The sequence below is a fragment of the Serratia marcescens genome (assembly GCF_029846115.1).
Classification (GTDB): domain Bacteria; phylum Pseudomonadota; class Gammaproteobacteria; order Enterobacterales; family Enterobacteriaceae; genus Serratia; species Serratia marcescens_L.
Genome location: NZ_JARVZZ010000001.1, coordinates 2,975,126 through 3,886,072, shown reverse-complemented (window position 1 = coordinate 3,886,072; position 910,947 = coordinate 2,975,126). Strand labels below are relative to the sequence as shown.

The following is a 910,947-nucleotide window of genomic DNA, read 5'->3' as shown; positions in this document are numbered from 1 at the left end:
AGGCACGGCGCGCGTTTCTCGACGGCGGTTATTATCAGCCGCTGCAGCAGCAGGTGGCCGAGTGGCTGGATTTGGCGCTGGCGGCCGATGCAGGCGCGTTGTTGGATATAGGCTGTGGGGAAGGGTATTACACCGCCGCCGTGGCCGCACGGCTGGCGCAGGCACGCAATATGGCAGTCTATGGGCTGGACGTCGCCAAGGTAGCGATCCGCTACGCCGCCAAACGTTATCCTGCGGTCTCGTTCTGCGTCGCCTCCAGCCACCGTCTGCCGTTCGCCGATGGGGCGCTGGATGCAGTCTTGCGCATTTATGCGCCTTGCAAGGCGCAGGAGCTGGCGCGGGTGGTGAAGCCGGGTGGCGTAGTGGTGACGGTCTCGCCGGGCCCGCGTCATCTGTACCAGTTGAAAGAACAGGTCTACCAGCAGGTGCAGCTGCATGCCGAACAGGACGAGCAGTTCGCCGGATTTGAGTGTGAGCGTAAAGAGGCGTTAGCCTACACGATGACCCTGCCGGGCGCGCAGGCTGCCAACCTGCTGCAGATGACGCCGTTCGCCTGGCGCGCTACGCCGGAGGTGCAACAGGGGTTGGCGGATGGCGCCGAGTTCGTGTGCGAAACGGATTTCGTGTTGGCGCTGTACCGACGCCGCGCTTAACGGGCGCACTGAGCCCAGAAACAAAAAAACCTGCCGCGGCAGGTTTTTTTGCAGAGCGAGCGCCTCAGGCCAGGTAGCCGAGATGCTCCAGCAGAATGTTGAAGCCGATACCTATCAGCACCACGCCGCCGAGGATCTCGGCGCGTTTGCCCAGCAGCGGGCCGATAAAGCGGCCAATCATCATGCCCAGCGTCGCCATGATCATGGTGGCACAGCCGATGGCCATGGCGGTATGCACGATATTGACCTGCAGGAAGGCCAGACCGACGCCGATAGCCATGGCGTCGAGGCTGGTGGCGATAGCGGTGGCCACCAAGATCCAGAAGCCGTGGCGTTTGACCTTCTCTTCCTCATCGGGCCTGTTGCGCACCCCTTCGACGATCATGCGCATGCCGAGAATGAACAGCAGGGAAAAGGCGACCCAGTGGTCCCATTCCATGATGTATTGGCTGGCGAACAGACCGATGGCCCAACCGATGAGCGGGGTGATCGCTTCAACCACGCCGAAGATCAGGCCGGTACGGATCGCTTCGCGGAAACGGGGTTGATGCAGGCTGGCACCTTTGCCGATCGAAGCGGCGAAAGCATCCATGGACATGCCGAAAGCGAGAATGAGTGTAGCTGAAAGGTTCATGTGAAATAGCCTCGGCCGGGTGGCTCCATATACACGTAACCCACCCCCAACCTAACGACGGAGTTACGTGTCTATGGTCTCGCCAACCTTACCTGGCTGCCCGCACCACGTTTCATACGGCGAAACGAGTATGTTGATACGGGCGTTTCTGGCATTTTATTCTCCAGAAACCGGCTACTCCCCAATGACGGCGCAACCATACCATATTATTTCTGCCACCGACAACTTTATTCTGGAGTTATGTTCGCTCTTAATTGAGACTCGTTTTCATTAATCCAAGTTGATATGGGAATATAATGTAGACGTGGGTAACAATGTTGCAGAAATAATAGTCAGAAAGGAAATGGCGCTGCCGATTAATTATCCACAAGCAGCGCAAGGTTTGAGCGAAAGTAAAATGATTTTTTCTTTATTTATTGATTATAAATGAAAAAGTGGTAAATCCTCTCCAGGTCGTCCAGGTGAGTCACCTGAACCAACAGCCGGCGCTGTTCCAGGTCGACGGCCAGAATGCCATCCTCCGATAAATTCATGGCTTTAATACGGTTATATTCGACAAACACATTGGCGAAGAAAAATCCGTGTGTTTTAAACACCATCTTGGGCGTGCGAATATAAGAAACATAGATAGCGAGCAGCGCCAAAGAAATAAGCAGATAGGTGGTTAATACCGCACCACTGTCGGTGACATTGCGGTAAATCAGAATGACGATCAGGCCGACGAAAATCAGGCTGTCGAGGCGGTTACGGCGTTTGAGCGGCACTTTGAGCCGCGTTTTGCCTTTCAGCAGATCCATGCCGAATTCGTCGTACAGCGAATACAGCAACAGCAGGGCGATAAACAGCATCAGTACGGCGTCGGTCAGTGACATCTCTTGCTCCACACATAAAAAAGCCGGGGGTTGCCCCCCGGCCGTTTCGAACGATTACAGGCCCAGCAGGCCAATCCAATAGCCAAAGATACCGATGACGAAGAAGCCGATGATGATCCACAGCGCATTGACTTTTTTACGCAGCAGCCACATACAGGCGAAGGTCAGCAGCAACGGCACCAGGCCCGGCATCAGCTGGTCGAGGATGGTCTGCACCGTGGTGACGTTGGTATGCCCGGTCTGGTCGGTGATCTTGGACACCACCAGCGGGATATTCACGTGCGTCCACTTGTTGACCAACGCGCCCATGACAAACAGGCCGAGAATGGACGCCCCTTCCGTCAATTTCTGCAGGAAGCCGCCGCCCATGTCGTTGACGATATCCACCCCTTTACGGTAACCGTAGGCCACGCCGTAGTAGCGGGTCAACAGGCGCACCAGGTTGAACAGCACGAAGAACAGGATCGGCCCGAGCAGGCTGCCGCTCATGGCGATGCCGGCGCCGAGCGCGGCGAATACCGGCCGCACGGTGCCCCAGAAGATCGGGTCACCGACGCCCGCCAAAGGCCCCATCAGACCGACCTTGATGCCGTTGATCGCGCCGTCGTCGATCGGCGCGCCGTTGGCGCGTTGCTCTTCCATCGCCATGGTTACGCCGAGCACCGGCGCCGCCACGTAAGGGTGGGTGTTGAAGAACTCGAGGTGGCGCTTGATCGCCTGTTTGCGATCGTCATTGTTTTCCGGATACAGGCGACGGATCACCGGGACCATCGAGAAGCAAAAACCCAGCGCCTGCATGCGCTCGAAGTTCCACGAACCCTGGAACAGGTTCGAGCGCAGGAATACGCCGCGAATATCGGCCGGCGTGAGTTTCTTTTGAGCAGTTGTATCAACCATTTCTCTCACCTATTCCTAGTCGAGTTCGTTATCGAGATCGTTCGCATTAGCCGGGCCGGCCTGGACAACCTGAGACTTGTTGTATTTCGGGCTAAGCTGGATGTACAGCACGGCCATCACCACGCCGATGACGCCGAGCGCCACCAGGTTGAAGTTGGTGAAGGCGGCGGTCACGAAACCCAGGTAGAAGAACGGCATCAGGTAGCCGGCACGCATCATGTTAATCACCATCGCGTAACCGACCACCACGATCATGCCGCCGGCGATGTTCAGGCCGCTGGTGACCACTTCCGGGATCGAGTTGAGCAGGGCGTGTACCCCGGCGGTGCCAACCGAGATGGCGACGATGACCGCCGGGATGGCGATGCGCATCGCCTGCAGCAGCAGGGCGCCGATGTGGATCCAGGTGATGGCGCGCAGGCTGCCGCGCTCCGCCGCGCTGTCCGCCGCGTGCTGGAAGGCCACGGTGAGGGTACGCACGATGATGGTCAACACCTGGCCGGCCGCCGCCAGCGGAATGGCCAGGGCGATACCGGCGCCGACGCTTTGCCCGCCGGCGATGACCAGAATGGTCGAGATGATGGACGCCAGGGCGGCATCCGGCGCGACTGCCGCACCGATGTTCATCCAGCCCAGGGCGATCATTTCCAGCGTACCGCCGATAATGATGCCGGTTTTCATATCGCCGAGAATGAAGCCGATCAGGGTACAGGCGACCAGCGGACGGTGGAATTGGAACTCGTCGAGGACGGAACCCATCCCGGCGATACAGGCAACGATAAATATCAGCACAATCTGAAGAGTGGTGATCTCCATTGCACTTCTCCTATGACCAAAAAAGCTCTGAGTAAAATAATCAGCGGCTGGCGCCACTAATTGAGTTTGTTAATCAGGTCCATCATTTTGAGCCGGCTGTCGGACGAGACCTTACGCACCTCCAGCTCGATACCGCGATCGTTCAGTTTCTTAAACGCTTCGATATCTTTTTCATCGACGGAAACGGCGTTGTTCACCTGGGTTTTCCCCTGACGGAACGCCATGCCGCCGATATTGACGGATTGAATATCCACGCCGCCTTCCACCAGGCGCAAGACGTCGGTCGGGTTGGTAAACAGCAGCATCACGCGGTCGTTGGCATATTTCGGGTTGTTCCACACGCGGATGGCCTTCGCCACGTCCACCACGTGAGCGGTGACGCCCGGCGGGGCGACCTGGGTCAGCAGGGTTTTGCGCACATGGTCGGCGGCGACTTCATCGCTGACGACGATAATGCGGCTGACGTTGGTCTCTTTGGTCCAGCGGGTGGCGACCTGGCCGTGAATCAAACGGTCATCGATGCGCGCCAGGCCGATTTTCATGTGGTCGTTCGGCCCCAGCGGCGCCTGAGGGGCAGCGGCTTTGGCGACGGGTGCTGCGGGTTTTGCGGGTTCTTCCTGCGGTTTTTTCAGCGCCTTCACGCCTTCTCGGCCGGTTTCCAACGCCAGCGCCACCAGTTCATCGAAAGCGGGGTTATCGTCCCGCGCCATGAAGGTTTCCACCAGCATCGGGATGTTGACCCCGGTGACGACCTCATAGTTTTCTTTGTCGACCGCAATGCGGCTGGCGGCGTTGAACGGGCTGCCGCCCCAGGTATCCACCAGAAACAGCACGCCGCCGCTGGTATCCAACCCACTGATTTTTTCGTTGTACTTGACGATTAACGTTTCGGCATTCTCACCGGGAACGAAGTCTATAAAGGCGACGTTGTCCTGCTCGCCCAATAGCATCTCCGCCGTTTTCAGCAGTTGTTCCGCTGCAGCCCCGTGTGTGCCGATGATAATAGCTATTGCCACTCGCTACCTCCTCGTTGAACTCCAGACGCGGTTTGTGTCGTTTCTCCGCGCCGTCTTGGCAGTCACTTCCGCGGTTCAGATACATTATGGTAGAAAAAAAGAAACGCACGCCTAACATTTCTCACGCAGTTTCAAGTGCCTGTGCGTGATGCTTCACGAACGCGAGATTTATTTTAGTGAGTGAAAAAATATTTTTTGTGACGCTGCTCTGCTATTGAATGCTCGGAGAAATCTTAGCTGTCGCAGACGATATGTCGTAGCGCCATGCTAAACCGCCGTTGAAAAAGGCGCTTTGTCCCCCAGAAAAATCCTGATACAGTAATTTCTTCTTTCATCACTAAGGAGTGAAGGGCCTCAGCCCTCCCTATGGACTGTCACCGAAGTTACTGTTTTTCCAGGTTTCATCCGCCACCTGCTGGCGTTGCATATGCTGTTCGGCCCTTCGGCCATCTCCCGGTAACCCCATTCCGTCACTTTGCTAGTGTCGACTGCGCCCACGCAGCGGCGGCATCGTCACGTCTGCGCGGCGTGCGCGCATTCCCACTTTTCGCTGGAGTCTGATATGGAATTTTTAATGGACCCCTCTATTTGGGCGGGGTTGCTTACGCTGGTGGTGCTGGAAATCGTGCTGGGCATCGACAACCTGGTGTTCATTGCCATTCTGGCCGACAAACTGCCGCCGAAGCAGCGCGATAAGGCGCGCATCATTGGCCTGTCGCTGGCATTGCTGATGCGTTTGGGCCTGCTGTCTGTTATCTCCTGGATGGTGACCCTGACCACGCCGCTGTTCAGCGTCGGCGATTTCAGCTTCTCCGGCCGCGATTTGATCCTGCTGTTCGGTGGGGTGTTCCTGCTGTTCAAGGCCACCATGGAGCTGCATGAACGACTGGAAGGGCAGACGCACCAGGACGGCGCCAATCGCGGTTACGCCAAGTTCTGGGCGGTGGTGGTGCAGATCGTGATCCTTGACGCCGTGTTCTCGCTCGATGCGGTGATTACCGCCGTGGGTATGGTGAACGATCTGCCGGTGATGATGGCGGCGGTGGTGATCGCGATGGCGGTGATGCTGTTGGCGTCGAAGCCGTTGACCAACTTCGTCAACGCGCATCCGACCATCGTGGTGCTGTGCCTGAGCTTCCTGTTGATGATCGGTTTGAGCCTGATCGCCGAAGGCTTCGGCTTGCACATTCCTAAAGGCTATCTGTACGCCGCGATCGGCTTCTCGATCCTGATTGAATTGTTCAACCAGATCGCGCGCCGCAACTTCATCAAGCATCAAGCGCGCCGCCCGATGCGCGAGCGCACTGCGGAAGCGATCATGCGCCTGATGGGGCAGCAACGTGCGCAGCAGACGGACGATGAGGTCGCCTTGCCAAGGGACGAAACCTTCGCGGCGGAAGAGCGTTATATGATCAGCGGCGTGTTGACACTGGCCTCGCGCTCATTGCGCAGCGTGATGACACCGCGCACCGACATCTCCTGGGTCGACTGCGAGCGCTCCCGAGAGGAGGTGCGCGCACAGCTGCTGGATACGCCGCACAGCCTGTTCCCGGTGTGTCGCGACTCGGTGGATGAGATCGTCGGCGTGGTACGCGCCAAGGATCTGCTGGTGGCGCTGGAGCAAGGGGAGGATATCGCCGAGTTCGCCGCCCGTACGCCGCCGATCGTGGTGCCGGAAACCATGGACGTCATCAAGCTGCTGGCGGTGCTGCGCCGCGCCAAAGGACGTTTGGTGGTGGTCACCAACGAGTTCGGCGTCGTGCAGGGGCTGGTGACGCCGCTGGACGTGCTGGAAGCGATTGCCGGTGAGTTCCCGGACGAGGATGAAACGCCGGACATCGTGGCGGAAGGCGACGGCTGGCTGGTGAAGGGCGGAACCGATCTGCACTCGCTGGAACAGGCGCTGGCCTGCGATGACCTGGTCAGCCCCACCGCCGATTACGCTACCCTGGCGGGGCTGCTGTTGGCTCACTATGGCCAGATGCCGGTGGTGGGGGACACCATCGAACTGAACCACCTGCGTTTCGATATCGTCGATGTCTCCGACTATCGCATCGAGTTGGTGCGTGTCACCCGCGTCGTCTTCGACGAACCGACGCATTCGTAACCCTCCCGCCGGGGGCTCAGGCCTCCGGCGGATCCTCTTCCGCTTTCCTGACGCGCGATTCGTACTGCTGCAACCACAGCGGGAAAACGTGGATCGGCATCGGCTTGGCGAAATAATACCCCTGCAGGGCATTGACCTCGCGTGCGCGCAGATAGTCGGCCTGTTCCTCCGTTTCCACCCCCTCTGCCACCAGTTTCAGCTTCAGCCGCTGCGCCAGCGTAATGATGGTGTCGGTCACCGTGGCGTTGACCGCGTCGGTGCCGATGGCGGCGGTAAACCCGCGATCGATCTTCAACACGTCCGGGCTGAGGTTTTTCAGGTAGCTCAGCGAGCTGTGGCCGGTGCCGAAATCGTCAATGGCCAGCATGATCCCCATGTCTTTCAGCGTGCGAATCTGGTCATACTGGATCGCCGACAGCGCGGTGCGTTCGGTCAGCTCCAGCATCAGCGAGGGCATCGGGTGCGCCGGCAGCCAAATCTGGCGGATATCGTCGATGATGTTGAGCGTTTTAAAATGCTCGGCGGCGACGTTAATGCTGATGTAGAACGACGGTCGTGGCGGGAACAGCTGCAGATTTTCCGCCACGGTGTTCATCAAATAGCGGGTGAGCGGAATGATGAGGTCATGCTGCTCGGCCAACGGAATAAACACGTCAGGCGAGATCCATCCTTGTCGCTTCTTTTTCCAACGCAGCAGCATCTCGACGCCGGCGCAGCGCCCGGTGTCGCTGTGGATGATCGGCTGGCAGTAGACGCGGAACTCGCGATGAGTGATGGCATGGCCGATGTGGTAAGACAGGCTCATGCGGTTGGCGGTGAGCAGATAGACCACATAGGCCGCCAACAGACTGATCAGCAGCGCCAGCGGAATATGGCGCGGCAGTGCGGAAAGTGCCAGCATGCCGATCTGCGGGCCGAACAGAGAAATCGAGAACGGATACAGCGCAGAGCCGGCGGTGTAGCGCAGATCGTTGGTCAGGGTGTCACGGCTCAGGATTTCGCGTCGGCCGTATTCCAGGCTGCTGTCGGCTACGTTCAGCACCACGCGCTGAACGTAAGGCTCCTGCGGCTCGAGTAAAAAGTTGGACAGCAGCTCGATATTGAATACGTGCAGCACGCCGCTGGTGTTATCGCGGGGGGATGGCGTCCACATCACCAGCGTGGGCAGACCTTTGCTGACCGCCAGCGAGGGGCGCAGCGCCAGCCTGGCGTCGCTGTTGACGAAGGTGGGCATCACCGCGGCCAACTGATAATGACGGGCGCCAAATAGGCTGGAGCAGTAAATAATGCCGTTTTTTACCAGCAGCATGGCGCGCAACGCCTGATTTTGCGCGGCGCGAAAGCGCAGGGTCGATGAGACGTTCTCGCAGGGTTGGTCCAGCATGTCCATGCTGCGTTCCGCCTGCAGCTGCGCCGGCGTCAGCAACTGGTTGAGCTTGCCGACGGTTCGGGTGGCCAATGTCTGTTGGCTCAGCTCGATGCTTTTGACCTCTTGATAGTAACGGGTATACAGCGATACCAACAGAATAGCCGCGCCCACCGCTCCGGCCAGCAGCCAACGGTAGTAACGATATCGGGACGCGGCGAGGTGGGTCATCAACATCCGGTAAATCCTTGTTCGGTAATCCAGCTCCGAGTCACAGTCAGGCCATAGCTCCTTAAGTTGCGCTCGGCTAATTCTAGCCTGAGGTTATACAAGATTGATGGTAACTCAGTAAATTATTTCAGTTTGGTAAAACAGAAGGCCAATTTGCAGGTTAACCGTCGGATCGATGAGAAAAATGCAGGATATTTTCTGGTGACATTGTCACTAAAGAGGGGCAATGAATTGATTATCCATAAAAAACCCCGCCGGGCGGCGGGGTTGTCTGTCAGTCGCATTGCACCTTGATTGCCAGGCCACCGCGTGACGTTTCCCGGTACTTGGCGTTCATGTCTTTGCCGGTTTCGTACATGGTCTCGATCACCTTATCCAGCGAAACGCGCGGTTCGCTGGTGCGGCGCAGCGCCATGCGGGCGGCGTTGATCGCCTTGACCGAGGCGATGGCGTTGCGCTCGATGCACGGCACCTGTACCTGGCCCGCGACCGGGTCGCAGGTCAGCCCCAGGTTGTGTTCCATGCCGATTTCCGCCGCCACGCATACCTGCTCAGGGCTGCCGCCCAGCAGTTCGGCCAGGCCGGCTGCCGCCATGGAGCAGGCCACGCCGACTTCGCCCTGACAGCCGACTTCGGCGCCGGAAATGGAAGCGTTCATCTTGTACAACGCGCCGATGGCGCCTGCCGCCATAAAGTAACGGATGTAGATATCCGGGCTAACGGACTCGATGAAGTGATCGTAGTAAGCCAGCACCGCAGGGACGATGCCGCAGGCGCCGTTGGTCGGTGCGGTGACCACGCGGCCACCGGCGGCGTTCTCTTCGTTAACCGCCAGCGCGAACATGTTGACCCAGTCGATCACGTTCATCGGATCGTTGGACAGTTTGTCCGACGCCACCAGCATGCGGCGCAACGCGGAGGCACGGCGCGGTACGCGCAGCGGCCCCGGGAGCACGCCTTCGGTGTTCAGACCGCGATCGATACAGGCGCGCATGGTTTGCCAGACGTTGCCGAAGTAGGTCTCGATCTCTTGCTTGCTGTGCAGCGCCAGTTCGTTCTGCATCACCATGCCGGACAGCGACAGCCCGGTCTCGCGGCAGTGATCGAGCATTTCGCGCGCGGAGTTGAACGGATAGGGCATTTGCAGCTCTTGCTCGGCGTCCTTACCGAAGTTCTCCTCGTCGACGATAAAACCGCCGCCGATAGAGTAATAGGTCTTGCTGTACACTTCTTTATCGCCGGCGAAGGCGTGGATCTGCATGCCGTTTTCGTGCAGCGGCAGGTTGTCGCTGCGGAAGACCATGCCGCCGTCGCGTGGGAAATCGACTTCATGCAGGCCGTTGGCCAGCATCAGGCGTTGACGTTGTTCTACATCGCGAATAAAACCCGGAATGCTATCGATATCGACGGTGTCCGGCATGTTGCCGGCCAGGCCGAGAATGATGGCGATATCGGTATGGTGACCTTTACCGGTCAATGAGAGTGAGCCGTAAACGTCTACGGCAACACGCGTGATAGAAGGCATCAGGCCTTTATTTACCAGATCGTCGACAAACTGTTTGCCGGCTTTCATCGGTCCAACCGTATGAGAGCTGGACGGGCCGATGCCGATCTTAAACATGTCGAAAACGCTAATCACGCTAAAACTCCTTAAAGAGACGTATTGTTATGGCTGCAGCGGTTAAAAACCGCGCAGGGAACAGCGATATTGTAAAAGGGCCGTGCGGGTTCGGCTGCCTTTTTCGCATGAAATTAAATAATCCGTGGTGTCGCTTTTTTTACTGATTACCCGGGGCGAACCCTTAAGCGGGGTATCCGCTTTCGCCCAAGCTCCATTAACGGTAATCGCGCCAGCCTTCCGTGCTGAACGCCGCCGGCTTAATCCCTGTTTCTACAGTGGTTTATCTCGGACGGTGGTATTTTACAGGTATTTCGTAAGGTTTAAGAGAGGGTTTACAGTTTTTTTAAAACCATTCAACCGGAACGGTAGTTGAAAAAGCGATCAAATGAAGTGATTTCGATCGCTTTACCTGCAGTGGACGCCGACGGCCATGCCAGATTGCGAGTCAGATCACGCAATACGGGTTAAATACTGACCTGCTGCGCCAGGCGGCGAATGATGGCGGCGGTCAGCCCCCAGATAAATTGGCTGTGATACCAGGAGAGGTAAATGCGGTGCGTATGGCCGGCGCGATGAATATCCAGCGGGTAGTAACGCGACAGGGTCAGCGCTTCCCGCAGGGGCATCTCGAACACGTCCGCCACTTCGCCCTCATTGGCGTGGAACTGCACGTCCGGCGAGATGAGGCCGACGATTGGCGTGACCTGAAATCCGGTGCTGCTGTCGAGCGGCGCCATTTGGCCGAGGACGGTCACCGCGTGCGGCGGTATCGCCACTTCTTCCTGCGCTTCTCGCAGCGCCGTGACGATCGCCGATCCGTCTTCGGCATCGGTTTTACCGCCGGGGAAGGCCACCTGGCCGGCATGTTTGCGCAGCGAGTCGGCGCGCCGGGTCAACAGCAGCGTCGGCTCGGCGCGGCAGACGATTGGGATCAGCACCGCCGCCGGGCGCACATTGTGCGAGATCTGCGCCGCCTGCGGCAGCTGCAGTTGAAAACGGCTGATAAAGGCGTGCAGTGAGGCCGGTGAGTTCGATGGGATCACGACAGGGCATACTCCCCAAGCTGCGGCAAAATACGACCAACCTTGTCGAAGGTTTCCTGGTATTCCGCCTGCTCCTGGCTGTCCGCCACGATGCCACCGCCGGCGGAGCAGTGGATGCGGCCGTTTTCGGTGACGAGCGTGCGGATGGTGATATTGGTGTCCATCGTGCCGCAGGCGCTCAGGTAACCGATGCTGCCGCAATAGGCATTGCGGCGCTGCGGCTCCAGCTCTTCGATGATTTCCATCGCTCGCACCTTGGGCGCGCCGGTGATCGACCCACCGGGGAAGCAGGCGCGCAGCAGTTCGGCCGCCGAGGTATGCGCCGGCAGGGTCGCGGTGATGGTGCTCACCAGGTGATGTACGGCGGGAAACGGTTCCACGGCAAACAGTTCCGGCACTCGTACGCTGCCAGGTTGGGCGACGCGGCCGATATCGTTGCGCAGCAGATCGACGATCATCAGGTTTTCAGCGCGATCCTTGGGTGAATCGGCCAAACGGCGAGCCTGCGCGGCGTCCTGTTCCGTGTCCGCCAGCCGCGGCAGCGTGCCCTTAATCGGGCGGGTTTGGATACGCTGCTGCTCCAGCCAGAGGAAGCGCTCGGGAGAGACGCTCAGTACGCTGTTGTGCGGCAGGCGCAGGAAGGCCGAGAACGGCGCGCGGTTGCAGGCGCTCAATCGACAGAACGCCTCCCATTCATCTCCCTGATAGTTGGCGGAGAACCGTTGCGCCAGATTAATTTGGTAACAGTCGCCGCTGCGCATGTAGCGCTGAATACGTTGGAACTTCTCGCCGTATTGCCGCCGGCTCATATTGGCGCGCCAGCCGCTCAGCAGCGTGAAAGGGCGTTCCGTCGGCGCGGTTTGGCTATTGAGCCAACGCCAGCGCTGTTCTACGTCGCCATAGCTGATCAGCGTCAGGGTCTGCAAATGGTGGTCGGCGATCGCTGCCCAGTCATAAATGCCGACCGCCATGTCCGGCAAAGCGAGGTCGGCTTCGGCCAACTGCGGCAAGGTTTCCACCCGGCGCCCGAGATCGTAGCCGAACAGCCCCAGGGCACCGCCCTGAAACGGCAGATCCGGGTTAAACGCCGGCTGCCAGCCTTGCGCCGCCAATTGTTGCTGCAGCAGGGAGAACGGATCTTCCTGCGACTGAATAGTGACGCCGTCACTTTCGATTTTCGTGCTGGCACCCTGAGTGGTGAGCGTAACGCGCGGCTGCGCGACCAGGATGTCGAAGCGGTTATGCGAATGGTCGGCGAAGCCCGAATGCAGCAGCATCGCCCACGGGTGGGCTGAAAGCGGGGCGAAGAGCTTCATCAGGGCACCGCGGCTGTAGGGCAAAGATTTTATGTTTGGGGCGGTTACGCTCATGAACGTCAATAAACCTGGCTGTGAGGACGGCGATAGATATCTGGCAGCTAGTGTGCCATAGACGGTCACGTCATGCATGTTTTGCCATGCGCGACATGAAGCACAGTTCACATAAACGGCAGTTCAATAAACCTGAAATAAGGCATTTTTTGCGCCATTGATTATACTTCGATATGTTAAAAATTTAACGTCAAATGCACTGGAAGCCTATTTATCGAGGGCGCAAGACCCGAGAGATATAAAAAAGATTCGTTGATTTCATAAATTTATTATTTCTGCTTGTTATTAGATGCGGGAGCGGCGTGGCGTTGCCTGATTTTAACCAGCGTCGCCGCCCTTTGGAATTAATGGATTAATTACTCAGCGCTTTTCTGGCGCTGGTTTGAAAAAGAAAGCCAAGTTCGGCCCCATTGCCACTGCGGCAATTTAGAGGTTTCACGCCTATTTCAAGCGTGCGCCGAACCGAATGGGTCTTTTAGAAAAATAAAATTATTATTTTGTTACATTATCATTGAAGAGCTGCCTATGTCGTTAATGCTGAGCGTGATCGTCCCGATGCACAATGCGGGGGAGTTATTGGAGCCTTTCCTGGCTTCGCTGCTGGCCCAGCGCGAGCAACGGTTGGAGGTGATCATCGTCAACGATGGTTCCACCGATGGTTCGGGGGAAATAGCGCACCGTTACGCGGCGGTGCATCCGCATATTCGTGTGATCGATCAGGCTAACGCCGGCGTTTCTAACGCGCGTAATGCCGGGCTCGCCGTTGCCCGGGGTAAATACGTGGCGTTTCCCGATGCCGACGATTTGCTGGCGCCGGACATGTATTCTACGCTGCTGGAACAGGCGGAGCACCACCAATTAGACGTAATGCAATGTAATGGCGAGCGCTATTTCACCAGCCAAGACGAATTGCAGCCGATTTTTCCACAGGGTCGCTTACAGACCACCGACGTTATCACCGGCGTACAGTGGTTTGAACGTGCGCTGAAATCGCGAAAGTTTATTCACGTTGTATGGCTGGCAATATATCGCCTTGACTTTATTCGCCAGCATCGGCTTTATTTCGAGCCGGGGTTACATCATCAGGATATTCCCTGGACGACGGAAGTCATGTTTAATGCCCAACGGGTCAAATATTTAAGTACGCCGCTGTACCGCCAACGGGTACACGACAAATCGATCAGCAACCGTCGTCGCACCGGCCAGGCGAACGTAGATTATCAACGCCACTATATGAAAATCGTCGAAATGTTGGAGCGGCTCAACCGGCGCTATGCGGGCACTGTCGCCATTCGCCCGGCTTTCCATTGGCAAATCACCCGCGAAGCGCTGGGCATTTGCCACAGCATTCGTCGTGAACCGGATCCGGCTGCCCAGAGTCAAATCACCGAAGAGTTCTATCAGCGCGGCATCGACAGAGCGATGTTCGCTAATGCGCGCGGCCTGAAACAGGGGTGGCATGTCATGCTGTGGCGGCATCGGCTGAAGCAGTGGCGCAGCGAAAGCGGCTGTTCGCAACCGGTCTGAGGCACAAGACGTTGGGATCCGCCGCGTTAGCGCGTATACTCCTTCTCCCTTTTGCCGGAGAGAACGACACATGCATGCAGGTATGCCATTACTGAGTCACGCGGAGCAGCAGGAAGCGGCGGATCGTATCCATCAACTGATGGAGCAGGGCATGAGCAGCGGTGAAGCCATTGCTCGCGTTGCGCAGGAAATTCGCGAGAAGCATCAGGGCGCTCAGGTTGCGGTACTGTTCGATGAGGATGATGAAGACGAGCAGCATGAGGCCGCACCGGAGGCGTCGCGGGATGACGATGCTGAAGATGACGAAGACTATTGACGTTATCGGGGCCGCGTAAGCGGCCCCGTGAGTATCAGCCGTTGACCGCCACGGCGGCGGCGGCTTGTTTTGCTTGCTCCACCGCCTGTTCCGTCGTGCTCGCCGTCGCCAGTGCTACGCCCAGGCGACGCTGCCCGGCGATCTCCGGTTTGCCGAACAGGCGCAGCTGGTTGTGCCCGCGCAGCGCGTTTTCCAGGCCGCTGAAGCGCACATCGCTGCTGGTAAGCTGTGGCAGGATCACCGCCGAAGCGGAAGGGCCGAACTGGCGGATGGCGCCAATCGGCAACCCGAGAAAGGCGCGAACGTGCAGAGCGAACTCGGACAGATCCTGTGAGATCAACGTGACCATGCCGGTATCGTGCGGGCGCGGTGACACCTCGCTGAAGATCACTTCGTCGCCACAGACGAACAGCTCCACGCCGAACAGGCCGAAACCGCCCAGGGCTTTCACCACCTTCTCCGCGATAGCCTGAGCACGGCTCAACGCCGCGGCTGACATGCGCTGCGGCTGCCAGGATTCGCGGTAGTCCCCATCCTCCTGACGATGGCCGATCGGCTCGCAGAAATGCACGCCGTCCACGGCGCTGATGGTCAGCAACGTAATTTCAAAATCGAATCTTACCAGCCCTTCGACGATCACCCGACCGCCGCCGGCGCGGCCGCCCTGTTGGGCGTAATCCCAGGCGCTTTGCAGCTGCTCAGGCGTGCGGATCAGGCTTTGTCCTTTGCCGGAAGAACTCATCACCGGTTTGACGATGCACGGGTAGCCGATGTGCTCGACCGCCTGCCGGAAAGTCGCCTCGCTGTCGGCAAAGCGGTAGCTGGAGGTGGGCAGGCCAAGTTCTTCCGCCGCCAGACGGCGGATGCCTTCACGGTTCATGGTCAGGCGCGTGGCTTCGGCGCAGGGCACTACGCGGTGACCCTGGCGTTCAAGTTCGACCAGCATGGCGGTAGCGATCGCTTCGATTTCGGGAACGATATAGTCCGGCCGCTCTTGTTCGATAACGGCTTTCAGCGCGTCTCCGTCCAGCATATTGATGACGTGGCTGCGGTGCGCCACATGCATGGCGGGGGCGTCGGGGTAGCGATCGACGGCGATCACTTCCAGGCCGAGGCGCTGGCATTCAATGGCGACTTCTTTACCCAGCTCCCCGGAGCCGAGCAACATAACGCGGGTGGCGGAAGGGCGCAGGGCGGTTCCAATCGTTAACATAGTTTCGTACCTGGATCGGTGAAAGTAAGCGGATTGATGATCGGCGGGCAGTATATACGAAAACGATTGCGTGCACAGCCGCCGCGCCAAGTTTGTTGCTAACTTACTGTTTTTATGACAAGCAGAAATATTTGCCCTGTATGGACGATTGTGCGTTAATAAGCGACGGCGAAAGAAGGCCTACATATAGCAAGGTTTTCGCGTCTCGTGCCGTCAAGGCAGGTTTATCAAGTAAAGGAAACACAAATGAGCAAGATCACCGGTCACGTAAAATGGTTCAACGAAAGCAAAGGCTTCGGCTTCATCACGCCTGCCGACGGTTCTAAAGACGTTTTCGTTCATTTTTCCGCTATCGTTAGCGATGGTTTCAAGACCCTGGCTGAAGGCCAGCAGGTTGAGTTCTCCATCCAGGACAGCCAACGTGGCCCTGCCGCCGCCAACGTCGTTGCTATTTAACGACTGAGCCGCCGAGAAACCCGCCGCCGGCGGGTTTTTTTATGCTCGCACCCCGTAACGCCGCCCATCTCTGTTATCATTTAGCGCTGATTCGGCGCCAACCTGCGGGCGCGCCGCCATTCCATTCGTCATATAAGAGTTATCGCCGTGAGCACAGTTTCTTTTTCTTCCCTGCCGCTGCCAGCCGAACAGTTGGCCAACCTCAACGAACTGGGGTACGCCAAAATGACGCCGGTACAGGCCGCCGCGTTGCCCGCCATCCTGCAAGGGAGAGACGTGCGCGCAAAGGCGAAAACCGGCAGCGGTAAAACGGCGGCATTCGGCATTGGTCTGCTGAATAATATCGTCGTCGCTCAGGTCGCCACGCAGGCGCTGGTGCTCTGTCCCACCCGTGAGTTGGCCGATCAGGTGAGCAAAGAGCTGCGTCGCCTGGCGCGTTTCACGCAAAACATCAAAATCCTGACGCTGTGCGGCGGTCAACCGATGGGGCCACAGCTCGATTCGCTGGTGCACGCGCCACACATCGTGGTGGGGACACCGGGACGCATTCAGGAGCATCTGCGCAAGAAAACGCTGCTGCTGGACGAGCTGAAGGTGCTGGTGCTGGATGAGGCCGACCGCATGCTGGACATGGGCTTCGCTGACGACATCGACGATGTGATCAGCTATACGCCGCCGCAGCGTCAGACGCTGCTGTTTTCCGCCACCTACCCGACAGGCATCGAACGCATCAGCGATCGCGTTCAGCGCCAGCCGTTGAGCGTCGAAGTGGACGATGACGAAGCGCAGACCGCCATCGAACAACGCTTCTATGAAACCACGCGCGATCAGCGCCCGGCGCTGCTGGTGTCGGCCATTCGTTATCATCAACCCGCGTCCTGCGTAGTGTTCTGCAATACCAAACGCGATTGTCAAACGGTGCTTGAGGCCCTGGAGGCCCGCGGCATCAGCGCACTGGCGCTGCATGGCGATCTGGAGCAGCGCGATCGCGACCAGGTGTTGGTGCGCTTCGCCAACCGCAGTTGCCGGGTGCTGGTGGCGACCGATGTCGCCGCTCGCGGGCTGGACATCAAAGAACTGGAGCTGGTGGTTAACTACGAACTGGCGTTCGATCCCGAAGTGCATGTGCACCGTATCGGTCGTACCGGGCGCGCCGGCATGAGCGGGCTGGCGATCAGCCTGTGCACGCCGCAGGAAATGGCGCGGGCGCATGCGATTGAAGACTACCTGCAGATGGCCGTCGATTGGGCACCGGTGTCCGAGCTGAGCGGGGCGGCCAACGGCTCGCTGGAGGCGGAGATGGTAACGCTGTGCATCGACGGCGGCCGCAAGGCGAAGATCCGCCCCGGCGATATCCTTGGTGCGCTGACCGGCGATGCCGGGCTGACGGCGGCGGAAGTGGGCAAGATCGACATGTTCCCGGTGCACGCCTACGTCGCGATCCGTAAAGCCAGCGCGCGCAAGGCGCTGCAACAGCTGCAACAGGGCAAAATCAAAGGCAAGAGCTGCAAGGTGCGGCTGCTGAAATAAGCCGAAGGCGGGCGGCGGTTTGCCTTCCCGCCACTATCTATTTATACTGTATATATTTACAGTAATTTGAGTATTTGAGGACGCACGCATGGCGGTTGAAGTTAAATATGTGGTGGTGAGAAACGGTGAGGAAAAAATGACTTTCGCGAGCAAGAAAGAAGCCGACGCCTACGACAAAATGCTGGATTTGGCGGATAACCTCGGAGAGTGGCTGCAACAGGCGCCGCTGAACCTGGACGACGAACAGCGCGAAGGGCTGAGTTTCTTCCTGGCAGAGAATAAGGATGCGCTGGGTCTGATTCTGCGCGGCGCATCGCCGGCGGAAACCGCTAAAAAACCGGCGGAAAACAAAGCCAAAAAAACGGTCTCTAACTCAAAAGAGGGATCTGCGTCAGAAAAGCAAGCGGCATAATGACTTATGTTGCGGTGTTGTGATGAAAAAGGATCTAAAATGAGCCGTGAAATAACTTTCTTCAGCCGCTTTGAGCAAGACATTCTGGCCGGGCGTAAAACCATCACCATTCGGGATGCCAGTGAATCGCACTTCGAACCGGGCGAGGTATTGCGCGTAAGCCGCAATGAAGACGGCGTATTTTTCTGCTTTATCGAAGTGCTGTCGGTAACGCCGGTGCGTCTGGATGCGCTGACCGAACGCCACGCACAGCAGGAGAACATGTCGCTCGGCGAACTGAAGCAGGTGATCAAGGAAATCTATCCGGGCTTGGATGCGCTGTTTGTCATCGAGTTTGTCAAACGGTAAACCCGTTGCCGAAACCCTGTTGTGAGCCAGGGATGGGCGCCCGGATAGCGCTAATCACAACGGGAGGAGAGATGAAAAAAACGGGTTTGGCTATCGCCTTGTTGGCCATGATGGGAGCATCGACTGCGGTGTGGGCGCAGGATCAAGAGCAACGCACCGCCAAGGTGGGGCAGTGTGCCGGTCTGCAGCCGGCGGATATTGCCGCCCAGGTCAAGCGTGATTTCTTGCAGAACCGCATTACGCGCTGGGAGGCGGACAAAAAACTGCTGGGCACCGCTACCCCGATCGCCTGGGTCAGCCCGGATGCCATCACCGGCAAGGATCAGGTATGGCAGGTGCCGCTGACGGTGCGTGGCACCAAAGTGGATAAAACCTACAATGTGACGCTCAACTGCAACACGGGCGAGATCGCCTACAGCGCGCCGCAGTAATCGTTTTCCGCAATAAAAAGCCCGCCTGGCGGCGGGCTTGATGCATCAAGACGCGGTCAGTCGCTAAACGGTATCACCAACTCACCCGGTTTCACTTCCAATCCCTTCGCCAGTTTTTTCGCCAGCGCTTCGGTTTTGCTGTTGTCAGGATTCAGCACATAAGCCGGCTTTTGGTCGAAATAAGACTTCAGCGACTGGTTCAGATATGGCGTCAGCGCTTTCATCACCGTCTGCATTTTTTCCGGCTGCACGCTGTAATCGGTCAGTTCCATGTCTTTCAGGTAAATGGCGCCCTGTGCACGGTCGTACACCGGCTGCGCTTTCAGCGTCAGTTTCAGATCCGCCGCCTGCGGGCCGAGAATCGACGTGATGTTGACCTTGGCGTCGCCGGAAAGGGTGACTTTACCCGGCTCGCTGCGGCCGATCTGGCTTTGCAGCTGCGTCAGCACGATGTTGGCGTCCACCAGGCCGGGCACGCCGATCTGCTTCTGATAGTCGTTGTGCTTTTGCAGGTAATCATTCACTTCCTGCTCGCTCAGAGTGTACTGGGTCAGTTGATTGCAACCGGCCAATACGCCGGCGAACAGCAGGGCGGCTGCGCCCATCAGGATCTTCTTCATTAATGCCTCATTGCGACTGCTGGCGAAAAGTGCTGCAGATAATTGATTAATCATTATAAACGTTCCACCTGTGCGTGAAAACGGCAGAAGGCGATGTGCTGAGGATAGTGCGCGCAAAAGCGGGCGACACCTATCGGATAACGCCGAAAGCGTCAGCGCCGCAATCGCAGCGCCAAGAGCACCACGCCGGCCAGGCAGGCCGCGCTCCCCAACAGCGGGAACAGCGGAATGCCCCACAGCCGCAGCGACGAATGCATCAGATAAGGCGCCAGCCCCAGGGCAAAAGCGGCGGTGACGATGGCGATAGCCAGGGTGACGGCGGCGCGTTCCAGCGCTTTGCTCAACTGGCCAAGATTACTGACGTTGATATCGGCATTGAGCTGCCCGCGTTTTAGGCGGCGAACCAATAGCCGCAGGGTTTGCGGCAGCTCTTCTCCGGCGTCGAGCGCTTCCCCGCCTAAGGCCAATAACCGCTGGCGCACGGCAGCGGGGGCATAGCGTTGCAGCACCGTGTGTTGCAGCATCGGTTTGAGCGTGGCGACGATGTCGAAGGCCGGATCCAATCGGTGCAGCACGCCGTCGGCGGTGATTAACGCCTTGAACAGCAACACCAGATCGGGCGGCAGCGCCAGCTGGTGTTCACGTGCCATCACCAGCAGATCGGTCAGGGCCTTGCCCAACGTCAGGGTGGCAGCGGCCTGTTTGTCGAGAAAGTTTTGCGCCGCCAGCTCCAGATCCATCAGATCCAGCGGTTCGCTGTCCGACCAGGCGATCAGCGTGTTGACGATACCTTCGGACTGACGATCGGCGATGGCCTGCAGCAGCAGGAGCAACTGATTGCGTCGCCGCTCGGACAGCTGGCCCACCATGCCGAAGTCGATAAAGCCGACGCGGTCATCGCTCAGCGCCATGACGTTGCCGGGATGTGGGTCGGCGTGATACAGCCGATGTTCCAGCACCATGCTCATAAAGGCGCGGGCGCCGCGTTGCGCCAGCAGCGGTCCGTCAAAGCCCGCTGCCGCCAGCTGCTGAGGGTTTTCCGGCGCGGTGCCGGGCAAGTATTCCTGCACTAGCAGGCGTGGGGAAGACCATTGCCAATAGATTTTCGGCACGACGACGTCAGGTTGACGCGCAAACATCCCGGCGACGCGGTCGCAGTTATGCCCTTCGTGGGTCAAATCCAGTTCATGATTGAGCGCCGTCGCCAGCGCTCTGACCATCTGCCGCGGCCGATAGCGCGCCAGCGCGGGGCTCTGCTGCTCCACGGTTTCCGCCAGCGAGGCCAGCAGCCGCAGATCGGCGTGGATGGTTTTCGCCAGGCCGGGCCGCAGCACTTTGACCACGACCTGTTCGCCGCTGCGCAGGCGTGCGCGGTAGATTTGCGCCATCGACGCCGCCGCCAGCGGCGTACGATCGAATTCTGCGAACAGTCGCTCGGGCTCGCCGCCCAGGTCGGCAACGATCTGCGGCGCCAGCGTTTCCCATGGCAACACCGCTGCCTGGCTGTGCAGGCGATCCAGTTCGTCGGTCCAGGCCGGATCCAGCAGGTCGGAACGCGTGGCCAGGATCTGACCGAATTTGACGAAGGTAGGGCCCAGCGCCTCGAGCGCTTCGCGCAGCCGCTCAGGCAGGGTTTGTGCGTCCTGTTGGGCGGATTCAGCGCGGGCGCCGCGCAGCAAAGCCCCCAAGCCCAGCAGACGCAGAACGTCTTGCAGGCCATAACGAATCAGAACGGAGGTAATTTCCTTCAGCCGCGCCCGATCGCGAGCGGTGGCGAGCACCATTTTCAACATCAGTACGCCATATCCTTATTTGTCATTCTTGAACGTTATTGTTCCATATCCAGCAGCAACGGCACCTCGCTGCGCTGTGCCATGCGGTTGCGGTAGGCCTCCACGTTATCCGGCAGCGCAACGCCGGCGACGATCGACAATGAGCGCAGCAGCGGGAACAGGTGGATATCGTCCTCGGACAGTTCGCCGTTCACCGCGTCGGCGGAGGCGATCAGCGGCGACAGCGTTTGCAGGTCGGCTTCCAGTTCGGCGATCAGATCGGCACTGTTGGCGAGATGCTCGGCAAAATCGCCGATAGACGCCTGCTTTTTATCGATAAAGTAACGGCGGGCGCTGTCGGTGGCAAACTCTTCGAAATCGGCATGCGCAATACGCGGCAACAGCAATTTTGCGCTGTAACCGCCGACCCGCTGCAGCCACTCGGCAATGGCCGGGTTGATGCGGCCGGTCAGCACCGGCTTGCCGTCAAGGTTGTCGACATAGTGCACGATATCCAGGCTTTCCGGCACCGCATCGCCGTTGTCTTTGACCAGGATAGGCACCATTTTTTGGCCGATCAGGTTGAACGGGGTCGCCTCATCGTCGTTGAGCAATGTGACCAGGCGAATCGGCAGACGTTTCAGGCCAAAAATCATGCGGGCTTTAACGCAGAATGGGCAATGATCGTAAATGAACAGTTTCATGCTTGCTCCGGGTTGTCAGGTTTTAACAGCAATAGTTACCACAGCTTATCGAGGCTGTCTTGACGTGCGTGTGTTGGATGGTGCGTTATTGCGATATTGCCCGCGCGCCGGCGCGGGCTAGGGGGCGTTATTTCTTGGCCGGTACTGAGTTGAGCACATCGATCAGGTGATTGCGAGCTTCTTCGAGGTCGATTCTGTCACGTTCGTTGGTGGCGGTGACGACCTGCAGCTGTTTGATAATATCGTTTTTCAGGCCGGCGTCGCTGGCGAGGATATGGGCCAGTGCCTTTTCCACCAGGGTGGAACGCGCATAAATCATACGCAAGTTCAGTATCATATGTTCGAGTAGTTGCGGTAATTTTGCTTCTTCGCTCATGCCGACGGGCTCCTGTGGGTGTTTTTACTAACAGGATAGCAGCTGTTGCCGATTCGGCCGGATTTCTATGGCGTTAACCGCCGGGAAGCAGCATCGACGCACTGCGCCGCGGGCTGAACTGCCAGTACAGCGCCAGCAACGTAGCGAAGCCCACTGCCCCCAGCAGCAACCAGGGTAGCTCCGGCATGTTCATCGTCCGCCCGGTATCGTACATCCAACCGCCGCCGGTATAACCCAACGCGCCGCCCAGCGCCAGACCCAGGCGACTAAAGCCCATATAGCTGCCGCGCGCACGTGGATCGGCCAGCGAAGCGCTCAGCGTTTCGCGCGCCGGTTCGGCGATGATCGATCCCAGATAGAAGCAACAGATCAGCGTGAACACGCCCTGCAAACTGGTGGCGAGACCGATCGGCAGCAGGCTGAGCGTCATCAGCAACAGGCCCGCCATCAGGCGCTGCTCAAGCCGGAAGTGTTTTTCTCCCCAACGCGCCAACGGATAGAGCAGCGACAACGACAGCGCCGCTTCAATCGCATACATCCATTTCACCGCCGCCGGTGAACCGGCGATTTCGTTGACCACGATCGGCATCATCAGCATCACCTGTACCGCTAACATGTAATAACCGGTCAGCGTCAGGACATAGGTGAGGAAGCGGCGATCGCGCAGGACCCGCAACATGCCTTCCTTCATCGGTATGCGCACGGTAGAGATGCGGTAAGCCGGCAGTAGCCAGGCGTTCCAGCCGGCGGCCAGCACGAAGATCGCCGCCCCAACCCAGCAGACAAAGTGGAAATCGTACTGCAGTAGCCAACTGCCGATCAGCGCGCCGATTACCGCTCCGGCGCTATCCTGCATCATCAGCAGCGAGAAAAAACGGCCGCGTTCGTGCGGGCGGGTCAGCTTGATCACCAAAGCGGTGCGCGGCGGATCGAATAACGTGCCGCCGAGTGCGGACAGGGCACAAGAGAACCACAGGATCCAGGGTTCATCGGCCATCGCCATGGTGGCGAAACCGGCGGCGCGCAGCAACATGCCGGTGACGATCATCGGCTTGGCGCCGAAGCGATCGGCGATGGCGCCGCCAAAGATGCCGAGCCCTTGTTGCAACAGCTGGCGCAAACCCAGCGCGATGCCGACGATCAGCGCCGCCCATCCTAATTGATCGACAAAGCGGATCGAAATAAGCGGAAAAACGACAAAGAAGCCTAAAACCACCAGCAGGTTATCGAGCAACAGAAAATATTTACCCAAGCTGCGCGCTTGCGACACCAGAGACATGCTTCACCATGAGCAATCAAGAAAGAAGGAGAGACAGCCGTTCCATTCTCTACCCAATTCCCGTACGGCGACAGGGGCGGCATAGATAATATTTTTTTATCGTCAAGGTGTTACCTAAGCAGCAAAATTGGCGGAAAAACGCCGTAAAACGCGTATTCGGCGATTTACTGAGCGGCCGGTATTTTACCTCGGGGGCGGGCTACGGTTATATTGAATGCAGGGAAGTGCAGTTCTGCGGTGCTATTGGCAAAATAAAACCATGGCAAAAGATCGGCACAGGATAATGATCCGCTCGGCTTCCTAATAAATACTTCTTATCGAACCGTTTTGACTGCGGGGGAAATGATGTTCGGCTATCGCTCTGCATCGCCAAAAGTACGTCTTACTACCGACCGGATGGTGGTCCGTTTAGTGCATGAACGGGATGCCTATCGCCTGGCGGACTATTATGCCGAGAACCGGACCTTTCTCAAACCCTGGGAGCCGGTGCGCGACGAAAGCCATTGTTATCCTTCCGGCTGGCAGGCGCGCCTGGGCATGATCACCGAAATGCAAAAGCAGGGCAGCGCCTACTATTTTATTCTGCTCGATCCGGAAGAACAGGAAGTGCGCGGCGTGGCGAACTTCAGCAACGTGCTGCGCGGTTCGTTTCATGCCTGTTTCCTCGGCTATTCGCTGGGGGAGAAATGGCAGGGGCAAGGGCTGATGTTCGAAGCCCTGCAGTCCGCCATGCGCTATATGCTACGCCAACAGCGCATGCACCGCATCATGGCCAACTATATGCCGCACAACCAGCGCAGCGGCGCACTGCTGACGCGTCTGGGATTCGAACGCGAAGGTTACGCCAAGGATTACCTGCTGATCGACGGCCAGTGGCAAGACCACGTTTTGACGGCATACACCAATAAAGAGTGGCTACCCCCACGTTGAGGCCAAACGATGAAATATGAATTGAACGCCAGAGAGGCGCGGGTCATCGGCTGCCTGTTGGAAAAACAGGTCACGACCCCGGACCAATACCCACTTTCGCTTAACGCCATTACCCTGGCATGCAATCAAAAAACCAACCGCGAGCCGGTGATGGATCTGAGCGAAAGCGAGGTGCAGCAACTGCTCGATCTGTTGCTGCGCAAACATTTCCTGCGCACCCTCAGCGGGTTTGGCAACCGGGTGGTGAAGTACGAACAGCGGTTTTGCAACTCCGAGTTCGGCCAACTGAAACTCTCGCCCGCCGAACTGGCGGTGATCGCCACCTTATTGCTGCGCGGCGCGCAAACGCCGGGCGAGCTGCGCACCCGCACCAACCGGATGCACGAGTTCAACGATGTCAGCGAGGTCGAACAGGTGCTGCAGCAGCTCGCCACGCGCGAAGATGGCCCGTTCGTGGTGCGCCTGGCGCGTGAACCGGGCAAGCGTGAAAGCCGGTTCATGCATCTGTTCAGCGGCCAGATTGATGAAGCGCCGCCGGCGGCGTTCGAATCTGAGGACGACGGCGAACTGAGCGCCAGGGTTAGCGCATTGGAAAGCGAAGTGGCGGAGCTGAAACGGCAGTTGCAACACTTGTTGGTGAGGGATGCGAATGACTAAATTGCGTGTGGGCGTGGTGGGATTGGGCAGTATTGCGCAGAAGGCTTACCTGCCAATACTCGGCCAGGCGGCGGATTGGACGCTGGTGGGCGGTTTTTCGCCCAATCAGCAAAAAGCGCAACCGCTGTGCGACAGCTATCGCATGGCCTGTTTCTCCCGTCTGGACAGCCTGGCCGAACAGTGTGACGCGGTCTTTGTTCACAGCAGCACCGCCAGCCATTTCTCGGTAATCGGCGAGCTGCTGAACCGCGGCGTGCACGTTTACGTCGATAAACCGCTGGCGGAAACGCTGGAGCAGGGCGAGCAGTTGCTTGAGTTGGCCGAGCGGCGAGGCAAAACGCTGATGGTGGGGTTCAACCGCCGTTTCGCGCCGCTTTACCGGCAGCTCAAACAGCAAATGAATCAGCCGGCCTCCATTCGCATGGATAAACATCGGGCGGACAGCGTCGGCCCGCACGATCTGCGTTTTACCCTGTTGGATGATTACCTGCACGTGGTGGACACTGCGCTGTGGCTGGCGGGCGGAAGCGAACAACTGCTGAGCGGCAGCTTGTGCGCCAACGCCGCAGGCGAAATGCTGTACGCCGAGCACCACTTCGCCTGCGGGGGCACGCAGGTGACGACCAGCATGCATCGCCGCGGCGGCAGCCAGCGCGAAAGCGTGCTGGCGGTGACCGACGGCGCGCTGTATCAGTTGACCGATATGCGCCACTGGCTGCGTGAAGATGCGCAGGGCGAGTTGGAACAGCCGGTGCCGGGCTGGCAAAGCACGCTGGTGCAACGCGGCTTCGACGGTGCGGTGCGGCATTTCCTTAATGCCGTTGCCAATCAGAGCGCGCCGGAAACCGGCGGCGAACAGGCGCTGCTTGCCCAGCGGGTGGTCGAGCGTCTGCTGCGGGATAACTCTATGTAACATATGGCGGTAGCTATTCTTTTCCGGATGCGTAAACTGAGCCGATTGTTTCACTGACGCCTGCTGTTGCAGGCGTTGATATTTACGGTACCTATCAGACAACCACATGAACCTACTCAAATCCTTGGCTGCCGTCAGCTCGATGACGATGTTTTCGCGGGTGTTGGGCTTTGCCCGTGATGCGATCGTCGCGCGCGTGTTCGGGGCCGGCATGGCAACGGACGCCTTTTTCGTGGCGTTCAAACTCCCTAATCTGTTACGCCGTATCTTTGCCGAAGGGGCATTTTCGCAGGCCTTCGTGCCGATCCTGGCCGAGTACAAGAGCCAACAGGGTGAAGAGGCGACGCGCACCTTTATCGCCTATGTCTCCGGGCTGTTGACGCTGGTGCTGGCGGTGGTGACGGTGCTGGGCATGCTGGCCGCGCCCTGGGTGATTTACATTACTGCGCCGGGCTTTACCGATACGCCCGACAAGTTTGCTCTGACGTCGGCGCTGCTGCGCATCACATTCCCCTATATTCTGTTGATCTCACTGGCGTCACTGGTGGGGGCGATCCTCAATACCTGGAACCGCTTCTCGATTCCGGCCTTTGCGCCCACGTTGCTTAACGTCAGCATGATCGGCTTCGCGCTGTTTGCCGCCCCGTATTTCCACCCGCCGGTGCTGGCGTTGGCCTGGGCGGTGGTGGTGGGCGGCGTGCTGCAGCTGGGGTATCAGCTGCCGCACCTGCGCAAGATAGGCATGCTGGTATTGCCGCGCCTCAAGCTGGGCGATGCCGGGGTTTGGCGCGTGATGCGCCAGATGGGGCCGGCGATCCTCGGGGTGTCGGTCAGCCAAATCTCGCTGATCATCAACACCATTTTCGCTTCGTTCCTGGTGTCCGGCTCGGTGTCTTGGATGTACTACGCCGACCGCCTGATGGAGTTTCCTTCCGGCGTGCTGGGCGTGGCCTTGGGCACCATCCTGCTGCCGTCGCTGGCCAAAAGCTTCTCGAGCGGCAACCACGACGAGTATTCGCGCCTGATGGATTGGGGGCTGCGCCTGTGCTTCTTGCTGGCGTTGCCGAGCGCCATTGCGCTGGGCATTTTGGCCAAGCCGTTGACCGTTTCGCTGTTCCAGTACGGCAAGTTCAGCGCCTTTGACGCGGCGATGACGCAACGCGCGCTGGTGGCTTACTCGGTAGGGCTGATGGGGCTGATCGTGGTTAAAGTGCTGGCGCCGGGCTTCTATTCACGGCAGGACATCAAAACGCCGGTCAAGATCGCCATCATCACGCTGATCATGACGCAGGTGATGAACCTGGCGTTTATTGGTCCGCTGAAGCATGCCGGCCTGGCGCTGTCGATCGGTTTGGCGGCCTGCCTGAACGCCGCGCTGCTGTATTGGCAGCTGCGCAAGCAGAAGATCTTCCAGCCACAGCCGGGTTGGGCGTTGTTCCTCACCAAGCTGGTGATCGCCGTGCTGGTGATGTCGGCAGTGTTGATTGGCGCGATGTGGCTGATGCCGGCCTGGGATCAGGGCAATATGCTGGAACGTTTGCTGCGCTTGGCGGCGGTGGTCGTGGCCGGTGTGGTGGCGTACTTTGGCGTGCTGGCCGGGTTGGGCTTCCGCCCGCGCGATTTTGCGCGCCGCGTCGCCTGAGCCGAAGGCAAGAACAAAAAAAGGTCGCCTGGGCGACCTTTTTACTTTCTGCGCGGTGCGGCTTACATACGTTCGACGGTTTCGATGCCCAGCGTATCCAGACCGGTTTTCAGCGTTTTCGAGGTCAGCAGCGCCAGCTTCAGGCGGCTCTGACGCGCTTCTTCGCTGTCGGCGTTCAGGATCTGGCAGTGCTCGTAGAAACCGGAGAACAAGCCGGCCAGATCGTACAGGTAGCTGCACATGACGTGAGGTGTGCCTTCACGCGCGACGGTGGTGAGCACCTCTTCGAACTGCAGCAGGCGGGTGGCCAGCGCAATTTCACGCTCTTCGGTCAGCGTCAGCGGCAGCGTCAGGCTGCTTTCGTCGATCCCGGCGCGTTTGAATACCGATGCCACACGGGTATAGGCGTATTGCATGTAAGGCGCGGTATTGCCTTCGAAGGCCAACATGTTATCCCAGTCGAAAACATAGTCGGTGGTGCGGCTTTTCGACAGATCGGCGTATTTCACCGCGCCGATGCCGACCACGCGGGCCACGGTCTTCATTTCGTCTTGCGGCATGTCCGGGTTTTTGCCGGCGATCAGCTGTTCGGCGCGTTCGATGGCCTCATCCAGCAGATCGGAGAGCTTCACCGTACCTCCCGAGCGGGTTTTGAACGGCTTACCGTCTTTGCCCAGCATCATGCCGAACATGTGGTGTTCCAGCGAGACGGACTCCGGCACGTAACCGGCCTTGCGCACGATGGTCCAGGCCTGCATCAGGTGCTGATGCTGACGGGAGTCGATGTAATACAGGACGCGATTGGCACCCAGGGTTTCGTAGCGATACTTGGCGCAGGCGATGTCGGTGGTGGTGTAGAGGTAGCCGCCATCCTTTTTCTGGATGATGACGCCCATCGGGTCGCCGTCCTTGTTCTTGTATTCGTCGAGGAACACCACGGTGGCGCCTTCGCTTTCCACCGCCAGCCCCTTGGTTTTCAGATCGGCGACGATGCCCGGCAGCATCGCGTTATACAGGCTTTCGCCCATCACGTCGTCTTCGGTCAGCGTGACGTTCAGGCGGTTATAGGTCAGCTGGTTTTGCGCCATGGTGATATCGACCAGCTTACGCCACATTTTCAGGCAGTACTGATCGCCGCCCTGCAGCTTCACGACGTACGCGCGCGCGCGCTCGGCGAACTCGGCGTCTTCGTCGTAATGTTTCTTGGCTTCGCGGTAAAACTGCTCGAGATCGGACAGGCCCATATCGCTGGCGTTTTCGTTCTGCATTTTTTCCAGGTAGGCAATCAGCATGCCGAACTGGGTGCCCCAGTCGCCGACGTGGTTGGCGCGGATCACTTTATGGCCCAGAAACGCCTGGGTACGCGCCGCGGCGTCGCCGATGATGGTGGAGCGCAGGTGGCCGACGTGCATCTCTTTCGCCACGTTCGGCGCGGAGTAGTCGATAACGATGGTTTGCGGCTCAACCGGCGCAATGCCCAGCTTCGGTGCGTTCAGCACCTGATCGGCCTGGCGGGCGACCCAGTCGCTGTTCAGGAAAATGTTGATAAAGCCGGGACCGGCGATTTCCACTTTGCCGGCGACGTCGCCGAGATCCAGCAGTTGCACCACTTTTTCCGCCAACTGACGGGGCGGCATGCCCAGCTTTTTGGCGACGGACATCACGCCGTTGGCCTGGTAATCACCAAACTGCGCCTTGGCGGAAGGGCGGACCTGCGCTTCGCAATCGGCTGGCGCGCCAGCGGCGATCAGCGCCTGGCTGACTTTATCTGAAAGAAGAACCTGAATATTCACCGGGTTACCTTAATGACGAACGAGGGGCTGAAGCCAGCCCCTGCGGGATTCAACGGTGGCGGGCGCGATGGGCGGCCTCCACAAAACAGCCTGCAATTGTAACCGATCTGACGGAGCCCGTCAGCAGTTGGCGCGGCCGCTGCGATGAAACAGTTGTCGGAGGCGGCGCGTTGATTACCGGAAAGTGAACGCAGAATGGCCTGAACAGAATGTACGAAGGGGAGAGTGGCGAAACTAGCGCTTTTTATTGCGGCGACCGGCATCCAGCGTGTTGGTGCGGCGTGATTTGAAATGACGGTAGATGGCGTATACGGCGATAATTATCAACACCAAGGATATCGTCAGCAATAACATAATGATCATCTCGAATTGAAATTTCCTCCAAAGTAGCCGAGTTGTCTTGATGAATCAATTGCCCGGGGCTAAATTAAGATAATCCTTAGTTTTTCATTAATTATTGAATTTTATTATCTTTGTTTACAATGGGTTGATTGTTTCCTTTTTGTGACTTTGATAAGTGAGTAAAGTGTGATTAAGTGAAAAGATTCAATCGGTTTAACCCGTGAATCGCGAATGGTTTTGTGCAAAATAACTTAAATCATAGCGTCATGAAAAAAAGGTATAATGGCATGCGAAAAATCTTATTTTTTATTTTTTCGTTGATTTAATAAGCTGTCATCTTAATAAAAATCTGGTTTTTTATTCTGCCTGTCCGCAACCAAAAATCATTCTGAACGGCCGCCGAAAAACCTCGCAACGGTGGCGAGCGCTGCCGCCAGCGTGTAAATTACGGCGTTTAACTTTGCGCTCCGTTGTTTTGAGGTTTCTATGACCACTCCCTTGCAGGCCATTGCCGAGCTTGACGATCTGAAGCTCGACCTGCCGCGTTTTGAGCAGGCGTTGCATCAATTTGCCGCCAAATTACGGCTTGATCTGGCCGCGTTTAGCGCCGATCACATCTCCCTGCGCTGTCACCAGAATGCCACCGCCGAACGCTGGCGCCAGGGGCTGATGCAGTGCGGGACACTGCTGTCCGAATCGATGATCAACGGGCGACCTATCTGTCTGTTCGATTTGTCTCAGCCGCTGGCCGTAGGGCCGTGGCGGATAGACTGCATCGAATTGCCGTATCCCGGGGAGAAGCGCTATCCGCACGAAGGTTGGGAACACGTTGAATTAGTGCTCAGTGGCGATCCGCAGACGCTGCACGCCCGGGCGTTGAGCCACCTCGCCGATGAAGCGTTGCTGGCACCGGGGATCAAGCTGAAGCAAAGCTCGCCAAAGGGCGAGGGCGAACGGCTGCCGAACCCGACGCTGGCCATCACCGACGGAACGGTGACGATCAAGTTTCATCCTTATTCCATTCGAGACATCGTCGCCAGCGAACAAGGTTAGCCACGCAGTGCCGCACAGGCTCGCGCCATGCGATCGAGCGCTTCATCGAGCAGGGCCCATCGGCAACCAAAGTTAAGCCGCACAAAGCGCCGATCGCCAAAGTCCAAACCGGCGCTTAGCCCAACGCCCGCACGTTCGAAGAACTGATGCGGGTTATCTACCGGCAACGCGCTGCAGTCTATCCAGGCCAGGTAGGTGGCCTCGATAGGCAGCAACGTCAATCCCGGCATGGCGTTGATACGCTCTGCCAGCCGATCGCGATTGGCGCGCAGGTAAATCAGCTGCTCATCCAGCCAGGGTTGCCCGTATTGATAAGCCGCCTGCGCCGCCACCAGCGCCAACAGATTGACCTCCGGCACGATACCGCTGCGCGCGCGTTTCAGCCTTTGTCGCAGCGCTTCGTTGGGGACGATCGCCATTGACGCGCCCAGTCCGGCGAGATTAAACGTCTTTGACGGGGACATCAGCGTCACGCTGCGTTGGGCTGCATCGTCATTCAGGGTGGCGAAAGGGATATGCCGCACGCCGGGTTCAAGCAGCAGCTCGCAGTGGATTTCATCGGAACAGACGATTAAATCGTGCTCGCGAGCGAACTGATGGTGCTGTAACAGTTCGTCCCGGCGATAAACGGTGCCACCGGGGTTCTGCGGGTTGCACAGCAACAGGAGTTTCTCGCTGCCGTTGAGCCGATCAGGCATCGAGGAAAAATCCAGCCCCCAACGTTGGTCGGCCACCGTTAGCGGCACCGCAAGGTGTTCACGCCCGGCGAATTTGGCCGCCTTGCGAAACGGCGGATAAATGAGCGAGGGGGCCAGCGTGCTCTGATGTTCTTCGGTGCAGGCACGCACGCACAGGTTCAGGCCGCACACCAGGCCAGGCAGGAAAATGATCCATTCAGGCTTGATGTGCCAGCCGTAGCGCTCTACCATGCGGCGGGTAAAAACCTCAATAAGATCAGGGGATGGGTGGCTGTAGCCGAATACGCCGTGTGCTACGCGGCGCTGCAAGGCTTCTATCACCGCCGGCGGTGAGGTGAAATCGCTGTCGGCGACCCAAAGCGGGATGATGTCGCTGCCGCGATATTTATCCCACTTAACGCTGTCACTGTGACTGCGGTCTACCCATTGATCAAAATTGAATGCCATAGTTACAACCCTGAGCCGGTTTATGCCTATGCATGAGCCTACGTGAGAAATGAAGAAATGAACAATTGCCGCCGTATGTTGGCCGTTATCTGGGGGTGACAATGATAAAACTGGAAGTTTGTTGCTTTAGCGTCGACTGTGCGCTGACGGCCGAACGGGCAGGCGCCGATCGCATCGAGTTGTGCGCCAGCCAGAGCGAGGGGGGATTGACGCCGAGCTATGGCACGCTGCGTCTGGCGCGCGAGCGGGTTGCGATCCCGGTGCATCCGATTGTTCGTCCTCGCGGTGGCGATTTCTGCTACGGCGCGGTGGATTTCGAGGTGATCAAACAGGATCTCCGCCAGATCCGCGAGATGGGGTTCCCCGGCGTAGTCGTCGGCATGCTGGACGAAGAAGGGCATATCGATCTGCCGCGCATGCGTGAAGTGATGACGCTGTGCGAAGGCATGGCGGTGACGTTCCATCGCGCGTTCGACATGTGCCAGAATCCGATGGTAGCGTTGGAGCAACTGACCGAGCTGGGCGTGGCGCGCATTCTGACCTCCGGTCAACAGCAGAGCGCTGAACTGGGCCTGCCGTTGCTGCGCGATTTGCGCCAGGCCAGTCAGGGCCCGGTGATCATGGCGGGTGCCGGCGTGCGCCTCAGTAATCTGCACAAGTTTGTCGATATCGGCCTGCATGAACTGCACAGCTCTTCCGGCCATCTGGTGCCGTCGACCATGCGTTATCGCAAGGCGGGCGTCACCATGTGCTCCGATAACGAGTTTGACGAATTTAGCCATTATTGCGTGGATGGCGAAATGGTGGAGGCGATGAAAAACGCGCTGGCCTTGGTTGATCCCCTGGCGCAAAGCGCATAAACACGCAGCTAACCGCGTTTGACAACCGGTTTCCGGGCCGTAAGACCCCTTTGCGTGTCACTGAGCCCTCGGCGATCACGCAAGTACCAGGCCCCGGCGTTTTGCCGGGGCTTTTTTTATTTCGCTGGTGATTATTGCAGTGCATCAGGCGAGAGGTTGAAGACTTCGCCCGGGGTAATGCCGCAGCTTAAAATGCGCACCGTATTATTGCCATTGCCGGGATTGACCAGAATATCGTGGATAGTGCGATTGTTGTTCATAACAAAACGTGCGTAGTAGAGGTTGCCGATGCGTATCCAGGGAATAGCCTCATTGCTCTCGACAGTGTCAGTATAGTTATCGTTGAACGAGCGAGCCCAAATGCCAGTCGATGCTTGCGCGGTAGATTGATCGCCGATAGAGGATGCGATCGCCCAGAATGTCCTCAGTCCCATGCTCCGATGAATACGTTGACCCAAACCTTTGTAAGCCGGGTTGTCGCCAGTGGCCGTCAGAAGATTCCTGTCTACCGCCAGTTTCCCATCAATAAACCAGCCTGTAGGCTGATTGTCAGCACCGGTGGCGATCAGATTGCTGTTGGCTAAATAATTTAGCGGAGCCGCATGTAGTTGATAGCTACGTTGCGCAATGCTCAGTGTACCTCTGAGAATGTTGTAACCAGCGTCATTGTTCAGGCTGCCGTTTGTCCACATTGGCATGACGGTGTTGCTGAATGAGAGTTGATACCCAGCGTTCGCTTCGAAGCGAATAGCCTGAGGAGAGAGTGAGCCCTTCGGTCCATTGGCGGTAGCGAAGTTAACATTGCTGATTTGCACCGGGGTGATATTTGATTGGCCAGTAGTTTTTCTTAATACCAGGAACCCCCCAACGGCATCACCATAGTCATTAATATAAGAACCGTTGGCGATTTGAATATTGGCGGAGGAATCCGAGTCGATATCAATTCCGGTTCCATTTCTGTCTGCCATGAAATTGCTTAGGCTGAGACCGCCTAAATAGGAGGTTCCTTGCGTTGTGGTTTTGATAAAGGTCTTCTTGCCATAAGAGAACACATTCACCATAAACGTATTGTCGTGGCGATCGAGATTGAAAGCACAAGAACCGGCCACGGCGATAGAAGCAGAAACCGCATTTTCTGTCGGACGCACGACGTTGGCATTGACGTGAACATTGGTAAATCTGTTGATGTCCCTGCTTTCATAAATCCTGTAGTCGCAGCGGACTGCCCAACCGTAGATATTCTCAAAGTTGTTGGCTTCTCCTCGAGCTTCAACAAAGTCATAGGCGCCTACATAACGGCAGTTGGCTACTGACAGAGCGCCGGCTGCAGTAATGGTGGCACCGTATTGAACAAATGCCTCCGGCTGGGTGGCAGTATATTTTTGATCCGGATAGAGGAACGACCAACCATCAAAGACAACGTTCTTATCGCAGGCGAAACAAACCGTACCTGCCGGCTTTTTGATGATGAAACCGCTATCGTCCGAAAGGCCAGCTCGATTAGGACCATTGCTTGTTAGGCTTGCGGGGCCTTGAGCGATGCCGCAGCGAGTTCCTTTCACCGTAATGCCGCTAGCGACGCTGATGGGTTGAGCACTGGTCAGTAGGTATTGAGCGTTTTCAGAAGCATAGACCACTTTATTTTTTAGACTTGCGACATAGTTTAATGTGGCGCTGATTGCTGCGTCAGAGGCGAACGTACCATTGGGATCGGCGCCGAAGTGATCGAAGGTAAGCTTATTGTCCAGCCGTTTCCAGCGGGCACCACCCGCCGTAACCACTACGGTACCGTTATTGTCCGTACTGGTTGTATCCGTTTTCTCATAATAGAATTCGCCGCCACCGGCGAAACGTCCGGGGGTGTGAGAAACTAGAAAGACGATCTGATCGTCTGTAGCGGGTGTCAGATTACGCAATTCACTGATGTTACGCACACTAATCATATTGCTCATGATATCTCTCCTGTTAGTTGGCAACATGATTCTCAATCAGACTGGACGTTTGAAAAAGCCGATGAGGTTTACTCAGCAGTGATACATCATCAAGGTCAGGCCGCGGTATTTGGATCACGAATTGGGTCAGTACCTTGTAAAGACGCTGTCCCAGTTCATACGCTGTTTCTCGGTCAGCCCCTCATCTCTTCTTGCGCTCGTCATGCCCTGCTGATAACTTTGTGAGTTAAAATCTTTTAAATATCATAATATTAAATGATTTTTTGGTATGTATTGTCACGGTGAATGATTTGCGTTCTGCCGCTCATCACCGCGTCTGTATTTTTACCTGTTCATCGCCGGCCATATGGCTGGAACATCACAGCATCAATTGAGGAGAGCCGTCGGCGCAGCCGCAGGGCACGTTGATGGCGGACTAAACAAGGAGATAACGATAATGACCCGAACGGCACACTGTTTGACCGCGGCGCTTTTACTGACGTTGGCCCTGACCGGCTGCCAGACCGCCAAGCGGCCCGTTTCTACATTAAGTAAGCCGCCCAGCGCAGAGGACATTGCGGAACAAGACAAACGGCAGCGTGAGGCCGAGCGTATACAGCAGTGCCAGCGTGAGTTGGATGCCATGCGCGGCATGGATAACGAAAAATACCAAAAATTCAAACGTGAATTCGATACCTTGATGGGCGGCGCAGCGCAGTATGCCGGGGTACGCCAACGGGTCAACACGGGCACGCAGGAAACCGTCGACGCTCTATATCGTTATCGCACCAGCCGCCTCTGCGCAGACATCAGTTCTGCCATGATGACCGGCCTGGCTGAGCGCGGAGAACGCGCCCAATGACCCCCCGTGCGAGAAAGGCCTTACTGAGCCTGATGATACCGCTGGCGTTTGCGCCAGCGGTGGCCGTGGCGGATGACGATGTGCCGGCATTATTGCAGTTTGCCGAGCGTTACCAGCGGCAGGACGCACTGGCGGCGGATACCGTGGTGACCCCATCCCAAGAAACCCAAAAGCCGGCGTCCCGGCCGGTTCAAACTCGTGAAACGAGCCCGCAGAGAAAGCAACTGGCGCAGTTGCAAAAGACGCTGCGCGAGAAAGAGGCTCGATTGGAGCAACAGCAAACCGCTATTCAATCACTGCAGCAGGAGCTGACCGCGTTGCGGGTTGCGTCGTCCCTGGCCGCTGCCGATAAACCGGCACCGGCGCCTGATTTGAGCGCGTTGAGCGACTTCGCCAGCGGCGTTCGGCAGGCGCTAAACCTGACCCCGCAGGAGCGCAAGGCTCAGGCGCAGATCGCCGAAGCGCAGGCGGCGTTAGCGCGGCAAAAGCAGCAAACCGAGGAGCGCGATCGGCGTATTGCCTTGCTGGAACAACGGCTGGCGGCGTTGCCTGAACAGACGGATAGCGCTTGGCAGGAGAAACTGGCGGCGGCCCAGACCGCCAACGATAAAGCGCGCCAGCGTTATGAGCAGGGAAAAAAAACAGCCGCCGCTGAGCTGGAACAGCAGAAGGCCGAGGCTGCCAGGCTGACGGGCGAACTGCAGCAGCAGCTGGCGCAGCTGCAAAAGGAGCAGGAGGGCCAACGGCAGCAGTGTGGGCAGCAAGAGAAAAGCCTGAAGGCCGCGCTGGCGCGGCAAAAGGCCGAAGCTGCCAAGGCGATGGGCGAGCTTCAACAGCAGCTGGCGCAGCGGCAGAAAGAGCAGGATGACCAACGCCAACAGGCCGAGCGGCAAGAGAAAAACCTGAAGATTGCGCTGGAACAGCAAAAGGCCGAAGCCGCCAAGATGATGGGCGAGCTTCAGCAGCAGCTGGCGCAGCGGCAGAAAGAGCAGGATGACCAACGCCAACAGGCCGAGCGGCAAGAGAACAACCTGAAGATTGCGCTGGAACAGCAAAAGGCTGAAGCCGCCAAGGCGACGGGCGAACTTCAGCAACAGCTGGCGCAGTTACAGGAAAAAAACAAGACGCAAACCGAGCAGGCGAAGGCATTGGAGCAGCGACTGGCAATGGCGATGGCGGAAAGCGATAAATCAACACTGCAACTGGCGAAAACGACGGAGCAGGCGAAAAAAACTGCAACGGAGCTGGTGGACGCCAATCAAGCGCAGCAAGCTTTGCAAGACGAGCTGAGCGGGCTGAGATCGCGGGCCAAATGGCTGCCGGATGCGCAGGTGCTCAAGAAAAAGCCGGAGCAGCAGAGCTATGCTGCCGGTGTTGCTTTGGGGCGCGATATTCAAACAATGCTGGCGGAGCGTAAAAATTGGGGCATCAATCCCGATAAAACCGTGCTGCTGGCGGGCGTGATCGATACCTTTAACGGCCATTACCAGTTGAGCGATGCACAGTTGACCCGCGCGCTGGCGGAGTCGGAAAAAGCGGTGAACGATGCCAGAAACCAGGTGGCAAAGACGCAGACCGGCAAGGGCGAGGCGTTCGTCGCCGAGTTTAAAAAGAAGAAGGGCACGCAGAAGTCGCCTGCCGGTTTTTGGTATCGCATCGATTATGCGGGTGATGAAGCCATTAAGGAAAACGCGCGGGTAGACATCGTGGTGAAAGAGAGTTTAACCGACGGCAGCGTGATTCAGGATATGGATCGCAGTGGGAAGGTGATGTCACAGCCGCTCTCCGCCTATCCGCCGTTGTTCCGCGAGGCGATCGGCCATCTGAAAAACCACGGTTCGCTGACGATGGTGGTGCCGCCGGCGTTGGCGTACGGTGAAACGGGCTATGCGCCGCAGATCCCGCCGAATGCGACAATGGTGTATGAGCTGCGGATTGTCGATGTCAGTAACGGGTAAGGTCGGGCCGGCGCAGGCCGGCCCGAATTAGCGAGCGCTAGGGTTTTCTGGCGGTAAGCACGGCGCGCAGCGGCGCCGGATAGCCTTCGATCGTTTTGCTGCGATCGTTCGGATCAAGGAATTCGGCCAGCGACTCGCTGGTCATCCAGTCGGTGCGGCGCTGCTCGTCGAGGCTGGTGACGCACAGGTCGGCGATTTTCACGTCGACGAAGCCGCACTTCTCCAGCCAGCATTTCAGCGCCTCGGCGGAAGGGATGAAATACACGTTGCGCATCTGCGCATAACGATCGCCCGGCACCAGCACCTGGTGGCGATCGCCTTCCACCACCAGCGTTTCCAACACCAGTTCACCTTCAGCCACCAGCTGATTTTTCAGCTGATACAGATGATCGAGCGGCGAGCGGCGGTGATATAGCACTCCCATCGAGAACACGGTGTCGAACGCTGCCAACTCCGGCAATTGCTCGATGCCGAGCGGCAGCAGGTGGGCACGCTGATCGCCGCCCAACAGTTTGCGCACGGCTTCAAATTGGCACAGGAACAGTTGCATCGGATCGATGCCGACGGCGAAGTGTGCGCCGGCGCCGATCATGCGCCACAGGTGATAACCGCTGCCGCAGCCGACGTCGAGAATGGTGCGGCCGGCCAACGGAGAAATGTGTGGCAGCACGCGATCCCACTTCCAGTCGGAATGCCATTCGGTATCGATATCAATGCCATACAGCGAGAACGGCCCTTTACGCCACGGCATCAGGGTGCGCAGCATTTTCTCGATGCCTTCAAGCTGGCCCGGCGACAGGTCCGGTTCCATCTCGGCGCGCACGCCGTGCAGCAGCTCGAGACGGGTGGGAGTCAGCGTCGGCAAATGCTCGACCGAGTTGAACCACTGTTTGAATTTACCGTGCAGCGATTCGCGTTGCCAGGCGCTCAACTGTGCAGGCAGGGTGTCCAGCCAATGGCTGAGGGGGCTTTTGGCGATGCGCTGGTAGAAATCACCGAACTCGATCATTGCGCATCCCCCGCTTTCAGGGCGATCAGCGAACCGAAGTTGAAGCATTGGAACCACACTTCGGCATGCTCGAACCCGGCTTGATGCAGACGTGTCTTGTGCGCTTCCACCGAGTCGGTGAGCATCACGTTTTCCAGCATGCTGCGTTTTTGGCTGATCTCCAACTCGCTGTACCCGTTGGCGCGTTTGAAATCGTGATGCATGTTGAACAGCAGCTCGCCGACTTCGGCGTCTTCAAAGCTGAATTTCTCCGACAGCACCAGCGCGCCGCCCGGACGCAGGCCGCGATAGATTTTCTCCAGCAGGCGCAGGCGATCGGCCGGTTCGAGGAACTGCAGCGTAAAGTTCAGCACCACCATCGAGGCGTTCTCGATGTCGATATCGCGAATGTCGGCTTCGATGACGTCAACCGGCGTCTCGGCGCGGAAGGCATCGATATGGCGGCGGCAACGTTCCACCATCGCCGGCGAATTGTCGACGGCGACGATATTGCAGCCGGGCACCTTGATATTCCGCCGCATCGACAGCGTCGCCGCGCCCAGCGAGCAGCCCAGGTCATACACCCGGCTGTCGGGTTGCACAAAGCGTTCGGCCAGCATGCCGATCATCGAGATGATGTTGGAATAGCCGGGAACGGAGCGTTGGATCATGTCGGGGAACACTTCGGCGACGCGTTCGTCGAAGGTCCAGTCGCCCAATTTGGCGATGGGGGCGGAGAAAAGGGTATCGCGGTTTGGCATAGCGGCAAATCAGTTCAGAATTCGAAGCTGCGTAGTCTAACAGAAAAGCGCAAAAAAGCGGAGCGGAAGCAGGCGGCGCGGCCGCCTGATGATAAAAACGGGATCAATGCAGGCTGAAAATCAGATCCCAAGGCAGATAGAAGATATTTGCCAGAACCATCAACAACAAAGAGATATAGGTCGCGGCCATGCCTGAACGGCGCCAGCGAACCTCGCGGTTGCGCAAACCATAGTAATGCACCAGTCGCCCGGCCATCAGCATCAGGCCGCAAAGGTGAATCATCCAGATTTCCGCGCCGTTCATTTCCATGATCACCAGCAATACGGCAGCGATAGGAATGTATTCAACGGCGTTGCCATGCACGCGGATGGCAGTCTGCAATTCGTAAAAACCGCCGTCACCGTAGGCTACGCGGTACTGCATCCTTAATCTGACGACGTCATAAGAGAGTTTGATCAACAACAATGCGCCGAGCACCACATAAAGCGCGCTTACCATTTTTAACTCCGTTCCCTAACCAAAACTGGCAGCCAGCATCATAGCCGTCATTGTATTCACTGTCGCGGGGAAATATTTGATGTTATTGGTCAGATTAATAGGTCAAAACAGTGCATCTTGCTCTGGCCAGTCAGGTGGCGCAGGCAAATCGGGGATCGCCAGGCGCAGCTGCTGCCAAATTTTTTGCGCCTGTTGGGGCGAATCGCCGTTGTCCGGCGTATGAATAAACAGATAGGGCTGATGCTGTTGCTGCCACAGCGGCAGTTTTTGCTGCCAGGCGTCGAACCAGCGCAGGTTATCGGCCAGCTGGTCGCCGCCGATAAAGCGCACCAGCGGTTGGCCGGCGGTGACCAGAGCGTGTACCGGCAGCTTCGGTTTTTTCTGCTGGGCATCGCGTACGGCGGCGGTGTTGGGGGCGGCGTGATGCACCGGGCGGCTGTCGAGGATCACCCGATTGATGCCGCGCTGATGCAACCCTTGATTCAGCGCACGCTCTGCCTCGCCCTTGGCGAAAAACGCCGGATGACGCACTTCTACGCCGTAGGTGAATTCCTTCGGCAGGTTTTCGAAAAACTGCCACATGCGCGGCAGCTCGTCTGGGCCGAAGGCGGCGGGCAGCTGCAGCCACAGTTGGCCGATGCGCTGATGCACCGGGCTCAGGCAGTGGTAAAACGCCTGCAGTTCGGCGGCACAGTTGCGCAGGGCGGCCTTGTGGCTGATGTCCGACGGGAATTTGAAGCAGAAGCGAAAATCGTCACAGGTCATGTCGCGCCAGCGTTGCACGATTTCCAGCTTCGGTAGCGCGTAGAAGGTGGTGTTGCCTTCCACGCAGTTGAAGTAGCGGCTGTAATCCGCCAAGTCACGCAGCCCGATACGGTTCCAGGCTGAATGTTGCCACTGTGGCAGTCCGATGTAGAGCACGGCGTCGTCTTCCTTTACTTATCCTTGGCTTATCAGGCTACAACTTAACGTTACCGGTCGAGCGCGGCAAGAATTTCGCCGGTGTCGCGCACCCGCGCCAAACGCGGAAAGATGTGTTCGAACGCGAAACGATGCATTTCCGCGTTCTGTGCGCTGCAGACGTCCTCGGCGATCACCAGCTCATAGCCGTGTTCCCAGGCGGCGCGGGCGGTGGATTCCACGCCGATATTGGTGGAGATGCCGCCCAGCACCACGGATTTGATGCCGCGGCGGCGCAGCTGTAAATCCAGATCGGTGCCGTAGAAGGCGCCCCATTGGCGCTTGGTCACCCGAATATCGCTGTCATTGACCGCCAGCGGTGCGGGGAACTCCCACCAACTGGCCGGCAAGCCGCCGGCGGGCGCGGGAGCCGGTTTGTCCACCGGCTGTTTCAGCGCTTCGGCGAAGGAGTCGGACCAGCCGACGCGCACCAGCAGCACCGGCGCGCCCAGCAGGCGAAAACGGGCGGCCAGCAGGGCGGCGTTCGCCACCACCTGGTCGGCGCTGTGCGGGCCGCCGGCGTAGGGCAGAATGCCGTTTTGCAAATCGATCAGCACCAGAGCGGTGGTTTGGGCGTCAAGTTTCAGCATGGATTTCATCTCGTTGCGAAGTGGATAAAAACTGTTCGGTTCGCCAGGCGAGCAGCGTACGGCGCAAAACCGGGGGAGAATCAGGCTACGTGAAAAAACTGTCGCAGGTTAATGGGAAATTTGTTAACCGATGTGTTGATTCGAGCAAAAACGTGCCATTTAGTGCAGTAACAATGCTGTGTTCGCACTTATCGGGCGGATGAATTTCCTTTATAATGACTCCCTTTTTTCAACACTCTTTAATCCAACGACCTATGCCGATTTATGAATATGCATGTGGTGCTTGCAACCATCGGTTAGAGAAATTGCAAAAATTTTCCGATGCGCCGCTGGCAGACTGCCCGGCGTGTGGGCAGCCCGCGTTGACCAAGTTGATCTCGTCCTCCGGTTTCCAGCTTAAGGGCACCGGCTGGTATGCGACGGATTTTAAACCGGGTAACAAGTAGAATTTATCAGATAACAGCCGCGCGACAGGGGCACAGTAGCCCGGCGCGGCATCGGCTGTGTAAAAGGATAGCGTATGCGTACTGAATATTGCGGGCAGTTGAATCTGTCCCACGTGGGCCAGGAAGTCACTCTGTGTGGTTGGGTCAATCGTCGTCGCGATCTCGGCGGCCTGATCTTTATTGATATGCGCGACCGCGAAGGCATCGTGCAGGTGTTCTTCGATCCGGACCAGAAAGTGGCGTTCGACAAGGCCTACGACCTGCGCAATGAGTTCTGCATCCAGATCGTCGGCACCGTGCGTGCGCGTCCGGACAGCCAGATCAATAAAGATATGGCCACCGGCGAAGTGGAAGTATTCGCCCACGCGCTGGAAATCATCAACCGCTCCGAGCCGCTGCCGCTGGACTCCAACCAGGTCAACAGCGAAGAAGCGCGCCTGAAATACCGCTACCTGGATCTGCGTCGCCCGGAAATGGCCGAGCGTCTGAAGACCCGCGCCAAAATCACCAGCTTCGTGCGCCGCTTTATGGACAGCCACGGCTTCCTCGATATCGAAACGCCGATGCTGACCAAGGCGACGCCGGAAGGTGCCCGCGATTACCTGGTGCCGAGCCGCGTGCACAAGGGCAAATTCTACGCGCTGCCGCAGTCCCCGCAGCTGTTCAAACAGCTGCTGATGATGTCCGGCTTCGATCGTTACTACCAGATCGTCAAATGCTTCCGTGACGAAGACCTGCGTGCGGACCGTCAGCCTGAATTCACCCAGATCGACGTCGAAACCTCTTTCATGACCGCCGATCAGGTACGTGAAGTGATGGAGAAGCTGGCGCGCGAGCTGTGGCTGGACGTGAAGGGCGTGGATCTGGGCGATTTCCCGGTCATGACCTTCGCCGAAGCGATGCGTCGCTTTGGCTCCGATAAGCCGGACCTGCGTAACCCGCTGGAGCTGGTGGACGTGGCTGACCTGGTCAAGGACGTCGAGTTTAAGGTGTTCTCCGGCCCGGCCAACGACGCCAAAGGCCGCGTGGCGGCGATCCGCGTACCGGGCGGCGCACAGCTGACCCGCAAGCAGATCGACGAGTACGGCGCTTTCGTCAACATCTACGGCGCCAAAGGCCTGGCGTGGCTGAAGGTCAACGACCGTGCCGCCGGCATGGAAGGCGTGCAGAGCCCGATCGCCAAATTCCTCAGCGCGGACGTGCTGGAAAGCATCCTGACGCGCACCGATGCGCAGACCGGCGATATCCTGTTCTTTGGCGCTGACAGCTTCAAGATTGTCACCGATGCGATGGGCGCGCTGCGTCTGAAGCTGGGGCGCGATCTGGCGCTGACGCAACTCGACAGCTGGGCACCGCTGTGGGTGGTTGACTTCCCGATGTTCGAAGAAGACGAAGAGGGTGGCCTGGCGGCCATGCACCACCCTTTCACCTCGCCGCGCGACATGAGCCCGGAAGAGCTGGCGGCAGCGCCGGTCAACGCCATCGCCAATGCCTATGACATGGTGATCAACGGTTACGAAGTGGGCGGCGGTTCGGTGCGTATTCACCGCAGCGAAATGCAGCAGACGGTATTCAGCATTCTGGGCATTAACGAACACGAACAGCGCGAGAAGTTCGGCTTCCTGCTGGACGCGTTGAAGTACGGTACGCCGCCGCACGCCGGCCTGGCTTTCGGCCTGGATCGTCTGGTGATGCTGCTGACCGGCACCGACAACATCCGCGACGTCATCGCCTTCCCGAAAACCACCGCGGCGGCCTGTCTGATGACCGACGCACCGAGCTTCGCCAACCCGGCGTCGCTGCAGGAGCTGGCGATCAGCGTGGTAAAGAAAGCCGGTGCGGAACAAGAGAGCGAGTGATGAGTTACAAGCGCCCTGAATCTATCCTGGTAGTGATTTACGCGAAATCCAGTGGTCGGGTGCTGATGTTACAGCGGCGCGACGATACCGAGTTCTGGCAGTCGGTCACCGGCAGCCTGGAACAGGATGAGTCGCCGCCGCATGCCGCGCAGCGTGAAGTCATGGAAGAAGTCGGTATCGATATCGAAGCAGAGCACCTGCCGTTGTTCGATTGCCAGCGCTGCGTGGAGTTTGAACTCTTTGTCCATTTGCGACATCGCTATGCGCCGGGAACCACGCGCAATAAAGAGCACTGGTTCTGTCTGGCGTTGCCCGAGGAGCGCGATCCGGTGATTACCGAGCATCACGCTTACCAATGGCTTGAGGCGGCCGAGGCCGTGAAGTTGACCAAGTCATGGAGCAATCAGCAGGCGATTGAAGAGTTCGTGATCAATTCAGTCCAGTAGTTTTTTTCGGAGATTTTTTTATGGCAGGTCATAGTAAGTGGGCCAACACAAAGCACCGTAAAGCGGCGCAGGACGCCAAGCGCGGTAAAATTTTCACCAAGATTATTCGTGAGCTGGTCACGGCCGCCAAGCTGGGCGGCGGCGATCCGGATTCCAACCCGCGTCTGCGCGCGGCGATGGACAAGGCGCTGTCGAACAACATGACGCGCGACACCATGAACCGTGCGATCGCGCGCGGGGTGGGCGGCGATGATGATACCAACATGGAAACCATCATCTATGAAGGTTACGGCCCTGGTGGCACCGCCGTCATGATCGAATGCCTGAGCGACAACCGCAACCGCACCGTGGCGGAAGTGCGCCACGCCTTCACCAAATGCGGCGGCAACCTCGGCACCGACGGTTCCGTGGCTTACCTGTTCACCAAGAAAGGCGTGATCACCTACGCACCGGGCCTGGATGAAGACACCGTGATGGAAGCGGCGCTGGAAGCCGGTGCGGAAGACATCGTGACCTATGACGATGGCGCCATCGACGTGTTCACCGCCTGGGAAAGTCTGGGCGCGGTGAAAGACGCGCTGACCGCGGCGGGTTTCGAAGCCGAAGCGGCGGAAGTATCGATGATCCCATCGACCAAGGCTGACATGGATGCGGAAACCGCGCCTAAGCTGTTGCGCCTGATCGATATGCTGGAAGACTGCGACGACGTGCAGGAAGTTTACCATAACGGTGAAATCTCCGACGAAGTGGCGGCGACGCTGTAATCCGGTAAAACGGGCGCCGCCGTTCGGCGGCGCCGTGCATGCAAGGTGGATGTAGATATGGCGATCATACTCGGTATCGATCCCGGCTCACGCGTCACCGGCTATGGCCTTATCCGTCAGCAGGGGCGTCAGTTGAGCTATATCGCCAGCGGCTGCATCCGCACGGTGGTGGACGACATGCCGACGCGGCTGAAGCTGATTTACGCCGGCGTCAGTGAGATCATCACCCAGTTTCAGCCCGACTTCTTCGCCATCGAACAGGTGTTTATGGCCAAGAACCCGGATTCGGCGCTCAAGCTCGGTCAGGCGCGCGGCGTCGCGATCGTGGCGGCGGTGAATCAGAATCTGGAAGTGTTCGAGTATGCGGCGCGGCAGGTCAAACAGACCGTGGTCGGCACCGGCGCGGCCGAAAAGGCGCAGGTACAGCACATGGTGCGCTCGCTGCTCAAACTCTCGGCCAACCCGCAGGCGGACGCCGCCGATGCCCTGGCCATCGCCATCACCCACTGCCACCTCAGCCAGAACGTGCTGCGGATGAGCGAAGGGCGGCTGAACCTGGCGCGCGGGCGTTTGCGCTGACGCAAAGCGATGATTGCTCAGGCTGGATATTCATCCAGCCTTTTTTATGTTATAAGCTTTACCAGCAACGGCATGGCAGGGCGCCATGCCCGGTCATTCTGCAGGAGGGTAAATGATAGGTCGTCTCAGAGGAAATATTCTGGAAAAGCAGCCGCCGCTGGTGTTACTGGAGGCGAACGGCGTGGGCTATGAGGTACACATGCCGATGACCTGCTTTTACGAGCTGCCGGAACTGGGGCAAGAGGCCATCGTGTTTACCCACTTCGTGGTGCGTGAAGACGCGCAGCTGCTGTACGGTTTCAACGACAAGCAGGAGCGTGCGCTGTTCCGCGAGCTGATCAAGGTCAACGGCGTCGGGCCAAAACTGGCGCTGGCGATCCTGTCCGGCATGTCCGCGCAGCAGTTCGTCAGCGCGGTGGAGCGTGAAGAGATCACTGCACTGGTCAAGCTGCCGGGCGTAGGCAAGAAAACTGCCGAGCGCCTGGTGGTGGAGATGAAAGACCGCTTCAAAGGGCTGAACGGCGACCTGTTCAACAGCAGCAGCGAGATCAGTCTGCCGTCCGCCGCCGCCAAAGCGCCTGAAGCGGACGCCGAAGCCGAAGCTGTTTCGGCGCTGGTGGCGTTGGGCTATAAGCCGCAGGAAGCCAGCCGCATGATCAGCAAAATTGCCAAACCGGGCGCCGACTGCGAGACGCTGATCCGCGACGCGCTGCGCGCTGCTTTGTAAGGCCGCTAAGAGGTAGATAATGATTGAAGCCGATCGTCTGATCTCCGCCGAACCGATCAACGAGGAAGAAGTCCTCGATCGCGCCATTCGTCCCAAGCTGTTGACCGAATACGTTGGCCAGCCGCACGTACGCGAGCAGATGGAGATCTTCATCCAGGCGGCCAAGCAGCGCGGCGACGCGCTCGACCATCTGCTGATCTTCGGCCCGCCGGGCCTGGGGAAAACCACCCTGGCCAACATCGTGGCCAACGAAATGGGCGTGAATCTGCGCACCACCTCCGGCCCGGTGCTGGAGAAGGCGGGCGATTTGGCGGCGATGCTGACCAACCTTGAACCGCACGACGTGTTGTTCATTGACGAAATCCACCGTTTGTCACCGGTGGTGGAAGAAGTGCTGTATCCGGCGATGGAAGACTATCAGCTGGATATCATGATCGGCGAAGGGCCGGCGGCGCGTTCGATTAAGCTCGATCTGCCGCCGTTTACCTTGGTGGGCGCTACCACCCGCGCCGGCTCGCTGACCTCGCCGCTGCGCGATCGCTTCGGCATTGTTCAGCGGCTGGAGTTTTATCAGGTGGCGGATCTGCAGCACATCGTCTCGCGCAGTGCCGGCTGTCTGGGGCTGGAGCTGTCCGACGAGGGTGCCCATGAAGTGGCCCGCCGCGCGCGGGGGACGCCGCGTATCGCTAACCGCCTGTTGCGCCGGGTGCGCGACTTTGCCGAGGTGCGCGCCAACGGCGTGATCAGCGGTTCGGTGGCGGCGCAGGCGCTCGATATGCTCAACGTCGATGCCGAAGGTTTCGACTATATGGATCGCAAGCTGCTGTTAGCGATTATCGACAAGTTTACCGGCGGCCCGGTCGGACTGGACAACCTGGCGGCGGCGATCGGCGAAGAGCGTGAGACTATCGAAGACGTGATTGAGCCGTTCCTGATCCAGCAGGGCTTTATCCAGCGAACGCCGCGCGGCCGTCTGGCGACGCAGCATGCCTACCGGCATTTCGGACTCGAGCGAGAAGGGTAAGGCTTCAATCCGCCATAAAAAGGGCCGCATATGCGGCCCTTGTCATATCCCGGCGTTAATTAAGCCTGCTGTTTTTTGAACAGGCTCAGCACGAACAGCACGGCGGCGCAGAGCACCACCGAAGGGCCGGCCGGCGTATCGTAAAACGCCGAGAAGGCCAGGCCGCCGGTGACGGCTACCATGCCGAGCAGCACTGCGACGCCGGCCATTTGTTCCGGCGTGCGCGCGAAGCGGCGAGCGGTGGCTGCCGGAATGATCAGCAGCGAGGTGATGATCAGCGCGCCGACGAATTTCATCGCCAGACCGATGGTCAACGCGGTAACCAGCATCAACACGGTGCGTGCGCGCACCAGGTTAACGCCGTCGACGTGCGCCAGCTCCGGGCTGATGGTCATCGACAGCAGATCGCGCCACTGCCACCACAGCACCAGCAGCACCACGGCGACGCCGCCGGCGATCATCACGATATCGCTCAGCGTGACCGACAGCAGATCGCCGAACAGGTAGGCCATCAGATCGACCCGCACGTTAGACATCAACGCCACCACTACCAGGCCCAGCGACAGGGCGCTGTGGGCCAGAATGCCGAGCAGGGTATCCACTGAAAGCTGCGGGCGGCGTTCCAGCCACACCAGGGCCAGGGCCAGCAGCAGCGTAATGGCGATCACCGCATAGAAGGGATTGATGTCCAGCAGCAGGCCAAAGGCGACGCCGAGCAACGAGGCATGCGCCAGGGTATCGCCAAAGTAGGACATGCGGCGCCAGACTACGAAGGAACCCAGTGGCCCGGCGGCGCCAGCCAACAACACGCCGGCCAGCCAGCCGGGAAGTAACAGTTCAATCATGCTTCGCGGCTCCCGGTTTTCTTCAAAACAATTCTTCCCTGCAGGTCGTGGCGGTGGTTGTGATGGTGGCGATACACCGCCAGTTGCTCTGCGCCGCGGTTGCCGAACATGGCGATAAATTCGGGATGCATCGATACCACCTCCGGTGCCCCGGAGCAGCAGATGTGCTGATTGAGGCACAAGACCTCGTCGGTTTTCGCCATCACCAGATGCAGATCGTGCGACACCATCAGCACGGCGCAGCCCAGCTCTTTACGCAGCTGATCGATGAGATCGTACAGCGCCAGCTGGCCGTTGACGTCCACTCCCTGCGTGGGTTCGTCCAGCACCAGCAACTGCGGTTTGTTCAGCAGCGCTCGTGCCAGCAGCACGCGTTGGTTTTCGCCCCCGGAGAGCTTTTGCATCGGCTGGTCGAGCAGGTGGGCGGCGTGCACGCGCTTGAGCGCCGGCAGAATGTCGGCTTTCTTTACGCCGGGCTTGAGACGCATAAAGCGGTTGACGGTCAGCGGCAGGGTGGCGTCGAGGTGCAGCTTTTGCGGCACGTAGCCAATGCGCAGACCGGGCTCACGCTCCAGCGTGCCGGCAGTCGGTTTGACCAATCCCAGCACCACGCGCACCAGCGTAGACTTGCCCGCGCCGTTCGGGCCCAGCAGCGTGAGAATACGGCCGGGTTGCAGGCTGAGGGAAATGTTCGACAGCACCTTGCGGCTGCCGAAGGCGACGGAGATATTTTTTAGCGTTATCAGTGTAGACATCTCGAGATTACAGGTTGCAGAACGAAGCGAATGTTATAATATCACGCCTTGTTGATGAAAACGATGGGATTACTGATGATGGCAACGAAAAATAAATGGTTGCAGCGCACGCTGTTGGCCAGCGCACTGTTGATGGCCGGCCCGCTGAGCAGCGCTTCCGCTGCGGTGGTGACCTCGATTCGTCCGTTAGGCTTTATCGCATCGGCGATCGCCGACGGCGTGACGCCGACCGAGGTGTTGCTGCCGGACGGCGCTTCGCCGCACGATTTTGCGCTGCGTCCTTCCGATATTCAGCGTTTGCGCTCTGCGGACCTGGTGCTGTGGGTCGGGCCGGACATGGAAGCGTTCCTGAACAAGGCGCTGGTGCCGATCTCGGCAACCCGCAAGCTGGCCATCAGCGAACTGCCTGCGGTGAAGCCGTTGCTGATGAAAGGCGAAGATGACGACGATCATGAACATGCAGGCGAAGCGCATAACCATGCCGATGACGATCATGGGCATCATCACGGCGAGTACAATATGCACGTTTGGCTGTCGCCGGAGATAGCAAAAGTGACCGCGATCGCGATTCACGACAGATTGTTGGAACTTATGCCGCAAAATAAGGACAAATTAGACGCAAACCTGCGCCAGTTCGAGAATCTGCTGACGCAAACTGACAAAAATGTTGGTAACATGCTTACGCCTGTGCAAGGTAAGGGTTATTTTGTTTTTCATGATGCTTACGGCTACTTTGAGAAACACTACGGTTTGAGTCCGCTGGGCCATTTCACCGTCAATCCCGAAATTCAGCCTGGAGCACAGCGCCTACACCAAATTCGAACACAGTTGGTTGAGCAGAAAGCGGTATGCGTTTTTGCTGAGCCACAATTCAGGCCGGCCGTAATCAATGCCGTTGCCAAGGGTACCAAAGTGCGTTCCGGAACGCTGGACCCGCTGGGCATCGGCATCGCGCTGGGGAAGGACAGCTATGGGAAATTCCTGACTCAGCTGTCAAACCAGTACGTGAGCTGCCTGAAGTAAAGCTTATGAGGATAATATCGAGTGCAGCAGATAGTCCGAACTATCGCTCTGGCGTATAACAACCTGCCACGGCCCCACCGCGTCATGCTGGGGTCGCTGACAGTCGTCACATTGGCCGTCGCTGTTTGGCGGCCTTTTGTTTACCACCCAGAACACAATCCCATCGCCAAGAGCGTCGAGTTAGAATCCAGCCAGATGCGGTCATTGCTCCCCGAAGCCAGTGAGCCGATTGATGCCGACCAACCCACCCCTGATGACGAAATCCCGCAGGATGAGCTGGATCAGAAAGATGCCGGCGACGATGGCGTGCATGAATATGTGGTTTCCACCGGCGACACCCTCGGCAGCATTCTGACGCAGTACGGCATTGATATGTCGGATGTCACCTTGCTGGCTTCGCAAAACCGCGATCTGCGTAATCTGAAGATCGGCCAACAGCTGTCGTGGACCGTCAATGATGCGGGCGATCTGCAGCAGTTGACCTGGGAAGTTTCTCGCCGCGAAACCCGCACCTATGACCGCGTCGGCAATAGCTTCAAAGAGTCGAAAGAGGCACAGCAGGGTGAATGGCGCAACAACGTGATCAGCGGCCGGGTCAACGGCAGTTTCGTCAGCAGCGCCGGCGACGCCGGGCTGAGCCGAAACGAAATCAATGCGGTGATCAAGGCGCTGCAGTGGCAGCTCGATTTCCGCAAGCTGCGCAAAGGCGACCAGTTCTCCGTACTGATGTCGCGCGAACATTTCGACGGTAAGAAATCGCAAAGCCAGCTGCTGGGCGTGCGTCTGCGCACCGGCGGCAAAGATTACTATGCGATCCGCGCCGAAGACGGCAAATTCTACGATCGTCAGGGCTCTGGCCTGGCGCGTGGCTTCATGCGTTTCCCGACCATGAAACAGTTCCGCATCTCCTCCAACTTCAACCCGCGCCGCGTGAACCCGGTGACCGGCCGCGTGGCGCCGCACAAGGGCGTCGATTTCGCCATGCCTGTCGGCACGCCGGTGCTGGCGGTCGGCGACGGTGAGGTGGTGATCGCCAAGCGCAGCGGCGCGGCGGGCAACTATGTGGCGATCCGCCACGGTCGCCAGTACACCACACGTTATATGCACCTGAAAAAACTGCTGGTGAAACCGGGCCAGAAGGTGAAACGCGGCGATCGCATTGCGCTCTCCGGCAACACCGGCCGTTCCACCGGGCCACACCTGCACTTTGAACTGTGGACCGGCCAACAGGCGGTGAACCCGCTGACGGCCAAGCTGCCGCGTTCCGAAGGGTTGGGCGGCAAAGACCGCAGCGATTATCTGGCACAGGTGAAGGAAGTGGTTCCTCAACTGCAGTTGGATTAACGTCCCCCTTTTTCCGGCGCTCCGGCGCCGTTAATTTCATCGGCCTGATTGCGGGCCGATGCTGTTTTATCTGGGTGGTTCGCGGTTGTTAATTGCAAAATCGGTGATGGCAATTATGATTAGCCGAATCGCTAAGCGAAGAGCATGTGCATGCAAAACGAGAAGAAATCGAACGTAGAGTTCATTCCGCAGTTTCAAAAAGCCTTTTTATATCCGCGCTACTGGGGCGTGTGGTTGGGAACCGGCCTGATGGCCGGCATTTCGCTGGTGCCTGCGCGCCTGCGCGATCCGGTGCTGGGTGCGGTCGGCAAACTGGCCGGCAAGCTGGCGAAGGGCGCGCGACGTCGTGCCCGCATCAATTTGCTGTATTGCCTGCCGGAGCTGCCGGAAAGCGAACGCGAGCACATCATCGACCAGATGTTCGCCTGCGCGCCGCAGTCGATGGTGCTGATGGCGGAACTGGCCTGCACCAAGCCCGAGAAAGTGCTCAAGCGCGTGCGTTGGCACGGTGAAGAGGTGTTGGACAAGATCCGGGCGGAAGGGCGCAACGTGATTTTCCTGGTGCCTCACGGCTGGGCTGTCGATGTGCCAGCGATGTTGATGGCCGCGCGCGGCCAACCGATGGCCGCGATGTTCCACAATCAGCGCAATCAGCTGATCGACTACCTGTGGAACGCCGTACGTCGTAAATTCGGCGGCCGCATGCACGCGCGCAACGACGGTATCAAACCGTTTATCAGTTCGGTGCGGCAGGGGTATTGGGGCTACTATCTGCCCGATCAGGATCACGGCGCCGAGCACAGCGAGTTCGTCGATTTCTTCGCGACCTATAAGGCGACGCTGCCGGCGGTAGGTCGGTTGATGAAGGTGTGTCGTGCGGCGATCGTGCCTTTGTTCCCGGTGTACGACGGCAAAACCAGCATGCTGGATATTTATATTCGCGAGCCGATGGACGATCTGGCCGAAGCCGACGATCCGCGCATTGCCCGCCGCATGAACGAAGAGGTGGAAAATCTGGTGGGCCCGAACCCGGAACAGTACACCTGGATCCTCAAACTGCTGAAGACGCGTAAAGAGGGGGAGATTGAACCTTACTCGCGCGACGATCTGTATCGTTAATCCTGTCTAACGCTAACGCCGGCTGGGCCACAACCCGGCCGGCGTCTCTTCAGATGTGCACCATACAGCCGCGAGCCCGCAGGATGTCGACGACTTTAGGCGTGCGGGTGAAATCATTCCAGCGCAGGTCCAGCTTGCGCAGGCGGCTCAGTTCGCCGAGGCTTTCCGGCAGGTCGCTCAGGAGGTTGGCGCGCAGATCCAGACTTCTCAGCGTCGTCAGCTCACCGATATTTTCTGGCAGGCGCGTTAGCTGATTGAAACGCAGGTTCAGCTCGCTCAACCGCGGCAACCGACAGAAGGTCTGCGGCAGCTCGGCGATGGCATTGTTAGCCGCGTCGAGTATCTCCAGCTCACCGAGCTGAGCCATTTCCGCCGGCAGCGAGGTCAGGGCATTTTTCATGATATGCAGTTCGCGTAGCGCGCGCAGTTGCCCGATTTCGATGGGCAGGCTGCTGATGCGGTTGTTGTATAAACGCAGCTCCTGCAATGCCGCAAGCCCCGGTATTGCCTGTGGCAAAACGGTTAAATGGTTGTCGGTCGCGTTGAGGTAAACCAACTGCTGCAGCTGCGCCAGCGAGCGCGGCAGCTCGCTAAAGCCGTTATCGCTCAGATAGAGGTATTTCAGCCGATGCAGCTGCCCCAGTTCTTCGGGGAGTTCGCTTGCGCGATTGTGGCCAAAGTCGAACATCTCGAGCTGTTGCAACTGGCCAATCTCCGGCGGCAGGTGGCCGAGCTGATTGCAGGAGATATTCAGCACCCGCAGATTTCGGTGCCGGAAGATCGAGGCGGGGAAGACCGTCAGCTGATTGTTGTACAGGCTAATCTTGCGCAGCGCATGGCCGGCTAACGGCGACTCGTCGAGCTGCGTCAGGCCGTGGCCGTCGAGATCGAGCTCATCACCGCTCGCTGCGGGATTGTGTTGGTGGAGCATGGCGTTCTCCGTCGTTTATGGCGGTGTCAGGGCAAAAAAAATGCCGGCCTGCGAGAGCCGGCCGGCATTTCGTCTGCGGCGTGAATTACTCGACGCGCAGGATACGGCTGGTATTGGTGGTGCCGACGGTTTCCATCACGTCGCCCTGGGTGACGATCACCAGATCGCCGGAGACCAGGAAGCCTTTGTCGCGCAGGCGATTGACGGCTTCATTGGCGGCGATCACGCCGTCTTTGTGGCTGTCGAAATACACCGGCGTCACGCCGCGATACAGCGCGGTCAGGTTCAGCGTGTGCTCATGGCGCGACATGGCGAAGATCGGCAGGCCGGAGCTGATGCGCGACATCATCAGCGCGGTGCGGCCGGATTCGGTCATGGCGATCAGTGCGGTAACGCCTTTCAGGTGGTTGGCGGCATACATCGAAGACATGGCGATCGCCTCTTCGATGTTGTCGAATTGCACGTCCAGACGGTGTTTGGAAACGTTGATGCTTGGGATTTTCTCGGCGCCCAGACAAACACGCGCCATCGCCGCCACGGTTTCCGCCGGGTATTGGCCGGCGGCGGTTTCCGCCGACAGCATAACGGCGTCGGTGCCGTCCAGCACGGCGTTGGCCACGTCCATGACTTCGGCGCGGGTCGGCATCGGGTTGGTGATCATCGACTCCATCATCTGGGTCGCGGTGATCACCGCGCGGTTCAGGGTGCGGGCGCGGCGGATCAGTTTCTTCTGAATGCCGACCAGTTCCGGATCGCCGATTTCGACGCCGAGGTCGCCACGAGCAACCATCACCACGTCGGAGGCCAGAATAATGTCGTCCATCGCTTCGTCGCTGCAGACTGCTTCGGCGCGCTCAACCTTGGACACGATCTTGGCGTTGCAGCCGGCGTCGCGCGCCAGGCGGCGAGCATAGTTCAGGTCTTCACCGGTACGCGGGAAGGAGACCGCCAGGTAGTCGACGCCAATCTTGGCGGCGGTCACGATGTCTGCCTTGTCTTTCTCGGTCAGCGCTTCGGCCGACAGGCCGCCGCCGAGCTTGTTGATGCCCTTGTTGTTGGACAGCGGGCCGCCGACGGTGACTTCGGTAAACACTTTCATGCCCTGAACTTCGAGCACTTTCAACTGAACGCGGCCGTCGTCGAGCAGCAGGACATCGCCCGGCACCACGTCGGCAGGCAGGCCTTTGTAGTCGATACCGACTTTTTCTTTATCGCCTTCGCCTTTTGACAGGTTGGCGTCCAGCAGGAATTTATCGCCCACGTTGAGGAAGATTTTGCCTTCCTTGAAGGTGGAAACGCGGATTTTCGGCCCTTGCAGATCGCCGAGGATAGCGACGTGACGTCCCAGCTTGGCGGCGATTTCGCGCACTTTGTCAGCGCGAGCCTGGTGATCTTCCGGGCTGCCGTGGGAGAAGTTAAGCCGAACTACGTTGGCGCCGGCGGCAATGATCTTTTCCAGATTATTGTCGCGGTCTGTAGCCGGACCCAGGGTGGTAACGATTTTGGTTCTTCTGAGCCGTCTGGACATGTATTACTCCGTTGACTGGTGAAGCAAATATTGGTGTTGCGATAACGTCGGATAACGAAACCAGGCGTGAAATGTAATTTTACAACACTGATATTTCACCCGGGTTACCCGCATGAGCATATTAACAGGGTACAGCCTCTGATGCCGTCATTCAAATGTCTGTTGAACGGCGATTTTTTTCTTCGTCAGGTCACGAGTCAAAACTGTTGGGAATGACCACCCCTTTATCAAAGCGCGATTCTTTGAGCGCTTCTTTGACCCGCTTCAAGTTATCTCTGAATTTAGCCCCTCGGCGCAAGGTAAATCCGGTGGCGAGCACGTCAATGAGCGTTAATTGCGCGATCCGCGACACCATCGGCATGTAAACGTCGGTGTCTTCGGGCACGTCGAGCAGCAAAGCGAGAGTCGCCGCTTGGGCGAGCGGGGTGTCGCGGGAGGTGATAGCCAGTACCGTGGCGTCGTTTTCTCGCGCCAGGTGGGCCATCTCCACCAGATTTTTGGTGCGGCCGGTGTGTGAGATCAACACCACCACGTCGCCTTCGCCGGAGTTCATGCAGCTCATGCGCTGCATGACGATGTCATCGAAGTAGACCACCGGGATATTGAAGCGGAAAAATTTGTTCATCGCGTCGTGCGCCACCGCCGCGGAGGCGCCGAGGCCGAAGAAAGAGATCTTTTTTGCCTGGGTGAGCAGGTCAACCGCACGATTGATTGCGGCAATATCCAAATTTGCCTTTACTGTATCCAGGCTGGCCATGACCGATTCGAAGATCTTGCTGGTATAGGAATCGACGCTGTCGTCTTCCTCTACGTTACGGTTTACGTAGGGCGTGCCGTTAGCCAGGCTTTGGGCGAGATGCAGTTTGAAGTCGGGAAAGCCTTTGGTATCAAGGCGGCGGCAAAAACGGTTGACGGTGGGTTCGCTGACGTCTGCCATGCGGGCCAGCGTGGCAATGCTGGAGTGAATGGCGGTCTGTGGGGAGGCCAGGATCACCTCGGCGACTTTCCTTTCAGATTTGCTCAGGCGTTCCAGATGGCTCTGGATTTTGTCCAGCGTATTCATATAACGAGAGTCACTCATGGTTTTATCCCTGTGGCTTTCAAGCAACAGCGTCGAATTTCGCCCGTGTTCGCCGTGCAAGCTGACGCCAAACGAGCGGCTGTAACCTGGAATCGATAGGGTATGTCGATTTCAAACAAAGGAGAAATCAATGCCGGTTTAGTGAAAATATACTACGTGCTGGTAACCGTTGGCAGTCTCGACAGGGCGTATGCAGGCTTTTTTCACCAGAATATGACCTGTGTCTAACTTTCATAATGGTAACAGAGCGTCAAAAAAGACGAAAAGTTACAGTTTTGCCCGCTGTGAGGGCGCTGGCGCGCATTGGCGCTACCACTGGAATCTTGAGGTCTTTTTCCTGCTTTTGCACCGGGTTTGCTGGCCGTAGTCAAACAGAGTACATTAGTAATGTAAGAAAATTACAAATATCCTGCAACGAGGAGATGAACATGGCGGTAACCTCTACAGCCCAGGCGTGTGACCTGGTTATTTTCGGCGCGAAAGGTGATTTGGCGCGCCGTAAGCTGCTGCCTTCCCTGTACCAGTTAGAGAAAGCCGGACACATCCACCCGGATACGCGGATCATCGGCGTTGGCCGCGCGGAGTGGGATAAAAAAGCTTATACCGAAGTGGTCAAGGAAGCGCTTGGCACCTTCATGAAGGAAAAACTGGATGACGAACTCTGGGCCACGCTGAGCGCGCGCCTGGACTTCTGCAACCTGGACGTCAACGACAGCAAGAACTTTACCAAACTGGGTAAAATGCTGGATCAGAAACACCGCACCACCATCAACTACTTCGCCATGCCGCCAAGCACTTTCGGCGCCATCTGCAAAGGGTTGGGCGAAGCCAAGCTGAACCATGAGCCGGCACGCGTGGTGATGGAAAAACCGCTGGGCACCGATCTGGCGTCTTCCCGCGTGATCAACGATCAGGTGGCGGAGTACTTCAACGAATCCCAGGTTTACCGTATCGACCACTATCTCGGCAAAGAGACGGTGCTGAACCTGTTGGCGCTGCGTTTCGCCAACTCGCTGTTCGCCTCCAACTGGGATAACCGCACCATCGATTCGGTGCAGATCACCGTGGCGGAAGAGGTGGGCATCGAAGGACGCTGGGGTTACTTCGACCAGGCCGGCCAGATGCGTGACATGATCCAGAACCACCTGCTGCAGATCCTGACCATGATCGCCATGTCGCCGCCGGCGGATCTGACCACCGACCGTATCCGCGACGAGAAGGTGAAGGTACTGCGTTCGCTGCGCCGTATCAATCAGACCAATGTACGGGAAACCACCGTGCGCGGTCAGTACACCGCCGGTTTCGTCCAGGGCAAGAAAGTGCCGGGTTATCTGGAAGAGGAAGGGGCGAACAAGAGCAGCAGCACCGAAACTTTCGTCTCCATCCGCGTGGATATCGACAACTGGCAGTGGGCCGGGGTGCCGTTCTACCTGCGTACCGGTAAACGCCTGCCGACCAAATGCTCGGAAGTGGTGGTGTACTTCAAAAACCCGCCGCTTAACCTGTTCAGCGATTCTTACCAGCAGCTGCCGCAGAACAAGCTGACCATCCGCCTGCAGCCGGACGAAGGCATCGAAATTCAGGTGCTGAACAAGGTGCCGGGGCTGGATCACAAGCACCGTCTGCAGACCACCAAGCTGGACCTGAGCTTCTCGGAAACCTTCAACCAGGAGCACGTGGCGGACGCCTACGAGCGCCTGCTGCTGGAGACCATGCGCGGCATTCAGGCGCTGTTCGTGCGCCGCGATGAAGTGGAAGAAGCCTGGAAGTGGGTCGACTCCATCATGGACGCATGGAAAGCCGACAACGAGGCACCGAAGCCTTATCAGGCGGGCACCTGGGGGCCGGTGGCCTCGGTGGCGATGATCACCCGCGACGGCCGTTCCTGGAACGAGTTCGAGTAATGCGCAATGCCGGCAGCCTGTCTGCCGGCTTTTTTTTGCCTGCGATCTGCGCGTGGGCCACATCACTTACGGTACGGCCGGACGTCCGCGCATTTGCGCGGAGCCCTGTGGCAGGGGCGTGCCATTGTTAACCGCGAGTAATGGAGAAATAACGATGAAAAACTGGAAAACCAGCGCCAAGCAGATCCTGACGGCGGGACCGGTGGTGCCTGTTATCGTGATCAACAAGCTGGAGCAGGCGGTGCCGCTGGCGAAAGCGCTGGTTGCCGGCGGCGTGCGGGTATTGGAGGTGACGCTGCGCACCGCCTGCGGGCTGGAGGCTATCCGCGCTATCGCCAAAGAGGTGCCGGAGGCCATTATCGGCGCCGGTACGGTGATCAATCCGCAGCAGCTGCGGGAGGTGACCGAGGCGGGGGCGCAGTTCGCCATCAGCCCGGGGCTGACCGAAGCCTTGCTGCAGGCGGCGACGGCGGGGCCAATCCCGCTGATCCCGGGCATCAGCACCGTTTCGGAGCTGATGCAGGGTATGGATCACGGCCTGCGCGAATTCAAATTCTTCCCGGCGGAAGCCAACGGCGGCGTGAAGGCACTGCAAGCGATCGGCGGCCCGTTCCCGCAGGTGCGTTTTTGCCCGACCGGCGGCATTACGCCGAACAACTACCGCGACTATCTGGCGCTGAAAAGCGTGCTTTGTATCGGCGGTTCCTGGCTGGTGCCGGCGGATGCGCTCGAAAGCGGCGACTATGCGCGCATCACTGAACTGGCGCGCAGCGCCGTCAGCGGCGCCGCGTTGTAACCCGCGCCGCGCCTGATGTTGGCGCTTATTTGCGCACCCGCGAATATCGCAAGGCTCAACGCTTCGTTGAGCCTTTTTTGATTTTTATCGTGATTAACTTTCTTATTTTTAACCCATTTTTTTCCGCTTTTTATGAAAACGGCAGTTTGCTTTCTTATTTTGGCTGTGGTAAAAATATCTCAGTCAAAAATTTTACTTTTATGAGGATATTGGGCAAATCGCACGGTGTGCGGCTGATAATAGAGAACTATTATGATGACTATTAACGGAACTACCCTCAGAACCTCTACGTGCCAACTCTTCCTGTCTGCGATCCTTGCCAGTGAGCATCACTGGTGCAGCGAGCTATAGCGTCTTTCTCCCTTAACCGGTGCGGGTGGCGGGCTTAGGCCTTCACGCTACCGTTCAGCCGGGCAAACATTCTTTTTGCGTTTGGGTCAGTTTATCCCCAGGGATCTCTGCGTCTTGCGCGCCGCACTGCGGCCGTTCGACGAGATAAATCGGGATAAATATGCCTTGGCGCGCGTTATTCGCCGTTTGGGAGAAAAATTATGATTTATTGGATCTTTTTAGGCTTGGCCATCATGACCGAAATCATCGGCACCTTGTCGATGAAATACGCCAGCGTCAATGGCGGCATGATCGGGCACATCGTGATGTACGTGATGATCACCGCGTCTTATGTGTTGCTGTCGGTGGCGGTAAAACGCGTGGCGCTGGGCGTAGCTTATGCGCTGTGGGAAGGCATCGGCATTCTGTTCATTACCCTGTTCAGCGTGCTGTGGTTCGACGAGCCGATCTCGGCGCTGAAGGTGCTGGGCCTGGCGACGCTGATCGCCGGCATCATGCTGGTGAAATCCGGCACCCGCAAAGAGCGAAAACAGGTCAGCCCGCGAGGTGACAACCATGCAACAGTTTGAGTTGTACCACATTGGGTTCCTGGGACTGGCGATCGTGCTGGAAATTATCGCCAACATCTTCCTGAAGATGTCGGACGGCTTCCGTAAAGTTTGGCTGGGGCTGTTGTCGCTGCTGTCGGTGCTCGGCGCGTTCAGCGCCCTGGCACAGGCGGTGAAGGGCATCGATCTGTCGATCGCTTATGCACTGTGGGGCGGTTTCGGTATCGCCGCCACCATCGCCGCAGGCTGGATCATGTTCGGCCAGCGGCTGAACGCCAAAGGCTGGATTGGCCTGGCGCTGCTGCTGACGGGGATGGTGATCCTCAAACTGTCCTGATAGCGGGCAATAAAAAACCGCAGGCGTCGCCGTCTGCGGTTTTTTTTCGTCTGCGCTCAGGCTTACAGCGCGGCGATGATTTTGATTTCCACCTTGTACTTCGGATTCATCAACTGCGCCTGCACGGTGCAGCGCACCGGCGCGCTGCCGGCGACCACCCAGGCGTCCCAGGCGGCGTTCATCGCGGCGAAGTCGGCGCTGTTGGCCAGGAAAATGGTGGCATCCAGAATACGGCTTTTATCCGAACCGACACGCGCCAGCAGGACGTCGATGGCGGCGAGGGCGTTGGCGGTCTGCGCGGTCGCGTCGTCATCCAGGTTTTCCGGCACGCTGGTGTAGTAAACGGTCTCGTTGTGCACTACGGCTTCGGACCAGCGCTGATCGGGATCAATTCTTTCGATATTCATTTGCTTATCTCCATATCATAGTCGCGCTAAGGGTAGCACAGCCGACGATGAAAAAGCGCGGCGATAAAGTGGGTGGTAGCCGGGCGGCAGGCTTGGCATAATCACCGCTGAATGACACCGGCAGAGAGACAGCGTGACAGACGATTTTGCAACAGACGGCGCCTTGGCGCAGGCTATCAAGGGATTCAAACCGCGTGAGCCGCAACGGCAGATGGCGCAAGCCGTCACCGAGGCGATCAATTTCAAGCAGGAGCTGGTGGTGGAAGCCGGTACCGGCACCGGCAAAACCTTCGCTTATCTGGCGCCGGCGCTGCGCGCCGATCGCAAAGTGATCATCTCTACCGGTTCGAAAGCGCTGCAAGATCAGCTGTATGCGCGCGATCTGCCCACCGTCGCCAAGGCGTTGAAGTACAAAGGCAAGCTGGCGCTGCTGAAGGGGCGCTCCAACTATTTGTGTCTCGAGCGGCTGGAGCAGCAGTCGATGGCCGGCGGGGAGCTGGCGGGGCAGACGCTGATCGATCTGGTGCAGCTGCGCAAGTGGTCGTCGCAGACCAAAGAGGGCGATATCAGCACCTGCAGCGAAGTGGCGGAAGACAGCTTCGTCTGGCCATTGGTGACCAGCACCAATGACAACTGCCTGGGCAGCGACTGCCCGCTGTATCAGGATTGCTTCGTGGTCAAGGCGCGCCGCCGTGCGATGGATGCGGATGTGGTGGTGGTGAACCATCACCTGTTCCTGGCAGATATGGTGGTGAAAGAGGGTGGTTTCGCTGAGTTGATCCCGGAAGCCGAGGTGATGATTTTCGACGAGGCGCACCAAATCCCCGACATCGCCAGCCAGTATTTCGGCCAGCAGCTCACCAGCCGCCAACTGTTGGATCTGGCGAAGGACATCACCATCGCCTACCGCACCGAGGTGCGCGACTCCGCTCAACTGCAAAAAAGCGCCGACCGTCTCAGCCTGAGTACGCAAGATTTTCGCCTGAACCTGGGGGAACCGGGTTTTCGCGGCAATCTGCGTGACGTGCTCGGCGAACCCAACGTGCAGCGCGCTCTGTTGCTGCTCGATGATGCGCTGGAGCTGTGTTATGACGTGATGAAGCTGTCGCTGGGGCGTTCGGCGCTGTTGGATGCCGCCTTTGAGCGCGCCACGCTGTACCGCGCGCGGCTCAAACGGCTGAAGGCGGTGACGGAGCCGGGCTACAGCTATTGGTATGAATGCAACTCGCGTCACTTCGTGCTGGCGCTGACGCCGCTGACGGTGGCCGATCGGTTCCGCGAAATGCTGGACGACAAGCCGGGCAGTTGGATCTTTACCTCGGCCACGCTGTCGGTCAACGATCAGTTGGGCCACTTCACCGAACGGCTGGGGCTGACCAAGGCCAAAACGCTGCTGTTGCCGAGCCCGTTCGACTATGCCAAACAGGCGTTGCTGTGTGTGCCGCGCTTTTTGCCTTCGCCGAACCAGCGCGGCGGGGCGCGCCAGCTGGCGCGCATGCTGCGGCCATTAATCGAAGCCAACAACGGCCGCTGCTTCTTCTTATGCACCTCACACCAGATGATGCGAGAGTTGGCGGAAGAGTTCCGCGCCACGATGACGCTGCCGGTGCTATTGCAAGGGGAAACCAGCAAAGGGCAGCTGCTCGCGCAGTTCGTCGCCGCCGGTAACGCGCTGCTGGTGGCGACCAGCAGCTTCTGGGAAGGGGTGGACGTGCGCGGCGATGCGCTGTCCTGCGTCATCATCGATAAACTGCCGTTTACGTCACCGGACGATCCGTTGCTGAAGGCGCGCATTGAAGATTGCCGCCTGCGCGGCGGCGATCCGTTCAATGATGTGCAGTTGCCGGATGCGGTCATCACCCTGAAACAGGGCGTCGGCCGCTTGATCCGCGATACCGACGACCGCGGCGTGTTGGTGATTTGCGATAATCGTCTGGTGATGCGGCCTTACGGCGAGGTGTTCCTCAATAGCCTGCCGCCCACGCCGCGCACCCGCGATCTGAAGCAGGCCATCGCCTTCCTGCAGGCCGCCGATACGTCGGCCACGTGAAAGATGAAGGGCTTACGGGGCTGTGCTACAATGCGCGCCCTGTATGAAAAACCCAGTTTTATTCCCGCCAGAGGTTGGCATGTCCACGCGAATTTTAGCGATCGATACCGCGACGGAAGCCTGTTCCGTCGCCGTCTGGAATCAAGGCGAAATCCACGCCCTGTTTGAGCTGTGCCCACGCGAGCATACGCAACGTATTTTACCTATGGTGCAGCAGGTGCTGGCGGAATCCGGTCTGGCGCTCAACCAGCTCGATGCGCTGGCCTTCGGTCGCGGCCCCGGCAGCTTTACCGGGGTGCGCATCGGCATCGGCATCGCTCAGGGCCTGGCGCTGGGCGCCGATCTGCCGATGATTGGCGTTTCCACGCTGCGAACCATGGCGCAGGGCGCTTGGCGCGTCAGCGGTGCAGAGCGCGTGCTGGCGGCGATCGATGCGCGCATGGGCGAGGTCTACTGGGGGCAGTTCGAACGCCAGGTGGACGGCAACTGGTTGGAAAGCGAAGGCGAGGCGGTGCTGTCGCCGGCGCAGGCGCTGGAGCGTGCGCAGCGCCTGCAGGGCGAATGGGCCCACGTCGGCACCGGCTGGCAAACCTATCCCGATCTGGTCAAGGGTTCTACGCTGAGCGTGCGTGACGGGCAGATGCTGTTGCCGCAAGCGCAAGACATGCTGCCGCTGGCGCTGCACGCCTGGCAACAGGGGTTGGCAGTGGCGGTAGAAAACGCTGAGCCGACCTATTTGCGCAATGAAGTCACCTGGAAAAAACTGCCGGGCCGCGAGTAAGCGCGGCGTATTGTGCTGTTGTTGATGCCGGGCGATGAAAGCCTGCAACTTGAACGATGAAACGCGGTCAAAGTTACAGGCATTTCAGGAGATTGCGACCATGTTAATCCGCACTGCAAGTAAAAAGCTGTCGCTGCTGGCCGTCGCCTGCGGCACGCTGGTTCTGTCCGGGTGCGTCACCGTACCTGATGCGATCAAGGGGTCAAGCCCCTCACCGGTGACTCAGCTTTCCTCGGTACAAAATGCGCCCAACCTGTTTACCGGCGCGGAAGCCCGCTTCGGCGGCACCGTGGTGAACGTCGCCAACGAGCAAGGGCGCACGGTGCTGGAGATTGCGGCGGTGCCGCTCGACAGCGGTGCGCGGCCGATATTGGGCGAGCCGTCGCGCGGCCGCTTGCTGGCCACGGTGAACGGCTTCCTCGAACCGGTCGATTTTAAAGGCCAGTTGGTGACCGTCGTCGGCCCCATTACCGGCCTGAAAGAAGGGCGGATCGGCATGACGCCGTATCGTTTCGTAACGATGAACGTGACCGGTTTCAAACGTTGGCATCTGGTGCAGCAGGTAGTGATGCCGCCGGCGCCGATGGGGCCCTGGGGCTGGCGCGGTGGCCCGTGGGGACCCGGTTGGGGCGCAGGCTATGGTTGGTACAACGCCGGCCCGGCACAGGTGCAAACCATCGTAACCGAGTAACATACGCTTGATGTGAACAAATTTGACAGGGCGGCTCAGGCCGCCCTTTTGCTTTTTTGGATAAGGAATATCCGACAATTAGTGACGTACATCGCAACCTGAATAATGTTTAAAACCCGAACTGGTCCGCTGAGTTAAAATATTGTTATGGTTAGGCTGCGAGTTTGAGGGCTGCGATGATAATTAGTAATGATTTCAGGAGTAATACCTTGGATAAGGTCTGGTTAAAACGGTATCCGGCAGATGTGCCCGCAGAGATTGATGCCGATCGCTATTCGTCGTTGATCGAAATGTTTGAGCATGCCGTGCAGCGCTATGCCGATCAGCCCGCCTTTATCAACATGGGCGAGGTGATGACCTTCCGCAAACTGGAAGAACGCAGCCGGGCTTTCGCGGCTTACCTGCAAAATGAACTGGGCCTGAAGAAGGGCGACCGCGTCGCGCTGATGATGCCTAACCTGTTGCAATACCCTATCGCCCTGTTCGGCATTCTGCGCGCCGGTATGGTGGTGGTCAACGTCAACCCGCTGTACACCCCGCGCGAGCTGGAGCACCAGTTGAACGACAGCGGCGCCAGCGCCATCGTCATCGTCTCCAACTTTGCCCATACGTTGGAAAAAGTGGTGTTCAACACCCAGGTCAAGCACGTGATCCTGACGCGCATGGGCGATCAGCTTTCTGCCGCCAAAGGCACGCTGGTCAACTTCGTGGTCAAGTACGTTAAGCGCCTGGTACCGAAATACAACCTACCGGATGCCATTTCATTCCGCAGCGCGCTGCAGCGCGGCCGGCGCCTGCAATATGTAAAACCGGACATCATTAATGCCGATTTAGCCTTCCTGCAATACACCGGCGGTACCACCGGCGTGGCGAAGGGCGCGATGCTGACGCACCGCAACATGCAGGCCAACCTCGAGCAGGCCAAGGCCGCCTATTCGCCGCTGTTCCGCGAAGGGCAGGAACTGGTGGTGACGGCGTTGCCGCTGTACCACATTTTTGCGCTGACGGTGAACTGCCTGCTGTTTATCGATCTGGGCGGGCGCAATTTGTTGATCACCAACCCGCGCGATATTCCAGGGCTGGTGAAGGAACTGGGCAAATACCCGTTCACCGCCATGAGCGGGGTGAATACGTTGTTCAACGCATTGCTGAACAACGAAGAGTTCCACAAACTCGATTTTTCTACGCTGCGTTTCTCGGTCGGCGGCGGCATGTCGGTGCAAAAAGCGGTGGCCGAGAAGTGGGAGAAAACCACCGGCAAACACCTGCTGGAAGGCTATGGCCTGACGGAGTGCGCGCCGCTGGTGGCCGGTAACCCTTACGATCTGAAACACTACAGCGGCAGTATCGGTTTGCCGGTGCCGTCGACGGACATTCGGCTGGTGGACGACAACGGTCACGATGTGCCGCCGGGCGAACCGGGCGAACTGTGGGTCAAAGGGCCGCAAGTTATGTTAGGCTATTGGCAGCGCCCGGACGCTACCGACGAAGTGCTGAAAGACGGCTGGCTGGCGACCGGTGATGTGGTGACCGTAGACGAGCAGGGGTTTGTGCGCATCGTCGACCGTAAGAAAGACATGATCCTGGTCTCCGGTTTCAACGTTTACCCGAACGAAATCGAGGACGTGGTCAGCCAGCATCCGAAAGTGCTGGAATGTGCGGCGATCGGCGTGCCCAGCGAGGCCTCCGGCGAAACGGTGAAGATCTGCGTGGTGAAGAAAGACGCCTCGCTGACCAAGGAAGAGCTGTTGACCCATTGCCGCCGCCACCTGACCGGGTATAAAGTGCCTAAAATTGTTGAGTTCCGCGATGAACTGCCGAAGTCGAACGTCGGCAAGATTTTGCGGCGAGAACTGCGCGATGAGCTAAAAACACCGAAGCCGGCCGATGCCGCCTAGGTCTGGCTTTCGCGCCTGACTATCAACAACGCCGGTGAATGCCGGCGTTGTTGTGTTTGAATCCTACAAGAGAATGATGTTTTGAATTATCAGTTGATCACTACCGATGCCGGATTGCAGCAAGTCTGCGAGCAGGCGAGAAAGCATGCTCAGATTGCGCTGGACACCGAGTTTGTCAGAACGCGCACCTACTATCCGCAGCTGGGCCTGATCCAGCTCTACGACGGTGAACAACTCTCCCTCATCGATCCTCTGCCGATCAAGGAATGGCAGCCGTTTGTCGACTTGCTGGCCGACACCGCCGTGGTGAAGTTCCTGCATGCCGGCAGTGAAGATCTCGAAGTGTTTCTCAACGCCTTTAAAACGCTGCCGACGCCGATGGTCGATACTCAGATCCTGGCGGCCTTTATCGGCCGGCCGCTCTCCTGTGGCTTCGCGACGCTGGTGGCGGAGTACATGAAGGTTGAGCTGGACAAGAGCGAGTCGCGCACCGACTGGCTGGCGCGTCCGCTGACCGAAAGGCAGTGCGTGTACGCGGCCGCCGACGTGTTCTATCTGCTGCCGATGGCCAAACAGCTGGTGCAGGAGACCGAAGAGGCCGGTTGGACCGCGGCAGCCAATAACGAGTGCCTGCTGCTGTGCCAGCGCCGTAGCGAGACGCTGGCGCCGGAATTGGCCTACCGCGAAATCAACAACGCGTGGCAGCTGCGCCCGCGTCAGCTCGGTTGTCTGCAGAAGTTGGCGGAATGGCGGCTGCGCCAGGCGCGCGAGCGCGATCTGGCGGTGAACTTCGTGGTGCGTGAGGAAAACCTGTGGCAGGTGGCGCGCTATATGCCGTCTTCGCTGGGAGAACTGGATTTGCTTGGTCTGAGCGGGCCGGAGATCCGTTATCACGGTAAAACGCTGTTGGCGCTGGTGGCGGAAGCCGAAGCGCTGGAGGAATCCGAGTTGCCGGCGCCGCTGGCCAACCTTATCGATCAGCCGGGTTACAAGAAGGTGTTCAAAGACATCAAGGCGGCGATCGCTACCGTCAGTGAGCAAAGTGGGTTGAGTAGCGAGCTGCTGGCATCCCGTCGCCAAATTAACCAATTGCTGAACTGGCATTGGAAACTGAAGGACGGCGAAAATCGCCCTGAATTAATCAGTGGCTGGCGCGGCGATTTATTAATGGCACCGTTGCAGGACATCCTGAAAGATTATTAATCGCTGATTATCACCAGGGCAGGGTAGGGAAACTCTGCTCGGGTGAATATAGGCAGGAAATAATGCGTTGAAGGTAAATCTGGCCAGAATTTACTTTAAACGAGGCGGCGGCAAAGTTAATTGGGAATAGTCCCAAAGGAAAAAATGGCTTTTTTGCTGCCGATAAAGCTTAATAACTGGATGCACATACAGTTACCCCCTGCATAAAATATACAGGGGGTAATTAATGCGTCGCAATCATTTAGCTGCTTCTTCCGATTCCGGTAATGTCACGTTAAGTTCAAGTACCGAAATGTCGTCCCCTTTCTGCTCGAACTGCACGTGCAGCATTTCAGGATCGATCTGAATGTATTTGCAAATAACCGCCAGAATATCGCGTTTCAGATCAGGCAGATACGGGGGCTCACTGTCCCCGCGACGACGCTCTGCGACGATAATCTGCAGCCGTTCCTTGGCTATATTGGCTGTCTGTTTTTTGCGGGACAGAAAGAAGTCTAATAAGGCCATGGTTTATCCCCCAAAAAGGCGTTTCAGGAAACCCTTCTTCTCTTCTTCAATGAAGCGGAATGGGCGTTCTTCCCCCAACAAGCGGCAAACGGTATCGTCGTACGCCTTACCGGCGTCTGACTCGGCATCCAGAATGACAGGCTCACCCTGGTTGGAAGCGCGCAGCACGGACTGGTCTTCCGGAATCACACCCACCAGTGGAATACGCAGGATTTCCAGCACGTCTTCCATGCTCAGCATGTCGCCACGGCTGACGCGGCCCGGGTTGTAACGGGTCAGCAGCAGGTGTTCCTTGATTGGCGATTCACCTTTCTCGGCGCGGCGTGACTTGGAGGAGAGGATGCCCAGGATACGGTCGGAGTCGCGTACCGAAGACACTTCCGGGTTGGTGGTGATGATAGCTTCGTCGGCGAAATACAGCGCCATCAGCGCACCGGTTTCGATACCGGCCGGTGAATCGCACACCACGAAGTCAAAATCCATCTCGCCGAGATCGTTGAGAATTTTTTCAACGCCTTCGCGGGTCAACGCGTCTTTGTCGCGCGTCTGCGAAGCAGGCAGGATATAGAGGTTTTCAGTGCGTTTGTCTTTGATCAACGCCTGATTCAGCGTGGCATCGCCCTGAATCACGTTCACGAAATCATACACTACCCGACGTTCGCAGCCCATGATCAGGTCAAGATTACGCAGACCGATATCGAAATCGATCACGACGGTTTTCTTGCCTTTCTGGGCCAGGCCGGTAGCGATGGCCGCGCTCGAAGTGGTCTTGCCAACGCCCCCTTTACCCGATGTAACAACAATAATGCGTGCCATGAAATGGATTCCTTGTCAAAAGGGCTTAATTTAAAGGTTGTATGGTTAAAGCGTTATCCAACAGGCTGAGTCGTACGGCCTGCCCGACGTAATCGGACGGGATTTGGTCGCTCAACCAGTACTGCCCTGCGATAGAGACTAGCTCAGCCGCCAGGTGGGTGCAAAAAATCTGACATTGCGTGTCGCCTGACGCGCCTGCCAGTGCGCGACCGCGCATCATGCCGTAGACATGAATATTGCCGTCGGCAATCAATTCGGCGCCGGCGCTGACGCTGCTGGTCACGATAAGATCGCAGTTGCGGGCGTAAATCTGTTGGCCGGAACGGACAGGCGTACTGATGATGCGCGTTTTGGCGGGGGCGTTATCCGCCACCACGGGCGCAGGCGCAGGCTCCGGCGTCGCCATTTTCTGGCCTTTGCCTTCGCTCAGCAGCGGCAGCCCGGCACGGGCTATCGCGCGCTTTTGACGCTCATCTCTGCAACCGCTGATACCCACAACGCGCAGACCTGCTGCCGCGACAGCCTGTTGAAGTTCTTTCCAGTTCGCATCGCCTTCCAGCGTTGCGACGTTGATAACAACAGGGGCGTTTTTCAGAAAAGCGGGCGCTTGCTCAACTTTTTCCTGTAACGCCTGACGTATTACCTCGGGCTGCGAATTATGCAAATGAACAACCGATAGGGTAAAACTGCTGCCTTTTAGCTCAATTGGCGATTGTGACATCTATCCTGACTCAGTCTCAGCAACTTTAAATCCCCGGAATACCACTCGGGGTGCGATATTCCGATGTACTATAAGCATGTTATAGTCAGAGTTATATCCAGGCAAGACGCTCCCTCAATTAAATAGAGTTAAAAAAATGCTTTGTGTGATCTATAGAAGCCCGAAACGCGATCAAACTTATCTTTATGTCGAAAAAAAAGACGATTTCTCTCGTGTGCCGGAAGCGCTGATGAAAAGTTTCGGCGTGCCGCAATTCGCCATGATGCTTTCGCTCGATGAGCGCAAGAAATTGGCCTCGGCGGATATCGAAAAGGTGAAGCAGGCGTTGAAAGATGAAGGCTATTACCTGCAGTTCCCGCCGCCGGTCGAAAACCTGCTCAATCAGCATCTGGCCGGCGACAAGGCCTGAGACAGTCGCCACGGCCAGGGGAGGCGCGATGACACGTTCGGCGAGAAGAACCGTATTGGCCGCTTGGCTGGCGCTGGGCGGAGTGCTGATGCCGGGCTCACCGCAGGCGGCACAGGAGACGACGCTGGCGGCGAGCGGCCGGGATCCGGCGCAGTTCCCGGCGTATGTCGAGCAACTCAAGCGCCGGGCTCGGGAGCAGGGCATCAGCCAGAGCACCCTTGGCCGCGCTTTTGCGCAAATCCATTTCGTTGATCGGGTGATCAAGGCCGATCGGAATCAGCCGGAGCAAAAGGTCACCCTGGATGACTACCTGAGGCGTGTGATATCGCCCGCCAAGGTGCGCCAAGGGCGCGAGCTGTACCGGCAGCGCCAGGCGCAATGGACGCGCGCCAGCGAGCGCTACCGGGTGCCAGGGCGCTATATCATCGCGCTATGGGGCATGGAGAGCGCCTACGGCAAGATCCAGGGGCGGGAAGACGTGGTGTCTGCGCTGGCGACGCTGGCGTTTGAAGGACGCCGCGAGGCCTTTTTCAGCCAGGAACTGATGGCGGCGTTGCAGATAGTTGAGCAGGGGCACGTCGGCGATACGCCGCTGAAAGGCTCCTGGGCCGGCGCGATGGGGCAGTGCCAGTTTATGCCGAGCTCCTTCTTGCGCTACGCGGCGGACGGCGACGGTGACGGGCGCATCGATATCTGGAACAACATTGATGATGTCTTCGCGTCTACGGCCAGTTATTTGTCCAAAGAAGGCTGGCAGCCCGGCATCGGCTGGGGGCGCGAGGTCAAACTGCCCGCCGGTTTCAATCGGGCCGAGTTGGGCTTGAAAGACGCGCAGGCGCGCAGCGTCAACGCCTGGCAGCAACGCGGGGTGCGTCGTGCGGATGGCCGTGCGTTGCCGCATGCCGTTCAGCGTGGTTGGATCATTGCGCCGGATGATCTGCAGGGGCGGACGTTCCTGGTCTATGATAATTTTCGCACCCTCATGCATTGGAATCGCTCTTACTATTTCGCCCTCGCCGTGGGTATGATGGCGGACGCTATCGGGCATTGATCCGGCACACCAATAATCGGCTTGGCGCGCCAAGCCTCTACAGTTTGGGAGAAGCGGTATGTATCAACATAGAGACTGGCAGGGTTCGCTGCTCGATTTCCCGGTGAACAAGGTGGTCTGCGTCGGCAGCAACTACGCCGATCACATCAAGGAAATGGGCAGTGCGGTTTCCGTCGAGCCGGTGGTGTTCATCAAACCGGAAACGGCGCTGTGCGATATTCGCCAGCCGGTGGCCATCCCCAAAGAGTTCGGCTCGGTGCACCATGAGGTGGAGCTGGCGGTGCTGATCGGCACGCCGTTGAAACAGGCCAACGAAGACCGCGTTGCACGGGCGATCGCCGGCTACGGCGTGGCGCTCGATCTGACGCTGCGCGATCTGCAGGCGGGCTTTAAAAAAGCCGGTCAGCCGTGGGAAAAGGCCAAGGCTTTCGACGGTTCCTGCCCGATGTCGGGGTTTATCCCGGTGGCGGAATTCGGCGATCCGCAAAACGCCGAGCTGTCGTTGACCGTCAACGATCAACTGCGTCAGCAGGGCAATACGCGTGACATGATCACGCCGATCCTGCCGCTTATCAGCTACATGAGCCGTTTCTTCACGCTGCGCGCCGGCGACATCATCCTGACCGGCACGCCGCAGGGCGTGGGCCCGATGACCTCCGGCGACATGCTGAAAATCAGTCTGAACGGCAAAACGCTCAGCACCCGCGTGATCTGATCTCTCTTGCCGCCGGCGCCGTCGGCGGCAAAGCTTGCATCTTGTGGCTAAAATGTCTATATAGTCCCCCCTCGAACCTGTGCGCAGGTGACTTATCCATTTACCGAAACCGGACGCTAACATGTCACAACTCGCTTTTTGGCAACAGAAAACGCTGGCGGAAATGTCAGAACAAGAGTGGGAATCGCTGTGCGACGGGTGCGGGCAATGCTGTTTGAATAAGCTGATCGACGAAGATACCGACGAGATTTATTTTACCAACGTAGCCTGCAACCAGCTCAACATCAAATCCTGCCAATGCCGTAACTATGAGCGGCGCTTCGAGCTGGAAGAGGACTGCATCAAACTGACGCGCGAGAACCTCACCACCTTCGATTGGTTGCCGCCGACCTGCGCCTATCGCCTGATCGGTGAAGGCAAACCGCTGTTCCCCTGGCACCCGCTGCTGAGTGGCTCCAAGGCGGCGATGCACGGCGAGCGCATCACGGTGCGGCATATCGCGGTGCGCGAGAGCGAAGTGGTGGACTGGCAGGACCATATCCTCAACAAGCCGGAATGGGCTAGGTAAGCATCTGAATTAGAATGGCAAGTCTGTCACTTAAAAGATGCTTGGGGCATCTGTGGGGCATTGCTCTTAAAGTTTGCGTTTAAAATGCTCAGTTGATCCTGGTTATTGTCGCTCATCCACTTGCCATACACTGTGTAAAGCATCTGTGCTGACGAGTGGCCCATTTGCGCCGCGATGAAGTTTGGATTCACTCCGGCGCTCAATGCCCAGCATGCGTATGTGTGTCTCGACTCATACGCCTTGCGGTGTCGTATCCCCGCTCTCTTTAAAATGAAGTTCCAGGTAGAACCAAAAGAGCCTGGCCCATACCAATCTCCTCCTTTTCCATTCCTCGCCGTCAGTCTGGGAACAAACACAAAAGTGCATTCATCAATACGGGTTCTGCCAAACTCGCGCAGATGGACACTAACCTTGTGCTGCTTCCCAAGTCTGGTGTATTCCATTTGGCTTTTGAGTGCTTGTATCGCTGCATCAGTAAGGTTTATTGTCCTAATGCTGCTGTCTGTTTTTGGCGGAGTGAAATGGCCTTTCATCGCGATGTTCCGGCTTATCGTGATTGTCCAATTTTTTGTGTCGATATCCTCCCATGCAAGCGCGCTGATCTCGCCATGCCTCATCCCTGTATTAACGGCGAGCACCCACAAATTTCTTATCTGCTCTGAGGGAACAGCTTCGAGCAGCCTACGGTACTCATCGCGTGTAAGAGGATCTGGCTCAGACTTGCTTTTGCGCAGCGGCTCCACCCCAGCAAATGGCGACTTTTCAACATAACCGTTTCTGGCTGCAAACTCGAAGAGACCTGAAAGACATGCCATATAAACGTTTACCGTCCTAGCCGTCCGCCCCTTCTTCGCACATCGCGTCTTCTGGTATTTTCCGCAGATTTGATGACCAGTGAGCAATTCCTTCCTTGTAGTTAAAATGTCCTCGTGTGTTATTGACGAAATAAGCCGCTCTGGCCCCAATATCTCAGTGGCAACCTTAATATTGGAGGTATAGCGGTTTATAGCGTTTAAGCTGATCTCCATGCGTTTCAGCTCCAGCCACCGCTTGGCAACCTCGCCCAGAGTTATACCAGGAGCGACGAAACCAAATTTAGCTAGGTTGTTTGACTGCGGGAACTGTGCGGCATAGTTAAAGGAGCCAGTCTTTATTGCATAGCAGACTGAGGAGCGAAGCTCCCCGGCTAGCTTTCTGTTCTTTGCTGTGTCAGGGACGCCTAGGTTTTCTCTTACCCGCCTCCCTCGATAGATGAACCACAAACGCAGAGAGCCTCCGTGGCTCTCTACTCCAGTTGGATAGGTTGACATAACGAATCCTCGTTAGTTGATAGGGAAGGGCATTTAAGCAGAAATTCTGCGGCGTTTCGCGGGGCTTTGTCTCTCTACCCAATTATCAACCTCGATTCGGTTGTACATGATTGTGCTGTTCGGTGCCGGATTCATGTCTGCGGATACATGCCGATATTCACGGCCCTCCATCCAAGATGTACGCCTGGCATGTTGGATCATGTGCGTTGTCATACCGGTAAGCGTTATCAATATATCTTCAGAAACCCACTTGTTGGGCGTAAGGTTGATCACTTCGCTCATAGTCATCTCTCTGTAAAACGCCCATTCAGCATGCCGATCGTGTAGTTGAATCGCGGCAAAGAAATGCCGAGCAGTTCGACCTGTGCGAAATGCTTCATGATGATAGGGCGGGATAGGGTGTCGAAAGGGGTTTTCGGGTGTTGCTTAATTGCGGCGTGGAGTTCGTCGTTACAGCGTTTTGCTACTGATCTGAGTGCGTTTTGCTGAACGCTGCCGGCAGCAATTGCAGGCTGTTTACTGGGCATTGATTCCCCCAATGATCCCAGCCTGGCGCATCGCCCCGGCTGAATAGTTCGATTCGTGACACGTCGCCGTAGAGCAGCTCAAGGCGCCGGCGGACTTCCCAGGGTTTCGCGCTGTGCTCGCCGAGGCAGCTGAACACAACCTGTTTTACTGATGCGCTGGCGCGCTCGATGCCCTGGCCGCGAACGGCGATCAACACGTCTTCGGAATTGGCGCGAGTGTAATTTCCGCCGTTCATCCGGGTTTCGGCGTTGATCATGTCGAGCAGGTCGGTGAAGTCGAAGATGGTTTGCTGCAGCAGCGCCTTATTAAACCGAATTTCGGCCTGCTGGTTGAGCTTCACCCAGGTGAAAGCCTTCATCGTTCTGACGCTGAATCCCCAAGCCTCTGCCAGCTCAATCGCTTCCTGGCTATGGTTTCCGGTGTACCACATCGCGAGCACGCTATCTGGCGCAGCAACAGCCCATACCGGCAGGCGCTTCAGGTCTGCCATGCTCATCGTGCTGTAGTGATTGCCGGCGGCGCCATTGCTGATTATGTTGCCGTAACTCCAGGGCGGATCTGCATAGATGAGTTGATAGGTCATTGAGCGTTACCCCAGCAGCGTGCGGCCGCGTTGACGCAAAACTCTATGCGGACGTTAACCCAGACAACATCCACCGCCCGCGCTGCATTGATCGCTTGGCGCCACAGCTCTGCAGCATCTGCAAAATGCGCGCGACGCTCTGCCTCGGCCGCCTGATGGGCCAAAGATTTGTATTTGAATGACATGGTTACTCCGGTATCAGTAGGCGCGCTGGTGGGTTACAGGGGTGATCAGCTGGTTGAATTGCTGGACAAGCAGAATCATTCTCACTACTTCCGGCGGTTCACTGCGGATATAGCTGTCTGTAATTTTACCTGGCGTAGTCGGCGGTCTTGCCCTGGCGTATGTGATGTAGCTTGGGTCGATAGAGACAACCTTGAAGGCTTTTTTCCCTTCGGCAAATTTGCTTTTTGAAACGACCAGAGGGGAGCGTTGGATCGCGCTACGCAATGACTTTATGTGATTCTCGGTAATTTCTGGGAACTTGGATTTCAGCAAATCGAAATGGCCTGCTGCTGTGTAGCAGCCCCCGTCTTCGATGAGGAATTGCAGCATCTCATAATTGGTCATGTCAGATCCTTATCTGGTTGTTGTAGCGCTCGTGGGACATAACCTCCCATGAGTTGCCGTTATCTTTTGACAGCAATCGCCAGCAGCGGGCCACTGGCAGCGTTAAATGCTTATGTTGGTATGTCCGGTTGGGTTTCTTTTTGCCCTCCCTGTAGGCGCATAGAACCCCCTCAGCTTTGGCGCTGATTCGTTGCGGAATTCGTGGTTTCATTTTTACCGGTGGGTTATTTGGTAATTGGCGCCCAGCAAGCAGAGCGGATGCCAGAGCGGCGGACTTTCTCGACGGCTTTTTCTTTTTCCAGCTTGATCAGGCGCTGGCGGATGGCTTTCCCGGTCATGCCATTGTAGCCGGCACAGCGGAGGAGGCTTGCGACAGAATCCGGCGTAGAACCGGCGATGCTGAGCCGAGAGATGATTTCGTTATCGTCGGGTATCGTGATCATTCCCACCCTCCGGCGCTGCTGGCAGCATTGCGGCGTAGATGTTGCCGAAGTTAACGCAGAAAGTTTCGTCGGCATTGAATGACACGTCGTCACAGTTCATTGCGGCGGCGATCATGTCTTCGGTTGGCTCTGCTGGTACCAACTTGTAACCGCTACTTACAGGTTGAGCCAGCATTGCGGCGCGGCAGGCGTTCCAGCCCCCACGGAATGAGTTGGCATATCCCTGGTTGACGGCCTCCTCTTGTTCGTCTTCAGTGATTAGCTCCGGCACTGCTGGCGCTGGCGGGGCGGTGTAAATGGCGGTGTCATCTTCAGGTGCGCCGTTATGCCAAACCATACCTTTGCGGCCTGATACGGTGGTGTAGAACCCAGCCGGCTGCGCCTCCCGGTTAGCTGCTCGCAACATGTCGATCAGCTTGCGGATTGTTGCGCCTGTGCCGCCAACTTCATCCAGTTTGCAGAGCAATTCAAAGCCTGCATCCTGATCATCGCCAACAGCCTCTACATGCACCGCGGCTTCATAAATGTCCTGTATCTGCTCAGTCGTTAGTGTCATGCATCCCCCATTCAAAAATGCTTTGCGCTGAAACTACGGCACAGTAGCCACATCGAATAACACGTTGCGCAGGTTACACGCCGCTTTGTCGGTGTAGTTACCATCGTCCCGCTGTCCTCATCACCGTCCAGCGCCAGCCCGCACAGAGTGGCGTAGTCGCCTTGCCCATCAACGGCAGGTAAATGCGTAATGACGTTTTCTTCCCAGTCGCCTTCCGCTGTTTTAATCGTGATTAGCTCAGTCATCCTACTCATCCCCCTCTACGGTGAAGGTGAAGCCAGCGGCCAGGATTGCTTTCTTGTCTTCTGCAAGGCGGGCGTCCCACGCTATTTTCCTGTGCTCGAAAGCGGCCTGCCGTTCGGCGCGCTCCCACTCGTGTGGTAGCATCTCACCCAGTAACCGCACCGGCGTAGACAGCTTGGCTTCCAGTGATTTTGCATAATCGCTGATTCCTTTCGCCGTCCAGCCTCCGGCGATCATCTCTGGCGTTATTCCTTCGAGAATGCGTTCCATCTCTTCGGCGCGCTTAATAATCAGCGCTAGCGGGCCCGTCACCTGCGTTGCTTTCAGCTCATCGATAGCCATCATGATCGACTCGTTGTCGGGATTGCAGCCCAACTCGTTGCCGATTTCCTTGAACACCTGGGAGGCGTCTACCCGTATGGATTCCAGCTCTGCGATGCGCTTATCCTTCGCCTCCAGTTTGGCCTCGGCTTCCTTAAGTGCAGCCGCCACTTCACGCCAGCTTTCTCTGCACGCTTCAAGCATGTCCCAATCGGGATTGAAGTTTGCCAATTGCGCCAGCTGCTCCTTGAGGAACGCATTGCTTTTCTTTGACGCTTCCAGCTCTGCCAGCAGGGCGGAGACGTAATCTTGCGAGTAGAGGGGCTCAACAATAGGGTCTTGTGACGGGTCACGAACGCTAACTATCTTGCCGCCTTCTTGCGTTACATACCGGCTCCCCAGCCCATACGCCTTGGCCTTCTCCAACGTAGAGAAAGTGGTGTTGGCGTTGATGGTTTTATCAGGCTCGCCATTCATATTCCGAAATCGCAGTGAATATGCCACCGGCTTGCTCAGTTCGCTCAGCTTATTGTCCATCTGCATCTCCGGAACTCGTGTTGAATTGAGCGGTGTAGAACAGACAAACATTGCAGCAGCCACGATAATCCCAGCTTCCAGTTTCACGGCATACCCACCTGTCGGCAGTCCAGCTTTCACGGATGCTACCGTCGGAATATTTATCTGGCACCAGCGTCCAGGTGCGAACGATGCCGAAGAAGTTGATTACCTCAACTACTGCGCCGACTCCGCGCTCATCGCCAAACTTGACGATTTTCAGCTTGCTCATAATGCTTTCTCCTGGGCCTCTGCCCGCTCAAACCAAAAAACAACCGGAGTGTCTTTCACTTCAACTAGACCGAAGCGCTCAGCTGTGCGGAAGTTGACGCTATACGCCCGCGCTCTTTCCGCCTGTGCTGCTATCTGCTCGCGGAACGTTTCGAGGCTGTATGTTGTTTTGAACAGATTGCACGGCGCACAAGCCGGGTTGAGGTTCTCTATGCAGTCGCGGTTTTCGTGCCAGACCTTTCCGGTGGCCTTCAGTTTGAATAAGCCTTTAGCCGCTGCCGCCATGTCCTGCTCAGACTCACGCATTACCGGTTCGACGTGGTCAGCGTGCCAGCCTTTTTCTGGCAGTACGCAACCGCAGTACGCGCACCGGCCGCCGAACTTCTCCCGCAATTCTGCGCGCTGCGCTTTAGTCAGCTTTGCCACGCTCCGCCTCCCTAGCGCTGTCACCCGATTTGACGAAGATGATCCAGTGCGTTTTGTCGCTTTTCCCGGTGCGCTGCCAGATAGCCGGCTTCTCGTCTGTGAGGGCGATGATTTGGCTAACTGGTATCTGGGTTTCGTTCCATTTGAAGATCAGCACGCCGTGTGGCCGCAGCACGCGGAAAGCTTCGGCGAACCCAGCACGCAGCTCATCGCGCCATGTTTCGCGGTCGAGCTTCCCGTACTTTTTGCCCTGCCAGCCGTTGGGGCCGACGCGCTCCAGGTGCGGCGGATCGAACACGACGACAGGAAAACTACCGTCTGCAAACGGTAGCGCTGTGAAGTCGGCGATCAGGTCAGGGGAGATAACCAGTTTCCGACCATCGCACAGGGTGTGGCTCTCGCTCCGCTTGTCGCTGAATACAGCGCGATCGTCTTCTTTGTCGAACCAGAACATGCGGGAGCCGCAGCACATGTCGAGAATGCTTTTGCCTTCGAGGCTCAGTTCATTTGCTGGCATCACGCACCTCCACGCGACGAAACTCGATAACCCACACCCAGGGATTGGCGCTCCAGCTTTCTTCGCCGTAGATGGATGCCCACAGCGTCGGGAAATGGTCTGCCGGATTAACCGCAAAGTCAGGAACACCACCACCACGGCCGTAGCAACAACCTTCAGCTTTTGCATCGTCGTGGCTGATATCGTTCAGGCGCTCAACGCGCACTGCGGTGATTTCCAGCGTGATTCTGCTGGCCCAGCGCGGCATGTGGATAGAGGGAACCCATGAACCTTCGTATTGCACGTTCCAGGTGTGGGGCTTCCAATCAGCGATATCAGGGATAGACCATAGTCCATAGTTCCCGGCTTTCTGCTCGCAACTAGCGCGGTAAATTCTGGCCGCTTCCGGGCCGCCGCCTTTGACCAGATTTTCATTCCAGTCGATGGCGCAGCCGTCCTCGTTACCGAGAGTCGCGAACGTCTCGCGCACCCACAGCCGATCGCCTACATGGCCGAATGGGCAGGTTTTAAAGCAGTTGGCAAAATTTCTTACCGTGTCGCGGTATGTTGAGCCAATGCCGTATGCGGCACCCTTCCAGTTAAACCCTGTCCGCTCACTTAGTGTTGGTTGCGGATTGATAACCCGCCGCGTCTGGGTCTTGCGGCCGTCGAGAATGGCGCGAACCATTTCTGAGTTGAAAATCACTGGGCGCTCTTTCATTTGGCCTCCGGGTAGCAGATGTCATCGAAGTAGTTCTCTGCCACGCGCATGTTGAAATGGTCGAGGTTCATTTCTTTAACCTGCAATTTCACGCTAACAATGCCAGTGCATCGGTTTACGTAATCACGGTTTTCCTGGTCTTCAGCCATCCATTCCTGAAGCTCTTTCGTTCTGATCTGCAAGCAGCGCATGGCGCAATCCATATCGGAAAAGTGCTCAGCTTCAGTGATGCAGGTAACGACGTAATACGTGGTCACCTTAGGGCCATCTTCCCGCCGCTTCTGCTCTCTTTCGATATCGTTTTTCAGGTCTACCAGCTGGTGGTCGTTAAGCTTTTCTATGTCGCGCTCTTTCATTTGGCCTCCCGCAGCTCGGTGGCGAATGCGCGAACCATTTTTGAGATAGCCTCACGACTGGAAATCTCATCGTAGAAAAACGCACCCCTCATAATTTGTTCGATTTCCGCGTCGAGTTTGTCAGCCAGCTTCTCAACCCCCTGCGCCTGGATAGCTGCAAGTGCTGCGTCAGTGGCCGGGGTTTCGTCATCGACGGTGTCGCATCGCATAAGCAAATAACCCTCGTTTACTGGCCTGATGGTGTTGCGTATTCCAGCAATGAAATATGCCTGACACTCACCAACCACATCCTTCAGCGCCTGATTCTCCACAGCCAGCGCATCGCGCTCAGCCTCCAACGCGCTCACTACCTGCTGGTGGTCTTCAAACCGAACAAATTCACCGTGTTCAGTTTCTCTGGCGAACGGCTCAAAGCGAGCCGCATGCATGATGTAGTCAGGGTTAAAACGCTTGATGGTTGTCATGCTTCTTCTCCCAGCACCCAGCGGAGCGCCTGAGCGTAATCACCGCTCGCACCTTCCAGGGCTTTCGTTATTTCTTTTCGTGACTTCAGGCGGGGTTTGGCATCGCCGATCACCTGGCGCTGCCGGCGTGCCTTTTCGTGGCCTTTGGTGCCGGCGGTTGCCGCTTCAACCTCTTTCACTTTTTCGCGCTGTTCGTCGGGTGTGAGGTTCGCCAGCTGGCGCGCCTGTGTAACGGTAATGTCGCCAGATTCAACCGCATCTTTAACGGCCTGAGTGGCATCGAGTAGGGCGAGTGTGGCGCGGATCGTCTGCACACCGACGCCAAACATCAGCGCTAAATCTTTTTCGTCGTGGCCCCGCGTAAGCGCATCAGCCATTTTTTTAGCTCGTCCAAGCGGCGTGTCTGCCTGAAAGATTTCATTTGCACTAATCATCACCTCAGCAACGCTAAACGGCGATCCGCGTCTGACCACTGCTGGCACCAGAAGAGGTTTTTTGCCTTCTTCCAGCAGGCGTTTATTGGCTTCGAGGGTGTTTTTAACCCGCTGGCGACCTTCAACGACGCAGGAGCGGCCTGTCTCTGGGTCTTTCCAGATAACGATCGGCTCAATCACCCCCAACTTCATGATGCTAAGCACCGTTGGTTCATGGAGAGGCAGATGGATGCGTTCGTCGTAAAGCGGGTGCGCTTTATCGGATACCAGGTGCAGATTTTCCGGCTCGAACATCAGCACGTTGGTTTTACCGCTGGCGCCGTAGGCTTCAGTAGAGTTCTTGGCCATGCATCAACTCCAGACCGCGCCGGTGGTGAGCAGGCACAGGGTAAAAATGAGAAGGTAGAAGAGGTGTTTTCCGTGGTGGCGCTTAGTGGCGAAATCGCCCCCGGTCAGGTCGTACTTGTGCTGTATGCGGGCGTTGAGGCTTACCATGTTGGCCTCCGCTGTTGGGTGTACAGGCGGCGCTGCAGTGTTCTTATGTTCTGACGGACGACGTACACCGGCGCGCAGGTATCGGAGCAGACGAGGATTCTCACGGCCTTATATCTGCCGTCTTCATAGCGCTGAATGCTCACGGCCTGTTTTGCTACGTCGCGCGTCTGGCCGCAGTGCTCACAGCGTTGGGTGGTGGTTTGCATAACATGTCCTCTCAATGAAATTCACATGGGCAAAGGCGCTGCCTGAGTTGATGCACGCGCTCGGTTTCCCTACGGTTCCAGCACACTGGAGCAGGGCAGCGCCTTTGCTGATGTGAAAAAAAGAGCCCCGGCGAGCGGGGCAAAGGATGTGACAAGGGAACTGAGCAGGCTTGTGATTTCTCACGCACCTGGTGGCGCATCGAACCGGGGATTTATACTGTGTAGATATAAATTAGGAACCGAAACGATACGCCACCAGATAGGTGAGACGCCGGCGTTAACCGGCGATATAAACGCAGCCCGCTATGGTTACGGCCCACAGGCAAAGGCCAACAGCGACGCTGTAAACCAGCGCCTTCCATCCGTTTAAACTCATGATTGCCTCAGTGCGCCCCGTAGGGCGCGGTGGGTGTTAACTCATCACTGTTTTTCTGCATCAATCATTCGCAGATAACATTCGATATTTGCCTTTGCTGCCACAGTCCCTTTTAATGAGCTAATCACTGCGTTTTTGTCTTTAATGTCTATTTGTTCGGCTCTCATAAGAGCCTCTATTGCTTCGAGCCTTAAAACATCTCGGCCAGGGTTTTTACACATGCTCTTAGTTTCTCCAATGTGCTCAACCCTTCAAGTTTGGTTGCGTTCATGACTTCAAGACGCTCAGATGGGTTTAGGCAGCCATTCCAAATATCGTTTGCGATTTCAAGCTTGCCCGCCTCGTATCCGAAGGTGGCGTTTTCGGCTCTAATTTTTTCCGCTGCGTTGATTATGTCGATCATCGTGTAACCCTCTGCTGTTAGTCGGCCATCTGACGAGCAAACCAGCGTTGCGCGCCTGCTGCGGTTTTAAAATCCCGGCTTTTGGTGAACGTCATCGCGGTAAACGTGCCGTTTCCGTTGGGGAAAACGCCGGTCTTCACTGTTTCGTTGTTGCCCATGTCGTGGGTAGTGTTCATCGCTAATCCTCAGTGGTTTTATACATGCCGCCCCACACTGGCAGCGGCAGGGTAAAAGCACTCCGTAACCGTTACATTTTCCAGCCCTCCAGTTGTCTGCCTGTTCACGTTGCTGGGTCAGGCTCCCGCGCTTATGTCCCCTTGCACCCGTCATAGCCGAAGCTGATAAGAGCAAGCGGGGTTAAAAGTCTTTCTCCCTAAAGAACGTCTCCGGTCGATCCCTCTCGGGGCCGGGGAGTGATTTCATCGCTCACCCCTGGGCGTCTTACTTGTGTGGCTTCCTGCCGGTGACGTTGTTGCTGTCGATGGAATTGATAATAGCTATGAGTATTATCAATAGCAATACGTATTAAGAATGGATTAATAGCAATTGCTATAATCATCTGTTTTGAAAGTAAATTTAGTTGGTAAAAATTTGCGCTAAGGGGCTTGGATAAGGTCTGTTGTGTGATTTCTGGTAGGGATTAAGGCTTTGCAAATTCTTGAGAAAGGATTAAAGTTTGAAAATAACTGTATATATAAACAGTATTTTAGAGTGTCACTTTTACACCCGGGGTTTCATATGATCGAGATGTTAGTGCGTCGTGCGGCGGGAGTGTACGAAAAAGAAACCCTGCCAGAGCAGGGTTTGGGGGATTACATTCTGAAGTCGCGTAGCAGTAGAACTACAACGCCGATCAATGATTCCGGCGCTAGTTCAATCAGTGGAACCCTGGCATCGTCAACGGATAAGTATCCATGCGACCCGCCATCAACAAAGCGATAAGCTGAAACTGAGTTGTTCACTTTTGCGACGACTAAATCACCAGAACCCGGTGTAGAGTCTGCGTCAACAATAACAATGGAACCGGCAGGCGCTTCAGCACATCCGCTATTTCTTTTTAGAATAAAGGCTTTCCAAGATGGAGATGCTTTTCCTTTTGGAGAAATGACAAAATCGTCAGTAACCCCATTTTCATCCCATACTGGGATCTGACTGTATCGCTCTAGCCGAGGGGTAATGGGCGGAGTATCCCCCTCCATCTCGCCAACGCCATTAGCCAGCCAATCAACATTCACACCCAGGGCATTAGCAATATCGACGAGACGCCCCGAAGTTTTTGCCTTTCCTTTAGTTAATCGCCAGATGGTTGGCTGCGCAACGCCTGACGCCTCAGCAAGAGCTGCTTGGGTCATGTTGTTGCGTTTGGCCATCGCCATGTTAAGGCGTTCTGCAAGTGTCGTTTTCATGCCAGCAAATTTATAGCCAAGCGTATTAAGCGTCAAATTCGTATTGCTATTGCAAGTGGTAATACGCATTGCTATTATCAACCTTGAATAATACGTTTAAGGATTAAAAGATGAACAAAGCTATTCAAAAAGCTGTAAGCATCGTCGGTAGCCAGCAAAAGCTCGCCTCATTGTGTGGGGTTGCCCAACCGACAGTTTGGCGCTGGCTGCATGGTGGCGGCATTGACGCCCTTTACGTTAAGCGAATCGAAAACGCTACAGGCGGAAAGGTTAAGGCCGTAGAGATTCGTCCAGACCTGTCGGATCTGATTACAACAAACTGATTTTTAACAAGGAAGATTATTACAGATGCAAACCGCAACAACACGCAACGAAGCTCAGGCGATTCAGAGCGACATCATGAGCCGCATTGCAGCTATCGGGGTGACAAGCCTGGCCGGCGCGATCGGTGTTGATAAATCGCAGGTGAGCCGCTGGCAGAGCAAAGGGGGGCTGGTGGAGAAGGCGAGCCTGCTGCTGGCCGCTACCGGCTTCAAGCGTTCGGAAACCATGCTGACGTTCAGGGGCGAGGAAACCGCAGAACTGGCGCGCGGGTTAATGGCGATGCTGGAGCACATCCGGGAACCAAAGACGGAGTAGAAGGGGATTATGGCTTCGGAATCAGGGAAGAAAAAAGCCGAACAGTTGCAGCTGTGCGGCCATCACTTTTCTAAAACCTAACCTGAGAGGTCGATTCATTATGGCAAACGTAGCGATCGGTGGCAACAGCCCGAAAATGACGAGCCGTGAAATTGCCGAGCTGACTGGCAAGCAGCACGGCCACGTCATGCGCGACATCGAAATCATGCTGGAACAGCTGGGCGAAGGCCTGGATGGGTATATCCAGATTTGGAGACACCCCCAGAACGGCCAGCAATACCGGGAATACGCACTCGACAGAGAGCACACCGAATGTTTGGTGACCGGATACAGCGCCAGCCTGCGCATGAGGGTGATCAAGCGCCTGCACGAACTGGAAGAGCAAAACTCTCTAGTACCGCAGACGCTGCCTGAAGCGCTGCGCCTGGCTGCTGATATGGCGGAACAGAAGGCAGTGCTGGAGCAAAAGGTTCAAGCCGACGCACCGAAGGTGGCATTTGTCGATCACTACGTAGATGCATCGGGTTCAAAAAGCCTGCGCGCCACGGCCAAGGTTTTGAACATGCCGGAGAAAGCGATGATTGACGCGCTGATCCGCGACAAGGTTCTATTCCGCCAGTCCGGGAATCTCCTTCCCCACGCTCTACGCCAGCGCGACGGGCTATTCACCGTCAAAACTGGCACGTCTGATTTTGGCCACGCCTTCACGCAAACCAGGGTAACACCACGCGGCATTCAGTGGATCGCGGAACGTTACGCCTCAGAGCTGATGGCGAGCTAACCATGATCCAATACGTTCCCGTTGATAGGACATATCTCGATGACCACGGCAACCCCGTGAAGGTCATCCTCTGGGATCGTGTTGAGCGTCAGGTGATTTTTATGAGAGAGGGTTACCCGCATGAATGCATGCAACCTCTTGAAAGATTTAAAGAGAAATTTAAGCGAGTGGACATATGAGCGCCTTAATGCAGCTTCTTGATCGGCCCATAGCTTACCAGCCGTCTTTCGTCGGTCTGGGGGTTGGGGTGACCGGCGCCGTTCTGCTATCGCAGTTGGTTTACTGGCATAACCGAATGGATGCCGGCTGGTTCTACAAAACCCAGAAAGAGATCCGCGATGAAACAGGCCTTACGCGTGAGGAGCAGGAAACGGCACGCCGTCGCCTTATCTCCGCTGGGGTGCTTGAAGAGGATCGCCGTGGTGTACCAGCAAAGCTCTATTTTCGGGTTAAAGCCGATGCTCTTGAGTTGCTTCTTCTGAAGAAAATCAAAGAGAAAACCCAGAATGCGGGAAACCCTCATTCCAGCATGCGGGAATCCCGCATTCAAGAGTGCGGTAATGCCGCAGACAAGAATGCGGAAAACCCTCAGACAAGTTTGCGGGAAAGCAGCGCGCCAGATTGCGGGAATCCCGCAGACATTCATACAGGAGATTACACAGAGATTACTTCAGAGATTACAGCAGAGAAAAAACCTGTACGTCCGCCGGCTGCGCCGACAGACCAACCGCAAGAAGAATCTTTGAAAATCGATTACGACGAAGTGCTGCGGATATTCCGCACCACGCTGCCAGAACTGCCAGACGTCCTGAAGATGACCGACGGGCGCCGCAAGGCACTGCGCAAGCTCTGGAAGGACTACGAGATGAACATGGAGCGCTGGGGCGCTTACCTGCGGTACATCTCGAAGAAATGCCGCTGGATGTTGGAAGACCGCCCAGACACGAACAGCGGCAAGACCTGGCGCAAAAAGGACTTCGACTACCTGATCACTGAGAAATGCTACCTGAAGGTCAAGGAAGAGCGGGCTGATGACCTCCCGAAAGTACAACGCCAGGATAGCGCGGCTCGCGAAGAGGCCTATGTCCGCCTGGTATCCCAGCGCCAGCAGCCACGGAACGAGGTGGAGAAGCTTGCGAAGGAGATGGCCGGATCCCTTGGTCGCATGACCGATTATGACGCCCGCCGAGCCTGGACGGGGATTTGGGCTCAGGCAGTAGCCAAGGCCAGTGAGAACGATTTAGCGAGGATTGCCTGATGAGAGCGATAGTCAAAGCAGCGGTACAGCGTGATCTGGGTATTGCCCTGATCCCGGTTGACGAAAAGCTGGCGTTTCACATGACGGGCCGCGTGATGGTTTCCACGCTGCCGAAAGAGTTCAAGGACGTGCCTGAAGGCATCCTACCGGCGGTGGAGCATGAGATCGCCAACGACCCACGGTTACAGGGTTTCTTCGCCCATGAGCGCGTCACAAACTCCTGTGGCGGGGTTAACGCTATTGAAGCCTGGGCGACGCAGTTCACGAAATGCCAGTACAGCAAACATGACCTGCCGGAGGCAATTCTGGACACAGAGCGCGTAGGCAATTCGGCCGTTCGCATCTGCCCCGGTTGCTACAAAAAAAGCCTGGGTGTATCGCCGAAGCTGGAAAAAATCGCAGCCCGCAATACAGCTCGCTGGGTGGTGGCGACGGCAAAACACCGCCTGAAGTCTGAGGGACAGCTGACAATCCCTGAGCTGATGCTGTGGGCCATGCTGTCCGGCGTATTCGACCTGATCCCCGATGAAGTCGCCCGCACAGTAACCGACTTGCCAGAACCAAAGGTAATCTCAGGCACACGCAAGGAGTCCGAAATGGACTGCACGCCGGCGGCCACTGCGATTATTTCCAAGCAGGCGGCTAAGTGTTTCACCGTAGACCCAGCACCACAAAAGGCTTTCATGCTGCGTCCGAAGCTCACCCGCGTAGAGGACAGCAAATATACCCGATGGGTTAAGACTCGACCCTGCTGCGGTTGCGGCGCCCGAGCTGATGACCCTCATCACATTATCGGCCACGGCCTGGGCGGAATGGGAACCAAGCCCAGCGACTACCTGACAATCCCGCTGTGTCGTACCTGTCACCGCAAACTGCATGACGACCCAGCGGCGTGGGAAGCGGAACATGGTAGCCAAACTGACTTGCTGGCGCAGTTCCTGGATTTCTCCTTTGGCATCGGGGCTATCGCATGAAGACGTACCAGATAACACCAATCCCTAAACCACGCATGACACAAAAAGACCGGTGGGCCAAGCGCCCGCCAGTTCTCCGCTACCGGGCATTCTGCGACGAGGTCAAATTGAATCGAATCTCGCTGCCTGAGAGCGGCTATCACGTGACGTTTGTTTTACCCATGCCAGATGGCTGGAGCAAGAATAAACGCGCTGAGATGGCCGGAAAACCACATCAGCAGAAGCCAGATGCAGACAACTTACTAAAAGCCCTGATGGACGCAATTTACTCTGAAGATTGTGCCGTTTGGGATGTCCGCGTAACCAAACGCTGGGGTAATGCCGGCGAGATAATCATCAAGGAAATTATATGAGAGATATCCAGTTGGTCTTAGAGCGTTGGGGGCAGTGGGCGAAAGACAACAGCGGCGTGGACTACTCTCCGATCGCTGCTGGTTTCAAGGGGCTTCTACCAAACACGAGCAAGAGTAAGCCTTCATGCTGCGATAATGACGGCCTGATTGTTGACGGCGCCGTGGGGAGATTGAAGAAGGTGCGCGACGAAAGAGAGCTCGGAGTAATCATGCTTCACTACCGATACGGGGTATCAAAGTCGGAGATAGCCCGTAGATGGAAGGTTTCAGAAGGGAACATAAGGCAAAAGCTGATGATGGCGGAAAGCTTTATAGAAGGCTGTTTAGCTATGACCGGGGCGACGCTTGAGATGGACGCCTGGACGAGCAGATCAGAAATTTCGGCTGTCGCGTAAATTTCCGCTTTTCGTTACGAATTTTACTGGCTATTGTGATAAGAGTGGTTACGCAGTGACGTAGCTTATAGACTTTTAAAAAACCTCGCTTCGGCGGGGTTTTCTTGTTTTCAGCCCCAGCCAACATCCGACACACACCTGGCACACCCCGTATCGCCAAATCGTTTACGGCTGGTGGCTGAACCCTATTAGCCGTGGCGTAGACTGCGGCTTTTGTATGCCCTCGGTATGGAGAGGACAATTACAGCAATGAGGAGTAACGATGTCCGATCCATTAACTGCGACTGGCACCACTGCGCTGGTGTCGGCCACGATTGCGGCGCCTGCAGTTGGCATTGATTACGGGGTTATCTTTGGCGCGTTCATCGGTGCGATGTTCTACGTCACCCAAGCCAAAGACATTCCGCGAATCAGACAGGCTTTCTCGTTCGTTGTCTCATTTGGCACTGGCGTACTCGGCGCGAGTGTTGCCGGCGCCAAACTTTCGGCATGGCTGAATTACAACGACACCCCGCTAGAGCCGTTAGGTGCGCTGATCATCTCTGCTGTCGCGGTCAAGCTGCTTACCTTCGTCAGTGAGAAGATGGAGGATCCGACATCGCTGTTTTCCAGATTCCGGGGAGGCGCGAATGGCAAGTAACGATATCTCTGTGATGTGGTTAAACCTCATTCACACAGTAACTACTAGTGATCCACTTGTTGTGCTGAATGTGTTGCTGTGCTCGGCGATTGTCTGCCGCCTGGCATGCTTCAGAAAAACAGGTTACCGGCACCGGGCATGGATAGCCTGGCTGGCATGGTTGGTTATCTGCGCCTATTCATGGATCCCGTTTCGCTTCATTGCTCAGCAGTACCAGGAAACACACTGGGGCGTAATCGCGGCGAATCTCATCATCTGCATCGCGCTGTACCGGGTTAAGGGGAACATCGCGAAACTGCTACACCCCTTGAGGCCACAATGACACAAAACGAATTTCAACGGGCGGCTGGTATTAGCGCCGGGTTAGCTGCGCGCTGGTATCCACATCTGAACGCCACCTTTGCTGAGTTCTCAATCGAGAAGCCAGCGGCACAGGCAATGTTTATTGCTCAGGTTGGGCATGAATCAGCGGGCTTTACCCGCACAGCAGAGAGCCTGAACTACACGCCACAGGGATTGATTTCAACCTTTGGGAAACGCATCACTACATATCAGGCTGACATGCTTGGGCGTACAACGGCACACCTGGCAAACCAGCCGGCGATTGCAAACCTGGTATACGCCGATCGCCTGGGGAATAAATCACGCGGTGATGGCTGGAAATATCGTGGGCGTGGGCTGATTCAGGTTACCGGCCAGGACAACTACCGAGCGTGCGGTATGGCGCTGAAACTCGACCTAGTTGGCAATCCTCAACTGCTGGAGAGCGACGGTAACGCGATGCGTTCTGCCGGCTGGTTCTGGAAATCTCGTGATTGTGGCCGCAACGCCAACGATATCGAATGGGTAACCCAACGTATCAATGGTGGCATCAACGGATTATCTGATCGCCAGGCACGGTACGACATGGCGCGTAAGGTGCTGCTATGAATTGGTTCCCATTGCCAAATAGGAAAGCAATGCTGGTGGCAGTAGCTCTCGGATTGCTCGCATGGCTGGCCGTCAGCAACTGGGGCTACCGAAAAGAGCTGCGGCTGACCGACCAGAGGCTTTCAACAGAGCAGTTGAAAAACAGCAAGCAGGCGGGGTTGATAGCTACGCTGCAGGCACAGGATGAAGTAAACCGCGCGCTGGTGGCATCACAACAGCAGCATGAACAGCAGCTACGCCAGCAGTACGACATCTTGCAGAGGAATTTCCGTGAAGCGATTAAAGATAATCCCTGCGCTGCTGAGCGTATGCCTGATGCTGTCGTTGAGCTCCTGCAGCAAAACTCCACCTCCGGCGCCAGAGCAGTTAATAAGCCTACCCCCTGAAACAGTGTTCACGCCATGCCAGCAGCCAGAGTTGCAGGGCAATACGTGGGGCGACGCAGTGAGCTACACGCTGACGCTGCAAACAGCCCTATCAATCTGCGCCGGCCAGGTGGCCACGCTGAACCAATGGCGAATATCGGTATTACACGATGAATAAGTTCGGTCGAAATCCATCCCCGCCGACTGGAATGGTTAAACCGCCACCGACTTCGGCACCACCATCGCCAATACCAAGGAAAGAACCAAGAGATGAGCATTATTGGTTTCTTGATATGGAGAGGCTGGATTCTATTGGAGAATGAATTCCCCCGACAAGGAATAAGACGGTGAAGCCCTGCAGGAGGTGATCACGTCTTGACAGCCGGAAAGACGGAAGTGGCGATGCAACGCCGAGAGGTGTGGCTGATGCTGCGGTTATTTCTGGATGGGGAAATGGTATTGGATGAGATGGAAGATGGCTCGCGTTAAAGGTGTTAGTAGCACGAAAAATGCCGCCGCTGCCTGATAAAACTCGGGTGATAAGCTCATATTTAATTCCTCCTATGAATGATTGATTCGCTCAGTTGCTGCGAGGGTAGCTAATCAGGCGTGGCCAGATGGTTGTGCTGATTATCTATTGTGTCGGCGATTAGAAATCCAGCTCATCGATGGCCCTATAGTCAGGGTTTACCTGTTGTGAGGCGCTCTGACTATAGTGAGTCGCAATTGCTTACATACAGCTGGAGGCTGGCGTATCATCCTCTGAACCAGGAGGATTTCATGTCATACAATCTCGGCAATTTACCAAAAGAAGAAATGGACAAGGTGAACGTAGACCTTGCGGCCTCTGGCGTGGCGTACAAAGAGCGCATGAATATGCCGATCGTACCGGCGCAGGTGGAGGCGGAGCAGCCTGAGCACCTTCGTGAACTTTTCCGCGAGCGTCTGCAGCACTACCGCAGCCAGAGCCACAAATTCCCAGGGCCAAACGACCTGCGATACCAGCAGATGGCGGAGGCCAACGGCAAGAAATGACTTAACCCGCTACGGCGGGTTTTTTATTGGGAGAAAATCATGGCTAAAACAGCACAGGATGAGAGCCATGAGAGGCGCCCATACCCACCGTTAAGGTTTATCGAAGACCATCAGCTGACGCCTTACATCGGCCTAGTTCCTGCGAACGAGGTGCAGGAGTGGATGCAGCGCCAAATCATCGACGATACCGGCAATCTGTTTAACCCAGACCACGGACACCTTGCAGACGCCGACCTGCGCTTCATGTGGGCATCGTCAGCGTTTGAGAAGAAAGGGCGCCATGTGCTCGGCCAAGCTGAAGAGGTGGCGATGCGAGCTGGCGGCTGGCAGAAGGCCAGAATGGAACAGCAGATGTGTGAGTGGTTCGGCGAGGTGCCGAAATTCATCATCACGCTTGCTGCCGACTACTGCTCACAGTGTTCTGATGCTGAGTTTTGCGCCCTGGTCGAGCATGAGCTTTACCACATCTCGCAGGCAACAGACGATTTCGGCGCACCAAAATTCAACAAGGAAGGCCAGCCGGTGCTGAAGCTGCGCGGTCACGATGTTGAAGAGTTTGTTGGCGTAGTTCGCCGGTATGGCGCCAGCGTGGAAGTTCAGGAACTGGTTGATGCGGCCAACAGGCCTGCGGAGGTGGCACAACTAAACATTGCCAGGGCGTGCGGTAACTGCATGTTGAGGCTGGCGTAAATATTGGACTGTATTGGACGGATGGTGATTTATGGCTGCATTAAAACCAGATGTAAAAGCCTTCATCATTCAGTCGCTTGCGTGCTTTGACACTCCTACGTTGGTCGTGGAGTCCGTCCAAAAAGAATTTGGGCTAAAAATCACGCGTCAGCAGGTTGAATCTCACGATCCGACAAAGGTTAGCGGCAAGTCGCTGGCTAAAAAGTGGGTAGACCTGTTCTACACGACGCGGGAGAGATTCAAGACAGAAATTTCAGACATTCCGATCGCCAACAAGGCCTACCGGCTGCGCGTTCTTGACCGTATGGCGACGCGCACTGAAACCATGAAGAACTACGCATTGGCCGCTCAGATCGTCGAGCAGGCCGCGAAAGAGTGCGGCGATGCGTATACGAATCGACAGAAGGTAGAGCACACAGGTAAAGACGGCGGCCCCATCGAGTCGGCCACGTTGACGAAAGAAGAATACAAGCAGGCTCGGCGGGAGATGTTGGAGGATGACGACTGTTGAGCAGCGGAATTATGCCCGCAAGATAGAGTGTGAAGAGGATGGGATGTATTTCTCCCGCTACTTCTTCAAGCAGAGAACCGGCGGCAAGATGATCGTCGCACCACATCACAAGGTGATCCAGGAGACGCTGGATCGCGTGATCGATGGCGAGATTCAGCGCCTGATTATTAACGTCCCTCCAGGCTATACAAAAACAGAACTGGCGACCATCAATATGATGGGGAGAGGACTGGCGCTAAATAGGCGTGCCAGGTTCATGCATCTGTCGTATTCGCACAACCTTGCTCTTCTTAACTCATCTACAGCGCGAGGAATAATAAAGTCTCGTACTTATCAATCCATGTGGCCTATGGAGCTTCGCGATGATGCTGATAGCAAGGCGATGTGGTGGAATGAGTTTGGCGGCGGCGTGTATGCGTCATCAGCAGCAGGCCAGGTAACCGGATTTCGAGCCGGGCACATGGAGCCAGGCTGGCAAGGCGCTCTGGTTATAGATGACCCAGTAAAACCTGACGACGCTTACTCTGAGATCGTCCGCGATGGCGTAAATAACCGCTTTAACGAGACAATAAAATCACGACTGGCGATCGAGACGACGCCGATGATTGTGATTATGCAGCGCATCCACTACCACGATCTGAGCGGTTATCTTCTGCGCGGAGGTAGTGGTGAGAAATGGCATCATCTGAACTTGCCGGTGATTATCGACAACAGTCAGTCATACGCTGCGCAGTATCCAGAAAATACCCACGCTATACCGATTGACCACGGATTGCCTGATGGTTGGCTGTGGCCATTCAAACACAACGAATCGCATCGAACATCTCTGTTTTCTCATCGCCGAACTGCGGAAGCTCAGTACATGCAGAAACCTCGCCGCTTCAATGCTGAGGGGGCGCTGTGGAACGAGCAGATGATAAGCGCTGCTCATGAACTACAAATCAAGCATGACAAGGTTCGCACAGTCGTGGCGATTGACCCACAAGCAACCAACAGCGATGAGAGTGATGAAACAGGGATAGTTGCTGCGAGTTCCTATGGCGCTGGAGACAAAAAGCAATTCTCAGTTGATGGGGATTACAGCGGTAAATATTCCCCAGCAGGATGGGCTAAAAAAGCTATATGGGCGTATGAACATCATCAGGCAGATGCGATCGTCATAGAGACAAACCAGGGTGGTGACATGGCGGAGGAGACTCTACGCAATGCAGGATTTAAAGGGCGCATTATTCGAGTTCACGCCAGTAAGGGGAAGTATGCCCGAGCGGAACCAATATCAGCCCTGTACGAGCAAGGCAGGGTGTTGAATCAGGGAAATCTCTACGTGCTGGAAAATCAGCTGATGGAGTACATACCGACCACTGCCAAAAAGTCACCAGACCGCCTTGATGCCATGGTTTATGCGCTGACTGAAATTAACGGCTCTCAACCGAGAGGGATGATGCTCCCTAAGCGGCTACAGTAAACCACTCCAAACGGAAACCACATGAACAAAAATCTCCAACTGGCCGTCAACCACGCGTTGAACGACGCCAGGATTGAGCGTGCTCGTATGGCGATGCTTGGGCCATCTATGGGCCTGGATAATAAACGCGGCTCCGCCTGGTGCGAATACGGCTTTCCTGAGCAGATCACTTACGACAATCTTTATTCACTGTATCGCCGCGGTGGTATTGCACATGGCGCTGTGGAAAAGCTGGTGAGCAAATGCTGGCAGACCAACCCGGAGATCATCGAGGGTGATAAGGCTGACGAGAAGCGCGCGGAAACTGCCTGGGAGAAAAAACTCAAACCGGTATTCACGAACCGGTTATGGCGCGCTTTTGCAGAAGCTGACCGCCGACGGCTTGTCGGGCGTTACTCTGGCATTTTGCTGCATATCAAAGACAGCGGAAAATGGCACGATTCAGTAACTAGAGGTAAGACGTTAGAGAAAGTTACGATCGCATGGGCAGGAGCGATAAAGGTTGCCGAGTGGGAGGAGAGCATAAACTCTGAAAACTACGGCAAACCAAAAATGTGGCAGTACGTTGAGACGCTAGCTAATGGAGCATCGCGTCGTGTGAGGGTTCATCCTGACCGTGTTTTCATCCTCGGAGATTACTCCCCTGACGCCATCGGGTTCCTTGAGCCAGCATACAATGCATTCGTCAGTCTGGAGAAGGTAGAGGGCGGTTCCGGTGAGTCATTCTTGAAGAACGCAGCGCGGCAGTTGGCGCTTAGCTTCGACAAAGATATCGACTTCGGCAGTCTGGCATCTATGTATGGCGTCAGCGTTGATGAATTGCAGGACAAGTTCAACGAAGCCGCGCGCGAGATGAACCGCGGCAACGATGTGCTGATGAGCCTACAGGGTGCAGCTGTTACCTCCCTTGTTTCCCCTGTGTCTGATCCAAGCCCAACCTATAGCGTGAACCTGCAAACGGCTTCTGCCGGCGTTGATATTCCTTCGCGGATACTGGTAGGCAACCAGCAGGCTGAGCGCTCAAGCACCGAAGATCAGAAGTACATGAACGGACGCTGCCAGAGTCGCCGCGGTGATCTATCGTTCGAAATTGAAGACTTCTGCGACAAGCTGATCGACCTGAGAATTATCGATTCTGTCGGCCAGAAAACGGTCATCTGGGACGACCTCAATCAACAGACGCGCGCAGAGCGCCTGGCGGACTCCAAGGCCATGGCAGAAGTGAACAAGGCTATGGTTGAAAGCGGTGACACGGCGCCATTCAGCGGTGAGGAAATTCGCACTGCTGCAGGATTTGAAACTGAAGGCGGAGATCCGCTCGGAGAGGCAGGGGATGACGACGAAACCTAAGCCTCCAATCCTGCCGAGCAACATCAAAGATCCCACAGGAGTTGATAAGTTAGAGCGTGGTGCCATGCGTGAGTTTGCAAAGCGCATGAAGCTGATAACGAAAGGCTATATCGACATCCTCAACCGCATCCCCGCCGAACCCGTCGTAAACGAGCGCTACACCTTCCGTCTTGATCAGGGGCTTCTGTCGATGCTGCTTCAGAACGGTGAAGCGCTGGTGGACGAAATTCTGCTGGAGGGCGGGGAGTTCAATCTGTGGTTCTTTGGCCGCTATGTGTCTGTTGCTTACCAGCGAGGAACGGCGCAGGAGTATTACAACCTCTCCCAGCAATCCTCCGCTTACGCCGCCGGCCAGCAGGATGTTCCCAACATCTTGTTGAGTGATCCCTATCAGCTGCGGCTGATTCTGGTCAGAGCGCGTGAATTCGAAGAGATGAAAGGACTCAGCGCTCAGGTTAAGAGCGATATGGCGCGAATTCTGACTGATGGCATTGCCAGGGGGCTCAATCCGCGTGACGTAGCCAAAAACCTCAACGAGCAAACCGGCATTGAAACCCGGCGCGCGAATCGCATCGCCAGGACGGAAATCACTACCGCACTGAGGCGCGCGCGCTGGGATGAAGCTCAGGATGCGCAAGACCGCTACGGCATCAAAACAAAGTTGCTTCACATCTCTGCGTTAAGTCCTACCACCCGAGCAACACACGCCGCCAGGCATGCTCACCTATACACGCAGGATGAGGTGAGGGAGTGGTACACGAAGAATGGCAACGCCATCAACTGCAAATGCTCGCAGCTTTCCGTGCTGGTGGATGACAAGGGGAACCCTCTCACTCCTTCGGTTATCGACAAGGCCAAGCAGACGTTCAACGACATGAAGGAGAGAGGCTACAAATGGGCAGAGGGTTAATCCATGAAAGTTCAAGTTAACGTCACAACGAAGGTCAACAGCCAGGCAATTCGCCGGGAGTCATACAACGGCCGCGAGCATCTTGTTTTGCCGAGCTACACACTACCGGCAAACGTGGTCATGAATGATGGGCTGTATACGGCCAGCGAAATCGATGCTCACTATCAAGGGCTTGAAGGCACGCTAGCGCCTCTGGGGCATCCTCAGCTAAATGGCGCATTCATCTCTGCCTTTTCGCCGGAGGGCATCAACCAGGGCCATATCGGCGCCTGGAATCGCAATGTGAAGAAATCGGGCAACCGGATCTACCTGGAGAAGTGGGTTGATACCCAGATCGCCAACCAGAGCGAGGGCGGCAGGGAGCTTATCTCCCGCGTAGAAGCCATTGAGCGCGGTGAAGATGTTCCACCTATTCACACCAGCGTTGCGGTGTTTCTCGACCAGCTTGAGCCAAATGAGCAACAGAAGGCCACAGGTGCCAAGTGGGTGGCGAAGATTCACGTCATGGATCATGACGCAATCTTGCTGCATGAAGTGGGCGCAGCGACACCTGAGCAGGGTGTTGGTCTGATGGTTAACGCTGACCTTGCTACGCCGTTAAAGGCCAACTCTGGCGCGCTGATTGGCGAATCCTACCGGGATCGTGAGCAACGCCTAGACCGCGCTGCAAAAGATAAATTTGCTCCCGGTGAAAATGAATATGCCTGGGTGGCAGACTTCACCGACTCACAGGTGGTGATTATCCGCAACGGCGGCGCTGCCCAGGTTTATGGCTACACATCGGAGGGCGGAAAAATCACCTTTGATGAAACCGGAACGCCGGTTGCGCGCCAGGAATCCTGGGTGACGGTCGTCGCCAACAAAGTTAAATCCCTTTTCAATCCGCAGGGGCAACCTGCAACCAACCACCAAACGGAGGGCGACATGCCTTTAACCACTGAAGAGAAACAAGAGCTGATCACCGAAATCGGCAAAGGCCTGGCCGCCAACTTCGCCGAGGCGCTCAAGCCTATCACCGATAAAGTTGATGCGCTGCAGGCCAACCATAACCAACTGGCCGAAACCTTGACCGCCAACTCCCGCGCAGAAGAGAAAACTAAGCGTGAAGCGGTGGCGAAAGTTCACGGCGAAATCGTGGCAAACGCGCTGCAAGGCGAAGCGCTGGAAGCGATGTTTAAAACGCTGGGCGAATCGGCGCCGCTGGCAGGTAACTCAGGCCAGCATCAGCAAGAATCCGGCGCACCCGCCGCAGATGCATACTTCAAATAAGGGGGCTATCCAATGCCACGTTATCGTCGCGTAAACATCGACGGAAAGTCGCTGTATAAGACCGAAACCCGCACCACTGCCGCGGCACTTTTGCCAGGCACTGCTGCCGTCATCAACGCCAGCGATGAATTCGCTCAGGCTACCGCGCTAAAGGGCCGAATCTACATTATCGACGTTGCCTACCATCAAGGGCTGAAAATCACCGAGGCGGTTCCTGCTGGCGACTCTGCTGTAGGCAACTACGTGGAAGAAGGCCGTGAATTTGCGCTGCTCTGCGTACCTGGTACCTACAAGAAAGACAGCCCGATCAAGCTTGGCTCTAACGGCCAATTCACCCTGGCAACTGCTGATACTGACTCAGTGATCGGTTACAGCCAGGACGAAGCTACCATCGCCGCCGGCGCTACCGATTTCATCCGCGTGCGTATGCGCGTTGGCACTGTCGCCGCTGGCGCTTAAAAGAAGGATAAAAGCACATGTATTTCTCCAAAGAGACATTGGCTGCAAACAGCCGCCTCGGCGGTCACTGGAATGAGCTGTGGGCGAACCGAAACATCTGGAACGCCCAGCATAATGCAATGCTCGCCGCAAACCGTGCGCATATGACGCCTGAAATGCTGGCATGTAATGCGGTAGGTGGGTTCGCTCGCGAATTCTGGGCTGAAATCGATAACCAGATCCTGCAGCTGCGCGACCAGGAAGACGGTATGGAAATCATCAATGATTTGATGGGTGTCCAGACTATTCTTTCTGTTGGTAAAACTGCAAAACTCTATAACGTTGTTGGTGATATTGCTGATGATGTCTCAGTAAGCATTGACGGCCAAGCGCCGTTCTCATTCGATCACACTGAGTACGATAGCGACGGTGACCCGATCCCTGTATTCACTGCAGGTTATGGGGTTAACTGGCGTCACGCTGCCGGTCTTAATTCCGTGGGTGTTGATCTGGTTCTGGATTCTCAGTCTGCTAAGTTGCGTAAAGTCAATAAGCGCCGGGTGGCCTATTACCTTGGCGGCGATGAAAAAATTCAGGTTCAGGGCCACCCGGCTCAAGGCCTGAAGAACCACCGCAACAGCAAAAAGCTCAATCTGGGAGCCGGTGCCGGCGGCGCTAACATCGATCTGACCGCCGCGACGATGACTCAGTTGTTCGAGTTCTTCGGTAAGGGGGATTTCGGTACGTTGGCTCGCGTTAACAAAGTTTCGCAGTACGACGTGATGTGGGTATCCCCGGAAATTTGGGCTAACCTGGCGCAGCCATACGTGGTCAACGGTGTAGTGAGCGGCAATGTATTGCAAGCGGTAATGCCATTTGCACCGGTGAAAGAAATTCGCCAGACGTTCGCGCTGAAAGGCAACGAGTTCATCGCATACGTTCGCCGCAAAGATGTGATTTCCCCTCTTGTTGGCATGGCTCAGGGCGTTATTCCTTTGCCACGCCCACTACCGAACGTTAACTACAACTTCCAGATCATGTCTGCTGAAGGTCTGCAAATCACTGCGGACGATCAGGGGCTATCCGGCGTTGTCTACGGCGCCAATCTGGCATAAGGGGGAAACATGGCTAAATACGAAGTTATTCGCCCCTGGAATGGCGTAGAGATCGGGGATGTGTTGGAACTGGAAAACCTTCACCCAGCGCTGAAATCTAACGTTCGGTTGATGCGTGGCGCGGCCGGCGGTGAACTGACTCCGGCCACCCCGGATGCCGGCAACGAAACCAAGTCGCGCAAGGATGCTATCAAGGCGCGGCTAACTGATCTGGGGATTGAGTTCAAAGGCAACCTCGGCGAAGAAAAGCTCGCTGAACTGTTGCCGGAAGGCGAGCTCGAAAATCTGTTCCCTGCTGAATAACAGCCGCCGCCAAGGCGGTTTTTTTATGCCCCGTTTCGGCGGGGCTTCTTCTTACAGGAATCAGCCATGGTGACTAAAGAAAAGGCCAAGGAATATCTGGAGTCACAGGGTATCACCTTGCCTGATTTCGTCCTTGATGCGCTGGTGGAGCAGGTGAACAGCATTCAGGAATGTCTGGATGCGAATTACCCAGCATCAACAGCGTTACTCATCCAACTCTATCTTCTCGGGCTCATGGGATTAGGCCAGGGCGATAAATACATCAGCTCTCAAACGGCGCCAAGCGGGGCATCGCGTTCGTTTCGGTATCAGTCATTTAGCGATCGCTGGAAAGGGGCGCTGAATCTGCTGCGCGGGTTGGATAAAAAAGGGTGCGCTACAGGCCTGATTCCACCTGACCCAACAAACAAGGCTTTTGCCGGTGTCTGGATCGGCAAGGGCGGCTGCATGTGCGGTGGTGGTTGATGGCATGGATACCTGTCGCCGAACGGTTACCAAAGCCTTTTGAACGCGTCTGGGTGAAGACTGACACGGCCAGGCAAACCACGGGATTCGTTAACGACCGCGGTGAGTGGAAATTTAATTGCCCGAAAATCGCGGCAGAACGGCCTGCGGTGATTAGCTGGAGAGAGTGACATGTCATCATTAGCCAACTGGTCATACACGGCTGAGGCCACGATATGGCGCAATCTCGGCAATAGCGAAGCGGGCGATCCCCTTGGCTGGGCTCCGCCTGAAATTTTCATGTGCGATTACCAGGGCGGACTCTCGGCGAAGCTGAATAACATCGGTTCGGAAATAACCGTTAAAAACACTGTGTGGACTGAATTCACCGAAGCCAAGAAAGGCGACTATCTGCTTATCGGCGGGTCTACCATGGTAGACCCGATCGCCGCGGGTGCCGATGAGGTGGTACAGGTGATCCGCTATGCCGACACGTTTGACCGCCTGGCAGAGGATATAGCCATTCTGACGGGAGCATAGCGATGGGCGTAAAGATAAAAGGTATCAAAGGGGCCCAGCGGCGCCTTGATGCCGTGGTTGAGGATGTCAGGACGAGAAAGGCGATCAGGGCTATCAAATCGGCCGTGATGATAATCGCTAATGAAGCAGCGCTGATAACCCCGGTTAACATCGGTAACCTGATAAATTCGCAGTATCAGGAGACAATGATCAACGGTACGCGGATTACTGGCCGTATCGGTTACTCAGCGAATTATGCGGTTTATGTACATAACGCCAGTGGCATCATGAAGGGGCTCCCGCGGCCAAACAACCGTGGCAATTACTGGGATCCTGCTGGTGAACCTAAATTCCTCACCAAGGCTGCAGAGAAAACCCGCCGGCAGGTGGACGAGATAATCAGGAAGGAGATGATGCTGTGACGCCTCCAATGTATCTCCGCCTACGAAATCTTTTCGAGAGTGCAGGCCTAACCGCGGGACTCACCATCCAAACGCTGATGTGGAACGACACGGGTAAGTTATCCGACGCCTTCATCGTGTTCCGGCCTGGCGGTGGTTCAGATATTCAATACGACCGCGGCGGAGATTTCTTCGTAATGGTCGATGTTGTCGGGGCCAAAGGGAAGAACGCAGAAGCAGATGCCGCGGCGAACAAAATCGCCGGCTACATCAGCAGCCAACAGAGCGCTGATAGCTGTGTTGGCGCCATGCGTCTGCTCGGAGGCTCTCCAACGCCAATCCCATCAGCAGAGGGGCGATTAATCTACCGACTTTTAGTCTGCTGCACCTACGGCGAATAACGCACATATCTATCCATCAGGCTGCCTCTGGGCGGCCTTTTTTATTTGAAGAGGTAACACATGCAAGGTTGTGCAAATGATACAGGCAAGCTGATCGGTAAAGTCGCGGTGCTGCGTATGGCTTTCGGCTGTGCTGACACGCTGCCGGCACTGAGTGACTGGAAGCGCCTCGGTGCGCTGACCACCAAGGGCTTCGACTTTTCGCCAAACTCCGTGACGTCTGAAGCGGACGACGCGAAAGGGCTGGTGGAGAACCTGGTAACCAACATGGATTTCACCATTTCCGGTGAAGGTGAATTCCGCCGTAAAGACAAAACCACCGAGATCGGCGCCCTCAACATCTCCAAGTACATTTTCGATGAAGTGCAGGCTGGCCGGCAGCCGTCGATCTGGGTGCGATTCGATTTCGTCGGCGAAGATTCCGGCACCTATATCATGGGCTACTTCAACACCACGTCGTGGTCTGGTGATTTTGGTACGAGCGACATCTCCACTTTCTCTGGCGAGTGGAAAGTTGCTGATGCCGATACCGTGGTGTTTGAAGTCGCTGCGGATGTACCGGTTACCGGTGTGACAGTGGCGCCAGCAACAGCAAGCATTGCTGTAGGGGCTACTCAACAGCTTACCGCCACCGTGGCGCCGGCTGATGCAAGCGACAAAACCGGCACCTGGTCATCCTCGGCAACCGGTAAGGCCACCGTCAATCAGTCAGGTCTCGTTACTGGCGTTTCTGCCGGCGCGGCCACAATCACGTTTACCACCAACGATGGCGCTAAAACTTCAACCAGCGCGATCACCGTCACCGCATAGCAAATGGTCGGGAAACCGACCGTTGATCTGAAAAAGACTAGCCCTGCACATGCGGGGCTTTTTTGTACCTGAAATTCATCGCGCACCGCACGCGCAGTAATCAAACCAAGAACCTTTCAGGATGACCCTTGAGGAACCGGCTGGCTGTCGGAGCCTTCTTGGGGCCGTTTCCTGTGCGACAAGGTTCATCACTAAAAGGTAATCCGAATGAACTTTCCAACGGTATCTGTAAATGGTGTATCGGTACGAGTCGATGAGGAAGGGCGCTATAGCCTCAATGATCTTCACGCAGCAGCTGTTGCCAGCGGGGAGGCTACTGAATCACAACGGCCGAGCGTATTTCTCAGAAGCGCTCAGATAAAACGCTTTGTAAAAGCCCTTCATGCCAAAGCACTAAAAAGTGCTTTGGAACAAATTCAACCACTTAAGGTTGTTAAAGGTGGTGATGAGCCTGGTGTGTGGGGTGTTGAATTACTGGCCATTCGTTATGCGGCGTGGATTAAGCCAGAGTTTGAAATCGAAGTGTATGAGATTTTCAGAGCAATTGTTCGCCATGGTATTAGCGCCATGAACCGCCTGAATAAAATCGACCATATTATCAATACCGAAACCAAAGCGATCAGCCAGTGCGCCAGCAAAATGGCGAAGTGGGGTGTCGGCGGTCGAAAGCGCCTTCTTCACACTGCCCGAGAGCGTGTTGCTGATGAAGTGCAGATGTACCTTCCTGGCTTTTGACTGAAGATTGGCAGGGATGCCATCGTTTTGAGGTTTAAATGACACCAATAACTGAATTAGGCGAGATGGTCATCACCGATGCCGATCGCGATTACTTCCTGCGACCTTCGTTCGCAAACATGACCCGCATAGGCTCGCCAGCGGAGATTGTAGAGCGTTTTGCTGAACTCCATACAAGTGAGGCGCCACGGTTACTTGAAGCTGCTACTGAGGCATACGGTGGAGTTCCTGGGTGGTTGCTGGCATACATCAATGCACCGTCATTCAGTAGCTCTGCAATATTCGCCGGGATGATCGTCATGCAGGCATGCTGTGATGATGACCTTAGCGAGCTGGTGGGAGAGTTGCGGCCAAGTAAGCGAGGTAAGAGAGCTTTCGTGTTTCGCCGCGGCAAGATGCCGGCGAGCGATATCATCGTAATCGGCCAATCGCTGATAACCCACGGCATCATCGGTAAGGCAAAGATACGCAAACTGCAGCGACACGAGTCGAACAGCTACGTGAACGAGTTCAACGCCTTCGAGTACATCAGCGCAGCGCGAAACCACTTCAACATGCCTCGCGCCGAAGCAGAGCGCCTTTCTATGACCGAGTTTCAGTTGCTGCTGGCGGACAAGTACCCGGAACAGAAAGGCTTCACGCGAGAAGAGTACGATCAGGTTATGGACGAAGACGAGAAGCGCTGGCAAGCGATGATGGTAAAATCAGCGATGAGATAACCGAAAATCTGCGCAAAACTAGGGTAGATGTGTGACATGTCACAACACAAAGTTTGTTGGAGTCACGCTTGACCGTAGGATCAACATAACTTAATCTTCAAGCACAACAAAAAAATCTGTTGAAGTTTTCTACTTAGGGCTTGGTGAAGGATGGATTCGCTAAGCTCTTTTTGCACCCCAACGAAGCGGATAAGGAGGAGCTATGTTTGGTTTCTCGTTCAAAGGACGGTCGCACAAAAACGAGTCTGTCGACAGACTTGCAAGCATTCTTATCGATAACCGGGATAGGCTGACCATCGATCGCGATGGAGTTATCAGCATCAACCTGGATAACGAAAAAGTTCGCAAGGAGATGAAGCGTCAACTTCAACACCTAGCGCAAGTAGAACCTGTAAAAGTCAGGTAATCGATGGGAACACTGTTGTTATCAGCCATTCTTGTTAGTGGCTACATCTTCGCAGTAACGTCAGTATCCTCAAGATATAAGTTTAAGCGCTCCGACGGTTGGGGCGCTTACTTTTATGTAGCAACGTGGGGTACTGGCTTTTGCATCTTAAGTTGGGTTATTTGCTCGATCATGGGTTTTGTTGGACTGATCGACTTTATGGCCCAGGTCGCAGGGTTAAACAAAGATAATGCAAAATTGTTAATCCCTCTTTCTGCCGATGCTGTCGCTACGGGCAAAAGCTTGAAGATTGCGATGTGGATCGTCGGAACGGTCATACTTGCTACCTTGTGTGGATTGATAAACAAGATATGGCACGCATGCGGAGACCATAAGTTTAAAGCGCTTGCTAAGGCCGCGAGAAACCACCCTTTAGAAACATTGGCGATCGAGGCATCTGCCACTTTGGCTCCTGTCATCTTTACGCTTAAGTCCAAAAAGTTTTATGTTGGATGGGTAATTCGTCCACCACTAGAGCATGGGAAAATCGAGCACATGGCCTTCATCCCTCTTCTCAGTGGATACAGGGATAAGGATACCTTGAAGATTATCGTAACCACTAACTACGATACCCATTATGAGAGCATAGGGCTTTTGGGGAATATAACTGATGTTGAGGGGCCGCCTAGAATTAACAGCCATTTGACTCTTAACGACTTCAGGGTAGTTTGTCCTGTGTCAGAAATCGAGAACCTTTCATTCTTTGACTTCCAGACTTATAACCAATTTAAGATGCAGGAAGAAAGGGATGAGAAGAGGCAGCGTAGATCTAGGCAGCGAATCATTAGGGATAGAAGCTAACGTCAGCATAGAACCCACCCAAGAGGTGGGTTTTTGCTTTCTGCGGGTGCTATAGTGCTCAATCATCCTTAACAATGGTGATTGCTATGAAATGGATATCCGTAGACGAAAGGCTTCCTCAAACCACCGGCCAGTTTGATCTGGTTCTTGTTGCTACTGACAAGGGAATTGGCTTTGCCACCTACGATGGACTCAGAGAGTTCAGTAGAGTTACTGTGACGGGCAATAAACAGTATTCAAGCCTAAAAGTAACCCACTGGATGCCTCTACCTGATGCTCCTGCTGAGTAAAGATAAGCCCGCTTAGCTGCGGGTTTTTTTCGTTGCCACCGCCGACACCTCTGCTACCATGTAACGACTTGTTACTTGTCTATGGGAAAGGGATGTGAAGGCAGAAAGGGTTGCTGACTTATCTGATGGTAAGACGCTATTTTGGCTAGATCACCTGTGCTTAACTTGCGTGCCTAGCCAAAGAGGGAACTGGCATGTATGTAGCTTTAAGCGAGAAGAATCCCGGTGGGACGATACAATCGCCTTGCTTAAGGGGAATGAAGTTCAATTCTCTGTAAAGCTAGGAAATGGCAGTTATGGTAAGGCGCACTGTGTTTCTCTAAATGGCACTTTCATCTTCAGTATTCATGGCGTTCCAGACAATCGCATGAAAGGACTTATCGTCATGAACAGTTCACATAAAGAACTATTTAGGGTCGAGACATCTTGTCACCTGATAAGTGCTGCCATATCTGAGTTCGGCCAATACATCGCACTTTCGTTTGCCATGGGTAAAGATAAAACTGACCCGTACTCTAGGCGGTTAGAGGTCATTGATCTAAGTACTGGTGAGGTAAAAATGTCGGTGGTGAAAAGCGACAAAATATACTATTCCAGCCTTGACGTTCTCGAGCCTAATGGTGATGTTTTTGCAACGTACAAAGGAAAATCCGTGCTGGTAGATGTCAAATAGAGGACAGTATGAAAAAGTCTTTATTTTTAATTATGTTACTTGCTTCTCCGTTAGTTTTTTCTGCTGAGTATAGAATTTCAATACCTACAGATTCCAAGGCTGTGTATACAGTGTTAGGTAAGGGTGAGCGTGATGGCCTGAAAACCATTATTACTAAACGAGAGGGTAGTTCCGGGGTGTCATACTCTGAGCGTGCTTACGACTGCGTTAATCGCACAGTAAAGTACCTGGGTGATGGCGAGACCCTAGAGCAAATGAAGTTATCCCGCGCTGACCCGAATATGAGCGATATTGTTCCCCAATCAATCGCTGATTATGTAGGTAATGAAGCCTGCAAGTAAAATATTAACCATTAGAAAATAAACCCCGTTCAACCGGGGTTTTTTTATGCCCGGAGATCAGTAAATGGCGGAGCAGGACGGTGGGAGCTTGGTTTACCAAGTTGATATTGAAACTGCAAAGATGGTCACAGGTAGCCGTCAAGCAGCTGTCGTGTTAGGGGAGATGGAAAAACAAGCCAATCGTTCATCTAAAGCCGTTGATGGACTGACATCCTCTGCCGATAGTGCTGGTAGGTCTATGTCTGGGTTTAAATCAGTGTTGAGCGGTGTTGCAAGCGCAATATCAGTTGCTTTGATTATCGATTACGGCAAGGCTTTTTTGACAGTCGCCGATAACATTACGCAACTTCAGTCTCGGATCCTCAGGCTATCAACTGATGCCGCAACAGCAATGTCTACGTTTGAAACGTTGACGGCCATAGCATCGACTACTGGCGCTAGCCTCAGGGATACGGCCAAGCTGTGGGAGGCAATGACCTCCGCGCTAAAAGGGACTGGAGCAACCAACACCCAAATACTTGCATTAACCGATACGCTTCAGAAAATAGGGCGAGTTGGCGGCTCTTCGACAGAAGAGATGGCAAATGCATTAAGACAATTCGGCCAGTCTATTTCCTCCGGCACAGTAAGAGCCGAAGAATTTAACTCCATCCTTGAACAAATGCCTGAACTTGCTAGGCAGATTGGCGCAGGGATGGGACTATCAATGGGGCAGTTGCGACAAGCAATGCTCGAGGGGAAGTTGAGTGCTCAGGATGCACTTAATGCAATCATGAAGCAGTCATCGGCAGTTAACGATGAATTCTCGAAGCTCCCAAGGACGATGGATCAGGCGAGCAACTCCCTTACGATTTCCCTTCAAAATCTAATTGGGAAAATGAACGAAGCTATGGGCGCTAGCGCAACCATGGTGAAGGTTATTGACTCTATTAGCGCAGCAATAGATAGGCTAAGTGGCAAAACTGAGACGGCATCACAGAAGATTGCAGATCTCACGTCAACTGGCGAAATGTATGCACGTAGAGCAAGAACGTGGTCATGGCTTGGACTTGATGGCTGGTCAGAACAAAATCAGGCTTTAGCAGCTCTCAGCAACAAAGCAGCCACGCTGATCGGCGATATGAATTCGGTGGCAAAAGCTTCAGAAAACGCAGCTAATGGAACGATTAATTTCAATAACTCAGGCACTGCAAACCCTAAGCAAGATGCATTGGTGAAGCGTTCTCAGCGTCGCATAGAACTATCGAAACTAGAAGGGGAAGCAAGAGCCAGGCTACAGGCAGTGTATGACGCTGAAGATGCTGGTATATCTAAGAATGATCCGCGAGTGAAGAAACTCCAAGATCAGTATGCCGAGATAGAGCGGAATACCAAAGCCCAGAAAGAAAGCAATGCGGAGGGTAAAAAATCAGCCAACCAGGCGGAAAGCGTTGCTCAGAAGCTGGCAAACCTGAAGCAGCAGTCAGAGCTTGCTGCGGACTCAACAAGTGAGCTTAGCCGAGAGCAGGCGATCCTGACCGCACAGCAATCACTGGGGAAAGGAGCTACACAGGCTCAGATCGCTGAGGCTGGTGCTTACGCTGCCAAAAGGTGGGACACGGCCAACGCTATCAAGGCGCAGGCGGCCGCAGAGAAGCTACTCCCAGAAGCCAAAGAAAACTCCAGCTACGCGCAGGATGTGAAGGATTTAAACACGGCGTTGGCGGCTAAGAAAATCAGCCAGGAGCAGTACAACACTACGGCTGAGCAACTGGAGCAGCAGCATCAGGTTAACTTGGCAAAAATCCGGTCGGAGGCGGTGGTAAGCCCTAAACAGCAAGCCGCCGGCATGGTTGACCCAGTGCAGCAGCTTGCCAACGAGAATGCGCAGAAGTTGGCGCTTATCCAACAGTTCGAAACTGAGAAGGGTGTGATTACCCAGCGCGGCCTTGAGTTGATGAGGGCGGCGAATACTCAGTACGAACAACAGCGGATCGCGGCACAGTGGGAGATATTCCGCAATCAAAACGCAGGCAATGAGGCGCTAGCTGCGTCATTTGATGCATTCGCCGGCAACGCGTCCAATGCCTTCACTGGCATTATCACCGGCAGCATGAGTGCGGAAGAGGCAGCGCGCTCGCTTGGTTCAACCGTCCTTAATAGTCTGGTGAATGCCTTCGTGCAGATGGGGGTTGATTGGGTTAAATCGGCAGTTATGGGCTCAACAGCGCAAACATCAGCTATTGCCGCCACCACGGCCGCGCAAGTTGCGGGAACGGCGACGACGACAGCAGCGAGCACAACTGCTGCTGCTGCAACCACAACAGCCTGGACGCCGGCGGCTATCGTTGCCTCTATCGGTTCATTCGGTGGTGCCGCAGCGATTGGTATCGGCGCAGTTGTTGCGGCTATGGCGTTGTCTAGCAGCCTGGCAGGGAAGCGTAAGAATGGCGGCCCTGTAAGGTCGGGCAGCATGTACCAAGTTGGCGAGGGCGGTCTACCTGAAATTTACCAAGCCAGCACCGGTAAGCAGTACATGATCCCCGGTGACAACGGTAAGGTGATCAGCAACAAGGACATGCAAGGCGGTGGTGGTATCAACGTGAATGTCAGTATCAACAACACCAACGGTTCATATGTAGATCACCAGGTAAGCAGTGATGGCAATGGCGGTGTATCGATGGAGATATTTATCGCTGACATGGACAACGGCGGCCCGATGAGCCAAGCCATAAGTCGAAATCATCAGGCCCCTCGTAGGGCAACCCAATAACCCGCTACGGCGGGTTTTTTATTACCGGGAGAAAACCGTGGCAATACCTTATCCCGACTGGCTATCACTTCCCCAGAAGGCCAACAAGAGCCGCACGATTGATGCCGGATTTCGCACCGATCAGCCGGCAGTGGGCGCGCCTATCTTTCAGCGCCTGACAGATGACCTCAAAACTACCTGGTCGCTGACGTGGATTTTCACGCTGCAAGAGGATCGGGCATTCGAACAGTGGTATCGCAGCCCTCGTTACCTTGATAACGGCAATCAGTGGTTCACGATGCTGTGCAACCTGGGGGGCTCTGGCCTGCAACTGCAGGAACTGCATTTCGCGGCGCCACCGGTTCAAACGAGCATCAACGGCAACACTACGACGTGGACAGCGAGCGTAATCACCCGGAAGGTCTTCAACCCGGATGATGAGTTCTCAGACGTCATTGTTGAGCTGCCGCCGTATCAGTGGGGGATCATTGATGAAGTGGTTAACCGCGACATGCCGGAGTATTGAATGCCTACCTTACGAGAATTTCAGTCACAGCGGCCCAACCGGATCATCTACGACACGATGACGTTTAGTCATTCGGCGTTTGGCGCTATCCGGCTGGTGGCTAACCAGATATACCCAAAGACGTTCGCCGGCCAGGTTTTTTCACCGTGTCGAATGGAGGTCGCAGAGAGCCAGCAGAGCAGCACTCCGGTGATCAACTCTACGGCTAAGTTTGGGCGCCTGGCTCAGGACTTTAAACAGCAACTGAAGCAGTGGCGCGCGCACTCACGCATAACGCCGATCTCTGCCACATATCAGCGTTTCGATGCGGCGGACATGAATACGCCTCTGAAGTCGTGGACGCTCTATGTGAAGGACGCATCAATGGATGAGAGCGATGTTACTTGCTCCCTAACGCTACAGAATCCACTAAACAACAACATCGCATTCCTCTACAACACCACCGACTTCCCAGGACTTGCCAATGCATAAACCTGACTTTATCTGCGCCATGGAGGGCAGGCCATGGCGGGATCGGGCGTGCTCATTTGATGCGGCTGATTGCTGGGGATTGGTTGTTTTGTATTACCGGCATGTGCTCGGCATAGAGATACACCAGACGCCGGATTACGAAACCGGCAGCGACTTCCTGACGTGTTTTACCGGTGATGTTGTGTTCTGGAGTCAGGTCGAGAAAGCGTCCGCCAGTAGCATTTTTATCGCGTATTACGGCGCTCAGCCAGTCCACGTCGGGTTGGTCATAGATGGGCAGGCATTCCATAGCCGAGGCGAAGCCGGGTATGTGCGTTTTGACAAGCTGCGGACGATGGAGCGAGTTTTCACAAAATTGGAGTTTTACGACTATGCCGTTGATCGAAGTTCAGCGTGTGCCGGGGTTGCCGAAAGAACGTCATAATCTTCCCGTCGGCAGCATGTTCTATCCCTGGCTAAAATCGGCCAACCTTCACTGTGATGTTGAAATTTTGCGTAACGGCGTGAAGCTGCAGCCAGATGATGAGTTAAATTTTCCTCTCAGCGATGGCGACGTGATCAACGTGTTCGATCAGCCGAAAAGCGGCACGCTTGGAACAATCCTCAACCCTTTAGAGCACTTTAACCCGATAAAATTTACTCAAAAAATTCTTTCCTCTCTCATCGGGCAACCAAGTGCCAGCGTCGCAGCAGGAAGTAATGCTAAAACGTCACCAAACAACAGTCTGAAAGGACAAACCAACATCGCTCGCAATGGCGAGGCAAAGCCTGACAACTACGGCCAGGTGCGTGCGTTCCCTGATCTGATTCAGGAGTCGATGTTCGAGTACGAAAACAACATCAAGAAAGTAACCGAGTGGATGAATTTCGGGCTTGGCCGATATGACGTCACGTCTGTTCGGTACTCGGAGTCTAACCTCGGCGCGCTGGCCGGCGCCTCTTACCGTATCTACCAGCCAGGCGAGAACATCCCGCTGATCAATGAGGGGTTTGCTTTCGACGACATCGACGGGCAGGAGCTTCCTGGGCCGAACGAGAGCGGTGATTTTCCTGCAGAAACGGCGACGACAACCACCGATATGGTTTCGGGTGAGTTCATAGCAGGTCAGGCACTCGTCAAAATTAAGCAAAACAGCGACTTTGATTACTTCTATGACCTGCCTAAGCCCCACTCGGTGTCGTTCGTTGTCAATGTCACATACAACACAGTATCAGGGCCGGTAACACGGGATATAACGGTATTCGCCGATCTCTTCAACGCTACGACAACCGACGATGGCGCCCCAGTGAATCCGCAGTATTTTTACGAGTTCACGTTTGTAAATCTGAGCGGCAACGACATCAGCCAGATACCCGATGACGCGGTGATCAACACGTCGATATTCACGCTTAACGACAATGAACCGTTGGTAATCGGCCCGTCGTTTTCCCCCGTTGAAGGGACTCAACTTTGGGTTCACTTGCAGGCGCAGTTAGGGCATGGCGATTATGCCCGCACCAATGTCACCTTCTACAAGGTCGATGATGATAACAACCAGATCCCAGGCACGTTAGAGAGCTACAACGTCGGGCTAAACAATGATGATGAGAACGCCGATACAAAATATCAGACGTTTAAATTCACCCCTGCAGCGGGCAATGGTCGTTATGCTATTTCTTTCATCCGATCGAATAACAGCAATGACCATTCAATTCTCAAGGTTGAAGCCGTTCACATCGTCAGGACACGCACCAACGTAGCTTACCCAAATGACACGCTTGTAACCGTCACTGTCACAGCAACGGAGAGGGCAACCAGCGCGCGGGAGCGCAAATATAACGCTCTAATCACTCGTCACGTAATCAGCTACAACCTGGCTACGCAGACAGTCGATTACACAGAAAGGCCTTCACGTTCGTTTGCAGACGCTGTATTGCACACCTGGCTAAAGATGGGCGGACAGTCGGAGTCAAGCATCGACATATACGAGCTTTATTCTATCGCGGCATCGCTTCCTGATCCGCGCCTGGGCTACTTCGATTACACCTTCGATGATGAGGATATCTCGCTGGGTTCCAGGGTGCAGACGATCTGTGATGCAGCTACTGTCACCGCGTTTTGGGATGGTGGGGTGCTGTCATTCACTCGCGATGAACGGAAACCAAGCGCAACGACGGTATTCAACCGCGCCAATATGAAAGCAGAGGATTACAGCCTTTCCTACGACATGACGCTACCCGGTGGTTTTGATGGGGTAGAGGTCAAATATCGCAACCCGGTCACGAATAAACAGGCATTCATCCGCTACCGGATCGTCGGCAACACGATTGAAGAGGGGGAGCCAGTAAAGGCGAAGAAATTCGACATGCTGTTTATCCGCAATTCTTTCCAGGCACGGGATCGGGCATTGAAAGAAGTTCGCCGGCTGCTTTATTCACGTCAAACCATGGCTATTCGCGCGCTGGCCGATGGTGAATGGGTGAACGTCGGGCAGATGGTGCAGGTAGCCGATATCTACGACGCTAACCAGCAGGATGGTTATATCGTAGCGCGCAACGGTAACAACTTTGACACAAGCGAACGTATCGAATGGGCTGGGGATATGTTTGTCGTTATCACTGATGCAAGTGGCACTCCAACGGCGCGCGTTCAGGCATTCCCACGCAGCGATACTACATTCGGTTTTACCGCTGCAGTGCCAGCAATAAACCTCAACATATTTGACGGCTACAACGTCCAATCGCCGTCTCGTTACGTCATCGCCTCTCAGGTGGAGATGGATGCAACGAAATGGACGATAACAGAAAAGAAACCGAATGGCGACGGGACAACTTCGTTAACCATGTCTGAATACAACGATGAAATGTATAATTACGAGGTAACTGAATAAATGGCTACCACACCAACTACAAATCCAATCCCTAGTGAATCGGTACAAGATTTTAAATTCAACGCCGGAAAAGTAGACCAGATAGTAAATTCAAATGCTAACACTTATGTTGATAGGTTTGGAATTGAAAGATATACATGGGCAGGGGCATTAGCAAATATTGCTCCGCTCGGCCATCCTTGGACTGAGTCTGAAGCAAATGCAGCTATTGCATCTGGTGAGATTCCACTTGATGCATTTTATTTTGTATGGTCTGACAATGTAAATAGTATCGCTGATGTTTGGCAGAATGTTGGAGGAGTGCCAACAAAAACAGGGAAAAGTTATCCAAGCACCGAATTTGTTAAAGAGGTTAATGATGTTGCCGAGAGTGCAATGTCAGGTGTTGATGAATTCAATATTTTACGAATGTATTACACGCTAAAAGGTAGTGAAAAATTCCCATTTTATTTAGGTAACGGTACTGATGGTGCATTAGCGATAGACAAAGATCGCGGGTTATGGCTTGCCGGGCTACAGGCCGCAATTCAAGACTATGTCAATCAGTTAATTCCTAGGGCTGTTGGTGCGTATTACAAGGGATTAACCCATGTAATTACAGACATCACTGGTAAAAAAGCGCTGCAATGCTTTGATGCTGATAACGGTGTGTACTTTGCAGGATTAAGCGAGTCACTACAGGCGCACGTCAGCCAGTTAATCCCACGCGGCCACGCCGTTAAGTATCGTGATACCGCACATGTATTTACAGATGAGACTGGCAAGGCAGGTTTTGGGAGAATCAACAAGAAGGGGGAATGGTTTATTCCTGGGGTTGATGGCCCCTTGCAGGATGCGATAGGCAAAACAAGTGCAACTATTGAGATGGTAAATGGTAAACCGGCTTTGTACTGGAAAGGTACAAAGGTATGGGATGATTACTATGCTACTAGTGCCAGGCCAATATCAGAAAGCGCAGCACTATTCACGTATGAAAAGGAAGACGGCACCAATGGTTCAGGTTTGCTGTTCATCCCAAGCATTCGTGAAATTCCAGTAACTGCTGCATTTATTCTTTGCTACATCTGTTTAGGGCAAAGCCTCGGTGCAGCATTTGACAAGCCAGGCCAAAATATTCGCGTTGTCGGCGCTGACCCATTGCTACGCGGTCGCTGTTTGTCTCCGTCAGGCCGCGCTGACGGGAACAGCGCGCCAGTTAACCAGGCCGATTTAGACCGTATCACGGACATGGGCTACAACATTGACCGGCAAGGACACAACATCCCGCTCGCAAACGGCCTGATGTATGAAATGCGTGATGCAGGCATGAATCTGCCGACGATTATTAATGCGCCATGTAATGCTGGCGGCCAGCCGCTATCAGGTATTTCTAAGGGAACGTTCGCCTACACGAAGAGCCTGGCAATGTTGTCACGCATTACTGAGCTGTCACTGTCAATCGGTAAGCCTCTCCGCAACGACTTCATCTTGTTTGAGCACGGTGAGACCGATAACGACAACGGAAATTGCCCAACGCCGGGTAGCTATCTGTCATTGCTTGGCCCGTATTTTAATGACTGCCTCACGGACTTCAACGGCATCACTGGCGCCACAACCGGCCCAATTATCGTGATTGACCAGGTTGGCAGCCGCATCAATACAAAAGCCAACGATGTTGATGACGAGGGTAACCCCATTGGCGATCCGATCGTGGTGCAGCCGTATTCTGTTACCGCAACAGATCAACTCACATATGTGCGTCAGCATAGCAACTCTATTATGTGTGGCACGAAATACTGGCTCAACTGGCTATACAATGATGGTTCCCTTTCTCACTTGAACCAATATGGCAAAGTGTTGCAGGGCGAAGCTATTGAAAAAGTAGTTTATTGGCATCTTTATGACCCTGCTAAAAAGGGAACATGGAAGGGAACACGGGTGCAGAGTATCGCTGTCAACGGCAACTTGATTGACGTTAAGTATTACGTTCCGTTCCCGCCCCTGGTCATCGACACCGATTTCCTTGGCGACTGCGCTGGGAAAGGGTACTCCCTGGAAGCCGGGAGCGCTTCGGTAGTGTCGGTAGCGGTTGTCGGCGGTGATACTGTCCGTCTAACGCTCGACCAGGCGCCAGCGACCACAGACCACGTGCTAATCGGGTTCACAAACACGACACAGGCGAATAACGGAAACACCTACCCGCTGGTATGTGTACACGACTCGTCGCCTTGGGTATCACGTTATATAACGAAAAACAGTAATCCGGTTCCGCTCTATAACTGGGCAACCCTCGATCGCATTCCATTAACTGGGGAGTTTTAACATGGCAACAGGCATTAATACCGGCGTAGCATTCAACACTAGCCGCTGGTCACCGATTGATCTGAGTGGGCTTATTCTGAATGCGACGACGCTTTTTAATACTCATAAAGCCCGTGTTCTTGCCGATGGCGGTATTATCCCCGACGAAGCGGGATGCCTTGCGCGTTTCAAATTGCTGGTTGATAACGGCATGTATGAAAATGTCGCCGTTTCATTAACGCCTAGATTTGGCCTAAAGCTGGCCGGTGATGGTGTTTCTGTACAGAAAATTTATAACCTCTCCGGCCCGGATTTTATCAGCGTATCTCAATCTGGTAGCTGGCTGCCGCAATGGAATTCGGCAACTGGCTCTGTTCGCGTGCAGGTGAATTCGTCGGCGGCAGGCTATCTCCAGTCTGCCAGTAATATCACGGTTCAGGTTGGCAATTCATACGTTGTCAGTTGTGTGGGTAAAGACACTGATCCGACTGACGCGGTTGGTCTGACGTTGGGGGCAGTGATTGGTAATTTGCCGATGGCCTATTGCCGTATCCAAAAAACACCGACTCAGGATGAGGCGTATCGCTATGGAACACGCGATAGCGCGTATACGAGTCCCAGCAGCGCCGGCGGCGCGGTCAGTGCCGTTAAAACTCCGTACATCGATTATCAGCCGTCTGCTGCATTTTTCGATGTCAGCGCGGGTGTTGTGACGCCGTTCGACAACGGCCGCATTGGGACACCGGCAACGGCGACAACCGGCGCGCTTTATGCGATGCGTTCTGCTACGCCAGTGGTCATCGGAAACCCGGCATTCACAGGTTCTGTGATGCAAAACTGTGATGGCTCGTTCCGAGATTTCACAATTCTGAGCTCTGCTCAATCCGCTGATGCGCTGATTTTGTCTCGCATCGCGTAACACGTGCCGGGAGGGAACCCGACTATTTGTAAAGCGTGGCAAAGTCGAATGCGAGTGCTGCATCAACGGCTTTGCCCTCTGTTTCGAATGGCGTTTCTGATACGAGCGGCCAGCGGCTCTTGTGCCACACATAAAGCCAGTGCTGGCCTTCCTCGTCTTCGCGTATCGCGAACATCGGTGGGCTGTTTTGCTGTGGCTCTGGGTATCTGTCGTTTTCGTTGAGAATGAAGATCTGCCGGCCGGCTAGGGTGATGCTGCCCATTTGACTGCTCCACTGGTTGGTGTGCAGTAATGGTAGCCTATGGAAGGGGAGTGTTGAATTTATGGGGCATGTATGGGGCAAAAAATTACCGCAAAACGATACAACTACCTGCTAAGTAGTGGCTCGACTTGCGGTAATGCTTTGTCAATAACCGTGATTCCTTGCTACTTCCAATCAATTTCCGCTTTTACGGCTGCCTATCCTCAACAAGCCGGACTGGGCCAGATAAAGGCGGGCGCCTGCAGGGCAAGACGGGTTCTAATGCAAGAGGGCGGCGTGTTCAGACACGCCGCCCTCTGCGTTATTGAGCTAACGATTTTAATCATTAGTGCACGAATGGCGTTGATACTTGGTGCCGGATAGAGGGAAATTCCAACAATTTATTTAAGGATGGTAAGGGGGGCGTGATGGGGGCTAGGAGAAAAAAGCCCCTGCAAAGATGAGGGGCAAGACACACAACAACACCAGGGAAATCGGTAGTACTTACTTTGCCGATACTATAAGGATTTTATGGGTAAACTTCACCAAAATATTGTGCTCTGAATGTGACAAAGGTGCCGTCGTTCATGAGTAACGGTAATTTATTGATGCCTGAAGGTTGGGAGGGCAGTGCCGGCGCAGCCTGTTTTTACCCGCCGGCACCGCAGAAGTTTAATGTTATGTAAATTACGCGCTTAACCGAGCCGGGATGCTTCTTTTTAAACGACAAGTTGGGTAATTTGGCCGCTCTCCCGCAAGTTCGAGAGTATAACAATGAAAATGATCCGTCTGTTTGCCGTGGCTGGAGCGCTGATCGTGCTCGTTTACTTCCTTACACATACCTGAGAAGGCTTTATCTCGGAATGTGACAGCAATACCTAAAAAAAACGGCGCCGGAAGGCGCCGTTCCTTGTTTGTCTGCCGATCAGCGGCCGAACAGATCGCGGCGTCGTGGGCGAACAAATTGTGCGATCAGCACAATCAGCGCCACCAGCAGATAGGCACCGAAGATGCCGACCAGCCACTGTGGCATTTCCAGCGTCAGGAATTGCCATTGGCGCACGGAGCAGTCGCCGGAAGCGTGGAACACTGCAGGCAGCCATTTGTCCAGCGGCAGCCACGAAGGGAAGCTGACGAAGAAGTCACAGGTATTGAACGGCGAAGGATGCAACTGGATCATGGTGTGCTTCCACGCCAGCTGTACGCCTTCCCAGGCGCTGTAGATCCACAGCAAGATCGCCACATAGCGCAGCGGGGTTTTCGGCGCGATGGCGCCCACCAGCGAGGCACCGAGGATGCCGAACAGCGCGCAACGCTCATAAATGCACATCACGCACGGCTGTAGCAGCATAACGTGCTGGAAATAGAGCGCGACCAGTTCCAACACCAACGCTGTCAGGGCCATCAGCAGCCAGGCGCCGCGTCCTTGTGAACAGCGGTTAAAGAATTGCAACATATCTAGATTCTTCCATGCAGTAAGCAATTGAACCGGCAGTGTAAACCAATTCACCCTCGCTGCCAGCCACCTGGGCCGGATTCAGCGTAAAAATAGTCGGTTCACCCTGCCGGCGCCGTCTCAGTGGCCGACGGCGTCGATGGGCGGCAGCGTCAGCCAATGCCACTGCGTCAACAGCTCGGTCGCCGGCTCCAGGGTGAGCTGGACGCACAGCAGGCCAACTACCGTCAGCACCACCGTATAAGGCAGGGCCATCCACACCATGCGTCCATACGACAGACGTACCAGCGGCGCCAATGCCGACGTCAGCAGGAACAGAAACGCCGCCTGGCCGTTAGGGGTGGCGACCGAAGGCAGGTTAGTGCCGGTATTGATGGCGACCGCCAGCAGCTCGAACTGCTTCAGCCCGATAGCGCCGGTTTCCAGCGCGGTGCGCGCCTCGTTGATGTAAACCGTACCGACGAACACGTTGTCGGAAACCGACGACAGCAGGCCGTTGAACAGGTAGAACAGCGAAAGCTGAGAAGCGGGGTCGGCGCGCAGCACAAACTGGATCACCGGGCTGAACAGGTGCTGTTCGATGATCACCGCGACCACGGTGAAAAATACCGTCAGCAGGGCGGTGAACGGCAGAGCTTCCTGGAACGCTTTGCCGATGGCGTGCTCGTCGTTCACGCCGCACAGGGAGGTGGCGAGGACGATGACCGACAGGCCGATCAGCCCCACTTCTGCCAGGTGGAAGGCCAGCGCCAGCACCAGCCAAACGCCGATCAGCGCCTGCATCACCAGTTTGAGCCGTTCTTGCTTGCTACGGCCTGCGGTGGCCTTGCGGTCATACTCTTTCAGCACGTCGCGCACCGCTCCCGGCAATTGCGCGCCGTAGCCAAACAGGCGAAAACGTTCTACCAGCCAACAAACCAGCAGGCCACACACCAACACCGGCAGCGTGACCGGCGCCATACGCAGGAAGAAATCGATAAAGCCCCAGCCTGCGTTTTTGGCGATGATCAGGTTTTGCGGCTCGCCCACCATGGTCATGACCCCGCCGAGCGCGGTGCCGACGCCGGCGTGCATCAGCAGGCTGCGCAGAAAGGCACGGAATTGCTCCAGTGTCTGTTTACGCTCTTCACCGGCGAAATTGCTGTCATCGCCGATGTCGCCATCGGGGCGATTTGAGGTCACGTTGTGATAGATGGAATAAAAGCCGGTGGCCACGCTGATCACTACCGCCACGACCGTCAGCGCATCGAGGAAGGCGGAAAGGAAGGCGGCGGCCAGGCAGAACGCCAGCGACAGCAGCGTTTTCGAACGGATATTGAGCAGCAGCTTGGTGAACACGAACAGCAGCAGCTGCTTCATAAAGTAGATGCCGGCCACCATAAAGATCAGCAGCAGTAACACTTCCAGATTATGTTCGATTTCCTGCGAAACTTGCGCCGGGCTGGTCATGCCGATGGCCACGGCTTCCAGCGCCAGCAGGCCGCCCGGCAGCAGCGGGTAGCATTTCAAAGCCATCGCCAGGGTAAAGATGAACTCGACCACCAGCAGCCAACCCGCGATAAACGGGCTGGCGAAAAAGAACACCAGGGGGTTGATCGCCAGAAAAATGAGAATGGTCAGTTTGTACCAGTCGGGAGATTGCCCCAGAAAATTTTTGAGCAGGGCGCTGCGCAGGGTTGTTTCCATTGTCCTTTATGCATCCTTAAATCAGTCGTAGCACGTACCCTAACAATGCGGCGGGGGCGTGCGCAACCTGAGCTTGTTTTACGGTAGGAAAATTCCTCCGACCGGTATTTTTGCTCGTTTTTTGCCACGTTATGCACACTTTCGTTTATTGTTTTTCGCTCACGCTATGTCATGTCAGCACGATCTGGTATGATGAGCTGATTACTTTTACTGATTTTATCGTCGCAACGGAACGTCAAACACATGGTCATAAAGGCGCAGAGTCCTGCCGGTTTCGCGGAAGAGTACATTATTGAGAGTATTTGGAATAATCGCTTCCCCCCTGGCTCTATTTTGCCCGCGGAGCGTGAGCTTTCGGAGTTGATTGGCGTCACGCGCACCACGTTACGTGAAGTGTTGCAACGTCTGGCCCGCGATGGCTGGTTGACCATTCAACATGGCAAACCGACCAAAGTGAACAATTTCTGGGAAACGTCCGGCCTCAATATTCTTGAGACCGTAGCCCGTCTCGATCACAAAAGCGTCCCGCAGTTGATCGATAACCTGTTGTCCGTGCGCACCAATATCGCGTCGATCTTTATTCGCGCCGCGGTGCGCAATCATCCGGAACAGGCCCAGGAAGTGCTGGCGAAGGCCGCCGAGGTAGAAGATCAGGCGGATGCTTTCAACCTGCTCGATTATGAGATCTTCCGCGGCCTGGCGTTCGCTTCCGGCAACCCGATCTACGGCCTGATTTTCAACGGTCTGAAAGGGCTGTACACCCGCGTGGGCCGTTACTACTTCTCTAACCCGGAAGCGCGCAAGCTGGCGCTGACCTTCTACAGTAAGCTGTCCACGCTGTGCCATGAGAAGCTGTACGACCAGGTGATGGATACCGTGCGCAACTACGGTAAAGACAGCGGGGCGATTTGGCAGAGCATGCAGGGCACTATGCCAAGCGATCTGACCGAAGCGCGCCGCTGATCGCGTGTAATGAATAAGAAAGGGCGCCATGCGGCGCCCTTTTTCGTTGTGGCAGTTACAGCGGCGTCGGCCGCGGCGGGCAACGGTCGAGCAACTCCACGCTGCCGTCTTCGTTTTGCTGCTCGAGGATCACGTCGAAGCCCCACAGGCGATGCAGGTGCTTCAACACGTCGCGGCGGCTCTTGTCCAGCGGCGCGCGCTCCTGCGGGATATAGCGCAACGTCAGCGAGCGGTCGCCGCGCAGATCCACGTTCCAGATCTGAATATTCGGCTCATGGTTGCTCAGGTTGTATTGTGCCGACAGTTCCTGGCGGATTGCCCGGTAACCGGCTTCGTTATGGATCGCGGCAATCTCCAGATAGTTGTTGCGATCGTCGTCCAGCACGGTGAACAACCGGAAATCGCGCATCACTTTGGGCGACAGGAACTGGCTGATAAAGCTCTCGTCCTTGAAATCGCGCATGGCGAAGTGCAAGGTGTCCAGCCAGTCTTTGCCGGCGATGTCCGGGAACCAGTAGCGGTCTTCTTCGGTCGGCGATTGGCAGATGCGCTTGATGTCCTGGAACATGGCGAAGCCCAGCGCATAAGGGTTGATGCCGTTATAGTACGGGCTGTTGTATGGCGGCTGATACACCACGTTGGTGTGACTGTGCAAAAACTCCAGCATAAACCGCTCGGTCACGCGGCCCTCGTCGTACAAATGGTTGAGGATGGTGTAGTGCCAGAAGGTGGCCCAACCCTCGTTCATCACCTGAGTCTGTTTTTGCGGGTAGAAATACTGGCTGACTTTGCGCACGATGCGCAGCACCTCACGCTGCCAGGGTTCCAGCAACGGCGCATTCTTCTCGATAAAATAGAGGATATTTTCCTGCGGTTCGCTTGGATAGCGACGCGCCTGCTCCGGCGACTCTTCGCGCTCGACGCGCGGCAAGGTCTTCCATAGCGTGTTCACTTGGCTTTGCAGATACTCTTCGCGGCTTTTCTGGCGCGCTTTCTCTTCCACCAGTGAGATCTTCTGCGGGCGTTTGTACCTGTCGACCCCATAGCTCATCAGCGCGTGGCAGGAGTCCAGCAACCGCTCCACTTCATCGACGCCGTAGCGTTCTTCGCACTGGCTGATGTAGTGGCGGGCGAACAGCAGATAATCGACGATGGAGCTGGCGTCGGTCCAGCTGCGGAACAGGTAGTTATTCTTGAAGAACGAGTTGTGGCCATAGCAGGCGTGCGCCATCACCAGCGCCTGCATGGTGATGGTGTTCTCCTCCATCAGGTAGGCAATGCAGGGATTGGAGTTGATGACGATTTCATACGCCAGCCCTTGCTGGCCCTGTTTGTAGCGCTGTTCGGTTTCGATGAACTTCTTACCGAAGGACCAATGGGTATAGTTGATCGGCATGCCGACGCTCGAATAGGCGTCCATCATCTGCTCGGAGGTGATCACCTCGATCTGATGGGGGTAGGTGTCGAGCCGGTAATGCTTGGCGACGCGGTCGATCTGCTCCAAATACACCTGCAGCAGTTCGAACGTCCAGTCCGGTCCATCGCTCAGACGTTTATCATCCTTAACCTTTTCATGTGTTGAAGTAGTCATCAGCGCACCCTCATTATTCACGGGTCTTGCTCGAACGGCAGACCCTGTAACAAGCATAGTTCAAGTCATAATTAACCATTGCAAATCAGTGAAATAAAAATGCCGGCACGCAAAGGAGCAAACGGCGGTCAATTCGACGCCCGTCCCGGCAGAGGGCGGCACAGCACCGCGCGTCTTCTCCGAGTATAGCCCTGCGGCAAGGGCGTGCAACACATGCCTGTTGTACGACAGGGATTGAAAATTGTTATGTTATATTGTAACTTTTAATTTTCTCAATAACAGACAAGGAGCGCATTTTGGCGAGGCATTTGGGTAAAGTGGCGGTGGCGCTGGCCGCGTTGTTTATCAGCGGGCAGGCTTTTGCCCACGGGCATCATTCACATGGCAAACCACTTACGGAAGTGGAAAAAAAGGCCGAGGCGGGCGTGTTCGACGATAAAGACGTCAAAGATCGCAACCTGGCGGATTGGGAGGGCGTGTGGCAATCCGTGTACCCTTACCTGCTCAATGGGGAGCTCGACCCGGTGTTCAAGAAGAAAGCGGCGCAGGATAAGAGCAAGACCTTCGCAGAAGTGAAGGCGTATTACCGCAAAGGGTACGCCACCGATGTGGATACCATCGGCATTGAAAACGGCGTCATGGAGTTTCACCGCGGCGACCAATCCAGCGCTTGTCAGTATAAGTACGCCGGGCATAAGATCCTGACGTATGTCTCTGGTAAGAAGGGCGTGCGTTATCTGTTCGAATGCCAGGATGCCGGCAGCCTGGCGCCGAAATTCGTGCAGTTCAGCGATCACATTATCGGCCCGCGCAAATCGGCGCATTTCCATATCTTTATGGGCAACACGTCGCAGGAAGCGTTGCTGAAAGAAATGGATAACTGGCCGACTTACTACCCATTCCAACTGCAGACCAAAGAAGTCGTGGACGAGATGCTGCATCATTGATGCCGCTCCCTCCCGTCCACCACAAGCCCGCTTATGTGGGCTTGTGCTCAGTCAAACGCTCTGATTTGCAGGTAATCATCCGTCACTGCCATTTCAAATAGCGTTTCATCCGCCAACAGGGTCGCACGCATTCGTTCCCGGGCTTGCCGGTAGCGTTCATCCAACTGAATATCACCGGCGTTTTCCCATGCGGCTCGGCTTGGCCACTGCGCATAGCCGATAAACTTCCCGCTCATATCTCGATGCAGGCGCGAGCCAAGGCTGCCGCGCTGCAGATAGATCCCTTGGGTCAACTCAAGCCAGGCCAGGCGAAAGGCGTGTTCGTGTCCGGTTTTGACTGAGAACTGGTAGATGGCGATGAACATAAAGGGTTCTCCAGAAAAGCGACAATATGAACTTTAGGATCGGCTTCTGGCTTCAACGTTCATATCGTGCTGCAGCGTTCAACTTAAACGGGCGGGGCTCAGGGCTCGGCTGTTTTAATCCAGTAGTGAAAATAAGGTTAACGGCAGCTGAAATTTTGCGCGATTTTTCTGCTGCGGAGGGAGGAGGCTCTCTTTGTTTGTTATGTTGGTATTTTTTATTTTGTTGGGTTTTTATTCTGTCTATATGATGGCTGGTATTTTTATATTCTGTTAAATCAATGTTGCTTATTACGCCTTTTTTGAGTGCTATCATTGATAGCGTTGCTATCAATTCAGTGGCGGTATGACGCCATAATCCCCTCTAAACCGCATCTTATCGCTATTTTCGGGCGACTATTGCAAATGTACGCCCCATCGACGATAAATTAATTGTGAATATTGTCACGTTTGATGACGAAGTTGTTGGACGGATTTTTTCACTGAGTTAATTTCCTGTGAGCAGAAGATTATGCTTTGTGAAGCCTTGGGCTGGAGTCAGTGATGCGAGTGGTAATTTTAGGTAGTGGAGTGGTGGGCGTAGCCAGTGCCTGGTATTTGGCGAAGGCGGGGCATGAGGTGACGGTGATCGATCGTCAGCCAGGTCCTGCATTGGAAACCAGCGCGGCGAACGCCGGGCAGATTTCACCGGGTTATGCCGCACCCTGGGCGGCACCGGGCGTGCCGCTGAAGGCCATCAAGTGGATGTTCCAGCGCCATGCGCCGTTAGCGATCCGCCTCGACGGCAGCAGCTTCCAGTTGAACTGGATGTGGCAGATGCTGAAAAACTGCAACACCGAACACTACATGACCAACAAAGGCCGCATGGTGCGCTTGGCGGAATACAGCCGCGATTGTATCAAGGCGCTGCGTCAGGAAACCGGCATCCAGTACGAAGGTCGCCAGGGCGGCACGCTGCAGCTGTTTCGCACCCAACAACAGTTCGAAAACGCAGCGAAAGACATTGCGGTATTGGAAGATGCCGGTGTGCCTTACAAACTGCTGGAGGCCAGCCAGCTCGGCAGCGTCGAGCCGGCGCTGGCGCAGGTGGCGCACAAGCTGACCGGTGGCCTGCAGCTGCCGAATGACGAAACCGGCGATTGCCAGCTGTTTACGCAACAGTTGGCGAAGATGGCAGAGCAGGCGGGCGTAACCTTCCTGTTCAACCGCAGCGTCGATCGTCTGCTGGTGGAAGGCGACAAGATCGCTGGCGTGCAGTGTGGCGAGGACGTGTTCAAGGCCGACAGCTATGTGGTGGCGTTCGGCTCGTATTCCACGGCGCTGCTACGCGGCCTGGTGTCCATTCCGGTTTACCCGCTGAAAGGCTATTCGTTGACCATACCTATCACCGACGAAGCGGCGGCGCCGTTCTCTACGGTATTGGATGAGACGTATAAAATCGCCATCACGCGCTTCGACCAGCGTATTCGCGTTGGCGGCATGGCGGAGATCGTCGGTTTCAATACGCAGCTGGAGCAAAAACGGCGCGAAACGCTGGAGATGGTGGTGCGCGATCTCTACCCGAACGGTGGCAGAGTGGAAGAGGCGACGTTCTGGACCGGCCTGCGGCCGATGACGCCGGACGGCACGCCAATTGTCGGCCGCACTTCGCTGAAGAATCTGTATCTCAATACCGGGCATGGCACGTTGGGCTGGACGATGGCCTGCGGTTCCGGGCAGTTGTTGTCCGATCTGATGTCCGGCATTACGCCGGCGATCCCTTCCGATGATCTGGCGGTGGCGCGTTACAGCGCCGGGTTTCGCCAGCAACACGCGGTTCCGCTGAACGACGTGCATCCCGCACGTTAATCGTCGACGCTGTCATAGACTTTACCGGCCACGCGCAGGCGCGCGTGGCCGCTGTACGCTGCCCCAAGGAGAAGCGATGCCCCGTCCCATAACCGCCACGATGCATCTCGGCGCGATTGAAAATAACCTGCAGGTGGTGCGCCGTTTCGCCGCCGGCGCCAAAGTCTGGGCGGTGGTCAAGGCCAACGCCTATGGCCACGGCATCAAACACGTTTGGCGCAGCATGGCGCAAACCGACGGCTTCGCCATGCTGGATCTGGCCGAAGCGGTGCTGTTGCGCGAGTCGGGTTGGCAAGGGCCGATTCTACTGCTGGAGGGTTTTTTCCAGCCGCAGGATCTGGCGTTGCTCGACCGTTATCGCCTGACGACGGCGGTGCACAGCGACTGGCAACTGGCGGCGATCGCCGACGCCACGCTGAACGCGCCGCTCAATGTCTATCTGAAAGTGAACAGCGGCATGAATCGGTTAGGGTTCGCACCCGATCGGCTGCATGAGGTGTGGCGCAGGGCGCAGGCGGTTGCCAATATCGGCGAGCTTACGCTGATGAGCCATTTCGCCACCGCCGACGGCCCGGAAGGCGTGACCCAGCAGATGGCCACTATCGAGGCGGCGGCAGCCGATATACCGTTGCCGCGCTGCCTGGCCAACTCGGCCGCCACGCTGTGGCACCCTTCGACCCACGGTAGCTGGGTCCGCCCTGGGATCATTCTGTATGGCGCTTCGCCGAGCGGTTGCTGGGAGGATGTTGCGACGACGGGGCTGCAGCCGGCGATGACGCTGAGCAGCGAGATCATTGGCATTCAGCAGCTGAAGTCTGGCGATCGCGTGGGGTACGGCGGCCGTTACAGCGCCGCCGGCGCGCAGCGCATCGGCGTGGTGGCCTGCGGTTACGCCGACGGCTATCCGCGTCATGCGCCGACCGGTACGCCGGTATGGGTTGACGGCGTGCTGACGCGCACCCTGGGAACGGTATCGATGGATATGCTGGCGGTGGATCTGACGCCCTGTCCGCAAGTCGACCTGGGCGCCGAAGTGGAGCTGTGGGGGAAACGCCTGCCGGTGGACGAGGTGGCCACGGCGGCAGGAACGTTAGGCTATGAGCTGCTGTCAGCGTTAGCGGCGCGGGTGCCGGTCGCCATTGAAGCCTGAGCCGCGGCTCAGGCGACTTTTTTTATCTGCCCTTTAATCTGCTTGCTGAGCCGCCGCGCGTGCAGCGCCAGCAGGCAGCCTGCCAGCATCACCAGCGCCAGCGACAGCTTCGGTTGCAGCGGCAACGCCATTGCCACCAGACCCAACGCGGCACCGCCCGCCATCTGCACGAAACCGACCAGCGCGGACGCGACGCCGGCCTCATTGGAGTACGGTTCCAACGCGTAACTGGTAGCCGGGCCCATCACGAACGCCAACCCGGCGCAGGCGCTGGCGACCGGCAGCATATACGCCAGCCAGTGCGCTTGCGCCGCCGCGGGCAGCAGCATGACGCCCAGCAGCAGGCCCAAACAGCCCAGCCCCATCAACATGCCGCCGGTCGCCAGGCAAACCGGACGGCCGACCTTGTGGATGATGCGGTTGGCGAAGAAGCTGACCAGCATGATCCAGAAACCGTTGGCGCCGAACACCAGCGAGAATTGCAGCGGAGTCAGGCCGGCGGTGCCCATCAGCACGTTCGGTGCCAGAGAAACGTAGGTCAGCGCCATGCCCATCGCCCCAGAGTTCACCACTGCAAAGGAGAGAAAACGGCGTTCGCTGAGGATGCGCGCGTATTGGCGCACCGGCAGCCCCTTGACCGGCACGGTGTCGGCAGGGCGGGTTTCCGGCAGGCGCAGCGCGATGAGCACCAACACCAGCAGCGCGTAGCCGACCAGGAACCAGAAGGGGGCACGCCAGCCGAAGGCTTCGGCGAGCAGGCCGCCGAGCAGCGGCGCCAGCGCCGGGATGATGTTCAGCGTGCCGTTGAGAAAGCCGAAAGCGCGGGCGGCGTCGTCGCCGTTCAGGCGATCGCGCACGCCGCTGAAGGCGACGACGGCGGTGCAGCAAACCGCCACGCCTTGCAGCAGACGCGAAGCGATGAAAACCGTTGGACTGGTGGCCAGCGCCGCCATCGCGGCGCCGATCATGTAGAGGATAATGCCGGCCAGCGCCACCGGCTTGCGGCCATAGTTATCCACCAGCGGGCCGGCGATAACCTGGCCGAGGCCGAGCACCAGAATAAACAGCGATATGGTGGATTGGATCAGCGCTTCGCTGCTGCCCAAACCGACGGCAATGGCGGGAATGGTCGGCAGATAAAGATCTATGCCTAATGGGCCGAGCAGCACCAGGCTGAGAAGCATAAACAGAAACTTTTGCATAACAGGAAAGGCACGTCCGAGTGACAAAGAGGGCTAGAGTAGAGACTCTGGCGGCAAATGAAAAGGGGCAAAGCGGGTCAGCGCTGCGCCCCTTGGCGGTAATAGAGCGCCGAGACGGTATCGGCCACATAACGGGCCTGGTGGCGAGCATCATCCAGCGCCCGATGCGGCATACCTTCGAACGGGCGGGCCTTTTTCGGGTTAAAGCCGTGGAGTTCCGCCAGCGTGATCACCGTGCGCACGTCCTGGGTATCCCAGAATTTCCACGGGCAGGGCATTTCCAACTGCTGGAAGGCGTGTTCGAGGATCGCGCAGTCGAACTCTTTGCCGTTGCCCCAGACTTTCACCGTGTCAGTGCTGTTCATATGGATGAAGCGGCTAAGGCTGCTCAGCACGCGCTTCAGGCTCTCGGTGCCGCCGAAGGCCTGTTTGCGCGCTTCATCGGACTGTTTCGCCCACCAGGCGACCGTGTCCAGGCTGATGGTACGGCCCGGTTGGTCTTTCTGGCAGCTGACGGCGGCTTCGAATTCGGCGCCCAGTTCCCCGGTTCGGGGATCGAAAAACACCGCCGCAACCACCAGAATGACGGCGCTGGGTTTTATATCCAGGGTTTCAATGTCTAACATCAGATGGTGCATCGGCGTTTCCGGTGGTGGGCGTAGTGGCTTAATGTTACTACAGAACGTGCGCCGATGCGGTCGATGCGCGCATGAAATCCTTTTAAAGCGCCTCATTCAGGTTATGATGCTCGGGATACTCTTGTCAGGTTGGTCGCTATCGGTGAGAACGCTTATCTTTATTCTGTGCATGGTCGGCTACTTGCTGTTGCTGGGCTACCTTAGCATGTTCGTCACGGACAAGATCTGTGAGAAGGCGGGTAACTACACTAAAATATGCCGCATCGTAGACATTTCCGAACCTCATATCCCTTAATAGCCCTCTGTTTATCCCAGATAGTCGGTGGTAATCAGCGGCGTCAGGATGGCCGCCAGCGCCGTGAGCGCCCCCCATTGCCGCCAGCCCAGCCGCGCCAGCCAGTCATGCCGCTGCGGCGGCGTGGCCAGTTGCCCGACGGCCACGGCGCCGGTAAGCAGCAGCGTCAGTATCAGCAGCACCAGGCCGCGGCTCACCAGCGTGAACTCGACATGCAGCACATTGGCGTAATACAGGCGCATCAGAATAAAATAGCTCAGCAAGATCCAGGCGAAAACGACGTTCTTCTTGAGCACCTGTTGCAGCATCAGCGCGAGGAACAGGCTGTGAAACAGCGACAGTAGCGGAGCCTCGATCGGATGCCGTACGCAGACGTTGTAGACCGCCATGTAAATGTTGAAAACCAGCAGGATATAGATCACATAAATATACCAGCCGTAGATGATTTTGAGCTTTTTCGGGTTCGGCGGCAGGGAGAGTGCGTCCGGTTTCATTAATGCCTCCTGATGATGCCATGCAAACGCTGTGGTTGAAGACGGCGCGGCGACATCGTAATTTAAAATCCACAGGGTATATATCACCCGCGCGCTAAATGACAATTAAACGCAGGATCGGCTTTATTTCCGCGTTAGCCTGGAACTCTTTTGCGCTCGCGGGGTCGATTGGCGTGCGAGCGCCTGGCGGTTTCTGCACCATAATGAAAAACGTAATGTATTGATATGAAAGATTATAAAAACTCTTCAGGCACAAAAATTCTGCTGCTGTTCAGCCTGGCATTTTACACGCTGTTGCCACCGTTACTGACGACGGCCGTGTTCAACCGTTTCAATCTTAATCCGTTCGCTATCGTTAAATTTTTTCACTTTAACCCGTTTTTGGCCGATCGGGGCATACCCGGTTATCAGACTTTCTTTTATTTGCTGATGCTATGGTTGGGGTTGAATGTTTTGCTCTGGCTGCTGGTGTGGGGAGCGGGGAGAGGGTATCAGCGCTGGCGAGCGCCGCGCGGCTGATATTTTCCCAAAGGAGAGAAGTTGCGTAGGGAAATGACTTTACATTCAATAATGAGACGTATTATCATTCGCGGCACCGGTGAGGGGAAAAGGGTTGTCTCCTTCTGTGCCCCCCGATCCGGTACGACATTGCTCACATTGCTTCCAATTTTCATGCCAGCCTTGCGCTGGCTTTTTTTATCCCACGCCAAAAACCCTGACGTCGGTGGTCAGTCTCTTTTCATTAGCATGACTGTTTAAAAACCCAAGCCCGCCGCGAGGTCTGTTGGGGGGATTAGAACAGCGAAAACAGCAACACGACCGGCAGACTCAGCGGCCAGGTTAACCCGATGGTCAGTGCGCTGATACAGCGAATTTTGACGGTGTCCCGGCTAACCAGGTAGGTGAAAACCATTGAAACTAACAGACCAATAAAATAACAGTATTGCGTTGCAACCCACAGCGACGACATGAAACCCGATCCCAGTTGTATTTTTACGCGCGAATTCTAGGAGCTTGGCGGGTGATAATCAATGACCAAAGGCCGTTTATTCATACCTTTATCCATAAGAATGCATAATTTATTTCTATAAAGAACGTAGGGTTATTAACGGCTTTCCGGTTATTACAAAAAGAAATCAACAACATAGTTACCGGTAACATTTTGCGTCGGGCAAGCCCTCTCTTTGGGTGGGCTGCGCCAGGTCAGAAAAAGTCGACGAGGGATGCAGAAAGGGGATAGGACTATTATCCGTAAATATTATTGATGTATCTGTGGGCGGAAAGGTTAAGGCGAGATGGCGTCAGATTTCGCTTTCATTGGCGCTTTGGGGGCCGGTTTTAGCGCATCGTCCCGATGCGCTGCTTGCCAGTCGGGGAGGGGTATTTATTGCCGCCGCAGGTTTAATGAATGTTAAGACCGTAGACGAACAGCCACGAAAACAGCAGCGCCAGCAGGCATGCCATAAAAACGATGGAGATCATTTCCTTCACAACTTCATTCCTTTTCCCGGTGAGCTAAATTTACTTCTCTTTGTTTTTGCGCGAAATTTTAGATCGGTATGGGTAAAAATCCTAGTTTTAATCCCTTTTTTTCTCTGGCCTTACGGCGTAAGCCGCTTCGATAACGCCGTGGCGACGCCGGAGAATCGGGGCGGTTAACCCGTCGTAGCTATTGCTGAACGCCATGGGGCTGACTATATAAAATGGGGACTGCGTGGCGTCGAAGGCAGCCAGGCACGTTCCTTAATCGGGGCTGTTCATCTGCCTGCGGTGCTTTACTATGAGGTGAAGGAGTCGGCAATGAGCACAAAACCCACTATCGTGCTGGTACACGGATTCTGGGGCGGCGCGGCGCACTGGAGTAAGGTCATCCTCGAGTTGTCGCGCAGGGGATATACGGCGATTCATGCGGTGGAAATGCCGTTGACATCGCTGGCTGAGGATGCTGAGCGCACGCGCAAGATGGTCGCACAGCAAGCGGGACCGGTATTGTTGGTGGGGCACTCTTACGGTGGTGCCGTGATCACGGCAATGGGCAACCAGCCTAACGTGGTCGGTCTGGTCTACATCGCCGCCTTTGCGCCGGATGTCGGCGAAAGCCCCGGCGGCATTACGCAAGCGCATCCTCCTGCGGCAGTCGCGAATCTGGCGCCGGACAGCGACGGCTATCTGTGGATCAAAGCCGACAAGTTTCACGAGAGTTTTTGCCAGGATCTTACCCCCGACGAGGCGCTGGTGATGGCGGTGGCGCAGAAGGCCCCGCAGGCCGATACCTTCGGTAACACCATCGGCGAACCGGCATGGAAACATAAACCGTCATGGTATCAACTTTCCAGCGACGATCGCATGATAGCGCCGGAGAATCAGCGGCGAATGGCGCAGCGGCTGCAGGCCAAGAAAATCATGGTGCTGAATGCCAGCCATGCCTCGCTGGTTTCCCATGCCGATGAGGTGGCGGGTTTGATTGACGAAGCGGCCGGTTTGAAATAAAGCAGGGGCAGGAAGGTTTGCCGGACTAAAGGGGGGCATTCTGCGACAGATTATCCCTTCGCTGCCTATTACGGCGGACTAAAGAGCCGGCATAATAGGAGCGCATTAGGGATAAGCGCTGATATCGCTATCGATATTAATGATTAACAGCATCATTAACACCACGAGGGCAGCAATAAGGGCGGCAATAGTCTGCCTTACGCATATCGCCTTAGCGCCCGTTAACGCCGATCATTTCTATTGCCGCACGATGCAACCGCTGAAAATAATCGTCGGGCTGTTTTTCTATCTCCTGGATAAGGCTGGCGAGCAGGTTCTGTTTGGTTATCGGCTTGTTGGCGGTCAGTACCAGCAGCACGTTTTTGCCGAGCAGGCAGCATATTTGCTTATGGTATTCATCAACATCGTGCTTGTTGAGGCCATAGAGGGTGTAGTCGATCATGATGTCTAACCTGCTGACAGGTAAATGCCCGCCGCAGCGGGCTGAGAAGCCATAGAAAAATAAAGTGAGGCAAATTTCGCTTAGGAAGAGACTTAAGCGATGGAGTAACGATAACTGAATGGGAATATTCCTATCAAGCCGTGTGGGCGTAGCGGCGAATGTTTAGGAATAACCTCAGAAGAACAAATAATAGAGAGGACCGTTCTGGGGAATCTGACTTATTATTTGTGTTGCTATTGTTTAAAAATCAAACATACGTGATGTAAATATATAATGCGAAAAAGAAACAGCCGGAAAACGGCGTTTTCCGGCTGTGGTGACATTTACGCGATGTTATTCACACGGTCTGCTTGCGGAACAGTTCGCGGAATACCGGATAGATATCGTCCGGTTCGCGGATATGCTGCATGGCGAAGTTGTCGAATTTCGCCTGCAGATCCTCGTATTCACGCCACAGCGTTTGGTGAGCGCGGCGAGTGATTTCTATGTAGCTGTAATAACGTACCATCGGTAAGATCTTCTTCGCCAACAGCTCATGACACAGCGGTGAATCGTCGGCCCAGTTGTCGCCGTCCGACGCTTGCGCGGCGTAGATATTCCATTGCGCCGGGTCATAACGCTCTTCGACCACGTCATTCATTAACTTCAGCGCGCTGGAGACGATGGTGCCGCCGGTTTCCTGCGAATAGAAGAACTCCTGTTCGTCCACCTCTTTCGCTTGGGTGTGATGGCGAATATAGACTACCTCAACGTTTTTGTAGGTTCGGCTCAGGAACAAATAGAGCAGAATGTAAAAACGCTTGGCCATGTCTTTGGTCGCCTGGTCCATCGAGCCGGACACGTCCATCAGGCAGAACATCACCGCCTGGCTGGAGGGCTCCGGCCGGCGCTCATAGTTTTTGTAGCGCAGGTCGAAGGTATCGATAAAGGGTACGCTTTCGATTTTTTTGCGCAGTTCGGCAATTTCCTTGCGCAGCCGCTCCTCTTCCAGCAATTGCACGGGTTCGGTGTTTTCCAACTGGGTCAGCGCATCTTCCAGCTCGTGCAATGCACGTCTTTTACCGGCGGTCATGGCGGTACGCCGCGCCAGCGAATTCTGCAGCGAACGCACGACGCTGATGTTGGCCGGCACGCCGTTGGCGGTATAGCCGGCGCGGTGGGTTTTGAACTCGGTCAACTGCTTGTATTGGTTCTTTTTCAGGTTGGGCAGGGCGAGATCCTCGAACAACAGATCGAGGTATTCGTCTTTGGAGATCTGGAAGACGAATTCATCCTGGCCTTCACCGTCCTGGCTGGCGTTGCCCTGGCCACCTCCACCGCCTGCGCCGCCCTGAGGCCGCTCAACGCGATCGTTCTGCACGAAGTGGTCATTGCCTGGGTGAACGCGATGGCGAGTGCCGCCGCGCCCCTGATGAAACATCGGTTCGTTGATATCGTCAGTGGGGATGGAGACCGACTCCCCGCTGTCCACGTCGGTGACCGAACGCTTGTTAATGGCTTCGGCAATCGACTGTTTGATTTGCGACTTATAACGGCGCAAGAAGCGCTGGCGGTTCACCATGCTCTTGTTTTTGCCGTTCAGCCGTCGGTCAATGAAATAGGCCATACTTCCCCCAAACGACGTTGCCAACTCTTCATGTCCCGGCCGCGGCAGCGCAATAAGCCAGCCCCTCCGTGGGCTTCGCTGCAACGTCCATGACTGTGGACATGGCCCTGATAATGCCGCTTACCTGAGGCGTTATGAGGATTTTCTTACCCGCAGATACCATTCACACAGCAGGCGCACCTGCTTGCGGGTATAGCCTTTCTCCATCATGCGGTCGACGAAATCGTCGTGTTTTTTCTGCTCGTCCGTCGACGTTTTGGCGTTAAACGAGATGACCGGCAACAGCTCTTCGGTATTGGAGAACATTTTCTTCTCGATCACGGTACGCAGCTTCTCGTAGCTGGTCCAGTTCGGATTGCGGCCGTTGTTGTTGGCGCGGGCACGCAGCACGAAGTTCACGATTTCGTTACGGAAATCTTTCGGGTTGCTGATACCGGCCGGTTTTTCAATTTTCTCCAGTTCGGCGTTCAAAGACTCGCGGTCGAACAACTGACCGGTGTCGGGATCGCGATATTCCTGATCCTGGATCCAGAAGTCCGCGTAGGTCACGTAACGGTCAAAAATGTTCTGTCCGTATTCCGAGTAGGATTCCAGATAGGCGGTCTGGATCTCTTTGCCGATAAACTCGGCGTATTTCGGGATCAGATAGCCTTTCAGGTGTTCCAGGTATTTCTCAGCCAAATCCTGCGGGAACTGTTCGCGTTCGATCTGCTGCTCCAGCACATAGAACAGGTGTACCGGGTTGGCCGCCACCTCGGCGTGATCGAAGTTGAATACCCGCGAGAGGATTTTAAAGGCGAAACGGGTGGAGAGGCCGTTCATGCCTTCGTCAACCCCGGCGTAGTCGCGGTACTCCTGATAGGACTTGGCTTTCGGATCGGTATCCTTAAGGCTTTCGCCGTCATACACGCGCATTTTCGAGTAAATGCTCGAGTTTTCCGGCTCTTTCAACCGCGACAGCACGCTAAACCGCGCCAGCGTTTCAAGGGTGCCCGGCGCGCAGGGCGCATGGGTCAGTTCGCTGTGATCCAGCAGCTTGTCGTAAATCTTGATCTCTTCTGATACGCGCAGGCAGTAAGGCACCTTGACGATGTACACGCGGTCGAGGAACGCTTCGTTGTTCTTGTTGTTACGGAAGGTCACCCACTCGGATTCGTTGGAGTGCGCCAGAATAATGCCGCTGAACGGCAGGGCGGAGATGCCTTCGGTGCCGTTGTAGTTGCCTTCCTGGGTCGCGGTCAGCAGCGGATGCAGCACCTTGATCGGCGCTTTGAACATCTCGACGAACTCCATAATCCCCTGGTTGGCGCGGCACAGGGCGCCGGAGTAGCCGTAGGCGTCCGGATCGTTCTGCGCGTGGTTTTCCAGTTTGCGGATATCCACTTTACCGACCAGCGCCGAGATGTCCTGGTTGTTCTCATCGCCTGGTTCGGTTTTGGCGATGGCGATCTGCTCCAGGATGGAAGGGCGCACTTTCACGACTTTAAACTTGGTGATGTCGCCGCCGAACTCATGCAGGCGCTTCGCCGCCCACGGCGACATGATGGTGCCGAGATAGCGACTCGGGATGTTGAACTCTTTCTCCAGGATCGAGGCATCTTCCTGCGGGTTGAACAGGCACAGCGGATGATCGTTGACCGGGCTGCGTTCGCCGTTGGCGCTGAGGGTGTAGATGGGCACGCGCTGCATCAACGCCTTGAGACGTTCCGCCAGCGAGGATTTACCGCCGCCCACCGGGCCCAGCAGGTACAAGATCTGTTTCTTCTCTTCCAGGCCCTGCGCGGCGTGTTTCAGGTAAGAGACGATCTGTTCGATGGCCTCTTCCATGCCGTAGAATTCTTCGAAGGCCGGATAGCGTGCGATCACGCGGTTTGAGAACAGGCGCGACAGGCGTGACTCTAGCGCAGTGTCGACCATCACAGGTTCACCGATAGCCATCAGCAGACGTTCGGCCGCGTTGGCATAGGCACTGCGATCTTGCCGGCAAATGGTAAGAAATTCCTGCAGTGTGAACTCTTCGTCCTTGGCAGCTTCGTAGCGCTGGCGATAGTGGTCAAATATGTTCATGATGCCCGTCCTTTCGTTATTAGCACAGGTTAAAGAGAGCGTGTGATAGTGTTCTGGCCCCCGGAAGATGAGAATACGCCTGAGTACAGCAACCCGTATGCCAACTTGGTGCGCTTATTATCGCGAGTTGCGCTGTATGCCACTGGGCCCAGGATAAATTCGCCTTCTGATTTAAGCTTAGTTTGCTTGCCGGAAAATTTCCTGCCGCAGAAAAAGCTTTTTTTAAGTCATATCAATGACTCAGTTATTACTGTGTAAGCCAAATGCCTTGTCGGGCGCGGCCTGCGGGATGAAACGTCATCGTTCCGCCATGATTAATTCATAATTCCGCTATAAGTTATTCGATCTTGGTCGTTTTCTATTGTAAAGATTAGGCGCGCAACTAAATTTTCACATAAACTATTGCGGCTATTAACCCTGTAATTTATGGAAAAAGAACCAGTGAAGATTTCAAAACTCAAAACGCTAGCAATTATCGCTTCCGCAATGGTTTGTGCGCAAAGTGCTCAGGCGGGAACCTGGTCACTTGGCGCTGCCGCGCTGGTTAGCCCGGACGCGTATCGCGGTTATCAGGACCGCGTTTATCCGGTGCCCGTCATCGACTATGAAGGTGACGACTTCTACTTCCGTACTCTGACCGCCGGTTACTACCTGTGGAAAGATCAAGAAAACCAGCTGAGCATCATGGGTTACTACACGCCATGGGGCTACCGTCCGGGCGACAGCGACGACGACCGCATGAAGCGCCTCGACAAGCGTCGCGGCACGCTGATGGCCGGCCTGGCCTATTCGCACAACGCCCAGTGGGGCACTATCCGTACCACTTTCACCGGCGACACGCTGAACAACAGCAACGGGCTGGTGGGCGATGTGGCTTATCTGTACAAGTTTGATCTGGACGCGCTGACGCTGGTCCCGGGCGTGGGCGTGATGTGGAACAGCAAGAACCAGAACAAATATTACTACGGCGTCAGCGCCAATGAATCGCGCCGCAGCGGCCTGGACAGCTACACCCCAGGTGATAGCTGGGCACCGTATCTTGAGCTGAGCGCCAATTACCAGATCAACAAAAGCTGGAACGCCTTCTTCGTCGGCCGCTATGTGAAGTTGTCGGATGAAGTGAAAGACAGCCCGATGGTGGATAAATCCTACACCGGTTTGTTGATGACGGGTGTGAGCTACACCTTCTAATCACGCATTGCACGATTATCGTGCGTGACGTGCATCAAAAAGGGGCGCTGGCGCCCCTTTTGCACATCTGCAGTGCGCTTTCGCGCACGGCTCCTCAGGCCTTCTTACGGCTGCGGAAGGTCACACCCAAACGGGCAGGTTGCTCGCCGGCGGCGACCAGCGGTTTGCTGACGCGCCCAGTCTCGATGCAGACCATGGTCTTGTAACCGTCGTTCGGCATATCCCCCATGCTGCAGGAAAGCTCCACGCCGGGGTTCCACGCGATGACGTCGCTCATATGATGGTGGTGAACCTCGATGGTGCGTGCGAGCGCCGAATCGCGGATCTGGCTAAAGGCTTCCGGGCGGGTATAGACGCGGTCAGTTTGGCCTATGAAGGTCACTTCGCCCGCCTGGCGCGCCTCTGCGCCGCCCGCCACCTTGTCGATATAAGGCTCGCCCAGGCCCGCCACGCTGACCCGATCGATATCGCCGACCTGGAAGTAGCTGTGCAGCGCCGCCGTGGCCTGATAATCGCCGTGCGATTCCAGTTCGATCTCGCACTCCGCACCCAGCTTGAAGCGGGCAATCAGCGTGAAGGCGTGCGGCCACAGTTTGCGGGTCTGCTCATTGTCTTTCAGCGTAAAGGTCAGGATGACGCCGTTGTCATCTTCATCGTGCGCCGTCAGGCTCCAGGGTTGGTTGCGGGCAAAACCGTGGGAGGGTTGCGCCACCGGGCCGAACCACGGCCAGCAGATTGGCACGCCGCCGCGGATGGCCTTGCCTTTGGCGAAGGGGGTATTGCTGCTGAGCCAAATCACCGGTTGCTCACCGCTGGGCTGCCAGGCCAGCAGATGGGCACCTTGCAGCGCGACGGCCGCGCGCACTTTCGGGTGCGACACCACAACCACGCCCAGCTCATCGAGTTGACGCTGGCTGATGTAAGGCGAAATCTGTTCGGAAACGGGCAGGGTGAAAATTTTCTCGTTCATTTCATGACCTATTGTTTGCCGGAGATACAAATAAAAAAGGGCGACAAAAATGTCGCCCCCATTATCAGCTTAACATCATGCCATTACTTGGAGATGTGAGCGATCAGATCCAGAACCTTGTTGGAATAACCGGTTTCGTTGTCGTACCAGGAAACCAGTTTCACGAAGTTGTCGTTCAGTGCGATACCGGCTTTGGCATCGAACACGGAAGTCAGCACTTCGCCGTTGAAATCGGTGGACACCACGTCGTCTTCAACGTAGCCCAGAACGCCTTTCATAGAACCTTCAGCGGCATCTTTGATGGCTTTCTTGATTTCTTCGTAGGTCGCCGCTTTTTCCAGACGCACGGTCAGGTCAACAACGGATACGTTTGGCGTCGGTACGCGGAACGCCATACCGGTCAGTTTGCCTTTCAGCTCTGGCAGAACAACGCCAACCGCTTTCGCTGCGCCGGTAGAAGAAGGGATGATGTTCTGGGATGCGCCGCGGCCGCCGCGCCAGTCTTTGTGGGACGGGCCATCAACGGTTTTCTGCGTGGCGGTGGTCGCGTGAACGGTGGTCATCAGGCCTTCAACGATACCGAAGTTGTCGTTGATGACTTTAGCCAGTGGCGCCAGGCAGTTGGTGGTGCAAGAGGCGTTGGACACGATGTCCTGGCCGGCATATTTATCAAAGTTGGCGCCACGCACGAACATTGGGGTCGCATCTTTGGATGGGCCAGTCAGAACGACTTTTTTAGCGCCAGCGGTGATGTGTTTACGTGCGGTTTCGTCGGTCAGGAAGATACCGGTCGCTTCAGCAACCACGTCAACACCCACTTCGTTCCACTTCAGGTTAGCCGGGTCTTTCTCTGCGGTAACACGGATGGTTTTGCCGTTAACAACCAGATGGCCGTCTTTAACTTCTACCGTACCGTTGAAACGGCCATGAGTAGAGTCATACTTCAGCATGTAGGCCATGTACTCCGCGTCCAACAGGTCGTTGATTGCAACGATCTCGATGTCAGAACGCTCTTGAGCAGCACGGAAAACAATGCGACCGATACGGCCAAAACCGTTGATACCTACTTTGATAGTCATATATTCCACCAGCTATTTGTTAGTGAATAAAAGGTTGGTTGTAAAATTACAAAAACCTTACCCAGCGTCAAGCGGAATCGTGTCAATTCTTGCGGCAAGTCAAACCGGAAGGGTGGTTTTGCACGCTTATTGCACAGTCCATTTGCGCTCGGCCTCATCCGTTATATGGGGACAAGCCGCCAAGTATAAAGTCAGCATACGCAAGATGTGTGATCGCTATCACATATCATCGTGACGTGGCCTTTATGGGCTACAGTTTAGGCCAAAAATCCCTGCAGCGGTGTTAATTTTTTGTTATTATTAATCATTGTTTTCGTTGACATTATCCACATTCAGAGATAAGCACAAATGGCTAAAGAGACAACCCCCGGTCATCCGGTCACGGAACTGAATGAAATCCAACGTTATGTGACGCAACAGCGCGGTACCGAAGCGCCGTTCAGCGGCAAATTGCTGCACAACAAACGCGAAGGCGTGTACCATTGCCTGTGCTGTAACCAGCCGCTGTTCTACTCCGAAACCAAATACGATTCCGGCTGCGGCTGGCCGAGCTTTTATGAGCCGGTTTCCGCCGATGCAATCCGTTATCTTGATGATAATTCACATAATATGCATCGTATTGAAATCCGCTGCGGCCACTGCGATGCGCACCTGGGGCATGTTTTCCCCGATGGCCCGCAGCCGACCGGCGACCGCTATTGTGTCAACTCCGCCTCGCTGAGTTTCACCGATGGCGAAAATGGCGACCAAACGGCCGGCTAAGTGGTAATTTAACCAACAAAATCGATTCAGCTAATTATTCATCCGTAAGCGAGAAGGGCTCTGATGGACGTGAAAGATCTGATTGCGGCGATGACGCCCGAGATATACCAGCGTTTGGTACAGGCGGTTGAGCTGGGCAAATGGCCGGACGGCGTGGCGCTGACGCCGGAGCAGAAAGAAAACAGCCTGCAGGCGGTGATGCTGTGGCAGTCGATGAACAACGTCGATCCGCAGCACATGAGCATCGGCACCGACGGGCAAATCGTGATGAAGAGCAAGCAAGAGCTGAAACAGCAGTTCGTTGCCGAGCCGCTGGCCAAACTCAAACCGCAGTAAGGCTGCCCTAAAGCGGGGCGATGCCGCCATCGCCCCGTCGATTTACCGTTTTTCGCCCTTAATCCCCAGCGATTCCGCCAGTTGCTGCGCCAGCCGGTTGTTGTCGTCTGCGCCGTACTCCCAGAACATCGCCCCTCCCAATCCCTGGTTTTTGATGTACTCGGCTTTGAGAGCCACCGAACGCGGGTTCTCGTAGGAGATAGCGAACAGCGATTTGCCTTCGGCAGATTGCAGCGTCAGGTAAGGCACCTTGGCGTCGTCATCCCAGTGCTCGCGAAAACGATGCTGCGGATCGTTGAGCAATTTGCTGACGATATCGTGGTATTTCACGTAAGTGTCTTTGCTGAGATCCAGCCCCAGCGCGTTGAACAGGGCGGTTTCTCGCATGCTGAAGTCAGGCTGCGTCACCGGATGCTTGGCGGCATTCGGTTTGTCCCAGTCGATGCCCGCCTCGGTCGCCCGTTTCGGTACCCGGCCGTAAAAACCGATACCCAGGTTCATCTGTGCTGGTTTCAGTCCGGCAGCCAGATAATTCTTTACCACGAAATCGGCGCTGTAGCGGTCGGCGGCCGCCACGGTTGGCCAACGCTTTGAATCGTACAGGTTGGCATTGAAGTACTGTGTGCCGTAAGCCATGTCGTAAGTCATCAGATTGATGTAGTCGAGGTAAGGGGCAATGCTTTTCACATCGACCCATTCTTGCGGGCTTTTGACGTTGGCCCCGACGGCGATGGTTAACAGCTTGCCTTGCCCCAGCGCTTGGTGAAGCTCTTTCAGTAGCAGGGTGAAGTTGTCGCGATCCGCCGGTTGGCTTTCCACCAGCCCCCAGGCGCCGTTCACCGGATATTCCCAGTCCAGATCGATGCCATCCAGCCGATACTTCGCGATCACCTGCAGCGCGGAGCGAATGAATATTGCCCGGTTTTCCTCGGTAGCGGCGGCGGCGGAGAAGCCCCGTGCGCCCCAGCCGCCGACCGACAGCAGTACTTTCAGCTCGGGGTTCTGTTTGCGCAGCTCCGGCAGCCGTTGCAGATCGGCCGTGACTTTCGGCGACAGGTAGATCTGGTGGCGGCGAGCGGGGTCTTTCAGCGCCGCGTTGGTTTCGTCTTTCTCGCCGTTGTAGATCAGGCCGAACGAATAGTTGAGGTGGGTGATTTGCGTGACGTCCAGTTTGTCGATGTCGCCACCGGGGCCGGCGGTGACGTCTCCGCCGCCGTTGAAGTAGCCGACGGAGAGATAAGCCGCCTGGGCCGTGCCTGCGCCGGCCATAGCCAACTGCACCGCCGCCAGCAATGGCAGCAGTTTTCGGGTTATTTTCATGTCTGTCTCCTTGGGTCGGCAAGGCCGACCGTACCGCCATAGGCGGTTACAATAAAGCCGGGCTCAGCGGGCCCCGGATGCGTATAACCGATTGACGCCAAAAGCGTCGCAGCCATAACAGCAAAAGCGCCTGCTGGTCACAAGCCGTTGGGGAAGAAGAAGGGCGGTATTGTGAGCGGCGTCGATATTTTCGCCGCCGCGCAGAGAGGGCGCCGGTGGCGCCCTGGAGGATTTAGTTGGCGAGAAATTGTGACAGGGTAACCAGTTGCGCACCGGCGCGCGCCATGTCCTGCAGCGCCCGCTCGCTGTCGCCTGGCTGCAGATTCACGCCGCGGCAGCCGTCGACGAGCACCTGCGTTGGATAGCCGGCAGCCAGCGCATCCAGCACGCTGAACTTCACGCAGTAGTCAGTCGCCAGGCCCATGATTGCCAGCCGCCGGACGCCCTGCGATTGCAGCCAGCCGTGCAGCTCGGTCTGCGCACGGTGGCCGTTATCGAAGAACGCGCTGTAGCTGTCGATGTCCGTCTCCTGCCCTTTGCGAAAAACGGCATTGATGTGTTGCCGCTGCAACTGGGGGTGAAAATCGGCGCCGTGGCTCCCTTGCACGCAGTGTACCGGCCACCATACCTGCGGCAGGCCTTCCAGCTCGCCGAGGGTACCGACCTGCGCATGAGAGTTCACCGCAAAGCTGCGGTGATTGGCGGGATGCCAGTCCTGGCTGGCCACGATCGGCTCGCCACGCGCCAAACAGGCGGCGATCGCCTGATTGGCAACCGGGATGACGGCGTCGCCCGCCGTGACCGCCAGCGCGCCGCCGGGGCAGAAATCGTTTTGCAGATCGATCAACAACAGGGCCGTTTTCATCGCCGCTCCAGAGTTCAGTAGGTTAACCGTTGATGCTCAGTTCGCCGCGCAGATCTTGCTGCATCAGGGCGCGGATTTGTTCCGGCGTCAGCGGCTGGCTCAGCAGGTAGTGCAGCTTGGTCAGGGCGGCTTCCACCGTCATGTCGAAACCGCTGATCACCCCGGCGTGCGCCAATGCGTTGCCGGTGGCGTAGCCTTCCATATTGACGCGCCCGGAGATGCACTGCGTCAGGTTGACCACCACGATGCCGCGTTCGGAGGCCGCACGCAACTCGTCGATCAACTCGGCTTTCTGCGGCGCATTACCGACGCCGTAGGAGCGCAGGATCAGCGCCTTGACCGGCTGCAGCAGGAAGTTACGCACCACCGCGCCGGAAATGCCCGGATAGATGGTGACCACGCCGATCGGCTGCGGCGTGATGTCGTGCACACGCAGCGCGCCGTTGCAAGCCGGGCTGTCGATGCCGTGCTGGCGGCGAATGTGGATGCCGGCTTCCAGCAGCGGCGGCAGATTCGGGGAGGCGAAGGCGTCGAAACCGTCGGCGTGCGCTTTGGTGGTGCGGTTGCCGCGGAATAGTTTGTTGTTGAAAAACAGGCTGACTTCGTTCATCGGATGGTTGGCCGCCAGATACAGCGCGTTGAGCAGGTTGGTCTGGCCATCGGAGCGCAGCTCAGCCAGCGGAATCTGCGAGCCTGTGACGATCACCGGTTTGGCCAGGTTTTCCAGCATGAAGGAAAGCGCTGACGCGGTGAACGCCATGGTGTCGGTGCCGTGCAGGATCACGAAGCCGTCGTAGCGATCGTAGTTCTGCTTGATGTCGTCGGCGATGTGCTGCCAGTCTTCCGGCGTCATGTCCGAAGAGTCAATCAGTGGCGCGTATTCGTGAATGGTGAAATCCGGCATTTCCGGGCGGTGGAATTCGGGCATCAGCGCCAGCTGGCGCTGCAGGTGGCCAGAAACCGGGATATAGCCGTGATCGGAACGCTGCATGCCGATGGTGCCGCCGGTGTAGGCGACGTAAATGGATTTCTTTTGCATGGTCATGATTTTAACAAAGATAAGATGGGCTGAATTATAGGGGCATAGCGGCAGAAAAAAAGCCCGGCGATGGCCGGGCTGCAGAATTATTTGTTAGCGGACTTCTCCGCAGGTCAGACAGATAGCATAACGGTTCTGCGGATCGTTCAGGTTATTGAACAAGCCCGGCTGCTCTTTCACCGCGTTGGCGACCGAAGCCAGCGGGGCGGGCAACATGGCCTGAATTGCCGCCGGCAACATGGCGTGAATGGACACGCCGAACTGGCTGAGCACCATATCGCTCAGGCTTGGGGTATCGACGAACCAGTCGAGCTGCCACTGCTGCAGCTTCGCCAGCTCGGCGGCTTTCTTCACCGCGTCGTCGAAATCGCCCAATTGATCGACCAGGCCGTTGGCCTTGGCGTCGCTGCCGAGCCAGACGTGGCCCTGGGCGATTTGGTCAACCTGTTGCGGGGTCATCTTGCGCGATTTGGCAACCAGATCGAGGAAGTTCTTATACCCGTTTTCGATATTCAGCTGCATCATCTGCGAGAACTCCTGCGGCAACGCCTTGGTGACCGCAATATCGGCCAGCGGCGAAGTCGCCACGCCGTCGGTGTGCACGCCCAGCGTATCCAGGGTTTTCTCGTAGGTATTGATGATGCCGAAAATGCCGATGGAACCGGTCAGGGTGCTCGGGCTGGCGATGATGTAGTCGGCCGGCGTTGAAACCCAGTAGCCGCCCGATGCGGCCATGCCGCCCATCGAGACCACCACCGGTTTGCCGGCGGCGCGCACGGCGGCCAGTTCGGCGCGGATCACTTCGGATGCGCTGACGCTGCCGCCCGGGCTGTTGACGCGGAACACCACGGCTTTGATGGCGGGATCCAGACGTGCCTGACGCAGCTTGGCGGCGGTGGTATCCCCCCCGACGTTACCCGGCGTCTGCGGGCCGTCCATGATGGCGCCGTTGGCGAAGACGACGGCGATCTTGCCGCCCTGGTTGGCGTCCGGCTTCGGCTGATAGTCGTAGATGCTGATGGCGTTGAAATCGTTCGCCTGTTTGTCCCAGCCGAAGGTCTTGACCAGCTGATTTTCGATCGCGGTGCGCGACGCCAGTTCGTCCACCAGCTTATTGTCCAGCGCATAGCGAGCGGTGTCGCCACCGGCCGCCTGCAGGCCGCTCAGTACGCCGGCGGCGCCCGGGAACAGCTGCTGCGGTGTCAGTTGGCGGTTGGCCGCGACGGTCTCCAGGTAGTTCTGCCACAGACCGCCGATCCAACGGCTGTCCGCTTCGCGTGCCGCCGGGGACATATCGTCGCGGATCAGCGGTTCGACCGCCGATTTATAGGTGCCGACGCGGAAGATATTGGTGGTGACCTTGAGCATGTCCAGCAACGACTTGTAGTACAGGTTGTTGGTGGCGAAACCGTGCAGATCGACCGCGCCCTGTGGCGACAGGTAGACCTTGTTGGCGTAGCTGGCCAGATAGTATTGCGTCTGGTTGTAGCTGTCGCCGATGGCGAAGATCGGTTTGCCGCTGTCGCGGAACTCGCGCAGCGCTTTGCCGATGTAGCGCAGCGACGGCTGATCGGCGCCGGCGAAGTCATTCAGCTGCAACACCATGCCGGTAATGTTTTTGTCGTCTTTGGCCTTGCGGATGCTGTCCACCACGTCGAACAGCGAGTTTTCCTGCAGACGGCTGCTGGAGGCACCCAACAGCTCGCGGCCCCATTGCCGCACCCGGTTGTTTACCGAAGGCTGATCGACCACCACGCCGCTTAAATCGACCAGCAGCGCACCGCGCGCCGGGGCCGTCGAGGTGGAGGAACTTTGGAAGGACAGATAGATGCCGACCCCAACCAGGATCAGCAAGACCAGGAACAGGTTAAGGATCAGTTCCCTGATAAAATTCAGCAGACGCCATGTCCACCGGAAAATGCCGGCAATAATTTGCCACAATGTGCGCATGTGCTCTCCAACAAGAGTCGAGAATGTTCCGCTATCCTAATGAGCGGCCGGGTAAATGTCAGCTTTAAATCGTGGCACTCAGACGCTATCGCCGAGGCTGTAACTCGTCGTTTAGCTATGTTAACGTGGCCGGAATGAAAATTGTTATCAGGAGTTTACGATGGATGCTCTGGATCTTTTATTGAATCGCCGCTCGGCTTCGCGCCTGGCGGAACCGGCGCCGGCGGGGGAAGTACGCCAAAATATCATCAACGCGGGCCTGCGTGCGCCCGATCACGGCGCGCTGCAGCCGTGGCGTTTCGTGATGATCGAAAATCAGGGTCTTGAGCGCTTCAGCCAGCTGCTGCAGGCGGCGGCGAAGCAGGATCAACTGGACGAAGCGGCGATCGAAAAGGCCACTAAGGCGCCGTTCCGCGCACCGCTGATCATTACCGTCATCGCGCACTGCACTGAAGAAACCAAGGTGCCGCGCTGGGAGCAGGTGGTTTCTGCCGGCTGCGCGGTACAGGCAATGCAAATGGCGGCGTTGGCGCAGGGCTTTAACGGCATCTGGCGTACCGGCGCCTGGACCGAGCATGCGCTGGTGCGTGAAGCCTTCGGCTGCCGCGAGCAGGACGAGATCGTCGGCTTCCTTTATCTGGGGACGCCGCAGCTGAAGGCCGCCACCAAGGTGACGCCGCCGGACAGCACGCCTTTCGTCAGCTATTTCTAAGTTTTTTCCAATGGGGCGCGGCGAAAATGCGCCAAACCCCGCAGAATTGCATGGTTTCTGAGCAGGCCGCTCGCTTATCGGCGGCCCGCTCTTATCAATCCCCTCGGCAAGCGCTACCCTATGTTATCTTGAGTGCCGTTACCGAAGGGAGTGGACTATGACATCGCCAGCGATCCGTTTAACCCAGTACAGCCATGGCGCTGGCTGCGGCTGCAAAATCTCACCGAAAGTTCTCGAAACCATCTTGCACAGCGAGCGGGAAAAGTTTGTCGATCCGCGCCTGCTGGTCGGCAATGAAACCCGCGACGACGCGGCGGTGTACGACATCGGCAACGGCGTCGGCATCATCAGCACCACCGACTTCTTCATGCCGATCGTCGACGATCCGTTCGATTTCGGCCGCATTGCGGCCGCCAACGCCATCAGCGACGTGTACGCCATGGGCGGTAAACCGATCATGGCGATCGCCATTCTCGGCTGGCCGATCGCCAAACTGCCGCCGGAAGTGGCGCAGCAGGTGATCGACGGTGGTCGTTTCGCCTGCCAGCAGGCGGGGATCGCGCTGGCCGGCGGCCATTCCATCGATGCGCCGGAACCTATTTTTGGCCTGGCGGTCACCGGCGTGGTCAATACCGAGCGGGTGAAGAAAAACAGCGCCGCGCAGGCCGGGGCGAAACTCTATCTGACCAAGCCGCTGGGCATCGGCGTGCTGACGACCGCCGAGAAGCAAAGCAAGCTGCGCCCTGAGCATCAGGGCCTGGCGACGGAAGTGATGTGCCGCCTGAACAAGCCGGGCGCCGACTTTGCCGAGGTGGCGGGCGTCACGGCGATGACCGATATCACCGGCTTTGGCCTGCTGGGCCACCTGAGCGAGGTGTGCCAGGGCTCCGGTCTGCAGGCGACGGTCTGGTTCGATTGGGTGCCGAAGCTGCCGGACGTCGAGGCGTATATTGCCGCAGGCTGTGTGCCGGGCGGCACCGGGCGCAACTTTGACAGCTATGGCCATCTGGTAGGCGAGATGAGCGATTTGCAGCGCCAGCTGCTGTGCGATCCGCAAACCTCCGGCGGCTTGCTGTTGGCGGTAATGCCTGAGTCGGAGGCGCAGGTGCTGGCGATTGCCGGGCAGCACGGTATCACGCTCAACGCCATCGGGGAGCTGCATGTGGCATCGGCCGGTAAGCCGCTGATCGAGGTCGTGTAGTGTCCAACATGCAAGGAAGGCCGGACAGCGACGATTACCCACGCATTTTCCTGCAGGACGTGCCGCTGATTGACGTGCGCGCGCCGATCGAGTTTCAACAGGGCGCCTTCGCCCAGGCGTTGAACCTGCCGCTGATGGTCGACAGCGAACGCCAGGCGGTCGGCACCTGCTATAAGCAGCATGGGCAGCAAGCGGCGATCGCGCTCGGCCACAGCCTGGTGAACGGCAAGCTGCGCGAACAGCGCACCGCCGCCTGGCTGGCGGCCTGCGCAGAGCGGCCCGAAGGCTATATTTACTGCTTCCGCGGCGGGCTGCGCTCGCAGCTGGTGCAGCAATGGCTGCATGAGGCCGGCGTGGATTACCCGCGTATCATTGGCGGTTATAAGGCACTGCGCCATTATCTGCTCGGTGTACTAACGCAAAGCGCGGCATTGCCGATGGCCCTCGTGGGCGGCAATACCGGCAGCGGCAAGACGCTGCTGGTCAACGAACTGGCCGACGGCGTCGATCTGGAAGGCGCAGCGCGCCATCGCGGTTCATCTTTTGGCCGAACGCTGGCGGGACAGAGCTCGCAGATAGATTTTGAGAATCGTCTGGCTGTGTTATTGCTGAAAAAACAGCATGGTGGCAGCCGCCGTTGGGTGCTGGAAGACGAAGGGCGGATCATCGGTAGCAACAATCTGCCGTTGCCGTTGTTCAACGGCATGCAACAGGCGCCGGTGGCGGTGATCGACGATCCGTTCGATATTCGCCTGGCACGCCTGCAGGCCGAATATATCGACGGTATGCGCGAACAGTTCGAACAGGCCTATGGCGTGGAAGAAGGCTGGCGGCAGTACGACGACTATTTGCATCACGGCCTGTTCGCCATCCGCCGCCGTTTGGGCCTGGAGCGCTTCCAGCAGCTGACGCAGCGGTTGGAGGCGGCGCTGCGGGCGCAGCGCCTCAGCGGCCAGGGCGACGCGCACCGCGAATGGTTGGCGCCCCTGTTGCAGCAGTACTACGATCCGATGTATTGCTATCAGTTGGAAAAGAAAGCCCAACGGATCGTCTTCCGTGGAAACTATGCAGAAGTAAGAGAATTCTTGATGACGTTCAGCCAGAAAAACGGTGATTAATGCGACTGTTCATAGCCGAGAAACCGAGTTTGGCGCGCGCCATTGCCGACGTCTTGCCCAAGCCGCATCGCCGCGGCGACGGCTATATCGCCTGTGGCAACAACGACGTGGTGACCTGGTGCGTCGGCCACCTGTTGGAGCAGGCTCAGCCTGACGCCTATGACAGCCGCTATGCGCGCTGGTCGTTGGCAGATCTGCCGATCATCCCCGAAAAATGGCGCTTGCAGCCGCGGCCTTCGGTCAGCAAACAGCTCAACGCCATTAAAAAGCTGCTGCTCGAAGCCGATGAAGTGGTTCACGCCGGTGACCCGGATCGCGAAGGGCAACTGCTGGTGGATGAGGTGCTGGACTACCTGGATTTGACGGCGGAGAAGCGCCAGAACGTGCGCCGCTGTCTGATCAACGATCTCAACCCGCAGGCGGTGGAGCGTGCGGTCGAGCGCCTGCGCGACAACCGGGACTTTATCCCGTTGTGCGTGTCCGCGCTGGCGCGTTCGCGCGCCGACTGGCTGTACGGCATCAATATGACCCGTGCCTATACGCTGCTGGGCCGCAACGCCGGTTACGACGGCGTGCTGTCGGTGGGCAGGGTGCAGACGCCGGTGCTCGGATTGGTGGTGCGTCGCGACGAAGAGATCGAAAACTTCGTGCCAAAAGACTTCTTTGAGGTCAAGGCACACATCGTCACGCCGAAAGAAGAACGCTTTGTGGCGCTATGGCAACCCAGCGACTCCTGCGAACCTTATCAGGATGAAGAAGGGCGTTTGCTGCACCGGCCGTTGGCGGAGCACGTGGTCAAGCGCATCGAGGGCCAGCCGGCCCTGGTCACGTCTTATAACGATAAACGGGAGTCAGATACCGCGCCGCTGCCGTTTTCGCTCTCCACGCTGCAAATCGAAGCGGCCCGGCGTTATAACCTCAGCGCCCAACAGGTGTTGGACGTTTGCCAGCGGCTGTACGAAACCCACAAATTGATTACCTATCCGCGTTCCGACTGTCGCTATCTGCCGGAAGAGCATTTTGCCGGCCGCCACGCGGTGCTGAACGCCATCAGTGTGCACCAGCCTGAACTGTACCCGCAGCCGGTGATCGACAGCGATCGCCGCAACCGCTGCTGGGACGATAAAAAGGTCGATGCGCACCATGCCATCATCCCCACCGCCCGCGCCGGCAAGATTAATCTGACGCAGGATGAACGGAACGTGTATGGGCTGGTGGCGCGCCAGTACCTGATGCAGTTTTGTCCGGATGCGGTGTTCCGCAAATGCGTGATCGAGCTGGATATCGCCGGCGGCAAATTCATCGCCAAGGCGCGTTTCCTGGCGGAGGCCGGTTGGCGTACGCTGCTGGGCAGCAAGGAACGCGACGAGGAAAATGAAGGCGCACCGTTGCCGGTGGTAGCTAAGGACGATGAGTTGCTGTGTGAGCGCGGTGAAGTGGTGGAGCGCCAGACGCAGCCCCCGCGGCCGTTTACTGACGCCAGCCTGTTGTCGGCCATGACCGGCATCGCGCGGTTCGTACAAGATAAAGCGTTAAAGAAAATCCTGCGAGCGACCGATGGTTTAGGAACGGAAGCGACGCGAGCGGGGATCATCGAATTGCTGTTCAAACGGGCGTTTCTGTACAAGAAGGGACGCTATATTCACTCCAGCGAAACCGGGCGCGCGTTGATTCACTCGCTGCCGGATCTAGCTGCGCGCCCTGATATGACGGCCAACTGGGAAGCCACGCTGACGCAAATCAGCGAGAAATCCTGCCGCTATCAGGATTTTATGCAGCCGTTGGTCGGCACGCTGCAAGAGCTGATTTATCAGGCCAAGCAGAGCCGGGCGAGCATGGCGTTTCGTGGATTGCCGCCGCCGCCTTCCAGCGGAGGCAAAAAACGCAGGAAAAGCGCCGGCAAGGCGCAGGAGAAGAGTGAATGAAGCGTGGACTCAGTGGGGTATTGGCTGCCGCTGCCTTGATGTTTTCCAGCCTGGCAGCCGCCAATCGCGGCGATGTGGACGTGGTGTTACCGGTTTCGCCGGAGATTTGGGGCACGGCCAAAAGCGGCGTCAACCCGCCGCCGGCGCAGCCCTGCAACCGCTGTTGCGTCTACCAGAATCAAAACTATTCCGAGGGCGCGGTGCTTAAAGTGGAAGGGGAAGTGCTGCAGTGCGTGCGTGAGCCTAACACCATCGGCACCAACCCCTTGATTTGGGTGCGATTGAAGAAGTGACGATGTAACCTATCGCCGCGCTTAGCGCGCATCGCCTTGCGCGGCGATATAGTCCGCCAGCAGTGGAACGTCGGCGGGCGCCAGGGCGTATTCCTGCGCCTGTTGCGGCGTGACCCAGACCAGGGCCGAGTGACAATGCAGCTGCAATTCACCGGAGAACTCCGCGACTCGCCAGGCGTGCAGCCGGATGATGCGTTCGCCTTGCTGCCACTGATTGCTGCCCACATAGTCGCCGATACGGACGCAGATCCCCAACTCCTCATCCAACTCACGCGCCAGCGCTTCTGGCTGGCTTTCGCCGGCTTCAACTTTGCCGCCGGGAAACTCCCACAGACCGGCTTGATCGCTGCCTGCGCCGCGCTGAGCCAGCAAAATGCGGCCATTTTGTTCCAGAATAGCGGCTACCACGTCGATAATTTTCATTGGCTTCACAGAGTAAAACCCCGGCGAGCGCCGGGGTGATGGGGTTACAGCGTAAATTCCGCCCAGACCGGCGCATGGTCGGAAGGTTTCTCCATACCGCGGGTTTGGTAATCGATGCCAGTGGCGACGCAGCGCGAAGCCAGCGGGGTGCTGGCCAGCAGCAGATCGATACGCAGGCCGCGGTTGTCGTCGAACCCTTTGGAACGGTAGTCGAACCACGAGAATTCGTCGTTGCGCCCCGGGTTGGCGTGGCGATAGGTGTCCACCAGGCCCCAGTTCAGCAGGCGGTCCATCCATTCGCGCTCTTCCGGCAGGAAGGAACACTTGCCGGTGCGCAGCCAGCGTTTACGGCTGTCTTCGCCGATGCCAATGTCATAATCGCTCGGGCTGATGTTCATGTCCCCCATGATCAACACTGGGGATTCTGCCGACAGTTGTTGCTCCAGGTAGTTTTGCAGATCCTGATAAAAGCGCGTTTTAGCCGGGAATTTGATCGGATGGTCGCGGCTTTCACCTTGTGGGAAGTAGCCGTTGATCACCGTCAGCGTGCCCTGTGGCGTAGCCAGATCGGCCATGATGATGCGACGCTGCGCGTCTTCTTCATCGGTCGGGAAACCGCGGCGCACGGCCAGAGGCTCCGCTTTGGTCAGCAGCGCAACGCCGTAATGGCCTTTTTGCCCGTGATAGAACACGTGATAGCCGTGCTGGCTGACTTCTTCCAGCGGGAACATGTCGTCGTGAACTTTAGTTTCCTGCAGACCGATCACGTCGGGCTGGTGCTGTTCGATAATTGCCGCCAGCTGATGCGGACGCGCGCGCAGTCCATTGATATTAAAAGAGACAAACTTCATGAGCGGTGCCGTTTTCACGAGAAAAATGTGCTGTGATAGTAGCAGAGTTTGGCGGGGAATGTAACGCAGACAGCGGAGGGACCGCTGACTGCGCAGCGGGTTTATTTCGCCCAGCGGTCGTAATTTTTAGGTTGATAGTCGTCAAACTGTTGCAGCAGCGTTTGTGCCGATTCACTGATGTGCAGGGTACCGAGATAGTCGTGGCGCATAAAGCCCTGATCGGCGACGTGCTCGAGGAACTGGCTCAGCGGGCGGTAGAATCCGTTGACGTTCAGCAGGCCGACCGGTTTGTTGTGATAGCCGATCTGCCCCCAGGTCCAGATTTCAAACAGCTCTTCCAGCGTGCCGATGCCGCCGGGCAGGGCGATAAAACTGTCCGCCAGCGTCGCCATACGGGCTTTACGCGTATGCATGTCTGGCACCACTTCCAATTCAGTCAGGCCGCGATGCGCCGTTTCCGCTTCAACCAGGCGCTCGGGGATAATGCCGACAGCTTCACCGCCCGCTGCCAACACCGCGTCCGCCACGATCCCCATCAATCCTTTTTTGCCGCCGCCGTAGATTAAACGGCGCCCCTGTGCGGCCAGCAGCTGCCCCAGTTGACGAGCCTGCTCGGCATAAGCGGGATTGACGCCTTCGCTGGCGCCACAAAAAACGCAAATATTGTTTCGCATCCACCTGTTCCTTACTGCACTAAAGAAGCCAGTGGTATAGCGAATTGTCGGCCGGAGTTCAAGTTACGGCTGGGAGTGAGGAAATAAAACATCGAGGTGAAAGCGGGGAATAAGGGGAGATAAATTGAGTTTTATTGATACGAGAGCATTAGGGATGCGATGTGTTTTAAGGATGTACTTTAAGTCGGTTTGGGATTTTCTATAAAGAGAGGGTGGTGGGGGAAGGATGATTCGTCGCTGTGCGACTCACCCAGCGGGCCGCGCTGAAGCGCGTGGTCTCACTGCGTGAGACTCGAACCTTGTCGAAGCTTCTCATCCTCCCCAGTGCGGAGCAATATGGATGCGATGTACTTTAAGTCGGTTTGGGATTTTCTATAAAGAGAGGGTGGTGGGGGAAGGATGATTCGTCGCTGTGCGACTCACCCTGCGGGCCGCGCTGAAGCGCGTTGTCTCACTGCGTGAGACTCGAACCTTGTCGAAGCTTCTCATCCTCCCCAGTGCGGAGCAATATGGATGCGATGTGCTTTAAGTCGGTTTGGGATTTTCTATAAAGAGATGGTGGTGGGGGAAGGATTCGAACCTTCGAAGTCTGTGACGGCAGATTTACAGTCTGCTCCCTTTGGCCGCTCGGGAACCCCACCATGGTATTCATGGATTTACTGATTTTTTAAGGAATGGGCTAAATTCCTGTTGTGTGCTTCTAAGGATTACCGCGCTAAAGCGCGTTGTCTCGCTGCGCTCGGCTCGAACCTTGTCAAAGCTTCTCATCCTCCCCTCGGCGTTAAATGATATTTCAGCTTTCGCTTCAAGTTCATCAACAAAGAGAAGATGGTGGTGGGGGAAGGATTCGAACCTTCGAAGTCAGTGACGGCAGATTTACAGTCTGCTCCCTTTGGCCGCTCGGGAACCCCACCATATATATGGCTATTTAACTGGCCTTGCTTGCGAGAGCGCTGTCTCGGTAAGCGGGGCGCATCATACCAAATGAAGCGGATGTGTAAAGCATTGAAATGAAGAAAATGAATCGTTTGCCGTTTTTTTATTCTTGGCGGTGCATCCCTGAACGAAATGCACCGATTTATTGAGCGATTACAGAATAACGGTGCGGTTGCCGTAGACGAAGACGCGCTGCGCCAGCACCTGATACAGCGCGCGGCTGAGCACATTTTTCTCCACGTCGCGGCCGGCGCGCATCATATCCTCGGCGGAATAGGTGTGATCGACATGGATCACGTCCTGCATGATGATCGGGCCTTCGTCGAGATTGTCGTTAACGTAGTGGGCGGTGGCGCCGATGATTTTTACCCCGCGCTCGTAGGCCTGGTGATAAGGGCGCGCGCCGATAAACGCCGGCAGGAACGAATGGTGAATGTTGATCACCTGATTCGGATAATGTTGCACGAAGGCCGGGGTCAGCACGCGCATATATTTGGCCAGCACTACGTAATCCGGCTGATATTGATCGATCTTGGCCGTCATTTCGCGGTCATGCTGTTCACGCGTCAAGCCTTCGTGGCTCACCAGATGGAAAGGAATATCGAAACGCTCCACCAGCGATTGCAGCGTGTCGTGGTTGCCGATCACGGCGGCGATTTCAACGTCGAGGCCGCCATAGGCGCTTTTCATCAACAGATCGCCCAGGCAGTGGGCCTCTTTGGTGACCAGCACCACGATGCGACGGCGCCCGGTGCTGTGCAGCTCACGCAACGAACCTTCCGGCAGCGCGCTGTCCAGATCGGCCAGCAGCGTGTTGTCGTTGAAAATGCCTTCCAGCTCGGTGCGCATGAAGAAACGCCCGGTGCGGTGATCGACGAACTCATTATTCTGAACGATATTGAGTTCGTGCTTGTAACAGATGTTGGTGATCTTGGCGATCAGCCCTTTGGCGTCCGGGCAGATGGTGCGTAACACTTTTCGTTGTACATTTTGGTGTGGCATGGGTTTGAGGATCCTGTCTGATACTGAACGGCCTGTCTTCGCAGGCGTAAACGTGAAGCGCCGGCCGGCTAGCGCCCGCAGCACTTCTTGTATTTTTTCCCTGAGCCACAGGGACAAATCGCATTTCTGCCGGGCTGGGGTTTGGTGCCGTCGATATAATACCAACGTTGATCGCGACGAAGGAAGCGCGAGCGCTCATGCATCGCCTGCGGTTCGCCGCTTTCGCCATCGATAAAGCGGGCGATGAATTCGACGAAGCCTTCATCCGGCTCATGACCGGCTTTCTCTTCCACGATCGTCAGGCCCAGCCATTCGGTATTTTTAAAGCTGTCGACGATTGCATTGCGCCACGCTTCGGCGCCGCAGTCGGGGTGCCAGGTGGCGATCAGATAGTCGACGTTATGATTTACGTAGGCGGTGAAGCGTGAACGCATCAGCTGGCCGGGCGTCGGCGCCGGCTGATTGCCGCTGATAAAGGGGGCGCAGCACGCGTTATACGCCAGTCCGCTGCCGCATGGGCATGATTCGGGCAAAATAACTCCTGAGAACACGAGGCAGAAAATGAATTTAGCGCATATGTTACCTAACAATATTCGTCAGTGACAATCTACCCTGAAAGCAGTGAATACCTTTCACCGAGAGGATGGCGCTATGCGGCAAATCAAGATCGGACTGGCGCTGGGGGCGGGATCGGCCAAAGGCTGGGCGCACATCGGCGTGATCAATGCGTTAAAGAAACTGGGAATTGAGGTCGATATCGTTGCTGGCTGCTCTGTCGGCGCGTTGGTGGGCGCGGCGTTCGCCAGCCATCGCCTGCCGGCGATGGAGCAGTGGGTGCGGTCGTTCAGCTATTGGGACGTGATTCGTCTGATGGATTTTTCCTGGCAGCGCGGTGGCCTGTTGCGCGGAGAACGGGTGTTTAACGCTGTCGGACAGCTGTTGAAGATCAATGATATCGCCGAGTGCGCGTTGAAGTTCGGCGCCGTGACGACCAATCTCAGCACCGGGCGCGAGCTGTGGCTGACCGAAGGCGATATTCATCAGGCGATACGCGCTTCCTGCAGCATGCCTGGCCTGTTGGCGCCGGTATGGGCCGACGGCTATTGGCTGGTGGATGGCGCGGTGGTCAATCCGGTGCCGGTGTCGCTCTGCCGCGCTATGGGCGCCGATATCGTCATCGCGGTCGATCTGCAGCATGACGCGCACCTGATGCAGCAGGATCTGTTCTCGATACGCATTGAGGAAGAAAACCCGGACGATGCGCCTGCCGCCACCTGGCGCGGGCGTTTGCGGGAGCGCATCGGCAGAATGCGGCAGCGCAAACCGGCGACGGCGCCGACGGCGATGGAGATCATGGGTACCTCGATTCAAATGCTGGAAAATCGCCTGAAGCGCAACCGCATGGCGAGCGATCCGCCGGATGTGTTGATCCAACCTTTTTGCCCGCAAATCTCGACGCTGGATTTCCACCGTGCCGATGAAGCGATCGAGGCAGGGTTACTGGCGGTGGAAAAACAACTGGATCGGTTGTTGCCGTTGATAAAAAATAGATAATTCTCGGTTCTCGGTTGGCAATGCGTGGTCAGTCTGTTTCAGACGAGCATAAGTGACCTTTTTGAGCCACTATTACACTATGGAAAGGGACGAGGCTCGGCTGATGGCATTACCACTTACTCACAAGCGCATCTTGATCGTTGAGGACGAACAGGTTTTTCGTTCAGTGCTGGTCGGTTATTTGGCCTCGCTGGGTGCTGAAACCGGCGAGGCGACCAACGGTTTACAGGCGTTGAGTGCCGTCGACGACTTCAAGCCGGATCTCATCCTGTGCGATCTCGCGATGCCGGAAATGGGCGGTATCGAATTCGTTGAACACCTGCGTTTGCAGGGGATACAGATCCCGGTGCTGGTGATCTCGGCCACCGACAAAATGGCTGACATCGCCAAGGTGTTGCGCTTGGGCGTGCAGGATGTGCTGCTCAAGCCGCTGACCGATCTCAATCGCCTGCGTGAAGCGGTGCTGGCGTGCTTATACCCCAATATGTTCACCTCCCAGGCGATTGAAGAGGTTGAGCTGTTTCAGGATTGGGATGCGCTGAGCAAAAACCCTTCCGAAGCCGTCAAACTGCTTAAACAACTGCAACCGCCGGTACAGCAGACCATTGCGCATTGCCGGATCAACTATCGGCAGTTAACCACCGGTGAAAATCCCGGCCTGGTGCTGGATATTGCCGCGTTGTCAGAAAAAGACCTGGCATTCTATTGCCTGGACGTCACGCGCGCCGGCGATAATGGCGTATTGGCGGCATTGCTGTTGCGCGCATTATTTAATGGCTTGCTGCAAGACCATCTGGCTAATCAACAGCATCGCCTGCCGCAAATGTCGGCATTGTTAAAGCAGGTTAATCAATTATTGCGGCAGGGGAAATTAGACGGCCAATTCCCGCTGCTGTTGGGATATTATCATGCTGAAAATAAGAACCTGATTCTGGTTTCCGCCGGGCTGCATGCCAACGTCAATACCGGTGACAATCAAATCCAGCTGAGCAACGGCGTGCCACTGGGGACGCTGGGGGCTACCTACATGAATCAGATCAGCCAGCGCTGTACCGCCTGGCAGTGTCAGGTATGGGGTAGCGGTGGCCGCTTGCGACTGATGCTCAGCGCTGAATAACAGGCAGCGATCGGCGAGATCTTAAGCTATTCACTTATCTGCAATTAAACCGTTTATTTATTCTCCGGATTATCCGAACGGGTAATAGTCCTAAATGTTTTCTATTTGTGTTCCGGCTAATGCTCGGCGCGTATAAGCTGGTATACTCCGAAGGTTTTTTTATATCGAGCCCAAGCTCATAAAATGAGCGCTTTAGCTTTAAGAGAGGAAATAATGCCTGCTGTAAATCGCAAAGTCAGAAAAGCCGTGATCCCGGTTGCAGGCTTGGGTACGCGGATGTTGCCGGCCACCAAAGCCATTCCGAAAGAAATGCTGCCGCTGGTTGATAAACCGCTGATCCAATACGTCGTCAATGAGTGCATTGCGGCGGGGATTAACGAGATTGTGCTGGTCACTCACTCCTCCAAGAACTCGATCGAAAACCATTTTGATACCAGTTTCGAACTCGAAGCGATGCTGGAAAAACGCGTCAAGCGCCAATTGCTGGATGAAGTGCAGTCGATCTGCCCGAAAGGCGTTACCGTGATGCAAGTCCGCCAGGGTAATGCCAAAGGCCTGGGGCACGCTATCATGTGTGCCTACCCGATGGTGGGCGACGAGCCGGTCGCGGTGGTGCTTCCGGACGTGATCCTCGACGAATACAGCGCCGATCCGAAAAAAGACAACCTCCACGACATGTTGCAGCGCTTCGAAGCCACCGGCGTCAGCCAGATCATGGTTGAACCCGTGCCACATAAAGATGTCGGAAACTACGGCGTAGCCGACTGTAAGGGCGTTGCTTTGCAACCCGGCGAAAGCGCGCCGATGGTCAGCGTGGTCGAGAAACCGTCGCCGGATAAAGCCCCTTCCAACCTGGCGATTGTCGGTCGTTACGTGTTGTCCGCCGATATTTGGCCGCTATTGGCCAAAACGCCTCCTGGCGCCGGCGATGAAATTCAGCTGACTGACAGCATCGAAATGCTGATGCAGCAGGAAACGGTGGAAGCGTATCACCTGAAAGGCGTGAGCCATGACTGCGGTAACAAACTGGGGTACATGCAGGCTTTTGTGGAGTACAGCATGCGTCATGCCAGCTTGGGCAAAGAATTTTCTCAGTGGCTGCAACAGGTTGTTGCCGCTGACAAGAAGTAATTTGATCTTTCGTCTTAATTTGAAAAACTAGGATTTTCACATGAAAGTAACAGTTTTTGGTATTGGTTATGTGGGGCTGGTACAGGCCGCCGTGCTGGCTGAAGTTGGCCATGACGTTATGTGCATTGATGTTGATGAGCGAAAAGTCGAAAACCTGAAAAAAGGGAATATCCCGATTTTTGAACCGGGCCTGACGCCGCTGGTACAGCAAAACTATGAGGCTGGGCGCCTGCATTTCACCACCGATGCCAAAGCGGGTGTGGCGCACGGGAATATCCAGTTTATCGCCGTCGGCACGCCGCCGGATGAGGACGGTTCCGCCGATCTTAAATATGTCACCGCGGTGGCGCGCACCATCGCTGAGCACATGACCGATCGCAAAGTGGTGATCGACAAATCTACTGTGCCGGTCGGTACGGCTGACAAGGTGCGTCAGGTGATGGCGGAAACGCTGGCGAAACGCGGCAGCAACGTGGCGTTCGACGTGGTGTCCAACCCGGAATTCCTGAAGGAGGGCGCTGCGGTGGCTGACTGCATGCGCCCCGAGCGCATCGTGATCGGTACCGATAATAAAGAGGTAATCGAACCGATTCGCGAACTGTACGAGCCGTTTAACCGCAATCACGATCGTATGATCATGATGGATATCCGCAGCGCGGAGCTGACCAAATATGCCGCCAACTGCATGCTGGCGACCAAAATCAGCTTTATGAACGAAATGTCCAACCTGGCGGAAATGCTGGGCGCGGACATCGAGAAAGTGCGCCAGGGCATCGGTTCCGATTCACGTATCGGTTATCACTTCATCTATCCTGGCTGCGGCTACGGTGGTTCTTGCTTCCCGAAAGATGTCCAGGCCTTGATCCGCACGGCGGAGCAGATCGGTTACCAACCGAAGCTGTTGCAGGCGGTAGAGCAGGTCAACTATCAACAGAAAGACAAGCTGAGCAGCTTTATCAAAGACTATTTCGGCAGCGATTTGAAGGGCAAAACCTTCGCGCTGTGGGGGCTGGCGTTTAAGCCGAATACCGATGACATGCGTGAAGCGTCCAGCCGCGTGCTGATGGAACATCTGTGGGCTGCCGGCGCCACCGTTCAAGCCTACGATCCGGAAGCGATGAACGAAGTTCAGCGCATCTATGGCCAGCGTGACGATCTGAAGCTGATGGGGACCAAAGAGGCTGCGTTGCATGGCGCCGATGCTCTGGTGATCTGCACCGAATGGCAGAATTTCCGCGCGCCGGACTTCGACGTGATCAAGAGTGCGTTGAAACAGCCGGTGATCTTCGATGGACGTAACCTGTACGATCCGGAGCGTTTGGCGAATCGTGGCTTTACCTACTATGCGATTGGCCGCGGTGCCTCGATTAAACCGGTTATTTAAGGAGTGGGCATGAAATTCCTGGTTACAGGCGCCGCAGGGTTTATTGGTTATCACGTTGCAGAGCGTTTGTTGACCGCCGGGCATCAGGTTGTCGGCATCGATAACCTGAATGACTATTATGACGTGGGCCTGAAAATGGCCCGTCTGGACAGGCTGGCGGATAAGCCGGGATTCCGCTTCATCAAGCTGGATTTGGCCGATCGTGAAGGTATGGCGGCATTGTTCGCCGAGCATCAGTTCCAACGAGTCATTCATTTGGGTGCACAAGCCGGCGTGCGATATTCGCTGGTTAACCCGTTGGCTTATGCGGACGCCAATCTGATCGGCCATTTGAACGTTCTGGAAGGCTGCCGTCATAATAAGGTCGAGCATTTACTTTACGCTTCCTCCAGCTCTGTTTATGGCCTCAATCGTAAGCTGCCGTTTGCTACCGAAGATTCTGTCGACCACCCTGTGTCACTGTATGCGGCCACCAAAAAAGCCAATGAGCTGATGTCACACAGCTATTCGCATTTATACGGTCTCCCGACGACGGGGCTACGCTTCTTTACCGTATATGGTCCTTGGGGGCGTCCGGATATGGCGCTGTTCAAGTTTACCAAGGCCATATTGGCGGGGGAGAGTATCGATGTATATAACCACGGTGAAATGCACCGCGACTTTACTTACATCGATGATATCACCGAGGCGATTGTGCGGCTGCAGGCGGTTATTCCGCAGGCTGATCCGTCATGGACCGTTGAACAGGGATCGCCGGCGACCAGTTCCGCGCCGTATCATGTTTATAATATCGGCAATAACACCCCCGTTAAACTGATGGAATATATCACGGCGTTGGAGCAGGCTTTGGGGGTAACTGCCCGCAAGAATATGCTGCCGATGCAACCTGGCGACGTGATGGATACCAGCGCGGATACCGCAGAGCTTTATCGTGACATTGGTTTTAAGCCGGAAACCAGCGTTGAAGAGGGTGTGAAGCGCTTTGTTGATTGGTATAAGGCATTCTACCGGGTTCAATAATTGAACGAGGTATATGCGATAAAGGGGCCTTAGGGCCCTTTTTTTCGCTGGAACTTCATGCAAGGAGGAAAATGCGAATTAGGATATTTACTAAAAGGAAAGGGATGAGGCGGAGCACGGCTATAAGCTTTAAAATGAAAAGGCCCCCCGTAGGGAGCCTTTCAGATACGGGCTGAATCGCTATTACAGCAGGAAATCATCCAGAGATTTACCTTGCTCTTCGATAGCTTTCTTAATCACCGCAGGAGTACGGCCTTGGCCGGTCCAGGTTTTCAGCTCGCCGTTTTCGTCTTTATATTGGTATTTAGCAGGACGTGCTGCACGTTTTGCTTTACCGGCAGCCTTGTTGGCAGCCATGGTTTGCAGCAGTTCATTCGGATCGATACCGTCAGCAATCAGCATTTCGCGGTATTGCTGCAGTTTACGGGTGCGTTCTTCGATTTCTGCTTGAGCCTGGCTGTCTTCTTCGCGACGTTCGTTCACAACAACTTCCAGTTTCTCGAGCATTTCTTCCAGCGTTTCCAGTGTGCATTCTCTTGCCTGGGCGCGCAGAGTACGGATGTTGTTCAAAATCTTTAATGCTTCGCTCATTGTCCTAGTCTCAAATTATATTGGTGGGGGGCGTCTCGATAATAATAGAGTGCTATTTTCTTTTCTGCAATAGCCAAATTGACTTGAATACTCAAATTTACCTTTTAAAAAACCGTTAATCGGATCTGTCCGACTAATATAGGAAGGGCTGTTAACTATTACCCTCGCTGCACTTAAGTCAAAATTTCAGCAGGCATGCTTTAAAAGGCGCGCGTCGCAAGGCTTTCATCGATAAGTTATCGACGTAATTTATATCAATATTACAATGGGTTCTGTGGGCTTAATCACGTCATGGCAAGGCAGACATTGTAAACAATAGGGGTATATAGGTAAAGATTGCGTCAGTAAACGTCGGGGACAGCGAAGGTGATTAAATGCCCTGTGTTGGCCCCGTGTATAATAGACTAGCGCACCGCTGCGGCTGCGGCACCTGCCGCGGTGAAAGGGTGACTATGCATTAATGGGCAAATGATCGCGGTTAACCATTAGCAAGAATTAATAGTGATGACAGGCATACATTATCCTGTAAATAGCTGTAAAAAGAACGGGCCGACAGAACGATATGTTTCGCTTGAAAGCGCATTATTACCGCGAACGCAATATTCGTTCGCTTTGGGCTGAGCCGGGGGGCGGCTTATGGTACACTTGCCGTCCTAATCAACATTTGAATATTTCTTATACCATCGGAGTTGCGGGGCCATGGCTCAACTTTATTTTTATTACTCTGCGATGAATGCCGGCAAGTCCACCGCGTTGCTACAGTCTTCATATAACTATCAAGAACGTGGTATGCGCACGCTGGTGTTCACCGCGGAGATCGATCACCGTTTTGGCGTGGGTAAAGTCAGCTCGCGCATCGGTTTATCCTCGCAGGCCCAGCTCTATAACAACGACTCGATGCTATACGCCATGATTCAGCAAGAGCATCAACAGCAGCCGGTGCATTGTGTGCTGCTGGATGAAAGCCAGTTCCTGACCAAGGCGCAGGTTGAGCAATTGTGCGATGTGGTGGACCAACTGGACATTCCCGTATTGTGCTACGGCCTGCGTACCGATTTTCTCGGTGAGTTGTTCATCGGCAGCCAATATTTGCTGGCCTGGGCCGATAAGCTGGTGGAATTGAAAACCATCTGTCACTGTGGGCGCAAAGCCAATATGGTGTTGCGGTTGGACGAGAATGGCAAAGCGATGCATGCCGGTGAGCAGGTGGTGATTGGCGGTAACGAGAGCTATGTCTCTGTCTGCCGCAAACATTATAAAGAGGCGATTCACTCCCTGGAGTAGGGGAGAAAACGCCGCCAAAGCCCGCTGGGGCGTTTTGGCGGCATGAGTCGAAATGCAGCGCCGCAGGCGCAATAAAAAACCCGCCGTTTGGCGGGTTTTTTTATCGGTTCACGGAACCGTTATTTCTTGGGCTTCTTTACCGCGGCTTTGGCGGCAGCCGGAGCCGCCGCTTCCTCTTCGACCGCTTCGCTGAATTCGCGGCCGTAGAAGGTATCCAGCATGATTTGCTTCAGCTCGGCAATCAGCGGATAGCGCGGGTTGGCGCCGGTGCATTGGTCGTCGAACGCGTCTTCCGACAGCTTGTCGACTTTCGCCAGGAAGTCCGCTTCCTGCACACCCGCCTCACGGATGGAGGTTGGGATGCCCAACTCGGTTTTCAGCTCGTCCAGCCAGGCCAGCAGTTTCTCAATCTTCTGCGCAGTGCGGTCGCCCGGTGCGCTCAGGCCGAGGTGGTCGGCGATTTCAGCGTAGCGGCGGCGCGCCTGAGGGCGGTCGTACTGGCTGAAGGCCGTCTGCTTGGTCGGATTGTCGTTCGCGTTGTAGCGAATGACGTTGGAAATCAGCATCGCGTTGGCCAGGCCATGCGGAATGTGGAACTCCGAACCCAGCTTGTGCGCCATGGAGTGACAAACCCCGAGGAAGGCGTTGGCGAAAGCGATACCGGCAATGGTGGCGGCGTTGTGCACGCGTTCGCGGGCAACCGGATTTTTCGCGCCTTCTTTATAGCTGGCCGGCAGATACTCTTTCAACAGTTTCAGCGCCTGCAGCGCCTGGCCGTCGGAGTATTCGTTCGCCAGCACCGAGACGTAGGCTTCCAGCGCGTGGGTGACCGCATCCAGACCGCCGAAGGCGCACAGGGATTTCGGCATGTTCATCACCAGGTTGGCATCAACAATTGCCATGTCCGGGGTCAGCGCATAGTCGGCCAGCGGGTATTTCTGTCCGGTGGTGTCGTCGGTTACGACGGCAAACGGCGTGACTTCCGAACCGGTGCCTGACGTGGTGGTGATGGCGATCATTTTCGCTTTCACGCCCATTTTCGGGAACTTGTAGATACGCTTGCGGATGTCCATGAAGCGCAGCGCCAGATCCTCGAAGTGGGTTTCAGGATGTTCGTACAGCACCCACATGATTTTCGCGGCGTCCATCGGCGAGCCGCCGCCCAGCGCGATGATGACGTCCGGTTTGAAGGAGTTCATCTGCTCTGCGCCCTTGCGCACGATGCTCAGCGTCGGGTCGGCTTCCACTTCGAAGAACACTTCGGTTTCGATGCCGTGAGACTTCAGAACCTTGGTGATCTGGTCGGCATAGCCGTTGTTGAACAGGAAACGGTCGGTCACGATGAAGGCGCGTTTCGCCCCGTCGGTCGCCACTTCTTCCAGCGCGATAGGCAGCGAGCCCCGGCGGAAGTAGATCGATTTCGGAAGTTTATGCCACAACATGTTTTCTGCTCGCTTCGCTACAGTTTTCTTGTTGATCAGGTGTTTAGGTCCGACGTTTTCAGAGATGGAGTTACCACCCCAGGAGCCGCAACCCAGCGTCAGCGAAGGCGCGAGTTTGAAGTTATACAGGTCGCCGATACCGCCCTGAGACGCCGGGGTGTTGATCAGGATGCGAGCCGTTTTCATTTTATCGCCGAAGTAGGCGATGCGAGCCGTTTGGTTGTCCTGGTCGGTATACAGGCAGGAGGTGTGGCCGATACCGCCCATGGCGACCAGTTTTTCAGCTTTGGCGACGGCGTCTTCGAAGTCTTTGGCACGGTACATCGCCAGGGTAGGCGACAGTTTTTCATGGGCGAAAGGTTCGGACTCGTCGACCAGCTTCACTTCGCCGATCAGCACTTTGGTGTTGGCCGGCACTTTGATGCCTGCCATCTCGGCGATTTTCGGTGCGGATTGGCCGACGATGGCCGCGTTCAGGCCGCCGTTTTTCAGGATGATGTCCTGAACCGCTTTCAGTTCTTTACCCTGCAGCAGATAGCCGCCGTGGGAAGCGAAGCGTTCGCGTACCGCATCATAAATAGAGTCGACGACGATAACCGACTGTTCGGAAGCGCAGATAACGCCGCTGTCGAAGGTTTTGGACATCAGGATAGAGGCGACCACGCGCTTGATGTCTGCGGTTTCGTCTACCACCACTGGCGTATTACCGGCACCGACGCCGATGGCCGGCTTGCCGGAGCTGTAGGCAGCCTTCACCATGCCCGGGCCACCGGTGGCCAGGATCAGGTTGATGTCCGGGTGGTGCATCAGCTGGTTGGACAGCTCGACGGTCGGTTGGTCGATCCAACCGATGATGTCTTTCGGCGCGCCGGCGGCGATAGCGGCCTGCAGCACGATATCGGCGGCTTTATTGGTGGCATTCTTCGCACGCGGGTGCGGCGAGAAGATGATGCCGTTACGGGTTTTCAGGCTGATCAGCGCTTTGAAGATCGCGGTAGAAGTTGGGTTGGTGGTAGGAACGATACCGCAAATCAGGCCGATAGGTTCGGCGATGGTGATGGTACCGAAGGTGTCATCTTCAGACAGGATGCCACAGGTTTTTTCATCTTTATAGGCGTTGTAGATGTACTCGGAAGCGAAGTGGTTTTTGATCACTTTGTCTTCGATGATACCCATTCCGGATTCTTCCACGGCCATTTTGGCCAACGGGATACGGGCATCAGCAGCGGCGAGGGCGGCAGCGCGGAAGATTTTATCCACCTGCTCTTGAGTGAAGTTGGCATATTCGCGCTGGGCTTTTTTGACACGTGCGACAAGCTCGTTCAGTTCAGCGACATTCGTTACAGCCATAATGCTCTCCTGATAATGTTAAACTCTTTCAGTAAATAAGCCGTGCGAGCCACTAGTATAGTCGTAACGGGGATAAACGGTGATTCGAATACCGGGGCTTTCCCGCGTTATTTCTGCGCATGCTGCTGATTTGCTTAAAGAGCTTCACCCTACGCCAACCGGAGGGGCAGGCAGTGAGGAGAAAGGAACCGGCGATGCTGCTGCCGATTTTGTTCTACTCCCTGACTACGACTAAGAGCTTACCTACTGTTGGGTAGTTGATTTGTGATCTAAATCATGAAAACTGCAAGCTGACACCTTTCAGCTCGCTGGTGTTGGGAATCATTCTCGATAACTGTGAGCAAAGACTCTTTTTTCAACATAAAAAATCAAAAGGCCACACATCACTTTAACAAAGGACATTTGTTTTGTTGCATAACCTGCTGACAGTCAAAAATGCTGCTCTGGCCGGATGGATTACCCGCGGCAATTCCATTACATTAGCGCGCATAGGCAGCACACCTTTTATAGCACTTAACGCGGAGCCATCTGTGGGCCAATCTCTGTTGGATCTTTCCGGCTTTATCAAGTTCTTTGTCGGTCTGTTTGCGCTGGTCAACCCGGTGGGCATCTTGCCGGTGTTTATCAGCATGACCAGCTACCAGGCGGAAGCGGGGCGCAACAAAACCAACCTGACCGCCAACCTGTCGGTCGCCATCATTCTGTGGACGTCGCTATTTCTGGGCGAAGGGATCTTGCGGATGTTCGGCATCTCTATCGATTCGTTCCGCATCGCCGGCGGTATTTTGGTGGTGACCATCGCCATGTCGATGATCAGCGGCAAGCTGGGGGAAGACAAACAGAACAAACAGGAGAAATCGGAGAGCGCGATCCGCGAAAGCATCGGCGTGGTGCCGTTAGCGCTGCCGCTGATGGCGGGGCCGGGGGCGATCAGTTCTACCATCGTGTGGAGTTCACGTTATCACAACTGGCAAAGCCTGCTCGGCTTTACGGTGGCTATCGCCTTGTTCGCCTTTTGCTGCTGGCTGTTGTTCCGCGCCGCGCCGCTGTTGGTGCGTTTGCTTGGGCAGACCGGCATCAACGTGATCACCCGAATCATGGGCCTGTTGCTGATGGCGCTCGGGATCGAGTTTATCGTTACCGGCATTAAGGCGATATTCCCCGGCCTGTTGTAATACTCTTTGTTTAGCCGCGCACCTTTCGCGTTAGCGCGGCTAAAATTAATTTTAAAGTTTAAATTATTTATTGGTTCGCATTATTATAGTGCAGAGGATGAATAAAATTTATGCGGTTGCACTCTTATGTTGCATAAATCTCATGTTGCTGTGCAAAAAAAACGCTAAGCGTTATTTCAATCACTTTTCCTCCCCCATTTCCGCGCATTTTGTCCCCGTTCAACGGTAAAGCTGTTGTTAAATTAATCACATCATTCTGTGGGGCTTGTCTCACTTTCATCCAGGTGTTATTAGTGATTAACCGACTATAGGCAGGTGTTTGTTCTTTGAATGGCTGGATTGTTAACTGAATGTTTCTTTGTGCGGCGATGAGATTGCGCCGAGGGTTTCAAACGAAATGATTTCTGTTTTTTTATCTTTAAAATCAAAGTGATGATTTTGCTTTTCTGTGGCCCCGACCTCGGGGGACGGATCGGGCTTCGTGCGATAAAAGAGAATTGCTTAACATTTTCGTAAAATTTATTGGCTATGGAATTTGGCTTCTGCTAATTTCCGAGCAACTTTCCCGTGGTCAATTAACTGAAATGCGCCATAAAAACGGGAATGATTTTTGCTGGTATCCGTTTATTTAGAATTCTTATAAACACTTCACAAACTTCGATAAGCGGTGCTTGTCGGTGAAAAGGAGCCTCGATTATGCAGCAAACCCTGAAGCGTACTTCTTTGACCTTGTTGATTAGCGGCGCGTTGGGCGCCGGCGCCGTAAATAGCAGTTTGGCGGCAGAGGTTCCGGCCGGCGTCCAATTGGCGCAGCAGCAAAATATTGTGATCAACAACGGCAGTGAAGTGGCTTCATTGGATCCGCATAAGGTCGAGGGCGTACCGGAAAGCAATATCATTCTTAACCTGCTGGAAGGGCTGGTGAGTACCGACGCCAACGGGCATGTGGTGCCGGCGGCGGCGGCGAGCTGGGAAAACCAGAATTATCAGCAATGGACCTTCCACCTGCGTCCCGGCGCGGTGTGGAGCGACGGCAGCCCTGTGACCGCGCAAGATTTCGTCTACAGCTGGCAGCGTCTGGCCGATCCGAAAATCGCCTCGCCCTATGCCAGCTACCTGCAATACACCAAAGTTGAAAATATCGACGACATCCTGACCGGTAAGAAGCCTCCGCAGACCCTCGGCGTCAAGGCGCTGGACGACCAGACGCTGCAGGTGACGCTGAGCGAGCCGGTGCCGTATTTCATCAGCATGCTGAGCCACACGTCGCTCAAACCGGTCAAACGGGCGGTGGTGGAGAAATTCGGCGACAAATGGACGCTGCCCGCCAACTACGTCGGCAACGGCGCTTACCGCCTGAAAGAGTGGGTGGTGAACGAGCGCATCGTGCTGGAGCGCAGCCCAAGCTATTGGAACAACAAGCAGACGGTGATCAATCAGGCGACCTTCCTGCCGATTACCTCGGAAGTCAGCGACGTTAACCGCTTCCGCAGCGGCGAGATCGACATCACCAACAGCGCCATTCCGCCGTATCTGTACGTCAAGATGAAGCGTGAAATGCCTGAACAGCTGCACGTGAACCCTTATCTGTGCACCTTCTATTACGAGCTCAATAACAAACAGGCGCCGTTCACCGATCCGCGCGTGCGTACGGCGGTGAAGATGACGCTGGATCGCGACATCATCGCCAACAAGATCATGGGCCAGGGGCAGATCCCGGCCTACAGCTTCACGCCGACCTTCACGGAAGGCGCCAACTTCACGCAGCCGGCGTGGGCCGGCTGGAGCCAGGAACAGCGCAACGCCGAAGCCAGGAAGCTGCTGGCGGAAGCGGGCTACAGCGATGCCAAGCCGCTGAAATTCTCGCTGCTGTACAACACCTCCGATCAAAACAAACAGCAGGCGATCGCCGCCGCGTCGATGTGGAAGAAGAACCTGGGTGCCGAGGTCACGTTGCGCAACCAGGAATGGAAAACGTCGCTGGAGAGCCGCCATCAGGGGCAATACGACGTGGCGCGTGCCACCTGGTGCGGGGATTACAACGAGCCCAGCGCGTTCCTGAACCTGGTCCTGTCCAACAGCAGCATCAATACCGTGTTCTATAAGAGCCCTGCGTTCGACGCCATCATGGCCGCCACGCTGAAGGCGCCGGATGAGGCCGCGCGCGCCGCTCTTTATCTGCAGGCGGAAGCGCAGCTGGACAAAGACTCCGCGTTGGTCCCGGTTTATTACCGCGTCAGCGCGCGGTTGATCAAGCCGACGGTGGGCGGGTTCACCGGCAAAGATCCGCTGGACTATACCGACGTTAAAAATCTTTACATTATCAAGCAGTAAAGGGGTATTCCTCACGCCGAGGCGCTGGGGAATATAGGGAAGGCCGGCCGCCGCATTCGTTCCGCGGCGGCGGGAAAACAGAGTCCGCTTACGGGCAACGCAGGTTCCACGAAGAGCCTGTGATAATAAAAAACTGGAGTCGATAAGTATGACCAACATCACGAAGAAAACGCTCATTGCCGCCGGCGTTATCGCCGCGCTGGGTATCACAGCAACCACCAGCGCTTTCGCCGCTGACGTCCCGGCGGGCGTGCAGCTGGCCGACAAGCAAGAAATCGTCAAAAACAACGGTTCCGAAGTGCAGTCGCTGGATCCGCACAAAATCGAGGGCGTGCCGGAAAACAACGTCACGCGCGATCTGATGGAAGGCCTGGCGAACAACAGCCCGGACGGTTCCATCGTGCCGGGCGTCGCGGAAAGCTGGGATAACAAGGATTTCAAAGTCTGGACCTTCCACCTGCGTAAAGACGCAAAATGGTCCAACGGCAAGCCGGTGACGGCGCAAGATTTCGTCTACAGCTGGCAGCGCGTGGTGGATCCGAAAACCGCGTCGCCTTACGCCAGCTACCTGCAGTATGCCCATGTGGAAAACGTCGATGACATCATCGCCGGTAAAAAAGACAAGTCGACGCTGGGCGTGAAGGCCATCGACGACCACACCTTCCAGGTGACCCTGAGCGAGCCGGTGCCTTATCTGGTTGAAATGACCCCGCACTACGCCATGAAGCCGGTTTACAAAGACGCGGTGGAGAAGTTTGGCGAGAAGTGGACGCTGCCGGCCAACTACGTCAGCAACGGCGCCTACAAACTGAAAGACTGGATTGTCAACGAGCGCATCGTACTGGAACGCAACCCGGAATATTGGGATAACGCCAAAACCATCATCAATAAAGTGACGTTCCTGCCTATTTCGTCGGAAGTGACCGACGTCAACCGCTACCGCACCGGTGAAATCGACATGACTTACAACAACATGCCGATCGAACTGTTCCAGAAGCTGAAAAAAGAGATCCCGAAAGAGGTGCATGTTGATCCTTACCTGTGCACCTATTACTACGAAATCAACAACCAGAAGGCGCCGTTCACCGATGCGCGCGTGCGTGAAGCGCTGAAGCTGGGCATGGACCGCGACATCATCGTCAACAAGGTGAAAAACCAGGGCGATCTGCCGGCCTACAGCTTTACGCCGCCATACACCGACGGCGCCAAGCTGACCCCGCCGGAGTGGTTTGGCTGGACGCAGGAAAAACGCAACGAAGTGGCGAAGAAACTGCTGGCGGAAGCCGGCTATGGCCCGGGTAAACCGCTGACCTTCTCCCTGCTGTACAACACTTCAGACCTGCACAAGAAGCTGGCGATCGCCGCCGCCTCCATCTGGAAGAAAAACCTGGGCGTGGACGTGAAGCTGGTGAACCAGGAGTGGAAAACCTTCCTGGATACCCGCCATCAGGGTACCTATGACGTGGCGCGCGCCGGCTGGTGCGCCGACTACAACGAGCCGAGCTCGTTCCTGAACATGATGCTGTCCGACAGCAGCAGTAACACCCCGCACTATAAGAGCGCCGAGTTCGACAAGCTGATGGCCAACGTGTTGACCGCGAAGAGCAAAGACGAGCGCGCCGATCTGTATCAGAAAGCGGAAGTTCAGCTGGATAAAGATTCCGCCATCGTTCCGCTGTATTACTACGTGAACGCCCGTTTGGTGAAACCTTACGTCGGTGGCTACACCGGCAAAGACCCGCTTGATAACGTGTACGACAAAAACCTGTACATCATCAAGCATTGATACGGTAAGAGCCGGCGGCGTAGGCCGCCGGCCCATGTTGAGAATAATAAGCCGTCATCAGGCTGTCGCACAGGGTTAGGGCAATGCTTAAATTTATACTTCGTCGCTTGTTGGAAGCGATCCCGACACTATTTATCCTTATCACCATCTCATTCTTCATGATGCGCCTGGCGCCCGGCAGTCCATTTACCGGGGAACGCGCATTGCCGCCGGAAGTTATGGCGAATATCGAAGCCAAATATCATTTGAACGACCCGATCTGGAAACAGTATGGTCATTATCTGGCGCAGCTTGCGCAGGGAGACTTCGGCCCGTCCTTTAAATACAAGGACTATTCGGTGAACGATCTGGTCGCCAGCTCTTTCCCGGTTTCCGCCAAACTCGGCCTGGCCGCGTTTCTGCTGGCGGTGGTGCTGGGGGTGAGCGCCGGCGTGATCGCCGCGCTGAATCAGAACACCAAATGGGACTACACGGTGATGGGGTTTGCCATGACCGGGGTGGTGATACCCAGTTTCGTGGTGGCGCCGCTGCTGGTGCTGATCTTCGCCATCACGCTGAAATGGCTGCCGGGCGGCGGCTGGAACGGCGGCGCGCCTAAGTTCATCATCCTGCCGATGGTGGCGCTGTCGCTGGCCTATATCGCCAGCATCGCCCGTATTACGCGTGGTTCGATGATTGAAGTGCTGCACTCCAACTTCATCCGCACCGCGCGCGCCAAAGGCTTGCCGATGCGTCGCATCATTTTCCGCCACGCGCTGAAGCCGGCGCTGCTGCCGGTGCTGTCCTACATGGGGCCGGCGTTCGTCGGTATCATCACCGGTTCGATGGTGATCGAAACCATCTACGGTCTGCCGGGGATCGGCCAGCTGTTCGTTAACGGCGCGCTGAACCGCGACTACTCCCTGGTGTTGAGCCTGACCATTCTGGTGGGCGCTCTGACCATTCTGTTCAACGCAATCGTCGATGTGCTGTATGCGGTCATCGATCCGAAAATCCGTTATTAATCTGGAGCACGCGAATGATGTTGACTAAAAAGAACAGCGAAGCTCTGGAACACTTCAGCGAGAAGCTGGAAGTGGAAGGACGCAGCCTGTGGCAAGACGCGCGCCGGCGCTTTATGCACAACCGTGCGGCGGTCAGCAGCCTGTTCATTCTGGTGTTGATCACGCTGTTTGTGGTGCTGGCGCCGATGCTGTCGCAGTTTGCCTACGACGATACCGACTGGGCGATGATGTCCGCCGCCCCAAGCCTGGAATCGGGGCACTATTTCGGTACCGACTCCTCCGGGCGCGATCTGCTGGTGCGCGTGGCGATCGGCGGGCGCATCTCGCTGATGGTCGGCGTGGCGGCGGCGCTGGTGGCGGTGGTGGTCGGCACGCTGTACGGCGCGATGTCCGGCTATCTGGGCGGCAAGATCGACTCGGTGATGATGCGTCTGCTGGAGATCCTCAACTCCTTCCCGTTCATGTTCTTCGTGATCCTGCTGGTGACCTTCTTCGGCCAGAATATCCTGTTGATCTTCGTGGCGATCGGCATGGTGTCGTGGCTGGATATGGCGCGTATCGTGCGCGGCCAAACCCTCGGTCTCAAGCGTAAGGAGTTCATCGAGGCCGCGCTGGTGTGCGGCGTCTCCACGCGCAATATCGTGCTGCGGCATATCGTGCCGAACGTGCTCGGCGTGGTGGTGGTGTACGCGTCGCTGCTGGTGCCGAGCATGATCCTGTTCGAATCCTTCCTCAGCTTCCTGGGGTTGGGCACGCAGGAGCCGCTCAGCAGCTGGGGCGCATTGCTCAGCGACGGCGCCAACTCAATGGAAGTTTCACCGTGGTTACTGCTGTTCCCGGCGGGTTTCCTGGTTGTCACTCTGTTCTGTTTCAACTTTATCGGCGATGGCCTGCGTGACGCCCTCGACCCGAAAGATCGTTAAGGAGTGCAATCATGAGCACCATTGAACATCCTCAACTGCAAACCGGCGCCGGGGTCAAAACGTCGCCGCTGCTGGACGTGAAAGACCTGCGCGTCACGTTCTCCACCCCGGACGGCGACGTGACGGCGGTGAACGATCTGAACTTCGACCTGCGCGCCGGCGAAACGCTGGGCATCGTCGGTGAATCCGGTTCCGGTAAATCGCAGACCGCGTTCGCTCTGATGGGGCTGCTGGCCAGCAATGGCCGCATCGGCGGCTCGGCCAAATTCAACGGCCGCGAAATCCTCAATCTGCCGGAAAATCAGCTCAACAAGCTGCGGGCCGAAGAGATCTCGATGATCTTCCAGGACCCGATGACCTCGCTCAACCCTTATATGCGCGTTGGCGAACAGCTGATGGAGGTGCTGATGCTGCATAAGAAAATGAGCAAAAGCGAAGCCTTCGAAGAGTCGGTACGCATGCTCGATGCGGTGAAAATGCCGGAAGCGCGCAAGCGCATGCGCATGTATCCGCACGAGTTTTCCGGCGGCATGCGCCAGCGCGTGATGATCGCCATGGCGCTGCTGTGCCGGCCGAAGCTGCTGATCGCCGACGAGCCGACCACCGCGCTGGACGTGACCGTCCAGGCGCAGATCATGACGCTGCTCAATGAGCTGAAGCGTGAGTTCAACACCGCTATCATCATGATCACCCACGACCTGGGCGTGGTGGCCGGCATCTGCAACAAGGTGCTGGTGATGTACGCCGGCCGCACCATGGAATACGGCAGCGCGCGCGAGGTGTTCTACCAGCCGAGCCATCCGTACTCTATCGGTCTGTTAAACGCGGTGCCACGTCTCGACGCCGAAGGCGAAGCGTTGCTGACCATTCCCGGCAATCCGCCGAACCTGCTGCGGTTGCCGAAAGGTTGCCCGTTCCAGCCGCGCTGCCCGTACGCCATGGAGCAGTGCGCGAGCGCTCCGCCGTTGGAGCAATTTGGGGAAGGGCGCCTGCGCGCCTGCTTTAAACCGGTGGAGGCGTTGGTATGACAGCGGTAACCGACAAGAAAGTGCTGCTCGAAGTGGCCGATCTGAAAGTGCACTTCGACATTCATGACGATAAACAGTGGTTCTGGCAGCCGCCGAAAACCCTGAAAGCGGTCGATGGCGTCACGCTGCGGCTGTTCGAGGGGGAAACCCTGGGCGTGGTCGGCGAATCCGGCTGCGGCAAATCCACCTTCGCGCGCGCCATCATCGGCCTGGTGAAGGCCACCAGCGGGCGCGTCGCCTGGCTGGGGAAAGATTTGCTGGGCATGAGCGACGCCGACTGGCGGAAAACCCGCAGTGATATCCAGATGATCTTCCAGGATCCTCTGGCGTCGCTCAACCCGCGCATGACCATCGGCGAGATCATCGCCGAGCCGCTGCGCACCTACTACCCGAAAATGCCGCGTCAGGAAGTGAAGGACAAGGTCAAGGCGATGATGCTGAAGGTCGGCCTGCTGCCTAACCTGATCAACCGCTACCCGCATGAGTTCTCCGGCGGCCAGTGCCAGCGTATCGGCATCGCGCGCGCGCTGATCCTCGAGCCGAAGCTGGTAATCTGCGACGAGCCGGTCTCCGCGCTGGACGTGTCGATTCAGGCGCAGGTGGTGAACCTGTTGCAGCAGCTGCAGCGCGAAATGGGCCTGTCACTGATCTTTATCGCCCACGACTTGGCGGTGGTGAAGCACATTTCCGATCGCGTGCTGGTGATGTACCTGGGCCATGCGGTGGAGCTGGGCACCTATGACGAGGTGTACCACAATCCGCAGCACCCTTACACCAAAGCGCTGATGTCGGCGGTGCCGATCCCGGATCCGGACAAGGAGAAGGAAAAGCAGATCCAGCTGTTGGAAGGGGAGCTGCCTTCGCCGATCAACCCGCCGACCGGCTGCGTGTTCCGCACCCGTTGCCCAATCGCCGGGCCGGAGTGCGCCAAGACGCGCCCGCTGCTGGAGGGCAGTTTCCGCCACGCAGTGTCCTGCCTGAAGGTCGATCCGCTGTAATCCGCCGCTAGCCGGCAACAAAAAGCCCCGCTGGATGAGCGGGGCTTTTTTTATCCGATATGCTATCGGCGAATCACTCTTTCCACAGAATATGGCACAGCTTGTGGTCTTTCTCGCGGCAGATCAGCACGCGGGCGAACACGTCGTTGATCGGCTCGCCGTCGCTGTCCGCCAGACCGATCACCACCTCGGCGAAGAAGTCCGGGTTCAGGTCGTAATCCACGTGCTCGCGCCAGTCTTCGGAGGGATCGTACAGTTCGGCGCCGCCGCGCTCTTCAAACTGCAGATTGAACAGCAGAATATCCGCCGGATCCAGATTGTCGCCGGCCAATTCGAGGAAAATGTCGTAGGCCTGTTCCAGCGTTTCGTCTTCGGTAAGGCGGTTATTCAAATCCATAAAAAAATCCTGATAACAAATGATTTGGCGCTATTAAAGCACGCTCGCCGCGGCTTTTACAGCAGCGGGCTGAAAAAGTAGAACAGGCGCTCGACCAGGCGATGCCAGAACGGCCGCTTCAGCCACTCTTTGGCGTTCAGCAGCTGGGAACGGGCGATGTAATCTTCCTGCACGCAGGCCAAATCGCTGCCGAAGCCGTCATCATCGATCACCAGCGTGATCTCGAAATTCAGCCACAGGCTGCGCATATCCAGATTGACGGTGCCGACCAGGCTGAGCTGGCCGTCCACCAGCACGCTCTTGGTGTGCAGCAGTCCGCCTTCGAACTGATAGATCTTGACGCCGGCCTCCAGCAGCTCGGAGAAGAACGCGCGGCTGGCCCAGCGCACCATCATCGAATCGTTGTCGCGCGGCACGATGATGCTGACCTCGACGCCGCGCAGGGCGGCGGTGCAGATGGCGTGCAGCAGATCGTCGCTCGGCACGAAGTACGGCGTGGTCATGATCAGCTGCTCGCGCGCGGAATAAACCGCGGTCAGCAGCGCTTGGTGGATCATTTCCTCGGGGAAACCGGGGCCGGAGGCGATCACCTGAATGGTATGGCCGCTCTCCTGTTCGAACGGCATGATGTTGACGTCCGGCGGCGGCGGCAGAATGCGCTTGCCGGTTTCAATCTCCCAGTCGCAGGCATAGACGATGCCCATGGTGGTGGCCACCGGGCCTTCCATGCGCGCCATCAGGTCGATCCACTGGCCGACGCCCGCATCCTGCTTGAAGTAGCGCGGATCGACCATGTTCATGCTGCCGGTATAGGCGATGTAGTTGTCGATCAGCACCACTTTGCGGTGCTGGCGCAGGTCCATGCGGCGCAGGAACACGCGCAACAGGTTGACCTTCAGCGCTTCGACCACTTCGATGCCGGCGTTGCGCATCATCGCCGGGTAGGGGCTGCGGAAAAATTGCAGGCTGCCGGCGGAGTCGAGCATCAGGCGGCAGTGTACGCCGCGCCGGGCGGCGGCCATCAGCGATTCGGCCACCTGATCGACCAGGCCGCCGGGCTGCCAGATATAGAACACCATTTCAATGTTGTGGCGCGCCAGCTCGATGTCACGGATCAGCGCTTTCAGCGTGTCGTCGGTGGTGGTGAGCAGCTGCAGCTGGTTGCCCTTGACGCCGTCGATGCCCTGGCGGCGGTTGCAAAGCTGGAACAGCGGTTCGGCGACCTCACTGTACTCGGTGGCGAAGATGCGGCGGCTCTCTTTCAGCTCCTTCAGCCAACGGGCGGTCGACGGCCACATGGCCTTGGCGCGCTCGGCCCGGCGTTTGCCCAGATGCAGCTCGCCGAACGATAAATAGGCCACGATGCCGAACAGCGGCAGAATGTAGATAACCAGCAGCCAGGCCATTGCTGAGGGAACCGCACGGCGTTTCATCAAAATGCGCATCGTCACGCCGGCGATCAGCAGCCAGTAGCCGAACACCATGAGCCAACTGATTACGGTATAAAATGTTGTCATAAAGGCGAAAAATCCCGTTCGCAAACCACCAATGATGAGTGTACGCACAGATCGGGCAAGGCGAAACCTTTTATCGGCGCTTATGTTACATAAATATGATGAAGTTAAGGCACTTGCTGAAAATGAAAGGGCGGTTTTTTCCCGCACGGCGCCCGCTGTGCCGCCGATAACTGCGGCTTGGATCACGGGCGGAAAGGGCTATAATGCCCGCGGTTGGCATTAGACGAACGAGTGACGGAATTATGAGACGCAGTAGAAATGAAGTGGGTCGCTGGCGCATGTTGCGGCAGAGCCAACGCCGCCGGCATCGCTGGCTGGAACGCCAGTCGTGCAGCAATCGCCATATTATCCGGGTGCGCCGCCGCCTGGACGATCAGCATCGGCGCGCGCTGCTGTTTGCGGTATCCTGCGAGTGGTAAAACGAAAACAGTCCCGTGAGGGACTGTTTTGTTATGGCGCCTGGGTTATTTGCCCAGATAGGCGTTGAGCATCCAGACCTGTTTTTCCTGCTCTTTGATGTAATCGCTCATCAGCGACGCGGTGCCTTCGTCACCGGCATCTGCCGCGACCGCGAGCAGCTCACGCTGCTGTTGCAGCAAGACTGAATACCCTTCCAACAGGCCGCGCAGCGTGCCTTTATCATCGGTCACGTTGGTGTGTTCCTTGATGTCGGCGGTTTTCAGATAGTCGCTGAAAGCGTGGCGCGGCTGCGAGCCCAGCGTCAGAATACGTTCCGCCAGCTCATCCACCTTGGTCAGCAGATCGTTATATGTCTCTTCGAATTTCGCGTGCAGTTCAAAGAACTGCGGGCCGGTAATATTCCAGTGATAGCCGCGCACATTCATATACAGCACCTGATAGTTCGCCAACAGCGCATTCAGCGCCTCGGCGAGTTTTGCCGATTGTTTACTGTCGAGGCCGATATGGGTTTTCGCTGCTTTCTTTGCCGTTGCCATAATAATCTTCTCCTGATTATTTGTTCCGATAGTAGACAGAATCAATTTCCATAGCTGTTACAGTAACCGGATTTATCGCAGGGTTAAACACGATAACAGGCATTATTGCCATCGCTCAAACCGATGACGATAAATCCGTCGAGCAAATTGCCGAATCAGTTTACGCAGGTTCCGCAGGCGAAAAAAGCCGCTTTTATCGGTTACTTGCGCAGCGCCAGTTTTACCGCGCCGGCGCCCAGCGCCATTAACAGCGCGGCGGCGATCAGCACCGTAATAAAGGCGCGATCAAAGGCCAAGCGCGCCAGCTGTGTCAGCTGCTGCGCGCGATCGGCCGCCAGCCCGGCCGCCAGCCGCAAAGCTTCGTCGATGCTGTCGTAGGCCAAATCGCTGACCGGCAACTCCGCCGGCAGCGCCAGGCTGTGGCTGTAAACCGCGGTCATCAACCCGCCGAGCAACGTCACGCCCAGCACGCCGCCCAGCTCGTAGGAGACGTCTTCGATAGATGCCGCCATGCCGGATTTCTCTTCCGGCGCGTTCAGCATGATGGCGGTGGAGGCGGCGGTGATCACGCCGCCGAGGCCAAAGCCCACCAGCGCCAGGCTGACCAATTGCGGCGCCATGCCGCTCTGGTACCACGCGGCAAGACCGGCGATGCCGAGGGTAGTCAGGACAAAGCCGCCGAGGATGATGCTGCGTTCGCCGTAGCGCGGCAACAGCAGGCCGGCTACGGGCCCCGCCAGCGCCGAGGCCAGCGGGATCGGCAAAATAAACAGCGCCGCCTGCAGCGGGCTGAGGCCGAGCACCAGCTGCAGGCGTTGGCTGAGCACCAGCTCGACGCCGATCAGCGCCACCATCGACAGCAACGCCACGCCGATGCCGCCCGCGAACAACCGGTTGCGGAACAGGGAGAAATCGATCATCGGGTGGGCGCTGCGCTGCTGACGACGCACGAACAGCACCAGGAACAACACGCCGATCGTGGCCGCCACGAGGAGGGCGATCGCATCAGGCGTCGGCTTGCTCAGCTCCTTCAGCGCATAGATAGCGCCGACCAGGCCAATCATGATCTGCACCGAGCCGACGATGTCCGAAGGGCGCGGGTTATCGCCACCGCAGCGCGGGATCAGTTTCCACGCCAGCGGCCAGACCAGCAGCACGACCGGCACATTGATCAGGAACACTGAACCCCACCAGAAATACTCCAGCAGCAGGCCGCCGACCACCGGGCCGATGGCCGCGCCGCCGGAGGCCACCGAGGCCCAGATGCCGATCGCCAGCGCGCGCTCGCGTTCGTCGGTAAAGACGTGGCGCACGATGGACAACGTGGCGGGCATCATCATCGCCGCGCCAACGGCGAGGAACACCCGGGCGGCGATCAGCCACTCGGCGGTGGGCGAGAACGCGGCGCACAGCGACGCGACGGCAAACACCGGTAGCCCGGCGAGAAACAGCCGTTTATGGCCGATGCGATCGCTCAGCATGCCGGCACCGGGCAGCAGGCCGGCCACCACCAGCGGATAGGCGTTGACGATCCAGAGTTTTTGCGAGGCGCTGGCGTCCAGCGCCTGGGTTAAGCGCGGCAGGGCGGTATATAACACCGTCATATCGATGACGATCAGGAACAGGGCGCTGGCGACCATCGTCAGGATCAACCAGCGGTTCTTGGCGTACATAATTCATATCCAGTTAACGTGGGCGGCGCGGAGGCGCCGCCATTCGGGTAAGCCACCGGCGACGCCGGGTGGTATACTGATGATAATATATATCCATACGTTCGTATTGAAAAGAAGGGTTTCTTAATGGGACGTCAACGCAGCATCGATCGCGACAAGGTTTTGGACACCGCCGAAGAGATCGTCGCCACCCAGGGTGCCGCCGGCTTGACCATCGACGCTGTCGCCAAAGCGATGGGGATCTCCAAGGGCGGGGTGCAGTATTGCTTCGGCAGCAAAGACGCGCTTATCGATGCCATGTTCGATCGCTGGGGCAGTGCCTACGAGGCGCTGTTCGCCGCTATCGCCGGCGACGATCCTTCGCCGCAGACCGCCGTGCGGGCGCATATGCTGGCCACCCACAGTTCGGATCAGACCGCCAGCGCCAAGGCCGCCGGGCTGATGGCGACGCTGATCCAAACGCCGGAGCATCTGGCGAGTACGCGCGAATGGTATCGCAGCCGCATCGCCGGTTTGGATTTGACGACGGAAGAAGGCAAGCGCGCGCGCCTGGCGTTTCTCGCCACCGAAGGCGCCTTTATGCTGCGTTACTTTGGTTTGATGGATATCAGCCAGGCGGAATGGGAAACGATGTTTACCGATATGCAGGCGTTGATTTTAACTGAGGGTGCCTATCGCACTGATAGCTAGCAAAGCCCGCAGTGAAAGGCGTATGTTTATCGAACAAGATATTCCCTCGAAGAACTTTTAAGCCAGCCACTCCGTGCTGGCTTTTTTTTTTGCAGGCAAGCGCCCAGGCAGGGCCCCCTGGAGCCAGGGGGCGGGGGGGTTATTTACGGGCGTCCAACAGCGCTTGGGCGTTTTCTGCGGTAACGACGGTCCACGGAATGTAGTAATGCTTCTGCGTGCCACCCTCCCATTTCAGATCCTTGGCGTACTGCTTCCAGATGTCCGACTGTGGTTGATAGCTTTCACCTTTCACGGCGCGCAGCGCGACGTCAATGGAACCCTGCATCTGGCCTTTGGCATCTTGCAGAATAGAGACCATTTCACCGGCCTGTACCGCATGAATCGCGTCGGAAACGCCGTCAACGCCGGCAATTGCGAAGTCCTTCACATTCAGGCCGGCGCCTTTAATTGCCTCGATAGCGCCCAGCGCCATCTCGTCGTTTTGGCCAATCACGCCGTTGATTTTACCCCGGTGTTTCTGCAGCCAGTTTTCCATCAACGGCTGCGCTTCCGCGCGTGACCAGTTGGCCGTTTTGCGCTCAAGTACCGTGACCTGGCCGGCGCCGCACTCGGCAATCGCTTTATCGTTACCCTTGCCGCGCTGGATCTCGCCGCTGCCGCCTTTCGGGCCTTCGATAATCACTACGTTCACCTTCTGGTTCTTGCAGTCGAGTTTGTCCAGTACGGCTTTGGCTTCCAGATACCCCCCCAACTCGTCATTAGACACCACTTCAGACGTCATCGCGTCCGTGTTCAGGCGCGCGTTGGTGACCACCACCGGGATTTTGGCTTCGTTGGCATTAGTGACGATATCGATATTGGCTTCAAAATCCATAGGGTTGACGATAATGGCATCGGCGCGCGTTTGGATAGCGGTGGCGGCCTGATCGTTTTGCACCGATGCATCATAACGCCCATCGTAGAACGTCAGCACGGCTTCGCCGCTTTTCACCGCCGGGTGTTCCTTCCCGAACCTTTCCATCAATTGCACGAACTCGGCTTTGTTGCCGTACATCAATACCGCGATTTTAACCGGGGCGGCCTGAGCTGCCGACAGGCTGCCCAGCATCAGGGCAGAGGCAAACAACGCTATCTTGGTCTTATTCATGGTTTTCTCCTGGTAGAGTTGGGTCTGATGTTATTAATCGCGCTGTTGCTTACGCGAGGGGTCGAGCAATACGGCAAGGACGATCAATGCGCCTTTGATAATTTGTTGGTAATACGATTGCACGCCGAGCAGATCGAGGCCGTTATTCATCACCCCGATAATCAGCACGCCGAAGAAGGTGCCGACCAGCGTACCGACGCCGCCGGCCATGCTGGTGCCGCCGATCACTACCGCCGCGATGGCGTCCAGCTCATACCCTGCGCCGGCGTTGGTCTGCGCCGAACCGGTGCGCGCCGTGAGGATCAGGCCGGCGATACCGGCCAGCGCGCCGCACAGCGTATACACCAGTATTTTGATGCGGGTCACGTTAATCCCCGAGGTGCGCGCGCTTTTCGGGTTGCCGCCGACGGCGTAGATGTAGCGCCCGAAGAGGGTTTTATTCAGCACGAGCCAGGCGAGGGCGAACAGCACGATGAAGATGATGACGGGCACAGGAACGCCGCCGACATAGCCATTGCCTAACCAGCGGAAATCGCTGTTCAATTGCGATACCGGATTGCCGTTGGTGGTCAACATGGTTAAACCGCGCGCCGCGGAGAGCATGCCCATGGTGACGATAAACGGCTGCAGCCGGTAGCGCGCCAACACGGTGCCGTTCACCAGGCCGCAAACGATGCCGATACCCAGCGCCACAATCAGCGGCGCCATGACGGCGGTCGCGGTGTCGCCGATAGCCAATCCGCTGTTGTTGGTGGCGAAGCGGGCGGCGACGATCCCGCTTAAGGCCAGCACCGAGCCCACGGAGAGATCGACACCGGCCGTAATGATGACAAAGGTCATGCCGATGGCCAGAATGCCGTTGATCGAGACTTGGCGCAGGACGATCAGGGTGTTTTCATTGCTGAGAAAATAGTTGCTGCTCCAGGCCCCCTGAGCGACCTGATATTCGCCAATCAGCGCCACGATCAGGCACAGTGCGAAAAAGGCGATGATAATGCCGTATTTGTGCATACGGCGCTTATTGCGGGTGAAAAATGAAATTCCTGGTGATAAGGAGTGGGCGCTGCTCATTTTTTTTCTCTCTCTGTTAAACCGCAAGTTTCATCAGTGCTGCCTGGGTCGCATCGGCTGCCGAAAGCTCGCCGGCCAACTGCCCGTCACGAAACACCAATATGCGATCGCTCATGCCGATAATTTCCGAAAGCTCGGAGGAAACCATAATGATCCCTTTGTTTTGCAGGGCGAACTCCGACATAAATCGATAGATCTCTTTCTTGGCCCCGACGTCGATACCGCGCGTCGGCTCGTCGAGCAGCAAAACCTCCGGATCCAGCAGCGCCCAACGGCCCAGCACGACCTTTTGCTGGTTGCCGCCGCTCAGGTTGCCCACGGGCTGTTCGCCATCGTGGGTTTTAACGTTGAAGCGCTGGATCATGTCGCGGGTTCGCGCCTGCTCCCGTTTCTCGCTGACAAACCCCATCCGGCTGATGGTGGCAAAAGAGGCGATATTGATGTTTTCACTGACGGAGCGGCACAGCACCAGACCGGTTTCCTTGCGATCTTCCGTCACGTAGGCAATACCGCTGTCGATGGCCTTGCGCGGAGAATGGCGGTTCAGCGTCTTGTCGCCCACGCGGATCGTGCCGCTGTCGGCATGCTGAACGCCGAAGATAAGATCGAGAAACTCGCTGCGGCCCGATCCCACCAGCCCATAGATGCCCAGGATCTCACCGTGCTTCAGTTGCAGGCTGATATCTTTTATCTTGCTGCGCCAACACAGGTTGTTGATCTCCAGCAAGATCTCTTCGCCGGGCTGATTGAATTTGGCGAACTCGCTGTCGTACTCGCCGCCAATAATGTGTTCGATCAGCTGTTCACGGGTAATGTCGGCGATATAACCTTCATGGATATAGGCGCCGTCGCGGAAGATGGTGTAGCTGTCCGCGATTTGGAATATCTCTGACAAACGGTGGGAGACATAGATAATGCCTTTACCTTTCGCCGCCAGTTGCTGAAGCGTCTGAAAGATTTTTTGCGCATCCTCTTCGCCAATCGCCGAGGTGGGTTCATCCATGATGATGATGTCGGCATTGGCATGCGACAGCGCCTTGGCGATCTCGACCAGCTGCTGCTCGGCGACGCTCAGGTTGCGCATTTTTTCTCGGGCGTCGATCTTGAAATCAAGTTCTTTGAGCAGGCGGGTCGTGCGCTGGTTGAGCGTTGTGAAGTCGACGAATCCCAGGCGTCGCGGCTCACGGCCCAGCCAAATGTTTTCGGCCACCGTCAAATCCGGGATCGCGCTCAGTTCCTGCTGCACGATGGCGATGCCGGCATTGAGGGCTTCCCGAGGATGATGAAATTCGCAGCGTTCGCCATTGATAAAAATGTCGCCGCCATCGGGTTGAATAAAGCCCATCAGAATGCTGAGAAAGGTGGATTTACCCGCGCCGTTGCCGCCGCACAGGGCATGAATGGATCCACGCCGCAGGCAAAACTCCGCATTCTTCAGCGCCACGACCGGGCCAAAGGCTTTCCTGACGCCGCTGACCTCCAGCAGATAGGCGGGCGCTGGCGTATGGGGATCTCGCGTCACAGTTGCACCTCCGGGTAGGTCTGCTGCAAGCGTTGCAGGTAACGTTGATAAAGCGTTTCGTATTGCGCCTGTCTGTCGGCGTTTGGCCGTGTGCGCGTGGCTTCATCCAGCGCAACGAAGCGTTGGCACAGTTCGGCCAGCAGCGCGCCGGCGTTCCGGCGCGGATCGTCGGCCAACATCGTCGCCCACATCGCCTGAACGGCGCCGCCCAGCGCGGCGGTCTCTTTGGCTTTCAGACAGACCACCGGGCACCCCATTACGTCCGCGACGATGTGTCGCCAGGCGGTGCTGCGGGCGCCGCCGCCGGTGAGGCGGATCTCGCGTGCTTCGATGCCCTGACGGCGAAACAGCTCGATGCCGTAGCGCAGGCCGTAGGTGGCGCTTTCGACCACCGCCAGGCAGAGATTGGCGCGGGTAAAGTTGTCGCTATCGAGGTTATGCAGGCTGGCGCGCGCGTGGGGCAATGGTGGAACGCGTTCGCCGTTGAAGAACGGCAGCATCTCAACACCGCCTGCGCCGGGCGAAGCCTGCGCCAATAAACCGTTAAAGCCGGCAAGGTCTTCGTCCAGCAGCGTTTGTACCGCAGTGGTGGCCGAGGTGACATTCATGGTGCAAATCAATGGCAGCCACCCGTTGGTGCTGGAGCAGAAGCCGGCAATCATGTCCGATTCCGCCGTGACGGGGGCGGCGGACCAGGCGAATAGCGTGCCGGAGGTGCCCAGGCTCAGGGTGAGGGTGCCGGCCTCGATGTTGCCGGAACCGATGGCCGCCATCATGTTGTCGCCGCCGCCGGTCGAGACCCGAACTGCCGGGCCGAGGCCGAGCTTCTCCGCGGCAGCGGGGCGCACCGTGCCGATGCAGCAGTCCGCGCTTTTGAGCGGCGGCAGGGCATGCCACAGGCGGCCGCTGTCGTCGATGAGATCGACGGCGGTTTTGCTCCAACGACGGGTGCGCACATCGAACAACCCGGTGCCGGAAGCGTCGCCATACTCCGCTACGCGCTCCCCGGTCAGCCAGAAGTTCAAGTAGTCATGGGGCAACAACACGGTATGCAGTTGTGCCCACAACGCCGGATGGTGCGTCTTGAACCAAAGGATTTTTGACGCGGTATAACCGGTGGCGATCCGCAGGCCGAGTGTTTCCAGCGAGCCGTTGGCCCCGCCGAGCTGTTGCAGGAGCCGTTCGTTTTCCTCTGCGGTTTCGGTATCGCACCACAGCTTGACGCTGTGCAGCACGTTGCCGTCTGCGTCCAGCGGCACAAACCCATGTTGTTGGCCAGAGACCCCCAGAGCATGAATCTCCCGTGCATCAACGCCGGCGTTAGTCACGGCTTGGCGAAAAGCGATGACTAACGCCTCTATCCACCAGTCGGCCTCTTGTTCGCGCCGGCCATTGGCTTGGCTGATGAGGCGGTGAGGGGCATTGCCCTCACCGAGGATCACGCCCTGTGCGCTGTCGACAATCACGACTTTCGTGCCTTGCGTACCGCAGTCTATGCCAGCATAGAGCGCCATAGGATCACTCCATTTCCAGCATGATTTTGATGTCTGAGGCATGTCCCGCCGCCGCGCGCTCGAAGGCGGCTACGCTGTCGGAGAACTTGTAGGTTTGGCTTATCAACGGCTGGACGCGCAACTTGCCGCTGCTCAACAGCCGCAGCGTGCGCGGGTACATGTTGGCGTAGCGGAAAATGGTCTTGAAGGTGATTTCCTTGGCCTGTGCGGCGACGATATCCAGCGGCGCAGCATCTATCGGCATGCCGACCAGCACGGCGGTCGCCCCTGGCGCCGCATGTTCGGCCAGCGTTGCAATAGCCGGTTTTGCGCCGCTGCATTCAAACACGACATCGGCGCCATTGCCGCTGGTGAGCGCGGCCACTTTCCCCGCCAGGTCGCCGGTTTTGATATTGATGGCGTGCAGCCCCTCGTAACTGGCCGCCACGGCGAGTTTTTCGTCGAACAGATCGCAAATAATGACGTCCGAGCAGCCGCCCGCCAGCGCCGCGAGGGCGGTGACCACGCCGATCGGCCCGGCGCCGATCACCAGCGCGATATCGCCGGGTTTGATCCCGGCTTTGGTGGCCGCTTGCATGCCGATAGCTAAGGGTTCCACCATGGCGCCTTCAGCGAAACTGACGTTGTCCGGCAATTTGAACGTGAAGGCGGCAGGGTGGATGACGGTTTCGCGCAGGCAGCCGTGCACCGGCGGCGTTGCCCAGAAGCGAACGGCCGGGTCAAGGTTGTAAATACCGGCGCGCGTCTGCGCCGAGTTGAGATCGGGAATGCCGGGCTCCATGCAAACGCGATCGCCGATGCTGAGGTGAGTGACGTTTTTACCTGTCGCGAGCACCACCCCGGAGGCCTCATGGCCGAGTACCATCGGAGCATTGACCACGAACGGGCCAATGCGTCCATGCTGATAATAGTGAACATCACTGCCGCAGATGCCCACGGAATGAATTTTTATCTGCACATCATCGGGCCCCAGCGTTTCGGCAAGCTGGACGTCCTCGATAGCGATTTCCCCCGCTTTGGCCAACACTAATGCTTTCATATTGCCTCCTGGTGAATCATTTTTATGGTAACGGTATCATTTCAATGCGGCGATAGTGAGCTAAAGCGGGTGGTTAAACTGTGATCGATGTTGGAATTACTCGACGGGAGTTAATTTTGCTGGTGGGTTGTTATTCAATATAGGGATGAAGATCACAAAACCGGCGGGGCAATGACGGTTTTAATATCAGCATGCTGATATCGATACCGTTACTTTGCAGGGGAAGTGATGAAAAAACAACAAGGTGCCATAGCCGCTACGCTGGAATATTTGCGCGAGGCGGACATTGTTTTGACCGAAGAAGAACAGCAACGTATTGAAATTGCGACATTTGGCCTGGCTGACTATCCCGTCTCAGGGCTGCAGCTGCTGACCTATGTCAACTCACCTCGGTATTGTGCGAAAGAGTTGGTGCTGTTTCCGGGGCAAACCTGCCCGGAACATTTGCATCCTCCTTTCGCCGGCACGCCCGGCAAGCAAGAGACGTTCCGCTGCCGCTGGGGCGAGGTGTTTCTGTTTGTCGATGATGAAAACCTGACGCTTAATGACGCCGGCGGCGAACCGGTATGCCGGGTGCCAGAGGGGGCGGAGCCTTGGTATACCTGCAATCGCTATATCCTCCTGCGGCCTGGCGAACAATACACCATCGCGCCCAATACCCGGCACTGGTTTCAGGCTGGAAAGCGCGGGGCGGTGGTGTCCGAGTTCTCTTCCGAGAGCCGTGATGAGTTGGATATCTTTACCGATCCCCGGATTAACCGCCTGGCAGGCGTAAACCATTAGCGCCACGATGAAAGTTCTGTCATGATGTTGTTAATGGTACAAAATGATACTCTAAGCTAAGGAGCTGCATTTGGCAGTGGGTCGAGGACGGAAAGCGACGCTGGCTAGCGTGGCCGCACAGGCAAACGTCAGTAAAATCACCGCGTCGCGGGCATTTTCACAGCCGGACAAGGTTCATCCGGAAACGCTGCGCCGCATTCGGGAGACCGCTGCCGAACTCGGTTATGTGGTCAATGCCGCGGCGCGTAACCTGCGTGCGAAAAGCAGCAGAACCATCGGCATCGTCAACCCTGATATGGCCAACCCGTTCTTTGGCGGCCTGACACGCTTGATGACGCTTGAAGCGCAAAAAATGGGGTATGACACCCTGGTGTTCGACTCCTATGAGTCTCAGGAAAGCGAAGACAGAATCATCGACAAACTGATTGGCTACAACGTCGATGCGATCATTCTCTCGGTTATTTCCAACGATCATCTGTACCAGCCTTCCTATCTAAAACGGTTGGAAACATTGAATATCCCGGTGGTACTGATCGATCGGGAGCTGGATAATCGCCACTGCAGCGGGGTGTACATCGATAACCTGGACTGCGGCCTCCAGGCGGGGCGCTGGCTGCTGGAACAGAAAGCGCAGCGGGTGGTGGTGGTATCCGGGCCGGAGAACTCCAACGTGGCACGGGACAGGGTCACAGGGCTGCAGGCGGCACTGCAAGGGAAAGTGGCGTCGCTTGAAGTGCTGTATGCCGATTTCTTTATGGATGTCGCCTGGCAAGAGACGAGCCGATGGCTGGCCAATAACCGCGCGCCGGACTTTTTCGTCGGCTGCAATAACCAGATCTCTCTGGGCATTATCAAGGCCTGCATTGAACATCGGCTGCCGTTGATGCAGGACGTAGCGCTGTTCAGCATCGATGAGGTTTCGCATGCCGAGATCTACGGTTTTCATTTCCCCTGCGTGTCGCACGATTTGCAAGAGATCGCCTGGCAAGCGTTGAATCTGGCGATTCGTCGTATTGCCGACCCCGAGATCAAACCGGGCAAGGTGGTGGTGCGGGGAAAACTCGTCGCGTAACGGCGCCGCCGTTCGCCTTATCCGTCATTTTTCAGCGCGTTGCACTATTTTTGGCTCATTCCGCCCGGCGGGACGGATGAGCAGCCACAAACCGCTTCCTGCCGTCGCCGCGCCTAGCAGCATGGGCCAGGAAAGGGGTTCATTGAACATTAACCCCGCCCAGCAGAAGGTGACGAAGGGACTGAGAAACAGCAGGCTCGTCACGCGCAGCGCAGAAGTGAGCCGTAGACACAACCAGTACAGGCCGTAACCGGCCAGCGTCGCCAGTAGCGCGGTCCAAAGCACGCCGCACACAAACCCCGTCGTTACCGTTGGCAGCAGCGGGCCTTCATTGCCGGCCAGCGCGGCGAAAGCCAGCGCGGAAACCGCGCTTTGTATCCCCAGCGTGGCCGGCAAACTCATTACGTGCGCCCGCGGCAGCCGTTCCTGCCACAGCGTTGCCAGCGCGAGCGATAGCATCCCCGCCAGCGGCAACAGGTAACTCCACAATGGGGCGTCTCCCCATGAGATGGCGCTGCCGGTCGCCAGCGTTACCCCGCTAACCCCCAAGGTTAAACCGGACCAAACGCGACCATCGGGCAGGCGGCGTTGCAACAACATGCTCAGCAGTGCCGTGCCGAGAGGGAGCAAATCGGCGATGAGTGCGGCCAACCCGGCCGGCACGCCATATTCGATGCCTTTGCTGACGCCGGTCAGGTAACCGGTCATGGCGAGCAACCCAATCCCGGCGTGAACAGCTATCGTCAGCGGAGATGCGCGCCTGATGGCGCTCAGACTAAACGGCAGCAACGCGAACGTGACCACCACGCAGCGCCAAAACGCCACCAGCAACACCGGCGCGTAATCGGCGGCGAAGCGAATGCCGACGAAGCCGGAGCTCCAGGCCACGATCAGCAGGACCTCGGCCACAGCCAGCCAGAGGGCGGCTTTGCCGTGATGTTTGCCGCAGTGGGAAGAGGGGCGAAATGATGGCAGGGACATGATGGTCACCTCCTTTCCGCCCGATGGTAGTGTGTGGCTATAGTTTAATAAATCGAATAATTTTCGTTCCGTTGTTTAATGGAGTTAAATCATGCGACCGACATTGGATATCGATCTCTTGCGCACTTTTCATGCCATTGCACGTTTGGGGCAATTCCGCGCGGCGGCGGCATTTGTCAATCGCAGCCCCGCCGCCGTGAGCGTGCATATCCAGCGCCTGGAACAGGTGGTGGGCGGGCGCCTGCTGGAGCGTGACAATCAGTCCGTGGTGCTGACGCCGCTGGGAAGCAAGCTGCTGGCCTCGACGCTCGGGCTGCTGAGCGCTCATGACGATATTCTGCGGGAACTGCAGGGCGCGCCGCTAAGCGGCCATATCAAATTGGGATTGCCTGATGAGTACGCCTCTCATGTGATACGTCATATTTTGCCGCGGTTTGCCGACAGTTTTCCCGCGGTGGAGTTGGAGGTCTCTACCGCTGCCAGTCAGGCGCTGGTGGACCAAATTGGTCGTAATCGGCTGCATCTCGCGCTGGTGGTTCAACCCTCGGGGAGACACTGTCAGACACCGGTCGCGGTGACAGTACCCGTGTGGGCCGGAGGCCGTTCGCTGGCGCTGCAGGCTAACCGGCCGCTGCCGCTGGCGTTGCATGCCGCCGACTGCCCTTATCGCGAAGCGATGCTCGAGGCGTTGACGTCGGCGGGGCGACAATGGCGGGTCATTTTAAGCAGTCCCTCGGCCAGCGTGGTGGCCGCTTGCGTAGAGGCGGGGCTAGCCGTCACGTTGCTCGATCGGGCACGACTCTCTGGTGCGATGCGGATACTCGAAGCGTTGCCACCGGTCGCGCCGTATGAGGTGCAACTGCTGCGATCTGTCGCCGCCGACGGCGAGCCCGCGACGGCGATGCTGGAGAAAGTCATCGGCGAGTATTTTCAGGGCGGTGAACACATCGTGCAGTAAACGCGGCCAAACCTATGTGGGCCGCTTCACATCCTGCAGCCCAAACAGCGTAGCCGCATTGCGAGCCAAAATAGCGTTCACGTCTTCCTCCGGCAAACCCGCGCGCCGGATGTAGTCCAGCGTGGTTTGAAACAGTTCGCCCGGTTGGAACGGGAAATCGGTGCCGAACAGCAGTTTCTTAATGGACGTCGCCTGGCAAGAGACGAGCCGTTGGCTGGCCAATAACCGCGTCCCGGACTTTTTCGTTGTCTGCAATAACCAGATCTCCCTGGGCATCATCAAGGCCTGTATCGAACATCGGCTGCCGTTGATGCAGGACGTGTCGCTGTTCAGCATCGATGAGGTTTCGCATGCCGAGATCTACGGTTTTCATTTCCCCTGCGTGTCACACGATTTGCAAGAGATCGCGTGGTAAGCGTTGAATCTGGCGATCCGCCGTATTGCCGATCCCGAGATCAAGCCGGGCAAGGTGGTGTTGCGGGGAAAACTCGCCGCGTAACGGCATCTCTCTGCTTTTGTATGGGGGATAAAAGGAGCAGAAGGAGGCGTTACATCCAATAGGCCGGTATGTTCGGTGGGCAATAGAACAACACTCCCGCTATTGATGCAGGGTTCATTCGTTCATAGAGTTATATGGCTGTATATAAATACAGTAACTCTGTGAGGATAATATGATGAATACCTGCCCTGATATCGCTACGTTACGAAACACTCTTCCTGGCGCAGTCGGCGAATTGATCGCCGTGACCGCATACTACGGCGATTGGAATGCCGGCAATCGTCAACCCATCGGCGGCGGTATCTTCGTCGCCAAAGCACAATCGACACCGATGGATGATGGCGGGATGTTCATCCGCCCCAACGCTGCTTGGTTGTGGGTGCGCGTCTTGGACGTTGCCGGCACGGTGTCGCCTTATATGTTCGGCGCGAAAGGTGACGGTATTTCAGAGGATGCCGCTGCCATTCAAGCCGCTCACGATTATGCCAGTTCGCAGGCTGTATCCAGCGGTTCACGCGTATTGAAAAACGGGAATCTGCAGTTCGGGAGCGGGCAATTTAAATGTACAGAAACGCTGAAGCTGGATTTGAAAACCGTCGATTACGATTTCTCCGGCGCCTTGCTGGATTTTAGCGCCATGACACAGGGCAACGCCACCGACCGTAAAGTCGCGATTCAATGGCAAAACAACGCCGGTTATACCCAGGGCAATCTCAGCGTGAAAAATTTGCGTATGATTGGCCCTGGCGCCAATTCATTTGTCGATGGCATGACGTTTTCTACTTCGCTCTCGGCTAGCTATGGCCGCAATTCGCTGACCTTTATCGGCGGTGGGATCGAAGGTTTTGCCTATGGCATAACCGGCACTACCGATTTCTACTTCCTGCGTATGTATGGCTTTAGTTTCAATCACTGCGACATTTGCTATTACTTCCCCGACAATACTTCCAATTCCGGTGAAGAGATGAATTTCCACAGCTGTATTTTCGCTCAGAGCAATTGCGGTGTGAAACTACAGGGGGGCTACAGCTATTTCTTAAACTGTTCCTTTGATTACATTTACGGTAAGAACGGGCCGCAAGCCTCCTCCAGCCATGTCGGAAAGTATATGCATATCGAGGGTGGGCAACATATTTTCCGCGATTGTCACGTTGAAGGCTATGGCCCACAAAATTACATCCTGAACATTCCGGATGCTAAACGGTGCAAGGTCAACATTATCGGCGGTCTGTTTACCTTCAAAGCCGGCGGTAGCCCAACGGCCTATCCGACAACCTCTAACCCATTCTATGTGGGTGATTTGGCGCGAGTGGTATTTGATAAAGTCAATATCGGTCAGATGCAACAAGGTGGTGACACCAACGTCAGTGGTTGGATTGATGGCACGGGTTCTGTCTCTTTGCGTAATACGCAATTGCCTATCGCCTGGCCTTATCTGTTAACTCAGGTGCGAACCGATACCGCTGTACAGGACAATTGGCTGGATGGCACGACGTATAGCAACGGTAGCGACAAATGGACTGAGGAAGTTTGGGTTCTGCCGCCGGGAGGCGTTAATACGGTACGCAAATCTCGCTACGGGTGGGGTACGACTAACAGCACCAATTTCAGCCTTATCCGCCAGGCCGATTTCGTTTCATTGGGGCGCAACGCGGCGGCTGGTAATGGTGTGTTCCAGGCGGTGCTGGGAACCGTCAGCCTGAAAGGCTATGGCAGCGTTATTCACCATGTTCGCGCCAACACTTACGCGGGTGATGGGCAACGCTGCCAGGTCAAAATCCTATGGGCGAAACTGCGCGAATATGGTCCGCAACAAGACGTTGAACCCCAAATTCTCAAGCAGCAAACCGGTCACGTTTACACCTATCAATTTAGCGGCAATGAATCTGATCTGAAGAGCGTTATCATCCCAGGCCAAATGCAGGGCTATCCTACGCAGCCTCCCGCCTTCGAGCGAGCGCCAGACTGGGCTACGCACGCTTTCTTGCTTATTGACGTCACCGAAATGAAAAGCAACTTTGACCTGCGCATTACGGATGTTTACCTGCGACAGGTCTGACGCAGTTTCCCAACATTGACCGGTTCACGACATGTCGCACATCCCGTTATTACGAGGGGGGTGCGACATTGAGGACGCAGCGTTTTGCGCGGCTGTCGCTGGCCTGCGTGAAGCGCAACGTGAAAGAACCGCATAAAACCCACTTGGGCTAGCCGAAATCCGGGGCCGGAATGGGGTCTCCTGCCTGTTACTGAATGAGGACGGATCTTCAGTCAGCGCCCAGCCCAAACAGCGCAGCCGCATTGCGATCCAAAATGGCGTTCACATCTTCCTCCGGCAAACCCGCGCGCCGGATGTAGTCCACCGTGGTTTGAAACAGTTCGCCCGGTTGGAACGGGAAATCGGTGCCGAACAGCAGCCGCTCAGTGCCGAAAGTCGCTGCCGCCGCTTGCAACGCGGGCACCTGATCGTGGCCTACCGTGTCGTACCACATGCGCAGGGCGGCGCGGCTTGGGGGTTCCGGCGTATTCGGCGCCTCCCACGCGACGGTTTGGTCGAGGCGTTCCAGCGTCATCGGTAGCAGGCCGCCCAGATGCGGCACAATGATTTTCATCTCCGGAAAGCGTTGGGGGATGCCATTGAGGATAAAGTGCATGGCGGCGACCGTGTCTTCGATCGGCGCGCCGATCGACCAGGTCAAGGCGTAATCGGCGATGAGCGGCGAGTGCGCGCCGCGGCCGGCGGGATGAATGGCCAACACGCTGTGGCGGCGATTGAGTTCCTGATAGAGCGGCTCAAACAGCGGGTTGGCGATAGACAGCCCGAGCACTGAGGTGGTGATGCAGGCGCCCAGCATATTGAGCTGGGTAAGGGCCCTTTCAAGCTCGCGTAACGCAGCGTCGATATGCGGCAGCGGCAAGGAAGCGATAGCCCGAAAGCGGGTGGGATAACGCGCTACCAGTTCCGCATATTCATCATTGATCCGGCGCGCGGCATCAACGGCCGCCTGTTCGTCTTCCAGATGCGGCGACAGCGGCGTCGCCGACAGGATTTGCATGTCGATGCCGGCGCTGTCCAGCAGGGCGAAGCGCGCGTTGAGTTCACGCTCGCTGCGGCCGGCGCCCAATTGCCGATAGGCGGCGACTTCGTGCACGCCATGCGCTTGCAAAAGATCCAGATACTCTGTGCTCCACAGGTGAGCGTGTACGTCGAGTCGCATCGGTCGATCTCCGGAGTTCGCGGCGATGCCGCGGGTTCAGGAGAGTATAGGCGGGCGACGCGGCAGCCCCTGGCGGGAGGGCATTTTTTCTACCGACGGGTTAGGATGAGAGCACGCATTGATCCGGGAACGGCGCGCGGACGGGCGTTCCCGGTATTGGGCGGGCTGGAGATCAGAACACCTGTTTGAACGGTTTCACCGTCACGTCGGCGTAGACGCCGGCGGCGATATAAGGATCCTGCTGCGCCCAGGCCTGAGCTTCCGCCAGCGACTCGAATTCGGCGATCACCGTCGAACCGGTAAAGCCGGCCGCGCCGGGATCGTTGCTGTCGATGGCCGGGTTAGGGCCGGCGACCACCAGGCGGCCGGCGTCGCGCAGCGCCTGCAGGCGCGCCAGGTGTGCCGGGCGCACCGCCAGACGGTTTTCCAGCGAGTGGGGGACGTCTTGCGCGTAGATCAGATAAAGCATGTTTCACCTTTAAAATCATGGCTATAAAACGGTGCTACCAAGGTAGCGCAAAAGGCGCGGCAGGGGAACGGTGCGCGGCGAATTTCCCGGCTGATTGGCGCTTATGCCTTGAAGCCGCTACTTTTTATTCGTATAGTGCGGCGCGCTTAAACTGATATGCCATTGAGGTGAGGATATGACGGAACTGGTAAGGGAAAAACTCGATTTGCCGGCGGGCAAAAGTAAACTGCTGCTGCACTCTTGCTGCGCGCCCTGTTCCGGCGAGGTGATGGAAGCGATCCAGGCCTCCGGGATCGAGTACGCCATTTTCTTCTATAACCCCAACATTCACCCACAAAAAGAGTATCTGCTGCGCAAGGAAGAGAACATCCGTTTCGCCGAGCAGCACGGGGTGCCGATCATTGATGCCGATTATGACACCGACAACTGGTTCGCCCGCGCCAAGGGGATGGAGAATGAACCGGAGCGCGGCATTCGTTGCACCATGTGTTTTGACATGCGTTTCGAGCGCACGGCGCTGTATGCGCATGAGCACGGTTACGACACTATCTCCAGCTCGCTGGGCATTTCGCGCTGGAAGAACATGCAGCAGATCACCGACTGCGGCATCCGGGCGGCGGAAAAATATCCCGATCTGGTGTACTGGGATTACAACTGGCGCAAGAAGGGCGGTTCGTCGCGCATGATAGAGATCAGCAAACGCGAACGTTTCTATCAGCAGGAATACTGCGGCTGCGTCTATTCGTTGCGCGACACCAACCTGCACCGCAAGGCGCAAGGTCGGCCGCTTATTAAGCTGGGCGTGCTTTACTATGGCGATGAAGAATAACGCTTAATCACCGCAATCAACCCGCTACGGCGGGTTTTTTATTTTTTGACGCCCGGCCAAACGTTAATCAAGCGTGTCGTCCTGGCGATAAAAAAGCAACGGCCAGGTTAATATCCTTATGAGTTTGCTGGTTTTAGCCGCGCATACTGACGATTAAAGCGATAGTTTGCCTTTCGTTATTGAATATGATTGCTATTTGCATTTAAACTTGGCGAACCAGAGGAAACAGAATCATTATGCCGCTAAAAAAGATGTTCCTTAATCGCCGTATATCCGTGCCTTTCGTCTTGTCCGTAGGCCTGCACAGCGCCCTGGTGGCGGGATTGCTTTACGCTTCGGTAAAAGAAGTGGTGGAGTTGCCGAAGCCAGAGGACGCGCCGATCAGCGTCATGATGGTCAACACCGCCGCGATGGCCGAACCGCCGCCACCGGCGCCGGCCGAGCCGGAGCCGCCACAGGTCGAACCTGAGCCGGAGCCAGAACCGGAACCTATCGTGGAGCCGCCGCCGAAGGCGATCGTGAAGCCGGAGCCGGTCAAGCCGAAACCGAAACCTAAGCCGAAGCCAAAGGTCGAAAAACAGGTTAAACCGGAGCCGAAGAAGGTTGAGCCGCGCGAGCCTTCGCCGTTCAACAATGATTCGCCGGCCAAACCGATCGATAAAGCGCCGGTGAAACAGGCGCCTGCCGCGCCGGTGCAGGGCAACTCGCGCGAGGTCGGGCCAAGGCCGATCAGCCGCGCCAATCCGCTCTATCCGCCGCGGGCCCAGGCTTTGCAGATCGAAGGCAACGTGCGGGTACAGTTCGATATCGACAGCGATGGGCGCGTCAGCAACGTGCGTATCTTGTCGGCCGAACCGCGCAACATGTTTGAGCGTGAAGTGAAGCAGGCGATGCGTAAATGGCGCTATGAGGCCAAAGAAGCGAAAGATCGTACCGTCACTATCCGCTTCAAGCTGAACGGCACGACCGAATTGAACTGAGTTTGGTCTCCACCAAAAAAAAAGGGTCGCCTCGGCGACCCTTTTTGCATTTGCGGCGTAGCGTCAGTTTATTCTTCGAAGCCGACACGGAAATTCATTTTGCCCTCAGGCAGCGCGCGCGAGTTGCCTTCCGCATCGACCGCCACATAGGTGAACACCGCTTCGGTCGCCCGGTAGCGCTGGCCGATCGGGGCGGAGGAGACTTTCTTGACCCACACTTCGATATTGATGGTGATCGAGCTGCGCCCGGTACGGATGCAGTGCGCATAGCAGCAAACCACATCGCCTACCGCCACCGGTTTCAGGAAGGTCATGCCGTCCACGCGCACGGTCACCACGCGCCCTTCGGCGATCTCTTTTGCCTGGATGGCGCCGCCGATATCCATTTGCGACATCAGCCAGCCGCCGAAGATATCACCGTTGGCATTGGTATCGGCCGGCATCGCCAGCGTGCGCAGCACCAGCTCGCCGCTGGGTAAAGGTCGTTGTTGTGTCATAGCAGTCTGCTTTTAAAAGGAGGGAATAACATCATACTGCCCGCGGCAAGCGCCGCAGGCATTAACAATTTTGTAACTATTTTTTCTGTTCTTCCGGCATGTGCCGGTAAATATAGATACCGCTGAGGAGGGTGAAGACCAATGTCAGTACCGTCAGGCCAAAGACTTTGAAATTGACCCAGACGCTTTGCGGCAGCCAGAAGGCGACATAGATGTTCGCCAGGCCGCAGGCCAGGAAGAAGACCGCCCAGGCGAGGTTGAGGTTGCTCCACACGTTGTCCGGCAGCGTCAGCTCTTTGCCCAGCATGCGCTGGACCAGCGGTTTTTTGAGCACCCACTGACTGATCAGCAGCGCCAGCGCGAACAGCGCGTAAATCACCGTGACCTTCCATTTGATGAACAAATCGTTGTGGAACACCAGCGTCAGGGTGCCGAACACCAGCACCATCAGGAAGGTGATCAGCGTCATCTTCTCGACCTTGCGGTATTTCACCCAGGTGAACACCAGTGCCAGCGCGGTGGCGACAATTAACGCGCCGGAAGCGACGTAAATGTCGTACAGCTTGTAAAAAGCGAAAAAGACAATTAACGGGAGGAAATCAAGAAACTGCTTCATAAATCAATCCATCATCTGTTCATCGGCCGACTATACCGGATTCGGCGAGCTCTGTGTACCGCCGGGCGTTGCCGATTATCGGCGTTTGGCCGGCGGATTTCTGCCGCGAAAGCAGGAATTTGCATAAACTTACGCGAGAAAGCGCGGGCGCATTGCCAGCGCGGGCCGCAGGCCGCATAGTAAGTATCATAATAACCAGATAATTTACCGCGGAAAACAGCATGCAGTGGAAATCTCTCCAGGCCCTAACGCCGGGTTTGACGCATTTATTGGGCTATCAACGCAGCTGGCTCAAGCCGGATATTCGCGCCGGCCTTTCCGTCGCCGCCGTCGCCTTGCCGGTGGCCATCGCCTACGCCGAACTGGCCGGGGTCAGCCCGGTGGTGGGGCTCTATTCCTGTATTTTTCCGATGGTGGCCTATGCGCTGTTCGGCTCGTCGCGCCAGCTGATCGTCGGGCCCGACGCCGCCACCTGTGCGGTGATCGCCGCGGTGGTGACGCCGCTGGCGGCGGGCAATATGGAGCGCCATTGGCAACTGACCATCATGATGACCGCGATGATGGGCGGCTGGTGCCTGCTGGCCAGCCGGTTCAAGCTGGGGGCGCTGGCGGATCTGCTGTCGAGGCCGATCCTCAGCGGGCTGCTGAACGGGGTGGCGATCACCATTATCGTCGATCAGATCGGCAAGGTGTTGGGATTCACGGTGCGCCCGGCGCAGCTGATCGAGCGCATCTACGCGCTGCCCGGTAACCTGCTGCACAGCGACTGGCTGACGATGGCGGTGTCGTTGTTGACGCTGGTGACGCTGCTCGGATTTAAAAAATGGCGGCCTAACTGGCCGGCGCCGCTGTTCGCCATCGTGCTGGCGGCGTTCGTGACCTGGGCCGGCGGTCTGCAGCAGCATGGCGTGGTGACGGTGGGCGGTTTCAGCGGCGTGTTGCCGATCGTCCAGTGGCCGGACTTCCAGCCCGGTTTGCTGCGCGACATGGTGATCCCGGCGCTCAACCTGGCGGTGGTGAGCTTTGTCAGCATGATGCTCACCGCCCGCAGCTTCGCCGCCAAGAACGGTTATGAGGTGAACGCCGACGCCGAGTTTCGTGCGCTGGGGCTGGTGAATATCGTCTCCGCGCTGTCGCAAGGTTTCGCCATCAGCGGTGCGGATTCGCGCACTGCGGTGAATGACGCCAACGGCGGCAAGAGCCAGCTGGTGTCGGTCATCGCCGCCGCAGTAATCGCCTTCGTCTTGCTGTTCCTGATGGCGCCGCTGCAGTTTATCCCGGTGGCAGGATTGGGCGTGGTGCTGATGTATGCGGCCTGGTCGCTGCTGGACATCCGTGGCATCTGGATCTTGCGCCGCCGCAACGCGCAGGCGTTCCGCCTGGCGCTGTTTACCTTCCTCAGCGTGCTTCTGGTGGGGGTGATCAGCGGCATCGGGCTGGCGGTGTTGCTGGGGCTGATGCAATTTCTGCGCACCGTCTTCCGGCCGACGGAACAGCTGCTGGGCGTCAACGACGAAGGCATGATCCATTCCATGGGCAACAACAATGGGGTGAAGGCGGTGCCTGGCGTCATGATGTACCGCTTCAATTCGCCGCTGACCTATTTCAACGTGGCGTACTTCAAACGCCGTATTCTCAATTTGGTCGACGGCACGCCGTTCCAGCCGCGCTGGGTGGTGGTGGATGCGGTAGCCAGTTTTACCCATGCCGATATCAGCGTGCTGGCGGCCATCGACGAACTGAAACGTGACTTGTTACAGCGTAACGTTAAGCTGGTGCTGGCGGGGCGCCGCACCGAGCTGACGCGCTGGTTCCGTATTAACCGCTTAGGACGCGACAAAGAGCTGATTTTGGTGCCGGACCTGTATCTGGCGCTGAAGCTGATTCAGAGTAAGGAGCAGGCGGAAGCCGCCACGGCGGGGTAAACAAAAAAGGGGCGCGCCGAAGCGTGCCCCTTGGGTTTTGGTTGCGTCGGCGTTAGCCGCGCAACAGCATGTACAGGCGGAACAGGTAGATCAGCAGCAGGGCAGATACCAGGTTGCTCAACGCGGTCAACACCACGCTGGCGACGTTCGGCGTCAGCACCGACAGATGGCTCACCAAAAACAGCACCAGCAGTTTGGCCGCCAGCCACAGCATCATCGCCGGCACAAGCACGCGCGCATTGGCGAAGGCCAATTTGCTGCTCAGCTTGAGCGAAGCGAACACGCCTTTTTTGTCGACGGAGGCGATCACCGGCGCCAGCGCGAAGGCGATAGCCATCAGCACGCCCGGCACCACAAACAGCGTCAGGCCGAGCTGGATCAGCAGGGTGCAGATAAACAGCAGCAGCAACAGACGCGGCAGATCGGGCGCCGAGGCGCCGAGCGCGCGCAGGGCGCTGGTGCGTTCACCTTGCGACACCAGACGGATCAGCGTCAGCATCCCGCCGACCAGCAGCACGTTGCCGACCAGCGCGGAGAAGGTGGCGGCCGCCGACACTTTCAGCAACACCATCTGCTGTTCCGGCGTCATCTGCTGGATCACTTCCTGAATGCCCATACCGGTAGACGAAGCGAAATCGCTGGTGGTGGCAGCGAGCGTCGCCAACTGTTCGGCATCGGGGCTGAAGGCCTGATTCAGCAGCACGGAGATAAACGCCGTCAACAGCGCCAGCATCAGGATGCTGGCCAGTTGGTTGCGTAAAAAGTTAAAACTGTCACGGTACAAAGTGTTGGCCGTGATAGGCATGCAGACTCCTTGGCGTCGGGAAAACAGAGATAAATCAGTGGGTGATTGTACCCTGTTCCACGCCGCTGTGGCACCCCGCGAATTGCACTACGCCTATTTCTTCAACGATCGTCGTCTCAGGCAGCGAGAGCGGCAGGGGCACCGGCAAGGGCGGCAGGCCGTAGCGTTCGCGAGCGCGATCGCAGGCTTCGTTGCGCAGGCCGTTTTCACCGGACTGATCGAACTCCCGGCACGGGCTGGGCCGATTGAGGTAGATCGAGCAGGACACGGCTTTGCCAATCTCGCCATCCAGCGCGTTGCAGCGGGGGGACTTGCTGTTGGTCCCCTGCATGCAGCGCAGGAACGGGGTTAAAGGCTCCGTCAGGGAAAGGGGGACGATGCCGCCGCCGTCTTCGGCTTCGGCCCAATAGAATGACACTCGAAAATAACCGCAGCATGCGCCGCAGCTGACACAGGGATTAAGGATTTCGCTCATCTTGATTGCCCACCGACTCCTCACGGCACCAACCAAAACCAACACGGAAAATGAAATTACCTCAGCCGCATTTTTCTCCGCAACCGAAATTTGAACATGTAGATAATTTGCAACAAAATCGATTTTTTGATGCAGATCAATCCTTGATTTATTAGGCGGTTAGGTAACCTTGTTTTTAGTAGGATTTTAAATTTTTACACATAAGATGTGATCTCGATGGGATCACAAATACCCGAAAGTAGGTATATTCCCCCTCGAGCGATTAACCACACAAATGGAATGGATAATGAAAAAGACAACTCTGATGGTATTGGCGACGATGATGGCGCCTATGTTGGCAAGTGCGCATCAGGCCGGTGATTTCCTGTTCCGCGCGGGAACTGCGACGGTGCGTCCAAATGCAGGTTCGGACAACGTGTTGGGGTTGGGGTCGCTGGATGCGAAAAACAACACCCAGCTCGGTCTGACCTTCGGTTACATGGTGACGGACAACATCGGCGTTGAGTTGTTGGCCGCAACGCCATTCCGCCATAAGGTTACGCTGGGCGGCACCGATCTGGCGACCGTTCACCAATTGCCGCCTACGCTGATGGCGCAATACTACTTCGGCGACAAGCAGGACAAACTGCGTCCTTACCTGGGCGTCGGCGTTAACTACACCACCTTCTTCGACGAGAAGTTCAACGATTACGGCAAAAGCGCCGGGTTGAGCGACCTCGATCTGAAAGACTCTTGGGGTGTGGCGGCGCAGGCTGGCCTGGATTACAACCTGGATGAGCACTGGATGCTGAACATGTCGGTGTGGTGGATGAACATCGAAACCAAAACTCGCTTCAACGATGCGAATGGCGGGCACCACAGCTTCGATACGCGTCTGGATCCGTGGGTGTTCATGTTCGGGGCGGGTTATCGCTTCTGATGAAGGCCGCAATCAGGGAGGCGTTGCGCCTCCCTGTGTCGGTATTATTTAATCTGCATTACGTTTTCAACCGATTTCACACCGGCCACGCCGCGTGTGACCTGCACCGCACGGTTAGCGTCATCGCTGGACGTCACGAAGCCGCTCAGCTGCACGCGACCTTTAAAGGTTTCCACGCTGATCTCGCGTGACTTGATGTTTTTATCCGCCAGCAGTGCCGATTTCACTTTGGTAGTGACCACCGTGTCATCGATATAACCGCCCGTTCCCTCAGATTTTGCCGTCGGCGCACAAGCGCTCACCGCGACCGCCACAACGGCTGCCATGCACAAGGCCGAAAGGGTTTTAAACAGCTTCATAAATTACTCTCCATGCAATGTTATGGTTGAAATTCGCTACGGTTTATCGCCGCAGCGAGCGCATTCCCCAAATCAAACGAAGAAATGCATAGCGAACAACGTTCATTGTGAGACAAGACCTGGGTTTGTTCAAATTTTTGCTGTAAATAAATGGAACAAACTTTGAGGGGAAACAAGCTGTTAAAGCGAGCGCCGGCAGGGCGCTCGCTAAAGAGGATCACGCCCGGGTGGCGCGCTTCATATTGCTGACGAAGGCCGCCAGCCTGGTCAGCATCTCCGCCGGGTTGGCATGGTGCTGTTCGATGATTTTGACGATTGCCGAGCCGGAGATCGCGCCGGCGGCCCCGGCCTGCAGCGCGGCCTTCACCTGCTCGGGTTCGGAGATGCCGAAGCCCTGCAGCGGCGGCGCGGCGTGATACTCGCGCAGCTTGTTCACCAGGTGATGCAACGGCAGCTGCGCCCGGCTTTCGGTGCCGGTCACCCCGGCGCGCGACAGCAGGTAGGTGTAGCCGCGGCCGTGCGACGCGATTTCACGCAGCAGATCGTCATCGGCGTTCGGCGGGCAGATGAAGATCGGTGCGATACCGTGGCGCGCGGCGGCGGCGCGGAACGGCGCAGACTCTTCAAACGGCACGTCGGCGACCAGCACTGAATCCACGCCCACTTCGGCGCAGCGTTGGTAAAACGCATCGATGCCTTTATGGAACACCAGGTTGGCGTACATCAGCAGGCCGATGGGAATGGTCGGGTGCTTCTGGCGGATGGCCGCCAGCATCTCGAAGCACTGGGTCGGCGTGACGCCGGCGGCGAAGGCGCGCAGCGTCGCGCTTTGGATGGTTGGGCCGTCCGCCAGCGGATCGGAGAAGGGGATACCCAGCTCCAGCGCATCCGCGCCGGCTTCGATCAGGGTGTCGATAATCTGCAGCGACAGCGCCGGATTAGGATCGCCTAGCGTCACGAACGGGACGAAGGCGCCTTCCTTGCTGCTTTCCAGACGCGTGAACAGTTGCTGATAACGTTCCATCAGATTTCTCCCCGTGCTTTCAAAATGTCGTGAACGGTAAATATGTCTTTGTCGCCGCGGCCGGACAGGTTGACCACCAGGATCTGCTCTTTCTGCGGCGTTTCACGGATCATTTTCAGCGCGTGCGCCAGGGCGTGCGAGGATTCCAGCGCCGGGATGATGCCTTCATGGCGCGACAGCGCCTTGAACGCTTCCAGCGCTTCGTCGTCGGTGATCGACACGTATTCGGCGCGGCCGGTGCTGTTCAGGTAGGCGTGCTGCGGCCCGACGGACGGGAAGTCCAGCCCGGCGGAAATTGAATAGGATTCTTCAATCTGGCCTTCGGCGGTCTGCATCATCGGCGCTTTCATGCCGAAGTAGATGCCGACGTGGCCGTGCTTCAGCGGCGCGCCGTGCTGGCCGGTTTCGATGCCCAGGCCGGCGGGTTCCACGCCGATAAGCCCAACGTCAGCGTCATCGATAAAGTCGGCGAACATGCCGATGGCGTTGGAGCCGCCGCCGACGCAGGCGATGACCGCATCCGGCAGGCGGCCTTCGCGCTCCAGCATCTGCGCTTTGGTTTCTTCGCCGATCATGCGCTGGAATTCACGCACGATGGTGGGATACGGGTGCGGGCCGGCGGCGGTACCGAGCATATAGTGGGCGGTTTCATAGCTGCCGGACCAGTCGCGCAACGCTTCGTTGCAGGCGTCTTTCAGGGTGGCGGAGCCGCTGTGCACCGGGATCACTTCCGCGCCCATCAGCCGCATGCGGAATACGTTCGGCGACTGGCGCTCAACGTCTTTGGCGCCCATATAGATGCGGCACTTCAGGCCGAGCAGCGCGCAGGCCAGCGCCGACGCGACGCCGTGCTGGCCGGCGCCGGTTTCCGCGATGATCTCGGTTTTGCCCATGCGCTTGGCCAGCAACGCCTGGCCCAGCACCTGGTTGGTCTTGTGCGCGCCGCCGTGCAGCAGATCTTCGCGCTTCAGGTAGAGCTTGGTGTTGCTGCCGGCGGTGAGGTTTTTGCACAGCGTCAGCGCCGTCGGGCGGCCTGCGTAGTTCTTCAACAGATCGATAAATTCAGCCTGAAATGCCGGATCGCGCTGAGCGCTGACAAAGGCTTCTTCCAGTTGTTTCAGGGCCGGCATCAGAATTTGCGGCACATACTGGCCACCAAATTCGCCGAAGTAGGGGTTAAGCAGCGTCATGAGAGTTCCCGTTATTATCCGTTATTAATATAGAGCCGTATTCAGTAGGCGCGCAGGGTCTGGAAGACCGAGGCCAGGCGCGCGGGATCTTTGATGCCCGGTTCGCTTTCCACGCCGGAGTTGAAGTCCAGCCCGGCGCAGCCGAGCTTGGCCGCTTCGACGCAGTTGTCGGCGCGCAGGCCGCCCGCCAGCATCACGTTAGTCAGATCTTCGTCTTGCAACACCGACCAGTCGAAGCGTTGGCCGGTGCCGCCGGCACCGTTGTCGAGCAGATAACGGTCAACATGCTGCAGATCGCGCGCCGGCACCCGATCTTTCACGCTCAGCGCCTTCCAGATACGGCAGTCGGCCGGCAAGCGGGCGCGCAGGGCGCTGATATAGGCCTGGTCTTCCGCGCCGTGCAATTGCACCGCATGCAGCCCGAGGCGCTCAACGGTCAACGCCACGGTATCGACCTGGGCGTCGCAGAACACGCCGACGTATTTCAGCGGCGCGCCGGAGATCACTTCGCGGGCGCGGGTGATGTCCACATAGCGCGGCGAACGGCCGACGAAAATCAGCCCGCCGTAGATGGCGCCGGCCTGATAGGCGGCGGCGGCGTCTTGCGGACGGGTCAGACCGCACACTTTGTTGTCGCCCAGGACCACGCGGCGCACGGCGGCGCGCAGATCGGGTTCCGACATCAGCGCGCTGCCGATCAGGAAGCCGTTGGCGTAATGGCTCAGCTCGCGGATCTGCCCGTAGTTGTTGATGCCTGACTCGCTGATCACCGTCACGCCATGCGGCACGCGCGGCGCCAGCTGACGGGTGCGGTTCAGATCGATGCTCAAATCGCGCAGATCGCGGTTGTTGATGCCGACCACGCGCGCTTCCAGCGCGATCGCGCGCTGCAGCTCTTCTTCACTGATCACTTCGGTCAGTACGCCCATATTCAGGCTGTGGGCCACCGCGGCCAGTTGGCGGTACTGCTCGTCGGTCAACACCGACAGCATCAGCAGGATGGCATCGGCCTGATAGTAGCGCGCCAGGTAAATCTGATAGGGATCGATGATAAAGTCTTTGCACAACACCGGTTGGCTGACGGTTTTACTGACCAGCGGCAGGAAATCGAAGCTGCCCTGAAAGTATTTCTCGTCGGTCAGCACCGAGATCGCCGAAGCGAAATCTTTATACACCGTGGCGATTTCTACCGGATCAAAGTTCTCGCGAATCAGTCCCTTGGAAGGCGAGGCCTTCTTGCATTCGAGAATGAAAGCCGTCCGGGTGCCCTGCAGCGCGTGATAGAAGCTGCGTTCGCTCGGCGCGATGTCATTCTGAAAGCTGGCCAGGGGCTGTTGCTGTTGTCGCGCCGCGATCCATTGCGCTTTGTCGCGGACAATCTTGTGTAGCACGGTTTCCTGCATCATTTATCCTCTTGCCGCCAGTGCGATGACACGCTCATAGGCCTGCCCGCTGTTGATCATATCCAGTGCCTGCCGCGCATTTTGGCGCAGGTCTTCATGTCCGAATAACTTCAGAAGCAACGCGACGTTGGCCGCGACCGCCGCAGCGTGCGCCGGCTCGCCTTTACCTTGTAACAGCCGCGCCAAAATGTCACGGTTTTCTTCCGGCGTGCCGCCCAGCAAGGCTTCCAGCGGATAGGTTTCCAATCCGAAGGACTGCGGCGTGAGCTGGTAGCTGCTGATTTCGCCGTTGTTCAATTCCGCTACGTGCGTCGGGGCGTGGATCGCCACCTCGTCCATGCCGCCGCCGTGAACCACCGCCGCACGTTGATAACCCAGCACGCGCAGGGTTTCGGCAATCGGCAGCACCAGTTCCGGGCTGTAAACGCCGATCAGCGCCAGTGGCGGGCGCGCCGGGTTGATCAGCGGACCCAGCACGTTGAACAGCGTGCGGGTTTTCAGCTGCTGGCGCACCGGCATGGCGTGACGAAAACCGGTGTGGTACTGCGGTGCGAACAGAAAGCACACGCCGAGATCGTCCAGCGCCTTGCGCGCTTCTTCCGCCGGCAGATCCAGGCGGATACCGAACGCCGCCAGCAGATCCGACGAGCCGGAACGGCTGGAGACGCTGCGGTTGCCGTGTTTGGCGATCTTCGCACCGCAGGCCGCCGCCACAAAGGCGCTGGCGGTGGAAATATTGATGCTGTTGGTGCCGTCGCCGCCGGTGCCGACGATATCGGCGAACGGGTAGTCAGGGCGCGGGAACGGCTGAGCATCTTCCAACAGCGCTTTGGCGGCGCCGGCGATCTCTTCCGGGCGCTCGCCACGGACTTTCATGCTGATCAACGCCGCTGCCAGTTGGCTCGGCTCCAGTTCGCCGCGCACGATGGCGCTGAACAGCTGTTGGCTTTCCTGCTGGCTCATCGACTCGGCGCGGTACAGTTTCTCAAGAATAGGTTGCATCGTCGTGTTCCTTATATTACTTCGCCAGCGCCCAGGCGAGGGTCTGCTCAAGCAGGCGTGCGCCGTGGGTGGTCAGAATCGATTCCGGATGGAACTGGAAGCCGCACACGCGGCGTTGGTCGTCGCGCACCGCCATCACCATCTCGCCGAAACGGGCGTTAACGGTGAGATCGGCCGGAATATTGCTGCCGACCAGCGAGTGGTAGCGCGCCACCGGCAGCGGGTTGGCCATGCCGGCGAACATGCCTTCGCCATCGTGAACGATCGCCGAGGCTTTGCCGTGCAGGATCTCGCCCGCCTGGCCGACCTGGCCGCCGTAGGCTTCGACGATCGCCTGGTGGCCGAGGCAGATGCCGATGATCGGCAGCCGGCCGCGCAGGCGCTGCAGCAGCTCCGGCATGCAGCCCGCTTCGGACGGCGTGCCGGGGCCGGGCGACAGCATCAGCACCGGCTGGGCCATGTGTTCCAAGCGTTCGATGATCACCTCGGCGGCGATCTGGTTACGGTAAATCACCACCTGGTGGCCGCTGGCGCGCAGCTGATCGACCAGGTTATAGGTAAAGGAGTCGACGTTGTCGAGCAGCAGGATATCGGCCATCAGAACACCTCCTTGGCATGGTGCGCAGTGGCGATGGCACGCAGCACGGCACGGGCTTTGTTGCGGGTTTCGTCGGCTTCCGCCTGCGGGACGGAATCCAGCACCACGCCGGCACCGGCCTGCACGGTGGCGATGCCGTCTTCAACGTAGGCGGAACGAATGACGATGCAGGTATCGAGATCGCCGGTGGCGGTGAAATAGCCTACTGCGCCGCCGTAGCTGCCGCGGCGCGCGCCTTCGGAGGCGGCGATTAGCTGCATAGCCCGCACTTTCGGCGCGCCGCTCAGAGTGCCCATGTTCATGCAGGCCTGGTAGGCGTGCAGCACGTCGAGATCGGCACGCAGCGTGCCCACCACCCGGGAAACCAGGTGCATGACGAACGAATAGCGGTCCACCTTGGTCAGATCGGCCACGTAGCGGCTGCCGGCCTGGCAGATGCGTGCCAGATCGTTGCGTGCCAGATCGACCAGCATCAGGTGCTCGGCCAGCTCTTTGTGATCGGTGCGCATTTCCAGCTCGATGCGGCTGTCGAGATCCAGATCCAGCGAACCGTCGGCACGGCGACCGCGCGGGCGAGTGCCGGCGATCGGGTAGATTTCGATTTGGCGATTGCCCGCGTCGTATTTCAGCGCGCTCTCCGGCGAAGCGCCGAACAGAGTGAAGTCATCATCCTGCATGAAGAACATGTACGGGCTGGGGTTGTTGTCTTTCAAGGTCTGGTAGGCCGCCAGCGGCGCCGGACACGGCAGGGAGAAGCGGCGCGACGGCACCACCTGGAAAATCTCGCCCTGGCGGATCGCGTCCTGCAGCCCGCTGACCACCGCGCCGTACTCTTCGTCGCTCTGGTTGCAGCTCAGCTGCATGTTTTCCAGCGTTTGGTGCGGGATCGGCTGTGGGGTTTGTTGCAATTCGGCCTGAAGTTGTTCCAGACGTTGCTGCAAACGCTGCGCTTCACTCGCTTGTTCACTGAAGACGCTGGCCTGCAGACGGGCCGTACCGCGTTGGTGATCAAGCACCAGCAGGGTTTCTGCCAGATAGAAGCAGAAGTCCGGGCAGCGTTGATCCTGGCGCAGCGCCGGCAGGTCTTCGAAACCGGCGACCAAATCGTAGGCGAACAGGCCGCCCAGCATCACGGCTTCGCGCTCGTCCGCCGGGGAGTCCACCAGGGTCAGCAGCGTGCGCAGTGCGTCGAACACCGACAGTGAACGCAGGCGGGCGTCTTCGTCCTGCACCGCGTCGATCGCCGGGAAGGTCAGCTCGCGGCCGTTGGGGCGTGCCTGATTGCGCACCTCAGGCGGCAGCGCTTCGTCCAGCAGCGGCAGCAGCGCCGCGCCGTTGGCGCTCAGCGCCTGCACGCTGACGGTGTGGCCCAGTGCGGTAATGCGCAGCGCGCTGTCGATCACCAGCAGGCTCTGCAGATTCTGTTTGCTGTTGATTTCCGCCGATTCCAGCAGCAGAGTGGCCGGACGGGCGCCGCACAGCTGGTGGAAAATGGTGGTGGGGTCGCCCCGGTAGCTGGCTTGCGCCTTCAGCAATGTCAGTTGTGGTTTGGTGTTCATCATCGGTGGTTCCAGTGAATTCTGTCCATAAAAAAGCCCGCATCAGGTGCGGGCTCAGGAAATCTGCATTGTCAGATGACAGCTATGCGCGATTACACCGCCCGCAAGAGGGAGGTACGCCACCAACCGTGAAGAGAAATGTAGTTGTTCATTTGCAGACTCTCTCTGTTAACGCTCATCCGACACGGCCGTTGCCGTGAACTTGTGTACTAGTTAACTGGTTCGCGAAGGCAAAGTCAACCCTCTTTTTGCACAATGTTTTAGCGGTCAGCGTGAATTCTATTCATCATCCACCTGGCGCCTGTGGCCAGGACAGAATAGATTTCCGTCCGGCCGCCGATAACGGGTATGATAGGAAACCAAGCCATTGCCGGATAGCCGTTTTGACAGACAGTAACTCCCCATCTACCGCTTTTACTCTGTACGATCTCCACAGCCACACGACCGCCTCCGACGGCTATCTGACGCCGACGCAGCTGGTGCTGCGGGCGGTCGAGATGCGCGTGGGCGTGCTGGCGATCACCGATCACGACACCACCGCAGGCTTGGCCGAGGCCGCCGCCGCCATTGCGGAGCAGGCGTTGCCGCTGCGGTTGGTCAACGGGGTGGAAATCTCGACGCTGTGGGAAAATCATGAAATTCATATCGTTGGCTTGGGCATGGACGTCGCGCACCCGGCGCTGGTGGCGCTATTGGCGGAACAAACCGAACGTCGCAATCGGCGGGCGCAGGAGATCGGCGTGCGCCTGGGTAAAGCGCGCATTCCCGACGCCTATGTCGGCGCCCAGCGGCTGGCGGGCGACGGCGCGGTAACCCGCGGCCATTTCGCCCGTTACCTGGTGGAGATTGGCGTAGCGGACAACATGGCGCAGGTGTTCAAGAAATACCTGGCCAAAGGCAAAACCGGCTACGTGCCGCCGCAGTGGTGTACAATAGAACAAGCCATTGATGCGATTCATCAATCGGGCGGCCAGGCGGTGGTAGCGCATCCCGGCCGTTACGATCTGACCGCGAAGTGGTTGAAACGTTTGCTGGCGCATTTCGCCGAACACGGCGGCGACGCCATGGAAGTGGCGCAGTGTCAGCAGGCACCGCATGAGCGCTCGCAATTGGCGAAATACGCCCAGGACTATCGCCTGTTGGCCTCGCAAGGTTCTGATTTTCATCAGCCTTGTTCGTGGATCGAACTGGGGCGCAAGCTGTGGCTACCGGGCGGCGTCGAGCCGGTGTGGCGCGATTGGTCGCAGCCGGGCCAGGCGGTCTGATTTTACGCGCGTGGCAACGCGCGCGAGCATCATTTAGGAGCAAGTCATGAGTCAGCTTTTTTATATTCACCCGGACAACCCGCAGCCGCGTTTGATTAACCAGGCGGTCGAGGTGCTACGCAAGGGCGGGGTGATCGTTTATCCCACCGATTCCGGCTATGCGCTGGGTTGCATGCTGGAAGAGAAGGCGGCGATGGAGCGCATTTGCCGTATCCGTCAGTTGGACGGCAGCCACAATTTTACCCTGATGTGCCGCGATCTGTCCGAGTTGTCGACCTATGCGCACGTCGATAATACGGCGTTCCGCCTGATCAAAAACAATACGCCGGGCAACTACACCTTCATTCTGAAAGCGACCAAAGAAGTGCCGCGCCGCCTGATGAATGAAAAGCGAAAAACCATTGGCCTGCGCGTGCCGTCGAACCCGATCGCATTGGCGCTGCTGGAGGTGCTGAACGAGCCGATGATGTCCACCACCCTGATGCTGCCGGGCAATGATTTTGCCGAATCCGATCCGGAAGAGATCAACGATCACCTGGGCAAGGTGGTCGATCTGGTGATCCACGGCGGCTTCCTCGGCCAACAGCCGACTACGGTTATCGATCTGACCGAATCCTCGCCGGAAGTGGTGCGCGAAGGGGCGGGCGACGCGGCGCCTTTCCGCTGATGTCAAAGGTTGCCACCTTGCCCATTGTCTGAAAATCGGCTGAAGCGACGCTATTTCGCGTGAAAGCCGCTATTCTTGATTACTTCAGAATTGATAATGGGCAGGATGCGCAGCAATGATTAAACAGGTTTCTTTTTTAGCGGCCTTATTATTTTCCTCAATGGCAAATGCGGGGTTTTATTCGGGCAGCGGTTTGCTGGCCGAATCCGGTGGTTACGTAAAAAATAAAAGCGGTGAAGCCACCGTGGCCGAAGCGCTGAATGGCGGCATGTTCATGGGATACGTTGCCGGCGTATTCGATACCTATTCCATGCAGGGCAATCGCAATATCTGCCCGGCGGCCGGGATGAGCATCGGCGTAGCCGCCGACGCGGTGATGCAGTATTTGAACGAGCACCCTGAACAACTGCATTATTCCGCACCGTCGGTGATCATGCTGGCGTTAAGCGCCGCCTATCCCTGCGTGCGCCATTAAGTTCCCATTCCAATTAGTGCGCATTTTTTCATAAGGTGCGCTCGGGGCGCTTTCCGCACGAACTTCAATAGATCAATGCCTGCTGCGCTGTCACCTTATCCCCGTCGGTATTTCCCGAACGGGTCGGGGAGAGACGCGCAGGAGGTAATATGACCGCATTTCACAGTGCCAACATGATGCTCGACTATCAGGATATCGGCTCAGGGCCACTCACGCTGGTGTTGCTGCCCGGCTGGTGCGAACCGAAAACGGTATTCGAACCGTTTATCGCCTTGGCGGCCGAACGCTATCGGGTGATCAGCATCGACTGGCGTGGCCACGGCCTGTCGTCAAAAGCGGCGGAGATGTCGCTGGCGGCGGACGATTTGCTGGAAGATGTGCGTCAGCTACTGACGGCGCTGCGTTTGGATAACGTGGTCACCCTGTCGGTGGCGCACGCCAGCTGGCTGGCGGTGGCGTTGGCCGAAGCGTTGCCGCAGCGGGTGCGGGGCATGGTGTTTCTCGACTGGATCATGACGCAGCCGGAACCGGCGTTCTTTACGGCGGTGAGCCGCATGCAGCAGCCGCAGCAGTGGCTGGCGGCGCGCGATGCCTTGTTCGACTTCTGGCAGGGCGGCATCCGCCACGATCGGGTCAAACGCCATTTGGAGGTCGAGATGGCGCAGGAGGATTACCGGCTCTGGCGTGCCGCCGGCGTGGCCATCGAACAGGCCTACCGGCAATTCGGCTCGCCGCTGCAACGCCTGGCGGGCATGAGCGCGCCGCCGCCGTGCCGACATATCTACTCGTTGGATCGCCGCGACGACTATCTGCGGCAGCAGCAGGCATTTGCCGCCGAGCAGCCGTTTTTCTCCGTGGTGCGCCTAGGAGAGGCTCGCACTCACCTCGGCATTCTGGAACGGCCTGACGCGGTGCTGTGGGCGGTGGAGGATTTTTTGGCGCCGTGAACGCCGTCTGAAGGGGGCCACCGCCGATAAAGTGGGTTTCAACACCTTAGAAAGCCTGTATAATACGCGGTTCGATCCTGATAAACGTATTATGACCGTTGTGGCGCTTGGCCGCGGCGGTATCCCCCCGACGCCTGTGAAGGCGACATTAGAGGTTGCTCAATGAGCGAAAAGTTACAGAAAGTTTTAGCGCGCGCCGGGCATGGCTCGCGTCGTGAAATCGAAACCATGATTGAAGCCGGGCGCGTCAGCGTCGACGGCAAGGTCGCCAAGCTGGGCGATCGCGTTGAAGTGACGCCGGCGATGAAAATTCGTCTGGACGGTCATGTCCTGTCGATCAAAGAATCCGAAGAGGTGGTTTGCCGGGTGCTGGCTTACTACAAACCGGAAGGCGAGCTGTGTACCCGCAGCGATCCTGAAGGCCGCCCGACGGTGTTCGATCGTCTGCCGAAGCTGCGCGGTTCACGCTGGGTGGCGGTAGGGCGCCTGGACGTCAACACCTCCGGTCTGCTGCTGTTCACCACTGATGGCGAACTGGCCAACCGTCTGATGCACCCGAGCCGTGAAGTGGAACGCGAGTACGCGGTACGCGTGTTTGGCCAGGTTGACGATGCGAAAGTGAAGCAGCTGAGCAAGGGCGTGCAGCTGGAAGACGGCCCGGCAGCCTTCCGCACCATTAGCTTCCAGGGCGGGGAAGGCCTCAACCAGTGGTACAACGTGACCCTGACCGAAGGCCGCAACCGTGAAGTACGTCGCCTGTGGGAAGCGGTGGGCGTGCAAGTGAGCCGCCTGATCCGCGTGCGCTACGGTGACATCGATCTGCCGAAAGGCCTGCCGCGCGGAGGCTGGGCCGAACTGGATCTGCCGGCGATCAACTACCTGCGCGAGCTGGTGGAACTGAAACCGGAAACGGTCAGCAAAATGCCGGTGGAGCGTGAGCGCCGCCGCGTGAAGGCCAACCAGATCCGCCGTGCGGTCAAGCGACACTCACAGGTGGCCGGCAGCGGCCGCCGCAGTGCGCCAGGCAGCAAGCCGGGTAAACCGGGCAAGCCAAGCAAACGCAGCTAATCTCTCATTCTGGCCCCGTTCGGGGCCAGAACTTTGTGTTACCAATCGATCCCCTGTTGTGCCTTCACGCCTGCATCGAACGCGTGTTTCACCGGCCGCATCTCCGTGACCGTATCCGCCAGTTCCAGCAGATCGCGATGGCAACCGCGCCCGGTCAGGATCACCGTTTGGTGCGCAGGGCGCCGCAGGAGCGCTTCCTTCAGCTCTTCCAGTTCCAGATAGCCGTAGGTCAGCATGTAGGTCACTTCGTCCAGCAGCACCAGATCCAGGCTGCTGTCGGCCAGCATGCGCTTGCCGTGCTGCCAGACCGCTTGGCAGGCGGCGGTATCGCCGGCCTTGTTCTGCGTCTCCCAGGTGAAGCCGGTGGCCATCACCTGAAATTCAACGCCATGTTGCTGCAGCAGATTTTTTTCGCCATTGGGCCACTCGCCCTTGATGAACTGGATCACCCCGGCGCGCATGCCGTGGCCAACCGCCCGGGTGACGGTGCCGAAGGCAGCGGTGGTTTTACCCTTGCCGTTGCCGGTAAACACCAGCAGCAGGCCGCGCGTGTCCTGCGCCGCGGCGATGCGGGCATCGACCTGTTCTTTCAGGCGCTGCTGACGCTGTTGATGACGATCTTCCGCCATGAAACGCTCCTTATTATTCGGCCGCGCCGGGTTTACGGTTCGGCTGCGCGTCGAAGCTCATGCCGGTTTTCCGGCGGCTGTCTTCGCCCATCAGATACAGGTACAGCGGCATGATATCGGCGGGGGTCTTCAGCTTGTTCTTGTCTTCGTGCGGGAAGGCGGATGCGCGCATTTTGGTGCGGGTGCCGCCAGGATTGATGCAGTTCACCCGCAGATTACGGTTTTTATACTCGTCGGCCAACACCTGCATCATGCCTTCGGTGGCGAATTTCGACACCGCATAGGCACCCCAGTCTGCGCGGCCGGTGCGCCCGACGCTGGAACTGGTGAACACCAGCGAACCGGCGTGGGATTTCAGCAGCAGCGGCAGCAGCGCCTGAGTCAGCATAAAGGTAGCGTTGACGTTAACCTGCATCACCTCTTGCCACATGGTCATCGACAGGTCGGCCATCGGCGCGATGTCGCCGAGCAGGCCGGCGTTGTGCAGCACGCCGTCAAGGCGGGGGATCTGGCGCGCCAGATCGTCGGCTATCTGCCGGCATTGCTCCTGAGTGGCGTGCAGTAAGTCCAGCGTCACTACCCGGGCCGGGGCGCCGCCCTGGACCGCGATCTCTTGTTGTACCGCCAGCAGTTTGCTCTCGGTGCGCCCCAGCAGCACCAACTGGGCACCGAAGCGCGCGTAGGTCAGCGCCGCTTCGCGGCCGATGCCGTCGCCGGCGCCGGTGACCAAAATAATACGTTGTTCGAGCAGATCTTGTTTGGGTTGGTAATGCACGATAAATCCTCGCCTGGGTGGCTGTTCTCCCGCAGATATCGGGGAGCAAGGGTGAAACGCGCGGCCGGGGCGGGAGCGAAGGCTCGACCGTATGCGGGCCGCGCAGCGAATCCGTCTCATCATATTGATGAATAATGGGTGTTATATGCCTTAATCCGCGGGCATTTTCAATGCGTAGCAGGCTGAAATGGCATTCTTTTGTAACAAAAGCGCGGCAGCGGCGCCTTGGTTCGACCGTAAATCGTCCCCATAGTGATGCTCTGTACGCAATGAATTTTCATTTAGCCGCGACAGCAGCCGCTGCGGTTGGCTAAAATGGAAATAAGCATACTAACAACCTGTAAATAAAGGCGGAATCTGTGGAGTTTATATCTGTTTATGGCCTGTTTCTGGCCAAGGTCGCCACGGTGGTGCTCGCCATCGCCGCGTTGGCCATCCTGGCGGTCAGTTTGGGGCAACGCAAGAGCCGCCAGAAAGGGGAGCTGCAGCTGACCGATCTCGGCGAACAGTATCGTGAGATGCAACGCGATATGCGCCTGGCGCGCATGGATGCCGCCGAACAGAAGGTTTGGCTGAAACAGTTCAAGAAGCAGACCAAATCGGATGACAAATTGAAGAAACAGCGCGCCAAGTCCGGCGCGGTGGAAGTGGCCAAGCCGTGTCTGTATGTGCTGGATTTCAAAGGCAGCATGGACGCGCACGAGGTAACCTCACTGCGCGAAGAAATCTCGGCGGTGTTGGCGGTGGCGTCGGCGCAGGATGAAGTCCTGCTGCGTCTGGAAAGCCCTGGCGGAGTGGTGCACGGCTACGGCCTGGCGGCTTCGCAGCTGGAGCGCCTGCGCAAAGGCGGCATTCGCCTGACGGTAGCGGTGGATAAAGTGGCGGCCAGCGGCGGCTACATGATGGCCTGCGTCGCGGATCGCATCGTGGCGGCGCCGTTCGCCATCATCGGCTCCATCGGCGTGGTGGCGCAGATCCCGAACTTCCACCGCCTGCTGAAAAAGAATGACATCGACGTAGAGTTGCACACCGCCGGGCAGTTCAAACGCACGCTGACGCTGTTCGGTGAAAACACCGAACAGGGGCGCGAGAAGTTCCGCGAAGATCTGAACGAAACCCACGAGCTGTTCAAGCGCTTTGTGCATGAGCAGCGCCCGTCGCTGGATATCGACAGCGTCGCCACCGGTGAACACTGGTTCGGTTCACAGGCGAAAGAGAAGGGCTTGATCGACGCCATCGGCACCAGCGATGACTTGCTGATCGCCGAGCTGGATAACCATGAAGTGATCGCCGTGCGCTATACGCGCCGCAAACGCTTGATGGATCGCTTCACCGGCAGCGCGGCGGAAAGCGTCGATCGCTTGCTGTTGCGCTGGTGGCAGCGTGGAGAAAAGCCGCTGCTGTAACGGCGGCGATAGCGTGAATCAACGGGGGCCAGGTGCCCCCGTTTTCTTTTCTCAATCGACCAGGTGGTATTTTTCCGAAAGCAGATGGGCCAAATGTTTAAACATATTAAATACCGCGGTGGTTTTGGCGGTGGGCAATCCGTCGGCATCCAAAAAGTATTCGCCGCGGAAAACTAAAACGCCGCTTTTTTGTTCAACATCAGTGGCGATCATGCCGTGCAGATAATCTTCGTGTTGGCGGATGATGTTATTTGCTTCCGCCAGCAGGGCCTCGCGGCCGATAGGGGCAGTATTCGTGTGCATTTATTAGACTCCAAACTAAAAACTCTGCGCATATTCTAACGCCGGTTCGCTTTTATCCGCAAACCGACTAAGGTTTATTTGCCGTCTGGATGGCCACGGGCGGCCGCCGGTTGGCGAAATCGGTCTTTCCGTGCTAATTAGGTTGCGTGACGCTTTTTATCAGGTACAGTGTGGGATTTTGCGGCGTCGGGTGGAAGGTTTTGTTTACGCCATGAATAAAACTCACACAGCCATACTTCTGGGGCATGAGTGAATAGCAGGCAGGATCAACAACTTGCGTTCAGGTTGAGCAGTTGGGCAACCAAAAGAAAAAAATCTGTTGATCTCTTGCCAGACTGCCGCAATATAAAAAAAGAGACACGAATTGCCGCGGCACGGCGAGATAAAAGACTTCTTTTTAGAAGAAATAAATTAGGTAAAGGTAAATATGGGTAAAGCTCTCGTAATAGTTGAGTCCCCGGCAAAAGCCAAAACTATTAATAAATATTTAGGAAGTGACTACGTGGTGAAGTCCAGCGTCGGTCATATCCGTGATTTGCCGACCAGTGGCTCAGCCAGCAAAAAGAGCGCTGACTCAACCGAAGACAAAGCCAAGAAAAAAGTTAAAAAAGATGAGAAGGCGGCGCTGGTAAATCGCATGGGCGTCGACCCTTACCACGGCTGGAAAGCGCATTATGAAATCCTGCCGGGTAAAGAAAAAGTGGTCGCCGAGTTAAAATCGTTGGCGGAAAACGCCGACCACATTTATCTCGCAACCGACCTTGACCGCGAAGGGGAAGCCATCGCCTGGCACCTACGGGAAGTGATCGGTGGGGATGACAAACGCTTTAGCCGCGTGGTGTTTAACGAAATCACCAAAAACGCGATCCAACAGGCGTTCAAACAGCCGGGCGAGCTGAACATTGACCGCGTCAACGCGCAGCAGGCGCGCCGGTTCATGGACCGCGTGGTGGGCTATATGGTCTCGCCGCTGCTGTGGAAGAAAATCGCCCGCGGCCTGTCCGCTGGCCGCGTGCAGTCGGTGGCGGTGCGCCTGGTGGTTGAGCGCGAGCGCGACATCAAGGCCTTCGTGCCGGAAGAGTACTGGGAGCTGCATGCCGATCTGCTGGCGAAGGGTGAAACCGCGCTGCAGATGGAAGTGACCCACGCGCACGACAAACCGTTCAAGCCGGTCAATCGCGAGCAGACTCACGCCGCGGTCAAGCTGCTGGAAAAAGCCCGCTACACGGTGCTGGATCGCGAAGACAAACCGACCAGCAGCAAACCGGGCGCGCCTTTCATTACCTCCACGCTGCAACAGGCCGCCAGCACCCGCCTGAGCTTCGGCGTGAAGAAAACCATGATGATGGCGCAACGGCTGTATGAAGCCGGCCACATCACCTATATGCGTACCGATTCCACCAACCTGAGCCAGGATGCGCTCAACATGGTGCGTGGCTACATCGGCGACAACTTCGGCGACAAATACCTGCCGAAGGCACCGAATCAGTACAGCAGCAAAGAGAATTCGCAGGAAGCGCACGAAGCGATCCGACCTTCGGACGTGAACGTGCTCGCCGAGCAGTTGAAAGACATGGAAGCGGACGCGCAGAAGCTGTATCAGCTGATCTGGCGCCAGTTCGTCGCCTGCCAGATGACGCCGGCGCAATACGATTCCACCACGCTGACGGTGAAAGCCGGCGATTATCAGCTGCGCGCCAAGGGCCGTACGCTGCGCTTTGACGGCTGGACCAAGGTGATGCCGGCGTTGCGCAAGGGCGATGAAGATCGCACCCTGCCATACGTCGAAATCGGCAGCGAGCTGGATCTGCAGAAACTGATCCCGAGCCAGCACTTCACCAAGCCGCCGGCGCGCTACAGCGAAGCCTCACTGGTGAAAGAGCTGGAAAAACGCGGCATCGGCCGCCCGTCCACCTACGCCTCCATCATCTCGACCATTCAGGATCGCGGTTATGTGCGGGTGGAAAGCCGCCGCTTCTATGCCGAGAAAATGGGCGAAATCGTCACCGATCGCCTGGAAGAAAACTTCCGCGAGCTGATGAACTATGACTTCACAGCGCGCATGGAAGACGGTCTCGATGAGGTCGCCAACAACCAGGCCGAGTGGAAAGCGGTGCTGGACGAGTTCTTCGTCGACTTCAGCGAGCAGCTGGAAACGGCGGAGAAGGATCCGGAAGAAGGCGGCATGCGGCCTAACCAAATGGTGATGACCAGCATCGACTGCCCGACCTGTGGCCGCAAGATGGGTATCCGTACTGCCAGCACCGGCGTGTTCCTCGGCTGTTCCGGCTACGCGCTGCCGCCGAAGGAGCGCTGCAAAACCACCATCAACCTGGTGCCGGAAGCGGAAGTGCTCAACATCCTCGAAGGCGACGACGCGGAAACCAACGCGCTGCGCGCCCGCCGCCGCTGCCAGAAATGCGGTACGGCGATGGACAGCTATCTGATCGATAACCAGCGCAAACTGCACGTTTGCGGTAACAACCCGGCGTGCGACGGCTATGAGATTGAAGAGGGCGAGTTCCGCCTGAAAGGCTACGATGGCCCGGTGGTGGAGTGCGACAAGTGCGGCTCGGAAATGCACCTGAAAATGGGGCGCTTCGGCAAGTACATGGGTTGCACCAACGAGAACTGCAAAAACACCCGCAAGATCCTGCGCAACGGCGATGTCGCACCGCCGAAGGAAGATCCGGTGCCGTTGCCGGAGCTGCCGTGCGAGAAGTCCGACGCCTATTTCGTGCTGCGTGACGGTGCTGCCGGCGTGTTCCTGGCGGCCAACACCTTCCCTAAATCGCGCGAGACCCGTGCGCCGCTGGTGGAAGAGCTGGCTCGCTTCAAGGATCGCCTGCCGGAGAAGCTGCGCTATCTGGCCGATGCGCCGGTGGCGGATGCCGAAGGCAATAAAACGCTGGTGCGTTTCAGCCGTAAAACCAAACAGCAGTATGTCTCCTCTGAAAAAGACGGCAAGGCGACCGGTTGGTCTGCGTTTTACGTGGACGGCAAGTGGGTCGAAGGCAAGAAGTAAGGCCGCAGCCCTGCCTGCAAGATGAAAAACCAGCCCTGGCGGCTGGTTTTTTATTGGTGAAAAGCGGCAAACGGATCTATCCTTTGCTGTTTTTATCCCTCCGCTACCGTCGTTTCACGTTGATACCAATGCAAAATAATCGTTATCATAGTGTGACGCGGATCTATACTTGAAGCTGCAACGTGGTATAGTGGTTATATAAAAAGTTTTTTTATTATTAAAGCTTATTAACAACGGCGCTTTCTTCACCATCAGGGTAGAACACGGTGTTTATGGCTTGTGAGTTTCAGCATACCGGGGCGACACCGATATACCTGGCTGCGGGTAAGCCGCAGTGTTTAACCTAGGATGGTATAAGATATGAAATTGCAGCAGCTTCGTTACATTGTGGAAGTGGTTAACCACAACCTGAATGTCTCCTCGACGGCAGAAGGGCTCTATACCTCGCAACCCGGCATCAGTAAACAGGTGCGTATGCTCGAAGATGAGCTGGGCATCCAGATTTTCGCCCGCAGCGGCAAACACCTGACCCAGGTCACCCCGGCCGGCCAGGAAATCATTCGCATTGCGCGTGAAGTGTTGTCCAAAGTGGACGCCATCAAAGCCGTTGCCGGTGAACACACCTACCCGGACAAAGGCTCGCTGTACGTCGCCACCACGCATACGCAGGCTCGCTACGCCTTGCCCAACGTGATCAAGGGCTTTATCGAGCGTTACCCGCGTGTCTCGCTGCACATGCATCAGGGCTCGCCGACGCAGATCGCCGAAGCGGTCTCCAAGGGCACCGCCGATTTCGCCATCGCCACTGAAGCGCTGCATCTGTATGACGATCTCATCATGCTGCCGTGCTACCACTGGAACCGTGCGGTGGTAGTGAAGCCCGATCATCCTTTGGCGGGCAAAAGCAGCATCAGCATTGAAGAGCTGGCAGCTTATCCGATCGTCACTTACACCTTCGGCTTTACCGGCCGCTCGGAGCTGGACACCGCCTTCAATCGCGCCGGCCTCACGCCTCGCATCGTCTTTACCGCTACCGACGCCGACGTGATCAAAACCTACGTGCGTTTGGGATTGGGGGTGGGGGTGATCGCCAGCATGGCGGTGGATCCGGTGCAGGATCCGGATCTGGTGACGGTGGATGCGCGCGATATATTCACCTACAGCACCACCAAGATCGGTTTCCGCCGCAGCACCTTCCTGCGTAGCTACATGTACGACTTCATTCAGCGCTTCGCGCCGCACCTGACGCGCGACGTGGTCGACAGCGCGGTGGCGCTGCGCTCCAACGAAGAAATCGAGGCGATGTTCAAGGACATCAAGCTGCCGATTAAGTAACCGTTGACGATATCAAGTCAATCCCGGTTAGGTGCCTGCCTAACCGGTTTTTTTTGCCCGGAAATCCGTGCCATCTTGTTTCTCAGGATCATCCTGAAAAGTCGCTGCCCTCTTTTCAACCCGTTAGCGTCTGAGTAGAGTGCAAACGTTCGGATCATTGAATAGGGAAATTCAACGTTATGCAGATATGCAGACTTAACTACAACGATGCCTCTCCAGACCGCCGCGTGCTGAAACTCCACGTCTACGGGGTGGGGACGTTTCCGGTGTTTTCAGGCAAGCCGAGTATGCTAAATCGTCCTGATTGCTCTTTCAGAGACAAAGGGGCGCTACCCCCGGGGCAGTATTGGATTGTTGATCGCCCTCATGGGAGTATACGAAACCAGCTGGAATCATTAGGTAAAGACATATGGCATGGAACAAACCATTCTACGTGGCTTGGTTTGTTCAGTTTCCAAACGCTTACCGATAATTTGTGGATTAATGGACAAGATCGAGGCGGCTTTCGCATTCATCCATTGAGACCTAATGGCGAAGGAGAATCATGGGGTTGCATTACCTTCTACCATATTGCTGATTTTAATCGATTTCGACACGCACTCGTCCAACGTAGAAAATTCAAAATCCCCGGCTCACGTGTAGGTATCATGTCCTATGGTAGGGTAGATGTTACGGGTTCAACTAACTACGAGGCTTGCGATGTTTAAGAATTTGATGCTGTTTGCAACTTGTTTCATAGCGTCGTTTTTTATTCTTAACAAAATCCCGGTGCTTAAAAATCTGGTTGATATTACTGTAAATCAGGTTGGTGACTGGATGAATGCCGCTAACATAGCGAAAAGTGATGGAGAGTTTGATCCAGCGTTTCTCCCCGTGGTGATAACCTATATGTTGCTCGCGACATTTATTTTAATGGCCGTCGTCAAACGCTTAGTGCGTAAACCCCGCTAAAGCCGCGGGATTTTCCCTGCCAAAACGCCGCCTCGTTGCGGCGTTTTTGTTGGCGCATTGCCTAACCCCTTGGCGGCGCTCGTACTTCCTTCCTGCTGATTGTTCCCGCCTATCGTTGTGATCAAATCGTGTTGTTATCAAAACGTTAACTTATCTTTGTGGTATCTTTAAACAAGACCTCACTGATTACCCTGTTTTAGTCACAATAAGAAATGGAGGAGCTATGTCGTCCGATCTTCGTGAAACGAGTCTGGATAAGCTGGTTGCGCTGAATAGCGAGTATTACTACTACAGCCTGCCGCTGGCGGCGAAGCAGCTGGGTGATATCGACCGGTTGCCGAAATCAATGAAAGTGCTGTTGGAAAACCTGCTGCGCCATGTGGATGGCGACACCGTGCAGGTTGACGACCTCAAGGCCATCGTCGCCTGGCTGCAAACCGGCCATGCTGATCGTGAGATCGCCTACCGTCCGGCGCGCGTGCTGATGCAGGATTTTACCGGCGTTCCAGCGGTGGTGGATCTGGCGGCGATGCGCGAAGCGGTACGGCGGCTGGGCGGCAACGTCGACCAGGTGAACCCGCTGTCGCCGGTGGATCTGGTGATTGACCACTCGGTTACCGTTGATGAATTTGGCGATGACAACGCCTTTGAAGACAACGTACGTATCGAAATGCAGCGCAACCACGAGCGCTACACCTTTCTGCGCTGGGGGCAGAAAGCCTTCAACCGCTTCCGCGTGGTGCCACCGGGCACCGGCATCTGTCACCAGGTTAACCTCGAATACCTTGGCCAAACGGTCTGGCACAGCGACGAAAGCGGCCGCCGTGTGGCTTATCCCGATACCCTGGTGGGCACCGATTCCCACACCACCATGATCAACGGTCTCGGCATCCTCGGCTGGGGCGTCGGCGGCATCGAAGCGGAAGCGGCGATGCTGGGCCAGCCGGTGTCGATGCTGATCCCGGACGTGGTCGGCTTCAAGCTGACCGGCAAGCTCCGCGAGGGGATTACCGCCACCGACCTGGTGCTGACCGTTACCCAAATGCTGCGCAAGCACGGCGTTGTCGGCAAGTTCGTCGAGTTTTACGGCGATGGGCTGGCCGATCTGCCGCTGGCGGACCGGGCAACCATCGCCAACATGTCGCCGGAGTTCGGCGCCACCTGTGGTTTCTTCCCGGTGGATGACGTTACGCTCGGCTATATGAAGCTTAGCGGCCGCAGCGCCGAACAAATCGCGCTGGTGGAAGCCTACGCCAAAGCGCAGGGCATGTGGCGTAACCCGGGTGATGAACCGGTCTTCACCAGCTCGCTGGCGCTGGACATGTCGACGGTGGAAGCCAGCCTCGCCGGGCCGAAACGCCCGCAGGATCGCGTTGCGCTGCCGAATGTGCCACAGGCGTTCAAGGCCGCCACCGAGCTGGACATCGGGGGGCACAAGGCCAATACCGACAGCAAAACCTTTACGCTGGACGGGCAGCAGCACGAACTGCGCGACGGCGCGGTGGTGATCGCGGCGATCACCTCCTGCACCAACACCTCCAACCCGAGTGTGATGATGGCGGCTGGCCTGCTGGCGAAAAACGCCGTCAAGAAAGGGCTGCGCAGCAAGCCCTGGGTAAAAACCTCGCTGGCGCCGGGATCCAAAGTGGTGACCGACTACTTCGATAGCGCCAAACTCACCGCCTATCTGGAAGAGCTGGGGTTCAACCTGGTGGGGTATGGCTGTACCACCTGCATCGGTAACTCCGGCCCGCTGCCGGACCCGATCGAGCAGGCGATCAAAGAGGGCGATCTGACCGTGGGCGCCGTGCTGTCGGGTAACCGCAACTTCGAAGGGCGCATCCACCCGCTGGTGAAAACCAACTGGTTGGCCTCGCCGCCGCTGGTGGTGGCTTATGCGCTGGCGGGCAGCATGAAGACTGACCTGACTAAAGAGCCGCTGGGCGAGGGCAACGACGGTCAGCCGGTCTATTTGAAGGACATCTGGCCGAGCAGCCAGGACATCGCTCGGGCGGTGGAAGAAGTGCGCACCGAGATGTTCCACAAGGAATACGGCGAAGTGTTCGACGGCGACGCCAACTGGCAGGCGATCCAGGTGACCGGTTCGGCAACCTATCAGTGGCAGGAGGATTCTACCTATATCCGCCATCCGCCGTTCTTCAGCACCATGAAGGTGAAGCCGGACCCGGTGCAGGACATCAAAGACGCGCGTATTCTGGCGATTCTGGCCGATTCGGTGACCACCGACCACATCTCGCCGGCGGGTAACATCAAGCGCGACAGCCCGGCGGGGCGTTACCTGAGCGAGCACGGCGTGGCGCCGCAGGATTTCAACTCCTACGGCTCGCGCCGCGGCAACCACGAAGTGATGATGCGCGGCACCTTCGCCAATATCCGCATCCGCAACGAAATGGTGCCGGGCGTGGAAGGCGGCTATACCCGCCATATCCCGTCGCAGCAGCAGCTGTCTATCTACGACGCCGCCATGCAGTATCAGCAGGAAAAGGTGCCGCTGGCGGTGATCGCCGGTAAAGAGTATGGTTCCGGCTCCAGCCGCGACTGGGCGGCGAAAGGGCCGCGCCTGCTGGGCGTGCGGGTGGTGATTGCCGAGTCCTTCGAGCGTATCCACCGCTCCAACCTGATCGGCATGGGGATTTTGCCGCTGGAGTTCCCGCAAGGGGTGACGCGCAAAACCCTGGGGCTGACCGGGGATGAGCAGATCAGCGTCGGCGGCCTGCAGCAGCTGCAGCCGGGCCAGACGGTGCCGGTGCACATCACCTATGCCGACGGGCGCAAGGAAGTGATCGACACCCGTTGCCGTATCGATACCGGCAATGAGCTGACCTACTACGAAAACGACGGCATCCTGCACTATGTGATCAGGAAAATGCTGTAATTAAGCAATAAAAAGGGCGCCGCAAGGCGCCCTGATTGTTTCCGCGGCGGCGATCACTTCTGGTCGAGCAAATGGCCCATTTTGGCGGCCTTGGTCGCCAGGTAGTGCTCGTTCTTCGGGTTGCGGCCGACGATCAGCGGCACGCGCTCGCTGATGTTGATGCCGGCTTCGGTCAGGATCTCGACCTTTTTCGGGTTGTTGGTCAGCAAACGCACCGCGTCGACGCCCAGCAGTTTGAACATGTCGGCGCACAGGGTGAAGTCGCGCTCGTCGGCGGCGAAGCCGAGCTGGTGGTTGGCTTCCACGGTGTCTGCGCCCTTATCCTGCAGGGCATAGGCGCGGATCTTGTTCAACAGGCCGATATTGCGGCCCTCCTGGCGATGATAAAGCAGGATGCCGCGGCCTTCTTCGGCGATTTGCTCCAGCGCGGCTTCCAGTTGAAAACCGCAGTCGCAGCGCAGGCTGAACAGGGCATCGCCGGTCAGACATTCGGAATGCACGCGCGCGAGCACCGGCGCTTCGCCGGAAATATCACCGAATACCAGCGCCAGATGGTCATGCCCGGTCGCCAGTTCTTCGAATCCGACCATCAGGAAATCGCCCCAAGGTGTCGGCAGTTTAGCCTCTGCCACCCGTTTAAGCTGCATGTCACTCTCCACAAAAGCGTACGATCCAATCATTGTCGCGCATCCTAAGTCCGGTTCGGTAAATTGACCAAGACTAAAACGTGCTACGCCGATCTCTATTTCGTTAATTATCGGCTATTTTGCCACAACTTCTTGCCGGGCGGTGCTCAGCAAACCAGCAGATGGCGTTTTCCGGCCGCCTATTATTGCGATAGGTTGCCTATCTGTTTAATTTTTCGCGTGTTATCAAGATTACACTCTTGTTACACTGCAGCCTGATTCACGCAGAGGAAAACAGGAATGTATGAGATAGCAAAACGTACGGCGGGCGGCGCGCTGCTGTTGCTGTTGATGCCGCTGGTCGTCTGGGCATCCGGCTGGCACTGGCAGCCCGGCGGCAATGAGCCGCTGCTCAAAGCGCTGTACTGGGTGACCGAAACCGTGACCTCGCCGTGGGGCATTCTGACCAGCGCTATCCTCTGCGGTTGGTTTTTGTGGTGCCTGCGCTTTCGGCTGAAAGCGGCCATCGGTCTGGCGCTCCTGCTTTTCGCCGCGCTGGTGATCGGGCAGGGGGTCAAGTCGTTAATCAAGGATCGGGTGCAGGAACCGCGGCCGTTTGTGGTATGGCTGGAACAAACCCACGGCGTGGACGGCAAATACTTCTATTCGCTGCATCGCAAAGAGCGCAGTGCGCTGGTGCGCGAGCAACTGCAGGATCAGACGCTGGTGCCGAACTGGCTGCGCAAGCACTGGCAGTTTGAAACCGGCTTCGCTTTCCCATCGGGGCACACCATGTTCGCCGCCACCTGGGCGCTGTTGGGCGTAGGGCTGCTGTGGCCGCGCCGCCATTATAAAACCGTCGCGTTGCTGATGGTGTGGGCGACCGGCGTGATGGGCAGCCGCCTGCTGTTGGGCATGCACTGGCCGCGCGATCTGGCGATGGCTACGCTGATCAGCTGGCTGCTGGTGGTGGTCACCTGCTGGTTGGCGCAGCGCTGGTTCGGCCCGCTGACGCCGCCGCCGCAAGAGCAGCAGGAAATCGCGGCACGCAAGCCGGAGATATGATCGCTATGTGACTATGTCACAAAAAGGCGGCGTCGGATTGGCGCCGCATTAACCGCTTACATTTTCCCGCCATTGCAATCCGCCCGGTCGCCCCCATATCCTTATAAATTCGACGTTTTGAGAAGCTTTCTCATCAATTTGTTCGCTAAGGCCGTTTACTGCCGAATATGCCAGCAGATATGTGGTTTTATCGTGCCGCAGGGTTTCCCTGCCGCAACGGGAAATGCTAACTTAAGGGTTAGGGACGCCACGTTTTGGCATCGTTCATCCGATTCACTCGGCATCGCGGGAAAGAATGTGAAATATTTGCTGATTTTTTTGTTGGTTCTGGTGATCTTCGTGATTTCCGTCACCTTGGGTGCGCATAACGATCAGGTGGTCAATTTTAACTATCTGGTTGCGCAGGGCGATTATCGCGTATCGACCCTGTTGGCCACGCTGTTTGGCGCCGGTTTCGTTCTCGGTTGGATCATTTGCGGTCTGTTCTATCTGCGCACGCGCATTGCGCTGGGCCGCGCCGAGCGCAAGATCAAAAGGCTGGAGCTGCAGCTTGAGCAGCCCGCTGAACCGGCGGCTCAGCCCGTTGTCAGCAAGGAATAATCCTCTATGTTAGAACTGCTGTTTCTGTTGCTGCCCGTGGCTGCCGCGTACGGTTGGTACATGGGGCGCAGAAGCGCTCAGCAGGATAAACAGCAAGAAGCCAACCGCCTGTCGCGCGAATACGTGGCAGGGGTGAACTTTCTGCTTTCCAACCAGCAGGACAAGGCGGTCGATCTGTTCCTCGACATGTTGAAAGAGGACAGCAACACCGTAGAAGCCCACCTGACGCTGGGTAACCTGTTCCGTTCGCGCGGTGAAGTCGACCGAGCCATCCGCATCCATCAGGCCTTGATGGAAAGCGCCTCCCTGACCTTCGAACAGCGCCTGCTGGCGGTACAGCAGTTGGGCCGCGACTATATGGCGGCCGGGCTGTACGATCGCGCGGAAGACATGTTCAGCCAGTTGACTGACGAAGCGGATTTTCGCGTATCGGCGCTGCAGCAACTGCTGGTGATCCATCAGGCCACCAGCGATTGGCAAAAAGCGATCGACGTGGCGGAAAAATTGGTCAAGCTGGGTAAAGAGAAACAACGCGTCGAAATCGCACACTTCTATTGTGAACTGGCGCTGCAGGCGATGGGCAGCGACGATCTCGATCGGGCGATGAGCCTGCTCAAGCGGGCGGACGCAGCCGATAAACAGTGTGCGCGCGTATCCATCATGTTCGGGCGCATCTACATGGCGCAAAACGACTACGCCAAAGCGGCAGAGTCGCTGCAACGCGTACTGAGCCAGGATAAAGAGTTGGTCAGCGAAACGCTGCCGATGCTGCAGGAATGCTACACGCATCTGCCGGAACAACAGCACAACTGGGCTGAATTCCTGAAGCGCTGCGTGGAGGAGAATACCGGCGCCACCGCCGATCTGATGCTGGCCGAGATCATCGAGCAGCACGAAGGGCGCGACGTGGTACAGGTCTATATCAACCGCCAGCTGCAACGCCATCCGACCATGCGGGTGTTTTACCGGCTGATGGATTATCACCTGGCGGACGCGGAAGACGGCCGGGCGAAAGAGAGCCTGCTGCTGTTGCGCGATATGGTCGGCGAGCAAATTCGCACCAAACCGCGTTACCGCTGTCACAAATGCGGCTTCACCGCGCACTCGCTCTATTGGCATTGCCCGTCGTGCCGCGCCTGGTCATCGGTCAAACCGATCCGTGGTCTGGACGGCCAATAACGCGGCGGCGCGACAAAACAAAACGGGGCGATTTATCGCCCCGTTTTTTATGTTCGTCTGTTCGTCGCTTACTTTTTCTTGCCGCCTTTGGCGCCGGTTTTCAACAGCTGGCGGAGTTTCTTCAGCTCTTTCTGGCTCAGCGGCTGTTCAATTTCTTCTTCGGTGCTTTGATTGTCGATCTCGCCGTGGTGCAGCTCATCCGCCTTTTTGGCCGGTTTTTCTGCTTTGGTGGCGGGCGCGCTGAAGCTGCTTTCCAGTCGCTGGCACACTTCCACGCTCAACGAAAATTCGTTTTCAGCGGCGGCGGCGCGGATTTTTTCCTTGAGTTCCAGAGGAATTTTAATGGTAAGTGTCGATATCTCGCTCATTTTGAAAGCCTTTCTGCAGGAAGATGCCTTCAAGCTAAGCCACTGGCGATCGGGTGTCTAGTGTGTAATAAAAATTTAATTTTTCTGTAACAAATGAGGGCGAGGCAAACGCGGGTTTTTTAGGCGAGAAACAGAGGCAGGGCCCGAGCGTGCGGGCCCTGTACCGGAAACATTATTTGTAGATGATCGCGGTGCCGCTCAGCATGTTGTTACCACCGGCGGAGATGATGCGGTAGCTACTGGCGCCCTGAGCGTCGGCTTTAGCGGCCAGCTTTTTCTCCAGGCTGCTGAGGGTGGTCGCGTGGCCTGCGGAAACGATGCCGGTGGCGGTCAGGTTATCGGCTTGCTGGCTGTTGATCGGTTCAGCGGCGAAAGTGGCGAAAGAGGTCAGTGCGATAGCGGCAGCGGTTGCAAAATATTTGATGGTTTTCATAGGTGACTCCAGTCTGTTTATTTAGGAAGGAAGCCATTCGCTTCCGATGGGTTGAATAATAAAGCATCTACGCCGATTGAAAATCTGATAATGCTGAGCAAATCATTCAAAATATTTGATTAATGATTTACGCATCTTTACGGCGTTTTACGCTGCGTGGTTTATCGCTGACGCGCTTTCGTTGACGCGCCATGACAAAGGTGAGAGGTAACATGACGGAGCGCCGATGTGCGCTGCGGCTGGGATTTCTGGCCCCCGACAGGTAGAATGCGGCGGTCAGTTTCGCGGGTGAGTCCCTGATTATGTCTATTTTACAGAAGGTAGAAGAAATGAAGTCTGAAAATAACGCTAATAACAATGACTTAAAATCATCTCCACTCGTTGTGGCGTTAGATTACGCCGATAAGAACGCTGCGCTGGCGTTCGCCGACCGTATCGATCCGCAAGACTGCCGGCTGAAAGTGGGCAAAGAAATGTTCACGCTGTTTGGGCCGCAACTGGTGCGCGATCTGCATGGGCGCGGCTTCGACGTGTTTCTCGACCTGAAATTTCACGATATTCCCAATACCACCGCGCATGCGGTCGCGGCGGCGGCCGAGCTGGGCGTTTGGATGGTCAACGTCCACGCCAGCGGCGGCGCGCGCATGATGACCGCCGCTAAAGAAGCGCTGGCGTCATTCGGGGCGGATGCGCCGCTGCTGATCGCCGTAACCGTGCTCACCAGCATGGAAGCGGAAGACCTGCGCGGCATCGGCATTGAGGCCAGCCCGGCGGAACACGCCGAGCGGCTGGCGCGCCTGACCCGCGACTGTGGGCTGGACGGCGTGGTGTGTTCGGCACACGAAGCGCAGCGGCTGAAAGCGGCCTGCGGGCAGGCTTTCCAACTGGTTACGCCGGGGATCCGCCCAGAAGGCAGCGCGGCGGGCGATCAGCGCCGTATCATGACGCCGGTGCAGGCGCAGGCCGCCGGCGTGGACTATATGGTGATTGGGCGTCCGATCACCCAATCTGCCGATCCGGCCGCGACGCTGCGCGCGATCCGCGCCTCTTTGGCCTGAGGAACCGCCGATGAATGACGACAACAGCCGCCTGGTGTATTCCACGGACACCGGCCGTATCAAACAGGAAGAGGCTAAACCACAACGCGCCAAGGGCGACGGCATCGTGCGCATCCAGCGTCAGACCAGTGGCCGCAAGGGGAAGGGCGTATGCCTGATCGCCGGCGTCGATCTGGATGATGCTGCGCTCGACAAACTGGCGGCAGAGCTGAAAAAGAAATGCGGCTGCGGCGGTTCGGTGAAAGACGGGGTCATCGAGATCCAGGGCGATAAACGCGATCTGCTCAAGCAGCTGCTGGAAGCCAAAGGCATGAAGGTCAAACTGGCGGGTGGATGAGGTGAATCGCCATGCCGCGGTGCAATGCCGTGGCATGGCTTGAGGTTGTTGCTGCCGGGGGTTAGCCCGTTAACGGCAAAAGAACCATAGACTTAAAGTAAAACAGACCTGAAATCATCGTTATTCTGGTTAATACGTCAAAGCGCCGAAACGCTTTTGCCAGCCTGTCGGCTGAGGTCTCTCGGTCAGGTTATTTGCCAACCTGGTGACCGATGATGCCCCCTACCGCAGCCCCACCCAGCGTGCCCAACGCGCTGCCGTCTGTCAGCACTGCGCCGCCGACTGCACCGGCGCCGGCACCGATAGCGGTGTTGCGATCGCGTTTGGACATGTTGGAACAAGCACTGAGTGAAAACGCCAGAGTCAGTGCCAGAGCCGCGGTGGCGAAACGTTTATTGATAATCATCATAATGACTTCTCCTTAGCATTGGCTATATGGAAGTGCCCTATAAGTATAGGCGTTAACCATAAATCAGGCCTGCTGTTGATTCCCATACAGTATCGATATAAAAAATGGCATTTTTTGTTAACGGCCGAATAATTAGCAAGTTACGGCCCAAAAGTCGCCAAAACTGAGTATAGGTTTCTCGGGAGGGATAAACAGGTAAATAGTCTTAAAATCCTGCGGTGCAAGGGGAAAGACGCGCGGTGTAGCCCGCGCGGTGCGGTGGTGGTCTGCGCTATTCGTTGACCAACTCCACCTGAACGCCCTGGCGTTTCAGCTGATGCTGATACTCCAGCGCCAGACGCGAATCGGTGATCACCCGGCTGATCTGGCCCGGCTGCGCCAGCGGATTGGGCTGGATCTGGCCGAATTTGCTGGAGTCCGTCAGCACGATATTCTCCACGCCCTTGGCCAGCACCGCGCTGACCACGTCGGCGCGCATCATGTCGCGGCCGGTAAAGCCGGTTTCGGCCTGAAAGCCGTCAATGCCGATAAACGCCTTGTTGAAATGCACCTGCTGAATGCACAGCCGTGTAAGCGGGCCGACCACGGTCTCGCTTTTCTTCTGGTACATGCCGCCCAGCACAATCACATCACAATCGGTTTCTTTGAGCAGGTTGGCGATGTAGTGGCTGACGGTGATCAGCGTAATGCGCTTGCGTTCGGCGATGTAGCGCGCCAACAGGGCGTTGGCGCTGCCGCTCTCGATAAATATCGTCTCGCCGTCGTTGACCTGCGCGGCGGCGTATTGCGCCAGCCGTTGCTTGAGAGTGAAATTGGACATCATGCGGGCGTCGACGTCATCGCTTTCCAGCGCCACGGCGGAGCCATGTACCCGCTTCAGATAACTGCGCTTTTCCAGCAGGTTGAGATCCTGCCGGATGGTGACTTCCGAGACGCCCGAGGCACGCGCCAGCTCATTGACGCTGATCCGCCGGCGATCGTTAACCAACTGCAATATGGTCTGTTGTCGTAAATTCATATCGGCCTGATGATGCGGCCGCCAAGGCGCGGCCGCTAAGAGTCAAAGGTTTAAAGAGTATGTTCTGTGCGCGCAATAATATCATCCTGCGCTTCAGGGGATAATGCGGTAAAGAAGGCGGAATAGCCAGCTACGCGAACCACTAAATCACGATATTGGTCAGGGTGTTGCTTCGCCGCCAGCAGCGTTTCGCGCGACACGATGTTGTACTGCACATGCCAGCCGCGGTAGCTCTCGAAGAAGGTGCGCAACATCAGCATCAGCTTTTCCCGATCGCGCGGGTTGTCCAGCGTCGTCGGGTTCAGCTTTTGATTGAGCAGCACGCCGCCGAGGATCGCCTCGGTCGGCAACTTGGCGAGCGAATTGAACACCGCCGTCGGCCCCAGGTGATCGGTGCCGGACGCCGGGCTGGCGCCTTCCGCCAATGGCGCATGCGCCTTACGGCCATCCGGGGTGGCCAGGGTGGCAGCGCCGAAGGGCACGTTGGCCGAGATCGACGACGTGCCGGCGTAATAGCCGCCGCCGATCGGCCCGCGGCCGAAGCGGGTGTTGCGATATTGCTTCAGTTCCTCAATGTAGGTTTGGTAGGCGCGCACCAGAAGTCGATCGACGTCGTCCACGTCGTTGCCGTATTTGGGCGCGGCGTTGAGCAGCCGCTGGCGCAGCTGTTCGCCATCTAACCCGGCGAAGTCGTCGGCCAGCGCCGCCGCCAGCTGCTGCTGGCCGATTGTCCCTTGCTCGAACACCAGTTTGCGCACCGCCGCCAGGCTGTTGCCGAGGTTGGCGATGCCGACCTGCAGGCCGGAAACCCAGTCGTACTTGGCGCCGCCTTGCTTGATGCTTTTGCCGCGTTCGATGCAGTCATCCACCAGCGCGGAGCAGAGGATATCGTGGGCGTTCTCCTCCAGCACGCTGTCCACCACGCATTCGATCTCAATTGACTTGCGCGTGTAGTAACGGATTTGCCGATCCCATGCGGCCATTACCTGCTCGAAATCGGCGAAGTTTCCTTTGGACAGCGCCTGTTCCTGCGGCAGGAAAATCTGCCCGGAGGTGGCGTCGCGCCCCTGTTCCAGCGCCGCCAGCAGCACGCGGGCGAAGTTGATGAAGCTCATGCCGGTGCAGCGATAGCCCCACTTGCCGCCGACGGCGGTCTCTATGCAGCCGATGGCGGCATAGTCGTAGGCGTCCTGCGGCTCAACCCCCAGCTTGATGAACTCGGGAATGACGATTTCGTCGTTGTTGAACGCCGGCATGCCGAAGCCGCAGCGGATCACCTGCACGCAGGCGTCGAGGAAATCGGCGCTCATTCCGGCGTGGTAACGCACGCTGAGGTTGGGTTGGGTGGAGCGCAGGCGGCCGCAGGATTCGAGAATGGCGTAGGACAGCGGGTTGACCGCGTCGCACGGCCTGCTGTCGATCAGTTTTTGGCCGCCGATGGTGACGTTCTGGTACAGCGGGCTGCCGGCGGAGGCCTTGGAGTGTGAGCCGGAGCGGATCTTGTTGACCTCCAGCAGCTTCAGCCAGCAGCTGTGCAGCAGCTCGATGGCGTCTTCCCGCGCCAGGTTTTGCTCCAGCTCGACGTCGCGCCGATACCAGGGATAGAGATATTGGTCGAGGCGGCCGAAGGAAACCGAATGGCCGTTGGATTCGATCTGTAACGTCAGCTGGATGAAATAGCACAGCTGTAGCGCCTGCCAGAAGGTGTGCGGCGGGCGATGGGCGATCAGGTCGCAGTTGTCTGCGATAGCCAGCAGCTCGGTGCGCCGCCAGTCGCGGGGTTCGCGTTGCGCCATGTCGCGCGCCAGGCGAGCGAAGCGCAGGATGTGCTCGCTCAGCGCCGCCAGTACGATGTCGATGGCGTTGAGAAACTGCGCTTTGTGCAGATCTTCCCATTCGGTCAGGTGCAGGCGGCTGCGGCGCGCGTTCACCTTTTCACGCAGGCCGTCGAGGCCAAGCGCCAGCAGTAGCGGGAAGTTGACCGCCAGGTGGGCGTCGCCGGAGGTCATGTTGCCCTCGGCTTTGATGATGCCGGTGGCGAGCAGCGCCTTTTGTTCGTCGGTAAACATGCCGTAGCAGCGATCCTGCACCGTTTGGCCGCGCCACCAGGGGCAAAGACGGTGCAAAATCGCTTTGTTCTCTTCGCTGACCGAGAAGCCGGCGCCCGGCCGGTCGGCCAACTGGTCTATCTCATTTTCTATCCAGCCGACGGTGTATTCGGGGAAGATTGGCGCGGCGCGCAGCTCGCTGGCCTGGTTGCCGACGATCAGCTCATCGTTGGCGATCCAGATGCTGCGCTTCGCCAGGTGGTTGGACAGTGCCAGCGCACGGCGCACCGGCAGCGGCCGATCCTGATGCTGTTGATAGGCTTCGGTATAGTGCTGTGCGCGTTCGGTGCACACCGGCGGTTTGACGATGTGGATCAGCGCATTCTTATGCGCCTGAATACGGGCGCTGAGGGTGGTCAAATCCAATGTGGTCATGGCGTTATCCTCGCAAAATGGCGGTCAGGCCTTTGGCGCCAGCGTACGCTTCGGCGAAGGCCAGCAGATCGGGCGCGTCCAGCGGCGTGCTGGCGGCGCAGTAGGGCTCGCCGAGCAGGTGATACTTGTTGATGCCCAGCGTGTGGTATGGCAGAAAATGGATCTCCGATACGCCGATCTCGTCGGCGGCGAAGTCGACAATCGCGCGGACAGCGTGGCGATCGGCGTTGAAATCGGGGATCAGCGGCACGCGCACGGTCATTGGCACGCCGTGTGCCGCCAGCCGGCGGAAATTGTTCATCACCCGGCGGGCGGAGCCGCCGGTCCAGGTTTTGAAACGCGCTTCATCGGTGTGTTTGAGATCGGCCAACAGCAGATCCAGCCAGGGCAACGAAGGGGCGATGTAGCGCCAGGGAACGTGCAGACAGGATTCGACGGCGGTGTGGATGCCGGCTTCCCGGCCGCGCCGCAGCAGCTCCGCCGCGACTTCCGGCTGCATAAAGGGCTCGCCGCCGGACAGCGTTAAACCGCCGCCGCTGCGCAGGTAGAAAGGCTTATCCCGCATCACCTCGGCCATGATATCGTCGGGGTTGACCGCGCTGCCGCACAGGCTGAGCGCGCCGGTCGGGCAGGCGGCGGCCAGCGCCGCGTAGTCGTCTGCGCTGATGACGTCGCGCCGCAGCGTCAATGCTCCCTCGTCACGCCACAGACCTTGCGGGCAGCGCTCGGTGCACAGCGTACAGCCGCTCAGGCACAGGCGCTCGTCAAACAGCAGATCTGCGTGGCGCGAGCGGCTTTCCGGGTTCTGACACCAGCGGCAGCTCAGCGGGCACCCTTTTAGAAAGACCACGCTGCGGATGCCGGGGCCATCATGGGTCGAGTAGCGCTGCAGATTGAAGTACATTAGTCACCCGTTTGACGTTGCTGAATCTTTCGCCATTAAAGATGTTTCGAATGAAAGTTGAATTGATTTTGATCAAAAGTTAGCGGGGTTTTTGCCCTATGATGATCAGAGTTTGAATCCGCCCACACAACATGACACAGGAGTCCGTGATGGAGCTTTATCTCGATACCGCCGATGTGACTGCGGTAAAACGCTTGGCGCGCATTCTGCCGCTGCACGGCGTCACCACCAACCCGAGCATCGTGGCGAAAGAAGGCAAGCCGATCTGGGAAGTGCTGCCCGCGCTGCGTGACGCCCTCGGCGGCACCGGCAAGCTGTTCGCGCAGGTGATGGCGACCGATGCCGAGCGCATGGTGGCGGAGGCGGCGCTGCTCAGCCAGCGCGTACCGGGGCTGGTGGTCAAGATCCCGGCGACCGCCGAAGGGCTGGCGGCGATCAAGAAGCTTAAAACGATGTCCATCCCGACGCTGGGCACGGCGGTATACGGCGCCGGGCAGGGGCTGCTGGCGGCCTTGGCCGGGGCGGAATATGTGGCGCCTTACGTTAATCGGGTAGACGCGCAGGGCGGCGACGGTATCGAAATGGTGCACGAGCTGCAGCAGTTGCTGAGCCTGCATGCGCCGTCGGCGCAGGTGCTGGCCGCCAGCTTCAAAACGCCGCGTCAGGCGCTGGAATGCCTGCTGGCGGGCTGCCAGGCCATCACGCTGCCGGTGGATGTGGCGGAGCAGTTCCTTGGCGCGCCGGCGGTGCAGGCTGCGGTCGAGAAGTTCGAGCAGGATTGGCAGGGGGCTTTCGGCTCCACGCTGCTGGGTTAAAGCCTGGCCAGTAAAAAGGGCGCCGCGGCGCCCTTGCTGGATGATCGAAACGCTAGCTGCGGCCGGTTTCTTCCCTAAGCGCGGCGCTGACCTCATGCGCCGTTGGGTGTTCGGCACGCAGCGCCCGACGGATCGCGAAGAAGGCGGCGATCAGCATGGTTACCGCCACCAGCATAAAGAACCCGCACAGCGCGGCGTTGATTTGGTTGCTGAACACGATGGTTTCCATGTCTTTCAGCGACTTGGCCGGCGCAATGATCGTGCCTTGCTCGATGCCGGTGGAGAATTTCTTCGCCTGCGCCAGGAAGCCGATGCTCGGTTTCTCGTGGAAGATTTTCTGCCAGCCGGCGGTCATGGAAGTCACGAACAGCCAGGCGGTCGGCAGGATCGTAACCCAGGCGTAACGCTGTTTTTTCATCTTGAACAGCACCACGGTGCCGAGGATCAGCGCCATCGACGCCAGCATCTGGTTGCCGATGCCGAACAGCGGCCACAGGGTATTGATGCCGCCGAGCGGATCGACCACGCCCTGATACACGAAGAAGCCCCAGCCGGCCACGGCCACCGTGGTACCCGCCAGATTGCCGAACCACGAACGGTTGTTGGCCAGCTGCGGCACCGCCACGCCCACCAGATCCTGCACCATAAAGCGGCAGGCGCGGGTGCCGGCGTCGACGGCGGTCAGGATGAACAGCGCTTCGAACAGAATGGCGAAGTGGTACCAGAAGGCCATCATCGCCCGGCTGTTGAAGACCTCGCTGATGATGTGCGCCATGCCCACGGCGAATGTCGGGGCGCCGCCGGCGCGCGACAGGATGGAGTTCTCACCTACCTCTTTGGCTATCAGCGCCAGCGTTTCCGGCGTGACGATAAAGCCCCAACTATTGATGACCTGCGAAGCATTTTCCACCGTGGTGCCGATCAGCGCCGCCGGGGAGTTCATGGCGAAGTAAACGCCCGGATCCAACACCGAGGCGCAGATCAACGCCATGATGGCGACGAAAGACTCCATCAGCATGGCGCCGTAACCGATAAAGCGAATGTGGCTTTCACGTTCCACCAGCTTGGGCGTGGTGCCGCTGGAGACCAGCGCGTGGAAGCCGGAAATGGCGCCGCAGGCGATGGTGATGAACAGGAACGGGAACAGGGCGCCAGCGAACACCGGGCCGCTGCCGTCGATGAAGCGCGAGACCGCCGGCATTTTCATCTCCGGCATGGCGAAGACGATGCCGATGGCCAGGCCGATGATGACGCCGATTTTCATAAAGGTGGAAAGGTAGTCGCGCGGCGCCAGCAGCAGCCACACCGGCAGCACCGAAGCGACGAAGCCGTATATCACCAGCACCCAGGTCAGGGTGGTGCCGTGCAACGTGAAGAACGGCCCCCAGTAGGGATCTTGCGCCACGTTGCCGCCGTAAATGATCGCCAGCAGCATCAGCACGAAGCCAATCACCGAAATTTCAGCGATCTTGCCCGGCCGGATAAAGCGCATGTAGATGCCCATGAACAGGGCGATCGGGATGGTGGCGGCGATGGTGAACAGTCCCCACGGGCTGTCGGCCAAGGCTTTTACCACCACCAGCGCCAGCGCCGACAGAATGATGATCATCACCCCCAGCGCGCCAAGCATGGTGATTACCCCGGCGAATGCGCCCAGTTCTTGCTTGGCCATTTCCCCCAGCGAACGCCCGTCGCGGCGCGTGGAGATGAACAGCACCAGGAAATCCTGCACCGCGCCGGCCAGCATGACGCCGACCAGGATCCAGATGGTCCCCGGCAGGAAGCCCATCTGCGCGGCCAGAATCGGCCCCACCAGCGGCCCGGCGCCGGCGATGGCGGCGAAGTGGTGGCCGAACAGCACCCATTTGTTGGTGGGCACGTAGTCCAGGCCGTCGTTGTGGCGTTCTGCCGGGGTCAGACGGCGGTCGTCCAGTTCAAAGACCTTGTCGGCAATGAACCGGCTGTAGAAGCGGTAGGCGATGCTGTAGCAGGCGACGGCGGCGACCACCAGCCAGACGGCGTTGACGTGTTCGCCGCGGCTGAGCGCCAGCATGGCGAAGGCGAAGGCGCCGACCAACGCCACCAGCAGCCAGATAAGTCCTGACCTGATGTTTTTCATGAAACAACTCCTTGGCGTACAGAGGTAAAAATCGACGTTGTTATTAGGAATGACGTTTTAACAGTAGAAGTTTTGCCGCCGAACCGCGGCAGGTCGGATGAGAAATGTGAAGCAGGTGGGGTTTTAGTGTAAAAACAACGTGATGAAACCGCGTTGGCGCAGGCTGTCGCCCACGCAATCCCCGGCAGTTATTCATTCTGCATTTTCACGCTGCGTACAGCGAATCATCGTCGTTTTTTATCTGGGTACGGTGTCTGGCGGATTATTATTTTATCTGTCGAGGCGTGCCGAAATAAAATCATCCATGCCGTGTTATACCTTTATTTTCACCCGCAGGTTTAATCATTCATCAAATAAATAATAAATCTACGAAAGGAATTTAATTATGATAAATAAAATCATCGAAGGGTATTTACCGCAGCTTACGGCCATTCGGCACGATATTCATCAACACCCTGAATTGGGTTTCGAAGAGTTTCGCACAAGCGATCTGGTGGCGGATTATCTGAGTTCGTGGGGCTATGAGGTGCACCGCGGATTGGCGGGAACCGGCGTGGTGGGCACGCTGCGGGTGGGTGACGGCGTTAAACGCCTCGGACTGCGCGCCGATATGGACGCCTTGCCGATCGAGGAGAACAACGGCAAGCCCTGGAGCAGCAGCGTGGCCAACCGCATGCACGCCTGCGGCCATGATGGTCACACCACCATGTTGCTCGGTGCCGCCCGTTACCTGGCGCAAACGCGCAACTTCAACGGCACGCTGCACCTGATTTTCCAACCGGCGGAAGAGATGCTGAACGGCGGTGCGCGCATGGTGGAACAGGGGCTGTTCGAGCGCTTCCCCTGCGACGCCATCTTTGCCATGCACAACATGCCGGGGATGCCGCTCGGCGAGTTCTTCTTCCAGCACGGCCCGTTTATGGCCTCGATGGATCAGTTCAACGTCCGGGTGCAGGGGCGCGGCGGCCACGGTGCCATCCCGCAGCTGACGGTCGATCCGGTGCTGGTGGCTTCGCATATCACCGTCGCGCTGCAGAGCATCGTTTCGCGCAATATCGATCCGCTGGAGGCGGCGGTGATCACCGTCGGTAGCATCAAGGCCGGTGAGGCGGCCAACGTGATCCCGGACAGCGCGGAGATGAAGCTCAGCGTGCGCTCGCTGGATCGCCAGGCGCGCGCCACTTTGCTGGCGCGCATTCCGGCGCTGATCGAGGCACAGGCGGCAAGCTTCGGTGCGCACGCGGTGGTGGAACACGTTAACGGCACGCCGGTGCTGGTCAACGACGAAGCGATGACCCGTTTCGCCCACTGCGTGGCGGAACAGCAGTTCGGCGCCGCGCGCGCGCACTACGGCGCCCGGCCGCTGATGGGCAGTGAAGATTTCGCCTTCATGCTCGATGCGCATCCGCAGGGCGGCTACCTGATCATCGGCAACGGCGATGGCGAAGGCAGCTGCATGGTGCATAACCCGGGATATGACTTTAACGACGGCTGCCTGGCGACCGGCAGCCAGTATTGGGGAACGTTGGCGGAAGCGTATTTGAAATAAACTCGAAAATAATAACAGGGAAGGTAATGATGAGTGAAAATACGGCTGAAACTCAGGCGGAAATAATATCGGCCCCGAGAGCCGGTGGCAAAAAGGTTATATTCGCCGCCTCCTTCGGCAATGCGCTGGAGTTTTTCGATTTCGGTATTTATAACTTCTTCGTTATTTACATCAGCGTATTGTTCTTTCCGCCGTCCAGCGATCCGCATCTGGCGTTGCTGTTGGCGTTTGCCACGTTCGGCGTCAGCTTCTTCATGCGGCCGCTGGGCGGCATTCTGATTGGCGCCTATGCCGATCGCCATGGCCGCAAGCCGGCGATGATCCTGACGATTTCCTTGATGAGCCTGGGCACGGCGATGATCGGCTTTGCGCCGACCTACGCCAGCGCCGGCTATTGGGGAACCGTCACGCTGGTGGCGGCGCGCCTGATCCAGGGCGTGGCGGCGGGCGGCGAGGTGGGGGCATCGATGTCGTTGCTGGTGGAGTCGGCGCCGCCCAACCGGCGCGGCTTCTATTCCAGCTGGTCGCTGGCGACGCAGGGCATCGCCACCGTGGTTGGCGGCGTGACCGCGCTGGCGCTCAGCGCGGCTTTGCCGGTGCTTTCCGGCGAGCCGAACGCCATGGCCGAGTGGGGATGGCGGATTCCTTTCTTTATCGGCGTGGCGCTGGCGCCGCTCGGTTGCTGGCTACGTCTCGGGTTGGAAAGCGATCGGCCATCGGTGTCGCGGGCTCACGAGCCGCCTGTGCAGTTGCGTAAGCACTCGCGGGCGGTTGTGCTCGGCGTGATGTTGACCATCGGCGCCACCGTCGCCACTTACATCTCGATGTATTATCTCGGCACCTACGCGGTGAAATACTTGGGGATGGTGCAGGCCTACGGCTATGCCGCAATGCTGCTGGCGGGGCTCGTCACCTTCGTCGGCAGTCTGCTGGTCGGGCACTGGTGCGATCGTTACGGCCGTTTGCCGCTGATCCGTGGTTCGCGGATTGCGATTCTGATTGTGGCCCTGCCGGCATTTTGGTGGCTGAGCGCGATGCCGCACCCGGCGGTGCTGCTGCTGATTGTCGCGGTGCTGGTCGGGTTGACCACGCTCGGGTCGGTACCGACCATGCTGATGATTTCGGAGCTGTTCCCGCAGCGCATTCGCGCGCTGGGGTTTGCCTTGGTCTACAGCCTGGGGGTGGCGATCTTCGGCGGCTTCGCCCAGTACATTGCCTCCCAGTCGATCGCGCTGAGCGGCTCGCTGCTGGCGCCCGCCGTCTATCTGATGCTGGCGACGCTGGCTTCATTGGCGGTGCTGCCCTTGCTGCGTGAAACCGGCGGCGAGCCGCTGCGCTAGCCGAAAAAAAACGCCGGCGGTTTTCACCGTCGGCGTTTTGCGTTGCTGCCGTTTCAGGCTGGCGTTCAGGCCGCCGGACGGGCGATCACGCTGCGGGTTTCCATGCGCACTTCGGCGATGGTGACCTGCAAGGTGTCGCTCTGGCGGTAAACCACTTCACCCTTGATCTGCACGGTGCCGGTTTCCTGGCTGCACTGCATCTCGTCGCGCACCGCGTGAATAAACGGTGCCGGGATGAAGGCGACCGCACCGTTGTCCAGCAGGCGCACGCGCAGGCCGCCGCGGGTCACGTCGATGATCTCGGCGTTGAAGCGGGTGTCAGTACCTGCCTTGTCCTGCAGGAAACGGGCGTACAGCCAGTCGCCGACGTCGCGTTCCGCCATGCGGTTCAGGCGGCGGCGTTCCGCCAGCTGCACCGTGACGTCATCCTGCGGTTTTTCTGCCGGCTGCTGGTTGATGATCGCCTTCAGCAGACGATGGTTGACCATATCGCCGTATTTACGGATCGGCGATGTCCAGGTGGCGTAAGCCTCCAGCCCCAGACCGAAGTGTGGCCCCGGCGTAGTGCTGATCTCCGCGAAGGTCTGGAAGCGGCGGATGCGGCTGTCGAGGAACTGGGTCGGCTGCGCGTCCAAGTGGCGGCGCAGTTCGCAGAAACCGTCGAGGGTCAGCAACTTGTCGGCTTCGGCTTCCACGCCGTTGGCCTGCAATACGGTGACCGCTTGCTCGACCAGCGCAGGATCGAAACCGGTGTGCACGTTGTACACGCCGAAGCCCAGGCGATCGCGCAGCACGATGGCGGCGCAGACGTTGGCGGCGATCATGCACTCTTCAACGATGCGGTTGGCGCTGCGGCGCTGCTCGGTAACAATCTCCAGCACGTCGCCTTTTTCACCCAGCACGAAGCGGTAGTCCGGGCGATCTTTGAACACCAGCGCATGCTGATGGCGCCAGGCGTTGCGCGCGTCGCAAACGCGTTTCAGCAGGGTGATTTGTTGCGCGATGGCATCGCTCGGCGGCTGCCAGCCGGCAATGCCTTCCAGCCAGTCGGAGACTTCGTCGTACACCAGCTTGGCTTTGGATTCGATCTCGGCGGCGAAGAACTGAATATCGTCGCCCAGCGCGCCGTCGGCGGCGATGGTTACGCGGCAAGCCAGCACCTGTCGGCGCTCGTTAGGGCGCAGCGAGCACAGGTTGTCCGACAGATCGCGCGGCAGCATCGGGATGTTGAAGCCCGGCAGGTAGTTAGTGAAGGCGCGCACGCGGGCGATATCGTCCAGCTTGCTGCCTTGCTCGACGTAGGCGGTCGGATCGGCGATGGCGATAGTCAACTGCAGCGAACCGTCACCGTTGTCGGTCACATACAGCGCATCGTCCATGTCTTCGGTGCTGGCGCTGTCGATGGTGACGAATTCGAGCGCGGTCAGGTCTTCACGCACCAGCCCAGCGGCCGGCTCGCTGAGAGCCTGCATCTCCGGCGCCTCTTTCTCCAGGTTGTGACGTGCGAGCGTCACCCACCACGGGGCGAAATGGTCTTCACCTTCAGTGATAAAGTGAGTCAGATCGGCGTTGAAGCCGCGATCGCCTTTCAGCGGATGACGGCGCATTTCCGCCACCGCCCAGTCACCGGCCTGGAAGTTGTGGGTCAATTCACGCACCGGGCGGCACGGAATCGCATCTTTCAGCAACGGATGATCGGGCACGATGGACAGACGGTCGTCGCGCTTTTGCACGCGGCCGACAAAGCGCGACAGAAACGGCTCGACCAGGGTTTCCGGCTCGGCGATTTCGCGCTCTTTCTCGGTGTGAAGGGTGGCGATAATGCGATCCCCGTGCATGACTTTCTTCATGTACGGCGGCGGAATGAAGTAACTTTTTTGACCGTCTACTTCAAGAAAGCCAAAGCCTTTCTCAGTCCCTTTCACGACGCCTTCAACGCGCGGGGTCTGAGAGTGAAGTTGCTGTTTAAGCTGCGCCAGCAGCGGGTTATCTTGAAACATATCGTCCAGTGAATGGGTTGTGAGTGGCAAGATTTGCGGCTGACAGTTTTACGCGAATCACCCGCTGCGAGCAAGCCTAACGTCACGGAACCCCGCGTTGCCGCGCGATTTTGCGCAAGAATGGTCAATCGGAGTGCTATCGAGGGAAAACCCCGGCGCGAAGGCCGGGGTGAGGGGCGGGAGACTATCAATCCTGCAGCGGCGTTGGCTGCAGGATTTCAATCCAGTAATCGTCCGGATCGCGAATGAACGCCACGTAGTTCATGCGGCCTTCATGCAGGCGCTTTTGGAAGGTGACGCCGAGGCGCTCAAACCGCTCGCAGGCGGCGCGCACGTCTGGCACCGTGACGCACAGGTGGCCAAAGCCGCGCGGCTCTCCGTTGCCGTTGTGGTAGTGGAAATCGGCCTGATTTTCGGTGCCGTGGTTATGGGTCAGCTCGAGAATGCCCGGCTGGCTCAGCGCCCAGCGTTTGCGCTCGTCGTCGTCCAGCGGGATCTGTTCACGCGGGCTGCGCGTCAGGTAGCAGATGGTAAACGCGGCTTCTTCGAACGTTTCCAGATAGACCGGGGTAAAGCCCAGCACGCGGGTGTAGAAATCCAGCGCTTTGGTCAGATCCTTCACGCGGATCATGGTGTGGTTGAACACGTAACCGTCGGTTACCGCGTCCGGTTGGGCCGCCACGCCGGGCAGCGTCAGTAGATCATTCAGTGGCATCAGAGATCCTCCTCAGGGTGTCAGCAGACTGTAGGTGAAATCGATGCTAATCTAAAGTGATTGTTTTTAACTAAAACACTAACTAAAAGTGAATGATAGATGAAGCTGAGCCAGCTGAAGTTTTTCTGCACCGTGGTGGAGCACAAAACCATCGCCGCGGCCGCGCGCGAGCTGCACTGCGTGCCTTCCAACGTCACGCTGCGTCTGCGCGAACTGGAGGAGTCGCTGGGCGGCGAGCTGTTTTTCCGCGACAAGAACCGGCTGTACGTCAATCCCAAAGGGCGGCTGTTCTATCAGCAGGCGCGCGACATTGTGGCGCAGGCGGAGCGCAGCAAGCAGCTGTTCGCCGGCGAGCATCAGCATGGGCTGCTGAACCTCGGGGCGCTGGATTTCTCGCTGGTCAGCCATTTGCCGGCGCGCATTGCCCGGCTGCGCCGTTTACAGCCTCATCTGCACATCAACGTGCTGAGCCGCGACTCGCTGGTGCTGGAACGCATGCTGATCGACAGCGATCTTGACCTGGCGATCACCGACGGCCCGATTGAACATCCGCTGCTGGCCAGCCAACAGGCATTCGATGAACGGCTGGTATTGCTGATGCCGGCCGATGCCGGGGAACCCGACGCCGCGACGCTGGCACCGCTGGAGTTTTACACCTTCAGTCGCGAATGTTCGTTTCGCCTGAAGGTGGATCACTGGTTGGCCTCGCGCGGGCTGAAACCGCGCATGACGCTGGAAATGGAGTCTTATGCCGCGATGGCGGCCTGCGTGCAGGCCGGTTGTGGCGTCGCCTGCGTCCCCGGTTCGTTGCTGCCGCTGATCTTGCCGGCACCGGGGCTGAAGGTGGTGGAAATGGGCGAGGAGGGGGTGAGCGACCTGTATTTCGTCTGGCGACGGCATCAGCTGTCGGACGAGCTGCAGACCATTCTGGCGATATTGGCGCGCCCGGCGTGAACCGGGCGCGCGTTTTCAGGCGATGCGCAGTGAAGGTTGCTGTTCGCTGCGGCGAATCACTACCGGGATCGATTTCGAGGTCGGGGTACCGGTACCGTCGCCGAAGCTGGCCAGCGGTACCAGCGGGTTGGTTTCCGGGTAGTAGGCCGCCAGGTTGCCACGCGGAATGTCGTAACTCACCAGCTTGAACCCATCCACTTTGCGCACCACGCCGTCGTTCCACAGGGTTTCTATCTCTACCCGTTCGCCATCCTGCAGGCCCAGCGCCGCCAGATCCTCCGGATGGATGAACAACACTTCACGCTGACCGTAAACGCCGCGGTAGCGGTCATCCAGACCATAGATGGTGGTGTTGTATTGATCGTGTGAGCGCAGCGTTTGCAGGGTGAACGGCGCTTTCTCGCTGCCCAGCTGCGGGAACAGGGTGGTCGGCAGCGCGGCGGCGCTGAACTCTGCCTTGCCGCTCGGCGTGGCGAAGCGCAGTTCGGCGGCGGCATTGCCGAGGTAGAAACCGCCGGGTTGGTCGCAGCGCCGGTTGAAATCTTCGAAGCCGGGAATGGTGGCGGCGATGTGATCGCGGATCAGCGAATAGTCGTCGGCCAATTCCAGCCAATCCAACTGTTGGGTACCCAGCACCGCGTCGGCGATGCCGCAGACGATCGCCGTCTCCGAACGTTGGGTCTCCGCCAGCGGCTTGCCGATGCCTTCCGAGGCGTGCACCATGCTGAACGAATCCTCGACCGTAATGTACTGCGAGCCGCTGGCCTGCATGTCCAGTTCGGTGCGGCCGAGCGTCGGCAGGATCAGCGCATCTTTGCCGGTCACCAGGTGGCTGCGGTTAAGCTTGGTGCTGATATGCACCGTCAAATCGCAGTTGCGCAGGGCGCGGGCGGTGCGCTCGGTGTCCGGCGCCGCGGCGGCCAGGTTGCCGCCCAGCGCGATCAGCACTTTCACTTCGCCGCGCAGCATCGCTTCGATCGCTTCCACCGTGTTGTGGCCCAGCGCGCGGTTGGCGGTGAAGTTAAAGTGGCGTTCCAGGCTGTCGAGCAGCGCTTTGGGCGACTTCTCGTCGATCCCCATGGTGCGGTTACCCTGGACGTTGCTGTGGCCGCGTACCGGGCACAGGCCGGCGCCCGGTTTGCCCAACTGCCCGAACAGCAGCTGCAGGTTAGTGATTTCACGCACCGTCGCAATAGAGTGTTTATGCTGCGTCACGCCCATCGCCCAGGTGCAGATCACCCGTTCGGCGCCCTGATAGGTGGCCGCCGCCTGGCGCAGCTGCGCCTCGCTCAGGCCCGACTGCGCAGTAATGGTCTGCCACTCGGTGGCGTCTACCTGCGCCAGGTAAGCCTCTACGCCGACGCTGTGCCGTTCGATAAACGCCAGGTCGAACAGGGCGGGCTCGCCGGCGGCCAGGCGCTGACGGTGGGTTTCCAGCAGGGCTTTCACCATGCCGCGCACCGCCGCCATATCGCCGCCCAGATTCGGTTGGTAATAGGAAGAGCTGATCGGCGAGGATTTTGGCGTCAGCATCTGCACCGGATCCTGCGGATCGGCGAACCTTTCCAGCCCGCGCTCGCGCAGGGTGTTGAAGCTGACGATGCGCGCGCCGCGTCGAGCGGCGTTTTTCAGACTGTGCAGCATGCGCGGGTGGTTGGTGCCGGGGTTTTGACCGAACACGAAGATGGCATCGGCCTTTTCGAAGTCATCGATGCGGATGGTGCCTTTGCCGACGCCGATGCTCTGTTTCAGCCCAACGCCGCTCGCCTCGTGACACATGTTGGAGCAGTCGGGGAAGTTGCTGGTGCCGAGCATGCGGCCGAACAGCTGATAAAGATACGACGCTTCGTTGCTGGCGCGGCCCGAGGTATACAGCTCGATCTGGTTCGGGTTGTCCATGCCGTTGATGTGTTTGGCGATCAGCGCCAGCGCATCCGGCCAATGGATGGGTTCATAGTGGTCGGTTTCGGCGTTGTAACGCATCGGGTGGGTGAGGCGCCCCTGATACTCGAGGAAATAGTCGCTCTGCTGCTGCAGGGTGCTGACGCTGTGGGCGGCGAAGAACTCCGGTTCCACGGCACTGCGCGTCGCTTCCCAACTGACCGCTTTGGCGCCGTTTTCGCAGAAGCTGAAGGTGCTGTGGTTGTCGTCGCCCCAGGCGCAACCGGGGCAGTCGAAGCCGCGAGCCTTGTTGACGCGCATCAGGTTGCGCATGTTTTTTAGCGTTTGTTTACTGTCGAGGACAAAGCGGGTGGTGGCTTCAAGCGAACCCCAGCCGCCCGCCGGGCCGGTATAAGGCTTGATTGACGGTTTGAATTTCATGGTGACACTTCGCAGGTGGTTGTAGCTAAAAAGTAAACGCTTTTTTATGCGTCTTGCGTATTTATGTCACAAGTTTAGGGGCGCTGCGGGCTGGCGTCTAATCGAATGGGGCAATGGCGGCATAGAGCGCATCTATCGCCGGCGAGCGGTGCCGTAAACAAATGGTTGCATAAAGACACCCGCTGCAAAAGAGTAATGGTTTCGTCTGAAAGTGAATTAATGCAGTCTATCTCGTGGATTATATTGGCATTTTATTCAGCCTGCGGGCCTGAGGAACACAGCGTGAAGCGTTCAGTATCAGTGGTAATCGGCGGCATATTGCTGCCTTTAGCGGCGCAGGCGGTGGAAACGACGCCCAATTTTCCTACCATGACCCCGCCGGCGATAGACGCCGCCTCTTACGTTTTGATGGATTACACCACCGGCCAGGTGTTGGCCGCCGGCAATGCCGACGAACGGCGCAACCCGGCCAGCCTGACTAAACTCATGACCGGGTTGGTGATCGACCACGCGCTCGACCAGCACAAGATTGGCCTCGACGATGTCGTCACCGTGGGGAAAGACGCCTGGGCGCAGGGCAACCCGGTGTTCAAAGGATCTTCGTTGATGTTCCTGAAGCCAGGTGACAGGGTCACGGTGCGCGATCTCAGCCGCGGTATCATCATCGATTCCGGTAACGACGCCTGCGTAGCGATGGCGGATTATGTGGCGGGCAGCCAGGCCAACTTCGTCAAGCTGATGAACGAGAAGAGCGCGCAGCTGGGCCTGCAGAACACCCATTTCGAAACGGTACACGGGCTGGATGCGCCGGGGCAGTTCACCACCGCCGGCGATCTGGCGGTGATTGCGCGCGCCATCATCATGAGTGAACCGGCGGAATACCATATGTACAGCGAGAAGTCGTTGACCTGGAATGGTATCACGCAGCAGAACCGCAATGGCCTGCTGTGGGATAAGACGCTGCACGTCGATGGGCTGAAAACCGGGCACACCGCCTCGGCCGGCTTCAACATCATCGCCTCCGCCACCGAAGGGGATCGCCGCCTGATCGCCGTGGTGATGGGCGGCAAAAGTGCCAAAGGGCGTGAGGAGCAGGCGCGTAAGCTGTTGACTTGGGGGCTGCGCGACTTTACCACCGTACACCTGTTCAGCGCCGGCCAGAGCCTGGGGGAAGAGCCGGTCTGGTACGGCGAGGATCACCGGTTACCGGTCGGTAGCGCGCAAGAGCAGGCGCTTAGCCTGCCGAAAAACGAAGCGGACAAGCTGAAGGCGCAGTACGTGATCAATGCCGCGCGGCTGGAAGCGCCGATTGGCAAAGGGCAGACCGTTGGCGAGATCCGCATCAGCGACAATGGCCAGGTGGTGAAAACCCTGCCGCTGGTGGCGCTGCAGGCGGTGCCGCAGGGCGGCGTGTTCTCGCGCCTGGTGGATTACGTGAAGCTGAAGCTCTGACTCGCCGGGCGGGCGACGGCGCCCGGTGGTATACTGGTGCGAATGCCGATCATTGAGCCGCGCTATGGATATTAAACAACTGATTTATTTGTGTAATTTAGAACGAGAACGCCACTTCGGCCGGGCGGCGGAGGCCAGCTTTGTCAGCCAGCCGACGCTATCCATGCGATTGAAAAATCTGGAAAAAGAGCTGGGCGTATCGCTGATTAACCGCGGCAACCATTTCGGCGGTTTTACCGCCGAAGGCGAGCGGGTGCTGGCGTGGGCGCGTGAGATCGTCTCGGTTTACCAAGGGCTGAAGCTGGAGGTGGAGTCGCTCAAGCACGGCTTGCACGGCACGCTGCGCCTTGGCGTGGTGCCGCAGTGCAGTATTTCGGTATCGGAAATGCTCAAGGCGGTCAGCGAGCGTTACCCGCATCTCGATTACCGGCTGGCGGTGCTGAGCGCCGATCAGCTGCTGGAGGCGCTGACGGCGCATACCGTCGACATCGGCATCGGCTTTTTCGAGCTGTCGACCTTAAAGGAGCTGCATTTCCAATCGCAACCGCTGGTGGAAACCGGCGTCGAGCTGGTATTTCATCCGCAACACTTCCCGAAGCTGGTGGGCGATACGCCAATGCCGCTGGAAGCGGTGGCCGCTTTGCCGCTGTGCCTCGCCGAGCCGACGCGTTATTTTCGCCGCTATCTCGATCAACACTTCCGCGACGCCGGGTTGACGCTGCACACACGGCTGGAGACCGCCTCGATCTTCCAACTGCTGGAGGGGGTTTTCGTCGGCCTGGGCTGTGGGCTGTTCCCGCGCGGCCAGCTGCAATCGCCGCTGATGCCGGCGTTGCAGCGCCGTCCGGTAGCTATCGGCGCCATGCCGCGGCATGCAGCGGTAGTGGTCGATATGGCGGAGCGCGCCACGCCGTTGGCGCAAAAATTCTTTGACGCCGCCAGCGAGTGGCTGCGTCGGCGAAATGAATAGAGACGTTTAAGTTTACCCGATGTTTCCGCAATGATTATGGCCCCGCGGGGCCATAATCATTCGTTGTCTAACGGTCGACGGAATAAGGTTAATTGCTGATGGTAATGGTCGGATCCCAATAGAAATAACCCAGTAATTTTTGATCGCCGCCGTTTGGCCGATAATAAAGGCCAAATTGGATGCAATAATTTTCCGTGCCGGTATTGCTGATGTCCGCCTGTATGAACCAATAGGTTTGGTTGGTGAAGGTGACGGGGAACACGGTATTTTGCGCCGGCATCATCGAACTGCGGGTGTACATTTTGAAGGTCGGGTTGGAAAAGACCTGGGTACCGCTGCCGAACTGCGGCAGCCCGTAGATCAGCACACTGGCGTCGAAATTGGCGGATTCTGAGGTGCCAGTCCAGCGAATGACGTCGCCGACATTGGCTTTAAAGTTCAGGTCTGCCGTGCCGGAGCCGCCGATCACCTGATCGGAGGTGACGACCATATAGGCGTATTGATGGCCAATACCTGTTGGGTTGCCGGAGTCCTGACTGGGGTTGTTATTCTCGAATGCTTCTATCAGGGCATCGGTATCGATGACGACAATCACGTTAACGATACTGTTGCTGGATTTAAGTTCTTGCTCAGACATACGGTTACCTCACAATATTTTTTGCTGTGATGGAAAATAAAAAATAATGGGGTTGACGGCGAACGTTTATTTTTTGTGAATATTTTAAATGGGCAATCACAACGTCGCTATCGGCTTAATCATAGAAACTAAATAGCAAGGCGACCACTGTTGAAAAGTTAGAGGTGTTAATGTGTTTTCCTATTAATTAGCAGGGTTAAAACCTTGTTTTACTGCTTCTGCGATGAGAATGGTTACATAATTGAGCGATGGCGCAATCTGCCTATTGCGTTGTTTGCAGACATAATTTTGACGATCCGTTATTTTCGCGGGTGGCAGAATAAAATGAATCATAATTCTAATAAATTTTGATTTTTCGGATTTTTAGTTTACGGGTTCATCTTTTGGTGAAGTTTTTAGCCAAAATAGAAGAGGGTGAGTTAACGGCGAAGTTAACCGTTAACTCAGTGAGAGGTTACAGCGCCGGCAGTGTCGGTTCCGCATCGCCCAACGTTTGGCGCAGGCGATTTTCCCAGGCGTAGAGTGCAGCGGTAAGGATCACTTCCAGCGCCTGCGCCTGATTCAGGCCGCTGTTGAACAACGGCTGCACGCTCTGCGGGGTAAATTTCTCCGGTGCGCGCGTCAGCTCAGCGGCGGTGTGGATCACCGCGCGTTTGACGGCATCCTTGGTCAATGCCAGCCCCTGAGCCAGCCCGGTGAACAGCGCCTGGGCCAGCTCGTCGTCCTGTAGCTCTTGCGCCACCGTAGCCGCGCAGTAGCGGCTGCCGTTGATGCGCGAGACCACCAGGGTCGCCAGTGCTTTCAGGCGGCTCGATAACCCATACCCTTCGGCATTGATGCCGTTGAACACCCCGTTGCGCTCGCGCAGTGCGGCGGCATCGTGCGCCAGCAGCAGATAGTAAGATTCGGCGCGCGCCTGCGGGTGGCTCTGATCCAGCACGTCAAGCTGTTCGGCGGCGGCGGCTTCCGTGTCGATTGTCGGCAGACGCGCAGTCCAGCTCAACTCTTCGGCACTGAAAGCGACGCCATCGGCGTCTTCGACGTTCGGGAAACCGGGCACCACCACCGCCGGTCGGCCGGCCAACGCCGCGATGCCCGCCACCACGCGCGCTTGGTAGCTGACAAAACCGATGATTTGCGAAAAGGTGACGATATCCGCTGGGCTCAGCCCGACGTCGACAAGCTGTTGCAGCGCCTTGCGGCAAATCAGCGTGGGTTGGCTGGCAAGCTGGCGGGCATATTGGGTGATCTGGGCGAGACGGATATTGCTTTCCCGGGAGGCGTCCGGGCTGTGCAGCGGGGCGAGGCGGGCGGCGTAGTGGCTACAGAGGGACTGCACGCCCGTTACCTGAGCGACGGTCAGCGCGGTGCTGAGACGATCGTAGGGTGACAATGTCACGTATCGTGACAGCGACACCTGGTCGGGAAACAGGGCGTGGTAACCGGCCAGCGAGGCGTTAAATACCCCGGCGCGGACGCCGAGCGCGCTGTTTAACGCTTCATCGGCGAAGGCGCCCAGCCCCAGCAGAAAACGATCGCGCAGGGTAGCCGCCTGCGGCTCCAGCGGGGCATCGCCACGCACGCTGCTTTGGGTTTCGTGATACCACTGGGCGTTATGTTGTCGACGGAGTCGTTCCATAGGGTCAATCCTTAATCATGATCAACAGCCACCGCTGCGTGCGGCAACGGCGGCTGGACAAAGAGGCAACATGCCCGCAGGCGGGGCGAAAGGCGGATTTAGCGCAGCTCATCGCAGTACAGCGCGTGGCCGTAAACAGAGAAACCGGCGGCCAGCGTGAGCAGAAACTGCGTGAGGCGGCGATGGCGAAGGCTGTTCATCAGTGCGATATCCTGTCGTATGAGAGGCTCAACGTAGGGGATATCCTCACCGATCGCCCAGGCGAGATAAAATAATGTTACGGACTAATCAATAACTGAAAGGAATAAAATATAAGGATATATAACAAGAATGTAATTTGTATGTGCGCTTTCTTGCTAAACGGCAGGCGTGTACGGCAATAAAAAACCCGCCGCAGCGGGTTTGTTGCAGGCCAGGGCGTGGATCAAAAACGGCCGCCGTCGCGTCGCCAGGCGTCGGCGGTCAGCGCCTCACCGAAGTGGCTGGCGATAAGGCGCTTGGTCAATTCGTGCAGCGGCGCCGCCAATACCTCGGCGGTGCTGCCGCGTTCGACGATTTCCCCTTCGTGCATCACCAGCACCTGGTCGCTGATATGCTTCATCATGCCGAGGTGCTGAGTGACGTAGATATAGGAAATACCGTGTTTTTCCTGCAGCTCCAGCATCAGGTTGATGATTTGCGAGCGCATTGACATGTCCAGCGAGGCCAGCGCCTCATCGGCGACGATCACCTTCGGCTGCAGGATCAGCGCACGCGCCAGCGCGACGCGCTGTTTTTGCCCGGAAGCCAGCATGTGCGGATAGTAGTAGGCGTGATCCGGCAGCATGCCGACCTGACGCAGCGTCTGGTTGATGCGCTGTTCGCGCTCGGCGGGCTCCAGACTGGTGTTTAGCCGCAGCGGCGCGTCCAACAGTTGGCCGATGCGCTGGCGTGGGTTGAGCGAGGTGCTCGGATCCTGAAAAATCATGCGAATGCGCTGGCTGCGATAGCGATAATCGCCGAATTCCAGCGGATGATCGTCGATCAGCAGTTCGCCGGCGGTCGGTTCCACCATGCCGGAGAGCATCTTCGCCAGCGTGGATTTGCCGGAGCCGTTCTCGCCGATCACTGCCAGCGTCTGGCCTTCGCGCAGGGTAAAGCTGACCGACTTCACCGCCTCGACGTGCTGGCGGCGGAACAGCCCGGTGCGGTAGCGGTAGGTTTTGCTCAGGTTGCGCACTTCCAACAGCGTTTCCATGTTATTGCTCCTCCATGTTCAGCGGGAAGTGGCAGGCGAAGAAGTGGTTTTTGACCGGGCGCAGGCGCGGCGTTTCGATGCACTTCTTCTGCGCGTAAGGGCAGCGCGGCCCCAGGCGGCAACCGATCGGCAGGTGTTCCAACGAAGGAATGGCGCCCGGCAGCGTGTTCAACCGGCTCTTGTGCGGCAGCGAGCGGCCGAAGTCCGGCATGGCGCGGATCAGCGCCTGGGTGTAAGGGTGGTGCGGCGCCGCCAGCAGCTCTTCGCACTGGGCGCTTTCCACCGTTTGCCCGCAGTACAGCACGTTCACCCGGTCGGCCCATTTGCTCATCATCTGCAAATCGTGGCTGATCAGCAGGATGGTGGTGTTGTTGTTCTGATTGAGGCGCGCCAGCAGGCGGAAAATCTGCGCCTGGGTGGTCGGCTCCATGGCGTTGGTTGGTTCATCGGCGATCAGCAGGCGCGGTTGGTTGGCCAGCGCGATGGCGATCATCACCTTCTGGCACTCGCCCTCGGTCAACTCGTACGGGAAGCTGCCCATGATGTCGTCGTGATCCTTGATACCGACGCGGTGCAGCAGTTCGATGGCGCGGCGTTTGCGCCAGTTGAAGCGCTGCCACCAGCGGCCCTTGTAGGTCCAGCCCGGGATCGCCTGCGCCAGCTGGCGGCCGATGCTCTCGGAAGGATCGAGACAGGACTGCGGCTCCTGGAAAATCATCGAAACGTTGTGGCCCACCAGCCTGCGCCGCTCGCGCGGGCTCAGTTGCAGCAGATCGATGTCGTCGAAGCGGAAACGGTCGGCGGTGACGCGCCAGTTGTCTTTGGTTACGCCGCAGATGGCTTTGGCGATCAGGCTCTTGCCGGAGCCCGATTCGCCCACCAGGCCGCGCACCTCGCCCTCGGTCAGCGTCATGCTGACGCGATCGACCGCCTTGACCGGCCCTTCGGCGGTCATAAATTCAATCGTCAGATTGCGGATATCGAGTAACGGCATTATTCCACCCCGGCATTGATTGCGCGGCGCATACCGTCGCCTAACAGGTTAACCAGCAGCACGCTGACGAGGATGGCCGCGCCGGGCAGCATCACCGTCCAGGGTGCGACGTACACCAGCTCGAGCGAATCGCCGAGCATCGCTCCCCATTCCGGCGAAGGCAGCTGCGCGCCGAGATCGAGAAAGCCGAGCGCGGCGATGTCCAAAATGGCCATCGACAGCGCGCGGGTGAACTCGGTCACCAGCACTGCGGCGATGTTCGGCATGACGGCGTACCACAGGATCTGCAGCGTGGAAGCGCCATCGAGCCGCGCCGCCACCACGTACTCTTTCTCCAGCTCGTCGTGCACCGCGCTGTAGATGGTGCGGACCATGCGCGGCAGCAAGGCGAGCCACACTGCCAGCATGGCGTGTTCAAGTTTGGGGCCGATAAACGCCACCACCACGATCGCCAGCAGCAGCGACGGAATGGACAGCAGGGTATCGAGGATGTGGTTGAGCACCGCCGAACGCAGCCCGTGAGTGACGCCGGCGAACACGCCGAGGATCACCCCGCAGAACGCTGCGGCCAGCGTCACCGCCAGCGCCGAGCCGAAGGTGGCGGCAGTGCCGGTCAACAGGCGGCTGAGGATGTCGCGCCCGAGATCGTCGGTGCCGAGAAAGAACGACACGTTGCCGTAGCGCGACCAGGACGGCGGCAGCAGCTGATAACCGAGGAACTGCTGATCCAGCGCGTAGGGCGCCAGCAGGCTGCCGAACAGCGACAGCAGCAGCAGGGCGATCACGCCGTAAAAACCGATCATCGCCAGCGCGTCGCCGTAGAAAATCCGCCAGGTGTAGCGCAGCGGGCTCGGCATCTTTTTCTCGCGGTATACGTTATCGAAGGGCATACCATTCCTTATGTTTCAGCGGGTTGGTTGCCGCACCCAGAATGTCGGCCAGGACGTTAATGGTAATCACCAGCGTGCCGACCACCATGACGCCGGCGGAGATCGCCGCATAATCCTGCTGGCGAATGGCGTTGATCAGCCACCGGCCGAGGCCCGGCCAGCTGAACACCACTTCGGTGATCATCGCCAGCGTGAGCATGGTGGAGAACTGCAGCCCCAGTTTGGGCACGATCGGCGGCAGCGCATTGTGCAACACGTGGCGGCGAATGATGGTGAAGCGCGACAGGCCGCGGGTGGCGGCGGCCTTGATGTAGTTTTGGCTCAGCACGTCGTCGGTGCTGATGCGCATCAGGCGCACCACTTCGGTGGTGGGCGCCACCGCCAGCGCGGCGATCGGCAGGATCATGTGGCGCAGGGCGCTGCCGATCATTTCGGCGCGGTATGGCGAGTCCGACAGCCAGGCGTCAATCAGCGCGAAACCGGTGATCGGCTTCACCTGATACAGCAGGTCGAAACGGCCGGAAACCGGCAGCCAGCCCAGGTGTAGCGAGAAGAACAGCATCAGCAGCAGCGCCAGCCAGAACACCGGCATCGAAAAGCCCAATAGCGCGAAGGTGCTGATGGCGGTGTCCTGCCATTTGCCGCGCAGCACGCCGGCGATGATGCCCAGCGGAATGCCGATAAACAGCGCCAGAGCAAAGGCCAGCAGGCACAGTTCCATGGTGGCCGGGAACACTTCGCGCAGCTGTTCGCTGATCGCCTGGCCGTTGATGCTGGAGACGCCGAAGTCCCAGTGCAGCAGGCTGACAAAGTAGAACTGATAGGCGTCCAGCAGGGCGGCGCCGTTCAGCGGCGCACGCGGCGTGAAATAGCTCAGGCTGAAGCTGACCAGCGTCAGGAAGAACAGCGTGATCAGCAGCAGCAGAATGCGGCGCAGGGTAAAGATAATCACTTATTCACCTCCGGCGCGGATTCACGGTACACCCCGGCGAACGAGGCGTTGCCGAACGGGCTCAGCACCAATCCCTTGATGTCGTAGCGGTAGGCCTGCAGCCGCAGGGAAGAGGCCAGCGGCAGCACCGGCAGTTGCTGCTCGAGGATCTTCTGCGCCTTGCGGTAGCTGTCGATGCGTTGAGATAGCTGCTGCGACAACAGTGCGTTCTGCAGCACCTCGTCGAAGCCCGGGTCACACCAGTGAGCATAGTTGGTTTGCGAACGGATTGCCGCGCAGCTCAGCAGCGGCCGGAAGAAGCTGTCCGGGTCGTTGCTGTCGGTGGCCCAGCCGGTCAGGGTCAGATCGTGGTTCATCTCCATCAGGCGCGCCTCCTGGAAGCGGCCCTCTACCGGAACGATGGTGACGTTGATGCCCACCTGGCCGAGATCGGCCTGGATCAGCTCGGCGGTCTTCAGCGGGCTCGGGTTGTAAGACTGCGAGGCGGTCGGCACCCACAGCTTCAGGTTCAGATGGCCGACGCCGGCCTGCCGCAGCATCTCGCGCGATTTGGCCGGATCGTACTCGGTGACGTGCGCGTCGTTGTCATAGGCCCAGGAGGCGCGCGGCAAGATCGAGGCGGCGGTTTCCGCCGTGCCGTAATAGATCGACTGCATCAACCGCTGGTTGTTGATCGCCAGAGAGATCGCCTGGCGCACGTTGAGGTTGTCGAGCGGCGGTTTGCGGGTGTTGAACGCCAGATAGGCGATGTTCATCCCCGGGCGCAGCGTCAGGCGCAGGCGCGGATCGTCGCGCAGGATAGACAGCTGGCTCGCCGCCGGATAGGCCAGCACGTCGCACTCGCCGGTCAGCAGCTTGGAGAGGCGACCGGTGCCGCCGGCGCCCAGATCGATCACCACCTGCGGCATGCGCGGCAGGCCTTTCCAGTAGGCGGCGTTGCGCGCCAGGCGAATATATTGCCCCGAGCGGTATTCGTTGAGCAGGAACGGGCCGCTGCCGACCGGCTCTCGGTCAATCAGCTCCTGATGGCCTTCGCGCGTCAGCGTGTCGGCGTATTCGGCGGACAGCACCGGCGCGTAATGCGTTGCCAGATGCCACAGGAACGAGGCGTCCGGCGACTGCAGGCGAATCTCCACCGTGTAGTCGTCGAGCTTTCTCACGCTCTGCACCGAATCGCCGAACTGCAGGCTGTCGAAATAGGGGTATTCGCCGCCGTTGACGTCGTGATACGGGTGTTTTTGGTCAAATACGCGCGCGAAGCTGAACACCACGTCGTCGGCGTTCATCTTGCGGGTGGGGGTGAACCAGGCGGTGGTCTGGAACGGCACGTCCTTGCGCAGATGGAAGCGGTAGGTGGCGCCGTTGTCCAACACTTCCCAGCTTTGCGCCAGCTCGGGGATCAGCCGGTAGGTGTAGGGGTCGACGTCCAGCAGGCGATCGTACAGCTGGGCGGCCAGGGTATCCACCGTCAGGCCGCTGCTGGCCATTTGCGGGTTGAAGGTATTCAGTATGCCGCTGACGCAATAGACAAAGCCGCTCTGGCGAATGTCCGGCAGCGGCGCCGCGGCGGGCGCGGGCGGTGTGGTTGCGGCCAGGGCGGAACCGGTAAAGCACAACGACACTATCCAAAGGGGTAAACCACGCATAGAGGCTCATGGGTTAATCAGCAATAGCGTTAGTGTATCGCACTCTGACCGACAGCCCAATCCATTGAACAAAATCGCTGAGTTTTCTGCGACTTGATTAATCAGGTCGCCCAACGGCGTGAAAAAAATTTTATTTGATATGTTATAACATAACAAAATCATGTTACCGTTCCTCGGCAAAGTCACAATAACGCAAGGGGATGTATGAACGAAGTTGCACTTCCACCACGTCGTTCGCTGCCGGACGCTCAGGCATGGCGCGGCGAAATGAGTGATGTCGGGCTCGATTGGGTCGGGATGCAAGGGATCGCACTGCCGCTGGAGTTGGCCGGCAAGCCACTGATGGCCAAAGTCGACGCCGGCATCAACCTGCGCGCCGAAGCGGCGGGCGAACGCGGCATTCACATGTCGCGGCTGTATCTGGCGCTGGACGAATTGACGCAGGGCGAGCTGACGCCGCAGCGCATCGGCCGAACGCTGCAAGCCTTTCTGGATTCGCAGCCGGAACACAGCGATCGCGCCAGCCTGGCGATCAGCGGCGAGCTGCTGCTGTCGCGCCCGGCTTTGCTGTCGCCGCAGCGCGGCTGGAAGGCTTACCCGCTGCGCATCGAGGCGACCCTGACGAACACGCTGACGCTGGCGTTGACCGTCGGCGTACCTTACTCCTCTACCTGCCCGAGTTCGGCGGCGCTCAGCCGTCAGTTGGCGCAGCAACAGTTTCAGTTTGATTTCGAACAGGCGGCGGAGCGGGTCAGCCAACGCCAGGTGAGCGAGTGGCTGTTGGAGCAGGGAATGCCGGCCACCCCTCACAGCCAGCGCAGCTGGGCCTGGGTCACCGTGACGCCCGAGAATGAACGGGCGTTCGAACCGGTGAAATTGATCGACCGCATCGAACACGCGCTGGGCACGCCGGTACAAACGCTGGTGAAACGCCGCGACGAGCAGGCCTTCGCGCTGGCCAACGGACAGAACCTGATGTTTTGCGAAGACGCGGCGCGCCGTCTGTATCGCATGCTGCGCAGCCAGTGCGATTATCGCGCCTTTTCACTGCGCGTCGAGCATCAGGAGAGCCTGCATGCCCACAATGCGGTGGCGGAGCTGAGCTGGCGGGGAGAAAATCATGCTGCGTAAAAATCCCAGCGGCCATCTGCCGCAGGTCTCGCCGCTGGCCTACATCGACCCCACCGCCATTATTTGCGGCCGGGTGATCGTCGAAGATTTCGTCTACGTCGGCCCTTATGCGGTGATCCGCGCCGACGAATTGAACGCCGCCGGCGACATGGAGCCGATTGTCATCGGCTCGCACTCCAATATTCAGGACGGCGTGGTGATCCACTCCAAGAGCGGGGCGGCGGTCACCATTGGCCGTTACAGTTCGATCGCCCATCGCGCCATCGTCCACGGCCCGTGTCGCATCGACGATCGGGTGTTTATCGGTTTCAACAGCGTGCTGTTCAACTGCCACATCCAGTCCGGCTGCGTGGTGCGTTACAACGCGGTGGTGGACGGCGTGACGCTGCCGGAAAATCGCTATATCCCCTCGACCGAGCGCGTAGGGCCGGACAGCGACCTGTCGCGCTATTCCCAGGTCGATCGCGGCGCGCTGCAGTTTTCGGAAGAAGTGGCCGCCACCAACGTCGAACTGGTGCGCGGTTACCAGGCATTACGCAATGAATTTTAATGAGGCTCCCATGAAACAACTTCCCGTGACCGTGCTTTCCGGCTTTCTCGGCGCCGGCAAAACCACGGTGCTGAACCACATCCTGAACAACCGGCAGGGCATGCGCGTGGCGGTGATCGTCAACGACATGAGCGAAGTCAACATCGACGCCGCATTGGTTGAAAATGCAGTGCATCTCGATCGCCAGGAAGAGAAGCTGGTTGAGATGAGCAACGGCTGCATTTGCTGCACGCTGCGCGAAGACCTGCTGGTTTCGGTGCGTGAACTGGCGCAGGACGGGCGTTTCGATTACCTGCTGATCGAATCGAGCGGCATCTCCGAGCCGCTGCCGGTGGCGGAAACCTTTACCTTTGAGGACGAAAAGGGCGAAAGCCTGTCGCAGTTCGCCCGGCTGGATACCCTGGTGACGGTGGTCGACGGGGTGAATTTCATCCAGCAGTACCAGCAGGCACAAAGCCTGCAGGAGGCCGGCCAAAGCCTGGGCGAGGACGATCTGCGCAGCGTGGCGGATCTATTGATTGAGCAAATTGAATTCTGCGACGTGATCCTGGTCAGCAAGACCGATCTGTTGACGCCAGCTCAGCAGGGCGAAGTGATGGCGCTGCTGGCCAGCCTGAACCCCGATGCCCGCATAGTGCCGATCGCGCCGGGCAAACTGCCGCTGGAAGCGGTGCTGAATACCGGCAGCTTCAGCTTTGAAAAGGCGCAGCAGGCGCCCGGCTGGCTGAAAGAGCTGCGCGGCGAACACGTGCCGGAAACGGAAAACTACGGCATCAGCAGCTTCGTCTATCAGGCGCGGCGGCCGTTTGCGCCGGACAAATTTTACCGCGTGATTAACGGCGACTGGGGCGGCGGTAAGCTGCTGCGCTCGAAAGGCTTTTTCTGGCTGGCGACGCGGCCGCGGCAGGCCGGGCAGTGGAGCCAGGCCGGCGGCATCGCCCATTACGGTCTCGCGGGCACCTTTTGGCGCGCTATCCCGCAAGACAATTGGCCGCAGGATCCCGAAGCGCGGGCGCATATTCAGGAAAAATGGGTAGAGCCGTTCGGCGACATGCGACAGGAGCTGGTGTTTATCGGCCAGCATCTGCAGCAGGCGACGATCGCACGTTTGCTGGACGACTGCCTACTGAGCGACGATGAAATGGCCGCCGGCGTGGACTATTGGCTGGACATGGCAGACCCGTTCCCTGAGTGGTAATTGCGCAATCTTCGTGTGGAAATGAGAAAAATTCTCAACAAAGTGCTTTACAGACGATACTGATAACTATTATCATCGCCTGGCAGTTCACGGAAGGCCACAGTTTGCGGCTCTGATGTGGAAGGCACGACATTGCTCACATTGCTTCCAGTGTTTTTTAAGCCAGCTCGGGTGCTGGCTTTTTTTTTTGCCTGTCTAAGACCGGAAATCTCGCTTGGCGAGCCGCCATGATCCACTTCTCTTCTCTTTGCGCCGCGTAACCTGGACGATCTCGACAGAAGTTCGGGGTTTCATGCATTCACAGTCACGTGACGGAATTTCATACTTCTTCTCATCGACGCGCTGGCTGCGTTTGGCCGGTCACTGTTAACCGTGAGGAGAATGCCTGTGATTACCCAACAAACCCCCATCAAGTCAGGATTTGGGCCCAAAACGACCGCCGACGAGGTGCTCGCAGGCCTGGATCTGTCAGGCTCGCAGGCCATCGTCACCGGTGGTCATTCAGGTCTCGGTCTGGAGACGACGCTGGCGCTGGCCGGTGCCGGCGCACGTGTCATCGTTGCTTGCCGGGCACCGGCGGCAGCCAAAGAGGTGTTAGGACAGAGCGCCGGCGTCGAGATCGCCGAACTCGATCTCGCCGATTTGAACAGCGTGCGCCGCTTCGCCGCTGACTTTTCCGCATCGAGCCTACGGGCGGATATTGTCATCAACAACGCCGGAGTGATGGCATGCCTGGAGGCGCGGGTGGGGCAAGGTTGGGAAAGACAGTTCGCCACCAACCACCTCGGCCACTATGCGCTGACCAACTTGCTGTGGCCGGCCATTGCCGATGGAGGGCGGGTGGTCACCGTCTCCTCCGCCGGGCATCACCATTCGGCGATCCGTTGGGAAGATGTGCAGTTCGAACGCGGTTACGACAAGTGGCTGGCGTACGGTCAGTCGAAGACGGCGAATGCCCTGTTCGCCGTCAGGTTGGATCTTCTGGGCCGCTCGCGGGGGATCCGCGCATTTAGCCTTCACCCTGGCAGTATCGCCACGCCGCTGCAGCGGCACATATCGAGAGCAGAGATGATAGCCCTGGGCTGGATGGACGAAGACGGCAATCCGGCCGATCCCGACGCTCTTAAAACGCCTCAGCAGGGGGCCGCTACTCAGGTGTGGGCCGCCACTTCACCGCAATTGCAAGGTTTGGGGGGCCTTTACTGTGAGGATGGCGATATTGCCGGCATCGCCGCGCACGACAGCCAGGCGCTGGTCGGCGTGAAGGAATACGCGATCGACCCGGAACAGGCGCAGCGTTTGTGGGCGCTTTCGGCATCGCTGACCGGCATTGATGCTTTCGCCTGACCAGGCCGCTAATCGGATAAGGGGGCGATCATGATGTCGATGATGAAAGAAAAAAACTTGGCGATATCCAGCATGTTTTTCATGCTGGGGCTGTGTTTCGGTAGTTTGAGCTCAAGGATGGCGACGATCAAAGGAGGGCTTGCGTTGTCTGACGGCGTATTCGGCAGCGTACTGTTCGCCATGTCGGCCGGGGTGGTCTTGTCTCTGCCGATATCGGGATGGGCGATCGCCAAACTTGGCAGCAGGGTGGTCGGCGTCGCGGCCATTCTGATCAACGCCATGCTTTTGCTTCTGGTGCCCTTCGCCGCGACGGTCCCTCAACTGGCGGCATTGCTGTTTTTCTCCGGGTTCGCTTATAGCGCGGTCAATGTCTCGAACAATATGCAGGCCAGCATCGCCGAGGCGGTCAGCGGTAAAACCAGGTTGCCCTTTTTTCACGGCATATGGGGCGTGGCCGGGTTTGTCGGCGCAGGGATCGGGGCATTAATGATCGGCCGGGATGTCGCCTTGCCGCTGCACTTTGTGGGAATAGCGGCGGTGGCGTTGATATCCGCCTTGCTGTGCCGGCGTGCGTTGTTCGACAAACCGGAGCTGGAACAGACCGGGCGTGCTTTTGCCATTCCTGACCGATCGTTGTTCAACTATGGCCTGATCGTTTTCTGCTCGATGGCTTGTGAGGGCATCATGTACGACTGGAGCGTCGTTTATTTTCAGGATGTCGTCTCGGTCGATCGAAAATACATCGGACTGGGTTTTACGGTATTTATGGCTGCCATGACCATCGGCCGGCTCATGTTGAACCGGTTCGTTGATCGGATAGGAGTGAGAAGAACGTTGCAGTGGGGCGGGATGCTGGCGTTCATCGGCATGACGCTAACGACCTGGTTACCGGGGTTGGTGACATCGATAATCGGTTTTTTCCTGGTCGGCCTGGGCATTTGCGCCATAATTCCGCTGGTTGCGGGGGCGGCTGCAAGGTCTTCTTCCATGGCACCAAGCGCCGCCATCGCGGCGGTGCTGACCATCGGCTTTCTGGGCACGCTGATCGGGCCGCCGTTAATCGGGTTCTTATCCGAAACTTTCGGTCTGCGTTATGCCTTTCTGGTCTGCGTCGCGTTGTCGCTCGGCGTCATTTACCGGGCAGAAAAAATACCGCAGTGATCTTGCAAGAAGGTGATTCATCGGCGGGACATCCCCGCGCAGTGAAGTGACCGTCGGGAAAGACCGACATCTCCAGGCGGCCGTTCTCAGGCCACATCTCTCAACCTGGGGTTAATAGCTGACGGCCGGGAAAGACCGGCACCCCATCTTCACGTTGTTATTCCTCGTCCGCTTCGCCGTTTTGCAGCAGCGCATGCTTTTTCAGCATACCGCGCAGCTGGTGATAGGTGAGCCCCAGCAGCTGCGCCGCCTTGCGCTGATTGAACCGCCCCTGCTGCAGCGCCGCTTCGATTAATGCCTTCTCCTGCTCCAACTGCCAGTGTTTCAAATCCAGCGGCAGCGGCGGTAACGCGCCGGCGTCTTCAGGAACGGGCGCGACCGGCGCGGCCTCGCGTGGCGCAAACGGGTTGATGACGATCTCATCCAGCGGGCTGTCGCTGTCGCCGTGGCGATAGACGGAACGCTCCACCACGTTTTTCAGTTCACGCACGTTGCCCGGCCAGCCATACTCGAGCAACGTTTGCCTGGCGCGCTCGGTAAAGCCGGGAAACAGCGGCAGCGCCAGCTCGCGGCACATTTGAATGGCGAAATGCTCGGCCAACAGCATGATATCGGGCCGCCGTTGGCGCAGCGGCGGCAGTTGCACCACGTCGAACGCCAGCCGATCCAGCAGATCGGCGCGGAATTTGCCCGCCGCCGCCAGCGCCGGCAGATCGTCGTTGGTGGCGCACACCAGGCGAACATCCACCCGCAGTGGCTGACTGCCGCCCACGCGCTCCAACTGGCCGTATTCGATCACCCGCAGCAATTTCTCCTGCACCAGCATCGGCGCGGTCGCCAGCTCATCGAGGAACAGCGTACCGCCGTCGGCGCGCTCGAAACGCCCCAGATGGCGCTTTTGGGCGCCGGTAAAGGCGCCGGCCTCGTGGCCGAACAGTTCGGAGTCCAGCAGGTTTTCATTCAGCGCCGCGCAGTTAAGCGAGATGAACGGCCCTTGCCAGCGGTTGGAGAGGTAGTGCAGACGGTGCGCGATCAGCTCCTTGCCGGTGCCGCGCTCGCCGATCACCAGCACCGGCTTGTTCAGCTTGGCGACCTGGGAGACTTGCTCCAAGACTTCGACAAAGGCGTTTGCCTCGCCCAACAAATTCTCTGGCTGCTCGTTCATGATGAAATTCGCCAATGTTTGGTTAAAATAATCACTCTACAGCAAGCATGCAGAGAGTCAAAAAATAATATTTGTTATTTTTCAGTAAGATAAAAGTTGGCACGGGTTTTGATTATATCTTTGGGCAAGCTGTACGACTTAACGCGGCGCTTCAGACGCCATCAGAACCAAGAGGAAGTGAATTATGGGTATTTTTTCTCGTTTTGCCGACATCGTGAACGCCAACATCAACACCCTGCTGGACAAGGCGGAAGATCCGCAGAAGCTGGTGCGCTTGATGATCCAAGAGATGGAAGACACGCTGGTTGAAGTTCGCTCTACGTCGGCGCGCGCGCTGGCGGAGAAAAAGCAGCTGCTGCGTCGCATCGAGCAGGGTGAAAACCAGGTAAGTGACTGGCAGGAAAAAGCCGAACTGGCGCTGCGCAAAGATAAAGAAGACTTGGCCCGTGCGGCGCTGATCGAAAAACAAAAGGTGGCCGATCTGATCGCCACGCTGACGCAGGAAGTGGCGACCGTGGAAGAAACGCTGGCGCGCATGAAGAGCGAAATCGGCGAGCTGGAAAACAAGCTGACCGAAACCCGCGCGCGGCAGCAGGCGCTGGCGCTGCGTCATCAGGCCGCGTCTTCTTCCCGTGACGTGCGCCGCCAGCTCGACAGCGGCAAGCTGGATGAGGCGATGGCGCGTTTCGAACAGTTCGAGCGCCGTATCGACCACATGGAAGCCGAAGCGGAAAGCATCAGCATCGGTAAAAAGAAGTCGCTGGACCAAGAGTTTGCCGAGCTGAAGGCCGACGACGCCATCAGTGAGCAACTGGCGGCGCTGAAGGCTAAGATGAACCGCTCCGAGTAAGGCGAACCGCGGCCACACGCGGAGGTGGCCGCCAATTCAGGACCCGATAAGAAGGAATAACAATGAGTGCTTTATTACTTGCCATTCCGCTGACAATTTTCGTGCTGTTTGTCGCGCCGATTTGGCTTTGGCTGCATTACAGCAATCGGCAACAGACCGGCATCCAGCTGAGTCAGCAAGAAATGCAGCGCCTGGCGCAGCTGGCGGAAGACGCCAAACGCATGCGTGAACGCATTCAGGCGCTGGAAGAGATCCTCGATGCGGAACACCCGAACTGGAGACAGTCCTGATGAGCACGACGCTGGGCAGTAAAAAGCTTTATCGCGTTCCCGAAGAAGGCATGGTGAAAGGTGTCTGCGCCGGTTTGGCCCACTATTTCGACGTGCCGGTGCGACTGATCCGCGTGATGGTGGTGCTGTCGCTGTTCTTCGGGCTGTTCTTCTTCACGCTGGTGGCCTATATCGCGCTGGTGTTCGTGTTGGACGAAGCGCCGGCCAGCCGCTTCGAAGGCGAGCATCAGAAGACGCCGCGCCAGCTGCTCGATCAGCTGGAGTATGAGCTGGGCAGCGGCGAGCAGCAGCTGCGTCAGGTCGAGCGCTACGTGACGTCCGATACCTTCGGCGTACAGAGCCGTTTCCGCAAGCTGTAACCCTTCTTGCGAGACCCGGCCTGCGCAGGCCGGGCATCTTCGCCGCCGTAATCCCGTGAATGTAACCTTAATCGTCTTGTGCCGGAGGGCATTGTCATGAATAAAATCGATGTTGCGAACACCGCCAGAACGGGTGGATTTAAACGAGGAGCGGCGGCAATGTTGAAGACATTGGCTAAAGTCATCATCATAGCGTTATTGAATTATGGCCCGGCGGGCGCCGCCGGCTGGCTGTTGAAGACCGTCGGCCGCAAACCGGTGCGCTTCGTGCTGGCGCTGGTGCTGGAACCGTTGTTCCGTAAAGGCCTGAACAAGGCATTCGGGCGTTACGTCAAGGAGAGCAATGAAACGACTGCAAAATGAGTTAACCTCGCTGGTCAACCGCGGAATGGATCGCCATCTGCGCCTGGCGGTGACCGGCCTGAGCCGCAGCGGCAAAACCGCCTTTATCACCGCCTTCGTCAACCAACTGCTGCATGTGCACAGCGGCGCGCGTATGCCGCTGTTTTCACCGGTGCGCGAAGAGCGCCTGCTGGGCGTCAAACGCATCCCGCAGCGCGATCTCGGCATCCAGCGTTTCACCTATGACGAAGGGCTGGCGCAGTTGTACGGCACGCCGCCGGCCTGGCCGACGCCGACGCGCGGCGTCAGCGAAATCCGTCTGGCGCTGCGTTACCGTTCCAATGACTCGCTGCTGCGCCATTTCAAAGACACCTCCACGCTGTACCTGGAGATCGTCGATTATCCCGGTGAATGGTTGCTGGATCTGCCGATGCTCGAGCAGGATTACCTGGCCTGGTCGCGCCAGATGACCGGGCTGCTGCAGGGCGAACGCGCCGAATGGGCCAAGCCCTGGCTTGAGCTGTGCAAGGCCTGCGATCCGCTGGCCCCGGCCGATGAAAACCGCCTGGCGGCGATCGCCCAGGCTTACACCGATTATCTGCTGCGCTGTAAAAGCGAAGGGCTGCACTTCATTCAGCCGGGGCGTTTCGTGCTGCCGGGCGATATGGCCGGCGCGCCGGCGCTGCAGTTTTTCCCGTGGCCCGACGTGGCCACGATCGGCGAATCGAAGCTGGCGCAGGCCGACAAACACAGCAACATCGGCATGTTGCGCGCTCGCTTCAACTACTACTGCCAGTCGATCGTCAAAAACTTCTACAAAGAACATTTCGTCCGTTTCGATCGGCAAATCGTGCTGGTCGACTGCCTGCAGCCGCTCAACAGCGGCCCGCAGGCATTCAACGACATGCGTCTGGCGCTGACCCAGCTGATGCAGAGCTTCCATTACGGCAAACGCACGCTGTTTCGCCGCTTGTTTTCGCCGACCATCGACAAACTGATGTTCGCCGCCACCAAGGCGGACCATATCACCGCCGATCAGCACGCCAATCTGGTGTCCTTGCTGCAACAGCTGGTACAGGAGGCGTGGCAAAACGCGGCGTTCGAGGGCATCAGCATGGATTGCGTCGGCCTGGCCTCGGTGCAGGCGACCGAGAGCGGCATCGTCGATCATCAGGGGCAACGCATTCCGGCGTTGAAGGGCAACCGCCTGAGCGACGGCGCACCGCTGACGGTGTTCCCCGGCGAAGTGCCCGCCCGCCTGCCGGGGCCGGCGTTCTGGCAGAGCCAGGGGTTCCACTTCGATGAGTTTCGTCCGCGCGCCATGAGCGTGGACAGCCCGTTGCCGCACATCCGTCTGGATGCGGTGATGGAGTTTTTACTGGGAGACAAATTGCGATGAGCGAGCCGATCAAACCGCGTATCGATTTTGACGAACCGCTGCAACCGCCGCAGGAACCGGCGTTGCGCGCCGGCGTCGCTTTCGATGCCGAGCAGGCGGAAAGCTTTTTCCCGGCGGCGCCGGAGCTGCAGCAGGAAGAGGAAGAAGGGCGCGCCGAAGGCATCATCAACGCCGCGCTGAAACCTAAACGCAGCCTGTGGCGCAAAATGGTCACCGCCGGCCTGGCGCTGTTCGGCGTCAGCGTGGTGGCGCAGGGCGTGCAGTGGGTGCATACCGCCTGGGTGCAGCAGGACTGGATCGCCATGGGCGGCGGCGTGGCCGGCGGCCTGATCGTGTTCGCCGGCGTCGGTTCGGTGGTCACCGAGTGGCGGCGTTTGTATCGGTTGCGCCAGCGCGCAGAAGAGCGCGACGTGGCGCGCGAGCTGTTGCACAGCCACGGGCTGGGGCAAGGGCGCGAATTCTGCGAGAAGCTGGCGCGCCAGGCCGGGCTGGATCAGGGGCATCCTGCGCTGCAGCGTTGGCAGGCCTCGTTGCATGAAACGCAAAACGATCGTGAAGTGGTGGAGCTGTACGCCAAACTGGTGCAGCCGGTGCTCGACAACCAGGCGCGGCGCGAAATCAGCCGCTCCGCCGCCGAATCGACGCTGATGATCGCCGTCAGCCCGTTGGCGCTGGTGGATATGGCGTTCATCGCCTGGCGCAACATCCGTTTGATCAACCGCATCGCCGCGCTGTACGGCATTGAACTGGGCTACTTCAGCCGCATTCGTCTGTTCCGACTGGTGCTGTTGAACATCGCTTTCGCCGGCGCCTCCGAGCTGGTGCGCGAAGTGGGCATGGACTGGATGTCGCAGGATCTGGCGGCGCGGCTGTCGGCGCGCGCGGCGCAGGGCATCGGCGCCGGGTTGTTGACCGCGAGGCTGGGCATCAAGGCGATGGAACTGTGCCGCCCGCTGCCGTGGCTGGAAGGGGAAAAACCGAAGCTTGGCGATTTCCGCAGCCAGCTGATCGGCCAGTTGAAAGACACGCTGAAAAAGAGCGACGGCAAGGCCAAATAACCCCCACGACGGCGCTATCAGGGCGCCGTTTTCTCAACGGCGCCAACGCCGGACGTAATCGAGACTTGACGAAAGTCGATCCCCCTGTGAGTGCGTGATAAATCTCTGCAAAATTAATTCTGGTTGTGATAACTCTCTGTTTGTAGGCTAAAATGACGCCGATGCTGTTATCCGCTTGCGTTTAAAATCAGCAACCACGGCAATAAATCGGAGTTCTGTCAACTTTTGCTGACAGACTGCTTCTACCGCCCGGTGCGAGGGAGTATCATCATCGTCAACGATCCCCGCACCTGCAGAGATAAGGCCAACACTGATGCGTTTGGAAGTATTTTGCGAAGACCGCCTCGGTCTCACTCGAGAATTACTCGATCTTTTGGTATCGCGCAGCATTGACTTGCGTGGCATCGAAATCGATCCCATCGGCCGCATTTACCTCAATTTCTCCCAGCTGGATTTCGATACTTTCCGCGCGCTGATGGCGGAGATCCGCCGCATCGCCGGCGTGACCGATGTGCGCACCGTCAGCTTTATGCCTTCCGAACGCGAGCATCGCGCGCTGCGTGCGCTGCTGGAATCGATGCCGGAACCGGTGTTCTCTATCGATATGAAGGGCAAGGTCGAGCTGGCCAACCCGGCGGCGCAGGCGCTGTTCAGCCTGAACGAAGACAAGATCCGCAACCAGACCGCCGGGGCGCTGATCGGCGGCTATAACTTCAGCCGCTGGCTGGAGAGCGAGCATACGGCGCCGCATTCCGAGCGGGTGGTGATCCGCAGCCAGGACTTCCTGATGGACATCACGCCTATCTACCTGGAAGACGAACAGCAGCAGCCGGCCGCGGTCGGCGCGGTGGTGATGCTGAAGTCCACCGCGCGCATGGGCCGCCAGCTGCAAAATTTGTCGGTGAACGACGATACCGAATTCGACCACATCGTCGCGGTGAGCGCCAAGATGCGTCACGTGCTGGAGCAGGCGCGCAAGTTGGCGATGCTCGATGCGCCGCTGCTGATCGTCGGCGATACCGGTACCGGCAAGGATATTCTGGCCCGCGCCTGCCATTTGCGCAGCCCGCGCGGCAAACAGCCGTTCCTGGCGCTGAACTGCGCCGCACTGCCGGATGACGTGGTGGAGAGCGAACTGTTCGGCCATGCGCCGGGCGCTTATCCCAACGCGCTGGAAGGCAAAAAGGGCTTCTTCGAGCAGGCCAACGGCGGCTCGGTGCTGCTGGATGAGATCGGTGAAATGTCGCCGCGCATGCAGACCAAACTGCTGCGTTTCCTCAACGACGGCACCTTCCGACGCGTTGGCGAAGAGCATGAGGTGCACGTCGACGTGCGCGTGATCTGCGCTACCCAGAAAAACCTCACCGAGCTGGTGCAGCGCGGCGAATTCCGCGAAGATCTCTATTATCGCCTCAACGTGCTGACCATCACCATCCCGCCATTGCGCGAGCGTCCGCAGGACATCATGCCGCTGACCGAGCTGTTCGTGGCGCGCTTCGCCGATGAACAGGGCGTGGCGCGGCCCAAGCTGGCGAACGATCTGGGCGGCTTCCTCAGCAAATATGGCTGGCCGGGCAACGTACGCCAACTGAAAAACGCCATCTACCGCGCGTTGACGCAAACCGAAGGCTACGAGCTGCGGCCGCAGGATATCGTATTGCCGGAGTTCGAGGTGGAGATGTCATTGGGCGACGAGGTGCTGGACGGCTCGCTGGACGACATCAGCAAGCGTTTCGAGCGCTCGGTGCTGACGCGCCTGTATCGCACCTATCCCAGCACCCGCAAGCTGGCGAAGCGACTGGGCGTTTCCCATACCGCCATCGCCAACAAGCTGCGCGAGTATGGCCTGAGCAGCCGTAAAGGCGGCGCTGAGGGCGAGGAATAAGAAAGGCGCCGTGCGGCGCCTTTAATGGGTATCCAAAGCCGGCGAACGCCGGCTTTGTTATTTCAGCGCAGCCAGCGCCGCGTCGTAGTCCGGCTCGGTGGTGATTTCGTTCACCAGCTCGCTGTACAGCACGTTATCCTGGCCATCCAGCACCACGACCGCACGCGCGGTCAGGCCTGCCAACGGGCCTTCGGCGATTTCGACGCCGTACGCCTGCTTGAATTCGGTGCCGCGCAGGGTGGACAGGGTAACCACGTTGCTCAGGCCTTCCGCGCCGCAGAAGCGAGACTGCGCGAACGGCAGATCGGCGGAGATGCACAGCACCACGGTGTTATCCAGGCCGCTGGCCAGCTGGTTGAATTTACGCACCGAAGTCGCGCAGACGCCGGTATCGATGCTAGGGAAGATGTTCAGGACTTTGCGTTTACCCGCGAAGCTGCTCAGCGCCACGTCTGACAGGTCTTTGGCAACCAGTGAGAAGGCCTTGGCCTGTTCGCCCTGCTGTGGCAGCTTGCCCGCTACGCTGACCGGATTGCCTTGAAAATGTACTGTCTGAGTCATTGCTAGATTCCTTTTACAGGTGTTTATACAAAGGGTATGAACCTGATGAAACGGTGCGCCGGTAACGGCATTTAACATCAGGTTCACACCCTGGCGCCAGTTTATGACAACCGGGGCGGATTGGATATCAAAGTTTGCTAAATAGTTGTATATATTAGGCTGTTCTATAAAACATCACCGGCGCATCAGCCTGGCTGAATGCGCAGTTTTCGCTCAGGAGCCGTTATGAGAGACATGCGTTTTTACCCGGAAGCCTGGCCGCTGCATACCGCCTTCGTGATTGCGCGCGGCAGCCGCACCGAAGCCCGGGTGGTGGTGGTCGAAATCGAACAGCAGGACGTGCGCGGCATCGGTGAATGCACGCCGTACCCGCGCTACGACGAGAGCGAGGAATCGGTGATGGCACAGCTGGCAGAGATGGCGCCGGCGATCGCACAAGGCATGACCCGCGAACAGCTGCGGGTGCAGATGCCGGCGGGCGCCGCCCGCAACGCACTGGATTCGGCGCTGTGGGATCTGGAGTGCCGCCTGCACGGGCAGAGCCTGTGGCAGCGCAGCGGCGTGACGGCCCCGGCGCATATCCGTATGGCGCAGACCGTCAGCATCGGCACGCCGGAAGCGATGGCCTTCGCCGCGCGTGAACTGGAGCAGCAGGGCGCCACGCTGCTGAAGATCAAACTCGACGATCACTATATCAGCGAACGATTGGTGGCGATCCGCGCTGCGGTGCCGCAGGCGACGCTGATTGTCGACGCCAATGAGTCCTGGCAGGCAGAAGGGCTGGCGGCGCGCTGTCAGTTGCTGGCCGATCTTGGCGTGGCGATGCTGGAGCAGCCGCTGCCGGCCGGTGACGACGCCGCGCTGGAGCACTTTATTCATCCGCTGCCGATCTGCGCCGATGAGAGCTGCCACACCCGCGCCGATCTGCCGCGGTTGGCACAGCGCTATCAGATGGTCAATATCAAACTGGACAAAACCGGCGGCTTGACCGAGGCGTTGGCGCTGGCGCAGGCCGCGCGCGAACAAGGGTTCGCTATCATGCTTGGCTGCATGTTGTGCACGTCGCGGGCGATATCCGCCGCCTTGCCGCTGGCGCCGGCGGCCCGCTTCGTCGATCTGGACGGCCCAACCTGGCTGGCGCGGGACGTCGAACCGGGCCTGGCGTTCGAATGCGGGGCGATCGTCGATATCGCCCCGTAGGGATTAATTCGGGTAGGTCAGCAGCTCGGTCATCGCGTCGATGTAGCGCTCGCTGGCGGCATCGGCGGAGATCGGCGGGAATTCGGCGGTGATGCACGGCAGCGACAGATCCGCGCACCAGCTGCCGAACGAACCGGGCGTTTCATAACCGACGCTGGTCACCAGCGGCAGCTCGAACTTATGCGCCAGCCAAACGCCGAGTCGCGAGCTGGCGGGATCTTCGATGCAGGCCAGCGGCTCATGGAACGACACCACCCAGTGCGGCTTCAGGCGATGGATCAGGTGACACAGCGCCTGAGTTTCCGGTTCGGAACCGGGGCGCCCGCCGGTGGAAAGCTTGACGTCGCGCACCGGCGCCGCGCTGTTCCAGCGGTAGACGGTATCGCCGGAGCGCCAGTTGGCGGCCGGGAAGTTGCGGTTCAGATCGACGCCGTTGGCATTGGCGCGCAGCCCCAGCTGGCAGCCGTCGGGGTTGACCGCCAGCACCACGTGGTGACGCAGTTGCTCGGGCGCAATGCTGCGCAGCGCGCAGGACAGGGTCACGATGGCGGCGCTCTCATCGCCGTGGGTGCCGGCGATGATAAGCCCAGTCTCCGGGCCGCTGACCGCCGCCGGGAAATAGAGCAGCGGCGCGCCCAGCAGCGAGCTGCCGTAATTCTCTCCTGCGACGGCCAACTGGCCACGTTCACTGCGCGGTCGATGTTCGGTCATGGTGTTGTCCCTGAGTAAAAGGCCGAGAGTCATTGTCATTTTATTCAGTGTATTACGCTTTGAGGCATCTTTCCCATCGCAATTGTGCGGCGTTTGCGCGATCTGTGACGCGGCGGCGGCGAAAACGCCAATTAAACCGCACCTGGCCTGACGCTGTTGTTATACTAACGGCAGTGCTAAGCCAATCACCCGCAAGAGGATTTAACATGCCAGTAGCCAGAATCATCGCCAGCTATAGCGAAAATGAAAATGATACCATCACGCTGCTGTGCGGCGTGGACGCTGAAAACCAGATCCGCCAGGGGGAGTGGTTCGGCGTGGTGAAAAACGACGACGGGCGCGGGGACGAATCGAACTATCCGTTCACCCTGCATATCGATTACCAGAAAGATGTCTTCTACCTTGATTACGGCTACGACGACGCCGACGCGCGTCAGCTGCAAAAAACCGATATTTCGGCCCGTCCGCTGGCTGAGAAAGGCTTTTTCACCGTGTTCGATGAAGAAGAGGGCGAAGAGTTCAGCTACCGCATCGACAGCATCCACCTGTACGACTGACGGTCGCTGCTGCAAACACCGCCCGTGCCGCCCTGCGCCGCACGGGTTTTTTTATCGCCTGAATCGCACTTTTGGCAACTTCTCGGCCGTGAGCGCTAGGCCGGACGGATCTTGTGCTATATGATAAAAAATTCAGATGGTTAACGGGGGAACATCATAATGACGGGAAGAAAAATGCAACGGGGTTTTCGTTTGGCGCTTTGCGCGGCGGCGATCGGCGCCTGTATGAGCAGCGCCATGGCGGCGCAGGTTCCCCCGGGCACCGCGCTGGCGGCCAAACAGGAAATCGTGCGCCACATTAAAGACGAACCGGCCTCGCTCGATCCGATCAAAGCGGTTGGCCTGCCGGAGGCCCAGCTGGCGCGCGATCTGTTCGAAGGGCTGGTCAATCAGGACGCCAACGGGAAAGTGATCCCCGGCGTCGCCACACGCTGGCAGACCAGCGACAACCAGACTTACATTTTCCATCTGCGCAAAGACGCGCGATGGTCAAACGGTGACCCTGTCACGGCGAAGGATTTCGTCTACAGCTGGCAGCGGCTGGTAGAGCCGAAAAATCTGTCGCCGTTCGCCTGGTTCGCACAGCTGGCGGGGATCCAGAACGCCGAACAGATCATCAGCGGCAAATTGCCGGCCGATCGCCTGGGCGTGTCGGCGCCGGACGACTACACGCTTAAAGTGCAGTTGGACAAACCGGTGCCTTACTTCGTCAGCCTGACGGCTAACTTCAGTCTGTTCCCGGTGAATAAGGCGGTGGTGGAAAAATACGGCAACGACTGGACCAAGGTCGGCAATCTGGTGGGCAACGGCGCGTTCAAACTGCAGGAGCGGGTGGTGAACGAGAAGCTGGTGCTGACGCCTAACGATCATTACTGGGATCATGCGCATACCGTGCTGACCAAAGTGACCTTCGTGCCGATCAACCAGGAATCCAACGCCACCAAGCGTTACCTGGCGGGTGACATCGACATCACCGAATCCTTCCCGAAAAACATGTATCAGAAGCTGCTGAAAGACATTCCGGGGCAGGTGTACACGCCGGACCAGCTCGGCACCTATTACTACGCGTTCAACACCCAGCGCGCGCCGACCAACGACGTGCGGGTGCGCCAGGCCTTGTCCTACGCCATCGATCGCAAGATTATCGCGGAAAAAGTGTTGGGCACCGGCGAAAAACCGGCCTATCACTTCACGCCCGACGTGACCGCCGGGTTCAAACCGGAGGCGAGTTTGCTGCAACAGCAATCGCAGGCGGAACTGGACGCGCAGGCCAAGGCGTTACTGCAGGCGGCCGGCTACGGCCCGAACAACCCGCTGAAGCTGACGCTGCTGTATAACACCTCGGAAAGCCACCAGAAGATCGCCATCGCCGTGGCCTCGATGTGGAAGAAGAAGCTCGGCATTGACGTCAAGCTGCAAAACCAGGAGTGGAAAACCTATATCGATAGCCGCAACACCGGCAATTTCGACGTGATCCGCGCCTCCTGGGTGGGTGACTATAACGAAGCGTCGACCTTCCTGTCGCTGCTGACCTCCACCCACAGCGGCAACATCGCCAAGTTCAAGAATGCGGACTACGACAAGCTGCTGGCGCAGGCGGGGCGGGAAACCAATCCCGCGGCGGTGACCGCCGATTACAACAAGATGGAGCAGATCATTGCCGATCAGGCGCCGATCGCGCCGATTTACCAGTACACCAACGGCCGCCTGATCAAACCGTGGGTAAAAGGCTACCCGATCACCAATCCGGAAGACGTGGCCTATAGCCAAACGATGTATATTATCAAACACTGATTGGGCTTATTTTCCGCCCCCGCGTAATGCGGGGGCTTTATTTTTTCGACGGTGCAACGAAGAGGGTAATTAATTTCACCACGCGATAAACCCCGTTTAATAATAAACAGGGTTGCCATCATCACATTATTTTTCGCTATTTCAGAGAGTGGTTACGCTTAGAGACAGTCCCGCATGGCATCCACTACCACCCGGCCGCTCATGTCGGTTTGGGTGATGCGATAGCTGGTGGGATAAGAGCGGCGAGTGCTGAAACGATCGTGGACGGAGACCTTGCCAATCTGCAGGCCGGCGGCGTTTTTCACCACAAACTCACTGATCTCTTCCTGGCCCTGGTTTTGCAAATGGATATTGCTGATTTTTTCCAGCGTGTCACTGGCGTTTATTTTTAAATGGTCGCGTAACATAACTACCTCCTCGTAGTGAGAAAAGTATATGCCCCTAAAATTTGCGCTGAAACAGCTTTGTGTTGATTTATTATTATCATTTCGAATTAAAATTGATAGCAATATGTTAAGTCATAATAATAACGGCATTGCCAGCGCTTTATCGGCGATATTGTCTGATTTATCGGCAAGGGTTTATTTCATTGCCGTTATTATTAGTCTGCATTAATGGGGAAAAGCGCCCGCCTGGCCGCCGGGGCGGGAAATACGCAGGCGACGTTGTGCCCGCAGCCGGGAACGATCGTTAACCGATGCGGCTTCTCCGGCGCCAGATAACGCCGATCGTAGTCGGCGTAGGCCAGGGCGCGTTGTAAACGGTAGGGGCCCTGCAGCTGGGCGGTGCAGGATTTGTCGAGTATTCGATAGTAGGCGCCCGGCGCGGTACCGGTATCCTCGGCGGCGGCCAGATAGGTGATATCGGCCGCCACATAGCGCAGGCGGGCCGCGTTTGCGGTGCGCTGCAGGTGAGCGGGAAGCGCTTCCAGCCCGTATTTCCATCGGTTGGCCTGTGGGCACTGGCCGGCGTTCACCGTTTGCCAGCGGAATCGACACGTTTTTTCACTGCTGCAGCGCTCCCCGTTGGTTGGCTGGGGGCGCAGATTATCAAAGTAGAGCCAGCTGCCGGGGTCGGCTACCACATAGCGCAGACGCACTCCGCCTGGCGGATGGGCAAAGCCGACATAATGCTGCACGAACTGGGCGCCGGCGGAAAAACCGGCCACGGTTATCGACTGCAGCGACGGCCAGCGCCGTTTCAGGTCGGCCAGCAGGCTATCCATGGCGTTGAACGAGCCGGTTTTGCCGTCATTATCCAAACCGCCTGCGATCCAGGAGCCGCAGCGCCACAGAGCGTCGCCGTCTTGCGGCTGGGGGAGACCGGCGGAATGGCAGTGGGCGGCGAGTTTTTCCGGCACCGGGAACAGCGGGGCGACCAGCAAGCCGTTGTCTCCCGCTCCCTGCGCGGCGTCGATCGCCGCTTGCAACGACTTGGCGGCGTCGCGTGGATGCCCGTGCATCACCACCAGTGCGGTGCGTGGCTGGGGGGATTGAGCGTGAGCGACAAAATAAGGCAGTGAACCCGCCGCCGTCGGCGCGTGATAGGGCGTGGCGAGACGCTCCAACAGCGGCTCTGCACGAACCGATTGGCTCAACAACAACAGAGCGGCCATTGCGATGCAGCGCAGGCGGCGCATCCTCGTCAGGTCTGGCGCAGCGCAGTGCGCATTTGTTTCAGAACCTCCCGGCATCGTTGTTCCTCACGCGCTCGTTGATAGTAGCGATAAAAGGCGCGTTCCGAGCTGAGGTTACCCGCGCGTGCCAGTTGCCTGAAGGTCAGATATGTCAGGCTGAGCATAATGATAATAAATAATAAGCCAGGGAACAGCAGCTGCCAGCCGTTGGTTATGCCTGCATTAGGCAGATAGCTGAGTGAATAGGGCGTAATCAATACCCCTAACTGCTGGAGTCCCCATTGAGTCAAAGCGGGGAACAGCACCAGCAGCGTAACGAACACCAAATACAGCAAAAAGTAGCGGCAGGAAAGCAGGAAACGCTTGAAAGCGTTATTGGCGCTCGGCCGCAAAACGAAGCCTGCGGACGTGGCGCGCAAGATTTGCTGGCGGCCACCGGTGAAGCGATAGCGTTCCAGCGCCGCTACGCTGTCCGGTAACGCCAACAGCAGCTGCAGCGCAACAAGGCCGGCGCTGCTGTTGCCGATATAGTCGCGAAAGCGCAACAGGCGTATGGGAGCGCTTTGGGGCTTCTCGACGGATTCGAGCAGGTTTAGCAGCTTATCGTGGTTTTCCCGCCGAATGCGAAAAGGGGTTTTGACGACGGCGATAAACAGCGTAATGACGGTCGGTAAGACGATTTTCAAGATATCTGCGGCGCTGATTTGTAACATGCGAGTCTCCTCTCGGGCTGTCTTGCGTTCCTTGCGGCAGAAGTATAGACCACGCTTATAGGACAATGTGAAAACTGGCGTTACAGCTTGGCCTTTGATCTCCAAGGCGTTAACGCTAGACTCAGCAACATAAGCAAGACTGAGGGGATAAATGAATGGATGTGATTGAGGGGAGCGAGCTGCAGGTCGCCGATGCGGTTTACGCTTATCAGCTGGACGGTAAGGGGGGCGTAACGCCGATCGGGCAGGATGACAAGATCACCTGCGACGCGCCGTGCTGGCTGCATCTCGATTATGCGCACCCGGCCAGCGCTGAATGGCTGAGTACCACGCCGCTGCTGCCGGACTCCGTGCGCGAAGCGCTCTCCGGCGAAAGCTCACGGCCGCGAGTCAGCCGCCAGGGCGAAGGTACGATGATCACCCTGCGCAGCATCAACTTCAACGCCAACTCACGGCCGGACCAGCTGGTCACCATCCGCGTATACATCACCGATAAACTGATTATTTCCACGCGGCACCGCAAGGTGTATTCCATCGATCAGGTGGTGAACGATCTGCAAAGCGGCGCCGGGCCGACCAACAGCGGCAGCTGGTTGGTGGAGATTTCCGATGCGTTGACCGATCACACCAGCGAATTTATCGAGGATCTGCACGACAAGATTATCGATCTGGAGGACGCCTTGCTGGAGCAGCAGGTGCCGGAGCGCGGCCAGCTGGCGTTGATCCGTAAACAGCTGATCGTGTTGCGCCGTTACATGGCGCCGCAGCGTGACGTCTTCGCACGGTTGGCCAGCGACCGCCTGCCGTGGATGAGCGATGACGATCGCCGCCGCATGCAGGACATCGCCGACCGTCTGGGGCGGGGATTAGACGATCTGGACGGCAGCATCGCGCGCACCGCCATCTTGTCCGACGAAATCACCACGGTGATGGCCGACGCGATGAACCGCCGCACTTACACCATGTCATTGTTGGCGATGGTATTTCTGCCGACCACCTTTCTGACCGGGTTGTTCGGGGTCAACCTTGGTGGTATTCCGGGCGGCGGTAATCCCCTCGGATTTGCGGCATTTTGCCTGATGCTGGTCGGGTTGGTGCTTGGCGTCGCCTGGTGGTTGAAGCGCAGCCGCTGGCTGTAGGCAAAAATGACGAAAACCCGGTTAACATTGAGCAATATCAACATTTAGCTGGGGGAAATGGGGCATGATCTCTCTCGCAGGTGAATGCAACGTCAAGCGATGGGCGTTGCGCTCCATAATTGTCTTACTTTCTTATTTTTGAATTACTGCATAGCACATTTGATTCGTACAATGCCGGTTTAATCACCGGCATTTTTTTATTCGGCTTCCACACTTCTTCAGGCTGCGCTTTCATCCCAGAAGCTGGCTTCAATCTTGTGCCCATCCAAATCCCGAACAAAGCAGCCGTAGTAAGCCTCACCGTAGTGCGGCCGCGAACCGGGCGCGCCTTCATCGACGGCGCCGGCCAGCAGCGCCTGACGATGGAATTCATCCACCTGTTGCTTGCTGGTGGCGAAAAAACCGACGTGCGTACCGTTGCCGGGCGAGGCCGGGCGGCCGTCGATCGGCACCTGCAGCCAAAACTCCGGGTAATCGCGGCCGTAACCGATGGCGCCGGGATGTTCCAACACGCGTCGGCAACCCAAGGCGGCCAGCGCACGATCGTAAAAGGCCGCGGCGGCCTCGAAATCGTTGGAGCCTAGCGAGACGTGGGACAGGCAGGGGGTAATATTCATTGCGCGCTCTCCAAGTGACTGTATAAATAAACAGTATAGGGTAAAAACGGCACCGCCCAGTAAATTTTGCGCAAACTGTGAACAGGATCGAGATCGTCGAGAAAGGGAAATGTCGCCGCTCGCAGGATGGCAAGCGGCGAGGGGGCTTATTTGATTTCCAGCACGTTCAACCGCTCCGGCGCAGGCAGCGCGTCGTCCGAGTCTTCCGGCTGCCAGCCGACCGGCTGCATCGGGATGTCTTCACGATCGAAGGCCAAATCGCCGCCGTCCACCACGGCGCTACCGTGGTGAATGCCTTTGAAATCGAACAGGTTGATATCGCTCAGGTGCGAAGGCACCACGTTTTGCATGGCGCTGAACATGGTTTCCAACCGGCCTGGGTAACGCTTGTCCCAGTCGCGCAGCATGTCGCCGATCACCTGGCGCTGCAGATTAGGCTGCGAGCCGCACAGGTTGCACGGAATGATCGGGAAGGCTTTGGCGATCGAGAAACGCTCGATGTCTTTCTCGCGGCAATAGGCCAGCGGACGAATGACTACGTGCTTGCCGTCGTCGCTCATCAGCTTGGGTGGCATGCCTTTCATCTTGCCGCCGTAGAACATGTTGAGGAACAGCGTCTGCAAAATGTCGTCGCGGTGGTGGCCCAGCGCGATCTTGGTGGCGCCCAGTTCGGTGGCGGTGCGGTACAGAATGCCGCGGCGCAGGCGCGAGCACAGTGAACAGGTGGTTTTGCCTTCCGGGATCTTGTCTTTGACGATGCTGTAGGTGTTCTCTTCGACGATCTTGTACTCTACCCCCAGGCTTTCCAGGTAGGCGGGCAGAATATGCTCCGGGAAGCCGGGCTGTTTCTGATCGAGATTGACCGCGATCAGCGAGAAGTTGATCGGCGCACTCTGCTGCAGGTTGCGCAGGATCTCCAGCATCGTGTAGCTGTCTTTACCGCCGGACAGGCAGACCATGATGCGGTCGCCTTCTTCAATCATATTGAAATCGGCGATCGCTTCACCTACGTTGCGGCGCAGGCGCTTTTGCAATTTGTTCAGGTTGTACTGCTCTTTTTGGCTAACGGATTGCTTTTCTGACATTTAAATCGTGCTCATTCTCAATGGGGGGCACTAGGGGCATGGCGTTGTAGACCGCGAGTTTACCATTCAACCGGTCGATTTTGATCATTATTCATCATCCTGCCGCCACGCGCCCGACGCGAGGCCTGTATGGTACGGATTGCGCGCAGGAATGCCAGCAGGTTTTATTGCTGCGGCTTACGCCGACGGTAAAAGAACAGGGCGCGAATTGCTCGCGCCCTGATGGCGTTACTCTGCGGCGGATTTTTCTGCCTTGCCGGCCAGCAGGCTGAGGAAGTCGTATTTCTCCTTCAGCTCTTTCTCGGCGGCCTGATACAGCGCGCTGGCCACCTCCGGCTGCTGCGAGTTCAGGCGGCGGAAACGCTGTTCTTTCAGCAGCGTTTCCGACAGGTTGCTGTTTGGCGGCCGTGAATCCAGCGCCAATGCGGCCTTGCCCTCGGCGCTGCGGCGCGGATCGAAGCGGTACAGCGGCCAGAAGCCGGTGGCGGTCAGCTGTTTCATCTGATCGTGACTGAGCGCCAGATCGTAGCCGTGCTCTTCGCACGGGCTGTAGGCGATGATCAGCGACGGGCCCGGATAGGCTTCGGCCTCCTGAATCGCTTTCACCGTTTGGTTAAGCTGCGCCCCCAGCGAGATCTGCGCGACGTAGACATGGCCGTACATCATCATGCTGACGCCCAAATCCTTGCGTGCCTTGCGCTTGCCGTGTTCACCGAACTTGGTCACCGCGCCGAGCGGCGTGGCCTTCGACTGCTGGCCGCCGGTGTTGGAGTAGCACTGGGTGTCGAGCACCAGCACGTTGACGTTCTCCGTCAGGCTGAGCACGTGATCCAAACCGCCGAAGCCGATGTCGTAGGCCCAGCCGTCCCCGCCGATCAGCCAGATGGATTTATCCACCAGGTAGTCGGCGTCGGCCGCCAGCTGGCGTGCGTCTTCGCCTTCGAGACTTGCCAGCAGCGCGCGTAGTTCGGCGATCTGCTTACGGCGCGGCTCCGGCGCCACATCTTCCATCTGCAGGGCATTGACCAACTGCTCCGGCAGCTGCGGTGCCAGCGAATTCAGCAGGCGCAGCACCCGCGCGCGATGTTGATCGACCGTCAGGCGGAAGCCCAGGCCAAATTCGGCGTTGTCTTCGAACAGCGAGTTGGCCCACGCCGGGCCGCGCCCTTCGGCGTTGGTGGTGTACGGCGTGGTCGGCAGATTGCCGCCGTAGATCGACGAACAGCCGGTGGCGTTGGCGATCAGCAAGCGGTCGCCATAGAGCTGGGTCAACAGCTTGATGTACGGCGTTTCACCGCAGCCGGAGCAGGCACCGGAGTACTCGAACAGCGGCGTGATCAGCTGCGAGGTGCGAATATCGATGCGCTCCAGCTGCGTCGGATCGATTTCCGGCAGCTGCAGGAAGAAGTCGTAGTTGTCTTTCTCCGCCGTCAGATTATCGAGGCGGGAAGCCATGTTGATGGCCTTGATCTCCGGGTTCTGGCGATCTTTCGCCGGGCAGACCTCGACGCACAGGTTACAGCCGGTGCAATCTTCCGGCGCTACCTGCAGCACGTATTTCTGGCCGCGCATATCGCGCGCTTTGACATCCAGTGACTGCAGGGAGGCGGGGGCGTGCTCCATCTCCGCCGGCTGAACTACCTTGGCGCGAATGGCGGAGTGCGGGCAGGCGGCGACGCAGTGGTTGCACTGGGTGCACAGGTCGGGCTGCCAGATCGGGATCTCTTCGGCGATGTTGCGCTTTTCCCATTGGGTGGTGCCCACCGGCCAGGTGCCGTCCGGCGGGAAGGCGGAAACCGGCAACGCATCGCCCAGCCCGGCCAGCATCGCGGCGGTAACGGTTTTGACGAAGTCCGGCGCGGCGTCCGAGACCACCGGCGGGCGCATCGGGCTGCTGGCGTCGATCGGCTGCAGCGGGATCTCGGTCAGCGCGGCCCGGGTGGCGCCCAGCGCCTGCCAGTTGCGTTCGACGATCTCCTGGCCCTTGCTGCTGTAGCTGCGGGCGATGGCGTCCTGCAGCTGTTGCAGCGCCACGTCGCTCGGCAGGATCTGCGTCAGGTGGAAAAACGCCATCTGCATGACGGTGTTGATACGCGCGCCGAGCCGGCATTCGCGCGCCAGCTTGGCGGCGTTGATGATATAGAAACGCGCCTGGCGTTGGTGCAACAGCGCCTGAACCTCCTGCGGCAGGCTTGACCAGACCTCGTCGGCGCCGTAAGGGGTATTGAGCAGGAAGGTGCCGCCGGGCTTCAGGCGTTCGACCATTTGGTACTTATCGATAAACTGCAGCTGGTGGCAGCCGACGAAGTCCGCGCGGCTGACCAGGTAAGCCGAATTGATCGGCTGCTCGCTGACGCGCAGGTGCGACACCGTCAGGCCGCCGGCCTTTTTGGAGTCGTAGACGAAATAGCCCTGGGCATACAGCGGCGTGGCGTTGCCGATGATCTTGATGTTGTTCTTGGTGGCCGAGACCGAGCCGTCGCTGCCCAAACCGTAGAAAAGCGCTTCCAGCGAGGCGCGCTGCGGCAGGATTTCGTCGCTCAGCGGCAGCGAAAGCCCGGTGACATCATCGAAGATGCCGACGGTAAAGCGCGGGCGCGGCTGCGGCTGGGCCAGCTCACGGAACACCGCCAGCGCGCAGTCGGGGCCGAACTCTTTCGACGACAGGCCGTAACGGCCGCCGATCACCCGCGGCAGCGTGGCGCGTTCACCCCGGCTGTAGGCTTCCGCCAGCGCGGTCATCACGTCCAGATACAACGGCTCGGCCAGCGCGCCCGGTTCTTTGGTGCGATCGAGCACCGCGACGCTGCGCACGCTGTCCGGCAGGGCGTCGAGCAGGTATTTGGCGGAGAACGGCCGGAACAGCCGGACTTTCAGCACGCCGACTTTCTCGCCGCGGGTCAGCAGGGTGTCGATCACCTCTTCGCAGGTGCCGGCGGCGGAACCCATCACCACCACCACGCGTTCGGCCTGCGGATGGCCGTAATAGTCGAACGGCCGATAGTGGCGGCCGGTGAGGGCGGCGAAGGCCGCCATGGCGTCGATCAGGTGCTGGCCGGTGGCGTCATACCACGGGTTGGTGGCTTCACGCGACTGGAAATAAGTGTCCGGGTTGGCGGAAGTGCCGCGCACCACCGGATGATCCGGCGACAGCGCCCGGCTGCGGTGAGCGTCGATCGCCGCCTGCGGCAACATTTGCCGCAGCGTATCGTCGCTGAGCGGCACGATCTTGTTGATCTCGTGCGAGGTGCGGAAGCCGTCGAAGAAATGGATAAACGGCACGCGCGCGTTGAGGGTGGCGGTCTGCGAGATCAGCGCGAAGTCCTGCGCTTCCTGCACGCTGCCGGCGCACAGCATGGCGCAGCCGGTCTGGCGTACCGCCATCACGTCAGAATGGTCGCCGAAGATAGACAGCGCGTGCGTGGCCACGGTGCGCGCGGCGACGTGCAGCACGAACGGCGTCAGCTCGCCGGCCAGTTTGTACAGCGTCGGGATCATCAGCAGCAGACCCTGCGATGACGTGAACGAGGTCGACAGCGCGCCGGTTTGCAAGGCGCCGTGCACGGTGGCGATCGCGCCGCCTTCCGACTGCATTTCCACCACCCGCGGGATGTCGCCCCAGATGTTTTGCCGGCCATCGCCGGACCAGGCGTCCGCCTGCTCCGCCATGGTAGAACTTGGCGTGATAGGGTAGATGGCAATCACTTCGTTGGTGCGGTAGGCCACGGAAGCGACTGCGTTATTACCATCTGTAGTTATCATCGACATTACCTTTTCATTGCTCACAAAGCCGCGAAAGCGCACTTCCGCAGTAATGGGAAAAAGTCTAACAGAGGGTTTGAACGTGGCTTTATCGTGTTTGTGTGGCGGGTGATAAATCGCCAAGGGCGTATTTCCTCGCCGATTGGGGACCGGCGGCAATAAATTGTTTTCACCGTTTAAAGACAATTTATTTCCGGCGCGTCATAATTGCGGATCAGCAAACTGACAGAAGAAAACCATGAGCGCATTTATGTATTTGACGATGGCGATAGTCGCGGAAGTGATCGCCACCACCATGTTGAAAGCCTCCGAGGGCTTTACCCGCCTGTGGCCGTCGCTGCTGGTGGTGCTGGGCTACGGCGTGGCATTTTGGGGGCTGTCGATGGTGGTCAAGAGCATGCCGCTGGGCATCGTGTATGCGATTTGGTCGGGCATGGGGATTGTGCTGGTATCGATCGCCGCGGTATTCGTTTATCAGCAAAAATTGGATTGGCCGGCGATCGTCGGCATGGGATTAATTATTGCCGGCGTGCTGGTGATTAATTTACTGTCCAAAGCCTCGGTACACTGAGTGTTATTTTAATGTAAAAAAAGGCCGGCGTGACAGTAAGTCGCGCCGGTTGAAGAATTCAGCCATCATTCACTGAAAATAGTGGAATGCTAATTACTTAGCGCCGCCAGCATAGACGTAAATATCCTTCTCTCCGGTAGCAAAAAATGCGCCGTCTTACTCAAAGCACGCGAAGATAATGAATACCGATATCGCGAGAGAAACTTCCTCATCGGCAGCGGTGACGTTATCACTTTCTGCGTGCGGCAGGGGCCTGGCAGCGGGTGGCGCCGTCACGTTTGGCACCGCGCGCCGGTGCGGAAATATTCTGCAAACAAAATAAATGTTCGGCCGGTGCAAAAAAATGACAAATAATGGCTGGAATATATTTTCATTATTTATATATCGAGCTAGATTAAACAAGTTTGCATCAAAGATAGCGAAACGTGTCCGCCAAGTGACGCGCGTTATCAGCAATGGCGATTTTACACAGCGCAGTTCCGGGTTCAGGAGTGGGATAATGACGACATCAAAATGGCTGCTTGCCAGCGCCGTGCTGCTTTTAGCCGCGTGCAGCAGCAATAACGAAGAGCCAGTACAGCAGGGCAACAGTGCCAGAATCAATACGTTGCAGACCAGCGCCGGTTGCGCGGCGGTCGGCGGCGTCACCACCATCGCGCACAACCTGAACGGTGAAGCGCTGCGCATGTGCCAGATGCCGAACGGCAAGCAGTGCGAAGAACGCACGCTGGGCCTGGGCAGCTGCGCCGGGTAAGCCCGCGGCGCCAGGCCTGGCGTGCAGGATCAATACACCCAATCGCGCAGGGTATAGATAAGCGTGTGGCCGCTGCCGTTGAGCGTCAGTTGCTGGGCGTTTAGCGTTACTTCGGCGCCGTTTTCCAGCACGGTGCCGATCACCCGATCCCAGCGGTTGCGCTGTTCATCAGGGCACAGCCTGCGGGTCGTGGCCAGCGGTTTCACCGTCAGCACGCCGTCGCGTAATTGCCCCTGGCCGAAGAAGCGGTTGCACATCGCGCCGGAGACATGCAGGCTCTCGCCGAACTCCAGATTGAGCAGGCCGCCGCCCGCCGGTGACATCGCCGTTTCGCCATCCACGCTTTGCAACACGAAGTTGTGATGCAACAGATCGCCTGGCGTGACGGCCGTGTGTGGTTTCATGCTGCACCCCGCTAAGGCCAGCGCCGCAAGGGCGGCTACCGTGGTTTTTCTCATCGCGCGCTCTCAAATAAACAGGGCGCCGCAAGGGCGCCCCGAGGTTACGCTCAGGCGTTCAACTGGTTCGGGCAGGTTTCGCCGCGATCCAACTGGCTGATGTTCTGCAGCGTGGTTTGCGAAATGCTGGTCAGCGCCTCTTCGGTCAGGAAAGCCTGATGGCCGGTAAACAGCACGTTGTGGCAGGCCGAGAGGCGGCGGAACACGTCATCCTGAATCACGTCGTTCGACTTGTCTTCGAAGAACAGATCGCGTTCATTCTCGTAAACGTCCATCCCCAGCGCGCCGATTTTCTGCTGTTTCAGCGCATCGATGGCGGCGGTGGAGTCGATCAGCGCGCCGCGGCTGGTGTTGATCACCATCACGCCGTTTTTCATCATCGCGAAGGCGTCGGCATTCAGCAGATGGTGGTTTTCCGGCGTCAGCGGGCAATGCAGGGTGATCACGTCGGACTGCGCGTACAGCGTTTTCAGATCGACATATTCCGCGCCCAGTTCCAGCGCCTGTTCGCTCGGGAACGGATCGTAGGCCAGCAGCTTCATGCCGAAGCCTTTCAGAATGCGCATCGTCGCCACGCCGATTTTACCGGTGCCGATCACGCCGGCGGTGCGGTTGTGCATGTTAAAGCCGATCAGCCCTTCCAGCGAGAAGTTGGCGTCGCGCGTGCGTTGATAGGCGCGGTGAATACGGCGGTTCAGGCACATCATCATGCCTACCGCGTGTTCTGCCACAGCTTCCGGCGAGTAGGCCGGCACGCGCACCACCTTGATGCCCAGTTCTTGGGCGGCGTCCAGATCGACGTTATTAAAACCGGCGCAGCGCAAGGCGAGAATTTCGACGCCCAGCGCCGCCAGTTCTTCGAGCACTTCACGGCTGCCGTCGTCGTTGACGAAGAGGCACACCGCCTTGCAACCGGCGGCCGTTTTGGCGGTTTTTTTACTGAGTAAAAAGTCGAAGAATTCCAGCTCATAGCCAAACTGCTGATTCACCAGTTCGAGATATTTACGGTCATACTGTTTGGTACTGTATATCGCCAATTTCATCGTGGTTTCTCCACCGTGATTTTGTGATCAATTTAACAGATTTTAGTAAATTCGACAATTGGTTAGCAGTTTGTCCAGTGCGGGGTTTGTTCGATCAGACAGCGGAATGAAACCGGCCCGCATTGGGCCGGTTCACGCGATGTTAGCGAGCGATTTCCGTGTAATGATGCTCATCGTAGTCATGGGTCAAATACCCGTTGACGGCATCGTTAAAGGCGATCCAATGCGGTGTTTTCTGGTGCGCCGCAAGCGACGCCTTATCGTCCCAGTTTTCAATCAGCGCATAGCTGTTTTCATCGTTCTGGCATTGCCAAAGCTGATAAAAAGAGCAGCCGGTTTCTTTATTGGATTCCTGCACCATGGTGTTGAGCAGGCTGAGAAACGCGGGTCGCTTGGCCGGGTTGACCTGAAAAAAGACGTTAAGCGTGATCATGGTTTATTTCCTCGGTCGGGAATGAAACTGGATATCTCCAGGGGGCAGCATTGTGCTGACAGCGAGGATTTTACGGGCTTGATGACTGACTAAAAGTGAAATAAAGTTCGTGAGTTATTCACTTTTGGTGAAGGCTTGATATGTTTAAACGTGCCCAGTTAGCCACCTTTTGCATGGTGGTGGAGTCGGAGAGTCTGACGGCAGCGGCGGAGAGGCTGTTTTGCGTGCCCTCTAACGTGACCAAGAAATTAAAAGAGTTGGAAACGGCGTGTGGCGTTACGCTATTTGATCGTGAGCGCAATCGGTTGTCGCTTACGCCGGAAGGCCGAGCGCTTTACCATAAGGCCAAGCGCTTTTTGGCTATCGAAGAGCGGGCGCGAGCGCAGCTTGAACAGGATCCGGTGCAGGGTGAACTGAAGCTTGGCGCGCTGGATATCGCCTTGAGCCATCATCTGCCGCAAAAGTTGGCGCATTACCGTGCGCAGAACCGCCGTGTTCAGTTGAGTGTGGTGCAGGGCTATTCGCTGGATCTGGAGTTTCAATTGCAAAAAGGGACGCTGGACGTGGTGTTTTCTGATGGGCCGATAGAACATCCGCAGTTGCAGAGCCGGCGTGCTTTTCAGGAGCGTTTGGTCTTCATTGGCGGGGCGTATCAGCCAGCGTTGTTGGCAAAAAGCGATCTCTATGTTTATTCGCGGCAATGCCACTATCGCCATCTGGTGGATGCCTGGTTGCAGAAGCAGCAAATCATCCCCGCCGCGCTGCTGGAGGTGGAATGCTACGACGTGATATTCGCCTGCGTCACCGCGGGGTTGGGGTATGCGTTTGTCCCTGAAAGCCTGGCGCGACAGCGAGAGGTTGCGTATATCGAGTGCGGGAATGAAATGCGCAGCGATATTTATGCTATCTGGCGTAAAGCGAGCGACAGCCACATAGTACAGGCTTTTATTGAGGCCGTGATTTGAAATTAGCGGCAAAAAAATCCCCACGGGGGTGTGGGGAATGGCTTCTCTAGTACACAGTTAGCTAGCAGCTGAACTTTTATTAGAATGGTTGCAAGACTATTAATCATCAACGGTAACGACAATAACAAAAGTCTGAAAACTGTCCTATTTATGTGATGTATATGTAACGAAAATCTACAACCCGCACACGTTTGCGCCAAAAAGGTGCAAATCGCTTCTGCGACCGCACTCAGCTTCACCCTATGTCAAATTCGTGCCATCATTATTGTCAATTCAGGCATAGACTTAATGGATGCCTAACTCAGGAACGAAGCAATCATTTAATGACCAGGCGATTGAAAGTATTCATAGGGACGGTGGCGGGCTGCGCAATTCTGGTGCTGGCGTTGTGGCAAACTTTGCCGCGCTGGCTGCCGGGGGTGTTATCGCATTGGTTGCCGGCGGGGAGCCGCCTGGAGTTGCAGGGTAAATTGCATTGGCATCAGGGCGGCCTGGCGCTGGCGGGGGCGCGTTTCACCGCGCAAGATTGCCTGCTGGCCAACGTCGGGCCGACGCGGCTGGCTTACCGCCAGGGCCGTTGGCAGCTGTCGAGCGATAAGGTCAGCGTCGATAGCGCCTGTTTGCCAAAACTGCCGAGCGGCGACGCCAACAGCGCGCCGCTGGCGCTCGATCAATTGCAGCGGCAACTGCCGTCGCTGGATCTCACCATTAATGATCTGACGCTCATTCCCTGGCAGCGCTATGCCGGCAAGCTGCAGCTTTCCTCCGGCCCTGACGGGCAACGCCTGCATTATCGGGGGCCGAATCTCAGCGCCGAGGCACAGCTGGATGAAAAACAGCAGCTGACGTTGCAGAGCCTGAGCGTCGTCCCACCCAACAGCGCGCAACCGCTGCACCTCGCCGGCAAGATAACTCTTCCGCTGGATTTGGCCAGCCTGCCGACGCAGGGCGCGCTGCAGGGGGAAATGCAGACCGCCTATCTGGAAAAACCGGTATTGCTGGACATGCGCTGGCAACAGCAGCAGGGCGTGTTGACGGTAAGCGAAAAAGGCGACGATCGGCCGCTGGCGGTGTTGCCGTGGGAAGTGACCCCGCAGCGGGTCAGCATCAAGCAGGGCGAGTGGCGTTGGCCATACAGCGGGCAGCCGTTGAACGGCGGCCTGAACATCGCGCTGCACGACTGGAGCAAAGGGTGGGATGAAACGGAGATCAGCGCGCGGCTGAACGTGATCACCGCCGGCCACAACGGCAAGGGCAATGCGGTGCTCACCCTCGGGCCGGGCAAGGTAGGGTTGACCGACAGCGATCTGCGCTTCCAACTGACCGGCCAGGCCAATCTGGCCGACTTCTCCACCACCGCGTCAATCCCGGGCGTGATCGGCGGCAGCATTCTTAATCCGACGCTGGTGCTTCAGCCAGGTTCGCTGCTCCGTCTGTGGGGCAAGGTGACGCCGGAAATGACGCTGGAAGAGGCGCGTTTGCCGCTGGCGGGCGTGAAGGTGACCGCCGCCGGCATCACCGGCCGCCTGCAGGCGATTTTGAGCGCCAGCGACAGTTATTGGGGGCGCTTCAAGCTGCACCTGGACGGCCAGGCGCAGGATTTCTGGCCGGACAAGGGCGACTGGCAGTGGCGTTACTGGGGCAACGGCCGGTTGCCGCCGCTGCAGGCTGCCTGGGACGTCGCCGGCAGCGGGCGCTGGCAGGACAGCGAGCTGGTGCTCGACAAGCTCTCCACCGGCTTCGACAAGTTGAAGTACGGTCTGGTGACGGTCGCCGCGCCGCGCCTGAGCCTCAACCAACCGCTGCGCTGGCAGCGTGATGAACAAAGCCCGCAGCTCAACGGCGAACTCCAGCTGGCGGCGGATAAGGTCAGCTTCAGCGACGGCGGCCATCTACCGGCGCCGGTGCTGGCGCTGCAGCTGAGCGGCCGTTCGCCGGACAGTTTCCAGCTGCAGGGCAAACTGCAGGCGCAGCAGATCGGGCCGATCGCGCTGCGCGGCCGCTGGGACGGCGAACGCCTGCGCGGCGAAGCCTGGTGGCCGAAACAGTCGCTGAAGGTCTTCCAGCCGCTGCTGGCACCGGATCTCAATCTCACGCTGCGCGACGGCGAGTTTTACGCGCAGTCGGCGTTTTCCGCTGCCCGTGAACAAGGCTTCGAGGCCGGCGGCCACTGGGTGGTGAAAAACGGCGGCATGTGGCTGAAGGACGGCGAGATGAGCGGCCTGGACTTCATCCTGTCGTACCGGTTCAAGCAGCATCAGTGGCTGCTGGGTGCCAAACAGCCGGTGTCGCTGCGCATCAAGTCTTTCAGCAACCTGTTCGAGATGCAGAACATTTCCGCCGATCTGCAGGGCACCTATCCTTATAGCGAAAGGCAGCCGCTGACGTTGAGCAACGTCGGCGTGGACATGCTCAACGGGCATATCAGCCTGTCGGCGCTGCGGTTGCCGCAGCATGACGCTGCGGTGCTGAAACTGGACAAGGTCGATCTCAGCGCGCTGTTCACCGCCCTGAAACCGAAGCAGTTCGCCATGTCCGGCCGCGTCGACGGCGAGCTGCCGCTGTTCCTGAACCACCCCAAGTGGCTGGTGCAAAACGGCTGGATCGCCAATGCCGGCACGTTGACGCTGCGGCTGGACAAAGACATGGCCGACGCCATCGGCAGCAACAACCTGGCGACCGGCGCGGCGATCGACTGGCTGCGCTATATGGAAATCAACCGTTCGCACGCCCGGGTCGACCTCGACAACCTGGGTGAGCTGACGCTGAGCGCGCGCATCGACGGTATCAACCCGCAGAAGAGCGCCAAGCGTGAGGTGATCCTGAACTATCGCCATCAGGAAAACGTGTTTCAGCTGTGGCGCAGTTTGCGCTTCGGCGACAATTTACAGGAGTGGCTGGAGCAGGCCCTCTCACAACCTGGGGAGCAACAATGAAAATCATGAGTGTGTCGGCGCTGGCAGCGGTGCTGTGCGTTTCGCTGCTGAGCGGCTGCGTGCCGCGCATCGAGGTGGCGACGCCGAAGGATCCGATCACCATCAATATGAACGTCAAGATCGAGCATGAAATTCATATCAAGGTGGATAAGGACGTCGAAAACCTGCTGAAAACCCAAAGCGGTCTGTTCTAGGAGCCGACATGAAAAAACGTTATTTGTGGCTGGCCGGCGCCGCCTGGTTGTTCAGCAGCGTGGCGATGGCGCTGACGCTGGATGAGGCGAAGCAGCAAGGGCGGGTGGGCGAAACCCTGAGCGGCTACATCGCGCCGGTGAAGCAGGACGCGGAAACGCTGGCGCTGGTGAAGCGCATCAACGCCGGCCGCACCGAGAAGTATCAGGAAGTGGCGGACGGCAACCATATCGCCGTCGACGAAGTGGCGCGCATGGCCGGGCAGAAGCTGGTGACGCGCGCGCAGAGCGGCGAGTATGTGCGCGGCATCAACGGCCAGTGGCTGAAGAAATAAAAAAAGCGCGCCGTCTGGCGCGCCAAAAGATACGGATAGATGATTATTATGGGGGTAGTGCAGGTTTGACAGGACTTGCCTCTTGTCCGGCAGGGGCTTGGCGCCCCTGCGCAGAGTCTTAGGCAGCAACCACCTGAGACAGGGCCGCTTTCGCGTCTTCCTGTGCTTTGGTCGCCACTTCCGGACCGTAGGCGATACCTTCCGCGAAGACGAACTCCACGTCGGTGATGCCGATGAAGCCCAGGAACAGACGCAGGTAAGGTTCTACCAGGTCGGTCGGGGTGCCTTTATGGATGCCGCCGCGGCTGGTCAGGATCACGGCGCGTTTGTTTTTAACCAGGCCTTCCGGACCGTTTTCGGTATAACGGAAGGTCACGCCGGCGCGGGCAACCAGGTCGAAATAGTTTTTCAGCTGGGTCGGGATGTTGAAGTTGTACATCGGTGCGGCAATCACGATGACGTCATTGGCCTGCAGCTCGGCGATCAGCTCGTCCGACAGGGCCAGCGCTTCTTGTTGACGTGGAGTCAACGGCGCATCGGAAGGACGCAGCGCGCCGACCAGTTCACCGTCCAGCACCGGAATTGGCTGCGCGGCCAGATCGCGCACGGTGATGGTGTCGCCGCTGTGGGCGTTGCTCCATTGCTCTACGAAGAAATCGGCCAGTTGGTTAGACTGAGAGTAGGTCGCCAGGATGCTTGATTTCAGAACCAATACGTTGCTCATCGATAATTCCTTACGTTGTGACAGTGACATCAGGACTCAGCGTCCCTTGCATGAACTACATGCTATTCACATTCCCCCCACAGTGATAGCGCAATATTTCGAGACCTTCGTTCGATTTTATTGAATGACATGGCGACGCTTTACTCGCGGAAGTAGGGGGAGAAAGCCGTTTGTGGTAGGCTGTGCGGCTAAAGCAAAAAAATCGCTAAAAAAACACCAAACCGTTGCCAAGCCTGGCCTTGGCGGCGAAGAAACAAGGAACACCGAACGTGAAATCTCCGCTCGAGGCACTGCCGGCCCAACTGGGTGAGCTGATGCTCCGCGATCAACAACGCCTGCGTCGTCGCCTGCAGGGCGCACGAAAAATCAAAAATCCCGATGCTCAGCTGGCGGTTGCCGCCGAAGTAGAAAGCGACATCGCGGCGGCGCGGCAAAAAGTGCAGGCGCGCGCCGCGTCTTGCCCGCGTATTACCTATCCGGAAAGCCTGCCGGTCAGCCAAAAAAAGCAGGACATTTTAAACGCCATTCGCGATCACCAGGTGGTGATCGTCGCCGGGGAGACCGGCTCGGGGAAAACCACCCAGCTGCCGAAGATCTGCCTGGAACTGGGGCGCGGGGTGAAAGGGCTGATCGGCCATACCCAACCGCGCCGCCTGGCGGCGCGCACCGTCGCCAACCGCATCGCCGACGAGCTGGAAACCCCGCTCGGCGGCAGCGTCGGCTACAAGGTGCGCTTCAACGATCAGGTGGGAGAAAATACCCTGGTCAAGCTGATGACCGACGGTATCTTGCTGGCCGAAATTCAGCAGGACCGCCTGCTGATGCAGTACGACACGCTGATCATCGATGAAGCGCACGAGCGCAGCCTCAACATCGACTTTATTCTCGGCTACCTGCGTGAACTGTTGCCGAAGCGCCCGGATCTCAAGGTGATCATCACCTCGGCGACCATCGATCCGCAGCGCTTCTCGCGCCATTTCAACAATGCGCCAATCATCGAGGTTTCCGGCCGCACTTACCCGGTAGAGGTGCGCTACCGCCCGGTGGTCGACGACGGCGACGATACCGATCGCGACCAGCTGCAGGCGATTTTCGATGCGGTGGACGAGCTTGGGCGCGAAGGACCGGGCGACATTCTGATCTTCATGAGCGGCGAGCGCGAGATCCGCGATACCGCCGACGCCCTGAACCGCCTCAATCTGCCGCACACCGAAGTGCTGCCGCTGTATGCGCGCCTGTCGAACAGCGAGCAGAACCGGGTGTTCCAGTCGCACCACGGCCGGCGCATCGTGCTGGCCACCAACGTGGCGGAAACCTCGCTGACGGTGCCGGGCATCAAGTACGTTATCGATCCGGGCACCGCGCGCATCAGCCGCTACAGCTTCCGCACCAAGGTGCAGCGCCTGCCGATCGAACCGGTGTCGCAGGCCTCCGCCAACCAGCGTAAAGGGCGCTGCGGCCGCGTGTCGGAAGGGGTGTGCATCCGTCTGTACTCCGAGCAGGATTTCCTCTCGCGGCCGGCGTTTACCGATCCTGAAATTCTGCGCACCAACCTGGCGTCGGTTATTTTGCAGATGACCTCGCTGGGACTGGGCGATATCGCCGCGTTTCCGTTCGTCGAGGCGCCGGACAAGCGCAACATTCAGGATGGCGTGCGCCTGCTGGAAGAGCTGGGGGCGATCACCACCGCCGACAACGGCCATTACCAGCTGACGCCGCAGGGCCGCCAGCTGGCGCAGTTGCCGATCGACCCGCGTCTGGCGCGCATGGTGCTGGAAGCGCAGAAGAGCGGCAGCGTGCGTGAAGTGATGATCATCACCGCCGCGCTGTCGATTCAGGATCCGCGTGAGCGCCCGATGGACAAGCAGCAAGCCTCGGATGAGAAACACCGCCGCTTCGCCGACAAAGACTCGGACTTCCTGGCGTTCGTCAACCTGTGGGATTATCTGCAGGAGCAGCAAAAGGCGAACTCTTCCAGCCAGTTCCGCCGGCTGTGCCGCAACGATTTCCTCAACTACCTGCGCGTGCGTGAGTGGCAGGATATCTATACCCAGCTGCGCCAGGTGGTGAAAGAGCTGGGGCTGCCGATCAACAGCACGCCTTCCGACTACCGCAGCGTACACACCGCGCTGCTGACCGGTTTGCTGTCGCATATCGGCCAGAAGGATGCGGACAAACAGGAATTTACCGGCGCGCGCAACGCCCGTTTCTCCATCTTCCCCGGCTCTGGCCTGTTCAAGAAGCCGCCGAAGTGGACCATGGTGGCCGAACTGGTGGAAACCAGCCGCCTGTGGGGGCGCATCGCCGCACGTATCGAACCGGAATGGATCGAGCCGCTGGCTCAGCACCTGGTGAAACACAGCTACAGCGAGCCGCACTGGTCGAAGTCGCAGGGGGCGGTGATGGCCAGCGAAAAGGTCACGCTGTTCGGTCTGCCGATCGTCGCGGCGCGCCAGGTCAACTACGGCGCCATCGATCCGCTGCTGTGCCGCGAGCTGTTTATCCGCCATGCGCTGGTGGAGGGCGACTGGCAGACGCGCCACGCCTTCTTCCGCGAAAACCAAAAGCTGCGCGCCGAAGTGGAAGAGCTGGAGCATAAATCGCGCCGCCGCGACATTCTGGTGGACGACGAAACGCTGTTCGGCTTCTACGATCGCCGCATCCCCAACGACGTGGTTTCTGGCCGTCATTTCGACAGCTGGTGGAAGAGCGCCGCCAAACAGCAGCCAGACCTGCTGAACTTCGAAAAAGAGATGCTGATCAAAGACGGCGCCAACAAGATCAGCGCGCTCGACTACCCGAACTTCTGGCATCAGGGCAACCTCAAGCTGCGGCTGAGCTACCAGTTCGAACCGGGCACCGACGCCGACGGCGTGACGGTGCACATTCCGCTGCCGATCCTCAACCAGGTGGAGGAGCAGGGCTTCGAATGGCAGATCCCCGGCATCCGCCGCGAGCTGGTGATTGCGCTGATCAAGTCGCTGCCGAAGCCGGTGCGCCGCAACTTCGTGCCGGCGCCGAACTACGCCGAAGCGTTCCTTGGCCGCGTAACGGCGCTGGAATTGCCGCTGCTGGACGCGCTGGAGCGCGAGCTGCGACGCATGACCGGCGTGACCGTGTCACGTGATGACTGGCAGTGGGATCAGGTGCCCGATCACCTGAAGATGACCTTCCGCGTAGTGGGCGAGAAAAACCAGACGCTGCGCGAAGGCAAAGACCTGGCGGCCTTGCGCCTGCAGCTGAAAGAGAAGGTGCAGGAGACGCTGTCGGCGGTGGCCGACGACGGGCTGGAGCAGAGCAACCTGCATGTCTGGAGCTTTGGCCAATTGCCGGCGTTTTACGAGCAGAAGCGCGGTGGCTATTCGATGAAGGCGTACCCGGCGCTGGTGGATGAAAAGGACAGCGTGGCGATCCGGCTGTTCGACAGCGAAAGCGAGCAGCAACAGGCGATGTGGCAGGGCACTCGCCGCCTGCTGTTGCTGAATATTCCTTCGCCGATCAAATACCTGCATGAAAAGCTGCCGAACAAGGCCAAGCTGGGGCTCTATTTCAACCCGTACGGCAAGGTGCTGGAGCTGATCGACGACTGCATTTCGTGTGGCATCGATAAGCTGATCGCCGAACACGGCGGCCCGGTCTGGCAAGAGGAAGGCTTTGCCCGCCTGCAGGAGCAGATCCGCGCCGAGCTGAACGACACGGTCGTCGAGGTGGCCAAGCAGGTTGAGCAGATCCTGACGGCGGTCTTCAACATCAACAAAAGACTGAAAGGCCGGGTGGACATGTCGTTGGCGCTGGCGCTGTCGGATATCAAGACCCAGCTCGGCGGGCTGGTTTACCGCGGCTTCGTGACCGGCAACGGCTGGAAACGCCTGCCGGACACGTTGCGTTACCTGCAGGCGATCGAGCGCCGGTTGGAAAAACTGGCTATCGATCCGCACCGCGATCGCGCGCAGATGCTGCGGGTGGAGCAGGTGCAGCAGGCCTGGCAGCAGTGGCTGAACAAGCTGCCGCCGAAGCGACAGCAGGAGGAAGAGGTGAAAGCGGTGCGCTGGATGATCGAAGAGCTGCGCGTCAGCCTGTTCGCGCAGCAGCTGGGCACGCCTTACCCGATCTCCGACAAGCGCATTTTGCAAACTATCGAGCAGCTTTCGGGTTAAGCTCGGGCGCACCGGCCGGCAAGCGGCCGGCGCACCACAGGCTCAACAGGCCGCACAGCAGCAGCGTGGCGGCCAAATCCTGCCCGCGCGCCGCGATCGTCAGCCCCAGGCCGATCAGCAGATAGTACAACAGCCCGAATAACGCGCCGGCGGTGCCGAGTTGCTGCCGGTAGCGGCTCAGCGCCTGGCTCAGCACATTCGGAATAGCCAACCCGAACGCCAGCATCACCAGCGCGCAGGGAAGCAGCATCCACAGGCTGTGTTGCCACCAGAACAATGCCACGCCGCTGGCCACCGCCAGCAACCCGCCCAGCAGGATCTGACGTTTGGCGCTGACGCTGCGCGCCAGCAGGTGGCGGTTCAACAGCGCCCCCGCCATGCTGCCTAAAGCCAGCATCACCCCCGAGTAGCCAAACTGCTGGCTGCTCAACCCCAGCCTTTCGAACATGAACGGCGCCAGGCTGAAGTAGCTGAACACCATGATATTGAAGCTGGCGACCAGCAGCGCCGAACACCAGATGTGCCGATCGCGCAGCATCGTCATCAGGGCAATACCCGGTGCGGCGGCCGTTGCGGTTTGCCGCTGCCGCGTTTCCGGCAATGTGCCGTAGCTCCACAGCAGCAGCGCCAGCGCCCAGACCGCCTGCGCGGTGAAAATCGCCGCGCTGCCGCCCCAGGCGACCAGCGCGCCGCCGGCAAACATTCCCAGCAGCGGGCTGACGGAGAGCGCGACGCCGACCAGCGCGAACATGCGCCCCAGCGCCGGGCCTTGATAGACATCACGCAGCATGGTTTGCGTGACGATTGAGCCGACCGCTGCGCCGAAGGCGATCAGCGCACGGGCGGCCAGCAACAGCGTGAAACTGCCGCTCAGTAGGGCGATGCCGGCGCCGGCGAGATAAAGCGCCAGGCCGGCCAGCATCGCCGGACGGCGGCCGAATCGATCGCAGAAGGCTCCCCAAAAGGCGACGCCGAGAGCGAAGGCGAAGAAATAGATGGATAACGTCTGCCCGGCCTGCGCGGCGCTGATGCCGAAATCGCTGCGGATGGCGGTGAGCGCCGGGCTGTACAGCGTTTCCAGGATCTGCGGCGTCATGATGGCGGTGACGAGCAGCGGTAAAGATAAGCGTTGCATGATGCACATTCTCCCTAAAAGTTAATGCGGCCAGTATAGGGAGCGGCGCTTTGTGCGATTACAATCATTAGGACAAAAAATAACAGATATAGGACAATTTGATGGCGCTGATTCAACAGCATCACCCGTTCGACCCGGATCGGCTGCCGGCCCCGGTGCTCGGCATTGCGGCTGAACTGGCGGAGCACGACTCCGGGCTGCATTGGCATCAGCGTTCGCAGCTGCTGTATGCGCCGCAGGGGTGCATGACGGTCACGCTGGCGCAGCAGTGGTTGATTCTGCCGCCGACGCGCAGCGTCTGGATACCGGGCGGCATTGCGCATCGGGTGCAACTGCGCGGCCGCGTCGCGTATCGCTCGCTGTATTTCGATCCGGCGCTGACGGCCGCCATGCCGCCACAGGCTGCGGCGCTGGCGGTGAACCCGCTGTTGGCGGCGATCGTCGAGCGCATAGCGCACTGGCCGCTGGACTATGCGTTGGCGCAGCCCCAGGCGCGCGATTTGCTGGCGGTGCTGATCAATGAGCTGAGCGAGGCGCAGCGCGAGAATACCCAGCTGCGGCTGCCGCAGGATAGGCGTCTTGCCGCCTGGCTGGCGACGCTGCCGGAGCGTGACGAATTGCCGGGGTTGGCGGCGTTGGCGCAGTGCTTGAATCTGCACGCCAAAACGTTGACGCGGCTGTTTGTGCGGGAAACCGGCCTGAGCTATCAGCAGTGGTGCCAGCAGTGGCGGCTGATGCGCGCGATCGAACTGCTGGCGACGTTGCCGTCGGTTAGCGCGGTGGCGCAGCGGTTGGGGTTTTCCAGCGACAGCGCATTTATCGCTTTTTTCCGCCAGTTCACCGGCACCACGCCACGGCGCTATATGCAAGGGGGCCGATAAAGCACAACGGCGCATAATGCGCCGTTGAGAGGGTTATTTGCCTGCCGCCAGGGCGTCCAGCGCTTCGCGGATGCCGGGCACCGCCAGGGCGCGGTTATCGGCGCGGTAGCGATCTTTCGCCGCCGGCGCCGAACTTTGGATGGCGATCAATTGCCAGCCGTCGGCGGTTTTCAACAGCAGCGGTGAGCCGCTGTCGCCGGGCAGGGTATCACATTGGTGCGACAGTACGCCTTGCTGGGCCCAGCCGGTGACCTTGCAGTTTTGGTGGCTGTAGAGGTCATCCAGGTGGTCTTCCGGGTAACCCGCCTGAGTTATCAGCCGTTTGGCCTGTTTCAGGGCCTGGGTCAGCGCCTTGCTGTCGCCTTGCCACAGCGGCAACGGTGCGATCGGCAGCGGCTTTTTGTCTTTCAGACGGATCAGCGCAAAGTCATAAGCGGCCGCGGCGGGCGGGACGATCCAGCCATCACCGTCCGGCTTCAGCTTATTGCCCAGCTTGCTGTCGACCAGGGTCTCGATATTGCCGGTTTGATACTGCCAGGATTTATCGCCTGCCACGAAGCGCAGAGCGATGGCTTTATCCAGTTGTCCGGGCGGCGCCAGCACGCAGTGGCCGGCGGTCAACGCCAAGTGCGGGGAGATCAGCGTGGCGGTACACAGATTGCCGCTGGCGGTTTCGACCTGGCCGATGGCCTGCCACGGCTGGGCGGCGGTATCCGTGACCTTGATTCGTTCATCTTTGCCGAAAAACAGACGCGTTTGCTCGGCCTTGGACGGGCCGTCGGCGCGTGCCGCCTGAGCAGCGATGAGCGGGAGTGAGCACAGCAACAGTAAAACGGATATGCGCATAGATCTCTTGCCTGACAAATACGGATCATCCATAAACACACTGAATGCTAACTATAGACTGATTTAGCAGCCATGTGGATGGGCAATAATTGATTTTTCAATAATTTCCCGCCGTCAACGCGGCGGGCTACAGGTAAAAAAAGACGGCGATCAGTCCGCAAAGGATCAGGGCGGTCAGAACGATCTCAAACAGGTAGCGGCGCAGCATCAATGAGAATCCCCCGATGAAAAAACACCCGGCGAACCGGGTGTCGTAAACGTCAAGCCTGAAGCGGTGAGGGGACCCTCACGTCATTATGCTTTTTTGTGGCTGGCTTTTTTGTGGTGCTTTTTTGCCGCCTGGGCTTTTTGAGCCGGGGCTTTCTTAACGGCTTTTTTGTGATGCTTTTTGGCCGCCTGAGCTTTCTGAACCGGAGCTTTCTTGCCGTGGTGTTTCACCTGAGCTTTAGCCGGCGCAGCGGTGGCGGTGGTTGCGGTAGCCGCAGGTGCGGTGGTGGCCGCCTCGGCAGCGAAAGCCACGGAAGACAGACCCATTGCAGCGGCAACAACCAGAGCTAATACTTTTTTCATCGCAGAATCCTCAACATGACTTTTTGGGTATCAACCCCACTGCGGGGCCGTTGAGATGATAGTAGGCAAACGGCGCCCGGCTTTCCGTGAGTGATTGGTTTCGGCTTGTAACCTAATGTACAGGGCGGCGGCGGCAAGGGGGATTGCTGCTATAATGACCGCCAGGCGCGATAAAAGGGATTTAAAATGAACGAGATAACGATTCGTTGTGGTGTGACCGAACAGGGCGAGGTGCCGCTGGCCTATGAGGACTGGGGCGATGAGGCGCACCCGCCGCTGCTGCTCATCATGGGCATCGGCGCGCAGCTGTTGCTGTGGCCTGACGACTTCTGCCGCGCACTGGTGGCCAAGGGGTTTCGGGTGATCCGTTATGACAACCGCGATGTTGGCCTTTCCGGCAAAACGCAGGCGCAACGCACGCAGCCGTTGTGGCTGCTGATGCTGCGCGCCCAGCTCGGTTGGCAAACGCCGGTGCCTTATACCCTGGCGGACATGGCGGCGGACGCGGCGCATCTGCTCGATCACTTGCGCATCCCGCGGGCTCACGTACTGGGTGCTTCGATGGGGGGGATGATCGCCCAGGTGTTGGCCGCCGAATACCCGCAGCGCGTCTCCTCGTTATGCATCTTGTTCTCCAGCACCAATCAGCCGCTGTTGCCGCCGCCGGCACCTTCGCTGCTGTGGCTGTTGGTGCGCCGACCGGCGGCCGATTTGACGCTGCAGCAGCGCCACGAGGGGATGAAAACCTTCCTGCGCGCGCTCGGTACCCGATTTTACCCGCCGGAGGAGGCGGAACTGGATGCGTTGGTGCATCGGCTGTTGAAGCGGGGCGTGGATCCGGAAGGCATGCAGCGGCAACTTTCCGCGTTGCTCGGCAGCGGCGATCTGCGTCGCTACAGCCGGCGTATTGCCGCGCCGACGCTGGTCATTCACGGCGATCGCGATCGGCTGGTACGTAAGGCGGGGGGAGTCGCGATCGCCCGCACGGTCGTCAACGCCAAATTGCATATTATGCCGGGCATGGGGCATGACCTGCCTGCTCCGTTGAGGCCGCAGCTGGCGGCGATGGTCGCCCGTCATGCGCTGGGATGAGAGATCGGGTCGCCGGCGTCTTTCACTATTTTAGTTACAACATACTAATGGTGAGTGACTACCCGACACTCTGCGGCCAAGACGATATCGGCACAGAACGTGCGTTATGAAGCATTATCCGGTCTTACAGGCGGGAAAAGGGCGCGGCAGAGCCGCGCCAGGGGAGATTACAGGTAACGGTTTTCCAAATGCTGACGGAAGTAGCGTGGGTTGAGCGCTTCGCCGGTCGCGTTGGCGATCAGCGTCTCGGTCGGGAAACGGCTGCCGTGGCGCCAGATGTTGTGCTGCAACCAGTGGAACAGCGGCTGCAGGTTGCCGGCGGCGATATCCTCGTTCAGCGAAGGCAACGCCTGACGCACGCTGTGGAACAGCTGCGCGGCGTACATCGCGCCGAGCGTATACGTCGGGAAGTAGCCGAAAGCGCCGTCGGTCCAGTGAATATCCTGCATGCAGCCGTTGCGGTAATTGCCGATGGTGTCGAGGCCGAGGTAAGCATGCATCTTCTCATTCCACAGCGCCGGAATGTCTTCCACTTCGACCTCGCCTTCGATCAGCGCTTTTTCAATCTCGTAGCGCAGGATGACGTGGGCAGGATAGCTCACCTCGTCGGCGTCGACGCGGATCAGGCCCGGTTTAACGCGCTGGTTGAGGCGAATGAAGTTGGCTTCTTCCAGCGCCGGCTGTTCACCAAACTGCGCAGTGACCAGCGGGCGCAAGATTTTCAGGAATTCATTGCCGCGTGCCAGCTGCATTTCGAACAGCAGGCTCTGCGATTCGTGGATGGCGGTGGAGCGGGCCAGGGCGACCGGCTGGCCGAGCAGATCGCGCGGCAGATTCTGCTCGTAGCGGGCGTGGCCGGTCTCGTGCACGATGCCGAGCAGCGCGGTCAAAAACTCTTTCTCGTTGTAGCGCGTGGTGATGCGCACATCTTCCGGCACGCCGCCGCAGAATGGGTGGGCGCTGACGTCGACGCGGCCGTTGTCGAAGTTGAAACCGAGCAGCTTCATCACGCTGAGGCTCAGCTGGCGCTGGGTGTCCACATTGAACGGCCCCTGAGGCGTCTGGCAAGCTTCATTGGCCTGTTTGGCCACCACGCGCTGCAGCAGATCCGGCAGCCAGGTTTTCAGATCGCCGAAGATGCGGTCGAGATCGCTGCTGCGCATGCCCGGTTCATACAGGTTGAGCAGGGCGTCGTAACGGCTGGTGCCGGCCGCCTGTGCGCGGATCTGCGCTTCTTCCCGACTCAGCTTGACCACCTCGCGCAGGTTCTCGGCGAAGCCGTCCCAGTCGTTGGCCGGGCGCTGGGCGCGCCAGGCGTGTTCGCAGCGCGCGCCGGCGAGCGACTTGGCTTCGACCAGCGACGCCGGCAACAGCACGGCGTCTTCATATTGGCGGCGCATTTCGCGCAGGTTGGCGCGATCGAGTTCGTCCAGCGTCTCTTGCTGCGCGCGATCCAACAGCGCGCCGGTGCTTTGTGCCGTTAAAATCTGGTGCTGCAGCACGCTCAGCTCGGCCAACGCTTCGGAGCGCGCCTTGCTGCCGCCCGGCGGCATCATGGTTTGCATGTCCCAACCGGCGATGGCGGACAGGTGGCCGAAACGCGACAGCCGGCTGAACAGGGCGCGCAGGTGATCGTAAGCAGACGTGTTGGAATGTGCAGATGTCATTATTATTCGGCTCCAATGAGAAGGTCCGGCGGCATTACGCCAGATCGGCTTTTAAACTGAATGTCGGCTTCACCGGCCAGCAGAAACGGAAGCTGGCGCCGCCGAGCGAACTGCCTTCGACGAACACCTGTCCCTGGTAGGCGACGGCGATGGAATGGACGATGGCCAGCCCCAACCCGCAGCCGCCGGTAGCGCGATCGCGGCTGGGGTCGAGACGGACGAAAGGTTCAAACACCCGTTCGCGTTCTTCCGGCGGAATACCCGGCCCGTCATCCTCGACCTGCAAGCAGGCGAGGTCGCCGTCAAACCACAGGCCAACGCGCAGGCGCTGTTCGGAATAGCGCAGCGCGTTGTTGACCAGGTTGTCGAGCACGCGCTCCATCAGGCGCAGATCGACGCCGCCAAAGTCGCCGACGTGCGGGATATCGAGCTGGATGTCGCGTTCCTGATGAATAAGACGGATATCATCGACCTTGTCCTCGAGCCACTTTGGCAGATCGATGGGTTCAATGTTTAACGCAACCTGCGGACGGTCCAGACGGGCATAGGTCAGCAGCTCGTCGATCAGTGACTCCAACTGGCCAATATCGCGGTTCAGCGCCTGCTGCTCGCTTTCAGACAGGTTATCGCTCATTTCGAGCCGGTAACGCAGGCGCACCAGCGGCGTGCGCAGTTCGTGCGCGATGCCGTCGATCAGCTGTTTCTTGCTGGCGATCAGGGTGTTGACGTTGTCGGCCATCTGGTTGAACGCCACGCCGAGCCGGCTCAGGCTGGAGGTGGGATCGAAGTGGGTGCGTTCATCCAGATGCCCGGCGCCGAGCCGCTGGGCGGCGTTTTCCAGCTTGAGCAGGTCTTGCCAGTGCGGCCGCATCCACAGAAACACCGGCAGCGCCAGCGACATGCCGATAAACACCAGCAACACCAGATCCAGCAGGCGCATCTGGTGCAGATAGAACAGATAAGGAATGGGACCGACCACCAACACGTAGTGGCTGCGCGGAATGCGCTGCATAAAGGTGTACTGATCGTCGAGGGCGATGATTTCCCCCAGCCGCAGCCGTTTTTTCAAATCCTCGCTCAGCTCCTGTTTGCCGAGCGGTTCGATATGCAGCTTGAACGACAGGTTGAGATCCAGCGTGGCGATGGTCTTGTTCCAGTCTTTCAGCGGGATTTCGCGCAGCTCGCTGCGCATCAGGTACAGCGAACTTTTCATCAGATCGTCCATCGACTGGCGGCCGGCGCGCTCGGCGGTCACCTTGTACACCAGGCCGACCAGCATCGCCATCACCAGAAAACAGACGAACAGCAGCAGGAAGAACTGGACGAAAAGTTTTCTCATTGTTGCACCGATGCCCAGGCGTTAGGGGCGAACAGATAGCCTTTATTGCGCACGGTCTTGATGCGGAACGGCTCCAGCGCGTTGTCGTACAGCTTGCGACGCAGGCGGGAGATCGCCACGTCGATGCTGCGGTCCATGCCGTCATAGCTCACGCCGCGCAGGTTTTGCAGCAGCGCCTCGCGATCCATGATCTGCCCGGCGTGGGTCGCCAGCTCCCACAGCAGATCGAAATCCGAGGTGGACAGCGTGACAGTTTCTTCGCCCAGCGTGACCTGCCGGTTGACCGGATCGATGCACAATAGCCCGAAATGCAGCGCGTTGTGCTGGGTGAGCGGCTGAACCGACTCTTCTTTCGGCTGTTGGCTGTGTTGGCGCAGGTGTAAACGCAGGCGTGCCAGCAACACCGCCGGCGGCGTGGTTTTCAGGATATAGTCGTTGGCGCCCATCTCCAGCGACAGGATATGGTTCATGTCGCTGTCGAGCGAGGTGAGCAGCACGATCGGGCCGGGGAAGGTGGGGCGCAGATCGCGGCACAGCGTCATGCCGTCTTTGCCGGGCAGCATGATGTCCAGCAGCACCAAATCGGGTTGCTCGCGCTCGATGCGCGCTTGCGCGCTGTCGCCGCGCGGCTCGATCAGCACCTCGATGTCGTGTTTGCCCAGATAGGCGGCGATCAGCTTGCCGACTTCAGGATCGTCTTCCACAAAAACAATTTTATGCATATGCCCGTGTTTTAATAATAAAAGCGGATTTCAGCATAGCGCGGCCCGCAGGGATGCGCCATGCGGATCTTTGCCTCAGCGCAGCGGCCGCCCGCCGTCGACGCCGTGGGTGCGGCCGGTCACGTAGCGGCTCTCCAGCAGGTAGTTCACCAGATTCACCACTTCGCTCTCGCCCGGCGCGACCTTCATCAGCGACTTCGCCAGCGCCTGCTGGCGATAGGCTTCATCGTCGCCCGCATTGAAGATGATCAGCGCCGGCGCAATGGCGTTGACCTTGACCTCCGGCGCCAGCTTGCGGGCAAACGATCGGGTCATATTGTCCAGCGCGGCCTTGCTGGCGGCGTAGGCGATGTGTTTGTCGCTGCCTTTTTCCACCACGTAGTCGGTCAGATGGATGATATCGGCGCCGGCCTGGCCCTGGCCGGTCAGGCAGGATTCGAGCAGCTGATTGAGCAAATAGGGCGTGTAGACGTGAATTTGCAGCATCGCCGCCATCACCTGCTCCGGCGGGACCTCCGGCGACTCGGCCTGCCAGGCGCTGGCGTTATGGATCATCGCGCGCAGTTTGGGGGCCACCTGCCGCACCTGGTCGGCGAAACGGTAGATGCCTTCGTGCGTGGAAAAGTCGCCCTGAATGCAGCAGGCGCCCAAGGCTTTCAACTCGGCCATCGCCGGATATTCGCTGCGGTAGGCGATGATGACGGGAACGCCGCGTTCGAGAAACGCTCTGGCGAGCGCCAGCCCGATGCGCCGCGCGCCGCCGGTAATCAGCACCGGGGCAGAGTTGGGGTGTTCCATTGATTAAAGCTCCTGGACAGACTGGCAAACAATAGGGGAATTATGCCATCATACGGCGGAAAGTCGTTAAAGCTTCGCATGATTATCCATTTCTGGATGTAAGATCCCCAATGCATTTCAGGTTGCCGTCCGGCGGCGGCTTGAAAGACCACGGGTTAACACTGGCCATGAGAGGAATAAGGGGATGAACAGCAATCACCTTGCATCCATCGCGCGCAGTGAGAAAATCTGTTTCGACTACATGGATTTTCTGTCCGCATCGTGCAGGAAGCACTGGCGCTTTGTTGATGCTATTTATGGTGTGATGCCGATCTTCGGCATGGTGTTGAAATCGCGCGTGACCACGTCACAAACGCGCAAAGAGCAGTTGAAAGAGCTGGCGCTGCAGGTAGTGTCGACGCAGGTCAGCGATGAAACCAATATCGTGCGCCTGATTGACCTGGCGCAGCAGCAGGGCCTGACGGTGTTTGATATTCAGCTGCCCTATGCGCTGGAAGCGCAACAGCTGGCGGCCATTCAGAAAGAGTGCGCGGAAGGCATCGCGATTGCCCTGGTGGGTGAGCGTATGACCGTCACCATTCCCTCTAAAAGCTGACCGGGAATCAACCCGGCCGCCCGTTCATGGTTAGGCAATTGACCTCGCGCGATAGCCTAACCATGAACGTGATATTCCGCGCCGCGTAGCGCTCGGCCTCTAAAGCCGGGTCCCGGCATTGGGGCCGGAGCGCAGGGTATAAATACTGTCTATATGAATCAGCACCGCGTATTTCGGCGGCTTCATTCCATTTTTTTCTGCAAATGCCAGCGCATCGTCAAACGGCTTGCCCGCCAGGAACAGTTCCGGGGTGCCGACGAAGCGGTAACCGTCCAGCGCCTCGCGATCGATGACCACGACGGCCATTTTCGATCCTTCCCTGATATTTTGCAGCGTCTGGCCACCGGTATTTTCGTTGTAAATCAGCGTACGGTCATCATAGAGGCGCAGAGAACGCTTGGGGCCGATATCGGGCACGCCGCTCGGGCTGCTGGTTGCCTGCACAGGCAGCTGTTTGGCCAGCATTTTCTTCATGTCGTCATTCAATTCATTCATTGGCAGATTGTCCCTCAGGTCGTGGTGTCGTTGTTAATGCACGGTGGCGGAATGGTTTGCCGAGGGTGCGCAGACGCTGGTTTCCGGCAGCCGGTGCTCGCGCAGCACCTGCAGCGTCTCTATTCGGAAACGCAGCAGGTGCCGTTCGGCGACCTGCTGCATCTGTTCGCACAGCGAGGTATCGTCCATCACCTGCTCGATGGCGAGCCGGGCCTGATGCACGTGCGGCTCAACGCCGCGCAGGGGCTTTTGCCGCAGGCGCAGATGGGTCATGTTGTTGAACGTGACGATCAGCGCGGCAAGGGCAGACTCGAAAATATTCAGTGCTTCAAATCTGGCGGCATAGTCCGCATTCAGCCAGGGTTTCTCGGCGAGGATCGCCTGAGCGACATCCAGCGCCTGCTGATAGTGCGTCATTGCCAGGCGATCGCGCCGCTGATTGAATTCCGTGTTGCCCTCGGCGATCAACGCTTCCCAGGCGGCAAACAAGGGTAATGCGTGCAGCAGTTTCTCAGCCATGAAATGCCTTCCATTTTCAGCCAGTCTTCATCCGCCACCTGACGCTTTTCGCCAGGGGCACTCGCGTCTTACCGTTAATACTTAGATGATAATGATAATTAATTGCATTTAAGATCGCAAGCGTGGAAATTGACCGATCAACAGCGGGGAGAGAGGTAAAAAGTGGAAAGAGGGGAAGCGAAATGCGGCTGACGGGCAGCCGCATTGGCAGGCGATGTTAGTGCAGCATAAACCAGCCGGCAGGCAGCGTGGCCACCAGCAGCAAGAAGATGCTGCTCTTTTCCAGGCGGTTGAGCAGATTGATATCCCGATGGCCGCGACGGGCATACATGAACACCAATAGCCCTGGCGCATACAGCAGCACTGACATCAGCAGGTGCATCAGCCCGGACGCGTACAACAGCCACAAACCATAGACGCAGGCACCGGTCGCGGCGAAGATCAGGCGCTTGTCGCGGCGGCGATAAGCCACCTTGAACAGAAACGCGCCGACCAGGAAGTAAGGCACCAGGATCATTTCTGAAGCGATGGTCAACAGCGAGTTGTAGTTGCTGCCGGTCAGCCAGATCAGCACCAGCGCCAGCTGCACCGCGATGTTGGTCAGCCACAGCGAAGAGGACGGGGCGTGATGGCGGTTCTGCTTGCCGAACACGCGCGGAAACGCGCCGTGCTGCGCGGCCAGCAGCGGCACTTCCGCCGCCATGATGGTCCAGCTCAGGTAGGCGCCGCACACGGAAATGATCAGGCCGGCGGCAATGATCACGTCCCCCCACGGGCCGATCAGTTCCACCATCAGTACCGCCATCGACGGGTTGCGCATGTCGGCCAGTTCGCTGCGCGGCACCACGCCCAGCGACAGCAGCGTGACCATCAGATACACCGCCAGCGCCGACAGCACCGCCAGCATGGTGGCGCGGCCTACGTCTTTCTTATTGCGGGCGCGGGCGGAAACTACCACGGCGCCTTCCACGCCGATAAACACCCACAGGGTGATCAGCATGGTGTCCTTGACCTGTTCCCACACCGGCTTGCCGAGGGCGATACCTTTGAAATCCAGCGTGAATACGTCCATTTTAAAGGCGATCGCCGCCAGAACGGCGAACATTCCCAATGGAAGCAGCTTGGCGAGGGTGGCCGCCAGATTGATGCTGGCGGCAGTTTGCACGCCGCGCAGCACCAGCGCATGCACGATCCACAGCAGGGCGGATTCGGCGATCAGCGCCTGCCAGGTATTGCCGTCACCGAGAATAACGTTGCCGCCGCGATCGGTGAAAATACTCAGCGCCGCGAACACGATCACCAGATACGAGACGTTGGCGATCACGGCGCACAGCCAGTAACCCCAGGCGGAGCAGAAGCCCATCAGCTCGCCGAACCCTTCTTTGGCGTAGGTGAAGATGCCACCGTCCAGATCCGGACGCAAACGCGTAAGCAACAGCATGGCGAACGCCAAAAACAGAATGCCGACGCCAGTGATCCCCCAACCCAGCAGCAGCGCGGCGGGGCTGGCGACCTGCGCCATGTTTTGCGGCAGACTGAACACGCCGGCGCCCAGCATTGAGCTGAGCACCAAAGCGGTTAGCGCGGTAAGACCGAGTTTTTTTTCCAATGACGGATCCTGAAAGCAGAATAAACAACTGGAAGGGAACTGCTTGGCGGCAACAATGTATTAACAACCACTGCGCGAATAGACAATAGCCCTAAAAATTGGCGCAAATTCTACGGAGGGATGCTTAGAGATGCAATGATTGAATATGCGGAATTTACAAAAAACTATTCAACGAGTGGTGAAAAGAATGGCAATAAAAACGGGCAGCTCAAGGGCTGCCCGATGGTAAACCGAAAAGCGGGTTTTATTTGAACAGATCGGCGCTGACGGTCAGGTTGCCGCCGCTCTTGTTCTGCCATTGGCGAGTGACGTGATAGTACTTGGCGCCTTTCTCGGCCGCGCGTTTCGCCACTTCGGTGGACACGTCGGTCATACTGTTGAAGTGGCCGGTGAAGGTGACGGAATCGAACGGCACCATCTGCGCGGCGGTCACGTTGTTCACTTCCTGGATTTTGGTGCCGTTAGGCAGCGTGACGGTATAGCGCTGGCCGGTAGAGGACTGGGTTTCGAAGAAACGGCCCACTTCGCGGCTTGGCGAACCGGAAGACGCGACGCCAGGAATTTCGACTTTTGCTGCAGCGGCACCGCCGGCGGCCAGTGCGGCGCGGCCGGCGTCAGAATCGGCCGGAATGGCATCCGGGCTCTGCACGCGGCGTTTTGGCGCATCGGCCTTATAGATGTAGGCGGTAACGAACTGGTTGCCGCCGGAGTTGGCGTCAACCTGGCGCACGATGAAGAACGAGGCCGCGCCTTTTTTCTTCGCTTCTTTGGAGATGGCGTCGTTGATGTCCGGCTGGCTGCGGTAGAAACCGCTGACGCTCACGGTATCGTAAGGCTCCAGCAGATAGGCTTCCTCTTTAGGCAGTTCGTTCACGCCGTTAAATACGCGGTATTTTGGTGTTTTGCTCACTTCTGGCGCATCTTTATGATAAAGGTCTGCGGTGACGCGCCAGTTGCCGCCGTTGTTGCTGTTGTTGCTGTCCTGGATATAGAAGGAATCGGCACCCAGTTTGTCTGCACGGCGGGATACGGCGTCGACGGCTTCATTGATGGCATTGAAGCGGCCGGTAATCGTGATGCGATCAAACGGCTTCAGCGCCGCTGCTTTCTCAGGAGTTAACTCTTGCGCCGCATGAGCAGACAGCGCGGTGAGTGATAACAAGGCTGACGCGATGATCGTGGTCTTCAGCTTCATAAAAAATCCTTTCGCCTAGCGCATTAACGTTTATAACGTACTGAACTGTTTAAGTGTAATTCAGCCGTCGATTATTACATGTAATTCTGAAAACTGTCTCAGCATTTTATGTTATCCCGTGCGACAAATCGCCGACGGTGACACGGGTCGCACGGATGGCGCCATCGTCATAAGTTTCCATAATAAAGGCTCTGGTGTCATTAATGTTAATTATTCACAAAATGATAACTTTTATGCTTCTTCGCCGCGCGTGGCCATAAATCGTTACGCCGGGCGTAAACCTCTTGTCACGCAGAATATGCTGTTCTGTATGGATTTTTTCACGGTAAATTGCGATTTGTCATATCACGCGCGGCATTTTTATGTAAAAACAGAGCTGAATGCGTAAGCAATTATGGATCATCGACCTTATTTTCAGTAGGTTATAGTTGGCGTCTGAAATCAGTGTGGGCAAGTTAACCCCTCGCTCGCCGGCGGCGTCATGCTATGGGCAGGAAAATAATAAACATCATCCAAGACAGGTGAGAAGGGAACATTATGCGTATTGGTGTACCAAGAGAGCGGTTGGCCAATGAAGCCCGGGTCGCAGCCACGCCGAAAACGGTGGAACAACTGCTGAAGCTGGGTTTTACCGTCGCGATTGAACGCGGGGCGGGCAAACTGGCCAGTTTTGAGGACGTCGCCTACGAAGCCGCAGGCGCGGCACTGGTCGACGAAAGCGAAGTGTGGCAGTCGGATTTGATCCTGAAAGTCAATGCGCCGCAAGACGACGAGATCGCCTTGATGCGCGAAGGCAGCACGCTGGTCAGCTTTATCTGGCCGGCGCAAAACCCCGAATTGATGGCCAAGCTGGCGGCGCGCAACGTCACCGCGCTGGCGATGGACTCGGTGCCGCGCATCTCGCGCGCCCAGTCGATGGATGCGCTGAGCTCGATGGCCAACATCGCCGGCTACCGCGCGATCGTCGAAGCGGCGCATGAGTTCGGCCGTTTCTTCACCGGCCAGATCACTGCCGCCGGCAAAGTGCCGCCGGCCAAGGTGATGATTATCGGGGCCGGCGTGGCCGGCCTGGCGGCGATCGGCGCGGCGGGCAGCCTCGGTGCCATCGTGCGCGCCTTCGATACCCGCCCGGAAGTGAAAGAGCAGGTGCAGAGCATGGGCGCGGAATTCCTCGAGCTGGATTTTGAAGAGGAAGCGGGCAGCGGCGACGGTTACGCCAAAGTGATGTCTGAAGCCTTTATCAAGGCCGAGATGGCGCTGTTCGCCGCGCAGGCGGCGGAGGTGGATATCATCGTCACCACCGCGCTGATCCCGGGTAAACCGGCGCCGAAACTGATCACCAAAGAGATGGTGGCATCGATGAAACCGGGCAGCGTGATCGTCGATCTGGCGGCGCAAACCGGCGGCAACTGCGAACTGACGGTGGCCGACACCATTAGCGTGACCGACAACGGCGTGAAAATCATCGGCTATACCGACCTGCCGAGCCGCTTGCCGACCCAATCTTCGCAGCTTTACGGCACCAACCTGGTCAACCTGCTGAAGCTGCTGTCGAAAGAGAAAAACGGCGAGATCGACATTGATTTCGACGATACGGTAATCCGCGGCGTTACCGTGGTGCGCAGCGGTGAAATCACCTGGCCGGCGCCGCCGATCCAGGTCTCCGCCCAGCCGAAAGCGGCGCCCGCCGCCGCACCGGTCGCCAAACCTGAAGCCAAACCGACCTCGCCGTGGCTGAAGTACGGCCTGATGGCCCTGGCGATCCTGCTGTTCGGCTGGCTGGCGGATGCGGCGCCGAAAGAGTTCCTGTCGCACTTTACCGTGTTCGCGCTGGCCTGCGTGGTCGGTTACTACGTGGTCTGGAACGTCAGCCATGCGCTGCATACCCCGTTGATGTCGGTCACCAATGCGATCTCAGGGATTATCGTGGTCGGTGCGCTGTTGCAGATCGGCCATGGTGGCTGGGTGAGTTTCCTCTCCTTTATCGCCGTGCTGATCGCCAGCATCAATATTTTCGGTGGGTTCACCGTCACTCAGCGCATGCTGAAGATGTTCCGCAAGAACTAAGGGGTAACAAATGTCTGGAGGATTGGTTACAGCTGCATACATTGTTGCCGCTATTTTGTTTATTTTCAGCCTGGCGGGCCTGTCGCGCCATGAAACGTCGAAGCAGGGCAACCTGTTCGGCGTCGCCGGTATGGCGATCGCGCTGATCGCCACCATTCTGGGGCCGGATTCCGGCAACGTCGGCTGGATCATCATCGCCATGATCATCGGCGGCTCGATCGGCGTCTATCTGGCCAAGAAGGTCGAGATGACCGAAATGCCGGAACTGGTGGCGGTGCTGCACAGCTTCGTTGGCCTGGCCGCGGTGCTGGTCGGCTTCAACAGCTACCTGGATCACGGCGCACCGATGGAGCCGGTGATGGCGAATATCCATCTGACCGAAGTGTTCCTCGGCATCTTTATCGGTGCGGTGACCTTCACCGGCTCGATCGTCGCCTTCGGCAAGCTGCGCGGCATCATCTCTTCCAAGCCGCTGATGCTGCCGAACCGCCACAAGCTGAATTTGGCGGCGCTGGTGATCTCGTTCCTGCTGCTGGTGGCGTTCGTGCGTACCGACAGCGTGGGCTGGCAGGTGGTGACGCTGCTGCTGATGACGGCGATCGCACTGGCGTTCGGCTGGCATCTGGTGGCCTCGATCGGCGGCGCGGACATGCCGGTGGTGGTGTCGATGCTCAACTCCTATTCGGGGTGGGCGGCGGCCGCGGCGGGCTTCATGCTGAGCAACGATCTGCTGATCGTCACCGGCGCGCTGGTGGGCTCTTCGGGTGCGATCCTGTCTTACATCATGTGCAAGGCGATGAACCGCTCGTTTATCAGCGTGATCGCCGGCGGTTTCGGCAGTGACGGTTCGTCCACCGGCGACGCCGAAGAGATGGGCGAATACCGTGAAACCACGGCGGAAGAGGTGGCCGAGCAGCTGAAGAACTCCACCTCGGTGATCATCACCCCGGGTTACGGCATGGCGGTGGCGCAGGCGCAATATCCGGTGGCGGAAATCACCGAGAAACTGCGGGCGCGCGGCGTGAAGGTGCGCTTCGGCATTCACCCGGTCGCGGGGCGTTTGCCGGGCCACATGAACGTGCTGCTGGCGGAGGCGAAGGTGCCGTACGACGTGGTGCTGGAGATGGATGAAATCAACGAAGATTTCCCGGATACCGACACCGTGCTGGTGATTGGCGCCAACGACACGGTGAACCCGGCGGCGCTGGAAGATCCGCGCAGCCCGATCGCCGGCATGCCGGTATTGGAAGTGTGGAAGGCGCAGAACGTGATCGCGTTTAAACGCTCGATGAACACCGGCTACGCCGGCGTGCAGAACCCGCTGTTCTTCAAGGAGAACACCCAGATGCTGTTCGGCGACGCCAAAGACAGCGTGGAAGCGATTCTGCGGGCATTGCAGAAGTAGTTGAGCAACCAAAAAAACGGGCCGCTTATTAGCGGCCCGTTTTTTTATGCGCGAGGGTTAATCTTCGTCGTCGTGCTCATCGTCTTCATCCGCCTCGATCGGGCAGTTGAAGTTCTCCGGCTTAATCACCAGCAGATCGCATTTCAGATGGTCGATCACATGTTCCGCGGTGTTGCCGATAAAGGCCGCCGAAATGCCGGTGCGGCCCAGGGTGCCCAGAACCACCACGCCGGCCTGCAGGTGTTCGGCCAGATCGGGGATCACCTCTTCCGGCAGGCCTTTTTCCACGTGGGTGAACTCTTCCTTAATGCAGAATTTCTGCCGCAGCGCCTTCATGGCGATCAGATGCTGGCCGCGGATGGCGTCGTTGTAGACGCTCGGATCGAAATCGGGTAGCTCGATGGCGATGTTGATCGGGGTGACAGGATAGGCGCCAACCAGGTGAACCTCGGTCTGGTTGACGTTTTCCGCCAGTTCGACGGTTTCTTGCACCAGTTTGATATTGAGCGGGTCGTGATAGGGTTCTTCGCTGGCCAGATTGACCGCCACCAGCGCTTTTCCGCCTTCCGGCCAGGGCTGGTCTTTTACCATCCACACCGGGCAAGGGCATTTGCGCAGCAGGTGCCAGTCGGTGGGGGTGAAGATCACCGATTCCAGCCGATCGTGCTGGTGCGCCATTTTCAGCAGCAGGTCATGCTGGCCTGAAAGCACTTCCTGAATGATGGCTTCGAAGGGGCGGTTATGCCAGACCACTTTGATTTCGATCGGCACGCCGTCGTTGAGATAGAAGCGGCACTGCTCGTTGATCCAGGCGGCGCGTTGGCTGATCACACCTTGCCGCATCGCCGTTCTTTCGTCCGGGGAGAGCAGGGTCGTCATTTCGTAAGAGAAGTCATAAATGGGCAGGAAGGCTTTGATGCGCCCGCCGTTCCGTTTCACCAGGTACACGGCGCGGCGCAATGCCGGCTGATCGTCCTGATTGGGGTCAATAGCCACCAGAAGATTCTGATACTTCGCCATAGGGCCTCCTTACAGCTGAAATCAACAGTCTGTTAATTTACAGAGTAACCCAACATTGAAAAACAGAACAACAACAGAAGCGTGCCGGATCAACAATTTCGGTGAAATGTTGATCCGGCAGGGGAATCAGGCGTTGACGGTCACGTTGATGCGTGGCGTACCGGCCAGCACCGACAGGGCGTCGGCGTTTTCGATGGTGATGTATTTGCCTTTCACGCTGAGGATTTCGCTTTTCTGGAAGCGGCCCAGCAGGCGGCTGATGGTTTCCACCGTCAGGCCGAGGTAGTTGCCGATGTCGCCGCGGGTCATGGTCAACCGGAACTCGCGCGGCGAGAAGCCACGCTCCGCAAAGCGGCGCGACAGGTTGTAAACGAACGCCGCCAGGCGCTCTTCGGCGTTTTTCTTCGACAGCAGCAGGATCATGTCCTGGTCGCCTTTGATCTCGCCGCTCATCAGCCGCATGATCTGCTGACGCAGATTAGGCATTTTGCCGGACAGGTCATCGAGGGTTTCGAACGGGATCTCGCACACCATCGAGGTTTCCAGCGCCTGAGCGAAGCTCGGGTGCTTCAGGCCGCCGATGGCGTCGAAGCCCACCAGATCGCCCGCCAGGTGGAAGCCAGTGATCTGCTCGTCGCCTTGCTCGGTGATGGTGTAGCTTTTGATGGTCCCGGAACGGATCGCGTACAGCGACTTCAGCTCGTCGCCGGCCTTGAACAGGGTCTGGCCTTTCTGGATGGGCTTTTTCCTCTCGATAATGTTGTCGAGCTGGTCCAGCTCGTGGGCATTAAGGGTGAAAGGAATGCACAGCTGGCTGATGCTGCAGTCCTGGCAATGGATCGCACAACCACCAGACTGGATACGACGAATCACGCGTTTTTCCGGGATCATAGATTACGCTCATTCAATAATTGATATGAGTCAATTTTAACATCTTTTGCTGCAGCTGATAAGGGTGGCATTAGCATGAATAGGGGTATTGTGTGCGAATTTTGCGCACACATGCCGCCGATTATTCTGTATCGGACTGAAGTTATGAGTATTATTTGTGACTTATGCGTTTTATTCACACAGGTTATTGATAGTGCCAAAGCGGGCACGAGCGCGGCGTAGAGCAACGTGCTTTATTAAGCAGCGCCAAACAATGGCGCTGGATGAGCTCATCGCCGCGGCTACAGCAAACTTTTCGGTAGGTAACCTTCGTGCTGCAGCAGCCACTGCTTGCGCTGTACGCCGCCGGCATAGCCGGTCAGCGCGCCCTGCGAACCGATCACCCGGTGGCAGGGCACCACGATGCTGATCGGATTTGAACCGTTGGCCATGCCGACTGCGCGCGAGGCGGTCGGACGACCGATGCGTTGCGCCAGTTGGCCGTAGGTCAGGATCTCGCCGCAGGGGATTTGGCGCAGCTGTTGCCACACGGTGCGTTGGAACTCGGTGCCGGCGGTCATCACCGGCAACCGATCGATAATGCCCAGTTCACCGGCGAAATAGCGTTGCATCGCGTCGGTCAGCCCGCTGGGATCGCGCTGCTCGCGCAGGGTGAAGCGATCGGCGCGGTAGTGGGTATTCAGCAGCTTCATCAGGCGCGCTTCGTGATCGGTCCAGTCAATCGCCCGCAGGCGCCCCTGTTCATCGGCAATCAGCACCAGTTCTCCCACCGGCGTGGCGGTACGATCAATCAAAAAAGTCTGCATCTGGATCACTCCTCGGTTTGGTGTGGCGATTATCGCATGAAAGCGGGGGAAGCGATGGCGGATTTCGGACATGCTGATGGGCAACCGCAGGGCTGCCCTAATAGCCGGCTCAGGGTAAGCCGGGGAGTCATTGCACGTTAAATTTATAAAATAAATTTATAAGTCACCAAGGCAAGTTGTGTCTTGTTTATTATTTCATCAGACATTAACGCTTTGGCGTCACTTATAGCTGATGGTCACGCGCTTTAAATGGGGATCGTTATTTACTATTTCGCTAGTGACGGCAGAGACTAATTCTTTTGGCATCGCTTTTAACGAAGAGGAAATATACCCGTTCTGATATTCCGTCACTTTACCGAAGCAGTTGGAGATAAGCTGTTCATCCTGATGTGTGATGGTGCAGGCCGGGGTGGTAATGGCGCCGGTGAAGCGCACGACACCGGAGGAGACCGGGCTGCCGGAAAGCGGTTTTGCTTGCAGAGCGAAGGGCAGAATGACCAATGCGCTTAATACAGCTAAGTAATGGTTCATACGCTGTTCCTCTTAGAGTGAAAAATACTGCCAATTAAAAAACAAGCACGCTTGTTTTCATCAAATAAGCTATTTCGCCTGGCGAAATAAAAACGAATGGGCAAAATTCCTACTGCCTGCATCCAATGAATTTGATAATAGGGAGGTAGGGTGAGCAAAACCATGATTTGGATCATAGTGAAGAGCGGTTAATGGTTTTCGGCGCGGGCAGGGTAAAAGGCTGTGATCGCTCTCTCAGGAAAGCAGGGCATGGCGGGATGTTTTCGCCCCCGTGGTGCGGCCGCAGAAACCGGGGGCGAGAGCGGGCTTACAGCATGCCGCTGCTGCCACAGATGCGGATCTTTTCCGCCACCACTTCTTTCATCGCCAGCTTGCCGGGGACGATGTATTTGCGCGGGTCGTTGGCATCCGGGTGCTGTGAAAAGTAGCTTTTCACCGCATCGGCGAAGGCGATTTTCAATTCGGTGGCGACGTTGACCTTGCAGACGCCGAGCGAGATCGCGCGCTTGACCATTGCTTCCGGAATGCCGGAGGCACCGTGCAGCACCAGGGGCACGTCCACCTGTTCGCGGATCAGCGCCAGGCGCTCGAAGTCCAGCTTCGGCTCGCCGTGATACAGGCCGTGGGCGGAACCGATCGCCACCGCCAGCGAATCGATGCCGGTGGCGGCGACGAACTCGCGTGCCGCCACCGGGTCGGTATAGAAGCTGTCCGCCGTATCGACGATCAGATCGTCTTCCTGCCCGCCCAGGCGGCCCAGTTCTGCCTCCACGCTGGCGCCATAGCGGTGGCACAGGGCCACTGCGGCGGCCACCTTGGCGATATTCTGCTCGAACGGCAGATGGGAACCGTCGATCATCACCGAGCGGATGCCGCTTTTCACCTTGTGCTCGATGTCGTCCAGCGCTTCGTGATGATCCAGATGCAGCGCCAGCGGCAGATCGTAGCGGTGCGCGGCCGATTGGCAAATGCCGATCAGGTAGTCGGTTCCGGCGTAGCTGAAGGTGCCGGGCGTGCCGGCCATGATCACTGGTGAGCGCAGCTCGGCGGCGGTTTCCGCCACCACCTGCACGGTTTCCAGATTGTGGACATTAAACGCCGGGACGGCGTAACCCTGGCGCTGCGCCTTGAGCAGCATTTCTCGGTTGGCTATCAGATACATGGGATCTCCTTACAGCTCTGGGGAAGGAAAACGGTAAATCGTCACGCCTTTCACCACCCGGTTGACCTCGCCGGTCGGGCAAGGGTTGTCCGGGGTCAACCCCAGCGCCAGCGAACTCTCGAAGGCCAGCATCTGGGTGAACAGCAGGTACGGGAACAGCAGCCAGATATCGTCAGCCGCGTCGTGCATATGCAGCAGGGCATCGGACAGGGGTTGGCGTTCGCCGGTCAAACCGACCAACTGCATCGCCAGCCCGTCGCGCTGCAGTTCGTTCCACAGATCGCGGTCATACTGGCGGGCATAGTCGCCGTGGGAGAACATCAGCACCACCAACGTCTGGCCGTCGACCATGAATTTCGGACCGTGGCGCAGGCCGAGCGGCGAGTCGTAGCGCGTAACGATGCGCCCGGCGGTCAGCTCCAGCATCTTGAGCGAGGCCTCTTCCGCCAGGCCGGTAAAGCAGCTGCCGCCGAGGGTGATATAGCGGCGGAAACCGCTGGCGGCCAGCGCCTTTACCTGTGGCTGCAGCGTTTCGCGCAGCGCGCGGCAGCGCTGCACCATGGCGTTTAACGGCGCCTGAGCGGCCTCGAGCGAAAGCGGGCCGAGCAGCAGCGCGGCGCTCAGCATCATGCAGCTGAAGCTGGAGGTCATGGCGAAGCTCTGATCGTTGGAGCCTTGCGGCATCACCAGCGAACAGACGTTGTCGCGCCGATGCGCATACTGCGCCAGCTTGCTGTCCGGGTTGCAGACCAGCATCAGGTGGTAGCTTTCCGGCAGCAGTTGGTCGGCCAGCTCCACCGTCGCCACGCTTTCCGGGCTGTTGCCCGAGCGGGCGAAGGAGACCAGCAGCGTCGGCCGCTCAGGATCGAGATACTGCCGCGGGTTGGCGACAATATCGGTGGTGCCGTAGGCCGCCACGTCGCGGCCGGTTTGTTCGCGCAGCCAGGGTGCCAGGGCGCGGCCGGCGAACGCCGAGCTGCCGGCGCCGCACAGCACGATTTGCAGGCGCGGATTGGCCAGCAGCGGCGCCAGGAACGGCTGCCACTGCGCCTGTTGATCCTGCAATTGCCGGTGCAGCGCGGCCCACAGATCCGGCTGCTGCCAAATCTCTGCGGCGGTGTGCCAGGCGTTGCGCTGCTTCAGCCAATCCGCCTCGTAAGAGAAATACGCGTTCATGATGACAACTCCTTAAAAGCCTCGGTTAACGGTCGGCGATAATCACGTCGATCCCTAAATGGTGCAGCGCCTGCAGATAGTGTTGCGGAATGCGGCTGTCGGTGACCAGGCGGTGGATCTGGCCGATTTCGCGGATCATGCAAAAGCTGGTGCGGCCGAATTTGCTGGCGTCGGCGATGGCGATCACTTCGCGCGCCACCTCGCACATCACGCGGTTCAGCTGCGCTTCGCCCGGATCCGGCGTGGTGATGCCGCCCGCCAGATCGAAACCGTCGACGCCGAGAAACAGTTTGTCGAACCGGTATTGGCGCAGCTGCTGTTCGGCGGCGGGGCCGTACAGGGACCAGGCCTTGCGGCGCACGCTGCCGCCGACCACCATCAGATCGATCTGCTCGTTGTTGGCCAGCTCGAAGGCGATGTTCAGCGCGTTGGTCATCACCACCAGATCCTTTTTCCCCGCCAGCTGCGGCGCCATCTGGCTGGTGGTGGAGCCGGAGTCGAGGATGACGGCGTCGCCGTCTTCAATCAGCGCCGCTGCCGCGCAGGCGATGGCGTGTTTTACATCGCGATTGATGCGGCCCTTGTCCTGCAGCGGGCGATCGAAGGCGAACTGTTTGTTCAACATGGCGCCGCCGTAAGCGCGCACCGCGCAGCCGTGCTTTTCCAGCTGGCGCAGATCGCTGCGGATGGTGACGCTGGACACCGAAAACTGTTGGCTGAGCTGTTCCACGCGCACCGAGCCTTCGCGGCACAGCTGGTCGATAATTAATTCCCGGCGTTTTGCGGTATTGATCATTAACGCAGACTCCTGATTTACCTGTAGCCGTGCCCGACCGCGGCTTAATAAGCCGCAGCGATACCGACCGGAGCGCTTTCAGTTGTTCGTGGCGAATTACAGCAAACGAAACACTGAAATGCAATCGATTAATTTTAAAATATCTATATCTATCAGTTGGTTATATTTTATTTTGCTTTCGATTGAGCGGCAACCGAAAGCGGTGTCAACGCAAAGTGAAAACGGCAAATTCGTTATTTTTCAGTCGACAATTATCGCGATGGCTTTATTCGGCCCTGCGGCGGCGAAAGCCGCAGCGATAATTCGGCAGTCGCCGGGCTTTCACTGTTTTTTTATGCCGCCGCCTGTAATAGCGCCGCGCCGCGCACGCCGCTGCTGTCACCGTGCACTGGCGGGAATACCGCTGCCGGTTCCACGCCCGGCAGCAGCCAGCGCCGCATCGCCGTCGGCAGCAGCCGATACAGCTCGCCGACGTTCGACAACCCACCGCCCAACACGAAGGCATCGACGTCCAGCAGCAGCTGCAAACCGGCCAGCGCGCTGGCCAGAATGTCGACGTAGACGGTCATCAGCCACTGTGCGAGCGGATCCCCCGCGCGGTAGCTGGCGACCAGCGCCGGCACGTCGGCGGCGGGATGGGCAACGTGGCGGCTCAGCGCCAGCAGCCCGCTGCCGGAGACGTAGCGTTCAAAGCAGCCGATCAGCCCGCAGTTGCAACCGAACAGCGGCAGATCGTAACGCTGCGCCAGCTGGGCCGAGATCGGCATATGGCCCCATTCGCCCGCCAGCCCGTTGCGCCCCTTGTGCAATTGCCGGTTCACCACCAGACCACCGCCGGCGCCGGTGCCGATGATGGCGCCGAACACCAGCGGCAGATGGGCGGTTTGCGGCGTGCTGGCTTCCGACAGCGCGAAACAGCGGCAGTCGTTCTCGATGGCGATCGGCCGCGCCAGCGCCTGCGTCAAATCATCCGCCAGGCAATGCCCGGTCAGGCAGGGCACGTTGACCGCCAGCTGGCGGCGGCTGACGGGATCGGTGATCCCCGGCAGGCCGATGCCGATGCTGCCGCGCGTATGCAGCTCGCGGTCCGCCTGCTCGACCAGCCCGGCGATGCAGGCCACGAACTCGCCATAATCGCCGGTTGGGGTGCGCACGCGCTGAAGCAGTACCTGATTGAGCCGGCGATCGTAAGCGGCCATTTCGATCTTGGTGCCGCCGATGTCGAAACCGTAACGCATCTCTCTCGTGCTCATGGTCAGGCTCCGTTCAGGGCGATCACCGCCGCTTCGCGGCGCGCGCGTTCGGCGGCGAACACCATCAGGTGGCTCTCCAGCGCTTCCGCCGGGCCGGCCAGCACCTGGCTCGGATCGTTGGCGCGAATGGCCGCGATAAAGTGCTGCATCAGGTAGTAGTCGCCGCCGCCGTGGCCGGCCATGGCGTGCAGATCCTGGCCGGCGTCGGTGTCGTAATGCGTTTCGCCGTCGTCGAGGAACGAGGTGATGCGGATATGGCGGCCATCGCCCTCCAGGCAGCCGCGGCTGCCGAAGATGCGGGTGTGGCGATCTTCGTGGCGGGTAAAGGCCGTCATGGTGAACGACGCGGTGCGGCCGCCGGCGAACTGCATGTTGACCACCTGATGATCGACCACGTTATTGTCGCAGCGGTAGACGCAGCGGCCGTAGGGCCCGTCGCGCAGCGCCGCCCGCAGCGTCGTCTGGTCGGGTTCCGGCGTCAGCACGCGCAGAAAGCCGGGCGTGGCCTTGTGGTCGTCGCCCAGATAGATGCGTTTGGCGGAATAGGGGCAGGACGCCTCCACTGCGCAATCCAGGCAGTTGTCCGCCGCGCCGGCCGGTTGGTTTTCCCGGCGGAAGTGGCGCAGGTTACCGAAGGAGCTGACCTGCTCGCAGGGCTGTTCCATCACGTAGCGGATCCAATCGATGTCGTGGCAGGATTTCTGCAACAGCATAAACGCGGCCTGCCGATCGTTGCGCCAGTTGCCTCGCACGAAGGAGTGCGCCTGATGCCAGTAGCCGACCGGCTCCAGGTGTTGCAGGCTGACGATGTCACCGATCGCGCCGTCGCGCAGCAACTGCTTGAGCTTTTGGGTATAGCGGGTGTAACGCAGCACGTGGCCGACCGAGAAGATCAGCTTTTGGCGCACCACCTCGGCGACGATGGCGCGGCACTCGTCGGCGTCCGGCGACAGCGGCTTTTCCAGCAGCATGGCGTAGCCCTGGCGGGCGAAGGCCAGCGCCGGTTCCAGGTGCATCTGATCCTGAGTGCAGATCAGCACCGCGTCGGCCAGCTTGCCGGCATCGGCGGCCTGGCGCCAGTCGGTGAAGACGTTTTCCGGCGCGATGGCGTGCTGCGCCACGAACGGCTCGCGGTAGGCGTCGCGCGGTTCCGCCACCGCCACCACCTGCATCAAATCGGGGTGCGCCAGCGCATAGCGCGAGTAGATTTCACCGCGCGCGCCGGCGCCGACCACCAGCACCCGCACCGGGCGCTGGGCAACGTTGTTGGGTTGTGTTGACGACATTGCTGATACTCCGCTGTTGTTATTTGAGGTTTTGGCCGCTGAGCTCGTCGAACAAATGCGCACGCGTCAGATCGAATGCCAGATGAACGCTTTCGCCGAGACGCGGCTCCCAGTCCGGCAACGACGCCATGCGCAGCACGAAACGCAGGTCGGCCAGCTCACAGTGCAGCAGTTCTTCGTTGCCCATGCGCTCGATGGTGACGATCTGCGCCGGGAAGCAATTGGCGCTGCCGGGCGCGCACAGCCGCAGGGACTCCGGCCGGATACCGAGGCACACCCGCGCATGCGGATAGTCCGCCAACTGCCGTTGCAGCGCCGGCGGCAGCTCGAGCGGGTGCTGCAGGCCGATGCGCAGCCGCACCGTTTGGCCGTCGCGCACGATCGCCAGATCGTGCAAATTCATCGACGGGCTGCCGATAAACTCGGCAACGAAACGGTTGGCGGGGTGGTGGTACAGGTTGATCGGCTTATCCACCTGCATGATGGCGCCGCGGTTCATCACGCAAATGCGATCGCCCATGGTCATCGCCTCGACCTGATCGTGGGTGACGTACACCATGGTGGCGGCGGCGCCTTCCTGCTTCAGCTGGTTGTGCAGTTCGATCAGCTGCACGCGCATCGACACCCGCAGCTTGGCGTCGAGGTTGGACAGCGGCTCATCGAACAGGAACACTTTGGGCTTGCGCACGATGGCGCGGCCGACCGCCACCCGCTGGCACTGGCCGCCGGAGAGCTGGCCCGGCTTGCGCTGCAGCAGGTTGGTGATCTCCAGTTTTTCCGCCGCGTCGCGCACCCGGCGGTCGATCTCGGCCTTGCTCTCTTTGCCGATCAGGCCGAACGCCATGTTCTTGTACACCGTCATGTGCGGGTACAGCGCATAGTTCTGGAACACCATGGCGACGCCGCGATCCTTCGGCATGCTGTCGTTGACGCAGCGATCGTGGATCAGGATCTGCCCCTCGCTGACGCTCTCCAGCCCGGCGATCATCCGCAACAGGGTGGATTTGGCGCAGCCGGACGGGCCGACGAACACCATAAATTCCCCGTCCTCAATGTCCAGATTGACGCCGTGCAGCGCGTGGAAACCGTTGGGGTAGACTTTTTTAACGCTGTTTAACTGAATTCCGGCCATGTCGTTTACCTTGTCTGCGCGTTAGCCTTTCACCCCGGCGCTGGCGATGCCCTGGATGAAATAGCGTTGGAAAATAATGAACAGCATCAGCATCGGGATCACCGCCATCAGCGCCCCGGCCATCAGCAACGGGTATTCCACCCCGGCGCGGCTGGAGAGCGAGGCGAGGCCAACCGGCAGCGTCAGCTTCTCGGTGGTGGTATTGACGATCAGCGGCCACATCAGGTTGTTCCAGCTCCACAGACCGTTGATGATGACGCAGGCGATAATGCCCGGCCGGATCAGCGGCAGCATGATGCGCCAGAAGATGGCGAAGTAGCTGTAGCCGTCGATCAAGGCCGCTTCTTCCATCTCCTTCGGCACCGCCAGAAAGAACTGGCGCAGCAGGAAGGTAGCGTAGACGCTGAAAATACCCGGCAGCACCAGGCCGGTGATGCTGTTGACCAGCCCCAGCTTCTGTACCACCAGGAATTGCGGGATCAGAAACGCCTGGCCGGGCACCATCAGGATCGACACGCACACCAGAAACACCGCGTCGCGGCCGCGAAAATGCAGGCGCGAGAAGCCATAGGCGGCCAGGGTGGCGATCGCCATCTGCAGGGTGACGGTGAAGAAGGTCGCCAGCAGCGAGTTGAGATAAAAACCGGCGAACGGAATTTCGTGCATCACCCGGCCGTAGGCCTGCAGGCTGGGGTGCGCCGGCAGCAGCGTCAGCGGGATCTGGATGCTTTCGGCCTGGGTTTTCAACGAGGTCACCAGCATCCAGATAAAAGGCACGACCGAGGCCAGCGCCGCCAGCCCCATAAACAGGTACACCAGCGTTTTCTTGCTTGCGTTCATGAGCAGCTCCTCAGCTGACTTTCAGGCGCTTGCCGATCGCCATTTGAATCAGGGTGATCACCAGCGTGACGGCGAACAGCACCACGGTGATGGCGGAGGCGTAGCCTTTTTCCTGCAGGTAAAACGCGTACTTGTAGAACAGGTTGGTGACGGTCATCACGTCGTTTTCCACCAGCGCGCGGTCGAACATCAGGAACACCACGTCGAAGATTTGCAGGATCTCGATAAAGCTCATCACCGACACGAAAAACAGCGTCGGTACCATCATCGGCAGCGTGATGCAGAAGAAGCGCCGCAGGGTGCCGATACCGTCGATATCCGCCGCCTCATACAGCTGGCGCGGAATGCTCTGCAGCCCGGCCAGCAAAATGATGATCTTCAGCGCCAGCGACGACCAGATGATGATGATGGACACGCTGATGCGCACCACGTCCGGATCGGACAGCCAGGCGACCGGCGCAATGTGCAGCAGGCCCAGCGCCTGGTTGATCAGGCCGAAATCCTTGTTGAACAGCCATTGCCACACCATGGCCACCGCCGCGGGCATGGTGACCGCCGGCAGGAACAGCAGGGTGCGCAGCAGGCCTTTGCCACGGATGTTCTGGTTGAGGCCGATCGCCAGCAGCAGCGACAGGCTCAGACTGATCGGTACGCACACCACCACGTAGAACAGGGTGTTGGCGGCGGCGGTGTAGAAGTCGTCGTCTTCGAACAGGTTGAGATAGTTATCGACGCTGATGCTGCTCCAGCGCATGAACTGGTTCAGATCGGTAAAGCTGTAAAAAATGTTCTGCAAAAAGGGGACCAGGTAAAACACCGTGACCCCTAACAGCAGCGGCAGGATCATCACCCAGCCCCAGAAGCGTTCGGCGCGTTCGAGCCGATTGAGCGCGGGGCGGGCGGTGCGCCGGGATGATTTCAGGGTGACCGTAGCCGTTTCTGCCAGCGACATGTTGCCATTCCTCACCTATCACTTTCAGCGTGGGTCCACCGCGGCGCACGCTCGGGGCAGCGCGCCGCAGCGGGGCGATTACTGCTCCATGACGCGCGCGATCTTCTTGACCGACTTGTCCATTTCCTGCTTGGCGTCCGCGCCCATAAAGATTTTCTTCAGGCTGGCGATCCACATGTTCTGCCATTTCGGCGTATTGGTGCCGGCGGTGGGGTAAGCCTGGGTCACTTCAAGGGTCTGGATGTAAGGCGAGACGTCGACTTTCTGGATCTGCTGCGCCCAGACCTTGGCCGCCGTCTTGTTGGCCGGGATCACCACCTTGGCCAGCTCCGCCTGCGAGGCTTCGCTGCTCATGAAGGCGATATATTTCCAGGCGGCCTGCTTGTGGGCGCTTTTGGCCGACATGGCGAAGGCCAGGCTGTGCGCTACGCCGGACTGCCGTTCGATTTTCGGCATCATCACCACGCCGATGTGATCGTTGATCAGCGGGTTGTTGGCGAACGGCGCCGCCAGCCAGGAACCGGCATAGACCATCGCGGCGCGGTTGGACTGGAAGATGTTCTCGGTTTTGACTTCGCTCATTTGCTGGGCGCTCGGCATCAGGCCGTCTTTCATCATGCCCTGCAGCTGCTGGTAGACCCAGATGGATTTGTCGTTGGCGATGTCGGTGGGCTGGCCGTCTTTCGGCACGATGTGATTGCCGTTTTGGAACAGCAGGTTCATGTAGCTGTCCTGGCCGTCGATGCTGAGATCCATCACCAGCGGGAAGGCGGCGCCTTTCAACCCGTTTTTCAGCGCGGTAGCCTTGCTTTTCAGATCGTCCCAGCGCCAGTCGCTGGTGGGGTAGCTGACGCCGGCCTGATCGAACAGTTTTTTGTTGTACCACACGGCGATGGAGTCGACGTCGCGCGGAATGGCCATCTGTTGGCCGTCGTACTGGTAGGCTTTCACCGAACTGGCGACCACGTCGTCCAGTTTAAGGCCGCTGTCCTTAATATAGGGCGCCAGCGGCTCCATAATGCCGTTTTTGGCGTATTGCACAAAATAAGGCATATTGATCCAGAATATATCCGGCGCCACGCCGCCGGCGGCAGCAGAATCCAATTTAACGAAATACTGCGCAGAGGGCGTTAATTCTATTTCTATTTTTATATCCGGGTTGGCCTGTTCAAAGCGTTTGGCGATTTCCTGTTCGGCAGGTAATTGGTTCCTGTCCCAAACGGCATAGCGCAATGTTATTTTGTCTGCGGCGTGAAGCAGGGTGGGTAATAATAATGCGCTGGCAAGAATAGAGTGCGCCAGCAGGCGTCCGGTATTTTTTATCGGTGACATTGCTTTCCCCTCGGTGAGCGACGAATAACGTTTTTCGCAACGTAAATTCTTTCTATCCCTTAACTTTCAATGTGTCAATACACCCCCGAACGCCCAAAAATGGGGCGCTAATGTTTCATTGTTGTTAAAATCGAAAGGCTTTTACGGTCAAGTGAAAGGTGGGTTTATTCACATTTCGTTAACCTTTTGGTGGGTTTTCTCCCTGCTGCCGCGGCATTTAGCGGCCCTCGCAGGCATAGGAATAACTGATAACCCTTGCACCATAATGGGGATTAAAAACATTTTTATTGTGCAAGTATCAGCTTCTTTCATTTTTGTGATGCAAATAAACAAAAAAATCGGGTTGCGGCAGTCAAAGAAGGGCGTGGGAACGATTTTTATTACCGGCTATTGTCTGTGGCGATAAAAGGCGCTAGCCTGAATTTCACCGTGTTTATTCGTCCAAAATAAAGAGGGCAGAACATTATGCACCTGTCTCTGGTATTTACCCATTGCCTGGAGAAAGTATTTCACCGCCACAGCGTGCCATCTATTTCCGTGGAGGAACGGCTGAGCGGGTTAAATAACGAGGTGCTTTCCTGGCAGGCGGTGTACTGTTTGCAAACGCCGGGTAACGAAACCCGCCATGAGCTGTGTTATCAACTCGACGGGCCGCTGGCGGAGTATATCAGCGTGCGCCAGGTGCAATCGGTGCCGAGCGGGTTTCCCTGTTATCGCGAGACCGACGAGAATTACCTGACGACCGAGCCGGGCTTATTTCCCGATCCGCTGATACCGCTGCCGCAACGGCGTTTTTTCGCCGCCTGCCGCTATTATGGCAGCCTGTGGTTGACCCTGACGCCGCCGGCCGACGCGCAACTGGCCGGCGACTTTCCGTTGACCCTGCGGCTGCTGGATGCCCAGAGCGGCGAGGCGCTGGCCGAGGCCACGCTGACGCTGCATCTGGTGCCGGTGGCGTTGCCGCCGCAAACGCTGTTGCACACCGAGTGGTTGCACACCGACTGCCTGGCGGATTACTACCGTCTGGCGGTGTTCAGCCCGGATTACTGGCGCGCGGTGCGCCACTTTGTGCGCTGTGCGGTGCGGGCCGGGGTCAATATGCTGCTGACGCCGCTGTTTACGCCGCCGCTGGATACCGCCGTCGGCGGTGAGCGCACCACGGTGCAGCTGGTGAGGGTGACGCGATCGGCGCAGGGGTATGGCTTCGATTTCAGCCGCCTGGCGCAGTGGGTGGCGCTGGCGCAGGAAGAGGGCATCGAGCACTTCGAAATCGCGCCGCTGTTTACCCAATGGGGCGCGGCGTATGCACCGAAGATCGAGGTGGAAGAGCAGGGTGAGCCACAACGGCTGTTCGGCTGGCATACCGATGCGCAGGGCGAAGCGTATCAGCGTTTTCTGCAGGCGCTGCTGCCGGCGTTGACCGCCTGGTTCCGCGAACGAGGGCTGGAACGGCAGGTATGGTTCCATGTTTCCGATGAGCCGACGCTGGACAACCTGGCGGCCTACCGGCGCGCCGCCGCCGCGCTGCGGCCGCTGCTGGACGGCTTCCGCACCTTCGACGCGCTGTCGGATTTCGCTTTCTATCAGCAAGGCCTGGTGGAAACCCCGGTCGCCGCGACCGACCATATCGATCCCTTTATTGAACACCGGGTGCCCGGCCTGTGGGCCTATTACTGCTGCGTGCAGAAGACCGAGGTCGCCAATCGGTTCTTCGCCCAGCCTTCGGCGCGCAACCGCATATTGGGCGTGCAGCTGTATCTGTACCGCATCGCCGGCTTCCTGCATTGGGGATTCAACTTCTATAACAGCGCCCATTCGCGCGAGCGCATCAATCCGTACGCGGTGACCGACAGCGGCCATGCGTTTCCCTCCGGCGATCCGTTCGTGGTCTATCCGGGCGAGGATCTGCAGCCGGTGGAGTCGCTGCGTTTGCGGGTGCTGCACCAGGGGCTGCAGGACATGCGCGCGCTGCAGCTGCTGGAGAGCCTGACCGACCGGGCGACGGTGGAGGCGCTGATCGAACGCGAGCTGGGCATGCGCATCACCTTCAGGCGTTATCCGCACCAGGCGGGGCCGCTGCTGCGTCTGCGCGAAACGGTGAACCGCCGCATCGAAGCGTTGCTGGCGCCGATGTGAGGGCAAGTGGGGGCGAAAATGCGTCTTTCGCCCCCAAATCGCCATTACTTTGCTATACCTGATAGTCGATGGATTCATTTTATTGTCATGTAACTGACACGTCAGAGTCACGGCTCTGGCTTAAGTTTGCAGCGACTACGTCAGGAGATAACGCGATGTTCAGCCTGGATTCTCTGTTGCAAGATGCATTTCCACACCGCAATACCCCTGCCTGGCAGCGCAGCCTGCTAAGAACCCTTCTCTTCGAAAAAGAATTCAAACAGTTCGCCGCCGACTATCCCCACCTGAAAGGGCTCGATCTGATCGAGCAGGTGGTGGACTACTTCAACCTCAGCTGCGAGCTGGTGGACGGCGATCTGGAAAACATTCCGAGCCAGGGGCCAGTGGTGCTCGTCGCCAATCACCCGATCGGCTCGCTCGACGGCCTGGTGCTGCTGCGTGCCGTCGCAGCGGTGCGTCCGGATGTGAAAGTGGTGGCCAGCCAACTGCTGACCTACATCGAACCGCTGCGCAACCTGTTCGTGCCGGTGGATAACGTCGCTTATAAAACCAGCCGCAAGCAGATTGAAGGCATGCAGCAGCAGCTGGACAATCAGGGCGCGCTGATCCTGTTCCCGGCCGGAGAAGTGTCGCGCATGAGCCCGAAGGGTATACGCGACGGCCACTGGCATACCGGCTTTCTGCGCCTGGCCGCCAAGGCGCGCGCGCCGATCGTGCCAATCCACATCAGCGCGCGCAACAGCAACCTGTTCTACTTTACCTCGCTGGTTTACCGGCCGCTGTCGACGCTGCTGCTGGTGCGTGAAATGTTCCAGCAGCGGGGCGGACGCATCAAGATCCGCGTCGGCGGCCGTGTGCCGTTCGCCAGCTGGCACGACGGCCACACCAGCGCCAAGGATCTGGCGGAGCGTTTTCGCCGCCACGTGTATCGCCTGGGCCAGGGCAAACCGGGGCTGTTCGCCAGCGAGTCGCCGATCGCGCTGCCGGAAGAGCGTCTGGAGCTGAAAAAGGCGTTGGCGAACTGCGAACGGTTGGGGGTAACGCCGGACGGTAAAACCATCTACCTCTATCGCCGCCGCGACGAAGCGCGCACGCCGATCCTGCGCGAGCTGGGGCGTCTGCGCGAGATCGCCTTCCGCGCGGTAGGGGAAGGTTCCGGTCGCCGCCGCGATCTGGACAGCTACGACGACGACTATTATCACCTGGTGCTGTGGGATGAGGAGGAGCTGGAGATCGTCGGCGCCTATCGCTTTATCCCCACCGCCGAACAAATCGAACGCAAAGGGCTGGAAAGCATCTACAGCAACAGCCTGTTCCACTACGACCGCGATATGGAACCGATCCTGGCACAGGGCATCGAGCTGGGGCGCAGCTTCATTCAGCCGGCCTATTGGGGCAAGCGCGGGCTGGACTATTTGTGGCTGGGCATCGGCGCCTACCTGTCGAAATACCCGCAGTATCGCTATCTGTTCGGCCCGGTGTCGATCTCCGGCGGCATGCCGCTGGCGGCGCGCGATTTGCTGATCGCCTTCTATCGGCTCTATTTCTCGCCGGATCACGCGTTCGCGCAGTCGCGTCGGCCTTATCCGGCATCGCTGCCGCAGGTGCTGGCGCAGTTTGCCGGGGACAACTACCAGGAAGATCTGGTGCGGCTGAAGAGCCTGCTCAGCAACATCGGCTGCTCGATCCCGACGCTGTACAAGCAGTACACCGAATTGTGCGAGCCGGGCGGGGTGCAGTTTATCGACTTCGGCACCGATCCGGCGTTCAACAACTGCATCGACGGGCTGGTGCTGGTGGATACCACGCGGCTCAAGCCGTCGCGGTATCAGCGTTATATCGCGGTGCACCAGCCGCAGCCAGCCGAGACGGCATGACTACAGTCTGACTCATGCCTTTTTGATCTAAGCACGACCTTGGGGCCGGCGACGGGATAGCGCTACGATAAACGCTTTGCTTTCCACCGCCGGAGCCCGTCATGCCTCACTCGTTTATCCCGCCGTTATTGTCCGCCGATGAACCTTCTGCCGCTGCCGTTGAAATCCCGCGCGGCAAAGCGCCCTTTTTGCTGCTGTGCGATCACGCCGGCAAGGCGATACCGCAATCCCTCGGCGATCTCGGTTTGCCGCCGGGGGAGATCGAACGCCACATCGGCTGGGATATCGGCGCGCTGTGCGTGTCGCGCCATCTGAGCCGTCAGCTGGACGCCACGCTGATCCACCAGCGTTACTCACGGCTGGTGATCGACTGCAACCGGGCACCCGGGATCGCCAGCTCGATCCCGCATTTGTCCGAGCTGACGCCGATCCCCGGCAATATCGGTATCGACGCCGAACACGCGCTGGCGCGCGAGCGCGAGGTGTTTTTGCCGTATCACCACGCCATCGACGATCATCTGGGGCAACGCCAACTGCGCGAACTGCCGACGGCGGTGATCGCCATGCACAGTTTTACGCCGGTGTTCAAAGGGGCATCGCGCCCCTGGCAGGTGGGGCTGCTGTTTAACCGCTACCCGGAATTTGCCCATCTGCTGGCCGAGTTGTTGCGCGAAGAGGGGGATTTGCAGGTGGGGATCAACGAACCCTATGCGATGACCGACGCCACTGACTACACGTTGCCGGTCCACGCAGAACGTCGCGGTTTGCCTTATGTCGGCATCGAAATCCGCCAGGATCTGATCGCCGACGAACGCGGGCAACAGGCGTGGGCGAAACGTTTCGCACGCCTGTTGCCGCAGGCTTGGCAGCGTTGGCAAATTTGACTTTAGGAATATTCCCAGAGATGATAACCGTAAGGAATACGTAATACGTCATTAGAAAAAAAGTCAGGAGAGACGTGTGGAGCACAGCGATAACGGACTGTTTATCAAACGGGAGCGTTTTGAAGTTCTGGCGATTCTGCGTGAAATTTGCAAACAACGCACGCCGCTGCGCGTAGAAAATCAGCAGCACCGGTTTCAAAGTCTGTTATTGAGCGTCGGGCCGGACAATATCGTGTTTAGCGGTGAGGAGGCGGAAAACGCCATCGACGGCGCCTGCACCATCGTGATTGAAAGCAACGACGCCAAAATCGAGTTTTCCGTCGGCCAGGCGGAACTGACCGAACATCAGGGCGTCCAGGCCTGCTCGACCCGGCTGCCGCAGGAGTTGGTCTACATCCAGCGCCGTCGCCAGTTCCGCATCACCACACCGCACTGGCGCCAATTCTTCTGTACCGGCGAATACCCGGACGGCACGCCTTATGAGCTGCGGATCCACGATCTGTCCGCCGGCGGCGTCGGTTTGCGTTTCGACGGCCCGCTGCCGGATTTCTTTCAGCCGGGTCTGCAGTTCAAGAAAGCGGAGTTGGATCTGGGCAGCTACGGCAGCTTCAAGGTCAACATGGAGCTGGTGGTGGTCAACGACGATCAGGAAACCGACGATAACGACCAGGTGGTGCACTTCTCGCGCCTGTCGTGCCGCTTCCTCAAGCTGGGGCTGGCGATGGAGCGCAAAATTCAGAGCGCGGTGTTCGCCTTCGAGCTGGATTTCAACAAAAAGAAAAAACGCTGATATTTATCAGGGGCGGCACGCTGCCCCTGACTCTCCACAGGCCTTACGGTTTTAACGCCCGCAGGCTGCCGATTTCTTCCCAACCGAAATGCGCCGCTTCGGCCAGCACGTCGCACACTTCGCCGCCGGCGGCGACCACGGCTGCGTCGAGCGCGGCGCCGTGCAGCAGATGGCTGACCAGCAAGGCGGCGAACAGATCGCCGGTGCCTTTGACCGCCGATTTCACCTTCGGATGGGTAAAGCACTGCGTTTCCTGCCGGGTGACCAGCATCAATCCCACCTCGTCTTCGTGCTGCGCGACGCCCGGCGCGCTGGTGACCAGCACCCATTCGGTGGTGTCGTTCAACAGCGCCTGCGCGGCGTGCTGCGTCTGCTCTTGGCTGCTCAGTTGCCGGCCGCACAGCTGTTCCAGTTCGAAGCCGTTCGGCGTCAGGCCGTTGGCCAGCCGCAGGAACGGCGAGCGATAGCAGCTGACGATGCGCTCATCCACGTAGATCCCTTCGCCGTAATCGCCCATCACCGGATCGATATAGATTTTTATTTGGGGATTGATCGAGCGCACCCGCTGCAGCCAGTTGGCCAGAATATGGCACTGCATCGCGTCGCCCAGGTAGCCGACAATCACCGCCCGGGTGCGCTTCATCACGCCACGGGCGATCAGATCGTCGAGAAAGCCGCCGAACCACTCGCCGGAGATGACGCCGCCGTGCGGCTTGCCGTAATAGGGCGGGCAGCCGAACAGTACGCTAGGCACCTGCAGCGCTTCCAGCCCCTTTTTCAACAGGGCGCGGTAGGCGATACCGTTGCCGACGCTGCCGTAGACCACCTGAGATTGAATGCTGATCACATCGATGGACGGTGATCGCAAGGGAGCAGTTTGTTGCATGAGTTACATCCTTGGTTCGTTATTATCCAGCCAGCGTGCGAAAACCTGCCGCGCGCGCTGTTCCAGCTGTGCGCCGTGGCGCGCCGCCTGTTCGCGCAGGCTCTGGGGCGCGATGTCGGCCAGTTCCAGCTCGCAGGCATGGCCAATCAGCCAGCGTTCGATATCGCGATGATCCGCCTCCAGATGGAACTGCAGGCCGAGCGCGAACCCCTGATAGTCAAAGGCCTGATGCGGGCAAACCGCCGTGCCGGCCAAGCAGCGGGCGCCCTCCGGGATCATGAACATATCGCCGTGCCAGTGCAGCACCGGCGTATCGGCCAGCGGCGCCAGCACCGAGTCGTCTTGTGCCGTGAGCGTGGTCAGCGGGGCGAAGCCGATCTCTTTGACGCCGAGCGAGATCACGTCGGCGCCCAGCGCCTGAGCGATCACCTGGGCGCCAAGACACACCCCGAGGGTCGGGCGCCGCTGTGCCAGGCGCTGTTTGACCAGCGCCAATTCATGGTCGAGAAAATCATAGCGCAGCGCGCCGGAAAAGTGCTGGGCGGCGCTGATCGGCCCGCCGAGCACCACCAACAGATCGGTCTCTTCATTATTGATAGCACGAATATCATCACGCCCGGCATCGTAATAGTCGATTTGATAGCCACGCAGCGAGAGCAGGGAACCGAGGATGCCCAGGTTTTCGAAATTGACGTGTCGAATAGCGACGGCTTTTTTCATTGTTTAACCTCGTGAGCGTGGGTGAACGGCGTCAGCGCCAGCGACTCGCCCAGTACGGTGATGCCTTGCGCGCCGCTCTGGTAGACGATGCGGCGTTCGCTGATCTGGCTGAGCTGCACCTGATACCCCTGCGCGGCCGGAAACAGCGCGCACGCCTGCTCCAGCTGATCGGCCGCCCAGGGCGTGAACATCTGCAGGCGGGCAAAGGCTTTTCCTGCATACTGAATGTCGAGCACGTAATGTTTATCCATGGAACCCCTTACTTTTGGCCGCGGAAACGGGTAATCTATTTTGAACTAGTACAAAAGGATTTATGTATGACTTCATTGTATGCAAAAGGCGGCGGCGCTGTCCAGATTGCCGAGCAGATCGCCGCACGCATCAAAGACGGCGCACTGCGGCCGGGCGAGCTGTTGCCGCCGGTACGCCAACTGGCGGCGGAGCTGGAGGTCAACCCGAATACCGTCGCCAGCGCTTATGCCCGATTGCGTGATGCCGGCCTTGTGGCGACGCGCGGGCGGGCGGGAACGGTGGTGCTGGAACCGCCGCTGGCGGCGGTGAGTGCGGCCTATGTGCCGCGTCAGGTGCCGGCGGGGATGTGCGATCTGGCCAGCGGCAACCTGGATGCCGCCCTGTTGCCGGCGTTGGCGCTGGGTGCGACGGAGGTGTTCCCGCAGCAAAACGGCTATGACATCAGCGGCGATCTGCCGGTATTGACCGGTCTGGGGCGTGAGTGGCTCGGCCGCCAGGGCGTTAGCCTGGGGGAACCGGCGGTGTTCTCCGGCGCGCTGGACGCGATGGAAAAGGCGCTGCGCTGCCATGTGCAGCCGGGCGCGGCGGTATGGGTGGAAGATCCCTGCTGGCCGCCGCTATTGACGCTGCTGCGCCACCTGCGTCTGCGGCCACTGCCGCTGGCGATGGATGAACAGGGGTGCCGGTTGCCGGAAAGCGGAGCGGCGGGCGCGGTGATCCTGACGCCGCGCGCCCACAATCCGACCGGCGCCTCGCTCTCTGCGCAGCGCGCGCAGCAGTGGCGGCGTTTTCTCAGCGAAAATCCGCAGTGTCTGGCGATCGTCGACGACTTCTGGGGGCCGCTGTCGCAACAGCCGCTGCATCTGCCGTTCGACGGCGATGGCGGCCTGTACGTGCTGTCGCTGAGCAAGTTTCTCAGCCCGGATCTGCGCATCGCGCTGGCCTGCGGCAACCCGACGTTGCTGCAGGCGATGCGCGCCGATCAGTACATCAGCGAGCGCTGGGTCAGCCATATCTTGCAGCAGATTGCCGCCAGACTGTGGGGGCAGGCCTTGCAGGAAGGGCAGCTGCAGCGGGCGCAACAGGCGTATCAGGCCAGAAGGGATGAACTGGTGCGGCGGCTCAATGCGCTGAATCATACGGTGCTGGCGGTAGGTGAAGGGCTGCATCTGTGGTTGCCGGTGCGGTCGGAAACCGCCGCCACGCAGCTGATGGCGCAGCGGGGGTGGTTGGTGCAGGGCGGCGAGCCTTTCCGCCTGAAGGGCGATCCTGCGATCCGCGTCAGCCTGGCCAACGTGGTGCCGACGCAGCTGGCGTCGTTGGCGCAGGATCTGGCCGACGCCATGCGGACCCGCGCGGCGATCAACTAGGCCGGCGTCAGGTTCTCCTCCGCCAACTGTCGTAGTGAGGTTAACCGGGCGGTCGGTTCGGCGATCGGCGTGTCGATGATGAACTCGTCCACGCCGTACTGCAGCTGCAGCTGCGCCAGTTGCTGATGCACCTGCTGCGCGGTGCCGAGCAGGATATGGTTTTCTCGCGGCTCGATGCGGTAGTCGGTGGCGCCGGCCTGCTGCACGAAACTTTCCGCCTGCGCCAGGCTGCCGACGGTCACGCTCTGCTCACCGGCGACATGTACGCGGTATTGCTGTATATCCGCCGCCAGCGCCGCGGCCTGTTCCGCACTTGGCGCCACGATCGCCGCTACCGCCAGCAGCGCCTTGCGGCCGCCGCTCAGTGCGGCATAGTGCGCCAGTGCCTCCCGGATATCTTGCGGATTGCCGTTCAGATGCGCGGCGAACACGAAGGCCCAGCCGGATTCGGCCGCCAGCGTCGCGCTCTCTTTGCTGGCGCCGAGCAGGAAGCGCTGGGCGGTATGCGGCGGCAGCGGCGTGGCGCTCAGGCCCGGTTCGGCGTCGTCGTTCAGATAGGCGGTCAGCTGCGACAGCTGCTGTGGAAAGGCCGGTTTGTGTTGCCGGTCATGGGCGGCCTGCAGCGCTTGGGTGGCGAGCGGCAGCCCGCCGGGCGCTTTGCCCACCCCGAGATCGACGCGCCCCGGCGCCAACGCCGCCAGCAGGTTAAAGTTTTCGGCCACCTTGTAGGCGCTGTAGTGTTGCAGCATCACGCCGCCGGAGCCGATGCGAATGCGCGACGTCTGGCCGAGCAGGTAGCCGATCAGCACTTCCGGCGACGGGCAGGCGAGCTGCGGCGTGTTGTGGTGCTCCGCCAGCCAGAAACGTCGGTAGCCCCAGCGTTCCGCCTGCTGCGCCAGATGCAGCGTGCGCGCCAGCGCCTGCGCGGCGCTTTCCCCGTCGGCGATCGGACTCTTTTCCAATATGCTCAAGGCATAAGCCATTTTCCCGCTCCTTTCCTCATCAGATATGCCTGACAAATACCATGCGGGCGGCGTGCGCCTTAATACTGATTGGCGATAGGATATTCCATTGATCCAAAACGAATTTGGATATGCGCAGAACGGTAAAGCGCCGCGATGTTATCCCTCGAGCCAGGCCTTCAGACGAATGGCGTCACGGTAGTGGCCGTAGCGCGGCTGCGCGCCGAGCAGGATCATCACCACCGGCTGCCCTTTGATGGTGGTGCGCATCACCAGGCAGTGGCCGGCCTCGTCGGTAAAGCCGGTTTTCTGCAGCTGAATTTTCCAGGCCGGATTATTGATCAGGCCGTTGGAGCTGCGGTAGACCAGCTGGCCGCGGCCAGGGCGCACGATCTGCTGCTTGTCGGTGCTGAAGCGGCGAATTGACTGATAACGATAGGCGTGATTGACCATCTTCAGCAGATCGTTGGCGGTCGCCACATTGCGCGGCGTCAGCCCGGTCGGATCGTAGAAGCGGGCGCGTTTCATGCCGATGGCGCGCGCTTTCTGGTTCATTTTCGCCACGAAGGCCTTGCGCCCGCCGGGATAGCTGCGGCTCAGCGCCGCGGCGGCGCGGTTCTCCGAAGACATCAGGGCGATGTGCAGCATGTCGCGGCGGCTGAGCACCGAGCCGATGGTCAGGCGCGAATGGGTTTTTTTCAGCAGATCGCGATCGGCGGCGGTGACTTTCAGCCTGCTGCCCATCGGGCGTTTGCTGTCCAGGGCGACCATGGCGGTCATCAGCTTGGTGAGCGAGGCAATCGGCAGCACGCGGTTTGGCTGCTTCTGATAGAGCGTCTTTCCGGTGCGTTGATTGACGACCAGCACTGATTTGGCATTCAGTACCAGCGGCGGCGCAGCGGCATGCACGGGCGCCAAAACGAACAGCAGGCTGAACAGAAGTGCGGCGCCGAAACGCCGGGCAGGAAGACGAAGAAAAGTGTGAGATAAAAGCATAACGGCGGCAATAGTGACCCTAAGTGATTAAAAAATATCAAAAGAGTCTGCCCGGCAAATGTGAAGAAAATAGGGCGATAATCGCTCAAACTGTTACAACAATCCCTTTTGTCGCAGCGTGAAGCGGGTGGCCTCGTTCAGATCGTAGTCCGCGAGATGCTCGCGCGTTACCCAGGCGTAGTCGTCGAACTCGTCGTTGATCGTCACGTCGCGGTTGGCGGCCTGGCAGTCGAAAATCAGGTAAATCATGTAGATTTGCTCCCGGCTGCCGTCGGCGTAGGTTTTGATGCGCACGTCGTCGCGGAAGGTCCAGGGCGTGATGCTGTCGAGGATCAGCGCGGCGCCCAGCTCTTCGCGCACTTCGCGCCGCAGCGCCTGTTCTATTTGTTCACCCGGCTCGACGCCGCCGCCGGACAGCGCCCACTGGCCGGGAAACACGCCCTTGTGCGCCGCCATTTTGCACAGCAGGAAGGCGTTATCGTTTTCAATCAGCGGGCAGACAATGATGCGTTGGCGCATGGAGGACTCCGGTCAAAATGGAAAGCAACCACTTTAACATGGGGTTTGCCCTCTTAGCATGAGAGAAATCAAGGCGTTGTATTTTCGCAGAGAAGCGGCAACCGCCTCTCTGCGCTAAGGTCAGTAGATTTCCGGCACCACCATATTGTCCGGCACCGGGCTGCGGTGGTACTCCGGGCTGCGTTTGCGCTGCGGCAGCGTGATGACGTTGCCTTCGGCTTCCTCATAAGGCACCTGCTGCAGCAGGTGGGTGATGCAGTTCAAACGGGCTTTTTTCTTGTCGACGCCCTGAACTACCCACCAGGGCGCTTCGGCAATGTTAGTGCGTGCTAACATGATTTCTTTGGCCTCGGTGTAGTCTTCCCAGCGGCGGCGGCTTTCCAGATCCATCGGGCTGAGCTTCCACTGCTTGAGCGGATCGTGAATGCGGCTGAGGAAACGCAGCTCCTGCTCCTCATCGGTGATCGAAAACCAGTATTTGACGATTTGGATGCCGCTGCGCGTCAGCATTTTTTCAAATTCCGGCACGCTGCGGAAAAACTCCTCATACTCTTCGTCGTTGCAAAAGCCCATCACGCGCTCCACGCCGGCGCGGTTATACCAGCTGCGGTCGAACAGCACCATTTCGCCGGCGGCGGGCAGATGTGCGATATAACGCTGAAAATACCATTGGGTGCGTTCGCGATCGTTCGGCGCCGGCAGTGCCGCTACGCGGCAGGTGCGTGGGTTGAGGCGCTGGGTGATGCGTTTGATCACGCCACCTTTGCCGGCGGCATCGCGGCCTTCAAAGAGGATCACCAGCCGGTGGCCGGTGCGCATCACCCAATCCTGCAGCTTCACCAGCTCGCCCTGCAGGCGCAGCAGCTCGCGGAAGTAATGCTTGCGCCAGGCCTTTTTCTGGTCGCTGTCCACTTCCGTCGCGTCGAAGCGCAGATCGTCCAGCTCCATTTCCAGCTCTTCGTCGTAGCTGTCGTAAAATTCTTGCAGCAGGCGCTGGTTGAAACCGTCATCGCGGTTGAATTCATGCATGGTCATCAGATTTTCTCCGTGTCAGTCCGGTGTTAGAAATGGTTGAAAATCCAGTACAGCACCGCCGACAGCAGCACCGAGGCCGGCAGCGTCAGCACCCAGGCCATCAGCAGATTGCGCAGGGTGGCCATTTGCAGGCCGGAGCGGTTGGCGGCCATGGTGCCGGCGATGCCGGACGACAGGACGTGCGTGGTCGAAACCGGCAAGCCGAAGGCGTCGGCCGCGCCGATGGTAGTCATCGCCACCAGTTCGGCGCTGGCGCCCTGGGCGTAGGTCAGGTGAGATTTACCGATCTTTTCGCCCACCGTCACCACGATGCGGCGCCAGCCGACCATGGTGCCGAGCCCCAGCGCAATCGCCACCACCACCTTCACCCAGAAGGGAATGAAGCGGGTGGCGTTGTCGAGTTCGCCCTTCAGCGCGTCGAGGTTGCGCTGCGCGTCAGGATTGATCTGCAGCTGTTGCTCTGCCTTCAGGTGCTTGATGGTCTCGGACGCCAGATACATGTCGTTGCGGGTGTTTGACACCGCCTGCGCCGGGATCTTGTCGACCGATCCGTATTGGCGGATTTGATCGCCGATCGCGCCGGTCAGCTGCGCCAACGCCGGCACCACCTCCGGCGTCAGCTCGCTGGTGCGCACATAGCCGGTCAGGACCTCGCGCGGTGGCGTTTGGCCGCCGGCCGGGAACTGGCGCAACAGCTGGTTTTTGGTCACCTCCGCCAATGCCGCCACCCGGGGAATTTGCTCCGGCGGCATCGAACGGTTCAGGGCGTAGGCGATCGGCATGGTGCCCACCAGGATCAGCATGATAAGGCCCATGCCTTTCTGCCCGTCGTTGGAGCCGTGGGCGAAGGAAACGCCGGTGCAGGTGAGGATCAGCAGCCCGCGGATCCACAGCGGCGGCGGGGTATTGCCTTTAGGGGCGCTGTACAGCTGGCGGTTCTTGACGAACAGCTTCAGCGCCAGCAGCAGCAGGCCGGCAAACACGAAGCCGATCACCGGCGACAGCAGCAGCGCGTAGCCCACCTTGATCGCCTGGCCCCAGTCCACGCCGCTGGTGCCGGTGCGGCCGTGGATCAGGGCGTTGGCGACGCCGACGCCGATAATCGAGCCGATCAGCGTATGCGACGACGAGGCGGGCAGCCCGAGCCACCAGGTGCCGAGGTTCCAAATGATGGCGGAGAACAGCAGGGCGTACACCATGGCGAAACCGTTGCCGGTGCCGGCCTGCAGGATCAGCTCGACCGGCAGCAGCGAAATAATGCCGAAGGCCACCACGCCGCTGGAGAGCAACACGCCGAGAAAGTTGAAGAAACCGGACCACACCACGGCGACCATCGGCGAGAGCGAATGAGTGTAAATCACCGTCGCGACCGCATTGGCGGTGTCGTGGAAGCCGTTGACGAATTCAAAGCCCAGCGCGATCAATAGCGCCAGCCCCAATAATAAAAACGGAATGTAACTGGTATAGACGGCGCCGGCATCGCTGACGTCGTTAAATAAGTTCACCCCGGCGAACGCGATCCCCAGAATTAATAAGAACACAAAAAAAAGAACAGTGAGTCGACTGTTCTTTTGATGCAGTTTAGGCAGGCTGGAGGCGGCCGGCACACCCGTTTGAACGGCGCTGTTATCGCTCATAATGACCTTCCCGAGATGTTTGAATGCGGTATCTTTCGCCTGAAAAGTATTCTGAATGAATGTGGCTTTTTTATGACGAAAATATTAATCATCGAGAAAGATGAAAAGAATTAACGCAGGCAATTAAAGATTGCTATAACAGCGGAGAGTGTTGGGTTAACGGCGGTAAGCGAGATAACGCGTTATGGCGCAAATGTTAGCAGAAAAGATGCACAAGCTGGATTTTGATGATGAAGTGACCGGGCTGATCTACGGCCACGTGTTTCGTTCCGGTGAGCCGCCGGCGCGGCTGAACTCGCAGCAGGTCTGTCAGGCCTATCAGGCACTGCCGCCCGGCGACGGTTTTATCTGGCTGCACCTCAATCTCAACCACGCGGCGGCGGAGAAGTGGCTGAAAAACCATTTCGCCATTTCCGATTTTTTCTTTCACGAGATCCGCCACGGCTCCCACACCACACGCATCGAGCGCCAGGGCGACGATCTGTTCGCGGTGCTCAACGATGTGATCTTCCACCCTGAGGAGAGCAACCCGGAAACGGCGACGCTGTGGCTCTATTGCTGCCGCGGGCTGGTGGTGACCGTGCGTCACAAACCGGTGCGACTCATTGAACGGCTGCTCGGCCGCCTGACGGCGCTGCAGTTGGCCTCGTCCACCGAACTGCTGGCGCACCTGCTGGAAGAGCAGGAGGACGTGCTGGAGCAGGTGGTGCGGCAGGCCAACCAGTATGTCGATACCATTGAGGATCGCCTGTTGACCCGCCGCGTCAAACGCAACCGCGCCGAGTTGGGGCGCATGCGCCGCATGTTGCTGCGCTTTCAGCGCCTGCTGGCGCCGGAGCCGGCCGCGCTGTTTCGCCTGTTGAACCGCCCGCCAACCTGGCTGAGCCGTGAGGTGGTGCAGGATCTGCGGCAGTTTACCGAAGAGTTCACCGTGGTGTTGAACGATCTCGCCAGCCTGACCGAACGCATCCGGCTGCTGCAGGAGGAGCTGGGCGCCAAGCTGATGGAGCAGAATAACCGCACGCTCTATACGTTGACGGTGATCACCGTGCTGGCGCTGCCGATCAATATCGTCGCCGGTTTCTTCGGTATGAACGTGGGGGGGATCCCGCTGGCCAGCAATCACCACGGTTTTATCCTGCTGGTGTTGCTGGTCGGCAGTTTTACGCTGATCGCCGGTTATCTGGCGTTCAGGCGCAGGGACGAGACGTAATTACAGGCGGGCGCGGTACTCTTCTTCCAGCCGGGCATGGGTGCTCCAGAACGGCTGCGGCGCCCGATCGTGCAGGCGATCCAGCAGGATATCCAGATGGGTGTGCCAGCCGCCGGCGACGCTGAGCATCTCGTCGCGGTTGGCCAAGCGCCGGTGGGTGACCGTCAGCAGCACCGCGTTTCCCTGTTCCGTCAGTTCGAAGGTCACTTCGGAAGGGCGGCCCTGATCCTGCTCGGCCCAGGTAAAGCTCAGCAGACGCGGCGGGAACAGGCAGGTGATGTGGCCGCGGTTGCTGACGCAGCCGCCGTGCTGTTTGTACTTGGCCGGCGGTGATTCGTGCTCGCCCGCCAGATCGGAGTTGCGAAACTCCAGCTCCAGCGGCGCGCCGTTCTCCAGCTTCATGGCGCCGGCCGCCAGCCAGGTGGCGCGCTTGTCGGATTCGGTCAGGTAAGCCCACACCCGTTCGATGGGGCCGGGCAGCAAGCGCTGGATGCGCAGCGTGCCGGGTTCGATAATCATGCCGTAATCATTCATGGTTCACTCCTTGGGAGGAAGCTGTTCGGGCTGCAGCAGCGCCTGTTCGAGCGCATCCAGCCGTTCAGTCCAGAAATGTTCATAGGTTTGCAGCCAGTGCATGGCCTGCGCCATAGGCTCGGGTTCGAGCCGGCAGATATGGTTTCTTCCTTGCACGGTGCGTTGCACCAGGCCCGCATGTTCCAGTGCTTTCACGTGCTTGGAGGCGCCGGCGAACGACATCTGCAACGGCGCGGCCAGTTCGCCGATGCTGCGTTCACCGCCGGCCAGCGCGCGTAACATCGAGCGGCGGGTCGGGTCGGCCAGCGCATGAAAAATGGCGTCCAGCTGTGAGGAAGATAATTCAACCATATGGTTGAATATAGAACAGGCGGGCTAATATTCAACCGTTTTGTTGAATATTTTTTGCCCCGGCGAAAAACCGGGGCGAGGATCAGGCGCCGGTGTGCGCCAGCAGTGCGTTCAGCAAGACGTCGGCACCGGCGGCGGCCCAGTCGGGGGTAATGTCTTCCCGTTCGTTGTGGCTGATGCCGTCCACGCAGGGGATGAAAATCATGGCGGTCGGGGCGACGCGATTAAGATAACAGGCATCGTGGCCGGCGCCGGAAATCATGTCGCGATGGCGATAGCCCAATGCTTGCGCGGCGTGGCGTACGCTGTCGATGCAGCCCCGATCGAAAGCGACCGGGGGATATTGGAAGATGCGCTCGGCGCGAGCGGTCAGGCCGCCGTCGTTGATTTGGTTTACCGCCGCCAGCAGGCTCTGCTCCATCTGCTCCAGGGTAGTCTCCTCAGGGTGACGGAATTCGACGCTGAAAAAGACCCGGCCCGGCACCACGTTGCGTGAATTGGGGGTGATGTGCGCCATGCCCACCGTGGCGCGCGCATCGGGCGCAAAATCCCAGCCGATGCGGTTGACCGCCGTCACCAGCTCGGTGAAACCCAGCAGGGCGTCGCGGCGGCGATCCATCGGCGTGGTACCGGCATGGGCGCTGAAGCCGACGACATCCAGCTCGTACCAGCGCTGCCCTTGTGCGGCGGTCACGACGCCTATGTCGAGGTGTTCCGCTTCCAGAATCGGCCCCTGTTCGATGTGTAGCTCGAAGGCGGCGTGGATCGGCGTGCCGCCCACCGGGTGTTCGCCGGCGTAGCCGATGCGTTCCAGCGCCTCGCCGAGGCTGACGCCATGCTCGTCGCGGCGCGACAGGCCGTACTCGAGATCGAAGACCCCGGCGAACACCCCGGAGGCGATCATCGCCGGCGCGAAGCGCGCGCCTTCTTCGTTGGTCCAGTTGATCACTTCAATCGCGCGTTCGGTGACGATCTGCCGATCGTTAAGGCTGCGAATAACCTCCAACCCGGCCAGCACGCCGTAGATGCCGTCGAAACGGCCACCGCGGGGCTGCGAGTCGCCGTGAGAACCGGTAACCACCGGCGCCAGCTCGGGCCGCGAGCCTTCGCGGCGCAGGAACATGTTGCCCATCCGATCGACGCGCACGCTGCAACCGGCCTCCAGCGCCCAGAGACGCAGCTGGTCGCGCGCCTGTCGGTCCTCTTCGCTGAGCGCCAGCCGGGTGACGCCGTTGTCGGCGATGGCGCCGAACTGCGCCATCGCGTGCAGGCTTTGCCACAGGCGCTCGCCGTTGACCCGATACGTCATTGCTCTTCTCCCGGCGTTTTGGCGGTGTAGCGGAAATCGCAGCAGGGGGCGCCGGACATGATGGTTTGGCTGCGCTGCAGCTCGACCTCCGGGGCATAGCCGACGATAAACTGGCTGTCGCGCGCGCAGGAGAGCAGGTGGCCGATTTCCCCCAACCCCATCTCGTGATACATCTCGGCGTAGCGGCAGCGGGTGACGTTATAGTCGAAGTGCTGTTCGTCCTGGTTGATCACCTCGACGCGCAGCGCATCATCTTTTTCCCACAGGTACTGCAAGGCGGCGAAGCTGCGCAGATCCGCGCCGCCAGGCTCTTGCGCGGCGAACTGCTTGCCTGCCGCGATGGCGGCATTCTCGATGGCTTCGCCGATCACCGCCTGAGCGCGCGCCTTGCCGATTTCACGCACCAGAATCTGGTAGATGGGTTTGATGATCTCCGCTTCGATCTTTCTGCGGGCCAAAATGCCCAATTCGTTGTTTGCACAGCTCATCGCCTTGCTCCTCTTGATTTATTGTGGTTTGGCGCCGCCCAACACGGTTTGCGGCTGCCATTTGCCGTCCACTACCCGGTACAGGGTGAAGCTCGGCTGTTGCAGGTTGCCCTGCGCATCGAAGGCAATGGCGCCGGTCACGCCCTGGTAATGTATGGCGCGCAGTGTTGGCAGGTAATCGGCCGGATTGGCCGAGCCGGCCTGTTCGATGGCGGCGATCAGCACCCGGGTGGCGTCGTAGGCGAAGGGCGCATGCAGTTCGATGTGGGTGTGGTAACGATCGCGGTAGGCTTGTTCAAACGCCTTGCCGCCCGGCATCTGTTCCAGCGGCAGCCCTGGCTCCAGCGCCACCACGCCTTCGCCTTCTCGCTGCGCCAGCGTCAGGAAGGTCTGGCTGACAAAGCCGCCGGCGCCCATCAGCTGCGCGTTCATGCCCAGCTGTTTCAGTTTGCGCGCCAGCGGCGCCGCCTGGGAGTCCACGCCGCCGAAGAAGATCAGATCGGCGTTTTTGCTGCGCACGGTGGTCAGCACGGCGCTGAAATCGACGGTCTTGTCGTCGACATACTCGCGGGTGACCGGCTGCATGCCCTGGGCCTGCAGCGATTTGATGAACTCGTCCGCCAGGCCCTGGCCGAAGGCGGTGCGATCGTCAATCACCGCGATGCGCTGGGCTTTCAGCGTTTTCACCGCATACTGCCCGGCATAGTTGCCGCCGTCGTCGTCGTGGCCCATCACGCGGAAGCTGGTGTCAAAGCCTTGTTGCGTGTAGCCGTGGCCGGTGGCGACCGGTGCCACCTGGGCGATGCCGGCGTCGTGGTAGATGCGCGCCGCCGGGATGCTGGTGCCGGTATTCCAGTGGCCGACCACGCCGGCCACGCCTTCATCGACCAAACGCTGCGCGACGGCCACGGCGGTGCGCGGATCGGACTGATCGTCCTCGGACAGCAATTTGAAGGTGACCGGTTTGCCGTTCAGCGTCGGCTTTTGCGCGTTGGCGTCGGCAATCGCCAGCCGCGCGCCGTTTTCGAGATCTTTGCCGATGCGCGCGGAAGGGCCGGTCAGCGGCCCGGCCAGGCCGATCAGCACGGTGTCGTCCGCCAGCGCCGAGAGGCTCAGGATCATCGTCACGGCGGCCAGCGCCAACGGCTTGATGCGAAAGTTCTGCTGCATGTCATACTCCTGGTGCGGTTAAAGGTAACAACGGTTATTCACCCAAATAGATCTGTTTGATTTTTTCATCGTCCAGCATGTCGGCGGAGCGGCCGCTGTGGCTCAGGCTACCGCTGTCCAACACATAGGCGCGATCGGTAGACTCCAGCGCCAGGCGGGCGTTCTGCTCGACCAGCAATAGCGTGACGCCGTCACGGGCTAACTGTTTGATGACCGAAAAAATGGCCTCCACCACAATCGGCGCCAGTCCCATCGACGGTTCGTCCAATATCAACAGGCGCGGGCGGCTGAGCAGCGCGCGGCCCATCGCCACCATCTGCTGTTCGCCGCCCGAAAGCAGCCCGGCCGGTTGATGCAGGCGCTCGTTCAGGCGTGGGAAGGTGGCGCATACCCGTTCGAAATCGTGCCGCACCGCCGGTTTGTCACGGCGCGCATAGGCGCCCAGCTGCAGGTTTTCTCGCACCGTTAGGCGGGTAAAAATGCCGCGTCCTTCCGGCACCATCACCAGCCCTTGCTGCAGCAAGCGGTGCGGCGGAACGCCGCGAATCGAACGGCCGTCGAACAGGATGTCGCCCTCGAACGGCTGCAGCCCGGTCAGCGCCCGCAGGCTGGAGGTCTTGCCCGCGCCATTGGCGCCGATCAGCGTGACCTGTTCGCCGGCGTTGACCGTAAAATCGATGCCTTTGACCGCATGGATGCCGCCGTAAGACACGTTGAGTTGTTTAACGCTCAGCAGGGCTTCAGACATGCGCGCTGCCTCCCAGATAGGCCTGAATGACCGCCGGTTCACGCCGAACCTGCGCCGGTTCGCCTTCGGCGATCGCTTTGCCGTAATCCAGCACCGTCAGGCGATCGCACAGGCCCATCACCAGCTTGACGTCGTGTTCGATCAACAGCAGCGTTTTGCCGCTGTCGCGAATGCGCAGCAGCAGTTCGCGCAGCGCCACTTTTTCTCCGGCGTTCATGCCGGCCGCCGGTTCGTCCAGCGCCAGCAGCCGGGGCTCGGTCGCCAGCGCGCGGGCGATCTCCAGACGGCGCTGGTGGCCGTAGGCGAGATCGCCGGCGCGGTAATGGGCGAATTGGCCGATGCCGACATACTCCAGCAGCGCATGGGATTTATCGCGCACCGCCTGTTCCTCCTCCCTGGCGCGGCGATGGCGGGCGATCGCCGCCCACAGGCCGTTGCGGGTACGTACGTGGCAGCCGACCATCACGTTTTCCAGCACGCTCATTTCGTTGAACAGCCGCAGGTTCTGGAAGGTGCGGGCGATGCCGGCCTGCGCCACTTTATCGATCGCCTGGGGCCTGTAGCGCTGGCCCGACAGGCGAAACTCGCCCTCGTCGGCACGGTACAGGCCGGTGATCAGATTGAAGCAAGTGGTTTTACCGGCGCCGTTCGGCCCGATCAGGCCGTAGATCTCCCCCTGGCGGATGCTCATGCTGACGTCATCCACCGCTGTCAGGCCGCCGAAACGTTTGCTGACGTGGTGTAAAGCGAGCAAAGGCGTCATGCGGCGTTTCCTCTTAGGTGACGGGCCGGCCACAGGCCCGCCGGGCGATACAGCATCACCAGGATCAGCGCCAGGCCGTAAAACAGTTGGCGGATAATTTCCGGGTCGATCAGCACCTGGCCGAACAGCGCCTGCTGCAGCGGCCCCATGCTGCTGCGCAGCAGCTCCGGCAGGGCGGCCAGCAGCAGCGCGCCCAAGATCACGCCGGGGATGTGCCCCATGCCGCCGAGCACCACCATCGCCAGCACGGCGATCGACTCTTGCAGGGTGAACGATTCCGGCGACACGAAGCCCTGAAACGCGGCGAACAGCGCGCCGGCCACGCCGCCGAAGGTGGCGCCGATGGCAAAGGCCAGCAGCTTGAAGTTGCGGGTGTTGATGCCCATCGCCCGCGCGGCGTCCTCGTCTTCGCGGATCGCCGTCCACGCGCGGCCAATGCGTGAGTTTTGCAGCCGCAGGCTGATAAACAGGATCGCCAGCAGCAGCGCGGCGAACAGGTAGTAATAGAGGTACAGGCCGGAGAAGCGCACGCCGAACCACTCATGCATGCCGGAAAACTTCAGGCCGAACAGGCTGACCGGGTCGATGCCGGAAATGCCTTTGGGGCCGTTGGTGAGGTTGACCGGGCGATCGAGATTGCGCATCAAAATACGCACGATCTCGCCGAAACCGAGCGTGACGATCGCCAGATAGTCGCCGCGCAGCCGCAGCGTCGGCGCGCCAAGCAGAATGCCGCACGCCGCCGCCAGCAGCGCCGCCAGCGGGATCAGCCACAGCATCGACAGGTGCAGCCCGTCGGGGAACCCCTGCAGCAGCAGCGGGAACTGCTGCGTCAGATGCGGTGACGACAGCAGCGCGGCCAGATAGGCACCAACGGCGTAAAAAGCGATAAAGCCCATGTCCAGCAATCCGGTCATGCCTACCACGATGTTCAGCCCGAGCGCCAGCATCAGGTACAGCAGCGCGAAGTCGACGACGCGCACCCAGTAGTTGCCGCCGGCGGCGCCCGCTACCCAGGGTGCCAGCAGCAGGGCGAGAATGAACAGCGTGAGCCCCAGCCTGGCGCGCCGAGGCGTGGCCAGGGGAAGCGTGGAAGTTAAAACGGTCATTGTGATGTCCTTATGCGCGCGTGGCGATGCGTTCGCCCAACAGCCCGGAGGGGCGGAAGACCAGCACGGCGATCAGCACCAGAAACGCGAATACGTCCTGGTAGTTGCTGCCGAAGACGCCGCCGGTCAGCTCGCCGAGATAGCCGGTCCCCAGCGATTCGAACAGTCCCAGCAGCAATCCGCCGAGCATCGCGCCGCGCAGGTTGCCGATGCCGCCGAGCACGGCGGCGGTAAAGGCTTTGATGCCGGGCAAAAAGCCCATCGAGAAACCGGCGTTGCCGTAATTGCTGGCCATCATGATGCCGGCTACCGCCGCCAGCGCGCCGCCGAGCGCAAAAGTCAGAACGATGATGCGGTCAGGACTGATGCCCATCAGGCCGGCGACCTGCGGGTTTTCCGCCGTGGCGCGCATGGCGCGGCCGAAACGGCTGTGTTCGACCAGCAGCCAGAGGCCGGCCATGACCGCCACGGCCACCGTCAGCGTGACGATCGCGGTGCCGGTGATCACCGCCGGTGCATGTTCGGCGCTGCCTGCGGTCAGGGCGATGGGCGTCATCGGCAACAGCTGCGGAAACATCAGGGGATTGCGTGACCAGATCAGCATCGCCAGGGTTTGCAGCAGCAGCGAGACGCCGATGCCGCTGATCAGCGGGGCCAGGCGCGGCGCAGTGCGCAACCGGCGATAGGCCAGACGTTCGATCGCCATCGAGGTGATGGCGCAGACGGCCATGGCGAACAGGGCCGCCAGCAGCAGCGTGGCGTAGGGCGAAAGCGCGGGAAAATGATGCTGCAACACGCCGATCGCCGACAGCGCGCTGAGCGCCCCGACCATCAGCACGTCGCCGTGCGCGAAGTTGATGATGCGCAGGATGCCGTACACCATGGTGTAGCCGAGCGCGATCAGCGCATAGATGCTGCCGAGCATCAAACCGTTGACGGTCTGCTGTACCAGCGTATCCATAGGGAGAGTCCGGAGATAATGAGTCAGGAGGCTCACAGTAGAGAATTTAAAAAAATTGTAAAATACGGAAAAATACTTTCTTATACAAAAAACGAGTGATTTTAATGTATTGATTTTTATTTATATTAAATAAACCCTTCTTCCGAATTTTCTATAAAACAATCGATATATGAAAAAAACAGAACAGTACGATGAGCCGTTGCCGATGCTGCCGAACGATCCGCCGCTGCGCGCCGTGCGGGCGTTCGAGGCCATCGCGCGCCTGGGCGGCATCAGCGCGGCGGCGAAGGAGCTGATGATTTCGCCTTCGGCGGTCAGCCATCAGCTGAAAACGCTGGAGGCATTTTTACAGATGCCGTTGACCGAAAGGCAGGGGCGCCATCTGGTGCTGCGCAGCGAGGGGCGGGAATATTACCGCTCGATCCGCTCGGCGTTTAACGTGCTGCGCCAGGCGACCGAACACGTGCGCGAGCAGTCCGCGTCGCGGCAGGTCACCATCAGCCTGATCCCGCTGTTCGGCATGGGTTGGTTCATTCCGCGGCTGCGCGGCTTTCTGCGCGAGAATCCGGATATCGATATCAATGTGGTTTACGCCAACCACCGCAATTACCTGAGCGACGCCGCCGATCTGTCGATCCGCTTCGGGGTTGGGCAGTGGAGCGGCTATCGCAGCGAAAAGCTGATGTCCGGCCAAATGGTGCCGGTGTGCAGCCGGGCATTCAGCAAACTGCACGGTCTGCTCGATACGCCGGATCAGCTGACGACGCTGCCGTTGCTGCACGACGAAGAGCGCAATACCTGGATGCAATGGTTTCAGCAGGCCGGCGTTAAACGCCCGCTGCGCAGCATCGGGCCGATGTTCGAAGACGGATTGCTGACGCTGGCGGCGGTGCAGGCGGGATTGGGGTGTGCGCTGATGCGCGAGCCGTTAATCGCCCAGTACCTTGAGAGCGGTGAGTTAATCAAAATGTTCGATCTGCCGATCGACGACGGCCGCGATTATTACCTATGCGCCCGCCTGGATAGCGAATTGTCGCAGGAGGGCGAAAACCTGCGGCAATGGCTGCGGCGTGAGGCGGTGGCTCAGAACGCCGGGGCATAATCTACAACCAACGCGTCTTTCAGCACCTGACGGCTTTGCAGTAGAGTGCCGGTTCATCTGTAGCGATAAGGTATGACGATGCTGTTTGATTTAAACCTGCAGGCGGCCGAACTGCCTGAGGCCTGGCGTTCTGCCGTGCTGGGCCGCGTCGGTGCGGCCAATATCAAAGTGCTGCGCATGGATGAGCGCAGCATAGCGGATGAAGTGCATGATTACAGCGAAGGGCTGCTGGTGATCCGCGGGCAGCTGCGGCTGCAGGTGGCGGGGGAAACGATTGTGGTACAGGCCGGCCAGCTGTATCAGGCCGCGGCCGGCGTACCGCACCGCGTGTTGCCGGGCAGCGAAGGCACGCTGGTGATTTTCGATCTGCCCGAAGATTAAGCGTCGCCCAGGGCGGTGAGCGCCACCTTTACCGCCGCCAACAGTCGCGCTTCAGTGACGCCGTCACGCGCCTGAATCGACAGGCCGTGCAGGAAGACGGCGAAAAAGTCCCCCAGGCTGTCGGCGTCGGTGCCGGCCGGCAGTTCGCCGGCTTGCACCGCCTGCCGCAGCCGTTCGACGATCTGCTGGGTGCGCTGCAAACGATGCTCAGCCAGCCAGGTTTTGAGCCCGTCGTTTTCCGCACTGACGCTGGCGGCGGAGGAGACCACCATGCAGCCCTGCGGCAGATCCGGCCGGCTGTAGAGCCGCACGGCGTCTTCCAGCAGGCGTTTGATCGCCGGGCGAATGCCGCTTTCCTGCGCGAAGGCGCGATCGGCGAAGCCGCCTTCCTCGGTTTCATAACTGGCTATCGCCTCGCGGAACAGCTGTTCTTTGGAACCGAACGCCTTGTAGATGCGCGCGGAAGCAATGCCCAATTCCGCCACCAGATCCGACATCGAGGTGCCTTCGTAACCCTGGCGCCAGAATAAGTTTCGCGCCTTCAATAGCGCCTGTTCGCGATCGAACTCGCGCGGTCTGCCTGCCATTCGCTGCTCCAATTTACCGGCCATTCAGCGACATAGGATCGCTTAAATCGGCGGGAATACCAATGTCTTTATAAATTTCGCTTGCGGTCATCGCACTTTGCTCCTATTGTTTGTCAATCGACAACCAATAGGAGTTTACGATGAAAACCCTCAAAGGTCCAAGCCTGCATCTCGCGCAGTTCAGCGATGAGAACGCGCCATTCAACAGCCTGCCCGCCATCGCCGAGTGGGCGGCGCAGACCGGCTTTAGCGCGCTGCAGATCCCGGCCTGGGATCGGCGTTTATTCGACGTGGCCACCGCCGCGGAAAGCCAAACCTACTGCGATGATTTGACCGGCATGTTGGCGGAACAGGGGTTGGTGGTCAGCGAATTGACCAGCCATATCTTCGGCCAGCTGATGGCGGTACACCCGGCTTACGATACGCTGTTTGACAGCTTTGCGCCGCCGGCGCTGCAGGGCAATCCGCAGGCGCGCGGCGAGTGGGCGCGGCAGCAAATGCTGTTGGCGGTGAAGGCGTCGGCGCGGCTCGGGCTCAGCGAGCTGGGCACCTTTTCCGGTTCGCTGGCCTGGCCCTATCTGTTCCCGTTCCCGCAGCGCCCGGAAGGACTGATCGATACCGCGTTCGACGAGCTCGCCAAACGCTGGCTGCCGGTGCTCAACGCCTGCGACGAGCAGGGCATCAACCTGTGTTATGAAATTCACCCGAGCGAGGATCTGCACGACGGCGTGACGTTCGAGATGTTCCATGAGCGCGTCGGCCATCATCCGCGCTGCCGGGTGCTGTTCGATCCGAGCCATATGGTGCTGCAGCAGCTCAACTATCTGGAGTTTATCGATATCTATAAAGAGGTTATCGGCATGTTCCACGTCAAGGACGCCGAGTTCAATCCGACCGGTCGCCAGGGCATTTACGGCGGCTATCAATCCTGGATCGATCGCGCCGGCCGCTTCCGCTCGCTGGGTGACGGCCAGGTCGATTTCAACGGCATCTTTTCACGGCTGACGCAGTATGGCTATTCGGGGTGGGCGGCGCTGGAGTGGGAATGCTGCCTGAAAAACCCGCAGGACGGCGCGCGCGAAGGCGCAGCTTTCATTCGCGATCGCATTATCCGCGTCACCGACAAAGTGTTCGACGACTTCGCCGGCGCGCCGGTCAACCCACAACAGATCAATGCCTTGCTCGGCATTCGCTGAGCCTAATCCTTCAGGGAGTCACCCCATGCAATACCTACAGAACGAGGTCCCGTTGGCGGATCTCGCGGCGGAACACGTCTATCTCCAGGTCAACGGCCGACGCATTCACTGCGTGGTGGCCGGTGAAGGGCGGCCGGTGCTGCTGATCCCCGGTTGGCCGCAAACCTGGTACACCTGGCGCCATGTGATGCAAGCACTGGCGGCGGCTGGTTTTCAGGCGATCGCCGTCGATCCGCCGGGCATCGGCGATTCTGACAAGCCCGCTGGCGGCTATGACACCGGCAGCATCGGTGCGACATTGCACGCGATGATGGCGCAATTGGGCCATGAACGTTACCGACTGGTTGGCCACGACATCGGCATGTGGATCGGATACGCCATGGCGAGCGATTTCCCGCAGGCGGTGGAGCGTCTGGTGCTGACGGAGGCGGTGATCCCCGGTCTGGCGCCGCCGCCGCCGATTTTCGTCGCACCGGAGGAGAACATTTTCCTGTGGCATTTCATGTTCAATCAGCTGGCGGATTTGCCGGAGACCCTGACCCAGGGGCGTGAGCGGGAGTATCTTGGCTATATCTTCAACCGCTGGTCCTATCGGCGCGATCGGGTGGCGGCGGAGGTGTATATCGCGGCTTACTCAGCGCCTGGCGGCCTGCGCGCCGGGTTCGACTATTACCGGGCGATCCCGGAGACCGTGCGGCAGAACCGCCTGCGCGCCGCCAGGCCCCTGACGATGCCGGTGTTGACGGTGGGGGCCGAGCACGCCACCGGCGACGCGCCGCTGACGACGCTGCGGGGCAATGCGCACGATCTGCGGGGCGAAACGGTCGCCGGCTGCGGGCATTTCATTACCGAGGAGTGTCACGAGGCGTTTATCACACTGATTACGCCGTTCTTGGCAGGAGAGCCGCATGCCGCTCGATGAACGCATTGCCGCTTTTTTGACGGCATCGGCCGATGCGCCGCCTCCCGCGTCGCTGGCGGAAATGCGCGCGGCCACGGAAACCGGTTTACGCCAGCTGCAGGGCGAGGCGGAACCGAGCGGCGGCGTCAGAGACGTTACGGTGGTCGCCGCCGATGGGTATCGGATCGCGCTGCGCGCCTATCTCCCAGCGGGGGAAAACCGCGCCGCCGCGCAGCCGGCGATGCTGTTCGCCCACGGCGGCGGTTGGTGCCTCGGTTCGCTGGCGCTGTACGATCGGCCCTGTCAGGCGCTGGCCAACGCCACCGGCCGGGTGATCCTGTCGGTCGACTACCGTCTGGCGCCGGAATACCCGTTTCCGCAGCCGCTGGAAGATGTCTATCAGGCGCTCTGCTGGGTGGCGCAACAGGCGCCGCAGTTGGGGATCGACGCGCAGCGCCTGGCGGTGGGCGGCGACAGCGCCGGGGGCAATCTGGCGGCGGCGGTCGCGCTGCTGGCGCGGGATCGCGGCGGCCCGCACATCGAGCGCCAGCTGCTGCTGTACCCGGCGCTCAGCCGCGAGATGGCGACGACCAGTTATCGCGAGTTTGCCGAGGGGCACTTTCTGACGCGCGACGCGATGGTATTTTGTTGGCAGCAGTATCTGGCCCAGCGGCGCGATCCCGGCGCCGAACCGCTGCACGCCGCCACGTTGCGCGGGTTACCGCCGGCCACCATCCTGAGCTGCGAATATGATCCGCTGCGCGATGAGGCCGAGCAGTATGCGCAGCGGCTGCGCGAGGCGGGCGTGCCGGTGCGCTGCGAACGGTTGCCGGGCATGGTGCATGCCTGCATTCACATGCTGGGGCTGACCCCGGCGGCGCGGCGGCTGTTCGAACTGGCTCGCGAGTAAAAAAAAGCCCCGCACAGCGGGGCTTTTGGCCATTCATCCGACACGCGGTTAACGGCCGGCGACGGTGACGAAGCGGGTTTCCAGGTAGGACTCGATCGCTTCGCTGCCGCCTTCGGTGCCGTGACCGGAGTCTTTCACGCCGCCAAACGGCGTTTCCGGCAGGCCGAAACCGATGTGGTTGATGCTCAGCATGCCGCTCTCCACGTCGCGCCCCAGCGCATTGACGGTGGCGATGTTGCGGCTGTAAGCGTAGGCGGCCAGCCCGTACGGCAGGCGGTTGGCTTCGGCGATCGCCTCGTCATAGGTGGCGAACGGGCGCAGCAGGGCGACCGGGCCAAATGGTTCTTCCGACATGGCGCGGGCGCTCAGCGGTACGTCGCGCAGCACCGTCGGCTCGAAGAAGTTGCCTTTGCCCGCCACGCGCTTGCCGCCGGTGCAGGCTTTTGCCCCGTGGGCGACGGCATCCTGCACCAGCGCCTCGATATTGTCGACGCTGCGGCCCAGCACCATCGGCCCCATGGTCACGCCGTCTTCCAGCCCGTTGCCGAGTTTGAGCTCACGCACGGCGGCGGTGAATTTCTCCACGAAGGCTTCATAAACGCCTTGCTGGATCAGGAAGCGGGTCGGGGCGATACAGACCTGGCCGGCGTTGCGGAACTTGGACTGCGCCAGCTCTTTGGCCGCCGCGTCGAGATCGGCGTCGTCGAAGATCAGCACCGGGGCATGGCCGCCCAGCTCCATGGTGGCCTTTTTCATATGCTGGCCGGCTAGCGCCGCCAGATGCTTGCCCACGCGGGTAGAGCCGGTGAAGGAGATCTTGCGAATGGTCGGATGTGGGATCAGGTATTCCGAGATTTCCGCCGGGGTGCCGTACACCAGCGCGATCACCCCGGCCGGGATCCCAGCGTCGGCGAAGGCTTTGATCAGCTCAGCCGGCGAGGCCGGCGTTTCTTCCGGGCCTTTGACGATGATGGAACACCCCGCGGCCAGCGCGGCGGACAGCTTGCGCACGATCTGGTTGATCGGGAAGTTCCACGGTGTGAAGGCGGCCACCGGGCCGACCGGCAGTTTGAGGGTTTGCTGCTGCACGTCGCGGGCGCGGGACGGAATGATCTGCCCGTAGGTGCGGGTGGCTTCGCCGGCGAACCAGTCGATGACGTCGGCGGCGTTGAGAATTTCGACTTTGGCCTGTGCCACCGGTTTGCCCTGTTCCTGCGTCATGACGGCGGCGATGGCGTTGGCGCGTTCGCGCAGCAGCGCCGCCGCTTTGCGCATCAGGTTGGCGCGCTGGTGCGCAGCGGTGTCGCGCCAGACGCTAAATCCGCGCTCGGTGGCGGCCAGCGCCAGATCGAGATCCTCTGCGGCGGCGTGCGCCACCTGACCGATTACTTCGTCGGTGGCGGGGTTGGTGACCGGCAAGGTTTTCCCGGCCAGTGCGTTGCGCCATTGTCCATCGATATACAGTTGAGTATCCGGATACATTGTTGCCTCTTGTTTGCGGAGTGTCAGGGGCCGATGAGCTTCGCGATGCGGCTCGCCTGAAAGGGACAGGGACCTTAACCCTACGCCGAATGGCGGCGATCGTCCAGGCGAGGGGCACGAAAGCGCCAGGGCGGCTACTCAACCGGCGATGTTTTGGCTATGCTGAGCAGATTGTCAGCACGGACGAGGAGGTCGGGTGCAAGGGGTACCACAACAGTTTCCGTTCGAGAAGGATTGCGCGCAGTTCCGGCATTTGTCGCATCTGCCGGGCGTCGAACTTTATCAGGCGCATATCGAACGCTATGCCTTCGAGCCGCATACCCACGACGCCTTCGCCATCGGCACCGTAGACACCGGGGCGGAGCGTTTCCGCTATCGCGGCGCGCAGCACCTGGCGGCGCCGGGCGCGCTGGTGCTGATGAACCCCGACGAGCTGCATACCGGCGAAGCCGAAACGCCGGGCGGCTGGTGTTACCGCATGCTCTATCTGGCGCCCGAGGCGCTGGAGCAGCTGTCCGGCGATCGGAGCCAGTGGTTCACCGATGCGGTGCGCCACGATCCGCGGGCGGCGCAGCGCCTGTCCGCCATTCTCGCCACGCTGTGGCAAACCGACGATTCGCTCACGCTCGACGGCCTGCTGTTGGAGGCGGTCGAGCTGTTGCACCCGCACATCCGCACCGGGCAGCGGGAAAAAGCCGAGGCGGTGCACCGTTTTGAGGTGGTGAAATGCTACCTGCACGACAACTTCGCCGAGGCGGTGACCCTCAATCAGCTGGCCGAGCTGGTGTCGCTCAGCCCATACCATTTCCTGCGCAAGTTCAAGGCCGAATACCACGTCTCGCCGCAGCAGATGCTGATGGCGATCCGGCTGTCACAGGCCAAACGCATGCTGGAGCGCGGCATGCCCGCCGCACAGGTGGCGGCGGCGGCGGGGTTGACCGATCAGGCGCACCTGACGCGCGCTTTCGCCAACCGTTACGGCGTCACGCCAGTGCGTTTCCAGAAACAGGTGAAATTGGGCTAAAACAGCAACCTGCTACAATAATTCCTTCCCGCGTTTTCGCTACTCTGCCGCTGTCTCGTCGGGCGGGTTGGCCGCACCGGCCGTTTGTCGGAGTCGTTATGTTCATTGGCGTTGTGTTTGCCCTGGCCGCCGGGCTGATGTGGGGATTGATCTTCGTCGGCCCGCTGCTGGTGCCGGATTATCCCGCCGCACTGCAGTCCACCGGGCGCTATCTGGCCTTCGGGCTGATCACCTTGCCGCTGGCCTGGCTCGATCGCCGCCGCCTGCACAAGCTGCGGCGCCAGGATTGGCTGGAGGCGCTCAAGCTGACGGCCATCGGTAACCTGCTGTACTACCTGTGCCTGGCCAGCGCCATTCAGCGTACCGGCGCACCGGTATCGACCATGATCATCGGCACCTTGCCGGTGGTGATCGCCCTCTGCGCCAATCTGTTTTACGGTCGGCACGACGGGCGGCTGGCCTGGGGCAAGCTGGCGCCGGCGCTGTTGCTGATCGTCTGCGGGTTAGCGTGCGTGAACGTCGCCGAGCTGCGCGGCAATGCGCTGCCGGTCGATGGCTGGCGCTATCTCAGTGGCCTCGGGTTGGCATTGTTGGCGGTGGTGTGCTGGACCTGGTTCCCGCTACGCAACTCGCGCTGGCTGCGGGAGAACCCGACGCAGCGGCCGGCCACCTGGGCCACGGCGCAGGGGCTGGTGACGCTGCCGCTGGCGCTGCTGGGCTATCTGGCGGTCTGCGGCCAATTGGCGCTGAGCGAACCGGCGTTCGCCTTGCCGTTCGGCCCGCGCCCTGAGGTATTTATCCCGCTGATGCTGATCATCGGCGTGTTCTGCTCCTGGCTGGGGGCACTGTGTTGGAACGAAGCCAGCCAGCGCCTGCCGACGGTGTTGGTGGGGCCGCTCATCGTGTTCGAAATTCTGGCGGGGTTGGCCTATACCTTTCTGCTGCGCCAGGCCTGGCCGCCGCTGCTGACGCTGGCCGGCATCGTCTGCCTGATCGCCGGCGTGGTGTACGCCATGCGCATCAAGCCGCAGCCGGTGGTGGTGGCGTTGGAGGACAAGCCGGGGTGACGCCCGCCGCGAAGGCGGGCGCGAGGGTTAACGCTTGCTGTGGTGAATGATCTCTTCGGCCACGTTGCGTGGCGCTTCGGCGTAGTGGCTGAATTCCATGGTATAGGTGGCGCGGCCCTGCGACATCGAGCGCAGGGTCGTCGAGTAGCCGAACATCTCGGACAGCGGCACCTTGGCGCGAATTTCCTTGCCGCCGCCGCCCGGTATCTCTTCCATACCCTGCACCAGACCGCGGCGTGAGGAGAGGTCGCCCATCACGTTGCCGGCGTAATCCTCCGGTGTTTCCACCTCCACCGACATGATCGGCTCAAGGATCACCGGATCCGCCAGGCGGCAGGCTTCCTTGAAGCCGAAGATCGCCGCCATGCGGAACGCCTGTTCCGACGAGTCGACATCATGGTAAGAACCGAAGGTCAGGTGCACCTTGACGTCTACCACCTGATAACCGGCCAGTACGCCGTTGTTCAGCGCCTCGAGCACGCCTTTTTTCACCGCCGGGATAAACTCGCCCGGAATGACGCCGCCCTTGATCTCATCGAAGAACTCGAAGCCTTTGCCGGGTTCGTTCGGTTCGACGGTCAGCACCACGTGGCCGTATTGCCCTTTACCGCCGGACTGGCGCACGAATTTGCCTTCCACGTCGGCCACCCGCTTGCGGATGGTTTCGCGGTACGACACCTGCGGCTTGCCGGTGGTGGTCTCCACACCGAACTCGCGGCGCATGCGATCGACGATGATCTCCAGGTGCAGCTCGCCCATGCCGTAGATGATGGTCTGGCCGGATTCTTCATCGGTGCGTACCCGGAACGACGGATCTTCCGAAGAGAGGCGCTGCAGCGCGATGCCCATTTTCTCCTGGTCGCCCTTGGTCTTCGGCTCGATCGCCTGGGCGATCACCGGCTCGGGGAAGGTCATGCGTTCCAGCGTGATGATGGCGCCGGGGTCGCACAGCGTATCGCCCGTGGTGACGTCCTTCAGGCCGACGCAGGCGGCGATGTCGCCGGCGTGCAGCTCGTCGATGTCCTTACGATCGTTGGCGTGCATCTGCACGATGCGGCCGATGCGCTCCTTTTTGCCCTTGATCGGGTTGTAAACGCTGCTGCCTTTGGCCAGCACCCCGGAGTAGACGCGCACGAAGGTCAGCTGGCCGACGAAGGGGTCGGTCATCAGCTTGAACGCCAGCGCCGAGAATTTTTCGTTGTCGTCGGCTTTGCGGGTGATGATTTCATCGTGTTCGCCGTGGCCCTCCATCGGCGGCACGTCGAGCGGCGAGGGCATCAGTTCGATCACCGCATCCAGCATGCGCTGCACTCCTTTGTTGCGGAACGCCGAGCCGCACAGCATCGGCTGGATTTCGCCGGCGACGGTGCGCACCCGCAGCCCGTGGACGATCTCCTCTTCGCTCAGCGGCACCTGGTTGAGGTATTTCTCCATCAGCTCTTCCGAGGCTTCGGCGGCGGCCTCAATCATGTTTTCGCGCCACTCCTGCGCCGAATCGCGCAGCTCGGCCGGGATCTCTTCGAAGCTGAAGCTCATGCCCTGCGAGGCCTCGTCCCACAGGATGGCCTTCATCCGCACCAGGTCCACCACGCCGCTGAAGTGATCTTCGGCACCGATCGGAATAACGATCGGCACCGGATTGGCTTTTAGGCGCTCGATCATCATTTTGCGCACGCGGAAAAAGTCCGCGCCGATGCGGTCCATCTTGTTGACGAATGCCAGCCGCGGCACCTTGTATTTATTGGCCTGGCGCCAGACGGTTTCCGACTGCGGCTGCACGCCGCCCACCGAGTCATAGACCATCACGGCGCCGTCCAGCACGCGCATCGAACGCTCCACTTCAATGGTGAAATCGACGTGCCCGGGGGTGTCGATGATATTGATGCGGTGCTGCGGATAATTATGCTGCATGCCGTTCCAAAAGCAGGTGGTGGCCGCCGAGGTGATGGTGATGCCGCGCTCCTGTTCCTGCGCCATCCAGTCCATGGTCGCCGCGCCGTCATGCACTTCGCCCAGCTTGTGGCTGACCCCGGTGTAAAACAGAATCCGCTCGGTGGTGGTGGTCTTGCCGGCATCGATATGCGCGGAGATGCCGATATTGCGGTAACGTTCGATAGGGGTGGTGCGAGCCATAATCAACCTTTCTTAGCCGCGTGAAGGAGAGCGGCTTAAACAGCATGGATAATGGTGATAATCCTCATAGGGTTATCTGCCGGATCGCAGAGCCTCGCTCTGGTCACAAACTAATCGTAGTTGAAGGCGTTGGTTTTTATAAGCGATGGCTGTGATAGATGAAAGTTTGCGCGCAGGGGAGAAAAGGGTGAAAAAAAAGGCCCGTAACGGGCCTATTGTCGAGCGGCGCCTTCGCCGCTTATTTGCGTCCCAGCAAGAAGCCGAAAACGATGCCGACCGCTGCCGCAACGGCCACGCCGGCCAGCGGGTTGGCTTCCACCTGGGTTCTTACGCTGTCCGCTGCGTCTCGGGCGGCATAGCTGGCCTGGGAGGCGTATTTGCGCGCCGCGCCGCGCACCTGATGCTCAGGCGAATCGACGGCTTTGCCGAACGCTTCTTCTACCGCGCCTGCGGCTTCATTGGTTTTGTCTTCCGCTTTACCAAACATGCTGCTCTCCTGTTCCTTGTGGGTTAACGAACCCTAAGCCTAGCAGGTGAACGGTAATTTTTGCAGCATTCTGTGCGTTATAAGAGCAATCCGAGCAGAGAAACGTCTTGCCGGGTGCACGGTGACGGCTTCACCCGCGCGGCTTTTTGTGTTCTATTGGCTAGCGGTTTAACCGGGTATCGTTAACCTTTGACCGATTCGTTGAGTTGAAAGGACTCCCCATGTCAGTACTGCGTATTCTGGCGCTGCTCGCCGCAACCGTCGCCGCGTTGCCCGCCCAGGCCAAGCCTGTGCTCCACGGCGCGGTGGCCGAGAACGGCATTCGTTGGCAATCTTGTCTCAACAGCGGTTTTCAGCGCTGGTTCGATGAGCCGCCGCCGGCGGGGCTGCGCTGCGGTTACCTTGAGGCGCCGCTGGCCTACGCCACGCCGCCCGCTCATGCGGCGCAGGCGGGCGAACAGACCGTGCGTTTGGCACTGACCCTGCTGCCCGCCACCGGGCCGAAAAAGGGCAGCGTGGTGATGATCAGCGGCGGGCCGGGCCTGCCGGGCATCAATCCTTATTTGGGCAACGACGCCCACGTCGCCAGACTGCGAAAATCCTACGACATCATCGGTTACGATCCGCGCGGCGTCGGTCAGTCGACGCCGAAAATTTCTTGTCAGCTGGCCGAAGGCGACGAAACCCCGACGCCGGACGATAACGACGTGGCCGGCGCGGAGAATCAGACGCGCACCCTGATTGCCGCCTGCATCAAACAGACCGGCGCGGACGTGCTGCAACATATCGGCACCGACGAAGCGGTCAACGATCTGAACGCGATCCGCCACGCGCTGGGCGAACCGGGGCTGACGGCGGTGGCGTACTCTTACGGCACCAAGGTGGCGGCGCTGTATGCCGAGCGTTTTCCGAAGAAGACGCGCGCGCTGGTGCTCGACGGGGTGGTGGATCTGGCAGAGGACGATTTCACCCAGCGCATGAATCAGGAGCGAGGCTTTCAGCAAAGCTTCCTGCGCTTCGCTGCCTACTGCGGCAAAACCGACAGCTGCCAGCTGGGCGGCGGCGCCAATCAGGCGCTGCAGCGCTATCACGCTTTGCTGCGCAAGCTGCATGAGCAGCCGTTCGTTACCGCGGCGGGCTATGAGATCTCCGCCGACGACGTGCTGACGGTCACGCGTTCGCTGCTGCTGTGGCCGGAGCGCTGGCATGAGCTGGCGACCGTGCTGCGCCAGCTCGATGCCGGCATCGCCGGGCAACAGGTTTCCGATCTGATCGACGAAAGCTATTCGCCGGATGCCGATGACGCCCTGAACGTCATCACCTGCGCCGACGTCGCCAACCCGACGGCCGATCCGCAGCTGTTGCGCCGGCAGCGGCAGGAGATCAATACCGCCGCTTTGTATGCCCACTATCTGCCGCTGCACGAATACCCGCTGGAAATGTGCGATCTGTGGCCGTACCGCGGCAAAGATCGGCCGCACACGCCGGTGGCGTCCGCCGCGTTGCCGCCGCTGCTGTTCGTCGCGCAGCGCTACGATCCGACCACGCCGTACCGCAACGCGCAGGTGATGGCCGCCGCCTTTAAAAGCCCGCTGATCACCCGCGAACGCGACGGGCATACGCTGGCGCTGAACGGCATCGACAGCTGCGTTGACGAAAGCGTGGTGGATTATCTGCTGGCGCCGAAAAAGCCGCGCCACGACAGGATTTGCCGTTGAGGAGGCCGGGCTTCCGCCCGGCCTGACCGGTAAGTAAGTCGCCCCGTGTTTTAGAATTTCACCTCTTCCGCCAACGCCAGCGTCACGAATGGGCCCGACAGGGTCTGGTTATGGTGGCGGATAATGGCTTCGGCGCTGAGCGCCTCCGTGTCCGAACAGCTATGAGCGTCGGCGGCCAGCACTATGTCAAATCCCAATTCCGCGCCGCGACGACACGCGGTGTCCACGCAGTATTGCGTTTTCATTCCCGAAATCACCAGCCGGCCGATGCCGGCGTGCTTTAGCCGTTCCGCCAGGCCAGTCTGGTAAAAACAGCTGGGGTGGGTTTTATCGATGAACCAGTCGGCACCCGCGGCGGTTTCCAGGCTGGGGTGAACCTGCCATAGCGGGCTGTTTGCGGCGATGGGGGAACCTGCCGGCCCCGTATGGCGGATAAACACCACGGTTGCATTTGCCAAGCGCGCGGTGCGTATTAACGCATTGGTCTTCGCCAGAAGTGTTTCGGCGGCGAACGGCGGATCGTTCGGCGAGGCAAACAGGCCGACCTGCATGTCGATAAGCAGCAGGGCGCTGCGCGGGGCGGGGAGGGTTGTCATTGGGATTCTCCGTCATGAAATTGCCGGCAAGTACGGAGAAACAAAACCCCGTCCATGGCTGGCGGGGCTTAGGGATACATCGTTAGCTGATGCGCACCCGTGCAGCCCGCCATTGTGTGGCGGTTGCGGTGGTGGTAGCGAGGACGTGCACGAAGTGTTTCATCGCGTTGATAATGCGCGGTGGTGAGGGGGACGTCAAGAGGCTCCCCCCCAATGTCAGCCGGCGAAAATATGCGCCTGGCCCATCACGTTGAGATTGACCTGAGCGCCGGGCTGCAGGCCTTCGCGGCTGACGGTTTTGATCTCGATTTGCGCGCCGCCGGCGGCCATTTGCAGGTTGAGCGTAGAGACGAAGCCGGCGAAATCGATGCTGGTGATCACCGCCTGGCCGCGCTGCGCCGGATCGGACAAACCAATTTGAATCTGCTCCGGGCGCAGCATAATACGCGCCGGGCCGCTGCGTTGCCGATCGTCGACGGCGATGCGCCCCAATGCGCAGTCGGCCCAGCCGTGCGCCAGTTCGGCGGTCAACACCAGCGTTTCGCCAAGGAAGCTGGCGGTCGGCTCATCGACCGGCCGCAGATAGAGATCTTGCGGCGCGCCCACTTGCGCCAGCCGGCCGCTGCGCATCACCGCCACCTGATCGGCGAACGACAGCGCTTCGCTCTGATCGTGGGTGACCAGAATCGACGCCACCTTGGCCTCCGTCAACAGTTCGGCGACCGCTTTGCGGGTGGCGGCGCGCAGGCCGGTATCCAGCGCCGAGAAGGGTTCGTCCAGCAGCATCAACCGGGGTTGCTGCGACAGGGCGCGCGCCAGCGCCACCCGCTGTTGCTGCCCGCCTGACAGCTCGTGCGGCCACAGCGCGGCCAGACGGCGATCCAGCGCCACCATCTCCATCAGCACCTCGATGCGCCGCTGTTTCTCACGCTTGCTGCCTGTAAGGCCAAAACCGATGTTGCCGGCGACGGTAAAGTGCGGGAACAGCGCGCCATCCTGCGGGACGAAGCCGATGCCGCGCAGATGCGCCGGCACCCAGCCGCCACTGTTACCCATGGCTTGCCCCTGCAGCAGGATCTGGCCGCCGTCGGGGATTTCAAAGCCGGCGATGATGCGCAGCAGGGTGGTTTTGCCGGAGCCGGAAGGGCCGACGATCGCCGTGCGGCTGCCGGCGGCAACCTGCAGGTCGATGTGTTCCAGCACCCTTATGGCGTTATAAGATTTTTCGATACCGTGCAGTTCGAGCGTGCTCATAGTCCCGCCGTGCGTTTAGATTGAGAATAAAGAAGCCAGGTGAGCGGCAATGACAGCGCCACCATAATCAGCGCATAAGGCGCGGCGGCGACGTAGTCTATCTCGCTGGTCAACGCCCAAAATCCGGTGGCCAGCGTGCGGGTGCCGTTCGGCGCCAGCAACAGCGTGGCGGTCAGCTCATTGGCGATCGCCAGGAACACCAGCGCGGCGCCCGCCGCGGCACCCGGCGCCGCCAGCCGCAAGGTGGTGCTCCACAGCGCCTGCGCCGGCGATTTGCCGAGGCTGCGCGCCACGTTTTCCAATTCCACCGGCGCCTGCGCGATGCCGGCGCGCAGATTGATCAGCGCCCGCGGCATAAACATCAGCAGATACGCCAGCAGCAGGGTGATTTCGGTTTGGTAAATCGGCCGGAAGCTGTGAATGGTGATGGTTACCAGCGCCAGTGCCACCACGATGCCGGGCAGCGAGCTGGTCACGTAGTTACAGCCCTCCAGCACGCGGTACAGCCGGGCCGGATAGCGCACCGACAGCCAGGCCATCGGAATGGCGCACAGCGTGATCAGCAGCGCGCCGGCGGCGGACAGCGACAGCGTTTGCCACAGCGCAGGCCACAGTTCGGCGTTGCGCCACGCCTCCAATCCCCCCAGCCACAGCCAGCGGGCCAGGGTGATGAAAGGCACGCCCAGCGCCAGCGCGGTCAGCGAAATCGGCAGCAGCAGCGCCAGCGCGGCGAGCGGTAGTGAAAGGTGACGCGGCGTTTGGCTGCGGGCGCTGCCGGAACCGACGCGGGCATAGCGCGCGCGGCCGCGGCTGAGAGCCTCAAGCAGCAGTAACCCGAGGCAGCACAGCACCAATACGCCGGCCAGCATGTTGGCCGCCGGGCCGTTGAAGGTCGACTGGAACTGATCGAAGATCGCGGTGGTGAAGGTATCGAAACGGATCATGGCGTACAGGCCATACTCCGCCAGCAGGTGCAATGCGATCAGCAGGGAACCGCCCCAGACCGCCAGCTTCAGCTGCGGCAGCACCACGCGGAAAAACACCGCCGGTGGCCGGGAACCGAGCGAAGTAGCGACGTCTTCGATGCCGGGATCCAGACGGCGCAGCACGGCGGCGGCCGGCAGGTAAATGAACGGGAAATAGGCGAGCACCGAGATGAAGACGCCGGCGCTCAGGCCGTGCATCGACGGCACCAGGCTGATCCAGGCATAGCTTTGCACAAAGGCCGGCACCGCCAGCGGCGCGGTGGCCAATACCGCCCAGAGACGGCGGCCCGGCAGCGTGGTGCGTTCGGTCAACCAGGCCAGGGCCACGCCCAGCACGGCGCAGATCGGCAGCGTCAGCACCACCAACAGCAGGGTGTTCAACAGCAGTTCCGCCACGCGCGGGCGGAAAACCAGAGCGTTGACCGTTTGCCAGCCGGTTTCAAACGCCACGCCGATAACGAATCCCAGCGGTAACAGCGCCAGCAGCGACAGCAGCACGGCGCTGGCCACCACGATCGCCCCCGGCCGCGGGTGACGGGGAAGAACAGAATAACGCCGCGCGGTCTGCGCGGCGTGGGTACTCAGGTTTGACATAACGATCAACAACTCTCGGTTTGCCGCGGGCCTTACAGCAGGCCGGCTTCGGTCATCAGTTCGACCACCTTTTTACTGTTCAGCTGCGCGGCGTCTACCTTCGGCGCGTCCAGATCTTTCAGCGGCACCAGTTTCGGGTTGGAGGCCGCGCCGACGCCGACGGCGTATTCGAAGGCATTGTTGGTGCGCAGGATCTCCTGGCCCTGTTTGCCGGTGATCCACTTGATGAACGCCTGCGCCTGCTGCTGATGCTTGCTGGAAGCCAGCACGCCGCCGCCGGAGATGCTGACGAACGCGCCCGGATCCTGATGTTTGAAGTAATACAGCTTGATGTTGTTGCTGTTTTCGCCGGTTTTAGCGCCGTCCACGAACGGGTAGTAGTGATAGATCACGCCGCTGTCGACCTGGCCGGCATTGACCGCTTTCATCACCGTGCTGTTGCCCTTATAGGCGGTGAAGTTGGTTTTCATCGCTTTCAGCCATTCCAGCGTCGCTTTCTCGCCTTTCAACGCCAGCAGCGCGCTGACGATAGCCTGGAAATCCGCGCCCGACGGCGAGGCGGCCCAGCGGCCTTTCCATTCCGGCTTGGCCAGATCCAGCAGCGACTTCGGCAGCTGCGCGTCGGTCAGTTTGGCCGGGTTGTAGACGAACACGGTAGAGCGGGCGGCGATGCCGGTCCAGCGGCCGTGGCTAGGGCGATACTGCGGTTCCACCTGGGCTAGCGTCGCGGCATCCAACGGGGCGAACAGCTTGGCGTTATCCACCAACACCATCGCCGGGGAGTTTTCCGTCAGGAACACGTCGGCAGGCGAAGCGCTGCCTTCCTGCACCAGCTGATTACCCAATTCGCTGTCGCCGCCGTTGCGCAGCGTGACCTTGATGCCGGTATCTTTGGTAAACCCATCGACCCAGGATTTCACCAGGTTTTCATGTTGGGCGTTGTAAATGACGATGCCCTGGTCGGCGGAGGCCGCCTGAGCGCCGAAGGCCAGCATCATCGAGAAGGCGAGCAGGGCGACGGGGCCGAGAGATGAAATACGCAGCTTCATGCAGTTATCCTTTTTAGCGTTCGAATGAGGAAAACGAATATCGCCTGGCAAGCGCAAGCAGGCCGATTTTAGCCAAGAACATCAATAATGATAGTGAAAACGATTCGTATTAAATTATTTTTGACGATCGCTCACAAAGTGAATTGCCCTAAGGATAAGTTAAGTTTCGGCTGGAATAATCTGTATTGATTGCCTGAATAGAATTGGGACGTGTTATCTCACAGTGAGCGGCCAACCTGCCATCGCAGGCGGCCGCCCGTCAGGCTTGCTTCTTGTCACGCCGGCACGAACTCACCGTTGCCGACGCCGAAGAATTGCCCGTTGATGCTGCCCGCGTACTGCGGCGGATGAACCAAAGAGGCCAGCACCCGACCATTCTCCAGCAGCGTCAGGACGATCGAACCGGGGTTGATGGCCAATTGCAGGGTTAACGGCACGCCGATCAGATTTTCGGCATCGGGCACGGTGCCTTGTAGATAGATCGTCGGGATGTTGATGTTACCGCCTGAGCCAGTGCCGGTGGCCTGGCCGATAAAACGCACCGATGTACCGCTTGATGGGGCATTGGGACCAATATTGGCGAGCTGTGCGGAAATTTGCACGGTCTCCGCATGTGGCGCGCAGCCACAGCCGCATCCACAGCCCTGGAAGCTGAAGTAGCCGCAGATATTTTGTTGGCACCCGCATCCACACAAGGATTGCGGATGCACTTGCTGGTTGAACGCCGGTTTCAATTGCGGATGTTGGTTGAGCAGCGCCTGTCGGCTCTGCACTTCCGCGCTATAGGCGTCACGTGATTGTTTATTCAATGTGTTAGCCTGTTCAGGCGTAATATCTTGCAATGAAGGCATAGGTAAACTCCTGTGATTTTTGCTGAGTCAGTCTGAAGTGCATATCACGCTGAATCCGGTTAGCCACCAGACAGGTAATTGCATCTGAATGGAAATAGTCATTGCCCTCGAAAGAAAAACGGTATGGCAAGCAGACCGTTGCATCTTATCCTCACGGCAAGCGTTTATATTTCCGGTTTGCTCTTTCGGTAATTATTTTTGATTCAATCATTCGCCAGTTATTGATTTTACAACCGGCAGTAGCTTCATGTATATCTCGAAGCCATTTAAAGGTAGTTAGGTGTCATGGAGATATCAAGTGAGGTTTTTAATGTTATTTTTAAATTGAAATGCTACTGATTTACCTTGTCCATTATTTTACTGTTAATCTTTTTCTGCAACCAATTAATTAATATGAGTTAATTGATTATTATATTTCATCCTGTTGATTTTTATTGAATTATTTTTTATGTATTATTTTTTAAATATTGTCAGTGTATTCATGGAGGTGACAGTTAAGTGTGGATTTACATTTGACTTACATCAGTTCCTTGTCAACGCTGTAATGGCAATTAAGCAGTTGCAATGTTGACGTCTTGTTATCGATTGGCGTTCTTTTTCTTCAGTCTTTTCATATCGTTCTTCAGCGTCTCGTTCAGGTATTAATAACTCGGACTGTCAACGCGAATGACGAGCCATATTCAGTAAAAATCGTGAGAGAGGTGCCTATGTCTAATGGACCGTTTTATACCAATCCTATCGTGGTCATCGATGTAGCTAATGATTGCGTGCATGTGGAAATGGCGATCGATGGAGGATTATACGAAAACGTGTTTCCGCTGTCGGTAGCGGCTAATGAACCCTATCCGAAATTGCTGGTGAATCTGGCGATCCAGGCGCAGGCGAGCGGCAAATCCTTAATGGTATGGGGAGAACCCGGCCCAGAGCCGGTTAAAGGCCTGCCGCTGTTTGGTATCACGACCGTGAATATCAAGTAGAGGACGGCAACGCACATTGGGTTTGAAAGCGAAAAGCGCGGTGAGGGATATTCCTTTGATAATGAAAGAAATTCAACACCGCTTTTGGTTATGACTCATAGCGATTAATGATTTAATTTATTCCACTGCCACATTGCATATTGAACGCGATAAAACACTTAACAGGGATATCGACGTGAAATATTCATTTAATGGCAAGAATTTGGCTGGTTTAATCCTCCTGGCTTTTAACGCGACGGTCGCACAGGCGGCCGATGTGCCGGCGGGCGCTAAACTGGCGGCGGTGCAAGAACTGGTGCGCGCCAACGGGTATGAACCGGCGACGCTGGATCCGAATCTGGCCGAGAGCAATGTGGAGTTCTACATCTTCAACGATCTGTTCGAAGGCCTGCTGCGCGTCGGGAAAGACGGCGAAGCGATCCCGGCGCTGGCGCAGAAATGGGAGCATCAGGGCAACGTCTGGACCTTCCATCTGCGGCCGCAGGCCAAATGGTCGAACGGCGATCCGGTGACCGCCGACGATTTCGTCTACAGCTGGCGGCGCCTCACCGATCCGAAAACCGCGTCGCCGTACGGCAGCTATCTGGCTTCGGCCTACGTGCTGAATGCCGCGGCGATCAACGCCGGCAGCAAGCCGCCGAGCGCGCTGGGCGTCAAGGCGCTGGACGCGCACACCCTGCAGGTGACGCTGTCGGAGCCTAACTCCTACCTGCTCAAGCAGCTGGTGCATTTCCCGGTCTTGCCGGTTAACCGTAAGGTGGTGGAGCAGTACGGCAAGAACTGGACTCAACCGGCGCATTTTGTCGGCAACGGTGCATTCCGCCTCAGCCAGTGGGTGGTGAACGAAAAGGTGGTGGTGGAGCGTAACCCGCAGTATTGGGACAACGCCAACACCGTGCTCAACAAGGTGACGTTTTTGCCGATACAGGGCTTCCCGGAAGTGGCGCGTTTTCGCGCCGGCGAGGTTGAGTTGGGGTATACCACGCCGCCGGAGCTGTATCAGCAGCTGAAAAAAACGCTCGGCGAGCAGCAGCTGGTGACCTATCCGCTGCTCTCTACCAGCTATTTCGCCTTCAACAACCGCCAGGCGCCGTTTAACGACCTGCGGGTGCGTCAGGCGCTGAATCTGGCGCTGGACAAAGAGATTATCGCCGGCAAGGTGCTGGGATATGGCCAACAGCCGGCCTGGACCTTTACCCCAACCGGCGCGGGAGGCTATAGCCTGCAGCCCGGCGCCGCAGCCGGCTGGACGCCGGAACAGCGGCACGCCCAGGCGAAACAACTGCTGGCGCAGGCCGGTTTCAACGCCGAAAATCCGCTGCGCTTTACCGTGCTGTACAGCAACGACGCCACCATCAAGAAGATCGTCATCGCCGCCGCCGCCATGTGGAAAAAGAACCTTGGGGTAGAGGCCAGCTTGCAAAGCCAGGAGCGTAAAGTGACGCTGGATAATATCAACCGCGGGCAGTATGGCGTGGCCTTTACCCGCTGGCTGGCGGATTACAACGATCCGTCTACTTTCCTGAACGTGTTCCGTTCCGACAGCAGCGAGAACAGCGCCAAATACCGTAACCCGGACTATGACCGCATTCTGCACCAGGCGACGGCGGCGCAGACGCCACAGCAGGTGCAGCAATATTTCCAGCAGGCCGAGGCGGTGCTGGCCGCCGATACGCCGGTGGCGCCGGTGTACTACGAGGCCAACGCCACGCTGGTCAAACCCTACGTGAAGGGGATCGATTTTACCCGTCAGGGCGCGCTATACGATAAAAATGTCTATATTCTTGAGCACTGAGAAATAAAAAAGCGGCTGATTTATATCAGCCGCTTTTATAGATTCGTGTTTAATAACATTATCCTAAATACTCCATAAACGACGGGCAATCTTTTCTTCCCGCTGAAGAAAACACCGCCTATACTGCGCCGGTAGTTTATATGCAGTATCTCGTTTGGCGAGGCTCCTATACAAACACAGGTTACTGATCTGACGACATCGAGAGATGCCCAAGGTTAAGACAGGCTTTATCGGATTAAGGTTCAGCCCAAAGTAACTTCCGAGCAACAATTCGGATACGTTGTATAGTGCTAAAACCTGGACGCGGAGATAGGCAGTCTGCACTCCCTCTGTGGTTACGCCCCTATGCGATTCGCTGTTGAAGTTCAAAACAGAAATAGGGACTGACAATGATCAAGTCACATCAACATTATTCTTCTCCGGCGCTGAGCGCGACTGAAACTCTCGACGAGACATCGGTCGCCGGCTATATGAACGCCGATTTTATTACTGTTCCCGCGACGATGACGGTCAATCATGCCCGGGAATATTTACTTTCACAGCTTAAAACGGACGAAATTCCCACCCGGGTATTTATTACCGCGGACGATTATCATCTGCGCGGCACGCTGTCGGTGAAAAAACTGCTGCAGTGCGACGAGCAGGATAAAGCGGTCGGCGTGATGATGGATCACAGCTATTTCCAGGTTTCACCCGACGACGATCGCAACGACGTGGCGCATCTGCTCGGCAAGGGCGGCCTGGACGTGGTGCCGGTCGTGGCGAACAACACGCTGGTCGGCGTACTGGGTGAGCGCGAGATTGCCCGGCTGGTCGAGGATGAAAATACCGAAGACGCGCAGCGCCAGGGCGCGAGCCTGCCGCTGGACAAGCCTTATCTGGAGACCAGCCCGTGGGCGCTGTGGCGTAAACGTTCGGTGTGGCTGCTGATGCTGTTCGTCGCCGAAGCCTATACCGGCAACGTGCTGAAGGCATTCGAAGAACAGCTCGAAGCGGCGATTGCGCTGGCGTTCTTCATCCCGCTGCTGATCGGCACCGGCGGCAACAGCGGCACCCAGATCACCTCGACGCTGGTGCGTGCCATGGCGCTGGGCGAGGTCAGCCTGCGCAATCTGGGCGCGGTGATCCGCAAAGAGGTCACGACCTCGCTGCTGATCGCCGTCACCATTGGCCTGGCGGCCTGGGTGCGCGCCTGGATCATGGGTGTCGGCATGGAGGTGACGTTGGTGGTCAGCCTGTCGCTGGTGGCGATCACCGTGTGGAGCGCCATTGTTTCGTCGATCATTCCAATGCTGCTGAAACGGCTCGGCATCGATCCGGCGGTGGTATCGGCGCCGTTTATCGCCACCTTTATCGACGGCACTGGCCTGATTATTTATTTCAAAATCGCCCAGCACGTTTTGGGGATTTAAACGGTTCCCGCTCTAAACAGGGCGGGAATGTGACAAAAAAGAGGAGGGCGTTAAAAAACCATGGATACCGACCAACCCCGATATTTAACGCAAGGGGCTTTTATCGATAACATTTAACCTGAGGACAAAATAATGGGAAACATGACTATTTTTATGGGATTCCTGGCAATGATCAGCTCGCTGGGCCTGTTGGCAGCCTATATGAGCACCAAATGGGATGATTGATGAACGCTAAAGATCCGCCTAGATGCATCCTCCCCGTAGCCGCTATTTATTATGGGGAGGATTTAGTGGCGCGCTGAACGCGCGGCCTGATACGGGAGTTGATAATAATGACGATTCTTATTCTGGGATTGCTCTACGCCATTTTAATGATCTCGGTGGGCGTTAATGAGATTTATTTTTATTCCACCGGAAAATCCAATTTTCTTACTAGCCTCATGCTGACATTCTCTGGCAGTATGCTGCTGATCGCCTTTGTCTGGCAATTATCCGCTAAAGTAAAAAAATAAATCACCGTTCGAATGTGAGCAGCATCATGCAAAATGAAAAACAGGCCGTGGCCAGAAACTCGATGATTGCCAGCGGGTTGCTGGCTACGGGCAAGTTCGTCGCCGGCATTTTTACCGGCAGTATTGGCCTGATATCCGAAGGGATCCACTCTTTTACCGATTTTATCGCCACCAGCATCACCTGGCTGGCGGTGCGCATCAGCGATAAACCCGCCGATGACGATCACCACTTCGGCCACGGCAAGGTGGAAAACCTGGCGGCGCTGTTCGAGGTGCTGCTGTTGTTGGGCGCCGCCGGCTGGATTGTCTATGAGGCCGGCAGCAGCCTGCTCGGGCAACCGCATGAGATCGTCGCGGCGCCGGTGGTGATTGCGGTGCTGTTGATTTCCATCTGCGTCGATTTCTTCCGCGTGCGGGCGCTCAACCGCGTCGCCAAAGCGACCGACAGCGCGGCGCTGGAAGCGGATGCGTTGCATTTCTTCTCCGATATGCTTTCGTCCGGCGTGGTGCTGCTGGGTATGGTGTTTGTGCTGCTGGGCTTTGGCCGCGCGGACGCCATTGCCGCGCTGATCGTCGCCGGCTTTATCTTCGTCGCCGCGATCAAACTGGGTAAACGCTCCTTCGACTCGCTGATGGATGCCGCGCCCGCCGGGGCTACCGAGGCGACCCGCGCCACGCTGGCGCGTTTTCCGGCGGTGCTGGCCTGCGACAGCGTGCGCATTCGCAACGCCGGCGCGGTGCTGTTCGTCGAAATCACGGTGGCGGTGTGCCGCACCTTGCCCCTGGAACGCATCGACGCGCTGAAGCGAGAGATCGTCGAGCAACTGCGGGAGCTGTACGCCAGGGCGGAATTCACCGTCATCGCGGTGCCGCAGACCCGCAGCGATGAAGACATGGCGACGCGCATTCGGGCGATCGCCGCCAACCACGGCGCGCAGGTGCAGAATGTGACCTTGCAGCAGCTGCCGACGCGCATGGCGATCGGCATGGATTTGGCGGTGCCGGCCAACGCCAGCGTGGCGCAGGCGCATGACATCGCCACGGAGATAGAAGGGATCTTGCGCCAGGCGATCGGTGAAGACACCGAGATAGAGACGCACCTGGAACCGCAGACGCCGCATTGGCTGACCAGCGAGGATGTCGATGCGCCGGAGCTGGCCGATATTCGTCGCATCCTGCAGTCGGCGCTGGAGCAGGGGGAGAGCGTGCAAGACGTACACAACGTCCGCGCGCGCAAGAGCGACGGCGGCATCATCGTCAACTTCCACTGCCGGGTGTCGCCGGCGGTCACCATCGCCGCCGCGCACGATGCGGTCGATCGGGTCGAGCGCCGGCTGCGCGCGCTTTATCCGGCCATCACGCGCGCGATAGGGCACGTCGAGCCGATCAAGCCCGGCATTTGAATCAGCTCGGCCAACTGTGGATAGAGCGCCGCGTTGGCCAGCAGCAGCGGGTTGCCGCATCGCAGCCCGTCGTTGTGCATAAAGTCATTCGCCACGCCGCCGGCTTCGCGCGTCAGCACCCACCCGGGCAGGCTGTCCCAGGCATTCATGTGCGGTTCGTAATAGCCCAGCAGCCGACCGGCGGCCACCTGGGCGGTCATCAACGCGCCGGAGCCGCTGCGCACAAACATCCCTCCCGCCTGCAGCAGGCGACAGAGAAAGCCGCTGAATTCCGTAGCCGAAGCGCGCGGGGAAATCCCGACGCCCATCACGCCATCCGCGACGCTGCGCCCGGCATGCACGCCGATCGGTTCCCCGTTGAGGAAGGCGCCACCGCCGCGGCAGGCGCGGAACATCTCGCGGTGATTGGGATCGTAGATCACGCCGATCGTCGGCTCGCCGTCGATCACCACGCCTATCGCGATACACCAGGTATGCAATCCGTTCAGGAAGCAGGCGGTGCCGTCAATCGGATCGACGACCCAAACGCAGGCGGCGTTTTCGCCGGTGCTGCCGCTTTCCTCGCCGAGAAACCCATCCTGGGGGAAGCGGCGGCTGATCATGCGGCGGATCAGTGCCTCGACGCGGCGATCGGCCTCGCTGACCACGTCCTGCAGCCCCTGTTTGAAGTCGACCGCCAGGCTTTGCCGCCGTTGATAAAAGCTGAAGGCGAGATCGGCGGCGGCGCGGGCGATCTCACGCGCAAAGCGGTAGCGCGCCTCGATGTCCCGTGGGGAAAGTGAAGTCATGGCAGGCTCGATAGCAAAGAACGAATCGGTTTACCCTGCCATAAAAGGATGAAGGTAATGTGTCGCTCAGCGCGGCGGGGATGAAAAACGCAGCTGTATCACGGCATCGGGGGCCGAAAGCGGTTCGGTCGTGGCCCCGGCCGGTATTACCGCGCGCCAAAATGCCAGCCCGCGCGGATTATCCGGGCTGACCGACAGCGACCAACTGCCGGGGTGCTGCGCGAACAAGGCGTGGGCGGCCCGTTGCCCCAGCCCGGTGCGCCGCCACTCGGGCTTGATGTAGAATTCCGCCATTTCGACGGTGGCGCTGTTCAGGCGCCGGACCAACGCGAAACCGGCCGTTTGCCGATCGCTCAAAATCAAATAGGGGTAGCGGCCGACCTCGCGCCAGTAGAGCGCCAGATAAGGGTAATCGCCATCGGCGCCCAGCTCGCGAAGGCAATCGGACAGCATGACCGCCAGCAGCGGCCGCTGCGCGTGCGTAGCCTGCTCAAGGGAAAATGCCATGTCGCACTCCGTCAAAAAACAGGCCGCCGGATGGCGGCCTGTGGGGTTAGCCCAGATTCAACCGGGCGGTGATGTCGGCAATCTCGCGGCGCCAACGCGCCTGAAGCGCCGGTTTCTGGTGCTTCGGCTTGCGCGCCAGGTCGTCCTCCAGTTTGCTTTCGAGGGCAAACAGGGCGGTCAACAGCGCTTCTTCGCTTTCCGGTCGCTCATGTGGCGTCGGGGCGTTTGCGTTGGCCTTGCCCGTCGCCGGCAACGTCGGCGCTTCACCCGCCAGGCGCTGATACACTGGCGCCAGATCGTGCCACTCCTCCAGTTTTTGCTGGTCGATCAGCCAAAAGCGGTTGCAGCTCTGTTCGATCAGCATCCGGTCGTGGGTGACCAACATGACGGCGCCGGCGAACTGGCGCAGCGTTTCCGCCAGCTCTTCTTTGCCCGCCATGTCCAGGTGGTTGGTGGGCTCGTCCAGCAGCAGCAGCGAATGGTTGGCCAGCGTAAGGCCGACGAACAGCAACCGTGAACGCTCGCCGCCGCTCAGCGAACGGATCTGCTGATGGTGGCGCAGGTAAGGGAAACCGGCGCCGATCAGCGCCATTTTCCGCTGTTCCTCGGTCAGCGGCGCAAACTGCGCCAGCGCTTCGCTCAACGTGTCCTCATCGTGCAGCTGTTGCAGGCTCTGATCGTAATAGCCGATGCGCACGCGCGGATGGAAGATCGCCGGGCGTTCCGAGGGAAGCTGATACGCCTGCCACAGCAAGCGCAGCAGCGACGATTTGCCACAGCCGTTGCGCCCGACGATGGCGATGCGATCGCCGCTTTTGACGCGCAGATGTTCCAGGCTGAACAGCACCGGCGCATCCGGCGCCGGGCGCACGGCCCATTGCGGCAGCGCCAGCAGGCGATCGGCGTCCAGCGCCTCTCCCTGCAGCCGCAGCCGCCACGGGCTGCCGGCGGTCAGGGTGGTCTGTTCGTCTTTCAACCGATCGACGCGCTTTTCCATTTGCTTGGCTTTGCGCGCCAGATCTTCGTTGTCGTAGACCTTGCCCCAGGTTGCCAGGCGTTTGGCGCTTTTTTCCACCCGATCGATCTCTTTTTGCTCGGCCTGGCGACGGTGCTCGTCCGCAGCGTCCTGTTCCGCCAGTGCGGCGCGCGCAGCGGAACAGGGCAAACGGAAGAACTGCAGCGTTTTGTCGCGCAGGATCCAGGTGCAGTTGGTCACCTGATCGAGCAGATAGCGATCGTGCGACACCAGCACGAAGCTGCCGCTCCAGCTGCGCAAGAACTGCTCCAGCCACAGCAGCGTGGGTAGATCCAGGTGGTTGCTGGGCTCGTCGAGCAGCAGCAGATCGGGCTGACGGATCAGCGCGCGCGCCAGCAGCAGGCGGGTGTGCTGGCCGCCGCTGAGGGTGCCGGCGGTCAACGTCCAGCTCACTGGTTCAAATCCCAGTTCGGCAAGCAGCGCTTCACAGCGCCAGCGTTCGCTGAGGTGTTGGCCCGCGGGCAACTGCGCCAGTACCGCATCCAGCAGGGTGCTGGCGTGCAGCTCAGGCGGCAGGTGTTGTTCGATGCGCGCCATCAGGCATTGGTGTGACAATGTCACCGTTCCGCTGTGGATGGGCAGGGCGCCGCTGAGCAATTGCAGCAGGGTGCTTTTGCCACAGCCGTTGTCGCCGATTAAACCGATGCGATCGCCTTTTTTCAGGCTGAAGGAAATCTCGCTCAGCAGGGTGCCGAACGCGTTGTCGTAACCGACAGATTGTGCAGACAGTAGTGTGCTCATTGCTTACTCAAGAGTTACAGGCATGACAATGCCTATCGTCAAACATCGCTGACGACAACCCGGTAAGCCGGAGGGAAGATCCTGGATTTTAGTAAGCTTCGCTCAAGCTGGGTTATCGCAGCACGATACCGGTAATGCTTGAGCGACGACGATTACCAAAGAAGTGTGAGTGAAAAAACAATTCACACGTCAGCATAGTCAGTCTCCTTTTATTGGTTGCAGGTTAATCGGTGGCAGGAGTATAGAGCGCTTTGCGCCGCGCCGCCAGTGTAAAAGCGCCTGAATAATCAGCAAGCTAAGTACGACGGGGGCGCGTGGCACACAATGGGAATAATTACTGTATTTCGGCCGACATTAAGCAGCTATTATAATTAGCGTTTATGGTTAAGCGACGGTTCATCCGCCGCCTGTTCGTCTGTCTATCAGATAATGATGCTGAGCACTGAATTTATGTTAAAGCCTCGCCCGTTCCTGCTGTTGTTGTTATTGCTGTTGGGTTTGCAATTGACGCCGCTCGCCGCCGTCGCCGCCACCCAGGATGATCCCGCTGCCGAAAGCGCGCCCGATCCCGCCACGCAGCTGAAAGCCGCGCAAAAGCAGTTGGACAGCATGAAGCAGCTGGTTTCCAAAGCGACCACCGATACCCAGCTCAGCAAATTGCGGCTGGCGACCGACGATCTGGTCGCCGGCATGGAAAAGCTCGCCACCGATCTGCAGCCCGAGCAGGACAAACTGAAAGCGCAGCTGGACGTCCTGGGGCCGGCCCCGGCGGCCGGCGCGCTGCCGGAAACCCCGGCGGTAGCCCAGCAGCGCAACGCGCTGAACAACAGCAAGAAACAGCTGGACGATGCGGTAAAACGCGCGCAGGCCATCAAGACCAGCGCTTTCGATCTGGGGCAACAGATCGGCGATCTGCGCCGGGTGGCGTTTAAAACCCAGTTGGCGCTGAATACCGGCAGCATTTTGGGCATCAAATTCTGGGCGCCGGTGCTGCAGCCGTCCGAGAATGACGTGCAGCGGTTGGATCAGTTCAACGCCGAGATGAAAGCGGCCTGGGATGCCAGTTGGCAGGAGGAGTGGCGTTACGGCACGCTGGCGCTGTTGGCGCTGGCGGTGATTGTCTGGTCCTGGGGGCGCTATTTCTCCGAGCGTTTCCTCGCCTGGGTCAGCATCCGTTTCCTGCCGGACGGTCGTCTGCGCCGCAGCTTTATGGCGCTCGTCACCGTGGTGGTGACGGTGATCACCACCTCTATTGCGCTGAACCTGCTGTATTACGTCTTTGTTCGCGTGCAGCCGCTGCCGGTGATGCTGGAAGACTTCGCCGAAGGCTTCAACCGTCTGGGGATTTTCTGCGCGCTGATCGCCGGGCTGGGGCGTGCGGCGCTGTCGCTGAATCGCCCGTCGTGGCGTTTGGCTTCGCTGGACAATGAGGTGGCCGCCGGGCTGCGTTACTTCTCGCCGCTGCTGGCCGGCCTGGCGATGGCGTTCGGCACCGTGGAGCTGATCAACAACGTCGTCAGCGCCTCATTGGCCACCACCATCTTCGGCAACGGCCTGGTGGCGGGGCTGATCGGCATGGTGTTGCTGGCGGCGCCGCTGCGCGGCCAGCGCATTCGTCGCCGGCTGGAACAGCAGGGCGCGCACCTGGAAAAACGCACGCTGGTCGGCGGGCTGGTGCACATCGTCACCCTGGTCTGTTCGGTGGTGATCCTGCTTTCTCTGCTCATCGGCTATATCGCTTTCGCCCGCTTCCTGACCTACCAGCTGATCTGGGTGGTGCTGGTGCTGATGGCGTTCTATTTTATGGTGCTGTTCGCCACCGATTTGTGCGCCGCGCTGTTTTCGCCGCAGACCGTCAGTGGCAAGATGCTGAAGAAAACGCTCAGCTTCAAGGATCGCCATCTGGAGCAGATGGCGATCATCACCACCGCGCTGGCCAAATGTTCGCTGCTGCTGTTGATGATCGTCGCGTTGTTCAACGGCTCATTCGGCAGCACCACGCCGGGCTCGCTGATGGAGAAAATCGTCTCCATCCTGACCGGTGAAGGGCTGCAGCGTTTCAACATCGTGCCAGGTAACCTGCTCAACGCCGTGATCTGCCTGGCGATCGGCATCTATATTTTGCGCGCGGTGCGGCGCTGGCTGGGTTCTGAACTGCTGCCGAAAACCATCTCGGACGTCGGCATCCGCGCCTCGCTGGTGACGCTGTTCAGCAATATCGGCTATGTGCTGGTGATTCTGATCACCCTGGCGGCGCTGGGCATCCAGTGGAGCAACCTGGCGTGGATCGTCAGCGCCCTGTCGGTCGGTATCGGTTTCGGTTTGCAGGAGATCGTGAAGAACTTTATTTCCGGCCTGATCCTGCTGACCGAACGCCCGGTGAAGGTAGGGGATATGATCGGCATCGGCGGCGTGGAAGGCGACGTGCGGCGCATCAACGTGCGCGCCACCGAAATCCAGCTCAGCGACCGTTCCACCATGATCGTACCGAACTCGCAGCTGATCTCGCAGAACGTGCGCAACGCCACCATGGGCAACGCGCAAGGGGTAGTGACCATCGCGCTGACGTTCCCGACCTCTATCGATCCGGAGCAGGTGCGCAATATCTTGCTCAGCGCCTATAACGACTACGAAACCATTCTGGAAACGCCGGCGCCTTACGTGCGCTTTAGCCAGCTGGGGCCGGACGGCATTATCCTGAGCGTGACCGGCTACGTGCCGAGCCCGCGCATGGTCGGCGCCACCAAGAGCGAACTGCTGTTCAATATCCTCAAGCTGCTGCGCGCGCAGGAAGTGAGCCTGTCCAGCCCGCAGGAAGTGGTGTTTATGAAACAGCAGGCGACGCGATATCAGGCCAACGAAGAGGAACACTCCTCCTAGTCCTTCCTAAGGCGGCGGGCCATTAAGCGAAGGCCCGCCGAACGCGGCTAGTACATCGACGGCTCCACCGATTGCGAGCAGTCGCTGTTGGCGCTGGATTTGGTGCAGGTATAAGGCTCATTCGGCGATGCCGACGGCGCATTCGACGGGCCGCCGCCACCGCCGATACACCCGCTCAGCATCAGCATCAAAAATACGAGAAGTAGTTTCTTCATCTCACCGTCCTCCATAGCAATTCCTTCTTTAAGTATATGTCGGGAAAGCGAACGGCACCGCTCGCCGGTGCTATCTATACTCCTTTGATACCGTTTCGCCGCACCGCGCCGGCGAACGAGGGGGGAAAGATGCAAACCGACGACGATTTGACCCACTTTGCTGCGCAGGGCGCGCCGCCGTTGCCGCCCGCTTCCTGGCAAGGATTTGTCGAACATGACGGCGCGCGCATCGGGTATGCCGCCTATGGCGCGGCTCCTACGGTGATCCTGCTGCACGGCGGCCTGGGCCACAGCGGCAACTGGGGGCATCAGCTGCCGACGCTGCTGGCCGCAGGGTATAGCGTGCTGGTCATCGACAGCCGCGGGCACGGGCGCAGCACGCGCGACGCCCGGCCTTACCGTTACGATCGCATGGCCGATGATCTGTTGGCGGTGATGGACGCGTTGCGGATCCCGCACGCCGCGCTGGCGGGCTGGAGCGACGGTGCCTGTGTCGCGCTTATCGTCGCCCATCGGGCGCCGCAGCGGGTGGACGGCGTCTTTTTCTTCGGCTGCAATATGGATCCCAGCGGCGTTAAACCGCCGGCCGCCAACCCGATCGTCGAGCGCTGCTTCGCGCGCCACGTGCAGGACTATGCCGCCTTGTCGCCGACGCCGGAGGAATTCGATGAATTCGTCGCTGCCGTGAGCCTGATGATGAGCAGCCAGCCAAACTACACCGCGCAGGCATTGGGGACCATACGCGTGCCGGTGACGGTCGTTCACAGCGAACACGATGAGTTTATCCGCGCCGAGCATGCTGCCTACCTGAGCGACAGCATCCCCGGCGCCCGTCTGGTGACGCTGCCGGGCGTCAGCCACTTCGCGCCGCTGCAGCGGCCGGCGGTGTTCAACCGCGCGCTGCTGGATTTTCTCGCCGATGTGATGCCGCCGCCTGCGCGTTGACGTGCGCTGTTCTATGCTGGAGGCGGGGCATTTTGACACCATCGAGAGGACATCATGAGCGAAAGCATCGTGGTCAGGCCGCTGGAAGCGCGGGATTACGCCGTCTGGCTGGCGCTGTGGCGAGGGTATAACGCATTTTACGGCCGTGAGGGAGCAACGGCGCTGCCGGACGAGGTGACGCAGACCACCTGGCGGCGTTTTTTCGACGCCTACGAACCGATGTTTGCGCTGGTCGCGGAGCATCAGGGTCAGGTGGTCGGGTTGACGCACTATCTCCTGCACCGCAGTACCACCCAACTGCAGCCTAACTGTTATCTGCAGGATCTGTTCACTGCGGAGACGGTGCGCGGCAAAGGCGTAGCACGGGCGCTGATCGCGGCGGTCTACGAGCGTGCGCAGCAGCTGGGGTTGCCGCGCGTTTATTGGAATACCCACGAAACCAACCAGACCGCCATGCGGCTGTACGACAAGGTGGCGGAGCGCCCAGGTTTTGTGATGTACCGCAAGGCGCTTTGACGTGGGGTGAAAAAATCTCCGCTCATTGCCCAATCTTATTTTATTTTTTATGAAAAAGGCGGCGATTTTTGCCGGTAACAGGCCGGCTGGGGCGCGGAATGCTCAGAGTGGCGCGGCCGCTTCAGCAGTTTCTGCGCCAGACGAGCAAATGCTGTCAATACATTGATACACAAATATATTTTCCCTTAATGAATAAACAGGTGCTCGGGCCGTCAAAACTGGCAATAATAGGCGGGTCGGCCGCTTATCTTCTCCTCATCGTCGACGGTTGTGACACGAACAAATTGTCACCTTACGCAGCAGAAGCCTCTGGATCCAAGATGCAAACCACCTCGTTGTCCGATACCCGGAAAATCTGGCCCGCACTCACCGTCTTTTTATTGGTGTTCGCAGTTTGCCTGTTGGGCATCGTCAGCCGTCCCGTCGGATTTTTGGCGGTATTCTGGCCGGTCAACGCCGTATTGCTGGCGGTTCTGGTACGCCGTCCGCAGTGGGCCACGCGCGCCGGCTGGGGCATGGCGGTGCTGGGGTATCTGGCGGCGGATCTGTTGACCGGCAGTTCGCTGCAAAAAGCGTTGCTGCTGAACGCCGCCAATCTGACCGGCGTGGTGGTGGGGCATCTGCTGTTCATGCGGCTGTCGCCATCGGCGCGCACGCTGCAGCGTGGCGCCTCCAGCATGTACCTGTTCGGTATCTGCCTGGCTGCCGCCGCCGCGACCGGCGTGGTGGGCGCGGCGGCCTCGCAGTGGCTGTTCGGCAGGCCCTATTTGACCTCGCTGGCGCTGTGGTTCTCGTCCGAATTTACCAACTACGTCACGCTGATGCCGTTCATTCTGGCGTTTCCCGCCGATTGGCGGCATCGCCTGCGCGCGACCTGCGCCATGCTGATGCAGCGCAGCCAATGGCCGCATGCGGGGGGGAAACTGGCGGTGTTGGCGCTGCTGGCGCTGGCGGCGGTCTGCAGCGTGCTGATCGGCGGCCCCGGCGCAGTGATCTTTCCAATGCCGGTGCTGTTGTGGCTGGCGATGTCCTTTTCGCTGTTCAGCACCATGATCGCGGTGCTGGTTTATGTGCTGTGGTGCCATCTGGCGATCGATTTCGGGTTGCTTAGCACGACGCTCGACATGAAGGTGCTGCAGAACACGGTATCGATGCGCCTGGGCATCGCGCTGCTGGCGCTGGGGCCGATCGCCGTCGCCAGCATGAACTATGCGCGCAATGCGCTGCTGCGCACGCTGGAGCACGTGGCGAATCACGATGCGCTGACCCACGTGCTGACGCGCAATGCGTTTATGCAGCGCGGCGAGCGGGTGATTGATCAAAAGGGTGAGCTGGTGTGCGTCATGATGCTCGATATCGACTATTTCAAATCGATTAATGACCGTTTCGGCCACGACGGTGGCGATCAGGCGCTGATGGCCTTTACCCGCGCCATCGCCGCCGATCTGAGCGTCGATGACCTGTTCGGCCGCATGGGTGGGGAAGAGTTTGCCATCGTCTCGACGCTCGGCCAGCCGCAACAGGGGTTGCTGCTGGCTGAACGGCTGCGGCAACGCATTGAGACGGAATCGATCACCATGCCGGCCGGCCATCCGCTGCAGATCACCGTCAGCATCGGCATGGTGACCTGTCTGGGCGGTTCCGGCCACAGCCTGACCGACCTGCTCAAACTGGCGGATCTGGCGGTATACAAAGCGAAAAACGCCGGCCGTAACCGGGTTGCCACGCCGGAATCTTACCTGCCGAACGATCCTGACCGCTGAACTTCCGATCCGGGCCGCGCGCCTGCCGTCTAAACTGGTAGGGGAGCGCGGGCAACGTTGCCCGCGCTGAACCGACTGTCCTTAATCAGACAAGAGGATACCAGAATGAAATACGTAGACGGGTTTGTGGTGGCGGTGCCGGCCGCCAACAAGGAGGCTTATCACCGGCTGGCGGCTGCAGCGGCGCCGCTGTTCAAAGAGTTTGGCGCCACGCGCATCGTAGAGTGTTGGGGCGATGACGTGCCCGACGGCAAACTTACCGACTTTCGCGGCGCGGTGAAGGCGCAGGAGGGCGAAGTGGTGGTGTTCAGCTGGATAGAGTATCCCTCCAAGGCGGTGCGCGACGCCGCCAACGAGAAAATGATGAACGATCCGCGCATGAAGGCGCTGGGCGAGATGCCGTTTGACGGCAAACGCATGATCTTCGGCGGGTTCGCGCCGATCCTCGATGCGTAAAGGAGGCGCAGATGGCCAGAATTACGCAACATCTGTGGTTCGAAAAAGACATGGAAGCGGCGCTGAATTGCTATGTCGCGCTGATCCCCGGTTCGTCTGTGAACTGGTTTTCCGATCTGCCGGCGGATACGCCGAGCGGCCCGGCCGGCAGCGTGAAGCTGGCTTCCTTCACCCTGGGCGACCAGCGCTATGCGGCGATCGAAGCCGGACCGTTGGATCCGTTCAATCACAGCTTCTCCGTGATGGTGGAATGCGACGATCAGGCGGAGGTCGACCGGCTGTGGGACGCGTTGAGCGAGGGCGGTGAGGCGGAGCAGTGCGGCTGGCTGCGCGATCGTTGGGGGCTGTGCTGGCAGATCGTGCCGCGGCGCCTGACCGAGTTGATGAACGATCCCGACGCCGCCCGCGTGCGGCGGGTCACGGAAGCGATGCTGCTGATGGGCAAAATCGACATCGCCGGCCTGGAAGCGGCGGCGCGGGGCTAGCGGAAAGAGAACGAGGAAGAGAAAGGATGCATCGAGAGCGGCACAGTATTGAACGCATCGGCTGGCTGCGGGCGGCGGTGCTCGGCGCCAATGACGGCATCGTCTCAACGGTCAGCCTGCTGCTTGGCGTGGCGGCGGCCAGCGCCTCGCATTCCGCGCTGATGATCGCCGGCGTCGCCGGGTGGGTGGCGGGCGCGATGTCGATGGCCACCGGCGAGTACGTGTCGGTGTCGTCGCAGGCGGACACCGAAAAGGCCGCGCTGGCGGAGGAACAGGCGGAGCTGCTCGAAGACTATCCGGGGGAGTTCCGCGAACTGACGTCTATCTACGTGCATCGCGGGCTGGACCCGGTGCTGGCCCGGCAGGTGGCGGAAAAGCTGATGGCGCATGATGCGCTGGAGGCCCACGCGCGCGACGAACTGGGCATTTCCGCCGCCACGCGCGCCCGGCCGCTGCAAGCCGCGTTGGCATCGGCCCTCAGTTTCTCTCTCGGCGCGCTGTTGCCGCTGCTGGTGGCGCTGTGGGTGCCGGTTGCCTGGACACGGCCGGCGCTGGTGGCATCGGCGCTGATGTCCCTCGGCATTCTCGGCGGCATCGCCGCGAAAACCGGCGGTGCGCCGATCTTGCCGGGCGTGGCGCGTATCCTGATCTGGAGCGCCCTGGCGATGGCGGTCTCCTCCGGCGTCGGCATGCTGTTTGGCGTCGCGGCCGGGTAGCGCCGCGTTTGCATTAATCTGGTACACCTCAAGCTCAGTATTTATCATTTGTCAGCCGCCGGCGTTCACGGCATGGTGACGGCAACGCCAAATCAGTCAGGGACTCTTATGCAAAAATCACAGATTCAACCGTGGATTGCGCAGCATCCGCTGTTGCAACGAATGGTCGCCCTCGAGCCGATCACCTGGTTCAATCCGCGTGCGACAACGCTGGCCGCAGGCTTGCCCCATGTTGGCCTGACCGCCGCCGACGTCGCCGAAGCGGAGCAGCGCCTGGTGCGCTTCGCGCCTTATCTCGCCGCGGCCTTCCCCGAAACCCAGCCCACTGGGGGGATCATCGAATCGGAGCTGGTGGCGATCCCCGCCATGCAGCAGGCGTTGGATCGGCGCTATGGGCAGACGTTGGGCGGGCGCCTGCTATTGAAAAAGGACAGCCATCTGCCGATCTCCGGCTCAATCAAGGCGCGCGGCGGCATCTACGAGGTGCTGACGCACGCGGAGACGCTGGCGCTGGAGGCGGGGCTGCTGCAGACCGGCGACGACTACGCCCGGCTGTTTTCCGACGAGTTTCGTCAGTTCTTCCGCCAGTACCGCATCGCCGTCGGCTCGACCGGCAACCTGGGGCTCTCGATCGGCATCATCAGCGCGCGGTTGGGGTTTGACGTCAGCGTGCACATGTCGGCGGATGCGCGGGCGTGGAAAAAGCAAAAGCTGCGCGATAACGGCGTAACGGTGGTGGAGTACGCCGAAGATTACGGCGTGGCGGTCGAGCAGGGGCGCAAACAGGCGGCGAACGATCCGCGCTGTTTCTTTATCGACGATGAAAACTCGCAAACCCTGTTCCTCGGCTACGCGGTGGCCGGCGGCCGCCTGAAGCGGCAGTTCGCCGAACAGGGCATCGTGGTGGACGCGCAGCATCCGCTGTTCGTGTATCTGCCGTGCGGCGTTGGCGGCGGGCCGGGCGGCGTGGCGTTTGGCCTCAAGCTGGCGTTCGGCGATCACGTTCACTGCATTTTCGCCGAGCCGACCCATTCGCCCTGCATGCTGCTCGGGGTTTACAGCGGGCTGCATGACGGCATTGCGGTGCAGGATCTTGGCATCGACAACCGCACCGCGGCGGATGGGCTGGCGGTGGGGCGCGCCTCCGGCTTTGTCGGCCGGGCGATGGAGCGCCTGCTAAGCGCGTTCTATACCCTGAGCGACGAAGAAATGTTTGCGCTGCTCGGGTTGTTGGACAGGCACGAGCATCTCCAACTGGAGCCGTCCGCGCTGGCTGGTATGGCCGGGCCGTGGCGTGTTGCAGCCCATGCGAAGGCGCTCAGCGAGCAAGGCATCAGCGCCGAGAGTCTGGCGCAGGCGACGCATCTGGTGTGGGCGACCGGTGGCGGCATGGTGCCGCCGGCGGAAATGGCGAAGTATCTCGCCGCCGGGCAGACGGCGGAATAAGGCGCAGTAAAAAGGGGCGAAAATCGCCCCTGATTGCCTGTCGTGCGGTTACAGCTGTTCGCCGTTGCTGGCGATCACCCGGCGATACCAGTCGAAGCTCTTCTTGCGCGAACGCTCGAGCGTGCCGGTGCCGTCATCATGCTTGTCGACGTAGATGAAGCCGTAGCGTTTGCTGTACTCGCCGGTGGTGAATGACACGCAGTCGATGCAGCCCCACGGCGTATAGCCGATCAGGTCTACGCCGTCTTCAATCACCGCTTTTTTCATCTCTTCGATATGGGCGCGCAGATAGTCGATGCGGTAGTCATCGTTGATCCGGCCGTCCGCTTCCACCTTGTCGAAGGCGCCGAAGCCGTTCTCCACGATAAACAGCGGCTTCTGGTAGCGTTCATACAGCACGTTCAGCGAATAGCGCAGCCCGACCGGATCGATCTGCCAGCCCCAGTCGGAGGCCTTGACGTGCGGGTTCGGCACGTTGCCCGGGAAGCCGAACATGCCGTCGCTGCCGTCCACCGCGTTAGCCTGCAGGGCGTTGCTCATGTAATAGCTGAAGCCGATGTAGTCGGTGCAGCCTTCGCGCAGGATCTGCGCGTCCTGCGGCTGCATCTCGATTTTCAGCCCTTTGCGTTCCCAATCGCGCAGCAGGTAGCTTGGGTAGTAGCCGCGCATCTGCACGTCGGTGTAGAGATAGCGTTGGTGCATCGCCTCGACGGCGTACATCACGTCGTCCGGCTTGCAGGAATACGGGTAGAACGGCACGCAGGCCAGCATGCAGCCGATCTTGAATTCCGGATTGATCTGATGACCGAGTTTGACCACCTGCGCGCTGGCGACGAACTGGTGGTGCAACACCTGGTACAGCGCCTGTTCCGGGTTGTCTTCCTGGGTGTAATCCACGCCGGAACAGCAGTAGCCGAACAGTGGATAACGGTAGTTGCTCTGGTTGTTGATCTCGTTGAAGGTCATCCAGTACTTCACTTTTTCGCGGTAGCGGCGCATCACCACCTCGCTAAAGCGCACGAAGAACTCCACCACCCGGCGATTTTTCCAGCCGCCGTAGGCTTTCACCAAATGGTAAGGCATTTCGAAGTGGGACAGGGTGATCACCGGCTGGATGCCGTATTTCAGCAATTCGTCGAACAGATCGTCGTAAAACTGCAGGCCGGCCTCGTTCGGCGCCGCTTCGTCGCCGTTCGGGAAGATGCGCGTCCAGGCGATTGAGGTGCGGAAGCATTTGAAGCCCATCTCGGCGAACAGCGCCACGTCCTGCTTATAGCGGCCGTAGAAATCCACCGCTTCGTGGTTGGGGTAACGGTAGCCGTCGAGCACGCCGTCGGTCATCACGCGATCCACGCCGTGCGAGCCGCCGGACAGCACGTCGGCGATGCTGGGCCCTTTGCCGCCCCGATCCCAACCGCCTTCAACCTGGTGCGCGGCGACCGCGCCCCCCCACAGAAAATCCTTCGGCAACTGTTTCATCGTCAATGTCTCATCGGTTTATTTAATGAAGGGTAATAACGCTGCGTTGAGAATAGAGTAGCAAGACCGAAAGAAATGTCACGATATAACAAATCACCGTGAAAAGTGATTTGTCACAATAAAAAAACAGCCTGTTTTATTTTGCCGAATTAATATGCCCGAGCCGTTTACCGATGGTTTCAATAATGTAAAGTACGGGGATCTGCGTGGTGATATTGTGATGCCCGCCGATCAAATGCTGCGGAACGTGGTAGGAGAGGTTGAAGTCCGCCAGCCGCGCCAGCGAAGAGGTTTCGTTGTTGGTGATGCTGATGATCTTGCAGTGGTGCAGGCTGAACTGGCTGGCCAGCCGCAGGATCTCTTCGGTTTCGCCGGTGACCGACAGCATGATCGCCACCGCGTTTTTATACATGTCGCTGTTGACGGGATAATAAGGATCGTCGATGTGGGTGCTGAATTTCCCGACGTTGGAAAAGAAACGCGCGCCGTATTTCCCCAATGCGCCTGAGGTGCTGATACCGACGAAAATAATCCGCTCGGCGGCGGCGATATGGTGCACCGCCTGATCGATCAGCTGATTAAACTCTTCGTTGCTGACGCTTTTAAAAAAGCTGAGGATTTCGCCGATGCCGGAATCGACCGGCGGCGCGTCGGTTTGTTCCAGGTACAGCTTGAAACGGATGCGAAATTCCGAATAGCCGTCACAGCCCATTTTCTTGCAAAACCGCAGCACGGTGGTGGTGGACACGCCGGCGGCCTCGGCCAGTTCGCGGATGGTCATGTACATCACTTGATTCTTGTGTTTGCTGACGTAGGTATAAACCATCAGCTCCAGGGCGTTGAGCTCGGCGATTGCTTTATGGGTAAACATGAGTCGGTCCGGCGGCTGAAAACGGGAAGCTTATCTGCGGGTTAACATAGCAAAATTCACCGCCGCTGGCACTGCCAGGCAAAAAGAAAAGCCGCACCAGTCAGGCGCGGCCCAGGGTTCACGACGAACAAATAAAGCAAAACGTTCCGGAAGACATGCCATGAAAACGCGTTTCATCACACCGGGTTAGCATAGGTCAGCGGATCCCGGCGGCAAAATGCCGGTTTCTGCTTTCTAAAGTTAAAGAACGGCAAAGCTATGGCGCCGCATCCCTGGCGCGTGAGCGCGCCAGCAGCGGCGGCACCAGCAGATACAGGGCGGCGGCCAACGCCCACACCAGGCCGGGCCAGACATCGCGCGTGGCGGCATACAGCGCCGTCGCCACCAGCGGCCCCGCGACGCCGATCAGGCTGCCCATGCTGGCGAGCGTCCCTTGCAGCTCGCCCTGATGGTCGTCGTCCACCTTGTGCGCCATCAGCGCCTGCAGCGCGGGTAACGCCATGCCGCCCGCGGCGAAGAATGGCAGCAGGGCGAACGGCGCCCAGCCGCGCGTGGCGACAGACAACAGCGCCAGGCCCACGGCGTCGGCCGCCAGGCCGATCAGCAGCGCCTTGCGCTCGCCGAGCCGCGCGACCAGCGGGCCGATGGCGAAGGCCTGCGACAGCGCGTGACAGGCGCCGTAGCCGGCCAGCGACAGGCCCGCCACCATCATGCTCCAGCCGAAACGATCCTGGCCGTATAAAATCCACAGCGTGGCCGGCGCCTGTGAAACCAGCGCCATGATCAGGTAAATGCCGGCGAGCGGCAGCAGGCCAGGCTTGCCGTGTAGCCGGCGCAATGACGAGAAGGGATTAAGGCGAATTTTCTCGGCGGCGCGGGGGCGGGATTTACGCGATTCGGGCAGCAGGAAAAACGCCATCACCAGGTTGAGGGCGTTCATCACCGCCGCCGCCAGGAAGGGCGCATGCAGATGCCATTCGCCGAGCGAGCCGCCGAGCAGCGGGCCGACGATAAAGCCGATACCGAACACCGCGCCCACCAGGCCGAAACGCCGCGCGCGCTGGCCGGCAGGGGTAATATCGGTAACGTAAGCGGTGGCGACCGCCATGTTGGCGCCGGTAATGCCCGCCAGCAATCGCCCCAGATAGAGCCAGGCCAGCGTCGGCGCGAACGCCATCAGCAGGTAGTCGGCCGCCGCGCCGGCGAGCGAAATCAACAGCACCGGCCGCCGCCCGAAACGATCGCTCAGCGCGCCGAGGATCGGTGAAAACAGGAATTGCATCAAGGCGTAGGCCGCCAGCAGGGCGCCGTAATGCACGCTGCCGGCATCGAGACCACCCAGCGAGCGCAACAGAGCCGGCAGAATAGGCATGATCAGACCGATGCCCACCGCATCCAGCAACACCGTCAACAAAATAACCAGCATAGGTTTTTTCAAAATTGTGACTCTAACAGTGATAGAGTGTTGAGTATTCCATAGTTACCCTATCAGTGATAGAGAGATGAGCGAAAAAAATACTGCGGCGCGTTTAACGCGTGAAACCGTCCTGCGCGGGGCGCTGGCGTTACTGGATGACATCGGCATCGATGCCCTGAGCACCCGCCGCCTGGCGCAACACCTGGGCGTGCAATCCCCCACGCTCTATTGGCACTTCAAAAACAAGGCCGAGCTGCTGAAGGCGATGGCGGAAACCATCATGTTGGATCACCGCGAAGAGGTGCCCGCCGACATCCCCTGGCAGGCCTGGGTGACCGCCAATGCAGTCAACTTCCGCCGCGCGTTGCTGGCTTACCGCGACGGGGCGCGCCTGCACGCCGGCACCCGGCCGCAGGAACCGCAATTCGCCATTATCGAGGCCAAGGTGGCGCTGCTGTGCCGGGCGGGCTTTACGCCGGAACACGCCGTTAATCTGCTGTTCGCCGTCGGGCGTTTCGTGGTGGGTTGGGTGCTGGAAGAACAGCAAATGCAGCCCGATGATGCGCTGAACGAGGCCGATCGCCGGCGCTACCCGCTGCTGTGTGGAGGCTGGGCAAAGCTGCAGGAGAAGGGGGCAGACGCGCTGTTCGAAGCCGGTCTCCGGCTGTTGGTCGACGGTGCCGAGGCCGCGTTGACGAACGCCAATAATCACGGCGCGCAATCATAAAACCGGGCTTATCTATAGGAAATTTATAGAAAATACCCACTTTTCGTTAAAGCCATGGCGGCTACATTCCCTTAACATTATCAAGTCTTTTGATGATAATTATTAGCACGCTGCGCAATTATTCATCGCAGTGATGTTACGGATTAAATCCGTTTGCTTAAGGGATAGTTTCACCATGGAAATCAATGTTAACGGCCGGGTGGTTCCACTCGGCGATATCTCGCCCGAGACCCCGCTGCTGTACGTTTTACGCAACGATCTGCAATTGAATGGCCCCAAATACGGCTGCGGCCTGGGGGAGTGCGGCGCCTGCACGGTGCTGATCGACGGCGTCGCCGCACGCTCCTGCTCAATGCCGCTGTCCGCCGTAGGAAAAAAATCCGTCACCACCCTGGAAGGCCTGGGTACACCGGAGGCGCTGCATCCGGTTCAGCAGGGGTTTATTGATGAGCAGGCGGCGCAGTGCGGTTACTGCACCAACGGCATGATCATGACGCTGGTCGCGCTGTTCGAACGTGAGCCGGAGGCCGACGAACAAACCATCAAGAAAGAGCTGGCCTACAACCTGTGCCGCTGCGGCACGCATATCGAGATCCTGCATGCCGCCGAGCGCGCCCGCGATCTGCTGGCCGCGCGGAGGCAAGCATGAGCCGCCTCGAACTGACCCGTCGGCAGCTGTTGCAGGCCGGCGGTGTGGTGATGGTCAGCAGCCTGCTGCCTGCGCCGTTTAACGCCTTCGCCGCCGAGTCGGTTGCATCGCCTGCCGATCTGCCGCTGGATCGTGTGGACAGCTTTATCAGCCTCACCGCCGACGGCCGGGTGACGGCGTTCAACGGCCACGTCGATCTGGGCACCGGCATTCGCACCGCGCTGGCGCAGATCGTCGCCGATGAAATTTGCGTGCCGTTCGAGCAAGTCACGATGATCCTTGGCGATACGCAACGCACGCCGGATCAGGGGCCGACCATCGCCAGCGCCACCCTTCAGGTGACGTCGGTGCCGCTGCGACAGGCGGCGGCGCAGGTGCGAAACATGCTGACGGCGCTGGCGGCCAAAGCCTTCGAGCTGCCGGCCGAACAGCTGACGGCGGCGGCGGGGCAGGTATTTGTGACCAGGAACCCAGGGCGATCGCTGAGCTATGCGCAGCTGGCGAGTGGGCAAAATCTGCACGTGATGCTGGATAAAAACGTGCCGCTGAACAGCGAACGGCAGAACCGCTATGTCGGCCGCGCCGTGCCCCGGGTCGATATTCCGGCCAAAGTGAGCGGTGAGCTGACCTACGTACACGACCTGCGCTTGCCCGGCATGCTGCATGGCCGGGTGGTGCGCCCGCCATACGTAGGCGCCGACAGCAGCGCGCCGTTGGGCGGCGGCCTGCTGTCGGTGGATGAAAGCTCGATCGCGTACCTGCCGGGCATCGTGAAACTGGTGGTGATCAACGATTTCATCGGCATCGTGGCCGAACGCGAGGAGCAGGCGATCGCCGCCATGCGCCGGCTGAAAACCACCTGGCAGCCATGGGCCGGATTACCGGATCTGTCGCCGGAGGCGCTGCCCGCCGCGCTGGAGGCCAATCCGAAAACCGACCGCGTGCTGCGCGACGACGCGGGAACGGACGCCGCGCTGGCATTGCTGCATACCGAAGTGCAGGCCGACTATGTCTGGCCTTACCATCAGCACGCCTCGATCGGCCCTTCCTGCGCGGTGGCGGAGGTCAAAGACGGGCGGGCGCAGGTGTGGTCCGGCACGCAAAACCCGCACGATCTGCGCAAAGATATCGCCAGGCTGCTCGAATTGCCGCCTGGGCAGGTGCACATCACCCGCATGGAGGCTTCCGGCTGCTATGGCCGCAACTGCGCCGACGACGTCTCGGCGGACGCGGCGCTGCTGGCGCGGGCCACCGGCCGACCGGTGCGCGTGCAACTGATGCGCGAACAGGAATCCGGTTGGGAGCCGAAGGGTACCGGCCAGCTGATTCGGGTGCGCGGCGGCCTCGACGCGCAAAACCGGGTGGCGGCCTACGAGTTGAAAACCAGCTATCCCTCCAACAATGCCGTGACCTTGCCGCTGGTGTTGACCGGTAAGGTAGCCAACCGGGCCGACGTGCAGCAGATGGGCGATCGCACCGCCATTCCGCAATACGAATATCCGCACATGCGAGTGATCTGCCAGGACGCCGCGCCGATCGTGCGGGCTTCGTGGATGCGCGGCGTTTCGGCGCTGCCCAACGTGTTCGCCCATGAGTCCTGGATCGACGAGCTGGCCTGGCGCGCCGGTGAGGACCCGATCGCGTTTCGTTTGCGCTATCTGAACGATCCGCGTGCGGTGGCCTTGATTGAAGCCCTGAAGCGGCAGGCAAACTGGCTAGACGGCCCGGCGCACCGGGCGCGCGCCGCCGGCGCCGAAGTGGTGAGCGGCCGCGGCTTCGCCTATGCGCGCTATTTCCACAGCAAGTTCCCCGGCTTCGGCGCCGCCTGGGCGGCCTGGGTGTGCGATCTCAGCGTCAATCGCCGCTCCGGGCAGATCACGCTCGATAAAATCTTCGTGGCGCATGACTGCGGCCGCATGATCAACCCGGCCGGGGTACGCCATCAGGTGCACGGCAACGTCATCCAGTCCGCCAGCCGGGTGCTGAAAGAGTTTGTAACCTTCAACGAGACGGGAGTGACGTCTTTGGACTGGGGCGGCTATCCGATCCTGCGTTTCGACGAGCTGCCGCAGATCGATATCCAGCTGATCGATCGCCCGGAGGAAGCGCCGATGGGCGCCGGAGAATCCGCCTCGGTGCCGAGTGCGGCGGCGATCGGCAACGCGCTGTTTGACGCGCTCGGCGTGCGGCTGCGCGAGGTGCCGTTTACGCCGGCGCGGGTGCTTGCCGCACTGCGCGCTCAGGCCGGCCATTAACTCCCGTCACGAACAAGGACAGCAAAAATGAGTAAGATGAAAAAAATCGTCGGGTGGGGTGGCTTCACGGCGATCGCCGTGGTGGTGGCCGGCGTTGTCGCCAGCTGGCAACCGGAAATCACACCGCTCCCCGCCGATGCGACGCACCGTTTCAGCGAGACGCAGATCGCGCGCGGCAAAACGCTGGCCGATCTCGGCGACTGCGCGGTGTGCCACACCCGTTCGGGCGGCGAGCGCAACGCCGGCGGTTTGGCGATGGAGATCCCCTTCGGCACCATTTACACCACCAACATCACGCCGGACGTGGAAACCGGCATCGGCAGTTGGAGCTACGCGGCGTTTGAACGCGCCATGCGACACGGCGTCGATCGGCAGGGGCGCTACCTTTATCCGGCGTTTCCTTATACCGCCTTTACCCGCACGAGTGACGACGATCTGCAGGCGCTGTACGCCTACCTGATGTCGCAGCCGCCGATCAATTACCGGCCGCCGGCCACCGATCTGCATTTTCCGTTCAATATCCGCCAGGGCATCTTCGCCTGGAACCTGCTGTTCCTGACGCCGGGCGCGATGCAGGAAAACCCGGCTAAAAGCGCCGCCTGGAACCGCGGCGCTTATCTGGCCGAAGGGCTGGGGCACTGCAGCGCCTGCCACTCGCCGCGCAACGTGCTGTTCGGCGAGAAAACCGGTGGCGACCACCTGGCCGGCGGCGTGGCGGAAGGCTGGACGGCGCCGGCGTTGACCGGCCGCTCGCCTGCGCCGCTCGATTGGACGCAGCAGGATCTGGTCGATTTTATGCGTACCGGCTACTCGGCCAACCACGGTGTGGCCGCCGGCCCGATGGCGCCGGTGGTCGAAGAAGGGTTGTCCCGCTTGCCGCCGGCCGATCTGCAGGCGATCGCCGTCTATCTGCGCAGCTATCATCCTGAAACGGCGGCGGGCGCGACGGCGGCCACGTTGAACGCTCAGGCGGAACGCCAGGTGGAGCCCCTGAACTCGCAAGGCGCGCGGCTGTTTTCCGGCGCCTGCATGGCTTGCCATGCGCAGGAAAAAGGCGCGCAGATGGCGGGAGTGCGGCCTTCTCTGGCGCTGAACACCAACCTGTTTGCCGAGGTGCCGGACAACGCCATTCGCGTGGTGCTGGATGGCATACAGCGGCCAGCGAACGCCGAGCTGGGCTATATGCCGGGCTTCCGCCATAACCTGGATGACGCGCAGATCGCCATCCTGCTCAACGACCTGCGGCAGCACTATGCCGGTCAGGCGCCGTGGCCCGATCTGGTGGCTCAGGTCGGCCGCCTGCGCGCCGAAACCGCGCAGAAATAGCCGCCGGGGCTGGACAGGCGCGCCGCGTTGGCGACAATAGGGCCTTTCACATGGACAGAGGCAGTAAAATGAATACGTTAGACGCAATCCGCCAGCGCCGCGCCACCAAGCAGTTCGATACGCAGCACGTGATGACGCTCGAAGAGAAAAAAGCGTTGCTGACTATCGCGCTGCAGGGCGCGCCCAGCGCTTTTAACCTGCAGCACTGGCGCCCGTTGCTGATCGAAGATCGCGCCCAGCGCGAGAAAATTCGCGAGGCGGCGTGGGGGCAGGCGCAGGTGACCGACGCATCGATGCTGGTCGTGCTGTGCGGCGATCTGTCGAGCTGGGAGTCACAGGTAAAAAACGTTTGGGCCGAGGCGGCGGAGCCGGTACAGCAGTTCATGATCCCGGCCGTCGATCAGTATTATCGCGGTAAGCCACAGGTGCAGCGCGACGAAGTGATGCGCAGCAGCGGCATCTTCGCCCAGACGCTGATGCTGGCGGCCAAGGCGCAGGGCTACGACTCTTGTCCGATGGACGGGTTTGATTTCGACGCCGTGGGTGAGATCATCAACAAACCGGCGCACTATCAGATCGCGCTGATGGTCGCCATCGGCAAGGCGGCGGCGCAACCTTATCCGCGCATCGGCAAACTGCCTTTCGACGAGGTGGTGAAAACCGACCGTTTCTGATCCGAGCGGTGAATGACAAAAGGGAAGGCTTGCGCCTTCCCTTATTTTTTTGCGACGCACAGTTCGTTCCAGTAGCTGAAACGGATGCGCCGTTGCAGGCGGTGATGCCACATAGAACACTCCTTCTACCCTACACGGTTTAAATAAATAGCACCGCGCCGGGCGCAAGACGAATGCCTTATTGTGCATAGCTTGCCCACCGGACGGGATTAACCGGTTTTATCAACCCGCCGGATGATCGGCGAGAGCCGCCAGCCGAAGTTCATGCCCGCTGCGGCGCCCAGGATTGCCAGCGTGCCCAGCAGCTGCAGCAGACTGAGGCGGTGGCCGAACACCGCCCAGTCCACCACGATCGCCACCGCCGGGTAGATGAACGACAGGGCGCCGACCAGGGCGGTGGGGATCTTCTGAATGGCGCCATACAGCAGCGTAGACATCAAGCCGGTATGCAGCAGGCCGAGGGTCGCCAGCAGCAGCCAGTCGAGGGGGGCCGCAGGCGGCGTGCCCAGGCCGGCGAACGGCGCCAGCGCCAGCGTGCCGACGGTCAGCTGAATCAACACGATCAGCTGCGGCGGCAGCGCGGCCAGCTGTTTGACGATCGCCGCCGCAATGGCGTACATCAGGGCCGCGCCGAGCGCCAGCGCCACGCCGAGCAGGTAGTCATCGCCGCCGCCGTTTTGCCGGCCGGTGACGATCAACACCATCCCCGTGAACGCCAGCAGAAGCCAGCCCAGCCGGTTAGCCGTCAGTTTTTCGCCAAACAGCAGCGCCCCCAGCGCCACCAACATGAACGGCTGAACGTGGTAGGTGACGGTGGCGACCGCGATCGAAGCATGCTTGTAGGCGGCAAACAGCAGCGTCCAGTTGAGCACCAGGGCGATCCCCCCGAGGATGGCGAAAGCCAGCTGGCGCCGGTTGATCGCGCCTTGTTTTAACTGACCGAGTGCGGCGCAGGTCGCCAGCATGGCCAGCGCGCCGAACGCGCAGCGCCAAAACACCACCGTCGCGGGCGGCTGCCCCAAAACGAGCACCGGCCACCCCACGGTGCCGGAGATGGTCATGGCGAGGAGCATTTGCATTGCGCCGCGCGTTTTCGTTTTCATGTCGTATCCCTCGTTGCCTGACCGGACTTGTGGCGAAGCGGTTTAATCATTAAAATGAACAATCGAACATTATGATGAACATGGATACGGGTGTTCGTCAAGTCGAACAAATGGATGACATAACGAACATGAGTGACAATCGGATGCAGAACATCACGCCCATCGGCCTGCTGTCGGCGGCGATCCGCCGCGAACGGGAGCGGTTGAACCTGTCGGTGACCGAGCTGGCGAAGCGCGCGGGCATCGCCAAATCCACGCTGTCGCAGCTGGAAGCCGGCAGCGGCAATCCCAGCCTGGAAACGCTGTGGGCGCTGGCGATGGCGCTGGACGTGCCGGTCAGCCGGCTGATTTCACAGCCGAGCAGGCAGGTGCAAGTGATCCGCGCCCATGAAGGCACGCCGGCGCTGTCGGAGCAGGGCAACTACGCCGCCACGCTGCTGGCCACCTGCCCGCCGGGGGCACAGCGCGATATTTACCGGCTGCGGGTGCAGCCCGGCAAAGCCAAACTTTCTCGGCCGCATCCCCCCGGCACCGTCGAGCATGTGATTATCAGCAGCGGGCGGGCGCGCCTCGGGCCGGCGGACCAGCCGCTGGAGCTGAGCGCCGGCGATTACATCAGCTACTCCGCCGATCGCGAGCATGTTTTCGAGGCGCTGGAGCCGGAGACCACCGCCGTGATGCTGATAGAACAGGGTTAGCAGGGCGTTGAAGGTCCGTTTATTGAAAATGATTCTCAATTATATTAGTGTGCCCGCCTGTTTTGACGCCGGGACGGGCGCGTAGCCCGGCGTCGCCGTTTATTGCCCTTCAAGGACCGAAGATGAAAATCGCTATTCCTTCCCTGCTGTTACTCGCCGGTTTGACGGCAACGCACCCGGCCACCGTGTTGGCCGTTGCACCGCCCGCCGCGGCGGATCAGGGCCAGAACGACACGGCCAACAACGATTTCAGCTTCGTACGCTATCGCGCGGATTACCGCGTTAACGCCAACGCCACCAACGTGAAGACGGAAAGCTACGAAGTGCTGCTGAAGACCAAGGCGGCGGTCGAGAAATTCAGCCAGATCCGCCTGAGCTACAGCGAAAAAATGGAAACGCTGGAGGTGGTCGCCGCCTACACGCTGACCGCCGACGGCCAGCGCCACGACGTGGCGCCCGATCGCATATATACCCAGGAAAGCTACTCCAGCGCCACGGCGCCGCTGTATGCCGACCGCAAAGTGCGCGTCATCGTGTTCTCCAACCTGGCGCCGGGATCGCGCGTGGTGTATGAGCTGCGCCGCACGCAAAACACCCCGTATTTCCCCGACTATTTCGGCCTGTGGGAGACGTTCAGCGTTTTCGATCAGTTCGACGACGCCGAAGTGACGCTACAGGCGCCGGCCAAGCTGCCGATGCATATCTTCACGCGCGGCGTGGAAGGCGGGGACCAGCCGCAGATCCGCGACGGGCAGGCGCACTGGCGCTGGCATTATTCGCGCAGCGCGCCGATGAAATCACAAAACTGGGCGGCGGACAGCTGGACCTTCAGCCCGACCATCATGGCCAGCACCTACCGCGAGTGGCCGCAGTTGGCCAAGGCCTACCAGCTGAAGGCCGGCGCGGCGGCGAAGGTGACGCCGGGCATTCAGGCGCTGGCGGACAACATCACCGCCGGCATCAGCGATCGGCGCGAGCAGGCGGAAGCCCTCTATCGCTGGGTGGCGCAAAACATTCGCTACGTGGCGGTGTACCTGGGCAACGGTGGGCTGGAGCCGAATTCGGCGCAGAGCATTCTCGACAACCACTACGGCGACTGTAAGGACCACGTGGTGATCCTTGAGGCGCTGCTCGCCGCCAAAGGCATTGCAAGCTCGCCGGTGCTGATCGGCATGGACGAAGGCCCGATACTGCCTAAGGTGCCGCTGCTCAGCCGCTTTAACCACGCCATCACCTACGTACCTGAATTCAAACTGTACCTGGACTCCACCAATCCGTGGGCGCGGTTCGGGCAGCTGCCGGAAGGCGACCTGGGGGCACCGGTGCTGCTGACGCGCGACGCCAAGCTGGCGCGCACGCCGGGCAGCGACGAGCAGCCGGTCAAGAGCGCGCTGAGCGTCGATTTCGTGTTCGACAAAGCGGGCAATCTGCACGGGCAAACCGAGCGTCGGCTGAGCGAAGTGGAAGAGATTGACCTGCGGGGCTACTTCTCGCAGATCAACCGGCAGAACCGGGCGCAGGCCGAAGCGTCGATCATGTCCGCCTCCGGCATCGACGGCAGCGGCGAGGTGGCGATGAACAGCGATCCGCTGGATCTCAAAAAACAGTTCGGTTACCGCTTTCGCTTCAAGGCGGATGACTACGTCGATTTCGGCGTGGTGGGCGGCATGACGCTGCCGAATCCGCCCGGCGGCAAATCGTTCCGCACGCTGTATACCACCACGCCGGCGCCGGACAACGAAACGCCGTTCTACTGCAGCGCGCAGCGCTACGACGAAACCTACCGTCTGCAGCTGCCGGCCAACGTGCCGATCATCGCCATTCCGCAAGACAAGCAGTTCCGCAATGCGGCGGGCGACTATCGCGTGGCGTGGCGGCGCGACGGGCAGCAGGTGATCGTCAATCATCGCCTGCAGGTGAACGCCATTCGCGGCAAGGAAGCGCTGTGCCAGGCGCAGGATTACCCGGCGTTCCGCGAGCTGTTCCAGCAGGTGCGGCGCGGTTTCCGCGGCCAGGTGGTGTACGGCGAATTGGCCACCGGCAAGTAAGCCGCTGCCCGTAGCTGGATAAAAAAAATGGCCCCCAAACAGATAAGAGTTTGGGGGCCCGTAGCGTTCCCTCTAGGCGATATTGACCGCGCGCACCTCTTTGGATCTCAGCGTCACGCGGATCGGCACCGATTTGTACGAAGGCGTGCCGCTTTCCTCATCGATGTAATGCAACGGCACCAGCACGTTGGCCTCCGGATAGTAGGCGCCGACCGAACCGGCTGAAATGTTATAGGCGATCACCGTGATGCCCTCCAGGCGCTGAGTGCAGCCCGGCAGCGCCGTTTCCAGGTCCACCACGTCGCCATGCTCCAGCCCCAAACGTTGCAGATCGCTGTCATTCATGAACAAAACGTCGCGCCGGCCGAAAACCCCGCGGTAGCGATCGTCCAGGGCATAGATGGTGGTGTTGTACTGATCGTGGCTGCGCAGCGTAATCAGCCGCAGCGTGTCTTGGTCTGCGATAGTCTCATCTTCATGCAGCCCGCTGAACACGGAAAACATCGCTTTGCCCGTCGGCGTCGGCCACCGGCGCTCGGTCGGCGGCAACGGCATGCGGAAACCGCCCGGCTGGCGGATGCGCGCATTGTAATCGTCGAAGCCCGGAATGGTTTTTTCGATCAGATCGCGGATCACATCGTAATCTTCGATCAGCTCATCCCAGGGCACCTTACTGGCGGGCATCACCGCTTTGGCTATGCCGGCCACGATGGCGGGTTCCGAACGCAGCAGTTCCGACGCCGGTTTGAGTTTGCCGGACGAGGCATGCACCATCGACATCGAATCCTCCACCGTCACCGATTGCCGCCCGCCGGCCTGCCTGTCCAGTTCGGTACGGCCCAGGCAGGGCAGAATGAGGGTTTCTTTTGCTACCAACAGATGGCTGCGGTTGAGTTTGGTGCCGATATGCACGCTTAATTCCAACGCTTTCATCGCCGGGAAACTTTGCTCGGGGTCCGGCAGTGCCACGGCGAAGTTGCCGCCCAGGCAGATCAACGCCTTCGAGGCGCCGTCGATCATCGCCTGCATGCATTTCACGGCATCATGCCCGTGGGCTTTGGGCGGCGTGAAGCCAAACACCGTTTCCAGTTTCGCCAAAAAATCGGCCGACGGTTTTTCAGTGATGCCGACGGTGCGGTTGCCCTGCACGTTGGAGTGACCGCGCAGCGGGCAGATGCCGGCGCCCGGTTTGCCTATGTTGCCGCGCAACAGCAGCAGATCGGCAATCAGGCGCACGTTGGCGGTGCCTTTATTGTGCTGCGTAATGCCCATGCCGTAGGTCACGATGGTGGCGTTGGATTTTGCGTAGGCGGCGGCAACCTGTTCCAGATCCCGGCGCGCCAGGCCGCTCTCCGCTTCGATAGCCTCCCAATGGGTGGCCGCCAGATCGGCGGCGAAAGCCGCAAATCCTTCCGTGTGCTCGGTAATGAAAGCGTGATCCACGGCATTGCCTTGTGTTTCATCCAGCTGCAGCAACGCCTTGGCGATGCCTTTCAGCGCCGCAGCGTCGCCGCCGGCTTTGACCTGATAGTAGGTTGAAGCGATGGGGGTCGAACTGTAGGTCGCCATTTCGATGACGTTTTGCGGATCGGTGAAACGTTCAAGCGCCCGCTCGCGCAGCGGGTTGAACACGATGATCGGCACCTTTTTGCGCGCCAGCTCATGCAGCGTGCCCATCATGCGCGGATGATTGGTGCCCGGATTGTGCCCGATGGAGATAACCAGCTCCGCGCTGTCAAAGTCATCCAGCGACACGGTGCCTTTGCCGATGCCGATCGACTGCGGCAGGCCTACGCTGGTCGGCTCATGGCACATATTGGAACAGTCGGGGAAGTTATTGCTGCCGAACTCCCGCGCAAACAGCTGGAACAGATAGGCCGCCTCATTAGACGCCCGGCCGGAGGTATAAAACTCCACCTGCTCCGGCGGCAGCGTCTGCAAGACGGCGGCGATGCGTTGAAACGCCTCGTCCCAGGCCAGCGGGCGCAGGGTGTCCGTCCCGGCGTCATAGAACAGGGGCGTGGTCAGGCGGCCATAATCCTCCAGCTCATAATCGGTCTTCTGTAGCAGCGACGTCACGGTGTTTTGCGCCAGGAATTCGGGCGTCACGCGCTTGCTGGTTGCTTCCCAGGTCACGGCTTTGGCGCCGTTTTCGCAGAACTGGAAGGTGGAGCGATGTTCTTTATCCGGCCATGCGCATCCCGGGCAATCAAAACCGTCGGGTTGATTGGTGCGCATCAGCGTCACCGGTGCTTCTAAGGTGTCCATTTGCGTGCGCACGGCGATGGCCGTCGCTTTCAGCGCGCCCCAACCGCCGGCGGGCCCATCGTAGGGATGAACCCCGGGTACTGCTCGTCTTTTCGCCATTGTTGATTGCCTCCGACACCGCTTACGATAACTGCAGGTGATTGGTTTACTGTGAATATTATTTTTATCGTCCAAGACGGAACGCAGACACCGTCGCCGTTAAACGCGGGCCTGTCGATTCAGTATAGATGAGTGAAAAAGGGGGCCGCGGCAGTCAGTGTGGAGAGAGCGGCGGCCCGTTTAACCGGAGACGGGCCGCCGGGGCGTTACTTTTTCACCACCAGGCCCACGCCGCGGCCGCGCGGATCGGACGCGGTTTCCGGCGTGCGGCCATCGATGCGGATGGCCTGAATATCCCCCATGTTCCAACCCTGATCTTCGAGGGTGTAGCCCATGGCCTTCAGCTCGTCCGCCGGTTTGCCGGTCAGCGGCGCAAAGCTGTCATAGTAGAGGGTGTCCTTCGGCAACAGCTGATGGTGCACGCGCTGGGCGGCCACCGCCTGCGCCAGCGGCAGATGGTAATCGTAGAGGTTGTTGATCACCTGGAAGATCGACGTGAAGATGCGCGAGCCACCCGGCGTGCCGATCACCAGGCTGACCTCGCCGTCGCGAGTGATGATGGTCGGGCTCATCGAGGAGAGCATGCGTTTGCCCGGCTCGATGGCGTTGGCGTCGCTGCCCACCACGCCGAAGGCATTGGCGACGCCGGGTTTGGCGCTGAAGTCGTCCATCTCGTCGTTAAGCAGGAAGCCGGCGCCTTTGACCACCACGCCGCTGCCGAAGTCCCAGTTGAGCGTATAGGTGTTGCTGACCGCGTTGCCGGCGGCATCGACGATCGAGAAATGGGTGGTTTGGTGGGTTTCCAGCCCCGGCCGCACCTGTTCGGTCGGTGAGATCGCCGTCGGGTTGATTTCGGCGGCGCGTTTTTTCAGGTAATCGGGAGCGATCAGCTGCGCTTCCGGCACGTGAGTGAAATCCGGGTCGCCGAGGTAGTCGGCGCGATCGGCGAACACGCGTTTTTCGATTTCCGCCAGCAGGTGGATATAGCGCGCCGAGTTCAGCGGCACGCCCTTGAAATCGGCGGCGCGATCTTCTTTTATCCCCAGCAGCTGCGCCAGCGCAATGCCACCGGAGCTGGGCAGCGGGGCGGTATATACGGTGTTGCCGCGCCAGCTGATGCGCATCGGCTCACGCCATTTCACCCGATAGTCGGCCAAATCCGCCGCGCCAATCAGCCCGTTATCGCGCTGCATTTGCGCCACCAGCAGGCGCGCGGTTTCGCCGTGATAAAAATCGTCGGCGCCCGATTTGGCGATGCGCTCGAGGGTGGCGGCCAGCTCCGGCTGTTTGAACACCGTACCGGGCTTCATGGTGCCGAAATAGTCGCCAAAGTTGGTTTTACCGGCGAACAGCTTGTTGGCGTCTTCACGGTACTGATACTGCTGATCCGCCACGGTGAAACCTTGCCGGGCGTAGCCGATCGCCGGCGTCAGCAGTTCGGCCCACGGCAGCTTGCCGAAGCGCTTGTGGGCTTCCCACAGCCCCAGCACGGTGCCCGGCACGCCGGCGGCGCGACTGCCCACCAGGCTGAGATTTTCGATCACTTCGCCTTTCTCGTTCAGGTATAGGGTTTTGCTGGCAGCCTTGGGTGCCACTTCGCGGTAGTCGAGGAAATAGGGTTTGCCGTCGACGTACAGCGTCATAAAGCCGCCGCCGCCGATATTGCCGGCTTCAGGGTAGGTGACCGCCAGGGTGAAGGCGGTGGCGACCGCCGCATCGACCGCGTTACCGCCGGCCTGCAGAATGTGCGCGGCGACTTTGGCGCCATACTGATCCGGAGCGGCGACCGCGCCGGCGGTCAGATCGGCGGCAAAGGCGGCGGGAACGGTGCAGGCCAGGGCCACGCTCAGAGCTATCGTTTTCAATAAACCGGCAGACATAGACGATCCTTTTAGCGATTTTCAGTTATCAGGTGAATTTAACTAATTATTTTGAAACAGCAGGTTAGCGCGTTTTCTTCGGGCTGTTGCGGCGCTTTATTGAAGGTAGCAGCGGTCAGGCGGGGCCGCCTGACCAGAGTAGCGAAGCGTGACGTGGCGCGTTATGCGCCGGCGGGCAACGCCGACTGCAGCCATTGGCAGAAGTGCCGGGCGAGCGGGTTGTGTTCGCTGTCGCGGTGCAGCAGCCACGCCCAGTGGGCGCCGCGCACGCGTTGCTCGGTTAACGGTTGCAGCAGCCCAGCGTCGCGCGCGTGCTGCGCCAGCAGTTGGCTGACCAACGCGATGCCGAGGCCATTGCAGGCGGCGTCCAGCAGCAGACCGGGATCGGAGAAGTTCAGCCCGCTGTCGCGCTGGCCGACGTGCGCGCCGCCCGCCACCGTCCAGTGGCTCCAGTCCATCTCCCGTTCGCCATGCAGGGTTACGCGCTGCTCCGCCGCCAACGCCAGCAGGCTGGGGTGGCAGGCGGGATAGAGCCGGTCGGTGCAGAGCACGTTCAAGGTGCAGTCCGCCTGCGCGCTGAGATCGTCGCGGATCGCCAGATCGATACTGTCCGTCGCCATATTCGGCGGTTCAAAGCTGGTGAACAGCCACAGGTCGACTTGCGGATGCTGCCGATTGAAGTCGCCCAGCCGCGGCATTAGCCAGTGGCGGGCGAAAGCCGGGGTGGTGTTGACGATCAGCTGATTGGGTTTGCGGTACTGATCCAAACGGCGAATGCCGACGGCCAGCTGTTGCAGCATCACCTGCGCGGTGCTGAACAGATCGTGGCCGGCGTCGGTCAGCGCCACGCTGCGGCCGGTGCGGAAGAACAGCGGCTGTTCCAGAAACGCTTCGAGACTGCGGATCTGCTGGCTGATGGCCGACTGGGTAAGGTGCAGTTCTTCGGCAGCCTGATGAAAACTGCCCAGGCGCGCCGCGGCTTCGAAACCGCGCAGCGCGCTCAAGGGGGGCCAGTGTTTTAACATTATCGATAAGCCTGTCTAATCAGATATCCACTAAATATATCGTTTGTCGCGGTGGCAGGGGAAGACTAGCATAAGATTCAACCGCATAAACGTGAATTATTCGGTTAACTTTTTGAATTATAAATGATTAAAAGAGGTCTTTAATGTCAACTCGCCGCGTGTTTATTAAACAGCTTTCCGCCGTCGCCGGAGTCGGTCTGACGGCTTCGTTGGGCATTTCGTTACGCGGTCACGCAGAAGCTGCGCTTAATCCGGCCTGGCGGATGCCCGACGAAGGGGAACCGCAACAACGGGCGTTTCTCGCCTTTGGCGCGCAGCGGGCCATCTGGGGCGAATTCACGGCGGATGTGCAGGCGGCGCAGGGGCGTATCGCCCGCGCTATCGCCGAGTTTCAGCCGGTGACGGTATTTTGCCGCGAGCGCGAACGACAATTGGCCGAGGCCACTTGCGGCAGCCACAACGTCAGCTATGTCGTCACCGAGCTGGATGACATCTGGGTGCGCGACTTCGGCGCCAATTTCGTGGTCAACGGCGCCGGCGAACTCGGGGCGGTGGATTTCAACTTCAACGGCTGGGGCAATAAACAGCGGCATGCCAAGGATGCGCGCCTGGCGGCGTTTGCCGCCAATCGTTACGGTGCCGCTCAACTGCGCCGCAGCGCACTGACAGGCGAAGGCGGCGGTATCGAAGTGGATGGGCACGGCACCGGCATCATGACCGAAAGCAGCTGGGTGAATGCGAACCGTAATCCGGGCTGGAGCCGGGACCGGGTAGAGCAGGAGCTGAAAGCGATGCTCGGCTTGCGCAAAATTATCTGGCTGCCGGGCATTAAAGGCCGAGACATCACCGACGCCCACGTCGATTTTTACGCCCGCTTCGTGCGGCCGGGCGTAGTGGTGGCCAACCTGGACACCGATCCGGCCTCTTATGACCATGCGGTTACCCAGCAACATCTGGCGCTCCTCAAGGCGGCGACCGACGCCGCCGGCCGCCGGCTGCAGGTGCATACGCTTTCGCCGCCGCTGGCGCCGCGCGACAGCCGATTCAGCCGCAACAACCCGGATTTTGCGGCGGGCTACATCAACTATTTCGTCATCAACGGCGCGGTGATCGCCCCGGAGTTTGGCGATCCGCAGGCGGACCGGGTGGCGCTTGAGCTGCTGACGGCGCTCTATCCGCAGCGCAAGGTGGTGCAGCTGGAGATCGACGCAATCGCGGCCGGCGGCGGCGGCATTCACTGCGCAACCAACCAATTGCCGGTGCATGGCAAGCCGGAACGGTGAATGTTCAAAAAATGCGCACGCGGTTGTTTGTCGGCATAGGGTGTGGTTGGCTGAGTGGAAACATAAGGAGGCCATAATGAACGACTCACCCTTGAGCATTCCCACCTGGTATCGCGATCCGCACGCAGAACAGGCCATGGCCGATGGCCATGCGCCTATTTGGCGCCATCTGATCGGTTTGGTGCCGGAAAATGAACTCTCCGGTGTCAGCGTGCTGGACTTTGGCTGTAATCAGGGCGGCTTTTTGCGTTTACTGCACCAAATTCGCCCATTCCAGCAGGCGGTTGGCGTCGATATCGCGCGCCAATCCGTCGATGAAGCCAACCGGCTAAAAGGGAACCTGCCGGTGGTTTATCAAACCGACACGCGGCTGCACGGGTGGGATAGCCACTTTGATATCGCCTTCAGCCATGAAGTCATCTACCTGATCGAAGACATTGCGCAACATGCCGCCGATATGCTGCGGGCGCTGAAGCCGGGCGGCGTTTACTATGCGGTGACCGGTTGCCACACCGGCAACCCGCTGTGGCCGCAGTGGCGCGAAAGGGTAGCTGAGCAGACGCATACCGTGGTGCAGGATCGCTCGCTGGCCGACTATGCGCGCATTTTCTCCGCCGCGGGGTTCCAGGTCTCTGCCCGCCGGTTGGGCTTTTCCGGCTTCGTGCCCTATGAGCCGGACGGCTGGATGCCGGATATCGCGGCGGCGATCGATTACTATTGGCGCACCAAAACGGTGTTCAGGTTGGTCAAACCATAAAATCCTACGCGGCGCTCGGTACGCCGCCGCTGACGAGATAAGATGGCGAAATTTATGATGGATTAGGATACGAAAACAATGGACTTTCGTTTGAACACCCGGTTATCCCTGCTTATGGGCTCGCTCTTGGCGCCCGCTATTGGGGCTAGTGCCGCTACGCTTACGCTCGATAATCAGGATCCGGCGGCGGTGTATCTCATTCAGGACGCGAAGCTGATTCAAGAACGTGAGGGGGTGAAAATCGCCGGGCAGTCATACCGTTATTTTGTGCTTCAGCTTGCCGACAATCTCCAGTATGAAGGTTATATCACCCGATGCGCCGACGACGATGCCGATAAATTAAATGAACAAGCGCGGCGACAATTAAACCGTTGTACCGAACAGGTGATCGACGACCTGGATCGGTTGATGGAAAAGACCGCCAACTTGGCATTCGACTACGGTGGCACGCAAAACGTTTATCGCGGCGAAGAACATTCAACGTCTTATTATTACTATTCGTTTGCCCGCGTGGCCCACTATTATCAGACCGAAGACGGACGTCATCCCCTGTATGGCCTGGTTTATCGTTGCAAGCAGCCGGCGAGCGATGCTCATCGGGAGCAAGAGCCTACTACGACTGAAACGACGCAGCCGCCGGCTGAAGTGGAACGCTTTATTGCATTGGCTAAAAATCGCTGCGGCAATGTGCTGAAACCACGCTGAACGATATTGCTCCTCCGTTTCCCGCTTCGACAAGATTTTACTCAATCCTTACGCAACCCTTTCAGAAGCGCATTCCGGCATTCGATATATTGAGAATAGTCATTCTCAACAGGATCGTATTGCAATGCAGAGGAAAACGCTTTTGGTGCTGGGGCTGTCGCTGTTGCTGGCCGCCTGCGATGGGCAAAACGCCGGTGCGCCAGCCGGCGCGGGCGGTGAGCAGGAGGTCGGCGTGGTCACGCTGCGCGGCCAGTCAGTGACCCTGAGCAGCGAGTTGACCGGCCGGGTCAACGCCACCATGACTTCCGACGTGCGGCCGCAGGTCGACGGGATTATCAAGCAGCGGCTGTTTACCGAAGGGGCCGAGGTCAAGGCCGGGCAGGTATTGTATCAAATCGACCCTGCCAGCTATCAGGCCAGCTACGATCAGGCCGCCGCCCAGCTGAAAAACGCCCAGGCCACGGTGCAATCCACCCGGCTCAAGTCGCAGCGCTATGCGGCGCTGGTGAAAGAGAACGGCGTTTCACAACAGGATGCGGACGATGCCAAAGCGGCCTATCTGGCGGCCGTGGCGTCGGTGGCCCAGTATCAGGCGGCGCTGGAGACGGCGCGCATCAACCTCGCCTATACCCAGGTGCGGGCGCCGATCGCCGGGCGTATCGGCATCTCGTCGGTGACGCCGGGTGCGCTGGTTACCGCCAGTCAAACCGATGCGCTGGCCACCATCCGCGCGCTCGATCCGATCTATGTCGATCTGACCCAGTCCAGCGCGCAGCTGCTTAAACTGCGGCGCCAGCAGGCGGCGTTACAGCGCGGCGCGGTCACGCCAGTCGCCATCAAACTGGAGGACGGTTCGCCTTATGCCCACGCCGGCAAGCTCGAGCTGACCGAGGTGGCGGTGGACGAAGCCACCGGTTCGGTCACGCTGCGCGCGGTGTTCCCCAACCCCGAACATGAGCTGCTGCCCGGCATGTATGTCCACGCCACGGTGGATAACGGCGTCGATCCCAAAGCGATTCTGGCGCCGCAGCAGGGCATAACCCGCAACGCCAAAGGGGAAGCCACCGCGTTGGTGGTGGACGAACAGAACAAAGTGGCGCAGCGCACCGTCAGCGCCGAACGGGTGGTGGGCAGTAATTGGCTGATCGGCAGCGGGCTGAACGAAGGCGATCGCCTGATCGTCGAGGGCACCAGCAAGGTCGCGATCGGCGCCGCGGTGAAGCCGGTTGAAGTCTCGGTCGACAAAACCCAACGCGAGGAGCAGTGATATGGCGCAGTTCTTTATCCGGCGGCCGGTATTCGCCTGGGTGATCGCCATCATCATCATGCTGTGCGGCCTGATGTCGATCAATTCGTTGCCCGTTTCGCAGTACCCGGACGTCTCACCGCCGCAGATTTCCATCTCCGCCACCTACCCGGGCGCAGACGCGGAAACGCTGGAAAACAGCGTCACGCAGGTGATTGAGCAACAGCTCACCGGCCTGGACGGCCTGCTGTATTTTTCTTCGACCAGCAGCTCCAGCGGCTCGGTCAGCATCAACGTCACCTTTGATCAGGGCACCGATCCGGATATCGCTCAGGTGCAGGTGCAAAACAAGGTGCAGCAGGCGGAAAGCCGTTTGCCGAGCGCGGTTACCGCGCAGGGCGTGACGGTCAAGAAATCCCAGAGCAGCTTCCTGCTGATCGTCGGGCTGTATGACGAAAGCGACAAGGCGACGATGGCCGATATTTCCGACTATCTGGTCAGTAACCTGCAGGATCCGCTGTCGCGCATCGAGGGCGTGGGGGACGTGCAGGTGTTCGGCTCGGAATACGCGATGCGTATCTGGCTGGATCCGACCAAGCTGGCAAGCTATGCGCTGATGCCTTCCGACGTGCAGACAGCGATCGAAGCGCAAAACACCCAGGTGTCCGCCGGCAAGATCGGCGATCTGCCGGCCGCCGCCGATCAGCAGCTGACCGCCACGGTAAAGGCGCAGTCGCGGCTGCAAACGCCGGAACAGTTTCGCAATATCATCCTGAAAAGCGACAGCAGCGGCGCGCTGGTGCGGCTGGGCGACGTGGCGCGAATTGAGCTGGGCAACGAGGACTACTCCGCCAGCGCGCACCTCAACGGCCACCCGGCGGCGGGGATCGCGGTCAAGCTGGCGGCGGGCGCCAACGCCCTCAACACCGCCAAGCTGGTGAAGGCCAAGGTGGCGGAATACCAAAGCGCGATGCCACAGGGCTACAAGGTGGCCTACCCGAAAGACAGCACCGACTTTATCAACATTTCGATCGAGGAGGTGGTGAAAACGTTGTTCGAAGCGGTGGCGTTAGTGGTGGTGGTGATGTTCGTGTTTCTGCAAAACCTGCGCACCACGCTGATCCCGACCATCACCGTGCCGGTGGTGTTGCTGGGCACCTTCGGCGTGCTGGCGGCGTTCGGCTATTCAATCAATACCCTGACGCTGTTCGGCATGGTGTTGGCGATCGGGCTGTTGGTGGACGACGCCATCGTGGTGGTGGAAAACGTCGAACGCGTGATGCGTGAGGATAAGCTGCCGCCGCGCGAGGCGACGGAAAAATCGATGCGCGAAATCACCGGCGCGCTGGTCGGCATCGCGCTGGTGCTGTCGGCGGTGTTTCTGCCAATGGCGTTCTTCGGCGGCTCCACCGGGGTGATCTATCGCCAGTTTTCGATCACCGTCGTCTCCTCGATGGTGCTATCGGTGGTGCTGGCGTTGACGCTGGCGCCGGCATTGTGCGCCACGCTGCTAAAACCGGCGCACGACGCGCAGACCGACAAGGGCTTGCTGGGCAAATTCAACCGCGGCTATGACCGGCTGCAGGAGAAGTACGCCGACAAAGTCGGCGGGGTGATCCACCGGCCGACGCGCTATCTGCTGCTGTACGGCCTGCTGTTGATCGCCGCCGCCGTGATGTACCTGCGTTTGCCGACCGGCTTTCTGCCCAACGAGGATCAGGGCACGGTGATGGTGCAGTACACCTTGCCGGCCGGCGCCACCAACGCGCGCACCTCGGCGGTGAGCGAAGCGGTGACCGCCTATTTCCTCGACCAGGAAAAGGCCAACGTCAGCACCATTTTCACCATCAACGGTTTCGGCTTCAGCGGCAGCGGGCAAAACGCCGGCATGGCGTTCGTCAGCCTCAAAGACTGGAGCCAGCGCAGCGGCAGCGCGAACACCGCCGACGCCATCGCCAAACGCGCCATGGCGCACTTCGCCTCGCTGCGCGACGCCCAGGTCTTCTCCATGAGCCCACCGGCGATCGACGGTTTCGGCCAGTCCGACGGCTTCACCTTCGAGCTGCAGGCCAAAGGAGCGACCACCCGCGCCGAGCTGCAGGCGATGCGCGACCAGATCGTTGCCGCCGCCGGCAACAACCCGGCGCTGCTGGCGGTGCGCGCCAACACCTTGCCGGATACCCCGCAGCTGCAGGTGGAGATCGACAACGGCAAGCTGCAGGCACTCGGCCTGAGCGCCGCCGACGTCAACAGCACCCTCAGCAGCGCGTTCGGCAGCACCTACATCAACGACTTTATCGACCGCAACCGGGTGAAAAAAGTCTATATGCAGGGCGATGTGCAGTACCGCGCCAAGCCGGAAGATCTCGACCGCTGGTTTGTACGCGGCAACAATGCGTCGGGCGCCAGCAGCATGACGCCGTTCTCCGCCTTTGCGTCTTCGCATTGGATCTACGGGCCGGAAAATCTGTCGCGCTATAACGGGCTGTCATCGTTCGAGATCACCGGGCAGGGCGCCGCCGGCGTCAGCTCCGGTACGGCGATGAGCGAGATGGAGAAGCTGGCGGCAACATTCTCCGCCGGCAGCAGCTATTCCTGGAGCGGGCTGTCCTATCAAGAGCGGCTGACCAGCGGCCAGGCGTCGTCGCTGTACGCCATTTCGCTGATCGTGGTGTTCCTGTGCCTGGCGGCACTGTATGAGAGTTGGTCGATTCCGTTTGCGGTCATGTTGGTGGTGCCGATGGGCGTGGTGGGTTCGCTGCTGGCGATCACCCTGCGCGGGCTGGAAAACGACATCTACTTCCAGGTGGCGCTGCTCACCATCATCGGCCTGTCGGCGAAGAACGCCATTCTGATCGTCGAGTTCGCCGAGGAGATGCACCAGCGGGGCGAAACGCTGATTGGCGCGGCGGTCCACGCGGCCCGCATGCGCCTGCGGCCGATCCTGATGACCTCGCTGGCGTTCACCGCCGGGGTGCTGCCGCTGGCGGTATCCAGCGGCGCCGGCGCCAACAGCCGCATCGCCATCGGCACCGGCATTATCGGCGGTACCATCACCGCCACCGCATTGGCCATCTTTTTCGTCCCGCTGTTTTATGTGTTGGTGCGCCGCATGTTCACCCGTCGGCCCGCCAACCCGCCGTCACAGGCAGGAGAATAACGTGTTGCAACGAGTCATGATGTTAACTTTACCGCTGCTGCTGACCGGCTGTCTGTCGCTGGATCCGCACTACCAGCGCCCGGCGCCGCCGGTGCCCGCCAACCTGCCGCAGGGCGAGGCCGGCGGCAACCAGGCGCTGAGCTACCCGGACGTCGCCTGGCGCGACTATGTCCAGGATGCCCGGCTGCGCCAGGTGGTGGCGCTGGGGCTGAACAGCAGCCGCGATCTGCGCGAGGCGATCGCCAATATCGCGTCGGCGCGCGCCCTGTATGGTGAGCAGCGCTCGGCGCTGTTCCCGACAATCAATGCCACCGCCGACGGCAGCCGCGGGCGGGCGCTGACCGGTAACGGCAACGCCACCGCGCTGAGCCAAAGCTACGAAGCCGCGGCCGGCGTCAGCGCATTCGAGTGGGATCTGTTCGGCAAAAACGCCAGCCTGTCGCGCGCTGCGTTCGAAACCTATTTGGCGAACTCGGAGGGGGCGAAAAGCACCCGTCTGACGCTGATCGCCGATATCGTCACCGACTGGGTGGCGGTGGCGGCCGAGCGCAGCAATCTGGCGGTGGCGCAGCAAACGATGGCGAGCGCCAAACGATCGCTGGACGTCACGCGTAACAATCAGCAGCACGGGATTGCGTCGCTGGTTGACGTGGCGTCGGCGGAAACCGTCTATCAGCAGGCGCGATCGGACGCCGCCAGCTACGCCACCAGCGCTGCACAGGCGAAAAACGCGCTGGATTTGGCGGTAGGGCAAAGCGTGCCGGAAAACCTGCTGCCGAGTGGCATCGAGGCGCTGGGCGGGATCATGCGCGATCTGCCGGCCGGCGTTTCTTCGCAAGTGTTGCTGAAGCGGCCGGACGTGCTGCAGGCCGAGCATAACCTGAAATCCGCCAACGCCGATATCGGCTCGGCGCGGGCGGCGTTCTTCCCGTCGATCAGCCTGACCGCCAGCGGCGGCGTGGGCAGCGGTGAACTCTCCTCGTTGTTCAGCCATGGAGCCGGCGTCTGGTCGTTCGCACCGAGCATCAGCCTGCCGATCTTCAGCGGCGGCTATAACACGGCTCAGCTCAACTACAGCCAGGCGCAGAAAGACCTGTATGTCGCCACCTATGAGAAAGCGGTGCAGACGGCATTTCAGGAAACCGCCGACGCGCTGGCGCGCAAAGCCACGCTGCAGGAACAGTTGGCGGCGCAAACCGGCTATGTGGCGGCGGCGCAGCAATACTATCGCCTGGCCGAGCTGCGTAACCGCCAAGGCGTGGACAGCTACCTGACGCTGCTGGACGCGCAGCGCACGCTGTACACGGCGCAACAGGCGCTGATCGCCACGCAGCAGACCGCATACGACAATCAGGCCACTCTGTATAAAGTGTTGGGCGGCGGCGTTACCGCTGAGCGGCAGGGGGATGGCGTCATCGCCGACAAGACGACGCTCAGCCGCTAACCGTCGACCGCGCGCGCCAGGAGTGTGGCTACGCGCGGTTTTTTTATGGAAAGTGTAAAGAAACGGAAAACCCGGCCGGCGGCCAGAACTCGCCGCGGTGAGCAGAGTCAGACAGAGAACCGCATTCATCTTTTATTCATACCGGCTCGAGGTCGTCATGGCAGAAGACATTCAGCAACAGGTCATCGCGCTTATCGCCGCCTTCAACGCATCAGGGCGGCTGAAGAAGGGCGTGGCCATCACCCCGGAAACCGAGATCAACACCGCGCTCAACCTGTCGTTCAGCGATTCCAATACGCTGATGCGCCACTACTTCGATACCTTCGGCGTCGACAGCGGCAACTATAATCACGAACTGTATTTCCAGCCGCCGACCAACACCGGGCGCTGGTTTTCCCCCTCAGCCTGCAAAGAACACCCCCGGCCGCTGTGCGTGTCGATGCTGGTGCGTTCCGCGCGCGCCAAACGCTGGCTGTACGACATCCACTTCCTGATCGAGCAGCTCCGCTAGCGCCGCGTTACTGTTCCAACACCTCGGCGAACTTCGCCAGCCACTGCGGATGCGCCGGCCAGGCCGGGGCGGTGACCAGATTGCCGTCGACGTGCGCCTGATCGATGCCGATCTCCGCATAATGACCGCCGCCCAGCCGCACTTCCGGCGCGCAGGCCGGGTAGGCGCTGCAGGTGCGGCCTTTCAACACCCCGGCCGCCGCCAGCAGCTGCGGGCCGTGGCAAACGGCGGCGATCGGTTTTTTCGCGGCGTCAAACGCCTGCACCAGCGCGATCACGTCGGGGTTCAGGCGCAGGTATTCCGGCGCCCGGCCGCCGGGGATCAAGAGCGCATCGTAGTGCTCTTCTTTGGCGGCGGCGAAGTCGGCGTTCAGGGTGAAGCGGTGGCCGGGTTTCTCGCTGTAGGTCTGCGCCCCGTCAAAATCGTGGATTGCGGTCTGGATGTAATCGCCGACGTCTTTGCCGGGGCACACGGCGTCCACCCAATGACCGATCATCTGCAATGCCTGAAACGGCACCATGGTTTCGTAATCTTCGGCGTAGTCGCCGACCAGCATCAGGATCTTTTTCTTGCTCATGATCACAACTCCTGCGGGATAGGGATTGCCTAAGGTATAGCCCAGCGCCCCTGGGAATGCGAACCACAAAGCGCCTATCTATACTCGTGATACTGCGGCGCTTTTCTCGCCGCTCAACCCCAGGGAGGATCCCCGATGCTGAATCTGGCTACCTTGCTTGAAGAGAGTGCGCGCACCTGGCCGGAGCGGCCGGCGGTGATACAGGACGACAACCCGCTCAGCTATCGGGCGCTTAACGACATGGCCAATCGGGTGGCGAATTTGTTGGCTGCGCGCGGCGTGCGGCCCGGTGAACGGGTGGCGCTGGCCTGCCCGAACCGGCCGGAGTTTCCGGCTATCTATTACGGCATTCTCAAAAGCGGCGCGGTGGTGGTGCCGCTGAATATTCTGCTGAAAAGCGCAGAGTTCGACTATTACCTGGCGGATTCGGCGGCGGTGGCGCTGTTTTGTTTTGAGGGCAGCAGCGGCCTGCCGCTGGGGGAGGAAGCGCTGCGGGCGGCGGCGAAGGCGGAGCAGTGCCGCGAGGTGTTTATCATCGGCGATCGGTTGCCGCTCGAGGGAGAGCGTTTCAGCGCGGCGATAGCCGAGCAGGCTACCGAATTCGCTTCGGCGACGACGCTCGAAAGCGACACCGCGGTGGTGCTGTATACCAGCGGCACCACCGGCCGCGCCAAAGGGGCGGAGTTGACCCACGCCAATCTGGTGCTCAACGCCTTGGGATCGGTGCGGCTGTTCGACGGTTCGGAGACGGCCCCCGATCGTCACCTGGTCACGCTGCCGCTGTTCCACACTTTTGGTTCGACTGTGCAGATGAACGCCGGGTTTGCCGCCGCCGCCACTCTGGTGCTGGTCGAGCGCTTCGACGCCGCGCAGGCCATCGCGCTGATGCAACGGCACGGCATCACCTTTTTCGCCGGAGTGCCGACCATGTATTGGGCGCTGTTGAATGCGCTGGATGAACACACGGATATCGAACGCTTGCGCAGCACGCTGCGTATAGCGGTGTCTGGCGGCGCCAGCCTGCCGCTGCAGATCCTGGAGGATTTTTCGCGCCGCTTCGGCGTCAACATTCTCGAAGGATATGGGCTGTCGGAGACCAGCCCGGTCGCCACCTTTAACCATCCCCACCGCGTGACCAAACCCGGCTCCATCGGTCAACCGATCTGGGGCGTGGAGGTGCGCCTGCTAGACGCCACTGGGCAGCCGGTCGACGGCATCGATCAGGTCGGGGAGATCGCGGTGCGCGGTTACAACATCATGAAAGGTTACCTGAATCGCCCCGAAGCGACGGCGGAGGTGCTGGAAAACGGTTGGTTCCTCACCGGTGACCTGGCGCGCCGCGACGCCGACGGCTTCTATTTCATCGTCGATCGGGCCAAGGACATGATCATTCGCGGCGGGTTCAACGTCTATCCGCGCGAGATTGAAGAGGCGCTGATTCGCCATCCGGCGGTGTCGTTGGTGGCGGTGATCGGCGTTGAACACCCGTCGCTGGGCGAAGAGATCAAAGCGGTAGTGGTGTTGAAAGAGACGGAAGAGCCCATCGAGGAGGAAACGCTTATTGCCTGGAGCCGGGAGCGGCTGGCGGCGTACAAGTATCCGCGCATCGTCGAGTTCGTCGAGCGTTTGCCGATGACCAGTACCGGTAAGGTGTTGAAGCGCTGTTTGCGCTGAGGAAAATCCGGCCTGCCGGGGCAGGCCGGGATACGGGTATCAACCTGGGTAGATGCCGCGCTCTTTACGTGCGGTCAGGATGCGCTCACAGGCCACGATGTAAGCGGCGGTGCGCAGGCTGCACTCTTTCTCGGCCGCCTTGTTCCAGACGTGGACCATGGCGTCGGTCATGATTTTGTCCATACGCTCATTGATCTCGGACTCGCTCCAGAAGTAGCTCGCCATGTCCTGCACCCACTCGAAGTAACTGACCGTTACGCCGCCGGCGTTACAGATAACGTCCGGGACCACGGTGATGTTACGGGAACGCAGAATGTCGTCTGCCTCTGGGAAGGTTGGGCCGTTGGCGCCTTCCAGTACCAGCTTGGCGCTGAGGATTTCAGCGCGCTGGCGGGTGATCTGGCCTTCCAGCGCAGCCGGGATCAGGATGTCCATGTCGACTGACCAGAACGCTTCGCTTTCGATCTCGCTGGCGCCCGGGAAGCCGGCGATCTGCTTGTGCTTGACCTGGTATTCGGTCAGCGCGGCCAGATCGATGCCATCGGCGTTGAACAGGGTGGCGGAGTGGTCCTGGATGGTGACGACGCGTGCGCCGACGCCAACGAACAGGCGAGCCGCTTCGCTGCCCACGTTACCGAAGCCTTGTACCGCCACTTTGGCGCCTTCGATTTGCACGCCCAGACGTTTGGCCACTTCGCTGCCGGTGACGAACACGCCGCGGCCGGTCGCTTTCTCACGGCCCAGGGAGCCGCCGAGGTGGATTGGCTTGCCGGTGACCACGCCGGTGATGGTGGTGCCGTGGTTCATGGAGTAGGTGTCCATCATCCAGGCCATCACTTTGGCGTTGGTGCCGACGTCCGGCGCAGGAATGTCTTTCTGTGGCCCGATGATGAAGCCGATTTCGCTGGTGTAGCGGCGGGTCAGTCGCTCCAGTTCACCTTCAGACAGTTTGAACGGGTCGACGCGGATGCCGCCCTTGGCGCCGCCGTACGGCAGGTTGACCGCGGCACACTTGATGGTCATCCAGGCGGACAGGGCCATCACTTCGTTCAGATCGACGTCAGGGTGGAAGCGGATGCCGCCTTTACCCGGCCCACGCGACAGGTTGTGCTGTACGCGGAAACCTTCGAAGTGGCGGATGGTGCCATCGTCCATCTGCAGCGGGATATCAACAATCAAAGCGCGCTTAGGGTGACGCAGCGTATCAACCCAGCGTGACAGCTCGCCGAGGTAAGGGGCGACGCGATCGATTTGTTGCAGATATGTAGCCCAAGCGGTGGTGCTGCTGTCTGAAGCGTAGGATAGCTTTTCCATAACCAACCTTTATATATTAGAGGTATTTATTTCGTTTAACCGTGGATTAGCAAGCGCATAACACTTTGCGACGCTAAATTTACCACTAATTATGCCGGTTGTTAGCCCCCCTCTCATCGGGCCAGCGGGCGGTTTTTCGCCGCCTGCAGGGCGATAAATGAATAGTTAATTACTTTTTGTCGGTGGTGAGCGAGCACATGCATAATTTATGCATATAAAGCGCATAAAAACCCTTTTTATCTATTTTTCAGAAGCTTGAATGTGATCAAAAAGTTTCATTTTATTTAACTGCCATGTTGACAATGGCATTTCCCCTCGCCAGAGTTAAATTAATGTTAAAACGGCTCCGGCGTCGTTTTTTTGTTGCACAAGGGAAAGTATAACCATTTGATATTGTAGTGTTTACCCACCACGCTCAGGCTTTGTACGCCAAACGTGGGCGCTACGCGGCTCACGAGAGCATTTTCTCGGCACCCATTATTATTACCTCCCTGTTACAACGGGGCGGGCAGCGTTCGGTCTCAATTTTATTGCCGGTTAGAGCGCCCACGGGCGTTTCACTCCTGCTGCAGCCGCACATCGGTTGCTTAATCGCCTTAATGACGGACAGGTAATACCATGAAAAAAAATCACTGCGATCGGCTGAACCCAGGTTCAGCCGAAGGGCCAAACTGTGCCCAAACCCTGCAGCGCGGGCTGAGCGCGCGCCATATTCAACTGATTTCGATCGGCGGCGCCATCGGCACCGGGCTGTTTATGGGCGCCGGGAAAACCCTCGCGCTGTCGGGCACCTCCATCGTACTGACTTACGCCATCGTCGGCTTTTTCATGTTCATGGTCATGAGGGCGATGGGGGAGCTGCTGCTCACGCGGCTCGATTATCGTTCGTTCGCCGATTTCGTCTCCGAATACCTGGGGCCGCGCGCCAGCTTTTTTCTCGGCTGGTCCTACTGGCTGAGCTGGGTCGTGACCTGCATTGCCGACGTGGTGGTGTGCGGCGGCTACGTGCAGTATTGGCTGCCTAACGTCTCGCCCTGGCTGCCGGCGCTGCTGACGCTGGGGTTCTTGTGTCTGTTCAACATGCTATCGGTCAAGATGTTCGGCGAAGCCGAATTCTGGTTCGCGATGATTAAGGTGGTGGCGATCGTCGCGCTGATTGCCACCGGCGCCTGGATGGTGTTCAGCGGCTGGACCTCGCCGGACGGTGTGACCGCTTCGCTGCATAACGTCACCGATCCCGCCATTTTCATGCCACACGGCATCTTCGGCTTCTTCGCCGGTTTCCAGATCGCCATTTTCTCCTGTACCGGCATCGAGCTGCTGGGCACGATGTCGGCGGAGACCAAAAACCCGGAGAAGGTGCTGCCAAAGGCGATCAGCGCGATCCCGGCGCGCATCATCGTCTTCTACGTGTGCTCGATGCTGACCATTATCGCCGTCACCTCGTGGAGCCACATTTCACCGGACAGCAGTCCGTTCGTGATGCTGTTCGATCGGGCGGGGCTGCCGGCCGCCGCGGCGGTGATCAACTTTGTGGTGCTGACTTCGGCGATGTCCTCGGCCAACAGCGGGGTGTATTCCAGCACCCGCATGCTGTACAGCCTGTCGATGGAAAAGCACGCCCACGGCCAGTTCCGCATTCTGTCCCGCACCACGGCCATTCCGATCCGCAGCCTGCTGTTTTCCTGCTTCTGCATGGTGTCCGGCACCTTGCTGCTGGTGCTGGTGCCGAACGTCATGACGCTGTTCACCCTCGTCTCTACCGTGGCGGCGATCCTGGTGGTTTACAGCTGGGGCATGATATTGGTCGCCTACCTGGTATATCGCCAGAAGCGGCCGGATCTGCACGCCGGTTCCCACTTCAAAATGCCGGGCGGGGTCGCGATGGCCTGGCTGACGCTGGCATTTTTCGCCTTTACGCTAGTGCTGATGGTGTTCGATCGCGATACGCTGATCGCGCTATGCAGCATGCCGCTGTGGTTTACCACGCTCGGCCTGATCTGGCGCTATCGGGTCCGTGACAGCGTGGCGCGCGAGAGCTACGTGTTTTATCGGCGTGGCGCCGAGGCGGAATAACCGGCGAAGGATGCGCAGTTGCCGCCGCTCGACTCGGCAAGCGGCGGCAACTGCGGTATGCTAAGCGGCTGAACCGCAAACCAAACCGGGCCATACGGAGACACCCCAGCGTGCCGAACTCTTCTTCTCAACTCGAACTTTTGCGATCGGTCGCCGACGGCATCGCCGCGCTGTTTTTCCCGAATGCAGAAGTGGTGATCCACGATCTGGCCACCAACAAGATTGCCTATCTGGCGAACAACCTGTCGAAGCGCAAACCGGGTGACGACGCCGGGCTGGAAGACTTCGAGCTCGAGGGCGGCGCCGGCGTGACCGGCCCCTATGAGAAGCTGAACTGGGACGGCAAAAAGATGCGTTCGGTGAGCATCGCCGCACGCGACGAGCAGGGCAAGCCCAGCTATCTGCTGTGCATCAATCTGAGCACCGCGATGTTCGAGGACGCCCGCAACGCGCTGGACATGTTCCTGTCGGTCACGCGGCTGCAACCACAGCCACAAGAGCTGTTCAAAGATGACTGGCAGGAGAAGATCAATACCTTCCTGCACGATTGGCTGCGGCGCGAAAACGCCGCGCTCGGCGCGCTGAGCCGCGAACAGAAACGGCGGCTGGTCAGCGATCTCTATCATCAGGGGGCGTTCAAGGCCAAAAGCGCGGCGGATTACATCGCCAACGTGCTGTCGATGGGGCGCGCCACGGTGTACAAGCATTTGCGGGAATTGAAGCAGGAGTAAAGGCGGCGGGAAAGGCGGAAGAAATGGGCGGCGCTGGCCGCCCATTTTTGTTACCAGCGGTAGTTGACCGAAGCGATGATGCTGCGGCCGCTGCCGTAGAAGCAGGCGTACTCGCCGCTGCAGGATGAAACGTATTTCTTGTCCGTCAGGTTCTGCACGTTGAGCTGAAGCGCCGCACCGCGCAGTGCCGACGAAGCCTGGCCGAGGTCATATTTCACCATGGCGTCGTACAGCGTGTAGTGCGGTACGTCGTACTGGCCGGTGGCGTCGGCCGGCGCATCGCCGATGTAACGCACGCCGCTGCCGACGGTCAGGCCGTTCAGCGCGCCGCTCAGGAAGCTGTAGCTGCCCCAGGCGGATGCCGCGTGGCGCGGGATGCCCGCCGGGCTGTGGCCAATTTCGTCCGCCGAGTTCGAGTCTTTGGTGACTACGTCGGTGTAGGTATAGGCGGCGGTCAGCTTGATTTCCGGCGTTGGTTGGGCGTGCACTTCCGCCTCAATCCCTTTGGATTTCACCTCACCGATCTGCTCGTAGGCGGAGGTGAGACGGTTGTAAGACGCCACATTGCGCTGGGTAATGTCGAACCAGGAGAGGGTCAGCAGGGTGTTGCCGCCCGGGATCTGGTATTTCACGCCCACCTCGGTTTGTTTGCCGGTGGTCGGCTTGAGCGGATCGGCGCCCGGCGCGCTCGGGTACAGGTTAGGATCGAACGAGGTGCTGTAGCTGACGTACGGTGAAATGCCGTTGTCGAAGGCGTAAAGCAGGCCCGCGCGGCCGGTGAACTGGGCATCGTTGTAGGTCTGCTCTTTACCGCCGCTGGTGCGATCGCGGGTGTTGACCTGCGACCAGTCCTGACGGCCGGACAGCAGCAGGTTCCAGTTATTCCACTCCAACTGGTCCTGCAGATACACCCCGATCTGATTCAGCGTCTTCAAATCGCTGGAAGCCAGCGCCAGCGTGCTGCCATCGATACTGGGGCGAACCGGGTTGGCCCAGTCGATCGGGTAATCGTTGCCGCGATCGCGATACATCTTCGAATCGATATGGCTGTAGCGGTAATCCAGCCCGCCCAGCACCGTGTGCTTCACCTCGCCGGTGTCGAACAGGCCCTTCAGCTGGTTATCCACGCCAAACTCGTTGGTCATCTGCGTTTCATGCTGCGCCATGCGGGTGACGGTGTGGTCGTTAACCTTCGAGTTTACGTTATAAACCAGATATTTATAGTCTTCATCACGGTGGGTGAAGCGCAGGTTCTGGGTAAACGACAGCGCATCGCTGATGTTATGCTCGAGGCTGTAGCCGATCGACGCCTGCTCGCGCCGCGACTTGTTGAAGCTGGGTTCGCTGACGTTGAAGTCATAGGGCACATAGCCCGCGCTGGTCGGGAACAGCGTGCCGGCACGCGGCAGGAAATTGCGCGATCCGGCTTTCGGATCGTTCTGGTAACTGGTCAGCAGCGTAAAGCTGGTGTCTTCATTCGGCAGCCAGGTGAAGGCCGGCGCGATGGCCACCCGTTGCTGCTTGCTGTCTTTGACAAACTCATGCTCGGTTCTGGCGATACCGTTCAGGCGATAGAACAGGGTGTTGTCGTCGTTGAGTTTGCCGCCGAAATCGAACGCCGTTTCCGCCAGATGGCGGTTGCCGGTGCTGAATTTGACTTCGTGAATGCTCTGGGCGGTAGGGCGTTTACTGGTCATCACCACCACGCCGCCGGGGCTGACCTGGCCGTACAGCACGCCGGCCGGGCCATGCACCATCTCCACGCGCTCCAGCAGCCAGGGATCGATCTGCCCGGCGCCGCCGTTTTGGCTCGAGAGGCCAAAGTGCAGGCCGTCGAGCAGCTTGGGCGCATAGCGGAAGCCGCGGCTGATCACTTCGTCATTGCGGTTGGAGTTGCCACGGTAGGTGGTGATCACCCCACTGGTGTAGTTCAGCGCGTCGGCGACCGACGCCGGCTCCTGATCGTTCATCTGCTCGCGCGTGACCACCGAGATGGACTGCGGCGTTTTGCGCAGAGGGGCGGCGGTCTTGGTGCCGGCGGCGCTTTCTTTGGCGACGATCCCTTTGACCGGCGCGGTCACGCTGTTTTGCGCGTCGGCGGTCACCAAAATCGTCTCGTCCGCCGCGGCGGACGCGTGTTGCGCCAAGGGCAGTAAGGCCAGCGCCGATCCCAGCAACAGACGCTTGGCGGCCGTCGCCTCCGCATTTCCGTCTGCTATCCCTTTGTTTTTAATCTTCATTATCTCTCCTGCATACCTGCGTTGTGTGTCATGCCACCCTGATAAACCCCGAAATGCCGACAAGCGGTCTTCTCCCGTCGACGCGGAAACGCCGTGTGTGCACGACGGTAAAAATCCGACAAATAGTATTGAAAATGATAATGAGTATCAATACGATTGTCAGGTTTTGTAAAAATCACTCGTGTTATGTAAGGGGCGCTATGGAGTTTTTGCCGGAAAAGAGGCCAGAAAGCGGTCATGAGGGATTGGCGGCGCAATGGCTGCGTGAAGAGGCGGCAGGACAGCCTGCGTGGTGGCAGAAGGTGGCCTCACACGGCACGCCCATCGTCGAGCCGCACGATGATCGCCACGTCAAAATGACCTGGCTGTGGCGCGATCCCGCCGGCGATGAACGGCACTCGCCGATACGCCGCGTTTACGCCGATATCAACGGCATTACCGATCACCACAGCACGTCCCCCAGCAGCCTGACCAGGCTCCCCGGCACCGACGTTTGGTACGGCGCCGCCGTTATCGATCGCCGTTGGCGCGGCAGCTATAGCCTGATCCCTATTACCGATCGGGATCTTCCCCCCGTATTCAGCGACGACGAAACGTTGCGCGACCGCCAGCAGCGCGCCTGGTGGGTATCGCTGTTCCCGTTGGCGATCGCCGATCCGCTGAATCGCCTCTCGCTGGGGCCGTCTCATCGCCCGCGGCCGGTTTCCCTGGCGCAAGGGCCGGATGCCGACGATCAAAGCGCCTGGCAGGCCGCCGATCGGCCATTGGACGAGGCGCGGCTACAGCTTTTTCAGTGGCGCAGCGAACGTCTGGATAACCAGCGGCGCGTTTGGCTGTATGCCAGCGGCGACGCGGCGGTGGAAGCGAATCGCCCGCTGGTGCTACTGCTCGATGGCCAAAACTGGATCGAAAGGCACGCGCTGTTGCCGGTGATCGAGCACGAAACGGCAAGAGGGCACCTGCCGCCCGCGTGCTGGCTGCTGATCGATGCGATCGACGGTGAACACCGGGAAAACGAGCTGCCCTGCAACGCCGCCTTCTGGCAGGCAATCATCGAAGAGCTGCTGCCGCAGGCGCAGAAGCGCGAAGCGTTCAGCGAGGAAGGGGCGCGCACCGTCGTCGCCGGCCAAAGCTACGGCGGGCTGGCAGCGTTATATGCCGGTGTGCACTGGCCGGAACGTTTCGGCCACGTGCTGAGCCAGTCCGGTTCCTTCTGGTGGCCCACGGTGCAATTCGTTACCCAGTTCGAAAAACGCCACGAACTGGAGGAAGGCTGGCTGATACGCCAGGTTCGGCAACGCGACGGGGCGGCGCCCACGCTCACCGTGATTCAGCAAGCCGGCGATCGGGAGGCGGACATCGAATTCGTCAATCGCCAGATGCATCAGGCGCTGACGGCGGCGGGGCACCGCGCCGAATACCGCGTGTTTTCCGGCGGGCACGATGCGCTCTGCTGGCGCGGCGGCCTGGTGGACGGCGTGCGCCAGCTGCTTTCCGCGATGAAATAACCCACACATTTTGACAGACAGGTAATGAAAATGACTCAGGAACAACAAAACCCGTTCGATGACGAAAGCCTCCGTTTCACCGTTTTGGTCAACGCGCAGCAGCAGTATTCGCTGTGGCCGCAGTTTGCCGACACGCCGCAGGGGTGGCGCGTGCTGATGGGGCCGGCGTCGCGCGGCGAATGCATCGACTACATCGAAACGCACTGGCAGGACATGCGGCCGGCGGCGCTGAAAGCGGCGGATGCGGCGCGTTAAGCGCCAGGCAGCCACATCGATACATTCCGTTTGAGGAAAAGGACAGACACCATGTCAGAAACGCTTTCTTTGCCGGATACTCAGGTCGAGTATCGGGATTATCCGCTGGTTGCAGCACAACCGGGGATCTGGATCGCCGACCAAATCGCGCTGCGCCGCAACGGCTTCGCCGTGGCGCACTACACCGAACTGCACGGCGCTATCGACCGCTCGGCGCTGGAGCGCGCCATCCGTCAGGGGCTGGCCGAAGCGGATACGGTTCAGGCGCGGTTCTTTGAGGCGCAGGACGGCCAGCCGGTGCAGCGTTTACCGTTGATAGCCGACCCTGCACGCGTGCAGGCGCCGGAGTGGTTCGATTTCAGCACGCAGCCGGACGCCGAACAGGCGGCGCTGGCGCTAATGAACGACGATCTGGCGCAGGATTTGCCGGCGGACGGCGAACGGCCGCTTTATCGCCATGCGGTGATCCGCGTCAGCGCCGAGCGCTGGTTCTGGTACCAGCGCTTTCATCATCTGACCCTGGACGGCTTCAGTTTCGAAGCCATCACCCGCCGGATCGCCGATATCTATCGCGCGCTGCGCCACGGGCTGTCGCCGGCGGCCTCACCGTTTACCCCGTTCGGCAAGGTGGTGGAGGAGTTTCAGCAATGGCAAACGTCGACCGCACGTGAGCGGGCGGCCGAATTCTGGCGCCAGCATCTGCGCGATTTGCCGTCGCCGCTGTCATTATCGACGGAGAGTCGGGAGGTTGAACCGGGTGCCCGGCCGCTCAAACAGGCGCTGGTGCTGCCTGAATCGCTGTTTGACGAAGCGCTGCGCGATGATGCGCTGCAGTCGCTGCAACCGGCCGATATCGTCACGGCGGCGCTGGCGATGTATCTGGCGCGCATGAGCGGTGAAACCCGCTTCTCAGTCGGCTTTCCTTTCATGCGCCGGATGGGGTCGCAGGCGCTGGCGGCGGTCGGCCCGGTGGTCAACGTGCTGCCGCTGCTGCTGAACGTGACGCCGGCGATGTCGCTGGCGGACGTCTGCCAGGCCACCGTGGCGGAGATCAAGCAGGCGCGCCGCCATCAACGCTATGAGGCGGAGCAGATCAAACGCGATCTCGGCCTGGTCGGCGGCCATCAGGAACTGTATGGCCCGGTGGTCAACGTCAAGGTCTACCACAGCGCCTTGTCGTTCGACGGCCAGGCGGCCACCACCCATACGCTGGCGATGGGGCCGGTCGACGATCTGGAGTTTGAGATCGGTTTTCGAAGCGGCGTGCTGACGCTGTCTTTGGTCGCCAACCCGGCCAAATACTCGCCGCGCACCTTGCATCATCACGCGGAGCGCATCGGCCATTGGCTGCAGCAGCTGGCGCGGCAGCCGCGCCAGCCGAACGGCCAACTGGCGCTAATCAGCGATGGGGAACTCAGACAACTCGCGGCCTGGGGGCGCGGCGCCGAGCTGACGCCGCCGGCGGGCATGGTCTCGATTATGGATGCGTTCCAGTGCCAGGTTGAGCGCCAGCCCGAGGCGTTGGCGGTGGCCTGCGGCGACGTGCGCCTCAGCTACCGGCAGCTCTCCGAACGGGTGATGCAACTGGGGCGAGTGCTGATCGAAAACGGCATCGGCGCCGAAGACGTGGTCGCCATCGGCATTCCACGCTCGGTGGACACGCTGGTCGCGCTGCTCGGCGTGCTGGCCAGCGGCGCGGCCTATATGCCGCTCGATCTGGACTATCCGCGTGAACGTTTGGCGCTGATGTGCGACGACGCGCGGCCGGTAATGTTGCTGACCCACCGCGCCACGCGGGCCAACATGCCGGATCTGCCGCAGATATTGTGCCTGGACGACGCCCCGTGCCTGGCGCGCTGCGCGGCCGCCGAGGCCACGCCGATAACGGATGCCGAACGGCGTGTGCCGCTGAGCGAGGCGCATCTCGCCTACATGATTTACACCTCCGGCTCGACCGGCAAACCCAAGGGGGTCATGTCCACACACCGCGGGCTGCTGAACCTGTTCCTGTCGCACCAGGCTTCTCTGTTTGGCCCGGCGATCGAAAAATTCCAGGCTCGCCACGCGCGCCGCTTGCGCGCCGGCCATACCGCCTCGTTTTCTTTCGACTCCTCTTGGGAACCGATGTTCTGCATGATGATGGGCAGCGAACTGGTTATCTTCGATGAGGAGCTGCGCCGCGACCCCTGGGCGCTGCTGGAACAAACCCAACAGACGCCGATCGATCTGCTGGACATCACGCCGTCGTTCTTCTCGCAACTGGTGGACTGCGGCCTGCTGAAAGGGCAGTTCCCGCTGCCGTCGTTCGTGATGATCGGCGGCGAGGCGGCGACGCCGACGCTGTGGAACCTGATGCAGCAGCATCCGGAAGTGGAGATCCACAACTATTACGGCCCGTCCGAATACACCGTCGATACCCTCGGCGCGCCGGTGACGGCCGCAGACCAGCCGGTGATCGGCCGTCCCCTCGCCAATACCTCAGTTTGGCTGCTCGACAGCCGCCTGCAGCCGGTGCCGATCGGCGCGGCGGGCGAACTGTACATTTCCGGCAAAGGCATCGCGCGCGGTTACCTGCGGCGCCCGGATCTGACGGCGGCGCGCTTTGTCGCCAACCCGTTCGCCGAAGGCGAGGTGATGTACCGCAGCGGCGATCTGATGCGCTGGAGCGCGGAGGGCCAGCTGGTGTTCATTGGCCGAACCGATCATCAAATCAAGGTGCGCGGCTTCCGCGTCGAGCTGGGTGAGGTGGAAAGCGCCTTGGCCGCCTTGCCGGACGTAGGGCGAGCGGTGGTGATCGCCGAGCCGATCGGCGCCACCTATCGCCTGATCGGCTACTGCTCGGTGCAGGATGACGCGCGCCGCGCCTCGCCGGCGCTGCAAAATGAGCTGCTGGGGCAACTGGCGCAGCGTCTGCCGGATTATATGGTGCCGGCGATCCTGGTGGTGATGCCGGAGCTGCCGCTCAACGTCAACGGCAAGATTGACCGCCAGGCGCTGCCCAAACCGCAGGAGACGCTGGCGCAAAGCATTCGCGAACCGGCCACCGAGCAGGAAAGGCTGATTTGCCGCGCGATGGCCCACCTGTTGGGGATGGAGCGCGTTGGCGCCGACGACGATTTCTTCGCGCTCGGCGGCGACAGCATCTCGGCGATGGGGCTGGGCACCGCCCTGCGGCGCAAAGGGTATCTGCTGCGGCCGCGCGAGATCTTCGCGCTGCACACCCCCGCGCGTATGGCGCAGGCGATGCAGCCGTTGGCCGTTGGCTCTCAGACCCCACGCAGCGTGCGGCAAGGCCCGATCGACGGGCTGCCGATCCTGCACTGGTTTGCCGAGACGGGCGATATGCATCGCCGCTTCGCGCACGGCGTTTTCCTGCGCGTGCCTGCCGAGCTGCAACCGGAACAGCTGCGTGATGCGTTGGAACAGCTGCGCACGGCCCACCCGGCGCTGGGCGCCCGGATCCGCGATGGCCAGTTGGTGGTTGAAGAAGCCGCTAGCGCTGAGTTCATGCAGGTTCAGACCGTATCCAGCGAACTGGAGCCGGCGGCGGAACAGGCTTTCGATGCCGCACTCGAGCATCTCGATCCGGCGGCCGGCGCCATGATGCAGGCGATCCTGTTGCAGCGTGACGGGCAGAGCCTGGGGCTGGTGCTGGCGATCCACCACCTGGTGGTCGACGGCGTTTCCTGGCGCATCCTGCTCGAGGAGCTGCGGCAAGTGGCCGACAGCGCCATGCAGGGGCAGCCGATCACGCTGCCGCCGGAAGAAACCTCGCTCTATGAGTGGTCCGCGCGTTTACGCGCAGACGTGGAGCGCCGGGAAGCCGAGCTGCCGTTCTGGCGGCAAATGCTGGCGGACGGCGTGCCGCGTTTGGGCCGGCGCGCGCTGGAACCGCAGACCGATCGCATCGCCTCGGTGAACGAACGGCGCACGCTGCTCGACAGCCGGTTGACAGCCGCACTGCTCGGCACATTGCCGCAGGGCTATCGCGCCCAGGTTGAAGAGATCATGCTGTGCGCGCTGGCTCAGGCCTGCCGCCGCCGTTTTCAGGCCGCTTCGCTGCGTTTCTCTCTGGAGTCGCACGGCCGCGCCGAACTGGACGACGGCCTCGATCTGGCCCGCACCGTCGGCTGGCTGACGGCGGAGTACCCGCTGCGCATCGAACTGCATGACGCCGAGCACAATGAGGCCGTGCGCGCGGTGAAACGGGCGACGCGAGCGGTGGCCGATCGCGGCATCGGCTACGGCCAGCTGCGTTATCTGCATCCACAGCGCGACGACCTGGCGGCGCTGGCGCAGCGCAACGCCCCGGAGATTTTATTCAACTACCTCGGGCGCTTCAGCCAGGATGAGGGGCACTGGATGCCGCAGCGCAGCCAAACCCGCTTCCGCGACGCCTTCGCCGTGGCGCAGGATGCGCAGCAGGCGCTGTCTTACGGGCTGGAAGTGAACATCTTTGTCGAGGAACGGCGCGACGGCGCCTGCCTGGCGATTAACTGGAGCTGGCTGGAGGCGATTTTCAGCGAGAGCGACATAACGCAGCTGCACAGCGGCATTGAGCAAGCGGTGCGTTCACTGTGCGAATTTGCCGAACGCCATCCCGAACGCGCGGCGGCGACGTTGGTGGCGGCCGAGATCGCCCAGCCGGGCGTCGATGATGAGGCGGTGCGCGCCTGGGAGCGGGAGTGCGGGCCGTTAGCCGCGGCGCTGCCGCTGTTGCCGCTGCAACACGGCCTGTTGTTCCATGCGCAGACGGCGCAGCAGGGCGGCAGCTATAACTCGTTGACGCGCCTGAGCCTCTGCGGCGAACTGGACGCGCTTCAACTTCAGCAGGCGCTGGATGCGGTGATCCGCCGCCATCCGCAATTGGCCGCCCGATTCAACCGCGAGGGCGAACCGCTGCAGCTGATACCGCAGGAAAGCCAATGGCCGTTGGACAGCCACACGCTGCCGCCGCTGGCCGAAGAACAGGAGGCACAGGCACTGCACCGGCTGGAGCAGCAGGAACTGCAGCGCGATCTGTTCAACCAGCCGGGCGCGATGCTGCATGCGCTGTGGGTCAAACACGGCGATAGCGAACGCTACACGCTGTTCCTTAACGCGCACCACCTGATCGTCGATGGTTGGTCGACGCCGGTGGTGCTCAACGATCTGATGCTGGCCCTGCGTGAAGGCGAACAGGCGTTGCCGCCGCTGCGTTCGAACTATGCCGATATCGTGCGCCGTCTGACCGCGCGGGATGCCGAAGCCTCGCGCCGCCTGTGGCGTGAGACGCTGCAGGATGTGCGCCCGACGTTACTGTTCGGTGACGCGCAGGACGATCGCGTGCATGAGCTGGAAATGACGCTGCCGCCGGCCGAGGAAAAGCGCTTGCTGACCCTGTGCCGCGAACGCGGGTTGACGCTCAATACCGTGATGCAGGGCATTTGGGCGCTGCAGCTGGCCAGCTGTTGCGGCCAGCAGGACGTGGTGTTCGGCTCGCCGGTGTCCGGCCGCTTTGGCCAGATAGAAGGGGTCGAGGAACACGTCGGCCTGTTCAGCAACACGTTGCCGGTGCGAGTTCGTCTGCAGCATGACCGTTCGTTGACGGAACAGCTGACCGACCTGCAGCACCGGCAGATTGCACTGCTGGAGCACGACGATTTGGGGTTGGGGGAAATTCAGCACCTGGCCGGGGCGGGCACGCTGTTCGATACGCTGTTGGTGGTGGAGAACTACCCGGACAACGACGCTCTGCTGGGCGGCGCAGGATCGCTGCGTTGCGACGCCATTCGCAACAAAGGCTATACCCACTATCCGCTGACGCTGCTGGTGCTGCCGGGCGAACGTCTGCGCCTGCTGATGGAGTACCGCGCCTCGGTGCCGCAACCTGAACGCTTCGCCGCGCGGCTGATGGCGCTGCTGCAACAGTGGATCGCCCAGCCGGATCTGCCGCTGCCGCGCTGGCAGTTGCAAACCCCGCAGGAGCAGGCGCTGATCGCGGCGGTCAACCGCACCGGGCAGGCGGTGGCGGACACCACCTTGCATCAGGCGATCGCCGATCAAGCGCGGCGCACACCGGAACGCATCGCGCTACAGGATGCCGGGCACAGCCTCAGCTACCGTGACATGCAGCGCCAGGCCGCGCTGCTGGCCGAGCGGCTGACGGTGGCCGGCATTCAGCCGGGGGACATCGTCGCGGTGGCGTTGCCGCGTTCCGTGCGCCTCAGCCTGGCGTTGACGGCGATTGTGCAGACCGGCGCCGCCTGGTTGCCGCTGGACACCGGCTACCCGGACGAACGTCTGGCCTACATGGTGGAGGACGCCAAGCCGCGGCTGATTATCACCGAAAGCGCGTTGGATGCCCGCTTCGCCGCGCTGGCGCCGACGCTGCTGTTCGATGTGCTGGACGAGAGCGGGCGCGAACCGGCAGCGCGCCAACCGGCGGGGAACGGCGATTATCCCGCCTACGTGCTGTATACCTCCGGCTCTACCGGGCGGCCGAAAGGCGTGGTGGTGAACCACCGGGCAATCGTCAACCGCCTGTTCTGGATGCAGCACGAGTATGCGCTCGATGCGCAGGACGTGGTATTGCAGAAAACGCCGTGCAGCTTCGACGTTTCCGTCTGGGAATTCTTCTGGCCGCTGATGGTTGGTGCGCGCCTGGTGATGGCGCCGCCGGAGGCACACCGCGATCCGCAGGCGCTGACGACGTTGATCGACGACTATGGCGTGACCACGCTGCATTTCGTTCCGTCCATGTTGGCTATCTGGGTAGAGGCCTTGAACGAACGGGCGCCACAGCGCGCCGCCGCCAGCCTGAAACGCGTGTTCTGCAGCGGCGAAGCGCTGTCGTGTGAACTGGCTTCCCGCTATCAGGCGTTGGTTACCGCGCCGCTGCACAACCTGTATGGCCCAACGGAGGCGGCGGTCGATGTCACCTACCAACCGGCGTCAGGCGCGGCGTTGGCGGCGGTGAACGGCGCCGGCGTGCCGATCGGCAAACCGGTCTGGAACACCCAACTGAGCATTCTCGACGCCATGCTGCGGCCGGTGCCCGTCGGCTGCGCCGGCGATCTCTACCTGCGCGGCATTCAGCTGGCCGATGGCTATCTGCATCGGCCGGGGCTGACGGCGCAGCGGTTTGTCGCCGATCCCGCCGGCAACGGCGCGCGCATGTATCGCACCGGCGATATCGCCCGCTGGCTGGAAGACGGCAGCGTCGAGTATTTGGGGCGCAGCGACGATCAGCTGAAGATCCGCGGCCAGCGCATCGAGCTGGGCGAAATCGAGCAGGCGCTGCTGGCGCAGCCGGGGGTAGCGCAAGCGGCGGTGCACGCCATCGAACTGGGCGAGGGCGCGACGGGGCTTGGCGGCGCCGATATGCGCCAGCTGGTTGCCTGGCTGATCGCCCAACCGGGCGTGACGCTGGATACCGGCGTGCTGCATCAGGCGCTGGAGCAGCGCTTGCCTGCGCACATGATGCCGGTCAGCTATGTCATGACCGACCGTTTCCCGCTCAGCGCCAGCGGTAAGCTGGATCGCAAGGCGTTGCCACGGCCGCAGCTGAGCCATCAGAGCGGCCGCATGCCGGAGAGCGACAGCGAGCGCCTGCTGGCGGCGCTGTTTGGGGAACTGTTGGGGCGCGAGACGGTGTATGCCGACGACGACTTCTTCGCGCTGGGCGGCCATTCGCTGCTGGCGATGCGTCTGGCGGCGGAGCTGCGTCGGCGCGTCCCTCGGCCATTGAGCGTCGGGCAGATCATGTTCGCCCGCAGCCTGGAGAAGATGGCGCACCTGCTCGATGACGCGCAGGCGGCCAATTCGGCCGAGAGCCGCGGCGTCGGCGAGTGCCTGCAACTGCGGGCCGGCCAAGGCCCGGCGCTGTTCTGCCTGCATCCGGCTTCCGGTTTCGCCTGGCAGTATTCGGGGCTGAGCCGTTATCTGCCGGGGAGCTACCCCATCATCGGCCTGCAGTCGCCAAGACCGGATGGCGCTATCGCCACCTGCGAGGATATCGAGCAGATGGTCGATCGGCATCTCGCTAATCTGCGCCGCCTGCAGCCACAGGGGCCTTACTACCTGCTGGGCTATTCGCTCGGCGGCACGCTGGCGCACTCGATGGCCGCGCGCCTGCAGCAGCAGGGCGAAGAGGTGGCGTTCCTTGGGATGCTGGATACCTATCCGCCGGAAGGCCAGGATTGGACAGGCCCCAGCGAGGAGGACGCGCAGAAAGAGGTGGCGCAGGAGCAGGCCGAGTTTATGGCGGAAGATCATGGCGATCCGGCGCTGATGGCGGAGAAGGCGGCGATGTTCGACAGCATCGTCGCCAACTACCGCGACGCGGTGCGCATTCTGTCTCAGGCGCGCAGCCGGCGTTTCCACGGCACGGCGACGCTGTTTGTCGCCGACCAGACGCTGCCGCCGGAGATGGATATCGACGCCGTGTGGGCGCCGTATCTGGATGGGCTGATCTGCCATCACCAGCGCTGTGAACACGCGGACATTCTGTCGCCGGCTTCGCTGGAGACGCTTGGCCCGCTATTGCACGAGCTGCTGACGCGGCAATACGGGTTGGTATAACGCAACCGGGCCGGGGGGCGTGCGTCCCGGCCCGTACTAAAACATGATATGCAGGACACTATGGCCAGACCTTCTTTTTTTCTTGATTTCAGTTTGCTGAGAAGCAATGCGCATTTCCGCGCGATTTTCTGCGCCCGCATGCTGTCGGTGTTTTCCCTCGGCATGTTGGCGGTGGGGGTGCCGATTCAGATCCAGGCGATGACCGGCTCCACGTTGCAGGTGGGCGTGGCGGTGGCACTGGACGGAGTGGGCATGTTTATCGGCCTGATGCTGGGCGGCGTGCTCGCCGATCGCTACGATCGCCGTAAGCTGATCTTGTTTGCGCGCGGCACCTGCGGGCTGGGCTTTGTCGCCCTGAGTCTGAACGCCTTCGCCCCGGCGCCGTCGCTGTGGGCGCTCTACCTGCTGGCGGCCTGGGACGGGTTCTTCGGGGCGCTGGGCATGACGGCGCTGATGGCGGTGATCCCACTGCTGGTCGGGCGTGAAAACCTGGCGGCGGCGGGGGCCTTGAGCATGGTGACGGTGCGCATCGGCGCGATCCTGGCGCCGGCGCTGGGCGGGATCATTATCGTGTTCGGCGGCGTGGGGCTGGCGTTCGCCGTGGCCGCCGCCGGAACGCTGGGCACCCTGGTCCCGCTGGTGCGCCTGCCGACGCTGTTGCCGCAGCAGCAGGAGCCGGAACACCCGCTGCGCGCGCTCGCCAGCGGCTTCCAGTTTGTCTGGCGCAATAAGGTGGTGGGGTCGGTGGTGTTGCTGGGGATGCTGATGAGCATCGTCGGCGCCGTCAGGGTGCTGTTCCCGGCGCTGGCGCAGGACGCTTACCACGTCGGCGCGTCCTCTATCGGCCTGATGTATTCTGCGGTGCCGCTCGGCGCGATGCTGGGCGCGCTGACCAGCGGCTGGGTGGGGCGATACGCTCGTCCCGGCGTGCTGATCCTGGTCGCCGCCATCGTCGCGTTTACCGCTATCGCTTCGCTGGGGCTGTTCAGCCACCTGGCGCCGGCGCTGCTGGCGCTGGTCTGCTACGGCTACGCCAATGCCATCGCTTCGCTCCTGCAGTTCATGCTGATCCAGAGCAACACGCCGGATCATCTGCTGGGGCGGGTGAACAGCCTCGGCACCGCGCAGGACGTAACCGGTGATTCGATCGGCGCGCTGGGGCTCGGCGTACTGGGCAGGGTGTTTACTCCATTGATGAGCGTGCTGTCGTTTGGCGCATTCGCCGCCGCGCTCGGCGTGCTGGTGGCCTTCAGCGTGCGTACGCTGCGCCAGTGCCGGCCGGCGGACGCGCTGGTCGAGCACGATGAGCCCGCGCCGGCAACCTCAGCGGCGGCGGACAACTAACCCCTCATGGCACCGGCTGTTCCGGCCGGTGCTGTTCCCCCCAGTCGCACATCATGTCGATCACCGGGATCAGCGAACGCCCGCGCTCGGACAGGCTGTACTCCACCTTGGGCGGGATCTGCGGATACTCCTTTCTCACCACCAGGCGATCTTTTTCCAGCTCTTTGAGCGTCGAACTCAGCGTTTTGTACGAAATGGTGCCGATGCAGCGCTGCAGCTCGTTGAACCGCAATACCGGCTTATACAACGCCAGCCAGTAGAGAATAATCATTTTATATTTGCCGTTGATCACCGACAGCGTATAGCCATAGCCGGTGTCCTGGAGGCTGATGCCCGTTGGGCTGCAGTGGGATTCGGCGGTCATTGGGTACTTTCTCCAGAGTAAGTATGTGTCGCGAGTGTGCGTATTTTACATTGTTCCAGCATAACCTATGATGCGCCGGTAGACACCTGACTGGAGAAATCGATATGAAAACCTTGGTGGTGGTGGCCCATCCCGATATGGCGAACTCGGTGGTCAACAAACGCTGGCTGGAGGAGCTGCGGCGCTATCCGGAGCGGTATACCGTGCACGAACTGCATCAGGCCTATCCGGATTGGCAGATCGACGTCGCTCAAGAGCAGCGGCTGATTGAAGCCCATGACAACATCGTGCTGCAGTTCCCGATTTTCTGGTTCAGCAGCCCGCCGCTGCTGAAAAAATGGCTGGACGACGTGCTCACCTACGGCTGGGCCTACGGTTCCCGCAGCGGCTACAAGATGCAAAACAAGAAGCTGGCGCTGGCGGTCACGGCGGGGGTGCGTGCAGAGGATTATGCGCGCGACGGGCGCTATCGTTACTCGCTGGAGGAAATCTTCCGGCCGTTTGAAGTCACCGCCGGCTACGTGCGGGCCGACTATGCCTCGTTCTTCGCCTTTTACGGCAAGGAGGCCGCTTCGGACGGGACGGTGGAGCCGCTGCAATCCCACGAATTGGATAGCAGCGCGCAAGGCTACCAGGCATTTCTCGCCGCCCTGAATTAACGGCACGCCCCGGATGCGCCAGGGCGTGCGCGTCCGGCTACTCGATATGAACGCCGAAACCGTTTTGCCCCGGCGCGAGATGCGCTTTCAGCGTCAGCTGCGGGATCAGATAGTCACCGGCGTTTTGCCGCCTGAAGCGGATTGGCTCGGCGTTCCACAGATTATCCAGCCGCTGCCCGAGCTGCTCGCGCAGGGCGGCAAAGCGTGCCTCATCGGTTTTGCCGGCGCGGTAGGTGACGAACGGCGGCAGCACCTCGAAGCCCGGGTAGTGCAGCATGCCGTGCTGGATCGGGAACAGGATATCGTCGATCGGCCCGTTGATGCCACGCGGGGCGTAATGGGACTCCCAGCCGCCGGCGGTGACGATCAGCATCGCCCGTTTGCCCGCCAGCGTCCCCTCGCCGTAACGGTCGCCCCAATGGGTGTCGGAATGCTCACCCACGCCGTAGGCAAAACCATAGGCATACACACGCTCCACCCAGCCTTTGAGGATCGCCGGCATCGAGAACCACCACAGCGGAAACTGCAGCAGCACCGCATCCGCCCAGCGCAATTTTTGCTGCTCCCGTTCGATATCGGCGCTCTGCATGCCGTTGGCGAACGCACGCTTCGAATCCAGCGAAGGATCGAAACGAGCCGTTGCCGGGTCTTCCAGGCTGTCGCTGGCATCGAGCACCGCTTTCCACTTCATGGCGTACAGGTCGGACACCTGTACCTGATGGCCGGCCTGCATCAGGCGTTCAACGGCGAAATTTTTCAGTGAGCCGGTCAGCGACAGCGGCTCCGGGTGGGCGTAAACAATCAGCACATTCATAACAGCTCTCCTTGGTGTGAGAGCTGCAGAGTAGGGCGTTAGTCGGTATATTAGAAATGAATTACCGTTATCCCAGGTATAACTATGAATAATTTAAGGCGGCTGGATCTCAACCTGCTGGTGACGCTCGACGCGCTGCTGGCGGAGCATAACGTCACGCGCGCGGCGCAGCGGCTCAATTTCTCCCAGCCGGCGGTCAGCGTGCATCTTGCCAAACTGCGGGCGATCTTTGACGATCCGCTGCTGTTGCCCGGCCCGCGCGGCATGCGCCCGACCGCCAGAGCGGAACAGCTGCGGGAGCCTTTGCGCCAGGCATTGGCGGCGCTCGAGTTGGCGGTGACGCCGGCGACGCCGTTCGATCCCGCCGTGGCGAGTGATACCTGGCGCGTAGCCGCCTTCGACTACGGCGAATCCACCATCGTGCTGCCGGCGCTGAACGGGTTGCGCACGGCGGCGCCCGACACCCGGCTGGCGGTGCTGGAGATCGCACCGGCGCGCCTCGCCAAACGGGCGGAGCAAGGAGAGATCGACCTGGCGTTTCATACCCGCGAAGGGGCGCCATCCGGCCTGCGGCAGCGCACGCTGTTTAGCGAACGCTATGTGCTGGTGGGCAGAATCGGCCACCCCAAACTGCATGCCAGGCTGACGCCGGCACAATTTTGCCAATTGGAGCAGGTGATGGTCTCGCCGGACGGCGGCGGGTTCTATGGCATGACCGACAGGGCGTTGGCGGACGTGGGGCTGACGCGGCGCGTAGTGCTTTCCGTGCCGCATTTTCTGTTCGTTATCTCGGTGCTGACGCAGTCCGATTTGGTGGCGATGCTGCCGGAACGGCTGGTGCGCAACCAGCCTTTATTGCAACAGCTTGAGCCGCCGCTGGCGGTGCCGGGCTTTGAAATGACCATGCTCTGGCACGAACGATCGCACCGGGATCCCGCTCACCGGTGGCTGCGCGAACATATCGTGCGTTCAGTGTGAGCGGGTTGGCGGGTTAAAGGGAGAAGCGTTTTTTGATTCTGTCGACCGGCGTGCCATCGCTGAGCGGCACCTGCGGCAAACGATCGTAATCGCGAAAGCCCATTTTGTGATAGTAGGCGAGGCCACCGACGTTATCCGCCCGAATGGTGGCGTTGATGTGCTTGAAACCGTGCGACTTCGCCGCCGCTAATGTGGCAGGGAACAGCGCACTGCCGACGCCAGGCACCTTCGGCGACAGGCGGGAGAAGGTGGCAATATCTGCGGTATCGGGCGGCAGGGCATCATCAGCGCTCAGCGACTGGAAGCCCACTAACAGCCCGTCCACCTCCGCGACCTGACAGCTCAGCGCATTGCTGCCGCTGATGAACCATTCGCTGAATTCAGCGGGGGTGAGGGGCGTTTCTATCGCCGTCGTGCCGCCGGCGTCGATCACGTCATTCAATAACTGCGTCAGGGCTTCAGCGTCTTGCGGGGTTACCGTTCTGATCTTCATTGCGTTGCTATCTCCTATGATGAATCGGCTGGAACCATCGAAAGAAGATAGACGCAGACGTCCGATAATGAAATACCGGAACGTGCCGGACAAAAAACCGTGAAGGGAATTACATGAACAGGAAGCGGTCGGCCAGCGGAACCCCACGTTCGAGGCGCGGCGGCAACGCGTCGTCACGATCGTCAGGCTGAGCAGCCTGCGGCGCGGCGTCTTCGGCTTTTTCAATCATCAGCTCGCCGAGCAGGGCCAGAAAACGAGTGAGCTTTTGCATATTCCCTCCGGATCGGTGATTACGTTGAGAGTGATAGTAATCGCCGCTCAACCGAATGGGAAAAACTTAAAACTCATATCCTAAGAACCGGATCGCATATCACCTGATCGGGCGACGGTTGCCCATCGCCCGGTGAACGGTTTAGAAAGTGACGTTAACCTTGGCCCACAGGGTGCGGCCCGGTTCATTCACCGCGCTGTTGGCCGAATACCCGAAGGCGCTGTTGCCCGCCAGGTTAAGGTGTTCGCTGTAGGTCTTGTTCAGGATGTTATCCAGACCGGCGCTCAGCTTGACGTTTTTATTCACCTTGTAGGCGGCGTTGGCGGAAAGCACGCCGAAGCCGGCGCTTTCGGCAAAGTCTTTGCCTACCACGTTGCCTTCGTTGATCGCCACGCGGTGTTGGCTGCTGACCAAACGCCACAGGCCGGTGCCGCTCCAGTCGCCGTACTCATAGGTGAGCCCCAGACGCGCCTCCAGCGGCGGGATCTGCGGCAGCGGCCGACCGTCGCGGGTGTTTTTGCCCCAGGAGTAGGCCAGGCTGGCGTCGGTTTTCCAGTGCTCGCTCAGCTGGTAACCCATGCCCATTTCACCGCCCATGATGTTGGCGTTGACGTTATCGGCCTGGCTGAGACGCGCGTTGTGCGGATCGTATTTGAACAGGATGAAATCATCGACGCGGCCCACGTAAGCGGAGACCCAGCCGTTGAAACGCTTGCCGTTGTACTGCGCGCCGATGTCGAGCTGCGTGGTTTTTTCGCTCTTGACGCTGGAGAACGGATCCTTGCTGCCGTTCGGGCCGAGCTTCGGCGAGAACAGTTCCCAATAATCCGGGAAGCGCTCGGTATAACCGACGCCGGCATACAGCATCAGCGGCAGGTCGGCCAACGTATGCTCAAGACGCATAAAACCGCTCGGCAGGGTGTCCGAACGCTCCCCGTCGCTGCCGCTGCGGAAATTCTCCACCAGGGTTCGGTCAAGACGCGCGCCGCCGATCAGTTTATCCTGTTCGCTGGTGGACCAGGTCAGTTCACTGAAGGCGCCGTAGCTGTTGAACTGGGCGTCTTTTTCCCAGCTGCCGCGGCTCATGCTGCGGTGGGTGTTGGTTTGGGTGTCCAGGCCGCTTTCAAGCTTCACGTCCTGCCACTGCCAGGTGCCCATCACGCGGCCACCGACGGTGCGGCGATCGAGCTGCATCGTCATGCCGGAGGACATCATGTGCCCGCCGTGGCCGCCCATACTCATACCGCCATGGCCCCCCATGCCGCCGCTGCCCGGCGAGCGCAGGGTGACGTTGTCCATCACGTGGTTGGCGTAGTTATAGTAGACCTGCGCTTCCAGCTTATCCAACACCTCGCCGATGTTGGATTTTTCCACCCGCATGCCCAGGCTTTCGCGCTTGAACTGCGAACCGTCCATGCTGCGGCCGGCATAGCGCGCTTCGCCGTTGCCGCGGCCCATGGTCACTTCCAGCAGCGTGTCGTTGTCCGGCGTCCAGCCGAGCGCCAGGTCGCCATTCCACTTGTCCCAGCGTGACGGCACGCGCGTATTCGTTCCGTCCTGATAGTCGTTGGAGCGGGATTTGTTGGCCATCACCCGCAGGTAGCCTTGTTCGGCGCCGAGGCTGGCGTCGATATTCTCGTCCCAGCGGCCATTGGAGCCGGTCAGCACGCTGGCGCTGCCCTTGATCCCCGGCTTGTCGAAGCGCGGGCGTTCTCGCTCGAAACGCACCGTGCCCGCCGACGATCCCGGCCCCCACAGTACCGTCTGCGGCCCCTTGGTGATGGTCAACAGATCGAAGCTTTCCGGCGAGATGTAAGAGGTCGGCGCATCCATCCGCGCTGGGCAGGCGCCCAGCATTTCCGAACCGTCGGTGAGGATCTTCAACCGCGAACCGAACATGCCGCGGAACACTGGATCGCCGTTGGTACCGCCGTTGCGGATCTGCGAAAAGCCGGGGATGGTTTTCAGGTAGTCCGAACCGTCGCTGGCCGGTACCGGCTGGCGCGGGGTTTTCGGCGAGGTGACGATGGTCAGCGGAGAGTAGAGCGGCGCGGTGACGGTGATCACGTCGCCATCGCTAACCTGTGCGTCGGTAGGGTGCTGATGCGCCTGCGCCGCGTGGCCGGCCAGCAGGAACAACGGCATGGCGGTGGTGATGGCGCGGGTAACGGCGTTCTTTTTATAAGTCGGTTTAAACATCATCTTTCCTTAAGCTAACTCTTTTCCGTTCTTGACCGAAGGATTATTCAGGCGTGGGGCGGCCTGGCGAAAATCACCATCGGAAAATACGTGGTTAATTCCCTCAACGTGGAATAACCGGATTAATAATGACGTCTCGATGATTAACCGTTGGGCGAATTAATTCCGCCGGGTTGAAGCGAACAACGGCAATACAGAGAACGGCAATGGGCTTATTGTTAAATCAGAGGAAAGAGACGGGGGGCGCGCGCGGCTGTAATTCGGTGTGAACGACGTGGGCAAAGAGAGGAACGAGATAGTGAATCGGCGGCGGGTGCGAAGCCAGCGACTGGGACCAGAACAGCGGGGCGTGGCTCACGTCCAGCAGCGGTGCGTGCAGCAACAGCACGCAGTAGCCGCAGGCGCTGTCGTCCATCATCATCGCCATGTTGTGATGGCCGCCGCCGTGCTGCATCAGCGGCTGCGCGGTTTTTTCAGGCTCAGGCGGCGGCGAGTGCATCCCGTGATGCATCGGCATCTCCATGCCGCAATCCGCCATGACGGTCGTTCCAGCACTTCCGGCGCGTACATGCTCCAGGGATCGCGAGACCACCGGCGCAATGAACAACATCAGAATGGCAAACATCCCTAACCAGGCGGCGGCCCGATGTCGCGATGCAGAGCGCTGAATTAACGACACAATCAACCTAAAAAAGGGTTAACACAGGGTAGGGAATTGTACTGGTTTATGTCGAAATGTTAAAACCTTTTATTTCTGGTCAACGGTCTGTTGATGAATATATTATCGGATAAGCGCTTTAATTCTGACCAAAGGCTATTTTTTTTGCGCCAATCACGTGACGGGGACAATATTAATGACGGAAAAACTGGCGAGCACCATTATTCCGCTTTATGACGAACATGCCGCCGCCTGGGAACGCCTCAGACCCACCACGCTGTTTGAACGGCCGTGGCTCGACCGCTTTTTGCAGCTCACCCCGGCCAATGCGCGGCTGCTGGATCTCGGCTGCGGCAATGGCGCGCCGATCGCCGCCTATTTTATCGAACAGGGGTATCGGGTCACCGGCGTCGACGGTGCTCAGGCGATGATCGCGCGCTGCCGGCAGCGTTTCCCGCAGCAGGAATGGCGACAAATGGATATGCGCCAGCTGGATTTGGCGGCGAAATTCGACGGCCTGCTGGCCTGGGACAGCTTCTTTCATCTGGCGCGCGACGATCAGCGCCGGATGTTTCCGCTGTTCAGACGACATGCCGGGCCGCACGCCGCACTGATGTTCACTAGCGGCCCAGCCGACGGCGTGGCGATCGGCAGCTTCGAAGGCCAGCCGCTGTTTCACGCCAGCCTGGCGCCGGAGGAGTACAGACGTTTATTGCAGGAGAACGGCTTCCGCGTGATCGACCATGTGGTGGAAGATCCCGCCTGCGGGGGAAGAACGGTCTGGTTGGCGCAGGGTGCTGAGTGACAATGTCACGGGCAGATCCCCCAAGAACCTGCCCGTCAACGTTATTTAGCGCTGACGCGCCAAACGGTGTTGCCCACGTCATCCGCAATCAGCAGGGCGCCGGCCTTGTCGACCGTTAATCCTACCGGTGCGCCATAGAGTTCCTTCTCATCGTCGGAGACAAAGCCGGTGACCACCGCTTTGAGTTTGCCGACCGGTTTGCCTTGCTCAAACGCCACGTAGCTGACCCGGTAGCCGTTCAGCGGCGAGCGATCCCAGCTGCCGTGTTCGCTGACAAAGGCGCCGCCGCGATACTCGGCCGGCAGAGCGTTCGCGGTATAGAACAGCAGCCCCAGCGGCGCGACGTGCGAGCTGAGGGCGTAGTCCGGCTTGATGGCTTTCGCCACCCGATCCGGCCGCGCCGGTTGCACCCGCCGATCGACGTGCTGGCCGAAATAGCTGTAAGGCCAGCCGTAGAAGCCGCCGTCCTGCACAGAGGTCAGGTAGTCCGGCACCAGATCGGCGCCGATCTCGTCACGCTCGTTGACGATGGCCCACAGCTTGCCGCTGTGCGGTTCCCACTGCAGCCCGGTCGGATTGCGCAGGCCGCTGGCGAAGACGCGGCTGGCGCCAGAGGCGGTGTCCACTTCCAGCACGGCGGCGCGCCGGTACTCTACGGCCAGGCCGTTTTCGGTGATGTTGCTGTTGGAACCGACGCCGACATACAGCTTTTTACCGTCCGGGCTGGCCAGCAGGGCCTTGGTCCAATGATGGTTGATGGTGTCCGGCAGATCGGCCAGCTCTTTACCCGCATCGCTGATGCGCGTTTCGCCCGGCTGATAGGCGTACTGCATGATGTTGCCGGTGTTGGCCACGTACAGGGTGTTGCCAATCAGCTGGACGCCGAATGGAGAATCGAGCCCCTCGAGGAAAACATGCTTTTCCCAGCGGCCGTCGGCGGTTGGACGCAGCAGGGTGATGCGGTTACCGCCTTTGCCCCCTTTACCGGACTGGCCTTTCACCAACCCGGCGATCAGCTGCTTGGGCGTGCTCACCGCCTCCGTGCCCGGCCCGTTGGCTTCCACCACCAGGACATCGCCGTTGGGCAGGGTAAGCAGCTGGCGCGGATGCAGCAAACCGTCCGCCACCTTGTCGATTTTTAAACCCTCGGCCACTTTCGGCATCTGGGTCTGTTGCCAGCCGACGCCCTTTGGCACCTGCATCGGCGGCATCAGGAAGTCTTGCGCCGCCGGCAACGCAGGATCCGGCCCCATTTGTTGTTCCGGCGAAATGACGGCGCTGTTATCGCAGCCGGCCAGCGCCAGCACGGCCGAAAGCGCAATCGCGGTGGATGATAGCTTCATGAAAACCTCCTTATTTTGCGCGGGCGCCCACGGCCAGCAGAATGTTGGCGAGGCTCAGCAGCGCGACTACGATCGCAGACAGCACCAAACCTTGCGGCACCACGGCATACGCATCCCGGCTATGCACGAAAGCGTTGATGATGGCGAGAACGATGGCGATCAGATTCAGCCAGAAATGGAGCTTGACCGGTGAACCCTGCAGCCGGCCGCTGCCGAACCACACCTGAACCAGGTTAATCAGCCGGGGAATAATGGCAAAAACCAGGCCGATGGCGATCAGCCAGCTGGCGCCATTGACCCACTGAATATTCGCCGTGCAGGCATAGATGATGTCGAAAATCAGCGCTGCGGTGAAAAACCCATAAGGTATTGGGTTGAGCCATTCATAGACGGCCACCGCGACCGTTGAGGGCCTTGCTGTCGTTTGCGTGGTCATGCAGGTATCTCCATGAAAAATGATAGGTAAAAAAGGCGTAGGCCCCTTAAAGCTTTGTTCAGATTCACCGATTTGAACAATTTTGATTCTCATTTTTAGCATGCGATGTTAAAACCGAAACCCTCACTGCGGCATTATCAATGGCTTAGCAACATCGGGAGGTAGGGCATGAGTATAGAGCGCGTTCAGCGATTTCTGGCCGAGCACGCACCGGAAACGGCGGTGACGGTGCTGGCAAAGAATACCGCCACGGTGGCGCTGGCGGCGGAAGCCTTTGGCGTGGAGAGCGGGCAGATCGCCAAGACGCTGTCGTTTCGCGTGAACGACGGCGTGGTGCTGTTGGTGATGGCGGGAACCGCCAGAATCGATAACAAGAAGTACAAACAATTCTTCGGCGTAAAGGCGCGCATGCTGCCGGCAGAGGAGGTGGAGGCGCTGACCGGCTATCCGCCCGGCGGCGTTTGCCCCTTTGCCGCACCGGCAGCGGTGAGAATTTACTGCGATCGCAGCCTGTGCAGCTACGGTGAAGTGCTTCCGGCAGGTGGCAGCGATAACTCAGGTGTGAGAATTGCGCCACAACGCCTGGCCAGCATTACCGGAGCAGAGTGGATTGACGTGACGGGGTAACGTTAAGTGACGATGTCACAATTGTATTATGTTAAATACAATGCGTTACCTCGTGGTTAATGTGCTGTTTTAACAGGAAAAATCACTAGCTCATCGGGTTATGACAAACCGCCTCGATATTGTGACCATCCGGGGCTATCACAAATGCCGCATAGTAGTGGGCATGGTAATTGGGCCGTAAACCAGGTGCGCCATTGTCTTTGCCCCCGGCATTTAGCGCGGCGTGGTAGAACGCATCGACCTGTTCACGGCTGCCTGCGGCAAATGCCAGGTGCAGATGCGCCGGCTTTTCATCGGTTTGAAACAGGCACAATGACACGTTACCCCGATCGGAACACAGCTCGACGCCATAGCCGGGCTCGCCTTCGGCAACGATCTTTACGCCCAGCGGCGCCAGCGCATTGAGGAAAAACGCTTTGCTAAGGGCAAAGTCGCTGACGCCAAATTTCACATGGTCAAACATGGGGAGACTCCAGGAGCGTGGAAGAATGTTCCCATTCAGTATAGCCAACGCCGCGGCGGGCGCCGAAAGCGATGAAAAAGGACGCCAATACGCATTTAACGTGCAAATACTGTCCGTTTATATGACGCATTTTGGAGAAATCTGCAGTGTCGAAGTAGCCACGTTTTATCAGATTTCACGTAGCGCGATCAAAAAAAACAGGGGATTTCTGGCCAATATCGGCAGGTATGCGCCTCAGAAAATCATGTCCGGTCATCATTACTGGAGCGGGAAATGGCAGCACGCAGCATCACGGTCGAGGGCTATGATCTCTGGAACACTATCAATATGAAGCGCTGAAACTACGCGAGATATTGGCTGGTGTGTTAACGGCAATTCATCATATCGGTAGTACAGCAGTGCCAAACCAACGCTTGATATCTTGCTGGAGATTGAAAGCCTGGCGGCGTTGGAATGAGATCTACGCCGCGTGGCGAGAATGGCATTACCGGCAGGCGTTGCTGCAGCAAGTGAACAGGCGATCAGACAGTTGGCGTTCAGAGATTTTCTGCGCAAGCATCATGGTATTGCTGAGCAACACAAACACCAAGCAGAAGAAGACCGCCGGCAAAACCCGGCGGCTTATGGCCGGTTGAAAACGAATACTTAGCAGCATGAGCAGCCGGCGCCGGCATGGTTGGCCGCGGGAGAAACCCCATGATCAAGCCTGGACGGCAGAACCCACTTATCATTACCTAGGTGCGTATAATGTATATTATGTTAAATGAAGCATGATAAATGCTAACCGCCATAGCGTGGAGATTTCCTAAGTACGTAACTCTCTGCTGCTTATCGGGGCTCTTCCGTAGAACCCCTAACCTCTTACTACTATTCTTTAGTGGCTAAGGTATTCGTCAAATATATGCGAACCTAAAGTACGAATCACCGCTGAGCGTTCATCCAAAGAGGTATCCGCTTTTCTCACATAGATGCTGATGAATACAGGATCATGATTATTTGACCAGACCATCGAAGTTATCCCTCTGACACCATAATCACTTGCACCTGACCTATCGGCGATTTTCCATCCTTTAGGAAGAGACGCCCTAAGCATATTATCAGCGACTTTGTTATTGACCATCCATTCTTTCAATTGCGCTTTTGATGAATCACTGAGAACTGCGCCGGTCAAAATTTTCTTGATACTCTTGCTCATCGCATCAGGAGTCGTTGTATCTCGCAAATCATCCACGGGATTGACAGTCAATTCTGGCTCATATCGGTCAGAGCGAGTAACCGTATCTCCTATAGATCTCATAAATGCGGTCAGAGCCTCCGGTCCCCCACCTGAAAAAATAGCAAAATTAGCTGCTGTATTATCACTGTATTCATTGGCAGCTTTGCAAGCTTGCTCAAGCGTAAATGGCTTATTCATATAATCTTTAGCAACGGGTGAATAGGTCACAAGGTTTTTTTCAGTCACTACCATAGAATGATTTAATGAAAGCTTCTTTGCATCAACCTTTGCCAGAACATTGGCGCAAGCAATTGATTTAACCGTGCTATCTAAAGGGAAACGCTGGCTTCCATTTATAGAAATCGTTTTATCATCTGAAACTTGGCGAAGCCACTCTGCAAAATGGGTCAAAACGCCCTCCTTTTTGATCGCGCTACGTGAAATTTGGCAAACTTCGGCAGTCAATCTACATCTGAATGACACTCGTGAAACCTGACTATTCCCAGGATTCCTTCTCATAGGGTTTTTGCCAGTTTTTTTCCGTGACGGGCACCAGTTCCCCGTTGAACGTATAGGTACAACAACGGCACCTCACCGGCACATCTTCTGCGGTGAATGCCGGGTTCACTTTCTGCAGTATCCCGTGCTCATCTATGCATAGCCCGCTGTAATAGCTCGACTCATCACAGCAGACATAGCTCTGCCAGTTTTTACGGTGCAGTGCCACCAGGTAAAAAATAGGTGCTTCTTTATCCAACCGACTAACCGCTTCGCTGTGCACTTCACTCCAGGGTTGGCCCACTTTACTGAGCAAAAATTGAAATAGCGGCGTGTAATCCATGCCATGTTGTATCCGCCCATGCATGCTTTCACGCAGCGGCAGCTGCTCATCGTCCGCCTGTTTGCTATGCCGTTCCCAGCGGTACTTGCCACCGCTGGCCATGGGGCCTCTGGATGTAACACTTTCTCTTCTATAGAGTTTTTTCTTTTTATCTCGATGTGTTCTCATCAAGTCTCAATAGTGACATTGTCACAAAAAAAGAAATCCTTACGCCGGTTTCCCAGCCAAATGCGACCGCCGAACCCGCAACTCCCCGTGCCGCCAGGCACCATCTACCGTGGCGCGATTGTCGAGCAGGCGATTCAAGGCCTCCTCGACCAGCCGGTCGATACGTTGGTTGTAGCTGGTCAGCGCCCAATTGGCTGAGCCTGCCTCGTCGATATCGTCGAAGCCTACCACGGCCATCGCAGACGCCGGCGCCGTTTGCCTGAGCGCTTCGAGCGCCCCCAGCGCCAACACGTCGTTCTCGCAGAACAGCGCCTCAACCCGCTCGCTTTCCGGCGTTGCCTGCAGGTATTCGCTCATCAGCTGGAAACCGCGTTGGCGATCGTAGTGGCCGGCGGTGAGCACCCGATCCAGCTGAAAGCCGGCGGCCATCAATTTGTCACGGTAGCCTTCCATACGCAGCAAATGGCTGCTTTGCGTGTCTGGCCCCTTCATGTAGCCAAAGCGCCGATGCCCTTGTTCTATCAGCAACCCAGCGATCTCTTCGCCGGCGCGGTAGCCGTCGATATTGACCACATCGATATGTTCACTTTCCGTATTGCGGCATACCTGCACCAGCGGGATCTGATGCAGATCTTGCGCGATCGCCACCCACTCTTGGGTTAATACCGTCGCCAGGAACAGAATGCCATCGACCTGCAGCTGATCGGCCATCGCCATCACCGCCCGGTAGTTTTCCCCGGCGGTGATGTTCAGCAGCAGCGCCATATAGCCGCGGGTTTGCAGCTGTTTGGTGACCATATCGAGCATCATCATCGAATGCGGGTTCTTCATCTCGTCGATGGCCACGCCGATGATGTGCGTGCGTTTTTGCGACAGGCTGCGCGCCAGCAGATTGGGTCGATAACCCAGCTCGGCCGCCGCCGCCAGTACGCTTTCACGCGCGCTGTCCGAGATCGACGCGCCGGGGGTAAAGGCGCGCGATACCGTCCATTTAGAGACGCCGGCCTTTTCGGCGACGTCGCTGGCGGTGGCTTTGTGGTGTTTCGTCATGGTTGCGTCGATCCCTGCTTCGATGAAGTCAAACTATACCCTGCTCGCTCAGATCCCCTAAGCGCCTGCTGGCATGCCTGCTGCAATTATGTCCCGTTTTTGCACCCGATTGCAATTTGTTATGCAACCGGGTGCAAAAAGTAAAGAGTTTGTGATCGTCCGCGCTGTTTTCACCTTTCCCCTGTTGACCAAATTTTATCCATGGCCGACATTCACGGTGGCATTCAGAGACTCACGGCCGTTTTGCCTCCTGCTTTGCACCCGGTTGCAAATTCGCTGTTTGCCTACAACGCCTCTTTTCTCAACAGGATACCGTATGAATAAAACCAGACTGCTGTTGATGTTAGCCTGCTCGCTGTTTGTCGTGACCGCCCAAGCCAAGACCTACCAGGTCGGCGTGGCGCTGGCCAACTTCGATCTCAATTTCGTCTCCATCCTGCGTAGCCAAATGGCACGTGAACTGGCTGCGCAGCAGCTGCAAGGCCAGTTTGTCGATGCCAAAGGCGATGTCGCCCTGCAGGTGCAGCAGGTGGACGATCTGATTAATCAGGGTGTGGACGCCATTATCCTCAACCCGGTTGATACACAAGGCGTCCAGCCGATGATAGTGGCCGCCCACCGCGCCGCGATCCCCCTCATCTTCGTCAACCGCAAACCCGAAGTGCCACTGACCGGTGCGACGGCCTACGTCGGCTCCGACTCGGCGCTCAGCGGCCGCCTGCAGATGGAGGCCCTGGCGAAAAAAATGAATTATCGCGGCAACGTGGCGATCCTGATGGGCGCCCTCTCCAACGAAGAAACCCGCGAACGCACCCGTGCGGTGGAAGCGGTGATCGCCAAACATAAAGACCTGAAAGTGGTAGAGAAACAGACCGCCAAATGGCAGCGCAATGAAGCAGTCGACGTGGTTTCCGGCTGGTTGCTGAACGGCACGCCGATCGATGCGATCGCCGCCAACAACGATGAGATGGCCATCGGCGCGATCATGGCGCTGAAGCAGGCCAAAAAGAATGGCGTGCTGGTCGCCGGTATCGACGGCACGCCAGACGGCCTGCAATTTATCAAAAACGGCGACCTGGCGGTGACCATTTTCCAGGATGCCAAAGCCCAGGCGCTCGGCGCGGTGCAAGTGACCCGAGCAATGTTGGATCACGCTAAAACTGAGCCTTACAACTGGGTGCCTTATGCCACCGTGATGCGAGAAAACTACCCGCAATTTGCACAGATGAACCAGAAATAAACCGTTGCCACTCTCTTTTTCAACCCATTTTGCACCCGAGTGCAAAGCCACAGTATCAGGAGTCAGCATGTTAAATGGTGAAAGAAGCATCCCTCGCCCGCTGCGTTGGGCGATGATCGGCGGCGGCCGCCTCAGCCAGGTGGGCTACAAGCACCGTTCCGGCGCGTTGCGCGACAACACCGCCTATCGGCTGGTTGCCGGCGCTTTTGATATCGACGCGGCGCGCGGACGCGAGTTTGGCGTCAATCTCGGCGTGCCCGCCGACCGCTGCTATGACAACTATCGACAACTGCTGGAGCAAGAAGCCAACCGTGAAGATGGCGTTGAGGTGGTGACCATTGCCACCCCCAACGGCACCCACTATGAAATCACGCGCGCCGCGCTGAGTGCCGGCCTGCATGTCATCTGCGAAAAGCCGCTGTTCTTCACCACGGCGGAGGCGAGAGAAATCAAGGCGCTGGCGTCGGAGAAAGGCCTGATCGTCGGCGTAACCTACGGCTTCTCCGGCCATCCTCTGCTGATGCAGATGCGCGCTATGATCGCAAACGGCGACATCGGCGAAATACGCATGGTCGAATTGCAATACACCCACGGCTTCAATGCCAACGAAAGCGCGGATACGTTCGAGGCGCAAAAGTGGCGCGTCGATCCGAAAATCGCCGGCCCCTCTTTTGTGCTGGGCGACATCTCCACCCACACCTTCTACATCTCGCAGCTGGTGATGCCCGATATGAAGATTGCCTCCCTGCTGTGCGATCGCCAGAGCTTTATTCCTTCACGCGCCCCGCTGGAAGACAACGCCATGGTGCTGATGCACTACGAAAACGGCGCCGTCGGCCGCATGTGGGCCTCCGCCGTCAACGCCGGCGCGATGGACAGCCAAAGCATCCGCGTGGTGGGCTCGCTCGCCAGCTTGCAGTGGAGCGATTCCACGCCCGGCGAATTGCGCTATGAGATCCAGGGGCGGCCCAACCAGATCCTGCACCACGGCATGCCCTATCTGGACGACAGCGCCCTGGCCGAAGAGCGGCTCGGTGCGCTGCATACCGAAGGCCTGGCCGAATCCTGGGCCAATATTTACCTCAAGTTCGCCATCGCCATCAGCGCCAGCCAGCGCGGCGATCGGCAGACGCTGGCCGCGCTGATCTATCCGGATATCGAGGCCGGATTGGAAGGCGTGCGCTGGATTGAAAACTGCGTTCGTTCCGCCGACAACGGCGCCACCTGGGTTAATTACCAATAAGGAAAGCACCATGAAACTTTCATTCTGTACCGACAGCCTGGGTCATTTACCCTTCGAGCAGATGCTGGATCGGCTGCTGGAGCTGGGGGTGCGCGGCGTGGAAATGACCACCGGCGGCTGGTCTCCGGCGCCCCATCTGGATACCGACGATCTGCTGGCTAACCCCGCCAAACGCCGGCAGCTGCAGCAGGCGCTGGCCAGCCGCGGCATGGAGATCGCCGCGCTCAACGTCTCCGGCAATCCGCTCGATCCCGGCGAACTGGGGCAACGCCATCAGCGCCAAACCGACAATACGCTGGAGCTGGCCGGGCTGCTGGGGGTGAAAAAGATCGTTATGATGAGCGGCCTGCCCCCGGCCAGCCCGCATGACACCATCCCCAACTGGATCACCTATACCGTCAGCTGGCCGCCGACGGTGAAAAACTGTCTGGACTATCAATGGAATGAAGTGGCGATCCCCTATTGGCAGGCGCTGGTCACCCGGGCGAAAGCGTGCGGCGTCGAGCGCTTTGCGCTGGAAAACTTCAGCGCCATGCTGGTGTGGAACCCGGAAACGCTGTTCCGGCTGCGCGAAGCCGTTGGCCCGATGGTGGGCTTGAACCTCGATCCCAGCCATTTGATTTGGATGGGCGCGGATCCCATCGCGGTGGCCCGCGCCCTCGGCCCCGCCATTCACCATGTGCACGGCAAAGACGTGCGCCTTGAGCGCGGCGTCGTCGAGGTTAATGGGCTGCTGGAAACCAAACCGATCGACGACGTGGCCGGCCGGGCCTGGAACTATGTCGCCGTCGGCTGTGGGCGGGATCTGCAGTGGTGGAAGGAATTCTTCTCGGTGGTGCGCATGATGGGCTACAACGACTGGGTGTCGCTCGAAATGGAAGACCTGACCATGTCGGTCGATGCCGGCATCGCCTCCTCCGTTCAGGCGTTGCAGCAGAGCATCAGCCAGTAAAGCCAGGCGCGGCGGCCACGGCCGCTGCGCAGACCCGTGCATTGCCAACAGCTTATAAACACCATACCGGCCGGGCGCCGACCGTAGCACTGGCGTGCCCCGCACCATGGCTCAGGCACAGCGTTCTCAGCCCGGCGGCGGCGCCGGAATACCAGGCGCCGCCGCGCATCAGAATGCGTTCACCGTAATTACGCAGGTAAACCTGATCGCCGTCCTCACACCGGTGATGAGGAACAATGCCAAGAATTTTCAACACATCCGGTAACGGTGCCCCGCTTGCCATGCGAATACGATCGAACGCATCGTCCATCAAGCCAGGCGGATATCCGTTATCCTGCGGGTCGCCGTTAAAATGCTGAATAGAGTCGGTAATAAGCGGCGCACCGGCATTGCCTGTATGAATGGGTGAGACTGCATCGAATTTAGCCGTCCCTCCACTGCCGGGCGACACCCATGCCCCCGTCGCCAGGTCGACCGCACGCCAGCGTTCGTCTTCATCGTCGGTCATTGGCATCGCGGCGTCATTATCCGGCAAGAGCAGAATTTCCCCCGCGACCAATTTCAGCCCGTGCTGCCATTCCCACAAATTACCGCACAGATCGCCGATGCCGTACGGCGTACCGTCGTGATACCAGGCTCCCGGGCCGGATGCGGTAAAGGTTGTCGGATCGCCCTGTTCATCGCCCACGGCACCGCCGTCGCATCGTTTACCATACTGACGGCGATCGTGATGCGACCGGCCGCTCTCGGTATTGCCCAACTCCGGCCATCCTTGATGGCGGCACCAGAACATCAGCGCGGCCCATTCCGCGTTGGTGCCAATATGCCATCCGGCGCCGTTGCGCGCCACCGCCCGACGAAATGTGGCCAGATCGTGCCGGCTCGCCGGAGCCGTATCGGGTTGGCTGACCAGTTCTCCATCGACCAGAGTTCCCGGATAGCAGCCATAAAAAAAGGCGTCTTTAAGCTGGCCGTTGACGATAAAGGCAGGATGAACCGCCTCTCCTAACCCTGATGTGACCTCTTGCAGCGTAAAGCGAGAGATCACATGCATATAACTGGGTTGACCACTTGCGGTATACAGCACGGTGCGGTGTCCCTGTGACTCGGTTTCCACTTTGCTCCGCAAAGCGTCTTTTACGATGATCATGAATTTATACTCGTTAAACAGCCAAGGCCGGGAAGCGCAGGCTTCCCGGCCCATTGTTACGCCACCATGGCGGCGGATTTTATCGGTTGCAACAATTGCCCGACATCGCAATTGAGCAGTTGAGCACGCTGCAGCAACTCCTCGGTCTTGGCGCCAATCACGGAATGCACATAGGCATTGACCTGTTCCTGATTCATTTGGTTATACCGGTCGGTGAACGCCATTTCGATGCTGTCGCAGATCACCGCGCCGGCATTACTGACATAGTCCGGCAGATAATGGATGCCGCGCGCCAGCAGCCGCTGTTCTGCCTGCGGCGTACTGAACGGCGAATTGGCGCTGCTAATCACCCAACGCGTATTCAGTTGTTCAACGTTCTGCGCATTTAATATGTTGGACAAGGATGCGATGCACAGCACCTCGCTGGGTTGCGCCCAGAGTTCGTCTTCACTGACGCGGCGGACCCCAGGCGGGAACTGCGCCGCAGGATTGATGTCATACGCCGTCACTTCGCAACCGAACAGCAGGCTTTGTTTCGCCACTTCCGCCCCGACTTTACCCATGCCGTGAATAGCAATGCGGGCCCGCGGCAAATGATTGAGCCGCAGCGTCAACACCTTTTTCATCGAGCTCCAGACGCCGTAGCCCGTCGCCACCGACGTGTCGACTTGCGGGCTGTCCATGGCATTCAGGATCCATGGCGTAAACTGCCGCAAATAGTCCATCTCTCGATTGCCAGTATTGATATCGCATCCGGTAAACATGGTGCCGCCATAACGGTTGAGCAGGTCGCCGATCGCTTCAAGCACCGCCGGTTGCTCTTGGGGAGAACGCTTGCTGTTGACCACGATTTTTCCGCCGCTGAAACCGGTATTGTACAATCCATGCTTCAGCGACATGCGCTGCGCCAGCATGATCGCCTCTTCTTCCTGCTGCTTACGGGACGCATAGTTGCGCCAGCGGATCCCGCCATTGGCCGGCAGCAGCTTGATCTGCGACGAGTAAGCCAGGGTGAATGACGTTTCGTCGTCGATTACGATCGTTTCTACCTGATATTGGTTGTGCGTATTCAGCAATTCATTGTTAACTGACATAATTTGCCATCCTGTTTTAATGGGATTCTTGCTCGAATGCTCCAGCCTGGTCTAACTGTTGTTTTATGCCCCACGGCGTTGGCCGCTTAAGGAAATCGGCCATGCCTACCGACCGGCCAAACTCTTGTTCCAACAAGGCCATCAGCCGCAATGCCATCAGCGATTGCCCGCCGGCGTCAAAAAAGTCGCAGTGGTTGGAATCAGGGTTCACGCCGGTCACGTCGCCCCAAATGCGCCAGATGCGCGCCATCTGCGGATCGGGTTTATCCGCTGTCGTCGATGTTCGTCCGGCTTCCGGCCCCTGCATATCTCGCTCGCCCAACCACCATTGCGCCGGATCGAAGGGATACATTGGCAATGCAATGCGGGAAGGAGGCTGTTGCCACAGGCGGCGCCAGTTAACGTTGACGCTGGCACGCCAGATTTTTTGCAGCGCCTGGATCCACACGGCGGTTTCGCTCTGGGCTTCGTCGCGGCGAGGCAAGGTGCGCACCGCCGTTACGGTGCCGGCGGATTTTAGCTGCGCGACCAGCGCAGTGAGTGTCGATCCCGGCCCTACCTCTATGAAAAGCGTTTTTCCGCGCCGCGGTAGGTGTTGCAAGGCGCGGTGATAATCCACCGGTTCACGGGCATGGCGCGACCAATAGCGGGCATCGAGCGCTGCGGGCGCGACTTCGGTCGCCAGCAATGCGGAGACGTAGCGGACCCTCGACGTCGATTCACGCGGCGGCGGCGCAATGCTGGCCAGTTCATCAAGAATGGGATCCATCAACGCCGAGTGGAACGCGTGCGAAACGCTCAGCGCCTTGCAACGTACTCCCCTGTCCCGCATCTGTCCTTCGCAGGCGCGAATCGCCTCCGCCGGGCCTGAAAGCACGCAGCCGTTCTCACTGTTTTCCGCCGCCAGAGACAGCCGATCGCCAAGCCAGGGTTGGGCTTGCTGAGCGCTCAGTTCTACCGCCAGCATCGCACCAGGCTGCAGCCCGGCCATCAGATGCCCGCGCCGGGCGGCGAACACCAACGCGTCTTGCGCCGAGAACACACCGGCAGCCCAGGCGGCGGCAATCTCACCCAAACTGTGCCCCACGACCCAATCCGGCTCGACGCCGTAATGTTTCAACAGTTCGGCCACGGCGATCTCGACGGCGATCAGAGCCGGCTGCGTCAAGGCCGTGTTGTTAATTGTTTCGGGGGCCGCCTGGCCGGTAAACAACGGGGAGAGATCCAGTGCAGCCTGTGTTTGCAATATCTGCAGCTTGTCATTCATCAGCGTTTTGAATATCGCATCCTGCGTCATCAGTTCGCTGGCCATACCGATAAACTGGCTTCCCTGGCCGGGAAATTGGAAAACTACCGACAAACGCCCTTTTCCCGTATCCACCATGCTTTCTTTCATGCTCAACACGCCCTGCTCGCCGATATGCAGAGTGCCGCGATAACGCAGCGACTTTCTTCCACTTTGTGCGCTCCAGGCCAGGCGTTCGTCGTTCTCGCCGCATGGCCGCTGTTGGTAACGTTTGACCAAGCGATGCCAGGCCTGCTCCGATTGCGCGCTGATCGGCACGACAGTCGCCAACGGCGCTATCGCCGCCCGCATTTGAGGCGTTTTCGGTGGCCTTGCCAGCACGACATGCGCATTGGTTCCGCCGATGCCGAAGGCGCTAACGCCGATGGCGTTGCGTGGATCGTCACGATCCCAACGTTGAGCGGAGCACAGAAACTCAAACGGGCTTTCCGCCAATGCCATTTCCGGATTCGGCGAGCCAAAGTTGATCTGCGGCGTGAGCCAACCGTGTTTGATTTGCAGCGCGGCCTTGATCAGTCCCGCCATGCCGGCGCAGGTTTCCAGGTGCCCGACGTTGGCCTTGACTGCACCGATGGAGCAGAAAGCCCGGTGCGTCGTCCGCTCGCGGAAAACGCCGCTCAGCGCCTCAAATTCGATGGGATCCCCGGCCAACGTTCCCGTGCCGTGCGCTTCGATGGCACGAAAATCTTCCGGTGCCAGGCGGGCATCGTCCATAGCTTGGCGCAGCAGGCGTTGCTGGCCGTGCAAACTGGTGGTGGTAAAACTGACTTTGCGCGCGCCGTCATTGTTCATCGCTACGCCTTTGATCACCGCAATGATGTCGTCGCCGGCCGCCTGTGCGTCAGACAGCCGTTTCAGCACGACAATGCCGACGCCGCTGCCGAACACCGTGCCGCTGGCATCTGCAGAAAACGGTCGACAGTGCCCATCGGTGGAAAACACCATGCCTTGCTGCGCGAAATATCCTTCATGTTGCGGGAGCCTGAGGGTACAAGCGCCGGCCATAGCCATATTGCAACGGCCACTGCGCAACGCTTGAACCGCTTCGTAAACCGCCACCAGCGAAGTGGCACAAGCGGCCTGTACATTACACACCGGCCCCCCGATGCCCAGGTGCCAGGCCACTCGGCTGGTGAGGTAATCTTTGTCGCTCGCGATTTGCCGTTCGAACGGCGAAGGGTTGAGTTTGTCGAGCAACGCAGAGCCCTGTGCCTGACGCAAATAATCGGAACTGCTACAGCCGGCAAACAAGCCCGTATCGTCAAGCTCACCCGGCGTTACCCCGGCGTTTTCCAGAGCGTGCCAGGCGCACTCTAAAAAGAGCCGTTGCTGGGGATCCATCAGCAGCGCTTCGCGCGCACTCAGGCCGAAGAATCCCGCGTCGAAGCGGGATATGTCGCCGGCCACCGGTGCGGCGACGGGAATATAGCCCCCGTCGGCCGAGTCAACTTGCTCGTTGTCGACGCGAACCAGCGATTCGACGCCGTTGATCAAGTTATGCCACCAGCTTTCCACATCCTCGGCACCCGGGAAGCGGCAGGCCATGCCCACCAAGGCGATATCCCGGTCATTGCTGTTCACCTGCTGCATAGAGGTTCTCCGATTAGAAGCGCAATGCGCTGATGTCCCAACGCGGTTCTCGTTCCGCCAGCAGATCGGCGCAAATTTGCCCCATCAGAGGGGTAAATTTGAATGCCCATCCGCCTGCCGAAACCACCAGATGCTCGCCGCCGTGGCAGCGGCCCTTGGCGCTGTCGAGATAGAATTGGCGCGCCGGATCGGTGGGCAACACCGCCAAGCAGCTCGCGGCGGAATGTTGTTTGTCCGGCTCGAGGAACGGCATATGCCGCCGGGCAAACTCGAGCGCTCGCTCAACGTGCTGCGGGTTGGCCCGATAACTCGGCGCATTGGCTTCGGTGATCGGATCCACTTCAAAATCGGTCCCAAGTCGGTCAAATCCATTGACTGACCACGGATTGGGCGGGAAACCGTAAAACAGGTTACTGTCGCTCTCTACCGGCGGTTGGAAAGCAAACCAGAAAGGATCGTTGGCCCCCAGACGCTGACTGCGCAGCATGCTAATGCAGGCCATCTCATAGGTGGAAAGCGCAAGATCGATATCCAGTTGGCGCAGCAGCTTCTTACTGCCCGGCCCGCCAGCGACCAATACCTTACGGGCGCGATAGCGATGCTGCGCCGTCAGTACCGTTGCCCCCCGCGCATCCGGTTCCACGGCCTTCACGCATTGCTGGAACTGGAATTCCACGCCGGCCTCGCTAGCCAGAGAGTAAAGCGACGTCAGGGTACCTTTAACGTCGATTACCCCGCCGTCTTGCTGCAAGAACCCTTCATAGTTGCTGTCCAGCCCGGTAAAACCGTAGCACCGTTCGATTTCGCGCATCGTCAGACGTTCATAAGGCAACCTCATCTCATCCATCGACAGCATGGTTTGACGGATCTGCCCCTCATTGGTCCAGACATCCGCATCGCCGAACCACAGGCTGCCAATGCGGTGGATCAGTTTTCTGTCCGCCTGTTGTTCCAATTGCCGCCATAATTTGTCGGCTTCCAGGGTAAGGCGGAAGATTTCCAATTCCGAATATTGCAAACGCCAATGGCGTTCCTCCCCGCTGGTACCTGCTAATTGCGTAAATAGCGCATATTGCTCCAGCACCAAAATTTTATGATCCTGATGTTCACGCGCATAATTCCACGCGGCGGCCAGCCCTATGGGGCCGGCACCGATAATAATGACATCCCAGTGTACTGACGTGTGCATACCTATCCCTCGCAATGGATATTGTGTGTGTTTAGTAGAATTATTTTTTAATCAAGCTTTTAATCTGATCCAACGGCAACAGAACGATCAGCGTCAGATATTTTTCTCGCGGAATATCCTGATAAAGCTGACGAACGCCGATTTTCCCCATGATATCCCCGCTAACGCCGGCGGCGAACAGCGATTGCCATTGCCCTGCCCAAATGGCGCTGGAGTTCCAAATGCCGGCGGTTTCGATCCGTCCCAGCGGCGTTTCAGCGGTTTCGTGATACCAGGAAATCACGCTATCGTCAGGCAGTGACGCGATTTTCCACCCCTGGCCCTTCATCGTGCCGATATCATGCCCTTGCTGATCCACCAGCAGGTCAGTATGTGAATTGGCATCACCCACGTTAGGCGCATTATTCGTTTTCGCTTTGAAGGTAATATTGGCCATTTCTATAACGGAAAGGATCGTGACATTTTTATAGCCGTCTTTCGATGCCAGAACACGTTCAATTTCCGCAGTGTCTTTGCCGGAACTGATTAATTCGCGAACATAATCGCCAAGCGTAATCAACTCAGCCAATACATTATTATTGCCCTGTATAATTTCCATAAAACATTCCTTTCAAACGTTGTTAAACGGTTAATGCTTCAGATTGTTTAAACCACTCGCGCCCTTTTTCTCGGTCGATATCGGAACCCGCGTCGGCAAAGAGCGTGACAATGCGTTGATCTGCGCTCAACGTTTCAGCCAGCTTACAGGCCGTTTTCCAGTTGGCGGCGGAAGAGGCACCGATTTTGACACCGGTTAGTTGATGGAACTCATGCATCGCACTGAGTGCTTCCCGATAAGAAACCGGATTGAAAGGTGGCTCTTGCGGCATCAGCTTACTGATGAAAGGCTGACGGAAACCGAAACCCAGTCCACCGGCGCCGGCGAATTTCGGTTCTCCATTCGGGGCGGACAACGTACCGTAAGGCAGTTCGCGCGGCGTGCTGCCCCACACGATCAGCTGTGGGTTATCCTGACGTAGCGCCGCCGCGACGCCAGACAGTGTGCCACCAGTACCGACCGCGGAAACCCAACCATCGACACGCTCGCCGTTCAGCTGCCGCCGGATCTCTGCGCCCGTCGCATGCTGATGTACGGCGGTGTTAACCAGGTTGAGATGCTGGGATAACAGCGTCCAACTCCCATCTTCATGCGCAATCTGCTGGCTGCGCGCAATGACGCCGAGCAGGAACTGATTGCGATCGACCAAGGTAACGACGGCGTTGTCCCCCTTCAGCGTGTCGATCAACGGTTGCGGGGATGAATCCGGGATCACAACTTGCACCGCTATCCCGCACATGTTGCCGAGCTTAGCCAGCGCTTTCGCCATATTGCCCCCCGAGGAATCGAGCAGTTTTAATTCACCGGCGGCGAAATCGTGTTGATTGATAGCATCGCAAAACAGGCCGAACGCAGTGCGATCCTTCACCGAGCCAAACGGATTTTCAAACTCGAACTTGGCGTAAATCGACGCCTTCCCCTTTGGCGAGGGCACTTCAACCAGCGGGGTGTTGCCTAACGCCGCATAGAATTTTTTCAACTGGGGGAACAGAGTAAAGGCTTTCTCCGTATCCGGTGCGCAATCCTGTGGGTTAAACAGCTCAAAATTCATCAGAGGTTCCTTTAAAGCCATACGTTGACAAATAAGCCAGCGTTACTGAAGCAGCCGGCGGAGAAATGCAGCGGTATCCTGCATGAAATAAAAGTGATCGCCCGTCAGGAGTTGAACCTGGCTGCCGGGGAGTTCTTCTTTCCACTGCGACAGCGCGGAGCGGCTAACCAAAGGGTCGTTGTTGCCGCCCAAAATGCGCGGCTGCAGGCCGGGCAACGGTTCTGCGCTGAGTTCACCCAACAGCCGCAGGTCTTGCTGTATCAATCGGGTGACAAGCGGGCGAGTGAGCTCATCCAGCGTCAACGCGCCGCTGCTTTCACTGAATGCCAGGATGTGGTCCAACACTTCTTGCCGCTGGCTTTCCTGCCGGAGTAATTTCAGTTCTGACGGCGCGCGCTGGGCCGACAAAACGGTGTCGATGCGAAAGCGCGACGTTTGCAGCGCCGCGGCAACCTGCAGGGCAAGCAGCGAACCCATGCTGTGACCGAAAATCACCGCCGGCGCGATGCCCAGCGAGGCATGCAGCGCATCGACGCAGCGCGCAATGGCGTACTGGGCCGTTTCCCAGGCCGGCGCGTCTTGCGCATCTTCCCGGCCGGGATATTGCATGATGAACAGATCCACCTCGTCCGGCAGCAGCTCGCGCCAGTGCTGGTAGAACGCTACGCCGCCGCCGGCATGCGGAAAGACCACCAATTGTTTGGTGACCGGCGAACTGCGCGGGCGGCTGAGTCTCACCGCGCAGCCGAGAGAAGTGCGCAATTGCGTCATGAGTTCAACCCCGCCGTGTTTCTGACGGACGGCTCCTGGCGCAGCAAATCGCGCAGCGTCAGGCGATCTATCTTGCCGATGCCTTTCATGGGAATGGCGTCGATGACGATCAATTTTTCCGGTGCCTTGAACGCCGCCAGCCCTTCTTTCTCAAAGAAACGGCGCAATGCGCTGAGGGTCAGCGTGTCATCCGTACTGGTGACAAACAGACACGGCACCTCACCGTACAGATCGTCCGCCATGCCCACGCAAGCGGCTCGCACCACGGCAGGATGTTGTTCTGCCAGTTCTTCTATCTCGTTCGGACTGAATTTTTCTCCCCCACGGTTAATCGAATCGTTGACGCGCCCATCGATGAAAATATTGCCTGCGGCATCGACGTGCGCCAGATCGCCGGTGCGGTAGAAGCCGTCAGCGGTAAACGCGGCAAGATTCGCCTGGGGATTTTGGTAGTATTCGGTGAGCGTATAAGGGCCACGGGTGATCAGTTCACCTGATTTACCCACGGGCAAAGAACAGCCATTTTCATCGACGATTAGTACTTCATCATAGGGGCTCAAAGGCCGGCCCTGAGAGCTGAACCGCACCGCATCATCGTCGTCAACCGCGTTAAAACACAACAGCCCTTCGCTCATGCCATAACATTGCTGCAGGGTAATGCCGAGACTGCGGGACGAGGAGGCCGCCAGCTCTGGCGTCACTCTGGCCCCACCCACCTGGACATGCCACAACGTTGTCAGGTTGCGCGGCGTTTTTTGCTGCAGTTCGCTCCATTGCGACAGTAGAGCAGGCACCAGCGTGGTATGCGTTACGCCGCATCGCTCGATCACGTCCAACGCCGTTTCCGCCGAGGGCGCATCGGCGAGCGCCACAGCGCCGCCGCGAGAAAGCGTACCAAGTATGCCGGGACAATTGATGACGAATCCATGTGAAACCGGCATCGCAGCGAAATAGACCGACTGGCTGTCCAGAGCAAACACGTCACAGCCGCATTCAATCATATAGCTGTAACCGCCATTCTTGCGTGCGATCGCCTTGGGCAAACCGGTGGTGCCACTCGAAAGCAACATGACGGCGGTATCCGACGGGGTCATGATGACGGCGTGAAGTGGCGGCGAAGGCATCAGGGGTGAACAGAAATGTTGCAGGTTCAGGTAGCGAGTATCGTGCCCGGCGTCATCGTAATCTTCGACCAGTATCACATCGATATTGAGACCTTCCGTCAACAGCGTCTGCAGAGCGGCAAGTGGGTTATAGCGGCGGGAACCGCGCTGCAAGGCGAATACTTTCGGCGCGGTCAGATGCAGAATGTGCCTCAGCTCTTTCTCACGATAAGAAGGTAATATCGGCACCGGGATCGCGCCGAGCATCAACGAAGATAGCATGACGACAACCGCTTCACGGGTATTGCGCAATTGATACGCGATCCGATCGCCTTTCTGCACGCCTAATTGGCGCAATTTCAAGGCGGCTGAAGCGACCGCACCGTTCAGCCAGTCGTAACTGTAAACCTCCCCGCGTTCAAAAAGCGCCGGGCGCTGTCCATGTTGTTGAAGGGCCTTTAATAAACGTTGATTGATTGAATCCCCAACACTAACCATAGCGACTCCATAATGAGTTAACTCACTGTTTGACTGTTATCTTTCTCAATCACAATTCGTTAAACAAACAGCTTTCGGCACCTCGGTCAGGCGGCGCCGTCACTTCTGTATTGGCTCACAATGAACAGCAAAATGGACTCAAAAACACTTCATTTTCTGGTCGCCATCAAACACTACGACCGACCGTCAGTCAATTACTTTGGGGTTAATTATTTGTATATCTTATGTTTCATACGGACCATTCTGTCGTAAATTTGTTTTTAAACATAAGGTTATAAAAAATGTCTTTTTCATAGTTGCTTATGATATTTCAGAAATAAGCTGATCTAATGAATAGTCTTGCCCTCCCCACAGCGAGGGCGCATCGACGCAGCGGGCCTTCAACAGAGCTTGCAACGCCACGGTTTCCGCCGAACTGAGCGCTAAATCCTGGCGCAGTTGCCAGCTGCCATCCGCCGCTTGCAGTACGTCTTCAGGTACGCCCACCTCCGCTAACAGCGCCAATAAATCATCCAGAGTCTTCATAATGTTATCCAATCGTTAAATGGTATTGATAATTATTCATATTGACCGTCAGTCGGTCAATGGGTATTTTAACGCTTGCCTGAGATGGCCAGGCTCCCGCCCCACAGCGAGACGCTTACTTGAAGAGGGATTATTTTTGAATAAATTCAACGGATTTCATTTGCGACACGCTTATCTTTGCCCGTTTTTTTTGGGCATGGTGCCTTGCCTGACTCTGGCGGCAGGCGAAGAGTCGATATGGGTGGTAGCTGACGGTTCGTCCTCGGGCAACGTTCCACAGGGCTACGCGGCCCAACAAGCGGAGGTGGCAACCAAAACCCGTTCACCGCTGGTCGACGTGCCGCAATTCGTCTCGGTGGTCAATCGACAGCAAATGGACGTGCAATCAGCCGATACGGTCAGCCAGGCGCTGCGCTACAGCGCCGGCGTTGCCGTAGAACGCTTCGGTGCATTTTCCAGCGGCGTGGACTTCGCCAGAATGCGCGGCTTTGAGGCGGACTACTATCTGGATGGTTTACGCGTCATCGGCAATACCGGCATTTGGGGGCCACAGATTGAAACCTGGGGGTTGCAAAGCGTCGAAGTCTTGCATGGCCCCTCCTCCTCGTTATACGGCCAGGGCGGTGCCGGAGGCGTAATCAATATGATTTCCCGACGGCCTTCCGCTACCGAGTCGAATCAGCTTAAATTGGATGTCGGCAACGACCGTACGCGTTCCCTCAGTCTCGATGCCACCGGCGCACTGACCGATGACGAACAGTGGTTGTATCGTGTCGATGGCCTGGCGGCCACGCGTGGCTCGCAGATAGAAGATACCCGGCAGAAGCGTCTCTATCTGGCACCTGCCATCACCTGGCAGCCCAACGAACGCATGCGTTGGACCGTGCTGACTCACTATCTGCGTGAACCCGAGTCGGGCTATTACAACACCCTGCCCGCCCAGGTTCTGGGGCTGTTGCCCAATGCGCGCGGCAAGATAGATACCGATAAAAATTACAGCGATCCGGCGCACGAGAACTCAAGCCGCACGCAATATGATGTGACCTCACTGTTTGAAGTGCAGTTGAACGATCGCTGGCGATTAAAACAAAACCTGCGCTATTCCCATGTAGACTCTGCGGTGCGGCGCGATTTTACCCGCGCCATCACGCCGGACAACCGCCTTTTGACGGCGGTCTACCAAGATTCCCCGAGTCAGGCGGACAGCCTTGTGATGGATAACCAGGCCGAGGTGAAATTCGCTACCGGCGCCATCGCCCACCAAGGGTTGGCCGGCATCGACTACCAGACCGGTAAACTGGATAAAGACTGGTGGGGATCGCAAACCGTGACGTTCGATCCCTGGTCCGGTCAGTACCGCCCTTCATTCGATCCTGTTGCGGTTTCACGCACGTCGACAACGCAACGTTTCCACCGCACCGGCTTATACGGGCAGGACGAAGCCAGCTGGCGCGGATGGCATTTGCTGTTGGGCGGCCGTCATGACTGGTCGCGTATGCGTACCGGTGACAATCTGGCCCATACCCAAACGCAAACCAATGACGCCGCCTGGAGCTATCGTGCCGGATTGAGCCACCCGTTCGACAGCGGCCTGGCGCCGTGGGCCAGCGTCTCTACCGCCTTCGATCCGCTGACCGGCACTGACGCTCAGGGCTCGCCGTTCAAACCCACCCATTCCACTCAGTATGAGATGGGTTTGAAACTGCAGCCGCCCGGCAGCGCAATGATGACCAGCCTGGCGGTTTACCAACTGACGCAGCGCGATGTGAACACCATCGATCCCCTCAATCCCAGCTATTACACCCAGACTGGCGAAGTACGTTCTCGCGGCGTGGAGCTGGAATCGCGTGCGGCGCTGACCGATAGCCTTAACCTGATGCTGGCCTATGCCTGGGTCAACAACGTCGTGACTCAAGCCAACGATAACACCCAGGGGCGACACCCGGTCGGTGTTCCGGCGCAAACCGGCTCGATGTGGCTGGACTATCGCTTTACTAAAGGGCCGCTGCAGGGGCTGCTGATCGGCGGCGGCGCTCGCTACCTGGGGGCCAGTTGGGGAGATGGCGCCAACACATTCAAAGTGCCTGCCGTTTGGCTCGGCGATATGACCGTTCGCTATACGCCGGGTGCCTGGGATCCGCGCCTGTATAACCTCGAATTGGGGTTGACCATCAACAACCTGACCAACAAATCTTATGTCGCCAGTTGCACCAGCGCGCCTTACTGCAGCATCGGCATCGAACGCAGCGTCACCGGTTCGATAAGTTGGTATTTCTGATGCGCAGACGGCGTTTTCTGCAGGTGGCCACTTTGCTGGCGCTTTCCTCGCCGTTGCGATCTCTGCGCGCGCAGGCCGATACGCAGGCCGTGACCGATATCGTCGGGCGGACGGTGACCTTACGTTATCCCCTGCGGCGTATTTTCCTGGCGGAAGGCAATCTGTTTTATACCGTCGCGGCGCTTAATCCCCGCGCGCCGATGGAAAGATTGGTGGGCTGGCGAGACAATTTTCGCACCGCCGACCTGGATAGCTATCGGCTGTATCTGCGTCATTTTCCGGAGCTGGCGCAGTTGCCGACCTTTGCCGGAGTGCAGCAGATGCAATTCGATCTGGAAAGGCTGATCGCCTTGCGGCCCGAAGTCATGTTGCTCAATGCGAATACTCGCTCGGCGCTGGAAGCGAGCGGTTTGATGGCTAAGCTCACGGCGGCGAATATCCCCGTGGTATTTGTCGATATGAGCATCGGCCTGATGAACAACAGCGCCAGAAGCATCGCCATCATGGGCCAGCTGTTTGATAATCCACAAAGCGCAGACAGCTTGATTCGCTTCCGTCAGCGACATCTCGATACGATCCTCGATACGCTGGCGAAACGGGCTCCGCCGCGCCCACGCGTAATGATGGAGCGCGCCGCCGGGTTGTACGACGATTGTTGTCTGTCTTGGGGAAATGGCAACTACGGTGAAATGGTGAATATCGCAGGTGGATTCAACCTGGCCCAGAGGCATATCCACGGCGTTTACGGTTCACTAAGCCAGGAAACGGTGATCGCTTCCCGGCCCGATAAAATCGTCGTGACCGGCAGCAACTGGAGTCATTATTCACCTGGAGGTGACTGGGTCAACCTTGGCCCCGGCGCAGATTTGGCGCTGGCAAAAACGCAGTTGGAAAAATTGATGCGACGCCCGGCTTATCGCACCCTGGCCGCGGCAAAGAGCGGAAAAGCGTATGCCATCTGGCACCCGTTTTACGATCATCCCTTTAATTTCGTCGCTATCGAGCGACTGGCCACCTGGTTCCATCCGTCGCTGTTCGCCGGCGTCGATCCCGAAGTGACCTTTGCGGAGCTTTTCGCGCGTTTTCTTCCCATTCCGTATCAGCCCGGTTACTGGGTATCGCTCGATGCGGAGCCGTGAACGATCAGCGGCATCCCAGCAAACGCATGAACTCCTGCGCCAGCGCCGCCCCCAGTCCTTGGCGGTCGGCGTTGGGGTTGACCATGACGTCATCCACGGCGCCGTGCATGCCGTGATACATCAGGATGGCGGTCAAGTGCGGATTATTCAGACTCCAGGCGCCCGCCGCGGCGCCATCGTTTAAAATCGTCAGGATCTGTTCCAGCACGGCATCACGATCCTGATTGCCCCGGGTATGATAATGATGATCGTGATACAGCGCATCGTGCAATTCCATACCTTCAAAATAGGTCGCCACGCCGGCATCACACCAGGCTCTCAGGCGCGCCAACCAGTCATCTTGCGCACATTCATCGATAGCCAGCTGAATTTTCTCGATAAAGTGATTGGTGAACCGTATACGTAAAGCGGACAACATTTCGTTTTTGGACGGAAAATAGTGGTAGAACGTTCCTTTGGCGACGTTGGCGTCACGGACAATATCGCTGATGGTGGTCGCTTCAAATCCTTTTTCGATAAACAGCTTCTGTGCCGCATCCATCAATTCATCCAGGCGCACTTCTGCCGGTTTGGTTCGAGGCTGTGTTTCTTTCATCTTTTCTTTTGTCTTCATATCAACGTCCAGTGTAGATCCAGCGGCCATCGTAACCAATGTTGTTGCCATTGACCAGCCGACCTAGCGCAGTGAAATCAATATTCACACTCCATTGACCGACGGTCAGTCATAATATAAGGTGAGAATAGTTTTCACTATCACCTTCTCTCAATAAGGAGCCCCTTTATGTCCGGTATGCGCAGGATTTCGCTCGTTGCCGCCATCTGTCTGGGTACATTTATGGCGTCGCTCGATATCAGCATCGTCAATGTGGCGCTGCCCACGATGCTGGAATCACTGCAAACCGACATGTCGGGCTTGCAGTGGGTCGTTGACGCTTATGCCCTATGCCTCTCCGCGTTGATCCTTTCGTCCGGCCCGCTGGGCGACAGGTTTGGCCGTAAACGCATTTGGCTCTTCGGCGTCGCCCTGTTTACCGTTGGTTCGATCGTTTGCGCATTCGCGACCAACCTCGGCATGCTGCTGACCGGTCGCGTGATCCAGGGTATCGCCGGTGCAGCCGTCATCCCGGGTGCGCTGTCCCTGCTGACCCACGCGTTTCCGGAAGAACAGCTGAGGACCCGCGCGATCGGCATTTGGTCCTCGGTCAATGCGCTTTCGTTGGTGATCGGCCCGGTTTTGGGCGGCCTGCTGGTACACACCACCGGTTGGCCGGGCATTTTCTGGATCAACATTCCGGTCGGGATCGTCGCACTGGTATTGGGCGGTTGGGGATTGAGAGAGAGCTCGCATCCGGAACACGCTGCGCTCGATCCGCTAGGGCAAGGGCTGAGCATCTTGTGGCTCGGCGCGCTGACCTATGGGCTGATTGCCGCCGGCGAGTTCGGCTGGCACAGCGTGCAGTCGCGCCTTCCGCTGTACGCCGCCCTGGTGCTGTTTGCGCTGTTTCTATGGGTGGAAACCCGGGTCAAACGCCCCTTGCTGCAGCTGAGTCTGTTTCGTCACGCCGACTTTACCGGCTACAACTTCGCCTCTTTCGTGCTTGGCTTCTCCGCTTACAGCAGCGTCTTCTTCGTCTCGCTGTTTCTGCAACAGGCTCAGGGTTGGAGCCCCGCCGACACCGGTTGGCGCATGGCACCGGAGTTTCTCGCCATGGCGCTGGCCGCTTCGGGTTTTGGCCGCCTGTCCGCCAAACTGAGTGTGAACTCGCTGATGATCGCCGGCTATGGTCTGATGGGCATTGCCCTGCTGTTACTGACGCAGCTGCACGCCAGCTCGTCTTACCCCCTGGTGGCGCTGTATTTGGCACTACTCGGCTTCGGCATGGGGTTGTCGATGCCGGCGACCAGCGCGCTGGTGATGCGCACCGTCGCGCCGCAGCGCTCTGGGATGGCATCGGCAACGATGAACGCGCTGCGACAAACCGGCATGACGCTGGGCATCGCGCTGCTGGGCACATTGATGAGCATGCAAGCAGTCACGACGTTGACAGCGGCGTTGCACACGCAGGGGGTGGAACAGGCCGCCGAAATCGCCCGGGTAGCGGTGATAGAGCAACAGCAGACGGCCGTGGACACGCTGGGCGCGAATCGCCTGCAAGATCTGACGCACAGCGCCTTCGCCGACGGTTTCGGGATCGCCATGTTTTGGGCCGGATTGCTCAGCATCGCGATGACCGTGTGGCTGCTGATCATGCTGCATCCGCGTTTCCGTCTGCATCCGCAGGCTGAAAACGCCCTGCTGAGCAAGTCCGCTGAACGACTGAACGAGGAATAAACATGACAAAATTATCGGTCGACCCGATCGAGGAATTGATCGCTTTCGCTTCACAGATAGATGCATGCATGGTTCCCCCCGCTGTCCTGGCATTCCAATGCAAACGACTGATGGATAATCTTGGCTGTCTCGCCGCAGGCTATGACCAAAGTGGCGTTGATGCGGCGCTCTCGCTGGCCAGACGCTGGAGCGGCAACGCCGAGGCCAGCATTATCGGCAGTGAAGAACGCCTCGCCGCACCGCAGGCGGCGTTCGTCAACGCCGTGCGAGCTCGTGCGCTCGACTACTGCGACGTTCTCTCCCCCGGCTGGCATCCCAGCTCTTCGGATATTCCAGTCGCGCTGGCGGCGGCGGAGCTGTCGGGTGCTTCCGGATTGGATATGTTGGCGGCATTGGCCGTCGGCCAGGACTTCGCCCAACGCATCAACCTTGCCGCGCAGGCGAACGGCTTTTTCTACCGCGGATTCGACTCGAATATCCTTGGCCTGTTTTCAGGCGCAGCGATCGCCGCCCGCTTGCTGCGCCTGGATCAGCAAGCTTTCGCCGACGCCATCGGTCTGGCGTTCGATTTCGGCATCGGCACCTTCCAACACTATCAGGACAAGACGCTGGCGGTGCGCATCAGCCAGGGATTGGTGGCGCGCCATGCGCTGGAAGCCGTCTTGATGGCTCAGGCGGGGATAAGCGGCCCCAAACGCGTCCTGAGCGGCGAGAACGGTTTTTTCAATCTCTATGCGCCGGGCGAACCCGATCTGGGGATGCTGACCCACCAATTGGGCATTGCCTTTCTGGGGGAAGAAGCGACCTGCTTCAAGCTATACCCACATTGCAGCATTCTGCTGGCTTTGACAGAAACGCTCTTGAACGACGGGCCACACCGGCAATTGCCCGATCCCGAACGAGCGAAGATCACGCTGCACGCGTCACCGACCATGCGCATGGTGTGCGGTGCACCTTACGAGCCGCAGAAAACGGCCGAAATCGATGCGCAATTCAGCGCGCGTTACATCATCGCTAACGCGCTGCTGCGCGGCCAAGCCAGCGCTCTCGAATTCAGTGCGGCCTTCGCGACAGAACCTGCGGTCGTTGCGCTAGCGCAGCGTATCGAGGTCCATGAACAACACGGCTTCGAACGGTTTGACCGCTTCGAACTTCATATTACGCCCGAAAAAGGCGATACGCTGCGGCTCGAAGCCGAGTTCGGCCGCGGCTGGCCGGAGAACCCGGCGGATATGCAGGATATTCGGGATAAATTTCTTCTCTGCTGTGAGCAGTCGCCGAATCATGGATTAAAGCATAACGCGCGACGGCTGATGGCCTGTATCGAGAATCTGGTCGAAGCGCCCTCGTTACAAGCCTTGTTGGCCGCAACTCAGGAGGGACGCTAGTCAGGCTTAGCCAGCGCAGATCGCCGGAGTTAACGCGGCGGGGTGCGCCCTGTCACTTCGGCGTGTAAATCTCTACGAGCGTGGCGATCACTTTCGCCACGTTTGGGTTATCGAGTGGCGGTGGCATTCGCCGGCCTTACAGCATCCACTCGATAGGCAGCCAGCCGGCCACGGTAAGAACGATGCGTTTTACCCAGCCGGCGCCGGGCTCCTGCTGATGCACCTCGGTATGGCCGTCTTCGAAGGCTTCGTTCCAGACCATTTTGCCCTCGGGCGTCAATACCGGCCGATAGGCGGCGTATTCCAGCGGGCCATCAAACAGTTGGCGGGTGTCGGCCGCCAGCGTCGGGCTGTCGATCAAGAAGCCCATTTCGCAGTTCAGGTGCGCCGAACGCGGATCGAAATTGAACGAACCGATAAACACCCGCTTATCGTCGATGGCGAAGGTTTTCGCGTGCAGCGCCGCGCCGGACAGCCCCAGCGGCTTGAGTTCCTTGCGCCCGGTCGGTTGACCGGCGCGCAGCTTCAGCTCGAACAGCTCGACGCCGGCCTGCAGCAGCTCACGCCGGTATTTGGCGTAGCCCGCATGTACCACCAGCACGTCGGTGGTGTTCATCGCGTTGGTCAGCACGCGAATGGATTTCCCCTGTTTGGCAAGCGATTCAAAGAAGCTCGCCCCTTCCCGGCCCGGCACGAAATAGGCGGAGACCAGATCCAATTGCTGGTTGACACCGCCGATGATCTTGCCGAGCTGCGTCACCATCAACCGATCGCGCGAAGCCTTGCCCAACCCTTTCGCCGGATCGTCGGCCACCAGCTCTACCTGGGTGAACTCCGGCTGCACGACGCCATCGCGAAAGCGCACCGCGCTGGTTTCCAACTGCACCGCCAGTTTGCGAGCCCGATCGCTGCTTTCGGTGGCGGTGGCCTGCGCCAGGAAGGCGGAAAGATTGCCTTTGCCCCGGATAATCTGCTCAACGCCGAACACCGACGCGCTGTTCCAGTAGCGATCGAAGAGCTCGGCCGTTTCTGCCACTACGCTGCCGACGCTCAGCACGTCGAGATCGAGGAAATAGTTTTCGTCGCCGACCTGGAAATACTCGTCGCCGATGTTGCGGCCGCCGATGATCGCCACGGCGCCGTCGACGATGTAAGACTTGTTATGCATGCGCCGATTCATGCGCATAAAGTCAAAGGCGTAGCCGGCCAGCTTCGGCGTGCGCACGGTCGATGGGTTGAACAGGCGGATCTCGACGTTTTCCTGGGCGTTCAGCGCCGCCAGGGTTTCGTCCATGGCGACGCCGTTATCGTCCAGCAACAGCCGCACGCGCACGCCGCGTTGGGCGGCGTCATACAGGGTTTTCAGCAGGATCTGCCCGGAGGTGTCGTTATGCCAGATGTAGTACTGGGCGTCGATCGACCTTTCCGCCATCCGCGCCAACGCCAGGCGGCTGGCGAACGCATCGTGTCCGCTGGCCAGCGGCACCACGCCGCTCAGGCCTGGGTGCGCCGCCATCAGTTCGGCGGCCCGTGCCGGCAATTGGGCGGCAGGATCCGCCGGCAATGCCGCCTGCGGCAGACGCTGGGAGATATCCGGCAAACGAAAGAGGACTCTTGCCGCAATAATGGCGATCGTCACGGCGAGAATCAGATACACGACAATTTTTATCACGGGAAGCGGCCTCGGAGGTTGACTGCTTTGCTTTATACGTCATTAGGTTGCTTCAATCTATAGGAGAAACGCGCTCTGCCATAAGGCTATAGCGTAAAGCGCGAAGGCGAAACGCCAAACAGTTTTTTGAACGCCACCGAATAGGCGCTGTGGCTCTCGTAACCGCTTTCGAAGGCGGCGTGGATGATCGAGTGGCCGGCCAGCAGCAGCGGAATGGACGACAGCAGCCGCAGGCGCTGTTTCCACTGGCCGAAGGTGATGCCGGTTTGTTGGCTGAAATGGCGTTGAAAGGTCTTTACGCTGATCGACAGTGAATCGGCCCAGGCCTCAATGCCGCGATCGTCGGCCGGCGTGATGACCAACTGCCGGCAAATCTCGGCCATTCTCGCCTCTGCCGGCCAGGGGAGATGCAACGCCAGCTGCGGCTGCAGGCTCAGCTCCTCGAGGAACAGCGCTCTGAGCAGCGCGTGCCGTTTGGTCTCCGCCCCTTCGGGCGCCAGCGTCGCCAACTGCGCGATCAGTTCTCGCAGCAGCGGTGAGACCTGCAATACGCCGTCGCGCAGCGGCAAACGCGCGGCGGTGATTTCGTCGACCAAAATCCCGTAAACGCAAATGTTGCTCTGCATAACGATCTGATGTTCTACCCCCGGCCGCAGCCAGACCGCGGTGGTGGGCGGCACGATCCAGCGCCCGCTGCTCGCCTCGACCGCCATAACGCCCTGCTGCGAATAGAGCAAATGGCAGCGTTTATGCGAGTGGTAAGGAATGACAAAGCCCGCCGGATAGTGTTTCACCAGCCCCGTCACCTCGAACGAGGAGTTTTCGTGGCTACTGAGGTCGATGCGTTTCGTTTCGGCGTTGTCGACTTCGAATCCCATGGTCGTTTGTCCCTTTTGATAACGCGAATGTCTTTTATTTGATAGAGAGGCCGCATGATCCTCCATATAGTGACGTTCTCGCAAGCCACACCAGGGGCCTTATGCGAAGAAACTCACTATTTACACCAAAATTTCATCGTTCTGCGTAAAACAAAGGCGATGACATTGCGCATGCGCTGCGCGATGGCGGCTCGTTGCGGGGGCGGCGTGGCCGAAAGTGATGGAAAGGGAAAGCGTGGTAGCATAAGTCAGGAGGTATACGCATCAATCAGCAGGTAGCTCAGCCTGGGGGCGGCTTAATGTTGCAGGGATAGGGAGAGCACCTAGGCTCTCCTCTATCCATTAGTGTTATCACCTCAACGGGCCAACTCGGCGCCGTCCAGTTCGGAAATCGCCAGACAAATCACTTCAGTAATGGCCTGTACCGTATAGGCGGTATTGGCAGGAATGATTAACATCTCATGGGGTTGCAACGTCTGATCGTCAACCTTCAGTTCACCGCTCAGCACCATCAGTTTCACCCACCCCGGATGAAAACGCGCCGGTTGGCGGCTGCCCGCATCCAACTTCAGCAACGCCGTATGGCCAGGCGTCTCCCGTTTCAAAATGTGAAAACGTACCCCATCGTAAGGCATGTTTTCGTAATGCAGTGACGCCAGTGTTCTCTTATGCATGGTAAGTGTCCTCGTGACCTGTGAGTAGCTGCTCCGCCTTCGGTCGCCGTAAAACGGTTGGCGGCTGTCCCTACCGAAAGCACAGGCTCGCAGCCTCTTGGCGAACGGATTAACTGTCGTACTTGCAGCGGCCCGACCGACCGCCGTTTCATGCCTAACCTGCCTCAGGCATGCTACTAAATATATAAGAGCCTCGCCGACGGCGCAAAAAACCGCTGCCAGGTTGAGCGTATATTCACTTCCCGTCGTCAAATCGCGCGGGGCGATAAGCGTGTGGAATGGCGGGATTGGCGCCATACAGCAGCTCGTCGCTGACCAGCCGGCCAAGCGTCGGCGCACACATCACCGCCGGATGCATCACCGCCACATAGAGCCGAGTAGCGCCCAGCGCTCCGATGATGGGATAACCGTCGCGCGGCCGGGGGCGCATCCCCACCGAACACGCCTGCAGTTGCAAAGGCGCCGCGCCTGGCAGGCGCCCTTCAATCGCCGATTGCGCATCGCTTTCCACCCGTTTGACATCGCCGTGTGCAGGGTGATCCTCCGCCGCCAGCAGATCGCCGTTTTGCGCATGGCGCACTTCAACGTCATCGCCCGCGATCAGCGTGTTCACCGCCTGCGTTGCCGCGTGATAGCGCAACAAAATGGCCGGCGACGCCTCGATCGGCAGCGTGAATCCGCTGCCGTCCAGCAGCGCGGAGATTCCCGTGCCGCAGGCGAGCACCACCCGTTCGGCGGCGATCGCGCCTTCCTCGGTAACGATGCCGGTTATCTGCCCCTCTTCACGCAAAAATCCGGTGACGATTCGCCCCAGGAGCAACTCCCCTCCCCACGCGCTCACGCACTCGAGCAACCGCTGTGTCACTTCTTGCGGATCGACGGCGCCGTCACGCGCCGCAAAATAGGCTTGGCTATCGGGCTGCCTGAGCTCCGGTTCCAGCGCGTTCATCTCGGCGGAGGGCAAAAGCCGATTGTCGGGGTTTTGCGTCGCCGGCGCCTGACCATAGCTGAGCGCGCCGGACCAATTCACCCAAAGAGCTGGGATCTCCTGCGCGAGGCGCCTCCAGTCGGCCACGATCTCGCGCCGCAGAAATTCGTCGGGAGCGCCCTCCGGCACGCCTTCGCTGATCCAGCCGAACGATCTGCCCGTGGCCCCCGCCGCAGGATACGCTTGCTCAACGACGATAACGTGCTGCCCCTGACGCGCCAGATGATAGGCGATCGATGCCCCGACAATCCCGGCGCCAACGATAACAATGCGTGATGTTGTTCCATTCATTTAATGATGCCCGTGCCTCATTTCAGGTATTGTCGCCAAAACAGCCCTGCCGCCAGACAGGCTACCCCACCGCCGCCGGCCAACACGGCATAAGACGCCCCCCAGCTCTGGGTGGTGTCCATCACGACGCCAAAGGATAAAGGAGCGAACGAACCAATGCCAAACCCCAGTAACGATCGCCAGCCCATCACGCTACCGAGCTGTTGCGGCGGCACATTGTCCGCCATCGCGGCCGACAGCACGCCGGAGTCGCCGAGAATAAAGAAACTGCCGATGCTGACGGCCAGCAGCGTCCAGCCCGGCCCCCAGTTCGCCGACCACCCCATCAGCAGCGATCCCAGCGCGCCGGCGGCGCCCATAAACATCAGCACCGATGCGCGATTGAAATAGTCGGAAACGGTGCCGACAATCAGCGTGGCAGCCATGCCGGCCAGGTGGATCACCGCCGCGACGATCAATCCGGCGCTCAGCGGATCCAGAGAGAAACCGCTCAATGCCTCGCTGACCAGGCTGGGCGCCCAGGCCCAGTTGCCGAGCAGCTCCCAGCTGTGGGCGATATACCCGATCAGCAACAGCAAGGTTGCATAGGTGATAGCATGGTTTTCACGTTTCGTCTGCCTCCCCAGCGTGCGCAGCTGCGGTTCCTGATAACCGATCAGGGCCAACGAACCCGCCAGCGCCCCCAGCAACGCGCCAGCTGCACACAGGAAAAACGCCACGCCGGCGCCCCAGCGCATGGCGCTCCACCCGGCGATGAAAACCGACAGAAAATACCCCAACGAACTGGCCGCCAGCATCATGCCAATGGCGTAACCGCGCCGGGCCGGGCCGTTCATCCCCATCGCCAACAGCAGCGCCGGCGTATAGGCGCCCCCCTGCGTCAGGCCGACGAAGGCCATCAACACCAGCGCGCCGACATAAGAATGGGCAAACACGGCGAACAGCATCAGCGCAGCGGCGCCCAGCCAGGAAAACAGCAGATAAACCCGGCGCGCGCCCAATGAATCACACCACCAGGAGGCCACCAGCAGCGCCAAGGCGTTGGTCAGGCTGAACACCGTTTGCACCGTACCGGCGGAGGCGGCGTCGAGCTGCCACTCGCTTCTGATGGTCGGCAGTGCACCGGCAAACATCATGGTGCCCAGGCAGAGGCCGGCCCGGCTCACGCAAAGCAGAAAGAAAGCACGCATCTCAGCGCTGCCTCCCTGCCCATCGCGGGGTGAGGATGACTCGACTAACACGGGCGACAGACGGGGAAAATCGCTGCATGACACACTCGGCAAACCGGGAAAGATGCGTGATAATAGTGAGAAAAATCAACGGCTGACAAACGATCTTTCCTCGCTCATTTGGTTGAGCTAGACTCAACCTATGAAAAAAATTCACTCCCTGCCGCACCTGTCCGCTTTCGAAGCCGCCGCCCGCCTTGGCAGCTTCAGTGCCGCTGCGGATGAGCTGTTTCTCACCACCGGCGCGGTCAGCCGCCACATTCGCAGCCTGGAAGAACAGCTGGGGATCACACTGTTTTATCGCGGACACAAGTCCGTGCGGCTGACGCAGGCCGGCGAGAACTTTTCCCGCACCGCGTCCCGGGTGATAAGCGAACTGTATGCCGCGGAAAGTGCACTGAAAGCGAGCGCGGGCCGGCAGCGGCTGGTGGTGCACAGCCTGCCGACGTTCACCATGCACTGGCTGATGCCGAAGCTGGCGGCGTTCAATGAGATTCATCCGGAGGTCGCGATTGATATCACCACCAGCACAGGGGCCGTCGATCGCAATACGCCGTTTGATCTGGCGATTCGGCGCGATCCTGCGCACTTCTCCGGGCTGAAAGCGCTCCCTTTTCTGCAGGAAGAGAGCCTGTTGGTCTGCAGCCAGAGTTATTTGCGCGCCATGCCGGTCAGTGCGCCCGGCACGCTGGCTGGGCATACCGCCATCCGCATCCGCGCCCGTGAGGATTTATGGCACAGCTGGCTGAACACCTACCCGACGGCGCTGGACGCCTCGCCGCCGCCGCTCACGCTCGACCATACCTTTGCCGCCATTCAGGCGGCCGAGGACGGCCTGGGGCTGGCCGTCGTGCCTTACCTGTTCTGCGCCAAACATCTGTCGTCCGGCCGGCTGGTGTCGCCTTTCCCGGCGTTGACTATCCGAACCGGCGTTTACTCCCTGCTGTTGCGCGATCGGGACGATGAGGTCGTGAGAACATTCGCCGACTGGCTGCAGGCGTTCCAGGCTTAGGTCCCGATAGGGTTAGCCGTGGAGCGCCAGGCCTTTTATCGCCTTATCCACCGCTTTCTTCGGCCCGCGTAGAGCCAGACCGACCAAATCCAGATTGTCCGCATCTTCAGCGAGAAAAACCTGCCGGTTGGCTTCATCGTGCCCGGTCGCGAACATGGCGTGCACATAGGGGATCAGCGTCAATTCCCGCTCCAGCCCTTTACGATGCACATTTTGCAGGCTCGGTAAATCCGCGGCGAAAATCAGCATCGGCTGCCCGGAAATGCCGCCGTAGCGTCTGCCCTGCGCATCCACATAACATTCGCCGATGATTTCCGGGGCCGCGGCGGCGATCCCCGTCGCCAGAAAAGCCACCACGTTCAGCCGCTGCCAGGCCTGCAGATCGTCACGCACGATAAACGCTATTTTAGTCTCAAACATCTTCCGCTCTACTCCGTTGTGCTGTTAAAAGCACATCATCGGAAATGGCAAATCAGCGGTATAGAACGTTTGTGCACTGGCGTTGATAGGCCGCCGGTGATAAACGGTAGGCGCGCTGGAACCAGCGACCCAAATGGCTCTGATCGGCAAAGCCCACCTGCATGGCGACCTGCGCCGGTTCTTTCCCCTGCGCCAACAACAAGCGTGCGGCGCGCAACCTCAGCCGAACCAAATACGCATGCGGCGACTGACCGAAAGCCCGGGTGAACTGGCGAGTCAGGCGGAAACGGTCCAGACCACACTGAAGCGCCAGGTCATCCAGACTGGGATTATCCGCCATATGTGCATGCAAATAGTCCCGTAAGCGGTTCATCTCAACCAAAGCGTCATCGTGTTGGGAAGCCGGCCTGACTCGGACATGCCGTGACAATAGCGTCAGCAGATGGTCCAGGCTTTGATCGCGCGCCAGTCGCCCCTCTCTATGGTGCAACGAGAAAAAGGCCTGTTGTATCGCAGCCGCCAGCATCGGATCGTCGGTCAACGTGCTGTGGAAGGCGCCTTCCAGCACGGAGGCGTCTCCCATTCCACGGCGGTGCATAGCGGCGGATACCCAATGCTGGGGCAGATAAAGCATGGCATAGGTAAACCCTTCGGCCTGCGGCGCATGGCCATCGTGCACCGCGCCCGGCTCGATCAGCATGGCGCGCCCCGGCCGGCTGGTATGCAATGAGCGGTGGCAATTGAAACGCTGCAAACCCTGCTGCGTGACGCCCACCAGCATTTCGTCATGATCGTGAGGATCGTAGGCATGCCCCTGAAAGTGGGCATTGACGCTCTCGATGCCGGTTTCGTCATCGCGTCGCAGTTCGAGCCAGTCTTTGTGTTGATGATTAGACGCCATACAATAAGTCCGGAGTTCTGCTCACAGGAAAAGAAAAACAGCTTACCCGGAGACGGTCACCGCTGCACGCTCACAACTCGCAGATGGCGAAAGTGCCCTTTCCGGCCGATTTCGCCTGATACATCGCGCCGTCGGCGCGGGTCAACAGCATCTCCTCCGTCACATCGCCGCGTGGGGAAATGGCCGCGCCGATGCTGGCGGAAAGCCGCACCTTCTGCGGCCCGATCTGCGTAATTTTGGCCAGATGCGCCAACACGTTTTCGCAAAACTCGATGACTTCGCGCCGCGGATCCGTCAACGGCCACAGGATCACCGTGAACTCGTCACCGGCCAAGCGCGAGACGCTGTGGCGCTCGCCGGCGCAGGCGCTGAGCAATGTGGCGAACGTCTTCAGGATCAGATCGCCGAACTCATGGCCATAGCTGTCGTTAAGAGCCTTGAAACCGTCGAGATCGATAAACAACAGCGCCATCTGCCGCTGATGGCAACAGGCCTGCAGCGTGCCCGACAACCGGCGTAGAAACGCACGGCGATTGGTCAATCCGGTCAGCATGTCGTGGGTTGCGTCATATTCCAACCGCTGCTGCAGCCGCTTAAGCTCGGTGATGTCCATGGCGAGAATGTAAAAGCCCTGAGCTTCGCACGGCACCAGCGTGGTGTGGATCATCAGCAGCCCCTGCCGGGTCTGCAGCTCATTCTCAAAACTCACCATTTCGCCGGCGAGGGCCCGTTCGATCATCGGTTTTGCTATCCGATAAACGCTTTCTCCCATGAAATCGCGCACCGTCATTCCCCTGAGGCTGGACTCCTCCAGACCAAACCAGGTTTTGTAGGCGCTGTTGGCAAACAGGTAGCGTTCATTGCCGTCGATCTGGCTGATTAAGGCCGGCATGTTGTCGGTAATGGCGCGCAAACGCTCCTTCTCCGCACTGAGCTGATATTCGGCGAGCACCCGGGTTTCAATCTCTTCGTTGAGCTTTTTCACCACCACGTTCAGCTCCCGCGTGCGAATTTCGACGCGTTCCTCCAGTTCATGCTGCAACGCGAACAGATCGGCCTCGGCCGCCTTGCGCTCGCTGATATCGACGATAACCGAGATGAAATGGTCCGGTTTGCCGTTAGGCAAGCGATTGAGCGCCACCGTCAACTGCACCCAAACGATCGAGCCGTCGGCGCGGAAATAGCGTTTTTCCATCGAATAGGTGCTGATTTCATTTTTCAGCAGCTGCTGCAGCTTTTCCAGGTCGGTGTTGAGATCGAGCGGATAGGTAATGTCCTGGAAGGTGCGATCCATCAGCTCACGTTCGGAATAATGCAGCATTTCGCAAATGCGCGGATTTACCCGCAGCCAATACCCCTGCAGCGAAACCAGCGCCATCCCTACCGCCGCCTGGGCGAAGGTCTGTTCGAACAGGGCCTCCGTGCGCTGCAGGTCGGACTTCAGGTTTTCGGTATAGACGTGGCGTTCAATGCTTTGCAGGTACTCCTCCACCACGGCGGCGAAATCATGCAGATCGGCCAGTTGTTCCGGGGAAAACGGCTGCGGCTGGCTATCGATAATGCACAGCGTGCCGAGCGGCAACCCGTCGAGCGATAGCAGCGGCTGCCCGACGTAAAAGCCGATCCGTGGCCCGCCGATCACCAACGGATTATCGAAAAAGCGCGGGTCTTCGGCGGTATCGGGTACCACCAACGCTTCGCGTTGCAAGATGGCATGGCCGCAAAACGAGATATTGCGCGGCGTTTCCCGGGCATCCAGACCGTAGCGCGACAAAAACCATTGGCGATCCCGGTCGATCAGCGACACCAGCGCAATGGTCACGCCGAAGTATTTCGCCGCCAACCGCGTGATGCGATCCAGTTTTTCCACCGAGTTCGAATCCAGCACGTTCAGCGAATTCAATACCGACAGGCGTTCGGCTTCGTTTTCGGGGAAGCAGGGTTCGAGCATGTTGTCTCCCATTGTGGCACCCACGGATCCGGCAGTAAGTCCGTTCAGCGTTTCCGTCGGTTAGCGGCAAATATCCTTGTCCATCATAGACTCACTCAGTATCAATCCGATTGTGTATTCTCGCCAGCTTTGCCGGACGTTGCGTTTGCCACCGCGCTGCGCTACAGTCGTTCACAAGGTGATGGTGTTCCACCTTTCCCAACCGCCGCGTTCACTCGAACCGGATGATGACGCCTGATATACAACTTCGCTTTATTTTTTAGGCAGGTATGTCAGGAGTCGCTATGAATGAAATCTCACGTCTTACCCCTTTTCCGACCCAGCCCGATCTCGCCGTGCGGGAAATGCCCCTGTACGTTTTCGGCCATAAAAATCCCGACAGCGACAGTATCTGCAGCGCACTGGTGGTCGCGGACTGGCTCAATCACCTCGGCAAACCGGCCGTGGCTTTCCGCCTTGGCGACCTGACGCCGGAAACCCGCTACATACTGGCCGCCGCCGGCGTGCAAGCGCCTGCGCTGCTGAAAGGCGATCTTCGTGACCGTAAAGTCTGGCTGGTCGATTTTACCGACGTCGAACAAGGGCCGGCCTCATTGCCCGACAGCGACGTGGTCGGCGTTATCGACCATCATCGGCTGGGCACGTTAGTCACCCGCAACCCGCCCGATGTCTGGGTGCGCGCCGTCGGCTGTTGCGCCACCGTGATCCTGCAGATCCTGACGGCAGAAAAGCCGATGCCACTTAACGCCGCGCAGGCCACGCTGCTGCTGGGCGCCATCCTGAGCGATACCGTCGCGCTCAGCGCGCCGACCACCACGGAACAGGATCGTCTGGCGGTCACCCGGTTACGCGCAATCTCTCACGTCGACTATGACGCCTTCACCGCCGGGCTGCTGGCCGCTAAAACCGATCTCTCGGGGCAATCCGCCGCGCAGTTGCTGCACCGTGACGCCAAGAATTACCGCATCCATAGCGTCTCGCTGCTGCTGTCGCAGATAGAAGTGCGGGCCATGCGCGACATCGATCCGCTGTTGCCCGCCCTGCAACAGGCGCTTGAACAAGCGAAGCAGGAAGCCGGGCTGGAGATGACCGCGCTGCTGGTCACCGATATCACCCGCCGCCGCTCCACTCTGTATTTCTCGTCAAACCGGGTGCTCGGCATTCGTCAGGTATCGCTGCCCGATATGACGAGCCGGAAAAAAGAGGTTTTACCGTGGTTAACCCTCCAGATCGCTAACGCAGGGAGATAAGTCATGTCGCTCTATCAACATGCTTTACTGCTGGTGCAGGATGAACGCGACGGCCGGCTGCTGTTGCGCCATGCCGAACACCTCAATCAGCAGATGAATACGCGCATTACCGTGGCGCACATCAGCGCCGACTATGCCGAGCTGGACTACCTCAGCGATTCGCTGACCAAAGATCGCCAGTCCAGCGAGGTGATCGCCGCCAAAGCCATGCTCAGCCGCCTGGTGGAAGACTGCTCAATCCCCTTGGAGGTGCGCGCAATCGTCAGCATCCATCGCTTCAAAGACGTTGAAGCCCTGATTGCCCGCGAAGGCATCGATCTGGTGCTACTCGGCCATCAGAACCGACCGTTTGGCGTCTTTGCCTCCTTCGGCTTCGAATTCATCAACCATTTGTCGATCGACGTGCTGATAAAGCACGTGCCTACTCCCTAGAATGAGGTGATCATCCATGAGCTATGAGATTGAAAACGTAACCGCCAGAGAGATCCTGGATTCGCGCGGCAACCCAACCGTCGAAGTCGACATGAGCGCGGGGGGCGTCGTGGCCCGGGCTTCGGTGCCTTCGGGAGCCAGCACCGGGTCGCGAGAGGCGGTGGAGCACCGCGACGGCGATCCGCACCGTTTCGGCGGCAAAGGCGTGCTGGAGGCGGTGCACAGCGTCAAAACGGCGATCAATGAGGCGCTGCGCGGGGTGGATGTGCGCCAACAAGCGGAGATTGACCGCCGGCTGATCGCGCTGGACGGCAGCGAGAACAAGAGCCGATTGGGGGCCAACGCCCTGCTCGGCGTTTCTCTGGCCGCCGCCCGCCTCGCGGCGCAATTGTCGCAGCTGCCGCTGTATCGTTATCTGGGCGGCATCGGCGCCAACCTGTTGCCGGTGCCTTGCATGAATATCATCAACGGCGGCGTGCACGCCCGCTGGCAAGGGGCAGACTTTCAGGAGTTTATGATAGCCCCTCTGGGCGCGCCGTCGCTGCGCGAGGCCGTGCGCTGGGGCAGTGAAGTCTATCAGACGCTGCGCCAAATCCTGTTGGCGCAAGGCCTGTCGGTCGGCGTCGGCGACGAAGGCGGTTTCGCGCCGGCGGTCGCCTCAAACCGCCAGCCGCTGGAGCTGATCGTGCAGGCGATAGAGAAAGCCGGCTACCGGCCGGGAGATGATATCGCGATCTGCATGGATCCGGCCTCGAGCGAATTCTACGCCGACGGCCAGTACCGCCTGCGCAGCGAGAACCTCGAGTTGGACGCAGCCCAGATGACGGCCTATTACCAGCGGCTGGTGCAGGACTTCCCCATCGTGCTGATTGAAGACGGCTTGGCCGAGGACGATTGGGCCGGCTGGCGTATTCTGAGCGACGCCCTGGGCGATCAGGTGGAGCTGGTCGGCGACGATCTGTTCGTCACCAACGTGAAATACATCCAGCGCGGGATTGATGAACGGTTGGCCAATGCGGCGCTGATCAAGCTGAACCAGATCGGCACGCTGAGCGAAACCTTCGCCGCCGTACAGCTCTGCCAGGCGAACGGCTGGGGCACCTTTATCTCACACCGCAGCGGCGAAACCGTCGACAGCTTTATCGCCGACATGACGGTCGCGATGCGAGCCGGCCATCTGAAAACCGGCGCGCCAAGCCGCGGCGAGCGCATCGAAAAATACAATCAGCTGATGCGCATCGAAGACCAATTGGGCGCCGCGGCGGTGTATGCCGGGCGTTCCGCCTTTAAACGCCGCTAAGCTTTGCCGGCCGGGCCGGCGATGCGTCGGCCTGTTTTTCGCCCTTGGCTTGGCACAGCCCGGCGACACCGGACTCCAATAAGGTCAGCCGGGTCGTCAACAAGGTTTCTCGTTGTTCATCCAGCGTGGCCATCATCAGCTCGATCTCCGCCAGCCGTTCATCGACGCCACGTATCAACCCATCCTGATAAGCGCTGCCCTGCAGCGCCAGCACGCGTTGGATCGCCTGCAGCGAAAACCCCAGATTTTGGCCGATTTGGATCAGATGCAATCGCTCCAGCGCGCTATCGCCGTAGACCCGATAGCCGTTGACGCCGCGCACCGGTTTCGGCAGCAACCCCAGCTGCTCGTAGTAGCGTATCGCTGAGGCAGCCACGCCGGCGCGCTGCGCCAATTCTCCGATCTTCATGCCCTATTGACCTTAAAGTTAACTTTAAACCTAGTATAGCGCCATTCCCCTTACGACAGGAGCGCAAAACCGATGTTTACCCCACTGACACTGCCCAACGGCAGCCGCCTGACCAACCGTCTGGCCAAGGCGGCGATGGAAGAAAATCTGGCCGGGCCGGGCCAACCGCCCGGCCCGGCGCTGTGGCGCTTATACCGCCATTGGGCCGAAGGCGGCGCCGGCTTGATCATCACCGGCAACGTGATGATCGACGGCCGCGCCATGACCGGCCCCGGCGGCGTGGTGCTGGAACAAGACACGCCGCTCGCCCCGTTCGAAACCTGGGCCAAGGCCGCACGCCAGGGCGGCGCGCAGGTGTGGATGCAGCTTAACCACCCGGGCCGGCAGGTGATGGCGAACATGGGCGGCAACGCATGGGCGCCCTCCGCCATCCCGCTGGCGATGGGCAAGCACAGCAAGCTGTTCGCCCAGCCGCAGGCGATGGATAAAACGCAGATCGCCGAGGTTATCGCGCGCTTCGCCGCCAGCGCGCACGCCGCCGAACAGGCCGGTTTTACCGGCGTGGAGATCCACGCGGCGCACGGCTACCTGATTTCCCAGTTTCTCTCGCCGCTGACCAACCAACGCAACGATCGTTGGGGCGGCGAGTTGGCGAACCGCGCCCGCCTGCTGCTGGAGGTGGTGCGTGCGGTGCGTGAGCGCGTCTCGCCAGGCTTTTGCGTGGCGGTCAAACTGAACTCCGCCGATTTTCAGCGCGGCGGTTTTTCATCGGACGATGCCCGCCAGGTGGTGCTGATGCTGAACGACCTGCCGGTCGATCTGATCGAACTGTCCGGCGGCAGCTACGAAAGCCCGGCGATGCAAGGTGAAACGGCGGACGGCCGCACCCTGGCGCGGGAAGCCTATTTTTTGTCCTTCGCCCGCGATCTTGCCGCAGTGGCCCGCATGCCGGTGATGACCACCGGCGGTATCGCCCGTCCTTCGGTGGCGCAGCGGGTGCTGGACAGCGGCGTCGCGGTCGCCGGCATCGCCACCGCCATGGCGGAAGTGCCCGATCTGCCGCGGCGCTGGCAAACCGGTGCGGCCCCCCATGCGCTGCCTGCCCCGGTTACCTGGCGCAGCAAAGCGATGGCGTCCCTCGCCCGCATGGCGTTGGTCAAACGCCGAATGCGCGCGCTGAGTGACAATCGGCCGCGCAGCGTGCGCTACTCCCCGCTGTTCACGCTGATCGTCGATCAGTGGCGTACCCGCCGCATCCTGCAGCGCTACCACGCCTGGTTACGGCAACGTTAACGACAACGGCGCCGGCGAACCGGCCGGCGCTGCGTAAAAATCGCGCTTTTTTGATCGCGCTACGTGAAATCTGAAAGAAATCACCGATCTGGATGCTGCGCTTTTAACGGTTGGCCATTTATATTCATCACAAATTTTGTGTATATAAACGCTATAGGACTTAAGGTGGTGAATAGATAAAAATAAGCCGCTATTTCCTATTTATGTTATTAATCGGAAATTCACCTTATTAATAAGCGTATTAAAGCCGCCTGCTGGTTGGCGACGGAACGGATTTTTGTGCCATGTTAACGATATGTTGTTTTTTGCCGGCAAAACCAACGGTCAACAAATCAACAACATATTGATGAGCCTAAGAAAAAAGCAAACAATTCAAAACAAAATCGGCTATTGAGTCCCGGGCGAAAAAGCCATATATTGGTCGCGCTTTTCACAAGGCAGTTACTTTTCTAATTCATTAATTCAATCGGAGCGTGTTGAGACCTTCGGTTGTAGGAGAGATATGATGACGGATAAAGTCCGTATTGATACTTTAGTTGCAAACTCATTAAACGGAAACAATGAAACCTATTTGGCGCGCCAAGCCGAATTTGAGTCGAATGTTAGGAGTTATCCGCGCAAATTGCCGTTGGCAATTGCGAAAGCCCAGGGCGTTTGGATCACTGATGTTGAGAATAATCAATATCTTGATTGCCTGGCCGGGGCGGGAACGTTGGCTCTTGGACATAATCACCCCGACGTCCTGCAAAGCATCCAAAATGTCATTACCAGCGGCTTGCCGTTACATACCCTCGATCTCACGACCCCGTTAAAAGATCGTTTCTCCGATTACCTGCTCTCTCTGTTGCCGGGCGAAGGCAAAGCGTATTGCCTGCAGTTCTGCGGCCCGTCCGGCGCCGATGCGGTGGAAGCCGCGCTGAAGCTGGCGAAAAAGCACACCGGCCGTTCCGGCGTGATCAGCTTCTCCGGCGGTTATCACGGCATGACCCACGGCGCGCTGTCGGTCACCGGCAACCTGTCGCCGAAGGCGGCGATCAACGGCATGATGCCGGAAGTGCAGTTCATGCCTTATCCGCATGAATACCGCTGCCCGCTGGGCATCGGCGGTGAAGCCGGCGTCAAAGCGCTGACCTACTACTTCGACAACCTGATCAACGACGTGGAAAGCGGCGTGCGTAAACCGGCGGCGGTGATCCTGGAAGCCGTTCAGGGCGAAGGCGGCGTTAACCCGGCACCGGCCGAGTGGCTGCAGCGCATCCGTAAAGTGACGCAGGAACACGGCATTCTGCTGATCATCGACGAAGTTCAGGCCGGTTTCGCCCGTACGGGCAAACTGTTCGCCTTCGAACACGCAGGCATCGAGCCGGACATCATCGTGATGTCGAAAGCGGTCGGCGGCGGCTTGCCGCTCGCGGTACTGGGCATCAAGAAAGAGTTCGACGCCTGGGAGCCGGGTCACCACACCGGCACCTTCCGTGGCAACCAGCTGGCGATGGCCACCGGCCTGACCACCCTGCAATACCTGAAAGAACACAAGGTCGCCGACAAAGTAGCCGCGCAGGGCGAATGGCTGAAAGGCAAACTGGCCGAGCTGCAGAAACGTTATCCGGTGATCGGTCACGTCCGCGGCCTGGGCCTGATGATCGGCATCGAGATCGTCAAGCCGAACGAAGCGCAGGATCACATGGGCTGCTACCCGGCCGATGGCGAACTGTCTGCGCTGCTGCAGAAAAAATGCTTCGAATCCGGTTTGATCCTGGAGCGCGGCGGGCGCAATGGCTGTGTGCTGCGTCTGCTACCTTCCCTGTTGATCACCAATGATGAGCTGGGTATTTTCCTGGATAAATTTGAGCAGGCGCTGTTGGCCGCCGGCGTCAAGCCAGTCTGATTGGAGCGAATGACCGCGATGTCCAAGTTAAACCCGATTCTGGCTTCCTCGGCGCACAGCGCCGAGGCTTACCGCCAGGCGATCGCGCAGAGCAGTGAAGCCGTCGTGCAGTGGCTGCAACAGCCTGAAATGTATCAGGGCAAAAGCGTGGCCGAACTGCGCGAGCGCATCACGCTCGACTTCACCCCGCAAGGCCTGGGCAACCAGGCCGCGATCGAGCGCGCCATCGAGTACTTTTTGAAAGACAGCCTGTCGGTACACCACCCGCAGTGCGTGGCGCACCTGCACTGCCCGAGCCTGGTGATTAGCCAGGCCGCCGAAGTGCTGATCAACGCCACCAACCAGAGCATGGACTCCTGGGATCAAAGCCCGTCGGCCACGCTGATCGAAATGAAGCTGATCGAGTGGCTGCGCGCCCAGGTCGGTTACCAGCCCGGCGACGCCGGGGTGTTCACCAGCGGCGGCACCCAGAGCAACCTGATGGGGCTGATGCTGGCGCGCGATGCGTTCTTCGCGCGTCAGGGCCACTCCGTGCAGCAGGACGGCCTGGTAGGCGATCTGCGCAAGCTGAAGGTGTTCTGTTCTGAAAACGCCCACTTCTCGGTGCAGAAGAACATGGCGCTGATGGGCCTCGGCTATCAGTCCGTCACCCTGGTGAAAACCGATCGCTTCGCCCGCATGGACGTGAACGATCTGGCGGAAAAACTGGCGCAGGCCAAGGCCAACGGCGAGCAGGTGATGGCGATTGTCGCCACCGCCGGCACCACCGACGCCGGTGCCATTGACCCGCTGCGCGACATCGCGCGACTGGCGGCGGAGCAGCAGATTTGGGTGCACGTGGATGCGGCCTGGGGCGGCGCGCTGCTGCTTTCCGAGCAGTACCGCGACTACCTGGACGGCCTGGAACTGGTGGACTCCATTACCCTGGACTTCCACAAACAGTTCTTCCAGACCATCAGCTGCGGCGCCTTCTTGCTGAAAGACGAGCGTCACTATGAGCTGATGCGTTATCAGGCGGCCTACCTGAACTCCGAGTTCGACGAAGCGCAAGGCGTGCCGAACCTGGTGTCCAAGTCGCTGCAGACCACCCGCCGCTTCGATGCGTTGAAGCTGTGGATGGGGCTGGAAGCGCTGGGGCAGAAGCAGTACGCCGAGATCATCGATCATGGCGTGACGCTGGCGCAGCAGGTGGCGCGTTACATCGCCGATCAGGAATCGCTGGAACTGGTGATGCAGCCGCAGCTGGCCAGCGTGCTGTTCCGCTACCGTCCGGCGCCGCTGGCGGCGAACGGCGACGCGGCCGTCGCGCTGTTCAACCAGCGCATCGGCGACGCCCTGCTGGAATCGGGCCGCGCCAACGTCGGCGTGACCGAGTTCGATGGCGTGACCTGCCTGAAGATGACGCTGCTGAACCCGATCGTGACGCTGGAAGACATCAAGCTGTTGCTGGCGCTGGTCGAGAAAACCGCACAGCAGCTGCCGGCGTAACGTCGTCCAGCCTGCCACTCAAGCCGATAACCTCCGTTATCGGCTTTTTTATTGATCCTCCATCGCAGGAGACGCAGCGTTTACGCTGATATACTGCAGCAAACGCCTTCCCCCATTTCCAGCACAACAGGACACCCACGCATGACCGATCCGGATTTCAACCTGTTGATCGCACTCGACGCGCTGCTGACGGCGGGCAGCGTTGCCGGCGCCGCACGGCGTCTCGGTTTAAGCGCTTCGGCGATGAGCCGCACCCTCAGCCGGCTGCGCGCGGCCACCGGCGATCCTCTGCTGGTGCGCGCCGGCCGCCATATGGTGCTGACGCCCTATGCCGAAACGCTGCGCGAGCGGGCGCGGCACGCAGCGTTCGAAGCGCGCGCGGTGCTGCGCCCGGTGCAGGGGGCATTGGATCCCGCCGTGCTGGATCGGACCTTTACGCTGCGCGCTAATGACGGCTTCGTCGAAGCCTTCGGCCCAGCGCTGATCGCCGCTGCTGCCGAACAGGCGCCGCGTGTGCGACTGCGCTTTGCGCCCAAGCCGGAGAAAAGCAACCGCCCCCTGCGTGAAGGGCTGGTCGACCTGGAGATTGGCGTGCTGGGTGACATGGGCCCGGAAATCCGCCTGCAGGCGCTGTTCCGCGATCGCTTCGTCGGCGTGATGAGAACCGCGCACCCGCTGGCGCAGCAGCCGGAGATCGGCGCCGCCGACTACGCCGCCTGCGGCCACGTGGTGGCCTCGCGCAGCGGGCGCATCCTCGGGCCGGTTGACGCCGCGCTGGCGGAGCTGGGGCTGACGCGCCAGATTGCCGCCGTGGTGCCGAGCTTTCCGGCCGCGCTGGCGGTGGCGCAGGCCTCGAACCTGCTGGCGCTGCTGCCCGCCTCCTTCCTGCATACTCAATCGGCGGGCGGCCCGCTGCGCGTCTTCGAGCTGCCGGTGAAAACGCCGCCCATTACCGTCTCGCAAATGTGGCACCCGCGCCTGGATGCCGAGGCGGATCACCGCTGGCTGCGGCAGCTGGTGTTGGGCGTTTGTCGTTAAAGAAAAACGGAGTGACATCGTCACTCCGTTGATAATCGTAAAGTAAATAGCGAAGGTTTAAACAGATAATGGGAATTTCAGGAGGAATATCCCTGAAACTCCACGGTCACTGCGCATTAGTTATCGCAATGGCCGCCCTTGGCAAGTTTTACCGCAGCTTTAGAGATAACACGTTTGCCTTCGTCCTCTGTCGATTGACTCAGACCGGCACCACCGACGAATACCCCCATCTTAATGTATTGTCTTACGAAGTAATTTTTCCCCGCTTCGGTATAGATGGAAAGATCGTTAGGAGAAAATTCAGATTCGGTAGAGATTTTATGCTGTTGTCCGCCGTCAACCTGGGTATAGAAAAACGTTTTATCCGCGGTCTCACCCACGCATTTGCCGTCAAGATAAACATCTTTCTTCAGCGCCTTGCCGACAAAACTGTCACGATAAATATAGAGGCCCGCTTTGTTTTCATCCAGCGCCGGGAAGCTTTTGGCGTGCGCTGATTCTTGATCTGTTGCGAGGGGGATGCTTGCACACCCGCTTAACAATAATGCGCTCGCCAGTGAGGCGCAGAGGAGTAGTCTTTTGGTCATGAAAAATCCTTCGGTATAAAAATGAAGCAAGGAACAACGCTTAATACACTGTGAACATTTAATTATCACATTAAACATAACTAACAGTTATTATATTGATGGTGGATAAATTCATTTTCAAACAGTGAGTTAGGGGATAAATCGTGCCCAACAGACACGCGATGACGATATTGCCACAAATAAAATTTGATTCAAGAATCAATGTCTAAAATATTACAGAATCATCAACTTAATTGGCCTAATCAGCGCTGATTCGCACGTTTAAACTTCCTTGGCCACTGGCCGAAAATAATTTCGTTCAGGTTAATCTCCGTATGTCCACTGCATTCAGAATCTCCCCGCTGCGCGGGGGTTGTTCCCCCTCGCTCGATGGGAGAACATAGCGTTCACGATGCCTGACTCAGTGAAATGCCCATGACGCTTCCCCCCCTCTGGCCGGTGTTCGACGGCCATAACGACCTGCTGCTCAATCTGTGGCTGCAGCACGACGACGATCCGGCCGCCGCCTTCTATTCCCGCGTCACGCCGGGCCACCTCGATTTTTCCCGCATGCGGCGCGGCGGATTTTTCGGCGGACTGTTCGCGGTATTTATTCCCCCGGTCAGCTACATCGCCCAGATGCGCAACCAAACGCAGGACGAGGCGCAGGCCACCTTCGATCCGCTGGCGATCGCCGAACGGCAAATCGCCATCCTGCAACAGTTGGAGCAGGCTTCTCAGGGGCAGCTGCGCATCTGTCGCACCGCCAGCGAGATAGAGCAGTGCCGCCTCAACCGACAAATCGCCGCGGTGCTGCATATTGAAGGCGCCGGCATGATCGATGCGGAGTTGACGCAGCTGGAGGCCTTCTACCGGCTTGGCGTGCGCAGCATCGGGCCATTCTGGAATCTGCCGAACGCCTTCGGCACCGGCGTTAGCGGGTCGTTCCCCGGCTCACCCGATACCGGCCCTGGCCTGACGCCGGCCGGCGAGGCGCTGATCCGCGCCTGCAACCGCCGCCGCATCATGATCGACGTCTCGCACATGAACGAAAAAACCTTCTGGCAAACCGCCGCGTTGAGCCGCGCGCCGCTGGTCGCTACACACTCCAACGCCCACGTCCTCTGCGCGCAGCCGCGCAACCTGACCGACGCACAGCTGGACGCCATCGCCCAGAGCGGCGGGATGGTCGGCGTCAATTTCGGCACCGCCTTCCTGCGTGCGGACGGCAAACGTGACAGTGCAACAACCGGCTTAACAGAAATTGTTAAACACGTTGAGTATTTGATCGCTAAACTTGGTGAAGATCGCGTGGGATTTGGCTCTGATTTTGACGGGGTCAACGTACCGCAACCGTTGGCGGATGTCGGTGGCCTGCCGCTGCTGACGCAAGCGCTGGCACAGGCCGGGTTCGATAACCGGCTGCTGGAGAAGCTGACCTGGCGCAACTGGCTGAACGTGCTCGCCGCCACCTGGGGTGAATAACCCGGTTACGCTTTAAAGGTTGCGATCTCCGTCACATTTCGTCAACATTGGGCCAGCCTAATGCGAACGTTTCTCATTAGGCTCGACATATTACGATGCATGCTAAGGAGCACCGCTATGACTACCTGGACTAAACCTGAGTTTGTTGACCTGCGTCTGGGGCTGGAAGTGACGCTGTACATTTCCAACCGTTAATCGCCCGTCTGCCCGCCTTTCGCGCGGGCATTTCTTTCCCTCTCTTTCTGGTTTAGACATGCAGATAAAAGTTCTCGGCTCGGCGGCGGGCGGCGGCTTTCCCCAGTGGAATTGCAACTGCGACAACTGCCGGGGCGTTCGCGACCACAGCATCAGCGCCAAGCGCCGCACACAGTCTTCTATCGCCGTCAGCGACGACGGTAAAAACTGGGTGCTGTGCAACGTTTCCCCGGACATTTGCCATCAGCTGCTGGCCTCGCCCGAATTGAATAATCCCGAGGTGCTGCGCGGCACCGGCATCGGCGCGATCGTGCTGACCGACAGCCAGATCGATCACAGCGCGGGCTTGCTCAATTTGCGCGAAGGCTGCCCGCATCACGTCTGGTGCACGCCCGAAGTGCATGACGATCTCAGCACCGGCTTCCCGGTGTTTCCCATGCTCTCCCACTGGAACGGCGGGCTGATTCACCACCCGGTAACGCCCGGCGAGCCGTTCCACACGGCGGTCTGCCCGACCGTGCGCTTTACCGCCATTCCGTTGCTCAGCAATGCGCCGCCCTATTCGCCGTACCGCGATCGCCCGTTGCCGGGCCATAACGTGGCGCTGTTTATCGAAGATATCGCACGCGGGGTCGGGCTGCTGTACGCGCCGGGCCTGGGTGAGCCGGACGAGGCGCTGCTGCCGTGGCTGCGCCGCGCAGACTGCCTGCTGATCGACGGCACGCTGTGGCGCGACAACGAGCTGGCCAATGTCGGCGTGGGCCGCAATACCGGCAAGGACATGGGGCATCTGGCGCTGGCGGAAGAACACGGGCTGGCGGCCCTGCTCGCCACTTTGCCCGCCAGGCGCAAAATCCTGATCCACATTAACAATACCAACCCTATCCTCAATGAAGACTCGGTAGAGCGGCAAAGCCTGACCGACGCCGGCATCGAGGTGAGCTGGGACGGCATGAATATCGAACTGTAGGGAACCGCCATGACGCAACCACTGCCCCTGACTCCGCCGGCATTTGAAGCGGCGCTGCGCGCCAAAGGCGCTTATTACCATATTCACCACCCGTACCACATCGCGATGCACAACGGCGAAGCGACCCGTGAGCAGATCCAGGGCTGGGTGGCCAATCGTTTCTACTATCAGACCAGCATTCCGATTAAGGATGCGGCGATCATGGCTAACTGCCCACAGCCGGAAACCCGCCGCAAATGGGTGCAGCGCATCCTGGATCACGATGGCTACGGCGGCAGCGAAGGCGGCATCGAAGCCTGGTTGCGCCTGGGCGAAGCCGTCGGGCTGCAGCGCGACACCCTGCTCTCTGAAGCGTTGGTGCTGCCGGGCGTGCGCTTTGCGGTGGACGCCTACGTCAATTTCGCGCGCCGCGCCTGTTGGCAGGAAGCGGCCTGCAGCTCGCTGACCGAACTGTTCGCGCCGCAAATCCACCAGTCGCGCCTCGACAGCTGGCCGCAGCACTATCCGTGGATCGACGCCGCCGGCTACGACTATTTCCGCAGCCGCCTCGGCCAGGCCAACCGCGATGTGGAACACGGCCTGGCGCTGGCGCTGGACTATTGCGACACCGTTGAAAAGCAGCAGCGCATGCTGGAGATCCTGCAGTTCAAGCTGGATATTCTGTGGAGCATGCTGGACGCCATGAGCATGGCCTATACCCTGAACCGCCCGCCTTACCACAGCGTGACCGCCGCGCGGGTATGGCACAACCAGAGGCTGGTGTAATGACGCTGAACCCTGAACACACCCCCGTCTTCCGCCGCGGCTACCGCCTGCAATGGGAGCAAGTGCAAAACAGCCACGTGATCCTCTACCCGGAAGGTATGGCCAAGCTGAACGACAGCGCCGCCGCCATCTTGCAGCTGGTCGACGGCCACACCACGCTGAACGGCATCATCGCGCAGCTGAACGCCCGCTTTCCCGGCGCCGAGGGGTTGGCGGATGACGTGCTGGAATTTTTCCAGCGCGCCTACGAACAAAAATGGGTGACCTTCCGTGACTGATGCACGCGCGCCGGCGGTGAACCCGCCGCTCTGGCTGCTGGCGGAGCTGACCTACCGCTGCCCGCTGCAGTGCCCCTATTGCTCCAACCCGCTCGATTTTGCCGCGCAGGAAAAAGAGCTGACCACCGCGCAGTGGATCGAGGTGTTTCGCCAGGCGCGGGCGATGGGCAGCGTGCAGCTCGGGTTTTCCGGCGGCGAGCCGTTGGTGCGTAAAGACCTGCCCGAGCTGATCGCCGCCGCGCGCGATCTCGGCTTTTACACCAACCTGATCACTTCCGGCATCGGCCTGACCGAGAAGAAGCTGCAGACCTTCGCCGACGCCGGGCTGGACCATATCCAGATCAGTTTTCAGGCCAGCGACGAAACGCTGAACGCCGCGCTGGCGGGATCCGCCAAGGCGTTTCAGCAGAAGCTGGCCATGGCCAAGGCGGTCAAGGCGCTCGGCTATCCGATGGTGCTCAACTTCGTGCTGCATCGCCATAATATCGACCAGATCGACCGCATCATCGAACTGGCGATCCAGCTGGACGCCGACGACGTCGAGCTGGCGACCTGCCAGTTCTACGGTTGGGCGCACCTCAACCGTGAGGGCCTGCTGCCGACCCGCGAGCAGATCGCCGACGCGGAAGCGGTGGTGAAACGCTACCGCGAACGCATGGCCGCCGACGGCAAGCTGGCCAACCTGCTGTTCGTCACGCCGGATTACTACGAGGAGCGCCCCAAAGGCTGCATGGGCGGCTGGGGAGCGATCTTCATGAGCGTGACGCCGGAAGGCATGGCGTTACCCTGTCACAGCGCCCGTCAATTGCCGATCGCCTTCCCGTCGGTACTGGAGCACGATCTGCCGCATATTTGGTACCACTCGTTCGGCTTTAACCGTTATCGCGGCTATGACTGGATGCCGGAGCCCTGCCGTTCCTGCTCGGAGAAAGAGCAAGACTACGGCGGCTGCCGTTGTCAGGCGTTCATGCTGACCGGCAACGCCGACAACGCCGACCCGGTATGCGGCAAATCGCCGCACCACGGCACCATTCTGGCGGCGCGGGAAGCGGCGAACCGTTCGCAGATCGGTATCGATCAGCTGCGTTTTCGCAATCAAACCAACTCTCGTCTGATTTTCAAGGGTTGACGATGACGCTCACCGCCGCCTCGTGGCAGCTCGACAACGGTTTGGCCGTCAAGGCGATAAGCGATCCTGCCGTCGCCGCCGCCGCCGCGCTGGTGCGCATTGAGGCAGGCAGTTTTCAGGCGCCCGTCGCCTGGCCAGGCCTGGCGCACCTGCTGGAGCATATGTTGTTTCGCGGCAGTGCGAACTTCAGCGCGCAAGATGGCCTTATGGGCTGGGTACCGTCGGTGGGTGGCCGACTGAACGCCACCACCCAGGCTACGCAAACCGCGTTTTTCTTCGAGGTGAGCGCCGATCATTTGGCGCAGGGGCTGGCGCGCCTGAGCGATTTGCTCGCCGCCCCACAGCTGGCGGCCGAAGCGATCGCACAGGAGGTTGAGGTCATCGACGCCGAATACCGCCTGCTGCGCGCCGAGGTTGAAACCCGCTGCGAAGCCGCACAGCGGCAGATGTTTGGCGGCCTTGACGCAATGCATCGCTTTCATATCGGCAGCCGCGCCGCTTTCGGCAACGACATTTTCGCCTTGCATCAGGCGCTGCGGCAGTTTCACCAGCGCTATTTTCGCGCGCCTAATATGACGCTGTGGCTGCAAGGCCCGCAGTCGTTGGCGCAGCTGCATGCGCTGGCACAGCGTTGCGGCAGCCGCTTGCCATCGGGCAACGCCGCCCCGCACGAAGCCTCACCGCCGCTGACCGCTGCGAAAGATTACACTCTGTCTCTTCCCGGCACGCCGCAGCTGAGGCTGGTGTTTGCCCTGCCGCGCTCCCATTCGCGCGGTTGGCTGCGGCGGCTGGAGCGCCTGCTGCTGGACGAAGCCCCCGGCGGATTGCTGGCCCGGCTGCGCGCTCAGGCGTGGTGCGACGCCGTTCGTCTCGATTATTCGCGCTGCAGTGAGAACAACGCGCTGCTGAGTTTTATCTTTACCGTCAATCACGGTTCCGCCGCTGAAGCTGCCCACATCGAAAGCGCGCTGCTGGCGTGGTTGCAGGCGCTGCAGATGCTGACACCGGCTCAACTTGCGCATTACGAGCGGCTGGCAAATCGCGATTTCCACCGTTTGGCGCCGCTCGATCAGCTGCGCGCCAGAGCGTTTGGGTTACCGCCGGTGGAGCCGAACGACGATTGGCCACGGCATATTGCGGCGCTGATTAGCGCGCCGCGCCGTCGCCTGGCCGTGCGGCCCGATGGCAGCGGCGAACCCCGTGAAATTCAAGGGTTGCCGCTGGCGCTTAGCCCCTTCGCCGGCGCCGCGCTGACGTCTACAGTGGAACCTTTCCGCTTTTTCTCCTTCTCGGCGGCGCTGCCGAGCCCGACATTGCCTGCCGGCCTGGCGCCGCTGCGGCATCTGCTCCCCGACGAGGCGCAGCCGGTGCTGCTACTGCGGCCGACGCCGTCCAGCCCCTTCAGCGATGAACAGGCCTACGGCTTACAGGCGGCGCTGCGCCCCGGGGCGGCAGATCTGGCGCATCGGGAGGGGCATTTAAGCTTCGAACGCCACCAGGGCGTGTGGCTGCTGCAGCTGGCGGGCAGCCACGCGCTGCTTTGCCACGGGCTGAGCGTCGTAAACCGGGCGCTGGCGGTGTTGCCGCCGGCTATCCTCAACGAGGCGGCAAGAAACCTGCGCCATACGCAGCTGAAAGAACAAAACGATATCGCCATTCGCCGCCTGTTAGCCCAATTGCCGGCGGCGCTCAGCACGCCAACATCAGCAGCGGCACAATGGCATGCCACCTTGATCGGCGGCGATGGCGAGTTAAAACAGTCGCTGTCGCACCTGCTGTACGACTTCCCCTATTCCGTAGCCGCGCAGCCGCCGCGGCCGGCACATCAGCATCATCGCCCCGTCACGCTGACGGAAAGTGGCACCGAACACGCCTTGCTGCAGTTTTACCCGCTGCCGAACGACGAAGCCGAAGGCCGTTGGGCGCTGCGCGTGCTGGCCCAGCTTTACGCGCCGCGCTATTTTCAGCGGTTGCGCGTGGATCGCAACGTTGGCTACGTGGTCCAATGCGCCTTCCATCGCTGCGCCGATGCCGAAGGCCTGCTGTTCGCCCTGCAATCCCCGACGTTCAACGTTGAACAGCTGCAGCAGTTAACCGACGAATTCTTACTGCAGATGCGTCATGAACTGACGCACGTGGGCGCAAGCGAGCTGGCGCAAACGCAGCAGGCGCTGCGGCAAAGTTTGCAGCGCCTCAGCACCGAATCGTTGCAGCGTGCCCGAGAAATTGCCTTGGAAGATCGCGTGGCCATTGCTGACGCTGCGCCAGTCACGCTGACCCAACTGTCGCACTGGCAGCAGCGGCTTTTCCAGGGCGATGACATTTAAAGCTGCACTGCCCAGTTAGCCCGTCGTGAACAACACAATGGATAGGCGATACCGGTCAGTACCATGCTGATCACCCAGGAAATGTCTGCGCCCGGGATCAGATTGGCGTAAGGGCCGGAGAAGAACGCGTTCTCGACGAAAGGCACCTGCACCGCAATACCGCCGAAATAAACGCCGAGCGCGCGGGTGTTGAGCAGACCATAGCGCCCGCCGTCGGCGCTGAAAATGGCCGAGATGTCATAGCGTTGGCGGTTAAGCAGGTAAAAATCGATCAGGTTGATCATGCACCACGGGATCAGCACCGAGATCAAGGCAAAGATCAGGTTCAGGAACAGATGAACGAAGTTGGCCGAGGCAACCAGCGCCACCCACACCGAGCCCAGCAAAATCACTGCGGAGAACAGCGTACGTATGCGCGCATTAGGCATCCACTGCGGTAAGAAGGTCTGTGCGGCGGTAATCAACGAGAGCACCGCACCGTACAAATTCATCGAGTTATGGCAGATGATGTTGATCAGAAACAGCACCATCAGCACCGGACCCAACCCTCCCGTCGCCTGGCGCACTGCCTCCATGACATCGTCGCTGCCGGCGACCAGATTGACCGCCACCATGCCGAACACGAAGGCTAAAATGGTACCGCTGCAGGCGCCGAAGTAGGTATACAGGAAGGGTTTGGCAATGCCGACTTCCGCCGGCAGGTAACGCGAATAGTCTGACGTGTAGGGCGAGAAGCTGATTTGCCAGACGGCGCCGATGCAGAATGTGGCGAACCAACCGGCAATGCTGAACGATCCCCGCTGCCAAAAATCCGCCGGCAGCGGTTGAGAAAACATCAATACCAATCCGAGAATCAGCGCGCTGCCCATCACCCAGGCGCCGACTTTATTGATCTTGTGGATGAAACGGTAGCCCACCACCCCGATCAACGTCGCCAGCACCGCGCCAATCACCGTCGCAACACCTATGTTCAATGACGGAATAACGTTATGGATGACCTTGCCCGAAAGCGTGATGTTAGAAATAAAGAACCCCAGATAGATCACCGTGGCGAACACGATCACCAACAACGAACCATAGCGGCCGAACTGCGCCCGGCTTTGCACCATTTGCGGTATCCCGACCTGCGGCCCCTGGGCCGAGGTCAGCGCCAGAAAAATGCCGCCGAACAGGTGGCCGGCGATAATCGCACTCAGCGCCGAGAGAATATCGAGATGAAACGTCTGCGTGGAGATGGCCCCGGTCACGACCGCCAGCGGCGCAATGTTGGTGCAAAACCACAGGGTGAACAGGCTGCGGGCATGGCCGTGGCGCTCCCCGGCGGGAACAAAATCGATCGACTTGTCTTCAATAAACGCGGTCTGCTCTGGCTGAGAATTCATATATCCCCCGGTTAACCTGGATTCTTATTTTTTGCAGCCTGTAGGGTGCGAATACGCCGAAAAAAGCGTGCGTTTGCCCCGGCGACATTGCGGTCGCCTGTATCAACGCGATAAAAACAGGGCTGCCGGCGCGATCCGAGATCGCGCCTGATTGCGCTGAGTCAGCGCATGACGAAGGGATCGTCTATCGGATCGTCACTGGTACGCAGCCACACCGTCTTGCTGGTGGTGTACTCCAGCGCGGCGTCAATCCCGCCCTCGCGGCCAAATCCCGACTTGCCGTAACCGCCGAACGGCGCCAGCGGCGATACCGCTCGATAAGTATTCAGCCACACCACGCCCACCCGCAGGCGACGGGTCACCCGATGCGCGCGCGTCAGGTTCTGCGTGAAAATGCCGGCCGCCAGGCCATAGGCGGAATCATTGGCAAGCTGAATCGCCTCCGCTTCATCCCTGAAGGTCAACACCGACAATACCGGGCCGAACAGCTCTTGCTTCACGCACTCGGCGCCGGGTTGCACGCTGCAGTCGACGATCGTCGGCGGGTAGTAAAAGCCCGGTGAATCGATCGCCGCGTGGCCAATCACCAGTTTCGCCCCCTGCTCCAACGAGCGGCTGACGATAGCGGCGATCCGTTCTTGCTGCTGCCGGGTGCAAAGCGGCCCGAATTGGGTGTCTTGGCGATCCGGCGGCCCGATGCGGATACTGCGCACCTTCTCCGTCAGCCGGGCCAAAAACGCGTCTTTGATGCTTTCCGCCACCAGCAGGCGCGAACCGGCGACGCAGCTCTGGCCCGACGCGGCGAAAATGGCCGCCACCTGCGCATTCGCCGCGCTCGCCAGATCCGCGTCGTCGAAGACGATAAACGGCGATTTCCCGCCCAACTCCAGCGAAGTACTGGCGAGGTTTTCCGCACTGCCGCGGACGATGTGCTTCGCGGTTTCCGCGCCGCCGGTAAAGGCGATGTGGTCTACCTGCGGATGCGCCGTCAGCACCGCGCCGCAGTCGGTGGCAAAGCCGGTGATCACATTGCATACGCCGCGTGGAAAACCGGCCTCGTCTATCAGTCTGGCGAACGCCAGCAGCGGCGCAGGCGCGGTTTCCGCTGCCTTGACCACCAGCGTGCAGCCGGCGGCGATCGCCGGGCCGATTTTCACCGCCGCAAGAAACAGCTGGCTGTTCCAGGGAACGATCGCTGCCACCACCCCGATCGGTTCGCGTCGCACCCAGGTTTCCATGTCGGGTTTGTCGATCGCCAGCACGCTGCCTTCCATCTTGTCGGCCAGGCCGGCGTAGTACCGGTAGTATTCCGCCACATAGGCGATCTGCGCCTGGGTTTCACGGATGATCTTGCCGGTATCCAGCGTCTCCAGCCGCGCCAGCTCGGGGGCATGCTGCTCCAGCAAGTCGGCCAGCCGCAACAACAGCTTGCCGCGCGCGCCGGCGGTCATGTCGCGCCATTCGGCCCCCTGAAATGCCCGGCGCGCCGCCGCAACGGCACGATCCACATCCTGGGCGCGGGCTTCCGCCACTTGCGCCCAGGGTTCGCCGGTCGCCGGATTGAGCGAGGCGAAGGTCGCCGAGCCGGCGTCAAACCGGCCGTCGATGTAGAGTTTGAACGATTCCATCAGCGCCTCCGTCAGTGAAATTCCGGCATCACGCAGCGAATAAACCGCTCCAGAGAGGCCTTTTTACGCGCAAAACTCATGCCGCTGTCGATCCACAACGCAAACTCGTCATAACCCAGCGCCTCATATTTTTTCAGCCGCGTAATGACCTCATTGGCGGTACCGATAGCCAGGTTATTGCGCATCATGTCGGCGGAGTAATAAGGATTGGCGGCGATCTCTTCATCGCTCAGCGGCTGAATCAGCCCTTGCCGCACCGGCCGCTGGTTCTTGAACCAAGCGCCGAAGTAGTGGTAGAAACGGTTGAGCTCTTCCGCCGCCAGGCGGGCGTCCGCCTCGTCTTCCGCCACGTAGCCATGCTGCAACAGCATGATCTTCAGCGGCTGCTCGGCGGCGAAGCGTGCACGCGCCTCGTTGAAACAGGTCACCAGCCGCACGATCTCCTCTTCCCCCTGATGCAGCGGCGTAACCTGAACGTTGCAGCCGTTTTGCACCGCAAATTCGTGGCTGTTAGGATCGCGCGCCGCCACCCAAATCGGCGGATGCGGCTGCTGTTTCGGCAGCGGCGAGGAGGTGGTCGCCGGGAACGACCAGTATTCCCCCTGATGGGCATAGTCTCCCTGCCAGAGTTTTTTCACCGCCGGGATCAGCTCGCGCATGCGCTGCCCGGCATCCCAGGCGGTCAAACCGGGCATCAGCCGTTCGTATTCATAGGAATAGGCGCCACGCGCGATCCCCAGCTCCAGCCTGCCGCCGGTGATGATGTCGGTCATCGCCGCTTCGCCCGCCAGACGGATCGGGTGATTGAACGGCGCAATGATGGTGCCGGTGCCGAGCCGCACCCTGGAGGTGCGCCGGGCAATATCCGCCAGATTGATAAACGGATTCGGCGCGATGGTGAAATTCATGCCGTGGTGCTCACCGGTCCAGATGGCGTGCATGCCGCCGCGATCGGCGATTTCACACAGTTCGATCATCTCCTGGTAGAGCTTTTCCTGCGGTTCGTCGGGTAACGTTCGTTCCATATGCACGAATAAAGACAGTTTCATCACACTCTCCCGTTCAGCCTCAACCGGCGAATTGCTTGATGGCACCGCTGTGCTCATCGCCATAATAGATACCGTAATTGCCCACGGCGTTTTCTTTGACGAACCGGCCCAGCATCGACCGCAGCGCCGGATCCTTGATCGGCAACCGCGCCAGCGTCGGCATGTCGAACCATTCCGCCGTGCTCAGCTGCGGCGTCAGGCTGCCGGCGTCGGTCGGCAGCGCGCACAGAAAAACGATGTGCTGTTGGTGTTTCTGCCGGTCGTCATAAACGGAATAGACGAAACCCGGATGGGCGTTGATGCCCAACTGCTGCAGTAAATCCCCCAACGTTTCGCTGACGCTGCGTTTCTCCACCGCGCTGGACGGCAGCTGATAGCCGCCGTCGCTTTGCCGCACCATCACGGCGTGCCCTTCAAACTCGATCAGCGCGCTCACTACCACCTGCGGCCCGCCAATCAGCGACTGCGCGTTTTGATAAGGTGTGAAATACGCGCCGCGGTAATACCCCAGACCGGCGGTGGCGTTGGACGCGAACCCTTCGACCTGGCCGATCAGAATGGCATGGTCGCCGGCGTCCACCACCTGATGCAGCGAGCAGTCGAACCATGCGGAACTGTTATCGATCAGCGGCACCCGTGATGCACTCCAGCGCCAATCGATCAGCGCAAAGCGGTCTTCGTTTTTTTGCGCAAAAATGGTTGAAGCCTCTTTTTGCTGTTCCGCCAGAATATTGATGGCGAAATGGCTGCACTGGGTAAAATGCGCCAGGTTCGCCGAACGTTTATCGATGCTCACCAACAGCAGCGCCGGATCCAGCGACACCGATGAAAACGAATTGGCGGTAAAGCCAATCGGCCGCCCCTGCGTGTCCACCGAGGTCACAATGGTGACGCCGGTCATAAAGGCGCCGAAAGCGTCGCGCAACTGCCTGCGTTTATCCGCGTCCATTTGCCGCTCCTAATAAAGTCAAAGGTTGCTCTGCGGTCAGAAAATCGAGCATCAGCGCGTTGACGCGTTGCGCATCAGTCAGACTGACCATGTGTTTGGCGTTCTCAATGATCACCGCGCGCCCGTTCGGTGCGGCCTGCGCCATTTGCCGTGCCATCTCCGGGCTGGAATTGGCGTCGTGCTCGCCGGTCAATACCAACACCGGGCAGCGGATAAGGTGCCAACGCTGGGCATACACCCGATCGCCGGTAGCAAACGCCTGATACGCGCGGGCGTAGCCCGTAACGTCCACCTGTTGCAACCAGCCGCCCACCTGCCGGCGCAGACGCTGTTCGGCGGGATCGGCGCCAAACCATCGGCTCAGCGGCGAGTCGAGCTGCGTCTGGCCGCTGGCCAACGCGCTGGCGCGTTGCGCGACCGCGGCGCTGGCCTTTGCTGAGCGCTGAAACACGCCGCTCATCACCACCGCGCGGTTGACCCGCTCCGGATAATCGATTGCCAAACCGGCGGTGATCAGTGCCCCCATCGAGTGCCCCGCCACCGCAACGCTCGGCGTATCCAGGGTGTTTAAGAAGGCCGCCAGCCAGCGCACGTAATCCTCCAGCGTCGCGGCGTGGGCGAAGCCTTCGCTTTCGCCGTGGCCCGGCATATCGACGGCGATGACCCGAAAGCGCGCGCTAAGCGCATCGAGCTGGGGATACCAGGCCTCCGCGTTCATGCCTACGCCGTGGATCAACACCAACGGCTCGCCACGTCCGGCCTCCAGATACCCTACCCGCAGAGCGGGTTCAGACAGCTGCCGGATTGTTCTGATCATGGCCCAGCTCTTTCAGATCCAAATAACGGTTGCCGATACGGTGATGCGGCCGCCCCCCCAGCGCCGCGCCCAGTACGATGACGATTTCGTCGTCGAAAGGCGCGTCGTTGATGTTGAACTGGAATGTCAGGTAGTGCTCGCGGCTGCCTTCGTCGTTTTTCCCCATCATGGGGATCAGGATCGGCGCGTTGGCCGGCCCGCGGGTATTGTTGAACGCCAGATAGCTCTTGCCGTTGACCGCCGAGCGGTAGTGGTTGCCGAAATGCAGCGTGTGGATCAGCGCCGAAGCGTGTTCCAACTCGCCGCCCAGCCCCACCACCGCGCTTTTGCCGAAGGCTTCCACCCGCTCGCCGGAGCCAGCCTCTTTGAGGATCAAACCGGTCAGCAGCTCACCCAGCACCGGCGCCATTTCTCGAATCTTTGGCGCCAGATCCTCAACAAAGCCCTGCCCGGCCCAGGGGTTTTTAATTACCGCAGCCGCGGCGATCATCACCAGCGGTTTGGCCGCCGACTTGCCACCGTCGGCGTAGAGGGTTTCTGTCAAAACCAGGGTCTTGCGGATGTCTTGATGCATAAGGGACCTCGAAAAGTAAATCAAATGTTAATCAGATGTCGCGAGTCGAGGGTATAGCATCGGGCAGATTGGTATGTCAAAGTTTGGTATACCATAATACGGTATTCTTATTTTTATCTGGGATGGTAAAGAGGAATTGAAAATAATTGTTATTAATCAATATATTAAAAAACAAGCAAGGGCTTTGGTCGGGGGGTAAAACGCCGGCTACGACCGCCTCCGCTCAGCGGCCGGTGCCCGTGCCAAACCCGTTGAGCCAGCGGGTATCAGCAACGAAAAGCGGTTTTTTTAGGCTATCTTTCGATTTTGTGAGCTGCTGCAACATTCGCCGTTTTGGCGATGCGGCGCGAAATCGGCCGCCGTTGCTTTGCGGGTTGGAAAGATGTTAATAGTACCGGGCAAACGGAAATACGCGTCGTTATCCGGATTAATGATGATCCACAAAAAATAGAGACAATTATGGTTCAGGCGTCATTGAAGATTGAGAATGCACCGGTCACCTTGCGCGAATTGGCATTGGCGAAAATTAGGCAGGCGATTATCTCAGGGTATTTTCAGGCCGGCGATCGTTTAGTGGAACGCAGCCTGTGTGAGGAGCTGGGCGTCAGCCGCAGCGTGGTGCGCGAGGTGATCCGTTATCTCGAAGCGGAGGGGCTCATTGAAACGCTCGGCAAGAAAGGGCCGATTGTCGCTATTCTGACCTGGGATATTGCCGAGCAGATTTATACCATTCGTCTGCTGCTTGAACAGGATGCCGCTCACGACTGCGCCTTGAAAGCCGGGCCGGAAGATAAAAAGAAACTGCATGAAAAATTAATTGCGATTAACCAGGCTTCGGCCGGGCAGGATGATATTCAGCGCGTTGAAGCGTCGCAGGCCTTTTATGAAACCATATTCCAGGTGGCTCATCACGCCATCGCCTGGGAAATCGTTCAACGGCTGAATAGCCGCATCAGCCGCCTGCGCGCCCTGACCCTGAAAACCCCGGAGCGTCAGCTGGCCGGTTTCGAGCGTATGACGCGGATCTATCACGCCATCGAACAAAACAATCCGGCGCAGGCCAGGCAAGAAGTCATCGATCACCTGACCGAGGCCGCCGCGCTGGCCAAGCGCATTCTACAACAGGAGTCCTGAGATGCCCGCTTACTGGATTGCCCATGTCACCGTGAAAGATCCGCAGCAATATCAGCATTACATGGATTTGGCGCCCCAGGCGTTTCGCCAGTTCAACGCCCGTTTTCTCGCCCGCGGCGAACAGGCGCAAACGCTGGAAGGCCCGGCGTTTGTGAAACATGTGCTGATCGAGTTCGACGACTACGCCACCGCGTTAGCCTGCTACCATTCGCCGGCCTATCAGTTGGCGAAACAACAGCGGCGCCACGTGGCGGAAGCCATGATTGCCATCGTCGACGGCTTGCCGACCGCCCCATAAAAGCCCCCACCGTTACGGCGGAGGCTGGGTGGCGTGAGGTGGAATAACCGCCGGGTCAGGCCGGCGTTTTCCGCTAGTTATTTCTCTTCAGGATCTTTCCCGTCTCGGCCCAGATTTGACTGCGGTAATGATCGTCTTCCTGAGAGAAGAAAAGTACGGTCAGCCCTTCCTTGTCTAACAATGCAATGCCATCGGGTGCAGGACGCCACGCCACTGGCTCTTGCGGCAAGACGTCGGGCGTGCAATCAGACAAAAATTTCAGGCTATAGCCGCCGACCGATTCCACACTCTCCGTGTTGAGCTGTACAACACAGGACTTTGATTTATCGCTGACCGTCCACTGCCCGGAGAGCGTTTCGGCGGAAGGTAAAACCAGACTGCTTGCCATAGAGGCTCCTGAAAACAAGAAAATTATTCCGACAAGAATAGATTTACACATAGCTGGCCCATGCAAAACGGTGGGCATCATCGCCCACCGTTGCCGTTTTACACGATAAAGTCAACAGCGACGTCAGCCTGCCCGACGATGTGCACCAGGAAGTCTGGATTTGCACCGCCATGGAGGTTTAAGGCCAGTTCGCTCAGATTGCTTTGGGTATCATAGGATACCAGTGCCTCACCGGCCTGCCCGCTGAAATGATCGACAAACTGAATAAAATCATTGCCTTTATCGCCTTGGTTGAAGAAGGACAGATCGATCTTGTCCTTGCCTGACTCAAAGTCCCAAATTGTATCAGGAGCCTGAACAGGCGAGTCATTCAGGTCAGAGAAGACAAAAATGTCGTTACCTTGCCCTCCCCACAATTGATCCTGGCCCGCTCCACCGTAAATAACGTCGTTGCCGGCGCCGCCTTTGAGCGTATTGTCTGCGTGATTTCCAACAATGACGTCATTACCTGCCCCCCCTATCGCGTTTTCGATGGTGACGCCGGCAGCGATGGAAACATTCCCTTTTAATCCACCGACGTCGGAGAAAGCGCCCTCGTTCAAATTGATACGTTGATTTTGGCTATACCCCGAGAAATCGAGGGTATCATTGCCACCTGCATCCCAAACAGACATCACCAGCTTGTCGTGGCTGTCCTTGAGCGTATAGAAGTCTCGGCCTGTATTTGAATTAAACCCGTAAACGGTGTCGCCGGTTCGGGTGGTCATGTTGGCGCCGTAAAGATGCTGGATGGCCGCGATATCATCAACCAGCGGTGCAGCGGCATAGTAATGGCCATGATCCGCGTTGGTAATGGATTCATTCCAGTAACTCATTACGCTAAACTGCCGGGTATCTTCGGCGTAAACTGCCTTGGTATAATTTGGGCTGCCTTGCCCCGCATTATAAGTGCCCGGGTGATCTAACCCGAGAGTATGGCCAACTTCATGGGTAATGGTTAAGCGGCCGTAATTACCTAGCTCAGGATGCAAATTTTCGGAGTGATTCTTAATGTTGTACCAACTTTGCCCATCAGAATTGTATCCTCTGTAATCATTGCCATTATATGAGTACGGTTTCAAAGCATACGCTTGTCCCGTCCCCTCATAATTCCCAAAGGTAATATTGGAGGGTTGACCTGAAGCCACTTCGACAAATTTGATGTTGGCAACATCGGCCCAGGATTGTAAAGACAGCTTCGCCTGTTCTTGTTGCTGTTGCGTGAACGCACTCAGCCCCGTATCGCGCTCCGGGGAGCGGTGGCCCAGGTTCAGTTCGTTATAATCCCAATCCGGGAAGGAATAGGTCACCGTTGCCTCTTTTCCCGTGACGTGAACGCCATTCCAGGTTTTATCGCCGCGCGCTATCTGCAACCCCGCCTCATTTATGTCATAAGACGGTTTGTTATTTATCGTCAGGCCATTCCCGCGCTCATGGTAGTGAATAAGATCGTTAACACTGTCCCAACCCGTTTCGTTTCCATTCATGGTATTACCCATAACTTTCTCCACAAAGTAGCTAGCATTAATATGACATCCGAAATGTCTCTTAGGGATAATCAAAATCCTGAGAATAGCGATAACCCGATATGCCCCACTCTTTTTCCTATCCCTTTACACCCAGAGAGTAAATTTACTTTTAACTACCCGAGCCTCCTTACCCATGATTGAGAACTGATGCAACTGCATGAGATCGCGATATGTCCGTACAAAATGCGTGAAAGTAACAGGCCGCATTGATCCGGCAAGGGTGTGATTCCAGTGTCTGCGCGTTGAGGCTACGTTGAGATGCCGCTCAAGAGGTCTAATGACAACGGCCGTTCGGTGCGTTGTCTCGTTGCCAGAGACCACATCAGGCAGGGTCTTGTGCTGTGAATCTGGCCTGTTATCCGAACGGTTACCCGGAGATAATTGCGTGAATGCATTTGCGCCACCATCCAGTTTTGCTAATGATTATCATTCGCGAGGCTATCTCACACGTAAGTAAAGTGTCAACAGATGAAACAAAACATTTCTTGATTTGCATCATGATTTTTCCGCTAAGCCCCAGTGAACGGGCGCTGCAGAGTGCATAAAATGGCGTTTACCCCCGTCTGGACTGCGGTTTTTGTCAGTATTGTCGCATAGAGCAGGCAGAATGCCGTTCGGGAGTACATGATGGCGACTGAACATTTAGCCATAGAGAAACATCAAGAATGATTAATTTTCACGGCAATAACACGGCGTGGTCCGATCACTTATTTTTCGCTGCAATATAAGGGATGCTTATAAATAACAGGAGTATTCCTAATGCGTTCACGCTGGATGTATTCCATGCTAGCGGGCCGATTTTTAGCCGCGCCCGCTGGCTATTCCCATTTTCATTGGCAAGACTATATTGAAAGAAGCTCTGCTCTAGAGCGAGAATATGGGTAATTTTCCGAGGAAATACCGCATGACCCTGTTGCCCAAGCAGAGCAATAACAAAAATCCGATTGATCTCTATAGCGAAATCGTAGATGACTTGCCCGGCCTGATTTGCTTCGGCAACCGCCTTGGCGGTTACTTCAATAACCAGTGGCGCGACTATACCGGCGCCATCGCCGGTGAACACGGCGCCGCCGACTGGCTCGATGCCCTGCATCCCGACGATCGCGAGCGGCTGGCCGCGCAATGGCGCCAGGCGATCGTTGCCCTCTCTTCATTTGCCGGCGAGGCCCGCCTGCGCGATCGCAGCGGCGCCTACCGTTGGTTTATGCTGGCGTTTAACGCCCGTCAGGACGGCATGGCGCTGGAACCCAGCTGGTATCTCACGGCGACCGACATCCATCCGCAAATGCTGCAGCGCCAGCAAAACGTTCAGGCGCTCTCTATCCAGCAAGACATGCTGGACGCCAGCGTCGACTGCATCAAAGTGATCAATCACGATGGCACGCTGCGCCATATGAACCGCTCCGGCAGCCTGGCGCTCGGCCTTGATCCGGCGCAAAAAGAGTTTGGCATGCCCTGGCTGGGGCTACTGTCGCCCGAGATCCGTCGCCGCGGCAGTAAGGCGCTGCGCAGCGTCAGAGCGGGAAAGAATGCACGCTTTACGGGATTGAGCGTGACGCCGCAGGGTAAAAAACAGCACTGGGACAACATTCTCACGCCGGTCAGCGATGAGCACGGCACCGTGGCCGAGATTTTGTGCGTCTCGCGCGACGTGACTTCGCAGCGCGTGATGGAGCAACGTCTGTTGCTCGCCAGCGAATATGACGAATTGACCGGCCTGCCCAACCGGCGCCTGTTCAAGAAAAAGCTGAAGCAAGAGATGAAGCGCGCCCTGCACGGCAATAAGTCACTGGGGCTGATGTTGCTGGATCTTGACCACTTCAAGCTGGTGAACGACACGCTGGGCCACGCGGCGGGCGATCATCTGCTGCGGGTCTTGGGTAAAAGGCTCAGCGCTTGCATGAATGCGCATTCGTTCGTCTCCCGCCTCGGCGGCGACGAGTTCGCCGTGGTGATCAGCGACGTTGAAAACGAGCAGGACATTTTCCGCATCGCCAACAAGTTTCTGCTGCAGCTGGAGACGCCGATCACCCACGGCGGCAAGACGCTGCATTGCGGCATGAGCATCGGCGGCGCCATCTACCCCAAAGACGCCCGCGATGCTTCAGAGCTGATGAAATGCGCCGATACCGCGCTGTATGAACTCAAAGACGGCGGCCGCGGCGGCGTCTACATGTTCGATCGCAAGATGATGGACAAGGCCCGCGCCCGCGCCAGCCAGCTCAACTACGCGCGCCAGATCGTGCGCGACAACTGCATCCGCCCGAGCTATCAACCGAAGGTCTGTCTGATCGACGGCAGCATCGTCGGCTTTGAAGCGCTGCTGCGCTGGCACTGCCCGATCAACGGCGTGCAGCTGCCGGCGACGGTAAGCGAGGCGTTCAACGACTACGAGCTGGCGACCAAGATCAGCGAAGCCATGCAGCTGAAAGTCTTCGCCGATATCGCCCGCTGGCGCGCGGCAGGCGTGGCGGTGCGGCCTATCTCGCTGAACGTGTCGCCGATCGAGTTTTTACGCGACAACTACGCCGAAACTTTCCTGCAGCGCCTGCTGAAGTTCCACATTCCCCACCACCTGATCGAACTGGAAGTGACCGAGCACGCGTTCAACAAGCACGGCTCGAAGTACGTGTTGCGCGCGTTGCAAATGCTTAAGGAGATGGGCATCCGCATCGCGCTGGACGATTTCGGCACCGGCCACTCCTCCTTCAGCCATATCATGGATTACCCGCTGGACTGCATTAAGCTGGACTGCGACTTCGTACAACGTATGAACACCGAACCGGCGATCCTGGCGATCGTGGAAAGCATCGGCATCCTCGGTCAAAAGCTGTCGATCGATATCATCGCCGAGGGCGTGGAAACCGAGCAGCAGCGGCAAACGCTGTGCGAAGCCGGTTTCCATATCGGCCAGGGTTTTCTATTCAGCCGGGCGGTGGACTCCCAGCGGGTGCCCGAGCTGCTGCAAGCGGTGCCGCAATCTGTTGACGGCCGTTAAACACCCTGCCGTGCGCCGAACGGCGCCAGCTGCATACCGATAAGCGTCACCACGCAGATGAGTGCCCCGGCGTAGAAGGTGGAGGCGGAACCGAACAGCTCCCACAGGGTTCCAGCACCGAGACTCGCCAGCAGCAGCGCCACGCCGCTGATCAGATTGAACATGCCAAACGCGGTGCCGCGCAGATGAGCCGGCGCGGTATGCGCCACCATCGCCGCCAATAGCCCCTGGGTCATGCCCATGTGCACTCCCCACAGCGCTACGCCAAACAGCACCCCGCCCCAATGATCGCTCAGCGCCAATACCAGGTCGGCGGCGATCAGCACCAGCAGCCCGGCTTTCAGCAATCCTTCATGCCTCATGCGATCGGACAGTTTTCCGAACGGATAGGCCGAGCAGGCGTAGACCAGATTCATGGCGACCATCACCAGCGGGATCAGCGCCAGCGGCGTGCCGCCCTGCTGCGCCTTCAATACCAGGAACGCTTCGCTGAAGCGCGCCAGCGTAAAGATCGCGCCGATGCTCACCACCCACCAATAGCTGCGCCCCAGCAGCCGCAGGTTGGCGCGGGTGATCGGGTTGGTGCGCTTGTGGGTTATCGCGGCTGCCGGCTCTTTCAGCCCGAAAAACAACAGCGCAATCGCCAGTGCCGCCGGGATCGCCGCCACCCAGAAGATGGCGCGAAAATCGTTGTGCCACAGCAGCATCAGGCCGACGGCCAGCAGCGGCCCTAAAAAGGCGCCGACGGTATCCAGCGACTGCCGCAGCCCGAAGGCCGCGCCGCGAATTTCCGGCGGCGTCACGTCGGCCACCAGGGCATCGCGCGGCGCCCCGCGGATGCCTTTGCCCACGCGATCCAGCAGGCGCGCGCTCATCACCATGCCGGACGACGATGCGATGGCGAAAAACGGCTTGCTGATGGCGCCCAGCCCGTAGCCCAGCAGCGCCAGCCCTTTGCGTTTGCCGAGGTAATCGCTGAGCACGCCGGAGAACACCTTGACGATCAACGCCGTCGCCTCTGCGAGCCCTTCGATCAGCCCGATGACGATCACGCTGGCACCGAGCGTCGTCGCCATAAACAGCGGCAACAGGCTATGGATCATTTCCGAGGAAACGTCCATCAGCAGGCTCACGCCACCCAATACCCACACGCCGCGCGGTATGCGGCCCAACGTAGCGAAACGCGACGACATGGTTCATCCCCGAAAGATTCAGCGCCGCCAGAGGCGCCTCATGATTTTTCCAAGATTGGTTAGTTGATTTTATTCGTTCACAGATCTGCAGCCTTTAGAGATAGTGCAACGACCGTGTGACACCCATAATAATGAAGGTAATTAACATAATGATAGATAGCAAAAAGATGATAGTGATGGCGGCGCTGCTGAGTTTTTCCGCCGCCGCCGCACCGGGCGTGGATCTCGTCGCCAACGAAACGCCTATCCACACGGTGAAGAGCGCCGAAGCCGTGGCCAAAATCCCTACCGGCTTCCGGTTCGTGGAACCCGGCACGCTGACGGTCGCCATTTCTCTGCTGGGCAGCGGCCCGCCATTCGGCCTGTACGCCCGCGACAATAAAACGGTGATCGGCAGCGAGGCGGACATCGCGCGCCTGGTGGCCGACGGTTTGGGGTTGAAACTCAAGCTGGTGCCCACCTCGTGGGAAGACTGGCCATTGGGGGTGGCCTCCGGCAAATATGACGCCGCGGTTTACAACATCACCGTGACCAACGAACGCAAGACCAAATTCGATTTCGCCACCTATCGGCAGGATACGCTGGGCTTCTACGTCAAGTCCGACAGCAAGATCACCCAGATCAAAACGGCGCCGGATATCGCCGGTAAAAAGATCATCGTCGATTCCGGCACTAATCAGGAAGCGGTGCTGCTGGCCTGGGACAAGGAGAACCGCGCCAAGGGATTAGCGCCGCTGCAGCCGGTGTACGTCACTGACAAGGCCGCCTCCACGTTGGCCATTCAATCTGGCCGCGCCGACGCCACCTTCGGGCCCAACGTCTCCGGCGCTTATCAGGCGCGGCTGACCGGCAAAACCCGGCTGGTAGGCATCGTGCCCGGCGGCTGGCCGAAGACCGCCAACATCGCCGTCACGCTGAAGAAAGGCAACGGTCTGGTGGACGCGGTTCAGGCTTCGCTCAACAGCGCCATCGCCAACGGCAGCTATCTGCAGGTGCTGGATCGCTGGGCGGAAAGCGACGAGAAGATCGCCCATTCGGAGATTAACCCGCCGGGACTGGGGGATTGAGAGAGCAACAGGCCCCGTACTGCGGGGCTTTGATGAACCGCTCGATACTATGCCTGTCGAATATTCCCAGATAGCCCTCTATTTGTTTTGTTTGTCTTGCCTGCTACCTAAAACTTTTTCCTGTTAATCGCTACCGATCCTCCACCTTCCATTACCGTTAATTTTCAGACAGTTTTGTGCCAAAAACAACACAAATGATAATTATTATCAATTATTGAGTTCTGACCTAGCCGCATGTAGATTCCCATTTACTGTTTATTAATACAGTACTTTATTGCTAACATCTAAGGAATCAACATGAAGAAACACAGTTCAACTATCAATTATGATCCCTACCGTTACAACGGTGGCATAGCGCCTGAAGCGGGTCTGGTCTGGAGCGGTGAAAGTTGGGGATGGCCGACTACCGGCATCAGCATTGGTGGTGCGGAAGAAACTCTGGTTGTCTGGCCAACAGGTGACACATCACTTTCCGGAGAAACCAAAGAGCTGTTGGATAACGACATTTGCTTGGTCTGTGGTAAGAAAAACTGTCCCTATATCAAAACGGAAAAGTCATACCAATTGCTGCGTGATGCGATAAGAGCCGGTGATATGAAGACTGCAAAAAAAATCCACATGACCAAATTCGCGCAATTTAGCGGTATGAATCGAGCAAATTTCGCCGATGCGTTGAAAAAAAAGCGAGAAGCCCAAGAGAAAAGAGACAAAGAGTTTTTGTTATCTGCATCGGCTATCGTTGCCGACTCAGCCAAAGAAATCGCTCAGCATCTCGGCAAGCGCTATCAAGACTTCGCCAATGAGATCGCGAGCGATATTAAAAACTTCCAGGGCAAGAGAATACGCACCCTTGATGACGCAATGAAATCACTAGAAAAAGTGCTGGCTAATCCCAACATGAAGGTTAAACCTGCAGATAAAGAAGCGTTGCTCAATGCCTGGCGAAATATTAATGCCAATGACATGGCAAGCAAGCTGAGTAACGTTGGCAAGTTTTTCAAAGTGGCAGATGCAGCAATGAAAGTAGAGAAAATTCGGGAGAAAAGCCTGGTAGGTTATGCCACGGGCGACTGGAAGCCCCTGTTGCTTGAAGTTGAATCCATGGCCATTAGTGGACTGGCTTCTGGTGTCGCGTTAGGGATATTGGCCACGACGCTCTCTTTATTTTCTTTGTCAGGATTAGTGCTGACAGCGCTCACCTTTGCCGGCATCATCGCGATTAGCCTGTTAAGTTCGCTCATCGACGACAAGTTGGTGGATAAACTTAATCGCGAGCTCATTCCTTCGGCTTATTAAGCACATCAGGCGGCAATTGCCGCCTTTTTCTTTGGTTTCATTCCGCCGCTGCTTTCTGCCTCCCCAGCTTGCGGTACAGCGTGCTGCGCGAAACGCCGAGCGCCTTCGCCGCCCGGCTGAGATTGCCGCCCGCCTTGTCGATCGCCGCCTGCAGCTCTCCCAGGTCGGTATCGGCGTTCTCCTGGCGCGGCGCCAACACCGCGATGGACTGCGGCAGATCGTCCAGGGTAAGCACCGCATGATCGTCCGCCAATGCCAGCAGCACCTTGAGCGTACTCAACAGCTGCCGCACGTTTCCGGGCCATGGATACCGTGCCAGCATCGCCAGCGCCTCCGGCAGCAGGCGAATGTCGCGCCGCTCGCCGCCCAGCTCTCGCCACAGCTGCAAAATGAAAGCCTCCAGCTGCGCCCGCTCTCTGAGCGGCGGAATGCGCAGGCTGTATTCCTGTATGCGGTACAGCAAATCCTCGCGAAACGCCCCCGCCTGTACCTGCCGAGACAGATCGTGGTGCGTGGCGCAGACCAGCGCGAATTCGACCGGATAAGCGCTGCGGCTGCCGAGCGGCGTGACCGTTTTTTCCTGTAACACCCGCAGCAGGCGCGTCTGCAGGCCCGCCGGCATGTCACCGATTTCATCGAGGAACAGCACGCCGCCGTCCGCCTCGCGGATCTTGCCGATATACCCTTTCGGGTTGGCGCCGGTAAACGCCCCCGGCGCATAGCCAAACAGCTCGGACTCAATCAGCGGCTCAGGCAGCGCCGCGCAGTTGATCGCCACGAAGTTGCCGTTGCGCCAGCGGCTCTCTTGAAACAGGCGTCGGCTGAAGTGCTCTTTACCGCAGCCGGTTTCGCCGGTCACGCACAGCGAAAGGCCGGCATTGAGGATCCGCAGCGCTTTCTGATGCTGTTCGTCATGCCTTTCCGCCGGCGGTACCGAACGCAGGGCGCTGATGCGGCGCTGCGGCGCCTCGAGCAGCGAATAATAGTGCCGTTGATTGCCGGCCAGCGTCTGGTGCGGTGCGCCGGAAGGCTGTCGCAGCAGATCGGGGAACAGCTGGGCAAACTCAACCGAGCCGAATGCGGCCGGTGGGAGCTGGAACTCCAGCATCGCCAGCCGATTGGCGGCGACCAACACTTCGTCGTGAAACACCAGCAGCAGCTCCTGCGCGCTGCCCAGGCTACCGGCGTCGGCATGCAGGCGCAGCGTCCAGTGACGATCGGCGATCGCGCTCCTGACCCAGCGGTGTTCGATATGTCGCACCGCCTGCATGATCAGGTGCCGCGCATCGCGGTACGGCCGCTGCGCGGGTGCGGAAAGATCCAATATCCCGGCAATGCGGCCATCCGGCCGGTAGATCGGTGCGGCAGTGCAGTTCAATCCGGCATTTTGGTTGAGGTAATGCTGGTCGCCGCGCACTTCACAGAACGCGCCCAGCGCCAGCGCGGTGCCAATGGCGTTGGTGCCCCGCTCCGCTTCTCCCCATGGGTTGCCGGGCGCCAGCGCAAAGCGCGACGCCTTGTGCAGAAAGTCGGTGTTGCCGCGGGTTTCCAGCACCAGCCCATCGGCGTCGGCGATCACCACAATGGCCGGCTGGCGCGTAATTTTCGCGCCCAGTTGCTCGATCAGCGGCTGTACCCGTTGCGGTACCCAGTCGTTGCGGCTGCGCAGCTCATCGAGCAACCCGGCTTTGATGAACGAGATATGCTGATCGGCGCGCGTCAGGCCGTAGCCCCGGCTGCGCTGCCAGGATTCCGCCAGCGGGTGGGTCAACAAACTGGCGCCCTCGGTGGGCAAGCGGTCGTCAGGCAACATGCGTTTCTCCCCCGTTCGCGAGTGTTGCAAATATGTATCACGAATGTGTATCAGGCGTTGCGACACGGGACACAAAAAAACATCGACGGCGGTGGCTCCGCTCGATTCGCTAAGCTATACCCATTTTTAACGCTCTAATAAATAAAGTCTTTTAATGAGCACCCTCGCCCCTCGTTAATCTGGCACGCGCCGTGCTTCTCCGTGCTGCGGCGGTATGCCGCACTCACAGGCGCAGCCCAATAGCGCTGATTTTCATCTGCAGAGAGGTGCTTCACATGAAATATGTCCACCCCGGTTTGCCTGGCTCGCTGGTTTCGTTCCGCAAACGCTATGGCAACTACATTGGCGGAAAATTCGTCGAACCGGTATCCGGCAACTACTTCACCAACACCTCGCCGGTGACCGGCCAGCCGATCGCCGAATTCCCGCGTTCCGACGCCAAAGACATCGAGCTGGCACTCGACGCGGCGCACGCGGCGGCGGATGCCTGGGGCAAAACCAGCGTGCAGGAGCGTTCCAACGTGCTGTTGGCGATCGCCGATCGCATCGAGTCGCGGCTGGAGATGCTGGCGCTGACCGAAACCTGGGACAACGGCAAACCGATCCGCGAAACCCTGAATGCCGATCTGCCGCTGGCTGTCGACCATTTCCGTTACTTCGCCGGCTGCCTGCGCGCGCAGGAAGGCACCGCGGCGGAGATCGATCAGAACACCGTGGCCTACCACATCTATGAGCCGCTGGGCGTGGTCGGCCAGATCATTCCGTGGAACTTCCCGCTGCTGATGGCCGCCTGGAAACTGGCGCCGGCGCTGGCGGGCGGTAACTGCGTGGTGCTGAAACCGGCGGAACAGACTCCGCTCGGCATCAGCGTGCTGATGGAAGAGATCGGCGATCTGCTGCCGCCGGGCGTGCTCAACGTGGTGCAAGGCTTCGGCGCCGAGGCCGGCGAAGCGCTGGCGCGCAGCAAACGCATTGAGAAGATCGCGTTCACCGGCTCCACACCGGTCGGCCGCCATATCCTCGCCTGTGCGGCGGAGAACATCATCCCCAGCACCGTCGAGCTGGGCGGCAAATCGCCGAACATCTATTTTGAAGACATCATGCAGGCGGAGCCGGAGTTTATCGACAAGGCGGTTGAGGGGCTGGTGCTGGGCTTCTTCAATCAGGGCGAGGTCTGCACCTGCCCTTCACGCGCGTTGATCCAGGAATCCATCTACCCGCAGTTTATGGAGAAAGTGCTGGCACGCATCGCCGCCATCCGCCAGGGCGATCCCTTCGACACCGAGACCATGATCGGAGCCCAGGCGTCAAAACAGCAGTATGACAAGATCCTGTCCTACATCGACATCGCTAAAAACGAGGGAGGCAAAATCGTGGTGGGCGGCGAACCCGCCCAACGTGGCGACGAAGTGCAAAACGGTTTCTACCTGCAGCCGACGTTGATTACCGGCAACAACAGCATGCGCTTCTTCCGCGAGGAGATCTTCGGGCCGGTGATTGGCGTCACCACCTTCAAGGATGAGGCCGAAGCCTTGGCGCTGGCCAACGACACCGAGTTCGGGCTGGGTGCCGGGCTGTGGACCCGCGACATCAACCGCGCCTACCGCATGGGGCGTGCGATCAAGGCCGGGCGCGTGTGGACCAACTGTTACCACCTGTATCCGGCGCACGCCGCGTTCGGCGGGTACAAGAACTCCGGCATCGGGCGCGAAACCCACAAGGCGGCGCTGTCGCACTATCAACAGGTGAAAAACCTGCTGGTCAGCTACGACGCCAAACCGCTGGGCCTGTTCTGATTAGGGCGTAACAACAAGAAGGCCACCCGCGGGTGGCCTTTTTTAGCGATGCTTATTTCGCCATGCCGAGATCGATCACCATGCGACCGCGAATGGTGCCCGCCTTCATCTCGTCGAAGATGGCGTTGATATCGCCCAGTGGCCGTTTGGTCACTTTCGGCGTTACTTTGCCTTCGGCGGCGAACTGGAACGCTTCTTTCAGATCTTCGCGCGTGCCCACCAGCGAACCCACCACCTGAATGCCGTCCAGCACCAGGCGCGGAATGCTCAGATCCATGCTCTCCGGCGGCAGCCCCACGGCCACCACTTTACCGCCGGCGCGCACCGCATTCACCGCCGAGTTGAAGGCCGCTTTCGCCACCGCCGTCACCACCGCCGCGTGAGCCCCGCCGGTTTGCTGTTGAATGATCTCCTCCGCGTTTTGCGTTTTGGAGTTGATGGTCAGATCGGCGCCGATCTGTTTGGCGAACTCCAGCTGGCCGTCGTTGACGTCGATGGCGATCACTTTGGCGTTAAACACGTTCTTGGCGTACTGCAGCGCCAGGTTGCCCAGCCCGCCCAGGCCATAGATGGCGATCCACTGCCCCGGCTTGATATCGGAAATCTTCACCGCCTTATAGGTGGTGACGCCGGCGCAGGTAATGCTGCTGGCGGCGAAAGAATCGAGCCCGTCCGGCACTTTCACCGCGTAGTCCGCCACCACGATGCACTCCTCCGCCATGCCGCCGTCAACGCTGTAGCCGGCGTTTTTCACCGAACGGCACAGGGTTTCGTTGCCGCTGACGCAGTATTCGCAATGGCCGCAACCCTGGTAAAACCAGGCGACGCTGGCGCGGTCACCCACTTTTAACGAGGTGACGCCCTCACCGACGGCGGAGACCACGCCGATGCCCTCATGCCCCAACGTAATGCCCGGCACCTCGCCGAAATCGCCGTTTTTCACGTGCAAATCGGTGTGGCACACCCCACAACACTCCATTTTCAATGCCGCCTCGCCGTGTTTCAGCGGGCGCAGCACTTTATCCTGAATGTCTACAGTATGGTTTTTCGTCACTACGGCAGCTTTCATGGTGTTTTCCTTAGCAGAATGGGAAGTACAGTTGTTAATGTAGTGACTGTATTCAGTGAGGGCAAGCGCCGCGTGTTTTGTGTAAAAACAAATAATTAAATATGAATCAGCATGATTATTTCATAAAAAACAATTAACAGACGGCGCGATCTCATTCGGATTGACCGCCGCCCCAGCGGCGGGGAACGATCGCGCCTCTCTGGCTTGATTCACCCCTTAAATCGATTCACGGGGATTTTCAGATAGTGTTGCCCATCGTCTTCGCAGTCAGGCAGAACGCCGCCGCGAATATTGACCTGCAGCGCCATCAGCATGAGTTCCGGGTGCGGCAGCGTGGCGTCCCGCTGTTTTCTTTGCGCAACGAACCGGGATTTATCCATGTTGACCACCCAGGGATTGTTCTCGCGCTGCTCTCTCACGGTGCTTTCCCAGCGGGCCTCACGCCCCGCCGGGCGGTAATCATGGCCGGTAAACAGGCGGGTATCCGCCGGCAGGCTCAAGATGCGCTGCAATGACTCCCACAAGGCTTCCGCATTGCCGCCAGGAAAATCGGCCCTTGCGGTACCGCTGTCCGGCATGAAGAACGTATCGTGGATAAACGCCGCATCCGCAATGTAATATGTGACGGACGCCAGCGTGTGCCCGGGAGACAGCAGGACTTCAGCGCGCAGGTTGCCGATAAAAAAGACGTCCCCATCCGCGAACAGCACATCCCAGACGGTATTGGCCGCAGGCAGGCCTTTTAAATTATAGATCTCTTCCCACAGCCCCTGAACGGCGGTAATTTTTTCACCGATGCCGGTGAAGGCGCCGGTTTTCTGCGCCAGCCAGGTGGCGGCCGAAAAATGATCGGCGTGCGGGTGCGTATCCAGCACCCAGGCCACTCCCCACCCCCGTTGATGGATAAAATTCAGGATATTCTTGGCCTGTTGATGCGAGACCGTGCCCGATCGGCGGTCAAAATCCAGCACCGGGTCAATAATCGCACAGCGGCGCGCCTCGGGATCGGCGACAACATACTGCAGGCTGCCGCTTTCCGGCTCATAAAACGCGTGAACTTCCGCAGTGGCCCGCACGGACCGATGCTTGCCATACCAGCTGAGCGCCTTATCGGCGTCCGCGCCGTAGTCGTCGCATTGGCGGCGAAACTGCGCTTCATCTATCTGACCTTCGCGCAGCGCATACAGCAGGGAAAGGCAGGCAGAGCGAGCCCCGCTCCTGCAGTGCGCCAGGGTCTTCCGGCCTTGCCGCAGCAGAAACTGGAAGCTGTAAACGGTCTCCCAGGTCAGCGTATCGAACGTGTAAGGGAGATAGACGTAACGCATTCCCCCTTGTTCAGCCAACGCTTTCTCTTGCTGATGGTCAAGATACTCCCCCGGCTCTTCGTCCGGCCGATTGTTGACGATAAGGCGGTAGCCCTGTTGAGACAGCGCCTTGAAATCACTCGCTTCAGGTGCGCCTGAAAAGGAGAGCTGAGGGTGGTAAGTGCGGATGCGCATGTTTTTTTCCTTCCGTTTCATAGGCTTTTAAATAACATATACAGGGCCAGCGCCAGGAGCATGACGGCATAGAGCACATTGATAATGTCCTCGCGTTTTTTCAGGCGCTCGGCGAGCGCCACCCCTACCACGCCCCCCAGAACGCCGCCGACGATGAGCCAGCACGTAATGGCGATCGACACCTTTCCGGACATGGCGTAGCTGGCGCTGGTCGATAGCCCCATGGCCGCCACGACCACCAGTGAAGTTGCCACCGCCTCAACCATCGAGAAGCGGAAAAACCAGACCAGCGCCGGCACAACCAAAAATCCGCCGCCAATGCCAAGAAAACCCGCCAGCCCCCCCAGAGCGAGGACGCCAGGCCATACGATGGCGGGATGAACGGCAGAATGAGAGGACGACAAGGGGGTGTCGGCAAGGTGATTTCTTTTTAGCGTCAATCCGGCGACAACCAGCATCAACAGGGAGAAAGGCAGGGTTAAGTAGTGTCCGTCCGTGATTTTTCCCATCTGAGATCCCGCCAGAGCGCCCATGACAGCGACCAGCGAAACGACAAGCCCGGTCTGCCACCTGACGTTGCCTTTGGCAGCGTGCGCGGTCAGGTTGATCAGCGCGTTAATGGCCACCGACATGGCGCTGGTTCCTATAATCAAATGCGTATCCGGCACTTTCACCATATACAGCAATAATGGCACGCAGACGATTGACCCGCCGCTGCCGGTCAGGGCCAAGAGGAATCCCACAATTCCCCCGGTGACCACTAACAGCATCACGATATAAAAACTGAAATGGAAAAAATCCACTGCCTTAATCCCTTAATGATGCTCATGCCAATTATTAACGATCAGTTAACCGACAATGTCAAATAACTTATTTCGATTTGTTATTACATATAGCAAAATGGAATATATGATTTTTTATATAACCACAAGTTCTATGAATTCGCTTTTAATCTGGACGGCAACCCCCTACTTTCTTATGAAAGGAGGCCTGCATGAAATCAGAAAAAATAAACACCCAGAAAAGCGTCGTTGTTATTGGCGGCGGCTCATCCGGAATAGGTATCGCGGCAAGCATAAGGAAGCGAGTTAAAGACATTGATATAACGGTCGTGGAGCCTAACGACTGTCATTATTATCAACCGGCATGGACTCTGGTGGGCGGCGGGCTCTTTGATATCAATAAAACACGGCGCTCCATGCGCGCTGTCCTGCCCTCAGGAACCGCATGGGTACAGGATAGCGTTGTCAGGATTGAGCCCCGTCAGAAATACATCGAGACCCGCCAAGGTCAGAAAATAAACTATGATTTTCTTATTGTTGCGTGCGGCCTCGTTTTACGCTGGGATAAAATAGAGGGCCTTGAAGACACCCTGGGATTAAACGGCGTCACGTCTAATTATCGCTTTGATCTTGCCGAATATACCTGGAAACTGGTCCGGGAAATGAAAGGCGGCCAGGCGATATTTTCCCAACCAATGTTACCTATAAAGTGTGCCGGCGCACCGCAAAAAGCCTTGTATCTTTCATGCGACCACTGGCGCCGTCAAGGCATCCTGAATAATATTAACGTCAATTTTTGCCTTGCGGGCGCGGCGGTTTTCGGCATTCCGCAATTTGTCCCCCCGTTGAGCGAGTATTTGGAAAAATACCGTGCGCAGGTCAATTTCCATCATCATTTAATCCGTGTTGATGGCAAAAATCGGCGAGCGACATTTGCCGTAGAGACAAATGAAGAGGGAAAACGCGAGTTAACCCTGCCCTTCGATATGCTCCACGTGGTGCCGCCTCAATCGGCCCCGGCGTTTATTTCTCAGAGCGGGCTCGCTGAGGGATCAGGCTGGTGCGATGTGGATAAATTGACGCTGCAGCATAGGCATTGGCCGGATATTTTTGCGGTAGGCGACTGTTGCTCAACGCCAAACGCCAAAACCCTGGCGGCAGCCCGAAAGCAGGTGGTGGTGGTGGCGGAAAACGTCGCGGCGCTGATTCATGGCGCGCCTCTCACTGCCCATTATGATGGTTACGGTTCCTGTCCGTTGACGGTCGAGAAAGGCAAAGTTGTGCTGGCGGAGTTTGGCTATGACGGTAAATTGCTGCCCACGTTTCCCCTGCTCGACGCAACCCAGCCCAGCCGTCTGGCCTGGTGGCTGAAAGCCTGGTTTTTACCCCGTTTTTATTGGGCGGGCATGCTGCGTGGGGTTGAATGGTTTGCCGGCAGCAAGCGGCCGTGACGCACCCTCAGCCCCCTTGCCGCTCTGGCCGCAGCAGACGCTTGACTATTTGGCGAGACAAAGCCACCATCGCTTGCAAGTCCCTCAGGCTGAGTGCAAGCCGTTACCACTACCGGTCGATCATCGATGAAAAATGCCCCCGCAGTGACGATCCACTACTGTTCACAATGCAACTGGCTGCTGCGCGCCGGCTGGATGGCGCAAGAGCTGCTGAACACCTTCGGCGACGATCTCGCCTCCGTCACCCTGATGCCGGGCACCGGCGGGGTCTATCAAATCAGCGTCGATGGCGTGATGATTTGGGATCGCAAGATTGACGGCGGCTTCCCCGATGCGGCGCAGCTAAAGCAGCGGCTGCGCGATCACAGCTTCCCCGATCGTTCTCTCGGCCACAGCGACGGTAAAAAAGCCAGGCACTGAAGGCCGTCAGCGCCCCGTCGGCGGCTGCGCGCCGATAATGCGCGGCATCGTTTCTTTCATCATTTCCATGAATTTACGTAAACGCGCGGGATAATAGCTGGCGTAGGGATACAGCAGGTAGATAGGCAGTGGCTCGGCTCGCCACAGGGGTAACAGCGTCTGCAAGGATCCTCGCGTCAATTCTTCTTTCACCACCCAAGACGACACGATCGCTACGCCCAGCCCTTCCAACGCCGCTTTGCGCGCCGCATAAAGGCTGTCGGTGCTCAACCTGGGCGCAATATCGAAACGCCGCTGTTCGCCGCTGGTCGCGTGGGTCAGGACGACCTCATTGCGATAAAAACTGTTTACCGCCAGCCACGGCAATGATGCCAAATCATCGAGATTGGCGATCGCCGGTCGTCCAGCCAACAGTGCGGGTGACGCCACCGTGCTACGCGGCACTTCCGCCAACAGTACCGCCACTACCGAAGGATCGGTCACCGCGCCCACATGAATGGCGCAGTCAACGCCTTCGGAAATGAAGTCGGGAGAGTGATCGTTGAGTGTCCACTCCACGCTGGTTTGGGGATAGCGGCGCAGATACTCCCCGAGCGGCCCGATCAGCTGATCCTGCCCAAAGGCGTGCGGAGCGCGCACGCGCAGTGCGCCGACCGGTTCGTCGCGCGCGCCGCGCAGCGTATCTTCCAGACTTTGCCATTGCGCGAGCAGGCCACGCGCTTGCTGATAGCAGCGTTCGCCATCATCGGTAAGATGGAGCGCATGCGTCGTCCGTTGGATCAACCTGGCGCCCAACAGCTGTTCCAACGCCCGCAGACGTCGGCTGATGGTCGGCTGCGAGGTGCCCAGCTGCTGCGCCGCCGCCGACAGGCTCCCGCTCTCGACAATACGCACCAGGGTTTGCAGCAGGTTTATACGGTCGCCGTTGGACAAATTAATTTTATTCATACGCATTACGTATAACAGTTTTACCCGCATCGGGTCTACCCACCGATAACATTCACGACAAAAATAGCCGCACATCCACCTTGCCAGGAATTATCGAATGAGCCTTTCACCCACCGGCGGTGCGCTTTCTGCCAAAACCGTTTTCCTGTTGGCCACCGGTGCCGGTCTTAGCGTCGCCTCTATTTACTACAGTCAGCCGATGTTGAGCGTCATGGGCGCCGACTTCCATGTCGGCGTTGGCGATACCGGATTCGTGCCGACCCTGACCCAATTGGGGTATGCCTTGGGTATTTTCTTGCTGGCGCCGCTCGGCGATCGCCACGATCGCCGCGGGATCATTCTGGTGAAGGGCGTGCTGCTGGCCATGATGCTGCTGTTGTGCAGCCTGGTTTCCTCTTTTTCGCTGCTGTTGCTCAGCAGCCTGACGCTCGGTCTGGCTGCCACCGTCGCGCAGGACATCATCCCCGCCGCTGCCGCTCTGGCTCCGGACGCCCGACGCGGTAAAATTGTCGGCACTGTGATGACCGGGTTGCTGGCCGGTATTTTGCTGTCGCGTGTGTTCAGCGGGCTGGTCGCCGATTATTTCGGCTGGCGCAGCGTTTATGCGCTAGCCGCGCTGGCTGTTTTACCGATCACGCTGGTGATATGGCGAGCTTTGCCGCGCTTTCAGCCACACAGCACGCTGAGCTACCCCGCCTTGCTGCGTTCGATGAGCCGGCTTTGGGCCGCCTACCCTGAATTGCGGCGCGCAGCGTTGTCCCAGGCTTTTTTGTCCGTCGCCTTCAGCGCCTTCTGGTCCACGCTCGCGGTGATGCTGGCCGATCGCTATCAGCTGGGCAGCGCAGTCGCCGGCGCGTTCGGCCTGGCCGGCGCAGCGGGTGCACTGGCTGCACCGTTGGCGGGTAGTTTGGCTGACCGACATGGCCCTGACGCCGTCACTAAAATCGGCGCTGCGCTGGTAACGGTTTCTTTCGCCCTGATGTTTTTATTGCCACTGCTACCGCAATCGGCACAATTGGGACTGATCGCGCTGAGCGCCATCGGGTTTGATCTCGGCATTCAGGCCACGCTGATCGCGCACCAGACCATTATTTACGGCCTCGATCCGGCTGCCCGCAGCCGCCTTAACGCCGTTTTGTTCACGTTGGTGTTCATCGGCATGGCCACCGGCGCCTTACTGGGCAGCCGCGTACTGGAACACCTGGGATGGCCGGGCGTAGTGGCGCTGACGACGGCCGCGGCGGGCGTTGCTTGGCTGATCCGCATGACGCGCCACTCTTTGCGTGCAACAGCCTGATCCGCGCCGTGATAGGCGCTCGGATAACGCAACCGGTTGATTTCGCCCGGGTCTCCTGCGTTATACTGAGCGCTCTTTTAGCCACGTAATTAATAAAATTTTATGATTGAACGCTTGCTCGAAAACACGATGTACGCCTCCCGTTGGCTGCTCGCACCGGTTTATGTCGGCCTTTCACTGGCCCTGGTCGCCCTGTCGATCAAGTTTTTTCAGGAGATCCTGCACGTCCTGCCCAACATTTTTTCTATCGCCGAAGCCGATCTGATCCTGACCCTGCTGTCGCTGGTCGACATGGCGCTGGTGGGCGGGCTGTTGGTCATGGTGATGTTCTCCGGGTATGAAAACTTCGTCTCGCAGCTGGATATCACCGAAGGGAAAGAAAAACTGAGCTGGCTGGGTAAAATGGACGCCACCTCGCTGAAAAACAAAGTCGCCGCCTCCATCGTCGCCATCTCTTCCATTCACCTGCTGCGGGTGTTTATGGACGCCAAGAACGTGGCGGACAACAAGCTGATGTGGTATGTGATCATCCATCTCACCTTCGTGCTGTCCGCTTTCGTGATGGGCTATCTGGATAAAGTGACCCGCTCCAAGCACTAAAACGCACTGCCACACCCGGTCGTCATGATCGGGTGCCTCCCTCACGCCCCCTTCTTCGCCGTCGTTTTTCATCTGGCACATCTGATGATAATTTTATTATAATGTTATTACACTCATCATGGACTGAACGCCGGCCCTCGCACCGGTTTCGCCGCAGACAGGATCACGCTCTCCCATGCCATTGACTGGTCACCCCCTGCAATTCAGCGATATTCAGGCGATTTTGCCTCATCGTTATCCCTGCCTGTTGGTCGATCGCGTGCTGCCCGCCGGCACCTGCATTGCCGAAGGGAGGCTGAGCGCCATCAAGAACATCACCGCCAATGAGCCGACGTTCTGGAACGGCCACGCGCACTTCGCCGGTTTTCCCGGCGTGCTGTTGGTGGAAGCGCTGGCGCAAAGCACCGGTCTGTTGGCCCATTACTATCTCGGGGCGCTGAACGAGGGGGAGCATTACTATTTCGCGTCCATTCAGCGCGCGCGGTTTTATCGCGCCGCCCGCCCCGGCGACCAGGTGCTGATGGAGGTCGCCTTTGTGCGCCGCCGTGGGGCGATCGCCCGCTTTACCGGCCGCGCCAGCATCGACGGCCGGCGCATTTGCACCGCCGATTTCATGTGCGCCCGTAAATAGGCCGCTTGCCGAAGGAGCCCTGCGAATACCATGTCTCTGGTTGACAGCTTACTCAAAACCCTCGATTTCTCTCCGCGCGGCCAGGTGATCGCTCGCGAAACCGACGCCTGGGGCGAAATCATCGTTTCCGACCACAAGGACTATCGCACGCTACGGTTTGACGGCATCTGCGAACAGAGCAAGATGAGCCTCAGCAACCCCGCGCAGCCGATCCACAACTACATCAAAGCGATGCTGATGGCGGTGGCCTGGCAGCCGCCGGCCTCGGCGTTGATTTTGGGGTTGGGCGGCGGCAGCTTGCTGCGTGCGCTGCACGCACTCGATCCGGCGATGCGCCTCGACGTTGTCGAGCTGCGCGCTGCGGTGATCGCCGTCGCGCGCCGCTATTTTACGCTGCCGGCCACCGACACCATCAGCCTGCGCACCGCCGACGCTATGGACTTTGTGCGCCCGCCCGTCGAGACGCGTTACGATCTGATCTTCTCCGATCTCTATTCGGCGTTCGCCATGGATCCGCAGCAAGGCACCCAGACATTCCTGGAAAACTGCGCCGCGCGGCTGAATGACGGCGGTTGGCTGGTGCTGAATTATCACGATCTGCCCGACGAAAGCAGCCTGCTGTACCACAGCCTGCACCGGATATTCGGCACCGTATTGTTTTGCGTCGCCCCCAGCGGCAACGTGATCATTTACGCCACGCCGGGCAAGGTGACGTTGCCGCTGAGCGCGCTGCGCAACCTGGCCGCCGGCAGCGGCGAGCTGTTCAACTGCGAACTCGGCTACCTGTCGCGTAAAATAGAGCGGCTGCATTTCCGCTAAAGACGAGCGGCGACGCGGTCTGGCTGGCCGCTTCGCCCACGTGGTATTATCATTCAGTTATCATTCTCTGGAGGATCCTGATGGAAAAGAAAACGGCGCGGCTAACGGTGCTGATTGACCCGGACAAGAAGAAAGCCCTGGAAGAACTGTGCCTGCAGCAGGACGTCACCCCTTCCCAGGTGGTGCGCCAGCTGATCCGCGATTATCTGCACAAGCATCAGGTGGACTATCCCAGCCAACCGACTCACGCCAATCCGCGCGTCGAAAGCAATTGAACGGCGGCCTGTCCCGCCTACCGTGAAGCGCGCTTTGCCCCTGCGCGCGTCCCTAATCCGAATCCTCCGTTGCGGTCTGTCCATTCTGCAATATCGCTGCTACTGTTTCCGTTCATACTCTCTCTTCGGAAAGGAAGCGCCATGTTCAGCCATATTACCGTCGGCGTCAGCGATCTGGACGCCGCCGCCGCCTTCTACGACGCCATTCTGTTGCCGCTGGGATTACAGCGGCGAGAAGTGACGCCGGACGGCGGCCCCGCTGCCCGCTGCTGGGTGAGGCCGGGCCAAACGCTGCCGCGTTTCTACGCCTACCAACCCTTCGACAGGCAGCCCGCCAGCGCCGGCAACGGCAGCATGCTGGCCTTCCTCGCCGCCGATGAGCTGGAGGTCAAACGCGCCTACGCCGCTGGCCTGCTGGCGGGCGGCAGCAGTGAAGGCGAGCCCGGCGAACGCGCGCATTACGGCAAGGGTTATTTCGGCGCTTACCTGCGCGACCCCGACGGCAACAAGGTCCATGTGGTATACCGTGGAGATCTCGCCTGATGAAATGTTCGGTTTATATCGCCACCAGCGTGGACGGGTTCATCGCCGGTGCGGACGGCGACATCGACTGGTTGCTGCGCCCCGAGTACGCGGTTTCGTTACTTAACGGTCTGAGCTATGAGGCGTTTATCGCCGACATCGACGCGCTGGTGATGGGCCGCCATACCTATGAAAAAGTCCGCGCCTTTCCCGAGTGGCCCTATGGCGACCTGCCAGTGGTGGTGCTGTCGACGCAGCCGCCCGCACAACAAGATACCGGACACGTTCGCTGGATGACTGGCGAACCGATGGCCATCGTGACGCAGTTGGCCGATCAAGGCTGCCGTCACCTGTATATCGACGGTGGCCAGACCATCCAGCGCTTCCTGCAGGCCGGGTTGATCGACGAGCTGACGATTACCCGCGTGCCGCTGCTGCTGGGCGGCGGCATTCCCTTATTCGGCGCCGCTGGCCCGGAGCAGCGCCTGCGCCTGCTCGCCGTCACCCCCTCGGATAACGGGTTCGTGCAAGAACGCTACGCGGTTCAGCGCGCGTCGTAACGCAGCATCAGCCGGCGGCCGCCGAGGGCGATGAGCAACGCCGCCAGTGCCAACAGCGACGCCACGCCGTAGGTCATCTGCATCCCGTAAGCCACGGCCGCCGCCGCGGTGCCCGCTACCCGCAGCGAAGCCAGATAAAACAGCGCCCCCATCGCCGAAGCGCCGGTGATCGCCCCGAGATTGCGCGCCAGATTCACCATGCCGGCGATAAGCCCACGTCGCTCGGGAAACAGATCCTTCATCAGCATGGTGTTGTTGGCCACCTGAAACAGCGCATAGCCGGCGGTCAGCAGCGCGATGGGGGCGACATAGCCCAGCACGCCCCAGCGGCTAAGCAACGACAACAACGCCGCCCCGGCGGCCACCGCCGCCAGCCCAAACTGGGCGATGCGCTGCGATCCAAAACGATCCACCAGATAACCGGCCGGAATGCCGGTCAGGATAGCCACCGCCGGCCCCGCCGACATCACCAGCCCGACCTGCGCGGCGCTAAGCCCCAGCGCGCGTGACAGGTAGAACGGGCCGACCACCAGCGTGGCGGTCATGACCGTCATCACCAGCGCGCTGGCCGCCAGCCCCGCCGTCAGGGCCGGATGGCGGAACATCGTCGGCGCCAACAGCGGCGATGCGGCGCGGCGTTCCACGCCGATGAACAGCGCCCCCGCCAACAGGGCCCCCAGCATCAACGCCAGGTTGAGCGCGCCGAAATTGCCGCGCCCAAGGGTCATCGCCAGCGAATAGCAGAGCAATGCGCCGCCCAGCAGCAGCGTACCGGCGCGATCGAACGGTTCCTGGCGCGCTGCCGGGCGTGCCCCCTCCGGCAAGTATCGCCAGGCGAGCCACAGCGCCAACAGGCCCAGCGGCAGATTGATCAGAAACATCGCCCGCCAGCCGAAACCGGCGATCAGCGCGCCGCCCAACGACGGCCCCAACGCAGTACCCACTGCCGACATCGTGCCGAGCAGCCCCATCGCACGGCCGATTTTTTCCGTGCCCAGCGCTTCGCCCGCCAGCGCCATGGCGATCGACATCATGACCGCGCCCCCCAACCCCTGCGCCAGGCGCGCCGCCAGCAGCAGCCAAAGCTGCGGGGCCAGCGCACAAGCCAGCGAAGCGGCGGTAAACAGCGCGATACCCGCCAGCAGAAGCCGGCGGCGATTAAGGCTGTCGCCCAAGCGGCCGATGCCGATGATGCAGGTGGTGACGGCCAGCAAATAACAGAGCAATACCCACTGTGCCGCCTGGAACGAAGCATGGAACGCGGTGGCGAGCGCCGGTAGCCCGACGTTGGCGATGCTGATACCGAGCGATGACAGTAGCATGCTCAGAGACAGTGCGGCCAATATGCCGCGGACGCCCTGCGGCGAAGGATGGGATAACATGATAAACACTCCTGACATAGACTGAGGGTTAGCCTATGCCAGGGGTTGGGATGGCGGAAGACGCACGGCATGCACTGTATCCATGCGTCTGACGCCTTATCTGACGCGAGCCGTTACCAGGCGGCGATCTCCGCCTCGGTGAGCGGCAGAGTTTGGGTGACGCCGGTTTCCGCCGCCAGGGTGGCCGCCTCCAGCACCGCCATCACTGCCAGCGCCTGCGGGGCGGTAACCGGATTGCTGCCGGCGCCGCGCAGCGCGTCGCGCACCTGGACGTAATACTGACGCTGATCGCCATCCGGCGTCGGCAGCGTGCGTACCGGCTCTGTGCCGATAAACAGGCTCATCGCGTCGTCGTCTTTGCCCCACTCCGCCGAACCCGGCGTCACGCCGGCCAGCAGTTGGCTCTCCTGCCCGTCGGCGCGCGCTTTGACCACGCTGCCTTTCTCGCCGTGCACGGTAAAGCGCGACACGCCGCCCGCCACCAGCATGCTGCCGTGCAGGATCACGCGGTGCGTCGGGTAGTTGAGCACCACGTGGGCCCAGTCGTTAATCTGCGCGTTGGGGCGCAGCGTGGCGATGTTGGCCTGCACGCTGTGCGGCAAGCCGAACAGCTGCAGCGCCTGATCGACCATGTGCGGCCCCAGATCGAACCACAGCCCGCTGCCCGGCAGGTTCTGCTCGCGCCAGCGCACCCGCACTTCAGGGCGGTAGCGATCGATGTGCGACTCAAAGTGCGTCACCTTGCCGATCAGCCCCTGTTCGATCACCTGCTTCACGCCCAGGTAGTCGCTGTCCCAACGGCGGTTCTGGAACACCGACAGCAGGCGTTCGTGTTTTTCCGCCGCCGCAATCAGCGTGCGCGCCTGCGCCAAATCCAGCGTAAACGGCTTATCCACCACCACGTGCTTACCCGCCTCCAACGCGGCCAGCGCCAGCGGCGCATGGGTGTCGTTCGGCGACGCGATCACCACCAAATCCACCTCCGGCCGGCGGATCGCCTCCAGCGGATCGGCGATCACCTGCGCGTGCGGCAGATCGGCATGCACCTTGGCGGCATCGCGCGAAGCCACCACGCTCAGTTCCAACCCCGGCACCGCGTTAATTAGCGGCGCGTGAAACGCCTTGCCGACAAAGCCGTAGCCAATCAGCGCCACCTGCAACGGTCGAGCGGTATCGTTCATCAGTGTTCTCCTCTAGCGGTCGTCGGCGACGACACAAAGTTCAATCAATGACTGTTCGTCCAGGTTGTCCCACGGGCGATCGGTAAACAGGCGTTGGATCTGCGCCAGATCCGCAACGTGATGCGGTTCGCAGCGATCCAGCTTCATATGGTCGGCCACCAGCCAGCGCTCGCCGCTGTTGGCCAGCATGGCGCGTTTGACCTCTGCATCGGCCTCTTCGCCGGCGCTCAGCCCCAGCTGCGCATGCACCGCACAGGCGCCCAGCAAGGCGATATCCGCGCGGTAGCGCTGCAACAACGCCAGGGTGGCGCTGCCGGCGAACAGCCGCTGGCGCGCATCCCACTGGCCGCCAAGCAGAATCAGGTTGATCTCCGGCCTGTCGCTCAAGCACTGCGCGATATCCAGCGAAGCGGTAATCACCGTCGCCGGCCCGCGCAGCGCCTGCGCCACCGCCAGCAGCGTACTGCCCGCATCCAGCATCAGGGTGCTGCCGGGTGGGATCTGCGCGGCCACCGCGCGGCCGAGCCGCTGCTTGACCTGCGGCAACAGCGCCGCGCGCGCCTGGCGCGGCATATCGGACGGTTCGAGCGCGATCGCCCCGCCGTGATGTTTCTGCGCCAACCCTTGCCGCTCGAGATCGGCCAGATCGCGGCGCACGGTATCGACCGAAACGCCGATGGCGCCGGCCAATTCCGCCACCGCCGCCTGCCCGCGTTCGCTGAGCAAATCCAGTAAATGGCGCTGTCGTGCCGCTTTGTGCATGGGTTTATTCCGCAGTAAAAAGCATAAAACAGCAATATACAGCAGAAAACAGCATCAGAGAAGCCGCAATGATGCGCACCGGAGATCAAACATCTTTTCCCCTGCGGGACGATGATGAAGGCATAACGCATAACAATCCGGAGAAGTGATGAGCATCGATCTGACGTTTGAAGACCTGAGCGCACGCGCCATGCAATACAACGCCCGCGCTTCGGTGGAGGATTTTGACGCCTGCATGGCGGAATACGCCGCGCTGGCCCAGCGCGCCAGGGCGCAGACACCCGGCATTTACGACCTGCGCTACGGCATGAGCGCCGCAGAGCGCCTCGATCTGTTCCCGGCCTGCACGCAGCCCGCCCCGCTGCTGATCTTTATTCATGGCGGCTACTGGCATTCGCAGCGCAAAGAGGAAGCCTGTTCGATGGCCGCCGCGTTTGCCCGTCGCGGCGTGGCGGTCGCCACACTGGAATACACGCTGGCGCCTGAAGCGACGCTGGCGGAGATCGTGCACGAGGTGCGCAGCGCCGTCGCCTGGCTTTATCATCACGGGGCACCCTTCGGCATCGATCCGGCACGCATTTTCGTCAGCGGCAGTTCGGCCGGCGGCCACCTGTGCGGCATGCTGATCGCCGACGGCTGGCAGCCACGCTATCGCCTGCCGCCCGACGCGATCAAAGGCGCGCTGGCGCTGAGCGGCCTCTACGATTTGCGCCCGCTGTGCGATATCTACATCAACGACTGGCTGCACCTGACGCCCGAGCAGGCGCAAACCCTCAGCCCGCTGTTTTTACTGCCGGCGAAAGACCATGCGCCGCAGATATTGCTCGACGTCGGCCAGCGGGAAACCCAAGGGTTTAAAAACCAGACGCAGGCCTATTATGACGCCTGCCTGGCGCGCGGCCTCGACGTCCAACTGCTGGCCGATCGCCACTGCAATCACTTTACGTTGGTCAACGAACTGGCCGATGCGGAAAGCGCGATGTTTCGGCAGGTGATGGCGATGATTGACGCAACGCAAGCGTAGCCTGCCGTTGCAGCCATAGCCTGGCGGCGATCGCGATCGCCGCCAGTGCGGCAAACATGGCACCGCACAGCAGGCTGCCCTGTAGCCCCCAGGCGGCGATAAACCAACCGCCCACCAACGACCCCACCGCCACGCCCAGGTTGATAAAGGCGATATACAGCCCGGTGGCGAACGCCGGCGCCTGCGGCGCTTCGGAGGTCAGCCAAATCTGCGTCACGATCAAACCGCTGGTGTGCGCCGCCCCCCAATACAGACAAAGCGCCGTCATCGCGCCGATATTCGCGCTGCCGTAGCGATACAGCAGCGCATAGGCCGCCATCAAGGCTATCGGATGCAGCAGCACCGTCACCGCACGATGGCGGCTCAGCCATCTGCCGGCCAACAGGTTGCCCACGACGCCGCCCACACCGAACGCCACCAGAAGCAAGCCGATGACGCCGTCGCTGAGGCCGATTTCACGGCTGAGGTACTCGGCCGCGTAAGCATAGACGGCAAACATGGCGGCAAAGATCAGCACGCAGGTAGTGATATTCAACCACAGCGTGCCGCTGCGCAGGATTGCCAACTGTTTGCCGTAGCTGAGACGCTGCACGGCCGTATCAGGCAAGCGCCACAGCAATCCCAGCGCCGCCAGAAGGTTGACCAGCGCGCAAAACCGGAACGACGCCTCATAGCTGAACTGCCCGGCGATCCATTGCGTCAACGGTATCCCCAACACCATGCCCATGCTGGTGCCGACAAACGCATAAGCGGTTGCTTTGGTGGCCTGATGCGGCGGATAAAGCGCCGCGGCCGCCACCATCGCCAGTGAAAAGTAGATCGGATGAAACAACGCCGGCAAAATGCGCAGCAGCATGAGCATGGCGAAGCTGTCGGCCTGCGCGGCCAGCGCGCTGGCTACCGCAAACACGGTCAACGCGATCAACAGCATGCGTTTGCGATTGAACCGCGACGCCAGCAGCACCAACAGCGGCCCGAACAGCGCAATGGTCAGGGCGAAGACCCCGACCAGCCAGCCGGCCTGCGCCGTGGAGATGTCATAGCGCACGATGATCTGCGGTAAGATGCCCACCACGCCGAACTCGATGCAGTAAACGCCGAACAGCCCCAGCGCGATGAAGAAAATCGGTGGCATCAGGCCCATGACGGCACTCCCGTGGCGGCATAAACCGCCTGACAAATCTCGCCGACAAAGGTGCCGGACATCCCTTCCAGCGCCGTGTTGGTAAACGCCACCACGCTGAGCTGCCGGGCAGGATCGACGAACCACGAGTGGCCATAGGTGCCGCCCATTCGCCAACTGCCCACAGACTCCGGCGTTTGCGCAGCGACAGGATCTTTCAGCACGGTGATACCCAGGCCGAAGCCGCGCCCTGGCCAAAACGGCATCGGCAGATCGCCGATTTGGTTGGTGGTCAGCGCCGCCACCCAATCAGCCGGCAGCACCTGCCCGCCCCCCTGGCGCAACGTTTCCAGCAGGCGCAGGAAATCCTCGGCCGAACCGACCATGCCGGCGCCGCCGGAGGCGTACGCCTGCGGATCCAGCGCACGCGCCGGCGACAGATGAAAACCGGCGCTGCCGTCGATGAACGGTAAACGATCCGGCTGGCGCAGGCGGCGTGGCTCGCCGGGATGGTCAGCGTAAGCGGCCGCCAGGCGCGCGGCGTCCACCGCCAGGAAATCGGTATCCGTCATCGCCAGCGGCCCGGTCACCCATTTTTTGACCGCCTGCGCCAGCGGCAGGCCGCTCGCCCGTTCAATAACCGCGCCCAACACATCGGTGGCGATGGAATAACGCCACTCCGCGCCGGGCGGTGCCAGCAACGGCGCGGAAGCGATACGCCGCACATTTTCCGGCAGGCTGAGCGCCGCCTCATCCATCCCGTCGGAGACGCCCAATCGGGCGTAGCATCCGCCTTCCGGCTGAAAAAAACGGTAGCTTAGCCCGGCGGTGTGGGTCATCAAATGCCAGAGCGTCATCAACGGTTGGGTGCCATCCGCCAGTCGCGGACGAAAATCCGGCAGCCAGCGGGTAACGGGATCGTCCAATTGCATGTCTCCTCTCGCCATCATCGCCAGCGCCGCCGTGGACACGATCGGTTTGGACACCGAAGCCAGCCGAAACAGCGTATTGCACGCCATCGGTTTGCCCGCTTCGCGATCTGCCATGCCCGCCGCGCGTCGATAAACGATCTCACCGCCCTGCGCCACCAAAACGACCGCGCCAACCAATCGTTTTTCGCGCAAGGCTTTCTCTATCACGCCGTCGATCGCGTTGGCGGAGGATCCGTATTCACTCATCTTTATTGCTCCAGGTAGTCAGCCCATGCTGTCGCCACCGAGCATAGAGCGTGGCGATTAACGGAAAAACAGGCTAGATTTCCTTTCATAGCGGACATTCACGTCCGTAATGGGGTAAGCAATGGATAATCTGTCTGGGGTGAGCGTCTTTGTGCAGGCCGCCGAGACGCTGAGTTTCGTTGAGGCCGGCCGCGTGCTCGGCATTTCCGCTTCCGCGGTGGGGAAAAGCATCGCCCGCCTGGAAAATCGGCTGGGTGCACGCCTGTTCCACCGCAGCACGCGCAGCATGACGTTGACCGCCGAAGGCCGGCTGTTTCTGCTCCGCTGCCAGCGTATTCTCGGGGAATTAGCGGCAGCGGAACGGGAAATCAGCGATACGCACAGCGCGCCGCGCGGCAAGCTGCGCGTCAGTTTGCCGCAGGTGGGCGGCCTGTTGAATCCGGTGCTGGCGGAATTTGTCCGGCGTTACCCGGAGATTGAGCTGGAAACCGATTTTTCCGACCGTCGGGTCGATGTCATCGAAGACGGCTTTGATGCCGTGGTTCGCGTCGGCGAGACCGAGGATTCACGGCTGATGAGCCGCCAGCTGGGCACGTTTCATCTGCAACTGGTGGCCTCGCCGGATTATTTGCGCCAGATGGGGATCCCGCATCAACCGGCGGAACTGCAAGGCCATGCCTGCCTGCTGTACAAATTTCCCTCGACCGGCAAAGTGGAACCCTGGCCGATCGCCGGATGGGAAAAGCTGCTCGCCGAGGGGATCAATGCCCGGCTGGTCTGCAACACCGTCGATACCCTGATTTACCTGGCGGAAAGCGGCCAAGGCATTGCCTGTTTGCCGGATTTTGCCGTGAAGCGCGCGCGGGAACAGGGGCGATTGCAAGCGATCTTGTCCGAGCATTGTCACCACAGCGGCAGCTTTAAAGTTCTGTGGCCTTCCAGCAAGCATCTGACGCCGAAACTCAGGGTGTTCATCGATACGCTGAGCGCCCGGCTTTTTCGGGATTAGAGGGGGATTTACGCCAGGGAACAAGGATGGGGCAGGAAAATGCGGGGGGAGCCGGAGGACGAGAGCCGCCCCCTGGCGTGCCATCAGCCGTTTTTGCGGCCGATAGCGGAAAAGACGTTGAACACTTCACCCAGGCCGTAAATCGCGCCGAGCAAGACGGCCACCATTACCGGCACCAGGACCACCACGGTGGCCAAGCTTTCAATCATTTCTAACATCGTTCTCTCCTGGTTTATAAGCACAGCGAATCTGTGCCGGAAGAAAAGGTTTCCGGCCAATCGGTTGAGTATCGTGGGGAGGCAGTCTAAAACGTGAGCTACATCACACTTGATGCGAGCTAATGTAACTTACACAATTACATTAACGCAATGCAAAAAATGCTCTGCGCGAGGCAGGGATTGGCGTGTTTTTTTATTGCGTATCCGCTTGATATTGCGGTGAACAAGGGACAAAAGGATAGCCTGCGCGCCGCTCGACCTGCCCGGCCATTTCGGCGATGCTGGTTTGCGCCAGGCTGGCTTCCAACGCGTGACCAACGCGCTCGAACTCTTGCTCCAGCACCGGGGTAATGGCGTGGCCGATATAGCACGCATCGTTAGGCCGGGCACGGTGCAGCATGAAATACGGTTGATCCTCTACCGCGCGATACACGTCCAGCAGCGAGATCGCTTCCGCCGGCCGCGCCAGCAGCGCCCCGCCACCTTGTCCCATCTGTGAATAGGTCAGCCCGGCCTCCGCCAGTGCGCCGAGGATGCGGCGCACCACCGTCGGGTTGGTGTTGACGCTGCGCGCGATATCTTCGGAACGCACCGTCTGGCCGCGACACAGCGTGATGTTGGTCAGAATGTGGATGGCAACGGCAAATCGCGTAGAGGTAGACACCTTGGCACCTGCTCAGAGTTTCGTTTATGTCGGATTAAAACATAAGGAAAGCGTATCAATTCCCGGTAATACACATAATGAGTAGGGATAATGAGAATGTCAACCTGCCCCCGCCCGATGCCCGCTGCGGCTCACGCTTCGGTACGGATCTCCGCCACTTTATCGGGATAAAATGCCAGATGATCCTTGATTGCCAGCACGGCGTTATAGGGCATTTCATAGCTCCAGGCCACATTGGCCCCCTGCTCGCCGTTCAACACGCAGGAGAAATAACTGCAGTCACCCTTATAAGGGCAGTAGCTGACGTGCTCATTTTTCTGCAACAGCGCCCTATTCACGTCCTCACGCGGAAAGTAAAACACCGGCGGATAGGTGGCTTCCTGCAGGATGAGCGCGTTGCGGCTGTCGGCCAGGGTTTGCCCGGCGGCACGCACGACAACCCGCGCCGGATGACGGGTCAAGGTGATCGGGTGGTCCGGGCCGGGGATTTTCACCGGTTTGCCGGATGCGGAAACGAGATCGGACATGGCGGCCTCCAGAGTGTGCGCCCCGCCCCCCGCGAGGCGTCTTTCCAGTATAGACCCACGATTTTATCGGCGGCCGCACATTCGGCGAGCAATCGCTTTTCACCGCCGCAAAATTAAGAATTTTTACCTGTTCGATTTTCTTGCAGAGGAATACATTCATCCCAACTTCTACCGGCGGATTAATCGGATTATTTTTAATCCATTAATCAGTCAATTTACCAGGAACTCATTATGAATATTAAACGTGCCGCAGGTGTATTGGTGGTGGTGATGGCGACGCTTTCCGTTACCGCATGTGGACATATGTCCAATCGCGATCGCAACACGGCGATCGGCGCGGGCGTGGGCGCCGTCGGCGGCGCGGTACTGACCGACGGCAGCACGCTGGGCACCCTTGGCGGCGCAGCGCTCGGCGGCATTATCGGCCACCAGACCAGCCGTTAATCATCCCGTCAAAAATAATCTCTGCAGGCCGGCGTTTTTTTAACCCATAAACACCGGCCTGTTCTTTTATTTAACCGCAGAACTTTCTCTGGGTATGAAAAATAATAAATAACGTTAAGCGCAGCTTTATTATTCATTAATCTGCGTCAGGGTTATTTATTGCGCAGGCAGCCTGAAGCGCGCCATTGCGTTTTCTAACCGTTCCGACTCGCCCTGCAACAGCTGCGAAGCTTCGGTCACCGCGCTTACCACCGTGCCGGTTTGCCGCGCCACTTGGTTCAGCGCCGCAATGCGCGCCGTCACGTCTTGAATGCTCTCTCCCTGATTGAGCGACGCCAGGGAGATTTCCCCCATCAACGCGCTGCATTTGTTCACCAGATCGATAATCTGGCGCAGGTTGCCCGTCAGCAGATCCACCGCCTGCGAACCTTGATCGATTTGCTGCAGCGAACGGTTGATCAACTGCTGAATATCGCGCGTCGAGTGGCTGCTCTTTTGCGCTAACAGGCCCACCTCTTTGGCCACGATGGCAAAGCCGCGGCCATGAACGCCGGCGTGCGCCGCCTCGATCGCCGCATTCAGCGCCAGAATATTGGTCTGGAACGCCACGCTGTCGATCAGCGCGACGATGCCGCGCATCTCGGCCGATTGGTTGACGATCCCTTGCATCGAAACATTGACGGTTTGCATCATCTGTTCACCGGCGCCGGCGCACTGCCGGGCCTGTTCGGTTCGTTGGCTGGCCTGCTGCGCATATTGGCCGTTTTCCTCCACCCGCGCCGCCAACTGCTGTACGTGCTCGGTCGCCAACTGCAATTCGCCGTCCTGCTTCGCCGACTGCGCCGTCAACTGTCGATTGCCGTCCGCCAGCCGCTCGACGCCGTTCAGGATCCCGCTCGCCGCATCGCGCACCTCGCTCACCAGGCGCTGCAGACCGCCCTGCATATGGCCCATGCTGGTCTGCAACTGACGCATTTCACGATTGAACGCCCGCTCAGGTGGCAGCGGCCGCGAAAGATCGCCGGCGGCCAGCACGTTGAGGTGTGCGATCGCCCGCTGCAACGGCGCGATCACCCAACGAGAAACACCGAACCATACCCCCACGGCGATCAGCGCCAGCGTGGCCAGCGCGCCGAGCGCAAAGGTCCTCGCCTGCTCCAGCGCCGCCAATTGCCGTACCTTGACGTCATCGCCACGCCGTTCGTTCAGCGCCTGGTAAGCGAGATACTTCTCGTTGAAATCCGCCTGAAATGCCTGGATCGGCACGGCGAAAAACGCATCGATGCTGTTGTCCTGTAACCCCTGCGCCTGCTCTTTCAGGCCGTCATAGAACAGGCGATAGCTGTCTTTCAGGGCGCCCGCCGCCTCGGGCGCCTCCGCGCTCAAACGCTCGAACTGGGTGAAGGCCTGCGCTGAAGCCTGCAACGCTGCCAACGACTCATCCAGCAGGCTGTGCCAACTGCCGTCGGAGCCGGTGGCTTTGTCCTGCAGGTAATAGATGCCCGCACGGTTCAGACTGTCGCTGGCCGTCAGCAGAGACAGTCTGGCGCGATCCATCGTCGCCTGTTGGCGATGCAGCGCATCGCCCGCCACCAGGTTAACCTTGGCGTCGCGCAGAATATTGGAAATAAATACGGTGGAAAACAATTGCAGCAGAGAAAATAGCGCGATAACGCAAATTACGCCGCTTAATAAGCCCATGATCTGGCCGAAGCCAAACGCGCGCGGCAGCGCCGCCGCAGATTTTACCCTGCGGCCCAGTGTCAGTTTTATGCTCATGATTTTTAGTCAGTAATACCAGGATGACGCGAGTCTAACGGGCATTGATGACACTATTATTTCAGCCTGCCTGGTGTCGCCCCCGCAGACCAAGACGAGCTAATAATCGGCATTGCTCGTCAACTCTCATTTTTATTTCTTGACTTGTTTAATACCGGAATTATAGTTTTTTCATTAAACAAGAAACAAAGCTTCATATATTAACCGACATTGAATTTAATATATGAAACGCTCGATAAAATCGTCTCAAATATAAAACCGATGCGCGTAAACACCTTGTTCACAGGTGAAACTCGCTCGCCTTAATAAACAGTCTACTTGCTTCAGGGGCCAGGCATGCGCAAGATTACGCTTTGTTTTTTTCTTGTTTCACCAGTGAGTTATGCGGCTGCCGTCGCATTGCCCAACGACGCTGCCGCCACCGCGGCGCCGGTAAAAAAAAGCCGCCCGGCATTTCCGCATATTCATTGGCAAAGCGAGGATAATAAAAAGAATATTGATATCGGCGGCGCGCTGCGCGCCAATTATCGCTATGAAGATTGGCACAGCAGCAATTATCGAAATCCTCCGCATTTACGCTTTGACGCCTTTCGCATCGATGCCGCCGGCCAGGTAAACGACGCGTTTTACGATAGCGGATTCTGGTTTCAGGATCGGCGCAAATACGCCATCGATCGCGCCTATGTCGGCTACCACCTGTCTGAGCGTTCCGCCGTGCAGCTTGGCGCACCGTTCAAACCGTTCGGCCTGATGCCCTACCCGCAGTTCGGCTGGTCGTACGGCATTCCGTTTTACCTCGGCTTCGGCGTCAACACCGGGCTGGGCGCCAAATACCAATACCAGCATGACGATTGGGCCTTCGACGCCGCCTACTACCCGCGCATGATGCCGACCGGCGTGCGTTATGCCCCCGACGTCGCCAGCTACGACGACCTGAAAAACACCAACTTTGCGTCGCAGCACCTGCAGCGCAACGAAAAACGCGATCAGGTAAACCTGCGGCTGACGCGCGCTTTCCATCTGGGCGGCTGGGACAATGAGCTCGGCGGTTCGCTGGCGGCTTCGCGGCTCTATAACCAGGCGACCGGCGATAACGGCAGCTTCTGGGCGGCGGGTTTACATACGCTGGTGAATTACGATCCCTGGCATCTGTCCGGCCAGGTGATCCGCTACGGTTACGATGCCAAAGGCCCGGCTGGGGCCAACAATTCGGTGATCCTGATGGGGGGCAACGGCCTGACGCCGGCCTATCTGATCCCGTCGCAGGCCACCACCGCCGCCATCAACCTGGCGCGCGACGTCGACGTGCCCTGGGGGCCGGTGAAAAAGCTGCGGTTCTACAACGATTACAGCGTGCTCTGGAAGGACAGGCACGGCGGCTCCGACTCTAAAATGAACACGCTGGGGGTACAAGTGTTCGCCATGCCGGTGATGCTGTGGGTGGATCTGACCTGGGCGCAGAACGCCAACCCGTGGGGCGGCGTAGAAAACGCCACCGGCTGGACCGGCACCCAGTCCTCCGGCAGCAATAAATGGTATTTTCGCACCAACGTGAACATCGGTTACTACTTCTAAGCGCGGCGGGATCTACACTGAAGTATCGCCGCCAACCGGAGAAACCACGATGCTGAGCGCACAAACGCTGCATGTTACCATCAACCACCCTTGTGACGAGGTGTATGCCTTTCTCAGCCAGCCGAAAAACTTCCCCTTGTGGGCCAAAGGGTTAGCCAACAGCTTGCGGCGAGAAGATGAAGACTGGGTGGCGGACACCCCGCAGGGGCGGATCCACATTCGCTTCAGCGCGCCAAATGCCTTCGGCGTGCTGGATCATTGGGTGACGCTGCCGGACGGCGGTGTGGTCTACGTGCCGCTGCGCGCGCTCGCCAACCGGCGCGGCACAGAGGTGATCTTCACCCTGTTCCGCCAACCGGATATGGACGATGCGCTGTTCGCCCGCGACGCCGGGCTGGTGAACGCCGATCTGCAGGCGCTGAAGCATTACCTTGAGCCCAGCTAACCGCTTGTTGGAACATTTATTTCAATGAAAGACAGCAATTGCGTTCGGGAAAATAAATGTTGTTTTTAGATGTTGATATAAATATTCAATATAAATATCAATCAATGAATCAGGGCGCATCCATAATGAAATCTGCCGTAGACGTTATACCAACAAATTAATACTCTCATTAGCGCTCGTCGTGTAACGGCAAGCATGGGACTCTATTTTCATTAATTAAGGAAGAATGATGAAGTTATCAAATCTGATGCTGCTCACAGCGATTTTAGCCACCACCGTTAGCCTCCCTCTCACCGTTAATGCTACCGAACGCCCGGCAGGCTACTGCTCAAGAATCTACTCACCGGTACCTTATGTCACCAAAGAAGGTAAAACTATTCAGGCACCCAATGCTTGCGTAGCGAAATGGTGGGCAACCCAAGGGAAATAACGCGCACGTCAAACTCGTTGTATTAAATATTGGGCCAGAGATTCTCTGGCCCAATATTTCCCGCTTAAATCATCACCCCTTGACCGACGACACCACGTTAAGCGGCTGGGCGTCCGGCAGAATATTCATGTGCTCCAGCACCTGGGCCATAATCTTGCCGAACACCGGCCCGGCCACCGAACCGCCGAAGTGCTTGCCGGCTTTCGGGTTGTTGACCATCACCACCAGCGCCACCTGCGGATCGCTGGCCGGCGCCACGCCGGCGGTGTAGTTGATGTAGCCGCCGTCGTATTTGCCGCTCGGGCCCATTTTCTCGGCGGTACCTGTTTTGATCGCCAGCCGGTAACCCGGCACCGCGGCGCTTACCCCGCTGCCGCCCGGCAAGGCGTCGCTCTCCATCATATGCACCACGGACCGTACCGTATCCGCCGGCAGAATACGTTGCCCCATCACCGGCGGCGTCACCTTGGTGATCGACAGCGGCCGATAAATGCCGAAGGAACCGATAGCGGCGTACTCGCGCGCCATCTGCAGCGGCGTCACGCGCAGCCCATAGCCGAAGGAGAAGGTAGCGCGTTCGATATCGGCCCAGCGTTCGCGGTGCTGCGGCAGGTAGCCGCTGCTCTCGTTGCCGATGCCAAGCTCCGTCGGCCGCCCCAGGCCAAAGCTGCGATAGACCGCCGGCAGCACCGTGGCCGGCAGCGCCAGCGCAATGTGCGATACTGCGATGTCGCTCGATTTTTGCAGCACGCCGGTGATGGTCAGCTTCGACCAGTGGCCGACGTCTTTGATCAGGTGACCGTTCACCCGATACGGCGTGGTGTCCAGCACCGTATCCGGCCGGATCAACTTATGCTCCAGCCCCACCATCACCACCACCGGTTTCACCGTCGAGCCCGGTTCGAAGCTGTCGCTGCTGCACACGTTGCGAATGTCTTTCGCCGGGGTGCTGCCATAGTTGTTCGGGTTGAACGACGGGTAGCTGGCCATGCCGAGGATCTCGCCGGTGTCGATCTTGACCAGTACCGCACAGCCGGAGTCGGCCTGGTTGGCCACCACGCCGTCGCGGATCTGCGCATAGAGCACGTACTGGATAAATTTGTCGATGCTGAGCGTCACGTTCGGCGGCGGCACCGGATCCACGCTTTTTAGCACGCCGATCACCGCGCCGCTGCCGTCCTTCTGATAGACCCGCAGGCCGTTTTTGCCCTGCAACAGCGGGTTGAAGCCCAGCTCGATGCCCTCCAGACCCTGATTGTCCTGGCCGACGATGCCGATCAGCCCGGCGGCGTCCTGGCCCATCGGATAAAAGCGGCTGAAATCCTGCTCGGTGCTGACGCCGGTCAGGTGCAGTTTGCTGATATAGGCGGCGTTGTCGTCCTCCACCTTGCGCGCCAGATAGACGAAACGCTTATGCGCGTTGCTTTGGATCAGATGCTGCACGTCCGCCAGCGGGATCTTCAGCACGTTGGCCATGCTCTGCCAGCGCTCGTTACCGGTGTCGGTCTGGGTATCGAGAATGTGTTTCGGATCCAGCACGATGTCTTTGGACGACACGCTGACCGCCAGCGCCTCGTCATTGCGATCGGTGATCATGGCGCGGTTGGTCGGCACCACCTGGGTGCGGATCGAGCGCTGGTCAGCCTGATCCGCCAGTTGCTGGTGTTCCAGCAGCTGCAGATAGCCGACCCTGAACGCCAACAGAAAAAAACAGACCAGCATGCCGGCGCAAATCCAGCCGAAACGAACTGTAGAATAGGTTTTACCGCTTTTTTTGGTCGATGGCGCCACTGTTGTGTTAACCCTGCGTTTTTATTCGGTTTATGGTGTTATTTCAGTCTACCTTGCCGGAAATGGTCAGGAGATTGCAGTTTGTAAGAAAGTAAAAACAAACCGCATCACCGTTGCACATCCGCACTGTCGTTTAACTGCGGTTTACTTTGCACCTGATCGCCGGGCTGCGGCGCGTTGGCCGGGTCAAAAATGTGGTCGAGGATCGCGCGCGCGGTCGGCCCCGCCACCACGCCGTCGCCGCCGCCGTTTTCCAGGATCAGCGCCATCGCCACCCGGGGGGTTTTGTAAGGCGCGAACAGCGTATAGAAGATGTGATCGCGCAGCCGCACCGGGATCATTTTGGCGTTGTAGGTCTGGTTTTGCTTCAGGCTGAACACCTGCGAGGTGCCGGATTTGGCGGCAATCTGATACGGCGCGGTGTGGAACAGTTTGTAACCTGTGCCGTTCGGCAAGTTGGCCATGCCGTACATGCCGTTGCGCACAATGCCCCAATAAGGTGAGTGGGGATCGCCGATCTGCGCCGCTTGCGCAGGCGGCTGGTAGCGCGTCACCCGGTTGCCCTGCTGCAGCGAATACAGCAGATGCGGCGTTTTCACCTGGCCGTTATTGATCAGCGTGGTCAGCGCTTTCACCATCTGGATCGGCGTCGCCACCCAATATCCCTGGCCGATGCCTACCGAAACCGTATCCCCCTGATACCAGCCCTTTTTGTGCACCTTCAGCTTCCAGTCGCGGCTCGGCAGTACGCCGCGGTACTCTTCGTTCAGATCGATGCCGGTGGACTGGCCGTAGCCGAACTGGCTCAGCCAGTGGTGGATACGATCGATGCCCATTTCATATGCCACCTGATAAAAGAAGGTGTCGGCGGACTCCTCGATCGCTTTGGTGACGTTGAGCATGCCGTGGCCGGTTTTCAGCCAGTCGCGGTAGCGGCGCTCGGTGCCGGGCAGCGTCCAGGTCGGCGCGCCGAAAAAGGTGGTGGTGGGCGTGATCACGCCGGCGAACAGCGCCGAAACGGCCATGTAGGGCTTCACCGTCGACGCCGGCGGGTACAAGCCCTGAGTGACGCGGTTGATCAGCGGCAAATCCGGGTTGGTCAGCAGCGCCTTATAGGCCTGATAGCCGATGCCTTTGACGAAAGGATTGGGATCGTAGCTGGGGCTGGAGACCATCGCCAGGATGCCGCCGTCGCGCGGATCTTCGACCACCACCGCGGCGCGCTGCCCCTTCAGCACCGATTCGATGTACTGCTGCAACGGCAGATCCAGCGTCAGATAGATGTTTTTGCCGGCCTTCGGCGGCTGCTCCTTCAGGAGGCGGATCACGCGCCCGTGGTTATCCACCTCCACCTCCTGATAGCCGGTGGTGCCGTGCAGTTCGGACTCGTAATAGGCCTCGATGCCCTGTTTGCCGATGTTGCGGTCGGCGGCATAGTTCTCGCTCAGCCCGGCCTTGTCCAGGCGTTTGAGATCGCTGTCGTTGATCTTCGACACATAGCCCAGCACGTGCGCCAGCTGGGCGCCGTAAGGATATTCACGCTGTTGATAGGTATCGATCGTCACCCCGTCGAAACGGTATTGATTGACGGCAAAGCGCGCCACCTCGGTGTCGCTCAGCCCGGCTTTGAGCGTCACCGGCTTGTAGCGGCTGTTGTGGTGCATGTCGTCGCGAAACGCGCTGATGTCTTCCGGCGTCAGGTCGACGATTGGCGTCAGCGCCTGTAGCAGCGCCGCCATGTCGGAGATTTTGCTGGGCGTGATCTCAATACGATACAGTGTCACGTTTCGCACCAGCGGAATGCCATTGCGATCGAAGATCAGCCCGCGGCTGGGGGCGATCGGCAGCATCTTGATGTCGTTCTGATTGGAGCGCGTCTGGTAAAAGCCGTGCTGGCGGATTTGCAACCGATAGAGGTTGACGATCAGCGCGCCAAAACAAACCGCCACCAGCGCCAGCGCCACGCCTGCCCGGCGGATAAACAGCCTTTCTTCCGCAGAGTGGTCGCGAATCTTTTCTTTTAACAGGGCCATGCGGTGCCGTTACCTTTTGCGTCACATTTCCCCGCAAAATCAGGGGACTGAAAAGCCGGCAAGCATAGCGTTATCGGGCGCACCGCCCCATGAAAAGGTTGCTAATGAAATAGCATAACTGTTTCAGCATATTGGAATGTTACCGTCGGCGATTTTTTCACCGCAATCCCCATTGAGCCGCCGTTCGCCCCAATGCTACAATGTGATCTTAATCACACTATTCCCGATATTCCCCCGCATTTCCCTGTCGGCGCCCTGCCGGATGCGGCTTTTTGTTACATAGGATCGAGTTCGATGAGTACCATTGCCACCGGTTTAGTCATGATGCGCTGGGAGTTGCTGAGCGCCGTGATGATGTTCTTCGCCAGCCAGTTAAACGTCGTTTGCCGTAATACCAGCCGCAACGGCATGGCGTTCATGTTCAGCAGCCTGGGCCTATTTACCGCCTGCTGGTTCGTGATGGGCCTGATGGGCATCCACCTGACCCTGGAAGCCTTCACCCAATTCTGGTCTTCGGCCTGGGATCGCTACGTGGACGTGGTCAGCACCATGCCAGTCGATTGGCCGATGCCGTAACCTCGCCGCGGGGCGGCCATACCGGCCGCCCCGTCGATTATTCCGTTTCCGTTGACGGCGCCGCCGCCAGCCGCGCCATCAACGCGCCCGCCTCAATCAACAGCGCCTGCTCGCGCTCACTTAGGCAGCTCTCCATCGCCGCCAGCAGCCAAGCCTCGCGCCGGCTGCGGCTTTGCTGCAGCAGGCCCAGCCCGGCGGGCGTCAGGCGCACCCGCACCCGGCGTTTGTCTTCGGCATCCGGCGTGCGCACCAGCAGCCCATCGGCCTCCAGCTCACGCAACGCGGCCGCCAGGTTAGAGGAGCGCATGCGCTCCGATTCCGCCAGCAGCGACGGCGTCGCCTCGCCGCCGTGGCGATCGATAGCCCCCAACAGCATCAGCTGGGCCCAGGATTTTTCGTCGCTGCGCGACTCGCGCCGCATACGGCGCACCAGCGACATTAACTGCGTGCGCAGCAGCGTCACGTCTTCAGGGTGATCTTTTTTCATTGGCGTCAATCTAGCGTTCAGTTTATCCCTGCTTTCACACCGCCGGATCGCGCGGTGCCCTTCCTGGCTACCGCGCCGCTCTGGCTTAACCTAGTTACCTATGATAATATAGCTATTAATATATAGCAAAAAAGACACTGCATCGGCAGGGTTACGTTTGCTCACGCATTTGCCCCTCGCCGATTAATTTGCAGTGTTATTATTATTTTGCTTAGCAAATCCCTCCTTATTCAACGTGGTACGGTAAGCCGATGGAAGCGTGGAAAGTCAATCTGATCTCGGTCTGGCTCGGGTGTTTCTTCACAGGGCTGGCGATGAGCCAAATCCTCCCTTTTCTACCGCTGTACGTCGAACAGCTCGGCGTCAGCGATCCGCAATCCCTCAGCCTGTGGTCCGGGCTGGTGTTCAGCGGCACCTTTTTGGTCTCGGCGGTAGTCTCACCGCTGTGGGGCAGCCTGGCCGACCGCAAAGGTCGTAAGCTGATGCTGCTGCGCGCCTCGCTGGGCATGGCGATCGTCATCGCGCTGCAGGGGCTGGCCACCAACGTCTGGCAGCTGTTCGCGCTGCGCGCGCTGATGGGGCTGACATCCGGCTATATTCCCAACGCCATGGCGCTGGTCGCCTCGCAGGCGCCGCGCGATAAAAGCGGCTGGGCGCTGGGCACGCTCTCTACCGGGCAGATCTCCGGCGTGATCGCTGGGCCGCTCTTGGGCGGGCTGATGGCCGATCATCTGGGGCTGCGGGTGGTGTTTTTCGTCACCGCCGGGCTGATGTTCGTCAGCTTCCTGGTGACGCTGTTCCTGATTAAAGAACGGCGCATCACGGTGAAAAAAGCGGATCAGCTGAGCGGCAAGGCGGTGTTCCGTTCGCTGCCCTATCCAACACTGATCGTCACCCTGTTCGTTTGTACCCTGATGATCCAGCTGGCCAACTCGTCCATCAGCCCGATCCTGACGCTGTTCATCCGCGAGCTGTCCGGCGACGTCAGCAATATCGCCTTTGTCAGCGGCATGATCGCCGCCGTGCCCGGCATTGCGGCGCTGATCTCGGCACCGCGCCTCGGGCGGCTCGGCGATCGCATCGGCACCGCACGCATCCTGATCGCCGCACTGCTGTTCACCACCGGCCTGTTCGCCGTGATGGCCTGGGTCAATACGCCGCTGCAGCTGGGCATTCTGCGCTTCCTGCTTGGCTTCGCCGACGGCGCACTGATGCCGGCGGTGCAGGCGCTGCTGCTGAAGTATTCCTCCGATCAGGTGACCGGGCGCATCTTCGGGTATAACCAATCCTTTATGTACCTGGGCAACGTGGTTGGCCCGCTGCTGGGTTCGGGCATTTCGGCGATGATGGGGTTCCGCTGGGTGTTCGCGGTGACGGCGGTGTTGGTGCTTTGCAATGCGCTGCAGCTGCGCCATCAGTTCAAAAAAGTGGAGAATCAACGCGCGGGATAACGGGAAATGCGGGGAAACGCCTCAAGCAGTGGTGGGACAATGACGCCCATCAACCGTGCCACCACTGCCAAAGGCGGCCGTAGCCTACTCGACGCGGCGGTCATTTAATATTTATGTAAGTAAATAAAGTGTTGCGGGCGTGTTGAGGGCCGCCGCAGCGGCCCTTGCGGATCAGAACATGGTATTGTCGTTGGCCGATTTTTCCGGCACATCCTGATTGACGTCCCAATGCTCGGTGATTTTCCCCTGATCGTTCACCCGATAAATATCCACGCTGGCGGTGCCGCGATCCTGCGGGTTATTTTGATATTTGACGTGAACGTAGACCAGATCGCCGTTGACCGCGCTGCGGTATATTTTGGCGCTGTACTGCGGATTGTCTTTAAAGGTCTGGCTGAAGAAATCCAGGAATGGCTTGATGCCGTCGCCGACGAACGGGTTATGCTGCTTGTAGTTTTCCACAATCAGCCTCTGTGCCACGCCGATGTCGTGGCGGTTGAAGAAGCCCGCGTACAGATCTTCCACCACCTTCAGCTTCTGCTGGGCATGATGATAACCGCCTTTGCCGGCCGATTTGTAAGACGCCGCCTGATCCGTTGACAGCGCCGGGTAACTCGCCAGCAAGCCGCCGACGATCGCACAGGTGATCAATGCCTTTTTCATAACTGCTCCTTATTTTCCTGAGTGACCTACGATTTTCAACTGCCCTTTCAGATGGGTGAAGCTGCCGTCCCTGGCGGCGATGTTGGTGTACACCTCGCCGCGCTCAAAGTCCTCGATATGCGTCACGTTGTCGCCGGACTGAGGTTCGTGCCAATAGACCATATAGACCTTCGGCCGAATCTCCACCGCAGTGTATTGCACGGTGTCAGTGATGCCCTGCGACGCCTCGCCGATGCCGGTGAAGGTCATGGTCTTGTCATCGGTAAAATCCAGCTTGAAGGCGAAATCGCCGAAGGTCACCTGCACCACTTTACCGACCGCAATGAACTGCCCGTGTTTTTCCGTCATCGTTGCCGCCTTACTGTTAGTCAGGGAGGGTTGCGCCGCCGTAGCGGCGGGCAATGCCAGGGGGAAAGTCAGGGCTATCGCCAGCGCGATGCCCGTTCGCTTCACTGTTTTCATCGTTCCTTCTCCTTTCCGTGGTTGAAAACGAGAATCATTATCATTTCTTAACGATTGGCAGAAATATAAGAATAATCTCTATTCCTATCAGGCACCTGGCGGCAAAAAAAGACGGTGGAAAATCACCGTAAAATGGCATGGCAATAGCGCGTTCTGGCCCTTGGTTTTTACGCAATGAACGGAATTTCTGCTTTCAGGGAAGGATATAACTCGGGGATTTGATGGGTTTATAGCGCAGATCGCTTTAAGCTAATGCGTATTTGTTCTTAAGCCGCCCACCGCCAGCAGGCGACGGCGAACGGCGTGGCGTTTACCGCAGCCAGGGCGTATAGGTGACGCCGACCAGCAACCCTTCCGGGCTGAGCAAACGGGTAACGCTCTGCCCCCACGGCTCTTCGCGATTGGCGACCAACAGCCGATAACCGCGATCGACCAGCCCCTGGGTGGCGGCCGCCATGTCGGCCACGTCGAACTCGATCCACGCCTGCGGCACCGCGAGATCCGCCGGCCAGCGACCGTCGCCAAAGCAGGACTGCGCCGCCTGCGCCAGCGGCCACAGGGCGAAATGCTTTACGCCGTCCAGCGCGCCTTGCTCCGACAGCAGATAGGTTTCGTTGCCCGGCATCGGCTTGAGCGACAGCCCCAGCGCCTCGACATAAAACGCCTTGCTCTCGTCGCTCTCACGCGTGACGGGCCCGAATCCGGCGACAAACAACACGCCCAGCCCGGCAAATTGTTGATCCATGCTGCTCTCCCTTCCGGTTAGCGCCCCTGCCGCACCTGCAGCGGAGCAAATCCATAGGCCGCCTTGAAGCGGTTGCTGAAATGGCTGGCGGAGCTGAAGCCGCACGCCAGCGCGATCTCGGTGATCGGCTGTTGGCTGTGCCGCAGCAGCCGTTCCGCGCGTTGCAGCCGTGCGCGCATCACAAACTGGTGCGGCGCCAGCCCGGTGGCGTGCTTGAACATGCGGGCGAAATGGTATTCGCTCAACCCGGCCTGCGCCGCCAGATCCGCCAACAGCAAAGGCCGATCGAGGTGGTTTTCGATATATTCCCGCACCCGCCTGGCCACCGCAGGCGCCAGGCCGCCGCGCGCCTGCGGCAGCTTCCACTGCAGCTGGCTGTAACGCTGGATCAGATGCGACATCAGCAGGTTAGACGCGCTGCTGAGCGCCAGCAGATTGGCGCTGTCCCGCCAGTCGCAGTTAAGCAAAAACTGGCGATACAGCAGCGTGATCTGCGGATCTTCGCCGAAGCTGCGCGGCTCTACGTTGATCGCCGCCGGGCTGCGATCCCAGGTCTGCTCCGCCAGCTGCCGCAGATGCCCGTCGGTGCAATACAGATGCACGAACGACAGATCGCTGCGCACGTCCCAGGTGGAGGCGTATTGGCGCGGCATGATGCAGAACCGATCCGGCCCGCCGCCGTTGCGCCAGCCGCCCGGCACCTGCTGGTAGCACTCATAGCCGTCGGCGACGTACAGGCTCAGGGTATGGTGATCGGCGCTTTCCTGCGTGACGCGATCGTTGCAGTTTGACCAGGCGGCCAGCTCCACGCCGGTGCCCAGCAGCACGCTGCTGTGCAGCCGCGCCTTGTGCTCACGCAGTGTTTCAAACGCCTGATAGTTGGACATCGCCGGCCCCGTTGTTCGACATGCCGACAGTGTAAAGAGTGGCGCCGCCGCATACCAGCCGCCGCCCCGCGCTTTTGGCAAAAAAAGCGCAAGAATATGCAACTGGGCGCAAAGCGCTGCAAGCGCCGCCGCGCGCCAAAGCGGATACTGCGCCATCGGTTTTTTCGGAGTAACAAATAGAATGAATGCGCTGTTGTACTTCGCCGTGGTGCTGATTTGGGGCACCACCTGGATTGCGATCACCCTGCAACAGGAAGGGCCGGTGGCCATTCCCGTATCGATCGCTTACCGCTTCGCCATTTCCGCCGCGGTGATGTTCGCCGTGCTGCTGCTAACGCGCCGCCTGCGCCGCCTCGCTCCGCGCGATCATCTGTTCTGCGTGCTGCAGGGCTGCTGCGTGTTCGGCTTTAACTTCTTCTGCTTCTACCACGCGGCGGCCTACATCAGCAGCGGACTGGAATCGGTGATCTTCTCGATGGCGGTACTGTTCAACGCCCTCAACAGCCTGCTGTTTTTCCGCCAGCGCCCCAGCCCCAACCTGCTGCCGGCAGCGCTGCTGGGTTTGACCGGCATCGTGGCGCTGTTCTGGCAAGATCTGGCCGCCACCCGCATGGCGCCGGAGCTGCTCAAAGGCATCGGCCTGAGCGCGCTCGGTACCTACGGCTTCTCGCTGGGCAACATGATCAGCACGCGCCATCAGCGCCGCGGGCTGGATATCTTTTCCACCAACACCTACGCCATGACCTACGGCGCGCTGTTGATGGCGCTGATCGCCTTGGCGCAGGGCGCCTCGTTCCAGATAGAATACAGCGGCCGCTATATCGGCTCCCTGCTGTACCTGGCGATCTTCGGATCGGTGATCGCCTTCGCCGCTTACTTCAGCCTGCTCGGCCGCATCGGCGCCGGCGCGGCGGCCTACAGCACCCTGCTATTCCCGCTGGTGGCACTGACCATCTCAACGATCTACGAAGGCTATCAGTGGCACTTCAACGCCGTGCTGGGCCTGTGCCTGATCCTGCTGGGCAACCTGGTGATGTTCGCCAAGCCGGGGCTGAAATGGCGACGGGCAGGTATCTCAAAACAAAACTCAACCCTTTGAAGTCATTGGTGAATATCGTTATCATCAGGTTTTGTTGATAACGGACGATGGCAAATGCTCAGAAGTGATGATGTGACACCCCGCGCCTACAAACAGGTGGACGTGTTTACCCGTACGCCGCTGCAGGGCAACCCCGTGGCGGTGGTGCTGGAGGCCGAGGGGCTGAGCACCGCGCAGATGCTGGCATTAGCCCGTTGGACCAACCTTTCGGAAACCACCTTTGTGCTTAAACCGACGCACCCGGCGGCGGATTATAAGGTGCGCATTTTCACCACCGAAAAAGAGCTGCCCTTCGCCGGCCACCCAACGCTGGGCACCGCCCACGCCCTGCTGGAAGCCGGATTGACGCCTAAACGGCCTGGAGCGGTGATGCAGGAATGCGGCGTCGGCCTGGTGGCGGTCAATATCCAGCCGGAAGGCACATTGGCGTTCGCCGCGCCCGAAGTTGAGTTCCGCCCAATGGCGGCTGAGGAAACAGAACGGCTGATGGCCGCTTTACGGCCCGCGGTGATTGAAGAAGGCTCCCTGCCGGTGATTGCCGAGATGGGCATTCGCTGGCTGATGGTGCGCCTGCCGGACGCACAATCCTGCCTGGCGGTGACGCCGGATCAGGCCACGATTAAACGGCTGCAAACGGCTTGCGATGTGGATGGCGTGGTGATTTATGGCCCCTGCTCCGCAACCGAACCGGCCGATTACGAAATGCGCGCGTTTATGGTGGAATGCGGCGCCTTGATTGAAGATCCGGTGACCGGCAGCGCCAATGCCTGCCTGGCGCGCTTATTGAAGGCCAATCGCTTTCCCGACGGCGGCCGAACCGCACAGGGCTACCAGGTGCGCCAAGGCACCCAACTGAATCGAGATGGCCGCGTGAGCGTGCGCTTTATTGACGGCGAACCCTGGATCGGCGGGCAGTGCCGCACCCTGATTAACGGGACATTGGGTATTTAGTTTGTCGGCGATCGGCGCCAGCGGCAGGTGCGCGTCGATGTCGCTCTGCGGGCTGCGCTCGCCCAGCAGGTTATCCGCCAGATCGTACACTAGCCGCGCGCCCGGTTTTCCCTGATTGGGTTCGCGGTGTTGCAGCAAGCGGCCTTTGATGCAACTAACAATCTAATGTTTTTACTCTTCCTCTTTTTTATTTTTAAAGAGCCGAATATCTCCTTTTCAAGCCTCTACCTTACATCTCATATTCAATGTTGCTCAAATTTGTTGTAAAACTCTAACAATCTTTACCACCATTAACTATCTTATTAATTTCAGGTCTCCACACCTCCCACTATTTTTCTCCAAATTCACAGAATAGTTTTCAATTGAATGTTCGGGGTAGCACGTCGGCCTGGTTCTACCTGTCTGGCTCATAGGTGGTTTTCAGTGAAATAAACATCGAACTTTTAATTAACTTTCAAGGAACGATGTTTATTTAAACTGTTTTATAAAGTTCTTCGACGTCTATCCCAACAACACTTCACCTACCAGAAATACCAAAATCGGCATAACCTTCAGAACTAATTGCAAGGCACCACTTTTTATTTCTTTCAAAGAAATAATGATGCTGAGGTATATTTTTTAAGGCAAAATCAAGAAATTCATGAATTTTATCAGAGTTCATCTTAACTGAGAAATCCAGAGAGGAATCATTGATGTAGTAAATCTCATCGCTCATGGAAATTTCTCTATTTACTGCATTATCCTCTAAAAAAGAAGACACCTGAGATAACCATGACTGATAGTCTCCATGTAACTTAATAAACTTATGTTCCTTTGTTTTAGACCAGCTTATCTTAGAGCCAGTCCATTCGAAAGAATCTGATAACTCATCGGCAATCGATTCCCAATCATCTACGATATTAAAAAAAATAGATTTCTCACCTATTTTATTTCTAATTTCTTCATCAAGTGTCATTACATTCCTCTCCACGGTTTCGACGGGAAATCAAATAGTTCCTGAAGCTTAGTTACTGTAGATTCTTTTGCATCAAATAAGAAGTGCTCTCCCTTATCCTTCCCACTAAAGACATTGATATGAGCACCACTTCTCTCATCATATTCAATCCTAAACCCTGTTTTACCATCAAGGGTGGTCATTCCAACAGGTTGTCCTCTGGTTGCGCCAAATTTCCCTGTATTGACTTTTTCCGCTTTGAAACCACGTTCCTCAAGCCATTTGAGTGCTTTATTCCTAGCTTGTTCATAAGAATCTTTCGGCTCTTTTTCTGTTTTACAAGGCTTACTACTCAACCCCAGCGGATCCACCCACATCAGCGGGTTCGGCGCATACTGATACAGGTTCAACCCGCCGCGCAACCCTATCGGATCCTGCGTGGTGAAACGCCCCAGCTCGGGTTCGTAGTAGCGGAACAGGTTGTAGTGCAGGCCGCTTTCGTCGTCCTGATATTGCCCGGCGTAGCGCAGCGGCTGCTGGTATTGCGCACCCTGCCGCTGCGCCGCGCCGGCCACCGTCTGGCCCTGCAGCTTGCCGAAGGTGTCGTATTGCCCGGCCCAGCACAGGTTGCCCGCCGCGTCGGTCACTTCCAGCGGTGCGCTGTTCAGATCGGTGTGATACCAGTAAATATCCGCCGAGCGGCTGTCGCCCGCCTGCTCCAGCGCCGCCAGCGGGCTCCACGGGCTGGCCGGATCGTAGCTCCAGCTGCGGCGGCTGCCGTCGTCGCGCTGCTCCTGCAGCAACCGGTAGCCCTGCCACAGGAAACGGGTCGTCTGTTCGGTTTTGCCCTTGTAGCGCACCGCCTTGCGGCTGCGGCGGCCCAGTGCGTCGTAATGGTACTGTGCTTCGAACTCGCCCTGCGGGCCGCGGCCGTGCGCCTGCACCAGCCGATTGTCGGCGTCGTAGCGGTAGTGCTGTTCGTACAGGCCGTTGCGCCGGCTGATCAGGTTGCCCCAGGCGTCGTAACGGTAAAACAGTTTTTGCCAGTGCGTCAGCCGGTTATCGGCGATCGGCGCCAACGGCAGGTGCGCGTCGATGTCGCTCTGCGGGCTGCGCTCGCCCAGCAGGTTATCCGCCAGATCGTACACCAGTCGCGCGCCCGGTTTGCCCTGATTAGGTTCGCGGTGTTACAACAGATTGCATGCTCTACAATAAACACTTGGAATATTAATTTTCTATGATTCTTTATTTTTAAAGAGCTGAAGATTATCTATTCACATTTTAATTTTTCATATCAATTAGATGTTACCTGAAAGCAGACCATTATAAAAAAGTTACTCATTAGCTACCGACAGACAACACTTAGCCCTCCCTTACTTTATTTAATTCATTGCCCCCCATGAAAAACCGAGAAAATTGAGCATACGATTGCGACTAAACAGAGAATCGTAATGGTCTGACATGCCAATCCAACTCTAAAAAAATGCTCTATTTTAATCATTAAAAAAGCGCCACATTAATTCAAAGTCGAGCACCTTTTTAGTACATTTTTTATTTAACCAAAAGTAATAGAATCAATGCTTCGTCACCAAACGAGATAGCCCCCTTATTGACAGCCTCTACCGCCAATAAAAAATTATATCTAATGTCGTCAGACAATGAATGTATTCCATTGATTTTCATCAGCAAATACTCATCCTTATCTAAGTGTATACTAGTCATCCCATCATCAGGAAATCTAAGACTATTTAAACAGTCAACAAAAGCGTTGAAATTATTCCCATAAAAATCTGGAAAACCAAAAATCCTATTCATTTCATCATGAAATTCATCATCCGTATTTATTTCTGAAAAATCAACAACCACCTGTTTAAACTTCATCATTTCCACCCTGAAAGATCTATTTCTATAAAGGAATCATAATGATCATGACTGTAGTAAGCTTTCCCTGTCGCTTTATCAACAACAATACGTCTTGTACCTCGATTACCAACACCAGGGGTCTTAACTGTCCATTCTCTATATGGCCCACTACCTGTATCTAGTCGTTGGCTATTCGGTGATATACGATAACTATTTTCAAATTCAATACCATCCCTTGCATAAGCTGGTCTATTCAATTTGATATTGTCTACTGTTTTATGTAACTCCTTCATTTCTTTAGGGGTCATATCGTGTCCCCATTTATCCTTTATAGCAGCGTGAGCCTGCTTAGGATTTTTAGCAGAATGGCTACATGTCAACCCAAACGGATCCACCCACATCAGCGGGTTCGGCGCATACTGATACAGGTTCAACCCGCCGCGCAGCCCTATCGGATCCTGCGTGGTGAAACGCCCCACCTCGGGTTCGTAGTAGCGGAACAGGTTGTAGTGCAGGCCGCTTTCGTCGTCCTGATATTGCCCGGCGTAGCGCAGCGGCTGCTGATATTGCGCGCCCTGCCGCTTCGCCGCGCCGGCCACCGTCTGGCCCTGCAGCTTGCCGAAGGTGTCGTATTGCCCGGACCAGCACAGGTTGCCCGCGGCGTCGGTCACTTCCAGCGGCGCGCTGTTCAGATCGGTGTGATACCAGTAAATATCCGCCGAGCGGCTGTCGCCCGCCTGTTCCAGCGCCGCCAGCGGGCTCCACGGGCTGGCCGGATCGTAGCTCCAGCTGCGGCGGCTGCCGTCGTCGCGCTGCTCCTGCAGCAACCGGTAACCCTGCCACAGGAAACGGGTCGTCTGTTCGGTTTTGCCCTTGTAGCGCACCGCCTTGCGGCTGCGGCGGCCCAGTGCGTCGTAATGGTACTGCGCCTCGAACTCGCCCTGCGGGCCGCGGCCGTGCGCCTGCACCAGCCGGTTGTCGGCGTCGTAGCGGTAGTGCTGTTCGTACAGGCCGTTGCGCCGGCTGATCAGGTTGCCCCAGGCGTCGTAACGGTAAAACAGTTTTTGCCAGTGCGTCAGCCGGTTATCGGCGATCGGCGCCAACGGCAGGTGCGCGTCGATGTCGCTCTGCGGGCTGCGCTCGCCCAGCAGGTTATCCGCCAGATCGTACACCAGCCGCGCGCCCGGTTTGCCCTGATTGGGTTCACGGTGTTGCAGCAGGCGGCCTTTGATGCAACTAACAATCTAATGTTTTTACTCTTCCTTTTTTATTTTTAAAGAACCTAATATCTCCTTTTCAAGCCTCTACCTTACATCTCATATTCAATGTTGCTCAAATTTGTTGTAAAACTCTAACAATCTTTATCACCATTGACTATCTTATTAACTTCAGGTCGCCACACCTCCCACCATTTTTTCTCCAAATTCACAGAATAGTTTTCAATTGAATAATAGTCATCTTTATCATTGTGGGATGTGAAACACTGATCAACACCATTAACAACCCATGACAGCAAATTTAAAACATCTTCATCTCGATTGTTTTCCTTAACAAACAACTCTGACTTCTCTATTAAATCAATTAGTAACCGCTCATCAAAAAAAGCATCCTCAAATAGAGAGTAACAAAATGTACCTTCAATCAAATCATCTTTGTTTTTTAAAATATCATATTTTAAATTATCATCCACTTTAACACCCCGGACCTTTTCTTTTTGCAGCTTCAATTGACTTTTTCTCATTATAAGAACCATCCAAATTAAACACTCCTTTGGATTTATCCAACGATGAGAAGGTTTCATAGTGATCTTTATGGAGATTATCCAAATAGAAGTAATCACCTTTTTTAAAGGTCACATCCCCAACTTTAACTTTACTAGTTATCTTATAAATCTCAGCACCTTGGAACTTTTTCCCGGTTGTCGTAGCAGCATCACCTACGATCTGAAGGAAGCTCAGCCCAAATGGATCTATCCAAGTTAAAGGATTTGGCCCATAAGCATATAAATTCAGCCCGCCTTCCAGCCCTATCGGATCCTGCGTGGTGAAACGCCCCACCTCGGGTTCGTAGTAGCGGAACAGGTTGTAGTGCAGGCCGCTTTCGTCGTCCTGATATTGCCCGGCGTAGCGCAGCGGCTGCTGATACTGCGCGCCCTGCCGCTTCGCCGCGCCGGCCACCGTCTGGCCCTGCAGCTTGCCGAAGGTGTCGTATTGCCCGGACCAGCACAGGTTGCCCGCGGCGTCGGTCACTTCCAGCGGCGCGCTGTTCAGATCGGTGTGATACCAGTAAATATCTGCCGAGCGGCTGTCGCCCGCCTGCTCCAGCGCCGCCAGCGGGCTCCACGGGCTGGCCGGATCGTAGCTCCAGCTGCGGCGGCTGCCGTCGTCGCGCTGCTCCTGCAGCAACCGGTAGCCCTGCCACAGGAAGCATGTAAATAACTAAAGTCGCCCTGTCAATTAAGAATCAACTTAATATTCTAACGAGGATATATAACAACCTTTCCCTTATCGTTATTAAAATAAATTTCACTAATCTTACCATCATCATAAACACATGATAAAACAACATATAGTAAAGGAGAGTAATTACTTACCGTCAATATACTATCGATTTTCCCATCTTTATAAAAGTAATGATAACCAGATACATTACCATCATCATTTGCAAAAAAAGCTCTAGATGGCTGCCCTTGAGAATTTAAAAAAACTCTACTTATAGCTAAATAGTTGCCCTTTACATCCTGTCTTATTTCAAGAACCTCATCAACATCTCTAATGACATAAGATGTATCCGCTACAACTCCTTTTGAGTTATAGCTTTCAATTTTATTTATAAGGCCATCATTTGAAAAATAGCAATATGTATTACTTTTGTTTTTAGGCTCTTTACTCAACATTTCTCCGGTTTTAAAGCCGGTTAATTCATTGTAAAATGGAATAATACTAAAGGCGTTAGTTTTAGACCACGATATAACATTTGACTCCGCGTGGTCAATCGAAGCTATTTTTCTAGCTAATAGCTCTTCATTCGAAAAAAGAGACTGCACTTCATCTAAATTAGCCCTGATACCATCAGCTACTTCTTTCATTTTATCACCATTATAAAGTGGGGATTCTACCATTTGCAAGAGGAAATACCTTACCGCCCTCAAGCTCACTTTTTATTTGCTTAAGGGAAGATAAGAACTCTTTATCCGTCTGACTGTTAATAAGCTTATCATAAACATATTGCTTATATGCATTGCCATGTATCCCATTACCTTTGTGGGCAGTTGTCAAAGTACCTTCTATACGATCTGCCCTGGTATTAGGAAGCCAAACTCCATTTTTTGAATTATTAATATCAATATCGAGATCATCCATTCGTTTTCTTAATGCAACCATTCGGGCATCCGAAGAGTTGGACATTATAATATGGTGCGCATCATATTTTCCTCCACCCATAGGCTGTGGCCCCAGATTTCGGGCAAGCTTAGCTGCATCAGTCGAGCAACTCATCAACCCCAGCGGATCCACCCACATCAGCGGGTTCGGCGCATACTGATACAGGTTCAACCCGCCGCGCAACCCTATCGGATCCTGCGTGGTGAAACGCCCTACCTCGGGCTCGTAGTAGCGGAACAGGTTGTAGTGCAGGCCGCTTTCGTCGTCCTGATATTGCCCGGCGTAGCGCAGCGGCTGCTGATATTGCGCGCCCTGCCGCTTCGCCGCGCCGGCCACCGTCTGGCCCTGCAGCTTGCCGAAGGTGTCGTATTGCCCGGACCAGCACAGGTTGCCCGCCGCGTCGGTCACCTCCAGCGGTGCGCTGTTCAGATCGGTGTGATACCAGTAAATATCTGCCGAGCGGCTGTCGCCCGCCTGCTCCAGCGCCGCCAGCGGGCTCCACGGGCTGGCCGGATCGTAGCTCCAGCTGCGGCGGCTGCCGTCATCGCGCTGCTCCTGCAGCAACCGGTAGCCCTGCCACAGGAAACGGGTCGTCTGTTCGGTTTTGCCCTTGTAGCGCACCGCCTTGCGGCTGCGGCGGCCCAGCGCATCGTAATGGTACTGCGCCTCGAACTCGCCCTGCGGGCCGCGGCCGTGCGCCTGCACCAGCCGATTGTCGGCGTCGTAGCGGTAGTGCTGTTCGTACAGGCCGTTGCGCCGGCTGATCAGGTTGCCCCAGGCGTCGTAACGGTAAAACAGTTTTTGCCAGTGCGTCAGCCGGTTATCGGCGATCGGCGCCAGCGGCAGGTGCGCGTCGATGTCGCTCTGCGGGCTGCGCTCGCCCAGCAGGTTATCCGCCAGATCGTACACCAGCCGCGCGCCCGGTTTGCCCTGATTAGGTTCGCGGTGTTGCAGCAGGCGGCCTTCGGCGTCGTAACCGTAGTGCACTTCGCCGCGCAGCGCGTCGCTAACTCCGGCCAGCTCGCCGCGGCCGGTATAGCGATAAGCGCGCCACAGCACGCCGTCTTCCGGCCGGGTCAGTTTGTCGTGGCCGAAGGCGCTGCTCTGCCAGCTGCGGCGGCCCATGGCGTCGTAACGCCGCTGCTGCTGCAGCGCGCCCTGGCTGCGGCCGGTTTCCCGGTGCAGGCGATCGCGGGTGAATTCGCTCACCACCTGCTGGTTGAATTTAATGGCGCTGGCGTGGCCGGAGCCGTAATACAGCCACTGCAGGCGATCGCCCTGCGGCAGCGTCAGCGCCTGCAGGTTGGCCAACGCATCCCACTGGTATTGCAGCTCGCCATTCACGCCCTGCTCGCCGAGCAGCCGCCCGGCGGCGTCATAGCGCATCTGCACGCTGTCCGGCTCGATGCCCAGCGCCGCACCGCTCGCCGTCGGCAGGCGGTTCAGCTCGCGCAGCCGCCCCATGGCGTCGAAGCGGTAATGCCATTCAGCGCTGGCGTTGCTGCGCCAGACCAGCTGCCCGGCCTCGTCGAAGCGGAAGCGCTGTTCGCGCTGCGTCAGCTCACCCGCGCTGCCCGGCAGGCCGACCTCGCGGTGCTCCTCCAGCAGCCCGGCCGCGCCGTAGCGATAATAGTGGCGGGTGTCGTCCGGGCGCTCTTCGGCCAGCACGCGGCCCACCGCATCGTAGCTGAAGCGGTATTCGCCGCCGTTGCCGTTCTCCAGCCGCGTCAGCCAGCCCTGCGGGCTGTAGTGATAGCGCCGGGTGCGGTTAATGCGGTCGGTGATGCTGACCGGCAGCCCCAGGGCGTTGTACTGCCAGCGGGTCAGGCTGCCCAGCGCGTCCTGATGTTCGGCCAGCTGGCCGTGCGCATTCCAGTTAAAGCGCTCTTCGCCGCCGTCCGGGTGGATCAGGGTGTGCAGGCGCCCGCCGTTATCCCACCGGTAGCGCGTCTGGTGGCCTTCGGCATCGGTCTGCGCCGTCAGTTGCCCCAGCGCATCGTAGGTATAAGCCGTCACGCTGCCGGAACAGTCGGTGTAGCGCGTCAGCTGGCCGCGGGCGTCCCACTCCAGCTTCACTTCCCCGCCCAGCGCGTCGATCACGCCGGCCGGCAGGCTCTCTTCGTCATCCGGATAGCGGTACAGCGTGGCGTGGCCCAGGGCATCGACATAGCGCGTCGGGCGCCCCAGCGTGTCCCAGTGCTGCGCTTCGCTGCTGCCGTCCGGGTACGCGACGGCGAACAGTCGGCCGCTGTTGCGCGAATATTGATAGCGCGTCACGCGGCCGAGCGGATCGGTCTCCGACAGCAGGCGGCCGTAAGGATCCCATTCGCTCTGGCGCTGCGCGCCGCCGGGCAGCAGCACGCTGCACAGCTCGCCGCGTTGGTAGATAAAGCCGTAGCGGCGCTGGTCGAAATCGGTGTACTGCGCCACGTTGTCGTCGTCATCCAGCCGCCACTCCGCCCGCTTGCCGTCGCCGCGCACCGCGCTGCGGCGCCCGCCGGCGAAGTCATAGCCGAACTCCAGCGATTCTCCGGCACTGTTGCGGTAGGCCGTCACGCGCGGCACGCCGTCGATCTCTTGCCATTGGTATTCGTTCAGCAGCCCGGCGGCGTCCTGGTGGCTGATCATCAGGCCGTCGCGCCAGCCGAAGCGGCGCGTTACCTCACCGGCGCGGTTGCTCACCGTCGTCAGTTGGCCCTGCTCATCGTAGCCGTAGCGCGCCAGCGTCCGTTCGCCTTCGGCGGTTTGCAGCGCCACTTCGCGCAGGCGGCCCTGCGCATAGCGGCACATCAGGCGCTGCCCGGCGCTGTCCACCAGTTCGCTCAGCAACCCTTCGTCGTCGTAAAACAGCGAGGTGGCGTTGCCGATGGCGTCGGTGATCATGCTGAGCCGACTCGGCTGGTCGCCCGCCAGCGGCGGGTAGTGGAAAATCTGTTCGCCGACGTCAAACAGCTGCCAGCTGCCGTCGTCGTTGTGCATCAGCCAGCATTTTTCGGCTTCGCAGTAGGTTTTGTGGCCGCGCGGTACCTGCGGGAAAGCGACGAAGTCTCCGGAAGGCGCGCGCCACACCAGGCCGTCCTGATACGGCTGCAGGCTGCTCTCCCAGAACAGGTTCCAGCCGCGGCCCAGTACGCCGTCGCCGGGGTTGCCGCTGCGCCAATAGCGCTGCCAGGCGACCGGCAGGCGCGAAGGCAGCACGAAATCAAGATCGTCTTCGCCGTCGAGGAATTTCTGGCCGCTGACGATATCCACCGGCCGGGCGATAATGCCGACGGCGGCGGTGGCGGTCATCAGGGTGCCGGCGCGGCAGGCGATGCGCGCCAGCTTGTTGATGCCGGGCAGCTTGCCCAGCAGTTTGCCCAGCGCCCCCAGCTTGCCGGCGGCGCCGCCCACGCCGCCCACCAGGCCGGCGAACAGCAGCGTCAGGTCAGAGACCTTGTACAGCCAATCCGGCACTTCAGGCTTGATCGGCAAGGTGGTGACGGTGCCGCCGCCGATAAACACGTTGGGCGAGCCTTCCATCACCTGCGCGTCGCAGTTGGTTTTGTCCCCCACGCGTGAGGCGGGTTGGCCGTTGATGCTGACCTTGTCGGAGCCCTGCGCCATCTGCATGCTCGGGCCGTCGTCGCTGCAGGCCACCTGGCTATTGGTGGCGAGCGCGGCGGGTTTGCCGTTGATGAAGACGTTGGGGGAGCCGGTGACGATATTGCCTTTGGGGGTCAGGCTACCGGCACCGGCGTCGGCAATGCCGTCGCGCGCCGCGGTGGCCGCCTCCCCGGTGAGATACCCCACCGCCAGGCTGGCGCCGATCAGCAGCACGCCAACGCCGATACAGGAAGCTGCCAGGCCGGCGACGAACAGCGCACCCGCCGCCACCGCGCCTGCGGCGGCGATCAGGCCGCCGACAAGGGTGCCGGCAATCATGCCGGCCAGGGCATGGGAGTGCCCGATGGTATCGCCGACGCGGGCCGCTTCGGTCATCGTAAGGTCCTTTTACGTGAAGAGTTCATCGTTATGCCGCCCGGTAGCTGTTCAGCACCTGCTGCAGCAGGGCGTCGTCTTGCGGCGTCAGCTTGCGCGCCATCGCCAGGGTGAACACCAGCACCCGGCCTTCCGCCAGCGCGAACACCGCCTGGTTTTGCCAGATGCGCTTGCCGTCGCGCAGGTAGCTGGCGCGCACCCATTCACCGGCGGTTAATCCATCGCCCAGCGTCGCCGGCTCGCGGCTTTTGAACGCCCAGCCTTTCAGCCCCTGCGCCAGCGCATCGAGCTGGCGGGTGACGTAGCCTTCCAGGTTCTCCGCCGGCTGCAGCGCATCGCGGGAAATATTGATTGAGGGGGAAACATCATCGCCGGCCAACAGCACGTTGACGGTGCGATCGGCATAGCCTTCCGGCAAAGCGACGCTGCCTTCGCTGAAAGCGCAGCGGGATAAAGCGGACATGCGAGGATCCTTTTGCATAAATAATGCTTAAGCATCGCATAACTTAGCCTTGAAATAAAACCATCAGGCACCGCCAATGTTGCGCGGCGTGACCGCGTTCACTGTGTACAAGGCCGTGGCCGGAACCTTGCCCGAGATCGGGCCGTAACATTACAGAATTATCTGAAACCATCGGCGCGCCGACGCCCTGATTATGGCTATACTCGGCTATCGCCCTTTTCAGGAGATCAGGATGCTGAGATTCACCCGTAGCGCGCTGCTGTGCGCCACGCTGGCCGCGTTCACCGCCGCCGCCGAAACGCCGAAGTTCGGCCCGGAGCTGCAGGGTTTTCACTACCCTTACCCGTTACAGCAGTTCAGCTTCACCTCGCAGGGGCAGCCGTTAAAAATGGCCTATATGGACGTGCCGCCGGAAGGCACCGCCAATGGCCGCACCGCGCTGTTGCTGCACGGTAAAAACTTCTGCGCCGCCACCTGGCAGGACACCATCAAGGCACTGAGCAAGGCCGGCTACCGCGTCATCGCACCGGATCAAATCGGCTTTTGCTCCTCCACCAAACCGGCGCATTACCAGTACAGCTTCCAGCAGCTGGCGCAAAACACCCACGGCCTGTTGCAGAACCTGAAAATCAGCCGGACCATCGTCATCGGGCACTCCACCGGCGGCATGCTGGCCACGCGCTACAGCCTGATGTATCCGCAGGCAGTGGAGCAACTGGTCATGGTCAACCCGATCGGCCTCGAGGACTGGAAGGCCAAAGGCGTGCCGTGGCGCAGCGTCGATCAATGGTTCAAGTGCGAGCTGAACACCACCGCCGAGGGCATCCGCAACTATGAGCAGCGCACCTACTACGGCGGCCGCTGGAAGCCGGAGTACGATCGCTGGGTGGATATGCTGGCCGGGCTGAACAACGGGCCGGGCCATCGCCTGGTGGCGTGGAACTCGGCGCTGATCTACGACATGATCTTCACCCAGCCGGTGTATTACGAGTTCAAGGATCTGCAAACCCCCACCACGCTGATGATCGGCACCGCCGACACCACCGCCATCGGCAGCGATATCGCCCCGCCGGCGGTCAAGGCCAAAATCGGGCATTACGCGGAGCTGGGCAAACAGGCGGCGAAGCTGATCCCGCACGCCACGCTGATCGAGTTCGCCGGGCTGGGCCATGCGCCGCAAATGGAGGAGCCGGCGCGTTTCCATCAGGCACTGCTCAAGGCGCTGCAGCCCTGAGCGGCCGGTTGGCGCAGCCGCCGCGCGGCGGCTAAACTTTCAGCTGGCACTCAACGGCAGGAGACAGCCATGCGACAGATTATTGCCAGCGCCTTCGTCAGCCTCGACGGCGTGATGCAGGCGCCGGGCGGGCAGGACGAAGACCGCAGCGGCGGCTTTCGCTTCGGCGGCTGGACCGCGCCTTACTGGGATGACGCCATTGCGGAAACGATGGGCGATCTTTTCTCGACGCCGTTCGATCTGCTGCTGGGGCGGCGCACCTACGACATTTTCGCCGGCTACTGGCCGCAGATCACCGACGAGGCCGATCCGTTTTCCGCCGACATCGCCCGCGTGTTCAATCAGGCCACCAAGTACGTCGCCACCCACCACGGCGAGACGCTGGCGTGGGAAAACAGCCAGTGGCTGGGGCGGGACATCCTCGCCCGGCTGCGCGAGCTGAAGCGCACCCAAGGGCCGGTGCTGCTGGTGCAGGGCAGCAGCACGCTGATGCAACAGCTGCTGGCCAACGATCTGGTGGACGAACTGCGCCTGCTCACCTACCCGGTGGTGCTTGGCGGCGGCAAGCGGCTGTTCGATGACAACGCGGCGCCGGCGGCCTTCACGCTGGCCCACTCGGTGGTCTCGCCCGGCGGCGTGATCGTGGCCCACTACCGCCGCGCCGGCGCGGTGACGACCGGCTCCTTCGTGGCGGAAAGCGCGGCGGCGGCCCAGCCGTAAAAAAAGGGCCGTTCGGCCCTTTTCTCTTTCCCCTTCATTGCCCTCAGGCAAACAAGATATCGCTCTGCTCCACCTGCCCGACCACGTGGATCTTGAAGTCGGCGGCATAGCTGTTGCTCTGGGTGTTCATCAGCAGATCGGTGGTGCCGTTGAAGGCGTCGAAGTTGAGCTGGATCTCGCCCTTCTGGCCGCTGAAGGCGCTGCCGCTGTCGATAAAGCGCAGCTCGCTCAGGCTGTTGTTGAAACGCAGGCCGGAGAGATCGATCTTGTCGATGCCGTGCTCGAAGTCTTCAATCACGTCGAACGCCGCCACCGTGGACTCTTTGGCATTGAGATAGACGAAATAGTCGGTGAAGTTGTTGGCATCTTTGCCGCCCCACAGATGATCCGCCCCCAGGCCGCCGTACAGGATGTCGGAACCGGCGTTGCCCGCCAGCAGGTTGTCCTGATCGTTGCCGATGATCACATCACGCCCGCTGCCGCCGATGGCGTTCTCGATGATCGCCCCGCGCGCGATGGCGACGTTCTGCGTGCCGCCGCCGACGCTGGAGAACGCCCCGTCGTTCAGGTTGATCATCTGCTGCTGGCTGTAGCCGGAGAAATCCAGCGTGTCGTTGCCGCCGGCGTCCCACACCGCGAAGTTGACCGGTTTGCCGTTGTCCGCCGTGGCGGTCAGGAAATCGCGCCCGGTGTTGGAGTTGAAGCCGTACACCGTGTCGCCGGTGCGGGTGCTCATATTGGCGCCGTACAATTTTTGGATCGCGGCGATGTCATCCACCATCGGGCCATAACCATACATCCCTTTGGTGTCGGCGCCGGTATAACCGGCGTTGAAATAGCTCATGATCGAGTATTGCAACGAATCCTGATAGTAAGCGGCATCGTTCTGATAGCTCGGGTTGCCCAACGACGCGTCATAAGATCCCGGGTGCGCCAGCCCCAGGGCATGCCCCAGCTCGTGGGTGAAGGTCTGGCTGCTGAAGTCGCCGCTAACCGGCGCCTGATGGGTGGCGAAGTTTTTGTTGAACCACACCGTGCCGGCAAAGGCGTTATCGCTACCCGGTTTGGAACTCGGCGGGTAATAGGCGTACGCGTTGATGGCATTCGGGCCGCTGCCCTCAGCGGCGCTGCCGTCGGCGCGCTGGGTGAAATACGCGAAGGTGATGTCCGCGCGGTGGTTGATATCGGTGGATGCCGTTTCGGTAAAGGTCACGTTCGCCACGTCGGCCCACGCCTGCATCGATTTCAGCGCCTGTGCCTGCGCCGCCTGAGTCAGCGGTTGCAGCCCTTTGTCACCGTCACCGGTCTGGCCGATGCGGTTCAGTGCGCTCTGCGTCAGGAAGGAATAGGTCAGCGCCACCGGCTGGTGATACACCTGATCGCCGTTGTGCGTCAGGCCCGGCCGCGTCAGCTGATCGGCGGCGCGATCGAAGCTGAAGTTATCGCGGATTTTACCCAGGTTGTTGATGGCTGCTCCGCCGCGCTGGTTGCTGTACAGGTTGGCGTTGTCCAGCGTAAACAGCGCGCCGTAGCCCAATCCGTCATAGCGGCTGCCGGGCTGGTGATAGTAAAACTGATAGTTATGATAGTTGGGGGATGTGGCGGACAGGCTGGTGAACTCATCATCATCTTGCAAAATGTCGTTGTGGCGACTGCTCATTGCATTCTCCTTTTACACAGTAGGAACCCACTCGCTTTGTAAGACTATTCATCAGTCGTTCTAATCTAAGCCAAGGCTTAGGAATGACCAGTATAGTGACTCACCCCGGCGACGCGAGCCGGCGGCGCCGCGCATCATCACGCCGGGCGTTAAGACGGAAATAATCATAACGAGTTGTATTAGCGGAGTATTAATGAGAAAGATAAGCGTATCGGCGGGCTAATGACTCGTCTTTTTGGACATGTTATCGCCGGTTAGATCAGAATAATCGAGGATTAAAAAACCTAATCCTTGCCTCATCATCCCGCAGGGAACATGCTAAGGTGTGAATGGACAGCCGAAAGGAGTGACCCGATGCCAACCCATTTCCTTATGCGCGCCTTGCGCCGCGCCAGCCTGACAGGAGTCGTTATGAGCGTATTGTGCAGCAGTGCCCTGGGCAGTTCACTGCCGTTGCTGGAACCCGCCGCGCTGAAGGGCGAGTGGCAGCTCGCCGCCATCGGCGACGGTAAAGCCGTCTGCGAGGTGCAGCTGAGCGACGAAGCGGTAGCCAACACCAACGCCTTCCGCTTCAGCGCCTCCGCCCAGTGCCTGCAGCCGCTGGCGCTGCAAACGTTGCCGGTCGCCTGGCGGCCGACGCCGGACGGCATGACGCTGACCGACGCCGAAGGCAGCATGGTGGCGTTTCTGGCCCTGACCGCGCCAAAGCGCTATGAGCTGATCGATCGCAACGGCCCTTCACGCTTTATGCTGATCCCGCGCTAATCCCTCAGGCGAACAGCAAGCCGAGCAGCGCGCCGCCCGCCAGCACCCACAGCGGATGGAGGCGCTTGCTCATGCTCAATCCCGTCGCCAGCGCCACGATCGCCGCCAGCCGCCAGCTGGGCGCGGAAGCCTCGGCGATCAAGATGCCGCTGGCCGCCACCAGCCCCACGGTCAGCGGCACCAGCCCGGCCTGCACGATGCGGCGCCACGGGCGATCCTTAAAGCGCCGCCAGGCGCCCATCACCAGCAGCGTGACGATGGAAGACGGCCCGAACTTGGCGACCGAAGACACCAACAGCCCCGCCCAGCCGGCCACGTGCCAACCGACCAGCGGCACGATCATCATGTTCGGCCCCGGCGCGGCCTGCGCCATGGCGAACAGCGCGCTGAACTCCTGGGCGCTCATCCATTGATGCACCTCCACCACCTGCCGCTGCATTTCCGGCAAAATGGTCATCCCGCCGCCAAACGCCAGCAAAGAGAGCTCGGTGAAGATCAGCGCCAGCGCTATCAAAACCCCGCTCATGACGGCCACCGCCACATCAGCAGAATGCTCAGCGGCGCCAGTACCAACATGGTCGGCAACAGCGGCAGGCGCAGCCAGGCGATGGCGATCAAGGCCAGCGCGACGATCGCCAACGCCGGCCATTTACCGCGCAGCGGCAGCAGCATCTTGATCCCGGTCGACAGCAGCAGCCCGGCGGCGGCGGCGGCCAGCCCGGCGAACACATGCTGCACATGCGGATCGTTTTGGAAGCGGGCGTAGACCACGCCCAGTCCCACCACGATCGCCGTCGGCGCGCTGATGAGGCCCAGCAAGGCGCACAGCGCGCCGCGCAGCCCGCGAAACTCCATCCCCACCGCCACCGACAGGTTGATCACATTGCCGCCGGGCAGGAACTGGCACAGCCCGAGCAGCTCGGTAAACTGTTCGCCGCTCAGCCAGCGCCGGCGCTCCACCAACATACTGCGCGCCAGCGGCAGCACGCCGCCGAAGCCGATCAGCCCCAGCCACAGAAAGCCCACAAACAGCTCTGCGTTGCCCGGCGCTGCCGCCGGGTGCGGTTTTAACGTATTGATATCTGACATGACATTGCCATTCCATATCGCTTTTTTTGATGTCTGGTATCATGCGCGCCGCCGTGCCATGATGTCTAATGCATTCCGGAACAACTAAAGATACCTTTGAGGTATGGCTATGATCGAACTGCGTCGCCTGCGGGCATTCGTCACCGTGGTGGAAGAAGGCAACATCACCCGCGCCGCCGAGCGGCTGTTTATCCAGCAGCCGCCGCTCACCCGCCTGCTGCAGGGGCTGGAAGATGAACTGGGCGTCACCTTGTTGCAGCGCCTGCCGCGCGGCGTGCGCGTTACCGAAGCAGGCGGCGTGCTGTTCGAAGAAGCCCGCGCCCTGCTGGCGCGCGCCGAACGCCTGCGCGAAGCGGTGCAGCGCGCCGCTCGCGGCGAACAGGGGCACATCGCCATCGGCTTCACCAGCTCCGCCGCGCTGCACCCGTTCGTGCCCAACCTGCTCCGCCGCTACCGCGACATCTTGCCGGGCATCACCACCCAGCTGGAAGAAGCCGGCAGCGGCGAACTGATGGAGGCGTTGCTGGAACAGCGCCTCGACGCCGCCTTCGTGCGCTCGCCGGCCAGCGGCATTCCCGGCCTGAGCGTGGAGCCGGTGCTCAGCGAACCGATGATCGTCGCCCTGCCGCTGGGCCACCGGCTGGCACAAGAAACGCAGCAGCCGCTGCCGCTGGCCGAACTGGCCCACGAGGCGTTTATTCTCTATCGCCGCCCAGCCGGCCAGGGGCTGTACGACGCCATCCTGGCCGCCTGCCACCGCGCCGGCTTCAGCCCGCGCATCGTGCAGGAAGCGCCGCGCCTGCCGGCCACCCTCAGCCTGGTCGGCGCCGGGCTGGGGCTGTCAGTGGTGCCCGGCTCGATGCGGCGGCTGGCCGGCGACGGCATCGTCTACCGCACCCTCGCCGAAGAAGCGCAGCTCAGCGCCCCGCTTTACCTGGCGCTGCGCCGCAGCCCGGCTTCGCCGATCGTTGAGCGCTTTCGCGAACTGGTCGCCGAAGCGGTTCAGGTCTCCGGCTGATCGGTGATGCGCGTCAGGTGGATCATCAAATACAGCAGCTCATCGTTCGACATCTCCATTTGCAGCAGATTCTTCACGTAATCGCGGATCAGTAGCGCGCCGCGATAGGCGTGCGGGTACTCGGCGGTCATCTGGGCAAACAGAAAATCGGCCTTCGAGGCCATCTGCTTGCCGTCAATCATGCGCTGGATAAAGAACTGCATATGCACCAAAAAGCGCGCATAGTTCAGCGAATCGGTGTCGATATTGATGCGAAAGTGATACTTGATGATATTGAAAACATCTTTCAGCATCTTCACCGCCAGCAACGTGTGCTCCATGTTTTGCACTTCGGTCTGGCCATTGACCAGATGAAAGGCGATATTGCCCGCTTCCTCTTCGGGCAGATGGATATTCAGCCGCTGGTTAATGTATGCCAAGGCCTGCAGCCCCACCGCAAACTCTCGCGGGTAGAAGCGCTTCACCTCGAACAGCAGGCGGTTTTGGATGGCAATGCCCTTGTGATGACGCTCAATAGCGAAACTGATGTGATCAGCCAGCGTAAAGAAAATTTGTTCATTAATGTTGCCGTTCAGTTGGCGGTTGGCCTCACTGAGGATCATCTGCACAATTTCGATGTGTTCCGTCGGAGCAGTTTCAATCAGCCGCAGGTAATCGCGCCCCTTTTGCCCCTCCTGCACCACATACACTTTCTCAATGGCGGCCGGGTTGATCTCGTCTCCGGTTTTGCTGTTAAAACCAATTCCCTTACCCATAGCGATAACCTCACGGTTATCGTCGTCCGCGGTTAACACCAGACTGTTGTTGAGAACCTTAATGACTTTCATCGTCTCGGCCGTCACCCTGCTTATTTGCCTAACCGGCCATTGGCGGCGATAAGCCGCCGATACCAGTCAAAACTGCGTTTTTTGATGCGCCGCAGATCCTTAAGATCCCCTTCTCCGCGGTTCACGTAGATAAATCCATAGCGCTTGGCGTAGCCCTGATGCGTACTGACGACGTCAATCGCCGCCCACGGGCAGTAACCGAGCAGCTCGACGCCGTCGTTGATCGCCAGTCGCATCTGTTCGACATGCTGCCGCATAAATTCAATGCGATAGTCGTCGTCGATGGTCTCATCCGCCCGTAATTCATCCGGCGCGCCAATGCCGTTCTCCGTGATGAGTATCGGCAGGTGATAACGTTCGAAGGTTTTGCGCAGCGTTAAGCGCAAGCCAACCGGATCGATCACCCATCCGTAGCGCGTCTTGCCGACAAACGGGTTTTCCGCCGCACGATAAACACCCGGTTCGCCGAGCATGATTTGCTGATCGCCGGCGCGTGCGCTCACGTCTGAACCGTCGCCGCGGCTGGCGGCGATCGTGGCGGTGGAATAGTAATTGATCGCCACGTAATCCGGCCGCGCCGCCAACAGCAGCGCCGCGTCCTCCGGCTCGCGGTCCGGCGCCCAGCCCCGATCCTCGAGGTAACGCCAGGCCAGGGCGTTGTAGCGGCCATGCACCGCCACATCGAGAAAGCTCCAACAGCGCAATGTCTCCCAGTTGTGGGCGGCAATGGCATCCAGCGGATGGCAGGTCTCCTGATACATCGACGTGGTATTGATCGCCGGGCCAATTTTCCCGCCGGGACAGCGCTGATGGCATAATGCCATGACTTTGGCCTGAGCGACCAACATATGATGACTCTGCTGATACAGCGTCCGCTTGTCAGGCAACGCGCCGCCTTTGGGCATGCCGATGGCGCCGGGGTGCAGGATCATGGTGTTCTGTTCATTGATGGTGAGCCAATACTTCACCCGATCGCCGAAGGCGTCGAACAGCACGCCGGCGTAGGCGACAAAAGCATCGATGGTGGCGCGATTGGACCAGCCGCCCTGCTGCTCCAGCACATAAGGCAGATCGAAATGGTACAGCGTCACCACCGGCTCGATGCCGTGCGCCAGCAATTCGTCGATCAATTGCCGGTAAAACGCCAGCCCCGGCGCATTGACTGCGCCGACGCCATCGGGCAATACGCGCGTCCAGGCAACCGAAAACCGGTAGGCCTTTAACCCCAGTTCAGCGAACAGCTTCACATCCTCGCGAAAGCGATGATAGTGATCGCTGGCCACCGTAAAATCCGCCGTGCCTGCGGGATGTTCCAGCATATCGACGATCGACGGGCTTTTGCCGTCTTCATTCCATGCGCCCTCCACCTGATAAGCGGAAGTCGACGCGCCCCAGAGAAACTCGGCGGGAAAATCGTGCAAGCGTTGATAAATCATGCCGGCTCCTTATTGGCCTTCAGCGCCATAATCGTCTCACCGGCATGAACGCCATGCGGCTTAGGTAACGCCTGAACCTGAAACGCTTCGCTGTTGACTACCAAGACCGGCGTCGTCAAATCGAAGCCTAATGCGGCGATCGCGTCGATGTCAAAACGCACCAGCTCGTCGCCGACCTTGACGCGATCGCCGACCTGCAGTTCGGAGTCAAAGTGTTGGCCCCCCAGGTTTACCGTGTCGATGCCGATATGCAACAACAGCTCCGCACCGTTGTCGCCCTTGATGCCTACCGCATGTTTTGACGGCAGGAAAGTCACGATCTCGCCGTCCAGCGGCGCGCGCAGCACACCTTCCGAGGGTATGATCGCCATGCCCTGGCCCAACAAGCCTTGGGAGAAGACGTCATCGTTGACCTGATCCAACGTCACGGCTTTGCCGGTCAGCGGGCTGAAAACCGGCGATACTTCGTCGGCCGCCGCCACCTGAGCCTCTTCGTTCGCCTCCTCGATCGGATCGTCGAAGCCAAGGATCCAGGTCAGGGCAAAGGTCACGACGATGGCAATGGCGCATGTGATCAGCGCATGCACGATATTCATCGGGTTCTCACCGATAAACGCCGGCAAAGCGGCCAGGCCAGGAGAAACGAAGGCATAGCGCACCAACCCGCTCAACCCGGCGTAAATGCCGGCGCAGCCGCCGCCGATCATCGCCGCGATCAACGGCTTGCGCAGTTTCAGCGTTACCCCGTACAGCGAGGGTTCAGTGATCCCCAACAGCGCGGTAAAACCGGCGGAGGACGCCAACTGGCGCAAATTCGTGTTCTTGGTGCGGAATGCCACACACAGCGTCGCCGCGCCTTGCGCAATATTGGATGCCAACATGCCCGGCCCGTTAATCATCTCAAAACCGTTCCTGGTCAATTGGCCGGTGGCGATCGGTGTCATCGCCCAGGCGGTGCCGGTGATCACCAAAAACGGCTGCAGCCCGCCCATCAACATCGGAATCAGCCAGCCGGCCTTGCCATCGACGATCGCCGCCCCGGCGGCCACCATGTCATTGAGGAAAATGCCGAACGGCCCGACCACCACCAACGCCAGCGGCGCGGTGACCAGCAGCACAATCATCGGTTTGGTGAAGAACTTGATCATCGTCGGCGAAACCTTCTCGGCAAACCGCTCGATATAAGACATCAGCCACACGGTAAAAATGATCGGCAACACCGAGCCGGCATAATCCGCCAGCCGCACCGGAATGCCGAGAAAATCAATCGCGGTGCCCGCCGCCAGCATCTGAGCCAGATTAGGGTGCAGCAAGGTGCCGGCAAGAGTCATCGCCAGAATGGGGTTGCACTCGAATTTTATCGCGGCGCCGTAAGCCAACAGCACCGGCAGGAAGAAAAAGGCCGCATCGGCGACGGTATCCAGTAATCGATAGGTCGTGCCGGCGGGATCTATCGCCCCGGCCAGCTTGAGGATCGCCAGCAGCGCCTTGATCATCCCCGCGCCGGTAATGGCCGGGATCACCGGGGTAAAGGTCGTGGAAATCACGCTGATAATCCGCGACACCACGCCGCCTTTCGGCTGCTGCTTTTGAGCGCCCGTTTGCGGCTGGCCAATCTCTTTTTGCAGCACGCGGAACGTTTGCTGCACGTTATTGCCGACCACGATCTGAAACTGGCCGCCGCGCACCACTACGCTGATGACGCCCGGCAGGGCTTCAATCGCCTTCGAATCCACTTTGCTGTCGTCGTTGAATTCCATGCGCAAACGGGTCGCGCAGTGCGTCAGCTTGCTGACGTTGCCTTTACCGCCGACCCGCGCCAGTATTTCTAAGCCAAGTTTTTGATAGTCCATCGTTTTCCCCGATAAAATGCAAAAAAAAGACCAAAATGGAAATGCGCCTCGTCACAAGGAGAAGTGCATTCCTATTTTGGTCTTGCCTGCTTTAGCAGTAACACGCCGCAATAAAAATGGGTGTGCGATCTTTTCGACCGCGCTAAAAGTATCGCCATACTTACGAATACTCGGCAATAGCCACGCGTCAGTGTTGTGAAAGGCGTCACGATTTAGCGTAAATGCACTGCAATGTCGCCACTGCACACTTTTTGCGCCCGCCTATAGCGCAATCGGAGAAAAACGCCCAAAAATAATGTGTTTCATTGACGCTTCATTTATTTAATCGCAGAGAAAGATTAATTCATCGCCATGACTATATAGATTAACAATGAATAATCAAACCCGCTCTCACTTAGTAACAAACGCAAACAAATAAGCGCCTACCCAATAAATTCCAGCCGCTAGGATTTAAGGGTCACAGCCTATTCCCGCCGATGACAAAAATACCTCTCAAGGGTAATTACACCTTCCCTGTCGCCTGCCACTGCAGGCGCACGGTTTTATATTGGAGAAAATGCTATGCTATCGCGTCGTGATATATTGAAAGTCTCCGCCGTCAGCGCGGCCGCCGCCGGCATGATCGGCGGCATCGCTAAAAATGCCGCTGCCGACGACCACCGCAATATCGTGCCTCCCAGCAGCTACCAGCCGCCTGCCGATGCGCAGCATCTCTACAAATACAAATTCACCGACAGCAAAAAACGCAGCCTGCCCAGCGGCTGGGCGCGCGAGGCTACCGTCGAGCAATTTCCGATCTCCGAAGGCGTGGCGGGCGTCGACATGACGCTGGAGCCGGGCGGCGTGCGCGAACTGCACTGGCACGCCATCGCCGCCGAATGGGCATTTATGCTGGAAGGCCATGCGCGCATCACCATCCTCGATCCCGAGGGCAAATGCGAAGTGGCGGATTTCGGCCCCGGCGACGTGTGGTATTTCCCGAAAGGCTACGGCCATTCCATTCAGGCGCTGGCGGACGGCGCGCATTTCATTCTGGCATTCGATAACGGGCACTTCTCCGAATTCGGCACCTTCAGCATCACCGATTGGGTGGCGCATATGCCGAAAGAGGTATTGGAAAAAAGCGTCGACATGCCGGCGGCGGTATTTTCCAAGGCCAAACAGGGTGAGGCCTATATTGTCGGCGGCGCCGTCCCGCCCACCTTGCCATTACCGAAAAACGACGGCGGATTAAATAACGCTCCGTTGACCCACCATTATGAATTAATGAAGCAAAAGCCGTTCTTTGAAAATGACGCCGGGAGCGTGCATTTGGTGTCATCGAAAGAATTTCCCATTTCCACCACCATGACCGGCATCATCGAGATCGTGAAACCCGGCGCGATCCGGGAATTGCACTGGCACCCCAATGCCAACGAATGGCAATACTATATTGCCGGCAAAGGCCGCATGACGGTGTTCAGTTCGCACGGCCACGCGCAGACGGAAGAGTACGCCCCTTCAGACGTCGGCTACGTGCCGCAGGGCTTCGGCCATTACATCGAGAACATCGGCGATGAAGATTTGAAGGTGCTGATCGTGATGGACAACGGCATTTATCAGGATATTTCATTGTCCGACTGGCTGGCGAAAACCCCGGCCTACCTGCTGGCGGATAACTTCAACAATCAGGTTGAGGACTGGCAGGATCGGCCGAAAGACAAGCGAGTCATGTCACGGCGCAGCCGCTGACGCCACGGCGAGGGAGAGACTCCCTCGCCCTCCGGCCTGCGCTTACAGCGTGGCGTTAAAGAACGGCACCAGCTTCTCCAGCGCCTGGGCTACCGGCTCCGGTTTGTCGTAGAGATCGTAATGCGACCAGCCTTCCACCACCACCAGCTCTTTGTGCTGCGATTTGGCGCGGCGCACGATCTCATAGCCGTCGCGCAACGCGCCGAACAGGCCGGGTTTGCTGCCGACAATCACCAACAGCGGCTGGGTCAGCAGCACTTCCGCCAGGTGGAACGCATCCCACCCCACGGCCACTGCGTTATGGGAATACAGCGTCTTGTTTACGCCGTTCGGCTTCTCGCCGCGCGCCGTCCGGTAGTATTCCGTCGCCTCGCGCAGATCGATATCGGCGCCGTCTTTTTGCGCCGCCTCAACGCTTGGGTACAGGCCTACGTCCACGCGCAACGCCGCGCCGCGCGCCTCTGCGGTGCGCTGCCGGGCAATATCCTCCAGAAAAGCCACAGGATCGCCATTGGCCAACACGCCTTCGCGCATTACCCGGCCATAGTTGGCGCCGGTGATGGTCGCCACCGCTTTGATGCGCCGCTCCGTCATCGAAGCGTTGATGGCGTAACCGCCGCCGCCGCAGATGCCGAGCACGCCGATACGCTGATCATCAACGTAATCCAGCGTCACCAGATAATCGGTCACGACGCGAAAATCTTCCACGCGCTGAGCGGGATCTTCAATAAAGCGCGGTTCGCCGCCGCTCTCGCCCTGGAAGCTGGCGTCGAACGCGATGACCACAAAGCCGGCTTTCGCCAGCGCCGCGCCATAGACGTTGCCCGAGGTCTGCTCTTTGCAGCTGCCGATCGGGTGGGCGCTGATGATCGCCGGGTACTTTTTCCGCTCGTCGAAATCCGGCGGGAAATGGATATCCGCCGCGATGTCCCAATACTGACGCTTGATTTTGACCGTTTTCATCATGAGTTCCTCACAGGGTTGCTGGCTCGGGAAACGCGCTCGGCATCGCTTCCGCTGGGATAACGCTTACTTTAGACACCGTATTGTTCTTTGAGAAGCACAGGGAATGGACTACAGTGTTAAGCTGTGGTTTACAATGCGGAGCATATCGATGGATCCTTCCCTGCTTCCCTCACTGGCGTGGTTCGCGCATATCGCGCAGCACCGCAGCTTTACCAAAGCGGCGGCCCAAATGGGCGTTTCCCGCGCCGCGCTGTCGCAAAACCTGAAGGCGCTGGAAAAACAGCTGAACGTCAAGTTGCTCCACCGCACTACCCGCGATATGTCGCTCACGGAGGAAGGACAACGCCTGCTCGAGGCCCTGGCCCCCGCCCTCAGCGCGATCGAACACGCCGTCGGCACGCTGGAAGAGAGCCGCCACGAGCCGGCGGGGCTGCTGCGGATAAACGCCTCGCGCACGGCCGCCAAGCACTTTATCGAACCGCATGTCGGCGAATTTCTGGCGCGCTATCCCAGATTGAAGCTTGAACTGGTGATGGACGACGGCATGGCCAGCATCATTTCCGAAGGCTACGACGCCGGCGTGCGGCTGGGTGAAAGCCTCGCCGAGCATATGGTGGCGATCCCCATCACCCCGCAGGTGGAACTGGTGGCGGTGGCCACGCCGCAGTACCTCAGCCGTAACGGCACGCCCGCCACGCCGGCGGATCTGGTCAACCACAACTGCATCGCTTTTCGCCACGCAACCAGCGGCGCCATTTATCAATGGGAGTTTTCCACTATCGAGCGGCACGCGCGCCATACCTTTTCCGTCGAGCCGCAAGGCAGCATGATCACCAACGACGACGACGGCATGATCCGCGCCGCGTTGCAACATGTCGGCATTATTCAGCACTTTGATTTCGCCGTGAAGGCGCTGGTGGAACGCGGTGAACTGGTGCGGATCCTGCAGCCCTGGTCGCAGCCGTTTCCCGGCTTCTACCTGTATATCCCCTCCCGTGAGTACATGTCTTCCAAGGTCAGGGCGCTGCTGGACTTTCTGGTCGAGAAGCGCGCAGGCTAAGCCGGCCCGCGCGCCTTTTCGCTTTACTGCTTGCGTTGCTCCGCCACCTGTTTGGCGGTGACGTTGCCCTGCTTATCGCCGAAGTGGCCGACCACGAAGTTGGCGACCGCCGCCACTTCCTCGTCGGAATAGGCGCTGCCGAACGCCGGCATCATTTCATGCCGATCGCCGATGCTGATGCTCGTCCCCTTCAGGATGGCCTGCACCACGCTGCGCCCCTGCGGATCGTTCACCGCCGTACTGCCCACCAGCGACGCGTACTCGCTCTGGCGGCCCGGCCCGTTCCACTGGTGGCAGCCGCTGCAATCGTTGGCGAACACCCGCCGCCCGAGCGAACTGTCTTGCTCGCCCGGCAGGATCGGCGTGGAAGCCCCTGCGCCCTTCGGCTGCAGGTTCACCGCCGCCGCGCCGTCGCCGGCGATCGGTTCGATATCGCGCAGGTATTTCACCAGCGCCAGATTGTCTTCCGGCGTCAGGAACTGCAGGCTGTTTTCCACCGCTTCCGCCATCGGGCCGGCGGCGCTGCTGCGCCCCGGCGCATGGCCGGTGGCCAGATATTGCGACAGCTGCTGGTCGCTCCAGCCGCCGATGCCGGTCTGCTTATCCGGCGTGATGTTGGCGGCGAACCAGCCCTGCACCACTTCACCGCTCAGGTGCTTGCTCTGGTTGAGGCCGAACCCCAGATTGCGCGGCGTATGGCACTCGCCGCAGTGGCCCAGCGCCGTCGCCAGATAGGCGCCGCGGTTCCACTGTTCATCCTTGTTGAGGTCCGGCGCAAAGCGCTGCTCATGGAAGAACGCCAGGTTCCAGAATTTCATGCCCCAGCGCTGGTTGAACGGGAACGACAGGTCGTTTTGCGGGTTGGTCTGTTTCACCGGCGGCAGGCTGAACAGATAATCCTTGATCGCCAGCACGTCGTCGCGGTTCAGTTCGGTGTACGAGGTGTACGGCATCGCCGGATACAGGTTGCCCTGCGGGCCGATGCCCTCACGCACCGCGCGCACGAACTGATCGTCGCTCCAGTTGCCGATGCCGGTCTCCTTGTCGGCGGTGATGTTGGTGCCGTAAATGGTGCCGAACGGCAGCTTGAAGGCGAAGCCGCCCGCATACGGCGTGCCGCCCGGCGCGGTGTGGCACGCCACGCAGTCGGCAGCGCGCGCCAGGTACTCGCCGCGCGCCAGTTTATCGGTGATGCCGGCCGGCGCCCCGGCGATCGGCGCCGCAGGCTCCGCGCCGGTGGGCCGTAGCAGCGTGTACAGCGCGTATCCTCCCGCCAACACCACCACGGCGATAATCAGCCATAACAGCCCTTTCAAGGCGTTGCTCATCGCATCTCTCCCTAACCCAACGCCTTGGCGGCCTGGTGGATGGCGGCGCGAATGCGCACATAGGTGGCGCAGCGGCAGACGTTGCCGCCCATCGCCGCGTCGATGTCCGCATCGCTCGGGTTCTTGCTTTGCACCAGCAGCGCGCTGGCGCTCATGATCTGGCCGGACTGGCAGTAGCCACACTGCACCACGTCCAGATCAAGCCAGGCTTCCTGCACCGCCTTGCCTTCCGGCGTGGCGCCCACGGCTTCGATGGTGGTGATTTTTTTGCCGACGGCGGCCGAAACCGGCGTCATGCACGATCGCACCGGCACACCGTCCAGATGCACGGTACAGGCGCCGCACATGGCGATGCCGCAGCCGAACTTGGTGCCGGTCAGGCCGGCTTCGTCACGCAAGAACCACAGCAGCGGCATGTGCGGATCGCCCTCGAAGGTCAGCGGCTGCTCGTTTACGGTTAATTGAATCATCAGGTTCTCTCCTTGTCAGACGCCGGGTTCGCAGTGGGATTATGCAGCGGCAGGCTCAGCGAGGTGCGCGGCCGCCCGAGCAGCGCCAGCGCGTTGCCGACCGCCGGGGCGATGGTCGGCACCCCCAGCTCGCCCACGCCGGTCGGTTTCTCGCTCGAGGGCACGATGATCACCTCGATCTCCGGCATCTCATCGATGCGCAGCGGGCGGAAGTTATTGAAGTTGGACTGTTCGACCACGCCGTCTTTCAGCGTGATATTGCCGTACAGCGCCAGGCTCAGGCCGTAGCCGATACCACCCTCGATCTGCGCGCGGATCACGTCGGGGTTCACCGCCACGCCGCAGTCCACCGCGCACCACACCTTGTGCACTTTCGGGATGCCGCCTTCGCCGATCGACACCTCGGCCACCTGCGCCACATAGGTATCGAACGCCTTGGCGACGCCCACGCCGCGCGCGCGCCCGTCCACCACTTTCGCGCCCTGCCAGTCAGCGGCTTTCGCTACCGCGCGCAGCACGCCCGCCGCGCGCGGCGCATCGCCCATCAGCGCCAGCCGCCCTTCGACCGGATCCTGGTCGGTTTCCTGCAACAGCTGATCGATAAAGCTCTCCACCGCGTGGCCGGTGTGGGTACTGGCGACCGACCGCAGCGAGGTGGTCGGCACCTTGCCGGGCACGATGTGCGCATCGCAGCGGAAGGCTTCGAAGGTGTATGACACCTCGCTGGCGCCCTCGACCATCATCTGATCGAGGCCGTTGACCACCAGCGCATCCATCGCGCTGTGGCGCGTCCAGGAGTGGCCGACCACGGTATCGGTCCAGCCCACCACCTTGCCGCCGCGAATGGCGCCGCGCAGGCGGTGCAGGATCATCGGGCGATACCAGCCGTTGCGGATGTCGTCCTCGCGTGTCCATACCACCTTCACGCCGTGACCAGGGCCGATGCCCTTGGCCGCCGCCGCCATGTCGGCCGCCAGATCCGGCCCCAGCGTCGGGTTGCCTAAATCGATGCGCCGGCCGAAGCTGCCGCCCGCCAGAATGGTTTCAATCTGCACCTTGTCCGGCGGCAACTCGAACAGATCGCACAGCTGCTTGTGATCGAGCGTTTGGATTTGGCAGCCGTAGCGCGCCTTGACGCTCTCGCCGTCCCAGAACAAATAGCCGTCCAGCGGCTCCATCGGCGCGTGCGCGACGTACGGGAAGGTGTATTCGGCCTCGATCACCTTGTCGGCCTTGTCGAACACCTCGTCCGGCTTACCGAGACTCTTCGCCACCACGCCGGTTTTCTGCGCCACCTGGCGGAATTCGGCGTAGATCTCCTCGGTGTTGCGCCGTTCGGCCTGCGCGTCGTCCCACGTCACCTTCAACCGTTCCCGCCCCTGGATCGCCGCCCAGGTGTTTTTGGCGTAAACCGCCACGCCGGTGGCGACCTGCTTCACCGCCACCACGCCCGGTACTGCCAGCGCCCGCTCGGCGTCGAAGGTCGCCACCTTGCCGCCGAAGCGCGGCGGCTTCTTGATGGTGACGGTCAACATGCCCGGCTCGTGGATATCCTGCGAGAACTGCGCGCTGCCGTTGGTTTTCGCCAATGAATCGACGCGGTGCAGGCCGCGCGTTTTGCCGATCAGGGTGAAATTGGCCGGATCCTTCAACGTCAGGCTGGCGGGATCGGGCGGCGGCAGCGTGGCGGCCAGCGCGGCAAATTCGCCGAAGCCCGCTTCGCGCCCGCTGGCGGCATGGCGGATCTTGCCCGCCTGCACGGTAATTTCCTGCGCCGAGGTTTTCCAACTCTGCGCGGCGGCCTGTACCAGCAGCGCGCGCGCCATGGCGCCCATGCGCCGCATTTGCTCATAGGCATTGGCCACCGAGCTGGAACCGCCGGTGCCCTGGAATCCGAAGGTCAGGTTTTTGTAGATATTGGTGTCCACCGGCGCGGCGACGACCCGTACCTGCGCCCAGTCGGCATCGAGCTCTTCGGCGACCAGCGTCGCCATGCCGGTATAGACTCCCTGGCCTACCTCGGTGTGTTTACTGATCACGGTGACGACGCCGTCGGCGCCAATCTGAACGAAGGCGTTGGCGTCAAACGCCGCCGCGCCGGAGGTGGCCGGGGCAGCCGAACGCGCCAGCGCGCCGGTGGACGGCAGATAGGCGCCGATCACCAACGCCCCGGCGCCGACGATAAACCGCCGCCGCGAAAGCGGAACTTGGGATATGCTCATTGCTCATGACTCCAAAAAAGCCGAAGGCGTCACTGCCTTCGGCGAAACAAATCTTGTTATGGGAATGGCTTGTCGCGCCCGTCGGGTGATATAGCGCAACAGAGCAATAATTAGCGTAGCCTATTATTCAGTAGGCTTAATGTTGAAGAGGGATTTTCTATTGGAGAATCGTGCGGTGCGGGCGGGAACCCGCACCGGGGTCAGCTCTGCGTCGTCGCCAGATAGGAGAAAACGCTGAGCAGGCGGATTTGCGCCGCCATGTTGTCGCTGTCGAAGGCCACGGTGAGTGCGTCCTGGCGCTCCACGCCGGGCACCAGGCTGAACAGATCCGCCAGCACCGGTTTGGCCGCCATCAGCGTCAGCCGGTAAGGCGGCATGAAGCGGCGTTCCACCGGCAGTTTCGCGCCCTGGCGCACCTGCTGCATCACCCGCTCGCGGATCTCGGCGCGCGCCCGCTGCGGGCTGAGCGATTCGGCGGCGGTTTGCGAGATAGCGCGCTTCACGCAAACATAGCCAGACTGCGGATAACGTTCAGCAATCCAGCGTTGCAGCTCGTCGTCACCGCTCACCAGCCACAGCGGCACGTTCAATTCGGCCGCCGCCGCTGCATACAGATCGCTTTCGCCCACCGCTTCGCCGTTCAGGCTGACGCGGTAAAAGGCCCGGCCGTTGATGGTGTGCGCCAGCACGCCATGTTCGCCGGCGGCGCTGTGGTAGCCGATAAACATCAGGCCGTCGTAGCGTTGATGCTGCAGCCCTTCCACCATCGACAGCCCGCGCGGCTTGCCTTGCACCAGCCGCGCGCGCCCATCGATGCGATCGGCGCGCAGGTTCTGCATCATGGCGTGGCTGTCGGCCACCGTCACCTCGGTGGCCCCGCCAGCGAAAGCGCCATCGATGGCGGCGTTAACCTCCTGCTCCATCAGCTCGCGCGCCGCCGCATAGTCGGCGTGGGCCGGGTTGCACTGCTCCGGCCGCATCACGCCGGCAATGCCTTCGATATCCGCAGAGATAAAGACTTTCACATCACACTCCCGTTATTTACGTTGCCGCCGCCAGCCGATCGAGCAGCGGGCCCAGCGCTGCGCGCGCATGCTGCTGGAAACCGCTGACGCCCTCGGCGCTCAGCAACGCATCCAGCACCGCGTATTCGGTGGCGTCCGCCGCCGCTGCAAACAGCGGCTCCAGCCGTTCGTCCGGCAGCGTGGCCCCCAGCAACCGGGTGGAAAACGCCAGCGCGATATCGCCGGAGCCGTGCCCCCAATGGCTACCCACCCGCCCCAGGCCCGCACCCGCTCGGCGGGCGATGCGGTTCAGCTGGCGACTGTCCAGCGCCCGATCGCAGGCGATGATGATAATGACCGAGCCGGCGTCCACCTGCGGCGGCGGATCCGCCAACAGCTTACCCAGCGCCGGGCCAACGCGCACGCCGCTCAGCGTCAGCGAGTCGAGGGTGCCGAAGTTGGCCAGCACCAGCACGCCGAGCATGGTGCCTAATCCCGGGCAATAGCGCGAGGCGGTGCCGATGCCGCCCTTCAGGCCGAAGCTACTCATGCCGCGCCCGGCGCCGACGCTGCCGCGCGCAAAGCGGGTGGAATGGTTATCCAGCGCGCTGAAGACGTGCTCCTCGCGCACCGCCATCGCCTGAATATCGTTGAGGTAGCCGTCGTTACACTCCAGCACCAGCGGATTGATGGTGGCGCTGCCGCGGCCGATCTGCGGGTAGCGCAGGCAGCTGCGCCGCACCATGGCGTTGAACAGCGTGCCGACGGCGAAGGTGTTGCTCAGCAGAATAGGCGTCTGCAACTCCCCCAGCTCATTCAATTGCACCAATCCCAGCGGCTTGGCGAAGCCGTTGAGCACCGCGCTGCCGCACGGCAGCGGCTGGTTGAACAGATCGCCCGGCGGCACGATAGCGGTGACGCCGGTCTGGCATTCGCCATCGGTCAGGGTGTGATGCCCGACGCTGACGCCCGGCACGTCGCACAGGCTGTCGGTCGGCCCGGCCGGATAGCGCGCGCCCGGCAGGCGGCGATGGCGCCGCCAATAGCTCAGCAGATTGTCGAGGCTTTGTTGTTCAAACGCCTGGCTGTCTGTCATGGTTCCCTCATCCGCCGTTAGCCCATCAGAAAACCAGAATATCGCGCAATACGCCGCGCCGTAAATTGAAAACCGGAGCGGGCAGAAAAAATAGCCTGGCCCCAGCACCGTTCATTGCCTGCACCACTTTTTTGCCGCCTCTACGGCCAGGGCGACGCCGCTATCGAGTGAAACAACGGGTGTTGAAAGCGTGCAAGCGCTGCGACCTCACGCACGGCAAAGGCAGGGTCATCGCCCACGGCGGGTATAAAGAACGGGAGAGCAAAATCGGCAAAGGCATCCTCTCCGGCATGCAGGAGACCATTTGAGGTGGACCGCAGGCCTGAGCCTTATTGGGGGGTTAGCGGGCAATCGTATAGTATAAAAAATTGAATGATTCAAAACTGGATTATGGCTCATCTGAATAAATAAACCATGACCATAGTAATGATAAAAATAGAACAGAGCAATAAATCACCGGAAAAGTTTCTCAATGAGTCCAAATAGTCATTGCTGTTCTTATTTAGTTTGTTAATGGCATCATTCTCGTTCTCAGCGTCTACTTCAACATGATGCTTTCTGAACCCCTTTTGCTTCATATCTTTAATTATTTCTCGTGTAACCACTTCCTTTCTCAGCACCCTTGATTCATCACTCTTTATAAAAACAACATATTTACTCATCATATCCCCCATAAAAGCACAGAATTTTACTTCTGCGCTAGGATTGCAGCGGTTAATTAGCGTTTGGTTCCGGATTCTCTGGCCTCTCTCGGTCCAGTGCCATTGCCGCCATACCCATTTCCTGTAGAGCTGCCATTCCCCCAGAAACCACTGGCTCCGTAACCGCTGCCACAAGGGCTGTTTTTTGACAAGAATGACTGAAAGTGTATTCTCAATGCTGGAAATAATCATATTAGAATAAAATACAGAATAATATACCTGACCTAATTACACATAAGTGCTATCGATTTAATTAATTGAACGCCAAACAATCTCAACGCCCAAGATTAATAACCCAATAAAGAAAAGGCGACGAAAAATCAGCGGACTGCTGTGACGACGTACGATACCGCCCAGCCACATGCCGGCCAACGCCGGCAACAGCGCCAACAGCGAACCACCGAGCAGCGCGCCGGGCAGCGCTTGATGCCAGGCTAATCCGGCGGCCAGCGCCAGCGTCGAGACGGTGAACGACAGCCCCAGCGCCTGCACCAGATCGTCACGCGCCAGGCCCAATGCGTTCAGATAGGGCACCGCCGGTATGACGAATACGCCGGTGGCGCCGGTCAGCGCACCGGTCACCAGGCCGCACAGCGGCCCCAGCCAAGGCTCCGCCGTGGCGGAAACGCGCCAATCGAAACGGGTGAATCCCAACAGCGCATAGCCGATCAGGCAAACGCCCAGCGCCAGCGGCGCCAGGCGGCCGTCGGTAGCGGTGAGCGCGCCGGCGCTCAGCAACGTGCCCAGCGTGACGCACAGCATCATCGGCCAGAGCCGGCGGCACAGCGGCCCCAGTCGCGGCCCGCACAGCAACTGCCACAGATTGGTGACCAGCGAAGGCAACAGCAGCAGCGCGGCGGCCTGTCCCGGCGGCATCATCAGGCTGAGCAGCCCCATCGACACCGTCGGCAAGCCCAGGCCGATCGCTCCCTTGACCGTGCCGGCCAGCGTAAAAATGCCCGTCAGGGCGATAATCTCGAGTAACGTCAGCGGCATACGTCTATCCTTATGGCAATCAACGGCCCGATTGTGGCCGGCGGCACGGCGCGGCACAATGCGGCAATGGCAGAGCCTGCCTGCGGCAAAAACAGAGGAAGAACGCATGCATTTTGACTTTATCGATCTGCGACTGTTGGCGGCGGTGCTTGAGACCGGCAGCATCACCGCCGGCGCCGAGCGCGTCGCGCTGTCGCTGGCCGCCGCCAGCGCACGCATGCGCGGGCTGGAGCAACAGGCCGGCGTGGCGCTGCTGACGCGCAATCCACGCGGCGTCCAGGCGACGCCCGCCGGTGAGCGCCTGTTGCAACACGCGCGCGTGCTGCTGCAGCAGCGCGACCTGCTGCGCGGTGACATGGCCGAGTTTGCGCCGGGCCAGCGCAGCCAGCTGCGCATCGTCGCCAATACCGTCGCCGCCGACGCCTTTTTGCCGGAGCTGTTGGCGGATTTTCTGGTGCTGCACCCGCACACTGACATCGCACTGGAGGAGCTGCCCAGCCCGGCCATCGCGCAGGCGATCGCCGAACGGGCGGCGGATATCGGCATCGTGGCGGATCACGCCGATCTGCGCGGGCTGGCAAGCTACCCCTTCCGGCAGGATCGTCTGGTGCTGGCGCTGCCGCCGGGGCATGCGCTCAGCGGCCGCCGCCCACTCAGCTTTGCGGATGCCCTGCCTTTTGATTTCATCGGCCTGCCGGAACAGAGCGCGCTGCAACAGCATCTGGAGCAGCTGGCGATACGCAGCGGCGGCCCGATGCGGCTACGGGCGCGCGCCGCTAATTTCGACGCCATCTGCCGCATGGTGCTGCGCGGCGCCGGGCTGGCGGTGGTGCCGGAAGAGAGCGCCCAACGCCATCCGGAGATCCGGCATGGCGCTCTGCCGCTCACGGACGACTGGGCGACCCGGAACCTGTCGATTGTGGTACGTGAACGGGCGCAGCTGCCGCTGCCGGCGCAGCGGCTGGTGGCATTCCTGCGCCAGGGGGGAGACGGTCTTACAGGTGATCGTTGAACCAGGCGATCTGACGCCCGATGATGCCGGCGAAATGCGGGCCGGCGTACATGTCATAGTGCTTCGCATTCTGCTCGACATGCAGCGCCTTCTTCGCGCTGCCTACTGCCTCATACAGCGCGATGCCCTGCTCCGGCGGATTGACGGTATCGCCGCCCGCCACCACCACCAGCGCCGGGCATGTGACTCGCGCCGCATTGTCACGCGGCTGATAGCGCAGCGTTTCGCGCACGGTCAGGAACGGGATCTTGATGTCCATCGCCGGGTAACGCGCCTTGTTCTCCTCGAAGAACGCCTTCGACTCGTCATCGCTCAACACCCGGGTGACGGCGACAAACATCTCTTTGCCGGTGGCCTGCTTCTTCTCCGCCATTTTGTCCAGCGTGGCGATGAACGCCTGTTTTTCGTCGGCGGCCATTTTCCCCGTCACGATGGTTTCCCCGTCGGCGAAAGCCAACTGGCTAACGACGCACTTGATGGCCGGATCGGCCGCGGCAGCGCCGAACACGTGGCAGCCGCCAAACGACGTGCCCCACAGGCCGATGCGCTCGCTGTCGATCTGCGGCTGCGTTTGCACCCACCGGCTCACCGCCAGGATATCCTCAATCTGCAGCGCCGGTACCAGCCGCCCGCGTTCACCCTCGCTGGCGCCGAAGCCGCGATAGTCAAACGTCACCGCCGCAAAACCGGCGTTGACGAAGGCCTCGGCAAAGGCCGGCAGCAACAGCTCCTGAATGCCGCAGAAGCCGTGACACAGAATAATCGCCGGAACCTTGGCCGGGTTATCAGGTAAACGAACTGTTACGGCCAGGCCGCTTTCCATTTTGTGCGTGGTTAATGCCATGTTAACATCCTGTTTTTTATAGGTAAGGTAAAAATCAGGCTCACATTAATCCCCGAATGAACGTCGCCAGTCAATAACCCAATGTAACAATTTACAATGTTAATGATTCCCCGGCTCCGCGCGCAGCCGCGCCACCTGCGCCTCCACGTCGCGCCAGGCCGGTTTGTCGCCGGCATAGCGTTGGCGCAGATAATTCACCAGCGCCGTCACCTGCCGATCGGAAAAACTGTCCTTAAAGCCCGGCATAAACCCCAATTCAGCGGTGGCCGGTTGGGGGATCCCTTGCAGGATCACCTTGATCAGGTTATCGGGGCGATCGCTGAAGATATTGGTGTTATTGGCCAGATCCGGGCTGACGCCGAACAGCTGCGGCCCCCCGGCGGCGGCGCTGTGGCAGGCCTGGCAAGCGCCCTGAAACAGCCGCTCGCCGGCCAGTTGCCCCGCCGCCGGCAATGCGCGGGCCGCCAACTGCACCTGCGGTTCCACATTCAGCGTCGCCTTGGTGCTCAGCGACATCACATAGTTGGCCATCGCCCGCAAATCACTCTCCGGCAACGTCGCCAGTTCACTGACCACCGGCCCCATCGGCCCGGCCGCCACGCCGTGCTCGGCGGAATGCCCGCTGCGGAAGTACTGAAACAGCTGTTCCTCGGTCCAGGGTTTGTCCGCATTGGCCAATTGATTCAGCGCCGGTGTTTCCCATCCGTCCACCATCCCCCCCGCCAGGAAAGCCGCGCCGCCCTTTTCCGCCCCCAGCAGATTGCGCGGCGAATGGCAGGCGGCGCAGTGGCCGAGCCCGTTGACCAGATAAGCGCCGCGGTTCCATTGCGCGCTTTGTTGCGGATCGGGTTGATATTCTCCCTGGCGCAGAAACAGCGCGTTCCAGCCGGCCATCAGCGGCCGCAGGTTAAACGGGAAGCGCATCTGATTGGCCGGATTGCTCTGTCGCACCGCCGGTTGCGACATCAGATAAGCGTACAGCGCCTGCATGTCACCGTCGGTCATCTTGCTGAATGCGGTGTAAGGAAATGCCGGATACAGATGACGGCCGTCGCGGGCGATGCCCTGGCGCATCGCCCGATCGAACGCGGTAAATGACCAGTTGCCGATGCCGGTTGCCACGTCCGGGGTAATGTTGGTGCTGTAGAGCGTGCCGAACGGCGTCGCCATCGCCAGCCCGCCGGCGTTGGTCGCCCCTTCCGACGCGGTATGGCAAACCGCGCAGTCTCCGGCGGCGGCCAACTGGCGGCCGCGCTCCAGGGTGGCGGCCGACCAGGTGCCGGCGCCGGGCGTCGCCACCGGCGCGATCTCCGTCCGCCACGGCAAGGCGCTGCCCGCGATGCCCAGCACCGCGCCGAACAGCCCCGCCGCACCGCCGAACCACCATTTGCCGCGCTTCTTTTTCTTGGGCGGTGCGGCCTGCCGCTCGGCGTCCGGTCCGTTCAGCGCCTCTCGCAGCTTATCCGAGGTGATCGGCAGCTCGCGAAAACGAATGCCGGTGGCGTCGAACACCGCGTTGGCGATGGCCGCCGCGCTGGGCACCGACGCCGACTCCCCGGCGCCCAGCGGCGGATCGTAAGGGCGCGGCATCATCACCACGTCCACCTCCGGCACCTCCGGGAAGGTCAGGATCGGGTAAGCCCCCCATTCTTTGGCGGAGACCGTCGATTCCTCAAAGGTCACGCGCTCTTTCAACACCCGGCTGGTCGATTGCAACACGTTGCCGTGAATTTGGTGGCGCACGCCGTCCGGGTTGACCATCATGCCCGCGTCGTGGCCAACCACGATGCGCGTCACCGCCACTTCGCCGCTGGCTTTGTCGATCGCCACGTCGGCCACCCAGGCGGCCCAGGCCGCGCCAAAGCCGGGAAACTTGCTGTGGATGTAACGGGCGTAGGCAAAGCCGCGCCCGCGCAGCACGCCGTCTTCCGCCGGGGTCTGCATCGGTTCGGTATGCGGCGTCCAGCCGGCGCGCTCTGCGGTGCTGCGCATCAGCTCACTGGCGCGTTCGTCATGGATATAGCGCAACCGGTATTCCAGCGGATCGACGCCGGCGGCGTGGGCCAGCTCATCGATATAAGATTCGTGGGCGAAGGTGTTCGGCAAAGCGGAAACGCCGCGCATCCAGGAGGCGCGCACGATCGGCGCCATGTCCTCGATGCTGACGCGCAGCGCCGGATACTCATAAGGCGGCACCGAGGTACGGTCGCCCATTTCATAGGCTACCGGCAGCGGCTCGACCCGGCCGGTCAGCAGCAGCGCCAGCGTCGGCGCGCCGTTGGAAGGATAATAGGTGCGAAAGTCGTAGGCGACCGGGTGCCCGGCGGCGTCCAGCCCGCCGTCCACCTCCATCAGCTGTGCCGTGCCCTTCGGTTCCCACACATGTTCTTGTTCGCGGGTCAGCTGCACCCGCACCGGCCTGCCCACCGCGCGCGACAGCAGCGCCGCGTCGGCGCAGACGTCATCGGCGCAATTGCGGCCATAGCAACCGGCCGCCTCCATGCGAACGATCTCGATCTGCGCTTCCGGGTATTCCAGCAGCCAGGCCAGATCGGCGCGCAGCATGTGCGGGTTCTGGCTGCCTGACCAGACCTGCAGACGCTCCGGCCGGTAGTCCGCCAGCGCGCAGGAAGGGCCAATCGAGGCATGCAGCTGATACGGCCACAGGTAGCTGCGGGTGAAACGCCTGTCGGCCGCCGCCAGCGCCGCGTCCACATCGCCGGTATCGTGCACCACCCGGGTCGAATGCGGGTTGTCGCGCAGCGCCTGCGCCACGTCGGTCATCTGCGGCAAATTACGCCGCCAGTCTTTCCAACTGACCTGCAGCGCCTGCGCCGCCTTGATCGCCTGCTCTTCGCGCTCGGCGACAATGCCGATGAAATCGCCGATCACCACCAGTTTGACGATGCTGGGAATATGCGCGATCGAGGTTTCATCCACCGCCAGCAGGCTGGTGCCGACAAATTCGCCGCTGTCGTACCCGGCATAGGGCGGCCGCACCACCCGGCCGTGCAGCATGTTCGGCAGGCGCATATCGTGTACATAGGTGGTTTCGCCGGTCGCCTTGGCCGGAATATCGACGCGCGCGGCGCTGGTGCCCACCAGGCGATACTCCGCCTGCGGTTTCAGCGGCGCGTCGCCGGAAATCGACAGCTCGACATGACCGCCGGCCACCAGCTCGGCGTAGCTGAGCGCCTGCCCCTGCGGGCTGCGGATCACGCCCTCCTCCAGCGTCAGCTGTTCCACCGGTGCATCGAAGCGCTGCGCCGCCTGGCGCAACAGCCAACGGCGTGCTTCGGCGGCGGCGTTGCGCAGCGGCACGGCGGAGATCTGCAGCGTGGCGCTGGCGATGGTCGCGCCCTGATTCGGCGCGCGCTCGGTATCGCCCAACACCATTTGCACCTGATCCATGCGCAGGTACAGCTCTTCGGCGACAATCTGGCCGAGCGCGGTGCGCACGCCGGTGCCGAGATCGACATGGCCGTTAAAGGCATAGATTTCGCCGCTGCCGCACAGGGCGATAAACAGCCCTTGCTCCTTGGGCTTCAGCACCGGAACTTGCCCTTTGGGCACCGGCCCCGACGGCGGTTGCACGCTGTCGACGATCAGCAGCACACCGTCGCGCTGCAACAATTCGGCCTGGATCGGCGATGAGGGACGGGAATCAGTCATGGGCGTGGGCGTCCTCATCGCGGCAGAGAATGATGGCGCGCTGAACCGCACGCAGGATTTCGAGATGGGTGCCGCAGCGGCACAGGTTACCGGACAGCGCCTGACGGATCTCCGCCTCGCTTGGGGCGGGATTGCGATCCAACAGGGCTTTGGTGGTCATGATCATGCCATTGAGGCAGTAGCCGCATTGCGCCGCCTGCTCTTCGATAAAGGCACGCTGCACCGGATGCAGGCGCTGGCGATCGCCAAGGCCTTCCAGGGTCACGATCGCCCGGCCGGACACGCCGAGCGCCGGGATCACGCAGGAGCGCGCCGCCACGCCGTCGATCAACACGGTACAGGCACCGCATTCGCCCAGGCCGCAGCCGTATTTCGGGCCGTTGAGCGCCAGATCGTTGCGCAGTACCAGCAAGAGCGGCGTATCCGCCATCACCTGCGCATGAAGCTGTTCGCCGTTCACCGACAGCATCAGCGGATGCTCCGTCAGCGTGGTGTTCGCGCCTTCCCTGGGCGACTGCACTTCAGATATCGCCATTGTTCGCGTCTCCGCCTGCACATGATGGTCTTATGGGCTGGCCTCTCGCCACCGACCACCAGGCAACCGACGTTGCGCGGGCGAATCAGCCGGTGGGCGGATCTTCCAGCATTTTATTCAGCAGGAATATCAGCGCTATCCGTTCGGCCGGGTTGAGCGTGCCGAACGTCAGCTCCGTGATTTTCGCCGCCTGTGGCACCGTTTCCGTCAGCAGCACGGCGCCGGCGTCGGTCAGGCCGACCACCACCTTGCGCCGATCGACCGGATCCGGCGTCACGGTGATCAGATCGCGCGCCTTCAGCCGCTCGACGATGCCGCGTATGGTGGCCTGATCCACCGCCGTCACCTGCACCAGCTCGGTCAGCGAGCTCGGCCCCATATCGCGCACCGCGCACAGGGTGATGAACTGCACCGCCGTCAGCTGCGAATCGCCGACGTTTTGCTGGAAAATCGCCACATGGCGCTGATAAACCTTGCGCAGCAGGTGCCCGACTTGCTCGGTAAAATGATAATTTTCGGGTTGGCCGCTCACGGCTGACGGGTATTCGGGGGGCGTCATTGCGTCACTCTCACCATCTATGGAATCCACGAGAATAGTACAAACCCCCGCCGTTGGCAGCAACGATTACGCCCGGCGCACGCGCGACGCCTCCGGCGCCACCACTTCCCCGTCCGCCACCACCGTTTGCCCGTCGAGGTGGATGTCGCAGCGGCGCAGCGCGATGTCCATATGGCAAGGCGTTTTGCGCGTGCCGCCCACTTCGGTGTTCGGCCCGGTGGAGAACAGGAAGTTGCCGTAGAACGCGCGCGCGTCCATGCACATGCCGTCGTTCTTGTCGTGCAGGCCCATCGCCGTCCACTGGGCGCGCGGCTGCAGGCCCCAGCCGATGTGCGAGATGCCGTACACCTCCGGATCGTCAAAGTATTTCATGTATTCGCGCAGGTATTCCGCCTCGAAGCCGCCGTGAATGCGGGTGACGAACCCTTGTTCGATCTCCAGCGTGATGCGTTCGCGCGCGTAGCTTTTAAACGGCAGCAAGATATCGCCGACCTCCAGCACCAGCACCCCTTCCGCCTGCTCCTCATTCGGCCAGGTGAACAGGAAGCCGCTCGGCCAGTGATCCCAGCGCCCCGGTTCATCGGCATAGCCGTACTCGGTCACCGTCGGGTATTGCCCGAGCGGCGCGCGGAAATCACTGCCGGCGCTGGAGGTCACCTGCATCAGCTTCGCCTGCTCCAGCACGGCGGCGGCGGCCAGCACCCGCGCCTTGTCCTCCGCGTTGGGCAACATGCGTGCCAGTACCTCCGGCGGCTCCACCGCCAGCAGGATGCGGGTGCCGGTTTTCAGGATCTGCTCCTGCTCCGGTGAATGCAGCAGCATCATGGTATCGACGATCAGGTCGGCGGCCTCCAGCGCACGCTGCGCCGCCAGGTTGCCGGTCAGCGCGGTGTCGCCGCAATAGGCGGTCATGTCGTTGCCCATCGCCCGCGGATGGTTGAACGCCGGCAGCTCAACGGCATACACCCTGGCGCCCAGCCGCAGCGCCGCGTCGGTCGCGGCACGCACCGTGCGCGCATCGGAATAATGGCTTTTCAAAATCGCCACGCTCTGCGAAGCATCGACCTTCGACAGCGTAAGCACCTGCTCGAACAGCTGTACCAACTGGGTTTCATTGACCGCCATGGCCTGTCTCCTGTCTCGTCAAGGGTGTCCGACGCCCGCAAGGCGGCGGTTATTTCTCAAGCAATTTAAAGTGAACACACTCGTTTTTATCTAAGTCAAAAAAGCAAAGGAAAGCAAGCCGCGAATGTCCATCATAAGAAAGTCCTATTTCATCCCTCTGCAATCCTGTGATTAACATGAGTTTAACAGTAATTCGCCGTCAATTAGCGTGAGCAAGATCTGATTTAACACTTTTGCAACTTTGCGTTATCTAGTGCATACACTATAAATCGATCGTCCAGCCACGCGTTGGGCCTACGCTGAAAAAAGCCAACAGACAGGGGAAACATGATGAGCAAACAACCACGCATCGCCGTCGTCGGCGCCGGGCGGGGGGGCGCCGCCGCCGCCGGGCTGCTGCAAAAAGCCGGCTTTACCGTCGATCTGTATGAACAGAGCCCGGCGTTCTCACGCCTCGGCGCCGGCATTCACATGGGGCCGAACGTCCTGAAGATTTTCCGCCGTCTCGGTATTGAGCAGCGGTTGGAGCAGATGGCGTCTCATCCCGATTTTTGGTTCAGCCGCGACGCCGAAAGCGGCGACTACCTGTCGCGCATCGAACTGGGCGCTTTCGCCCGCCGGGAGTACGGCGCCGCCTATGTGACGGTGCACCGCGGTGATTTGCAGGCGTTGCAGCTCTCCGCGCTGCAGCCCGGCACCCTGCACTTCGGCAAATGCCTGAGCAAGATTGAAGATCGCGGTGACGAGGTGGTGCTGAACTTCGTCGACGGCACCTCGGCCCACGCCGACATCGTGATCGGCGCCGACGGCATCAACTCGCGCATCCGCGAACATCTGCTGGGGGCGGAAGCGCCGACCTACAGCGGCTGGGTGGCCCATCGCGCGCTGATCCGCGGCGAGAAGCTGGCAAAATACAATCTGACGTTCGAAGACTGCGTGAAGTGGTGGTCGGCGGATCGCCATCTGATGGTCTATTACACCACCCAGCGGCGCGACGAGTATTACTACGTCAGCGGCGTGCCGCACCCGGCCTGGGATTTCCAGGGCAGCTTCATCGACAGCAGCCGCGAAGAGATGTTCGAGACCTTTGCCGGCTACCACCCGATCGTGCAGGCGCTGATCGAATCCAGCGAGCAGGTCACCAAATGGCCATTGCTGAACCGCAAACCGCTGCCGCTGTGGAGCGAAGGCCGCCTGGTGCTGCTCGGCGACGCCTGCCACCCGATGAAACCGCACATGGCGCAGGGCGCGGCGATGGCGATCGAAGACGCCGCCATGCTGACCCGCTGCCTGCAGGAAACCGGCCTCGGTGACTACCGTACCGCCTTCCAGCTGTATGAAGCCAACCGCAAGGAGCGCGCATCCAGGGTGCAGGCGGTGTCCAACGCCAACACCTTCCTGCGCACCCAGGAAGATCCGGCCTGGGTCTACGGCTATGACCTGTACGCGCAAGCGCTGAAATCGGAGAACGCCGCATGAGCACCTTCCTCTACGGCGCACACGTTCACGCCAACGGCATTCGCCAACACTATCTGCGCTACGGCGGCCGCGGCCCGGCGCTGCTCCTGATCCCCGGCATCACCAGCCCGGCGATCACCTGGGGCTTCGTCGCCGAGCGGCTGGGGGAAAAATACGACGTCTACGTGCTCGACGTACGCGGCCGTGGTTTGTCGTCCAGCGGCCCGGAACTGGCTTATGACGCAGAGACCTGCGCACAGGACGTCAACGCCTTCGCCGCCGCGCTGAATCTGGACAGTTACGCCCTGCTCGGCCATTCGATGGGTGCCCGCTTCGCCCTGCGCGCCGCCGTTTTGCGGCCCGCCGGCGTGCGGCGGCTGGTGCTGGTCGATCCGCCGGTTTCCGGCCCCGGCCGCCGCGCCTATCCCGGCCAATGGCCATGGTACGCCGACTCGATCCGGCAGTCGCTGCCGGGCATGAGCGCCGAGCAGATGCGCGCCTTCTGCCCGACCTGGAGCGAAGAGCAGCGCCGGCTGCGAGCCGAGTGGTTGCACACCTGCTATGAGCCGGCGATCCAACGCGCCTACGACGATTTTCATCAGGTGGACAGCCACCGCGACTACCCGCTGCTGACCCTGCCGACGCTGCTGATCGCCGCGGGCAAAGGCGGCGTCATTCAGCCCGAAGACCGGGCGGAGATCCGCGCGCTGCAGCCGGAGATCGCCATCGTCGAGGTCGAGAACGCCGGACACATGATCCCGTGGGACGATTTCGACGGCTTCTTCCGCGCCCTGGGCGATTTTCTGGATTAACTGAGGAACACCGACATGAGCAACCACTACCGCATCGGCCAGATCGTGCCCAGCTCCAACACCACAATGGAAACCGAGATCCCGGCGATGCTGGGCGCGCGCCAGCTGATACGCCCGGAGCGTTTCACCTTTCACTCCAGCCGCATGCGCATGAAACACGTCAATAAAGAAGAGCTGGCGGCGATGGACGCCGAGTCCGATCGCTGCGCGCTGGAGCTCTCCGACGCGCGGGTCGACGTGCTCGGCTACGCCTGCCTGGTGGCCATCATGGCGATGGGGCTGGGCTACCACCGCGAATCGCAGGCCAGGCTGGCGCAGGTGACGAAAGACAATCAGGCCGCCGCGCCGGTTATCAGCAGCGCCGGCGCGCTGGTCAACGGCCTGAAAGTGATCGGCGCCAAACGCATCGCGCTGGTGGCGCCCTATATGAAACCGCTGACCCAGCTGGTGGTGGACTACATCCAGCACGAAGGCATTGAGGTCAAGGTATGGCGCGCGCTGGAGATCCCGGACAACCTCGACGTCGGCCGGCACGATCCGGCCAGGCTGCCGGGGATCGTCGCCGAGATGGATTTACGCGAGGTCGACGCTATCGTGCTGTCCGCCTGCGTGCAGATGCCTTCGCTGCCGGCCGTTCCGACGGTGGAGGCCCAAACCGGCAAACCGGTGATCACCGCCGCTATCGCCACCACTTACGCGATGCTGACCGCGCTGGAGCTGGAGCCGATCGTCCCCGGCGCCGGCGCCCTGCTGTCCGGCGCCTATTGAGGAGGCAGAATGAACGACACCCTCAGCGACAACTATCGCGGCGTCTGGGGCCAGCGCCTCGGCTTCGGCCGGTGCCCGGCGCTGCTGGCGATCGACTTTATGCAGGCCTACACCACCGAAGGCGCACCGCTGTTCGCGCCGGGCGTGGTGAGCGCGGTCGAGGAAAGCCGCGAACTGCTGGCCTGTGCGCGCCGCACGGGAATTCCGGTGATCCATACCCACATCCGCTATCATGCAGGGCATTTTGCCGATGGCGGCCTGTGGGTCAAGAAAGCGCCGGTAATGAAGGACATGGTGGCGGGCAACCCGCTGGCGGCGTTCTGCCCGCCGGTGGCGCCGCTGGCCGATGAGGTGGTGCTGAGCAAGCAATACGCCAGCGCCTTCTTCGGCACCGCGCTGGCGCCGCTGCTGGTGGCGCAAGGGATCGACACGCTGCTGATGATCGGCTGCTCCACCAGCGGCTGTATCCGTGCCAGCGCGGTGGACGCGGTGCAACACGGCTTTCGCGCCATGGTGGTGCGCGAGTGCGTCGGCGATCGTCACCCCGGCCCGCACGAAGCCAACCTGTTCGACATCGACAGCAAATACGGCGACGTGGTGCACAAACGGGAGGCGCTCGACTACCTGAACCGGTTATGAGTCAACGATTCACCTGCAACGACAATAACGAAGGCGCAGACAGCGCCTCACGCGACCGCCCGAAACAGGGCGGCGCCCATGCAACGCAAACACAACAGGCGCCTCCTGCGGAGGCCAACACGCACCACCTGGAGACAACATCATGGCCATTGTCGACACCCCGCTGGCGGGGAAAGCGAACGCAGAATCGCTGCTGCTGTACCGCAAAATCACCTGGAAACTGATCCCGTTTCTTTGCCTGTGTTACCTGGCGGCCTACCTCGATCGCATCAACGTCGGGCTGGCCAAGCTGCAAATGGCCGACGCGCTGCAGCTGAGCGAAGCGGCCTTCGGCCTGGGCGCCGGGCTGTTCTTCGTCGGCTATATTCTGTTCGAGGTGCCGAGCAACCTGATCCTGCAGCGCGTCGGCGCCAAGATGTGGATCGCCCGCATCATGATCACCTGGGGGCTGCTGTCCACCGCCACCATGTTCGTCACCACGTCGACCCAGTTCTACGTCATCCGCTTTCTGCTCGGCGTGGCGGAGGCCGGTTTTCTGCCCGGCGTGCTCTTTTACCTGACGCTGTGGTTCCCGACCTATCGCCGCGGCCGCATCATCGCGCTGTTCATGATCGGCCTGCCGCTGTCCAGCGTGATCGGCGGGCCGCTCTCCGGCTGGATCATGGGCCATTTCGACATGCGCCACGGGCTGCACGGCTGGCAGTGGCTGTTTTTGCTGGAGGGCATTCCCAGCGTGCTGTTGGGCGTGCTGACCTTCTGGCTGTTGCCTAATACCTACCAGCAGGCCAAGTGGCTGACGCCCGAGGAGAAACAACGCATCGCCGACGATTTGGCGCGCGACGACGCCGAGGCCGATCACGGCAAGCACAGCTTCCGCGACGGCTTCTTCAATCTGAAAGTGTGGATGCTCGGCGGCATTGACTTCGCCATTCTGCTCAGCGCCTACGCCATGGGCTTTTGGATGCCGACCTTCATCAAAACCGCCGGCGTCACCGATATCACCACCATCGGCTACCTGACGGCGATCCCCAGCGTCGCCGCCCTGCTCGGCATGCTGCTGATAGGCAGCAGTTCCGACCGGCTGCGCGAACGGCGCTGGCATATCATCGTGCCGTTTATCGTCGGTGCGCTGGCGATGGCCGGCAGCACCTTCTTCACCCACAATGCGCTGGCCACGGTGCTGCTGTTCTCCATCGCCCAGGCGGCGATCATCGGCGCGGTGCCGGTGTTCTTCAGCCTGCCGGCTACCTTCCTGCGTGGCACGGCGGCGGCGACCGGCTTCGCGCTGGCCTGTTCGCTGGCCAACATCGCCGGGCTGGTGAGCAATTCGCTGATGGGGCTGGCGCTGGATCTGACCGGCAAGAGCGGCGGCGCGCTCTGGGCCTTCGCCGGCTGCCTGCTGCTCAGCTCGCTGCTGGTGGTGGCCCTGCCGGCCAAGGTGGTGAACCGCTGAATGTCGGCCAAGCCGAAAAAGACCAAGGGCGCATAACGCGCCCTTTTGTTTACTTACCGGGAATGGCCGAACTTACTCGTCCTTCAGCCCGCGGTTGATCAGCATCGGCTCGATGCTCGGCGCTTTGCCGCGCCAGTCGATGTACAGCTTCTCCAGATCCTGACTGTTGCCGCGCGACAGGATCATGTCGCGGAAGCGCTGGCCGTTTTCGGCGGTCAGGCCACCGTGTTCGGTGAACCACTGGAAGGCGTCGTCCGCCAGCATTTCCGTCCACAGATAGGCGTAGTAGCCCGCGGCGTAGCCGTTACCCCAGATGTGCTGGAAATAGCTGGAACGGTAGCGCGGCGGCACGTAGCTGAGATCGACCTTGTCTTTTTGCAGCGACTCAGCCTCGAACTTGTCCACGTCCTGCTGCGGCTGATCGGCGGTCAGCATGTGCCAGTGCATGTCCAGCAGCGCGGCGGACAACAGCTCGGTCATGCTGTAGCCCTTGTTGAACTTGTCGGCCTTCTTGATCTTGTCGACCAGTTCCTGCGGCATCGCCTCACCGGTCTGGTAGTGCTTGGCGAAGTGGCTGAACACTTTCGGATCGCTGACCCAGTGCTCGTTGAACTGCGACGGGAACTCGACGAAGTCGCGCGCGGTGTTGGTGCCCGACAGGCTCGGGTATTCCTGATCGGCGAACATGCCGTGCAGCGCATGGCCGAACTCGTGGAACAGGGTGATTACGTCGTCATACGACAGCAGCGCCGGCTGGCCCGGCGCCGGTTTGGTGAAGTTGGCGACGTTGTAAATCACCGGCTTGGTGCCGTTGAGCTTCGACTGATCGACGAAGTTGCTCATCCAGGCGCCGCCGCCCTTGTTGTCGCGCTTGAAGTAGTCGGTGTAGAACAGCGCCAGCGATTTGCCGTCCTTGTCGAACACTTCATACACCTTGACGTCCGCCTGGTAGACCGGGATGTCCTTGCGCTCTTTGAAGCTGATGCCGTACAGCAGGTTGGCGGCGTAGAACACGCCGTTGTTCAGCACGTTGTTCAGCTCGAAGTAAGGCTTGATCTGCGACTCGTCCAGATCGTACTTGGCCTTGCGCACCTGTTCGGCGTAGAACTGCCAGTCCCAGGCCTGCACCTTGAAGTCGCCTTTCTGCTGGTCGATCACCGCCTGAATGTCTTTGGCTTCACGCTCGGCGCGCGCGGTGGCCGCCGGCACGATATTGCGCATAAAGCTCAGCGCGGCATCCGGCGTCTTGGCCATCTGGTTTTGCAGTTTCCAGGCGGCGTAGTTCGGGTAGCCCAGCAGCTTGGCCTGCTCGGCGCGCACCTTGGCCAGACGGGAGATGGTTTGGCGGGTATCGTTGCCGTCGCCCTTCTCCGCACGCGTCCAGGAGGCGTCGAACAGCGCTTGGCGGGTGTCGCGATCTTTCAGGCTCTGCAGCAACGGCTGTTGCGTGGTGTTTTGCAGCACCAGCAGCCACTGTTTCTCCAGCTTGCGTTCGGCGGCCGCCTGGGCCGCCGCAGCCAGCTCACCTTCCGACAGGCCGTCCAGCTTCGCCGGGTCGGTTATCGCCAGCGCGCCGTTTTTGCTCGCCGCCAGCAGTTTGTTGGTGAACTGGGTGCTCAGCGTCGCCGCTTCCTGGTTCAGCGCCTTCAGCTTGGCCTTGTCGGCGTCCGACAGGTTGGCACCCGCCAGCTCGAAGTTCTTGTAGGTCACTTCCACCAGCCGGCGCGATTCCGGATCCAGCTTCAGCGCATCGCGATCCTGATAGATGGCCTTGATGCGCGCGAACAGCTTGCCGTTGAGCATGATGTCGTCGTTCAATGCCGCCAGCGTCGGCGAGGTTTCTTCATCCAGCTTCTGCAGCGCATCGCTGGTGTTGGCCGAGGTCATGGCGCCGAACACGTTCATCACCCGCGTCAGCAGCGAACCGGCCTGCTCCAGCGCCACCAAGGTATTTTTGAAGTTGGGCTTGGCCGGGTTGTTGGCGATCTTCTCCACCTCTTCCCGCTTTTGCTTGATGCCCGCTTCGATCGCCGGCGCGTAGTCGCTTTCCTTGATCAGGTTGAACGGCGGCGCCTGGAACGGCAGACGGCTTTGATAGAAGAACGGATTTTGAGTCTTTTGCTTGTCGTGCTGATTGGCTTCACCGGTCACGGTAGCCTCCTTCGCCTGGCCGCTGGGCAGCGCGCTATGGTCGGCGTGAGGTTGGGTTTCTGCTGCCTGTGCCTGCGAGCCCAGCGCCATGCCGATCGCCAGCACCAATGTGGATAAACGCATCAAATCGAAACTCCTCCATGTTCACGGAATAAGGTCTCGGGGAATCGCTCCCTCTGAATCACCTCCTAGCTTAGGTGCAGTTGGCAGTTTGAGCAAAAACAAGTGATTAGAAGTTAGCCGCCTCGCCGGCCGCAGCCAGAAACGTCGGTGACATCTTTATTTTTTTATTTCCAGCACATAGTCACCAAATGTAATCATTTTATGATTAATTAATTCAATACCATGATAAATAAAGAAGAATCATAAAATACCCTGTTGACTTATCCGGTTACCCAATGTAACTTGATGTAAATTTTGATTAATGGAGCTAATCAAATTGCAGCTTATAACGGAAATAGTTCTTATTGTCATTTTCATCCTCATTATCAGTGCGATTTATAAAAACGCGAAGAAAAAAGGCTTGCGCACGTACCATATCGTCATGCTGTTCTTGATATTCCCCCTTGCCGTATTTTTAGACTATTGCCTGCAGCGCCAGGCGATCCTTTTGGATACGGCGGCCCTTAAAATCACGGCAATGTATGGTTTGCCGATGGCGGTTATTTTTTCGCTTGTGTTATCCATTACCTCTCGCAAGAAGGAGCTTAAATGAGAGCCTTAACGGAAGTTGAGTTGTCATGTATTAACGGATCTGACGGCAATGATTCTTATAATCCGACTTCGCTTATTGTCGGCAGCCTGAGCACAATAGCGAAATTGCCCACCCCCGTATCATTAGCCGTGGGCGTGGGCACGGAAATCGCTATTCAGGCCGCACCGCACATGCCGGTTAACGTTGCTATTCCACAGGTTCCCATGGGCCCAACATGGAATGGCAGTGGCGGTGGTCGCCCTTCACCGTCGTCGTCACTTTCAACACCGGATTCTTCAAATTAAAAAACGCGGCCTTATTACCCCTTGTATAATAAGGCCGGTATTTAACTTGCCCTGCACCCATAAAAATAACGATTTAAAAAATGAAAAACCTCGCCATGCTTCACGAAAGCTTGATTCCTTTCGTCGCAAAAAAGACAGGTTCTCAATTACTCTGGCACAACGGATTAAACCCTGCAGAGCAGAGCGAACTGAAAAATGAGACCAGCTATCTCATCGAAGAAAATAATCGTCATGCTATTTTTGATGACGGCACGCCGCTCTTAAACGATGAAAAAGTCTTTTTCGCCGAACGTTATGGCGGCGGGGCTATTTCGCGCAACGGCGGCGGCGCACGCTGTGGCTTTGATGGGCGATGGCAGGTTAAAGGCATCGGAGCCAATGCGTTAGTCGGTCAAGGGGCGAAGCATGTCGATGGCGAGTTGACAATGACCGGCGCAGTATTGGAGGCATTATGGGGAAACGTCATGGCCAAACTGCTGCCTTACGGTGCCGTGCCCAATAAGGCGATCTTGCTGACCGACAACCCCATCGCCACCCTCTCTCCTGCATCGGCGGGAGGCGTCCATAACCGCAAGGCGTTGCTGGTGCGCGAACCCGTCGTGCGCCCTGCACATTTTTGCCGCGCGCCCTACTATCATCCTCATGATGCGATGCAAAGGCAGCCTTCGGATATTGAGCGGACCAAAAAGCTCATTGTCGCCGCACCAACCTTTCTGCCTCGTCCCTCTGAGTTTGACGCTGCGCGCTGGTTGGCGTTGCCGCAGGAAGAACGAGCCTTCTACGGGCTCTGCGAGCTTGCACGGCGCCTTGCGACGCAGATAGCTTACTGCCGTACCCGCCATTTGGTGATGATGACCTCACCCTCCAATTGCGATATGGCCGGCAGGCTGCTGGACTTTCATGGTGTTCGCAGTGTTTTTCCCGCAGAACGTCGCGATCCCGGCCGCAGCTACATTCAGCACAACAAACTCAACGAAGACGCCCCTTTGTTGCTGAGAGGCGTGCAAGATCTCGCTTTTTATTTAGCCAAGCATCAATTTGGCCCGGCATTTCTCGCGGCAGCGCACCAAGGCATCGGCGCGGCCTTTAATATGGCCTACACGCGAGCCTGCCTGCTGGATAATCTCGGTATGGCGGGTTTTGACTCTGCATTTTTACAACGCCTGCCTCTCACCGCCGACTGGTTCGCCTTAGGCGAACGCTTGCAAAAAATGTTCGATTTGGCTCCCGGCATCTTTAGCCGTCGACAAGGTCTGGGCCAGGGGAATGCTCATCCGGCGATTGCCCTGTTACATCGGCTCATCGACTCGCCCGTCAGGGTTTCCGCCGAACAACAGGGTACGACAGCGGAAGAGAGATTTTCTCTGGCATTCCAGCGGTTATACGCGAAGTACCTTCAGGAAACATCAGCGGATCAAACCGCCGCCGGATTACAACAGGCGATGAAGCAGACCGTCACCAGAAGGTTGGGCTCCCGCGCGTTCATGCGCCGTGAAGTGATTTTTCAAGAAATTGCCGGCTGGCGCGGTGAATTCAGCGAGATCAGCGAACAGTTGCAAATCTATCTGGATCGTTTCGAGCGTCAGGCGATCAACGTATTACAATAATAACGCTGAGGATATTTCGTGAGTTTTATCAAAGAAAACCAGCAGGGTAAAAGTAAGTTCAGTCAATACGAGAGCCTGGGCTTCGCCGTTAGCTGTATGTTGATGAATAAAAATTACAGTTTGTACCATATAAAAACGTTGCAGCTATGGACTCAGGAAGCGATTAATCAAAATCAATTCAAAATATTATTCGATCATTTGGATAATCCGTTAGGATATATAACCTGGGCCTACCTGAGAGATGAGACGCTGGGTCGATTTATTAACGATCCGCAGTTTCTTCTGCATAACTCAGAATGGGATGAGGGCGGCACGCTGTGTATTTTAGACTTTTGCTGCAAGCCAGGCAGCGCGCATTTATGTTTGGAACACCTTAAAACAGTTTACCCAATCGCAGAACGTCGCACGGTTGTATGGCGTTCCCGCCGAACGGGCAAACTGATGACGGTAAAAAAATAAAGAAAAATAAACATCAGGGATGAGCCGATGAGCAAGCATCAACTATTGGATTCACAGACGGGATTTTACTATGGCACCAAAATCGGCGATGACAAATCGAGCTATAATATCGCGGAATATGTCGAAATAAATCACACTCTCGATATCGCAAGAATGAAACGTGCCATTCATCACGTCATCAGCCAAACGCCGACGTTGCACGTTTTGTTTGATGAAGATAACGGCACGCCTTATCAATATCCCGTCACCGCCAACATCTCAGTGGAATGGGTAGATCTTTCACAGCACGCCAACGATATGGCCACCGCTATCGAATTAATGGAAGCGGATGCTAAGCGCCCCTTCTCGTTGAACGCTGCGCCGTTATTCAGACAAAAAATCATCAGACTGGGTGAGCAACGCTTTCTGTGGTATTTCTGCAGCCACCATCTGCTGCTTGATGGTTACGGCACTTATTTGCTGATCCATCAAGTGGCGCAGGCCTACCGAGGCCAAACGCAGCAACCGCAAGACGTACCTGCGATCGATGCCTTGCTCAGGGCTGAATCTGAGTACAAACAGTCAGCCGCCTATCAAGCGGACCGACATTTTTGGCAAACGGCCAGCGCCTCACTGCCAGACCCGATGACATTAGCCTGCGCCAATATTCCTTCGGGACAGACGATCCGCCATGTGACGTCGTTGCCCTATCCTGCCGAGCGCCTTGCGCTGCAAACCGGGCACCCTTCTTGGCTGGCGCGCACTTTCGTGGCAGTGATGGCATATTTGTACTTGTGTACCGGCGAGAAACAGCAAACGATCGGCGTCCCAATGATGGCGCGAACAGACTCCCTGACGAGGCAGGCGCTGACTTGCAAGACCAACGTTGTTCCCTTGACTCTCGATATTGAGGACACGGCCTCATGCCGACAGTTGGCGCAAACCATTGAACACATACTCAGGCAACTCAAAAAACATCAAGCATTCCGTTACGAAGAGATAAAAAGTCTGCGGAGCGTCACCAGCCGCTCGCCGCTGTTCAACATCGTGGTCAATATCATTCCCTTTGAAGCGGCAGCCTCATTTTCTTCCGCGCAGCGCAGCGAAATCCGTAATTTACGCTCAGGAGGCGCGCAGGATCTGGTCTTCAACATGCGTCCCGATCTCGATAACCAAACGCTTCGGCTGGAGATCGATGCCGACTCAGGGCTTTACGATGCGGCCAGCCTGGTGCGGCACAGCCAGGGGATACAGACCTTATGCGCCTTGCTGTACAACAACCCGGAAAATCTTTCTGTCGCGGCATTGCGACAACGTTTCCCGCTCTCGCTGCAGGGTAAAGCAGCCAACGACAACGTGGTCGATATAATGCAACGTATCGATCGTGCCGTCGTTCAAGCGCCGCAACGCACGGCGATCCTCACGCCCGCACACGCTTCGTTGTCGCTAAGAGCGCTGTCTTATGCCGTTTTGCAGCAACAGTGGCGTGCGCTGGCCGATGCCCTCGCCCCCGCCCGTGCCGCGAACACCGTGCTGTTGCTCGACTTGCCGCAAGGGCCGGAAGCCATCATCTGCATGCTTGCTGCGCTGCAGTTGAAAATGCCGTTCGTCAACCTGAATGCCAAAGGGGATGGCGCGGCTCATCGTCAGCGACTTGAACAATTTAGCGACGCTATCCTGATTACCGATCGCACACTTCCCTCCTTTCATTCCGAACCTGACGCATTGGCGCATTGGCGCGCATCGACACTCGATATGCCGGCGGATTTCGCGCACTTCACCGTGTTTCGCCGGCAAACAGCGACTGAGGCGCCGGCGTTCCCGGACGGAACCGGCTATATCATGTTTACCTCTGGCTCGACGGGAATGCCTAAAGGCGTGATAGGCGCCCGACATGCTCTCAGCGTTTTTGTCGATGCGGCGATAACATGCTATGGCATTCAACCGCACGAACGCGTGTTGCAATTTGCGCCCTTGCATTTCGATGCGTGCATTGAAGAAATTTTCATGACGCTGGGTGCCGGCGCCCACCTGTGTATCGCCCCCGAGGCCGTCAAGCACAGCTTTGCCGCGTTCTTCACATTCTGCGCCGATCATCAAATCAGCCTGTTGGATCTGCCGACCGCCTACTTTAATGAGATGCTGTTCGCCTCCGGTGGTGAACAGACGCTGCCGCCGGCCGTCACTACAGTTATCATCGGCGGCGAAAGCCTTTCACCGCGATCCAAAGAACGCTGGTTCGCGCACTATCCCAAAGGCAGAAAGTTATTCAACTCCTACGGCCCAACCGAGACAACCGTGGTGGCGACGGCCGCGGAAATCAAAAACGATGGCACCGCCGTGACGATAGGCGCACCGCTGGACGGTATATACACGGCGATCGTCGGCGAGGATCTCAGGCTGTTGCCGCTCGGCTGCAGCGGCGAATTACTGATAGCCGGAGCGACCGTCGGCCTGGGGTATTTGCATCAGCCAACGCTGAGCGCGGAAAAGTTCGTCACCCTTGAGGTTAACGGCCATCCCATGCCCGCCTTTCGTACCGGCGATATCGCCTGCCAGCGCCAGGATGGGCAGTTGCTGTTCCTTGGCCGCAAAATTCGTGAAGCGAAAATCGCCGGGCAACGCGTCAATATGGGTGAGATAGAAAGCTGTCTGGCCCGGTTGCCCGCAATTGTCGAAATTGCCGTACTGGCCAAAAGCGGCGACGCGGGAACGGAACTGTATGCGCATTATCACAGCCGGCAGCCGCTCAGCGAGGCAATGCGCCGAACGCTGTACGGCGAACTGCCCAGTGCACATATTCCTCAGCGCTTCGTGCATCATCCAACGCCGCTGGTCAAACTGGCTAACGGCAAGATTGATTATCGCACCCTGGAAAGACAATCCCGGATGCCTGAACCCACACGGGAATTGCGTTCGACGACATTCAACACCCTGGTGCATGAGGTTTGGCTGGCGACGCTGGGGAGTGACGATGGCGACTTCTTCACGCTCGGCGGTGAGTCGCTGCAGGCCATAAAAATCATTAACGCGCTTAACGCCCACTGTCGGTTGGATCTGAACCTGAGCGACATTTTTGAACATCCGAGACTCACCGATTTCTGCCGACACCTAACGCAGCTGGCCCATGCACGCTATGGCCTGGATCCGCAGCATCTGAACATCCGATGCGCTATCGGCCGCCGTCTGTCAACCGAGGCGCCGGCCAGCAGCCGGCTGTTTATTCAATCACCCGAAGGCGCAGATGAACGGCTTTTGTTGGCCGCCCTCGCCGACAAACACGGTGTGGACATTCTGTCACCGCAGGCGTTGCCATTGCATGCTGAATGGCCGCTGAACGCGGCCATATTCAACGTACCGAACGAAGCCACGCAATATGCCAGTTGGCTTGATGCGCTTTCGGCCCTGCTGCACGCCCTGCCCGGCCGAGTTAACTACATGATCTTTATGCATGATACGGTCGGCGGCGCCAGACTCACGCAAGGCCTGCTGCGCGATTTTCGGCATGAGCGACTGCTGTTGCTGCATAAAGCCGATTCGCGCCGCCAAGCTGTCGACGCCGGCGTTACTGAGTTGATAGCCTTTTCCGCGCGGCTTGGCTATTTCCCGCACATCCGGTTCGATACGGCCAATGAGCGATTGAACGGCTGCGTACTGAGGATCTTCGGTTTCGATGATGGCGAGAATTTCGATCATCGCGCCGCCTTCACAATGGCACAGCGGAGAAACCCGGGAGTGCAGTTGTGTAGCTTGTCGCATTGGCTGAATTTGATTTCCGCCCACAGCGACAAACGCCCGAATAAAAGCGGTCGAACAGGGAACGCTATCGACGTCAACATGGAAGGAGTGCACTGATGAGCGTCATCGGCCTGATCAATCTGATGGAAATGGCGAAACAGGGAGCCACATTCGGCGAGCTGTCGCCTCGACGCCAAGCCATCGAGCATGTCGACGCCGCCGCACTCAGTGCGGTGCAGGAAGACATCACCGCATTTTTATCTGTTTGTACGCCAGATAATGCAGAGCGAGACACCGGGGAGAAGCCTTGTTACACCGTCAATCACTACGCGGGGCAATACCTGTGGCTGTATGAAAACTTCACCAAGAACAGCCCGCTGTATAACATTCCGATCGCCAAAGAGATCCTGGGGCCCTTTGAACCCGCGCGTTTACTCACCGCGCTGAAAAAACTGCTCAAGCGGCACGGTGCGCTTTGCGGCCGCTATCGGCTAGACGGGGAAACCATCACCGTTGACATCGTGCATCCTGATGAAACCATTTTCGAACACAGCCTCGAGGACATCAGCGGGCTGAATAGTGAGGAGCAGCAAAAAAGTATGCTGGCGGCGCTTAACGCCCAGTGCACGATTCCGTTTGATCTCGGTGCCGAGTATCCCCTGCGCTGCCGGATCTTGAGAAAGAGCGCGCAGCACCACTATCTGTTCTTGACCTTTCACCATTGCGTGGTCGACGGCTGGACGGCCAATTTGCTGGTGGATGAACTGAGCCGTGGCTATCACGTGCACAAAGAGCATGGTCATTATGACAACGGCCAGGCATTTTTCCGCTATCTTGAAGACCCTTTCCTCGCCGTCGCCAATGTCGATGACAGCATGGCGTTTTGGCGCGATGAACTGGATGGTGCGCCGGAAAAACACGCGCTTGAATACGATATCGCCATCACCGCGGCAGGCAAAACACAGAATATCGTCAGAACATCGCTGACGAACGAACTGCAGTCGGCCCTGGCCCAGTTAGCCAAACATAACGGTACGACGCTGTTTACGCTGTTGCACTCCGCCTTCGCGTTACTGATTGCCAGAGAATCTGCGACGGAGCGTGTAGTCATCGGTAGCCCGATCGCCAACAGGAACGAGCCGACGTTAAACGACGCCGTGGGCAGCTTCGTCAACACGATCGCCCACCAATTCATCATCACTGGCGACGACAGTTTCACCACGCTGCTGCAAAAGAACGCAAATAAATTTGCGCGCGCTTTCAAACATCAAGGGTTGCCATTCTCTTACCTGGTTGAACAACTCAAGCCCACGCGCGGCAAGTTTCACCCCATTTTTCAAATCATGTTCGTCTGCCAACATCGCAAAAGCAATGAGCTGAATATTGGCGGTGCGCAGGTTAACACCCTGCCGAGACGCTATGCGCCGCCCAAGTTTGATCTGGTTCTGGAAGTGATTTCCAGCGTGGAGGGCATTCAGTTGGAATGGCAATACAACGCCAAGCTGTTTACGCCGGAGCGCATTAACGGATTGGCGCAAGCTTACGCATTACTGCTGCAGCAAATTGCCTGCGATCCCTCGCGGGCCGTCGGCCACTATTCGCTGACGTCAATGGCCGATAACCGGCAATTGCGTCAGCTCTCCGTCGGACAGGCGATGCCCGCATCCTTGCGGCAACCTCTTTCCGATCGGCTGTTACACACTGCTCTCCAGCAGGCGGATCGCCCGGCGTTGTACGAGGGCGATAGCGTGTGGCATTACGATCGGCTGTTGCGGCACGCCGGCCTCGTGGCGCATTGGCTGATCGCCCATACCGCCCCAGGCGCGCTCATCGCCATCGATCTTCCACGTGGCGCTCATCAGGCTATTGCGGCGCTCGGCGTGATCCTCGCCGGACGGGCCTACTTGCCGTTGGCCGAAGGATTGCCGGATGCCCGCGCAGCGGCCATTATGCGGATATCAGGTTGCGCCTGGGTTTTGAGCAACCAGGCTCACCATCACGCCCGCTATCCGCAGACTATCCGCGTTCAGGATCTGGAGGCGCTGTTTTCCCCTCATGTCCTAGACACAGCGCCCTTCCCGCCAGGCGAAGCGGAAGCGCTCGCCTATGTCATTTATACGTCGGGGACGACCGGTACGCCAAAAGGTGTGGCTATGGAACAGGGGGCCGTCACCAATACCTTGCTGACCATGAACCGACTGTTTAACGTTTCTCATCGTGACAACGTATTGGCACTCGCCGATCTGGCCTTCGATTTATCGGTCTATGACCTGTTCGGCAGTTGGCTAGCCGGTGCATCAGTAACGGTGCTATCGCCGCACGAAGCGAAAGAGCCGTCAGCATGGCTAAATGCGATACGCCAGCGGCAAATCAGCATCTGGAACTCGGTTCCCGCCATCTTGCAAATGCTGGTGCAATATTGCGCACAAGAAAACATCCTGTCGCTGCCTCAACTGCGGCATATTTGGCTGAGCGGCGATCGCATCTCTCCACAGCTGATCGCCGAGGCACATCGGCTTTGCCCCAACGCGACCATCACCAGCCTTGGCGGTGCCACTGAAGGGGCAATATGGTCAATTTATCATCCGGTTACACGAGATACGCACTACAGAAACGCCATCCCCTATGGAACCGCATTGCCAAATCAGAGCATGTGGGTGTTGAATGAAAAACTCGAGCCGTGCGGTTTCGGCGTTACCGGCGACATTTATATCGGTGGCGTTGGCGTTGCCCGCGAGTATTGGCGCGATAGCCAAACCACCGCCGGCAGCTTTGTGCTTTTCCCAACCACCGGAGAACGCATATACCGCACCGGCGATCGCGGCCGTTGGCATCGCAGCGGTTACATCGAGTTTCTCGGCCGCGAAGACCAACAGGTGAAACTGCAGGGTTTTCGCGTCGAATTGGGTGACGTCGAATTCGCGCTCAAAAGCAGCGAACTGGTCGCTGAAGCGTGTGTCGTCTGTCGCGATGAAACCGGGAACGGCACACCGCATCTGGAAGCCTACATCACATTGACCGAGGCGGGGAAAGCCAGCGTCCAGGCAGAGCAAAGAATACGCGAGCAGGTTACGGCCGCATTGCCCGCGTATATGGCGCCATCCCGCTATCACCTCATTGAACGTTTCCCGCTTTCACGCAACGGCAAATTGGATCGCACCTTGCTCTCGCCAGGCACCGAACGGAGTCAGGCCAGCGAGGTTGCACCCGCCGCGTCCGCGGAACTCATGCTACTACGAGAGCTGTTGGCGGATACGTTAGGCTGTACTCCAGACAAGATCGACCCACATGCCAGCTTCTTCAGCAATGGCGGCAGCTCGCTTTCCGGCATCACGTTCTTGGGCAACATCAAGCGCGCCCTTAATGTGGAATTAACCCTGGCGGAAATCCTCGGCTACTCACAGCTCGATAAACTTGCCGAGCGTCTGCGCGAGAATGCGCCCCTGCCGTTATCGATGCTGTCCGGCTCAGCCGATCGCCCCTCTCTGCCCACCTTGTATTTGGTGCATGGCGCCGGCGGCCAGGTTCATCAATATGCAAAGTGGACAAAACAGCTTTGCGCCTGCGCCAACATCATCACCATCGCCAGCCCGGGGTTGGCCGCACCCGGTGCCGACGACACACTCACCCTGCAGCGATTGGCCGCCTCCCATTTGGCGGCCATACCGCGTGCCAAACGCGGCACGGCCGTTATCGCCGGCTGGTCATTGGGCGGCCAATTAGCTGTCCATATGGCGGCGCAGGCCACGGAACAAGGCGCGCCCTTTGCGCATGCGTTGGTTGTCGACAGCGGTTTGCCCGCCCAACGGACCGCCGTGAAGCGACGTTTCAGCGTGGCGCAAAGTTACCTCAGTCTGTTCGACTCTCTCGGTATTGCGCGCCATTTGTGTCGGCATCAAGAAACGAATGCGATAGACAGCTTCGCCGACGAGATAAAAATGCACTATGCGCTGAATCAGAGCGTGCTTGCGGAGAAGATCACGCTGGAACATGCCGAAACCTTCTGTTGGGCGCTGAAAAAATCGTTCGAACTGACGAATAACGCCGGCCCCCTGCCGCAGATAGCGATACCGCTGACGCTTTGGCTTAGCCAGCAACGTCAGCGTAAACACCCCCAGCTTGCACAACGCTGGGAGATGCAATCCTCGCATGGCGTTCAACTCAGTTATTGTGCAGAAACGCATTACAGCATTTTAAACAACGCTCAACTTCTTCGAGCTCTGACGCAATTGCTGCGCGCGTTATCAACATCATTGGAATAACGCGAGAAGATACCTCCTATCAATCAAACCTATCGAGGCAATGATGAAATTACCAAGCAGTTGGATTTTTTTGTTCTGCTTTTACTACACATTTATGGATATTTTTTATTCGTTATTTTTTTCCGAAGACAGGAGGTTTACCAGCACAATCATTCAATCCTTTATCTTTTCAACCTTGCTAGTGGCATTTTTCTGGTATCGGAAAACTGCAAAAACCAAAAACCAATAATATAAGGAAGTCATTATGAGAGAGCTTACACTTAATGAAGTGAACTTTATTGCGGCAGCTGGGGATTTCAGCTATGCGGAATTGGGCGGGGCCGTCGCTGCCGGCGCGGTTGGTGGCGCGATGACCGGCGCCATGGCTGGCGGCGTCGGTGCCGGCCCAGGCGCTGTTGCCGGTGCAGTTATCGGTGGTGCCGCCTATACCGCTGGCAAAATGGTGGAATCCATGTTGGGTGGCAATAAACAAACATCGACGAACAATCCTGCCGACAGTAACTAATGTAGGAAGATTCGTATCCATCATATGAAAAAATCATTCATTGTATTGTTCGCCATTTTAATCGGGCTTGTTGTTGGCACGACTGCGGATTATTTCAGCCTCAATCGTTTCTTGAAATACGCCCTTATCGCCTTTGCCGTTATCGCCACGCATAAATTGCTCAATAGCGATCGCGGGCAACGCTCAGCATGATCAACGTGGCTTATTTTAAAATTTAATTACTAAGGAGCAAGTATGCGCAATCTTACCTCTGAAGAGTGTTCAATCATTTCCGGTGCAGGAGATCGCAGCGGTACATTGACGGTTTCCGCAGAAACTGTCGGCGCAGCGATCGGCGGCGGAATCGGCTCTATCGGCGGCGTGGCGGGCGGCGTTGTCGGCACCATTGTCGGCGGTGCTGTCGGTAACTATGTCACCGGCGATCGTGCCCCCGGCTCAGTTGGCCCATCAGGCATTCCCTGGGGCGGGAGCAACGGCGGCGGTACCATGTGGGGGAACAACAACAATACCGATTCGAACTGATCGGGGCCCTGCAAGCCTCGCGGTTGACCTCAGCGGTTAACATTGGCTTCAGCGCCTAAAGCGTCACTTCATGCCAGGGTTATCATTGTGATAACCCTTTTTTCATGGACTCACCACCGGGTGAGCTGTGCGGTTGACGTAGCGAAAATATCGGGGTGAAGTGGCCAGGTAAAGCGAAGCTGACGTTACCCGAGTCGAATGACTCTATCCGCAGAGGCAATCGTCGACGGACGGTGCGCAATAATCACGCGGGTAATGTTCAGTTGTGAAATAGCGCGGTTAATATGGGTTTCATTATCTAGATCCAGGTGGCTGGTCGCTTCGTCCATAAACAGAATGCTGGGGCGACGATAGAGCGCACGGGCTATCAATAAGCGCTGTTTCTGCCCGCCAGAAAGGCTTCCCCCCAGTTCGCCGATCAATGTTTCATAGCCCATCGGCATGTTTTGAATATCATCATGCATATTGCAACGCCGTGCGCACGCCTCAATACGCTTCAGATCCATTTCGGCATCAAATCCTGAAATATTTTCAGCGATAGACCCCGCCAGCAGCTTGTCATCCTGCAACACGCAAGCGATGCATTGGCGATAATTATTAACGCCAATGTTGCTGATATCCATACCGTCGACCAGCACGGCCCCTTCATCCGGCGACAGCAGCCCACACATTAACTTCATCAACGTGGTTTTACCCGCGCCGGAGGGACCGACAATCGCCACGCTTTCTCCCGCGGCAATGCTGAGATTCAAATCCGCGATAATGGGTTTCGCCAAGCGGTCATACTGGTAGCGCAGATTCCGGACCTGAAGCTCCGCGGCGTTGCCTTTTGTGAAGAGCTGGCGCGCGGGCATTTGCGATTCCGGTGACGAAAGCACAATGTCCGCCACCCTTTCATTATGCAAACTCAACATTCGCAGCTGAAGCATCATGTCGATCAGGCTGCTGGCACGCTCCGAAAACTGCCCGCGGTAGGCGTTAAACGCGATAAACATGCCGATCGTCATTTGATTGTCTATGACCAATGCTGCGCCGAGCCAAAGGATGATCACCTGATCGCAAGTGGCGATAAACGCCCCCAGGCCGCCAAACATCATGTTTAATTTGGTCAGCTTGATACCGGCATTGATCGTTTCTACGTTTAGATTCAGCCAATACTGCGAACGGGTTTCAGATAACCCCAACGCCTTTAACGTACTGACGCTATACAACGTTTCCATGAAATGAGACCCGGCTCGCGCCCCTTTCACCAACTGCTCTTCCGACAGCTGCCGATAATATTGATAGGTCGACAGCCTGAGAATAACGTATATCGCCGTAAAGCCGAGCACCACCCACACCAACCAGCCGCCATAGAGCAGCATCATGATAAATACGCCTACGGACATGATGCCATCAATAATACTGCTGACGATGCTGGTAGTGAAAGTCGCTCTTATCGTATCCAATGAGCCGAAGCGGGATTGAATATCACCCAACTTGCGCTTCTCAAAGAAGGAAAGCGGCAATTTCATCAGATGATCGAATACTCCCGCCTTCCATTGCACGTCTATCAACGCGCCCATGACGATAGAGATCCACGAGCGCAACATGGATACGCCGGTACGGAATAAAATAAAGAACAGCAACCCTATGCATATCAGCGCTAAAAGATCATGATCGCCGGCCAGAATCACATGGTCCATGACCAACTGCGTACCGACGGGCAACAGCAGATTAACCGCTTCAATCACGATCGATAGACAGAAGATCTTTAGCAAGGCCCCTTTGAGGCCGCGCACATTGCTCATCAGCTTGCGAAAACGCAATCTGCTTTGCTGTTTGATCGGCTGAAATTCACTGTCTGGCCATAGCTCAAGCGCTACGCCGGTAAAATGCCGCGACAGTTCATGCAACCCCAGCACTTTACGGCCAAAGGCAGGATCATGGATCACCGCCCGCCCTCGGCTGACACTGACAAGCACCACGAAATGCTTCATGTCCCAATGCAGAATACAGGGCATTTTCAATGCCTTAAGCTCATCGATATTCAGCGATAACGCTCTGGATTGCAGTTTCAGTGCGCTCGCGATGTCAATCAGCGCGGACAGCGTCGCCCCGCGCGAAGAAAAGCCGTAGCGGCTGCGCAAATTAAACAGATCGATTTGCAAGCCATGGTAATGGCATACCATCGCCAGACTGGCGAGCCCACATTCCGAGGCTTCCGTTTGCAGGATCTGCGGCACTTTGCGGCGCAGCGACAAATTGAGTTTGCCCTTTAGCGTGTCGAAATAAGATTCAGTCATTGATTGGCCCCATCAGGCTGTTTTTCATATCGTAGAAAGGCGAGAACATCCATTGATATAAAGGCCTTTTTTCCAGAAACAGCGTGGATTGAGCCCGCATGCCGTTAGTGAGCTGCAACGCCTTGCCCTGATAACTGATATGCGTTTCATCCAGGGAAACGGTGACCTTGTAATAAGATGCCGTTTGCGCGTTGGGCTGATGCACGGGAGAACTGCTGTAAGTTGACATTTCTTGCATGGAGGCCGGCACATAAGCGATGCTTTCTATCCTGCCGGGAAACTGGCCAAACTTCTCATAGGGGAAAGCGTCATAACGAATGTTAATGGCGTCCCCCGCTGACACATACGGCACACTGGCGTTCGGCAACCATAAAACTAGCTGATAAATCGCGCCATTACGTGGAATAATCTGTACCAGACTGTCACCGCTATTGACCATCTGACCCGGGGTAACGCTGAGAGATTCAATGCGGCCATCGCTCGGGGCGTTCACGATCAATGCGCCGCTGGCATCGGCTTCCGCTAACTGCCGTTGCAAATCATTACGCTGAAACTGGTACTGTGAAATTTGATTATCGAAATCTGCCGCGCGCGTAACGATGTCGCTTTCCAAATTCGTAATTTGCAACGATTCCTGAATGTGTTGGCTATGCAGGTTTTGGAACAGACTTTGTTGTTGATAAAACGAATAGGTTTGTCCGCTAAGCTGGTCTTTGGTAATCAGACCGCGCTGCTGATATTCCTTATAGGAACGCATGTTGTCCTGAGCAAATGCCACCCCTTCTCGTGCGTTATCCAACAGCTGTTTGGACTGCATGTGCGCCAATTCATACTGTTTTTTTTGCGCGCGTAGATTTTCCAGCGTCATGCGCTTGTTGTCTTGCAACTTAAGGATGATACTGTCGACGTGTTTTAACTGGTTTTCCAGCGCCAGGCGCGTATTGGCGCTCACTTTCCCGTTATCCGTCACCCGGCTGACATCAATCTGATAAAGACGCTGACCTTTTTTAACCACGTCGCCCACTTCGACGAAGCGTTCCGAGATAAAACCCTGCTGGGGTGCAAACACATTGACTGAGCGGGGGAAGGTGGTGATTTCACCATAAACATTAATGCGGCGCGTATAATGACTGAATATAAGAAAAGAGAGGAAAACAAGAATAAATAAAAACGACAAAAGACCAAAGCACCAGGCGGGCAAGCCGTTTATTAATAAGGCCTTACCCGCCCATTTCGCCCGCTGATGATCCGTGGCTTCCTGTCGAAACAAATCACGCATGAAATCCCTTTCCAGAAATAAAGCTCAAGCCAATCCTGGCTCGTAAAATGCGGAAGTACACTGAAAAAACAGCAACAGTGACTAAAACAAGCCCGTTGCTTTTTAAGTAGTGATATCGTAAAGATAATTATTCTCATTATGATATAGAGCACCCCAAAGAAATGCAATGTTTTTTACGCACTTATCCAGCAACATGGCTGTATATCACTAGGTATATTCATAAAAAACCAATAAAGAGCCTCCTAACCAAATAACCGTATTCATACTACATCGCGTCATGTTCAATAAATAATCATGCCCCGCCCTTCCATTGTCTGCTTTTCATCCACAGCGTGTGCAGCAATAACGCTATCAAGGCTTCCACTTCCTTATCGTTAAAATTGTCGCCACGCGGTGTCGGCGTATTCCAATATGCCTTTGCGCCAACACCGCGAATGAAATCAGTCTGACTCCGCCGCCTGATAAACCACCTTGCCGTCCACATAGGTGCGGTAAATATTGCGATCGTCCCCCAGCGTCATCAGCACGAACCCTTGCTCCGCCGGCGTGGCGCTGTTGGCGTAGCGTAACTGCTGCAGCGGCGTGACCGCCGGATCGAGCACCACGAAATCCGCCTCTTTGCCGACGTTGAAGTTGCCGATTTTGTCGTCCAGCGACAGCGCGCGGGCGCCGCCCAGGGTGGCGTGGTAGAACGCTTCTACGGCGGAGAGCCGGTAATGCTGCAGCTGGCCGACTTTGTACGCCTCGCCCAGCGTGCGCAGCATATTGAAGGTGGTGCCGGCCCCCACGTCGGTGCCGATGCCAAGCTTCACCCGCTTGCGCCAGGCCTGCTGCAGGTCGAACAGCCCGCTGCCGAGGAACAGGTTGGAGGTGGGGCAAAACGCGATCGCCGAGCGGGTCTCGCACAGGCAGTCCCACTCCTGATCCTCCAGATGCAGGCAGTGAGCGAACACGCTTTTTCCGCCGGTCATGCCGTAACGGTGGTAAACGTCCAGATAGCTTTGGCTCTGCGGGAACAGTGATTTTACCCAGGCCACTTCCTGCGGATTCTCGCTCAGGTGCGTTTGCAGCCAAACATCGGGGAATTCTTCGCGCAGCCGCTGCACCTGCGCCAGCAACGCCGGCGTACTGGTGGGCGCAAAGCGCGGCGTAATGGCGTAACCGAGGCGGCCTTTGCCGTGCCAGCGTTCGATCAGCGCACGCGTCTGGCGGTAACTCTGCTCCGGCGTTTCCAGCAGCGCCTGCGGCGCATGGCGATCCATCATCACCTTACCGGCGATCAGGCGCATGTTCAGCGCTTGCGCCTGGCTGAACAGCGCATCGACCGACTGCGGATGCACGCTGCCGAACACCAGCGCGGTGGTGGTGCCGTTGCTCAGCAACTCCCGCAGAAAGAAGGCCGACATCTCGTCGGCGTGCTGCTCGCAGCCATAACGGCTTTCGGTCGGGAAGGTGTAATTGTTTAACCAGCCCAACAGCTGGTCGCCATAGGCGCCAATCATTTCGGTTTGCGGGTAGTGGATATGGGTGTCGATAAACCCCGGCACGATCGGTTTGTCGCGATACTCCGTGACCGCAAAACCCGGCGGCAATAGCGCCTCACCCTGCTGCCAGCTACCGAACCAGACGATGGTGCCCTCGTTGAGCAGCAACAAACCGTCGGGAATGTGCCGCAGGCGTTCGTCGAGCTGTTGCGGTTCCTCCACGCAGGCGGTGATGTCAAAAAAATTGCCACGAATAGCCGTGGTGAATTGCAGTGCCATTATTTTCTTCCTTGTGACGACCGGCCAAGCTCACCCGCGTAATCATCTGCGCCGATGAAGCAATGCCTTTTGTTACCCCAAATTAAAGACCGGGTTAAGCATAGCAAGCCGTGTGCCAACAGCCGGTGATAAAATATATTTTCATGTAAAAACAGAGTGATATTAATTAAACAAAGAAAACCAGCCGATGAAAAAGAATAAACCGTGCGGCGGCCTTCAACGGCAGGCTAATAGCAACCGTTTGCTTGCCGGAATAACACCGTGCCGCTGCACCTTTACGGGGCAAACGAATATCTTCACGGCCACCCGGTTTATTTCAGCGCCACACCTGGGTGCCGCATTCCGGCCTGAGGGCAACGGCGAAACTTGAAACGATAACCATTCTCAATTATCATCCGCGCATCTTTTTGACCAGCAATGCGAAAACCATGTCCGCCACCGCTTCCGCCCCGCACGCCGCGCTGTCGCGCCTTTACGCCACCCATCATGCCTGGTTGCAGGGATGGCTGCGCAGGCGGCTGGGCTGCGCTTTCGACGCGGACGATGTGGCGCAGGACACCTTCATGCGCCTGCTGAAAAGCGACTCTGCGGCGACCCTGCGCGAGCCGAAAGATTTTCTGGTCACCGTCGCCAAGCGGGTGATGGTCGACCTGTTCCGCCGCAGAACGCTGGAGCGCGCCTATCTGGAGATGCTGGCGCTGATCCCGGAAGGCTATGCGCCGTCGCCGGAGCAGCGCCAGAGCCTGCTGGAAAGCCTGCAGCAGATCGACGCCATGCTCGACGGCCTGGGGCCAAAGGTGAAACAGGCCTTCCTGCTGTCGCAGCTCGAAGGCCTGGGCTATGCGGACATCGCCGTGCGCCTCGGCGTGTCGGTCAGCTCGGTTAAAAAATACATGGCCAAGGCCACCGAGCATTGCCTGCTGTTCAGCCTGGAAAACGACGTTTTCTCATGAGCAACGCCATCACCCCCGAGCAGCGCCAGGCGCTGAAGATGGCCGCACACTGGTATGCCCTGCTGTGCGATGAGCACGTCACCGACCGCCAGCGCCAACAGTGGCAAGCCTGGCATCAGCAGCATGACGATCATTGCTGGGCCTGGCAACGCGTCGAAGCGTTGCAGAGCCAGCTGCAGGGCGTACCGGGCAAGTTCAGCTACCGCGCGCTCGATCGCGCCGGCCGCCAATCGGCGATTGATCGCCGCACCCTGCTGAAGAGCGTGCTGCTGTTGCTCGGCGTGGGCGGCAGCGGCTTCCTTTACCAGTCGCCGCTCGGTCGGGAGCTGCGCGCCGACTACCGCACCGCCACCGGCGAGATCAAACCCATTGTGTTAAGCGACGGTACCCAGCTGGTGCTGAACACCGCCAGCGCGGTGGACGTGCATTACGACGATCGCCAACGGCTGATCCGCCTGCACGCCGGGGAAATCAGCCTGGTTACCGGACGCGACCCCCGGCCGCTGTGGGTGCAAAGCCCACAGGGGGCGATGCACGCGCTCGGCACCCGTTTTTTGGTGCGTGAGAGCGGCGGCGAGACGCGCCTGACGGTGCTGGAGCATGCAGTCGAAGCGCAGCTGGCGCAGGACGCGCAGCAAACGCGCCGGGTGGAGGCCGGAGAACAGATAAGCTTCAGCGCCACGGCCTTCAGCGACAAACAACCGGCTGCGGCGGAGGACGGCTGGCTGCGCGGCGTGCTGAGCGTCAGCCAGTGGCGGCTGGACCGGGTGATCGCCGAACTGGCGCGCTACCGGCGCGGCCATCTGAGCTGCGATCCGGCCGTCGCCGCCCTGCGCGTCAGCGGCAGTTTCCCGCTCAACGATACCGATCGCGCCCTCGCCCTGCTCAGCCAAACGCTGCCGGTGCGCCTGCAGAGCTTTACCCGCTATTGGCTGCAAATCGTTCCCGCCTGAATCTTTTTAAATGAAAATGATAAAAAATCGCATTCTTGATTGTCCCTTTTGCTTTGCTCATCCGACTCCCAGGAAAACACTGCAGCAATAAATAAAAAATGATTCAGGAGAAGGTATGAACAACGCTTGGGGAAAGGGAGCGCCGGCTTCGCTTTGGGGAAAACGGGCCACGCCGCTGGCCGTGGCCATTGGCCTGGCCTTCGCCGCACCGCTGACGGCGAGCGCCGCCAGCGCCGCTGCAACCTATCACATTCCGGCCGGTGAGCTGGACGGCGCGCTGAACGCGTTCGCCGCGCGCGCCAGCATCGCGCTCTCGGTGGACGGCACGCTGACCGCCGGCAAACGTTCGCCGGGCCTGAACGGCAGCTACGGCGTCGATGACGGCCTGAACGCCCTGCTGGCCGGCAGCGGCCTGCAGGCTAAAGCGCTCGGTAACAACGGTTACACGCTGGCCAAACTGCCGCAGCCGCAGAAGGAAGAAGACATCACCGTGGTCGGTGACTGGCTGGCGGAAGGCCGTCAGGTAGACGTGTTCGAACATCCCGGCGCGCGTGACGTGGTACGTCGCGAAGAATTCGCCAAAACCGGCACCACCACCGTGCGCGAAGCGTTGAACCGCGTGCCGGGCGTGGTGGCGCCGGAGAACAACGGCACCGGCAGCCATGACATGGCACTTAACTTCGGCATTCGCGGCCTCAACCCGCGCCTCGCCAGCCGCTCCACCGTGCTGATGGACGGCATCCCGGTGCCCTTCGCCCCTTACGGCCAGCCGCAGCTGTCGCTGGCGCCGGTCTCGCTCGGCAATATGGATGCGATTGACGTGGTGCGCGGCGGCGGCGCGGTGCGCTACGGGCCGCAGAGCGTCGGCGGCGTCGTCAACTTCGTCACTCGCGCCATCCCGAAAACCTTCGGCATGGAAGCCGGCATGCAGGGGCAGCTCAGCCCGACCTCACGCCAGGATCACCCGAAAGGCACCGGCAACCTGATGATCGGCGGCACCGCCGACAACGGCTTCGGCGCGGCGCTGCTCTACTCCGGCACCCGCGGCAGCGACTGGCGCGAACACAGCACGACCAAGATCGACGACGTGATGCTAAAAAGCCGTTACGCCCCGAACGAGGTGCACACCTTCAACAGCCTGCTGCAATACTACGAAGGCGAAGCGGACATGCCGGGCGGCCTGAGCCGGGCGGACTACAACGCCAACCCGTTCCAGTCGACGCGCCCGTACGACAAGTTCTGGGGTCGGCGCCAGCTGGCGAACTTCGGCTACCAATATCAGCCGGATCAGCAGCACAAGTTCGACGTGCAGAGCTTCTACACCTACACCCTGCGCAGCGGCTATCTGGATCAGGGCAAAAACCTGACGCTGTCGCCGCGCGAATACTGGGTGCGCGGCGTGGAACCGCGCTACAGCCAGAGCTTCCGCTGGGGCGAGTCGGCGCATGAGGTCGGCGTCGGTTACCGCTACGTCAGCGAATCCACCCACGAGCTGCGCTACACCAGCAAGGCCAGCACCGGTCGGCTGCCGTCCACCTCCAGCCCGTACGATCGTGATACCCAGTCCGGCACCGAGGCGCACGCCTTCTATATCGACGATCGCATCGACATCGGCGACTGGACCATCACACCGGGCATGCGCTACGAGTACATCAAGTCGTATCAGAACAACTACATCAAGAACAACCGCCTTGACGTCAGCTATAACGCGCCGCTGCCGGCATTGAACGTGATGTATCACCTGAACGAATACTGGAACCTGTACGCCAACACCGAAGGCTCCTTCGGCACCGTGCAGTACAGCCAGATGGGCAAAGCAGTCGACAGCGGCAAGATTGAACCCGAGAAGGCGCGCACCTGGGAGCTGGGCACCCGCTACGCCGGCGATGCGCTGACCGGCGAGATCGGGCTGTTCCTGATCAACTTCAACAACCAGTACGATTCCAACCAGGTGACCGACAGCGTGACCGCGCGCGGCAAAACCCGCCACGCCGGGCTGGAAGGCAGCCTGCGTTACGATCTGTCGCAGCTGACGCCAAAACTGGACGACCTGACCGCCTACGCCAGCTACGCTTACGTCAACGCCACCATCCGCGAAGACGGCGGCTACAAGGGCAATCAGGTGCCGTTCTCACCGAAGCATAAAGGCACGCTGGGGCTGGACTATACGCCAGGCAACTGGGCGTTTAATCTTAACGGCGAGTTCCAATCCAGCCAGTTCGCCGACAACGCCAACACCGTGGCGGAAAGCGCCGACGGCAGCACCGGCCGCATTCCCGGCTATATGCTGTGGGGCGTGCGCGCCGCCTATGATTTCGGCCCGGAAATGGCCGGCCTGAATCTGGGCGTCGGGGTGAAAAACCTGTTCAACCACGAGTATTTCACCCGCGCCTATGACGACAATAACAAAGGTCTGTACATCGGCCAGCCGCGCACGATCTATCTGCAAGGTTCGGTGAAGTTCTGACCCCCGGCGGCGGGCGCGGCTCATCGTGCCCGCCGCCTTTCCCATCAACGTGACGATGTCACATAAGCCTCTCCCACCACGCCGCCGCAGCGGCGAGAAATAAGTCGCTTCTGCCGTCAATACGCGTAATATCGACGATCCGCCCCAATTTATGGGCGCGGATTTTTTGCCGTTATGGCCTGAAAAGCGAGGAATTAAAATGAATCACAATGACCTTTCTCAGTGCCGCGTTGACACCGACCGTTTGTTGATTGCCCCCTTTACCGCAGCAGACGCCGACGATGTTTACCAGGCGATCACCCCCACCCTGACGCGTTTTATGGCCTTTGAGCCGGAGGCGTCGCCGGAAGATTTCGCCAACGTCTGGCAAGGCTGGCTGCCGCTGATGCGCGAAGGCGAAGAAGTGATCTTCGTCGCCCGCCGGCGCGAAGACCGCCTGTTCGTCGGCGTCGGCGGCGCACACAACCTGCGCAGCCACACTCCGGAGCTGGGTATCTGGGTCAAAGAGAGCCTGCATGGCCAGGGTTACGGGCGCGAAATCGTGCAGGGCATCGCGCGCTGGGTCAGCGAGCGCTTTCAGCCTCAGCACCTTATCTACCCGGTGGCCGAGCAGAATGCCGCCAGCCGTCGCCTCATCGAGTCGTTGGGCGGCGTGCTGGCCGGGCGTTGCGAACGCGTCAAGTATGACGCCGTGGTGTACCACCTGCCGCCTCAGCGCTAATCAGCATCGGGCCGCCGGCCCGGTGTGACCTTTTTTGCTTTCCGCCGTGATAACCGCTGCCACTGCCTGCGGGTTTGTGCTAATGATAGAGGTATGTAGGGTAAAAACAGTTGAGGAACAGCAACATGATTATTTTTGTTACCGGCGCCACCTCCGGTTTCGGCGAGGCGATCGCACGCCGTTTTATCCGTGAAGGCCACCAGGTGATCGCCGCCGGGCGCCGCCTTGAGCGCCTCGAAGAGCTGCAGGAAGAACTCGGGCAAGCGCTGCATATCGTGCGGCTCGACGTGCGCAACCGCGCCGCCATTCAGCAGGCGATCGAAGCACTGCCGGCCGAGCTGCGCCAAATCGACGTGCTGGTGAACAACGCCGGGCTGGCGCTGGGGCTGGAGCCGGCACACAAGGCCAACGCCGATGACTGGGAAACCATGATCGACACCAACGCCAAGGGGCTGGTGAACATGACGCGCGCGCTGCTGCCGGCCATGGTCGAACGCAACGTCGGCCATGTGATCAACATCGGTTCCACCGCCGCCAACTGGCCTTACGCCGGCGGCAACGTGTACGGCGCCACTAAGGCGTTCGTTAAACAGTTCAGCCTGGGCCTGCGCGCCGATCTGCACGGCACGCGCATCCGCGTGACCGATATCGAGCCGGGCCTGGTGGGCGGCACCGAATTCTCCAACGTGCGTTTCAAGGGCGATGACGGCAAGGTCAACAAAACCTACGAAGGCGCCGATGCGCTGACGCCGGAAGACATCGCCGAGTCGGTGTTCTGGGTCGCGACGTTGCCGGCGCGCGTCAACATCAACACGCTGGAAATGATGCCGGTCAGCCAGTCCTTCGCCGGGCTGAACATCCACCGAGGCGCCTGATCTCCGACGGCGGGAGGCGACTCCCGCCCTGTTTCCTCAGGCCGCGCGCCAGCCGGAAACGATGATCAGCATGCCCACCAGCGCCACCCCGGCGCCCACCCAGTCCAGCGCAGACAGCTTCACCCCATCCACCACCCGCAGCCATAGCAGCGCCGTCGCCACATACACGCCGCCATAGGCCGCGTAGACCCGCCCGCTGGCCGCCGGATGCAGCGTCAACAGCCAGACAAACAGCATCAGGCTTAATGCCGCCGGCAGCAGCAGCCAGGTGCTGCCCTGCTTCTTGAGCCACAGGTAAGGCAGGAAACAGCCGATAATTTCGGCGAGCGCGGTGGCGAAAAACAACAGCGTGGTTTTTAACATCGGTCGCAGTTTTCTCTCGATAAAGTAAACGAATCGGCGCTTGGCTGGTGAATTCCAGGAGCGCGGTGGTATATTTATTACCACGCCTGCGGGCGAGGTAACGCCAGTGCCGCCATCATCAGGCGCACTCACTCATAAGGATGAAACGATGAAAACATTTTCGACCCAACGACTGCTGCGCGGGATGCTGCCGGTCGCCATGCTGGCCGTCATGGGCGCCTGGCAGGCGCCGGCGCTGGCAGCCACCTGCACTCAGGGCAGCACCTGCGTCACCGTCGATGGTAAAGGCAGCGGTGCGATGAGCACCGAAGAAGCGCGCCAGAGCAAAGAGCAGTGGAATGATACCAAATCCCTGCGCCACAAGGTTAACACTCGCGTCGAGAAAGAGTTCGACAAGGCCGATCGCGCGGCGGATGACGAAGACCGCTGCAACGACAGCAACAACGTCAACGCGTACTGGGAGCCGGACACCCGTAAATGCCTGGATCGCCAGACCGGGCGTCGGATTAATCCTTAATCCGCCTGCGGCGGGCGGGCAAGCGTGAAACCCGGCCGCCGTTGCTGCTATCCTGTTACAGGAAGTCCATTGTCTAAAAGGATGACGTGATGAAAAAAACGCTGATATTAACCGCTGTATTGCTGGCCGGCGCGCCGTTGGCGGCCCTGGCCTCCTGCGAAAGCGTGAAAGCGGACATTTCGCAAAAAATCGTCAATAACGGCGTTCCGGAGTCCGGCTTCAAACTGGAGATCGTGCCTAACGATCAGGCCGATCAAGCGGGCGGCCAAGTGGTCGGCCACTGCGAAAACGACACCCAGAAGATCGTCTATACCCGCCTGAACAACGGCGACGATCGCGGTGACGCGGCGCAGACCGGCACCAGCCAGGATACCTCCAACTCGCAGTAAGCCACATCGGCTACCCAGGGCGTGCAACAGCCGCGCCCTTTTCTTTTATGCCTGTTCCGCCTCTTCCTCTTCGCCCTGCGGCCGGCAACGCGCCGGGATCAGCATCGCCGCCGCCAGCGCCAGCAACGACACCAACGCCGACACCAGGAACACCCAATGCAGCGAGGCCGCTACGTGCTGGGTCAGCTGCGACAACGCTTCGCTCCCCATGCTCTTCCGCACCGCCGGCTCCATCAGCCGCTGCACCGGATCGTCAATCTCCGGCAAACGCCACTGCAGGTTGAGGTTCAGCGTGGCGCCCAGAATGGCGGTGCCGATGGCCGACCCCACCATGCGGGTAAATACCGTACAGGCGGTGGCGATGCCACGAATGCTGTAATGCGCCGCGTTCTGCACCGACACTAAAAACGTGGTGTTGCACAGCCCCATGCCGGCGCCGACCATAAACGCCGCCACCCGGCCCCACAGCAGGCCGCCGTTCGGCTGCAGCATCAGCAGGATCAGGCCGCCGGCCACCAACAGCAGCGCCCCCAGCAGCGCCGTCGCGCGATACGAGGTCATCAGCATCAAACGGCCGCTCAGCGTGCTGGCCAGCGGCCAACCGATCGACATCAGCGCCAGCGTGGTGCCCGCCTCCAGCGGCGAGCCGCCCATTACGCCCTGAATGAAGGTCGGCAGGAAGGCACTGATGCCCATCATCGCCGCGCCGATCACCAACCCGCCGATGTTACCGGCGACGATCACCCGGCTCTGCCACAGCGCCAGCGGGAACAGCGGTTCGACCGCGCGCCGCTCCTGACGTATCAGCAGCGCCAGCGACGCCGCCGCCAGCGCGAGCAACGGCGCCACCCACCATCCCAGGCTTTCCATCTGCAACAGCGCCAGCAGCAGCGCCGAAACGAATAGCGTCAGCCAGGCGGTGCCCGCCAGATCCAGCGCGTGCCGCCGCAGCTGCTGATGGGCCGGCAGATAGCGCCAGAGGAAGAACATCGCCAGCAGGCCGATCGGCAGGTTGACCCAGAACACCAGCGCCCAAGGCAGATGCTGCACGATAAACGCGCCCAGCAGCGGGCCGATAATCGCCGACACGCCCCATACGCTCGACAGATACCCCATCACCTTCGGCCGCTCGGTGGCGCTGTAGATATCGCCGATGATGGTGGAAGCGATCGGCATGATGGCGCCGGCGCCCAGCCCCTGCAATAAACGGAAGCCGATCAGCCAATACATGTCGGGGGCGAAGCCGCACAGCACCGATCCCAGCAGGAACAGCGTGGCACCGAAGAAGAACACCCGCTTGCGGCCGTAGAGATCCGCCAACCGGCCGTAGATGGGGATGGTGATCGCCTGCGCCAGCAAATAGACCGCGAACACCCACCCCAGCAGCGAGAAGCCGCCGAGATCGCCGATGATGGTCGGCATGGCGGTAGCGACGATGGTGGCTTCGATCGCCGACATGAACATCGCCAGCATGCAGGCGATCAGGATCAGCGGGCGGTGGGCAATGGGTGCGGGTGAAACGTTATTTGTCATGGCGTTATGCAGGCTTCCTGGCGTTTTTATTTTCCCTGAGTATATCAGCAAGCGCCTGCGCCAAGTCTATCCGCCCTCACATCCTGCTTTTGCCGGCGGCGAATCGCACCATTTGGACTGATTGTTACGGCGTAACGTTTTGCTGCGGATTTTTTTCACTTTCCGCGCATCCCAGCGCTGACGCGGGCTGAGGCGCGAATACGGGCAAACTCAATCAGCTGATTTTGTTCATAAAACTTGGCATGGCCAACGACGGGGTGCTATACCTTCCCTAGCCGGGGTCATTGGGCTTCGTGCTTTCTCTAGTTTAAATATCAGTATCTTATGCTGATTAACTCACGTATTGAGCCTACGTTCAGCATGCTGTGCCGAACGCACCCTTCGCTCAATGTCGCTAACCTCATGCGAAACGCCCGTTTTGTACCGCCACGCCCGCCGGGCAGTGGGTAACAATCAGAGCGGAATGCGCCGCCTATCGGCCGCTCCGCGCAACGGAGGACGCAACATCATGCACAAGTCAGCGCCATACCGGCGCCTGCTCCTCGGGAGCCTGCTGTTTATCGCCGTCATCGCACTGCTGGTTTACGGCATCGGTTGGGAAACCCTCAAGTCGCGCCGGGAAGATTTGATTTACCTCGGCCAGCAGCACATGTTCCTGGTGGTGTGCTCCATGCTGCTGTCGCTGCTGGTCGGCATTCCCAGCGGCATCCTGCTGAGCCGCCCCTTCGCCCGCCGCTGGGCGGAGCACGTGATGCAGATCTTTAACGTCGGCAACACCCTGCCGCCGCTGGCGGTGCTGGCGCTGGCGATGGTGATCATCGGCATCGGCGATCGGCCGGCGGTGGTGGCGCTGTTCCTCGCCTCGCTGCTGCCCATCGTGCGCAATACCTATGCCGGCCTGCGTTCGGTGCCGCCGGCGCTGGTCGAGGCCGCCAACGGTATTGGCATGACCGCCGGGCAGCGGCTGCGCCAGGTTGAGCTGCCCAACGCGCTGCCGGTGATCTTCGCCGGGGTGCGCATCGCGATGGCGATCAACGTCGGCACCGCGCCGCTGGCGTTTTTGATCGGCGCCAGCAGCTACGGCGAACTGATTTTCCCCGGCATCTACCTGAACGACTTCCCGACGCTGATCCTCGGCGCCGCCGCCACCGCGCTGATCGCCCTGCTGCTCGATCTGGCGCTGGCCGGTCTCGGCCGCCGGCTCAGCCCGCACACCGCATCCTGATGGGAGAAACGCGATGACTCGATGGTTACAACACCTCCGCCACGCGCTGCTGTTCTCCTTGCTGATGACCGGCGCGGCCGCCTGGGCCGCTCCGCTGACGCTGGCGAGCAAGAACTTTACCGAACAGCGAATTCTGTCGGCGATCACCGTGCAATACCTGCGGGCCAAGGGGTTTCAGGTCGAACCCAAGACCAATCTGGCCACGGTGATCACCCGCAACGCCATGATCAACAAACAGATCGACATGACCTGGGAATACACCGGCACCTCGCTGATCATCTTTAACCACATCAATAAGCGCATGACGCCGCAGGAAACTTACGACACGGTGAAAAAGCTCGACGCCAAGCTCGGCCTGGTGTGGCTGCAGCCGGCGGACATGAACAACACCTATGCCTTCGCCATGCAGCGCCAGCGCGCGGAAAAAGAACACATTCGCACGATGTCGCAGCTGGTGGCAAAAGTGGAACAGGTGCGTAAAACCGACCCGAAACACAACTGGCTGCTGGGGCTGGATCTGGAGTTTGCCGGCCGCTCGGACGGCCTGAAGCCGATGCAGGCGCTGTACGACATGCCGCTCGATCGCCCGCAAATCCGCCAAATGGACCCCGGCCTGGTTTACAACGCCATCCGCGACGGCTTCGTCGATGCCGGACTGGTGTACACCACCGACGGCCGGGTGAAAGGCTTCGATCTGCAGGTGCTCGAAGACGACAAGGGCTATTTCCCGAGCTATGCGGTCACGCCGGTAGTGCGCGCCGACGTGTTGCAAAACACGCCGGGGCTGGAAGAGGCGCTGAACACGCTGTCGAAACAGTTCAACAATCAGGTGATCACCGAGCTTAACGCCAAGGTGGATATCGACTACCAGACGCCGCAGCAGGTCGCCGACGCGTTCCTCAAGCAGCGCGGCCTGATTAAGGGAGACATGTGATGAATACTGTGCTTTACGCCTGGCAAAACTGGGCCTACATCGCCGGATTGACGCTGGAACACCTGCTGCTGGTCGGCGTCGCCGTCGGCCTGGCGATCCTGATCGGCGTACCGCTCGGCGTGCTGATCGTCCGCCACAAATGGCTGGCGACGCCGGTGTTGAGCCTGGCCACGCTGGTGCTGACCGTGCCCTCCATCGCCCTGTTCGGGCTGATGATCCCGCTGTTTTCCTTAATCGGCCACGGCATCGGCTACGTGCCGGCGATCACCGCGGTGTTCCTCTACTCGCTGCTGCCGATCGTGCGCAACACCCACACCGCGCTCGACAACCTGCCCGGCGGGCTGCGCGAAGCCGGCCGCGGCATCGGTATGACGTTCTGGCAACGCCTGCGCTGGGTAGAGATCCCGGTGGCGCTGCCGGTCATTTTCGGCGGCATTCGCACCGCCGTGGTGATGAATATCGGCGTGATGGCGATCGCCGCAGTGATCGGCGCCGGCGGCCTCGGCCTGCTGCTGCTCAACGGCATCAGCAGCAGCGACATCCGCCAGTTGATTACCGGCGCCGTGATGATCAGCCTGCTGGCGATCGTCCTCGATTGGTTATTGCACCGCTTGCAAATTGCGCTTACGCCCAAGGGGATCCGCTCATGATTAAATTGGAAAATCTGACCAAACAGTTCATGCAGAAGAACGGTACGCCGTTCAACGCCGTCGACAACATCAATCTGGACGTGCCGGAAGGCGAAATCTGCGTGCTGCTCGGCCCTTCCGGCTGCGGCAAAACCACCACGCTCAAGATGATCAACCGCCTGATCGAACCCACCGGCGGCACCATTCTGATCAACGGTGAAGACACCAGCGCGCTGGATACCGTCAGCCTGCGCCGCAAAATCGGCTACGTCATCCAGCAGATCGGTCTGTTCCCCAACATGACCATCGAGGAAAACATCACCGTGGTCCCGCGCATGCTGGGCTGGGACAAAAAACGCTGCCACGATCGCGCCGAGGAGCTGATGAGCATGGTGGCGCTGGATCCCAAGCGCTTTTTGCACCGCTACCCGAAAGAGATGTCCGGCGGGCAGCAGCAGCGCATCGGCGTGATCCGTGCGCTGGCGGCCGATCCACCGGTGCTGCTGATGGATGAACCCTTCGGCGCGGTGGATCCGATCAACCGCGAAACCATCCAGAACGAGTTTCTCGACATGCAGCGCCAGCTGAAAAAGACCGTGATGCTGGTGAGCCACGACATCGATGAAGCGCTGAAGCTCGGCGATCGCATCGCAGTGTTCCGTCAGGGCAAAATCGTACAGAACGCCAGCGCCGATGAGCTGCTGGCGCGGCCGGCGAACGACTTCGTTGCCTCCTTTGTCGGCCAGGACCGTACGCTAAAGCGCCTGCTGCTGGTGCAGGCCGGCGACGTGGCCGATCAGCAGGAAACGGTGACGGTGCGGCGAGAGACGCCGCTAGTGGAGGCGTTCGGGCTGATGGACGATATCGACGCCCGCTCGGTGACGGTGGTGGACGCCGACGGCAAGCCGCTGGGGTATGTCAAACGCCGCGAGGCGCGCGGCGCGCCGGGCGTCTGCGCCGACAGCCTGCACCGTTTCCGCGTCACCGCGCGGGCAGAGGAGAACCTGCGCGTGGTGCTGTCGAAGCTGTACGAGCACAACACCTCCTGGATGCCGATCGTCGATGAAGACGGCCGCTACAGCGGCGAAATCTCGCAGGATTACATCGCCGACTACCTCAGCTCCGGCCGCACGCGCCGGGTGCTGACGCCGCAATAACTCACCCCGGGGCGCTCACCGCCCCGCCCACGCCGCAGTTTGCTAAAGATTCACTGGTCATCGGCCGGAGCGCCAAGCACAATGCGCTGATGACCCTTTGATTTTTCTCACGACGCCGCCCACGCATGAAAAGATTGGTCCACCTGCACCACTATCGCGCCCTGTTGCGCAGCCTGTTTATCGCCGTGTTCATCGGCGTCGCCGCCGCTCTGGCGGTGTGGCTGTTCCACCGTTCGATGCTTGGCCTCGAGTGGCTGCTGCTCGGCAATGCCGACGGCAGCCTGGTGGCCGCCGCCGCCGCGCTGCCCGGCTGGCGGCGCGCCCTCACTCCGGCACTGGGCGGCCTGGCGGCGGGCCTGCTGCTGTATATTCACCAGCGCTACCGCCACCAGCGCCCGGCGGCGCCTACCGACTATATGGAAGCGATCGAGACCGGCAACGGCAAGCTGGACACCGGTGCCAGCCTGGTGAAGTGCCTGGCGTCGCTGCTGGTGGTGTCGAGCGGCAGCGCCATCGGCCGCGAAGGCGCGATGATCCTGCTGGCGGCGCTGGTAGGCTCGCTGTTTGCCCAGCGCTTTACGCACGAGAAAGAATGGAAACTGTGGGTGGCCTGCGCCGCCGCCGCCGGGATGGCCAGCGCCTATCATGCGCCGCTGGCGGGCAGCCTGTTTATCGCCGAGATCCTGTTCGGCACCCTGATGCTGGCCTCGCTCGGCCCGGTGGTGATCGCCGCGGTCAGCGCCCTGCTGATGACCAACCTGCTCAACGGCGGCCAGGCGCCGCTCTATCTGGTGACGCCGCTCGCGGCCCCCTTGCCGACGCAATACCTGCTGATGGCGCTGGTCGGCGTGGTGGCCGGCGCCGGCGGGCCGCTGTTTTTATGGCTGATGACCGCCACCGGCCACGCCTTCCGCTCGCTGCGGTTGAAGCCGCCGTTGCAGCTGGCGCTGGGCGGCCTGATCGTCGGGCTGCTTTCGCTGCTGTTCCCGCAGGTATGGGGCAATGGTTACAGCGTGGTGCAGGCGCTGCTGATCGCACCGCCGGGGGTGCTGTTGCTGGGGGCTATCCTGGTGTGCAAACTGTTGGCGATCCTCGCCAGCAGCGGGTCGGGCGCGCCGGGCGGGGTCTTCACCCCGACGCTGTTCGTCGGCGCCGCGCTCGGTTCGATCATCGGTCAGCTGTTTGGCCTGTGGCCGGGCATGGATACGGCGGTGCCGCTGCTGCTGGCGCTGACCGGCATGGCGACCCTGCTGGCCGCCACCACCCATGCGCCGATCATGGCGGCGTTGATGGTGTTTGAAATGACCGGCGAATACGCGCTGCTGCCCGGCATTCTGCTCTCGTGCGTGATCGCCACCACCGTGTCGCGCGGCCTGCGGCCAGTGTCGGTGTATCACTCGGCGCCGCCGCCCAAACGCGAGGCTTAGAACTCGCCCTGCTGCAGGATTTTCCTGAACTGCGGGCACTGCAGGTGCTCGGGTTCAGGGCAATCGACCATGTGGCGCAGCCCGTCGCGTACCTGCATCAGGCGCTGGATATGGCGATCCAGCTCATCCGCCCGCGCCGCCAGCAGCCCGCGATCGAGCGCTATCTTGCCCCGTTCGTCAAACAAGGCGCTCATCTCGTCCAGCGTAAAACCGGCCAGGCGCGCCAGCGCGATCAGCCGCAGTTGGTCAAGCACGCCGGCGGCGTATTGGCGACGCAAACCGTGGCGGCCTATCGACGCGATCAGCCCTTTCGTCTCGTAATGCCGCAGCGCGGAAGGCGCGATCCCGCTCAGGCGCGCCACCGTGCCAATATCCAGTTCTTTTGCCATTGACTTGAAGCCGACTTTAAGTTGCACACTGTGCGCACATTATCACGTCACTGAGCCAAGGACACCCCTATGACCCCCGATCTGTTAGTGCACATCCTGTTAACCGGCGCCGGCGCCACCCTCTGCATGGATCTGTGGGCGCTGCTGCTGAAGTGGCGCTTCGGCATCCCTTCTCTCGATTATGCGCTGGTGGGCCGTTGGTTTCTCGGCATGTTCGACGGCCGCTGGTTTCACGCCACCATCGTTACGGCGCCGCCGCGCCGGGGAGAGAGAGAAATCGGCTGGATATTGCATTACGCCATCGGCATCGCGTTTGCCTTTATCCCGATCGGTTTGGCGGGCATCGGGTGGTATGCGGCGCCGGAACCGTTCATCGCGCTGTTGAGCGGCTGGCTGAGCCTGGCGGCGCCGTTTCTGGTGATGCAGCCCGCGCTGGGCTTTGGCGTGGCGGCGGCGAAAACCGCCCACCCGCGAAGAGCGCGGCTCCTCAGCCTGCTCACCCACACGGTGTATGGGCTGGGCCTGCTGATCGTCGCCCGATTGTTGGCGACGCTGTGCGCCTGAGCGGGCTTACAGCAGCGTGGAAATATCGAGGTAGTGCGCCAGTTCGCGCTGCTCCGCGCGCGGCAGGTACGGAATTTCACCCAACAGCGGCGCGGGAATGCGCTGCTGCAGCGCCGCGATGGTTTCAGCATAGTGCGCCAACCCCGGGTTGATGCGGTTGGCCACCCAGCCCAACAGCGGCAGGCCGTCGTTGATGATCGACTGTGCGGTCAGCAGCGCGTGGCTGACGCAGCCCAGCTTGATGCCCACCACCAGCACCACCGGCAGCTGTTCCTGCACCACCCACTCGGCGTAAGGCCGCAGATCGTTCATCAGCACCCGCCAACCGCCGCTGCCTTCCACCACCACCGTGTCGGCTTTGGCGGACAGATCCCGCAGACCGCTGCTCATCACGCCATAGTTGATGTCCTCGGTCGCATGCGCGTGAAACACCTCATCCAGGCAGGTGATGGGATTGATCTCCTCGTAGGACAGCGGCAGGGTTGAAGATGCCTGCAACACCAAAGCGTCTTTATTGCGGATGCCCTCGCTGGTTTCCTGGCAGCGTGCGGCGATCGGCTTGTAACCGGCCACCGAACGGCCCTCGGCAGCCAGCGCCTGCATCAACCCGCGGGAAACCACGGTTTTACCGACGTCGGTATCCGTGCCTGTCACAAATAAACGCTTCAACATGAATAAAATGCCCCAGAATGCCCCGTTAACAATGTGTCGCCGCATCGGCGGCGAAGAAGTCTTTCGGAAAAATTCTAGGGGATGCTGCCACGTAGGGGCTTGAGGTAGCTCAATCTTTTGCAGGATTAATAAGAAGTTCTGATGTTAGCCTTGCAGCAGCTGCACCAGCAATGAACCGTTGTACAGCGCCTCTTTCACCAGCGCCGCACCGGGCATGGTGCCCTGATTGAAGAACTGCGTGGATTCGACCTTGACCTGCTCGCTGTAGGCCGGCAGCGCCTGCTGGCGAATGCAGGAGGCGATGGCCGGATGCAGGATCTCCGCCGCACGGTTGAGCGGCGAGCCGACCAGGATCTTCTCCGGATTGAACAGGTTGACCATGATAGCCAGAATGCGCCCCACGCTGTGGCCGACGCCGAGAATGATGTCCCGCGCCAGCTGATCGCCTGCCAGCGCGGCATCGCACAGCGATTCAACGGTCAGCGGCGCGCCGTGCAGGCTGGAGCTCATCGAGCCGCTCAGTCGCTGCTGGGCGATCTCCAGCATGTTTTCGATGCTGGCCACGGTTTCGAGACAGCCGTGGTTGCCGCAATAGCAGCGTTTACCGTAAGGATCGACCTGGGTGTGGCCGATTTCCACCACGCTGTGGCTCCCGGCGTGCAGCACATGGCCGCCGGTGATCACCCCGGCGCCGACGTTGTGGTCGATCACCACCTGAATGACGTTCTGGCTGCCGCGCGAGGCGCCGTACAGCGCTTCAGCCATGGTCCAGGCGCTGATGTCGTGCTGCAGGTAAACCGGCAGGCCGGTGCGGGTTTCCAATGCCGGGCCAAGCGGCATCTCCAGCACGTCGTAAAACGGCATGCGGTGCACCACGCCGGACTGCACGTCGATCATGCCCGGCAGCGTGATGGCGATCGCCGTCAGCCGCTCCAACTTGCTTTGGTGACGGATAAAGAACTGATCGACTTCGGTCAGGATGCGTTTCAGCAGCGGTTCAGGGTGTTCGGCCGCCAGCGGCAGCAGCTCCTCCACTACCAGTTTGCTGCTGAGATCGCGCAGCGCCAGCGTGATGCTGCCGCGGCTGATGCGGGCGGACAGGTAGTGCCAGGCCTCGGTGTCCAGCACCAGCCCCACCGCCGGGCGGCCCCGGCTGCCGATTTCCTGGTACTCGGTTTCCTTGACCAGATGGGCTTCCAGCAGTTCGCGCACGATCTTGGTGATGCTGGCGGGCGCCAGCTGCGCGCGTTTTGACAGTTCGATGCGCGAAATCGGGCCCAGTTGATCGATTAGCCGATAAACCGCCCCCGCATTGGTCTGCTTGATTTGATCGATATGCCCAGGCTGCCCAACCGCAATCACAAACCTGCTCCTACTATTTTTCGCGCTTCTAAATAAAGACTAGGGGTTATGGTGGGGCTTTTGTCATACAGCGTCAACTATTTGATTCGTTATGTGATTTGCTGCACAAATTCCTCGCGATTTCAGCGTGAATTGATTTTTATTTGCCCAAGCTCAACGTCATTTCAGCATCAACGCCATCAGCGCCTGCGCGGCGGCGGTCAGCGGCCGGCGGCGGTGATGCACCAGCCACACTTCGGTGGTGGCGTCCGGCTCCGCCAGCGGCAAATAGCGCACGCCGTCCACCCGCACCCGGGCGAAAGAAGCCGGCAAAATCGACACCCCCAACCCGGCGGAAACCAGCCCGATGATGGTCATCGCTTCCCCCACTTCCTGGGTGATATACGGGGTAATGCCGGCCTTGCCGAGCAGCAGCAGAATTTCGTCGTACAGCGCGGTGCCCACTTCACGCGAGAAGAACACGAACGGCTCCTGTGCCAGGTGTTGAAACCGCAGCGCGCCGCCGGGCGTTTCCGCCAGCAGATACCCTTCCGGCACCACCGCCACCAGCGGTTCACGCAGCAGAAGCTGAAAGTGGAGCGCCTCCGGCAGCCGCGTGTTGCGCATCACCCCCAGATCCAACTCACCGTTCAGCAACGGCTCGATCTGCTGTTTGGTGTTGATTTCGCGCATTTTGATATGCACCTGCGGGGAGTGCTGACGAAAGGCGCGCAGGCTGCGTGACACCACGCCGATAAAGGGCGCGGAAGAGGTAAAGCCGATGGTCATTTCCCCCAGCTCACCGCGATCCAGACGCGCTGCCTTTTCCGCCGCGCGCCCGACCTGATCGAGCACCTGGTAGGCTTCTTTGAGGAACATCTCCCCGGCCTGGGTCAAACTGACGTTGCGGTTGTTACGCGCCAGCAGCCGCGCGCCAACCATCTCTTCCAGCGCCTGAATTTGCTGGCTGAGCGGCGGCTGGGAGATCCGCAACCGTTCGGCGGCGCGGCCAAAATGCAGCTCTTCCGCCACGGCGATAAAGTAACGCAGGTGTCTCAATTCGATATTCATATTTAAAACGTCTTAATTTGAATTATTAATATATTAGACAAAAAATTCGCCACTCCCTATCATTTTGTTATCTGTAAAATGTCTGTTTATCTCCCCGAAGTTCGGTAAGGAAACGCTGTGACAACCCCTGTGCGTTCTGCGGCCACGATGCCGTCGACGCTGGCCGCCAACGATGACGCGGCCGCTGCGCCAAAAGTAAAACGCTCCACCCTCAACAACAAACTCCCCTATATCGAACGCGGCACGCCGCAGTTTATGCGCGTGACGCTGGCGCTGTTTTCCGCCGGGCTGGCGACCTTCGCGCTGCTCTACTGCGTGCAGCCGATCCTGCCGGTGCTGTCGCAAGATTTTGGCGTCTCGCCGGCGGAAAGCAGCCTGTCGCTTTCGGTCTCCACCGGCCTGCTGGCGATCGGCCTGATGTTCACCGGGCCGCTGTCCGACGCCATTGGCCGCAAGTCGGTGATGGTAGTGGCGCTGCTGCTGGCGGCGGTCTGCACGCTGATCTGCGCCTTTATGACCAGCTGGCACGGCATTTTGCTGATGCGCGCGCTGATCGGCCTGTCGCTGAGCGGCGTGGCGGCGGTCGGCATGACCTACCTCAGCGAAGAGATCCACCCCAGCTTCGTCGCCTTCTCGATGGGGCTGTACATCAGCGGCAACTCGATCGGCGGCATGAGCGGCCGCCTGGTGACCGGGGTGTTGACCGACTTCTTCTCCTGGCGCGTATCGCTCGGAGTCATCGGCCTGTTCGCCCTTGCCGCCGCCTGCATGTTCTGGCGCATCCTGCCCGCTTCGCAGCATTTTCGCGCCAGTTCGCTGCGCCCGCGCACCTTGCTGATCAACTTCAAGCTGCATTGGCACGATAAGGGCCTGCCGCTGCTGTTCGCGGAAGGTTTCCTGCTGATGGGCAGCTTCGTCACCCTGTTCAACTACATCGGCTATCGCCTGCTGGCGGATCCTTACCACCTGAGCCAGGCGATTGTCGGCCTGCTGTCGGTGGTATACCTCACCGGCTCCTACAGCTCGCCCAAGGCCGGCGCGCTCACCTCGCGCTTCGGGCGCGGCCCGGTGCTACTGGCCTCGATCGTGATTATGCTGATCGGGATTCTGATTACCGCGCTGCCGCAGGTGCCGGCGATCTTTATCGGCATGATGCTGTTCACCGCCGGTTTCTTCGCCGCCCACTCGGTGGCCAGCAGCTGGATTGGCCGCCGTGCGCGCCGCGCCAAAGGCCAGGCGTCGTCGCTGTATCTGTTTTGTTATTACGTCGGATCCAGCGTGGCCGGCACCCTCGGCGGCGTGTTCTGGCACAGCTTCGGCTGGAATGGCGTGGCGGCGTTCATCAGTCTGATGCTGCTGCTGGCGCTGCTGGTGGTGCATTACCTGAAACGCCTGCCGGAAGCGGCCCGCCTCTGAAAAGAAAAAGCCGCGGTGGTTTGCCGCGGCTCGTCCTGCCAGTGCCTGTGATTATTGGCCGGTTTTCCAGCGGGTGCGCAGGTACTCCACCGCCTTGTCCGTTTGCGGCTCAGTCAGATAACGCTGCCTGAACAGGATGGTTCCCCCCATCCCCGGCAGGCTCTCGTTAAGATCCAGCTGCCTCTTCAGCTCGGGGACGCCGCCATCGACGGTCCAGGCCGGCTCGCCGGCCGCAGGCGTGCCCACTTTATACAGCGCCACCCCGGCATAGAGCCGGACTGATGTGCCCTTCACCACCTCGGCCCACCAGTTGGCCAGCACGTCGTAGCGGACAATTTCACGATCAAAAGGCCAATACAGCTGCGGCGCGATATAATCGAGCAGCCCCAGTTTGACCCACTGGCGCGTATCGGCATAGGCCGTATCGTACGATGGGGCCCCTGCCCGCGTCGCCGAGCCGGCAGGATCGTCCGCCTTGTTTCGCCAGACGCCCGCCGGGCTGACGCCAAACGCAACCGCGGGCTTCAACGCTCGGACGGTGGCTGAAACCTGTTTTATCAATTGCAGCGTGTTGTCCCTGCGCCAGGCGGCTTTGTCGGCAAATCCTTTTCCGTATGCGCGAAACGTTCGTTCATCATCCAGCGGCGATTGCGGCGTTTCGTAATAGAAATAATCGTCAAACTGAATGCCGTCGACCTCATAGTTTTTGACAATTTCAGTCACCACGCTGGTGATCCAGTTGCGCACGTCGGGCAGACCGGGGTCGAGCACGAAGCGCTCGTTGGCGGTGCGTATCCAGTCGGGATGCAGCGCATAGACGCTGGCCGGTGGCGACTGCAGCGTATGATTGAGTGCGTCAATCGTTTGCTGTCGGGTATTCATGGAAACCCGATAAGGGTTCAGCCAGGCATGCACTTTGATGCCGCGCCGGTGCGCTTCTTTCAGCATAAAGGCCAGCGGATCGTACCCCGGATCCTGGCCCACAGTGCCGGTCAAGACTTCTGACCAGGGCAAAATGTTTGAGCGCCACAGGGCCGTGCCGTCCGGTTTAACCTGAAAATACACCGCGTTGATCCCGGTTTTCACCATCTCGTCCAGCGCGTCCGTCAGCCCCTGTTTCTGCAGGCGAACCCGCTCTTGCGCGGTTTCCGCTTTCAGGGAGGCCGCCGGCGGCCAGTCCAGGCCAATGACCGTGGCCAGCCAGATGCCCCGCATCGGTGTTATCGGCGGTGTCGGTTGCGGGGGCTTCTCCGGTTCGGGTGGCTTGGCGCATCCGCTCACGCCCAACATTGCGGCCATCAACAGCCATCCGCCTAATTTTGTTACGCCTGTCGGCATTCTGGTTCTCCTTCCGTGAGTGACGGTTATCCCATGTCGTTTCGTGCAGAGCAAGAAACTGCCCGCTTTCTCAACGCTATCAAGCTATCGGCGTCGCCCTGTTCAGACGACGCCGGTGTCCTTACCCCATTACCAGCTCAGCCCAGTTCCGCGCGGGAACGCCACCTTGCCCGTATTGGTTTCTACATCGTAGTCATGCCAGGTGTTGACCGGCAATTTGCCCTGCGGTGTGATTTTACCCGTCAGCACCTGCGCCAAAGAGACCATCGAAGGGCCACGCCACACGCCGCTGTCATACCCGTAGTAGGAATAGGTGGCGACGGCCGCCTCCACGTCTGCGGCATAGTTCACGATATCGTAAGGTGCGCGCAGTGAGAGGTGAATCCGTTTTTTCCCCTGCTCGGCGGCGTATTTCAACCAGCCCGGATAAGGGCTGCTGTCATTACCCGCCCCGGTTGCGGAGGTAACGACCCCATCCTGTTCAGCCGGCGTGAAGCGGGTTGAGAGGGTTCCGAGCAAGAACACGTCGCAGCCGGCAATATGTTCCCTGACCTGGGCGTCGCTCAGTTCCGTTTCCTTCGCGGCAACGACGTCCTGATACCCCTCCTGCGCCATCACGCGCGCAATGCCGTTGGCCTGCTCGCCCCACGGGGTCAGGATAAAATAGCGCAGCGCCTTGTCCTTTAACGGCAGCAGGCTATGGCGATTGATAACGACGGTAATGGAGCGATCGGCGATGCGTTTTTCCAGCTTGTGCGCTAACGACGCAACGTCGTTAGAACAGGGTTTATCGCTATGGCCCATCAGGCTATGGCGCAATTTGAGGCGCAAAATTCGCTCGACCGAGGCATCGATATCAGCCTCGCTGAGATGCCCCGTTTTCACTCTGTCCGCAAGGTAGCGGATCAGGTCCGGCAGCAGGCTCGCCTGGGCCGGCGAGGCGATGCTGACAGGCATCAGGGCAATATCCACCCCGGCGGCAAAGACGTTTTCAGCCGCCGCTTGCTGGCTGAAATGCTCGGCAATCGCGCCCATATCCAGCGCATCTGAAATCGTTACGCCGGCATACCCCAACTCATTGCGCAGGATCTGGGTCTGAATTTCATGCGACATGGTGGCCGGCACCGTGATTTTTTCACCGCTGCGGGTATCGATCTGGCGGTTATCCAGTGCCGGATACTGAATATGCGCGGTCATCACCATGTCCGGCGCCGCGCAGCGATCGATGGCCTGCTTGTAAGGGCCGATGTCGATGGCAAAGGCCTCTTCCCGCGTGCGATCGACGCGCGGCAAACCGGTATGCGAGTCGGTGGAGGTGCTGCCGTGGCCGGGGAAGTGTTTATACGCGGTGATCAGCCCCTGGTGTTTCATGCCCGCCACCATTTTCTCTGCCAGACGGGAAACGGTGTTCTTATCATCGCTGATGGCGCGAACGTTAATCACCGGGTTGAACGGGTTGGTGTTGACATCCACGACCGGGGCAAAGTTGGTATTGATATGCAACGCACGCATATCCTGGGCCATCAGCTTGCCCTGTTCAACGGCGAGCTGTTCATCCGCGCCCCCTTCAATCGCCGCCGCCAGCGCCATATTGCCGGGGAATGAGGCATAGTCGCCGCGCGGCAGCCGGAAAACATTACCGCCTTCGTTATCCGTGCCAATAAACAAACGAATGCCGGCGTGGGTTTTCATCGCGGCATACCAGGCCGTCAACGTGTTGATCTGCTGCTTGTCTTTCAGATTATTGGCGAACAGGATCACCCCACCCACGTGGTTATCGGCGATCAGCTTGCCAATGGCTTCATCGGGGACGGTCATATCCTGATTGCTGCTACCGTTCCGATCCCAGTAGCGAAAATCCAGCATGATTTTTTGCCCGATCTTCTCTTCCAGCGTCATGTTTTTGACTTTCTGTTTCATATCCACAGTGAACCTCCGTTTAAAGCACCCGTTAATGACAGAAGAAAAGATAACCCCAAGGGCTCATAGCGTCCTGCCATTCTGTTTGTTCCAGCGTTTGGACAACGGCGATCGGAAAATGGATTAAACAAAACACAAACAAACAGGAGAAAATCCATCAATGAATCAAAACACTACGCGTACCGGGTGTATTACGTGCCCTGGCGTAGAGGCCGCTATGGCGCATTTTCCGCTGGTAAGCCGGGTGGCCAGTGAAGCTGCCTACGGCGCAGGGGCCGATGTTGCCCCCCGTCTGCTACTCCTTTATAGTATGTTGTAACTAAAATAGGAGCGTGCGATGAGCAGATACGATGTGATTGGCCGGATGAACGCCTGCTTTACCGAGCTGGAGCAGGCGCTCGGCGCGCTGCAGCAGCAGATCGCCCCGCTGCGGTTGCTGGCGGCGCGGGTGTTCAGCCTGCCGGAGGTTGAAAAAGGCCAGGAACATCAGGCCATCTCACATATCGCGGTCGAACAGCATGTGGGGCAAGCGGCGCGCGATCTGGCGCTGGAGCATTATCAGCGGCTGTTCATCCACCATAACCGGGAGAATGTCAGCAGCAAGGCCGCCGTGCGCCTGCCCGGCGTCCTCTGTCTGGCGGTGGAGCAGCCGGAGTATCAGGCGCTGCAAACGCAGTTGGCGCTGATCAACCGCCTGAAGGGCGAACTGGAACAGATTATCACCGTCGATTCCGGCCTGGCGCCGGAGCAGCGTTTCGAGTTCGTGCACACCCATCTGCACGGGCTGATTACCCTCAGCGCCTATCGCACCCTCACCGCCCTGACCAATCCCGACTCCGTGCGCTTCGGCTGGGCCAACAAGCACATCATCAAAAACGTAAAGCGGGACGACATCCTGGCGCAGCTGGAGAAAAGCCTGAAAGCCGGCCGCGCGGTACCGCCGCACAGCCGTGAACAGTGGGCTGCCCTGGTCAGCCGCGAGATAGACGACGTCAGCCGCCTGCCGCAGCACGCGACGCTGAAAATCAAGCGGCCGGTCAAAGTGCAGCCGATCGCTCGGGTGTGGTATCAGCAGCAGCAAAAACAGGTGCAACACCCCTGCCCGCTGCCGCTGATCGCCCTGTGTCAGGTTGAAAACGGCGCAGCGGTGCCGAAGATCGGCGAGTTGCTCAACTACGACGTCGACGCGGTGAAACACCGCTACAAACCCGACGCCCGGCCGCTGCGGCTGCTGGTGCCGCGTCTGCATCTGTATACCGACGACGCTACTCGCTGAGGGCATACACCCGCAGGCGATGGCCGTCCGGATCTCGCGCCACGAAGGTGTAGCCGAATTCCATCTCGGTCGGCGTTTGCTCAATCGGCAGCCCGAGTTCGCGCCACTGGTTATAGCGCGCTTCGACCTCTTGCGGATCCTGGCACAAAAAGCCCAGTTCACCGCCGCCACCGGTCAACGTGGCAGCGGGTTTTACCCCCTGTTTGGCCCACATTCCCAGCTTGAAGCCGTTGTTGAGCACGAACAGGGCGAAGCCAGGGGAAAGCTCTACCGGCGCCTGTCCCAGTAAACGTTGATAAAAGGCGGCGCTGTTCAGCGGGTTGTCGACGTAAAGCAGGGTCATGCAGGGAAGGGTCATCGGTCTGTCCTCTGGGTGATGGGAACCGGCCGGTTCCCGATAGGCACAGACTAAGGGGTGCGACTGACAGTTTATGGCAGTAACGTGCCGCTATTGCTCCGCAATGCCCTCGCTGAGGCGCCACTCTTTCAGCAACCGCCGCCGGCCGCGCGGATAGCGCTGTTCCAAAGGCGTAGCAGCCTGAATGCGATCGAGGCGAAAATGGCGAAACGCCTGGCGCAGCTCACACCAGGCGACCAGCATCTGGAACTGCTCGAAAAAACCCAGCGCAAAGGGCCACAGCAGGCGTTCGCTGCGCTGCCCCGCCAGATCGAGATAGTCGATATGCAGCTTGCGCTCGCGGCGGATGGTGTCACGGATCAGCACCCGCATCGCATCCGCCACCGGCGGCGCCTGAACCGGCGCTATCAATAGCGTGTTGGCCTCCAGCGCCTCCCGCAGCGCCGGCGGCAGCACGTCGGCGATCTTGGCGAGCGCCTGGCCCGCCGCGCTCGCCAGCTGGCTGTCGCCGCGGCGGCTGACCCAACGCATCCCCAGCACCAGCGCTTCTGTTTCCGCCTGCGAGAACATCAGCGGCGGCAGCATAAAGCCGGGCCGTAGCACATAGCCGACACCCGCCTCGCCGACGATCTCCGCCCCCTGCTGCTGCAGCGTAGCGATATCGCGGTACAGCGTGCGCATGCTGATGCCCAGCGTTTGCGCCAGCGCATGGCCCGCCACCGGATAACGGTGGCTGCGCAGCAGCTGCATCAGATCGAGTAAACGTTGCGCGCGCGACATCTTGATTTCTCCATAAAAAAGGGGCTTACCTCAGTAAGCCCCCGGTTGCCTCACAGATCAATCATTTCTGCATGCTGCCGACCATCGCTTCCGGCCGCACCCACTCGTCGAACTGCGCGTCGGTCAGGTAGCCGAGCTTCAGCGCCGCAGCTTTCAGCGTCACCCCTTCCTTGTGCGCTTTCTTGGCGATTTCCGCCGCCTTGTCGTAGCCGATATGGGTGTTGAGCGCCGTCACCAGCATCAGCGATTCGTTCAGCAGCTGGGTGATGCGATCGCGGTTCGGTTCGATGCCCACCGCGCAGTGCTCGTTGAAGCCCTGCATGCCGTCGGCCAGCAGGCGAATCGACTGCAGGTAGTTGTGGATCACCATCGGGCGGAATACGTTCAGCTCAAAGTTGCCGGAAGCACCGCCGATGTTCACCGCCACGTCGTTGCCCAGCACCTGGGCGCACAGCATGGTCATCGCCTCGCACTGGGTCGGGTTGACCTTGCCCGGCATGATGGAGCTGCCCGGTTCGTTCTCCGGGATCGAAATCTCGCCGATGCCGCAGCGTGGGCCGGACGCCAGCCAGCGCACGTCGTTGGCGATCTTCATCAGCGAAGCCGCCAGCCCTTTCAGCGCGCCATGCCCCTGCACCAGCGCGTCGCAGGTCGCCAGCGCTTCGAACTTGTTCGGAGCCGTGACGAAGGGCTGATGGGTCAACTCCGCCAGCGCTTTAGCGACGCGCACCGCGTACTCCGGATGGGTGTTCAGCCCGGTGCCGACCGCCGTGCCGCCCAGCGCCAGCTCGGCGATGTGCGGGATACTGTCCTCGATGTGTTTCAGATTGTGCGCCAACATCGCCGCCCAACCGGAGATCTCCTGCCCCAGGGTCAGCGGCGTGGCGTCCTGCAGATGGGTGCGGCCGATTTTGACGATGTCACGGTAAGCTTCGGCCTTGTCGCTCAGCGTCTTGTGCAGCACTTTCAGCTCGGGGATCAGGTGTTCGCGCAGCGCAATCACCGCCGCCACGTGCATCGCGGTGGGAAACACGTCGTTGGAGCTCTGGCTTTTATTGACGTCGTCATTCGGGTGCACCTTGCGCTCTTCACCGCGCACGCCACCCAGCAACTCGCTGGCGCGGTTGGCCAACACTTCGTTCATGTTCATGTTGGTCTGGGTGCCGGAACCGGTTTGCCAGATCGACAGCGGAAACTGGTCGGCATGGCTGTCCGCCAGCACTTCATCGGCGGCGTTGATGATGGCGGTACCCCGTTCGGCCGGCAGCAGCCCCAGATCCACGTTCACCTGCGCGGCGGCGCGCTTGGTCAACGCCAGCGCGTGGATCAGCGCGGTCGGCATCTTTTCGGAGGAAATGCGGAAATGCGCCAAAGAACGCTGGGTTTGCGCGCCCCACAGCTTGTCGGCCGGTACTTCGATGGGGCCCATAGAGTCTTTTTCGATACGAACGCCTGCCATCATTATCTCCTTAGCATAATTCCTAAAATTGTAGGGTTAGGCCGACGCGCTACCCCTCGTCGGCATGCACTCCCAGTATAGTGACATAATAACTATTCGCATTAAGAGAGTTATCTCACAGCACGTTTCATCTCTTTTACCCATTAACGACGCGGTTATTTTCCACCGGTTAATCCGTGGCGAAATAAACGGCCGGGAATGAGCCTGGAGAATAAAACGTGGGTAGCATTAACGCGGATGACGCAAATTAAAATTATTGATGCGCTGTGCCTGTAAATGATTGAGTTCATCGATACGTTGTTGCTGCAGATGATTGATCTCGTCGTAGGCGTCCTGCCGTTCATTATGCCGATAGGCCCCGGTCGCCACCGCGCCGGCGGTGAGTGCCAACGGATGCGCCACAGGCGCGATCGCAGCGGGAGCCGCGACCGGCGCGGGTGCAACGACGATCGGCACCGGCGCGATCACCACGGTGCGCGGCGCGGCGTAGGGATAGGTGACAATCACCGCCGCCTGGGCTGCGCCGGTGCAAAGCCCCAACAGCAACAACAGTTTTTTCATGCAACAGACCTCTTGTTTCGTTAAATCGACTCGTTAGCCGTTACGGTAAAGGGGTCTGGCGCGCAGGTTTAAGCTCGGCGTGTGATCGCCCGGCGCAGTGCAAAAATAATAATAAGGGAATGGCTCAGACGGTAAAAAATAAATTCAGCCGACATATTTTGACATGCTGGAAAATAAATAATGATGCAGGATAAACGGGCTATCGGCAATAATCCCGCGGTTCCAAAGAATAATCGATCGGCGGGTTTTCCGGGCCACCTTGAGGCCCGCGCGCCAATTGAGGCGCCGATCGTTATCACGCTATACTTTGGCCCCGTTGCCGGGCGCGGCGTTATCCGGCGTTATGTTGATCGCGCCCATGATTTTTCCTGCCGACGCGGGGGTATGATGGTTGTCGGCACAGATTCAATTAACCGTATAAAATCAGTAAATTATTGTCACCCAGTACGACAATGACGCTAAGGATGTTTATCGACATGCAAAAAATGACCAACGCGGTACAAAATTACGCCTGGGGCAGCCACGATGCGCTGACCCGCCTTTACGGCATCGCCAACCCGGATAATCAGCCGATGGCCGAACTGTGGATGGGCGCCCATCCCAAGAGCCCTTCCCGCGTGCCGGGCGCCGACGGCGAACTGCGTTCGCTGCGCGATCTGATCGATGAAGACCAGCCAAAACAGCTGGGTGCCAACGTCGCAAGCCGCTTTGGCGAGTTGCCGTTCCTGTTTAAAGTACTCTGCGCCGATCAGCCATTGTCGATCCAGGTCCACCCGAGCAAAGCGGCGGCCGAGATCGGCTTCGCAAAAGAGAATGCCGCCGGCATTCCGCTGAGCGCCGCCGAACGCAACTATAAAGATCCCAACCACAAGCCCGAGCTGGTGTTCGCCCTGACGCCGTTCCTGGCGATGAACGGCTTTCGCGAACTGGCCGATATCGTTTCCCTGCTGCAGCCGATTGCCGGCGCACACCACGACATCGCCGCCTTCCTGCAACAGCCGGACACCGCGCATCTCGCTACCCTGTTCGCCAGCCTGTTGACGATGAGCGGCGAGCAAAAGTCGCTGGCGCTCGGCGTGCTGAAAGCCGCGCTCAACAACCAGCAGGGGGAACCCTGGGATACCGTGCGCTTTATCGCCGGCTTTTATCCGGACGACAGCGGCCTGTTCTCACCGCTGCTGCTGAACGTGGTGCAGCTCGCGCCGGGCGAAGCGATGTTCCTGTATGCCGAAACGCCGCACGCCTACCTGAAAGGGGTGGCGCTGGAGGTGATGGCCAACTCGGATAACGTGCTGCGCGCGGGCCTGACGCCGAAATTCATCGACGTGCCTGAACTGCTGGCTAATCTGCAGTTCCGCCCGCAGCCGGCTTCCGGCCTGCTGACCCAGCCGGAGCAACGCGGCAACGCGCTGTTCTTCCCGATCCCGGTGGAGGATTTCGCCTTCTCGCTGCACGATTTGACCGCCGCACCACAGGCGCTGGCACAGCGGAGCGCCGCCATCGTGTTCTGCGTCACCGGCGAAGCGACGCTGGAAAAATCCGGGCAACGCCTGACGCTCAAACCGGGCGAATCCTGCTTTATCGGGGCTTTCGAATCCCCGGTCAACGTCAGCGGCAGCGGCCGCATCGCCAGGGTTTATAACCAGCTGGCCTAACCGTTGATAAATTTCAGCAAATTGCTTGCTGAAAGCGAGAGCTACCCCCACAATTAAACGCCTGCGGGCGTTTTTTGTCGGCCCCTATTTGCCCCTCCCGCGCAACGGAGGGTGATAAGAAAAAAGGATGAAACAGAGCTATGAAAAAATCGTTAGTCGCTGTCAGCGTCATTGTGGTTCTTGGCGCAGCATGGACCGGGGCATCCTGGTACACCGGGAAACTGATCGAGCAGCACATGGGCGAAGTCGTCGACAACGCCAACGGCCAGCTGAAAGCCTACCTGCCGAAAGCCGGCGTCAAGCTGAGCTATGAAAATTACCAGCGCGGCCTGTTCAGCAGTAAAGTGCGTTATGTGCTGCGTTCCGACGGCACGGATACCAGTGAAAACGCGGCGCTGAAAGCCGGTGAAGAAGTGGCGTTCCTGGAAACCATCGATCACGGCCCGTTCCCCTTCGCCCAGCTGAAAAAATTCAATCTGCTGCCGAGCATGGCGTCGGTGCATACCGAGCTGGAAAATACCCCGGCGGTGAAGGGCCTGTTTGACACCACCAAAGGCAAATCGCTGTTTACCGCCGATTCGCGCATCTCTTACAACGGGGACACTTCGTCCGCCATCGACATCATCCCGCTGGACTACCAAAAAGATAAGTCTTCGCTGAAATTCAGCGGCGCCACCATTAACGCCGACGTGTCCAGCGATCTGAAAAAATTCGTGCTGGACGCCAATAGCGACAATATCGTGTTCGCCAGCCCGAACGAATTCGGTCAAAACGAGCAGATCACCTTCCAGGGCTTCAACCTGAAAGGCAACAGCAACGAGAGCAAGTTCGGCGTGAAGCTCGGCGATCAGACGATGACGCTGAAGCAGTTCAAACTGACAATCGACGGTAAAGATACCGTGGCGTTGGACGGTTTCAACCTGGTGAGCAAGTTCGGCGAGCAAGGCAGCAGCAACATCGGCGGCCAGATCGACTACACCATGGACGCGCTCAAGGTGCAGGGCAACGACTTCGGCGCCGGCAAGCTGGCGCTGAAAATCGACAACGTCGACGGCAAAGCGCTGAAAGACTTCGCCGACAGCTACAACCGCCAGACCATGGCGCTGCTGCAACAGGGCGAGAACCTGGATCCGGCCGTGTATGAGCAGCAAAACGCCGAACTGCTGCAAAAGAACCTGCCGCTGCTGCTGAAAGGCAACCCGAGCCTCAGCATCGCACCGCTGAGCTGGAAAAACAGCAAGGGCGAGAGCACCTTCACGCTGGATCTGGCGCTGACCGATCCGAGCAAGGCCGCTTCCCCGGCACAATCGCCGGATCAGCTGATCGCGCAGGCGGTTAAAAAGCTGGATATCAATCTGACCATTCCGGAAGCGATGGCCACCGAAGTGACCGCGAAAACCGCGCTGTTGCAGGGTTACAATGAGGAAGACGCGCAGAAACTGGCGCAGCAGCAAGTACAGGGCCTGGCGGCCATGGGCCAGATGTTCAAGCTGACCACCCAGAAAGACGGCGTGATCGCGAGCACGTTCCACTATGCCGACAACCAGGTTGATCTCAACGGCAACAAAATGTCGCTGCAGGAGTTCATCGGTCAGTTCGCCATGCTGGGCGCCCCGGCGGAAGACGCTGAACCGGCGCAGTAATCGCCTGAAAGTCTGATCAAGGGCCCCTGCGGGGCCCTTTTTATTTACCCATTTCCGCGGCGTAAACCGCATCGCGGATCTGCTGCGGATAGCGGCCGCACATGCCCTCAAACGCGGTGTTGGTCAGTATCACTACGCTCAGCTGCGCCTGTGGATCAAAGAACCAGCTGTGGCCGTAAACCCCACCCCAGGTCAGCGTGCCGGCCTGCTGCGGCGTCTGCGCCGCTTCTGCGTCCACCAGCAGCGCCCCGCCAAAACCGAATCCCCAGCCCGGCCCTTGCGTTTGCGCCTGCGCGCCCACGTGCGGGCTGCGCAGCAACGCCACCGTGTCCGGCTGCAAAATGCCCTGCCCGCCGCTGCGTAATGCCTCCACCAGCTTCAGCACGTCGTCGGCATCGCCGACCATGCCCGCGCCGCCAGAAGGATAGGCCCCGGCGTTGAGCGCCCGCATCGGTGAAAACAGCACTTCGCCCCCCGCCATCTCCTCCGGTAGCGCCACCCGCAGGCCTTCATGCATGCGCTGCGGCCCCTGCGGGGTGTTGTAATACGGCGTCGCCAGGTTCGCGGCGTCCGTCGCATGGAACGCGGTATTGCCGAGCCCCAGCGGCTGCGCCACCCATTCGACAAACAGCTGCGGCAGCGGCATGCCCGTCACCCGTTCCAGCACCGCGCCAAGCACGTCGATCGCCAGCGAATAGTTGAAGCGTTCCCCCGGTGCCGACAGCAACGGCGCCTGCGCCAACAGCCGCAGGTTTTGCTCCAGCGTCAGCGTCGACAGCTCCACGCCGTCCTGGATCCCCAGCTGATGATAAACGCCTGCCGGCGGTTGGTTCAGCCGATAGTCCAGCCCCGCGGTATGGCTCAGCAAATGACAAATCTTGATCGCCGGATGCCGGCCGTCGGCGAGCGCCGGGGTAAACCACGGCAGCCAGTCGCTGACCGCGTCGTCCAGGCTCAGCTTGCCCTGTTCTATCAGGCGCAGCGCCGCCAGCGTGGTATAGGGTTTGGAGACCGACGACAGCCGGAACTGCGTTTCTCGCCGCATCGGCCGCCGCGCTTCGCGATCGGCATAGCCGGCCGCCCCGGCGTAGCAAATCTCGCCCTGCCGCGCCACCAGCACTACGCTGCCCACGATGCGCCCTTCGGCCATCGCCTGTTGATCGATCGCCGCGATCCGTTCTGTTAACGCCCGTTGTTCTGCCGACATGATTTTTATCTCTCTGATGGAAAGTAAAATCAGTCTAAAACGTTCGTCATAAATTAAAATAAGGCATAATTTAATGAATCATTAAGCACAGGTTATAGATAGATGAGTTCACTCCTGCAGCTGTTGCCCTATTTCGAAGCCGTCGCACGCCTGGGCAACTTTACCCGCGCGGCCAGCCAACTGGGCGTCACGCCGCCGGCGGTGTCGCAAAACATTCAGGCGCTGGAGAATCAGCTGGGAGTGCGGTTATTTCACCGCACCAGCCGCTCGGTGCGCCTCAGCGACGAAGGCCGGTTGTTCTATCAGAAGGTATCGCCGGCGATGAGCCAGATCGACGTGGCGGCGGACGACGTGCGCACCCTGGGCGCACAGCCGGCAGGCCTGCTGCGCATCACGCTGCCGCAGTTGGCCGCTTCGCTGCTGGTAATGCCGCACCTGGCGGCGTTTCAGCGGCGCTATCCCGAGGTGCAGCTGGAACTGTTTACCGAAGACCGCTTTTCCGATCTGGTGCTGGGCAGTTTTGATGCCGGCATTCGCATGCACGCCATGCTGCAAAAAGACATGATCGCCGTGCCGATCGACAACGGCCAGCGCCGGGTGCTGGTCGCCTCACCCGACTATCTGGCGCGCTGCGGCGTACCGGCCACGCCGGACGATCTGCCTGCTCACCACTGCCTGCGCTACCGTTTCCCCGGCAGCGGCAAACTTGAACCCTGGTATTTTAGCCTGGGCGACGATGAACGCGCGCTGGATGTTAGCGGCAGTTTGATTTTTAACGAAGATCGGCTGATCAAAGATGCGGCGTTGGCAGGCCTGGGTATCGCACAGCGTTTTCAGGGCACGGTGTTGCAGGCGCTGGCGCAGGGGCAACTGGTGGAAGTGCTGCCGGGTTACGCCAGCGAAGCGTCGGGGTTTTTCATCTACTTTCCCGCCGGCAGGCATCTGCCGCTCAAGCTGCGCGCCTTTATCGATTTCATGCGCGAGCAACGTGAACGGCAGCATCGGTGGTAGGGGCACCTCGCCGGGCGCCCCTGACCGTCAGCGCTTCTCCAGCGCCTGGATGATGTGGTAAGCCGCCTCGACGCGATCGTCGTTCGGGAACCACTTGTTGGCCAGCATCACCACGGCGATATTTTTCGCCGGGATAAATACCGCATAGGTGGAGAAACCGCCGGTGGAGCCGGTTTTGTTATACCAACCGGCGCGCAATTCCGGCTGCGGCGGCGTGATGGCGGTGGCCGGCGTGCCGTTCATGATCATCCCGGCATTGTTGCCTTCAATCAAACGCGACAGTTTCACCGGATAGGGGTAGTTCTCCCACATCAGATCCTGCGTGAACGCTCCCGCCTTGTAATAACCGACGTGCGTCGCGGCCAGCGCGTCGCGCCACGGCTGCGCCACCTTCACCTGCTGCAGGTTGGCGTCCAGGTAGCGAATCAGATCGCGGGCGTTGGACTTGATGCCATAAGACTCGGCGTCCAGCGGGCCGGGATTGACCCGCACCGGTTTATCGTCCTTGCTGTAACCCTGCGCATAGTTGGCCATCTGCGCCGCCGGCACCTGAACGTAGGTGTGGCTCATGCCCAACGCCGGCAGCATCCCCTGTTCCATCGCCTGGATAAACGGCTGGTCGAGGCTCTTGGCGGCGATCATGCCCAACATGCCGATGCCGAGGTTGGAATAGACGCGGTAGCTGCCCACCGGGTGTTTCGGCTGCCAGGCCCGGTAGTACGCCATCAGCTGGGCGTTGTCGGTCACGTCGTCCGGCACGAACAGCGGCAGGCCGGAGGTATGCGTCGCCAGATTCAGCAGGCTGACGCCGTCGAAGGCGCTGCCGCGCAGCTCGGGCAGGTAGCGGCTGGCCGGGTCTTTAAACGACAGCTTGCCCTGCTGCTGCGCATAGACCGCCAGCGTCGCGGTGAAGGTTTTGCTCAGCGAGCCCACTTCGAACAGCGTCTGCTCGGTGATCGGTTTGCCGGTCTGCTTCGAGGCGACGCCATACGGGTAAATCTGCTGTTTGCCGTCGACCGACACGGCGATCGCCATGCCCGGCACGCCGTATTTTTTCATCAGCGGCTGAATAACGGCGTCGATATCCTGCTGCTGCGCGGCCTGTGCGGTCGGCAGGATCAGTGCGGCGATCAGCGCGGCCGCCAGGCGGTTCATTTTTGTCATGATAGAAGCTCTTAGGTTGCAGGGCATCGGCCGCGGCCAAAAGTTTTTGTTGGCGTTATACACGGCGCTTTCCCTGATTGATGATGTCATTCCTTTACGGCTGCCACGACTCTCTCAGCAGCCGCGCCAAATATCGGATTTTGCCGCCGGGTTGACAAGCGATAATAATTTCAGCCAGCATAAAGAAAAACTAATGGCTATCGACAATGCGCAATCGACTTCCCCTCAACGCCCTGCGGGCGTTCGAATCCTCCGCCCGCCACCTGAACTTCACCCGCGCCGGTCTGGAGCTGCGCGTCACCCAGGCCGCCGTCAGCCAACAGGTGCGCATGCTGGAAGAACAGCTGGGCATTCAGCTGTTCCGCCGCCTGCCGCGCGGGCTGGATCTAACCGAAGAGGGCCAGGCGCTGCTGCCGGTGTTGAGCGACGCCTTCGACCGCATTGAGGCGGTGCTGCAACAGTTCGAAGGCGGGCATTTCCACGAGGTGCTGACGGTGGCGGTGGTCGGCACCTTCGCCGTCGGCTGGCTGATGCCGCGGCTGGCGGCGTTCCGCACGGCGCACCCGTTTATCGATCTGCGGGTGCTGACCCACAACAACCTGGTTAATCTATCGGCCGACGGCATGGATTTCGCCATCCGCTTCGGCGAGGGGCTCTGGCCCGCCACCTGCAATATCAAGCTGTTCGACGCGCCGCTGACGGTGCTCTGCCCGCCGTCGGTCGCCGCGCGTCTGCGCACGCCGCAGGATCTGCAGCACGAGCAGCTGATGCGCACCTACCGCAAGGATGAATGGGAGCGCTGGTTCACCGCGGCGCAGGTGACGCCGTGGCGGATCAACGGCCCGGTGTTCGACTCGTCGAGGCTGATGGTGGAAGGCGCGATCCAGTGCGACGGCGTAGCGCTGGCGCCGGTCAGCATGTTCCGCCGCGAACTGGCCGCCGGCGCGCTGCAGCGGCCGTTCGCCGCCGAGGCCGCGCTCGGCGCCTATTGGCTGACCCATTTGAAATCGCGGGATCTGACGCCGGCGATGAAGACCTTTATCGGTTGGATCCGCCGGGAGGCGGAAGAGGAACAGCAGCAGGGTTAGGCGGAGCCGCGCCGGATCAGCGTCGGGGGCAGAATGACGTTCTGCGCCGGCAGGTCAGCGTCACCGATGCGCTGCAGCAGGCGCGCGGCGGCGCTGCGCCCCACTTCCCGCGCCGAACTGGAGACGAAGGTCAGCGGTGGCTCGGTCAGTTCGGCCTCCGGCACGTCGCCGAAGCCGATCAGCGCCACCTGCCGCCCGTAGTAGGCGTCTACCCCGTCCGAACCGATGCTGCGGCCGCTGCGCGCCAGGCCAAAATAGGCGCCGAGCGCCACCGACGCCTTGTGGCAGACGATGGAGGTAATGTTCGGGTAATGGCGCAGCAGTTGCTCCGCCGCTTCCGCCGCCTCGCGCTGCCGGCAATCGCACTCGACGATCCATTCGCTGCGAAACGGCAGGCCGTACTGCACCAGCGTGGCGCAAAAGCCGCCCAGCCGCTCGGCGCGCGTCAATGAATCGCTCTGGCCGCCGAGGTAGGCGATTTGGCTGTGGCCCCGCTTGATCAAAAATTCGGTGGCCAGCTTGGCGGCCTGCATGTTGTCCGGCCGTACCACGTCCACGCCATCGAGACCGCTGGAGCGCGCCACGCAGACCAGCGGTACGCCCTGCTCGGCCGCCTTCTCCTTCAGGCCCACCGCCGCGCGAATGCCGCCCGCCAGCACGATGCCGTCGACGCCCTGCGCCAGCAGCGCGTCAAACGCCCGCTGCAAGCCCTGGCCATCGCGCCCGCTCTGCGTCAAAAACAGCAGCTTGTCGTGCGCCTCCAGCGCTTCGCTCAGCCCGGCGGTCATTTCGGCATAGAAGGGTTCGCAGATGTCGCGCAGAATAAGGCCAATCACCCCGGACTCCCCGCCGCGCAGCGTCGCCGCCTGGCGATTACGCACGTAACCCAGCTGCTCTATCGCCTGATTGACCTTCTCGACGGTGGTCGGCGAAATGCGCCCCTTGCCGCTCAACACCAGGGAAACCGTGGTGACCGACACGCCAGCCTGCTGCGCCACATCGGTGATGGTGATTTTTTTGATGCTCATAGTCTCTGCGAACCCGTTCCTGGGCAACCCGCGCCGTAATGATCAAGGGTATACCGAATCCGTTAGCTCAGTAAAACGTTTTACTGCCTGCCGCATTGTCGCCAAAAACCGGGCGGCTGATTTGTGATTGGCGGCGCATTTTTGCTAGGTAAAACGTTTTATCTTCTTTTTACCTAATCAGAAGTCCCCTTTTTGCTCGTCTTTTCGCCAGGAGAAGTCGGTTATGTCAGCAGCCAACAAACCAAAAATCACCCTCTGGGAGTTCTTCCAGAGCCTGGGCAAAACGTTCATGTTGCCCGTCGCCTTGCTCTCTTTCTGCGGCATCATGCTGGGGATCGGCAGCTCGCTGAGCAGCCGCGACGTGATCACCCTGATGCCGTTTATCGGCCATCCGATCTTCCAGCTGATTTTTACCTGGATGAGCAAGGTAGGCTCCTTCGCCTTTAGCTTCCTGCCGGTGATGTTTGCCATCGCCATTCCGCTGGGCATGGCGCGCGAAAACAAGGGCGTTGCCGCCTTCTCCGGCTTCGTCGGCTTTGCCGTGCTGAATCTGGGCACCAATTTCTACCTGACCGCCTCCGGCGTGCTGCCCACCAGCGATCCGCTGGTGCTGAAAGCCAACAACATCCAGAACATTCTCGGTATTCAGTCGATCGATACCGGCATCCTCGGCGCAGTGATCGTCGGCATCATCGTCTATCGCCTGCATGAACGCTTCCACACCATCCGCCTGCCGGACGCGCTGGCGTTCTTCGGCGGCACGCGCTTCGTACCGATCGTCACCACCGTGGTGCTGGGCCTGTGCGGTCTGGTGATCCCGCTGATCTGGCCGTGGTTCGCCGCCGGCATCACCGGCTTGGGCTGGGTGATCAACAGCGCCGGCGCCTTTGGCCCGATGCTGTTCGGCACCGGCGAACGCTTGCTGCTGCCGTTTGGCCTGCAGCACATTCTGGTGGCGCTGATCCGCTTTACCGAGGCGGGCGGCACCATGGAAGTGTGCGGCCACAGCGTCAGCGGCGCCCTGACCATCTTCCAGGCGCAGCTCTCCTGCCCGACCACCACCGGCTTCGCCGAAAGCGCCACTCGCTTCCTGTCGCAGGGTAAAATGCCGGCGTTTCTCGGCGGGCTGCCGGGCGCGGCGCTGGCGATGTACCACTGCGCCAAACCGGAGAACCGCCATAAAATCAAAGGACTGTTGATTTCCGGCGTGGTGGCCTGCGTGGTCGGCGGCACCACCGAGCCGATCGAGTTCCTGTTCCTGTTCGTCGCGCCGTTCCTCTACCTGATCCACGCGCTGCTCACCGGGTTGGGCTTTACCGTGATGGCGCTGCTGGGCGTGACCATCGGCAACACCGACGGCAACATCATCGACTTCGTGGTGTTCGGCATTCTGCACGGCACCGCCACCAAGTGGTATCTGGTGCCGGTGGTGGCCGCCGTCTGGTTTGTCGGCTATTACGCCATTTTCCGCTTCGCCATCCAGCGCTTTAACATCAAAACGCCGGGCCGCGAAAGCGACAGCGCCGTCAGCCAGAGCGCGCCGGCCGGCGCGGTGGGCAAATCCGGCTACAATGTGCCGGCGATTCTGGCGGCGCTCGGCGGCCCGGACAACATTATCACGCTGGACAACTGCATCACCCGCCTGCGCCTGTCGGTCAACGACATGAGCCGGGTGGACGACGCGGTGCTGAAGGCCAATCGCGCCATCGGCGTAGTGCATCTCAACGACCATAATTTGCAGGTGGTGATCGGCCCGCAGGTGCAATCGGTGAAGGATGAATTAGACTCACTGATAGCCACGGCGCAACCTGCCGCGGCGCTGCAGGGAGCCACCCATGTTTGATTTCTCCACCCCGATCGACCGCCACGGCACCTGGTGCACCCAGTGGGACTATATCGCCGATCGCTTCGGCAGCGCCGATCTGCTGCCGTTCACCATCTCCGATATGGATTTCGCCACTGCGCCGTGCATTCTCGAGGCGTTGCAGCGGCGCCTGCAGCACGGCGTGCTGGGCTACAGCCGCTGGCAGCATGAGGATTTTCTCGGCGCGCTGCGCCACTGGTATCAGCAACGTTTCAACACCGCTATCGACACCGCAACGGCGGTGTACGGCCCTTCCGTTATCTACATGGCGGCGCAGCTGATCCGCCAATGGTCCGTACCGGGCGACTATGTGGTGACCCATACCCCGGCCTACGACGCCTTCTACAAGGTGATCCTCGCCAACCAACGCCAGCTGTTGGCCTGCCCGCTGCACAAAGCCGGCGACGACTGGCGCTGCGACATGGCGCACCTTGAGGCGTTGCTGGCGCGGCCGCAAACCAAGATCCTGCTGCTGTGCAGCCCGCATAACCCCACCGGCAAAGTGTGGCGCCGCGACGAGCTGCAGCAGATGGCCGAACTGTGCGAGCGCCACGACGTGCGCGTCATCAGCGATGAGATCCACATGGACATGGTCTGGGGGGAACGCCGCCATACGCCATGGAGCCAGGTGGCGACCGGCGCCTGGGCCCTGTTGACCTCCGGCTCCAAGAGTTTCAACATTCCGGCGCTGACCGGTGCCTACGGCTTCATCAGCGACGATGCCAGCCGCGAAGCTTACTTCCAGCAGCTCAAAGCCCGCGACGGCCTCTCCTCGCCGGCGGTGCTGGCGGTGGCCGCGCACGTGGCCGCCTATCGCCACGGCGAACCCTGGTTGGATTCCCTGCGCGACTACCTGCAGGATAATCTGACCTACGTCGCCGAGCGGTTGGAACAAGCGTTTCCGGCGCTGGGCTGGCGCCCGCCGCAGGCCACTTACCTGGCCTGGATCGATCTGCGGCCGCTGGCCGTAGACGATCGGGCGCTGCAGCAGGTGCTGATCGAGCGCGAAAAGGTGGCGATCATGCCGGGCTTTACCTACGGCGAGGAAGGCCGCGGGTTCCTGCGCCTCAACGTCGGTTGCCCACGCAGCAAGCTGGAGGCCGGCATGGACAAACTGATCGCCGGATTGCGGTTGGTGCTGGGCGACCAATAGCGCGAGGGGGCGAGCCTCTGCCCGCCCCGCGATTACCCCTGAACAGGCGGGATCGCCTCCAGGCAGCGATAGACCGTCAGGCCCCATTCGTTGGCCAGCCGCACGTCGTTATCGGCCCCCGCAGACGCCCCTTCGATGCGATACACTGCCTGACACTGCGCAATCAACCGGTGGGCCACCGGGTAGAGAAACGCCTCGCTCACCGCATCGCCAACCTGAGTGGAACCCGCCGCCGCCGCCAAAGGCAGCGCCAGCCACTCGCCGATCACCGGCACGTGCCCCCGTTGGTAAACCGCCAGCGCCGCCCGTTCCAGGCGCGCCAGATTGGCGGCGATACGCTGCGGATCGCCATCGGTGCCGCTGCGATAGGGGCCGGCGATCAGGATTTGTTGGGCTTTCATCGTTCTTCCTCCAAGATCCGGTTCAAGGCGACAAACTGCAGCAGCATGATGGTCTTGGCGTCAACGATCGTGCCCTGGCGAACCGCCTGCAGGGCTTGCGCCAGCGGCAGCTCGAGCACCTCCAGATCTTCCCCCTCCGCCGCCACTCCGCCGCCCTCGTTGATGCGGTCGCCCGCCTGATATTCACCGACGAAAAAGTGCAGCTTCTCGGTGACCGAGCCGGGACTCATATAGGCTTCGAACACCTTCTCCACGTTCTGCACGAAATAGCCGGTTTCCTCTTCCGCTTCGGCGCGGATGCGCGCCTCCGGCGACGCGTTGTCCAGCAAGCCGGCGGCGGCCTCAATCAACATGCCGTCATGGCCGTTGACGAACACCGGAAAGCGGAACTGGCGCGTCAGGACCACCGTTTGCGCCTGCCGGTTGAACAGCAAAATTACCGCGCCGTCGCCACGATCGTAAGTCTCACGGCTCTGTCGCTGCCAAACGCCGTCGCGCCGCAAAAAGTCAAAGGTGGTTTTTTTCAGCAGGTACCAGTCATCGGACAACACCCGGGTTTCGACAATGCGAATCCTGTCTTTGGTGGCTATCATCGGTTTACTCCGCCTTAGGAAGGAAATTGATACTATCGTGCAATTTCGTGTATGATCAAGATATTTCGTGCAAAGCAAATTTGAGAGGAAAATGGCCATGTTGACCAGCCAGCGCAAGAAAATCATCCTGGAAAAACTGGCCCAGGACGGCCAGGTGTTGGCCAAGCAGCTCAGCGAAATGTTTGGGTTGTCGGAAGATACTGTCCGGCGCGATCTGCGCGAACTGGACGCCGAGGGGTTGCTGCAACGGGTACATGGCGGCGCCCTGCCGGTTTCCTCTGCCATTGCCAGCTTCGCCGAGCGCAATCAGTTGGAATCCGGCGCCAAACGCGCGATCGCCAAAGCCGCAGCGTCGATGATCGCCCCCGGCCAGGTAGCGATCATCGACGGTGGCACCACCTCTGCAGAACTGGTCAGGCAGCTGCCGCCCAATCTGAATGCCACTATCGTCACCCACAGCCCCAGCGTCGCCGTGGGCCTGGTCGATCACCCCACGGTCGAGGTGATCCTGATCGGCGGCCGACTGTACAAGCATTCGATCGTCAGCGTTGGTGCCGCCGCGGTGGAAGCAATGTCGCATATTCGCGCCGATATCTATTTTATGGGCGTGACCGGGGTACACCCCACTGCGGGGCTGAGCACCGGCGATCTGGAAGAGGCCTACATCAAGCGGGCGCTGGCGGCCCGCGCGGCGGAAACCGTGGTGTTGGCTTCAGCCGCCAAGCTTAACGCCGCCTCGCAGTATGCGATCGGTGACATTACGCTGGCGCATACCATCATCGTTGAACGCGCCACCGACGATGCGCTGCTTGCGCCGTTTCAGCAGGCGGGCGTCAGCGTGTTGAAAGCCTGATTCACGACGATAATGCGATACACCTCGCATTATTTGTGATTTAAGTCACCTTTTTGTGCAACGAGATGGCAAGTTTCATTCATTTGTTTTTATACTGTTCTGCACTTTACCTACGATAAATTAGCGAGTGCCCAGCATGATCGATCCCCGCCTACCGCTTACCGACATTCACCGCCATCTCGACGGCAATATCCGCGCGCAGACCATTCTCGACCTCGGTCGTCAGTTCAACCTCGCCCTGCCGGCCAACGATTTGGAGAGCCTGCGCCCGCACGTGCAGATCACCCACGCCGAACCGGATCTGGTCAGCTTCCTGCAGAAACTGGACTGGGGCGTAGCGGTGCTGGGCGATTTGGACGCCTGCCGCCGGGTGGCTTACGAAAACGTCGAAGACGCCGCCAACGCCGGTCTGCACTACGCCGAACTGCGTTTTTCCCCTTACTACATGGCGATGAAGCATCAGCTGCCGGTCGCCGGCGTGGTGGAAGCGGTGATCGACGGGATCCGTTCGGGCTGCCGCGATCGCAACATCGACATTCGCCTGATCGGCATCATGAGCCGCACCTTTGGCGAGGCCGCCTGCCTGCAAGAATTGGAAGGGTTGCTGGCGCACCGCGACGGCATTACCGCGCTGGATTTGGCGGGCGATGAGCTGGGCTTCCCCGGCAGCCTGTTCCTCAACCACTTCAACCGCGCACGCGATGCCGGTCTGCGCATCACCGTGCACGCGGGCGAAGCCGCCGGCCCGGAAAGCATCTGGCAGGCGATCCGCGAGCTGGGCGCCGAGCGTATCGGCCACGGAGTGAAAGCGGTCGAAGATCCGGCGCTGATGGACTTCCTGGCGGAACACGGCATCGGCATCGAGTCCTGCCTGACCTCCAACATCCAGACTAGCACCGTGCCGTCACTGGCGCAGCATCCGCTGGCCACCTTCCTGCGCCACGGCGTGCTGGCATCGATCAACACCGACGATCCGGCGGTTCAGGGCATCGAGATCGAGCACGAATATCGCGTCGCCGCGCCGCAGGCCGGGCTGACGCCGGAGGAAATCCGCACCGCGCAGGAAAACGGCCTGAAGCTGGCTTTCCTCAGCGAACAGGAAAAACAGGCGCTGCGCACCAAAGTTCAGGGCTAAGTCTCCCCAAGGCGCCAAACGGCGCCTTCTTCTCATCCCCCCGTTTTCTTCCGCCTGCTCGTCTTTATCGCTGTTTTCACCCATAGCTCTGCTGCAAGAGAGGAATTCCGTATGTCTGACAAACTACGCCGCATCGTGCTGACCGGCGGCCCGGGTTCGGGCAAAAGCACGCTCATTGACGTTCTTCATCGCCGTGGTTACCCGCATTCGCAGGAGGCGGGCCGGGCGATTATTCAGGACCAGATGAGTATTGGGGGCAACGCGCTGCCGTGGGGCGATCGCCAGGCTTTCGCCGAGCGGATGCTCGATTGGGAACTGCGTTCATGGCGTGAGGCGATGGGCGAAACATGTTGGTTCTTCGATCGCGGCTTGCCGGATATCGCCGGTTACCTGACGCTGTGCGGGTTGCCGATCCCCGCCCCCTTAGCGGCGGCGATCGACGCTTTTCGCTATGCCGATACCGTGTTCATCGCCCCACCCTGGCAAGCGATCTACGCGCAGGACAGCGAGAGAAAACAGTCTTTCGCCGAAGCCGAGCAGACCTACCAAGCGATGCTGGCCGTCTACCGACGATCGGGCTATCGGCTGCAGGAACTGCCGCGCGCCTCACCCGACGAGCGCGCCAACTTTCTGCTCGACGCACTGAGCTGCGGTTAGCGGCCTATTTAGCCACCAGCGCCTCCGCCTCGGCCCGCTGTTTGGCGGTTTTACGCGCATAGCGCTGCGCCAGCACCGCGCATACCATCAGCTGCACCTGGTGGAAAATCATCAGCGGCAGCACCATGGCGCCCACCGCCGCGGCCGGGAACAGCACGTTGGCCATCGGGATGCCGTTCGCCAGACTCTTTTTCGAGCCGCAGAAAACGATGGTGATCTCATCGGCGGTGTTGAAGCCCAGCCAGCGCGCCGCGTAGGTGTTGATCACCAGCACCACCGTCAGCAGCACCAGCGACATCACCAGGATGGTCAGCAGCGACCAGCCGTCGATGCGATGCCAAATGCCTTCCACCACCGCCGCGCTGAACGCGGTATACACCACCAGCAAGATCGACGAACGGTCGGTCAGGTTGATCAGTTTGCGATGGCGGTCGATCCACTTGCCGATCAATGGCCGCGCCAGGTGACCGACCACAAATGGCACCATCAATTGCAGAATGATCGAACCGATGGCGTGCAGCACGTCGGTATTGCCGCCCTGGGTATGCATCAACGCGCCCACCAGCAGCGGCGACAGGAACACGCCAAGAATGCTCGACGCCGAGGCGCTGCAGATCGCCGCCGCCACGTTGCCGCCCGCCGCCGAGGTAAAGGCGATGGCCGATTGCACCGTGGCCGGCAGCGCGCACAGATAGAGGAAACCGAGATAGACCGTCGGCGTCATGATGCCCGGCACCAGCAGGTTCATCGCCAGGCCGAGCAGCGGGAACAGCGCAAAGGTGCTGAGGAACACCAGCAGATGCAGCTTCCAGTGGCTCATGCCGGCGACGATCGCCTCGCGCGACAGCTTGGCGCCGTGCATAAAGAACAGCAGCGCGATGGCGGCGGTGGTCAGGTGCTCAAAGAAGGTTTTCCAGATGCCTTCGCAGGGGAACAGCGAGGCGACGATCACCACCAAAATCAGGACCAGCAAAAATTTATCAATGCGCAAACGCTGCAACCAGGACATGAAACGGATTTCCTTGCACGTAAAGTCGTAAAAAGGCCCGACGTGGCGCCGGGCATAGAAAAATGAACGGGATCAGACCACCGGCAGCGCCTGCTGCAGCCGGGCCGATTCCAGCCCCAGTTCGATCAATGCCATTACCGCGATGGCGTCGGCGGCCGGCACAGGGTTTTCGCCTAAGCCGGCGATGGCGTCGCGCACCGCGGCGTAATAAGCCGGGTAATTGCCGGGAATATTGAGCAGCGGTTGCTCCGCCAGCAGATCGCCACGTGACAGCGTCACCACGCCGTCGCGCATGTCATAACCCCAGTCGGCCTGAGGCAGACGCTCACCGGCCTTCAGCCGGTCTTCCTGCGGGTCCAGGCCGTATTTAATATAGCTGCCGCGGGTGCCGTGCACCACGTAGCGCGGGCTCTCTGCCGCTACCAGCATGCTGGCGTGCAGTACCACGCGGCGATCGCCATAGCTCAGCAGCGCGTGGACATAATCCACCGCTTGCGCCCCCGGCCGCAGTTCCCCCAGATCGACGAACAGGCGGTCGGGCTTGCCGAAGAGTTGCAGCGCCTGATCGAGCAAATGCGGCCCCAAATCGAACCAGATACCGCTGCCGACGCCGCCTTGTTCGCGCCAGCGCTGGCGCACCTGCGGCCGGTAGCGATCGAAATGCGACTCGAAATAGACCACCTCGCCCAGCGCGCCCTCATTCAGCAGCGCTTTCAGGGTAAGGAAGTCACTGTCCCAGCGGCGGTTGTGGAATACCGACAGCAGCAAACCGCTCTGCTGCGCCTGCTGTTGCAGCGCCTGCGCTTGTGACAATGTCACGGTAAACGGTTTATCCACCACCACGTGTTTGCCCGCAGCCAGCGCCTGCTGCGCCAGCGGGAAATGGGTATCGTTGGGGGTAGGAATCACGATCAGATCGAGGGTCGGATCGGCGAACAGCGCCTGCGCATCGCCCACCACCGCCATCGACGGCCAGTCGGCGTGCACTTTGCCGGCATCGCTGCTGGCGACGGCGGCCAACTCCAGCCCCGGCGTACCGGCGATCAGCGGCGCATGAAAGGTTTTGCCGGCGTAGCCGTAACCGACCAGCCCGACACGAATTTTCTCAGCCATGGGATTTCCTCTTGCAGGCTCACGACAGACCCTTTCGATTTGACACCATGCGGCCGGATGGAACAAGAAGTAAATGAGATGTTAACTTGAAGCGGGCTCGATACGGCGTCGAGTGACTAAACGTGCTGCCACGCGCCGCGATGCCGAGCTATCCGGTTGATAGAGATGACGAAGCCGGTATTACCCGCTAAGCTATGCCGCCTGTGATCCCCGTTTCAATCAGGAAGCCTTTATGTCTCAAGCTGAATACTCTCGTATCGGCGGTTGGTTGCTGGCCCCGCTGGCCTATCTGATCGTCACCTTGCTCAGCGCCAGTTTGATGCTGCTCCTGTACGCCATGGCGATCTTTATGCCCGAGTCGCGCGACTACCTGCTGACCAACGCCCAGGCGTTTACCCTGCAATGGTATTTTTCGGTGCTGACCACGCTCTTGATGTGGTGCTTTACCCTGTGGCTGGTGCTTTTGTTTTGCCGGCGGTCGCTGCGCTTCCCCAAGCTGTTCTTGCTGTGGCTGTTGATCACGGTGATCCTGGCGGTGAAAGCCTTTGCCTTCGCGCCGGTGCCGGATGAAGTGGCGGTGCGCAGCCTTGGCTGGCCGCTGCTGATGGCGGCGCTGCTGGTGCCTTACATCAAGCGCTCGCAGCGGGTCAAAGGCACCTTTACCGAACGTTAAAAGCGATTGCAGCACGTTTTATCGGGTGATTTGTGTAAATTTTCGCCAAAAAAGGCAATACCCCTGCGATTCATATGTTGTCGTCCGGCCGCCGATTCCCGATAATAGGCGGCTTTTATTTTTTTAGGCATCGCAATGACCGAATACCTGCTCCTGTTTGTCGGCACCGTACTGGTGAACAACTTCGTTCTGGTGAAGTTTCTTGGCCTGTGCCCGTTCCTCGGCGTTTCCAAGAAGCTGGAAAGCGCCATCGGCATGGGAATGGCCACTACCTTCGTCATGACGCTGGCCTCCGTCAGCGCCTGGGTGATCAACACCTTTATTCTGGTTCCGTTGGATCTGGTGTATCTGCGCACGCTCTCCTTCATTCTGGTGATCGCCGTCGTCGTGCAGTTCACCGAGATGGTGGTGCGCAAAACCAGCCCGGCGCTCTACCGCCTGCTGGGGATCTTCCTGCCGCTGATCACCACCAACTGCGCGGTGCTTGGCGTGGCGTTGCTTAACGTCAACCTCGGCTACAACTTCCTGCAGTCCGCCGTTTACGGCTTCAGCGCCGCCGCCGGTTTCTCGCTGGTCATGGTGCTGTTCGCCGCCATTCGCGAACGTCTGGCGGTCGCCGACGTGCCGGCGCCGTTCCGCGGCTCCTCGATCGCGCTGATCACCGCCGGGCTGATGTCGCTGGCCTTTATGGGCTTTACCGGGCTGGTGAAATTCTAATGACTGCGTTGTGGATAGCTATCGCGGCTTTAAGCGCGCTCGGACTGCTGTTCGGACTGGTGCTGGGCTACGCCGCGCGCCGTTTTGAGGTGGAAGAGGATCCGGTTGCCGAGCAGGTCGATGCGATCCTGCCGCAGAGCCAGTGCGGCCAGTGCGGCTACCCCGGTTGCCGCCCCTACGCCGAGGCGGTGGCCAACGGCGAGATGATCAACAAATGCGCGCCGGGCGGCGAACAGGTGATGCTGAAGCTGGCGGAGCTGCTCAACGTCGAGCCGCAGCCGCTGGGCAGCGAAGCCGCCGCCGAGCCGGAGCGTAAAGTGGCCTATATCGACGAGGCCAACTGCATCGGCTGCACCAAGTGCATTCAGGCCTGCCCGGTGGACGCCATCGTCGGCGCCACCCGCGCCATGCACACCGTCATTACCGATCTCTGTACCGGCTGCGATCTGTGCGTCGCCCCTTGCCCTACCGACTGTATTGAAATGAGACCGGTCGCCACCACCACTGCCAACTGGAAGTGGGACATGAAGACGATCCCGGTGCAAGTGATCCACGTGGAGCAACATGCTTAATCTGTTCGCCGCCTTTAAAAAAGACCGGATCTGGGATTTCGACGGCGGGATCCATCCACCGGAAATGAAAACGCAGTCCAGCGGTGCGCCGCTGCGTGTCGCTCCCCTGCCCAAGACCTTTATCATTCCGCTGCAGCAGCATCTGGGGCCGGAAGGCGAGCTGTGCGTCAACGCCGGCGATCGGGTGTTGAAAGGCCAGCCGCTGACCGTCGGCCGTGGCCGCACCGTGCCGGTACACGCCCCGACCTCGGGCACCGTCAGCGCCATCACGCCGCACATCACCGCTCACCCTTCCGGGCTGACGGAACTGTGCGTGATTATCGAGGCGGACGGGGAAGACCGCGGGTGCGAGCGCGACCCGGTGGCGGACTACCGTCAAGCGCCCGCCGCGGAGCTGGTTCAACGTATTCATCAGGCCGGCATCGCCGGTCTGGGCGGCGCCGGTTTCCCGACCGCCAGCAAGCTGCAGGGCGGCATGAGCGGCGTGGAAACGCTGATCCTCAACGCCGCCGAGTGCGAGCCTTACATCACCGCCGACGATCGCCTGATGCAGGAACATGCCGACCAGATCATTGAAGGCACGCAGATCCTGCAACACATTCTGCAGCCCAAGGTCACGCTGATCGGCATCGAAGACAACAAACCGGAAGCGATCGCGGCGCTGAAACAGGCGCTGCGCGGCCAGTCCGGCATTGGGCTGCGCGTTATCCCCACCAAATACCCGTCCGGCGGCGCCAAGCAGCTGACCAAGATCCTCACCGGCAAGGAAGTGCCGCACGGCAAGCACTCCTCTGCTATCGGCGTATTGATGCAAAACGTCGGCACCGCCTTCGCCATCAAACGAGCGATCGTCGACGGCGAACCGCTGATTGAGCGCGTGGTGACCCTGACCGGCGAGGCGCTCGAGCGCCCGGGCAACCTGTGGGCGCGCATCGGCACGCCGGTGCAGCACCTGCTAGACTTCGCCGGTTTCCGCCCGCAGGCGCAGCAGATGGTGGTCATGGGCGGCCCGCTGATGGGCTTCACCCTGCCCGCGCTGAATGTGCCGATCGTCAAGATCAGCAACTGCATTCTGGCGCCGACGGTCGATGAAATGTCGCCGCAGGAACCGGAGCAGTCCTGCATCCGCTGCGGCCTGTGCGTAGACGCTTGCCCTGCCGGGCTGCTGCCGCAGCAGCTGTACTGGTTCAGCCGCGGACAAGAGCACGACAAGGCGCGCAACCATAACCTGTTTGACTGCATCGAATGCGGCGCCTGCGCGTTCGTTTGCCCCAGCAACATCCCGCTGGTGCAGTACTACCGTCAGGAAAAGGCCGAGATAAAGGCTATCGATCTGGAGGCGGCGCGTACCGCCGAGGCCAAGGCGCGTTACGAAGCCAAGCTGGCGCGCCTGGAGCGCGAGAAGCTGGCGCGCGAAGAGCGGCATAAAAAGGCCGCCGTCAAACTGACCGACGACGATCAGGGCGCGGTGCAGGCCGCGCTGGCGCGCGTGCGCAGCAAAAATGCCGAAGCGGCGGTCACGCCGGTCAACGGCCAGCAGCCGGATAACAGCGAGATGATCGCCGCCCGCGAAGCGCGTAAAGCGCAGGCGCGCGAACGCCGAGCCCAGTTGGCGGCCGAGGCGGAAACAGAGGCATCATCGGCAACTTCTGGCGACGACGCGCGCAAAGCCGCCGTGGCCGCGGCGCTGGCCCGCGTAAAAGCGCGCAAGGAAGCGCCGGCCGCAGACAGCACGGCTCCGGCAGCAGCAGAGAACGATCCACGCAAGGCCGCGGTCGCTGCCGCCCTGGCGCGTGTAAAGGCCAAGAAAGCGGCGCAGCAGGCGGACGCCCCTGCACCGGTGGAAACGGCACCGGCAACCGCCGAGGAAGATCCGCGCAAGGCCGCGGTCGCTGCCGCTCTGGCGCGTGCCAAAGCCAAGAAAGCGGCGCAGCAGGCGGATGCCCCTGCACCGGCGGAAACGGCGCCGGCAACCGCCGAGGAAGACCCGCGCAAGGCGGCGGTGGCAGCGGCTATCGCCCGCGCCAAAGCCAAGAAAGCGGCGCAGCAGGCGGATGCCCCTGCACCGGCGGAGCCGGCGCCGGCAACCGCCGAGGAAGACCCGCGCAAGGCGGCGGTGGCAGCGGCTATCGCCCGCGCCAAAGCCAAAAAAGCGGCGCAGCAGGCGGATGCCCCTGCACCGGCGGAAACGGCGCCGGCAACCGCCGAGGAAGACCCGCGCAAGGCGGCGGTGGCAGCGGCTATCGCCCGCGCCAAAGCCAAAAAAGCCGCCAGGGAATCGCTGGCGGCGGAAACGGAAGACAAATGATGACAGCGGCGCCTGGCTGTCGCCAGGCGCCGTTTAATCGATAGAAATCAGGTAGGTGTAATCCACTTCAATCTGGCGCAGTTTGGATTCCGGATTCCACTCTTTGGTTTGAATGATCTCCATTTCCATACTGCCGCGCACCTCATCCTTCAGCCCTGGCATCACATGTGACATCAGGTAGCCGAAAAACTGCAAACACTCTTTCGCCGAACCCTTGTGGTTGATAGAGATAAACTCGCGGCTCGGCAGATGGAAGGTGTCTATCTGATGGTTGGAAAGAATATCTTTTTTGTGTTCAGGATCGACCGCCATCACCAGCGTGGATGAGAGCTCGTCGCCCTCCCCGACATGGGGAGAGTAGATGCTGTAAATGCGCCGACAGTCGACGTGCAGCCCCTTGAAGAAGTCGTTGAAAATCTCGTCCTTCATCGCCATGCAGGAAGAGTACTCCAGCTCCTGCTCGGAGGCGAAATCCAGCCGGCGCGTGAAGCCGACCAACTGCATCTCGGGCAGCGTCAGCCGCTTCACTTCCGGGTAATAACCGGCGCCATAGCTGGCTTCAAAGTTAAAGCGCGGCATCAGGTTTTTCACGTCCCAGTGCTCCATCGAGCGGTAGCGATTGGGCGTGGTGCCGAAACGCTGCTTGAACATGCGGGTAAAGGTCTGCTGAGAGTCGAAGCCCAGCTCATCGGAAATGTCGATGATCGAGCGACGAGTAATGCGCAGCGCCACCGCGGCGCGCGTCAGGATACGCGAACGGATATAGGTGGCGAGTTGAATGCCGGTAATACGCTTGAATTTACGCTGCAGATGCCACTTGGAATAGCCCGAAATACGCGCGACTTCATCCAGGTTTGGCCGTTTCTCCAGATGTATCTCCACCCACTCAATTAGCTCTTCAATAAAAAAAATGTCTTCATTTGTCATTATTATGGATTCACTGACTCAATAATGTTCGCGATAGTAACCTACACGGATTATGTGAAAGTTGTTATTTTGTGCGGAAATCTGGAGAAAAATGATATCTCATTCAGACGCTTACCCCATTTCCTGCGGTCGATGGCGGCACAAGTTCCACTGACAATTCCTCACGTTAGCCCATTTCCCGGCCAAAAAAAAATCAAATCGCGCTGCCCCGATCGCCGGATGTGCGGAAAGCCGAATACCCCTATCATTAAGGCGTATTACCCTCGCATCGAATCAGGTAGAATGCTCGGCTATCATTTTTGCCGCGCCTTTAGAACGGCGCATCGAAACTGCCGCAGGCGCGGCGCAGAAGGTATCGTTACTTTATGAAGTTCAGGCCGGTATCACCCACAGCCGCCAAAGGCTTACACATCGCCAGCTCGCCTTTCACCCACAACCAGCAAAGCACCAGCCGCATCATGCTGTGGGTCATGTTGGCGTGCATTCCCGGCATCGCGGCGCAGATTTGGTTCTTCGGCTACGGCGTATTGATTCAGGTGGCGCTGGCGGCGATCGTCGCGCTGGCGGCGGAAGGCGCGGTCCTCAAGCTGCGCAAGCTGCCGGTGCGCAGCCGGCTGGCGGATAACTCCGCCCTGCTGACCGCGCTGCTGCTCGGCATCAGCCTGCCGCCGCTGGCACCCTGGTGGATGATCGTCATCGGCACCTTCTTCGCCATCGTCATCGCCAAGCAGCTGTACGGCGGCCTCGGGCAGAACCCGTTCAACCCGGCGATGGTCGGTTACGTGGTGCTGCTGATCTCCTTCCCGGTACAGATGACCAGCTGGCTGCCGCCGGATGAGCTGCGCGCCACCGCGCTGCCTCTCCACGACACGCTGCTGGCCATTTTCAGCGGCCATACCTCGCAAGGCGCGACGCTGCACGAACTGCAGATGGGCGTGGACGGCATCAGCCAGGCCACGCCGCTCGACGGTTTCAAAACCGGCCTGCGCAGCGGCCATAGCGTAGAACAGGTGCTGCAGCAGCTGCTGTTCGGTGGCGCCCTGGCCGGCATCGGCTGGCAGTGGGTCAACCTCGGCTTCCTGGCCGGCGGCCTGTTTATGCTGGCGCGCCGCCTGATCCATTGGCAGATCCCTTTCAGCATGTTGGCCGCCATCGCCTTCTGTTCCGGCCTGGCCTGGTGGCTCGATCCGGCGCATCAGGCGTCGCCGCTGATCCACCTGTTCTCCGGCGCCAGCATGCTGGGCGCGTTTTTTATCGCTACCGATCCGGTCAGCGCGTCCACTACGCCGAAAGGCCGTTTGATCTACGGCGCGCTGATCGGCGTGCTGGTGTGGCTGATCCGCGTCTATGGCGGTTACCCTGACGGCGTGGCCTTCGCCGTGCTGCTCGCCAACATTACCGTCCCGTTAATCGACCACTACACGCAGCCGCGCGTGTACGGCCATCGCTAAGGAGCCGCCATGCTGAATTCCATGAGAAAGCACGGCACCACGCTGGCGGTGTTCGCGGCGGTCACCACCGGTCTGACTGCCGTCGTCTATACCCTGACGAAAAGCACCATCGCCCATCAGGCGGCGCTGCAGCAAAAAGCGCTGCTCGATCAGGTGGTGCCGCCGGAAAACTACGACAACATCATGCAGAACGAATGCTTCCTGGTCAGCGATCCGGCGCTGGGAGACGATGCGCCGCACCGCTTGTACCTGGCGCGCAAAAACGGGCAACCGACCGCCGCCGCGCTGGAAACCACCGCGCCGGACGGCTACTCCGGCGCCATCAAGCTGCTGGTCGGCGCCGATTTCAACGGCACGGTGCTCGGCACCCGGGTGATTGAACACCACGAAACCCCGGGGCTGGGGGACAAAATCGAACTGCGCATTTCCGACTGGATTTCCTTCTTCAGCGGCAAGAAAATCGAAGGCCCGGACGATAAGCGCTGGGCGGTGAAGAAAGACGGCGGCATGTTCGACCAGTTCACCGGTGCCACCATCACCCCGCGGGCGGTGGTCAATGCGGTGCGCCGCACGGCGTTGTATATGGAAACGCTGCCGCCTAAACTTGAAAGCTTACCTGCGTGTGGAGCCAGCGAATGAGTGAAGCCAAAGAATTGATCGTCCAGGGGCTGTGGAAAAACAACTCCGCCCTGGTGCAGCTGTTGGGCATGTGTCCGCTGCTGGCGGTGACCTCCACCGTCACCAACGCACTCGGCTTGGGGCTGGCCACCACCCTGGTGCTGACGCTGACCAACGCCTCCATCTCCGCGGTGCGCCGCTGGGTGCCGAGCGAGGTGCGCATTCCTATCTACGTGATGATCATCGCCGCGGTGGTGAGCATCGTGCAGATGCTGATCAACGCCTATGCCTTCGGCCTGTATCAGTCGCTCGGCATCTTTATTCCGTTGATCGTGACCAACTGCATCGTGGTGGGCCGCGCCGAAGCGGTGGCCGCCAAGAAGCCGGTCGGCCTCTCGGCGCTGGACGGCATGGCCATCGGCCTCGGCGCTACCGGCGTGATGGTGACGCTGGGCTCGATGCGCGAACTGTTGGGCAACGGCACGCTGTTCGACGGCGCCGATCAGCTGCTGGGCGGCTGGGCCAAGTCGCTGCGCATCGAAGTGGTGCATTTCGACAGCCCGTTCCTGCTGGCAATGCTGCCGCCGGGCGCCTTTATCGGCCTGGGGCTGCTGCTGGCGGTCAAATATCTGATCGACGAAAAAATGAAGGCGCGCAAAGCCCGCGCCGTGGCGGTGGAACCGCTGCTGGAACAAGGACGTGCTGAGAAGGCCTGATGAACAAGCAGAAGCGACTGGAAATTCTGACCCGGCTGCGCGACAACAACCCGCACCCGACCACCGAGCTGGTGTACACCACGCCGTTTGAGCTACTGATTGCGGTGCTGCTGTCTGCACAGGCCACCGACGTGAGCGTCAACAAGGCGACCGCCAAGCTTTATCCGGTCGCCAACACCCCCGCCGCCATGCTGGCGCTGGGGGTTGATGGCGTCAAGGAGTACATCAAGACCATCGGCCTGTTCAACAGCAAGGCCGAAAACGTGATCAAAACCTGCCGCATGCTGCTGGAGCTGCACGGTGGCGACGTGCCGGAAGACCGTGCCGCGCTGGAAGCGCTGCCGGGCGTCGGCCGCAAGACCGCCAACGTGGTGCTCAACACCGCCTTCGGCTGGGCGACCATCGCCGTCGACACCCACATCTTTCGGGTGTGCAACCGCACCCACTTCGCGCCGGGCAAGAACGTCGATCAGGTGGAAGAGAAGCTGTTGAAGGTGGTCCCCGCCGAATTCAAGGTCGATTGCCACCACTGGCTGATCCTGCACGGGCGCTACACCTGCATCGCGCGCAAACCGCGCTGTGGCTCCTGCATTATCGAAGACCTGTGCGAGTATAAAGAAAAGGTTTATCCGGAATCCTGAGTTTGTGGGGTTCGGCAAACCGTACCCCAACGCGCCCTTTCCCCCGCCAACGCCTCTTTTTTATCGGAAATGTGATATCGCGCAGCAGTAACCCCGGCGTTATCGCGGTTTTCAGTGAAAAACGCAGCGCCGTGTTATTTTCAAGCGAAAAATTAGTCGAAAATTGCGGTGAACGTCACGCTTTCGAGATCACAAGGCGTTCACAAATGCCAGCCCCGTTTTCCTAAATTTCTATAATTTTACAAAACGCGCCATATACACAACATTCCAACGGATTAATAACCGTACATACACTGATGCGCTAAAAAATAGCAATTCAGCAGAATATATCCCTGTTTAAAATCCGTATAGCTTTTAATCAAAACAAAAAATCGGCAAACCATTAAAACCCGAAAGTTAATACTGCATAACATTTGCAACATCGCGGCATAATCCTGTGGGCGTTAAATGTAACCGAATATGACAAACTGCTTGCCACGTTGACAAAGATAGTGAACATTAACCGCCGTCCCCATCCTATAACAACGCAAAAGGATGCCGTTCCGCATCAACTTTTGTACTTTCCCGTCCTCCAAAGACGGGCTGCGAAAAAACAGAGGTACCAGTGTCAACAGCAAACAACCAACACCCGGAGAGCGTGAGCCTTAACGCGTTCAAACAACCGAAAGCATTCTATCTGATCTTCTCGATCGAACTGTGGGAGCGTTTCGGCTATTACGGCCTGCAGGGCATCATGGCGGTTTATCTGGTCAAGATGCTCGGCATGAGCGAAGCCGACTCCATCACCCTGTTCTCTTCCTTCAGCGCGCTGGTATATGGCTTCGTGGCCATCGGCGGCTGGCTGGGCGATAAAGTGCTGGGCGCCAAACGCGTGATCGTGCTCGGCGCACTGGTGCTGGCCGCCGGTTACGCCATGGTGGCCTACTCCGGCCACGACATCTTCTGGGTCTACATGGGCATGGCGACCATCGCCGTGGGTAGCGGCCTGTTCAAGGCTAACCCGTCCTCCCTGCTGTCCACCTGCTATGAGAAAGACGATCCGCGTCTCGACGGCGCCTTCACCATGTACTACATGTCGGTGAACATCGGTTCCTTCTTCTCCATGCTGGCCACCCCGTGGCTGGCGGCGAAATACGGCTGGAGCGTGGCGTTCTCCCTGAGCGTGGTCGGCATGCTGATCACTCTGGTCAACTTTATGATGTGCCGCAAATGGGTGAAGGAAAACGGTTCCAAGCCTGACTTCAAGCCGCTGCATCTGCCGAAACTGCTGATGGTGCTGGTCGGCGTCGTGGCGCTGATCGCCGTGTCCAGCTGGCTGCTGCACAACCAAGTGATCGCGCGCTGGGCGCTGGCCCTGGTTTCCGCCGGCATCGTATTGGTGTTTGCCAAAGAAACCTTCGCCCTACACGGCGCTGCACGCCGCAAGATGATCGTCGCCTTCCTGCTGATGCTGGAAGCGGTGGTGTTCTTCGTGCTGTACAGCCAGATGCCAACCTCACTGAACTTCTTCGCTATCCATAACGTGGAACACAGCATCTTTGGCGTCGCCTTCGAGCCGGAGCAGTATCAGGCGCTGAATCCATTCTGGATCATGCTCGCCAGCCCGATTTTGGCCGCGCTGTATAACAAAATGGGCGATCGCCTGCCGATGCCGCACAAGTTCGCTTTCGGCATGATCCTGTGTTCCTGCGCCTTCCTGGTGCTGCCATGGGGCGCCAGCTTCGCCAACGAACAGGGCATCGTGTCGGTCAACTGGCTGATCCTGAGCTACGCGCTGCAGAGCATCGGCGAGCTGATGATTTCCGGCCTGGGGCTGGCGATGGTGGCGCAGCTGGTGCCGCAGCGTCTGATGGGCTTCATCATGGGTTCCTGGTTCCTGACCACCGCCGCCGCCGCGCTGATCGCCGGTAAGGTTGCCGGTCTGACCGCCGTCCCAAGCGACATCAACGACGCGCACGCTTCGCTGGCCATCTACAGCCATGTGTTTATGCAGATCGGCATCGTCACCGCCGTCATCGCTATCCTGATGATGCTGACCGCGCCGAAACTGTACCGCATGACGCTGGACACCACCGAAGACGCCAATCAGAAAGCGCAGGAAGCCACCGCGGCTCGCTGATCGCCGGCAAATTGAGCGTAAATAAAAACACCGGGGTTAACGCCCCGGTGTTTTTTTATGCCTGCAAGAAAAAGGCTTACGCTGGCTTGGATTTGCCGCTCAGGTTGGCCCACATGAATTCGCTTACCAGCGCGCTGTGGAATGCCGCCTGTTGCTTGTCGGCGGCGGCGCTGTGCCCGCCTTCGGTATTTTCATAGAAATAGGCCTGCTGATACCCCATCGCCTGCATGCGCGCGGCCATTTTGCGGGCGTGGGCCGGGTTGACCCGATCGTCGCTGGTCGCGGTATAGAACAGCACTGGCGGATAGGCCGTCTGCGCCTGAATGTTGTGGTACGGCGAGAAGGTCTTGATGTAGGCCCACTCCTCCGGCTTGCTCGGGTCACCGTATTCGGCGATCCACGACGCGCCAGCGGAAAGCTGGGTATAGCGCTGCATGTCCAGCAGCGGCACTTCGCAAACGATGCAGCCGAACAGCTGCGGATACAGCGTCAGCATATTGCCCACCAACAGGCCGCCGTTGCTGCCACCGCGCGCGCCCAAATGCGGCGCCGAGGTCACCTTGCGCGCGATAAGATCTTTGGCCACGGCGGCGAAATCCTCGTAGGCGCGATGGCGATTCTGCTTGAGCGCCGCCTGGTGCCAGGCCGGGCCGTATTCGCCGCCGCCGCGGATGTTGGCCACCACATACACCCCGCCGCGCTCCAGCCAGGCCGGCGCCTTGCCGCCGAGATAGCCCGGCAGCAGCGGCACTTCAAACCCGCCGTAGCCATACAGCAGCGTCGGCGTGCTGCCGTCCAGCTTGAGATCTTTGGTGGCAATCTGGAAATACGGCACGCGGGTGCCGTCCTTGGAGCGCGCAAAATGCTGGCTCACCTGGTAGCCTGACGCATCAAAATCCTGCGGCGCCTGTTTCAGCAACGTCGCCTCACCGTCGTCGAGGTTGCCCATGTACAGCGAGGTCGGCTGCAGGAACCCGCTGACAGTCAGGAAATAAGCGTTGCTCTCTTCGTCGATGCCGCCGGCGGAAATGGTGCTGATGGCGCCGGGCTTGCCCAGCGGGCGACGTTGCCAGCTGCCACCCTGCGGCGTCAGCACTTCGAGCCGGTTGACCACGTTATCCATGATGCTGAGGATCAGATGATCGCGGGTGCCGCTGTAGCCGCTCAGCGCCTGCTCCGCCGTCGGGGTAAACAGCAGCTGCAGCTCGCGCTTGCCCGCCAGATAGTCATCGAAGTTGGCCGCCAGCAGCGCGCCGGACGGATAACGCTTGCCGCCCACGTCCCAGTCGCTGCTCGGTTTGATCAGCAGCCATTCCCGATGCGTATCCAGCTCGGCGTCGGCCGGGATGTCGATTTTTTTCTGCCGGCCGTCCTGCATCAGCAGGAAATAGTCGCGGCGATAGAAATCCAGGCTACGGCCGACGAAATCGCGCTCAAAGCCCGGCGTGCGATCGTGATAGGCGAAGACCGCCATGTCATCGGGCTGCGCTTCGTACAGCGTTTCAGCGGCGCTCAGCGGCGTGCCGCGCCGCCAGCGTTTGGCGATGCGCGCATAGCCGGACTGGGTCATCGAGCCGGGGCCGAAATCGGTGGCGATGAACAGCGTGTCCCGATCAACCCAGGAGATCCGGCTTTTTGCCACCGGCACGTTGAAGCCGTCTTTGACGAAGCGTTTGGCCACCAGATCGAATTCGCGGATTTCGGTGGCGTCACCGCCGTCCGGCGACAGCTGCATCAGGCAATAGCGGTATTCCGGCGCCAGCGGCTGCGAGCCCTGATAGACCCAATCCTTGCCCTCCGCCTTGCCCAACGCGTCGATATCCAGCACCGTTTCCCAGGCCGGTTTGGCTTTGCGGTACTCGTCCAGCGTGGTGCGCCGTAGCAGGCCGCGCGGGTTGGCCTGATCCTGCCAGAAATTGTAATAGTACTCGCCGCGTTTGCTCACCCACGGGATCTGGGTGTCTTTATTGAGGATATCCAGGACTTCGCGCTCAATGCGCTGAAAGTCTTCGCCCTGGCCGAAACGCGCCACGGTGCGCTGATTTTCCTGCTGCACCCATTGCAGCGCTTTTTTACCCTGCAGCTCTTCCAGCCACAGGAATCCATCGCCGGCGGCCGCGCCGCCTTCCGCCGCCATCGCCAGGCGGATACTGTTGGGTAATGAAGTCATCGCGAATACGGCTCCTGCGGTTTGTGCACTGAGTTTAATAAACTGACGTCGATTGGTGACCGGCAAAATCAAGCTCCTTTTGAGTCGGCTGCAACGCCGCCCCGTCGTGGGCGACAGCCTGTGAAATAAGAGTCATTTTCAACAAGGTAGGCGTTTGGCGGCGCGGAGTCAAAGCCCGTGGCCGCCGCGTTGAGTCAGGATTGAGGATAGTGGATCAGATCGTGAATACGCACCGTTTGTGAACTGGCGTTGCGGTAAGCGTGCGGCCGATCGGCCTGAAAGCGCATCGCCTCGCCGGCGGCCAGGCTGTGCCATTCGCCGTCTATCGCCAACTCCAACCGGCCGCTGATCACGATGACATGCTCGATCACGCCCGGCTCATGGGGCGACGACTCGCTGAGCGCGCCCGGCGCAAGATCGATGACGAACATATCGAAACCCAGCTGGCGATCGTAGGGAAACAGCGGCACCACGCGCATATCGGCGTTGTCCTGATCGTACACCGGCAGATCGCCGTAGCGGTGCAGCGTCGCCTGCTGCTGCGCGGGGGAGGCTTCGAGAAAAGCGGAGAACGCCACGTTGAAACCGGTGGCGATCTTCCACAGCGTCGCCACCGTCGGGCTGGATTCGCCGCGTTCGATCTGCCCGAGCATCGCCTTGCTGACGCCGGTGTATTCCGCCGCCTGCGTCAGGCTCCAACCGCGCTGTGCGCGCAGCGTGCGAAGGGTGTGTGCCAAATGGCCGGCAAGTTCCTGCATCCAGTTCTCCTCTGCGTGTCGAGCCCAATTATACCCGCTTGTGCGCTATAGCGCACGGTGCTATGCTGATTTCTCAACGTGCGTTATAACGCACAACCACCGATTGGAGCTTCTCATGCGCCCAGCCCTCTCCCTGCGCCATCTGACCCTGCCCGCCGTCATGGCCGGCTTTGTCGCCGTTCTGGTGGGTTACACCAGCTCTGCCGCAATCATTTTCCAGGCCGCCGCCGCCGCGGGTGCCACGCCGGCGCAGATCGGCGGTTGGCTGAGCGCGCTGGGGATCGCGATGGGCGTCACCTCGCTGGGATTGTCGCTTTACTATCGCACGCCGATCCTCACCGCCTGGTCGACGCCCGGCGCGGCGTTGCTGGTCACCAGCCTGCCCGGCACGCCGATCAACGAGGCGATCGGCGTGTTTATCTTCGCTTCCGCTCTGATCCTGCTGTGTGGCATCACCGGGCTGTTCGCCCGCCTGATGGACTACATTCCGCAGGCGATTTCCGCCGCGATGCTGGCGGGGATCCTGCTGCGTTTCGGTCTGGACGCCTTCGCTTCGCTGCAGCTCAATTTCCCTCTTAGCGCCGGCATGGCGCTGGCCTATCTGCTCAGCCGCCGTTATCAACCGCGCTACGCCATCGTGCTGACGCTGGCGGCCGGGCTGGCGATCGCCGCGCTGCAGGGCAATATCCAGCTGACACAGCATGCGCCGGCGTTCGCCATGCCGGAATTTATCGCGCCGCACTTCAGCTGGCCGACACTGCTGGGCATCGGCGTACCCTTCTTCGTGGTGACCATGGCTTCGCAGAACGCCCCCGGCATCGCCACGCTGCAGGCGGCGGGCTACCGCGTGCCTACGTCACCGCTGATCGCCTGGACGGCGCTGACCGCGTTGCTGCTGGCGCCGTTCGGCGGCTTCTCGGTGTGCATCGCCGCGATCACCGCCGCCATCTGCATGGGGCCGGACGTGCATCCCGATCCGCAGCGGCGCTATATGGGCGCGGTGGCCGCCGGCGGTTTCTACCTGCTGGCCGGGCTGTTCGGCGGCGCCATCGGCCTGCTGTTCAGCGCGTTGCCGGTCGCCCTGATCCATACCATCGCCGGGCTGGCGCTGCTCGGCACCCTCGGCGGCAGCCTGCAGCGCGCGCTGCATGATGAGAAACAGCGCGACGCAGCGCTGATCGCCTTCCTCATCACCGCCTCCGGCGTCACGTTACTGGGCATCGGTTCGGCCTTCTGGGGCATTGTCGGCGGCGCCATCGCCCATCTGCTGCTGTCGCTGCCGCGGCGAGGAACGGCAGCATAAAATGCCAAACGCACGCCGCGCATTGACAAGCTCGGCGGCGACGCCTTCACTTTCTCTGTCGTCTGAATGTCAATTCACATAATAAGTGACATTGTCACCAAGGAAGCCTATGACTGAGAAAGCCGCGCTGTTAGCTCAGCGCTTGATACGCAATGTCGAACGGGTAGATAAGCAACACGATCGGCGGCCGCCGCTGTATGACAGCGTTGGCGCTCGCCTCGGCACCGGCACCGCCGCCGACAAGCTGGGCGCCTCCTTCGATTGCGTGGCGCCGGGCATGCGTTCCTGCCCCTATCATTTTCACTACGCTCAGGAGGAAATGTTCATCATTCTGGAAGGCAGCGGTACGCTGCGGGTGGCCGGAGAAATGCTGCCGATCGTCAGCGGGGATGTCATCTTCATTCCGCCGGGCCCGGAATATCCGCACCAGATCATCAACACCTCCGATGCGCCGCTGAAGTACCTGTCCGTCAGCACGCGCGAGCAGCCTGAGCTGGTGATGTATCCGGATTCCGGCAAATACCAGGCGATGGCGCGCAGCACAGACGGTGAGCAGGTACGCTACCTGCAGCGCCCTTCAACCTCGCTCGATTACTGGCAGGATGAACCCTGAATCGCCGTCCGGCAGCGGGAGATCCAATGCGCGCGCCGCCAGCTCGGCCACGCGGAAGTCGATATCCGCCGCCTGCCCGTCTTCCATAAACCAGGCGGCGGAGAGCCCCGACCAGGCCAGGATCCATTGCAGCAAGCGCCGGCGCTCCAGCCCGGCCAAGCGACAGACCTGTTCCACGCGCCGCTGGAAAATGGCCGGATCGGTGGCGATGCCGTAGTTGGGATTACAGAAGATATTGGCGTAATCGAAACCCCGTTCGCCGTACAAGCGTTTGGGATCGATCGCCAGCCAGCCGCGTTCGCCGAAGTCCAGCACGTTGTCATGGTGGATATCGCCGTGCAGCACACTCTCTTCTCGCGGGCTGCTCAGCAGCTCCGCTGCCGTCGTGGCGCTGAGACGCAGCATGCCGCCATGCGCCTGCGCCGCCGGCCACAGCGAGCTGAACCACTCCTGCAGCGGGATCAGCTCGGGCAACGGTTCCGCTCGCGGCGCATGCAAGGCGGCGATCGCCCGACAGAGGATCTGCGTGGCCTGCTCATCGTCGCCGTCACGCACCAGCTGCGCCAACGAGCCTTCACCCTGCGCGCGCTCCAGCAGGATGCCGTCGTCGTGCCACGCCAGCACCTGCGCGGCGCCTTCCCCGCGCCACCAGCACATCAGCTGGCCGCCGAAGCGCTCTTCCTGCTCGCGGGCGATCTTCAGCATGGCCGCCTCGCCCCGGTAACGCACCGGCATCAGCAGACTGCTGTGGGTTTCGAAGGCTTTGCCGTCCTGTTCCAGTTGCCAGCGTTGCAGGTAGGGAGTAAAAAGCGGGTTCATCGTCTCATGCGTCCTTGTGGCCGATCTGCGCCGCACTGTCACATTCGCGTGAGAGACGACGTATAAAATAAAGAGGGATGATATTCTCAAATATCATCGGTGTGCGGCGTCTGGCCGCCGTTTCCCCAGTATCCTAACCAAGTTTGTCGATTTTATTAACCGGTCTTGCGCGGGGTTTGATCATGACATCATTAAAACGCACGAATTATCCGCAGTTGCCTACGCCGGGCGGCCCCTATGTACATGCGGTGCGCCACGGCGATCGCCTGTACGTGTCGGGATTGACGGCCTTCGCCACCGACGCGCAAGGCTTGAGCGCGCCGGAACAGACGCAGGAGATCCTCGAACAGCTGGCGACCATCGCCGCCAGCGAAGGCGTGAATCTCAAGGCATTGATTAAAATCAGCGTGTTCCTGACCGACATCGCCGATCTGGCGGGCGTGCGCCCGGTGCTGTTTGACTATTTCGATGGCGCGCTGCCGGCCTGTTCATTGGTGGCGGTCAGCGCGTTGTTCTCACCGCAGGTGTGCGTAGAGATAGAGGCGGTGATGGCGTTGCAATAATGCGCGGCTAGAGCGCACCCTCATCCGGCACGCAGGGGCCGATCTTGAACCAGGCTTTGGCGATCCGCCCCTGTTCCACTTCGTAGATGGCGATGACATCCATTTTGCCGCGCCCCTGCGGGAAGTTGCGCGTCACCACTTCCTGATCGACCACCATGTTCCCCACCGCCATGCGTTTTATCCGTTCGCCATACAGACTCGGCTCCTGGAAACGCACCAGATGCCGTTCGCGGATCGCCGCCTTGCCGCTGGCCAGCAGCGTGTCGGGATGCTCGAAATACTGCGCGTCGTCCGCCCAGCAGGCCATAAAAGCGTCGATGTCGCGGGCGTTATAGGCGTCAAGCTGTTGTTGAACCACATCCTGCGGGCGTGCCGTTCTATCGTTCATCACATCCTCCTGCCGAAGTTAACCGCCGCATGTATCGAACCCATCACGTTAACCGCCCAGTGCTGCAGCTTGATGACACGGCGAATATTGAATAAAAACCCAAAAATAGCGAATAAATAACCTACCACGCCCAATGGACAATTCAAGCACCCGCGCACAAATTTTCTGCGCCGCGCCAGGGGCGGGGAAAACCGCATGACGCCGCGCGTTAATCTTTGCGACGGTGAGGGAAATTCTGCTAATTTAGCGTGAACAGCCTGATGATAACGAAACGCTATGCAGCAAAAACCGGTGTTGGACGAAGCCAGACAGTTAAAGCGACTCAATGCCGCCACGCGGCGTCAATCCCATATGTATAAATGGATCGCGCTGATTGCGGCGCTGGATGCGCTGCTGGTGTTTTGGTATGACCGGGATATGCGCAACGTCACCTTCTCGGGAGCGGTTGCGTTGGTGTGCGGCTATCTGTGGATCCGCGATCGCAACAAGGCTCGGGGTTACCGGCGCGAGTTCGACCGCAAATTCGGCAAGCGCAGCGGCGATTAAGGCTGCATCGCTTCCAGCACTTTAGCGCTGTCGACGATCTGCACGAACTTCACGATTTTGCCGGCGCGCAGCGTATAAATATGCGCAAAAGAGGCGCTGAAGGATTTGCCGGTGGCCCGGTAGGTGCCGTGATAAAAACCTTGCGCGATCACATTGTCGCCGGCGTCGTAAAAGTGATCGACGTCGGCGCGGTAACCTTGCCATTCGCTACCCAGGCGCTGATGCACGTTCTTGATGATGTTCTCCGGGCCGATATAGGTACCGGCGTAAGGGAAACCGGCGGCCTCGGTCCACTCGGCATCGGGGGCCAGCGCCGCCAGCAGATTACGGCCGTTTTCTTCGGAACTGCCTTCATAGGTTGCGCGCACTATCTCAAGAGGGGTTGGCATGTCTCTTCTCCAATGGCTGATGAGGATATTCCGGCCATCTCCGCGGACACAGGCTCTCACCAAGCGGAGACGGCGGAATGCGGCTATTCTAGGTTGCTTGTTTCGCTGCAAAAACCGCAGTTATGACAATAGTGGGTTGCACTTTAGTAAACAATAGCCGTTTTTCTGTCATTCTCCCGGCATCCGACGCGGCTATGCTGATTGACCGATTTCCCCAACAGGAGCTGAACGTGTCTTTACCCTCACTGACGCAAGAGCTGTTACAACCTTTCTCCCCCTACCAGGCGCTGGCGCAAACGCTGCTGCCGCTTACCCTCGAGTCGGACGACGGTTCGCATGACGTCGCACATCTGCACCGGGTCTGGAAGAACTGCCGTCGGATCAGCAAGCTGGAAGGCGGCGACCGTCGCATTCTCTGTGCGGCGGTGCTGCTGCACGACGCCGTCGCGGTGGAAAAAAACTCACCCCAGCGCCATCTGGCCTCGCGCATGGCGGCGGAGCAGGCCACGCTGACGCTGACCCGGCTGGAATGGGCGCCGGCAGATATCGCGGCGGTGGCTCACGCCATCGAAGCGCACAGTTTTTCCGCCGGCATCCCCCCGCAAACGCTGGAAGCGAAGATCCTGCAGGATGCCGATCGCCTCGACGCCATCGGCCTCATCGGCGTGGCGCGCTGCTTCTATATCGGCGGCCGCATGCGCAGCGCGCTGTATGATGCCGCCGACCCGCGGGCCGAACATCGTCAATATGACGACAAGCGTTTCAGCCTGGACCACTTCGAAACCAAGCTGTTCAAACTGCAAGACGGCTTCCAGACCGCCGCCGGGCGACACATGGCCGAGCTGCGCACCGAACGCATGCGGCGCTTTGTCGACGATCTGCTGGAAGAGGTGTAACGTGGGCTTAGCGGGCATTTTCGTTATGCCCATAACATTTTCGGTCACATAACACCGTTAAACTGAAAGCCAACTTCACCGAACGGGCGGCACAGATGAAAAAGTTGACGTTGAAAGAGATGACGGAAAGCGAACAGCGGGAAGTGAAAACCGAACTGGACAAGGCGCGCAAAAGCCATGGCAGGCCGCTGACCAACGCCGAACAGCACAAGGTCAAGGATGAAGTGGTGGCGCGCATCATGGCCGCCAGAGCGAAGCTCGCCAAGGCGGAGCGTGCAGAACGCAAGGCCAACCGCTACCGGCCGAGCGGCGACACCTTCAGCTGGTCCGCCACCATCGGCTCCCGCCCGCCGCGCTGAGCCGGCCAAACCCTCCCCGCCGCTGCGGGGATTTTTATTTATTAGCCAAACTCATCCTCGCTGACGAATCATGAATAACAATGTTATCAATCTGTTGTAAATTGACAGCCTGATGAAGACTATTCATTATCACCCCACTTCCCCTTTTCACGAGACCGCCATGGCCTACCCACGCAACGCTGACATGCTGATGATACCTGCGTTGCCCGTTGGCGGTTTGGCGGCGGTTAAATCGAAGAAACAGACGCTCATTTGACCGGGGCGAGCTGTCCCGTCAGATGAGCTGACTGGATGGCACGCAACGCCCCGCCTTCAATTTTCTCATCTGGCTTCTCTGTCGGTCACACAGAAGGAATATTTTATGGCCTCATTTTCGGGTATTTGGGTGGCGATGGTTACCCCTTTCAATCAGGATGCCGTCGATCTGCCGGCGGTGAAACGCCTGGCGCGGCACCTGCTCGACGCCGGCATCGAGGGTCTGGTGGTCTGCGGCTCCACCGGTGAAGCCGCCGCGCTGAGCAAAGAAGAACAGCTGGCGGTGCTCGACGCCGTGCTGGACGTGGCGCCCGCCCATCAGGTGGTGATGGGCCTGTCCGGCAATAACATGGCCGCCACGCTGCAGATGCAGCAGGCCATTCAGCTGCGCGACATCGCCGGCGTACTGATCCCGGCGCCTTACTACATCCGCCCTTCGCAATGCGGCCTGATCGACTATTTCACCCAGTTGGCCGACGCCTCAACCGTCCCGGTTATCCTGTACAACATTCCGCAGCGCACCGGCATCGCCATGGAACTGGCCACGCTGCGCCGGCTGGCACGCCACCCGCGCATCACCGCCATCAAGGACTGCGGCGGCAACCCTGACACCACCATGGCGCTGATCGCCGACGGCGAAATCAATGTGATGACCGGGGAAGACAATCTGATCCTCACCACGCTGTGTCTCGGCGGCACCGGCGCCATCTCCGCCGCCGCGCATGTTCACCCGGAACGTTTCGTCCAGTTGACGCAGCAGGTCGCCGCCGGCGATCTGGCCGCGGCGCGCAGCAACTTCTACGAGCTGCTGCCGATGATCCACCAGATGTTCAGCTTCCCCAATCCGGCGCCGGTCAAGACGGTGCTGGCCCAGCAGGGGCTGATCGCCAACGAGCTGCGCTCGCCGATGCAGGTGGCGCCGCAGGCGCTGCAACAGCAGATCGCCGCAACGCTGGCGCAGCTGCAGCCCGCCGAGGCGATCATCGGTTAAATATGTTAGCTAAGCCGCTGTAATTTTGGCGCTATGGGACTACGATGAGAGGTTAAGCATGCCCGTCATTCGTCATCAACAAGGAGCTTCCGATGAAACTGTTCTATAAAGCCGGCGCCTGTTCGCTGTCCCCGCATATCGTGCTGCGTGAGGCAGGGCTGGATTTTACGGCGGAGAAGGTCGACCTGGCGCAGAAGAAAACCGAGAGCGGCGCCGATTACCTCGCTATCAACCCCAAAGGACAGGTACCGGCGCTGCTGCTGGATGACGGCAGCCTGCTGACCGAGGGCGTGGCGATCGTGCAATACCTGGCGGACCGCGTGCCGGACCGCAACCTGATCCCGGCGGCAGGTACCCTGTCGCGCTACCACGCGATCGAATGGCTGAACTACATCGCCACCGAGCTGCACAAAGGGTTCAGCCCGCTGTTCAACCCGAAAACGCCGGAAGAATACAAAACCATCGCGCGTGCCAAGCTGGAGCAGCAGTTCAGCTATCTGGATTCGGTGCTGGCGAAGCAGCACTTCCTGTTGGGAAGCCGTTTCAGCGTGGCCGACGCCTACCTGTTCACCGTGTTGCGTTGGGCGTTCGCTTTGCAGTTTGACGTGCGCAAGCACGCCCATCTGGCGGCCTGGTTCGATCGCGTTGCGGCTCGCCCGGCGGTGGATGCGGCGCTGAACGCCGAGGGATTGAAGTAAACATCGGGCCCCGGCGGCTGTCGCCGGGGCCGAATGCCACTTACAGTTTGACCGCTTTGAACTCGCTGCGCGGCTGCACGATCCGATCCTGTGCCGCCACCACCTGCAGTTCGTACTCGCCCATCTCCTGCGTGGTCAGCATCACCTCATACACGGCGGCGGTGACGTGCTCCAGCGCTTTATCCAGCGCCTCGCCCTTCAGCAGATCCACCAGCAGCAGACCGCTGGTCAAATCGCCGACGCCGACCGGCTGACGCGCGCCGAAATCCACCAGCGGCCGGCTGATGTGCCAGGCCTCGTCCGCCGTCACCAGCAGCATTTCGAAACAGTCGGCGTGATAGCCGGCGCGGGCCAGGTGCTTGACCAGCACCAGCCGCGGCCCTTTGGCGATCAGCGCTCGGGCGGCCTGCACCGCATCGGCCACGTCGGCGACGGCCATCTGGCTCAGCATCTCCAACTCCAGCAGGTTCGGCGCCATCATATCGCTGCACGGCAGCGCCTGGCGGCAGTGAAACTCGGCCACGCCCGGCGCCACGATGCAGCCCTTTTCCGGATGCCCCATCACCGGATCGCAGAAATACCAGGCATTCGGGTTCGCCTGCTTAACCTGGCGCACGATCTCCAAAATATGGTCGCCCTGCTCCGGCGAACCGATATAGCCACTCAACACCGCATCACAGCGTTTCAGCTGATCGATATTGGCGATGCCCTGCGCGATCTCGGTCAGATGGCTGGCCGGCATGACGCAGCCGGTCCACTGGCCGTATTGCGTATGGTTGGAGAACTGCACCGTGTTCAGCGGCCAGACGTTGACGCCCATGCGGCGCATGGGGAACTCCGCCGCACTGTTGCCGGCGTGACCAAACACCACGTGCGACTGGATAGAAAAAATGTTTTTCATCGACAGAACTCGTTCGGAATACCGCAGCCTGGCGGCTGCGCAAAAATAAAGGGGCCGCCAGGGCCCCTTACCGTTATTATTCGCTTACTGCCAATCCACCAGGCAGTAATGTTTCTTGCCGCGGCGCAGCAGCGTGTAGCGGCCGAACAGACGGTCTGAATCGCTGAAGCGGTATTCGGCATCGGACTGTTTCTCGCCGTTGATGGTCACCGCGTTGGAACCGATCATGGTGCGCGCCTGGCCGCGTGACGGCACCAGCTCGGCATTCACCAGCGCCTGCTGCAGGTCGGCGTCGCGGTCCAGTTTGATGGTCGGCATGCCGTCCTGCGCCAGCTGGGCGAAGTCCGCTTCGGTCATGTCGTGCAGCGCGCCGGAGAACAGGCTCTGGGTGATGCGCTTGGCGGCCGCCAGGCCTTCCGCACCGTGCACCATGCCGGTCACTTCTTCCGCCAGCACGTACTGGGCGCGTGGCGCCTTGCCGCTGTTCTTGTCTTCTTCTTCCAGCGCGTTGATGTCTTCCAGGCTCATGAAAGTGAAGAACTTCAGGAAACGGTAGACGTCGGCATCGGCGGTGTTGATCCAGAACTGGTAGAACTTGTACGGGCTGGTTTTTTCCGGCGCCAGCCAGACCGCGCCGCCCTCGGTTTTACCGAATTTGGTGCCGTCTGCTTTGGTGATCAACGGCACGGTCAGGCCGAACACCTGCTTCTGGTGCTGACGACGCGTCAGATCGATACCCGAGGTGATGTTGCCCCACTGATCGGAACCGCCGATCTGCAGCTCCACCTGGTGGCGGTTGTACAGCTCGGAGAAATCGTAGCCCTGCAGCAGGTTATAGGAGAACTCGGTGAAGGAGATACCGGAGTCGTCGCGGTTCAGGCGCTGCTTGACCGCTTCCTTGTTGATCATCTGGTTGACGGAGAAGTGCTTGCCGATGTCACGCAGGAAGGTCAGCACGTTCATGCCGCCGAACCAGTCGTAGTTGTTGGCCGCGATGGCGCTGTTGCTGCCGCAGTCGAAATCGAGGAACGGAGAAACCTGCTTGCGGATCTTTTCGACCCACTCGTTCACCGTATCGGTGGTGTTCAGCTTGCGCTCCGCCGCTTTGAAGCTCGGATCGCCGATGAGGCCAGTGGCGCCGCCCACCAGTGCCACCGGCTTGTGGCCGGCCAGCTGGAAGCGCTTCAGGCACAACAGAGGAACCAGATGGCCCAAATGCAAGCTGTCAGCGGTCGGATCGAAACCGCAATACAGTGCAATTGGCCCTTGCGCCAGTCGCTCCGCTAACGCTTCCTCATCCGTAACCTGGGCAACGAGGCCCCGCTCTTGCAGTTGTTTAATCAAGTTGCTGCTTGCCATCAATGACTCCATGTATAAACGAATGCACCTTTGCCGGTACACGGCCTTTCGCCCAGTGGCGAAATAAAAATTCAGGGTAGCGCATAGAATAAAGCGCCGGCGGCGCCAGCACCAGCGCTTAGAGGGGATTTTCCGTCTTCAGGGTGCCAGTCGGTCAATTTTCCAGTCATTCCCGTCCCGCTGATACAGGAAACGGTCATGCAGGCGATGGGCGCCGCCCTGCCAGAACTCGACGGAGTCGAATTTCACGCGGAATCCGCCCCAGAAACTCGGCAACGGCACCTCGCCCTGCTGGAACTTCTGCTTCAGCTCGAGGAATTTGCTTTCCAGCACGCCACGTGCGGAAATGCGCGACGATTGCTGCGATACCCAGGCGCCGATCTGGCTGTCTTTCGGGCGACTGTTGAAATACTTCAGCACGTCGAGGGTCGACAGACGCTCCACCTGGCCAAGGAAAATCACCTGACGATCGAGCATGTGCCAGGGGAACAGCAGGCTGATATGCGGGTTGTGCGCCAGCTGCTGCGCCTTACGGCTGCCGAGGTTGGTGTAGAACACCAGCCCCTGCTCATCGAAATGCTTCAGCAGCACGATGCGTTGATAAGGCTGGCCGTGTTCGTCGACGGTCGCGACGCACATGGCGGTGGGATCGGCCAGGCGCGCGTCGCAGGCCTGTTTCAACCAACGCTCGAACAGTTCGAGCGGATTGGCGGTCAGATCGTTGCGGCGCAGGCCGCCTCGGGTGTATTCACGGCGCAGGTCCGCAACATCAAACTCATTCTTTTCAATCATCTGGGTTATCGACCAACTGAAAAATCCGTCGTTACATTCTGCGCCTGCGGCGTCAGGAACTCAATCGCTCCGACGCCGCCGCCGACCTTCACTCCGTCAACACGCAGTCGCTCATGACTACCTTGCCGTTGCGCTCAAGATAGGCGTTACGGTCTTTCGACCAAAAAGTGTATTTGCCGTCGCTGTATTTGGCACCGGTCAGCGCCAGCACCTGCTTAAGATGCAGCTGCTCGCCATCCATCAGCAGGCTGACTTCGCTCGCCTTGCCGTCGAGCGCCACCGTCAGCGGCGTAGTGCCGCACTGGTAGTGCATCGTCTGGCTGCTTTGCGGCAGGATATAGCTGCAGCCGGACAGCGCCAGCGCGCCGGCGACGAAAATGACTTTTTTCATGCTGTTGCTCCTTAGAAAAATCCTTCACAGGCTATCCTAACAGAGCTAACGGCCCCCCAATGGCAAAACCGGATAAATCCCACCCAGCACCGTTTCACGGCTGGCGCCGGTCACTGAAGGCAGATTGCCGGGCTGGCCGGACAAGGTGCGAAATGCCAGCCAGGCGAACGCCAGCGCCTCCATATCGTCGCCGCTGACGCCGAAATCGTCGGTCAGACCGACCTCCGTACCCGGCAGCAACGCAGACAGGCGCGCCATCAGCAGCGTGTTGCGCGCTCCGCCGCCGCACACCAACAGACGCTCGCACCCACCGGCCAGCAGCACCTGTTCGCTGATGCTGACGGCGGTCAGCTCCGTGAGCGTGGCCTGCACGTCGACCGGCGCCATCGCCGGCAATCCGGCCAGCTGCCGCTCCAGCCAGGCGATATTGAAATACTCGCGGCCGGTGCTTTTCGGCGCCGGCAGCGCGAAGTATGGATCCGCCAGCATCTGCTGCAACAGCGGTAAACAAACCCGCCCCTGCATGGCCCAGCCGCCGTCCTGATCATAAGGTTGCGCGCGGTGGCGCCACACCCAGGCGTCCATCAGCATGTTGCCCGGCCCGGTATCGAAACCGCGCACCGGCGTACCGGGCAACAGCAGAGAAAGGTTGGCGATGCCGCCGACGTTCAGCACCATGCGCCGCTCGACGGGATGCCCCAGCAGCGCCTGATGAAACGCCGGCACCAGCGGAGCGCCCTGCCCGCCGTAGGCCATGTCGCGCCGGCGGAAATCGCCGACGGTGGTGATATTGGTCAACGCGGCGATGCGGTTGTTATCGCCGAGCTGCATCGAGAAACGCGCGTCGCCTTCCGGCTCGTGCCACACCGTCTGGCCGTGGCAACCGATGGCGGTGATCTGTTCGGCGTCGATGCCGGTTTGCTTCAGCAGGCCGAGTACCGCCTCGCCGAACAACGTGCCCAACTGCGCGTCCAACCGGCCGACGGCGGCCAGCGTGGTTTGCTGCCCCTGGCACATGCCCAGGATCTCTTTTTTCAACGTCATCGGCATCGGATGGCTATAGCTGGCCTGCTGCGCCACCATGCGATCGTCGATCGCGGCCAATACCACATCGATTCCGTCCAGACTGGTGCCGGACATGACACCTATATAGCGGCCTGACTTCATAGCAACATCCTCTAACCCGCGCGGTAAGCAAAATTTATCCTGACAAATAAACCAGAATTGCCGGATTAACGCCATGAATTATGATGCTTTTTTTACGCTCCGTGAGCCAGATGCCCCCTTGGCGCCGCTGTGGCACGGGTGATGTGTTAAACCGTGCCATAACAGGCGACGGAATGTCGCCAAGGCTGTCATAAAGGTAAACCGCGGTTTATTATTGGTTGAACAGAGAAAAGTTAAGCTGCATACAGCGATGAAGCATGGCGGTGCGTCAACTTTCAGCCATACTTTGTCTATCATTTTCACTGAATCTTGCCTGGAGAGCATTGCCAGGTTATGGACTACTACCATCAGGAGTTTTATATGATCAAGCGTCTTCTCGTCGTTGCCGTCGCCGCCGTTACGCTGGCTGGCTGTGCCAATGAATCCATGTCCGGCGATGTCTACTCGTCCTCGCAGGCCAAGCAGGTGCAAACCGTCACCTACGGGACGCTGGTTTCCGTGCGTCCGGTTAAAATTCAGGGCGGCGAAGGCTCCAACGCCATGGGGATGATCGGCGGCGCGGTGATTGGCGGGCTGTTGGGCAACACCGTTGGCGGCGGCACCGGCCGTACGCTGGCTACCGCGGCGGGCGCTATCGCCGGCGGCGCGGCGGGCAACAGCATCGGTGAAGTAGCTGGCCGTACCTCCGGCTACGAGCTGGAGATCAAAACCGACCAGAAAGAGAACATCGTGGTGGTACAGAAAGCGGGCGACACCAAGTTCAGCCCAGGCCAGCGCGTGCGCATGGCGCGCATGGGCGACACCATCACCGTCTCTCCGCTGTAAGTCAGTCGGCGACAAACGGCAAACCGGAGGCAATCGCCTCCGGTTTTATTTCTGATGCTGTGAAACTGTAATCGTAGAAAAATAAGAATATTATTATTTGTTCTGCAGTTCGGTGATATTTTGTTCTAACTTGCCAATCAGCCCTACCAACAGATGCACTTCATCGGCGGTAATGCCGCTTAAAATCTCACTGCGTGTAGACGTGATCACACTGTCCACTTCCCTGATGATCGGATCGGCCGCGTCGGTCAGCTTGATGCGCTTCGCGCGGCGATCGTTGGCACAGGTGTGGCGCGTGATCAGCCCTTTCTCCTCCAGTTGGTCCAGCGTACGAACCAGTGACGGCTGCTCGATACCGATCGCTTTGGCCAGCTGGATTTGCGACTGCTCCGGCGGCAAACGATTGATATTGTGCAAAGTGACCCAGTGCGTTTGGGTCAGCTCCAACGGCTTGAGCCGATGATCGATGAGCGCGCGCCAAACACGAACTAATCGTGCTAAATCTGAACCTAATGTTGACTCCACTTCCCCCTCCTTATAATTAGCATGCTAACATTACCTCCCAGAGTTTAGACTATTTTGGGTAACTCACATTAAAAACACAAATGTATATAATGTATATTGTGGAAATAGCCACTATTTTTAGCCGCTATTGTTTAATCGTTATGCAAATATTCAACATATTCACCCTTAGGGATTGTTAATGTGAATACATCATGGTTACACACCTCATCCCCCTTGCCCGATTTGGTCCTGGGGGCATCGCTTTATTTTCCACCTATATTTAAAGCTTTTTTACTAGGACTGGTCTTATGGCTGCTGATTCATCAGGTGCTGAGGGACTGGATGTATTCCGGTGAAATCTGGCATCCCATGTTGATGGACCTGTCCATTTTCGTTCTGACCGTCAGCGGTTCCTTATGGATTTTAGCGAGTTGGTAACCCATGCAGCGTAAAACATTAAAATACTTCTCTACGGTGATCGTCTGCGCCATTGCCGTCTGCGCCGGTTGGTGGCTCTGGAATTATTATATGCAATCCCCATGGACCCGTGATGGAAAAGTGCGCGCCGAACTCGTCAATATCACCCCTGAAGTCTCTGGAAGATTAGAGAAAATAAGCGCGAATGACAATCAGTTCGTACCTGCGGGAAGTCTGATTTTTACCCTCGACCCGGTGCCCTACCAGATTGCGCTGGACAATGCCGAGGCCGCAGTGGCAAAAGCGCAATCCGATCTGGCCAAAGCGGACCACGAGGCCGCCCGCCGTCGAGGTTTGCCGCGTAACGTTATTTCCGCTGAAGATTTGGACGCGTCGAATTTAGCCGCTCAGGCAATGAAGGCCGCCTATAAAGCCGCCCAGGCCAACCTGGAACAGGCCAAATGGAATTTGAGCAAAACCAAAATTTATGCGCCAACCGACGGTTATATCACCAACCTGCAAGCGCGAGTCGGAAACTACGCCAACGCCGGTACGCCCCTGGTGGCGTTGGTGGATGTGCATTCGTTTTATGTGCTCGGTTATTTCGAAGAAACCAAGCTGAAGCATATAAAAGAAGGCAATAAAGCGGACATCGTTTTATATAACGGCAACACGCCGCTGCAAGGGGAAGTAGAGAGCATCGGCCGCGCCATTTACGATCAGAGCGTCGACAGCAGCAACGATCTATTAATGGACGTTAAGCCTAATGTTCCCTGGGTGCGTTTGGCTCAGCGCGTGCCGGTACGGATAAAATTGCTCAACGTGCCCGCCGATTTGACGCTGGTCGCCGGCACCACCTGCACCATTTCGATTCATCAGCGGAACTAAAGTGTGAACCTGCCTTTTCTGGAGTGGAGCCGCACCCCCTGGGGTAAGGCGACCGGCGGCCAATGGCGCTATGCGCTGCGCAACTCGCTGGCGATGTGTCTCGCGCTGTGGGTGGCGTTCGTGCTCGAGCTCGACGAACCCTATTGGGCGCTCACCTCCGCGGCGGTGGTGAGCTTCCCCACCATCGGCGGCGTGATCAGCAAAAGCATCGGCCGCATCTTCGGCAGCCTGATGGGTGCCGCCGCGTCGGTGGCAATCGCCGGCCACTGCCTGAACGATCCCTGGCTGTTTACGCTGTTCATCGCCGCCTGGATCGGGCTGTGTACCTATATCTCCAACCATTACCAAAACAACGTCTCTTACGCGTTCGCGCTGGCGGGCTATACCGCCGCCATCATCGCCTTCGGCACGGTCAACGTCACCGATACCCAGCAGATCTTCGACATCGCGCAGGCGCGGGTTTGCGAAGTGATCACCGGCATTCTGTGCGGCGGATTGATGATGATGATTCTGCCCAGCACCTCGGACGGCGAAGCCCTGCTGACCTCGCTGCGGCGTATGCAGCTACGCCTGCTGGAGCACGCCGCCATGCTGTGGCAGCCGGAGATCACCGCGCAGATGCGCACCTCGCACGAGGGGGTCATCGGCCAGATCCTGACCATGAACCTGCTACGCATTCAGGCATTCTGGAGCCACTACCGGCTGCGGCGGCAAAACAACCTGCTCAACTACCTGCTGCACCAGCAGCTGCGCATTACCAGCGTCATTTCCAGCCTGCGCCGCATGCTGCTGAACTGGCCGGATCGCCCCGCCAATCTGATGCCGGTGCTGACACAACTGCTGGACGAGCTGCGCGATCCCGCCACCGATAAATACCGTTTGGCGCGCCTGCTCCAGCAGATCGCGCCGCAAGATGCTGCGGACTACCGCCATCGCGCCTTCTGGCTGCGGCTGCGCGATTTCTGCTGGCTTTACCTGCGCTGCAACCGCTGGCTGCTGCGATTGGAAAACGCCACGGCGGTCAGCGATCTCCAGCCGCCGCGTGTCACCTCGCTGGCGCGCCATACCGACAGCTACGAAGCCGCTTATAACGGCCTGCGCACCTTTTTATGCATCGTGATCGGCTGCGCCTACTGGATCAACACGCAGTGGGACGCCGGCAGCGCGGCACTGACGCTCACCGCCATCAGCTGCGTGCTCTACTCCTCCACGCCTTCGCCGATCAACAGCGTCAGCACCTTGCTCAAGGCGGTGCTGCTGCTCTCGGTCGCCTGCTTTGTGGTGAAATTCGGTTTGATGATCCAGATTGACGACTTCTGGGTGTTCTGCGCCTTCCTGTTCCCTATCCTGGTGACCATGCAAATGCTCAAGCTGCAGAATCCGCCTTATGCCGCGCTCTGGGGGCAGCTGATCGTCTTTATGGGATCGTTCCTGACCGTCAGCAATCCGCCGAGCTATGACTACCAGTCCTTCATCAATGACAACATCGGTAAAATCGTCGGCGTACTGCTGGCCGGGTTGGCGTTTCAGATCCTGCGCCCCAGTTCGGACAAGCGCAAAAGCCGCCGCATTATCCGCGCGCTGCGGCGCGATTTTATCGATCAACTGAGCAAACGGCCGCAGCAGAGCGAAAGCCAGTTCGAATCGCTGATCTATCATCGCATCAGCCAGCTCAATCAGAGTCAGGACCAGGAGGCCCGCACCTGGCTGCTGCGCTGGGGCGTGGTGCTGCTCAACTGCAGCCATATCGTCTGGCAGCTGCGCGACTGGCAGACCCGTTCCGATCCGCTGTCGGCGGTGCGCGACGTCTGTATCCACTGCCTGCGCGGCATCATGACGGAGAAAGGCGTGCAGCACAGTTCGCTGGACGCCACGCTGCAGGAGCTGCTGCGCATGAGCAACGCGTTGGCGCACCACCCGGAACAGGCGGCGCGCGATCTGGCCGGCCTGATCTGGCGGCTCTACTGCTCGCTGCAGCAGTTGCAGCAGGCGATGGGCCAGCCCGCCGCCGTACCGGCCGTTAGCGGCGGATGATCACTTGATCACCCCGCAGGCGAAACGCTCACCGCCGCCGCCAAGCGGCTGTGGATGATCCGAATGGTTATCGCCGCCGGCGTGCACCATCAGCGCCTTGCCCTCAATGTCGCTGATTTTTTTCAGCCGCGGCGCCAGCACCGGATAGTTTGCCATGCCGTCGGCGGCCACATAGATGGCCGGCAAATCGCCCAGGTGCCCGTCGGCATACGGCCCGAGGTGTTTCCCGGTCTTTTGCGGATCAAAATGCCCGCCGGCCGCCAGCGCCGCCACCGCTTTGCCGTCCTTCATGCCCGGTTCACAGCTGCCTTTCTCATGCACGTGGAAACCGTGTACCCCGGCCGGTAACGCTTTCAGGCTCGGCGTGAACAGCAGGCCGTAGGGCGTTTCGCTGATGACCACCTTGCCGATATCCTGACCGATCCCCTGCCCGGTCACCAGGTGCATCTCGACGTCGGTTGTCGCCGCCTGAGCCGCGCCGCACGCCATCAGGCCGAGCGCTGCATACCAATAACGTTTCATCAATCAGTCTCCTTAATGACTATGTTGAGTTTTCAGTATAGAAGCCCCAACAGCGGCGCTGTTAGTCAACGCACAATCTCGTCAATTTGATTCGCATTATTAATACTTGGTGCTAATAATAATTTTACCGATGTTGGTCCTCTGACCAGCTGTCGTTCGGCTAACGTTGTTTCCCTGTTTCCACCGCCGACGCATGAGAGTTCACTTCCAGGCCAGGCGGCATACGTCATAAGGAACTGATATGGGCATCTTTAGCTATAAGGATCTGGACGAAAATGCGTCGAAGGCGCTGTTTTCCGACGCCTTGGCCATCTCTACCTACGCTTACCACAATATCGATAACGGCTTCGATGAGGGCTATCACCAGACCGGTTTCGGACTGGGCCTGCCGCTGACGCTGGTCACCGCGCTGATCGGCAGCACTCAGTCGCAGGGCGGCCTGCCCGGCATTCCCTGGAACCCCGATTCCGAACAGGCCGCGCAGGAGGCAGTGAATAACGCCGGCTGGTCGGTGATCAGCGCCGCGCAGCTGGGTTACGCCGGCAAAACCGATGCGCGCGGCACCTACTACGGCGAGACCGCCGGTTACACCACCGCTCAGGCCGAGGTGCTGGGCAAATATGACAGCGAAGGCAATCTCACCGCCATTGGCATCTCATTTCGCGGCACCAGCGGCCCGCGCGAGTTGTTGATCGGCGATACCATCGGCGATGTGATTAACGATCTGCTGGCCGGTTTCGGGCCAAAAGGCTACGCCGACGGCTACACGCTTAAAGCCTTCGGCAATCTGCTGGGCGACGTGGCGAAGTTCGCGCAGGCGCACGGGCTGAGCGGCGAGGACGTGGTGGTCAGCGGCCATAGCCTCGGCGGGCTGGCGGTCAACAGCATGGCGGCGCAGAGCGACGCCAATTGGGGGGGCTTCTACGCGCAGTCCAACTATGTCGCCTTCGCCTCGCCGACCCAGTACGAAGCCGGCGGCAAGGTGATCAACATCGGCTACGAGAACGATCCGGTGTTCCGCGCGCTCGACGGCACCACGCTGACCGGGGCGTCGTTAGGCGTACACGATGCGCCCCATACCTCCGCCACCAACAATATCGTCAACTTCAACGACCACTACGCATCGGACGCCTGGAACCTGCTGCCGTTTTCCATTCTCAACATTCCGACCTGGCTGTCGCACCTGCCGTTCTTCTATCAGGACGGTCTGATGCGGGTGCTGAACTCCGAGTTTTATTCGCTGACCGACAAAGACTCGACCCTCATCGTCTCCAACCTGTCGAACGTGACACGCGGCAATACCTGGGTGGAAGACCTGAACCGCAACGCGGAAACGCACAGCGGGCCGACGTTTATCATCGGCAGCGACGGCAATGATCTGATCAAGGGTGGTAAAGGCAACGACTATCTCGAGGGCCGCGACGGCGACGATATCTTCCGCGACACAGGCGGCTATAACCTGATCGCCGGCGGCAAAGGGCACAATATCTTCGATACCCAACAGGCGTTGAAAAACACCGAGGTCGCCTACGACGGCAGCACGCTTTATCTGCGCGACGCCAAGGGTGGCATTACGCTGGCGGACGACATTGCTACCCTGCGCAGCAAAGAAACCTCCTGGCTTATCTTCAACAAAGAGGTGGACCATCAAGTGACCGCCGCCGGATTGAAATCGGACTCTGGCCTCAAAGCTTATGCCGCCGCCACCGCCGGCGGCGACGGCGATGACGTCCTGCAGGCCCGTAGCCACGACGCCTGGCTGTTCGGCAACGCCGGCAACGACACGCTGATCGGCCATGCCAGCGGCAACCTGACCTTCGTCGGCGGCAGCGGCGATGACATCCTGAAGGGCGTCGGCAACGGCAATACCTTCCTGTTCAGCGGTGACTTTGGCCGCGATCAGCTGTATGGCTTCAACGCCACCGATAAGCTGGTGTTTATCGGCACCGAAGGCGCCAGCGGGAATATCCGCGACTACGCCACGCAGCAAAACGACGATCTGGTGCTGGCCTTCGGCCACAGCCAGGTCACGCTGATCGGCGTCTCGCTCGAACACTTCAGCACCGATCAGGTGGTGTTGGCCTAAAGATCGGCGTAAAAAAAGCCGGGCGCTTTCGCCGCCCGGCTTTCCTCTTTTTTGCTCCGCCTTAAGGCACGTCATACCCCAGCGCCGCCTTGCGAATGCGGAACCACTGCTGGCGAGTCAGCCCCAGTTTCTGTGCCTTCAGCGCCGAACGCACCCGCTCAATCTTGCCGGAGCCGATAATCGGCAGCGGCGACGACGGCAGGCGCATCACCCAGGCGTACACCACCTGCTCGATGGTCTCGGCGCCGATCTCTTGCGCCACCCGCTGCAGCTCGTCGCGCAGCGGCTGGAACTCGGCATCGTTGAACAGACGCCCGCCGCCCAGGCAGGACCAGGCCATCGGCTTGATGCGCAGTTGCTGGCACTGATCGAGCGTGCCGTCGAGAATGGCCGGTTGATGAATCGGCGAGATCTCCACCTGGTTGGTCGCCAGCGAGAACGGCAGACGCGACTGAAGCAGCTGGAATTGCGCAGGCGTAAAGTTGGAAACGCCGAAATGGCGCACCTTACCGCTTTTATGCAGCGCGACGAAGGCTTCGGCCACGTCGTCAGCGTCCATCAACGGATCCGGCCGGTGAATCAGCAGCAGATCGAGGTAGTCGGTATGCAGATGGCGCAGCGACTGTTCCGCACTCTGCACGATATGATCGCGGTCGGTGATGTAATGCCCGATCGGGTTGCCGGGCTTGGCGGTGGTGGCGATGCCGCATTTGCTCACCAGCTCCAGCGACTGGCGCAGCGCCGGCTTCAGACGCAGCGCGTCGCCGAACGCCTGTTCGCAGGCATAGCCGCCGTAGATATCAGCGTGGTCGGCGGTGGTGACGCCCAGTTCGACATGCTGTTCGATGAACGTCAGCAGCTGCTGCGGCGACATGCCCCATTCCATCAACCGCCAGTAACCGCAAATCATGCGGGAAAATTCAGGCCCCTGCGGCGCGAGACGAATACGTTCTACCATTGCGAAAACCTCATGACATTAGTTGTCAGCCAGCATACACAAGCCGGTGAGGCACAGGGAAGCGGTAAGCCACACGAACGTGCGGCAGATCAGGAAAGGTTAAAACAGCGACGGCTGTTCCGGCAGCGGCTCGTCGGGCGCTTTATTGGCGCGTTGCAGGCGCAGGAAACGTTGACGGCACAGGCGCAGCACCTCGCGCTTCTGCGCGTCGCTCATGCTCATCCAGCCGAAGCGCTCCTCGCGGCTGCGCAGGCAGCCACGGCAGAATCCGCGATCGTCGGCCTGGCAAATGCCGCGACACGGGCTGGGGATGTCGAAAAATTCAAGCTGCTGCGCCACGGGGCCTCCTGCGTTCTCTTGCTAATTGAAGACGCCATCGCCGCCGCTGGCAAGTCCCTTTTCGCCATTGCGGCGAAAATAGTCGCGCAAATAGCGCAGCGCCTGGCGACTTTTCTCCGGCACGTTGCGCTCGAGCGTCAGCGCGTGCAGCCGCAGCGCCGCCGGCCGCCACTCTGGCAACAGCAGCAACAGCTCGCCGCGCTGCAGCTCGTCGCCAATTTCATACAGCGGCTGAATGGAAATGCCCAGCCCGGCGCGGGTAAAGGCGCGCATCACGTTCATGCTCTCGCTGACGATCTGCCCTTCCGCCAGCCGCAGCTTAACCTGCTGACCGGACTGGTGCAGCAAGTCCAGATGGGACCCGCTGTAGCCACTGGAGATCCAGCGGTGCTGCACCAAATCCTGCGGTTTTTCCGGCACCCCATGCTGGCTGAGATAACGCGGCGCGGCGCACAGCACCATCGGCCACGCCGTCAGCGGGTGCGCGATCATATTGGCGTCCGCCAGCTGCCGGTTGGCCCGCAGCGCAATGTCGACCCGCTGCTCTATCATATCGACGATGCGATCGTCCGCCAGCACCCGCAGCGTCAGCTTGGGGTGCGCCTGCAACAGCGGTGCCAGCGCCTCCGCAAGCGATCGGCCGCCGATGCCGACCGGGGTGGCGATGCGCAGCTCGCCCACCAGCGTATCCCGCAGCTCCGCCAACCGCTGCTCCGCCTGCTGTGCCTGCTGCAGCATCGCCTCGCAGCCGGGGTAAAACGCCGCCCCCGCCTCGGTCAGCGCCAGACGGCGGGTGGAACGGTGCAGCAGCGGCACCCCGAGCGCCTTCTCCAGCGAACGCATGTGCTGGCTGACCGCCGACGGCGTCATGCCCAGCCGCCGCGCCGCGCCGGCCAACGACCCCTCCGCCACCACGGTGGCGAACACCGCCATTCGATTGAGTTTATCCACAATTATGAAGTTTTACTTAATCAAGAAAGCATGAATATGGCACTAATCACGGCTATTGTTAAGGACTAGAGTAGATCCTACGCAGCAGGCACATCGGCCTGCATGACGAGACTGACCCATTCCTGAAGGAGCATACAGATGAAAGTAGCCATTATTGGAGCAACCGGTTTTGTTGGCCGCCGCGTGGTGGATGAAGCGCTGGCTCGCGGCATTCAGGTGACGGCGATCGCCCGCCAGAAAAAAGATTTGCCGGAGCACGCCAATCTGACCGTCGCACTGGGCGACGTTGCCGATACCGCCTGGCTGGCGGGACAATTGCGCGGTCAGGATGCGGTGATCAGCGCCTACAACCCCGGCTGGGGCGAAGACAACCTGTATGAGAAAACCACCCGCGGCGCCCAACAGATCCTCACCGCGGTCGAACAGGCCGGCGTCAAGCGCCTGCTGGTGGTCGGCGGCGCCGGCAGCCTGGAAGTGGCGCCGGGCGTTGAACTGGTGGATACGCCGCAGTTCCCGGACAATATCCGCCCCGGCGCGCAGGCGGTGCGCGATCTGCGCAACACACTGCGCAACGAATCGGCGCTCGACTGGACCTATCTCTCGCCGGCTGCCCTGCTGGAGCCGGGCAAACGCACCGGCCAGTTCCGCCTCGGCACCACACAACTGCTGATGAACGGCGAAGCGCCGGCCAGCATTTCGGTGGAAGACCTGGCGGTCGCCATCGTTGATGAGATTGAAAAACCTCAATTTATTCGCGCGCAATTCACCGCTGCCTACTAAACCGTCCCACCGCCAGGCCGCCCGGCCTGGCGGTTTTCGCGTATTCTCCGCCGCCAGTATTCTGAATTTCTAAGGTTTTCTTAAGTTTCATCCGGTAGATTTCACGACATTATCTACTTTCAGGATCCCGATTTGGCAATGTGGTTACGTCAACGCTTACAGTGCAACAGCCTCGGTTTTACCCTCGCCACCGCCCTGTTCTTCACTCTGTTTCAGAACGCGTTATTCCTGCATCGCGCCTGGTCGTATATCACCTTCGATAGCGTCCACAGCGTGATTTTCGCCGCCAGCATGCCGGTGGTGATCTTCTGTGCGCTGAATATCATCTTCAGCGTGTTGACTGTGCCCTACCTGCGCAAGCCGCTGATCATCTTTTTCTTGCTCGGCAGCGCCGCAGCCAACTATTTCATGTTCAGCTATGGTGTAGTGATCGACGGCAACATGATGCAAAACGCCTTCGAGACCAATCCTCAGGAAGCGACGGCGCTGCTGACGCCGCGTATGGGATTATGGCTGGCACTGCTTGGCATTCTGCCGGCGGTGGCGGTCTGCTTCACCCAAATTCGCCAGACTCGCCCCTGGTGGTACATGGTCGGACTGCGCGCCGCCAACGTCATGCTGTCGTTGGTGGTGATCCTGATCGTCGCCGCGCTGTTTTACAAAGACTACGCTTCGCTGATCCGCAACAATAAAAGCGTGGTGAAGATGTTGACGCCTTCCAACTTCGTGGCCGGCACCATCAAGTTTACCGAACAGCGTTATTTCACCCGCAATCTGCCGTTGGTAAAAATCGGTGAGGACGCGCGCAAAGGGCCGCTGATCGCCGGGCAGTCCAAGAAAACGCTGGTGATCCTGGTGGTAGGCGAAACCGCCCGCGCCGAAAACTTCTCCCTCGGGGGCTATGAACGCGAAACCAACCCGCGCCTGAAGCAGGATGACGTGGTCTACTTCAAGAACGCCAGCTCTTGCGGCACCGAAACGGCGATCTCCGTGCCCTGCATGTTCTCCAACATGCCGCGCAAGGAGTACGACGCGACTCAGGCAACGCATCAGGAAGGCGTGCTCGACGTGCTGGCGCATGCCGGCGTCAGCGTGCTGTGGCGCGATAACGACGGCGGCTGCAAAGGCGCCTGCGACCGGGTACCGCACATCGATATGACCAAGCTGAAACTGCCGCAGGACTGTGACGGCGAGGTTTGTATGGATAACGTGCTGCTGTACAAGCTGAACGACTATATCAATAGCCTGAAAGACGACGGCGTGATCGTGCTGCACCAGATGGGTAGCCACGGTCCGGCTTACTACCGCCGCAGCACCCCGGCGTTCCAGGCGTTTTCGCCGACCTGCAACAGCAATCAGATCCAGGATTGCAGCCATGAGCAGCTGGTGAACACCTACGACAACTCCATCCTGTATACCGACGCGATGCTCGATGCCACTATCAAGCTGCTGCGGCAGTATGACGACCGGTTCAATACCGCGCTGGTCTATTTGTCCGATCACGGCGAATCGCTGGGGGAAAACGGCATGTATCTGCACGGCACGCCTTATGTCTTCGCGCCAAGCCAACAAACGCACGTGCCTTTCCTGATGTGGATGTCGGCCGACTATCAGCGCAACTTCGGCGTCGATCGCCAGTGCCTGAATACGCTGGCGGAAAAGGACGACGTGTCGCAGGACAACCTGTTCCACACCCTGCTGGGTATGCTGAACGTGCAGAGCCGCGAATATCAATCCCAGCTGGATATCCTGCAGCGTTGTCGCAACGCGGCGTAAGCGCTTAACTTCCGCGTGCCGCTGGGGCACAATAGTTTGTAGACCACCGGCGTTTTGTGCGCCGGTTTTTTTATTCCCATTGACCTAGACCAATCGGTCTATTATGCTCGGCACCATGATGACCAAATCAACGCATTGCAACGTGGACACACGTGAACATCTGCTCGCCACCGGCGAAACCCTCAGCCTGCGTCTGGGCTTTACCGGCATGGGGCTGAGCGAACTGCTGGCCACTGCGGGCGTGCCGAAAGGCTCGTTCTACCACTATTTTCGCTCGAAGGAAGTCTTCGGCGAAGCGATGCTGCAACGCTATTTCGCCCATTATGATGCAGAAATGCAGGCGCTATTTGCCGACAGACGCGGCGATGCCCGCCACCAGCTGCTCGGCTATTACGCTCAGGCCATCAGCTACCACTGCCGCAGCGAATGCCACAACGCCTGCCTGGCGGTGAAGCTTTCCGCCGAGGTGAGCGATCTGTCGGAACCGATGCGCCATGCGCTGGAAACGGGCACCGCTCGCGTGATCGGTCACCTGCAGGAGGCCATCGAGCGCGGTATCGCCGAGGGCTCGCTGTCGGTGGCCATGAGCCCCGCGGCGACCGCAGAAACGCTGTATTCACTGTGGCTCGGTGCCTCGCTGCGCGCCAAGATACGTCACTCGTTGGCACCGCTGACCAGCGCGCTGGAAAGCATCGAGTTGCTGCTGCGCCCGCCGCAACCGTAACGGTAACAATTTCTTTTTATTGAAAAATGCAGTTCGTGGTTTTTTATCGCCCATTACTAGACGACCGGTCTATTAAATACAGGATGCACTATGAAGACTGAAAAATTGCTCTCTCCGCTGAAGGTTGGCGCCATCACCCTGCCCAACCGCGTGTTTATGGCTCCGCTGACGCGTCTGCGCAGCATCGAGCCGGGCGACATTCCTACGCCGCTGATGGCGGAATATTACGCACAGCGCGCCGGCGCCGGCCTGATTGTGACCGAAGCGACCCAGGTTTCCTTCCAGGCGAAAGGCTACGCCGGCGCACCGGGGTTGCATACCCCGGAGCAGATCGCCGCATGGAAAAACATCACGCAGGCAGTGCATGATAAAAACGGCCATATCGCCGTACAGCTGTGGCACGTAGGCCGCATCTCCCACGCCAGTCTGCAGCCGGGCGGGCAAGCACCGGTCGCGCCTTCGGCAATCAACGCCGAAACTCGTACCACCGTGCGTGATGAAACCGGCGCCTGGGTGCGCGTACCGACCTCCACGCCGCGTGCACTCGAAACCAGCGAGATCCCGGGCATCGTCAACGATTTCCGCCAGGCGACCGCCAACGCACGGGAAGCCGGCTTCGACTTCATCGAACTGCATGCGGCCCACGGCTATCTGCTGCACCAGTTCATGTCACCCGCTTCCAACCAGCGTACCGATCAATACGGTGGCAGCATTGAGAACCGCACCCGCCTGACGCTGGAAGTGGTCGACGCCACCATCGCCGAATGGGGTTCCGAGCACATCGGTATTCGTATCTCGCCGCTGGGGCCATTCAATGGGCTGGACAACGGTGAAGATCAGGAAGAAGCGGCGCTGTATCTGGTGGAAGAGTTGAATAAGCGCAACATCGCCTACTTGCACATCTCCGAACCGGACTGGGCCGGCGGCAAACCGTATTCCGACGCCTTCCGCGACTCGGTACGCGCCCACTTCAAAGGGGTGATCGTCGGCGCCGGCGCCTACACCGCCGAAAAAGCCGAAGCGTTGATCGAAAAAGGCTTCATCGACGCGGTGGCCTTCGGCCGCAGCTACATCGCCAACCCGGATCTGGTCGAGCGCTTCCGCCAGCATGCGCCGCTGAACGAGCCTAAGCCGGAAAGCTTCTACGGCGGCGGCGCCGAAGGCTATACCGACTATCCGTTTCTGGCGAAGTAACCCGTTCTGACCCCAACGGCCACGCAACCACATGGCCGTTTTTTATGCGCCGCGCACAAAAAGGCCCGCACAAGGCGGGCCGGGGTTCCCTGGTGTTGATCTCTATTGCCGTTCGATTTTTACACGATTGCCGCTGGAATAGATAATTGATTGTGCAGATCAATTACTCTGTATCGATCGGTACGCTCGATCAATATTTAGACACCACCGTCGCGAGATCGGCAAGTGACATCGTCACTTACTCGTCACGTTGAATTCCCTTGCGGGACAAGGCTATACTCGCTTGTGCTTCAATCCACCCGCCGTCTGCCACGGCACAGTCAATTCAGAGGAATTATGCGCTTACTCCATACCATGATCCGCGTCGGTGACCTGCAACGCGCCATCGACTTCTACACCAAGGTATTAGGCATGCGCCTGCTGCGCACCAGCGAAAACCCAGAGTACAAATACTCGCTGGCTTTCGTCGGCTATACGGAAGAGAGCGAAGGCGCGGTTATCGAACTGACCTATAACTGGGGCACCGACAGCTACGACATGGGCACCGCCTTTGGCCACCTGGCGCTGGGCGTGGACGACGTTGCCGCCACCTGCGACAGCATCCGCCGCGCAGGCGGCAAGGTCACCCGCGAAGCCGGCCCGGTGAAAGGCGGCACCACGGTCATCGCCTTCGTCGAGGATCCGGACGGCTACAAAATCGAGCTGATCGAAAACAAACACGCTGGTCAGGGCCTCGGCCACTAAGCCTCCCCTTCAGGGCGCGCTGCGCCCTGCTGATTCTCCGCGCGATAGCGCCTGCAACCGGGCGCAAAATTTGCCATAATGCGCGCTGCATTCGATGAAGATAAGAAACTGATGGCCGAAAAAAGTGATCTTAACGCCCTGAGTGGTCGTTTTCGTGGGTTTTATCCCGTAGTAATAGATGTTGAAACCGCCGGCTTCAACGCCAATACCGATGCGTTGCTGGAGATCGCCGCCGTCACGCTGAAAATGGATGAAGATGGCTGGCTGCAGCGGGACGAGACCCTGCACTTCCACGTGGAGCCTTTCGAGGGCGCCAACCTGCAGCCGGAAGCGCTGGCGTTTAACGGCATCGATCCGCACAATCCGCTGCGCGGCGCGGTCAGCGAATATGACGCGCTGCACGCCATTTTCAAAGCGGTGCGCAAAGGGCTCAAGGATCGCGGTTGCAACCGGGCCATTATCGTGGCGCACAACGCCAACTTCGATCACAGCTTCCTGATGGCCGCAGCCGAACGCGCCGGCCTGAAGCGCAACCCGTTCCATCCGTTCGCCACCTTCGACACCGCCGCGCTGAGCGGCCTGGTGCTGGGACAAACGGTGTTGGCGAAAGCCTGTATCGCCGCCGGCATGCCGTTCGACAGCAGCCAGGCGCACTCTGCGCTGTACGACACCGAGCAAACCGCCCTGCTGTTTTGCGAGCTGGTTAACCGCTGGAAACGTCTCGGCGGCTGGCCGCTGCCCGTCGCCGATCTCGCCGAGTAAACCAACAAAAAAGGCGGCCCAGTTTGCACTGGCGCCGCCCGTTACGCGATAACCGCAAGCCTGTCGATTAAGACTGCTGGTCTTCCTGCGCTTTATACTTTTCTGCCGTTTCTTTGATCAGCTGCTGCAGTTCGCCGCGCTGATACATCTCGATGATGATATCGCAACCGCCGACCAGCTCTCCGTCTACCCACAGCTGCGGGAACGTCGGCCAGTTGGCGTATTTTGGCAGCTCGGCGCGAATGTCCGGGTTTTGCAGAATGTCCACGTAGGCGAAACGTTCGCCGCAGGCGGACAGCGCTTGCACAGCCTGTGCGGAGAAACCGCAGCTCGGCAGCTTTGGCGAACCTTTCATGTACAGCAGAATCGGGTTTTCAGCGATCTGGTGCTGAATTTTTTCAAGTGTCGTCGTCATTTATTGCTTCCTCAAGCCACATTTCATGGCTACAACATGCATCACGCGGGCTATTGTAGCGGCTGGAACAGTCGCAAGAAAACGCCATCTTTTGCAAGGATATTCGCCCGCTACCGATCGCGTTTCACCGGCCACGTCATTCCGGTCAAAACATACGTTGAGAATAACATTTTTAATCCGACCATTTCACTAATATATTGCTTGGCGATGACGACGGGGATTAATTATATCCACAGCCACCCGGCGGTGCTTTTTTATACACCAACAGACTGATTTTGAACCAAAAAAAATGTCATTAACGTTTTCTCACAATATGGATTATTATTTATGAGTTCTTCGCTGTTTTATATGGCGAAATTCGGGAATACTGTAACTCTTTCGATATCCGCTTCGGGGCCAAGGTTGGTGACGTCGACATGCGTTTAATTCTTACGCTCTTTGCGCTGCTGTTTACGCAGCTCTTCTTCAATTTGGCGCACGCTGCGCCACAGGCGCGTGTTGCCGCCGAGCAGCGTAAAAGCCATGCTAATGAAGCGCGGCCCGATGACCGCAGAAAAAAGAAAGCGGACAAAGCCGCTAAAAAAGCCAAAGTGACGGCCCCTGCGAAAAAAACCAAGACCGCCAAGGCGAAAAGCGAGAAAAAGATCGCCAGCGCCAAACCCAAGGCCAAAGCACAGAAAACCGCCAAGATTAAAGTCACCCCGCCGAAAAAGGGCTATAAAAAAGGCTATGGTCGCCACCGCGAAGCCGGTATGGCCACCGCCAAACTGGCGCGTGACGAAAAGCCGTTAAAACTCAGCCCGGCGCACAAAAAACGCTACCAGCATGCCAAGCAGACCGCGATGGCCAAGCTGATGGATCAGATGGGCAAGCCTTATCGCTGGGGCGGCAGTTCGCCGCGCACCGGTTTCGACTGCAGCGGCCTTATCTATTACGCCTATAAAGACGTGGTGAAAATCAAAATGCCGCGCACCGCCAACGAAATGTATCACCTGCGCGACGCGGCGCCGATCAAGAAAAGCGAACTGGAAAGCGGCGATCTGGTGTTCTTCCGCATCAACAACCGCGGCGTGGCGGACCATGTTGGCGTCTACCTGGGCAACGGCAAATTCATCCAGTCGCCGCGCACCGGCGAAGAGATCCGCATCAGCCAGCTCGACAATGACTATTGGCAGAACCACTACATCGGCGCACGCCGCGTAGTGACGCCGAAAACCATTCGTTAATGCCCTGCTCTGCGCGGTTGCGGCCTGGGTTGCAACCGCCTGTTCAAGCTCTCGCCCATCGCACCACCCCACGCGCATTTCTCGCTTTTCTTCCTGTTTTTTATGATGAAAATTGTTAAGATTGAAAGACCACAATAAAAAACGGCCCATATGACTCTCGCCCCGGCGGGAAGCGAATGGCGCTGTAAAGGAGGAAGCAATGTCGTTTGAATTACCTGCATTACCGTATGAGAAAAACGCGCTCGAGCCGCACATCTCCGCCGAGACCCTGGAATACCACTACGGCAAACACCACAACACCTACGTGGTTAACCTGAACAACCTGGTGAAAGGCAGCGAATTCGAGGGCAAATCGCTCGAAGAGATCATCAAGACCTCTGACGGCGGCGTCTTCAACAACGCCGCGCAGGTGTGGAACCACACCTTCTACTGGCACTGCCTGTCGCCACAGGGCGGCGGTGAACCGCAGGGCGAACTGGCGGCGGCGATCGTCAAATCCTTCGGCTCCTTCGCTGCGTTCAAAGAGCAGTTCACCGATGCCGCAGTGAAAAACTTCGGCGCCGGCTGGACCTGGCTGGTGAAAAAACCGGACGGCGCGCTGGCGATCGTCAACACCTCCAACGCGGCCACCCCGCTGACCGGTGAAGACAAACCGCTGCTGACCGTTGACGTGTGGGAACACGCGTATTACATCGATTACCGCAATGCGCGTCCAAAATACCTGGAAAACTTCTGGGCGTTGGTCAACTGGACCTTCGCCGCGGAAAACCTGGCGTAAGCGCAGGTTCTGAGGTGATGAGGCGCAGCCAGGCTGCGCCTTTTTTATAACCGGGGGTAAATCAGTTCAACGCGGCAACGAAGCTGAAAGCGATAATGACCGCCAACGCGCAGACGGTGGTAAACAGCGACATCTTCAATTCGGTATCCATGATAACTCCTTTAAAATAGGCTTTCCTAAGGATAAAAGGCGTACAATTAGTACGTCAAATCATTTTCCCACAGTTCGCCGATAAAATCTTGTTATCATTTCCCGGTTTATAATCTCGATTACCTCTTCCACTTTTGTTCAATATGCGACAAAATTCGCAGTTCACAACTGCGTACCGGCATCCATGCCCCTCCTGACTAAGCGCTGAAGACTTCAACACACTAAAAACTCAGTTTTCGCTTCTCTGGAGAAGGATCTACGTAGGCAAACGATTAACATCACACTTACATGCTGTAAACATGTGAGTTCAGGAGTCATTCCTTACATGGCAACGATTAAAGATGTGGCCAAACGCGCGGGCGTTTCCACCACCACCGTTTCGCACGTCATCAATAAGACTCGTTTCGTCGCCGAAGAGACCAAAGCGGCCGTGTGGGCCGCCATCAAAGAGCTGCACTACTCGCCGAGCGCCGTGGCGCGCAGCCTGAAAGTCAATCACACCAAGTCGATCGGCCTGCTGGCCACCTCGAGCGAAGCGCCCTACTTTGCCGAAGTGATCGAGGCGGTGGAAAACAGCTGCTACAGCAAGGGCTACACCCTGATCCTGTGCAACTCGCACAACAATCTGGACAAGCAGCGCGCCTACCTGGCGATGCTGGCGCAAAAGCGCGTCGACGGCCTGCTGGTCATGTGCTCCGAGTACCCCGATCAGCTGCTGGGCATGCTGGAAGACTACCGTAATATCCCGATGGTGGTGATGGACTGGGGCGCCGCGCGCGGCGACTTCACCGATACCATCATCGATAACGCGTTCGAAGGCGGCTATCTGGCCGGCCGTTATCTGATCGAGCGCGGCCACCGCGATATCGGCGCCATTCCGGGCCAGCTGTCGCGCAACACCGGCGGCGGCCGTCATCAGGGCTTTATGAAGGCGCTGCAGGAAGCGCATATCGACATTCGCGAAGAGTGGATCGTCCAGGGTGACTTCGAGCCGGAGTCCGGCTACAAGGCGATGCACCAAATCCTGTCGCAAAAACAGCGGCCGACCGCGGTATTCTGCGGCGGCGACATCATGGCGATGGGCGCCATCTGCGCGGCCGACGAGCTGGGGCTGCGGGTGCCACAGGATATTTCCGTGATCGGCTATGACAACGTGCGCAACGCCCGCTACTTCACCCCGGCGCTGACCACCATTCACCAGCCTAAAGAACGCCTGGGCGAAATGGCCTTCACCATGCTGCTGGATCGCATTATCAGCAAGCGCGAAGAGTCGCAGGTGATCGAAGTGCATCCGAAGTTGATCGAACGCCGCTCGGTCGCCGACGGCCCGTTCATCGACTACCGCCGCTAATCCCTCGCGCCGGAAGCCTGTGCGGCTTCCGGTTCCACCTCGCTCAGCCATTCCTGATTCAGCGTTTCCCCATCGCCCAGATACGCCAGCAGCCAGCTCATCGCCGGTGACGGTTTATCCTGCTGCCAGGTCAGGCAGCAAGGGCTGGCGGGAAACGGCTGCTGCAACTGCAACGCCGTCAGCTCACCGCGCTGCACCCGCGGCAGCGCCCGATGTGCCGGCATCATGCCGACGCACAGCCCGGCGCACAAACAGTCGAGCGCCGAAGTCCAGTCCGGCACCACCAGCCGTCGCTGGTTATCCAGCGTCCAGGTGACGCGCTTGGGCAGATTGCGCGAGGTGTCCTCCAGGCAAAGCGAAGGGTATGGCCGCAGCTGATCGTCATTCAGCGGCCCCGTCAACTGCGCCAGCGGATGTTGCGGGCTGGCCACGCACAGCCAGTTCATATAACCCATGTCGCGAAAGGCGAAGCCGCCGCCGACCGGCACCGCACGGGTGGCGCCGATCGCCATGTCCGCTCTGCCGTCCACCAAGGCATCCCACACGCCATTGAACACCTCGGGTTGCAGCATCAATTCGACGTCGGGGAAATGACGGTAGAAATCCAGCACCAGTTGGCGGCTGCGCTGCGGTTTGACGATGATGTCGACCGCGATATTCAGCTGGCCGCGCCACCCGTTAGCCACCTGCTGACAGTGGCGGCGAGTGTCGAGCATTTTTTTGATAACAACTCGCGCATCCTTGATAAACAACGCGCCGGCCGGCGTCAACTCCACGTCGCGGTGACGCCGCTCAAACAGCGGCACCGCCAGCCATTGCTCCAGCTGCCGTACGGTATAGCTCACCGCCGACGGCACCCGGTGCAGCTCCTGCGCCGCCGCGCTGAAACTGCCGGTACGCGCTACTGCGTCGACCACTTCAAGAGAATATTCAGACCACATCGCTTTGCCTTCAATTTTTTTAACAGCACTTTGCAAATATTACCGTTTCACAAGCAGAGATCCAGCCGGATACACTGGCCGGCGCTAAAAACCTGCGACACTAAAATATTAACGAGAAATACCATGCGAAATTCCTTTGGCTTTATGTTCTACCTCGCCGGCCTGAGCATGCTGGGTTATCTGGCGACCGATATGTACCTCCCCGCCTTCGGCGCCATGCGGGAGGAACTGCAAATTTCCGCCGGCGCGGTGAGCGCCAGCCTGAGCATCTTCCTGGCCGGCTTCGCCTTCGCGCAGCTGCTGTGGGGGCCGCTCTCCGACCGCCTGGGCCGCAAACCGGTATTATTGATCGGCCTGACGCTGTTCGCCCTCGGCTGCCTGGGCATGCTGTGGGTAGAGAACGCCGTGCAGCTCTGGATCCTGCGCTTTATTCAGGCCGTCGGCGTCTGTTCCGCCGCCGCCATCTGGCAAGCGCTGGTGGTCGACCGCTATCGCGAAGGCCAGGCCAACCGCGTATTCGCCACCATCATGCCGCTGGTCGCGCTGTCGCCGGCGCTGGCGCCGCTGCTGGGCGCCTGGCTGTTGAACCACGCCAGCTGGCGCGCGATCTTCGCCGTGCTGCTGGCCATCACCGTACTGCTGCTGCTACCGACGCTGATGCTCAAAGAGCGCGCCAAAACGCAGCCCACCGCCGAGGCGCCAAAAAACGGCGTCAGCTTCTGGCGACTGTTGAAATCCCCAGTGTTCAGCGGCAACGTCGCCATGTATGCCGCCTGCTCGGCAGGCTTCTTCGCCTGGCTGACCGGCTCGCCGTTCATCCTCGGTGATATGGGCTATGGCCCGAGCGACATCGGTCTGAGCTATGTGCCGCAGACGCTGGCTTTCCTGCTGGGGGGCTATGGCTGCCGTGCCGCGCTCAAGCGCATCAATGGCAAAACCCTGCTGCCGTGGCTGCTGGTAGCTTATGGTGTCAGCATGGTGGCGCTGTATCTGGTGGCGACCCTGACCGCACCGACGCTCACCACGCTGCTGATCCCGTTCTGCGTGATGGCGCTGGTCAACGGCGCCGGCTACCCGATCATGGTGGCGAATGCGCTGATGCCGTTCCCGGAAAGCAGTGGCAAGGCCGCCGCGCTGCAAAATACGCTGCAGCTGGGGCTGTGCTTTGTGGCGAGCATGCTGGTGTCGGCGTTCATTGCCCAGCCGCTGTTGGCGACGGTGACGGTAATGGTATCGACGGTGATCCTGGCCGCGCTGGGGTATTTCCTGCAGCGGGGAAAAGCGGCTGACGCGCAGCAAAAAGCGCAGCGGGAACATGCTAACTCAGCGTCATAATTACCAAGTTTAATAATCACTTAAAGAATATGTGTGCCGAGTGCGATTTACAGTTGAGTCAACGCCTCGGCACGCCTATACTCAAAAACAACCTTGTAAAGTAACACCTTATAATCTCTATATCTCAATTAGCACTTGTGTACGCGCTTTGCGTCACACTCTTTTTTTAAGGATGCGTTTATCCCGCGCCGTTCGCGCCGGGTCGTTTCTTTAAATTTCCTCTGTTCATAGTCGGATATCAGACGCCGCGGGCCTATTTTCCGCCGGTAAACGTATGCACCCGCAGAAATTGTCTAAGCTGTTTCCTAACGGGTCATCAGTCAGAAGAAGGTGATGGAGAAGCTATGAGTTCATCGTGTATAGAAGATCTGAGCATCCAGGACAATCAGTGGTACCGTATCGCGCACGAAATGCTCGGTCTGGCCGGCATTGAAATCAACGGATCGCGCCCTTTCGATATTCAGGTTAAAAACCCCGATTTCTTTAAACGCGTCCTGCAGCAAGGGTCGCTGGGCCTGGGCGAAAGCTACATGGACGGTTGGTGGGAGTGCGAACGGCTGGATATGTTCTTCCAGCGCGTGGTCAGCGCCGGGCTGGAGAAGAAACTCCCCCACCACCTGAAAGATACCCTGCGTATCGCCGCCGCGCGCCTGACCAACCTGCAATCGAAAAAGCGCGCCTGGATCGTCGGCAAAGAACATTACGATCTCGGCAACGATCTGTTTACCCTGATGCTCGATCCTTACATGCAATATTCCTGCGGCTACTGGAAAGACGCCACCACGCTGGAGGAAGCGCAGGAAGCGAAGCTGCGGATGATCTGCGAAAAACTGCAGCTGCAGCCAGGTATGCGCCTGCTGGACATCGGCTGCGGCTGGGGCGGTCTTTCCGCCTATGCGGCGAAGCATTACGGCGTGTCAGTGGTCGGCGTAACCATTTCTGCCGAACAGCAGAAGCTGGCTCAGGCGCGCTGCGCCGGGCTGGATGTGCAGATCCTGCTGCAGGATTACCGCGATCTGCATCAGCAGTTCGATCGCATCGTCTCGGTCGGCATGTTCGAGCACGTCGGGCCGAAAAACTACCGCACCTATTTCAACGTGGTAGAGCGCAATCTGGCGCCGCACGGCCTGTTCCTGCTGCACACTATCGGCTCCAACAAAACCGACATGAACGTCGATCCGTGGATCAACAAGTACATTTTCCCGAACGGCTGTCTGCCTTCAGTGAGCCATATCGCCGAAGCCAGCGAAGGCCATTTCGTGATGGAAGACTGGCACAACATCGGTGCCGACTACGATCGCACGCTGATGGCCTGGTTCGAACGCTTCAAGCAGGCGTGGCCGCAGCTTGCCCCGCGCTATTCCGAACGCTTCGAGCGGATGTTCAGCTACTACCTGAATGCCTGCGCCGGCGCGTTCCGGGCGCGCGATCTGCAGCTGTGGCAGGTGGTGTTCAGCCCGAAAGGCGTTGAAGGCGGCATCCGCGTCGCCCGTTGAATGCTTTCCCGATAAAAAAGCCCCGGCAACATCATCGTCGGGGCTTTTTTTTGCTCTTTCGGACCCTGCGGGTTAACCGCAATAAACGCGAATGATTTTATCGTTGCTATCGCCAAGGAAGTTCAGACGGCGCAGGTTGAAATCCATGGTGACGGCAGAGTTGTACGGAATGGCGCGCACCTTGGCGTCGATCCGCACGCCTTCCAGCGAGGTCATCGGCTTACCGACGAAGTTTTGATACTGCGAAGCACCGCAGGTATCGTCCGCATCGGCCATTTGCGCGCCGGCGCCCTGCTCAGGTGAGCTGCTGCAGGCGCTCAGCGCCAGCAACGCGGTTAACAACAACGTTTTCCCATAAAACTTCACGCGTTTCTCCTCTCTGCTTATGATTCGATACCGGCGGCAACGCCAGAATCGCTGTCAGTCTTTATGCGCCGGCGCCATCGCCGCCGCCAGCGTCGCTTCCCGGTTGGCCAGCACGCGCTCGACGGTGTCCACCACCGCCTGCGTTTGCGGATCGATTTCGATGTTCACCTTATCACCCAGACGTTTCTTACCCAGCGTGGTGCGATCCAGCGTTTCCGGGATCAGGTGCACGCAGAAACGGTTATTCACCACTTCGCCGATGGTCAGGCTAATGCCGTCAATGCCGATGAAACCTTTGTGCAGCACATATTTCATCAATTCCGCATTCGGCATGCGCAGCCAGACCTGGCGATTATTTTCCGAGGTATAAATCTTGGCCACTTCCGCCGTGCAGATAATATGGCCGGACATCAAATGGCCGCCAATTTCGTCATTGAACTTTGCCGCGCGCTCGATATTGACGATGTCGCCGAGCGCCAGGTCGCCGAGGTTGGTCAGGCGCAACGTTTCCTTGATCAAATCGAAGCTGACACGGTTGCCTTCCACCGCGGTCACGGTCAGGCAGCAGCCGTTATGGGCCACCGACGCGCCCAGCTCCAGCCCCGGCAACAGCTCGGCAGGCATCTCGATCACGTGGGTGCGGAAATTGGGTTTCTCATCAATGGCGACCAGCGGCGCGGTGCCTTGTACGATACCGGTGAACATATGTGCCTCTTCTTGCTAAATAGGTTAAAACGCTCCCGGCAGTTTGCCCCAGTTGGCGCTGAAAACCAAATCCGCGTAGGCAAAAAACGCGGGCCTGCGCATTTAATAACTATTTATCTGCGGCGTTTGCTTAACGACGCCGAGCAGGTACAATCTTTTTGACAAAATTCCGCTATTTTAATTGTTGTCCTCTCGCGACAGCCCTCCCTCCCACATATATAAATAGAAAAGGTGTATGCGTGCAGAAGTACTTAATTGAAGCGCGTAGTTTATTGGCTCTCGCTATCCCGGTCATCATCGCGCAAATATCGCAAACCGCCATGGGCGTGGTGGATACCATCATGGCCGGCGCCTATAGCGCCACCGACATGGCGGCGGTTGCAGTCGGCACCTCCATCTGGCTGCCGGCCATCCTGTTCGGCCACGGCCTGCTGCTGGCGCTGACCCCGGTTATCGCTCAGCTTAACGGCGCCGGGCGACGCGATCGCATCGGTCATCAGGTGCGTCAGGGTTTTTGGCTGGCTTCCGGCGTGTCCGTGCTGCTGATCGTGGTGTTGTATAACTGCAAGTTCGTCATCGATATGATGCACAACATCGATCCGCAGCTGGCAGATAAAGCCGTCGGCTATCTGCACGCCATCATGTGGGGCGCGCCGGGTTACCTGTTCTTCCAGGTGATGCGCAACCAGTGCGAGGGGCTGTCCAAAACCAAGCCCGGCATGGTGATCGGCTTCCTCGGCCTGCTGGTGAATATTCCGATCAACTACATCTTCATCTACGGCAAGTTCGGCATGCCGGAGCTGGGCGGCGTCGGCTGCGGCGTCGCCACCGGCAGCGTCTACTGGATCATGTTCCTGATGATGCGCTGGTACGTGAAGCGTGCGCCCTCGCAGCGCGACATCAAACGCCAGGCAGGCGATCTCGGCGGCCCGGACTGGGCGGCGCTGAAGCGCCTGATCGGCATCGGCATGCCGGTGGCGCTGGCGCTGTTCTTCGAAGTCACCCTGTTCGCCGTGGTGGCGCTGCTGGTTTCGCCGCTCGGGATCGTTGCGGTCGCCGGCCACCAGATCGCGCTTAACTTCAGCGCGCTGATGTTCGTGCTGCCGCTGTCGCTGGGCGTCGGCGCCACCATCCGCGTCGGTTACCGTCTGGGGGAAGGTTCGGTCGAAGGCGCGCGCGTCGCCGCCTACTCCGCCATCGGCGTCGGCGTCACCATGGCCGTCTGCACCGCGCTGTTTACCGCCACCTTGCGCGAACCGATCGCCCTGCTGTACAACGACAGCCCGGCAGTGGTGGCGATGGCCTCGCAGCTGATGCTGTTGGCGGCGCTGTACCAGATTTCGGATTCGGTCCAGGTGATCGGCAGCGGCGTGCTGCGTGGTTATAAAGATACCCGCGCGATCTTCTTCATCACCTTTATCGCTTATTGGGTGTTGGGCCTGCCGAGCGGCTATCTGCTGGCGTTAACCGACGTGGTGGTGCCGGCGATGGGGCCGAGCGGTTTCTGGATCGGCTTTATCATCGGCCTGACCTTCGCCGCCATCATGATGGCGCTGCGCATGCGTTGGCTGCAGAAACAGCCGACCGCCGTCATCCTGCAGCGATCCACGCGCTGAGCCCACGCCCGGCCGGTTTCCTCCCCGGCCGGGCCGCGGTTTGCGGAAAAAAACGCCGGACTGCGCACAACCTCAGCAATCGCGTGAAATACCGAATAAAATTGCGCTTTTCCCCTTGCCAGCACGCGGGTAGCTCGTTAATATTCGTCCCCGCTGTCAGCCATGACAGACAGGAAAAGATGCGTCCGTAGCTCAGTTGGTTAGAGCACCACCTTGACATGGTGGGGGTCGGTGGTTCGAGTCCACTCGGACGCACCAAATTCCTGAAGCAGTACAGTGCGTCCGTAGCTCAGTTGGTTAGAGCACCACCTTGACATGGTGGGGGTCGGTGGTTCGAGTCCACTCGGACGCACCAAATTTCAGAAGCAGCCCAGTGCGTCCGTAGCTCAGTTGGTTAGAGCACCACCTTGACATGGTGGGGGTCGGTGGTTCGAGTCCACTCGGACGCACCATATTGCTGATTCACCTCACCTTGTCGCGTTATACTTCCCGTTGTATCGTCTCTGCCGACCGCCCGATTATGATGCCGTTCGCGCCGTGCTACCGCCACCAACCATCAGGAACGCCACATGACCAGCTTTACCGCCAAAACCGCCTTTTTACCGCTCGGCAATGGCCCTGCCCGCCGTGAAGGCGTGATGAGCGACGGTTCACCGGCGGCGGAAGTGCGTTTCGAGACCGGCGACTTCGGCCAACTGCAAAAACTCCCACACGCATTGCAAACCCGGGTGATCTCCGGTGAATTCGAGTTTACCCTCGGCGGCGACACCCGGGTGGTACGGGCCGGCGAGAGCCTGATATTGCCGGCCAACGTCGCCAGCGGTTGCTTCTGCCTGAGCGCCGGCGTGCTGCTGGAAATCCCCCAAACACGCTAACCCATAGGTACAAAAAGGTTATTTGCGCAACAAGCAACCCACAACGCGTTGCATTTGCGCCACATTTAGCCCCGTTTTGCTATATCCGCCGCACCGCCGCGGTTTTTTATTTTGTTTCCCGCCGCTTAGCCTTTATAATGCGCAACGTCTATCAGTTGAATGGTTTCAGCCCTTGATCTGCGAAAACGCAATAACAACACGATGTGATCTTACCCCGTTGCGCAGCATCCCCGCGCCCCCGCGCGGGCTGAATTTTTCCGCCCCGCTTCAACTGTCGTCACCTATCCTTAATTATGTTTTTCACCGCCAGGCACGACCCAAATTCCCAACCGGCGTAAGCCGCGCCGGTCAAATTCGTTTTTTTATCCATCACAACTTATAGAAAACTCCGCCATGAAAAAGACCAAAATTGTTTGTACCATCGGTCCAAAAACCGAATCGGAAGAAATGCTGACCAACCTGCTCAATGCAGGCATGAACGTGATGCGTCTCAACTTCTCTCACGGCGACTATGAAGAGCACGGCAACCGCATCAAGAACATGCGCGCCGTGATGGCGAAAACCGGTATCAACGCCGGCATCCTGCTGGATACCAAAGGCCCGGAAATTCGCACCATGAAACTGGAAGGCGGTAAAGACGCCTCGCTGGTCGCCGGCCAAACCTTCACTTTCACCACCGACCAGAGCGTGATCGGCAACAGCGATCGCGTAGCGGTCACCTACGCCGGCTTCGCCGCCGACCTGAAGATCGGCAACACCGTGCTGGTTGACGACGGCCTGATCGGCATGGAAGTCACCAATGTGACCGAAAACGAAGTCATTTGTAAGGTGCTGAACAACGGCGACCTGGGCGAGAACAAGGGCGTCAACCTGCCGGGCGTTTCCATCCAGTTGCCTGCGCTGGCCGAAAAAGACAAACGCGACCTGATCTTCGGTTGCGAACAAGGCGTCGACTTCGTGGCGGCGTCCTTCATCCGTAAACGCTCTGACGTGCTGGAGATCCGCGAACACCTGAAAGCCCACGGCGGCGAGCAGATCCAGATCATCTCCAAGATCGAAAACCAGGAAGGCCTGAACAACTTCGACGAGATCCTCGAAGCGTCCGACGGCATCATGGTTGCCCGTGGCGACTTGGGCGTCGAGATCCCGGTCGAAGAAGTGATCTTTGCCCAGAAGATGATGATTGAGAAATGCAACCGCGCGCGTAAAGTGGTGATCACCGCCACCCAGATGCTCGACTCCATGATCAAGAACCCGCGCCCTACCCGCGCGGAAGCCGGCGACGTCGCCAACGCCATCCTGGACGGCACCGATGCCGTCATGCTGTCCGGCGAAAGCGCCAAGGGCAAATACCCGCTGGAAGCCGTCAACATCATGGCGACCATCTGCGAGCGTACCGATCGCGTGATGCCAAGCCGCATCGACGCTCTGAACGATCGTCGCAAGCTGCGCATCACCGAAGCAGTATGCCGCGGCGCGGTTGAAACCGCCGAGAAACTGGACGCGCCGCTGATCGTGGTCGCCACCAGCGGCGGCAAGTCGGCGAAATCCGTGCGTAAATACTTCCCGAACGCGGTGATCCTGGCGCTGACCACCAATGAGACTACCGCGCATCAGCTGGTGCTGAGCAAGGGCGTCATCCCACAGATGGTCAAGGAAATCGCCTCTACCGACGACTTCTACCGCATCGGTAAAGAAGCCGCGCTGGCCAGCGGCCTGGCGCAGAAAGGCGACGTCGTGGTGATGGTTTCCGGCGCGCTGGTGCCGAGCGGCACCACCAACACGGCCTCGGTACACGTGCTGTAATATAAAACGTGACATAATTGCCTTGATCAAAACGCCGCTTTGCGGCGTTTTTTTTATCGGCAGTAAACTATTTTTCTCAAAACGCAACCGCGATCCGCTCATTATTTAGCTAATAAAGAATCGGAGTAGTCCCATGGAAGCCGGCTGTTTTCCCTCGTTTTTTTAACTAATTTGTAAAACCAGATGCAAGTTTGAGCGAACGATCAAAATAAAGCACCTCAACACTAAAAAATTATTCTCTTTCGAAAAAAGTTTGTGTAATACTTGTAACGCTACATGGAGATTAACTCAATCTAGAGGGTGTTATAATGAATCGTACTAAACTGGTACTGGGCGCGGTAATCCTGGGTTCCACTCTGCTGGCTGGCTGCTCTAGCAACGCTAAAATCGATCAACTGTCTTCTGACGTTCAGACTCTGAACGCTAAAGTTGATCAGCTGAGCAACGACGTGAACGCAATGCGTTCTGACGTTCAAGCTGCTAAAGACGACGCAGCACGCGCTAACCAGCGTCTGGACAACCAAGCTCACGCTTACAAAAAGTAAGATAGCTTTGGTTATTGAAAACGGCGCACAGTGTGCGCCGTTTTTTTTGCCTGCTCATCAGCCCTGGGGCTCTCCTTCGGCAGATAAAAAAAGAGGCTCAGCACGCTGAACCCCTCTTCGACCGCTCAATCCTGCAAACTCAGTTCACGGAACTGATTGGCGCTGCCTTGAATGGGCTCTTATTCGTCGCAGGCGCCGCTACAGGCGTCAAACTCACCGCCGACGGGCTCTCCCCTACATTGACCAGTACCGGCATGCCAGAACGGCGTACAACCGCGCTATCGAACACGGCGCGATCGGTCTGACCATCCGCAGCAAAGGCTTTCTCCGCTTTAGACAACGCGATCGGCATGGTCTGCGGATCGTCGCTTTCCACCCGCGACAGTGGCTGGTGTACTTCCACATAGCGTTTGCCGTCCGGCTCAACCGAAATCTTCACCGGATCGTTGATCACCTGCACCCGCGTACCGCGCGGCACCATATTGAACAGCGCTTCAATGTCCGTCGGACGCAGACGAATACAGCCTGAGCTGACGCGCATGCCGATACCGAAGTTGGCGTTGGTGCCGTGGATCAGGTATTCACCGCGCCCCATCGCCAGACGCAGGGCGAACAACCCCATAGGGTTCTCAGGGCCGGCCGGCACCACCGCAGGCAGCGTCACGCCCTGGGACTGATAGCGTTTGCGGATGTTGGCGGTAGGCGTCCAGGTCGGGTTGGGGATCTTCTGGCTGACAGAGGTCACCTCCAGCGGCGTGTGCATCCCGGTCTGGCCGATACCGATCGGATAGACGATCACTTTATTCTCGCCTTTCGGGTAGTAGTAAAGGCGCAGCTCGGCCAGGTTGACGACGATCCCTTCACGCTTGGTGTCGGGCAGCAGCATTTGGGTCGGAATGGTCAGCACCGTACCCGGCTTGGGCAGGAACGGGTCGGTGCCGGGGTTGGCTTCCAACATGCCCAGCAGGCCAATCTTGTAGTCGGCGGCGATCGCCTCCAGCGGACGGCCGTCGTTTGGCACGGTATAAGTGGTGTTTTCACCGATCAGACGGCTGTCCGGCGGCGGCAGCGGGTATTCGGTCGCACTGGCGGCCTGCGTGCCGGCCAATACAGTGGCGAAGACCATGCCCATTAAACTCAACGCACGTTTCATTATCATCCCTATATTTTTTATGACGGTTCGCCCCCAAGGCTAACGAGCGCCTGGCGGTGGGTAAATCAGACAATACCTGATTAATACTAGCAATGCTGGTATCAAAGGCAATAAGTCCTCTAAAAATCAACACGTTATAACGTAATCGTTGCCGCTGATTGTCAACGAAACGTCAACAGGTAAGCTGCTGAAATATCACTGAATAGAGGGCGTTGTGCGGGGGAAAACTGCGGATTGTAAAGACTCATTGACAAAGCGGAGGTATCAATGAGCCTTGAGGATGCGGGCGTTATGGGTCAGGCCAGCTGCGCCGCTTTGCTGCGAATGGCGCGGATCATCGCCTCCAACCCCTGTGAGCGTGAAGGCGTCAGGTGCTGGCTGAGCGCCAGCTCGGCGAAAAACGGCCGCACGTCGAGCTCGACAATCTGCTGCGGCGTCAATTGGCGATACAGAATAAACACCACCGCCAGCAGCCCTTTGACGATCGCCGCGTCGCTGTCGCCGTGAAACTCGACCTGCCCCTGCTCATCGCGGCGCATCACGATCCACACCTGGCTCTGACAGCCGGAGATCAGGTTGCCGGCCTGCCGCTCGGCCTCGTCCAGCGGCGGCAATTTGGCGCCGAGTTCAATCACGTACAGGTATTTCTCCTCCCAGTTCAAACAGCGGGAGAAATTACGCACCAATTTATCTTTGTCCGGCAAATTCGCCATGGGGATCCTTTTGTACCGCCGGGGACGCGCCCCGGCCTAGCCTAATAGCTGATGAATGCGTTGCAGCCCGGCCACCAGCCGGTCCACCTCTTCGCGGGTATTATATAACGCCAGCGAAGCGCGGCACATGCTCGGCACCTGATAAAACGCCATCAGCGGCATGGCGCAGTGATGGCCGGTGCGAATGGCGATGCCATACTGATCGAGGAAGCTGCCGACGTCATAGGCATGGTGTTCACCCAGATTGAAGGCGATCACCCCGGCGCGATGGGCCGGGCCATAGACTTTCAGCGTCGGCACCTGGCTGAGCGCCTTCAGCGCGTAGTGCATCAGCGACTGTTCATAATCGTGGATCGCATTCAGGCCCAGGGCTTCGACGTAATCGAACGCCGCCCCCAGCCCCATGATGCCGGCGGTGTTCGGCGAACCGGCCTCAAAGCGCCACGGCGGATCGGCAAAGGTGGTGCCCGCCGTCAGGCTGACCTGGCGGATCATCGAGCCGCCCCCTTCCCACGGCGGCATCTGCTGCAGCAGCGCCTGACGGCCATACAGCATGCCGATGCCGGAAGGGCCGTACAGCTTGTGGCCGGAAAACACGTAAAAATCGCAGTCCAGCGCCTGGACATCGACGCGCTGGTGCATCACCGCCTGCGCGCCGTCCACCAGCACCGTCAAATCCGGCGCCAGGGCTCTGGCGCGGGCGATGATGTCGCGCACCGGGTTGACGGTGCCCAGCACGTTGGAGACCTCGGTCAGCGCCAGCAGTTTACAGGACGAGTCGACCAGCTCCGGCAGCAGCGCCAGATCCAGCGTACCGTCCGGCTGCAGCGGCCACACCCGCAGCTGCAGCCCGCGCTCCTGCGCCAGCATCTGCCACGGCACGATGTTGGCATGGTGCTCCATCTCGGTGATGAGAATCGCATCGCCCGGCTGCAGCAGGTGGCGGCCAAAGCTGTTGGCCACCAGATTGATGCCTTCGGTGGTGCCCTTGACGAACACCATCTCTTCCGCCGAGGCGGCGTTGATAAAGCGCGCCGCCTGTTCCCGCACCGCTTCCATCTGCTGAGTCGCTTCGGCGCTCAGGGTGTGAATGCCGCGATGCACCGCCGCATAACCGTGGCGGTAGAACGCCAGCTCGCGGTCGATCACCGCCTGCGGTTTCTGCGCGCTGGCGGCGCTGTCGAGATAGGCCAGCGGTTGGCCGTTCACCTCACGCGCCAGCAGCGGGAAATCGCCGCGCACGCGTTCAATCGGATAACTCATGCAGCCTCCCCCGGCAGGCGCTGGGCGATGCGCGCCAGCACCCGTTCCCGGATGGTGTCATTGGCGATGCCTTCGGTCAGCTCGGCGGCGAAGGCAAAGATGATCATCTGCTGCGCCGCGTGTTTGTCGATGCCGCGCGACTGCAGATAGAACAGCTGCTCTTCATCGATGCGCCCCACGGTGGCGCCGTGGCTGCATTTGACGTCGTCGGCGTAGATCTCCAGCTGCGGCTTGGTATCCACTTCCGCCACCTTACCCAACAGCAGGTTATGGTTGGTCATCTGGCCGTCGGTTTTGATCGCGTGCTTGGCCACTTTGATCATGCCGTTGAACACCGCCTTGCCGCGATCGCTGACCACGGTTTTATGCAGCTGGCGGCTTTCGCAATAGCCTTTGTTATGCTCCAGATAGGTGCGGGTATCACAGATCTCTTTGCCCACCGGCAGCACCAGGCTGTTGATCACCAGATTTGCGCCTTCGCCGTTCAGCTGTGCGCTGGTGTTGTGCCGCGTCAGGCCGGCGCCCAGCAGGAAGCTGTCGCTTTTCACCCGCGCGTCGCGGCCGATAACCAGATCGTTGTGGGCAAAGTGGTAGCTTGGCTGGCTCTCAAACGCCAGCTTGCAGTGCAACAGCCCGGCGTTGTCCGCCACGTTGGCGGTCAGGCGCGCGCCGGTGAAGTGCGCGGCCTCGCCCAGGCTGACATAGTGTTCGATCACTTCCGCCTCGGCCCCGCGCCCGATCTCCAGATGATGGCGGTGATGCACGGTGTTCACTTCCCCGGTGGCACCGCGTCCGCTGCTAATATGCAGCAGGTACAGCGGGCGTGCAGGAGCTTTGCCGGCCGGCAAGCGAATCAGGCTGGTTTCCTGCGCCAGGCTTTCGGTCAGGTGCAGGAAAACCTCCGGCTGGATCGGCTCCGGCAGCGCCTGCGGCGTGCCGTAGGCGGTCAACTCGAACTGGTAGTCGCCCAGATCGCCATCGCTCAGCGCGGCGCTGTAGCGGCCGTCGATAAACACCAGCCGGCAGGCATCAATGCCAAGCGCCAGCGCCTCGAGCTGTTCTGCGCTCACCAATGCGGGCTGCGGCTCGAGGAACTGCTGCTCCAGCAGGCTCTCCAGCGGCGTGTATTTCCAGTTCTCATGCTTGCGCGTCGGCCAGCCGAGGCGCAACGCCTGCTGCCAGTGGGCCAGCGCATGCGGCGAACGCTCGCCGCCGCGGCCTTCGAACAGGCGATACAGCTGCTGCAGCGCGTTTGAATTACTGTTGGTCGGTAAGCCAGCCATAGCCCTGCTCCTCCAACTGTTTCACCAGCGAGAAATCGCCGGATTTGACGATGCGCCCCTGGGACAGCACGTGTACATAATCCGGTTTGATGTAGTCCAGAATGCGCTGATAGTGGGTCACGATGATAAAGGCGCGCTTGCCGTCCCGCAGCGAGTTGACGCCGTTGGCGACGATCTTGAGCGCGTCGATGTCCAGGCCCGAATCGGTTTCATCGAGAATGCACAGATCCGGCTCCAGCGCCGCCATCTGCAGAATGTCGTTGCGTTTTTTCTCGCCGCCGGAGAAGCCGACGTTGACCGAACGGGTCAGCAGATCGGCCGGCATATCCAGCAGCGCGATTTTCTCTTCGATGAAATCGGCGAAGTCAAAGCGATCCAGCGGCTCCTGCTCGCGGTATTTACGCACCGCGTTGACCGACGTCTGCAGGAAGAAGTGGTTGCTGACGCCGGGGATCTCCACCGGGTACTGGAAGGCCAGGAACACGCCTTCACCGGCGCGATCTTCCGGATCCAGCTCCAGCAGATCCTTGCCCTTGAAGGTAACTTCCCCTTCGGTCACTTCGTACTCTTCACGCCCGGCCAGCGTGGCGGACAGCGTGCTCTTGCCCGAGCCGTTCGGCCCCATGATGGCGTGCACTTCGCCCGGTTTGATCTCCAGATCCAATCCCTTGAGGATCTCGTTGCCTTCCACGCTGACTTTCAAATTCTTGATGCTTAACATGCTGTGTCCTCAGATAGCGCCGGCGGCGCTAAAAATGCGGCGATTAACCCACGCTGTGTTCCAGGCTGATGGCCAGAAGTTTCTGCGCCTCGACGGCGAACTCCAGCGGCAGCTCGGAGAAAACGTCCTTGCAGAAACCGTTGACGATCATCGAAATGGCGTCATCCTCGCTGATGCCGCGCTGCAGGCAGTAGAACAGCTGGTCATCGCCGATCTTCGAGGTGGTGGCTTCGTGCTCCAGCTGAGCGCTGTTGTTGCGCGCTTCAACGTAAGGGAACGTGTGGGCACCGCTGTCCGGCCCGATCAGCATCGAGTCGCACTGGGTAAAGTTACGGGCGTTTTCCGCCCCCGGCAGGATTTTCACCAGGCCGCGATAAGTGTTCTCGCTGTGGCCGGCGGAGATGCCTTTGGCGATGATGGTCGACTTGGTGTTTTTGCCGATGTGGATCATCTTGGTGCCGGTGTCCGCCTGTTGATGGCCGCTGGTCAGCGCCACCGAGAAGAATTCGCCGATCGAATTGTCGCCCTGCAGGATCACGCTTGGGTATTTCCAGGTGATGGCCGAGCCGGTTTCCGACTGGGTCCAGGACATTTTCGAGCCAGCGCCTTCGCACAGCGCGCGCTTGGTGACGAAGTTGAGGATGCCGCCCTTGCTCTCGCCGCCGGAGAACCAGTTCTGCACCGTCGAGTATTTCACTTCGGCGTCTTTATGCAGGATCACTTCCACCACCGCCGCGTGCAGCTGGTAGCTGTCGCGCACCGGGGCGGAGCAGCCTTCGATGTAGCTGACATAGCTGCCTTCGTCGGCGATCAGGATGGTGCGTTCGAACTGGCCGGTTTTCGCGGCGTTGATGCGGAAATAGGTCGACAGCTCCATCGGGCAGCGCACGCCTTTCGGCACATAGACGAAGGTGCCGTCGGAGGCCACCGCGGCGTTCAGCGCGGCGAAGAAATTATCGTTGGAGGGCACCACGCGCCCCAGGTACTGACGCACCAGATCCGGGTATTCCTGGATCGCTTCGCCGAACGAGCAGAAGATCACCCCGCTTTCCGCCAGTTTTTCACGGTAAGTGGTAGCGACCGAGACCGAGTCGAAGATGGCGTCCACCGCCACCTCGCTGCCCTCGCGCACCGGCACGCCGAGCTGATTGAACGCCAGCTCCACTTCGCTGGTCAGGTAATCTTTTTCCGTCGCCGCGCCCGGTTGCTGCTCGGCGCCGGGTTGCGAACCGCAGGCGTCGTCGCAGCTGCCGCAGGACGGCGCCGAATAGTAACTGTAGTCCTGGTAGTTCAGGCGATCATAATTGGCCTTCAGCCAGTGCGGTTCTTCCATCTGCAGCCAGGCGCGGTAGGCCTCGAGGCGGAATTCCAGCATCCACTCGGGTTCGTTGCGCTTGGCCGAGATGGCGCGCACCACCTCTTCGTTGATGCCTTTGGCCAACTCATCGGTTGCCAGCTGGGTGAAGAAACCTTCTTTGTAGCGACCTTCGCTGACCCAAGCCTGCACTTCATTAGGCATTTCTACATTGCTTCGTGTCATGTTGATTGCATCGCTCAAACGCCAAAGCTCTCGCCGCACCCGCAGGCATGCTGAGCTTTAGGGTTGTTGAATTTGAATATCTGATTCAGCCCTTCGCGGACGTAATCTACCGTGGTGCCATCGATGAACGGCATGGCTTTCAGCGGCACATAGAGTTTGGCGCCGTCGCGCTCAAACAGCAGATCGTCATCGGCGGGTTCGCGGGTCAGATCCAGCACATAGGCAAAGCCGGCGCAGCCGGATTGTTTCACCCCTAGCTGCAGCCCTTTCACCTGCGGATCCTGCTGCATCAGTTTCGTTATTTGTCGTACGGCGCTGTCGCTGAGCGAAATGCCTTGCCAGACATTTTCATCCAGAGAAAAAGTGCCGACATTTTCCGTTTGCATAGGGTCTACCTCACACTCGTGTTTGGCCACAGCCAATCTGGGTTGCTTATATGTTAGTGATAACGATTATCACTTCAACCGTTTGTTTTGCGGGGGTATCCGCCGCGAGCGCGATTTTTCGCTGCGGCGCGCGGCAAGCCAACGGGACACCCGTGGCGGCTTGCGGCGTCAGGCGGCAAGGTGTGCATGCTATCCCTATGAATTCGTTATCTATCCTGCATCACCGTACCGCACTCCCCGGTGGCCCGTCAGCGTTACAGCGCTGCGGTGCGTTGCCGATCTAAACATTCATAGAAAATACCTATTTCTGCATTCTGTCTGTCGTAAATGTGCGTTTATCGGCATTTCATGGCGCGGCGCGAGCGCGCGGCCCTCAGGTTAAAGTTTAGTCGCTCAGGATTAAGTTGGGTCGTCGGCGGCCTTTTACACCCCGCGCGATGAAAAAACGCCACGCCGGGGATTGATCGGCAACGCGGCAGTTTATATGATAATGATTATCATTCAATTGTAATTTGAGCGCGAAGCCAATGACTCTTTCGATCAACGCATGGTTGCTGGGCAAGATTGATGACTACAAATTCAGCGTGCGCGACGCCACGGTGGACTTTTACATGGCCGAAGCGGCGCTGCGGCGCCCGGAATGCAATATCGACCACCTGAAGCGGTACAACAGCGTCAGCCTCACCATGGCCAATCTGTGCCTGGAAAACGGCGACGACGACAGCTATCTGCACGCGCTCAGCAAGCTGCATAACCGGCTGATCGTCGAAATCAACAACCTGCAGCGCTGCCAGCTGTTTCGGGTGCAAAGCTACCACTTCGCCCGCCACACGCTGACGCTGATCTGCCAAAAATATGCAATGGAAGGCACCTGGGAGAAGGCGAACGCGTTTCAGAAGGACTTCGTCAAACGCGTGCCGTTTCAGCTGTAAAGCGAAAGGCTCCGCAGGCCGATCGCCTGCGGAAACCGGCGGGAATCAGTCGATGACCGCCGTGGTCAGACGCGAGGTGCAGCACAACCGATCGCGCGCGTCGAAGATCTCGATTTGCCACACCTGATGGCGACGGCCGACGTGCAGTGCGCGACACACCCCGCGCACCTGACCATCGAATACCGCGCGCAGGTGGTTGGCGTTGATCTCCAGCCCCACCACTTTCTGCTCGCCTTCGCTGCACAGGTAACCGGCCATCGATCCCATCGATTCCGCCAGCACCACCGACGCCCCGCCGTGCAACAGCCCGAACGGCTGCCGGGTGCGGCCGTCGACCGGCATGGTGGCCTCGAGGAAATCCTCGCCCAGTTGGGTAAACTCGATGCCCACATGGCTGACCATGCAGCCGTCGCCGGCGCGGTTCAGCTGCTCCAGCGATGTTTCACGTTTCCACAATTTCACTCAATCATCTCCAGAAGTGCCTGTAATGGGTGACGCACGCCATTGCCCTCGATGCGTTTCACCTGGCTGCGGCAGGAATAACCGGTCGCCAGGCAGCGCTGCCGCGGCAAACGCTGCAGCGTCGGATGCCATGATAGCTCATAAATGCCGAGCGAGTTTTGCAGGTTCTTGGCTTCATGCCCGTAAGTGCCCGCCATGCCGCAGCAGCCAACGCTGACGTTCTCCAGTTTGGCGCCGAAGCGGGCGAAGATCGCCGCCCACTGTTGGCCGCTGGCCGGCAGCGCGGTGGTTTCGGTGCAGTGACCGAACAGATACCACGGCTCGCCGGTCGCCGGCTGTTCGGCGCGATCCGCGATCCGCTGTTGCAACCATTCATGCACCAGCTGCACCTGAAAATCGCCGCGTTCGGCACCGAGGATCTCGCGGTATTCGTCGCGGTAGCACAGCACCAGCGCCGGATCAACACCCACCAGCGGCATATCGAGCTGCGCCACGCGGTTGAGGAAATCGGCGGTTTTGCGCGCGGTGCGGGCGAACCGCGTCAGGAAACCTTTCACATGCTGCGCCTTGCCGTTTGGCGAGAACGGCAGCAGCACCGGTTTATAGCCAAGCTTCTCCACCAGCCGGACAAAGTCCGCCACCACTTTGGCGTCGTAATAGCTGGTAAACGGATCCTGGACGATCAGCACGTGCTCTGCGCGCTGCTCGGCGCTCAGCCCTTCCAACTGCTCCAGCGTCAGCGTGGTCGCGCGGTGGCCGGACAGTTGCTGGCGCAGCGTCGGGCTGGACAGCAGCGGCAGATCGACCATGCCGATGGCGTTGCGGCTCATCTCCCGCAGCCACGGCTGGCGGAAGAAGAAGTTGAACACCTTCGGCGCGCGGGCCATCAACGGGGTATAGCTCTCTACGCCGGCGACCATGTAGTCGCTCACCGGGCGCAAATAGCGAGTGTGGTAGAGCTGCAGGAAGCGCGAACGGAATCCCGGCACGTCAATCTTGATCGGGCACTGGGTTGAACAGGCCTTACAGGCCAGGCAGCCGGACATCGCCTCTTTCACTTCGTGCGAGAAGTCGTACTCGCCCTTGCCGGCATGCCAGCTGTTGCGGGTCTTTTCGATCAGGCTGCGCAAGCTGAGGTGCTGCTGCGGCAGCTGTTTCTCCAGCGCCAGCGGATCGACGCCCTGCTCGGCCAACAGACGCAGCCACTCGCGCACCAGCGTCGCCCGCCCTTTCGGTGAATGAATGCGGTTGCCGCTGATTTTCATCGACGGGCACATCGGGCTGCGCACGTCGAAGTTGAAGCACAGGCCGTTGCCGTTACACTCCAGCGCGCCGCGGAACGAGGTGCGCACCTCGACCGGGATCTGGCGATCGAAGGTGCCGCGTTTGACTGCGTCCACCTGCATCATCGGCGCATCCACCGCCAGCGGCGAACAGATCTTGCCCGGATTCAGGCGGTTATCCGGATCGAACGCCGCCTTGATGCGGCACAGCTCCTCATACAGCGTTTCCCCGAAGAATTCAGGGCTGTATTGCGCGCGGAAACCCTTGCCGTGTTCACCCCACAGCAGGCCGCCATATTTGGCGGTCAGCGCCACCACCTGATCGGAGATCTGCTTCATCAGCACCTCCTGCTGCGGGTCGCACATGTCGAGCGCCGGGCGCACGTGCAGCACCCCGGCGTCGACGTGGCCGAACATGCCGTAGCTCAGGTTGTGATCGTCGAGCAGTTCACGGAATTCAACGATATAGTCCGCCAGGTGTTGCGGCGGCACGCAGGTGTCCTCGGCGAACGGAATCGGCTTGGCGCGCCCTTTGGCGTTGCCCAGCAGCCCAACCGCCTTCTTGCGCATGTTGTAAATACGCTCGATGCCCACCAGATCGCCGCAGATTTGGTAACCGATCACGCCGCCCTGCCGCTGCGCGATCAATTCGTCCAGCCGTTGACACAGGGTTTCCATCTGGCCGTCGATCAGCACCCGATCGTCGCCGGCGAACTCGACGATGTTCAGACCGAGCATCTCTTTATCCGGCACGTCGGCGATCAGTTCGTTCACCGAGTGCCAAACGATGTCTTCACGCGCCAGGTTCAGCACCTTGGAATCGATGGTTTCCACCGACAGCGCCTTGGCTTCGACCATAAAGGGCGCATTGCGCAGCGCCGAGTCGAAGGAGTCGTATTTCACGTTGACCAGGCGGCGCACTTTCGGCAGCGGCGTGATGTCCAGCCGCGCTTCGGTAATAAACGCCAGCGTGCCTTCGGCGCCGGTCAGGATGCGCGTCAAATCGAAGGTTTGCAGATCGTCGCTCAGCACGTGGCGCAGATCGTAACCGGTGAGGAAGCGGTTGAGCTTGGGGAATTTCTCCAGGATCAGCGCGCGCTGCTCGCGGCAGCGGTTCAGCACCGTGCGGTAGATGCGCCCTTCGACGGTCTCTTCCAGAGCAATCGTTTCCGCCAGCGCCGTCGGCATGGCGCGGGTGTCGATCATCTCACCGCCCAGCAGCACCGCCCGCAGGCCCAACACGTGATCGGAGGTTTTGCCATACACCAGCGAGCCCTGGCCGGAGGCGTCGGTGTTGATCATGCCGCCCAGCGTGGCACGGTTGCTGGTGGACAGTTCCGGCGAGAAGAAGTAGCCGAACGGCCGCAGGTATTGATTCAGCTGATCCTTGATCACCCCGGCTTCGACTTTTACCCAGCCTTGTTCGACGTTGATCTCCAGAATGCGGTTCATATGTCGCGACATATCGACCACGATACCGGTATTGAGCGACTGGCCGTTGGTGCCGGTGCCGCCGCCGCGCGGGCTGAAGGTCAGCGTATTGAATCGCTCTTCCCCGGCCAGACGGGCGATCAGCGCCACGTCGGCGGTGGAACGGGGGAACACCACCGCATCGGGCAACAGCTGATAAATGCTGTTGTCGGTGGCCATCGTCAGCCGGTCGGCATAGCTGGTGGCGGTATCGCCGTTGAATCCGTTTTGCTTCAGTGCTTCCAAAAAGTCGAGCACCCGTTGAACGAGGCCGGGCGCCTGAGAAATCTGTGGGATCATTCGCTTTTTTGACCCTGTCCGTCTATTTTTATGCGCTGATGTACGCTGAATCGGGCCTTTAATTCAGACCCACCCTATTTTTTAGTGATACTAAAAACTAACATACTCGTTTAGTGAAGGCATTCACATTATTACCGCCCCGCGAGCGCCGCCACAGGCGGCCGACCGGCGGTGATAAACCGACCGACAGGCACCCGATTCGCCGGTGCCAGGGATTTAATTGACCAGGATGAGAAGCCACTGATGCCACACCCGCAATCGCGTTACGACTTACCGCGAATTATTTTCGGCGTGCTGTTTATCGCCATCATGATCGTCGCCTGTTTTTGGGTGATCCAACCGTTTATTCTCGGCTTCGCCTGGGCGGGCATGGTGGTGATCGCCACTTGGCCGCTGCTGCTCAAATTGCAAAAACTTCTGTGGGGCCGCCGCTCGCTGGCGGTGTTGGTCATGACCCTGCTGCTGATCCTGCTGTTCATTCTGCCGATTTCCCTGCTGATCAGCAGCGTGGTGGATAACAGCGCGCCGCTGATCGCCTGGGCCAGTTCGCCAGGCAAGCTGCATATTCCCGATCTCGCCTGGCTACAGTCCGTGCCGATGATCGGTGACAGGCTCTATACCAGCTACCACACGCTGGTTAACGCCGGCGGCGCCGCACTGCTGGCGAAGGTGCAACCGTACTTCGGCCAGACCGCCACCTGGTTCGTGGCGCAGGCGGCGCATATCGGCCGTCTGCTGCTGCACTGCGCGCTGATGCTACTGTTCAGCGCCTTGTTGTATGCGCGCGGCGAGCAGGTGGCACTGGGTATCCGTCACTTTGCGGTGCGCCTCGGCTCCAAACGCGGCGATGCGGCGGTGCTGCTGGGCGGCCAGGCGATCCGCGCCGTCGCGCTGGGCGTGGTGGTGACGGCGTTGGTGCAGTCGGTGCTGGGCGGCATCGGTCTGGCGGTGAGCGGCATTCCGGCAGCCACTCTGCTGACGATGCTGATCTTTATCTGCTGCGTGGCGCAATTGGGGCCGCTGTTGGTGCTGGTGCCGGCCATCATCTGGCTGTACTGGCACGGCGACACCACCTGGGGCACCGTGCTGCTGGTCTGGAGCTGCGTGGTAGCCACACTGGATAACGTGCTGCGCCCGGTGCTGATCCGCATGGGCGCCGATCTGCCGCTGCTGCTGATCCTGTCCGGCGTTATCGGCGGTTTGCTGGCCTTCGGCATGATTGGCCTGTTCATCGGCCCGGTGGTATTGGCGGTATCTTATCGCCTGCTGACCGCCTGGATGGATGAAGCGCCAGAGCCGACCACCGCGCCGGAGCAAGTCATCGAAGATCTGGAAAAACGCTGATTCCCCTCTTCCGCCCACACCGCCGGGCGGAACATTTCACTCCGGTCATTATTCCTACCTCATTCGAGTAATATCTCCGCCAAATATAATGCCGCCATATATTGATTACGGTACAGCGAATGAAAGGTGCAATGTAAATCCCTGTTTGTTGCAAACGGCAAAAAGAGATAACTCCCGCAAATAAAATGTGATGCCGCTATCGATTAGGATGATTCTTAATGACTAGTCGCGTTCAAAAATCTAGTATTATGGCCATCTATTGCTTCAACTCACTGATTTTAAAGCAACCTTTCTGAACAATGTAATGCCATACATGTGAATTGCTGTGTGTAGTCTTTGCCCATCTCCTACGGTGGGCTTTTTTTTTATTCTTTTTTCGCCGAATTGATTATTTTACGCGCCGTTATTTACATTCAGAAATAAAAAGGCCGCAGCGTTAACTGCGGCCCGACGTTAATGCCTCAGCGAGGACGAGACATTATTTCTTTTTCGACAAATTGATCCAGGTCTGCACCACGGTGTCCGGATTGAGCGACAGGCTGTCGATGCCCTGCTCCATCAGCCACTCGGCGAAGTCTTCGTGGTCGGATGGGCCCTGGCCGCAGATGCCGACGTATTTGCCGTGGCGCTTGGCCGCCTGAATCGCCATCGACAGCAGCGCTTTCACCGCCTCGTTGCGTTCGTCGAACAGCTCCGACACCACGCCGGAATCGCGATCCAGCCCCAATGCCAGCTGGGTCATGTCGTTGGAGCCGATGGAGAAGCCGTCGAAGTGCTCGAGGAACTGATCCGCCAACAGCGCATTGGACGGGATCTCGCACATCATGATCACTTTCAGCCCGTTTTCGCCGCGCTTCAGCCCCTGACGCGCCAGCTCGGCCACCACCGCTTCCGCCTGCGCCACGGTGCGCACGAACGGCACCATGATTTCGACGTTGGTCAGCCCCATTTCGTTACGCACGCGTTTCACCGCCTCGCACTCCAGCGCGAAGCAATCGCGGAAGCTGTCGGCCACGTAACGGCCGGCGCCGCGGAAGCCCAGCATCGGGTTCTCTTCGTGCGGTTCATACTTGTCACCGCCCACCAGGTTGGCGTACTCGTTGGATTTAAAGTCGGACAGGCGCACGATCACGCGCTTCGGCCAGAAGGCGGCGCCCAGTGTCGCGATACCCTCGGTCAGACGGCCGACGTAGAACTCGACCGGGTGATCGTAACCCTGCATCAACGCGCGAATTTCGTTTTGCAGCGCCGGCGTCTGCTGGTCGAACTCCAGCAGCGCGCGCGGGTGCACGCCGATCATGCGGTTAATGATAAATTCCAGCCGCGCCAGGCCCACGCCTTCGTTCGGCAAGCGTGCGAAGTCGAAGGCGCGATCCGGGTTGCCGACGTTCATCATGATCTTCAGCGGTAGATCCGGCAGCTCGGTCACTTCGGAGCTCTGCACGCTGAAGTCCAGCATATCGCTGTAAACGAAGCCGGTATCACCTTCCGCGCAGGAGACTGTGACTTTCTGGCCATCTTTCAGCACGTCGGTGGCGTGGCCGCAGCCCACCACCGCCGGAATGCCCAGCTCACGGGCAATGATCGCCGCGTGACAGGTGCGCCCGCCGCGGTTGGTGACGATCGCGGCGGCTTTCTTCATGATCGGTTCCCAATCCGGGTCGGTCATGTCGGTCACCAGCACGTCGCCCGGCAGGATGCGATCCATTTCGCTGATGTCGTGGATCACTTTCACCGGACCGGCGCCGATACGGTGGCCGATGGCGCGGCCTTCCACCAGCACCGGGCTGGTGCCGTTCAGCTGGTAGCGCTCCATGGTCTGCTCGTTGGAGCGCACGGTTTCCGGGCGCGCCTGCACGATCAGCAGCTTGCCGGTATGGCCGTCTTTCGCCCACTCGATATCCATCGGGCGACCGTAATGTTTTTCGATCAGGATCGCCTGCTGCGCCAGCGCCTGCACTTCGTCATCCGTCAGCGAGAAACGGCTGCGCTGCGCTTCCGGCACGTCTTCGATGCGCACCTGCTTGCCGTGATCCTGCGACGGTGCGTACACCATGCGGATCTTTTTCGAGCCCAGGTTACGGCGCACGATCGCCGGCTTGCCGTTTTGCAGCGTCGGTTTGTGCACGTAGAACTCATCCGGGTTCACCGCGCCCTGCACCACCATTTCACCCAGGCCGAAGGCGGAGGTGATGAATACCACCTGATCAAAGCCGGACTCGGTGTCGATGGTGAACATCACGCCCGAGGAGGCCAGATCGGAGCGCACCATGCGCTGTACGCCCGCCGACAGCGCCACGCCGCGGTGGTCGTAACCCTGGTGCACCCGATAAGAGATGGCGCGGTCGTTAAACAACGACGCGAACACGTGCTTGATCGCCACCATCACGGCATCGATGCCCTGCACGTTGAGGAAAGTTTCCTGCTGGCCGGCAAAGGACGCGTCCGGCATGTCTTCCGCCGTGGCGGAGGAGCGCACCGCAAAAGAGGCTTCCGGTTCGCCGTCGGCGAGCTGTTGGTAAGCCTGATGAATTTCACGTTCGAACTCGGCGTGGAACGGCGTGTCGATCACCCATTGGCGGATCTGAGCGCCGGCCTTGGCCAGTTGTGCAACGTCGTCAACGTCGGTCTGATCCAGTAGCTGATAGATGCGCTGGTTAACACCGCTTTGTTCGAGGAAATCATTAAACGCCTGTGCGGTGGTGGCAAAACCGTTTGGCACGGCCACGCCCAAATCGGAAAGATTGGTGATCATTTCACCGAGGGAGGCGTTTTTGCCGCCGACACGGTCAACGTCGTGCATGCCAAGCTGGTTGTACCAAAGCACATTACGCAAGTCTGGGCCATTGTTGGACATCGAGACAATCCTTATTGCTATCAGTAGGGTAAAGACGGATTTACTTCGCTTGCTTTACGGCGCCGCTAACACGGAACCGAATCAGACTAGCACACTGATCTGGGGAAAATGGAAAGGTGAATCGATCAACCCACTGAAGAAAGTGGTTTTTAAGAGAATGTCCTAACCGGCTGATTTGCATGGGAACCGTTCCCAATCGCACGAAAAGCTTAGTTCTCAACAAATTACGTTCTTTTTAAACTTCTGTTTCAATGACCACGCAAACGCTACCGTTTTTGGTGAAAATAGCGGCAAGTTTGCGTTTCGGTTCGAAAAGCGTCGCTGCGCCACGATTTTTATCGCCGGCAAAACGCGCTTTTCTTCACGCGCCGCCGCAACGCGCTTTACCGCCTCGCCGTCACAATTTTTCCCCTCGCCCCTTTACCGACGGATCGTCCGCGGCCCATGATATTGACAGTGATGACAGCAGGAACACCGTTTTCAGGTAAGGAGCCTCGGGTGGAAAGAAGCGTTTTTTATATTTCGGATGGTACGGCGATCACCGCCGAAGTGTTGGGGCACGCGGTGCTGTCGCAGTTCCCGGTCACGGCGACCACGTACACCTTGCCATTTGTCGAAACCGAGGCGCGCGCTCGCGCAGTACGCCAACAAATCGATGATATCTATAATGAAACAGGCGTGCGCCCGCTGGTGTTTTACTCCATCATCTCGCCGGAAGTGCGCGATGTGATCGTGCAGAGCCAGGGCTTCTGTCAGGATATCGTGCAGGCGCTGGTCGGCCCGCTGCAGGGTGAGCTGGAAGTGGAGCCGACGCCGGTGCCGAACCGTACCCACGGTCTGACTGCCAGCAACCTCGGCAAGTACGACGCGCGCATTGCCGCCATCGACTATACCCTGGCGCATGACGACGGCATTTCACTGCGCAACCTCGATCAGGCGCAGGTGATCCTGCTCGGCGTGTCGCGCTGCGGCAAAACCCCCACCAGCCTTTATTTGGCGATGCAGTTTGGCATCCGCGCCGCCAACTACCCGTTTATCGCCGACGATATGGACAATTTGCACCTGCCAGCCTCGCTGAAACCGTTTCAGCATAAATTATTCGGCCTGACCATCGATCCGGAGCGCCTGGCGGCGATCCGCGAAGAACGGCGTGAAAACAGCCGTTACGCTTCACTGCGCCAGTGCCGCATGGAGATCGCCGAGGTTGAGGCGCTGTTCCGCAAAAATCAGATCCGCTACCTTAATACCACCAACTATTCGGTCGAAGAAATCTCCACCAAAATCCTCGACATCCTCGGCATGAGCCGCCGCATGTTCTGATCTTTTCCTCTCTTTTCCTCGCGGGGCCGCCGTGCCCCGCCGCCTGCCGTTTATTTCAGCAACAGCTGATTTTTTTGTGCTTTTTTTCGCGGCTTTGATCAACAGAACACAATCTCTACGGTTGAATTCAGCGCTTTTTGCGTTATTGTGATCGCCATCACTTCCCGGCACTCCTGCCGCAGAGAAGAACAGTTTCCAGGGAACAACATGTACAAAACAGATGAACTGCGGACCGCGCGCATCGACAGCCTCGTCACGCCGCAAGCGTTGGCGGACACGCTGCCGATCTCGGCGGCCATCGCCGATAACGTGACAGCGTCACGTAAACGCATTGAAAAAATTCTCACCGGTGAAGACCGCCGCCTGCTGGTGGTGATCGGCCCTTGCTCCATCCACGATCTCGACGCCGCCGTCGATTACGCCGGCCGGCTGAACGCCCTGCGCGAACGCTACCAGGATCGCCTGGAGATCGTGATGCGCACCTATTTCGAAAAACCGCGTACCGTCGTCGGCTGGAAAGGCCTGATCTCCGATCCAGCGTTGGACGGCACCTTCCAGGTCAACCGCGGCATCGAAATGGCGCGCCGCCTGCTGCTGGAAGTGAACCAGCTCGGCCTGCCGACCGCCACCGAATTCCTGGACATGGTGGTCGGCCAATACATCGCCGATCTGATCAGCTGGGGCGCCATCGGCGCGCGCACCACCGAAAGCCAGATCCACCGTGAAATGGCCTCGGCGCTGTCCTGCCCGGTCGGATTCAAAAACGGCACCGACGGCAACACCCGCATCGCCATCGACGCCATTCGCGCGGCGCGCGCCGGGCACATGTTCCTGTCTCCGGACAAACATGGCCAGATGACCATCTACCAGACCAGCGGCAACCCGTACGGCCACATCATCATGCGCGGCGGCAAAACGCCGAACTACCACGCCAGCGACATCGCCGCCGCTTGCGACAGCCTGCGCGAGTTCGATCTGCCGGAGCACCTGGTGATCGACTTCAGCCACGGCAACTGCCAGAAGATGCACCGCCGACAGCTGGAAGTGGCCGACAACGTCTGCCAACAGATCCGCGCTGGCTCCGCCGCCATCACCGGCGTGATGGCGGAAAGCTTCCTGGTGGAAGGCACGCAGAAAATCGTCGCCGGCCAGCCGCTGACCTATGGCCAGTCGATCACCGATCCTTGCCTGAGTTGGTCCGACAGTGAGCAGCTGCTGGCGATGCTGGCGGATGCGGTCGATAGCCGTTTCTGACGCACTAGAGGCCGGGGCCACGTCCCGGCTTTATCCCTCCCGCCCCGCTCATCTATACTGATTGCAACGTTTTAACACCCGCCGAAACGCACCTGGAGCCCCGGCATGATTCACTCTCTGTTATCCATTCCCTGCGTCACGCTGCAGGGCGAGCAAAAAACGCTGGGCGATTTCCCAGCGCGCGCTTATCTGGTGGTCAACACCGCCAGCAAGTGCGGCTTTACCCCGCAGTACCGCGGACTGGAAAATTTGTGGCAATACTATCGCGAACGCGGCCTAGTGGTGCTCGGCTTCCCCTGCAACCAGTTCGGTTCTCAGGAGCCGGGCAGCCCGCTGGAGATCGCCAACTTTTGCAGCCTCAACTACGGCGTCAGTTTCCCGCTGTTCAGCAAGATAGACGTTAATGGCCCCGGCGCACACCCGCTATTCAATGAGCTGAAACACCTGGCACCCGGCATTCTGGGCAGCCGCCGCATCAAATGGAATTTCACCAAGTTCCTGCTCACCGCCGACGGCCAGCGCGTCACGCGCTTTGCGCCGATCACCAAACCCGAACGTCTGTTTGACCGCATCGAAACCCTGCTGAAGTAACGCCCCTTTTTTACGGGCCGAGTGCGCTCGGCCCGCCGCCGGATGTCCGTTCGACAAAAAGGTTCCATCGGTAAGAAAATTTTCCTTGATGTAACCTTTCCTTCACATGATAATGATTCTCAGTTTGATATTAATTACCATTTAATGGTCTGTTTTATAAGCACAATGATGATGGATACTGCCAACACGCCTACCCCCGCCGCCGCGGCCCCGACCGAGCACAGCGCAAACGCGCCGCCCAGCTACGACAGCGCACAGCTGCTCGGCGCCGACGGCATCGCGTTCATTACCCATCAGGGCCAGCGCTATCAGCTGCGGCAGACCAAAGCCGGGAAATTGATCCTGACCAAATAAACACAGAACCCTCAAACGCCAGCCACCCCGATCTTTTGATCCAGGCAGCCAGCAAATCTATTGATATGTTTTATTACATACGGAGAGTTGCACCATGCCTCTGACATTTTCCACCCGGCTGCGTTTTTCCGCTTTGAGTCTGGCGATTGCCTGCGCTCTGCCTACGGTGGCCTTGGCACAAAACACCAGCACAACATCCTCTTCCAACGCGGCGCCGGCTAAAAAAGCCAAAGCCGCCGACGAGACCATGACCGTGGTCGCCACCGGCAACCAGCGCAGCAGCTTTGAAGCGCCGATGATGGTCACGGTCATCGAAGGCAACTCGCCGGAAAGCCAAACTGCAGGCACCGCCGCCGATATGCTGCGCCGCGTGCCGGGCATTACCGTCACGGGTTCCGGGCGCAGCAATGGGCAGGATCTCATGATGCGCGGTTACGACCGACGCGGCGTGCTGACGCTGGTCGACGGCATCCGCCAGGGGACCGATACCGGCCATATTAACGGCACATTTTTGGATCCTGCGTTAGTGAAACGCATTGAAGTCGTGCGCGGCCCCTCCGCGTTGCTGTACGGGAGCGGCGCGTTGGGTGGTGTAGTGTCTTATGAGACCGTCGATGCCGCCGATCTGCTGCTGCCGGGCCACGATCGCGGGTTCCGCGTCTACGGCACCGCCGCCAGCGGCGATCACAGCCTGGGCATGGGCGCCAGCGCCTATGGCAAGACCGATAACCTCGACGGCCTGCTGTCTTTCGGCACCCGCGACGTCGGCAATCTGCGTCAGGGCAACGGCTTCGATGCGCCAAACGACGAAACCATCAGCAACGTGCTGGCCAAAGGCACCTGGAAAATCGACGACAATCAGTCGCTGAGTGGCAATCTTCGTTACTACAATAACAACGCGCAGGAGCCGAAAAACCCGCAAACGCCAGCCAGCTCCAGTGGAAACTTAATGACCGATCGTTCGACGATTCAACGCGACGCGGCACTGAGTTACAAACTGAAACCAGCCGGCCAAGATTGGCTGGATGCGGAAGCGAAAGTGTATTATTCAGACGTGAAAATTAACGCTCACGCCAATGGCAGTGAAGATGAAGCACGCAAACAAACCACGAAAGGCGCCAAACTCGAAAACCGAACGCGCCTGTTTGCGGATACTTTCGCCTCGCACCTACTGACCTACGGCACCGAGGCCTACAAACAGGAACAAACACCGGGCGGCGCTACCGAAAGTTTCCCACAAGCAAAAATCAATTTCGCTTCAGGCTGGCTGCAGGATGAAATCACGCTGCGCGATCTGCCTGTCACTCTGCTCGCCGGCACCCGGTATGACAATTACAAAGGCTCAAGCGACGGCTATGCCGATGTGGATGCGGACAAATGGTCCTCTCGCGGTGCGGTCAGTATTACGCCTACCGACTGGCTGATGCTGTTCGGCTCCTATTCTCAGGCGTTCCGCGCGCCGACGATGGGTGAGATGTACAACGACGCCAAGCACTTCTCAATTCCAATGGGACCAACCACCATCACCAACTATTGGGTGCCTAACCCGAATTTGAAACCGGAAACCAACGAAACCCAAGAGTACGGGTTTGGTCTGCGTTTCGATGATTTGATGCTGGCCGATGATAGCCTGCAGTTCAAAGCCAGCTATTTCGATACCAAAGCCAAGGACTACATCACCACCGATGTCACGATGGAACTGGGTCGCGGTCCGCGGGGTCCTTATTGCATCAGTTGCACCACATTCTCGACCAATATCGATCGCGCCAAAATCTGGGGATGGGACGCTACGCTCAGCTATAAAACACCATGGTTCGGCTGGGATTTGGCTTATAACCGTACCCGTGGCAAAAATGAAACGACCGGTGACTGGTTAAGCAGCATCAATCCAGACACCGTCACCAGCTCGCTGGACGTGCCGCTGGGCGAAACCGGTCTGTCTGCCGGCTGGGTCGCCACCTTTACCGAACGCGCGACGCGCGTAGAGACCGGCACGGCCGAACAAGCCGGCTATGGCGTCAACGACTTCTATCTGAGCTACAAGGGCCGCGATCGGCTGCAGGGCATGACCACCACCGTGGTGCTGGGCAACGCCTTCGACAAAGAATATTACTCGCCGCAGGGCGTCCCGCAGGATGGCCGCAACGCCAAACTGCTGGTCAGCTACCAGTGGTAATCATTTGACTATCTGGCGGACAACCCGGTTGTCCGCCGTTCGCATTACAGCGCAGGAGAACCCCGCATGAGCAATACCCTATACGAACGCTACCAACAGGCTAAAATCGATCACCCCGGCAAATACGCCCGCGATCTGGCGGCGATCCTCGGCGTCAGCGAAGCGGAGCTGACGCACGCCCGCGTCGGCCACGACACCCGCCGCCTGCAGGCCGACGCGCGCACCCTGCTGACCGAGCTTGAGCAGGTCGGCGTCACCAAGTCCATCACCCGCAACAGCTATGCGGTGCATGAGCAGATGGGCCGCTACCGCAACCAGCACCTCAACGGCCATGCCGGGTTGATCCTCAACCCGCGCGAGCTGGATCTGCGCCTGTTCCTAAACCACTGGACCAGCGTTTTCGCCATGAGCGAAACCAACAAGCGTGGCGTGCGCCACAGCATCCAGTTCTTCGACCAACAGGGCGATGCGCTGCACAAGGTCTACACCACCGAAGAAACCGACCTGCCGGCCTGGATGGCACTGGTGGAGCGCCACCTGAGCGAAGAAAACCCGGCGCTGGCGCTGCAGCCCGCCGAGGCGAGCACCGCGGATGAAACGAAGCAGGATCATGCCAAAATCGACGGTGAGTGGCGCGCGATGACCGACGTTCACCAGTTCTTCCAGCTGCTGAGCCGCAACAAGCTGACCCGCCAGCAGGCGTTCCGCGCCGTCGGCGACGATCTGGCCTACCAGGTGGACAACAGCGCGCTGTCACAGCTGCTGGAAGCGGCGCAGCAGCAGCAAAACGAGATCATGATCTTCGTCGGCAACCGCGGTTGCGTGCAGATCTTCACCGGTCAGATCGAACGTTTGATGCCGCAGGAAGGCTGGATCAACGTGTTCAACCGTCGCTTCACGCTGCACCTGATCGAAGACGCCATCGCCGAAAGCTGGATCACCCGCAAACCGACCAAGGACGGCATCGTCACCAGCCTGGAGCTGTTCGCCGCCGACGGCACGCAGATCGCGCAGCTGTATGGCCAGCGTACCGAAGGCCAGCCGGAACAAACCCAGTGGCGCGAGCAGGTTGCCGCGCTCGCCGCCAAGGACATCGCCGCATGAAATCTTCCTTGATCCGCCGCCTGGCGTTGATGATGTCGCTGGCGCTGCCGCTCACCGCGGCGGCGGCGCAGCGCATCGTCTCGATCGGCGGCGACGTGACGGAAATCGCCTTCGCGCTCGGCGCCGGCGACGAGGTGATCGCCCGCGACAGCACCAGTCTGCATCCGGAAGCGGTGAAAAAGCTGCCGGACGTCGGCTATATGCGCCAGCTGAATGCCGAAGGCATTTTGGCGCTGAAGCCGACGCTGGTGCTGACGACCGAGCTGGCACAACCGGCGCTGGTGCTCAAACAGCTGGCGGACAGCGGCGTCAACGTGGTCAGCGTGCCGGGTGACACCACCCTGCAGGCGGTGCCGCAGAAAATCGCTACGATCGCCGCCGCGTTGCAACGCGTTGAGCAAGGCAAACAGCTGAGCGAACGCTATCAACAACAGCTGGCGGCGGTCGATACCTCCCCGCTGCCGGTCAAGGTGTTGTTCGTGATGAGCCACGGCGGCATTACGCCGATGGCCGCCGGCCAACACACCGCCGCCGACGCAGTGATCGCCGCCGCCGGCCTGAAAAACGCCATGCAGGGCTTTGACCGCTACCGCCCGCTGTCGCAGGAAGGCGTCATCGCCAGCGCGCCGGATCTGTTGCTGGTCACCACCGACGGCGTACGCACCCTCGGCGGCGAACAGCAGCTGTGGACGCTGCCGGGCCTGGCGTTGACGCCGGCGGGCAAGCAGCGCCGCGTGCTGATCGTCGATGATATGGCGCTGCTGGGCTTCGGTCTGGAAACGCCGGCGGCGCTGGCCAAACTGCGCCACGCGGCGGAGCAAAAGTAATGCGCTGTCGCACCTCGCCTCAGTTGGCCATCATCGGTCTGCTGGTGCTGCTGACGCTGCTGGCGCTGGTCGCCGCCAACCTGGGCGCGCTGACGCTGTCGTTTCGCACCCTGTGGCGCGAACCTTTCAGCGACGCCGCCTGGCACATCTGGTTGAACATCCGCCTGCCGCGCGTGCTGCTGGCGGTGGTGATCGGCTGCGCGCTGGCGGTGTCCGGCGCCGTGATGCAGGGGCTGTTCCGCAACCCGCTGGCGGATCCGAGCCTGCTGGGCATCAGCAGCGGCGGCGCGCTGTTTGTCGCGCTGTTCATCGTGATGCCGCTGGCGTTGCCGGTGACGATCGCGCTGTACGGCCATATGCTGGCGGCGTTCCTCGGCAGCCTGCTGGTGTCGCTATTGATCTACGGCATCAGCCGCAGCGGGCACGGCAATCTGTCGCGGCTGCTGCTGGCGGGCATCGCCATCAACGCCCTGTGCATGGCGGCCATCGGCGTGCTCTCCTACGTCAGCAGCGATCAACAGCTGCGCCAGTTCTCGCTGTGGATGATGGGCAGCCTCAGTCAGTCGCAGTGGCCGACGCTGGCGGTTTCCGCCTCGCTGATCCTGCCTGCGGCGCTGCTGACGCTGCTGCAGGCGCGACGGCTGAACCTGTTGCAGCTGGGGGACGAAGAGGCCCACTACCTCGGGGTTAACGTCCAGCGCGCCAAACTGCAGCTGCTGTTGCTGAGTGCCCTGCTGATCGGTGCGGCGGTAGCGATGAGTGGCGTGATCGGCTTCGTCGGTCTGGTGGTGCCACATCTGGTGCGCATGCGTCTCGGCGGCGATCACCGCTGGCTGCTGCCCTGCTCCGCGCTGGGCGGCGCCTGCCTGTTGCTGGTCAGCGATACGCTGGCGCGCACGCTGGTGGCGCCGGCCGAAATGCCGGTGGGGTTGATGACCAGCCTGATCGGCGGTCCCTATTTCTTGTGGCTGGTGATGCGCCAGCGGGAGCGAGCCGGTGGATAACGCCGCCTGCCTGACAGCCCGGGAGCTGCGTTACAGCCTCGGTACGCGCCGGTTGATCAACGACGTTTCGCTCAGCCTTGCCGGCGGTGAAATGGTGGCGATTATCGGCCCTAACGGCGCCGGAAAATCGACGCTGCTGCGATTGCTGACCGGCTATTTAACGCCGGACTGCGGCGAATGTCGGCTGCTGGACCGCCCGCTGGAACACTGGGCGCCGCAGCAGTTGGCCAAAGTCCGGGCCGTGATGCGTCAATACAGCGATCTGGCGTTTCCTTTCAGCGTGGAAGAAGTGGTCAGCATGGGGCGATCGCCGCACGGCAAACGCGACGAGCATCAGGCAATCCAACAGGTGATGGCGCAAACCGACTGCCTGGCGCTGGCGCAGCGCGACTACCGCCAACTGTCCGGCGGCGAACAGCAGCGGGTGCAGCTGGCGCGGGTGTTGGCGCAGCTGTGGCAACCGCAACCGTCTCCCGCCTGGCTGTTCCTCGATGAACCGACCTCGGCGCTGGATCTGTATCACCAGCAGCATACGCTGCGCCTGCTGCGCTCGCTGACGCGCCAACAGCCGCTGGGCGTCTGCTGCGTGTTGCACGACCTCAATCTGGCCGCGCTGTACGCCGATAGGATCCTGCTGCTGCATCAGGGGCGCCTGGTGGCGAGCGGCACGCCGCAGGACGTGTTGCAAACGGAGATCCTCACCCGCTGGTATCAGGCCGATCTCGGCGTGGTGCATCATCCCGAAGTGTCGCTGCCGCAGGTCTACCTGCGGCAATAACGTCAAGGGCGCCATTAAGCGCCCTTTTTTCATCTCAGCTGGAGCAGGAAATCTCCAGATGTTTGCCCCAGTCCGGCGGCAGCGCGGCGAGATCGTCATACTCCGGCGCTTCGTCGAACGGCCGCAGCAGGGCCTGATGCAACCGCTGCAAACGGCCCACGTCGTCTTTCTCCGCGTCCTCAATCGCCTGCTGCGCCAGATAGTTGCGCAGGATCAGCCGCGGGTTCACCGCCTTCATCGCCCGTTGCCGCTCCGCATCGCTCACCTGCTCCTGCTGCAAACGCTGACGATACTGCTGATACCAGGCGTCGAACGCCGCGCGGTCGATAAACTCGTCGCGCAGCGGCGACTGCGCCTGTTGCTGTTCGGTTTCGCTCAACAGGCGGAACGTGCGGGTATAGTCCCGCCCTTCCTGCGCCATCAGGCTCAACAGACCGGTGAGCACGTCATTATCCTGCGCCGTCGGCGTGAAGAAGCCGAGTTTGGCGCGCATCTGTTCGCCGTAGGCGCGCATCAGCGCCGGCTCATACGCCGCCAGCGCCTGCTGCAGCTGTTCGGTGGTCATCAGCCCAGACAGGGTTTGTGCCAGGCGATGCAGGTTCCACAGCGCCACCGCCGGCTGATTGTCAAAGGCGTAACGCCCCTGATGGTCGGAGTGGTTGCAGATATAGCCGGGCTGGTAGTCGTCAAGGAAGCCATAAGGGCCGTAATCGATGGTCACACCGAGAATCGACATGTTGTCGGTGTTCATCACGCCGTGGGCGAAACCGACGGTTTGCCAATGGGCGATCAGGCGCGCCGTGCGTTCGACCACGTCGGTAAACCACAACAGGTAGCGCTCGGTCTGATCCTGCAGTTGCGGCCAGTGACGGGCGATGACGAAATCCGCCAGCTGCCGCACCTGCTCCGGCTGTTTACGGTAATAAAAGTGTTCGAAGTGGCCGAAGCGCACATGGCTTTCCGCCACCCGCATCAGCATGGCGCCGCGCTCCGGCTGCTCGCGATATACCGGTTGTTGGCTAGTGACGATGGTCAACGCTCGGGTGGTGGGGATCCCCAGATGGTGCAGCGCCTCGGAGGCCAGAAACTCGCGGATCACCGAACGCAGCACCGCGCGGCCATCCCCCATGCGTGAATATGGCGTCAGCCCGGCGCCCTTCAGGTGCCAATCGCGGTGGCTGCCATCCGCCATGACCTGTTCGCCCAGTAAAATGCCGCGGCCATCGCCCAGTTGCCCTGCCCACACGCCAAACTGATGGCCACTGTACACTTGTGCCAGCGGCTGCATGCCCGGCAGCAGCGTTTCTCCCGCCCAAATCGGGGTCTTATCCTCGGTAAACCAGCTTTCGTCCAGCCCCAGTTCGCGCGCCAGCGGCTCGCTGTGGTACAGCAGGCGCGCATCCTTGAGCGGCGTCGGGTTCAAGGCGGTGTAGAAACCGGGTAATTGTTGGTAGTAAGCGTTATCGAATTGCGGCATAGGCCCTCCGTTTCAGCGTAGTGTAGAGCGTGCACGGGCGGATTAACACCGAAGGAATGCAGGGAGAACGCATCCGCCTGTCGTCAGGACGGATGCAGGGAGTTTGGCGTTTCCGCCTGGCGGTGGAAACGCGGTTTAACGTCGGCTGACAAACGCAGTTATCAGCATAAAACGATGGCGAATAACGGCGACGGAATCACGGTAACCTCACCCCGCGCATTATTTACCTCATTGTGTGTAGTTTTTTATATCACTTCTTAATTATTGAACTCGCTGGGCATCGTCAGCAAAGCTTGCAGATTATCCACACCAACGCTGGGCCATAAAAAACCTTGCAGGCCTAAAACACCGGCGTATCTGAGTTTATTAAAGTACTCTTTTTTCTCTATTCCTCCGACGATCACGCCTTTACATAACAGGTTGATATTCTTTAACAACGAGTCTATGACCACGTCATACCCCTGATGGGTAAACAGCTGCCAGTAAAAACGCTTGTCTATCTTTACGTAGTCAAACAAACCATCGTACAGCGCGGTCAACGTAGCCTTACCGGAACCGAAATCATCGAGCCACAGCGTAAACATTTCGCTTAATCGCCGCACGCTCGGGTTGTTCTTCCCGGCCGAAAGATTCGGAAAACTCTCACTCATTTCAAATGCAATAAAAGGATATTGCCCGATCCGTTGGCACAACGCCGAATCGGAAAGAATAAGCTCAACGATGGTTTCTTCGATATTGATGGTCAACTGCACGTTGTTACCGGTAAACCAAGCCGCATGCTGCTCCGCAAGTTTCAATTGCTCATTAAATAACTCAATCCTTTGTTCAGGCGTCAATAAATTAATCCCAATTTCGGCCGGCATGGCCAAATCACCATCGAGACTGTTGAAACGGCTCAACATTTCCACCGCCAGCAGCCCGCCCTCCATTGAGTAAACAGGTTGAAAAACATAGCTACTAATAAAGTCAGCTTCGAGTTGGATGTTCATTTTAATGCCACAGGATGAATGGCTAGCGTATCATCGTATATCAATATATTTTATCGATCAATCCCTCTGGGATTAATCGGAAATATCAATGTAAATACCCATGAAATATCATTTAATTGATAGATTAAAGCTATACGACAATCGTGAAAGGCGCAAAGAAAAGCAGCCTGACTTATGCCATAGCGGCCGCCAAACGCGTTATGTGAAAAGGTATTTGGCTTAAGTGGAATGGATTGGCCGCTAAATTTGACTTATCTCCTTTGTTTTATTTAAGAAAAATCTTAAATAAAGTAAAATAATCTTTCCTTCTTAACGCCGATTTTTCCCGCCGTTAACGACGACTGATTAAATTTAATAACGCATCAATTCCGCCCGTTATTCTCGGCATTGAAAACGTAAAAAAGTGCCCATCTTGATTTTCAGAAAATCTGCGCTACGCCCCTGCTAAACGCCGATTTCAGTGATAAAAAAAGGGATGAGCACGCTCATCCCTTCATCACCAGGCCTCCGCTAACGGATCGTTTCGCTCAGCCATTGCCGCAACTCGGCTAATTCGGCCGCCTGCTGAGGATACTCTTCCATCAGTCGGTCACAGCAGGCGGCGACGGGCTCACTGCGGTACGCGCAGCCCACCAGCATGTCCGCCAACCGCTGCAGCGGAGCGGGATTAAGGCTGTCGGTGAACACCTGCGCGCGAACAATCGCCCCCTTCTCCACATCGAAGAACAGGTCTACGCCGCCCCAGACGAAACGCTCGTTAAGCAAGTGGCTGAACGCCGGCGCCTTGCCAAAATTCCATTCCCAACTGCTCTGTTTGGCAAACTGCGCGGCAAAATCGGGCAGATCGGGGAACACGTCCGGCGAAATGATCTCCGGCTCGGCCGTCTCGCCATAGTGGGCGAAGAAGGCCTGCACGATGGCATCGCATACCTGTTCATGGCTGATGCCCGGCAAAAACTCCGCCAGATTGGCGACGCGCGAACGCACTGAGGTAATCCCCTTGGCCTGCAGCTTTTTGGGATCCGGATTGAGGTAGTCCGCCAACCGTTCCAGATCGGCGTTCAGCAGCAGCGTGCCGTGATGGAAGCCGCGATCCTGCGTTTCTCGATAGGCCGAACCGGATATTTTGCGCGGCCCGTCGGCGGTTTCCATCACCAGATCGTTGCGCCCCGACGCGCCGGCCGTCACGCCCAGCTGGCGCAGCGCCTGCAGAATGATGTCGGTCGAGACGCTTTTGTCGTAACCCGGTTTGCCGGCCATAAAGGTGAAGCAGGTATTGCCCAGGTCGTGAAATACCGCCCCGCCGCCGCTGCTGCGCCGCGCCAGCCGAATGCCGTCCTGCTCCATGCGCCGGGTATTGCACTCTTTCCAGGGGTTCTGCGACTGGCCAATCACCACCGTTTCGGCATTGCGCCACAGGAAGAGAATTTTTTGCGTGGTCATTTCGCGGAAGATGCACTCTTCCACCGCCAGGTTGAACCAGGGATCGTAGGAGTCGGAGATCAGTAAACGCAGGCTGTTCATGGCAGGCACCGTTCAAAACACGAGATGCCGCCATGATACACCAAATCAACGGGTTAAGGCTAAATGCGTCGCGCCTGCCAGTACACCCGCTTCCAATAGACGTTATCGAGCGAGGAGCGGATCACCCCGCGGCTGGTCGACGCGTGGATAAATTGGTCGTTGGTGTCGTAAATGCCGACGTGCAGGCCGTTCTCACCGCCGCCGGTTTTGAAAAACACCAGATCGCCCGGCATCAGCTCATCGCGCGATACCTTGGTGCCCAGTGAGGTTTGTTCTTCGGTCGAACGCGGCAGTTGCATGTCGAAGCGATCGCGGAACGTGCGGTAAACAAAGCCGGAGCAATCTACACCGCCGCGATCCAGGCCGCCGTAACGGTATGGCGTGCCGTACCACTGGCGCAGTTGTTCATTTAGTTGGGCCACCACCACGATAGAATCCGCCAGGCGGCCGCTGGGCGGCGGCGCATGGCTGCTGCAACCGGCGAGGATCAAACTGGCTAATAAAAACCACACACGCATCCGCATAATATCCCTTCATTGAACACGTTGCCGCATTATGCCATCCGGTACACCACCACACCGCCTGCGAGGCAAAGCCGACACCACGTAAGGAGAGCGCTATTTTGCGTTAATTTATCTCCCGCACGGGGAAAAAGGCAAGCGCCATGAGGGAGATAATAGCAGGATCGCCGGTTTTGACCCTATTCCGGCGATTTTGTCTCGGATTTGCTGTTAATCAGCCACACGCCGAACAGAATAAACAGCGTGCCCAACGTTTTCAGCAGCGTAGCGGACTCGTTAAACCACGGCAGGATCACCGCCGCCAGATAGACCAGCGCGTAGCTGACGCTCAGCAGAGGATAAGCGCGGTTTAAAGGCAGGTGGCGCAGCGCAAAGAACCAACACAGCATCGACAGCGCATAGCCAAAGATGCCGCCGCCCACCGCCAGCAGCGGTAGCCAGTCATTGCCTATCAACGCCAACGAGACATCGGCGAACGACATCAGCGGGATCTGCACCATGCCCCACTTCATCAGCAACTGCGCCAGCGTCACCAACAGGACGCTGGCGGCGCCCCAGGCATAGCCCTTCATGAATGCACGCTCATCAGCAGGATCCCCAGCATAATCGACGCCACGCCGCACCAGTGGCGAGCGGTCGTCGGCTCATGAAACAGCCAGCGCGCCGCCAGCGTCACCATCACGAAGTTCAGGCTGAGCATCGGGTAAGCCAGGCTGAGCGGCAGGCGTTGCAGCACATTGAGCCACACCGCCATGCCCAGCCCCAGCAGCAGCACCGCCAGCGCCAGCCAGCGCAGCGTCTGTTTCAGCCGCGCCTCGTCCGCCCGTTCCCAACAGTGCGCCGCCTGTTTCTGGCACAGCTGCCCACCACAGGTGAGCAGGCTGACCACTATCACCAACAGAAAACCGATCATGGTTGCTGTTTATACCACATCAGCACCAGGCGGTTCATGCGATCCACCTTGTCTGCGGCAGGTAGTTCCTGCGGCAGCGCTTCGCCACGGGACAGCTGCAGCACCAGCGACACGTTCCCCTGCTTGCGTGCCTGCGCCAGCCACTGCGGGAAGTCGGCGTCGCTGATCAGGTGGCCCTTGGCGTCCGGATACTCCAGACCATAGGCCACCTCGCCTTTCTGGCTGTACATCAGCACGTCGCTGCGCTTCAGCTCCCAGGCCAGGCCGGCCGCGAGCCCGACGCTGTCGCTCAACACATAGCGGCTGTCGCTCAGTTCGGCCATCGTGGCGCGGGCGAAGTTTTGCGGCAGCTTGGAATCGGTCACCTGTTGCGGGATGGCGTAACCGATCACCAGGCACAGCAGCACCGGACAAGCCGCCGCCCAGCGCCATTGGCGGCCGTTATCGCGCACGGAAACCAGTGCGAACAGCAGCCAGCCGCCGAAGGCGATCAGGCCGAGCACCACCTTCGGCCACTCCTGCGGAGTAAACAAATGCGCTTTCGGCAGCAGACCGGAGCTCAACACCACCAGCGCCACGATGCCGATCAGACCGAACAGGCCGTTCAGCCAGGCGTTGGCCTTGAACAGCCGAGCGCGCAGCGTGGCCGCGTAATCTTCCGCATAGGCGGTCATCAGCAGCGCCAACGGCGCCATGCACGGCAGAATGTAAGTCGGTAGCTTGCCTTTGGCGATGCTGAAGAAGATCAGCGGCATCAGCGCCCAGCTCAGCAGGAAGAACAGCTCCGGGCGCTGCACGCGTTCGCGCCAACCTTTAAGCAGCGCACCGGGCAGCAGCGCCAGCCACGGCAGCACCGCCGCCAGCAGGACCGGCAGGTAATACCAGAACGGTTCCTTGTGCTGGGCATTATCTTCGGCGAAACGCTGAATATGCTCGACCCAGAAGAAATAATTCCAGAAGTCGGGTTCTCGTTGCGCGATCGCCAGCGCCCACGGCAGGCTGAGCAGCGTAGCGGTCACGATCGCCACCGGGCCATAGCACAGCAGATCCTTGATGCGGCGTTGCTGAATGACGATCGGGATCACCGCGATCACCGGCACCGCCAGCGCCAGGAAGCCCTTGGTCATAAAGCCCATGCCGCAGGCCAGGCCCAGCAGCGCGTAGGCGCCCAGCTTGCCTTTGACCGAGGTGGCTTTCAGCGTCAGGTAGTAGCTGACCATCGCCGCCGCCAGCCACAGCGAGATCATCGGATCCAGCACGCTGTAGGTGCCGATGCTGAACACCAGCACCATCGACAGGAATATCAGCGCCGCCAGGCTGGCGCGGCGCGCATTGCGCCACATCAGCATCGCCAGCGCAAACACCAGCAGTGCGGTCATGCCGGTGCTGAACACCGAGCCGAAGCGCACCGCAAAGTTGTTTTCGCCGAACAGCCACTGGCTGATGTTATTGAACCAGTAACCCGCCACCGGCTTTTCGAAGTAGCGCAGCCCCAGCAGGTGCGGCACAACCCAATCGCCGCGCTGCAGCATTTCACGGCTGATCTCGGCATAACGCGTCTCATCCGGCTGCCACAGCAGGCGGCCGTTAAGCGGGATCAGGTAAACCAGAGCAAAAAAAACGGCCAGCAGAATGGCCCAGGATCCTTTTAGCGCCTTCATGTAACGTCCTTCACATCGGTTTGACAGCCCAGCCAACCTTCGCGACCGGGGAAAGGAGCGCGCTTGATGCGGCCCAACGGCAGTGACGCCAAATCTTGCGGTAACAGCGCGCTCAGCGGACAGAATTCGATGCCCTGCCGCTGTGCGCGTTGCAATAACTGTTCGAACATCGCCGCCTGCGACATGCCTTCCACTTCGGTGTGAATGGTGTACACCGGCACGCCGCGATCGTTCTCGATGGCGCGCAGAATGTAGTCGTTGAAGTCGGCCATACTGACTTCGCTACCAATCACTTCGTCGAAGGTCGGCAACGTCACCGGGATCTGCACCGTGCCGTGACGCCCGTCGCTCAGCACCGGACGGAACGGATGGGTGCCGCGGCAATCGCTGTTGTAATGGAAGCCGAAGCGTTGCTTGACCTCCAGCACGCGCGTATCGGCACGCCAGCCCGCCACGGCGGAGCATTTCACCGGCTGGCCGGTGCTGGCGCTCAGGGCGTCGACGCCCAGCTGTACCTGTTCGGTCAGCTGGGCGTCGCTCCACTTGCCGACCTTGGCCTGCCACCCCTGGTGATCCCAGGCGTGCAGCCCGACTTCATGGCCGGCTTCGGCGGTGCGCTTCATCAGCGGCCCCAACGCCCGTGAAATATTGCGCCCCGGCCAGGCGGTGCCGGCCAGCAGAATATCCAGGCCGTACAGCGAAGCGGCGTTCGAACGCAGCATTTTCCACAGAAATTTCGGACGCAAAAGGCGCCAAAGATGGCGCCCCATGTTGTCCGGCCCCACGCTGAAGAAGAAGCTGGCCTGAATGTCGTACTTTTCGAACAGGTCCAGCAACTGCGGCACCCCTTCACGGGTGCCGCTGAAGGTATCTACATCAACCCGCAGACCGACTTTCTTCATGCACCGTTCCCTTCCTGAACGGTAGTGCGCAGGAAGTAGTCCAGCGTATCGGCGACGGTTTGCTTCATCTCGATGGTCGGCTGCCAGCCCAGCAGGCGGTGAGCGTTCTTGATGCTCGGCGTGCGGTGCTCAACGTCCTGGTAACCTTTACCGTAGTAGCTGCTGCTCTCCACGTCCTTGAAACCGGCAAACGGCGGGAAGCGGTCGCGCAACGGGTGGTTGTTGAAGCTTTCCAGCAGCATTTCCGCCAGCTCGCGAATGCTCGCTTCGTTGGTCGGGTTGCCGATGTTGACGATCTGGCCATCGCACAGGCCGTCGCGGTTCTCGATGATGCGGAACAGCGCTTCGATGCCGTCGTTGATGTCGGTGAAGCAACGTTTCTGCGCGCCGCCGTCCATCAGTTTGATCGGCGAGCCTTCCACCAGGTTGAGGATCAGCTGGGTGATGGCACGGGAAGAGCCGATACGCGCAGCGTCCAGGTTATCCAGGCGCGGCCCCATCCAGTTGAACGGACGGAACAGCGTGAACTTCAGGCCTTCTTTGGCGCCGTAAGCCCAGATCACCCGATCCAGCAGCTGTTTGGAGACCGAGTAGATCCAGCGCTGTTTGTTGATTGGCCCGACGATCAGGCGCGAATGGTCTTCGTCGAACTCTTTGTCGTCGCACATGCCGTACACTTCGGAAGTGGACGGGAAGATGATGCGCTTGTTGTATTTCACGCAGTCGCGAACGATCTTCAGGTTCTCTTCGAAGTCCAGCTCGAACACGCGCAGCGGGTTACGGGTGTATTCGATCGGCGTCGCGATCGCCACCAGCGGCAGCACCACATCGCATTTCTTGATGTGATACTCGATCCACTCGGAGTGGATGCTGATGTCACCTTCCACGAAGTGGAAACGCGGGTTATCGAGGAAGCGGCTGATGGCGTCGGAACCAATATCCAGGCCGTAGATGTCGTAGCGATCGTCGCGCAGCAGGCGTTCGGTCAGGTGGTTGCCGATGAAGCCGTTGACCCCGAGGATCAGCACGCGGGTGCGGCGCTTCATCACGGCATTCGGCTTGGCGGCCAGACGCACGTCGGTGACGATGCCCATTTCCTGCGCCAAGCGGCTGCCCTGCACGTACAGGCCGCTGTCGTTCTGACCGGCAACGATCTCCAGCGCGCCTTCGCCGCAGGCGATAACCAGCGGCGAGGTGCTCAGTACGGTGCCCGGCTGCTTATCGTGTTGGGTATCCAGCACGCGAGAGCGCCAGACGATCAGCTTGCGCTGGCCGAGGTAGCTGAAGGCACCCGGGTACGGCTCGGTGACGGCGCGCACCAGGTTGTTGATCTCTTTGGCGGATTTGTGCCACAGGATCTCGCCGTCCGCCGGGGTGCGGCGACCGAAGTAGCTGGCCTGAGACTCATCTTGCTTGGTGAAGGTGGCGGTGCCGTTTTTCAGCTTCGGCAGCTGCTCTTTCAACACGACCTGCGCGGCTTCCAGCACTTTTTTGTGCAGCGTCAGCGCGGTGTCGTTGTCTGCGATGGTCACTTTCTGCTGACCCACGATGTCGCCGGCGTCCGGGCGTTTCACCATCTTGTGCAGCGTGGCGCCGGTTTCGGTTTCGCCGTTCACCAGCGCCCAGTTCACCGGGGCGCGGCCACGGTAGTGCGGAAGCAGCGAACCGTGCAGGTTGAAACCGCCCTGCGGCGCCAGCGACAGGATCTCGTCGCTCAGCATGTGACGGTAGTAGAACGAGAAGATCACGTCCGGCTGCAGTGCGCGGATGCGGTCAACCCACAGCGGGTGATTTACGTCTTCCGGCGCATAGACCGGCAGATCCAATTCGGCGCCCAAACGGGCCACGGAGGAGAAGAAGTTGTTCTCACCAGGGTCGTCGGTGTGCGTGAATACGGCCTGCACGTCATAACCCGCCTCAGTCAGCGCTTTCAGACCTGCGCAGCCAATATCATGGTAAGCAAATACAATAGCTTTCATCATTCTTCTTCCTGAGTATTGTGGTCCTGCTGTGCACCGACCACTTTCTGAACAAAATAGCGAGGACGCGCACGCACGTCGGTATAGATGCGGCCGATGTATTCACCCAGTAGCCCCATGCCGACAAACTGGGCGCCGATAAAGGTGAACAGGACGGCAAAAAGGGTGAACACGCCGCCGGCGGCCCATTCAGGGCCGAGCAGCAGACGTAGCGCAATCAGCACCAGTGCCAGCACAAACCCGGACAGCGCCACGATGCTGCCGACCACGCTGAGCAAACGCAGCGGCGTGGTGGTCAGGCAGGTGATCAAGTCGTACATCAGGTTGATCAGCTTCATCAGACTGTACTTGGAGTCGCCAAACTCGCGCTCGGCGTGACGCACGTCGATCTCAGTCGTGCGACGGGCGAAGGTGTTCGCCAGAATCGGGATAAAGGTGCTGCGCTCATGACAGTGCAGCATCGCTTCAACGATATGACGACGGTAGGCGCGCAGCATGCAGCCGTAGTCCCCCATCGACTTGCCGGTGGCGCGTTGAATCATCATGTTGATCACGCGCGAGGCACTTTTGCGGAACCAGGAATCCTGACGGTTGGCGCGCACGGTGCCCACCACGTCATAACCCTCTTCCGCGACGCTGACCAACCGTGGGATCTCCTCCGGCGGGTTCTGCAGATCGGCGTCCAGCGTAATCACCAGATCGCCGGTCACCTGATTGAAACCGGCCATAATGGCCGAATGCTGGCCATAGTTGCGGTTCAGCAAGACGGCGATCACGTGGCTGCCCGGCTTTTCCGCCGCCGCGGTCAGCATGTCGGCGGAGTTGTCGCTGCTGCCATCGTCGACGAGGATGATTTCATAAGGTTGAGATAACTGCTTACAGGCGGCAGTAGTCCGCTCCAGCAACGCCGGCAGGCTTTCCTGCTCGTTGTATACCGGGATAACTACCGACACTTTTTTAATCGGTTCAACGCGAGACACGTAAAGACTCCACAACAGAAGACAAGGCATTGACCACGCGATCCACGTCGGCGTCGGTCATGTCAGGGAATAGCGGTAAGGTGCACAGCCGCGCCGAGTTCCATTCGGTATTCGGCAAAGAAAGCTGCGGATAACGCTCACGATAGAATTTCTGGGTGTGCGCGGCGCGGAAATGCAACCCGGTGCCGACGCCAACTTCTTTCAGGCGCTCCATCAGCTGGTCGCGATCGATGCCGCAGCGCTCAGGATCGACACGGACCATAAACAGGTGCCAGGCGTGGTCATGCGGGTAATCCGGCACGCCCAACGGTTGGAACGGCGAGCCTTCCAACGCGTTCAGGTAGCGCTGTGCCAGTGCCTTACGGCGCGCGTTCAGCTCAGCGAAGCGCGACAGCTGCACCACGGCGATCGCAGCGTGAATGTCGGACAGGTTGTACTTGTAACCCGGCTCCACTACTTCAGCCTGCGGTTTGCGGCCAAGCTGCTGGCGATCGAAGGCATCGACGGCCAGGCCGTGGAACTTCAGGCAACGCAGGCGATCCGCCAGCGCATCGTCGTCGGTGGCGATCAGGCCGCCTTCGGCGCAGGTCACGTTTTTAATCGCATGGAAAGAGAAAATCGCCGTGCCGCGTGCGCCGACCCATTTGCCGTTGTAGCGCGTGCCGACCGCGTGGGCGGCGTCTTCGATCAAAGGCAGACCATGGCTTTCGGCCACGGCGCGCAGCGCATCCATCTGCAGGGGAGCACCGGCGTAATGCACCGGAACAATCGCTTTGGTATTCGGGGTGATAGCAGCCTCGACATCGGCGGCGCTGACCATCAGCGTATCACGGTCAACGTCGATCATCACCGGCGTGGCGCCCAGCAGCTCGATCATGTTGAGGGTGGAGACCCAGGTTTGCGAAGGGGTGATGACTTCATCGCCGGGGCCGATGCCGAGCGCCATCAACGTGATGTGCATGCCCGCGGTGGCGGAACTGACGGCGATGGCGTGCTTGCAGCCGAAGGTGGAACAGAAGTTACTTTCCAGTTGCTGGTTTTGCGGCCCGGTGGTGATCCAACCGGAGCGCAACACTTTCTCTACCGCGGCGATTTCTTCATCGCCGATGGCCGGACGAGAGAAAGGCAAAAATTGATCCATAGTTAACCCCAAACGTATCGAGCTGCTTTTGATGACACTGTAAATCCCTTTCGTTTAACGAATATTAAACGCCAGAGAAGAATCATTTCCGTGGATTAACTAACAATGTAAGGCGGCAAGCTTAACTAAACCTTAAGACGAGACTTGTCATCAGTAGGAGAACTGATAGGTAGGCGCCGTCATCATTAATTTAAATTTATTATTAAAATCAAATAGTTATATTTATTAATAATTATTTACTTATTTTATTTTTTCCGAATCAAGCGTAGCACGCCATTGACGTTTTTCAAGAAAATCCACGAGAAAATGAGAGGCAGCACAATAATAGCCGATGATTACCCGGCTATTTATATTCACTACGTTTAGTTTTCGTTTACATTTATGCCGTCAGGGCGAATTAAGCCGTGCGGGTCATGATCCAACGCTGGTTCCCCACCCATTGCAGGTGGAAATCCACTTCATAGATCTGCGACAACAGCGCGGGCGCCATCACCTCACGGGTGATGCCCTGCGCGACCAGCTGCCCAGCATGCAGCAACCAAACCCGATCGGCCTGCTGCAGGGTATGATTCAGATCGTGCGCGCACACCAGCGCGCTACGTCCACTTTGGCAGAATTCGCGCAGCAGGCGATCCAGCGCGACCTTTTGCGCCACGTCCAGGCTATTGGTCGGTTCATCCAGCAACAACAATCGGCTGTGCGGATTGACGCTGGGCCACACCTGCAGCAATACCGCCGCCAGCCGCACCCGTTGCCATTCTCCACCGGAGAGCTGCGTCAGCATGCGTGACAGTTTATCCACCAACTTCAACCGCTGGCACAAATAGAGGATGGCGTGCTCCACCTCGGTTTGCGCCGCTGCCGCAGGCCGGTGCAACGCCAAATACTGAAACACCGGCATCAGCGACACCGGCGGCTGTTGCTGACTGAGATAACCGCGGCGGCGCGACAGCTCGTTCCCCGGATAATCGGCCAACGCGCGCCCGTCCAGGCGAACCTCGCCCAGCCCCGGCAGCATGCCCGCCGCCCGCGCCAGCAAGGTACTCTTCCCTGCGCCATTTGGGCCGATCAGGTGAACCTGCAACCCGCCGTCAATCTGTGCCGAAAAAGGCGCCAAGCGCCCCGCCACCCCAACCTCAACGAGTTGCAGCATCCGTATTAACCTGCCAGCGCTTGTTTCACCGCCGCCACCAGCGCCGGATCCTCTGGCGTGGTGTCAGGCGAGAAGCGCTGGATCACCGTACCGTCGCGCGCGACAAGGAATTTCTCGAAGTTCCACAGAATATCGCCGGGGTGCTTCGGTGCGCGCCCCTTGCTGGTCATCCGCGCCAGGAACTCGCTGCCTTCCGGTGCGACAGCTTCCGGCTGTGCGGCAATCAACGCCTGATACAGCGGATGACGGTGCTCGCCGTTCACCTCAATCTTGGCGAACATCGGGAATTGCACGCCGAAGGTGCCGCGGCAAAACGCCAGGATCTCTTCGTTGCTGCCCGGCTCCTGGCCCAGAAACTCATTGGACGGGAACCCCAGAACTTCCAGCCCACGTTCGCGATAGGTTTCGTACAGCGCTTCCAGCCCTTCGTACTGCTTGGTCAGGCCGCACTCCGAGGCCACGTTGACCACCAGCAGCACCTTGCCCTGATAGGCGCCCAGCGTGGTCGGCTGATTTTCAATGGTTTGTAACGGCAGGTTGTCGATTGGCTTGCTCATCGGTTGTCATCCTTTGGTTTTTTAATCGCGGGTGAATGAAGAAAACTACCTTACGCCTTTTGTCCGGGTCAGTAACCAGATAAATAGCGGCGCCCCCAGCGTGGCGGTCACCACGCCGATCGGCAGCTCGGCCGCCAGCAGCGCAGTGCGGGCGATCACATCGGCCACCAGCAACACTGCGGCCCCCGCCAGCGCGCAGGCCGGCAGCAGATAGCGCTGGTCGGTCAGGCCGGTGAGCCGCAAAATATGCGGGATCACCAGCCCGACGAAGCCGATCACCCCGGCGAGCGCCACACTGACACCGACCAGCCAACCGATCGCCAGCACCAGCAGATTGCGCCACAGATGCAGCGACAGCCCAAGTTGGCGCGCCTGCACTTCGCCCAGCGCCATCAGGTTGAGCGCCTGCCCCTGGCCACACAGCCACAGCAGCACCGGCAGCAGCGCCAGCACCAGCCATTTTTGGCGCCAGTCGACGCCGCCGAAACCGCCCATCATCCAGTACATCAGCTGCCGCAGATCGAGACTGGTGCTGAAATAGACCGCCCAGGTCATCAGCGCGCTGCACACGATGCCCAGCGCCACACCGACCAGCAACAGTCGCGCATTGGTCAGACGTCGCCGGCGAGCGAAGCCCAACAACAAGAAAGTCATCGCCAGCGCACCGGCTATCGCGGCGGCGCTCATCAGCGCCACCGGCAACAAACCGTGCCCCAACAGCACCGTCAGCACCAGCGCAACGCCGGCGCCGTTAGCGACGCCCAGCAGACCGGGCTCCGCCAGCGGGTTTTCAAACAACGCCTGCATCACCGCGCCCGCTACCGCCAGGGCGGCGCCGACCAGCATCACCGCCAGCGCGCGCGGCAAACGCAGTTGCCAAACGAACAGTTGTGCCCGATCGCTGAACCACTCTGACGGCCATATCCATTGATCGCCGGCGCAAAGGCTGAACAGCAACGCCACAACCACGCCCAGCGCCAACAGACTGAGCTGGCGTTTATCGCGGTAGCGTTGATGTTGCAACAGTAAGGTGAAGGTACGGCTGGTTGGCATGGCGCGGCGATTCCCTGCCGGCCGCTGTCGTGGCCGGATAATTGACGTTTGAGTCGAATATTAGGGGGTTAACGCCGCAAGGGGAAGCCTTGCGTGGATGATGGCGCAGGAAAGCAGCGGCTGGCCTTACCCGTCATCGCGACGGTGATGGCAAAACCAGCCGCCGATAAACTCAGGAATTAACGATGCGGGCCAGCGTTACCCGGTGGATAAGGCTGACCGCGGCCGTCATCACGGCGATCAGGGCCACCTCGATCGTCATGACGGTGGTCGTGGTCGCGATTATCGCGATCGCCGTGGAACGGATTGCCGCTGCGTTCCGACTCGCGATGCTCATAGCCACGCGGCGGCGAAGGTTGCCAACGTCCGCCGTCCCAGTACATGCCGCGCGCATTGCGCTCGCCCAGACCGCGGCCCTGGTGCGCATGCCACCACTGCGGTGGACGCCAGTCGTAGCCATCCCAGTAGTAGCCGCGACGGTCCTGATCCCCCAGATGCAGGGAAACACCCGGCACGTTGATATCGACGGACACATCGGCCTGCGCCGCCAGCGGCAGCAACAGCGGGAAACACACCAGCAACAGGATCTTTTTCATTTTACCTTCTCACTCTATTTTTCTTGCTGCAGTGGTTATATCAGCGTGCTTATTTAACGACTATCTCACCGATGCCTATTTTCAGATTGTTTTCGACGGCCTTACATAATCCATACACTGCTTACCGCCGCCTTTAATTATCATAACCACTGACAAGGTTTAACGAATAACTGACGTCACTCAAGCCGCATGACAATTATAATTAAATGGATTTCCACCGGAGGATAATAAGATGATTAAACGTATAGGTATGTTGCTGGCCACTGCAGCCCTGGCCTCGAGCCTCAGCGCCTGCTGCTGGGGCCCACACTGGGGCGGCGGCCATCGCGGCGACGGCCCTGGCCATTATTACGGCCGTTATTGAAATAGCAAATAAGACTACCCATCAAATAAAATAAGATATGAGAATATTCTGCAAATGAGATTAAATAAATTTTCGCCGTAGTACTTTAATGATTAATTTTAATTCTCATATTGCCCATTAGGAATAAACTGAATTTTCCAAAAAAAAAGAAAAAGGCCGCACAAGCGGCCTTTTTTGATGTCACGTCACTCACCCTTTCGGGCTGGCGTTTTCTACCCGGCTTTTCAGCTTCTGCCCCGGACGGAAGGTCACCACGCGGCGCGCCGTAATCGGAATGTCTTCGCCGGTCTTCGGGTTACGCCCCGGACGTTGGTTCTTGTCACGCAGATCAAAGTTGCCAAAACCCGACAGTTTTACCTGTTCGCCATTCTCAAGGGCCCGACGGACCTCTTCAAAGAACAGTTCCACCAGGTCTTTGGCGTCCCGTTTGCTAAGCCCAAGCTTCTCAAACAGGTGTTCTGACATTTCAGCTTTAGTAAGCGCCATAGGTTCAATCCCTCAAGGATGCTTGGAATCGCTGTTTTAGAGCCTCTACGCATTTTGCAACGGTAGCGGCTATCTCCTCTTCTTCCAGTGTACGAGCGGTATCCTGCAATACCAGACTGATAGCCAGGCTCTTGTCACCTTCTGCCACGCCCTTGCCACGGTACACGTCAAACAAGTTTACGCCAACTACCTGATTTGCGCCAACTTTCTTACACTCGGCCAAAATATCTTCTGCGGGGACGTTTTCAGCCACCACAACGGCGATATCACGGCGGTTTGCCGGGAAGCGCGAAATCTCCCGCGCCTGAGGCACGGCGCGGCTCGCAAGCTTGTTCCACTCCAGTTCAAACACCACAGTGCGGCCGTTAAGATCCAGTTTACGTTCAAGTTCCGGGTGAACCACACCGATGAAACCTACGCGTTCGCCATGCAAATAAATCGCCGCACTTTGCCCTGGATGCAGGGCTGGATTGGCTTCCGCCCGGAACTGAATTTCGGATAATTTACCGGTCAGCTCGAGGACCGACTCCAGATCCCCTTTTAAATCATAGAAGTCGACAGGCTTGCGCGCCAGATCCCAATGCTCATCGTGCGTATGGCCGGCGATCACGCCTGCCAGCATGACGTCCTGACGAATACCCAGATCTGCCGCACTATCAGGCACAAAGCGCAAGCCGCTTTCGAACAGGCGCAGACGCGTCTGCTGACGGTTCTGGTTATACACCACCGCAGACAGCAAACCGGTCCACAGCGACAAACGCATCGCCGACATTTCGACCGAAATCGGGCTCGGCAGAATCAGCGCTTCTTCATTCGGGTGCAGCAGTGCCTGCACTTTCGGATCGACGAAGCTGTAAGTGATCGCTTCCTGATAACCGTGATCGACCAGCATGGTCTTCACGCGTTTCAGCGTCAGATCGGCTTCGCGATGCTGGGTCATCACCAGATCGGCACGAACCGGCACATCCGGGATATTGTCGTAGCCGTAAACGCGCGCCACTTCTTCCACCAGGTCCTCTTCGATCTCCATATCGAAACGCCAGCTCGGCGCGACCGCTTGCCAGTTGTCGCCCTGTTCGGTCACCTGGCAGCCCAGGCGGCGCAGAATGTCGCTAACCTGCTCGCTCGGCACCACGTGGCCGATCAGGCGATCCAGCTTCTCGCGGCGCAGCGTGATGGTAGCGCGCTTCGGCAGTTCGTTTTCATGGGTCACGTCAATAATCGGGCCGGCCTGACCGCCGCAGATATCGAGCAACAGACGCGTGGCGCGCTCCATCGCTTTGTACTGCAACGCCGGATCGACGCCGCGCTCATAGCGATGAGAAGCATCGGTGTGCAGGCCGTGACGGCGTGCGCGGCCGGTGATAGACAGCGGGCTGAAGAAGGCGCACTCCAGCAGCACGTCCTGAGTTTCCCCGTTGACGCCGGAATGCTCGCCGCCGAAGATACCGCCCATCGCCAATGCTTTTTGATGATCGGCGATCACTAAGGTGTCGGCGCTCAGTTTGGCTTCGTTGCCGTCCAGCAGCGTCAGGGTTTCCCCTTCTTCCGCCATACGTACCACGATGCCGCCGTCGATGCGGCTCAGATCGAAGGCGTGCATCGGCTGGCCAAGTTCCAACAGCACATAGTTGGTGACGTCTACCACGGCATCGATAGAACGGATACCGCAACGACGCAGTTTTTCACGCATCCACAGCGGGCTTGGTGCCTTGACGTTGATGCCTTTCACCACGCGGCCCAGATAACGCGGGCACGCCTGCGGCGCGTCAACGCGGATCGGCAGCGTAGCGTCGATGGTGGCGGCCACCGGGCTCATGTCCGGCTCGGTCAGCGCAACCTGGTTCAGTACGCCCACGTCTCGCGCAACGCCGATGATGCCCAGGCAGTCGGCGCGGTTCGGCGTGACGCTGATCTCGATGGTGTTGTCGTTCAGTTTCAGATAGTCGCGGATGTCGGTGCCGATCGGCGCATCCAGCGGCAGCTCAATGATACCGTCATGATCGTCGGAAATGCCCAGCTCGGAGAACGAGCACAGCATGCCTTCCGAAGGTTCGCCGCGTAGCTTGGCGGCCTTGATTTTGAAATCGCCTGGCAGCACCGCGCCCACGGTGGCGACCGCCACTTTCAGGCCGGTACGGCAGTTTGGCGCGCCACAGACGATGTCGAGCAGGCGTTCGCCGCCTACGTTAACCTTGGTGACGCGCAGTTTGTCGGCGTTCGGGTGCTGGCCGCACTCGACCACCTCGCCCACGACGACGCCGTTAAACGCGCCGGCAACCGGATCCACGCCGTCCACTTCCAGGCCAGCCATGGTGATTTGATCGGATAATGCTTCGCTGCTGATGGCCGGGTTTACCCACTCGCGCAACCAGAGTTCACTGAATTTCATGTGATATTCCCGCCTTACTTAAACTGTTTGAGGAAACGCAGATCGTTTTCGAAGAATGCGCGCAGGTCAGTGACGCCGTAACGCAGCATAGTCAGGCGCTCCATGCCCATACCGAAGGCGAAGCCGGAGTAAACTTCCGGATCGATGCCCACGTTGCGCAGCACGTTCGGATGCACCATGCCGCAGCCCAGCACTTCCAGCCACTTGCCGTTCTTGCCCATCACGTCCACTTCAGCGGACGGCTCGGTGAACGGGAAGTAGGACGGACGGAAACGAACCTGCAGGTCTTCTTCAAAGAAGTTGTTCAGGAAATCGTGCAGCGTGCCCTTCAGGTTGGTGAAGCTGATGTCTTTATCGACGATCAACCCTTCCATCTGGTGGAACATCGGGGTGTGAGTCTGATCGTAGTCGTTACGATAAACACGGCCCGGCGCAATGATGCGGATCGGCGGCTGCTGGTTCTTCATGGTGCGGATCTGCACGCCGGAAGTCTGGGTGCGCAGCAGGCGCGTGGCGTCGAACCAGAAAGTATCGTGGTCGGCGCGCGCCGGGTGATGCCCTGGAATGTTCAGCGCGTCGAAGTTATGGTAATCGTCTTCAATCTCCGGGCCGGTGGCAACGGAGAAGCCCAACTCGCCGAAGAAGGTTTCGATACGGTCGATGGTGCGGGTCACCGGGTGCAGGCCGCCGTTCTCCATGCGACGGCCCGGCAGGGACACGTCGATGGTTTCAGCCGCCAGGCGCGCGTTCAGCGCAGCGCTTTCCAGCGCGTTCTTACGCGCGTTCAGGGCGTCTTGCACCTCTTGCTTGGCCTGGTTGATCACCGCGCCGGCCGCCGGACGGTCTTCCGCCGGTACGTCACGCAGAGACTGCATCTGCAAGGTGAAATGACCTTTCTTGCCAAAATATTCGACGCGCACCAAATCTAACGCGGCAACATCCTGGGCATCTTCTACGGCTGCCTTGGCATTGGCAACCAGCTCTGCGAGATGTGGCATTGCTTTCCTCTTCCTCTGGCCGGGATGGCCCTAAGTAATTGTTATCTATTATTCGAACACGCCTTTGAGCAATCTTCAAAGACTTTTCAATGCGTTGTCGGCCAGGTGACTCACCTGCGCGGCACAGGGCCGGCTGAGCGTCTGCCACCCTCGCCGCAGAATGCGCAAGGCGAGACGATGGCCAAAAACAAAAAAGCCTCCACGAGGGAGGCTTAGGCGCTACTTTTCGTTTCTTTTCTTACGCGCAAAGCCTCCTGATATCAGGCGCTAAAGTAAAAAAAGAAACGAAAAATAGCTGCGTGCATGATTGCGGTACCTTGTCGATGATTGTCCACCAGTGATATAGCGGCGGGCAATGAAAGTCAATATTTGTCGCTGAAAACAAAGATTAAAAGAGGGAGCAAGCTCCCTCTTCTACTGACTTACGCCAGAGCTGCTTTCGCTTTCTCAACCAGTGCGCCGAAGGCCACTTTGTCGAAGACTGCGATGTCAGCCAGGATCTTACGGTCAATTTCGATCGACGCTTTTTTCAAGCCGTTGATGAACTTGCTGTAAGACAGACCGTTCTGACGAGCAGCTGCGTTGATACGTGCAATCCACAGCTGACGGAACTGACGCTTACGTTGACGACGGTCACGGTAAGCGTACTGGCCTGCTTTGATTACTGCCTGGAAGGCAACACGATATACGCGCGAACGGGCACCGTAGTAGCCTTTCGCCTGCTTCATAATTTTCTTGTGACGTGCGCGTGCAATTACACCACGTTTTACGCGAGCCATATGCTCTCTCCTAAAGTCTTATTCTAAATTCAAAAAAAATGGCTTATGCGTACGGCAGGCACGCGGTAACCAGGACCAGATCGTTTTTAGACACCATGCCTTTCGGACGCAGGTGACGTTTACGCTTGGTTGCTTTTTTGGTCAGAATATGACGCAGGTTGGCATGTTTACGCTTAAAACCACCGCTGCCGGTTTTTTTGAAGCGCTTGGCTGCACCACGTACAGTTTTAATCTTTGGCATTTTAATTAAATCCACTTCGCATTGTTAAACAACGAATCAGTTGGGCGAATAAAACCCACACAGCGCAAGCGCCGCGCGGGTTCCATTACTTGTAAGCCTTACTGTTTCTTCTTAGGAGCGAGCACCATAATCATCTGGCGGCCTTCGATCTTCGTAGGGAAGGACTCGACCACTGCCAGATCCATATCTTCACACAGGTCTTTACGGACGCGGTTAAGCACTTCCATACCGATCTGCTGGTGCGCCATCTCACGCCCGCGGAAACGCAGGGTGATTTTGGCTTTATCGCCATCTTCCAGAAAGCGAATCAGGTTGCGTAGTTTGACCTGATAGTCGCCATCATCGGTGCCAGGACGGAATTTGATTTCCTTAACCTGGATAACTTTTTGCTTCTTCTTCTGTTCTTTCGTCGACTTGCTCTTCTCGTAGAGGAATTTGCCGTAATCCATGATTCGGCAAACTGGCGGTTCGGCATTTGGGCTGATTTCTACTAAATCAACGCCCGCTTCCTCAGCTTTTTCAAGAGCTTCATTCAGACTGACAATACCAATCTGCTCGCCATCGACGCCGGTTAGGCGAACTTCTTGCGCGCGAATTTCTCTGTTAATGCGATTAGGACGCGCCGGTTGAACTCGTTTTCCGCCTTTAATACTTTATTCCTCCAGTTGATGAAGACTACGGCTGCGAATCTCTTTCAGCAGCTTGTCTACGACTTCGTTTACGTCCAGGCTTCCCAGGTCTTTGCCACGGCGGGTACGAACGGCAACTTTGCCTGCTTCGACCTCTTTGTCGCCGCACACCAACATGTAAGGGACTCGACGTAAAGTATGTTCGCGAATTTTAAAGCCAATCTTCTCATTTCTCAAGTCCGCTTTCACGCGAATGCCTGCATCCTGCAGTTTTTTGGTCAATTGCTGGACATAATCAGACTGGCTGTCGGTGATATTCATCACCACCACCTGCACCGGAGCGATCCAGGTCGGGTAGAACCCGGCGTATTCTTCGGTAAGGATACCGATGAAACGTTCCATGGAGCCCAAAATGGCGCGGTGAATCATTACCGGCACGACGCGATCGTTGTTTTCGCCAACATACGAAGCGCCCAAACGGCCCGGCAAGAAGAAATCGAGCTGCACGGTACCACATTGCCATGCGCGATCCAAACAATCATGCAGGGTAAATTCAATTTTCGGTCCGTAGAAGGCGCCCTCACCCGGCTGATATTCAAACGGAATGCCGTTCTCGGTCAGCGCGGCGGCCAGGTCCTCTTCCGCACGGGTCCACATGTCGTCGGTGCCGATGCGTTTTTCCGGACGAGTCGACAACTTGACGGCAATCTTGTCGAAACCGAAAGTGCCGTACACGTCATACACCATGCGGATGCATTCGTTCACTTCGGCGCGCACCTGCTCTTCGGTACAGAAGATGTGGGCGTCATCTTGCGTGAAGCCGCGCACGCGCATCAGGCCATGCAGGGAACCCGATGGCTCGTTGCGGTGGCAGCTGCCGAATTCGCCCATGCGCAGCGGCAAATCGCGGTACGACTTCAGGCCCTGGTTGAAGATCTGCACGTGGCCCGGGCAGTTCATCGGCTTGATGCAGTATTCGCGGTTTTCCGACGCGGTGGTGAACATGGCGTCTTTGTAATTTTCCCAGTGGCCGGTTTTTTCCCACAGCACGCGGTCCATCATGAACGGACCTTTCACTTCCTGGTACTGATACTCTTTGAGCTTCATGCGCACGAAGGCTTCCAGCTCGCGGAAGATAGTCCAACCGTCGTTGTGCCAGAACACCATGCCCGGCGCTTCTTCCTGCATGTGATACAGGTCGAGCTGTTTGCCGATCTTGCGGTGATCGCGCTTGGCCGCTTCTTCCAGACGTTGCAGGTAGGCGTTCAACTGCTTCTTGTCTGCCCAGGCGGTACCGTAGATACGCTGCAGCATTTTGTTTTTGCTGTCGCCGCGCCAGTAAGCGCCGGAAGTTTTCTGCAGCTTGAAATGGTGGCAGAAACGCATGTTCGGCACGTGCGGACCGCGGCACATGTCGACGTATTCTTCGTGGTGATACAGGCCAGGACGATCGTCATGGCTGATGTTCTCATCCAGGATCGCCACTTTGTAGATTTCGCCGCGCTCAGCGAAGGTGTCGCGGGCTTCTTGCCAGCTGACCTTCTTCTTGATGACGTCGTAATCCTTATCGGCCAACTCGTGCATCCGCTTTTCCAGCAGATCCAGGTCTTCCTGCGTCAGGGTGCGGTCGATATCCACGTCATAATAGAAACCGTTGTCGATCACCGGACCGATCGCCATTTTGGTATCCGGCCACAGCTGCTTGATCGCATGACCCAGCAGGTGAGCGCAGGAGTGGCGCATGATTTCCAGACCGTCTTCATCTTTGATAGTGATGATGGCCAGCTGCGCATCCGATTCGATCAGATCGCCGGCATCAACCAGCTCGCCGTTGACGCGGCCGGCGATACAGGCTTTCGCCAGGCCAGGGCCGATATCGCGCGCGACATCCATCGGGGAAACGGGGTGGTCGAAATGACGCTGACTACCGTCAGGAAGAGTAATAACAGGCATTAATAATTCCTTATCTACAGTGGTGACCCACACGACAGATCACATGCAGTACGAAAATTGGATTTTGGGTTTGGTCAGCCAGGTTTCAGATCTCGCCCACAATTGCCAGATTGAAACCTCACTGGGTATACAGAATGGAACGCATACCTTCTCAGCCGCATTCGGCTAAGCGAATAGTATCACTAAAATTGTTCCGGATAAATAAAGTGCCGCCGCCCTCACACTTTCGCCTCATTCGGCGCAAAAACGGTTTTCATGTAGCTGAGGGTGGCCAGCAGGCACAGGCCGTAGCCCAGCAGTTCGCAGCCCTCTTCCACCATGTTTTTCACTACCCGGTTATAGCCGTCCAACATCAGCGTTTGCCACAACGCGCTCATGCCGAACAGGCGTGAAAACACCAGAATGCACAGCAGGCCCGCGCACATCATGCCGTAGCCGGGATGCGTCACGAAATCGGCCAGGCCGCGCACCGTCCCCGCAATGTGCCTGGCGGCATGCCACAGGCAGGCCAAGGCGACCGCCAGCGCGAACCACACCCAGGCGCCGTGCCACAGCGCATCGAAGGCGAAGTCCATCTCGCGGATCAACATGCAGAGAAAGAAGCCACCGACCAACATCCAGGCGGAGCGGCGTTCGGCCTGTCGCCAGGCCGCGGCGAAAAAACCGCCGGCGATGGCGAGCAGCAACAGTTCCTGCGCCGCTTCGGTCAGCGAGGTTTCATGCACAAAATTATGCAGCCAGTGTACGTCGATAAACACCAGGCCGACCAAAGCCGCCAAAAAAGCGCCGTAGAACAAAAAGGCAACGGCCTTCCCCAGCAAAATATGCAGTTCTTGTTTCATAATCACACTCATTATTATTTACAGCGCATCTATGTTATCCACCTGTTCTCAGGGATCGTGGCAATTGATGCCTAATACCGTATACAGCGATAAAGGTGGTCATTAATCACGCCGCAAACAATAAAAACCCCGGCACATGGCCGGGGGGAAGCGCCAGTCTTTCCTGGCTGTCATTTCATCACCGTCAGTATTTCAGGCTCTCATCCCTCTATCATCGAGACGCGCAAACGAGCCTGGAAATTACGCCTGCGGAGATGATACGGTTACACGCCGGGCGTTGGTGTTAACGCCCCACAAGCCTGCCAATGCACTGACCACTGCGCCAATCAACAATGCAAAGAATGACCACAGGGCAGCCCGAGACAATTCGTCCGCAGCCGCGGCAGCCTGTTCGCGCGCCTTCTGTTTCAGCTCAGCATACTCCTGTTTTGCCTGATTGATTTTTGCTTCGGCTTCATCCAAACGCTGATTAACCAGCTGCGCAGTTTTATTTTTGGCGTCGACCAAATTCTTCACAGTCTGGTCTACTTCCTGCGGCGTCATATTGGTATTTTCAACCAGCGCTTTTTTCAGTGTGTCTTGATCCACATCTTGCGAGATGGCCTCACCATGTTTTTTAAGCTTGTCGACCAGTTGCTTAATAATTGCATCGCTATTGTCAGGCTGAAGTGCCAGGGCTTTTACTGCGTCTGCCAAATCAGTCTTGGCCGCATTCAACTGTTGCTGCATGAATTCAGGCTGCAATGACGGAATACCACTTTTTTTAAGCGCCGTAACCACATCACCATGCAGCTGTTCAGGTTCCAACGTGGTGTCTATACCCAACTTGTCAAACACCTTGCCACCCACGTCCGCTAACCCGGTTGCCCCTTTGCCAATCGCTGAACCGGCACCGGAGAGCAAGCTGCCAGAGGTCGAAGCGATAGCACCCAGCGCATTGCCGGTGGCCTTCACTGCAGACCCGACCAGCATCCCGCCCAGCACCGCCGCCACAATCAGTGACGTAGCCCATACCAGGAAGCCATGAATAAGGCCGTCATTAGCAGCCAAACGTCCGGCAATAAAAGCGCCGGCAGCCAAGCTAATAATGATTGAAACAGCGGACCAAATCACTACGGTGGTACCGGCTCCATTGATTGGATCGTCTGACGTCGGATCCACGATGGAAAATCCAAGGCTGGTGCCCAACGTCGACAGCAACAGTGAAACAGCCAATACGGTGATAACACCACCAATGACGCTGCCCCAGGAGATTTTTTTCGCCGCTACCCATTCTTTTGCCACTTCCATAGTAAAACTCCTTTTAAGCTTTTCGATTATAAAGAAATGCCACAAAGCCTTACCAGTATAGAAGTGTTTAATCTCTTGAGCGGTTAAATGGTAAAAACAGTTAAAAATAATTAATCATAATTACAGCACGGGCGTGCCTACTCTCGGCGACAACACGCTGACAGAGCGTCTTGGCATCACTATCCTTACGTTATTCACGGGTGAACAGGTCTTGAGCTCATAATATGAACCGGTTACTCGCAGTCCTCGTCGTGCTATGCGCGGTATTAGCGACGCTGTATGGGCGGGTGCATTTTGGCGCGCGTTCAGTGCCGCGGGCGATTGCAGTCAATGAAGCGCCGCTGAGGTGTGAGGATGAACCGGAGCTCGCCGGCGAGTGCAACGGCGAAGATGAAACGCCGGCCGACGGTTAATTAACCTTACGAGCTATCCCCATTGCCGCCAGGCACGCGGCAGGCTAGGCTGTTCAGCTCATGGGCCGCCGCGTGGCGGCTTGAACGTTGCACAGGGAGTTTTTTATGACGGGTATTTTGCAGTTATTCCAGGCCATCGGACTGGGTTTGGTGCTGCTGTTGCCGCTGGCCAACCCGCTGACCACGGTGGCGTTGCTGCTTGGGTTGTCCGGCAATATGACGCGCGAAGAGCGCAACCAGCAGTCGCTGATGGCCTCGGTTTATGTGTTCTGCATCATGACGGTGGCGTTTTACGCCGGGCAGGTGGTGATGAACACCTTCGGCATTTCGATCCCCGGCCTGCGCATCGCCGGCGGCCTGATCGTCGCCTTCATCGGTTTCCGCATGTTGTTCCCTCAGCAGAGCCCTGAAGAGGCGCCGGAGGTGGAGAGCAAGTCGCACGAGCTGCGGCACAAGACGTCGGCCAACATCGCCTTCGTGCCGCTGGCCATGCCGAGCACAGCCGGGCCGGGCACCATCGCAATGATCATCAGCTCGGCGTCGAGCGTCAAGGCGAACTCGCTGGGTTTTGAACCCTGGGTACTGGCGGTGGCACCGGTCGCCATCTTCCTGACGGTCGCAGTGATCCTGTGGGGCTGCCTGCTCAGTTCCGGCGCTATCATGCGGTTGGTGGGGAAAAGCGGCATCGAGGCGATCTCGCGCCTGATGGGCTTCCTGCTGGTGTGCATGGGCGTGCAGTTCATCATCAACGGCGTACTGGAGATCATCTCCACCTATACGCCGGCCGCCGCTTAAAGATCAAAAACGGGCGCGTCGTCGCGCCCGTTGCCGTTATTTCCCCGTCGGCGCCTGCGCGCCCAAAATGCCCTTGCCTTCCGGCACTTCGGTAAAACGGCTGAGGATCTCGCTGTAGGTCCTGGCCGGATCCAGATCCGGGAACTGCGCCGGATAGATAAACTTCGCCAGATACTCCAGCCCGACAATGTTGTACGGATGGTTGTAGAAGTTATGGTAGATGCCGTAGAAGCGCCCTTCTTTCACCGCCGACACCTGCGCGAAGCCCGGACGCTGTTTCATGCGGTTGAAAGCCTCATCCACCTGCTGCTGCGTGACGCCATAGCCAAACGGCACCGCGGCGTTGGTCTTGCTGGCCCACTGCGAGCCGGAAACGATGTAGGCATCCGGTTTCATGGCGATCACTTTTTCCAGCGCCACGTCGCCGGTCGCGCCCGGTAACAGCGCAGAGCCGATGTTGCGCGCGCCGACCGCCTCTACCAGAGCCCCCCAACCGACGTGAGCATGGGTGAAGCAGCAAGATTCCAGCCCGTTCAGGCCGGCCTTGGCTTCGAAGAATACCAGCGGCTTGGGTTCCACCGCCTGCGTCTTGGCCAGAATGGCCTGATAGTGCTGCTGATAATAATCGGTATATTGTTTGGCTTCACTTTCGCGGTTGAGGGTTTCCCCCAGCAGCGTCACGCTTTTCGGCGTGTTTTCCACCGGCTTGAGCATGGTGTCGATAAACAGCACCGGCACGTTCAACGCCTTCAGCTTATCCAGCACGCCGGTTTGGCTCAGGGAAGGTTTGGAGCGCAGCTGGGCGATCATCAGATCGGGCCGCTTGGCGATCACGCTCTCCAGATTCACTTCACCTTTGTCGCTAAAGCCCATATCGATGATATTTTTCGCCGCCGGCCATTTGCTCTGCAAGATAGTCCAGGTCGCCGCGTCACTTTTCTTCAGCAGGTTGTTCCAGGCTACCAGCCGGCCGAACGGGTTGGCACGATCGAGCAGCGCCAGCGTGAGAATGTCGCGCCCGTCCTGCACCACGATGCGTTTCGGTTCTTGCTGGAGGGTGAGCGTCTGGCCGGAGGTGTCGGTCAGGGTCAACGGATAGGTGGTGGCCATCGCCGGAGAGGCTAACACGGCGGCGCAAACCAGCGCCGGCAAAGTGATTCGACGGTGCACGAAAGACTCCTTAGTCATGAACACAATCAGGAAATACTAATGAGAATGGCTTGCATTATCAAAGATAACGCCCAGCAACCCGGCGATTAATTGCAAAGGGATGTGTAGAGAGAGGTTGAGAGGCGCGCCGGAGGCGGCGCGCCCAAGGGATCATACCAGGCCGTAGATCAGCGCCGACAGCGCAATCAGACCCATCACCAGCACGAAGACGTTGCTCGCCGCGCGGTATTTACGCATCGCCGGCACCGCGCGCACCGCGTACATCGGCAGAATGAACAGGATGGCGGCAATCAGCGGGCCGCTGATGGTTTCGATGATGTGCAGCGCGCTGGGGTTCCACACCGTTGCCGCCCAGGTGAGCAGGAACAGCGCCACCGCCGAAATGCGGTGCGTCATACGCGAACTGAGCGGTTTGCCGACCGCGCGCGTGACGCCGTCGATCAGGCTGGTCGCCCCTTCCGTTACCCCCAGCGAGGTGCCGAGATAGGATTTAGCCATTGCCAGCATCGCCATCACCGGGCCGAGATAGGCAATCAGCGGGTTGGAAAACTTGTTGGCCAGGGTGGTCAGCACCGTGATGTTCTGATCTTTCGCCTGCTGCATGTCTTCATGGGACAGGCTCAGCACGCAGCTGAACACGAAAAACAGCACGGTGACGCAGATCAGCACATAGCTGTAGCGCATAATGCGCGCGCAGCGGCGTTCCGCCTTATCGCCATACAGGCTCTTCTGGGTCGAGGCGAAGGAAGAGATGATCGGCGCATGGCTGAAGGAGAACACCATCACCGGCACCGCCAGCCACAGCGAATGCCACAGCCCCGGCGTGTCGAAGCGGGTGGCGGCCAGGCCATGAACGAAGTTGGCGGTATTCCAGCTCGGCATCAGGTACAGCGAAATGCCCATCAGGAACACCAGCAGCGGGAACACCAGCATGCCCATCGCCGCCACGATGCTGTCTTTGCCGCGCAGCAGCACCAGATTCAGCACCACCACCACCGCCAGGCTCAGCCAGATGCGCGGCAGCGGCGCCACGTGGAACTGGTGGATCAGGAAGCTGTCCAGCGCGTTGGTGATCGAAATGCTGTACACCAGCACGATCGGGAAGAACGCCATCAGATACAGCATCATGATGATTTTGCCGGCCAGCACGCCGAAGTGTTCCACCACCACATCGTGAATATTGCCGTCGCGGCTGGAGCCGGAAAGCACGAAGCGGCTGAGCGCACGGTGCGGCAAATAGGTCAGCGGAAAAGCGAACAGCGCCATCAACAGCAGCACCAGCGGGCCGTTCAAACCGGCGTTGATCGGCAAGAACAGCGTGCCGGCGCCCACCGCGGTGGCATAGAGACCGAACATCCAGACGGTGTCGGTTTTGTTCCATTTGGCAGGCTGAGCGGCCGTCAGCGTGCCTGAATCGGGAGAAATCGTACTCATGAGACAGTCTACCTTAATCTGCGGCGCCAACGATTGCGCCTAACGGGATATCCTTCTCCGCGAACTTTTTAATAGTAATCAGTGAATTAAAGCGATATTTCATACTTACGCCTGATGGAAGGACGGCAAAGGATAATGAAAAATACCCTGCGGGTCTATGTTTTATCGGCCGAACGGACGATTTGCGAACAGGAAATGCTGAAAAAACCGGCACAGGCAGGAAAAACTAAGGGCCCCTTGCGGAGCCCTTAAGCGGTTTACTTCTTCGCGTCCGGATGATCCGGCACCTCGGCGCTGCCCATCTCCTTCTCGTCGCGGATCATCGAGCGGTCTTTACGCACGTCGGCCACGTCGGAGGCGCTCACCGCTTTGGCGCTGTTGCCCCAGCTGGTGCGGATGAAGTTCACCACGTCCGCCACCTGCTGATCGTTCAGACGCCAGCCAAACGGCGGCATGGTGATGTTGGACACCGCCCCCTGCACCGCCGGCGTAGTGTTGCCGGTCAGCACGATGTGGATCAGCGAGGTCGCGTCCTCGGTCTGCACCACCGGGTTGCCCTTCAGCGACGGGAAGGCGCGCTTGTAGCCCACGCCGTCGGTGCGGTGGCAGGCCGCGCAGTTATCGACATACAGCGCCGCGCCGGGCTTGCTGTCATTGCCGCGCCACAGATCTTTGGCCACGCTGTCTTCGACCGGAGCCGCCTGCTGCTTGCCGTCTTTCGGCGGCAGCGATTTCAGGTAGCGTGCGATGGCGGTCAGATCGTCGTCGCTCAGGTATTGCAGGCTATGCTCCACCACGTCGCTCATGCCGCCAAACACGATCGCCTTATCGTTACGGCCGGTTTTCAGGAACTCGGTCAGCTCGGCTTCGCTCCAGCTGCCCAGGCCATCCTTGCGGTCGCTGCGCAGGCTGGAAGCCACCCAGCCGTCGATCGGCGCGTTGCTGCCGGACAGATAGTCGTCGCTTTCGCTGTTGCTCAGCGCTTTTTCCTGCATGGTGATGCTGCGCGGGGTATGGCAAGCGCCGCAGTGGCCCAGGCCTTCCACCAGATAACGGCCGCGCTCAATCACCGGATCGGCCTTGGCGTCAGCCACGAAGTCCGCCGGCGACGGTGCGAACATGCCGCGCCAGATGCTCAGCGGCCAGCGCATCGACAGCGGCCACGGGATATCGGAATCCTTGTTGGCCTGCTCCACCGGCTGCACGCCGTGCATGAAATAGGCATACATGGCGCGCATGTCGTCTTCTTTCACCAGCGCGAACGACGGATACGGCATCGCCGGGTACAGGGTACTGCCGTTTTTGGCTACGCCCTTACGCACCGCGTTGTCGAAATCCTCGAAGCTGTAATCGCCGATGCCGGTTTTCTTGTCCGGCGTGATGTTGGTGGAGTAGATGGTGCCGATCGGCGTCTCCATCGCCAGACCGCCGGCGAAGGTTTTACCGCTCTTGCCGTCGGTGTGGCAGGCCACGCAGTCGCCGGCGCGCGCCAAGTATTCACCGCGCTTGATAAGCTCGCTGCTGACGGTGGCGTCCTGCGCCCAAACGGAAAAACTCACTGCACTGAGAACCAGTGCCGGTACAAATGCTTTCATCGTTCGCCGTCCTTATGCCTGCACCAATGGGCCTGGGTTTTTCAGATACTGCTCGCGAATAGCGCGGGCAGACCAATAAGCCAATGCCGCCACGGTGCCGGTCGGGTTGTAGCCCAGCCCCTGCGGGAAGGCCGATGCACCGATCGAGAACACGTTGTGCACGTCCCAGCTCTGCAGATAGCGGTTGACCGCGCTGGTCTTCGGATCTTCCCCCATTACCGCGCCGCCGTTCATGTGGGTGGTCTGGTAACTGGTGGTGTCGAAGTGGCTGTTGGCGTTTTTCGGGCTGCCGGCGATCAGTTTCGGGTTCATCGCCTTGGCGATCGGCGCCATCTTGTCGTACATGAACTGCGCCATCTTGATGTCGTTTTCCTGCCAGTCGAACGTCATGCGCAGCAGCGGCTGGCCAAAGACGTTCTTGTAGTTGGGATCGAGATCCAGATAGTTGTTGCGGTACGACTGGTGCGCGCCGTGAGCGTCCATCGAAACGTGGTGGGTGTAGGCATCCGCCACCGCCGCTTTCCACTTGCTGCCCCAGGCCGGGGTGCCCGGAGGCGTCGGCAGGCCGGAGATCGGCTTGGTGCCCGCCTGGTTGACCCAGAACGGCGAACCGCCGACGAAGCCTTCTTTGGCGTGGTCGAAGTTATCGGCGTTGAAGTCGTCTACGCCCACGCCGTTGCCGCCGGCGCCGATGAACGGGTTGGTGAACACGTCTTTATCGAAGAACGCCTTGATGGTGGTCATGTTCTGGTAGGCGAAGTTGCGCCCGACCACGCCTTCGCCGGTCACCGGATCGTAAGGCTTGCCGATGCCGGACAGCAGCATCAGGTGCACGTTGTGGAACTGGAACGCGCCCAGGATCACCAGATCGGCCGGCTGTTCAATCTCGCGGCCCTGCGCATCGACGTAGTTCACGCCGGTAGCACGGGACTTGTCGTCGGTCAGATTGACCTTCAGCACGTTGGCGTTGGTGCGCAGCTCGAAGCGTTTCTCCATGCGCAGCGCCGGCAAGATGTTGACGTTCGGCGAAGCTTTGGAATACATGTAGCAGGCGTAGCCGCTGCAGAAACCGCAGAAGTTGCACGGGCCCATCTGCGCGCCGTACGGGTTGGTGTAAGAGTCCGAGGTGTTGGCGGACGGCAGGTTGTAAGGGTGATAACCCACCTCCAGCGCCGCTTTCTCGAACAACTGGGCGGAGTAGGTATTTTTCTGCGCCGGCAGCGGGAAGTCGCTGGAGCGATCCGCCGCAAAGCGGTTGCCGCCCTTCTGCGCCACTTTCTGCCCTTTGATGGTCCAGGCGGTGCCGGAGGTGCCGAACACTTTCTCCGCTTTGTCGAAGAACGGTTCCAGCTCGTCGTAGGTCACGCCGAAGTCCTGGATGGTCATGTCCTTCGGAATGAAGTTTTTGCCGTAGCGCTCTTCATAGTGGCTGCGCATGCGCAGTTCGATCGGATCGACGCGGAAATGCACGCCCGACCAGTGCAGGCCGGCGCCGCCGACGCCGGTGCCCGGCAGGAACGCCGCCAGCTGGCGGTAAGGCACCGCGGTCTGGCTGCTGTTATGCCGAATGGTGACGGTGCTTTTCGACAGATCCTGGAACAGCTTGCGGCGGATGTTATAAGTCAGCTCGTCGATCACCTGCGGATAAGACCCGTCCGGATAGGTGTCGCGCATCGGGCCACGCTCCAGCGCCACCACGTTAAGGCCGGCCTCGGTCAGCTCTTTGGCCATGATCGCGCCCACCCAGCCGAAGCCGACGATCACCGCGTCTACTTTTTTCATTACCGTTGCCATGGTTAGCCCCTCTCCCCACGAATCGAGACCGGCGGGAAGGGATAACGCTCCCCTCGCTCAACCCAGTCCATAAAATCGGCGCGCGCGCCCGGAAAATTAATCAGCTTCCAGCCCACCATGTCTTTGTTGCCGCCATGGATAGGATCACTGAAGAAACCTTCGCGGGTGTTTTGCAGCAGATAGGAGAAGAACAGTTTCGACGGCAGCTGCTGGAACTCCGCCTCGCCGGACTCGAACTTTTGCAGCATGGCGTCTTGCTGCGCGCCATCCAGTTCGGCGAAGGGCTTGCCGGCGGTTTTCTTGCTGTAGGCATCGGCGTCACTGATGCCGAGGTTGTAGATTTGCTTGGGCACCAGCGGCAACTGATAGCCCATCTCTTTCGGCACATCGGGGTTGAACGGCCCCTGCATGTACCAGATGGAGCCGGTGGCGTACGGGGTATTCATCTGACGATCGATAAACTCCGGCACGCCGGCTTCCAGTGCGCCGGGGCCGCGTTCGTCGGCCGGGATCAGGCGCGCGACAGCGGCCTTGATGAAGGCCCACTCTTCCGGGGTGAAAAAGGTCGGTTGATAATCGTTCTGCGTTGAGGTGTTCGAGGCCGCGACCGCCGGTGTCGGTGCCGTCAGCGCGCCAACGCCGCTGCCACCAATTACCGCCGCAGGAATTAAGGTCATCGATTTCAACAAGAAATCGCGCCGCGAATTGTTGGTTTTATGATTCGACATGTCACATTCCATCCAAAGATAGTCACAACTATTTAACCGCAACCTTGCGATCGATACGGGTTTTTAAAATAATTTGTTACTTATTTGTATATTTATTGAAGGTCACAATGCGTTCAAACGCAAAAATGTTACCGGTAACTTATTGAATGAACGTAAAGATTTATCCGCTAACGTAAATTTAACTTTTCGTGCGGTTTTTCCGATAAGCGGTGAGGAAATAACGAAAAATGAGAAGTAGGTCGCGCACTGGAACGGCGCCGGAAACAAAATCGGCCGCGTTCAGCGGCCGATTCGACAAGGAAGAGGGTTACTGCGACATCGCCTGGTAGGCGGTGGTCACCTTCCACAAATAGCGCGGCGCCTGCGGCGCCGGGTGCTTTTTCTGGATGTGCTGATAAAACTCGTCCGGGCTCATCTGATTGATGCGATTCACCGCCACGCGCTTGTCCGAGGAGAAGGTGCGCAACATGGCGCCCGCCCCGTTCACGTACGAAACGATGGTGGCGTAACGCAGGGTCTGTGGGTTGTTGATCCCGGCTAGCTGCTGGCTTTGAAGAATATTGATATAGGCCGTTCCCAGATCAATATTGACCGCCGGATCCTTCAGCTCACGCGAGCTGGGTTGCCCGTTTCGTCCTTTCATGCGATAGGCGTCGCGGCCGGCGGTAGAAGCCTTAAGCTGCATCAATCCCACTGCGTTCGAGGTGCTGACCACGTTCGGGTTAAACCCGGACTCCACCTGAATAATCGCTTTAATCAGCGTTTCGTCAACGCCGTAGTTGCTGGCGGCCTGACGAATGTAATCGTTATAAGCAACCGGGGTGCCTGTGCGGTTTACCGGTGCCTGCGGAGGGGGTTTTAACCAACCGCCGCGCGTTGTGCCACTGCCTGAAATATTGCTTGCCGTTTGCGGGTCTTTGGCGCACCCCGACAAAAGCAAAATTGCCGTAAGGCAACCTATTTTTGTTTTCACAGAATCCCTCACTCCTTTCAATGAGTTGCGTAGCATATACAACTTGTAAGGACACCTGCAGTAATTTTTTGGGCTAATCTCAAGGTATCCATATACCAAGAGGTGATTTATGAGTCAATCTGCAACAAACTGCTTTGTGGTGACTTTTCGCTATCAGGAAGAAGGATTAACCGACCTGGCGAAGCTGACCGGGCAATTGACGCGCGAAGGTTTTGTCACGTCGGTGACAGACGAAAATGGCGTTCACCATGAGCTCGGCAGCAACAGTTTTGCGTTCATAACCGTTCTGGATCAAGAGGATGTACAGCATCTGGCGCAGGGATTCGGGCAGTTGGCATTGGGAAAACAGCCGGAGGTGACGATATGCGCCTGTGAGGACTACCTTCAGCGGTTACATACTGATACATAAAATGCTATAACTCCCCGGACGGTATTATTTTTTCAGTTGGAGAAATACCCCGCCGGCGGTGGGCAAGTGACGCTTGACTTCGCTTCAATTGATATTGATAATCATTTTCATTTGAACCAGGAGACGTCATCATGCCATTGATAAGTTGTGCTTTTCGCCGCAGTCGTCCTTCCCGCGCTGCCGCACTGTTACGCCCTTTCACGCTCGCCTGCCTGCTGCTCGGCGCCGCCTTGGTCAGCCAAAACGCGCTGGCGGAAAAAAAGCTGCGCGTGGTGACGACCTTTACCATCATTCAGGACATTGCCCAGAACGTGGCGGGTGATGCCGCCGTGGTGGAATCCATCACCAAGCCGGGCGCCGAGATCCACGACTATCAACCGACTCCGCGCGACATCGTCAAAGCGCAGCACGCCGACCTGATCCTGTGGAACGGCATGAACCTGGAACGTTGGTTCCAGCGCTTCTTCGAGAACATCAAACAGGTGCCGGCGGCGGTCGTGACCGAAGGCATCACCCCGCTGCCGATCCGCGAAGGGCCGTATAACGGCAACCCGAACCCGCATGCCTGGATGTCGCCAAGCAACGCGCTGGTGTACATCGAGAACATTCGCAAAGCGCTGGTGGAGCACGATCCGGCCCATGCGGAAACTTATAACCGCAACGCCAAAGCCTACGCAGAGAAAATCGGCGCGCTGGACGCCCCGCTGCGCGAACGCCTGGCGCGCATTCCGGCCGCACAGCGTTGGCTGGTGACCAGCGAAGGCGCCTTCAGCTACCTGGCGCAGGACTATCAGCTGAAAGAGGTTTATCTGTGGCCGATCAACGCCGATGAGCAAGGTTCGCCGCAGCAGGTGCGCCGGGTGATCGACGCGGTGCGCGCCCACCATATTCCGGTGGTGTTCAGCGAGAGCACCATTTCCGACAAGCCGGCCAAGCAGGTGGCGAAAGAAACCGGCGCCAAATACGGCGGCGTGCTGTACGTGGATTCGCTGTCCACCCGCGACGGCCCGGTGCCGACCTATATCGACCTGCTTAACACCACCGTGCAAACCATCGCCAAAGGATTCGATCAATGACCCATGAACCGTTTGTCCGCCCTGAATTGAACGTGGACGACGTCACCGTGACCTACAACAACGGACACACTGCCATTCACAACGCCAGCTTTACCCTGGGCGGCGGTTCGATCTGCGCGCTGGTCGGCGTCAACGGCAGCGGTAAATCAACGTTGTTCAAAAGCATCATGGGCCTGGTCAGGCCCACCGCCGGCCGGGTGTCGCTCAGCGACAAACCGGTGGCGGACGCGCTGAAAAAGAACCTGATCGCCTACGTGCCACAGACCGAAGACGTCGATTGGAACTTCCCGGTGCTGGTGGAAGACGTGGTGATGATGGGCCGCTACGGCAAGATGAATTTCCTGCGCATTCCTTCGCGCGAGGATCGGTTGCGGGTCGACAAGGCGCTGGAACGCGTCGGCCTGAGCGAGCTGCGCAGCCGGCAGATCGGCGAGCTGTCCGGTGGCCAGAAGAAGCGCGTGTTCCTGGCGCGTGCGCTGGCGCAACAGGGCACCGTGCTGCTGCTGGATGAACCGTTCACCGGCGTGGATGTGAAAACTGAGAATGCCATTATCGAGCTGCTGCGCGCATTGCGCGACGAGGGGCATTTGATTCTGGTCTCCACCCACAACCTCGGCAGCGTGCCGGAGTTTTGCGATCGGGTGATCCTCATCAATCGCACAGTGCTGGCCGCCGGCCCGACCGAGACCACCTTCACCCAGAGCAACCTGGAGCAGGCATTCGGCGGCGTGCTGCGCCATATTAACCTCTCCGGTCCGGATCTGCACGACGACAACGATCCGCGCACCGTTACGGTGTTGACCGACGATGAGCGCCCGGCGGTGTTCTACGGCCATACCAAGAGCGATCCGCCGGCCAACAGCCAGGCCAGGGAGAAACAATCCTGATGCTGGACCTTCTGCTGCAACCTTTCAGTTACAACTATATGGTGAAGGCCATCTGGGTCAGCGCCATCGTCGGCGCCGCCTGCGCGTTCCTGTCCGCCTACCTGATGTTGAAAGGGTGGTCGCTGATGGGCGATGCGCTGTCGCACTCGGTGGTGCCCGGCGTGGCCGGCGCCTACGCCCTCGGCCTACCCTACGCCGCCGGTGCCTTCTTCACCGGTATGCTGGCGGCGCTGGCGATGACGCTGGTGCGCCATATCACCCGGCTGCGCGAAGACGCCATCATCGGCTTTATCTTCTCCACCTTCTTCGCCGTCGGCCTGCTGATCGTGTCGCTCAACCCCACCTCGGTCAACGTACAGTCGATCATCTTCGGCAATATCCTCGGCATCGCCGACGAAGACGTGCTGCAGGTGGAAATCATCATCGGCGTTTCGCTGCTGATCCTGTGCCTGGTATGGAAAGACCTGCTGGCGGTGTTCTTCGACGAAAGCCACGCGGTGTCGATCGGCCTGTCGCCGCTGCGGCTTAAGATCCTGTTCTTCACCCTGCTCAGCGCCTGCACCGTCGCCGCGCTGCAAACCGTCGGCGCCATTCTGGTGATCGCCATGGTGATCACCCCGGGCGCCACCGCCTACCTGCTGACCGACCGTTTCAGCCGGCTGGTGATCATCGCCATCATCATCGGCGCGTTGACCAGCGGCGTCGGCGCCTACCTGAGCTTCTTCCTCGACGGCGCCACCGGGGGCGTGATCGTCACCCTGCAAACGCTGGTGTTCCTGGCGGCGTTCTTCTTCGCGCCGAAACACGGCCTGCTGGCGGCAAAACGTCGCGTAGCACAGTCACAAACCGGAGGCCGCTGATGGACACGCTCTACCAACTGCTCAGCGAACCCTTCGCCTACCCGTTCATGCAGCGGGCGATCGTCGCCGCCATCGTCACCGGCGTAGTGTGTGCCGTGCTCTCCTGTTATCTGGTGCTCAAAGGGTGGTCGCTGATGGGCGACGCCATCTCGCACGCGGTGCTGCCCGGCATCGTGGTGGCGTTCGTGGTCGGCATCCCGCTGGCGATCGGCGCGTTCCTCTCCGGCATCTTTTGCGCGGTAGCCACCGGCTACCTGAAAGAGAACAGCCGGGTAAAAGAAGACACGGTGATGGGCATCGTCTTTTCCGGCATGTTCGCCTTCGGCCTGGTGCTGTTCTCGCGCATCGACACCGACCAGCACCTGAGCCACATTCTGTTCGGCAACATGCTGGGCATTACCGACGGCGAGCTGAAGCAAACCCTGCTGATCGCCAGCATCACCCTGGCGGTGGTGCTGCTCAAGCGCAAAGACTTCATGCTGTACTGCTTCGATCCGCATCATGCGCGGGTGATTGGCCTGCCGGTCAAGCTGCTGCACTACGGGCTGCTGTGCCTGCTGGCGATGACCATCGTCGCCTCGCTGCAGGCCGTGGGGGTGATCCTGGTGATCGCCATGCTGATCGCCCCTGGCATCATCGCCTTTATGCTGTGCCGCCGCTTCGATCGCATGCTGATGGTGGCGACGGTGGTGTCGGTGTTCTCTTGCGTGCTCGGCACCCTGATCAGTTTCCACATCGACGGCGCCACCGGGCCCTGCATCGTCATTGTGCAAGCCGTGCTGTTCGTTATCGCTTTGTTGTACAGTAAATTGCGTCCGTTACAGCGTAACCAAACCGCCCTGAGCGGCAGTTAAGCGCCCCTCTGATGCGGCGGTGATCCCCGCCGCATCCTGTTTCCCCTGCTCGCTTATCCGTTGTCATCAAGTTGCAACCGGTATTGCGCTTAAATTAATCAATAGGGTATATACTTTGAGCTGGCGAGGCGCTGAAAAAATCGCCACCTTTGACGCCGGCTGTGCGCCGCGTCGTGTTTTCACCACGGGAAAGACGCTAACCTAATGAATTATCAGGCAGCACAGAGGGGGAAATACCATGTGGCAAGCCGTTAGCCGTCTGTTAAGTGAACATCTTGGCAGCGCAGAGATACGCGAAAGGATTGAACTGCCCGGGGGCGACATTCACCCGGCGTGGCGCGTGAGTTACGGTGACAACGAAGTGTTCGTGAAATGCGACGCCCGTGAACAACTGCCGATATTCACCGCCGAGGCCGATCAGCTGGCGTTGCTGGCGCGCAGCAAAAGCGTGCGGGTGCCGGAAGTGTACGGCGTCGGCAGCGATCGCGACTACAGCTTCCTGCTGCTGGAGTATCAGCAGCTGAAACCCCTCGACGCCCACGGCGCCTACTGCCTGGGCCAGCAGCTGGCGCACCTGCACCAGTGGAGCGAGCAACCGCAGTTCGGTCTCGACTTCGACAGCGATCTGACCACCACCCCGCAACCCAATGCCTGGCAGCGCCGCTGGTCGGAATTCTTCGCTGAGCAGCGCATCGGCTGGCAGCTGCAGCTGGCGGCGGAGAAAGGCATGACCTTCGGTGACATCGACGACATCGTCGATCGGGTGTATCTGCGCTTGCAGCACCACCAGCCGCAGCCTTCCCTGCTGCACGGCAACCTGTGGCCGGGCAACTGCGCGATGACCGCCCACGGGCCGATTCTGTTCGACCCGGCCAGTTACTGGGGCGACCGAGAGTGCGATTTGGCGATGCTGCCGCTGTATCCGGAACTGCCGCCGCAGATCTACGACGGCTATCAGAGCGTGTGGCCGCTGGGTGCCGGGTTTATCGAGCGCCAGCCGCTGTATCAGCTGTACTATCTGCTCAACCGCAGCAACCTGTTCGGCGGCCAGCATCTGGTGGCTGCGCAACGCGCGGTGGAAGCGCTGTTGCAACCCGAGGCGTCGTAACGTTCCGGGGCGCCGCTCGGCGCCCCGTTCATGGCTCAGGCCGCGCCGGCCAATTGCCCCAACAGGCGGATCACGAACCAGGCGATCACCGCAATCACGATCGGCAGGATATACAGCGGGAAATACTGCAGGAAGATGGTGTGGTGTGGCAGCGTGATGCGCGCCTCCAGCTGCTGGCGCGTGTGTCCTTCGCTGCCCTTGGCCTGCTCCAGGATCATCTGGTCTTCCAACCCTTCGCGGATGAACTTGACCTGGCGCGACATGCGCGCGCCGGAAGCCTGCAGCGCCAGCCCGACGAAGATCAGTATGTAGATGATGATGAACATCAGATTGGCGCCGCTGAACAGGCTTTTATCCACATCAGGCACCGGCGAGTTGTACCAGAAAAGATTCAGGAACGGCGTATTGAAACGCACCATGTCCACCATCACATGGACAAAATCCAGCATCACCGCGTTGATGCCCTTGGTTTTTTCACTGTGTTGATAGACAAAGCCCAGCACGGAAATCAGCGTCGACAGCAACGCCGGAATAAAAACTACCCATCCCAGAATGCGTTTCAAAATGGCGATACGCCCGGCCTGTTGATACGTCATGTGTTCCCCTTGTTAGCGACGTAACCGAATCGGCTAAGTCTACCTGCAGTTGGCGAAACTCGCCCACCGTTTTCTTCATTCCCGCTGTGCTACAAGCTTAGCCGAATTCGCCGAAATCAACTGCTTAACGACGTTCGCGCACTATCATTGAAGAGATAACGTTATCCGTTAAGTCAGAGGCCGTCATGATTCGACTGATTATCTTATTGCTGGGCGCGCAGGCGCTGCACGGCCAGCGCCGCCTGCTGGTGCTGTTCGGTTGGCTGTGGATAGCCGCAGGGGCGCTGATGCTGTTCGACATCCTGCAGGATGGCCGGTCCGTACTGGCGCTGGATGCGCTGGCGATCATCCTGGCGCTGGAGGGGCTGGTGGCGATATCCGCCGCGCTGGTGATCGGCTCTTCGGCCAGCCGGCCGGTGCTGCTTAAGGGGCTGGGCTTCGTGTTTATGGCCTTTTTAATGTTGGACGTGCCCGCAGACGATAACATCGTCGCCACCGTGGTGTTTGGCAGCGCGCTGCTGCTCGACGGCGCCGTGCGCATCGCCTCCTCTACGGTGATTCAACACAGCCGATGGAAAACCGTGGCGCTGGCGGGCGGCGGCGAGATCCTGCTTTCGTTGATGATTTTTGTCGGCTGGCCGGCGCCGCATCGGATGACGGTGCCCTTTTGCCTCGGTGTAATGATGGTGCTTTCCGGCTGGGCTTTATTGCGTATCGCCCGGAGACTGACAAGCTTTTCTCTGAATCAGCACCCAACCCGGCAGCCTCCGCACCCGGCGGATGAGGCTGCGCCGCTCACGGTGTATGTCTGGACACCGATTGGTGCGGCTAAAGATCCGCGTCGGCGTTACATCGTCGACCGATACATCGCGGCGGTCGACGACGGTGGCAATATCTCCACCGGTCATGCCGCCCTGGCGCTTGCGCCGGATGTGTATATCAGTCACTACCCCCTCAACGACATCAGCCATTCCGTTCAGGATTTCCGCCAGTTGTTGCATGCCGGCGAACAGAACAACGTCGACGGACGTTTCCTGCCCGACCTGTCGGGCGAGATCGCCGCCTGGTGCCCCCCGGACAAGAAAATTCAGTTCTATCGCTATAACCCGGTGGCGCTGCGCGCATTCTGGTTGCGGTATCGGCAGGACGCAACTTACAACCTGACCCGGCGCAACTGTTCCACCACGGTCATCGGCGCGCTCGACAGTGCGCTGGAGGGCGTGCTGGGCGATAAACATCTGTGGCGCCGTTTTCTGTTACTGGTGCTGGATCCCAACCTGTGGATGCTGGCGGTACTGCGCAGCCGTGGCGAAAGCATGACCTGGACGCCGGGGTTGGTACTGGACTATGCGCGCATGTTGCAACAGGTCACCGAGCGTCAACACCAACGCTGGTGGCTAAAGTTGCGCGAGATGTGGAATATCCTTCGCTTTGGCAAAAGCCAAACGCGCAGGCAAAGATTTTAGTCTCGCCACCGGCGATGATAGAGTATCGGGCACATTCACCCGCGCCGGCAGGAGTTAACCGTTAATGGCTTATTCGCAACGCATTGAAACCGCAATTTTTGATATGGACGGCTTGTTGATCGATTCGGAACCGCTGTGGCTGCAGGCCGAGCTGGATATCTTCGGCGCGTTGGGTCTGGATCTGTCCGATCGCCACAAACTGCCGGACACCCTGGGGCTGCGCATCGATCTGGTGGTGAAGATGTGGTACCAGGCGATGCCCTGGCAAGGGGTTTCGCTCGATGAGGTGTCGGCGCGGATTATCGAGCGCGCCATCGAGCTGGTGCACGAGACACGCCCGCTGCTGCCGGGCGTCCGCCAGGCGCTGGAGCTATGCCGCGAGCAGGGGCTGAATATCGGCCTCGCCTCCGCCTCGCCGCTGCACATGCAACAGCAGGTGCTGAAGATGTTCGATCTTGAGGGCTACTTCGATCAGCTGGTTTCCGCCGAATACCTGCCGTACAGCAAACCGCACCCGGAGGTCTACCTGATCGCCGCCGAACGGCTGGGCAGCGATCCGCTGCGCTGCATCACGCTGGAAGACTCCTTTAACGGCATGATCGCCACCAAGGCCGCGCGCATGCGTTCCATCGTGATCCCGGCCGCCGAATACCGCCACGATCCGCGCTGGGCGTTGGCGGACCACCAGTTGGAGACCCTGGAACAGCTCACCCCCGCCCATTTTGCCTGACCTGCGGCGTCGGCCACCGGCGCCCTGGCTTTGCGGCTCTACGGCATAAAAGGGATCCGTGCTGCAAAACAAACGAAACAGTGTTTCATTATTATTGAATTGGCATGCTGTTGTTATTATGCTGGGCGGCAGGGAAAGCGACGGCCCGCGTAGCGTTGTCACTGCCACGCAGCGCTCTTCGCGGCCGCCGCTTCCTCCCGCCGCCGCACACTGAAAACCGCCTTCGTTTCTCTCCGTTCTGCACCGCCTATCGCCCGCTTTTTATTCTCACCCGTCAAAATCGATGATTTGTTACGCATTGCCGTAACAAGCCGTTGTAAAACCGGGAAAAATAAACAATTGGTTACAGGGTAACTGCTTCCACTACTGGGAATTTTCCCATATACTGGATAAATTAACAGTTTACCAGCCGGAATCGCAACAGCATGACCGCGGAAGGACATCTTATTTTCTCTGTCGCTTGCGCGATCTTCGCCAAGAAGGCGGAAGTCACGCCAGAGCTGGCTACCGGCGACTGGTGGCACATCATACCCGCCGCGCTGCTGACCTCGTTGCTGCCGGACATCGATCACCCTAAATCGGTGTTGGGTCAGCGTCTGCGCTGGATTGCCCTGCCCATCGCCCGCGCCTTCGGCCACCGCGGCTTCACCCATAGCCTGCTGGCGATCGCCGGCGGCATGGCGCTGTTCCAACTGGACGTGCCGCGCAGCTGGCCGATCCCGGCCGACGCGCTGCACGCCATGATCATCGGTTACTTCAGCCATCTGCTGGCCGATATGCTCACTCCCGCCGGCGTTCCGCTGCTGTGGCCATGCCGCTGGCGTTTTCGCCTGCCGCTGCTCAACTCGCAAAAAGGCAATCAGCTCGAGCGCGTGCTGTGCCTGTGCCTGGTGGCGTTTGCCATCTGTTGGCAAGGTGATTTCACCCTGCCGGTGCAATCCTATGTCGAGCAAATCAGAAATATTAGACTCTGATCACAAAAATCCGCTCAACTCATCACCTTCATGTATATAAAACGAACAAAAACACACAAAAAGCTATATCAAATTCCATTTGGATATAAGTAGGCCACTCGGCAAACTGTTACGATATTTACATCGCGACATACGTGATGCGTAGTCGTTTTTATAAGAAAGATTATTGGAGACATTGGGGATGAATCTTCCGCTCGTGATTAACGTGCTGGTGTTTGTCGCGCTCCTGTTGCTGTTGGCGCAAACCCGCCACAAGCAATGGAGCCTGGCGAAAAAAGTGCTGGTCGGCCTGGTGGTCGGCGTGGTGTTCGGCCTGGGCCTGCAGCTGGTGTACGGCGCCGACAACCCGGTACTGAAAGAATCCATCAGCTGGTTCAACATCGTCGGCAACGGCTATGTGCAACTGCTGCAAATGATCGTCATGCCGCTGGTGTTCGCCTCGATCCTGAGCGCGGTGGCCAAGCTGCACAACGCCTCTTCTCTGGGCAAAATCAGCGTCCTGACTATCGGTACGCTGCTGTTCACCACGCTGATCTCGGCGCTGGTGGGCGTGCTGGTCACCAACCTGTTCGGCCTGACCGCCGAAGGCCTGGTGCAGGGCGCGCAGGAAAGCGCGCGCCTGACGGCGATCCAGACCAACTACGTGGGTAAACTGGCCGACCTGACCGTGCCGCAGATGGTGCTGTCGTTCATTCCGAAAAACCCGTTCGCCGATCTGACCGGGGCCAGCCCGACGTCTATCATTAGCGTGGTGATTTTCGCCACCTTCCTCGGCGTGGCGTCGCTGCAGCTGCTGAAAGACGACAAGCCGAAAGGCGAGCGCGTGCTGGTCGCTATCGACACCCTGCAGGCCTGGGTGATGAAGCTGGTGCGCCTGGTCATGAAACTGACGCCGTACGGCGTGCTGGCGCTGATGACCAAAGTGGTCGCCGGTTCCAACATTCACGACATCGTCAAACTCGGCAGCTTCGTGGTGGCCTCGTACATCGGTCTGGCCATCATGTTCGTGGTACACGCTGTCCTGCTGGCCTTCACCGGCGTTAACCCGATGAAGTTCTTCCGCAAGGTGTGGCCGGTGATCACCTTCGCCTTCACCAGCCGCTCGAGCGCCGCCAGCATTCCATTGAACGTGGAAGCGCAGACCCGCCGCCTGGGCGTGCCGGAATCCATCGCCAGCTTCTCAGCGTCGTTCGGTGCCACCATCGGCCAGAACGGCTGTGCGGGCCTCTACCCGGCGATGCTGGCGGTGATGGTTGCGCCGACCGTCGGCATCAACCCGCTGGATCCGGTGTGGATCGCCACCCTGGTCGGCATCGTCACCATCAGCTCCGCCGGCGTGGCGGGCGTGGGCGGCGGCGCCACTTTCGCCGCGCTGATCGTGCTGCCGGCGATGGGCCTGCCGGTGACGCTGGTCGCCTTGCTGATTTCGGTCGAACCGCTGATCGACATGGGCCGTACCGCGCTGAACGTCAACGGCTCCATGGCGGCGGGCACCATCACCAGCCAGCTGATGAAACAAACCGACAAAGCCGTGATGGACAGCGAAGACGAAGTCGAATTGGCTCACCGTTAACGCCGTCTCAAAACGAAAAACCGGGGATTATCCCTGGTTTTTTTATGCCCCGTGTTCGGTCGTTACGGCCGCTCGCCGTTCGCCAGCCGCCGGTTGATGTCGGCGATCACGCCCGGCAATTGCGCCAGCGTGTCTATCACATAGTGCGCGCCCGCCGCGTACAGTTTATCGGTGGCCGCCGTGCGGCGCTGCTCGATCTCTGCCGCCGCCATCCGGCGATACTCCTGCCAGGTCGCGCCGAACTCGTTGCCGGACAGCGCCAATCCGACGCTCCACATTCCGGCGTTCAGCCCTTCATGAATGCCCGGCACCGCGTCATCCACCTTCACGCAGTGCGCCACCGCATCGATGCCCAGCGCGATCGCATTCTGCAGTGCCATCCACGGCCCTGGCCGCCCGCCGGCCGCGAGATCGTCAGTGGCAACCCAGTAATCCGGCGCGTAGCCGCGCTGCGCGGCGGCGGGCACCAGCACCTCCATCACCGCACGCGGATAACCGGAGCAGGAGCCGATTTTAATGCCCTGTTCGCGCAGCCCGGCAATCACCTGCGGCACGCCCTCGATGGGATCGGCGAAATCGATCACTTTGGCGATTTGCAGCGGCATAAACGCCTGATACAGCGCGTCGATGTCCTGATGGCTCATAGAGCGGCCCAGCTTCTGCCGCCAGCGCGCGTCGACCGCCGGCAGCTTGCCCAGCGCCTCGATGTGCTGCCATTTGCCCAGCCCCATCGGAATACGCGCTTCCGCCAGGCTGATGTCGATATCGAAGGTTTGCTTGAACGCCTCGACAAAAATCTGCGTTGGCGCAAAGGAACCGAAGTCCACCGTGGTGCCGGCCCAGTCGAGGATCACTGCGTTGATCTGTTTCATGGTCAATCCTTATTGATTCCAGTACATCGCCTGCCCGACGGCCGCCAGCAAACGTTCGATATCTTGCGGGTAAATTTCCCCGATGTTGCCGATACGGAAGCAATCGCTCTGCGACACTTTGCCGGGATAGATCACAAACCCTTGCTGCTTCAGGCGCTGATAAAATTCGGCGAAGCGATAAGTGTCGGCCTTAGGCGAATAGAACGCGGTGATGATCGGCGAATGCAACGCCTCATCGAGCAGAGTCTCAAAGCCCAGGTCGCGCATGCCCGCCACCAGCCGCCGCTGATTGGTTTGATATCGATGGTGGCGCGCGGCAATGCCGCCCTCTTGTTCCAGCTCTTTCAGCGCCTGCGCAAAGGCCAACACGGTGTGGGTCGGCGACGTGAAACGCCATTTGCCGGCCTGGTCTTCCATACAGCGCCACTGGGCATACAGATCCAGCGACAGCGAGCGTGAACGGCCGGCGCATTTCTCCAGCTCGCTGCGGCGGGCGATGACGAAAGCGAACCCCGGCACGCCCTGAATGCATTTGTTGGCGGAGCTGATCAGAAAATCGATGCCCAGCGCGTCCACATCCAGCGGGATGCCGCCGAAGCTGCTCATGGCATCGACGATAAAGGTCTTGCCGTTGCGCGCCGCCAGGCCGGCGACCTTCTGCAGCGGGTTGAGCATGCCGGTGGTGGTTTCGCAGTGCACCATGGCGATATGGCTGATACGCGCATCGCTTTTCAGCACCGCCTCCATCGCCGCCACGTCCGGCTCATTCACCTCACCGCAGTCGAAAGCGTGGTGGTCGATATCCATCAGCCGCGCCATTTCGATCATCCGCGCCCCGTAGGCGCCGTTGTTGACGATCAGCAGCTTGTCCTGCGGGCCGATGGCCGTGCCCAGCACGCCTTCCACCGCAAAACTGCCGCTGCCCTGCAGCAACACCGAGGTGTAGCCGGCGGACGGCGTCGCCAGCGCCACCAACTGCTGGCGGATGCTTTGCACCACGCCCAGGTTGTAATCTTCATCCCAGGTGCAGCTGTCGAACAGCATCGCCTGTTTTACCGTTTTCGACGTGGTCAACGGGCCGGGTGTCAACAGCAGGTAGTTACGATCGGACATGTTATTCACCTATTTGGTCTATACCAGATTGCGGGCATTGTGGCGGCAAATTCCTTCCCCGGTCAAACGACAAAGCGCGGTGAAACAAAAAATTCATCTGGCTATGTATAATAAGCGCGTGCCGGAATGTCGGGCCGATGCCATAGCGAGATGAAATGAAAGAACATCAGGGCGATATGCCCCACTACCTGCAGATCAAGGATCAGCTTCAGGCGCGCATCACCCGCGGCGCGCTGCAGGCGGGCGACAAGCTGCCTTCGGAGCGCGAGCTGTGCGCCATCTTCTCCACCACCCGCGTCACCATTCGCGAGAGCCTGGCGCAGCTGGAGGCCACCGGCGCCATCTACCGCGCCGATCGCCGCGGCTGGTTCGTCACGCCGGAACGGCTGTGGCTGGATCCGACGCAGAACACCAACTTCCACCGCCTCTGCCAGGAGCAGGGCCGCACGCCGCGCACCGCGCTGCTGTCCGGCGAAAAAACCACGGTGCCGCTCGACGTGATGCAGCCGCTGGCGCTCGAACCGTTCGATCAGGTGTATCTGCTACGCCGCGTGCGCTACGCCGACGGCCGCGCTATCTGCTATTGCGAAAACCACTGCCTGCCGCAGCGGGTGCCGGAACTGCTCAGCCACGATCTCAACGGCAGCCTGACCGAGGTCTATCAACAGCATTACGCGTTGATTTACAGCAACATGCATCTGTCGTTCTATCCGACGGCCCTGCCTTACCGCGCCGCCAACGCGCTCGGCGCCATGGTCGGCCTGCCCGCCTTGTTGCTGCGCCGGTTGAATTACGATCAGCACGGCCGCATTCTCGATTTCGATATCGAATACTGGCGCCACGACAGCCTGCGCATCGAAGTCGATACGCTTTAACCCCCAGCATGACGGGGCTGCACCTGCCGCCCCCTTTTCTCTCCCACGCCCAATCCTCGTTGCCGGCAAATATATTTTGCCGCTTTCATTTGTTTGTCATATTCGTCGATTAGCTTGACCGCATATCTGGTGTATACCAGTTTCGCATTAACCCGCAACAGTGAGGCTGAAGCTATGAAACTTTCTCGTCTGGTCGTGATGACTGCCATCGCACTCGGCGCCGCGCCGGCCTGGGCCGCCGACGCGGTGGTGACCGTCTACTCCGCCGATGGGCTGCACGACGGCGATCACAGCTGGTATCAAACCCAGTTCGACGCCTTCACTCAGGCAACCGGCATCAAGGTGCAGTACGTCGAAGGCGGTTCCGGCGCCATCGTCGAGCGGCTGTCGAAAGAGCGCAGCAACCCGCAGGCCGACGTGCTGGTGACGCTGCCGCCGTTCATCCAGCGCGCCGCCGCGGAAAAACTGCTGCAGGATTTCACCCCGCAGGATGCGGCGCAGATCGCCGACGCCCAGCCGCAGTTCGTGCCGTTGGTGAACAACTACCTGAGCTTCATCTATAACGCCAAGCTGTTGCCGCAGGCGCCCGCCAGCTATCAACAGCTGCTGGACGCGCAGTTCCGCAACAAGCTGCAGTACTCCACGCCGGGCCAGGCGGGTGACGGCACCGCGGTGATGCTGCAGGCGTTTCACAGCTTCGGCAGCAAAGACGCCGGTTTCGACTACCTCGGCAAGCTGCAAAGCAACAACGTCGGCCCTTCCGCTTCCACCGGCAAGCTGACCGCGCTGGTCAATAAAGGCGAGCTGCTGGTGGCCAACGGCGATCTGCAGATGAACCTGGCGCAGATGCGCAGCAACCCGAACGTGAAGGTGTTCTGGCCGGCCGGGCCGGACGGCAAGCGCAGCACGCTGGTGCTGCCTTACTATGTCGGCCTGGTGCAAGGCGCGCCGCAAAGCGCCAACGGCAAAAAGCTGATCGACTTCCTGTTGAGCAAAGAAGCGCAGAGCAGCGTCAGCGCCATTTCCTACGGCATGCCGGTGCGTAAGGACGTCACCCCGACCGACGATAACTTCAAGCAGTCGCAGGCGGCGCTGAAAGGCGTGGACATCTGGGCGCCGGATTGGAATCAGGTGGTGAGCAGCCTGTCCGCCGATATCTCCCGCTGGCACAAGGTGACCGAATGACGCTGACGATGCCTTCTACCCTCTCTTCCCGCGCCGAGGCGCGGGATAGCAGCCAGGACATCGCCGGGCCGTCGGGCATTCAGCTCGACCGCGTCAGCGTGTCGTACCGCGGCACCGAGGTGCTGAAACCCCTGACGCTCACCATCGCCCCCGGCGAAGTGTTGGCGCTGATCGGCCCCTCCGGTTCGGGCAAAACCACCGTGCTGCGGGCGATCGCCGGCTTCGTGCAGCCCTCCGCCGGGCGTATTGCCATCGGTGACGTCGATGTCACCGACGTGCCGCCTTATGAGCGCGGTCTGGGCATGGTGGTACAGAACTACGCGCTGTTTCCGCATATGCGCGTCGAAGACAATGTGGCGTTCGGCCTGCGCGCGCAGGGCAAGCCGCGCGGCCTCACCGCCGAACGCGTCGACGAGGCGTTGGCCATCGTCGGCATGTCCGCCTACGCCAAGCGCTATCCCAGCCAGCTCTCCGGTGGCCAACAGCAGCGCGTGGCGATCGCCCGCGCCATCGCGGTGCGCCCCAAAGTCTTGCTGCTGGATGAACCGCTGTCGGCGCTGGACGCGCAAATTCGCCACAGCATGGTGGAGGAGATCGCCCGCCTGCACCGCGAGCTGCCTGACCTGACCATCCTGTACGTCACCCACGATCAGGGCGAAGCGCTGACGCTGGAGGACAAGATTGGCATCATGCGCGACGGCCACCTGATCGCCCACGGCGAGACCCGCGCGCTGTACCATCATCCCACGAACCGCTTCGCCGCCGAGTTCCTCGGCCGCGCCAACCTGCTGCCGGCCACCGCGCTGGAGACCACTACCGGGCAAGGCATGACCACCGTCAGCTGCGCCGGCAAAGTGATCGGCTGCTTTACCTATGGCGCACAACGCGGTTTCGACAAACTGCTGTGTATTCGGCCGCAGCATATCGCGCTCGATGCCGACGCCCAGCGCAGCAACTGCCTCATCGGCACACTGCGCGATATTCACTGGCAGGGGGAATTGACGCACCTGCAGTTCGACGCGCAAGGCCATCCGCTGCGCGTGGTCACCACCCATCGCAACCGGATGCCGCAAATTGGCGAGCGTGTGCCGCTCTATTTCGCCCCCGATGACGCGGTACTGATCGAGGACTGACATGACTGACTCTACGCTTATTCGCCCAGCTCAGCGGCTGCGCTTGCCGCGCCGCCTGTGGGTCCTGCTGCCGCTGCTGGTGCTGGCGACGCTGTTTTTCTATCCGCTGGCGCTGATCGTCAAACAGGTGTTTACCGACGATCAGGGGCTGTTCAGCGCCGCCGCGCTGCAACAGGTGTTCGAATCCCGACGCTTTGTCGGCGCCCTGCTCAACACGCTGCAGATTGCGCTGCTGGCGACGCTGGGCTGCCTAGTGCTCGGCACCCTGCTGTCCCTGCTGCTGGTGTTCACGCCGTTCCCCGGCAGCCGCCTGATCGCCCAGGTGATCGATACCTTTATCGCCATGCCGACCTTCCTGATCACGCTGGCCTTCACCTTTATCTACGGCTCCGCCGGCCTGCTGAACGGTACGCTGATGGCGGCCTTCGGTTTTACTCTGCCGCCGGTGGACTTTCTTTACTCCATCTGGGGCGTGATCCTGGCGGAAATCACCGTGTTTACGCCGCTGGTGATGCGCCCGCTGATGGCGGCGCTGTCGCAGATCGATCGCAGCCAGCTCGAAGCCGCCAGCATCCTCGGCGCCCGGCCGGGGCGCGTGGTGCGCCAGGTGATTTTGCCCGCCGCGCTGCCGGCCTTGCTGGCCGGCGGCAGCCTGTGTTTGCTGTTGACCACCAATGAATTCGGCATCGTGCTGTTTATCGGCGCCAAGGGGGTCGCCACGCTGCCGATGATGGTCTACGCCAAAGCGATTCTGGAATCGGATTACGCCGTCGCCTGCACGATCGCCGTCGTGAATATCGCGCTGTCGCTCGGGCTGTTCTCCCTTTACCGCTACGCCGCGGCGCGCGCCGGGCAGAGGAACTGACGATGTTGATTTGGTCTCGCACCGGCCGCACCCTGACCTGCACGCTGGCGGTCACGCTGTTCGCCCTGTTCTTCTGCCTGCCGTTGGCGGTGATCCTGATGTCCAGCCTGAGCGAACAGTGGAACGGCGTGCTGCCGAGCGGCTTCACCCTCAGCCATTTCCGTCAGGCCTTCAGCGGCGCCTCCTGGGACGCGCTGGTCGCCAGCCTGGCTATCGGTTTCAGCGCCAGCCTGTTCGCGTTATTGTGCGGTACCTGGGCGGCGCTGGCGCTGCGCCACTATCAGGGGCGCGGCCAACGGCTACTGAGCACGCTGTTTTTCATTCCCAGCGCGGTGCCTTCGGTCTCTATCGGTCTGGGGATGCTGGTGGCGTTCAGCCAGGGGACGCTGCAGATGAACGGCACCTTCCTGATCGTGCCCGTCGCCCACTTCGTGCTGATTTCTGCCTTCACCTTCGGCAACGTGATGGCCGGGCTGACCCGGCTGCCTGGCGATTACGAAAACGTCGCCGCCAGCCTGGGCGCTTCGCCGTTGTTTCGCCTGCGTCACGTCACCCTGCCGATGATCGCTCCCTATATGATCTCCGCCTTCGCTCTCAGCCTGTCGCTGTCAATGGGTGAACTGGGTGCGACCATGATGATCTACCCACCGAGCTGGGCGACGCTGCCGGTCACTATCTTCAGCCTGACCGATCGCGGCAGCATCGCCAACGGCGCGACGCTGACCATGATCCTGGTGGCGGCCACGTTGCTGCTGATGTTAGTGCTGGAGCGGATTGCGCAGCGGCTGACGCCGGGCGCAAAATAGCAAAAAGGCGCTGCCATGGCAGCGCCTTGTTCATCGAAGCGAAGGGTCAGAACGGGTAGTCGTGATAGCCCTGCTGTTCACTGATGCGCCGGGCGGCGACGTGCAGCAGCGCCACATACTCCTCCCGCGCCGCTTCGGAAAAGCGCAGCGTCGGGAAAGAAATGCTCAGCCCGGCGATCGCCACCCCGAACCGATCGAACACCGGCGCCGCGATGCAGCGGATCCCCGCTTCCTGTTCCTCGGCATCTTCGCCGTATCCCTGCTCACGCACCCGCTCCAGCACCGGCAGCAGTTCGGCGGCGCTGGTCAGGGTATGCTCGGTGCTGCGGGTAAATTCAATCTGCGACAGGATCTGCGCCACCTCATCCCGATCGCGCCAGGCCAGCAGCACTTTACCGATGGCGGTGCTGTGCAGCGGATTACGGCGACCGATACGCGAATACATGCGCAGGTTGTACATCGCGTCGATCTTGTGGATATAGACGATACCGTCCTCGTCCAAGGCGCCGAGGTGGATGGTTTCGCGGGTGCGGTTCGACAGCTCGCGCATCTGCACGTCAGCGCTGCGGATCAGATCGACGTTCTGCAGCGATTTGGCGCCCAGCTCGAACAGCTTGAGCGTCAGCGCGTATTTTTCCGTCTCGCCTTCCTGCGAGACGTAGCCCAGCGCTTTCATGGTCTGCAAAAAGCGGTAAACGGTGCTTTTGGACATCATCACCCGCTGGGACAGTTCGGTAATGCCAATTTCGCGCTCATCGCCGAGCGCCTGCAAAATGCCGAACACTTTCATCACGGATGAGACGGCATCCGGTTGCTTGTCTGAATCTGCGTTAGCCATGGTGAATACCCTACTTAACGGTTTTGTTTCAGGAAATTTAAACAAGAGTTTCAGTATAATCGGAACAGATCGCGGCGCGCAACGCGGCCGAACGCTAAGCGATTGAAGCCAAATGGATAACCACAGCTCCGCTCACCGCCGTTTACAATTAAGCGGACAAGAGGCATGCAATCACGGGCAAATATGATTAGCATGATAATACTCCCCTGAATAAATACCGCTGAGATCCACATGCGTCCTTGTTCCGACGGCCTCCCCGTCCCGCAACGCTATGGGGCGATCCTCGCCATCGCCCTTGGCATTACCGTATCCGTGCTCGATGGCGCGATAGCCAACGTGGCGCTGCCCACCATCGCGCGCGATCTCAACGCCAGCCCGGCCAGCTCCATTTGGGTGGTTAACGCCTATCAGTTGGCGATCACCGTGTCTCTGCTGTCGCTGGCGTCGCTCGGCGATCTGATCGGCTATCGCCGCATCTATCAGGCCGGGCTGCTGGTGTTCAGCATCACCTCGCTGTTCTGCGCCCTGTCCGACTCGCTGCTCACGCTGACCATCGCCCGCGTGCTGCAAGGCTTTGGCGCCGCCGCCATCATGAGCGTCAACACCGCGCTGATCCGCATCATCTACCCGCAGCGTTTTCTCGGCCGCGGCATGGGCATCAACTCGCTGATCGTCGCTTGCTCCTCAGCGGCCGGGCCAACGGTGGCGGCGGCGATCCTGTCGGTCGCATCCTGGCAATGGCTGTTCGCCATCAACCTGCCGATCGGTATCGTCGCACTGCTGCTGGGGATGAAATTCCTGCCGGCCAACGGCCAAAAAAGCGATAACCGCCGTTTCGATCCCACCAGCGCCGTGTTGAACGCGTTGACTTTCGGCCTGCTGATCACCGCCATCAGCGGCTTCGCTCAGGGCCAGAGCCTGACGCTGATCTTCAGCGAGATCGCCGCGCTGCTGGCGATTGGCGCGGTGTTCGTGCGCCGCCAGCTGCGTCAGGAATTTCCGCTGCTGCCGGTCGACCTGCTGCGTATCCCCATTTTCGCCCTGTCGATGGGCACCTCAATCTGCTCGTTCGCCGCGCAAATGCTGGCGATGGTGTCGCTACCGTTTTTCCTGCAAAGCGCATTGGGCCGCGACGAAGTGGCGACCGGGCTGCTGTTGACGCCGTGGCCGCTGGCGATCGTGGTGATGGCGCCGATCGCCGGCCGGCTGGTGGAACGCGTGCACGCCGGCCTGCTGGGCTGCATTGGGCTGGCGGTGTTCGCGCTCGGGCTGTTCTCGCTGGCGCTGCTGCCTGCGGATCCGTCAAATGGGGACATCATCTGGCGCATGGTGCTGTGCGGCGCCGGTTTCGGCCTGTTCCAGTCGCCCAACAATCACACCATCATCTCCGCCGCGCCACGCAACCGCAGCGGCGGCGCCAGCGGCATGCTGGGTACCGCTCGCCTGTTGGGGCAAACCTCGGGGGCCGCGCTGGTGGCGCTGATGTTCAACCTGTTCCCCACCTCCGGCACCCACGCTTCGCTGATCCTGGCCGGCGTGTTCGCCACCCTGGCGGCGGCGGTCAGCAGCCTGCGCATCACCCAATCGACGTCGCAAACGGCGCAGCCGAGCCGCGAGGTGAAATAGCGGCCATAGAAACAGCCGAAACCCCATCGATTCTAAAGCCGGCGGTTCCAGCAATGCGGCCGGCCTGAATAACGCTGCGCCAGGTGTGATACGCTTGGCGTCAGTCGCCGCTCCTCAAAGGGCTGCGGCCTTGTTGCAAACACGCTAAATAGGCATCGTCATCCGGATACCAGCCAACAATGTGTTGGCCGTCGTTATCCTCCCCCTCAAAGGCCTTCAGCAGGTATGAAGCGAACATGCGCGTGATCGGTTCAGCGGACTGCGCGCTGTCGATTCGACAGTCGCAGCGCGTCTCTCCGTCAACCTGAACGAAGTTCTGCAATGAGGCGAGACATCGCGCGTCGAGATCGCCATGTACATGGATAAATTCCCCCGTTTCTACCAGGGTGAGCACGGCCAGACTTCCCCCCACCACAAACGCGCCGTCGTTTCCAGAGCTGCAATAGGCATGGCGTATGCGGGCATCGTCACGCACGAGCAGCTCGCCCAAACAAATCAGCGTATCCGACTGCAGCCGCCCCAGCACAATGATGCCGCCATCCTCTCGCTGGGGTGACACCGCCATGCACCCCTCTACGATCAAATTTCCCTCTACGACCAGATAATCGTAATCGTGCCTATCGTCCTCGTCTGGGAAAAACGATGGGAGGTGCAGGTCGCCTGAATGCCAGCGTATAGCTGGCTGTTCAGAATCGTAACCACTCCGGTTTAACAACTCCGCAGACGCATCGGCGACGCCGCCCGCCAATATGGTAAGGCGCGCCAGCGCCTCATCACAGCCGAGCAAGGGAAGAGCGTTGATTTTCATAGGGCCTCAGGGACAGACGTTATGGTGCCAAAGCATATAGCATGAGCTTCCCAAACCAAGCAAGCGAAGGCGTCAGGCATGGTCGCCTGCAGCGGCTAGCGTACCGAGAGAGGCGGAAAGGCCGTATTCAAATCGCGAAATCTAACGATTGAATCAGCAACCTCCTCCTGAACAAGCGATTTCGTCATGCCGTAAAAAAACCCCGGCGAGCCGGGGTTTTTCATTTCATTCAGCCGATTACTTCAGGTACTGGCCGGAACGCAGCGCTTCGATACGCTTGTCGAGCGGCGGGTGCGACATGAACAGCTCGCTGAACGACTTGGATTTACCGTTGATGCAGAACGCCATCATGCTGCCCGCTTCCTGCGGTTCATAGCTGGTTTTCAGACGCTGCAAGGCGGCGATCATCTTCTCGCGGCCCACCAGCTTGGCGGAGCCGGCGTCGGCGTAGAACTCACGGTGACGCGAGAACCACATGGTGATGATGCTTGCCAGGATGCCGAACACCAGTTCCAGCACCATCGACACCGCGAAATAAATCATCGGGTTGCCGTTGCCTTCCCCTTCGCCATCACGGTTGCCCAGGAAGCCGGCGGCCACCTGCGCGATCAGGCGCGAAATGAAGATGACAAAGGTGTTCACGATGCCCTGAATCAGAGTCATGGTCACCATATCGCCGTTGGCGACGTGGCTGATTTCGTGCGCGATGACCGCTTCCGCTTCGTCGCGGCTCATGCTCTGCAGCAGGCCGGTGCTGACGGCGACCAGCGAGGCGTCGCGGCGTGCGCCGGTGGCGAAGGCGTTGATGTCCGGCGCGTGGTAGATAGCGACCTGCGGCATGGCGATGCCCGCCTGCTGCGACTGACGGCGCACCGTTTCCAGCAGCCAGTTTTCGGTTTCGTTACGCGGCTGTTCAATCACTTCCCCGCCGACGGAGCGCAGCGCCATCCACTTGGACATCAGCAACGACACGAAAGCGCCGCCGAAGCCGAACAGACCGGCCATGATCATCAGGCCCTGAACGCTACTGGATTGGATTCCTGTCAGGCTGAGCACCAGCCCGAAAACCAACATCACCGCCAGGTTGGTGAGCAGGAACAGAGCTATACGCATCATAAAATGTTTACTTCCTCATAAATGTTAACAAAACGCTGTCTAAGATACCCTAGATCGTATGGGCATTCGTCACAGTTTCAAGAGTCACGCGTCATTAACCTACTAAAAATACGAAACTTTACAAAAACGACGCGCGACCGGGATTTGGCAAATTGTAAACGATTGTTGCGCAAGGCGGAGGGGTTTTTTACCCTAAATTTGTCAGGCGCTGCATAAGCCCACATCCCTTCACCCAGCAGAGAAGCCGGCCTTCGCATCGCCATAAAAAAACGCACCCTCGGGTGCGTTTTTCATTCTGCCGGACGCGGCCTTATTTGGCCGGCGTTGGCTGCTGAGCGGGCTGATCTTTTTCCAGATGAGCCAGGTCCAGCGCGATATGCACGGTTTCATCCAGGTACGGATCCGGCTCCTGGTAATCCTTCGGCAGATCGTCGAGCGATTTCAGCGGCTTCTTGCCCGCGCGTTCCAGGCGCTCGTTGATGCGTTTCAGACGGGTCGCATCATCATCGTGGTTCTCTTTCTCACGCACTGCCAGATTGAGGGACACGATGTTGCGTTTATCCTTCAGCGCCTTGTAATGCGCGATATCCTGCGCGATGTACTGGAACTCCGGATTCTGCGCGATGCGTTGCTGGTGATCTTTTAGCAGCTCCGGCTCGAACGGCGCCATATCGCCGGTCTTGCTGTAGGTCGCCGCATTGATGCTGTCCCACGGCATGGCGTTGTCTTCAAACGCTTCGCCGGTTTCCGCCGGATCGACGCCGGTCGGCATCAGAATGTCCGGGGTCACCCCTTTGCGCTGAGTGCTGCCGCCGTTGACGCGGTAGAACTTCTGAATGGTGTACTGCACCGACCCCAGCGCCGGCCACTCAGGGCGCAGCATCTGGTCGTAGATGCGGTTCAGCGAACGGTACTGCTGCACGGTGCCTTTACCGAAGGTCGGTTCGCCGACGATCAGCGCGCGACCGTAATCCTGCATCGCCGCCGCGAAGATCTCGGAGGCGGAGGCGCTGAAGCGATCGACCAGCACCACCAGCGGGCCTTTGTAGTAGGTCACGCCATCGGTGTCGGCGTCTTCACGTACTTTGCCGTTGTTGTCGCGCACCTGCACCACCGGGCCGCTCGGAATGAACAGGCCGGACAGCGACACCGCTTCGGTCAGCGCGCCGCCGCCGTTGGTGCGCAGATCGATGATCACGCTCTTGACGTTCTGCTTCGCCATCTTCTGCAGCTGCACTTTCACGTCATCGGTCAGACCGACGTAGAAGCCGGGGATATCGAACACCGCCACCTTCTCTTTGCCGACGGTCTTGATGGTCATTTTCACCGCGCGGTCTTCCAGGCGGATGCGCTCGCGAGTCAGGGTGACCACACGGGTTTTGGTACCCTTGCCGGCCGGCAGGATCTCCAGGCGCACCTTGCTGCCTTTCGGCCCTTTGATCAACGACACCACGTCGTCCAGGCGCCAGCCGATCACGTCCACCATCGGTTTGCCGGCCTGACCGACGCCGACGATGCGATCGCCCACGGTGATCGCCTTGCTCTTCGCCGCCGGGCCGCCCGGCACCATCGAGTTGATCAGGGTGTAGTCGTCATCCATCTGCAGCACTGCGCCGATGCCTTCCAGCGACAGGCTCATCTCGGTGTTGAACTGCTCGGTGTTGCGCGGAGACAGGTAGTTGGTATGCGGGTCGATTTCATGCGCAAAGGCATTCATCGCCAGCTGGAAGACGTCTTCGCTGTTGCTTTGCGTCAGACGCTTGATGGCGAACTGATAGCGCTTGGTCAGCGTGTCGCGGATTTCTTTGTCGGTCTTGCCGGTCAGCTTGAGGTTCAGCTCGTCATAGGTGACTTTCGCATCCCACAGGCTATCCAGCTCGGCCTTGTCTTTCGGCCACGGCGCTTTGCTGCGGTCGAGATCGATAGTGCCGTTGCCGGTGAAGTTCATCGGCTTGTCCAGCAACGACAACGCATAGGTGTAACGCTCAAAGCGGCGTTTCTGCGCCAGATTGAACAGCGCGTAGAAGGTGTCCAGCTTGCCGGTTTTCAGCTCTTCGCCAACCTGATTGCGTTTGCCGGCGAACTGCGCCACGTCGGAGGCCAGCAACACGTTATGGTTGTAGTCCAGCATGTTCAGGTAGCGATCGAAGATCTTGCCTGAGAACTCCGCGTCGAGGGCGAACTGGCGGTAATGAGAGCGAGTGAAGCGCGAGGTGACGCGCTCACTCACCGTAGCGTGCTGGGGTTCCTGTTGCAGTTGGGGCAGTTGACCGATGCGAATGTTGGCTGTTTCCGCGCCGTAACTGACACCCGCCCACAGCAGCCCTGCAATCGCTGTTAATCTGACGAATTTGTTCATGCCTGGGTTGGCCTCCGTATCAGAACTGCAAGTGTTCTGCGCGCACAATCATCGCCAGACCGGAAGAGAGCTGCACACGTACGCCATCTTTAGCGATTTCGAGTACGGTAGCATCCATCGCGCTCTTGCCTGCTCTGACTTTGATTTCCTGGCCAATTTGCAGTTTAGAGATATCCGTGACTGGCGCATAACGCGGCTGGCTTCCCTCTTTTGCTTCACGAGGTTGGCGAGCGGGCTGTGGGCGAGTTTGTGGGCGCGGCTTGCGGTTTTCCGGCGCGGCTCCGCCTTCGCGGCGTGCAGCAGGCTTTTTACCGGCTGGGCGCGGACGGCGCGGAGCGGCATCGGCGGATTCGCCGGCGGCTTCACGTTTTTTGGCGTTTTGTTCGGCACGCTGTGCCTGAACGCGCGCTTTGGCTTCTTCAAGCTGCTGGCGAGCATGATCGACATGCTGCTGCTCCAGTTCACCGCACGGATTGCCGTCCAGATCGACGCGCTGCGCGCCAACCTTGACGCCGTACAGGTAACGCCAGCTTGAGGTGTACAGGCGCAGGGCAGAACGCAATTGCGTTTTGCTGAGATTCTCTTCCCCCTGCACGCGCTCTACCAAATCCTGAAAAATACCGATTTTCAGCGGACGAGCTTCGCCTTCGGCGCTAAAGCAGAGCGGAAAACGCTCGGCAAGAAAAGCAATGACTTCTTTACTAGAGTTCAACTTAGGTTGATTTTCCATGAAATTTCCTGATTACAACGGTATTGCCAACAAGCCACAGGCATGAACAGGCGTCATTATAATGACGCCATCGGTAATTGCCACGTTAACCGTCGATCAACTTGCCGCCACAGTCACATATTTCGCACTGTCGCACTGTTCCAGTTGCTCACAAAGCCCCGCCACCACTGCTTTCAGGCCCGCTTCGTCCTGTTCGTCGAAGCGTTGATAAACCGTGCTGTCGATATCCAAAACGCCGATCGCTCGGCCGCCAACCGCCAGCGGCAGCACGATTTCCGCGTTGCTGGCCGCATCGCAGGCGATGTGACCCGGGAACGCATGCACGTCGCCGACGCGCTGCACGCGATTTTCCGCCACCGCCGTGCCGCACACGCCCTTGCCCACCGGGATGCGCACGCAGGCGATCTTGCCCTGGAACGGCCCCAGCACCAGCTGGTCGCCCTCCATCAGATAGAAACCGACCCAGTTGACGTCATCCAGACGCTCGTTGATCAACGCGCTGGCGTTGGACAGCGCCGCGATAAAGTTGGTCTCCCCGCCGAGCAACGCGCTCAGGTCACGTTTTAATTCCGCGTAGAATTGTTCTTTTGTCATGTGATAACCATTGAAACAGTGAAGATGGCCAGAAGCCCAAAGCTTAGGCCCTATAAAATAAGCATTAAATGCGTATAGCCACAAGGTTAATCATCTGTTGCTTCACAAAACCCTGTCGCTCGGGGTATGTTTGCCGCTCAGAATCCCGGTTTACCTCGTTTTACCGTCCGGCGCCCGATCGCCAGTGACGCGGCCGGTTTATTTTTCAGCTACGCTGACAGTTCCGGCGGGCTCAAGGGCAGCGACTTGTCAAAGATGAAAATACACGCGATCACCGCCCCCCTTTCCAAAGCGCGCCACCAGCGCTGCTGCGAATGCGACCTGCTGTTCGTGCTGCCGCCGCTCAGCGGCAACCAGGCTGCCTATTGCCCGCGTTGCAACGCCAAGGTGGTGAACGGCCGCGACTGGTCGATGACGCGCCTGACCGCCATGGCGATCGCCATGCTGCTGCTGATGCCGTTCGCTTTCACCGAACCGCTGATCAGCATCCGCCTGCTCGGCACGCGCATCGACGCCAGTTTGCTGGAAGGCATCTGGCAGATGAGCCGTCAGGGCGACCCGCTCACCGCCAGCATGGTGGCGTTCTGCACCCTCGGCGCCCCGCTGACGCTGGCGCTGTCGCTGCTCTACCTGCGCTTCGGCCACGCGCTCGGCATGAACCTGCGCCCGGTGCTGCTGATGCTGGAACGGCTGAAAGAGTGGGTGATGCTGGACATCTATCTGATCGGCATGGCGGTGGCGGCGATCAAGGTGCAGGATTACGCCGATATCCAGGCAGGCAGCGCGCTGATCGCCTACCTGTCGCTCACCCTGCTCAGCATCCTGACGCTGATCCATGTCAATCTGGAGCAGCTGTGGGAGCGTTACTATCCACAGGAGCAGCCGGAAGGCCCGCCGGCGGCGTTGCATATTTGCCTGTCCTGTCACTATACCGGCTATCCCGACGCGCGCGGCCGCTGCCCGCGCTGCCACGTGCCGATGTGCCACCGCCAGCCTTACAGCCTGCAGAAAACCTGGGCGGCACTGATCGCGGCGATGATCCTGCTGATACCGGCCAACCTGCTGCCGATTTCCATCATTTACGCCAACGGCGTGCGCCTCGAAGACACCATCTTCTCCGGCGTGGTCTCGCTGGCCACCTCCGGCAACGTGCCGATCGCCGCCATCGTGTTCATCGCCAGCGTGCTGGTGCCCTTTACCAAGGTGATCGTGCTGATCACGCTGCTGTTCAGCATTCACTTTAAAACCTCGCACAGCCTGAAGACGCGCATTCGTCTGCTGCGCCTGGTCACCTGGATCGGCCGCTGGTCGATGCTGGATCTGTTCGTTATCGCCTTGATGATGTCGCTGGTAAACCGCGACCAGCTGTTATCTTTTACTATGGGACCGGCCGCGTTTTACTTTGGCTCGGCGGTCATTTTGACTATTCTTGCCGTTGAGTGGCTGGATAGCCGATTGATTTGGGATGCACATGCAACAGGAAACGCCGACTACACCGACTGAAGCGCGGGTCAAGAACAAGCGCCGCATTTCACCGTTCTGGTTACTGCCGTTCATCGCCCTGCTGATCGCCGGGTGGCTGGTCTATAACAATTTCCAGGAGCGCGGCACCACCGTCACCATTGATTTCCAATCGGCGGCGGGTATCGTCGCCGGCCGCACGCCGGTGCGCTACCAGGGCGTTGAGGTCGGCACGGTGCAGAAGATCAGCCTGAGCAAAGATCTGCGCAGCATCGTGGTGGAAGCCAGCATCAAAAGCGATCTGGAAGACTCGCTGCGCGAAGGCACCCAGTTCTGGCTGGTGACGCCCAAGGCCTCGCTGGCCGGGGTCTCCGGGCTCGATGCGCTGGTCGGCGGCAACTATATCGGCATGATGCCCGGCAGCGGCAAAGCGCAAACCCACTTCACCGCGCTTGATACCCAGCCGAAATACCGCCTGAACACTGGCGAACTGATGATTCACCTGCACGCTGACGACCTGGGCTCGCTCAACAGCGGCTCACTGGTCTACTACCGTAAAATCCCGGTCGGCAAGGTGTACGACTACACCATCAGCGAAGGCAACAAGGGCGTGACCATCGACGTGCTGATCGATCGCCGCTTCGCCAACCTGGTGAAGAGCAACAGCCGCTTCTGGAACGTCTCCGGCTTCAAGGGCGACTTCAGCCTGTCCGGCGCGACGGTTCAGATGGAGAGCCTGGCGGCGCTGGTCAACGGCGCCATCGCCTTCGATTCGCCGGCCGATGGCCAGCAGGCCAAGGGCGATCAGAGCTATGCTCTGTACCCCGATCTGGCCCACAGCCAGCGCGGCGTCAATATCCTGCTGGATCTGCCGAGCGGCAACAGCCTGAGTGAAAACCGCACGCCGCTGATGTACCAGGGGCTGCAGGTCGGCACCCTGACCAAGCTGACGTTGCAGCAGGACAGCAAAGTGGTCGGTGAACTGACCATCGATCCTTCGGTGGTCGATCTGATGCGCAGCGGCACCCGTATCGTGATGCGCAGCCCGCGCATCAGCCTCAACGACGCCAAACTCAGCCAACTGCTGACCGGCACCACGCTGGAGTTGATTCCGGGCGAAGGCGAGCCGCAGCAGCGCTTCAACGTGCTGGACAGCAGTGAAACGCTGTTACAACAGCCGGGCGTGCTGACCGTCACGCTGAATGCGCCGCAAAGCTACGGCATCGACGTCGGGCAACCGCTGGTGGTGCACGGCGTGAAAGTCGGCCAGATCCTGAGCCGCACCCTGACCGCCGGCGGCGTAGTGTTCACCGCCGCCATCGACGCCCAATATCGCGGCCTGCTGCACAAAGACAGCAAATTCGTGGTCAACAGCCGCCTCGACGTCAAGCTGGGCATCGACGGCATGGAAGTGCTCGGCGCCAGCGCCCAGGAGTGGGTCGACGGCGGTGTGCGCATTATTCCCGGCAGCAAGGGGGAGCCGGGCGGCCAATACCCGCTGTACGCCAACAGCGAAAAAGCCGAGGAAGGCATCGTCGGCAATGCCCCGGCCACCACCCTGACCCTCAGCGCCACCAGCCTGCCGGACGTGCAGGCCGGCTCGGTGGTGCTGTACCGCAAATTCCAGGTGGGCGAGATCGTCAATGTCCGGCCGAAAGCCAACGAGTTTGAGGTGGACGTCTACATCAGCCCGGAATACCGCAAGCTGCTGACGCGCGAAAGCATCTTCTGGGCCGAAGGCGGCGCCAAGGTGCAGCTCAACGGCAGCGGGCTGACGGTGCAGGCTTCGCCGCTTAACCGCGCGCTGAAAGGCGCCATCAGCTTCGACAACCTGCAGGGCGTGACGCTGAACAAAGGCGCCAACCGCGTGCTGTACGCCAGCGAAACCGCCGCTCGCGCGGTGGGCAGCCAAATCACGCTGAAAACCTACGACGCCAGCAAGCTGTCGGCGGGCATGCCGCTGCGCTACCTCGGCATCGACGTCGGTCAGGTGGAGTCGCTGCAGCTGGCGCCGGAACGCAACGAAGTGTTGGCCAAAGCGGTGCTGTATCCGGAATACGTGCAGACCTTCGCGCGCCTGGGCAGCCGCTTCTCGATCGTTTCGCCGGAGATCTCCGCCGCCGGTGTCAGCAACCTCGATACCCTGCTCCAGCCTTATATCAACGTGGAGCCGGGGCGCGGGCGCGAGCTGCGCACCTTCGAGTTGCAGCAGGCCAGCATCACCGACTCGCGCTATCTCGACGGCCTGAGCGTAGTGCTCGACGCCGCCGAAACCGGCTCGCTGCAGATCGGCACGCCGGTGCTGTTCCGCGGTGTGGAGGTCGGCACCATCACCGGTTTCTACCTTGGCGCCATGTCCGATCGGGTGCACGTCGCGCTGCGCATCAGCAAGAAGTATCAGCATCTGGTACGCAATAACAGCGTGTTCTGGCTGGCTTCGGGGTACAACCTGCAGTTCGGCCTGACCGGCGGCGTGATCAAGAGCGGCACCTTCCAGCAGTTCATCCGCGGCGGTATCGCCTTCGCCACGCCGCCGACCATTCCGCTGGCGCCGAAAGCGACGCCGAACAAACACTTCCTGCTGAATCCGGAAGAGCCAAAGGACTGGAAAACCTGGGGCACCGCCATTCCGCGCGATTAAATTTCGCATTTTCCTCAGGGCCCGGCATTGCCGGGCCCTGTTTTTTTCCGCTTTGTGATAAACTCTCGCCCTTGTCTTTATTGCACCCTGAGAGTTCGCCCCGTGGCCAAATCCACCGCCGTTTTTCTGCCCCCCGCTTTCCTTGACGCCACCCGCGCCATCATGCCCGCCGAGCTGGCGATGGACGATTTTATCGCCGCTTGCCAGCGCCCGCTGCGCCGCAGCCTGCGCGTCAACACGCTGAAAATCAGCGTCGCCGACTTCCTGGCGCTGGTGCAGGGTTACGACTGGCGACTGGAGCCTATTCCCTGGTGCGCGGAAGGGTTCTGGATCGAGCGCGACGATGAAGAGCTGCGATTAGGCAGCGCCGCCGAACACCTGAGCGGTCTGTTCTACATTCAGGAGGCCAGTTCGATGCTGCCGGTCAGTGCGCTGTTCGCGGGCAACGCAGCGCCGACTCGGGTGCTGGACGTGGCGGCGGCGCCGGGCTCCAAAACCACCCAGATCGCCGCGTTGATGGGCAACCAGGGCGGCATCGTCGCCAACGAATACTCCGCCAGCCGGGTGAAAGTGCTGCACGCCAATATCAGCCGCTGTGGCGTGAAGAACACCGCGCTGACCCACTTTGACGGCCGGGTGTTCGGCGCCGCGCTGCCGGAGAGCTTCGACGCCATTCTGCTCGACGCCCCCTGCTCCGGCGAAGGCGTGGTACGCAAGGATCCGGACGCCATGAACAACTGGTCGCCGGACAGCGTCGCCGAGATCGCCGCCACCCAGCGCGAGCTGATCGACAGCGCGTTTCATGCGCTGGCACCGGGCGGCGTGATGGTTTATTCCACCTGCACGCTCAATGCGCAGGAAAATCAGCAGGTGGTGCATTGGCTGCTGGATACCTATGGCGACGCGGTCAGCGTCGAGCCGCTGGCAGAGCTGTTCCCCGGCGCCGACAAGGCGTTGACCGCCGAAGGCTTTCTGCACGTCTTCCCACAGATTTACGACAGTGAAGGGTTTTTCGTCGCCCGCCTGCGCAAACAGCACGCCGTAGCGCCGTTGGCGAAGCCGACCTATAAAGTCGGGAAGTTCCCGTTCAGCCCGCTGTCGGGCAAAGAGGCGGCGCTGGTCGCCCAAGCCGCCGCCGCATCCGGCTTAACCTGGGGCGATGACAGCCGGCTGTGGGAGCGCGACAAGGAGATTTGGCTGTTTCCGGCCGAGCTGGAACCGCTGTTCGGTAAAGTGCGTTTCTCGCGTATCGGCCTCAAGCTGGCCGAACGTTTCCCGAAAGGTTTCCGCTGGCAGCACGAGGCGGCGATCGCGCTGGCCGGCACCGGCGGCAAACCGCATTTCGAGCTGGACGCCACGCTGGCACAGGAGTGGTATCACGGCCGCGATCTCTACCCGGAGCAGCCGCCGGCCGGCGATGAATGCATCGTCACCTACCAGGGCCAGCCGTTGGGCATCGCCAAGCGCATCGGCAGCCGCATCAAGAACAACCTGCCGCGCGAGCTGGTGCGCGATGGCGCGCTGGACTTCCACCTGTAAACAATATCGCGCCGGGGAATGACGCTCCCCGGCGATAAAATAACGCTAATAATATTCCCATCGCCGTTCGTTATTATTCTAATCATTTCACTTTATCGGTATACCTCGCCTACAAGCCCCGTCAGCCGTGGGGTGAGAATAAAAAGTTTCTCGCTTTCATCAAGACAATTCCCGATTCTTATTCTATTAATTAAAGTGCAGCTAAATGAATACGTTCAACCCACCTCTGGGTGGTGTCTTTGCGGGCTTTCTCTCATACGGCAAGGAATATAAGATGAAAAAAACTCTGATGGCATTGACCTCGGTAGCAACCCTGCTGTGCGCCAACGGCGCGGCTAACGCAGCAGGCACCATTCAAGGCACGTTAGGCGTGACGCTAACCATCGGCGCCGGTTGCGTCGTGGGGGGCGGCAACAGCAGCGGTTCCGTCAACGACTTCGGCTCCATCAGCTTCGGCACTTACTCTTCACTGGCCAACATTATCGACGCCAGCGCCACCGGCGCAGGGGGGGCCGGTACGCTGTCATTGACCTGCACCACCGGCACAGACTACACGGTGGCGCTGGACAACGGGCTCCACGTCACTTCAGGCACCCAACGCCGCATGGCCAGCACGGCAGGCGCATTCATCAGCTATAACCTTTACCAGGATGCCGCGCGCACCACCTCCTGGGGCAGTGGTGCCAACGCGCTGACCGGCACCGGCACCGGCGCCGCCGTTCCGCTGATCGTGTATGGCCGCGTACCGGCGGCCGGTTCCACCCCGGCGGCGGACACCTATAACGATACCGTCACGATGACGGTCACCTGGTAACGGTGCGGCGCGCGCTTTGCTGCTGCGGATTATGGGCGTGCAGCCTGTTGGCGCAGGCCGACAGCAAAACGGCGACCCTTGGCGTCAGCGCGACCTTGCTCAGCGCCTGTGAAGCCGGCAGCAGCTCAGGCGGCAACGTCAGCTTCGGCACGCTGAATTTCGGCACGCTGTATTTTCTCAGCACCGCAACCAGCGTCGCCGGGCAGCAAAACGCCGGCGCCATTCGGGTGAAATGCACCAACGGCACCAGCTACAGCGTTCTGCTTGGCGGCGGGCAAAGCGGCAATACCGCTGCCCGCTACCTGCAAAGCGCGGCCGGCCAACGGGTGAATTACAACCTGTACACCAACGCCGCCCACAGCACCATTTGGGATAATCTGACGGGCGTGTCACAAACCGCCAACGGTTCGGACAACTGGCTGCCGGTCTATGGCATGATTCCGGCGCAGTCCACGCCCCCGACAGGCAGCTACACCGATACGGTACAGGTCACGATCAATTGGTAATGACGATGCGCGCTCCAATTTGCGGTTTGCTGTTCTGCCTGCCGCTTTCCCCGGCCCAAAGCGATACCGGCGTCAACGACTTGACCAAAAGCCAGCCGTTCACCGTCAATGCAACCGTGGTAAAAGGCTGCGTATTGGGCAGCGGCGTCAGTGACGTGACCACCTTCGGCACCCTGAACTTCGGCCAACTGTCCTCGCTGAGCAACGCAGTCAGCGTCGTCTCCAGCAGCGGCGCCGGTTCGGTGCTGTTTCGCTGCAACCCGGGGCTGAGCGTTACGCTGGCCTTCGGCGTCGGCAATCATGTAACCGGATCCATCGCCGGCGGCAGAAAATTACAGAACGCCGTCACATCGGAAACGCTGCTGTATCAACTTTATCAAGACAGCAACTACGCCACCCTTTGGGGAGATGGCGCCAACGGCGGCGCGGCGCAGACCGTCGCCGCCACCGGCAGCACGCAAGAAATCAAGGTTTACGCCCGTCTGTTTTCGACCAGTACCCTGCCCACCAGTGGCGTTTACAGCGATACGGTCTTGTTGACGGTCACTTATTAAGTTTTTTGCAATAAGGATTGAGTTATGCGCATACCCTTCCGTCTGCCGTTAACGGCAGCCTTGCTCCTGGCAAGCCAGCAGCACGCCCTGGCCGCGGCTTCCATTCTTATCTGGCCAATCGATCCGGTGATTGAAGATCAACAGCAGGCTACCGCGCTGTGGCTGGAAAATCGCGACAGCAAACCGGTCTATATGCAAATTCGCGTGTTGGGTTGGCAGCAAACCGCCGGCAAAGACGATTACAGCAACCAAAGCGACGTGATCGCCAGCCCGCCGGTGGCGTCGATCGCGCCAGGCAAACGCCAGCTGATACGCCTGATCAAACAGTCGGCCCCGCCGGCGGGACAGGAGCGCGCCTACCGCATTTTGGTCGATGAAGTGCCGGTGAAAGAACAATCCTCGGATGCCGCCCCCGGCGGTGCGGAGATGGGGCTGAAATTCCAGATGCGCTACTCGGTGCCGCTGTTCGTCAGCGGCAAGGGCATTTGGACCAAGCAGGACAGCGAAAAACCGCGCGATTACGCGACCGCCAGCCAACCCCGGCTCAGCTATCGTCTACAGCAGCAAAGCAGCGAACGCTGGCTGGAGGTGCGAAATCAAGGCGCAGTGCATGCCCGTATTTCGAAAGTGACGCTGCAAGGCCGCAGCCTGAATCCCGGCCTGATGGGATATGTGCTGCCCGGTTCGCAGATGCGCTTCGCCTTGCCGCCCGCCGGCGGTTTCAGCAGCGGCAAGCTGATGGCCACGGTCAATGACAACAAACAGCCCGTAGCCATTCCGTCTCATTGAGGCCCAGGTGCAGCCGACAGGGAGGCTATCGACGCGGCGCTTGAGCCTTAAGCCGCTGGCGTTTGCCATGCTGAGCATGGCGGCCGGCGGCTGGCTGCCGTTTGCGCTCGGCGACGATCTGCCGCCGCCCCCCCGCGCCGTCAGCATGCCGGACACCACGCTGTATCTGGAGCCGGTCGTCAACGGGCGCCAAACCGGCAACGTCGTGCCCGTCAACTACCGCGGCGGCCATTACTACATGACGCCCCAGCAACTGCTCGACGCCGGGCTGCCGGTAGCGGATAAACAGGCGAAAGAAATCGCCGTCGATCGGCTGGAGAAGGTGGATGTCAGCTACAGCGGCGAGAGCCAGCAGTTGCTGATCAACGTGCCCAACGACTGGTTGCCGCAGCAAACCATCGGTGCCCATTCACCGTTGCAGCGCTTGCCGGCGCAAAGCAGCCTGGGTTTGCTGTTCAACTACGACATCTATGCCAGCCAAAGCAACGGCAATGGCCGGCCGGGCTACCTGTCGGCGTGGAGCGAGCAGCGGCTGTTCGACGGATTCGGCGTCATCGCCAACACCGGCATCTACCGCAGCGGGTTTAACGGCGGGCCAAACGACGATGGCGGCCGCTATATTCGGTACGACAGCTATTGGCGTTTCAACGATGACCAGCGGATGCTGAGTGTGATCGCCGGTGACCTTACCACCGGCTCGCTCCCCTGGAGCAGCGCCGTGCGCATCGGCGGCTTGCAATTGGCGCGCAATTTCGCGGTGCGCCCGGATCTTATCACCTACCCGCTGCCGCAGTTTTCCGGCCAGGCGGCATTGCCCAGTAGCGTCGATTTATACATCAACAGCTATAAAAACAGCACCACCAACATCAATCCCGGGCCATTCACCCTCAACAGCGTGCCCTACATTAACGGCGCGGGTCAGGCCACCGTCGTCACCACTGACGCCCTCGGCCGCCAGGTCAGCACCACGGTACCGTTCTACGTGGCCAGCAACCTGCTGCAGACTGGCATGAGCGATTTCAGCATTTCCACCGGCTTGCTGCGGCGCAACTACGGGTTGAATTCTGCCGATTACGGGCAATGGGTAGGCAGCGCCAGCTTACGTTACGGCGTCACTGATTGGTTAACCCTGGAAGGACGCGCCGAAGGCGCAGCCGAATTGGCAGTCGGCGGCGGCGGCGCCGACATTCGCGTCGGGCAATGGGGGGTTCTCAACGCGTCCTACAGCGTCAGCCAGGCGGGCGACGAGGCGTTTAACGGCGGCCGGCCGATACAATCCCCCACTTATTACGACCCGCTGACCGGCAGACCGTTGCAACAGCCGGATCCCCAGCCCGTCTATCGCTACACCGGCAATCACGGCGATCAGAGCAGTTTTGGCTACACCTACAGCAACCAACGTTTCAGCCTCAACGCGCAACGCATTCTGCGCAGCGCCGATTTTGGCGACATTTCCGTGTATAAAAGCGACTACCGTCTGAGCCGTCGCACCGATCAGTTAACCGGCAGCGTCAGCCTGGGCCGGCTCGGCAGCCTCGGCGCCGGTTATTTTGACGTTCGCGACGCCATCGCCCAACGAACCCGCCTTGTGAACCTGTCCTACAGTGTGTCGCTTTGGCGCAACAGCAGCCTGTACGCCTCGCTGAACCGGGAAATCGGCAGCAGCGGTTACAGCGCCCAACTGCAGCTCTCCATTCCGTTCGACAGTTGGGGCACCGCCAGCCTCAGTGCCGCGCGCGACAGCAACAACCGCTGGAGCGAACGCGTCAGCTACAGCCGCGCCGCGCCGACCGATGGCGGTTTCGGCTGGAATCTGGCCTACGCCAATAACCCGAGCGGCGGCGATTACCGCCAGGCGGATCTGACCTGGCGCACCCGCAGGCTCGAAGCTCGAGCTGGCATATACGGCACCCGCGATGAGACCAACCACTGGGGAGAAATCAGCGGTTCGCTGGTGGCGATGAACGGCGGCGTGTACGCCACCAACACCATCAACGACGCCTTTGCGTTGGTGTCCACGCAAGGATACGCCGACATTCCGGTGAGCTATGAGAACCAGATGATCGGCAAGACCGATGCCCAGGGCTATTTGCTGGTGCCGACCGTCACCTCTTACTACCATGCGAAATTCCAGATTGATCCGCTCAGCCTGCCCGCCGACGTCGCGCTGCCGACGGTGGAGAAAACCGTCGCCATTCGCGATCACAGCGGTTTTCTGGTTGAGTTCCCTATTCAACCCATCTCCGCCGCCGACGTCGAACTGGTTGACGAGCAAGGCAAACCGTTGGCCAACGGCAGCCAGGTGGCGGTGGTTGGCGGCAATCAACAGAGCTATGTGGGTTGGGATGGCATGACCTATATCGACCCGGTGCAACAACACAATCGCCTGAGCGTGATCCCGGCCGACGGCGGCCCGCCGTGCCAGGCGGAATTCAGCCTGACTAAGCCTCAGGGCATCCAGCGCGTCGGCCCGGTTGTCTGCCGCTAATTCAACGACGGAGAGTCATTATGTTTCGGGGATTGAAAGCCTTATTGTTAACCCTCTTGCTGCTGATCTGTCAGCGCGCATTCGCTGACTGCGCCACCACCAACGGCACCGTCACCTTACCGGGGAGCAGCTCTTTCGTGGTCTACAACGGGCAGATTAACGCCCAGGGCACTGCCGGTCTCAACTGCACCGGCCTCGGGCTCAGTTTGCTCACGCAAAACACCGTTACGGTCAAGATCGCCTCCACCACCAACAATATGGCGGTCGCCAACACCGACGGTTCCGGCGATAAAATCGCTTACCTGATCTACCCCGACGCCAACTACCAATATCCCTACAGCATCGGCCAAACCATCGACTACAGCTCGCTGAACCTGCTGTCGCTGATCCTGATTTCCTCCAACGTCAACTTTCCGCTGTATATCAAAACCACCGCCGGCGCCAACGTGCGCGCAGGCACCTATACCGACAGCATCAACCTGATCTGGAACTACCATATCTGTGGCCTGGGTCTGATCGGGCTGTGCATCTGGTGGGACGGTGTCAACCAGGCCAGCACCGTCACTGTCACCGTGGCGATCACCAAAGACTGCCTGATCGGCACCGCCCCCAACGTCAACTTTGGCAGCATGGCGTTGGTCGGGCAGTTCAATCCTGTCAATCAGAGCATCACCCTGACCTGCACCAAAACCGAGGGATACAACACCTATTTCACCAACGGCAATAACCCCGTCACCGGGTGGCGGCGGATGAAAAGCGGCACCAGCAATTTCATGCAGTACCAGATTTACTTGCCTAATACGACGACCGTTTGGGATAGCACCAACAAACAGAGCGGCGCCGGCACCGGGCTGGCGCAAAGCATCCCGTATAAGGCGGCGGTCAATGCGGCGCAGACGGAAGTGGCGGTCGGCAGCTATCAAGACAACCTCAGTTTTGTGGTGGAGTACTAGGCGTTGTGTTTTGTCGCCGTGGAAATTGTTTCCAAAATGTAATTTTTATGTGGCATTTTTTGCTCATTTGGCTATGCTCATACCGATGACCTTACTGGTCTAACCTCCTACCACACCATTGAGCAAGGAGTTCCCATGAGCAAAACCGTCGTAAAAATTGGCAGCTTCGAGGTCGATGACGCGCATCTTCACGCCGGCGCCGATCGTGCCGGCACCCTGAGCATTCCCTGCAAGTCCGATCCGGATCTGTGCATGCAGCTGGACGGCTGGGATGAACACACCAGTATTCCGGCGATCCTCGACGGCAAGCAGTCGCTGCTGTACAAGCAGCACTACGACCGGCAGTCGGACGCCTGGGTGATGCGGCTGGCATGAAAATGCAACAGAACTGCTGACGACGCGCTGTTTTCATCGGAAACAGCGCGTTTTTTTATGCGATGGCGATACCGCGGCCGGCAAAGAAAGGGGCGAAGCGGCTGAGCGGCAACTGTACCCGTTCGCGCGTCGCCGGGCTGTCGCCCGAAGGGTTGTGGAAGGTCACGCTGTGCGCATCGGCGGCGGTGATCAGCACCAGATGCCCACCCCGCTGCGGCGGCAGGCTCTCGGGCCGGCGAATGGAGGGATGCACCGAGGCGATAAAGTAACAGTATTCGCTGAGCAGCGCCGGCACGTCAGCGGCCTCCAGCCCCACCTTCACCTCCGCTTGCAGCGCAAACTGTTCGCGCACGTACTCGACGAACGGCGCGTAAATCAGCCCTTTGATTCGCTCCCCCTCGCGCACATAGGCGCCGTAAGGCAGGCTGCGCCGCGCCAGCTCCAGCAGCGGCGGCGCTTCGCCGTCGCGGTGGCTCAGCACCATTTTCAGGCAGGCCATGCCGCACACGTGGTTGGCCCACTCGGCGTACTCCGCCCGATCGCGGGCGCCGCTGCGCGCCCAATTCTCGTCTTGCGCCAGCGTCGCGCGGCCGGCGATCAGATCGGCGGCCAGCTCCGGGCTTGCCCACTGGCATTCGTAGGGAACGGCGCGCATCCGTTTAGAACTTGTCGACGACGTTGAAATTCATCAGCACCAGCGTCATGTCCGGCGAAAACAAGTCATACTCTTCGAAGAAGCGCTGCAGCTCTTTGCGCCAATGCGCCAGCGAACGATCGCCTTCGCCTTCGGCAAAGGCGTGCGCTTCATCGACCTGATCGTAAGTTTTCATTTCCACCGCGGTCAGTTCAACCGCGCAGACCGGTTCACCTTTACCGTCCACCACCAGGAACAGATCGCCGGCCTGCGGGATCCCTTCGCCGTCCAGGTTGGAACAGGTGGCCGTTTTGGTGCCATTGAGGATCAATTGCACCACTTCATCGGCCTGCTGCTCGGTATCGCCGAACGCCCAGCGCTCAAGGTGTTCGTATTTCTGTGGAATTGCCGTCGCCATGATTATACCTTTAGGAAAAATGCATCAATGCAGACAGGATAGTACAACGTATTGCCGGCCGTCTGCATCCGTCGCAAGCGCGACTGCGCGTTTGGCCACCGCCGCCTTTACGCGTTTTTACCGTTCTTCGCTGTGCCGGCCGCGCTGCCGGGCGCATACTGTGGACATTATTCACCCAATGGCAACCGCCAGGCGGCAACATGCGGCAAAACGACATCGATGCTGACGATACCTTCGCGATTTACTCAACGGCGTTGCCCTGGTGACGCTTTTCCTCATCGCCCTCGTCGGCGGGTGGTACTTCAGTTAAGGGGGCAACGTGGCAACAAAACGCATGGGCAACAAACTCAGTAAAATGGTGGTGGTGCTGCTGCTGATCTGCCTGGCGTTGCTGCTGTTGCGTTGGGCGGCGATCGCCTTCGGTTAATCTCGCGAAACGACGCCGGCCAAGCGCCGGCGCCCTGTTCACCGCCACCGCGGCGCGGTCGGCTCCAACAACTCCCGCAAATAGGCCAAACGCGCCTCCCCCTGCGGTAACCAGCGGCGGCACAGCCAATGCTGCGTTTCACCCGTGCGGCTCAGGCGGTAGTACTCCGCCAAGGTTTCGACCCAGTTCATGATGTTTTCTCCTGCTTTTCGACACTGCAAGTATTGAGCGTAAAAACCAGAAGAAATACTGATGGCTTGTTTTTTATGCTTCCTGTTTTAGGCAGCCGGTAGCGAAGCCGCAGTTCAGCTGCTACATTGGGCAAAAATCAACCAGCCGAGGTAGGCCATGACGTTCTCGGAACAGGAGATTAAACCCGTATGGGATGAGGTCGCACGCCTGATCGGCGACGGCGTGATGCAGCTGCGCCATCGTGGCGAAGCACTGTCGGTGGAAACGCTGGAAAAACATCTGGCGCGGCAGTTGGCGGACAGCAACGATATCGAACGGCGCATCCTGCTCGGCGCCGCCATCAACATGCTGAAAGGCGGAAAATGAATCGCCAACCGAAAAGGTTGGCGATCCGACAGAAGCCCGAGGTATGCAAGCCCGGCCTTCTGCGCGCTACTATGTCACGCTAATATGACGTAATTAATAGGAATTGTCGGGTTTTTACCCCAAACGCCCTATTTTTGTTGCCTGCATTACGCCAGCGCGAAATCGCCGGCATCCAGCGGCTGCCCCACCACTTTCACCAGAAAATCGCTGCCGCCAAAGGCGCCGCCCAGATTGATCGCCACGTCGCTCACGTGATTTTGCGCGTCATAGCTCAGCATCGCTTCACCCGCCTTGCCGCTGAACTGATCGACGAAGCGAATGCCGTCGGCGCTGCCGGTGTTGAACAGCGTCAGATCAATCTTGTCTTCACCGCGCACGAAGTCGCGGATCCAATCCGGCGCCGCCGCCGTCGACTCATCCGCCGCGAAATAGACGAAGGTGTCCTTGCCGGCGCCGCCCCACAGCTGATCCGCCCCTTTACCACCGTACAGCACATCATCGCCCGCGCCGCCCTTGAGCACGTTATCGGCGGCGTTGCCCACCAGCACATCGTTGCCCGATCCGCCGATGGCGTTTTCAATCGTCACGCCCGCGGCGATAGACACGTTGCCTTTCAGGCCGCCAACGTCCGAGAACGCTTTTTCATTCAGGTTGATGCGCTGATTCTGGCTGAAGCCGGAGAAGTCGAAGGTGTCGTTACCGCCGGCATCCCAGGCGGTGAAGACAATCTTGTCCTGCGCGCCGGTGGCGGTGAGGAAGTCGCGATCGGTATTGGAATTGAAACCGTAGATCGTATCGCCGGTGCGGGTATTCATGTTGGCGCCGTAGAAGTGCTGGATCGCCGTGATGTCGTTGAGCAGCGGCCCGGAAGAGTAAGCGCCTTTAAAGTCCTGCCCGGTGTTGCTTTCGCTGAAATAGCTCATCACGCTGTGGGCGCGGCTGTCCTCGAAATAGGTCGCATCCTTGCCGTAGGTGATGCTGACGCCCGGCGCGGCGTTATAGTCGCCCGGATGCTGCAGCCCCAGCGCATGGCCGATTTCATGGGTGAAGGTCTGGCGACCGTACTCATTCTCATGGATCTGGTTGTTGACGAAGGTGTGGTTCTTGGCGTTATACCAGGTTTGCCCGGCAACCGAAGGCGAGGTGTCCGGGTTATACGCAAAGGCATAGGAGCCGCGCGAGCTGTAGTCGAACAGGCCGAATTTGATATTGGCGGCGGCGGTGTTGCTGGTTTCGGTAAAGGTGATATTGGCCACGTCGGACCATGACTGTAACGACAGTTTGGCCTGCTCGCGCTGTTCGGCGTTAAAGCTGCGGAAGCCGCTGATGCCCATGCTCGACATGTTGCTCGGCGCCTGTTCCCAGAAGCTGAAGGTCAGGGAGACCGGCGTGTCGGTCACACCCTTGTCGTGCCAACTGCGATCGCCGCGCACCAGCTCCAGGCCGGCGTTTTCGAACGTTTTCGACGGGTGAAGCACGGTAATGGTGTCGTCTTCATCGGGTTTATAAGCGCCCAGCAGGGCTAATACGCCTTCGGCCTTAACGGAAGCATTGCTTGATGACATAACCTTATCTCCATATTCGTCAATTCAATCGGGGGGATGCCCCAACTGGCGGATTGCCTGAACGGCAGCGGCCCGGTGTTGAATCAATACGGGGATATCGGTAATGCGGTGGCGCCTTCCCTCGGCACTCTGAATGAGAACGATAATCCCTTAAGAGAAAAGAATAGACACATTTTCGCCGAGTACAGAATTTTCTTAGATAAAGTACGACTATGCATTTGCGCCATACGAATGATTTTCAAGGTAATCATCAGCATTATCACGATAAGCGGAAAAAACGCATAAAAAAACCGGGGCAATCCAACCCCGGCTATCCATAAGAAATTCTGGACTCAGACTAACCAACCGAGCAGCAGCGTCGCGCCGATGACCGTGGAAGCGCCGCCGATGCGCGTGGCGATTTGGGCGAACGGCATCAGCCCCATGCGGTTCGACGCCGACAGGATCGCCACGTCACCGGTGCCGCCCAGGCCACTGTGACAACAGGTGACGATCGCCGCTTCCACCGGGAACATCTTCAGGTAAGGCGCAATCAGGAAACTGACCAGCCCCATCGACAGCACCACCGCGCCGCAGACCACCACATAACCGACCGAAAACACCGCCACCACGCTTTCCAGCGGCACGTACAGCATGCCCAGACCGATCATCAGCGGCCACACCAGCGCGGTGGAGACGAACTTGTAGAAACTGTGCGCGCCGGTTTCCATCGAAGCCGGGATCACCCGGCAGTACTTGCACAGCACCGCAAACAGGATCATCAGCACCGGGCCGGGAATATGCACGATGTGTTCGAACAGGCCGCCGACGATAAAGAAGGCGCAGATCACCAGCAGCCCGCCGCCCATCAGTTGGAAATCGACGTTGCCGCTTTGCTCCTTGATGGCGAACATCGCGTTCTCCTGCGCCGAGCGGATCAGCATGCCGTCGCCGCTCAGCGTCTTGCGCTGCATGCCGATGCGCGCCAGCACCCCGGCGGTCACGATGGCGAAGATATTGCCCAGCACCGCCGCCGGCGCCAGCTGCGCGACGTAGACGTCCGGCGTCGCTCCCAGGATCGCCGAATAGGCCAGCGACAGCGGTAAAATCCCCTCGCCGATGCCGCCGCCGATAATCGGCACGATGATGAAGAAGAAGGTGTGATAGAAGGTAAAACCGAACAGCTTGCCCACCAGCAGCCCGGTGATCACCGCCGTCACCGTACCGACCACCAAGGGCACGAACATGCGAATCATCCCCTGGATCAGGATCACCCGGTTCATGCCGAGAATGCTGCCGACCACCAGACTGGCGATGACGAAATACAACAGGTTGGCGTCTTTCATCAGCAAATGAACCGTGCCCATGACGTTGGGCTGGAAGACATTGAAATAGACCAGCACCGACGGCACCATCAAACACAGAATGGCCGGCCCGCCGATATCGCGCAGCACGGGAATGCTTTTTCCCAACTGCGCCAGCGCGAAGCCCAGCGTCATTATCACCGCCAGGCCGCCGATCATATTCTTCGGCAGGAAGTTGGCATAGGCGGAAATCGCCACGATCGCGCAAATCGTGATAAACAACGCGATCGGCACCGCACCGATATCTATTTGACGAAGTTGATTAATTAATCCTGAGGATTCGGACGATGCCGTATTTTTATCACAGGCCAGTTCTGCATTTATCTGTTTCATTATTCACCCTGCTGACAAGCGTACAGTACGGTTAGATTCACCTGGCGCAACAACCTTGCCATAGCCAAGCAAAAACAAATGATTACGAAAAATCCTATTGTGGATTTCGCTTTTTCTAATAAGAAATAAAACAGTAGACAGCCCTGACAATATGATAAAAAATAAAAATGCAAAACTAAATTACACCGGCGTAATTCAATATTGTGAGCCTCCGCCAAGGTTAGTTTTAATTAATTATCGTCAGCATTTTGTAATTAAAGTAATCGGGTTTAAATTCGCTGCTATGCTATAGGAGGGCGAAAAAGCCCCCTGTTTTATTAATAAAGAACCGGAAACGCATTAGCTGAATCCGGTCAGCTTGATCCGAACCTTAATCCTGCGCGCGGCACCGCACGGGAAAGAGGCATAATATGACTCATAAGGAAGTAGAATATGTCTTCACGCGCTGTTACCCCACAAACTCTCGCTCGCTACGGCATCCATCAGGCCGCCGATATCGTCTATAACCCCAGCTATGAATTGCTGTTCGCCGAAGAGACCCGCGCCGACCTGCCGCCGCTGGAACGCGGCACCCTCACCCAACTGGGCGCGGTCAACGTCGCGACCGGTGAATTCACCGGCCGTTCGCCGAAGGACAAATACATCGTGCGCGACGACACCACGCGCGATACCGTCTGGTGGTCGGACAACGGCACCGGCAAAAACGACAACCAGCCGCTCTCCCCGGAAGTCTGGCAGCATCTGAAAACGTTGGTGGGCAACCAGCTCTCCGGCAAACGTCTGTTCGTGGTGGACGCGTTTTGCGGCGCCAACGCCGACACGCGCCTGAAAGTGCGCTTCATCACCGAGGTGGCCTGGCAGGCGCACTTCGTGAAAAACATGTTTATTCGCCCGAGCGACGCCGAGCTGGCGGACTTTGAGCCGGACTTCGTGGTAATGAACGGCGCCAAATGCACCAACCCGGACTGGCAACAGCAAGGGCTGCATTCGGAGAACTTCGTCGCCTTCAACCTGACGGAACGCATGCAGCTGATCGGCGGCACCTGGTACGGCGGCGAGATGAAGAAAGGCCTGTTCTCGGTCATGAACTATCTGCTGCCGCTGAAGGGCATCGCCTCGATGCACTGCTCGGCCAACGTCGGCGAGCAAGGCGACGTGGCGGTGTTCTTCGGCCTGTCCGGCACCGGCAAAACCACCCTCTCCACCGATCCGAAGCGCCAGCTGATCGGCGATGACGAGCACGGCTGGGACGACGATGGCGTGTTCAACTTCGAAGGCGGCTGCTACGCCAAGACCATCAAGCTGTCGCCGCAGGCGGAGCCGGAAATCTATCAGGCAATCCGCCGCGATGCGCTGCTGGAAAACGTCACCGTGCTGGCCGACGGCAGCATCGACTTCGACGACGCCAGCAAAACCGAGAACACCCGCGTCTCCTACCCGATTTATCACATCGAGAACATCGTCAAACCGGTGTCCAAAGCCGGCCATGCGCGCAAGATCATCTTCCTGACCGCCGATGCCTTCGGCGTACTGCCGCCGGTATCGCGCCTGACGCCTGAGCAGACCCAGTACCACTTCCTGTCCGGCTTCACCGCCAAGCTGGCCGGCACCGAGCGCGGCATCACCGCGCCGACGCCGACCTTCTCCGCCTGCTTCGGCGCCGCATTCCTGACGCTGCATCCGACGCAGTACGCCGAAGTGCTGGTGAAACGCATGGAGGCCGCCGGCGCCCAGGCTTACCTGGTCAACACCGGCTGGAACGGCAGCGGCAAACGTATTTCGATCAAGGATACGCGCGGCATTATCGATGCCATTCTGAATGGCGACATTGAGCAGGCCGAGACCTTCACGCTGCCAATCTTCGGGCTAGACGTGCCGACCGCGCTGCCGGGCGTCGATCCGTCGATTCTCGATCCGCGCAAAACTTACGCCGACGAATCGCTGTGGCAGGAGAAGGCGCAGGATCTGGCGCAGCGCTTTATCGATAACTTCGCCAAATATACCGTCACCCCGGCGGGTGAAAAACTGGTGAACGCCGGGCCTAAACTGTAAAACAATCAGGGCGCCGCGGCGCCCTTCATACCTGTCTGCAAGGGCCGAACCCTCGGCCCTTGCCTCACGCCGCCGACGGCACGAAAACGCCGCGAAAGCGCATGTTGCCAGAAGCGAGCCGCTCATAAGCCTCCGTGGCTTGATCCAGCGTGAAAGTCTCGACCATCGGCTTCACTTTGCCTTTCGCCGCCAGGTTCAGCACTTCACTCAGGTATTGCTGCCCGCCATGGGTGGAGCCGATCACCCGCTGACGCATCATATGGAACGGTACACCTTCGGAAGAGATCGCGAACGGTTTGCTGAAATCCAGCCCGCACAACACGACGCGACCATCGACCCGCAAGCCACTCATCGCCTCCGGTGCGGAGTCGAAGTCATTGGTGGTCACCAGCAGGATGTCCGCGCCGCCGCTCTCCCGCAGCGCCTGGCCGGAAACGAAGATGCGATCGGCGCCCAGTTGCTTCGCCAGCGCATGTTTGTCCGGTGAATGGGTGATCGCCACCGTGTCGAAACCACAGGCTTTGGAGAGCTGCAACGCGACATGTCCCAGCCCGCCGATGCCCAACACCGCGACCGTTTCATGCGGTTGTGGCGCAGCATCACGCAGCCCGCTCCAGGTGGTATAGCCTGCGCACATCATCGGTGCGGCATCGATGTAGGACAACCCATCCGGCAATAACACCGTGCCTTCGGCGGCGATGGCGATATATTCGGCGTGACCGCCCTGGGCAGAAAAACCGGTGGTGCGCGGCGCCGGGCAGTTCATCGCCGTTTGCCCGGTCAGCGGCCGGCTCTCGCGGCAATACGGGCAACGGCCGCAGGACGATTGTACCCAGGTGGTGCCGACGCGATCGCCAATCTGCCGCGTATGCACGCCGGCGCCCACCTCAACCACTTCCCCTACCACTTCATGACCGGGCGTTTGCGGGTAAATATCGCCGCCATATCCTTGCGTCGCCCATACGTCGGTATAGCACATGCCCGAGGCGTGCACTTTGACCAGAACCTGTCCCGGCTCCGCACGGGGCATCGGCACCAGCTTAACTTCCCAGGGCCGGTTGGCGCCGGTCATAACCACCGCTTTCATCTTCTTTTCCATCATCAACGCCTCGCTGCATTGTGGCGCCCGGCGATTGCCCGGCGTCTCCTCATGAGCGTAAGGCAGGCTCTACGCCACAACAATGCAGGCAAACCTCACTGTAGAGATGAATACGGCTCACTAATAGGCGCAGCCAAAAGCAGAACGCGCACGCATCAGGACTGCGCCGCGCGCAAATACCCGATCAACGCCTTCAGCGCGCCCGAAACGTGGCGATGGCCGGAGTAGTAGAGGCACAATCCCGGATAAGCCGGACACCATGCGTCCAGCGCACGCTCCAGGCGCCCGTCGTGCAGCGCTTCAAGCGCCAAATGTTCAGGCACGAAAGCAATACCGATACCGTCAATGGCGGCGTCCACCATCAGAGGCTGATCGGTCAGCGTGAGCGAGCCGGTCACGCCGATCGACTCGCTCACGCCATCGCGTTCGAATTCCCAGCGGTAAATCGTGCCGCTGTCGAAGCGAAAGCGGATGCAGTTATGGTGCAGCAGATCCTGTGGCGTTGCCGGGCGGCCGCGGGCAGCAAAATAGCCAGGCGCGGCAATGACGACGAAACGCACAGGCGGGCTGACGCGCATCGCGATCATGTCCTGCGGCACGGCTTCCGCCAGCCGGATGCCGGCATCAAACCCCTCGGCAACGATATCGCTCAGCTTCCCGTCGCAGACGATGTCCAGATGGATATGGGGGTGTTCGCGCAGGAAACCGGCCAGCAACGGACGCAACACCAGCCTGACCGCGCCTTCGCTGGCATTGATGCGCACCGTGCCGCTGGGCGTGGCGCGCCATTCATCCACTTCGTGCAACGCTTGCGAAATGGACGACAGCGCCGGACGCAGCTGTTCCGCCAGGCGCTCACCTGCTTCGGTCGGCGCCACGCTCCGCGTGGTGCGGTTGAGCAGCCTGACGCCGAGCCGTCGCTCCAGAGCCTTTATCGAGTGGCTGACCGCCGACGGCGTCACTTCCAGTTCCACCGCCGCCGCGTGAAAGCTGCGATGGGTGGCGACGGCCAGAAAAACGGTCAAGGCGAACAGATCGCCCTGTTTGAACGGGTAAGCAGCATTCATGGGGGCATCGCAAAATAGTGACATAAATTGAACAATCAACATGCCACAGATGAATGCGGCTCACAATGCGGCGCAATCCACGTTTTCCCCGAGCAGCAAACCCGGCATGACCAGCGCCACCGCCGCCGCGATGCGCTCGTCGATCGCGCTGCCCGGCGGCAACAGCCCCAGCGTCATCTGCCGCAGCGGTTCGGCGATGGTCATCGCCAACAAGAGATCGCTGGTTTGCGCCCAGTCTCGCTCACGCAGCCACCCGCACTGCCGCTGGCGCTGCAGCCAGTCCGCCACCGTCGCCCGGCCGTGCTGAATGCCGTTGCGCTGATAGCTGTCCAGCAGCCCCTCGCGCCCCGGAAACTCGCTTTGCAGCAGCCGAAACATGCCCACCGCTTCGGCGCTCAGTACCTGCTGCGCGATGGCCTTCAGCCCTTTTTCCAACAGTGGCGCAACCGCCGCCCGCTGCCCGGCATCCTGGGCGAAGGCCGGCTGAAACGCCTCGGTCCAGCCGCTTACCGCCTGCGCTACCAGCTCATCACGGTTGGCGGCAAAGCGATACAGGGTTTTTTTAGCCACCCCGGCGCGTTTCGCCACCGCATCCACCGTTGCTGCGGCATAGCCGCCGTCGAGCAGCAGCGCCAACGTCGCCTGGGCCAGCGCCGCGCGCAGCGCCGTTTCCGGCGTGGCCGGCCGGCCGCGCGCGCGCAGCGGTTCTTCATTCGGGTTCGCCATATTTATTCCTCACAAGCGTTGACAGACTCAGCATAGCGGCATAGCCTTATTTTGGAAACGAAATTCGTTTCCAAAATTAAACAGGAACCCATTATGACACATCCTTCCCTGCTGGCGCCGTGGGGCGTCAACGATATCAACGAGTTGCTCAGGCCAGAACCGCTACGGCTGGAGATGGGGCTGAGCCGCAGCGCCGACGGCCTGCTGACCGTGGCAGTTCGTACCGATCTGCACGGCTGCAAAGGGCGCATGCTGGACTGGTGGTTCACCTTCTTCGAGACGACTCAGCACATCAACTGGTGGCACCCGCACGATCACGTCGAACACCGTGGCTGGGATCGCCACTGGAAAAAGGGGGAAAGCTACATCGGCGCCAGCATCGAAGCGGTCGAATGGCTGGCGGAGCTGCCGCCGGTCGCGGCGCGCCTCAAGTTTCACGCCGCCGAGGACTTCTTCGCGCCGCAGCCGCTGCGCCAGGCGCGCGACGCGCAGGCGCTCTCCGCCGCCGTTTGCGCTCGCATCGGCTTCGGCGACCAGGTGGCGCTGGATGACAACGGCGATCCCTGCGACGGCGAGATGCTGCACCTGGTGCGCGACACGCCCTATGGTTGCGTGCTACGCAGTCGCTTCCTGCTGGGTAAAGCCTGCGCCAACGCCCACGACGAGCTGCCAGATGACATCGGCTTTAACCTGATGCGCCACTGCTACAACGAGTTCAGCTATCTGGCGCAGTTCCTGCCGTCGCTGTACTACGCCGAAAACGGTCGCGAACCTGCGCCGTTGCTCTGGTAAGTCGCCAGCGGAGCCTGTTATTTTTTCGCGATGCCGCTATAGTGATTTTCATCGCCATTCCCGCGTCTATGACGGAGAACTCATGGAAAACCCCTGCTATAGCGGCGGCTGCCTGTGCGGGCATATTCGCTTTCAGGCACGCGGCCTGCCTGGCAATCCGCACAGCTGTTCCTGCGATTTTTGCCGCCGCCACTCCGGCGCACCGACGCTCTGCTGGGTCGAATTTCCGCGTCAGGCCGTCGAGTGGAACGGCCCGGGCGGCATACCCACACTCTACCGTTCTTCACCCTATTCCAGCCGCGCCTTTTGCCCGCGCTGCGGCAGCACGCTGGGGGCGATCGACGACGAACCGACGGTGGCGCTGGCCACCGGCAGCTTCGATCGGGCCGATCTACCGGAGCTGCGCCCGACCTCACATGCATTCGCCGATGTTTGCCCCGAATGGTGGCGTATCGACGGCAGGCGCTGAGCGCCTCACAGTTCTCGCTGAAATCAATTGATTGTTTTGTCGTATAAATTTAGAACTGACGAACAATAATTCAAAAGTATGGGAACGGGGATGAATCAACAGACTCTCGACGCGCGCCGCTCGCGTCAGGCGTTACTGGCCGGCTCGGTCGGCAACTTTATCGAATGGTACGAGTTCGGGGTGTACGGGTTCCTGGCCACCGTTATCGCCGCCAATTTTTTCACGCTGCAGGGTGAAAACGAAATCACCAGCCTGATCCTCACCTACGCCGCCTTCGCGCTGGCGTTTTTCTGTCGGCCGATCGGCGCGGTGATCTTCGGCCGCATCGGCGATCGCATCGGCCGTCGCCCGACGCTGATTGCGGTTCTGCTGTTGATGACGCTGGCCACCGCGCTGATCGGCGCTATGCCGACCTATGCCTCGATCGGCGTCGCCGCCCCGCTGCTGCTGACGCTGCTGCGCATGTTTCAGGGGCTGTTCGCCGGCGGCGAATTCGGCGGCGCCGTGTCGCTGATGACCGAGTTCGCTCCGAAGGGCAAGCGCGGGCTGTTCGGCGCCTGGCAATCGCTGACCGTCGCGCTCGGCCTGCTGGCCGGGGCTGGACTGGTGGCGCTGCTGGCCGCGCTGCTGAGCGCGCAGCAACTGCATGACTGGGGCTGGCGCATTCCCTTCCTGCTGGCGCTGCCGATGGGCGCCGTGGCGCTGTGGTTGCGGCTCAAGCTCGAGGAAACGCCCACGTTTACCCAGGCGCAGCGCGTCGCGGAGCACAGCGCCATACCGCAGGAGGCGAGATTGAGCGGCGTGGCGAAAACCATTCTGATCGGCATCGGCCGCATGATGGGCTGGTCGGCCGCCGGCTATACCTTCCTGGTGGTGATGCCTTCCTATTTGCAAACCTCATTGCACGCCACCTTCCAGCAGGCGCTGGTGGCGACGGTGTTGGCCAACGTCGGCTTCGCCCTGACCATTCTGCCGGCGGGCATCATCAGCGACAAACTGGGGCGTAAAACGGTGATGCTGACGGCGGTGGCGGCGGTGATCCTGTTCACCTTCCCACTGCTGCACCTGTTGCAGGATGCGCAGAGTTCACTGTGGGCCAAAGGGCTGGCGGTCATGATCGCCGGTGCCGTGGTCGGCCTGCTGGCCGGTCCCGGCCCGGCGATGCTGGCGGAGATGTTCCCGACCCGGGTGCGCTATACCGGCTTGGGGCTGGCTTATTCGCTGTCCAATGCGGTATTTTCCGGCTCGGCCGGGCTGATTATCACCGGCCTCATCAAACAGACCGGTAATATCGACATTCCCGCCTACTACGTGGTCGCCACCTCGGTGGTCAGCCTGTTTGCGCTGATGACGCTGCGCCGCGACGACCATCTGCGCTCGCTGAACGAACGTTAATCCTCCGGGGGCGCATCGCCCCCTTGCCAACGCGTGACTTTGATCACAAGGCACAAATGTTAACGTTAACTTTTGTGATTAACATCGCACGCGTGATATCTGCTAGCTTCACCCCCTCGCGAGTTAACGTTAACAATAGAACTAACTTCACTCACCGGGGCCCTACCCATGAACCGCGAAACTAAAAAATATTACGTGCTGCTCAGCGGCCTGCTGTTCTTCTTTTTCTTCACCTGGTCTTCCAGCTTTTCACTGATCTCGCTGTGGCTGAATCAGAAAATCGGCCTGAAAGGCGCCGAGACTGGCCTGATCTTCTCCGCTATCTCGTTGGTAGCGCTGTGCACCCAGCCGCTGTACGGGTTTATTCAGGACAAACTTGGGCTGCGCAAGCACCTGCTGCAGTTTCTCGGCGTGATGCTGCTGCTGACCGGCCCGTTCTTTATCTACGTTTACGCCCCGCTGCTGGCGAGCAGCCTGCCGCTCGGTGCGCTGGTCGGCGGCGTATTTATCGGCGCCACCTTCTTCGCCGGCATCGGCGCGCTGGAATCTTATACCGAGCGAGTCAGCCGCATCAGCGGTTTCGAATTCGGCCGCGCCCGCATGTGGGGATCGCTCGGCTGGGCCAGCGCCACCTTTTTGGCCGGTTTTATCTTCAATATCGATCCGAACATCAATTTCTGGCTGGCCTCCGCCGCCGCCGTGGTATTCCTGTTGCTGCTCAGTCAGGTGCGCGAGCTGAAGCCGAACGCCATGGCCGGCCTGGCGTTCGGCAAACCGGAAAATCTGCGGCTGCAGGACGCGCTGGCGCTGCTGCGTATGCCAGGCCTCTGGGCGCTGGTGGTGTTTGTGCTCGGTATCAGCGTGTACAACGTGTTCGATCAGCAATTTTCGGTCTACTTCGCCTCGCAGTTCGCTTCTCGCGAACAGGGCAACGAGATGTACGGCTTCCTCAACTCGCTGCAGGTCTTCCTCGAAGCCGGCGGCATGTTCCTGGCACCGCTGCTGGTGAACCGCATCGGCGCCAAACAGGGGTTGCTGCTGGCCGGTGGCGTGATGGCGCTGCGCATGTTCGGCTCAGGCTTGGTCAGCGGCGCATTGATGATCTCCGCCATGAAACTGCTGCACGCCGTAGAGTTGCCGATCCTGCTGATCGCTATCTTCAAATACATCGCCAGCCGCTTCGACAGTCGCCTCTCCTCAACGCTTTACCTGGTGGGCTTTCAGTTCATCACCCAGGTGATGGCCAGCTTCCTGTCGCCGCTGGCGGGCTACGGTTATGACCGCATCGGCTTTGCCGACACCTATCTGCTGATGGGGTGCGCGGTCGCCGCCACGACGCTTGTCTCCTGTTTCCTGCTGCGCGGCGAACGTTCCGCCAGCGCAACCCCCTTTCAATCCGCCATTAAATCAAGTGAGTCTGTCCAATGAACACTGCCTTAGCTCGAGCCGACCATGCGGTCGAAGCCCTGCGCGCAGAGCGCCGAGACGATTACTACCCGCTGTTCCATCTCGCGCCGCCCGCCGGCTGGATCAACGATCCCAACGGCCTGATCTGTATTGACGGCGTCTATCATGCCTTCTTCCAGCATCACCCCTACAGCGAGCACTGGGGCCCCATGCACTGGGGACACGCGACCAGCCGCGATCTGATCCGCTGGCAGCACCAGCCCATCGCCCTGGCGCCCGATGCGCCCTATGACAAAGACGGTTGCTTTTCCGGCTGCGCCGTGGATGACAACGGCGTGCTGACGCTGATTTACACCGGCCACGTGTGGCTGGGCGAGCCCGGCGACGACAGCCAGGTGCGGGAAGTGCAATGTCTGGCCACCAGCGAAGACGGCATACGCTTCGTCAAGCACGGGCCGGTGCTGGCCGCGCCGGACGGCATTCAGCATTTCCGCGATCCGAAAGTCTGGCGCGAGAACGGCGAATGGTGGCTGGTGGTCGGTGCCAAAGAAAACGGCCTGGGCCAGGTGCGCCTGTACCGTTCTGCAGATCTGCGCGCCTGGCGCTTCGATCGGGTGCTGGCCGGCGCGCAGGCGGCGCATCAAGGGTATATGTGGGAATGCCCGGATTTCTTCCCGCTGGGGGAACAACACCTGTTGTTGTTCTCACCGCAGGGGCTGGCGGCACAGGGCTACCGCTACCGCAATCGCTTCCAGAGCGGCTATCTGCTCGGCCACTGGCGGCCTGACAGCGACTTTAGGGTGACCCAACCCTTCTGCGAGCTGGATGCCGGCCACGATTTCTATGCGCCGCAGACCTTCACCGCCGCCGACGGCCGTCGGCTGCTGTTTGCCTGGATGGATATGTGGGAATCCCCAATGCCCAGCAAAGCGCACCGCTGGGCCGGCGCCCTCACCCTGCCGCGTGAGCTGACGCTGGCCGCCGACGGCAGCGTCCGCATGAACCCGGCGCGTGAACTGACGGCGCTGCGCCGAGAATCGCACACCTTTTTGGCACAGACGCTGACCAATCAGCATCTGCCGCTGGCGGACGACGTGCAGGAACTCACCCTGACGTTGAGACCGGCCGACAACGACGCCGAGCGCTACGGGCTGGCCATCGGGAGTGCGGCGCGGCTGTTCGTCGACAATCAGGCGCACAGGCTGGTGCTGGAACGTTTTCATGACACCCCCGCCCTGTGCACCTGCCGCAGCGTGCCGCTGCCAGAAGGTGACAGCCTGTCGCTACGGATCTTCATTGATCGCTCATCGCTGGAGATCTTCGTCGATCAGGGGCAGACCTGCCTGACCAGCCGAATTTATCCGACGGAGGGCGATCGCCGCCTCAGCCTGTTCGCCGAAGGCGGCCGGGCACAGTTTGAGCCCATCACGGGATGGCGGTTGGCAAGCCTCTGGGGATAATGGGCATGAGCACCGGGCGCGCAGCAACGCACCCGGTGCGCTTACAGCGAACCACGCTCCAACAGCGGGCAAGGCACTTTCACCGTCTCACGCTGCTCCCGCTGCTCAATCACATGCAGCGCCGCAAGGCGGCCCAGCTCATAATGCGGCAGCTGCACCGTCGTCAATGCCGGCAGGAACAGCTCACCGGTGCCGACCATATTGTCGTAACCCAGCACCGCCACCTGTTGCGGTATCCGCCATCCTTGCGCCAGCAAGACCTGATACACCAGAAAGGCTATCCGATCGTTTCCGCACACCACGACATCGCAATCACGCCGTCCTGCAGAGAAATGCCGCTCCAGCAGCGCGACGCAGTCGCGATAGCTTTGATCGCCGCCGCTCAGATCGAGATGATACTGCCGCAGTTGTTCAACATCGCGCCCCGCTTCGCGCCAGGCGCGTTCCAGACCGCGACGGCGCAGGCCCGCCGCCAGCGTATCCGCCGGTAAATGAATGCACAGTGGCGCGCGATAGCCTTTGGCGATCAGCGTGCGCGTGGCGTCATACTGCCCTTGCTCGTCATCAGGAATGTAGCTGGCGATCGAATGTGCCGGACTGACGCAGTTGGCCAGCACCAGCTTTTTGTCCAGCAGTTTGGCCGGCAATGTCACCTCGCGCAGCCCCATCGTGGTGAAGATCACCCCATCCGGACGATGCGCCAGCAGCAGATCGACGGTCTGTTCGGCGTTGTCGTCGGCGAACAGGTTGACGACGAAGCTGTTCCAGCCTCGCTCGCGCGCGGTTTTCTCAATCGACAGGATCATTTCCACCGAGAACGGCGTCGTGGCAGTGTCCAGTGCCAGCACGCCGAGTGTCTGCACGCGGTTTCCGTCACCGCGAATACGCCGCGCCGACAGATCCGGCACGTAGTCCAACTGGTCGATAGCCTGTTTGACGCGGCGGTAGGTTTCCGGCCGCAGCTTGCCGGGTTCATTGATGGCGCGGGACACCGTCATCAACGAGACTCCGGCAAGTTTTGCGACGTCTTTCAGCGAAGCCATGCGCCCTTCTTTATGATTAATGGGGAAAAGTGAATAATCCCATAACCGGGCGCAGGACTCTACTCTGCATTAGCAGGCTGTGATGTTCGCCCACAGGAGAGCGCCGTCGGCCGTCAGCGGTGCCACTTCGCCGCCCGCCGCCTGCGCCGCCCACCAGACGCCCTCGCGCGCCTGCAGTTCGCCGCCCTCCGGCAGCGACCAAACTCCGCTCAGCACATACAGCACGCCCGCCCGATTGGGCAGCAGGGTGACGGGCACCGTGCTGCACCGCACCTCGGCCGCCTGCCGGCCGCGGCGCGTCATGATATTGAAATCCTGACTGGCGCCGCCCAGCAGCGTCGCTTCCAGCGCCACGTCGCCGGAAAAGGCGAACGGTTCCCCGACGCGAGCCAATTGATGGTCGATATGCCCGGCGCTGAACAACCGCACGCCGTCGCCTTCCAGCAGCGTGATCGAACGATCGATGCCCGCAAAGGCGGAAAACGGCCCGTCCTGCGCGATGGTGGCGATGCTGGCGCGCCAGTCAAAATCCTGCGCGCCCGGCGGCCAGCTGACGATTTCACGGGTTTCCCCACCGCCGTTGCGCCACGGGCTGACCGGAAGCGCGGCGAAGTCAAAACGGGTCAGGCTCATTACGCCTCCTGCTGGAAGGTTTTCAGCACCTGCAGGAACTCGGCGCTGCTCTGCTGCTGCAGCGCGTGCCGCCCCTGCTCAATCACCTGCCGCCCGCCGACGAACACGTCGCGAATTTGCTCTTTGCCGCCGGCGAACAGCCAGCGGTTGAGGATCGAGGCGTCCGGCGCCGCCGCCAGATACGGGTCGTCGCCGTCCAGCACCAGCCAGTCGGCGCGATAGCCGCTCTGCAACCGGCCGATCGGCGCGCCACACGCCTGCGCACCGCCCTGCAGCGCCTGCAGGTACAGCACATCGCCCACCGCCGACTGTTCCGGCGTCGTCAGACGGTTGCGGCGCTGATCGCGCAGCCGCTGGCCGTATTCGAACCAGCGCAGCTCTTCCACCACGTTGAGCGAAACGTGGCTATCGGAACCGATGCCCCAGCGCCCCTGCTGCTGCAGGTAAGCGTCGCCGGGGAAAATGCCGTCGCCGAGATTGGCTTCGGTGGTCAGGCACAGGCCGGCCACCGCGCGGCTGCGCGCCAACGCTTCCAGCTCATCGCGATCCAGGTGGGTGGCATGCACCAGACACCAGCGCTGATCGACCGGCAGATGGTCATACAGCCAGGCCACCGGGCGCTGCCCGCTCCACGCCAGGCAGTCGTTCACCTCTTTTTGCTGCTCGGCGATATGAATATGTACCGGCAAGGTACGATCCGACGCGGCCAAAATCTGCTGCATCTGGCCCAGCTCCACCGCACGCAGCGAATGGAAGCACAGCCCCTGATTCTGCAACGGACGATCCGCCAGCTGGCGGGCAATCACCTGCTGCTGGTGCAGATAGCTTTCGGTATCCTGGATAAAACGCTTCTGCCCCGGCTGTGCCGGCTGTGCGCCGAAACCGGCGTAGCTGTACAGCACCGGCAGCATCGTCATACCGATGCCTGCCTGATGCGCGGCCTCGCTGAGGCGGCCGGTCATTTCACCGCGATCGGCGTAAGGTTTACCGTCGGTGTCGTGATGCAGGTAATGGAATTCGGCCACCTGGGTGTATCCGCCCTTGAGCATTTCGATATACAGTTGACGGGCGACCACCTCCACCTGCTCCGGCGTCAGACGCTGCACCAGGCGGTACATCAGATCGCGCCAGGTCCAGAAGCTGTCCTGCGGGTTGCCCGCCACTTCCGCCAGCCCGGCCATCGCGCGCTGGAAAGCGTGGGAATGCAGGTTCGGCATGCCCGGCACCGCGTCGCCGTGCAGCCGGATGCAGCCTTGCGGTTCAGCGTCGGCGGTAACTTGAGTCAGATAACCTTGCGCATCGACGTCCAGCCGGACGTTATGCGCCCAGCCCTCAGGGAGCAAAGCGCGTGGGGCAAAATAAGCAGGCATGGCAGTATTCCACTGTTGGTGTAACGGCGTATGAGGCGCGGCGATGGCGCGCATTCAGGAATTTTTGGCGGTCGCCGGCAAGTTTCTGGCGCGACGGCCACTAGTTGTATATACATATACATACGCCGACATCAACAGTAAACTGGTGTTATTATTTTTTTATTTGACGAGGTTAACGTCGTGGCTGAACAACAGACCGTGTTACAACTGGCGGCTGCAATGAGCGATGCCCCCGCCCCGATCTACCAACGGGTCAAACAGGCGATCGTGAATCAAATTCGTGCGGGGCACTGGCAACCGCACCAGCGCGTGCCCTCCGAAAGTGAACTGGTGGCGGAACTGGGCGTCAGCCGCATGACCATCAACCGCGCACTGCGCGAGCTGACCAGCGAAGGTTTTTTGATTCGCATGCAGGGCGTCGGCACCTTCGTCGCCGAAGCCAAAGCGCATACCGCGCTGCTGGAAGTGCACAATATCGCCGATGAGATCGCCGCGCGCGGTCATCGCCACAGCAGCAAGATCCTCGAGCTGAAGGCCCGCCCGGCCAGCGAGGAAGAGGCGACGGCGCTGGGCATTCACCCCGGCCAACGGCTGTTCTACTCGCAGATCGTGCATTACGAAAACGACGTGCCGGTGCAGGTGGAAGACCGCTGCGTCAACCCGCTGGTGGCGCCGGATTACCTGAAGCAGGATTTCGATCGCGTCACGCCATACACCTATCTGACGCAGGCTGCGCCACTGACCGCCGGCGAACACATCGTCGAAGCGGTGATCCCCACTCGGCGCGAGCGCGAGCTGCTGCAGCTGGAAGACCACGAACCCGGTCTGCTGATCCATCGCCGCACCTGGTCCGGCAAAACCGTGGTGACCTCGGCCCGGCTGCTGTACCCCGGCAGCCGTTATCAACTGTTCGGCCGCTTCACCAGCGAAGTCTGATCCCCGGCGGGCGCGCCCTGCGCCCGCATCTCCGCTGTCGATCACATCCTGATAACAAAATCTCTCCCGCCTCTTGTGACATCCCGGTGAATGCGTTAGGTTGTTTTTGATTGTATATACAACCATGTGGGAGCTGCGGCTCCGGCGGAGGAAAGCAATGACGTCTGAGATTCACTGTGACAGCCTGTGGCACGGCGCCGATATCGTCACCATGCGCGACGGCAACTATCACACCCTGACCGACGGCGCGATCGCCGTGCGCGACGGCAAGATCGTCTGGATTGGCGAACATGCGGCGCTGCCGCCCGGCCTGATCGCGGACGAAACGGTGAAATTCGACGGCGGCATCATCACCCCCGGCTTTGTTGACTGCCACACGCACCTGGTGTTTGGCGGCAACCGCAGCGGCGAGTTCGAACAGCGGCTGAACGGCGTGAGCTACGCCGACATCGCCGCGCAGGGCGGCGGCATCATTTCCACCGTGAAAGCCACCCGCGAGGCCGACGAAGCGCTGCTGCTGGAGCAGGCGCTGTTCCGCCTGCGGCCGCTGCTGGCGGAAGGCGTCACCTGCGTGGAGATCAAATCCGGTTACGGCCTCAGCCCGGAGAGCGAACTGAAGATGCTGCGGGTGGCGCGCAAGTTGGGCGAGCTGCTGCCGGTCGAGGTGAAAACCACCTGTCTGGCGGCCCATGCGCTGCCGCCGGAATACGCCAACCGCGCCGACGACTACATCAATCTGGTCTGCGATACCATCATCCCGCAGGCGGCCGCCGCCGGCCTGGCGGATGCGGTTGACGCCTTCTGCGAACATCTGGCGTTCTCACCGGCGCAGGTGGAGCGAGTCTTCGCCGCCGCCGAAGCCGCCGGTTTGCCGGTCAAGCTGCACGCCGAGCAACTCTCCGCCCTCGGCGGCAGCACGCTGGCGGCGCGACATCACGCGCTTTCCGCCGACCATCTCGAATACGCCACCGAGCAAGATGCCCGCGCCATGGGCGACGCCGGCACCGTTGCGGTGCTGCTACCCGGCGCCTATTACCTGCTGCGCGAAACCCAGTGCCCGCCGGTGGAGCTGTTCCGCAAGCACCGCGTGGCGATGGCGATCGCCAGCGACGCCAACCCCGGCACCTCGCCGGCGCTGTCGCTGCGCCTGATGATCAACATGGCCTGCACGCTGTTCCGCCTGACGCCGGAAGAAGCGTTGGCGGGCGTTACCACCCACGCCGCCAAAGCGCTGGGGCTGCAACACAGCCACGGCACGCTGGAAACCGGCAAGGTGGCGGACTTCGTTCACTGGCCGCTGTCGCGGCCGGCGGAACTGGCTTATTGGTTGGGCGGTCAGCTGCCCTGTACGGTGATTTTCCGAGGAGAAGTACGTCAATGACCATTCGCGATCCTTTTAGCTTCCAGAGCGGCAGCCTGCCGCTGTTGATCAGCATCCCGCACGCCGGCACGCAACTGACGCCGGCGGTCGAGGCCGGGCTGACCGACGACGCCCGCCCGCTGCCCGATACCGACTGGCATATTCCGCAGCTGTACGACTTCGCACGGGCGATGGGCGCCAGCGTGCTGGTCGGCAACTATTCGCGCTTCGTCATCGATCTGAACCGCCCGGCGGACGACAAGCCGCTGTACACCACCGCCACCACCGGCCTGTATCCCGACGTGCTGTTCGACGGCCGCCCAAGTTTCCTGCCGGGCAAAGCGCCGACGGACGCAGAACGCGCCGGCTATCTGCAGCAAATTTGGCAACCTTATCATCAGCAGTTGCAGGACGAGCTGGCGCGCCTCAAAGCGCGGCACGGCTATGCGCTGCTGTTCGACGCGCACTCCATCGCCTCGGTGATCCCGCGTCTGTTCGACGGCCAACTGCCGGATCTCAACCTCGGCACCAACGGTGGTGAAAGCTGCGCCCAGGCGCTGAGCGATCGGCTGGTCGCCTGCTGCGAGCAGCAACAGCAGTATACCCACGTGCTGAACGGCCGTTTCAAGGGCGGCTACATCACCCGCGCCTACGGGCAGCCGCAGCAGCAACAGCATGCGATCCAGCTTGAGCTGGCGCAGGTGAACTACATGTCCGAACAGTATCCTTACGCATTCGAACCGCAGCGCGCCGCCTCGCTGCAGCGCCTGCTCAAGCAGATGATTGAAGGCCTGTTGGACGGCGCCGCCAGACTCAACTGATCCCCTCTGCAGGCGCCGCCCGGCGCCTGTTTCTCTCCCTGCCTTTAACCGCAACGTCAGCCGCAATCTGCGCGCTATATCAAAGTTTCGTGTGATTCCTCACTGACTGGTCTAAACAGCGCACAAAACAGCGGCCGACGAAAAACGCACTGCGCCACAATCAGCCGAAAAGCCCGCGCTCATCGTCAGCGCCGGGCGGCGTGTGGCCGAGCTGGCCCGTTTCGAACCATCACTCTGGAGGCCCTATGTCTGTAACACCGTTAAACTGGCGCGCTGCCGGCGCCCTCGCCGAACAATTGCTGGCCGGCTGGCAACAGCGTGGCGAACCCGGCGGCGCCATCACCCTGTTTGACGCCGAACAACTCCGCGCCACCGCCTGCGCCGGCCTGGCCGATCTGGCGCAGAATACCCCCTTCACCGCCGACAGCGTGGTGCGCTACGCCTCCGTGACCAAACATATCTTCGCCGCGCTGGCGCTGAACGCCACCGGCCGCGCCATTCGGCTCGATCAGCGCCTGGGCGAACTGCTGCCCGCCCTGCAGCCTGCGCTGGCGGACGTCACCGTCGGCCAGGCGCTGGACATGACCGGCGGCCTGCCCGACGTGCGCGAGACGCTCGGTTTGCTCGGCATCTCGCTGCACGCCGTCAGCGAGGCGCAGCCGGTGATGCAGTTTATCGAAGGGCTGGAGAAGTTGAACTACGAAGCCGGCAGCGAGATCGCCTACAGCAATACCGGTTATCGGCTGCTGGAGGCCGCGCTGCACGGCAAAGGGTATGATTTCGACCAACTGGTGCAACGGCACATCGCCCGGCCGCTGCAGGTGCAGATGCAAGCGCCGGAAAGCTGGTTCAACGTGGTGCCGGGGTTGGTGCCGGGTTACTGGCGTGCGCCGCAGGGCTGGCAACACGCCAGCGCCGGCCTGCACCTTTCCGCCTCCGGCAGCCTGACCGGCAGCCTTCACGCCCTCACCCGCTGGCTGCAAACGCTGCTGGCCGACGAGGGCCCCGGCCAGGGCGTGCTGGCGCAACTCGGCGCCCCGCGCCGCCTCAATCAGGGCCAGCTCAGCGCTTATGGCCTGGGTCTGGCGCAAACCCCGCTGGGCCACCACCGCTTGCTCGGGCACGGCGGTTCCCACGCCGGTTACAAAACCTATTTCCTGCTGGCGCCCGATCGCCAGGTCGGCGTCGCGCTGGTGGCCAACCGCGAAGACTGCGACAGTTTCGGTATGGCTTTGCAGGTGATGGCGGCGCTGCTGGGCGAACCCCTGCCACAGCGCAGTGCGGCGATCCCAGACGGCCTTTACGCCACGCTGGCAGAGCCACACTGGCTGGAGGTCAAAGACGGTAACCTGGCTTATCTGGGCAGCGGTGAACCGCTGTATCAGGGCGAGGACGGCTACGCGGTGTCGCTGTCCGCCCATATGCCGATCAAATTGAAGTGGACCGGCGAAGCGGTCGAGGGCGAAGTCGGGCATGTGGCGCGCCGTTTTCTGCCGGTCGCGGCCAACGGCGACTGCCTGAAGCATGTGCAGGGGCTGTGGTATCACCCGCACTATCGCACCGCCTTTGAAATTCGCGGCAATCGGGTGCATATCGGCGTCGGCCCGGCGGCGCAGACCGGGACGCTCAGCCCGCTCGGCCAGGGCCGCATGCTGGTGGAGTGCCAGGACGGCCCGTGGTTAAAACGCTTTTGCCTCTATTTCCGCGGTTACAACGTGGATCTCATCGCCAACCGCAGCCGGATGCTGACCTTCCGCCGCAGCACCGTCGGCCGCGACTGACGCTCAGCCTGCGCTGCCGGTTTTGACCGCCAGCAGCGCATCCGCCAGCCGCCGTTTGTCGGCGGCGCTGAGATTCACCTGATCCACGGACGCCATAAACGCCGCCCGATCCGCTTCGCCAAGCGGGCCGGCACGCAGCCGCTCCGCCAGCCGTTGCAATATCTGGCTGCTCAACCGCGCAATCTGCGGGCGCACCTGCGCCAACGGGCGAGGCTGCCAACCGGTTTCCGGGCTCGCCAGCCAGTCAGCGCGATAGCGATACTGAATCGCCTTGGCGGCGTCCATCTGCGCGGCGATAAAAGGCCGCACTGACGCCGGCTCCAACCCCAAACGCCCCGCCTCCGCCTGCGCGCTGGCCAACACCTTCGCCTCCTGCGCCAGGTCTTCGATCGGCAAATGCTGCTGCGCCTTGTAACCGGCAACGTCTTTCATCAACGACAGCCGTTGGTTCACCAGTTCGCCGATGGCGGCGGCGCCGTCGGCCAACGCAGGAAAACTGGTCAAACAGCAGGCTATCAATAACGCCCTGAACATGGCGCCTCCCTTATGATGCAGTGAAAACGTAAGGCCCAAAGTTCACCACGTCCGCCCCGCGCTGGCAAATAAAAAGGCCCCGCCGCAGCGAGGCCCGATAACGCTCGACAAACCTTAGTCGAAAACGCCGTTGATGACGGAAGCAACAATTGCGGTGCTGAGCGCGACCAGCACCAGATCGTCGCCGGCGATACGCCACTCATAACCCGGGTACTGCGGCAGATCACGCAGCATCGAGTAAGGCACCACTTTTTTGGCGATGCCCGGTGGCAACGGCTTACCGCGCGCCAGATTCTTGGCGATGCCCGGTGGCAGCGAGCTGTAGCCGGTCAGGCCGTAGTTGCGCGCCAGCGAACGGGCGCGGTCGCGCGAGAGGCTGACGGAAACCAGATTATCGCCGTCTCTATAGCCGCCTTTATCTTTATTGCCTTTGTTGCCGTTGTTGCCATGGTTACCGCTATTACCGTGATTGCCGCTGTTGCCATGGCCATTACCGTTGCCGCCCTTATCGGCCAGAGCCGGAGCGGATGACAACCCCAGCGACGCGATCAGCGCCAACACCGTGAGGGTCGTACGACGTTTGTTCATGTTGTGTATTCCTGCGTGGGTGACGCTATTGACTATAGCGGGCCATTTCCTGACAAAGTATAAGGAAACTCCGAGATAACGGCGCGGTTTGACGGCAGACGCGCCAAAATCTTGTTTTAACGCAAAACGCCTCGAAAATGCCGATACTTACCTCAGATTTTTCTTGAAGAAAAATAAGCCTTACGCTAGCGTGGGAAGGTAACAAAAAAGAGTTAGCATGCTCTTTTTCGTCGCACCTCAAATCTTATTCTTATCATCCATAATGATAATAGCGAACACTTCCCGCCTCTCCGTGCGGGATTCTTTTTCCCGCCGCCGTCGCCCCAATCTGGTGCTTTATGTTGAGATTTAGTTGCCGATAATTTACATTCGCTGTCTGAGAAACCTCAACCTCCCGCGGTGGCCAGGCTGGCAACGGGTGGGCGTTCAGGAGCAAAAGACGTGCAAATGACCCTCATGGAATACATCACTCGACACTTTAACGGCGATCTTCATCGGTACGCGCAGTCGGAAGGCGTCAGCCGTGAACAAATCATTAGTTGGATAAATAATGAATGTCACGTGATCAAAGGCAGGCTGTTTATGCCGGTGAAGCATCTCCCGGTCGAACAAGCCCAGTGATGACGAAAAAAAACCCCGCCAGGCGGGGTTTTCTGTTTCTGATAACACGGAAAATCAGAAGTTATAGCCAACCACGAGGTAATAACCCCAACCGGTAGACTTGATCGGGCCCTGCGGGGTGCCGATATCCGCGCCATCCTGCCACTGGCCGCCGTTATGGAAATAACGCGCCACGAAAGAATAGTGCCAGTGATCGTAGTTCAGCGCCAAAATATGGCTGGAGGCGATCGAGTTGCCGGTGCGCACCTGTTTGCCGGTGCCGTCAACCCAATGGCTGTCCTTGCCCAGATCGGAACCGAAGTCAAAGTTGGTGAAGCCGATGTAGCTCAGGTTGCCACCCCACACCTGGGTCAATGGCACGAAGTATTTCACCTTGAAGCGGTAACCGTCCCAGCTGTTCTCGTTGGCAGCCTGGTAGTTTTCCCACTGGTATTTGGCATAGATGTTCATCGACAGGCTCATCGGCAGGCCGGTGTCGATATCGGTGCCCAGACCCATGTACCAGGTGTTTTGACGGCCGTCGGCGTTGTGGCCCAGATCATAGATGTAGTTGTTGGCGAAGTACCACTCTTTGAACGGCCCGAAGCTCAGATCGGTGCCGGTCAGTTTGTCGATGGAGAAGCGCGGTTCAATCTCCATAAACAGCGGGGAACCTTTGTCCCAGATGCCGCGATCCGGGGTGTTGCCCACGCCGAAGAACTTCGGCACGTCAACGTAACCGTAGAAATCGAACCAGTCTTTCTTGGCGAAGGCTTCGTATTCGAGATACACGTCGTTATTCAGCTGCGGCCCGAAGCGAGTGTGGTAGCTGCCCACCACATTGACGCTCTGGTGCCACCAGTCGGAGACATATTGACTGTCTTTGCTATCAGCCATTGATGATGCACTGTAAGACGCTGCGAGCAGTACACCTGCTGCGAGAGCTATTTTTTTCATTTTATTACCACATGCTTAAAGGGCCATTTCCTGCCCGTTTAGAAAAGATGACAATGAGTCTGCCGACACCTGGCGTTGTCTTCACACAGAAACTCGGATGACGCGCGCATTATAGAAACCACTGACTGTAAGAATCTGTGATCCAGTTACGCATTTCGCGAATAGGTAATCGATTGCGTTCACATTTGTCAAATTATGTTTCATTCAAATTCACATTCGCTGTGATTTTTGTCATGCACATCGATTTTTAGCGCAGTTTTTGAGCCCACTGTCATCAAGGCGTCACCTGCTCGCCATCGTGTTGTGGAAAAGAAAAAGCCGACGCATAAACGTCGGCCTTCATCAAAATCAGCAGAAAATACGCACAGCGAAATCAGTTCACCGCCGGCACTGCCTTGGCGATGTTTTCCTGGCGGAACGCCACCTCTTCACCGTTTTTGACCTCCCAGCTGGCGACCGGAATGTCGGTCTTGGGCGCCGCCGCAACGACCGAACCATAAATCAGCTTGTCGTCGCGGCGCAAAATATAAACGTCGAGCTGATATTCATGCCGCAGATTCGCGGTGGTCAGGCGCACGGTATCGCCGCGCTCATAGTGATGCACGTCGATTTCGGGTTGTTGAATAAATTGAATGTCGCTTCTCATCGTCGTCGTTCCTTCAGGCAACATGGCTAGTTAAATTCTAGTTCAACATTGCGCCGACGGCGGATAATTTCCGTTAATTTCCGCGAGTTGCCCGCCAGCAGATCAACGAGCCGAGGGTAACCATCGCCACGCCCTGCCAGAAATTGGCGGTCAGCGAGGTGTGCAACACCAGCGCGGCGAACACCGCAGACAGCACCGGAGTGAAATAAGAGACGGTCGCCAGCAGCGTCATATTGCCGTGCAGAATGCCGACGTTCCAGGCGGCATACCCCGCCCCCATCGCCACCCCGGCGCACAGCAGCGTCGCGGTCACGCCGGCGCTGAACTGCATGCCGCTTTCCTCGCTGAAGGCATATTTAAGCCATAGCGCCAGCGCGGTCAGCACAATGAACAGCACCACACCGTTGCTGCCCTGGGCGATCCTCTTGGTCAGGTTGCAGTACAGCGCCCAGATCACCGCGCCGCTGAAGGCCAGCCCGTAGCTGAGCGGATTGCTGCGCACGTTGGCCAGCATCTGCGCCGGTGACCAGCCGCCCTCACCGCTCATGATCCAGCCGATGCCGAACAGCGACAGCAGCAGCCCCGGCAGCAGCCACCATTTGGCCTTTTGGCCGTTGAGCGCCAGCGCCATCAGCACGGTGAAACAGGGCCACAAGTAGTTGATCATGCCCACTTCTATCGCCTGCAGGCGGGTGTTGGCGTAGCCGAGCGACAGCGACAGGCAGATCTCGTAGCTGACGAACAGCAGGCTGCCGACGATGAGATAAGGCCGCGGAAAGCTGCGCCATTTCGGCACGCCGAGCGCCACCAGCAAAAACACCGCGCTGACGCTGTAGATCATCGCCGCGCCGCCGATGGGCCCCAGCCCTTCGCTGACGCTGCGGATCAGGCCGACGACGCTGCTCCACAGCAAAATGGCCAACAAACCGAACAGCGTGGCGCGGGTACGCGAGGGCAAAGCGGGCATAAGGCGGGTCCAATGGGTTATTTTTTATCAGGTTTTTCACTCTACTGCCGCACGCGCCAAAAAGAAAGGCGGGAAACTCCCGCCTGTGAATTTATTGCTGCGGCTGCCGCTCGAGCTGCGGCGGCGGCTGGCGAAAACGCCGGGTCAGCCAGGCCAAATAGCCAAAGCCCAGCGTCGCCCAGATAAGCCCCATGGTCAACGAGCTCTTCTCCAGGTTCAGCCACAGCACCCCCACCGTCAGCGCCCCCACCAGCGGCAGGAGCAGGAAGTTGAAGCGATCCTTCCAGCTTTTGTTGCGCCCTTCGCGAATGAAGAAGTGGCTGATCACCGACAGGTTGACGAAGGTAAAGGCCACCAACGCGCCGAAGTTGATCAGCGCCGTGGCGGTCACCAGATCGAACGACAGCGCAGACAGTGCCACCAGCCCGACCATCAGCACGTTGAGCGCCGGCGTGCGCCATTTGGGGTGGATGTAACCGAAGAATTTCTCCGGGAACACGTTATCGCGCCCCATCACGTACAACAGGCGCGACACGCTGGCGTGCGACGCCAGGCCGGAGGCCAGCGTGTTGATGAAGGTCACGCACAGGAAGATCGACTGGAACAGCTTGCCGCCGACGTACAGCGCGATCTCCGGCAGCGCGGCGTCGGGCTGGTGGAAGCGTTGAATGGACGGGAAAAACAGCTGAATGAAGAACGACACGCTGATAAAGATCACCCCGCCGTACAGCGCGGTCAGGAAGATGGCGCGCGGGATCACCTTGGCGGCGTCGGGCGTCTCTTCGCACAGCGTAGTCACCGCGTCAAAACCGAGGAACGAAAAGCACAGGATAGTCGCGCCGGTAATGATCGGCAGCAGGTGCGCATTCTCGCTGAGGAACGGCCGCAGGCTCCACACCGTGCCCATCCCCTCGCCGTTGTGCAGGCCGCGCACCACCAGATAGATGAACACCAGAATGATCGCCACCTGCGCCAATACGAACAGGGTATTGAAGTTGGCCACCAGATTGACGCTTTTCAGGTTGATAGCGGTGATCAGGATAACGAAGCCCACCACCCACACCCAGGGCGGCACTTCCGGGAACAGCGCGGTCAGGTAAATCTTCGCCAGCAGCGTGTTGATCATCGGCAGGAACAGATAATCGAGCAGCGATGACCACCCCACCAGAAAACCGACGTGCGGGTTAATCGCCTTCTGCGCATAGGTGTAGGCGGAGCCGGCGGTAGGAAACTGGCGCACCAGTTTGCCGTAGCTGATGGCAGTGAACAGCACGCCGGCCAGCGCCAACAGATAGGAGGTCGGCACATGGCCGTCGGTGAGACCGGAGACGATGCCGAAGGTATCGAACACCGTCATCGGCGTCAGATAGGCCAGGCCCATCATCACCACCTGCCACAGCTTGAGGGATTTGCGCAGCTGCGGTTTGCCCGCCGGGCCGCCGTCGATGGCTTTAATCGTCATGGCATTTCCCCTCTTGGTCCTCTGCTGTCAACCGTGCAACGTCATTCAGAGAGGCCGCGGGGAAACTGCTGCTCAAGCGGCGGGAAAAACGGGTTGGGATCACTGTCGGGCGGCCGGCGACCGGCCCGTAGGCACTGCGGCACAGGCAAACGTCTGCGCAGGGGAATGACTGAGTCATGGTTATTTCCTCGTCGGCGTCCTGTACGCCGTGATAGAAGAAATTCAGTACCGCAGCGCGCAGCCTCACCGGCCACAGGAGAGCCGATGAAATGCGCCGGACGCGCGCGGTCGTCGCAGGGTGAGCGGGATCAGGCGTTTTTCAGCATCCACTCGATTTCGGTTTCGGTGATCAGGCGCTCGAACTGCACCAGCTCATCGGTTTTGCAGGCCAGATAGACGTGGCTGAAGCGTTCGCCCAGCAATGCATTGAGCACCGGCTGATGTTCGAACTCGTACAGCGCGTCGCTCTGGCGGATCGGGAACGGCAGCCCGTCCTGCTCCAGCCCGTTGCCGGTCACCGGCTCAGGCAGCGGCAGCGCGGTTTCCAGGCCGTAGACGATGCCGGCCAGAATGGTCGCCATCACCAGATAAGGGTTGGCGTCGGCGCCCGCCACACGGTACTCCACGCGGTGGTTGTCGCGATCGCCGCAGGGAATGCGCAGCGCCACGGTGCGGTTGTTATGCCCCCAGGAGGCCTGGGTCGGCACATACATGCCGGGCTGGAAGCGGCGGTAGGCGTTGACGTTCGGCGCCAGCAGCGCCATCGAAGACGGCATCAGGGCGATCATGCCCGCCAGCGCCTGTTTCAGCAGCGCCGAATCTTCGCCGTCGTCGTCGGCAAACACGTTGTTGCCGGCGCCGTTCAGCATGCTGATGTGCACATGCATGCCGCTGCCGGCGTGCTCCTCATACGGCTTGGCCATAAAGGTCGCCTGCATGTTGTGGTTCTCGGCCACCATGCGCACCAGCCGCTTCAGCGCCAGCGCGTGATCGCAGGCCTGCAGCACGTCGTCGGTATGGTGCAGGTTGACCTCGAACTGCCCCGGCGACGCCTCCGCCACCGCGCCGTCCGCCGGAATACCCTGCAAACGCGCCAGTTCGTCGATCTCGCTCAGCACATCGGCGAAATGGTTCAGGTTATCGACGGAATACACCTGGCTTTGGGTGTTGCGCTCTTGCGTGCCCGGCGCGCACGGCGGCTGCAGATAGCCCTCCGCATCGCGCTGACGATCGATGAGATAGAACTCCAACTCTACCGCTACCACGGGGGAAAGCCCGCGCTGACGCAAACGCTGCCACACTCGGTTCAGCACATTGCGCGGTTCAACGTCAAAGGGAGTGCCATCTTCATCCAGCATGGTGAGCAGCACCTGCGCAATATATTGCGGGTCCGCCGCCGACGGCGTCAGCGTGCCCGGCACCGGCACGCATACGTGATCCGGCTCACCCAGCTCCTGCCCCAGCCCGGCCTCTTCGACGACGTTGCCGAGAATATCCATCGCAAATACCGACGCCGGGAAGTAACACCCCTTCTCCAGTTTGTTCAGACCGCCGACCGGGATGCGTTTGCCGCGGAAGCTGCCGTTCAGATCGGTCAACAGTACGTCGACATGTTGGGTTAACGGATAACGTTCCAGGTATTTCTTCACTTCGCGCTGGAACGCGCTACTTCGTCTCTCTTCACTGTGCTGAACAAAGTTTTCCACTTCTACGATGTTGGTCTGCATGGTTCACCCGCCGTTTGTGTTTTGCTGTCGTCGATGTTTATTGACCGTCTTGTTCAATATAATGCCCACAAATGAAACGTAGATGAAACAAATTTGTTTTGCAAGTGTTACTTTTGGTTTGAATATTGCCCAATCGACTGCTAGATTTATAGAATATTGAACGAAATCGGCGGTGGAGAAGCTTATCGTTCATAATTTCGAACGTACCAAGGGGATAGCATGGACAATATATTTAACAGACCAGTCATCGGCGTCGTCATGTGCAGGTATAGGTTAAACGGGCACCTAACACAGACCTTGCAAGAAAAGTACCTGAATGCCGTTATCACCGCGGGCGGCTTGCCGATCGCCCTGCCGCACGCGCTGGCGGAGCCGGAAATGCTGGCGGAACTGCTGCCGCGCCTCGACGGCATTATGCTGCCGGGCAGCCCCAGTAATGTGCAGCCGCACCTTTATGGTGAAAACGGCGATGAGCCTGACGCCGATCCTGGCCGAGACGCGTTGAGCCTGGCGCTGATCCGCCAGGCGTTCGACAGGCGCATTCCCCTTTTCGCCATTTGCCGCGGCATGCAGGAGATGGTGGTCGCCACCCAAGGCACCCTGCATCGCCGCCTGTACGAACTGCCCGAGCTGCTGGAGCATCGTGAAGATCACGATCTGCCGCTGGAACAGCAATACGCCCCCGCCCACGAAGTCATCGTTCAGGAAGGGGGGCTGCTTTCGCAACTGATACCGGATTGCAACAGATTTTGGGTGAACTCGCTGCACGGCCAGGGCGCCAAAACCCTGGGCGCGAGCGTTCGCATCGAGGCGCACGCCGCCGACGGGCTGGTGGAGGCGATCAGCGTGCGCGATCAGCCCTTCGCGCTCGGCGTGCAGTGGCACCCGGAGTGGAACAGCGATGAGTACGCCCTGTCGCGCCTGTTGTTTGATGGTTTCATCACCGCCTGTCGGAACTATCAAAAGGAAAAACGCCCATGAGCGACGTCAGCTTGGCACCGGGAAAACGTCTGTCGCAGATCCGTCAACAATTGGGGTTGTCGCAGCGCCGGGTCGCCGAACTGTCTGGGTTAACCCACAGCGCCATCAGCACTATCGAGCAGGACAAGGTCAGCCCGGCCATCAGCACGCTGCAAAAGCTGCTGACGGTGTACGGTCTGTCGCTGTCGGCGTTTTTCGCCGAGCCGGAAAAACCAACGGAGCCGCAGATCGTGATCGGCAGTGACGATCTGATCGAAATCGGCAGCCAGGGCGTTTCGATGAAGCTTATCCACAACGGCGACCCGAACCGCACGCTGGCGATGATGATCGAGACTTACGAACCGGGCACCACCACCGGCGAGCGCATCAAGCATCAGGGGGAAGAGATCGGCACGCTGCTGGAGGGTGAAGTGGTGCTGCAGGTCAACGGCCAGAGCTATCACCTGCTGGCCGGGCAGAGCTACGCCATCAATACCGGCATCCCCCACAGTTTCAGCAACACGTCGGCGCGCATTTGCCGGATTATCAGCGCCCATACGCCGACGACATTCTGATCAACGGAGCCAGGCATGAACTTTCACCATTTGCAGTATTGGCAACAACGGGCGCAGGCCCTGAAGATTGAGCACCAGCTGTTTATCGACGGCCGCTACCAGCCGGCCGCCGCGGGGAAACGTTTCGCCGTGGAAGATCCCGCCGGCCGCCGTGAGCTGGCGCAGGTCGCGCGCGGCGAAGCCGCCGACATCGATCGGGCGGTCAGCGCGGCACGCGCCGCCTTTGAGCGCGGCGACTGGGCACAGGCCGCCCCGACGCAGCGCAAAGCCACGCTGCTGCGCTTCGCCGATCTGATGGAACAGCATCACGAAGAGCTGGCACTGCTGGAAACGCTGGACACCGGCAAACCGATTCGCCACAGCCTGCGCGATGACGTGCCGGGCGCCATCCGCTGCATCCGCTGGTACGCCGAAGCGATCGATAAGGTCTACGGCGAAATCGCCCCCACCGGCCGCGAGGCGCTGGCGCTGATCGAGCGCGAACCGATCGGCGTGGTCGGCGCCATCGTGCCCTGGAACTTCCCGCTGCTGCTGGCCTGCTGGAAGCTCGGCCCGGCGCTGGCCGCCGGCAACAGCGTGGTGCTCAAACCCTCCGAAAAATCGCCGCTGAGCGCCATCCTGCTCGGCAAACTGGCGCAGCAGGCCGGGCTGCCGGACGGCGTGCTGAACGTGGTGCCCGGCTATGGCCACGACGCCGGCAAGGCGCTGGCGCTGCACCGCGACGTCGACGCCCTCACCTTTACCGGCTCCACACTGGTGGCGAAACAGCTGATGATTTACGCCGGCGAATCGAACATGAAACGCGTCTGGCTGGAGGCCGGCGGCAAGAGCGCCAACATCGTCTTCGCCGATTGCCCGGATCTGGATCAGGCCGCCCGCAGCGCCGCCGCCGGCATCTTCTATAATCAGGGGCAGGTGTGCATCGCCGGCACTCGCCTGCTGGTCGAAGCGAGCATTGAGCAAGCGTTCCTGCAGGCGCTGCGCAAACACGCGGCGGCCTTCGTTCCCGGCGATCCGCTCGATCCCGACACGGTGATGGGCACGCTGATCGACAGCGGCCACTGCGAAAAAGTGGCCGGCTATATCGATCGGGGGCTGAGCCAGGGCGCCGCACTGTTCCTCGACGGGCGCGACCATCCGCAGGGCGACCACGCTGGCTATCTGGGGCCGACCATCCTCACCCAGGTGAACAACGCCATGAGCGTGGCGCGCGATGAAATCTTCGGCCCGGTGCTGGCGGTGACCACCTTCGACAACGAGCAACAGGCGCTGCAGCTGGCCAACGACAGCGAATACGGCCTCGGCGCCGCGGTCTGGACCCGCGATTTGGCCCGCGCGCACCGCATGGCGCGCCAACTGAAAGCCGGCACGGTGTTCGTCAACAACTACAACGATGGCGACATGACCGTACCCTTCGGCGGCTACAAGCAGAGCGGCAACGGCCGCGACAAATCGCTGCACGCGCTGGACAAGTTCACCGAATTGAAAACCACCTGGATCTCGCTGGAATAAGGGCTTATCTCATGACTGAACACGTAAAAAGCTACTATGCGGCCACGGCCAACGCACATCAGCCCTATCCGCAACTGAACGAATCGATCGAGTGCGACGTCTGCGTGATCGGCGGCGGCTATACCGGCCTCTCCTCCGCGCTGTTCCTGGTGGAAGCCGGCTATAACGTGGTGGTGCTGGAAGCGGCGCGCATCGGTTTCGGCGCCAGCGGCCGCAACGGCGGCCAGTTGGTCAACTCATACAGCCGCGACATCGATGTGATTGAAGAGCGCTACGGCGCGGAAAGCGCCCGCCTGCTCGGCAGCATGATGTTTGAAGGCGCGGAGATCATCCGCAGCCGCATCAGCCGCTACGCCATCGACTGCGACTACCGCCCCGGCGGCATCTTCGCCGCGCTGAACAACAAGCAGTTCCATGCGCTGATCGAGCAAAAGCGCAACTGGGAGCGCTACGGCAATACCCAACTCGAGCTGCTCGATGCAGATCGGGTGCGCCAGGAAGTCGCCAGCGATCGCTACGTCGGCGCGCTGCTCGATCACAGCGGCGGCCACATCCATCCGCTCAACCTGGCGCTGGGCGAGGCCGAGGCGATTCGCCTGCAGGGCGGGCGCATCTTCGAACAATCGGCGGTGACGAACATCCACCACGGCGAACCAGCGCTCATCAGCACGGCCAACGGCCAAGTGAAGGCGCGCTTCGTCATCGTCGCCGGTAACGCCTATCTGGGCGACAAGCTGGAACCGCGGTTGGCCAAGCGCAGCATGCCGTGCGGCACCCAGGTGGTGACCACCGAACCGCTGGCGCCGGAGATCGCGCAGGCGCTGATCCCGCAGAACTACTGCGTGGAAGACTGTAACTACCTGCTGGATTACTACCGCATCACTGCCGATCATCGTCTGTTGTACGGCGGCGGCGTGGTGTACGGCGCGCGCGATCCGGACGACATCGACAACCTGATCCGGCCGAAGCTGCTGAAGACCTTCCCGCAGCTGAAAGGGGTGCGTATCGACTATCGCTGGACCGGCAACTTCCTGCTGACGCTGTCGCGCATGCCGCAGTTCGGCCGGCTGGAGAATAACGTGTACTACATGCAGGGCTACAGCGGCCACGGCGTGACCTGCACCCATCTGGCGGGCAAGCTGATCGCCGAGCTGATGCGCGGCGACGCCGAACGCTTCGACGCCTTCGCCAAACTGCCGCACCTGCCGTTCTTCGGCGGGCGCAATCTGCAGATCCCGTTCACCGCCATCGGCGCGGCCTACTACACGCTGCGCGACCGTATCGGCGTCTAAAACAGCAGGCCCGGTCATCATGGCCGGGCCTGTGCGTTAACGCTTAGACGATCTTCGGTTGGCCGTCCGAGGCGGTCGCCCCGCCGTCGACCGGAATGTTGGCGCCATTGATAAAGCTGGCGTCGTCGCTGGCCAGAAACGCCATCACCGCCGCCACTTCTTCCGGCTCCGCCGCACGCCCCAGCGCGATGCGCTCATTGAACTTGTCGCGGATTTCCTGTGGCCAACCGTTGGTCATGTTGGTTTTCACCAGGCTCGGGCAGACCGAGTTGATGCGCACGCCGTCACCGCCGTGGTCCAGCGCCATGGCGCGCGTCAGGTTGACCACCGCGCCTTTCGCCGCGCAGTAATAGGCCGCGCCCCAGTCACCGCCCAGACCGGACACCGACGCGGTATTGACGATGCAGCCCTTGGTCTTCAGCAGGTGCGGCAAGGCGAATTTGGAACAGAACACCACGCCGTCGATATCGACCCCAGCGATGCGGCGCCAGTCGTCGACGCTGGTTTCCAGCACGCTGCCCGCCACGTGTACGCCGGCGTTGTTCAGCAGGACGTCGATGCGGCCCAGTTTTTCCGCCACCTCGTTCATCATTTTTTCAACCGCGACGTGATCGGACACGTCGATATGTACCGCCATCGCCCGGCCCTTCGGCAGCGAAGCGGCAACCTTATCTACCGCCTCTTTGGCCCAGTCGGCCAGCACCACGATGGCGCCCTCGGCGGAGAAACGCCGTGCCGCCGCTTCCCCCATGCCGTTGCCCGCACCGGTGATAACCACGACTTTATTGTCAAAACGCATGAGACCTCCTCCATGTGAACGTATTTATATAAGTCATACAAATCTCATTACCCCGAGGATAAGACGCCCCACCCCTGAGAGCCAGTCAAAACGTGCGGTTTATTAACCAAAAGGAGGTATGTCAGTGATTTCAATGCGCTGGATTAACCTTTATCGGATTTTGGCCAACATACTGATAGATAAAATAAAATTACGGAGAGTCACTATTTGCCAGGCGAATTGTCAGTGGGCGAGACTATTGCAGGTGTGCGGTTATGGCCACACAGAGATAAACGATGTGAATGAAAAACGGCAGCCGCCCGCAGGCGGCCGCAACTATTTTTTCTCGATGGGGACAACCAGCAGATCGACGTTCAGTTCGTTGATCGCCTGACGCGCCGAAGAGATCAGTCGGCTCCAGACATCATGATGGTGGCCGAAGATCACCAGGTCGAACCCTTTTTCCTTCGCCACCCGATTCAATTCTTCCGTCAACGCGCCGCGGCTGACGATCACCTCTTCGACCGGATAGGACGACTGCCCTTTGATCGCATTGAGCATATTCTTCACCCGCTCCGAAAAGGTGCGATCGGTGTAGTTGTAATCGCCCACGCCCAGATCGACGTAATAACCGGCGCGATGAATGTCGATATAGATCAGGGAAAGTTTGGCATTGAGCGCAGCGGCCAGCCTGGCGCCCTTGCCCAGCAGGAACTCGGCGTCTTCGCTGAGATCCGTGGCGACAACAATATGCCGGTAAGCCATGATGGCGGCCCTCCTCGTCAGATCCGTAAACAGGATGGCGCTCCTTGCCGCATGTTTCTTATGCACCTTAAGTTTAGCCCAGCGCCGGTTCACTCGCCTGCCGCACCGTCGTTCCATCCGTGGAACGATGCATCCCGACTGCACGGTCTACCGGATTTTTCTCCCCTCCCTACACTGTAGGCAAGTGCTGAGTTTCAGCCTTATCAATCAAAGAAGATACCCACTGACCTCACGACGAGAAAAGGAAAACACCATGAGCACTCCAGCCAACTTCAACGGCCAGCGTCCTGTTATTGATGCCAATGACGCGGTCATGCTCCTGATCGACCACCAGAGCGGCCTGTTCCAAACCGTCGCCGATATGCCGATGACTGAACTGCGCGCCCGCGCCGCCGCCCTGGCCAGCATCGCCACCCTCAGCAAACTGCCGGTGATCACCACCGCCTCGGTGCCGCAGGGCCCGAACGGCCCGCTGATCCCGGAAATTCACCAAAATGCGCCGCACGCGCAATATGTCGCCCGCAAAGGGGAAATCAACGCCTGGGACAACCCGGACTTCGTGGCGGCGGTCAAAGCCACCGGCCGCAAAACCTTGATCATCGCCGGCACCATCACCAGCGTCTGCATGGCCTTCCCGTCCATCAGCGCGGTGGCCGAAGGCTATAAAGTGTTCGCGGTGATCGACGCCTCCGGCACCTACTCGAAAATGGCGCAGGAAATCACCCTGGCACGCGTGGTGCAGGCCGGCGTGGTACCGATCGACACCGCCGGCGTGGCCTCGGAGCTGCAGGGCAGCTGGAATCGCGCCGACGCTCAGCAGTGGGCCGAGGTTTACACCAAAATCTTCCCGGCCTATCAGTTGCTGATCGAGAGCTACCTCAAAGCGCAGGACGTGGTGAAAAACAACGAACGGCTGGACTCGCAGCGTTAAGATCGTGGGCATAAAAAACCCCGGCCAAGGCCGGGGCTATTAATCGCGTGCCGGTGACTTTCCCGGCTGTCATGTTATGGCGTAAGCGTCCATCCAACACTCCAACATTACGCAGCCTAAGCGCGACTTTTTCACAACAGAAAAATAGACTGAAACGCGGCGTTATTAATTCTGCGGCAATCTGTTTTTCTGTTGCCAATAATAATTAATTATTGGAACGTCATCGAGGAATCGAACCCCAGTCCGCCAACGGATAATTTCGCTGCCGCTCTTCCTGCTGAGCTAATGACGTATTGGTAAAGACTCCGGGCGAACCCGGAGTTTATTCAGGCTGAGGACGTTATTTCTTAACTGCTCCGGCTTAAACCCTCATCGCTGTCGTAAGAAATCGTACCTCGGCCGAAAATTATAACGCGACCACGTTGCCGGCAGAAGGGCCCTTCATGCCATTTTCGATAGTGAACTCAACCTGTTGGCCTTCGTCCAGCGTTTTGAAATCGTTGCTCTGGATAGCAGAGAAATGTACGAACACGTCTTTGCTGCCGTCTGCCGGGGTGATAAAGCCGAAGCCTTTACCTGCATCAAACCATTTTACCAAACCTGTCATTTTAGTAGACATAGAGATATTTCCTTTATATTTTTGCGACGCCATATGGCGATAGAGGTCTGTTTTTATTGGAAACTTATGGGGCACTAGAGAAGAAAATTCGCGGAAGAAGAGGTATCTGAGGGATATCGCTAATACTGAGAACTGCTTTACTAAAACTGCTTTCATAAGGTCTGTACTACAAACCGATGACCCTATTTACACACGACTGAGTTATTTAAGCAAGATATATTTTTAAATTATATTCATATGGCTCATAAATTTATTATCGCAAAAGGCCGCTGACGCCTGTCGCTACGGGCAGGTAAAAAAAGGTCTCGCCCTGCTGGATCACATCGGCGATTCATTATAAAACTAAGACTACCCCGTTTCTTACAGGCCGTTAACCGATGATCGATATGCCAGCCGTGCTCGCCGTTTTCACCGTCTATATCGTCGGCGTGGTGATCCCCGGCCCCAATTTTGTCGCCGTCGCCCACAAAGCCGTTTCCGCGCGCCGCAGCGAGGCTTTCGCTCTGGTGGCGGGCATTGTATTGGTCAACCTGTTCTGGGCGAGCAGCGCCCTCCTCGGCATCGGGATAATTTTCGCCTTGTTCCCCTGGTTGGCGCTAGCGGTAAAAGTGGCCGGCGCCGGCTATTTACTGTGGTTCGGCTATCGGCTTATCGCCCAGGCGGCGCCTTCTTCCGGCCCCTCCACGGTGACCGGGAAAAGCGGTTTTCGCGTCGCTTTTCTGCAGGGCATCGCCACCAACATCGCCAATCCCAAATCCATTGCGTTTTACGCCGCCGTCTTCTCATCAGCGGCGCCCGCCCATGTTTCTACGCCGACCTTCCTCGCCATGCTGTTGGAAGTCGCGGCGATAGCCAGCTTGTGGTACGGGCTGGTGGCGCTGGTGTTGTCGCACGCCCCTGTCGCCGGCGCCTACCGCCGCAGCAAGGCTTGGATCGATCGCGCCTGCGGCACGTTGATCATCGTACTGGGGCTGCGGCAGCTGCTCAGCCGATGATCGCGATCCCCAGCCGCTCCAACAGCTGTGCGGCCTGGTGGCTGTCCATTTTAACGCCCTGCAGATCGGTGGTACGTAAATCCAACTCGCCCAGTTCCGCGTTGCTCAGATCGCACTGGGTGACGTCGACAGCACGCCAGTCGAAACCGGAGAATTCGCCGCCGGACAGATCCGAGCCGCTGAAGCTGGCGCCAAGCACCTGTGCGCCGTGCCAACGGTTTTCCCACAGCTCGCATTTCTCCAGCACCACCTTGGCGAAGTTGGCATAGCTCAGGTTGCTTTTGGTGATATAGGCGCTGCAAAACCAGGTGCGGCTGGTGATCATGTTCATAAAACTGGCGCCGCGAAAATCGGCGCCCTGCGCGCGGCATTCGCGGATTTCGATGCCAAACGCGTTGGCATGACGAAAATCGGCCATCGATAAATCACAGCTTTTAAAACTCGCGTCTTTCAGTATCGCACGGCTGAAATTGCCGCCCTGTCGGCTGTCGCGATCGTAAAACTGGCAACCGATAAACTCGGTGCCGGTCAGATCGGCGCCCGAAAAATCGCACAGCATAAAGCTGCCGTTTTCAATCTTCTCGCCGGTAAAGCGGTTACGGTCTATCTTTTCACCCTTCAACATCAGACTCATCGCAGCGCACCTGTTTATTTATACAGTCAGTGCGGCATTTAATCCTATTCCGGCAGGGTTGGCAACCGTCGCCGATCGGCGGGCCTCCGTTCTAACGCCACCTTGACGATGCTGAATGTCCTGACGCTCTCCGCCTGAGCGACGTCGGCAAACAAGCGGGGGTAACGGGAGTTGACCACCCACACCTCGCCATCGCGCAGCGCGGCGCCGGTCGGCCCATCCAATCCCGGCGGCGTGGCGACCGCGACGACATGGGCGCTGGCCCAGCCGTCGGCCGAGGCGAGCAGCGTCACGTCGCCGGACATGCTCCCTTTTTCACCCGGAAAAGACTGTACGATTACCAATTCGTTGGCGTTTTTGAGCCGCAGCCCGTCCGGCCCTTTCAGCCGCTGCGGCAGCCTGATTTCACTTATCGCAGGTGCGTTATCCAGCGTCACCTTCCACAGCAGCCCGCGGGTGTAGTCCGACGCAATCAGGTAGCCATCCGGGTGAGACACGATGCCGTTGAGATAAGGCTGCGTGCCCTGCGCAGCGGCGGGGGCGTCGGCCGGCATCAAACGCGCTGAGCGCACCAGAATCGACACCTGGCGCGTTGCCCGGTCGATCTTGTAAATCTGCGGCTGGAAGCTGTCGGTCACATAGATATTGCCCTTTGCGTCGAGCGCCAGATCGTTGGCCAACGTCGGACCACGGCTTAACGACGAAAGATCGTACGTCTGCTGCAGCGCGCCGGTATCGAGACTGAACTCCAGCACCTGCGCCACGCGATTGCGCGTGCCGGTGGCCGAGTAGAGGGACACGCCCACGTCTTCGTTGCACACCAGCACCCGGTTGCGCTCGGCGTCCACCAGCATGCCGGAGGTAGTGATGAGCCCCTTACCGGTGGAAAACCGCCGATAGCGGCCATCCGGGTAGACCAGGCCAAGCTGCCCACCGCGCAGGGAGGAGACCAGGAACGCACCGGCGCGTGCATTCCAGGCGATGCCCTCAGGGTAAGCGCCGGCGACATCCGGCGAGAATTCGATGCGCTGCGTGGCCTGCGCCTGCATGACGCCGTTGAGAAACAGCGCGACGCCGGCCAACGGGGTGACGCGTCGGCGCCACGGCAATAAGAAAGAAAAGAGGCTGAAACGGAACATGTGCATGACCCTGATGAGGACTCGGATCGCTAGAGTAGGATCGCGCCGCTCACGGCACCAGCCGGGAAAAAGGCAATGCGCCACTAAAAAAATCGCAGTAATCAGCGCAAAAAAACCGCCCGATACGGGCGGTTGAGGTGACGGCGAACCGTTACTTCAGGGCTTCCTGAATGGCGTCGGCCATCGGGCCGATGTGCTTTTCCGCCGCCTTCAACTGGAAATCTACGCCGTTGCCGTCGTTGGTATCCGACAGCGTGGCCTTGATCAATTCCAGCGCCGCCTGCACCGCCACCAGCCGTTTGTGCTGTTCGTCCGTGACCGGGTCGGCACCCATATTGGCCGGATAGTAATGTTCTAACATCGCGATCTCCTTTTGATGACGTTAACCTCTAACCTACCAGAAAACCGCGCATTTACTAAGGAAACCAGGCCCTGCGCGGCCGAGTGGCGATAAATTGCACTATACTGGGCAAACACTTTCCCCTGTAACAGGATCATCGCCATGTCATTCCAGGGAAGCTGCCACTGCGGCGCCGTCACCTTCTCCGTGGACGCCGAACTGCCCGCCGACGCCCTCAGTTGCAACTGTTCGATCTGCCGCCGCAAAGGGCTGTTGCTGTCTTTCTTCCCCATCAGCGCATTCACGCTCAACAGCGGCCAGGACCAGCTCAGCACCTACACCTTCAATCACCACAAGATCCGCCATCAGTTCTGCCGAGTCTGCGGTGCCCAGCCCTTCGCCTACGGCACTGCGCCGGACGGCGCCGCGATGTGCGCCGTCAACCTGCGCTGCGTGCCTGACATTGCGCTGGATGCGTTGCAGATCCACAGTTACGACGGCGCCAGCGTCTGAGATCCCGCGTTTTCAGCGGTAGACGGAGAATTTCTTGGTCAGCGGCTTAAGCTGTTCGGCGTCGCCGTAGAGCGCCACCGCCACGAAATCCAGCTGTTCGTAAGGGGTGTTGGCGGTGTCGGCGATCTGCTGTTCGGCGGAGTGCGACAGCATGGTGGTGGTGAAGAAGTTGGACAACACGCCCTCTTCCTTGCACTTCAGAATCAGGTTGCTGAGCTGGTTGCTGTTCTTGGCCTGCAGGATCACGATCGGATAGTGGCTCATATTGGCGCTGACGCCGTCGAGGCTGCTCGGATAGTGGTGAAACTCGCGCTGCTCGATCAGATCGGTGATGCCCGCCGTCAGATGACAGGAGGCGTTAAACAGCGTGGCCGGTTCGTGATTGCGGTTGAGGATGATATAAAATTTTTTCTCGTTGTCGCTATACATGCTCTTCTCCTTGAATAGGCAGCCAGTTTTACCCAACCTGCGCACGGTTTCAAGGCGCGATAAGGGGCCGCGTCCGGCCCCCGTGATCACGCTGCCGACTCAGGCGGCGCCTTCACCCGGACCGAGCGGCTGCGCCACCTGATGCAGCACGGTGATGTTCTGCAAAAGCGTGCCGCCGTCGATCGGTTTCATCTGGCCGTCGCGATCTTTATAGTGCGTCGGCTTGGCGCCGTGGAAGAACAGCCCGGCGTTGACCTGCACGCCCAGATAGCCTGCGCTGGCCGGCAGGCGCTGCACGTCGGTCCAGGGGGTGGAAACCGGCACGTACTGAAAGCCTTCGCTCGTCTTGGCGTACAGCGGGCGCAGCAGCGTGACAAAGGCCATCATCGGCGACAGCGCGTCTTTAAAGATCTGCACCGGCCGATCGACCGTCATCAGGAAACCCTGCGGCTGCTCCTCAACCGTGTCGAGACTCAGGCTGCTGCTGATATCATCACCCCGGCCGCCATAGCTCCATTCAATGGCCGGCGCCCCACTCTCGTTCATCATCGCTGACATACACTGCTCCTTATAAAATGAATTCAACACGCCTGCTGCGTGCCGGAACAGTAAACCGCCGCGGGGGACCCGCGTCCACGCCGGGCGGCACGCTGGCAAACCAAACAACGAAGGCGCGCAATCAATAAAGCTCGAAATGAATAATTTCTCCGCGTGATAGCGCAGCATTTGAACGACCTCAGCCGTTGCAAGAGCACATAGTGATGGCGTTACCGCCACTGGAGAGTGTTATGACCGCGATTAAACCGGACGCCATCGACCGCGTTCTTCCCGCCACCACGCCCTGGTTTGCCGTCGTCAACGTGTTGTTCGCCGGCATCGCCGCGGCGCTGCACGTGGGTAAGGCCACCATCGCGCTGCCTGCGCTGCAGGCCGAGTTCGGCCGTTCGCTTGAGGCGCTGAGCTGGGTCATCTCGGCCTTTCCTTTCGTCGGGGTGTTCGGCGGTATCGCCGCCGGGCTGTTGGTGCGCCGCTGGGGCGACCGGCGCCTGCTGGCAGTAGGGTTACTGATCATCAGCGCCGCCAGCTTCACCGGCGCCACGCTGCACGACTTCAGCGGATTGGTCGTCAGCCGCTTTGTCGAAGGCCTCGGCTTCGTGATCGTGGTGGTCGCCTCGCCGGCGGTGCTGAACCGCATCGTCGCCCCGGCGCAGCGCAGCCTGGTGTTCGGCATCTGGAGCACCTTCATGCCGGCGGGCATCGCCATTTCACTGTTTTTCGGCCCCCATCTCGCCGACTGGCAACAAAATTGGCAGGCCGGTGCGGCGTTGACGCTGTTGGCCGCCGTGCTGCTGCCGCTGACCACGTCCCGCCGTGCCGCCGAGGCGCACGTTCCGCCGTTACACCTGCGGCAAGCGCTGGGCGCGATGCTGCGGGCGCGCCGACCGCTGTTGCTGGCGTTGATGTTCACCACTTACAACCTGCAGTTTTTCTCGGTGATGACCTTCCTACCGATCTTCCTGATGCAACGTATCGGCCTGTCGCTGGCGGCCGCCGGCGGCATCAGCGCGGCGGCGGTGGCGGCGAACATCATCGGCAACCTCGCCGCCGGGCTCTTGCTGTCGCGCGGTCTGCGGGCCGGTAGCCTGCTCGCGGCCACCAGCCTGATCATAGGCATCTTCGGCATCGGCATTTTCCTGCCGATGACGCCCAACGGCCTGCTGATCCCCTTGTGTTTCCTGTTCTGCGCCATCGCCGGCATGCTGCCCGCCACCATTCTGGCCGCCACGCCGGCGGCGACGCCGGAACCGACGCTGCTGCCGCTGAGCCTGGGGCTGGTGATGCAGGGGAACTATCTCGGTCAGGTGATCGGCCCGGTCGCGCTGAGCGCCATCGTGGCTGCGGCCGGTTGGGCGGCCCCGGCCTGGCTGGTGCTGGCGGCGGCCCTGTTGGGGGCGCTGTTGGCGCTGGCTTTTCTCAGCCAGCGGCATAATGCGGGGTGATAAGCAGAAAGGTCGTTCTGTTTGTTATAAGCGGTGCTGAATTTTCCCTGGTGCAGGTACCTGCCTATCGCGAAGGATATGGCCAGTGATGATCAAGGCCCGATAATGACAAGGCGCCGGTGGCCGCGAAATACACCAGCAGGCCGGCAAAGGCGATCAGTAGCGTTTTCTCGATGACGCCGAGTCGTTTGTGTTCAGTCATTTGCATACTCCTTCGTGATATCGGGCGAACGGCCGCCCTCATCAACACTAGGAAAGCCTGGCGCAGGCGGCAAGCGTGGCTCACAAAATGAAACATAATCGATAAATTTTGTTAATTATTTAGCCCTCTTTCTTTTCTCATGTCGCCGCCTGTTCACCGTGCAACGCCCGCCTTGCCCTTAATAACCCTATGGAATACGCCACTAAAAATCCCCTACCGGTTAAGCAAAGGTGATGATAGTGTTGTTTTCATTCAGTTCATTTATGCTGAAAATTCATCTTTTGAGGGACGACTATGATGTCTAAAGGCATTTCCAAGGGATTCTTTATTCTGATCCTGTTCATCGTTACCGCCGCCTTTCTCGACGTGCTGGGGCCTTACTACTCCTCGGTGCTGTGGGCGATTATTCTGGCGGTGATTTTCCATCCGGTGAAAAAGAAGCTGAAGCAGTACGTCGGCGAACGCAACGGCGTGGTGTCGCTGCTGACGGTGGCGCTGATTTGCCTGATCGTGTTCACGCCGTTGGCGATCATCGCCTCGTCGCTGGCGATGGAATTCAACGTGATCTACACCAAGCTGCAGGCCAACAACAGCCAGTTGCCGACCATGCTGGCGGACTTTATGCGTCACCTGCCCGGCTGGGCGCAGCGCTTCCTGGCGGAACATAACCTCAACAGCGCCGCCGAGATCCAAAAGCAGCTTTCCGAGGTGGCGCTCAAGGGCGGGCAATACCTGGCGGGCAGCGTCTTCCTGATCGGCAAGGGCACCTTCAACTTCGTCGTCGGCTTCGGCGTAATGCTCTACCTGCTGTTCTTCCTGCTGAAAGACGGCCCCTACCTGGTGAACCTGGCGCTCGAAGCGCTGCCGCTCTCCCAGCACGTGAAGCACCACCTGTTCGTGAAGTTCGCCGCCGTCTCCCGCGCCACCGTCAAGGGCACGGTGGTGGTCGCCGTGGTGCAAGGCGCGCTCGGCGGGCTGGCGTTTTACTTTACCGGCATCGACGGCAGCCTGCTGTGGGGCGCGCTGATGGCGTTCCTGTCGATCATCCCGGCCGTGGGCTCCGCCATCATCTGGGTGCCGGCGGTGATCTACTTCTTCGCCACCGGCATGCTGTGGAAAGCCATTTTCCTGGTGGTGTTCTTCGTGGTGGTGATCGGCCTGGTGGACAACATCCTGCGCCCGCTGCTGGTGGGCAAAGACACCAAAATGCCGGACTACCTGATCCTGATTTCCACCCTGGGCGGCATGGAGATCTACGGCATCAACGGCTTCGTCATCGGCCCCTTGATCGCCGCGCTGTTCATCGCCTGCTGGAACATTCTGTCCGGCCGCGACAGCGAGGAGAACATCGAAGAGATCGACGAAGCGTTTATCGAGGAAGGCAAGAACCATCCCGACGCGGTGGAGTAAACCTCCCGCAGCGAATCACGCAGGGGCCCAATTGGGCCCCTTTTTTTGTCTGTGGTATCCTTGCCCGGCTCACAAGGAAGAACGGGTTTCGTTATGCTTATTTTTTACGCCACGCTGGCTATCGCTTTCACTCTGCTGTGTCTGCTAGCCTTTATCTATTGCGCTTACCAGCTGTCGAAGCACGGCGACGTCAAGTTTTTGGCCTCGCTTTCGGTACTGATCTTCGCGCTGCTGGCCTTCTATGCCGCTTACGGCTACGTCAGCACCTGGCTGCAACAGCAGGCGGTCGATGTCCGGCTGTATTAGCGCGATGGGATGAAAAAGACCTGCTCCGGATCGCCGTCATCGAGATTGTCAATTTGGCCGCTGGCGACAAACCCGGCGTTCAACAGCAGCCGCTGCATCGGCAGGTTGGAGCGATTGGTGGAGGTGAACAGCTTCGGGTGTCGGCAATGGGATTTCAATGCCGCAATCAGCGCCAGCCCGACGCCCCGGCGGCGATAGCGCTCGCCGACCATCAGCATCTCGATAAAGCCGCAGCCGAAGAAGTGATAGTGCAGCACGCCGTAGCCCATCACCACGCCCCGTTCTTCGGCAAGATAACAGATGCTCTGCCCGCACCAGGTGCGGATCTGCGCCGCGCGCTGCGGCTCACGCAAGGCAACGCTGTCGAGGGCGATCAGGGCTGCGGCATCGGTTTCAGTGGCAAGACGAACAGGCATGTTTACCCCCTCATGCTTATGGGTGACGGCGGCACCGCTTCAACGAAACGGCAACCGAAGCGGGATAACTTTTACATCCCCGCCGAATTTTGTAATCCTATTATAGAGTTACTAAAACACACGCCAAGGAAGGAAAGCATTTCCCGATGAGAATACCGCAAATCTCCGCCGCCCTGCTGTGTACCCTGCTGCTGGCGGGCTGCCAGTTCCACAAAACCGTATTCCCGCCGCCGTATCTCGGCACCCCACAAGAGATCAGCACCTACGAAGTGAAAGGGCTGACCTTCGTCACCACCGTCACCTTCAGCGGCCTGTTCGCCGAAGACCTGGTGCGCGAATACGCACAGAAACATCACTATCGCTACTATGTGGTAACGATGCGCAGCAACGGTTTTAAAGATCGGGCCGAGCGCGTGAGCGCGATGATGTATCGGTAGGCATTGGCAACATATGCCGTGAAAGAATGCCGAAAAATCCAGGTTCAGCGCAGGAAAACGCGATATGGAACATGGTAAAGCCGCAAAGTCAGGGCTGCATGAAAGTGCGGCCTCTGACTTCTGTTTAACCCAGTTACCGCCCTTTACCTTCTACTGTCACTACGGGCGAAATTCCAACGTGATAATTTGGAACGCATTATGGACCTCTGGCGTTGGCGGCTTAGGCAGACGCGCATCGGCAACCGCCTTCATGGCGGCACGGCAAAGATCCGGATCGCCACCTTCAGTTCGAACACCGACTGGCATGCCGTCCGGCGCCAGCGTGATACGCAATGTACAGCGTTGGCCTGAGTAAGTGGCGGCGTCTTTTAAATGGCGTTGAATCTCAGCTTGCACCTGGGTCATGTAATGTAATTTTTCTTTTCCCGGCGCAGACGTCTTTGGGTCACCAAGGTTGGCGAAAAGATCATCGACCTCTTTATTCGCCGGATCGTTTTGGCTGGAGGTAGTACTCTTGGCACACCCCGTTAACGTCAGCGCGGTCATCGCCGCCAATAGTATGGCAATGCCGGTTTTGTAGCCTGAATGCGTTATTTTCATATCCCTGTCCTTATGGATGATTATCAGCCGAATCAACGTTGTATTCGAAAAGATCCCCGGTGAATACTTATACAGAATTAACGCCAAACCACCAGAGACATTGTTAGTATCAAGCATCGGCATGCGGAGTATCGTGGGCCGATGATGACATGAAGCCATAGCGCCCTCACCAGGCAGTACGCCTGCGTACCCTGACCTATCGATAACTTTCGATCAATCACCCCATCAATAAATTAAGAAATTCTTAATTTTTTATCGCATTAAAAGCGTTTCAACGCTAACAATCTGGAGATTCTGCCTATAATTACTTTCCTGCTATTAAATTCATTTAAGTAACCAGGATGGTGAGTATGAAAAATAAACGACTCTTTGCCGCGCTTCTTACTGCGACTACGGTGATGTTCATAGCGGGCTGCGCTTCCAATCAGGCGATCAAAACAACGGATGGCAAGACCATTGTCACCGACGGCAAGCCTCAGGTCGATAAAGATACCGGGTTAGTCTCCTATCGAAATGCAGAAACGGGCAAAACGGAACAGATCAATCGAGACCAGATTGCAAACATGAGTGAGTTGGATAACTAAAAGGAGCTACAAATGAAAAAAACGCTTGTTCTTCCCGCGATCGCCCTGGTTGCCATCGCCGCACTGTCAGGCTGCACACGCACCAGCTACGCCATCCATACCCACGACGGTCGAACGCTCATCAGTGACGGCAAGCCGAAAGAAACCGCTGCCGGGTTGATCGGTTATACCGACGCCAATGGCGTTAAACAGCAAATCAACAAGACGGAAGTCAAAGAGGTTTCAGAGATCCCTCATTAAGGTTCCGATAACCTTAGCCAGTTAAAATCAAGGGGGCCAATGGCTCCCTTTCTACTCAAAAAACCGGCGTACTTGCCTGCATTTAACGATAACGTCGATAAACACCTGACATTTAGCGCCAACGTTCTCAGGTTTGCCATACGGATCTCTCCTTTCCCTGCATCAAGCAGCTATAATCCAAAAAGTGGAGTTTTTTGATTAATGATAAGGAGGGAGTATGTATAAAACTATCTTGGTTCCCGTGGATATTACCGAGCCGGAATTAACACAGCAGGTCATCCCGCATGTCAACGCGCTCGCCAGGCTCGAAGACTCCCACGTCCATTTCCTGGCGGTGATCCCATCGCGCGCCACCTACGCCGCTTTCGGCTTTGCCGCCACAGCGGCGATAGAAACCAAAGACGAAACCATTGCGCTAGCGACCGAGGGGCTGGCAAAAGCGGCAAAAGAATTCAGCGTGCCTGAAGATAGAGTGACCACGCACGTTGCCGTCGGCGATCCTAAAGATCAGATCCTGGAACTCGCTGATGCGCTTAACGCGGAGATTATTGTGATGGGTTCCAACCGCCCTTCTGCGATCACTTATCTCCTCGGCTCCAATGCCACCGCCGTCGTCCGCCACGCCAATTGCCCGGTGCTGGTCGTGCGTGAATCGGCTAACGCCGCTCGGTGAGCCTGTCCGATACCTCACTCATATTTGAACAATAAAAAAACGGGAGCCCTAAGGCTCCCGTTCTCATTCAAACGCCAAACACCCTTACATGTGTTTAACGATAGCGTCGCCAAACTCTGAACATTTCAGCAGTTTAGCGCCTTCCATCAGGCGTTCGAAGTCATAGGTCACGGTCTTGGCAGCGATGGCGCCTTCCATGCCTTTAACGATCAGATCAGCCGCTTCGAACCAGCCCATGTGGCGCAGCATCATCTCTGCGGACAGAATGATGGAACCTGGGTTCACTTTGTCCTGGCCGGCGTACTTCGGCGCGGTGCCGTGAGTCGCTTCGAACAGCGCGCAGTCGGAGCCGATGTTGGCGCCCGGCGCGATGCCGATACCGCCTACCTGGGCCGCCAGGGCGTCGGAGATGTAGTCGCCATTCAGGTTCATACAGGCGATCACGTCGTATTCCGCCGGGCGCAGCAGGATCTGCTGCAGGAAGGCGTCGGCGATCACGTCTTTAACCACGATCTCTTTGCCGGTGTTCGGGTTCTTGATCTTCAGCCATGGGCCGCCGTCGATCAGCTCGCCGCCGAACTCTTCACGCGCCAGCTCATAGCCCCAATCCTTGAAGGCACCTTCGGTGAACTTCATGATGTTGCCTTTGTGAACCAGGGTCACGGAGTCACGGTCGTTGGTGATGGCGTATTCGATCGCCGCACGCACCAGACGCTTGGTCCCTTCTTCGGAGCATGGCTTCACGCCGATACCGCACTGCTCTGGGAAGCGGATTTTCTTCACGCCCATTTCGTCGCGCAGGAATTTGATCACTTTGTCCGCTTCGGCGGAGCCGGCTTTCCACTCGATGCCGGCGTAGATGTCTTCGGCGTTTTCGCGGAAGATCACCATGTCGGTCAGCTCAGGCTGTTTCACCGGGCTTGGGGTGCCCTGGTAGTAACGCACCGGGCGCAGGCACACGTACAGATCCAGCTGCTGGCGCAGGGCCACGTTCAGAGAACGGATGCCGCCGCCGACCGGGGTGGTCAGGGGGCCTTTGATGGCGACGCGGTAGTCGCGGATCAGGTCCAGAGTTTCGTCCGGCAGCCACACGTCTTTACCGTAAACGTGGGTAGATTTTTCGCCGGTGTAGATTTCCATCCAGGAGATTTTACGTTCGCCGTGGTAAGCCTTTTTAACGGCTGCATCAACCACGTGGATCATGGCAGGAGTCACGTCAACGCCAATGCCGTCGCCTTCGATGAACGGGATGATCGGGTTATGAGGAACAACCAGTTTACCCTGGGCGTCAACCGTGATTTTTTTACCTTCTGCCGGAACAACTACTTTGCTTTCCATCAACCTCTCCTTCAAGCGCAATTTTGTTAATGCTTTGTAAGATGCGTGTAGATACTACTTGAATATTCGGTCCGCGCCAATCCGAAACGGATTCGGTTATAATGCGCTTATCATCCGTAATCTCAACTGTTATGAAAAAATTCTCTGTTAGAAATCACAACGTTAAACGATTCAGCAAGCCGAATGCCGCCAAACCCGCCGCGCCGAAAGGGCCGCGCCGAATTGTGTTATTCAACAAGCCCTTCGACGTGTTGCCGCAGTTCACCGACGAAGCCGGCCGCGCCACGCTGAAAGAGTACATCCCCTTCCCCGACGTTTACGCCGCCGGGCGCCTGGATCGCGACAGCGAGGGGCTGCTGGTGCTGACCAACGACGGCCAGCTGCAGGCGCAGCTCACCCAGCCGGGCAAGCGCACCGGCAAAATCTATTATGTGCAGGTCGAGGGCGCGCCGCAGGAGAGCGATCTGGCGCCATTGCGCAGCGGCGTCACGCTGAAAGACGGCCCCACGCTGCCCGCCGGGGTGGAGTTGGTGGCCGAGCCGCAGTGGCTGTGGCCGCGCAACCCGCCGATCCGCGAACGTAAATCCATTCCCACCCACTGGCTGAAAATCACCCTGTATGAAGGGCGAAACCGCCAGGTGCGTCGCATGACGGCGCATATCGGGTTCCCTACCCTGCGCCTGATTCGCTACAGTATGGGTAATCTTTCGCTGGGTTCACTGCAACCCGGTGAATGGGAAATCATCGATTCCCTGTAGACCGATAACTGATGGAGGCGCCATGAAGAACACACTGACCGCGCTGCTGTTCACCGCACTGGCGGCCCCGCTCGCCGCCCAGGCCGCCAGCTTCGACTGCGCCAAGGCGGCAAGCCGCGATGAGCGCGCCATCTGCGCCAACCGCACGCTGAACGATCTGGACGTGCAAATGGCCACAAAATACCAATTCCTGCGCGGCCTGTTCGCCATGGGCGCGCGCGGCGCGATGCAGGACAGCCAACAGGACTGGCTGACAAAACGCCAGCGGTGCGGCGGGGATACCGCCTGCCTGCTGCAAAGCTACCGCACCCGCATCGCCGAGCTGGACGACATCTACCGGCGCATCGACAAACCGTTGTAAGGAGAGCGCATGTTCAAACCGCACGTCACCGTGGCCTGCGTGGTGCACGCCGCCGACAAATTTTTAATTGTCGAAGAGACCATCAACGGCAAAGCGCTGTGGAACCAGCCGGCCGGCCATCTGGAGGCCGACGAGACGCTGGTGCAGGCCGCCGAGCGCGAGCTGTGGGAAGAGACCGGCATCCGCGCCACGCCGCAGGCGTTCCTGCGCCTGCACCAGTGGATCGCGCCGGATCACACGCCGTTCCTGCGTTTTTGCTTCGTTATCGAGTTGGAACAGCCGCTGCCGACCGAGCCGCAGGACAGCGACATCGATCGCTGCCTGTGGCTGAGCGCCGACGAGATTTTGCAGGCGCCCAACCTGCGTTCCGCGCTGGTGGCGGAGAGCATTCGCAGCTACCAGCAGCCGGAGCGCTACCCGCTGTCGCTGGTCGGCAGCTTCGCCTGGCCGTTTTAAGGGCGCCGGGCAGCACAAGATGAACAGTGCGCCGGCGCGGCCAACGTGGTAAAATCCTGCGCTTGTTTTTATCAGCACGGTTCGTGTTCAAGTTCGTGAGATCCCCATGTCAGACAACAGCCAGAAAAAAGTAATCGTCGGTATGTCCGGCGGCGTCGACTCTTCCGTTACCGCCTATCTGTTACAGCAACAGGGCTATCAGGTCGCTGGGCTGTTCATGAAGAACTGGGAAGAAGACGACGACGAAGAGTACTGCTCCGCCGCGACCGATCTGGCCGATGCGCAAGCGGTCTGCGACAAGCTGGGCATCGAACTGCACACGGTGAACTTTGCGGCGGAATACTGGGACAACGTGTTTGAGCTGTTCCTGGAAGAGTACAAGGCCGGCCGCACGCCGAACCCGGACATCCTGTGCAATAAAGAGATCAAATTCAAAGCCTTCCTGGAGTTCGCTGCCGAAGATCTGGGGGCCGATTTTATCGCCACCGGCCACTACGTGCGCCGCCAGGACGTGGACGGCAAGAGCCGCCTGCTGCGCGGCGTCGACGGCAACAAAGATCAGAGCTACTTCCTCTACACCCTGAGCCACGAGCAGGTGGCGCAGAGCCTGTTCCCGGTCGGGGAGCTGGAGAAGCCGGAGGTGCGCCGCATCGCCGAGCAGCTGGAGCTGGTCACCGCCAAGAAGAAAGACTCCACCGGCATCTGTTTTATCGGCGAGCGCAAGTTCCGCGACTTCCTCGGCCGTTACCTGCCGGCGCAGCCGGGCCCGATCGTCAGCGTCGACGGCCAGACCGTCGGCGAACACCAGGGCCTGATGTATCACACCCTGGGCCAGCGTAAAGGGCTGGGCATCGGCGGCATGAAAGACAGCAGCGAAGATCCGTGGTACGTGGTGGATAAAGACGTGGCCAACAACGTGCTGGTCGTCGCGCAGGGGCACGATCACCCGCGCCTGATGTCCGTCGGCCTTATCGCGCAGCAGTTGCACTGGGTGGATCGCCTGCCGCTGAGCGGCCCGTTCCGCTGCACGGTGAAGACCCGCTATCGCCAGCAAGACATCCCTTGCACCGTGACCCCGCTCGACGACGAACGCATCGAAGTGCGTTTCGACGAGCCGGTCTCTGCCGTCACCCCCGGCCAGTCGGCGGTGTTCTATCAGGGCGAAATCTGCCTCGGTGGCGGCATCATCGAACAGCGCCTGGCGTAATTCGCCTGCCACCCAAGAAAAACGCTGCGTTTATCGCAGCGTTTTTTTTATTCAAAATTCCACCTGCGCACCCAGTTCAATGACGCGATTCGGCGGGATTTCGAACAGGTCCGGCGCGCGCAGCGCATTGCGCTGCAACAGTTGGAACACCTTGCCGCGCACGCGCAGATACCAGGGCCGCTTGCCCAGCACCAGCGTATCGCGCGACATGAAGAACGAGGTCTCGTTCATGGTGAAGCTCATCCCTTCCAGGCCGCAGCGGTAAAGGATGTCCGTCACGTTGGGCGTCTCACGCCAGCCATAGCTCGCCACCACCCGCCAAAAGCTCGCCGACAGTTGTTCGATCGCCACCCGCTGCACGTTGTGCACGTACGGCATGTCGGTGGTGACGATGGTCAGCAACACCACGCGCTCATGCAACACCTTGTTGTGCTTCAGGTTGTGCAGCAGCACCAGCGGCACCGCGTGCGGCGTGCGCTCCATAAATACCGCGGTGCCCGGCACCCGCTTCGGCGGCGCCTTCTCCAGCGACTCGATCAGCGCGCTCAGCCCTTCCTGATTGTCGCGCAGCCGGCGGATCAGGCGCGAACGCTCGGTCTTCCAGGTCAACATGATCAGCAGAATGGTCAGCCCAAGCGCCACCGGCAGCCAGCCGCCGGTCGCCAGCTTGATCAGGTTGGCGCCGAACAGCGGTACGTCGATGCACAGCATGACAACCAGCATCAGTCCGCCCAGCGCGCGCGGCCAGCCCCAGTTTTTGACCGCCACGATGCTCAGCAAAATCGACGACAGCAGCATGGTGCCGGTCACCACGATGCCGTAAGCCGAGGCCAGGTTACTGGAATGTTTGAAACTGATAATCACGATCAGCACCGCCGCGAACAGCAGCCAGTTCACTACCGGAATGTAGATCTGCCCGGACTCCTGATCGGAGGTATAGATGATGCGCATCGGCGGCAGGTAGCCCAGCCGCACCGCCTGCCGCGTCAGCGAGAACACGCCCGAGATCACCGCCTGCGAGGCGATCACCGTCGCCAGCGTGGCGATCACCAGCAGCGGGATCAGCGCCCAGGTCGGCGCCAGCAGGAAGAACGGGTTGTTGATCGCCGCCGGATTGGCCAGCAGCAGCGCCCCCTGGCCGAAATAGTTCAGCACCAGCGCCGGCGCCACCAGCGTAAACCACGCCAGACGGATCGGTTTTTTACCGAAGTGGCCCATATCGGCGTACAACGCTTCGGCGCCGGTGACCGACAGTACCACCATGCCCAGCGCAAAAAACGACACTGCCTTGTATTCGAAGAAGAAATTCACCGCCCAGTAAGGGTTCAGCGCCCGCAGCACGCCGGGATGATGCAGAATCCCGCCGATACCCAGCAGCGCGAGCGTCAGAAACCAGATAACCATCGCCGGGGCGAACAGTTTACCGACGCTGCCGGTGCCGCGTTTTTGGATCGCAAACAGCGCGGTCAGCACCAACAGCGACAGCGGTACGATAAAGCTGTCCAGCTCTGGGGCGATAATCTGCAGCCCCTCGATGGCCGAGAGCACCGAAATGGCCGGGGTGATCACCCCGTCGCCGAAAAAGAAGCTGCCGCCCACCAGCCCGATCAGCACCGCTGCCGGCACCCAGCGCGCATCCAGCTTGCGGATCGCCAGCGACATCAGCGTCAGGATCCCTCCCTCGCCGTCGTTGTCGGCACGCATCACAAAACAAATGTACTTAATGGACACCACCAGCGTCAGCAGCCAGAAAATCAGCGACAAAAAGCCGTAAATCGAGGCCGGCGTCAGAGTGATGCCTTCCTCCGCCGTCAGGCATTCGCGCAGGGTATACAGCGGGCTGGTGCCAATATCGCCGTACACTACGCCGATGGCCGCCAGCGTCACCGTCGGCAGCGGCTGCTTGTTTTTTACGTGCATATTAAGATCTTTATTTGAGGGCTCACGTTGGCAGTATAGATGCAGCCGCCGCACTTTATTTGCCGCCGCAACAATAAGTTCGCGTCGCCACGCCGGCGATTTTCGCCGCCTATTTGCACAGTTCTGCGCCGCACGGCGCCTCCGCCTCGTCACGGGCGTATTAGACGCTGGGTTTACCCTCGATTTTGTGGCATGATCCGCGGCATTCGTTGTCATCGTTGTTACAGCCACGCCCGTTCGTTAACGTTCGCGGCCGCCGCCGTTACCCCTGCGATACACACAACCTTATGCAGTAAGCCATGTACCGTTCACAGCGTTTACAGGAGTAATCGTGGCGAAGAATTATTATGACATCACGCTGGCCATGGCGGGTATCAGCCAGGCAGCGCGTTTGGTTCAGCAGTTGGCCCATGAAGGGCAATGCCACCGCGAAGCCTTTCAGACCTCGCTGAAAAGCCTGCTGCAGATGGATCCGCCCTCCACGTTGGCGGTGTTCGGCGGTGAAGAACGCAACTTGCTGGTCGGCCTCGAAACCCTGATGGGCGTGCTTAACGCCAACAACAAAGGGCCGGGCGCGGAACTGACCCGCTACACCATCAGCCTGATGGTGCTGGAGCGCAAGCTCAACGCCAACAAACAGGCGATGAACACGCTCGGTGAACGCCTCAGCCAGCTCGAACGCCAGCTGGCGCACTTCGATCTTGAGTCGGACACCATCATCAGCGCGCTGGCCGGCATTTACGTCGACGTGGTCAGCCCGCTCGGGCCGCGCATCCAGGTGACCGGCTCGCCGGCTATCTTGCAGAACCCGCAGGTGCAGGCCAAGGTTCGCGCCACGCTGTTGGCCGGCATTCGCGCCGCCGTGCTGTGGCAACAGGTCGGTGGCAGCCGCCTGCAGTTAATGTTTTCCCGTAATCGTCTGTTCAAACAGGCGCAAAATATCGTTGCTCATTGTTAATCGATCCCAGGAGTTGCTACCGATGGAATTATCCTCACTGACCGCCGTTTCCCCCGTTGATGGACGCTACGGTGATAAAGTCAGCGCACTGCGCCCCATTTTCAGCGAATACGGTCTGCTGAAATTCCGCGTACAGGTTGAAGTACGTTGGCTGCAAAAACTGGCGGCCTGCGCAGAAATCAAGGAAGTTCCCGCTTTTGACGCCGACGCAAACGCTTTCCTCGACAAAATCGTCGCGGAATTCAATGAAGAAGACGCTCAGCGCATCAAAACCATCGAGCGCACCACCAACCACGACGTGAAAGCGGTCGAGTATTTCCTGAAGGAAAAAGTGGCGGCGGTGCCTGCGCTGCACGCGGTGTCCGAGTTCATCCACTTTGCCTGCACCTCCGAAGACATCAACAACCTGTCGCACGCGCTGATGCTGCAAAGCGCCCGTCAGGACGTGGTATTGCCTTACTGGCGCAAGATCATCGACGCGCTGAAAAGGCTGGCGCTGGAATACCGCGATATTCCGCTGCTGTCGCGCACCCACGGCCAGCCGGCGACCCCGTCGACCGTCGGCAAAGAGTTCGCCAACGTGGCTTACCGCATGGAACGCCAGTACCGCCAGCTGGAGCGCGTGGAGATCATGGGTAAAATCAACGGTGCGGTCGGCAACTACAACGCCCACATCGTCGCTTACCCGGAAGTGGACTGGCACCAGTTCAGCGAGGCGTTCGTGACCTCGCTCGGCATCACCTGGAACCCGTACACCACCCAGATCGAGCCGCATGACTACATCGCCGAGCTGTTCGACTGCGTAGCGCGCTTCAACACCATCCTGATCGACTTCGACCGCGACATCTGGGGCTACATCGCCCTGAACCACTTCAAGCAGAAGACCATCGCCGGCGAAATCGGTTCTTCCACCATGCCGCACAAGGTCAACCCGATCGACTTCGAAAACTCCGAAGGCAACCTGGGCCTGGCCAACGCCGTGCTGGGCCACCTGGCGGGCAAACTGCCGGTGTCCCGCTGGCAGCGCGACCTGACCGATTCCACCGTGCTGCGTAACCTGGGCGTAGGCCTGGGCTACGCGCTGATCGCCTATCAGGCCACCCTGAAAGGCATCAGCAAGCTGGAAGTGAACCAGGCGCACCTGCTGGACGAACTGGATCACAACTGGGAAGTGCTGGCCGAGCCGATCCAGACCGTGATGCGCCGATACGGCATCGAGAAGCCTTACGAGAAGCTGAAAGAGCTGACCCGCGGCAAGCGCGTGGACGCCGCCGGCATGCAGGCATTCATCGATGGCCTGGCGCTGCCGGAAGAAGAGAAAACCCGTCTGAAGGCGATGACCCCGGCCAACTACATCGGCCGCGCCACCACCATGGTCGACGAGCTGAAGTAAGCGCTTTAGCCCGATAAAAAGGCGGCCCGCGGGCCGCCTTTTTGCTTATCATTCGCCGCGCAACACCTGCAGCCGGGCTATCTGCTGCCCCTGTGCATCGAAGTTATCCTCGCTCAGCCAGCGCGCCAGCGCCTGCCGCACCGCCGGCCAGCGATCGGCGGTGATGGCGAACCAGTCGGTATCCCGGCTGCGCCCCTTGACGATCACCGCAAAGCGGAAGTTGCCCTCGTAGCGAAAGCCAAAGCGCAGCGCGGCCTGGCGGGACGGCGCGTTATGGCTGTCGCACTTCCACTCGCAGCGGCGGTAGCCCAGCGTGTCGAAGGCATAGCGCAGCAGCAGCGCGATGGCTTCGGTGGCGCTGGAGCGCTGTTTCATCAACGGCGACCAGCTGACGTGGCCGATCTCCAGCACGCCGTTGGCCTCGTCGATGCGCATCAGCGCCACCGTGCCCACCGGCGCGTCGCTGGCGGCGTCGAACACCGTCAGATTGACCAGCGCCGGGTTGGCCTGCAGCGTCTCCAGATGTTGCAACATCGCCGCCGGCGTATCGGGCCGTTCAATAGACAGATAGGTCCAGTCGCGGCCGTCCGGCGCCAGTTGAAACGCCTCGAACAGCGCGGCGTAATCCCGCTGCGGCTCGAGCGGCGCCAACGAGCAGAAACGCCCGCCGAGCGTCGCGCCGCCCGGGCGGCGAGCCGGCTGCCAATCCGGCATCGGTTCCCCGACCGGCTGACCATAACGATTCATTGCCATAAACGCCCTCCTGCGATTAACGGGAATAAACGATAAACGAGCTTCTTCTGCCGATTTTGTCGTACAGCGAGCGCGCCGGCGCGTTGTACTCCTGGGTCATCCAGTAGACCCGATCGCTGCCGCGCGTCTCTGCCAATCGGTACGCCTGTTCGAACAGCTTTTCCGACACCTTGTGGCCGCGCGCCTGCGGCGACACATAGAGATCTTCGATATAACAATAGCCGACCGCGCTCCAGGTGGACGGGTGGAACACCAGGTTCATCAGCCCCAGCAGCCGTCCCTCGGCATCCTCCGCCACCAGCCCGTACACCTGTTCATCCTGCCCCAGGCGTTCGAAGGTGCGATCGGTCACCTGCGGCGCCACGTCGGCGCGGTAAAAATCGAGATAGCCCTGCCACAGCGCCAGCCATTGCGCTTTGTCGTCGCCATTGATTCTGCGGATAGTCACTTCAGGGTTGGATGGGTTCATAGCGCCTCACGGAGTAAGATATTATTTCCATTAGGGAAATAATCGGATAGCGGCAGAATACACCGCGCAGCGGCGGCGCAATACGGACCAATTCAAAACGCAGAGCAGACCAATTTTAACCGTCGCTTGCCGCCGGCAGCGCGCTGAACACCTGCGCCAACGCAGTGATAAAGCGCACGATCTCATCCGGCGTATAGGCCGAGAAGCCGAGCACCAACGCCCCGCGCTGCGGCGTACCGGTGTAGAAGTCCGCCAGGCCGTACAGCCGTATCCCCCGTTCGGCCGCCGCCGCCACCAGCCGCCGCTCCGTCGCCGCATCCGCCAACGGGCAAACCAGCTGCAGCCCGCCCTGCGGCAACGCCGGACGCGTCCAGGCTGCCAGGTGACGATGCACCGCGTCGTACAACGCGTCCAGCCGCGCCTTGTACAGCGTGCGCATATTGCGCAGATGCTCGGCGTAGCCGCCCTCGTGCAGGAAATGGAACAGCGTCATCTGCGCCAGCGCCGACGTGTAGCCGTCCTGAAACTGCCTGGCGGCGACCAACGGCCGCACCAGCTGCGGCGGCGCAATCATGAAGCCGATGCGCAGCCCCGGAAACAGCGTCTTGCTGAAGGTGCCGATGTACAGCGTACGCCCACCGCCGTCCAACCCCTGCAGCGCCGCCTTGGTTTGCCGGTCGTAGTTGAACTCGGCGTCGTAGTCGTCTTCGATGATCCAGGCTCGTTGCCGCTGCGCCCACTGCAACAACGCCAGCCGCCGATCGAGACTCAGCGAATACCCCAGCGGATAGTGATGGGACGGCGTGATATAAACGCCCCGTCCACCGCCCGAGGCCTGCATCAACTGCCCGACGTCCAGTCCCTGCTCGTCGATGCCGATCGGCCACGCCTGCAGACCCGCCGACTGCACCAGTTTTTTCGCCCCCTGATAACCCGGTTCTTCGACGAACACCGCATCGCCGGGATCGAACAGCACCTGCGTACACAGCGCCAACGCTTGCTGAGAGCTGGTCACCACGATCACCTGTTCCGCCGTCGCCTTGACGCCCCGCTCCCGCTGCAGATAGTGCGCGATCTCCGCACGCAGCTCCGGCAGCCCTTGCGGATCGGCATACCCCAACAACCGCTCGCCGTGCCGCCGCAGCGCCTGCTTTTCCTGCTGCAGCCATTGCTCGATGGGGAACGCCCGCAGGTCTGCCAGCGAAGGCGTCAGCGAAGCCTGGCGACAAGTGTGCGGCGTATGGCTGACTGCCAGCAGCGCCCGGCCGCGATCGCTCAGCTCAGGCTCCGCCAGCCGCGCCTCTTGCCCCGTCGCCGTCGCCAGCAGTTCGCGGCCGAGCAGCGTGTCACTGCGATAACGCACAAAGCTGCCGCGCCCCACCGTTCGGCTGATGAACCCCTCCGCTTCCAGCCGCGCGTAGGTCTGTTCCACCGTGTCGCGCGCCACCGTCAGCCGGGCCGCCAACACACGGCTCGGCGGCAGCTTCGTCCGCCAGGCCAGTTCTCCGGCGGCAATCAGTTGCAACAGAGCCTGATGCAGCGCCGAACGTCGGGTCAGACCTTGCCGCCGCTGCTGCGCGAAGGCGGCCAGGATAGCTGCATCGTCCGCGTGTCGTGGGGTGTCGCTCATGGGGAATTTGTGTCTCCTGATTCAGGGTACCGACGCACTACTCTACCTCATTTCCTTCCAGCGGCGGTGGCAGTTGCGCTGCCCGGCGAAATCCCCTTAAATAAGCCATCGCATTGCGGCTACAGGACTTCCGTCGGCTATGAGCAAGGAGACCAACCAGCGTCTGCTGGACAAACTGCAGCAGGATCTGGCCAGCGCGGGCGCGATGCCGCTGTATTTGCGCTTCAACGCCTCAGTGCGCCAGGCTATCGATCAAGGATTGCTGAATGCGGGGGATTTTTTGCCCAGCGAGCGCCTGTTCACCGAACGGCTCGGCATCTCGCGCATCACGGTGCGCAAAGCGCTGGCCTGCCTCGAGCAGGACGGCATCATCGGCCGTTCGCGCGGCTACGGCACCTTTATTCAACCGCAACGGCCCGAGCCGAAGCTGTTCTATTCATTGGCGGACGTCAAAGGATTCTCGCGTGAGGTGATACAGCAAGGGCGCCGACCGGACACGCAGTGGATCAGCCGCGAACGGATGCCCGCCGGCGCTGAACTGGCTGAAAAGCTCCAGCTGGCGGCCGGAACGCCGATCTACCAACTCAAACGCATTCACTTGATCGATCGGCGGCCAATGTCGGTGGCGGTGTCCTACGTGGTGGTGACGGCAATTGCCAACGTCGACGAGATCGGCATTTCGCTGTACGACTACTTCCGGCGCAATAAGGTCGAGATGGGATCGCTGCGCAGCCAGGTCAGCGCGGCGATGGCCGACGACGATATCCGCCAGGCGCTGCGGCTCTCGGAGCCAATGCCGCTGCTGATCGTGCGCCAGACGCTGTTCGACCACCATAAAAAGCCGATCGAATACAGCGAAAGCTTCTGCCGCAGCGACATGTACGAATTTACCAGCGAAAGTTGACCCGTTGCGTCACGCGGCCGCTCAAGCCTCGCCCTGCCGGCGGCGGCGAAAACGCGCGAACGCCTGAACGTAAGCCTCGATATCCAGCGGATTCACCCGTTTTAACGCCGGCAGCAATCCGGGTTCGATCGCTTCTGCGCCGCGCAGCGCGCCGCAAATCGCGGTGGCCATCGCGCCGATGGTGTCGGTGTCGCCGCCCAGGTTGGCGCACAGCACGGCGCACCGGGTAGGGTCGGTTTGCGCCAGCTGCACCATCGCCAGCGCCGCCGGCACCGACTCGATGGTGCTCACCCCGGCGCCGATCAGCTGATACACCCGTTCGGAGGCCTGCTCGGTGTCGGTGGCTTCATCCACCACCTGAAACGCCAGTTCGATACGCGCCGCCAGCGAGGGGCTGAACGTCGTCTCCTGCCGGCGCTGGGCATACTCCGCCACCCCCGGCAATGCCAGGCGAATCGAGGCCCAGTCCGCCCCCTCCACCGCCCGCGCAATGGCCCAGGCGATCGCCACTGCACCGGCAACGGCGATGTCGGATTTGTGCGTCGGGCTGCAGGCCAGCCACACCTGCTGGCAGAAATCCTCCAGCGGCGCGGACGGCAGCACGCAGCCCAAAGGCGAAATGCGCATCGCCGCACCATTGGTGATGCCGTTGTTTTCCAACTCGGCGATCGGCGTGCCCGCTTTCTGCTCGCTCAGCGCCAGTTTGGAACTGGGGCCGAGAATGTTCTTGTTGAAGGCGTCAAAACTGTCCACCCAGCGGATCACGTTGCGGGCAATCAGTTCCGGCACCACCTCGCCTTCCGCTTCCCGCAGCGCATCGGCCAGCGCCAACGCCATCGCGGTATCGTCGGTATATTGCCCGGCCTTGAAGTAACAGGCGGCGGTGTTCTCCGCCGGCCCATCGAGAAAGCCGTCTATCCAGCCGAAATGGCGCTTAACCCGCTCGCGCGGCCACAGCTCGGAAGGCATGCCGAGCGCGTCGCCCAGCATCTGTCCGTAAAGTGCGCCCGCTATGCGTTCTGCCTGGGTTAACTGCTTCATCCGTCGCTCCTGAGAAAATATGCCGATGCCTCAATAATACCTTATTAGTACCTTTAAAGCTTATCAAGCGCCCCGGTTCACACTTTCCTTTCTCGGCAATGCCCGGCGCGTTTAAGTTGCGTTTAACGTTGCCCCGCCGCTGTTTATCCGACGTTTATCAGAACTTGTCGATAATGTCGGCGAACAAATTGATAACGCTTATTTTAATACATTGCTTCGGCTCTCTTGCGGGCCGAGCGGGTTATACCTACCATAGCCTCAGCACTTTTTGTCAAAATGGTTCAGGTGGCCGCGTTATCCCCTGACACGCCGCAGAGCGTGTTCCCTTTTATCGCGTGGGTGACAGGACGTTCACCCGCACAGTCACAGGAGTTCGCCATGCGAGTACTGGTTGTTGAAGATAATGGTTTGCTGCGCCACCACCTTTCCGTTCAGATGCGCGAGATGGGCCATCAGGTCGACGCGGCCGAAGACGCCAAGGAAGCCGATTACTTCCTGCAGGAACACGCGCCGGATATCGCCATCGTCGATCTCGGCCTGCCGGGTGAAGACGGCCTGAGCCTGATCCGCCGCTGGCGCGCGCACCAGACCAAGCTGCCGATCCTGGTGCTGACCGCCCGCGAAAGCTGGCAGGACAAAGTGGCGGTGCTGGAAGCCGGCGCCGACGACTATGTCACCAAGCCGTTCCACCTGGAAGAAGTGATCGCCCGCATGCAGGCGCTGATGCGCCGCAACAGCGGCCTGGCTTCGCAGGTGATCGTGCTGCCGCCGTTCCAGATCGATCTGTCGCGCCGCGAACTGAGCGTTAACGATCGGCAAATCAAGCTGACCGCTTTTGAATACACGATCATCGAAACCCTGATCCGCAACGCCGGCAAGGTGGTGAGCAAGGATTCGTTGATGCTGCAGCTTTACCCGGACGCCGAACTGCGTGAAAGCCATACCATCGACGTGCTGATGGGCCGCTTGCGTAAAAAAGTGCAGGCGGAATACCCCCATGAAGTGATTACCACGGTACGTGGCCAGGGCTACCGTTTTGACGCGAAGTGAACATGATGTTCAACAAGAATAAAAAACCGTTTTCGCTACGTGCACGCTTCCTGATGGCGACCGCCGGGGTGATCCTGGCGCTGTCGCTCTCTTACGGTTTGGTGGCGGTCGTCGGCTACATCGTCAGCTTCGACAAGACCGCCTTCCGCCTGCTGCGCGGCGAGAGCAACCTGTTCTTCAGCCTGGCGCAGTGGAAAGACAACAAGCTCACCATTGCCATTCCCCCCGATATCGATCTCAACTTCCCCACGCTGGTGTTTATCTATGACGATAAAGGCAACCTGCTGTGGAGCCAGCGCAAAGTGCCGGAGCTGGAGAAGCTGATCAACAAGGAATGGCTGGAAGAGGCCGGCTTTTACGAAATTGATACCGATACCCGCATCAGTAGCGAAGTGCTGGGGGACAACCCCAAAGCGCAGGATCAGCTGAAGAATTATGACGATACCGATCAGAACGCGCTGACTCACTCGGTGGCGGTCAACACCTATGCCGCCACGCCTCGCCTGCCGGCGCTGACCATCGTGGTGGTCGACAGCATTCCGCAGGAGCTGCAGCGATCCGACGTGGTGTGGGAGTGGTTCAGCTACGTGCTGTTGGCCAACCTGCTGCTGGTGGTGCCGCTGCTGTGGCTGGCGGCCTACTGGAGCCTGCGGCCGATCAAGGCGCTGGTCAATCAGGTGGGCGAGCTGGAGAACGGCGAGCGCGATCAGCTGGATGAGAACCCGCCCAGCGAGCTGCGCGGGCTGGTGCGCAATCTGAACATTCTGGTGCGCAACGAACGCCAGCGCTACACCAAGTATCGCACCACGCTGTCGGATCTGACCCACAGCCTGAAAACGCCGCTGGCGGTGCTGCAAAGCACCCTGCGCTCGCTGCGCAGCGGCAAACAGACCACCATCGAAGAAGCCGAGCCGATCATGCTGGATCAGATCGGCCGCATCTCGCAGCAGATCGGTTACTACCTGCACCGGGCCAGCATCAACTCCGGCCAGACGGTGTTGACGCGCGAGATCCACTCGGTGCCGGCGCTGCTCGACAGCCTGGTGGTGGCACTGAACAAGGTTTACCAGCGCAAAGGGGTGGCGATCACGCTGGACATCTCGCCGGAAGTGACCTTTATGGGCGAGAAGAACGACTTTATGGAAGTGATGGGCAACGTGTTGGAAAACGCCTGCAAATACTGCCTGGAGTTCGTGGAAATCACCTCGCTGCACTCCGAGAAAAACCTCACCATCGTCATCGACGACGACGGCCCGGGGATCCCGGAAAGCAAGCGCCAGCTGATCTTCCAGCGCGGCCAGCGGGTGGATACCCTGCGCCCTGGCCAGGGCCTCGGCCTGTCGGTGGCAGCAGAGATCATCGAGCAGTACGACGGCGAAATCGTCATCAGCGACAGCCCGCTCGGCGGCGCGCGCATGCAGGTGACCTTTGCCCGTCAGCACGACACCCACCACAACGAGTAAATTATGCCTCTTCGGCCCCGATCCACGGGGCCAAACTTCCGTTATAATCGCACACAGGCTCACTCCTCTCTCCTGGAATAGAACATGGATTATCAATTAGACCTGGACTGGAACGATTTTTTGCAACGTTATTGGCAAAAGCGTCCGGTGATTCTCAAGCGCGGCTTCAAAAACTTTATCGATCCGATCTCCCCGGATGAGCTGGCCGGGCTGGCGATGGAAAATGAAGTGGACAGCCGCCTGGTCAGCCACCAGGACGGCCGTTGGCAAGTTGCGCACGGCCCCTTCGAGAGCTTCGATCACCTGAGCGAAAACAACTGGTCGCTGCTGGTGCAGGCGGTGGACCACTGGCATGAGCCTTCCGCGGCGCTGATGCGCCCATTCCGCCAACTGCCGGACTGGCGGATGGATGACCTGATGATCTCCTTCTCGGTACCGGGCGGCGGCGTCGGCCCGCACCTCGATCAGTACGACGTGTTCATCATTCAGGGTACCGGCCGCCGCCGCTGGCGCGTCGGGGAAAAAACGCCGCTGAAACAACACTGCCCGCATCCGGATCTGCTGCAGGTAGAGCCGTTCGACGCCATCATCGACGAAGAGATGGAGCCGGGCGACATTCTCTACATTCCGCCGGGCTTCCCGCACGAAGGCTACGCGCTGGAAAACGCGCTCAATTATTCGGTGGGCTTCCGCGCACCGAACGGCCGCGAGCTGGTGAGCGGCTTCGCCGATTACGTGCTGGCGCGCGAGCTGGGCAGCAAGCGCTACGGCGATCCGGACGTTAAACTGCGCGAACACCCGGCGGAGATCCTGCCGCAGGAAGTGGACGCCTTACGGCAGATGATGCTGGATCTGGTGCAACAGCCGGAACACTTCCAGCACTGGTTCGGCGAGTTTATCTCCCAGTCGCGCCACGAGCTGGATCTGGCGCCGCCGGAACCGCCGTATCAGGCCGGGGAAATCTACGAGCTGCTGCAACAGGGTGAAGCGCTGCAGCGCCTGGGCGGGTTGCGCGTGCTGCGCGTCGGCGATCGCTGCTTCGTCAACGGCGAGCTGATCGACACCGACCAGCTGCAGGCCGCAGACGCCCTGTGCCAGAACTTCAGCGTCGACGCCGCCCTGCTCGGCGACGCGGTGGACGACCCGTCGTTCCTGGCGCTGCTGACCGCGCTGGTCAACAGCGGGTATTGGTATTTTAACGACTGAGTTCTCGGGACCGTGGCTCCTGTTGAACATATATACCGGCCCGCTTATGCGGGCCTTTTCTTTGGGGTGTAAAAAGTTGGCAACACTTCGACACATGGAAACAAAATATTAATAGTTGTGAAACTGAAACGAAATAATATTGAACTACCTTTTTAATACATTAACGAAATTTCATGGACGATGAAAAATGGAAAATTACGTAATACAAGGAAAGGTCATTAAATTACTACGTATGGACTACCCCAAAGTTAATCATTTTCATACGGATATACGCTTACTTTTAGACAGAACACAAATATTGATTCAGAATACATCCTTTGAATACAGGCAATTACTGGAAAATGCAAACCAGGTAATTGAGGATAAAAGGATCCAACCATTACAGCATCGCTTAAGCGCCTATGTGGATCTCGACATATTTCCCAGCGAAAACTCAACAAGCCAGAACGAAGCCATCTTCTATCATCAGTTTTACCCCACGCTTTCCGACATCGTTAACAATAATCTATCATTTATCCAATTCATTGAAAAAATAGGAAGTGAAATAACGAGACGGTCGATCCCCGTTAGAAAAGCAAATATAAGAACTGTCCCCGATAAGGATGGAAGCTACACTGAATTCATTGATATTTCACTATTAAGCGAATCACTCTCCAACCTGCGAGAGTACGCAAAGGGAAATAGCGATGAAAACAAATTACTTCATGCTATCATTTTCGCAGTCATGTTTATGCATATCCACCCTCTGCAAGATGGGAATGGACGCGCCGCCAGAATCCTTTTTAATCTCATGCTACAAATAAAGCCGCTTAGCTACCTCCCTCTTACTGAGCTTTGTCATTTTGCACGAAGTGGTTATGTACTTAGCTTACGCGAAGCCTTTTTATTTTCCGAATGGGACAACATTATTAAGTTTTATTGTAATTGCATCCACCTGCTTTACGGTTCTGCAACGAGTGAGTTAACTAGCATGCAGTAAACATTGCATGCTACTTAGCTAATTTAATGACAATGGAGTATGTATGTTAACTGAAAAAGACATTCTGTTAATCAAGACAACCACCATGACCGATACTCAGGTCGATAAAATCAGTACGCAGCGATAGCTGAGCTTGGCATGAAATAGAATTTGTTTATCAAATAATTTTCAAGAGTATGGTGTGGGCCCGCATCATACTGTAAAGAAGATTAAAGGTAAAAAGATGGAAAAAATACTATTTTTATTGAGATTTTTCAACAAGTCATCAAGTTACACAGTAAAACGTCAATTTTACACTTTGATTTTAATCTCGGTGATCGCCACATTTTTATTTTCTGTGCAACCGGTAATTATGGCTTACCTAATCAATGCCATTGAGGAAAAAGAATTCAGTTTATCTCTTTCCATCATTACCCTTGCTATCAGTTATATCGCCATTATGAGCATGCGAAAGCTCTCTTCAGCATTAAATTTCATATTAATCACATCGCTACGTAATAATGTCGTGATCAACATGACTGATAATTATTTTAAAAGCCTTTTCAATTTGAAAGAAGTAAATAGCCATGAAAACACGGGAGATATCACCCAACGTTTAAATCAGGCTATAGATGAATTGACAATTTTACTGAGAAATATCTCACACAACCTACTCCCCCCTCTATTCCAGCTAGGATTCAGCATTACAATTATTTTATTATCCGGAGACTACCTCGTATCATCACTATTCTTAATTTATTTTACCCTTTACCTTCACACTAAGAAAAAATTCAACAAAAAAATCTCTGAACTTTACTCTGACTTTTACTCTACCTCGGTAAAAAAATACAGCATCATCACTGACAGCGTTAAGAACATGGAGGCTGCCAGAGTTTGCAATACATATGATTTTTTATTTAACAGGTACAAAACACTCCTTAACAAGATTGAAGATAAACATGAGGCATTACTCAAAACAGATTTCAAACTCTTACTTATTGAAGCATTACTAAGTATCTTTTTCTTCGGCTCATCGTTTTTACTTTCTCTTTATTTGGTTATAAGCAAGGGGATTACCTTAGGTCACTTTGTCATGATAGCCTCTTACATCATGTTATTGGCGACTCCCTTAGAGAACATCGGCTCCATGTATACGGCGATGCAAAAGTCCACAGCATCTTTATATACATTTATTACATCAATCAAGCCGCCGACAACTCAAAACTCTCACACCGCCGATTTACAAGACACGGCAGTTTCGATCACGCTAAGAGATGTGCAATATTCATATGATAAAAACGGGAAATATGCCATTAAAAATATGAACATTGAATTCTCGCACGCTGGCTTTTTCACTTTAACGGGACCTAGCGGAGCAGGAAAAAGCACGTTAGCAAAATTGATTTCAGGTGAACTGGAACCTGATGCGGGAAGGATATATTTAAACAGCAGTGAAATAAATGCACTCTCAATTAAACAGCGCGCTGAAATAATTTTCCACGTCGCTCAAAATGACTATATATTTATGGATACACTCCGATTTAACCTGAAAATTGCGTGCCCAGATGCCTCTGATGAAAAACTCCTTATGGCTTTGAAACACGCACAACTCAATGACCTTCCACTTAATAATTCAACCTCGTTATTGGATCTCAGAATTGGCGACAATGGCATGACATTATCCGGAGGGCAGCGCCAGCGATTATCTTTGGCTCGACTGTTTTTACGTCAACCTAAAATTATCATTTTGGATGAAGTGACTTCATCTCTTGATATCATTAATGAAAGAGAGGTACTGGGAAACATCAAAGCCGCTTATCCATCTTCTATCGTGATTAATATCAGCCATCGACGTTCCACCTTCGATTACTCAGATGAAATCATCGTGCTGGATCAACAAGGCGTTGCAGATAGGGGGGAGCTGTCCTCATTGGCTGATAGAAACATCTATATTCAATCCATTCTGCATAAAAATACATTGGACGCCGCTGTCTGAAAGAATCAATACCAACACTCCGACAGCATCAGTAGCGTAACCAGGCTCGTCATCCAATGTACCAATCATAAAGTTTTTATCCCTGGCGCGCCTGTGCGCGGTAATCCGCCAGTTCCCCCGCCGCCATGCCCGCCTGCTCCGCCGCCAAGCCAATCTGCTGCCAGGTAGTGGCATCGATCGGGATGCCCTGCTCCAGCCGCGCCGCGCGGTTGGCGTCTTCCCACTCTCCCGGGACGGCGATCGGCTGTTCGCCGCTCGGCGGCGACGCTTTCACCCAGCCGATAAACGCTTCGGCCTCGGCCTGCATTTGCGGGGCGTCGAACGCCTGAGGATCGAGGATCAGGGTCGTCATGCAATTGAAGATGGCGTCGCTGTCGGCTTTCAACGTGGCGTCGTGGGTGGTGCGGCCGCCGGAGAGCGCGCCGCCGAGGATCTCGCACATCGCCGCCAGCGCATAGCCTTTGTGCAAGCCGAACGGCAGCAGCGAACCGAACGGCGCTTCATGCATCACCTTCGGTTCGGCAGTTGGCTGCCCGTGTTCGTCGATCAGATAGCCCGGCGCCACCGACAGCCCTTTGTTATAGGCCACCCGAGTTTTGCCGAAGGCGATACCGCTGGTGGCAAAATCCAACAGCAGCGGCGTGCGGCCCGGCCGCGGGAAAATGGCGCAGAACGGGTTGGTGCCGAAGCGACGATCGCTGCCGCCGAACGGCGCCACCATCGGATCGCCCACCACATTGACGAAGTGAATCGAAATGAAACCGGCGCGGGCGCACTGTTCCGCCCAATGGCCGATGCGGCCGATATGGTGCGCGTTGTGCAGCGCCACCGCCGCCAGGCCCAGCTTGCCGGCGCGTTCAACGCCCAGCGCCATCGCTTCGCTGGCCACCACCTGACCGAAGCCGCGTGCGCCGTCGAGCGTCAGCACTGCGCCGGCGTCGCGCACCACCTCGGCATGCTGATTGAGCTGCAATTGCCCCTGCGCCAACGACGCCATGTAGCTGGGGATCATGCCGACGCCGTGCGAGTCGTGCCCGGCCAGATTGGCCTGCACCAGATGATCGGCCACCAGCTCGGCTTCACGCGCCGTGCTGCCGGCCTGGCGCCAAATCGCCTGAACGAACTGCGCCAAATGCGGGCTGGCGATACGGTATTCGGTGCTCATCATGCGGTCCTTATGCGTGGGGAATAGGCTTCCACACTATGAGCAACGCCTTGTTACGGCAAGCGATTATGCCGATCGCAAGCGTCCTGTTTACCGCGCCCGCTCGGCGGCCAGCGCTGCGATGCGCATGATCACCGCCACCGCTTGCTCCATGCCTTCCAGGGTCACGAACTCGTGCTTGCCGTGGTAGTTGTAGCCGCCGGTGAACAGGTTCGGGCACGGCAGGCCGCGGAACGACAGCTGGGCGCCGTCGGTGCCGCCACGGATCGGCTTCATCACCGGTTCGATGTCGCAATCGCGCATCGCCTGCTGCGCCAGCGCGATCACGTGCGGGTGCTCCGCCACCTGTTCGCGCATGTTGTAATAACTGTCTTCGATGCTCACTTCGATATAGCAATCGCGCGGCAAGCCTTTGCCGACCTCGCGGGCGATGTCCACCATCTTGCGCTTGCGCGCCTCAAACCCCTCGCGCTCGAAGTCGCGCAGGATATAGTGCATTTCGGCGCGCTCTACGCTGCCCTTGATGCTGCTGAGGTGATAAAAGCCCTGGTAGCCTTCGGTGGTCTCCGGCGTTTCATCCGCCGGCAGCGCCTGATGAATGCGGGTGGCCAACGACAGCGCGTTGACCATCACGCCCTTGGCGCTGCCGGGGTGCACGCTGTTGCCGAGGATTTTGATCGTCACCGAGGCGGCGTTGAAGTTCTCGCACTCCAACTCGCCGACGCCGCCGCCGTCCACGGTGTAAGCCCATTCGGCGTTGAAGGCCGCCACGTCGAACAGCTGCGCCCCCTTGCCCACCTCCTCGTCCGGGGTGAAGGCGACGCGGATGTCGCCGTGCGGGATTTTGCGCGCGCGCAGGCGCACCATGGCGGTGAGGATCTCGGCGATGCCAGCCTTGTCGTCGGCGCCCAGCAGCGTTTTGCCGTCGGTGGTGATCAGGGTCTGCCCCAGCATCTGGTGCAGGATCGGGAACATCACCGGCGACAGCACTTCATCGCCGATGCCGAGCGCGATGTCGCCGCCGCGATAGTTCTCGACGATCTGCGGATTGACGTTTTTGCCGCTGAAATCCGGCGAGGTATCCAGATGGGCGATGAAACCGACCGCCGGCACCGGCCAGGCGACGTTGCCCGGCCAGGTGCCCATCACGCAGCCGTGTTCGCTGAGCGACACCCGCTCGAAGCCGAGCGCGATCATTTCCTGCTGCAACGCGCGCGCCAGCTTCAACTGCCCGTCGGTGCTCGGCACATGCTTTACGTTCGCTTTGGACTGGGTGTCGAAAGAGACGTAGTTGAAAAAGCGGTCAAGTAATTTGTCCATGGTAGCGGCCCCTCAGAATATCGCGTTTCATTATGCGGAACCGATCAGGATCAAATATTGCGTCAGGTCATTTTTAACCAGAATTCGCCAATATCATTAATCTTTGTGATGATTTCTGAGGGAAATAACGCTGTCATCACAGGGTCATTTGTCGCTATCATGATGAAAAACGCGGCATCTGGGCCGGATCGGCTTTCAATTCCGGCATTCAGCGTCTATCATGCGCGCTCGAAAAATTTCCATTGGCGTAACTGGTTTGAGCTTCATTTGATCAGCGGGCATCCCGCAAGCTCCGGCAGTCTTTTCCAGTTGCGGTTCTATCTGCATTAGCCCACGGGATAGAGTAATACGATAAATGACTGAGACATCCTCTCCGACTCCCCTTGTTGAACTGCATGCCCTGAGCAAAGCGTTCGATGGCAAAACCATCATTGCCGATCTCGAACTGGCGATTAACCACGGCGAATTCCTCACCATTCTCGGCCCCTCCGGCTGTGGCAAAACCACGGTGCTGCGCCTGATCGCTGGTCTTGAAGACGCCGATTTGGGCCGCATCGTGCTCGACGGCCAGGATATCACCGCCATTCCGGCCGAACATCGCCACGTCAACACCGTGTTTCAGAGCTATGCCCTGTTTCCGCACATGTCGGTGTTCGACAACGTCGCCTTCGGCCTGCGCATGCAAAAGGTGCCGGCGGCGGAACTGACGCCGCGCGTCGAAGAGGCGCTGCGCATGGTGCAACTGGATGCGTTCGCCCAGCGGCGGCCGGGCCAGCTCTCCGGCGGCCAACAGCAACGCGTGGCCATCGCCCGCGCCGTGGTTAACAAGCCGAAGGTGCTGCTGCTGGACGAATCGCTCTCGGCGCTGGACTACAAGCTGCGCAAACAGATGCAGAACGAGCTGAAGGCGCTGCAGCGCAAGCTGGGCATCACCTTCGTGTTCGTCACCCACGATCAGGAAGAAGCGCTGACCATGTCGGATCGCATCGTGGTGATGCGCGAAGGCCGCATCGAGCAGGACGGCACGCCGCGTGAGATCTACGAAGAGCCGAAGAACCTGTTCGTCGCCAGCTTCATCGGCGAGATCAACATTTTCGACGCGGTGGTCTTGCAGCGCCTCGATCCGCAGCGGGTGCGCGCCAACGTCGAGGGCCGCGAGTGCGACATCTATGCCGATCTGCCGGTAGAGCCGGGCCAAAAGCTGAAGGTGCTGCTGCGCCCGGAGGATCTGCGGGTGGAAGAAGTGAACGACAGCGCGCAGCACGACGGGCTGATCGGCTACGTGCGCGAGCGCAACTACAAAGGCATGACGCTGGAGTCGGTGGTTGAGCTGGAGAGCGGCAAAACGGTGATGGTTAGCGAGTTCTTCAATGAAGACGATCCGGACGTCGACCACTCGCTCAACCAGAAGATGGCGGTGACCTGGGTTGAAAGCTGGGAGGTGGTGCTGGCCGATGAAGAAATCGCGTAAAGTCTTCCAGAATGTGGTGATCGTCGGCGTCGTCGCCTGGCTGTTGCTGTTCGTGTTCATGCCGAACCTGATGATCATCGCCACCAGCTTCCTGACCCGCGACGACGCCAACCTGGTGCAGATGGTGTTCACGCTGGACAACTACCGGCGCTTGTTCGACCCCTTGTACGCCCAGGTGCTGCTGCACTCGCTGAACATGGCGCTGATCGCCACCCTGTGCTGCCTGGCGATCGGCTATCCGTTCGCCTTTATCCTGGCGCGGTTGCCGCAGAAGGTGCGGCCGCTGCTGCTGTTTCTGCTGATCGTGCCCTTCTGGACCAACTCGCTGATCCGCATCTACGGCCTGAAGCTGTTTCTCAGCACCCGCGGCTATCTCAACGACGCGCTGCTGTGGATCGGCGTCATCGACAAGCCGCTGCGCATCATGTACACCTCGGAAGCGGTGATCCTCGGCCTGGTGTATATCCTGCTGCCGTTTATGGTGATGCCGCTCTACTCCAGCATCGAAAAGCTCGATAAGTCCTGCCTGGAGGCGGCGCGCGATCTCGGCGCCAGCAAGCTGCAGACCTTTATCCGCATCATCGTGCCGCTGACCATGCCGGGCATTATCGCCGGCTGCCTGCTGGTGGTGCTGCCGGCGATGGGGCTGTTCTTCGTCGCCGATCTGATGGGCGGCGCCAAGAATCTGCTGATCGGCAACGTGATTAAAAGCCAGTTCCTCAATATCCGCGACTGGCCATTCGGCGCGGCTACCAGCATCTGCCTGACGCTGGTGATGGGGCTGTTGCTGCTGGTCTATTACCGGGCCGCCCGTCTGTTGAACAAGAAGGAGGATCTGGCATGATCGGACGTCTGCTGCGCGGCGGCTTTATGACGCTGGTATACGCCTATCTGTATATCCCGATCGTCATCCTGATCGTCAACTCCTTCAACGCCTCGCGCTTCGGTATCAGTTGGCAAGGAGCCACCACCAAGTGGTACAGCACGCTGCTCAACAACGACAGCCTGCTGCAGGCCGCCGGCCATTCGCTGACCATGGCGGTGCTCTCCGCCACCTTCGCCACGCTGATCGGCTCGCTGACCGCGGTGGCGCTGTATCGCTACCGCTTCCGCGGCAAGCCGTTCGTCGGCGGCATGCTGTTCGTGGTGATGATGTCGCCGGACATCGTGATGGCCATCTCGCTGCTGGTGCTGTTCATGCTGCTGGGCATTTCGCTCGGCTTCTGGTCGCTGCTGTTCTCGCACATCACCTTTTGCCTGCCGTTCGTGGTAGTGACCGTCTACGCGCGCCTGAAAGGGTTCGACGTGAAGATGCTGGAAGCCGCGCGCGATCTCGGCGCAAGCGAGTTCACCATTCTGCGCAAGATCATTTTGCCGCTGGCGATGCCGGCGGTGGCGGCCGGCTGGCTGTTGAGCTTCACCCTGTCGATGGACGACGTGGTCGTCTCCTCCTTCGTCACCGGGCCGAGCTACGAGATTTTGCCGCTGAAGATCTATTCGATGGTGAAAGTCGGCGTCTCGCCGGAGGTCAACGCGCTGGCCACCATTTTGCTGCTGCTGTCGCTGGTGCTGGTGATCGCCAGCCAGTGGGTGATGCGCGATCGCTCGCCCAAGGCCGAATAACCCTTCCCGCCGGGCGCTGTGGCGCCCGGTTGTGATCCCCTTCACAACCGGCACCGGTTGTCATCCGCTGACCATCGGTGCCTATTTCCGCCCCGCCGATTGCAGCGGCGAAAACTTCCCCCTATAACTGAACCCAGGCAAGGTGCCTTATTTTTTCTCGCTTCCAGGGAGTTTATTCAGCAACGTCGTCATCCATTAAAATATAAAAAGGAACTGCCATGAAAGGTATTATCGATAATATCTTAAGCAAGCTGCAGCTTTTCTCCAAAGCCATGATGGGGCCGATATTTTTCCTGCCGGTAATCGGTCTGATTCTGGCGCTCAGTTCTATTCTCACCAATGCCACATTAATCAATGAACATTCTGCCATCTTCACTATCGGTAAAATGATCGGCGATACCTTCTGGCCGTTATTCGGTAATCTCGGGCTGATTTTCTGCATCGGCATTACCTACGGCCTGGCCAAAGACAAAAAAAGCGAAGCGGCGCTGGTCGCGGTGATGTGCTTTATCATGTTCCTCGGCGCCAATTCGTCTTATCTGCAGCTCAGCGGCCACGTCGCGACCAAGATCAACGGCGAATATTACGGCACCGGGCAGACGGAACTGCTGGGCTTTACCGTGGTGGATATGGGCATTTTCCTCGGTCTTATCCTCGGCGTCACCCTCGCCTGGGTGCACAACCGCCTGTGCAACGTCGAACTCAACGGCGTGTTTTCGGTCTATGGCGGCGCCAAGCTGGTGCTGATCGCCATGACGCCGATCATCATGCTGTACGCCGTCGCCTTCAGCTACCTGTGGCCGGCCATCTCGCAGGGCCTGATCGCGCTGACCGGCTTTATGAAAAGCTCCGGCTCGCTCGGGGTATTCGCCTACGGTTTCTTCGAGAAATTCCTCATCCCCACCGGGCTACACCACTTTATCTGGTCGCCGTTCCAGCTCACCAGCATCGGCGGTTCAATCGTGCAGGACGGCCAGACCATCTCCGGCTCGCAGGCGATTTTCCTGGCCTATATGCGCGACCCGAGCATCTCGCCGCTGATGAACGAGGCGCTGCGCTTCTCGCAGCAAGGGATGGTAACTATCTTCGGCCTGCCGGGCGCGGCATTGGCTTTCTATCACACCGCCAAACCGGAAAAGAAAATGCTGGCCAAGGCGATTCTGATCCCGGCCATCACCACCTCGATCCTGGTCGGCATCACCGAGCCGATAGAGTTCACCTTCCTGTTTATCTCTCCGCTGCTGTGGGTGATCCACGCCGTGTTGACCGCGCTGTCGCAGGTGGCCTGCAACCTGTTCCAGGTGCGCCCCTGGGGCGCCAGCGGGCTGGTCGAGTTCCTGGCCTACAACCTGCCGCTGCCGGTCTCCCTCACCCGCTGGCCGCTGTATGTGGTCATCGGCCTGGTGCAGTTTGCGGTGTATTACCTGGTGTTCAAAACGCTGGTGCTGAAGCTCAATCTGAAAACGCCGGGCCGTGAAGATGATCAGGACGTCAAACTCTATTCCAAACAGGATTACCGAAACCGCAAAAATACCCCGGACGAGCCGAGCGGCATCATTATTCGCGCGCTGGGCGGCAAGGAAAACATTATTTCCGTCGATAACTGCTTTACCCGGCTGCGGGTGGAATTAAAGGATATGGCGCGGGTGGATGAAGCCGCGTTGAAAAGCACCGGCGCCAAAGGCGTGGTGAAGAATCGCCGTGAAGTCCAGGTAATTTACGGCGTCACGGTCGGCAAGGTCAAAAATCAGGTAGAGAAATATTTAGCGGCACTCTAACGCTTTATTAATGGGAGATATCGAATGAAATTAACCGTTCTCGGCGGCGGCGGCGTACGTTCCCCGTTCCTCGCCAAATCCATTGCCTATAACGCCCATCGCATCGGCATTACCGAAGTGGTGTTTATGGATACCGATGAGCGCCATCTGGCGATCTACGGCGCCCTCGCGCAGGGCGTGTTCCAGCGCATTCGCGACGACATTGCTTTCAGCCTCAGCAGCGATCCGCGCCAGGCACTGCAAGGCGCCGACTACATCATCACCACCCTGCGCATTGGCGGCGAGGAAGGCCGCATCCATGACGAGCGCATCGCGCTCAATCACCAGTTGCTCGGGCAAGAAACCACCGGCGCCGGCGGCTTCGCCATGGCGATGCGTTCGATCCCGGCGATCCTCGATTATTGCCGCCTGATCGAGCAGCTTTCCTCGCCGGACGCGGTCTTGTTCAACTTCACCAATCCTTCCGGCATGGTGACCGAGGCGATCATCAAATCCGGCTTCCAGCGCCGGGTCTACGGTATCTGCGACGCCCCCAGCGAGTTCATTCGCGAACTGGCCGAGCTGCTGGGCTGCCGCGAAGACCAACTGAGCGTCGATTGCTTCGGCCTCAACCATCTTTCCTGGTTCCGCAATGCGCGCGTCAACGGTGAGCCGGTCACGGAACGGTTGCTGGCGGATCCGCGCCTGTATCGCGAAACCTGCATGAAATACTTCTCGCCGGAGCTGGTGGCGCTGTCGGACAACCTGATGCTCAACGAGTATCTCTACTATTACTACTACCGTGAGCAGGCGATCGCCGCCATCGTCGAGGGCGGCGAGACCCGCGGCGAACAAATCGCGGCGATCAATCGCCAAATGCTGTCGGCGTTGGGCGAGCTGGACATCCCCCGTCAGTTGGAACACGCCTTCTCTGTCTACTTCAGCCATTACCTGCAGCGCGAAAACTCCTACATGCAGCGCGAGTCCAACCAGGGCAAGGTGAAAACGCGTGAGATGCTGACGCTGCAACAGTTTATCGAACAGCCGGACAGCGGCGGCTATGCCGGGGTAGCGATCGACATTCTGGAGGCGGTCAACAGCGGCCGGCAAAAACGCGTGGTGGTATCGATGCAAAACCGCGACACGCTCGATTTTCTGCACCCGGAAGACGTGATCGAAATCAGCTGCGAATTGAGCAGCGCCGGCATTCAGCCGGTCAAAATGCGCGATATTCCCGACACCCAGAAAAACCTGATTTCGCAGGTGAAAGAGTACGAACGGCTGGCGGTGGCGGCGATCCTGACCGGCAACCGCCAACTGGCCATCAAGGCGCTGATGGTACACCCGCTGGTCAACTCCTACTCGCTGGCGAAAACGCTGGTGGAGGAGTACCTGCAGGCCCACCGTCAGTATGCCGTGCACTGGCGCTAAGCGATGCGGCGCGGCCGTCAGCGGCCGCGTCGTTCAAACCAGGCGGTGATCACATTCTCGAATCCCAACAGACAGTGGCCGAAAAACGGGTTGGGATAGTAGATATCGTGATCGTATTTTTGCCGGTCCTCAAACAGAAAGGTCATGTCGGCCTGCTGCGCCAGCGGGCTGTCGCCGTCGCCGCAGAAAGCCGCCAGCAGAATGCGGTTACGCTTCACCGCCTCGCCCCAGCTCAGCGCCGAGCCGCTGTTGCCCGACTTTGAAATCACGATCACCATATCGAAGCGAAAGCGCGTCTCACGGTCAAGAATGTCGAAATCCGGCCACAGCGACAGGTAACTGTCTACGCCCAGCGTCATAAACTTGTTGTACATATACTGCGCCACCAGCTGCGAAAAACCGCTGCCGTGGATCAGGATTTTGCCGCTGTCGAGCAGATCGAGAAACTGCGCCTGCTGGGCCGGCGGTGCCGCCGACGTCACGCGTTCCGCCTGGTAGGCCGGCGCCATCGTCAGGTTGAACTTGATGAAATAGACCAGTTCGAGATAGCCGCGAAAGCCCAGCTTTTTGGCCAGCCGCACCAGCGTTGAGGGGGAACTGTAGCAGCGTGTGGACACCGCGCGGATGCCGTCGTCGATGCAGGCGTCCGGATTGTCGAGAATGCAGTGCAAAATCGTCAGATCCGTCTTGCTGAGCTCCGCCTGGCTGAAGACCTGTTTGAAATTCATCGCCGCCCTCGTTTATTCGCCAAAATTATTGTTTCGCACGCGCTTCACCGCCTGTCCAGCGCGAGACAATCAAATTGTGATGCACTTTAAGCCGCCAAACCCCTTGATTTGCCAGCGGGATAACCGCCTTTACCCACCTCACCCCGGCCCCTATAATGGCCCCTTTCTGGGGTATGGCGCTGCCGCCAAACGGTTTGCCCATACGGGTTCGGCTCACTACTGCTGAAGGATACGCTGCATGAAAAAGTGGTCACATCTGCTCGCAGCCGGGATGATGGCGCTGAGTTTCTGCTCTGCAAACGCCTCTGACGGCAAGACACTGTACTTCTATAACTGGACTGAATACGTCCCGCCGGGGCTGCTGGAGCAGTTCACCAAGGAAACCGGCATCAAGGTGATCTATTCCACCTATGAATCCAACGAAAGCATGTACGCCAAGCTGAAGACCTACAAAGACGGCGCGTACGATCTGGTGGTGCCTTCCACTTACTTCATCGCCAAGATGAGCAAGGAAGGCATGCTGCAAAAAATCGACAAGAGCAAGCTCAGCCACTTCAAGGATCTCGATCCTACCCTGCTGAACAAGCCGTTCGATCCTAACAACGACTATTCCATTCCTTACATCTGGGGCGCTACCGCCATCGGCGTCAACAGCGACGCGCAGGATCCCTCTACCGTTACCGCCTGGGCCGATCTGTGGCAGCCGCAGTACAAAGGCCGCCTGCTGCTGACCGACGACGCGCGCGAAGTGTTCCAGATGGCGCTGCTCAAGCTGGGCTATTCCGGCAACACCACTGACCCGAAAGAGATCGAAGCCGCCTATCACGAACTGCAGAAATTGATGCCGAACGTGCTGGCCTTCAACTCCGACAACCCGGGCAACCCGTTTATGGAAGGGGAAGTCAACGTCGGTATGGTGTGGAACGGTTCGGCCTTCGTGGCGCGCCAGGCCGGCACGCCGCTGGAGATCGTTTGGCCGAAGGAAGGCGGGATCTTCTGGATGGACAGCCTGGCCATTCCGGCCAACGCGCGCAACGTCGAGGGGGCGCTGAAGCTGATAGACTTCCTGCTACGGCCGGAAATCGCAGTGCAGGTGGCGGAAACCATCGGTTACCCGACGCCGAACCTGGCGGCGAAGAAGCTGCTGTCGCCGGAGATCGCCAACGATAAATCACTCTACCCGGATAAGGCGGTGATTGAGCACGGCGAGTGGCAAAACGACGTCGGCGACGCCAGCACGCTGTACGAAAGCTACTTCCAAAAGCTGAAAGCCGGGCGCTAACACGCCCCGCCATCCCATCAGGGCGCGCAGTGCGCCCTGATGCCTTTCTCAGGGCCTGTCGGCCCGCGCCACCTTGCCCACCAGGAATTTGTGCACAAAACGCGGCACCACTTCGCTGGCAAGACCGTAGTGTTTCTCGTCGAACTGGCTCTCTACCTGGCTCGGTTCCAGGTTCAGTTCCATGGCGTAGGCGCCGCCCAGCCGCGCCTCATGCACGAAGCCGGCCGCCGGATAGACGTGGCCGGAGGTGCCGATGGCGACGAAGAAATCGGCCTTGCTCAGCGCCTGGTAAATGTCGTCCATGCCCAGCGGCATCTCGCCGAACCACACCACGTGCGGCCGCAGCGGCGCCGGGAACTGGCAGCAGTGGCAACGGTCGTCAACGCTGAGATCGCCGGGCCATTCGAACACCTGGCCCGACTGGGTGCAGCGCACCTTCAGCAATTCGCCGTGCATGTGCAGCACCCGCTTGCTGCCGGCGCGCTCATGCAGGTTATCGATGTTTTGCGTGACCAACAGGAAGTTGTCCCCCAGCCACTCTTCCAGGTCCGCCAGCGCACGGTGCGCGGCGTTCGGGGCGATCTCTTCCGTCTGCAGCTGGCGGCGGCGTTCGTTGTAAAACGCCTGCACCAGCGCCGGATCGCGCTGAAAACCTTCCGGCGTGGCGACGTCCTCCACCCGGTGCTCTTCCCATAGCCCATCCGCGGCGCGGAAGGTGCGAATGCCCGACTCGGCCGAAATGCCGGCCCCGGTCAACACCACCACAAACGGCTTTTTCAGCTCGGCCGCCGCCATGGTGTCACGGTGAAAAATGCGTGAACGAAAGCGCTGATGCAGCACATGCTTACTCTTGCGAAACTGACACAGCCGATGGCGAGTGTGCATTAACTCTCTCCTTACTTTTCCCTGTTGACCAAATTGAGGAACGCTGCACCGCGCACGCCGCCGGCGTCACCATAGCGCGCCTTCTCGATGCGCGGCAGCCGGGCCACCCGCAGCAGGTGCGCCGGCAGCCGCTGAGGCAACGCCTGGTAAATGGCGTCGAAGTTCGACAGCCCGCCGCCGATCACCACCAGGTGCGGATCCAGCACCGTCAGCAGGTTGCCCAGGCAGATCGCCAGCACGTCCATAAAGCGGTCGACGTGGGCCACCGCCTGCGGCTCACCCGCCTGATAATGCGCAATGATCTCGGTGGCAGGCAAGTGCCGGCCATAGAAATGGGCGTACATCCATTCGAAACCGCGGCCCGATATGTAATTTTCAATGCAACCCTGATGGCCGCACCCGCAGGCAACGCGAGGCACATCACGCCCCAGCACCTCGAGCGCGTCCACCGGCAGGCGCAAATGGCCGAACTCGCCGGCGATATAGTTGCGCCCAGGCACCGTCTTGCCGTCGACGATCAGCCCGCCGCCAACGCCGGTGCCGAGGATGATGCCCAGCACCGTCGGGTAGCGGCGAAACTCGTCGTCCCAGGCCTCCGACAGCGCAAAGCAGTTGGCGTCGTTATCGACCCGCACCTCGCGCCCGATCAGCGCCGCCAGATCGCGCGGCAGCGGTCGCCCCATCGCCGCCGGCACGTTGGCGGTAAACAGCGTGCCGTCATCATCGTTGGGCAGGCCTGGGATGCCGATGCCGACGCTGCCGCGCCGGCCGCAAAACGCATCCGCCTCAAGGGTCAGATCGCACAGCGTGGCCAGCAGCTGCCGGTAATCCTCACGCGGCGTCGGCACCCGCTTTTGCCAAATGCGCTGCAGGCGGTCGTCGAATACCCCCAGCTCAATCTTGGTGCCACCCATATCGAAACCGTAGTACATAACCCATCCCCAGGCTAAAAAAACGGGGCGGCATCGCTGCCTCCCCGTGGGTTTTATTGTCCGCTCAGCACCCGCGCTGGATCGATGCGGCTGGCACGCCTGGCCGGATACCAACTGGCCAACAGGCTCAGCACGATGGCGGTCGCCAACACGATCAGCACATCCAGCCAGTGCAGCTCGGAAGGCAGGAAATCGATGAAGTAGATATCGCCCGACAGGAAGGAGTGGCCGACCAGTTTCTCGATGCCCCGGATGATGTTGGTCAGCTGCAGCGAGGCGATCACCCCGATCACCACGCCGCTCAGGCTGCCCAGCAGCCCGGCCAGCAGCCCATACCAGATGAAGATGGCGCGGATAAAGCCGTCTTTGGCGCCCAGGGTGCGTAGCACCGCAATGTCGGCGCTTTTGTCTTTCACCGCCATCACCAGCGTGGAGACAATGTTGAAGCAGGCTACGCCGATCACCAGCACCATCGCCAGATACATGATGGCGCGGATCATCTGGATGTCGCGGTACATATAGCCGTATTTGCCGATCCAGCTCTTGATGTAAATGTAGGCGTTGGTCACTTCGCCGGCGTCGCGCACCAGTTTGTTGGCGGCGAACACGTCGTTCATCTTGAGCGCGATGCCCGTGACGCTGTCACCCATGTCGAGATACTGCTGCGCGTCGGCCAACGGCACCAGCGCCAGGCTGTGATCGAGCTGGCCGCTGAGCTGCAAAATGCCGGTCACGTGCAGACGAATGCGCTTCGGCTGCAGCAGCTTCATTTCCGGGTCGCTGTTGGGGATCATCACCGTCACGTAGGCGCCCTGCTTGACGCCCAGCGCGTCGGCCACGCCCCTGCCGAGGATCACCTGCTGCTCGCCGGGCTTGAAGTTGGCCCAGGCGTCGCCCTGCACATACTGCGGCAGCGCGCTCAGCCGGCTTTCCTGCTGCGGATCAACGCCCTTGACTTCCACCGCGCGCAGCTGTGCGCCGTTCTCCATCAGGCCGGTAAAGTTGATGTACGGCGCGGCGGCCACAATGCCCGGCACCTTTTCCACCCGCTGCAGAATCGACGGCCAGCCGCTGAACGGCTGATTGACCGGTTCGAGTTCGCCATGCGGCACCACCGCCAGAATGCGGTTCTTCAGCTCGCGCTCAAAGCCGTTCATCGCGCTCAGGCCGACGATCAGCACCGCTACCCCCAGCGCAATGCCGATGGTGGAGATGACCGAGATCAGCGACACCATGCCGCCGCGTTTACGGCCGCGGCTGAAACGCAGGGCCGTCAGGAAGGACAGTGAGGCTCCCGCCATTACTCGGCCCCCATCAGGGTCAGCTGCGCCTGCAGGTGGCCGTCGGCCATTTCCAACTGGCGGCTCAGACGCTTGGCCAGCTGCAGATCGTGCGTCACCACCAGGAAAGCGGTGCCCTGACGCACGTTCAGCTCGCCCAGCAGATCGAAGATGCTGTCCGCGGTGCGTTTGTCCAGGTTACCGGTCGGTTCGTCCGCCAGCACCAGCGCCGGATTGTTAACCAGCGCACGCGCGATCGCCACGCGCTGACGCTCGCCGCCGGAGAGCTCTGACGGGCGGTGTTTGCTGCGTTTTTCCAGCCCGACCGCCGCCAGCATCTCCCGCGCCTTCTCCTGCGCCTGCGCCGGCTTGGCGCCGCCGATCAGCAGCGGCATGGCGGCGTTTTCCAGCGCGGTGAAGTCCGGCAGCAGATGGTGGAACTGATAGATGAAGCCCAGTTGGCGGTTGCGCAGCTCGGCCTTGGCCGCCGAAGACATGGCGTTCAGCGATTCGCCCTTGAAAATCACCTCGCCGGAGGTCGGTGAGTCCAGCCCGCCCAGCAGGTGCAACAGGGTGCTCTTGCCGGAACCCGAGCTGCCGACGATCGCCATCATCTCGCCCTGCTGCATGGCAAAGCTGACGTTGCGCAGCACGTCGGTGTGCAGATTGCCTTCCTGATAGGTCTTGCACAGGTTGTCACACTGCAGCAAAAGATGGTTACTCATAACGTAAAGCCTCAGCGGGTTGTACGGCGGCAGCGCGCCATGAAGGATAAAGCGTGGACAACAGGGAAACCGCCATCGCCACCACGGCGATGATCGTCACCTGCAGCGGATCGACCGCCACCGGCAGCGAAGCGCCGTCGATCAAGGCGCCGAGGATCGGCATCAGGTTATTCAGGTTGGTGGCCAGCAGCACGCCGAGCAGCGTGCCAAGCAGCGAACCGATGATGCCGGCGCTGGCGCCCTGCACCATAAACACCGACATGATCTGGCGGCGAGTCAGCCCCTGGGTCTGCAGAATGGCGACTTCACCCTGCTTTTCCATCACCAGCAGGCCGAGCGAGGTAATGATGTTAAACGCCGCCACCGCCACGATCAGGCTGAGCAGCAGCCCCATCATGTTCTTCTCCATGCGCACAGCCTGGAACAGCTCGCCCTTGCGATCGCGCCAGTCCTTCCAGACCGTGCCCGCCGGCAACGGCTGTTGGCTGAGGGTATCGACCGTCAGCGGCTGTTGCAGGAACAGGCGCCAGCCGGTGATGTTGCCTGCCGGGTAGCGCATCAGGCGCGAAGCGTCCTGTTGGTTGACCAGCAGCTGATAGCCGTCCACCTCGCTGTTGGCGTGGAAGGTGCCGATGAGGGTGAACAGACGCTGGCTGGGAATGCGGCCCATCGGCGTGAACTGGCTGGCGCTTGGCACCATCACGCGCAGCGAATCGCCGCGCTTGACGCCGAGTTGCCCCGCCAGCTGTTCACCGATGATGATGTTGTACTGGCCCGGCTGCAGCTGTTGCTGCTTGACGTTGACCAGGTACGGGGTCAGCGGATCGGCTTCGTCGGGATTGACGCCGAGCATCACCCCGACCGCTACGCTGCGGGCGCTTTGCAGCACCACGTCACCGGTGGTCAGCGGCGCGACGCGCGTGACGCCCTGCAGCTTCTGCACCTCGGAGGCCGGCAGCTGCTGCGGGTTGACCGATCCTTGCGGACTGGTGACCAACGCCTGCGGCATCAGGCCGAGGATGTTGTTCTCCAGATCCTTTTCGAATCCGTTCATCACCGACAGCACGGTGACCAACGCCATCACCCCCAGCGTAATGCCGATGGTGGAAAGCCAGGAAACAAACCGTCCGAAGCGGTCTGAGGCTCGCCCGCGCATGTAGCGCAGGCCAATGAATAACGCGACAGGTTGATACATGAAATCCGTTTGATAGCCGTGGCTTAAGCAAAGTGATCATGGATAATAAAGGCTCTCCCTCGTTTAGGGAACACCCGACGGCCTTTTATTGCGTGGCGCAGAGGAGCGCGACGGCGGCAGATTAGCGCAATATTGACCCGCCGCCGTAAAAAATCGACGGCGTCAACCGGTTAAATAACCGGCAAAAAAGCGATGGGCAGCGCTTTTTGCTGTGTCAGTTTGCCGGCTGCTGGGCTACTATAAACAGCATAAAGGCGCAGGGTTATCCGTGCCGGGACGCCCTCTAACACATTGATTAAAGATACCTGAATGAGCACTTCCGATAACCGTAACCGTTCTTCATCCCCCCGTTATTCTCTGCCCGATCGCGCGGGCGATCTGCGCCAGCTGGGGCAACTGACCGGCGCGGCCTGCGCCGTGGAGTGCGCCGAGATCGTCGAACGCCACCCAGGCCCGGTGATGCTGATCGCGCCGGACATGCAAAACGCCCTGCGGCTGCGCGACGAGATCCAGCAGTTCACCGACCAGATGGTGACCACGCTGTCCGACTGGGAAACCCTGCCGTACGACAGCTTCTCGCCGCATCAGGAAATCATCTCGGATCGTTTGTCGAGCCTGTATCACCTGCCGACCATGGCGCGCGGCGTGATCATTTTGCCGGTCAACACCCTGATGCAGCGCGTCTGCCCGCATGAGTTCCTGCACGGCCACGCGCTGGTGATGAAGAAAGGCCAGCGCCTGTCGCGCGACAAGCTGCGCGCGCAGCTGGAACAGGCCGGCTACCGCAGCGTCGATCAGGTGATGGAGCACGGCGAATTCGCCACCCGCGGTGCGTTGCTCGATCTTTACCCGATGGGCAGCGATGAGCCTTACCGCATCGACTTCTTCGATGACGAAATCGACAGCCTGCGCATCTTCGACGTCGATAGCCAGCGCACGCTGAGCGAAGTCGAGGCCATCAATCTGTTGCCGGCCCACGAGTTCCCCACCGACAAGAACGCCATCGAGCTGTTCCGCAGCCAGTGGCGCGAGCAGTTTGAGGTGCGTCGCGACGCCGAGCACATCTATCAGCAGGTCAGCAAAAGCGCCTGGCCGGCCGGCATCGAATACTGGCAGCCGCTGTTCTTCAGCCAACCGCTGCCGTCGCTGTTCAGCTACCTGCCGGCCAACACGCTGATCGTCAATACCGGCGATCTGGAGGGCGCCGCCGAGCGCTTCTGGCAGGACGTCAATCAGCGTTATGAAAGCCGCCGCGTCGATCCGATGCGCCCGCTGCTGGCGCCGGACACGCTGTGGCTGCGCGTCGACGCGCTGTTCGGCGAGCTGAAGGCCTGGCCGCGCATCGCGCTGAAAACCGATGAGCTGCCGGCCAAGGCCGGCAATACCAATCTGGATTACCATACCCTGCCCGATTTGGCGGTGCAGGCGCAGCATAAATCCCCGCTGGATAATCTGCGGCGCTTTATCGAAGGCTTCGATGGCAGCGTGATTTTCTCCGTCGAGAGCGAGGGGCGGCGTGAAACGCTGCAGGATCTGCTCGGCCGCATCAAGCTGGCGCCGGCGCTGATTCAGCGCCTCGATCAGGCGGAAACGGCGGGCCGTTACATGATGGTCGGCGCCGCTGAACACGGCTTCCTCGACGGCCTGCGCCAGCGGGCGCTGATCTGCGAAAGCGATCTGCTCGGCGAACGCGTCAGCCGCCGCCGGCAGGACAACCGGCGCACCATCAATACCGATACCCTGATCCGCAACCTGGCGGAACTGCATCCCGGCCAGCCGGTGGTGCACCTGGAGCACGGCGTCGGCCGCTACGTCGGCCTGACCACGCTGGAGGCCGGCGGCATCAAGGCCGAGTACCTGATCCTCTCCTACGCCGGTGAGGACAAGCTGTACGTGCCGGTTTCTTCGCTGCATCTGATCAGCCGTTACGCCGGCGGCGCAGACGAAAACGCTCCTTTGCACAAACTGGGCGGCGACGCCTGGACGCGCGCACGGCAGAAAGCGGCCGAGCGGGTGCGCGACGTGGCGGCCGAGCTGCTGGATATCTACGCCCAGCGCGCCGCCAAGGCCGGTTTCGCCTTCAAACACAACCGCGAACAGTATCAGCTGTTCTGCCAGAGCTTCCCGTTCGAAACCACGCCGGATCAGGAACAGGCGATCAACGCGGTGCTGAGCGACATGTGCCAGCCGTTGGCGATGGATCGCCTGGTGTGCGGCGACGTCGGCTTCGGCAAAACCGAAGTGGCGATGCGCGCCGCCTTCCTGGCGGTGGAAAACGGCAAGCAGGTAGCGGTGCTGGTGCCGACCACCCTGCTGGCACAGCAGCACTTCGACAACTTCCGCGATCGCTTCGCCACCTGGCCGATCCGCATCGAGATGATGTCGCGCTTCCGCAGCGCCAAAGAGCAGCAGCAGGTGCTGGACGACGCGGCCGAAGGCAAGGTGGATATCATCATCGGCACCCACAAGCTTTTGCAGAGCGATCTGCGCTGGAAAGACCTGGGGCTGCTGATCGTCGATGAAGAACACCGCTTCGGCGTGCGCCATAAAGAACGCATCAAGGCGATGCGCGCCGACGTCGATATCCTGACGCTGACCGCCACGCCTATCCCGCGGACCCTGAACATGGCGATGAGCGGCATGCGCGATCTGTCGATCATCGCCACCCCGCCGGCACGCCGCCTGGCGGTGAAAACCTTCGTGCGCGAATACGACAGCCTGGTGGTGCGCGAAGCGATCCTGCGCGAAGTGTTGCGCGGCGGCCAGGTTTACTACCTCTATAACGACGTGGAAAACATCGAGAAAGCGGCGCAGCGCCTGGCTGAGTTGGTGCCGGAAGCGCGCATCGCCATCGGCCACGGCCAGATGCGCGAACGCGATCTGGAACGGGTGATGAACGATTTCCACCACCAGCGCTTCAACGTGCTGGTGTGCACCACCATCATCGAGACCGGCATCGATATCCCCAGCGCCAACACCATCATCATCGAGCGCGCCGATCGCTTCGGCCTGGCGCAGCTGCACCAGTTGCGCGGCCGCGTCGGGCGTTCGCACCACCAGGCTTACGCCTATCTGCTGACGCCGAACCCGAAAGCCATGGGCACCGACGCTCATAAACGGCTCGAAGCCATCGCATCGCTGGAAGATCTCGGCGCCGGTTTCGCGCTGGCGACCCACGATCTCGAGATCCGCGGCGCCGGCGAACTGCTGGGTGAAGACCAGAGCGGCCAGATGACCACCGTCGGTTTCTCGCTCTACATGGAGTTGCTGGAAAGCGCCGTCGATGCGTTGAAAAACGGCCGCGAACCGTCGCTGGAAGATCTCACCAGCAGCCAGACCGAAGTGGAGCTGCGCATGCCGGCGCTGTTGCCGGAAGACTTCATTCCCGACGTCAATACCCGTCTATCGCTGTACAAGCGCATCGCCAGCGCGAAGCACGACGGCGAGCTGGATGAGCTGAAGGTCGAGCTGATCGACCGCTTCGGCCAGTTGCCGGACGCGGCGCGCAACCTGTTGCAGTGCGCGGCGCTGCGCCTGCATGCGCAGAAGCTGGGCATCAAACGCATCGAGAGCAACGAGCGCGGCGGCTTTATCGAGTTCGGCGACAACAACCGCGTCGACCCCGGCTATCTGATCGGCCTGTTGCAGGGCAATCCTCAGGTTTACCGTCTGGACGGCCCGAGCAAGCTGAAGTTCACGCTCGATCTGGCCGATCGCCAGAAACGCCTGACGTTCACCGAGGAGCTGCTGAACGCCTTCCGCGAACACACGCTGGCGGCCTGAGTCAACGCCTCTCGCCTTTACGGCGGGGGCGGATTATTCGCGCGTGAAACCGGCACCCAGCGGCGCCAGCTGCATTACGCGGCTGGTCACCACCCGGTTTTTGCCGCTGCGCTTCGCCTCATACAACGCTTCGTCGGTCATGGCGATCGCCTTGTCCAGCGTCATGCCGGGCAGATACAGCGACACGCCGATGGACAGCGTGATGTGAGCTTCATCGTGGGCGTTCAGCAAGAACGTCGAACTCGCCACCGCGCTGCGAATACGCTCCGCCACCCCGCCGATGACCTGCGGATCGTAGCTGGCGGTGATCACCATAAACTCCTCGCCGCCGTAACGCCCGACAAAGTCCTCGTTGCGCACGCTGTTTTGCAACAGCCGGCCGACGCTGGCCAGCAGCACGTCGCCGGCCGGATGGCCGTAGGTGTCGTTGATCTTTTTGAAGTCATCCAAATCGAGGATCATCAGCCCGCACGGGCGGCGTTCGGCGCGCTGCAGCATCAGGTGATAATCGACGCTGGCGCGGTTGTTGATATGGGTCAGGCTGTCGGTGGTGGCGCGTGCGCGCATCGCGAAATAGGCGTAGATGTGGCGCTCTTTGAAATTCAGCGCATGGTAGCAAATCGCCAGGCAGAGCGCGGAAATCGCCTGGTACAGCAACACGTCCAGCCACAGCCCGCTCATGTCCACCAGCAGCCACACCACCGCGATTCGATACAGCGCGATAGCGCCGATCGTCAGATAAAACACCCAGTGGGATTTCTTCAGCCACACTCGCGACAGCAGCAGCGGCACCAGGATTGAGGCGATAAACAGGTTATCGACGGTGAAACCGCCGGTCAGCGCCATGGCGAACAAAAAGCTCACCAGCCCGCTGACGCCGCCGCCAAAGAACGTCACCAGGATCATCGGGATCATCGCAAAGCTGTAGTGCACCTTATCGGTCAGCTCCAGCCGGTCCTGGCTTAGATAGAGCACCGCCACCCCGGCCAACAGGCCGAATACGACGCGCTTCCACAGCGCAGAACGGTAGGAGAACGGCGCGTTTTTACTGAGAACGAAATAGCTTACCGACAGCGTGGCGTAGGTGATGCAGGCGTCGCTGTAAATGGCGGGAATGGACGCAATGTAGGTCATAAATAGTCAGCGCGCTCCTCGGGATCGCCAGGGGTTGATGTGCAGACGTTGAATAACGTATCCCTGTCGTCTCCGCTTCGGCGGCGGCTATTTTACACAGTCTATTAATAGAGTAGCAGTTCTATCTTATCGCCAAGCCGTCTATCTCACGATGCGCGCTTCAGGCTACTCTGTGCTTTGTGTTATCGGGGGAGAACCGCATGAATATCGACGATGAACTGCAGGCGCTCAGCGAACAGGAAGCGACGCTGGCCTTTACCCATTTTGACGCCGCCACCGCCTGGGAGCTGGGCGCGGCGCTGAAAACCGCCGCCGAGCGGCGCGGCCTGAGCATCGCCATCGAGATCCAACTGGCCGGGCAAACGCTGTTTTATTACGCCATGCCGGGCGCCACGCCGGACATTGCCGACTGGGTGCGGCGCAAGCGCAATCTGGTGAACCATTTTCACAAAAGCTCTTACGCCATCGGCCTGCGCCTGCAGCAGCGACAAACGTCGCTGGAGGAACGCTACGGGCTGAGCGTGCGCGACTATTCGGTGCACGGCGGCGCCTTCCCGCTCACCCTAACCGGCCTCGGCTGCGTCGGTAGCATCAGCATTTCCGGTGCGCCGCAGAAGGACGATCACCAACTGCTGGTGAGTACTTTAGCGAATTTTCTCGGCTTATCCCTGCCCGAACTCCACTAGCCGTTGAAACCTCGACTATTCCTTTCCTTTTCAGCCGCAGAATCTGCGGCTGACTTATCTGTTATCGGTATTTAGCGCCAAACAAAAGGGCGACTCTCTGATTTCCTGCGCCAAATTGACACAGGTCTGGTAATCCGCTGAACAAAAGGCGTATGGTATCTGTCACGTGACAAGACGGACCTCATCGGGCCCGCCATTCCTTTCACTTTTGAAGATTTGGTACGCACCGTAGATGAAAACGCATGAAATAAACAAAATTCGCCCCTTCAGCGCGCTGATAGACGCCTGCTGGCGGGAACCTTATAGCCTGGCGCGGTTGCTGAAAGACGCTATCGCCGGGGTGACGGTCGGTATTATCGCCATCCCGCTGGCGATGGCGCTGGCGATCGCCAGCGGCGTGCCGCCGCAGTACGGCCTGTACACCGCCGCCATCGCCGGCATCGTCATCGCCGTCAGCGGCGGCTCGCGCTACAGCGTCTCCGGCCCCACCGCCGCCTTCGTGGTGATCCTGTATCCGGTTTCGCAGCAGTTCGGCCTGGCCGGCCTGCTGGTCGCCACGCTGATTTCCGGGGTGTTTCTGCTGTTGATGGGGCTGGCGCGCTTTGGCCGGCTGATCGAGTACATTCCGCTGCCGGTGACGCTCGGCTTTACCTCCGGCATCGCCATCACCATCGCCACCATGCAGATCAAGGATTTCTTCGGCCTGCAGCTGGCGCACACGCCGGAAAATTACGTTGGCAAGCTGTACGCCCTGCTGCAGGCGCTGCCGACGCTGGATTTCGGCGATACCCTGATCGGCGCGGTGACGCTCTTGATCCTGATCTTCTGGCCCAAGCTCGGCCTGCGGGTGCCTGGCCACCTGCCGGCGCTGCTGGCGGGCACCGCGCTGATGGGGCTGCTGGCGCTGTTTGACCACCCGGTGGCAACCATCGGCTCGCGCTTCAGCTACCTGCTGGCCGATGGCAGCAGCGGCCAGGGCATTCCGCCGATCCTGCCACAGCTGCTGCTGCCCTGGGATCTGCCGGGCGGCGGCGGGCAGCCGTTCACCCTGAGCTGGCAAACCGTTTCCGCCCTGCTGCCGGCGGCGTTTTCGATGGCGATGCTCGGCGCGATCGAATCGCTGCTGTGCGCCGTGGTGCTCGACGGCATGACCGGCAAGAAGCACAACTCGAACAGCGAACTGCTCGGCCAAGGTGCGGGCAACATCATCGCGCCGTTCTTCGGCGGCATTACCGCCACCGCCGCGATTGCCCGTTCGGCGGCCAACGTGCGCGCCGGCGCCACCTCGCCGGTGTCCGCCATCATCCACGCGCTGCTGGTGCTGTTGGCGCTGCTGGTCTTGGCGCCGTGGCTCTCTTACCTGCCGCTGGCGGCGATGGCGGCGCTGCTGCTGATGGTCGCCTGGAACATGAGCGAGGCGCACAAGGTAATTTACCTGCTGCGCCGGGCGCCGAAGGACGACATTCTGGTGCTGCTGCTGTGCATGTCGCTGACGGTGCTGTTCGATATGGTGATCGCCATTACCGTGGGTATCGTGCTGGCATCGCTGCTGTTTATGCGCCGCATCGCCCGCATGACGCGGCTGAGTGAGCTGAGCGCCGACGGCGGCCGCTTGGTGCTGCGGGTGAACGGCCCGCTGTTCTTCGCCGCCGCCGAGCGCATCTTTACCGAACTGTTGGCGCGCAGCGAAAGTTATCACACGATCGTGCTGCAGTGGGATGCGGTGCCGGTGCTCGACGCCGGCGGCCTGAGCGCCCTGCGGCGCTTTATCGACGTGCTGCCGGCGGACAAGAAATTGGTGATCACCGACGTGCCGTTCCAGCCGCTGAAAACCCTGGCGCGCGCGCGGGTGCAGCCGATCGAGGGCCGCTTGCAGTTCTTCCCGACGCTGCCGGAAGCGCTGGCGGCCACCGGCACCTAAACGTCAAAAAGCCCGACAAGTCGGGCTTTTTTTTATGGCGACGAGCGCTTAGTTGCTGGTATCCAGCTCCGGGAAGCTCTTCACCAGGTCATCGATGGCTTTCATCTGCGCCAGGAACGGCTCCAGCTTGTCCAACGGCAGCGCGGACGGGCCGTCGCACTTGGCGTTTTTCGGATCCGGGTGCGCTTCGAGGAACAGGCCGGCCAGGCCAACCGCCATACCGGCGCGCGCCAGCTCGGCCACCTGAGCGCGGCGGCCGCCGGACGCGGCGCCGAACGGATCGCGTGTCTGCAGCGCGTGGGTCACGTCGAAGATCACCGGATGGCCGCCGGTCACGTTTTTCATCACGTTGATGCCCAGCATGTCGACCACCAGGTTGTCATAGCCAAAGTTGCTGCCGCGATCGCACAGGATCACCTGGTCGTTGCCGCCCTCTTTGAACTTGTCGACGATGTTGCCCATCTGCCCCGGGCTGACGAACTGCGGCTTCTTGACGTTGATCACCGCGCCGGTTTTCGCCATCGCTTCCACCAGATCGGTCTGGCGCGCCAGGAAGGCCGGCAGCTGGATCACGTCAACCACTTCGGAAACCGGCTGCGCCTGCGCCGCTTCATGCACGTCGGTGATGATTTTCACGCCGAAGGTTTTTTTCAGCTCTTCGAAGATCTTCATCCCTTCTTCCAGGCCCGGACCGCGGTACGAGTGGATGGAAGAACGGTTGGCCTTGTCGAAAGAGGCTTTGAATACGTAAGGGATGCCCAGTTTTTGCGTCACGGTGACGTAGTGTTCGCAGATGCTCATCGCCAGATCGCGCGATTCCAGCACGTTCATACCGCCAAACAGCACAAACGGCAGATCGTTTGCTACGTCGATATCGCCAATGCTAACCACTTTCTGTTTCATGCTTTCGCCTTTGTTAAGGTTGTAACCGTCGCCTTGAAAACTGCACGGAGTCATTGAATTAATGCAGCGTCACCTGTTTCGGCTCAATCGAGTGGATCTGTACTTTGATCACTTCGCTGACCGGGTCTTCAGGACACTGCTCGACAAAATAGTTGAGGTCGGAAATCGCGATATGGTTGCACTCCAGCTGGGCGTAAATCAGCCCGCGGTCGCGGATCTCGTACGGGTCTTCCGGATCGAAGCACAGCACCGTTTCGCTGGTGCGCAGCGCCATTTCCAGCTGTTTTTCTTCCATCAGGGCGGCCTTCAGCGTATCGAGCATCTTGCGCACCACCATGATGTTCTCCGACTCATCGAGATCGTCGTCTTCCAGCTCGGCGCCCAGCCCCAGATTGCCCTTGATCCACACTTCCAGCTGGTGTTCGCTCAGAGTTTCGCCGTTCAGCGGGTTGATCAGCCACAGCTCTTCGTCCAGCCAGTCGGCGCGCAGGATCAGCTGAGTGGGGAAAATCACCGGCAACAGCGGCAGATCCAGCGCGTTGGCGATGTGCAGGAAAATGGTGCCCAGCGAGACCGGCGTGCCCTGCCGCCCTTCCAGCACCTTGTCCAGCCAGATGGCGTCCGACAGGCGGTAAACGCCGCTGGCGCCGCCGAATCCCCAGGTCTTGTAGAACAGCTCGATGAGCGCATCCAGTTGCTGCTCCTGAGTGATATCGACCGGCACCGCCGCGCGCGCTTCGTCTACCAGCTGTTGCAGCTTGCGCTCCACGTCGGCAGCGGGAAAATCGCGCCGCACCGACTGCGACACCAGGATCACCCCTTCGCTCAGCGGCGAGGCGTTAAATTCAAAATCAGCAATGCTACTCATAGGTATCCCATCAGAAACGGTATTTTCGTCGTGGCAAGTTTAATTATCAGATACAGACAGCCCAACGCCAGCACGAACGCCACGGTTCGCAGCCGCTGACTTTTGGTCTTCTTGCCCAATGCGACGTAGCCAAGCAGGATATAGATAATAACGCCAAACAGCTTCTCGGTCAGCCATGAGTCCATACCCAGCAGCGGATAAAACCCGAACGTCACCACCAGCGCGATGCCGCTGACGAACAGCAGCGTGTCGTTCAGGTGCGGCGCGACCTTGACCCAGCGGCGGCCCATGATCGGCGAGCGGCGCCACTGCCAGTAGAAACGCAGCACAAACAAGGTAATACTGATGGCGACCGTCAGCAAATGGAAATGTTTCAACGCGGTGTATGCAGTCATGATGCTCCCTTAAATGGCCCGGGCGTCGTTATTATGAGGGGCGCTTATCCCGGCCATTGGCCGAGCGTCACGCGGTCGTTGTCGCCGTAATCACGGTGGGTGGCGACAGCGGAAAATCCGGCGGCCTGCAGCAACGCGCGCACGCTCTCGCCCTGCTGCCAGCCATGTTCCAACAGCAGCCAACCCTGGGGCTGCAAATGGTGCGGCGCCTGGCGCACGATGGCGGCCAGAGCCGCCAGCCCATGATCGGCGGCGACCAGCGCGCTGCCCGGCTCGAAGCGCACGTCACCCTGCGACAAATGCGGATCGGCGGCGTCGATATAGGGCGGATTGCTGGCGATCAGCGCGAAGCGTTGCCCCGCCACCGGCGCAAACCAGCTGCCCTGTAAAAATCGGACGTTGTCGATATTCAGCTTGCGCGCATTGTGCTGCGCCAGCGCGACCGCCTCCGGCTGCACATCGACGCCGATCGCTGAACAATCCGGGCGCTCGCTGGCCAGCGCCAGCGCGATGGCGCCGGTGCCGGTGCCGAGATCGAGGAAGTGGCAGGGTTGCGGCGGCAGACGCGCCAGCGCCAGTTCCACCAGGCATTCGGTATCCGGGCGTGGGATTAGCGTTGCGGGCGAGACCGACAGCGGCAGCGACCAAAACTCGCGCTCACCCACCAGATAGGCCACCGGCTCACCGCGTTCGCGGCGCGCCAGCAGCGTCTCCAGCTGCTGTTGCTGCGGCGGCGTCAGCAGGGTTTCCCCGAACGCCATCAGGAAGGTTCTGGCCTTGCCGGTCACGAAACCCAACAGGATTTCCGCGTCGCGCCGGGCGCTGTCGCTGTGGGTCAAACGCGCGGCGGCGGCTTTCAGCCAGTGTTGATAGTCCATCACTCTTGCTCGGCGGACAGCGCAGCCAGCTGATCGGCCTGATACTCCTGCACGATCGGCTGGATCAGCATGTCCAGTTTGCCTTCCATCACCTCGTCCAGGCGGTAGAGCGTCAGGTTGATGCGGTGGTCGGTCACCCGCCCCTGCGGGAAGTTGTAGGTGCGGTTACGGTCAGAACGATCGCCGCTGCCCAGCAGGTTGCGGCGAGTGGACGCCTCGGCCTGCTGGCGTTTGGCCATCTCGGCGGCGCGAATGCGCGCGCCCAGCACCGACATCGCCTTGGCTTTATTTTTGTGCTGTGAACGTTCGTCCTGGCACTCCACCACGATGCCGGTCGGCAGGTGGGTGATGCGGATCGCCGAGTCGGTGGTGTTAACGTGCTGGCCGCCGGCGCCGGAGGAGCGGAAGGTGTCGATTTTCAGATCGCCCGGGTTGATGTCCGGCAGCTCGGCTTCCGGCACTTCCGGCATCACCGCCACGGTGCAGGCGGAGGTGTGGATGCGCCCCTGGGATTCGGTTTCCGGCACGCGCTGCACGCGGTGGCCGCCGGATTCAAACTTCAGCTGACCGTATACACCGTCGCCGGAGACTTTGGCGATCACTTCTTTAAAGCCGCCGTGCTCGCCTTCGTTGGCGCTCATCACCTCGACCCGCCAGCGGCGGCTTTCCGCATAGCGGCTGTACATGCGGAACAGATCGCCGGCGAAGATCGCCGCCTCATCGCCGCCGGTGCCGGCGCGCACTTCGAGGAAGCAGCTGCGCTCATCGTCCGGATCTTTCGGCAGCAGCAACACCTGCAGCTGCTGCTCCAGTTCTTCGCTGGCCGCCCGCGCCTGTTTCAGCTCGTCCTGCGCCATCTCGCGCATTTCCGGATCGTCCAGCATCATTTCCGCCGTCTCCAGATCCTCCTGCACCTGACGCCATTCCAGGAAGCAGCGGCTGACGTCGGTCAGCTGCGCGTATTCTCGCGACAGCGCGCGGAACCGGTCTTGGTCGGCGATGACGCCGGCATCGCCGAGCAGCGCCTGCACTTCTTCATGGCGCTCTTGTAACGCTTCCAGTTTGGCAACAATAGAAGGCTTCATGCGTGGTAATAAACCCTGTTAATAGAGAAAACTAATGCTGATCCAGCCCGAGGCTGTCGCGTAATAACTGCAACCGCTCCACGTCGCCGTCGCCGGCGGCCTGCTGGAGGGATTTGGTGGGGGCATGAATAAGACGGTTGGTCAGTTTATGGGCCAGCTCGTGAATAACCTGCTCCACGTTGGCGCCCTGCGCGATAGCGGCCAGCGCTTTGGCCTCCATCTCTGCGCGAATTTGGTCGGCCTGCGAACGGTAGTCGCGGATGGTTTCCACCGCGCCCTGCGAGCGCAACCAGGCCATGAAGTTGGTGCTTTCCTGCTGCACGATCGACTCCGCCTGCACCGCCGCCGCTTTGCGCTGCGCCAGGTTGCTTTGAATGATGGCGTGCAGATCGTCCACGCTGTACAGATAGGCGTTGGCCAGTTTGCCGACCTCCGGCTCGATGTCGCGCGGTACGGCGATATCCACCAGCAGCATCGGCTGGTTGCGGCGCGCCTTCAGCGCACGCTCCACCATCCCCTTGCCGATGATCGGCAGCGGGCTGGCGGTGGAGCTGATGATGATGTCGGCGTCCGCCAGGCGTTCGTCGATCTCCGGCAGGGTGATCACTTCCGCGCCGACCTCGTCCGCCAGCAGCTGTGCGCGCTCGCGGGTGCGGTTGGCGATGATCATGTGCCGCACTTTGTGTTCGCGCAGGTGACGCGCCACCAGCTCGATGGTTTCACCGGCGCCCACCAGCAAGACGTTGAGATCGGCCAGCGATTCGAAGATCTGGCGCGCCAGGGTACAGGCGGCGAAGGCCACGGAGACCGCGCTGGCGCCGATGTCGGTTTCGGTACGCACACGCTTGGCGACGGAGAAGGATTTCTGGAACAGCCGCTCCAGCTCGCCGGACAGCGACTGGCCGCGTTGAGACTCGGCGAAGGCCTTTTTCACCTGGCCGAGGATCTGCGGTTCACCCAGTACCAGTGAATCCAACCCGCTGGCCACGCGCATCAGATGGCTGACCGCGTCGTTGCCCTGATGCCAGTAAAGGCTTTTCTTCACCTCTTCCGGGCGCAGGTTGTGGTAGGCGCACAGCCAGGCGACCAGTTGTTCGTGCATGTGTTCCTGCTGCTCTACGCTGAGGTACAGCTCGGTGCGGTTGCAGGTGGACAACACGACGCCGCCCTGCACCAACGGTTGTTGGAGCAAGCTGGTCAGCGCCTCATCGATGGACTCTGGCGAGAAGGTCACCCTTTCACGCAGAGAAACCGGAGCGGTTTTGTGATTTATACCTAACGCCAGCAGGGTCATTGCTTCGAGTAATACTTATCTTGGTACGGGTTCTCGTTGAACGGCATTCTACTTGATGCGCGGGATCAATAAAAGTAACAACCGCATCTTCCGTTCAATCGTTGTCATAGATGACATCAATTAATGAATAAGCAATAAATACAGCAGGATAAATAGTCATGGGGTAGGTCGATTGCTTAAATTTTAGCGCAGTTTGCGATAACGCGCACGCTATTCGGCGGACACAACGGCGGCGTTTGCGCAACTCCGGCACCGCTTATCGGGCGCGCCTCCCCCGCCTTCAGGCGATTGTGTTACGCTTAATGGCGACCCCGACGCGCGTGCCGGGTTGGCAGTGCGCCTGTAAAAGCGGCAAGATTCAACGCGATGCAGCAAAAAATTGACGCGCCGCCGCCGCCCCGTTAGCGTGAGCGCTGAATCCGGGTTTCGTCGCGCATGCCCGCAAGGACAAAAGGACAAGAGAAAGTTATGCCAATACGCAAAGTTAGTTTGCTCCGTCTGATCCCGCTGGCCAGCCTGGTGCTGGCCGCCTGTACCACCACCAAGCCGACCGGCCCGGCCACCAGCCCGACCTCACCGCAGTGGCGCGCCCATGAGCAGGCGGTGCAGCAGCTCAGCACCTATCAGACCCGCGGCTCCTTCGCCTACTTGTCTGATCAGAAAAAAGTCTACGCCCGCTTCTTCTGGCAGCAGTTCTCGCCGGAGCGCTACCGTCTGCTGTTGACCAACCCGCTGGGCAGCACGGAAATGGATCTCAACGTGCAGAAAAACGTGGTGCAGTTGACCGACAACCAGGGAAAACGCTACGTCAGCGACAATCCGGAAGAGATGATCCGCAAGCTGACCGGCATGGCGATCCCGCTGAACAACCTGCGCCAATGGATGCTCGGCCTGCCGGGCGAAGCCAGCGATTTTGCGTTGGATGACCGATATCGCCTGAGCAAGCTGACCTACCAGCAAGGCGGACAGACCTGGAAAGTGGATTACCAGGGCTACAGCAACGAGGTGCAGCCGACGCTGCCGAACCGCCTGGAGCTGCAGCAGGGCGACCAGCGCATCAAGCTGAAAATGGACAACTGGACGCTCAAATGATCCGCCAGTGGCCCTCCCCCGCGAAACTCAACCTGTTTCTGTACATCACCGGCCGTCGTGAAGACGGCTATCACCTGCTGCAGACGCTGTTCCAGTTTTTGGACTACGGCGACACCCTGACCATTGACCCGCGCCAGGACGACCGCATTCATCTGCTGACGCCGGTCGACGGCGTGCCGGACGAGCAGAACCTGATCGTGCGCGCCGCCCGCTTGCTGCAGCGCTATTGCGATGTACGCGGCCTGCAGACCGCACCGCGCGGCGCCGACATCAGCATCGACAAGCGCCTGCCGATGGGCGGCGGCTTGGGCGGTGG

880 protein-coding genes, 5 tRNA genes, 3 other RNA genes, 6 pseudogenes, 3 riboswitches and 2 other annotated features (2 of these 899 only partly in view) are annotated in these 910,947 nt (G+C 59.4%); of the genes and pseudogenes, 452 read left to right on the top strand and 442 right to left on the bottom strand.

The genetic code is table 11. The features are described 5' to 3' along the window. Positions 1-653, top strand: the 3' portion of a protein-coding gene (gene rlmA / locus QDT79_RS18490) for a 23S rRNA (guanine(745)-N(1))-methyltransferase (RefSeq protein WP_130017580.1). 166 nt of this gene lie to the left of the window's left edge; the window shows 653 of its 819 coding nt (coding positions 167-819); its start codon lies beyond the left edge, outside the window; its stop codon occupies positions 651-653. Positions 654-717: 64 nt separating this feature from the next. Here rlmA and mntP read toward each other — a convergent pair whose 3' ends face one another. From mntP to manX, 5 genes are all read right to left on the bottom strand, one after another. Next, positions 718-1,287: a manganese efflux pump MntP gene (gene mntP / locus QDT79_RS18485; RefSeq protein ID WP_063990183.1), complete on the bottom strand. Its 570-nt coding sequence runs from the start codon at positions 1,285-1,287 to the stop codon at positions 718-720. A gap of 11 nt (positions 1,288-1,298) precedes the next feature. Further along, a riboswitch (yybP-ykoY riboswitch) is annotated at positions 1,299-1,482 on the bottom strand. A 218-nt stretch (positions 1,483-1,700) separates the two neighbouring features. Further along, on the bottom strand, positions 1,701-2,159 hold the full coding sequence (locus QDT79_RS18480; RefSeq protein ID WP_308316897.1) for a DUF986 family protein: 459 nt from the start codon (positions 2,157-2,159) through the stop codon (positions 1,701-1,703). A gap of 54 nt (positions 2,160-2,213) precedes the next feature. After that, positions 2,214-3,056 (bottom strand): PTS mannose transporter subunit IID, encoded by an 843-nt coding sequence (locus QDT79_RS18475; protein WP_033634889.1) that lies wholly within the window; start codon positions 3,054-3,056, stop codon positions 2,214-2,216. A 15-nt stretch (positions 3,057-3,071) separates the two neighbouring features. Continuing rightward, the gene (locus tag QDT79_RS18470; protein WP_033634888.1) at positions 3,072-3,872 is read right to left on the bottom strand and encodes a PTS mannose/fructose/sorbose transporter subunit IIC; all 801 of its coding nucleotides are present in this window, start codon (positions 3,870-3,872) and stop codon (positions 3,072-3,074) included. A 56-nt stretch (positions 3,873-3,928) separates the two neighbouring features. After that, a complete protein-coding gene (gene manX, locus QDT79_RS18465) occupies positions 3,929-4,888 on the bottom strand; it encodes a PTS mannose transporter subunit IIAB (RefSeq protein ID WP_033654424.1) in 960 nt (319 codons plus the stop codon). A gap of 562 nt (positions 4,889-5,450) precedes the next feature. Here manX and QDT79_RS18460 point away from each other — a divergent pair. After that, on the top strand, positions 5,451-6,995 hold the full coding sequence (locus QDT79_RS18460; protein ID WP_063990181.1) for a TerC family protein: 1,545 nt from the start codon (positions 5,451-5,453) through the stop codon (positions 6,993-6,995). Between the two features lie 16 nt (positions 6,996-7,011). Here QDT79_RS18460 and QDT79_RS18455 read toward each other — a convergent pair whose 3' ends face one another. The 4 genes from QDT79_RS18455 to pabB all read right to left on the bottom strand — a co-directional run bounded on the left by QDT79_RS18455 (position 7,012) and on the right by pabB (position 12,626). Continuing rightward, entirely contained in the window at positions 7,012-8,598 is a 1,587-nt protein-coding gene (locus QDT79_RS18455) for an EAL domain-containing protein (protein WP_130017582.1), read from the bottom strand. A gap of 268 nt (positions 8,599-8,866) precedes the next feature. Next, on the bottom strand, positions 8,867-10,231 hold the full coding sequence (gene sdaA, locus QDT79_RS18450; RefSeq protein WP_025303156.1) for an L-serine ammonia-lyase: 1,365 nt from the start codon (positions 10,229-10,231) through the stop codon (positions 8,867-8,869). Between the two features lie 446 nt (positions 10,232-10,677). After that, positions 10,678-11,256 carry a CoA pyrophosphatase gene (locus QDT79_RS18445; RefSeq protein WP_063990178.1) on the bottom strand — a complete coding sequence of 193 codons (579 nt, stop codon included), beginning with the start codon at positions 11,254-11,256 and terminating at the stop codon, positions 10,678-10,680. Further along, a complete protein-coding gene (pabB, locus tag QDT79_RS18440; protein ID WP_308316896.1) occupies positions 11,253-12,626 on the bottom strand; it encodes an aminodeoxychorismate synthase component 1 in 1,374 nt (457 codons plus the stop codon). Before pabB ends, QDT79_RS18445 begins: the two co-directional genes overlap by 4 nt. 525 nt (positions 12,627-13,151) lie before the next feature. On the opposite strand from pabB, the gene QDT79_RS18435 reads away from it, so the two are divergent. Together QDT79_RS18435 and QDT79_RS18430 are read left to right on the top strand one after the other, a co-directional pair. After that, complete coding sequence (locus tag QDT79_RS18435; RefSeq protein ID WP_308316895.1) at positions 13,152-14,153, top strand: glycosyltransferase; 1,002 nt, start codon at positions 13,152-13,154, stop codon at positions 14,151-14,153. Positions 14,154-14,223: 70 nt separating this feature from the next. Further along, the gene (locus QDT79_RS18430; RefSeq protein WP_063990176.1) at positions 14,224-14,469 is read left to right on the top strand and encodes a YoaH family protein; all 246 of its coding nucleotides are present in this window, start codon (positions 14,224-14,226) and stop codon (positions 14,467-14,469) included. 34 nt (positions 14,470-14,503) lie between these two features. Here the strand turns inward: QDT79_RS18430 and purT are convergent, their stop codons facing one another. Continuing rightward, the gene (gene purT, locus QDT79_RS18425) at positions 14,504-15,682 is read right to left on the bottom strand and encodes a formate-dependent phosphoribosylglycinamide formyltransferase (protein ID WP_063990175.1); all 1,179 of its coding nucleotides are present in this window, start codon (positions 15,680-15,682) and stop codon (positions 14,504-14,506) included. Positions 15,683-15,928: 246 nt separating this feature from the next. Here purT and cspE (QDT79_RS18420) point away from each other — a divergent pair, with 246 nt between their 5' ends. The 5 genes from cspE (QDT79_RS18420) (at position 15,929) to yebF (ending at position 18,859) form a co-directional block, all read left to right on the top strand. Further along, positions 15,929-16,138, top strand: coding sequence for a transcription antiterminator/RNA stability regulator CspE (gene cspE, locus QDT79_RS18420; RefSeq protein WP_004927572.1), 210 nt, complete (start codon positions 15,929-15,931; stop codon positions 16,136-16,138). A 147-nt stretch (positions 16,139-16,285) separates the two neighbouring features. Then, complete coding sequence (gene dbpA / locus QDT79_RS18415; protein ID WP_063990174.1) at positions 16,286-17,668, top strand: ATP-dependent RNA helicase DbpA; 1,383 nt, start codon at positions 16,286-16,288, stop codon at positions 17,666-17,668. Between the two features lie 88 nt (positions 17,669-17,756). Beyond that, positions 17,757-18,080: a YebG family protein gene (locus QDT79_RS18410; protein ID WP_063990173.1), complete on the top strand. Its 324-nt coding sequence runs from the start codon at positions 17,757-17,759 to the stop codon at positions 18,078-18,080. A gap of 39 nt (positions 18,081-18,119) precedes the next feature. Further along, positions 18,120-18,428 carry a N(4)-acetylcytidine aminohydrolase gene (gene yqfB / locus QDT79_RS18405; protein ID WP_004927562.1) on the top strand — a complete coding sequence of 103 codons (309 nt, stop codon included), beginning with the start codon at positions 18,120-18,122 and terminating at the stop codon, positions 18,426-18,428. Between the two features lie 71 nt (positions 18,429-18,499). After that, positions 18,500-18,859: a protein YebF gene (yebF, locus tag QDT79_RS18400; RefSeq protein WP_063990172.1), complete on the top strand. Its 360-nt coding sequence runs from the start codon at positions 18,500-18,502 to the stop codon at positions 18,857-18,859. A gap of 56 nt (positions 18,860-18,915) precedes the next feature. Here the strand turns inward: yebF and QDT79_RS18395 are convergent, their stop codons facing one another. From QDT79_RS18395 to mdtH, 5 genes are all read right to left on the bottom strand, one after another. Then, positions 18,916-19,479 (bottom strand): lipoprotein, encoded by a 564-nt coding sequence (locus QDT79_RS18395; RefSeq protein ID WP_004927555.1) that lies wholly within the window; start codon positions 19,477-19,479, stop codon positions 18,916-18,918. Positions 19,480-19,631: 152 nt separating this feature from the next. After that, positions 19,632-21,272, bottom strand: coding sequence for an ABC1 kinase family protein (locus QDT79_RS18390; RefSeq protein ID WP_308316894.1), 1,641 nt, complete (start codon positions 21,270-21,272; stop codon positions 19,632-19,634). 35 nt (positions 21,273-21,307) lie between these two features. After that, entirely contained in the window at positions 21,308-21,955 is a 648-nt protein-coding gene (gene grxB / locus QDT79_RS18385) for a glutaredoxin 2 (protein ID WP_308316893.1), read from the bottom strand. Positions 21,956-22,082: 127 nt separating this feature from the next. After that, complete coding sequence (locus QDT79_RS18380) at positions 22,083-22,331, bottom strand: hypothetical protein (protein WP_033647664.1); 249 nt, start codon at positions 22,329-22,331, stop codon at positions 22,083-22,085. Between the two features lie 73 nt (positions 22,332-22,404). Next, positions 22,405-23,610 carry a multidrug efflux MFS transporter MdtH gene (gene mdtH, locus QDT79_RS18375; RefSeq protein ID WP_063990168.1) on the bottom strand — a complete coding sequence of 402 codons (1,206 nt, stop codon included), beginning with the start codon at positions 23,608-23,610 and terminating at the stop codon, positions 22,405-22,407. A gap of 345 nt (positions 23,611-23,955) precedes the next feature. On the opposite strand from mdtH, the gene rimJ reads away from it, so the two are divergent. From rimJ to murJ, 4 genes are all read left to right on the top strand, one after another. Beyond that, on the top strand, positions 23,956-24,540 hold the full coding sequence (rimJ, locus tag QDT79_RS18370; RefSeq protein ID WP_063990360.1) for a ribosomal protein S5-alanine N-acetyltransferase: 585 nt from the start codon (positions 23,956-23,958) through the stop codon (positions 24,538-24,540). A gap of 9 nt (positions 24,541-24,549) precedes the next feature. Next, positions 24,550-25,197, top strand: coding sequence for a YceH family protein (locus QDT79_RS18365; protein ID WP_063990167.1), 648 nt, complete (start codon positions 24,550-24,552; stop codon positions 25,195-25,197). Further along, positions 25,190-26,110 (top strand): Gfo/Idh/MocA family protein, encoded by a 921-nt coding sequence (locus QDT79_RS18360; RefSeq protein ID WP_107226335.1) that lies wholly within the window; start codon positions 25,190-25,192, stop codon positions 26,108-26,110. Before QDT79_RS18365 ends, QDT79_RS18360 begins: the two co-directional genes overlap by 8 nt. 106 nt (positions 26,111-26,216) lie before the next feature. Then, on the top strand, positions 26,217-27,752 hold the full coding sequence (gene murJ / locus QDT79_RS18355) for a murein biosynthesis integral membrane protein MurJ (RefSeq protein WP_063990165.1): 1,536 nt from the start codon (positions 26,217-26,219) through the stop codon (positions 27,750-27,752). 62 nt (positions 27,753-27,814) lie between these two features. Here murJ and argS read toward each other — a convergent pair whose 3' ends face one another. Continuing rightward, positions 27,815-29,545 carry an arginine--tRNA ligase gene (argS, locus tag QDT79_RS18350; protein WP_107226334.1) on the bottom strand — a complete coding sequence of 577 codons (1,731 nt, stop codon included), beginning with the start codon at positions 29,543-29,545 and terminating at the stop codon, positions 27,815-27,817. A gap of 828 nt (positions 29,546-30,373) precedes the next feature. Between argS and QDT79_RS18345 the strand changes: the two genes are divergently transcribed. Continuing rightward, positions 30,374-30,940 carry a VOC family protein gene (locus QDT79_RS18345; RefSeq protein ID WP_063990163.1) on the top strand — a complete coding sequence of 189 codons (567 nt, stop codon included), beginning with the start codon at positions 30,374-30,376 and terminating at the stop codon, positions 30,938-30,940. Here the strand turns inward: QDT79_RS18345 and QDT79_RS18340 are convergent. Then, positions 30,937-32,085: a MalY/PatB family protein gene (locus QDT79_RS18340; RefSeq protein WP_063990162.1), complete on the bottom strand. Its 1,149-nt coding sequence runs from the start codon at positions 32,083-32,085 to the stop codon at positions 30,937-30,939. The two genes, QDT79_RS18345 and QDT79_RS18340, sit on opposite strands and share 4 nt — an antisense overlap. Positions 32,086-32,186: 101 nt before the next feature. Between QDT79_RS18340 and cutC the strand changes: the two genes are divergently transcribed. Then, positions 32,187-32,945: a copper homeostasis protein CutC gene (gene cutC / locus QDT79_RS18335; protein WP_063990161.1), complete on the top strand. Its 759-nt coding sequence runs from the start codon at positions 32,187-32,189 to the stop codon at positions 32,943-32,945. A 131-nt stretch (positions 32,946-33,076) separates the two neighbouring features. Here cutC and QDT79_RS18330 read toward each other — a convergent pair whose 3' ends face one another. Then, positions 33,077-34,897 (bottom strand): putative phage tail protein, encoded by a 1,821-nt coding sequence (locus tag QDT79_RS18330; RefSeq protein WP_308316892.1) that lies wholly within the window; start codon positions 34,895-34,897, stop codon positions 33,077-33,079. A 436-nt stretch (positions 34,898-35,333) separates the two neighbouring features. Between QDT79_RS18330 and QDT79_RS18325 the strand changes: the two genes are divergently transcribed. Next, positions 35,334-35,738 (top strand): YuaE family lipoprotein, encoded by a 405-nt coding sequence (locus tag QDT79_RS18325; protein WP_063990159.1) that lies wholly within the window; start codon positions 35,334-35,336, stop codon positions 35,736-35,738. Continuing rightward, the gene (locus tag QDT79_RS18320; RefSeq protein WP_308316890.1) at positions 35,735-37,696 is read left to right on the top strand and encodes an FKBP-type peptidyl-prolyl cis-trans isomerase N-terminal domain-containing protein; all 1,962 of its coding nucleotides are present in this window, start codon (positions 35,735-35,737) and stop codon (positions 37,694-37,696) included. The genes QDT79_RS18325 and QDT79_RS18320 overlap by 4 nt, the downstream gene beginning before the upstream one ends. 37 nt (positions 37,697-37,733) lie before the next feature. Here the strand turns inward: QDT79_RS18320 and cmoB are convergent, their stop codons facing one another. The 5 genes from cmoB to QDT79_RS18295 form a co-directional block, all read right to left on the bottom strand. Next, the gene (gene cmoB / locus QDT79_RS18315) at positions 37,734-38,705 is read right to left on the bottom strand and encodes a tRNA 5-methoxyuridine(34)/uridine 5-oxyacetic acid(34) synthase CmoB (protein ID WP_130018102.1); all 972 of its coding nucleotides are present in this window, start codon (positions 38,703-38,705) and stop codon (positions 37,734-37,736) included. Next, positions 38,702-39,445, bottom strand: a complete 744-nt coding sequence (gene cmoA, locus QDT79_RS18310) for a carboxy-S-adenosyl-L-methionine synthase CmoA (protein ID WP_149559782.1) — start codon at positions 39,443-39,445, stop codon at positions 38,702-38,704. The genes cmoB and cmoA overlap by 4 nt, the downstream gene beginning before the upstream one ends. Positions 39,446-39,548: 103 nt before the next feature. Beyond that, on the bottom strand, positions 39,549-39,944 hold the full coding sequence (locus QDT79_RS18305; protein WP_004932387.1) for an MAPEG family protein: 396 nt from the start codon (positions 39,942-39,944) through the stop codon (positions 39,549-39,551). A gap of 102 nt (positions 39,945-40,046) precedes the next feature. Then, entirely contained in the window at positions 40,047-40,865 is an 819-nt protein-coding gene (locus tag QDT79_RS18300; protein WP_308316889.1) for a DUF72 domain-containing protein, read from the bottom strand. Between the two features lie 50 nt (positions 40,866-40,915). Further along, complete coding sequence (locus QDT79_RS18295) at positions 40,916-41,494, bottom strand: hydrolase (protein WP_063990359.1); 579 nt, start codon at positions 41,492-41,494, stop codon at positions 40,916-40,918. Between the two features lie 215 nt (positions 41,495-41,709). Here QDT79_RS18295 and QDT79_RS18290 point away from each other — a divergent pair, with 215 nt between their 5' ends. The 7 genes from QDT79_RS18290 (at position 41,710) to ruvB (ending at position 47,339) form a co-directional block, all read left to right on the top strand. After that, the gene (locus QDT79_RS18290) at positions 41,710-41,940 is read left to right on the top strand and encodes an FmdB family zinc ribbon protein (RefSeq protein ID WP_320204121.1); all 231 of its coding nucleotides are present in this window, start codon (positions 41,710-41,712) and stop codon (positions 41,938-41,940) included. Positions 41,941-42,014: 74 nt separating this feature from the next. Beyond that, the gene (aspS, locus tag QDT79_RS18285; RefSeq protein WP_063990154.1) at positions 42,015-43,799 is read left to right on the top strand and encodes an aspartate--tRNA ligase; all 1,785 of its coding nucleotides are present in this window, start codon (positions 42,015-42,017) and stop codon (positions 43,797-43,799) included. Next, positions 43,799-44,245 (top strand): dihydroneopterin triphosphate diphosphatase, encoded by a 447-nt coding sequence (gene nudB, locus QDT79_RS18280; protein ID WP_019452808.1) that lies wholly within the window; start codon positions 43,799-43,801, stop codon positions 44,243-44,245. Before aspS ends, nudB begins: the two co-directional genes overlap by 1 nt. A gap of 20 nt (positions 44,246-44,265) precedes the next feature. Continuing rightward, complete coding sequence (locus tag QDT79_RS18275; RefSeq protein WP_033647638.1) at positions 44,266-45,009, top strand: YebC/PmpR family DNA-binding transcriptional regulator; 744 nt, start codon at positions 44,266-44,268, stop codon at positions 45,007-45,009. Positions 45,010-45,066: 57 nt separating this feature from the next. Next, positions 45,067-45,588, top strand: coding sequence for a crossover junction endodeoxyribonuclease RuvC (gene ruvC / locus QDT79_RS18270; RefSeq protein ID WP_004932367.1), 522 nt, complete (start codon positions 45,067-45,069; stop codon positions 45,586-45,588). Positions 45,589-45,700: 112 nt separating this feature from the next. Beyond that, positions 45,701-46,315 carry a Holliday junction branch migration protein RuvA gene (gene ruvA / locus QDT79_RS18265; protein WP_063990153.1) on the top strand — a complete coding sequence of 205 codons (615 nt, stop codon included), beginning with the start codon at positions 45,701-45,703 and terminating at the stop codon, positions 46,313-46,315. A 19-nt stretch (positions 46,316-46,334) separates the two neighbouring features. Next, positions 46,335-47,339, top strand: coding sequence for a Holliday junction branch migration DNA helicase RuvB (gene ruvB, locus QDT79_RS18260; protein WP_063990152.1), 1,005 nt, complete (start codon positions 46,335-46,337; stop codon positions 47,337-47,339). A gap of 59 nt (positions 47,340-47,398) precedes the next feature. Here the strand turns inward: ruvB and znuB are convergent, their stop codons facing one another. Beyond that, positions 47,399-48,184: a zinc ABC transporter permease subunit ZnuB gene (gene znuB, locus QDT79_RS18255; RefSeq protein WP_063990151.1), complete on the bottom strand. Its 786-nt coding sequence runs from the start codon at positions 48,182-48,184 to the stop codon at positions 47,399-47,401. Continuing rightward, the gene (gene znuC, locus QDT79_RS18250; RefSeq protein ID WP_308316888.1) at positions 48,181-48,939 is read right to left on the bottom strand and encodes a zinc ABC transporter ATP-binding protein ZnuC; all 759 of its coding nucleotides are present in this window, start codon (positions 48,937-48,939) and stop codon (positions 48,181-48,183) included. The genes znuB and znuC overlap by 4 nt, the downstream gene beginning before the upstream one ends. Before the next feature lie 78 nt (positions 48,940-49,017). On the opposite strand from znuC, the gene znuA reads away from it, so the two are divergent. The 3 genes from znuA to lpxM all read left to right on the top strand — a co-directional run bounded on the left by znuA (position 49,018) and on the right by lpxM (position 52,425). After that, positions 49,018-49,962 (top strand): zinc ABC transporter substrate-binding protein ZnuA, encoded by a 945-nt coding sequence (znuA, locus tag QDT79_RS18245; RefSeq protein WP_107226583.1) that lies wholly within the window; start codon positions 49,018-49,020, stop codon positions 49,960-49,962. Between the two features lie 21 nt (positions 49,963-49,983). Further along, positions 49,984-51,306: a murein DD-endopeptidase MepM gene (gene mepM, locus QDT79_RS18240; protein ID WP_028127477.1), complete on the top strand. Its 1,323-nt coding sequence runs from the start codon at positions 49,984-49,986 to the stop codon at positions 51,304-51,306. Between the two features lie 150 nt (positions 51,307-51,456). Then, complete coding sequence (lpxM, locus tag QDT79_RS18235; RefSeq protein WP_015378127.1) at positions 51,457-52,425, top strand: lauroyl-Kdo(2)-lipid IV(A) myristoyltransferase; 969 nt, start codon at positions 51,457-51,459, stop codon at positions 52,423-52,425. A gap of 49 nt (positions 52,426-52,474) precedes the next feature. On the opposite strand, the gene QDT79_RS18230 is transcribed toward lpxM, so the two are convergent. From QDT79_RS18230 to QDT79_RS18220, 3 genes are all read right to left on the bottom strand, one after another. Beyond that, on the bottom strand, positions 52,475-53,356 hold the full coding sequence (locus QDT79_RS18230) for a leucine-rich repeat domain-containing protein (protein ID WP_308316887.1): 882 nt from the start codon (positions 53,354-53,356) through the stop codon (positions 52,475-52,477). Positions 53,357-53,441: 85 nt separating this feature from the next. Then, positions 53,442-54,884, bottom strand: coding sequence for a pyruvate kinase (gene pyk, locus QDT79_RS18225; protein WP_019452801.1), 1,443 nt, complete (start codon positions 54,882-54,884; stop codon positions 53,442-53,444). Positions 54,885-55,074: 190 nt separating this feature from the next. Continuing rightward, positions 55,075-55,947 (bottom strand): MurR/RpiR family transcriptional regulator, encoded by an 873-nt coding sequence (locus QDT79_RS18220; protein WP_016927443.1) that lies wholly within the window; start codon positions 55,945-55,947, stop codon positions 55,075-55,077. Positions 55,948-56,393: 446 nt separating this feature from the next. Between QDT79_RS18220 and zwf the strand changes: the two genes are divergently transcribed. From zwf to mdtI, 4 genes are all read left to right on the top strand, one after another. Next, on the top strand, positions 56,394-57,869 hold the full coding sequence (gene zwf, locus QDT79_RS18215) for a glucose-6-phosphate dehydrogenase (RefSeq protein WP_063990147.1): 1,476 nt from the start codon (positions 56,394-56,396) through the stop codon (positions 57,867-57,869). 154 nt (positions 57,870-58,023) lie between these two features. Then, on the top strand, positions 58,024-58,665 hold the full coding sequence (locus QDT79_RS18210) for a bifunctional 4-hydroxy-2-oxoglutarate aldolase/2-dehydro-3-deoxy-phosphogluconate aldolase (RefSeq protein WP_308316886.1): 642 nt from the start codon (positions 58,024-58,026) through the stop codon (positions 58,663-58,665). Between the two features lie 551 nt (positions 58,666-59,216). Further along, positions 59,217-59,585 carry a multidrug/spermidine efflux SMR transporter subunit MdtJ gene (mdtJ, locus tag QDT79_RS18205; protein WP_004932327.1) on the top strand — a complete coding sequence of 123 codons (369 nt, stop codon included), beginning with the start codon at positions 59,217-59,219 and terminating at the stop codon, positions 59,583-59,585. Beyond that, complete coding sequence (gene mdtI / locus QDT79_RS18200) at positions 59,572-59,901, top strand: multidrug/spermidine efflux SMR transporter subunit MdtI (RefSeq protein ID WP_046687242.1); 330 nt, start codon at positions 59,572-59,574, stop codon at positions 59,899-59,901. The genes mdtJ and mdtI overlap by 14 nt, the downstream gene beginning before the upstream one ends. A 62-nt stretch (positions 59,902-59,963) precedes the next feature. Here the strand turns inward: mdtI and QDT79_RS18195 are convergent, their stop codons facing one another. Beyond that, complete coding sequence (locus tag QDT79_RS18195) at positions 59,964-60,308, bottom strand: RidA family protein (RefSeq protein ID WP_033634838.1); 345 nt, start codon at positions 60,306-60,308, stop codon at positions 59,964-59,966. A gap of 133 nt (positions 60,309-60,441) precedes the next feature. Here QDT79_RS18195 and yoaA point away from each other — a divergent pair, with 133 nt between their 5' ends. The 5 genes from yoaA to rnd all read left to right on the top strand — a co-directional run bounded on the left by yoaA (position 60,442) and on the right by rnd (position 66,931). Continuing rightward, positions 60,442-62,358, top strand: coding sequence for a DNA repair helicase YoaA (yoaA, locus tag QDT79_RS18190; protein ID WP_063990145.1), 1,917 nt, complete (start codon positions 60,442-60,444; stop codon positions 62,356-62,358). Positions 62,359-62,437: 79 nt separating this feature from the next. Further along, complete coding sequence (tsaB, locus tag QDT79_RS18185; protein ID WP_063990144.1) at positions 62,438-63,139, top strand: tRNA (adenosine(37)-N6)-threonylcarbamoyltransferase complex dimerization subunit type 1 TsaB; 702 nt, start codon at positions 62,438-62,440, stop codon at positions 63,137-63,139. Positions 63,140-63,239: 100 nt separating this feature from the next. Continuing rightward, entirely contained in the window at positions 63,240-63,830 is a 591-nt protein-coding gene (locus QDT79_RS18180) for a Slp family lipoprotein (protein WP_308316885.1), read from the top strand. A gap of 209 nt (positions 63,831-64,039) precedes the next feature. Next, complete coding sequence (gene fadD / locus QDT79_RS18175) at positions 64,040-65,728, top strand: long-chain-fatty-acid--CoA ligase FadD (RefSeq protein ID WP_063990143.1); 1,689 nt, start codon at positions 64,040-64,042, stop codon at positions 65,726-65,728. An 81-nt stretch (positions 65,729-65,809) separates the two neighbouring features. After that, positions 65,810-66,931, top strand: a complete 1,122-nt coding sequence (rnd, locus tag QDT79_RS18170) for a ribonuclease D (protein WP_308316884.1) — start codon at positions 65,810-65,812, stop codon at positions 66,929-66,931. Positions 66,932-67,168: 237 nt separating this feature from the next. On the opposite strand, the gene minE is transcribed toward rnd, so the two are convergent. Genes minE through minC form a run of 3 tightly spaced genes read right to left on the bottom strand, consistent with a single transcriptional unit; the run spans position 67,169 to position 68,975 of the window. After that, positions 67,169-67,438 carry a cell division topological specificity factor MinE gene (gene minE / locus QDT79_RS18165; RefSeq protein WP_004932303.1) on the bottom strand — a complete coding sequence of 90 codons (270 nt, stop codon included), beginning with the start codon at positions 67,436-67,438 and terminating at the stop codon, positions 67,169-67,171. Positions 67,439-67,441: 3 nt separating this feature from the next. Further along, positions 67,442-68,254, bottom strand: coding sequence for a septum site-determining protein MinD (minD, locus tag QDT79_RS18160; RefSeq protein ID WP_016927452.1), 813 nt, complete (start codon positions 68,252-68,254; stop codon positions 67,442-67,444). A 25-nt stretch (positions 68,255-68,279) separates the two neighbouring features. After that, entirely contained in the window at positions 68,280-68,975 is a 696-nt protein-coding gene (gene minC, locus QDT79_RS18155) for a septum site-determining protein MinC (protein WP_149559777.1), read from the bottom strand. 136 nt (positions 68,976-69,111) lie between these two features. On the opposite strand from minC, the gene QDT79_RS18150 reads away from it, so the two are divergent. The 4 genes from QDT79_RS18150 (at position 69,112) to ycgN (ending at position 71,718) form a co-directional block, all read left to right on the top strand. Next, complete coding sequence (locus tag QDT79_RS18150) at positions 69,112-69,384, top strand: YcgL domain-containing protein (protein ID WP_033643340.1); 273 nt, start codon at positions 69,112-69,114, stop codon at positions 69,382-69,384. Positions 69,385-69,412: 28 nt separating this feature from the next. After that, entirely contained in the window at positions 69,413-70,435 is a 1,023-nt protein-coding gene (locus QDT79_RS18145) for a lytic murein transglycosylase (RefSeq protein ID WP_373275481.1), read from the top strand. 58 nt (positions 70,436-70,493) lie between these two features. Beyond that, positions 70,494-71,150, top strand: coding sequence for a fumarylacetoacetate hydrolase family protein (locus QDT79_RS18140; protein ID WP_063990140.1), 657 nt, complete (start codon positions 70,494-70,496; stop codon positions 71,148-71,150). Positions 71,151-71,271: 121 nt separating this feature from the next. Further along, positions 71,272-71,718, top strand: coding sequence for a cysteine cluster protein YcgN (gene ycgN, locus QDT79_RS18135; protein WP_308316883.1), 447 nt, complete (start codon positions 71,272-71,274; stop codon positions 71,716-71,718). A 26-nt stretch (positions 71,719-71,744) separates the two neighbouring features. Here the strand turns inward: ycgN and QDT79_RS18130 are convergent, their stop codons facing one another. From QDT79_RS18130 to QDT79_RS18030, 22 genes are all read right to left on the bottom strand, one after another. Then, complete coding sequence (locus QDT79_RS18130; RefSeq protein ID WP_164134372.1) at positions 71,745-73,028, bottom strand: site-specific integrase; 1,284 nt, start codon at positions 73,026-73,028, stop codon at positions 71,745-71,747. Between the two features lie 33 nt (positions 73,029-73,061). Beyond that, positions 73,062-73,310 (bottom strand): excisionase family protein, encoded by a 249-nt coding sequence (locus tag QDT79_RS18125; RefSeq protein ID WP_072271545.1) that lies wholly within the window; start codon positions 73,308-73,310, stop codon positions 73,062-73,064. 181 nt (positions 73,311-73,491) lie between these two features. Continuing rightward, a complete protein-coding gene (locus QDT79_RS18120; protein ID WP_308316882.1) occupies positions 73,492-74,139 on the bottom strand; it encodes an MT-A70 family methyltransferase in 648 nt (215 codons plus the stop codon). After that, a complete protein-coding gene (locus QDT79_RS18115; protein WP_086556890.1) occupies positions 74,136-74,324 on the bottom strand; it encodes an ANR family transcriptional regulator in 189 nt (62 codons plus the stop codon). The genes QDT79_RS18120 and QDT79_RS18115 overlap by 4 nt, the downstream gene beginning before the upstream one ends. 13 nt (positions 74,325-74,337) lie before the next feature. After that, the gene (locus QDT79_RS18110) at positions 74,338-74,709 is read right to left on the bottom strand and encodes a hypothetical protein (protein WP_308316881.1); all 372 of its coding nucleotides are present in this window, start codon (positions 74,707-74,709) and stop codon (positions 74,338-74,340) included. 1 nt (position 74,710) lies between these two features. Then, on the bottom strand, positions 74,711-74,920 hold the full coding sequence (locus QDT79_RS25130; protein ID WP_071883802.1) for a ParE family toxin-like protein: 210 nt from the start codon (positions 74,918-74,920) through the stop codon (positions 74,711-74,713). Between the two features lie 13 nt (positions 74,921-74,933). Then, positions 74,934-75,152 carry a hypothetical protein gene (locus QDT79_RS18105; RefSeq protein ID WP_308316880.1) on the bottom strand — a complete coding sequence of 73 codons (219 nt, stop codon included), beginning with the start codon at positions 75,150-75,152 and terminating at the stop codon, positions 74,934-74,936. Next, positions 75,130-75,708 carry a hypothetical protein gene (locus QDT79_RS18100; RefSeq protein WP_308316879.1) on the bottom strand — a complete coding sequence of 193 codons (579 nt, stop codon included), beginning with the start codon at positions 75,706-75,708 and terminating at the stop codon, positions 75,130-75,132. The genes QDT79_RS18105 and QDT79_RS18100 overlap by 23 nt, the downstream gene beginning before the upstream one ends. 11 nt (positions 75,709-75,719) lie before the next feature. Continuing rightward, positions 75,720-75,953 (bottom strand): hypothetical protein, encoded by a 234-nt coding sequence (locus tag QDT79_RS18095; RefSeq protein ID WP_308316878.1) that lies wholly within the window; start codon positions 75,951-75,953, stop codon positions 75,720-75,722. Between the two features lies 1 nt (position 75,954). Beyond that, positions 75,955-76,809 carry a hypothetical protein gene (locus tag QDT79_RS18090; RefSeq protein ID WP_308316876.1) on the bottom strand — a complete coding sequence of 285 codons (855 nt, stop codon included), beginning with the start codon at positions 76,807-76,809 and terminating at the stop codon, positions 75,955-75,957. Beyond that, positions 76,799-77,059: a hypothetical protein gene (locus QDT79_RS18085; RefSeq protein WP_308316875.1), complete on the bottom strand. Its 261-nt coding sequence runs from the start codon at positions 77,057-77,059 to the stop codon at positions 76,799-76,801. The genes QDT79_RS18090 and QDT79_RS18085 overlap by 11 nt, the downstream gene beginning before the upstream one ends. Then, positions 77,056-77,484 carry an HNH endonuclease gene (locus QDT79_RS18080; RefSeq protein WP_308316874.1) on the bottom strand — a complete coding sequence of 143 codons (429 nt, stop codon included), beginning with the start codon at positions 77,482-77,484 and terminating at the stop codon, positions 77,056-77,058. Before QDT79_RS18080 ends, QDT79_RS18085 begins: the two co-directional genes overlap by 4 nt. Then, positions 77,468-78,001, bottom strand: coding sequence for a class I SAM-dependent methyltransferase (locus QDT79_RS18075; RefSeq protein WP_308316873.1), 534 nt, complete (start codon positions 77,999-78,001; stop codon positions 77,468-77,470). The genes QDT79_RS18080 and QDT79_RS18075 overlap by 17 nt, the downstream gene beginning before the upstream one ends. Beyond that, complete coding sequence (locus tag QDT79_RS18070; RefSeq protein ID WP_308316872.1) at positions 77,988-78,701, bottom strand: ASCH domain-containing protein; 714 nt, start codon at positions 78,699-78,701, stop codon at positions 77,988-77,990. Before QDT79_RS18070 ends, QDT79_RS18075 begins: the two co-directional genes overlap by 14 nt. After that, positions 78,698-79,057 (bottom strand): DUF5448 family protein, encoded by a 360-nt coding sequence (locus QDT79_RS18065; protein WP_308316871.1) that lies wholly within the window; start codon positions 79,055-79,057, stop codon positions 78,698-78,700. The genes QDT79_RS18070 and QDT79_RS18065 overlap by 4 nt, the downstream gene beginning before the upstream one ends. Beyond that, positions 79,054-79,521: a hypothetical protein gene (locus QDT79_RS18060; RefSeq protein WP_308316870.1), complete on the bottom strand. Its 468-nt coding sequence runs from the start codon at positions 79,519-79,521 to the stop codon at positions 79,054-79,056. Before QDT79_RS18060 ends, QDT79_RS18065 begins: the two co-directional genes overlap by 4 nt. Further along, the gene (locus tag QDT79_RS18055; protein ID WP_308316869.1) at positions 79,518-80,303 is read right to left on the bottom strand and encodes a ParB/RepB/Spo0J family partition protein; all 786 of its coding nucleotides are present in this window, start codon (positions 80,301-80,303) and stop codon (positions 79,518-79,520) included. The genes QDT79_RS18060 and QDT79_RS18055 overlap by 4 nt, the downstream gene beginning before the upstream one ends. Positions 80,304-80,306: 3 nt before the next feature. Continuing rightward, positions 80,307-80,450, bottom strand: coding sequence for a hypothetical protein (locus QDT79_RS18050; protein WP_308316868.1), 144 nt, complete (start codon positions 80,448-80,450; stop codon positions 80,307-80,309). A gap of 626 nt (positions 80,451-81,076) precedes the next feature. Beyond that, entirely contained in the window at positions 81,077-81,199 is a 123-nt protein-coding gene (locus tag QDT79_RS18045) for a hypothetical protein (protein ID WP_256380822.1), read from the bottom strand. Between the two features lie 23 nt (positions 81,200-81,222). Then, positions 81,223-81,435 carry a hypothetical protein gene (locus QDT79_RS18040; protein ID WP_308316866.1) on the bottom strand — a complete coding sequence of 71 codons (213 nt, stop codon included), beginning with the start codon at positions 81,433-81,435 and terminating at the stop codon, positions 81,223-81,225. Between the two features lie 17 nt (positions 81,436-81,452). After that, complete coding sequence (locus QDT79_RS18035) at positions 81,453-81,611, bottom strand: DUF1391 family protein (protein ID WP_071883803.1); 159 nt, start codon at positions 81,609-81,611, stop codon at positions 81,453-81,455. A 636-nt stretch (positions 81,612-82,247) separates the two neighbouring features. Then, positions 82,248-82,910, bottom strand: coding sequence for a helix-turn-helix domain-containing protein (locus tag QDT79_RS18030; protein ID WP_308316865.1), 663 nt, complete (start codon positions 82,908-82,910; stop codon positions 82,248-82,250). A 41-nt stretch (positions 82,911-82,951) separates the two neighbouring features. Between QDT79_RS18030 and QDT79_RS18025 the strand changes: the two genes are divergently transcribed. From QDT79_RS18025 to QDT79_RS17820, 42 genes are all read left to right on the top strand, one after another. Next, a complete protein-coding gene (locus QDT79_RS18025) occupies positions 82,952-83,164 on the top strand; it encodes a transcriptional regulator (protein WP_041033757.1) in 213 nt (70 codons plus the stop codon). 25 nt (positions 83,165-83,189) lie between these two features. Then, complete coding sequence (locus QDT79_RS18020) at positions 83,190-83,480, top strand: CII family transcriptional regulator (RefSeq protein WP_041033759.1); 291 nt, start codon at positions 83,190-83,192, stop codon at positions 83,478-83,480. Between the two features lie 100 nt (positions 83,481-83,580). Further along, positions 83,581-84,261, top strand: a complete 681-nt coding sequence (locus tag QDT79_RS18015) for a phage antirepressor KilAC domain-containing protein (protein ID WP_308316864.1) — start codon at positions 83,581-83,583, stop codon at positions 84,259-84,261. 2 nt (positions 84,262-84,263) lie between these two features. After that, the gene (locus QDT79_RS18010) at positions 84,264-84,440 is read left to right on the top strand and encodes a DUF4222 domain-containing protein (protein WP_308316863.1); all 177 of its coding nucleotides are present in this window, start codon (positions 84,264-84,266) and stop codon (positions 84,438-84,440) included. Positions 84,441-84,448: 8 nt separating this feature from the next. Beyond that, positions 84,449-85,519 carry a hypothetical protein gene (locus tag QDT79_RS18005; protein ID WP_308316862.1) on the top strand — a complete coding sequence of 357 codons (1,071 nt, stop codon included), beginning with the start codon at positions 84,449-84,451 and terminating at the stop codon, positions 85,517-85,519. Continuing rightward, the gene (locus tag QDT79_RS18000) at positions 85,519-86,493 is read left to right on the top strand and encodes a DUF968 domain-containing protein (protein WP_308316861.1); all 975 of its coding nucleotides are present in this window, start codon (positions 85,519-85,521) and stop codon (positions 86,491-86,493) included. Before QDT79_RS18005 ends, QDT79_RS18000 begins: the two co-directional genes overlap by 1 nt. After that, positions 86,490-86,846, top strand: coding sequence for a RusA family crossover junction endodeoxyribonuclease (locus QDT79_RS17995; RefSeq protein ID WP_308316860.1), 357 nt, complete (start codon positions 86,490-86,492; stop codon positions 86,844-86,846). Before QDT79_RS18000 ends, QDT79_RS17995 begins: the two co-directional genes overlap by 4 nt. Continuing rightward, a complete protein-coding gene (locus tag QDT79_RS17990) occupies positions 86,843-87,241 on the top strand; it encodes an antiterminator Q family protein (protein WP_060706489.1) in 399 nt (132 codons plus the stop codon). Before QDT79_RS17995 ends, QDT79_RS17990 begins: the two co-directional genes overlap by 4 nt. Before the next feature lie 262 nt (positions 87,242-87,503). Continuing rightward, entirely contained in the window at positions 87,504-87,881 is a 378-nt protein-coding gene (locus QDT79_RS17985) for a putative holin (protein WP_049202652.1), read from the top strand. Next, positions 87,871-88,203, top strand: a complete 333-nt coding sequence (locus QDT79_RS17980) for a phage holin family protein (protein WP_230116436.1) — start codon at positions 87,871-87,873, stop codon at positions 88,201-88,203. The genes QDT79_RS17985 and QDT79_RS17980 overlap by 11 nt, the downstream gene beginning before the upstream one ends. Further along, positions 88,200-88,811 carry a glycoside hydrolase family 19 protein gene (locus tag QDT79_RS17975; protein ID WP_308316859.1) on the top strand — a complete coding sequence of 204 codons (612 nt, stop codon included), beginning with the start codon at positions 88,200-88,202 and terminating at the stop codon, positions 88,809-88,811. The genes QDT79_RS17980 and QDT79_RS17975 overlap by 4 nt, the downstream gene beginning before the upstream one ends. Next, positions 88,808-89,197: a DUF2570 family protein gene (locus QDT79_RS17970; RefSeq protein WP_308316858.1), complete on the top strand. Its 390-nt coding sequence runs from the start codon at positions 88,808-88,810 to the stop codon at positions 89,195-89,197. Before QDT79_RS17975 ends, QDT79_RS17970 begins: the two co-directional genes overlap by 4 nt. Beyond that, complete coding sequence (lysC, locus tag QDT79_RS17965) at positions 89,127-89,354, top strand: Rz1-like lysis system protein LysC (protein WP_072270360.1); 228 nt, start codon at positions 89,127-89,129, stop codon at positions 89,352-89,354. The genes QDT79_RS17970 and lysC overlap by 71 nt, the downstream gene beginning before the upstream one ends. 602 nt (positions 89,355-89,956) lie before the next feature. Next, positions 89,957-90,211, top strand: a complete 255-nt coding sequence (locus QDT79_RS17960; protein ID WP_308316857.1) for a DNA polymerase III subunit theta — start codon at positions 89,957-89,959, stop codon at positions 90,209-90,211. Positions 90,212-90,250: 39 nt separating this feature from the next. Beyond that, positions 90,251-90,901 carry a putative metallopeptidase gene (locus QDT79_RS17955; RefSeq protein ID WP_308316856.1) on the top strand — a complete coding sequence of 217 codons (651 nt, stop codon included), beginning with the start codon at positions 90,251-90,253 and terminating at the stop codon, positions 90,899-90,901. 31 nt (positions 90,902-90,932) lie between these two features. Continuing rightward, a complete protein-coding gene (locus QDT79_RS17950; RefSeq protein ID WP_308316855.1) occupies positions 90,933-91,412 on the top strand; it encodes a DUF2280 domain-containing protein in 480 nt (159 codons plus the stop codon). Beyond that, entirely contained in the window at positions 91,399-92,877 is a 1,479-nt protein-coding gene (locus QDT79_RS17945; protein WP_308316854.1) for a phage terminase large subunit family protein, read from the top strand. The genes QDT79_RS17950 and QDT79_RS17945 overlap by 14 nt, the downstream gene beginning before the upstream one ends. A gap of 21 nt (positions 92,878-92,898) precedes the next feature. After that, on the top strand, positions 92,899-94,227 hold the full coding sequence (locus QDT79_RS17940; protein ID WP_308316853.1) for an anti-CBASS protein Acb1 family protein: 1,329 nt from the start codon (positions 92,899-92,901) through the stop codon (positions 94,225-94,227). Then, positions 94,211-95,137, top strand: a complete 927-nt coding sequence (locus tag QDT79_RS17935; RefSeq protein ID WP_308316851.1) for a phage minor head protein — start codon at positions 94,211-94,213, stop codon at positions 95,135-95,137. The genes QDT79_RS17940 and QDT79_RS17935 overlap by 17 nt, the downstream gene beginning before the upstream one ends. A gap of 3 nt (positions 95,138-95,140) precedes the next feature. Continuing rightward, entirely contained in the window at positions 95,141-96,406 is a 1,266-nt protein-coding gene (locus QDT79_RS17930) for a hypothetical protein (protein WP_308316850.1), read from the top strand. Positions 96,407-96,418: 12 nt separating this feature from the next. Next, entirely contained in the window at positions 96,419-96,865 is a 447-nt protein-coding gene (locus tag QDT79_RS17925) for a gp53 minor capsid family protein (protein ID WP_308316849.1), read from the top strand. A 17-nt stretch (positions 96,866-96,882) separates the two neighbouring features. Further along, positions 96,883-97,959, top strand: coding sequence for a major capsid protein (locus tag QDT79_RS17920; protein WP_308316848.1), 1,077 nt, complete (start codon positions 96,883-96,885; stop codon positions 97,957-97,959). A 9-nt stretch (positions 97,960-97,968) separates the two neighbouring features. Further along, positions 97,969-98,262, top strand: coding sequence for a hypothetical protein (locus tag QDT79_RS17915; protein ID WP_089191650.1), 294 nt, complete (start codon positions 97,969-97,971; stop codon positions 98,260-98,262). Positions 98,263-98,328: 66 nt separating this feature from the next. Then, a complete protein-coding gene (locus tag QDT79_RS17910; protein WP_197803591.1) occupies positions 98,329-98,727 on the top strand; it encodes a DUF7370 family protein in 399 nt (132 codons plus the stop codon). A 171-nt stretch (positions 98,728-98,898) separates the two neighbouring features. Continuing rightward, the gene (locus QDT79_RS17905; protein ID WP_308316847.1) at positions 98,899-99,246 is read left to right on the top strand and encodes a hypothetical protein; all 348 of its coding nucleotides are present in this window, start codon (positions 98,899-98,901) and stop codon (positions 99,244-99,246) included. Between the two features lie 2 nt (positions 99,247-99,248). Further along, the gene (locus QDT79_RS17900; protein WP_308316846.1) at positions 99,249-99,647 is read left to right on the top strand and encodes an HK97 gp10 family phage protein; all 399 of its coding nucleotides are present in this window, start codon (positions 99,249-99,251) and stop codon (positions 99,645-99,647) included. Continuing rightward, positions 99,644-100,027, top strand: coding sequence for a phage tail termination protein (locus QDT79_RS17895; RefSeq protein WP_308316845.1), 384 nt, complete (start codon positions 99,644-99,646; stop codon positions 100,025-100,027). Before QDT79_RS17900 ends, QDT79_RS17895 begins: the two co-directional genes overlap by 4 nt. Before the next feature lie 60 nt (positions 100,028-100,087). Then, complete coding sequence (locus QDT79_RS17890) at positions 100,088-100,837, top strand: Ig-like domain-containing protein (protein ID WP_041033806.1); 750 nt, start codon at positions 100,088-100,090, stop codon at positions 100,835-100,837. Positions 100,838-101,044: 207 nt separating this feature from the next. Further along, positions 101,045-101,572 (top strand): KilA-N domain-containing protein, encoded by a 528-nt coding sequence (locus QDT79_RS17885; RefSeq protein ID WP_308316844.1) that lies wholly within the window; start codon positions 101,045-101,047, stop codon positions 101,570-101,572. A gap of 38 nt (positions 101,573-101,610) precedes the next feature. After that, complete coding sequence (locus tag QDT79_RS17880; RefSeq protein WP_308316843.1) at positions 101,611-102,291, top strand: DUF6246 family protein; 681 nt, start codon at positions 101,611-101,613, stop codon at positions 102,289-102,291. Between the two features lie 202 nt (positions 102,292-102,493). Then, a complete protein-coding gene (locus QDT79_RS17875) occupies positions 102,494-102,697 on the top strand; it encodes a hypothetical protein (protein ID WP_308316842.1) in 204 nt (67 codons plus the stop codon). 3 nt (positions 102,698-102,700) lie between these two features. Continuing rightward, a complete protein-coding gene (locus QDT79_RS17870) occupies positions 102,701-103,537 on the top strand; it encodes a hypothetical protein (RefSeq protein ID WP_308316841.1) in 837 nt (278 codons plus the stop codon). An 86-nt stretch (positions 103,538-103,623) separates the two neighbouring features. Then, the gene (locus tag QDT79_RS17865) at positions 103,624-103,827 is read left to right on the top strand and encodes a DUF551 domain-containing protein (protein ID WP_162091378.1); all 204 of its coding nucleotides are present in this window, start codon (positions 103,624-103,626) and stop codon (positions 103,825-103,827) included. A 94-nt stretch (positions 103,828-103,921) separates the two neighbouring features. Then, positions 103,922-104,500: a hypothetical protein gene (locus tag QDT79_RS17860; RefSeq protein WP_308316840.1), complete on the top strand. Its 579-nt coding sequence runs from the start codon at positions 103,922-103,924 to the stop codon at positions 104,498-104,500. 8 nt (positions 104,501-104,508) lie between these two features. Next, positions 104,509-104,841, top strand: a complete 333-nt coding sequence (locus QDT79_RS17855; protein WP_274851914.1) for a hypothetical protein — start codon at positions 104,509-104,511, stop codon at positions 104,839-104,841. Between the two features lie 64 nt (positions 104,842-104,905). Continuing rightward, positions 104,906-107,593: a tape measure protein gene (locus tag QDT79_RS17850; RefSeq protein WP_308316839.1), complete on the top strand. Its 2,688-nt coding sequence runs from the start codon at positions 104,906-104,908 to the stop codon at positions 107,591-107,593. A 37-nt stretch (positions 107,594-107,630) separates the two neighbouring features. Further along, the gene (locus QDT79_RS17845) at positions 107,631-108,098 is read left to right on the top strand and encodes a hypothetical protein (RefSeq protein WP_308316838.1); all 468 of its coding nucleotides are present in this window, start codon (positions 107,631-107,633) and stop codon (positions 108,096-108,098) included. Next, entirely contained in the window at positions 108,099-108,569 is a 471-nt protein-coding gene (locus QDT79_RS17840; protein WP_308316837.1) for a DUF1833 family protein, read from the top strand. Next, positions 108,562-108,993 carry an NlpC/P60 family protein gene (locus QDT79_RS17835; protein WP_308316835.1) on the top strand — a complete coding sequence of 144 codons (432 nt, stop codon included), beginning with the start codon at positions 108,562-108,564 and terminating at the stop codon, positions 108,991-108,993. The genes QDT79_RS17840 and QDT79_RS17835 overlap by 8 nt, the downstream gene beginning before the upstream one ends. Further along, positions 108,941-111,439, top strand: a complete 2,499-nt coding sequence (locus tag QDT79_RS17830; RefSeq protein ID WP_308316834.1) for a host specificity factor TipJ family phage tail protein — start codon at positions 108,941-108,943, stop codon at positions 111,437-111,439. The genes QDT79_RS17835 and QDT79_RS17830 overlap by 53 nt, the downstream gene beginning before the upstream one ends. Then, on the top strand, positions 111,440-113,740 hold the full coding sequence (locus tag QDT79_RS17825) for a hypothetical protein (RefSeq protein WP_308316833.1): 2,301 nt from the start codon (positions 111,440-111,442) through the stop codon (positions 113,738-113,740). Between the two features lies 1 nt (position 113,741). After that, complete coding sequence (locus QDT79_RS17820; RefSeq protein ID WP_308316832.1) at positions 113,742-114,638, top strand: hypothetical protein; 897 nt, start codon at positions 113,742-113,744, stop codon at positions 114,636-114,638. Positions 114,639-114,660: 22 nt separating this feature from the next. Here the strand turns inward: QDT79_RS17820 and QDT79_RS17815 are convergent, their stop codons facing one another. From QDT79_RS17815 to nhaB, 3 genes are all read right to left on the bottom strand, one after another. Beyond that, positions 114,661-114,900 carry a hypothetical protein gene (locus QDT79_RS17815; RefSeq protein ID WP_060421804.1) on the bottom strand — a complete coding sequence of 80 codons (240 nt, stop codon included), beginning with the start codon at positions 114,898-114,900 and terminating at the stop codon, positions 114,661-114,663. Positions 114,901-115,804: 904 nt separating this feature from the next. Further along, positions 115,805-116,335 carry a disulfide bond formation protein DsbB gene (dsbB, locus tag QDT79_RS17810; protein WP_033643335.1) on the bottom strand — a complete coding sequence of 177 codons (531 nt, stop codon included), beginning with the start codon at positions 116,333-116,335 and terminating at the stop codon, positions 115,805-115,807. A gap of 120 nt (positions 116,336-116,455) precedes the next feature. Then, positions 116,456-118,021, bottom strand: a complete 1,566-nt coding sequence (nhaB, locus tag QDT79_RS17805) for a sodium/proton antiporter NhaB (RefSeq protein ID WP_308316831.1) — start codon at positions 118,019-118,021, stop codon at positions 116,456-116,458. A 243-nt stretch (positions 118,022-118,264) separates the two neighbouring features. Here nhaB and fadR point away from each other — a divergent pair, with 243 nt between their 5' ends. After that, a complete protein-coding gene (gene fadR / locus QDT79_RS17800) occupies positions 118,265-118,984 on the top strand; it encodes a fatty acid metabolism transcriptional regulator FadR (RefSeq protein ID WP_025303107.1) in 720 nt (239 codons plus the stop codon). 55 nt (positions 118,985-119,039) lie between these two features. Here fadR and QDT79_RS17795 read toward each other — a convergent pair whose 3' ends face one another. After that, complete coding sequence (locus tag QDT79_RS17795) at positions 119,040-120,575, bottom strand: SpoVR family protein (protein ID WP_063990138.1); 1,536 nt, start codon at positions 120,573-120,575, stop codon at positions 119,040-119,042. Between the two features lie 296 nt (positions 120,576-120,871). Here QDT79_RS17795 and zinT point away from each other — a divergent pair, with 296 nt between their 5' ends. Continuing rightward, entirely contained in the window at positions 120,872-121,522 is a 651-nt protein-coding gene (gene zinT / locus QDT79_RS17790; RefSeq protein WP_063990137.1) for a metal-binding protein ZinT, read from the top strand. A 47-nt stretch (positions 121,523-121,569) separates the two neighbouring features. On the opposite strand, the gene QDT79_RS17785 is transcribed toward zinT, so the two are convergent. Both QDT79_RS17785 and QDT79_RS17780 read right to left on the bottom strand, forming a co-directional pair. After that, positions 121,570-121,887, bottom strand: coding sequence for an antibiotic biosynthesis monooxygenase family protein (locus tag QDT79_RS17785; protein WP_063990136.1), 318 nt, complete (start codon positions 121,885-121,887; stop codon positions 121,570-121,572). 52 nt (positions 121,888-121,939) lie between these two features. After that, positions 121,940-122,200, bottom strand: a complete 261-nt coding sequence (locus tag QDT79_RS17780; RefSeq protein WP_308316830.1) for a hypothetical protein — start codon at positions 122,198-122,200, stop codon at positions 121,940-121,942. Between the two features lie 227 nt (positions 122,201-122,427). Between QDT79_RS17780 and QDT79_RS17775 the strand changes: the two genes are divergently transcribed. Both QDT79_RS17775 and dadX read left to right on the top strand, forming a co-directional pair. Beyond that, positions 122,428-123,732, top strand: a complete 1,305-nt coding sequence (locus tag QDT79_RS17775) for a D-amino acid dehydrogenase (protein WP_107226327.1) — start codon at positions 122,428-122,430, stop codon at positions 123,730-123,732. A 76-nt stretch (positions 123,733-123,808) separates the two neighbouring features. Then, positions 123,809-124,882, top strand: a complete 1,074-nt coding sequence (dadX, locus tag QDT79_RS17770) for a catabolic alanine racemase DadX (protein WP_308316829.1) — start codon at positions 123,809-123,811, stop codon at positions 124,880-124,882. 8 nt (positions 124,883-124,890) lie between these two features. Here dadX and QDT79_RS17765 read toward each other — a convergent pair whose 3' ends face one another. The 3 genes from QDT79_RS17765 to QDT79_RS17755 form a co-directional block, all read right to left on the bottom strand. Beyond that, the gene (locus QDT79_RS17765) at positions 124,891-126,084 is read right to left on the bottom strand and encodes a multidrug effflux MFS transporter (RefSeq protein ID WP_063990133.1); all 1,194 of its coding nucleotides are present in this window, start codon (positions 126,082-126,084) and stop codon (positions 124,891-124,893) included. Between the two features lie 77 nt (positions 126,085-126,161). Beyond that, positions 126,162-126,722, bottom strand: coding sequence for a 3'-5' exonuclease (locus QDT79_RS17760; protein WP_063990132.1), 561 nt, complete (start codon positions 126,720-126,722; stop codon positions 126,162-126,164). 306 nt (positions 126,723-127,028) lie between these two features. Next, complete coding sequence (locus QDT79_RS17755) at positions 127,029-127,511, bottom strand: hypothetical protein (protein WP_063990130.1); 483 nt, start codon at positions 127,509-127,511, stop codon at positions 127,029-127,031. Positions 127,512-127,736: 225 nt separating this feature from the next. On the opposite strand from QDT79_RS17755, the gene QDT79_RS17750 reads away from it, so the two are divergent. Next, complete coding sequence (locus tag QDT79_RS17750; RefSeq protein ID WP_107226324.1) at positions 127,737-128,030, top strand: hypothetical protein; 294 nt, start codon at positions 127,737-127,739, stop codon at positions 128,028-128,030. 274 nt (positions 128,031-128,304) lie between these two features. Here the strand turns inward: QDT79_RS17750 and QDT79_RS17745 are convergent, their stop codons facing one another. Continuing rightward, positions 128,305-128,481, bottom strand: a complete 177-nt coding sequence (locus tag QDT79_RS17745; protein ID WP_025159799.1) for a GhoT/OrtT family toxin — start codon at positions 128,479-128,481, stop codon at positions 128,305-128,307. A 302-nt stretch (positions 128,482-128,783) separates the two neighbouring features. On the opposite strand from QDT79_RS17745, the gene QDT79_RS17740 reads away from it, so the two are divergent. Continuing rightward, positions 128,784-129,170 (top strand): hypothetical protein, encoded by a 387-nt coding sequence (locus QDT79_RS17740; RefSeq protein ID WP_308316828.1) that lies wholly within the window; start codon positions 128,784-128,786, stop codon positions 129,168-129,170. A gap of 141 nt (positions 129,171-129,311) precedes the next feature. After that, positions 129,312-130,001 (top strand): alpha/beta hydrolase, encoded by a 690-nt coding sequence (locus tag QDT79_RS17735; RefSeq protein ID WP_308316827.1) that lies wholly within the window; start codon positions 129,312-129,314, stop codon positions 129,999-130,001. 211 nt (positions 130,002-130,212) lie between these two features. On the opposite strand, the gene QDT79_RS17730 is transcribed toward QDT79_RS17735, so the two are convergent. The 3 genes from QDT79_RS17730 to yeaG form a co-directional block, all read right to left on the bottom strand. Then, positions 130,213-130,443, bottom strand: coding sequence for a biofilm development regulator YmgB/AriR family protein (locus tag QDT79_RS17730; RefSeq protein ID WP_004932237.1), 231 nt, complete (start codon positions 130,441-130,443; stop codon positions 130,213-130,215). Between the two features lie 337 nt (positions 130,444-130,780). Beyond that, positions 130,781-132,049, bottom strand: coding sequence for a YeaH/YhbH family protein (locus QDT79_RS17725; protein ID WP_004932234.1), 1,269 nt, complete (start codon positions 132,047-132,049; stop codon positions 130,781-130,783). A 132-nt stretch (positions 132,050-132,181) separates the two neighbouring features. After that, on the bottom strand, positions 132,182-134,116 hold the full coding sequence (yeaG, locus tag QDT79_RS17720) for a protein kinase YeaG (RefSeq protein ID WP_025303096.1): 1,935 nt from the start codon (positions 134,114-134,116) through the stop codon (positions 132,182-132,184). Between the two features lie 426 nt (positions 134,117-134,542). Between yeaG and QDT79_RS17715 the strand changes: the two genes are divergently transcribed. Then, on the top strand, positions 134,543-135,307 hold the full coding sequence (locus QDT79_RS17715; RefSeq protein WP_063990128.1) for a MipA/OmpV family protein: 765 nt from the start codon (positions 134,543-134,545) through the stop codon (positions 135,305-135,307). A 94-nt stretch (positions 135,308-135,401) separates the two neighbouring features. On the opposite strand, the gene QDT79_RS17710 is transcribed toward QDT79_RS17715, so the two are convergent. Beyond that, positions 135,402-136,277, bottom strand: coding sequence for a D-hexose-6-phosphate mutarotase (locus QDT79_RS17710; protein WP_063990127.1), 876 nt, complete (start codon positions 136,275-136,277; stop codon positions 135,402-135,404). 83 nt (positions 136,278-136,360) lie between these two features. Then, a complete protein-coding gene (gene gapA / locus QDT79_RS17705) occupies positions 136,361-137,356 on the bottom strand; it encodes a glyceraldehyde-3-phosphate dehydrogenase (protein WP_004932222.1) in 996 nt (331 codons plus the stop codon). A 348-nt stretch (positions 137,357-137,704) separates the two neighbouring features. On the opposite strand from gapA, the gene msrB reads away from it, so the two are divergent. Further along, positions 137,705-138,118 carry a peptide-methionine (R)-S-oxide reductase MsrB gene (gene msrB, locus QDT79_RS17700; protein WP_063990126.1) on the top strand — a complete coding sequence of 138 codons (414 nt, stop codon included), beginning with the start codon at positions 137,705-137,707 and terminating at the stop codon, positions 138,116-138,118. Positions 138,119-138,181: 63 nt separating this feature from the next. Continuing rightward, positions 138,182-138,454, top strand: a complete 273-nt coding sequence (locus QDT79_RS17695; RefSeq protein ID WP_033634809.1) for a YeaC family protein — start codon at positions 138,182-138,184, stop codon at positions 138,452-138,454. A 42-nt stretch (positions 138,455-138,496) separates the two neighbouring features. Here QDT79_RS17695 and chiD read toward each other — a convergent pair whose 3' ends face one another. From chiD to sppA, 4 genes are all read right to left on the bottom strand, one after another. After that, positions 138,497-139,774 (bottom strand): chitinase ChiD, encoded by a 1,278-nt coding sequence (chiD, locus tag QDT79_RS17690; protein ID WP_308316826.1) that lies wholly within the window; start codon positions 139,772-139,774, stop codon positions 138,497-138,499. A gap of 232 nt (positions 139,775-140,006) precedes the next feature. After that, complete coding sequence (pncA, locus tag QDT79_RS17685; RefSeq protein WP_063990124.1) at positions 140,007-140,639, bottom strand: bifunctional nicotinamidase/pyrazinamidase; 633 nt, start codon at positions 140,637-140,639, stop codon at positions 140,007-140,009. 22 nt (positions 140,640-140,661) lie between these two features. Then, positions 140,662-141,678 carry an asparaginase gene (ansA, locus tag QDT79_RS17680; RefSeq protein WP_308316825.1) on the bottom strand — a complete coding sequence of 339 codons (1,017 nt, stop codon included), beginning with the start codon at positions 141,676-141,678 and terminating at the stop codon, positions 140,662-140,664. Between the two features lie 93 nt (positions 141,679-141,771). Beyond that, positions 141,772-143,628: a signal peptide peptidase SppA gene (gene sppA / locus QDT79_RS17675; RefSeq protein WP_308316824.1), complete on the bottom strand. Its 1,857-nt coding sequence runs from the start codon at positions 143,626-143,628 to the stop codon at positions 141,772-141,774. A gap of 160 nt (positions 143,629-143,788) precedes the next feature. Here sppA and QDT79_RS17670 point away from each other — a divergent pair, with 160 nt between their 5' ends. From QDT79_RS17670 to QDT79_RS17650, 5 genes are all read left to right on the top strand, one after another. Further along, positions 143,789-144,340, top strand: coding sequence for an NAD(P)H nitroreductase (locus QDT79_RS17670; protein WP_004932204.1), 552 nt, complete (start codon positions 143,789-143,791; stop codon positions 144,338-144,340). 157 nt (positions 144,341-144,497) lie between these two features. Continuing rightward, entirely contained in the window at positions 144,498-145,541 is a 1,044-nt protein-coding gene (selD, locus tag QDT79_RS17665) for a selenide, water dikinase SelD (RefSeq protein ID WP_308316823.1), read from the top strand. A gap of 8 nt (positions 145,542-145,549) precedes the next feature. Then, positions 145,550-146,659 (top strand): tRNA 2-selenouridine(34) synthase MnmH, encoded by a 1,110-nt coding sequence (mnmH, locus tag QDT79_RS17660; RefSeq protein WP_063990121.1) that lies wholly within the window; start codon positions 145,550-145,552, stop codon positions 146,657-146,659. Further along, positions 146,659-148,584: a DNA topoisomerase III gene (locus tag QDT79_RS17655; RefSeq protein ID WP_043142985.1), complete on the top strand. Its 1,926-nt coding sequence runs from the start codon at positions 146,659-146,661 to the stop codon at positions 148,582-148,584. Before mnmH ends, QDT79_RS17655 begins: the two co-directional genes overlap by 1 nt. Continuing rightward, a complete protein-coding gene (locus QDT79_RS17650; protein WP_107226316.1) occupies positions 148,581-148,877 on the top strand; it encodes a YnjH family protein in 297 nt (98 codons plus the stop codon). The genes QDT79_RS17655 and QDT79_RS17650 overlap by 4 nt, the downstream gene beginning before the upstream one ends. 21 nt (positions 148,878-148,898) lie before the next feature. Here QDT79_RS17650 and QDT79_RS17645 read toward each other — a convergent pair whose 3' ends face one another. From QDT79_RS17645 to QDT79_RS17605, 9 genes are all read right to left on the bottom strand, one after another. Next, positions 148,899-149,300 (bottom strand): pyrimidine (deoxy)nucleoside triphosphate diphosphatase, encoded by a 402-nt coding sequence (locus QDT79_RS17645; protein WP_063990118.1) that lies wholly within the window; start codon positions 149,298-149,300, stop codon positions 148,899-148,901. A gap of 44 nt (positions 149,301-149,344) precedes the next feature. Next, positions 149,345-150,151 (bottom strand): exodeoxyribonuclease III, encoded by an 807-nt coding sequence (xthA, locus tag QDT79_RS17640; RefSeq protein ID WP_063990117.1) that lies wholly within the window; start codon positions 150,149-150,151, stop codon positions 149,345-149,347. 101 nt (positions 150,152-150,252) lie between these two features. Continuing rightward, positions 150,253-150,825: an LOG family protein gene (locus QDT79_RS17635; protein WP_130018088.1), complete on the bottom strand. Its 573-nt coding sequence runs from the start codon at positions 150,823-150,825 to the stop codon at positions 150,253-150,255. A gap of 210 nt (positions 150,826-151,035) precedes the next feature. Beyond that, positions 151,036-151,162, bottom strand: a non-coding RNA gene (locus QDT79_RS17630) — RtT sRNA. A 46-nt stretch (positions 151,163-151,208) separates the two neighbouring features. After that, positions 151,209-151,335, bottom strand: a non-coding RNA gene (locus QDT79_RS17625) — RtT sRNA. Between the two features lie 46 nt (positions 151,336-151,381). After that, positions 151,382-151,466, bottom strand: a tRNA-Tyr gene (locus QDT79_RS17620). Positions 151,467-151,654: 188 nt separating this feature from the next. Continuing rightward, a tRNA-Tyr gene (locus tag QDT79_RS17615) sits at positions 151,655-151,739 on the bottom strand. A 175-nt stretch (positions 151,740-151,914) separates the two neighbouring features. Continuing rightward, positions 151,915-152,763 carry a formyltetrahydrofolate deformylase gene (gene purU, locus QDT79_RS17610; RefSeq protein WP_016927485.1) on the bottom strand — a complete coding sequence of 283 codons (849 nt, stop codon included), beginning with the start codon at positions 152,761-152,763 and terminating at the stop codon, positions 151,915-151,917. Positions 152,764-152,831: 68 nt separating this feature from the next. After that, positions 152,832-153,296: a YchJ family protein gene (locus QDT79_RS17605; RefSeq protein ID WP_063990115.1), complete on the bottom strand. Its 465-nt coding sequence runs from the start codon at positions 153,294-153,296 to the stop codon at positions 152,832-152,834. A 118-nt stretch (positions 153,297-153,414) separates the two neighbouring features. Between QDT79_RS17605 and rssA the strand changes: the two genes are divergently transcribed. The 5 genes from rssA to QDT79_RS17580 all read left to right on the top strand — a co-directional run bounded on the left by rssA (position 153,415) and on the right by QDT79_RS17580 (position 158,969). Further along, positions 153,415-154,317 carry a patatin-like phospholipase RssA gene (rssA, locus tag QDT79_RS17600; RefSeq protein ID WP_063990114.1) on the top strand — a complete coding sequence of 301 codons (903 nt, stop codon included), beginning with the start codon at positions 153,415-153,417 and terminating at the stop codon, positions 154,315-154,317. 103 nt (positions 154,318-154,420) lie between these two features. Continuing rightward, a complete protein-coding gene (rssB, locus tag QDT79_RS17595) occupies positions 154,421-155,434 on the top strand; it encodes a two-component system response regulator RssB (protein ID WP_063990113.1) in 1,014 nt (337 codons plus the stop codon). A gap of 213 nt (positions 155,435-155,647) precedes the next feature. After that, positions 155,648-156,565, top strand: coding sequence for a UTP--glucose-1-phosphate uridylyltransferase GalU (gene galU, locus QDT79_RS17590; protein WP_063990112.1), 918 nt, complete (start codon positions 155,648-155,650; stop codon positions 156,563-156,565). 40 nt (positions 156,566-156,605) lie between these two features. Then, positions 156,606-157,949, top strand: coding sequence for a UDP-glucose dehydrogenase family protein (locus QDT79_RS17585; protein ID WP_063990111.1), 1,344 nt, complete (start codon positions 156,606-156,608; stop codon positions 157,947-157,949). A gap of 9 nt (positions 157,950-157,958) precedes the next feature. After that, positions 157,959-158,969: an NAD-dependent epimerase gene (locus QDT79_RS17580; RefSeq protein WP_063990110.1), complete on the top strand. Its 1,011-nt coding sequence runs from the start codon at positions 157,959-157,961 to the stop codon at positions 158,967-158,969. Positions 158,970-159,152: 183 nt separating this feature from the next. Here the strand turns inward: QDT79_RS17580 and hns are convergent, their stop codons facing one another. Continuing rightward, the gene (gene hns / locus QDT79_RS17575; RefSeq protein WP_004932170.1) at positions 159,153-159,560 is read right to left on the bottom strand and encodes a histone-like nucleoid-structuring protein H-NS; all 408 of its coding nucleotides are present in this window, start codon (positions 159,558-159,560) and stop codon (positions 159,153-159,155) included. A 699-nt stretch (positions 159,561-160,259) separates the two neighbouring features. Between hns and QDT79_RS17570 the strand changes: the two genes are divergently transcribed. After that, positions 160,260-160,844 carry a thymidine kinase gene (locus QDT79_RS17570; RefSeq protein WP_063918455.1) on the top strand — a complete coding sequence of 195 codons (585 nt, stop codon included), beginning with the start codon at positions 160,260-160,262 and terminating at the stop codon, positions 160,842-160,844. 119 nt (positions 160,845-160,963) lie between these two features. On the opposite strand, the gene adhE is transcribed toward QDT79_RS17570, so the two are convergent. Continuing rightward, the gene (gene adhE, locus QDT79_RS17565; protein WP_308316821.1) at positions 160,964-163,636 is read right to left on the bottom strand and encodes a bifunctional acetaldehyde-CoA/alcohol dehydrogenase; all 2,673 of its coding nucleotides are present in this window, start codon (positions 163,634-163,636) and stop codon (positions 160,964-160,966) included. Between the two features lie 530 nt (positions 163,637-164,166). On the opposite strand from adhE, the gene QDT79_RS17560 reads away from it, so the two are divergent. The 7 genes from QDT79_RS17560 to oppF all read left to right on the top strand — a co-directional run bounded on the left by QDT79_RS17560 (position 164,167) and on the right by oppF (position 172,884). Beyond that, positions 164,167-164,811 carry a YchE family NAAT transporter gene (locus tag QDT79_RS17560; RefSeq protein ID WP_015378089.1) on the top strand — a complete coding sequence of 215 codons (645 nt, stop codon included), beginning with the start codon at positions 164,167-164,169 and terminating at the stop codon, positions 164,809-164,811. 696 nt (positions 164,812-165,507) lie between these two features. Then, positions 165,508-167,145, top strand: a complete 1,638-nt coding sequence (locus QDT79_RS17555; RefSeq protein ID WP_063990108.1) for an ABC transporter substrate-binding protein — start codon at positions 165,508-165,510, stop codon at positions 167,143-167,145. 148 nt (positions 167,146-167,293) lie between these two features. Then, positions 167,294-168,931, top strand: a complete 1,638-nt coding sequence (gene oppA, locus QDT79_RS17550; protein WP_025303074.1) for an oligopeptide ABC transporter substrate-binding protein OppA — start codon at positions 167,294-167,296, stop codon at positions 168,929-168,931. An 83-nt stretch (positions 168,932-169,014) separates the two neighbouring features. Next, the gene (gene oppB, locus QDT79_RS17545; protein WP_004932150.1) at positions 169,015-169,935 is read left to right on the top strand and encodes an oligopeptide ABC transporter permease OppB; all 921 of its coding nucleotides are present in this window, start codon (positions 169,015-169,017) and stop codon (positions 169,933-169,935) included. 14 nt (positions 169,936-169,949) lie between these two features. Beyond that, positions 169,950-170,858: an oligopeptide ABC transporter permease OppC gene (gene oppC, locus QDT79_RS17540; protein WP_063990107.1), complete on the top strand. Its 909-nt coding sequence runs from the start codon at positions 169,950-169,952 to the stop codon at positions 170,856-170,858. Between the two features lie 11 nt (positions 170,859-170,869). After that, a complete protein-coding gene (locus QDT79_RS17535) occupies positions 170,870-171,886 on the top strand; it encodes an ABC transporter ATP-binding protein (RefSeq protein WP_033634782.1) in 1,017 nt (338 codons plus the stop codon). After that, positions 171,883-172,884 (top strand): murein tripeptide/oligopeptide ABC transporter ATP binding protein OppF, encoded by a 1,002-nt coding sequence (oppF, locus tag QDT79_RS17530; protein ID WP_025303071.1) that lies wholly within the window; start codon positions 171,883-171,885, stop codon positions 172,882-172,884. The genes QDT79_RS17535 and oppF overlap by 4 nt, the downstream gene beginning before the upstream one ends. Before the next feature lie 73 nt (positions 172,885-172,957). Here oppF and QDT79_RS17525 read toward each other — a convergent pair whose 3' ends face one another. After that, positions 172,958-173,281, bottom strand: coding sequence for an HI1450 family dsDNA-mimic protein (locus QDT79_RS17525; protein ID WP_063990106.1), 324 nt, complete (start codon positions 173,279-173,281; stop codon positions 172,958-172,960). A gap of 56 nt (positions 173,282-173,337) precedes the next feature. Next, positions 173,338-174,798 (bottom strand): cardiolipin synthase, encoded by a 1,461-nt coding sequence (cls, locus tag QDT79_RS17520; protein ID WP_038877257.1) that lies wholly within the window; start codon positions 174,796-174,798, stop codon positions 173,338-173,340. A 242-nt stretch (positions 174,799-175,040) separates the two neighbouring features. Between cls and QDT79_RS17515 the strand changes: the two genes are divergently transcribed. Beyond that, the gene (locus QDT79_RS17515) at positions 175,041-175,217 is read left to right on the top strand and encodes a YciY family protein (protein ID WP_025159792.1); all 177 of its coding nucleotides are present in this window, start codon (positions 175,041-175,043) and stop codon (positions 175,215-175,217) included. 45 nt (positions 175,218-175,262) lie between these two features. Here QDT79_RS17515 and QDT79_RS17510 read toward each other — a convergent pair whose 3' ends face one another. Both QDT79_RS17510 and smfY read right to left on the bottom strand, forming a co-directional pair. Beyond that, positions 175,263-175,754 carry a Dps family protein gene (locus QDT79_RS17510; RefSeq protein WP_063990105.1) on the bottom strand — a complete coding sequence of 164 codons (492 nt, stop codon included), beginning with the start codon at positions 175,752-175,754 and terminating at the stop codon, positions 175,263-175,265. A gap of 200 nt (positions 175,755-175,954) precedes the next feature. Continuing rightward, on the bottom strand, positions 175,955-177,427 hold the full coding sequence (smfY, locus tag QDT79_RS17505) for a multidrug efflux MFS transporter SmfY (protein ID WP_063990104.1): 1,473 nt from the start codon (positions 177,425-177,427) through the stop codon (positions 175,955-175,957). A 126-nt stretch (positions 177,428-177,553) separates the two neighbouring features. On the opposite strand from smfY, the gene QDT79_RS17500 reads away from it, so the two are divergent. Then, positions 177,554-178,117, top strand: a complete 564-nt coding sequence (locus QDT79_RS17500; RefSeq protein ID WP_063990103.1) for a TetR/AcrR family transcriptional regulator — start codon at positions 177,554-177,556, stop codon at positions 178,115-178,117. A gap of 139 nt (positions 178,118-178,256) precedes the next feature. Here QDT79_RS17500 and QDT79_RS17495 read toward each other — a convergent pair whose 3' ends face one another. The 5 genes from QDT79_RS17495 to QDT79_RS17475 all read right to left on the bottom strand — a co-directional run bounded on the left by QDT79_RS17495 (position 178,257) and on the right by QDT79_RS17475 (position 184,410). Next, positions 178,257-179,264, bottom strand: a complete 1,008-nt coding sequence (locus QDT79_RS17495) for a substrate-binding domain-containing protein (protein ID WP_063990102.1) — start codon at positions 179,262-179,264, stop codon at positions 178,257-178,259. A 33-nt stretch (positions 179,265-179,297) separates the two neighbouring features. Next, complete coding sequence (locus QDT79_RS17490) at positions 179,298-180,275, bottom strand: ABC transporter permease (protein WP_016927501.1); 978 nt, start codon at positions 180,273-180,275, stop codon at positions 179,298-179,300. A gap of 76 nt (positions 180,276-180,351) precedes the next feature. Beyond that, the gene (locus QDT79_RS17485) at positions 180,352-181,857 is read right to left on the bottom strand and encodes a sugar ABC transporter ATP-binding protein (RefSeq protein WP_107226309.1); all 1,506 of its coding nucleotides are present in this window, start codon (positions 181,855-181,857) and stop codon (positions 180,352-180,354) included. Further along, a complete protein-coding gene (xylB, locus tag QDT79_RS17480) occupies positions 181,854-183,371 on the bottom strand; it encodes a xylulokinase (protein ID WP_063990100.1) in 1,518 nt (505 codons plus the stop codon). The genes QDT79_RS17485 and xylB overlap by 4 nt, the downstream gene beginning before the upstream one ends. Before the next feature lie 4 nt (positions 183,372-183,375). Continuing rightward, entirely contained in the window at positions 183,376-184,410 is a 1,035-nt protein-coding gene (locus QDT79_RS17475) for an NAD(P)-dependent alcohol dehydrogenase (protein ID WP_308316820.1), read from the bottom strand. Between the two features lie 228 nt (positions 184,411-184,638). Here QDT79_RS17475 and QDT79_RS17470 point away from each other — a divergent pair, with 228 nt between their 5' ends. Further along, positions 184,639-185,193 (top strand): D-lyxose/D-mannose family sugar isomerase, encoded by a 555-nt coding sequence (locus QDT79_RS17470; RefSeq protein WP_063990098.1) that lies wholly within the window; start codon positions 184,639-184,641, stop codon positions 185,191-185,193. 70 nt (positions 185,194-185,263) lie between these two features. Then, positions 185,264-186,265 carry a LacI family DNA-binding transcriptional regulator gene (locus QDT79_RS17465; RefSeq protein WP_063990097.1) on the top strand — a complete coding sequence of 334 codons (1,002 nt, stop codon included), beginning with the start codon at positions 185,264-185,266 and terminating at the stop codon, positions 186,263-186,265. Positions 186,266-186,289: 24 nt separating this feature from the next. Here the strand turns inward: QDT79_RS17465 and QDT79_RS17460 are convergent, their stop codons facing one another. Continuing rightward, the gene (locus tag QDT79_RS17460) at positions 186,290-187,246 is read right to left on the bottom strand and encodes a DMT family transporter (RefSeq protein WP_063990096.1); all 957 of its coding nucleotides are present in this window, start codon (positions 187,244-187,246) and stop codon (positions 186,290-186,292) included. Positions 187,247-187,337: 91 nt separating this feature from the next. Here QDT79_RS17460 and QDT79_RS17455 point away from each other — a divergent pair, with 91 nt between their 5' ends. Beyond that, a complete protein-coding gene (locus QDT79_RS17455; RefSeq protein WP_107226307.1) occupies positions 187,338-188,204 on the top strand; it encodes a LysR substrate-binding domain-containing protein in 867 nt (288 codons plus the stop codon). 12 nt (positions 188,205-188,216) lie between these two features. Here QDT79_RS17455 and QDT79_RS17450 read toward each other — a convergent pair whose 3' ends face one another. Beyond that, a complete protein-coding gene (locus QDT79_RS17450) occupies positions 188,217-188,480 on the bottom strand; it encodes an amidohydrolase family protein (protein WP_308316819.1) in 264 nt (87 codons plus the stop codon). Here QDT79_RS17450 and QDT79_RS17445 point away from each other — a divergent pair. Further along, positions 188,374-188,703: pseudogene (locus QDT79_RS17445) on the top strand (substrate-binding domain-containing protein); the annotation flags it as partial. The gene QDT79_RS17450 and the pseudogene QDT79_RS17445 overlap by 107 nt on opposite strands. Before the next feature lie 172 nt (positions 188,704-188,875). Then, the gene (locus QDT79_RS17440) at positions 188,876-190,762 is read left to right on the top strand and encodes a putative phage tail protein (RefSeq protein ID WP_080473401.1); all 1,887 of its coding nucleotides are present in this window, start codon (positions 188,876-188,878) and stop codon (positions 190,760-190,762) included. Between the two features lie 208 nt (positions 190,763-190,970). Here QDT79_RS17440 and QDT79_RS17435 read toward each other — a convergent pair whose 3' ends face one another. Together QDT79_RS17435 and QDT79_RS17430 are read right to left on the bottom strand one after the other, a co-directional pair. Then, complete coding sequence (locus QDT79_RS17435) at positions 190,971-191,921, bottom strand: amidohydrolase family protein (RefSeq protein WP_063990092.1); 951 nt, start codon at positions 191,919-191,921, stop codon at positions 190,971-190,973. Positions 191,922-192,093: 172 nt separating this feature from the next. Continuing rightward, a complete protein-coding gene (locus QDT79_RS17430; protein WP_063990055.1) occupies positions 192,094-192,390 on the bottom strand; it encodes a YciI family protein in 297 nt (98 codons plus the stop codon). A 175-nt stretch (positions 192,391-192,565) separates the two neighbouring features. Between QDT79_RS17430 and QDT79_RS17425 the strand changes: the two genes are divergently transcribed. Together QDT79_RS17425 and tonB are read left to right on the top strand one after the other, a co-directional pair. Then, positions 192,566-193,219: an epoxyqueuosine reductase QueH gene (locus QDT79_RS17425; RefSeq protein ID WP_025303057.1), complete on the top strand. Its 654-nt coding sequence runs from the start codon at positions 192,566-192,568 to the stop codon at positions 193,217-193,219. 236 nt (positions 193,220-193,455) lie between these two features. Further along, complete coding sequence (tonB, locus tag QDT79_RS17420; RefSeq protein ID WP_016927510.1) at positions 193,456-194,199, top strand: TonB system transport protein TonB; 744 nt, start codon at positions 193,456-193,458, stop codon at positions 194,197-194,199. A gap of 68 nt (positions 194,200-194,267) precedes the next feature. On the opposite strand, the gene yciA is transcribed toward tonB, so the two are convergent. Beyond that, on the bottom strand, positions 194,268-194,696 hold the full coding sequence (gene yciA / locus QDT79_RS17415; RefSeq protein WP_004932085.1) for an acyl-CoA thioester hydrolase YciA: 429 nt from the start codon (positions 194,694-194,696) through the stop codon (positions 194,268-194,270). 76 nt (positions 194,697-194,772) lie between these two features. Next, a complete protein-coding gene (locus QDT79_RS17410) occupies positions 194,773-195,312 on the bottom strand; it encodes a septation protein A (RefSeq protein ID WP_063990054.1) in 540 nt (179 codons plus the stop codon). Between the two features lie 221 nt (positions 195,313-195,533). On the opposite strand from QDT79_RS17410, the gene QDT79_RS17405 reads away from it, so the two are divergent. Next, positions 195,534-197,237: a SulP family inorganic anion transporter gene (locus QDT79_RS17405; RefSeq protein WP_107226306.1), complete on the top strand. Its 1,704-nt coding sequence runs from the start codon at positions 195,534-195,536 to the stop codon at positions 197,235-197,237. A 52-nt stretch (positions 197,238-197,289) separates the two neighbouring features. On the opposite strand, the gene QDT79_RS17400 is transcribed toward QDT79_RS17405, so the two are convergent. Then, the gene (locus QDT79_RS17400) at positions 197,290-198,042 is read right to left on the bottom strand and encodes a YciC family protein (protein ID WP_308316818.1); all 753 of its coding nucleotides are present in this window, start codon (positions 198,040-198,042) and stop codon (positions 197,290-197,292) included. A gap of 34 nt (positions 198,043-198,076) precedes the next feature. Next, positions 198,077-198,517 carry a YkgJ family cysteine cluster protein gene (locus QDT79_RS17395; protein ID WP_063990051.1) on the bottom strand — a complete coding sequence of 147 codons (441 nt, stop codon included), beginning with the start codon at positions 198,515-198,517 and terminating at the stop codon, positions 198,077-198,079. A 286-nt stretch (positions 198,518-198,803) separates the two neighbouring features. On the opposite strand from QDT79_RS17395, the gene ompW reads away from it, so the two are divergent. Further along, a complete protein-coding gene (gene ompW, locus QDT79_RS17390) occupies positions 198,804-199,436 on the top strand; it encodes an outer membrane protein OmpW (RefSeq protein ID WP_016927514.1) in 633 nt (210 codons plus the stop codon). A gap of 44 nt (positions 199,437-199,480) precedes the next feature. On the opposite strand, the gene QDT79_RS17385 is transcribed toward ompW, so the two are convergent. The 6 genes and pseudogenes from QDT79_RS17385 to QDT79_RS17360 all read right to left on the bottom strand — a co-directional run bounded on the left by QDT79_RS17385 (position 199,481) and on the right by QDT79_RS17360 (position 206,574). Next, entirely contained in the window at positions 199,481-199,795 is a 315-nt protein-coding gene (locus QDT79_RS17385; RefSeq protein WP_025303053.1) for a BON domain-containing protein, read from the bottom strand. A gap of 217 nt (positions 199,796-200,012) precedes the next feature. After that, positions 200,013-200,819, bottom strand: a complete 807-nt coding sequence (trpA, locus tag QDT79_RS17380) for a tryptophan synthase subunit alpha (protein ID WP_060418860.1) — start codon at positions 200,817-200,819, stop codon at positions 200,013-200,015. Next, complete coding sequence (trpB, locus tag QDT79_RS17375; protein ID WP_060439813.1) at positions 200,819-202,009, bottom strand: tryptophan synthase subunit beta; 1,191 nt, start codon at positions 202,007-202,009, stop codon at positions 200,819-200,821. The genes trpA and trpB overlap by 1 nt, the downstream gene beginning before the upstream one ends. Positions 202,010-202,050: 41 nt before the next feature. Continuing rightward, the gene (trpCF, locus tag QDT79_RS17370; RefSeq protein WP_199200115.1) at positions 202,051-203,412 is read right to left on the bottom strand and encodes a bifunctional indole-3-glycerol-phosphate synthase TrpC/phosphoribosylanthranilate isomerase TrpF; all 1,362 of its coding nucleotides are present in this window, start codon (positions 203,410-203,412) and stop codon (positions 202,051-202,053) included. A 3-nt stretch (positions 203,413-203,415) separates the two neighbouring features. Further along, positions 203,416-205,012: pseudogene (trpD, locus tag QDT79_RS17365) on the bottom strand (bifunctional anthranilate synthase glutamate amidotransferase component TrpG/anthranilate phosphoribosyltransferase TrpD). Continuing rightward, positions 205,012-206,574, bottom strand: coding sequence for an anthranilate synthase component 1 (locus QDT79_RS17360; RefSeq protein ID WP_308316817.1), 1,563 nt, complete (start codon positions 206,572-206,574; stop codon positions 205,012-205,014). Before QDT79_RS17360 ends, trpD begins: the two are co-directional and overlap by 1 nt. 24 nt (positions 206,575-206,598) lie before the next feature. Further along, positions 206,599-206,702: a sequence feature (Trp leader region), on the bottom strand. A 252-nt stretch (positions 206,703-206,954) separates the two neighbouring features. Here QDT79_RS17360 and rnm point away from each other — a divergent pair. The 5 genes from rnm (at position 206,955) to rluB (ending at position 210,993) form a co-directional block, all read left to right on the top strand. Next, positions 206,955-207,836, top strand: a complete 882-nt coding sequence (rnm, locus tag QDT79_RS17355; RefSeq protein WP_063990045.1) for an RNase RNM — start codon at positions 206,955-206,957, stop codon at positions 207,834-207,836. 46 nt (positions 207,837-207,882) lie between these two features. After that, positions 207,883-208,503 (top strand): L-threonylcarbamoyladenylate synthase, encoded by a 621-nt coding sequence (locus QDT79_RS17350; protein WP_063990044.1) that lies wholly within the window; start codon positions 207,883-207,885, stop codon positions 208,501-208,503. A 115-nt stretch (positions 208,504-208,618) separates the two neighbouring features. Beyond that, complete coding sequence (locus QDT79_RS17345) at positions 208,619-208,978, top strand: Rap1a/Tai family immunity protein (protein ID WP_046898939.1); 360 nt, start codon at positions 208,619-208,621, stop codon at positions 208,976-208,978. A 149-nt stretch (positions 208,979-209,127) separates the two neighbouring features. Then, entirely contained in the window at positions 209,128-209,925 is a 798-nt protein-coding gene (locus tag QDT79_RS17340; RefSeq protein WP_063990043.1) for an alpha/beta fold hydrolase, read from the top strand. Between the two features lie 162 nt (positions 209,926-210,087). Next, complete coding sequence (gene rluB / locus QDT79_RS17335) at positions 210,088-210,993, top strand: 23S rRNA pseudouridine(2605) synthase RluB (protein WP_025303042.1); 906 nt, start codon at positions 210,088-210,090, stop codon at positions 210,991-210,993. A gap of 38 nt (positions 210,994-211,031) precedes the next feature. On the opposite strand, the gene cobO is transcribed toward rluB, so the two are convergent. Continuing rightward, a complete protein-coding gene (gene cobO, locus QDT79_RS17330; protein ID WP_063990042.1) occupies positions 211,032-211,622 on the bottom strand; it encodes a cob(I)yrinic acid a,c-diamide adenosyltransferase in 591 nt (196 codons plus the stop codon). A gap of 13 nt (positions 211,623-211,635) precedes the next feature. After that, entirely contained in the window at positions 211,636-212,397 is a 762-nt protein-coding gene (locus QDT79_RS17325) for a YciK family oxidoreductase (RefSeq protein WP_063990041.1), read from the bottom strand. A 359-nt stretch (positions 212,398-212,756) separates the two neighbouring features. Between QDT79_RS17325 and sohB the strand changes: the two genes are divergently transcribed. Next, positions 212,757-213,803 (top strand): protease SohB, encoded by a 1,047-nt coding sequence (gene sohB, locus QDT79_RS17320; RefSeq protein WP_004930703.1) that lies wholly within the window; start codon positions 212,757-212,759, stop codon positions 213,801-213,803. Positions 213,804-213,854: 51 nt separating this feature from the next. Here the strand turns inward: sohB and QDT79_RS17315 are convergent, their stop codons facing one another. Then, positions 213,855-214,106 (bottom strand): YciN family protein, encoded by a 252-nt coding sequence (locus QDT79_RS17315; protein WP_063990040.1) that lies wholly within the window; start codon positions 214,104-214,106, stop codon positions 213,855-213,857. A gap of 427 nt (positions 214,107-214,533) precedes the next feature. Between QDT79_RS17315 and topA the strand changes: the two genes are divergently transcribed. The 5 genes from topA (at position 214,534) to acnA (ending at position 222,313) form a co-directional block, all read left to right on the top strand. Next, on the top strand, positions 214,534-217,131 hold the full coding sequence (topA, locus tag QDT79_RS17310) for a type I DNA topoisomerase (protein ID WP_004930691.1): 2,598 nt from the start codon (positions 214,534-214,536) through the stop codon (positions 217,129-217,131). 360 nt (positions 217,132-217,491) lie between these two features. Then, entirely contained in the window at positions 217,492-218,466 is a 975-nt protein-coding gene (gene cysB / locus QDT79_RS17305; protein ID WP_004930690.1) for an HTH-type transcriptional regulator CysB, read from the top strand. A 179-nt stretch (positions 218,467-218,645) separates the two neighbouring features. Further along, complete coding sequence (locus QDT79_RS17300) at positions 218,646-219,173, top strand: DUF2778 domain-containing protein (protein WP_072270247.1); 528 nt, start codon at positions 218,646-218,648, stop codon at positions 219,171-219,173. Further along, positions 219,166-219,417 carry a hypothetical protein gene (locus tag QDT79_RS17295; protein WP_074181211.1) on the top strand — a complete coding sequence of 84 codons (252 nt, stop codon included), beginning with the start codon at positions 219,166-219,168 and terminating at the stop codon, positions 219,415-219,417. Before QDT79_RS17300 ends, QDT79_RS17295 begins: the two co-directional genes overlap by 8 nt. A 223-nt stretch (positions 219,418-219,640) precedes the next feature. Next, positions 219,641-222,313 carry an aconitate hydratase AcnA gene (acnA, locus tag QDT79_RS17290; protein WP_308316816.1) on the top strand — a complete coding sequence of 891 codons (2,673 nt, stop codon included), beginning with the start codon at positions 219,641-219,643 and terminating at the stop codon, positions 222,311-222,313. Between the two features lie 53 nt (positions 222,314-222,366). Here acnA and ribA read toward each other — a convergent pair whose 3' ends face one another. Further along, entirely contained in the window at positions 222,367-222,960 is a 594-nt protein-coding gene (gene ribA, locus QDT79_RS17285) for a GTP cyclohydrolase II (RefSeq protein ID WP_019452695.1), read from the bottom strand. A 279-nt stretch (positions 222,961-223,239) separates the two neighbouring features. Between ribA and pgpB the strand changes: the two genes are divergently transcribed. The 3 genes from pgpB to lapB all read left to right on the top strand — a co-directional run bounded on the left by pgpB (position 223,240) and on the right by lapB (position 225,783). Further along, positions 223,240-224,004 (top strand): phosphatidylglycerophosphatase B, encoded by a 765-nt coding sequence (gene pgpB / locus QDT79_RS17280; protein WP_063990036.1) that lies wholly within the window; start codon positions 223,240-223,242, stop codon positions 224,002-224,004. A 297-nt stretch (positions 224,005-224,301) separates the two neighbouring features. Beyond that, positions 224,302-224,604, top strand: a complete 303-nt coding sequence (locus QDT79_RS17275; RefSeq protein ID WP_004930650.1) for a LapA family protein — start codon at positions 224,302-224,304, stop codon at positions 224,602-224,604. A 6-nt stretch (positions 224,605-224,610) separates the two neighbouring features. Further along, complete coding sequence (gene lapB, locus QDT79_RS17270; protein WP_025303023.1) at positions 224,611-225,783, top strand: lipopolysaccharide assembly protein LapB; 1,173 nt, start codon at positions 224,611-224,613, stop codon at positions 225,781-225,783. Positions 225,784-225,851: 68 nt separating this feature from the next. Here the strand turns inward: lapB and QDT79_RS17265 are convergent, their stop codons facing one another. Both QDT79_RS17265 and bhsA read right to left on the bottom strand, forming a co-directional pair. After that, a complete protein-coding gene (locus tag QDT79_RS17265; protein WP_015378033.1) occupies positions 225,852-226,151 on the bottom strand; it encodes an Arc family DNA-binding protein in 300 nt (99 codons plus the stop codon). Positions 226,152-226,323: 172 nt separating this feature from the next. After that, positions 226,324-226,584, bottom strand: coding sequence for a multiple stress resistance protein BhsA (bhsA, locus tag QDT79_RS17260; RefSeq protein ID WP_016927533.1), 261 nt, complete (start codon positions 226,582-226,584; stop codon positions 226,324-226,326). Positions 226,585-226,913: 329 nt separating this feature from the next. On the opposite strand from bhsA, the gene pyrF reads away from it, so the two are divergent. After that, the gene (gene pyrF, locus QDT79_RS17255) at positions 226,914-227,642 is read left to right on the top strand and encodes an orotidine-5'-phosphate decarboxylase (RefSeq protein ID WP_063990356.1); all 729 of its coding nucleotides are present in this window, start codon (positions 226,914-226,916) and stop codon (positions 227,640-227,642) included. Between the two features lie 10 nt (positions 227,643-227,652). After that, a complete protein-coding gene (yciH, locus tag QDT79_RS17250) occupies positions 227,653-227,979 on the top strand; it encodes a stress response translation initiation inhibitor YciH (protein WP_063990035.1) in 327 nt (108 codons plus the stop codon). Between the two features lie 190 nt (positions 227,980-228,169). Here yciH and osmB (QDT79_RS17245) read toward each other — a convergent pair whose 3' ends face one another. From osmB (QDT79_RS17245) to QDT79_RS17230, 4 genes are all read right to left on the bottom strand, one after another. Continuing rightward, on the bottom strand, positions 228,170-228,388 hold the full coding sequence (gene osmB, locus QDT79_RS17245) for an osmotically-inducible lipoprotein OsmB (RefSeq protein WP_004945176.1): 219 nt from the start codon (positions 228,386-228,388) through the stop codon (positions 228,170-228,172). Between the two features lie 271 nt (positions 228,389-228,659). Then, positions 228,660-229,406 carry a DeoR/GlpR family DNA-binding transcription regulator gene (locus tag QDT79_RS17240; RefSeq protein WP_004930631.1) on the bottom strand — a complete coding sequence of 249 codons (747 nt, stop codon included), beginning with the start codon at positions 229,404-229,406 and terminating at the stop codon, positions 228,660-228,662. Positions 229,407-229,456: 50 nt separating this feature from the next. Beyond that, a complete protein-coding gene (locus QDT79_RS17235; RefSeq protein WP_308316815.1) occupies positions 229,457-231,889 on the bottom strand; it encodes a formate C-acetyltransferase/glycerol dehydratase family glycyl radical enzyme in 2,433 nt (810 codons plus the stop codon). A gap of 4 nt (positions 231,890-231,893) precedes the next feature. After that, a complete protein-coding gene (locus tag QDT79_RS17230) occupies positions 231,894-232,793 on the bottom strand; it encodes a glycyl-radical enzyme activating protein (RefSeq protein WP_197815986.1) in 900 nt (299 codons plus the stop codon). A gap of 149 nt (positions 232,794-232,942) precedes the next feature. On the opposite strand from QDT79_RS17230, the gene fsa reads away from it, so the two are divergent. Next, positions 232,943-233,608 carry a fructose-6-phosphate aldolase gene (gene fsa / locus QDT79_RS17225; protein WP_063990032.1) on the top strand — a complete coding sequence of 222 codons (666 nt, stop codon included), beginning with the start codon at positions 232,943-232,945 and terminating at the stop codon, positions 233,606-233,608. Between the two features lie 52 nt (positions 233,609-233,660). Here the strand turns inward: fsa and QDT79_RS17220 are convergent, their stop codons facing one another. Continuing rightward, positions 233,661-235,727, bottom strand: a complete 2,067-nt coding sequence (locus QDT79_RS17220) for a carbon starvation CstA family protein (protein WP_048234130.1) — start codon at positions 235,725-235,727, stop codon at positions 233,661-233,663. Positions 235,728-236,112: 385 nt separating this feature from the next. On the opposite strand from QDT79_RS17220, the gene QDT79_RS17215 reads away from it, so the two are divergent. Both QDT79_RS17215 and QDT79_RS17210 read left to right on the top strand, forming a co-directional pair. Next, positions 236,113-237,276 (top strand): M20 aminoacylase family protein, encoded by a 1,164-nt coding sequence (locus QDT79_RS17215; protein ID WP_308316814.1) that lies wholly within the window; start codon positions 236,113-236,115, stop codon positions 237,274-237,276. 29 nt (positions 237,277-237,305) lie between these two features. Then, positions 237,306-238,616, top strand: coding sequence for an MFS transporter (locus QDT79_RS17210; protein ID WP_063990030.1), 1,311 nt, complete (start codon positions 237,306-237,308; stop codon positions 238,614-238,616). Between the two features lie 65 nt (positions 238,617-238,681). Here the strand turns inward: QDT79_RS17210 and QDT79_RS17205 are convergent, their stop codons facing one another. Together QDT79_RS17205 and gloA (QDT79_RS17200) are read right to left on the bottom strand one after the other, a co-directional pair. Beyond that, positions 238,682-240,616, bottom strand: a complete 1,935-nt coding sequence (locus QDT79_RS17205) for an exoribonuclease II (protein ID WP_063990029.1) — start codon at positions 240,614-240,616, stop codon at positions 238,682-238,684. A 187-nt stretch (positions 240,617-240,803) separates the two neighbouring features. Continuing rightward, positions 240,804-241,331: a lactoylglutathione lyase gene (gene gloA / locus QDT79_RS17200; RefSeq protein ID WP_063990028.1), complete on the bottom strand. Its 528-nt coding sequence runs from the start codon at positions 241,329-241,331 to the stop codon at positions 240,804-240,806. A 99-nt stretch (positions 241,332-241,430) separates the two neighbouring features. Between gloA (QDT79_RS17200) and QDT79_RS17195 the strand changes: the two genes are divergently transcribed. Beyond that, positions 241,431-242,285: a LysR family transcriptional regulator gene (locus QDT79_RS17195; RefSeq protein WP_063990027.1), complete on the top strand. Its 855-nt coding sequence runs from the start codon at positions 241,431-241,433 to the stop codon at positions 242,283-242,285. A gap of 15 nt (positions 242,286-242,300) precedes the next feature. On the opposite strand, the gene QDT79_RS17190 is transcribed toward QDT79_RS17195, so the two are convergent. Then, positions 242,301-244,607, bottom strand: coding sequence for an FdhF/YdeP family oxidoreductase (locus QDT79_RS17190; protein ID WP_141959374.1), 2,307 nt, complete (start codon positions 244,605-244,607; stop codon positions 242,301-242,303). A gap of 282 nt (positions 244,608-244,889) precedes the next feature. Here QDT79_RS17190 and dacD point away from each other — a divergent pair, with 282 nt between their 5' ends. Further along, positions 244,890-246,059 (top strand): serine-type D-Ala-D-Ala carboxypeptidase DacD, encoded by a 1,170-nt coding sequence (gene dacD / locus QDT79_RS17185; RefSeq protein ID WP_063990025.1) that lies wholly within the window; start codon positions 244,890-244,892, stop codon positions 246,057-246,059. Between the two features lie 64 nt (positions 246,060-246,123). Next, the gene (locus tag QDT79_RS17180) at positions 246,124-247,029 is read left to right on the top strand and encodes a LysR family transcriptional regulator (RefSeq protein ID WP_107226293.1); all 906 of its coding nucleotides are present in this window, start codon (positions 246,124-246,126) and stop codon (positions 247,027-247,029) included. 88 nt (positions 247,030-247,117) lie between these two features. Here the strand turns inward: QDT79_RS17180 and QDT79_RS17175 are convergent, their stop codons facing one another. The 7 genes from QDT79_RS17175 to sapA form a co-directional block, all read right to left on the bottom strand. Further along, positions 247,118-247,666, bottom strand: a complete 549-nt coding sequence (locus QDT79_RS17175) for an inclusion body family protein (RefSeq protein ID WP_033648460.1) — start codon at positions 247,664-247,666, stop codon at positions 247,118-247,120. A gap of 454 nt (positions 247,667-248,120) precedes the next feature. Beyond that, on the bottom strand, positions 248,121-249,305 hold the full coding sequence (locus tag QDT79_RS17170; protein ID WP_308316813.1) for a CMD domain-containing protein: 1,185 nt from the start codon (positions 249,303-249,305) through the stop codon (positions 248,121-248,123). Between the two features lie 424 nt (positions 249,306-249,729). Then, the gene (gene sapF / locus QDT79_RS17165) at positions 249,730-250,542 is read right to left on the bottom strand and encodes a putrescine export ABC transporter ATP-binding protein SapF (RefSeq protein WP_033648455.1); all 813 of its coding nucleotides are present in this window, start codon (positions 250,540-250,542) and stop codon (positions 249,730-249,732) included. A 1-nt stretch (position 250,543) separates the two neighbouring features. Next, entirely contained in the window at positions 250,544-251,536 is a 993-nt protein-coding gene (gene sapD, locus QDT79_RS17160) for a putrescine export ABC transporter ATP-binding protein SapD (protein WP_019452674.1), read from the bottom strand. Next, a complete protein-coding gene (gene sapC / locus QDT79_RS17155; protein ID WP_004930580.1) occupies positions 251,536-252,426 on the bottom strand; it encodes a putrescine export ABC transporter permease SapC in 891 nt (296 codons plus the stop codon). Before sapC ends, sapD begins: the two co-directional genes overlap by 1 nt. Continuing rightward, entirely contained in the window at positions 252,413-253,378 is a 966-nt protein-coding gene (sapB, locus tag QDT79_RS17150) for a putrescine export ABC transporter permease SapB (RefSeq protein ID WP_004930575.1), read from the bottom strand. Before sapB ends, sapC begins: the two co-directional genes overlap by 14 nt. After that, complete coding sequence (gene sapA, locus QDT79_RS17145) at positions 253,375-255,024, bottom strand: ABC transporter substrate-binding protein SapA (protein ID WP_197815966.1); 1,650 nt, start codon at positions 255,022-255,024, stop codon at positions 253,375-253,377. The genes sapB and sapA overlap by 4 nt, the downstream gene beginning before the upstream one ends. A gap of 204 nt (positions 255,025-255,228) precedes the next feature. Between sapA and folE2 the strand changes: the two genes are divergently transcribed. The 5 genes from folE2 (at position 255,229) to QDT79_RS17120 (ending at position 260,411) form a co-directional block, all read left to right on the top strand. Then, a complete protein-coding gene (gene folE2, locus QDT79_RS17140) occupies positions 255,229-256,155 on the top strand; it encodes a GTP cyclohydrolase FolE2 (protein ID WP_308316812.1) in 927 nt (308 codons plus the stop codon). Continuing rightward, complete coding sequence (locus tag QDT79_RS17135; protein WP_049202409.1) at positions 256,145-256,705, top strand: LbetaH domain-containing protein; 561 nt, start codon at positions 256,145-256,147, stop codon at positions 256,703-256,705. Before folE2 ends, QDT79_RS17135 begins: the two co-directional genes overlap by 11 nt. 10 nt (positions 256,706-256,715) lie before the next feature. Then, the gene (gene zigA / locus QDT79_RS17130) at positions 256,716-257,903 is read left to right on the top strand and encodes a zinc metallochaperone GTPase ZigA (protein WP_107226290.1); all 1,188 of its coding nucleotides are present in this window, start codon (positions 256,716-256,718) and stop codon (positions 257,901-257,903) included. Between the two features lie 387 nt (positions 257,904-258,290). Continuing rightward, positions 258,291-259,250, top strand: a complete 960-nt coding sequence (locus QDT79_RS17125) for an SDR family NAD(P)-dependent oxidoreductase (protein ID WP_107226581.1) — start codon at positions 258,291-258,293, stop codon at positions 259,248-259,250. A gap of 30 nt (positions 259,251-259,280) precedes the next feature. Beyond that, complete coding sequence (locus QDT79_RS17120; RefSeq protein WP_063990016.1) at positions 259,281-260,411, top strand: MFS transporter; 1,131 nt, start codon at positions 259,281-259,283, stop codon at positions 260,409-260,411. A gap of 157 nt (positions 260,412-260,568) precedes the next feature. Here the strand turns inward: QDT79_RS17120 and pspF are convergent, their stop codons facing one another. Continuing rightward, positions 260,569-261,576 (bottom strand): phage shock protein operon transcriptional activator, encoded by a 1,008-nt coding sequence (pspF, locus tag QDT79_RS17115; protein ID WP_063990015.1) that lies wholly within the window; start codon positions 261,574-261,576, stop codon positions 260,569-260,571. 184 nt (positions 261,577-261,760) lie between these two features. Between pspF and pspA the strand changes: the two genes are divergently transcribed. From pspA to tyrR, 7 genes are all read left to right on the top strand, one after another. After that, positions 261,761-262,426, top strand: coding sequence for a phage shock protein PspA (gene pspA, locus QDT79_RS17110; protein ID WP_025303000.1), 666 nt, complete (start codon positions 261,761-261,763; stop codon positions 262,424-262,426). A gap of 62 nt (positions 262,427-262,488) precedes the next feature. Beyond that, entirely contained in the window at positions 262,489-262,716 is a 228-nt protein-coding gene (gene pspB / locus QDT79_RS17105; RefSeq protein WP_004930553.1) for an envelope stress response membrane protein PspB, read from the top strand. Continuing rightward, on the top strand, positions 262,716-263,075 hold the full coding sequence (gene pspC / locus QDT79_RS17100) for an envelope stress response membrane protein PspC (protein WP_004930552.1): 360 nt from the start codon (positions 262,716-262,718) through the stop codon (positions 263,073-263,075). Before pspB ends, pspC begins: the two co-directional genes overlap by 1 nt. A 96-nt stretch (positions 263,076-263,171) precedes the next feature. Further along, the gene (pspD, locus tag QDT79_RS17095; protein ID WP_031299672.1) at positions 263,172-263,438 is read left to right on the top strand and encodes a phage shock protein PspD; all 267 of its coding nucleotides are present in this window, start codon (positions 263,172-263,174) and stop codon (positions 263,436-263,438) included. Continuing rightward, on the top strand, positions 263,419-264,816 hold the full coding sequence (locus tag QDT79_RS17090) for a YcjX family GTP-binding protein (protein WP_107226287.1): 1,398 nt from the start codon (positions 263,419-263,421) through the stop codon (positions 264,814-264,816). The genes pspD and QDT79_RS17090 overlap by 20 nt, the downstream gene beginning before the upstream one ends. Continuing rightward, positions 264,813-265,874: a YcjF family protein gene (locus QDT79_RS17085; protein WP_004930545.1), complete on the top strand. Its 1,062-nt coding sequence runs from the start codon at positions 264,813-264,815 to the stop codon at positions 265,872-265,874. Before QDT79_RS17090 ends, QDT79_RS17085 begins: the two co-directional genes overlap by 4 nt. Positions 265,875-266,187: 313 nt before the next feature. After that, positions 266,188-267,759 (top strand): transcriptional regulator TyrR, encoded by a 1,572-nt coding sequence (tyrR, locus tag QDT79_RS17080; protein WP_063990012.1) that lies wholly within the window; start codon positions 266,188-266,190, stop codon positions 267,757-267,759. Positions 267,760-267,816: 57 nt separating this feature from the next. Here tyrR and tpx read toward each other — a convergent pair whose 3' ends face one another. Continuing rightward, entirely contained in the window at positions 267,817-268,320 is a 504-nt protein-coding gene (gene tpx, locus QDT79_RS17075; RefSeq protein WP_063990011.1) for a thiol peroxidase, read from the bottom strand. 225 nt (positions 268,321-268,545) lie between these two features. Here tpx and ycjG point away from each other — a divergent pair, with 225 nt between their 5' ends. Continuing rightward, on the top strand, positions 268,546-269,520 hold the full coding sequence (ycjG, locus tag QDT79_RS17070) for an L-Ala-D/L-Glu epimerase (protein ID WP_308316811.1): 975 nt from the start codon (positions 268,546-268,548) through the stop codon (positions 269,518-269,520). A 3-nt stretch (positions 269,521-269,523) separates the two neighbouring features. Here the strand turns inward: ycjG and mpaA are convergent, their stop codons facing one another. Continuing rightward, positions 269,524-270,231 (bottom strand): murein tripeptide amidase MpaA, encoded by a 708-nt coding sequence (gene mpaA, locus QDT79_RS17065; RefSeq protein ID WP_063990009.1) that lies wholly within the window; start codon positions 270,229-270,231, stop codon positions 269,524-269,526. Positions 270,232-270,437: 206 nt separating this feature from the next. Here mpaA and QDT79_RS17060 point away from each other — a divergent pair, with 206 nt between their 5' ends. After that, entirely contained in the window at positions 270,438-270,788 is a 351-nt protein-coding gene (locus QDT79_RS17060; RefSeq protein WP_063990008.1) for a hypothetical protein, read from the top strand. 159 nt (positions 270,789-270,947) lie between these two features. Next, positions 270,948-272,582: a peptide ABC transporter substrate-binding protein gene (locus QDT79_RS17055; RefSeq protein ID WP_060439841.1), complete on the top strand. Its 1,635-nt coding sequence runs from the start codon at positions 270,948-270,950 to the stop codon at positions 272,580-272,582. 158 nt (positions 272,583-272,740) lie between these two features. On the opposite strand, the gene QDT79_RS17050 is transcribed toward QDT79_RS17055, so the two are convergent. The 3 genes from QDT79_RS17050 to QDT79_RS17040 form a co-directional block, all read right to left on the bottom strand. Further along, entirely contained in the window at positions 272,741-272,989 is a 249-nt protein-coding gene (locus QDT79_RS17050; RefSeq protein ID WP_004930507.1) for a hypothetical protein, read from the bottom strand. A gap of 194 nt (positions 272,990-273,183) precedes the next feature. Continuing rightward, positions 273,184-274,221: a hypothetical protein gene (locus tag QDT79_RS17045; RefSeq protein WP_373275490.1), complete on the bottom strand. Its 1,038-nt coding sequence runs from the start codon at positions 274,219-274,221 to the stop codon at positions 273,184-273,186. A 5-nt stretch (positions 274,222-274,226) separates the two neighbouring features. Next, positions 274,227-275,036, bottom strand: coding sequence for a hypothetical protein (locus tag QDT79_RS17040; RefSeq protein ID WP_253718988.1), 810 nt, complete (start codon positions 275,034-275,036; stop codon positions 274,227-274,229). A 50-nt stretch (positions 275,037-275,086) separates the two neighbouring features. Between QDT79_RS17040 and zntB the strand changes: the two genes are divergently transcribed. Further along, on the top strand, positions 275,087-276,070 hold the full coding sequence (gene zntB, locus QDT79_RS17035; RefSeq protein ID WP_308316809.1) for a zinc transporter ZntB: 984 nt from the start codon (positions 275,087-275,089) through the stop codon (positions 276,068-276,070). A 218-nt stretch (positions 276,071-276,288) separates the two neighbouring features. On the opposite strand, the gene QDT79_RS17030 is transcribed toward zntB, so the two are convergent. The 3 genes from QDT79_RS17030 to nifJ form a co-directional block, all read right to left on the bottom strand. Continuing rightward, entirely contained in the window at positions 276,289-276,687 is a 399-nt protein-coding gene (locus QDT79_RS17030) for a VOC family protein (protein ID WP_004930496.1), read from the bottom strand. A 146-nt stretch (positions 276,688-276,833) separates the two neighbouring features. Then, complete coding sequence (gene ttcA, locus QDT79_RS17025; RefSeq protein WP_107226282.1) at positions 276,834-277,772, bottom strand: tRNA 2-thiocytidine(32) synthetase TtcA; 939 nt, start codon at positions 277,770-277,772, stop codon at positions 276,834-276,836. Between the two features lie 228 nt (positions 277,773-278,000). Then, entirely contained in the window at positions 278,001-281,534 is a 3,534-nt protein-coding gene (gene nifJ / locus QDT79_RS17020; RefSeq protein WP_308316808.1) for a pyruvate:ferredoxin (flavodoxin) oxidoreductase, read from the bottom strand. Between the two features lie 238 nt (positions 281,535-281,772). On the opposite strand from nifJ, the gene ssmE reads away from it, so the two are divergent. After that, on the top strand, positions 281,773-282,105 hold the full coding sequence (gene ssmE, locus QDT79_RS17015; RefSeq protein ID WP_025302985.1) for a multidrug efflux SMR transporter SsmE: 333 nt from the start codon (positions 281,773-281,775) through the stop codon (positions 282,103-282,105). Between the two features lie 499 nt (positions 282,106-282,604). After that, positions 282,605-282,859, top strand: a complete 255-nt coding sequence (locus QDT79_RS17010) for a DUF333 domain-containing protein (protein WP_015377999.1) — start codon at positions 282,605-282,607, stop codon at positions 282,857-282,859. Between the two features lie 29 nt (positions 282,860-282,888). On the opposite strand, the gene hslJ is transcribed toward QDT79_RS17010, so the two are convergent. The 3 genes from hslJ to QDT79_RS16995 all read right to left on the bottom strand — a co-directional run bounded on the left by hslJ (position 282,889) and on the right by QDT79_RS16995 (position 284,793). Then, the gene (gene hslJ, locus QDT79_RS17005) at positions 282,889-283,317 is read right to left on the bottom strand and encodes a heat shock protein HslJ (RefSeq protein WP_063990002.1); all 429 of its coding nucleotides are present in this window, start codon (positions 283,315-283,317) and stop codon (positions 282,889-282,891) included. 50 nt (positions 283,318-283,367) lie between these two features. After that, entirely contained in the window at positions 283,368-284,360 is a 993-nt protein-coding gene (locus QDT79_RS17000) for a 2-hydroxyacid dehydrogenase (protein ID WP_063990001.1), read from the bottom strand. Positions 284,361-284,502: 142 nt separating this feature from the next. Continuing rightward, positions 284,503-284,793, bottom strand: a complete 291-nt coding sequence (locus QDT79_RS16995) for a putative quinol monooxygenase (protein ID WP_063990000.1) — start codon at positions 284,791-284,793, stop codon at positions 284,503-284,505. Between the two features lie 140 nt (positions 284,794-284,933). Here QDT79_RS16995 and QDT79_RS16990 point away from each other — a divergent pair, with 140 nt between their 5' ends. The 5 genes from QDT79_RS16990 to QDT79_RS25100 all read left to right on the top strand — a co-directional run bounded on the left by QDT79_RS16990 (position 284,934) and on the right by QDT79_RS25100 (position 289,342). Beyond that, the gene (locus QDT79_RS16990) at positions 284,934-285,758 is read left to right on the top strand and encodes a LysR family transcriptional regulator (protein WP_308316807.1); all 825 of its coding nucleotides are present in this window, start codon (positions 284,934-284,936) and stop codon (positions 285,756-285,758) included. A 323-nt stretch (positions 285,759-286,081) separates the two neighbouring features. Next, positions 286,082-288,694, top strand: a complete 2,613-nt coding sequence (locus QDT79_RS16985) for a YdbH family protein (protein ID WP_308316806.1) — start codon at positions 286,082-286,084, stop codon at positions 288,692-288,694. Continuing rightward, positions 288,691-288,888 (top strand): YnbE family lipoprotein, encoded by a 198-nt coding sequence (locus QDT79_RS16980; RefSeq protein WP_004930472.1) that lies wholly within the window; start codon positions 288,691-288,693, stop codon positions 288,886-288,888. The genes QDT79_RS16985 and QDT79_RS16980 overlap by 4 nt, the downstream gene beginning before the upstream one ends. Before the next feature lie 8 nt (positions 288,889-288,896). Continuing rightward, positions 288,897-289,220 (top strand): YdbL family probable chaperone protein, encoded by a 324-nt coding sequence (locus QDT79_RS16975; protein ID WP_063989997.1) that lies wholly within the window; start codon positions 288,897-288,899, stop codon positions 289,218-289,220. Then, positions 289,205-289,342 carry a hypothetical protein gene (locus QDT79_RS25100; protein WP_373275480.1) on the top strand — a complete coding sequence of 46 codons (138 nt, stop codon included), beginning with the start codon at positions 289,205-289,207 and terminating at the stop codon, positions 289,340-289,342. Before QDT79_RS16975 ends, QDT79_RS25100 begins: the two co-directional genes overlap by 16 nt. On the opposite strand, the gene azoR is transcribed toward QDT79_RS25100, so the two are convergent. Further along, complete coding sequence (azoR, locus tag QDT79_RS16970; RefSeq protein WP_015377994.1) at positions 289,339-289,944, bottom strand: FMN-dependent NADH-azoreductase; 606 nt, start codon at positions 289,942-289,944, stop codon at positions 289,339-289,341. The genes QDT79_RS25100 and azoR overlap by 4 nt on opposite strands. A 269-nt stretch (positions 289,945-290,213) precedes the next feature. Between azoR and hrpA the strand changes: the two genes are divergently transcribed. Continuing rightward, positions 290,214-294,101 (top strand): ATP-dependent RNA helicase HrpA, encoded by a 3,888-nt coding sequence (gene hrpA, locus QDT79_RS16965; protein WP_107226277.1) that lies wholly within the window; start codon positions 290,214-290,216, stop codon positions 294,099-294,101. On the opposite strand, the gene QDT79_RS16960 is transcribed toward hrpA, so the two are convergent. Next, complete coding sequence (locus QDT79_RS16960) at positions 294,079-295,236, bottom strand: MFS transporter (protein ID WP_107226579.1); 1,158 nt, start codon at positions 295,234-295,236, stop codon at positions 294,079-294,081. The two genes, hrpA and QDT79_RS16960, sit on opposite strands and share 23 nt — an antisense overlap. A 101-nt stretch (positions 295,237-295,337) precedes the next feature. On the opposite strand from QDT79_RS16960, the gene QDT79_RS16955 reads away from it, so the two are divergent. Beyond that, complete coding sequence (locus tag QDT79_RS16955; protein ID WP_107226276.1) at positions 295,338-296,117, top strand: AraC family transcriptional regulator; 780 nt, start codon at positions 295,338-295,340, stop codon at positions 296,115-296,117. A gap of 33 nt (positions 296,118-296,150) precedes the next feature. On the opposite strand, the gene QDT79_RS16950 is transcribed toward QDT79_RS16955, so the two are convergent. The 3 genes from QDT79_RS16950 to asr all read right to left on the bottom strand — a co-directional run bounded on the left by QDT79_RS16950 (position 296,151) and on the right by asr (position 297,533). Then, positions 296,151-296,963, bottom strand: coding sequence for a trypsin-like serine peptidase (locus QDT79_RS16950; protein ID WP_063989995.1), 813 nt, complete (start codon positions 296,961-296,963; stop codon positions 296,151-296,153). A 127-nt stretch (positions 296,964-297,090) separates the two neighbouring features. Then, on the bottom strand, positions 297,091-297,171 hold the full coding sequence (ydgU, locus tag QDT79_RS25145) for a small membrane protein YdgU (RefSeq protein WP_455677416.1): 81 nt from the start codon (positions 297,169-297,171) through the stop codon (positions 297,091-297,093). 86 nt (positions 297,172-297,257) lie between these two features. Beyond that, positions 297,258-297,533: an acid resistance repetitive basic protein Asr gene (gene asr, locus QDT79_RS16945; RefSeq protein WP_063989994.1), complete on the bottom strand. Its 276-nt coding sequence runs from the start codon at positions 297,531-297,533 to the stop codon at positions 297,258-297,260. 186 nt (positions 297,534-297,719) lie between these two features. On the opposite strand from asr, the gene QDT79_RS16940 reads away from it, so the two are divergent. After that, entirely contained in the window at positions 297,720-298,625 is a 906-nt protein-coding gene (locus QDT79_RS16940) for an alpha/beta fold hydrolase (RefSeq protein ID WP_308316805.1), read from the top strand. A gap of 167 nt (positions 298,626-298,792) precedes the next feature. Here the strand turns inward: QDT79_RS16940 and QDT79_RS16935 are convergent, their stop codons facing one another. The 4 genes from QDT79_RS16935 to folM form a co-directional block, all read right to left on the bottom strand. Further along, positions 298,793-300,292, bottom strand: coding sequence for a carboxypeptidase M32 (locus tag QDT79_RS16935; RefSeq protein WP_063989992.1), 1,500 nt, complete (start codon positions 300,290-300,292; stop codon positions 298,793-298,795). Between the two features lie 34 nt (positions 300,293-300,326). Beyond that, positions 300,327-301,631, bottom strand: coding sequence for a two-component system sensor histidine kinase RstB (gene rstB / locus QDT79_RS16930; protein ID WP_019452643.1), 1,305 nt, complete (start codon positions 301,629-301,631; stop codon positions 300,327-300,329). After that, positions 301,628-302,353 carry a two-component system response regulator RstA gene (gene rstA / locus QDT79_RS16925; protein WP_049198289.1) on the bottom strand — a complete coding sequence of 242 codons (726 nt, stop codon included), beginning with the start codon at positions 302,351-302,353 and terminating at the stop codon, positions 301,628-301,630. Before rstA ends, rstB begins: the two co-directional genes overlap by 4 nt. Before the next feature lie 75 nt (positions 302,354-302,428). Next, complete coding sequence (gene folM, locus QDT79_RS16920) at positions 302,429-303,151, bottom strand: dihydromonapterin reductase (protein ID WP_063989991.1); 723 nt, start codon at positions 303,149-303,151, stop codon at positions 302,429-302,431. Between the two features lie 184 nt (positions 303,152-303,335). Between folM and QDT79_RS16915 the strand changes: the two genes are divergently transcribed. Next, positions 303,336-303,746, top strand: coding sequence for a hypothetical protein (locus tag QDT79_RS16915; RefSeq protein WP_033634653.1), 411 nt, complete (start codon positions 303,336-303,338; stop codon positions 303,744-303,746). A gap of 99 nt (positions 303,747-303,845) precedes the next feature. On the opposite strand, the gene QDT79_RS16910 is transcribed toward QDT79_RS16915, so the two are convergent. The 4 genes from QDT79_RS16910 to ydgH form a co-directional block, all read right to left on the bottom strand. Then, on the bottom strand, positions 303,846-304,220 hold the full coding sequence (locus tag QDT79_RS16910) for a pyridoxamine 5'-phosphate oxidase family protein (protein WP_253718986.1): 375 nt from the start codon (positions 304,218-304,220) through the stop codon (positions 303,846-303,848). A gap of 54 nt (positions 304,221-304,274) precedes the next feature. Next, positions 304,275-304,760: a DUF2753 family protein gene (locus QDT79_RS16905; RefSeq protein ID WP_063989990.1), complete on the bottom strand. Its 486-nt coding sequence runs from the start codon at positions 304,758-304,760 to the stop codon at positions 304,275-304,277. Positions 304,761-304,977: 217 nt separating this feature from the next. Beyond that, positions 304,978-306,369, bottom strand: a complete 1,392-nt coding sequence (locus QDT79_RS16900; RefSeq protein ID WP_063989989.1) for an amino acid permease — start codon at positions 306,367-306,369, stop codon at positions 304,978-304,980. A gap of 244 nt (positions 306,370-306,613) precedes the next feature. Continuing rightward, complete coding sequence (gene ydgH / locus QDT79_RS16895; RefSeq protein WP_004938291.1) at positions 306,614-307,564, bottom strand: DUF1471 family protein YdgH; 951 nt, start codon at positions 307,562-307,564, stop codon at positions 306,614-306,616. Positions 307,565-308,101: 537 nt separating this feature from the next. Between ydgH and pntA the strand changes: the two genes are divergently transcribed. Together pntA and pntB are read left to right on the top strand one after the other, a co-directional pair. Beyond that, the gene (gene pntA / locus QDT79_RS16890) at positions 308,102-309,631 is read left to right on the top strand and encodes a Re/Si-specific NAD(P)(+) transhydrogenase subunit alpha (protein ID WP_063989988.1); all 1,530 of its coding nucleotides are present in this window, start codon (positions 308,102-308,104) and stop codon (positions 309,629-309,631) included. 10 nt (positions 309,632-309,641) lie between these two features. Next, positions 309,642-311,036, top strand: a complete 1,395-nt coding sequence (gene pntB, locus QDT79_RS16885) for a Re/Si-specific NAD(P)(+) transhydrogenase subunit beta (protein WP_049198296.1) — start codon at positions 309,642-309,644, stop codon at positions 311,034-311,036. A 57-nt stretch (positions 311,037-311,093) separates the two neighbouring features. Here the strand turns inward: pntB and uspE are convergent, their stop codons facing one another. The 13 genes from uspE to QDT79_RS16820 all read right to left on the bottom strand — a co-directional run bounded on the left by uspE (position 311,094) and on the right by QDT79_RS16820 (position 324,213). After that, positions 311,094-312,056, bottom strand: a complete 963-nt coding sequence (gene uspE, locus QDT79_RS16880) for a universal stress protein UspE (protein WP_063989987.1) — start codon at positions 312,054-312,056, stop codon at positions 311,094-311,096. A gap of 126 nt (positions 312,057-312,182) precedes the next feature. Next, positions 312,183-312,947 carry a fumarate/nitrate reduction transcriptional regulator Fnr gene (gene fnr / locus QDT79_RS16875; protein ID WP_004938278.1) on the bottom strand — a complete coding sequence of 255 codons (765 nt, stop codon included), beginning with the start codon at positions 312,945-312,947 and terminating at the stop codon, positions 312,183-312,185. Positions 312,948-313,228: 281 nt separating this feature from the next. Beyond that, a complete protein-coding gene (gene ogt, locus QDT79_RS16870; protein WP_063989986.1) occupies positions 313,229-313,753 on the bottom strand; it encodes a methylated-DNA--[protein]-cysteine S-methyltransferase in 525 nt (174 codons plus the stop codon). Between the two features lie 219 nt (positions 313,754-313,972). Next, positions 313,973-314,284, bottom strand: a complete 312-nt coding sequence (locus QDT79_RS16865) for a YmdA family protein (protein ID WP_308316804.1) — start codon at positions 314,282-314,284, stop codon at positions 313,973-313,975. 307 nt (positions 314,285-314,591) lie between these two features. Further along, complete coding sequence (locus QDT79_RS16860) at positions 314,592-315,446, bottom strand: tagatose bisphosphate family class II aldolase (protein ID WP_063989984.1); 855 nt, start codon at positions 315,444-315,446, stop codon at positions 314,592-314,594. 9 nt (positions 315,447-315,455) lie between these two features. Beyond that, complete coding sequence (locus tag QDT79_RS16855; protein WP_063989983.1) at positions 315,456-316,622, bottom strand: SIS domain-containing protein; 1,167 nt, start codon at positions 316,620-316,622, stop codon at positions 315,456-315,458. A gap of 25 nt (positions 316,623-316,647) precedes the next feature. Further along, entirely contained in the window at positions 316,648-317,418 is a 771-nt protein-coding gene (agaR, locus tag QDT79_RS16850) for a transcriptional repressor AgaR (protein ID WP_308316803.1), read from the bottom strand. 332 nt (positions 317,419-317,750) lie between these two features. Beyond that, a complete protein-coding gene (locus tag QDT79_RS16845) occupies positions 317,751-318,656 on the bottom strand; it encodes an ROK family protein (protein WP_063989982.1) in 906 nt (301 codons plus the stop codon). 17 nt (positions 318,657-318,673) lie between these two features. Beyond that, a complete protein-coding gene (locus tag QDT79_RS16840; protein WP_107226266.1) occupies positions 318,674-319,957 on the bottom strand; it encodes a Gfo/Idh/MocA family protein in 1,284 nt (427 codons plus the stop codon). Between the two features lie 19 nt (positions 319,958-319,976). After that, entirely contained in the window at positions 319,977-321,089 is a 1,113-nt protein-coding gene (locus QDT79_RS16835) for an ABC transporter ATP-binding protein (RefSeq protein ID WP_060439858.1), read from the bottom strand. Between the two features lie 21 nt (positions 321,090-321,110). Next, the gene (locus QDT79_RS16830) at positions 321,111-321,929 is read right to left on the bottom strand and encodes a carbohydrate ABC transporter permease (RefSeq protein ID WP_004938251.1); all 819 of its coding nucleotides are present in this window, start codon (positions 321,927-321,929) and stop codon (positions 321,111-321,113) included. 10 nt (positions 321,930-321,939) lie between these two features. Further along, the gene (locus QDT79_RS16825; RefSeq protein ID WP_063989980.1) at positions 321,940-322,881 is read right to left on the bottom strand and encodes a carbohydrate ABC transporter permease; all 942 of its coding nucleotides are present in this window, start codon (positions 322,879-322,881) and stop codon (positions 321,940-321,942) included. A 78-nt stretch (positions 322,882-322,959) separates the two neighbouring features. Further along, on the bottom strand, positions 322,960-324,213 hold the full coding sequence (locus QDT79_RS16820) for an ABC transporter substrate-binding protein (RefSeq protein WP_130017403.1): 1,254 nt from the start codon (positions 324,211-324,213) through the stop codon (positions 322,960-322,962). Between the two features lie 465 nt (positions 324,214-324,678). On the opposite strand from QDT79_RS16820, the gene QDT79_RS16815 reads away from it, so the two are divergent. The 4 genes from QDT79_RS16815 to QDT79_RS16800 all read left to right on the top strand — a co-directional run bounded on the left by QDT79_RS16815 (position 324,679) and on the right by QDT79_RS16800 (position 329,900). Continuing rightward, positions 324,679-326,349 carry a DUF4091 domain-containing protein gene (locus QDT79_RS16815; protein WP_308316802.1) on the top strand — a complete coding sequence of 557 codons (1,671 nt, stop codon included), beginning with the start codon at positions 324,679-324,681 and terminating at the stop codon, positions 326,347-326,349. 155 nt (positions 326,350-326,504) lie between these two features. Next, complete coding sequence (gene olsF, locus QDT79_RS16810) at positions 326,505-328,226, top strand: ornithine lipid synthase OlsF (RefSeq protein ID WP_025302952.1); 1,722 nt, start codon at positions 326,505-326,507, stop codon at positions 328,224-328,226. A 101-nt stretch (positions 328,227-328,327) separates the two neighbouring features. Then, complete coding sequence (locus QDT79_RS16805; protein WP_063989977.1) at positions 328,328-329,110, top strand: N-formylglutamate amidohydrolase; 783 nt, start codon at positions 328,328-328,330, stop codon at positions 329,108-329,110. Between the two features lie 76 nt (positions 329,111-329,186). Further along, complete coding sequence (locus tag QDT79_RS16800) at positions 329,187-329,900, top strand: flagellar brake protein (RefSeq protein WP_025302950.1); 714 nt, start codon at positions 329,187-329,189, stop codon at positions 329,898-329,900. Positions 329,901-329,943: 43 nt separating this feature from the next. On the opposite strand, the gene pdxY (QDT79_RS16795) is transcribed toward QDT79_RS16800, so the two are convergent. From pdxY (QDT79_RS16795) to QDT79_RS16785, 3 genes are read right to left on the bottom strand one after another with little or no spacing between them, the layout of a single operon-like run. After that, positions 329,944-330,786, bottom strand: coding sequence for a pyridoxal kinase (gene pdxY / locus QDT79_RS16795; protein ID WP_063989976.1), 843 nt, complete (start codon positions 330,784-330,786; stop codon positions 329,944-329,946). Between the two features lie 3 nt (positions 330,787-330,789). Continuing rightward, the gene (locus QDT79_RS16790; RefSeq protein ID WP_107226262.1) at positions 330,790-331,506 is read right to left on the bottom strand and encodes a glutamine amidotransferase; all 717 of its coding nucleotides are present in this window, start codon (positions 331,504-331,506) and stop codon (positions 330,790-330,792) included. Next, on the bottom strand, positions 331,503-331,757 hold the full coding sequence (locus QDT79_RS16785) for a hypothetical protein (RefSeq protein ID WP_063989974.1): 255 nt from the start codon (positions 331,755-331,757) through the stop codon (positions 331,503-331,505). The genes QDT79_RS16790 and QDT79_RS16785 overlap by 4 nt, the downstream gene beginning before the upstream one ends. Before the next feature lie 66 nt (positions 331,758-331,823). Between QDT79_RS16785 and QDT79_RS16780 the strand changes: the two genes are divergently transcribed. Continuing rightward, positions 331,824-333,128: an aminotransferase class I/II-fold pyridoxal phosphate-dependent enzyme gene (locus tag QDT79_RS16780; RefSeq protein ID WP_308316801.1), complete on the top strand. Its 1,305-nt coding sequence runs from the start codon at positions 331,824-331,826 to the stop codon at positions 333,126-333,128. Here the strand turns inward: QDT79_RS16780 and QDT79_RS16775 are convergent. The 5 genes from QDT79_RS16775 to QDT79_RS16755 all read right to left on the bottom strand — a co-directional run bounded on the left by QDT79_RS16775 (position 333,125) and on the right by QDT79_RS16755 (position 338,277). Beyond that, the gene (locus QDT79_RS16775; protein ID WP_308316800.1) at positions 333,125-334,111 is read right to left on the bottom strand and encodes an MsnO8 family LLM class oxidoreductase; all 987 of its coding nucleotides are present in this window, start codon (positions 334,109-334,111) and stop codon (positions 333,125-333,127) included. The genes QDT79_RS16780 and QDT79_RS16775 overlap by 4 nt on opposite strands. A gap of 138 nt (positions 334,112-334,249) precedes the next feature. Then, positions 334,250-335,086, bottom strand: a complete 837-nt coding sequence (gene pbpG / locus QDT79_RS16770) for a D-alanyl-D-alanine endopeptidase (RefSeq protein WP_197773186.1) — start codon at positions 335,084-335,086, stop codon at positions 334,250-334,252. A 93-nt stretch (positions 335,087-335,179) separates the two neighbouring features. Beyond that, positions 335,180-335,605, bottom strand: coding sequence for a nucleoside triphosphatase NudI (gene nudI / locus QDT79_RS16765; RefSeq protein WP_308316799.1), 426 nt, complete (start codon positions 335,603-335,605; stop codon positions 335,180-335,182). A gap of 120 nt (positions 335,606-335,725) precedes the next feature. Further along, positions 335,726-336,640, bottom strand: coding sequence for a polyphosphate kinase 2 (gene ppk2, locus QDT79_RS16760; RefSeq protein ID WP_107226258.1), 915 nt, complete (start codon positions 336,638-336,640; stop codon positions 335,726-335,728). A gap of 26 nt (positions 336,641-336,666) precedes the next feature. Next, positions 336,667-338,277: an inorganic phosphate transporter gene (locus QDT79_RS16755; protein WP_308316797.1), complete on the bottom strand. Its 1,611-nt coding sequence runs from the start codon at positions 338,275-338,277 to the stop codon at positions 336,667-336,669. A 184-nt stretch (positions 338,278-338,461) separates the two neighbouring features. On the opposite strand from QDT79_RS16755, the gene QDT79_RS16750 reads away from it, so the two are divergent. After that, positions 338,462-339,490 (top strand): transporter, encoded by a 1,029-nt coding sequence (locus QDT79_RS16750; protein ID WP_130017409.1) that lies wholly within the window; start codon positions 338,462-338,464, stop codon positions 339,488-339,490. On the opposite strand, the gene QDT79_RS16745 is transcribed toward QDT79_RS16750, so the two are convergent. From QDT79_RS16745 to QDT79_RS16705, 9 genes are all read right to left on the bottom strand, one after another. Continuing rightward, entirely contained in the window at positions 339,491-340,024 is a 534-nt protein-coding gene (locus tag QDT79_RS16745) for an SRPBCC family protein (RefSeq protein ID WP_149559269.1), read from the bottom strand. Positions 340,025-340,027: 3 nt separating this feature from the next. Further along, entirely contained in the window at positions 340,028-340,375 is a 348-nt protein-coding gene (locus QDT79_RS16740; protein ID WP_004938187.1) for an ArsR/SmtB family transcription factor, read from the bottom strand. An 82-nt stretch (positions 340,376-340,457) separates the two neighbouring features. Next, on the bottom strand, positions 340,458-341,684 hold the full coding sequence (locus QDT79_RS16735) for a Zn-dependent hydrolase (protein WP_308316796.1): 1,227 nt from the start codon (positions 341,682-341,684) through the stop codon (positions 340,458-340,460). Beyond that, on the bottom strand, positions 341,681-342,172 hold the full coding sequence (locus tag QDT79_RS16730) for an L-2-amino-thiazoline-4-carboxylic acid hydrolase (RefSeq protein ID WP_308316795.1): 492 nt from the start codon (positions 342,170-342,172) through the stop codon (positions 341,681-341,683). Before QDT79_RS16730 ends, QDT79_RS16735 begins: the two co-directional genes overlap by 4 nt. An 18-nt stretch (positions 342,173-342,190) precedes the next feature. Beyond that, positions 342,191-343,294 (bottom strand): branched-chain amino acid ABC transporter substrate-binding protein, encoded by a 1,104-nt coding sequence (locus QDT79_RS16725; protein ID WP_373275489.1) that lies wholly within the window; start codon positions 343,292-343,294, stop codon positions 342,191-342,193. A gap of 82 nt (positions 343,295-343,376) precedes the next feature. Then, entirely contained in the window at positions 343,377-344,090 is a 714-nt protein-coding gene (locus QDT79_RS16720) for an ABC transporter ATP-binding protein (protein WP_107226252.1), read from the bottom strand. Beyond that, entirely contained in the window at positions 344,083-344,853 is a 771-nt protein-coding gene (locus QDT79_RS16715; protein ID WP_063989962.1) for an ABC transporter ATP-binding protein, read from the bottom strand. The genes QDT79_RS16720 and QDT79_RS16715 overlap by 8 nt, the downstream gene beginning before the upstream one ends. Further along, positions 344,850-345,962 carry an ABC transporter permease subunit gene (locus tag QDT79_RS16710; RefSeq protein WP_063989961.1) on the bottom strand — a complete coding sequence of 371 codons (1,113 nt, stop codon included), beginning with the start codon at positions 345,960-345,962 and terminating at the stop codon, positions 344,850-344,852. The genes QDT79_RS16715 and QDT79_RS16710 overlap by 4 nt, the downstream gene beginning before the upstream one ends. 10 nt (positions 345,963-345,972) lie before the next feature. Next, the gene (locus QDT79_RS16705) at positions 345,973-346,923 is read right to left on the bottom strand and encodes a branched-chain amino acid ABC transporter permease (protein WP_063989960.1); all 951 of its coding nucleotides are present in this window, start codon (positions 346,921-346,923) and stop codon (positions 345,973-345,975) included. Positions 346,924-347,092: 169 nt separating this feature from the next. On the opposite strand from QDT79_RS16705, the gene QDT79_RS16700 reads away from it, so the two are divergent. Together QDT79_RS16700 and QDT79_RS16695 are read left to right on the top strand one after the other, a co-directional pair. Next, positions 347,093-348,025 carry a LysR substrate-binding domain-containing protein gene (locus QDT79_RS16700; RefSeq protein ID WP_063989959.1) on the top strand — a complete coding sequence of 311 codons (933 nt, stop codon included), beginning with the start codon at positions 347,093-347,095 and terminating at the stop codon, positions 348,023-348,025. A 78-nt stretch (positions 348,026-348,103) separates the two neighbouring features. Further along, positions 348,104-348,406: a cupin domain-containing protein gene (locus QDT79_RS16695; RefSeq protein WP_308316792.1), complete on the top strand. Its 303-nt coding sequence runs from the start codon at positions 348,104-348,106 to the stop codon at positions 348,404-348,406. Here QDT79_RS16695 and QDT79_RS16690 read toward each other — a convergent pair. Next, positions 348,403-348,993, bottom strand: a complete 591-nt coding sequence (locus tag QDT79_RS16690; protein WP_308316791.1) for a TetR/AcrR family transcriptional regulator — start codon at positions 348,991-348,993, stop codon at positions 348,403-348,405. The genes QDT79_RS16695 and QDT79_RS16690 overlap by 4 nt on opposite strands. A gap of 140 nt (positions 348,994-349,133) precedes the next feature. On the opposite strand from QDT79_RS16690, the gene QDT79_RS16685 reads away from it, so the two are divergent. From QDT79_RS16685 to QDT79_RS16675, 3 genes are read left to right on the top strand one after another with little or no spacing between them, the layout of a single operon-like run. Then, positions 349,134-350,189: a sugar phosphate isomerase/epimerase family protein gene (locus QDT79_RS16685; protein WP_063989956.1), complete on the top strand. Its 1,056-nt coding sequence runs from the start codon at positions 349,134-349,136 to the stop codon at positions 350,187-350,189. 25 nt (positions 350,190-350,214) lie between these two features. Beyond that, positions 350,215-351,111 carry an alpha/beta fold hydrolase gene (locus QDT79_RS16680; protein WP_107226247.1) on the top strand — a complete coding sequence of 299 codons (897 nt, stop codon included), beginning with the start codon at positions 350,215-350,217 and terminating at the stop codon, positions 351,109-351,111. Next, complete coding sequence (locus QDT79_RS16675; RefSeq protein WP_033653098.1) at positions 351,098-352,000, top strand: alpha/beta hydrolase; 903 nt, start codon at positions 351,098-351,100, stop codon at positions 351,998-352,000. The genes QDT79_RS16680 and QDT79_RS16675 overlap by 14 nt, the downstream gene beginning before the upstream one ends. Before the next feature lie 48 nt (positions 352,001-352,048). On the opposite strand, the gene QDT79_RS16670 is transcribed toward QDT79_RS16675, so the two are convergent. Continuing rightward, positions 352,049-353,482, bottom strand: coding sequence for an NAD-dependent succinate-semialdehyde dehydrogenase (locus QDT79_RS16670; protein ID WP_063989954.1), 1,434 nt, complete (start codon positions 353,480-353,482; stop codon positions 352,049-352,051). Positions 353,483-353,678: 196 nt separating this feature from the next. Here QDT79_RS16670 and QDT79_RS16665 point away from each other — a divergent pair, with 196 nt between their 5' ends. After that, positions 353,679-354,506, top strand: a complete 828-nt coding sequence (locus QDT79_RS16665; RefSeq protein ID WP_308316790.1) for an AraC family transcriptional regulator — start codon at positions 353,679-353,681, stop codon at positions 354,504-354,506. A 98-nt stretch (positions 354,507-354,604) separates the two neighbouring features. After that, the gene (locus tag QDT79_RS16660; protein WP_197815939.1) at positions 354,605-355,573 is read left to right on the top strand and encodes a DMT family transporter; all 969 of its coding nucleotides are present in this window, start codon (positions 354,605-354,607) and stop codon (positions 355,571-355,573) included. 27 nt (positions 355,574-355,600) lie between these two features. On the opposite strand, the gene fusA is transcribed toward QDT79_RS16660, so the two are convergent. Then, complete coding sequence (gene fusA / locus QDT79_RS16655; protein ID WP_063989951.1) at positions 355,601-357,706, bottom strand: elongation factor G; 2,106 nt, start codon at positions 357,704-357,706, stop codon at positions 355,601-355,603. A gap of 238 nt (positions 357,707-357,944) precedes the next feature. Next, on the bottom strand, positions 357,945-358,193 hold the full coding sequence (locus QDT79_RS16650) for a glycine zipper domain-containing protein (protein WP_107226246.1): 249 nt from the start codon (positions 358,191-358,193) through the stop codon (positions 357,945-357,947). Between the two features lie 221 nt (positions 358,194-358,414). Between QDT79_RS16650 and QDT79_RS16645 the strand changes: the two genes are divergently transcribed. Then, positions 358,415-359,911, top strand: coding sequence for an alpha/beta hydrolase (locus QDT79_RS16645; protein WP_308316788.1), 1,497 nt, complete (start codon positions 358,415-358,417; stop codon positions 359,909-359,911). Positions 359,912-359,961: 50 nt separating this feature from the next. Here the strand turns inward: QDT79_RS16645 and QDT79_RS16640 are convergent, their stop codons facing one another. The 5 genes from QDT79_RS16640 to QDT79_RS16620 all read right to left on the bottom strand — a co-directional run bounded on the left by QDT79_RS16640 (position 359,962) and on the right by QDT79_RS16620 (position 365,241). Continuing rightward, entirely contained in the window at positions 359,962-360,507 is a 546-nt protein-coding gene (locus tag QDT79_RS16640; protein ID WP_308316787.1) for a cysteine hydrolase family protein, read from the bottom strand. 216 nt (positions 360,508-360,723) lie between these two features. Beyond that, on the bottom strand, positions 360,724-361,761 hold the full coding sequence (locus QDT79_RS16635; RefSeq protein WP_308316786.1) for an ABC transporter ATP-binding protein: 1,038 nt from the start codon (positions 361,759-361,761) through the stop codon (positions 360,724-360,726). Beyond that, positions 361,758-363,341: an ABC transporter permease gene (locus QDT79_RS16630; RefSeq protein ID WP_107226242.1), complete on the bottom strand. Its 1,584-nt coding sequence runs from the start codon at positions 363,339-363,341 to the stop codon at positions 361,758-361,760. Before QDT79_RS16630 ends, QDT79_RS16635 begins: the two co-directional genes overlap by 4 nt. Positions 363,342-363,373: 32 nt before the next feature. Beyond that, positions 363,374-364,390 (bottom strand): iron ABC transporter substrate-binding protein, encoded by a 1,017-nt coding sequence (locus QDT79_RS16625; RefSeq protein WP_308316785.1) that lies wholly within the window; start codon positions 364,388-364,390, stop codon positions 363,374-363,376. A 275-nt stretch (positions 364,391-364,665) separates the two neighbouring features. Then, entirely contained in the window at positions 364,666-365,241 is a 576-nt protein-coding gene (locus QDT79_RS16620; RefSeq protein ID WP_308316784.1) for a hypothetical protein, read from the bottom strand. A gap of 707 nt (positions 365,242-365,948) precedes the next feature. On the opposite strand from QDT79_RS16620, the gene QDT79_RS16615 reads away from it, so the two are divergent. The 6 genes from QDT79_RS16615 to QDT79_RS16590 all read left to right on the top strand — a co-directional run bounded on the left by QDT79_RS16615 (position 365,949) and on the right by QDT79_RS16590 (position 371,340). Then, a complete protein-coding gene (locus tag QDT79_RS16615) occupies positions 365,949-366,218 on the top strand; it encodes a hypothetical protein (protein ID WP_033643162.1) in 270 nt (89 codons plus the stop codon). Positions 366,219-366,393: 175 nt separating this feature from the next. Next, complete coding sequence (locus QDT79_RS16610; RefSeq protein ID WP_063989936.1) at positions 366,394-368,013, top strand: ABC transporter substrate-binding protein; 1,620 nt, start codon at positions 366,394-366,396, stop codon at positions 368,011-368,013. 142 nt (positions 368,014-368,155) lie between these two features. Beyond that, positions 368,156-368,329: riboswitch (M-box (ykoK) riboswitch) on the top strand. 73 nt (positions 368,330-368,402) lie between these two features. Beyond that, positions 368,403-369,425: a magnesium transporter gene (locus tag QDT79_RS16605; RefSeq protein ID WP_063989935.1), complete on the top strand. Its 1,023-nt coding sequence runs from the start codon at positions 368,403-368,405 to the stop codon at positions 369,423-369,425. Positions 369,426-369,557: 132 nt separating this feature from the next. Continuing rightward, the gene (mgtS, locus tag QDT79_RS16600; RefSeq protein ID WP_004938109.1) at positions 369,558-369,650 is read left to right on the top strand and encodes a protein MgtS; all 93 of its coding nucleotides are present in this window, start codon (positions 369,558-369,560) and stop codon (positions 369,648-369,650) included. A 107-nt stretch (positions 369,651-369,757) separates the two neighbouring features. Next, positions 369,758-369,937 (top strand): hypothetical protein, encoded by a 180-nt coding sequence (locus QDT79_RS16595; RefSeq protein ID WP_025302915.1) that lies wholly within the window; start codon positions 369,758-369,760, stop codon positions 369,935-369,937. A gap of 26 nt (positions 369,938-369,963) precedes the next feature. Then, the gene (locus tag QDT79_RS16590; RefSeq protein ID WP_308316783.1) at positions 369,964-371,340 is read left to right on the top strand and encodes a cation diffusion facilitator family transporter; all 1,377 of its coding nucleotides are present in this window, start codon (positions 369,964-369,966) and stop codon (positions 371,338-371,340) included. Here QDT79_RS16590 and QDT79_RS16585 read toward each other — a convergent pair. The 3 genes from QDT79_RS16585 to QDT79_RS16575 form a co-directional block, all read right to left on the bottom strand. Then, positions 371,283-372,128 (bottom strand): inositol monophosphatase family protein, encoded by an 846-nt coding sequence (locus QDT79_RS16585; RefSeq protein ID WP_308316782.1) that lies wholly within the window; start codon positions 372,126-372,128, stop codon positions 371,283-371,285. The two genes, QDT79_RS16590 and QDT79_RS16585, sit on opposite strands and share 58 nt — an antisense overlap. 66 nt (positions 372,129-372,194) lie before the next feature. Then, positions 372,195-372,635 carry a GNAT family N-acetyltransferase gene (locus QDT79_RS16580; protein ID WP_308316781.1) on the bottom strand — a complete coding sequence of 147 codons (441 nt, stop codon included), beginning with the start codon at positions 372,633-372,635 and terminating at the stop codon, positions 372,195-372,197. Positions 372,636-372,681: 46 nt separating this feature from the next. Continuing rightward, positions 372,682-374,412 (bottom strand): ABC-F family ATP-binding cassette domain-containing protein, encoded by a 1,731-nt coding sequence (locus QDT79_RS16575; RefSeq protein ID WP_308316780.1) that lies wholly within the window; start codon positions 374,410-374,412, stop codon positions 372,682-372,684. Positions 374,413-374,862: 450 nt separating this feature from the next. On the opposite strand from QDT79_RS16575, the gene QDT79_RS16570 reads away from it, so the two are divergent. Next, positions 374,863-377,292 (top strand): DUF3772 domain-containing protein, encoded by a 2,430-nt coding sequence (locus tag QDT79_RS16570; protein ID WP_063990351.1) that lies wholly within the window; start codon positions 374,863-374,865, stop codon positions 377,290-377,292. A gap of 47 nt (positions 377,293-377,339) precedes the next feature. Here QDT79_RS16570 and QDT79_RS16565 read toward each other — a convergent pair whose 3' ends face one another. Continuing rightward, positions 377,340-377,507, bottom strand: coding sequence for a hypothetical protein (locus QDT79_RS16565; RefSeq protein WP_233221854.1), 168 nt, complete (start codon positions 377,505-377,507; stop codon positions 377,340-377,342). A gap of 129 nt (positions 377,508-377,636) precedes the next feature. Here QDT79_RS16565 and QDT79_RS16560 point away from each other — a divergent pair, with 129 nt between their 5' ends. The 7 genes from QDT79_RS16560 (at position 377,637) to dsdA (ending at position 383,834) form a co-directional block, all read left to right on the top strand. Continuing rightward, positions 377,637-378,452, top strand: coding sequence for an alpha/beta fold hydrolase (locus QDT79_RS16560; RefSeq protein WP_308316779.1), 816 nt, complete (start codon positions 377,637-377,639; stop codon positions 378,450-378,452). 54 nt (positions 378,453-378,506) lie between these two features. Next, positions 378,507-378,968 (top strand): GNAT family N-acetyltransferase, encoded by a 462-nt coding sequence (locus QDT79_RS16555; RefSeq protein ID WP_107226235.1) that lies wholly within the window; start codon positions 378,507-378,509, stop codon positions 378,966-378,968. A gap of 320 nt (positions 378,969-379,288) precedes the next feature. Next, the gene (locus tag QDT79_RS16550) at positions 379,289-380,731 is read left to right on the top strand and encodes a GGDEF domain-containing protein (RefSeq protein ID WP_063989927.1); all 1,443 of its coding nucleotides are present in this window, start codon (positions 379,289-379,291) and stop codon (positions 380,729-380,731) included. 105 nt (positions 380,732-380,836) lie between these two features. Beyond that, positions 380,837-381,187, top strand: a complete 351-nt coding sequence (locus QDT79_RS16545) for a DUF1428 domain-containing protein (RefSeq protein ID WP_004938082.1) — start codon at positions 380,837-380,839, stop codon at positions 381,185-381,187. A gap of 11 nt (positions 381,188-381,198) precedes the next feature. After that, positions 381,199-381,672, top strand: a complete 474-nt coding sequence (locus tag QDT79_RS16540; protein WP_015377932.1) for a VOC family protein — start codon at positions 381,199-381,201, stop codon at positions 381,670-381,672. A 26-nt stretch (positions 381,673-381,698) separates the two neighbouring features. Then, on the top strand, positions 381,699-382,388 hold the full coding sequence (locus tag QDT79_RS16535; RefSeq protein ID WP_107226234.1) for a VIT1/CCC1 transporter family protein: 690 nt from the start codon (positions 381,699-381,701) through the stop codon (positions 382,386-382,388). 108 nt (positions 382,389-382,496) lie between these two features. Beyond that, a complete protein-coding gene (dsdA, locus tag QDT79_RS16530) occupies positions 382,497-383,834 on the top strand; it encodes a D-serine ammonia-lyase (RefSeq protein ID WP_107226233.1) in 1,338 nt (445 codons plus the stop codon). A 48-nt stretch (positions 383,835-383,882) separates the two neighbouring features. On the opposite strand, the gene QDT79_RS16525 is transcribed toward dsdA, so the two are convergent. The 3 genes from QDT79_RS16525 to tet(41) all read right to left on the bottom strand — a co-directional run bounded on the left by QDT79_RS16525 (position 383,883) and on the right by tet(41) (position 387,622). Further along, positions 383,883-385,319: a 6-phospho-beta-glucosidase gene (locus QDT79_RS16525; protein ID WP_130017315.1), complete on the bottom strand. Its 1,437-nt coding sequence runs from the start codon at positions 385,317-385,319 to the stop codon at positions 383,883-383,885. Positions 385,320-385,449: 130 nt separating this feature from the next. Next, positions 385,450-386,184 (bottom strand): MurR/RpiR family transcriptional regulator, encoded by a 735-nt coding sequence (locus QDT79_RS16520; protein ID WP_063989923.1) that lies wholly within the window; start codon positions 386,182-386,184, stop codon positions 385,450-385,452. A 256-nt stretch (positions 386,185-386,440) separates the two neighbouring features. Next, complete coding sequence (gene tet(41), locus QDT79_RS16515; protein WP_063989922.1) at positions 386,441-387,622, bottom strand: tetracycline efflux MFS transporter Tet(41); 1,182 nt, start codon at positions 387,620-387,622, stop codon at positions 386,441-386,443. Between the two features lie 64 nt (positions 387,623-387,686). On the opposite strand from tet(41), the gene tetR reads away from it, so the two are divergent. The 5 genes from tetR to QDT79_RS16490 all read left to right on the top strand — a co-directional run bounded on the left by tetR (position 387,687) and on the right by QDT79_RS16490 (position 393,232). Next, complete coding sequence (gene tetR / locus QDT79_RS16510) at positions 387,687-388,328, top strand: tetracycline resistance transcriptional repressor TetR (protein ID WP_149559286.1); 642 nt, start codon at positions 387,687-387,689, stop codon at positions 388,326-388,328. A gap of 175 nt (positions 388,329-388,503) precedes the next feature. Further along, complete coding sequence (locus tag QDT79_RS16505; RefSeq protein WP_063989920.1) at positions 388,504-388,977, top strand: (2Fe-2S)-binding protein; 474 nt, start codon at positions 388,504-388,506, stop codon at positions 388,975-388,977. Next, a complete protein-coding gene (locus QDT79_RS16500; RefSeq protein ID WP_308316778.1) occupies positions 388,974-391,232 on the top strand; it encodes a xanthine dehydrogenase family protein molybdopterin-binding subunit in 2,259 nt (752 codons plus the stop codon). The genes QDT79_RS16505 and QDT79_RS16500 overlap by 4 nt, the downstream gene beginning before the upstream one ends. A 27-nt stretch (positions 391,233-391,259) precedes the next feature. Further along, entirely contained in the window at positions 391,260-392,558 is a 1,299-nt protein-coding gene (locus QDT79_RS16495; protein ID WP_063989918.1) for a c-type cytochrome, read from the top strand. Between the two features lie 68 nt (positions 392,559-392,626). Beyond that, on the top strand, positions 392,627-393,232 hold the full coding sequence (locus QDT79_RS16490) for a nitroreductase family protein (protein ID WP_308316777.1): 606 nt from the start codon (positions 392,627-392,629) through the stop codon (positions 393,230-393,232). A 209-nt stretch (positions 393,233-393,441) separates the two neighbouring features. Here the strand turns inward: QDT79_RS16490 and QDT79_RS16485 are convergent, their stop codons facing one another. Further along, on the bottom strand, positions 393,442-394,335 hold the full coding sequence (locus QDT79_RS16485) for a DMT family transporter (RefSeq protein WP_308316776.1): 894 nt from the start codon (positions 394,333-394,335) through the stop codon (positions 393,442-393,444). Positions 394,336-394,463: 128 nt separating this feature from the next. Here QDT79_RS16485 and QDT79_RS16480 point away from each other — a divergent pair, with 128 nt between their 5' ends. Further along, a complete protein-coding gene (locus tag QDT79_RS16480) occupies positions 394,464-395,033 on the top strand; it encodes a helix-turn-helix domain-containing protein (protein ID WP_063990350.1) in 570 nt (189 codons plus the stop codon). 122 nt (positions 395,034-395,155) lie between these two features. Continuing rightward, positions 395,156-397,081, top strand: coding sequence for a DUF3857 domain-containing protein (locus QDT79_RS16475; protein WP_308316775.1), 1,926 nt, complete (start codon positions 395,156-395,158; stop codon positions 397,079-397,081). A 72-nt stretch (positions 397,082-397,153) separates the two neighbouring features. Here the strand turns inward: QDT79_RS16475 and QDT79_RS16470 are convergent, their stop codons facing one another. The 3 genes from QDT79_RS16470 to QDT79_RS16460 all read right to left on the bottom strand — a co-directional run bounded on the left by QDT79_RS16470 (position 397,154) and on the right by QDT79_RS16460 (position 402,353). Further along, positions 397,154-399,448: an FdhF/YdeP family oxidoreductase gene (locus QDT79_RS16470; protein ID WP_063989915.1), complete on the bottom strand. Its 2,295-nt coding sequence runs from the start codon at positions 399,446-399,448 to the stop codon at positions 397,154-397,156. Positions 399,449-399,654: 206 nt separating this feature from the next. Continuing rightward, the gene (gene ggt / locus QDT79_RS16465; RefSeq protein ID WP_107226227.1) at positions 399,655-401,328 is read right to left on the bottom strand and encodes a gamma-glutamyltransferase; all 1,674 of its coding nucleotides are present in this window, start codon (positions 401,326-401,328) and stop codon (positions 399,655-399,657) included. Positions 401,329-401,489: 161 nt separating this feature from the next. Then, positions 401,490-402,353 carry a LysR substrate-binding domain-containing protein gene (locus QDT79_RS16460; protein WP_308316774.1) on the bottom strand — a complete coding sequence of 288 codons (864 nt, stop codon included), beginning with the start codon at positions 402,351-402,353 and terminating at the stop codon, positions 401,490-401,492. Positions 402,354-402,496: 143 nt separating this feature from the next. On the opposite strand from QDT79_RS16460, the gene QDT79_RS16455 reads away from it, so the two are divergent. From QDT79_RS16455 to QDT79_RS16425, 7 genes are all read left to right on the top strand, one after another. Continuing rightward, complete coding sequence (locus tag QDT79_RS16455; RefSeq protein WP_308316773.1) at positions 402,497-403,636, top strand: agmatine deiminase family protein; 1,140 nt, start codon at positions 402,497-402,499, stop codon at positions 403,634-403,636. 76 nt (positions 403,637-403,712) lie between these two features. After that, a complete protein-coding gene (locus tag QDT79_RS16450) occupies positions 403,713-404,393 on the top strand; it encodes a class I SAM-dependent methyltransferase (RefSeq protein ID WP_063989911.1) in 681 nt (226 codons plus the stop codon). A 78-nt stretch (positions 404,394-404,471) separates the two neighbouring features. Beyond that, complete coding sequence (locus tag QDT79_RS16445) at positions 404,472-405,098, top strand: hypothetical protein (protein WP_146158847.1); 627 nt, start codon at positions 404,472-404,474, stop codon at positions 405,096-405,098. Between the two features lie 124 nt (positions 405,099-405,222). Then, positions 405,223-406,365 carry an efflux RND transporter periplasmic adaptor subunit gene (locus QDT79_RS16440; protein WP_130017325.1) on the top strand — a complete coding sequence of 381 codons (1,143 nt, stop codon included), beginning with the start codon at positions 405,223-405,225 and terminating at the stop codon, positions 406,363-406,365. Position 406,366: 1 nt separating this feature from the next. Beyond that, the gene (locus QDT79_RS16435) at positions 406,367-409,504 is read left to right on the top strand and encodes an efflux RND transporter permease subunit (RefSeq protein ID WP_308316772.1); all 3,138 of its coding nucleotides are present in this window, start codon (positions 406,367-406,369) and stop codon (positions 409,502-409,504) included. A 1-nt stretch (position 409,505) separates the two neighbouring features. After that, positions 409,506-410,948 carry an efflux transporter outer membrane subunit gene (locus tag QDT79_RS16430; RefSeq protein WP_308316771.1) on the top strand — a complete coding sequence of 481 codons (1,443 nt, stop codon included), beginning with the start codon at positions 409,506-409,508 and terminating at the stop codon, positions 410,946-410,948. Between the two features lie 157 nt (positions 410,949-411,105). Continuing rightward, positions 411,106-411,459 carry a DUF1493 family protein gene (locus QDT79_RS16425; RefSeq protein WP_063989906.1) on the top strand — a complete coding sequence of 118 codons (354 nt, stop codon included), beginning with the start codon at positions 411,106-411,108 and terminating at the stop codon, positions 411,457-411,459. 7 nt (positions 411,460-411,466) lie between these two features. Here the strand turns inward: QDT79_RS16425 and QDT79_RS16420 are convergent, their stop codons facing one another. Next, positions 411,467-412,036, bottom strand: coding sequence for a DJ-1/PfpI family protein (locus tag QDT79_RS16420; protein WP_308316770.1), 570 nt, complete (start codon positions 412,034-412,036; stop codon positions 411,467-411,469). Between the two features lie 135 nt (positions 412,037-412,171). Here QDT79_RS16420 and QDT79_RS16415 point away from each other — a divergent pair, with 135 nt between their 5' ends. Continuing rightward, the gene (locus tag QDT79_RS16415) at positions 412,172-413,710 is read left to right on the top strand and encodes a long-chain-fatty-acid--CoA ligase (protein ID WP_107226219.1); all 1,539 of its coding nucleotides are present in this window, start codon (positions 412,172-412,174) and stop codon (positions 413,708-413,710) included. Positions 413,711-413,749: 39 nt separating this feature from the next. Here QDT79_RS16415 and QDT79_RS16410 read toward each other — a convergent pair whose 3' ends face one another. Next, complete coding sequence (locus tag QDT79_RS16410; RefSeq protein ID WP_063989903.1) at positions 413,750-415,024, bottom strand: Glu/Leu/Phe/Val family dehydrogenase; 1,275 nt, start codon at positions 415,022-415,024, stop codon at positions 413,750-413,752. A gap of 618 nt (positions 415,025-415,642) precedes the next feature. Between QDT79_RS16410 and QDT79_RS16405 the strand changes: the two genes are divergently transcribed. Continuing rightward, on the top strand, positions 415,643-417,100 hold the full coding sequence (locus QDT79_RS16405) for an amino acid permease (RefSeq protein WP_308316769.1): 1,458 nt from the start codon (positions 415,643-415,645) through the stop codon (positions 417,098-417,100). A gap of 110 nt (positions 417,101-417,210) precedes the next feature. Further along, a complete protein-coding gene (locus QDT79_RS16400; RefSeq protein ID WP_151264569.1) occupies positions 417,211-417,831 on the top strand; it encodes a helix-turn-helix transcriptional regulator in 621 nt (206 codons plus the stop codon). A 50-nt stretch (positions 417,832-417,881) separates the two neighbouring features. Here the strand turns inward: QDT79_RS16400 and QDT79_RS16395 are convergent, their stop codons facing one another. Further along, positions 417,882-420,071 (bottom strand): TonB-dependent siderophore receptor, encoded by a 2,190-nt coding sequence (locus QDT79_RS16395; RefSeq protein WP_308316768.1) that lies wholly within the window; start codon positions 420,069-420,071, stop codon positions 417,882-417,884. 200 nt (positions 420,072-420,271) lie between these two features. Between QDT79_RS16395 and fes the strand changes: the two genes are divergently transcribed. From fes to entS, 4 genes are read left to right on the top strand one after another with little or no spacing between them, the layout of a single operon-like run. Beyond that, the gene (gene fes / locus QDT79_RS16390) at positions 420,272-421,579 is read left to right on the top strand and encodes an enterochelin esterase (RefSeq protein WP_308316767.1); all 1,308 of its coding nucleotides are present in this window, start codon (positions 420,272-420,274) and stop codon (positions 421,577-421,579) included. Positions 421,580-421,609: 30 nt separating this feature from the next. Then, entirely contained in the window at positions 421,610-421,834 is a 225-nt protein-coding gene (locus tag QDT79_RS16385; RefSeq protein ID WP_049199691.1) for an MbtH family protein, read from the top strand. A 51-nt stretch (positions 421,835-421,885) separates the two neighbouring features. Continuing rightward, positions 421,886-430,396, top strand: a complete 8,511-nt coding sequence (locus tag QDT79_RS16380; protein WP_308316766.1) for a non-ribosomal peptide synthetase — start codon at positions 421,886-421,888, stop codon at positions 430,394-430,396. A 60-nt stretch (positions 430,397-430,456) separates the two neighbouring features. Next, a complete protein-coding gene (entS, locus tag QDT79_RS16375; RefSeq protein ID WP_063989897.1) occupies positions 430,457-431,740 on the top strand; it encodes an enterobactin transporter EntS in 1,284 nt (427 codons plus the stop codon). Positions 431,741-431,744: 4 nt separating this feature from the next. Here the strand turns inward: entS and QDT79_RS16370 are convergent, their stop codons facing one another. Continuing rightward, the gene (locus tag QDT79_RS16370) at positions 431,745-432,104 is read right to left on the bottom strand and encodes a winged helix-turn-helix transcriptional regulator (RefSeq protein WP_149559300.1); all 360 of its coding nucleotides are present in this window, start codon (positions 432,102-432,104) and stop codon (positions 431,745-431,747) included. Between the two features lie 104 nt (positions 432,105-432,208). On the opposite strand from QDT79_RS16370, the gene QDT79_RS16365 reads away from it, so the two are divergent. Continuing rightward, complete coding sequence (locus tag QDT79_RS16365; RefSeq protein ID WP_308316765.1) at positions 432,209-432,763, top strand: NAD(P)H-dependent oxidoreductase; 555 nt, start codon at positions 432,209-432,211, stop codon at positions 432,761-432,763. Between the two features lie 37 nt (positions 432,764-432,800). Here the strand turns inward: QDT79_RS16365 and QDT79_RS16360 are convergent, their stop codons facing one another. After that, complete coding sequence (locus tag QDT79_RS16360; protein WP_107226213.1) at positions 432,801-433,577, bottom strand: NAD(P)H-dependent oxidoreductase; 777 nt, start codon at positions 433,575-433,577, stop codon at positions 432,801-432,803. Between the two features lie 84 nt (positions 433,578-433,661). On the opposite strand from QDT79_RS16360, the gene QDT79_RS16355 reads away from it, so the two are divergent. Then, positions 433,662-434,555 carry a LysR family transcriptional regulator gene (locus QDT79_RS16355; RefSeq protein ID WP_308316764.1) on the top strand — a complete coding sequence of 298 codons (894 nt, stop codon included), beginning with the start codon at positions 433,662-433,664 and terminating at the stop codon, positions 434,553-434,555. Between the two features lie 13 nt (positions 434,556-434,568). Here the strand turns inward: QDT79_RS16355 and QDT79_RS16350 are convergent, their stop codons facing one another. From QDT79_RS16350 to QDT79_RS16335, 4 genes are all read right to left on the bottom strand, one after another. Beyond that, on the bottom strand, positions 434,569-435,048 hold the full coding sequence (locus tag QDT79_RS16350; RefSeq protein ID WP_063989892.1) for a GNAT family N-acetyltransferase: 480 nt from the start codon (positions 435,046-435,048) through the stop codon (positions 434,569-434,571). A gap of 109 nt (positions 435,049-435,157) precedes the next feature. Further along, on the bottom strand, positions 435,158-435,319 hold the full coding sequence (locus QDT79_RS16345) for a hypothetical protein (RefSeq protein ID WP_162838235.1): 162 nt from the start codon (positions 435,317-435,319) through the stop codon (positions 435,158-435,160). Between the two features lie 141 nt (positions 435,320-435,460). Further along, positions 435,461-437,518 (bottom strand): TonB-dependent copper receptor, encoded by a 2,058-nt coding sequence (locus tag QDT79_RS16340; RefSeq protein WP_308316763.1) that lies wholly within the window; start codon positions 437,516-437,518, stop codon positions 435,461-435,463. A 223-nt stretch (positions 437,519-437,741) separates the two neighbouring features. Continuing rightward, positions 437,742-438,128 carry a DUF2946 domain-containing protein gene (locus QDT79_RS16335; RefSeq protein ID WP_233221875.1) on the bottom strand — a complete coding sequence of 129 codons (387 nt, stop codon included), beginning with the start codon at positions 438,126-438,128 and terminating at the stop codon, positions 437,742-437,744. Positions 438,129-438,372: 244 nt separating this feature from the next. Between QDT79_RS16335 and QDT79_RS16330 the strand changes: the two genes are divergently transcribed. Beyond that, positions 438,373-438,981, top strand: a complete 609-nt coding sequence (locus QDT79_RS16330) for a class I SAM-dependent DNA methyltransferase (protein ID WP_308316761.1) — start codon at positions 438,373-438,375, stop codon at positions 438,979-438,981. A 41-nt stretch (positions 438,982-439,022) separates the two neighbouring features. Here QDT79_RS16330 and QDT79_RS16325 read toward each other — a convergent pair whose 3' ends face one another. Together QDT79_RS16325 and QDT79_RS16320 are read right to left on the bottom strand one after the other, a co-directional pair. Continuing rightward, complete coding sequence (locus QDT79_RS16325) at positions 439,023-440,324, bottom strand: PQQ-dependent sugar dehydrogenase (RefSeq protein WP_308316760.1); 1,302 nt, start codon at positions 440,322-440,324, stop codon at positions 439,023-439,025. Positions 440,325-440,334: 10 nt separating this feature from the next. Next, a complete protein-coding gene (locus QDT79_RS16320; RefSeq protein ID WP_063989887.1) occupies positions 440,335-440,760 on the bottom strand; it encodes a DUF2231 domain-containing protein in 426 nt (141 codons plus the stop codon). A 168-nt stretch (positions 440,761-440,928) separates the two neighbouring features. Between QDT79_RS16320 and QDT79_RS16315 the strand changes: the two genes are divergently transcribed. Continuing rightward, positions 440,929-441,387 carry a YbaK/EbsC family protein gene (locus QDT79_RS16315; protein ID WP_060706544.1) on the top strand — a complete coding sequence of 153 codons (459 nt, stop codon included), beginning with the start codon at positions 440,929-440,931 and terminating at the stop codon, positions 441,385-441,387. 85 nt (positions 441,388-441,472) lie between these two features. Here QDT79_RS16315 and QDT79_RS16310 read toward each other — a convergent pair whose 3' ends face one another. After that, positions 441,473-441,850 (bottom strand): VOC family protein, encoded by a 378-nt coding sequence (locus QDT79_RS16310; protein WP_063989886.1) that lies wholly within the window; start codon positions 441,848-441,850, stop codon positions 441,473-441,475. Positions 441,851-441,875: 25 nt separating this feature from the next. On the opposite strand from QDT79_RS16310, the gene QDT79_RS16305 reads away from it, so the two are divergent. Then, a complete protein-coding gene (locus QDT79_RS16305; RefSeq protein ID WP_308316759.1) occupies positions 441,876-442,181 on the top strand; it encodes a hypothetical protein in 306 nt (101 codons plus the stop codon). A 147-nt stretch (positions 442,182-442,328) separates the two neighbouring features. Beyond that, positions 442,329-442,499, top strand: a complete 171-nt coding sequence (locus tag QDT79_RS16300) for a GrpB family protein (protein ID WP_308316758.1) — start codon at positions 442,329-442,331, stop codon at positions 442,497-442,499. A gap of 225 nt (positions 442,500-442,724) precedes the next feature. On the opposite strand, the gene bla is transcribed toward QDT79_RS16300, so the two are convergent. The 3 genes from bla to QDT79_RS16285 all read right to left on the bottom strand — a co-directional run bounded on the left by bla (position 442,725) and on the right by QDT79_RS16285 (position 445,125). Beyond that, positions 442,725-443,477, bottom strand: a complete 753-nt coding sequence (bla, locus tag QDT79_RS16295) for a class A beta-lactamase (protein WP_308316757.1) — start codon at positions 443,475-443,477, stop codon at positions 442,725-442,727. A gap of 85 nt (positions 443,478-443,562) precedes the next feature. Further along, positions 443,563-444,075, bottom strand: coding sequence for a hypothetical protein (locus QDT79_RS16290; RefSeq protein ID WP_308316756.1), 513 nt, complete (start codon positions 444,073-444,075; stop codon positions 443,563-443,565). 39 nt (positions 444,076-444,114) lie between these two features. Further along, positions 444,115-445,125, bottom strand: a complete 1,011-nt coding sequence (locus QDT79_RS16285) for a LacI family DNA-binding transcriptional regulator (protein WP_308316755.1) — start codon at positions 445,123-445,125, stop codon at positions 444,115-444,117. A gap of 316 nt (positions 445,126-445,441) precedes the next feature. Between QDT79_RS16285 and QDT79_RS16280 the strand changes: the two genes are divergently transcribed. From QDT79_RS16280 to QDT79_RS16270, 3 genes are all read left to right on the top strand, one after another. Continuing rightward, positions 445,442-446,365: a substrate-binding domain-containing protein gene (locus tag QDT79_RS16280; RefSeq protein WP_308316754.1), complete on the top strand. Its 924-nt coding sequence runs from the start codon at positions 445,442-445,444 to the stop codon at positions 446,363-446,365. A 67-nt stretch (positions 446,366-446,432) separates the two neighbouring features. Next, the gene (locus QDT79_RS16275; protein ID WP_308316753.1) at positions 446,433-447,608 is read left to right on the top strand and encodes a Gfo/Idh/MocA family protein; all 1,176 of its coding nucleotides are present in this window, start codon (positions 446,433-446,435) and stop codon (positions 447,606-447,608) included. Between the two features lie 10 nt (positions 447,609-447,618). Next, positions 447,619-448,560: a sugar phosphate isomerase/epimerase family protein gene (locus QDT79_RS16270; RefSeq protein WP_308316752.1), complete on the top strand. Its 942-nt coding sequence runs from the start codon at positions 447,619-447,621 to the stop codon at positions 448,558-448,560. Between the two features lie 52 nt (positions 448,561-448,612). Here QDT79_RS16270 and QDT79_RS16265 read toward each other — a convergent pair whose 3' ends face one another. From QDT79_RS16265 to QDT79_RS16225, 9 genes are all read right to left on the bottom strand, one after another. Further along, the gene (locus QDT79_RS16265) at positions 448,613-449,710 is read right to left on the bottom strand and encodes a hypothetical protein (RefSeq protein WP_063990349.1); all 1,098 of its coding nucleotides are present in this window, start codon (positions 449,708-449,710) and stop codon (positions 448,613-448,615) included. 56 nt (positions 449,711-449,766) lie between these two features. Continuing rightward, entirely contained in the window at positions 449,767-450,804 is a 1,038-nt protein-coding gene (locus tag QDT79_RS16260) for a Glu/Leu/Phe/Val dehydrogenase dimerization domain-containing protein (RefSeq protein ID WP_063989883.1), read from the bottom strand. A 16-nt stretch (positions 450,805-450,820) separates the two neighbouring features. Beyond that, positions 450,821-453,700: a type I polyketide synthase gene (locus QDT79_RS16255; RefSeq protein WP_308316751.1), complete on the bottom strand. Its 2,880-nt coding sequence runs from the start codon at positions 453,698-453,700 to the stop codon at positions 450,821-450,823. Between the two features lie 13 nt (positions 453,701-453,713). Next, a complete protein-coding gene (locus QDT79_RS16250) occupies positions 453,714-454,889 on the bottom strand; it encodes an NAD(P)/FAD-dependent oxidoreductase (protein WP_308316750.1) in 1,176 nt (391 codons plus the stop codon). A 40-nt stretch (positions 454,890-454,929) separates the two neighbouring features. Next, positions 454,930-455,487 carry an allene oxide cyclase barrel-like domain-containing protein gene (locus QDT79_RS16245; protein ID WP_308316749.1) on the bottom strand — a complete coding sequence of 186 codons (558 nt, stop codon included), beginning with the start codon at positions 455,485-455,487 and terminating at the stop codon, positions 454,930-454,932. Positions 455,488-455,509: 22 nt separating this feature from the next. Next, complete coding sequence (locus QDT79_RS16240) at positions 455,510-456,538, bottom strand: pyridoxal-phosphate dependent enzyme (protein WP_063989879.1); 1,029 nt, start codon at positions 456,536-456,538, stop codon at positions 455,510-455,512. Positions 456,539-456,580: 42 nt separating this feature from the next. After that, positions 456,581-457,309: a thioesterase II family protein gene (locus tag QDT79_RS16235; protein ID WP_063989878.1), complete on the bottom strand. Its 729-nt coding sequence runs from the start codon at positions 457,307-457,309 to the stop codon at positions 456,581-456,583. After that, positions 457,306-458,910 carry an AMP-binding protein gene (locus tag QDT79_RS16230; RefSeq protein WP_130018309.1) on the bottom strand — a complete coding sequence of 535 codons (1,605 nt, stop codon included), beginning with the start codon at positions 458,908-458,910 and terminating at the stop codon, positions 457,306-457,308. The genes QDT79_RS16235 and QDT79_RS16230 overlap by 4 nt, the downstream gene beginning before the upstream one ends. A 300-nt stretch (positions 458,911-459,210) precedes the next feature. Next, positions 459,211-459,435 carry a hypothetical protein gene (locus QDT79_RS16225; protein WP_063989876.1) on the bottom strand — a complete coding sequence of 75 codons (225 nt, stop codon included), beginning with the start codon at positions 459,433-459,435 and terminating at the stop codon, positions 459,211-459,213. Between the two features lie 136 nt (positions 459,436-459,571). Here QDT79_RS16225 and QDT79_RS16220 point away from each other — a divergent pair, with 136 nt between their 5' ends. Continuing rightward, positions 459,572-461,713, top strand: a complete 2,142-nt coding sequence (locus QDT79_RS16220; RefSeq protein WP_308316748.1) for a TonB-dependent siderophore receptor — start codon at positions 459,572-459,574, stop codon at positions 461,711-461,713. Between the two features lie 23 nt (positions 461,714-461,736). Beyond that, positions 461,737-462,852 (top strand): ABC transporter substrate-binding protein, encoded by a 1,116-nt coding sequence (locus QDT79_RS16215; protein WP_254623418.1) that lies wholly within the window; start codon positions 461,737-461,739, stop codon positions 462,850-462,852. A gap of 4 nt (positions 462,853-462,856) precedes the next feature. On the opposite strand, the gene QDT79_RS16210 is transcribed toward QDT79_RS16215, so the two are convergent. Next, positions 462,857-463,516, bottom strand: coding sequence for a TetR/AcrR family transcriptional regulator (locus QDT79_RS16210; RefSeq protein ID WP_233221850.1), 660 nt, complete (start codon positions 463,514-463,516; stop codon positions 462,857-462,859). A gap of 117 nt (positions 463,517-463,633) precedes the next feature. Between QDT79_RS16210 and QDT79_RS16205 the strand changes: the two genes are divergently transcribed. Next, positions 463,634-465,184, top strand: a complete 1,551-nt coding sequence (locus tag QDT79_RS16205; RefSeq protein ID WP_063989872.1) for an MFS transporter — start codon at positions 463,634-463,636, stop codon at positions 465,182-465,184. A gap of 2 nt (positions 465,185-465,186) precedes the next feature. After that, the gene (locus QDT79_RS16200) at positions 465,187-466,572 is read left to right on the top strand and encodes an MmgE/PrpD family protein (RefSeq protein WP_063989871.1); all 1,386 of its coding nucleotides are present in this window, start codon (positions 465,187-465,189) and stop codon (positions 466,570-466,572) included. Between the two features lie 136 nt (positions 466,573-466,708). Here the strand turns inward: QDT79_RS16200 and QDT79_RS16195 are convergent, their stop codons facing one another. From QDT79_RS16195 to QDT79_RS16175, 5 genes are all read right to left on the bottom strand, one after another. Beyond that, the gene (locus tag QDT79_RS16195; RefSeq protein WP_308316747.1) at positions 466,709-468,244 is read right to left on the bottom strand and encodes a phospholipase D family protein; all 1,536 of its coding nucleotides are present in this window, start codon (positions 468,242-468,244) and stop codon (positions 466,709-466,711) included. Positions 468,245-468,330: 86 nt separating this feature from the next. Next, on the bottom strand, positions 468,331-469,122 hold the full coding sequence (locus QDT79_RS16190; protein WP_063989869.1) for an AraC family transcriptional regulator: 792 nt from the start codon (positions 469,120-469,122) through the stop codon (positions 468,331-468,333). Positions 469,123-469,478: 356 nt separating this feature from the next. After that, positions 469,479-469,796 (bottom strand): cupin domain-containing protein, encoded by a 318-nt coding sequence (locus QDT79_RS16185; RefSeq protein WP_038871643.1) that lies wholly within the window; start codon positions 469,794-469,796, stop codon positions 469,479-469,481. 235 nt (positions 469,797-470,031) lie between these two features. Continuing rightward, positions 470,032-471,075: an NAD(P)/FAD-dependent oxidoreductase gene (locus QDT79_RS16180; RefSeq protein WP_308316746.1), complete on the bottom strand. Its 1,044-nt coding sequence runs from the start codon at positions 471,073-471,075 to the stop codon at positions 470,032-470,034. Positions 471,076-471,092: 17 nt separating this feature from the next. Beyond that, complete coding sequence (locus QDT79_RS16175; RefSeq protein ID WP_308316745.1) at positions 471,093-472,265, bottom strand: MFS transporter; 1,173 nt, start codon at positions 472,263-472,265, stop codon at positions 471,093-471,095. A gap of 181 nt (positions 472,266-472,446) precedes the next feature. Between QDT79_RS16175 and QDT79_RS16170 the strand changes: the two genes are divergently transcribed. Next, positions 472,447-473,316 carry a LysR substrate-binding domain-containing protein gene (locus tag QDT79_RS16170; protein ID WP_308316744.1) on the top strand — a complete coding sequence of 290 codons (870 nt, stop codon included), beginning with the start codon at positions 472,447-472,449 and terminating at the stop codon, positions 473,314-473,316. 12 nt (positions 473,317-473,328) lie between these two features. On the opposite strand, the gene QDT79_RS16165 is transcribed toward QDT79_RS16170, so the two are convergent. The 3 genes from QDT79_RS16165 to QDT79_RS16155 form a co-directional block, all read right to left on the bottom strand. After that, entirely contained in the window at positions 473,329-473,736 is a 408-nt protein-coding gene (locus tag QDT79_RS16165; RefSeq protein WP_063989866.1) for a DUF2000 domain-containing protein, read from the bottom strand. A gap of 52 nt (positions 473,737-473,788) precedes the next feature. After that, a complete protein-coding gene (locus tag QDT79_RS16160; protein ID WP_063989865.1) occupies positions 473,789-474,637 on the bottom strand; it encodes an AraC family transcriptional regulator in 849 nt (282 codons plus the stop codon). 70 nt (positions 474,638-474,707) lie between these two features. Continuing rightward, positions 474,708-476,588, bottom strand: coding sequence for a diguanylate cyclase domain-containing protein (locus QDT79_RS16155; RefSeq protein ID WP_308316743.1), 1,881 nt, complete (start codon positions 476,586-476,588; stop codon positions 474,708-474,710). Between the two features lie 168 nt (positions 476,589-476,756). Next, positions 476,757-476,832, top strand: a riboswitch (Fluoride riboswitch). A gap of 40 nt (positions 476,833-476,872) precedes the next feature. Here QDT79_RS16155 and QDT79_RS16150 point away from each other — a divergent pair. From QDT79_RS16150 to eno, 3 genes are read left to right on the top strand one after another with little or no spacing between them, the layout of a single operon-like run. Continuing rightward, positions 476,873-477,838 (top strand): DHHA2 domain-containing protein, encoded by a 966-nt coding sequence (locus QDT79_RS16150; protein WP_080473393.1) that lies wholly within the window; start codon positions 476,873-476,875, stop codon positions 477,836-477,838. A 3-nt stretch (positions 477,839-477,841) separates the two neighbouring features. Further along, complete coding sequence (locus QDT79_RS16145) at positions 477,842-478,270, top strand: adenine nucleotide alpha hydrolase family protein (RefSeq protein ID WP_063989863.1); 429 nt, start codon at positions 477,842-477,844, stop codon at positions 478,268-478,270. A 16-nt stretch (positions 478,271-478,286) separates the two neighbouring features. Beyond that, positions 478,287-479,570, top strand: coding sequence for a phosphopyruvate hydratase (eno, locus tag QDT79_RS16140; RefSeq protein ID WP_063989862.1), 1,284 nt, complete (start codon positions 478,287-478,289; stop codon positions 479,568-479,570). On the opposite strand, the gene QDT79_RS16135 is transcribed toward eno, so the two are convergent. Continuing rightward, positions 479,557-479,979: a MerR family transcriptional regulator gene (locus tag QDT79_RS16135; RefSeq protein ID WP_063989861.1), complete on the bottom strand. Its 423-nt coding sequence runs from the start codon at positions 479,977-479,979 to the stop codon at positions 479,557-479,559. The genes eno and QDT79_RS16135 overlap by 14 nt on opposite strands. Before the next feature lie 72 nt (positions 479,980-480,051). On the opposite strand from QDT79_RS16135, the gene QDT79_RS16130 reads away from it, so the two are divergent. From QDT79_RS16130 to QDT79_RS16115, 4 genes are all read left to right on the top strand, one after another. Then, the gene (locus QDT79_RS16130; protein WP_308316742.1) at positions 480,052-481,272 is read left to right on the top strand and encodes an NADH:flavin oxidoreductase/NADH oxidase family protein; all 1,221 of its coding nucleotides are present in this window, start codon (positions 480,052-480,054) and stop codon (positions 481,270-481,272) included. 505 nt (positions 481,273-481,777) lie between these two features. Further along, positions 481,778-483,160: a diaminobutyrate--2-oxoglutarate transaminase gene (locus QDT79_RS16125; protein WP_071845411.1), complete on the top strand. Its 1,383-nt coding sequence runs from the start codon at positions 481,778-481,780 to the stop codon at positions 483,158-483,160. A gap of 18 nt (positions 483,161-483,178) precedes the next feature. After that, positions 483,179-484,648 carry a pyridoxal phosphate-dependent decarboxylase family protein gene (locus tag QDT79_RS16120; protein ID WP_063990346.1) on the top strand — a complete coding sequence of 490 codons (1,470 nt, stop codon included), beginning with the start codon at positions 483,179-483,181 and terminating at the stop codon, positions 484,646-484,648. 141 nt (positions 484,649-484,789) lie between these two features. Then, on the top strand, positions 484,790-485,686 hold the full coding sequence (locus QDT79_RS16115; RefSeq protein WP_308316741.1) for a LysR family transcriptional regulator: 897 nt from the start codon (positions 484,790-484,792) through the stop codon (positions 485,684-485,686). A 116-nt stretch (positions 485,687-485,802) separates the two neighbouring features. Here QDT79_RS16115 and QDT79_RS16110 read toward each other — a convergent pair whose 3' ends face one another. Beyond that, positions 485,803-486,273 (bottom strand): DUF2846 domain-containing protein, encoded by a 471-nt coding sequence (locus QDT79_RS16110; RefSeq protein ID WP_033653174.1) that lies wholly within the window; start codon positions 486,271-486,273, stop codon positions 485,803-485,805. Positions 486,274-486,687: 414 nt separating this feature from the next. Here QDT79_RS16110 and QDT79_RS16105 point away from each other — a divergent pair, with 414 nt between their 5' ends. The 7 genes from QDT79_RS16105 (at position 486,688) to pqqF (ending at position 493,401) form a co-directional block, all read left to right on the top strand. Beyond that, positions 486,688-487,737, top strand: a complete 1,050-nt coding sequence (locus QDT79_RS16105) for a dipeptidase (RefSeq protein ID WP_308316740.1) — start codon at positions 486,688-486,690, stop codon at positions 487,735-487,737. Between the two features lie 117 nt (positions 487,738-487,854). Further along, the gene (gene pqqA / locus QDT79_RS16100) at positions 487,855-487,932 is read left to right on the top strand and encodes a pyrroloquinoline quinone precursor peptide PqqA (RefSeq protein ID WP_004937827.1); all 78 of its coding nucleotides are present in this window, start codon (positions 487,855-487,857) and stop codon (positions 487,930-487,932) included. A gap of 58 nt (positions 487,933-487,990) precedes the next feature. Next, complete coding sequence (gene pqqB, locus QDT79_RS16095) at positions 487,991-488,902, top strand: pyrroloquinoline quinone biosynthesis protein PqqB (protein WP_308316739.1); 912 nt, start codon at positions 487,991-487,993, stop codon at positions 488,900-488,902. A 9-nt stretch (positions 488,903-488,911) separates the two neighbouring features. Beyond that, on the top strand, positions 488,912-489,667 hold the full coding sequence (gene pqqC / locus QDT79_RS16090) for a pyrroloquinoline-quinone synthase PqqC (protein WP_048321566.1): 756 nt from the start codon (positions 488,912-488,914) through the stop codon (positions 489,665-489,667). After that, positions 489,667-489,945: a pyrroloquinoline quinone biosynthesis peptide chaperone PqqD gene (gene pqqD, locus QDT79_RS16085; protein WP_016927749.1), complete on the top strand. Its 279-nt coding sequence runs from the start codon at positions 489,667-489,669 to the stop codon at positions 489,943-489,945. The genes pqqC and pqqD overlap by 1 nt, the downstream gene beginning before the upstream one ends. Continuing rightward, positions 489,938-491,074, top strand: a complete 1,137-nt coding sequence (pqqE, locus tag QDT79_RS16080) for a pyrroloquinoline quinone biosynthesis protein PqqE (RefSeq protein ID WP_107226179.1) — start codon at positions 489,938-489,940, stop codon at positions 491,072-491,074. Before pqqD ends, pqqE begins: the two co-directional genes overlap by 8 nt. Positions 491,075-491,076: 2 nt before the next feature. Next, positions 491,077-493,401: a pyrroloquinoline quinone biosynthesis protein PqqF gene (gene pqqF, locus QDT79_RS16075; RefSeq protein WP_308316738.1), complete on the top strand. Its 2,325-nt coding sequence runs from the start codon at positions 491,077-491,079 to the stop codon at positions 493,399-493,401. On the opposite strand, the gene QDT79_RS16070 is transcribed toward pqqF, so the two are convergent. The 6 genes from QDT79_RS16070 to QDT79_RS16045 form a co-directional block, all read right to left on the bottom strand. Continuing rightward, complete coding sequence (locus tag QDT79_RS16070) at positions 493,398-494,783, bottom strand: purine-cytosine permease family protein (RefSeq protein ID WP_130018292.1); 1,386 nt, start codon at positions 494,781-494,783, stop codon at positions 493,398-493,400. The two genes, pqqF and QDT79_RS16070, sit on opposite strands and share 4 nt — an antisense overlap. Before the next feature lie 161 nt (positions 494,784-494,944). Further along, complete coding sequence (locus QDT79_RS16065; protein WP_308316737.1) at positions 494,945-496,411, bottom strand: aldehyde dehydrogenase; 1,467 nt, start codon at positions 496,409-496,411, stop codon at positions 494,945-494,947. Positions 496,412-496,422: 11 nt separating this feature from the next. Beyond that, positions 496,423-497,460: an LLM class flavin-dependent oxidoreductase gene (locus QDT79_RS16060; RefSeq protein WP_149559323.1), complete on the bottom strand. Its 1,038-nt coding sequence runs from the start codon at positions 497,458-497,460 to the stop codon at positions 496,423-496,425. Positions 497,461-497,479: 19 nt separating this feature from the next. After that, positions 497,480-498,409, bottom strand: a complete 930-nt coding sequence (locus QDT79_RS16055) for a flavin reductase family protein (RefSeq protein WP_063989853.1) — start codon at positions 498,407-498,409, stop codon at positions 497,480-497,482. Further along, positions 498,396-499,226 (bottom strand): alpha/beta fold hydrolase, encoded by an 831-nt coding sequence (locus tag QDT79_RS16050; protein WP_063989852.1) that lies wholly within the window; start codon positions 499,224-499,226, stop codon positions 498,396-498,398. Before QDT79_RS16050 ends, QDT79_RS16055 begins: the two co-directional genes overlap by 14 nt. After that, a complete protein-coding gene (locus QDT79_RS16045; RefSeq protein WP_149559324.1) occupies positions 499,198-499,800 on the bottom strand; it encodes an amino acid synthesis family protein in 603 nt (200 codons plus the stop codon). Before QDT79_RS16045 ends, QDT79_RS16050 begins: the two co-directional genes overlap by 29 nt. Positions 499,801-500,139: 339 nt before the next feature. Between QDT79_RS16045 and QDT79_RS16040 the strand changes: the two genes are divergently transcribed. Together QDT79_RS16040 and QDT79_RS16035 are read left to right on the top strand one after the other, a co-directional pair. After that, entirely contained in the window at positions 500,140-500,934 is a 795-nt protein-coding gene (locus QDT79_RS16040) for a GntR family transcriptional regulator (RefSeq protein ID WP_233221847.1), read from the top strand. A gap of 1 nt (position 500,935) precedes the next feature. Further along, positions 500,936-501,232 (top strand): DUF1330 domain-containing protein, encoded by a 297-nt coding sequence (locus QDT79_RS16035; protein ID WP_063989849.1) that lies wholly within the window; start codon positions 500,936-500,938, stop codon positions 501,230-501,232. 73 nt (positions 501,233-501,305) lie between these two features. Here the strand turns inward: QDT79_RS16035 and QDT79_RS16030 are convergent, their stop codons facing one another. Then, the gene (locus QDT79_RS16030; RefSeq protein WP_063989848.1) at positions 501,306-501,620 is read right to left on the bottom strand and encodes an AprI/Inh family metalloprotease inhibitor; all 315 of its coding nucleotides are present in this window, start codon (positions 501,618-501,620) and stop codon (positions 501,306-501,308) included. 98 nt (positions 501,621-501,718) lie between these two features. Beyond that, a complete protein-coding gene (locus QDT79_RS16025) occupies positions 501,719-503,158 on the bottom strand; it encodes a serralysin family metalloprotease (RefSeq protein WP_107226173.1) in 1,440 nt (479 codons plus the stop codon). Between the two features lie 934 nt (positions 503,159-504,092). On the opposite strand from QDT79_RS16025, the gene QDT79_RS16020 reads away from it, so the two are divergent. Beyond that, positions 504,093-506,186, top strand: a complete 2,094-nt coding sequence (locus QDT79_RS16020; RefSeq protein ID WP_130018288.1) for a putative bifunctional diguanylate cyclase/phosphodiesterase — start codon at positions 504,093-504,095, stop codon at positions 506,184-506,186. On the opposite strand, the gene QDT79_RS16015 is transcribed toward QDT79_RS16020, so the two are convergent. Continuing rightward, positions 506,183-507,379: an MFS transporter gene (locus tag QDT79_RS16015; RefSeq protein WP_107226172.1), complete on the bottom strand. Its 1,197-nt coding sequence runs from the start codon at positions 507,377-507,379 to the stop codon at positions 506,183-506,185. The genes QDT79_RS16020 and QDT79_RS16015 overlap by 4 nt on opposite strands. Positions 507,380-507,528: 149 nt before the next feature. Between QDT79_RS16015 and QDT79_RS16010 the strand changes: the two genes are divergently transcribed. Then, positions 507,529-508,446 (top strand): ABC transporter substrate-binding protein, encoded by a 918-nt coding sequence (locus QDT79_RS16010; protein ID WP_130018287.1) that lies wholly within the window; start codon positions 507,529-507,531, stop codon positions 508,444-508,446. 297 nt (positions 508,447-508,743) lie between these two features. Further along, positions 508,744-509,742 carry a colicin-like pore-forming protein gene (locus QDT79_RS16005; protein WP_308316736.1) on the top strand — a complete coding sequence of 333 codons (999 nt, stop codon included), beginning with the start codon at positions 508,744-508,746 and terminating at the stop codon, positions 509,740-509,742. A gap of 37 nt (positions 509,743-509,779) precedes the next feature. On the opposite strand, the gene QDT79_RS16000 is transcribed toward QDT79_RS16005, so the two are convergent. Continuing rightward, the gene (locus QDT79_RS16000; RefSeq protein WP_308316735.1) at positions 509,780-511,555 is read right to left on the bottom strand and encodes a sigma-54-dependent Fis family transcriptional regulator; all 1,776 of its coding nucleotides are present in this window, start codon (positions 511,553-511,555) and stop codon (positions 509,780-509,782) included. A 275-nt stretch (positions 511,556-511,830) separates the two neighbouring features. Here QDT79_RS16000 and exaC point away from each other — a divergent pair, with 275 nt between their 5' ends. After that, a complete protein-coding gene (exaC, locus tag QDT79_RS15995; protein ID WP_025159746.1) occupies positions 511,831-513,351 on the top strand; it encodes an acetaldehyde dehydrogenase ExaC in 1,521 nt (506 codons plus the stop codon). A 52-nt stretch (positions 513,352-513,403) separates the two neighbouring features. Here exaC and adhP read toward each other — a convergent pair whose 3' ends face one another. The 3 genes from adhP to QDT79_RS15980 form a co-directional block, all read right to left on the bottom strand. Then, a complete protein-coding gene (gene adhP, locus QDT79_RS15990; protein WP_004928541.1) occupies positions 513,404-514,420 on the bottom strand; it encodes an alcohol dehydrogenase AdhP in 1,017 nt (338 codons plus the stop codon). 209 nt (positions 514,421-514,629) lie between these two features. Then, positions 514,630-515,919, bottom strand: a complete 1,290-nt coding sequence (blh, locus tag QDT79_RS15985) for a bifunctional sulfur transferase/dioxygenase Blh (protein ID WP_308316734.1) — start codon at positions 515,917-515,919, stop codon at positions 514,630-514,632. A gap of 17 nt (positions 515,920-515,936) precedes the next feature. Continuing rightward, complete coding sequence (locus QDT79_RS15980) at positions 515,937-516,722, bottom strand: sulfite exporter TauE/SafE family protein (RefSeq protein ID WP_308316733.1); 786 nt, start codon at positions 516,720-516,722, stop codon at positions 515,937-515,939. A gap of 191 nt (positions 516,723-516,913) precedes the next feature. On the opposite strand from QDT79_RS15980, the gene QDT79_RS15975 reads away from it, so the two are divergent. Further along, the gene (locus tag QDT79_RS15975; protein ID WP_130018281.1) at positions 516,914-518,152 is read left to right on the top strand and encodes an NAD(P)/FAD-dependent oxidoreductase; all 1,239 of its coding nucleotides are present in this window, start codon (positions 516,914-516,916) and stop codon (positions 518,150-518,152) included. 126 nt (positions 518,153-518,278) lie between these two features. Next, positions 518,279-518,572, top strand: a complete 294-nt coding sequence (locus tag QDT79_RS15970; RefSeq protein WP_004928553.1) for an Rdx family protein — start codon at positions 518,279-518,281, stop codon at positions 518,570-518,572. A gap of 6 nt (positions 518,573-518,578) precedes the next feature. Here QDT79_RS15970 and QDT79_RS15965 read toward each other — a convergent pair whose 3' ends face one another. Further along, positions 518,579-519,520 carry a LysR family transcriptional regulator gene (locus tag QDT79_RS15965; RefSeq protein WP_063989839.1) on the bottom strand — a complete coding sequence of 314 codons (942 nt, stop codon included), beginning with the start codon at positions 519,518-519,520 and terminating at the stop codon, positions 518,579-518,581. 97 nt (positions 519,521-519,617) lie between these two features. Between QDT79_RS15965 and QDT79_RS15960 the strand changes: the two genes are divergently transcribed. From QDT79_RS15960 to QDT79_RS15930, 7 genes are all read left to right on the top strand, one after another. Beyond that, on the top strand, positions 519,618-520,817 hold the full coding sequence (locus QDT79_RS15960) for an MFS transporter (protein WP_308316732.1): 1,200 nt from the start codon (positions 519,618-519,620) through the stop codon (positions 520,815-520,817). A 105-nt stretch (positions 520,818-520,922) separates the two neighbouring features. Further along, the gene (locus QDT79_RS15955; protein ID WP_149559347.1) at positions 520,923-521,417 is read left to right on the top strand and encodes a TIGR00645 family protein; all 495 of its coding nucleotides are present in this window, start codon (positions 520,923-520,925) and stop codon (positions 521,415-521,417) included. 175 nt (positions 521,418-521,592) lie between these two features. Beyond that, the gene (gene fabZ / locus QDT79_RS15950; protein WP_308316731.1) at positions 521,593-522,048 is read left to right on the top strand and encodes a 3-hydroxyacyl-ACP dehydratase FabZ; all 456 of its coding nucleotides are present in this window, start codon (positions 521,593-521,595) and stop codon (positions 522,046-522,048) included. Positions 522,049-522,078: 30 nt separating this feature from the next. Then, on the top strand, positions 522,079-522,867 hold the full coding sequence (locus tag QDT79_RS15945; protein WP_308316730.1) for a spermidine synthase: 789 nt from the start codon (positions 522,079-522,081) through the stop codon (positions 522,865-522,867). A gap of 80 nt (positions 522,868-522,947) precedes the next feature. Then, the gene (locus QDT79_RS15940) at positions 522,948-523,142 is read left to right on the top strand and encodes a ribbon-helix-helix protein (RefSeq protein WP_004928567.1); all 195 of its coding nucleotides are present in this window, start codon (positions 522,948-522,950) and stop codon (positions 523,140-523,142) included. Positions 523,143-523,283: 141 nt separating this feature from the next. Continuing rightward, positions 523,284-523,685, top strand: coding sequence for a VOC family protein (locus QDT79_RS15935; RefSeq protein ID WP_063989835.1), 402 nt, complete (start codon positions 523,284-523,286; stop codon positions 523,683-523,685). Then, entirely contained in the window at positions 523,685-524,224 is a 540-nt protein-coding gene (locus QDT79_RS15930; protein WP_308316729.1) for a dihydrofolate reductase family protein, read from the top strand. The genes QDT79_RS15935 and QDT79_RS15930 overlap by 1 nt, the downstream gene beginning before the upstream one ends. Here QDT79_RS15930 and QDT79_RS15925 read toward each other — a convergent pair. From QDT79_RS15925 to QDT79_RS15915, 3 genes are all read right to left on the bottom strand, one after another. Further along, a complete protein-coding gene (locus QDT79_RS15925) occupies positions 524,209-525,606 on the bottom strand; it encodes an MFS transporter (RefSeq protein WP_308316728.1) in 1,398 nt (465 codons plus the stop codon). The genes QDT79_RS15930 and QDT79_RS15925 overlap by 16 nt on opposite strands. Positions 525,607-525,719: 113 nt before the next feature. Further along, complete coding sequence (locus tag QDT79_RS15920; RefSeq protein WP_063989832.1) at positions 525,720-526,787, bottom strand: oxidoreductase; 1,068 nt, start codon at positions 526,785-526,787, stop codon at positions 525,720-525,722. 12 nt (positions 526,788-526,799) lie between these two features. Then, on the bottom strand, positions 526,800-527,549 hold the full coding sequence (locus QDT79_RS15915) for a DeoR/GlpR family DNA-binding transcription regulator (RefSeq protein WP_063989831.1): 750 nt from the start codon (positions 527,547-527,549) through the stop codon (positions 526,800-526,802). A 148-nt stretch (positions 527,550-527,697) separates the two neighbouring features. Between QDT79_RS15915 and QDT79_RS15910 the strand changes: the two genes are divergently transcribed. Then, positions 527,698-528,573, top strand: a complete 876-nt coding sequence (locus QDT79_RS15910; protein WP_063989830.1) for an alpha/beta hydrolase — start codon at positions 527,698-527,700, stop codon at positions 528,571-528,573. Here QDT79_RS15910 and QDT79_RS15905 read toward each other — a convergent pair. Both QDT79_RS15905 and QDT79_RS15900 read right to left on the bottom strand, forming a co-directional pair. Then, the gene (locus QDT79_RS15905; protein WP_308316727.1) at positions 528,500-529,717 is read right to left on the bottom strand and encodes an MFS transporter; all 1,218 of its coding nucleotides are present in this window, start codon (positions 529,715-529,717) and stop codon (positions 528,500-528,502) included. The two genes, QDT79_RS15910 and QDT79_RS15905, sit on opposite strands and share 74 nt — an antisense overlap. Beyond that, a complete protein-coding gene (locus QDT79_RS15900; RefSeq protein ID WP_308316726.1) occupies positions 529,708-530,874 on the bottom strand; it encodes a serine hydrolase domain-containing protein in 1,167 nt (388 codons plus the stop codon). Before QDT79_RS15900 ends, QDT79_RS15905 begins: the two co-directional genes overlap by 10 nt. Before the next feature lie 121 nt (positions 530,875-530,995). Here QDT79_RS15900 and QDT79_RS15895 point away from each other — a divergent pair, with 121 nt between their 5' ends. Further along, positions 530,996-531,883, top strand: a complete 888-nt coding sequence (locus QDT79_RS15895) for a LysR family transcriptional regulator (protein ID WP_063989827.1) — start codon at positions 530,996-530,998, stop codon at positions 531,881-531,883. An 83-nt stretch (positions 531,884-531,966) separates the two neighbouring features. Here the strand turns inward: QDT79_RS15895 and QDT79_RS15890 are convergent, their stop codons facing one another. From QDT79_RS15890 to QDT79_RS15880, 3 genes are all read right to left on the bottom strand, one after another. Further along, on the bottom strand, positions 531,967-532,101 hold the full coding sequence (locus tag QDT79_RS15890; protein ID WP_033643027.1) for an AcrZ family multidrug efflux pump-associated protein: 135 nt from the start codon (positions 532,099-532,101) through the stop codon (positions 531,967-531,969). A 193-nt stretch (positions 532,102-532,294) separates the two neighbouring features. After that, on the bottom strand, positions 532,295-532,765 hold the full coding sequence (locus QDT79_RS15885) for an Rrf2 family transcriptional regulator (protein ID WP_063989826.1): 471 nt from the start codon (positions 532,763-532,765) through the stop codon (positions 532,295-532,297). A gap of 131 nt (positions 532,766-532,896) precedes the next feature. Next, the gene (locus tag QDT79_RS15880) at positions 532,897-533,292 is read right to left on the bottom strand and encodes a DUF427 domain-containing protein (protein WP_063989825.1); all 396 of its coding nucleotides are present in this window, start codon (positions 533,290-533,292) and stop codon (positions 532,897-532,899) included. Between the two features lie 231 nt (positions 533,293-533,523). On the opposite strand from QDT79_RS15880, the gene osmB (QDT79_RS15875) reads away from it, so the two are divergent. Then, positions 533,524-533,736, top strand: coding sequence for an osmotically-inducible lipoprotein OsmB (gene osmB, locus QDT79_RS15875; RefSeq protein ID WP_004940700.1), 213 nt, complete (start codon positions 533,524-533,526; stop codon positions 533,734-533,736). Positions 533,737-533,892: 156 nt separating this feature from the next. Here osmB (QDT79_RS15875) and QDT79_RS15870 read toward each other — a convergent pair whose 3' ends face one another. After that, entirely contained in the window at positions 533,893-535,437 is a 1,545-nt protein-coding gene (locus tag QDT79_RS15870; protein ID WP_308317187.1) for a methyl-accepting chemotaxis protein, read from the bottom strand. A gap of 414 nt (positions 535,438-535,851) precedes the next feature. Between QDT79_RS15870 and QDT79_RS15865 the strand changes: the two genes are divergently transcribed. From QDT79_RS15865 to QDT79_RS15855, 3 genes are all read left to right on the top strand, one after another. Then, entirely contained in the window at positions 535,852-537,090 is a 1,239-nt protein-coding gene (locus QDT79_RS15865) for a putative porin (protein ID WP_308316725.1), read from the top strand. A gap of 49 nt (positions 537,091-537,139) precedes the next feature. Continuing rightward, on the top strand, positions 537,140-537,535 hold the full coding sequence (locus tag QDT79_RS15860; RefSeq protein ID WP_308316724.1) for an SRPBCC family protein: 396 nt from the start codon (positions 537,140-537,142) through the stop codon (positions 537,533-537,535). Between the two features lie 226 nt (positions 537,536-537,761). Continuing rightward, positions 537,762-537,965 (top strand): hypothetical protein, encoded by a 204-nt coding sequence (locus QDT79_RS15855; RefSeq protein ID WP_254623412.1) that lies wholly within the window; start codon positions 537,762-537,764, stop codon positions 537,963-537,965. A 72-nt stretch (positions 537,966-538,037) separates the two neighbouring features. Here QDT79_RS15855 and QDT79_RS15850 read toward each other — a convergent pair whose 3' ends face one another. After that, positions 538,038-539,756 (bottom strand): penicillin-binding transpeptidase domain-containing protein, encoded by a 1,719-nt coding sequence (locus QDT79_RS15850; protein ID WP_038875183.1) that lies wholly within the window; start codon positions 539,754-539,756, stop codon positions 538,038-538,040. A gap of 107 nt (positions 539,757-539,863) precedes the next feature. Next, positions 539,864-541,789, bottom strand: coding sequence for a peptidoglycan DD-transpeptidase MrdA2 (gene mrdA2, locus QDT79_RS15845; protein WP_308316723.1), 1,926 nt, complete (start codon positions 541,787-541,789; stop codon positions 539,864-539,866). Positions 541,790-542,083: 294 nt separating this feature from the next. Here mrdA2 and QDT79_RS15840 point away from each other — a divergent pair, with 294 nt between their 5' ends. Then, a complete protein-coding gene (locus tag QDT79_RS15840; RefSeq protein ID WP_130018272.1) occupies positions 542,084-542,365 on the top strand; it encodes a YjcB family protein in 282 nt (93 codons plus the stop codon). Between the two features lie 37 nt (positions 542,366-542,402). Here QDT79_RS15840 and QDT79_RS15835 read toward each other — a convergent pair whose 3' ends face one another. After that, positions 542,403-542,852: a MarR family winged helix-turn-helix transcriptional regulator gene (locus tag QDT79_RS15835; RefSeq protein ID WP_107226156.1), complete on the bottom strand. Its 450-nt coding sequence runs from the start codon at positions 542,850-542,852 to the stop codon at positions 542,403-542,405. Between the two features lie 251 nt (positions 542,853-543,103). Between QDT79_RS15835 and QDT79_RS15830 the strand changes: the two genes are divergently transcribed. Beyond that, complete coding sequence (locus QDT79_RS15830) at positions 543,104-544,303, top strand: multidrug efflux MFS transporter (protein WP_063989820.1); 1,200 nt, start codon at positions 543,104-543,106, stop codon at positions 544,301-544,303. 171 nt (positions 544,304-544,474) lie between these two features. Here QDT79_RS15830 and QDT79_RS15825 read toward each other — a convergent pair whose 3' ends face one another. From QDT79_RS15825 to QDT79_RS15810, 4 genes are all read right to left on the bottom strand, one after another. After that, positions 544,475-544,966, bottom strand: a complete 492-nt coding sequence (locus QDT79_RS15825; RefSeq protein ID WP_047727596.1) for a nuclear transport factor 2 family protein — start codon at positions 544,964-544,966, stop codon at positions 544,475-544,477. A gap of 9 nt (positions 544,967-544,975) precedes the next feature. Continuing rightward, on the bottom strand, positions 544,976-545,428 hold the full coding sequence (locus QDT79_RS15820; protein WP_242512562.1) for a MoaF-related domain-containing protein: 453 nt from the start codon (positions 545,426-545,428) through the stop codon (positions 544,976-544,978). A gap of 310 nt (positions 545,429-545,738) precedes the next feature. After that, positions 545,739-546,173, bottom strand: coding sequence for a VOC family protein (locus QDT79_RS15815; protein WP_308316722.1), 435 nt, complete (start codon positions 546,171-546,173; stop codon positions 545,739-545,741). Between the two features lie 17 nt (positions 546,174-546,190). Next, on the bottom strand, positions 546,191-547,060 hold the full coding sequence (locus tag QDT79_RS15810; RefSeq protein WP_107226153.1) for a helix-turn-helix domain-containing protein: 870 nt from the start codon (positions 547,058-547,060) through the stop codon (positions 546,191-546,193). A 181-nt stretch (positions 547,061-547,241) separates the two neighbouring features. Here QDT79_RS15810 and QDT79_RS15805 point away from each other — a divergent pair, with 181 nt between their 5' ends. After that, positions 547,242-548,159: a DMT family transporter gene (locus tag QDT79_RS15805; protein ID WP_107226152.1), complete on the top strand. Its 918-nt coding sequence runs from the start codon at positions 547,242-547,244 to the stop codon at positions 548,157-548,159. 54 nt (positions 548,160-548,213) lie between these two features. After that, on the top strand, positions 548,214-549,110 hold the full coding sequence (locus QDT79_RS15800) for a PhzF family phenazine biosynthesis protein (RefSeq protein WP_308316721.1): 897 nt from the start codon (positions 548,214-548,216) through the stop codon (positions 549,108-549,110). A 517-nt stretch (positions 549,111-549,627) separates the two neighbouring features. Here QDT79_RS15800 and QDT79_RS15795 read toward each other — a convergent pair. The 10 genes and pseudogenes from QDT79_RS15795 to QDT79_RS15750 form a co-directional block, all read right to left on the bottom strand. Then, positions 549,628-550,065 carry a type IV secretion protein Rhs gene (locus QDT79_RS15795; RefSeq protein WP_308316720.1) on the bottom strand — a complete coding sequence of 146 codons (438 nt, stop codon included), beginning with the start codon at positions 550,063-550,065 and terminating at the stop codon, positions 549,628-549,630. Further along, positions 550,065-551,231, bottom strand: a pseudogene (locus QDT79_RS15790) (RHS repeat-associated core domain-containing protein); the annotation flags it as partial. The pseudogene QDT79_RS15790 and the gene QDT79_RS15795, both read right to left, overlap by 1 nt. Positions 551,232-551,595: 364 nt before the next feature. After that, the gene (locus QDT79_RS15785; protein ID WP_308316719.1) at positions 551,596-551,928 is read right to left on the bottom strand and encodes a barstar family protein; all 333 of its coding nucleotides are present in this window, start codon (positions 551,926-551,928) and stop codon (positions 551,596-551,598) included. Beyond that, positions 551,925-552,200: a ribonuclease domain-containing protein gene (locus QDT79_RS15780; RefSeq protein ID WP_228988407.1), complete on the bottom strand. Its 276-nt coding sequence runs from the start codon at positions 552,198-552,200 to the stop codon at positions 551,925-551,927. The genes QDT79_RS15785 and QDT79_RS15780 overlap by 4 nt, the downstream gene beginning before the upstream one ends. Before the next feature lie 81 nt (positions 552,201-552,281). Further along, positions 552,282-553,136 (bottom strand): annotated as a pseudogene (locus QDT79_RS15775) (RHS repeat domain-containing protein); the annotation flags it as partial. Between the two features lie 122 nt (positions 553,137-553,258). Next, positions 553,259-553,633 (bottom strand): hypothetical protein, encoded by a 375-nt coding sequence (locus tag QDT79_RS15770; protein ID WP_308316718.1) that lies wholly within the window; start codon positions 553,631-553,633, stop codon positions 553,259-553,261. A 226-nt stretch (positions 553,634-553,859) separates the two neighbouring features. Beyond that, a pseudogene (locus QDT79_RS15765) lies at positions 553,860-554,339 on the bottom strand (RHS repeat-associated core domain-containing protein); the annotation flags it as partial. Between the two features lie 44 nt (positions 554,340-554,383). Further along, entirely contained in the window at positions 554,384-554,995 is a 612-nt protein-coding gene (locus QDT79_RS15760; RefSeq protein ID WP_308316717.1) for a hypothetical protein, read from the bottom strand. Positions 554,996-555,005: 10 nt separating this feature from the next. Beyond that, positions 555,006-559,271 (bottom strand): RHS repeat-associated core domain-containing protein, encoded by a 4,266-nt coding sequence (locus tag QDT79_RS15755; protein WP_308316716.1) that lies wholly within the window; start codon positions 559,269-559,271, stop codon positions 555,006-555,008. Positions 559,272-559,302: 31 nt separating this feature from the next. After that, on the bottom strand, positions 559,303-559,734 hold the full coding sequence (locus QDT79_RS15750; protein ID WP_308316715.1) for a DcrB-related protein: 432 nt from the start codon (positions 559,732-559,734) through the stop codon (positions 559,303-559,305). Between the two features lie 232 nt (positions 559,735-559,966). On the opposite strand from QDT79_RS15750, the gene QDT79_RS15745 reads away from it, so the two are divergent. Both QDT79_RS15745 and QDT79_RS15740 read left to right on the top strand, forming a co-directional pair. Beyond that, on the top strand, positions 559,967-560,968 hold the full coding sequence (locus QDT79_RS15745; RefSeq protein WP_308316714.1) for an alpha/beta fold hydrolase: 1,002 nt from the start codon (positions 559,967-559,969) through the stop codon (positions 560,966-560,968). A gap of 69 nt (positions 560,969-561,037) precedes the next feature. Continuing rightward, entirely contained in the window at positions 561,038-561,688 is a 651-nt protein-coding gene (locus tag QDT79_RS15740) for a dihydrofolate reductase family protein (RefSeq protein WP_149560078.1), read from the top strand. A gap of 43 nt (positions 561,689-561,731) precedes the next feature. Here QDT79_RS15740 and QDT79_RS15735 read toward each other — a convergent pair whose 3' ends face one another. After that, the gene (locus tag QDT79_RS15735) at positions 561,732-563,348 is read right to left on the bottom strand and encodes a serralysin family metalloprotease (protein ID WP_308316713.1); all 1,617 of its coding nucleotides are present in this window, start codon (positions 563,346-563,348) and stop codon (positions 561,732-561,734) included. Positions 563,349-563,759: 411 nt separating this feature from the next. Between QDT79_RS15735 and QDT79_RS15730 the strand changes: the two genes are divergently transcribed. After that, complete coding sequence (locus QDT79_RS15730; RefSeq protein WP_308316712.1) at positions 563,760-564,113, top strand: protease inhibitor Inh/omp19 family protein; 354 nt, start codon at positions 563,760-563,762, stop codon at positions 564,111-564,113. A gap of 4 nt (positions 564,114-564,117) precedes the next feature. On the opposite strand, the gene QDT79_RS15725 is transcribed toward QDT79_RS15730, so the two are convergent. Both QDT79_RS15725 and QDT79_RS15720 read right to left on the bottom strand, forming a co-directional pair. Continuing rightward, a complete protein-coding gene (locus tag QDT79_RS15725) occupies positions 564,118-564,639 on the bottom strand; it encodes a chromate transporter (RefSeq protein ID WP_033634482.1) in 522 nt (173 codons plus the stop codon). Then, positions 564,636-565,202 (bottom strand): chromate transporter, encoded by a 567-nt coding sequence (locus tag QDT79_RS15720; RefSeq protein WP_033634481.1) that lies wholly within the window; start codon positions 565,200-565,202, stop codon positions 564,636-564,638. The genes QDT79_RS15725 and QDT79_RS15720 overlap by 4 nt, the downstream gene beginning before the upstream one ends. Before the next feature lie 103 nt (positions 565,203-565,305). Here QDT79_RS15720 and QDT79_RS15715 point away from each other — a divergent pair, with 103 nt between their 5' ends. Next, on the top strand, positions 565,306-566,220 hold the full coding sequence (locus tag QDT79_RS15715) for a LysR family transcriptional regulator (RefSeq protein ID WP_308316711.1): 915 nt from the start codon (positions 565,306-565,308) through the stop codon (positions 566,218-566,220). Here the strand turns inward: QDT79_RS15715 and licT are convergent. The 3 genes from licT to QDT79_RS15700 are packed head-to-tail and all read right to left on the bottom strand — an operon-like array spanning position 566,205 to position 570,336. After that, positions 566,205-567,047: a BglG family transcription antiterminator LicT gene (gene licT / locus QDT79_RS15710; protein WP_308316710.1), complete on the bottom strand. Its 843-nt coding sequence runs from the start codon at positions 567,045-567,047 to the stop codon at positions 566,205-566,207. The two genes, QDT79_RS15715 and licT, sit on opposite strands and share 16 nt — an antisense overlap. A 20-nt stretch (positions 567,048-567,067) precedes the next feature. Beyond that, positions 567,068-568,483 carry a glycoside hydrolase family 1 protein gene (locus QDT79_RS15705; protein ID WP_063989809.1) on the bottom strand — a complete coding sequence of 472 codons (1,416 nt, stop codon included), beginning with the start codon at positions 568,481-568,483 and terminating at the stop codon, positions 567,068-567,070. Beyond that, a complete protein-coding gene (locus tag QDT79_RS15700) occupies positions 568,480-570,336 on the bottom strand; it encodes a beta-glucoside-specific PTS transporter subunit IIABC (RefSeq protein WP_308316709.1) in 1,857 nt (618 codons plus the stop codon). Before QDT79_RS15700 ends, QDT79_RS15705 begins: the two co-directional genes overlap by 4 nt. A gap of 561 nt (positions 570,337-570,897) precedes the next feature. Between QDT79_RS15700 and QDT79_RS15695 the strand changes: the two genes are divergently transcribed. Beyond that, positions 570,898-572,067 (top strand): cupin domain-containing protein, encoded by a 1,170-nt coding sequence (locus QDT79_RS15695; protein ID WP_308316708.1) that lies wholly within the window; start codon positions 570,898-570,900, stop codon positions 572,065-572,067. A 42-nt stretch (positions 572,068-572,109) separates the two neighbouring features. Here QDT79_RS15695 and QDT79_RS15690 read toward each other — a convergent pair whose 3' ends face one another. Further along, positions 572,110-573,030 carry an alpha/beta hydrolase gene (locus QDT79_RS15690; RefSeq protein ID WP_107226819.1) on the bottom strand — a complete coding sequence of 307 codons (921 nt, stop codon included), beginning with the start codon at positions 573,028-573,030 and terminating at the stop codon, positions 572,110-572,112. Between the two features lie 151 nt (positions 573,031-573,181). Here QDT79_RS15690 and QDT79_RS15685 point away from each other — a divergent pair, with 151 nt between their 5' ends. Beyond that, positions 573,182-574,093 (top strand): LysR family transcriptional regulator, encoded by a 912-nt coding sequence (locus tag QDT79_RS15685; RefSeq protein WP_308316707.1) that lies wholly within the window; start codon positions 573,182-573,184, stop codon positions 574,091-574,093. Between the two features lie 23 nt (positions 574,094-574,116). Here the strand turns inward: QDT79_RS15685 and QDT79_RS15680 are convergent, their stop codons facing one another. The 5 genes from QDT79_RS15680 to QDT79_RS15660 form a co-directional block, all read right to left on the bottom strand. Beyond that, positions 574,117-575,421: a c-type cytochrome gene (locus QDT79_RS15680; protein WP_308316706.1), complete on the bottom strand. Its 1,305-nt coding sequence runs from the start codon at positions 575,419-575,421 to the stop codon at positions 574,117-574,119. A gap of 11 nt (positions 575,422-575,432) precedes the next feature. Next, the gene (locus QDT79_RS15675) at positions 575,433-575,891 is read right to left on the bottom strand and encodes a (2Fe-2S)-binding protein (protein WP_107226821.1); all 459 of its coding nucleotides are present in this window, start codon (positions 575,889-575,891) and stop codon (positions 575,433-575,435) included. Further along, positions 575,891-578,113: a xanthine dehydrogenase family protein molybdopterin-binding subunit gene (locus tag QDT79_RS15670; RefSeq protein ID WP_063989793.1), complete on the bottom strand. Its 2,223-nt coding sequence runs from the start codon at positions 578,111-578,113 to the stop codon at positions 575,891-575,893. Before QDT79_RS15670 ends, QDT79_RS15675 begins: the two co-directional genes overlap by 1 nt. Before the next feature lie 200 nt (positions 578,114-578,313). After that, positions 578,314-579,138, bottom strand: coding sequence for a M55 family metallopeptidase (locus QDT79_RS15665; protein WP_063989792.1), 825 nt, complete (start codon positions 579,136-579,138; stop codon positions 578,314-578,316). Between the two features lie 16 nt (positions 579,139-579,154). Further along, entirely contained in the window at positions 579,155-580,213 is a 1,059-nt protein-coding gene (locus QDT79_RS15660; protein ID WP_107226824.1) for a P1 family peptidase, read from the bottom strand. Positions 580,214-580,392: 179 nt separating this feature from the next. On the opposite strand from QDT79_RS15660, the gene QDT79_RS15655 reads away from it, so the two are divergent. Further along, on the top strand, positions 580,393-580,521 hold the full coding sequence (locus tag QDT79_RS15655; RefSeq protein ID WP_308316705.1) for a hypothetical protein: 129 nt from the start codon (positions 580,393-580,395) through the stop codon (positions 580,519-580,521). A gap of 87 nt (positions 580,522-580,608) precedes the next feature. On the opposite strand, the gene QDT79_RS15650 is transcribed toward QDT79_RS15655, so the two are convergent. Next, positions 580,609-580,875: a hypothetical protein gene (locus QDT79_RS15650; protein ID WP_107226994.1), complete on the bottom strand. Its 267-nt coding sequence runs from the start codon at positions 580,873-580,875 to the stop codon at positions 580,609-580,611. Between the two features lie 288 nt (positions 580,876-581,163). After that, a complete protein-coding gene (locus QDT79_RS15645) occupies positions 581,164-581,910 on the bottom strand; it encodes a sulfite exporter TauE/SafE family protein (RefSeq protein WP_107226825.1) in 747 nt (248 codons plus the stop codon). A 106-nt stretch (positions 581,911-582,016) separates the two neighbouring features. Between QDT79_RS15645 and QDT79_RS15640 the strand changes: the two genes are divergently transcribed. Then, entirely contained in the window at positions 582,017-582,922 is a 906-nt protein-coding gene (locus QDT79_RS15640; protein WP_308316704.1) for a LysR family transcriptional regulator, read from the top strand. On the opposite strand, the gene uilS is transcribed toward QDT79_RS15640, so the two are convergent. The 5 genes from uilS to QDT79_RS15615 all read right to left on the bottom strand — a co-directional run bounded on the left by uilS (position 582,906) and on the right by QDT79_RS15615 (position 589,657). Further along, the gene (gene uilS / locus QDT79_RS15635) at positions 582,906-583,766 is read right to left on the bottom strand and encodes a UilS family quorum-quenching N-acyl-homoserine lactonase (protein ID WP_308316703.1); all 861 of its coding nucleotides are present in this window, start codon (positions 583,764-583,766) and stop codon (positions 582,906-582,908) included. The genes QDT79_RS15640 and uilS overlap by 17 nt on opposite strands. 99 nt (positions 583,767-583,865) lie before the next feature. Continuing rightward, the gene (locus QDT79_RS15630) at positions 583,866-587,438 is read right to left on the bottom strand and encodes a molybdopterin cofactor-binding domain-containing protein (RefSeq protein ID WP_308316702.1); all 3,573 of its coding nucleotides are present in this window, start codon (positions 587,436-587,438) and stop codon (positions 583,866-583,868) included. Continuing rightward, entirely contained in the window at positions 587,431-587,973 is a 543-nt protein-coding gene (locus tag QDT79_RS15625; protein ID WP_060419070.1) for a (2Fe-2S)-binding protein, read from the bottom strand. Before QDT79_RS15625 ends, QDT79_RS15630 begins: the two co-directional genes overlap by 8 nt. A gap of 85 nt (positions 587,974-588,058) precedes the next feature. Then, the gene (locus QDT79_RS15620) at positions 588,059-588,532 is read right to left on the bottom strand and encodes a MarR family winged helix-turn-helix transcriptional regulator (RefSeq protein WP_308316701.1); all 474 of its coding nucleotides are present in this window, start codon (positions 588,530-588,532) and stop codon (positions 588,059-588,061) included. A gap of 66 nt (positions 588,533-588,598) precedes the next feature. Continuing rightward, positions 588,599-589,657, bottom strand: coding sequence for a 2,5-dihydroxypyridine 5,6-dioxygenase NicX family protein (locus QDT79_RS15615; protein ID WP_197763748.1), 1,059 nt, complete (start codon positions 589,655-589,657; stop codon positions 588,599-588,601). Between the two features lie 327 nt (positions 589,658-589,984). Here QDT79_RS15615 and QDT79_RS15610 point away from each other — a divergent pair, with 327 nt between their 5' ends. The 5 genes from QDT79_RS15610 to QDT79_RS15590 all read left to right on the top strand — a co-directional run bounded on the left by QDT79_RS15610 (position 589,985) and on the right by QDT79_RS15590 (position 594,787). Beyond that, a complete protein-coding gene (locus tag QDT79_RS15610) occupies positions 589,985-591,136 on the top strand; it encodes an FAD-dependent monooxygenase (RefSeq protein ID WP_308316700.1) in 1,152 nt (383 codons plus the stop codon). After that, complete coding sequence (locus QDT79_RS15605; RefSeq protein ID WP_063989782.1) at positions 591,133-591,927, top strand: alpha/beta hydrolase; 795 nt, start codon at positions 591,133-591,135, stop codon at positions 591,925-591,927. The genes QDT79_RS15610 and QDT79_RS15605 overlap by 4 nt, the downstream gene beginning before the upstream one ends. 15 nt (positions 591,928-591,942) lie before the next feature. Further along, positions 591,943-592,695: a maleate cis-trans isomerase family protein gene (locus QDT79_RS15600; protein WP_016927838.1), complete on the top strand. Its 753-nt coding sequence runs from the start codon at positions 591,943-591,945 to the stop codon at positions 592,693-592,695. A 9-nt stretch (positions 592,696-592,704) separates the two neighbouring features. Continuing rightward, positions 592,705-593,334, top strand: coding sequence for an N-carbamoylsarcosine amidohydrolase (locus QDT79_RS15595; RefSeq protein ID WP_308316698.1), 630 nt, complete (start codon positions 592,705-592,707; stop codon positions 593,332-593,334). A gap of 142 nt (positions 593,335-593,476) precedes the next feature. Then, positions 593,477-594,787 (top strand): MFS transporter, encoded by a 1,311-nt coding sequence (locus tag QDT79_RS15590; protein WP_308316697.1) that lies wholly within the window; start codon positions 593,477-593,479, stop codon positions 594,785-594,787. Between the two features lie 72 nt (positions 594,788-594,859). Here the strand turns inward: QDT79_RS15590 and dcp are convergent, their stop codons facing one another. Further along, positions 594,860-597,061, bottom strand: coding sequence for a peptidyl-dipeptidase Dcp (gene dcp / locus QDT79_RS15585; RefSeq protein WP_308316696.1), 2,202 nt, complete (start codon positions 597,059-597,061; stop codon positions 594,860-594,862). 316 nt (positions 597,062-597,377) lie between these two features. Between dcp and QDT79_RS15580 the strand changes: the two genes are divergently transcribed. From QDT79_RS15580 to QDT79_RS15540, 9 genes are all read left to right on the top strand, one after another. Beyond that, positions 597,378-597,653: a hypothetical protein gene (locus QDT79_RS15580; RefSeq protein ID WP_130018029.1), complete on the top strand. Its 276-nt coding sequence runs from the start codon at positions 597,378-597,380 to the stop codon at positions 597,651-597,653. After that, entirely contained in the window at positions 597,650-597,937 is a 288-nt protein-coding gene (locus QDT79_RS15575; RefSeq protein WP_125460888.1) for an E492 group microcin, read from the top strand. Before QDT79_RS15580 ends, QDT79_RS15575 begins: the two co-directional genes overlap by 4 nt. 80 nt (positions 597,938-598,017) lie before the next feature. Further along, a complete protein-coding gene (locus tag QDT79_RS15570) occupies positions 598,018-599,544 on the top strand; it encodes a hypothetical protein (RefSeq protein ID WP_308316695.1) in 1,527 nt (508 codons plus the stop codon). 18 nt (positions 599,545-599,562) lie between these two features. Next, positions 599,563-600,003 carry a toxin-activating lysine-acyltransferase gene (locus QDT79_RS15565; RefSeq protein ID WP_063989778.1) on the top strand — a complete coding sequence of 147 codons (441 nt, stop codon included), beginning with the start codon at positions 599,563-599,565 and terminating at the stop codon, positions 600,001-600,003. Positions 600,004-600,030: 27 nt separating this feature from the next. Next, entirely contained in the window at positions 600,031-603,837 is a 3,807-nt protein-coding gene (locus QDT79_RS15560) for an AMP-binding protein (RefSeq protein WP_308316694.1), read from the top strand. Further along, positions 603,837-607,982, top strand: a complete 4,146-nt coding sequence (locus QDT79_RS15555; protein ID WP_308316693.1) for a non-ribosomal peptide synthetase — start codon at positions 603,837-603,839, stop codon at positions 607,980-607,982. The genes QDT79_RS15560 and QDT79_RS15555 overlap by 1 nt, the downstream gene beginning before the upstream one ends. A gap of 244 nt (positions 607,983-608,226) precedes the next feature. Further along, positions 608,227-608,487: a hypothetical protein gene (locus tag QDT79_RS15550; RefSeq protein WP_049196799.1), complete on the top strand. Its 261-nt coding sequence runs from the start codon at positions 608,227-608,229 to the stop codon at positions 608,485-608,487. 24 nt (positions 608,488-608,511) lie between these two features. Further along, the gene (locus tag QDT79_RS15545; protein ID WP_154805963.1) at positions 608,512-608,679 is read left to right on the top strand and encodes a hypothetical protein; all 168 of its coding nucleotides are present in this window, start codon (positions 608,512-608,514) and stop codon (positions 608,677-608,679) included. Positions 608,680-608,721: 42 nt separating this feature from the next. After that, a complete protein-coding gene (locus tag QDT79_RS15540; protein WP_025302730.1) occupies positions 608,722-609,009 on the top strand; it encodes a hypothetical protein in 288 nt (95 codons plus the stop codon). 185 nt (positions 609,010-609,194) lie between these two features. On the opposite strand, the gene QDT79_RS15535 is transcribed toward QDT79_RS15540, so the two are convergent. The 3 genes from QDT79_RS15535 to guaD all read right to left on the bottom strand — a co-directional run bounded on the left by QDT79_RS15535 (position 609,195) and on the right by guaD (position 614,336). Continuing rightward, the gene (locus QDT79_RS15535) at positions 609,195-611,294 is read right to left on the bottom strand and encodes a peptidase domain-containing ABC transporter (RefSeq protein ID WP_308316692.1); all 2,100 of its coding nucleotides are present in this window, start codon (positions 611,292-611,294) and stop codon (positions 609,195-609,197) included. Continuing rightward, on the bottom strand, positions 611,287-612,573 hold the full coding sequence (locus tag QDT79_RS15530) for an HlyD family secretion protein (protein ID WP_033648236.1): 1,287 nt from the start codon (positions 612,571-612,573) through the stop codon (positions 611,287-611,289). Before QDT79_RS15530 ends, QDT79_RS15535 begins: the two co-directional genes overlap by 8 nt. Before the next feature lie 440 nt (positions 612,574-613,013). Continuing rightward, positions 613,014-614,336, bottom strand: coding sequence for a guanine deaminase (gene guaD / locus QDT79_RS15525; protein WP_063989773.1), 1,323 nt, complete (start codon positions 614,334-614,336; stop codon positions 613,014-613,016). A gap of 428 nt (positions 614,337-614,764) precedes the next feature. On the opposite strand from guaD, the gene fecI reads away from it, so the two are divergent. From fecI to ydfG, 5 genes are all read left to right on the top strand, one after another. Further along, a complete protein-coding gene (gene fecI / locus QDT79_RS15520) occupies positions 614,765-615,289 on the top strand; it encodes a ferric citrate uptake sigma factor FecI (protein ID WP_308316691.1) in 525 nt (174 codons plus the stop codon). Continuing rightward, positions 615,286-616,242, top strand: a complete 957-nt coding sequence (gene fecR, locus QDT79_RS15515) for a ferric citrate uptake sigma factor regulator FecR (RefSeq protein WP_308316690.1) — start codon at positions 615,286-615,288, stop codon at positions 616,240-616,242. The genes fecI and fecR overlap by 4 nt, the downstream gene beginning before the upstream one ends. A 115-nt stretch (positions 616,243-616,357) precedes the next feature. Further along, positions 616,358-618,709: a TonB-dependent Fe(3+) dicitrate receptor FecA gene (gene fecA, locus QDT79_RS15510; RefSeq protein WP_308316689.1), complete on the top strand. Its 2,352-nt coding sequence runs from the start codon at positions 616,358-616,360 to the stop codon at positions 618,707-618,709. 199 nt (positions 618,710-618,908) lie between these two features. Next, a complete protein-coding gene (locus QDT79_RS15505; protein ID WP_063989769.1) occupies positions 618,909-619,430 on the top strand; it encodes a GNAT family N-acetyltransferase in 522 nt (173 codons plus the stop codon). 125 nt (positions 619,431-619,555) lie between these two features. Continuing rightward, complete coding sequence (gene ydfG / locus QDT79_RS15500; RefSeq protein WP_016927858.1) at positions 619,556-620,305, top strand: bifunctional NADP-dependent 3-hydroxy acid dehydrogenase/3-hydroxypropionate dehydrogenase YdfG; 750 nt, start codon at positions 619,556-619,558, stop codon at positions 620,303-620,305. A gap of 36 nt (positions 620,306-620,341) precedes the next feature. On the opposite strand, the gene QDT79_RS15495 is transcribed toward ydfG, so the two are convergent. Next, the gene (locus QDT79_RS15495) at positions 620,342-620,668 is read right to left on the bottom strand and encodes a YnfA family protein (protein WP_107226837.1); all 327 of its coding nucleotides are present in this window, start codon (positions 620,666-620,668) and stop codon (positions 620,342-620,344) included. A 148-nt stretch (positions 620,669-620,816) separates the two neighbouring features. Here QDT79_RS15495 and QDT79_RS15490 point away from each other — a divergent pair, with 148 nt between their 5' ends. Together QDT79_RS15490 and QDT79_RS15485 are read left to right on the top strand one after the other, a co-directional pair. Beyond that, positions 620,817-621,185 (top strand): DUF1283 family protein, encoded by a 369-nt coding sequence (locus tag QDT79_RS15490; RefSeq protein WP_004938560.1) that lies wholly within the window; start codon positions 620,817-620,819, stop codon positions 621,183-621,185. Positions 621,186-621,274: 89 nt separating this feature from the next. Then, positions 621,275-621,574: a DUF1161 domain-containing protein gene (locus QDT79_RS15485; RefSeq protein WP_063989767.1), complete on the top strand. Its 300-nt coding sequence runs from the start codon at positions 621,275-621,277 to the stop codon at positions 621,572-621,574. A 45-nt stretch (positions 621,575-621,619) separates the two neighbouring features. Here QDT79_RS15485 and QDT79_RS15480 read toward each other — a convergent pair whose 3' ends face one another. Beyond that, a complete protein-coding gene (locus QDT79_RS15480; RefSeq protein WP_308316688.1) occupies positions 621,620-623,107 on the bottom strand; it encodes an MDR family MFS transporter in 1,488 nt (495 codons plus the stop codon). Between the two features lie 508 nt (positions 623,108-623,615). Between QDT79_RS15480 and QDT79_RS15475 the strand changes: the two genes are divergently transcribed. The 5 genes from QDT79_RS15475 to clcB all read left to right on the top strand — a co-directional run bounded on the left by QDT79_RS15475 (position 623,616) and on the right by clcB (position 628,479). After that, positions 623,616-624,332 (top strand): ABC transporter permease, encoded by a 717-nt coding sequence (locus QDT79_RS15475; RefSeq protein WP_004938551.1) that lies wholly within the window; start codon positions 623,616-623,618, stop codon positions 624,330-624,332. Positions 624,333-624,396: 64 nt separating this feature from the next. Next, entirely contained in the window at positions 624,397-625,266 is an 870-nt protein-coding gene (locus QDT79_RS15470; RefSeq protein ID WP_369919416.1) for a glycine betaine ABC transporter substrate-binding protein, read from the top strand. Further along, positions 625,266-625,916 carry an osmoprotectant ABC transporter permease OsmW gene (gene osmW / locus QDT79_RS15465; protein WP_049199194.1) on the top strand — a complete coding sequence of 217 codons (651 nt, stop codon included), beginning with the start codon at positions 625,266-625,268 and terminating at the stop codon, positions 625,914-625,916. Before QDT79_RS15470 ends, osmW begins: the two co-directional genes overlap by 1 nt. Continuing rightward, positions 625,913-627,052: an osmoprotectant ABC transporter ATP-binding protein OsmV gene (gene osmV / locus QDT79_RS15460; protein WP_016927861.1), complete on the top strand. Its 1,140-nt coding sequence runs from the start codon at positions 625,913-625,915 to the stop codon at positions 627,050-627,052. Before osmW ends, osmV begins: the two co-directional genes overlap by 4 nt. A 125-nt stretch (positions 627,053-627,177) precedes the next feature. Beyond that, on the top strand, positions 627,178-628,479 hold the full coding sequence (clcB, locus tag QDT79_RS15455; RefSeq protein ID WP_063989764.1) for a voltage-gated ClC-type chloride channel ClcB: 1,302 nt from the start codon (positions 627,178-627,180) through the stop codon (positions 628,477-628,479). Here the strand turns inward: clcB and QDT79_RS15450 are convergent. Further along, positions 628,476-628,868, bottom strand: coding sequence for a helix-turn-helix domain-containing protein (locus QDT79_RS15450; RefSeq protein ID WP_130018018.1), 393 nt, complete (start codon positions 628,866-628,868; stop codon positions 628,476-628,478). The two genes, clcB and QDT79_RS15450, sit on opposite strands and share 4 nt — an antisense overlap. A gap of 69 nt (positions 628,869-628,937) precedes the next feature. Here QDT79_RS15450 and QDT79_RS15445 point away from each other — a divergent pair, with 69 nt between their 5' ends. After that, positions 628,938-629,432, top strand: coding sequence for a DUF2938 family protein (locus QDT79_RS15445; RefSeq protein ID WP_308316686.1), 495 nt, complete (start codon positions 628,938-628,940; stop codon positions 629,430-629,432). Between the two features lie 6 nt (positions 629,433-629,438). Here the strand turns inward: QDT79_RS15445 and bioD are convergent, their stop codons facing one another. The 3 genes from bioD to QDT79_RS15430 form a co-directional block, all read right to left on the bottom strand. Continuing rightward, positions 629,439-630,104 carry a dethiobiotin synthase gene (gene bioD / locus QDT79_RS15440; RefSeq protein ID WP_049199186.1) on the bottom strand — a complete coding sequence of 222 codons (666 nt, stop codon included), beginning with the start codon at positions 630,102-630,104 and terminating at the stop codon, positions 629,439-629,441. Positions 630,105-630,248: 144 nt separating this feature from the next. Next, the gene (gene mlc, locus QDT79_RS15435) at positions 630,249-631,466 is read right to left on the bottom strand and encodes a sugar metabolism global transcriptional regulator Mlc (protein WP_033648222.1); all 1,218 of its coding nucleotides are present in this window, start codon (positions 631,464-631,466) and stop codon (positions 630,249-630,251) included. 159 nt (positions 631,467-631,625) lie between these two features. Next, positions 631,626-632,516 carry a LysR substrate-binding domain-containing protein gene (locus QDT79_RS15430; protein WP_308316685.1) on the bottom strand — a complete coding sequence of 297 codons (891 nt, stop codon included), beginning with the start codon at positions 632,514-632,516 and terminating at the stop codon, positions 631,626-631,628. A gap of 117 nt (positions 632,517-632,633) precedes the next feature. Between QDT79_RS15430 and QDT79_RS15425 the strand changes: the two genes are divergently transcribed. Beyond that, positions 632,634-633,932, top strand: a complete 1,299-nt coding sequence (locus tag QDT79_RS15425) for an MFS transporter (protein ID WP_444529312.1) — start codon at positions 632,634-632,636, stop codon at positions 633,930-633,932. 51 nt (positions 633,933-633,983) lie between these two features. On the opposite strand, the gene QDT79_RS15420 is transcribed toward QDT79_RS15425, so the two are convergent. Both QDT79_RS15420 and QDT79_RS15415 read right to left on the bottom strand, forming a co-directional pair. Continuing rightward, positions 633,984-635,231, bottom strand: coding sequence for a glycoside hydrolase family 10-like protein (locus QDT79_RS15420; protein WP_373275479.1), 1,248 nt, complete (start codon positions 635,229-635,231; stop codon positions 633,984-633,986). A gap of 168 nt (positions 635,232-635,399) precedes the next feature. Beyond that, positions 635,400-637,190 carry a glycoside hydrolase family 3 protein gene (locus tag QDT79_RS15415; protein WP_308316683.1) on the bottom strand — a complete coding sequence of 597 codons (1,791 nt, stop codon included), beginning with the start codon at positions 637,188-637,190 and terminating at the stop codon, positions 635,400-635,402. 337 nt (positions 637,191-637,527) lie between these two features. Here QDT79_RS15415 and tus point away from each other — a divergent pair, with 337 nt between their 5' ends. After that, positions 637,528-638,466, top strand: coding sequence for a DNA replication terminus site-binding protein (tus, locus tag QDT79_RS15410; protein WP_041034965.1), 939 nt, complete (start codon positions 637,528-637,530; stop codon positions 638,464-638,466). Here the strand turns inward: tus and QDT79_RS15405 are convergent. The 4 genes from QDT79_RS15405 to QDT79_RS15390 form a co-directional block, all read right to left on the bottom strand. Continuing rightward, a complete protein-coding gene (locus QDT79_RS15405) occupies positions 638,456-638,824 on the bottom strand; it encodes a VOC family protein (protein ID WP_308316682.1) in 369 nt (122 codons plus the stop codon). The two genes, tus and QDT79_RS15405, sit on opposite strands and share 11 nt — an antisense overlap. Positions 638,825-638,914: 90 nt before the next feature. Continuing rightward, the gene (locus tag QDT79_RS15400) at positions 638,915-639,604 is read right to left on the bottom strand and encodes a helix-turn-helix transcriptional regulator (RefSeq protein ID WP_063989757.1); all 690 of its coding nucleotides are present in this window, start codon (positions 639,602-639,604) and stop codon (positions 638,915-638,917) included. Between the two features lie 61 nt (positions 639,605-639,665). Continuing rightward, the gene (fumC, locus tag QDT79_RS15395) at positions 639,666-641,063 is read right to left on the bottom strand and encodes a class II fumarate hydratase (protein ID WP_308316681.1); all 1,398 of its coding nucleotides are present in this window, start codon (positions 641,061-641,063) and stop codon (positions 639,666-639,668) included. Between the two features lie 228 nt (positions 641,064-641,291). Beyond that, positions 641,292-641,624: a hypothetical protein gene (locus QDT79_RS15390; protein WP_063989755.1), complete on the bottom strand. Its 333-nt coding sequence runs from the start codon at positions 641,622-641,624 to the stop codon at positions 641,292-641,294. 180 nt (positions 641,625-641,804) lie between these two features. On the opposite strand from QDT79_RS15390, the gene QDT79_RS15385 reads away from it, so the two are divergent. The 3 genes from QDT79_RS15385 (at position 641,805) to QDT79_RS15375 (ending at position 644,922) form a co-directional block, all read left to right on the top strand. Then, positions 641,805-642,080, top strand: a complete 276-nt coding sequence (locus QDT79_RS15385; protein WP_130018012.1) for a hypothetical protein — start codon at positions 641,805-641,807, stop codon at positions 642,078-642,080. Positions 642,081-642,100: 20 nt separating this feature from the next. Next, positions 642,101-643,279 carry a mannose-6-phosphate isomerase gene (manA, locus tag QDT79_RS15380; protein ID WP_063990340.1) on the top strand — a complete coding sequence of 393 codons (1,179 nt, stop codon included), beginning with the start codon at positions 642,101-642,103 and terminating at the stop codon, positions 643,277-643,279. Between the two features lie 140 nt (positions 643,280-643,419). Continuing rightward, positions 643,420-644,922: a YdgA family protein gene (locus QDT79_RS15375; protein WP_308316680.1), complete on the top strand. Its 1,503-nt coding sequence runs from the start codon at positions 643,420-643,422 to the stop codon at positions 644,920-644,922. Between the two features lie 40 nt (positions 644,923-644,962). Here the strand turns inward: QDT79_RS15375 and QDT79_RS15370 are convergent, their stop codons facing one another. After that, positions 644,963-646,129 carry a serine hydrolase domain-containing protein gene (locus QDT79_RS15370; protein WP_308316679.1) on the bottom strand — a complete coding sequence of 389 codons (1,167 nt, stop codon included), beginning with the start codon at positions 646,127-646,129 and terminating at the stop codon, positions 644,963-644,965. A gap of 102 nt (positions 646,130-646,231) precedes the next feature. On the opposite strand from QDT79_RS15370, the gene QDT79_RS15365 reads away from it, so the two are divergent. Then, positions 646,232-647,140 (top strand): LysR family transcriptional regulator, encoded by a 909-nt coding sequence (locus tag QDT79_RS15365; protein WP_130018009.1) that lies wholly within the window; start codon positions 646,232-646,234, stop codon positions 647,138-647,140. A 27-nt stretch (positions 647,141-647,167) separates the two neighbouring features. Here the strand turns inward: QDT79_RS15365 and blaSRT are convergent, their stop codons facing one another. Continuing rightward, entirely contained in the window at positions 647,168-648,304 is a 1,137-nt protein-coding gene (gene blaSRT / locus QDT79_RS15360) for an SRT/SST family class C beta-lactamase (protein ID WP_308316678.1), read from the bottom strand. A gap of 206 nt (positions 648,305-648,510) precedes the next feature. On the opposite strand from blaSRT, the gene QDT79_RS15355 reads away from it, so the two are divergent. Next, positions 648,511-649,392 carry a LysR family transcriptional regulator gene (locus tag QDT79_RS15355; RefSeq protein WP_063989749.1) on the top strand — a complete coding sequence of 294 codons (882 nt, stop codon included), beginning with the start codon at positions 648,511-648,513 and terminating at the stop codon, positions 649,390-649,392. Here QDT79_RS15355 and QDT79_RS15350 read toward each other — a convergent pair. Next, entirely contained in the window at positions 649,389-650,420 is a 1,032-nt protein-coding gene (locus tag QDT79_RS15350; RefSeq protein WP_308316677.1) for a Mal regulon transcriptional regulator MalI, read from the bottom strand. The two genes, QDT79_RS15355 and QDT79_RS15350, sit on opposite strands and share 4 nt — an antisense overlap. A gap of 223 nt (positions 650,421-650,643) precedes the next feature. Between QDT79_RS15350 and malX the strand changes: the two genes are divergently transcribed. Further along, positions 650,644-652,263 carry a maltose/glucose-specific PTS transporter subunit IIBC gene (gene malX, locus QDT79_RS15345; protein ID WP_308316676.1) on the top strand — a complete coding sequence of 540 codons (1,620 nt, stop codon included), beginning with the start codon at positions 650,644-650,646 and terminating at the stop codon, positions 652,261-652,263. Then, on the top strand, positions 652,256-653,437 hold the full coding sequence (locus tag QDT79_RS15340) for a MalY/PatB family protein (protein ID WP_107226848.1): 1,182 nt from the start codon (positions 652,256-652,258) through the stop codon (positions 653,435-653,437). Before malX ends, QDT79_RS15340 begins: the two co-directional genes overlap by 8 nt. A 32-nt stretch (positions 653,438-653,469) precedes the next feature. Here the strand turns inward: QDT79_RS15340 and QDT79_RS15335 are convergent, their stop codons facing one another. Both QDT79_RS15335 and QDT79_RS15330 read right to left on the bottom strand, forming a co-directional pair. After that, a complete protein-coding gene (locus QDT79_RS15335; RefSeq protein WP_063989745.1) occupies positions 653,470-653,838 on the bottom strand; it encodes a hypothetical protein in 369 nt (122 codons plus the stop codon). Continuing rightward, positions 653,835-654,431 (bottom strand): NUDIX hydrolase, encoded by a 597-nt coding sequence (locus QDT79_RS15330; protein WP_063989744.1) that lies wholly within the window; start codon positions 654,429-654,431, stop codon positions 653,835-653,837. Before QDT79_RS15330 ends, QDT79_RS15335 begins: the two co-directional genes overlap by 4 nt. Before the next feature lie 97 nt (positions 654,432-654,528). On the opposite strand from QDT79_RS15330, the gene QDT79_RS15325 reads away from it, so the two are divergent. The 3 genes from QDT79_RS15325 to QDT79_RS15315 all read left to right on the top strand — a co-directional run bounded on the left by QDT79_RS15325 (position 654,529) and on the right by QDT79_RS15315 (position 657,076). Then, positions 654,529-655,284: a DeoR/GlpR family DNA-binding transcription regulator gene (locus QDT79_RS15325; protein ID WP_308316675.1), complete on the top strand. Its 756-nt coding sequence runs from the start codon at positions 654,529-654,531 to the stop codon at positions 655,282-655,284. A gap of 136 nt (positions 655,285-655,420) precedes the next feature. Further along, positions 655,421-656,419, top strand: coding sequence for an adenosine deaminase (gene add / locus QDT79_RS15320; protein ID WP_063989742.1), 999 nt, complete (start codon positions 655,421-655,423; stop codon positions 656,417-656,419). 111 nt (positions 656,420-656,530) lie between these two features. Beyond that, a complete protein-coding gene (locus tag QDT79_RS15315) occupies positions 656,531-657,076 on the top strand; it encodes an AAA family ATPase (protein WP_308316674.1) in 546 nt (181 codons plus the stop codon). Between the two features lie 4 nt (positions 657,077-657,080). Here the strand turns inward: QDT79_RS15315 and QDT79_RS15310 are convergent, their stop codons facing one another. Both QDT79_RS15310 and QDT79_RS15305 read right to left on the bottom strand, forming a co-directional pair. Then, positions 657,081-658,085, bottom strand: coding sequence for a bile acid:sodium symporter family protein (locus QDT79_RS15310; RefSeq protein WP_130018004.1), 1,005 nt, complete (start codon positions 658,083-658,085; stop codon positions 657,081-657,083). A 72-nt stretch (positions 658,086-658,157) separates the two neighbouring features. Then, entirely contained in the window at positions 658,158-659,198 is a 1,041-nt protein-coding gene (locus QDT79_RS15305) for an oxidoreductase (RefSeq protein WP_063989739.1), read from the bottom strand. Between the two features lie 232 nt (positions 659,199-659,430). Between QDT79_RS15305 and QDT79_RS15300 the strand changes: the two genes are divergently transcribed. The 4 genes from QDT79_RS15300 to rsxC all read left to right on the top strand — a co-directional run bounded on the left by QDT79_RS15300 (position 659,431) and on the right by rsxC (position 663,468). Beyond that, the gene (locus QDT79_RS15300) at positions 659,431-659,871 is read left to right on the top strand and encodes a DUF2569 domain-containing protein (RefSeq protein WP_038873882.1); all 441 of its coding nucleotides are present in this window, start codon (positions 659,431-659,433) and stop codon (positions 659,869-659,871) included. Between the two features lie 135 nt (positions 659,872-660,006). Next, positions 660,007-660,588: an electron transport complex subunit RsxA gene (rsxA, locus tag QDT79_RS15295; RefSeq protein WP_004938443.1), complete on the top strand. Its 582-nt coding sequence runs from the start codon at positions 660,007-660,009 to the stop codon at positions 660,586-660,588. Then, on the top strand, positions 660,588-661,160 hold the full coding sequence (gene rsxB, locus QDT79_RS15290; RefSeq protein WP_004938428.1) for an electron transport complex subunit RsxB: 573 nt from the start codon (positions 660,588-660,590) through the stop codon (positions 661,158-661,160). Before rsxA ends, rsxB begins: the two co-directional genes overlap by 1 nt. Next, positions 661,153-663,468, top strand: a complete 2,316-nt coding sequence (gene rsxC / locus QDT79_RS15285; protein WP_308316673.1) for an electron transport complex subunit RsxC — start codon at positions 661,153-661,155, stop codon at positions 663,466-663,468. Before rsxB ends, rsxC begins: the two co-directional genes overlap by 8 nt. A 33-nt stretch (positions 663,469-663,501) precedes the next feature. On the opposite strand, the gene QDT79_RS15280 is transcribed toward rsxC, so the two are convergent. Further along, on the bottom strand, positions 663,502-664,395 hold the full coding sequence (locus QDT79_RS15280; RefSeq protein ID WP_107226855.1) for a helix-turn-helix domain-containing protein: 894 nt from the start codon (positions 664,393-664,395) through the stop codon (positions 663,502-663,504). 365 nt (positions 664,396-664,760) lie between these two features. On the opposite strand from QDT79_RS15280, the gene rsxD reads away from it, so the two are divergent. The 5 genes from rsxD to dtpA all read left to right on the top strand — a co-directional run bounded on the left by rsxD (position 664,761) and on the right by dtpA (position 669,940). Further along, positions 664,761-665,846, top strand: a complete 1,086-nt coding sequence (gene rsxD / locus QDT79_RS15275; RefSeq protein ID WP_308316672.1) for an electron transport complex subunit RsxD — start codon at positions 664,761-664,763, stop codon at positions 665,844-665,846. A 9-nt stretch (positions 665,847-665,855) separates the two neighbouring features. Continuing rightward, positions 665,856-666,485: an electron transport complex subunit RsxG gene (gene rsxG, locus QDT79_RS15270; protein WP_063989735.1), complete on the top strand. Its 630-nt coding sequence runs from the start codon at positions 665,856-665,858 to the stop codon at positions 666,483-666,485. Further along, a complete protein-coding gene (locus tag QDT79_RS15265) occupies positions 666,482-667,180 on the top strand; it encodes an electron transport complex subunit E (RefSeq protein ID WP_038873082.1) in 699 nt (232 codons plus the stop codon). The genes rsxG and QDT79_RS15265 overlap by 4 nt, the downstream gene beginning before the upstream one ends. After that, the gene (gene nth, locus QDT79_RS15260) at positions 667,180-667,821 is read left to right on the top strand and encodes an endonuclease III (protein WP_063989734.1); all 642 of its coding nucleotides are present in this window, start codon (positions 667,180-667,182) and stop codon (positions 667,819-667,821) included. Before QDT79_RS15265 ends, nth begins: the two co-directional genes overlap by 1 nt. A 604-nt stretch (positions 667,822-668,425) precedes the next feature. Then, positions 668,426-669,940 carry a dipeptide/tripeptide permease DtpA gene (dtpA, locus tag QDT79_RS15255; RefSeq protein ID WP_063989733.1) on the top strand — a complete coding sequence of 505 codons (1,515 nt, stop codon included), beginning with the start codon at positions 668,426-668,428 and terminating at the stop codon, positions 669,938-669,940. Positions 669,941-670,016: 76 nt separating this feature from the next. Here dtpA and QDT79_RS15250 read toward each other — a convergent pair whose 3' ends face one another. Next, complete coding sequence (locus QDT79_RS15250; RefSeq protein ID WP_308316671.1) at positions 670,017-672,110, bottom strand: prolyl oligopeptidase family serine peptidase; 2,094 nt, start codon at positions 672,108-672,110, stop codon at positions 670,017-670,019. Positions 672,111-672,304: 194 nt separating this feature from the next. After that, complete coding sequence (locus QDT79_RS15245) at positions 672,305-672,868, bottom strand: helix-turn-helix domain-containing protein (protein ID WP_033638405.1); 564 nt, start codon at positions 672,866-672,868, stop codon at positions 672,305-672,307. A gap of 115 nt (positions 672,869-672,983) precedes the next feature. On the opposite strand from QDT79_RS15245, the gene QDT79_RS15240 reads away from it, so the two are divergent. Together QDT79_RS15240 and QDT79_RS15235 are read left to right on the top strand one after the other, a co-directional pair. Next, entirely contained in the window at positions 672,984-674,171 is a 1,188-nt protein-coding gene (locus QDT79_RS15240; protein WP_149559692.1) for a benzoate/H(+) symporter BenE family transporter, read from the top strand. A 109-nt stretch (positions 674,172-674,280) separates the two neighbouring features. Beyond that, positions 674,281-674,784 (top strand): cupin domain-containing protein, encoded by a 504-nt coding sequence (locus QDT79_RS15235; RefSeq protein ID WP_130017997.1) that lies wholly within the window; start codon positions 674,281-674,283, stop codon positions 674,782-674,784. Here QDT79_RS15235 and QDT79_RS15230 read toward each other — a convergent pair. Then, complete coding sequence (locus tag QDT79_RS15230; protein ID WP_063989730.1) at positions 674,749-675,603, bottom strand: aminoglycoside phosphotransferase family protein; 855 nt, start codon at positions 675,601-675,603, stop codon at positions 674,749-674,751. The two genes, QDT79_RS15235 and QDT79_RS15230, sit on opposite strands and share 36 nt — an antisense overlap. Before the next feature lie 182 nt (positions 675,604-675,785). On the opposite strand from QDT79_RS15230, the gene QDT79_RS15225 reads away from it, so the two are divergent. Further along, positions 675,786-676,166 (top strand): RidA family protein, encoded by a 381-nt coding sequence (locus tag QDT79_RS15225; protein ID WP_038874872.1) that lies wholly within the window; start codon positions 675,786-675,788, stop codon positions 676,164-676,166. Between the two features lie 7 nt (positions 676,167-676,173). On the opposite strand, the gene QDT79_RS15220 is transcribed toward QDT79_RS15225, so the two are convergent. After that, complete coding sequence (locus QDT79_RS15220) at positions 676,174-676,554, bottom strand: nuclear transport factor 2 family protein (protein ID WP_063989729.1); 381 nt, start codon at positions 676,552-676,554, stop codon at positions 676,174-676,176. A gap of 276 nt (positions 676,555-676,830) precedes the next feature. Between QDT79_RS15220 and QDT79_RS15215 the strand changes: the two genes are divergently transcribed. Next, a complete protein-coding gene (locus QDT79_RS15215) occupies positions 676,831-677,100 on the top strand; it encodes a hypothetical protein (RefSeq protein WP_004938382.1) in 270 nt (89 codons plus the stop codon). Here the strand turns inward: QDT79_RS15215 and QDT79_RS15210 are convergent. Further along, positions 677,097-677,489 (bottom strand): nuclear transport factor 2 family protein, encoded by a 393-nt coding sequence (locus QDT79_RS15210; protein WP_004938379.1) that lies wholly within the window; start codon positions 677,487-677,489, stop codon positions 677,097-677,099. The two genes, QDT79_RS15215 and QDT79_RS15210, sit on opposite strands and share 4 nt — an antisense overlap. Before the next feature lie 194 nt (positions 677,490-677,683). Here QDT79_RS15210 and QDT79_RS15205 point away from each other — a divergent pair, with 194 nt between their 5' ends. The 4 genes from QDT79_RS15205 (at position 677,684) to gstA (ending at position 680,688) form a co-directional block, all read left to right on the top strand. Beyond that, positions 677,684-678,385 (top strand): HD domain-containing protein, encoded by a 702-nt coding sequence (locus tag QDT79_RS15205; protein ID WP_063989728.1) that lies wholly within the window; start codon positions 677,684-677,686, stop codon positions 678,383-678,385. 95 nt (positions 678,386-678,480) lie between these two features. After that, on the top strand, positions 678,481-678,744 hold the full coding sequence (locus QDT79_RS15200) for a YjbD family protein (protein ID WP_004938373.1): 264 nt from the start codon (positions 678,481-678,483) through the stop codon (positions 678,742-678,744). 361 nt (positions 678,745-679,105) lie between these two features. After that, entirely contained in the window at positions 679,106-679,990 is an 885-nt protein-coding gene (gene dapA / locus QDT79_RS15195; protein WP_308316670.1) for a 4-hydroxy-tetrahydrodipicolinate synthase, read from the top strand. 92 nt (positions 679,991-680,082) lie between these two features. Next, on the top strand, positions 680,083-680,688 hold the full coding sequence (gstA, locus tag QDT79_RS15190; protein WP_016927904.1) for a glutathione transferase GstA: 606 nt from the start codon (positions 680,083-680,085) through the stop codon (positions 680,686-680,688). Between the two features lie 40 nt (positions 680,689-680,728). Here gstA and pdxY (QDT79_RS15185) read toward each other — a convergent pair whose 3' ends face one another. The 5 genes from pdxY (QDT79_RS15185) to anmK form a co-directional block, all read right to left on the bottom strand. Next, a complete protein-coding gene (pdxY, locus tag QDT79_RS15185; protein WP_308316669.1) occupies positions 680,729-681,589 on the bottom strand; it encodes a pyridoxal kinase PdxY in 861 nt (286 codons plus the stop codon). A gap of 84 nt (positions 681,590-681,673) precedes the next feature. Next, a complete protein-coding gene (tyrS, locus tag QDT79_RS15180) occupies positions 681,674-682,948 on the bottom strand; it encodes a tyrosine--tRNA ligase (RefSeq protein ID WP_048323245.1) in 1,275 nt (424 codons plus the stop codon). Positions 682,949-683,086: 138 nt separating this feature from the next. Further along, positions 683,087-683,740 carry a pyridoxamine 5'-phosphate oxidase gene (pdxH, locus tag QDT79_RS15175; protein WP_049201958.1) on the bottom strand — a complete coding sequence of 218 codons (654 nt, stop codon included), beginning with the start codon at positions 683,738-683,740 and terminating at the stop codon, positions 683,087-683,089. A gap of 88 nt (positions 683,741-683,828) precedes the next feature. After that, positions 683,829-684,131 carry an MliC family protein gene (locus QDT79_RS15170; RefSeq protein WP_004931294.1) on the bottom strand — a complete coding sequence of 101 codons (303 nt, stop codon included), beginning with the start codon at positions 684,129-684,131 and terminating at the stop codon, positions 683,829-683,831. Between the two features lie 45 nt (positions 684,132-684,176). Further along, a complete protein-coding gene (anmK, locus tag QDT79_RS15165; RefSeq protein ID WP_063989726.1) occupies positions 684,177-685,298 on the bottom strand; it encodes an anhydro-N-acetylmuramic acid kinase in 1,122 nt (373 codons plus the stop codon). 360 nt (positions 685,299-685,658) lie between these two features. On the opposite strand from anmK, the gene QDT79_RS15160 reads away from it, so the two are divergent. Further along, positions 685,659-686,123 (top strand): outer membrane lipoprotein, encoded by a 465-nt coding sequence (locus tag QDT79_RS15160; protein ID WP_028128178.1) that lies wholly within the window; start codon positions 685,659-685,661, stop codon positions 686,121-686,123. 93 nt (positions 686,124-686,216) lie between these two features. Here the strand turns inward: QDT79_RS15160 and slyA are convergent, their stop codons facing one another. Then, positions 686,217-686,648, bottom strand: a complete 432-nt coding sequence (gene slyA / locus QDT79_RS15155; protein ID WP_038874827.1) for a transcriptional regulator SlyA — start codon at positions 686,646-686,648, stop codon at positions 686,217-686,219. 180 nt (positions 686,649-686,828) lie between these two features. On the opposite strand from slyA, the gene QDT79_RS15150 reads away from it, so the two are divergent. From QDT79_RS15150 to QDT79_RS15140, 3 genes are read left to right on the top strand one after another with little or no spacing between them, the layout of a single operon-like run. Continuing rightward, positions 686,829-687,065: a DUF1656 domain-containing protein gene (locus QDT79_RS15150; RefSeq protein WP_074181202.1), complete on the top strand. Its 237-nt coding sequence runs from the start codon at positions 686,829-686,831 to the stop codon at positions 687,063-687,065. 3 nt (positions 687,066-687,068) lie between these two features. Beyond that, positions 687,069-687,932 carry an efflux RND transporter periplasmic adaptor subunit gene (locus QDT79_RS15145; RefSeq protein ID WP_130017992.1) on the top strand — a complete coding sequence of 288 codons (864 nt, stop codon included), beginning with the start codon at positions 687,069-687,071 and terminating at the stop codon, positions 687,930-687,932. Between the two features lie 3 nt (positions 687,933-687,935). Then, positions 687,936-689,966: an FUSC family protein gene (locus tag QDT79_RS15140; protein ID WP_149559686.1), complete on the top strand. Its 2,031-nt coding sequence runs from the start codon at positions 687,936-687,938 to the stop codon at positions 689,964-689,966. On the opposite strand, the gene sodC is transcribed toward QDT79_RS15140, so the two are convergent. Further along, on the bottom strand, positions 689,967-690,488 hold the full coding sequence (gene sodC / locus QDT79_RS15135; protein WP_063989723.1) for a superoxide dismutase family protein: 522 nt from the start codon (positions 690,486-690,488) through the stop codon (positions 689,967-689,969). 241 nt (positions 690,489-690,729) lie between these two features. Between sodC and QDT79_RS15130 the strand changes: the two genes are divergently transcribed. Next, complete coding sequence (locus tag QDT79_RS15130) at positions 690,730-692,574, top strand: polyurethane esterase (RefSeq protein ID WP_308316668.1); 1,845 nt, start codon at positions 690,730-690,732, stop codon at positions 692,572-692,574. A gap of 61 nt (positions 692,575-692,635) precedes the next feature. Here QDT79_RS15130 and QDT79_RS15125 read toward each other — a convergent pair whose 3' ends face one another. From QDT79_RS15125 to QDT79_RS15115, 3 genes are all read right to left on the bottom strand, one after another. Continuing rightward, complete coding sequence (locus tag QDT79_RS15125; RefSeq protein ID WP_063989721.1) at positions 692,636-693,532, bottom strand: aldo/keto reductase; 897 nt, start codon at positions 693,530-693,532, stop codon at positions 692,636-692,638. Between the two features lie 99 nt (positions 693,533-693,631). Continuing rightward, positions 693,632-693,871 carry a DUF1289 domain-containing protein gene (locus QDT79_RS15120; RefSeq protein ID WP_019455980.1) on the bottom strand — a complete coding sequence of 80 codons (240 nt, stop codon included), beginning with the start codon at positions 693,869-693,871 and terminating at the stop codon, positions 693,632-693,634. A 21-nt stretch (positions 693,872-693,892) separates the two neighbouring features. Then, entirely contained in the window at positions 693,893-694,822 is a 930-nt protein-coding gene (locus tag QDT79_RS15115; protein ID WP_197816717.1) for a LysR substrate-binding domain-containing protein, read from the bottom strand. 138 nt (positions 694,823-694,960) lie between these two features. On the opposite strand from QDT79_RS15115, the gene QDT79_RS15110 reads away from it, so the two are divergent. From QDT79_RS15110 to rnt, 6 genes are all read left to right on the top strand, one after another. Then, the gene (locus tag QDT79_RS15110; RefSeq protein WP_063989719.1) at positions 694,961-695,602 is read left to right on the top strand and encodes an NAD(P)-dependent oxidoreductase; all 642 of its coding nucleotides are present in this window, start codon (positions 694,961-694,963) and stop codon (positions 695,600-695,602) included. 138 nt (positions 695,603-695,740) lie between these two features. Next, positions 695,741-697,378 carry a phosphoethanolamine transferase EptA gene (eptA, locus tag QDT79_RS15105; RefSeq protein WP_308316667.1) on the top strand — a complete coding sequence of 546 codons (1,638 nt, stop codon included), beginning with the start codon at positions 695,741-695,743 and terminating at the stop codon, positions 697,376-697,378. A 103-nt stretch (positions 697,379-697,481) separates the two neighbouring features. Continuing rightward, on the top strand, positions 697,482-698,102 hold the full coding sequence (locus QDT79_RS15100; RefSeq protein WP_063989717.1) for a TetR/AcrR family transcriptional regulator: 621 nt from the start codon (positions 697,482-697,484) through the stop codon (positions 698,100-698,102). A 90-nt stretch (positions 698,103-698,192) separates the two neighbouring features. Next, positions 698,193-699,296, top strand: a complete 1,104-nt coding sequence (locus QDT79_RS15095) for an alkene reductase (RefSeq protein ID WP_063989716.1) — start codon at positions 698,193-698,195, stop codon at positions 699,294-699,296. Between the two features lie 336 nt (positions 699,297-699,632). After that, positions 699,633-700,040, top strand: a complete 408-nt coding sequence (gloA, locus tag QDT79_RS15090; RefSeq protein WP_004931325.1) for a lactoylglutathione lyase — start codon at positions 699,633-699,635, stop codon at positions 700,038-700,040. A 78-nt stretch (positions 700,041-700,118) separates the two neighbouring features. Then, a complete protein-coding gene (rnt, locus tag QDT79_RS15085) occupies positions 700,119-700,802 on the top strand; it encodes a ribonuclease T (RefSeq protein ID WP_063989715.1) in 684 nt (227 codons plus the stop codon). Positions 700,803-700,869: 67 nt separating this feature from the next. Here the strand turns inward: rnt and QDT79_RS15080 are convergent, their stop codons facing one another. Beyond that, positions 700,870-701,217 carry a Grx4 family monothiol glutaredoxin gene (locus QDT79_RS15080; RefSeq protein WP_004931329.1) on the bottom strand — a complete coding sequence of 116 codons (348 nt, stop codon included), beginning with the start codon at positions 701,215-701,217 and terminating at the stop codon, positions 700,870-700,872. A gap of 416 nt (positions 701,218-701,633) precedes the next feature. Here QDT79_RS15080 and QDT79_RS15075 point away from each other — a divergent pair, with 416 nt between their 5' ends. Beyond that, positions 701,634-702,443, top strand: coding sequence for a C40 family peptidase (locus tag QDT79_RS15075; protein ID WP_308316666.1), 810 nt, complete (start codon positions 701,634-701,636; stop codon positions 702,441-702,443). 199 nt (positions 702,444-702,642) lie between these two features. Beyond that, positions 702,643-703,221: a superoxide dismutase [Fe] gene (gene sodB / locus QDT79_RS15070; RefSeq protein ID WP_063989714.1), complete on the top strand. Its 579-nt coding sequence runs from the start codon at positions 702,643-702,645 to the stop codon at positions 703,219-703,221. A gap of 61 nt (positions 703,222-703,282) precedes the next feature. Here the strand turns inward: sodB and cydH are convergent, their stop codons facing one another. Then, on the bottom strand, positions 703,283-703,372 hold the full coding sequence (gene cydH, locus QDT79_RS15065; RefSeq protein WP_019455989.1) for a cytochrome bd-I oxidase subunit CydH: 90 nt from the start codon (positions 703,370-703,372) through the stop codon (positions 703,283-703,285). A 324-nt stretch (positions 703,373-703,696) separates the two neighbouring features. Between cydH and purR the strand changes: the two genes are divergently transcribed. Then, positions 703,697-704,722, top strand: coding sequence for an HTH-type transcriptional repressor PurR (gene purR, locus QDT79_RS15060; RefSeq protein ID WP_033638375.1), 1,026 nt, complete (start codon positions 703,697-703,699; stop codon positions 704,720-704,722). On the opposite strand, the gene punR is transcribed toward purR, so the two are convergent. Then, positions 704,719-705,663, bottom strand: a complete 945-nt coding sequence (punR, locus tag QDT79_RS15055) for a DNA-binding transcriptional activator PunR (protein WP_063989713.1) — start codon at positions 705,661-705,663, stop codon at positions 704,719-704,721. The two genes, purR and punR, sit on opposite strands and share 4 nt — an antisense overlap. 123 nt (positions 705,664-705,786) lie before the next feature. On the opposite strand from punR, the gene punC reads away from it, so the two are divergent. After that, positions 705,787-706,998, top strand: coding sequence for a purine nucleoside transporter PunC (punC, locus tag QDT79_RS15050; protein WP_107226869.1), 1,212 nt, complete (start codon positions 705,787-705,789; stop codon positions 706,996-706,998). A gap of 344 nt (positions 706,999-707,342) precedes the next feature. Beyond that, positions 707,343-708,494: a cyclopropane fatty acyl phospholipid synthase gene (gene cfa / locus QDT79_RS15045; RefSeq protein WP_038874787.1), complete on the top strand. Its 1,152-nt coding sequence runs from the start codon at positions 707,343-707,345 to the stop codon at positions 708,492-708,494. Positions 708,495-708,566: 72 nt separating this feature from the next. On the opposite strand, the gene QDT79_RS15040 is transcribed toward cfa, so the two are convergent. Beyond that, a complete protein-coding gene (locus tag QDT79_RS15040) occupies positions 708,567-708,860 on the bottom strand; it encodes an I78 family peptidase inhibitor (RefSeq protein WP_038874785.1) in 294 nt (97 codons plus the stop codon). Positions 708,861-708,914: 54 nt separating this feature from the next. Continuing rightward, entirely contained in the window at positions 708,915-709,565 is a 651-nt protein-coding gene (locus QDT79_RS15035; protein ID WP_016927930.1) for a riboflavin synthase, read from the bottom strand. Between the two features lie 239 nt (positions 709,566-709,804). Here QDT79_RS15035 and QDT79_RS15030 point away from each other — a divergent pair, with 239 nt between their 5' ends. The 7 genes from QDT79_RS15030 to QDT79_RS15000 all read left to right on the top strand — a co-directional run bounded on the left by QDT79_RS15030 (position 709,805) and on the right by QDT79_RS15000 (position 714,407). Then, complete coding sequence (locus QDT79_RS15030) at positions 709,805-711,181, top strand: MATE family efflux transporter (protein ID WP_063989710.1); 1,377 nt, start codon at positions 709,805-709,807, stop codon at positions 711,179-711,181. Between the two features lie 181 nt (positions 711,182-711,362). Continuing rightward, positions 711,363-711,439 (top strand) — tRNA-Val (locus QDT79_RS15025). Between the two features lie 20 nt (positions 711,440-711,459). Then, a tRNA-Val gene (locus tag QDT79_RS15020) sits at positions 711,460-711,536 on the top strand. Positions 711,537-711,556: 20 nt separating this feature from the next. Next, positions 711,557-711,633: transfer RNA gene (locus QDT79_RS15015), tRNA-Val, on the top strand. Between the two features lie 117 nt (positions 711,634-711,750). Continuing rightward, entirely contained in the window at positions 711,751-712,056 is a 306-nt protein-coding gene (locus tag QDT79_RS15010) for a cupin domain-containing protein (protein WP_063989709.1), read from the top strand. A 393-nt stretch (positions 712,057-712,449) separates the two neighbouring features. Further along, the gene (gene pykF, locus QDT79_RS15005) at positions 712,450-713,862 is read left to right on the top strand and encodes a pyruvate kinase PykF (protein ID WP_063989708.1); all 1,413 of its coding nucleotides are present in this window, start codon (positions 712,450-712,452) and stop codon (positions 713,860-713,862) included. A gap of 308 nt (positions 713,863-714,170) precedes the next feature. After that, complete coding sequence (locus QDT79_RS15000) at positions 714,171-714,407, top strand: major outer membrane lipoprotein (protein WP_004931354.1); 237 nt, start codon at positions 714,171-714,173, stop codon at positions 714,405-714,407. A gap of 139 nt (positions 714,408-714,546) precedes the next feature. On the opposite strand, the gene QDT79_RS14995 is transcribed toward QDT79_RS15000, so the two are convergent. The 7 genes from QDT79_RS14995 to sufA all read right to left on the bottom strand — a co-directional run bounded on the left by QDT79_RS14995 (position 714,547) and on the right by sufA (position 721,466). Continuing rightward, on the bottom strand, positions 714,547-715,560 hold the full coding sequence (locus tag QDT79_RS14995) for a L,D-transpeptidase family protein (RefSeq protein ID WP_063989707.1): 1,014 nt from the start codon (positions 715,558-715,560) through the stop codon (positions 714,547-714,549). A gap of 296 nt (positions 715,561-715,856) precedes the next feature. Next, positions 715,857-716,273, bottom strand: a complete 417-nt coding sequence (sufE, locus tag QDT79_RS14990) for a cysteine desulfuration protein SufE (protein ID WP_060432959.1) — start codon at positions 716,271-716,273, stop codon at positions 715,857-715,859. 36 nt (positions 716,274-716,309) lie between these two features. After that, the gene (gene sufS / locus QDT79_RS14985; RefSeq protein ID WP_107226872.1) at positions 716,310-717,536 is read right to left on the bottom strand and encodes a cysteine desulfurase SufS; all 1,227 of its coding nucleotides are present in this window, start codon (positions 717,534-717,536) and stop codon (positions 716,310-716,312) included. Continuing rightward, positions 717,533-718,819 carry a Fe-S cluster assembly protein SufD gene (sufD, locus tag QDT79_RS14980; protein ID WP_308316665.1) on the bottom strand — a complete coding sequence of 429 codons (1,287 nt, stop codon included), beginning with the start codon at positions 718,817-718,819 and terminating at the stop codon, positions 717,533-717,535. The genes sufS and sufD overlap by 4 nt, the downstream gene beginning before the upstream one ends. Continuing rightward, positions 718,794-719,540, bottom strand: coding sequence for a Fe-S cluster assembly ATPase SufC (gene sufC, locus QDT79_RS14975; RefSeq protein ID WP_004931365.1), 747 nt, complete (start codon positions 719,538-719,540; stop codon positions 718,794-718,796). The genes sufD and sufC overlap by 26 nt, the downstream gene beginning before the upstream one ends. 43 nt (positions 719,541-719,583) lie before the next feature. Then, positions 719,584-721,080: a Fe-S cluster assembly protein SufB gene (gene sufB / locus QDT79_RS14970; RefSeq protein WP_033638360.1), complete on the bottom strand. Its 1,497-nt coding sequence runs from the start codon at positions 721,078-721,080 to the stop codon at positions 719,584-719,586. 14 nt (positions 721,081-721,094) lie between these two features. Further along, the gene (gene sufA, locus QDT79_RS14965; protein WP_004931368.1) at positions 721,095-721,466 is read right to left on the bottom strand and encodes a Fe-S cluster assembly scaffold SufA; all 372 of its coding nucleotides are present in this window, start codon (positions 721,464-721,466) and stop codon (positions 721,095-721,097) included. Between the two features lie 527 nt (positions 721,467-721,993). Between sufA and QDT79_RS14960 the strand changes: the two genes are divergently transcribed. Next, complete coding sequence (locus QDT79_RS14960) at positions 721,994-722,398, top strand: hypothetical protein (RefSeq protein ID WP_308316664.1); 405 nt, start codon at positions 721,994-721,996, stop codon at positions 722,396-722,398. A 45-nt stretch (positions 722,399-722,443) separates the two neighbouring features. Here the strand turns inward: QDT79_RS14960 and menI are convergent, their stop codons facing one another. Together menI and ydiJ are read right to left on the bottom strand one after the other, a co-directional pair. Further along, positions 722,444-722,860 carry a 1,4-dihydroxy-2-naphthoyl-CoA hydrolase gene (gene menI / locus QDT79_RS14955; protein ID WP_016927938.1) on the bottom strand — a complete coding sequence of 139 codons (417 nt, stop codon included), beginning with the start codon at positions 722,858-722,860 and terminating at the stop codon, positions 722,444-722,446. Beyond that, positions 722,857-725,913 carry a D-2-hydroxyglutarate dehydrogenase YdiJ gene (gene ydiJ / locus QDT79_RS14950; RefSeq protein ID WP_308316663.1) on the bottom strand — a complete coding sequence of 1,019 codons (3,057 nt, stop codon included), beginning with the start codon at positions 725,911-725,913 and terminating at the stop codon, positions 722,857-722,859. Before ydiJ ends, menI begins: the two co-directional genes overlap by 4 nt. A 243-nt stretch (positions 725,914-726,156) precedes the next feature. On the opposite strand from ydiJ, the gene ydiK reads away from it, so the two are divergent. Beyond that, on the top strand, positions 726,157-727,257 hold the full coding sequence (gene ydiK, locus QDT79_RS14945; RefSeq protein WP_308316662.1) for an AI-2E family transporter YdiK: 1,101 nt from the start codon (positions 726,157-726,159) through the stop codon (positions 727,255-727,257). A gap of 256 nt (positions 727,258-727,513) precedes the next feature. Further along, positions 727,514-727,625: antisense sRNA RprA (gene rprA, locus QDT79_RS14940), an RNA gene on the top strand. Positions 727,626-727,735: 110 nt separating this feature from the next. Here the strand turns inward: rprA and ppsA are convergent. Beyond that, entirely contained in the window at positions 727,736-730,114 is a 2,379-nt protein-coding gene (ppsA, locus tag QDT79_RS14935; RefSeq protein WP_107226875.1) for a phosphoenolpyruvate synthase, read from the bottom strand. 459 nt (positions 730,115-730,573) lie between these two features. On the opposite strand from ppsA, the gene ppsR reads away from it, so the two are divergent. From ppsR to QDT79_RS14890, 9 genes are all read left to right on the top strand, one after another. Further along, positions 730,574-731,434, top strand: a complete 861-nt coding sequence (gene ppsR, locus QDT79_RS14930) for a posphoenolpyruvate synthetase regulatory kinase/phosphorylase PpsR (RefSeq protein ID WP_049239973.1) — start codon at positions 730,574-730,576, stop codon at positions 731,432-731,434. A 207-nt stretch (positions 731,435-731,641) separates the two neighbouring features. Next, a complete protein-coding gene (locus tag QDT79_RS14925) occupies positions 731,642-732,688 on the top strand; it encodes a 3-deoxy-7-phosphoheptulonate synthase (RefSeq protein WP_063989701.1) in 1,047 nt (348 codons plus the stop codon). 105 nt (positions 732,689-732,793) lie between these two features. Next, complete coding sequence (locus QDT79_RS14920; protein WP_063989700.1) at positions 732,794-733,279, top strand: glutathione peroxidase; 486 nt, start codon at positions 732,794-732,796, stop codon at positions 733,277-733,279. A 171-nt stretch (positions 733,280-733,450) separates the two neighbouring features. Continuing rightward, the gene (gene hemP / locus QDT79_RS14915) at positions 733,451-733,633 is read left to right on the top strand and encodes a hemin uptake protein HemP (RefSeq protein ID WP_016927944.1); all 183 of its coding nucleotides are present in this window, start codon (positions 733,451-733,453) and stop codon (positions 733,631-733,633) included. A 94-nt stretch (positions 733,634-733,727) separates the two neighbouring features. Then, positions 733,728-735,809 carry a TonB-dependent hemoglobin/transferrin/lactoferrin family receptor gene (locus QDT79_RS14910; protein WP_308316661.1) on the top strand — a complete coding sequence of 694 codons (2,082 nt, stop codon included), beginning with the start codon at positions 733,728-733,730 and terminating at the stop codon, positions 735,807-735,809. 66 nt (positions 735,810-735,875) lie between these two features. Continuing rightward, a complete protein-coding gene (locus tag QDT79_RS14905; RefSeq protein WP_308316660.1) occupies positions 735,876-736,913 on the top strand; it encodes a hemin-degrading factor in 1,038 nt (345 codons plus the stop codon). Next, on the top strand, positions 736,910-737,740 hold the full coding sequence (locus QDT79_RS14900) for a heme/hemin ABC transporter substrate-binding protein (RefSeq protein WP_063989698.1): 831 nt from the start codon (positions 736,910-736,912) through the stop codon (positions 737,738-737,740). The genes QDT79_RS14905 and QDT79_RS14900 overlap by 4 nt, the downstream gene beginning before the upstream one ends. Next, positions 737,740-738,744, top strand: coding sequence for a FecCD family ABC transporter permease (locus tag QDT79_RS14895; RefSeq protein ID WP_033638351.1), 1,005 nt, complete (start codon positions 737,740-737,742; stop codon positions 738,742-738,744). Before QDT79_RS14900 ends, QDT79_RS14895 begins: the two co-directional genes overlap by 1 nt. Continuing rightward, on the top strand, positions 738,737-739,522 hold the full coding sequence (locus QDT79_RS14890; protein ID WP_063989697.1) for a heme ABC transporter ATP-binding protein: 786 nt from the start codon (positions 738,737-738,739) through the stop codon (positions 739,520-739,522). The genes QDT79_RS14895 and QDT79_RS14890 overlap by 8 nt, the downstream gene beginning before the upstream one ends. A 34-nt stretch (positions 739,523-739,556) precedes the next feature. Here QDT79_RS14890 and QDT79_RS14885 read toward each other — a convergent pair whose 3' ends face one another. From QDT79_RS14885 to QDT79_RS14815, 15 genes are all read right to left on the bottom strand, one after another. Continuing rightward, positions 739,557-740,999: a protein adenylyltransferase SelO gene (locus tag QDT79_RS14885; protein ID WP_130017983.1), complete on the bottom strand. Its 1,443-nt coding sequence runs from the start codon at positions 740,997-740,999 to the stop codon at positions 739,557-739,559. A gap of 257 nt (positions 741,000-741,256) precedes the next feature. Then, the gene (locus QDT79_RS14880; RefSeq protein ID WP_063989695.1) at positions 741,257-741,988 is read right to left on the bottom strand and encodes an EAL domain-containing protein; all 732 of its coding nucleotides are present in this window, start codon (positions 741,986-741,988) and stop codon (positions 741,257-741,259) included. A gap of 510 nt (positions 741,989-742,498) precedes the next feature. After that, a complete protein-coding gene (gene lplA, locus QDT79_RS14875) occupies positions 742,499-743,512 on the bottom strand; it encodes a lipoate--protein ligase (protein ID WP_063989694.1) in 1,014 nt (337 codons plus the stop codon). 59 nt (positions 743,513-743,571) lie between these two features. Further along, positions 743,572-744,036 carry an NlpC/P60 family protein gene (locus QDT79_RS14870; RefSeq protein WP_016927954.1) on the bottom strand — a complete coding sequence of 155 codons (465 nt, stop codon included), beginning with the start codon at positions 744,034-744,036 and terminating at the stop codon, positions 743,572-743,574. Between the two features lie 176 nt (positions 744,037-744,212). Next, positions 744,213-744,605, bottom strand: a complete 393-nt coding sequence (gene arnF, locus QDT79_RS14865; protein ID WP_130017981.1) for a 4-amino-4-deoxy-L-arabinose-phosphoundecaprenol flippase subunit ArnF — start codon at positions 744,603-744,605, stop codon at positions 744,213-744,215. Next, positions 744,602-744,946 carry a 4-amino-4-deoxy-L-arabinose-phosphoundecaprenol flippase subunit ArnE gene (gene arnE, locus QDT79_RS14860; RefSeq protein WP_033642887.1) on the bottom strand — a complete coding sequence of 115 codons (345 nt, stop codon included), beginning with the start codon at positions 744,944-744,946 and terminating at the stop codon, positions 744,602-744,604. The genes arnF and arnE overlap by 4 nt, the downstream gene beginning before the upstream one ends. Continuing rightward, positions 744,943-746,607, bottom strand: a complete 1,665-nt coding sequence (arnT, locus tag QDT79_RS14855) for a lipid IV(A) 4-amino-4-deoxy-L-arabinosyltransferase (RefSeq protein ID WP_149559644.1) — start codon at positions 746,605-746,607, stop codon at positions 744,943-744,945. Before arnT ends, arnE begins: the two co-directional genes overlap by 4 nt. Further along, positions 746,604-747,509: a 4-deoxy-4-formamido-L-arabinose-phosphoundecaprenol deformylase gene (arnD, locus tag QDT79_RS14850; protein WP_107226881.1), complete on the bottom strand. Its 906-nt coding sequence runs from the start codon at positions 747,507-747,509 to the stop codon at positions 746,604-746,606. The genes arnT and arnD overlap by 4 nt, the downstream gene beginning before the upstream one ends. Then, complete coding sequence (gene arnA, locus QDT79_RS14845) at positions 747,506-749,488, bottom strand: bifunctional UDP-4-amino-4-deoxy-L-arabinose formyltransferase/UDP-glucuronic acid oxidase ArnA (protein WP_063990339.1); 1,983 nt, start codon at positions 749,486-749,488, stop codon at positions 747,506-747,508. The genes arnD and arnA overlap by 4 nt, the downstream gene beginning before the upstream one ends. Then, positions 749,488-750,468 (bottom strand): undecaprenyl-phosphate 4-deoxy-4-formamido-L-arabinose transferase, encoded by a 981-nt coding sequence (gene arnC / locus QDT79_RS14840; protein ID WP_063989690.1) that lies wholly within the window; start codon positions 750,466-750,468, stop codon positions 749,488-749,490. The genes arnA and arnC overlap by 1 nt, the downstream gene beginning before the upstream one ends. Beyond that, positions 750,455-751,609 carry a UDP-4-amino-4-deoxy-L-arabinose aminotransferase gene (gene arnB / locus QDT79_RS14835; RefSeq protein ID WP_308316659.1) on the bottom strand — a complete coding sequence of 385 codons (1,155 nt, stop codon included), beginning with the start codon at positions 751,607-751,609 and terminating at the stop codon, positions 750,455-750,457. Before arnB ends, arnC begins: the two co-directional genes overlap by 14 nt. A 397-nt stretch (positions 751,610-752,006) precedes the next feature. Continuing rightward, on the bottom strand, positions 752,007-752,762 hold the full coding sequence (gene btuD / locus QDT79_RS14830; protein WP_107226883.1) for a vitamin B12 ABC transporter ATP-binding protein BtuD: 756 nt from the start codon (positions 752,760-752,762) through the stop codon (positions 752,007-752,009). Positions 752,763-752,767: 5 nt separating this feature from the next. Beyond that, complete coding sequence (locus tag QDT79_RS14825; protein WP_063989687.1) at positions 752,768-753,319, bottom strand: glutathione peroxidase; 552 nt, start codon at positions 753,317-753,319, stop codon at positions 752,768-752,770. Positions 753,320-753,364: 45 nt separating this feature from the next. Further along, on the bottom strand, positions 753,365-754,372 hold the full coding sequence (gene btuC / locus QDT79_RS14820; RefSeq protein ID WP_063989686.1) for a vitamin B12 ABC transporter permease BtuC: 1,008 nt from the start codon (positions 754,370-754,372) through the stop codon (positions 753,365-753,367). Positions 754,373-754,551: 179 nt separating this feature from the next. After that, a complete protein-coding gene (locus tag QDT79_RS14815) occupies positions 754,552-754,968 on the bottom strand; it encodes a DUF2502 domain-containing protein (protein WP_063989685.1) in 417 nt (138 codons plus the stop codon). A 232-nt stretch (positions 754,969-755,200) separates the two neighbouring features. On the opposite strand from QDT79_RS14815, the gene QDT79_RS14810 reads away from it, so the two are divergent. Continuing rightward, on the top strand, positions 755,201-755,332 hold the full coding sequence (locus tag QDT79_RS14810; RefSeq protein ID WP_308316658.1) for a hypothetical protein: 132 nt from the start codon (positions 755,201-755,203) through the stop codon (positions 755,330-755,332). 189 nt (positions 755,333-755,521) lie between these two features. On the opposite strand, the gene ihfA is transcribed toward QDT79_RS14810, so the two are convergent. The 10 genes from ihfA to QDT79_RS14760 form a co-directional block, all read right to left on the bottom strand. After that, entirely contained in the window at positions 755,522-755,818 is a 297-nt protein-coding gene (ihfA, locus tag QDT79_RS14805; RefSeq protein WP_004931414.1) for an integration host factor subunit alpha, read from the bottom strand. Positions 755,819-755,822: 4 nt separating this feature from the next. Continuing rightward, the gene (pheT, locus tag QDT79_RS14800; RefSeq protein ID WP_063989684.1) at positions 755,823-758,210 is read right to left on the bottom strand and encodes a phenylalanine--tRNA ligase subunit beta; all 2,388 of its coding nucleotides are present in this window, start codon (positions 758,208-758,210) and stop codon (positions 755,823-755,825) included. A gap of 14 nt (positions 758,211-758,224) precedes the next feature. Beyond that, on the bottom strand, positions 758,225-759,208 hold the full coding sequence (pheS, locus tag QDT79_RS14795; protein ID WP_004931416.1) for a phenylalanine--tRNA ligase subunit alpha: 984 nt from the start codon (positions 759,206-759,208) through the stop codon (positions 758,225-758,227). A 186-nt stretch (positions 759,209-759,394) separates the two neighbouring features. Further along, positions 759,395-759,517: a sequence feature (Phe leader region), on the bottom strand. Next, positions 759,469-759,513, bottom strand: coding sequence for a pheST operon leader peptide PheM (gene pheM / locus QDT79_RS14790; protein WP_121626058.1), 45 nt, complete (start codon positions 759,511-759,513; stop codon positions 759,469-759,471). (Overlaps the previous feature by 45 nt.) 113 nt (positions 759,518-759,630) lie before the next feature. Beyond that, complete coding sequence (gene rplT, locus QDT79_RS14785) at positions 759,631-759,987, bottom strand: 50S ribosomal protein L20 (RefSeq protein ID WP_004931417.1); 357 nt, start codon at positions 759,985-759,987, stop codon at positions 759,631-759,633. Between the two features lie 43 nt (positions 759,988-760,030). After that, on the bottom strand, positions 760,031-760,228 hold the full coding sequence (rpmI, locus tag QDT79_RS14780; protein ID WP_004931418.1) for a 50S ribosomal protein L35: 198 nt from the start codon (positions 760,226-760,228) through the stop codon (positions 760,031-760,033). Between the two features lie 98 nt (positions 760,229-760,326). Beyond that, positions 760,327-760,878 (bottom strand): translation initiation factor IF-3, encoded by a 552-nt coding sequence (gene infC / locus QDT79_RS14775; protein WP_048233542.1) that lies wholly within the window; start codon positions 760,876-760,878, stop codon positions 760,327-760,329. A 3-nt stretch (positions 760,879-760,881) separates the two neighbouring features. Next, positions 760,882-762,810, bottom strand: a complete 1,929-nt coding sequence (gene thrS, locus QDT79_RS14770; protein WP_025159696.1) for a threonine--tRNA ligase — start codon at positions 762,808-762,810, stop codon at positions 760,882-760,884. Positions 762,811-763,028: 218 nt separating this feature from the next. Further along, the gene (locus QDT79_RS14765) at positions 763,029-763,652 is read right to left on the bottom strand and encodes a hypothetical protein (protein WP_107226886.1); all 624 of its coding nucleotides are present in this window, start codon (positions 763,650-763,652) and stop codon (positions 763,029-763,031) included. A gap of 240 nt (positions 763,653-763,892) precedes the next feature. Further along, entirely contained in the window at positions 763,893-764,942 is a 1,050-nt protein-coding gene (locus tag QDT79_RS14760) for an AAA family ATPase (RefSeq protein ID WP_039566428.1), read from the bottom strand. 518 nt (positions 764,943-765,460) lie between these two features. Between QDT79_RS14760 and QDT79_RS14755 the strand changes: the two genes are divergently transcribed. Then, the gene (locus QDT79_RS14755; protein ID WP_063989681.1) at positions 765,461-766,150 is read left to right on the top strand and encodes a MarC family NAAT transporter; all 690 of its coding nucleotides are present in this window, start codon (positions 765,461-765,463) and stop codon (positions 766,148-766,150) included. Between the two features lie 36 nt (positions 766,151-766,186). Here the strand turns inward: QDT79_RS14755 and QDT79_RS14750 are convergent, their stop codons facing one another. The 6 genes from QDT79_RS14750 to QDT79_RS14725 all read right to left on the bottom strand — a co-directional run bounded on the left by QDT79_RS14750 (position 766,187) and on the right by QDT79_RS14725 (position 773,844). After that, the gene (locus QDT79_RS14750; protein WP_063989680.1) at positions 766,187-767,320 is read right to left on the bottom strand and encodes an ABC transporter substrate-binding protein; all 1,134 of its coding nucleotides are present in this window, start codon (positions 767,318-767,320) and stop codon (positions 766,187-766,189) included. 150 nt (positions 767,321-767,470) lie between these two features. Beyond that, positions 767,471-768,754, bottom strand: a complete 1,284-nt coding sequence (locus QDT79_RS14745; protein WP_063989679.1) for an SLC5/6 family protein — start codon at positions 768,752-768,754, stop codon at positions 767,471-767,473. Between the two features lie 257 nt (positions 768,755-769,011). After that, the gene (locus QDT79_RS14740; protein ID WP_149559641.1) at positions 769,012-770,349 is read right to left on the bottom strand and encodes a c-type cytochrome; all 1,338 of its coding nucleotides are present in this window, start codon (positions 770,347-770,349) and stop codon (positions 769,012-769,014) included. A gap of 12 nt (positions 770,350-770,361) precedes the next feature. Further along, entirely contained in the window at positions 770,362-772,143 is a 1,782-nt protein-coding gene (locus QDT79_RS14735) for a GMC family oxidoreductase (RefSeq protein ID WP_025302609.1), read from the bottom strand. Positions 772,144-772,145: 2 nt separating this feature from the next. Then, positions 772,146-772,871: a gluconate 2-dehydrogenase subunit 3 family protein gene (locus QDT79_RS14730; protein ID WP_049198584.1), complete on the bottom strand. Its 726-nt coding sequence runs from the start codon at positions 772,869-772,871 to the stop codon at positions 772,146-772,148. A gap of 307 nt (positions 772,872-773,178) precedes the next feature. Further along, positions 773,179-773,844, bottom strand: a complete 666-nt coding sequence (locus QDT79_RS14725) for a transglycosylase SLT domain-containing protein (RefSeq protein ID WP_025302607.1) — start codon at positions 773,842-773,844, stop codon at positions 773,179-773,181. A gap of 109 nt (positions 773,845-773,953) precedes the next feature. On the opposite strand from QDT79_RS14725, the gene ghoS reads away from it, so the two are divergent. The 6 genes from ghoS (at position 773,954) to QDT79_RS14695 (ending at position 779,038) form a co-directional block, all read left to right on the top strand. Further along, positions 773,954-774,253, top strand: a complete 300-nt coding sequence (gene ghoS / locus QDT79_RS14720; RefSeq protein ID WP_107226889.1) for a type V toxin-antitoxin system endoribonuclease antitoxin GhoS — start codon at positions 773,954-773,956, stop codon at positions 774,251-774,253. Between the two features lie 131 nt (positions 774,254-774,384). After that, positions 774,385-775,329, top strand: coding sequence for a metal ABC transporter substrate-binding protein (locus tag QDT79_RS14715; RefSeq protein ID WP_063989676.1), 945 nt, complete (start codon positions 774,385-774,387; stop codon positions 775,327-775,329). Beyond that, the gene (locus QDT79_RS14710; RefSeq protein ID WP_063989675.1) at positions 775,326-776,216 is read left to right on the top strand and encodes a manganese/iron ABC transporter ATP-binding protein; all 891 of its coding nucleotides are present in this window, start codon (positions 775,326-775,328) and stop codon (positions 776,214-776,216) included. Before QDT79_RS14715 ends, QDT79_RS14710 begins: the two co-directional genes overlap by 4 nt. Continuing rightward, positions 776,216-777,076 carry an iron/manganese ABC transporter permease subunit YfeC gene (yfeC, locus tag QDT79_RS14705; RefSeq protein ID WP_063989674.1) on the top strand — a complete coding sequence of 287 codons (861 nt, stop codon included), beginning with the start codon at positions 776,216-776,218 and terminating at the stop codon, positions 777,074-777,076. Before QDT79_RS14710 ends, yfeC begins: the two co-directional genes overlap by 1 nt. Further along, complete coding sequence (locus QDT79_RS14700) at positions 777,076-777,930, top strand: metal ABC transporter permease (protein WP_107226890.1); 855 nt, start codon at positions 777,076-777,078, stop codon at positions 777,928-777,930. The genes yfeC and QDT79_RS14700 overlap by 1 nt, the downstream gene beginning before the upstream one ends. Before the next feature lie 238 nt (positions 777,931-778,168). After that, positions 778,169-779,038, top strand: a complete 870-nt coding sequence (locus QDT79_RS14695) for a fructosamine kinase family protein (RefSeq protein WP_004931452.1) — start codon at positions 778,169-778,171, stop codon at positions 779,036-779,038. Positions 779,039-779,073: 35 nt separating this feature from the next. On the opposite strand, the gene QDT79_RS14690 is transcribed toward QDT79_RS14695, so the two are convergent. Next, complete coding sequence (locus QDT79_RS14690; protein WP_063989672.1) at positions 779,074-779,634, bottom strand: YniB family protein; 561 nt, start codon at positions 779,632-779,634, stop codon at positions 779,074-779,076. Between the two features lie 185 nt (positions 779,635-779,819). Between QDT79_RS14690 and QDT79_RS14685 the strand changes: the two genes are divergently transcribed. The 4 genes from QDT79_RS14685 (at position 779,820) to QDT79_RS14670 (ending at position 784,377) form a co-directional block, all read left to right on the top strand. Next, a complete protein-coding gene (locus tag QDT79_RS14685; RefSeq protein ID WP_107226891.1) occupies positions 779,820-781,100 on the top strand; it encodes an HdeD family acid-resistance protein in 1,281 nt (426 codons plus the stop codon). A 64-nt stretch (positions 781,101-781,164) separates the two neighbouring features. Then, a complete protein-coding gene (gene hxpB / locus QDT79_RS14680) occupies positions 781,165-781,830 on the top strand; it encodes a hexitol phosphatase HxpB (protein ID WP_049198577.1) in 666 nt (221 codons plus the stop codon). A gap of 425 nt (positions 781,831-782,255) precedes the next feature. Beyond that, the gene (locus tag QDT79_RS14675; protein ID WP_004931456.1) at positions 782,256-782,804 is read left to right on the top strand and encodes a metal-dependent hydrolase; all 549 of its coding nucleotides are present in this window, start codon (positions 782,256-782,258) and stop codon (positions 782,802-782,804) included. Between the two features lie 181 nt (positions 782,805-782,985). Then, positions 782,986-784,377, top strand: a complete 1,392-nt coding sequence (locus QDT79_RS14670) for an L-cystine transporter (protein ID WP_063989670.1) — start codon at positions 782,986-782,988, stop codon at positions 784,375-784,377. A gap of 62 nt (positions 784,378-784,439) precedes the next feature. Here QDT79_RS14670 and phnX read toward each other — a convergent pair whose 3' ends face one another. Both phnX and phnW read right to left on the bottom strand, forming a co-directional pair. Further along, positions 784,440-785,249, bottom strand: coding sequence for a phosphonoacetaldehyde hydrolase (gene phnX, locus QDT79_RS14665; RefSeq protein WP_063989669.1), 810 nt, complete (start codon positions 785,247-785,249; stop codon positions 784,440-784,442). A 9-nt stretch (positions 785,250-785,258) separates the two neighbouring features. After that, a complete protein-coding gene (phnW, locus tag QDT79_RS14660; RefSeq protein WP_063989668.1) occupies positions 785,259-786,362 on the bottom strand; it encodes a 2-aminoethylphosphonate--pyruvate transaminase in 1,104 nt (367 codons plus the stop codon). Positions 786,363-786,517: 155 nt separating this feature from the next. Here phnW and phnR point away from each other — a divergent pair, with 155 nt between their 5' ends. From phnR to QDT79_RS14635, 5 genes are all read left to right on the top strand, one after another. Then, the gene (gene phnR, locus QDT79_RS14655; RefSeq protein WP_049198574.1) at positions 786,518-787,237 is read left to right on the top strand and encodes a phosphonate utilization transcriptional regulator PhnR; all 720 of its coding nucleotides are present in this window, start codon (positions 786,518-786,520) and stop codon (positions 787,235-787,237) included. Positions 787,238-787,411: 174 nt separating this feature from the next. After that, entirely contained in the window at positions 787,412-788,422 is a 1,011-nt protein-coding gene (locus QDT79_RS14650) for a 2-aminoethylphosphonate ABC transporter substrate-binding protein (RefSeq protein ID WP_197772974.1), read from the top strand. Positions 788,423-788,430: 8 nt separating this feature from the next. Beyond that, a complete protein-coding gene (gene phnT / locus QDT79_RS14645) occupies positions 788,431-789,555 on the top strand; it encodes a 2-aminoethylphosphonate ABC transport system ATP-binding subunit PhnT (protein WP_308317186.1) in 1,125 nt (374 codons plus the stop codon). A gap of 1 nt (position 789,556) precedes the next feature. Then, complete coding sequence (gene phnU, locus QDT79_RS14640; RefSeq protein WP_308316657.1) at positions 789,557-790,420, top strand: 2-aminoethylphosphonate ABC transporter permease subunit; 864 nt, start codon at positions 789,557-789,559, stop codon at positions 790,418-790,420. A gap of 2 nt (positions 790,421-790,422) precedes the next feature. Beyond that, complete coding sequence (locus QDT79_RS14635; protein ID WP_063989665.1) at positions 790,423-791,226, top strand: ABC transporter permease; 804 nt, start codon at positions 790,423-790,425, stop codon at positions 791,224-791,226. 46 nt (positions 791,227-791,272) lie between these two features. Here the strand turns inward: QDT79_RS14635 and kdgR are convergent, their stop codons facing one another. Further along, entirely contained in the window at positions 791,273-792,064 is a 792-nt protein-coding gene (gene kdgR / locus QDT79_RS14630; protein WP_063989664.1) for a DNA-binding transcriptional regulator KdgR, read from the bottom strand. Positions 792,065-792,295: 231 nt separating this feature from the next. On the opposite strand from kdgR, the gene QDT79_RS14625 reads away from it, so the two are divergent. Continuing rightward, the gene (locus QDT79_RS14625) at positions 792,296-793,690 is read left to right on the top strand and encodes an MFS transporter (protein ID WP_063989663.1); all 1,395 of its coding nucleotides are present in this window, start codon (positions 792,296-792,298) and stop codon (positions 793,688-793,690) included. 100 nt (positions 793,691-793,790) lie between these two features. Here the strand turns inward: QDT79_RS14625 and QDT79_RS14620 are convergent, their stop codons facing one another. The 5 genes from QDT79_RS14620 to msrC all read right to left on the bottom strand — a co-directional run bounded on the left by QDT79_RS14620 (position 793,791) and on the right by msrC (position 799,297). Continuing rightward, positions 793,791-794,498 carry a hypothetical protein gene (locus QDT79_RS14620; protein WP_308316656.1) on the bottom strand — a complete coding sequence of 236 codons (708 nt, stop codon included), beginning with the start codon at positions 794,496-794,498 and terminating at the stop codon, positions 793,791-793,793. A gap of 237 nt (positions 794,499-794,735) precedes the next feature. Further along, positions 794,736-795,614 (bottom strand): protease HtpX, encoded by an 879-nt coding sequence (gene htpX, locus QDT79_RS14615; RefSeq protein WP_033638291.1) that lies wholly within the window; start codon positions 795,612-795,614, stop codon positions 794,736-794,738. Positions 795,615-795,924: 310 nt separating this feature from the next. Continuing rightward, positions 795,925-797,973, bottom strand: coding sequence for a carboxy terminal-processing peptidase (gene prc, locus QDT79_RS14610; RefSeq protein WP_033642845.1), 2,049 nt, complete (start codon positions 797,971-797,973; stop codon positions 795,925-795,927). 19 nt (positions 797,974-797,992) lie between these two features. Then, positions 797,993-798,703, bottom strand: coding sequence for an RNA chaperone ProQ (gene proQ / locus QDT79_RS14605; RefSeq protein ID WP_308316655.1), 711 nt, complete (start codon positions 798,701-798,703; stop codon positions 797,993-797,995). A gap of 96 nt (positions 798,704-798,799) precedes the next feature. Then, a complete protein-coding gene (gene msrC / locus QDT79_RS14600; protein WP_019454877.1) occupies positions 798,800-799,297 on the bottom strand; it encodes a free L-methionine (R)-S-oxide reductase MsrC in 498 nt (165 codons plus the stop codon). Positions 799,298-799,552: 255 nt separating this feature from the next. On the opposite strand from msrC, the gene yebS reads away from it, so the two are divergent. The 10 genes from yebS (at position 799,553) to QDT79_RS14550 (ending at position 811,417) form a co-directional block, all read left to right on the top strand. After that, positions 799,553-800,800 (top strand): membrane integrity lipid transport subunit YebS, encoded by a 1,248-nt coding sequence (yebS, locus tag QDT79_RS14595; protein WP_063990337.1) that lies wholly within the window; start codon positions 799,553-799,555, stop codon positions 800,798-800,800. Then, positions 800,769-803,399, top strand: a complete 2,631-nt coding sequence (locus QDT79_RS14590) for a PqiB family protein (RefSeq protein WP_063989660.1) — start codon at positions 800,769-800,771, stop codon at positions 803,397-803,399. Before yebS ends, QDT79_RS14590 begins: the two co-directional genes overlap by 32 nt. A 102-nt stretch (positions 803,400-803,501) precedes the next feature. Further along, positions 803,502-804,938 carry a 16S rRNA (cytosine(1407)-C(5))-methyltransferase RsmF gene (gene rsmF / locus QDT79_RS14585; protein ID WP_308316654.1) on the top strand — a complete coding sequence of 479 codons (1,437 nt, stop codon included), beginning with the start codon at positions 803,502-803,504 and terminating at the stop codon, positions 804,936-804,938. Positions 804,939-805,212: 274 nt separating this feature from the next. After that, a complete protein-coding gene (locus tag QDT79_RS14580) occupies positions 805,213-805,752 on the top strand; it encodes a Csu type fimbrial protein (RefSeq protein WP_063989658.1) in 540 nt (179 codons plus the stop codon). A 2-nt stretch (positions 805,753-805,754) separates the two neighbouring features. Further along, positions 805,755-806,258 (top strand): Csu type fimbrial protein, encoded by a 504-nt coding sequence (locus QDT79_RS14575; RefSeq protein ID WP_025302583.1) that lies wholly within the window; start codon positions 805,755-805,757, stop codon positions 806,256-806,258. Positions 806,259-806,263: 5 nt separating this feature from the next. Further along, positions 806,264-806,812, top strand: a complete 549-nt coding sequence (locus tag QDT79_RS14570; protein ID WP_165384381.1) for a Csu type fimbrial protein — start codon at positions 806,264-806,266, stop codon at positions 806,810-806,812. A 24-nt stretch (positions 806,813-806,836) separates the two neighbouring features. Next, on the top strand, positions 806,837-807,601 hold the full coding sequence (locus tag QDT79_RS14565) for a fimbrial biogenesis chaperone (protein ID WP_063989656.1): 765 nt from the start codon (positions 806,837-806,839) through the stop codon (positions 807,599-807,601). Between the two features lie 67 nt (positions 807,602-807,668). Then, complete coding sequence (locus tag QDT79_RS14560) at positions 807,669-810,089, top strand: fimbria/pilus outer membrane usher protein (RefSeq protein WP_172837477.1); 2,421 nt, start codon at positions 807,669-807,671, stop codon at positions 810,087-810,089. A gap of 20 nt (positions 810,090-810,109) precedes the next feature. Beyond that, entirely contained in the window at positions 810,110-811,042 is a 933-nt protein-coding gene (locus tag QDT79_RS14555; protein WP_063989655.1) for a Csu type fimbrial protein, read from the top strand. A gap of 135 nt (positions 811,043-811,177) precedes the next feature. Next, complete coding sequence (locus QDT79_RS14550) at positions 811,178-811,417, top strand: DUF1480 family protein (protein ID WP_063989654.1); 240 nt, start codon at positions 811,178-811,180, stop codon at positions 811,415-811,417. A gap of 55 nt (positions 811,418-811,472) precedes the next feature. On the opposite strand, the gene QDT79_RS14545 is transcribed toward QDT79_RS14550, so the two are convergent. Together QDT79_RS14545 and QDT79_RS14540 are read right to left on the bottom strand one after the other, a co-directional pair. Beyond that, positions 811,473-812,072, bottom strand: coding sequence for a C39 family peptidase (locus QDT79_RS14545; protein WP_063989653.1), 600 nt, complete (start codon positions 812,070-812,072; stop codon positions 811,473-811,475). Positions 812,073-812,076: 4 nt separating this feature from the next. Beyond that, on the bottom strand, positions 812,077-812,469 hold the full coding sequence (locus QDT79_RS14540) for an ASCH domain-containing protein (protein ID WP_049295454.1): 393 nt from the start codon (positions 812,467-812,469) through the stop codon (positions 812,077-812,079). Positions 812,470-812,803: 334 nt separating this feature from the next. On the opposite strand from QDT79_RS14540, the gene yniD reads away from it, so the two are divergent. Then, positions 812,804-812,896, top strand: coding sequence for a small membrane protein YniD (gene yniD / locus QDT79_RS14535; RefSeq protein ID WP_016928013.1), 93 nt, complete (start codon positions 812,804-812,806; stop codon positions 812,894-812,896). A gap of 38 nt (positions 812,897-812,934) precedes the next feature. Here yniD and QDT79_RS14530 read toward each other — a convergent pair whose 3' ends face one another. After that, a complete protein-coding gene (locus QDT79_RS14530; RefSeq protein WP_172837472.1) occupies positions 812,935-813,087 on the bottom strand; it encodes a hypothetical protein in 153 nt (50 codons plus the stop codon). A 157-nt stretch (positions 813,088-813,244) separates the two neighbouring features. Here QDT79_RS14530 and QDT79_RS14525 point away from each other — a divergent pair, with 157 nt between their 5' ends. After that, entirely contained in the window at positions 813,245-813,454 is a 210-nt protein-coding gene (locus QDT79_RS14525; RefSeq protein ID WP_004931526.1) for a hypothetical protein, read from the top strand. A gap of 146 nt (positions 813,455-813,600) precedes the next feature. Here QDT79_RS14525 and QDT79_RS14520 read toward each other — a convergent pair whose 3' ends face one another. After that, a complete protein-coding gene (locus QDT79_RS14520; protein ID WP_063989652.1) occupies positions 813,601-815,019 on the bottom strand; it encodes a serralysin family metalloprotease in 1,419 nt (472 codons plus the stop codon). Positions 815,020-815,351: 332 nt separating this feature from the next. Then, a complete protein-coding gene (locus tag QDT79_RS14515) occupies positions 815,352-816,695 on the bottom strand; it encodes a 2-hydroxycarboxylate transporter family protein (protein WP_063989650.1) in 1,344 nt (447 codons plus the stop codon). Positions 816,696-817,127: 432 nt separating this feature from the next. Here QDT79_RS14515 and pckA point away from each other — a divergent pair, with 432 nt between their 5' ends. Further along, positions 817,128-818,747, top strand: coding sequence for a phosphoenolpyruvate carboxykinase (ATP) (gene pckA, locus QDT79_RS14510; protein ID WP_107226905.1), 1,620 nt, complete (start codon positions 817,128-817,130; stop codon positions 818,745-818,747). Positions 818,748-818,811: 64 nt separating this feature from the next. Here pckA and QDT79_RS14505 read toward each other — a convergent pair whose 3' ends face one another. The 3 genes from QDT79_RS14505 to QDT79_RS14495 all read right to left on the bottom strand — a co-directional run bounded on the left by QDT79_RS14505 (position 818,812) and on the right by QDT79_RS14495 (position 821,639). Beyond that, positions 818,812-819,834 carry an alcohol dehydrogenase catalytic domain-containing protein gene (locus QDT79_RS14505; protein WP_308316653.1) on the bottom strand — a complete coding sequence of 341 codons (1,023 nt, stop codon included), beginning with the start codon at positions 819,832-819,834 and terminating at the stop codon, positions 818,812-818,814. A gap of 167 nt (positions 819,835-820,001) precedes the next feature. Continuing rightward, positions 820,002-820,913 (bottom strand): LysR family transcriptional regulator, encoded by a 912-nt coding sequence (locus QDT79_RS14500; RefSeq protein ID WP_033638269.1) that lies wholly within the window; start codon positions 820,911-820,913, stop codon positions 820,002-820,004. 60 nt (positions 820,914-820,973) lie between these two features. Continuing rightward, on the bottom strand, positions 820,974-821,639 hold the full coding sequence (locus tag QDT79_RS14495; protein WP_063989647.1) for a TetR/AcrR family transcriptional regulator: 666 nt from the start codon (positions 821,637-821,639) through the stop codon (positions 820,974-820,976). A gap of 93 nt (positions 821,640-821,732) precedes the next feature. Here QDT79_RS14495 and QDT79_RS14490 point away from each other — a divergent pair, with 93 nt between their 5' ends. From QDT79_RS14490 to QDT79_RS14470, 5 genes are all read left to right on the top strand, one after another. Continuing rightward, complete coding sequence (locus QDT79_RS14490) at positions 821,733-822,431, top strand: DAPG hydrolase family protein (RefSeq protein ID WP_063989646.1); 699 nt, start codon at positions 821,733-821,735, stop codon at positions 822,429-822,431. 82 nt (positions 822,432-822,513) lie between these two features. Next, positions 822,514-822,900 carry a GFA family protein gene (locus tag QDT79_RS14485; protein WP_308316652.1) on the top strand — a complete coding sequence of 129 codons (387 nt, stop codon included), beginning with the start codon at positions 822,514-822,516 and terminating at the stop codon, positions 822,898-822,900. 90 nt (positions 822,901-822,990) lie between these two features. Further along, on the top strand, positions 822,991-824,295 hold the full coding sequence (locus tag QDT79_RS14480; RefSeq protein ID WP_308316651.1) for an MFS transporter: 1,305 nt from the start codon (positions 822,991-822,993) through the stop codon (positions 824,293-824,295). A gap of 168 nt (positions 824,296-824,463) precedes the next feature. Further along, positions 824,464-825,723, top strand: a complete 1,260-nt coding sequence (locus tag QDT79_RS14475) for an MFS transporter (protein WP_308316650.1) — start codon at positions 824,464-824,466, stop codon at positions 825,721-825,723. Further along, complete coding sequence (locus QDT79_RS14470; protein WP_308316649.1) at positions 825,720-827,162, top strand: glycoside hydrolase family 32 protein; 1,443 nt, start codon at positions 825,720-825,722, stop codon at positions 827,160-827,162. The genes QDT79_RS14475 and QDT79_RS14470 overlap by 4 nt, the downstream gene beginning before the upstream one ends. Before the next feature lie 41 nt (positions 827,163-827,203). Here QDT79_RS14470 and QDT79_RS14465 read toward each other — a convergent pair whose 3' ends face one another. The 3 genes from QDT79_RS14465 to QDT79_RS14455 all read right to left on the bottom strand — a co-directional run bounded on the left by QDT79_RS14465 (position 827,204) and on the right by QDT79_RS14455 (position 830,208). Further along, the gene (locus QDT79_RS14465; protein WP_063989642.1) at positions 827,204-828,205 is read right to left on the bottom strand and encodes a LacI family DNA-binding transcriptional regulator; all 1,002 of its coding nucleotides are present in this window, start codon (positions 828,203-828,205) and stop codon (positions 827,204-827,206) included. 69 nt (positions 828,206-828,274) lie between these two features. Then, complete coding sequence (locus QDT79_RS14460) at positions 828,275-828,838, bottom strand: HutD/Ves family protein (protein ID WP_063989641.1); 564 nt, start codon at positions 828,836-828,838, stop codon at positions 828,275-828,277. Then, complete coding sequence (locus QDT79_RS14455) at positions 828,838-830,208, bottom strand: formimidoylglutamate deiminase (RefSeq protein WP_063989640.1); 1,371 nt, start codon at positions 830,206-830,208, stop codon at positions 828,838-828,840. The genes QDT79_RS14460 and QDT79_RS14455 overlap by 1 nt, the downstream gene beginning before the upstream one ends. Positions 830,209-830,388: 180 nt before the next feature. Between QDT79_RS14455 and hutC the strand changes: the two genes are divergently transcribed. From hutC to QDT79_RS14435, 4 genes are all read left to right on the top strand, one after another. Continuing rightward, positions 830,389-831,144 carry a histidine utilization transcriptional repressor HutC gene (gene hutC, locus QDT79_RS14450; protein ID WP_063989639.1) on the top strand — a complete coding sequence of 252 codons (756 nt, stop codon included), beginning with the start codon at positions 830,389-830,391 and terminating at the stop codon, positions 831,142-831,144. A gap of 157 nt (positions 831,145-831,301) precedes the next feature. Further along, entirely contained in the window at positions 831,302-832,525 is a 1,224-nt protein-coding gene (gene hutI / locus QDT79_RS14445) for an imidazolonepropionase (protein ID WP_063989638.1), read from the top strand. Next, the gene (gene hutG, locus QDT79_RS14440) at positions 832,522-833,325 is read left to right on the top strand and encodes an N-formylglutamate deformylase (RefSeq protein ID WP_063989637.1); all 804 of its coding nucleotides are present in this window, start codon (positions 832,522-832,524) and stop codon (positions 833,323-833,325) included. The genes hutI and hutG overlap by 4 nt, the downstream gene beginning before the upstream one ends. A 245-nt stretch (positions 833,326-833,570) precedes the next feature. Continuing rightward, positions 833,571-835,106 carry a serine hydrolase domain-containing protein gene (locus QDT79_RS14435; RefSeq protein ID WP_308316648.1) on the top strand — a complete coding sequence of 512 codons (1,536 nt, stop codon included), beginning with the start codon at positions 833,571-833,573 and terminating at the stop codon, positions 835,104-835,106. A 3-nt stretch (positions 835,107-835,109) separates the two neighbouring features. Here QDT79_RS14435 and QDT79_RS14430 read toward each other — a convergent pair whose 3' ends face one another. Next, a complete protein-coding gene (locus QDT79_RS14430; RefSeq protein ID WP_063989635.1) occupies positions 835,110-835,640 on the bottom strand; it encodes a chorismate mutase in 531 nt (176 codons plus the stop codon). A gap of 114 nt (positions 835,641-835,754) precedes the next feature. Next, positions 835,755-836,228 carry an anti-virulence regulator CigR family protein gene (locus QDT79_RS14425; RefSeq protein WP_107226913.1) on the bottom strand — a complete coding sequence of 158 codons (474 nt, stop codon included), beginning with the start codon at positions 836,226-836,228 and terminating at the stop codon, positions 835,755-835,757. A 441-nt stretch (positions 836,229-836,669) separates the two neighbouring features. On the opposite strand from QDT79_RS14425, the gene QDT79_RS14420 reads away from it, so the two are divergent. Next, the gene (locus tag QDT79_RS14420; protein ID WP_025160261.1) at positions 836,670-836,849 is read left to right on the top strand and encodes a hypothetical protein; all 180 of its coding nucleotides are present in this window, start codon (positions 836,670-836,672) and stop codon (positions 836,847-836,849) included. A 54-nt stretch (positions 836,850-836,903) separates the two neighbouring features. Here the strand turns inward: QDT79_RS14420 and QDT79_RS14415 are convergent, their stop codons facing one another. The 5 genes from QDT79_RS14415 to QDT79_RS14395 all read right to left on the bottom strand — a co-directional run bounded on the left by QDT79_RS14415 (position 836,904) and on the right by QDT79_RS14395 (position 842,587). Next, the gene (locus QDT79_RS14415; RefSeq protein WP_049272741.1) at positions 836,904-837,785 is read right to left on the bottom strand and encodes a nucleoside-specific channel-forming protein Tsx; all 882 of its coding nucleotides are present in this window, start codon (positions 837,783-837,785) and stop codon (positions 836,904-836,906) included. A 373-nt stretch (positions 837,786-838,158) separates the two neighbouring features. After that, complete coding sequence (locus QDT79_RS14410) at positions 838,159-838,431, bottom strand: hypothetical protein (protein WP_004941292.1); 273 nt, start codon at positions 838,429-838,431, stop codon at positions 838,159-838,161. 73 nt (positions 838,432-838,504) lie between these two features. After that, a complete protein-coding gene (gene yddG / locus QDT79_RS14405; RefSeq protein ID WP_308316647.1) occupies positions 838,505-839,398 on the bottom strand; it encodes an aromatic amino acid DMT transporter YddG in 894 nt (297 codons plus the stop codon). A gap of 91 nt (positions 839,399-839,489) precedes the next feature. After that, a complete protein-coding gene (locus QDT79_RS14400) occupies positions 839,490-840,860 on the bottom strand; it encodes an APC family permease (protein WP_063989632.1) in 1,371 nt (456 codons plus the stop codon). A 308-nt stretch (positions 840,861-841,168) separates the two neighbouring features. Continuing rightward, the gene (locus tag QDT79_RS14395) at positions 841,169-842,587 is read right to left on the bottom strand and encodes a glutamine synthetase family protein (protein ID WP_063989631.1); all 1,419 of its coding nucleotides are present in this window, start codon (positions 842,585-842,587) and stop codon (positions 841,169-841,171) included. 219 nt (positions 842,588-842,806) lie between these two features. On the opposite strand from QDT79_RS14395, the gene puuD reads away from it, so the two are divergent. The 4 genes from puuD to QDT79_RS14375 are packed head-to-tail and all read left to right on the top strand — an operon-like array spanning position 842,807 to position 846,926. Beyond that, positions 842,807-843,568 (top strand): gamma-glutamyl-gamma-aminobutyrate hydrolase, encoded by a 762-nt coding sequence (puuD, locus tag QDT79_RS14390; RefSeq protein ID WP_039566470.1) that lies wholly within the window; start codon positions 842,807-842,809, stop codon positions 843,566-843,568. Further along, entirely contained in the window at positions 843,565-844,122 is a 558-nt protein-coding gene (puuR, locus tag QDT79_RS14385; protein ID WP_049288046.1) for an HTH-type transcriptional regulator PuuR, read from the top strand. Before puuD ends, puuR begins: the two co-directional genes overlap by 4 nt. A 15-nt stretch (positions 844,123-844,137) precedes the next feature. After that, the gene (gene puuC, locus QDT79_RS14380) at positions 844,138-845,634 is read left to right on the top strand and encodes an aldehyde dehydrogenase PuuC (RefSeq protein WP_063989630.1); all 1,497 of its coding nucleotides are present in this window, start codon (positions 844,138-844,140) and stop codon (positions 845,632-845,634) included. Between the two features lie 11 nt (positions 845,635-845,645). Continuing rightward, positions 845,646-846,926 carry an NAD(P)/FAD-dependent oxidoreductase gene (locus tag QDT79_RS14375; protein WP_063989629.1) on the top strand — a complete coding sequence of 427 codons (1,281 nt, stop codon included), beginning with the start codon at positions 845,646-845,648 and terminating at the stop codon, positions 846,924-846,926. A 43-nt stretch (positions 846,927-846,969) separates the two neighbouring features. Here the strand turns inward: QDT79_RS14375 and budC are convergent, their stop codons facing one another. Together budC and QDT79_RS14365 are read right to left on the bottom strand one after the other, a co-directional pair. Next, positions 846,970-847,725 (bottom strand): meso-2,3-butanediol dehydrogenase, encoded by a 756-nt coding sequence (gene budC / locus QDT79_RS14370; protein WP_025302549.1) that lies wholly within the window; start codon positions 847,723-847,725, stop codon positions 846,970-846,972. Positions 847,726-848,040: 315 nt separating this feature from the next. Further along, positions 848,041-848,469, bottom strand: a complete 429-nt coding sequence (locus QDT79_RS14365; protein WP_063989628.1) for a universal stress protein — start codon at positions 848,467-848,469, stop codon at positions 848,041-848,043. 253 nt (positions 848,470-848,722) lie between these two features. Here QDT79_RS14365 and QDT79_RS14360 point away from each other — a divergent pair, with 253 nt between their 5' ends. Beyond that, positions 848,723-849,400 carry an isochorismatase family protein gene (locus QDT79_RS14360; RefSeq protein WP_038877740.1) on the top strand — a complete coding sequence of 226 codons (678 nt, stop codon included), beginning with the start codon at positions 848,723-848,725 and terminating at the stop codon, positions 849,398-849,400. Between the two features lie 213 nt (positions 849,401-849,613). On the opposite strand, the pseudogene QDT79_RS14355 reads toward QDT79_RS14360, so the two are convergent. Then, a pseudogene (locus tag QDT79_RS14355) lies at positions 849,614-849,692 on the bottom strand. Between the two features lie 114 nt (positions 849,693-849,806). Next, positions 849,807-850,019 (bottom strand): transcription antiterminator/RNA stability regulator CspE, encoded by a 213-nt coding sequence (gene cspE, locus QDT79_RS14350; RefSeq protein WP_033638238.1) that lies wholly within the window; start codon positions 850,017-850,019, stop codon positions 849,807-849,809. A gap of 377 nt (positions 850,020-850,396) precedes the next feature. On the opposite strand from cspE (QDT79_RS14350), the gene QDT79_RS14345 reads away from it, so the two are divergent. Beyond that, positions 850,397-851,014: a LysE family translocator gene (locus tag QDT79_RS14345; protein WP_063989627.1), complete on the top strand. Its 618-nt coding sequence runs from the start codon at positions 850,397-850,399 to the stop codon at positions 851,012-851,014. On the opposite strand, the gene QDT79_RS14340 is transcribed toward QDT79_RS14345, so the two are convergent. The 3 genes from QDT79_RS14340 to QDT79_RS14330 form a co-directional block, all read right to left on the bottom strand. Then, positions 851,004-851,648, bottom strand: coding sequence for a Qnr family pentapeptide repeat protein (locus QDT79_RS14340; protein WP_308316646.1), 645 nt, complete (start codon positions 851,646-851,648; stop codon positions 851,004-851,006). The two genes, QDT79_RS14345 and QDT79_RS14340, sit on opposite strands and share 11 nt — an antisense overlap. A gap of 44 nt (positions 851,649-851,692) precedes the next feature. After that, positions 851,693-852,787, bottom strand: coding sequence for an SMP-30/gluconolactonase/LRE family protein (locus tag QDT79_RS14335; RefSeq protein ID WP_308316645.1), 1,095 nt, complete (start codon positions 852,785-852,787; stop codon positions 851,693-851,695). A gap of 151 nt (positions 852,788-852,938) precedes the next feature. Beyond that, positions 852,939-853,148: a hypothetical protein gene (locus tag QDT79_RS14330; protein ID WP_063989625.1), complete on the bottom strand. Its 210-nt coding sequence runs from the start codon at positions 853,146-853,148 to the stop codon at positions 852,939-852,941. Between the two features lie 141 nt (positions 853,149-853,289). Here QDT79_RS14330 and QDT79_RS14325 point away from each other — a divergent pair, with 141 nt between their 5' ends. Further along, on the top strand, positions 853,290-853,640 hold the full coding sequence (locus QDT79_RS14325; RefSeq protein WP_107226917.1) for a GFA family protein: 351 nt from the start codon (positions 853,290-853,292) through the stop codon (positions 853,638-853,640). Positions 853,641-853,652: 12 nt separating this feature from the next. Here the strand turns inward: QDT79_RS14325 and QDT79_RS14320 are convergent, their stop codons facing one another. Continuing rightward, positions 853,653-854,069, bottom strand: a complete 417-nt coding sequence (locus QDT79_RS14320; RefSeq protein ID WP_063989623.1) for a DUF2000 domain-containing protein — start codon at positions 854,067-854,069, stop codon at positions 853,653-853,655. A 99-nt stretch (positions 854,070-854,168) separates the two neighbouring features. Continuing rightward, the gene (locus QDT79_RS14315; RefSeq protein ID WP_063989622.1) at positions 854,169-854,627 is read right to left on the bottom strand and encodes a hypothetical protein; all 459 of its coding nucleotides are present in this window, start codon (positions 854,625-854,627) and stop codon (positions 854,169-854,171) included. Positions 854,628-854,857: 230 nt separating this feature from the next. On the opposite strand from QDT79_RS14315, the gene QDT79_RS14310 reads away from it, so the two are divergent. Next, a complete protein-coding gene (locus QDT79_RS14310; protein WP_063989621.1) occupies positions 854,858-856,069 on the top strand; it encodes an MFS transporter in 1,212 nt (403 codons plus the stop codon). Between the two features lie 64 nt (positions 856,070-856,133). On the opposite strand, the gene QDT79_RS14305 is transcribed toward QDT79_RS14310, so the two are convergent. After that, positions 856,134-856,271, bottom strand: coding sequence for a hypothetical protein (locus QDT79_RS14305; protein ID WP_162837928.1), 138 nt, complete (start codon positions 856,269-856,271; stop codon positions 856,134-856,136). 294 nt (positions 856,272-856,565) lie between these two features. Here QDT79_RS14305 and QDT79_RS14300 point away from each other — a divergent pair, with 294 nt between their 5' ends. Continuing rightward, a complete protein-coding gene (locus tag QDT79_RS14300; RefSeq protein ID WP_063989620.1) occupies positions 856,566-857,681 on the top strand; it encodes an AI-2E family transporter in 1,116 nt (371 codons plus the stop codon). 93 nt (positions 857,682-857,774) lie between these two features. Then, entirely contained in the window at positions 857,775-857,987 is a 213-nt protein-coding gene (locus QDT79_RS14295) for a hypothetical protein (protein ID WP_063989619.1), read from the top strand. Here QDT79_RS14295 and QDT79_RS14290 read toward each other — a convergent pair. Next, positions 857,984-858,403: a GNAT family N-acetyltransferase gene (locus QDT79_RS14290; RefSeq protein ID WP_063989618.1), complete on the bottom strand. Its 420-nt coding sequence runs from the start codon at positions 858,401-858,403 to the stop codon at positions 857,984-857,986. The genes QDT79_RS14295 and QDT79_RS14290 overlap by 4 nt on opposite strands. Before the next feature lie 146 nt (positions 858,404-858,549). On the opposite strand from QDT79_RS14290, the gene QDT79_RS14285 reads away from it, so the two are divergent. After that, entirely contained in the window at positions 858,550-858,840 is a 291-nt protein-coding gene (locus QDT79_RS14285; RefSeq protein ID WP_308316643.1) for a hypothetical protein, read from the top strand. Between the two features lie 159 nt (positions 858,841-858,999). Here the strand turns inward: QDT79_RS14285 and tolA are convergent, their stop codons facing one another. Continuing rightward, positions 859,000-859,563: a cell envelope integrity protein TolA gene (gene tolA, locus QDT79_RS14280; RefSeq protein WP_253718969.1), complete on the bottom strand. Its 564-nt coding sequence runs from the start codon at positions 859,561-859,563 to the stop codon at positions 859,000-859,002. A gap of 227 nt (positions 859,564-859,790) precedes the next feature. On the opposite strand from tolA, the gene QDT79_RS14275 reads away from it, so the two are divergent. The 3 genes from QDT79_RS14275 (at position 859,791) to uspF (ending at position 860,937) form a co-directional block, all read left to right on the top strand. Beyond that, the gene (locus QDT79_RS14275; RefSeq protein WP_063989616.1) at positions 859,791-860,024 is read left to right on the top strand and encodes a YgdI/YgdR family lipoprotein; all 234 of its coding nucleotides are present in this window, start codon (positions 859,791-859,793) and stop codon (positions 860,022-860,024) included. Positions 860,025-860,036: 12 nt separating this feature from the next. Further along, entirely contained in the window at positions 860,037-860,264 is a 228-nt protein-coding gene (locus QDT79_RS14270) for a YgdI/YgdR family lipoprotein (RefSeq protein WP_038877767.1), read from the top strand. A gap of 217 nt (positions 860,265-860,481) precedes the next feature. Then, on the top strand, positions 860,482-860,937 hold the full coding sequence (gene uspF / locus QDT79_RS14265) for a universal stress protein UspF (protein ID WP_049202743.1): 456 nt from the start codon (positions 860,482-860,484) through the stop codon (positions 860,935-860,937). An 84-nt stretch (positions 860,938-861,021) separates the two neighbouring features. Here uspF and icd read toward each other — a convergent pair whose 3' ends face one another. Then, positions 861,022-862,275: an NADP-dependent isocitrate dehydrogenase gene (gene icd, locus QDT79_RS14260; protein ID WP_015377612.1), complete on the bottom strand. Its 1,254-nt coding sequence runs from the start codon at positions 862,273-862,275 to the stop codon at positions 861,022-861,024. A 131-nt stretch (positions 862,276-862,406) separates the two neighbouring features. Here icd and rluE point away from each other — a divergent pair, with 131 nt between their 5' ends. From rluE to mnmA, 4 genes are all read left to right on the top strand, one after another. Further along, positions 862,407-863,033 (top strand): 23S rRNA pseudouridine(2457) synthase RluE, encoded by a 627-nt coding sequence (rluE, locus tag QDT79_RS14255; RefSeq protein WP_308316642.1) that lies wholly within the window; start codon positions 862,407-862,409, stop codon positions 863,031-863,033. A gap of 22 nt (positions 863,034-863,055) precedes the next feature. Further along, positions 863,056-863,394: a lysozyme inhibitor LprI family protein gene (locus QDT79_RS14250; protein ID WP_107226921.1), complete on the top strand. Its 339-nt coding sequence runs from the start codon at positions 863,056-863,058 to the stop codon at positions 863,392-863,394. Positions 863,395-863,403: 9 nt separating this feature from the next. After that, the gene (locus QDT79_RS14245; protein WP_308316641.1) at positions 863,404-863,850 is read left to right on the top strand and encodes an NUDIX hydrolase; all 447 of its coding nucleotides are present in this window, start codon (positions 863,404-863,406) and stop codon (positions 863,848-863,850) included. A 106-nt stretch (positions 863,851-863,956) separates the two neighbouring features. After that, positions 863,957-865,057 carry a tRNA 2-thiouridine(34) synthase MnmA gene (gene mnmA / locus QDT79_RS14240; protein ID WP_060440158.1) on the top strand — a complete coding sequence of 367 codons (1,101 nt, stop codon included), beginning with the start codon at positions 863,957-863,959 and terminating at the stop codon, positions 865,055-865,057. Between the two features lie 51 nt (positions 865,058-865,108). Here mnmA and kup read toward each other — a convergent pair whose 3' ends face one another. Continuing rightward, positions 865,109-866,977 carry a low affinity potassium transporter Kup gene (kup, locus tag QDT79_RS14235; RefSeq protein ID WP_308316640.1) on the bottom strand — a complete coding sequence of 623 codons (1,869 nt, stop codon included), beginning with the start codon at positions 866,975-866,977 and terminating at the stop codon, positions 865,109-865,111. 331 nt (positions 866,978-867,308) lie between these two features. Here kup and hflD point away from each other — a divergent pair, with 331 nt between their 5' ends. Next, a complete protein-coding gene (gene hflD / locus QDT79_RS14230) occupies positions 867,309-867,935 on the top strand; it encodes a high frequency lysogenization protein HflD (protein ID WP_063989610.1) in 627 nt (208 codons plus the stop codon). A gap of 22 nt (positions 867,936-867,957) precedes the next feature. Next, positions 867,958-869,328 carry an adenylosuccinate lyase gene (gene purB / locus QDT79_RS14225; RefSeq protein ID WP_063989609.1) on the top strand — a complete coding sequence of 457 codons (1,371 nt, stop codon included), beginning with the start codon at positions 867,958-867,960 and terminating at the stop codon, positions 869,326-869,328. 48 nt (positions 869,329-869,376) lie between these two features. Here the strand turns inward: purB and QDT79_RS14220 are convergent, their stop codons facing one another. From QDT79_RS14220 to pdxR, 3 genes are all read right to left on the bottom strand, one after another. Beyond that, positions 869,377-870,081, bottom strand: a complete 705-nt coding sequence (locus tag QDT79_RS14220) for a GNAT family N-acetyltransferase (protein WP_107226923.1) — start codon at positions 870,079-870,081, stop codon at positions 869,377-869,379. A 16-nt stretch (positions 870,082-870,097) separates the two neighbouring features. After that, a complete protein-coding gene (locus tag QDT79_RS14215) occupies positions 870,098-870,550 on the bottom strand; it encodes a GNAT family N-acetyltransferase (RefSeq protein ID WP_063989607.1) in 453 nt (150 codons plus the stop codon). Between the two features lie 115 nt (positions 870,551-870,665). Continuing rightward, positions 870,666-872,180, bottom strand: coding sequence for a MocR-like pyridoxine biosynthesis transcription factor PdxR (pdxR, locus tag QDT79_RS14210; RefSeq protein ID WP_308316639.1), 1,515 nt, complete (start codon positions 872,178-872,180; stop codon positions 870,666-870,668). A gap of 139 nt (positions 872,181-872,319) precedes the next feature. Between pdxR and QDT79_RS14205 the strand changes: the two genes are divergently transcribed. Next, positions 872,320-873,084, top strand: coding sequence for a GntR family transcriptional regulator (locus QDT79_RS14205; protein ID WP_130017935.1), 765 nt, complete (start codon positions 872,320-872,322; stop codon positions 873,082-873,084). 21 nt (positions 873,085-873,105) lie between these two features. Here QDT79_RS14205 and QDT79_RS14200 read toward each other — a convergent pair whose 3' ends face one another. Further along, on the bottom strand, positions 873,106-874,125 hold the full coding sequence (locus tag QDT79_RS14200; protein WP_308316638.1) for an ADP-ribosylglycohydrolase family protein: 1,020 nt from the start codon (positions 874,123-874,125) through the stop codon (positions 873,106-873,108). Positions 874,126-874,503: 378 nt separating this feature from the next. Between QDT79_RS14200 and phoP the strand changes: the two genes are divergently transcribed. From phoP to QDT79_RS14175, 5 genes are all read left to right on the top strand, one after another. Then, positions 874,504-875,175, top strand: a complete 672-nt coding sequence (gene phoP, locus QDT79_RS14195) for a two-component system response regulator PhoP (RefSeq protein WP_025302513.1) — start codon at positions 874,504-874,506, stop codon at positions 875,173-875,175. Between the two features lie 5 nt (positions 875,176-875,180). Further along, positions 875,181-876,638 carry a two-component system sensor histidine kinase PhoQ gene (gene phoQ / locus QDT79_RS14190; protein WP_063990334.1) on the top strand — a complete coding sequence of 486 codons (1,458 nt, stop codon included), beginning with the start codon at positions 875,181-875,183 and terminating at the stop codon, positions 876,636-876,638. An 84-nt stretch (positions 876,639-876,722) separates the two neighbouring features. Beyond that, positions 876,723-877,844 carry a ribosomal protein uL16 3-hydroxylase gene (locus QDT79_RS14185; protein ID WP_033638200.1) on the top strand — a complete coding sequence of 374 codons (1,122 nt, stop codon included), beginning with the start codon at positions 876,723-876,725 and terminating at the stop codon, positions 877,842-877,844. Positions 877,845-878,031: 187 nt separating this feature from the next. Further along, positions 878,032-878,823 carry a Fic family protein gene (locus tag QDT79_RS14180; RefSeq protein ID WP_063989603.1) on the top strand — a complete coding sequence of 264 codons (792 nt, stop codon included), beginning with the start codon at positions 878,032-878,034 and terminating at the stop codon, positions 878,821-878,823. Positions 878,824-879,046: 223 nt separating this feature from the next. Next, positions 879,047-880,798 (top strand): ATP-binding cassette domain-containing protein, encoded by a 1,752-nt coding sequence (locus QDT79_RS14175; RefSeq protein WP_308316637.1) that lies wholly within the window; start codon positions 879,047-879,049, stop codon positions 880,796-880,798. Between the two features lie 76 nt (positions 880,799-880,874). On the opposite strand, the gene QDT79_RS14170 is transcribed toward QDT79_RS14175, so the two are convergent. Both QDT79_RS14170 and pepT read right to left on the bottom strand, forming a co-directional pair. Next, entirely contained in the window at positions 880,875-881,963 is a 1,089-nt protein-coding gene (locus tag QDT79_RS14170; RefSeq protein WP_308317185.1) for a malate/lactate/ureidoglycolate dehydrogenase, read from the bottom strand. Positions 881,964-882,053: 90 nt separating this feature from the next. Further along, the gene (pepT, locus tag QDT79_RS14165) at positions 882,054-883,283 is read right to left on the bottom strand and encodes a peptidase T (RefSeq protein ID WP_063989602.1); all 1,230 of its coding nucleotides are present in this window, start codon (positions 883,281-883,283) and stop codon (positions 882,054-882,056) included. A gap of 57 nt (positions 883,284-883,340) precedes the next feature. Here pepT and QDT79_RS14160 point away from each other — a divergent pair, with 57 nt between their 5' ends. The 6 genes from QDT79_RS14160 (at position 883,341) to QDT79_RS14135 (ending at position 889,565) form a co-directional block, all read left to right on the top strand. Then, positions 883,341-883,613, top strand: coding sequence for a hypothetical protein (locus QDT79_RS14160; protein WP_127146169.1), 273 nt, complete (start codon positions 883,341-883,343; stop codon positions 883,611-883,613). A gap of 25 nt (positions 883,614-883,638) precedes the next feature. Beyond that, positions 883,639-884,754 carry a spermidine/putrescine ABC transporter ATP-binding protein PotA gene (potA, locus tag QDT79_RS14155; RefSeq protein ID WP_107226928.1) on the top strand — a complete coding sequence of 372 codons (1,116 nt, stop codon included), beginning with the start codon at positions 883,639-883,641 and terminating at the stop codon, positions 884,752-884,754. Continuing rightward, positions 884,738-885,598 carry a spermidine/putrescine ABC transporter permease PotB gene (gene potB / locus QDT79_RS14150; protein ID WP_063989600.1) on the top strand — a complete coding sequence of 287 codons (861 nt, stop codon included), beginning with the start codon at positions 884,738-884,740 and terminating at the stop codon, positions 885,596-885,598. The genes potA and potB overlap by 17 nt, the downstream gene beginning before the upstream one ends. Next, positions 885,595-886,377: a spermidine/putrescine ABC transporter permease PotC gene (gene potC / locus QDT79_RS14145; RefSeq protein WP_047727722.1), complete on the top strand. Its 783-nt coding sequence runs from the start codon at positions 885,595-885,597 to the stop codon at positions 886,375-886,377. The genes potB and potC overlap by 4 nt, the downstream gene beginning before the upstream one ends. Positions 886,378-886,595: 218 nt before the next feature. Continuing rightward, entirely contained in the window at positions 886,596-888,155 is a 1,560-nt protein-coding gene (locus QDT79_RS14140) for a PTS transporter subunit EIIC (RefSeq protein ID WP_308316636.1), read from the top strand. Positions 888,156-888,179: 24 nt separating this feature from the next. Then, positions 888,180-889,565, top strand: coding sequence for a family 4 glycosyl hydrolase (locus tag QDT79_RS14135; RefSeq protein WP_063989598.1), 1,386 nt, complete (start codon positions 888,180-888,182; stop codon positions 889,563-889,565). Between the two features lie 17 nt (positions 889,566-889,582). Here the strand turns inward: QDT79_RS14135 and QDT79_RS14130 are convergent, their stop codons facing one another. Then, positions 889,583-890,293 (bottom strand): MurR/RpiR family transcriptional regulator, encoded by a 711-nt coding sequence (locus QDT79_RS14130; RefSeq protein WP_063989597.1) that lies wholly within the window; start codon positions 890,291-890,293, stop codon positions 889,583-889,585. A gap of 238 nt (positions 890,294-890,531) precedes the next feature. Between QDT79_RS14130 and potD the strand changes: the two genes are divergently transcribed. Further along, positions 890,532-891,575 (top strand): spermidine/putrescine ABC transporter substrate-binding protein PotD, encoded by a 1,044-nt coding sequence (gene potD, locus QDT79_RS14125; protein ID WP_033633291.1) that lies wholly within the window; start codon positions 890,532-890,534, stop codon positions 891,573-891,575. Between the two features lie 48 nt (positions 891,576-891,623). Here potD and cobB read toward each other — a convergent pair whose 3' ends face one another. Genes cobB through lolC form a run of 5 tightly spaced genes read right to left on the bottom strand, consistent with a single transcriptional unit; the run spans position 891,624 to position 896,592 of the window. Beyond that, positions 891,624-892,460, bottom strand: a complete 837-nt coding sequence (cobB, locus tag QDT79_RS14120; protein ID WP_015377583.1) for a Sir2 family NAD+-dependent deacetylase — start codon at positions 892,458-892,460, stop codon at positions 891,624-891,626. 11 nt (positions 892,461-892,471) lie between these two features. After that, positions 892,472-893,392 carry an N-acetylglucosamine kinase gene (gene nagK, locus QDT79_RS14115; protein WP_063989595.1) on the bottom strand — a complete coding sequence of 307 codons (921 nt, stop codon included), beginning with the start codon at positions 893,390-893,392 and terminating at the stop codon, positions 892,472-892,474. 53 nt (positions 893,393-893,445) lie between these two features. Beyond that, positions 893,446-894,693, bottom strand: a complete 1,248-nt coding sequence (gene lolE / locus QDT79_RS14110) for a lipoprotein-releasing ABC transporter permease subunit LolE (protein WP_063989594.1) — start codon at positions 894,691-894,693, stop codon at positions 893,446-893,448. Further along, on the bottom strand, positions 894,693-895,397 hold the full coding sequence (gene lolD, locus QDT79_RS14105; protein WP_004941120.1) for a lipoprotein-releasing ABC transporter ATP-binding protein LolD: 705 nt from the start codon (positions 895,395-895,397) through the stop codon (positions 894,693-894,695). The genes lolE and lolD overlap by 1 nt, the downstream gene beginning before the upstream one ends. Next, on the bottom strand, positions 895,390-896,592 hold the full coding sequence (gene lolC, locus QDT79_RS14100; RefSeq protein ID WP_130017931.1) for a lipoprotein-releasing ABC transporter permease subunit LolC: 1,203 nt from the start codon (positions 896,590-896,592) through the stop codon (positions 895,390-895,392). The genes lolD and lolC overlap by 8 nt, the downstream gene beginning before the upstream one ends. A gap of 309 nt (positions 896,593-896,901) precedes the next feature. On the opposite strand from lolC, the gene mfd reads away from it, so the two are divergent. Next, the gene (gene mfd / locus QDT79_RS14095) at positions 896,902-900,375 is read left to right on the top strand and encodes a transcription-repair coupling factor (protein WP_308316635.1); all 3,474 of its coding nucleotides are present in this window, start codon (positions 896,902-896,904) and stop codon (positions 900,373-900,375) included. Positions 900,376-900,408: 33 nt separating this feature from the next. Here mfd and QDT79_RS14090 read toward each other — a convergent pair whose 3' ends face one another. Then, entirely contained in the window at positions 900,409-901,509 is a 1,101-nt protein-coding gene (locus tag QDT79_RS14090) for a GGDEF domain-containing protein (RefSeq protein ID WP_063989591.1), read from the bottom strand. A 200-nt stretch (positions 901,510-901,709) separates the two neighbouring features. Here QDT79_RS14090 and QDT79_RS14085 point away from each other — a divergent pair, with 200 nt between their 5' ends. Continuing rightward, a complete protein-coding gene (locus QDT79_RS14085) occupies positions 901,710-902,195 on the top strand; it encodes a heme-degrading domain-containing protein (RefSeq protein WP_063989590.1) in 486 nt (161 codons plus the stop codon). A gap of 232 nt (positions 902,196-902,427) precedes the next feature. Continuing rightward, positions 902,428-904,116 (top strand): C4-dicarboxylic acid transporter DauA, encoded by a 1,689-nt coding sequence (gene dauA, locus QDT79_RS14080; protein ID WP_107226933.1) that lies wholly within the window; start codon positions 902,428-902,430, stop codon positions 904,114-904,116. Between the two features lie 48 nt (positions 904,117-904,164). Here dauA and kdsA read toward each other — a convergent pair whose 3' ends face one another. The 6 genes from kdsA to hemA are packed head-to-tail and all read right to left on the bottom strand — an operon-like array spanning position 904,165 to position 909,539. Then, positions 904,165-905,019 (bottom strand): 3-deoxy-8-phosphooctulonate synthase, encoded by an 855-nt coding sequence (gene kdsA, locus QDT79_RS14075; protein WP_038872048.1) that lies wholly within the window; start codon positions 905,017-905,019, stop codon positions 904,165-904,167. Positions 905,020-905,077: 58 nt separating this feature from the next. Beyond that, positions 905,078-905,887, bottom strand: coding sequence for an invasion regulator SirB1 (gene sirB1 / locus QDT79_RS14070; RefSeq protein ID WP_060424985.1), 810 nt, complete (start codon positions 905,885-905,887; stop codon positions 905,078-905,080). Then, entirely contained in the window at positions 905,884-906,285 is a 402-nt protein-coding gene (locus QDT79_RS14065; RefSeq protein ID WP_170913124.1) for a SirB2 family protein, read from the bottom strand. The genes sirB1 and QDT79_RS14065 overlap by 4 nt, the downstream gene beginning before the upstream one ends. A 41-nt stretch (positions 906,286-906,326) precedes the next feature. Continuing rightward, positions 906,327-907,160: a peptide chain release factor N(5)-glutamine methyltransferase gene (gene prmC / locus QDT79_RS14060; RefSeq protein WP_308316634.1), complete on the bottom strand. Its 834-nt coding sequence runs from the start codon at positions 907,158-907,160 to the stop codon at positions 906,327-906,329. Continuing rightward, complete coding sequence (prfA, locus tag QDT79_RS14055) at positions 907,160-908,245, bottom strand: peptide chain release factor 1 (RefSeq protein WP_063989587.1); 1,086 nt, start codon at positions 908,243-908,245, stop codon at positions 907,160-907,162. Before prfA ends, prmC begins: the two co-directional genes overlap by 1 nt. Before the next feature lie 31 nt (positions 908,246-908,276). After that, positions 908,277-909,539, bottom strand: coding sequence for a glutamyl-tRNA reductase (hemA, locus tag QDT79_RS14050; RefSeq protein WP_033638164.1), 1,263 nt, complete (start codon positions 909,537-909,539; stop codon positions 908,277-908,279). 468 nt (positions 909,540-910,007) lie between these two features. Between hemA and lolB the strand changes: the two genes are divergently transcribed. Both lolB and ispE read left to right on the top strand, forming a co-directional pair. Continuing rightward, the gene (gene lolB, locus QDT79_RS14045) at positions 910,008-910,631 is read left to right on the top strand and encodes a lipoprotein insertase outer membrane protein LolB (protein WP_063989586.1); all 624 of its coding nucleotides are present in this window, start codon (positions 910,008-910,010) and stop codon (positions 910,629-910,631) included. Next, on the top strand, positions 910,628-910,947 hold the 5' end (the start) of the coding sequence (gene ispE, locus QDT79_RS14040; protein WP_308316633.1) for a 4-(cytidine 5'-diphospho)-2-C-methyl-D-erythritol kinase. 547 nt of this gene lie beyond the right edge of the window; 320 of the gene's 867 nt are visible here — the first part of the coding sequence; the start codon lies at positions 910,628-910,630; its stop codon lies off the right edge, out of view. The genes lolB and ispE overlap by 4 nt, the downstream gene beginning before the upstream one ends.

Coding starts and splice junctions, on each gene's coding strand:
- mntP (WP_063990183.1), bottom strand. CDS start 1,287: ATGAACCTTTCAGCTACACTCATTCTCGCTTTCGGCATGTCCATGGAT.
- QDT79_RS18480 (WP_308316897.1), bottom strand. CDS start 2,159: ATGTCACTGACCGACGCCGTACTGATGCTGTTTATCGCCCTGCTGTTG.
- QDT79_RS18475 (WP_033634889.1), bottom strand. CDS start 3,056: ATGGTTGATACAACTGCTCAAAAGAAACTCACGCCGGCCGATATTCGC.
- QDT79_RS18470 (WP_033634888.1), bottom strand. CDS start 3,872: ATGGAGATCACCACTCTTCAGATTGTGCTGATATTTATCGTTGCCTGT.
- QDT79_RS18460 (WP_063990181.1), top strand. CDS start 5,451: ATGGAATTTTTAATGGACCCCTCTATTTGGGCGGGGTTGCTTACGCTG.
- QDT79_RS18455 (WP_130017582.1), bottom strand. CDS start 8,598: ATGTTGATGACCCACCTCGCCGCGTCCCGATATCGTTACTACCGTTGG.
- pabB (WP_308316896.1), bottom strand. CDS start 12,626: ATGAGCGTAACCGCCCCAAACATAAAATCTTTGCCCTACAGCCGCGGT.
- QDT79_RS18435 (WP_308316895.1), top strand. CDS start 13,152: ATGTCGTTAATGCTGAGCGTGATCGTCCCGATGCACAATGCGGGGGAG.
- QDT79_RS18430 (WP_063990176.1), top strand. CDS start 14,224: ATGCATGCAGGTATGCCATTACTGAGTCACGCGGAGCAGCAGGAAGCG.
- purT (WP_063990175.1), bottom strand. CDS start 15,682: ATGTTAACGATTGGAACCGCCCTGCGCCCTTCCGCCACCCGCGTTATG.
- cspE (WP_004927572.1), top strand. CDS start 15,929: ATGAGCAAGATCACCGGTCACGTAAAATGGTTCAACGAAAGCAAAGGC.
- QDT79_RS18410 (WP_063990173.1), top strand. CDS start 17,757: ATGGCGGTTGAAGTTAAATATGTGGTGGTGAGAAACGGTGAGGAAAAA.
- yqfB (WP_004927562.1), top strand. CDS start 18,120: ATGAGCCGTGAAATAACTTTCTTCAGCCGCTTTGAGCAAGACATTCTG.
- yebF (WP_063990172.1), top strand. CDS start 18,500: ATGAAAAAAACGGGTTTGGCTATCGCCTTGTTGGCCATGATGGGAGCA.
- QDT79_RS18395 (WP_004927555.1), bottom strand. CDS start 19,479: ATGAAGAAGATCCTGATGGGCGCAGCCGCCCTGCTGTTCGCCGGCGTA.
- QDT79_RS18390 (WP_308316894.1), bottom strand. CDS start 21,272: ATGTTGAAAATGGTGCTCGCCACCGCTCGCGATCGGGCGCGGCTGAAG.
- grxB (WP_308316893.1), bottom strand. CDS start 21,955: ATGAAACTGTTCATTTACGATCATTGCCCATTCTGCGTTAAAGCCCGC.
- QDT79_RS18380 (WP_033647664.1), bottom strand. CDS start 22,331: ATGAGCGAAGAAGCAAAATTACCGCAACTACTCGAACATATGATACTG.
- mdtH (WP_063990168.1), bottom strand. CDS start 23,610: ATGTCTCTGGTGTCGCAAGCGCGCAGCTTGGGTAAATATTTTCTGTTG.
- rimJ (WP_063990360.1), top strand. CDS start 23,956: ATGTTCGGCTATCGCTCTGCATCGCCAAAAGTACGTCTTACTACCGAC.
- QDT79_RS18365 (WP_063990167.1), top strand. CDS start 24,550: ATGAAATATGAATTGAACGCCAGAGAGGCGCGGGTCATCGGCTGCCTG.
- QDT79_RS18360 (WP_107226335.1), top strand. CDS start 25,190: ATGACTAAATTGCGTGTGGGCGTGGTGGGATTGGGCAGTATTGCGCAG.
- murJ (WP_063990165.1), top strand. CDS start 26,217: ATGAACCTACTCAAATCCTTGGCTGCCGTCAGCTCGATGACGATGTTT.
- QDT79_RS18345 (WP_063990163.1), top strand. CDS start 30,374: ATGACCACTCCCTTGCAGGCCATTGCCGAGCTTGACGATCTGAAGCTC.
- QDT79_RS18340 (WP_063990162.1), bottom strand. CDS start 32,085: ATGGCATTCAATTTTGATCAATGGGTAGACCGCAGTCACAGTGACAGC.
- cutC (WP_063990161.1), top strand. CDS start 32,187: ATGATAAAACTGGAAGTTTGTTGCTTTAGCGTCGACTGTGCGCTGACG.
- QDT79_RS18330 (WP_308316892.1), bottom strand. CDS start 34,897: ATGAGCAATATGATTAGTGTGCGTAACATCAGTGAATTGCGTAATCTG.
- QDT79_RS18325 (WP_063990159.1), top strand. CDS start 35,334: ATGACCCGAACGGCACACTGTTTGACCGCGGCGCTTTTACTGACGTTG.
- QDT79_RS18320 (WP_308316890.1), top strand. CDS start 35,735: ATGACCCCCCGTGCGAGAAAGGCCTTACTGAGCCTGATGATACCGCTG.
- cmoB (WP_130018102.1), bottom strand. CDS start 38,705: ATGATCGAGTTCGGTGATTTCTACCAGCGCATCGCCAAAAGCCCCCTC.
- cmoA (WP_149559782.1), bottom strand. CDS start 39,445: ATGCCAAACCGCGATACCCTTTTCTCCGCCCCCATCGCCAAATTGGGC.
- QDT79_RS18305 (WP_004932387.1), bottom strand. CDS start 39,944: ATGGTAAGCGCGCTTTATGTGGTGCTCGGCGCATTGTTGTTGATCAAA.
- QDT79_RS18295 (WP_063990359.1), bottom strand. CDS start 41,494: ATGCTGAAACTTGACGCCCAAACCACCGCTCTGGTGCTGATCGATTTG.
- QDT79_RS18290 (WP_320204121.1), top strand. CDS start 41,710: ATGACTCCCTTTTTTCAACACTCTTTAATCCAACGACCTATGCCGATT.
- aspS (WP_063990154.1), top strand. CDS start 42,015: ATGCGTACTGAATATTGCGGGCAGTTGAATCTGTCCCACGTGGGCCAG.
- nudB (WP_019452808.1), top strand. CDS start 43,799: ATGAGTTACAAGCGCCCTGAATCTATCCTGGTAGTGATTTACGCGAAA.
- QDT79_RS18275 (WP_033647638.1), top strand. CDS start 44,266: ATGGCAGGTCATAGTAAGTGGGCCAACACAAAGCACCGTAAAGCGGCG.
- ruvC (WP_004932367.1), top strand. CDS start 45,067: ATGGCGATCATACTCGGTATCGATCCCGGCTCACGCGTCACCGGCTAT.
- ruvA (WP_063990153.1), top strand. CDS start 45,701: ATGATAGGTCGTCTCAGAGGAAATATTCTGGAAAAGCAGCCGCCGCTG.
- ruvB (WP_063990152.1), top strand. CDS start 46,335: ATGATTGAAGCCGATCGTCTGATCTCCGCCGAACCGATCAACGAGGAA.
- znuB (WP_063990151.1), bottom strand. CDS start 48,184: ATGATTGAACTGTTACTTCCCGGCTGGCTGGCCGGCGTGTTGTTGGCT.
- znuC (WP_308316888.1), bottom strand. CDS start 48,939: ATGTCTACACTGATAACGCTAAAAAATATCTCCGTCGCCTTCGGCAGC.
- znuA (WP_107226583.1), top strand. CDS start 49,018: ATGGCAACGAAAAATAAATGGTTGCAGCGCACGCTGTTGGCCAGCGCA.
- lpxM (WP_015378127.1), top strand. CDS start 51,457: ATGCAAAACGAGAAGAAATCGAACGTAGAGTTCATTCCGCAGTTTCAA.
- QDT79_RS18230 (WP_308316887.1), bottom strand. CDS start 53,356: ATGCTCCACCAACACAATCCCGCAGCGAGCGGTGATGAGCTCGATCTC.
- pyk (WP_019452801.1), bottom strand. CDS start 54,884: ATGTCCAGACGGCTCAGAAGAACCAAAATCGTTACCACCCTGGGTCCG.
- QDT79_RS18220 (WP_016927443.1), bottom strand. CDS start 55,947: ATGAATACGCTGGACAAAATCCAGAGCCATCTGGAACGCCTGAGCAAA.
- zwf (WP_063990147.1), top strand. CDS start 56,394: ATGGCGGTAACCTCTACAGCCCAGGCGTGTGACCTGGTTATTTTCGGC.
- QDT79_RS18210 (WP_308316886.1), top strand. CDS start 58,024: ATGAAAAACTGGAAAACCAGCGCCAAGCAGATCCTGACGGCGGGACCG.
- mdtJ (WP_004932327.1), top strand. CDS start 59,217: ATGATTTATTGGATCTTTTTAGGCTTGGCCATCATGACCGAAATCATC.
- mdtI (WP_046687242.1), top strand. CDS start 59,572: ATGCAACAGTTTGAGTTGTACCACATTGGGTTCCTGGGACTGGCGATC.
- QDT79_RS18195 (WP_033634838.1), bottom strand. CDS start 60,308: ATGAATATCGAAAGAATTGATCCCGATCAGCGCTGGTCCGAAGCCGTA.
- tsaB (WP_063990144.1), top strand. CDS start 62,438: ATGTCCACGCGAATTTTAGCGATCGATACCGCGACGGAAGCCTGTTCC.
- QDT79_RS18180 (WP_308316885.1), top strand. CDS start 63,240: ATGTTAATCCGCACTGCAAGTAAAAAGCTGTCGCTGCTGGCCGTCGCC.
- minE (WP_004932303.1), bottom strand. CDS start 67,438: ATGGCCTTATTAGACTTCTTTCTGTCCCGCAAAAAACAGACAGCCAAT.
- minD (WP_016927452.1), bottom strand. CDS start 68,254: ATGGCACGCATTATTGTTGTTACATCGGGTAAAGGGGGCGTTGGCAAG.
- minC (WP_149559777.1), bottom strand. CDS start 68,975: ATGTCACAATCGCCAATTGAGCTAAAAGGCAGCAGTTTTACCCTATCG.
- QDT79_RS18150 (WP_033643340.1), top strand. CDS start 69,112: ATGCTTTGTGTGATCTATAGAAGCCCGAAACGCGATCAAACTTATCTT.
- QDT79_RS18145 (WP_373275481.1), top strand. CDS start 69,413: ATGACACGTTCGGCGAGAAGAACCGTATTGGCCGCTTGGCTGGCGCTG.
- QDT79_RS18140 (WP_063990140.1), top strand. CDS start 70,494: ATGTATCAACATAGAGACTGGCAGGGTTCGCTGCTCGATTTCCCGGTG.
- ycgN (WP_308316883.1), top strand. CDS start 71,272: ATGTCACAACTCGCTTTTTGGCAACAGAAAACGCTGGCGGAAATGTCA.
- QDT79_RS18130 (WP_164134372.1), bottom strand. CDS start 73,028: ATGTCAACCTATCCAACTGGAGTAGAGAGCCACGGAGGCTCTCTGCGT.
- QDT79_RS18125 (WP_072271545.1), bottom strand. CDS start 73,310: ATGAGCGAAGTGATCAACCTTACGCCCAACAAGTGGGTTTCTGAAGAT.
- QDT79_RS18120 (WP_308316882.1), bottom strand. CDS start 74,139: ATGACCTATCAACTCATCTATGCAGATCCGCCCTGGAGTTACGGCAAC.
- QDT79_RS18115 (WP_086556890.1), bottom strand. CDS start 74,324: ATGTCATTCAAATACAAATCTTTGGCCCATCAGGCGGCCGAGGCAGAG.
- QDT79_RS18110 (WP_308316881.1), bottom strand. CDS start 74,709: ATGACCAATTATGAGATGCTGCAATTCCTCATCGAAGACGGGGGCTGC.
- QDT79_RS25130 (WP_071883802.1), bottom strand. CDS start 74,920: ATGAAACCACGAATTCCGCAACGAATCAGCGCCAAAGCTGAGGGGGTT.
- QDT79_RS18105 (WP_308316880.1), bottom strand. CDS start 75,152: ATGATCACGATACCCGACGATAACGAAATCATCTCTCGGCTCAGCATC.
- QDT79_RS18100 (WP_308316879.1), bottom strand. CDS start 75,708: ATGACACTAACGACTGAGCAGATACAGGACATTTATGAAGCCGCGGTG.
- QDT79_RS18095 (WP_308316878.1), bottom strand. CDS start 75,953: ATGACTGAGCTAATCACGATTAAAACAGCGGAAGGCGACTGGGAAGAA.
- QDT79_RS18090 (WP_308316876.1), bottom strand. CDS start 76,809: ATGGACAATAAGCTGAGCGAACTGAGCAAGCCGGTGGCATATTCACTG.
- QDT79_RS18085 (WP_308316875.1), bottom strand. CDS start 77,059: ATGAGCAAGCTGAAAATCGTCAAGTTTGGCGATGAGCGCGGAGTCGGC.
- QDT79_RS18075 (WP_308316873.1), bottom strand. CDS start 78,001: ATGCCAGCAAATGAACTGAGCCTCGAAGGCAAAAGCATTCTCGACATG.
- QDT79_RS18070 (WP_308316872.1), bottom strand. CDS start 78,701: ATGAAAGAGCGCCCAGTGATTTTCAACTCAGAAATGGTTCGCGCCATT.
- QDT79_RS18065 (WP_308316871.1), bottom strand. CDS start 79,057: ATGAAAGAGCGCGACATAGAAAAGCTTAACGACCACCAGCTGGTAGAC.
- QDT79_RS18060 (WP_308316870.1), bottom strand. CDS start 79,521: ATGACAACCATCAAGCGTTTTAACCCTGACTACATCATGCATGCGGCT.
- QDT79_RS18055 (WP_308316869.1), bottom strand. CDS start 80,303: ATGGCCAAGAACTCTACTGAAGCCTACGGCGCCAGCGGTAAAACCAAC.
- QDT79_RS18050 (WP_308316868.1), bottom strand. CDS start 80,450: ATGGTAAGCCTCAACGCCCGCATACAGCACAAGTACGACCTGACCGGG.
- QDT79_RS18045 (WP_256380822.1), bottom strand. CDS start 81,199: ATGAGAGCCGAACAAATAGACATTAAAGACAAAAACGCAGTGATTAGC.
- QDT79_RS18040 (WP_308316866.1), bottom strand. CDS start 81,435: ATGATCGACATAATCAACGCAGCGGAAAAAATTAGAGCCGAAAACGCC.
- QDT79_RS18035 (WP_071883803.1), bottom strand. CDS start 81,611: ATGAACACTACCCACGACATGGGCAACAACGAAACAGTGAAGACCGGC.
- QDT79_RS18030 (WP_308316865.1), bottom strand. CDS start 82,910: ATGCGTATTACCACTTGCAATAGCAATACGAATTTGACGCTTAATACG.
- QDT79_RS18025 (WP_041033757.1), top strand. CDS start 82,952: ATGAACAAAGCTATTCAAAAAGCTGTAAGCATCGTCGGTAGCCAGCAA.
- QDT79_RS18020 (WP_041033759.1), top strand. CDS start 83,190: ATGCAAACCGCAACAACACGCAACGAAGCTCAGGCGATTCAGAGCGAC.
- QDT79_RS18015 (WP_308316864.1), top strand. CDS start 83,581: ATGGCAAACGTAGCGATCGGTGGCAACAGCCCGAAAATGACGAGCCGT.
- QDT79_RS18010 (WP_308316863.1), top strand. CDS start 84,264: ATGATCCAATACGTTCCCGTTGATAGGACATATCTCGATGACCACGGC.
- QDT79_RS18005 (WP_308316862.1), top strand. CDS start 84,449: ATGCAGCTTCTTGATCGGCCCATAGCTTACCAGCCGTCTTTCGTCGGT.
- QDT79_RS18000 (WP_308316861.1), top strand. CDS start 85,519: ATGAGAGCGATAGTCAAAGCAGCGGTACAGCGTGATCTGGGTATTGCC.
- QDT79_RS17995 (WP_308316860.1), top strand. CDS start 86,490: ATGAAGACGTACCAGATAACACCAATCCCTAAACCACGCATGACACAA.
- QDT79_RS17990 (WP_060706489.1), top strand. CDS start 86,843: ATGAGAGATATCCAGTTGGTCTTAGAGCGTTGGGGGCAGTGGGCGAAA.
- QDT79_RS17985 (WP_049202652.1), top strand. CDS start 87,504: ATGTCCGATCCATTAACTGCGACTGGCACCACTGCGCTGGTGTCGGCC.
- QDT79_RS17980 (WP_230116436.1), top strand. CDS start 87,871: ATGGCAAGTAACGATATCTCTGTGATGTGGTTAAACCTCATTCACACA.
- QDT79_RS17975 (WP_308316859.1), top strand. CDS start 88,200: ATGACACAAAACGAATTTCAACGGGCGGCTGGTATTAGCGCCGGGTTA.
- QDT79_RS17970 (WP_308316858.1), top strand. CDS start 88,808: ATGAATTGGTTCCCATTGCCAAATAGGAAAGCAATGCTGGTGGCAGTA.
- lysC (WP_072270360.1), top strand. CDS start 89,127: ATGCTGTCGTTGAGCTCCTGCAGCAAAACTCCACCTCCGGCGCCAGAG.
- QDT79_RS17960 (WP_308316857.1), top strand. CDS start 89,957: ATGTCATACAATCTCGGCAATTTACCAAAAGAAGAAATGGACAAGGTG.
- QDT79_RS17955 (WP_308316856.1), top strand. CDS start 90,251: ATGGCTAAAACAGCACAGGATGAGAGCCATGAGAGGCGCCCATACCCA.
- QDT79_RS17950 (WP_308316855.1), top strand. CDS start 90,933: ATGGCTGCATTAAAACCAGATGTAAAAGCCTTCATCATTCAGTCGCTT.
- QDT79_RS17945 (WP_308316854.1), top strand. CDS start 91,399: ATGACGACTGTTGAGCAGCGGAATTATGCCCGCAAGATAGAGTGTGAA.
- QDT79_RS17940 (WP_308316853.1), top strand. CDS start 92,899: ATGAACAAAAATCTCCAACTGGCCGTCAACCACGCGTTGAACGACGCC.
- QDT79_RS17935 (WP_308316851.1), top strand. CDS start 94,211: ATGACGACGAAACCTAAGCCTCCAATCCTGCCGAGCAACATCAAAGAT.
- QDT79_RS17930 (WP_308316850.1), top strand. CDS start 95,141: ATGAAAGTTCAAGTTAACGTCACAACGAAGGTCAACAGCCAGGCAATT.
- QDT79_RS17925 (WP_308316849.1), top strand. CDS start 96,419: ATGCCACGTTATCGTCGCGTAAACATCGACGGAAAGTCGCTGTATAAG.
- QDT79_RS17920 (WP_308316848.1), top strand. CDS start 96,883: ATGTATTTCTCCAAAGAGACATTGGCTGCAAACAGCCGCCTCGGCGGT.
- QDT79_RS17915 (WP_089191650.1), top strand. CDS start 97,969: ATGGCTAAATACGAAGTTATTCGCCCCTGGAATGGCGTAGAGATCGGG.
- QDT79_RS17910 (WP_197803591.1), top strand. CDS start 98,329: ATGGTGACTAAAGAAAAGGCCAAGGAATATCTGGAGTCACAGGGTATC.
- QDT79_RS17905 (WP_308316847.1), top strand. CDS start 98,899: ATGTCATCATTAGCCAACTGGTCATACACGGCTGAGGCCACGATATGG.
- QDT79_RS17900 (WP_308316846.1), top strand. CDS start 99,249: ATGGGCGTAAAGATAAAAGGTATCAAAGGGGCCCAGCGGCGCCTTGAT.
- QDT79_RS17890 (WP_041033806.1), top strand. CDS start 100,088: ATGCAAGGTTGTGCAAATGATACAGGCAAGCTGATCGGTAAAGTCGCG.
- QDT79_RS17885 (WP_308316844.1), top strand. CDS start 101,045: ATGAACTTTCCAACGGTATCTGTAAATGGTGTATCGGTACGAGTCGAT.
- QDT79_RS17880 (WP_308316843.1), top strand. CDS start 101,611: ATGACACCAATAACTGAATTAGGCGAGATGGTCATCACCGATGCCGAT.
- QDT79_RS17875 (WP_308316842.1), top strand. CDS start 102,494: ATGTTTGGTTTCTCGTTCAAAGGACGGTCGCACAAAAACGAGTCTGTC.
- QDT79_RS17870 (WP_308316841.1), top strand. CDS start 102,701: ATGGGAACACTGTTGTTATCAGCCATTCTTGTTAGTGGCTACATCTTC.
- QDT79_RS17865 (WP_162091378.1), top strand. CDS start 103,624: ATGAAATGGATATCCGTAGACGAAAGGCTTCCTCAAACCACCGGCCAG.
- QDT79_RS17855 (WP_274851914.1), top strand. CDS start 104,509: ATGAAAAAGTCTTTATTTTTAATTATGTTACTTGCTTCTCCGTTAGTT.
- QDT79_RS17850 (WP_308316839.1), top strand. CDS start 104,906: ATGGCGGAGCAGGACGGTGGGAGCTTGGTTTACCAAGTTGATATTGAA.
- QDT79_RS17840 (WP_308316837.1), top strand. CDS start 108,099: ATGCCTACCTTACGAGAATTTCAGTCACAGCGGCCCAACCGGATCATC.
- QDT79_RS17835 (WP_308316835.1), top strand. CDS start 108,562: ATGCATAAACCTGACTTTATCTGCGCCATGGAGGGCAGGCCATGGCGG.
- QDT79_RS17830 (WP_308316834.1), top strand. CDS start 108,941: ATGCCGTTGATCGAAGTTCAGCGTGTGCCGGGGTTGCCGAAAGAACGT.
- QDT79_RS17825 (WP_308316833.1), top strand. CDS start 111,440: ATGGCTACCACACCAACTACAAATCCAATCCCTAGTGAATCGGTACAA.
- QDT79_RS17820 (WP_308316832.1), top strand. CDS start 113,742: ATGGCAACAGGCATTAATACCGGCGTAGCATTCAACACTAGCCGCTGG.
- QDT79_RS17815 (WP_060421804.1), bottom strand. CDS start 114,900: ATGGGCAGCATCACCCTAGCCGGCCGGCAGATCTTCATTCTCAACGAA.
- dsbB (WP_033643335.1), bottom strand. CDS start 116,335: ATGTTGCAATTCTTTAACCGCTGTTCACAAGGACGCGGCGCCTGGCTG.
- nhaB (WP_308316831.1), bottom strand. CDS start 118,021: ATGGAAACAACCCTGCGCAGCGCCCTGCTCAAAAATTTTCTGGGGCAA.
- fadR (WP_025303107.1), top strand. CDS start 118,265: ATGGTCATAAAGGCGCAGAGTCCTGCCGGTTTCGCGGAAGAGTACATT.
- QDT79_RS17795 (WP_063990138.1), bottom strand. CDS start 120,575: ATGACTACTTCAACACATGAAAAGGTTAAGGATGATAAACGTCTGAGC.
- QDT79_RS17785 (WP_063990136.1), bottom strand. CDS start 121,887: ATGTTCATCGCCATCTACCAGTTCTCAGTCAAAACCGGACACGAACAC.
- QDT79_RS17780 (WP_308316830.1), bottom strand. CDS start 122,200: ATGATAGCACTCAAAAAAGGCGTAATAAGCAACATTGATTTAACAGAA.
- QDT79_RS17775 (WP_107226327.1), top strand. CDS start 122,428: ATGCGAGTGGTAATTTTAGGTAGTGGAGTGGTGGGCGTAGCCAGTGCC.
- dadX (WP_308316829.1), top strand. CDS start 123,809: ATGCCCCGTCCCATAACCGCCACGATGCATCTCGGCGCGATTGAAAAT.
- QDT79_RS17765 (WP_063990133.1), bottom strand. CDS start 126,084: ATGCAAAAGTTTCTGTTTATGCTTCTCAGCCTGGTGCTGCTCGGCCCA.
- QDT79_RS17760 (WP_063990132.1), bottom strand. CDS start 126,722: ATGCACCATCTGATGTTAGACATTGAAACCCTGGATATAAAACCCAGC.
- QDT79_RS17755 (WP_063990130.1), bottom strand. CDS start 127,511: ATGAAACCGGACGCACTCTCCCTGCCGCCGAACCCGAAAAAGCTCAAA.
- QDT79_RS17750 (WP_107226324.1), top strand. CDS start 127,737: ATGAAAGATTATAAAAACTCTTCAGGCACAAAAATTCTGCTGCTGTTC.
- QDT79_RS17745 (WP_025159799.1), bottom strand. CDS start 128,481: ATGTCGTCGCTGTGGGTTGCAACGCAATACTGTTATTTTATTGGTCTG.
- QDT79_RS17735 (WP_308316827.1), top strand. CDS start 129,312: ATGAGCACAAAACCCACTATCGTGCTGGTACACGGATTCTGGGGCGGC.
- QDT79_RS17730 (WP_004932237.1), bottom strand. CDS start 130,443: ATGATCGACTACACCCTCTATGGCCTCAACAAGCACGATGTTGATGAA.
- QDT79_RS17725 (WP_004932234.1), bottom strand. CDS start 132,049: ATGGCCTATTTCATTGACCGACGGCTGAACGGCAAAAACAAGAGCATG.
- yeaG (WP_025303096.1), bottom strand. CDS start 134,116: ATGAACATATTTGACCACTATCGCCAGCGCTACGAAGCTGCCAAGGAC.
- QDT79_RS17715 (WP_063990128.1), top strand. CDS start 134,543: ATGGAAAAAGAACCAGTGAAGATTTCAAAACTCAAAACGCTAGCAATT.
- QDT79_RS17710 (WP_063990127.1), bottom strand. CDS start 136,277: ATGAACGAGAAAATTTTCACCCTGCCCGTTTCCGAACAGATTTCGCCT.
- gapA (WP_004932222.1), bottom strand. CDS start 137,356: ATGACTATCAAAGTAGGTATCAACGGTTTTGGCCGTATCGGTCGCATT.
- msrB (WP_063990126.1), top strand. CDS start 137,705: ATGGCTAAAGAGACAACCCCCGGTCATCCGGTCACGGAACTGAATGAA.
- QDT79_RS17695 (WP_033634809.1), top strand. CDS start 138,182: ATGGACGTGAAAGATCTGATTGCGGCGATGACGCCCGAGATATACCAG.
- chiD (WP_308316826.1), bottom strand. CDS start 139,774: ATGAAAATAACCCGAAAACTGCTGCCATTGCTGGCGGCGGTGCAGTTG.
- pncA (WP_063990124.1), bottom strand. CDS start 140,639: ATGAAAACGGCCCTGTTGTTGATCGATCTGCAAAACGATTTCTGCCCC.
- ansA (WP_308316825.1), bottom strand. CDS start 141,678: ATGCAAAAGAAATCCATTTACGTCGCCTACACCGGCGGCACCATCGGC.
- sppA (WP_308316824.1), bottom strand. CDS start 143,628: ATGCGCACATTGTGGCAAATTATTGCCGGCATTTTCCGGTGGACATGG.
- QDT79_RS17670 (WP_004932204.1), top strand. CDS start 143,789: ATGGATGCTCTGGATCTTTTATTGAATCGCCGCTCGGCTTCGCGCCTG.
- selD (WP_308316823.1), top strand. CDS start 144,498: ATGACATCGCCAGCGATCCGTTTAACCCAGTACAGCCATGGCGCTGGC.
- mnmH (WP_063990121.1), top strand. CDS start 145,550: ATGCAAGGAAGGCCGGACAGCGACGATTACCCACGCATTTTCCTGCAG.
- QDT79_RS17655 (WP_043142985.1), top strand. CDS start 146,659: ATGCGACTGTTCATAGCCGAGAAACCGAGTTTGGCGCGCGCCATTGCC.
- QDT79_RS17650 (WP_107226316.1), top strand. CDS start 148,581: ATGAAGCGTGGACTCAGTGGGGTATTGGCTGCCGCTGCCTTGATGTTT.
- QDT79_RS17645 (WP_063990118.1), bottom strand. CDS start 149,300: ATGAAAATTATCGACGTGGTAGCCGCTATTCTGGAACAAAATGGCCGC.
- xthA (WP_063990117.1), bottom strand. CDS start 150,151: ATGAAGTTTGTCTCTTTTAATATCAATGGACTGCGCGCGCGTCCGCAT.
- QDT79_RS17635 (WP_130018088.1), bottom strand. CDS start 150,825: ATGCGAAACAATATTTGCGTTTTTTGTGGCGCCAGCGAAGGCGTCAAT.
- purU (WP_016927485.1), bottom strand. CDS start 152,763: ATGCCACACCAAAATGTACAACGAAAAGTGTTACGCACCATCTGCCCG.
- rssA (WP_063990114.1), top strand. CDS start 153,415: ATGCGGCAAATCAAGATCGGACTGGCGCTGGGGGCGGGATCGGCCAAA.
- rssB (WP_063990113.1), top strand. CDS start 154,421: ATGGCATTACCACTTACTCACAAGCGCATCTTGATCGTTGAGGACGAA.
- galU (WP_063990112.1), top strand. CDS start 155,648: ATGCCTGCTGTAAATCGCAAAGTCAGAAAAGCCGTGATCCCGGTTGCA.
- QDT79_RS17585 (WP_063990111.1), top strand. CDS start 156,606: ATGAAAGTAACAGTTTTTGGTATTGGTTATGTGGGGCTGGTACAGGCC.
- QDT79_RS17580 (WP_063990110.1), top strand. CDS start 157,959: ATGAAATTCCTGGTTACAGGCGCCGCAGGGTTTATTGGTTATCACGTT.
- hns (WP_004932170.1), bottom strand. CDS start 159,560: ATGAGCGAAGCATTAAAGATTTTGAACAACATCCGTACTCTGCGCGCC.
- QDT79_RS17570 (WP_063918455.1), top strand. CDS start 160,260: ATGGCTCAACTTTATTTTTATTACTCTGCGATGAATGCCGGCAAGTCC.
- adhE (WP_308316821.1), bottom strand. CDS start 163,636: ATGGCTGTAACGAATGTCGCTGAACTGAACGAGCTTGTCGCACGTGTC.
- QDT79_RS17555 (WP_063990108.1), top strand. CDS start 165,508: ATGCAGCAAACCCTGAAGCGTACTTCTTTGACCTTGTTGATTAGCGGC.
- oppA (WP_025303074.1), top strand. CDS start 167,294: ATGACCAACATCACGAAGAAAACGCTCATTGCCGCCGGCGTTATCGCC.
- oppB (WP_004932150.1), top strand. CDS start 169,015: ATGCTTAAATTTATACTTCGTCGCTTGTTGGAAGCGATCCCGACACTA.
- oppC (WP_063990107.1), top strand. CDS start 169,950: ATGATGTTGACTAAAAAGAACAGCGAAGCTCTGGAACACTTCAGCGAG.
- QDT79_RS17535 (WP_033634782.1), top strand. CDS start 170,870: ATGAGCACCATTGAACATCCTCAACTGCAAACCGGCGCCGGGGTCAAA.
- oppF (WP_025303071.1), top strand. CDS start 171,883: ATGACAGCGGTAACCGACAAGAAAGTGCTGCTCGAAGTGGCCGATCTG.
- QDT79_RS17525 (WP_063990106.1), bottom strand. CDS start 173,281: ATGGATTTGAATAACCGCCTTACCGAAGACGAAACGCTGGAACAGGCC.
- cls (WP_038877257.1), bottom strand. CDS start 174,798: ATGACAACATTTTATACCGTAATCAGTTGGCTCATGGTGTTCGGCTAC.
- QDT79_RS17515 (WP_025159792.1), top strand. CDS start 175,041: ATGAGACGCAGTAGAAATGAAGTGGGTCGCTGGCGCATGTTGCGGCAG.
- QDT79_RS17510 (WP_063990105.1), bottom strand. CDS start 175,754: ATGGCAACGGCAAAGAAAGCAGCGAAAACCCATATCGGCCTCGACAGT.
- smfY (WP_063990104.1), bottom strand. CDS start 177,427: ATGTACGCCAAGAACCGCTGGTTGATCCTGACGATGGTCGCCAGCGCC.
- QDT79_RS17500 (WP_063990103.1), top strand. CDS start 177,554: ATGGGACGTCAACGCAGCATCGATCGCGACAAGGTTTTGGACACCGCC.
- QDT79_RS17495 (WP_063990102.1), bottom strand. CDS start 179,264: ATGAATAAGACCAAGATAGCGTTGTTTGCCTCTGCCCTGATGCTGGGC.
- QDT79_RS17490 (WP_016927501.1), bottom strand. CDS start 180,275: ATGCACAAATACGGCATTATCATCGCCTTTTTCGCACTGTGCCTGATC.
- xylB (WP_063990100.1), bottom strand. CDS start 183,371: ATGGCGCTCTATGCTGGCATAGACTGCGGTACGCAAGGCACGAAAGTC.
- QDT79_RS17475 (WP_308316820.1), bottom strand. CDS start 184,410: ATGAAAGCATTAGTGTTGGCCAAAGCGGGGGAAATCGCTATCGAGGAC.
- QDT79_RS17470 (WP_063990098.1), top strand. CDS start 184,639: ATGAAAAAACAACAAGGTGCCATAGCCGCTACGCTGGAATATTTGCGC.
- QDT79_RS17460 (WP_063990096.1), bottom strand. CDS start 187,246: ATGTCCCTGCCATCATTTCGCCCCTCTTCCCACTGCGGCAAACATCAC.
- QDT79_RS17455 (WP_107226307.1), top strand. CDS start 187,338: ATGCGACCGACATTGGATATCGATCTCTTGCGCACTTTTCATGCCATT.
- QDT79_RS17450 (WP_308316819.1), bottom strand. CDS start 188,480: ATGCCCAGGGAGATCTGGTTATTGCAGACAACGAAAAAGTCCGGGACG.
- QDT79_RS17440 (WP_080473401.1), top strand. CDS start 188,876: ATGATGAATACCTGCCCTGATATCGCTACGTTACGAAACACTCTTCCT.
- QDT79_RS17435 (WP_063990092.1), bottom strand. CDS start 191,921: ATGCGACTCGACGTACACGCTCACCTGTGGAGCACAGAGTATCTGGAT.
- QDT79_RS17430 (WP_063990055.1), bottom strand. CDS start 192,390: ATGCTTTATCTGATCTACGCGCAAGACGTCCCCCACTCGCTGGAAAAC.
- QDT79_RS17425 (WP_025303057.1), top strand. CDS start 192,566: ATGACGGAACTGGTAAGGGAAAAACTCGATTTGCCGGCGGGCAAAAGT.
- tonB (WP_016927510.1), top strand. CDS start 193,456: ATGCCGCTAAAAAAGATGTTCCTTAATCGCCGTATATCCGTGCCTTTC.
- yciA (WP_004932085.1), bottom strand. CDS start 194,696: ATGACACAACAACGACCTTTACCCAGCGGCGAGCTGGTGCTGCGCACG.
- QDT79_RS17410 (WP_063990054.1), bottom strand. CDS start 195,312: ATGAAGCAGTTTCTTGATTTCCTCCCGTTAATTGTCTTTTTCGCTTTT.
- QDT79_RS17405 (WP_107226306.1), top strand. CDS start 195,534: ATGCAGTGGAAATCTCTCCAGGCCCTAACGCCGGGTTTGACGCATTTA.
- QDT79_RS17400 (WP_308316818.1), bottom strand. CDS start 198,042: ATGCCTATCACGGCCAACACTTTGTACCGTGACAGTTTTAACTTTTTA.
- QDT79_RS17395 (WP_063990051.1), bottom strand. CDS start 198,517: ATGAGCGAAATCCTTAATCCCTGTGTCAGCTGCGGCGCATGCTGCGGT.
- ompW (WP_016927514.1), top strand. CDS start 198,804: ATGAAAAAGACAACTCTGATGGTATTGGCGACGATGATGGCGCCTATG.
- QDT79_RS17385 (WP_025303053.1), bottom strand. CDS start 199,795: ATGAAGCTGTTTAAAACCCTTTCGGCCTTGTGCATGGCAGCCGTTGTG.
- trpA (WP_060418860.1), bottom strand. CDS start 200,819: ATGGAACGTTATCAGCAACTGTTCACGCGTCTGGAAAGCAGCAAGGAA.
- trpB (WP_060439813.1), bottom strand. CDS start 202,009: ATGACGCTGCTTAACCCCTACTTCGGCGAATTTGGTGGCCAGTATGTG.
- trpCF (WP_199200115.1), bottom strand. CDS start 203,412: ATGCAGGAAACCGTGCTACACAAGATTGTCCGCGACAAAGCGCAATGG.
- QDT79_RS17360 (WP_308316817.1), bottom strand. CDS start 206,574: ATGATGAACACCAAACCACAACTGACATTGCTGAAGGCGCAAGCCAGC.
- QDT79_RS17350 (WP_063990044.1), top strand. CDS start 207,883: ATGAGTCAGCTTTTTTATATTCACCCGGACAACCCGCAGCCGCGTTTG.
- QDT79_RS17345 (WP_046898939.1), top strand. CDS start 208,619: ATGATTAAACAGGTTTCTTTTTTAGCGGCCTTATTATTTTCCTCAATG.
- QDT79_RS17340 (WP_063990043.1), top strand. CDS start 209,128: ATGACCGCATTTCACAGTGCCAACATGATGCTCGACTATCAGGATATC.
- rluB (WP_025303042.1), top strand. CDS start 210,088: ATGAGCGAAAAGTTACAGAAAGTTTTAGCGCGCGCCGGGCATGGCTCG.
- cobO (WP_063990042.1), bottom strand. CDS start 211,622: ATGGCGGAAGATCGTCATCAACAGCGTCAGCAGCGCCTGAAAGAACAG.
- QDT79_RS17315 (WP_063990040.1), bottom strand. CDS start 214,106: ATGCACACGAATACTGCCCCTATCGGCCGCGAGGCCCTGCTGGCGGAA.
- topA (WP_004930691.1), top strand. CDS start 214,534: ATGGGTAAAGCTCTCGTAATAGTTGAGTCCCCGGCAAAAGCCAAAACT.
- cysB (WP_004930690.1), top strand. CDS start 217,492: ATGAAATTGCAGCAGCTTCGTTACATTGTGGAAGTGGTTAACCACAAC.
- QDT79_RS17300 (WP_072270247.1), top strand. CDS start 218,646: ATGCAGATATGCAGACTTAACTACAACGATGCCTCTCCAGACCGCCGC.
- QDT79_RS17295 (WP_074181211.1), top strand. CDS start 219,166: ATGTTTAAGAATTTGATGCTGTTTGCAACTTGTTTCATAGCGTCGTTT.
- acnA (WP_308316816.1), top strand. CDS start 219,641: ATGTCGTCCGATCTTCGTGAAACGAGTCTGGATAAGCTGGTTGCGCTG.
- ribA (WP_019452695.1), bottom strand. CDS start 222,960: ATGCAGCTTAAACGGGTGGCAGAGGCTAAACTGCCGACACCTTGGGGC.
- pgpB (WP_063990036.1), top strand. CDS start 223,240: ATGTATGAGATAGCAAAACGTACGGCGGGCGGCGCGCTGCTGTTGCTG.
- lapB (WP_025303023.1), top strand. CDS start 224,611: ATGTTAGAACTGCTGTTTCTGTTGCTGCCCGTGGCTGCCGCGTACGGT.
- QDT79_RS17265 (WP_015378033.1), bottom strand. CDS start 226,151: ATGAGCGAGATATCGACACTTACCATTAAAATTCCTCTGGAACTCAAG.
- bhsA (WP_016927533.1), bottom strand. CDS start 226,584: ATGAAAACCATCAAATATTTTGCAACCGCTGCCGCTATCGCACTGACC.
- pyrF (WP_063990356.1), top strand. CDS start 226,914: ATGAAGTCTGAAAATAACGCTAATAACAATGACTTAAAATCATCTCCA.
- yciH (WP_063990035.1), top strand. CDS start 227,653: ATGAATGACGACAACAGCCGCCTGGTGTATTCCACGGACACCGGCCGT.
- osmB (WP_004945176.1), bottom strand. CDS start 228,388: ATGATGATTATCAATAAACGTTTCGCCACCGCGGCTCTGGCACTGACT.
- QDT79_RS17240 (WP_004930631.1), bottom strand. CDS start 229,406: ATGAATTTACGACAACAGACCATATTGCAGTTGGTTAACGATCGCCGG.
- QDT79_RS17235 (WP_308316815.1), bottom strand. CDS start 231,889: ATGACCACATTGGATTTGACCACCCTCAGCGCCCGTATTCAGGCGCAT.
- QDT79_RS17230 (WP_197815986.1), bottom strand. CDS start 232,793: ATGTACTTCAATCTGCAGCGCTACTCGACCCATGATGGCCCCGGCATC.
- fsa (WP_063990032.1), top strand. CDS start 232,943: ATGGAGCTTTATCTCGATACCGCCGATGTGACTGCGGTAAAACGCTTG.
- QDT79_RS17220 (WP_048234130.1), bottom strand. CDS start 235,727: ATGAAAAACATCAGGTCAGGACTTATCTGGCTGCTGGTGGCGTTGGTC.
- QDT79_RS17215 (WP_308316814.1), top strand. CDS start 236,113: ATGATAAATAAAATCATCGAAGGGTATTTACCGCAGCTTACGGCCATT.
- QDT79_RS17210 (WP_063990030.1), top strand. CDS start 237,306: ATGAGTGAAAATACGGCTGAAACTCAGGCGGAAATAATATCGGCCCCG.
- QDT79_RS17205 (WP_063990029.1), bottom strand. CDS start 240,616: ATGTTTCAAGATAACCCGCTGCTGGCGCAGCTTAAACAGCAACTTCAC.
- gloA (WP_063990028.1), bottom strand. CDS start 241,331: ATGCCACTGAATGATCTACTGACGCTGCCCGGCGTGGCGGCCCAACCG.
- QDT79_RS17195 (WP_063990027.1), top strand. CDS start 241,431: ATGAAGCTGAGCCAGCTGAAGTTTTTCTGCACCGTGGTGGAGCACAAA.
- QDT79_RS17190 (WP_141959374.1), bottom strand. CDS start 244,607: ATGAAATTCAAACCGTCAATCAAGCCTTATACCGGCCCGGCGGGCGGC.
- QDT79_RS17180 (WP_107226293.1), top strand. CDS start 246,124: ATGGATATTAAACAACTGATTTATTTGTGTAATTTAGAACGAGAACGC.
- QDT79_RS17175 (WP_033648460.1), bottom strand. CDS start 247,666: ATGTCTGAGCAAGAACTTAAATCCAGCAACAGTATCGTTAACGTGATT.
- QDT79_RS17170 (WP_308316813.1), bottom strand. CDS start 249,305: ATGGAACGACTCCGTCGACAACATAACGCCCAGTGGTATCACGAAACC.
- sapF (WP_033648455.1), bottom strand. CDS start 250,542: ATGGAAACGCTGTTGGAAGTGCGCAACCTGAGCAAAACCTACCGCTAC.
- sapD (WP_019452674.1), bottom strand. CDS start 251,536: ATGCCGTTACTCGATATCCGCAATCTGACGATTGAATTTATGACCGCC.
- sapC (WP_004930580.1), bottom strand. CDS start 252,426: ATGCCCTTCGATAACGTATACCGCGAGAAAAAGATGCCGAGCCCGCTG.
- sapA (WP_197815966.1), bottom strand. CDS start 255,024: ATGCGTGGTTTACCCCTTTGGATAGTGTCGTTGTGCTTTACCGGTTCC.
- folE2 (WP_308316812.1), top strand. CDS start 255,229: ATGAACGAAGTTGCACTTCCACCACGTCGTTCGCTGCCGGACGCTCAG.
- QDT79_RS17135 (WP_049202409.1), top strand. CDS start 256,145: ATGCTGCGTAAAAATCCCAGCGGCCATCTGCCGCAGGTCTCGCCGCTG.
- zigA (WP_107226290.1), top strand. CDS start 256,716: ATGAAACAACTTCCCGTGACCGTGCTTTCCGGCTTTCTCGGCGCCGGC.
- QDT79_RS17120 (WP_063990016.1), top strand. CDS start 259,281: ATGATGTCGATGATGAAAGAAAAAAACTTGGCGATATCCAGCATGTTT.
- pspF (WP_063990015.1), bottom strand. CDS start 261,576: ATGAACGAGCAGCCAGAGAATTTGTTGGGCGAGGCAAACGCCTTTGTC.
- pspA (WP_025303000.1), top strand. CDS start 261,761: ATGGGTATTTTTTCTCGTTTTGCCGACATCGTGAACGCCAACATCAAC.
- pspB (WP_004930553.1), top strand. CDS start 262,489: ATGAGTGCTTTATTACTTGCCATTCCGCTGACAATTTTCGTGCTGTTT.
- pspC (WP_004930552.1), top strand. CDS start 262,716: ATGAGCACGACGCTGGGCAGTAAAAAGCTTTATCGCGTTCCCGAAGAA.
- pspD (WP_031299672.1), top strand. CDS start 263,172: ATGAATAAAATCGATGTTGCGAACACCGCCAGAACGGGTGGATTTAAA.
- QDT79_RS17090 (WP_107226287.1), top strand. CDS start 263,419: ATGAAACGACTGCAAAATGAGTTAACCTCGCTGGTCAACCGCGGAATG.
- QDT79_RS17085 (WP_004930545.1), top strand. CDS start 264,813: ATGAGCGAGCCGATCAAACCGCGTATCGATTTTGACGAACCGCTGCAA.
- tyrR (WP_063990012.1), top strand. CDS start 266,188: ATGCGTTTGGAAGTATTTTGCGAAGACCGCCTCGGTCTCACTCGAGAA.
- tpx (WP_063990011.1), bottom strand. CDS start 268,320: ATGACTCAGACAGTACATTTTCAAGGCAATCCGGTCAGCGTAGCGGGC.
- ycjG (WP_308316811.1), top strand. CDS start 268,546: ATGAGAGACATGCGTTTTTACCCGGAAGCCTGGCCGCTGCATACCGCC.
- mpaA (WP_063990009.1), bottom strand. CDS start 270,231: ATGACCGAACATCGACCGCGCAGTGAACGTGGCCAGTTGGCCGTCGCA.
- QDT79_RS17060 (WP_063990008.1), top strand. CDS start 270,438: ATGCCAGTAGCCAGAATCATCGCCAGCTATAGCGAAAATGAAAATGAT.
- QDT79_RS17055 (WP_060439841.1), top strand. CDS start 270,948: ATGACGGGAAGAAAAATGCAACGGGGTTTTCGTTTGGCGCTTTGCGCG.
- QDT79_RS17050 (WP_004930507.1), bottom strand. CDS start 272,989: ATGTTACGCGACCATTTAAAAATAAACGCCAGTGACACGCTGGAAAAA.
- QDT79_RS17045 (WP_373275490.1), bottom strand. CDS start 274,221: ATGCGCCGCCTGCGCTGCATCGCAATGGCCGCTCTGTTGTTGTTGAGC.
- zntB (WP_308316809.1), top strand. CDS start 275,087: ATGGATGTGATTGAGGGGAGCGAGCTGCAGGTCGCCGATGCGGTTTAC.
- QDT79_RS17030 (WP_004930496.1), bottom strand. CDS start 276,687: ATGAATATTACCCCCTGCCTGTCCCACGTCTCGCTAGGCTCCAACGAT.
- ttcA (WP_107226282.1), bottom strand. CDS start 277,772: ATGTCAGAAAAGCAATCCGTTAGCCAAAAAGAGCAGTACAACCTGAAC.
- nifJ (WP_308316808.1), bottom strand. CDS start 281,534: ATGATAACTACAGATGGTAATAACGCAGTCGCTTCCGTGGCCTACCGC.
- ssmE (WP_025302985.1), top strand. CDS start 281,773: ATGAGCGCATTTATGTATTTGACGATGGCGATAGTCGCGGAAGTGATC.
- QDT79_RS17010 (WP_015377999.1), top strand. CDS start 282,605: ATGACGACATCAAAATGGCTGCTTGCCAGCGCCGTGCTGCTTTTAGCC.
- hslJ (WP_063990002.1), bottom strand. CDS start 283,317: ATGAGAAAAACCACGGTAGCCGCCCTTGCGGCGCTGGCCTTAGCGGGG.
- QDT79_RS17000 (WP_063990001.1), bottom strand. CDS start 284,360: ATGAAATTGGCGATATACAGTACCAAACAGTATGACCGTAAATATCTC.
- QDT79_RS16995 (WP_063990000.1), bottom strand. CDS start 284,793: ATGATCACGCTTAACGTCTTTTTTCAGGTCAACCCGGCCAAGCGACCC.
- QDT79_RS16990 (WP_308316807.1), top strand. CDS start 284,934: ATGTTTAAACGTGCCCAGTTAGCCACCTTTTGCATGGTGGTGGAGTCG.
- QDT79_RS16985 (WP_308316806.1), top strand. CDS start 286,082: ATGACCAGGCGATTGAAAGTATTCATAGGGACGGTGGCGGGCTGCGCA.
- QDT79_RS16980 (WP_004930472.1), top strand. CDS start 288,691: ATGAAAATCATGAGTGTGTCGGCGCTGGCAGCGGTGCTGTGCGTTTCG.
- QDT79_RS16975 (WP_063989997.1), top strand. CDS start 288,897: ATGAAAAAACGTTATTTGTGGCTGGCCGGCGCCGCCTGGTTGTTCAGC.
- azoR (WP_015377994.1), bottom strand. CDS start 289,944: ATGAGCAACGTATTGGTTCTGAAATCAAGCATCCTGGCGACCTACTCT.
- QDT79_RS16960 (WP_107226579.1), bottom strand. CDS start 295,236: ATGCAACGCTTATCTTTACCGCTGCTCGTCACCGCCATCATGACGCCG.
- QDT79_RS16955 (WP_107226276.1), top strand. CDS start 295,338: ATGGCGCTGATTCAACAGCATCACCCGTTCGACCCGGATCGGCTGCCG.
- QDT79_RS16950 (WP_063989995.1), bottom strand. CDS start 296,963: ATGCGCATATCCGTTTTACTGTTGCTGTGCTCACTCCCGCTCATCGCT.
- ydgU (WP_455677416.1), bottom strand. CDS start 297,171: ATGCTGCGCCGCTACCTGTTTGAGATCGTTCTGACCGCCCTGATCCTT.
- asr (WP_063989994.1), bottom strand. CDS start 297,533: ATGAAAAAAGTATTAGCTCTGGTTGTTGCCGCTGCAATGGGTCTGTCT.
- QDT79_RS16940 (WP_308316805.1), top strand. CDS start 297,720: ATGAACGAGATAACGATTCGTTGTGGTGTGACCGAACAGGGCGAGGTG.
- QDT79_RS16935 (WP_063989992.1), bottom strand. CDS start 300,292: ATGACATCTGCACATTCCAACACGTCTGCTTACGATCACCTGCGCGCC.
- rstB (WP_019452643.1), bottom strand. CDS start 301,631: ATGAGAAAACTTTTCGTCCAGTTCTTCCTGCTGCTGTTCGTCTGTTTT.
- rstA (WP_049198289.1), bottom strand. CDS start 302,353: ATGCATAAAATTGTTTTTGTGGAAGACGATCCTGAAGTCGGCAAGCTG.
- folM (WP_063989991.1), bottom strand. CDS start 303,151: ATGGAACACCCCAACTCTGCCCCGGTGCTGATTACCGGCGGCGCGCGG.
- QDT79_RS16915 (WP_033634653.1), top strand. CDS start 303,336: ATGAACAGCAATCACCTTGCATCCATCGCGCGCAGTGAGAAAATCTGT.
- QDT79_RS16910 (WP_253718986.1), bottom strand. CDS start 304,220: ATGAAGAAAATGCTGGCCAAACAGCTGCCTGTGCAGGCAACCAGCAGC.
- QDT79_RS16905 (WP_063989990.1), bottom strand. CDS start 304,760: ATGGCTGAGAAACTGCTGCACGCATTACCCTTGTTTGCCGCCTGGGAA.
- ydgH (WP_004938291.1), bottom strand. CDS start 307,564: ATGAAGCTGAAGACCACGATCATCGCGTCAGCCTTGTTATCACTCACC.
- pntA (WP_063989988.1), top strand. CDS start 308,102: ATGCGTATTGGTGTACCAAGAGAGCGGTTGGCCAATGAAGCCCGGGTC.
- pntB (WP_049198296.1), top strand. CDS start 309,642: ATGTCTGGAGGATTGGTTACAGCTGCATACATTGTTGCCGCTATTTTG.
- uspE (WP_063989987.1), bottom strand. CDS start 312,056: ATGGCGAAGTATCAGAATCTTCTGGTGGCTATTGACCCCAATCAGGAC.
- fnr (WP_004938278.1), bottom strand. CDS start 312,947: ATGATCCCGGAAAAACGCGTGATTCGTCGTATCCAGTCTGGTGGTTGT.
- ogt (WP_063989986.1), bottom strand. CDS start 313,753: ATGCAGACTTTTTTGATTGATCGTACCGCCACGCCGGTGGGAGAACTG.
- QDT79_RS16865 (WP_308316804.1), bottom strand. CDS start 314,284: ATGAACCATTACTTAGCTGTATTAAGCGCATTGGTCATTCTGCCCTTC.
- QDT79_RS16860 (WP_063989984.1), bottom strand. CDS start 315,446: ATGTATCTGATAGCCAACCGAGAAATGCTGCTCAAGGCGCAGCGCCAG.
- QDT79_RS16855 (WP_063989983.1), bottom strand. CDS start 316,622: ATGAACGCGTATTTCTCTTACGAGGCGGATTGGCTGAAGCAGCGCAAC.
- agaR (WP_308316803.1), bottom strand. CDS start 317,418: ATGATCAATACCGCAAAACGCCGGGAATTAATTATCGACCAGCTGTGC.
- QDT79_RS16845 (WP_063989982.1), bottom strand. CDS start 318,656: ATGCGTTACGGTTTCGACATCGGCGGCACCAAGATCGAAATGGCCGCT.
- QDT79_RS16840 (WP_107226266.1), bottom strand. CDS start 319,957: ATGTCGTCAACACAACCCAACAACGTTGCCCAGCGCCCGGTGCGGGTG.
- QDT79_RS16835 (WP_060439858.1), bottom strand. CDS start 321,089: ATGGCCGGAATTCAGTTAAACAGCGTTAAAAAAGTCTACCCCAACGGT.
- QDT79_RS16830 (WP_004938251.1), bottom strand. CDS start 321,929: ATGAACGCAAGCAAGAAAACGCTGGTGTACCTGTTTATGGGGCTGGCG.
- QDT79_RS16825 (WP_063989980.1), bottom strand. CDS start 322,881: ATGTCGCTGGCAGAAACGGCTACGGTCACCCTGAAATCATCCCGGCGC.
- QDT79_RS16820 (WP_130017403.1), bottom strand. CDS start 324,213: ATGTCACCGATAAAAAATACCGGACGCCTGCTGGCGCACTCTATTCTT.
- QDT79_RS16815 (WP_308316802.1), top strand. CDS start 324,679: ATGCACCTGTCTCTGGTATTTACCCATTGCCTGGAGAAAGTATTTCAC.
- olsF (WP_025302952.1), top strand. CDS start 326,505: ATGTTCAGCCTGGATTCTCTGTTGCAAGATGCATTTCCACACCGCAAT.
- QDT79_RS16805 (WP_063989977.1), top strand. CDS start 328,328: ATGCCTCACTCGTTTATCCCGCCGTTATTGTCCGCCGATGAACCTTCT.
- pdxY (WP_063989976.1), bottom strand. CDS start 330,786: ATGCAACAAACTGCTCCCTTGCGATCACCGTCCATCGATGTGATCAGC.
- QDT79_RS16790 (WP_107226262.1), bottom strand. CDS start 331,506: ATGAAAAAAGCCGTCGCTATTCGACACGTCAATTTCGAAAACCTGGGC.
- QDT79_RS16785 (WP_063989974.1), bottom strand. CDS start 331,757: ATGGATAAACATTACGTGCTCGACATTCAGTATGCAGGAAAAGCCTTT.
- QDT79_RS16780 (WP_308316801.1), top strand. CDS start 331,824: ATGACTTCATTGTATGCAAAAGGCGGCGGCGCTGTCCAGATTGCCGAG.
- QDT79_RS16775 (WP_308316800.1), bottom strand. CDS start 334,111: ATGGCTTATGCCTTGAGCATATTGGAAAAGAGTCCGATCGCCGACGGG.
- pbpG (WP_197773186.1), bottom strand. CDS start 335,086: ATGCTTTTATCTCACACTTTTCTTCGTCTTCCTGCCCGGCGTTTCGGC.
- nudI (WP_308316799.1), bottom strand. CDS start 335,605: ATGCGCCAACGCATCATTGTCTGCCCGCTGATTGAAAACGATAACGCC.
- ppk2 (WP_107226258.1), bottom strand. CDS start 336,640: ATGACCATGCATGAATTCAACCGCGATGACGGTTTCAACCAGCGCCTG.
- QDT79_RS16755 (WP_308316797.1), bottom strand. CDS start 338,277: ATGAGCGATAACAGCGCCGTTCAAACGGGTGTGCCGGCCGCCTCCAGC.
- QDT79_RS16750 (WP_130017409.1), top strand. CDS start 338,462: ATGGCGCAAATGTTAGCAGAAAAGATGCACAAGCTGGATTTTGATGAT.
- QDT79_RS16745 (WP_149559269.1), bottom strand. CDS start 340,024: ATGAATGATTACGGCATGATTATCGAACCCGGCACGCTGCGCATCCAG.
- QDT79_RS16740 (WP_004938187.1), bottom strand. CDS start 340,375: ATGGTTGAATTATCTTCCTCACAGCTGGACGCCATTTTTCATGCGCTG.
- QDT79_RS16735 (WP_308316796.1), bottom strand. CDS start 341,684: ATGACGTATCGGGTCAACGGCGAGCGCCTGTGGCAAAGCCTGCACGCG.
- QDT79_RS16730 (WP_308316795.1), bottom strand. CDS start 342,172: ATGAGCTGTGCAAACAACGAATTGGGCATTTTGGCCCGCAGAAAGATC.
- QDT79_RS16725 (WP_373275489.1), bottom strand. CDS start 343,294: ATGATCCTGAGCCTCTCGGCGCTGGCGGACGACACCGTGCTGATCGGC.
- QDT79_RS16720 (WP_107226252.1), bottom strand. CDS start 344,090: ATGTCTGAAGCCCTGCTGAGCGTTAAACAACTCAACGTGTCTTACGGC.
- QDT79_RS16715 (WP_063989962.1), bottom strand. CDS start 344,853: ATGACGCCTTTGCTCGCTTTACACCACGTCAGCAAACGTTTCGGCGGC.
- QDT79_RS16710 (WP_063989961.1), bottom strand. CDS start 345,962: ATGACCGTTTTAACTTCCACGCTTCCCCTGGCCACGCCTCGGCGCGCC.
- QDT79_RS16705 (WP_063989960.1), bottom strand. CDS start 346,923: ATGGATACGCTGGTACAGCAGACCGTCAACGGTTTGATGCTCGGCAGC.
- QDT79_RS16700 (WP_063989959.1), top strand. CDS start 347,093: ATGAAAAAAACAGAACAGTACGATGAGCCGTTGCCGATGCTGCCGAAC.
- QDT79_RS16695 (WP_308316792.1), top strand. CDS start 348,104: ATGCTGTTTGATTTAAACCTGCAGGCGGCCGAACTGCCTGAGGCCTGG.
- QDT79_RS16690 (WP_308316791.1), bottom strand. CDS start 348,993: ATGGCAGGCAGACCGCGCGAGTTCGATCGCGAACAGGCGCTATTGAAG.
- QDT79_RS16685 (WP_063989956.1), top strand. CDS start 349,134: ATGAAAACCCTCAAAGGTCCAAGCCTGCATCTCGCGCAGTTCAGCGAT.
- QDT79_RS16680 (WP_107226247.1), top strand. CDS start 350,215: ATGCAATACCTACAGAACGAGGTCCCGTTGGCGGATCTCGCGGCGGAA.
- QDT79_RS16675 (WP_033653098.1), top strand. CDS start 351,098: ATGCCGCTCGATGAACGCATTGCCGCTTTTTTGACGGCATCGGCCGAT.
- QDT79_RS16670 (WP_063989954.1), bottom strand. CDS start 353,482: ATGTATCCGGATACTCAACTGTATATCGATGGACAATGGCGCAACGCA.
- QDT79_RS16660 (WP_197815939.1), top strand. CDS start 354,605: ATGTTCATTGGCGTTGTGTTTGCCCTGGCCGCCGGGCTGATGTGGGGA.
- fusA (WP_063989951.1), bottom strand. CDS start 357,706: ATGGCTCGCACCACCCCTATCGAACGTTACCGCAATATCGGCATCTCC.
- QDT79_RS16650 (WP_107226246.1), bottom strand. CDS start 358,193: ATGTTTGGTAAAGCGGAAGACAAAACCAATGAAGCCGCAGGCGCGGTA.
- QDT79_RS16645 (WP_308316788.1), top strand. CDS start 358,415: ATGTCAGTACTGCGTATTCTGGCGCTGCTCGCCGCAACCGTCGCCGCG.
- QDT79_RS16640 (WP_308316787.1), bottom strand. CDS start 360,507: ATGACAACCCTCCCCGCCCCGCGCAGCGCCCTGCTGCTTATCGACATG.
- QDT79_RS16635 (WP_308316786.1), bottom strand. CDS start 361,761: ATGAGCACGCTCGAACTGCACGGTATCGAAAAATCTTATAACGCCATA.
- QDT79_RS16630 (WP_107226242.1), bottom strand. CDS start 363,341: ATGTCAAACCTGAGTACCCACGCCGCGCAGACCGCGCGGCGTTATTCT.
- QDT79_RS16625 (WP_308316785.1), bottom strand. CDS start 364,390: ATGAAGCTGCGTATTTCATCTCTCGGCCCCGTCGCCCTGCTCGCCTTC.
- QDT79_RS16620 (WP_308316784.1), bottom strand. CDS start 365,241: ATGCCTTCATTGCAAGATATTACGCCTGAACAGGCTAACACATTGAAT.
- QDT79_RS16615 (WP_033643162.1), top strand. CDS start 365,949: ATGTCTAATGGACCGTTTTATACCAATCCTATCGTGGTCATCGATGTA.
- QDT79_RS16605 (WP_063989935.1), top strand. CDS start 368,403: ATGATCAAGTCACATCAACATTATTCTTCTCCGGCGCTGAGCGCGACT.
- mgtS (WP_004938109.1), top strand. CDS start 369,558: ATGGGAAACATGACTATTTTTATGGGATTCCTGGCAATGATCAGCTCG.
- QDT79_RS16595 (WP_025302915.1), top strand. CDS start 369,758: ATGACGATTCTTATTCTGGGATTGCTCTACGCCATTTTAATGATCTCG.
- QDT79_RS16590 (WP_308316783.1), top strand. CDS start 369,964: ATGCAAAATGAAAAACAGGCCGTGGCCAGAAACTCGATGATTGCCAGC.
- QDT79_RS16585 (WP_308316782.1), bottom strand. CDS start 372,128: ATGACTTCACTTTCCCCACGGGACATCGAGGCGCGCTACCGCTTTGCG.
- QDT79_RS16580 (WP_308316781.1), bottom strand. CDS start 372,635: ATGGCATTTTCCCTTGAGCAGGCTACGCACGCGCAGCGGCCGCTGCTG.
- QDT79_RS16575 (WP_308316780.1), bottom strand. CDS start 374,412: ATGAGCACACTACTGTCTGCACAATCTGTCGGTTACGACAACGCGTTC.
- QDT79_RS16570 (WP_063990351.1), top strand. CDS start 374,863: ATGTTAAAGCCTCGCCCGTTCCTGCTGTTGTTGTTATTGCTGTTGGGT.
- QDT79_RS16565 (WP_233221854.1), bottom strand. CDS start 377,507: ATGAAGAAACTACTTCTCGTATTTTTGATGCTGATGCTGAGCGGGTGT.
- QDT79_RS16560 (WP_308316779.1), top strand. CDS start 377,637: ATGCAAACCGACGACGATTTGACCCACTTTGCTGCGCAGGGCGCGCCG.
- QDT79_RS16555 (WP_107226235.1), top strand. CDS start 378,507: ATGAGCGAAAGCATCGTGGTCAGGCCGCTGGAAGCGCGGGATTACGCC.
- QDT79_RS16550 (WP_063989927.1), top strand. CDS start 379,289: ATGCAAACCACCTCGTTGTCCGATACCCGGAAAATCTGGCCCGCACTC.
- QDT79_RS16545 (WP_004938082.1), top strand. CDS start 380,837: ATGAAATACGTAGACGGGTTTGTGGTGGCGGTGCCGGCCGCCAACAAG.
- QDT79_RS16540 (WP_015377932.1), top strand. CDS start 381,199: ATGGCCAGAATTACGCAACATCTGTGGTTCGAAAAAGACATGGAAGCG.
- QDT79_RS16535 (WP_107226234.1), top strand. CDS start 381,699: ATGCATCGAGAGCGGCACAGTATTGAACGCATCGGCTGGCTGCGGGCG.
- dsdA (WP_107226233.1), top strand. CDS start 382,497: ATGCAAAAATCACAGATTCAACCGTGGATTGCGCAGCATCCGCTGTTG.
- QDT79_RS16520 (WP_063989923.1), bottom strand. CDS start 386,184: ATGTTTACCCATAAAGCAATCGCCGAGCTCAACGCCCTGGAGCTGATG.
- tetR (WP_149559286.1), top strand. CDS start 387,687: ATGAGCGAAAAAAATACTGCGGCGCGTTTAACGCGTGAAACCGTCCTG.
- QDT79_RS16505 (WP_063989920.1), top strand. CDS start 388,504: ATGGAAATCAATGTTAACGGCCGGGTGGTTCCACTCGGCGATATCTCG.
- QDT79_RS16500 (WP_308316778.1), top strand. CDS start 388,974: ATGAGCCGCCTCGAACTGACCCGTCGGCAGCTGTTGCAGGCCGGCGGT.
- QDT79_RS16495 (WP_063989918.1), top strand. CDS start 391,260: ATGAGTAAGATGAAAAAAATCGTCGGGTGGGGTGGCTTCACGGCGATC.
- QDT79_RS16490 (WP_308316777.1), top strand. CDS start 392,627: ATGAATACGTTAGACGCAATCCGCCAGCGCCGCGCCACCAAGCAGTTC.
- QDT79_RS16485 (WP_308316776.1), bottom strand. CDS start 394,335: ATGAAAACGAAAACGCGCGGCGCAATGCAAATGCTCCTCGCCATGACC.
- QDT79_RS16480 (WP_063990350.1), top strand. CDS start 394,464: ATGAGTGACAATCGGATGCAGAACATCACGCCCATCGGCCTGCTGTCG.
- QDT79_RS16475 (WP_308316775.1), top strand. CDS start 395,156: ATGAAAATCGCTATTCCTTCCCTGCTGTTACTCGCCGGTTTGACGGCA.
- QDT79_RS16470 (WP_063989915.1), bottom strand. CDS start 399,448: ATGGCGAAAAGACGAGCAGTACCCGGGGTTCATCCCTACGATGGGCCC.
- ggt (WP_107226227.1), bottom strand. CDS start 401,328: ATGTCTGCCGGTTTATTGAAAACGATAGCTCTGAGCGTGGCCCTGGCC.
- QDT79_RS16460 (WP_308316774.1), bottom strand. CDS start 402,353: ATGTTAAAACACTGGCCCCCCTTGAGCGCGCTGCGCGGTTTCGAAGCC.
- QDT79_RS16455 (WP_308316773.1), top strand. CDS start 402,497: ATGTCAACTCGCCGCGTGTTTATTAAACAGCTTTCCGCCGTCGCCGGA.
- QDT79_RS16450 (WP_063989911.1), top strand. CDS start 403,713: ATGAACGACTCACCCTTGAGCATTCCCACCTGGTATCGCGATCCGCAC.
- QDT79_RS16445 (WP_146158847.1), top strand. CDS start 404,472: ATGGACTTTCGTTTGAACACCCGGTTATCCCTGCTTATGGGCTCGCTC.
- QDT79_RS16440 (WP_130017325.1), top strand. CDS start 405,223: ATGCAGAGGAAAACGCTTTTGGTGCTGGGGCTGTCGCTGTTGCTGGCC.
- QDT79_RS16435 (WP_308316772.1), top strand. CDS start 406,367: ATGGCGCAGTTCTTTATCCGGCGGCCGGTATTCGCCTGGGTGATCGCC.
- QDT79_RS16425 (WP_063989906.1), top strand. CDS start 411,106: ATGGCAGAAGACATTCAGCAACAGGTCATCGCGCTTATCGCCGCCTTC.
- QDT79_RS16420 (WP_308316770.1), bottom strand. CDS start 412,036: ATGAGCAAGAAAAAGATCCTGATGCTGGTCGGCGACTACGCCGAAGAT.
- QDT79_RS16415 (WP_107226219.1), top strand. CDS start 412,172: ATGCTGAATCTGGCTACCTTGCTTGAAGAGAGTGCGCGCACCTGGCCG.
- QDT79_RS16410 (WP_063989903.1), bottom strand. CDS start 415,024: ATGGAAAAGCTATCCTACGCTTCAGACAGCAGCACCACCGCTTGGGCT.
- QDT79_RS16405 (WP_308316769.1), top strand. CDS start 415,643: ATGAAAAAAAATCACTGCGATCGGCTGAACCCAGGTTCAGCCGAAGGG.
- QDT79_RS16395 (WP_308316768.1), bottom strand. CDS start 420,071: ATGAAGATTAAAAACAAAGGGATAGCAGACGGAAATGCGGAGGCGACG.
- fes (WP_308316767.1), top strand. CDS start 420,272: ATGGAGTTTTTGCCGGAAAAGAGGCCAGAAAGCGGTCATGAGGGATTG.
- QDT79_RS16385 (WP_049199691.1), top strand. CDS start 421,610: ATGACTCAGGAACAACAAAACCCGTTCGATGACGAAAGCCTCCGTTTC.
- QDT79_RS16380 (WP_308316766.1), top strand. CDS start 421,886: ATGTCAGAAACGCTTTCTTTGCCGGATACTCAGGTCGAGTATCGGGAT.
- entS (WP_063989897.1), top strand. CDS start 430,457: ATGGCCAGACCTTCTTTTTTTCTTGATTTCAGTTTGCTGAGAAGCAAT.
- QDT79_RS16370 (WP_149559300.1), bottom strand. CDS start 432,104: ATGACCGCCGAATCCCACTGCAGCCCAACGGGCATCAGCCTCCAGGAC.
- QDT79_RS16365 (WP_308316765.1), top strand. CDS start 432,209: ATGAAAACCTTGGTGGTGGTGGCCCATCCCGATATGGCGAACTCGGTG.
- QDT79_RS16360 (WP_107226213.1), bottom strand. CDS start 433,577: ATGAATGTGCTGATTGTTTACGCCCACCCGGAGCCGCTGTCGCTGACC.
- QDT79_RS16355 (WP_308316764.1), top strand. CDS start 433,662: ATGAATAATTTAAGGCGGCTGGATCTCAACCTGCTGGTGACGCTCGAC.
- QDT79_RS16350 (WP_063989892.1), bottom strand. CDS start 435,048: ATGAAGATCAGAACGGTAACCCCGCAAGACGCTGAAGCCCTGACGCAG.
- QDT79_RS16345 (WP_162838235.1), bottom strand. CDS start 435,319: ATGCAAAAGCTCACTCGTTTTCTGGCCCTGCTCGGCGAGCTGATGATT.
- QDT79_RS16340 (WP_308316763.1), bottom strand. CDS start 437,518: ATGTTTAAACCGACTTATAAAAAGAACGCCGTTACCCGCGCCATCACC.
- QDT79_RS16335 (WP_233221875.1), bottom strand. CDS start 438,128: ATGTTGTTCATTGCGCCGGTGGTCTCGCGATCCCTGGAGCATGTACGC.
- QDT79_RS16330 (WP_308316761.1), top strand. CDS start 438,373: ATGACGGAAAAACTGGCGAGCACCATTATTCCGCTTTATGACGAACAT.
- QDT79_RS16325 (WP_308316760.1), bottom strand. CDS start 440,324: ATGAAGCTATCATCCACCGCGATTGCGCTTTCGGCCGTGCTGGCGCTG.
- QDT79_RS16320 (WP_063989887.1), bottom strand. CDS start 440,760: ATGACCACGCAAACGACAGCAAGGCCCTCAACGGTCGCGGTGGCCGTC.
- QDT79_RS16315 (WP_060706544.1), top strand. CDS start 440,929: ATGAGTATAGAGCGCGTTCAGCGATTTCTGGCCGAGCACGCACCGGAA.
- QDT79_RS16310 (WP_063989886.1), bottom strand. CDS start 441,850: ATGTTTGACCATGTGAAATTTGGCGTCAGCGACTTTGCCCTTAGCAAA.
- QDT79_RS16305 (WP_308316759.1), top strand. CDS start 441,876: ATGTTCCCATTCAGTATAGCCAACGCCGCGGCGGGCGCCGAAAGCGAT.
- QDT79_RS16300 (WP_308316758.1), top strand. CDS start 442,329: ATGGCATTACCGGCAGGCGTTGCTGCAGCAAGTGAACAGGCGATCAGA.
- QDT79_RS16290 (WP_308316756.1), bottom strand. CDS start 444,075: ATGAGAACACATCGAGATAAAAAGAAAAAACTCTATAGAAGAGAAAGT.
- QDT79_RS16285 (WP_308316755.1), bottom strand. CDS start 445,125: ATGACGAAACACCACAAAGCCACCGCCAGCGACGTCGCCGAAAAGGCC.
- QDT79_RS16280 (WP_308316754.1), top strand. CDS start 445,442: ATGAATAAAACCAGACTGCTGTTGATGTTAGCCTGCTCGCTGTTTGTC.
- QDT79_RS16275 (WP_308316753.1), top strand. CDS start 446,433: ATGTTAAATGGTGAAAGAAGCATCCCTCGCCCGCTGCGTTGGGCGATG.
- QDT79_RS16270 (WP_308316752.1), top strand. CDS start 447,619: ATGAAACTTTCATTCTGTACCGACAGCCTGGGTCATTTACCCTTCGAG.
- QDT79_RS16265 (WP_063990349.1), bottom strand. CDS start 449,710: ATGATCATCGTAAAAGACGCTTTGCGGAGCAAAGTGGAAACCGAGTCA.
- QDT79_RS16260 (WP_063989883.1), bottom strand. CDS start 450,804: ATGTCAGTTAACAATGAATTGCTGAATACGCACAACCAATATCAGGTA.
- QDT79_RS16255 (WP_308316751.1), bottom strand. CDS start 453,700: ATGCAGCAGGTGAACAGCAATGACCGGGATATCGCCTTGGTGGGCATG.
- QDT79_RS16250 (WP_308316750.1), bottom strand. CDS start 454,889: ATGCACACGTCAGTACACTGGGATGTCATTATTATCGGTGCCGGCCCC.
- QDT79_RS16245 (WP_308316749.1), bottom strand. CDS start 455,487: ATGGAAATTATACAGGGCAATAATAATGTATTGGCTGAGTTGATTACG.
- QDT79_RS16240 (WP_063989879.1), bottom strand. CDS start 456,538: ATGAATTTTGAGCTGTTTAACCCACAGGATTGCGCACCGGATACGGAG.
- QDT79_RS16235 (WP_063989878.1), bottom strand. CDS start 457,309: ATGACGCAATTGCGCACTTCTCTCGGCTGCGCGGTGAGACTCAGCCGC.
- QDT79_RS16230 (WP_130018309.1), bottom strand. CDS start 458,910: ATGGTTAGTGTTGGGGATTCAATCAATCAACGTTTATTAAAGGCCCTT.
- QDT79_RS16225 (WP_063989876.1), bottom strand. CDS start 459,435: ATGAAGACTCTGGATGATTTATTGGCGCTGTTAGCGGAGGTGGGCGTA.
- QDT79_RS16210 (WP_233221850.1), bottom strand. CDS start 463,516: ATGGCAACAACATTGGTTACGATGGCCGCTGGATCTACACTGGACGTT.
- QDT79_RS16205 (WP_063989872.1), top strand. CDS start 463,634: ATGTCCGGTATGCGCAGGATTTCGCTCGTTGCCGCCATCTGTCTGGGT.
- QDT79_RS16200 (WP_063989871.1), top strand. CDS start 465,187: ATGACAAAATTATCGGTCGACCCGATCGAGGAATTGATCGCTTTCGCT.
- QDT79_RS16190 (WP_063989869.1), bottom strand. CDS start 469,122: ATGGGATTCGAAGTCGACAACGCCGAAACGAAACGCATCGACCTCAGT.
- QDT79_RS16185 (WP_038871643.1), bottom strand. CDS start 469,796: ATGCATAAGAGAACACTGGCGTCACTGCATTACGAAAACATGCCTTAC.
- QDT79_RS16180 (WP_308316746.1), bottom strand. CDS start 471,075: ATGAATGGAACAACATCACGCATTGTTATCGTTGGCGCCGGGATTGTC.
- QDT79_RS16175 (WP_308316745.1), bottom strand. CDS start 472,265: ATGCGTGCTTTCTTTCTGCTTTGCGTGAGCCGGGCCGGCCTCTGCCTG.
- QDT79_RS16170 (WP_308316744.1), top strand. CDS start 472,447: ATGAAAAAAATTCACTCCCTGCCGCACCTGTCCGCTTTCGAAGCCGCC.
- QDT79_RS16165 (WP_063989866.1), bottom strand. CDS start 473,736: ATGTTTGAGACTAAAATAGCGTTTATCGTGCGTGACGATCTGCAGGCC.
- QDT79_RS16160 (WP_063989865.1), bottom strand. CDS start 474,637: ATGGCGTCTAATCATCAACACAAAGACTGGCTCGAACTGCGACGCGAT.
- QDT79_RS16155 (WP_308316743.1), bottom strand. CDS start 476,588: ATGCTCGAACCCTGCTTCCCCGAAAACGAAGCCGAACGCCTGTCGGTA.
- QDT79_RS16150 (WP_080473393.1), top strand. CDS start 476,873: ATGAATGAAATCTCACGTCTTACCCCTTTTCCGACCCAGCCCGATCTC.
- QDT79_RS16145 (WP_063989863.1), top strand. CDS start 477,842: ATGTCGCTCTATCAACATGCTTTACTGCTGGTGCAGGATGAACGCGAC.
- eno (WP_063989862.1), top strand. CDS start 478,287: ATGAGCTATGAGATTGAAAACGTAACCGCCAGAGAGATCCTGGATTCG.
- QDT79_RS16135 (WP_063989861.1), bottom strand. CDS start 479,979: ATGAAGATCGGAGAATTGGCGCAGCGCGCCGGCGTGGCTGCCTCAGCG.
- QDT79_RS16130 (WP_308316742.1), top strand. CDS start 480,052: ATGTTTACCCCACTGACACTGCCCAACGGCAGCCGCCTGACCAACCGT.
- QDT79_RS16125 (WP_071845411.1), top strand. CDS start 481,778: ATGACGGATAAAGTCCGTATTGATACTTTAGTTGCAAACTCATTAAAC.
- QDT79_RS16120 (WP_063990346.1), top strand. CDS start 483,179: ATGTCCAAGTTAAACCCGATTCTGGCTTCCTCGGCGCACAGCGCCGAG.
- QDT79_RS16115 (WP_308316741.1), top strand. CDS start 484,790: ATGACCGATCCGGATTTCAACCTGTTGATCGCACTCGACGCGCTGCTG.
- QDT79_RS16110 (WP_033653174.1), bottom strand. CDS start 486,273: ATGACCAAAAGACTACTCCTCTGCGCCTCACTGGCGAGCGCATTATTG.
- QDT79_RS16105 (WP_308316740.1), top strand. CDS start 486,688: ATGACGCTTCCCCCCCTCTGGCCGGTGTTCGACGGCCATAACGACCTG.
- pqqA (WP_004937827.1), top strand. CDS start 487,855: ATGACTACCTGGACTAAACCTGAGTTTGTTGACCTGCGTCTGGGGCTG.
- pqqB (WP_308316739.1), top strand. CDS start 487,991: ATGCAGATAAAAGTTCTCGGCTCGGCGGCGGGCGGCGGCTTTCCCCAG.
- pqqC (WP_048321566.1), top strand. CDS start 488,912: ATGACGCAACCACTGCCCCTGACTCCGCCGGCATTTGAAGCGGCGCTG.
- pqqD (WP_016927749.1), top strand. CDS start 489,667: ATGACGCTGAACCCTGAACACACCCCCGTCTTCCGCCGCGGCTACCGC.
- pqqF (WP_308316738.1), top strand. CDS start 491,077: ATGACGCTCACCGCCGCCTCGTGGCAGCTCGACAACGGTTTGGCCGTC.
- QDT79_RS16070 (WP_130018292.1), bottom strand. CDS start 494,783: ATGAATTCTCAGCCAGAGCAGACCGCGTTTATTGAAGACAAGTCGATC.
- QDT79_RS16065 (WP_308316737.1), bottom strand. CDS start 496,411: ATGGAATCGTTCAAACTCTACATCGACGGCCGGTTTGACGCCGGCTCG.
- QDT79_RS16060 (WP_149559323.1), bottom strand. CDS start 497,460: ATGAAACTGTCTTTATTCGTGCATATGGAACGAACGTTACCCGACGAA.
- QDT79_RS16055 (WP_063989853.1), bottom strand. CDS start 498,409: ATGGACGCGGATAAACGCAGGCAGTTGCGCGACGCTTTCGGCGCCTTT.
- QDT79_RS16050 (WP_063989852.1), bottom strand. CDS start 499,226: ATGATCAGAACAATCCGGCAGCTGTCTGAACCCGCTCTGCGGGTAGGG.
- QDT79_RS16045 (WP_149559324.1), bottom strand. CDS start 499,800: ATGCATCAAGACATCCGCAAGACCCTGGTTTTGACAGAAACCCTCTAC.
- QDT79_RS16040 (WP_233221847.1), top strand. CDS start 500,140: ATGCGGCGCGAAATCGGCCGCCGTTGCTTTGCGGGTTGGAAAGATGTT.
- QDT79_RS16035 (WP_063989849.1), top strand. CDS start 500,936: ATGCCCGCTTACTGGATTGCCCATGTCACCGTGAAAGATCCGCAGCAA.
- QDT79_RS16030 (WP_063989848.1), bottom strand. CDS start 501,620: ATGGCAAGCAGTCTGGTTTTACCTTCCGCCGAAACGCTCTCCGGGCAG.
- QDT79_RS16025 (WP_107226173.1), bottom strand. CDS start 503,158: ATGGGTAATACCATGAATGGAAACGAAACGGGTTGGGACAGTGTTAAC.
- QDT79_RS16020 (WP_130018288.1), top strand. CDS start 504,093: ATGACCCTGTTGCCCAAGCAGAGCAATAACAAAAATCCGATTGATCTC.
- QDT79_RS16015 (WP_107226172.1), bottom strand. CDS start 507,379: ATGTCGTCGCGTTTCGCTACGTTGGGCCGCATACCGCGCGGCGTGTGG.
- QDT79_RS16010 (WP_130018287.1), top strand. CDS start 507,529: ATGATAGATAGCAAAAAGATGATAGTGATGGCGGCGCTGCTGAGTTTT.
- QDT79_RS16005 (WP_308316736.1), top strand. CDS start 508,744: ATGAAGAAACACAGTTCAACTATCAATTATGATCCCTACCGTTACAAC.
- QDT79_RS16000 (WP_308316735.1), bottom strand. CDS start 511,555: ATGTTGCCTGACGACCGCTTGCCCACCGAGGGCGCCAGTTTGTTGACC.
- exaC (WP_025159746.1), top strand. CDS start 511,831: ATGAAATATGTCCACCCCGGTTTGCCTGGCTCGCTGGTTTCGTTCCGC.
- adhP (WP_004928541.1), bottom strand. CDS start 514,420: ATGAAAGCTGCCGTAGTGACGAAAAACCATACTGTAGACATTCAGGAT.
- blh (WP_308316734.1), bottom strand. CDS start 515,919: ATGCGCATCCGCACTTACCACCCTCAGCTCTCCTTTTCAGGCGCACCT.
- QDT79_RS15975 (WP_130018281.1), top strand. CDS start 516,914: ATGAAATCAGAAAAAATAAACACCCAGAAAAGCGTCGTTGTTATTGGC.
- QDT79_RS15970 (WP_004928553.1), top strand. CDS start 518,279: ATGAAAAATGCCCCCGCAGTGACGATCCACTACTGTTCACAATGCAAC.
- QDT79_RS15965 (WP_063989839.1), bottom strand. CDS start 519,520: ATGAATAAAATTAATTTGTCCAACGGCGACCGTATAAACCTGCTGCAA.
- QDT79_RS15960 (WP_308316732.1), top strand. CDS start 519,618: ATGAGCCTTTCACCCACCGGCGGTGCGCTTTCTGCCAAAACCGTTTTC.
- fabZ (WP_308316731.1), top strand. CDS start 521,593: ATGCCATTGACTGGTCACCCCCTGCAATTCAGCGATATTCAGGCGATT.
- QDT79_RS15945 (WP_308316730.1), top strand. CDS start 522,079: ATGTCTCTGGTTGACAGCTTACTCAAAACCCTCGATTTCTCTCCGCGC.
- QDT79_RS15940 (WP_004928567.1), top strand. CDS start 522,948: ATGGAAAAGAAAACGGCGCGGCTAACGGTGCTGATTGACCCGGACAAG.
- QDT79_RS15935 (WP_063989835.1), top strand. CDS start 523,284: ATGTTCAGCCATATTACCGTCGGCGTCAGCGATCTGGACGCCGCCGCC.
- QDT79_RS15930 (WP_308316729.1), top strand. CDS start 523,685: ATGAAATGTTCGGTTTATATCGCCACCAGCGTGGACGGGTTCATCGCC.
- QDT79_RS15925 (WP_308316728.1), bottom strand. CDS start 525,606: ATGTTATCCCATCCTTCGCCGCAGGGCGTCCGCGGCATATTGGCCGCA.
- QDT79_RS15920 (WP_063989832.1), bottom strand. CDS start 526,787: ATGAACGATACCGCTCGACCGTTGCAGGTGGCGCTGATTGGCTACGGC.
- QDT79_RS15915 (WP_063989831.1), bottom strand. CDS start 527,549: ATGCACAAAGCGGCACGACAGCGCCATTTACTGGATTTGCTCAGCGAA.
- QDT79_RS15910 (WP_063989830.1), top strand. CDS start 527,698: ATGAGCATCGATCTGACGTTTGAAGACCTGAGCGCACGCGCCATGCAA.
- QDT79_RS15905 (WP_308316727.1), bottom strand. CDS start 529,717: ATGGGCCTGATGCCACCGATTTTCTTCATCGCGCTGGGGCTGTTCGGC.
- QDT79_RS15900 (WP_308316726.1), bottom strand. CDS start 530,874: ATGAGTGAATACGGATCCTCCGCCAACGCGATCGACGGCGTGATAGAG.
- QDT79_RS15895 (WP_063989827.1), top strand. CDS start 530,996: ATGGATAATCTGTCTGGGGTGAGCGTCTTTGTGCAGGCCGCCGAGACG.
- QDT79_RS15890 (WP_033643027.1), bottom strand. CDS start 532,101: ATGTTAGAAATGATTGAAAGCTTGGCCACCGTGGTGGTCCTGGTGCCG.
- QDT79_RS15880 (WP_063989825.1), bottom strand. CDS start 533,292: ATGTCCGATCTCGTTTCCGCATCCGGCAAACCGGTGAAAATCCCCGGC.
- osmB (WP_004940700.1), top strand. CDS start 533,524: ATGAATATTAAACGTGCCGCAGGTGTATTGGTGGTGGTGATGGCGACG.
- QDT79_RS15870 (WP_308317187.1), bottom strand. CDS start 535,437: ATGGGCTTATTAAGCGGCGTAATTTGCGTTATCGCGCTATTTTCTCTG.
- QDT79_RS15865 (WP_308316725.1), top strand. CDS start 535,852: ATGCGCAAGATTACGCTTTGTTTTTTTCTTGTTTCACCAGTGAGTTAT.
- QDT79_RS15860 (WP_308316724.1), top strand. CDS start 537,140: ATGCTGAGCGCACAAACGCTGCATGTTACCATCAACCACCCTTGTGAC.
- QDT79_RS15855 (WP_254623412.1), top strand. CDS start 537,762: ATGATGAAGTTATCAAATCTGATGCTGCTCACAGCGATTTTAGCCACC.
- mrdA2 (WP_308316723.1), bottom strand. CDS start 541,789: ATGGCCCTGTTAAAAGAAAAGATTCGCGACCACTCTGCGGAAGAAAGG.
- QDT79_RS15840 (WP_130018272.1), top strand. CDS start 542,084: ATGAGTACCATTGCCACCGGTTTAGTCATGATGCGCTGGGAGTTGCTG.
- QDT79_RS15835 (WP_107226156.1), bottom strand. CDS start 542,852: ATGAAAAAAGATCACCCTGAAGACGTGACGCTGCTGCGCACGCAGTTA.
- QDT79_RS15830 (WP_063989820.1), top strand. CDS start 543,104: ATGGAAGCGTGGAAAGTCAATCTGATCTCGGTCTGGCTCGGGTGTTTC.
- QDT79_RS15825 (WP_047727596.1), bottom strand. CDS start 544,966: ATGAAAAAGGCATTGATCACCTGTGCGATCGTCGGCGGCTTGCTGGCG.
- QDT79_RS15820 (WP_242512562.1), bottom strand. CDS start 545,428: ATGAAAACAGTGAAGCGAACGGGCATCGCGCTGGCGATAGCCCTGACT.
- QDT79_RS15815 (WP_308316722.1), bottom strand. CDS start 546,173: ATGGATCAACAATTTGCCGGGCTGGGCGTGTTGTTTGTCGCCGGATTC.
- QDT79_RS15810 (WP_107226153.1), bottom strand. CDS start 547,060: ATGTCCAACTATCAGGCGTTTGAAACACTGCGTGAGCACAAGGCGCGG.
- QDT79_RS15805 (WP_107226152.1), top strand. CDS start 547,242: ATGAATGCGCTGTTGTACTTCGCCGTGGTGCTGATTTGGGGCACCACC.
- QDT79_RS15800 (WP_308316721.1), top strand. CDS start 548,214: ATGCTCAGAAGTGATGATGTGACACCCCGCGCCTACAAACAGGTGGAC.
- QDT79_RS15795 (WP_308316720.1), bottom strand. CDS start 550,065: ATGACACTTGATGAAGAAATTAGAAATAAAATAGGTGAGAAATCTATT.
- QDT79_RS15785 (WP_308316719.1), bottom strand. CDS start 551,928: ATGATGAAGTTTAAACAGGTGGTTGTTGATTTTTCAGAAATAAATACG.
- QDT79_RS15780 (WP_228988407.1), bottom strand. CDS start 552,200: ATGAAGGAGTTACATAAAACAGTAGACAATATCAAATTGAATAGACCA.
- QDT79_RS15760 (WP_308316717.1), bottom strand. CDS start 554,995: ATGAAAGAAGTAGCTGATGGTATCAGGGCTAATTTAGATGAAGTGCAG.
- QDT79_RS15755 (WP_308316716.1), bottom strand. CDS start 559,271: ATGACCGAAGCGGCCCGCGTCGGCGATACCATCGGGCACTCCCATGCC.
- QDT79_RS15750 (WP_308316715.1), bottom strand. CDS start 559,734: ATGTCCGCTTTATCCCGCTGCGCTTTCAGCGAAGGCAGCGTCGCTTTG.
- QDT79_RS15745 (WP_308316714.1), top strand. CDS start 559,967: ATGCTGAGATTCACCCGTAGCGCGCTGCTGTGCGCCACGCTGGCCGCG.
- QDT79_RS15740 (WP_149560078.1), top strand. CDS start 561,038: ATGCGACAGATTATTGCCAGCGCCTTCGTCAGCCTCGACGGCGTGATG.
- QDT79_RS15735 (WP_308316713.1), bottom strand. CDS start 563,348: ATGAGCAGTCGCCACAACGACATTTTGCAAGATGATGATGAGTTCACC.
- QDT79_RS15730 (WP_308316712.1), top strand. CDS start 563,760: ATGAGCGTATTGTGCAGCAGTGCCCTGGGCAGTTCACTGCCGTTGCTG.
- QDT79_RS15725 (WP_033634482.1), bottom strand. CDS start 564,639: ATGAGCGGGGTTTTGATAGCGCTGGCGCTGATCTTCACCGAGCTCTCT.
- QDT79_RS15720 (WP_033634481.1), bottom strand. CDS start 565,202: ATGTCAGATATCAATACGTTAAAACCGCACCCGGCGGCAGCGCCGGGC.
- QDT79_RS15715 (WP_308316711.1), top strand. CDS start 565,306: ATGGCTATGATCGAACTGCGTCGCCTGCGGGCATTCGTCACCGTGGTG.
- licT (WP_308316710.1), bottom strand. CDS start 567,047: ATGAAAGTCATTAAGGTTCTCAACAACAGTCTGGTGTTAACCGCGGAC.
- QDT79_RS15705 (WP_063989809.1), bottom strand. CDS start 568,483: ATGATTTATCAACGCTTGCACGATTTTCCCGCCGAGTTTCTCTGGGGC.
- QDT79_RS15700 (WP_308316709.1), bottom strand. CDS start 570,336: ATGGACTATCAAAAACTTGGCTTAGAAATACTGGCGCGGGTCGGCGGT.
- QDT79_RS15695 (WP_308316708.1), top strand. CDS start 570,898: ATGCTATCGCGTCGTGATATATTGAAAGTCTCCGCCGTCAGCGCGGCC.
- QDT79_RS15690 (WP_107226819.1), bottom strand. CDS start 573,030: ATGAAAACGGTCAAAATCAAGCGTCAGTATTGGGACATCGCGGCGGAT.
- QDT79_RS15685 (WP_308316707.1), top strand. CDS start 573,182: ATGGATCCTTCCCTGCTTCCCTCACTGGCGTGGTTCGCGCATATCGCG.
- QDT79_RS15680 (WP_308316706.1), bottom strand. CDS start 575,421: ATGAGCAACGCCTTGAAAGGGCTGTTATGGCTGATTATCGCCGTGGTG.
- QDT79_RS15675 (WP_107226821.1), bottom strand. CDS start 575,891: ATGATTCAATTAACCGTAAACGAGCAGCCGCTGACCTTCGAGGGCGAT.
- QDT79_RS15670 (WP_063989793.1), bottom strand. CDS start 578,113: ATGAGCATATCCCAAGTTCCGCTTTCGCGGCGGCGGTTTATCGTCGGC.
- QDT79_RS15660 (WP_107226824.1), bottom strand. CDS start 580,213: ATGACAGACAGCCAGGCGTTTGAACAACAAAGCCTCGACAATCTGCTG.
- QDT79_RS15650 (WP_107226994.1), bottom strand. CDS start 580,875: ATGAGTAAATATGTTGTTTTTATAAAGAGTGATGAATCAAGGGTGCTG.
- QDT79_RS15645 (WP_107226825.1), bottom strand. CDS start 581,910: ATGCCGCTGACGTTACTCGAGATTATCGCCCTGACGGGCATTTTTACG.
- QDT79_RS15640 (WP_308316704.1), top strand. CDS start 582,017: ATGCATTTTGACTTTATCGATCTGCGACTGTTGGCGGCGGTGCTTGAG.
- uilS (WP_308316703.1), bottom strand. CDS start 583,766: ATGGCATTAACCACGCACAAAATGGAAAGCGGCCTGGCCGTAACAGTT.
- QDT79_RS15630 (WP_308316702.1), bottom strand. CDS start 587,438: ATGACTGATTCCCGTCCCTCATCGCCGATCCAGGCCGAATTGTTGCAG.
- QDT79_RS15625 (WP_060419070.1), bottom strand. CDS start 587,973: ATGGCGATATCTGAAGTGCAGTCGCCCAGGGAAGGCGCGAACACCACG.
- QDT79_RS15620 (WP_308316701.1), bottom strand. CDS start 588,532: ATGACGCCCCCCGAATACCCGTCAGCCGTGAGCGGCCAACCCGAAAAT.
- QDT79_RS15615 (WP_197763748.1), bottom strand. CDS start 589,657: ATGGCGGTCAATGAAACCCAGTTGGTACAGCTGTTCGAGCAGGTGCTT.
- QDT79_RS15610 (WP_308316700.1), top strand. CDS start 589,985: ATGATGAGCAAACAACCACGCATCGCCGTCGTCGGCGCCGGGCGGGGG.
- QDT79_RS15605 (WP_063989782.1), top strand. CDS start 591,133: ATGAGCACCTTCCTCTACGGCGCACACGTTCACGCCAACGGCATTCGC.
- QDT79_RS15600 (WP_016927838.1), top strand. CDS start 591,943: ATGAGCAACCACTACCGCATCGGCCAGATCGTGCCCAGCTCCAACACC.
- QDT79_RS15595 (WP_308316698.1), top strand. CDS start 592,705: ATGAACGACACCCTCAGCGACAACTATCGCGGCGTCTGGGGCCAGCGC.
- QDT79_RS15590 (WP_308316697.1), top strand. CDS start 593,477: ATGGCCATTGTCGACACCCCGCTGGCGGGGAAAGCGAACGCAGAATCG.
- dcp (WP_308316696.1), bottom strand. CDS start 597,061: ATGCGTTTATCCACATTGGTGCTGGCGATCGGCATGGCGCTGGGCTCG.
- QDT79_RS15575 (WP_125460888.1), top strand. CDS start 597,650: ATGAGAGCCTTAACGGAAGTTGAGTTGTCATGTATTAACGGATCTGAC.
- QDT79_RS15570 (WP_308316695.1), top strand. CDS start 598,018: ATGAAAAACCTCGCCATGCTTCACGAAAGCTTGATTCCTTTCGTCGCA.
- QDT79_RS15560 (WP_308316694.1), top strand. CDS start 600,031: ATGAGCAAGCATCAACTATTGGATTCACAGACGGGATTTTACTATGGC.
- QDT79_RS15555 (WP_308316693.1), top strand. CDS start 603,837: ATGAGCGTCATCGGCCTGATCAATCTGATGGAAATGGCGAAACAGGGA.
- QDT79_RS15550 (WP_049196799.1), top strand. CDS start 608,227: ATGAGAGAGCTTACACTTAATGAAGTGAACTTTATTGCGGCAGCTGGG.
- QDT79_RS15545 (WP_154805963.1), top strand. CDS start 608,512: ATGAAAAAATCATTCATTGTATTGTTCGCCATTTTAATCGGGCTTGTT.
- QDT79_RS15540 (WP_025302730.1), top strand. CDS start 608,722: ATGCGCAATCTTACCTCTGAAGAGTGTTCAATCATTTCCGGTGCAGGA.
- QDT79_RS15535 (WP_308316692.1), bottom strand. CDS start 611,294: ATGACTGAATCTTATTTCGACACGCTAAAGGGCAAACTCAATTTGTCG.
- QDT79_RS15530 (WP_033648236.1), bottom strand. CDS start 612,573: ATGCGTGATTTGTTTCGACAGGAAGCCACGGATCATCAGCGGGCGAAA.
- guaD (WP_063989773.1), bottom strand. CDS start 614,336: ATGGCACTGCAATTCACCACGGCTATTCGTGGCAATTTTTTTGACATC.
- fecI (WP_308316691.1), top strand. CDS start 614,765: ATGTCCGCCACCGCTTCCGCCCCGCACGCCGCGCTGTCGCGCCTTTAC.
- fecR (WP_308316690.1), top strand. CDS start 615,286: ATGAGCAACGCCATCACCCCCGAGCAGCGCCAGGCGCTGAAGATGGCC.
- fecA (WP_308316689.1), top strand. CDS start 616,358: ATGAACAACGCTTGGGGAAAGGGAGCGCCGGCTTCGCTTTGGGGAAAA.
- QDT79_RS15505 (WP_063989769.1), top strand. CDS start 618,909: ATGAATCACAATGACCTTTCTCAGTGCCGCGTTGACACCGACCGTTTG.
- ydfG (WP_016927858.1), top strand. CDS start 619,556: ATGATTATTTTTGTTACCGGCGCCACCTCCGGTTTCGGCGAGGCGATC.
- QDT79_RS15495 (WP_107226837.1), bottom strand. CDS start 620,668: ATGTTAAAAACCACGCTGTTGTTTTTCGCCACCGCGCTCGCCGAAATT.
- QDT79_RS15490 (WP_004938560.1), top strand. CDS start 620,817: ATGAAAACATTTTCGACCCAACGACTGCTGCGCGGGATGCTGCCGGTC.
- QDT79_RS15485 (WP_063989767.1), top strand. CDS start 621,275: ATGAAAAAAACGCTGATATTAACCGCTGTATTGCTGGCCGGCGCGCCG.
- QDT79_RS15480 (WP_308316688.1), bottom strand. CDS start 623,107: ATGACAAATAACGTTTCACCCGCACCCATTGCCCACCGCCCGCTGATC.
- QDT79_RS15475 (WP_004938551.1), top strand. CDS start 623,616: ATGCACAAGTCAGCGCCATACCGGCGCCTGCTCCTCGGGAGCCTGCTG.
- QDT79_RS15470 (WP_369919416.1), top strand. CDS start 624,397: ATGACCGGCGCGGCCGCCTGGGCCGCTCCGCTGACGCTGGCGAGCAAG.
- osmW (WP_049199194.1), top strand. CDS start 625,266: ATGAATACTGTGCTTTACGCCTGGCAAAACTGGGCCTACATCGCCGGA.
- osmV (WP_016927861.1), top strand. CDS start 625,913: ATGATTAAATTGGAAAATCTGACCAAACAGTTCATGCAGAAGAACGGT.
- clcB (WP_063989764.1), top strand. CDS start 627,178: ATGAAAAGATTGGTCCACCTGCACCACTATCGCGCCCTGTTGCGCAGC.
- QDT79_RS15450 (WP_130018018.1), bottom strand. CDS start 628,868: ATGGCAAAAGAACTGGATATTGGCACGGTGGCGCGCCTGAGCGGGATC.
- QDT79_RS15445 (WP_308316686.1), top strand. CDS start 628,938: ATGACCCCCGATCTGTTAGTGCACATCCTGTTAACCGGCGCCGGCGCC.
- bioD (WP_049199186.1), bottom strand. CDS start 630,104: ATGTTGAAGCGTTTATTTGTGACAGGCACGGATACCGACGTCGGTAAA.
- QDT79_RS15430 (WP_308316685.1), bottom strand. CDS start 632,516: ATGAATATCGAATTGAGACACCTGCGTTACTTTATCGCCGTGGCGGAA.
- QDT79_RS15420 (WP_373275479.1), bottom strand. CDS start 635,231: ATGGCCGCAATGTTGGGCGTGAGCGGATGCGCCAAGCCACCCGAACCG.
- QDT79_RS15415 (WP_308316683.1), bottom strand. CDS start 637,190: ATGAAACAGAAAGTCAAAAACATGACGCTGGAAGAGAAGATCGGGCAA.
- tus (WP_041034965.1), top strand. CDS start 637,528: ATGAGCAGATACGATGTGATTGGCCGGATGAACGCCTGCTTTACCGAG.
- QDT79_RS15405 (WP_308316682.1), bottom strand. CDS start 638,824: ATGACCCTTCCCTGCATGACCCTGCTTTACGTCGACAACCCGCTGAAC.
- QDT79_RS15400 (WP_063989757.1), bottom strand. CDS start 639,604: ATGTCGCGCGCGCAACGTTTACTCGATCTGATGCAGCTGCTGCGCAGC.
- fumC (WP_308316681.1), bottom strand. CDS start 641,063: ATGGCAGGCGTTCGTATCGAAAAAGACTCTATGGGCCCCATCGAAGTA.
- QDT79_RS15390 (WP_063989755.1), bottom strand. CDS start 641,624: ATGAAAAAACTGTTGTTGCTGTTGGGGCTTTGCACCGGCGCAGCCCAG.
- QDT79_RS15385 (WP_130018012.1), top strand. CDS start 641,805: ATGATGCAGGATAAACGGGCTATCGGCAATAATCCCGCGGTTCCAAAG.
- manA (WP_063990340.1), top strand. CDS start 642,101: ATGCAAAAAATGACCAACGCGGTACAAAATTACGCCTGGGGCAGCCAC.
- QDT79_RS15375 (WP_308316680.1), top strand. CDS start 643,420: ATGAAAAAATCGTTAGTCGCTGTCAGCGTCATTGTGGTTCTTGGCGCA.
- QDT79_RS15370 (WP_308316679.1), bottom strand. CDS start 646,129: ATGTCGGCAGAACAACGGGCGTTAACAGAACGGATCGCGGCGATCGAT.
- QDT79_RS15365 (WP_130018009.1), top strand. CDS start 646,232: ATGAGTTCACTCCTGCAGCTGTTGCCCTATTTCGAAGCCGTCGCACGC.
- blaSRT (WP_308316678.1), bottom strand. CDS start 648,304: ATGACAAAAATGAACCGCCTGGCGGCCGCGCTGATCGCCGCACTGATC.
- QDT79_RS15355 (WP_063989749.1), top strand. CDS start 648,511: ATGCGCAATCGACTTCCCCTCAACGCCCTGCGGGCGTTCGAATCCTCC.
- QDT79_RS15350 (WP_308316677.1), bottom strand. CDS start 650,420: ATGAGCATCAAAAAAATCACCATCACCGATGTGGCGCAGCAGGCTGGC.
- malX (WP_308316676.1), top strand. CDS start 650,644: ATGTCAGCAGCCAACAAACCAAAAATCACCCTCTGGGAGTTCTTCCAG.
- QDT79_RS15340 (WP_107226848.1), top strand. CDS start 652,256: ATGTTTGATTTCTCCACCCCGATCGACCGCCACGGCACCTGGTGCACC.
- QDT79_RS15335 (WP_063989745.1), bottom strand. CDS start 653,838: ATGAAAGCCCAACAAATCCTGATCGCCGGCCCCTATCGCAGCGGCACC.
- QDT79_RS15330 (WP_063989744.1), bottom strand. CDS start 654,431: ATGATAGCCACCAAAGACAGGATTCGCATTGTCGAAACCCGGGTGTTG.
- QDT79_RS15325 (WP_308316675.1), top strand. CDS start 654,529: ATGTTGACCAGCCAGCGCAAGAAAATCATCCTGGAAAAACTGGCCCAG.
- add (WP_063989742.1), top strand. CDS start 655,421: ATGATCGATCCCCGCCTACCGCTTACCGACATTCACCGCCATCTCGAC.
- QDT79_RS15315 (WP_308316674.1), top strand. CDS start 656,531: ATGTCTGACAAACTACGCCGCATCGTGCTGACCGGCGGCCCGGGTTCG.
- QDT79_RS15310 (WP_130018004.1), bottom strand. CDS start 658,085: ATGTCCTGGTTGCAGCGTTTGCGCATTGATAAATTTTTGCTGGTCCTG.
- QDT79_RS15305 (WP_063989739.1), bottom strand. CDS start 659,198: ATGGCTGAGAAAATTCGTGTCGGGCTGGTCGGTTACGGCTACGCCGGC.
- QDT79_RS15300 (WP_038873882.1), top strand. CDS start 659,431: ATGTCTCAAGCTGAATACTCTCGTATCGGCGGTTGGTTGCTGGCCCCG.
- rsxA (WP_004938443.1), top strand. CDS start 660,007: ATGACCGAATACCTGCTCCTGTTTGTCGGCACCGTACTGGTGAACAAC.
- rsxB (WP_004938428.1), top strand. CDS start 660,588: ATGACTGCGTTGTGGATAGCTATCGCGGCTTTAAGCGCGCTCGGACTG.
- rsxC (WP_308316673.1), top strand. CDS start 661,153: ATGCTTAATCTGTTCGCCGCCTTTAAAAAAGACCGGATCTGGGATTTC.
- QDT79_RS15280 (WP_107226855.1), bottom strand. CDS start 664,395: ATGACAAATGAAGACATTTTTTTTATTGAAGAGCTAATTGAGTGGGTG.
- rsxD (WP_308316672.1), top strand. CDS start 664,761: ATGAAGTTCAGGCCGGTATCACCCACAGCCGCCAAAGGCTTACACATC.
- rsxG (WP_063989735.1), top strand. CDS start 665,856: ATGCTGAATTCCATGAGAAAGCACGGCACCACGCTGGCGGTGTTCGCG.
- QDT79_RS15265 (WP_038873082.1), top strand. CDS start 666,482: ATGAGTGAAGCCAAAGAATTGATCGTCCAGGGGCTGTGGAAAAACAAC.
- nth (WP_063989734.1), top strand. CDS start 667,180: ATGAACAAGCAGAAGCGACTGGAAATTCTGACCCGGCTGCGCGACAAC.
- QDT79_RS15250 (WP_308316671.1), bottom strand. CDS start 672,110: ATGACTTCATTACCCAACAGTATCCGCCTGGCGATGGCGGCGGAAGGC.
- QDT79_RS15245 (WP_033638405.1), bottom strand. CDS start 672,868: ATGCAGGAACTTGCCGGCCATTTGGCACACACCCTTCGCACGCTGCGC.
- QDT79_RS15240 (WP_149559692.1), top strand. CDS start 672,984: ATGCGCCCAGCCCTCTCCCTGCGCCATCTGACCCTGCCCGCCGTCATG.
- QDT79_RS15235 (WP_130017997.1), top strand. CDS start 674,281: ATGACTGAGAAAGCCGCGCTGTTAGCTCAGCGCTTGATACGCAATGTC.
- QDT79_RS15230 (WP_063989730.1), bottom strand. CDS start 675,603: ATGAACCCGCTTTTTACTCCCTACCTGCAACGCTGGCAACTGGAACAG.
- QDT79_RS15225 (WP_038874872.1), top strand. CDS start 675,786: ATGACATCATTAAAACGCACGAATTATCCGCAGTTGCCTACGCCGGGC.
- QDT79_RS15220 (WP_063989729.1), bottom strand. CDS start 676,554: ATGAACGATAGAACGGCACGCCCGCAGGATGTGGTTCAACAACAGCTT.
- QDT79_RS15215 (WP_004938382.1), top strand. CDS start 676,831: ATGCAGCAAAAACCGGTGTTGGACGAAGCCAGACAGTTAAAGCGACTC.
- QDT79_RS15210 (WP_004938379.1), bottom strand. CDS start 677,489: ATGCCAACCCCTCTTGAGATAGTGCGCGCAACCTATGAAGGCAGTTCC.
- QDT79_RS15205 (WP_063989728.1), top strand. CDS start 677,684: ATGCTGATTGACCGATTTCCCCAACAGGAGCTGAACGTGTCTTTACCC.
- QDT79_RS15200 (WP_004938373.1), top strand. CDS start 678,481: ATGAAAAAGTTGACGTTGAAAGAGATGACGGAAAGCGAACAGCGGGAA.
- dapA (WP_308316670.1), top strand. CDS start 679,106: ATGGCCTCATTTTCGGGTATTTGGGTGGCGATGGTTACCCCTTTCAAT.
- gstA (WP_016927904.1), top strand. CDS start 680,083: ATGAAACTGTTCTATAAAGCCGGCGCCTGTTCGCTGTCCCCGCATATC.
- pdxY (WP_308316669.1), bottom strand. CDS start 681,589: ATGAAAAACATTTTTTCTATCCAGTCGCACGTGGTGTTTGGTCACGCC.
- tyrS (WP_048323245.1), bottom strand. CDS start 682,948: ATGGCAAGCAGCAACTTGATTAAACAACTGCAAGAGCGGGGCCTCGTT.
- pdxH (WP_049201958.1), bottom strand. CDS start 683,740: ATGATTGAAAAGAATGAGTTTGATGTTGCGGACCTGCGCCGTGAATAC.
- QDT79_RS15170 (WP_004931294.1), bottom strand. CDS start 684,131: ATGAAAAAAGTCATTTTCGTCGCCGGCGCGCTGGCGCTGTCCGGCTGC.
- anmK (WP_063989726.1), bottom strand. CDS start 685,298: ATGAAGTCAGGCCGCTATATAGGTGTCATGTCCGGCACCAGTCTGGAC.
- QDT79_RS15160 (WP_028128178.1), top strand. CDS start 685,659: ATGATCAAGCGTCTTCTCGTCGTTGCCGTCGCCGCCGTTACGCTGGCT.
- QDT79_RS15145 (WP_130017992.1), top strand. CDS start 687,069: ATGCAGCGTAAAACATTAAAATACTTCTCTACGGTGATCGTCTGCGCC.
- sodC (WP_063989723.1), bottom strand. CDS start 690,488: ATGAAACGTTATTGGTATGCAGCGCTCGGCCTGATGGCGTGCGGCGCG.
- QDT79_RS15130 (WP_308316668.1), top strand. CDS start 690,730: ATGGGCATCTTTAGCTATAAGGATCTGGACGAAAATGCGTCGAAGGCG.
- QDT79_RS15125 (WP_063989721.1), bottom strand. CDS start 693,532: ATGGTAGAACGTATTCGTCTCGCGCCGCAGGGGCCTGAATTTTCCCGC.
- QDT79_RS15110 (WP_063989719.1), top strand. CDS start 694,961: ATGAAAGTAGCCATTATTGGAGCAACCGGTTTTGTTGGCCGCCGCGTG.
- eptA (WP_308316667.1), top strand. CDS start 695,741: ATGTGGTTACGTCAACGCTTACAGTGCAACAGCCTCGGTTTTACCCTC.
- QDT79_RS15100 (WP_063989717.1), top strand. CDS start 697,482: ATGCTCGGCACCATGATGACCAAATCAACGCATTGCAACGTGGACACA.
- QDT79_RS15095 (WP_063989716.1), top strand. CDS start 698,193: ATGAAGACTGAAAAATTGCTCTCTCCGCTGAAGGTTGGCGCCATCACC.
- gloA (WP_004931325.1), top strand. CDS start 699,633: ATGCGCTTACTCCATACCATGATCCGCGTCGGTGACCTGCAACGCGCC.
- rnt (WP_063989715.1), top strand. CDS start 700,119: ATGCGCGCTGCATTCGATGAAGATAAGAAACTGATGGCCGAAAAAAGT.
- QDT79_RS15080 (WP_004931329.1), bottom strand. CDS start 701,217: ATGACGACGACACTTGAAAAAATTCAGCACCAGATCGCTGAAAACCCG.
- QDT79_RS15075 (WP_308316666.1), top strand. CDS start 701,634: ATGCGTTTAATTCTTACGCTCTTTGCGCTGCTGTTTACGCAGCTCTTC.
- sodB (WP_063989714.1), top strand. CDS start 702,643: ATGTCGTTTGAATTACCTGCATTACCGTATGAGAAAAACGCGCTCGAG.
- cydH (WP_019455989.1), bottom strand. CDS start 703,372: ATGGATACCGAATTGAAGATGTCGCTGTTTACCACCGTCTGCGCGTTG.
- purR (WP_033638375.1), top strand. CDS start 703,697: ATGGCAACGATTAAAGATGTGGCCAAACGCGCGGGCGTTTCCACCACC.
- punR (WP_063989713.1), bottom strand. CDS start 705,663: ATGTGGTCTGAATATTCTCTTGAAGTGGTCGACGCAGTAGCGCGTACC.
- punC (WP_107226869.1), top strand. CDS start 705,787: ATGCGAAATTCCTTTGGCTTTATGTTCTACCTCGCCGGCCTGAGCATG.
- cfa (WP_038874787.1), top strand. CDS start 707,343: ATGAGTTCATCGTGTATAGAAGATCTGAGCATCCAGGACAATCAGTGG.
- QDT79_RS15035 (WP_016927930.1), bottom strand. CDS start 709,565: ATGTTCACCGGTATCGTACAAGGCACCGCGCCGCTGGTCGCCATTGAT.
- QDT79_RS15010 (WP_063989709.1), top strand. CDS start 711,751: ATGACCAGCTTTACCGCCAAAACCGCCTTTTTACCGCTCGGCAATGGC.
- pykF (WP_063989708.1), top strand. CDS start 712,450: ATGAAAAAGACCAAAATTGTTTGTACCATCGGTCCAAAAACCGAATCG.
- QDT79_RS15000 (WP_004931354.1), top strand. CDS start 714,171: ATGAATCGTACTAAACTGGTACTGGGCGCGGTAATCCTGGGTTCCACT.
- QDT79_RS14995 (WP_063989707.1), bottom strand. CDS start 715,560: ATGAAACGTGCGTTGAGTTTAATGGGCATGGTCTTCGCCACTGTATTG.
- sufE (WP_060432959.1), bottom strand. CDS start 716,273: ATGGCGAATTTGCCGGACAAAGATAAATTGGTGCGTAATTTCTCCCGC.
- sufS (WP_107226872.1), bottom strand. CDS start 717,536: ATGAGTTATCCGATTGAACGCGTGCGCGGCGATTTCCCGCTGCTGGCG.
- sufD (WP_308316665.1), bottom strand. CDS start 718,819: ATGGCTGGCTTACCGACCAACAGTAATTCAAACGCGCTGCAGCAGCTG.
- sufC (WP_004931365.1), bottom strand. CDS start 719,540: ATGTTAAGCATCAAGAATTTGAAAGTCAGCGTGGAAGGCAACGAGATC.
- sufB (WP_033638360.1), bottom strand. CDS start 721,080: ATGACACGAAGCAATGTAGAAATGCCTAATGAAGTGCAGGCTTGGGTC.
- sufA (WP_004931368.1), bottom strand. CDS start 721,466: ATGCAAACGGAAAATGTCGGCACTTTTTCTCTGGATGAAAATGTCTGG.
- QDT79_RS14960 (WP_308316664.1), top strand. CDS start 721,994: ATGACTCTTTCGATCAACGCATGGTTGCTGGGCAAGATTGATGACTAC.
- ydiJ (WP_308316663.1), bottom strand. CDS start 725,913: ATGATCCCACAGATTTCTCAGGCGCCCGGCCTCGTTCAACGGGTGCTC.
- ydiK (WP_308316662.1), top strand. CDS start 726,157: ATGCCACACCCGCAATCGCGTTACGACTTACCGCGAATTATTTTCGGC.
- ppsA (WP_107226875.1), bottom strand. CDS start 730,114: ATGTCCAACAATGGCCCAGACTTGCGTAATGTGCTTTGGTACAACCAG.
- ppsR (WP_049239973.1), top strand. CDS start 730,574: ATGACAGCAGGAACACCGTTTTCAGGTAAGGAGCCTCGGGTGGAAAGA.
- QDT79_RS14925 (WP_063989701.1), top strand. CDS start 731,642: ATGTACAAAACAGATGAACTGCGGACCGCGCGCATCGACAGCCTCGTC.
- QDT79_RS14920 (WP_063989700.1), top strand. CDS start 732,794: ATGATTCACTCTCTGTTATCCATTCCCTGCGTCACGCTGCAGGGCGAG.
- hemP (WP_016927944.1), top strand. CDS start 733,451: ATGGATACTGCCAACACGCCTACCCCCGCCGCCGCGGCCCCGACCGAG.
- QDT79_RS14910 (WP_308316661.1), top strand. CDS start 733,728: ATGCCTCTGACATTTTCCACCCGGCTGCGTTTTTCCGCTTTGAGTCTG.
- QDT79_RS14905 (WP_308316660.1), top strand. CDS start 735,876: ATGAGCAATACCCTATACGAACGCTACCAACAGGCTAAAATCGATCAC.
- QDT79_RS14900 (WP_063989698.1), top strand. CDS start 736,910: ATGAAATCTTCCTTGATCCGCCGCCTGGCGTTGATGATGTCGCTGGCG.
- QDT79_RS14895 (WP_033638351.1), top strand. CDS start 737,740: ATGCGCTGTCGCACCTCGCCTCAGTTGGCCATCATCGGTCTGCTGGTG.
- QDT79_RS14885 (WP_130017983.1), bottom strand. CDS start 740,999: ATGCCGCAATTCGATAACGCTTACTACCAACAATTACCCGGTTTCTAC.
- QDT79_RS14880 (WP_063989695.1), bottom strand. CDS start 741,988: ATGAACATCCAACTCGAAGCTGACTTTATTAGTAGCTATGTTTTTCAA.
- lplA (WP_063989694.1), bottom strand. CDS start 743,512: ATGAACAGCCTGCGTTTACTGATCTCCGACTCCTACGATCCCTGGTTC.
- QDT79_RS14870 (WP_016927954.1), bottom strand. CDS start 744,036: ATGCGGATGCGTGTGTGGTTTTTATTAGCCAGTTTGATCCTCGCCGGT.
- arnF (WP_130017981.1), bottom strand. CDS start 744,605: ATGAAGGGCTATGCCTGGGGCGCCGCCAGCGTCCTGTTGGTGACGCTG.
- arnE (WP_033642887.1), bottom strand. CDS start 744,946: ATGATCGGTTTTCTGTTGGTGATAGTGGTCAGCCTGCTCACCTGTGGT.
- arnT (WP_149559644.1), bottom strand. CDS start 746,607: ATGAAGGCGCTAAAAGGATCCTGGGCCATTCTGCTGGCCGTTTTTTTT.
- arnD (WP_107226881.1), bottom strand. CDS start 747,509: ATGAAGAAAGTCGGTCTGCGGGTTGATGTAGATACCTTCAGCGGCACC.
- arnA (WP_063990339.1), bottom strand. CDS start 749,488: ATGAAAGCTATTGTATTTGCTTACCATGATATTGGCTGCGCAGGTCTG.
- arnB (WP_308316659.1), bottom strand. CDS start 751,609: ATGGATCAATTTTTGCCTTTCTCTCGTCCGGCCATCGGCGATGAAGAA.
- btuD (WP_107226883.1), bottom strand. CDS start 752,762: ATGCTGCAACTCGTTGAGGTTGGGGTGGCGGGGCGCTTGGCGCCTTTT.
- QDT79_RS14825 (WP_063989687.1), bottom strand. CDS start 753,319: ATGAGCAAGCCAATCGACAACCTGCCGTTACAAACCATTGAAAATCAG.
- btuC (WP_063989686.1), bottom strand. CDS start 754,372: ATGCCAACCAGCCGTACCTTCACCTTACTGTTGCAACATCAACGCTAC.
- QDT79_RS14815 (WP_063989685.1), bottom strand. CDS start 754,968: ATGAAAAAGATCCTGTTGCTGGTGTGTTTCCCGCTGTTGCTGCCGCTG.
- QDT79_RS14810 (WP_308316658.1), top strand. CDS start 755,201: ATGATTAAACGTATAGGTATGTTGCTGGCCACTGCAGCCCTGGCCTCG.
- ihfA (WP_004931414.1), bottom strand. CDS start 755,818: ATGGCGCTTACTAAAGCTGAAATGTCAGAACACCTGTTTGAGAAGCTT.
- pheT (WP_063989684.1), bottom strand. CDS start 758,210: ATGAAATTCAGTGAACTCTGGTTGCGCGAGTGGGTAAACCCGGCCATC.
- pheS (WP_004931416.1), bottom strand. CDS start 759,208: ATGCCACATCTCGCAGAGCTGGTTGCCAATGCCAAGGCAGCCGTAGAA.
- rplT (WP_004931417.1), bottom strand. CDS start 759,987: ATGGCTCGCGTAAAACGTGGTGTAATTGCACGCGCACGTCACAAGAAA.
- rpmI (WP_004931418.1), bottom strand. CDS start 760,228: ATGCCAAAGATTAAAACTGTACGTGGTGCAGCCAAGCGCTTCAAAAAA.
- thrS (WP_025159696.1), bottom strand. CDS start 762,810: ATGCCTGTTATTACTCTTCCTGACGGTAGTCAGCGTCATTTCGACCAC.
- QDT79_RS14765 (WP_107226886.1), bottom strand. CDS start 763,652: ATGAAACAAGAACTGCATATTTTGCTGGGGAAGGCCGTTGCCTTTTTG.
- QDT79_RS14760 (WP_039566428.1), bottom strand. CDS start 764,942: ATGGAAGTGGCAAAAGAATGGGTAGCGGCGAAAAAAATCTCCTGGGGC.
- QDT79_RS14755 (WP_063989681.1), top strand. CDS start 765,461: ATGACGGGTATTTTGCAGTTATTCCAGGCCATCGGACTGGGTTTGGTG.
- QDT79_RS14745 (WP_063989679.1), bottom strand. CDS start 768,754: ATGAGTACGATTTCTCCCGATTCAGGCACGCTGACGGCCGCTCAGCCT.
- QDT79_RS14740 (WP_149559641.1), bottom strand. CDS start 770,349: ATGAAAGCATTTGTACCGGCACTGGTTCTCAGTGCAGTGAGTTTTTCC.
- QDT79_RS14735 (WP_025302609.1), bottom strand. CDS start 772,143: ATGGCAACGGTAATGAAAAAAGTAGACGCGGTGATCGTCGGCTTCGGC.
- QDT79_RS14730 (WP_049198584.1), bottom strand. CDS start 772,871: ATGTCGAATCATAAAACCAACAATTCGCGGCGCGATTTCTTGTTGAAA.
- ghoS (WP_107226889.1), top strand. CDS start 773,954: ATGAGTCAATCTGCAACAAACTGCTTTGTGGTGACTTTTCGCTATCAG.
- QDT79_RS14715 (WP_063989676.1), top strand. CDS start 774,385: ATGCCATTGATAAGTTGTGCTTTTCGCCGCAGTCGTCCTTCCCGCGCT.
- QDT79_RS14710 (WP_063989675.1), top strand. CDS start 775,326: ATGACCCATGAACCGTTTGTCCGCCCTGAATTGAACGTGGACGACGTC.
- yfeC (WP_063989674.1), top strand. CDS start 776,216: ATGCTGGACCTTCTGCTGCAACCTTTCAGTTACAACTATATGGTGAAG.
- QDT79_RS14700 (WP_107226890.1), top strand. CDS start 777,076: ATGGACACGCTCTACCAACTGCTCAGCGAACCCTTCGCCTACCCGTTC.
- QDT79_RS14695 (WP_004931452.1), top strand. CDS start 778,169: ATGTGGCAAGCCGTTAGCCGTCTGTTAAGTGAACATCTTGGCAGCGCA.
- QDT79_RS14690 (WP_063989672.1), bottom strand. CDS start 779,634: ATGACGTATCAACAGGCCGGGCGTATCGCCATTTTGAAACGCATTCTG.
- QDT79_RS14685 (WP_107226891.1), top strand. CDS start 779,820: ATGATTCGACTGATTATCTTATTGCTGGGCGCGCAGGCGCTGCACGGC.
- hxpB (WP_049198577.1), top strand. CDS start 781,165: ATGGCTTATTCGCAACGCATTGAAACCGCAATTTTTGATATGGACGGC.
- QDT79_RS14675 (WP_004931456.1), top strand. CDS start 782,256: ATGACCGCGGAAGGACATCTTATTTTCTCTGTCGCTTGCGCGATCTTC.
- QDT79_RS14670 (WP_063989670.1), top strand. CDS start 782,986: ATGAATCTTCCGCTCGTGATTAACGTGCTGGTGTTTGTCGCGCTCCTG.
- phnX (WP_063989669.1), bottom strand. CDS start 785,249: ATGAAACAGATCAACGCAGTGATCCTCGACTGGGCCGGCACCACGGTG.
- phnW (WP_063989668.1), bottom strand. CDS start 786,362: ATGTCCGATCGTAACTACCTGCTGTTGACACCCGGCCCGTTGACCACG.
- phnR (WP_049198574.1), top strand. CDS start 786,518: ATGAAAGAACATCAGGGCGATATGCCCCACTACCTGCAGATCAAGGAT.
- QDT79_RS14650 (WP_197772974.1), top strand. CDS start 787,412: ATGAAACTTTCTCGTCTGGTCGTGATGACTGCCATCGCACTCGGCGCC.
- phnT (WP_308317186.1), top strand. CDS start 788,431: ATGCCTTCTACCCTCTCTTCCCGCGCCGAGGCGCGGGATAGCAGCCAG.
- phnU (WP_308316657.1), top strand. CDS start 789,557: ATGACTGACTCTACGCTTATTCGCCCAGCTCAGCGGCTGCGCTTGCCG.
- QDT79_RS14635 (WP_063989665.1), top strand. CDS start 790,423: ATGTTGATTTGGTCTCGCACCGGCCGCACCCTGACCTGCACGCTGGCG.
- kdgR (WP_063989664.1), bottom strand. CDS start 792,064: ATGGCTAACGCAGATTCAGACAAGCAACCGGATGCCGTCTCATCCGTG.
- QDT79_RS14625 (WP_063989663.1), top strand. CDS start 792,296: ATGCGTCCTTGTTCCGACGGCCTCCCCGTCCCGCAACGCTATGGGGCG.
- QDT79_RS14620 (WP_308316656.1), bottom strand. CDS start 794,498: ATGAAAATCAACGCTCTTCCCTTGCTCGGCTGTGATGAGGCGCTGGCG.
- htpX (WP_033638291.1), bottom strand. CDS start 795,614: ATGATGCGTATAGCTCTGTTCCTGCTCACCAACCTGGCGGTGATGTTG.
- prc (WP_033642845.1), bottom strand. CDS start 797,973: ATGAACAAATTCGTCAGATTAACAGCGATTGCAGGGCTGCTGTGGGCG.
- proQ (WP_308316655.1), bottom strand. CDS start 798,703: ATGGAAAATCAACCTAAGTTGAACTCTAGTAAAGAAGTCATTGCTTTT.
- msrC (WP_019454877.1), bottom strand. CDS start 799,297: ATGACAAAAGAACAATTCTACGCGGAATTAAAACGTGACCTGAGCGCG.
- yebS (WP_063990337.1), top strand. CDS start 799,553: ATGAAAATACACGCGATCACCGCCCCCCTTTCCAAAGCGCGCCACCAG.
- QDT79_RS14590 (WP_063989660.1), top strand. CDS start 800,769: ATGCAACAGGAAACGCCGACTACACCGACTGAAGCGCGGGTCAAGAAC.
- QDT79_RS14580 (WP_063989658.1), top strand. CDS start 805,213: ATGAAAAAAACTCTGATGGCATTGACCTCGGTAGCAACCCTGCTGTGC.
- QDT79_RS14570 (WP_165384381.1), top strand. CDS start 806,264: ATGCGCGCTCCAATTTGCGGTTTGCTGTTCTGCCTGCCGCTTTCCCCG.
- QDT79_RS14565 (WP_063989656.1), top strand. CDS start 806,837: ATGCGCATACCCTTCCGTCTGCCGTTAACGGCAGCCTTGCTCCTGGCA.
- QDT79_RS14560 (WP_172837477.1), top strand. CDS start 807,669: ATGCTGAGCATGGCGGCCGGCGGCTGGCTGCCGTTTGCGCTCGGCGAC.
- QDT79_RS14555 (WP_063989655.1), top strand. CDS start 810,110: ATGTTTCGGGGATTGAAAGCCTTATTGTTAACCCTCTTGCTGCTGATC.
- QDT79_RS14550 (WP_063989654.1), top strand. CDS start 811,178: ATGAGCAAAACCGTCGTAAAAATTGGCAGCTTCGAGGTCGATGACGCG.
- QDT79_RS14545 (WP_063989653.1), bottom strand. CDS start 812,072: ATGCGCGCCGTTCCCTACGAATGCCAGTGGGCAAGCCCGGAGCTGGCC.
- QDT79_RS14540 (WP_049295454.1), bottom strand. CDS start 812,469: ATGGCGACGGCAATTCCACAGAAATACGAACACCTTGAGCGCTGGGCG.
- yniD (WP_016928013.1), top strand. CDS start 812,804: ATGGGCAACAAACTCAGTAAAATGGTGGTGGTGCTGCTGCTGATCTGC.
- QDT79_RS14530 (WP_172837472.1), bottom strand. CDS start 813,087: ATGAACTGGGTCGAAACCTTGGCGGAGTACTACCGCCTGAGCCGCACG.
- QDT79_RS14525 (WP_004931526.1), top strand. CDS start 813,245: ATGACGTTCTCGGAACAGGAGATTAAACCCGTATGGGATGAGGTCGCA.
- QDT79_RS14520 (WP_063989652.1), bottom strand. CDS start 815,019: ATGTCATCAAGCAATGCTTCCGTTAAGGCCGAAGGCGTATTAGCCCTG.
- QDT79_RS14515 (WP_063989650.1), bottom strand. CDS start 816,695: ATGAAACAGATAAATGCAGAACTGGCCTGTGATAAAAATACGGCATCG.
- pckA (WP_107226905.1), top strand. CDS start 817,128: ATGTCTTCACGCGCTGTTACCCCACAAACTCTCGCTCGCTACGGCATC.
- QDT79_RS14505 (WP_308316653.1), bottom strand. CDS start 819,834: ATGAAAGCGGTGGTTATGACCGGCGCCAACCGGCCCTGGGAAGTTAAG.
- QDT79_RS14500 (WP_033638269.1), bottom strand. CDS start 820,913: ATGAATGCTGCTTACCCGTTCAAACAGGGCGATCTGTTCGCCTTGACC.
- QDT79_RS14495 (WP_063989647.1), bottom strand. CDS start 821,639: ATGGCGAACCCGAATGAAGAACCGCTGCGCGCGCGCGGCCGGCCGGCC.
- QDT79_RS14490 (WP_063989646.1), top strand. CDS start 821,733: ATGACACATCCTTCCCTGCTGGCGCCGTGGGGCGTCAACGATATCAAC.
- QDT79_RS14485 (WP_308316652.1), top strand. CDS start 822,514: ATGGAAAACCCCTGCTATAGCGGCGGCTGCCTGTGCGGGCATATTCGC.
- QDT79_RS14480 (WP_308316651.1), top strand. CDS start 822,991: ATGAATCAACAGACTCTCGACGCGCGCCGCTCGCGTCAGGCGTTACTG.
- QDT79_RS14475 (WP_308316650.1), top strand. CDS start 824,464: ATGAACCGCGAAACTAAAAAATATTACGTGCTGCTCAGCGGCCTGCTG.
- QDT79_RS14470 (WP_308316649.1), top strand. CDS start 825,720: ATGAACACTGCCTTAGCTCGAGCCGACCATGCGGTCGAAGCCCTGCGC.
- QDT79_RS14465 (WP_063989642.1), bottom strand. CDS start 828,205: ATGGCTTCGCTGAAAGACGTCGCAAAACTTGCCGGAGTCTCGTTGATG.
- QDT79_RS14460 (WP_063989641.1), bottom strand. CDS start 828,838: ATGAGCCTGACCCGTTTTGACTTCGCCGCGCTTCCGGTCAGCCCGTGG.
- QDT79_RS14455 (WP_063989640.1), bottom strand. CDS start 830,208: ATGCCTGCTTATTTTGCCCCACGCGCTTTGCTCCCTGAGGGCTGGGCG.
- hutI (WP_063989638.1), top strand. CDS start 831,302: ATGACGTCTGAGATTCACTGTGACAGCCTGTGGCACGGCGCCGATATC.
- hutG (WP_063989637.1), top strand. CDS start 832,522: ATGACCATTCGCGATCCTTTTAGCTTCCAGAGCGGCAGCCTGCCGCTG.
- QDT79_RS14435 (WP_308316648.1), top strand. CDS start 833,571: ATGTCTGTAACACCGTTAAACTGGCGCGCTGCCGGCGCCCTCGCCGAA.
- QDT79_RS14430 (WP_063989635.1), bottom strand. CDS start 835,640: ATGTTCAGGGCGTTATTGATAGCCTGCTGTTTGACCAGTTTTCCTGCG.
- QDT79_RS14425 (WP_107226913.1), bottom strand. CDS start 836,228: ATGAACAAACGTCGTACGACCCTCACGGTGTTGGCGCTGATCGCGTCG.
- QDT79_RS14415 (WP_049272741.1), bottom strand. CDS start 837,785: ATGAAAAAAATAGCTCTCGCAGCAGGTGTACTGCTCGCAGCGTCTTAC.
- QDT79_RS14410 (WP_004941292.1), bottom strand. CDS start 838,431: ATGAGAAGCGACATTCAATTTATTCAACAACCCGAAATCGACGTGCAT.
- yddG (WP_308316647.1), bottom strand. CDS start 839,398: ATGCCCGCTTTGCCCTCGCGTACCCGCGCCACGCTGTTCGGTTTGTTG.
- QDT79_RS14400 (WP_063989632.1), bottom strand. CDS start 840,860: ATGACGATTAAAGCCATCGACGGCGGCCCGGCGGGCAAACCGCAGCTG.
- QDT79_RS14395 (WP_063989631.1), bottom strand. CDS start 842,587: ATGCAGACCAACATCGTAGAAGTGGAAAACTTTGTTCAGCACAGTGAA.
- puuD (WP_039566470.1), top strand. CDS start 842,807: ATGGACAATATATTTAACAGACCAGTCATCGGCGTCGTCATGTGCAGG.
- puuR (WP_049288046.1), top strand. CDS start 843,565: ATGAGCGACGTCAGCTTGGCACCGGGAAAACGTCTGTCGCAGATCCGT.
- puuC (WP_063989630.1), top strand. CDS start 844,138: ATGAACTTTCACCATTTGCAGTATTGGCAACAACGGGCGCAGGCCCTG.
- QDT79_RS14375 (WP_063989629.1), top strand. CDS start 845,646: ATGACTGAACACGTAAAAAGCTACTATGCGGCCACGGCCAACGCACAT.
- budC (WP_025302549.1), bottom strand. CDS start 847,725: ATGCGTTTTGACAATAAAGTCGTGGTTATCACCGGTGCGGGCAACGGC.
- QDT79_RS14365 (WP_063989628.1), bottom strand. CDS start 848,469: ATGGCTTACCGGCATATTGTTGTCGCCACGGATCTCAGCGAAGACGCC.
- QDT79_RS14360 (WP_038877740.1), top strand. CDS start 848,723: ATGAGCACTCCAGCCAACTTCAACGGCCAGCGTCCTGTTATTGATGCC.
- cspE (WP_033638238.1), bottom strand. CDS start 850,019: ATGTCTACTAAAATGACAGGTTTGGTAAAATGGTTTGATGCAGGTAAA.
- QDT79_RS14345 (WP_063989627.1), top strand. CDS start 850,397: ATGATCGATATGCCAGCCGTGCTCGCCGTTTTCACCGTCTATATCGTC.
- QDT79_RS14340 (WP_308316646.1), bottom strand. CDS start 851,648: ATGAGTCTGATGTTGAAGGGTGAAAAGATAGACCGTAACCGCTTTACC.
- QDT79_RS14335 (WP_308316645.1), bottom strand. CDS start 852,787: ATGTTCCGTTTCAGCCTCTTTTCTTTCTTATTGCCGTGGCGCCGACGC.
- QDT79_RS14330 (WP_063989625.1), bottom strand. CDS start 853,148: ATGTTAGAACATTACTATCCGGCCAATATGGGTGCCGACCCGGTCACG.
- QDT79_RS14325 (WP_107226917.1), top strand. CDS start 853,290: ATGTCATTCCAGGGAAGCTGCCACTGCGGCGCCGTCACCTTCTCCGTG.
- QDT79_RS14320 (WP_063989623.1), bottom strand. CDS start 854,069: ATGTATAGCGACAACGAGAAAAAATTTTATATCATCCTCAACCGCAAT.
- QDT79_RS14315 (WP_063989622.1), bottom strand. CDS start 854,627: ATGTCAGCGATGATGAACGAGAGTGGGGCGCCGGCCATTGAATGGAGC.
- QDT79_RS14310 (WP_063989621.1), top strand. CDS start 854,858: ATGACCGCGATTAAACCGGACGCCATCGACCGCGTTCTTCCCGCCACC.
- QDT79_RS14305 (WP_162837928.1), bottom strand. CDS start 856,271: ATGACTGAACACAAACGACTCGGCGTCATCGAGAAAACGCTACTGATC.
- QDT79_RS14300 (WP_063989620.1), top strand. CDS start 856,566: ATGATGTCTAAAGGCATTTCCAAGGGATTCTTTATTCTGATCCTGTTC.
- QDT79_RS14295 (WP_063989619.1), top strand. CDS start 857,775: ATGCTTATTTTTTACGCCACGCTGGCTATCGCTTTCACTCTGCTGTGT.
- QDT79_RS14290 (WP_063989618.1), bottom strand. CDS start 858,403: ATGCCTGTTCGTCTTGCCACTGAAACCGATGCCGCAGCCCTGATCGCC.
- QDT79_RS14285 (WP_308316643.1), top strand. CDS start 858,550: ATGAGAATACCGCAAATCTCCGCCGCCCTGCTGTGTACCCTGCTGCTG.
- tolA (WP_253718969.1), bottom strand. CDS start 859,563: ATGCCGATGCTTGATACTAACAATGTCTCTGGTGGTTTGGCGTTAATT.
- QDT79_RS14275 (WP_063989616.1), top strand. CDS start 859,791: ATGAAAAATAAACGACTCTTTGCCGCGCTTCTTACTGCGACTACGGTG.
- QDT79_RS14270 (WP_038877767.1), top strand. CDS start 860,037: ATGAAAAAAACGCTTGTTCTTCCCGCGATCGCCCTGGTTGCCATCGCC.
- uspF (WP_049202743.1), top strand. CDS start 860,482: ATGTATAAAACTATCTTGGTTCCCGTGGATATTACCGAGCCGGAATTA.
- icd (WP_015377612.1), bottom strand. CDS start 862,275: ATGGAAAGCAAAGTAGTTGTTCCGGCAGAAGGTAAAAAAATCACGGTT.
- rluE (WP_308316642.1), top strand. CDS start 862,407: ATGAAAAAATTCTCTGTTAGAAATCACAACGTTAAACGATTCAGCAAG.
- QDT79_RS14250 (WP_107226921.1), top strand. CDS start 863,056: ATGAAGAACACACTGACCGCGCTGCTGTTCACCGCACTGGCGGCCCCG.
- QDT79_RS14245 (WP_308316641.1), top strand. CDS start 863,404: ATGTTCAAACCGCACGTCACCGTGGCCTGCGTGGTGCACGCCGCCGAC.
- mnmA (WP_060440158.1), top strand. CDS start 863,957: ATGTCAGACAACAGCCAGAAAAAAGTAATCGTCGGTATGTCCGGCGGC.
- kup (WP_308316640.1), bottom strand. CDS start 866,977: ATGCACGTAAAAAACAAGCAGCCGCTGCCGACGGTGACGCTGGCGGCC.
- purB (WP_063989609.1), top strand. CDS start 867,958: ATGGAATTATCCTCACTGACCGCCGTTTCCCCCGTTGATGGACGCTAC.
- QDT79_RS14220 (WP_107226923.1), bottom strand. CDS start 870,081: ATGGCAATGAATCGTTATGGTCAGCCGGTCGGGGAACCGATGCCGGAT.
- QDT79_RS14215 (WP_063989607.1), bottom strand. CDS start 870,550: ATGAACCCATCCAACCCTGAAGTGACTATCCGCAGAATCAATGGCGAC.
- pdxR (WP_308316639.1), bottom strand. CDS start 872,180: ATGAGCGACACCCCACGACACGCGGACGATGCAGCTATCCTGGCCGCC.
- QDT79_RS14205 (WP_130017935.1), top strand. CDS start 872,320: ATGAGCAAGGAGACCAACCAGCGTCTGCTGGACAAACTGCAGCAGGAT.
- QDT79_RS14200 (WP_308316638.1), bottom strand. CDS start 874,125: ATGAAGCAGTTAACCCAGGCAGAACGCATAGCGGGCGCACTTTACGGA.
- phoP (WP_025302513.1), top strand. CDS start 874,504: ATGCGAGTACTGGTTGTTGAAGATAATGGTTTGCTGCGCCACCACCTT.
- phoQ (WP_063990334.1), top strand. CDS start 875,181: ATGTTCAACAAGAATAAAAAACCGTTTTCGCTACGTGCACGCTTCCTG.
- QDT79_RS14185 (WP_033638200.1), top strand. CDS start 876,723: ATGGATTATCAATTAGACCTGGACTGGAACGATTTTTTGCAACGTTAT.
- QDT79_RS14180 (WP_063989603.1), top strand. CDS start 878,032: ATGGAAAATTACGTAATACAAGGAAAGGTCATTAAATTACTACGTATG.
- QDT79_RS14175 (WP_308316637.1), top strand. CDS start 879,047: ATGGAAAAAATACTATTTTTATTGAGATTTTTCAACAAGTCATCAAGT.
- QDT79_RS14170 (WP_308317185.1), bottom strand. CDS start 881,963: ATGAGCACCGAATACCGTATCGCCAGCCCGCATTTGGCGCAGTTCGTT.
- pepT (WP_063989602.1), bottom strand. CDS start 883,283: ATGGACAAATTACTTGACCGCTTTTTCAACTACGTCTCTTTCGACACC.
- potA (WP_107226928.1), top strand. CDS start 883,639: ATGACTGAGACATCCTCTCCGACTCCCCTTGTTGAACTGCATGCCCTG.
- potB (WP_063989600.1), top strand. CDS start 884,738: ATGAAGAAATCGCGTAAAGTCTTCCAGAATGTGGTGATCGTCGGCGTC.
- potC (WP_047727722.1), top strand. CDS start 885,595: ATGATCGGACGTCTGCTGCGCGGCGGCTTTATGACGCTGGTATACGCC.
- QDT79_RS14140 (WP_308316636.1), top strand. CDS start 886,596: ATGAAAGGTATTATCGATAATATCTTAAGCAAGCTGCAGCTTTTCTCC.
- QDT79_RS14135 (WP_063989598.1), top strand. CDS start 888,180: ATGAAATTAACCGTTCTCGGCGGCGGCGGCGTACGTTCCCCGTTCCTC.
- QDT79_RS14130 (WP_063989597.1), bottom strand. CDS start 890,293: ATGAATTTCAAACAGGTCTTCAGCCAGGCGGAGCTCAGCAAGACGGAT.
- potD (WP_033633291.1), top strand. CDS start 890,532: ATGAAAAAGTGGTCACATCTGCTCGCAGCCGGGATGATGGCGCTGAGT.
- cobB (WP_015377583.1), bottom strand. CDS start 892,460: ATGCACACTCGCCATCGGCTGTGTCAGTTTCGCAAGAGTAAGCATGTG.
- nagK (WP_063989595.1), bottom strand. CDS start 893,392: ATGTACTACGGTTTCGATATGGGTGGCACCAAGATTGAGCTGGGGGTA.
- lolE (WP_063989594.1), bottom strand. CDS start 894,693: ATGGCGGGAGCCTCACTGTCCTTCCTGACGGCCCTGCGTTTCAGCCGC.
- lolD (WP_004941120.1), bottom strand. CDS start 895,397: ATGAGTAACCATCTTTTGCTGCAGTGTGACAACCTGTGCAAGACCTAT.
- lolC (WP_130017931.1), bottom strand. CDS start 896,592: ATGTATCAACCTGTCGCGTTATTCATTGGCCTGCGCTACATGCGCGGG.
- mfd (WP_308316635.1), top strand. CDS start 896,902: ATGAGCACTTCCGATAACCGTAACCGTTCTTCATCCCCCCGTTATTCT.
- QDT79_RS14090 (WP_063989591.1), bottom strand. CDS start 901,509: ATGACCTACATTGCGTCCATTCCCGCCATTTACAGCGACGCCTGCATC.
- QDT79_RS14085 (WP_063989590.1), top strand. CDS start 901,710: ATGAATATCGACGATGAACTGCAGGCGCTCAGCGAACAGGAAGCGACG.
- dauA (WP_107226933.1), top strand. CDS start 902,428: ATGAAAACGCATGAAATAAACAAAATTCGCCCCTTCAGCGCGCTGATA.
- kdsA (WP_038872048.1), bottom strand. CDS start 905,019: ATGAAACAGAAAGTGGTTAGCATTGGCGATATCGACGTAGCAAACGAT.
- sirB1 (WP_060424985.1), bottom strand. CDS start 905,887: ATGAGTAGCATTGCTGATTTTGAATTTAACGCCTCGCCGCTGAGCGAA.
- prmC (WP_308316634.1), bottom strand. CDS start 907,160: ATGGACTATCAACACTGGCTGAAAGCCGCCGCCGCGCGTTTGACCCAC.
- prfA (WP_063989587.1), bottom strand. CDS start 908,245: ATGAAGCCTTCTATTGTTGCCAAACTGGAAGCGTTACAAGAGCGCCAT.
- hemA (WP_033638164.1), bottom strand. CDS start 909,539: ATGACCCTGCTGGCGTTAGGTATAAATCACAAAACCGCTCCGGTTTCT.
- lolB (WP_063989586.1), top strand. CDS start 910,008: ATGCCAATACGCAAAGTTAGTTTGCTCCGTCTGATCCCGCTGGCCAGC.